The following is a 922,746-nucleotide window of genomic DNA, read 5'->3' as shown; positions in this document are numbered from 1 at the left end:
GAATGCGCCGATTGAAGTGGTAGTGAAAACCACTCACGACAATAAGAAGATTGAGCAGCTGTTTTTCGAAGTACAAAAAGAACACAAAACCAAAGCCACTGCCGCCGTCTTGTCTGAGTATCAGCCCGAATCCTGCATCATTTTCTGTAATACCAAAATCGCCTGCAAGGAGCTGGCCGACGATTTGCGAGACATGGGCTTTAGTGCCATTGCCTTAAACGGTGATTTAGAACAAAAAGAGCGCAATCAGGTGATTGCCCGTTTCAGTAATCAAAGTGAGCTGATCATGGTGGCTACCGATGTAGCCTCCAGAGGACTAGATATAGATGGCGTTAGCCTGGTGATCAACTATCAGGTAGCCATGGAATCTGAAGCCCACATTCACCGTATTGGCCGAACCGGCCGGGCCGATAGTGAAGGTATGGCGGTAACATTGGCAGCACCGGAAGAAGTACACTTTGTTCGTGCTATAGAAGAGTTACAGGGACAAAAAGCCCAGTGGAAAGGCATCCAGGCCCTGCGCTTTCACGCCAATCGAATTTTAGAGCCAAGGTTCCAGACAGTGGCTATTGATGGTGGTAAAAAGAATAAATTGCGCCCCGGCGATATTCTGGGTGCCCTGACCCAGGATGCCGATATTCCCGGAGATGACATCGGCAAAATCAAGATTACCGCCACCCATTCGTTTGTCGCGGTGAAAATACGCAGTGTTAAGCGCGCCATTAATTACTTCAAAGAAGGCAAAATTAAAGGCAGACGCTTTAAGGCCAGAAAACTCAGTTAACCCCAAAACGAAAACAACGCTCGGCAGAAGATCTGGTTACTCGGTTTCAGCAACCACATCCTTTGCCAGGTGACCGTATTTGAGGTTCATAATCATGCTTTGGCTGCGTTTGCTGATCATGCGCATCAAAGTTAGCGCTTTGTTGGAATCTTCCACAAAGCGCTTAAAGAAGGTTTCTTTGGTCATAACCATCATTTGCAAATCGGTTTTGGCCACTACATCAGCACTGCGCTTTTCGCCCGTGATCAATGCCAGTTCACCAAACATTTCTCCCGGCTCTAATGTCGCCAGCACGGTGTTCTTTTCTGGTATTCGCACTTCGGCACAGCCATCAATGATAATAAAGGCCTCAGCCCCTTCATCTCCGGCTTTAACGATAGTTTCTCCTGCTTTGCAGAACCAGCGTTGATAATCCATGATGAAGTCATGCAGTTTATTCTGACGAATAAACTCGACAAAAAAGTCTTTAATATCAGCCATATCCATCAAGAGAGGTAAAACTTGATAATCCAGATGCGGGTCGTGAAACTGCTCACCCACTTTTTTAAAACCGATACGCCGAAGCAAAGGCGCAATGGTTGGATTGATTGGAGCCACAACATGAGTGATGTTATTAGAAATGGCGTAATAGGCCGCCATTAAAATGAGTCCCATGGCGATTTTCTCACCACGGTAATCCTGGTGAACACAAAACATACCGGAATGCATTACCCGGGCATCTTTGGGTACATATGGACGAAAATCAAAATACTCATCCGCAGGCAAGCCGCAACTGTCATCCATTGAAAAACGAAAGGCCCCCACCGTTTCCCCGTTGTGCTGAGCCATCATTTGTACCGAGGAAGGAAAGGCATCAAAGCGATCATACAGGCGCTTTTCACTATTGCCTTGCAATATATTTTCCTGCTCCGCAAACACCAGGTGCCGTAGCCGAAAAACACTATCCAATTCTGCAGTACTATCTGCCAGGCGCATACAAATCGGCATATTTACGCCTCCCCTGTTGAGGTCGAGACAGCAAAAGCACCGTATTCCCCCTTGTGCAGGCGTTGCTGACAGTCTGGAATAAACTGCTGTCGAAACACGTCACTGTTGGCGGTTTCCTGCAATTTGAAATCTGACTGTTCAATAAAGGCTTTTAAATGATTTTCATCGCACAGCCAGTTTAGCGGCTCCCCTTTTAGTTTCAGGTAAAGCTTCAATAAGGGTCCGTAAGATTCCGGATGATTACTGGCAGGCTCTACCGCAGTAAACACTAATTGTCTGGGGCTGCTATCAAGCAAATCCAGTAAAGACTGCAACAGGCTGTATATTTGCTCTGGTGTCAAATACATAAGCACCCCTTCGACGATGCACACAGTCGGCTTTTCTGGTGCAAAAGCACTGCACTGTCCCAGCTCCTGCTGCAAGGTTTGATGAGTAAAGTCCACCGGTAAAAAATGCAGGTTATCCAGTTTTAATTGCTCAGAAGTCAGGGCCTGCTTCTTAACCGCGTGAGTGGCGGGATGATCAATTTCAATACAATTGAGCTGAGTATTTTCTTCCGCCAGTCGATAGAGAAGCGTATCAAACCCGGCCCCGAGATTAATTATTTGAGTGGCACCAGCGTCAATCGCCTCACGTACCTTCTTTTCAATATAGGCCTTGCGCAGCCCATAATGGAGGCTAATGGAGGGCAACAGCAATCGTTCCATTAACGGCAACAATAACTTACCGGCCCCTGAGTTAATTTGCTTTAGTCTTTTTCGCCCTTGGGCGGAACTTTGCAGGATATGGATGCCCAGCTCACGGTTTCGCGGTGACACCAGGTGACTAAATTCAGGTTTTTGTGCCACAAAGAGCAATCCTTGTAACACGGTATAGGCGGTAGAACTGGCTTCATTATCCTTCACTATTTTCTCCCCTCAATTTTTATAGTCCAAAAGAGCTTAAGGAGGTTAACCAGCCCGACATTGCTTTTCGCCATCAGCCCGGAAGTCGATCCTTCGCCCTGTTTACAGCCAAATATGGAATAGTAACCTCCAAAGTAGAGGTAAATGCTTCAGAAGTCCATGAGTAAGTGAACTGAATTTTAATCAGCACGATCCTACCGGACGAGGAAATGATGATTCAGAAGGCGTCAGTTTTCATCAAATACAATGGAGATGCCCTTAAAAAAACTGATGTAATAATTAGAAATGTGATTTTGATCTGCAAATACCTTACTGAACAAAATTAATAGCAGGGGCATGTATAAAGCGCTGTATGGAGTTTTTTTAAGCTGAATGCAGCATTTTTCGGTATTTTGCCGGTGTCACACCGCAAAACTTTTTAAAGTAATTACTGAAATGACTTTGGTGGCTGAAACCATAGTGTAAGGCGATATCGGTCAGGGAACTTTGCCCTTTAAGTAAGCCTTTGGCCCACTCCACACGATGCCGTAAAATATAATCCGCTGGGCTGTCACCAAAACTCAGCTTAAACATGCGTGCAAAGTGGTAAGGGCTGAGCGCCAACTTGGCGGCAAGCATTTCAATGCTCAACTTATCGCCAAGGTTATTCAGAATATAAGTTTTAATAGTGCGTCTGTCTTGGGGCGATAAACCGCCAGCGACACTGTTCTTGAGCGCCCCGGTGTCGCAATATTTGGCCAACAGATCGCAAGAGAGACTGCTTAACATTTGCTCCAGATAAATGTGCTCTATTGCCGAACCGAAGTTCAAAGCATTGATAAAGCTAAGGATTTGATGACTAAGTGCCTGATCCTGTTGATACACCAAATCCCGCAAATTGGCGAATCGAGCGTCCATGTCAAAGTGTCTCTCTGCTTCTCGCCGTAACAGGGTATCAGGCACATATAAATGCGCTATTCGAATAGGCTCCAGTGTTTGCCATTGACTCCAGTGGCCTTGCGGCATCAGGCAAAGTGCGCCGGGATGACCTTTTTTATCAGGCATATCTTTGCGGTAGGTACGATGCCCTCCACTTAAATAGAGGCTGAGTGTATGACCCTGTTCGTACTGATATTGCACGTTATTCGCCGGAACATCCCATACCCGAAAAGTCACCCCTTGGGGTAAATCCAATGACTGAGATAAGGCAAGTTGCTGTGAAGTATTCCCGGTAGGTTTATTGGCATGAAACCTTAACATAACGACTATCCGTGGCTGTCCTGTGAAGAAGCATAAACAAAAAGCGCAAGATTTTGCAATTGTTCCTCACCGAAATGCATTAAGGTTGAAAGCAACAATAACCTTTAAAATAAAATGCTATTTGCTATGAAAACAATTCTTCCAGTTATCATTTTAGTTATGAGTTCTATGGCTTTTTCATGGTCGGCGCAAGCCACTGGCAGTGAAGCCGAGCCGATAATCAGTGGTCATTGGCATAACATGAACTCAACGATTATGCAGGAAAACCGACAATTCGCAGTGTATCTGCCCCGCTCTTATCAACAACAACCTGAAAAAACCTATCCGGTGCTCTATGTGTTAGACGGGGGCGTGACTAAAGTTCGAGGCATCACTGGCATGGTGGAATCATTAGGCGCAGAAGATTTAAACCAACAAATACCGGAATTCATTATTGTCGCGATACCCAATACTAATCGCTCCAGAGACTTAACACCGACAAAAACAGATTTGGCTTTTAAAGGTAAGGTGCTGGACGAATTAAAAGACAATAGTGGCGGTGCCGATCGCTTTGCCCGCTTTATTCAACAGGAATTGATCCCCCACATTGATTCTACTTACCGCTCCAACCAGCAAAAGGGGATTTTGGGGATGTCTTTTGGCGGGTTATTTGTCGCGCATGTACTTTTAACCCAGCCAGAATCATTTGATCAGTACCTGATTGCCGATGCTACCTTTGTTTGGGACGACAATTATCTGAACCGAACTCTGGCCAAAAATCAGGATAAGCTGAAAGACACCCAACTCAGTGTCTTTATCGGGTTAGCCAACAACGACCATCTGGGGGAACTGGGCATGACCAACCGCCAATGGGGCAATGAGTTTATTGCCGGACTTAACGCACTAAACAATCCTGATTTGCACATCAGCTCTCACTACTTTCCGGATGAACAGCACGCAACCGTGATGTTTCTGGCCTATTATTACGGTCTTATTGAGCTATTTGCACCGCAATCAAAATAACCCCGCAATAGGGGTATCCGTACAGAGCGAGAACATGAATGCTCATTTAGTGTCCAAAAACTAATAATGTTCATTTAGAGATAAACCAAAACCGATTCGTTTATGGGTTCGGCTCCGCCAATATTTGTTCGGAGTGCTGAACCTAATCTCCCTTTACGCGCAATAAACTACGACATCAGTTAAAACAACGATGAGAGCTATCAGGGATGATAGCTCAATCAATGCCCAGCACAGGGATGTGCTGTCATTGATGGTCGTCGTTGTTCTGATGGCGAAGTTTATGCTTTTGCGCGTCAGGGGCTGCGGGGGATTCTTAAGGGGGGCGCAGCCCGGTCACCTTAAGGCGCAGTCGGCGCCCCGACAATAATTTTAATCAAATAATAATGGTAAAAAAATAGACTGCGGCGCCGAAAAAAGTCTACCTTAGAGCCAGTAAATAGGTTGAGTTTTAGCTAGACGATAACTCCTGTGCCCACTACACACTCGCGATCTAGCCCTGATAACTGTATGCAAGACTGCTCCTACCACACCCGGCCTTATGGCGCTTTTAAACTGAATACGTATGCAGTTATTTGATACTGCGGCGAGTTGTTATCTATAGTTGAAGGCTAATAGTTAAAGGCTAAATTTTGAACCAATTGGTATTGGGAGTAGTATGCGTTTGTCGATTCGTTGTTGTGTGAGTGTCTGTTTAAGTCTGCTTTTAATGGCCTGTGGTAGCACATCAGAGGTGGTTGATCCTTATCAGCCACAGCCCTATGTCAAGCTGACCCACCCGGAATGGTCTAAAAACGCCACTATGTACCAGATCAATACCCGTCAGTTTACCCCAGAAGGTACATTTGCTGCGGCTCAGCAACAATTGTCCCGCCTGAAAGAGTTGGGCATAGACGTACTGTGGCTGATGCCAGTACACCCCATAGGTGAAGAAAACCGCAAAGGCACTTTGGGTAGCCCCTATTCGGTAAAAGATTATCTAAAAGTTAACCCTGAATTTGGCACCCTGGAAGACTTAAAAGCCTTTGTTGATGCCGCCCATGACTTAGGTATGTACGTCATTTTGGATTGGGTTGCAAATCACACCGCGTGGGACAACTGGATGCGTTATGAGCACCCAGAATGGTATGACCGTGACTACAAAGGCGATTTCCGACCGACTCCCTGGTGGGATTGGTCGGATATTATCGATTTAGACTTCTCTCAGCCTGAGCTTCGCAAGTATATGACGGAAGCCATGAAATATTGGGTGGCTGAAGTGGGCATCGACGGCTATCGCTGTGACGTGGCCGGATTCGTGCCGGTGGATTTCTGGAATAATGTACGCAAAGAGCTGGATGTCATAAAACCGGTATTAATGCTGGCGGAATGGGAATCTAGGGATCTACATGCCGAAGCCTTTGATATGACTTACGCCTGGTCCTGGTCAAAGACCATGCATGAAATCGTCAAGGGCCATGCCGATGTTAATGGCCTATTTGTTTATTACTCCTGGAATGAAAGTGCTTTTCCGGCTGAAGCCTATCGCATGGTGCATGTGGCCAATCACGACACTAATGCCTGGGAAGGCAGCATGTTCGAAAACTATGGCGAAGCGCTGGATGCGGTGATTACTTTATCAGTGGTTGGCGAAGGCTTCCCCATGATGTACAACGGCCAGGAAGCCGGCAACGCCAAACGACTGGCCTTTTTTGAAAAAGATCCCATTGTCTGGAAACCTCACCCCATTGGTGACCTGTACAAAACCTTATTCGCCCTGAAACATGACAACAAAGCGCTATGGAATGGTCAGTTTGGTGGTCGAATGGTGCATGTCCCCAACACTGAGGCTAAAAACGTGCTGAGTTTTGTCAGAGAAAAAGACGGCGATAAAATTTTCGCGGTATTTAATTTCTCTCACTCCCCCAAAACCGTGGCATTTAAAGAGAATCTGTATCATGGTGAATACCTAGATGTATTTTCTAATACCAAAATAAACCTCAATGAAAACAGTGAGATGACATTACCGGCGTGGGGCTATCGGGTTTTGCAAAACTAAATCTGCTTATTAAAAGTTATACTTAAGCTACTTAGTTGTAGCGGTATTATTTAATGAAGAAAAAAGCGCTTTGCCTGCTGGTTTTAGCGGGTATTTGTTCGGGTCAGACAATGGCCCAAAGCTGTCAGGCTTTAGTGGAATTACAAACCGGGGCGGTGAAGGAAGCCAACCGCCTGTTTGAAGGTTCGCCAAATCGCTTCTCTATAGTTGTTTGCAACAATCAGGGTGAAGCAATCTATCGCCAGTTTTATGCGCAAATTCACTTTGAAAGAACCCGGGCATTGAGTATTCCCACCGCAGGGCTTTCGCCTGTTAATGCGCCACTGCAGCCAGACAATCGCTCCAAAACTACCGGCCTGATAGCTGCCGAAGATGAATCTGCAAATCAATTTAGTATCAAGTTGAGAACCCGATACAGCAACGGCGATGCCGTGGACTATTCGGCCACAAAACAGATCACGCCCGGTCAAAGTGTGATCTTTCAGGACCAAGGGTTTACCGTTGGCGTGGTACGCCTGGGTGGAAACAAGCTTCGCTAATAATGCCCTAGGATAATTTTGAGCAGCACTCGGATTTAGCCTGAGCTAACTGAAACCAAAATCTAATTGTTTTGGCTGCGTTTTAAATTATCGATATTGAAGTACTCAACCTACCTAAAGGCTCTAATTTTGACTTTGATGGCTGGTAATTTTTTTTCGGTGCGGTAGTCAAATTCAACCATTATCATATGATTGAAATCATTGTCGGGGCGCCGACTGCGCCTTAAGGTGACCGGGCTGCGCCCCCCTTAAGAATCCCCCGCAGCCCCTGACGCGCAAAAGCATAAACTTCGCCATCAGAACAACGACGACCATCAATGACAGCACATCCCTGTGCTGGGCATTGATTGAGCTATCATCCCTGATAGCTCTCATCGCTGTTTTAACTGATGACGCAGTTTATTGCGCGTAAAGGGGGAGCTCGGTTAAGCACTTCTAACAAATACAGGCGTAATCGAACCGACAAACGAAACTGTTTTACTTAATCCATAAAAGGAAACTATTAGTTTCTGGACTCCATGTTCATTAAATGATGACTCATGCCTTCACCCTGAATAAAGCCCGCTAAATCGCGGGCTTGTCAGTTAACACAATAGCTTCAAATTAGTCAGTGTGCCTGCGCATCACCCGCACCTTGTGGATAACGGATATCTTCCACCATTTGCTGCACATCTTCAGGTGCTTCCTCTCCCAGTTTGTAAACAACAAAGGCAACCGCAAAGTTAATCAACATCCCGATGGTGCCAATACCTTCAGGTGATATCCCCAATAACCAGTTTTCTGGGGTGCTGGCGGCGGGATTAATAAACTTAAAGTAGATAATGTAAGAGGCCGTAAAACCAATCCCGGCTAACATCCCGGCAACCGCTCCACGGCTGGACATTTTCTTGTGAAAGATCCCCAGAATAATCGCGGGAAAGAATGAGGATGCAGCCAAACCAAAGGCAAATGCCACCACCTGAGCGACAAATCCTGGAGGATTGATACCCAGATAACCGGCAATAGCAATACCCACAGCGGCAGCCAGTCTGGCGTAAAACAGCTCCTGTTTGTCAGTAATCTGCGGCATCAAGTTACGCTTTAATAGGTCATGGGACACTGAGGTTGAGATAACCAGTAATAATCCTGCGGAAGTGGACAGCGCCGCCGCCACACCACCGGCGGCTACCAATGCAATCACCCACACTGGCAAATCGGCGATTTCCGGATTAGCCAACACCATGATATCGCGGTCCACTTGCATCTCGTTGCGCTCATCACCGGAATAAAACATCTTACCGTCGCCGTTTTTGTCGTCCCACTGAATTAGCCCGGTCTTTTCCCAATTCTTAATCCAGGAAGCCGCTTCACTGTACTCCGTACCTGTTTGATCTGTGCCATTGATGGTTTCAATCATGTTGACCCTGGCAAATGAAGCGATGGCAGGCGCAGTAGTATAAATCAATGCGATAAACACCAGCGCCCAACCGGCACTTTTCCGCGCATCGCGCACTTTAGGTACGGTAAAAAAACGCACGATTACATGAGGTAATCCCGCAGTACCCACCATGAGCGCGGCGGTGATACAAAACACATCAATCATACTTTTGGTGCCGGAAGTATATTCCGTAAACCCCAGTTCGGTAGATAAGCCGTCCAGCTTCTGCAATAAAGACTGCCCCGAACCATCGGCCAAATCAGCCCCAAAACCAAACTGCGGGATCACATGGCCGGTCATAATGATGGAAATAAATACCGCCGGCACCAGATAGGCAAAGATCATGACGCAGTATTGCGCAACCTGGGTGTAAGTAATCCCCTTCATGCCGCCCAATACAGAATAGAAAAACACGATGCCCATGCCAATGATGACGCCCATCGTTATATCCACTTCCAGAAAACGACTGAATACAACCCCAACGCCGCGCATCTGTCCCGCCACATAGGTAAAACAAACAAAGATGGCACACACCACAGCAACGGTTCTGGCAGTCTGGGAATAATAACGATCACCAATGAAATCCGGCACAGTGAACTTACCAAATTTACGCAGGTAAGGCGCGAGACACAGTGCGAGTAACACATAACCACCTGTCCACCCCAATAGATACACAGAGCCGTCGTAACCCATGAAGGAAATTAACCCAGCCATGGAAATAAAAGAGGCCGCTGACATCCAGTCTGCAGCAGTAGCCATGCCATTGGCCACCGGATTAATGCCGCCACCAGCAACATAGAATTCTTTAGTGGAGCCAGCTTTCGCCCAGATGGCGATACCTATGTAAAGCGCGAATGTGATGCCCACCACAATAAAGGTCATTGTTTGAATATCCATGATGTGCTCCTACTCTTCGCTTACGTTAAATTCTTTATCGAGCTGATTCATCTTCACGACATAAACAAAGATGAGCACCACAAAGACATAAATTGCCCCCTGTTGGGCAAACCAGAACCCTAACTTAAAGCCAAAGAATGGAATTTGATTCAGGACATCCACCAGCAGGATGCCGCAGCCAAATGAAACACCAAACCAGATCGCCAATAGCGTCAACATTAGCCGGATATTGCGTCGCCAGTAGGCTGTTTTTTGTTCTTCTGATTGAAAAGCCATATTTTTCTCCGATTTACCCTGCTTAAGATAGACAGTTAATGACGATCAGCAAATAGGACCTTGGTCCCAATGAGGCTATAGTCCCAAATTACTGTGCTACACTGCCGCAAAAACAACAGAACAGCAATTTATGACGTTAATCTGGTTTGCATTGGCGGCCGGTTACCTGGGGTTTATTTTCTGGTTAGGTAGCTGGGGCGATGGTCGCAGTCACAAAGCCAAAAAACTCAGCTCTCATCCCTTAGTGTACAGTTTTGCGCTGGCCATTTACTGCACCGCCTGGACCTATTTTGGTGCCGTGGGCGAAGCTGCGCGTAATCAGTGGAATTACCTGCCCATTCTCATCGGGCCAATTTTGCTTTATCTGTTTGGCTACCCACTGATCATCAAATTAATCGAAGTCAGTAAAAAGCAACACGTTACCACCATAGCTGATTTGGTGTCCTCCCGTTATGGCAAGCGACAAAATATCGCCCTGATGGCAACCCTGATCGTGTTGCTCGCCACGATTCCCTACATCGCATTGCAATTACAGGCCATCGGCACCGCATTTAGTCTGGTGTCCGGCGAGCAAAACGCCACCTTAATTGTACTCACCGCCACGCTCTTTATCGGGGTGTTTTGTGTTATTTTCGGCACCCAAAAAACCGATGTTACGGAATACCGTCACGGCCTGATGCTGTCCATTTCGTTTGAGTCGGTACTAAAAATCGTCGCCTTAACCTGCATCGCGCTTTTCGCACTGTGGAGTGTCTCTACAGAATCCGACTTATTCAGTGAACGATTTCTGCAAGCACAGGCTGTAGAAAATAGTTTTTTCAAGCTGTCATTTTGGTTACAGGCTTTGATTGCGGCGATTGCCGTGCTCTGTTTACCACGGCAATTTCACGTAGCAATTATCGATAACCTCAATATTAAACACGTAGCCACTGCGCGCTGGGTATTTCCCGGATATCTGGCCCTTACAGCGATACTCATTCCCATCATCGCCACGGCGGGCACACACCTGTTTGCGGGTCAAAATGTTGCGCCTGACAGTTATGTTATCGCCATAGCCACTGAATCAGGCAACGGCTTTTTACAAGCCATGGTGTTTTTGGGCGGTTTATCTGCGGCAACTGCCATGATCATTGTTTCCACCTTAACCCTGAGCACCATGCTCAGCAACGATGTGATATTACCTAAACTGCTGAATAAATCGGACCGATTGCACCACAGGCAGTCCCACATTCACTTTATTTTGTGGCTTCGTCGAGGGGTTATCGCCGGCATATTGGTATTGAGTTTCAGTTATCACATTTTCTTATCCGGCAATATGTCGCTATCCAGCATTGGCCTGCTGGCCTTTTCGTTGGTGATCCAGTTGTCTCCGGCATTATTGGGCGGCCTGTATTGGCAACGAGCCCATGCCCATGGCGTTATCGCCGGATTAATAGCCGGGATATTTACCTGGATTCTGTTGTTGATTTTTCCTCTGGTTACCGGCACAACAACCACCAGCTTGGACAGTGATACCATCAGTGTCACCGCGTCCATTGCCCTCAGCATCAATACCCTGTTTTTCGTACTGTTTTCCATGATGGCGCGACCAAACCTGATGGACAAGTTGCAGGCCCAGAGCTTTGTTACCGCACAAGAAGTTACCCCGCCAGAACCGATTCAGAGCACGTCGGGTATTAAGAATGAAGACCTTATCACTGTGTTGCGTACGTTTTTAGGTAGCAAGCGAACTCAGCAATTGCTCTCCGACTTCGAATCGTCTCAGCAACAACGCATTCATCCCGATGATTCTCCCCAGCAGGACTTCGTTGTTTTTTGTGAGCGCTCATTAGGCGGTGTGATTGGAGCGCCCAGCTCTAATCTGCTGATCAATGCCGTGCTGAAAAACCAGCAGATGAATTTCGAACAGTTGGTGTCCGTGTTCGACGATACCACTCAGGCTATTCAAACCAATCAAAACACCTTGTTTGCCTCACTGGAAAGCCTGGCGCAGGGGATCAGTGTAATTGACAAAGACTTGTGCCTTGTGGCCTGGAACAAGGCTTATCTGGATATCTTCGATTACCCGGAAGAACTTATCAAAGTGGGTACTCCAATCGAGAACCTGGTGCGCTACAACGCCCAACGAGGCGAATGTGGCTTTGGTGATGTGGAAAACCTGGTGCACAAACGCATGGAGCATCTGAGAGCCGGTAAACCCCATAAGTTTGTGCGCCAACGCAGCGACGGCCGGGTAATTGAAATGATTGGTAACCCGCTTCCCCACGGCGGCTTTGTCACCAGCTTCAATGACATCTCCGAACACATTGAATTTCAAAGGGCTCTGAAAGAAGCCAATATCGACCTGGAAAAACGCGTGTCTTCCCGCGCCGACGAGGTTAAAGCGATTAACTCTGAGTTGCGCAAGGAAATAGAACGCCGGGCCGAAGTAGAACGCCAGTTAGTCGAAGCGCGCGAATTGGCAGAAAAAGCCAATGCCTCAAAAACGCAATTTTTAGCCTTAGCCAGCCACGATATTTTACAACCCATCAATTCTGCCAAACTCTATCTGTCGGCCACTGAAGGCATGACCATGTCGCCAGAATTACAACAAACCCTGCAAAAACTGGATCAGAGTCTGCAGGCCGGTGAGAACCTGATAGCGACATTGCTGGAAATTGCTCGCCTGGATCAGGGTGCCTTAAAACCCAATTTAAGCCCTCAAAACCTGAGCAAACTCTTATCGGGTTTGGTTACAGAGTTCACCACTTTGGCTGAGCAAAAACACCTAAAGCTAAGACTGCATTGCCCAAGAGAATATTGGGTTTTGGCGGACCCGGTGTATCTGCACCGCATTGTGCGCAACCTGCTGTCGAACGCCCTAAAATACACCTATAACGGCGGCGTGTTACTAAGTGTTCGCCAGCGCCAACAACAACTGTTATTGCAGGTGTGGGATACCGGAGAAGGGATTTCACAGCACAACCAACAGCACATCTTTCAAGACTTTTACCGCGCCCACGATGGTCAGGAGGCCGGTCTGGGTTTAGGCCTGGCGGTAGTGGCTCGACTGAGCAAATTAATGGATATGCCGTTAACCCTGCGCTCACAATTACATCAGGGCAGTTGTTTTTCCTTGCAGATGCCAGTAGCACAGCAACAGGTTCAACCTGAACTCCCCGCGGATACTAATAAGCAGGACATAGCCAGGCTCAGTGCCTTATGCCTGGATGATGACAAACAAAATCTGGATGCCATGCAAACCCTGTTGGCTCGCTGGCAAATCAGCACACAACTGGCAGATAACTTTGAACAAGCCCAGAAGATAATCGAAGCCTCACCACCGGATGTATTGTTGGTGGACTATCATCTGGCAGAACGGCGCACCGGCCTAGACTTTATCCGTCTTGTGCGCAAGGGAGCAAACGCTCATATTCCCGCGATTTTGATTACCGCCGAGCGGGATGAAAACATTATCCAACAAGCCAAGGAGTTAGGTATCAGTTACTTACCGAAACCAGTAAAACCCGCCAAGTTAAGGGCACTGTTGAAAAGTTTCAGGTTGTGATAGTGCATTGAGGAAAAATAGCCAGATTGGATGTTTTGTCTTTTTAAAAACCATTGTTGATTTTTCTATCGATTCAAGACAAGAGAGCATCGCTGCAAAAACCAATAAGGAGTACAATGTGGAACCAAGTTAGGCGGTAGGGGTCGCGAAGATTGATATCACAATTACCAAAATGGGTAGAAGTTGGAGCTTTTGTTTTAGCCCTGATCGCTGGCAGTGTGAATGCCATAGGGCTGCTTGGTTTTGAGCATCAATCGGTTTCCCATTTATCCGGAACGGCAACACTACTCGGTACAGAAATATTAAGAAACTCGGCATATAACTCTTATCACCTACTAGGAATATTGTTTGCTTTTTTAGTTGGCGCCAGCCTCGCAGGATTTTTATTGCACGGTTTTACATTAAAATTAGGACGGCACTACGATACGGTACTTATTATAGAGTCAATTTTCTTGCTCGTTTCTGCGTGGCTGCTGATCTCAGGTTCTTTCTACGGTCACTTTTTTGCATCTGCAGCTTGCGGCCTTCAAAATGCGATGGCAACAACCTACAGCGGAGCCATAATAAGAACTACCCATGTGACAGGCATCTTTACAGATTTAGGAATAATGATTGGAGCTGTAATGAGAGGCCAGAAGCTCGACAAACGCAAAGCAAAACTCTTCACGTTCATTATTGTTGGGTTTATTCTTGGCGGAACTATTGGCACTGTGCTGTTCTCAAAACATCAGTTTTACGCTTTAATAATTCCAGCGTCTGTATGTATATTAATTGCAATTATCTATCGCTTTTATTCAAGGTTTCGCAATATTCAAATGGACTCGTAGTATTTTTAAGTACTGTATTCGATATTACTCAAAGCGCCTCAAAAAAGGCTTTAACGAATGGGTCCTGCGGGTCCATTTTTAAGCGAAAGCTTTGATAAACATTATTAAGCGGCGCGTCAGGCAGACAGTTCACCACTTCGATGACATCTTCAAACTTCTCAATATCTGCCTGGGTTTTTAACACCATCTCTTCCAATGCCGAGTGCAACACACAACCACTGGCTAGTATATTGTCGTAGATGCGCAAACGCTTTGCTTTGCGCTTGGGCAGCATAAAAGCACTGAATAAAATAACGCCTTCCAGTTTTGGTAACTCTGCCAAAATATCTTCCAGCATCATGTAGCACCCTGGCATGGCAAATTCCGTTGAGCTCAACAGATATTGCAATTGCTTTTTATTGGCGTAATCCCGAATCACCAGGTTTTGTACCCGCTGAGGGTGAGAAACAGCTCGGATTGGGCGACTACTGACATAGCCGCGATAGCCCTGTTGCTTAGTCACTGAAGCCTCCAGGATACTCAAACTCCATACCAATTCGCGTAGCTCCACGTATGGTAATAGGATCAAAGTATTCACCCAATCGCTTACCAGCATAAGGGGTAAACAGGCCTTTAAAACGGATGTTAATGGACCAACGGGTGGTGGCTTCTTTGTTGACTCTGCCGCCGTGCATTACCGTCGGGGTAAACAGCAAGACATGTCCATAAGGCACTTCCGGCCAAACTAAATCTGATTCTACTGCCTGAAACAAAGTGTCGGTGCCTTGCTCTTTAAAACTACTGAGTTTTTGGCGCCATTGACGATCTTTTTCAGGCGGACAAAGGAACACGCTTTTGGTGCGGTAACAATCGACGAAGGGCACCCACAGAACCACTTCAAAGGGCGAACATTCCGACCCCCAGGCGTCGGAGTGCAGGTGAACTATGGAGCTGTCGTCTTCCGGTAACAAGACGCTCATGCCCATATTGCGCTGCATGGCCAATTCATTGCCAATCAGGGTTTCCAGCAAGGATTGTGCGGTAGAGAAATAAGCCTCTCTGAACCAATCCGTGGCCATCAGGCCCGAAATCAGGTGCAGGCGCAAATCGTTGAGTTGCTGTGGGCCAATAATATCCGCGATCTGATCTAAAAACTGGCCGATATCTTCAGGCAGTTTCACGCCCAAATGGTCAGCGGTGAGCTCTGCGACTTTTTGTCGAATGCGATTTAGCGCAGCGAGATTTTCTGCCGGGTGAATGACATAGCCATCGTTTAAAAAGCGCTGCGTCAGTAACCGCTCCTGTTCTCTCAGTAAATTCATCTACCTACCTGTTGCATTGATTCATTTCTTCTTTTTGCTTTATAGCATTAGTGTAACCCGAACAATAACTGCTGTAATCCGGCAAACCTCAAAGATAGCAGTCATCAAAAGCTTGTCCTTGATATCCATCAAGCACTTAGCTTGTTATCGGCCAACCGGAGATAATTTCAATGACATGCAGCTGATGAAACCATCATGACAAGAAAAACGAAGAACTTATCCTCATACCGTCAGGCGAGATAACATATTGCAAAGACATCAAATTGATATAATATAACATTTCACAATGTACACTGAGATGCCCATTGGCTATCGGCATTTCCGATACTACTTTTTAGGTTCTACACCAATATGTCACAAAATCTAACGCAACTACCGGTAACGGTTCTTTCAGGATTTCTGGGTGCCGGCAAAACCACCGTACTTAATCATATCCTTAATAATCGCGAAGGATTAAAAGTCGCGGTTATTGTCAATGATATGAGTGAAATCAATATTGATGCAGCGACGGTACAAAATGAGATCAGCTTTAACCGTTCAGAAGAAAAGCTGGTAGAAATGAGTAATGGTTGCATCTGCTGTACGCTGAGAGAAGACCTTTTGGAAGAAGTAACCCGCTTAGCTAAAGATGGCAAATACGATTACCTGGTCATCGAATCTACGGGAATATCAGAACCGTTGCCAGTAGCTGAAACCTTTACCTTTGCCGATGAAGACGGTATCAGCCTGTCGGATGTTGCCAAATTAGATACCATGGTTACCGTCGTCGACGCTCTTAACTTTTTAAAGGATTATGATCAGGCCAAATCCTTGCAAGAGGTGGGTGAGAGCCTGGGAGAAGAGGATGAGCGCAGCGTAGCAGACTTATTGGTAGAGCAAATTGAGTTTGCGGATGTCTTATTGATAAGCAAAACCGACCTTGTATCAATTTCAGAGCTGGAACGATTAAAAAGCATCCTGAAAACCCTCAATACAGAAGCTCAACAAATTCCTATTGAGCACGGCAATGTGCCACTCAATCAAGTATTAGCTACGCAAAAATTTAGTTTTGAAAAAGCGCAACAGGCACCGGGCTGGCTAAAAGAGTTGCGCGGTGAGCATGTCCCGGAAACCGAAGAATTTGGTATCAGTAGCTTCACTTTTGAAGCCAGACGCCCTTTCCATCCGCAAAAATTCTATGACTTTCTACACAGTAAAGAGATAGCCGGGAAACTCATTCGCTCCAAAGGTTTTTTCTGGTTGGCGACGCGGCCCCACTTTGCCGGAAGCTGGAGTCAGGCAGGCGGAATGGCCAGATACGGTGCTGCGGGCTTATTCTGGAAAGCACTACCTCGTGATGAGTGGCCTGACGATCCAGATTATCTTAAAGAGATAGAAAAGCGGTGGGTTGAACCCTTTGGTGATATGCGACAAGAATTGGTTTTTATCGGTCAGGGCCTGAACAAGCAGGATATTATTGCTCGCCTCGAGGGCTGCCTGCTGACCGAAGAGCAAGTATTGGCAGGCGTGGACAGCTGGTCAGAATTACCTGATCCCTTTCCTGGCTGGGGGCACTAAAATGGAAGCACTAAAAATAGCCGAATTTGACGGCTCAATAGCTGACGACTCTCCAATGGTGCTTAGTGAAATTTTTTCAGCGGAGCATAGTTTAGTTGTCTGGCAACGTGTTAATGATGAGACAATTAGCAACTATTTTTCTTCAGCCAATGCCAAGCTGGGCATGGGCCTCAGAGGTGTTTATTCAATCGAAGCACTTAGAACTGAATTGCAACAAGAGCTACCAGACGGAGAAGGAAAGCTAGCTGCCATCGAAGACATTTACCTGTTGTCGGATATGTTAACCTGCCTTTTTAACTGTGGTCATGTTGGTCTCAGGTTGGTGCCTTTAGCGTCAGCAATGTGTCCAAAATTTCATTCAGATAATATCCAGGTTCGCCTGGTAAACACCTATCTGGGCCCGGGCACAGAATGGTTACCTTCAGGCTCCGTAGCAGCAGATTTCAATAATAAGCCTTTTGTTATGGCAAATTGTTCAACAGCTTCATTCAAAAAAGATAAACGGATCAGGCAGTTGTCCACTTTTGATGTGGCCCTGTTGAAAGGCAGTGCTTGGGAAAATCAGGAACATATGGCCTGCTTACATCGTTCCTGTCAGTTAGAAAAAAACACCAGACGAGTATTGCTAACTTTGGACCCAATGTGATCCCTCGTAAATAGCGCAGATTTAACTTGTCGAGTTTGACAGTTAAATATCGTCCTGTTCAGCACAGTCATCGCATTGATTATACCTGTTCCAGCTTCGTTAAGATCTTTGCTTTGTTAGCACAAGGTTGTAGCGCCTGTTTCGCTTCAGGCGCTACAATATTCACTCATCGTTAGCTATGTGACTCATGCACATGACTACCGTGCTGATGATGCCAATGACCATCGTGGTTGTATTCTACCAAGCCCTTATGAACCCGGGTATCATGACCACAAGCGGTACTGTGCCCATGCTCGTGCTTGGGATGATGTTTGATGCCTGCTTCGTGCGTCTCTCCGGCGTGCTGGTGATGGTCATGACCATCGTGGTCGTAATCAAAGTGGTCGCCGTGCCACTCAGCAGCGTGGCCACAGTCCATATTGTGTTTATGTTCGTGAGAACCATGGTTGCTATGTTCGGCAAAAGCCAGGGAACTGACAGCGAAGGATATTATTGAAACCAATATTGATATTTTCATATTCTTAGTTCTTTTAATTTGTTTAAAGCTTAATCGGGAACTAAGAAAATAGAATACATTTCCAGATTGGGGAAAGAACGAATAATCATTGGATTTTCTGACAATCTGTAAAAGCTGAATAAATTTGTTATAACGTTACACGCTGGATTACTGGCATAGTTAAACTAACCGGGACTTATTGGCCCCTGAGATTAATGTAATTGGGGCTGGTTTTGACATCCGGATCTGGCTCAGGGCTATTTAGATAAATAAAGCGCGCATTTTGCCATTGTGATATTGGAAAAATGTGCCTGGTGTAATCATGCTTTTCCATCAATTCACGATGTTGACCACTATCAATAAAGCGTCGAAACACCGCTTCCAATCTCTCGGCTAACAACACATCGGCTTTTCTGACATAAAGATATGAAGCAAAGTCATATTGCATCACTATTGACTTACTTAAGGTAATAGAAGGAAAGGTCTTTTGATAGGTAACCAGTTCGCCTGCCACTTCGTGAATACCACGAGGGAACATATCGCAGCGGCCCTGCGCCAGCATCTTCGCCATAGACTCATTGTTGGACACTCGGGCAACGTCGATACCATTAAATTCCAAAATGTCAGCATCCAGCCATGCGGCCCCCTGGCATGCTCTGAAGGTTCTTAAGCCATCCACCTCTTCAATCTTAGAAAATCGCTCAACATCATGTTCGCGAATAAGAGCGATGCGATACCCCAACAAACCACCATCGACAGGTAACGGGACTTTAATGGCTTCGGCATTCAACCGTTTTTCGGCTCCGGCCCAATGAATATCAATCACTTTTCGCTTCAACAGAATATCCAATCTCTGTTGCCGATAGACATCTTCGTTAATTTGGATCAGCTCGTAGTGATCGGCCAGCTCAGGATCCTGCCAAAGCAGATTCATAAAATCAGCAATAAAGATCTGTCCCATATGGGCATTTTCTGCATGGCCCAACACCTTTACAGGTTGTTTAGCCGAGACAGAGGCAGCTGCGAAAAGTATTACTGCGAGTATGGAGCAACGTAAAAATAGCAACATAATTAGTGCGCCAGCCTCTTATTTTCCGCAAAACTGCTATTGCTAAGTATAGTGTATAAGTAATGGCTTGCTAACCTGTTACTGGCTTGTACACAAGCACACAGTTGCTCTGTATTGAAGCGCTTCTGAGTGTTTACGCAATAAGTAAAAAACGCCATTAGTCTGATGTTGTGTTTCTCATGGTCATTGCTGAGCCATCCAATACCCGAACCTCCCGCTGCGGGAACGGAATTTCAATGTTGTGCTCCCGCAAGGTTTCAAACACGATCAACAACAGATCGCCACCAACGCGGTTTTTACCGTCGTCGATACCCACCATCCAGAATTCCACAAACATATTCACACCCGAGTCACCAAATGAGTCAATTTCACAATCGGGGCGCTCTTCAAATGGGATATCTTCGCCACTGATGACTTGGGGATGTTTGCCCACTGCTTCTTTAATAATTTCGCACATGGCGCGAATATCGGTTTTGTAAGCCACACTGAAATCGATGCGATAACGCTGTTTTGGATCCTTGTGAGTCCAGTTGATCATTAAAGAGTTAATGAACTTCTCGTTGGGCACCAGGATATCTTTACCGTCATAGGTTTCCAGTACCGTGTAGCGCATCCTAAATTCCCGTACAAAGCCTTTACTGCCATCTTCCAGCTCCACAAAATCACCAATGGTGAGCGAGTGGTCCATCAGAATGATGATCCCTGAGATAAAGTTTGAAGCAATACTTTGCAAGCCTAAACCTAAGCCCACGCCGACCGCACCGCCAAATACCGCCAATGCCGTCAGATTAATCCCCATTATGTTGAGCAACAACACAAACATGACGCAGAACAGCGCCACCTCAAACACCTTGGTAAAGACTTCTTTGGTGGTGACATCCAGTTTTTGATGGTTGCGAATGATTTCCTTACCAACATTGCGTGAGGCTCTGCCCAGCCAGAACAGCACCACACCAAAGATCACCACTCGGGCAACGCCATAACTGGAGACTTCAACGTTCCCCACGGTAATCGACATGGACTCCATCACAGCCACGATGCCAGGCAAAATACCCACTAAATGTAAAAAGACCACCGGCAAAATAACCCAACGCATAAAGGCGGCGATATTTTCACTGTCTACCAGGGCACGTACCACGGTGTTTAGGAACAACAGCACAGCTACAACTAAGGCCACATTAAGTAACCAGGCGTCAAACTGATATTGTTCGCCTAAAACCGTCGAGAGTTTCAGGAAAGAAATAGACAAGATAGGAAAAATGATGCCCACTAATTTATAACCCAATACCTTCAGCGTGTGAGCACCACTTTCCGGCGCTTTGGTTGCAGGCGCAATGCGGTTGCGTATTTGGCTGGCGGTGAGATAGGCGAATAAATAGATGGTTAAAATGATGGACAGTTGTACTATAAAGCCCATGCTCAACACGGCTTCCTGAGCCGTTAGCCAATACTGGTTCAACGTCGCCCCTAACGAATCTGTGGCGCTGTTAAAAGTATCTGAGACGGTATTGTTCTTTATCATAGGGTCCGCTTTTTTGGTTAGCACAAGCTTAAAACTGGGTTGTAATCAAATAATAGTTATAGAGTATAAAGCAAGCAAAAAATGCAAAGCCTTCATATCGGTTGATGCGCCCCGGCCCTTTAAAGCCCAAACAGAACACCATCAGGGCTATGGTTAACGCCGCCATGATCATGCCATCGCGGTATAGGAAAGTGGCATCAACCTGAACAGGGTTGATAATACCTGCAATGCCTGCCACCGCCAGCAAATTAAACAAGTTTGACCCCACTACATTACCGATGGCCAGTTCATGTTCATTTTTTCTGACCGCGATAATGGAAGAAATTAACTCGGGCAATGAAGTCCCCACGCCAATAATGGTCAGGCCGATAATCAGGTCGCTCACCTGAAAATATTTGGCCACTTCCACTGCACCCCACACCAATATCCTGGAGCTAATAATCAATAAAACCAAGCCTGCCACCAGCCAGAACAAATAAACTTTCAGACCAGTATTTTCAGTCTGAATAGCCTCTTCAACATCAGCAATCAGAGGATCTTTAGGCTGTTTAATGCTTTGCCAGACACTCCAGGAGATTAAGATCAGCAGAATGCCCAACAGGGTAAATGCCTCATCTTGGGAAAACACCAGGTCGGTTAGTTGCCAGATGGATAAAAAGGTTACAGCCAGCAAGATGGGCAGCTCTTTGCGCACAATGCCGGACTTAACGACAATGGGACAGATGAGTGCCGTCACTCCCACAATCAGCGTGGTATTGGCAATATTAGAGCCATAAACATTTCCCAGAGCCAGTCCTCCATTACCTTGTAGCGAGGCAAAAACAGAGACAATAATCTCAGGTGCAGAAGTTCCAAACCCGATAATAAACATGCCAATAAACAAGGGCGACACACCCAGCAAGCCCGCAGTTTTGGCAGCGCCATGAATAAATCGCTCAGCGCTCCACACCAACAATGGAAGCCCGAGTAAAATTGCCAGAGTTGGCCAAATCATATGCGTTAGTCTCCAGTTGGATTGAGGGAGCTTAAAATCCGGATTATCAGGCTAAATAGCCTAAATATTAAAAAGAAATTTTCAGTTTAAGGCGATTTTTAACGTTTTATGCTGTCTTCTATCACTAATATTAGAGGCTGATGAATTAAAACCAGAGATTGCGATTATTCAGGAGGTTGCAGTTTGAGTTGATTAGCGATCAGTACCGCCTGGGTGCGATTGGTTATATCTAGTTTGCGCAGTACCGAGGTAACATGAGTTTTTACGGTTTTTTCTGCAATGCCCAATTGATAGCCGATTTGTTTATTGAGCAAACCATCCCGCAACAGGCATAACACCTTGTATTGAGAAGGAGTCAGCGTCGCTACCTTATCTGCCAGCGCGCTAAACTCAGCATCACTTTCACCTAACTGGCCTGCCACTCTCTCGGGAACCCAGGTTTCTCCCGACAGCATTTGGTTGATGGCTTCTACCACTTCTTCCGCCGGTGTTATTTTGGGCACAAATCCCATAGCACCCGCATCCATCACCTTACTGACCAGCGCTACCTGCTCCAGACCGGAAACAACGGCCACCGGAATTTCCGGATGCAGTTTACGGATATGTAATAAGCCGAAGAGATCATCACTGCCGGGCATGTGTAAATCCAGTAACAACAAGTCCAGCTCGGGGGTTTCTTTGAGGGCTGCCAGAGTACTTTGCATATCTGCGGCTTCCAGAATCACAGTGTCTGGCAAACGTGCCTCTAACGAGATGCGCAAGGCATCCCGGTAGAGGGGATGATCGTCTGCAATCAAAATCTCCGACACTACGATACTCTGTTCCTTAGGCCCGATTCATGCGGTTTTCGATCAGAGTATCCACGATAGCCGGATCAGCTAAGGTTGAGGTATCACCCAGGCTGGCAAAATCATCGGCGGCGATTTTACGTAAAATACGACGCATAATTTTACCAGAACGAGTTTTAGGCAGACCCGGTGTCCACTGCATCAAATCCGGTGACGCAATCGGGCTCAGTTCCTGACGCACCCATTTAACCACTTCTTTGGTTAAATCATCGGTAACCTCAGTGCCGGCAACAGGAATAACGTAAACATAAATCCCCTGCCCTTTAATATCGTGGGGATAGCCTACAACGGCAGCCTCGGCAATGGCGGGGTGAGATACCAGCGCACTTTCGATTTCAGCTGTTCCCAGACGATGGCCGGAAACATTTAACACGTCGTCTACACGTCCGGTGATCCAATAATGACCATCCTCGTCGCGACGAGCGCCATCACCGGTAAAGTAGTTTCCTGGATATGTAGAGAAATAAGTTTGCTCAAAGCGCTCGTGATCGCCCCATAGGGTGCGAGCTTGCCCAGGCCAACTGCGCTTAATAATCAGATTGCCTTCAGTAGCGCCTTCAAGGGTTTTGCCCTCATTATCCACCAGAGCTGGCTCAATGCCGAAAAATGGATTGGTGGCTGAGCCGGGTTTCATTTCTGTGGCACCCGGTAATGGCGTAATCATCATGCCACCGGTTTCAGTTTGCCACCAGGTATCCACTATCGGACAACGGCTGTTGCCCAATACTCGGTGATACCACTGCCAGGCCTCGGGATTAATCGGCTCTCCCACTGAGCCTAAAATACGCAGTGACTCTCTGGTGGAGCCCTCTCCGGCAAAATCGCCTTTTGCCATTAACGCCCGAATCGCGGTAGGCGCCGTATAAAGAATATTAACCTGATGTTTATCAACAATTTGTCCAATGCGACGCTCATCCGGGTAAGTAGGCACACCTTCGAACATTAGGGTGGTAGCGCCATTGGCTAAGGGGCCATAAACAATGTAAGTATGACCAGTGATCCAGCCCACATCGGCAGCACACCAGTACACCTCTCCGGGCTGGTAATCAAATACGGCTTTGTGGGTGGTGGCGGCATACACCAGATAACCGCCGGTGGTGTGAAGTACCCCTTTGGGCTTACCGGTTGAGCCGGAGGTATAAAGAATAAATAGCGGATCTTCGGCCTTCATGGCCTGCGGTTCACAATCTGTATCACACTTAGCCAACAGGGTTTCGGCATCAACATCGATATTACCCATAGGGGCATCTATCCCGGTGGCATTGAAGACCAATACATGGCTAATGGTTGGACAAGCTTTATTGCTTAATGCTGCGTCTACATTAGCTTTTAGCGGCACAGATTTATTGCCCCGACGGCCAGCGTCGGCGGTGATCACCACCTTGGCCTGACAATCATTAACCCGATCAGCAATGGCATTAGGCGAAAAGCCACCAAAGATCACAGAGTGCACGGCACCAATTCGGGCGCAGGCCAACATGGCATAAGCCGCTTCGGGGATCATAGGCATGTAAATGGCCACCCGATCACCTTTTTCCACTCCCAGCTTTTTCAGGCCATTGGCCAGCTTACACACCTCATCGTGTAATTCCTGAAAGCTGATGTTTTTATCTTCATCAGCGTTATCACCTTCCCAGATAATCGCAGTATCGCTGGCGCGCTCAGCCAGATGGCGGTCGATACAATTGGCACTGACGTTCAATTCGCCGTCTGAAAACCATTTGATATCCACATTGCCCGGCTGAAAGCCTCCTTCAAAGCCTATCGTCGGCGTTTTTATCCAATCCAATGTACTGGCTTTTTGCAACCAAAAGGCATCGTTTTCTTGCATCGAAGCCTGATACTGGTTCAGATAATCTTGTCGTGTAATTTGGTAATCGCGCTCAATGGCTTGCTGATCTACAGGCATATTCATAACCACCCTTCCAGGATTAAAGATAATTCGGATCACTGTAATCTAATGATAGGAATTTCCATATGGGACTTTGGTCCCGCCCGTGAAAAATAATGCCGGGCAACATCAGACTTTGGTCCCATCAGACCATAGCCCTATATCAACATAACGCAAGTGGGGTCATGTTTAAAAGCGTGTTGCATCTATTGTGGAATTAAAAAATGAAAAAATTCATGTCGCCTCTGTTTCTCTTTGTTGGTTTCACCCAACCTTACATTGGACAGGCAAATCCATTAAAAAATACCGAGTTGGACTTTTCCGGTTATATCAAACTGGACGCTATTGCCAGCAGCTATAGTGACGGCACATTGGCCCCGGGTAATATTGGCCGGGACTTTTATATTCCCGGACTTACCCCAGTAGGCGGAGCTAAGGAAGATACGCAGTTTGATGCCCATATTCGCCAGTCGCGTTTTCGTTTTACCAGCTCAACAAAACTGGATAATCAGGAAACTATTAAAGCAGTATTAGAGTTTGATATGCAGGTAGTACCGGATGGCGATGAACGCATCAGCAACAGTCACCAGCCCCGAATCAGGCATGCCTTTCTCACCTATAAAAACTGGCTGTTCGGTCAGACCTGGACCACCTTTCAGGACGTTTCAGCCCTGCCAGAAACACTGGATTTTATCGGTGTGACTGACGGCACAATCTTCTCTCGTCAGGCCATGGTGCGATACACCCGAGGGCGATTTCAGATAGCGTTGGAGAACCCTGAATCCACCATCACACCTTTTGGCGGAGGCACACGTATTGTCAGTGATGACAATGCCCTGCCTGATTTAGTATTGCGCTACAATCATCAACGCGAATGGGGTCATTTCTCCGTAGCGGCCCTCGTTCGCCAGTTGGCCTACAGCAATCAACAAGACGGTAATAACATCGACACAACTGAAACCAGTTATGGCATTAGTGTGGGTGCCAAAATTAACTTCGGAGAGAACGATCTAAGGCTGATGTTTAACAGTGGTGCCGGTTTGGGTCGCTATTCGGCTCTCAATACTGCAAACGGCTCAGTATTGGATGAAAACAACCAACTTCAAAGCATTGATTCCACCGGCTACGCCATTGCCTATCGACACATCTGGAATGGCCAGTGGCATTCCAATTTGACTTATTCTGCCTTCAGCGCCGATAACGACAAAGCGCTAACGGGGCTAAACGTTACTCAATCTACCTGGAGTTCCCGAGCAAACTTACTTTACTCGCCAGCCAATGCATTAACCTTTGGTGCCGAGTACACCTTTGCCAAACGAAAGCTGGAAAACGGCCTGGAAGGCGATATGAACCGCCTGCAATTTTCCGCGAAATATGCCTTTTGATTTAACGACTACAAAATTGTGGCTATCAATCAATGACAGCGCTCAATTTTAGGTAAGTTATGCTGGGCTAAACATAGTGACAAACAACGCCAGCCCAGCTATTCAGATTCACTTTTATAGGATTGTTGGCGCTTTTTAAAGCTAGATAAGCAAACCTTTAAGCTGCTCTACTTGTTCCGGGCTTAACGAATTTATCGTCTTTATTGCATCATCAAAAGCCAATTTAGCAGCGTCAGCCATATCAAAATGTAAATAGGCTTGTATTAAAGCTTTGTGAGCATTCAAGGATTGAGCGTAAGTTTGGCGATTCCACTTAAACATTGCTAAAGCATCATCCTTGCGATTTAGATATTGTAACCACTGACCATAGCCATTAGCCCTGTCTTCTGGGATCAGTATTGTTGTACCAAGTAACTCAGACCTGGCGTCATAAATGGATTGTAGATCGGACAAAGTCTGAGGTGAATTAGGTATAGTCCAATTTGGAAATAAGTGTTTCAAACCATAATATTGACCGAGCAGCGTAGTTGAGTCGTGGCTTTCTTCAGAGAAGGTTTTCATTGATACATGAAAGTTCGAACTGGGATATTGTTTTGTTAATTCAACCAGTTTCTGGAATGGCTCAGTCATGATTGGCTCTTCATTAGCGATGGAAATGAATAAACGCCCTTTGAGAGTCTGATTCTTTAACGCCTCTTCAGCCAAACCAAGCAGTTGATTATTATTCCAATACAATGAGGGGCTTATAGCAATAACACCATTGAATAAGTTCGGACGCTTGATTAAAGCATTGATTGCAAACTGGCCACCATGTGACGTGCCTGAAAGTGCTTTATATTCCAGAGTACGGTAACGGGCTTCAATAAAAGGGATAACTTCACTTTCGATAAAATCCAGAAAAAGATCGGCACCGGCTAGCACATCAGACTTTTGTGCTTGTTTTTCAGTTAAGGTTAATTCGTTATTGCGCTTAAATCTTGGATTGACTATCCCGACCACTATCATGCCTGGCGTTTGATCAAACTTCGCCAAAAAATCCAGAGTACCGTTGGTATGAGGCCCTTGTATATCACCATCAGTCATGTATAAAACGGGGAATTGTTTGTTCTCCGTTTCATAGTCTGCCGGAAGGTATACAACCAGTTCACGCTGTTCCCCTAAGATTTTACTAACTATGGCCACCTCTTCACGTTTGCTAAATTCAGCCATAGCAAAAGCACTAAAATGCCCAACGCAGGTCAAAACAAGTATTAAGTTTATTATTATTTTTTTCATAACTTTCCTTTTGAAAGATTAATTTCCTATTTAAATTTGGGGTGGCTTTGTAAAATGTGAATGGTTAATTTATCGGGCACATTTCTGTGCCAATTATACTACCCGAAGAATGGGAAGCCGCAAGTAAGATGAGCCGCCAATGATTTTATGTCCGTATTGCACCGATTTGTTATGCTTCATTAATCTTTCCGCAGGATTTGAAAATGCTGATTGCCTCTTTTAATCTTTCCTTGTTCACCAATTCACTTTTTTTAGCTTTCGAAACTTTTTTGATCAGATATTGCCCCTGTTTCCAGGTTAGCTCTATTCTGTTCTTATTTTCCCCATATGTAATCATTTTAGGGGTTTTGTAACCGATTCTTATAAAGCTATTTTTATCAAGCACAACGTCAAGTTCTAACGAGTAAGAAACACCATCAATATCGCTAAAGCAGATGATATACGAACCACCATCTCTACATGCATCTACGAGAGATATATTCTCTGGGGAAGGTAACCCCCAATTTTTGAATAAAGAAATCATCTGAATGAATCACAACTCCAGCATAAAACGCGGAAAAAGCTTGGCTAAAATTAGTAAAAACATGAGCGCCAGCCAAGCTTTAGAGGCCCCATCCATAATTCCCTTGTTAGCGTTACTTTTGCTCCATCGAATAAAAAGAATAGCCAGCTCCGGGTCTATGCCAAAAATAAGCGAACCAATTGACCTTACACATTTCCTTAAGATAAATCATTTGCGGTGGAAGCAATTTGTCAGAAGTTCTGAGTAATTTTTGAAGGTGTGTATCATTTTTGATTAAATCCACTGCATTCAATTCAGCTTATCTCTCGTTTTGAGCTTTAACCCAGCGAGTAGTAACAAAACCAAGCAACTCTTCTTTACCGTCGAACTCTACTAAAAAGTTCTCACCTTCTAACAAAACTCGAAAATAACTCATATCTTCCTTGCAAAGCTAACGTCGTGAATAAATTGCAAATGCTTCCCGGCTACAATACCGAAGAATGGAGGAAGCCAGTGAGTATTTGTTCATTTTGGTTCTGCCTTATTAGAACTAGTCGCCTCCGCTTCCCGCTCCTCCAGCGTCACCAGTAAAGTCACCAGAAATGCATGAGTCTAATGCAGAAACAACACCATCAAAAAATGACTCAGCTATTTCATTACGCATTTCGTAATAATCACAATCTTCGCCTTGTTCTTGATGCAATTTATCAAACTGTTTCATACTCGTATACAAGGCATGTGCATAGCAGATATGCCGCCAGTTATAACCTTCATCCTGAACTGTCTTAATCACTTGGCCAGAAGTATAGTGTTCACTCTTTCCATAACGTTTAGACAAATCTTTCCCTAATTCATTGATATAGCGTGTGATCGCCCTTTTTTTCATTATATTCTTAATCAACTCGCATTCCTTTTTGAATAGTCTTAACGCCTAAACATGGGATCCACATCGTTTGTACATCCCTGCCCAACTTGATGGACAAACATAATTGCCTTTATTAGCTTTACTCGCACTCGGGGATTGTTGATAACGCATCTTTCCAAGCTGCTTCTGCATCAAAGCTTTCTACCAAACCGTCTTTAGTGCTTTGACCAGTAAAAGCCCCCATTCCGTGCTGAATCATATAAGTTGGTTTATAAGCAGGTGCACCCAGAGCAGTCAGGCTTTGACAAATCGTAGTATTATCAGAAATTAAGCCTGTAAGCGCTGTTTGCAATTTATCTAAAACATCTTGTGGTTGAGCACCAAATATATTCATGCGCAGAACACTAACAGCTTGGTGTGCAGTTTTATCGGATACACGCTTTGTATCAAAAAAACCATAAGACATGCCTGCCAAATAGAGCTCGGCAGCGCTGGAGAAATCTTCCTTGACTAAACAGGCGTTTAGTCCGGTAAAGATGTCGACTGGGTTCTGCTTATTGGATAACTCGCTGACAGGAACACATCCGGCAGGCTTGGGGGATTCTAAATTTCTATCAGCTTCATAGCTTGAAACATTGCTGTTAGATGTGGAGTTACAGGCCGATAAAAACAATGCCGTGAGAGTGCCAATAATTATTCTTTTATCCATGAGCATGAAGCTCTCCTTTAAAACTAACTTGTAATATGGGCTAAGACTACATTCTTTATTTCGGAAAGAACAACAATTGCATGACGAGAATGTAGATCCTGCTCCTGCCAACCATCTGTTCCCATGAACTCTGCCTTGTCATAAGAAAGTGATATTTCAGAATTTGTGCTAACCAAAGCTCCTTGAAGCCTAAAAATGCCTTTATTTGTATTAATTCGACTGATTGAAAATTGCTTCTTATCGCTCTTGGAACACAACACCTACAAACACTCCAGGCCAATAAAGTCCTCTCTGGAAAACAGTTGGTCGTATTTGGTTTGCAGATAGCGGGTCTTTGAAATCCACTCGTTAGTAAGACTCAGCAGCTTGATCTGTGACTCGGTTGGGTCTTCGTTGAACGACTGGCTGCTATCGAAAATAGTTTCGTTGAGTCGATTAATAACGGGTTGGTAACTGTCTCGCTGAAAATCCAGTACCGCTCCTATTTCGGTGGCCAATTCGAAGTTGGCGTGCAACATGTAACCGGATTCGGCGGCCAGTGACCAGGCAGAATAGCGCAACGATTCCTGCACTAACATTTGCTCCAGATTAGTCAGAGTTATAGTCGTCGCTTCGCCTCGCTGAGTAGCAGAAACCAGGGCATTGATGGTGGCCAATAAGCCTTTTTGTTTGGGCAGATATCCGCGCTTGATCAGCACCTGATTAAATGCCAATTCAGATTTAACATTACACATGGCTATCTGCGTGCGCTCTTCGATATCTTTAGCTTCGTCCCAGTCTTGCAATGCGAAAGCCAATAAAATACTGGCTCCAATAAAAGCAGATTCCACAAAAATAGCACGCCACTTGATGGATCTTCCTACTTGCAGTTGTAACATGGTCGCATCGACTTCCTTATCATGGTGGTGTTGGCGTAGCGCTATAATAACCGCATTTTACCCAGCAGATAAATCTTTCCATAAGTTGCTATAATGGCGCCCCGGAAACTTTTAACTAATAGCAAGACCAACACCTCATTATGCATATTCAGGATAACTGGCGAATTCTCACCATAGGAGATGGTGATTTATCGTTTTCACAAGAGCTTGCAACACGCTTTCCGAACATCCAATTATCCGCCAGCGTACTGGATTCCGAACAACAAATCAGAGATAAATATCGCCTCAATGCCATTGATACATTGCGTGATGCCGGGCATCAGGTGAATTTTGAAGTGGATATCACTTGTCCAGAGAGCTTCATAGATAAACTAAAACCGATATTCGATTTGACCCTATTTCAGTTTCCGTTGGTGCCCAATGCCGGACCGCGTCGTCCGGGACAGAGCTGGCATCAAGGGGCTGACAGCAACCTGTTAAATCGGAAGTTGCTGCGGGCCTTTTTGCTGAACTCACAAACCCGCCTGCTGTCGGAGCAGGGTGCCCGATTAAGTTACATTACCTCGAAAAATGTGAAGCCCTATTGTGACTGGCATATTGAATGTCTTGCGGAGCCTGGCAGCTTTAACTATCTTGGCCACATGCCCTTTTTGCCCGGTGAATTTACCGGCTATCGCATTCGAAACGTGGACAGAGACAAACAAGTAAAAAGCACTGCTGCTACAACTTATGTTTGGTCAGATAAATCTCATCAGGAAATACCGCTTACCCCCGCACCTCAATCAGAAGAGCAATATTGTCCGCTTTGTAAAGTTGGGCCTGTGGCAGATACTCAGGATTGGCAAAACCACCTTAATTCCAGACAGCACCGTCGCCGTGACGGCTATCAGCAAGCCTGGGAAGACTATCTAAAGACCATTAAGTAATTAAAGCGAAGGACTAGCAGCCAGAAAGCGCTCATTGCGTTCGCTGCCAATTACGGCTTCCATCGGACGCAATACAATCCAGCCATCAATGTAAATCCCCTCAGGCCTGGTAGCATCATAAACGATGCCTTCATCCACCCAACGGTTAAATTCAGCGCGGCTCACCTGCAGGCTTTCTTCGTTAAAATAGTTGTAGTTTAGTACCGCATCAAACTGCACGTGCTTGTTGATTGAAGCGGGTTTGTTGTGACCGTAATTACCGCGAACAAAACTCAGTTGCGTTGCAGATATATCCGTTACCCGTAACGGCACATAACGAAACTTGTAATCAGAGGCGGGATTGATTCGGTAATAGTCCACCAGATAGAAGTCATTCACCAGCGGTTGCTCAGCAATTTGCATGCGCTGACTGTGTAAGTATTCGGTTCCCCCCCAATAGGCCAACAAGATAAGTGCTATTACAAAAAAGTCAGAAAAAGCTTTAAACCAACTCAACAGTTCCGATTTTGAACCCGGTTGGGGAACCACCATCACATTCATGTTTTCCTCCGTGAATATCTCTGGCCTTAACTTCAACCACAACTACACTATAGCTGTTTTTATATTCTGTACAAAGTTTGCCAGTAATCTGCCTGTTTCCTACGGCTATCTGTCGAATCGGCTATTGGTCTTTCCATAAAGCTTTGCTACAAAACCATTAGTCCATTTTTATCAAAGATCTGCGCATGAAGATTAAACTAGTCATACTTTTATCGATTGTTTTACTAACTGCCTGTTCAGGCAATAACTGGCGAACTGCCAGCAGAGAGCCGGCAGGTATCGCGGCAGACCCGAAAACCTTTAAAGACGCTGTTATTGAGTTTTATGCAGCAGATGCTAATACCAACTCCATGGAATACCTGTTCTACTCAGTGGGTGTTGAAACGCATTTAGACAAGGCGAATGTTTGCAGGTCTAGCGGGCCTAAATCAAAAACATTCAACACAGTATAAATGCGTTTCAGCCCCATCGAAGACGCGCCTCAGGAACATTATTTCTTTGTTGTGCGAAGCTCAAAAGACCACCAGTATTCTTTCATTCGCACGCCTCGAACTAATGTCCCTGAGGCTGCGCTGAGCGAACAGCTATTTCATGGAGTTGGTATTCTGCTGGCGTGGCTGGTTCGCGGTACATAGCTGGATAGCCGTTAAAGAAAAAGATGCTGATGAATATACTGTATTTGAAGTGGTAGGTTGGCGAGTAAAGCACGGTCAGCCCGCTTTGCGACAATACAATACCGCTTCACCGGATCGTTATTGGTATGGCGCGAAACCAGAGAAATTTTACAGCTTAAGCGGTGAACAAGCAGAACAGCTTATCCCTCAGGTTATCAGCATAATTGCCCAATACCCATGGGCTGATGAATACACACTGTTTCCTGGCCCCAATAGCAATACATTTCCGGCCTGGGTGGCAAAACAAGTTCCTGAATTACAAATTAAAATGCCTTTCAGAGCGATTGGCAGTGGTTATGTTGATTAGTCAGTAAGCAGAAACAAAAAACGCAGCCTGGGCTGCGTTTTTTTCAGAATCCGTTATGGATTAAAGTACAACAACTTCTGCTGCTTGAGGACCTTTTTGACCTTCTTGTACTTCAAATTCTACGCGCTGACCTTCAACCAACACTTTGAAACCTTCAGATTTGATGGCACGGAAGTGTACGAATACGTCTTTACCGCCTTCTTCTGGAGTAAGGAAACCGTAACCTTTGTCTTCGTTAAACCACTTAACTGAACCTGTCAATTTAGACATAAAAATAAACCTATAAAAATATTAAATGTTGACGCAAATGCGCCGGTAGAGCCTTGTTTAATTACTAATTTGGAATTGCTGAAGGTACATGATCGCCAAACAATGTTTGACGGGTAAAGCAGAACTTAAGCGGATAACAAAAATATAACTGACCAAAGGCCGAATTTGATAATAGCACTATAAGTGCCTGGAAGCGAAGAGATTTTTATTAATTTTTCAACTGAGCAGACCTGCACAATGTAAACGCACTTGCACAAAAAAGCAGCATTCAACTTATATGGGACTAAAAATGGGCTGGCGGAATTTTGCCCAGCCGCTTGATAAAATCAATAGAAGGCGCGAAATAGGCCGCGCCGGTTTCCGGTGTAGTAAAATCCAACAACTTATCGTAAGTACCTGTCTCATCACCGAAGATCATACTCTCCAACATTTTGGTAAAGGGTCGACTGCTCTTACAACAAGAAACGAAAAACAGCCCCTGCACCTTCATGTTCCCGTAGGGCATACTTTGACGCAGGATTTCCAGGCTTTTACCTTCGTCATCTTTTAAGCTGGTGCGTTTGGTATGGGCAAATCGGGCTTTTTTGTGGGATAGAAATTCCACGTCATCGGATTTAGTGCGCCCGATAATTTTCTCCTGGTCCTCCACTTCCACCTGATTCCAGCGATCCAGATTGTGTCGGTAACGCTGCACGTGAATATAGCTACCACCAGTAAAGCTGGGATCTTCATCGCCAACTATCGCTACATCCAGCTTTTTCATGCCTTTGGGGTTTTCAGTACCGTCAACAAAGCCGGTTAAATCTCGCCCATCGAGATAGCGAAAACCTTTAACCTGCTCCAACAGCTCTACATGCATTTTGAGCAATTCATACACTTCGACGCCAATGGCGTGACAGATATCCGCCCGGTCAGCGCGGATCTGAATAAACAGATCGCTGGGCACCACAGGGGCGCTGCGATCTTCACAGGACATATCGGGGAAAGGTGCAAGCTCTAATGGCAGTTCTCCCGGATATAGCTCCATCCAGTAATTACTACCGATTGCCACCACCCCGGAAATCATGGCTTCGTAATGTTCTTCGTCGTAGTGATTAAAGATATTCAGAATTTTGGCCAGTTTTTCACGAATAAGATCATCCTGTTCGTCAGTTACATTGAACATCAAATACAAGGCGTGCAGATTCGGCTCCGCACAGATCCCTTTTTGTGGTTGTGGCATTAATAATCCTGAATAAAAAGCGATAGTTAAGAATATCGCAAATCTATTAAAGGGTGAACAATTGCTTTAATAACCTGCGGCCTGACCATCCTTTCGACTTTCAGAGGCACCGTAATACACGTCGGTTTTCAAATCGCGCATAATAGCCTGATAGCCGCCAAACCAACCAGACACTTCCTGTAAGGTATGCCCTTTGCGGATAAGCTCTCGCCGGGTTTCAGCTGAAAAGCCATTTTCCAGGCTGACAAAGCCGCCATCTTCCATCATTTCGCCTGTTGGCTGGCTTGAACCACTATGCAGTATTCTTGGTGCGTCTCCGGCTTCTTGCAGGTTCATACCAAAATCAATCAGGTTCATGATCACCTGAGCATGCATTTGCGGTTGTGCACCTCCGCCCATGACACCAAAACTAATCCAGGGTTTGCCGTTGCGGGTTACAAAGGCTGGAATAATAGTGTGGAAAGGCCGCTTACCTGGCGCATAAGCGTTGAAGTGATCTTCTTGCAAGGCAAACAGTTCACCGCGATTTTGCAGCACAAACCCCAATCCGGTCGGAATCATACCCGAACCCATGCCACGGTAATTACTTTGGATCAGGGACACCATGTTGCCCTCTTTATCCGCGGTGGTCAGATAAATGGTATCGCCTTCGTACGGGCCTGCGTCGTAGCGTTTTGCGGCCTTATTCATATTTATCAGCTGGCGACGTTGCTGGGCATATTCTTTGGATATCAACATATCGATGGGCTGCTTGTTAAAGTCCATATCAGAATAGAATCTGGCACGGTCTTCAAAAGCCAGTTTTTTTGACTCCACAAAGGCGTGCACATATTCTGGTGTCGCAAAGCCCATGTCTTCAACGTCAAACAACTCCATCACATTCAGGATCTGTAATGCGGCAATCCCCTGACCGTTCGGCGGTAATTCCCAAACGTCATAGCCGCGATAACTGCTGGACAGTGGCTGCACCCAATCAGAAGTATGAGAAGCCAAATCTTCATATTGTAAAAAGCCGCCCTGCTCCTTCATATAACCGGCAATGATTCGGGCAATATCCCCTTTATAAAAGGCATCGCGCCCGCCAGTGGCGATTTTTTCATAGGTGGCAGCAAGGGCCGGGTTAGTAAATATATCCCCTTTTTTAGGCACAGCTCCATTAACGTGAAAGGTCTCTTTAAAACCAGGGTACTGGCCAATACGGGTTTCGTTAAGCGCAAAGTAATGAGCAATCAGCTCTGAAACCGGAAACCCATTGCGGGCATATTCAATGGCGGGACTTAACAACTCAGCCATTGGCCTGGAGCCAAATTTATCATGCAACTGATACCAGCCATCTACGGCACCCGGAACCGAAACAGGTAGAGGCCCAAACGACGGAATTTTATCCAACCCCAGAGTCTGAAAATGGCTTAATTGCAACGATTGCGGGGAGCGCCCAGAGGCATTCAGACCATGCAGTTTCTTTGATTTGGCATCCCAGACAATAGCATACAAGTCACCACCTATGCCGCACCCCGTCGGTTCCACCAGCCCTAACATGGCATTCGCCGCGATAGCTGCGTCAATTGCATTACCACCCGCTTTTAATACATCCAACGCCACCTGGGTTGCCAATGGCTGACTGGTGGCCACCATGCCATTTTGTGCAATCACTTCGGAGCGGCTGGCGAAGTGTTTTCCTGTGACTCGATCAAAGGCATCGACAGACAAACTAAATAGTAAAAATGACGTACACAGCGGAAGCAAAGAACGGAAGGTTTTCAAGGCAAACTCCTGACCAGTGTTAATTTTCTATTGCGAATTACGACAATTACCTTACTACAAGATCACCGCTTTCAACAATTGCTTAAAAGTTGTTGCCCTGCAAATACAAAAAGCCCCGGTAAAACCGGGGCAAAAAGGGCATATAGCATTTGAAGCTATTCGGGGTTTCCCCCGGTTCCATTTGGAACTCTATTTAAGCAGGCCGGAATTAAACCCGGCCGCTATTGATAGTTGGATTAGCTCTTAACCGTAAAGTCCGGATAAGCTTCTAAACCACAATCGATCTTGTCCAAACCTTCGTATTCTTCTTCCTCGCTAACACGGATACCCATGATAGTTTTCAATACGAACCAAACGATGAAGCTGGTTACGAATACCCAAAGGAAGATAGTTAAAGCACCAATAATCTGGCCGCTGAATGTCGCGCCATCGTTAGTCAGAGGCACAACCAACAGGCCAAACAGACCCACAGTACCGTGCACTGAAATGGCACCTACTGGATCGTCGATTTTCAGTTTGTCCAGACCAACAATTGAGAACACCACAATTAAACCACCCACGGCACCGATTAAGGTTGCTTGTAAGGCAGAAGGTGTTGAAGGCTCAGCCGTAATGGCCACCAGACCTGCTAATGCACCGTTCAGAGCCATCGTTAAATCAGCTTTCTTGAACAAGACTTTAGCCAGCAATAATGCTGCAATTGAACCACCAGCAGCGGCAGCATTGGTATTCAAAAATACCATAGCAACAGAATTAGCATTGGCGATGTCGCCCAGTTTTAATACTGAACCACCGTTAAAGCCAAACCAGCCCATCCACAGAATAAAAGTACCTAAGGTTGCTAATGGCAGGTTCGCACCGGGAATAGCATTTACTTTGCCATCGGCACCATATTTGCCTTTACGTGCACCCAGCAGGATAACGCCAGCAAGAGCGGCGGCGGCACCGGCCATGTGTACGATACCTGAACCAGCGAAGTCAGAGAAGCCAAGATCACCCAGCGTGTACAGACCAAATACAGACTGACCACCCCATGTCCAGCTACCTTCCATTGGGTAGATAAAGCCCGTCATAACAACGGCGAATAACAGGAATGCCCAAAGCTTCATACGCTCAGCCACAGCACCTGAAACTATAGACATGGCTGTCGCTACGAATACTACCTGGAAAAAGAAGTCAGAGGCACCAGAGTAGATTGAGCCACCTTCAAATCCATCTTCGCGACTGGCGAAATCAGATAAGGTTGAAGCAACGTCTACATCCTGAATACCGGATAAAAACAGTGAACCGTCATACATGATCATATAACCACACACCAGGTACATGGTGCAGGAAATCGCGAACAGGGCGACGTTTTTAGTGAGAATTTCGGTGGTGTTTTTAGCGCGTACTAAACCCGCTTCCAACATGGCAAAACCGGCTGCCATCCACATAACCAGAGCACCGCATACTAAAAAGTAAAAGGTGTCCATTGCATATTGTAAGTGAAATGCTTGTTCCATTATTGTCTCCTGGTGTTATTTAGATAGCATCGCTATCAGTTTCACCGGTACGAATACGAACGGCGTGTTCAAGATCGAAAACAAAGACTTTACCGTCTCCAATTTTCCCGGTTTTAGCAGCGTTAACGATTGCTTCCACCAGACGTTCAACCTGATCATCTTGCACAGCAATCTCAAGCTTTACTTTAGGTAGGAAATCCACCTGATACTCGGCTCCACGATATAATTCCGTGTGGCCTTTCTGACGACCAAAACCTTTTACTTCTGTGACGGTTAGGCCGTCAATTCCGATGTCCGAAATGGCTTCGCGGACATCATCAAGCTTGAATGGCTTGATAATGGCACTGACTAATTTCATAAATTGCTCCCCATTTTTGGCTAATTTAAAGCGGTGTGTTCCACTGAGAGTTATTATCAAAAGCTATGCCAGAGAAAATAAATCATTATTTTCAATAACTTAATAGATGAACAGGGAAATTAACCCGCAGCAATCGCACCATTTTAGTGCATCATGAATGATTAAGATACAGATTGGTGCAAAACCTTGAAGGGCGACAGACAACTGCCCGATAATGGTAGTTGGCAGATTATTTTTGGGCGGTCAAATAGTGATCCATGGCCTCAACCATCATCAGTGCGGTGTCTACCACGCCAATATAAAAGGGCCTGGACAAGTTGTCAGGAGTGTCCTGAGTGGTGTGATAGTATTTAAAATCTTTAACCCCAAGAAACAGCCAGGGAATGTCTTTTTGCGCAAACTCCCAGTGATCGCTGGCCTTGCGCCAGTCAATCCGATAGCTGCGATCATAACTTCGACTTACTCTGTCCATTCCAGTTTCGGCGCACACTGGGGCCTTCGTCGTCACCTGCTCCACTACTGGTTTAAAATGCGGAAACCAGCGGGTGCCAGCCACATACAGGGTCCAATCCCGACCAGGCTGTCCCAGCATGTCGAGGTTAATGTTGAGCAGAATGTCGGAATGTTCCAGCAGGCGTTGCTCCACAAAAGCCGCAGCGCCATAAAGCCCGGCTTCTTCATAGTCGGTAGCCAAAAACACCACAGAGTGTTGTGTGCCCGACTGACTCAGATGATGTGCAAGATAAAACAAGGCCGCTACGCCCGAAGCATTGTCATTGGCACCAAAGTGCACTTTTCGGCCCTTTTTCCCCAGGTGGTCATAATGTGCTGAAACCACTATGTACTTGTCGGGATATACACGGCCTTTAATCACACCGACAACGTTTGCACCATCTTTTCGATTAAATAGTCCCGGAGGGGTGAAATGCTGAAACCAGTTTTCAGGCGAACTTCCCTGCTCCTCCGATTGTAATTGCTCTAGAGGGGCGAGGCCTGATTCGCGATAACGCTTAACAATAAATTCACGGGCCAGTTGTGCGCCCTCACTGCCGCTCTTTCGCCCCTGCATTTCAGCGCTACTAAGCTGCACCAGGTCTTGCCATAAAACCTGTTGTTGTGATGTGAATTCCTGGCTATCAATGCGGCATTGTTGTTTCGCAAACGCTAAATGCCCGGCCATAAATTGTGCCAGGCATAAAAAAATCAGAGAGTAGCTTGAAGATTTTGACAATCTAGAGTTTGGCAAACAGATCCATCTTATGCTGATAATGATCCTTCAGATCATCAATTTTGGTATTACTTTTGGCTCTTCTCAGATAGCGTAAGGCCATTTCCCGATCACCCATAAACAAGTGAACTTTGGCTAAACCAAAATAAAACTCATGGTGAGAAGAGTCCAGTTTTATCGCTTTTTTGTAGTGCATTTTAGCAGCCGCATAATTATTGGCTTCTAATTCTTGCTCGCCCAAAATAAAGTGATAGTAAGGGTTCGACAGACGACGAATCTCAACCGTTTCCATTATATCCTCGGCTAACTCGTAGCGCCCTTGATGCTGGTGCAACACAGCCAGGTTTTCCAGAATCGTCAGACTGTCCGGGTTTAACTTCAGTGCTTCGTGATAGGTATTTTCAGCCCAATCATAATGCCCTCTCATGCGGTACAGAATTCCCAGATTCGCCCAGGCATCCTGGAACTGCGGATCACTGACAATTGCCTGTCGAAAATAGGCATAAGCTGTCATAAAGTCAGATTTAACCAGAGCATCAGCCCCTTTATTATTGTAAAACATCGCCAAAACCCGTTGTTTTGAAGCTGCTTTGGATGGGAAGTACTTTTTCGGTGAGAAGGGGTCAAAGTCCACTATCATGGTGCGGTTATCGACATAGATGCGGGAGGAATGATCATCCAGTTCAGTAATACGCAGGTTAATATGGCCATTGAGCAAGCTGAAGCCTTCCTTACGAGTCCAGTACTCAGGGATTTCTATTTCCCGGAAGGTAACACCTAACCCGGCTTCTTTTGCCAGAGCATAGGTCATGATGGATAACGAAAGGCAATTGGCACTGCGGTTTTCGAACGTTTCCTTGGCGGTGGTGTTGGCGCTGTTGTCATAAATCATGTTGAAGTCAGAGCGATCAAAAATGGCCGCGACTAACTCTTCGATTTTACCGGATCTATCGCGTTTATGTTGCAAGTCAGAGACAAAGCGCCTGGCGTCATTGTTTAATTCAAAGATTTCAGATTCAGACTCCACTGGTACATTTTCGTATCCAGCAAAGGACAGATCCAGGAAGTGGGGATTAACCTGAACTGTAGTTTGTTGCGTGGTCTGGCAACCGCTTAAAAACAGCATTACCAAAGCCAACGGCAGAAGATTAAAAACGCGCATAAAACACCTCCTACCTTCTAACCTTAGTCCAATTCGAAGGGCTGCTCAAGGTTACTGAACGCATTGCCCCGGTTATTCACCGTGCGAAACGAGAAGATTTATTGGCTATAATGCAATAGATATCACATCTTTTTTCAGACGATGTGCAATGCCCGCCTCACCCAAAGTTTTGATCAGCTTGTTGAGATCATCCAGATTCAGGAATTCACCAATTCTGACTTGCTGTCTGGCGTCTTTGATGAACAACGGAAAGACATCCTCAGGATGAGTGGTTTCATATTGGTTAAGTTCAGCCGTTTTCTTTTGCAACAACACTCGCAGCTTTGCTACAGGAAAGCCCGAATGAAAGGAAACATGTTTGTCATTAAGCAACAAAACCTGTTGCTGATACGTGGCTTTGGAAACCAGGTAGGCAAGCACCAGTAACAGCCCCACTTCCAGACCCGCAAATGGCAAGATGAGCCAGGCCCCCAAAAAGAACCAGACGATGGCAATACTGAGACAAAACACAGCAATAGCGGCAACCACAATCATACTATGGCGCCAGCTCATGGAGCGATTAGGGGTTAAAGTAATCTGCAGTCCACCAGCAAAATGCTTAATCTTTACCATGATTCAGATTATTCAAAAGATAATGGTCGAAATCGTTTTTACCCATAGGTTTGGCGAAGTAAAAGCCCTGAAAAAACTGACAGGTTCGGGCCTTGAGAAACTCACTGTGTTCCAGCGTTTCCACTCCTTCAGCAACAACCTGCAACCCCAGATTTTCCGCCAGTCCCAGGATAGCCTCCACGATGGTCTCGTCTTTCATGTCTGAACCAATTCCCCACACAAAACTGCGATCCAGCTTAACAATGTTTAACGGCAGGCGTTTCAAATAAGCAAAAGACGAATACCCCGTGCCAAAGTCATCCAGTGACAATTGCACGCCTAACGCCTGAAAACGTTCCATGGTGGTGATGGCTTTTTCCGGATGAGACATAAGAGCACTTTCCGTCACTTCAACTTTTAACGCCGACGCTGGCAAGTCAAAGTCGTTGAGCACCGCAACCATGCCCTCTGCCACGCCCTCCTGTTCGAAATGCGTTACGGACAGGTTAATCGACAAGTAAAAATCAGGAATGCGTTTGCGCCAGCTTTGCGTGTCAGCCAGACCACGCTTTAAAGCCTCGTTGGTCATGGGAATGATCAGGCCAATTTGCTCAGCCAATGGGATAAATTCATTGGGCGGTACAATGCCGTCTTTTGTGACCCAGCGTAATAACAATTCTGCGCCAACAACGCTCCCGGTCTTTGCATCTAATATCGGTTGATAATAATTAACAAACTCCTGACTGGCCTGAGCGCGTTTTACCAGGGACTCTTTTTGCAGCCGATTGCGGACTTCTGTGTCCATAGATTCCGTATAAAAATGATAGCATTTTCCCGCATCTTTTTTAGCGTGAAACATGGCAATATCTGCGTCACGCAGCAAGTCTTCGGGCGTTCTGGCATCGCTTGGATACAATGCAATGCCGATACTTGGGGTGATACTGACGTTGTGTTCACACAACTCAATAGGTTCAGAGATACAGGCGCTTAATTCGAGGGCCACCTCCCCAACATGAGAAACATTTCTGAAGGATTCCAGCAGCACCACAAACTCATCGCCACCAAGACGAGCAACCGTGTCTTGTTTCCTTACCCGATCTTTTAATCGGTTAGCCACCACCTGTAGCAATTTATCTCCGTATTCGTGGCCCAGGGAGTCGTTAATCTGTTTAAATCTGTCCAAATCTACAAATAGCAGGGCCAGGGTATTGCGACTGCGATCAGCCACCTGAATGGCATGTTCTATTCTATCCAGCAACAAGGTTCGATTTGGTAACTGAGTTAAGGCATCGTAATTTGCCAATAACTTTAGTTCTTCCTCGGCTTCTTTTTGCTGTGTGATATCGGTAAAAATCACCACGTAGTGATTTTTCTCCCTGTTCTCGATGCTGATCAAACTGATATTGATCAGAACCTCACGACGCCCTTTATCCTTGACTTCGATAACATCTTCACCATGCCAATGCTCACCGATCGCCATTTGTTCCATGATTTGTCGGTATTTACGCATTTTACCGCCAAGGCCAGTAAAGACCCCGTCACTTAAGGATATATGGCTGTCCGGTTCATAGTTGAATGCTCTGTAAAAGGAGTTGTTGGCCATCACACCGTTAAAGTCTGAATCTATAATCAAGACCCAGTCTTTGGTATTGCGAAATGCTTCACCAAACACCAGGGCGCTGGCCGCAGCCGTTTGCGCCTCATTAACATCAGTAAAAAGGCCAGAGATTAATTTCGGTTGGCCATTGCTGCTTCTTTGTAGAATTTGACCGACATTGCGAAACCAGTGGTAGCTGTTGTCAGGCTGGCGCATACGGTAAGTTAAACTAAAGGCGTCAACAGAAGCGGAGTCAAAAAGCTTTTTCCACTCCCGCATAAATTCGGAGCGATCCGCAGGATGAACTCGCTGGCAATGCTGTCTAAAGGACTGCTGTTGTTTACCAGCTTCGTTGCCAACAATGCCAACATAGCGAATCAACTTATCCTGATCATTCCATTCCCAGGGCTCACTCTGACTAGATTTTAAAGCCAATCTTAGTCGCTGCTCGCTGTCCATGAGTTCCTTATTCATGGTCAGAATAACCCGTTGCTTCATTCTTCTGCGATAAATAATGATGCCCAGAATCAGCAACACCAGTATCATATAACCCAATTTTGCGAGTGGCGAATTCCAGGGGGCATAGGCGACAATCAGAGTAATTTTACTGGGTTTGGTGGAAAAGCCGGTTACCGGAGATATTGCCCGCACTGCAAATTCGTAATGGCCGGGGGGCAATTGTGAAAAACGCGCCTGGTTTGAGTTAGTTAATGGATATTCGGTGAGCTCTGAACCACTCAAGCTATATTGGTATTTAACCTGCTCCTGTTGCTCAAATCCAAGGGTCGAAAAACTAATTTGAATGCCGGCATCATTATAGTCAAGGTTAAAAACCTGATCCGTCAGATTAGTATAGGTGGGCACAGTCTCCCGGCTGGCTATAGTTAAAGCATCGATAACAACCTGCTTATGTGGGTCCTGGCCAACGCCAATTTCATCCGGGTCAAACAATGTCAACCCTTTAACTCCACCGTATGCCAGTTGACCAGACTGCAATTTCTTCCAGGCGCCGCCATTGTATTCCAGGGCTGCAAGACCGTAAGATAAATCGAAATTCATCAAATGGTTATTGTCTAACCCGAGGTTAAATATCCCCCTATGTGAACTGAACCAAACCCGGCGGTGATTATCCTGCAACAGGCCATAAGTCACACCGATTCCGGCAGATTTAAGGTGATTAGTTTGTTTGGCCAGACTAAAGTCTTCGTAATTCAATGCCACCAATCCCTGACTGGTAAAACTAAACCAAATCAGTCCATTTTGTGCATCCAGAGTCCAGCTATCCACATAAACGAATTCCTGCGGTGAATAATTGTCCAATTCATACAATAACCTGGCTTCAAAGTTGTTAGTATCGACCCCCCAAATTTGACCGGAGACACTCAAAATCATGGTATCTGTGCCCGGTATTTCACCGATAAAACCAAAGCTAAAGTAAGGGTTAATCCTATCTTTCAGGTGGTTCAGCTCAGTCAGTTCCCCATTATCCGGCTGATACAAATAAAATGAATCAAGTGTTGAAAGCCAGACCCGTCCATAGGAGTCTACATATATATAGGACTGCTGAACGTCGAATATTACCCGGTTATCTTCATCGGACAGGAATACCTGCACCTGCTCTTTGGTTTTCCCGTCAAATAATTTGATGCCTTCACTAGTAGCCAGCCAAAGTAGATCACCCTCTCCTTTTTGCACCTGATAGATCTGGGACATCAGGCCTTCCTGCTCGTCAACGGTAAACCAAAATTCACTGCTATTGTTATTGAGGTCAAGATTAGTCAGACCGTTTGAGGTGCCCAACCAAAGTTGATTGGGTTTCGTTTCTTCAATATCCCAAACTTCGTTACTGCTCAGGATTTTTCCTGACTGGCCACTGTTGTAATAATTCCTGAAAGCGCGGGTTTTGGGGTTCCAAATGTAGGCCCCACGGGCATTAGAGGCCAACCAATAATTTTGATTCTTATCCCGGAATAATTTAATGATACGGTCGTTGTAGATATCCTGATTAGAATTAGAAAATTGCAAAACTGTCTCTCTTTGCAAAGTCTCCAGATCAATTGCTATCAGCCCTTTATTTGAAGCCGCTAAGACCCTATCTTCTTCCACCAGTAAATCATGAAACTGTAAATTGGGAATGAGTGGTGTTACATAAAGCTTTTCATTGTTATCTTCGTCATCTAAAGGCAAGTCTTCTGGATTAAGAAGGAACAAGCCATTAGCAGTGGCCACCCACACTCGCTCATACTTGTCTTTTATGAGTTGTCTGACCCTTTGTTGATAAACATTTATTTCATCCGAGGCAGAGGTAGTGTCCAATTCAATCGTTTTCGCTCCACCGGTTAACGGTGAAAATCGAATCAGGCCCTTATTCGTGCCCAGCCAGCTATAACCCGACGCATTCACCATTGTGGTAATAAACTGCTCTTCGACAAAGTTATCCAGTACCTGAGGTTCATCACTGAATGAACGACTGGCATGAGAATATTTAAGAATACTGTTTGAGGTAAAAAACCAGGTGCTATTAGTCTGTTGATCTTCAAAAAAGGTTAATACATCTCGGTCGTAATCTTCAAAGCTATCCCATTGCAAGGTCAATTCATTGGTTTTGGCGTCAAAGCTGTACAAACCGTGCTCAGACACCGAGATCCAGTAAAGTCCGGATTTATCCTGCGTCACAAAATATACATAAGCGCCGGTAAATGACGCAGTAGCGTGTTCAAAGGGTCGGACGGTATAGCCATTGTATATATTCAGGCCTTCTGCAGTACTCAACCAGACAAAGCCTGCCTGATCCTGAAAAAAGTCATTAATGGTCCCCTGACTTAATCCTTCAGAAGTGGAGATACGTTGCAAAGTCGCAGGTGTTGCGGCAGTAAAACCATGTCGGTCTGATGCAAATACCGCAACCGAACTTATGCAAAGTAATAAGGCCCAATAGAGTGGTCGAAAAAAGTTACGCCCAAAAAACAAAAGCTGTAATCCTGAGATCAAAGAAACTATAAGCAAGGATAGTTAAAAATCCGGGATAAGCACAGTCTGACCTGCCCTAAACAGCCTGATTGTTGCCTTTATTTTTGTGGTTTTGAAGGGTTGATTTTTCCATGACAAAGTTAACCAAGGCGTATAACACCGCCACCAGGGTAAGTATAAAGGTTGCCAGCAAAGCATAATGCAATAATTCTGCGCTCCAGTGCCCATGGTCATGGCCCGGGTGTCCCAATGCTGGCCAGGCCATCATGCACCAGCAAAAACAGCATCGTTTAGCAGACCACATTAGCTGGCCTCAAAAAACGTAAATCAATCAAAATTAGAATTTGCACTTCAGCCTCCGTTTGTTAATTTTAAAGGTGAAAGCATTTCCTTGAGCTCTGATACCGAATATTCGGTCTCTTCCGCGGCAACTTCCACCACAGGCCGCCCCTGTGCATAGGCCTTTTTGGCTATCTCAGCTGCTTTGTTGTAACCGATAATGGAGTTGAGGGCCGTTACCAAAATGGGATTACGATCTAGTGCATGATTTAAGTTATCCTCATTAATGGTAAAGCCCTCAATAGCTTTGTCAGCCAACAACACAGCGCTATTGCTGAGCAGTTGAATGCTCTGCAACAAGTTGCTAGCGATCATAGGTAGCATGACGTTCAATTCAAAGTTTCCAGACTGTCCACCAACAGTGATGGCGCTGTCATTGCCGATCACCTGAGCACACGCCATGGCGACAGATTCGGGTATTACCGGATTGACCTTGCCCGGCATAATAGACGATCCCGGCTGAAGTGCAGGCAACGCTATCTCCCCCAACCCAGCCAGTGGACCGGAGTTCATCCAACGCAAATCATTGGCAAATTTCATCAATGTCACTGCAATGGATTTCAGCACTCCGGAAACCGTCACCGCAGTATCTTGTGATGAAATCAGAGGAAAGAAATTGTCTACGGTTTTAAACGCCACATCGGTTTTATTCTCCAACAACTGGCAAAACAATGTTGCGAACTCAGGATGGGCATTGATGCCAGTACCTACAGCAGTTCCGCCTTGAGCCAACTTATGCAAAGAAGGCAAAACGGCTTCCAGGTTGCGCAATTGCTGCTCCACCTGATTTGCCCAGCCGGTTAAAACCTGCCCCATGGTTACCGGCATGGCGTCCATTAAGTGTGTTCGTCCGGTCTTGCAATGGTGTCCTACTTGTTTGGCCTTAGCCTTTAAACTACGACGCAGTTGCAACAAAGCAGGTAATAGCTGGTTATTTATCTCCAGCGATGCGCTGACATGAATCGCGGTTGGAATTACATCATTGCTGCTTTGCCCAAAGTTAACATGGTCATTGGGATGAATAGTGTCAGCTGAACTAACGCTGGCAACCCGGGCAATCACTTCGTTGGCATTCATGTTACTACTGGTACCCGAACCGGTCTGAAAGACATCTACTGGAAAATGAGTCATCAATTCTTCATCAGACAGCAACTGCTCGCAGGCATTTTGAATATGTCCCGCTTGTTGCCTGGTTATTCCCCCCAACTCTCCGTTGGCCTCTGCCGCTACTTGCTTAATAAGTAATAATGCTCTGATAAATGATTCAGGCATCCGATTTCCGCTAACCGGAAAATTGTTAATGGCTCTTTGGGTTTGCGCTCCGTACAGGGCGTGTTCCGGTACTTCCAGTTGCCCCATGCTGTCTTGTTCCAAACGTTTTTCACTCATTACGCGACCCTCAATAAATATTTAACTGAAAAAATAATGCCCCAGGCTGTGAATCTCTCGCTTTAACCTGAGCACCTGACTTCTACGCCCTTCAGAATTGGCTAATTGCTCCATAGCAAGCATAGGTTTGTAAATGACGTCCAGGCAACAATGCCGCCAATGCTCAGCCAGATAAGTGTCGCAAATCACCTCAAGCAAATTATCCGCAACTCTGTGTAAAATTTTGAGTTTACTATTTGTACAATCAGACGCCTGCACCAACTTATCTGCCATGGCAATATAGGCATCCAACAACGCCGGATTGTCTGGCTGCAAGCCATGTCGAATTTCTTTTTCCAGAGTATCGAATTCCAGGTTAAAACAAATTTCTGCCATATCAATATCAACCTAGTGCATTAATGCGCTTCGTTGTGAAAGCGGTGTTGGTAGCAGATAAAGTTGGAACATTTCAGGTTTTCTCAGTTGCGCGATGCACTGCAAAGCATAGGCATAAGCATCCGATTCAGGATCCAATTGCTCGACAGAACTGAGTAAAGTGGCAATAGCTTGTTTGCAAACCTGTTCAGCGCAAACTTTTTGTTTAAGTTGCCGAAAACAATTGTCCAGTAATACGGTGAGGCAACCGAAGCGCGTCACCAGCAAACTGCGCTCACCAGTATACAGCTCTAACAGGATTTCCACGGTTTCCCAGGCACAACCAATAAATGGTAATGCTTCCTGAAACTTATGGTGCTCTATTAAAAACTCCCCCTTTAATTGCATCTGCTCCAGAGAGGCCAATGCCTCTTGAGAATTAAAATACACCCAGTCCCTGTGGTGTGGACAAAGAAAACGAAGTTTGGGGGTGCTTTGGCTGTCTCTATTTTTTTCAGAATGATCTTGCAGCAACATAGTGTTTTTCGCCCTACTTAAAAAATAATCACTTGCTTTGTTGTTTAATATCCTGGATCATCTGAGAATAATTTGCAAATGATAATTATTATCATTTGAATTTGTTATTTATCTGTAAAGTTTAAGCATGAAAAGTTCTTAAAAAATCGGAGTGCGACTTTCTGGTGACAATAACGTACCCAATAAAAAGCCATCAAAGAGGAAAGCTTGAATGCGAAATATGATCAAGGCAGAAGTTACCGGGGTTCACCATTGGAACGATACTTTGTTTAGTTTTAGTACAACCCGGGACGATGCCCTGACTTTTGAAAATGGTCAGTTTGTGATGATTGGTTTAGAAGTCGAAGGAAAACCTTTGCTCAGAGCCTATAGTATCGCCAGTGCCAATTACGCAGAAGAACTGGAGTTTTTAAGCATTAAAGTCCCCGATGGCGCCCTCACCTCCAGATTGCAAAACATTGCACCTGGAGAAGAAGTCATCATGACAACTCGCCCAACAGGCACGTTAGTGGCAGGCCATTTACTACCCGGTAAGCACCTCTACTTACTTGCCACAGGCACCGGACTGGCCCCTTTCATGAGTGTTATTCAGGATCCGCATATCTATGAGCAGTTTGAGAAGGTTATTCTGGTACACGGAACACGCTGGGTGTCAGAACTGGCTTATCAGCATAAAATCATGCAGGAACTGCCTGGCAATGAATATATTGGTGACATCATCCGCGAAAAATTGATCTATTACCCCACCGTCACCCGTGAAAAATATCGCTTTAATAGTCTGAAAACCACTGATGGTGAAACCAGCCATGAAGGGCGCATTACCGATTTACTTAATAGCGGTAAACTAATATCAGATATTCAGATGCCGAAATTAAACCCTGATGATGATCGTTTTATGCTGTGTGGTAATGATGCCATGCTTCAGGAACTCATGATGCTGTTAAACGGCTGGGGATTTACCAAGGCCAATTCACGACACCAGGGCAGCTATGTTATAGAGCAGGCTTTTATAGAAAAGTAATAACCCTGTTGCGTCGCTTTTCGGTAAGATTGGCATTGCATCAGTGTTAATTTAAGGTATTTCAACTTGCCGGTACGAAAGATTCAAAAATTATCTTATGTGATTCTGGGCTGGCTTTGCATAGCTTTGGGAACCATTGGCGCGTTTTTGCCGGTATTGCCCACAACACCATTTTTAATTTTAGCATTGTGGCTGTTTAACCGCAGCTCGCCGCGTTTTCACGCGATGCTGTTAAAGAACCCCTGGTTTGGCGCATCTTTGCAACAGTGGGAAAATACTAAAAGCATAACTACAAAGACACGCCGCCGGGCCGTAATAATGATTATCGCTACCTTTGCACTGTCCATTTATCTGGTACAGCACACCTGGCAACTGCAAATTATGCTGGCATTGTTGTGCACTGTTCTACTGATATTTATTTTCAGGATCAAAGTACAGGAGCAACCACAATGCCAATAACCTATTCACACTTCTCAGGGGCTAATAAAGCGCTTAGAGCTTTGAGGTAGCCTTTTCCGGACGACTTTACCACTTCTTGTTGCAGGGCCTCTGAGCCTTTATGCGCTTTTTCCAGATCCTCAGCAATGTTCACCAGATCCTGTTGCAATCGCTGCACTGCATTTTCCAGGGTGTAGGTTAATTCATGTACCTTAACCATATCTTCAACACTGATTTCTGACTGATTTACAATATTGGCCAGTTTGGCGTTAAACTTGTTCAGGTTGCATACTGCAACTGCCGTATTCGGCGCATCCAGAGATGGGAAATGATTGTACTCTTCGTCGGCCGCCAACTCTGCGGTCATGAATAAAGAAAGCGTCGTTAATAAAATTTTTTTCATTGTTTTACCTGATTTAAACTGGTCTTTATCAAACTTATATTCATTGTGCGAACGTCAAACCAGAGCATGTTGTTCTTACACAAACACATATTAATACGAACCATTATTATTTGCATCTAAAATATTTTAACGCTTTTTTACTATTACCAGCTTAGTTACCAGGTAAGCATGCAGGAGTAGACTAATTTCTTTGCTGCTGAGATGGGCTAAAGCACTTACTCTAGCCCTAAAAATCCGCCAGTTTGATGCTGCCACAGGCGCGCATATTGTCCGCCCAGCGCAAGCAACTCTTGATGGGTGCCCATCTCAATGACTCTGCCTTTGTCCAGTACGATAAGTCGATCCATAGCGGCTATAGTGGACAGTCGATGAGCGATCGCCAGCACAGTTTTATTAGCCATGATTTTATTCAGGCTTTCCTGGATGGCCACTTCCACTTCAGAGTCCAGTGCCGAGGTTGCTTCATCCAGTACTAAAATGGGTGCATCTTTTAACAATACCCGAGCAATAGCAATGCGTTGCCGCTGGCCACCCGAGAGCTTAACGCCCCGCTCGCCAACCATAGCGTCGTAGCCACGGTTGCCTTTTTGATCAGTCAGAGATTGAATAAATTCGTGAGCTTCTGCTTGCCTGGCGGCGGTTATCACCTCTTGCTCACTGGCATCGGGTTTGCCATATAAGATGTTTTCTCTGATGGTGCGATGTAATAGTGAGGTGTCCTGGGTGACCATACTAATTTTAGCGCGCAGGCTCTCCTGACTCACCTTACTGATATCCTGACCATTAATACTAATTGTGCCATTGGCAACGTCATAAAAGCGCAGCAGCAAGTTCACCAGAGTAGATTTACCGGCACCAGACTTACCTACAATCCCCACCTTTTCACCTGGCTGGATATCTAACATGAGGGAGTCAAATACCGGGACATTCTCAGCCACACTCTTGTAGTCAAAAGTGATATTGTCAAAGCGAATACCGCCCTGCTTTACCTGTAATGGCGGTGCATCTGGCACATCCTTAATCTCGGTAGGCAAAGACAAGGTATCCATGCCATCCTGCACCATGCCGATATTTTCAAACAAACCGGATATTTCCCACATAATCCATTGTGACATGCCATTCAAACGCATAGCGAGGGCCACCGAAATTGCGATATCACCCGCGGTTACCGTTCCGCCTTGCCAATAAAACAAGCCCAGTGCGACCACAGCAAAGACCAGCAACGCATTACTCAACCAGACACAACCATCTAACACAGTCACCAGACGCATTTGTGGATAAACCGTTTTTAAAAATGCCTGCATACTGGAGCGAGCATACTCGGTTTCCTGAGTACTGTGGGAGAACAGTTTAACGGTTTGAATATTGGTGTAGCTGTCTACTATTCTGCCGGTCATGGTGGAGCGGGCATCGGCTTGCTTCTGAGACACCTTTTTCAGTCTGGGGATAAAAAAACGCAGGATCAGCACATACACCACAAACCACACTGCAAATGGTACGGCGAGACTCAAATCCATCGTCATCACCAGGATAACGATGCTAAAGAAATAAACCGATACATACACCATCAAGTCCAGCATCTTCAGTACTGTTTCGCGTACAGACAAGGCTGTCTGCATCACCTTAGTGGCGATTCTTCCGGCAAAATCATTGTAGAAAAAAGACAAACTCTGATGAATCAGATACTGATGGGCAGACCAGCGGATGCGCATTGGGAAGTTTCCCAATAACGATTGATGAGAAAACAGCGCCTGTAGGACGACAACCGTGGGTAAACCAATAACCAGCAGTGCTGCCATCCAGTACAAGGTGGTTTGATGTTGCTCAAAGAAAAGCTGTGGATCACCCGCAGCCACTGCGTCCACCAGGGTGCCCAGATACCCGAAAAGATAGACCTCCAGAGCTGCAATAGTGCCACTCAGTAGCGACATCATTAACAGTGCCGGCCACATCCCCTTGCAATAATGCAAACAAAACGCCAGCAGGGTTGCGGGCGGTTTGCCTAACTCTTTATCCGGAAATGGCTGAGTCAGGCTTTCAAAAAACCTAAAAATCATAGATAAATGCGAAACTTAAAAAATGAACAAGAAAATCCAATAGAGGCAAATTACGATTTGCAACAAGAAGAAAACCAGCCTTAATTGTACCGCAATAATGGAGGTTGAGAGAAGGTGTACACAGGACTGGGCCAAGCGAGCGGCATAGACCACCATAGCCAGGCCATTGGTAAGCTCTTGCTGTCCGGTGGCCAGAGCCAGTAATAATGTGCCACCAATGATGGGAAAGCTTTCCACGCAATTTGCCTGCGCCCGGGTTAAGCGTAAACCAAACGGTGAAACATCCTCACCACTGGCATTAAACTGATTGGCTGCCTTTTCTCCTTTCACAACCACAATCGACCGATAAGCAATCAGGGCAATAAGCAAAACTATAGTCCAGGCAATATAACCCGCTAACGCAATAACAGTGGCAGACATAATAACTCCAGCTAATGAATGTCATTACAAGACCTGAAAGTGCCGCTTAAAATTCCGGAATTTCAGGGTCCCTTTAAAGTGTAGAACATATCGTCAGTTAACCAGCACTAATAAAAAAGGCTCCATCCGGAGCCTTTTAAAAAGAGTATTGAAGCTTATGCTTCTTTCGACTTTTCACGAGAAGCGCGTTTACGCTCATTCTCAGTCAACATTTTCTTACGAATGCGGATGCTGACCGGTGTCACCTCTACCAGTTCATCATCGTCAATAAACTCCAGAGCCTGTTCCAGAGACATGACGATTGGTGGTACCAGGTTTTGCGCTTCATCAGTACCAGAAGCTCGCACGTTAGTTAATTGCTTGCCTTTAAGTGCGTTTACTGTCAGGTCGTTATCACGGCTGTGAATACCAATCACCATGCCTTCGTAAACTTCGACACCGTGGCCGATAAACAGGCGTCCGCGATCCTGCAAATTAAACAGGGCGTTAGTCAGGGCCTTACCCGGCGCATTAGCAATCAATACACCGTTCTTACGCTGGCCAATGTTGCCACCTTTGTGAGGGCCATAATGATCAAATGTGTGGTACAACAAACCCGAACCTGAGGTCAGTGTCATAAATTCAGTCTGGAAACCAATCAAACCACGGCTTGGGATCACGAAGTCCATGCGCACACGGCCTTTACCATCCGGAGACATATCGGTTAACTCACCTTTACGCAGGCCGATTTGCTCCATGATTGAACCCTGGTGCTCTTCCTGACAGTCAATCGTCAGTGTTTCGAAAGGTTCTTGTAACTCTCCATCCACTTCCTTCAGGATTACCTCAGGACGCGATACAGCCAGTTCGTAACCTTCACGACGCATGTTTTCAATCAGGATACCCAGGTGTAATTCACCACGGCCGGATACCCGGAATTTATCAGGGTTGTCAGTTTCATTAACGCGCAATGCCACGTTGTGAACCAGCTCAGCTTTTAGGCGATCCAGAATATTTCGAGAAGTTACAAATTTACCTTCTTTACCGGAAAACGGTGAGGTATTAACCTGGAATGTCATGGTAACGGTAGGCTCATCAACCGACAGCGGAGGTAAAGCCTCGACCTTATTCACGTCACAGATGGTATCGGAAATTTTCAGTTCACCCAGTCCGGTTACCGCAATAATGTCACCAGCATAACCAGCGTCCACTTCATGACGCTGCAGGCCCATGTAGCCCAGTATCTGACCAACTTTACCATTGCGCTTTTTACCATCGGCGGTTATCACGGTAACTTGCTGATTAATTTTAACGCTACCACGAGTAACACGACCAACTCCGATTACGCCCACGTAGGAGTTGTAATCAAGCTGAGAAATTTGCATCTGAAGAGGACCGTCAATATCAGCCGCAGGTGGAGACACCTGATCGACGATAGTCTGAAACAGCGCGGTCATATCGGTTGCAGGCTGATCAGCATCCAAAGAGGCCCAGCCGTTAAGTGCAGAAGCGTAAACCACCTGGAAATCCAGCTGTTCGTCAGTAGCGCCCAGGTTGTCGAACAGGTCAAATACCTGATCCATAACCCAATCAGGACGTGCGCCTGGCTTGTCAATTTTGTTGATTACCACAATCGGCTTCAAACCCTGAGCAAAGGCTTTTTGGGTTACAAAGCGGGTTTGCGGCATTGGGCCTTCTTGCGCATCAACCAATAAAAGAACAGAGTCAGCCATTGACATTACACGCTCAACCTCTCCACCGAAGTCGGCGTGTCCGGGAGTGTCTACGATGTTAATACGGTAGTCGTTCCACTTGATTGCAGTGTTTTTCGCCAGGATAGTGATACCACGTTCTTTTTCGATGTCATTGGAGTCCATGACACGTTCTTCAGTTTCGCCCCGGCTTTCCAGGGTTCCTGACTGCTGCAGAAGTTTGTCTACCAGGGTAGTTTTACCGTGGTCAACGTGGGCGATGATGGCGATATTACGCAACTTTTCTATGGCTACCGGATTGGCTGTCATTTAATGATTTCTCTGTAACTTATTAAAACGATGGCGGACGTCATCGATAGCAAAAGTGCTCGGTTTTTAACCGGATGAAGTCAGCGAGGCGCGGATTTTACAGGGTTATCAGAAAATAAGCGATTGAAATCTAAACTTTCTTGAGAATATTCACTGGATTGTCACATTTACAGCCATAAGTTGTATATTTTGAACAATATTAAATTGTACCTTTGCACCATTTTGGAAATAGTCTAGTGTTTATGCAAACATTAGACGCACCAAAGCACCATTTTAGGGCGCACCGCACCACTGCAGTGCAACGCAGGTGCTTTAGAATGGTCAAAGATAACAGTGCGCATTTCTAACTCTATGTTTTATATCGATTTTTATTAATTATTAAGATGGCATGAAAATAGCTAAATACACAAGCTATAGATATACGTTATGATTTCAGGAATTTTTCAGGTGTTTCCTGACACCAACTATGACCTACTCAACCGGAGGACAATATGTCAGTAGAATCGGCTTTAGCCTTAATTGCAGAAAGTGAAGCAAAATTTGTTGATCTGAGATTTACCGATACAAAAGGTAAAGAGCAGCACGTTTCTATCCCTGCAGGGCTTATCGATGAAGACTTTTTTGAAGAAGGTAAAATGTTTGATGGCTCTTCAATTGCAGGCTGGAAAGGCATCAACGAATCAGACATGATTTTAATGCCGGACCCTGCTACTGCCGTATTAGACCCTTTCGCTGAAGAAGCTCAGGTAAACATTCGCTGTGGTATCGTTGAGCCTTCAACCATGCAAGGTTACGACAGAGATCCTCGCTCAATCGCTGCACGCGCAGAAGAATACCTTAAATCAACAGGTATTGGTGACACTGCATACTTTGGTCCGGAGCCAGAGTTCTTCCTGTTTGACGACATTCGTTTCCACACTGAAATGGGCGAGTCTTACTACATGATTGACTCTTCTGAAGCCAAGTGGAATTCAGGTGCAGAATTCGAAGGCGGTAACCTGGGTCACCGTCCTGGCGTTAAAGGCGGTTACTTCCCGGTACCTCCAGTAGATTCAGCCCATGACATTCGTACTGCCATGTGTTTGGTGATGGAAGAGATGGGCCTGAAAGTTGAAGCTCACCACCATGAAGTTGCCACAGCAGGCCAGAATGAAATCGCGTGTCAATTCAACTCAATTGTTGAAAAAGCTGACGAGATCCAAATCTACAAATATGTAGTTCACAATGTAGCTGATGCTTACGGTAAATCCGCTACCTTCATGCCTAAGCCTTTGGTAGGCGACAACGGATCTGGCATGCACTGCCACCAGTCTATCAGCAAAGATGGTCAAAACATCTTCGCCGGTGACAAGTACGGCGGTTTGTCTGAAGAAGCATTGTATTACATCGGTGGTATTATCAAACACGCTCGTGCTATTAATGCCTTCACAAACGCTTCAACTAACTCTTATAAGCGCTTGGTTCCTGGCTTCGAAGCCCCGGTAATGCTGGCCTACTCAGCCCGTAACCGTTCAGCTTCTATCCGTATTCCATACGTAACCAGTGCTAAAGCTCGCCGCATCGAAGTACGCTTCCCTGATCCAACTGGTAACCCGTACCTGGCCTTTACCGCTATGTTAATGGCTGGCCTTGATGGCATCAAAAACAAGATCCACCCCGGTGACGCCATGGACAAAGACTTGTATGACCTGCCAGCAGAAGAAGCAGCTGAAATCCCAACTGTTGCCAGTTCGCTGGAAATGGCATTAGAAGCTCTGGACAATGACCGTGACTTCCTGAAAGCCGGTGGCGTAATGAGCGACGATATGATCGACGCCTACATTGCACTTAAAGCTGCTGAAGTGGAAACCTTAAACATGACCACAGCACCAGTTGAGTTTGACATGTACTACAGCGTATAACGCGAGACATAGTTAATCTGGTAAGAACCCGCTTTTTAGCGGGTTTTTTTATGCTGTTTTGCGCAGTTACTATTGAGAAATAAGACTATCCGGGCAACACTTAAGCTAGTGCATTTTAAATATTCGGTACCATGACTAACAAGATTATCACTGCAGTGCTCTTATTCAGTCTCAGTCTGACTGCATTTGCTGCAACCAAGATCTATAAGGTTGTAAGAGCCGATGGCAGCGTGGTGTATACCGATAAACCTCCGGCAGGAGCAATAGAGTACAAGCTTGAAGTTAAACCCAACATTATACCAACACCAAACAAGCAAGCTAGCACCGGGACAACTCCGAGCAACTCCGCCCAGACTCAGGTAAGCAATTACCAGGTTCAAATTACCACCCCCAAAGATCAGGCCACAGTTCGAAACAATCAGGGCACTGTAACCATAGCAGCCTCAATATCCCCAGAAACCAAGGGCACATACAAGCTTTACATGAACGGGGAGTTTAAAGCGCAGCATTCATCTCCTCTGTTTGTATTGGAAGGGTTAGACAGAGGCGAATATCAAATAAAAATAGAACTTCTTGACCAGTCAGGCAAGCTACTTGCATCTTCTCCTATAAGCACCTTTTATCTACATAAAGCATCAGCATTAATTAATGCAAACTAGATAATTCAAGGGGTTACAAAGCAGCGCTTTTAATCCTCAATATTTTATTGCACTATAATAGTGCATCGCAGTTGTAAATTTATGAGTGAAGATATCAAACTTAATAACCTGCTGGATAATCTTTCTACAGCGATTTTGTTGCTTGACGAAAACATGCACATTCAATTTGCCAACCTTTCGTCAGAATCCTTGTTTGAGCATTCACGCAATCAACTAATTAACCACACCTTAACCGAGTTTCTGATCGGCGATTGCATCAAGATAGAGCGCTTTTATAGTGCACTGCACAACAGAGACAGTTTTTCTGAAAATGAGATCCAGCTGATATTTAAAGACGGACGGCACAGTCTGGCTTCGATGATAGTGACCTACTATGAATCCGAAGACCGAAAAATGCTGGCTCTTGAGATCAATCCAATAGATCAAATTAAAAAACTCAACCAGGAAAGCCATCAGTGGGCTGTTCAGCAAGCTTCCCGGGATCTGATCCGAGGCCTGGCACATGAAATAAAAAATCCACTTGGCGGAATTCGTGGCGCGGCACAACTACTCGAACGGGAACTACAAGACAGTAACCTTGCAGAATTTACACAATTAATTATCGAGCAATCGGACCGCTTAAGAAATCTGGTAGACAGGTTATTGGGGCCGAATAAGCCACCCAACTTTCAGTGGGTGAATGTACATCGGGTTATCGAAAAAATCAGAACCCTGTTAACCATCGAGCATGACAGCATTATCATTGAACGGGATTACGACCCTTCCATTCCGGATATGTATATCGACCAGGACATGTTGCAGCAGGCAATTCTTAATATCGCCCGCAACTCTGTTCAGGCGATGAATGGCAGCGGCACATTAAAGTTTTGTACTCGAATTCAACGCCAATCGACGATACATGGCACTCGCTTTCCACTGTGCGCTCAAATCAAAATTATCGACGATGGCCCCGGTATTCCGGAAACAATTAAAGACACCTTATTTTATCCCATGGTGTCTTCAAAGATAGATGGCACCGGGCTGGGTTTGTCGATCTCTCAGTCTTTGATTAACCATCACAAAGGGAAAATTGAAGTAGACAGTTGGCCTGGTCGAACAGAATTCACCATTTTAATTCCCATTGCTAAGAAGGAAGACATCAGATGAGTAATGCTCCTGTATGGATAGTTGATGATGACAGCTCTATTCGCTGGGTTCTACAAAAGGCATTGCAGGGAGCGAACATCGAATGTTTTAGCTTTGAAAATCCGGAAGACTTATTGCTGCAATTGGATTCAGGGCAAGCACCTGAAGTCATCGTTTCAGATATCAGAATGCCACAGATGGATGGCATGCAACTGCTGGAAACCGTGCATCAGCAACATCCGGATATTCCTTTTATCATTATGACTGCTCATTCTGACTTGGACAGTGCGGTGAACGCCTATAAACAAGGCGCATTCGAATATTTACCCAAGCCTTTCGATATTGATGAAGCCATTACCCTGGTTCAAAAAGCACTGACCAAAGCACGAGAGAACAGTGCCAAACCCAAAAACAGTGCGCCACGGGTAAAAACCGAGATTATCGGTGAAGCCCCAGCTATGCAGGAGGTTTTTCGGGCAATTGGCAGACTGTCTCGTTCCAGCATAAGCGTGCTTATCAACGGTGAGTCGGGCACAGGTAAAGAACTGGTAGCACAAGCGTTGCACAAACACAGTCCCAGAGCTGATAAAACATTTATTCCTTTGAATATGGCTGCCATTCCCGGAGACCTGATTGAGTCGGAATTGTTTGGCCATGAAAAAGGCGCCTTTACCGGCGCTCAAACCACGCGGGTAGGACGCTTTGAACAAGCCAACGGTGGCACACTTTTTCTCGATGAAATTGGCGACATGCCCATTGATGTGCAAACCAGGTTACTCCGGGTATTGGCGGATGGTCAATTTTACCGGGTTGGTGGTCACGAACCGGTTAAGGTGGATGTGCGCATTATCGCAGCCACCCACCAGGATCTGGAAAAACGAGTGAGTGACGGAAAGTTTCGAGAAGACTTATATCACCGCCTCAACGTTATTAAAATTCACCTGCCCAAACTGAGTGATCGAAGTGAAGACATAGTGCCTTTGGCACACCATTTCCTGGCATTGGCAGCGAAAGAATTACAGGTAGAAACCAAAATTTTAGGTAAAGAGAGCCAGAAGATCTTGAGTAACCTCCCCTGGCCAGGCAATGTCCGTCAGTTGGAAAATATTTGTCGCTGGTTAACAGTTATGGCCAGCAGCAAAGAAATACAGCCCGAGGACCTGCCGCCCGAAATCCACAAACAGCAAGTTTTCACCCCCAATGAATCGTCACAAGCCAGCTGGCAGGAGCTTCTATCAATCTGGGCGGATACTCAGCTAAGAGCCGGGAAAAATGACATTCTTAACGAAGCGACAATGGAATTTGAGCGTATTTTATTGGATCGGGCACTGAACCATACCCACGGCCACAAGCAAGATGCTGCGAAAAGACTGGGCTGGGGACGAAACACACTTACCAGAAAACTGAAAGAACTTAATTATAAGTAAGGACCAAGGGGTCAGAGTTCTTGAAAGCGTTTCAAGAACTCTGACCCCTTGAAATTTTTTGGCGGATACAAAAAAGGCCGCTTGCGCGACCTTTTTTTGGGATGGGTTGTAATCTTCGATATTAGTCGATGATTTTAGCTACAACACCAGCACCTACTGTACGACCACCTTCACGGATGGCGAAGCGCAGACCTTCGTCCATCGCGATTGGCGCAATCAGTTCTACTACGAACTTCAGGTTGTCACCAGGCATTACCATTTCTACGCCTTCTGGCAGCTCAACAGCACCTGTTACGTCAGTTGTACGGAAGTAGAACTGTGGACGGTAACCTTTGAAGAAAGGAGTGTGACGACCACCTTCGTCTTTGCTCAGTACGTATACTTCTGCTTCGAACTTAGTGTGTGGGTTGATTGAACCCGGCTTAGCCAGTACCTGACCACGCTCAACTTCGTCACGCTTAGTACCACGAAGCAGAACACCAACGTTCTCACCTGCACGACCTTCGTCAAGCAGCTTACGGAACATCTCAACACCAGTACAAGTAGTGGTTGTAGTTTCTTTGATACCTACGATTTCTACTTCTTCACCAACTTTGATGATACCTTGCTCAACACGGCCAGTTACTACTGTACCACGACCTGAGATGGAGAATACGTCTTCGATTGGCAGGATGAACGGCTTGTCGATTGCACGCTCTGGCTCAGGAATGTAAGAATCCAAAGCTTCGCCCAGCTCGATGATTTTCTTTTCCCACTCTGCGTCGCCTTCAAGCGCCTTAAGAGCAGAACCCTGGATAACGGGTAAGTCATCACCTGGGAATTCATATTCAGTCAGAAGTTCACGAACTTCCATTTCTACCAGCTCTAACAGCTCTTCATCGTCAACCATGTCACACTTGTTCATGAATACGATGATGTAAGGTACGCCAACCTGACGACCTAACAGGATGTGCTCACGAGTCTGAGGCATAGGGCCGTCAGTCGCAGCTACTACCAGGATTGCGCCGTCCATCTGAGCTGCACCGGTGATCATGTTTTTAACATAGTCAGCGTGTCCAGGGCAGTCTACGTGAGCGTAGTGACGTGAAGGAGTGTCATACTCTACGTGAGAAGTTGCGATTGTGATACCACGCTCGCGCTCTTCTGGAGCGTTATCGATTTGATCGAAAGCCTGAGCTGCACCACCGTAAGTTTTTGCTAATACAGTAGTAATCGCTGCAGTCAGAGTTGTTTTACCGTGGTCAACGTGGCCGATTGTACCAACGTTTACGTGCGGTTTCGTACGTTCAAACTTTTCTTTTGCCATGACAAAAATTCCCAAGCATTGCTAGTGATTAAAATAAAACTTTAGGATGAAAGGTCAGGAATGGTGCTGATAGGCAGATTTGAACTGCCGACCTCACCCTTACCAAGGGTGCGCTCTACCAACTGAGCTATATCAGCTTATTTTGGAGCGGGCAGCGGGAATCGAACCCGCATCATCAGCTTGGAAGGCTGAGGTAATAGCCATTATACGATGCCCGCTAAAACATACATTCCAGAATCCTGGAACCACCTCATCCGAAACTTTCGTGTCGAGCTATTCTAATCACTCAACACAAGCTCAGGTTTCCCTGAACTTAAGTTACCAGCCGAAGCTAGTAACGGAATATGGTGGAGGGGGCTGGATTCGAACCAGCGAAGGCGGAGCCGTCAGATTTACAGTCTGATCCCTTTGGCCACTCGGGAACCCCTCCGAGATTGATGGTGCCGGCTGCCGGAGTCGAACTGGCGACCTACTGATTACAAGTCAGTTGCTCTACCAACTGAGCTAAGCCGGCACTGCATCAAGTGGGTGCGCATTCTAGTGGAATGCGATTGTGTGTGCAACACATAATTATTAAAAAAACAGGATATTTTAACTGTTTGCTCATTTTAAAAGCATTTAGCGGTTTTTATGCCCTTTATGCGCTCAAATAAAGCGCTTCATTCCTTTAAAAATAAGATTCTCTTCAACTTCTATATTGTCAAACTTTTCCTTGTCCAACAGGGAAACACCTCCGCCACAAACCAGCACTTTAACCTTTTCCGCAAATTGTTCTGCGTTATTTATTGCTTCATAAATCAATCCGTTTACTTGTGCACGGCAACCATAATTTACACAATGCTCAGTTGAGCTTCCGAACAGGTTTTCTCCTGGATAATCGTTGTTTCCAAAAACCTGTTGGGTATTGTTAAATAACGCGGACTTAGCCATATCAAAACCAGGTGTGATCCAGCCACCCTTGTGTTGCTTCTCGTGTATAAAGTCTACTGTCATGGCTGTACCAATACTCACTACCAATAAGGCTTGTTCTGCGTATTGGGCAGCGGCAAGAATCATCATCCAACGATCCACACCTAGAGTTTTAAAGTTTTGATATGCGCAACGGGTGCCAAAGGCAGTTCTGTCGGTTAAAACCTCTTTAAACTCGACATTATTTCGTTGACACTCATATTGTAATTGTTCGGAATAGGAGGGACTTCGTACAGACGCCAAAATCACCCGCTGGGTGCTTTGCAATAAAGCTAAATCTTTTAAGGGGTCCGCTTGTAATAAAAACTCTTCTCCTGACAGAAAGCAGGATTTAACGTTGCTGTTACCGGCATCTACCAACAATACTTCACGCTGTTTTGACACTTATTTCGCCCCCAAACAACTCTTTACGCACTATTTTATCCCCTTCAGCAACATCAACTAAAAGAGCGCCTGTTGGACTTATACCACGAGCAATACATTGGTATTGGTTCTTGCCATTTACTATAAAGATGGGTTTATCCCGGAAATGGTCATGGTCTTCCCATTCTTCTACAAATGGCGATAATCCTTCAGAAGAAAATTGCGCTACCGTCTGGCGTAGATTATTAATAAATGTGGCAGCTAGTGTATTTTTATTGATTAATTTCTGACTGCTTCTTGTTAAATCCGTCCAGGGTTGATCAATGTCCTTAGATTCCTCCATGTTAACATTGAGACCAATTCCAATAATGGCATCACAACTACCATCAGAATTTCCGGAGACCTCCACCAAGGTTCCGGAAACCTTCTTAGCATCAATATACACATCGTTGGGCCATTTCAATGAAACCGGTAATGTGACGAAGGGCTTAATCGTTCGCACTGTTGCTACGCCTATGGCCAGGCTTAAACCTGAAAGGCTTTGAAAGCCCATTTCAAAGTGCCATTTCATGGAAAGGTAAAGATTGCTTCCGAAGGGAGATACCCATGTTTTACCTTGTCTGCCCCGCCCTTTCTTTTGCCCCTGGGCCAAACACACAAATCCATCAGGCAAACCGTTCACACGTTCTTTCACGTAGTCGTTTGTTGAGTCGATTAATGAATCGACGTGCAACATGCTGCTATCTTGTTGTATTAGTTGAGGAAGCAGTATGTCGCTCTGCAATAACTCAATATCTGTCCCTAACCTGTAGCCGCTCCTGTGAACCGAGAATATATCGACGCCATGTTCTTGCAGTAACCTAATCTGCTTTGCTATAGCCGTTCTGGAAACACCAAACCGATTGGCCAACTCTTCTCCAGAAACAAATTGACTGGCAGACAGACTTTTAATGAGCACAGAGTGATCAATTCGACTCATAGGTTAATGACTCCATTTTTACCTATTAGTAAGACTTCATTTTCTAAATTTACCGAAAACAAATCCCAGACTTGTTCTTTTATATCACGCACAAATTGCAACAATGTCTGACCAGAGCCTTGACCATGATTTACTATTACAAGCGCGTGCTTTTCGTAGGTACCAATTGAATCCACTATCTTGCCCTTAAAGCCAGCCTTTTCTATCAACCAACCTGATGATAACTTAACGCTATTTTTATCCAGCTGATAAGTTGGCATTTCGGGATAACGCTCATTGAGGATAGAGGCAACATCAGCGGTCACAACAGGATTCTTAAAAAAGCTACCAGCGTTAGCGAGTTTTGCAGGATCAGGTAATTTTGACTGTCGAATCTCTATGACTTTATTCATAACCGTCAATGGTGGTACATCTGTAGCTAAGCTATCCAGGCCTTGATAAGTCAGTTTAGCCTGCCATTTTTTGGGCAATCGTAAACGAATCTTAGTGACCAATAAATCAGAGCCATCAGTACTTTTAAAAATACTATTGCGATAACCAAAGCAACATTCTGGATTAGTGAGTTCTTTTATTTCTTTTGTTTGTATATTTACTGTTTGCACGCCCATACACAAACCTGAAAACTCGACACCATAAGCACCAATGTTTTGCACTGCCGCTGCACCGCAATTACCAGGTATCAAAGCCAGATTTTCTAAACCCCCAATACCTTTTTGGGTGACTTCCAGAACCAGATCGTGCCAAACAAAACCCGCACCAGCTTCAATAATCCAACTGTCGTCATTTTCAGTAATCGATAACTGCTTATTGGTAAAAGTGACAATGTCACCGTCAAAGTCTTCTACAAACGCGACATTACTTCCGCCACCTAATACAAAATAATGTTGATGATCCAAGTCTAAGGAATCCAGTTCTTGAATATTCTCTACTTCATAAAGATTGTTACACGACGCCTGTAGCGATAACGTGTGGCGATTTTTGAGGTTTACCAATGAAAACTCACCGTCAGTTTAGTTGTTGCTAATTCTAAAGAGACAAGCAGTCATTACCAAGCCCTCTCCACAAAAAATTATTTATCTTCGAATGACTTAAACTAACTCTTATTACGCTTTCTTGTCGCAATAAATTACGACCTACAATTACGTGGTGCCCGATGGGTTGTAGGTTCGATTTTAATCGGACAGCGGTGGTTGAATCTGGTCCCTTTGCCACAATAAATTACGACCTACAATTACGTGGTGCCCGATGGGTGTAGGTTCGTTTTTAATCGGACAGCGGTGGTTGAATCTGGTCCCTTTGTCGCAATAAATTACGACCTACAATTACGTAGTGCCCGATGGGTTGCAGGTTCGATTTTAATCGGACAGCGGTGGTTGAACCAGGTCCCTTTGTCGCAATAAATTACGACCTAGAATTACGTGGTGCCCGATGGATTGTAGTTTCGATTTTAATCGGACAGCGGTGGTTGAATCTGGTCTTTTTGTCGCAATAAATTACGACCTACAATTACGTGGTGACCGACGGGTTGTAGGTTCGATTTTAATCGGACTGCGGTGGTTGAAACTGGTCTTTTTGTCGCAATAAATTACGACCTACACTCATAGGACCCCGATGGATTGTAGGTTCGATTTTAATCGGACAGCGGTGGTAAAATCTGGTCCCTTTGTCGCAATAAATTACGACCTACAATTACGTGGTGCCCAATGGATTGTAAGTTCGATTTTAATCGGACAGCAGTGGTTGAATCTGGTCCCTTTGTCGCAATAAATTACGACCTACAATCGCAGGTTGCCGATGGGTTGTAGGTTCGATTTTAATCGGACAGCGGTGGTTGAATCTGGCCTCTTTGTCGCAATAAATTACGACCTACAATCATAGGGTCCCCGATGAGTTGCAGGATAGATTTTAATCGGACAGCGGTGGTTGAATCTGGTCCCTTTGTCGCAATAAATTACGACCTACAATTACGTGGTGCCCGATGGGTTACAGGTTCAATTTTAATCGGACAGCGGTGGTTGAATCGGCTCCTTTGTCGCAATAAATTACGACCTACACTCATAGGGTCCCGATGGTTTGTAGGTTCGATTTTAATCGGACAGCGGTGGTTGAACCTGGTTCCTTTATCGCAATAAATTACGACCTACAATTACGAGGGTCCCGATGGTTTACAGGTTCGATTTTAAATCGGACAGCGGTGGTGGAATCTGGCCTCTTTGTCGCAATAAATTACGACCTACAATTACGTAGTGCCCGATGGGTTGCAGGTTCGATTTTAATCGGACAGCGGTGGTTGAATCGGCTCCTTTGTCGCAATAAATTACGACCTACTCTCACATGGGGGTGAGGCCGGTATCTTTAGGCGCGAAGCGCCGCCCGGCCGAACGACTGCACAGGGATGTGCAGGCTGGCTGCCCTCACAGGGACGTTTGTCCCCCGTACGCTAATCAGTAAACATGACTCAACATGATACCCGATGGGTTGGGTTGCCCTTGTAGATTAGCGCAGCTAACCGCTATTTAGAAAGGAGGCTACCCGACACACTCGCCAGGATTGAAGATATTTGAAGCCGCAGAAACGAAAAAAGGCTACCCAAACGGGTAGCCTTCTTTCTAAATAGGAGCCTGGCGGTGTGCTACTCTCACATGGGGAGACCCCACACTACCATCGCCGCTAATACGTTTCACTGCTGAGTTCGGAATGGATTCAGGTGGTTCCGTATCGCTATGGCCGCCAGACAAAAACTGGTAACAAAACTGGGAAAAATCTGATAAATCGTATGAATTCTTTTTCGTATTTCTTAAGGTAAGCGCGTTCTACTCTTAACATAGTGCGTCTACATCTTTTGTCGGACTCAAGTCCAACCTACAACACCAAATAATACCGGGTGTTGTATGATTAAGCCTCACGGGCAATTAGTACAGGTTAGCTTAACGCCTTACAACGCTTCCACACCCTGCCTATCAACGTCTTAGTCTTAAACAACCCTTCTGGACAGTTAAACTGTCAGGGATGACTCATCTTGGGGCCGGCTTCCCGCTTAGATGCTTTCAGCGGTTATCCGTTCCGAACTTGGCTACCGGGCAATGCGATTGGCATCACAACCCGAACACCAGCGGTTCGTCCACTCCGGTCCTCTCGTACTAGGAGCAGCTCCCCTCAATCATCCAACGCCCACACCAGATAGGGACCGAACTGTCTCACGACGTTCTAAACCCAGCTCGCGTACCACTTTAAATGGCGAACAGCCATACCCTTGGGACCGACTTCAGCCCCAGGATGTGATGAGCCGACATCGAGGTGCCAAACACCGCCGTCGATATGAACTCTTGGGCGGTATCAGCCTGTTATCCCCGGAGTACCTTTTATCCGTTGAGCGATGGCCCTTCCATTCAGAACCACCGGATCACTATGACCTACTTTCGTATCTGCTCGACGTGTCTGTCTCGCAGTTAAGCCAGCTTATGCCATTGCACTAACCTCACGATGTCCGACCGTGATTAGCTAACCTTCGTGCTCCTCCGTTACTATTTGGGAGGAGACCGCCCCAGTCAAACTACCCACCAGACACTGTCCCACACCCGGATTACGGGTGATGGTTAGAACATCAAACATACAAGGGTGGTATTTCAAGGATGGCTCCACGCTATCTGGCGACAACGCTTCAAAGCCTCCCACCTATCCTACACATGTAGGGTCAATGTTCAGTGCCAAGCTGTAGTAAAGGTTCACGGGGTCTTTCCGTCTAGGTGCGGGTACACAGCATCTTCACTGCGATTTCAATTTCACTGAGTCTCGGGTGGAGACAGCATGGCCATGGTTACACCATTCGTGCAGGTCGGAACTTACCCGACAAGGAATTTCGCTACCTTAGGACCGTTATAGTTACGGCCGCCGTTTACCGGGGCTTCGATCAAGAGCTTCGCTTACGCTAACCCCATCAATTAACCTTCCGGCACCGGGCAGGTGTCACACCGTATACGTCCACTTTCGTGTTAGCACAGTGCTGTGTTTTTAATAAACAGTCCCAGCCATCTGGTCACTGCGGCCTCCAATCGCTTAAAGAGCAAGTCTTATCACAATCAGAGGCGTACCTTCTCCCGAAGTTACGGTACTATTTTGCCGAGTTCCTTCACCCGAGTTCTCTCAAGCGCCTTAGTATTCTCTACCTGACCACCTGTGTCGGTTTGGGGTACGGTTCTTATATACATACGTTTAGAGGTTTTTCCTGGAAGCCGGGCATCAACTGCTTCGCGACCGTAGTCACTCGTCTCGTGTCTCAGCCTTAAGAGTCCGGATTTACCTGAACTCTCAGCCTACACACTTTCACATGGACAACCAACGCCATGCCAGTTTAGCCTTCTCCGTCACCCCATCACTGTATATAAAAGTACGGGAATATTAACCCGTTTCCCATCGACTACGCATTTCTGCCTCGCCTTAGGGGCCGACTTACCCTGCCCTGATTAGCATGGGACAGGAAACCTTGGTCTTCCGGCGTGGGGGTTTTTCACCCCCATTATCGTTACTCATGTCAGCATTCGCACTTGTGATATGTCCAGCAAACCTCTCGATTCACCTTCATCCACTTACACAACGCTCCCCTACCCAGCACTTACGTGCTGCCGCAGCTTCGGTATATTGCTTAGCCCCGTTACATCTTCCGCGCAGGCCGACTCGACTAGTGAGCTATTACGCTTTCTTTAAAGGGTGGCTGCTTCTAAGCCAACCTCCTAGCTGTCTTAGCCTTCCCACATCGTTTCCCACTTAGCAATATTTGGGGACCTTAGCTGGCGGTCTGGGTTGTTTCCCTCTCCACGACGGACGTTAGCACCCGCCGTGTGTCTCCCGGATAGTACTCATTGGTATTCGGAGTTTGCATGGGGTTGGTAAGTCGGGATGACCCCCTAGCCCAAACAGTGCTCTACCCCCAATGGTATTCGTCCGAGGCGCTACCTAAATAGCTTTCGGGGAGAACCAGCTATCTCCCGGTTTGATTGGCCTTTCACCCCCAGCCACAGGTCATCCCCTAACTTTTCAACGTTAGTGGGTTCGGTCCTCCAGTTGATGTTACTCAACCTTCAACCTGCCCATGGCTAGATCACCGGGTTTCGGGTCTATACCTTGCAACTAAGCGCCCAGTTAAGACTCGCTTTCGCTACGGCTCCCCTATGCGGTTAACCTCGCTACAAAATATAAGTCGCTGACCCATTATACAAAAGGTACGCAGTCACAGAACAAGTCTGCTCCCACTGCTTGTACGTATACGGTTTCAGGTTCTGTTTCACTCCCCTCGCCGGGGTTCTTTTCGCCTTTCCCTCACGGTACTGGTTCACTATCGGTCAGTCAGGAGTATTTAGCCTTGGAGGATGGTCCCCCCATCTTCAGACAAGATAACACGTGTCCCGTCCTACTTAATATGTGATTCATGCTGCTTCGTGTACGGGGCTATCACCCTGTATCGCTCAACTTCCCAGAAGATTCCACTACAACATAAATCATCGGCTGTTACCCGTTCGCTCGCCGCTACTAAGGCAATCTCAATTGATTTCTTTTCCTGAGGGTACTTAGATGTTTCAGTTCCCCTCGTTTGCTTCTGCAACCTATGAATTCAGTTACAGATGACCCTAAGGCCGGGTTTCCCCATTCGGACATCGTAGGTTATAACGGGTTTTATCACCTCACCTACGCTTTTCGCAGATTTACACGTCCTTCATCGCCTCTGACTGCCAAGGCATCCACCGTATACGCTTAGTCACTTAATCATACAACCCCTGTATCACTCAATGTTGCCATCAGTAATGCAAGAATTGCTGCTTGACTGTAACTCGCCTATGTCAGATAGAGTAAAACGCTATCGTTTACCCTAAATTTTTAAAAAATACATACTTGGTTGATATTGCATGCGTTATCGAAACAACACATCAATATCGATGATTTATCAGCTTTTCCAGTTTGTTAAAGAACAGTTTAAGGATGATTTAACTCCAGAGAATTAAAAACCTTAATGATTAATCTACTTTTTGAACAAGAAGAGTAGTCATTAAGGCCCTTCGTCGGAATGAATTCCGACCTACAATTGACAATAAAACAATCTGTGTGAACATCGAATTGAATTCAATTCGACACCTTTACGTAAGGAGGTGATCCAACCCCAGGTTCCCCTAGGGTTACCTTGTTACGACTTCACCCCAGTCATGAAACACAAAGTGGTAATCGCCCTCCCGAAGGTTAGACTAACTACTTCTTTTGCATCCCACTCCCATGGTGTGACGGGCGGTGTGTACAAGGCCCGGGAACGTATTCACCGCAGTATGCTGACCTGCGATTACTAGCGATTCCGACTTCATGGAGTCGAGTTGCAGACTCCAATCCGGACTACGACAGACTTTAAGGGCTCCGCTCCACATCACTGTCTCGCATCCCTCTGTATCTGCCATTGTAGCACGTGTGTAGCCCTACACGTAAGGGCCATGATGACTTGACGTCGTCCCCACCTTCCTCCGGTTTGTCACCGGCAGTCTCCTTAAAGTGCCCAACCAAATGCTGGCAACTAAGGACAAGGGTTGCGCTCGTTGCGGGACTTAACCCAACATCTCACGACACGAGCTGACGACAGCCATGCAGCACCTGTGTCAGAGTTCCCGAAGGCACCTATCCATCTCTGGAAAGTTCTCTGCATGTCAAGTGTAGGTAAGGTTCTTCGCGTTGCATCGAATTAAACCACATGCTCCACCGCTTGTGCGGGCCCCCGTCAATTCATTTGAGTTTTAACCTTGCGGCCGTACTCCCCAGGCGGTCTACTTAGCGCGTTAGCTTCGCTACACACAGAAATGAATCCGCATACAGCTAGTAGACAGCGTTTACGGCGTGGACTACCAGGGTATCTAATCCTGTTCGCTACCCACGCTTTCGCACATGAGCGTCAGTTTTTGGCCAGAGAGCCGCCTTCGCCACTGATGTTCCTCCAGATATCTACGCATTTCACCGCTACACCTGGAATTCCACTCTCCTCTCCAAAACTCTAGCTATACAGTTCCAAATGACTCTCCCAGGTTAAGCCCGGGGCTTTCACATCTGGCTTATATAGCCGCCTGCGTGCGCTTTACGCCCAGTAATTCCGATTAACGCTCGCACCCTCCGTATTACCGCGGCTGCTGGCACGGAGTTAGCCGGTGCTTCTTCTGTGAGTAACGTCACAGCTAAAGGGTATTAACCTTCAACCTTTCCTCCTCACTGAAAGTGCTTTACAACCCGAAGGCCTTCTTCACACACGCGGCATGGCTGCATCAGGGTTTCCCCCATTGTGCAATATTCCCCACTGCTGCCTCCCGTAGGAGTCTGGGCCGTGTCTCAGTCCCAGTGTGGCTGATCTTCCTCTCAGAACAGCTAGAGATCGTCGCCTTGGTGAGCCTTTACCTCACCAACAAGCTAATCTCGCTTAGGTTCATCCCAGGGCGAGAGCCGAAGCCCTCTTTGGTCCATAGACGTTATGCGGTATTAGCCATCGTTTCCAATGGTTGTCCCCCACCCCGGGGCAGATCCCTAAGTATTACTCACCCGTCCGCCACTCGTCAGCGATAGCAAGCTATCCTGTTACCGTTCGACTTGCATGTGTTAGGCCTGCCGCCAGCGTTCAATCTGAGCCATGATCAAACTCTTCAATTAAAATCGAAAATATAAATTTTTTGGGTCGACATCAAAATCAATCGATGCCCACACAGATTGTCTTATTGCTGATTGTTAAAGAACGTTTGCTCGAGCCTCTCCTCAAGCGGGATGCGCATTCTACACTTCCCGTTTGGCTTGTCAACATTTTATTTGAGTTTATTTTTTCAAGTAACTTGTTGTAGCCCGCTTACTTAAAGGCCCGTAGAGTTTTCACTAAATTAGGTTTTAGACTTTAAGAAGCCGCTTCGAAAGATTGTCTCCCCAAGCGAGGCGCGCATTCTACAGACATGATTTACACCGTCAATACTTTATTTAAAGTTTTTTAGGTATTTTATTTAATTGCTGGGTTTTTAAACTATTATTGCTATTTTTGTTAACATCCTGTTTAATTTGAAAACTTTTGGTAACAAATTGAACTTTTAACCGATACATAAGTCATATTAGAGCTATAGGTTAATTTCTTAAGAGATCTTCAAATGAAGCTTAGAATAATAAGTGCGCTATTAATTTCCATGGCTGGAAACACACTCGCATTTGAAGGGAACTCAAATGACTCTTTTTACGTAACATCGGAATTTATACAAAAGCAGGTGCAGCAGAATATGTCTGTTGGGCGTGCGGTTAAAAGTATTGTAGAACACTATCCATTACATGCAGCTCGCATCGTCGATACCACTTTAGATCTTTATCCAGAAAAATATAAAGACATTGTTTATGCTGCCGTTTCTGCAGCTCCCTCTTTAACTAAAGAGATTGTTGCTGTAGCGATAGATAAAGGTGTAACCAGTTGCCCTAATATTGTAGAAGTGGCAATTAACGCAGAGCCAAGTTATGTAGACTTTGTAGTTCATGCGGCAGCCAACACCACTCCCGACGAATTAAAGGATATTGTGCGAGTAGCAGTGGTTACAGAACCAGACTCAGCTGATCGCATAGTCCAAACGTTAGTAGAAACTCATCCTAATGATGTAGTCGATATTGTTAAAACCGCAGTTGAGGCAGTACCCTTTGTTGGTGAATATATTGTAGATGCCTTATTGGCCGTTTTCCCGGGTAAAGCTGAAGATGTAGTGACTACTGCGTTAAAAGAATCTTCATCTAAAAGAGAGTATTTACAAAAGATTTTAGAATCTGCTCAAAATGCCGGATTAAGTGATAGTACAGTAAAAGAATATGCATTAAAGGGCGGAATTAACGAAGAAGAGTTTGCCGCAATAATGAAGGAATTGAAAAAATAAGGAGTTAAGAAAGACTTTTTATTTAGATGGGTATAAAAACAAAAAACCGGGCTTTCGCCCGGTTTTTTTATTCTGCTACAGCTTCTTCTGAAACTGCTTCAACTTCTGCTTCTGGTCTATCTACCAGTTCAACAAAAGCCATAGGTGCGTTATCACCAGTACGGAAGCCACACTTTAAAATACGAGTGTAACCACCAGGACGCTCAGTATAGCGAGGACCCAACTCATTGAATAACTTACCTACTACCTCTTTATCACGTGTACGAGCAAAAGCCAAACGACGGTTTGCAACGCTGTCTTGCTTAGCAAGAGTAATAAGAGGTTCAATTACGCGACGTAGCTCTTTAGCTTTTGGCAAAGTAGTTTTAATAACTTCATGCTTAACTAGTGAGCTAGCCATGTTACGAAACATAGCCTGACGATGGCTACTGTTTCGATTTAACTGACGACCACTCTTACGATGGCGCATAATATCACCCTTCTCTTTTAATCAGAAAGTTGCCTGATTAATCCTTCTCGACGATGCTTTCAGGCGGCCAATTTTCCAGGCGCATACCCAAAGACAACCCACGAGAGGCCAACACATCTTTAATTTCAGTTAGCGATTTCTTACCCAGATTAGGGGTCTTCAACAGCTCAACCTCGGTGCGTTGTACCAGGTCACCAATGTACTGAATTGCTTCTGCTTTCAAGCAGTTTGCAGAACGTACTGTCAATTCAAGATCATCCACCGGACGCAGAAGAATAGGATCAAACTCAGGTTTCTCTTCTTTTTCTTCTGGCTCAGTCATATCGCGCAGATCTACGAACGCTTCTAATTGCTCAGCTAAAATAGTAGCTGCGCGGCGAATCGCTTCTTCCGGGTCGATAGTACCGTTAGTTTCCATATCGATGATCAACTTGTCTAAGTCTGTGCGCTGTTCAACACGGGCAGACTCTACATTGTAGGCAATACGATCTACAGGACTGTAGGAAGCATCAACCAACAGACGACCAATTGGTCTATCATCATCTTCAGAGGAGCGACGGGTAGAAGCAGGTACATAACCACGACCTGTCTCAACTTTGATGCGCATGCTGATTTCTGAATCACCTGTTAATGTACAAATCAGGTGTTCTGGATTAGCAATTTCAACATCTCCGTCATGCTGGATATCTCCAGCAAGTACAGGACCTGCACCTGACTTCACTAACGTTAAAGTAGCTTCAGTTTTACCTTCAAGACGCACTGCCAACCCTTTCAGGTTCAACAGAATTTCAATCACGTCTTCCTGAACGCCTTCTTTAGTGCTGTACTCGTGTAACACGCCGTCGATCTCGACTTCAGTTACCGCACAACCAGGCATTGAAGATAAAAGTATTCTGCGTAAAGCATTACCCAGAGTATGACCGAAACCACGCTCCAGAGGCTCTAAAGTAACTTTAGCGCGCGTACCAGTAACGTTCTCGATTTCTACCAGTCTAGGTCTTAGGAATTCAGTTACAGAACCCGACATATATCCTCTCTTTAACTTTTAACCTTTACTTACTGTAAAGTTCGACGATAAGTTGTTCGTTGATTTCAGCAGACAAATCACTACGCTCAGGTACACGTTTAAAAGTACCTTCCATTGCTTTAGCATCTACCTCAATCCAGGTAGGCTTTTCACGCTGCTCGGATAATTCCAGAGCGGCAGCAATACGCGCTTGCTTTTTCGCTTTTTCACGAACTGATACAACGTCTTCTGCAGATACATTGAATGAAGGAATGTTTACTACTTGTCCGTTAACCATAATAGCTTTATGGCTGACTAACTGACGAGCTTCAGCACGAGTGCTGGCAAAACCCATTCTGTATACAACGTTATCAAGACGCTGTTCTAATAGTTGTAGCAGGTTTTCACCTGTGTTGCCTTTACGGCGAGCCGCTTCACCGTAATAATTACGGAATTGCTTCTCTAAAACGCCGTACATACGACGTACTTTTTGTTTCTCACGCAACTGAACACCGTAGTCTGATAAACGACCACGACGTGCACCGTGTTGACCAGGTGCAGTTTCAATATTACATTTTGAATCAATTGCACGAACACCGCTTTTCAGGAACAAATCTGTTCCTTCGCGACGGCTTAATTTGAGTTTAGGACCCAAGTATCTTGCCATGATATTTCTCCAACAATCCGTCGATTAAACGCGACGTTTTTTCGGTGGACGACAACCGTTGTGAGGAATAGGCGTCACATCTGTAATATTAGTAATGCGGTAACCTGCCGCATTTAAGGCACGGATAGCAGATTCACGACCTGGACCTGGACCTTTTACGAATACTTCAATGTTTTTCAAACCATATTCCTGCGCAGCAACGCCGGCTCTTTCTGCAGCTACCTGAGCAGCAAAAGGAGTTGATTTACGAGAACCACGGAAGCCTGAGCCTCCAGAAGTTGCCCATGAAAGAGCGTTACCTTGACGATCAGTGATAGTCACGATTGTGTTGTTGAACGACGCATGGATGTGCGCCATACCATCAGCAACTTGACGTTTTACGCGCTTACGAGCACGAGTTGGTGCTTTAGCCATAACTTACTCCCCCGCTTACTTCTTAATTGGCTTACGAGGACCTTTACGGGTACGCGCATTAGTTTTAGTGCGCTGACCACGTAAGGGCAAGCTACGACGGTGGCGTATGCCACGGAAGCAACCAAGGTCCATCAAACGTTTGATGTTCATTTGAACTTCACGGCGCAGGTCACCCTCAACAGAGAATTTAGCTACCTGATCACGCAAATTGTCCAATTCAGCTTCTGATAATTCTTTAATTTTTGTACTTTCCGGAATACCAGCTTCGGCACAGATTAATTTTGCGCGTGTATTGCCGATCCCATAGATCGAGCGTAACGCTACAACTGTGTGCTTGTGTTCCGGAATGTTAATGCCAGCTATACGGGCCATTAACAGCACTCCTCTAAGTTAGTCGCCAGATAAAAAGCCCGTAAGGATACTTATCCGGCATAAAATTGCAAACTATTTCTGACTTTTGTCAGAAACGATTAACCTTGTCGTTGCTTATGCTTTGGCTCTTTACAAATCACACGCACAACGCCGTTGCGCTTGATGACTTTGCAATTACGACAAATTCTCTTTACGGATGCACGAACTTTCATTTCATCACTCCGTTATGCCACTTAGCGGCCATAGCCTTTTAAGTTGGCTTTTTTCAATACAGACTCATACTGATGAGACATCAAATGAGTTTGTACCTGCGCCATGAAATCCATGATTACCACTACGATAATCAGCAGTGATGTACCGCCAAAGTAGAATTGTACATTCCAGGCGATCATCATGAACTCAGGCACTAAACAGATAAAGGTTATATAAAGAGCACCGGCCAGTGTCAGGCGAGTCATTACCTTATCGATGTACTTAGATGTTTGCTCACCAGGACGAATCCCAGGAACAAATGCACCAGACTTTTTCAAATTATCCGCAGTCTCACGCGGGTTGAATACCAACGCCGTGTAGAAAAAGCAGAAGAAGATGATAGCCGCTGCATATAACATTACGTACAAAGGTTGACCTGGTGACAGCATCAAAGAGATGTCTTGTAACCAAGCCAAAGACTCGTTTTGTCCAAACCAGGTTGCAATAGTACCTGGGAACAAAATGATACTGGAAGCAAATATAGGTGGAATTACACCCGCCATATTTACTTTCAGCGGTAAGTGAGTGCTTTGTGCAGCATAAACCTTACGACCTTGTTGACGCTTCGCATAGTTAACAACGATTCGACGCTGACCACGCTCTACGAAAACGACGAAGTAAGTGACTGCCATTACAATCACACCGATAAATAACAAGAACAACAGACTCAAATCTCCGGTTCTGGCTTGTTCTGCGGTTTGACCTATAGCTGTCGGTAAACCTGCAACAATACCAGCGAAGATAAGAATTGAAATTCCGTTACCAATCCCTCTTTCAGTAATCTGCTCACCTAACCACATCAAGAACATGGTACCGGTGACCAGACTTACCACTGCCGTAAAGTAGAAACCAAATCCAGGATTTATTACCAAACCTGATACAAGGTTAGGTAAACCAGTCGCAATTCCTATCGCCTGAAAGATGGACAATACCAGCGTAAAATAACGCGTGTACTGGCTGATCTTACGACGACCTGCCTCGCCTTCTTTTTTCAGCTCCATCATTGGCGGATGGATTACTGTCATCAGGTTAATGATGATAGATGCTGAAATGTAAGGCATGATTCCCAGTGCAAAAACTGAAGCACGTTCCAAAGCACCACCGGAGAACATGTTAAACATCTCTACGATCGTGCCTTTTTGTTGCTCAAATAATTGAGCAAGAACGGCAGAATCAATGCCAGGAATAGGGATATAAGAGCCTAGTCTGAAAACGATTACCGCGCCCAATACGAACAGCAGTCTCGCTTTAAGCTCGCTCAAACCACCTTTTGCTGAATCCAATCCTGGTTTCGCCATTTAGGTTATTCCTCTACTTTACCGCCAGCCGCTTCGATTGCTTCTCGAGCGCCTTTAGAAACCTTTAAGCCCTTAACAGTTACCGCGCGAGTAACTTCACCGCTCTTCATAACTTTTACGAACAGCTTGTCTTTCTTAATAAGACCAGCAGCTTTCAAAGTTTCTAAAGAAACAGTGTCGCCTTCTACCTTAGCGATTTCAGTCAATGTAACCTGGTCAGAAACCAGTGATACACGTGAAGTGAAACCGAACTTAGGCAAACGACGCTGAATTGGCATTTGACCACCTTCGAAACCTGGCTTAACGCTGCCACCTGAACGAGACTTTTGTCCCTTGTGACCACGACCACCAGTTTTACCCAGGCCAGAACCAATACCGCGACCTACGCGCTTACCAGATTTTTTGGCTCCTGGAGCAGGAGCAATAGTATTTAAGTACATAACTTACTCCCCTACCACTTCTACCATGTAGTAAACCTGGTTGATCATCCCACGAACCGCAGGTGTATCTTCCAATTCACGAACATGGCCAATTTTACGTAAACCTAAGCCTTTCAAAGTAGCTTTGTGCTTAGGCAAACGACCAATAGAGCTCTTTGTTTGCTTGACTTTAACTGTTGCCATCGTCAATTACCCCATAATCTCGTCAACAGACAAGCCACGCTTCGCAGCAACTTGTTCTGGTGAGTTCATGTCAGTCAACGCTTTGATCGTTGCACGAACAACGTTGATTGGGTTAGTTGAGCCATAGCACTTAGACAATACGTTTTGTACACCAGCTACTTCAAGAACTGCACGCATTGCACCACCAGCGATGATACCCGTACCCTCTGAAGCAGGCTGCATGTAAACTTTTGAGCCTGAGTGACGACCCTTGATTGGGTGTTGTAATGTGTGACCGTTAAGATCCACTGTTACCAGGTTGCGACGTGCTTTTTCCATTGCTTTTTGAATAGCAGCTGGAACTTCACGCGCTTTACCGTAACCAAAGCCAACGCGACCGTTACCATCTCCAACTACAGTCAATGCTGTGAAGCTGAAAATACGACCACCCTTAACTACCTTTGCTACGCGGTTAACAGCGATTAATTTTTCTAACAGTTCACCACTTTGTTGAGGTTCTACTCTAGACATAATCTACTCCTAGAACTGAAGGCCAGCTTCGCGAGCTGCTTCAGCCAGTGCTTTAACACGACCGTGGTACTTGAAGCCACTGCGATCGAAAGCTACTTCTTTAATACCTTTCTCAATTGCACGTTCAGCAATTGTTTTACCTACTGCAGTAGCAGCGTCGGTATTACCAGTTGACTTAAGATCTTTACGTACATCTGCTTCAACTGTAGATGCAGCAGCTAACACTTCTGATCCAGTTGGCGCAATTAATTGTGCGTAAATGTGGCGAGGTGTACGGTGTATCACCAAACGGTGTACGCCTAACTCACGCATCTTAAAACGTGCACGAGCGGCGCGACGTAAACGAGATGTTTTCTTATCCATCGTACCTACCCCTTACTTCTTCTTAGCTTCTTTACGAAGTACAACTTCATCAGAATAACGAACACCTTTACCTTTGTAAGGCTCTGGCGGACGGTATCCACGGATGTTAGCTGCAACCTGGCCAACTACCTGCTTGTCAGCGCCTTTGACGACGACTTCAGTTTGGCTAGGAGTTTCGACAGAAATACCCGCCGGCATTTCATATACAACGGGATGAGAGAAACCCAGAGTCAGGTTCAGTTTGTTACCCTGTGCTTGCGCACGGTAACCAACACCGATCAGCTCTAACTTTCTTTCGAAACCAGTAGTTGCACCGATTACCATGTTGTTCAGTAGTGCACGAGCAGTACCTGCTTGTGCCCACGCATCATCAAAACCTTCACGAGGAAGGGCTTTAACCGCGTTTTCTTCCTGAACGACTTCAACAGCGTCGTTGAATACACGAGTAAGCGTGCCGTTTTTACCTTTTACTGTAACTTCCTGACCGTTGATAGTTATCTCAACGCCAGATTGAAGTTCTACAGGTGCTTTTGCTACACGTGACATTGAATAATCCTCCGTTACGCTACGTAGCCGATGATCTCACCACCCATGCCAGCTTTACGCGCAGCACGGTCAGTCATCACACCTTTAGAGGTAGACACAATGGCAATACCCAATCCACCCAATACTTTAGGCAGCTCATCTTTTTTCTTATAGATGCGCAGACCAGGGCGGCTGGCGCGTTCGATAGTATCGATAACGCTTTTGCCTTCGAAGTATTTCAAAGTAACTTCTAAAGTCGGCTTTACGTCGCCTTCTTTACTGAAATCTTCAATGTAACCTTCTTGCTTTAATACATTTGCGATTGCAACACGAATCTTAGAACAAGGCATAACAACAGATACTTTACCTGCCATTTGACCGTTTCTAATACGTGTGAACATATCCGCGATAGGATCTTGCATACTCATATTTGCTACTCCTTACCAGCTGGCTTTTTTCAGACCAGGGACTTCACCGCGCATCGCTGCTTCACGCAGCTTGTTACGGCTCAGGCCAAATTTGCGTAGGAAACCATGAGGACGGCCAGTGATACGACAACGATTTTGTTGACGTGAACGAGCAGAATCTCTTGGTAGTTGTTGTAGCTTAAGTACTGCGTCCCAACGCTCTTCATCAGAAGAATTTACACTGCTGATGATAGCTTTAAGTTCAGCACGCTTAGTTGCGTATTTGGCTACTAATTTTGCACGCTTTACTTCACGTGCCTTCATTGATTCTTTTGCCATAACCCTACACCTTATTTACGGAACGGGAAGTTGAAAGCAGATAACAGTGCCTTTCCTTCCTCGTTTGTGTTAGCTGATGTGGTGATAACGATATCCATACCGCGCACTTTATCTACCTTATCGAAATCGATTTCAGCGAAGATAATTTGCTCCTTGATACCCATGCTGTAGTTACCACGGCCGTCGAACGATTTAGGGTTCAGACCACGGAAGTCACGGATACGAGGAATTGCGATAGAGATTAAACGCTCAAAGAATTCCCACATACGATCGCCACGCAGAGTTACTTTGCAACCAATAGGGTAGCCTTCACGGATTTTAAAACCAGCAACAGACTTACGAGCTTTAGTTACCACTGGCTTTTGACCAGCGATTAACATCATATCGTTAGAAGCGTTCTCAAGAACCTTCTTGTCTGTTAATGCTTCACCCAAACCCATGTTCAGGGTGATTTTTTCTATCCGAGGGACTTGCATGACGCTCTTGTAACCAAACTCTTTAGCGAGTTGTGGAACGACTGATTCTTTATAAAAATCATGCAGTTTCGCCATCGTATTCTCCAATTAATTAAATCTGTTCACCGTTTGATTTGAAGATACGGACTTTTTTGCCATCTTCAAAACGGAAACCTACACGATCAGCTTTACCCGTTTGAGGGTTAACGATCGCTACATTTGATACATGAATAGATGCTTCTTTTTCTACGATGCCACCAGGAACGTTCAACTGTGGGTTGGGTTTCTGATGTTTCTTAACCAAATTCACACCTTCGACGATTACGCGGTCTTTGCCAGTGATAACCTTAAGGACTTTGCCTTGCTTACCCTTGTCTTTACCTGCTAAAACGACGATTTCATCATCACGACGAATTTTACTTGCCATAATCGCGACTCCTTATAGTACCTCGGGTGCCAATGAGACGATCTTCATGTTGTCTGCACGAAGCTCACGGGTCACAGGACCAAAGATACGCGTACCTATTGGCTGCTTGTTATTGTTTAACAAAACAGCTGCGTTGTTATCAAAACGGATAATTGAACCGTCTGGACGACGAACGCCTTTTCTAGTACGCACCACCACCGCATTCAAGACATCACCTTTTTTCACCTTACCGCGAGGAATTGCTTCCTTAACAGTAACTTTGATGATATCGCCAATGCCTGCATAACGGCGATGCGAGCCACCAAGGACCTTAATACACTGAACCCTGCGAGCGCCGGAATTGTCCGCCACATCCAGGTTAGTTTGCATTTGGATCATGTTAGTGCTCCGCTAATTAAAGGCTCTCCCGAGCCGTTATATCGTTGTAAAAAAACAGCTTATGCTGCTCTTTTATACATACCCCCATAAAAAGGGCGCGCAATAGTAACAGAAAAGATCTGGCAACGACAGTCTATTTTCAAAAAAAGTTTAAAATATAGGCAAATGTCTTTGCACACAAAAAAGCCAGTGGCTGACACTGGCTTTTTACCCAAGTACCTAGGAATTAAAGTATGACCGACTCGCCTGCTTTCAAGCTAATTTTGTCACCTAATATTAAGGTAGCGCTGGTAAGTTGATTCTTATGCTGTCCTTTGATCTCTTCAGGCACACTGAATTCCGACGCTTCTGCGGTGGATAAGTTCACCATCACTATTCGAGATTCATCACCTTTGATATTTTGCACCAGCCAAACATTCTGATTGTCTACCGGGTAATAACGGATCTCATCCGGGAACTGCAATGCAGGTGAGCCTTTGCGCACAGCAATCAACTTTTTGTAGTGATTTAACAATGAGTCTGGATTGGCTTGTTGTACATCAACCGATGCCAAGCCAGATGGTCTCTGGCTTTGCCAATATGGTCCCCACCAGGCTTTATGGTCTTGTACCCAGGGAAACCAACGTCCCTGATCTAACCAAAAAGCACCAGTATCGTTAAATCCTGCCGAATCGGTGTCTTCCCATTGCATAATGGCACGACGGTATTGATCATCCCCAGTAGTATACTGAGATAAGCCAATTTCCTCGCCGTAGTATAAATACAGAGTACCCGGTGTGGTCATCAGTAACGTAGCTGCCGCTTTTGCTTTGGTCCAATCCTCACCCAATGTGTGCATGATACGATTTTGATCATGATTGGTTAAAAACGGCGAGAAAAAGGAGAGAGGTGCATTATCCTTACGACTCAGTAAGTTCTCCCACAGCGCTTCCCGGGTATTGTCGGTTTTCGACTCATCCACAGTTCCGAAATCTGCGGTGCGTTCTCCACCAGCATTTAATATACCACTCACCACATAGCCAAAATCAAAATCAAAGGCGGAGTGCATGCCCTTGCCGTCGTCATAGTACTTGCCAATGGTAGGCATATCGGACCAGGCTTCGGCCACCAGCATAGCATCCGGTTTAATTGACTCTACATGGGCGGTAAATTGCGCCCAGTAATCTATAGTAGCTTGGGTATCGCCTTGGTCCGCGTCATTCCAGTCTTCAGAGACATCTTCTATAGCGTAACGCACCGCATCCAAACGGAAGCCATCTACACCTTTTTCTAACCAGAAGGTGGCCATCTTGTTCATCTCTTCGACGATTTTGGGGTTTTCCAGATTGACATCCGGCTGAGTGGATGCGAACGCGCCGTAATAATATTCCTGACGGGTTTCATTCCAATGCCAGACTGCAGCTGAGTCATCGACATCATCAGACCAGGCTTTACCCCAACTGGTGGGCATTTCTTTGCGCCAGATAAAATAATCTTCGTAACCAGCTTCCCGCGCAGCTGACTTTTTGAACCACTCATGGCCATCGGAAATATGATTGATTACCAGGTCCAGAATAATCTTAATGTCTTTTTCATGGGCAGCGGCCACGAATTCTTCGAAGTCTTCCATGGTGCCATAATCAGATTCTACGTTGTAGAAATCCTGAAAATCATAACCGTGGTAAGAAGGCGCTTCGAATACTGGTGTCAACCAGATACCGTTTACGCCCAAATCCTGAAGATAATCCAGCTTTGCCGTCATACCATCAAAATCACCACTTCCATCACCATCAGCATCATAAAAAGAACGAGGCCAGATTTCATAAAAGATGGCATTTTGCCACCAGTTGGCGGTTTCTTCCTGAAGAGTAATGTGTTTATAAGACTTGCTCTGTTCTTGTGCCGGTGCAGCTACCGATGAAGATGTTTCAGGTGCTTTGGAACAGGCTGACAACGCCAATACTGAAGCGATGATCGCAGATATATAACGGGGTTTCATGAATTGTTAACCTTTCTCAATACAGAATTACGCTTAGAACTCAGTATAATTACTCCTGCGGTTTTCGGTAGCAAAGTTGTAATGAAAACGTATGCAAAAGGTTAACAGGGGTCATAACTTGCGTTTCACAAGCCATGTCCCCCTTGGTTTGGCATTTACCAAATGACGTTGGCGCGATAGCCTCCGGTGGCCTCAACCGGCTCAATAGTAATGATATAGACACCATCTTCATTAAAATTGATCAACTCTGAACGATATAACAAAGATTCAATGCCGAGATTGTCCTCGTATACCACTACCACAGAGTAGTAGTCGTTTGGCACGGTAATAGTGCGACTATCGGCGTAATCTAAACCAGTCATTTTGTGATCGGCGGTGTCCTTGGTTTCATCGTCGCGCACCAGGTAGATGTCCAGATTACTGAATTCCGGTAACAGATTGGCAACCGATATCTGATGTTCAAAGGATTGTGGCAGGTTACTATCTTCCATAGTCAGGGAAGTTAACCCCAGGTCAGGATCTTCGAACATGACGATGGTTTTACTGTCGCCCTGATTCAGCGTCATCAGCCGGCCAGAAAAACTGTGCTCACCATCATCTGTGGCAGCACTGATTTGGTAATCGCCAAATTGCACAGAGGTAAAGTCAGTTAACGTGCCCCCGGCAACCGTGGTGGCGTATTGCTCCTCGCTGTCTGAAACACTAACATCCAACGCAACAGAAGACTCCATAGCACTATATACTCTGAATTGTGCTGTGGCGGTAATATCCTGTTCAGCGGTCAAATTGGTGGAGTTGAGAATAATGTCCACCACAATATTGTCGTCATTGGCACCAGAGGTTTTGCGTACCGACAGGATGTAGTCTGATTCATAATTAAATGCAATGTCCTGACTTTCAAACAGCATTTCACCGCTATCCGGATCCGCTAAAAAGATTTTATAGTCTTCCACTGGCCAGGCGAACTCGTCATCATCAGGTGACCAATAAGGCATTTTCTCGGGTTGCAGATACAGCAAATTACCCACAAAATTCGCATCGGCAAAGGGTACACCCGATTCAGCAATATAAAGATCATAGTTACCCAAATCAGCAGCGCCCATCATGGCATACAAATAAAACTCGTCCTCAAGCTCTGAGCGTTCAAAGGAAAACTCAGAGATATCCGGGTTCTCAAAGTCGCCGCCCATCAACAACATGGTTTTATAACTGCTGCGTAGGTCAATTTCCATTTCCGTCAGGGTGTGTTCCTGACCATCCGAGTCATGCCATTGCAATGCCACTTCATAACTATCTGCATCATATGTATATAAAGCAGTCACATCTCCATAGGCGCTGGAGCTAATGACTTCATCATCCACCACTAATTCAGTGTCGGCACTGTCGGGAGAGGCGTTATAGAACTGTATGTAAGCGTTGGGATATTTATCTGAAGCAGAGTCAGAACCACCACCACAACCAGACAACAAGGCGGCAGTCATCACTGCCAAAAATACAGATGTATTAGTTTTCAAATTTCAGTTTCCTTGATAAACGATAGGTTATGGGCAACTGACTAGTGGCAGGGATGAAAAGTTCTCGCCTTTACCAAACCTTTGCACTTCTGACAGTAAGCAGGCACAACTGCTCAAAACGACAACAGCAATGTTTCGTAAAATTCTGAAACAGATAAGAAGGCTCGACCGGGGAATATTTCAGTGCGAAACCGTAGAATCCTGGTTAGACTTAGTCCAAAGGGCACAATCTTATCTGCTATGAATCGACGTTTCTTTATCGCATCATCACTGTCGCTGGGTTTTCTGGGCGTCACCGGAATCACTGCATGGCATCTGGTGCCTCGCAATAAAGAAGACCTCACAATTACTGCCCTGATAAAAGAAATAGAAGCGCTTAAGGTATCCAGCCTTAACTTCGATTCAAACTGGTCAGTGGGGCATAAACTGGCGCATATGGCGCAAAGTATCGAATATTCGATGACCGGCTATCCGGTTCACAAATCCGAAATGTTTAAATCCACCGTTGGCAAAGCGGCTTTTAGTGCTTTTTCTTCAAAAGGTTACATGAAACACAATCTGGAAGAAGATATTCCCGGTGCCCCTGCCATTAATGATGTCAGTGCAGAACAGGGACAAACCCGGCTATTAACGGCATTGCAGCAATTCAATAGCTATCAGGGTGAACTCGCTGAGCACTTTGCCTATGGTCCTTTAACCCATGAGGAATATGCACTGGCCCACGTGTTACACGTTAAAGATCACTTTAGCCTGTTAGTCTGAAGGTAGCTGTTCGCTCAAAGCGGTAATAAAAGGTTTAGATTGCTCCCGCAACCAGGATTCAAACGCGATAACTTTAGGAAAGTTAAAGTGAAAATCCGGCGCCACTAAATAATAAGCAAAATCACAAAGGTGCGAAAAACCAAATAAAGGGATCAGCTGCTTACTGGCAATGTAATCCTGAACTAAGGACTGCTTTACCATAGCGATACCCTGCCCGGCCAATACAGCTCCCACCAATGCAGGTGTGGCATCCCGGATTTCAAAATGATTTTTAAAGTCACTTAACTTGAGTTGATAGGTTTGTAAGAACTGCTGCCAGGCATCATCGGTATCATGGTAGTTTTCTGTGATCACCGGAAGATGACGCAAATCGTCAGGCGTAACCTTTTCTGACACCAGATGAGGATGGCAAACCATTACAACCCTGTCAGGGAAAAGCAATCGGCTACTTAGATTGTCGTATTTCCCCGGTCCAAACCGAATAGCCAGATCCAGATTAAAGTCATCAAAGACCACAACATTAGGGTCGGGTATGAGCTTTACCTGTAAATCCGGATGCTCTGCGCGAAACAGGTGCAATCTGGGGATCAGCCAAAAAGTCGCAATGGATGGCAAAACATTAATCTTCAGGATATTGGGATGATTGTCCTCTTCCAGTTGTGAGATGCCTTTTTGGAACTCACTGAAGCCTTTTTGCACATAGGGCAACAGCAACCGGCCCTGCGCAGTTAAGCTGACTTCGCGGTTTTTGCGCACAAACAATTTGCACCCCAGTTGTGACTCCAGGGTTTTAATGTGCTGGCTAATCGCCGCCTGACTGACAAACAGAATTTCAGCCGCCAGCTTAAAACTCAGGGTTTCTGCAGCGACCTTAAAATATTTGAGTGCTCCCAACGAGGGTAACCGACGCTCTATCACTTAAGTTTTTCTTAACCTTAGTTAATTATTGATCGTTTGTTGAGAGTGTTTATTAATCGTACATTTCTGTCAACAGATTCTTATTAACAACACGAGGATTAAGACATGAAAGGTTCACGATTAATTAATTCAATTAAATACCTTGCACTGATTGCTGTTTTTACTTCAGCATCGACATTAGCAAAGGTTAACTACGAACAGGTTTATGTTAGCAGCGGTTATCCCTATGCGGATCTGGTGCAACGCTATGATCAGGTTCGCATCATTTACACTGAGTTTGCCGCTTCAGATAATATTGAATGCCGGGCAGAGTTTGACAAGGCCGGCACCATCAAACAAACCGAACCCGTCCAGGCCAGCCTGAAAAAATTCAAAAAAGCGCCTTTAAAAGCCTGCCTTGGTCGCACAGCAGCTAAACAGGCTCTGGCTGCCACCTTTGAATAGTTGTCAGCATGTAAATTCAATTATCCAATTTTGTAACAGGGACGGTACTATTTATGGCGGTAGTGGCATTAATGCTGATTTTGCCGCCAAATCCCCGGAGATGCCCCCACCGCTTTTCTGAAACGATGAGAAAAACTGGTGCCATCATTGTAACCAACACATAAAGCGATTTGCTCGATGCTCAGATTACTGTGCTTGAGTAATTCACTGGCGTGCTGAATGCGCAATTCGGTCAGATATTGCATCGGTGATTTCCCCACATTAGCTTTAAACAGGCGGAACAAATGAGGTTCAGACAGGTGCAGCTCCTCGGCGATTTTCTCCGTGGTCCAACGAATATGTAAACGACCAGAAAGTTGCGTTATGAAATCCCAGATACGGCTGTCTGCATCAGACACAGCTTGACGATTACCTAATGCCAGCTTCAGATAGCGGAACAGAATATCCATCAGCTCACTTTCCATAGCAGATTTACCGCTACCCTCTAATTCATGTTGCTGATGCAAAAGCTTAAGTGTTGAATGCACCACATTAACTTCCCGACAATGAAAAACCTCCTGCGGCATTTGATTAATGCCCTTCCATTGCTGACTATCTTTTAATATAAACCAGCAGGTTTGCCACTCCTGTGATGCCAGCTCAAAATAGAAGCCTTTGCCGGCGGGTAACACGGTCAAGGTTTGAGGGCTTATTTCAAATTCACCATCGGCCGTTCTCAGGCGTCCATAGCCATTGCGAGTAAACAGAAGCAAATGAGTCTGATTCGCCACTCTGCCTATCTGATAAAGCGTGCGCAGTTCTGAAATCCCTGCCAAACGTACAGAGTTTGGCGACAGACTTTTAAATTCCGGTAAGCAAATGAACAATTCATTGCAGTCTTCGTGAATATTTTGAATTTCCTGAAACATACCAGAACCATTGCCCTTTTACGTGCGTAACCTACTCAAAATAGTATCTCGAAAATAAACACAATGATAGTTTTGAACATAAACAAGATAATTCCTAATCTGTTGCAAATAAACTAATGCTTTAAAGTACGCGGCATTGAAAAGAGGTTTTCAGGAGGCAACTATGGCCGCGATAAAATCTGAAGCAGAACAGTTATCTGCTACGCAGGCACAATCAACATTGATGCGCTGCATCAAAATTGCCTGGCCGGTATCTTTACAAAGTGTTCTGGCTGCTGCATTAGGCATGATAGATATTATTATGGTCAGTCATCTGGGTGAGGCCTCGGTAGCGGGCATCGGTCTGGCGGGCAAAGTACAGTTTGTGCTGCTGATGATAGGTGCCGCATTTGGTGTCACCTCAGGTATTCTGGTGGCACAGTACATAGGGGCGAAAAAAGAGCAAGCGATCGCGGCTATCATCGCACAAATCCTGGTAGTCGCTGTTGCCCTCATGCTACCACTGGTAATGTTGAGCAATCTGTTTAGTGTACCTTTGGTCTCCTTGAGCAGTAGTGATGCTGACGTTATCCGCATCAGCAGCCAGTATCTGACCATCACTTTACCTTCTATTTTGATCCTGCTGGTTTATCAGGTGTTTGAAGGGGCGCTGCGCGGTATGGCGCAGGTGTTAGTTCCACTGCTATTCGGAATTATGGCAATGCTAATTAACGTGTTGCTTAACTACCTGCTGATCAACGGTCTGGATGTCGGTGATAGCCAATTAATTCCGGTGCTTGGGACCGACGGAGCCGCCTGGGCCACCAGTATCTCCAGGGCCTTATTACTTCTGGGGTTATTGGTTTACATGATGAAAACCAGGCACTTATGCCTGCCCACTAAAAAATCTATAGTTCTGCGAAAGCCAGAATGTCGCTGGTCTCGAATAGTAACCATCAGTTTACCAGTGGCTCTAAATTTTGGCATCTGGGCATTGGGCACCTTTGTCTATCAAATCATATTCGGTGGCCTGGGCACTCAGGCGCTGGCAGTCATTAGTATGCTGGCCCCGATTGAGGGTACTTTAATCTCATTGTTTATGGGTTTTGCTACCGCGTCATCGGTATTAACTGGCCAGAAACTAGGTAATAACGAAATGCAATCGGCTTACCGGATTGCGAGAAACATGACGTTTTCAATTACCGGTATTGCATTATTGATTGGCATTATCGTGTGGCTATTCAGTGATTTATTGTTAACCCCCTTTGCCGACTACGACGCAAACACATTAAAACTTGCCACTCAAATACTGATGGTAATGTGTCTGGGCATCGCCATTAAAACCGCTAATATGACGATATCTTTGGGTGTCCTGCGTTCTGGTGCCGATAATCGTTTTTGCCTGTTTACCGATACGATTGGCATGTGGATGGTGGGAATTCCGGTAACCTGGTATGTCGCCGGTAGCAACGGCACCTTATTGTGGGTATTTATCGCAACTTACAGCGAAGAAGCCACTAAATACGGCCTGTTTTCATGGCGCATGTTAAGTAAAAAGTGGCTGCGTAATGTTACAGAGGACTCGCCAAAGTTAGATCAGGAAGCTGTAGAGCCACAGCTATCCTGATGGACTATCTGGCGTGATGCAGCTTTGTTTGGTTATTCCGCCTGCCAGACTGGCTCGCCATTCACCCAGGTTTGTAAAACCGGAATCTGCCACAACTCGCTGGGTTCAATGCCCAGCGGGTCTTCAGCCAACAACACAAAATCCGCTTTTTTACCCACTTCAATAGAACCAATAATCCCTTCTTGATGCGAGGCATAAGCAGCGCCAAGGGTAAACATCTGAAACGCAGTATTCAGTGACACGGCTTCATTGGCATACCAGCCACCTTCAGGCTGATTCTGTCTGTCTTGACGGGTCACTGCAGCATGAATACCAAAGAGCGGTTCAGCTGGCTCAATGGGGAAATCTGAACCACCAGCTAACAACGCACCGCTGGCCATTAAACGCTGCCAGGCATAAGCTCCTTTGATACGTTCACTGCCAAGGCGATTTTCTGCCATATTTTTATCACTGGTAGCATGAGTGGGTTGTACCGAAGCAATAACCCCTAATTGCTTAAATCGGGTAAAGTCTTCAGGCTGTATTACCTGAGCGTGTTCTATGCGATGGCGCAAGTCAGTACTTTTTGTTTGCTGAATGGCTTTGGCAAACGCATCAAGAGAGACGGTATTGGCCTTGTCACCGATAGCATGGGTATTCACCTGGAAACCCGACTCCATAGCCTGCAAAGTTAGCTCATTCAGCTTTGGAATTTCATGTAATAATAATCCGTAATGCCCGGCTTTATCGCTGTACTCTTCATGCAATGCGGCTCCTCGGCTGCCCAGCGCGCCATCTGAAGATATTTTTACGCTGCGAATAAATAGCTTATCGTCTGCCGACTTGATCTTACCTTTGGTTAGCATCTCGGGATAATTAGGATCCGTCACATCCAGCATCACATATACCCGAATGGGTAAACGCTGCTCAGCACTCAATGCCTGATAGGCCTGCCAGGTAATGTAATCAATTCCAGCATCATGCACTGAAGTTAATCCCAGAGATGCCAATTTGTTTAAGCTCACCACCAGGGTATTTTTAACATCCTCAAGGGTTGGGCTGGGAATAAGTTGATAAACCAGGTTCATCGCATTGTCTACCAGGATGCCAGTAGGGTTGCCGTCACTGTCTTTAATAATCTCACCACCTTCCGGTGAAACCGTATCTTTATTAATGCCGGCTTTATCCAGCACTTCCTGATTAACCCATAAGGCGTGGCCATCAATTCGTCCTAATACCACCAATTTGCCCTTTGAGACCTGACTTAAGGCTTTGGCATCCGGAAAATTCCTTCCGGGCCAGAGTTCCTGATTCCAGCCGCGCCCTTTTATCCAGGTATCATCGGGATGTTGCTCGATAAATTCTGCCACTCGCGCCAGTGCCTGCTCTTTACTGGCAGCACCATTTAGCACCACTCGGCTCAATGCCTGGCCATAACCCAGAACGTGTCCATGGGCATCAATCATGCCAGGCACCAGAGCGGCACCTTTAGCATCAATAATGTTTTCAGGGTTCAGATCATCCGGCAAAGTCTGATAAACGCCGATGATTTTATCTTGCTCAATCAAAATAGCTGAGAAGCCGACCGGTTGAGCCTCATGAAACGAATAGCCTTTGATGTTCTTTATCAAGGTTGCTGAAAAAGCCGGGTTAAAACATGCCATCAGGCAGAGTAACAAAATCAATTTTGTTGTTATTTTTCGCATTTTCCATGTCCGTCGTTGAGAACTTGAGGGGGTAATTTGACCCGGATCAAAGAAATAATCAAATGCAATTGCGAGCTATCCCCAGTATTGCGCCAGATCAAATTTCAGCACAGAGCAGTGAGGATAATAGCTACAACGAATTAACGGAGACACACATGAAACTTTCTAAGCTCGCATTAACGGCAACAATAACGCTATTACCTTTAAGCACAATGGCTGCTCAATCCGGAGACTGGTTACTGCGAGGAGGTATCACCAGCGTCAATCCACATGACAGCAGTAGCAACGTAGTTGTTGCCGGAGCAGATTTAGGGGTTGGTGTCAGTGTTGATAACAATGCCCAGTTGGGGCTTAATCTCGTTTATTTCCTGGATAGCAACTGGGCGGTTGAACTATTAGCAGCCACACCATTTTCTCATGATATCAACCTGGATACCGTCGGAGCCCTGGGTAAAACCAAACACCTGCCACCAACATTATCAGCCCTGTATTACTTTGATATGGGTAACAGTAATCTGCACCCCTACATTGGTCTTGGCGTAAATTACACGGTATTTTTCGACGAGGATTTTAGCGCTGCAAACAAAACAGCCGGATTCTCAGACCTGGATCTGGATGATTCTTTCGGGCTGTCTACCCAGTTGGGTATAGATATCGACATTGATGAAAAATGGGCGTTCAACGCCTCGGTTCGCTGGATTGATATCGACACCGAAGCCACATTTAAGTTAGGCACTGATACCGGCAAGGTGGATGTCGACATCGATCCCTATGTTTACACCCTATCATTAGCCTATCGGTTTTGATTGGACGGGGCTTTTAGCCCCGCTTCAATTGCTTTATCTATCACCATCCAACATATCACCAATGCCGCCCAACACACTGCCTTCTCCCTGACGTTTACCGCCCATTTGTGGCGCGTGCTGAATTACTCGGTCTGCCAATCGGCTAAAGGGTAACGATTGCAACCAGACTTTTCCATGACCGCTCAGCGTTGCTAGAAATAGCCCTTCACCACCAAAGAACATGCTGCGCAAGCCTTTGGTCATTTGAATATCGTATTCAATACCTGCGGTAAAACCCACAATACAACCGGTATCAACTCTCAGAGTCTCGCCGTTTAGTTCCTTTTCAATCACAGTTCCACCAGCGTGGATAAAGGCCATACCGTCGCCCTGCAGACGCTCCAGGATAAAGCCTTCACCACCGAAAAAACCGGCACCCAGTTTTTTATTAAAAGCGATATCTATTTTGGTGCCCAGTGCAGCACAGAGAAAAGAATCCTTTTGGCAGGTGATCTGTTCACCGACATTTGCCATGTTTACCGGAATAATGCTACCCGGAAAAGGCGATGCAAAAGCTACGCGTTTTTTGCCGTAACCATGATTGGTAAAGTGCGTCATAAACAAACTTTCACCAGTTACCACCCGCTTTCCGGCACTGAATAACTTGCTCATAAAGCCCTGGTCAGCATCGGAGCCGTCGCCCATCTTAGTTTCAAACTCAATGCCCTGCTCCATGTAGTTCATAGCCCCGGCTTCGGCTATCACCGTCTCTTGAGGATCTAACTCCACCTCGACCATTTGCATCGAAGTACCGAGAATTTCATAATCAATTTCATGGCAGCGCATAATTCATCCTTTTATTTTGAAGAAACAAGAGAGCATGTTGGCCTTTATTAGCTTTAAAACTAATCTACTGTTAAGACCAATGCAAAATCAGATTGTAATAATTTTTATGAATGCACCTGCCAAAACCAGGCATTGCAAAATTGCCCCAGATATCAGGCTTATCCGGAAATTTTGTGATGCACCACAGCCAGGCGGCGTTTATTAGGGGAAATGGCTAATCGGGTGATACCGTTTAAAGTGAGGTTTTTCGGCATATTAACTGGTAGCCATACTCGCTGTACGGCGTCCCACCAAAGTAACTGTTTGCCATTAGAGGTGATCAGCTGTTTGTCATTTAACCAGGCGTAATCCTGAGATTTTTCCGGTAACTTCATCAACTCACCGCTCTTTTTAGTGTCGAAATCAAAGGTTCTGAGCTGGTGATAACCTTCTTCTTCGGTGGTATATGAGATCGTTGTCGTGCCGGGAATTAACGCCAGACAGCGACCAATGGCATCATCGATCACCTTAGTCTCTTTCTGACCCAGTGCCGTCACCTCTAAGCGATGCGGCTCGCCCAAAACAAACAAGGCCACATTATCATCCTGCCAAACGTGATAGCCCACAGGTTTAATGTCGCTAAACAACAACTCAAAACTGCCGTCTGAATTTATTTGCCACAGGCGTTGTGTCCCGTCGTGTTCCACCCGAACGGTGGATAATGCGCCTTTTCTACCTGGGATAGGCGTTGGTGAATACTCACTTTCCAAAGTTTTGGTGATAGCCACTTCATGGCCCATCTGCCAAAGCCAGACGTCGGCATTAACGTCTTCCATTCGGGTAAAATACAGCGAGTTGTCATCGATAAATAATGGCTGGTTTTCATAGCCCTCTCTGGTTGCCACAGGTACAGGGTTAGAAATGTTGATGGTATCGGAAGTAACAAATAGATCGAACAGGGTAATATCGTGATCCGGCATATCTTCCCGAGCAACAGAGTTGACTGCAAACAGCAGTGCGACAACGGTTAACAACTTTTGCATCAGGATATACTCCTCTCACTTTCCATGATGGACTGTTTTAGTTGCCAATCCGTTGACGAACAATTTCATACAAACAAACGCCTGTGGCCACAGAGACATTTAAACTGGATACGGAACCGGCCATTGGTAATTTGATCAACTCGTCACAGACTTCACGGGTTAATCTGCGCATACCCTTGCCTTCCGCCCCCATCACCAATGCCATAGGCCCGGACAGTTTGACATCATAAATCAGTTGCTCGGCTTCTCCGGCTGTGCCTATTACCCAAACCCCTGACTCCTGCAATTGTCGTAAGGTTCTGGCCAGATTCGTCACCTGTATCAAGGGCGTTGTTTCCGCGGCGCCACAGGCTACTTTTCTGGCGGTTGGTGTCAGGTAAGCTGACTTATCTTTAGGTACCACCATTGCGTGCACACCCGCAGCGTCGGCACTGCGTAAACAGGCTCCAAGATTATGAGGATCCGTCACCCCATCCAACACCAGAATAAAAGGGTTGTCTTCACCGGCAATGATATCTGCCAGATCTTTTTCATCCAGCACCCGACCCGGCTTAGCTTTTGCCACTATGCCCTGGTGCTGCTCACCGTTTACCTTATCATCTAAAACTTTGCGCTGACAAAATTGTATCGCAATACCAAAGCGACGAGCCTGATTAATAATGTTACGTAATTTTTCATCATCCCGTCCTTTCAGTACATACAACTCAATCAGACGTTCAGGCTCTCTGGCCACTACCGCCTCAAGTGCATGAAGACCGTACAACCATTCTTGTTGCGCCATTTATTTTCCTCGTTTTTTACTTTTACTGGCTGCGCTCGATTTACCGGCGCTTGTCGCCTTTTTAACTGGCTTTTTACGACCTGACTTTGCTGCAATGCGCTTTGCTTTAACCTGGTCAGATTTTCCTGATTTGGCTTTGGATGCCCTTCTGGATTTGCGGGTAGGCAAAGGCATATCCAGGGTAAAGTCAATTTTCCGCTCGTCCAGGTTCACAGCAATCACCTTAACCTGCACCTGATCCCCTAAACGGAAAATAGTGCCGCCGGATTCGCCAATCAAATACTGACGGGTTTCATCAAACTGATAATAATCATTAGTCAAAGTGGTTATGTGTACCAGGCCATCAATATGGAATTCGCACAGACGCACAAAAAAACCAAAATTAGTGACCGAGGCAATAACCCCTTCAAAGGAATCACCTACATGAGCCTGCATGAATTCGCATTTAAGCCAGTCTGAAACGTCCCGGGTAGCATCATCTGCACGACGCTCGGTCATTGAGCAGTGTTCACCCAATTTGGCAACTTCATCCTCGTTGTACTCATAACCGCCGGTTTTACTCTTGCGCTGCGCTTTTTTATCCAACACCGCTTTAATTGCGCGATGCACCACCAAATCCGGATAACGTCTGATGGGCGAGGTAAAATGCGCATAGGCTTCCAGTGCCAGGCCGAAGTGACCGACGTTATCGGGATCATATATAGCCTGCTGCATAGAGCGCAGTAACATAGTCTGGATCAGTTCCTGATCCGGACGGCCCTGAATTTTTTTCACTACATCGCAAAATTGTTTGGGCGTGGCTTTTTCCGTCAGATTGTGAGTGATACCCACTTCAGACAGGTAACTTAAAAAAGATTTTAAACGCTCTTCGCTGGGTTCCTCATGAATGCGATACAAACCTTCGGCTTTATTGCTTTGCAGCATATCAGCAGCAGCCACATTCGCCATGATCATACATTCTTCGATAATTTTATGAGCGTCATTGCGCACCACAGGCACTATGTGATCTATCTTGCGTTCCGCATTAAACACAAACTTAGTTTCCTGAGTCTCAAACTCAATGGCCCCCCGCTCGGCGCGAGACTTTTTAAGGGCCTTGTACAACTTATAAAGATTCTGCAGATGAGGAACATGCTCGGCATAACGCTGATAGAGCTGCGGATCGCCTTCCAGAATAGCCCACACTTTGTTGTAGGTGAGTCGGGCGTGAGAGTTCATTACCGCTTCATAAAACTGGTAGTCCTGCAGTTTACCTGTGGCACTGATGGACATTTCGCAGACCATACACAAGCGATCCACATTGGGATTCAATGAACACAAACCATTAGACAGGATTTCCGGCAGCATTGGCACCACCTGTTCGGGGAAATACACTGAGGTCCCGCGATTTTGCGCTTCATCATCCAGCGCTTTTTTAGGCCTCACATAATAACTTACGTCGGCAATAGCCACCCACAATTGCCAGCCACCATCGTCCTGTGGCTCACAAAAAACTGCATCATCGAAATCCCGGGCATCTTCGCCATCAATGGTTACCAGTGGCAATTGACGCAGATCGATACGGCCTTTCTTGGCCGACTCGCTGACTTCTTCGCTTAAACGGCTGATTTCATTGTTGACTTTCAGAGGCCAGGTGTGGGGAATATCAAAGTTGCGCAAGGCCATTTCGATTTCCATGCCCGGCGCCATGTGCTCACCCAACACCTCGATGATGCGACCAATTGGCGACACCCGTTTGCGCGGACGCTGTGTCATTTCAGACACCACCACATGGCCCTGCTTAGCACCATTGATATGCTCTGGGGGAATAATTAACTCGAAGCGCAAGCGGCTGTCATCAGGAATAACAATCCCTACGCCACTTTCCATAAAAAAGCGCCCCACAATGGGCTCTTTACGTGGTTCGATAATTTCGATATTTCGGGCTTCGATACGGCCTCGGGAATCCTTTTTACCTGACGTGGCGGCTACGCGATCGCCATGTAGTAAGAACTGCATTTGACCGGCAGAGATATATAAATCTCGCTCTTCATCATCGCGCTTTAAAAAGCCAAAGCCATCGCGATGCCCGATAACCGAACCGGTCACATGGGTGATCACCGAGCCGACTTCATAGCGCTTTTGACGATTAAAAATAACCTGGCCTTCGCGCTCCATGGCGCGCAAGCGACGCTGCACCGCAATTCGGCTGGTTTCATCTTTGGCGTTTACCTTTTGACATATATCCAGAAAGGACAGTGCCCGCTCAGCATCGCTGATCAATTGCAGTATATATTCTCGGGAAGCGACTGGTTGTTCGTATTTAGCCTTTTCCCTGGCATAATATGGATCGTCTTGCATATCTCTCGACGGAGCTTTCGCTCCCTGACTTAGTTATGCCATCAGTATACCAACAAGCGGAAATTTTTCATTGCCCGCGGCTAATAAATTTTTATCGGGACCGCGGGCCTTGAGACGCTCAGGATTCCAGTGGACGACGTGCCCTGCGCACACTTTTGGGATGCATCAATTCTTCTAACGACGCCATGCAATCTGCGATTTTCTGATGTAACTTAGCGTCATTGGTAATAGCGTTATACAACCAGTGGTAGGTGTCTTCATAATCGTAAGGACTGCCATGACCTTCAATAAAGAGTTCTGCCAATTGGATCTGAGCTTTCAAGTTACCCAGTGAACCAGCTTCTCGCAAATAAACAATGCCGCGAGAAATATCCTGTTGAACCAGCTTTCCAGCGGCATAATAGCGTCCCAATTGTTCCATGGCTGGCGCTAAGCCCTGCATAGCGGCCTCTTCCATCAATGGAACACCGCGCTCTGGATCCGCTTCAACACAAACTCCCCAAGCCAACATATCTCCCCAAAGAAACTGATAAGCCGGAACTTTAAGCGTTTCCGCCCGGGCTTCGATGTCCTGCACCAACTGACAATCATCCAATACCACACGGGATAAGTGTTCGTTGCGATTAATCAGATTGAGTAACTCATCCTGGCTATACAATTGTACGGCTTTAATTTGTGACTGTGCCTGAGAAAGGGCTGAAAAGCAGCAAAGCACTAAAATCAAAATCTTCTTCATAATTAATTTCTCTGTACCGGTAATATGACTATCGGCTATGTTGAAAAAAACTCAACTATCTCATTCACGGAAAATAGCGCCAAAAACAACACGCTCTAATATCTTAACTTCGACTTAAAGCACAATTTACGCCAGAAAAAACGCCTGCATCCGTTTTTTCGCTATGTAAGGCTGGTTTTACGCCACAGGCATGAAGTAAATTATAGCCAAGGCCAGACCTGGTAGCGACCAACAACTTTTGTGTCATCCACAACAATCTTACGGCAATAAAATTCTGTTTAGGGGCAACAGCTTGCCGGAAACCCGAAGACTATAGAGGCCTGGTATACAACAACAGCTTAACTATCTGAATCAGCCCGATAGCGTTAAAACTGGTCAGCTAAACGCCTTTGGGTCGTTCAAAATCGCCCTGGAAACTGGACGTGGTGGCGAAAAATGCTTAACCTCGTGCCTTAAAAAATATAAGAGTAACTTCGCCGGATTGTAAATTCCCGGCAATAAGCTACGAGGATAAAATTTGAGTTCATCTAACGACACCACTCAACCGGAAAATAACAAAACGTTATCTGAATCCGGTAATGAGAAGCAATCTGGCGCATTTGCCAGGTTTTTAGCCACCGTAGAGTGGCTCGGGAATTTGCTTCCCCACCCTGTAACCTTGTTCGCCATGTTTGCCTTATTCATTGTGCTGTTGAGCGGCGTATTAGGCTATTTCGACGTAAGCGTTCTGGACCCACGTCCGGAAGGTGCAAAAGGCCGTGAAGCCGATGGCGTCATCGAAGTAATTTCCCTAATGACCGCGGAAGGATTACAGCGCATTGTCACCGGTCTGGTTACCAATTTCACCGGGTTCGCACCTCTGGGAACGGTATTGGTAGCCTTACTGGGGGTATCTGTGGCTGAGCACAGTGGTTTACTGCAAACCGCTATGCGTTCTATGGTTGTTAACGCCTCACCCAGGATGGTGACTGTGGTGATCGTGTTTGCCGGTATTATCTCCAACACAGCCTCGGAGTTGGGCTATGTGGTGTTGATCCCGCTGGCTGCCATGATATTCCACTCATTGGGCAGGCACCCGCTGGCCGGACTAGCCGCCGCCTTCGCCGGTGTTTCCGGTGGTTATAGTGCTAACCTTTTGTTGGGCACAGTTGACCCATTGCTTTCCGGTATCACTGAAGCTGCCGCCCACATGATTGACCCGGGATATACTGTCGGACCCGAAGTGAACTGGTATTTCATGTTTATCAGTACTTTTGCTGTGGCCTTTATGGGTGCCTTTGTTACCGAAAAAATTGTCGAGCCTCGTTTGGGCAAATACGATCCAAGCGAAGCGGCTGTCGAACTGGAAAAACCCAAAATTGAACAGCCTACAGCTCAGGAAAAGAAAGCCCTGAAAATGGCAGGTCTGGCGTTTGTGGCAGTCTGTGTGGTTTTGGCGCTAACCATAGTGCCCGAAAATGGCGTGTTGCGTCACCCTGAAACTGGCGAAGTTGCGGGTTCTCCCTTCCTGAAAGGTATCGTTGCCTTTATCTTTATTTCGTTCGCCGTTCCGGGTTTCGTTTATGGACGCGTCGCTGGCACCATGAAAAATGACCGCGACATTATCAATGCCATGGCCAAAAGCATGAGTTCGCTGGGCTTATACATAACTCTGGTATTTTTTGCTGCGCAGTTTGTGGCCTTCTTTAAATGGACCAACCTGGGCACAGTATTGGCAGTTAAAGGAGCGGCATTCCTGCAAGCGGTTGGGCTGGACGGACCGTCGGTATTTATCCTGTTTATTTTGATGTGCGGTATGGTCAACCTGTCTTTGGGCAGTGCTTCAGCACAATGGGCAGTTACTGCACCGATATTTGTCCCCATGCTGATGCTGATTGGCTACTCGCCGGAAGTAATTCAGGCGGCGTACCGTATTGGTGATTCTTCCACCAACATCATTACTCCAATGATGAGCTACTTTGGCTTAATTTTGGCAGTTGCCGCTAAATACAAGAAAGACCTGGGGATGGGCACGCTGATAGCCACCATGTTGCCATATTCTATGGTGTACATCGTAGGCTGGACTATCCTGTTTTATGTTTGGGTATTCCTGTTAGGCATGCCAGTAGGTCCTGGGGCGGCAACCTATTACAACCCCTAATTGAGCAAAAGACGAAGGTATACCCTTCGTCTTTTTTTCAGCAGCTGAAAACCATTAGCTTATCGCCTGCGTAATCTCTGTAACTGAAATGAAATGTAATCGGTATGAAGTATAAAAACAGCTCACACTTTAACCATGGCCAGGCGGATAAAATCGGGGTATTGATTACTAATCTGGGCACCCCCGAAGCTCCCACCAAAAAAGCCTTAAAGCCCTATCTGAAAGAGTTTTTATCTGATCCAAGGGTAGTGGAAGTGCCTCGCCTGATTTGGTGGTGCATTCTTAACCTGGTGATCCTGAACTTTCGTCCAGCTCGCAGTGCCAAAGCCTATGAAACAGTCTGGAGCGAACAGGGTTCGCCATTGATGTTACACACAAAAAACCAGGCCTCTGCACTGCAACAGCAGTTAACGTCTAGGTTTGGTGATGATGTGGTGGTGGATTTTGCTATGCGCTACGGCAAACCTGCGATAGCAGATGTGCTAGATAAGCTGTTTCAACAAGGCGTGCGCAAGTTACTGGTTTTGCCCCTTTATCCACAGTATTGCGCATCAACCACAGGCAGTACTTTTGATGCCATTGCTCAGGACTTTATGCAGCGTCGCTGGCTGCCGGACTTTAAATTTATCAGCCATTATCACGACAATCACGACTATATCGCCGCTGTTGCAGAAAAGATTAAATCCCATCGGGAGCAGCACGGCAGCGCCGATAAGCTGATTTTTTCCTATCACGGTATTCCCAAGCGCTATCTGCTCAATGGCGACCCCTATCATTGTGAATGTTTTAAAACCTCACGACTTATTGCTGAATATTTAGGATTACAGCAGGACCAATACCTCACCACCTTTCAATCGCGATTCGGCAGAGAAGAATGGCTGAAACCCTATACAGATCACACACTACAGGATCTGGCAAAGCAAGGCGTAAAATCAGTACAGATAGTGTGTCCTGGGTTTTCCGCCGACTGTCTGGAAACCATAGAAGAAATCGGTGTTGAGAACCGGGACTACTTCATGGAAGCCGGGGGCGAACGCTACGAATATATCGAATGCCTGAATAGTGATGAAAGTCACATAAATTTGTTAACCTCCCTGGTTTCCGAAGAAATTAAACAATGGCATGATCACACTGATAATGATCTTGAAAACAGACAAAAACGCGCCATTCAGCTGGGAGCTAATTCTTAGGCCTATACTAGAGCGCATTTTTATCAGTGAGGTAGTTGCATGTCAGGTGAGGTTCTCGAAATAATTCATATAGGTCAGGTGATCCAGGCCGCAGTGGCACCGGTTTTCCTGATCACCGGTATCGCGGCGCTGTTGGGGGTCGCCTCCAATCGCCTAATGCGTATCATGGATCGTTCCAGAGAGCTGGAAAACAGTATCCCGGATGTACAGGACATACAGAGTAAGAAGGTGCAAACCGAAGAACTGCGCTATCTGTGGAAACGCATCTCGCTGATCAACAAAGCATACAGCCTGTATACCTTAACCGCTCTGTTGCTCTGTGTCGTTATCACAGTACTGTTTATCAGTCACATCTATACCATTCAGTTGTCAGTGCTGATTTCTTCGATTTTTGTCGGTGCACTCATGGTTTTAATCATGGCCCTAATGTTTTCTTTAAGAGAGATTTTCCTGACTACGCGCTCACTGCAAATCAGACTCAAACTGCGCAATCTGAAAATTCCTAAGAATTAACAGGCCCCGGGTGTCTTGCCTGTAACTGCAACGCAACGCCATTAAGTGAGTAAGGAGCTCAGTCTGGTGACTGGCTCCCCTCCTGTACGGATTTGTATTGCTTTAAAAAAGCCGAGTTTTTTCTGATTTCGCGTTTGGCCCACAATGCAAGAATCCCAGACATGAATAGGATAAAACCAGTGCCTTTTAAGATTTTAATGAGGTACTCATTAGGGTCTGGTTGATAATAGAGATAAAAGGCGATAGACCAGATGACGAAAAATATCGCTATGCTCACCATCAGCCAGTTAGTCAGTCTGGCAATTCGAATATTATTCAGTTTTTGTTGAATAAGCCTGGACATGTATTCGTTGGTAGGAATATTTGAACCCAAACTGCCCACCCGCAGTTTGAGTAAAAACGGCGTCATCACCACCAGCAAAACAATAAAACTTAACGACCAAATCTGGCGTAATAAATTTTCTTCTGTGGCTAAAATATAGCCACAAACAGCAACCCCTATGAGCAATCCGAAAATATCAGACAACACCCACAGCCATTGCTTGCAGCGGTTCTTTTTCCACAGTAATTGCAGTTCTTCCGGATCCACTGTTTGCACCGGCTGGCTTTGCCATAGCTGTGACAAGGGATCATTTTGCTTATTCATATTGCAACACCTCAGCTAAGTGTTTTCGGATACGATTGATAGACACACCGACATGAGACACCGTCATACCGCATATTTCTGCGATTTCGCTATATTGCATCCCTTCCAGATGCAGGGTAATCAGTTGTCTTTGTTTAAGTGGTAATTTGCGCACTTCAGTTAACAAGCTGTCCAACATCACTTGTTGTTCGGCTTGCAATGGTGCCGTCGATTGCAAACAGTAATCTTCGGAAATCTCATCGGTTCTGGGACGTTTACTCTCTGACACCACGTGTTGTACACAGCGATTATGAGCAATCTTTAAAACATACGTTTTTAACTGGCTGTCGCCTCTGAATTGTTTGAGCGATTGCCAGACATGTAATGCAATTTCCTGGGTCAATTCCTGGCGCAACGCTAAGTTGCTTTCATAACTGCCCGCGAGACGGCTAAACAGCGCACCATAATCCTTCAGGATTTGTTCAATATTCAATTGCAACTTATCACTCGTAACACAGGTTATTTATCCACTGAATCCATTAGTATCCAGGTTTCCAATTTTATTACAAACATCCGAAAAAAATTTTTTTGAATATTTTTGTAATAACTTCGAACACAAGGACACTGCATAACTGAACCTTAACATCAGGAGTCAGTCATGGAATTACTAATATTTGTTTTACTGTTTGTTGGTATTAGCACCATTTGTGGTCTGGGCTATTGGCTGGACAACAAGTTTAATATGCAGGTTATGAGCTGGATGAATATGGAAGTCAGCTCCCCCTTTAAATCCGAATTTACAGCTCAGTCAGGCCGAGAAAAATCCAGGAGCAGAGAATATCAGGATTTACGTGAGCGCATCGAAGTGCTGGAAAAAATCGTAACAGATCCCCGTTGGGAGCTGGAGCAAAAAATCAAGAATCTGTGAACACAACTGTCGGGGCGATGGTGAAAGGAACTTATACCCAAATCACCTCAGGATACTGTTTCAGAGCTATCACAGCGCTTTCAGTACAAGGCGCATGTGAGAAGGAATGTCGGCACCTTTCAAACAGATGCAACACAGTAATGGAAGTGCTGTGTAGCTCCCGAAGGGCGTGGCTAAAAAACGTTTATACTGCATTAAAATGACTTGACGTGAGAGCAACCATGCCTACGTCATTTTTACTTGTCTTAACGTTTTTTATCTCACGCTGAAAGCTAGCATCTTGAGGTGATTTGGGTATATCATCGACAGACTTTCACAATTAGTGCAAAGTTGAACTATCTTTAAAGACTTTGAATTCACACGAGACTTTACATGCTGGTACTGAAATCTACCTATGAGCAACTGGCTCAGGAAAAAGAGCTGCTTCATAGAGAATTGCAATCCACATTGGATGAAAACGAACGGTTGCGTCAGGAGCTGGAAGAGCTCAAATCCGATTTAGCTTCCGGTGCCATACAAACTCAGGAAAACCACAATGAGGCTATATTGCGCTCAGCCATTGAGTGTATTGCCCAGGTGGAAGGCATTCGGGAAACGGTACTGGCATCGTTCGAAAAAATTGAATCCGAAAGTCAGGCAGTAGAAGAAATCAATGAATTGTTTAATGTTTCCAGTGGCGCGTTAAAAAATATCGTATCCGGCATGTCGGGTCTTACTGACAAGATGTCGAACATGACCACCAATATCACCGGGTTGTCGGAAATGGCCGACAATATTAACTCCTTTGTAACCACCATATCGTCAATTTCAGACCAAACCAATTTATTAGCACTAAATGCCGCTATTGAAGCCGCCAGAGCTGGTGATGCCGGTCGGGGTTTTAGTGTTGTCGCAGATGAAGTTCGCTCGCTTGCCAACAACACCAGCGAGTCGGCCAACGAAGTGGCTGAACTGGTGAGGCAAATCATCAGTTCCACCAGCGAAACCGTTACCACAGTGGATGATATTCAAAGTAACAATCAGACATTGTCGGATGGCGTAGAGAAACTGAATGAGTTCTACGGCTCAATAGTGGAACAAACCAACCAGATGAAAAGCGCCATTCAGGATTCTGCTATTCGCTCATTTATTCAGACGGTTAAACTGGATCACATTGTCTGGAAAGGCGACATCTATGCCATGGCATTTGGCACCAGCGATAAATCCGCGTCAGAAGTGGCAGACCAGGCCTCTTGTCGTTTAGGTCGCTGGATGAGTGGTACTGGACGTGACAAGTACGGTAAGCTGCAAGCGTTTCAACGCCTTGAGCGACCCCATCGCGATCTGCATGACAACGGCGTAAAAGCACTGGAATATATTAAAAAGGATGACAAACAAGGCGCTTCTGCACACCTAAATAAGATGGAAGAAGCCAGCCGAGAGATCATGTTGTGTCTGGACAATATCGCACGTCAGATTTGCAAGGGCTAAGCGATGTCCGGGAGAGCAACTTTCTCCCGGGCCAACACTTATTTTCTGACCAACGATAATTTTACAAAGTGCCATGAACGGGCAAGCCCATTCAAGGTAATTTTATCCATGGCAATGGCATTGCCCAGCATAATAGCCAGCACACCGACTAACCCCAACAGGTTCCAGCGGTAGTCTTCGAACAAGGTGGAGACCATTAGCGCGACAACAGGGTACACCAGGATCACGTTAGAGGATTTATCCGCGCCAAGATGCTTAACAAGTTTCATATAAGCGCCAAACGCCAATACCGAGCCAAATAGTGCCAGATACAATAGTGCAGCCCAGTACTCAAATGAAGTGGGTAATACAAAAGGGGCATCGCTGAAAAAGCCATAGCCGAAGGTAAACAACAAGCTGTAACTCATGGCACCAAAATTAAACTGCACCACGGGCACTGCCTCTGACAAGGCGTTTTCAGAAATCACATTGCCCACTGCAGCAAAGAAAAAGGAAATCACAGCCAATATCAAACCGGTATGCAATGCCGTACCGGTATTGACGCCACTGAGTTGCGGAGCAAACAACAAATACAAGCCAATCACACTAATGGCGGCGCCGAGCAATACTTCCGGGCGTATGGCCTTACCCAACATAAAACGGCGTAAAAACACAGTAAAATAGACAACACTGGCACTCAAAACCGCCAATAACGCACTGACAATATATTGTTGTGCGAGATACAAAAACACATAGTCAAGAGTGTATAAACTGAGCCCCACAGCGAGCATTTTTAAGTGAACACGCCAACCAAAGCGCATCGACAACCGATGCCACAAGCACCAGAGCCCCAGCACTAACGCGGCCAGAAAAAAGCGTATCCCCACTGAATATATCAGCGCCATTTCAGAGTGCTGGAAGGTAATAGCGTACCAGGTGGTGCCCCAAATCAGGGCACACAAACAAAACAATAATCCATTAGACATTTGCAGTTTCCTTGCAAAACAGAACTGTAATATTTGAATTTACAGTGTCACAAGCAAAAAACGGTCAGGAGCGAATTTCCCCATCTCCCATAACCACAAACTTTTCTGTGGTCAGGGATTCAGCCCCCATAGGCCCGTAAGCGTGAAGTTTACTGGTGGATATGCCAATTTCCGCGCCAAGCCCTAATTCTCCTCCGTCTGAAAAACGAGAAGAAGCATTTACCATCACTACCGATGAATTAATTTCCCGGGTAAAGCGCTTTGCAGTACTGATATCCTGAGTCACGATAACTTCGGTATGGCCGGAGCCATAATTGGCGATATGCTCCACCGCCCCGTCAAAATCATCGACAATCTTCACCGCTATTTCCAGCGCAAGGTATTCGGCGTGCCAGTCATCCTCTGTAGCGGCAGTTGCCTCAGCAAAATATTCAAGCGAGGTTGGACAGGCGTGCACTGTGACAGCGTGCTGTTTAAACAAAGTCGCTACCTGAGGCATAAACTCACTGGCAATGTCCTTGTGTACCAACAGGGTTTCCAGCGCATTACAAACACCAGTGCGCTGGGTCTTACCATTTTCCAGAATGTTAAGGGCTTTGTGCAAATCCGCGGCAACATCCACATAAAGATGGCATACCCCTTTAAAATGCTGAATCACCGGAATGCGGCTATTGTCGGTAACAAAGCGTATCAGGCCTTCGCCACCACGGGGGATCACTAAATCAATATCATCACTCAAAGTAAGTAGTTCACTCATGATGGCTCTGTCCGGGTCCGGGATCACCGTAACCGCCGCTTCATCAATCCCCTGCTCAGCAAAGGCCTGATGAATACAAGCAGCCAATGCCAAATTAGAATTCAGCGCCTCTTTACCACCACGTAAAATCACCGCATTTCCGGCCTTGAAGCACAAAGCAGCGGCATCAATTGTGACATTGGGCCGAGATTCATACACCATGGCAATGACACCCAGTGGGATACGCATTTTGCTTACTTCAATGCCAGACGGTAACTTCTGTGAGCCACTGGTGCTGCCAACCGGGTCGGGCTGGTCGGCAATATCTTTCACCGCATTGGCGATGTTTTGCAGACGCGATGAATCAAGTGCTAGTCGATCCAACATAGCCGCACTCAGGCCATTGGCTTCACCTTGCTCCAGGTCCAGCTTGTTGGCCTTTAATATTGCCTCTTCACTAGCAATAATTTGCGCAGCGATAGCATGTAACGCTGCCGCTTTTTGCTTATCTGTTAATTTAGCCGTGCTTCTTGCCGCCAGTTTCGCTGCTTTAGCAGCCTCAGATACTGAAAATGTCATGTTTCACCTGAATTAGTTGTTTCGTAAAAGAATTAAATCATCGCGATGGATCGCCGCTTCATTCAGTGTATAGCCTAAAATCGATTCTATTTGCTGGCTCTTTTGCCCGGCTATCAGCCTTAAATCATCGGCACTGTATAACACCAACCCTTTTGCGATGGGCTTTGTGTTATGTGTTACCTGCACCGCTTCTCCAGAGCTAAACTTGCCCATCACAGAGATGATGCCTGACGGTAACAGGGATGCCCCTTTATGCAACAGTGCATTCGCCGCACCGGCATCCACTTCAATATCACCTTTTGTCGATAAGGTGTGGCGCAGCCACTGTGCCCGCGCCCCTTCAGGGGATGCGGTTGCCCGGAATAAAGTGCCAGGGCATTGCCCTTTAAGTAGTGCGTCGAATACCTCTGTTTTACGTCCGTTGACAATCAAGGTCTGAATACCGCTTTGGGCACACTTCTCAGCTGCTTGCAATTTAGTCACCATGCCTCCGGTGCCCACCTTAGTTCCGGCCCCTCCAGCCAGCGCGTGGATCTCCGGAGTAATAGCCAGCACTTCCGGGATCAGTTTGGCTTGGGGGTTCTTACGCGGATCCGCATCAAAAAGACCATCAATATCGGAACAAACTATCAGGGTATCGGCCTGAGCAACCAATGCCGTATAGGCGGCCAGATTGTCATTATCACCCACTTTAATTTCATTGACGGCGACGCTGTCATTCTCGTTCACTATAGGCAAAGCCTGGTGTTTTAATAGCTCCCGCAGGGTATTTTTGATATTCACATAACGGGTGCGATCCCGAAGGTCATCGTAAGTCAGCAGAATCTGGGCACAGGGGAAATCGAAAAAGCGCACCCAGTTCGCCATCATCTGCGACTGCCCAATGGCTGCCATCGCTTGTTTTTCAGCGATGGTGGGTTGATGGGTCACCGGCACCTGGCTGCGCCCTGCAGCAACACTACCGGACGATACTAACACCACCTCTTTGCCCTGAAGTCGGCTTTCAGTGATAAATTTGGCGATAGCCAATAAATACTGCGCACTGCAACGCTGTCCATCGGGCGCGATTAATGCGCTACCTATTTTAATTACGGCCCTCTGCCACTGAAACTCCGCCATACCGCTCTCTTTGAACCCGGAAAATTAAAGAAATATTCGAATCCGCGAGATTGGCAAAAAACCCGCAGTTGTACAAGGCTATTTGGTTATTAACGATGCTAATTTTAAAAAAGCAGAGAATTGTAACTGGCAAGTTTCTCTGGCGGTATTACTGCCCCTTATCAATGCAGGTACGATGACAAATGCGAATCACTTATGTTATAACCTATCATGTATAATTAAACTAACGACAAGAACCCGCCAGGAACATCTAATGAACAGACGCACTCTGCTCGTCATCGCTTCGTCGATGATGTTAAGTTTCAGTGCTGCCCACGCAGCCATCAAACAAACAAAAGGTGATTTTGAAGATAAGTTCAGACAGTTGGACGAATCTTTACCTACTCCAAACGTATACCGCAATGCAGCGGGTGAACCAGGCCATCAATATTGGCAACAAAAGGTAGATTATAAGATCAGCGCTTCTCTGGACGAAGACAAGCGCCGCGTTACTGCAACCGAGGAGATTGTCTACACCAACAATTCACCTGACACCTTGAAGTACCTGTGGGTTTATCTGGATCAGAACCGTTTTAAAGACGACTCCATGGCCCGTATGACACAAACCTTTGGTGGTAAAGGCAGTCGCGGTCCAGTGACTAATTCCGCGACGGGCTCTTCACCCGCCAAAATGACTCTGGACTTCCTGCGTCAGCAACAAGCATTTGCCGACACGCCTCTGGGTTTTGACATCAGCAATGTCAAAGATGGCAAGGGCAACCCACTGAATTACACCATAGTGGGTACACTAATGCGGGTCGATTTGGCACAGCCTCTTAAGCCAGGTCAAAGCACCGAATTTTCACTGGATTTTGCCTTCAATGTACTGGAAGAGAACGCCGTTTCAGCCCGCTCTGGTTACGAGCATTTCCCGGATGATGAGCGCGAAGGTGGTAACGACATATTCCTGTTTGCCCAATGGTTTCCGCGTTTAGCCGCTTACACTGACTATGAAGCCTGGACCAACAAAGAATTCCTGGGCCGAGGTGAATTCACCCTGGAATTTGGTGATTACGAAGTCGAAATGACCGTTCCTGCCGATCATATTGTCTCTTCCACCGGTGTACTACAGAACCCGAAAGAAGTCCTGACCAAAGAGCAAAGAGAGCGCCTGAAAGAAGCCGAAACGGCGAAGCGTCCGGTATTCGTGGTTACCGCTGAAGAAGCGCTGGAAAATGAAAAAGAAGGCACTGATGACAGCAAAACCTGGCATTTCAAAGCTGAAAACGTAAGAGATTTTGCCTGGGCCACATCGCGTAAATTTATGTGGGATGCCAAAGGTTACGAGCAAGGTGGCGAAGAACAGCCACTGGTAATGGCCATGTCATTTTATCCTAAAGAAGGCGGAGACTTGTGGAAGAAATACTCCACCGAATCTGTGGTTCACACCATGGAAGTCTACTCACGCTTTTCCTTTGATTATCCTTACCCAACTGCGCAATCAGTAAATGGCCCTGTGGGTGGTATGGAATACCCCATGATCACCTTCAATGGTCCACGTACTACTTTGCAGGATGATGGTTCTCGTACCTATACCCTGGCTGAAAAGCGCTTTTTGATTGGCGTGGTTATTCACGAAATTGGTCACATTTACTTTCCAATGGTAGTGAACAGCGACGAGCGCCAGTGGACCTGGATGGATGAAGGTATAAACAGCTTTCTGGACGGTGTTGCCGGTCAGGAATGGGATCCAGATATTCCATGGGGTGTTGAACCCAGAGATATTACCGGTTACATGAAGAGCACAGCTCAGGTGCCAATCATGACGCAATCAGACAGCATCCTGCAGTTTGGCCCTAACGCATACACCAAGCCAGCGGCAGCCTACAAGATTCTGCGTGAAACCATTTTGGGCCGTGAATTGTTTGACTTTGCCTTGCGTGAATACGCACAGCGCTGGAAGTTTAAACGTCCAACCCCATCTGACTTTTTCCGCACTTTAGAAGAAGCCAGCGGTGTTGATTTGGACTGGTTCTGGCGCGGCTGGTTTTACAGCACCGACCACGTAGATATTTCCATCGATAAAGTGTCGAAACTGCGTATCGACACCGAAGATCCGGATATCGATTTTGATCGTGACCGTCAGGAAGAATTAGACAAGCCAATGCCGGTGACGGTTGAGCGCAACATGCAGGAAGGCAAAACCTGGGTTGAGCGCAACCCTGATATTCGCGACTTCTATGACGAAAATGACCGCTGGACAGTAACCAACAAAGAGCGCAATGCCTACAAGAAATTCCTGGATGGCCTGGAAGATTGGGAACGCACTGCCTTTGAGCGCGCAGTTAGCGAAGATCAGAACTACTATGTCATGGAATTCAGTAACATCGGCGGTCTGGTCATGCCAATCATTATTGAAGCCACCTTTACTGATGGCAGCAAGGAGCGTCATTACTACCCTGCGGAAATCTGGCGTCGTAGTCCTAAGAAAGTTGAGAAGTTGCTGGTAACACCAAAAGACAAAGTATTAGTGAGTGTTGAAGTGGATCCGCGTTGGGAAACTGCCGATGTGGATGTCACCAATAACCATTACCCGCGCAAGATCATCGAATCACGTATCGAAGCTTATAAAGCCAAGGCACGTACCGGTAATGCTCGTCGCGATATCATGCAGGATATCAAAACTGAGCTGAAAACTGACGATGACGAAGACAACAAAGACGAGCAATAAGGAGTTGCACTAAGCAATGCGAATTCTTATCGTCTTATTATTGCTAGGCGCCTATACGGCGCCATCTTTTGCGCATCAAATAAAATCGGCAATCACTACCGTGCTGTTTAACGAAAACAGTAACAATCTGGAAGTGATGCATCGTTTTTACTTACACGATGCTGAACACGCCGTCAGTGTTATGGGTGACGGTAGCGCAGATATTCTGAGCAACCCCAAAACCCAACAAACCTTTGCCGACTATGTGGTAGCGCGCTTTCAACTGGTGCTGGATGAAAAAACCGTTACTCTGAACCAGGTTGGCCACGAGGTTGACGGTAAGTTTCTGTGGATATACCAGGATTACCCGTTACCGGATTCAGTAAATAAGATCTCCGTCAAACACAGTGCCCTGCAGGATATCTGGTCTGAACAAATCAATACGGTTAACATCGAAGGCAACATCAACGGTAATAAAAGCCTGAAAACCCTGACCTTTAGGGATTCTGGTAAACTGCTGGAAGTAGAGTTTCCTTAAATAACTACGGCCTTCTTTGACAGCCAGACAATTCACATTTCATGACAGGCAGTAAATAAGCCCACTGCCTGTCAAAAACATCAACACAATCTTTCCGCCACACCTTTTGGGCATAGATGATATAGTTGTAGTATCTTTTTGGAATAACACTGTCCCTGGAAAGGTCATATTATGCGCTCTTTAGCAGCAAATACTTTGCTTATTTTTGTTTCACTATTTGTTTATCATCAGTACTTTCAAGAAAAAGAAACGCAAACTTTCACCACTAACAACAGCCATGCAGAACCAATAAGCCAGGCCGGTTACGCCCAGAAACATGAACTGGAAGCACTGGCAAACCAAATCAGGAAAGTTGAGCAAATGCTTGATGTCTTATTGCAGGAAAGCGATAAAATCAATATGACTGAGTCTCCGAATGCTGAGTACCGCACATCAACTCCACCTGAGCATGAGCTGGCTAGCGAAGCAGGAAAAGTGTCTCACTCCCCCGAGACGCAAATTGAAGCAACAAAGAAAATTGCGAATCGTTTACAGCATTTAAACGAGCAATATTATGACGAAAGCATCGATACCGAATGGGCGAATATGCTGGAGTTAAATTACTTGGAATTGTCCACTAAACATATGCAATCAGGTGACTTAGAGTTTGGCAGTTTTAACTGTAAAACTTCACTGTGTAAGTTGGAGATTTATAACGCTGACTTTTTAGGTAGGGAATGGTCTTCATTTTTTACAGAGTTCGAATCAAAAATGAATGAACTTAGCACTGAAAAGAGCTGGTCAATGGAGCTTGCAGAGCTGAGCCACCTCGAAGGGGAAGGAGTCAGCCAAAACATTGAAATTTTCTATCGGAAGAAAAACCTCTGATTTGAAGCCATTCCTAAAACTGTACACTGCCAGTTAATAAGCTGTATTTTGCTCAATCTTTTGCAGCAAAATATCCAGCTCGCGCTTTCGCTCATCATCCAGTGGCCAACCGCAATTAATGCGAAAATAATCCTGATAACAATTACGAGAAGAAAACAGCTTACCTGGCCTGATGGCAATTTGCTCAGTATCTAAATCTGCGGCCAGTTGCTCACTGTTCAATTGAGGCACCTGGCACCACAGCACCATGCCCCCCTGCGGCTGAGATACCGCCAGATCAACCTGAGTATTGCTAAGCAAATATTGTCGATAATCCCGCACCTGCTGGCTGAGTTGAGGTAGCAGTTTTTTAAGGTGTTTACGATAATTTCCACTGGCAATAAAATCCGCCAAAATGGCCTGTAACGGCATATTCACCCCCATAGACTCTGCATGTCTTCGGGCTACAAACTGCTGATAAAAACGGCCTGGCTCACACCAACCAATTCGATAACTGGCGCACAGGGTTTTAGAAAACGAGCTACACCAAAGTACGTTGCCGTCACTATCCCAATGCTTAATGGGCAAAGGCAATACCCCGTCAAAACTTAACTCCTGATAGACATCATCCTCAATCACCGGAAACTGATAGCGGTTTGCCAGTTCGGCGATTGCGGCTTTGTGGGCATTACTGAACTGATGACCCAATGGATTTTGATAGTTAGCGGTCACCAACAGCGCAGAGGCTCGGCCCTCTCGCATAATAATTTCCAGGTGGTCTAAATCTATGCCCTGAAGGGTACTGGGTATCTCCAACACTCGTCGTTGTAATCTGCTCAGTATTTCCAGCAAGCCATTAAAGCAGGGGGAAGCCACCACCACAGTATCACCCGGCCGCGTGGTAATTTCCAAAGCCAGCCGAACACTGTCCAGGCAACCATGACCCATAACGATACGCCGGGCATCGGGGTTAAATCCGGAGGCGGCATAATGAGCAGCCAGTGCACCGCGTAAAAATGGGTGTCCTGCACTGTCGCCGTAGTGCAATCCTTGAGTATTGCTGCGTTTGAATACGGATTTAGCGGTTCTAGCAAGTTGCTGCAAAGGCAACAAAGATTCGGCAATCTGCGCCGTTGCCAGAGGATGCCGACTGTAAATTAGAGGTTGTTCAGAGGGAACCAGGGGTTTTGGGGAGAATTGTTGTAACGGCACCGACCTGAGATTAAGCACCGGTTTTTGTGCAAAGTAACCCGCTCGGGGACGGGTACTGGCATAGCCGCGCTCAATCAAGACATTGTAGCAATTCAATGCCGTTGTCATGCTTACCTGTTGTTGGCGACTAAAGTCTCTCACAGATAACAAACGTTGCCCTGAAGTCACTGTGCCATTATCTATTTCTGCCATCAGTTGCGATGCCAATGCTTTGTACTGAATCATATTGCCGTTGACTAATAATCTAAACTCTAAGCAAAAGCTATCGCTTACAACGCAATCTGTATACTTTTATTTGTCACTTTTTGTATCTGTTATCTTTTTTGTGATCCAGTAAAGTGCCTGTACACATCACCTGAAGGCAGTAAACCATGACTAACAACCCATTTTCCTCACCCAACAATAACGAGTGGCAGGAGCTCATCAGGCGCTTTGCTCAGCAATCACAGCAGTTTCTGGATAATATTGAAGACTTTCCGGTGGCAAACCTCAGTGCGGAATTGCCGCCTGCGTCACTGCCAGAACAGGGGCTGGGCACAGAATCAGCCGCCGATTTATTAGCGACAAAACTCATCCCGCAAATGTCCGCCAGCCGTGGTCCGAGATATTGGGGCTTCGTTACCGGCGGAGCTACGCCTGCAGCCACATACGCCGACTGGTTGGTGTCGTTACTGGACCAAAACGTATCTAAAAGTGGCGACTCCATTGCCAGTCTGGTAGAACAGCAGGCCATAAAGTGGTTGGTGGCATTGTTTGATTTACCCGATAGTTTTACCGGCTTATGCACCACAGGTGCTACTGCATCCAATTTTCTTGCCGCCGTTACCGCCAGACAGTTCGCCGGCGATCAGCAATATATCGACATTGCCAAACAAGGTATGGGGAGCCTGAATGTAGAGATTTTTAGTGCCTGCCCACACGCCAGTATGATAAAAACGCTGGGCCTGGCAGGATTTGGTCAGGATGCCATTCGCTGGATAAAAACACTGCCAAACTCAGAATGTATGGACCCGGACGATCTTGCCACCCAGTTACAGCAAAGTCAGGCATCCAGCAAAATCGTTATCAGTAGTGCGGCGACCGTGACTGGCACCAGTTTTGATGATTTACAGCGCATATCTCGCCTTTGTCAGGCTCATTCAGCCTGGCTACATGTAGATGCCGCATTTGGTATTTTCGCCCGGCTAATGCCAACCAAGAAACACCTGAGTCAGGGCCTTGAGCTGGCGGACTCCATCACCCTCGACGGTCACAAATGGCTAAACGTGCCCTACGATTGTGGTTTCTTTCTAACCCGGCATCAGCGCTTTTTATACGAAAGTTGCCATGTGGCAGCTCCATATCTGGTGCAATCGGATAGCACACCGGACTTTATGTCATTGGGTATTGAAAACTCCAGGCGGTTCAGAGCGTTGCCAGTCTGGATGACGTTGCAAGCTTATGGCAAAACGGGAGTGCGTTCGTGGGTAGAGAAAAATTGTCGCCAGGCTGCAACCCTGGCTCACTACATGGAAGCCAGTACTGATTGGGAGTTGGCCTTTCCCTGTGAGCTTAATGTGGTTTTGTTTCGTCCCGGTTCGAAAATACTCAGCAAAGTGAGTTGCCAGCAAATATTGCAGCAAATTAACAGTCGCGGAAAGGTGTTCTTTAGTCCTGGTCAGTGGCAGGGCCAAGCCATTATTCGCGCCGCGTTGAGCAACTGGCAAACCGAAGACGCCGATGTCGCGTTGGCTACTCAGGAATTGCATGCAATAGCACAGCAGTACAACTAAGCAACCCAGTTGGCCAGGGAGAGATCGCGAGCCTTTTTTGAGCAACACTCGAACATAATCAGCTCTAATCGGAGCCAAATGCTAATTAATTTGCCCTGTAATACTGAAGCGAGACTATCAACCACCCTTCAGACTCCCTAGTTGAGTTTGCTGGTAGGTAGACTTTTTTCGACGATGTAATCTAATTCAACCACTGTTGTTTGATTGAAATCATTGTCGGGGCGCCGACTGCGCCTCAAGGGGACCGGGCTGCGCCCCCCTTAAGAATCCCCCGCAGCCCCTGACGCGCAAAAGCATAAACTTCACCATCAGAACAACGACGACCATCAATGACAGCACATCCCTGTGCTGGGCATTGATTGAGATATCATCCCTGATATCTCTCATCGTTGTTTTAACTGATGGCGCAGTTTATTGCGCGTAAAGGGAAACATACTTTAGCGCTTCGAACAAACTTTGACCTAACTGAATCCATATACGAGTCAGTTTGGCTTTATCTTATAATGTAAATATTTTGCTTCTGGGCAATGTGGTCGAAATATAAGCACTCATGCTCTCACCCTACCCAATTGGAAATCTTAGGGTTGCCAACTAATCGCTGAAATAGTGATATCTGTATAGCTCATGGCGGTAAAATGCCAATTCAGTTTAAATTAATTGAACTAATGTCATGATTTGGCTTGAAAAACGCCTGCTGAAACCAAAGATCAACACAAGAAATTATCAGTTTTTTCGTGCAAATTAAGCAGGCTTGCATTACTTTTAAAGTTAATATCACAGGAACCCGGTACAGTTATGACAGATAACGAAAATACCCCAAATACAGCGAAGTCTCCGGCCTTTTATTTCGCCCTCGCGGCTGGCGTTGTAATACTGCTGGTCGTTATTTATCTGCTATTTTCTGGTGACGCTGAGCAAGCTGAAAAGCCCCAACCGGTGGAAGTACCAATTGTCACCGAACCGGATCCAGAGCCAGTTACCCTGCCTGAACCCGAGCCTGAGCCAGAAGAAGTTCTGCCTCCTGAGCCTGTTCCTATGCCAGAACCCACGCCTGAGCCAGAGCCTGAACCAATTGATGTCAGCGACGCTGCCGTGAAAACAGCCATCGTCAGCCTGGCGGAAATGCCGACGCTGGCAAGATTTCTGGTGGATGAAGATTTGCTGCGCCGTTTTGTGGTGTTCACTGAAAATCTGGCAAATGAACAACTGGCCGCCAGACATCACCTGTTACGGGCGCCAGAAAACAGTTTCAGAGTCTATCGTCAGGCCGGTAAGGAGTGGATAGACTCCTCCAGTTATCAACGTTACAGCGGCTATGTCAATGCGCTGGATAGTATAGAAGCAGAAGATTTGCTGGATCTGTATCAGGTCTACAAACCCACCATTTCTGAAATTTTTGCGGAAATCGGCAATCCTGATGAAGATTTTGACTACCGACTGATGGATGCCATCGATCACTTGCTGGATACACCGGAAATCCCGGTACCGGTTGAAGTGTACACGGATAGTGTTATGTACAAGTATCGCATTGATCAGGTGGAAGATTTGACCGCTCCACAAAAACAACTGTTGCGCACAGGCCCGGAAAACATGCGCGTTATCAAAGCCAAGCTTAGGGAAATCAAAGCACTGTTAGATCAGTAGGCTCTGTCTGCGATGGATCTGGCCGCACTGCAAAAAAGCCTTTCGGGCAAGGGCAAATTGCCTCCGGTGGAGCAGTGGAACCCTGACTTTTGCGGTGATATAGACCTGCAGATAAAACAGGATGGCCAATGGTACTACATGGGTACACCCATTGGCCGCAAAGCACTGGTAAAACTGTTTTCCGGAGTGCTCAAACGCGAAAAGCAAGATTATTTTCTGGTAACGCCCGTAGAAAAAGTGGGTATCAAAGTTGAAGATGTGCCATTTATCATTACTCAGTGGCGTTACGAAGACGGTTATTTAGTGCTCACCTCATCACTAGACGATGAAATTGTGGTGAGCCAACAAAACCCGGTTGAACTCAGATACCATCCTCTACACGAAACCTGGCTACCCTACGTTTTAGTCAGACGAAACTTATGGGGCAGGCTTCACCAAAACGTACTTTACCAACTCACCGACCACACTGAAGCTCAGCAAATCACTTGCCCTGATACCAATAAACAGGTCTTACAGATAAAAAGTGGCGATTATTCGCTACATTTAGGCTACCTGTAATACACATTTAGCACTTTCAGATTGAGAGTTTGTCAGAGCCGAAAAAACACACTAGCATGGGATTTCCGGGGATTAATACCACAACTCCGCTATGAAAATTGCACCAAAATTATTTCCATTTCAATTAGTAGGCGACTTGAAGACGATGAGTTCTGTAATGCAATTCTGCTGAAAAAAACACAGGGGTAAAAGGAAAAACACCTTAAACGAAACAACAGAAGCGCCCAAGAGCAATTACAAAGATGCGTTTAGCGAGGTCGATATAAACAGATTCAGACACTGCGACACGCTTTTACAGAACTTTTTTCAGGCTCAGGATGTCAATACCATTAATGCTTTGAAAAACTATACGGAGCTTAACCCAGAGGATTCAGTTGCACAGTTTCACTGGCAATCTGTAGCGCCCTAATTTGCTTTATTGATAGCGAGTTGCTAACGTTGCGCAAATTTCTGCTGTTGTCCAGAGCGCTGGTCAGGCAACCTTATCCACCTACCGGAGCTGTTTGTGTCATTATCTTTACCAGGTGTTATTCATACCTTATTTGGCTTGTTGGCACTGGCTCTGGCAATAACCCTTATTGCCAAACATCAACGCATTCCACTTAACCAGCCCCTAGGTAAGCTCTACGCATTATTTACTGCTATCACAGCCGCGACGTCATTTTTAATTTTCAACCACGGTGGATTTAACCCCGCTCATGCCTTAGCGGTTATGACTTTGGCTGCATTGCTAATCGCAATTTTGCTCTCTCTGTTTAAAGTCTTTGGTACTGTCACGCCCTATGTGCAGCTAACTTTAATGAGCAGTACCCTATTGTTTCATCTGCTCCCAGCGGTAACAGAAATTTTGATGCGCTTGCCGGTTGACGCCCCCATGGTAGAAAACCTGGAAGATCCTTTGTTACATCAGGTATTTTTAGTCATTTTTGTATTATTCTTATTGCTCCTGTTTTGGCAAATTGCCAAGCTTAAAAAGAAAACAATATACATCCGTTAACTGCACCAGATTGGAGGCTCGGGTTTTGAAAAGTCGAATACTAAGCATACTACTATGCACCCTTTTTACACTCTGCAGTGCTCAGGCTGTCGCCCTGACCTATATTCACGCCGGGAAAATAATCCCAGCCAATTCCGATGAGATCCTGTTCCGCTCCACTATTATCGTTGATGGTAACAAGATTGTTGCGGTTGAAAGCGGCTACTCCACACCAGACTTTGGCGATACCCTGATTGACCTGAAAGACGCCACAGTGATGCCCGGCCTGATGGATATGCACGTTCACTTATCCTCACAGCAAGGGCCCGGTACTTACATAGAGCGGTTCACCAAAAACGAAGCCGATTATGCGCTTAAAAGTGTCAAATATGCCGAGATGACGCTGCTTTCGGGCTTTACCACAGTGCGCAACCTGGGCGACAGATACAACGAAACAGTGGCGCTAAAGCGCGCTATTAATGCTAGGGATATTGTCGGTCCCAGAATTTACACCGCCGCCAAAAGTATAGCCACTACCGGTGGACACGCCGATCCGACTAATGGCAGTAATCACGATATTATGGGCGATCCGGGTCCCAGAGAAGGTGTAGTTAATGGTATTGCTGACGCCCGGAAGGCCGTCAGACAGCGCTACAAAGACGGTGCCGATCTGATAAAAATCACCGCAACCGGCGGAGTGTTAAGTCTCGCCAAAAACGGCCAAAACCCGCAGTTTATGGATGATGAACTACAGGCCATTGTAGCAACCGCAAAAGACTATGGTATGACTGTCGCGGTTCACGCCCATGGAAAAGAAGGTATGGAACGGGCCATTCGAGCCGGAGTATCTTCAATCGAACACGGCACCTATATGGACGACAACACCATGGAACTGATGAAGCAATACGGCACTTATTATGTTCCGACGGTTCTGGCTGGCAAATGGGTAGCAGAAAAATCTCAAATAGATGGTTTCTTTCCCGATGTTGTACGCCCTAAAGCGGCTGCCATTGGCCCATTAATTCAAAATACCTTTGCCAAGGCGTTTCAGACCGGAGTCAAAATCGCTTATGGTACCGATTCTGGCGTATCAGCCCACGGTGATAATTGGCAGGAATTTATCTACATGGTAGAAGCTGGTATGCCACCACTAGATGCCATTCGCAGCGCCACCTGGCACGGTGCAGCATTGTTAAATGTTAGTGAGCAACTGGGTTCCATCGAAGCCGGTAAATTGGCGGACATCATTGCCGTATCTGGCGACCCTCTGCGAGACATCAACACCATGGGCAACGTGATATTTGTGATGAAAGACGGCGAAGTATTCAAACAACAGAATCAATAACTCATTATTTTAGCGCTCTGCAGCACAGCAGAGCGCGCCCTTGACTATATTGCCACCATCAGCAAATTGACCCACATTGCAACCACCACAAAAAATGAAGTAAAAAACACCAGCATACGGTGCAAAATATGGTTGTAGGTTATGTGAATAAAGGCGTGTACATAACGCAGAGCCACAAAAACCCAGGCTAAAATCAGCCCCAAACCGCTTTCAGCCTGCATAACAATATGCAAAATCGCAGCAGCGTAGAACAATACTGGTACTTCAAACTGATTGTTAAAGTTACGTCCGGTTTTGGCCACATATTCAGGCAATTCCTGGCCCTGCATTAACTTATAGAATCTGACTTTGACATCACCGGCTTTAACACTTTTCATGCGGCTGGACAGAGTAATCAGCCCCACCACCAGGGTTAAAACCACCATAGCAAACATTGCGAGTAACATGACGGGTTCCTTATTGGTTGTTTAATTTTTTTCACTTCCGGGGACAGAATATTGTGTATCGCAAATTGGCGCAATCCTCAGTTGTGATTCATAGTGTTAGTTAACACTTGGCAACCCTGATTGGAGAACCCCCATGCATAAGAGTTTTCACCAGTTTCCAAATGACTTTATGGGGCGAGATTTTTATCTGTGGAGCTACGGCCATTACGGACAGCCAGTATTGGTATTTCCCTCATCCTCAGGCATGGCTCACGAATGGGAAGACGCAGGTTTAATCAATTTATTAGCGCCCTTGATCAATGACGGTAAAGTTAAACTCTATTGCCCGGAAAGTAATGTGGCAAAAACATGGAACAGCGAACACAGTCATCCGGCAGATTATATCAAAGCTCACCAGGCCTATGAGCATTACATTATCAACCAAATCGTTCCCTGGATTTACCATGACTGCAGAATGGATAAACTCCCTCTGGTTACCACAGGTGTGAGTCTCGGAGCATATTACGCAGTAAACCACACCTTAAAATATCCTCATATTTTTAACACCTGTTTTGCCATGAGCGGACGCTACGAAATGACAGGTTTTACTCATGGCTTTAACAATGAGGATGTCTACTTCAACAACCCCATCGCCTACCTGTCCAACATGCATGGCGAGGTGTTACAGCAGGTACAATCGCAGTGCGAGTTTATCTTAACATGCGGCCAGGGCGCTTACGAAGGCGGTTGCCTGGAAGAAACCGTGCAGTTAAGTGAAATTATGCGCCACAAAGGTCTCAATGTGGTATGTGATATCTGGGGAGCCGAATCCATGCACGACTGGCCAGCTTGGAAGCAGCACATTATCAAACACTTTGGTCATGTTATTGGTTACTGACTCAACACCTTTGTGCATGGTGCTTCAGCCCAGAACAAGGTCATGAACGATTTTTGAATGGAACTCAGACTCTCCCTCATGCCGAAATGGCCGACACTGAATTTTAGGCGAAGTCCTTATAGAGACCTGTTTTTTCTGTTTGTGCTAAATCGCTGTGAAAATTTATTCTGTTAACTGTTATCCTCTGGAAAAATAATAATTTTTTAGTGAATTTTGAATTTACAGTCCATTGGACTAACTCAGAATTTGCAGTTACACAATAAAAAGGGAGTTGTAATGGAATTAAGATTCGTTTCAGAAAAAACGATTAGTGGATTATCAACCAAAACTGATAATGCAACAGAAATGAGTGCCAATGGAAGAATACCGGGCTTGTGGCAATCTTTTGATAAGAACGTGCCAGTTGACTATAAAAATGGCGAGCGTGTTTACGGTGTTTATTATAACTACGAATCAGACCACAACGGGTTATTTACTGTTCTCGCAGGCTTTGATGGTCAGTCATATCCACCAAATATCGATATTGAAAAAGTCATCATTCCTCAGGGTAAATATCTGGTTTTCACCCAAAAAGGTGAGATGCCACAAATTGCTATCAATGCGTGGACACAAGTATGGGAATACTTCACAAACGAAAATTGTGAGCATCAAAGATTGTTTACAACCGACTTTGAATATTATCCAAATGGCAATCAAATAGAAGTGCATATTGCGATTAGTTAACAACTCAAAAAGCTTAAAACTAAGTGGTCACTGACTTTTAGGCTTTGTTGCCAAAATAGCAGTTGGTGTCTTTGGTATTTATTATAACTCAGCTATGTGAGCCAGGGTTCCAGGGTGCCGCTGAACTAGCTTAAGAAGCGTTACAGCCAGACTATTTGGCGCGCTTCGACCCTGCTCCCAATTCTCCAGCGTACGGGAAGACGTGTGTAGAAGTCGAGCAAACACCCCACGAGACATATTAAACTGTTCTCGGATATTGACGATTTCATTAGGCGATATTTTCACCTCGACAATTTCATCAACCTTGTGAGTTTTTAACGTTAACTTGCCTTCTGAATGCGCTTTAGCTTCTGTTAAAGCTGAGCTTAGTTCGGCAAATAGATTACGATTGCTCATGACGCCAGGCCTCCATAAAAGCTTTTAGCTGTTTCTTTTGATCTGCAGTTAAGTCTGACATTTCGTTTTTGCCATAAATGGTTAGCATAGAAATAGGTTTTTCATTATCTAATAAGGTACGTTAAATGCGTATAGTGCGCAACACCCATACGCACTTAACGTACTAAGCGTTCAGATAACCCGAATCAACTCATAAAAGCGATGGATTTATACTGATTTACTGAATTTTCGGCATTTTTCTGGCCAGCAATGTCTTCCTTATTTGCCCTTTCATTAGCTTGTTTAACCAATTCCTCCAGTGCTTCCTTCAGTTTTTCCAGTTTATTTTTAAGGTGATTCAGCTCTTTCTTTTGTGCTTCAGTGTGGGGCTTCTGATCACTCAGGGCATCGATGGCGGATTCAGTTTTTTCAATCTCGTCTTTCAGCTCGTCCATTTTTTCTTGATCGATTCCCAATCGATTAAGCGTAAGTCGCTCAAGTGCCTCTTCCAGAAAACTCTTTTGCTCCTCAGAAGCGGCAATAGATGTCCCGTCTGTTTCACTTTTTTCACCAACGTAGGCAGCTTTTTGCCTGTTCTCTGGCTGCGCCGGGGTTTCGGTCAGAGACGCTGTCGAGGCTTGCGCTGTAGTTGAATCTTGCCCAGTAGTCCTGCCATTGCCATACATATTCTGCCATCGGTCATAATCTGCCTGCGACACTATCATGGTGATAACTCCTTATTACCTGGTTGAGCCACTCTGTCGAATTGCCACTGATATTGCAGCATGTGTGCCAGACGAAGGAGATAAATAGAATAAAATGCACTTCTTTTAGCTGCATACGTATTCATTTGATTATTTAATTTACCTATTCTTAACTACATACTTGTTAACTAATTGTTAACAGCTGAATAGGTGAACATACACCTAAATGTGCACAACAGGGGCCCTTCCATTTTGGAAATGCTTTAACAGCGGTGCAACGCCACTGTACCGGTTCGGGATAACCTGCCCCTGAGATACTAATTAAAAGAGAATTAAACGAGAAAGAACCTTGTATTCGATTGAATACGAGTCGACCTACTTGTGCCTGCATAAAACCAATAACCATTAATCACACACTGATGTTCTCGCATCAGAAACAACAAGTAACAGGAATCTCTTATGAACTGGAAAATTATTTCAGTCGGCTGCAGCCTGGTGTTATCTGGTCACGCCTATGCTGACTGGTTTTTTCGTGGCACAGCCAACAACTGGAGTGCAACCCAACTCATCGCCCAGGGCAATGACCAATATTCCACCTGCCAAAGCTTCGGCTCCGGTGATGCCGGAGGTGGGCCACGCTTTAAAATCGATCGATTCGGAGACTGGCAGGAAAGCTATCCTGGTGCAGATGTGCAGGTAACTACCAACCAAAGTTATCAGATTAGCTTTGATGCCATCAGCAAAAATATCAGCACCACTGCCGTAGCAGATTGCAACAGCCAGCCGGGTTTCAGCCAGCAGTTTGCTCAGCTGTTTTTCAGGGGCACAGCAAACAACTGGAATGCGGATGCCATGGCTCTGGTGGACAATAATACCTGGCAGTTAGATGTTGCCTTTGACGGTCAGGCCAACCAGCGCTTTAAACTGGATGTACAGGGAGACTGGTCGCAAAACTACGGCGACAGCAATAGTGATAACATCCTGGAATCATCCGGTGGCGATATCTATGTACAAGGTGTTGCCACTTACCGCATCACAGTAAACGATGCCACTCTGGCCTACTCGGTAGTCCCCATCTCTTCCTCTAATCTGCTCCCAGTAGCGGTAATCTCTCCCGGTGGCAGCATCTCAGTGGCGGTGAATGATAGCCTGGTACTGAGCGGTTCAGATTCATCCGATCAGGATGGTATTATCAGCCAATACAGCTGGAGCACTGGCGAGTCGACTGAGTCCATCAGTGTTGATACCTCCACACCGGGTAGTTTCAGTGTACAACTGACAGTCACCGATGATCAGGGCGGTTCGGATACGGACACGGTAACTATTAACGTAACGGAAATGAGCGGCGACAGCTGGTATTTCCGGGGTACGCCTAACAACTGGGCAACCACGGCCATGACTACGTCCGATGGCCAGGTGTTTTGCACCCAACAATCCTTTGCCGCCAATAATCCCAGATTTAAAATTGATCATTATGGCGACTGGACTGAGAGCTATCCCGGCAGCGATTATCTGGTAAACCCCAACAGCACTTATGACATTTGTTTTGACACTGGTGACAACAGCATCGATGCCACAGAAGTTGTCGGCGCTGATACCCAGCCACCGGTAGCCACAGCCACTCCTTCAGCGGGTTCCTACCAGGATACTCAATCAATAACACTGGCTATCACAGATAACCAGGACAGCGCACCACAACTTTATTACACCACGGATGGCAGCACGCCCACCAGCAGCTCAGCTTTATATTCCGGACAGAGCATCACAGCGTCGGATGTCGGAACAGGCACAGATTTGGTGATCAAAACCCTGGCGGTTGATGCGGATAGTAATCAACAGGTACAGACCTTCAGCTATCAGATAGGCGCCTTACCGGACAGCGGCGATTTTCGCAGCGAAACCATCTATTTTGTGATGACTGCACGCTTTTACGATGGTGACAGTAGCAACAACTACTACAACCGGGATCGCATAAAAGCGGGCGACCCACACTGGCGCGGCGATTTTAAAGGTCTGATCCAGCAACTGGATTACATCAAAGATCTGGGTTTTACTGCCATCTGGATCACCCCGCCGGTTGAGAATCGTTCTGGCCTGGATTACCACGGCTATCATGCCTACGACTTTTACCAGATAGATCCTCGACTGGAATCACCTGATGCCAGTTATCAGGACTTTATCAATGCCGCTCACAGCAAAGGACTGAAAGTGGTACAGGACGTGGTGGTAAATCACTCCGGTCAATATGGTTTGCGCGGCGAAGTGTGGATTGATCACTTACCCATTAAATACTATGTCCCGGCAGGAGCAGAGCAAGGTGATGTAGATAACGGCCCTTATCAGGGCAATCTGGGAGATTATAGCCGCCTGAATCGCGATGATAACGACAACCCGGTGGCCCCGCAGTGGTTCCGGGATCGCCATAATTCGGATCCAGATGGACTGGTGCCTCTGGTGGATCCTAAAACCGGTGTCACAGTTCCCAGTCCGGGTTACGACGCCAATCGCTTTTTCGGTATCGATGCCCAGGGATTGGATCCCAATTGGTATCACCTGGATGGCTTTATGGCCGGCGGTGACTGGGAAAACCCCAGCGCATTGCAGAAAAAGCACATGGCTGGCGACACAATCGATCTGGCTACTGGCAACCAGAACGTCAAAGATTACATAAATGGGGCGATTCAGATGTATCTGGATATGGGCGTGGACGCCATTCGTCTGGATACAGTAAAGCACGTTGAGCGCGATGAACTGCTGACCTACATTCACAACTGGCAAAGCCATAAACCCGGTTTGTTTGTATTTGGTGAAAACCTGGTAAAAGGCACCGGATGGGGTTCAGAAATTGCTAATGACAATGCTTCTGCAGTCATTCGCCCCTGGTGGTATACCCGCACCACGCAGGACCCGGCTAATCCCAATGGAGGTGGCGATTCAGGTTTAGCCGTACTGGACTTTTCGCTGTTCTCCACCTTCAGAGACAATGTCACCCGAGGTAATCTTGGCGGCGTCGGCGGGATATTCAGCATGGACTGGATCTATGGTGATGCCACTAAACTGGTAACCTTTTTCCAAAACCATGATGTTGGCCCGGATAACGATTTCAAATATCGCTTTGGAGGTGACCAGGCCCACGCCGCACTGGTTTATAACCTGCTATGGACGGTTCGCGGTATACCTTCACTGTATTACGGCGAAGAAATTATGTTTCAGGCTGGCCTGCCGCAAGATATCGCCAGTGCGAATGACACCATAGACCAAACCGGCCGGGCCTATTTTGGTCCTCACCTGGACGATCTCGGCACCACGCAGTCCCATCCTTTGTATCAACATATCAAGCGTCTCAATCAGATCCGCAAAGGGATCCCGGCACTGCAAAAAGCACCGATGAGTCAGGTGAACGAATGGAGCGCCGGTATGAGTTTTGTCCGCGATTTATCTTCTGAAGGCAGTTATGCCGTGGTGGGCCTGGCGGCTTCATCACCACAAAACATCACCGTCTCAGGAATACAAAATGGCACCTATACCGACGTTGTCAGCGGCACCAGCCTGACCACCAGCAATGGCAGCCTGCAATTTTCAGTACCGGCTTATTCAGCGCGGATCTGGGTGTTAAATGGCCCGGGTAAAATTGGCAGCGATGGCCTGTATCTGAAATAACCCACTCGCCCCGACAGTGCCACTGGCACTATCGGGGCAAACCTATGAGCAAACAACAATGAACAAACTTACTTTTTTCATGCTGCTAAGTGCAGTGTCCGGCAGTGTCAGTGCCGACTGGTATTTCCGCGGTACACCCAATAATTGGAACACCACGGCGTTGACGGATCAGGGCAACAATATTTTCACCACCTGCCAGAGCTTCGACGCTGGTGATGCCAGTGGTGGCCCCAGATTTAAAATAGACCGTTATGGCGACTGGGGCGAAAACTACCCCACCAGCGATTATACTGTAGCCGGTCAATCCAGTTACCAAATTGAATTTAACGCCACCAGCAAAGCCATTGCAGCAAACCCGGTAAGCAGTTGCACAGGCTCCGGATACAGCAGCAATTTTACGCAGCTGTATTTTCGGGGCACCGCTAATGGTTGGGGAACCTCTGCCATGCAATTGGTGGCGGATAATACCTGGCAAACTCAGGTGGATTTTGATGGTCAGGCCAATCAGCGCTTTAAGCTGGATATTTCTGGTGACTGGTCACAAAACTATGGCGACAGTGACAGTAATGGCATTCTGGAGCTAAGTGGCGCAGATATTTATACTTCAGTTAATGGTAGCTACCTGGTCACGGTCAACGACCAAACCCTGGCATACAACCTGTCAGTAGCCAGCACCTGTAGTCAAAACTGTGCACAGCCGGTGGACTTTTTAGGCGCTGAATACAGCCCGACACAAACGGTGTTTTCCATCTGGTCACCGGATCACAGCGACGTTAAAGTGCAGGTAAACGGCCAGCTTTACCCGCATACGCTAGTGCCCAATTTCAATGGTTACAGCGATGTCTATCAGGTAACCGTCAGCGGCGATCTACATTTGGCCGAATATACCTTTCTTATCAATGGCATTGAGGTCAGAGATCCTTACGGAAAGATGATTGAGCCGCAAAGCCACACCAATATCGTTTTGGATATGTCCCGATTACAGCCAGATGGTGGTTGGGCAGGCGCTCCGACCTTAATTGAGCGAGAAGATGCCGTAATCTATGAAGTGCATGTCAGAGACTTCACCATCGACAGTAGCTCCGGTGTCGATGCCAATAAAAAAGGCAAGTATCTGGGCATGGTGCAATCCGGCACCGAGTTCAACGGCTTAAAAACCGGTATCGATCACCTGAAAGAACTAGGCGTTACCCACGTTCAGCTGTTACCGGTTTACGACTTTGCCACCTGCGATGGATTGCCGGACAGCAATGATTGTTACAACTGGGGTTACGATCCGCGCAACTACAACATTCCCGAAGAGCGTTATTCTCTGACCCCAACTGACTACGAAAACCGGGTCAAAGAATTTAAGAACATGATCAACGAATTTCACAAAGCCGGTATCCGGGTCATTATGGACGTGGTGTACAACCACACCTACGGCAATGAAATGTTTGAAAACATCAGTAACCAGTACTTTTATCATCAAAATCTGGTGGTGGGCAATACCATCGATGACGGTGTGCCTATGGTAAGCCGTATGATTCGCGATTCGCTGGAATACTGGGCCACTGAATACAAAATTGATGGTTTTCGCTTTGATTTAGTGGGCGTGTTTAGCTATCAGAACTTTGGTGATTGGGGCGCACATCTGGAATCCGTTCTGCCCGGTCGAAATATCCTGATGTACGGCGAACCCTGGCCTGGCTGTTTTGGTTGTGTTGATGAACGGGAAGACTCCAGAGTAAGATTGGGCACCATAGGCCGGGTACACGAATCCCATGTAGGCGTGTTTAATCCCAAGTTTCGGGAAGCCATCAAGGGGCAGAATGATAACGGTGATTGTAATTCCGGAGATTGTTACGCCTTCAACGCCAATCCGGACACCTGGCGTATCGAAGTGGGCAGTCGCGGGGCGATTCGCTTCAATCAGGATGCCAATGTCGTAATTGACACCTGGGATGCCATGTTTGCCATGGATCCGGAACAAAGCATCAACTATGTGTCTGCTCATGACAACCTCACACTGCGGGACAAAATTCTGGAATGGGCGACACTCAATGGCGTTTCCCACACTTCAGCCTATTTAAAACGCATTCAGAATTTTGCCAACGGCATTGTGCTTACCAGTCAGGGTATCCCGTTTTTGCACGGCGGCGTGGAAATGCTGCGAGACAAACAGGGAGTTCACAACAGCTACAACGCCGGAGATGCCATCAACAAATATCAATGGCAATGGAAACAGGACCATCAGGATATCGTGGATTATTACGCCAGTGTGATCAGTATGCGCAATGCCCATCCGGGTTTCAGAATGAACACCTGGGATGAAGTGAACAATCACATCACGACCACCCTGCCCCGCTACGGCGTTGTAGTGAATCATATTGATGCTCAGGCCAATGGCGATAGCTGGTCTGAAATACTGGTGATTTACAACAGTGCTGATAATTACAGCTACAGTTTACCGGCTGGCAATTGGCAGGTCGCTATGCAAAATGGTGAAGGCTATCAGGCCAATGGCCCGGTGGTTTCAGGAAGTATAGTGGCCCAGGGAACAGCTGTGACGGTATTGTTTAAGCAATAAAGCCTTATACTTATAGCATCAGGCCTGTTACCACAAACAGGCCTCTATTGTTCGCCTTCAAACCTCATCCACAGCTATAAAAAAGCCATCATCTCCTTGCTTTTGATAACTGGGCAATACCACTCGCCCAGCAAACGAAGCTCGTACTTCAACGCCTTTATCTTTGGCCAACAGTTGCTGTTGTTCTATGACTTGTAAGTTCGTAAAGCCGGGTAACATCTCAAAAAAGCCCTGATGCGCGATGTGATATCGATATTTGACTCGGGTGAAGATTTCAGCAGCACCTTCAGTGTGAGCTCGTAAAAAAGCTTCGGCCTGCTGGTAACGTTCGGGGTTAATCAAACAGCCCGTGATACGTAAAAAACAGGCCAATGCGTTTTCTCCCACTACCTGAGTAATCTCAGCATCATGCTGACCACATTCCACCACCATGGTGCTGGTTACTTTATCAGCGTAATAAGCGGTTAAAGTGCCTGGCAGTATTTCCACCAGATCGGCGATGGCGGGCAAGGGTAACTGATGAGCAATACTTTCATTGACCTGAGTATGGGGAAAACAGGTAAATGGCGTGCCGTGCCCCGACATAGAATGCATGTCCAGCAAATACACTTTTTGCTCTTTAGGATGAGTTTCGATAAAGCCATTAATATGATCGATCAGATGCCGCGCTTCATGCCATTCCGGCACATCGGAATGGCTCTCGTTGAGGTAGTCTGATACAAAAAAGCGGTTAAGATCCCGTTCGATATAACGCTCATTGCGATTAGCGGCGATCAAATTACCGGTGATACCGACAATTTTCCCCACAAAGTCTTCATGTTTGAGGGTAACAGCCAATCGATCCATGGCCCGAAAGCCAACGTGCTCATTACCATGTAATGCGGCAACTACTATGATCAAAGGGCCTGGTTGGCCACTATCTAATTCCGCGAAAACCCGTTCCAAAAAATCTCCCACTCATACAACAACATCCACTCTGAAGATGGGAGTTTATCAGTAAACTTCAAGCGATAGCTGAAAAAATGCTTTATTCATTTTTAATCTGTGCCGACTCAGGCGGTGCAATGAACTGGCTGACTATCAGCAACAGCAGACCGGACAAATATTCTGGGTGAACTATCAAGCTTATACCTTGCCCGAAGGCGGCCCAACTGGCTCTGGCGATCAATAAAATCGCCAGCGCGATGCAAGTGACAAAAATCCCTTTGCGGACAATCAATTTCCTGTTTTTCATATCTATCCCTGATTTAAATTGCTGATTTATGATACAAGAATTGCACAAAATGTGAACCCGCTAAAAAGTCCAGTTTTTTACCTCAGGGCGTTCCCAGGTTTACATCTGAAGTTCTCAAGGCATAATCCCCTGTCGCAGAAACGGAAGACAATAAATTGGAAATAAGAAAACTCAATACCCTCAGAGGCCTGGCGGCCTTCATCGTTTTTTCTCACATTTTAGTGATGAAACACAATGGCTGAATGGCGTATTGGGTGGTGCCGCAGGACAATACGGTGTGATGCTGTTTTTCCTGCTAAGCGGTTTTTTGATGTCCCATTTGTATTTACACCGGGATTACAACCAAACCAATGTTAAGGATTATCTGCTGGCCCGGGCCGGGCGTATATTGCCACTATACCTGTTGATGGTGTTGGCCTCCTGGTGGCTGACAAAATCCGGTTCGGATGCTCTTTACAACATTCCGGATACAGGCACCCTTGCCGCACATTTGCTATTCATTTATGGCGAAAGTGTATTGTGGAGCATTTCTCCAGAAGTCATCTTTTACCTGCTGTTCATTCTAATCTGGCCTCTGGCAAGGCATCGTGCTGGATATATCTATGTCATTGTATTTACAGTTCTTGTTGCGTTGTTTTTCAGTAACTTTCCACGTTGGGTGGGCGAATTCCACGGTATGCCCTACAACCTGTTCAGGGTTTTGAGAAGCTTACCTTATTTCTTTGTGGGCCTGCTATTGGGTATGCACTATCGCACCCTGACGGTACCTGCTTACATGCGCAAAAACCGTTTTTTGCTGGCTTTGTTGTTAATTCCTTTGCTCTACCCGTCATTTTCACCGGTGACCACGGATGCAATTAAACGAATGTGGCTTAGTTATGAAGTACTGTTGGTAATGAGCGGTGTTTTCGCAGCCGTGGTTTTTCTGGTGCCAGACAATAACCGGCTATTGGCTAACAAGCTGGGAGATTTTTTAGGTAAAATCTCTTTTTCCCTGTATCTGTTTCACTTACCCATTATCAGAATGGTGCAACAGTGGTCGCTAAACACTGAACTAAAATTATTCCTGAGTTTAACCCTGACAATAATCTTAGCCTGGCTGTCCTGTCGCTATTTTGAACGCCCTGCTGCTAAGCTGATCCGGGGAACAGTTGCTTACAAGGCCCCAGCGGACAGTCCAATTATCAGTAAATAATCAGGCGTCAGGTTCGCATGAGAAGATGGTTGATTTAGCCCCCCTTTTCCAGCCATTTAGAAAACTCGTCCATTAACTCAGCCTCGGTCAGCATACCCACCAGGCCGTCTTTCGACAGTACCGGTAAACAACCCACCTTGTGGGTGCGCATCAGATACATAGCCTCGTCAATGGTATGAGTGGGCGTAATGGTGATGGGCTCTTTACTCATCACTTCCTGCACAGGCACCAGGTGCACATCACCACGAGCAGCGTATTTGCCATAAATCTGCAGAATACTGCGATAAGACACAACCCCAATCAGTTTGCCGTTGTCTTCAACGGCCACATGCCGAATGTGATTCCAGTGCATTATCTTCGCTGCTAAATCAATGAGATCATCCGGGTGCACGGTAAAGATATCAGTAGACATCACCTGCTCCACCAGTTGATTGTGCTGTTTAATAGCGGTAATTTCCGGAGGTGTAATATCATTCCAGGCGTGCACTGGTTCACCCGATGATTGGCGGTTCAACATGGATGCGGTCAGCACGCGACAGGCATTCTCTTTTTTAATGCCTTTATCCAGAATGGTGTTGTAATTACGCAACATCCAGATGGCACCATTTTGGTTGTGTTTGGTGCGCTCTTCAACAACTCCCAAATATCTGTCGATATCTGTGGAATCAATGCCCCGATCTCTGAGGCCTTCTTTGGCCAATGGCAACAACTCCTGTAACACCAGATCTTCAAATCCGTATTTCTTGCCTTTGAACCAGTGGAAATCGGTTTCCATAGAATGCTTAGCGGCATTATTGAAATTTAGTTTGGCATCGGAGAAATCCATACACTTGGAGATATCCCCCACTTCTTTGCTATAGCCACACAGCAAGCCCAGATAAAAGGCACTGTTGGCCATGGTATCCAGCGGTGTGGGGCCTGCTGGTAAAATACGATTTTCTATGCGCAAATGAGGTTTGCCATTGCTGATCCCGTAACAGGCGCGATTCCAGCGATACACTGTACCATTGTGCAAACACAACGCCTGTAATTTGGGGACTTCACCCCGCTCCAGAGCGTCGAAAGGATCGCAATCAATATCCTGAGCAAACAACACCCTAAACCGGGCAATATCTTCCTGAAATAACTCCAGCACCGATTCTTTTACCCAGTGATTGCCAAACCAAACTCTGGGCTCCTGCTCGCGATTGGCTTTATTGGCAGAGCGAGTATCAATGGCCTGTTGAAAAAGAGCAATTCGGGTTTCGTGCCACAGACGTTTGCCCATCAGTATTGGACTGTTTGCCGCCAGTGCCAATAAGGGGCCGCTAATGGCCTGCGCGATATTGTAATAAGTGGCAAAATCTTCCGGGGTCACCTGAAAATGCAGCTGAAAGCTGGTATTACAGGCTTCAATAAGCACATTGTCGTGGGTGAACATCAGTTCATCCAAACCTTCAATGTTAAGCCGACTGTCTTCTCCACGCATACCGCAAAGCACTTCATTGATCATGCGATATCTGGGTTTCGGGGTAATGTTACTGAGATTGAGGTCGGATTTGCTGATTGTGGGTAAGATGCCGGTCTGGGCCACATAGGCGCCCATTTCATTGGCCTTATCCCGGATTTGTTGTGTGAGTTGTTTTAACTGAGTTTCGATACGTCGGAGACTTAAAGCATCAAATTCTTGCGGATCCAGATTCGCTTCCAGATTAAACAGCGCCAACTCAGGTGTAAAATAATTTTCATCCAGAGCGTTAAGTAAATCATGCCCCACGGAAGCGGGTCGCATATGAGCATCTACGAGGAAAAATTCCTGTTCGGCACCAATCCGACTTTTGTCCTTTTCGAACATGTCGTTTTCCAGCATTTGCTCAAGTGCCTGGATGTCTCTGAGCAAATGCCGCATAAACAAGCGAATCGCATCTGCGGAACGATTTATACTGACTTCATGCTGGCCCATCCCAGCCTCCTTGTTTTTCTGATTTTAATACGTACCGAATACTTTATAGCAATCATTTGTTGCGTTCTTTCGGGCCTTAACTCTCACTTAAAAAAGCGTCACACAACAACAAAGGTAATTTGACTATACGCACAATTTTTTCATTTGTTAACGCTTTTTTAACGCCCTATCCCTTACCGTTAAAAGGCTGCAGAGATATTCAGTTTACGTAAAGGGAAAGCTAATCAGAGAGCATGTGGTTATTATTTAAACACTCGGTCAATCAGTGCCAGTTTGCCGTTTGCTATCCCTCGGTTTAGCGTCTACACCTATATCGGATAAGTGCAGTTACAGTGAGCAGGACATGAACCACAAAAAACTAGGATTATTGTTAGGCGATGAAGAGGACTGGCCGCGAGCATTTGAAGGGCTCTCTCGTTGGATGGGCTCTAAATTTAATTGGCAAAACCAGCAGACTCAGATCGACGTTGAACGGGTGCGAATTCATCCCTTCAGCCTGCAACATGGCACCAGTTACAACCTGGTGATTGACCGTCTGGCTTACTGGCACTTTACCCCCAGAGAATGGCTGAAAAAAGCCGCGCTGATGAACGACCTTTACCTGCTCAACAACCCGTTCAGTTTTCAGAGCATGGAAAAACACAGTGCCTATTGCGCTATGATGCGGCTGGGATTCAACGTTCCGGAAACCTGGTTTTTACCGCCCAAAGTGGGGCCCGATAACAAGAAATACGGCGCCACAGCAGCCCGCTACCACGATTTGTTTGACCTCCCGGAAATAGCCCGAAATATAGGTTATCCGATATTTATGAAGCCTTTCGATGGCGGAGGCTGGCGTGGCGTTACCCGGGTGGACAACGAAGAAGAATTGATGGCGGCCTATCACGCCTCGGATAAAGAGTTGATGCACATTCAAAAAGGGCTGGATAATTTTGATGTGTTTGTGCGTTGCCTGGGTATTGGTCCCGATGTGCGCAGCTTTAAGTACGACCCGGCACAACCGCAACACCTACGCTATGTGCTCACCGATAAGGTGGTGGACGACGACACCAATGAGGAAGCCCTGCTGACCACAAAAGTGATCAATGCCTTTTTCCGCTGGGATTTTAATTCCTGTGAGGCCATATACAAAGACGGGCAACTCTGGCCAATGGATTTTGCCAATGCCTGCCCGGATATCGCCCTCACCAGCCTGCATTATTACTTTCCCTGGGCGATTTCATCATTGTATGCCTGGTCTTTATTCTGCCTCGCAACTGAGCGTCCTATGCATGTCACCATGGATATCAAACCCTATTACGAAATTGCCGACTCTGATCGCAGTTTTAAAGAAAAGCTGCGGGAGTACGCCAAGCTGGCGGATCAACATCTGGATACAGAGCGCTACTGGGAATTCCGACAAACAGCGCTCAAAAACCTCGACGAAGTCATGTGGCACTTTACCCGTTCTGAAGAGTTTGACCAGATTATCGTAGCCACCGTACAGGAGATATTTCCAGATCATGAACAAGAGCAATTTATTCATCACTATCGGCAACTGATACAACAATGGGTAAATGACAATAATCGCTAAATAAAATTTGAGTGCTTGGTTCGGCGCGGATTATCAGTATCATGCTAACCGGAAGAACAGAAACTAAGCTCGTAAAGATGACAGCCACCAGCACTATAAATTTTGCCGTTGAGGCCGAACACCGGGGGCCTGCACTTTGGGTTACCGGAAATCACGCCAGTATAGGTAACTGGCAACCAGAAGGCTTGCCGTTGCACAATCACAATGGTATCTGGAGAAACAGCCTGCAGGTACCCAAAGGCACTGGACTGGAGTTCAAAATCACCGATGGAACCTGGGAAAACGAGGCCATCCTCAACGAAATCGCCGCAAAACAGAATTTTCGGGTGGTGGCCAATGACGATATAGAACTACAATTATCGGTAAACCACTGGCACAACAATCCACCACCTATGCAGGATCAAATACTCGGCAAAGTGGACTATCTGGGACACATCAGCGGCAAAGGCTTTCGTGAGCGAGAAGTGATTGTCTGGCTACCAACCGCTTATTTAAACAACCCCACCAGGAAGTTCCCAGTGTTGTATATGCACGATGGGCAAAACCTGGTGGATCCCAATACCGCGTTTTTACACAGCGATTGGCGCATGGATGAAACCATTGAATCGTTAGCCGCTCAGGGTCAAATCACACCACCGATTATTGTTGGCCTGTACAATACCGAAGACAGACTGGAAGAATACGCTGACAACCAGAAAGGACGGGACTATCTGCGTTTTATCGTAGAAGAAATAAAGCCCATGATTGACGCCAGCTATCGCACACTAAAAAGCAAAAAGCACACGGCGGTTATGGGTTCATCCATGGGTGGACTCATTTCCTTTTTAGCAGCCTGGTATTATCCATCTGTATTTGGTCATGCCGCCTGCCTGTCACCGCTATTTTGGGGCAAAACCACGGTTGTGGTGAATGCCTGGCAAATGGTAAAGGCGAATCCCAAACACAAGCTAAACGCCCGCCTTTATCTGGATAACGGCACACAAGATTTAGAGCGTAAACTGATGCCCGGCTGTCTAAACATGCTTAAAGTGTTGCAAGAACGTGGCTATCGGGAAGGAAATAATCTAATGTGGTTTAAAGATGAAGGTGCGTGGCATAACGAAGCGGCTTGGGCAAATCGCGTCTGGCGACCGTTAATATTTATGTTTGGTAAAGAGTCCTGACACAAACTCTTACCGGAACCTGAGGGGTTACAATGAATTTTATTTTTCTGTCTCCGCAATTTCCACCCAATTATTATTTGTTCTGTGAGGGCCTAAAAAAACGCGGCGTCAATGTTATCGGACTATCGGACGCGCCATTTGAAAGTCTGCCGCCACAGCTGGTAGCTAACCTGTCAGATTATTATCAGGCCAGTTCACTGGAAAAATACGACGAGGTATACCGGGCGGTCGCCGCACTGATTCACAAACACGGTCGTATCCATCAGATTAATGCTCACAATGAACACTGGCTGGAGCTGGAAGCCCATTTAAGAACCGATTTTAATATACCCGGCATCAATCTAAGCATTCTGCCGGATGTCAAAAACAAATCCGATATGAAACGCCGCTTCAGGCAAGCGGGCTGCTCCGTAGTAGAAGGCGCGGTCGTGGCTACCGCGCAACAAGCCCATGCTTTTGTGGAAAAATATGGCTATCCTCTGGTGGCCAAACCGGATAAAGGTGTGGGCGCTTCCGGTACCTATCGGATAAGCAATCACGGCGACCTGGAAGAATTTCTGCGCATCAAAGGCGATGCGATTTTCTTTTTCGAAGAATTTATCGAAGGTGATATTTTTACCTTTGACGGCATGGTGGACTACAACGGCACCCCCTTGTTTTTAATGTCCTGTACCTACTCCTCAGGGGTAATGGATATCGTCAACAAAGACCTGGACATCTACTACTATTACGACCGCCAAATCCCGGATGACCTTATTATCGAAGGTAAAAAGGTACTCAAAGAATACGATCTCAGAATGCAGTTTTTCCACTTTGAGTTTTTTCGGCGCTACAAAGACAACAAACTGCTCTGCCTGGAAGTGAATATGCGTCCGCCCGGTGGACGGGCGATGGACATGTTCAATTTCGCGATGGACGCCAACCTATATGATGAATGGGCCAATGCACTTTGTCATAACGCGCCAACGCAAAATCTTAGCATTAATCACTATTGCGCCTACGTGGGTCGCAAGCACCACTATCAATATAAACTCTGCCACCACGACATTCAGCAAAAATACGGTCACCTGATCCGCTACCAGGGTGATGTGCCCCAGGTATTTGCTCGCGCTATGGGTCAATACTGCTATATTTTCTGTTGTCACGAAAAAGACGAAATGCTGGCCATTTGCCATGCTATCCTGGAAAAGGTTTAACCATCATGCATATCGAATATCACCAATGGTACAGCGAGCGTCTTGGCCGGGAGATGGAACTCAAGGTATATGGTCATTACGGTAAACCGGTTTTGGTATTCCCCAGTTCTGGTGGTCGCTTTCATGAGTTTGAAGACTTTAAAATGATCGAGGCCGCTTCAGAGTTCATCAACAATGGCCAGCTAAAATTCATCTGTATCGACAGCATAGATAAAGAAACCTGGCTGAATAAGCAAGCCAGCGATGAGCATATCGGAGGCCGGCACGAAGCATTTCACCGCTATGTTACCGATGAGGTGGTGCCTTTTATCTGGCAACTATGCGGCGGCAAAATTGGGATTGCCACCCACGGGTGTAGTATGGGGGCTTATCATGCCGCTAACTTCTTTTTCAAAGAACCGGGAGTTTTTGATGCGGTGCTGGCATTCAGCGGTGTGTACGACATCAAAAAGGTATTGGGCCGCAATTATGGCACCGAACAACTGTACTTCAATTCACCGTTAGACTATCTCCCCAATATGAATGATCCCTGGTATCTGAGCAGATATCAGAACAGTAAAATTATCCTGTGTGTGGGTCAGGGAGCCTGGGAAGATGAAATGATGGAAGACACTGCCACTATGAAATCTATTCTGGCAGCAAAACAAGTGGATGCCTGGGTGGATTTCTGGGGTCATGACGTTGACCACGACTGGCCCTGGTGGCGCAAACAGTTGGTCCACTTTTTACCCCATATCATCAACTGAAAGGTCCTGAAGAAATGCCATTTATCAAAGCAATACAAGTGTAAGGAGAGCCGAGAGTGAAAGGTGTAGTTTTTACCGAATTTATGGATATGGTGGAAGAAGTATTCTCTGACGAGATCCTGGATGAGATCATCGATGCCGCTAATCTGCCCAATGATGGTGCTTACACTACCGTTGGTACTTACGACCATGAGGAAATTGTAAGGTTAGTGGTAGCCCTCAGCGAGCGTACACAGGTGACAATACCAGAACTTCTGGAAGCATTTGGCAATCACTTATTGGGTCAATTTGTAAAAGGCTATCCACAGTTTTTTTCTGAAGCAAAAGATGCGTTCGACTTTATGTCCAACATTGACGGTTATATCCACGTAGAAGTTTTAAAACTCTACCCGGATGCGGAATTACCTAAGTTTTTCCACGAACGTTTGTCTGATTCTCACCTCTGCATGTACTACTTATCTTCCCGCCACTTTGAAGATTTGGCGGTAGGCTTAATCAAAGGTACTCTGGCTCATTACCAGGTAGAAGGCAGTGTTACCAAGTCGGAATCCCAGTGGCAGGGACAAGACGCCATCAGGTTTGATATTGTCCTCAGTGATTGATCACTACTGACAAATTCTGACAACTGTGTCAGTAAAATCAGATATCACAACCGTGAAAACAGCGCTTCACCAATGAAAAAAGCAGAACGCCTATTTAGTCTTTTTACCCTGCTGGCCAGTCGTCGCACTGCGATTACTGCAGAGGCCATTGCCGATGTTATGGAAACCTCCATCCGCACCGTATACCGGGATATCCGTTCGCTACAGGTTGCCGGAGTAAATGTTGAAGGTGAACCTGGCATAGGGTACTTATTGGGGCGACAAAACCAGCTTGCGCCGCTGATGTTTACCCCGGAAGAAGCGCTGGCATTATTAGTGGGGAGTCAGATGACTCAGGCTTTCACCGATCCCAGTCTGGCATTAGCGGCCCAGAAAGCCACAGACAAATTCAAAGCGGTGTTACCTGAATCCACCAAATTGCTGCTAGAGCGACAGCCCTACTGTATTCCGATTTTTGAGGAAGATGCTCCCTACCGAGAAACTCACGCGCTGCTGCGCAGGGCTTGTGAAAATCACCTGAAAATATCAGTCAAATACCATGATCTTAAGGGCCAGAGCAGCGAACGCATACTCTGGCCTTTGGGGATTCTCGGTTGGTTTGGCAAGTGGACGCTATTGGCCTGGTGCGAATTGCGGGATGATTATCGCAACTTTCGCTTTGAAAGGTTCAGCGATATTCAACTCACCGAGCAAACATTCGCTACCAGTGCCACATGCAGTTTAAAACACTACCTCAAGTCATTCGAAGAATGCCTGGATTAGCTGTGCAGGCTCATTCTGTGTGCAACTGAAAGCCCTCATCAATCCAACCGGTTACACCGCCAATCATTTTCTTCACCGGACGATTGAGTTTAGCCAGACGTATCGCTGCCTTCTCCGTCGCATTGCAATGAGGACCGGCACAATACACCACAAACAAACTATCTGAAGGATATTCCGCCAGGGTTTGCTCACTAATTTTTGCATGCGGCAAATTCACCGCCCCTTTGATATGCCCCGACTGAAAGACACTTTCGGCCCTGACATCCAACAAAATAAAATCCTGACGTTGATTGCTCATGGCGAAATGCACATCCCAACAATCTGTTTCAAATTCCAGCAAAGACTCAAAATGTGCTAATGCACGAGTGGAGGATGCTGCAGGTATTCTGGCTACCGGTGATGCCATGGTTTTTCTCCGTTGATTGTGACGCTAAAAAGTATGAACAAAATATATTCGGATTAACATTGGCTTATTTACAAAGGTTCGTTAAGATTAGGCCATATGAAAAAGTGAGGTATCGCAATGAAGCGCGTGGCAATTTTAACCTTCGATCATCAGGCATTATTTGAACTGGGCTGCGCCACTGAACTTTTTGCGCTCCCCAGACCAGACATAGATAGCTGGTACCAGACAGATATCGTCACCTTTGAACCCGGCCAGCAACTGGCCACTGGTGGTCTGCTTATTGAAAGTAAGAAAGTACAGCATCTGGACGGTTACGACATGTTGGTGATTCCATCCTGGAGTAGTCAGCCGAGAGAGATTTCCCCTCAACTCAAAAACGCCATCATGAAGCTGCATTATCAGGGTAAGCGCCTGTTAACTTTTTGTTCTGGCTCATTTTTGCTGGCCGAACTGGGCTTGCTACGAGGCCGGAAAGCCACCACCCACTGGATGTACAAAGAGGCATTCCAGTCCCGCTTTCCGGATTGTGAATATGTAGATGACGTTTTGTACCAATACGACGGTGAAATTGGCTGCTCTGCCGGTAGCTCTGCAGCCATTGATCTGGGCATTGAAGTCATCCGTCAGGATTATGGCCATGATATAGCCAACAAAGTGGCGCGCCGATTGGTATTGGCCGCTCACCGCAGTGGTGGTCAATCACAATACGTGGATAAACCGGTAAACCGGGGGCGCAACCTGTTCACAGAAACGCTGGATTGGGCCATCGCCAACCTGGATCAGAAACTTGATATTGATACTCTGGCGCAGCAGGCCAGCATGTCCCGTCGTACCTTTGATCGAAAGTTTCGTGCCACCTTCAACATGAGCGCCAACGCCTGGTTGATAGAACAGCGTGTGGCACTCGCGAAACAACTACTGGAAGAAACCCAACACAATATAGAACGGGTAGCGCAATACGCCGGATTTGATAATGCCATGACCTTACGCCATCACTTTCGCAATCTGGTGCATATCACCCCCACGCGCTATCGCGAACAATTTAAAGTAAAACAACAATCCGAGAAAGACTTGCAAAAATCTGCTTAAGGGTCATACTAACAACTGTATATATCAACAGTATCAAAATCGAGGTTTACCTATGGCGGTAATCACTAAGTATGTAGTGGAGCACAAAGGGGTGGAAAAGTTGGTTACGACTGACAAAAAAGAGGCGGATAAATACGACAAAATGTTGGAAGTCGCTGACAACCTGGCAATTTACCTGGAAGCCAAAGGCATCAAACTGGAAGAAAGCCTGATGGAAGATTTATCCATTACCCTGTCCAAAAACAAAGACAACCTGAACAAGCTGTTTAAAGGTGTAGAAGCAGATACCCTGTTGAAGGAAGAAAAAGCCGAAGTGGTCGCGCTGCAATCGAAAAAAGCCTGACGTAACTTGTCAGGAGCTTTTTGGCAAAGTTGGCGGCCCTTTATTGGCAAAATACCCGGCCAACGTTGCCATGATAAACGCCAGGCCATAGATCAGCTGAAACGCTTCGCTAAAGAACAGCACCAGATAAAGCAGTGATACCAAGGGTGTAGCAAAAGTAAAAGTGGTGGCGAAGCTCATGTCGGCCTTTTTAATCGCCCAGATCCACAGCAAGTAGGAAATGCCGTTCACCAATGCACCATTAACCAGTATCGGCAACAGGCTTTCCTGAGCAGGCAACTGCCATTGCCCCGACAGGCTCAACTGCACTCCCGATGCTATTGTTGCTACGGCAAAATAGGCGGTAGTGAGCGCCACAGGCTCATAGTGGAAATACTTACTCAACACTGAAAACAGCGCAAAACTGCAGGCCCCCACAAACACCCAAAAGATTGCCAGAGGTTCACTGACAGTGACACTACTAAGCTCACCTTTGGTTAACACCAAAACTACTGAGCTGAACCCCAATACAACTGCCAACGTTTTGTATCTGTGCCACTGCTCTTTTAAGATCACGACGGATAAAACACAAATAGTCACCGGCCAAGTATATTGGGTTACTAAAACCTCAACACCGTCTGCCAGCGAATAGCCTTGGTATAGCAACCAGTAGTAAAGCCAGGTGCCCAACAAACCATTAGCAACTATTTTTAGGTAATCAGGTTTAGAAAATTGCATAAAATGACGCCATTTTCCGGTAAAGCCAGCCACTGCCGCCATAACCAGAAATGATGTAATACTGGAAAAAAACAGAAATTGCTCGCTACTGAGTCCCACCTGCCCGGTCTTTGCCACAACCGGAATGAGTCCCCAAAGCAAAACACAAAGTGAAGCGAGTATCGCTGCCTGAAGCCTGTCTGTCATTGTAGCCCTGATGTTAATAACAACCTTTTACGTCATTATCATGCAACTTAACATTTATTAATATTAATATCTTTTGATTACAGATATCATATTTCAGAATCTCTATTTGGTAATCCAGGATTTATTATGGATTTTAAAAAATTAAGAACCTTCAGAGCGGCAGCACAGTTTCAGAACTTTAGCGACGCTTCTGCACACCTGGGTTATGTGCAATCTGCGGTTACGAATCAGATTAAGGCGCTAGAAGAAGAGTTACAAACGGCCCTGTTCCGACGCACCGGACGGGGTGTTGCCCTGACCGAAGCAGGACTTAAACTGCAGGAATACTGTGAAAAACTGTTTAACCTCAGAGACGAAGCAACGCAGGCCATTAAAGGCGACAGCGCACACAAAACAACGGTGCGCATAGCGGGATACGAAACCTTGCTGACTTATCGGCTACCTGAGGAAATCCAAACCTTTCACCACAAGCATCCGGAAACCAATCTGCAAATTCACCCCGTCGCAGTTAAGCAGTTGCGGCAACTGGTGTTAAGCGAAGAAATTGATCTGGCTCTGATCTTTGATGATCCGGATGTTAATGCCACTCATCAATTAGCCGGGCTGGAGCAACATTCACTGGGCGAGGAACAAATTATTATCGTTGCTTCACCATCCCATCCACTTGCAACAAAACAGGAAATTACCATTAATGACCTGGCTGGAGAAACCCTGTTGCTCACTGAGCAAGGCTGCCATTACCGCAATCGCTTCGAGAAAGCCCTGATTCAGGCCGGTGCCTTAACCGGTACTTTGATTGAATTTACCAGCATAGAAGCGATTAAAGCTTGCGTGAGAAGTGGCACAGGTATCGCTGCTATCAGTAAAGTGTCAGTGCAGTCGCAATTGGACAAGGGGGAGATTTCAGAAGTAAAAATCGAGGGTTTGTCGTTGTCCGTGGGCGTATTACTCGTGAGCAAACACAAAACCCACAACAACAGCGTAAACGCCTTCATCCAGCAATTAACAAGGGGTCAGAGTTCTTGAAACATTTTCAAGTACTCTGACCCCTTGAAAATTATGCTTTTGTCTGGCCTTTTTGGATGAGGAACTGATAGGGCATCTGTTCTGTTTGTTGCGCAACTAAAGTGTGCTCCATAAAACGACAAAAGCTTGGGATGTCGCGTTTTGTCGCTGGATCATCTGCATCAATCAGTAAAGTTTGTCCGTCTTCCATATTGCGGATTTCCAGACGCACCATCATCACCGGCTCAGGGCACCTCAACCCCAAAGCATCCAGATGTTTACTGGCACTTTGACTGAGGTCGTCGGTTAATGGCTGAGGCTGAGCTTCAGATACCATAGCTGGCACGGTATTGGGTGATGTTTTCCAGGTGCTGCGCCATCTCAGGCTTGTCTTTCAGATATTCAATCAGATCGACCAGGCTGACGATGGATACAACCTGAGTATTGAAATCCCGCTCCACTTCCTGAATAGCCGACAGTTCACCTTTGCCTTTTTCCTGACGGTCTAATGCAATCAATACACCAGCCAATGAAGCACCGCATTCATCAAGCAGAGTCATGGACTCGCGAATTGCTGTGCCAGCAGTAATCACATCATCCACCAGCATCACCCGTCCTTCCAGTGGACTACCCACCAGATTACCGCCTTCTCCGTGGTCTTTTTTCTCTTTGCGGTTAAAGCAATAAGGTGTATCAATATCATGCTTTTCGGCCAGTGCTACTGCAGTAGTAGTGGCAATAGGAATTCCTTTATAGGCTGGTCCAAACAAGACATCGAACTCAATATTGGCGGCCACTAAAGCTTCGGCGTAATATTGGCCCAGCTTAGCTAAATCACGGCCGGTATTGAAAAGACCGGCATTAAAAAAGTAAGGGCTTTTACGACCTGATTTCAAAGTAAATTCGCCGAAGCGCAATACATTGCGCTCCAGGGCAAACTCGATAAAGGCTTTTTGATAAGCTTGCATTTTGACTACCTCCGGGCAATTAAGCTAAGGCTTTTTTCTGAGCGTCAAACACTTCCACCAAAGCTTGTTTTGCCAGGGTCAGCATTTGATTCATCTCCTCAAAACTGAAAGGTTCACCTTCAGCAGTGCCCTGCACCTCAATCAGCTTACCAGTGTCAGTCATCACCACGTTCATATCTGTTTCTGCGGCTGAATCTTCAATGTATTCCAAGTCCGCAACTGGCTCACCTTTGTAAACCCCCACAGAAATGGCACCTATCATACATTTCATTGGATTGTTATTGATGATGCCCTTTTTACGCATCCAGCTGAGCGCATCGGCAATTGCCACACAGGCACCGGTAATAGCTGCAGTACGAGTACCACCGTCGGCCTGAATAACGTCGCAATCCACCGTGATGGTATTTTCGCCCAACATTTTTAAATCTACCGCAGCGCGCAATGCTCTTGCTATCAGGCGCTGAATTTCCATCGTGCGCCCACCTTGCTTACCGCGAGCGGCTTCGCGCTGAGAACGAGTATGAGTGGCGCGTGGCAACATGCTGTATTCCGCAGTTACCCATCCACGACCTTCACCTTTCATGAAACGCGGCACTCCTTCTTCAACGGTGGCATTACACAATACTTTGGTGTTGCCGACTTCGATTAATACCGAACCTTCGGCATGACAGGTAAAATTGCGGGTAATGGTGATGGGTCTGATTTGACCAGCGGTTCTGCCACCTGGACGCATTGAAAAACTCCTGTTTTAAGGGGGTTAAAAAAAGAAAGAGTAAACTGTGCGCTAGTTTACCCTTTCACCCGCCATTAATGAACATTTAAAGGTTAATCAGTTACCTTAAATGTTTTTTCAAGAATTCAGCCACTTTCTCGTAATATGCAGTACGATTTTCGACATCATAAAAACCATGAGTTTCTGTACTGCGCACAAACCACTCAAATGACTTATCAGCTTTCTCCATTGCTTCTCTCAATGCCTTGGCATGACTGAAGGGGGCGCGGCGGTCTTTTTCTCCGTGAGCAATCAATACCGGAACATTCAATTTAGCTACATTATTTACCGGCGAAAATTCTTTTAGTTTGGCTTCATCTACTCCCAATACACTCTCCAGGAATGATTCTCCCCAAAAGAACTCTGGGACGTCGCCTTCATCATGCATCCGCTCCAGGTCATAAACACCAGCATTAGCTACTGCGCAATCAAACACATTCCCCGCCAGAATAGAAGATTGCAACGCGGAATAGGCACCAAAACTGGCTCCCATTATACAAGTCTTATCGCCATTAATTTCAGGTAACGCCTGCACCCATTTAGTCACATCGATTATGTCGTGCTGGATGAGATCTCCCCAGCGTTGATAGCCACTTTCCTTAAACGCGTGGCCATAGCCACCGGAACCGCGGTAATTTACTCTCAACACCGCATATCCCTCATTAGCTAACATTTGTACCTCACGGTCAAATCCCCAATAATCTCTGACACCATGAGGACCGCCATGCACCAGAGTCACCAGCGGCACAGGCTTGTTCGCTGCCGTGGGCATAGTCAGATATGCGGGAATAACCGTACCGTCCCGGACTTCAACATTCAGAGGTTGCGTGGTGCCCATTTTAGCTTCAGGCATACCATTGAGGTTATCGAACAAAGCGGTGAGTTTTAATTCTTTTTTGTCAAACAGGTAATAGGCAGCGGGTAAAGTATCAGAGCTAACATGCACAGCCCATTTATTGCCATCCATGGTGCGGCTGATTATAGTGACAGCCATTCCCTGAAAGGTACCGAGCAACGCTTTAAACACCTCGGCCTCTTCTTCTTCATTGTTAAAAACCAGGTATTCAGGGAAACCATTGTCTATTCTGACAGCATAGACCCCGTCCAGCTCCTGATTAAATTCTATCCCTGTGATATCCACTTTCTCATCGACATACAAAGGGGTGATTTGTTTGCTTTCCAATGCAATTTTGAACAAGCCTCTAACGTCAGTATCTGCATCATTCAGATAAAACAAATGTTTACCCTCTGCATCCAACACCAAAGGATAAAAACCATCACCCATGTTGATATGCGGGAATGGCAGCCATTCCTCCTTGGCAACATCGTATTCAAAAAACAATTTATTGCCGTCATCATCAAGACCTAAGGAAAATCGTTCTTGTCCTTTTTGATCGACAACAAAGGTGGCTGCCGGAGCCGGAGCATAGTTCACCCTTTTCATCTTGCCGCTGTATACATTGAGCTTCATCAGAGTGGCGAACTTTTTCATATCCGCTGACATGGGTGTAGAAGAGATTAGTATATGATCAGGATCATCGTGCAAATAGCTTTCGATATTGGCCCAGCCAAAAGTAGATTTCGACTTTTTAAGGCGTGACGGACCCGAATTTCTGCCAGCACTGTAACCATAAATCATCTTGCCTTTGCCGCCGTCATAATCAACAGCGAACAGTTCACCATAAAACTTAGGTTCATGCTCCCATTCATTTGACTCGACAATTTTAACCACCAGGCGTTCATCGTTTACCCAGTGAAAGGAACCAACCGCTTTGGGGTACTGAAATTTCGCACCACCAACCTGTTTAAAGGTTTTCGCATCCAAAACCACCATGCTGGCATCACTGCCATGCCCCAGACCTACCGCCATGTATTCACCAGAGGGTGATATTTTGGCTGAGTAATAATCTGGCCATTTCGCAAAGTTAGCCGGTTTTAAATCCTTTGCCCATGCACTCTGAACCAGCATAAGCCCCATTAATAAAACTGCAAAAGTGCTACGCACATTCTTCTCCTTTTCCATTTTTTGCAATGCCGATCATATTACATTCTGAAACCTTTAGTAACAAATTAACCCATTTAATAAACAGGACAATCATTAGCAATATCAGGACAGCCATGAATCGCTTTTTACCTAAATCAGTTTGCGCTACCATAGGCCACTTAATTTACAGAATCAGGAAAGCTCCAATGATCCACAGTATGACTGCCTTCGCCCGTAAAGAAATTAAAGCCGACTGGGGCACTGCAGTGTGGGAAATTCGCTCAGTTAACCAGCGTTTTCTGGAAACCTATTTTCGCCTACCCGAACAATTTCGGGGACTGGAACCTATTTTACGGGAACGCTTTCGCGCCAAGCTGGCACGCGGCAAAGTAGAGTGTGCACTGCGTTTTAGCACTGAAGATGCCACAGTCCACAATGTGACACTGAACAAAGATTTAGCCAAACAACTGCTTAGCGCCGCTGACTGGGTGCAGTCTCATGGTCAATCCACCGGTGTTAACCCAGTGGACATTCTGCGCTGGCCCGGCGTTGTGGCTACCGAAGAAACAGACATGGATGAAATTCAAAACGCCCTGCTAGCTGGCCTGGATGAAGCCCTTGAAGATTTCCTAAAAGCTCGTGCTAGTGAGGGCAAAGCCATTGAAGCCATGATAAACCAACGTCTGGATGCCATTTTAGTGGAAGTAGACAAAGTCGCAGCCCACATGCCAGAAGTAATCCAATGGCAAAAAGATAAACTCATCGCCCGTTTTGAAGAAGCTAAAGTAGAGCTGGAAGAAACCCGCGTTGAGCAAGAAATGGTGATGCTGGCACAAAAGCTGGACGTAGCTGAAGAACTGGATCGCCTGAAAGCCCACGTAGCAGAAACCCAAAAAATCATGAAAAAAGGTGGAGCCTGTGGCCGACGCTTAGATTTTATGATGCAGGAATTCAACCGCGAATCTAACACCTTGGGCTCCAAATCCATCAACGCCGATATCACCCAATCCGCAGTGGAGTTAAAGGTCCTGATTGAGCAGATGCGCGAGCAGATCCAAAACATCGAATAACAAGTTTTCTAGTATATTTTGGGCTTAAATTGGCGATTTAACATGCTTTTTTAAGGATTAGTCACCATTTATTTATCCTAGCTAATAAAAAATGAGCTAGTTTAGGCCCCAAGTGGTGACCAAAGTGGTGACTTTTGGTCCAGCTTATCCCCCATTTTATTCGCAATTTTTGTTCCGAATAATGAGGGAAAGCTGATGAATATTTTAGAAACGGCTAAACATGTTGATGCGCTGGTGCAATCCGGCCACCCCACCTTTGAAAGCGTCTATCCAAGTCTTTATCTCGATGTGAAATCCAAAGGCACAGCCAATTGGATCATCCGTTACCAATTATTTGGTAAACGCCGTCAGTATAAAATAGGCGGGTATGGCAAGAACCATGAAGAACTGCTTAACCTTGAAGGCGCCATTAAGCTCGCCATCGATTGGAGACAAAAACTCAATGACGGCATCGATCCTAAACTAGATATAGAACGTCAAAAGCAGCCGAAACTGATCACATTCGATGATTGTGCCAACAAGTACCTAGAAAAGAAGCGCACCAAAATAAAGACCGCTTACGTGTATGAGCGCGTATACAACAATGAGATAAAGCCTCATCTGGGCAACATCCGTATCGACCGTATTCATAGTTATGATATCGACAACGTCATCCAGCGCGTGTTGGACTCCGGCCGTCCGGCCATTGCCAATCAGGTGCTCCTGTTTATAAAACGCGTTTACCGTTTAGCAACGAAATATGGCGCGGTGACAATTAACATTGCGCAAGAGTTTTCTCAGGTGGATGATGCGGGCGGTGCAGATACCAAGAGGCAGCGCTTTTTAGAAGAGCAGGAAATCGAATCTGCGTTTACTGTGTTGCGCCAGCATCCCATCAAGATCCCGCGCAGTACCTATATTGCACTGGCGCTGTTACTCTTACTAGGTAACCGAAAAATGGAACTGCTCTCAGCTAAGTGGGAACAAATCGACCTTAAGCGGCAAACGTTTAAGTTGTATGCAAACAACACCAAAACCGATGCCGCGTTGGTGATCCCCATCCCGGATAGAGTATTACCACTGTTTCATGATCTTCATCTTCTCAGTGGTGATCATGAATATCTTTTCCCCAAACGCAGGGCCAGCAAGCACCCTCACATCTCACCGGATACCATCAATGATGCTGTCGCCTGCCTGTTTGGCATTAGCTATGGCAACCGTAAGCAAGGTCCCAACTACATGAAAGAGGAAGGTGTCCATCACTTCACATTGCATGATTTGAGGCGCACGTTTCGTACCTTACTGTCTAAATTAGGAGTGCGCAGAGACGTCGCGAAGAAGTGTATGAATCACAGCCTAAAGGGAGTTGAAAAAACCTATGATTGCTATGGATTCTTCCCAGAGCGCATCGACGCCCTGAATCGACTGGCTGAGTTGGTAATGCCCCTTATTCAATATAAGCCAATGACATGCCATGTATCAGAGCCAAGCCTGTAGACGTAATGATACCCAGCCGGGCGAATATTAACCGTTAACGGTGATTTATAATAGGTTAATGGTTTTGCTTAAGTATATTCACCGATAAAGGTGAATATACTTGTGATTTATTCGTAAGCACCTATAATCACCGATACTAATGAATATTTATATCGGTACACAGCAATGGCGAAGAAAGTGACTTCCTCAAAAATGCCTCAAACACAGTTTATAAATGACGCGCATGTGTTGGGACAACTGATTAAAGCGAAACGCACGGCGATGGGTATGAAGCTCGCTGATTGTGCCGCTCTATGTAACGTGGGGATCAATACCTTGTCGCGTATCGAAAATGGTAATGATAATTGCACCCTTGCCGCCGTGTTTGCGGTGCTACGTGGGCTGGGTATCAAGCTTACCTCACCGTCGCTTTCACCTGACTCTCTTGAAAAATGGGACGACTCAAGTGTCAGTGATGACGAGTGGGTATGAAAACTATGCCAGCAAATAACATCAGCCAACCCTCAGAATATACCTTGCTCATTCATTTGGCAGAGCAACGTATTGGCACGTTAACCTTGGATAAAGGCACTAACCTACTCAAGCTTGAATATGAGCAGGATTGGCAGCAAGCAGGCTTCCCACTGTCACCCGCACTGACGTTGGATAACCTCCATTCTCCCGAAGTCGCCTACAACTATCTAGACAACGCACTTCCCGAAGGGGAAGCGCGGAAACTGCTATCGGAGCATCTTGGTGTTTCAGAGAAAAATGTCTATTCCCAAGTCAGAGCCATTGGCAATGATCTGGCAGGGGCCATTTCGTTTAAGGCGAGTGAACAAGGTGCTGAGGTTTCACCAGAGGCAAGTGAGCCACAATTTAGAGTGATCGAAACCGACGAGCTAACCAAGCGGCTCGCCAGCAAGGAAGACATTGGCCTGTTAACATGGGACGACAAACCACGCCTGAGTGTGGCGGGAGTACAAGACAAGCTCAATATATTCATCAACGAGCAAGGACAAATCGGGTTTGGCGATGGAACGTTATGCTCAACGCATATTCTCAAGTTTGAGAGGCACAATTGTCCCAACCTCGTACTCAACGAATACTTCTGTATGAAGCTGTCAAAGGCAGTGGGACTGCCTACCACAGAAGTACGGTTCACGCGATTCGAACAATACCCTGCACTGATTGTGGAACGGTTTGATCGTAAGTATGCACCTGATCAGTTCAAAGTCTTTCGAAGACATGTGATTGATGGCTGCCAAGCTCTGAACCTGCCACGCGACTATAAATACGAGCGAAACCTAGGTGATGGCAGGGATGTGCAGCATATTCGAGATGGTGCCAGCTTACCCCGACTCTTTGAACTGGCAAAAACGATGGCATCGCCTGTTGAGAGTCTTCAATGGCTAATCAACTGGCAGCTATTTAATTTGATGATCAGCAACTACGACAGTCATGGTAAAAACGTCTCGCTGTTTTTTGACAAGCGTAATAGTCGATTCACGCCTGCCTATGATTTAGTGAATGTGGCCATGTTCCCGCAGTTCAAACATGTACTGGCAATGGCGATGGGTGATGAGTTTGACCCCGAAAGCATTAACGCCTACCAAATGGCTGATTTCGCAGAGACCTGCGGGGTGAATAAAAAGCTCTTGTCTCGCCTGTTAACCGATTTGGCGGATAAAGTCATCAACACGCTAACACAACAGCAGTTCATCGAGACAATTACTCAAGAGCCACACTTTACCAATGACGACCGACATTACATGGCCGACGTGAAAGAGCATGTACTGACCCGAACACATCACTTACGCTCACAAGCACCTGACATACCAGACATCGATGTTTGATCATAGCGCTAGATTGATGGATTACTGGCTTTTCACCGAAGTTTCAGAGCGGATATGCTGAAAAAAGTCTTCAATTCGCTCTACCTCCATTCCCTCATCTCGCATAACACGAATGAGTCGGTTCAATTCACTTTTAGACCATAGCGTCCAGCCGTTCTCACCCTCAGAAGATAATGAGTATTCTCGCTTTGTGGCATCAACACACTTAAGCTCTTCGTTAGAAAACAGAATATCATCGGGAAATATTGCATCTGTCATGAAGCAAGTATCACCAGAGATCCCACCTCTTTCTGTGCAAAATATTCGGTAATGAAAATCATTGTTCTGAGTAAAAATTCTAAGGGCTTGCATGTTTCGGTCGAATCCGGCCATCCATCAGAAAATCAATAGCGTTGCGTGCAATGTATTTTTTCAGAACACTTTTTAATTATGCGAGTACACACAAACTAGTTATCGAAAATGTGTCCGCACATCTCAAACCTCATCTACATGCTGCAAACGATGGAGAGCTTAGAGATGTGGTATTATCTGAAGTAGAAATCGAGAAGGTGTTCAGTATTTTCCAACAATTCCCAGAACAAGCCCCTTTGAGGAATCAAATTGCTATTGCCTTGTATCTTATATTTGGTTGCAGAAAAACCGAGCTATTAAAAGCTAAGTGGAGTGATTTCGATGTCGATAGACAAGAACTGACCCTAAGGCCCACTAAAAAAGGATACGAGGAACTCATCATCTGCGTCCCTGACACCATTATGCCGATATTTGGTAAACTCAAGTCGATGTCAGGAAATTCTCAATTCCTGTTTCCTTCTGTAAAAAGTTCAAAGTCTGGACATCTCAGCGAAAGTACATTGAACAATATGCTTAAGAAGTTTTTCAGGAAGCATAAAACCCGGTCTGTTAGTTTTGATAACCCAATGGGGGCTGCTGGCGTGAAACACTTCTGGATCCATGATTTGAGACGAACGTTCACATCGCATGCAAATGATCTTGGTGCAGATAGTGATGTAACTGATCGCTGTCTAAATCATAAAAAGCGCGGTAAAAGACGAATTTATGATAAATCTGTCAGAAAAAGCCAAAGAGCTGTTGTCTATGCACAAATGGCGGAGTTGATTTATCCACTTACCAACTTATCACCATTTATTGAGGAGCAACTCGAATACAACAATGGTCTAAAAGCCGCCTGATCGGGCAACCAACGAGAGCGCAAGCTCCACTGAATTAGAAATGTAGAGACAAATAAGCAGAAAAACAGACTTCTACATCTCTAATTTAAGAATACCTCACCAACACTCGCAATCCCATAAAAAGCGACCATCAGACACCACGCTAGAGCAAAAGCAACTTACTGGCTCTGTAGAGTCAATCCTAAAAAAACCATTATTGTACTGGAAATCTATGACTATTAGGTTAGACTAGATGTCGAGTAAATGCGGGGAACAGGTTGCCATCAGTGGCGATATGGTGATTAAAGTGGTGACTTCTCCCAAAATAGCAAAAGCTAACTTGTTGCAAAATTTAGATCTTTTGGTCCCAATCCTTTGCTAGATCCAAAACATCGAATAGTTTTTTCTCCCGTCCAAGAATGTATTAAAAGCCCTGTTATTAGACTTGCCCAAGGCAATGGTCTACACAAAATTACTTTATGGGTAACAATCTGTAGACCTTTTGATGGGCTTATAGCCTCATTTTTTAAAGTAAATCACTTAACCGGTTTAACAACGCTTTACGGCTGTTATTAGCCACTACAAAGCGCTTAAAACGTTGCTCAAACGCGGCTTCATCCGCTTTGAACTGATAGGCTTCGTTCAGCTGATGCAAATAGCGTGATGCCGCATCGTAACCACTGGCACAAGTTCTATCCGCTTGCTCTTGTACTTGCTGCCAGTAACGCTCACGCCGGTTGTAAATATCTGTCAACGCTTTTTCTTTTTCCGCTTTTTCGATCGCTAATTTTTTTGCGAGTGCTTCGGCTTGCTCTTGCTGTAATTGGCTTCGCGCTTGCTCAATAAAAGGAGAGAGTACACCGGGAGTTAACCAATACTGATAGCGCTCGTCTTGGTTGGCAATTTCTTTTCGCGTCATCGCTAAGGCTTGGTGACGGGTCAGCTGGCCTTGTTCAAAAAGCGTGCTTAATAGCGTGTTTTTCTCCTCTTCCGTGAGGTTATGAAGCCACGCATCAAACTGAAAATGGGCTTGTTTAGCCTGGTGACTTGGTTGTGCGTTGAGTACCATCGCAAGCGCTTTAACCCAAGCTAAGGGAATATCGTAAAGGGAGGAAAAAGCCTGGACCTCCTCACTGAGGTGCTCAAAATCGAATTGGATTAAAGGTATTCGGTCAAGTTCTTCATTAAAATCGTACTCTTTCAACCACATAAAGTACACAAGACGCCAATTCCCTTGCATTAACTCACTGCGTAACCCAGCTAAATGCTGGAAAAAGTCGTCAGCTTGTTCATCGTCAAAATATTCATCATACTCTTCGATGGAAAAAATCAGCAATTGCCATTCATCGCTTTGATGCACATGAAGCCCATCACTTGAAAAGCTAAGTAACGTATCAGGGATGGTTCCGGCTGGTAGCTTGATATATATATCGATTGAGCCCCAATCTGCATAGTAAAAGCCGATGTCGAAGTGTTTTAGCATCAGCTCAAAAGGTTCCGCCCTTAAGCCACTGTAGTTATAGTACACCTGAAAGGACGTAACGCTGACCTCAGCTCGGCTTGAGATAGCTCTGAGTGTTTGGCGTGCTTTAGCATCTAAATATCCATCCAAACGCTCGAATTTATAGTATTGATATTCGCTCACGATGACCTTACTAAGCGTTAATTGAGAATTTAAAGGTTTGTTTTAACAAAGGTTGTACCTGTACCTCTCGGGCGACGGGTTCAGTGCTTAAAAAACGTCTTGGCTCAATGATCACAAATCCCCAAAACTGTAAAAATCGCTCAATAAAACGTGATTCAATGAGTATGCCTAAGTTTTTCTCTGGCGAGAAATAATTGTCCACAGGGAATGACTTAAGCAAGTCGGGGAAAGCCGTTATAACCTCTTCAACCAGCCTATCCACACTATTGTGACTCTGTATTCGCCACAACATAAACAACCAGAAGGTTCGCAAGTCGACATCATATTCAAAAGCATCCAAATAGCCCCAGTTGTATTTACTGACTGCGGCTTCAAGCATAGGCAGGAAGAATGCTTGTATGCCATCAACTTGATATTGTTTTTGCGCAGACTTTTTCACATGATAGCGGCCACTACGTCGATAGATAATACCGGCAATCTCAGCCAATACTCGGGTGTAGTGCAAGGCATTAAACTTATCTTCATTACTTCCTGCAAACTCACTGATACTTATGTTACGTTTGAATTGAGCAACGGCAAACTCGGGCAATAAGTCACTGGCCTGCTTGACCAACTTAGTCGGTAAGTTGCCTTTACTGGTAGCTTTAAAAGAGCCTTCTTGCGCCATAGCCTCATCAAGAATCACAGCTAAATAGCGCATCACAGGACTTACTGAAAGCTCATCTGGTGTGCTGATTGTCACCCACTGTAATTCACCAAAAGGCGCATAAAGCCAATTGGCCATTTGCGTTGGCGTCACACCACAAAAATCTGGATGAGGTTGATTATTGCGGTCCTGTACTTTGTGCTGTAAAGCTGCATTGAGTTCATCAAGTGTCAAATTCGGATTCATAGCCATTATCGACTCTACATCATCAAACACTTCGGAATGTTGCTGTGATACCTTATTCATACAACAACGTTTGTATTTCTTACCACTGCCGCAGGGGCAAGGATCGTTTCGGCCTAACTTCATTGGTGTCTCTACTTGTTGTTATAGAAAAAGCGCTGCATTTTCTTGTTTACGTTGATTTAGTGTTTTAGCAATCGCAGATATTGTCGTTTTATTGATCCCTTGTTGCTGTGCCAAATAAATAAATTGGCTCAGTGCTTCTGCGACTTCTTCAATAACTTGCCTTGCATCATGCCATCTCCCGTAGCCAGCACTTGCTGCAAGCTTTTGCATTACCTTAAGCGGCGGGATTTTACCATAACCGCCAAATGCGGTGGCATGTTCGTTAAATGGATTCGGACTATAAGTGACATCGTAAAAGGGCGCGGGTTGCCACTGGCCGTCATCCGCTTGCAAAAAAGCCCAGTTTTTACTGTGATCGTCTTGATTAGAAGACAGCAGGTTAAAAATGGCACGTCGAAATTGCAACTGCCCGGCGGCTGGGGATTTACACAGCTGACGACTGGCTTTGATCAAATCTATATAGTCTAAACTTGGCGTTCGGAAATCTGCATCCAGAAGACCACAGGCGCTGTGCATATGTAAGCGACCAGTACACTGTTCACTAACTAACTCGCTATTTTCTGCGAGATAATCAAAACGCTTGAGCGCCAACCACGCAGACGCACCGCTTGCATGCGGCGCTTCAATAAGTTGCCAAATTGGTGGCTGACACTTAGCAATCTTAGCCATTTGTAAATAAACAGCCTCACACAAACCTTCTTCATGCCCAAGCGCTAAGTTTTTCGAGGTAAACTTAATTAACCACGCTTCATCACCAGGCTGTGCAAAAGTACGACAATGTTGGGTTTCCCCAGCAGGCAGATAAATCTGCGCCTTTGGTCTTGCTCCACCCGAACTGCCGCCGGCAACTAATGCTGCCAACACCTGTTGAGTATGCCCATCCAACCCATCGTGGTTGCTATCCATATAATCTGACATTGAAGCATCGAACAGCGTTTGCGCTTCCAGACCCAACATTGCTAAATCAATATCAGCGTGCGTCGTGATTGAAAATTCAGACACCGGAGAAAAAGAGAGTGCCCCCATTCCTTTATCACCGACAAAAGCCAGCCGGTCCATCGCTGTTAATTGATTGGGCAGAATCCCTTTTTTCCGGAAAATACGATCTTGCAACAGCATGCCCCAACCATCGGGCAAACAATCCCCAAATACACCATGCACACCCAGGTGAGGTTTTTTAGGTGCTGCTTGAATTTGCGTATTAGCTTGCAAAGTAAAAGGCGATAAATTACCAAACTGCTGCAAATAGGTGTCTGCATACTGAAAAAAAACACCCTGTCGATTCTGCGCCAAGACCCCTACAGAGACCTGCTCACCTGAGCTTAACGAGCGAGTTACGGTAAGTTTCCGAACTGGTTTAAAACTCACCTTTTAGGACCTCATCAATGCTAGTGGGTGTAGCAACGCGCTCTTTGTTAGGTTGTGTGAGCTCGTACAAACGCCCAAGCGAGTCGAGGGTCTGCCAAAGCAACAGCAATTGGCGAAATGAAATTTGCCCTGTCAGCTCGAATTTCTTAATGGTGGCCGCAGGCACACAGCTGCGTTCTGCCAATGCCTTTCGTGACAGTTTTGCGCGCTGGCGTAACTCACGCAAATAAGTAGCATAAGCCTGGCTAACATCGGTATCATCAAGTAAGGTAAAATTCATCCGAAACCATCCAATGGATACAGTTATATCCATTATAACTAAAAATAGCCATCAATAGACACTATTGTATCCAATCATTTAAAAGGTGTTGGAGATTTACTCGATAAAGCCTTTCAAAACTGCTGTTTTTAACTCCAATAGCATTTCCATTGCAAATCACTTAGTTTTAGTAAAAGCCATAGCAAGTGATAAGTAGGTTGGTGGGAAAACAGGCATTTTTGAGTATCAAAAACACCTGAAAAACCTCGCACATTCGCGAGGATTTTGCTTTTTTAAGCCAACTAATTTTCCTGTTCCACACCCCACTTGTTAAAAAATCGTAAATTAAATTGGCGGAAAATTTACGTGGTTTCGTCTTTACCCCTGACGTGAATAACCGCGCGACTGAATTGCAGTGTCAGTGCGTATTTTGGGTTATTCACTGCATTGTGTTGCTCCATTACATGTTGTGTTTTTGCCAGCTTTACCCAGTGAAGCTGGCCTTTTTTCCGGCCCCTGGTCGGTAACAGACCCAAACACAGTTTCGGTGACTGGAAAGCAATACAAAAAACCAAAGCTTTTTTCAGGACACACATCATCATGTTAAAAAAAACGAAACTCTCCGCGGCCGTTGTGGCGGCGATGGCATCACTGAGTAGCGCACCGCTGGTGTCGGCTCAGGAAGAGGCAAGTGCCGACAATTTTGAACTGATTCAGGTGCGCGGTATTCGCGGCAGTATGGCCCGTGCTATGGATGTAAAACGCGAATCTGGTGGCGTAGTAGACGCCATCTCCGCCGAAGATATAGGTAAATTCCCCGATACTAACGTAGCAGAGTCTTTGCAACGAATCACAGGCGTATCGGTGGATCACTCAGGTGGTGAAGACCAGTCAATTAAACTGTGTGGCTTTGGCCCCGAGTTATATAACGTGTTGGTATACTTGGTGCGCAGCCACTAAATCACTGAGTGCCGTACCAACCGACTTAAACAACGTGACTTCCTGCTCCTGTTTCCGGCCTGGCTTGCTACCATTGCAAAGCTCACTCAACTCGGCATACACCAACTCTGCCTCAAATTTCCCTTCACTAATTGGAATGAGTAATTCACCCGCTTCGTTCAGCACATTTTCTTTGCTATCAACAACAACTTTGCCTGCCTTGAGTACTAGTGCCGTATCGCATTCTCTGCCCAGTTTATGATGATTGCCTATCAGGTCTATATGGGTACCGGGCTTAACCCAGTCTCCATAAATTAATGGTTCGGGTGATCCCGTTGCACAGCTAATTACATCTGCTATTTGCGCGGCGCTCTTCAAATTACTGACAACTTCAAATTTAACAGAGGGAAATTGGGTCTCCATATTCTTCACAAGCTCAGATACCTTATTCGTGTTTCGCCCCCAGCACAAAACACGCTCGAAACACCGCACAGATAGATGCGCTGCAATCATGTAAGTTGACAAATTTCCTGTGCCACAAAAAAGAAGAGTGTGTGCATTGTCCCGCGACAAGTAGCGACTGGCTAATGCAGAAACCGCAGCGGTGCGCCAATAGGTTAAATTAGTGCCATCAACAAACGCCAAGGGTTCACCATGTTTACGGTCGAAAAGCGTAATTTTAGAATAGAGCGAGCGATATCCGGGTTGCGGGTTGGGAAAATAAGTAAAGGCTTTTACGCCAATCACCTCATTATTCCAGGCCGGTAACACGGCAAATGCATCATGATTATCAAGACTATTGTCCAGTTCAAACACCTGACGTTGAGGCATCTGGTAAGCACCAGCGAACCCTTTATCAAGAGCTTTGATCAAATCAGGAAAGTTCAGCACTTCCTGAACTTGCTCAGTATTAATATTTTTCATTGCACCTCTCAATATTTAAAGTAAAAGTGATATAACTACACAGCTATTAAGCACCGGCCTAAGCGAAACACTTGCCAATTCACCTATCAAAGATTCAGTCAAAAAATACCTTTTGGCCAATTCAAAATTCACCGCCACCACATTGCATACAATATACTATTGTTTTACGCAGCATTTACAAGGATGATTGTGTCGTTATTTAGAAAGGAAGCCATTGCACATCAGGGTACACGTTTACTTGGCAATGTTTCATTAGCACAACCCATGTCAACAAAGCTTATGGTACTTGCTGCTGTAACTATTGCGATGGCGTTGTTTACTTTTCTTTTCAACGCTGAGTACGCCCACAAAGAGACCGTAAAAGGCTTTTTAATGCCTGACAAGGGCATATGCTTAAAAGCTTCGCTAATCAGGGCGGACAATTGAATATCCTTGATAGCAAGGTTGCTGCACCGAAAGACCGCGGCAGCCTTATTGTTTTTCCCTCTTACCTGCTTCATGAAGTCACTCCTATAACTAGCGGACAACGCTACGTGCTTGTAACCTGGGTAAACCGAAAGCCAAGATGGTGGGAAACAACTTCAGTTTAGTTCTCCGAAGGAGTACGCAAATTATTTAAAAACAAGTGATATTTCATCAAACTTTGATTAATTAGCAGCCCCCGGTTGCAAACGAAATGTTTATTGTCCCCCTGTCAGAAACCACTTGTTAAAAATTAGTAAATTAAATTGGCGGAAAATTTACGTGGTTTCGTCTTTACCCCTGACGTGAATAACCGCGCGGCTGAATTGCAGTGTCAGTGCGTATTTTGGGTTATTCACTGCATTGTGTTGCTCCATTACATGTTGTGTTTTTGCCAGCTTTACCCAGTGAAGCTGGCCTTTTTTCCGGCCCCTGGTCGGTAACAGACCCAAACACAGTTTAGGTGACTGGAAAGCAATACAAAAAACCAAAGCTTTTTTCAGGACACACATCATCATGTTAAAAAGAACGAAACTCTCCGCTGCCGTTGTGGCGGCGATGGCATCACTGAGTAGCGCACCGCTGGTGTCGGCTCAGGAAGAGGCAAGTGCCGACAATTTTGAACTGATCCAGGTGCGCGGTATTCGCGGCAGTATGGCCCGTGCTATGGATGTAAAACGCGAATCTGGTGGCGTAGTAGACGCCATCTCCGCTGAAGATATTGGTAAATTCCCCGATACTAACGTAGCGGAATCTTTGCAACGTATCACCGGTGTTTCGGTGGACCGCTCCGGCGGTGAAGGTCAGTTGATCACCGTGCGGGGTTTCGGCCCTGAATTTAATACCGTTTTAGTGAATGGTCGTCAGATCGCTTCGGAAAACAATTCTCGTGCTTTTAGTTTCGATACCATAGCTTCGGAGTTGGTACGCAGTCTGGATGTCCATAAAACCAGCACTGCCACAATGCAGTCTGGCGGTATTGGTGCCACCATCAACATTGAAACCGCCAAGCCCTTTAACATGAATGGCTTTAAAGTAGCAGGCAGCATTAAAGGGGTTTACGATGAAAACAGCGAAGAAGCCACGCCCCAGGTTTCCGGCCTTATTTCTAATACCTTCAATGACGACACCTTTGGCGTATTGTTAGCGGTATCTCATCAGGAAAGGGAAACCCGACTGAATCAGGCTCAGATGGACGGCTGGCTGGAAAACGTGGGTGTCCCGAATCCGGTTTCCCGCGATGGCACGCCCTGGACCGGCACTATCTTTTCACCTCGTAACTACGACCACAAGGTTACCTTCGAAGAACGCACTCGTACCAATGCCAATCTGGTTTTTCAGTATGCCGCCAGCGACGATATTGTGCTGACCGCTGATTTATTGTATTCCGATTTTGATGTGAAAACCGATGCCACCTCTTACGGTCACTGGTTTACAACCCCCAATATTCAGGGTGTGGGGGATGATGGTAGTCTGTTTGATGCCGACGGCAATCGTCGTTCTGCCATCGTAGACGAAAACGGCACTGTGGTAGATCTGTATCAGGAAATTGGCCTGGCGACTGATATGCACGCCAAAAAATTTGATCGCTTAACCGAAACCATGGATTTGGGTCTGAACCTGGCCTGGGATGTAAACGACAACCTGAAACTGAACTTCGACCTGCATCATTCCAGTGCTGAAAGAGAGTCCAACAATGGCGGTGAAAACCAGTTATCTTTGATTGGTTATTCCAACCGGGTGCGCTTCCAGGTGGATAACAACATTCTGCCTCTGGCCAGCATGTTCGCCTCACCAAACGGCAACATCTTCAGCGGTCAGCAAGAAATTGACGTGCAGGCAGGTGGTCAGCCATTAACCATCGATGATCCCAAAACCCTGGTTTTGTCATGTACAACCCGATGATTGGCGGCGCAACAGGCCCGGCAGGTGTGGGTAATCATCTGGATGAAGCTAACAGCCGCGCGCACGTAATGTTGCGTCGGGGCTGGGCCGTGGAAGACGATGTTACTCAGTTCCGATTAGACGGTGAGTGGGATGAAGGCCAGGACAGCGGTCTCACCAAAGCTAAATTTGGTATGCAATATTCCACCGAAGAAAAGTCCTTAACCCGTTGGGATAACGAAACCGGCGTGCACTGTTTGTATTGTGGTTATCCGGATGCGCCCGTTGTACCTGGCGATATGCAATACGTATTCGACGCTGGAAACGACTTCTTAAGCGATGTCAGTGGCAGTGGTCGTATGCCCACACAATGGTTAGCTCACGATGGCGAAGCCATGTTTGCTTATCTTGAGCAGGTATCAGGGCAAAGCTTTGATGCCATCCAAAAAGACAACTCCTTTGATGTGGAAGAAACCATCATCTCAGCTTATCTGGAATTAGATTTTGTGGGTGACCTGGCGAAACGGCCTATCTACATCACCGGTGGCGTGCGCATCGAACAAACTGATGTGGATGTCTCAGGAACACAGGCGGTACTGGAAAGTCTGACCGTGCTGGATGCCACGGAGTTGAACCAAAACTATGGCACGCCTGCCTCCATTTCTGAAAGCTCCAGCTACGACGCGGTATTGCCCAATGTTGCCATTAAGTGGGATTTTACTGACGACCTGATTTTCCGGGCGGCTGCATCGCGTAGCCTGACTCGTCCGACACTGGAAAGTATGTCTCCGGCGGTGGTGATCAGGAATTTGGTCACTTTTGCAAAGCCGTTAGGCAACTGCCCGTTGTCTGCCGCAAGGTTTTTGTACTCAAAAAGGTGTATGGCTATTCCCAGAAAGAAATAGCAAAAATGATGAATATTAGTGAAAGTACCGTTGAAAAACATATAGCCCAGGGGATGAAACGCAGCATGCTTTACGTCATGCAAAAAGAGCAAGGCTCACTGCCGCCCTCCGGTAAGACTTCTGTAACAGGCAAATCGCTATGAAGAATAATGTTGTATCTATCAATTCCGCAGCTAAAACCGCTGACAATAGCGCGCTGGATGCGGCCGCAGACTGGATAGCCAAAATGGACAGGGGTCTGAGCGCCGAAGAAGAACAGGCGCTTAAAAACTGGCTACAGGCAGCAGAACAAAACCGCGAAATGCTATTTAAAATGGCCAAACTGTGGGACAACATGGCAGCGCTGGAACGCTTAAAATCTCTGTTCCCTGAACCACCGGTTAAACAATCCAGACGCGTACCATTGGCAATGGCTGCATCGGTCGTGTTCGTAGCCATGTTATTCACCTTTATCTGGAACGGTTTGGGGTTCTCCTGGTTGTCACAAGGCGTGCTGGTGGTTTTGTCTGAGCAGCGCTTTGAAACAGGCACCGGTGATTCCAAAAAAGTGACCTTGTCGGATGGCAGTTTGTTATCAGTCAATACCAATACCTCAGTTAAGGTTACCTATACCGAGCAACAACGAGTAATTGAATTGTACGAAGGCGAAATTCATGTGCAGGTAGCCCATAACCAGGAGAGACCCTTGAGCGTTTACGCTGCAGGGCAGATCATTCAGGCGGTGGGAACTGCATTTAATGTTGAGTTGCTTGAGGATCAGGTGGAGTTAATCGTCACAGAAGGCAAAGTCAGAGTCGCTAAGCAAGCTGAGCAAAACTCGGATCCGTTACGCCCTGTGCAGACCCGTCTTGATGACAGCTTACCGGCCTTAACAGAAGGGCAAAAATCCCTGCTGAATGTGGCCAAACTAAACATCGAAACCGTCGCAACAGTAGACATCAATGCGGCACTCTCCCGGCAACAGGGCAACCTGGTATTCCGCGGCGAGCCATTACATCAGGTACTGGCGGAAGTCAGTCGTTACAACGCTGTGACCTTTGAAATACCACAAGCCGAGCTGAATCAAATTCAGGTTGCCGGGTTGTTTAAAACCAATGATCTAAACGGTTTTCTCAGCGCTCTGCAGCAAAACTTTGCCATTGAAAACCAACGCACTTCAGACAATCGCATTATTTTACGCCTGGGAAGTTAGCGGCCAAAAACGCCTGCCACATCCGCTGGTGTGGCAACAAACTTAGAGGATTCAGTTAAACCTGTGCTATTGTCCATAAATCATCCATTCTTTGACCCCATAATGAGACCATAATCATGTCAGATAATAATGAACCGCATAACGGAGCTGGTGTCAGTGCCGCTCAGATAGAACAAATCAAAGCCGCCGAAGACCAGGCGGTCTCAGTGGCCTATGTGATTTTCATCTCCGCGGTAGCGGCTATCGGCGGTTTCCTGTTTGGCTTCGATTCTGGTGTCATCAATGGCACAGTCAGCGCGTTGGAAAAAGCCTTCAATGCCACCGACGTGGCCACCGGATTCAACGTTGCCTCAGTACTGTTAGGCTGTGCCCTTGGCGCACTGATGGCCGGTCCTATCGCCGATAAACTGGGTCGTAAGCCCGTAATGATTGCCACGGCAGTGATTTTCGCCGTCAGTGCCTATGGTTCTGGTATTGCCGACAGTTCCATGGAGTTTATCTTTTACCGACTTTTGGGTGGCTTAGGCGTTGGTGCCGCATCAGTACTGGCTCCCGCCTACATCTCAGAAGTGGCCCCTGCCAGCCTGCGAGGCCGTCTGGCCACCTTACAGCAAATGGCCATTGTCTTGGGCTTGTTTGCCGCTTTCATGAGTAATTTTACCATCGCGTCTAATACCGGCGGAGCCAGTGAAGCCGGTTGGTTTGGTATCGCCTCTTGGCGCTGGATGTTCTGGATGGAGATCATACCCGCCACCCTGTTTTTCATTGGCGTACTCTTTATCCCTGAATCACCGCGCTTTTTAGTGGCTCAAGGGCGCGAATCAGGGGCGAAAAAAGTCTTTGAGCGTATCGCTCCGGGTGTCGCAGACGCACAGGTCAGCGAGATCAAACGCTCACTGCACAGCAGCCACAAACCAGCTTTACGAGATCTGTTTATCAACGGTACCCGCAAAATTCACCCTATCATCTGGGTGGGCGTCGCCCTGTCGGTGTTTCAGCAATTTGTCGGCATCAATGTGGTATTTTATTATGGTGCTGAGCTTTGGCAGGCAGCCGGATTTGACGAATCTCAGTCGTTGTTTATCAATGTTTTGGGCGGAGTAACCAATGTGGTTTCCACCTTTATTGCCATCGCTCTGATAGACAAAATTGGTCGTAAACCCTTACTACTTATCGGCAGTACAGGTATGGCTGTCATGTTAGCCACTCTGACCTGGCTGTTTAGCACCGCAGGATTAGACGAAGCCGGTAAACTGGCGCTGACAGACACCAATGGCACACTGGCCCTAATCGCGGCCAACCTGTATATCGTGTTTTTCGGCATGAGTTGGGGCCCGGTTGTCTGGGTATTACTGGGCGAAATGTTCAACAACCGAATTCGCGGTGCGGCACTGGCACTGGCGGCCAGTGCACAATGGCTGGCTAACTTCCTGGTGACTATGACCTTCCCCATCTTGCTGACCCAAACTGGTCTGGGTGGCGCTTATGGTTTATATGCCTCCAGCGCCCTCATCAGCCTGTTCTTTGTGCATCGTTACGTCAAAGAAACCCGAGGCCGAAGACTGGAAGAAATGTAATTAAAAGAGTGAGTTAGTATTAGCAGTCTTGTATAAACAACGACTGCTAACCAAAAACTATATCACCTTTGAAAAGCGCTGGGCCTGTTGATGCTGTGCCATATACTGATCAAACACCATGCAGATATTTCGCACCAGTAACCTGGCACATTCATGCACAAGGATTTTGCCATCTTTAATACTCAGCAAACCATCCTCAATAAACATCTTTAGTGCCAGTAATTCAGTAGCAAAATGCTGCTGAAAGTCTATTTCAAACAACTCTTCCACTTCTTCAAAACTTACCCTGAGATTGGTCATCAGTTCCCGGATCACAAATCCCCGCAATTGGTCTTCTTCCGATTTCACCAGGCCACGTTCAATGGCATGTTGCTCTTCATCCAGTTGTCGATAGTAATCAGCGGGATGCTTAAGATTTTGACTGTAGGTATTGCACACCGAACTGATAGCACTGACGCCAAATCCCACCAGATCGACGTCTTGCAAACAGGTATACCCCTGAAAGTTTCGCCCCAATCGTTGCTCATTGAGTGCCAATGCCAGTTCATCATCGGGTTTAGCAAAGTGGTCAATTCCTATCATTACATAACCTGCCTGAGTCAATGTGTTAACGGCCAACCGCATCAAAGCCAGCTTGTGCTTGCCATCGGGCAACCAGGCGTCTTTAATCTTACGCTGTGCCGGGAATTTTTGCGGCATATGGGCATAGTTAAACAAAGAAATGCGATCCGGATCTAATGCCAAAACATCCTGCAGAGTTCGCTCGAAAGTCGCCAGATTCTGAAATGGCAGGCCATAAATCAAATCCAGATTTACCGACTCCATACCGCCGGTACGGGCCGTCATGCACAAACGTCTTACCAAATCCGTATCCTGAACCCGATTAATCGCTATCTGCACCTGCTCATTCGTATCCTGGACACCCATGCTAATTCGGTTTACACCAAGCTCAGATAACCCCTGTATATATTCTTCTGTTGTTTCTCGCGGATCGATCTCGATACTGATTTCAGGATTACAACGCACCTTGTATTCATTGCGGATCCCCCACCAAATATCCTTAATTTCTGTGAGGCTCAACATACCGGGAGTGCCACCACCAAAATGAATCTGTACCACCTGATGATTTTTAAAAAGTGGGGCTCGCAAGCTGATCTCTTTGCGTAAATAGTGGACATATTTGCTGATCTTGTCGCGATTACGGGTGATAACCTTGTTGCAGCCACAGTAGTAGCAAAGGCTGTGACAAAAAGGCACATGAATATAAATGGCCAGCTCTGGATTTGCCGCTAACAGCGCCGCCTTTCTGAATTGTCGATCGGTAAAGCTGTCTTTAAACTCCAGTGCCGTAGGATAGGAAGTGTAACGAGGCCCTGATGTGGCATATTTTTCCAGTAATTTACTGTTGAACAAGTGGCTGTTGTTAGATTGCATATACCGTCCCGGTTCTAAAAAAGCTTATTTAAAAAGGAGCCTCCAGCTTAATCCCTGGTGATTTTTTATCTTTAATCTGTATCAATTTTTTGTCAGATAATGGACACGGCTTTTACACAAAGATTCATTGCGAATTGGAGTGCCTTATTCAGGAAATAAAATTGCATAAAAAAGAAGCAGAAAAGCTAGAGCGTATTGACCTTTGTGGTACGATTTTGCAGCAGCCTGTGTGCAATTTAGACAAGGCGAATGCTTGAAGGTCTAGTGGTTCTAAATCAAAAGCATTCAACACAGTATAAATTGCACACAGGTGCTGCCCGAAGGGTTCGTCATATAAGCGCTTTACTCGTTGTCACAGTCCTTTGACTTAGCACCACTAGGCCTGCAGGACTGTTCCGCGATTAAAACGCGTATATATAGAACAAATTTCGTACAACAAGGGTCAAAACGCTCTAATATTTTCTAAAAAAATAAGGTGATTTCCTGGCACGTTCGGCTACAATCTGCGGTCCAATAATCAGGCTCTGAAAATGCTTCCAGCCAGAACTCTCAAAAGAGCCTGAACCTGATTTAGCAGTTTACACAGGAGATAATACGAAATGGCGGTGGCTGTTTTTAATTTATCTGATATTAATAACCTGATGCGAGAGCTTCAGGGAGACGTTGTTCTTTACCCCACCATTGAACATATTTTTATGGAAAACCTTTATCCAGATGGCATTATTCTGGATGCACATGGACGCACCAAAGAACAGGCGGAAGCTGCCGAAGAGAAATTTTGGCCGGACTCTAGCCGAATTATCAGTAGCAAAATTCCCAGAGCTTTGATCATGAAAAATGATAAAGGTCTCTATATTTGCAATAACCTGAAAAGCGAACTAACGCCTTTCAGACGCGGAGCTATCGCTTTTGCTAAGGGCTGTAACCCCATTACCGATGACAGCTGGGCAAAATACACCCGTCAAATTGCACCGGGTGAAATCAATCAGATGGTACCAATCGCTGATGTTGTAGCTGCGATCCGCGCTAAATCAGATACGCTGGTGGTAGAGATCGGTCAGCCAAGTCAATCGGCTGCTTAATCAGGCTCGCTGGCGGCGCTCGATGTCTTGCCAGCGAATACTGCAGACTATTGATTAATGCCATTTTTCCGTTTTAAAAAGCGCACTAAACACCCTCATGTAAAATCTCACCTTTTATGGCAAACACAAAAGGTGCAGGTTACCCGAAAAGCTATGAAATCCATCCGTCTGAGAGTATCAGAAGACGGTGAACTCGTTGTCAGTTGCCCTCATGGCCTCACAGACAATGAAATTACTCGCTTCCTGGATGCCAGAACAACCTGGATAGCGCAACAACTGCAGCGAGTGCAGGATATCAATCAGCAGCGAACCTTAAGGAACAGTCCACAGCAAATCTGCTTGTGGGGACAGCAGTTTCCCATAACGGTTTCAGCCAATATAAATCCCCCCTTTGAAATTGATGAACACAACGCCCGGATTGAGTTAAAAAAGCCCATTGCGACACAGGAACAGGCCGACAATATACATCAGCAAATCTGGCGCGATTCCTTAAAAAACTATATGCACCAGGCATTACCGGTTTGGCAGGATAAGATGGGTGTCCAGGTAAAGTTTGCGGGTATCAAGAATATGAAAACCAAATGGGGCAGTTGCAACGTTACACGGCACCGTATCTGGCTCAACCTGCAACTTGCACAGTATCCTCAGATATGTGCCGAAATGGTGTTAGTACATGAGTTAGCTCACCTGTTAGAAGCTTCGCACAACAAGCGTTTTTATCAGTTAATGGATCATTACCTGCCCGACTGGCGTATTGCAGATAAGCTTCTGAAAAACAAAGAAATGTCTTTATAAAACCACTCAGAGCAGTTGCTTTGAACGATAATTCCGAACGATGGCTTGCTATAGGCTTCAGACAAACTTTATTTCTCATCCCACTGCATTTGTGGCTTAGCGGGAATCCTTCACAGGCTGTGAAACAGCTCACATTATTTCGTAGGCGGAAATTTTTCCATTGCCGATAAATAAAACACATGGGTATTATGGGTGATACAAACTTATTATTTACAATAATGAGACTTGTTACAGCCAACATTAATAAGTGGCCCGGGCAAAATCCCGGATATACGCCATACTTATAAAAAAATTTTTTGCTGTCGAAATCCCAAACTTCGGTGGTGATGAGCCTTTTTAAAAACGGGTAATGGGTATCAACAAGTGTCAGATTTAAATAATCAATATGATGTGAAAGACGTGGAATTCCTGGATAACTTTTTAACACACTGCACTATCAAAGAGTATCGTCGCCATGCCGTTATTGTCAGGCAAGGTGAACACACGCAAAAACTGTACTTTTTACTAAAAGGGTCCGTTTCAGTCACCCGTCAGCATGAAGGCGACAAAGATATCGTTCTGGCTTATCTGAATCAGGGCTCTTTTTTCGGTGAAATGGGGTTATTTGATGAAAAATCAGAGCGCAGTGCCACCATTCGCACCCGGACAGTGTGTCAGGTAGCGGAAATCGCCTACGACAAATTTGAAATTCTGGCTCGCAGTCGACCAGACATTTTAATGGCAATTTCAAAGCAATTAACCGCACGTTTACGGAAAACATCCAAGAAAGTGACCGATCTGGCCTTTTTGGATGTCACCGGTCGAGTGGCAGGCTGTTTACTCGACCTGATCAATCAGCCAGATGCTATCACCCATCCTGATGGCATTATGTTAAAGATCACTCGCCAGGAACTAAGCCGACACGTAGGCTGCACCCGAGAAATGGTGGGTAAGGTTCTCAAGAGCTTAGAAGATCAGGGCTTAGTGGCCTTCGAAGGCCACAGCATTGTTGTTCTGCAATAAAATTTTTAGATGTTTGTCGAAAATCTGAAAGGGTGTTCGTCAGGGTATTGAAAACTCATCATATTGGAGATACCCCATGAGCAATAACCTGATCCCACAGCAATTTTCCTGGTCCGAATTAATGACCTCGGCCCCCCAAGCGGCGGTGGAGTTTTATGCCCAGTTATTTGGCTGGCAATTTGAAACCATGGATATGCAAGGGCAAAACTATTACGTCGCCCTTTGCGACAACGAAAAGATTGCTGGAATAATGGCTTGCCCCTCGCCAGAACAAGCACCCGGCTGGGGGCAATATGTTACGGTGACAGACATTCAGGCCACCGCTGACCGGGTAAAATCACTCAACGGTACTTTACTCACCCCACCTACCGCTATTCCGGGCGTCGGACAATTTATTGTCTTTCAGGATCCGCAAGGTGCGCTGCTTTCTGCTATACAGTATGAACAACAACCGGGAGTCTGAGTCAATGAAATACCTGTTAATGATCTATGCCAACGAAGCCTGGGAGCAACAGCAAGGCGAAAGTTGGGATGAAGCCCTGGTGGCAAGATACAATCAGTTGGTTGAAGAACTACAACAACAAAACGTGTTTCTGGACGGTAAAAGGTTAACGCCAACAGACACGGCTACGACGGTGCAGGTGCGCGATGGCCAAACGTTGGTTTCTGATGGGCCTTTCGCGGAAACCAAAGAACAACTAGGTGGCTTTTTCCTGGTGGATTGTCGGGATTTAGACCACGCCACACAAGTGGCAGCCAAGATCCCCAGTGCAGAATACGGCAGTATAGAAATACGCCCTTTGTGGTATCAGTAATAAAGTGTCATTAACGCTTCTGGAAAATACCTACCGCCAGTATTCTCAACCGATGCTGGCGTATTTACTGCGCCTTACCGAAGATTTAGATTTGGCGCAGGAAATCTGGCACGAAACGTTTTTGTTAGCGCTGCAGCAATGGCCGCAGAAAACACCTGAAAATCCGCCGGCATGGTTAAAAATCACAGCTAAAAATAAATTTATCGACAAATATCGTCATCGTAAAATGGCTCGCGAAAAATCCGAACTTTTAGCTGAAGAAGCGCAATCCAATTTGGATGAGTTCACAGACACCCAGTTTGGCGATGAGCAACTCAAACTGATTTTCACCTGTTGTCATCCCGCATTAGATTTTGATAAGCAAGTGGCACTGACACTCAATACCGTTGCCGGCTTAACAACCGTTGAAATTGCACAGGCTCTGTTATTATCGCAAAAAACCCTGGAACAGCGGCTCACCCGAACGAAACGAAAAATAAAGCAAGCGGGCATCCCTTATTGTATACCTGAGCCAAAACACCTGGCTGTGAGGCTAAATGCGGTTCTCAAAACCTTATACCTGATGTTCAATACCGGAGCGAATCTGAAAGAAGATATTCTGGAGCTACAAAAAAATGCCTGTTTTCTGGTAAGACGGCTATCCAGGTTGATCCCACATCTGGCAGAAATCGAGGGTATGCTGGCCCTGATGCTATTTCATCAAGCTCGCCAACCGGCTCGATTTAACGCTAACGGGGAAATTGTCCCCTTATCAGAACAAAACCGGGCATTATGGCATCAGGAATTAATTAATGAGGCCCACACCCTTCTGAAAACAGCCATGCAAAGACAAGCCTTAGGTGTCTATCAAATCCAGGCGGCCATCCAGGGCGTGCATTGCCACACCAAACAATGGCAAGACACTGACTGGGCAGAAATTGAAGCCCTGTACAGAGTGCATTTAAACCTGGAACCTTCGCCTGTCGTTGAGCTGAACGCCATATATGTAATGAGTATGTCTCGAGGCCCTGAGTACGCTTTGAAATTATTAGCTAACCTCGAAAATAATCCGGCATTGCAACAGTATGCGCCTCTGTACGCAGTGAAAGCTGATGTCTGCCTACGTATGAAAAATTTGCATACCGCCAAAGAAAGCTTTGCTCTGGCTGAAAAATTCAGCAATTCTACCCACGAAAAAGCACACTTTGCTCGTCAGGCTGCCGCCCTTAAATTAAGCTGAACTGTATAGCTTTACAGCTCATTTGCTCATATTTGGCATACACCATGCTTCTCTTTCAGCAGATGCTTTAGCCACCGTCAAAAGTTACTACACTAAGCGAATAAATACTGACGGTTAATCGTTAAAGTTGCAGACATTTAAAGCCGATAACCTGTATATACCAAGCGGAAAAACGGGTTCACGGCCAACAGACCGAAATAACCGGATAAAGTTTCCAAACGGTCAGAAGTAAAGTAGTTCAGGAGGTAGCATGTCTTGTTTAACCAGAAGTATGCAGAAACAGTTAGGCAAATACATCAAACGCAATGCGCAATCAGATTGGCTGCAAAAACCAGATAAAGCGCATTCAGAACTGGTCAACAAAGGGGTTTGCCCCTCAGACGTAACAGTCAACCAGTTGGCAATTATCATCAGAGACGTGCAAAACGGCTGACCGGCGTAAGCTCTAAATTAGTCTCAAGCGCGGCCGATTATGCTACAACCTGATTGAACGCATTAAGCTTTCAATCTGAGAAGCATATTTTGTTTTTGTCCAAATCTCGGATGTAAGCTGAAAAGCGAGGTCCTCTCTGATTCGGTTGGCCTTCGCAGGTTCCCCCCAAGCTAATCGCCTTGTTATAAAGCTTAACAACCTGATCACTCGTTCCCACATTGAAGCCTAGCATAGTTCCATTACCATTGGTTGCCGGCTGCTCATTAAACGGTAGTGCAACAGCAAAGGCAAAATCCTCTCCGAGCCAGTAAGTCATCCTTGCAGAGGCCTTCATTTTTTGTAAATTTTCACCCTCAAACAGCGAATCATAAAACGCCAGTGCGACATCCATATTGTTTGTACCCAAAACACAATAGTTCATCTTCAACATCTAATTCTTCCTTAAAAGCAAAAACCACAAAATACCGTCCTCACTGCCAATACCTGTCAGTAGTCTCTTGTCTCTTGCCTCTTAATGCCTCTTAACATGACACCCATAGAATCTCTTAAGGTGACAGCCATAACAACTATCGAGACAGCCACCAAAACTGTACTTCGGTACAGTTTTCAACTTCAGTAATTTGTGCAAAATGGAAGCTCTTGTTATAAGACTCAGGAGGAGTCCACATGCCAAAAGCCAGGAAGGCACAAATCTGCCTGGAAGATACGCCTTATTACCATTGTGTTTCCCGCTGTGTACGCAGAGCTTATTTGTGCGGTGAGGACGAGCAGACCGGTATCAGCTATGAGCACCGCCGCCAATGGGTTGAAGACCGAATTCACTTTTTGTCGCAAATATTTGCTATCGATGTCTGTGCCTATGCAGTAATGAGCAATCATACCCATCTTGTTCTTCATATTCATAAAGATTTATCAGACAGCTGGGATACCGAAGAAGTGATTCACCGCTGGCACAGGATGCATAAAGGCACATTACTGAGCCATCAATATCTGAGTCCTGAGCAACGTCAACAGATGGGAGAGTCTCAATTATTTACTGTTGAAGAAACCGTTGAAGTTTGGCGGCAACGACTCACCGACATCAGCTGGTTTATGCGTTCACTAAACGAATACATTGCCAGAGAAGCAAACAAAGAAGATGAATGCACTGGTCGCTTCTGGGAAGGCCGCTTTAAATCCCAGGCTTTGCTGGATGAAGCTGCACTAACCGCCTGTATGGCCTATGTGGATTTAAATCCCGTCAGAGCCGGAATAGCCAAAACACCGGAACAATCGAACCACACCAGCATTCAGTACCGAATCAATGCCGCTAAAGCCGGCAAAAAAACCAAATACCTGACTCCCTTCGCAGGCAATTTTAACGAAGACCTGCAACATAGCTTGCCGTTTCATTTAACCGATTATCTGGAATTAGTGGGTATCACCGGCCGTGTGATACTGCATGACAAAAAGGGATTTATTGAAGAAGCAACGCCCACCATTTTGCAGCGCCTCAATCTCGAACAAGCGCAATGGCTGGAACTCACAACTCAATTTGAGGACTGTTTTCATCATGCCGCAGGCAGTGCATCCTACCTGGCAGCCTACGGGCATCGACACAAGCTCAAACGCCTAACAGATAGAAATAACGCTGTACGCTTGCTAGGTTAATTAAAGCATCAAAACACAAATCAATCGCAGAATTGCCAGCGGGTAAGGCTGTTCTTTGTCTAAAAATTCATTCCGTTTACTGATTCCGCGTCAAATCCTCTTCAATTATTCTGAATTACAAAAAATACGGCTTATTTTCCGCTCGTAAACTTTAAGTAAAGAAGTAAATGGCAAGATTTAATGAGTCTGGCCTTATAAGCTGTTAGAAACTGAGTTGTAATGGCTGTCTTAAATATAGTTATGGCTGTCTTGAAAAAGACTCCTGTAAACCTTAGTGCTGCAACTTAAACAGCAATTCGGTCAGGTCGGGCTGCCACTGAAACTCTTTCAATTTCACCCGGTTATTGAGTACCACAACATTTTCTTCCTGAAGCAAACCGGTTTGCAATTGCGCATGTTCACTACCCGCCGGAAAGGCTATGCGGCCATCTGAGCGCAATACCCGATACCAGGGCACCTGCAAATCGTTGGGAGCATACCCAAGTGCTTTGCCCACCATTCTGGCTCGGCCTGGTAAACCGGCTAAGTCGGCAATTTGACCGTAGCTGGCAACTTTTCCAGGTGGAATTTGTAATGTGGTTTGCCAGATTCTGGCGTAAGATGGGTGTCCTGTATTTTTTGTATCGATTGTTGTTTCCAAGTTTCAAGATTCCTCTTTATGGCCAGACGTTATTGCACAAAATGTCATTTCCCGGAAAGAACCTGTATCTGTGCTTTAGTACAGCAATATCAGTCTATCGACTATTCCGGCGAAGTGCATGTTTTACAACATCCAGAAGAAGTAAAGCAGAGTAAAAACACATTGGCTCTGGTGACTCAGTTATTGCCATCGGTAAAGGTCTGGGTTGGAGAGAGTGAGTCAGACTTTACCGAGCTACAGCAACATATCAGCGCTTCCAATAACCAATGGGCTTGTTTCTACCCTTCCCAGGACAGCCAGCTACAAACCACTGAACAACCTGATTTGCCATCCAGCCATGTTATTTACATTGATGCCACCTGGCGCAAAGCGCGCAAGATATGGCATTTAAATCCATGGTTGTGGCAAATCCCCTGCTTTAGACTTAACAAGACACCCACCGCTAAATACCGAATCAGAAAAAATCATGCTCCAGAACAACTGTCTACATTGGAGGCCATCGCTTACAGCCTGGGAAACACAACCAATACACAAGCACTTTTGGATCTGTTTGAACAATTTCAGCTTCAAACAGAAGCCTTTATACCCAAACTACCTCAAGATGCCTGCTTCAGAGCTATCTCAGCGCTTTCAGTACAAGGCGCACTTGAGAAGGAATGTCGGCTACCTTTCAAACAAGTGCAACACCGTAATGGAAGCGCTGTGAAGCTCCCGAAGGGCGGGGCCTAAAAGCATTTATGCGGCGTCAAATTGTATCGACGTGAGAACAACCATGCCATCTCCAATTTACCTTGCCTAAATCCTTTTATTCGCCCGCTGAAGTCGAGTATCTTGAGGTAGTTTGGGTATAGTCGAGCAGTCAACAGTAAAGACGCTTTACAAGAGTAATTTTTTGCCTTAAATCTAGAGCATGTTGATCTTTGCGCTACAATTTTGCCGTAAAGATCAACAGGCTCTAATATTTATCGGCATACTGCTTGAATTACCCCGGGCGGATTTCTGAATTTTCTCTATACTTGAGTTGCTGCAAATTTTATCTCATTAAAGGACTAAGCTTTTTACCAATATGAAAAGTCGGATAGTTAACGGATTTATGTTGTTATGGGTTTTGATGGTCAGCTTTAGCTGGCAACCAATCCATGCAGAAATCAACACATTAGAGCTCACTACAGACTCACTCCTGCTACCCCAGCAGCAGATGTCCTACCTGTATACTGACTCTACTTCACCTCCGGAGAAGTCAACGGACTTATCACAATGGCTGTCAAAACAAACGCCATTCCAGCAGCAACCCAAACATCAGGAGCACCTGTTGGTTGCGGTTAACCTACTCAATGCCAGTCAGCAAACTCGCTGGTTTATAAATCCCGTCAGCCCGATAGCAGAAACAGTCCACGTCTTTTTTTATCAGGGGCAAACCCGACAATCAGCTAAAAGTGGGCTGCATCACATCGGAGACATCAATCTGCAACAGGGCAGCTATATTGACATTCCAACCGGGGTCACCGGAACTCTGCTACTCATCTTTGAAAGTAACTTCACCCTGGTAGCCCCCAAAATTAAACTCATTGCTGAAAATGCTGTAAATGATCAGGTAAAAAGCAAGTCCATTTTAATGCTGTTGGCGCTTGGAATGTTACTGGCCCTGAGTATCTACAATGTCTTTTTGTTTTATGCCAGTAAAGAACTTACCTACTTGTATTTTACCTTTTGCTCGGCTTTTTTAGCCTTTGGCTGGGCCAATATCATCGGTGTGCTGAAGCTGTTTTTTACGCCTATGCCAGACCTGTTATTAATCCCCCCATTTCTGTTAAGTGCCGCATTTTCGATATTATTTACCCGCTCATTCCTGAACCTAAAATCAATATCCGGGCTATTAGATAATTTACTGATGGCCTCTTTCTGGATTTGTATCGTAGTCACGCCACTTACCGCCTTTTTACCCTTAATAGGCTTGTTTGTGGCCTACGCAACTGTGTCACTGGTGATCCTCACCAGCCTGATTGCCGGAGCCATCGCCTGGCGACGACACTACAAACCGGCACGTTTCTTTATATTTACCTACTCAGCCTTCGCCCTGCAATCCATACTCTGGAGCGCGGCATTTTTGCATCCTGCCATTGATACTTCTGTCAGCATTATTTTTATCGGTCTGATTTCCAGTACCACAGGCTGCATCTTATTATCTCTGTCTCTCGCCGCTAAGGTTAGCCTGATCAGCATGGAAAATCGCCAGTTCGCCAGCAGTCTGGAACAGAAGGTTTACCAAAGAACCGAAGCGCTGGCAGAGGCCAATGTTGCGCTTGAACACCTGATCAGCGAACTGCAGGAAGCCAGCAGTGCCAAAAGCCACTTTTTGGCCAATATGAGTCACGAAATTCGCACTCCGTTAACCGCCATCATAGGTTACGCTGATGGCATTTTAGAAGGTGATATTGATCGGGAAGAACAGGAACGCGTATTACGGGTTATATCTCAAAATGGTAATCACCTTTTACACATCATCAGCGATATTCTGGATATCAGCAAAATCGAAGCGGATAAGCTGGAATACGAAATGGTGCCCTGCTCCATTGTTGATGTTTTCACTCAGGTGGAGTCCGTTATCGCACATCGGGCCAGAGATAAAGGTCTGGAATTTAGTTTAAATTACCACTTCCCCATTCCATCAGAAGTCACCACAGATCCCTATCGCTTGAAACAAATTCTGTTAAATCTCACCAATAACGCGGTAAAATTTACTGAGGAGGGCCGGGTGGACATCGATATCCGATTCACCGATCCCGACCTGATTGTCAGCGTAAAGGATACCGGTATAGGTATGTCTCAGGAGAAAATCAACGCCATTTTTGATCCTTTTGAACAAGGCGGCGCTTCTGTTTCCAGACAATTCGGAGGAACCGGATTAGGGCTGAGTATTTCAAGGCGACTGGCGATTGGCTTAAGCGGCGATATTTCAGCTCACAGTACGCCTCAGCATGGTTCTCATTTCGAAGTCAGAGTGAAGGCTTGCCCGACAGAGCAAAGCACTATGCTGAGTTCCGTTTCGGAACTATCAGAAATGGCACCAGAGGTCGAGGAACAACAGCCTGAAATGCCCGATTTCTCCGGCAATAAGATTTTGTTGGTGGACGATCACCCCAATAATCGCGATCTCATCAAAATCATCCTTAAACGCATGAATGTTGATGTTTCAGAAGCTGAAGATGGCGACTCCGCCTTGCAAATGATATTTGAAAATGAATACGATCTCGTACTCATGGATATACAGATGCCCAGGATGAAAGGTGATGAAGCCACTGAAACATTGCGCAAGTACGGTTATACTTTACCTATTATTGCGTTAACCGCAAATAATATGAAACATGAGATCGAAGAGTACATGCGCAAAGGCTTTAACAGCCATTTAGCCAAACCAATTGTGAGACAGGATTTCATCGCCACTCTCAATAAGTACCTGAAGTCTCGGGGGAGTACAGAAAGTTTGTTTAGCAATGATGAAATGTTGCCCCTGGTAGTAGATTACCATCGGGATTTGTCCAAACAACTGGACAAGTTTGAGCAACACTGGAAGCAACAAGAGCTTCATGAAGCCAGTGAAGTTGCTCATCGTATCAAGGGAGCCGCCGGCTCGTTTGGCTTCGCTTTGGTTGGAAAGAAATTTGCCGATATCGAGCAGCTATTTAAGACAGAAGAGCTCGACAAGCTCAACCTTGTCATTCCTGATTCGCTGCGCATAGCCAGACTTTGTTGTGAATTACCCGGTTTAGATATCCCGCAAGGGGTCGTGCAACATGATATGGACGTTGAACTCATGCTGACCGAATTGCAGGCCTTCGTATTGCGTATTGATGATGAAATTAAACAACTGTGGGCCTGTCTGCAGCGAGGCGAATCCAATATCGCCAAACTATACCTGAACAGGATCACGCCCAAAGCCAAGAAATTTGCCTGGCAATCCCTATTCCAGATTGCCAAAGAGCTGGAAGCCTGTGCGCAATCAGGGCAATCCGAAGCCTCCAGAGTAAGCAGTCTTCAGACTCAGTTTGAAGACGCGGTTGATGTTGTCAAAGCCCGATTTGCGGAAGCTCATTTTTAATTCCTGAGGTCAGGCAAAGATTTCGCGCGAGAAAACGGGGAATTGTGTTTTTTTAGGCTATGCTTTGAACCATGAAGCAAGTTGAATTGGAGCGGCCAGGTGCGCATTGTACTTTTTTGCACTGTCATACTGATATCATCAGCACTCCTGTGTGCAAAACTTGCCGCGCAACCTCATTCAATCCCACCTTTTACCAGCTTAAAGCTGTGTTATGAAGAGCAAGAATTAGCCCCCTACTTTTTGGGCACAGGTCCCATGCCTCCTGCCGAAAATCCCGGTATTTTCGTCGAACTTATGCAAATACTGGAAAGCAAAATACCGGGGCTGAAAGTAGAATTTCACCGGGTGCCGTGGAAGCGCTGCCTGAACGAACTAAAAAACAACCAGTCAGATGTTGTCATCGCCGGCTTCAAACCTGCTCGCGACAGCATTGGGCATTTTCCCAAACTCAATGGGGTGCCCGACAGTCAACAAGCTCTGTTAACCTCACAGTATTGTTTGTTTACTCATTCGGACAGCCCTTTATCCTGGAACGGACAAGAATTTAAACAAGTACCAGACAAACCCATCGCTGTGCCGCAAGGATATAGTATTGTTGAGTTTCTGGAAGCCCACCAATTGCCTCTGGTTATGACCAACTCTTCACATTCAGCCATGGAGTTATTAGCCAGATCAGTCACTGCGGGGGCCGTGACCTACTGCGAATCCGGGGGCAGTTTTTTATGGCAAAATGCCAATAGACAGCTGAATATTATTGCCCATTCACCGGTGCTGGTCACCAAATACGGTTACCTGCTGTTCAGCAAAGCATTTGCTAAACAGCATCCGGAACTGGTGTCCCGAATATGGCAAGTGGCCAGTCAAATCCGGCAGCAATATTTCAGCGAATTGTTGGAAAAATATGAGGCACTGAATATGCAATAATGAACGCAATAATGGTCGATGACCTAATCAGACAATAACCCCTTCGGCCTTTAACTGTTTTAGCTCGTTGTCATCCATTCCCAGTAACTCACCTAACACCTGATCATTGTGGCTACCCACTTTATCTCCCGGCCAGTCGGTTTTTCCGGGGGTTTCAGTAAGTTTGGGTAAAATCGCCGGAATTTTTAGTGGTTTACCGTCGATTTCAACCGATTCGAATAACTCCCTGGCGTTAAAATGCGGATCTTCCATCATATCCCTGGCATTATAAATGGGACCTGCAGGCACCCGATATTCAGCCAGCACATTCAGCACATTTTCAGCGGATAAGTCGGCACACCATTGTTTTAAAACCGCATCGATTTCAGCTTCGTGTTCGACCCGGCCAGCGTTGTTTGCCAGTCGTGCATCATTGGCCAAGTCCTCTCTGTTCGCGGCCTGCATCAGGCGCTTAAAGATAGAGTCGCCATTGCCGCCAATCACCACATACTTGCCATCCTGGCAACAATAGGTGTTGGTAGGAACTATGCCGGTAACAGTAGTTCCAGAGGCTTGTCTAATCACACCGGCACCAGAATATTCCGGGATCACCGCCTCTAATAAATTAAACATGGATTCGTATAATGCCACATCCACCACCTGGCCCTGCTGCTGCGCATCGTTTTGACGCTGAATCAATGCCAGCGCGATACCCAAAGCGGCATGGATACCCGAAATAGTATCGCCAATACTCAGATTGGGGCGAACCGGCACTTCTCCGGGATAGCCATTCAGGTAACGAAATCCGCTCATGCCTTCACAAACTGACGCAAAGCCCGGCTTTTGCGAATAAGGGCCAGTTTGACCAAATCCGGAAATGCGGGTGTAAACCAGCCCGGGATTGAGCACTTTCATCGGCTCTGGTCCCAGTCCCCAGTTTTCCATCACACCGGGGCGAAAGTTTTCGATCAATACGTCGGCTTTTGCCACCAGCTTTTTAGCGACTTCACGACCCGCCTGTTGCTTGAGATCCAATGTCACTGATTTTTTATTGCGCCCAATGCTGCGCCACCAGTATGAAGTGCCCTTATCAACCTCACGCCAGCCTCGTATCGGATCCCCTTCCGGCGGCTCAATTTTTATCACTTCCGCGCCAAAATAACCCAAGATGCACCCGGCAAACGGACCTGCCAGCAATTGGCCAAATTCAATAACTCTGATACCGTCTAACGGCCTGGCGTGGTGATTAACAGCTCCGTTTTTCATTCCTCTCCCCATTATCGTCGATTGCGGCAGACGATTCAGGTAAGTTAACCTACCCAAACCAATGTAATTGTTACATTTTTGTTAAAGCTCCATAGTTCCTGCACATTTACAGCATACCTTGCTCACTGCCTGCTTATCTAATCCACATATTCAGGCCAACGAGACCAAGGCTCCAGGGGGCTTTGGTCGACGAGTTTTACTAATAAGAAGAAAAAACACAACAAGAAAAATAATAATGATTGTGGATGTATACTACCTGAAAGTGAGTAATTCAGAAGGACACCAGGAAACGCATGAATTGCGGGTCCAGGCAGACTCCAGCCCTACATTGGTGTCCAAATTTTCTGAAGGATGGTTATCTGACAGTAAGTATCAGTTGCTCAAAACCCACAGCTATCAATACTCAGAATTGGCGGACTACGAATCCAGAATGGCCATTGCCCAGCAGGGATGCCAAACCAGCGGTCCTATTCACGACAGCAGGCCTAAAGTGATACCGCCGGAGAAAGTCGCGCAAAGCGCAATAACCCCAGACTAATCAGCGCCACAAGAGTAAAGCAAATAACAACGGGATAAGCTGTTGCATTGTAGAGTTGCCCCACTAATACCGCCAAAGTGACTGATATTAAACTGGACAGCGCCCCCACAACTGAGTTGCCAATTCCGGCCATACCGCCCAGCCACTCCATCGACATAGCGTTGATATTGCCGAAAATAAAGCCCATAAAAAACAGGATAAACATAAAACAACTCAGGAATAACCACATTGGGGGTACGCCAGCACTGAGCCAACTGCCTGCCAATAGCAGTGCCCCAAACCCAGTCATGCCCAATAAAGCCCAAACCGAGACTCTGTGCATACCATAGCGCACCACGATACGACTGTTGATAAACGCCGAAGCTCCAACGCCCGCTGCTAACAAAGCAAAATACAAAGGAAAGTCTTCAACCACCTGATAAAAATCACTAAACATAGCTTGTGAAGTACTCAGATACACCAACATAGCGCCAAATGTCAGGCCGGTAACAGAGCAATAGGCCATTACACGTCGATGACCCAGAATGAGTTTCAGACAATGAAATAGATTGCTGAAAGACAGCGGAATGCGCTTTTCTGGTACCAGTGTTTCCGGTTGCCGCACCAGAAACCAGCTTAATACCAAGGTAGAAAACAATAGAAACGCCACAAAAATAGCCCGCCAGCCAAACTGCAACATAATCACCTGCCCCAACAAGGGAGCCATCATGGGCACCAGAATGAATATCACCATGATCACCGACATGATCTGCGCCATTTGCTCACCTTTATACAAGTCCCTGATCAGGGCTCGGGAACCTATCCGGCTACCTGAAATGCCAAACCCTTGTAATATCCTGCCCAACAATAAAATTGCTAAGCTTTGTGAATAGATAGCAATCAATGTTCCTAACAGATAAAAGCAAACCCCTGCCGCCACCGTCTTACGGCGACCATAAGCATCGGAAAAGGCACCAAACAGCATTTCGCCTAACACCGATCCCAGGATAAACATGGTGATCACCAGTTGCGTATCATTGCTGTCAGCAATCGCCAAATCCTGCGCAATTTGAGGCAACGCAGGTAACATGGCATCGATAGTCAAGGCCGTTAACGACATAAGCAGGGCAAACAGAGCGATAAACTCGGTTTTGCCCATCAGGGTGGTTTTCAAGATTGATTTCTCAGCTAGCGGTTGTTCAGTCAGCTAAATGCCTGGCGTGAAACAACATGTGTTTTTCAATAAAAGTGGCAATAAAGTAATAACTATGGTCGTAGGATTCATGGGCGTGATATTCAACGGCAACATCCTTTTCCTCAGCCACTTTCCACAGGTTTTCTGGTTTGAGTTGCTCCTGCAAAAATTCATCCGCCAGTCCCTGCTCGATCAGAACCGGCAAGTGACACTCACTGTTCCCCAGCAGGTAAGTGGCGTCATATTCGCACCAGTTACCCGGATCTTCACCCAGGTATCCGGTAAAGGCTTTAATTCCCCAGGGGCAATCCATCGGATTGGCAATGGGGCTAAATGCCGAAATACTCTTAAACTGGTGCTGATTGCGCAAGCCAATTACCAGCGCGCCGTGCCCGCCCATCGAGTGACCCATAATGCTTTGTTGCCCGTTGGTGGGAAAATGACTATGGATCAGTTCCGGTAACTCGCTGGCAATGTAGTCATACATTTTGTAATGGGTGTCCCAGGGAGGCTGAGTGGCATTCACGTAAAATCCGGCGCCTTTACCAAAATCGTAATAATCCACATCCGGTACCGACTCGCCACGGGGTGAGGTATCCGGAGCCACCAGAATCACGCCCAATTCAGCGGCAATACGCTGCGCCCCGGCTTTCTGCATAAAATTTTCTTCGTTGCAGGTCAGCCCTGACAACCAGAAAATCACCGGGCACTTAGCCCCTTTCAGGGCTTGTGGAGGCTGATAGATGGCAAAGCGCATCTGACAGTGAGTCGACACGGCGACATGTTCATAACGGGTTAAATGACCACCAAAAACACGGGTATTCGAAAGCTGTTTCATGCGCTAAACCTCCTGATTTAAAAGTGAATTACTGAGCGAATGCTCTTGCCTTCATGCATCAGATCAAAGGCGTTGTTAATTTCTTCCAATGGCAAGGTGTGGGTAATAAAGTCCTGCAAGGGAATATCTCCCGCCAGATACTGCTCTACGATACCCGGCAATTCAGAGCGGCCTTTGACACCACCAAAAGCGGTGCCTCGCCATACCCGACCTGTAACCAGTTGGAATGGACGCGTAGAGATTTCCTGGCCTGCTCCGGCTACACCAATAATAACCGACTCTCCCCAGCCCTTGTGGCAACACTCCAGGGCACTGCGCATCACATCAACATTGCCTATACATTCAAAGGAATAGTCAACACCACCATCCGTTAATTCTACGATTACCTCCTGAATGGGCTTGTCGTAGTTTTTAGGATTGACACAATCTGTGGCTCCTAACTTTTTAGCCAATTCGAATTTTGATTCATTGATATCGATAACGATAATGCGGCTTGCTTTGGCCATTACCGCGCCAATTACAGCGGATAAACCGATGCCGCCAAGACCAAAAATGGCAACTGTGTCGCCCTCTTGCACTTTTGCAGTATTGAGCACTGCGCCCATACCCGTTGTTACGCCACAGCCCAGTAAACAAACCTCTTCCAATGGCGCCGCTTTATTGACTTTAGCCAGGGAAATTTCTGGCAACACCGTATACTCGGAGAAAGTGGAACAGCCCATGTAGTGATAGATGGGTTGGCCATTAATGGAGAAACGCGTGGTTCCGTCTGGCATCAGTCCCTGCCCCTGAGTAACGCGGATTTTTTGGCACAGGTTAGTTTTTCCCGATAAACAAAACTTACATTCGCCACATTCCGGAGTATACAAAGGGATAACATGATCGCCCGGCACCAGTCCGGTAACGCCTTCGCCCACCTGCTCTACAATACCGCCGCCTTCATGACCCAAAATGGCTGGAAAAATGCCCTCTGGATCCTCGCCAGATAAGGTAAAAGCATCAGTATGGCAAACGCCGCTGGCGACAATACGGATCAGTACTTCACCTGCCTGAGGCGGCATCACATCAACCTCTTCAATTTTCAAAGGCTCACCTGGTCCCCAGGCAACGGCGGCTCGTGATTTGATAGTTTGTACTGTCATGCTTGTTCCTTTTTTGTTATGTGAAGAATGACCTTCATGTTAGACACAGATCATGTCCAAACGATGAACGTCATAAGATTGCACCAGCTCTTCCGATGCAATGAAATAAAATAGATTTATACTGATTGGTATACACTGCTAGTGTATCAGATCAACAGCCACAAAAGATAAAAAAGCGCAAAGCTGGTTAAACAAAACAGACAGCATTTTGTAAACAAATAATACCTGTCGCTGACGCGACAATCTTGCGGAACATTGTCCAGTTTAAGGGCTTTCATATTAAGCCAGGCGAAAAAGGGCGCAGCCAGAAAGGAAACGGTCGTGGCAAAGTCCACCAGCGATTTCAGTTGTCCTGAAAACAATAGAATGATCACTAACCCGCCAATGCCAATCACAGGAATAGCCAGATGATAGGTAAGTTGATGCTGCCCGGCGCTGAGATTTAATTGTTTTTCTGCAATCCGGGTGATGACCTGGCTAAAACCATCGGCTACCGCAATACAGGTTGAAAACATCGCAATAAAAATCAGGATGGCCACTACGGGGCGGCTCCAGTCACCTAATACCTGGGTGAAAATATCAATCAGTTGCGCTGAAAAACCAATAGCGCTGTTGCTCAACTCAATGCCTCGCCCATAGAGGATTTGCGCTCCCAGGGATAAGAATAACAAGGCCAATAAACAGCAAAACAGATAACCCATATTAAAGTCTAACAAGCGGTTTTTCAGGCGCTGCACAGCCCTCGCTTGAGCGCTTTGTTGTTCCAGTTTTTGTTGCTCTACCACCCAAAAAGAATACCACACTGACACTTCGATGGCAGTCGGCATCCAGCCCACTAAAGCCACCATAAAAGCAATACTGGCGGCATCCAGTAATCCAGGTGTCGCTATCAAAGCGCTTTCAGGTACAGGCGGCAAATCAGCAAACAATGTAGCCACCAGGGTGATCAGACACAGCACCAAAAACACCAGCATCATGAGTTTGATCAGCTTGTTCAAAAGTGCATAGCCACCGGAAATTAACAGTAACATGCTGGCAATTAACACCACTGCAGACCAGACGCCGATGCTCCAACCAAAGGGCAGGATATTGGCAATCACACCGGCAGCGACTATGGTGACCGCAGCCTGAATAATAAACATGGTGCTAAAGGTGATTAGTACCACCGGAATATAAAACCTGCGCCCCATTTTATGGTAGGCATCCAACAGGTTTTCTCCGGTAGCTGCGGCATAACGAGATCCGGCCTGAAAAAAGGGAAGCTTGATCAGGTGAGCCAGAATGATCAGCCCCACGAGCCAATAACCGAAGTCAGCGCCCGCCCGGGTGGACTGTACAACATGGGACACACCGATGCTGGTGGCCGCAAACACCAATCCAGGTCCAAGTAACAGAAACAGGTTTCGCATTGTCATTGTTTTATTTCTTCAGCGAATTGAGTTTGATTTCCCTCACATTACTACAGAAATGCGCCAGAAGTGATAGGCCATGGACATTTTCACCTCATTAGGGGAGAATCTGGCGGTCAAAATCGTTTAAGTTATCTCATGTCTGCCAGCAATAAACCGCTCAATTTAAAAGAAGTCTCCCGTCTGCTGGGAGTCTCCACTGCCACCGTCTCCAATGCCTTTAATCGTCCCGATCAGTTATCTGAAGCCCTGCGGCAGCGGATCCTTAAGGAAAGCGCCGAGCTGGGTTATCACGGTCCCAATCTGGCGGCCCGCTCATTGCGCAAAGGTAAATCGGATGTGGTAGCCGTGGTATTGGCAGATACCCTGAGCTATTCCTTTTCCGATCCGGTAGCCAGCCAGTTTCTGCAAGGCGTATCTGAGGTTTTATCGCAAAAGAAAAAACAATTATTGTTGTTGTCCAGCAGACTGGCTTCCAAAGAACAAAGCAGTGCAGAGTCCCTGCCCGATGGCTTTATTTTTTACGGTGCGCCCACTGGCGGTGCCTTTGAACGCATCAGCCGCAGTGGCAAACCCATGATTGCGGTGGATTTTGAACAAGGTAAAGTGCCTTCACTGAACATCAATAACCAGGCCGCAGCCAAAGATGTGGCGTTGCACGTTATCCGCCAACCAGAAGATCGGGTGGCCGTGGTCAGCCTGAGATTAATTGCCTCAGATCGGGTTTGTCGTCTGGAAAAAGCAGACCTGCAAACTGAAAGCAAAGAAGTGATTGCATACAACCGCTTGCAGGGATATATCCAGGCCTGCCAACAAAAAGGCGTTGAACTGCCGCCCCATATGATTTGGCACACGCCCATGAACACCCCGGAAATGGCAGAAAAAGCCGCCTATGAAGCCCTCACCATAACACCTCGTCCGAACGTTGTGCTCTGTATGAGTGACGTGCTGGCCCTTGGGGTATTGCGGGTTGCACAATCCCTTAATATCAAAGTGCCACAAGAACTGCGCATCGTCGGATTTGACGATATTCCAGAGGCCAATCGCAGTAATCCCTCATTGACCACAGTGTGCCAGCAAAGTATTGAAAAAGGCCGCATAGCGGCCCGATGTTTGTTTGATAGTGACAATCAACAAGCGCAGTTGATGGAGACCCGCCTGGTGGTTCGCAATAGTTCCGGCGAAGCGCAATAGTATCTCCCCCCTAGTCGCTGTGTCTGGCCAGCCATAACACCTGTAGTGGTGATAAGCGCAGTTGCCCGGATTGCACCTGAGGTTTAGTGCGAGTCAACAAATCGGTCCCCTGTGCCACCCAATCCAGCTCCAGGTTGTTTAACATCACGGTCTGCTCGTGCTCACTAAAGTTCACCAGCGCTAACAGTTCACCTTTGCCCTGTCCCTGTCTGGCATAAGCAAAAATATGCTGGTTACCGGTATCCAAAATTTGGGTGTTGGATTCGCCGAATACCGGGTTTGACTGGCGAATTTGAATCATATGCTGTAACCCTTGCGCGATGCGATTACTGACAGTACCTGCGTTATTCGCGTTGGCAATATCTTCTTCGGTTACGGCAATACGATGCACCCACCGTGCGTCGTGAACTTTAGTGTCATCCTGTTCATAGCTGTAATCGTTTAGCAAGCCCAATTCATCGCCTGAATACAATAAGGGAACGCCGCCAATACTCAGGATCACACTGTGCAACAGCAGAATTCGGTCAATAGCAATATTGATGGCCGCATCATCACCGCTGGCCAGTGCTTTTTCCAGGCCAGCTAAACTGGCCAGTGAACCGCACACCCGGCAATCACCATTGGAAGGGTTTTCCTGAAAAGCCACACCTTTAGCAAAACTGCCGTCAAAGCGATCCACATAAAACTGATTGAGAAAATAACGGTGATCATGGCCATTAATCCCCAACTGTCCCGCTACGGCATCATCAAAAGTCCAGCCGATATCGTCATGGCAACGAACATAATTCACCCAGGCACATTGCGGGTTTATTGCAAAACTCTTGCGCATCGACTGGGTTAACAATCGGGTTTTGCGGGTGGCCAGACTATTCCACAAAAGAGCCATCAGCAAAGGATTGTAGGACAGCTGACATTCTTGTGGCGCTATGTACTTGTTCACTTCATCGGGGTGAACGATGGCTTCTGATTTAAATACCACTGAAGGTGCCACCACTTGTAAACAGGCATTAAAGGCCTGGATCAGGGAGTGAGCTTTTGGCTGATTCTCGCAGTTTGTGCCCAGTTGTTTCCAGATAAAAGCCAGCGCATCCAGGCGCAATGCCTCGCAGCCCATGTTTGCCAGATACAACATTTCTTCTGTAATCGCGTTAAACACAGCCGGGTTACTGTAATTAAGATCCCACTGAAAACTGTTAAAGGTTGTCCACACCCACTTACCAGCCGCCTCATTCCAGGTAAAATTACCACGTCTCACCTGTGGAAAAATTTCTCTTAAGTTTTGCTCGTAGGCATCCGGTAAACTGCGCTCCTCGAACAGGTAGTAATACTCTTGATACTCTTCGTTGCCCTGCTGCGCTTGTTTTGCCCATTCGTGCTCATCGGAAGTGTGATTAAACACAAAATCCAATACCAGACTGATATCCGCTTTTGACAAAGCGTCTGCCAGATTTTTAAGATCCTGATTACTGCCCAAATTAGGGCTGACAGTGCGGTAATCAGACACCGCATAACCGCCATCACTATCCCCTTCCGGTGATAAATACAATGGCATCAGATGCAAATAGGTAATACCCAACTGTTGCAGGTAGGGAATGCGCTGTTGCAGCTTTTGTAAATCACCAGCGAACAGGTCTACGTAGCAGGCCATCCCCAGCATGTTCTCCTGGCGATACCAGTTGGGTTGTTGCAGGCGTTGTTTGTCTTTGCGTTTTAAACTGGCGGAACGCGCCTTGTAACCGGCGGCTAAATTCGCCACCAGGGTTTGCAAATGAAAGTGGAAATCGTATCTGTGACCATAAAGCTCCAAATATAATGCAAACAGTGATTCAAACTGACTTTCCAGGCGTTGGCGAAAGACGTTTTTTTCAGGCGCTTTAACGCTGCTCAAAAAAGAATCCACATCCAACCTGGAAAGGGCCAATTTCGCTTCTTTTGCAATATTCATAGAAATGCTCACTTAATCGTTTTAGTTAAATTCATTATATAACTTTTACAGAAAGACTCTATCATACGAAAGTATAAGTTAACATGTGTTTTACATTTGTTAATTGTTCTGTTAAGTTTATCTTAATCGTTTAAGTTAATAGGTCAAGTGTTGTGTTTTGACCGCAATAACTTAAGCAATTCTCAAAACACACACTATGCTATTTTTTGTAGGAGAATAAGATGAGCAAGCAACACAACCCCATTGCCATGGCTGTCGCATTCGCATTAACCGCTAGTCCATTACTGGTTAACGGTCAGGAAGCGGAGGCGCAAGACAGCACCGCTGACGTTTTGGATTTTGAAAAGATTATGGTTACCGGTTCCGCCCGTGCCACATCTCGTATGGATTCCAGCGTCTCCTCCAGTACCTTAAGTCCGGGAGATTTTGCCGTGGCCACTCCCAGAGCCACCGCAGAAATCTTTCGCTCTATTCCGGGTATTCGTTCTGAATCTACCGGTGGTGAAGGTAATGCCAATATCGCTGTGCGCGGTTTACCGGTTGCCGCTGGTGGTGCTAAGTTTTTAGTACTTCAGGAAGATGGTTTACCGGTAATGCAATTTGGTGACGTTGCTTTTGGTAACGCCGATATCTTTATTCGCGCTGACTCCACTATCTCAGGTATTGAAGCGATTCGCGGTGGCTCTTCTTCTACTATGGTGAGTAACTCACCGGGTGGTGTGATTAACTTTATCAGCAAGACCGGGGATTTCGGCGGTGGCAGTGTTGCTACCACCTTTGGCCTGGATTACGACAGCTTCCGCACCGATTTTGAATACGGTGATTACATCAACGACTCCACTCGCTTCCACATTGGTGGCTTTTTCCGCGAAGGCGAAGGCCCCAGAGAAACCGGTTACAACGGTAACTCCGGTGGTCAAATCAAGGCCAACTTCACCAAAGATTTTGACACTGGTTACGTGCGAGTGTACGTAAAACACCTGGATGATAAGAGCACCGGCTACTTACCTATGCCCATGTATGCCAACGGCGACTCTATCGAAGGCTTTGATGCTCAATCAGATACCCCTCACTCGGTATATTTGCAAGACACGCTGCGCATAAATGGTGACGGCCAGATCAGCCGTGGCGATATGCGCAACGGTATGCATCCGGTGGTAAACAGTATCGGTTTTGAGGCCAACTTTGACATGGGCGAAGACTGGCAGATGATTAACCGCTTCCGCAAATCCAGCGTGTCGGGCGAATTTGCTTCACCCTTCCCCGCTGAAGTCGCCGGAGCCACCAGCATTGCAGAAAGTATTGCCGGTGAAGGTGCCGGGTTAGTCTACGCCAATGGTCCCAGTGCCGGACAGGCCTACACAGATAGCACGGGCAATGGCCTGGTGATGCGGATTCACACCTTTGACGTAGAAATGGAAGACTTTGATTCCTACGCCAACGACCTGCAACTGTCCCGCGATTTTGACAATGTTTCGCTGACGCTGGGTTACTACAAAGCGCGCCAGAACCTGAAAATGTCCTGGTTGTGGAATTCTTATCTGATGGAAGTCAAAGGCGATAACGCCGCATTGCTGGATGTAGTGGCGCAAGATGGCACAGAGTATTCAGAGAATGGACTTTACGCTTATGGCGTGCCGTTTTGGGGTAACTGCTGTCAGCGCAATTACGATACTCAATATAACCTTGATGCCCCATACATTTCCGTGGCTGGCGAATTTGGTGACTGGAGTCTAGAAGCCAGTTTCCGCCATGACTCAGGTGATGCAACAGGCTCCTATGCCGGAGCGGTCACCAGTAGCATTGATATGAATGGCGATGGCGTGATCTCCATTCCGGAGCAAAATGTGGCTTCTGCCGATCAAGCCAATGCGTCACCGGTTAATTACAGCTGGAGCTATAACTCTTATTCAATTGGTGCCAACTATCGCATTGATGATGACATGGCGGTATTTGGTCGCATCAGCCAGGGTGGTCGTGCCAATGCTGATCGTCTGTTGTTCGGCAAAGTCCGCGCTGATGGCTCAGTCGCCAAAGAAGATGCCGTGGATATGGTGGATCAATACGAATTAGGTCTGAAGTATCGTCAAGACGGATTAGGTTTATTTGTTACTGGTTTTTATGCCGAAACCGAAGAGCAAAACTTTGAAGCCACCACCCAAAACTTCTTTGACAGGGTGTATGAGGCACTGGGTGTAGAAGTTGAAGCGGCGTATGTGGTGAACGACTGGACTTTCAAAGGTGGCTTTACCTGGACCGACGCAGAAATTGCCAAAGATGCACTTAATCCAGCAGTGGAAGGCAATACGCCACGTCGTCAGGCGGATGTCATTTATCAGTTAACCGGTACATATCAGTTTGACAGCGGTAGCGCCGGACTTAACCTGATTGGCACCACCGATGCCTATGCACAGGACAACAATGATCTGAAATTTGATGGCTACACTCAGGTAAACGCCTTCCTGGATTACAGCATCACTGAAAGCCTGACAGTGGCATTAAACATCAATAACCTGTTTGATGAAGTCGGCATTACCGAAGCTGAAGAAGGCAGTGCTGCAGCGACAGATATCATCCGTGCCCGGACGATTAATGGTCGCACCACTTCGTTAACCTTGAAATATCAATTCTGATAAAACTCTGGCCGCTGGGGATTACACCGCGGCCATCTACCTGTGACACAACACAGTCACAAATGATTTTGTACCGGAGGAGTAACCCCATGTCTGAAATACAGGCTCAACATCAACGAAACCTGCAATTGATCCGTTGGCTGACTTACCTGATGTTCATGATGTTTGCCATGACTTCAGATTCCGTGGGTGAAATTATTAAAGAGGTGAAACGGGAATTTGATGTTAACAATACCCAGGCCAGCCTGATGCACTCTCTGTTTATGGTGGGTGTCGCCTTTTCCGGACTATTTTTAGGATTTTTGGCCGATAAATTTGGCCGTAAGAAAACCATTATTCTGGGGCTGGCCCTGTTTGCCGCCTCTTGTTATCTGTTTTTACTGGGCACCTCTTTTACCTTTATTCTCGGGCTTATCACTATTTCAGGCCTGGCTGTCGGCATATTTAAAACTGCGGCACTGGCGCTGATAGGCGACATTTCCACCTCCACTAAAGAACACACTGGCACTATGAATGGTGCAGAAGCCTTCTTCGGTGTTGGCGCCATAATCGGCCCACTGATTGTTGCCTGGCTGATCCGCGAAGGCGTTGACTGGAAATGGCTTTACGTGCTGGCCGGTGGCTTGTGTACCTTACTCATCATTATGGCCTGGAAGGCCGATTATCCAGATCACAGCAAAGGGCTGGAACCGGATGAACCCATTGACGTAAAACGCAGCCTGATGTTGCTGACCAATCCCTATGCTATGGGCTTTTCTGTTGCGGCTTTTTTGTATGTGGCGGCTGAAAGCGCCATTTACGTCTGGATGCCCAGTTACCTGGTGTGTAACGCTACGGATCTGACGTCCACCTTTGACTGTTACCGCGAAGGTCCCGAAAAAATGCTGGCCATGTATGCAGTATCGGCGTTTTTCTCCCTGCGGGCGCTGGGGCGCTTTGTGGGAATCTGGATGATGCAGCACTTCAATTGGGCTGCCGTCATGCTGATGTTCAGCTTAGCTATCTTAATCTGCTTTCTGGGTGGCTTGTGGGGTGGACCGCAACTGGCGCTGTACCTGTTCCCCTTATCGGGCATCTTTATGTCGGTGATTTATCCCACTATCAACTCCAAAGGCATCAGTTGTTTTCCAAAACACGAGCATGGCACAGTAGCTGGCGTCATCTTATTTTTTACTGCCGCCGGTGCGGCGGCTGGCCCGCTAATTATGGGAATTGTCAGTGACGCTAACGGCGGCGACGCCAAGTACGGCTTTATGGTAGCCGCCGGATTTACCGCCCTACTGTTTGTCGGCTTTTTATACAATTATCTGCGCAACCCCACCGAAGCGCGCTTGGCAGAGATTGAACGCACCGAATATCAGGCTTAACTTTTTTACTGCCGGAACCAGGTTTCCGGCAAATTACAGGATCAGATGCAATGACTGAATACTATGCCGTCATCGAGGCCGGCGGCACCAAATTTAATTGTGCCATTGTTAACAATCAGCGGAACATTATCGCATCCACCCGCATCCCCACCACCACGCCCAATCAGACATTATCTGCTTGCGTGGCTTTTTTTCAGGAACAGCAACGACAAGGGTTGAGGTTTTCACAGATGGGCATCGCCAGCTTTGGTCCCCTGGATCTCAAACCCGGCTCCGCCACGTTTGGCTACATCACCGCCACGCCCAAACCAAACTGGGGCAATACCCCTATCTGCCAGGTATTCGCTGATGCACTTAACTGTCAGGTGACTCTGGATACCGACGTAAACGCTGCCGCACTGGCAGAGCATCGCTGGGGCGCTGCACAAGATTGTGAGGTGGTGGTGTATGTCACCATAGGCACTGGCGTAGGTGCCGGTGTGGTGATCAATGGCAAGCCACTACATGGTCTTATCCACGCAGAAGCGGGACACATGATTATTGGCGAGATCGATGGCGTTAAGGGTGTTTGTCCGTTTCACGGCAGTTGCGTCGAAGGTTTGGCTTCCGGTTATGCCATGTCACAAATCTGGCAACAACCTGCCGAAACTTTACCAGATGAGCATCGCGCATGGGAAATTCAGGCACAGGTGGTCGGTACTTTTTGCCATAACCTGTTGCTGAACTACAGCCCGCAAAAAATAGTTTTGGGCGGTGGCGTAATGCAGAAGCCTGGATTATTGGACAAGGTAGTAAAGCACACTGAAACCAGTCTTAACAAATACCTCACCTTGCCTCAGGCGACTCAGTTCAGCGATCTGATTTGCCTGCCGGGACTGGGCGATAAATCCGGTCTTTATGGCGCACTGGCGTTGCTACAATAGGCAGGTTTAGAAAAATTGAATATTTGCATTCTAAGGTTGGATTTAACTTTTGAATGGTAATTGGTAACGCCGCTGTTTTGTGCAAACGTTGGTAGGTCAACAATAGCGATTAATAGCCGCTGGCTTTACACCTTTCACCATGACCGCTTGTTTAAGATAGCCGTCATTCGAAAAGTCCATTTTTACGGGTTTTGGATGACCGCGACTCTTCCAAAGCGGTCGGTCGGCTCTGAAATTCCACGGGCGGCCATCGAACCAGAGCGTACTATCGGTGTTAATGGGTCGACCGAGTAAATTTTTAAGTAGGCGATCGTTGATAGGTTACGAGAAAATTCCACTTTTGACTTCAGTTATTTTTCGGGGGGATTACAAAACAAATCCGCCTCCGAATTTACCGGGGCGACTCACAGAGAGCTTTCGGAATATTTGAGCTTGTCTCTGAAGAGCATGGTAGCAACCATGTCTCTATATACAGGCTCGACATTGTCAGAATCAACAATATAAGCGGTGTAGATTAGTTTCTGTAACCTTTCATCCATTGCATAGTTGTCGCTTTTTAGACCTTTGGATGTAGGAGTGCTTCCCCACATTTTTTCAAAGTCTTTATGGGAAACTACTCTAACCGAAGTTTGTTTATGGGTGATTTCTCTATTTCCATCATCATCCATTTTTAGTTTCGTGGGTGTAGAAGAGCAACTAGCGACTGATAGTAAAATACCTGCAAAGAAAAACCTAATCTGCACGAGCATTATCATCATTCTTCCTCTGTTTCATTTCGTCAACTCTGAGATACGATTCTAAGTATGGATATAAACCTTACATTCGTCACGTCGATTTGAGTTAACAGTCTTTCTGGCGTGTAAGAGATTGATCACAAAGCGTACCGGCAATAGACCCGTGATTGTTCAGGAATAGGTCAAAACAGCCCCGTGAACGCGTTGTATGAATGTAAAGTCGTCCGTCATAACAATTGAAATTTTTAGGATACTCTTAATTGGCAGGGGTCAGTCGCATTGCACAAGTTGATCGGTTACTTTCTTAAATTTTTGTCGTAGCGCAGACTGTTATCGAACGACCGCTTTCATGGAAGTCTGGACCTCTTCCATTGCGGTCATTCGGCAAAGGAAACTTGAAAGACAAAATCGTGCCAAATATCGGACGGTCTTTGGCGCCTGACTTTGTGTGAATTTTACCCCGCCCCGATATAGTCTAAATGATGCAAAAGTTGACTTTTATCCGTTTGCCCTATTGATTAAGTGATGATTCTAAACCAAAGTGATAATGTTATTACACGTACCAGATTGTTCTAACATTTTTAAAAAATTGAATGAGAAAATAGAGTAATGGACATACCTGTAGATCAAGCTGAGTCGATATTTAACCGAATATCTGACGAATTAGTTGACCAACTATCAAATGCCGACACTGAAGAAGACACTAAACTACGTGTTATCAATCGTATTTTGCTCGAGGTGTTGGGTTGGATAACATCTGACATCAAATGTGAAACGAAAAATGACAAAGGATTTTCAGATTATTTGATTTCTGATCACCAAAGCCCTGTTTTTGTTCTTGAGGCAAAAAAGCACGGGTTGCTGAAAATCAGTTCTTCAAAAGAAGACGAAATGAGAACTCTTAAGTTATCTGGGACAAGTCTTAACAAATGCCAAGATGGGATTGAACAAGCAGCTGGTTACATACAAAACAGTGGTGCAGCTTTCGCTGTTTTAAGTGATGGGGCTGCTTGGATCATTTTTAAAGCCTACGTTCCCGGAGCGAATTACAAAGACAAAGAAGCATTCGTATTTCCAAGTATTAATGCCATTAAGAATAACTTTTCCTCATTTTACGAATTATTATCGAAATCAGCCTCTCGTCAAAGACTTTATAGTTTCAAGTTCGATGATCTTCACAACCGGAGATTGAATCTAACCCAAAAATTACACTCTGCAATTGGGGAGAATGAAATTAGAATTTCCCAAAAATCGCCTCTTGCAATGGATCTAGAGAAGGTATTTGACAGGTACTTTGCGGCCATGGCTGGTAGTGATGATGATGAGATTATTATGGAGTGCTTTGTAGAATCTCGAGAGAGCAGAATCGCTGACTTTAGCCTTGAAAAAATTACCGCAAAAGTATTAGGGAACATAGGGTACAAAATCGATGTTAATAATCAGCTTTCCGAGCTGATTCATGACACCGTTTCAGTTGAAGTAAATCAACATACGGGTGAAACCGTTTTTATAGTTGGCCCTACTGGTTCTGGCAAAACGACTTTTCTAGAACGATTCTTTAAAAAGACTCTTTCACGATCACTTAAAGAAAAATGCCTGATATTAAATATAGACTGCCTTCATCATACTGGTTCTGAAGAAACAGTCCTGTCTTGGCTTACTCAAGAATTGATTGGAATTATTGAACAATGCATATTCGAAGAGGGAAGTCCAGATTGGGATGACTTAATGTCTTTGTACGCAGGAGAATACAAGCGCAGAGCAAAGGGGACGGACAAACACTTGTATGAATCTGACAAAACCGCGTTCAAAGTAAAGTTTGGTGAATTTTTAGACGAGCAGGTAGAAAAAAATAGAGAGGAATACCTTAAACGACTTCTACGAGAAATAGTCAGAAATAGAAAAAAGCTACCCATTTTCATAGTCGACAATACTGACGAAAAATCAATTGAGTACAAAACTAGGGTATTTCAGTATTTACAGTCTATGCAATTTGAGGCTCATCATTCATTGTTGTTTTTTCCCGTCACTGATCGGTCGGCGTGGGCGTTTAAAAAAACAGATATTTTTGGGATCTACGAGTCAAAGTCTTTCTTCCTTCCTACCCCATCTCCAAGAGAGGTTTTTCGGAAGCGTGCTGATTATTTGAAACGAACACTGGATTTTATAGGTACAAACACAGAAGTTGGGCATGAAAGTTATCTTGCGCAAAAGGGCATTAGAATATCAATTGAGGATTTACAAGGTTTTACTCAAGCTCTCGAAAGTATCTTTGTAGACCACGAGTTTACGTCAAAAACAATCGGACAACTTTCCAACTACAATATACGTAAAACACTGTTACTTTCGAAGAGAGTGTTAACTTCTTCAGTCATAAAAATTGAAGATTTAGTCCGTTCATATATTAGCGGCAAACCAATTACTACCAGCTATAACCGTTTTATAGATGCCCTTCTAAAGGGCAACTATAGTTTGTACAAACGTAATGATGATTCCGAGATTTTGCCTATATTCGATGTTGACCAGCGAGTTCGACAATCACCACTTGTAAACATCCGCATACTGAGCCTATTGTCTCAGGTATATAACAATGGAAAAAATGTCGAAGAAAAGCATTTAGGGCTTAATTCACTTGTTTCCTACTTCGAATCTATAGGTGGTGACGAGGTTTCAGTTATAACTGCGATTTCCAGACTTTTGGAAGCGAAACTCATTGAACCATATGATATATCAACCTCTGGAATATCCAGTGAACCTGACCTCGCAATTTCCCACAAAGGGCTAATTCATTTGCAACTAGGATTGAAGAACGCTGTATTTTTTTATCAAATGGCACTAATCACTGATATTTCGGACGAAGATGTTGCTCAAAGAATAAAACGTGCTTTTAAACTAACTGAATTCTCAGACCGCATATCAGTAGTCAAACAGGAGTTTTCACTATTTCTTCTTGAAGAAGATAAGAAGTACTTTAAACAGGATACCACAAATCGCAACTATGATTGCCAACTAGATGTTATTCAGGAAATCAAGAAGTTTTCTGACGGCCTCAAAAAACCCGAGGACGATCTTGTTTCAACTATGGGTGAGCAGTTTAAAGATGGTCTTTTGTTCAAAGAGACACTCTGTACTGTAGCTTGGTACGATCCCAAAAAGCGCTATGGATACGCAAATGTAGAAGAACTGGAAGAGGGGGTTTTCTTCCACTTGGATAGACTTTTAGAATGTGGCATTAGTTACATATCCGAAAGCGATAAGATACTTTGTCAAGTCTCAAGGAGTAATAAAGGACTGCAAATAGACAAGATTTTTGATGTTGAGATCGATTCAAAGAGTATAGAGAAAGACAAATGCACAATCCTTCGTTTGTTTGAGGATAGAGATTACGGGTTTGCATCAATAGGCAACACTGAAGACGTTGCTTACCTTCCTACCTATTTATTTAATGCTAAAGCAAGAAAAGAACTAAAAGTCGGGCACCAGTTTACTGCTGAAATTATTTTGGATAGTAGCTTAGGTACTTATCAAATCCGAAGCGTATTAAGTTCTGACGGTGTTAACAAACTGGTTTAAACATATCAGAGTATCAAGGAACTAATAGGGTCAGTTATGATTGAAGATCTGAACTTGGATGTAATGTCCATTATGGTGTGATGGCTGTCAGTGTTGTTTTTGAGCCGACTGTCCGCTTTCATGGAAGTCCGGACCTCTTCCAAAGCGGACAGTCACAAACAAGCTCTTAATAGACAAGACCATTCCATAGACTCGCAGTTCGGTTGCTAATTTTTTAAACGCAATTACAATGACCTTTGTTGAAGTTTTAATCACTGTGAAGTCTTAACATGTCGCTAAAGAAACACCTCGCTGCACTCCTTATTTTTCCTGCTGTAATTTCAGTTCACGCCAAGGAATTTGATTTTGATGGAGATGGCTATGCGGACATCGCAGTCAGGCGCGCTTCTACGGGATATCAATATATTCTCAACTCAACAGGCAGCAACATTGGAGCAGTGCGTGGTGATGGTATTCAGCGTCACGCTCTCGGTGAGCAAGAAACAGATATTCCGGTGACAGGTGATTTTGACGGTGACGGTATCTGGGATATTGGTGTGAGGCGCCCCTCTACCTTTGAATGGATTATCCGCTATAGCTCAACAGGCGAGATTAATACGTTTACGTTTGGTCGTGATGAAGGAGATATTCCTGTGCCTGCCGATTACGATGGTGACGGTATCACAGACTTAGCCGTGAGAAGACCTTCGACGCAATACTGGTATATCAAAAATTCATCTGGAGTAGATGAGCGAACGGGACACAGTGACGGGATTACCCGTGAAATCTTTGGTAGACAGTCCACCGATATTCCTGTTCCTGCTGATTACGATGGTGATGGCAAAGCAGACATTGCCGTCAGACGCACATCCAACTTTACGTGGTATATCAAAAACTCCAGTGGCTCTGATTTCAATTCGGACAACGGTGATGGGATTCAGCGCATTGTATTTGGTAAGAATGAAAACGATATCGCTGTGCCTGCTGACTACAACGGTGATGGTTACGCAGATATCGCTGTAAGAAGACCATCTAATTTTACGTGGTACATCAAAAATTCCAATGGTGATAATTACAATTCAACAAAAGGCGATGGAATCCAACGAATTGTCTTTGGCAAAAACGAAAACGATATTCCAGTAGTGGCTGATTATGACGGTGACGGTATCGCGGATATCGCTGTGAGACGAGCATCCAATCAAATGTTCTACATAAATAACAGTAGCGGAAACAACTTCAATTCAAGCAATGAAGACGGTATCCAGCGACATAATTTTGGACAGCAAGGGGCGGATATTGCAATTGCTCAACCAAGTCATAAGCTGCATTCTCAAATAGACAGCATAGATGTCATCGAAGTTGCAGGCATTAGGATAAAAGTTGATAACAATTTTGAAGGTGAGTCTAGGATTAAATTGACTAACACTGGCGGGGAGTTTGATTTAGGAGAAGTTCTAAGTTACCTAGTTTCAAAGCAAAAAATCCCTGAAGGTACGTCTCTATCATTTGATGTTTATGTCAGCAATGAAGATTTCACTGAGCGTGATTTACTTGAAAACACAGCGGCAGTTCCAGCACCCAATGATCCAGAGCATATATTTATTCCCACAGTGCAGTGGGGCTTCGAAAATGATGTTTTCATGCCTGCTCAAGGAGATAGTGTTTATATTGTTACCGAACTTAATCAAATAACAGAAATATCGGGATATGTTGCAGGACCTGAAGATGTGAGAGGAACAATCTACAATACTGTTTCGATTGCAGGAGTCCACTTTACTCTGGAGAATACAGAAAATACCAGCGTAATAAGTTATGAAAACCTAAGCTTTGACGTTCCTGAAGATGCTTACATTACGCACATTGTTACCAGTGATAGTGACAGACCTCTTTCTGGTACGGCATTTGAAGTGTATCTGTCGGTAAACGGAGTATATGAGCACGTTGGCAGGAAAGGAGCTGTCGCAATTCCAGACAGAGTTAATAATTACGCAGTTACAGTTAGTTCATCGTCGAGAATGCTGTATTCCAATATCGGCTTAGGTGTTCAAAATAGAATTAAGATTGAAAATACTGCGAGCGATAATAGTGCTATTTATAACATAACGGGTTTTGTGATTAACTCTCCAAGCACTGGGCAAGTTGCCTATTACATATACTAACCAAACAACAAGCAGAAGCTACTATTAAGGGAGGCGATTAGTGGTGAAGTATTATGTGATTACACCAGTAAAAACATTCATCTAATTAGCGATCTCGATTGTCTGCTTTCATGGAAAAGCAGTTAGTCATTCCACATGTTTTTGACTGGCGGTTCAGTCCTTAAGGTAAGATGAGTCAGTTGACCAGTATATTAGTGGTTTAATTGTGACATTTGGAAAGTACCTAAAACTCATTTCCCAACCAACTGACGTTTCAGCACGTCAGGGCCGGAAGCAAGTGTTCCAACCTCAAAATGCAAATAGCCCTAATTCCTTTGGCTCCATAGAACCTAAATCATCAGTTTGGTGTAGCATAACCAGCATTTATCATTTCCTCACTCACTGAATTGCCACATCAAAGTCGGCAATGGACTTGGCCGTCATTAAATAAATCCAAGGCGATATGGCAAATAGCTCAAATTGATACCCGAGCAACACTGCCATCAGCACATAGAACCCTTTTTTCGCACGGATAAAACATGAAAGATGCATCTCCAAATTGATTGTCTTTTCAATATTTTATTTCATTATTAGCCAGAGAAACCAATTTCGCTCGCTTTTAGGTAAGTGGTACATTTAAGATGTTTCAAAATATCGTTCATACATAGTGTTACTTTCGTGCTCAGCGACATTGACCTTTTGGTCAGGGAAACTAAAAAATCCAGATTGTAGTTCTCCATACTCATCCCAACGGACCTGCTGTATGTCATTAATAGAAGTGCTTTTAAGCAGGGAGGTTATTTGGTTGTCTGGAACGGTATAATCATTGAGCACAAAGCGCACGACACGATTAAATTCTGTTAACTTTATTAAATACCCTGACGTGGTTATTTTGCGGTAAACCCGTTCTAGTCTAGGCAAAATATATTCGCCAGATAGTGTTTGGCCAAACACCACATCATTTAGGGCTTTCTCTTTTTCGCGCATATAGGCAGCGTAATGCTGTGCGGAATAACGAAGTTGTTGTTTAGACAAAAAGTATTTAGTGTTGTTATGCGCGAATCGGGCGATGTGGAAAACAACGTCCATGATCTCAATGTTGATCAAAAACAATTCAAATTCTCTATCGTTTGATACTGTTCGCAAATAGTCAAGATACTGACGAAGTAAGTCGAAGTGAGCATTGTCAACTTTATCTTTTGATGCACACAACATCGCTCTTACCGTCAAATAGATATACTGAGTTTTAAGATAAACTCCTGGGAAATTCTGTTTATAGAAAGGGATCTTTTGTTCGATAAGCACAGTGTCGCCACAAGCAAGTTCAGCAGGCGAAATTTTGCAAAGACGCAAATAATGTTGTAACAGTGATAAACGCTGTTGATTGACTATGGTAGTTGCCGCCCCTGGATGATACTTATCAACCTGCCCCACACTCAGGTCCCGGTAGCGCTGGTCGATATCCAGCATAATCAATGCGATGTCATCACGTAACGGATGTTCCTGCGGCATTGATGAATACAAATATGAGGCTGAACGAATAATCTCTGTGGCTTCACCAATAGCGGGGATCGTCATTTCATGAATCGCATGTCTGGTCAATTGAAGGATCACAAGCCTTGAACTGTTAAATGTTTTTATGGGAAGTTGGACCTCGTATTGTTGCATATCATCCTGAGATGCAAGGTGATCGAAACAAAGCTGTAAATACCGCAGTATCTTATAGATCCTGACAGTTCCGCTGATATAGCGTTGAAAAAGTGCGATACGCATCGCGTGCATCAGGAATTTGAACAGATATTTAGTCAGGTGCGCGTCTAGGCAGACCTGAACAGTGTCATCAACCTGTTCAAAACAGAGCTTAAGCCCTTCGATGTGCTCCAGTCCTAACAAGGATGCCACCACCCGTCTGTTACAATGCAAAGCAGAACGAAGCGAATTACGACGGATCAACCCCTGCACACGAAGCGATTCGATGTGAATATTTCGCGTAAACGGCACCTTCGATGACAGAGCGGAATTTATTTCACCGATAAAAAACGGTAAATGCATTCGATTGCCATAATCACACAAATTTGCAACACTCTTACTCTGACCGATGATAACTTCCAGAAAGCCATAATCCTGCGAACGGTAGGCCGCGACTGCGGCGGCGGTATATAAGTCAATGGCTCTGTCAGATATCGATTCAAGCAATAGCATATTGAGGCCAGGCAAGACCTGTGAGGTCCTATTATTGGAGAGTTCATCTAACCTATTTTTAAAACCGCAATGAAAAAAACGGATCAGTATGGACAATTTATATCGGTTGAAGTCCGTACTATTTGACAACCGGTAATAGTGACCATCTCCATTTTCGATAACGTCGTACAATTGAAAACATTTTCGCAAGGTGTCTGGGGCAGACAACCGTTTTGCCGGGTCGAATTTATAACAGGTACTCATCCATTCCTGGCTGGGGATAAAAGCTACCGTTTCACGGTGCCCCATACTGACATTGACCGACGCTAAGGCATGGTTCAGCTGATTGATACGTTGACTGGTGATCGGATCCAGCGCTTGATTTGAATAGAACTCTTCGCTGACTGTTTTTGCCATTGCAGCGATGCGCTGATCTAACAAACAGGCGATTAACCAATGGGTTGAGCGTCTGATGAACTGCAACCGTTGGTGGGTATCGACGAATAATCCCAATCTTTCTTTGAGTCTGACAGGAATGTAGATACCATCGCCACTATCTACAGCATGGACCCGGTGCCGTTTAACGATTAACCTGCGCAGCAATTCAATGGATTTTTCAATATGGGTATAAATGGCTTCTTCCTGGGTCTTGATGGTAGCCTTCAAAAAATGCTCTTTATCCTCAAATCCTAATGAGGTAAACAACTTATTTTTTGTGTGGTTATAACTAAACTGTGCGCATATCACATCATCTTTACCAATGTAATATCGCAACAGTTGCCCGATCATTTTGGTGATTTCATGCTTGGTCAGTTCGTTACTGCTAAGCGTTAATATTAAAAGCACAAGAAAGGTGATGGGGGCCTGGTGTTGAAGATAAGCAAAGCCGAAACGATTGATGCAGGCGTCATCATCACGGGTACACGCTTCCATCAGATAATCAATATTACACTCCAGTGCTGCGGTGATTTCGGGATCGTCAGCGTATATCTGAGTCACCTTGCTTAACATTTCCATCATCAGATAATTGTCGTAACTTAACGGCACGCCATCTTCATAAAACGCATTATCGTCTGATACCAGTCCACATTTTTCATATTCGGTACGCATTTCTTGCCAATAATTATGCACTGGTAAATGCACTGACACTGGCGTAAGTGGCGAATGCATCTCCCTTGATATGACATTAGATGTATCATGTGCCACCAACAGCACATCAAAAGACGTGTGCTCAATCATGTTGACAACCGATTTGATCAACTCCTGGTGCTGGTGGTTGTTAAGATAATGGCTATCCAGTTTTGAATCCGCATCAAGATAAATAATCAACAACTTATTGCGTGAGAGCTCCGCTAGGGAGTGAATGGAGCTTTTTGCAAGAGCTGGTAAGTGAAGCCGGGCACTCATGTTGGCCATCAGCATCGTTCGTAGTTGCTCGGGGGTGTCTAAAGCTGAGGTATCTATACAGCCGATGTAATCATACGAAAACGTCGTCTGGTTTTGCTGAGCTTTGCCTAACATACAGTGTTTTTTTATTTGGCTGGCCAAATAAGTAAGTATTTCGGTTGTTTGCAGCACCGGCATCTCGACTAGCCAGATGTTGCGGTTCTCGGGTTGATAAGCGTTTGCGTAATCCACCACTAGTCCGTTTAAGGCACTTATGTGGTCCAGGTGTAGATCAGGCTCAAACTCTCTGTCTGATGGAAACTGATCAACAGGGACGTGGGTTGGCCAGTGGCGGTTTTCTAAGGCATAGATCAATGTTGTAATTGAATCACATACCCTGTCAAAAAAATCGTCTGGATAGGGGGAGGCTAACATTGTATTGGCATACAACAGCTCTTCACGGATTACATTGATATCCTGAACATGCTGTTCGGGGCTGGGGTGGCGCTGGAAGCTTTTCAGGATTTTATGTTTAAAGCGACTTTCTTTTTCTAACGTTTTATTGGCTTTTTTTTGCTTTAACTGCGTGATTGCATCTGTTGCAAAAAAACCGAACAGATTAATGCGTACGGAAGTAGGTATATTATCATTGCCTTCCATGGAAAGAACTTCAGGGTACACATGCCAGTAATCCTGCCATGTTTTGATATAGCCTACAGCTTGTTTAGTGCTCTCCATTTATGGATACCCGATATTATTAGACCTCATATTTGCAGTATAGTTCACTTAGAGTAGAGTTCCATAAAATGCAAAAAGGGGCGAGAAAATGGGAGGAGGTTTTTAGCTAACTTAATATTTACTTTTTTGCATTACAGTTTGCCATTTCAACACCTTTCGCATTCTGCAATTTTTGTCATACTTAACTTGACCATCAGGTCAAACCGGCGTCAGGGCCGCTTATGCAAGTGATACGACCCACAAGTGATAAGCGACCCTGGCCAGCTAACGTACATTTGGAGAATACCATGAATCAATTTGAAAAAGTAACTGCTCGCACTGCATTAGCGGTGGCTATTGCTACCAGCGTGTGTGTTTCGGTGCCCGCTACTGCCGGGCAATGGGCAAAAGCAGGCGCGATCGGTTTTGCCGCAGAAACCCTTACCGGTGTTGGTGAACGAGTGATGAATTCAGACACGATGGGTGCCATTGATACGGCACTAGTGCATCGCATTATGGAAGAGGGTTCATTTAGCGCCAGTGCAGGTGTTGAAATTAAGCAGGATGTGGATGTTAAATCGGTAGAGGCCGATAACTCTGCGGTCAATATTGCCGTTACCGAAGCCGCCGATTCGAAGGTGACCTCCTTGAAGGTTGAGCAGGATGTGACTGTTCAGAAAGTCAAAGCAGAAGACAGTCTGGTCGAAATCGGCATGGTCGGCCTAAATGGCTTTAAAGGCAATTCGGTTGATGTTACTCAAAATATCAATGTGGGTACTGTGAAAGCAAACGGATCGGCGGTCAAAATGGGTGGAGCCTACTTAGGCCAGAGATAATCACGGATGGTAAACCAAATCGCCACTGAGTTTTGCTCGGTGGCGCTTTTTTAGGAGTTATCATTATGCAAAAGCTTAAACAACTATTTCTGGCTGCTTTGCTAAGCACCCTGCCCCTTTATCCCACCCTCATTGAGGCTGGCGAATGGGGTAAGATTAAATCAGCCAAACAGGCATGGGGCCAGTTCAAAGCCCAGTATGGGAAGGCTTCGGGGTGTGGTTTATATTTGCACACGAAGGTAAAATATCCACGTCGTAACTACGTCCGCATTAACGTGAAGCATGATCTGGCAAATCGTTATTATGCGCGCCGCCTGCCATATTGTGAGGCCATTGTTATTACTGATGTGCGAACTGACTTAAACTCAATCAAGGATATGGTGTTGGGTGAAGTGTATCTGGGCTCAATACGCGCGCCCAATATTACTAACATTGTTGTCGCGGAAGATTTATCTGCACCTAACATTACGGTTGGCGAAATCCACGGTACCCATTTACAAAATGTGCATCAGGAAATCTACACCGGCAACATTAACGCAGGAGGGCATTAGTCATGTCAATGCGCGCTAAACAATCCATTAAAACGTTGTTTGTTGTTGGGGCGGGACTTTCATCCCTCAGCGGATGCGTCATCACTGACGCGCAACGTACTTTGATAGAACCACAAGCCAATATAAACTACCTAAGCCCGGCTCAAGTCACCAAACAGTTACACACGCCAGGTAACCTATTACGGGAGATCCTCAATACAGAAGATGTCTCTTATTACACACTTTCTTACGGCACCATGAGCGCCCCAGGTGAATGTTACGGTGCCAATCCTTTTGAGTCAGGTGTGTATCAGGCCCTGTTACGCGTCAACGGTAAGAAACTTGATATTGCTCACCATAGGCTCATCGATAACAGACTGGCAAAAGGCTACCAGGATGTATTTGCTAACAACAGACGCTATATTGTAAGGGAAGATGGTTCGGTTGTACTTCCATCGGTACATAAGAAAAAGCTAGAGCAGGTCGCCATCGCTGATCAGATTGATGCTACATCGGTAAATGTCGTCATTTTCGCCAATAATTGTGAGCCGGTGACAGTAGAAGCGGAGCGCGGTATATCCGGCGGTATGGAAGTATCTGCATGGGGGCTTCAGTTCACCATCCCAATGTCTCATGACAAAGAGGTGCTTAAATACGATAATTGCCTGACTACATCGTTCTTTAATCCGGTCGATGTGGCGATTCCAGGTATGACCTCAACGTTGTGCACTTATGTGTTACAGGCCGAAAGCGGTGCAGTGATTGGATTTAACTTTACCGACGGTAAAACCAGTTCCGGATTTAATCTGGACTTTGGCTTGTCAGGCAAAATAAGTAAAGATCAACTGAATTCAGCTATAGCGCAGATGACGGTAATGAGCCTGCTTTCCGAAAGTATTGGTGCCCCGGTCGGTATGTGGTTTGACGATAAAAAGGCTGGACCGGCTGACTGGTTTCAATTGCAAACAGCCGTACGTAATCATGAACATGCCTCTGAAACGCAAAAAATCATGATGGTACAGCGGATGCTGACACTATTATTAGGTCGACATATCTCCATGGATGGTGAGGAAGGTAAGCAGACTCAGGAGGCATTGCGGGCCTACATTAAACAATCTCGTTTTAAAGCAGAGATTACTAATGACAGAAATCTAACCATCACAAGTCAGTCGTTATTATTTTGCATGATGCGAGAGTACTGGGATATCGATCCACCGAGCACTAGCGTACACCACCCTAGCAATAAGACGTAAGCCAGCATGTGCTGGCTTTCTTATCGACTATGTGGCGAGAAAACCCAGAGAACTTTAGTCGCTGGGTAGTTCACTGTGATTAAAACTTCAAAGATTTTATTGTTAATTAGGTGAATTTTTGTGCAACCGAACTGCGAGTCTATGGAATGGTTTGGTCTATTAAGAGTGTGCTTGTGATCGTCCGCTTTCATGGAGGAGCAGTCAGTCATTCCACATGTTTCTGACTGGCGGTAAGATGAGTCAGTTGACCGGTATATTAGTGGTTTAATAAATAATAAAAAGACATCCACTTTAAAATTCATTCAGCTCTCTTTTTTTCAAAATCTCAGGCCTCCCTATTAATTTTTTCTAAATTTCTGGGAAGAAACACATCAGAGAGCGGATTCAGACTATTAAATAGTGCTTTCTGGGTTAGAAATTACAACTTCAAAAAGATATAGGCAGGTGCGCGCCTTACCTTGCGGCAATTATGCTTTTAGTTGGCGTTAAGATAGTAGTTGTCAGCCGAATAATCGAATCGCGGCGTTTTTATCTCTGAGTCGCTTTAACTTATGTCGGTGTTTGTATGCTTCAAGATAAGATTCACTGCCTGCAGCATGATGAAAACAGCTTTCAAATTGAGTAGCTAGTTCCTGCCATTGCTCAGGTTTGAGGTTGAGGCGTTCCAATATCGCAGGTGTTGATTCTTCAATGGAGCCGCGTTTATTGGGTAAGATAGCTCTGCCCGTGATATCCACCAACTCCAGATAATCTGTTCAGGTGAAAGGGTAAACCATGGGGCATATCCTCTTTGATATTACCGGCAAAAGGTGTCAGGAATTTAGGTGTTTTTCCTGCTTTGGTGGCATTGACACGATACTGAATGCTGGTATGGTCAGATTCTTCCGGTGTTTCAGCCATTTTGACTCTGATGGGATTTAAGTCAACATAGGCCATGCAGGCTGCAAGCGCAGCTTCATCCAGTAGTGCCTGGGACTTAAATCGACCTTCCCAGAAACGACCTGTGCACTTATCTTCCTTATTGGCTTCTCTGGCTATGTATTCATTTAAATAGCGCATAAACCAGCTGATATCCGTCAGTCGCTTTCTGTAAGGTGCCATTACTGAGCCTGTGCCAGCGGCGAATGACTTCCTCGGTATCCCAGCTGTCAGATAAATCTTTGTGAATGTGCAATACCAGGTGGGTGTGATTGCTCATCACTGCATAAGCACAGACATCAATAGCAAAAATTTGAGATAAAAAATGAATGCGGTCTTCAACCCACTGACGACGGTGTTCATAGCTAACCCCGGTTTGTTTGTCTTTCCCGCATAAATAGGCTCTACGCACACAACGGGAAACACAGTGGTAATAGGGCGTATCTTCAAGGCAGATTTGTGCCTTCCTGGCTTTTGGCATGTGGACTCCTCCTGAGCCTGCAAAATGAAGTACTAATTTTGCACAAACTGGAGTGTTTGAAAACTGTACTGAAGTACAGTTATGATGGGTGTCATTGTTAGTAATCCGCGCATTCAAGGAGAATAGCGTGCCACTTAAAGGCGTAATATTAGAAAAAGGGAGTCGTTTCAGATTGGTAGATGCCTTAGCTTTGACTTCAGACGATAAAGAACGATTTTTAATGTTACGTCATTAAAATCACAAATAGTTATAATTGCATAAGTATTTTTACGTGCATAGAAGAATTCAGTGACCACTACGAGCTTAACATCAACTGTGAAAAATTTTTCTTACGGCGTGATTTCTGCGCATGATTACCGTCCATTAGGAGAATACTGAACATCAGCTTCACATAGACTTCGATCATTCGTTACCTCAAATTTTGCTCAAGACTGAACGACCGGTTATTGTCTTTTTGAGCCTTTCACCAATGAACGGAGAATAAAGAGACTATCAGCTCAATGCTCTGAGTACGGCCTTTGGCTCTTTGGCTACTACATGCAAAAGTGCCAAGGCAGGACCATTAGGTTTTCTATCCCCTCTCTCCCAATGACGAAGAGTAGATACGCTGATGCAAAACTTAGAGGCGAATTCCATTTGAGTAAGACCTAGACTGTGACGAATTTCCGCGACGTCAACTTCAGAGGGGCGGTGGGATCTTGCCTCCACCTTCTTTCCTTTATTCAGATCAATGGCTTCTTGAAGTCCTTGCGCAATACTGTCAAATGCACTACTCATGATGTTTCTCCAATGCTACTTCAACCAAAATATCAACCAGTTTAGCGAGTGAGTTCCTGTCTGCCTTAGACAAGTTAGCTCGGTCATTCTTTCCAAACATAGTCAGTAAATACAGAGGAATGCGTTCATCGTGGTAATAGTAGATGACCCGAATGCCACCGCTTTTCCCCTTATTCCCACGACTCCAACGCAACTTCCTAATTCCACCTGTGCCTTCCATCAAATCACCAGCTTTGGGATGCACTGACAAATAATCGATCACATCCTTACACTCCTTTTCAGTTAGGAGCGATTCTGAGCGCCTGATATATTCTGGAAGTTCGGTGATTGTAATTTGCATAACGCACATAGTAATCCAATGGATTACTATAGGCAACCTGTTAACAGCAGTCGAAATAGATTGAGTCGATGAGTGATGGAAAGCATGCTTGAAAGCAAAGTTTCGCATGGTAAACCAGTATTTTTAGTCAGAGTAAGAAAAACTCATTGAACGACTGCTGCAACTTATCTGAAGCCACCTGATAAATAATGTTTACTGAACGGCAGCAATGGTGTAATGGCCGCCTGTGGCATTTCTGAGCCGACTGTCGGCTTTCATGGAAGTCCGGACCTCTTCCTTATCGGTCATTGAACAACTAGTTTCACTGGCTTTGTTCTTACTCAAAAGCCTTTGAATAAAGTGTGTCCAATGCATTTTGAGGATCACTCTTCGAGACTCGTTTTTGAAACTCTGCATACGCTTCACGTTCATCAATGGCATTGCTTACTATTAAATCGATTGCCTTATTAATACTAATATTTTGATCTTCTGCGAACTTTGCAAGCCTCTGTTTGGTCTGCTCATCGGTTCTATAGGTAATTGTAGCCATAATCATTTTCACTTCATCTGTCTAAGAAATTGTTCTGGTGTTACTGCTTGCCAGGAAAACCGTAACTCGCCGCTGGTTAAATCTTTCAAGTTATAACTGATAATAGTCATTGCATTGCTCGCTACTGCAAGATCTACAAGGTGGTTATCTGCCTCATCCCGTAAGTTTGGCCGCCATATGTAATTGATTCTTGTCCACTCGCAGACGCTTAAAAAACCGTCCAGTATTGTGTCTATTTCTGATTGGGTGTAGCTGCTTTTTCCAATTATCTGCGGGCGCCTGCTCACATCCAAATACTCAGAGAACAAAGCCGCGCTTATTTGTGGACTAATATCCCTTAACAAGCATTTTTCAAACACTTTGAAGCTCGCTGAGTTACGATTAGGGCTCAGCAAAACATTTATAATGATATTGGTATCAACAATTACTTTCATACAATTACGATAGCACTTTTCGTAAAAAATGCTATCACGATATTCTGACTGGGATTCCGAACAAGAGGGTAAGTCTTTGAAAACCTCAAAGTCCGTTTTGGGGTGATTGCCCCCTGTGGCATTTCTGAGCCGACTGTCGGCTTTCATGGAGAAGCAGTCAGTCATTCCACATGTTTCTGACTGGCGGTAAGATGAGTCAGTTGACCAGTATATTAGTGGTTTAATTGTGGCACTTGGAAAGTACCTAAGACTCACTTTCCAACCAACTGACGTTTCAGCACGTTAGGGCCCGAAGCAAGTGCTCCAACCTCAGAATGCAAATAGCCGAAAAATTGAATAAGCGGCTAAAAAGCCGCTTTTAATCTCTCCACCATCTCAAGGTCAGAATTAATGCTGGCGGCCAAATATAGGTTACTGCTCAAGCCTTCGGGTTGATGCCAGGCCCGAATACGATTTGGGTCATAGCCTTTTTGCGCAGCAATGATCTTAATTATCTCTTTATTCACCAGCAGGCCATCAATCAACCCTTTGTAGAGCAACTCTGCCAATTCCTGCAAATCGCTGCGAATTACAAAATGTTCATCTTCGGTAAATCCGTGCTGATTTAACCAGTCGTGCACGGCATCATTACGCACCGTGCCCAAAACCCACTTTTTGGCGTCTTCATTGCTATTTATCTGAATTTCCTCTCGGTCTGCAAGCGCAACGAAACTAAATTGAATTTGCCCCAGAGGTCCAATCCAATGGAACATAGACTCTCTGGATTGATAGCGGGCCATGGAAAAAATCAAAGTGTTTTTGCGCGACTGGGCTAAGTCATAAGCTCTGGCCCAGGGGAAAACTTCAATCGGTGCTTCAATTCCGGTATCTGCTAATAAAGCTTTAACCTTATCAATGGCAGGTCCGGCAAGTGCCCCGTTAGCGTCTTGCTGCAACGGAGGTAAAATCTCGGTTACTACACGCCAGGAACCTGTATCAGCTATGGCTATCTGGGTTGCAAAAATCAGAGTCGTTGCCAATAAACCTGTTTTTTTACAAACCTTAAGCATTAAATGGCGTAACCCGGCTAAAACCCTAAATCCAGTCACCTTACCTCCAGACGCAGCAAAATCAGAATAATCCACAATAAAGGTAGTTCAAATGTCAGTTTATACCAATTGGTCAGGTTCCTGACAACGGGTTGTTGAAAAGGAAATTTCCTTTGGCAATGAAAGTAGTTATTGACTAAGCTGGTCCATGACGCTAACGCTAAACAACAATCAAAACATATGATAGCCAGTCAACTCGACATTATTGAGCAGGGCAAAAAATACCTGCAAAAGCTCTCCGATGAACAGTACACCTGTGTTCCTAAACCACTGTTTAGCAGTAGCGCTGGTGCGCACATGCGTCATATCATCGACCACTACCTCGCTTTGATGCATCCGGTAAATAACACGGTAAATTACAATATTCGCAAGCGCTTCTGTGAAACAGAACGTCAGACGGCAGTGGCTATGGAGCAACTCACTCGAATTGCAGACTGGTTAAAGAAGCTGACAGCAGAGGACCTGGAGCACCCCGTCAGCGTGGTTTCTGAAATTTCCATTAGTGAGCAACAGGATTACGCCGGTGAATCCACTTTGGGCAGAGAGCTGGTTTTTGTATCCAGCCATGCGGTGCACCATTATTTTTCCCTAAAACTCATCGCCCGCTCACAGGATATTGTTCTGGAGGACAGTTTTGGACTAGCCCCGGCTACCGCCAGTTTTCAACGTACAGGGTTAACCGGTTAACGATGGTGGGATTGAAAAGCTTGCCAACCGTCAGCTAAATATTGCTTGCCTGCTTTTTCCGGCATGTTAAGCAAATCCACACACAACAACAGGCCCGGAGTCCCGGCAAAATTGTCATCCAGCCCCAGACAGTAAAACTGCGCCCCCAGCTTTTTGTAGTGTTTCACCAACACCGGAATGTCTTTAGCATCCGGCTCCAGGGTTTTAATAAATGTGGATAAATGATCATCCAGCGAATATTGCTGTGACAACTGCAGCAGATCGGGATGCAATGGCATTGACCAGGGCGTTTTTGCCTGCACGGAATGTATGGGGCTCAGCAGCGCCTTTGCCATCAGTGTGATACTGCGCTTATCGTATAATTTACTCAACGAAACTGTACCGTATAGGCGTCGATATTGCGGAAATTTGCAGGCAAATGCACCGATACCACGCCATAACAGGCAAAGCCCATAGTAACTGCGCTGATATTCAGGAATAAGAAAGGAACGGCCCATTTCCAGACAAGGTTCCTGACGATTGTAAAAGTCCGGTGCAAAGTCAAACATTTGTGATAAATACAATCCCTCAACACCGCTTTGTGCCAGTAGCTTATCGGTTTGCCCCATGCGATAGGCTCCGATAATACGGCCCTCTTCCCGGTTAACAATAAACAACTGGGTATAAGTTGCATCAAATCGATCGCTATCCTGAGGCTCACCACTGCCTTCGTTGTGTTGCCGGAAAACCAGCTCCCGCAGACGCGCGATTTCCTGCACCACTGCCGGAATTTGCTGCTGATAGCCGTAATAGACATCAAACTCTTTGTATGCCACCAGATGTTGCTCTGGCGGCAGGCTGGCAATTTCATCCAGTATTTGTGACGACGAAGTTTCGCTGGCCAATGGTTTAAACTGCGATTCATCCGTATCCGGCCAGGGCTGACTCCAGCTATCGGAACAGGCAATGCTCAGACAACGGGCCAAATCAGCCTGCGCCTGCGGGCCCTTGCTGGCAGCAAGGTCTTTCGCTTTAACTGGGTTACCTGCTCTTAACTGCACTCTGGCCCGGTTTTTGTTCAATAGCTCCCTGCCCAAAAACAACATGCGCAACGGATAATAGATAGCTTCAATGCGATAAAACAACTCACTGTTTTGGCCTTCTACCCATAAAGGTAAAAACTGGGCATCAGCACTCTGTACCAGTTTGCTCACCAGGCGGTTCCAGGGATGTTCCACCACCCGTTTTTGTTGGCGGTCTTTGTAACTGACTTTACCCGAAGGAAACAGCAGCAAGGCGCCCCCGGATTTAACATGGGCTAAACTGTTGCGCAGTGAGGGGCCATTGCGAGGATCCCGCTCCGATAAAGGATTGGTGAAGATAAAATAATCCTGAAGCTCCACAAAAATCTGCAGGCCGACATTGGCCAGCACTTTGAGATCGGGTCGTACTTTGCTGAGCAGACGCGCTAAGATCACCCCTTCCAGCCCACCAAAAGGATGATTACTGGCAATCACCAATGGGCCAGTCTGCGGAATTTTAGCTAAAAGTTGAGCCTCTCCTTCCAGTGTAATATCCAGTACAGATATCAACTTATCAGCGAAATCTTCCTTTGAGAGGCCCTGCATCTGATGTTCTTCATACAGGCGCTGCATTTTGGCCAGTCCCATAATCTTATCAATAAGACGAATCGGTAAAACAATGTGCGGTTTTTGCTTTTCGGCAGGCAGCAAAGAGGCCAGACTGATTTGAGCGGTCATGTTATGAGTGAGCTAAGGCGTAAAATTGCATATAATGACGAGTAGACCAACATTGGCACATTTTTCTGTCAGAAACTATAGCGTCAGGGCAAAATCTCAGTATCGGGATGTCCGGCAAGTGGCAATTTGGTTTATTCAACCCATAATGAAACCAACAGGTAGCCTCAGATTTACAATCAGGACATTACATGACCCATCTCACAATCACGACCCCAGATGACTGGCACTTACATTTCAGAGATAACGACATGCTGGCGGAAACTGTACCCGCCACATCACGTTGCTTTAGTCGCGCTATTGTTATGCCTAACCTGGTTCCGCCGGTAACCGACCTCAGTTTAGCCAATGCCTATCGCGAACGCATCGAGCGTGCCATTCCGTCGGGACAAGCCTTCACACCGCTGATGACCCTGTACCTGACGAACAGCACAACGCCGGAAGTTATCAAACAGGCTAAAGCCGGTGGCATTGTCGCTTCCAAACTTTATCCAGCAGGGGCTACCACAAATTCTGCCGATGGCGTTTCATCACTGCAGACGCTGTATCCGGTTTTTCAGGCCATGTCGGATTGTGGCATGCTGCTGTTGGTGCACGGTGAAGTTACTGAATCTCACATCGACATTTTTGACCGCGAAAAAGAATTTATTGAGCAGCACCTGACGCAGATCGTCAGAGATTTCCCCAAGCTGAAAATCGTGTTAGAGCATATCACCACAGCTGATGCCGCTGAGTTTGTGGCCAATGCTGGCGATAACATTGCCGCCACCATCACACCACAGCATTTATTGTTGAACCGCAATGATTTGCTGGTAGGTGGAATTAAGCCACACAACTATTGTCTGCCAGTATTAAAGCGCAATACCCATCAACAGGCGTTGCGGGCGATGGTGCAATCTGGAAACAAGAAACTCTTCCTGGGAACGGATTCAGCTCCTCATGAGAAAAGCAAAAAAGAAAGCGATTGCGGTTGTGCTGGTTGCTACAGCGCCTGGAGTGCTATAGAGCTATACGCGCAAGTTTTTGAAGAGCTGGATGTACTGGATAAACTGGAAGGTTTTGCCAGCCACTATGGTGCAGACTTTTACGGCCTGCCCAGAAACAAAAGCAACATCACACTGGTTCAGGAAAACTGGACGGTACCAGAATCTATCGTGCTGCCCAATGGCAATCCAATCGTGCCATTTTTTGCCGGACAAGAGCTGCGCTGGAAGCTGCAAAGCGCCTGAAACAAATAGCCGCAACTACCCCTGTACAGTTGCGGCTGTTTCCAATTAACTGGTTACTAAAATAGCCGAAAGCGGCACCACAAAAAACAGCCCAACAATATAAGCCAGTCCCCATACTTTTCGATCCGCAACTTTTAACGATAACTCATGGGAACACTTCAATGGCAACTCCCGCAAAAATTTAATGCCATAAATAATCAAGACACCAAGGACATTGTAGAGCAGGTGTACCAACGCAATTTGCAGTGCAAACCCGGCATTCACACCGGTTACGGCAAGCGCGGCAATTAAAGCAGTAATACAGGTGCCAATATTAGCCCCTAGTACAAAGGGATAAATGTCCCGATGACCTAAAACATTGGTACCCACCAGGGGTACTATTAGTGATGTGGTGGTGGAAGAAGATTGCACCAGTACCGTAATAATAGTGCCAGAGGTAATGCCACTAATCGGACCTTTACCTATGCTACTGTGCAGAATTTCTTTCGCTTTCCCTACCATCAATGCTTTCATGGTTTTACCCATGAAGGTGATAGAAAGGATGATCAAGCCCACCCCAATTATGGCCATTAAAGCTCCCGCCCAGACATCAGGCAAGAATGACAATCCACTTCCAATCAGTTCAGCGACAGGTTTAGTAATGGCTTTAAGAGGATTAAATCCACCTACCGCAAAGCCAGCTCCGATGTGAAACAAATCCATCAACGCCGCACTTAATTTTTCCAACAGGTTGAATGCAATTTCCAACGGCAGAAATATGGCGACACTCAAAAGATTAAAAAAGTCGTGAATAGTGGCTGATGCGAATGCCCGTTGAAATTCTTTTTTGTCAGCAACGTGTCCCAGACTGACCAGCGTGCTGGTGATACTGGTGCCAATATTCGCTCCCATGATCATAGGTACGGCAATGGTGATAGGTAAGCCACCGGCAACCATGGCAACGATAATAGAAGAAACTGTGCTTGAGGACTGTATAAGTGCGGTACAGACCATGCCAATGATTAAGCCCATAATGGGATTGGAGGCAAACTCAAAGAGTTCTCTTGCGTGATCCCCGGTGGCAAGTTTAAACCCGGAGCCTATGACCGTAACAGCAACCAGTATGCCGTAAACCAGAAGTGCTAAAAGAGCCCATTTTTTGGTGTTATTGGAGAGTTTTTCGGGTAGTTCCTGGCTGGTATCATGGGATTGCTCTACCGTAGAATCTGTCATCGGGTATTCCAACAAAAATAAATTAGCCTATTTCAAAATGTCAGGGTAAAGCGGCATTAAATACTCTCCCCAACCAGCTCAGCCAGCAATAGTCTCACAACAGCGGCCTAAGTAAGCTTCCCACACTTGTGTTGCAATCTTATGAAACTGACAAAAATTGCTGAAATTTCGTAGCAACCAGTAAATATTTGTGCAGATTGCTAGTTTCAGAGGGAGGAAGTGCGCTATCATTCGCATTTTTTCCAAAGCGTAAAACCGAGGTATACATGGCAAAAGTTGCGATCGTAATGGGCTCTAAATCTGACTGGCCCACTATGCAAAAGGCGGCCTTAATGTTACGGGACCTTGAAGTCGAATTTGAAGCTCAGGTGGTATCGGCTCACCGTACTCCCAATTTACTCACCGAATTTGCAGAAACCGCTGCAGACAACGGCATTGAAGTGATTATTGCCGGAGCTGGCGGCGCAGCTCACTTACCTGGCATGATAGCGGCTCATACCCATTTACCTGTACTGGGTGTACCAGTACGATCTTCGCAGTTGAGCGGTCTGGACTCCTTGCTTTCCATTGTCCAGATGCCCAAAGGTGTGGCCGTAGGTACCCTGGCCATCGGCGAAGCCGGTGCTGCCAATGCCGGTTTATTTGCGGCGCAAATGTTAGCCAATAATGACGCCAACTTACGCGACAGAATAAAAGCCTTCCGTGAGAACCAGACCAAAACCGTACTGGAACAAAGCAAGCTGGAGTTAACCGAATGAAGGTGCTTGTTTACGGAGGCGGCCAACTGGCCCGAATGATGTATTTGGCAGGATGCCCTTTGGGGATTCATGTCAGAGCCGTCGATGTTAACAAAGATCAGGTGATCAACCCCATCAGCAAAGCCCCCAGCACAGTATCTTTGCAGGAGGCCATAGATGATTCTGATGTCATTACTGCTGAATTTGAACACGTGCCAGAACACCTGCTAAAACTGGCGGACGAATCCGGCAAGCTCAAGCCCAGTGTTGCGTCTATTCGCGCCGGTGCCGACAGAGTCAAAGAAAAAGGCCTGATGACCGAACTGAACATTGCCACCAGCGAATATCAGGTAATGCGCAATATCAGTGAATTGCCCGATATTGCAGAAAAACTAGGCACACCACTGGTACTAAAAGCCAGTCGCGACGGTTACGATGGTTATGGACAATGGCGCTTAAAACAAAAAGACGACATTGCCGCCATGTCGCAAAGCCTGAGCAAGCTGGACTTGCAAAGTGTGCCCATTATCGTGGAAAAAATGATTAATTTTTCTCGCGAAGTTTCTCTGGTAGGCGTGCGTTCCGAAAAAGGCGAATTTGCCTTCTATCCACTGGTGGAAAATCACCACCACGAAGGGCAATTGCACCTGACACTGGCACCCGCTCCTGAAGTATCCGAAGCATTACAGGCGCAGGCCCAGGAGATCTTTGTAAAGCTGGCCGAGAAACTGAATTACATCGGTGTACTGGCGGTGGAATTTTTCCAGGTTGGCGAGCAATTGCTGGTGAACGAAATCGCACCACGGGTGCACAACTCGGGTCACTGGACCATGCAAGGTGCAGATACCTGCCAATTTGAAAATCACCTGCGAGCGGTCTGTGGACTGCCACTTGGCTCCACCGAAGTGCGATCTGCAACAGCAATGGTCAATATCATAGGTTGTGGCAGCTTCAGCCGCGATATGTTGGCCATACCTGGCTGCCATATTCACTGGTACGGTAAAACCGCCAGAGCCAAGCGCAAGCTGGGACATTTCAACGTCAGCGCTAAAAACAATCAGGATTTAGCAGCGCGCTTACTGGACCTGGCAAAGCACCTGCCACAGGAAAGTTTTCCATTGCTGGAAGCCGAAGCTCAGAGATTACAAAAATATTAAGAGCTTTGTCCTGAATCTGCTTGACAAAATAAAGGGCGCCGCTACAATGGCGCCCGCTTTGTTGCTCAGCAACATCGCAAAAAGGTTTTAGTGTGCCGACTTAGCTCAGTTGGTAGAGCAACTGACTTGTAATCAGTAGGTCGCCAGTTCGACTCCGGCAGTCGGCACCATTCCTTCCCTTTCCAAATCTCGAAACTATTTATTTCCCGTACTTTTCTACAAAGCCATTCAGTTGTGATACTGAGCGTATAACATGCAGTTTTTTGTTCACTGATTGTTGTTTTATTCTTTGTAAAAAATCATCGTTCCAAAATCCGGGACAAAGCTTCAGCACCTTAAAGCTTTCCAACGTTCCCTTTAATACAGAACTCCCCTCCGGCCAACCTTCAGGTTTAACAAACAAGCCTTTGAGAAAACGCTTAGTTACCAACCAATAGGTCACCCTGTAGGGTAAATCGATATAAATTAAGGTATCAGCCGCTTGCAACCTTCGATGAAAAGATTGCAATGAATTCATGGGAGCAAACCCCTCAATGATCCAAGACTCGAAATCCAGAATGGCTTCATGGCGTTGTTCATAATGCTCCCGACAGACTTCTTCACCATTTGCTTGATACAAAATAGAATCCAGCGCATACAAAGGAATGCCCGTTGCCGCCGCCAACTTTTTACTCAAGGTTGATTTACCGTTAGCGGGTTTACCGAATACTGCGACTTTTTTCATCCTGACTCCTCTCTTTGAAATATGACCCCGGAGGCAGAAACAACAAACCCGCCTCCTGGGCGGGTTTGTTAAATTATGAAGACATCACAAATCCCACCATTCCTAAGGAATGATGATAATAATGCTCACTGTGTGTTGCGAAAGATTTGTGTTCATGGGTTTATCCTGCTGTACCAAGCGCTTTAAGTCAACGCCGTTATTTGTAAAAAATTAATTCAGCCCCACACACTACGTTTCTGGTCTCTCACACCTTAGCAGGACACCCACTTTAAAATTGTTAAATACCCCTTCTCAGTTGTGTTCGAAGTCCGAAGAAATTTGGCCCTTTCGCGAGATAAGCCGATAGGGCAGAAAAAACCTGAAGATGGGCAACAGGAAAGTCTTTGTAGGTCTGACTTCAGTCAGACACCGTTGCTGGCTTTTAGCATCTTCGTTGGACTAAAGTCCAACCTACCTCATATCTACAAAGATTCTGCCCTTGAGGCTTATGCTAACTCGCGCCAAGGGCATATGGGGGTTGAAGGGGTGCTCCCCTTCGAAGAAGTAACATTAGAGTACTGAACCAGAAACATGGCAATGGCCTAAACCAACATACAAACCAATTGTGATTTCAGAGAGTTCGCCACAACCGAAACGTTGTTGTCATAGCTTTCACCATTATTTATTAAATTAGTTTAGTGAACTCTCTCCAGGTCCTCCCTCTCTTCTTCAGGTCTGGGAAGTTTTACATTCTTCGCAATGCCCATAATCTGCAAGAATCTAATGAAGTACCAAGCAGGGTCAATCTGCCCCTTTTCTATACCAATTTTTGCGGATTCAGGGAATGCATGATGATTGTTATGCCAACACTCACCGTATGTAACTATCCCAAGGCCATGGATATTGGATGCTTGCACAAATGCCCCCTTCACCAGCCAATTTCCAGGACCAGGATTATGACATAAATAGGTAATCGCCCAGTGTCCAATAATACTTATGCTAACCCTTACAAATATGCCCCAAACGACCCATGACCAACCACCAAAGTAATACAAAATTAAAGCGGGTAACAATTGATGTAATGGCCACGAATTCTCTAGAAATTGTAAGAAACGATCATTTTTATATTTTGCCTCAATATTGAATCTGGGGGGATGACAAAAATCGAATCTGGAGGTTAGCTGCCACCAGATATCTTTTAAAGCGCCTTGCTTATGAGAAAAAAAGTCATGACATTGCGACTGTCGTTGTGCCCAATCTCTCAAATCATGTATTTTAATAACGCCAAACGGACCTGCCATTCCAACTAGCACACCAATGTATATTAGAACTCTCTCAACGGTGCGCGAGCATTCGAATGAACGATGTATCATCATCCTATGCATTCCGACGCTATGACCAACGAGCAAAGAAACATAAGTTGAGATAAGAAAGACAAGAAATGTCTCTAATGAAAATGTAAGGGGGCCCAAAACAATAGCAGAAGTGATCATGAGTAGTGACCACGACGATTTAACAACATCGAATTTAACCTTTCCCTTACAAGGATTTGCGTTAGCTGAATCTATTCGATGTACCGGTTGCATCATTAAACTATATTCCCTGACAATTAAACGGCCATTATTTGCATGACTATAACATAGCAGGACAGTCACTCTATAAGCCTACAATTTCGGTGTTCAAAGTCAGAACAACGCAATCTCTTACGCGAGTGGGCTAACCATAACGACCTCAGACTCAAGTTAGACAATCTTGCGACACTTTATTAATCCAGACAAAAACTCATTGGCTGCCTATTACCTCTAAGGCATTATAACCAATAGATTTTTGCCGCCTTTTCGGCTGTTGATTTGCAATAAGGTGTAATTTCACTGGGATAGTATGAAAAAAACAAAAGTAGTGGCAGTCAGCGGTGTTTCTGGTGCAGGTAAAACCGCCATTGTGAAGCAATTGGCCAGAGAGTTTTCATGCCCGTATTTGCTTTTTGATGATTTCGTTACTCAAAACTCATACCCGCAAAACATGAAGAGCTGGCTGGTAAAAGGCGCAAATGTTTCCCTTATTAAAACACCTGATTTTGCTGATGCAATAAAGGCCTTGGTTGCTGAGAATAGGTGTACTTACCTTTTTATTGAAGAACCGTTTGGCAGAGAGCGCGACGTAATTTCACCATTAATTGATTACGTTATTCTCTTAGACCAACCGTTAGAACTGTGCCTGGCTCGCATTATCCAAAGACACACCGACAAACCTGGCACTAATTCAATTAACTCCATCTCAGCTTATTTAGATAAATATTGTGATCACTTCAGGGATATTTACCTCACCTGCGCCAACCAGGTCAGACGCAACGCAGATCTGGTTATTAAAGAGGTGCTATCTGTCCAAGATACAACCAGTTGCATAAGTAACTGGCTTAAAATTCAAGCCCGTTAATCGCAGCCTTGTTGTTATGGGTGTCCGCTTAATTTTGGCCTTGCTGTTATGGGTGTCTGCTTAATTCTTAATTTAGTGATGGGTGTCCTTCGAATTGATGGGTGTCTTTTGAATTTCCCTGATACTTGCATTTCACTCAAAATGATTAAGAATGTCAGCCACATAACAGCAATTGGATATTCCAATGAAAAAACTGACTGTACTCACCCTGTTCAGCCTCCTGCTTATTGGTTGTAACCGCAATGAGGTGGGCGATATCTCACTGGGTGTCTTTACCACCAAGGACATCAAACTGGATGCCTTTCGTGATCCGGTAGTGACGGGGGTTACCTGTCATGTTTCCAGCATTGAAGCGGATCTCAGTTTCGCTGATCCGTCAGACAGCTCAATCGCCTGTCGGCAAACCGGACCAATAACAGCAGCGATGATTGCAGAAATAGACAAAAGCGAATCCGGCGAAGTGCTGTTTCGTAAATCCAAAAGTATATTCTTTAAAACCATGAAAATACGCCGCGTTTACGATGCTGAAAATCAAACCCTGCTGTATGTGGCTTACTCCACCAAAGAAACTTCAGGAAGCTTTAAGCACAGTCTGTCGACAGTACCGCTATACGGAACTGAAGCCTACCGGGTCGCAGCGTCACAACCTGCCGATTAAAGGCGTTTTGCAGCTAACACTCACACGGACAACACAGAAGCTTGAGAAACTGTTTTGAACATTGCTTTATTTGATTTCGATGGAACCATCACTAATACAGATATGTACAGCAAATTTCTGCATTTCTCGGCCACAAAAAAGCGCGCATTGTTAGCTAGGATTGCGTTATCTCCATTTTTCATTCTTTACAAAATGGGGCTTCTTTCGGCACCTAAAATGCGCAGTATTGCCAGCTTTATCGCGTTCGCTGGCCGTGTGGAAGAAGACCTTGTTGCCGTCGGCGAGAAATACGCTACCAAGGTTATTCCTGACTTTCTGAGAGAAGAGGCAATAACCCGATTGCACTGGCACAAAAGCAATGGCGATCAGATTGTTATCGTATCAGCCTCGCTCGATATTTATTTGAGGTACTGGTGCGCAAAAAATGGATTCAACCTGATTTGCAGTGAACTTAAAGTTCAGCGCGGCAGGTTTTCCGGACGCTATGTTAATGGTGATTGTAGCAACGCTAACAAGTCAAAACGGATCCGCTCTGAATTTGATTTAAAGCAGTATGATAAAGTCTATGCGTACGGCGACACAAAAGAAGACCTGGCAATGTTAGGTCTGGCAGATGAAGCCTACATGAATTGGAAAAAACACTCGGTGCCCACATCACCTTAGCCGTTCACTTACCCCAAAAGTCGCGCTTAAAACTTAATTTTACCGGTCAGGATATCCTTAAACATCACCCAGTCCCCAAGCAAACTATAAAACGGATAGGTGAATGTGGCCGGGCGATTTTTCTCGAAAAAGAAATGCCCTACCCAGGCGAAGCCATAACCAATTACCGGCAATAACCAAAGCAGCATCCAGTTAGCAGTGACCACTGCGCTGGCCAGACAGAGCAGCACCAGGCAGGAGCCGACGAAGTGCAGGCGGCGACAGGTCACATTCGCATGCTCAGCAAGATAAAACGGATAAAACTCAGCAAAAGTTTGATATTTTTTTTCACTGGCGGTATCTGACATAAGAGGTTCTCACGATAAAATCTCATATCAATGTAGCATAGCCCTGATAAAACTCTGTCACAGATACGACATTTTGGTTGTATTGTGCCGGACAGCCCATACATAGAAAGCAAATTAAGCTCGTTAAAGGAAATCCCGTGGAACAAGTAGCCAGCAACATAGTGAATATGACACCAGATAACTTTCAGCAAATCGTCCTGGAAGAGTCACAAAAGCGTCTGGTGATGGTGGACTTCTGGGCTGACTGGTGTGAACCCTGCAAGTCATTGATGCCCATTCTGGAGAAAATTGCCGCTGAGTATCCCAACGACTTACTGCTGGCGAAAGTCAATTGTGACGAAGAACAGGCCATATCGATGCAATTCGGTGTGCGCAATTTGCCCACCGTTATTCTGGTAAAAGATGGTCAGCCAGTTGATGGCTTTACCGGAGCACAACCTGAAGGTGAGATCAGAAGCCTGCTGGAAAAGCACCTGCCAAAACCAGAAGATGGCTTATTAGCAGAGGCGGCGGGATTGCTGTCCGAGGGCAAACACGACGAAGCCTTCCCACTGCTAAAAAGTGCCTTTGATGCCGCCCCAGAGCGAACCGACATTAAATTTGCCTTGATTGATACCTATCTGGAACTGGGCCGTCTGAGCCATGCCAAAGAGTTGCTGGATAGCGTATTGTTAGTGGATCAGGATGCCAACTATCAGGCCTTGCGCGGGAAACTAGAGCTGGCGGAAAAAGCTTCTCAATCCCCAGAAATCATTGCCCTGGAAGAAGCCGTTGAGAAAAACCCGGATGATCTGCAAATAAAAGTGGATTTAGCCGTGCAGTATCAGCAAAACAACCGACAGGAAGAAGGTCTGGGCCTGCTACTCAAAGTACTGCAAAAAGACCTGAATTTCGGTGAAGCTCGCAAGCTGATGATAGACGCCATCAATGCCCTACCCGAAGGTGACAGCCTGGCCAGCAGCTATCGTCGTAAACTTTACGCCATGCTGTACTGATAAAAACAACTTCTCGATATTCGCAACCCCTCGGGGTTGCGTCGCATTTCTACTGCACAATTTTGGACTCTATTGTGAGCAACTTACAAAGCTTTCGTAAGATTCTCGTGATACTTTTGCGATAACTCTTTTTCATACTCTTCCCGTGTTGTTTGTTTAAATCCAATCCGAGGAAAATTATGAAACTACGTAACCTGATACTTTCATCCGCCCTGATGGCCAGCGCCTCTGTCAACGCTGCCGAACTCAATATCGAATTTCAGAATCTAACCCAGGGTATTTACTTTACTCCCATATTAGTGGCCGCCCACCCCGCAGATGCTTCCCTGTTTGAAACCGGCGAAAGTGCCTCTGATGAATTGCAAATGATGGCGGAAGGCGGTGATATCAGCGGCCTGGCCAATATCATTTCCAGTGTTAACGGCAATCCCGCCGAAGTGCAGGCTGAGCTTACAGCACCGGGTATGAGCCGCTCCTTTATGCTAAGTACCGACGCCGATAACACAGTGTTATCACTGACTTCCATGTTACTGCCCACCAATGATGCTTTTGTAGGACTGGACAACTGGACGATTCCTACCGAGGCTGGCACCTACACAATTTACCTCAATGCTTATGATGCAGGTACAGAAGCCAATGACGAGATCCGCGGCAGCGGTGCACCGGGCGAAAGTGGTATGCCGGTTCCGCCTCCGCTGGAAGCACTGGTAGGAACCGGTGGTACTGGTGTCACGATGGAAGAAGCCAATATGACAGTGCATATTCACCGCGGTAATGTCGGTGACAGCATGAATGAAGGTGGCAGCAGTGATATCAACAGCAGTGTGCAACGCTGGTTAAATCCCATCGCTAAACTGACTGTTACGGTACAGTAGGAGTTGGTCATGAAAGACAACAAATTATCATTCTCCAAAAAGCACTTGCTGCCCATTAGCGCCCTGTTTCTGTTAGCGGCCTGCGGTAGCGACAACGACGATGTGATGGAAATGCCAATGCCAGAACCACCCGCTCCGGTGGTCAACAGCTATGACATTACAGTTACTAATCTCAGCCATGCACAGCCCCTGTCCCCTGTGGCAGTAGCACTGCATAGCTCGGGGCAGTTTTGGACTATTGGCGAGTCGGCATCAGAAGAACTGGAATATCTGGCTGAAGGCGGAGACAACAGTTTTGTATTAGGCTTATCTATGGTGGCATCCGGCGCCAGTGGCATGGCTCCGATTGCACCAGGCGCTTCAGAAACCATCTCTGTGAGTATCGAAGACAATGACATGCCGCTGTTGTCGGTGATCACCATGCTGGTTAACACCAACGACGCCTTTACCGGGGTTAACGGTCAAAGCCTTGCAGAACTGGAAACCGGTGATGTCTGGAGCACCACCACCCATGTTTATGATTCCGGAACTGAAAAAAATTCGGAAGCAATGGGCACAATTCCCGGTCCGGTAGATGGTGGCACAGGTTTTGATGCCATGCGTGACGATGTGGATTTTGTCAGCATGCACCCAGGCATAGTGTCCATAGAAGATGGATTGAGTAGTTCTGTACTGAGCAAAGCCCATGCATTTGACAACCCGGTGGCCAAAATAACGGTGACAAGAACAGAGTGATCCGGAAGTGATTGAAGGCACAATTCGGCGGTACTGGCCGATTTGTGCCAAACAAAGAAGCAACCTATGACCCATAAAATACTGATCGTAGAAGACGATCTGGACATTGCCGACCTCATCCGGGTAAATCTCACCGAATTGGGTATCGACATTGAACATTGTTCCGACGGGCAACAAGCGTTGGATAAAGCGCGAGCAGAGCATTTTGATCTATTACTGCTGGATATCATGTTGCCATCACTCAGTGGCCTGGATATCTGCCGTATCATCCGTCAGGAAAAACCAGCACAAGCCATCTTGATGCTAACCTCCAAAGACTCAGAAACCGACAGAGTGTTGGGTCTGGAACTGGGTGCCGACGATTATATGGCTAAACCCTTTAGTGTCAGAGAGCTACAAGCCAGAGTGCGCTCGCAGTTGCGCAAAGTAACTTTGGTGCAGCAATTGTCCGAGCAACCACCGCAAACCAATCCAGAAGAAACCCTGATAACCGGCATTCTGTACATCGATCAGAAATCCCGATGCGCCAGCTTAGATGGCAAAGAACTGGAATTGACCGCCACAGAATTTGACTTACTCTGGTATCTGGCCAGACGGCCTAATCAGGTGTTTAGTCGTGCGCAATTGCTGGAGTCGGTGTGGGGTTATTCCCACAATGGTTACGAGCATACCGTCAACTCTCATATTAATCGCTTGCGGGCAAAAATCGAAAAAGATGCGGCCTCTCCCAACATTGTGCAAACCGTCTGGGGCGTGGGTTATAAGTTTAATCCTGAGGGTGTCATGTGGCAGTAAAACTGTGTTTTTATCAACGCCTTTCTCTGGCCACCATCAGTATATTCCTGTTGATCACCAGTAGCTTTGTATGGTGGTCGAATGCTATGCAGGAGCGCACTAAACATCAGGCCGAACAACAACTGCACATTAATCTTGCAAAACATCTGGTGGATGATAATCCGCTGCTAAAAGAAGGGGTTTTTGACTATCAGGCACTGGGCAACCTGTTTCATACCTTGATGGTTATGGGACCGAATTTCGAATTTTATTATCTGGACAATCAAGGCCAGATCCTCACCTTCAATGCCGAGCCGGGCAAGGTAAAAACCCAACAGGTAGCACTGGAGCCCATCAAACGATTACTGGAAAACCCGGAACAATTGCCGATTTATGGCAGCAACCCCAAAGATCCCAACCTGGACAAGATATTCTCAGTCGCGCCGGTATACAAAGAGCAGCAACAGCAAGGCTACCTCTATGTCATTCTGGGCGGCGAACAATACGACACCATCATTAAAAAGCTCAGCAATGATCGCAATTTTGCGCAATTCACCCTGCTTGGCGTTACCACTCTGGTGTTATTTTTGGTGTTGATGGTGTGCCTGTTTGCCTGGCTAACGAAACCCATGAAAAAGCTCACCCTGGCGATGGATTCTGTGCGGGCCGCTGACTATGATCTGAGCCGCTCCGGATATACCCCAATGCACTGGGATCGCGACTCTATCGACGAAGTGCAAAAGCTCGGTTGTGCCTTCAATGACATGGTTGCACACATCCAGGGGCAATTCGAAGCCTTGCAGGCACTGGATAGCCGACGTCGGGCGTTGTTAGCGGATTTATCCCATGACTTGCGCACACCGCTGGCCAACCTGCAGGGATACATAGAAACCCTGGCGATAAACCATCAGAACCTGAGTATTGAAGACAAAGAGCGTTTTATTCAGATCTCATTAAAAAATGCCCAAAACCTGAAGCATCTTATCGACCAGATTTTTGAGCTGGCCTACATCGAAGCCGGCCAGGTAACCCTACACAAAGAACCTTTTCCAATCGCCGAACTAGTCCATGATATTGCCGCTAAATTCACTTTAAACGCACAAGAAAAAAACATCCGTTTGCAGGTGCAGGCTGAGCAGTCCGACGCCATGGTTTATGCCGATATAGGTAAACTTGAGCGAGTACTCACCAACCTGATAGAAAATGCCATTCGCCATACCCCAGAAAACGGCAAAGTAACACTCAGCATTGTAAGCCAGTGTAATGGCGTTGCCGTTTCCGTGGCGGATAATGGCGTTGGTATTCCTGCCAATGAACTACAGCATGTTTTTGAAGCCAGATATCAGGCCAGTAACAGTGAAAAGGACCGCCATATTCACGCCGGGCTAGGTTTAGCTATCTGTAAAAAACTCATGGAGCTCAATGACAGTTCATTGACCGTCAGCAGTGAAAAAGGCCGGGGAACCTGCTTCAGGTTTGTTTTGCCAAAGCCTGAAGAGTGATTGTGGAGAAGTTATTACCGCAATTAGTGAACCAATTCACACTCAATTTATGTGAAATTAACTTAATTAGACTAAACTACTACTAGAGTGTAGTTGACGTTTTAGAAAAATTGGACTTTGAGTTTTACACAAAGTAGGTTTGCTGTTTCCGAATTGTTGTGACAACAGGAGCACGTATGCCAGAAATTTCCGCCGAACAACGTATCGACATTAAAAATCTAAATGTTGAACTGGATAGCGATAAATTTTTCAGGCAAATGATCCGAAGCATTGCCGGCACGTTAGAAGATAGCGTGGGCATTAAAGAGGCGTCCGGTTTTATCGCTCTGGTAGGGCAAGAACTAGGACGTCGAATAGAGATGGAATATGAGAAGTCTCTGAATACCAGGAAGTTTAACAAGGAAACAATTGCAGACATTTTAGTAGATTTAAAGCGTCGTATTGGTGGGGATTTTAGTATTGAATCAATTAATGCCCGGCAAATTGTGTTGACCAATAATCGCTGCCCTTTTGGAGATGAAGTTCTCAGGCGCGATTCACTGTGTATGATGACGTCGAATGTGTTTGGCTTTATCGTATCAAATAACAATGGTTACGCCGCCATTAAATTGCCGGAAACGATTGCTCAGGGCCATGGCGGTTGCCGTGTCGTTATTGAGTTAAAAATGTCTGACGAATTCACAGAAAGTGAGGGGTATCGTGAGTATTTTAATCAATCAGCAGGAAAAGTCGGGACCTAGATTCTCCATTCAGAGTCTGTTAAATGGGTTCGCGGAACCAACATGGCTATGTGATCACAAGGGTTTCATCGTCAATCTGAACAACGCCGCGAAAACGTTATTAAAAACCTATGGCCAGCAAGAACCCGCATCATTGCAGCTACCCAAGGTACTGGGAATCGACCAACTAAAGTTCTCAAGGGTAGCCAAAGGCACCTTGCGTACCACAGCTAACATTCCCTCCCGATTTGAAACGGTTAACCCTATCAACGACGAGCATTCCGTGGTGGCCATGACCCTTTCCTCGGTTCGAACTGAAGGCAACAGCCAGCCCACCCACCTGTTGGTTAAGTTAACAGACAACAATTCCTTACTGGAAAGAAAGTTCCGGCGTTTAAAAGATCAGGTAGAGCAGGTTCAGGAAGAACTGAAAAAGCAGGTAAAACAATCCATTACCGATCCCCTCACTGGATTATTAAATCGTCGTGCTATTAGTAACGAGTTTAGCGACGTCCATTCCCCATTTCATAATGAGCAACAAGCTCACTCCATTGCTATCATCGATATCGACGACTTTAAAACCATCAACGACTCTTTTGGTCACAGAGTGGGCGATGAAGTATTGCGAGGTTTGGCGGCCCTGATGCGTGAGCAGTGTCGTGAAGAAGATATTTGCTGCCGCTGGGGTGGCGAAGAATTCGTGATTGCCTTATTAGATACGGATCAGGTTCAGGCACTGGAAGCCATGCAACGCCTGCGTATTGCGATAGAAAAAAATAATTTTGGCAATGATAACCGAATTATTAAAATCACAGTTACTATTGGCATCAGTGAATTCACCTGTGAAGACAATATCATCGAAGTGATTGAGTCAGCTGACGCCGCCATGTACAAAGCCAAGAAATCAGGAAAAAACAGTGTGTTACTTAGTAGCCACAAGCATCTGGTGCTAGACCAACTCTAATAGCTCCGACAATGAGTCCAGGGCAACATGAGGCAACACCGATGCGCTTTCCTGATTTAACTGCATTGGGCGGTTTTCCGCATACCATGCCGCCTGATAACCGGCATTGATGGCACCTGCCACATCTTTCTCCAGATTATCCCCAACGTGTAGAATATGTCTGGCGGGCAGATTCAGTTCTTTTTGCGCCAAGTCGAACATGTCAGGATAAGGCTTGCTACGCAGTGTTGAACTGGCGTGATACACCCGCTGAAAACAACCATCAAGACCAATTCTGGCAATATCAACATTGCCATTGGTAATGGCCATTAAAGGCATTTTTTGTGACAACTCATTCAGCAGAGCGATGTATTCACTGGGCACCTTAAAGTTACTACGGTGAAAATAAAAGGTGTCATAGCTGAGCTCAATGGCGTCGCTTAATTCTGCGCCCGACAGGCCAATGGCGCTAAACATCTTGTTCAAAACAGCGCGCCGAAGCGCAATCATGTCGTGTCGACAAGCCGGTGTTTCGCTGATCACTTCCCGTCTGAATTGCCGCCATGCGGGTTTCCCCAGAGACTCGGTTGCCGGCCAGTGCTGCGCCATAAACGCAAACATCTGTTTTTCTGCTGCCACTATGTAAGGATGATTGGCATAAAAGGTATCGTCCAGGTCAAAGGTCATTGCCTGAATGCTGTTGAGGCGACGGTAATACTGCATTGGCTTCGCTCTAGGTCTTTTTCTTTCTGGCTCTGGGATGAGCCGTGTCATAAATTTTACTCAGGTGCTGAAAATCCAGGTGCGTGTAGACCTGGGTAGTAGACAAGTTGGCGTGGCCCAACAATTCCTGAACTGCTCTTAAATCACCACTGGATTCCAGCATATGTGTAGCAAACGAATGGCGCAATTTATGGGGATTCACCTGTTGATCCAACGATTGTTTTTGCGCCCATAACTTCATGCGCTTGGCGATTTGTCGAGAAGAAATACGCTTATGTTGCATGCTGACAAACACAGCAGGTTCATCATCGCCCACCAGTTGCCCGCGAACTTTTAGCCAGGCTTTAAGAGCCTCTCTGGCCACCCTGCCCACCGGTAATATGCGCTCTTTACTGCCTTTACCGCGCACCCGTAATTGCTGCATACCTTCTTCAATGTGGGCCAAATTCAGATCCGTTAACTCCGCAAGCCGCAATCCACAGCCATAGGTGAGTTCCATCATGGCTTTATCTCTGACCGCCAATATTGATTCTTCATCAATATTGAGCAATTGCGACATTTCATCAACGTTCAGTTGTTTGGGTAAAGGACGTCCCTGCTTGGGTGCATTAACGGCTTTCGCCGGGTTTTGAGTCAATACCCCAAGGGTCACCAGGTAGCGGCAAAAACTGCGCAAAGCAGATAAGCGCAAAGCAATGCTCTTAGGAGAGAGAGCCTGACGCCGGCCTTGTGCCAACACGCGTTTAACATGCTCCACAGTGAGCATATGCCAGGCTTCAATATTCAGCCCTTCGGCAATCACCAAAAGCTGCCTTTGGTAATTTTCTATGGTCTTACTGGACAGGTTACGCTCAAACTTCAGGTAATCCAGAAAGTCAGTGATGGGTGTCAGCATCGCATCTGATACTGACACTTTCTAGTCCTGAACGTTGGGAATAATGAGACTTAAAAATTGCTGTAGCTGGGTGATCAGCAAGGTATCCATTTGCGGATTGAAGTGACCATCATTATCACTGCCAATCACCAACAGGCCCAGCTCATCTTCGTGACGCAAGCGCATGATAGCCACTGACTGAGGCTGACTGGCGGAAAACAGGATCTGATTTTCTTCTTTGGTCAGACGACCGAAAAAGAAGTCCGATTTACTCAGCCGCTTGTCCACAATCAATTGTCTGTCTTTGTCTGATAAACCTGCTTTATCGGCCGCCAGGTGTAATACCACATCACTGAGCTTTAACTGCTGGCATACGGTGTCTTGCAAGGCATTGCGGATATCCGCCATTTTCTTGCAGTTAAACAAACGTAAATTCAAATCGGCATAAATGCGATAAATGGCTTCGTTCTGTCGGGCCACAGACATTAAGTCAGTGAGCTTTTTCTGCAGCTCGGCCACTTTTTCCCGTAGTTGCTCAGCCTGCAATTCCACCAGTGACACAGAACCTTTTTTCTGATGGGGAATTTTCAGCTCTTCCGCCAATAACGGATAGCGAATAAAAAACTCGGGGTTATTGAGCAGATAGTCTTTCACTAACTCAGGTGTTAACCAGTCAGCGGAAGGCGTATTGATTTCAGCGGTATTATTTGGAGTGTCAGTCATATTTCTATACTGCCGTCAAAAACGTGTTCCGCGGCACCTGTCATTTTTATCATTGTATCGTTGCCCTGCCAACGTATTTTAAGGGAACCTCCCGGTAAGTCCACCCTGACATTTTCATCCAATTTACCTTGCAGTTGTCCAATCACTGCTGCGGCACAAGCGCCGCTACCACAGGCCAGTGTTTCTCCCACGCCCCGCTCAAATACTCTAAGCCGGATATGCTTGCGACTCACAACCTGCATAAAGCCTACGTTGACTCCCTCAGGAAAGCGTTCATGGGTTTCCAGTAAGGGACCCAAGGTTTCTACCGGCGCAGTGTCAACATTGTCCACTTCCATAACACAATGAGGATTGCCCATGGAAACCGCACCCGCCATCACTGTGTGATCTTCCGCCCGTATCAGGTAGATATTTTCCTGCTTGTTTGCCTTGATGGGCACTGCTGATGGTTCAAAATTGGGCCGTCCCATATTCACCGTCACCATGCCATCATTCTCCAGGTACAAGACCATGCGGCCGTTTTTGGTACTGACAGAGATTTTATTGCGATTGATCAAGCCCTTCATTTTCACAAAACGGGCAAAACAACGGGCGCCATTGCCACATTGAGTCACCTCGGAGCCATCCGCATTAAAAATGCGGTAATGAAAATCCTGATCCGGATCATATGGCGGCTCGACCAGCAACATCTGGTCAAAGCCTACGCCGAAATTTCGATCGGCTAACTTTGCGATCTTCTCTTTAGAGAAGAATACGTTCTGGGTGAGGTTGTCAACAACCATAAAATCATTGCCCAGACCGTGCATTTTAGAAAACTGCACTAACATGTGATTAATTCGAAAACTTCTATTAGGTCTATATTACGGGAGTTTACGTTCCAGTTTCCACAACTCTTGTAAAGTTTCCCGTTCTCGTACTAAGTGCAGCACGTCACCATCCACCATTAATTCCGGTGGGCGGGCCCGTGTATTGTAGTTGGAAGCCATCACAAAGCCATAGGCTCCGGCACTTCTGACCGCCAGCAAATCATCCGCCGCAATGGCTAATTCTCGCTCTTTGCCCAAAAAGTCACCGGTTTCACAAATGGGGCCCACCACGTCGTACACCGCTTTTTCCCGCTGCAAACTGCTGTTCACCGGAATAATATTCATCCAGGCCGAGTACAATGCCGGGCGGATCAGATCATTCATGGCGGCATCTACAATTGCAAAATTCTTCTCCGCGCCTGATTTCAGAAACTCGACCTTAGTCACCAGAATGCCGGCATTCGCCATAATGGCGCGGCCGGGTTCAAATACCAGGGTGAGCTCTTCCCGGCCCTGCAAACGCTGCGCTAAGGCTGCAGCATACTCATTAGGGTGCGGGGGCGTTTCGTTTTGATAAGGCACACCTAAACCGCCACCGACATCCAGATGACTGATGTGAATGCCCAGCTCCTTTAATTCGTCGATTAACGCCAGTAAGCGATCCAGCGCATCCACAAAGGGCGCTAGGTCGGTCAGCTGCGAGCCAATATGGCAATCAATGCCTTTTACTTGCAGGTGACTCATGGCGGCGGCTTGCTGATAGATAGCAATAGCCTGTTCGCGCTCAATACCAAACTTGTTAGCTTTTAACCCCGTTGAGATATAAGGGTGAGTTTTAGCGTCCACATCCGGATTAACCCGAATAGAAATGGGTGCTTTGACATCCAGCTCCGCGGCCACTTTATTGATGCGAGACAGTTCCGCAGGAGACTCTACGTTGAAGCAATAAATATTGTGCTTGAGAGCCAACAAAATTTCTTCTTCGGTTTTACCTACACCGGAAAACACTACTTTTTTCGGATCGCCACCCGCGGCAATCACCCGTAGCAATTCACCGCCGGAAACAATATCAAAGCCCGATCCCAGTTTTGCCATCACCGACAAAACCCCCAGATTGGAATTGGCCTTGACTGCATAACAAATTAAGTGAGGTTGTTTACCCGCAGCCTTATCAAAGGCCTGCCAGTGGCGCTCTATGGTGGCGCGGGAATAAATATAACAGGGGGTGCCATATTGCGCGGCAATATCGGCAACCGATAAATCTTCTGCAAACAATTGCTGATTTTGATATTGAAAAAAATCCATAATTTTCCCGGTGTTTACTCTTTGGGTTGTTCCGGCTCTGCGCCTTCAGTTTCGGGGACCGCAATGGGCGGAGTGCCGTTTTCGCTCTGATTTTGTGCAGCGTCCTTGGGCAAAAACAAGGGGCCACGTTGACCACAGGCGGTCATCAGGCACAACAGCAGGAGGATAAAAGAAAACTTTCGCATGTAATTCTAGAGTCTGGACATCTTAATTACAGCCATATTCGCATTGCCAAAGCTGATTTCCAAATAAAACTTTATACCCAACTCGTATAAATAAAAAAATTTGCTGACACTGCATAAAAATGGCGCAACCGGTGCCGATTACAAACTAGAGCGTGTTGATCTTTGCGGTACAATTTTGCAAAGGTCAACACGCTCTAGGCTCAATGTTAAAATCAGCGATAAAAGAACCCAATGCAAGTGCAAAGCGCCCAAATCCAGTTTGCTCATCAACATGAACGCAGTGAACGCTATACCCGAAGCGAATCTCTGGTGGCAGAGCGTGCACCACAAGCAGAAGGGGAAGCTGCGACACGAACCGTATTGCTCTCCGAAAGAGCGGAAATAAGCCGTGCAGAGCGATCGCTAGGGGTATCAACCAATAGCAGTCAGCCAGAGGCAGAAGCTTCCCTCTCCGCCAGAGGCAGAGCACTGGCAGCACAGATTGAACAAACTGACAATCGCGCCCAGGCATTTCGCGGTCTGTGGCAAACTGAAGAAGAAGAGCTTAGCGACAATCACCTGGATGCCAAAACCTGGCAATTAAAATCCATCGTAGAAAGTTTTACCGGTCGCGAAATTCATCTGAGCCACCTTAAAGAAGAACAAGAAAGCCCTAACCAAAATCATGCTCCTGACACCAGTAACCGGGAGCAAAATCCCCAGGTTACAGCCGCCAGCACAGCTGATCTTATCTACCAATATCAGGAAAGCTATCACGAAGAAGAGTCTTCCTTGTTCCTGGCCAGTGGCGAAATCACACTGCAGTCGGGAGAAACCCTGCAAATTGATTTACAGCAGTTTTCACAGCGCAGCTTTTATCAGGCCAATAGCCTGGATATGAAAATCGGTGAAGTACAACTGACCGATCCTTTGGTGATAAACCTACAGGGTGCCTCTGTATCACTAAGCCAGCAAAAACATCGCTTTGATTTGGACCAGGATGGGCAACAAGACAGTATCCATTTTGCTTCCGGCCAGTCGGGTTTCCTGGCATTAGATCGCAACAATAACGGCCTTATTGATGATGGCGGGGAATTGTTTGGCGCTAAAACCGGCAACGGCTTTGCGGAACTGGCGCAATTCGATGAAGATCAGAATGGCTTTATTGACGCCGGTGACAGTGTCTTTTCCAGGCTGCAATTTTATCAAAAAAATGCCCTGGGAGAAGATAAGCTCAGCAACATAGCTGAGCTGGGTATAGGCGCCCTTTACCTGGGACAACAGGCCAGCCCCTTTGATATCAAAGATGCTGACAATCAGTTGCAGGCCAAAGTGCGTTCCAGTGGCCTGTTTATCAATCAGAATGGCACTGTAGGCAGCCTGCAACAGATAGATTTAGTGGTCTGAGTCGCTACTTAGACGCAGTATAAGCACCACTGGCATAATGCAGCTCATAGCTGTGACTGTAAATCTCCAGAATATTGCCAAACGGATCTTCCATGTAAATCATGCGATAAGGCTTTTCGCCAGGATAATAATAGCGGGGCGCTTTCATGCGTTTTTTACCGCCTGCAGCGACAATTTTTTCAGCCAGCTCTTCGACATTCGGATCCTGAACACAGAAGTGAAAAATACCGGTTTTCCAATATTCAAAATTGTTTTCCGGATCCTGTTGATTGTTGAACTCAAAAATCTCTACCCCGATGCGATCACCGGTAGATAAATGCGCAATGCGAAACCGCTCCCAACCGGGTCCGAAAACATCGGTGCACATCTGGCCAATGGCACTATCGTCTTCGGTGATTTCAGTGGGTTCCATAATCAAATACCAACCCAAAACCTGGGTATAGAACTCAACAGCTTTCTCTAAATCCGGAACAGAAATTCCAATGTGAGAAAATGTACGGGGATAAGGGTGTGACATGTTTACCTCCAGGCAATCAGTTATGCGACGATGGCCAGATTAAACAAACTCATCTAAAATATGAAATTATCAATTTTGATTATTTTCATAATAAATATTTATAAAAATAAAATGCTAAACCCAGTTTATCTCAAAACATTTGTCACCCTGGCTGAAACCGGTCATTTCACCAGAACCGCAGAAAAGCTGTTTATGACCCAACCGGGCGTCACCCAACATATTCAAAAACTGGAACAGCAATGCGGCCATAAGTTGCTGCAACGCAATAACAAAAAACTGGAGCTCACCGAGCAGGGCAAATTGCTCTATCAATATACTCTGGAGCAAGTAAAGCGAGAGGCTGAACTATTTAATAAACTGGCCTTTGATGATCCCCATGCCGGACACTTTAGTGTTGGCTGTTCCGGTTCAATGGCTTTAAAGCTCTACCCCGCTTTATTGCAGTTACAATCTCAATTCCCGGGATTAATTGCCACGCTGAAAGCGGCTCCACAGCAAGACATTTTACAAGGCGTTGCAGAGGGTAAACTGGATATGGGTATTGTCACTCAAAATCCCCCCGAAGGCATGTTCGACAGCCGCGAAATCGGCCGAGAGTCACTGTGTTTAATGTTTCCAGCAGCGCTTGCTTTGCGCAAAGACCTGGCTGAACATATGCAGCAACTGGGATTAATTAACCATCCCGATGCCAGACAATACCTTTCTTTGTATTGCTCCCAAACTCATGATGTCGCCCTCAACAGACTGGATATTGATGCTCTGCCTGTTTCCGGTTTTATCAATCAGATTGGCCAGATCCTGCTGCCGGTGGCTAACGGTCTCGGGTTCACGGTGTTACCTGAAAGTGCCTGGCATAGTTTTAGTCAAAACCAGCGAGTACAGCTTTATCAACCGGAGGCGGCAGTATCAGAACCCCTGATTTTGATAACCAAACGGCTGCGAAAACTGCCCAGACGTTGTCTTCATGTCATTTCGGAGATAGAGCGCTGTTTCGCTTAATTAGCGCTATGGTTTGCTCCTACTATCGGACAGGGTATTTTTAATAGCCTGATACAAGGTATTGGCATCGATAGGTTTGGCGACGTGGCAATTCATCCCGTGAGCAATGTAGTGTTCCACGTCTTCTTTCATGACGTTAGCAGTTAAGGCAATGATGGGCAGATTGGCAATAGCGGGATTCTTATCAGCGCGAATTTTTTTGGTGGTAGCCACACCATCCAGAACCGGCATCTGAATGTCCATCAGCACCAAATCAAATTCATTATCACTGTTCAGGGCTTCAAGGCATTCAATACCATCACCAACTATCCGGTAATCGGCTCCAGCATTATTTAGCATGTTTTCGATAACCACCTGATTTATGGCATTGTCTTCCGCTACTAAAATCCTTAATTTGTTTAACAGTGTCGGTGTAACTGACGCATTGTCGTTCTTCTCACTTTGGTTCGCAATCGCATCAAACAACTTGCTGGCGTGACAAGGTTTTTGCAATACGGCGCTAATCCCCAGAGCGTCACTTTTTTGTTTAATGACGGATACATCGTAGGCGGTGATGACAATAATTTTTGGTGTATTGCCTTGCGCTTGTAATGCTTTGATGAAGCCTTCGCCATCCATTTCCGGCATACACCAGTCAGTCAACACAACGTCAATCTTTTGCTTCTGCAAATGGGCCAGACCTTGCTTTGCGCTTCTGGCAATAACAACCGTTGCGCCGCCCTGACTCAAAGTTGCGGCAACTTCCTTAAGTGCTACCACATTATCATCCACCACTAATATGGTGCTTTGTTCCTTTATTTTAAGTCCGCTATCGCCTGCCAGTATCACCCTGTTATTCCTGAGCAACTGCATTGAAGCCACGAATTTGCTGCCCTGATTAACCTGACTGGACACAATGACATCACCGCCCATTAATCGGCATAATTGACGACTTATGACCAGCCCCAACCCGGTACCACCGTATTTCCGCGTTGTGGAAGAATCTGCCTGTGAAAATTCGGTAAACAGACCTTCGACAGTCTCCTGGCTCATACCAATCCCGGTATCTGCTACTTCAAATTGCAATCCTACTGCCTCTGCAGACTTTGCATCACTGAGTATCTCAGCCGTTACCGTCACCCGAACACTGCCTTTGCTGGTAAATTTCACCGCATTGGAGCATAAATTCAGGAGGATTTGATTCAACCTGACCACATCTCCTATTAAGTCCAGTGGTACATCGGGAGCAATATCAATGTAGAATTCAATACCTTTATCCAGCGCAGCTTGCTCAAAATTAGCCTGCAAAAAATCTCTAACACTCATTAACGAAAACGGAATTTGTTCCAGTTCGATGGAGTTCGCACTAATTTTTGAATAATCCAGAATGTCATTGATTACAATCAGTAAATGTTTTGCCGCAGATTCCATTTTGCTTAAAAAGCCTGCCTGTTGTAGATCAAGTTTAGTGTTTTGCAGTAATTGCGTGAGACCTATCACACCGTTTAGCGGAGTTCGGATTTCATGGCTCATATTGGCTAAGAAACTGGCTTTCGCCCGCGTCGCTTCCTGAGCATCGAACACGGCCTGTTCAAGTTGTTCATTTTGATCGTGTAATTGCTGGCGTTGCTCACGTAGGGTAGCAACTGCGGCATTGAGATCCGAGGTTTTCTCCACAACCTTGTGAGCCAGCCGAGCCTGTTGTGTCAAATTCAGATAAACGATAATAGCCAACAACAAGGCCATGCTCACACCGGTAAGCAACACCGCTCCTTGCTGCCACAGGCTTTGCTCCGGACTGCTGTTGGGGATCACGTAGAGCGTCCAGTTTCGATCGAAAACCTGCAAGTCAAAATCAGAAATATGGTGTGCGTGTTGAGTTTCAGGGTCAGCCTGCTGGGCAATGGTATCTTCAGGAAAATAGTAGATTTTACCCTGTCCATCAGCAAGAGCATAGCGAAATGTCTTTTGCCCGACATTTATCTCAGTGGCTTTGAACACCTCTTGTAAATACTGACTGGATGTTACCAACCCAGCAACTTTAGTTGTTCCATCAGAGCGCTTTTTCAGCACAGGCGAGATATGCACAAAAAAGGGAGTATTGGTGATTGCTTGCAGTGGCTGAAAAAATCCGATCACGGTATTTTTTCGATTGGCAATGGCTTTGGAAATAGATGGTCCCAGCGGCAAATTGTCGGTCATTTGTCGACCGAGGAAATCATCCCGTCTTACATCAGGATAGGTGTACTGAATAAAGGTAATGTCATTATCGCCCGTTGCCATTAATGGCGACTTCTGCCCATTCTGTAAACTAAATAGCTGTAGGTCTGCGTAGGCTGGCTCTGTATTATTTCTGATTTTGTCCAGTAATTCAGGCAACTCTGTTTGTGCAACATTGGCTAAGATAGAAACCCTACGCCCCGCAGGAAACACCGGAAAGATTTGCTCGACAAATCCAGCAAACTCCTCATAGCTAACCCAGTCCGAACTGGCAAAAAAGTTAGCTACAGATTCCACCTGATACAATGAGCGCCTCAAATTAGCTTCTATATCCGCGGCCCGCTGCTCAGCTCGTCGCTCCATTTGTGCGATATTTTTTTCGGTGACGGCTTGCTGTTCATTGATGGCATAGGCCAACGTCAAAGCGACAGCAATAACCAATACCATTGTCGCGGCAATAAAAGGTTTAACCCTGATTTTTAGATTGCCACTGGAGACTGTCATTCAAATAACACTTCTATCCCTAAACCCAACTCGCGAAAGGCCCCCTGGGCACACAAGCGGTTAGTGTTGACGTTAGTTCCTGGTATGGTAGCCCGCTCTGTGCAGTACTGTTGGTCTGTGAGATTCCTTCCCCAGACGGAAACGCTTAGATTGGGATAAGATCTGGGGCTATAACTCATTGAGCCGTGCAGTAAATGCACCTGAGATTCAGAAAAATTTTCCTGCCAGGCAGTTGAATGGCTTCCAGCCAGGGCATGAATATAAGCATCAGTGAAATTGTAATGCAGGTTCCAGTTAAACTCGCCGTAATCTCCGGCCAGATGTTGCTGCAGCATCAAGCTAGCAGTCCAGGGCGGTGTATTGGGTAAGCTATTGCCTTTGACTACTGAACTTTGAAACCCTTCTCGCAGATGTTCAGCGACGGCACTGGTATCCAATTCAGCTTCTGTCACTTCCGCATCCACATAAGCCAGCCCAGCTTTTAACGTGATATCTGCAAATAAAATGGCGCTAAGTTCAGCTTCAAATCCCTGAGATCTGGCCTCCGGCAAATTCACCAGAGAAGCGAATAAATCAGCCGGATTACCGGGGTTATAAACCAGGAAGAATTGATAATCCTGCCAGTCGTTGTGGAATAAGGCGACATTCAAACGCAGTCGGTCATTCCACCACTCAGATTTAAAGCCCAGCTCCGCGGTAACAACGCTTTCCGGAGTCACCACACTATCCAACAATGCCGTATAGGCAGCAGTGGTGGGATTAGAATTTACCGCCCCCATTTTATAGCCCTTGGCCAGGTAAGCATAAAATTTAAGATTGTCTGAATACTGGTGAAAGAGCGATACCTTGCCGCCCCATTCGCGAAAGGTCTGATTGATATCAGCTTTGGCGGGGACACCGCCGTTGGCCTGATAAAAGTTATCAACCACAGAAAAACCGGCATAATCGCTTTGCACATCAAAGCCAGGATTGCCCAGACTGTACCAACCAAAGGTACCCAGAGGGAAAGGCATATCTGCGCTATCCATCAACATTCCTGCGCTATTTACCCTGGGTGTTAAACGCTGTAAGGTCCAGCGGCCACTGAGACCCAGGGTGGTATCTTCAAAAATGGGGCGCTCCAGTAATCCATATCCGGAGAAAGATGCGATATCGTTGTTAACCAGTGCACCGCGATCAAACAAGGCCCCTTGCCCAGCATCGTCAACAGCGTCATCCGGACGACCCGGTCCCACCGGGTCAATAAAGGCTGTTTGTAAAATATCCCCCTGCTCCAGGGTGCTGATCATTCCCAACAACCAATGCCCGCCACTACTGTACTCCGACAACAACTGAAACTCCTGAGAAAATGACTGGGTATCTGTGGAGTTATAGGTGATGACCTGAGCGACACCAGACGGCGCGCCCTGAGCACTCCAGTCATCCATACGCTCGCTGTCAACGGTCTCAAAAGAGGTGGTAGATTTAAACTCGACATCCTGAAACTGCTGCCGGTACAACAAAAAACCGCCATAAGCATCAATATTATCGCGCAGATTATGCAACTGACTGCCCACCTTGGCTAAATCAAAATCATCGAGATTTATAACGTCACTGCCATCAGCCACGGTCACAAAGGTCTTTACCGGACTGATTTGTCTTTGCTGGCCACCGTATAAAGACAGCAAAATGCTGCTTTCTGCTGATAGATTAAAACCAAACTGGGATTTGAAACCTTGCCGGTCAATATTGTGAAACTGCGAATCATTGCCCACATGGCTGGCAGAAATACGACCGTCCTGACGCGCAATATCCGCTGTCAGGCGCAGAGCAAAGTCTTCATCCGGTGACGCAGCCAGAGTACCGGTAACCTGTTTTAGGGCATCGCTGCCCAGATTAACTCTGAGTTTGCCATGCAGCTCTTCTCCGGCTAACGGCCGGGCAGAGATATATTTAATGGCACCGCCAGTGGTATTTTTACCGTAGAGAGCCACTTGCGGCCCCCGCAGCACCTCTACTTGTTCAATATCCAACAGACTGAAATTGGCCAGTACCGGATTCTGGATGGCCACCTCATCTATATACAAACCAACGGCAGGGATGGAGGACAAATTGAAGTCATCAGTGCCCACTCCCCGTATAAAATAATTGTACACACCGGATATGGAGCGATTGGCGTTGAGGTTGACGATTTGATCCGCGATTTCACTAGCCTGATCCATTCTAAAGGCATTGAGGGTGGCACTATTAACCGCGGAAACAGACAGGGGAACATCCTGAATCGACTGAATGCGCTTTTGTGCGGTGACTTCGATTCTTTCCAATTCAGATTCTTGTGCTATACCGCTTTTAAAGCTTATAAGTAGCACAGCAAAAACGACGCATTTGGGCAACTTATTCACTTAAAATCCGCCTCTCTTTGTGAGATTGCTTCCACCAGCCAATAACTATGTTAGACCCAACCCAGCAATAGGTAAAATAAACAACCTGAAAAGTTATTTGGTCAACAAACTGGCCATGGCTTTGTTGAATACCGCCATCCAGCGCTTGCTGTATTGCCCTTCAGGCATATTGTTCATCTCAATTACGGCGCGTTTTTTCGGACGTTTGCGATGCGTATCATGAGCACGTTGATGGGTCAGAGCATCGAAAGTATCCAGGATAGCCAACAGTTTAGCCCCTTCACAAATGTCTTTTTCCATTAGCCCCAAGGGATATCCAGAGCCGTCACAGCGCTCGTGGTGTTGCATGACGATTTTACGCGCTTCGTTCCACTGATCTAAGTGCTCCAACAATCTTGAACTCTTGTAGACATGAGAGCGTAATAAATTGAATTCGACAATCTCCAGACGGTCGCGCTTGTGCAGAATATTCAACGGCATAAAGGCCATACCAAAATCGTGAACATAACAAGCCACCAGCAATTGGTCAGCATCAATGGGGCTGCCTTCCATCTTATTCATTAACAAAGCCAATTTGGCGATCCTGTCGCCACGTCCGGCCCAGTACATGGAGCGCGCTTCGATTGGCTCCATCAGTGCCCGGAAAAACACTATATCGGTTTGGCGCTCTTTGCTCAGCTCTTTAATGGTGCTGTCAGAATCCAGCGGGTTAGACTCTTTGTTAATCGCTGAATCGTCTTCGGTATCTATCTCTTCCTTAACGGATTCTGCGATCTCTGCCGGAGGATCATTTTCTGGTTTGGCGTCTAAAGTGGGGTCCAGCAACAACACAGACTCAGCCAGAAGTTTCTCGTGTTGCGGGCCATTGTCTGGCTTGATACGACTGATGTGTTGTACCAGGTGCTTAAACAACTGATCATCATACTGAGCCGTGCCACTGCTGATACAGCTTTCCACAAACAACTTCACCCGGTCTAAAGTCAGCAACACCAGATCACTCATGGTGCTGGTGTAATTAATCTGGCCGTTGCGCAGAAAATCTAACAGGTCTTCAACGTGCTGCAGAAGCGGAATTAACGGGGAAAAATTAACCATCCCCAAATCACCCTTGATGGTGTGAATAGAGCGAAACAGAGCACGTTGTAACTCGTTGTCTTTCGGCTTGAGTTCCAGCTCAATTAAGGTTTGTTCACTGGCCTCGTAAAGCTCGTTAATCTCTTCGAGAAGATCACCTAGAATTTCTTCGTCCAAATCATCATGGGTAAAGGTTTGCATTAATCAGACAGCCCTGTTTTTGTAGTTTCTATTTCGCGTCAGTTATTGTACTCAATACATTGATTCAGCTCCTGCGGGATAAAGTACAGGGGCTGTTTCGAGTATAGGTTATATCCTAAATCTTTGCATGACCAGAGTGTGCTTGCACAATCGAAATGCGAATTCTTAGCTCATCTGACATGATTTAGCAAAAAAAAGGCTATACTATGCGGCCTTTTGATGTCACTGGAAATCATTTTGTTAGCTATCCTGCGCATTATTGCTTTGTTTATTAGTTTTATCCTTATTAATGGGATCCTCATTATTTTTTGTCTCTTGCGTCCCATGCATCGCAACAATGTTTATTCCTGTAGCATGGCCTACGCCACCATGTCGCGAATTCTGGGCTTAAAAGTCGTACTTAAAGGCCAGGAAAATGTACCTGATGAACCGGCAGTTTTTATTGCCAACCATCAAAATAGTTATGACTTACTCACCATATGTAAGGCGGTAATGCCGGGCACAGTATCGGTCGGCAAGCGCAGCCTGATATTTATTCCGGTATTCGGTTGGCTGTACTGGTTGTCGGGAAATGTGCTGATCGACAGAAAAAATGCCTCGCGGGCAGCCGACACTCTGAGTTCAACAGTGGCCAAAATCAAAAAGCGCGGCATTTCAGTGTGGTTCTTTCCCGAGGGTACGCGCAGCTATGGACGTGGCATATTGCCCTTTAAAACCGGCGCTTTTCGTATCGCGGATGCGGTTAAAATGCCCATAGTCAGAGTTTGTGCCAGTAACCTTATCGATAAAATCAAGCTGAATCGCTGGGACAATGGCACCTTGGTTATAAAAATCAGCGAGCCCATTTACATGGACGATAGCAGAGGCATTAAAGAGTGGTCAGTGTTATTGCGGGAAAAAATGCTGGAAGATTTTGAACAGGTGAACAACGAAGTCGCACAGCTGCCAAAAGCGCGTTAAACTTACGCAAAATATAATCTCAAGGGATCGCTATGCCACACTCTAATAGCCTGCAAGACTGGTATCAGTTTAATGAAGAAACCCTCGAAGCCTTGATCAATGATGGCAGTGCCGCCGACAAAGATCATACCATCGAGCACCATATCGCCAGTAAGGACTTTGCTTTGCTGGAAAAGGCCGCGGTAGACGCTTATAAAGCCGGTTTTGAAGTGACGGATGCCGAAGAACTGATTTTGGACGATGGTGATGAACTTTTTAGTTTCGACGCCATTGCAGAAAGGCCACTGGATCTGCAACAGATCAACGCCGATACCAGCAAACTAGTCAGTATCGCGGAAAAGCACAAAGTCTTTTACGATGGCTGGGGCACCTACTTTGTAGAATAGCCACTACTGCTTTTGCCAACAGACAGCTTAGCCAACCGTGCTTAATCTAATCTGGTTATCATTCTTTTTTATTGCCGCAATTTGCGGCTTTTACCAATGGCTGGTGCTGGGCAATCAGGCCATTTTTACCGAGCTGGTCAGTGCCATGTTTGATATGGCCAAAGTGACGGTTGAAATCGCCCTGGGTCTGGTGGGCGCGCTGTGTCTATGGTTGGGTATATTTAAAATTGCCGAACACAATGGCTGGATTGCCAAACTTTCTAAATTGCTGACACCACTGTTCCAACGCCTTATGCCAGAAGTCCCCGCGAATCATCCGGCGGTGGGCTCCATTACCATGAATTTATCGGCCAATGCACTGGGACTGGATAATGCCGCGACCCCGCTTGGCATCAAAGCCATGCATGATTTGCAAAGCTTAAATCCCAATAAAACCACTGCCAGTAACGCGCAGATCCTGTTTCTGGTATTAAATACCTCTTCTGTAACCCTGTTTCCGGTTTTTGTGTTCGTTTATCGCGCACAACAGGGAGCTGCTATCCCTACCGATGTATTTCTGCCTATTCTGATCACCACCAGTTGCTCCTCAATCGCGGGGCTATTGGCCGTTGCCTTTGTGCAGCGCATCAATTTACTACAACACACAGTGTTACTCTACGGCGCAGTATTCTTTGCCCTGATGGGAGGCCTGTTAGTATATTTTGTCACCCTACCCGCCACTCTGGTTGGCCCGCAGTCTTCATTGCTGGCAAACTTGTTGATCTTCAGTTTTGTGGTGGGTGTCCTGTTTAGCGCCTGGCGGCAAAAACTGGATACCTATGATTTGTTTATCGAAGGTGCCAAAGAAGGTTTTCAACAGGCAATCAATCTTATCCCCTATTTGCTGGCTATGTTAGTTGCTATTGGATTGTTAAGAGCCAGCGGGGCCATTCAACTGGTTGTAGATGGCATTGCCTGGTTGGTATCTCTGGCGGGGCTTTCAACGGCATTTGTAGACGCCTTGCCCACCGCGTTAATGAAGCCATTAAGCGGCAGCGGCGCGCGTGCCATGATGATTGAAACCATGCAGGTACATGGTGCAGACTCGTTTGCAGGCAGATTATCCGGGATATTTCAGGGTTCCACTGAAACCACGTTTTACGTGCTGGCGGTTTATTTTGGTGCTGTGGGTATCAAACACAGCCGTCACGCCATCCCGTGTGCCTTGATAGCCGATTTCACCGCCATCATCGTGGGCGTGGTCGTAGCCAGCTTATTTTTTGCTTAGAGAATGATTATGCGAATATTGTTACTTACCTTATTTGTTCTGGCACTTGCCTGTCAAAGCGACGCCAAAGAACAACCCCAAGCCGGCAGTTGGCACAGCCTTGAAAATCAGTTCACCATCCCCGAGTTATCCCGAAAGCGCACCCTGCGGGTGTATTTGCCCCCCGCCTACTATCAAGCAGAGCGGCGTTTTGCGGTACTTTACATGCACGACGCGCAAAACCTGTTTGATGACAGTACCGCTTTTGCTGGCGAATGGCAGGTGGATGAAAACCTGAATGCATTAGCCAAAGATAAAGGACTGCAATTGATCGTAGTGGGCATCGATAACGGTGGAGAACACCGCACCACAGAGCTTAGTGCCTGGAATCATGAAAAATACGGTCAGGGAGAAGGACAGCACTACACGGATTTTATTGTGAAAGTGGTTAAACCCTATATTGACCAACATTACAAAACCCTGAAAGATGCCCGAAACACCGCCATTATGGGTAGCTCCATGGGCGGTCTCGCCAGTCATTATGCTATTTACCGCTATCCAGAGGTATTTAGCAAAGCGGGCATCTTTTCGCCTTCATACTGGTACACTGAACAGGTTTTTCAGTTCACCCAACAGCACCCCGTCCCGAAACAACACCGGCTGTATTTCATTGTTGGCGGCAAGGAAGGCGAAGATATGGTGCAGCCTATGAACCAGATGCAGCAATTAATTTCCAAACAGGGACACCCACAACAACATATCCAGGCTAAAGTTATTGCTGACGGCCAGCACAACGAAGCCTTTTGGCGAGTGCATTTTTCAGACGCTATAGAATGGTTGTTTAATCCCTTGTGAGGTCAATGTGAGTGCCACTGAAAACCACAATCCAGATATGCAATGGAGCACCGCCTCAGCTCAGGTGCATGTGATTGAACCGGATTTTTTCATTCCAGGCCTGAATCGCGACAGAACCGTACGGGTATATCTGCCGCCCGATTATCAGCAATCCAATAAACGCTACCCCGTGCTTTATATGCATGATGGCCAAAACCTGTTCGACGAGGCCACCGCCTATTCCGGCGAATGGCGGGTTGATAAAAGCCTGAATCTGATGGCTCATCACGAGGAGCTGGAATTAATAGTGGTGGGTATCGACAATGGCAAACAACACCGGATCACAGAACTGAGCGCCTGGGACCATGAAACCTACGGTAAAGCGGAAGGTCAACTGTACCTGGACTTTATCGTGCAGCAACTGATACCCCATATCAATCAACACTACAGAACCATGTCGGATCGGCAACATACCGGCATAATGGGCAGCTCAATGGGTGGTTTGATGTCGCATTTTGCCATTCATCGTTATCCCCAAGTGTTTTCCAAAGCGGGAATACTATCCCCTTCTTTTTGGTATTCTCATGAGGTATTTAGCTTTACCCGACAGCAACCGATACCGGCCGACAGTCGCCTATACTTTCTGATGGGTAACGAAGAAGACAAAGCCATGGTGGATGACATGCACCATATGGTGAATCAAATCGTAGATGCAGGACATCCCTATTATAATCTGGTCAGTAAAACCGTACCGGGACGGGGACACTCAGAATCATTTTGGGCAGAAGAGTTTCCCAAAGCGGTAAAATGGTTGTTTGGTGAGCTAGCTCAACCAAACAACATTTTACTCTAACCCCTATGGTTTCAGGGTCAGATGCACCTCAGTGTAGTATAGGTCTGTCAGGCCTTCATAGCCTGAGTCACTACCTATCATGATCCACAGTTCTCCAGTGGGGGAGGACTGAATTTCAAAACCATCTTCTTCGGCGATTTCAATGGTTTTAGTGCCGTATTCAGTGCCTTCACAATTAGCGCCCTCAGATACAACATTGCCGATCACCATGGCATCATTGCCGGGTTGAGACTGGTTGCCTTTGTCGATATTCATGTAGAAATCTAACTGCTCTGGCTCTATTTCGGTGGCGCCTAGTTTCATATAAACCGACTCACCCGGTGCGCCACCAATGCCAATACAATCGGCACCCGCATTGGACATAAAGCTGATAGAACCATACAGCGTATAATCGGTGTTTACGTGTAATCCAGCCACTTTGCCTTTCAGGTACATGAACAGATCATCACTGCGGTTCATACCCTTTAACCGAAATCCCGTTTCTCCGGATTCATCGGGCAAATCGGCGATTTCGGCCACCAATTCATAAATATCGGCGTCATCCACCGGGTAATCGGAAAATCCCGACTGCCAGCCCTGTTTGCCATTTTTAAACTCGCTGGTAATAGACACCGGCTCTGGTGTTGTTGGCGTATCTGAGCTGTCCGAACTACAAGCGGTCAGCAAAGCCAGTGCAGATAACGATAAGTAATGCTTCATGTGTACTCTCCTTTTATTTATGGGGCTTATAATAAAAAGAGCTGAGAGTAATTATCGTAAGAGATTGTTTTCTAATTGGATTAAAATGTTACCGAAAGGTATTTTTTTGAGCAGCTCCTAAGAAGACTGCTCACAAATCAAAATATTGGGTAAAACATTTGTACAATTGCGTTCCTCCCAACACACTGGCTGAGGGGAAGTGTAAAATTGGGATTAAATCACAGGGCGCGGTGATTTCACTGACAGCGCGCTTGTCTTCCAACTCGTCGATATTTAAGACCCTGGCCATTAATTCATCTCGCTTGATGAGTTGACCGGGCTTTGCCAGATACTCCACAATACCGCCCATCTGACTGTACATGATTTTATAATCTTTCAGGTAAACCGCATGGCGCTGCATTTCTTGCGGCTGACACAAAGGCTCTGTAAAACAAGCTTTCGCCGATAAGTAACTCAGGATACTCCTGGCATCCTGTTCGCCAGTCTGAAAATCAATTACTTCCTGGGAGCCCATTTCCACCGTGAAGGCTTCCACACCGAAGTGCCAATTCCGCAGCGGAAACTTAGCCTGCAACTGCTGTTGTAAGGTCCACCAGGGACAAAATGTGGCTTCGTCCAGCGCGCCAGCAAACACATTGGGGATCAGGATGACATGGGGAATATTAAAGAAGCGCGCTGACTCACGGGCATATTCAGGCACATAAATATGCCGGGTGGACACAGGCCCATTGTGTAAATCCAGTACTATATCGGCATCAAAAGCAAAGCGTTGCAATTTAAGATTGAGCTGTTGTGCCAGGCCTACGCCCCACTCTCTGGCTAATACTTCATCGATGCCGGTCTTGATGTGCTCCCGAAACTGCTTCTTCAACAAGCTGATTTCAGTATTTTCTTCCACTTGCTGCACAAAGCTATCCAGTAATGCCTGGTCGTAATGATAGGCCCGATTCCAGTTTTGACCATTTACCGGATCAAAACGGCCGAGGGTATATTCCCCCGATTTAAGGTTGCTGCCCACCGGATTGCAATTTGGCACCAGGATGACTTCACCTTTTAACGACGCCGATTGCAACGCCTGAATCAGATGATAGATCACCACATTGCCCTGGACCTCGGCACCGTGGATCGAACTTTGAATGTATACCTTAGGACCGGCAATATCACTTTTAAAGCGATACACAGGTACGTTTAGGTTGCGGCCAGAAACGTTTTGCGCCACCAGCATGTATTCTTTTTTAAACTTAACGTGGGATTTCATAAAGCATGAACAGCACTACTTAAAGTTGGGATTACCTTGCCATGGAACTAAAAATAAGCAAGACGAAATAAAAATCAACGACACTTTTTTTATTGCATCCAGGCTTAACGCTAAAATCAATTAATCCTTAAGTATGATACACATAGCTTATTTGATGAGGTATGGTTCAGATAAATCAAACTTGGATTTAAAACGTGCACATTGCATCAAGCGGGAGGTGCCACATGATTAAACCACAAATGCCTCACAATGAAGCCAAACGGATGGCACTGGTTAATCAATTGCATATTTTGGATACCGAGCCGGATAAAGAGCTGGACAAGATTACAGCCGCTGCCCAGGCGTATTTTGATGTGCCTATTTGCCTGGTGACTATTGTGGATGAAAATCGGCAGTGGTTTAAATCCAATGTTGGGCTCAATGCTTGTGAAACCGAACGTGACGTTTCGTTTTGCGGCCATGCCATCAACCATGATGAAACCCTGTACATTCCTGATACTAATGAAGACGTCCGCTTCCGTTCTAATCCACTAGTAACAAATGAACCGTACATTCGCTTTTACGCCGGTGCTCCATTGATATTACAACCGGATCTGCGCATCGGCACATTGTGCATCATTGACCGAGTGCCGAGAGAGTTATCAGAAGAGCAATTAGCGGCATTGCGCGATTTTGCCGACCAGGTGCAGTCCATCATTATATCACTTCATGAATCGCATCATTAAAAGGTTACCAGTAAAAGTAAGAAATTAACCTACCTGAGCATTACTTTTACCGGAAGGACTCGGCTATAACTAATAAAGCAGCGATAAAAAGCAAATAACAAAGTACGGGGACGATTGATTGAAGTTTAAAAAGCGCGGCACACTGCAATTACTGGCGACCATAACTCTGGTTTACGCCAGCTTTTTTGTACTGGAATACCAGAGTCTGAATCGCAGCGTCAATCTAGCGCTTCAGGAAATTTTAATGTCCCCAGAAAGCAATAGAGAAACGTCCTTTGTCATCATTTCTGACACCGAACAGCACAATACCCCGTCAGCTATATTGGATATTGAAGCCAGACTCAAGCTGCTCATTGACAATGGTGCAGCCAGAATTTTTTGGGTATTACCGGATATGCCCCTGGATGAACAGCATTCACTGTTAATTAATCATCCCCGAGTACAATCAATCAAAATACCTCAGCGCAGCTTTGCATCTGATGGCCAGCAAGTGTATTTCCAGACCAGCGACTGGCAACCTTCAGCTGGCTTTCTGATCTCACCTTATCAGAACGATGGGAAAGCCTGGGCGATCCCCCAAGGCTCTGGGCAATTTAAATCACCCGTTGCAGCTTTAAACCCGGCATTTTCTGAATATACTCAGGAACTTTTCATTGACTATACCCGGGTGTCATTAAATTCAGCGGTTGTAACTCCCGCCATGATGGCCCAGCCTGAAATTTTAAACCCCATCCTCAATGGCAAAGACGTTTACATCATGCCGGCTTTTAACCTTTTACAGGCCACTATTTGGACGCCCTACAACACTACCTCCATTGGCTGGCATCCGGTGCAGTTTCATGCTGCGGCTCTCAACGCTTACGAAAATAAACTGTATAAAACAGAAGTAACCACCACCTTTCGGGCCGCGTTAATATTCAGCCTGATGCTGGTATTAGCCTGTATCTATCTTGTTAGTCCGTCCAACCTGAAACGCATCAGCACCTATCTCGCCAGCGCAGCGATTTTGGTAGCCAGCGTCCCAGTCGCCGGGCTACTCGGCTATGTCGCTCCGCTGCTGGAACTGTTCAGCAGCATTATTATTCTGCTGTTCACCCTGGAGTGGCGGCTGAGTGGTTATCGCCACAAGGCCCTGAAAAACCTTAGAGAGCAGGTGGACAATGAGTTCAGAGCCGCATCAGCACGCAGCGAATCAACCAAGGCCTTCTGGCAAAATATCGCCAATATGGTGTCGCAAAACCTGCAATTGCAACGCAGTATTTTTCTGGAGTTACAAACAGGGGATATCAGATTAACAGAGATATCCGCCATCAATTGCAACCTTGCAGATATTAATGAAATGCGCAGAGATATTCGCAGAGAACCCTACGAGCAAGCGGTAAAAGACAAACAAGCTCTGGTGATAAGCCGTCCCTTCTTTAAACAAAAGCAAGAGAATGAACAGGAAATACTGGTACCCTTTTACAAAGGTACTCATGTCCTGGGGTTCTGGGCCTTAACTACCTTCGAACAAGATCCGGAACGACTAAAAATATTGCTGGAGCAGGTGAATCAGTTTGCGATTCATATCAGCACACTGTTAAACCTGCAGAAACAATCCACAAATCAACAACGCAGCGGATTTATCAGTTCCGCCAGATTGGCCAGCGGTGAAAACCAAAGCATTAATTTTGTTGCCGAAGGCACCTCATACTTATTTGAACAGTTGGAGTATCAAAGGGGCCTGCATTCCAACCTGGCAACGCCATTGGTGGTGTTTGATATTTTCGGCCGCATAATCGTTGAAAATTCCGCGATGATAAAGTTGGCCGATGAACACAATTTGCATCAGGACAATATCAATGCCTATGAGTTTCTCAAAACCCTCTTACCCATCAGTGACGACAGTGTTAAAAACCTGATCCGGCAAACTACACTGGAACAAAGCCGCACGCGAACCCGATACTTCACTACCTTAGGCAGTGGCAAATATGTGGTAGTGGTGTCCTCCTGTCAGTTTGATAGCAGTGCACTGTTCCAACCCGAGCTGCACTTAAACCTGAACGGTCTGATGGTGGAAATTCACGACCTCAAGGAAGTACAGGCTTATCTGGAAGTTGAACGCGGCCTGCATGATCACTACATGGTGCACATAAAAAATCACCTCTCTACCTTACAAATGGGCTTGCTGCAGATCGAGCGCAAAGCCAATATGCCGATGATCAATGAACTGGCCACTTACCTCAATATCGAACTTAAAAAAGCCGCCGACCTGACCCGTCGAACTCACTACTTTATGAGCCGCATGTCTGACAGGGAAGACAGTAACGCTATCCCCTTTAATCCACTGGATATCCTGCAAAGACAAATAGAGCAATGCCAGGCTGCGCAACAAGGTAACAGCGTCTGGCGAGATGTGACGTTCATCAGTAATCTGCCCTCTTTTGCCACTATGGGACTGGGCTCTCCTGAGAGTTTCGAGCAACTGCTGATGCACAGTTTCAGGCTCTTAGCCGATGACGCCATCGCCCCGAAAAAGATTCAAATTACTGGCAAACAAGTGGTTAAAAACGACATCGACATTTTATATCTGAAAATCGAAAGTGAAGGTTATGGCCTGCCCAATGAGCAACTGGAAAAAATGTATCAGCAAAACGCCATTATCGGCGAACAAACCCTGCTCTCAGAATTATTAATGTCCTTAAAATCCGCGCAGGACGCCGGCATCGATTGCCGCCTGAAATCCCGAGTGGGTAAAGGTTACCGACTTTCCATCCTGATAGAAGGAATCAACCTCAATGACTGACAGTAAACGAACCGTACTTCTGGTGGAAGATCAGCCCATGTTAGCCATGATGACGCAAATGTGGCTAAACGACCTGGGATTATCTGTGGTGGTGTCAAACGATGGCTTGATGGCCAAACGGCTGCTGGAGAATCAACAGTTTCACTTTATCGTCACCGATCTGGTGATGCCTAAACTGGATGGTGCAGGGCTTCTGGAATGGATGGAGAGCGAAGGACTAAACACGCCGACGATTGTAGTAACAGGTATCAACGATAGCAAAGAGTTGGCCAAAATTAACAGCTACCCTTTTGTCAAAGCCGTGCTGGAAAAACCCTTAACGCCAGAACAACTGATTGATGCGCAAGCCCTGTTAAATGCCTGATTTCCTGCAACTTACCCTATTCCCTCCAGGAGCATTACAAAGCTCTGTTATCACTACTGTCTGGGTGGGGGTTTGTGTTGTGGTATTTCTCAACGCCCGATTTGGCACGACGTTGGCGGGACTGGTGGTGCCTGGATATCTGGTGCCGTTGTTTTTCGTCAAACCCGCCAGTGCTATGGTGGTATTGGTTGAAGCCTACATAACCTACGGTCTTGCCTGGTTACTGGCCAATAAACTCATGGTGAAGTTTGGCTACTCGGAAATGTTTGGCCGGGATCGATTTTTTGCCTTGATCCTGCTATCGGTGTTGGTGCGCATATGTCTGGACTTTTTCGCCATTCCTCTGGCGATAGAGTTCAGTGGTGATTGGTTCGGTGAATACGATTTACGCAACAACTTACAGAGTTTTGGTTTAATTATCGTGGCCTTAATCGCCAATCAAATGTGGATGGGAGGCGTGGTTAAAGGCAGCAAATCCCTGTTTCTGTATCTGGGACTGACCTTTTTAATTATTCAGTGGCTGCTCATCCCGCTCACCAACTTTAACATCGGTGGCCTAAACTATATGTACGAGGATCTGGCCACGTCCTTATTATCCAGCCCTAAAGCCTATATTATCCTGTTAACCACGGCCTTTATTGCTTCTCGCATGAATTTGCAATTTGGTTGGGAATTCAACGGCATACTCATTCCAGCACTGTTGGCACTGCAGTGGTATCAACCGGAGAAATTACTGTTCACCTTTGTGGAAGCAGGCATTATTTTGATGCTGGGTTTATTAGCCCTGAGAACGCCATTGCTCAAAGGGATCACCTTCGAAGGTGGGCGCTTATTACTGCTGTTTTTCAACATCGGATTCTTCTACAAAATACTCTTGGGTTTTGCGCTGATTGAGTTGATGCCCACCGCTAAAATATCCGATTATTTTGGTTTCGGTTATATCGTATCTACCCTTATCGCCATCAAGATTTACCAGAAGAAAATAGCGGTCAAAATGGCCGTCAGTACCTTGTTTACCTCATTGGTGGGTATTGCCCTGGCCACTGTTATTGGGTTTGCACTGACTTTGTGGACGAATGACAATACCTTCACACCTGATGCAGAACAGCGGCTTCACGTTAAATACTCGGAGGAACAAGTCAAAGATATCTACGCTGAAATCCGGCCAAAATCATTTTTCTCCAATATCCGTCCCACCGATCCGGGCACAGAGCAGGTGCAACAGTTCGCTTCGTTGATGCAGATAGCGGCAAAACTAACCCCGGATAATGTTGCGTCACAACTGAAACAAATTGAAGACATCGGCAACCAGATCGCAGCCGATATCTGGATGCTCTCGGATGAGGTTCTGCTTGTTCACAAAGAAGGGATTGGCTTTTATGCCATCAGGCTAGAGCCCCAGTCTCAGCTTATTGTCGAAGTTACTCGGGCAAGAGCAGAGTTGGGTTCCGCCACCCTTGGACTAGCACTTTTTGAAAAACTTCGGAGCCGTGCGCTGTTTATTGATTTGTCCTATCAGTTGCAAAGCTCAGGGGAATATGTGTTTGATTCTGGCCTGCAAGAAGGTTTTTTCCAGGCGGCGCACCTGGCCTTTAGCCATCACAACGTGTTGCAACTAAGAGGGGATTTGAAGTTAACTGAAAAGCGCAAACAGTTAAATCGGGCTACGACGGAAACCAGTAATAGTTTGCAGGTATTGCGCACCTTACCACAAGATATGCCCCTCGACCTGCTCACCAGTGTCGTTACCGATCTGCAAATGCAGTGGCGGGATAACCTGACTTCACCACAATGGCAACACGATCAATTTGGCATCGCCCAGTTGCGGCTGAACAACCGCGAAATGCGCAGTGCCCTGGCGAGAATCGAGGTTTATCAGTCTGACGCCCAGGAAAACCAGGTGAACAATGTAGAGGGTTATCTGATCTCCTGGTTACTGGAACGCAAAGAATACATCGCCAAAAAAGGCAGCAATGCCTATCAAATTCCCACTGAGAATGAACTGCTGTTTTGGCATCAGGATATTCTGATCCCCCTGATGTCCTGGATAAAACAGTTTAGCGCCCAAGGGTGGACACAACAAAGTCGTGACGAATTACAACGCCTCAACTGGCAAGCCGCCAGTGTTGGCTACGAATTTCGAGTACTGCAACAGCCTTTGTCCGGTAAAGAGTTCTTGATTATTGAAGAGCAACCCATGTGGGCAGAGTCTAACCAAAGAAAAAACTGGGCCACCCTGGTGGTCAATCTGACAGCGCAAACTGATTATCTGGTTCAGGTGCCCAATCCCTTTTATGACCGCACCAGTTTTGAGTTTGGCGCGGCACTGTTTAACAAGCTTCAAAACCGCTTTTTACTGTTATCCGGCACACACCCATGGGCCAACCCGGATGGCAGCAGTAATGTAGCACTGGCGGGGAATCGCCATACCTTGTTTCACATGATGTTTATGACGATCACCAGAGAATTTGAACAGCAGCGTCCGACACCTGTGTTGATTCGCAGCTTTTCCTTTCAGGAGTCACGACCATTTCCGGAAGAAATGGCGATGGTGAGCCTGTGGCGCAATATCAATCAGTATAATCCCGGCCCACAAACACAAAACCTGCTGCATGAATTGCAGGATCTGGGGCTCAGTTACCGCTTCGTTAACGGAGACTTTATTACCTCACCCTATTACCAAAGCACCAGTCAGCAAATCGACTACCTGAACTATCTGGCCCTGGAGCAATACGTTACCATCTGGTTGAGTCCGCTGATCAGAGACAGCTTTAAAGCCACGGAGGCCATCAAAGTCGAAGAGCAACACGCCCGATTGTTGGGTATTCCAGTATTTAGGCGAGATATCAGAAGCTTTAATCTGGTTTACAACAACAGCAACTACCATGACGACATCATTCACCCGGCTTTGCTCAGTTACGCCAAAACCCGCAATATCCACAGTTTTTATAAAGCCTACGAACAGTTACACAATGCGCGTTTGGGATATTTACTGGACAGCTCAACCCTACAGCAGTTTATTCTGATTCTGGACCAACAGGACAATATTATCTCTGCCATCAACCTAAATAGTTTAAATCAGAAAGCCCTGTCCTCGTCCTCTGCCGATGCACTGAGTCAATTTGTAGAATCACGCTACCTGTGGTTATTACCAGAGGGAGAAATCGCAAAATGATGAGAATTCTGCGCCATTTATTGCTATTTGCTATTGGATTGGCGGCATTGGCGATTATTGTACAATCCCTGCTTTCAGACAGTGGTTTACAGAGGGTATCGCAGCCCATCCCTGACGAGGTAGATTTGGATATCTCCAGAAGCTATATTCTGCCCTCTGCGAATACCCTGGAGTACAGGCTCACCCAGTCTCCTAAAAAGCTCTGGCTATCCTCAGCGGCGATATTATCTGGCGCTGACAACAAAACCGCCCGCTACCCCTATCAGCTGCGCGTGCAGGTGCTCGATAGCAACGGCAATATTCTGTATGAAAATCAATTCCATCATCATGCCCTTGCCATTCGTAAGGTTGAATTAAAAGCCAATCAGGCATTGGTGCCGGAAGCGTTTTTAAATGACTCTGACGTCAAGCTGGCAGCCATGGAAAATCTGCATATCAGCCTTCCTGAAGGTGCAACCAGCTTAGTCATTTCGCAAGTAGTCAAAAGTACCAATATCAAAGAAGTGGCAGTACGTGCCTATCAACATGTACAGCGCAGCAGTCGCGTCGCGCCTATCGATCTTTGGCAGCGGTTATCGGTCAAACAAAAAAATAACTTGCTGCAGTATTACCCCTTTGACGATACATTTTTAAGTGACCATGAAAAAGCCAATCTGGCAGAATTTCGCTGGCAGCCTTTGGTTCCAATGGGCGATGAAAACCAGGATTATCAATCCCTGTTAATTTACAAAGTACCGCTCACCGCTATCGCCACCAAAAAGCATCTGTTGAGCCAATACGAACATCATGCCGATGCTTACAAACAGGTTTCGTTTCCTATTGAAGTAGCCGGACAATACCGGTTTGAAGGTGAACACGCCTTTACCGACCGTCCATTTACCCTGCACATGAGCTGGTTTAACCTGGAAGATTCTCTGGAAAAACGACAAACTTTCCGCTTCTCTGGTAAGCTATTCCAACAAAGTATTGCATTGCAACCCGGCCTGGTCAGCTTTACCTCTTCGGTGCCGGTTTCAATGTCCTTGTTTGCAGAATCCGGATACGTTCAGGAACACGATCACTTTGCCAATACGGTCATCTTGTCGCCGGGTCAGCCACTGAGGTTTACCTTGTCTCATGGTGAAAATGCCATCACTCCCTATCAAATCCAGGCCAGAGCCTTTGCCGAGCAAGACCTGGCTACAGGCCCCAATGCAAAGGTAAAAGTGAAGTTACTGCGAGATGGCCAGCCACTACAGCAACAGGATTTACCCTTGTCTTATTTGCCGGAAAAAAACAAACAACTGGCTAATGAGGAGTTTTTCAACTGGCTTGGGCAAGAAAACACCCTGTATTTGCAGGCACCGCAGGATAGCAACAGCATCGAATTAACCAGCACTCAGCCGGTTTTGGTATCGGTATTCACCCGTCTCGACGAGATGCCTTCGATGCGCACCCTGCCGCAAGAAAAACGAAGCTGGTTTGACTATCCCGCCGGAGTACCAGACTGGTTTGCTATTCGTCCCGATAGCTGGGAACAACAAATCAATCTGGGTAAGGTGCGGGTGATAAAAAATTATCACCACAGCTTACTGGCTGAACGACCTGAAGTGGATCCCGATGAAACTTACCAAACATTGCTCAATGATTTCAGTAGGCTGACCTTGAGTGACCTGATGGTAGAAAACCCTTATCCGGGTCAACCTGTTGCACTGGAGGAAAACACCGCCCTAAACTTTGCCCCTGTCGCCCAGTTTCCCAACCTTGCCCCGCAGGATAACCTGACTAAGCCCCTGACAGCGCGCTTGTTTTTCAATCGGGAGACAGACCAGCCAGTTCAGATTAACTGGTTTAAAAACGAAGAACCACAAGCACCATTCTGGATTGCCGGTAAATGGGGTCTGGTGGATGAAGCCACTATTGGACAGGCTCTGAATGGTGATATCCGGTTTGATTCACCAGGCGTGCAATGGTGGCGCAACGGCCTTCCTCGTCAATCCACCGAATGGCAACAGCGACGTGCAGTGTTGGTGAAAAGCGGTGACAGTTTAAATCTGAACAACATTAAACAGTCTCCTCTGGAAATGCTGTCTTTGGTGCTTTATCAAACCAGCACCGAGCCAGTCGTACTGGATGTCACCATTACTGGTGCAGAGCGGGACAGTGAATACAAAGAAGCATACACCCTGCTAAAACGACGCTATCAGATTAATCCGACTGAGCACTACAATGGTTTTCAGTTATCAGGTAAACGCACCATTGTCAGTCGCCAGACTTTTTCGGTGTTACTAGAAGAAGATATAAAAAATTCCCCACACCAGATACAAATATCCCACCAACAGGGTGACGATATTTATCTGTCGATAGTAAAACGGATAATACAACCCACTCCGATTATTGAACGATATCGCAGTGAACTGGAGCACTGATGCACAAGGTATTATTGAGCATATTGTTATTTATAGGTTTCGCCAGTCACGCTGTAGAATTAACTGAAGCCACATTTGAGCAGGTGAAAAATGATATTAAGGCGTTGTATAGCGGCACCGCACCGACGCAACTCTCATATTTGCAGTGGCAGGAAATCGAAGGCAAAGGCTATCTGCGCAGCAGTGATGAAAGACAAGGCGAGCTGTGGGTACACCTGCCAATAAAGCAAGAGGCTATCAGACTGTTGCAAATTCCCCATGCCTTTTTTGATTTACACACCAAACAGATCGGTGAGAGCTGGTTTGCCTTGCCTGCCTACAACAACCGTCCGGATATCTTAATGCTCAACACCGAGCATCGCTACGAAACCAAAAACAGTGATATGTCCCGTATCCAGTATTCGTTGTTCACGGCGGTAGTCGCCGCCTTAATTGAACTGGATAAGTCCGTTTCGGTTGTGCAGCTACACGGTTTTAACCCCTCTGTGCGCAAGTCCGACAGCGGCACTGCCAGTGACTTTATTCTGAGCAATGGCACTGAAATCCCATCGCCAGGATTCCTCACTATGCAAAGTTGCCTGAGAGATAACATGGGCTTACTGGCCCGAATCTATGGTCGTGACGTCTTCGAATTGGGCGCTACCATTAACCCAGTAGGCAAATTAATCCGAAGTAAAACCGAACACCAAGTAAGCTTTTTGCATATTGAGATGTCAACTTCAATACGTCAGGCTTTTGTCGCTGATGAACTTCCGGAAGAAGTTATATCGTGTTTGCTAAACTGAAGATAACAGTTTTCCTGCTTGCCGCGCTTTTATCAGCGCTGCCTGCGCACGCCCGGGATCAGGTAAATGAGCGTCCAATCAATGAACGTATAGTTAATTGGGAAAAGCTCCGAATTGATGACTATATTTTAACGGAAACAAAACAACACTTTCCCTTCAGCAACCGATACCTGACGTTAGACGACCAGGAAAGGCTCACGGTACTGTTACCTGCGTCCCGACATTTTTATATGCAGTTTTTTGACGAAGACGGCGAAGCGATCACGCCCGAGCGTTTCAGCAACGAGCCTGAATTGCAGCACCACCAACTAAGATTATTACTGTCAGAAACCCCTGGCGTCAGTCAACAATACCAATTCGACCCGCAAAACGCGCTGCTTCCCGCCGTTAACCAGGATCGGGTTATACAAATTACTAATGACCAGGAACTTGAAATTCGGGTAGCTTTGTTTAGTGGTCAGGAAAAAAGCCTGCAAAATTTTGCGCCGCTCTCTTGGTTAGCGCCGGAAGACACCGACAGTGAGCGCTTCAGAAGCAATGATCAGCAATTCAATGATTTTTACCCGACTCAAGAATCCGGAAACATCAGTCTTGAAGAAAACCAGGATTATTGGCTGGAATCCCTGCAACCCACCAGTGAGCAATGGCAAAATGCCGCCGTAGAGTTTCTGCAGATCACGAGGCCAGATGGCCAGGCCGAAATACTGCCCGTTTTCAACAACCGTTCTGCCAAAAAGCGTATAGATAGTGATGCTGAGACGGTGACCAATATGACCGCGACGCAATTTAAAACCGACAGCGATACCGAGATCAGCATTAAATCGACAGCGCCTACCCGGGCAAGAATCCAGTCAATGCAGGCAGACTGGTTATTCGAAGACAACTATCAGGAGCTGAGTGCACCTGCCGTTGCGCAAAAAAACCAGGAAGTTGCTATCCATTCCGACTGGCACCAGCAACAGTTTTCTGAATTCACCCACAACCCGACAATTAACAGCATGGCACACCAGGCTGTTAGCCGCTGGATGGTGGTAAAGGAGCTAACTGGCACAGCAGCAACCCTGTTGCAAGAACAGAATGTACAGGGCGAAAGACTGGCCTGGGATTTCGAAACGCAAATCACCAAACAACCGGATCTCGCAGAACCTCGGATTAACATTGCCCCACCCAATGCACCAGAGACATTCGCGGTTTTGAGTCAACAAAACGCTATTTCATTTCAGCCTGCCCATGATCAGATCAGCAATCGCGTCGCTATCGAGATGCTGGTCAATGCCCGACAAAGCAATTCAGCTATCCGTGTTTTAGTGGATCAACAGCCCTTTACCACATTGCACTTTTTTTCGGATGCTGAGCTACATCCCTATATTCGCAATCAACAATGGCAACCTGGCAGTAGAAAAACCCAACCGGACACCTACATAGCCCGTCAAACTCTGTATTTGCCTGAAGGTTGGCAAACCCTGACTCTGGTGGCAGAACAACAGGATATTCCAGTCAGAGCGCGCTATCAGGCGCTTCGCATACCAAAATTGGATCGTCCACAATGGCAAGCACTGCTGCAATTGCCAACCGAAGAGCGCGAGCAACAATTGGCCCATCATCCATTGTGGCAAGAATTCCAGCGCTATCAAGCAGTGAAAGGCTTGCAGTTTAATGGCGAGAACGTACCAGAGATGTGGCAAGACTGGTTGCAGCAACAACGCATCAGCAGCGCCATTTTAGATCATCCAGTGATTGCCTCAATGCCTGAAGCCAGGCGAATCCAAAAGGCGTTATTAACCCCTAAAATGCAGGCATGGCCGTTTTGGGAACAATTATTCGATGATTTGCAACTAGCCGGTTGGCAAACCTACGGGGGAAATCTGCTGAAAGCACTGGTGCTATATCATCCTAATGATGCAATACAAAGTGCGGCTATTACCCGCTTATTGGCCCATTATCAGGCTACGGACAATTTGGCGGAGCAAACCAACTTGCTGATTAGCGTCAGTCACTCAGAGTCATTACCACAACCCGTCAAAGACAGTGCTAAACTGGCACTGGCCAGTTTGTATCTGACCCAGGACAAGCCCGAATATACCCTGTTTACTTTGATGAACACTAAGGATAGCTTCGCCAAACAGCACCTGATGGAAAGAGCTTTATTTCGGCTTCATCCTGTTTTACCAGAGATTAAGGACGAGCCTCAGCCTTACGCACCGTCGTCCATATCAGCAGAGAACAAAATCGTATCTGATGCTGAGGATTTCATTGCGCAATTGGATAGCAAAGCAGTAATACAGTTGTATAACGTGGAGCTTCAGGTGCCTCAGAAAAATTATCTGATCACGCCTGAGCAACCCCTAAAAATCACCCTGTCTGGGACAACGAAATTACACTTCACGGCACGCCAATGGTTTACAAAAACCCATATTGAAGATGACTGGCTCACTATCAGCCAGGGACAGCAGAAATTCAGATTACCGGTTAACAATGGTGAGTTTCGCAGTGCCACATTGCGCCATCCAGATGCCAGTGTCGGCGCAGGCCACAAATTTGCCATCACAGCAGACAGCAACGGAATCATCACCATTGCCACAGCAAAACAACCCGTGGTAGTTAATATTCAGCAATCCATCGCGGAAACACAGCGGCAATTAACTCATAGTCAGTGTGTCAGGGAAGAAACCCAACACTACCAACAAGATTGGTGGTATCACCCAGACAAGCCGCAATTTGAATGTTATTACTGGCATACCAATGCAGCACAAGTCAGTGAGTTTGCCGTTGCCGCCAATTACCTGCCCTCGTTGACCGAGAACAACACATCCCTGATGAATGCCCTGTATCAGTTTGAAACGGAAGCCACACAACAGCAGCTCAATCGCATTAATCAGTTGGCAGCGCAAAATCCAGACTCTGCGATGGTGCAGATGCTGCTCAGACGGGCTAATAAAAATGCCACCTGGGTGGCATTAAACTATCCCATACAGGCTAAGAAGTTCACCTTCTATACCAGCGATACCAACGAACCTATATCGCCAGATGCATCCCGTAGCCGTTTGCTGTATGCCCCCTATAAGCCAGACTGGGAAAAGCTGGCCGCTCAGAATAACCTGAATTACGAACTTGTGGCCAAAACGGGGGAAGAATATCGCCTATTACTCCAGTCGCAACAACATTTGTTTCAGCGAGAGGCAAAAAGTCGAGTAACAATTAGCCTCAATGGTGAAATCCAGAATACCCTGGAGCTCAATACCGGTGAGTTAAAAACCCAGGCACTGCCATTAACACCGGGCAAACACACTCTGACTTTGGCCACCGACTATCTGTCTGGGCAAAACGCTGTCATCGCGAAGTTGCAGTTCAGAACCGGTCAGGGAGATTGGCAAGAACAACCCCAGGATCTGAGGCTGCGCTTGTTTCAGGCGGATAGTGCTGAACCTTTTCAGATCTTCCTGCCGGAAGACAGCTGGTTGCGAATCGATAGTTTTGATGAGAAGGGATTGGCAAAACATCAGTATCTCTATGCTGAAAAAGGCATGTTTAACTGGTTTGATGAAAACCCCAGCTATCTGGGACACCGCATTTTACAGCTTAAGCTGACGGACCCGCCGGCTGGTGCCACAAACCCGGATGTGATCCCATTGGATTTATATCCTTCTTCGGACTTGCGAGGTGTGCAGATTATCGCTGCCAGTAAATTGAAAGATAGTGATACCCAAAAAGATTACAGCTGGAGCGTTGAAGGCAGTATCAGACAACAGCGCTCCACCAGCGAAGATGCCGCACAAAACAATCGCTACCAGCAGATACGGCTGTTTTTCAGTGATAGCGATGTTACCGGACGCTATTTTTACGGCAGTGAGCTGGCGGTGCGTCGCTATCAATCGGATTTTCGCACAAGTTTGCACGCCCGATTCGATTGGTGGGACACCATGTGGCTGGAAAACATTGACTTACACCTGGGCGTTTCCGTCAACGCGCAACAGGGTTATCTGGACAAAGACTGGGGCTGGTCTGCCAGGCTGAGTGCTGATGCCCATTGGCAATATGCCATCAATCGCCGTTTTTACAATCGCATGACTCTGGGGGCTTTTGTTAACCTGCTGGATTCGGACAAAACACCTGATCAATACGCCAGTGCAGTCTATAGTCAATACAAGCTGGATCACAAATACGGCTTTTCGCTGGCCGAGAATATACGTTACAAGTGGTACCATGATTTAGAAAGCTGGGCAGATTTTAAGGTCACAAGTAATGAGCTATCTGGCAGTAAACTGCTGGACAACTTGGCACTGACTCTGGGCTCCCGAATCTATTATGAAGGTCTCAGTGCCGAGATTGGCTGGCGTTGGCAAAAATACTTTAGCGATGCGGACAGGGTTGAAAAATCCTTTGAGCAACGACTGGGAGCCGGTCTGGAGTGGTTTAACTGGCAATCTGACAGTCACCTGCGACTGCGCCTGGGATACGAGCGCAACCTTACCGATAGCGAAAACTATTGGTCTTTACAGTTAAGTTATATTGAATCCGGCCACAGAGGGGTTTCCGATTATTTGCCGCAAACCCTGGCATTTTCAGCCATACGTGAACAAGAGGGACTGTTACATGCCCTGGAATTACTGGCAGAGGATGAAGCGCAACAATGAGTATCGCATCTAAATCCAGAAAGTCTGAATTCCGCAGTCAGTTGCAAACCGGATTGAGTGAATTCTGGCAGAAGATATACAACGGCTATATTGAACAGCTCAGCGCAGAGTGGTCACAACAGGCTGAACCCGATTATGCCGCCAATTCGGCGGAAAATTTGCGGCTTGGGATCAGCCTTTTGTGTCAGTCATTACAGGGTATTGAACAGCGTCTCAATTCGCTGCGCAGTCGTTATCGCATTTTTAGCACCGAAATCAGCCAGGAGTCTGTGAAGGATAACCGGGATGGATTAATCATAGAATTCTGTCGCTATTTGGGGGGTAGCAATTTATCCGGTGATCGCAAGGCACTCTCCCGATGGCTGGACGAGGATGCCATCAGTGAACGCTGGCAAAGTCGCATCAAAGACCAGGAGTTTTACGCCAGTTTTATCATGGGCAGAATTGCCGCCCTGTTTGATCTGTTGGCTTTTTCCGGAGCAGATATAGACCTGCAAGCTTATTGGCATAAACTTAATATTGAGAGTCTGCTCACCCCCTGGATCCGTTACACTTTTGAACCAAAGGTGCAACTCGCGGCATTTAAAAACCTGAGCAGTTTAATGGTGTCAGTGCACGCTCAGGACTCCCACATTATCAGTTCTGAATTGCTGCGTTATACCTATCGCTTTTCACTGGACAACAAACAGCAGCCAGAATTGCAGGTTGAGGCACTTAACCTGTTGGCAGTGGCTGACCTGAACAAGGCGATTAATCTAATTCAGACCCGACTCAACCGCACAGAAGAACGGGACCAGATTTTCTTTCGGGAAGCCATCGCAGATATTATTTCCCTGCACTACCTCAACAAACCGGAAATCTTTCAGCTCAATCAACAGTTAATGCTGGATCCCAGCCCTACAGTGCGTCAGAGTGTTATTCGCACCCTGCCACTTTGCGACGATGATAAACTGGTGATGTTGATGGTTGCCAGACTATTGCAAGATGAAAGCGACGCCGTTTATTGTTATCTGGTCACCCAGCTGCCATTTATTCAGCATTTCAGGATCAGTTTAGCGTTACTCACCAGAGAGCTACTCAAAGACCACAATGAACTGCGACTACAGGCAATATTGCAAGCCATCGTAAGTTGGAACAATCAGTACTCGGCTAAAAAGGACGATAAACAAGCCGTAGCCATCAAATGCATGGATGAGTTATCCCAGTTAGCACAGCGCCATAGCTCCCCCCGCATCCAATACTTAGCCATAGAAGCCAGAGAGAAAGTCTGGGCCAATCTGCAAACCGATTTAAGCAAGCTATTACGACCTTTGTTAGCCAGTGGCGCAATTCAGCGCATCCCACTCACTGAGGCACAACAAGCAGCACTGAGCAGTGAAGAGGGTAAGCGTTGGCTTGCTGCCCATATTGGTCACAGGTTTAGCATTCAAATCAAAAAGCGCCACCTGCAAGTTGGGGAAGCCATGCGTTTTCGCTTTTGGCGGTTTTGGCATGAACTATTTCATCCAGCAACCGATAAACGGCAACATCACAGCCATCTCAAAGGGCGTCATTATGACAGCCGTGAGATCATCCCCTCTGCCCGCCTGGCAGAAGTGAGTCAGACTACCGTACCGGGTGAGCCACTGCACATGGAAAAAGAAGGTCATTGGCGACCATTCCTGCCGTTAGTGGATCAACTTATTTCGGCATCGCAAAATGCTGGCAGAGGCAATAGTACCACGCTGTATCACGCTGCCGGAAAAACCGAAATCAAACCGCCCTCTGGACTATTTAAAAACCTCAAGGCTCGCATGCTGCTCAGCCTTCGCTTTCGACATTACGCCAGGCTGCGCAACATAGATTACGATTCAGACAGTCCCGGCGTTTACGTCAGGGCGCTGGAAAAATTGGGATTTAGCATTAAATGCAATGGCCATTTGATGGAAGGCACAGATGCACCTCTTCCGCCAACACCCGCCGTCGCACGCTTTTTTGATTTGGCACTGCCTCTTACTGTGGTTCAGTTTTACCAGGATTTTCAACGTTATTTTGTGTCCGTTTATCAAAATACCATTCAACACATTCTGCTGTTTTCCCTGTTTATGATGGCCTTGTTTTGGGGCAGTCACAGCTGGTTAAGTCAACGGGTTAAACAGGCCCGCAAACAAATCCCCATGACCATTGGCGGCTGGGGAACCCGAGGTAAATCCGGAACGGAACGTTTGAAAGCCGCGCTGGTGAATTCAGTGGGTCTGGCCACCGTTTCCAAAACCACCGGCTGTGAAGCCATGTTTTTGTACGCCACCCGCTATGGCAAACTGAAAGAGATGTTCCTGTTCCGACCCTATGATAAAGCCACTATCTGGGAGCAAACTTTTGTTACCCGTCTGGCGGCCAAGCTAAAGTCTGATGTTATGTGCTGGGAATGTATGGGCTTAACCCCGCGCTACATCGACATTCTGCAAGGGCAATGGATGAAGGACGATATGATCACTCTCACCAACTGCTTCCCCGACCACGAGGATCTGCAAGGCCCGGCGGGAATAGATGTGCCTCAGGTTATTGCCAAATTCATCGGTCCAAAATCCAGGGTGTGGACCACAGAAGAAAACATGCTGGCCTATCTCGAACGAGAGGCACACAGTAAAGAAGCCCATTTAACGTCGGTAGACTGGCTGGACATCGCCACAATTCCGGAAGATCTGCTGGCCAGATTTCCCTACGAAGAGCACCCGGCCAACATAGCTTTGGTGGCCGAAATGGCGAAAGAAATGCAACTCACCCGCACCATGGCCATCAAAGAAATGGCTGATCGGGTAGTACCAGATATTGGCGTACTACAGTTTTTCCCCTTTGCCAATGTGCTGGGCCGCAACATCCGGTTTATCAACGGTATGTCTGCCAACGAGCGTTATGGAGCTTTGGCCAATTGGAAGCGTCTGAAATATGACAACCTGGACCGTCAGTTAAACGCCGAGTTAAATTTGGTCACGGTGATCAACAATCGGGCCGACAGAGTGCCACGCTCCAAAGTGTTTGCAAGATTGATAGCCAGAGAATTCCCCGCTCATCGACATTTTGTAATTGGTAATAATCTGGACGGTTTTAACATGTTTGCCAGCGAAGCCTGGCAAGAACGACTGGATGAAGAACTCAGCTCAGAACTTAGTGGCGAAGAATTCAGGGACCATTTCCGTGAGCTGATGCGTTTTCTGTTAATTCCCCAAACCGAAACCCAACTGCGTCAGTATATTGATAAACTGTGGCAAGGCAGTGTCAGTCTTCCACAGGAATTAAACGAGTTACCTTTGGTGATTCAAAAAGCCCTGCCAGAACAGCTGGATGATTACAGCAAGAGCTATCTGGCTCGCCTGTTGACTCAATACCAGGAATGCCAACAGATTCTGGAGAACGATAAGGTTCAGGTTGACGAAGCAATGATAGAAGCCGCCCATGAGTTTTTCGTGGCAGCGTTTCAACACAAATTATGCCTGGTGGATGACTATTACATCAGCGGCGATCAGCTCAACCAAACCATCGCCGCCTCAGTGCCGGCAGGTATCGATACCGATATTTTAGGTTTACAGAATATCAAAGGACCGGGTCTGGACTTTGTTTACAGTTGGCAGCAGTGGCAAAGAGTATCTGACTTACTGCATAAGTTAAATGATGACTTTGGCGAAGAGTTTGACCAGGCCATCGCCGATTTAGCAGCGATTCCGGCATTTACCTGCCTTGATCAAAACGGCATAGAAAACAGTATTCAGGCCATCAATCAAGAAAGTCGCAGCCAGCAAGAGGAAATTCGCTTTGCCATCGAAAAGATCAACGATAATCTGCTCAGACAATCAGCAAAACAAATCCAAAGCAGCTCAACCAAGCAGTTCTGGAAGCCTTTATTCAATGTCATTGAAGAAGTTGTGGATGTTTTTGACGCCATCAGTCGTGGCAGAAAGGCCAAGCAAATCCTGAAAGATCTCGCAACCCAGAGGATCAGCCTGAATAAAGCCGCCTGGTTGCTAATGAATATTAACAAACGCCAGAAAGGCGGTTGGTTGAGTTCGGATAAGTAGGGTTTAACCGGGTTAGACTTGAGCGAAAGGGATTTAGTGAATGCCGATTTTGCATGAGCAAAAAATCGGCCAGTCGGACAGCGGTGGTTGAATTAAGACTCATTGTTGGAATAAATTCCAACCTACAAATAATCCTTGTTGCCCAAGTCGATGCAAGTATAGGGATATACTTTCATTGACGGTCTTCAGGTGCTGCGCTTGAGGATTATGTTTTCTCGCGCCAAGGGCAAAGGGGGTTGAAGGGGAGCTCCCCTTCGAAGAAGCAACATCAGAGTACTGGGCTGTCAATCTGACATCGTTGTAAGAAACAACCAATGTTACTCTACTTGAAATCATTGTCGGGGCGCCGACTGCGCCTCAAGGTGAGCGGCTGTGAAGTGACCCCATAAATTTGGACACTAAATGAACACTCATGCTCTCGCCCTGGCTACAGGACTTTCTATTACCAAAAGGCAAACATGGTAAAAATAAACAATAACCCGCCCAAAACCGGCCAATAGAGCAGTTTCGGGATATTGTTATCCTGATACTGGATCAGAGTAATGTTAAATCCCCAACTAAACAGAATGGAGTTCACCGAAACAATGAGGATCATGATATAGGCGATAATGAAAAAATATTCCATATAAATCAATTCATTAGCGCCAATATGAGAACGCAATTCAACATGAGCCAGTAGTGCCACAAAGAACAGCGCTGAGGCCGAGGCCAACACCTCTAAGGCGTTGAAACCAATGAGTCCAATGCGGTTTTCATCTTTTGAATTAGTCAGCAATACCGCATACAACATCAGCAACACAATAATCACCGGGAACAGATAGGACACAAAGGGATCAATAAAATTACGACTGATGGCAATATTAAAATGCAATTCCGGCGCTTCGTTTTTATTGGCGCGATTGGCTATCCCCATATTGGAGTTATAGCTATTCTCGCGAATATCAAAAAAGCTGCGCTCTACACGCCATCCGCTGACAGTGAATTCTTGCTCCAGGCCTGGTCGGTTACTGGTATTCATATTGTCGTAAGAGTCGATATCCGGTAGTAAAACTACGTGTTTGAGATATTCCTTGGGCCAGATGCGCAACCACACCAACTGTTTATCAAACGGATAGGTTTCGTATTCAAAATGCTCGGGTATAACGGTTTCGAAGGCCCAGCCCAAGGTTTGATAACCGTCGGCCACTTCGTCGTAGACCAGTCGAATTTGCGTTGCACTGGATTCAGGGAAGACCACCCCTTTTTCAATTTCAAAATTATTGGCCAGCATAAATCGCTGCCAGATATAACCGGTTAACTTGAGGTTATTCTCGCTGTCCATTTTCATGGATTGCAATGCCACACCAGTAGGCACAAAGATTGGCGGCTCTTTGTGGGCCCGCAATGTGTTTTTGCTGTAGTCTTTTACGAAACTGCGTAAATCAGCCTGGTTGGTGATCACCTCACTGCCATATATGCCATCAAGGTCGGTCAATTGCTGCTCCACCCAGATATAGACAATACCACCGACAAAGGCCAGAGTGATAAACAAGGCCGACCACCACACCCGGCCATGAAACCCTTCCTGTAGTAATGAGCTGCCCAGGGCAGTCCAGCAAATAATGGTCAATACCACCACAAAAGTCAGAATGTGATGATTGTTCTCAATCACCGATGCTACAGTAGAAACATCCGCCTGCAGTTCGTGATGAGCAAAGAACTCCTGCTCGATCACCACCGCAATAGTCCACTGAGTATTGTCCACCATAGCCAAATCCAAAAAGGATGGCACATCGGTGACTTCATTGGGCACTATGATGCGTTCTTCCACGCTCAGGGCGTGTATATCATTCGGATCAAGTTGCGGAAAAACCTGGGAAAACAACACTTCCGAAGCGTCCCGGGTATTGGGATGTAACGAGTGATAGATTTGCCGCAGTTGCCTATCAAAAATAATCACATAGCCTTCATCACCGGTATCCAGTTTGTGGATCAATCGGTCTATGTCTTTGATATTCAGACTCAGAGTGACATAACCAAGCAGCTTGCCATCCACTTTTAAGGCCTTAACATGTTGCACTATCCAGGCATTACTGATCTCATCAAAGCGCAGTGGCAGCCAACGTTGCTCTGAAGTTCTGGCGCATTGATACCAGTTGTTAGAAGTACATTTATCATCCACTTGTTGTGCATAATAATCGTACCAGGCATCCAGCCGTTCAGTGCGATAGCCCCCTTCATAGTGGACGATATAAGGCGCGAAAAGGCGCAAACTGTCGTCCAGCGCATAGGGCTCAAATGCAGCTCCAATAGCCACAAAACCATCGTATATCGCGCCGGTATTCTCCAAAATAGCGCGAATATCTTCGGGTTCCAGTGAGGAGTTAACAATATTAGTGGCCAGTTCTTCCGCGATACTTTCGATGCCATTTAAATGCTGCTGGATAGAGCTTTTAATCACCCGGGTGTTGTTATCCAAATAAACCCGGGTTTCCTGATGCATGGTACTGCGCAATTGAGAATAGGAATAGATCAGTACAATGCTGATCAGAGTCGTGATAATTGTCGCCAGAATAATGAAGCGAAACCATTTCTTCTTAGCGCTTTGACTGGCTAATCCGGGGGGAAATAATTCACTATTCATCGGACGCTCCTGACACCTTTTTAGTAAATCCCTGTCCTTGTTGATACTGTAACAACCAAACCTTATTACTGGCCTGATGGTCATAGGCAGAAAAACGCAACGGAACGCCAAAGCCCACTTCTATTTCATCGGTTCGCTCTAATGCGTCGCGGATCCCCTGGCGGGTAAATTCCGCCTTTTGCTGGCGTAAGCTTTCCACCAACAAACGAGCGGCAATATAACCTTCAAAGCTGATTTCATTGACCTGTCCGTCCGGGATAAAGGTAGCCATATCTTGCCGAAAATCATGGGATAAGGCCAAACCATTACCCAAAAATGGTACTACCTGAGAAACAAACACCCGGTTGCTGGCGATCTTAAGGCTCGTGCCCAGGGCTGAGGCACCAGTAAAAGACAAATTAAAATAGAGGGTTTCAGGGAATAAATTGTGACTGTAATTAATGAACTTGGCCGATGCCGCATAGGCGCCCACTATAATGACCGCTTTGGGCGGTTTGGGCATGTCCAGCATTTCCAAAATGGCATCTTCCACCTGCAATGAATTGCGTGGATAACGGGTTACCACAAGCTCATCTACCCGTTTATAACCCTTTTGCTGAAGTACATTAGTAGCAGCCATCAATCCAGCAGTTCCGTAAGCATCATCCTGCAGGAAAAAAGCAATGCGTCCAGGTTTAATCCCGGATTTAATAATAAAATCAACTATCGCCTGTAATTCCTGTTCATAACTGGCCCGGAAATTAAAGATATGACTCTGAGGTGGCGACTCTCTTAAAATGCCGGCCCCGGTGTAAGGTGCAAAAAATACCGTTTTCTGCTCTTGTAAATAAGGTGCCACCAATTTCGCTGTGGGTGTCCCGACATTACCCAATACAGCCATAACCTGATCCTGTTGCACCAGCTTTTTGACATTGTTCAAAGCACTATCAGGCTGATAACCATCATCCCGGACCACCAGCTCAATGCGATGGCCACGCAGACCACCGGCACAATTGGTTTTCGCGAAATACGCCAACATACCATCGCGCATGGACTGTCCCAAATACTGAGCGGGACCACTTAGCGCGGTACTCATACCCAATTTCATGTCTGGCTGAAGATGCACAGCGTCAGTACATTCACTACGCGCCATTGCAGGGAGAGTTATGCTCAGCAAAATACTGAAAAGTATCAGCCTTGAAAGACGTGGAAAGTCCATATTGCCCGGAGTAATTAATTCAGATGCGTGAAGCATAACCTTGAGGGTATTCACTGTCTAATATCCCTTCCGGGATTTCCTTATTTTTTGCTCGATTCCCCCAATTTAGTAAAGTTTCACTACATATTCCAATCCGTACGCCGCTTTTTCTGGTTAGTGCTCCTGGCGTTTTTAAACCTTTCCGGAACAAATACTGCAGGTGGGATTTTTGGGCACGGAAAAAGTGCGCCATTCGCACACCTTAAAATCAAATAACAAGACTTTGCCAATGGGAGAATGACCCAGGCCCAACAGCATCTTTAATGCTTCCATGGCCTGCATTGAACCAACGATACTGACTACCGGAGGTAAAACACCAGCTTCAGCACAGGATAGCGATTGCTCAGGGAACAGCTGGCTAAAACAAGCATAACAGGGCAATTCTGGGGCATTTTCATAGCAACTCAGCTGGCCTTCCATGCGAATAGCCGCACCAGAAACCAGGGGGGTTTTGTGCTGCCAGCACACTTTATTTATGAGATTCCGGGTATCCAGGTTATCACAACAATCCAGCACGATATCGGCATTTTTTACTTCATTGCTCAGTGCCTCTTCAGACAATCGAGCCTTAATGCCATGAATTCGACATTGTGAGTTAATTTGCTGCAGGGTTTCTATGGCCGAGTCCACTTTATGTTTGCCAACATCCTTTTCATGATGCAACACCTGGCGATGTAAATTGCTGACATCGACTACATCATCATCTACCAGGGTGACCTCACCAATACCCGCCCCTACCAAATTCTGCGCCGCACTGCAGCCCAGTCCACCGACACCGATAATTAGCACTTTGGCATTTAACCAGCGCTCCTGTCCTTCCAGATCCACCCCCGGCAGGGAAATCTGACGGTTATATCGCATAGCCTGTTGACGGGTAAGTTCTTGCATATCTTTGTGCCTCAAAATGCGCGATGAACGCGCAGCTTCAATCTATTCAATATGGACGCAAAGGCTTAAAAATCAATGTAACCTAACGGGCGGATAGTCAAGCTTGTTCACTTAAAGTTCACTCCTGATTCATGCTTTCTCGACCAAACTCGATACCAGAGACATCAAAAAACATCTGGAGAAAGCCATGAAGCGCTCATTCGCATTGTCACTGTTTGTTTTGTTACCCCAACTGGTTTTTGCACAACCCCAATCAGATTCGATGCCTTCCACAGACGAAGCATCCACCAGCAAAACTTATTGGCAAGCCCGAACGGTAGAACAGCAAGCTGACAACACTCATAAAAAAACCGTCAAATCTTCTCATCCTCAGAAGGTTAACAGTGACTACCTGTCTGAAAAGCAATCGCAGGCGGCACAGAGTAAATCGGCAAACGGTGAACGTCAGGCCCTGCAAGACCATGTTATCTGGGTCTATGACGCCTGGGTCACTTTAAAAGGTGACTATGATCACGACAATTACTACAGCGAGTTTGAGTTGGGGTTTGACGTGGACACCCACCTGTCACAGGCTGACGTATACGCCCGAATATTTCTCGGGGACGGTCATATCTTTAAGGAAATCCACACCAGTTCGGTTTTTCATGTGCATGGCGACAATAGCCACGATGAGTTTGTGATCAGCTCAGAATTGCTGGAAGGATTTGCCAGCAACGAATACGACCTGATGATAGAAATCTATGACGCCTACAGCCATGAATTGCAAGACGTCTATGATCACAACAGTGACAACGATTTATACTTATTACCTCTGGAAAGCAGTGAATACGAATATCGCGCTCCCAGTGGCGGTCAGGTGGTGGTCACCACAGAACACGGTGGTACAACAAACCTGCTGGTCGTAGGGTTTCTGGCAGCAGTATTTGTATTGCGAAGAAAATTGTCATTTTAGTTTTAGCGCCAGCAGTAGTATATTTTCTCAGGAGAAAAATTATTCAGGCTGCTTTGGAGGCGCGTTTTGGCTTACAGGATATTCATACTAGCTACGGCTTTAATACTCTCAGTGTCCTGTGCTAGTGGCCCGAAACGCGCCAAGAGTATTACTAACGAATCGTTTCTTACTGATATTAAAGACAATGGCGCCAAGCTATTTATCTACATAGCCAATTTTAAAGGTCAGGCACCGACAGTATTGCGCGGCGGTAACCATCCCAATGGCGCAAATCAGCAACCCCGCAGAAGCATGAGCCAATTGCGCAGTGAATTGGCGTTGGAACAGGAAGAACAGGCCATTGAGGCGCTGGAATACAAATTACAAACCAGCGGTTATTGCCGACAGGGCTATTTTATCCTGGGTAATTACAATCAATTTGGCTCAGTAGAAATACGCGGTGAATGTCAGGAAAGCGCAACTGAAACTGATAAACGTCTGTTTGGAGCAGGAAATTCATGACCGAATTGCGTTACCAAGATTATCACTCGGTTGATTATGATGCCTGCATAGCTATTTTTGACTCTAATTGCCCGAAATATTTTTCAGCTGCAGAAAAACAAGGATTCGCGGAGTTTTTATTAGATCTGCCGGGGCCTTATTTACTGCTTTACCATAAAGACACTCTGGTGGGTTGTGGCGGCTACGCCTTTAATCCTGACACTCGCAGCGCAGATCTGTGCTGGGGTATGATCCACGCCGACTTTCACGGCAAGGGATTTGGTGATCAGTTACTACAGGAGCGCTTAAACCGAATCCAGTTAAATCCAGACATTCAGTCTGTCCGTCTCTGTACCAGCCAGAAAACCAGTAAGTTCTTTCAGCGCCAAAGTTTCACAACTCTGGCCACTGAAAAAGATGGCTTTGCACCTGGGCTGGATAACGTTGAAATGAGCGTTGTACTTAATCGCAACTAAGTGGCTCTTCACTTTCCAGCAGTTGCAGCACTTTCCCATCCTGCGCCAATAACAGGTCCATAGGCTTGTTCTGGCTCACCGACACTGGCACCCGCTCATAATCCTGCAACATGGCCACTAGCTCTCGTGACAACAGAATTTCCTGATCCTCACAAGAGGTTAACTGCCACGCCCCATCAGGCTTAATCGCTAACCTGACATGTTTCCTGTTATTTGCAGATAACGCACTGTTTGTTGGCAGGTCGCTCAAGGCGGCGTAACTCAACGCTCGGGCATTGGCCGCCGGTTGTTCCGTTTCCAGAATATGGTACTCCAACATGGCCATCTCATTGTGGGATGTTGGTGCCTCGGTTGGCCACCAGAATATCCAGCCGAACACAAACAGCGAAGCCAATACAGCCACACTCTGGAAGTTGACCAATGAAAACATCGGTTGAGCCTCACCGGCATTGCGTCTGGCTTTGGCCAACACATTGCGCTTGATAGCATCCGGGACTTTTACATTGTTTTTTTGTTGTTGAAACTGTTGCTGCAAGGCGCGTTCGAAATCATCATGTGATTCAGACATGCTCTACCCTCCAGATTTTTTTAAGCTTAGCCTTGCCATAACGGAGCCGACTCTTGATGGTTTCGATTTCTTGCCCGGAAATATCTGCAATTTCTTGCAGACTAAAGCCTTCCTGTTGTAACACAATGGCCTCCCGTTGATGAAAAGGCAGTTGATTTAATGCCTCAGCCAATGATTTGGTGCACACTTCTGCATCCTCGTTCTCAGGCTGAAGCAATTGCGTCTCTTCCTCTGTTTGCCAGCGCTGCAAACGACGCAGTTCATCTATCAATAAGTTACGCGCAATGGCAAACAACCAGCCTTTGAACTTGCCGCTGCTGCGATAGCTATTGCGTCTTTCTATCACCCTTAACCAGGCCAGTTGGCAGACTTCCTGAGCTAACTGGCGGTCGGTTTGGGATAACATAAAGTGATAGAGATCGTCACCACACTCTTTGTAAAGGCTCTCAATATACCGGGTTTCTTGCGTTAACCGGTATTGCTCCATCAGCCATTCATTGTCCGCTTTCGCGGGGAACAAGTTTTTTAATACCAGAACCAGGCTCATTGGCAAACTTCCTATTGCTCTAATTTAAAATCCAGTTGCACAGTTAAGTTGCTTTGTTTTACCGGTTTACCATCCACCACCTGTGGCCGATATTTCCATTTGCGCAGCGCCCGAATCGCTTCGCGATTAAATACCCGCTTGGGCTCGGCATCCAGCACTTCAATATCTTCCACCCCACCAGTCTGGTTTATAGAGAAGGATAAAATAACCCAGCCTTCAATACCATCCCGCGCGGCAGCTGGCGGATATTGTGGCGATATTCTTACCACCGGTCGCGCCTCTCCGCCAGTGATATCAAGGCTGGTGTTAGCATCCGTATTGATACTTGGGCCAGTCAGAGCAATATCCAATCCAAAGCCATTCATGTCGTCACCGCCACTATCAGGCTCCAATTGACTGGGCAAGGCTTTCGGGGGCTCCAGCTTTTTAGGCTTTTCCGGCAGAGTTTGCTTTTCTGTTACTTTTTCATCAGGCTCCCGAAAAGACGCATCGATGGTAACCAGCGGCGGTAATTCAGTGGGGCGAATATTTTGCTGCGCAATCAACTGGGCCATGGCATAAAACAGCGCCAGAGTAATGCCAGAGGCGATACCCAGTAACAGTGCAAACTTTGCCACTTTACTAATCTGCTGGGCTGAAACGGCGGTTGCTGTCGCGTGCGAATAAATTATCTCAGTCATGCTTTCTCTCCTTCGTTTTGCACATAACGCCGTAGAATCGAGAAAGGGGTTAACTGATTTTTGAATTAATTGAACTTTTGAGAGAGGAAAACAGGCGGATTATGTAACAGCCAGCGGATAAATGTTCGGTTTTAATTTTCTTGTTATTACAAGGCATTTGCTTGAAAAATGAAACTATTTGCTTCGATTTCAATGATGTCGCCACTTTGCAATTCTACGAAATAGACGCCACTTGAATAGGAAGTAGAGTTTATTGAACTTGATGGTCCCCAAGATTCTGTTTGCGCGAGGTTAACACGTTTACAGCCATAGAATGTTAAAATTGATTGAGAATCTACGGAACTGGTTTGAATACTGAGCTCTAGTGTCTTTTTACTCCATTCATACCTTACAGCATGCAAGGTTGAGTCGTGTAAGTTCAAATTTGAAAATTCTTCCATGTGTCAACATCCCATAATTTCAGAGGGTCAGGTTCGCTGAAATAAAGATTTTCAGCGAACCCCGTTTATCAACCCCTTTGAACAATAGCTTTTATTCATAGTGAGTCCACAATCGTAGAACTTTGACCACTTTTTCCTCTTCCAGAACCTGGTAGACCAATCGATGCTGGATGTTTATTCTTCTGGAGTATGCGCCGGCCAAGTCACCAATTAGCTTTTCATAGGGCGGGGGCTTCTGATACGGATCTTGCTCGATAATTTTTAACAATTCTTGAGCTTTACTTTTGAGCCCTGATGAGGCGAGTTTGCGAGCATCCTTTTGAGCCTGCTTAGTGTAGTAAAGCTTCCACGTCACCAATCAAGCTCCTGATCGCACTCGCCGAGTCCAGCATCCATACCTTCACGAATGGACTCCCTCATGGCTGGCAGTAGCCTCGTCAATCAGGACATAGAGCTTGGTGCGGGCTTCTGTAGCGTTAAGTGTAGTCATAGATCACCTCCGCCCAATAAGCGTACGCCTATACGTACGCAATGTCAACTGGGAGGCTATAACACCCAAATAAGGGGCACAAACATGGCAGCTATAATCGGAGCTAAGCAACACAGCCGCCATGTTTGTGTCCCAGTGAGCTTGCGAGCGACGTAATTTGTTTGTTATAAGCCAGTGTAACCTTTCATTTGTAACTGCAAAGATGACAAGTGATCTGAAATTAATTTTGCAGCTTTGTATGAAGGATCTTGCTCATTAATAAATTTGAAAAACCTTCTAAGAAAATCGATGCAACCGTCCGCTGAAAGATAATTTAGATCTTTAGCATAGTTACCTAGTTGAGTACTTTGGTTGTGAACCCACCTTTTTCTAATGCTATTCAAATCATTTAGCTGGCTATAAAGTTCAGTTTCTTGGACATTTTTAATGCCCCAAAACTCTTGTGCAAGAGAAATGAATTGCTTTACCGGGCTTTGCTTAGACCACTCCTCAGCCTTAGATTTAGACTTTTTATCATGATAGTAATCAAAGTAAAAAGCTTCTATTATCATTGCCGTAAAAACTTGTGAAACAATTGCTTGATTCTTTGCAGTCAAATTATCCTGAACTAGGCACTCACCCTCAGGTATCTTCCCATATTTTTCGTACACTTGGCTCACAGTGTTACAGTGGAAAACGAATTGTTCAGTTACTACTGCAAGTAGATCGCCTATTCCACTAGCACGAACTTGAGTGAGTTTTCCTTCTATTTCTTCAATCATATCTTTGAGGCTTATAACGCCGCGCTCACCGGTAAATTGGGAGCGCAGCGAGTAATTTATCCCAGTGCGGAGCCTTGTTAGGCATGAGCCAATTTAAGACCAACAAAATTTCAGAGGGTCAGGTTCGCTGAAATAAAGATTTTCAGCGAACCCCGTTTATCAACCCCTTTGAACAATAGCTTTTATTCATAGTGAGTCCACAATCGTAGAACTTTGATCGCTTTTTCCACTTCCAGAACCTGGTAGACCAATCGATGCTGGATGTTTATTCTTCTGGAGTATGCGCCGGCCAAGTCACCAATTAGCTTTTCATAGGGCGGGGGCTTCTGATACGGATCTTGCTCGATAATTTTTAACAATTCTTGAGCTTTACTTTTGAGCCCTGATGAGGCGAGTTTGCGAGCATCCTTTTGAGCTTGCTTAGTGTAGTAAAGCTTCCACGTCACCAATCAAGCTCCTGATCGCACTCGCCGAGTCCAGCATCCATACCTTCACGAATGGACTCCCTCATGCCTGGCACAGCCAGCAAGTTGAGCGTCTCGTTTATGGCGTTCCAATCCTCTTCTGCCAGAAGAACGGCATTTCCTCTTTTTCCTGTAATAACAATAGGTTGATGGCTGGCAGTAGCCTCGTCAATCAGGGCATAGAGCTTGGTGCGGGCTTCTGTAGCGTTAAGTGTAGTCATAGGTCACCTCCGACCAAAAAGCGTACGCCTATACGTACGCAATGTCAACTGGGAGGCTATAACGCCCTGCTAACAGGTGACATTGTTACGGAATCCTGTTGAGCTGCTTGTTAGGGGTATTTATTAAGATTAGAATAACGCAGATGGTATTACTTTAGGAGGCTTTATGTCTACCGCGGCATTTGCTCATTTAAAAGCACAAATACTGACACTACCTGAATCTGAGAGAGCTGAGCTTGCACATGATTTAATTGCAAGCTTAGATGCTTCAAATGAAGCTGGAGTTTCTAGTGAGTGGGAGAAGGAAATTAATAAACGAGTTGCTCAGATTGACTCAGGGAGTGCGAAGCTTGTTGACAGAGACACTTTTCGTAAACGCATGGAATTAAGGCTGAAAGGATGATAATTTGCCAATTGAGATTTTAGATGAGGCTCTAGAAGAAGCTGCAGAAGCCGCTGCTTGGTATGAAAAAGAATGTGAAGGATTAGGATACGATTTCTATGACGCTATTGAAGCAGCTTTTGACATTATTGACGACCGAATCATTCCTCTCTGCCTCATGCCAAACAAAACAAGCCGTATCGATGTTAGGCGCCTAATTCTTAAGAGATTTCCTTTCGATATAGTTGTCTTAGAACGCCCTCAAAAAACTATCGTTATAGCTATTGCTCACCAGTCAAGAAAGCCTGGATATTGGCGAGAACGTATTACCCCCTAACGGCCTAAATCAGGGGCAAAATAAAGTTGAACTGAGCGCAGCGAGGCTTTATTTTGTCCCTCTGGATTTTTTGTTAGCTCTCTTCATCGACATAGCCGCCACTACACCACAACAAATAGTCAAAAAGTGATTTATCATTGATGAGTTCAACAGATCTGGTGTACAACAGTGAAAGCATTTCATTGTTTTTTGCCTTTGCATTTTCGATGAACTGCTCGACTTCTTCCTTAGTTCTTGTGCGGTAATCAGTCCATACTGAATCCCCAACTAATAGATAAGCACAACGCAGAAAGAAATCCCTTTTCGGACACTTTTCATCGGCTACGAGGTCAAGGATTAAATCACCAAAGTAGATTTCAGCTACTGAGAGATCGAAATCCTGGTCAGGCCAGCATGAGTCAGGATCGTAGGCCCAAGCTTTAATTTCTATTCTTTGAGGGTTCCAAGGATCCTGCATGGTTTCTCCTGATAGCCAACAGGCACAAATGCGGCGTGAAAATGGCGAAGCCGCGCTGCGTTTGTGTCCCAGTGACCGAAGGGAACGAGTTTAGCGCCTTGTTATGCGGAATGGTTTCTATCCTCTCTCGCTTAGGGCTAACTTGATACCCAATGAAATAAATAAAGTACCCAGTGTTCTGTCCATCCACTTGCCGATACCAGGGCGAGTTTTCAATAAATCCTTTAATTTAGCGCCAAGCAAAATAATGGGAATTTCAATAAACGCAGCCACTACGATTATGAGCATACCGTGCAGAAGTAGTTGAGCGCTTTCTGGGCCAGCGCCTACCACGACGAATTGAGGCAAAAATGCGAGAAAAAATATGGCGACTTTAGGATTTAGAACTGACACCAAAAGACCTTGCTTTAAAATTTTGATGTCACTCATAGTTGAGCTGGACATATCTGAAGCCAAGCTCGCTCCTTTGGAGTGTAATGCCTGAATGCCTAGATAAATTAGATAGGCCGCGCCGACCCATTTAACGATAGTGAAGGCGGTAGCTGACGTAGCCAATATAGCGGACAGTCCGACAACGGAGAAAATGACGTGAATGAAGGCGCCACTCCAGACACCGAACATGGCAAAAAGGCCAGCACGTTTTCCACTTTTTGCAGTTTGAGCAACGATATAAGCCATGTCAGGGCCGGGCGAGAGATTTAAAACAAGAGCAGAAATAAAAAAGGCAGCCCAATGCGCCAAGCTATAATCGAACATTGATATTACTCCTAAGTGAATTCCACATAACGCCCTAATAATGGGCAAAAAATTGTTGGCTAAAATGTTGAGGAACGAAAACAGCCAACTGTTTTTTGTCCTTATTTATTAGCTTGTTGAACAAAGCCGCTACGCGGCAGAAAAGGTAAAGATCGGCTGAACTTCTTAGTACCACTCATGTGAGTGGCAATCTGCTAAGAGGTCCAGTGATGAATACCAAAGAGCAACAACGCTTTAACACTTTATACCAAACTTACCTGAATGAACTCACATTACAAGGTAAAACCCCCAACACTATCGACAGTTACAGTCGGTGTATCCGACAGGTCACGGCGTATTTTGATGCCTGTCCCGACACGCTGACATCCGACCAATTAAAAACCTGGTTTCTGCACCTGACAAAAACCCGCTCATGGAGTCTGGTCAAAATCAGTCGCAACGCCATTCAGTTTCTGTATCGCCATGTACTACAACAGCCATGGGAATGGATGAACATCGTTAAACCGCCACGGGAGTCAAGGCTGCCGGATGTGCTGTCGGTGGCGGAGTTAGAACGCATCATCAACCATACCCGAAAACTGAGTTATCAGACTTACTTTTTAACGGTTTACAGTATGGGGTTACGGTTATGCGAAGGCCTGAATCTCAAGGTGGAAGACATTGATGCCGCCCGGATGCGGGTACATATTCGCACTGCCAAAGGCAACAAAGACCGCTATGTGCCCATGCCTGAGCGGACGTTAAATGCCCTGCGACGCTACTGGTCAACACATCGCCATCCACAGTTGCTGTTCCCCGGTGGTAAACCACCCCATACCCGTGAAGGCCGGGCGCTGGTGATGGCCAAAGGCGGTGTCCAGAAAGCCATCGTGAACGTCGCCAGAGAGTGCGCTATCCACAAGCGGATTCATATTCAAGGTTACCATGACACCCAGGGCGGGATCCTAACTTTTTGATATATAAAAATGAATATTGATCACCATTCAATATATCTTACCAGTGAACTTATCTTGATTCAGTTGATCTGATCCGTTTTCATTATCGGAAAACCCATATGTCACTGGTCAAACACTTGGAAATTATCCCAGATCCTCGCAAAGATATTAATCTTAAACACAACCTTGTCGACGTTATTTTCCTGACTTTATCCGCTGTACTTAGCGGAGCAGATGGCTGGAAAGCCATTGAAGAGTTTGGCGAAAGTCAGCTGAACTGGTTACGCCAACATCGCAGTTTTGAAAATGGCATCCCCAGACGACATTGTATTGCCGCAATTATTAAGGCGCTGGACACAGAAATATTGCTACAGACAGTGTTTGGCTGGATTAACCAACGTAGGCAGACTTTAGGGCAATCGGTTATTGCTTTTGATGGTAAAACTATGCGAGGTGCCTGGCGGGAAGATGTGAGCAAAGCGTTACATGTCGTCAGTGCTTTTGATGTGAATTCCGGGATTGCTTTGTATCAGGACTGTTCCGACAACAAAGGCAATGAACGTGCTGTCGCCAGAAATGTGATTGAGGCGCTGGCCATGGAAGATGCCATTTATACGCTTGATGCACTGCATTGCCAGACAAACACCATGGAGACGATAGTCAAAGCTAAAAGTGACTTCGTTATTCAGTTAAAGGCGAATCAAAGCAAGCTCTTTGAGTATGTAAAAGAGAGTTTCACTGAACGATACAATGACGAAGCTCTCAATACCTTTACCCAGTCGAATCAGGGACATGGACGTCAGGAAAGCCGAACAGTAATGCAAATGAAAGCCGAACTGCCTGAAGAACTAAAAACAAAATGGCCACATATTCGCAGTATCATTGAGGTTGCCAGTGAACGTCAGCAAGGTGGTCAAACGAGCTATCATTCCCGCTGGTATGCAACCTCACTTACAGCTGATGCAGAGCAGTTCGCCCGTATCATCAGAGAACACTGGTCAGTTGAAAACCAGTTACACTGGGTGCTTGATGTCGCCTTTCGCGAAGACCAGCTCAAAATAAGCGATCCTAACGGAGCAGCTCATATTGCGTTGTTTAATCGTGCATGTCTGAATCTGATAAAGCAACATCAGGGTAAAAAAGACAGTATGGCAGGCAAGCGGCGGAGGGCTGCATGGAGTAGCAAATTCAGGAAGGAATTACTGTTTGGTTAAAAAGTCAGCAAAGTACAATCCCGCCCTGCCATGACACCCAATTTAAAATTGTAAAACAATCCGCCGATACCTGTTCGAAGTCTTTCAGTATTTGGCCCTTCGAAGAAGCAACATCAAAGTACCGGGCCGTCCAACTAACACTGCTGAAAGCTACAAAAACTGTACCTCTATCCAGAAATCAACGTAGCTGTTGCGCTATCCAATTATGAATAGTCGCGGCCTTATTCTTCAACCCTTTCCCTAAAACACCTTTTCCGCGTTCTGGAATGTGATCGAATTTTGTTGAGTCATCATCAAAAATGAAATGTTTCATAAAGCTATGCCATGCAGCCTTTTCGCCGGGGTTCATTTTGTTAAATGCCTGAAATGCATGAATCAAAGCCGGGAACGGTAGCTCTGTTGATGTTTGATTGTCACTCCACCAATAGTTAACCAGCAAATTAAAACTCGAAATGGATTCCACGTGGTGCCACCATGGTGATGGAATATAAATGGCATCACCTGGATTAAGTACTACCGACATGGCATGTTGATAAGCGATTGCGTAACGGGGATGCACTTCCAAGTTAGGGTTATGCAAGTCTACCAGACTGATAGGTTGTCCTGCCGGTGTGTGCTCAAGGGGACCTATGTATAAATTATCAATTTGTTCCGGGGGAAACAAAGTGAACCTTCTTTTTCCCGCCGCTACGATGGCAATATTTTGAGCTTCGTCAAAATGAGGCGCCACTTTAAACTCTGACCCGAACCAGACAAAGGCACTGCCTCGCTCTTTAAGAACAGGATTGACAAGTTTCGGTACCAATCCAGGGAAAGCTTTTTTTAAAGGAAGGCATTGAAAACAAAGGCTCGCTGAATCGCTGTCGCTTAACCTTTGTTGCATCAGTTCCAGGCCATGCTGAATGCTGACGTTTTCGTAACGAAAATTTAATTGTGTTAAATCCTCATTGCCGTAAAACATTCTTCCATCATGTTTTTTGTCAAGCGACACCAGGTTGTGTTTTTCGCTACTGGCGTACTTTTTCAAATAGCTCAACGCATGTTGGTCTGATATCAATGCTTCACCAACCAATGGCCAATCGCAAACAAATTCCCTTAAAACAACCGGAGAGTGCGAGCTTGCCACTTTCTCCTGAAAATTATCACCATTTACTCCCCACATTTCAGAGGGGGGAGGCAATTTATCGATAGGCAATGCCATTACTTTTCTAATCCCTGCTTCAATTTTCTTACCGTAGGGGAACAGGGTAAACATATTGTGGAATGACAGCAAATGGTAAACGATAATTGCGGGGGGTCAGGTTCGCTGAAAAAAGATTTTCAGCGAACCCCGTTGATCAATAGCTTCTATTCATAGTTAAAATAGTAATGACCTCCACCTCAAAGTTCCGTACAGTTCAACTGGCTACTCAAAAGCCTCAGCCACCGTACATAACTTTTCATACATTCTTGCTATTTGTGCTGCAGAATTAAGGTGCTCATAAAAGTGTTTGCTAAACAGTTGTTGTTCCGAGGCTAAAAAATCTGGTTCAGCATGTAATCTGTCAAGGTATGCCTGATAGACCAACCAATTGGCGTGTCGCCTATTTTCCGGCACAACCGCGCTGATATGGCCATGATCCAGGGTGACTACAGGTAGATTATTCAAAATGGCAGTTTGTGCGCTGGTGCCGCCGCCTGCTCGTTTTGGATTCAGATAAACATCACACATTGCACTGATAGCCGCCAGATCTTGTTGGAATCCAATATTAAGTACTCGATTCTGTGTAATTAAAGCAGCATCAAATAAGTGCGATAAATCCAGCTCAGGGGTCCCGGCAAACAATATCCGACTATTTTCCTGCTGGTTTAAAATGCTCTGGCAAACTTCAATAAAATCTGGCTCTAATTCCCCTGTCAGGCGCGTACCCACAACCAGGTAGAGGAAATCACTGTGCTGAGCGCCGAATTGTGCTCTGTCCGCCGGCTTTTCCGCCTGGCCTTCCGGCGTCACTAACATACTCTCCATCATAAAATTTTCGTGACCGTACTCCGCTGCCAGCTTTTTCGCGCTGTCATTAAACAAGTTTCCGGGGATAAAATAGGCATCGCAATGGTTATAAGGAACTACTGCACCGGTAGTGGCAAACAATGAGGGGTAATGCTGATACAAGCACTCCATCACCAACAGGTTTTCACCATGTGCGATAACGGCTTCAATTTCCAGTTGCTGCAAAGTACTGGCGATATTAGCCAGCTTTTGATTGCTCATAGGACCAGCTTCAAAACTGATGGTGTTGACTCTGTCATCAAACTGCATGTATTTCACTGGCACCTGTTGCTGCCCCTTAAGTGTGTCATTCACTTCAAAGTTAGCTGGCATCAGCAACTGCAACTGGTGACAGTTTTCATAGTTCATGCTGTTGGTATTGATAACCTGAACCTGACAGCCGTGAAAATGCTTCAGGTGCAAGGCAATATTGAACGCTTCGCGGGTAGGCGAATGCCGCATGTGCATTAATTGGGGCACCACAACAGCGATATTTTTGGGAGCTGAAAAGCCAACCTGCTTGGTAAGTAATCCACGGCTGGTTAGAAAGCGTTTACTGTGTTGTGCCAGCGCATAAAAGTGTTGCCGCAACGCGGTTTGCAGCTTGTCACTGCCAGCACTACGACGAAACAGACGATGCGACACATTCCAGTAAAATTCATAAAACCAGGCAAGATCGCAGGCTGGCGGTATTTGTGGAATAAGTCTTTCTAAAAACTGAATATCCCCGAAGCAATCGTATAAATAGAAGTACATTACCAGGGTATTGTCATTGGGCAGTGTTGTTTGCAACAAGTAATCCGATAACGCCTGCTTTTGTTCAGGTGCTAATTTTTTCACTTCTCGTAAGATTAACGCCAGATTGGCTTTGTCTTGCTCTGAGACGGTTCCCAAACTGAAAATTGCGTCGATTGCGCCTAAAATGTCCTGCTCAATTCCCACTCTACACTCCTGTTATGATGACAAACTAAACCTAAATTGCTGGTATTGAGCATAGCAAACTAAAAAGCCTGCTTACTATTTCTTTTCGAAAACAAAGGTTCTCCCCAACACCATCGAATTTTGTTTTTACTCCGGACGAAAAAGCCAGACAGAAGTGCCCCCAATTAACACCCCGCGAATTTAGACTATAATAGCTATTGCGATTGGCGATTGGCGATTTGCCTTTTCAGCTCATTCACTTTTAACTCAAAATAAAACATGGAACAGCTATTTAAACTCAATACAGCCCTGACCAACCCTACCCTTTCCCAACAGGAAAAACTGCACTGCGTCTGCAATATAACGCATTCCATGGTGAAGGGGGCTGATCGAGTGAGTTTATGGCTGTTCGACGACGACCACTCTCAGATTACCTCTCTGATATGCTTTGATGCGCTGCAACAACAATATACTTCAGGTACAGTTTTAACCCGTCAGGACTTTGGCTCTTATTTTGAGGCCATTTTGGAGCGGGAAATTGTTAATGCACCGGATGCCACATTGGATCCGGTTACCTCCTGCTTTACTGAATCTTATTTTAGGCCACTAAAAATAAAGTCTTTGCTGGATTATGTGTTACACAGGGATTTCCAACCCAAAGGTATTATCTGCTGTGAAAGTGTCGGACGAACCGTAGACTGGACTAAGGAAGATGAAGCCACACTGAGAAAAATTGCTATGGCCTGCTCATTCTTCTTCAATCTGTGTGAAAAATCGCTGTAATCTGCTGTCAGATACCTTAGCTGACCATCATTCACTAACTCATTTCTCCACTGTCACCGTTTTGTCGTAAGGATTATCTGGCCTATAGTCACTATCCGGCTAACATTTGTCCGGCGATACAAAAGGAAATCCCGATGCGACTCAGTAATGACAAACTAAAAAATCTTCGAATGCAGAAAAACTGGTCTCAGGAAGTACTTGCCACTGCAAGTGGTCTTTCGTTAAGAACCATTCAACGCATCGAGAAAACCGGCAATGCCTCTAACGAGTCCTGCTTGTCTCTGCTGAGTGCTCTGGATGTACCTGTATCAGCACTAAAATCTGAATCCACGGAAGTGGAGGCCAACTGGACAGGAGATATGATCATGAAAGCCTTAGCCGCCATTATAGTTTTAAAACTCATCATTGTAGGAATGATGGCAATGAACGGTGATTTTACCGATTTCTTTAATTTACCCAGTGTGCTGTTTGTAGTGCTCTTTACTCTGGCTATGACTTTACTCGCCTATGACCTGGACAGGCTGATGTCAGCACTCAAAGGTATCAGATACATATTCAGCCAGGACATTATCGGTGGCTTGGGTGCCAGGCAGTTAGCTGGCACTTACCAAAGCCAGATCCAGTTTTGTTATGGCGCTGGCGTTATTTTGTTTTTAATCGGCTGTATCGCTATTTTTGGTGTGGCCTCAGGCAAAACAACTGGTTTTGATCAAGGGGCGATTGCTGGATTTGGCGTCAATTTGCTGCCCCTGCTTTACGCCACCATGATTTCTGAAGGCCTGCTGCGACCATTGAAAATCAAATTACTGGCAGCAGACCAAAGTGATGCGTCCTCGGCAAATTAACAGGCCTGACGGGGAGTTTATACCTGTTCTGACGGCAGTTTCACCGAAGTCGCTACACCAAACACCGGATGCAGGAAGCGCAGTGGCAACACAAGGAAGTGGTGTATTGCCAGGCACAAGCCGACTGTGCCAGTTAGCACCAATGCAAACTCCGTCAAGCCGCCAAGTTGATAAGGTGACAGGATGCCGCCCAGAATAACAATGATCGTCTGATGTAAAATGTACCAGCTAAACACTGCCTGATTGCAGTAGCGCAACCACTCAGACGGTTTGTTCAGCAAGGTATAGCCAAAAGCCAGGATCACCAGTATCCAGCTTAACCGGTTGAGATAGATAAACAGCATCTGCGCAAAGCTCATCAAAAAGTGGCTGTCCGGTTCTACGATTGAATTCATGGTGCTAAAGCCAATAAAAGCCACAACCGCCAACGCCAGTAGCCACCAACGTTTTTCTTTTAACGACTGCCATATGGCTTCGCTGCGAATCAACAGATAACCAAACACAAAGAAGCTGAAGAACAAACTGTGGGTGTACCAGTCATCTGTTAATGCATGAGAGCGATAGGGAAACAAAGGAAAGATAAAATAACCGCACAACATTAACAAAGTGACCATAGCCAGAATCCAATAGACCAGATTGCCAGTGGGGATTTTGGCGCTCACTTTATCTGAACACTGTCTGAGCAAAGCCCGCACGGTCACCAACACCAGGGTATAAAACATAATGTAGGGTAAATACCAAAGGTGATTCCAGGTGTATCCCGGATCGCTGCCTGAAAACGCATTATCTGGCCAGGGTTGTAATGTCAGGTAGGCCCACCAAAACTCTGCATAATTTCCGGTAGTTACGCCATTGGCCTGTGCCTCAAAATAGGCCTGGGGCACCACAATCACCAGCATCCCAAATACCAAAGGCAATCCAAGACGCCGCATTCGACCAGCTAAAAATCCCTGACCTGATTTGTACACCAGAATCGCCGTGGCCATGCCGGAAATCACAAACAACAAGGCCATGCGCCATTGATTAAAGAACCCCATCACCGGCTGCAACCAGGCGTATTGGTACTCACTTTTTATATGCCAGTCCCACTCCAGTACATAGAACATACCCACGTGATACAGTATCAGTAACCCAAACGCCATAACCCGGATAGCATCGATATCGTAACGACGCCCGGATAAAAAATGTGCTTGTGCGGAATTGTTTGGTTGCATTGTTGTTTCCTCATGACAATTTTGGCACTAATTTGCTAAACAGCGCTGCAATTAAACAGAGCTAAAGGCTAAATCGTTCCCCGTCAGTGACTAACGGTGGTATGCTGGGATAAAAACAATACAACTGAACATGGGTCAGCTGCATTATTGAGCGTCATGAATATTCAATATTACCTGAAATACAAAACCCAATATGAGGTCTTGCTCTGGACCCTGTTCATCGTCTGGCAAATGGCGTCCAATATTTATGTGGCGTTAATAGACAACGAATCAGCCAATGTGCACACCTGGGAGCCAGTGCTGTGGGAAAGCTCCAGTACCCTGATGTTTGGCTTTTTAGTGCCACTTTTACTCTGGTTTGATAATCGCGTTCCCCTTAGTATCGCTTCATTAAAGCGTGGCCTGCCACTACACGTGTTATTTACCCTGCCCTTTGCTGCATTGCATGTTGTGGGTATGGTGGCAATTCGAGAAATCGGATATTGGTGGATGGGCGGTGAATATTCCTTTGGTCATTGGGGCCATGAGTTTTTATATGAATATGCCAAGGATTTTCGCACCTATTTCTACCTGCTAGGGATCCTGTATTTATATCGTCTGGTATTGTTTCGAATTCAGGGGGAAGCCTCGGTTCCTGACACCTCGGAGGATGATATGTCGGATAGCAATCAGGCCCCCAGCAAGCAACACTTACTGGTGAAAAAACTGGGTAAGGAGTTCCTGGTTAAGATTCAGGATATTGAATGGCTGGAAGCTTGCGGAAATTACGTTAACCTGCATGTAGCTGGCCGAGCCTACCCCTATCGCGGCACCATGAAATCCTTACAAGCGCAACTGGATGAGCAGCAATTTCTGCGGATACATCGTTCTTTTATGGTGAACTACAATCAGATCCAATCTATCCAACCGCAGGAAAGCGGCGATGCCACGTTACAACTTGCTTGTGGCCGGGAGCTGCCCTTTAGTCGCCGTTATCGCGCAGATTTCAAGCAGGCTGGCTAATAATTCTTGTAAAGCAAAACGCCAGCATGTTGCTGGCGTTTTCAATCCATTTAACTGAATTATAGCGAATTATAGCGACTCGATCGTCGCCTTTTGCTCTTTCAGTTTTTCCATGGCTAAACGGAACTCTTCCAGTTTTTCCCGTTCTTTATTGATAACCGCTTCTGGTGCGTTGCTGACGAACTTCTCGTTGGACAACTTACCTTGTGTGCGGGCAAAGTCTTTTTCAGCTTTATCCAGCGCTTTGGCAATACGGGCCAGTTCAGCATCCTTATCAATCAGACCCGCCATAGGCACCAGAATTTCCATGTCACCTACCAACGCCGTCGAAGACGCCGGCCCTTTTTCACCTGCGGCTAATACCGTAATTTCTTCCAGTTTCGCCATTGCTTGCAGGAAGGTCAGGTTTTCGTCCATGCGACGCTGATGTTCGCCACTGGCGTTTTTCACCAATACCGATAACGGCTTGCTGGGAGAAATATCCATTTCACCGCGAATGTTGCGAATACCGACAACAAACTGCTTAAGCCATTCCAGGTCATCAATGGCTTGCTGATTCACCATGTTTTCATCAAACGCGGGATAGCTTTGCAGCATGATGCTGTCGCCGTCAATGTTGGCCAGCGGTGCCACATTGCGCCAGATGGTTTCAGTGATGTACGGCATCAGCGGGTGCATCAAACGCAATAAGGTTTCCAGAGTGCTGACCAGAGTTTTACGGGTCGCGCGCTGCTGTGCTTCGTTGCCTTTGAACAATACCGGTTTGGTCAGTTCCAGATACCAGTCGCAGAACTGATTCCAGGTAAATTCATACAGGGTATTGGCGGCTAAATCGAAACGGTAGGCATCCAGATGCTGTCGAACCTGCTTGATGGTTTTGTGCAGTTGTCCCTGAATCCAGCGATCCGCCAGCGAGAACTGCATATCACCACCATTGGCACCACAATCGTGCTCTTCGGTATTCATCAGCACGTAACGGCTGGCATTCCACAGTTTATTACAGAAGTTGCGGTAGCCTTCCAGGCGATTCATATCCCAGTTAATGTCCCGTCCGGTGGACGCCATTGCCGCCAGAGTGAAACGCAGAGCGTCGGTTCCGTGGGCTTCGATGCCGCCCGGGAAGGTTTTTCGGGTATTCTTTTCAATCTTTTGCGCCAGTTGTGGCTGCATCAGATTTCCGGTGCGTTTTTGCACCAGCGTTTCCAGGTCGATACCGTCGATCATGTCGATAGGATCTAAAACATTACCCTTCGACTTAGACATTTTATCGCCGTGTTCATCGCGTATCAGTCCGGTGACGTAAACCGTTTTAAAGGGCACCTGAGACTTGCCATTTTCATCTTTGATAAAGTGCATGGTCATCATGATCATGCGGGCTACCCAGAAGAAAATAATATCAAAACCGGTTACCAGGGTATTACTGGGATGAAACACCTGCATGTCTTCGGTATTTTCCGGCCAGCCCAGGGTAGAGAAGGTCCACAGCGCGGAAGAGAACCAGGTATCCAGTACGTCTTCGTCCTGAGACAGCGTGACATCATCTGCCAGATTGTATTCGCGACGTACTTCCGCTTCGTCGCGACCAACATAAACGTTACCCTCAGCATCATACCAGGCCGGGATGCGGTGTCCCCACCACAACTGGCGGGAAATACACCAATCCTGAATGTCGTTCATCCAGGAAAAATACATGTTTTCGTATTGCTTAGGTACGAACTGGATTTCACCGTCTTCTACGGCTTTTTTGGCAGGCTCAGCCAACGGCGCAACGCGCACATACCATTGATCGGTTAACAGAGGTTCAATCACCACACCTGAGCGGTCACCGTAAGGCACTGTCATGGCGTTATCTTCGATGCTTTCTAACAAACCGGCGGCTTCAAAACTGGCCACTATAGCTTTGCGGGCTTCAAAGCGATCCAGGTTATGCAGTTCTGCCGGAATTGGCGCATCCAGACTCAGCTCTTTTCCATCAAAAGTATAGGCTTCACCGTTGGCCAGAATAGCGGCATCTTTGCTGAAGATGTTGATCATGGGCAACTGATGGCGTTTACCCACTTCGTTATCGTTAAAATCGTGGGCTGGCGTGATCTTCACACAACCAGTGCCCTTTTCCATATCGGCGTGTTCATCAGCAACAATCGGAATACGGCGATTAACCAGCGGCAGAATAACCTCTTTGCCAATTAAATCCTGGTAACGTTCATCATCCGGGTTAACGGCCACACCCGTATCACCCAGCATGGTCTCAGGACGTGTCGTCGCCACCACCAGATAATCTTTGCCGTCTTTGGTGGTAACGCCATCCGCCAGCGGATAACGCAGGTGCCACATGTTGCCTTTTTTGTCTTTGTTCTCTACTTCCAGATCGGAAATAGCGGTGTGTAATTTCGGATCCCAGTTTACCAGGCGTTTGCCGCGATAGATCAGATCATCCTGATACAGGCGCACAAATACCTCTTTTACGGCTTCGGACAAACCATCGTCCATGGTAAAGCGCTCGCGATCCCAATCCACAGAAGCGCCCAAGCGACGTAACTGCTTGGTGATGGTGCCACCGGATTCCGCTTTCCAGTCCCAGATGCGCTTGATAAATTCATCACGACCTAATTCGTGGCGAGTCTTGCCTTCTTCGTTAGCCAGTTTGCGTTCTACCACCATCTGTGTAGCGATACCGGCGTGGTCGGTTCCTACCTGCCACAAGGTGTTATTGCCATCCATGCGCTTGTAGCGGATCAGGGTATCCATGATGGTATCCTGGAAGGCGTGGCCCATGTGCAGACTACCAGTCACATTGGGTGGCGGGATCATGATGGAATAGGCTTCTCCTTTTCCGGAGGGCTTAAAATAGCCTTTTTCTTCCCATTCCTGATACAGCTGGGTTTCAATATTTTGTGGGTTGAAAGTTTTATCCATTCGGGGTCTCATTCAATTTTTCTGCGGGCCGGGTATCCAAAGCAAACCCCGCCGCGCGGTAATGTTTATAGCGTTCGCGAGCCAGTTGCTTTCTGGCATCGTCAAAGGGCACAAAGTCGATGACTGTGCGGAATTGTCCGGCGAATTCAGGCATTGTGGTCTGCAAATTAATGCATACCTGACGATTCATCCGGGCTGGTTTTTGCCAGTTTATTTCCACCGGGGTGCCGTTTTCCGGGCCTTCACCCGGTAAATTATGGGGCACAAAAGCATCTGCGGGCAATTGCCACAGCAGTTCGTCCATTTTTTCGGCTTGCGCTTTATCCTGACAGTAAATAAACAGCTTTTGTTTTTGTCGGTAATAATGGGCCGCTACCTGACAGGCAAAAGCCTCCAGCGGGTCATGTTGGAGGCTTTCATGGTGCTCAGACAGCAGATAAAAGATAACGCCTGGCATAGCCGCGCTTAATCTTCCATCTCAATACCGGCCCGATTCATCACAAACTGGGTCAGCATCGGCACCGGACGTCCGGTTGAGCCTTTATTTTTACCACTGTTCCAGGCCGTACCCGCCACATCTAAGTGGGCCCAGTGATATTTTTTGGTGAAGCGCGATAAGAAGCAGGCGGCAGTGATAGTCCCTGCCGGACGACCACCGATATTGGCCATATCCGCAAACGGACTCTCGATCTGCTCCTGATAATCATCCCACAAAGGCAGACGCCAGGCGCGATCACCACTTTGCTCTGAGGCATTGATCAATTCGTGCGCCAGAGGGTTATGACTACTCATTAAGCCGGTGGCGTGTTTACCTAAGGCAATCACACAGGCGCCGGTTAAGGTGGCCACATCAATTACCGTATCTGGATCGAAACGCTCCACATAGGTAAGGGCATCACACAATACCAGGCGACCTTCAGCGTCGGTGTTGAGTACTTCAACGGTTTGACCCGACATAGTAGTCAGTATATCGCCTGGACGATAAGCATTAGCGTCTGGCATGTTTTCACAACCCGCCAAAATACCGATGACATTGACTGATGGTTGCAGTTCTAAAATAGCATGCATTGCACCAAGAACACCGGCCGCGCCGCCCATGTCGTATTTCATTTCATCCATGCCTTCGCCTGGTTTTAGAGAAATACCACCGGAATCAAAGGTCAGGCCTTTACCCACCAACACGATTGGATCGTGACTGGCAGCGCCACCGCGATAGTTGATGATGGTCATCACTGACTCATTGTGGGAGCCTCTACCCACCGCCAGGTAGGAGTTCATGCCCAGGTTTTCCATTTCCTTTTCACCTACCCGCTCAATGCTGACGTTCTGGTATTGCTTTTCCAGCTCTACAGCTTGTTGATACAGGTATTCAGGATTACAGATATTGGGCGGCATGTTGGCCACATCTTTACAGGTATTCATACCTTTGGAGATCGCCAGACCGTGCTCCACAGCGCGCTCACCCACAGGTAACTCGCGACGGGTTGGTACATTAAATACGATTTTACGCAGTGGACGACGTGCTTCGTCTTTTTTGGACTTCATTTGCGTGAAGCGGTACAAGGCATCATTGGTACTTTCAACCGCCTGACGCACTTTCCAGTAAGTATCGCGACCTTTAACATGCAGTTCAGTTAAGAAACATACTGCTTCCATAGAGCCGGTTTCGTTCAGCGTAGAAATGGTTTTGGCGATGATTTGCTTGTACTGACGCTCGTCCAGCTCTCGCTCTTTACCACAACCCACCAGCAAAATGCGCTCGCTTAAGACATTGGGAACATGATGCAGCAACAGCATTTGACCGGGCTTGCCTTCCAAATCTCCGCGACGCAGCAAATTACTGATGTAACCCTCGCTGATCACATCTAATTGTTCGGCCACAGCAGTCAAACGGCGAGGTTCGAAAACGCCCACCACAATACAGGCGCTACGTTGTTTTTCCGGGCTACCGCTTTTTACGTGAAATTCCATCATTATTCCTCTCTCAAACCAGCAACAAAATGTCCGAAATAATGCTATTTCGAACTGGCGTTACTTACGACTGAACAAAAAAAGTCTTACGTTGTCGAACATGGCAGGTTTACAAGCCCCTGATTCAACGTTCATAATAATAAGGTTGGCTTTTTTATTCAGGCAGGGTGCAGTTTTTATTTTTTAAACTTATAAAAATACTTAGTTTACTTAAAATTCCTGTGCTTGCCAGTAAAAATACATCTTTTCGACCGGATAAATCGTGCTCATATTCAGATATCTGTTGAAGGAAACCTTCAAATCCCAACTCGCCGTTTTTCTGGTTTTAATGGCGATCTTTGTTACTCAAAAATTTGTCCGGGTGCTGGCCGAGGCCTCTAATGGTGATATCCCAGCCGGACTGGTATTGAATTTTCTGGCATTGAAGATGCCGGTGTTGGCCGCCCTGATCCTGCCGTTAAGTGTTTTCCTTGGCATTATGCTGGCCCATGGTCGCCTGCACGTAGACAGTGAAATGGCCGTGATGCGAGCCTGTGGTATTAGTGAATGGTATGTAGCGCGAGTGATGTTGGTGCTCGCTGTCATCATGTCACTACTCAGTGCTTCCCTGACTTTATGGCTGGCACCACTGGCCACTGAAATCGAATATCAGCTGGAAGAACAGCTCTCTGCCGAATCCGGCTTGTCCGCCTTATTACCCGGTCGCTTTGAAGAAACCGCCAATAAAAAAGCGGTGCTGTTTGTACAAGAGATCGACAGCGACAATAAGCTTAAGAATGTGTTCGTGGCCCAGCACGATCCGGAAAAAGCCGGCGAACTGGTGCACATAGTGCATTCTGAAGGTGGTTATATTTCTGAAAGTCCGGATGGCTCACAAAAGCTGATCCTGACCTCTGGCAATCAGTACGAAGGTAAATTGGGACTGCGCGACTATCGGGTAGTTGAGTTTGAAGAGTATCAGGTACAGATCGCATTGGGCGAAGAGCAGGCGGTTCAAAAACGACGCAAACTCAGTGCCTTCCCCACAGAAGCCTTAATGGAAGAAGAAAGCCTGGCGGCCATTGCCGAATTTCAGTGGCGCATCGCCATTCCGCTGTCGATCCCGTTTTTAGTGATCATCGCCGTCCCTCTAAGCTCAGTAGACCCACGTCAGGGGCGCTTTGGTAAGTTATTCCCGGCAATCCTGCTCTATCTGGGTTATTTTCTGTTGCTGATGATGGGTCGGGAAGTGCTGGAAGATGGCAAGATCCCAACCACATTGGGGCTCTGGTGGGTGCACCTGGTGATGCTGCTTGTCGGTATGATGTTGATTTTAAAAGGTCGCACCTTCGGGGTAAAAGTACGCGCCCGCTTCCGGGGGTTACGCCATGTTTAAGATTATCGATTGGTACCTGGCCCGCACCCTGTTAGGCACCACCTTTTTAAGCCTGTCGGTACTGGTGGGTTTGAGCACCCTGATCAGCTTTATCGAACAGTTAAAAAAAGTGGGCACCGGAAATTACGATCTCACCGTTGCTGGTATCTACGTGCTGCTATCTATGCCTCGGGAAATAGAACAGTTTTTCCCCATGGCAACCCTGATTGGCGGCTTAACCGGCATGGGCATGTTAGCCAGCAGCAGCGAGTTAACCGTGATGCAGGCCGCCGGACTAAGTCGCTGGAATATCATCATGTCCGCCATGAAATCAGCACTGGTGATGGTACTATTCGTGATGGCGCTGGGTGAATGGGTGGCACCTAATGCTGAAGCCAAAGCCAAAGAAATTCGTGCCCAGGCCATATCTGGTGGTAGCCTGTTTGCCACCGACCGACTCACCTGGGCAAAAGATGGCGACAAGTTTGTCAGTATTGGCGAAGTTGTCGACAAAGATACCTTGCGCGATATCACCATTTACGTGTTTAACGAGCAGCGCAAGCTCACCGAAATCACGGTGGCTAAAGAAGCTCATTTTACTCAACAGGCCTGGCGCCTGGAGCGAGTCAGACGCACTAAACTCAATGGCCGGGTGACTACCTCGTCATTTTATGAAGTGCAATGGGAGTCCACATTAACCCCCGACAAATTGGGCGTGGTGACGGTCAAACCCGAAGCCTTGTCTATTTCCGGACTGCGGGATTATATTCAGTATCTGGACAACAATAGTCAGGACGCATCCCGTTATGACCTGGCCTTCTGGCGCAAGGTATTGCAACCGGTCTCGGTGGGCGTGATGTTGTTGATGGCACTATCGTTCGTGTTTGGACCGCTGCGCAGTGTGACTATGGGTGCCAGAATCATTATGGGTGTGCTGACGGGCTTTGGTTTTTTCATCAGCAACGAGGTATTTGGGCCGCTAAGTATTGTTTACCAGGTGCCCCCATTTTTAGGCGCATTGCTGCCCAGTGTGGTATTTGCTTTTGTGGCGATGCAGTTGCTGAAAAGGCAATAGCGGCGCAGTTGATTCCATCACTGCTGCGCCCGTGCAGATTCCCCCCGTGACAATTTAAAAAAGGCGACATTACCTTTTAGTTCGGTGGACAATCCATTCAATGCCTGTGTTGCCATGCGGTTTTGCTCCAATGCCACGATCGCATTATCCGACATACGGGAGATCTCCCGCATAGCCTCAGAGGCCTCATTGATGGCTAATTTTTGCTCAGCAGTCATTGCCACTACATCTTTCACTCTGTCCAGAGAATCACTGGCCTGCTCGTTAATTTGCAATAACAACTGAGCGGCTTCCTGGATCAGGGTTGTTCCGCTTTCCACCTGAGGTTGCGTTTTTTCCATTGCGGCCACCGATGCGGCTGTTTCTTCCTGTACCTGCCCCAGCATGACTTCGATTTCTGCTGTTGCTTCACCGGTGCGTTTTGCCAAATTTCTAACTTCGTCCGCTACTACAGCAAAGCCCCGTCCAGATTCACCGGCTCTGGCAGCCTCTATGGCAGCATTCAGCGCAAGTAAATTGGTTTGTTCAGAGATACCACTAATTACACTGGTTATGCCACCAATCTGTTTGGTGCGTTCCTCAAGCTGTCGAATTTGCGTCACTGTTTCATTTACCGTTTTAGACACAGATTCCATAGCCGCAAAAGACTCCGCAATGGCTGTTCGCCCCTGATTGGCGTAGTTTACAGTTTGCGAAGAGTTTTCTTCTGTTCGCGCGGCAATATCAGTGACTTTCAACGTTACCTGTTGTAACGCATCCAGACGGTTGTGGGTTTGCTGGGTCAGGGTTGCCTGAGATTGAGCAGCGTTGTAAATTTCTCCAGAGCCGATAGCCAGCTGCCCAGCCTGATTGGTGAGCTCTGCTGCCGCTGAAACAATATTGGCAACAATGCCAGAAAGGGTTAGGCGCATTTTTTGAATAGACCCCAACATGCTTTGCGGATAAACAGTTGTGACTTCTTCAGCCAAATTCCCCTGAGCAATTTCGGTCAATACGCCTGCTGCCCGGTATGGCTCTCCGCCAAGCGAGCGGCGCAAGCTTTTTTCAATTAAAACACCAACAACAACGCTAATTATCACCGCCCCCAGAGTCAACCAAAACATCAGATATTCGAAATTACCAGCCACATCTCTGGCTTTCGGTGTGGCTTGCTGATTAGCGGCTTCCTGATAATCGATAAATTCGTTGATACTGGCCAACCACCCCGTAAAAGCCGGACGGGCATGATCCAGGATTTCATCATTCAGGGTTTCACCGCGACGTTTTCTATCCAACACTTCCTGTACAATCGGCAGTGTTTGTTGTTGCTTTTTACGGATATCCGACAGGATGCGCTGCTCTGCGGAGGTAAAGGTTACTCCCCTGTCCATCATCGCTTGCATGCTTTGCTCTGATTCAGCATAAAAGGCCTGTAGCCTGATAATATCTGCTTCTATTGCTCTGACTTCATTTTGAGAACGAGCCAGCGCAACGTCTCTTATGGCAATAGCGCGATCATGAACGCTGCCCCGATAGTTAATCGCAAAGCGTTGTTTCACCGAGTTCACATCGGTAATGTCAGCCAAAGTATGATCGATGAAATTGACCTTCTGGATACCCATAACGGTGAGTACAATCATCAATAATAAAATTACGCCAAATCCATAAGCCAATCGCTTCCTGATGGTCAGGCTTTCCAAAAAAGTCATCGGGTTCTCCGTGTCTAAAGTTACTGCACAATTCCCATAGACCGGAGCATAAACGATTAGTTTCAGAGATTTTAATCAATAATTTAAATCATGCTGATTGAGTAAAGATGTTTAGGGTAGGCAGAATATCGACGCTGAAGCTTACCACTGCTTGTGATCATTGGCTTCTTTGGTGAGTACGCGCATTTCGGTGTTTGCCAGTCGGTCTTGCAAGGACTGCTTGTTTTTGAAATCCAGTAATACCAGCAAGGTGCCCAATCCACCTAAAGAATACACCATGCGCATAAAGGCGCGGCCATAGCCCAGGGGCTTGTCATTGGTACTAAACAAGCGCATACGCCAGGCTCGCATACCAATGGTTTGTCCACCGTTGCGCCAGAACCAGACAAAAAATCCAGTTACCCAGAGAAATACCCAGCCCTGAACAATACTTTTGTACAGTACAGATTGCTGAATAATGTCGCTGACATGCTCATAGCCTTGTTTATCCAGCACGCCATTTTCAAACAACAAGATCAGCGTAACCGTCATTACCATGGCAGCAACCATACCTACCGCAACGGCGACTAAGATATCGTAAACCATGGCCGCTAAACGGCGCAAAAATCCCGCGCGAGGAAACCCCGCCTGCACAACCTCTTTTGGCACAAACAATTCTCCGGTCAATTTGCGCAAAGTCTACCAGTATCCCAATGGTTTTTCTGTGGTTTTTACATTCTGAGCTAAGTGAGAAATGAATCTTTTAACCAGGTCAGGGTTTAAACTAAATCACTGCCTGCGGTTCATCCAGTCTTCTAAAAAGCGATATAGTTCGCTGATTTCAATAGGTTTTCCAATAATGTCATCAAACCCGGTTTCCTTGTACTTTCGGATATTTTCATCCAGCACATTCGCAGTTAAGGCGATAATTGGCAGTTTTGGAGCTATCTCTTTAATCTTAAGGCAGGCATAAACGCCGTCCATCACCGGCATCTGAATATCCATAAAAATCAGGTCAGGTAAACTTTCCTGACAAGCTGAAACAGCGATTTCACCATTGCCTGCCATCACTAATTCGGCTTTGGTGGCCTGCATCATGGATTCAAATACCATTTGATTGATGTCGTTATCTTCAGCCAACAAAATTTTAATATCCGACATGTCCGGAGCTTTAGCCGCCGATGGGTTGTCTTTTTCAGGCTCCGCTTCGTGACTCTGTTGCAACGGCAGAAATACCGTAAAACAACTGCCCTTGCCCGGCTCACTTGCCACCTCAATAGTGCCATCCATCATAGAAACCAGACTTTGAGTAATGCTCATTCCCAGGCCTGTACCACCATATTTTCGGGTTGTGGAATTATCAGCTTGTTCAAAGCGTTCAAACAGTTTATCGCTGGTCTGCTGGTCCATGCCAATACCGGTATCCTCAATAAGCAAATACAAACCAGCAGCAGATTTATGACGGTCAGAAATAGTAACGTTGACACCGCCTTGTTTAGTGAACTTAACCGCATTTGTGGTTAAATTAAGCAGAATTTGTTTAACTCTGACCAGATCTCCCAGCCAGAATTGCGGGCACTCTTTAGCGACTTCTACTTTTAATATGAGACCTTTTTCCTGAGCTACCGGTGTTAGATCAGAAACAACCATTTGCACCATTTTAAGCACATCGAAGGCAGATTGTTCCAATTCCAACATCCCTGCTTCGATTTTAGAAAAATCCAGGATGTCATTGATAATGGTCAACAACGATTGACTGAAATACCGGGCTTTCTCCACTAATTTAACCAGCTTTTCCGGGAGCATTCTGGATTTATCCAGAAGCTGCAAAGTACCGTAGATGGCGTTCATGGGGGTGCGAATTTCATGGCTCATATTGGCGAGAAACTCACTTTTGGCTTTATTAGCGGCATCGGCTTTGGCCAGCGCCTCCTCCAGTGCTTTTTGTGATTTAACACGCTCAGTAACATCGGTAATCAATCCTATAAACATACGGCTATCACCTTGTTCAACCGCTGTTACTATGATGTCCAGGTCGAATGACTCACCGGTTTTGCGTTTTCCTTGCAAGGTTAAGCTCTGCCCTATAACAATGCTCTCTTTTCCTGGTCGGTAATTGCTGATAATATCATCGTGTTTCACAGCTATTTCATCTGGCATAAGGACTTCGACATTTTGCCCCAACATTTCTTGCTCAGAATAGCCGAATACATCCTCGGCTGTGGGGGTAAAGCCCTGAATAGAGCCTTTGGCATCTATCATGATGAGTGCCGCACCAAGATTATTGACTATCGCATCCAACAACTGAATATTCCTTTGTAAATCAATTCGGTAGGCCCGACTTTTGCCCCAAATATCCCGCAACGCGGCCACCAGCTCTATTAGTTCGTATCTGGCTTCAACGTCAAAATCTGTTTCTTGTAATTCTTCTATGGGTTTATTGAATGCTTCGGTCATTTGCACAATGGGTTGACTGATTTTTTTCACTTGTCGTCTGGCAAAGAAAAATATCGCGATAGACGTCAGCACAATAAACAACAACTGCGCTATGACTATATTAGCGAGCGAGGCGAACGCAACCTCTGTGTTCTTTTCGTTAATCAATACCCATTCCAGATTATTAACACTGATATTACGATGCACCGATATTACCGGTTCGCCAGTCCCTGATACCGTTTCATAAACTTTGATCCCGTCTACCTCTGTCAGAAGCTCGCTATCAGAAAGTAACTCAAAATGATTATATTCAAATAAAAATGAGTCCATTGAGTGGATCTGGAACTGGTTCTGAGTATTGACGATATAGTTCTCTCCCTCGTGGCCACTGGTTTCTTTAAGTAACCCCTCTATGCGATGCAGTTTAATTTTTGCCGCGAACACGCCCACTTTTCGTCCTGATTCATCAATAATGGGGGTGGCCACATAGCCATAGATGTGTCTGCCAGGTAATTGATGTAACTCAAGTTCTGAGAATAGTGTTTTTCCGCTAGCAAGTGCGTTTTGATATACCAGAGCTAATTTAGTTTGCTGGTACTCTTGATGACTGAGATTTGCTCCGGGAGCCATTTCTCCGGCAACAGAAAACAGTACGTGGCCTTCCTTATCGATAATAAACATGTCATACACATAATCGAACTCAATCCATTGCTTGTCATAGTAGTTGCGATGGGTCAGCAAGGTTTTTCGCCAGTCGTAAGTTTTCACCACTTCAGATAAGGGCAAACCCGAGCTTTTAAACAAAGAACTCAACGATTTTAAGAGCTGCACAGTAACCGGACTGTCCCCAAGCAGTTCAGCTTCCACCGTTCGATAATAGAACCAGTTATCGATAAAAGTCGCCTGGCTTTCTATTTGTTTTAACAGCCCCGACTGAATAACCTCCCGCAACCCCGCCCGCGTGTTAAAATAGCTCCAGGTAAAAGCCAACAACATAGGCAAGAGTCCAAGCAGCAAAAACCACCTTAGTAAAACTGTTTTTATGCTTTCGCGCCCAATACTATCCTTACGCCCCATATCATTGCTCCCCATGAGCAAATTCGGAAATATTAATTGCTTGCTGTAACACACCGGCTTCAATGGCAAGTTCCATTATTTTTTGTAAGCCCAGCTTATCAATATCAAGATGCTGATAATTTATGACCTGTAGTTCCGTGGATAGACTGGCTAAAATCGCTTTTCGACTATGCCCGGGGATATGCTTCTGAACGATGTTCACTATCGCTTCAAGCTCTTCTCCACCCGCATTTCTTGCATTTTCGATATCCTGCCCGGCAATTTTGATAAAACGGAATACTTCGTCGATGGCCTGCGGCTTGGTCGCCAACGCGGCATCAGTGGCCAATACGAAACATTCCACATGGCCCTTTTCACTGGGAAGAACATCTTTCGAATACCAGCTTAGCCAGCCATAATTGTCAGTCTCAACAATATCTATCCAGGGCAGTGATTGCTCAATTGCAGCAGGCTTTGAACGGTTATTTTTACCTAACACAAAAGCCGGTATTTGGACGGCGCAACAGGTATAACTAACACTTCCGCCGGGATATTCGGAGACAGGCTCATAGAAATCCCATGTTCCCGAAGGAACTGAAACAAAATTAATGAGTGAATGGATTTCACATGAGGAACACCGACTAACAGTTGTGATTCTTCAGCTCTAATACGCCTGATAACATCCGCCAGCTCTTTGCTGGGTTTGCGATTCGAACGTTGCGCTGAAAAATTCAGTTCATTGGCGATTTGATGGCTGACGGCCAAACCATTTCCATCGCGGTGGGCAAGGCCAATCCATTTGAAGCCCCGATGTTTTTGATACATATCCATAGCCAATGGTGCCATCATCAGCGCCATATCCGCCTGCCCTTGCTGAAATTTTGCCTGCAACAAATCTCAATTGGTCATTTGTTCAATGGAGAAGTCGGCGTATTGCATCTGGTCACGGTAACGCTCATACACCACTAAAACCGCGTAATGATCAGCCAAAGGGATGTAGAGGGCATCAACATTTGATTTTTCAGCGCCAACCGAAACACTAAAGGTGAAATTGAAGAAGGAAATTAACAGGGCCAGCGTTAATCTGATATTCACTACAGCTTTTATCACAGCAATGCACTTCCCTATAATCCTGATGTAAAGAAGTATAGTTAATGAAATTTTTTTGGCCAGATAGTCAATTCAAAACACAGATGATTCCCATATCTCTACTAATTGATAGCACCGCTGATGTCATTCAATTGATTACCGATTTAGCGTACCAGAATATCTGCAGTTGCTCTTCGTAAGACCCCGCGAAGACAATTATCAAACCTCTATACAACAAGTTTTCAATCAACAATCCCAAAACCGAGCAATATTTCATCATACTGACCCAAAAGCGCAATAAAACACTTGCATGAAAACTCTCACTGAATATAATTCTCGCCTCCTGACCAGCTTAGGTCAGAAGAAAATTGGTAGACATTGCCTAACTAACAGGTAACTAAGGAACCAAAACACAATATAATGTGCCAGAGTGGCGAAATTGGTAGACGCAGCGGATTCAAAATCCGCCGGTAGCAATACTGTGCCGGTTCAAGTCCGGCCTCTGGTACCATCTCTTAAAGAGAGACTAAACCGACGTAAGTCGGTTTTTTGTGCTCATAGAGCAAGGAGCTCTACATTTCATCCCCTTCCAAAGGCGCTCTTTCTGGCACATTACGCAGAATTTCAGCGAACTGTTCAGACCGAGCATTTTCAGCTCGTTTCTTTAAATAATCTTTTGTCATTAAAGCAGATACTTTTTCTGAAACAGCAGTGGTAATGAGTTGGTTGATCGACACGCCTTCCATAGCTGCAATCTCTTTCAAGTGAGAGTCGATGGAATTGGGTAGTCTTAAATTTCTTGCAGGCATCAAATCTTCTCCAGAAACATTTTGGGAGTTAGAGCTTCAATATTGAATTTATCTACTTGCTTAAAATCCTTGATGTTGTGAGTAATTATAAACGCAGCCTCAGCAGCAACTGCCAGCTCAAGCACATGATCATCTTTGGGGTCTTTAAGATACGGTCGCCATAAAAAATGGACTTTTTGGTGACTACAAAGCATACAGAGATTATCCAGAATAATATCAATGTGTTCATCATTAAGATAAAGCATCTCAGCGTTTCTTCTGAGCACATCTTCATATTCAAATAATAATGTAACCGACAGTACCGCCGAAACTCTTCGCTGATGCAGCAGGTTCAGTATTTGAAAAGACGCACCTTTAGAAGAGTACAATCCAGAAAATATGACATTAGTATCTAACACGACTTTAGATGTTTCCATTATCGTATGGTACTGCATACAGCACCATACAACAAAATTATTTTGAACGATATTTAGACAAAAGCTTATCTGTCTTTTGGAAAGAATAAGAATGTTAGAGAGCTGAATTTGCAAAGTACCTTTTCGTAGTTATAAATCATTGATTTAATTAAATTAAAACAAACACGAACCTTTCAAATCCCGCCGATAGCAATACTGTGCCGGTTCAGGTATGAAATACATCCTGTATTTCACCCTTCGGGCCATGCTACGCATGTTGATGATTGTTCCGGACAATCGTACTCTGGCCTCTGGTACCATACTTCAAACCTGCTTTTTAGCGGGTTTTGTTGTTTTTTGACCTCCGTTAAATCTCTTTTCCAATCTGGGCTAGTATGCTTCATATGAAAAGTGGAAAGCTACTCGCTTCATAGGCCATCCCCGGCAATTCAACATCTTCTTCATTGTTGGCTGCATATTTCTCACTCCAGGCTATTTGGTACATTTCGTTTAAAAACCCCTGTAAGATAACTTTTTAGCAGGTGCTGCCGTTATTGAATCAGTAGACTGATGTTTTACCACATGCCATATAATATTGTGGTTTTTATGCAACTTCAGCAATTGTGAACCCTATGTAAATTTGAAGCGTCTGCAGCCTGGTGTTCAACTGTTATCCCTCGGTGGTGAGGATGAAGTTTGTTATGGTCTCAATTGTTCAACCGATATCTGATTCGTCGAGACGCTATATTTTGATACATTCTGGTATGATCGTATACAGCGCCTCTGGTGCTTCTTCTTTATCCTTCGATTCATCATTTACTGACACGGAGATCTTTTGATGAATTCTAAATTTTTATATTGGTTATTGTTACTTTTGGTGCTGCTCTGGTCTTTACCAGGCGATGCAGAGGAGAGTAAGGGTTACCTCTCAGTAGGACTCGGGCTTGAGTATAACCATGGGCTATATCAACCAGAAGAAGCCAATGCGCAGCTGATCGTCAATGGGGCTTATTATTGGAGCAATGGCTTTTTTATTGAGGTTCCTGGCCGGGCAAACAAATTTAATCCGAGTATTGCTGCCGGATATCACTTTCACAGTACCCCCAATTGGGAGTTTGATGTCATAGCCTCTTTGGCTCATGGTGATCTTGAGTTTATTATGGATGACGCCGGATTTGAGAAAATCGGCTCAGCATATATTGGTGTAAGAGCAACGGGCGAAATTGCAGGATTAGAAGTTCAGGCAATCGCAGCGCCATTGATACTGCAAGATGACTATGATGGTGGGGCCTATGCATCGTTATGGATATCAAAAAGCTGGTTTATTAAAAATATGCAGGTATATGCTTCATTAGGGGCTCAGTACCGCGATGGTAACATCCTTAATTTCTATTATGGTACAGAAGAGCTTCCTGAAGAATGGAATATGCCTGCGTACAGTGCTGGCGGTGGTTTCAACACTTCAACTCAGATTGGCGCTGCCTATCCATTGAGTAATAAGCTGGTACTGGATGTTTATGGTCGCTATACCCAACTGGCTGACAGCATAACTGACAGCCCTGTTTCCCGGGCGGTTTTAGCCGCAGACAACAATAGAACTGATTCCGAGACGCAATTCGGTATCAGCCTGAGCTATGTGTTTTAAGGGGACTGCCATGAAAAAAACAGTCTTTATTTTATTCGCATTGATGGCATACATGAAGCAAACTGTCGCTCAAGAAGCAGGCTCCATTGAGATTCAGATCGATCCTGATCAATGTGTGGCTATGGAACAGGGACAACAGTGTTTTGTCGATATCGTTGTAAACTGGCAGGCGAATCAGGTAGAAAACCTCTGTCTGTATTTCGGCGATGAAAAAAGACAGTGTTGGACAGATGCCAGATCGGGTAAAGTGCAACAGGAGATTGCTATTGTCAGCCCGATGAAAATCAGCCTTAAGCGTCTGGGTCAAATGGTGGCATCAGAAACATTGGAATATGCTTGGGTTTACCGCAAAACTAACCGCAAAGCAGCTAGGTGGCGATTGTTTTAACTATGTCTGCACACATATTACTGGTAGAAGATGACAAGGAGCTTGCGGACTGGATCGCTGAATATCTGGTCCAGCGTGGCTACCTTGTCACACAATGTCATAATGGTCTGGATGCCGTTTCACAAATTAAGTCTGGAGCCTATGAACTTGTTGTTCTGGACGGTATGTTACCGGGCATGGATGGCCTTGATGTGTGCCGAGAAATACGTCTGACCTTGAATATACCTATTTTAATGCTCACTGCCAGAGATGATGAAATGGATGAAATCCTTGGCTTGGAAATGGGCGCCGATGATTACTTAACAAAGCCTGTTCGCGGACGGTTGTTGGAAACCCGAATTAAAGCCCTGTTAAGGCGAAATATCAAAGTAGATAGCACCGACAAACCGGATGAGCAGAGTATCAGCATTGGTGGGCTGATGGTCAGCCTTGCTGACCGGCGTGTGACGCTAGCTGGCCGTGAGGTTAACTTATCCAGCAAAGAATTCGATACCTTGTGGTGCCTGGCCAGTCAGGCTGGACAACCTGTTTCCCGCGATTCACTTACACAGGCACTCAGAGGGTTTGAGTTTGATGGCTTTGATCGGTCTATTGATTTGACGATATCAAGGTTACGCAAAAAGCTGGGCGATGAAGGCAACCAGCCATTTCGCATAAAAACCGTTTGGGGTAAGGGATATCAACTTGCAAAAGATACATGGTAATTTCCCGCTTTAGTCTCGCTTCCGTTGGCTTGCTCGTTGGACTGCTTTTTGGCTTAAGCTGGGCATTCGATGAAGTTTATAAAAATATACAGACAGAGCATCAGACATCTCTCATTGAACAACAGGCACAGCAACTGGTTCCTGTTATTCTTGCAGCCGAGCAACATGGCTCTGTGGCACCGTTTTTATCTACCTTGTCAGAAAAAAGTGAATTGAGCAGCGCAGTCATGGCCCTCAATGAAGCCCCTTTACCAGAGCCGCTGCTCGCTCAGTTAAATACACATCGCTCCCTGCTTCTGGAAACGTCTTCCGGCTACAGTTTATATATTGCATTGGCAGATGAGCAAAATCTTGTGCGTCTCAACCTTGCCAAAGCGCCCAGCAGTGGCTCGGGGTTGGAGTTAGTGTTGACCATATCCTTCTACCTCGGATTCGCGACCATATTGATGTTTTGGTTTATGCCATTTGTACGGCGTCTTATGCGTCTACGAATGGCGGCAAAACATGTTGGTGATGGAGATTTTTCTATTCGGGTTCAGGTCGGACCTGGGGTTTATCTGAAGGACATCGAAGAAGAGTTTAATGCCATGGCCGCGCAGATACAGACGCTGATGCAAGATATTAAATTGCTCAGCGGTGGCTTATCTCATGAGCTACGCACACCACTTGCCAGGATCCGCATGGGATTAGATACCCTGGTGGGCTGTGATGATGAGGCGCTACGTGAAAAATTCTCAGATAAAATCAACGGAAACCTTGATTCCATGGAGCAGCTAGTTGAACAGATGCTTCGCTATACCCGCTTAGAGCATGCCTTGAGTCATTCTGATATTCGTCAGGTGGAGGTTTTTACTGTGCTTAAACATATGGCTGAGAATAAAACCTTTGCCCCTGACTTAACTTTACAGCCTTTCCTGGAAGCTGCTTTTGTTTCTGCAGATGAACATTACTTAACTCTGGCGCTGGAAAATATTATTCAAAATGCCGGGAAGTTCGCTGTTTCAGCGGTTAATGTTGTTATGGAAGTCCATGCTCATACGGTATTTGTCATTGTCGAGGATGATGGGCCAGGTATCCCCGAGGAAAAGCGCGCTGATGTTTTGCAGCCTTTTATACGTCTGCAAAACAAAGAAACTAACGGCTTTGGCATTGGTCTGGCATTCAGCTCCAGGGTTATTCGTCACTATGGTGGAACAATCCACATTGAATCGGGTAAGACACTATGCGGTGCGCGGTTTGTTGTTACCCTGCCTTTGCTGGCGGAACAAAGAACGGCAATACATCAGCAACACTGAATCAATAAAGCTTTTGCTCTCAGGGTTACCGATACAGAGCCAAACAGATGTGGGAACACTTCAGATTGTTTTTGCTGAAACTCTACTTTGTTATGTGTGATAGGGCCAGAGATGTTATTCAGGGAGCAAAAGTGCTCCCTGAATTTTGAGTGGTCTGCTTTAGTGCATTAGTTCGTAGGCGGTTTCAATGCCTTTGTCTACGCCCGCCTGCCAGAGTGCCTTATCATAAAAGTTGACCTGGATGTCAGGAATAATCCCCGTACCTTCCAGCCATTCACCCTGAGGCGTGTAGTAAAACTCATTGGAGTGACCCAGCAAGAAACCACCAGGCAACGGCCATTCCTGTACGTCAGACAGTACCCCTTGAGTCACTTCGCCAACAATACTAACCTGATCAAATTGTGCCATCGAAACGCTAAAGGTTTCTGCTGCTGAGGCAGTATCGTGACTGATAAGCAGTGTCACTGGGTTCAGGTAGCGAGTGCGATCTGAGGGCTGCAATGTCACATCAATCAAAGGCGTTTTTGACTCACCATCGCGAGCTTGTTTGCTGTATACATGTGTTGCCGATGGCGCAAAGCGACTGGCGATAGCCAGTGAAATATAATCTGCACCACCGCCATTGTTCCGTATATCCAGAATGAGGCCCTGTGTATCAGCCAGATCAGCAAATACCTCGTCCAAGATGGCATTGATATTTTCCAACGCACTGGTGACCTGTGTCAGATCGTCAGCTGTACTTGAAGCTGTACTGTAGTTGATCATTGAGGCCACATTCAGGTAACCAATGTTGTTAATTTTAAACCAGGTAACCTGGCCATTTGCCGCTTGTTTTATCGGTGAAGTGGCATAGCTTGCAACCATGCTTTCAAGGTGTTCGCTCTGTTCTGTCAGGTACAGGTTTAGCTGTGCAATTAATTGCTGAGTGATCAGCTCATCAGGAATAGGGAAAGAAAGCCCATTTTCAATAGCAAAGTTTTCGATCAGCTTATGTATTAAGGTTGGGCGTGCCAGTACCTGTAAAACATCGCCATCAGGTGTGGTCAGGGTGTTGTGAGCGTCCTGCAACATCTCAAAGCTGTAGTTAACCGCACCTAAGAAATCGCCAATGGTACTGTCATTGTTCAGCATCACTGACAAATCGTAGCTGAGCTGCTGCCAGTCAACATTGGTTCGTTCAAAATCAAGGTAGTACTCTTCCATAATCTGGCTGTATATGGCAAAAAGCTCTTCATAACTGGAAATTTCCGAGTCAATGCTGTAGCGCTCTGTCATGCAACTGGCTGGTAGTTCGCTACGCTTTTCAAAACGCACTCCCGGCGCGCCAAAGGTTGGTGTTCCCATACCTCCGAACCAGACTATATGCTGCTGATCGGCTTCCAGTTTCAGTTGTCTGTTCAGGCTGGTGGTGTCAACGTCTTCAAACTGATCAACCGCAAAGCAGTAATCCGTAGTGCTTCTTAAAATATCCACCTGGTTATCGGTTATTTCCAGAGAAAATCCATATCCGGGCGCATACCATACACCTTGATACTCGGAGGCAATGTCTGGTTGCATCGTTTGAGGGGGGGGAGCACTACCACCGGATCTGCTCCGTCGCTGCCACCGCAAGCGGTCAGAAGCATAAGAGCGGAGACGGGAAATGCCTTCAAAGTGTTGCGTAGTAATAATTTAACTGGTTTCACATTGTTTCTCCTGTTGTGCAAACATGCGGTATTGTGCGGCGGGACGGCTTTCGGATCTGTGGTGTTTATGTAGGTGGATGTATCAGAATGTACACTTTCAAGGCATGTGACGGTAATTTGGCTTGTAACCTGCTTAAACCGGCAATGGTTTGTCCGACAAACCCAAAATATTCCCCTGTGTGCAGGTACCTGGCGGCATCCAGATTAGCCGCAGTTACCCCATCGGCTATTCTTTGCCATAAATCCAGCTCCCAGCTAACAGACAGCGAGTTTGAAAAAGTATTACCTGTTTGCTTCGTTTTTGACCCGCTAATACTGGCGTCCACATTGAGGTTGTCCTGGGCTTCTACAGTATTTATTGCGAGCTGTGCCTGGCGCAAAGTGACAAGGGTTTGCTGCAAGCTTGGGTTACTTTCGAGTGCTTCAATAATGAATGCAGACAGATGCTCATCTGCAGATACGTCAATCAGGACAGTCAGTTTACTGGCGTTTATCTGCTCCTTTCCTACATCTCCTTGCTCTGAAGCACTGCTTGTAAGAGACTGCCATGCCACTTTTTGACCGGTTATCTTAGCAGCAGATTTACACTGTTGCGACCCGGCACTATAACCTGTAAAGAAACTATAGAAGCTCTGGCGTTTAAGATGATGTGCAACTGTTGCACGGTTGAAGAAATGAGCACCAAAAGATTAACGCGCTCTAGCTTTTCAACTCTCTGCGATACAAATGCTCGTTGCATTTAGGGCACGGATTGGGGCCAGTTTGCGTTCCCATGTATTCTAACTTGCACATGATGCAATAAAAGGGTTTATCTTTTATTGGTCCGGGGGAAACCTTACTACTGACGGTTTTGGGCGAAATTGCTGCCTGAGCCTCAAGTACAGAATCACATTCGCGCTCTTCTCGCTGGTGGCTCTTCCCAATTGCGACAGCATCTGAAGCCGCTTTTCCATAACTCCCGGGGATTACTGTTTGTGGCCAGTGCCGCTCCGGCGCAACATAAAGTTGGTGCTCTGAATGTTGATTTCGTCTCCTTTTTGCTCGCTCATAGGCTTGCTGCTTTTTCTGCTCTTCAAGATCTACTTTGATTTTTTCCTTAATGGCCTTTTCTCGCCTGTGATAGCGCCATTGCTTACATGGGTGAGGGAATTTCAGCATATTGCACAGTTGTGTTGCGCAGCTTGCTTCCGTGAAGCTCTTTTGCCGGATTAAATGCAATTTCATAAGGTCAAGCTCAATGATGCCGTCAACTTCTTCGCCTTGATAGCCCCCCCTATATTCCCGGCCTTTGTAACTCACAAACACCAACAAAGGATGTCCATTAACCTGTAACCTGGCGTCAAACCTATGGTTTTCTCCTTTGACTGTGACATCAGTGCCGCAGTTTTCATAACTTATTTTGTGGCTATTGGTGATAGTGATGTGCTTCTGCTGTATGGGATGGTAAACAGTGTATTCCGGTAAAAACAAGTCTTGCCCATCCTTTAGTATCTGTCGGATCATCATTCTTAACGCAACAAACCACGAGTATTTACACACCCCGGTTTTCTCTTCCAGGTAGGATTTGTTATGGGCAAAGTGCCACTCTCTTTTATTTCCTTGTCTGGCGATCAAAGGAATACCGCAGCCCGGACAGATACAGGCGCAATTTGCCCCCTTTTCGACCTCGGCTACATCCACCAAACGCTGAGTTTCTGTATTTTTGCCAAAGGGGATTAAGTTCATACCAACGGCCATCGATACAGGACCTTGCCACACCGGGGCAACAAATATTCAACAATTTTATTTCTGTTCATCAGTAGAATTGTTAGACTCCAGTGAATAATTTATACCTGCCTTAAAATATAGACGAAAAATCATGTCTTCAGATACCATTCCCTTTTACGCAGATCCAAAAAATATTGCCGACTGCGTAAGTCATAAAACTTATCGTCTGGGCCTGCATTTTTTTAATAAAAATTGTGTTCTGGAATGTGATAGCTTGCCTGATCAAATAGTGGCTTCCGTGGATGCAGGTGACTCAGATCTCCCCTACCGCGTAAAAATCAATCTTGAGAAAACAACGGGAGAGGTGTTGTCCACCAGTTGTTACTGTGAGGACACAGAAGAAGTCTTTTGCTGCCATGCAGTTGCCGCTTTATTGCATTGTAGTGACCAGTATCAGGCCGACAACGCAGAGCAAGCCGAACAGCATTTACAGCAAACCGCATTACTGGACCGTATCAAGAAAGGTCAAAAAGAGGTAAATGTAGAGTCGCTTTCTGCAACTAATGGTTACGGTGAATGGCGGGCCAGTTCAATTGCATCGGCGACTCACAGAAAAACATTTTACACCGTCAAAATTCGCAGCTTCAATGAACGACAAAATACCTGTACTTGCCCCGACTGGCACAACAACCAGCTAGGAACCTGCAAGCATATCGAAGCTGTGCTGCACGAAATTAATCGTAACAGTAAGAATCAAATCTCCAGCTCTCCCACTACCACTCCTTTCGTATATCGAGGATGGCACGGCCGGGAAGCAGTAATAAAGCTACAACGCACAGCGAACATGTCCGCGGAACTGTCTGACATGCTGGCGCCATTTTTTGATAAAGCAGGATTTTTCACTGGCCAGCTACCTGAAGATTTCTATCAACTTCAATCTCGATTTTATGACAATCCACACATTGAAATCGGTAGCGATGCGCTGGAGCATGTTAAAGCCATTCAGCAGAGACTAAATCATGCTTTGCGGCAACGCGAAATTCAGGAAGAAATCCAGCTCAACGGTGAACGCATTGCAGGTGTCAACGCCAGATTGTTCCCCTATCAGGTTGAAGGCGTTGCATTTTTGGCTTCCAACGGCCGGGCATTACTGGCAGACGATATGGGGCTGGGGAAAACTCTGCAATCCATCACTGCGGCTTTTTGGCTGCATCGTTACGCCAATGTACAAAAAGTCCTGATTATTTGTCCGGCATCACTCAAGGCACAATGGTCCAGAGAAATTAAAAAGTTTACTGGCCTCGAAAGCCAGGTGATTCAAGGAAATGCTAACCAACGTCGCCAGCAATACCGAAACGACAAACTGTTTGTGATCATTAATTACGAAACCACCATCCCTGATCTGGAAGCCATTAACACATTGATAGCGCCCGATCTAATTATTCTGGACGAAGCGCAGCGCCTCAAAAACTGGCGCACAAAAATTGCGTCCAGCGTAAAACTTATTGCCAGTAAATATGCCTTTGTCCTGACGGGCACACCGCTGGAAAACAAACTGGAAGAACTCTACAGCGTGATGCAGATTGTTGATCCAACCTACCTTGGTCCGTTGTGGCGCTTTATGGCGGATTTTCATATCACCGACGATAAAGGCAAAGTGCTGGCTTACCGCAATTTGAGTGAACTGCGCAAAACCATCGCGCCGGTAATGCTCAGGCGCAATCGCTCAGTTGTGAGTCAACAACTGCCATCCATGACTAAAATCCGCGTTGATGTGCCTATGACCAACATTCAAATCGGCCTGCATGATGACGCCATAAGCGCCGCCGGCCAGTTGGCCAATATCGCAAAACAACGCCCTTTGACTCCGACAGAGAGCAATCGACTGATGGCCGCATTGCAACAGGCGAGAATGGCGTGTAACGCCGCAGGCCTGGTGGATAAAACAAGTAAAGGCTCCCCTAAACTGGAAGAATTACGCCGCCTTTTTACCGAAATCTGTATTGATAGTGGTGAAAAAGTGGTGGTGTTTTCCTGCTGGAAACTCATGACCGACATGATTGAACTACTAGTCAAGGAAATGAGACTGGGATATGTTCATTTACACGGTGGTGTACCATCAGCAAAACGTGGAGAGCTGATGAATGCCTTTCGTGAAGACGACAGTATTTCGATATTTATCGCCACGGACGCAGGCAGCACGGGCCTGAATCTGCAATGTGCAACTACGCTCATCAATGTAGATGTACCATGGACACCGGCAATTCTCGAACAGCGCAACGCTCGCATTCATCGACTCGGACAAAGTAAAAATGTTCGTATCATTTCTTTGATTAGTGATAACTCCTATGAAGAACGGGTATTGTCGCTGGTAAATAACAAACAGGATCTATTTAACAGCACTATAGTCGGTGATACAGAAAATGATGTAATCACTATCGGTGCTAAGGGTCTGTCCAGCTTGCTAAGCGATCTTCAGAGCAACGAAACGCCTGAATCAAATGCAGACGCAGCTATCTCTGAGTCCATTGATGGCAACTCAGAAGAGCAAAATATTACTCAAAAAACTTCAACAGAATCAGACGATGTAGCTACCACACTGCCGCAGACTCCCGAAATAACAGACAGGGCTGCAACATCCCAGTGGTTACCTGATGCCCTATCTGAAGACACTCAACTAATTGAAATAATCAGAACTATTGAACAGCAGTTTGCAAAGCGCATTGAAACAATCAAGGCGCAACAAAATCAACTTATTGTGGTTTTAGAGGAAGTTAACGACACAGACGAAGCGTTTGTAGAGCAGTTACAAAGTGACATTTCCGTTATTTTGTTAGATCCCAGAAGCATGCGACAACTGCAAAAGATCAACCCAGAAGGCTGGCAATCTTTGAGCAATAAGCCTCCCCAAGCAACTGCGGCACACTCAGACAAGCAATCCAATACCTGGCACAACGTAGCCTGTGAGAAGTATCAGGCTGCCAAAATCCTTAGCCAGCAAGGTATGGCTGGCGCATTAGACCTATTATCTGCCGCTGTCTGTGCCAAAATCACCGCAATTGCTGATAAGGAGGTATTGCTTTCAACAGATAACGCCAGTCTTGAATTGTATACCAACCCTGCAATCCTTGAAGTCTTAACTTCCGAGGATATTGCCCAATTTGTCAAAGTGTTTAACTTGAGCAGATTGAATACGACAATTCCTGCAGCCCTGACCAACACATTGCTGACAGAGTTGGAAAAAAGTTTGATTTTATAATGCTATTGTTCAATTGGTGGGCCGCTTCGCGGCCAAACCAACTGCCTCGACCTTCAGGTACCATAATTCAAATCAGCTTTTTAGCGTTTTCTCCAGACAAAATGGGGTTGTTTTTAGATTTGGCGGAAGTGTTAATAACCGGTTCGAAGAATTGCTCACCGATCAAACTTTAATGATATCGTAGCCTAGTGCCAAATACCCTTTCTCTCTTTTTTGATACATTCGATTCAACATTGGCTCATTGATTTCTGCATAATCATAAATGCGAACTTCTCGTCAAAAGTACGATGAATACGACCAGCGTATTGAGCAAGTGTGCCTTTCCAGGAGATCGGTAATGTAATAAACAGAGTGTCCAGTCGGGGAAGATCAAACCCTTCGCCGATATATTTTCCAGTCGCAACTAACACTTGTGAGTCGGGTAGTGCCTCATTTGCTTCCTTTCTTTGCCTGGCGCTCATACCACCTGTTAATAAAACACACTTCAAACCCTGCTGGAGCAACATATCCAACAATTTTTCTGCATGACCACGCCTCTCGCTTAACAGAAGACAATGGCGGCCTTCATTTGCTGCGGCAATAACATCATCAATAATCATGACATTGCGCTGCTCATCCTCACTCAGCCATTGGTAAATTTCGCTGATATGAAGCTTCGAATCGTTCTTGTTCGACATGTCAAACTCAGCACTTCTAGTTTTTACAAACACTTTCTGTGTGAAGCTTTTATCAGCTTCATCTAAAACACGATGCCGCACTTTACCCGCCAACATAAACATGATTTTCTGCAAACCATCTTGCCTATTGGGTGTTGCGGTAAGTCCAATAATGTACTTTGCAGAAGTTTCAGAAAGTACCAGCTCGAAACTTGCCGCTGGAACATGGTGGCATTCGTCTATGATAATTTGTCCATAGTTATGTAGTATTGAATTTACCGTGTTGTCCTTTCGATTTATCAAGCTCTGGTAAGTCGCGATATCCACTTCATTCGAGACAGACTTCTTAGCCCCCATATGCACTCCACATTGGATGCCAGTAGCAAAGGTGTTTATGCGCTCCCGCCATTGATCGATCAATTGCTTGTTGTGGACGAGTACCAGCGTGTTTGTTTTTCGTTTGACGATAATACCAATTGCTGTGACCGTTTTGCCGAAAGCTGTGGGAGCATGCAAAATACCAATGTCGTGCTTTATTATCTTATCAACGGCTTTGGTTTGCTCCTTTCTCAACCCGGTAGTCATCTTGATTTTAGTTAGCCTGTTCCCCTTTACTGTTTTTGTATCGAAATGTGGTTTGATGTTTTGAGACTGTAGTAAATCAATCAAGTCATCCTCGCAACCGCGAGGTATCGCAAGGTAGTCTCCTTCTATTCGAGCCAGACTGATAAATCTAGGTGTGTCATAGGTAGAAAACCGTAACGCCTGCTTTTTGAAAAATTCAGGATTAGAGAAACTGGCAATTCTTCGAATACAACTGACCAACTTGGAAGGTAAACTCTCGACTGGAATAAACAACCGATTTGCTCTCACAATAGTTAATTCCTGAGGGCAGCCTGGAATGATTTCTATTGATACCGATTGCCTTTCCCACGGCAGCTCATCCATGGGTTGATCATCAGATTCTGATTTAACCATCTCAGCAACTTCTAAATGGCTCATTCTCGGCAAGTGTTTTAAGAACAGCCATTGTTCTTCTATTGGAGCCAAATCGGCAGTTACAAATTCAGTGAAGCCACTTTTTCTGCGCTTTTGTTGCAAAGGCAAACCAATCAAATTCCCAAATCCGCCTTCTGGCAATAAATCTTGGTTGGGGAACAGACGATCATAGGAGTCAAACGTTAAGCTTGGACACAGTTCCATTGCTTTATCTAAGAGCAAAAAGCCAAGGCGACGAGCAAGCTTTGCTGGCACCTTTTCACTGAAGAATACCCAAAGATGGGCGCCGTTACCGGATTGTGATATTTCGACAGCATGGGGAACATCCAGGGTAATTGCAGCCTCAGCTGTCGATTTAACCGCTAGTTGCCAATCGGATTTATCAAAATCGATTGCCAAAAACTTGCACGCACCCGAATGTCCGAGAGCATAGCTGCCAATTACCTGCGTCCCGGTGAGATGTTTATAGATTTCCTGTTCATTTAGTTCTTTAAAGTTTTGATTTTTGCAATCTGTACACTTGGTATAGGGCTTGTTGCAAATCCCTTGTTTCCACTCATTATAACACGCTGGCGAATAACCTGACTTACCGCTTTTTAGGTTTTCCCACTTTAGGGCAAAGACATCACTCCTTCCTGTGAACAGATCCTTAAATATGGATATTCGTTGTTCAGCGGAGATTTTATCGGTGTTTGAAAGAGTATGTGATTGGCGCATTTTCTCAAGACTAGCTTTGCGCTCGATTAAAACTTGCTTTCGACTCTCCAGGTCCGCGAGTTCTTCGTCTATGGCTTTTAATTGTTCGTTAATTGAACTCATTCGAATACTGAAAGCGGATCCATTCTTTGATGTAAAATTCTCGCTACTTCGATCCCTGTCTCACACTTCCAGTAAAACACGATATATTTTTGCGCCGGAAAGCTTTTTGCATCTTTAAATAACTCTGGCCTGTTTTTACCAATATTGGGAGTAATGGCGATTTGTGTCATAGTTTCATGAAGATACAACACATACTTTTCTGCTTGTGGCCTACCCCAATCTTCAATGGTTCTTGCAGATATGAGTCATAAGTCTTCTTCGGCAAGCTCAGAAAGTTTATAGCTTGCCATCGAGTTCTTTGCTCACATCAGCAAAAATATCGAGTGCAGACTTATCGGAAGTTTGCCCGTTAGACAACTGTTGAAAGCCCTTTCCAACCTCCTCCCTAAATATCTCAAGTTGCTGTTGCTTCGAAACGTCTTTCTCAAACAACAAGCGCAATCCATCTCTGATTACTTCGCTGGCTGAGGTATAAAGACCAGAGGCAACTTTCTCATTAATGCGTTTTTCAAATTCTGAACCAAGAGTGACATTCATAAACACCTCCACACGATATGCTTATATTATGCGCACATTATGACAGTTTTTCTAATTTAAAATTATGAAGCGAACAACGCATTGCTATTGAGCTTTTTAACCTAGAGACCGAGTTGAATACTTTTCTGGCCATGCAGAGAATTTGCAAAGCGTCTTTATATTGTTTTAACTTGTTGATTTTTAAGAATTAAAATAGACACAAACTTTTCAAAATCCGCCGGTAGCAATACTGTGCCGGTCAAATTAAATCAAGTTCTTCGAATTGAGATTTATGTTTTGGGTTGTATGAGCCATCCAAGTAACTCACCCAGCTTAAGAATAACGTGCAAGTAAACACCGACCCCTACTGCGCTCATCTTAAACACATCCCTGATGATCGTCACCCAGTCCTGCCATCCTTGGCAGGCCGTTCAGTCGGTGCGCCACTGCGCGGCTAAAACAACCGCCTTCACCCTCTGGTACCATCTCTTTATAGAGAGACTAAACCGACGTAAGTCGTTTTTTTTTGCTTGGAACTTTGGATCTACCCACTTAACGGGGGATCGGTAATCACAATACTCTGCTTTTAGCTAGTTTTGTGTTTCAAGTTGGGTATATCAACCGATTGGCGTCTCTGCTATATTTCGTAACACGGTTCCAAACATTTCAATTAGTTATGCTATCAGTATCAGATATTGAAAAAATGTCCTTCGTTGACAGACTTAAGGCTATGGAAACAATTTGGACATCAGTACAAAAAGATCTCACAAGTGCGAAATCTCCAAATTGGCATGAAAATGTACTGTCCGAAAGGGCTGACAAAATTACTAATGGAAGCGCACAGTTTATTTCTCTTGAAGAACTGAGAAATAGTAGACCAAAGTGAAAATATTCGATGTAAAAGTAGAGCTAGAAGCCAGAAATGACCTATACGAGGGTGCTATGTATTACGATGAACAGGAAAAAGGTATCGGTGACTATTTCTGGGATAGCCTACTTTCAGATATAGAATCTCTTCTCATTTATGGAGGTGTTCACGAAATACACTGTGGGTTTCATAGAGCACCAGCCAAAAGATTTCCTTTTTTCATTTACTACTTCATCGAAGATAATATCGTTTATGTCGTCGCGATCTTGCCCATGAAAGAGGAGCCAAGCTTGATTGACACTACACTTGTTGATCGAAAAGAGTAGCCGTTTATATGAGCAAAGAATTTGCAAAGTGCCTTTATCGCTTTCCAGGTTATTGATTTTTATTGAATAAAATAGACACAAACTTTTCAAAATCCGCCGGTAGCAAAACTGTGCCGGTTCAAGTATGAAATACATCCTGTATTTCCCCCTTTGGGCCATGCTTCGCATGTTGACGATTGTTCCAGACTAAATAGTGTTGTATCTGGGCCTTGGTAATTTTTAACTCACCGGATTAAAGAGCCAATCCTTGGTATTACGCCCCAACCCAATATTACTGCTTACCAACTGCTTGATTGTTGGGTAGATAGTTGCTCAAATAAGCTTAGGCCTTTTAGTTGTCACTCAAAATTGAAGCCAGTGAATACCGCAATTAATCAACAGCTATCTCAGCTATACAAAGAGCAATCTGGTAAAGTACTTGCCACGTTAGTGCGCTTGCTCGGTGATTTTGAGCTAGCCGAAGAAGCCATGCACGAAGCGTTTTCTGTCGCTCTCGATTCTTGGGGTAATAAGGGCATACCGGCCAATCCAACACCCTGGTTAATCTCGACTGCTCGTTTTAAAGCCATAGATACCCTCAGACGCAACAAACGTTTTAGTAAACTAGAAGCTGACGTGCAACGATTAATCAGTGAGCTTGAAGAATACAATCACGAAGTCAGCAAACAAGAGATTGAAGACGATCAATTGCGTATGATCTTTACTTGTTGTCATCCGGCCATAGATCCAAAAATTCAAATCCCTTTAACCTTACGTGAAGTGTGCAGCTTATCTACAGAAGAAATTGCCAGCGCATACCTGGTATCGCCTTCTACAATGGCACAACGTATTGTCAGAGGGAAAAATAAAATTCAGAAAGCGAAAATACCTTTTGTTATTCCTGAGATTACTGAATTGCCAGAGCGACTCGAAGGGGTTTTATTGGTGATCTATTTAGTCTTTAACGAAGGATATGCAGCGTCAAATGGCGACTCACTGTTACGTGTCGACCTGTCTAATGAAGCTATTCGCCTTGCCCGCTTAGTTTTATCGTTATTACCCGACTCAGAAGTTATGGGGCTGTTAGCCTTAATGTTGTTGCATGAATCCAGAAGTTATGCCCGTACCGATGCCGACGGAAATATTATCTTGTTAGAAGACCAGGATCGAAGCCTATGGCTGCAAACCTATATTGATGAAGGCATGGCCTTAGTCCAAAAAGCATTTACCAACGGTCAGGTTGGCAGCTACACACTACAAGCCGCTATTGCCGCGGAATACGCTAAATCAAAGGGTAGCACAGACTGGAACCAGGTCATTAGGCTTTATTCCCTTTTACTACAGGTGGAACCATCTCCCGTCGTTGAGCTTAATCGAGCTGTAGCAATTGCTATGCGTGATGGTGAAGTAGCCGGGCTCAATATAATAGATAGCATACTAGCCAGTGGAGCATTGCAAGACTATCACAAACTCCATTCAACTCGTGGCGAATTACTTGTTCGCTCAGGGCAAATCACTGCAGCTATTGCTGCCTTTGAGCAAGCATTAGTGCTAGTCAAACAAGCTCCGGAAAAACGTTTTTTAGTACAAAAATTAGCGCAACTAAAAAGCCATTAACTCACTTTTATAAATTTTTTAAAAAATATTTTCATTTCTTGTCGATTAGCTTTTGGTTCATTCGATTAATCAATACAAAACAAAAAACAATCATACAACAGGAAAAATTTATGAAAGTCATGGTAATAGTCAAAGCAACGGATAGCTCAGAAGCAGGGGTTCCACCCACTCAAGAACTCATGAATGCTATGGGTGAGTTCAACGAAAAGCTGGTAAACGCGGGGATCATGGAATCCGGTGACGGTTTAAAACCCAGTAATCAAGGCTTTAGAGTGCGCTTTAGTGGCAACGAGCGTGAAGTAGTCCAGGGGCCTTTTGTTGAAACCAATGAACTGATTGCTGGTTATTGGATTTGGAATGTCGATTCCATCGAGCAAGCCATAGAGTGGGTGAAAAAGTGCCCTAACCCCATGTTGGAAGATTCGGATATAGAAATTCGTCCTTTCTATTCAATGGAAGATTATGCCGACTGGGATACTTCCGGTGAAATTACTGAGAAAGAACAAAGTCTGCGTGACACGGTTACTATGCGAAATAGTATGCAGCAAGCCAAGATGAACAGCTATCTGTTTTTTTCTGGTCGCTGTGAAGAAGCGCTCAACTATTACCAGGAACACTTAGGTGCCAGTATCAGTATGTTAATGCGCTTTAGTGACAGCCCTGAGCCGCTTCCAGAAGATTTGTTAACACCAGGCTTTGAAAATAAAGTCATGCACTGTGAATTTAATGTCGCTAATATCAAACTATTCGCCTCGGACGGCTGTGGTGATAACACCAAGATGAGTGGCTTTAGTCTGGCGTTAACCCTACATAACCAAGACGAAGCTCATAGAGTCTTTAATGCGTTGGCGAAGGATGGACAAATCAATATGCCTTTGACAGAAACGTTCTGGTCGCCACTTTATGGCCAAGTTACTGACCAATTTGGCGTAGCCTGGATGGTAATGCTATCCAGTGAAGAGCTTAAAACAGCAGAACAATAAGGAATAAGAAAATGCAGTACATGTTATTAATTTACAGTGACGAAAATTGTTGGACAGAAGAAGAAATGCAATCCTGCTTCCAAAAATCTATGCGTATATCCGAAGAACTCGCCGCGCAGGGAAAATTAGTCTCTGCCGCCCCTTTGGACTCAATTACCACAGCCACCAGCTTACGAGTTCGTGATGGTAAGCGACAAATCACGGACGGCCCCTTTGCAGAAACCACTGAGCAGCTTGGCGGCTATTATATTGTGGATGTAGAAAATTTAGATGAAGCATTAGAAATAGCAGCCCGTTTACCCCCAGCGGAAAAAGGCACAGTAGAGGTGAGGCCGTTGTTTCCACTTCCTGAGAAGGTTGAAGATTAGTGCATGATTGAATGTGGCTAATTTCAATACCTCTAAAGTTGGTTAATGATGGCAAAACTTGTAACTTGGAAATAAAAGGGCCTAGCCGTTTTACGGATTAAAGGAGATTAAAGGAGGGGGGTCGTATCCGTTTTAAATCTGCTTTAAATGTTCCGTTAAGGAAATGTCATTCGAATGCCGCTAGTGGGTCCATTCTTTGATGCAATATCCTGGCAACCTCGATACCACTTTCAATTTCCCAGTAAAACACAACTTGTTTTTGCACCGGAAAACTTCTGGTGCTTTCAAGCAGCCCTGGTCTGCTTTTTTTTAATAGCTGGCGTTCTGGCGATTCTTAACATTGAATCATGGAGCTGTGTCACATATTTTTGTGCTTGCACCCTGCCCCTTCGGATATGGCCCAGGCAGATATAAAACGTAAATCTTCCTCGGTGCATGTTTCGGTCGAATCCGGCCATCCATTTCGGTTTAATCCGGACACCTGTTTCGGTTTAAACCGAACACTCGTTTCGCTTTAAAGCGGACGTTTTTGGTCTTTTTCCGGGATCCATGTCCGGATTGCCGAAATCAATGTTCGGTTTCCCGAAATCACATTCTTTTTCTCGTTAAATCAACAGGTAAGCTGTTTGCTCTTATTTGATCCAGAGGAAGCCGCTTACGATGCCCAGAGAGAGAACGAATGTGAAAAAAATTAAAGATGTTTTACGCCTGCGGTTTGAAGCCGGGTTAAGTATGCGAGACATAGCTGCGTGCCTGAACCTGGGACCTTCTACCGTCAGCGATCTCGTCGGACGGTTTCAGTCCAGTAAGCTGGCCTGGCCATTGCCGTCTGAATTGACTGATAAGCAGTTTGAAGCCCGGTTATTCCCCGGCAGACACACCAGAAGAATCAAACGCCAGCCTGATTTCAGCAACATTCATCAGGAGCTTAAACGCAAAGGAATGACCAAACTGCTGTTGTGGCAGGAGTACCGCGACATTGAGCCAGCGACAGCTTATGGCTATACACAATATTGCGAGCATTATCAGCGCTGGTTAAAAAAGCAAAAGCGCAGTATGCGCCAGCACCATATTGCTGGCGATAAGCTGTTTATTGATTTTTGTGGTCCCACTATTCCGGTTATCAACCCTGATACGGGGGAAGTGCGTCAGGCGCAGATATTTGTTGCCACACTGGGCGCTTCCAACCACACCTACGTAGAAGCCTGCGCCTCTCAGGGACAGGAGAGCTGGCTGATGGCGCATGTCAGGGCCTTTGAATTCTTCGGCGGGGTGCCGCGTTTATTAGTGCCGGATAATCTTAAAGCTGCTGTGACACGTGCTGACCGTTATACCCCTCAGATAAATGAAAACTATGCTTCACTGGCACGCCATTATGGTACCGCTGTGATGCCCGCCAGGCCTTACAAGCCCAAAGATAAGGCCAAAGCAGAAAATGCCGTATTGCTGGTAGAGCGCTGGATAATGATGCGTCTGCGTCATCAGGTGTTTTACACCCTGTCGTCGCTCAATGCACAAATCAAAGCGCTTCTTGATGACCTCAATAATCGACCTCAGCGGCTTCACCCGGGGTCGCGTCGCGAGCTGTTTGAGCAACTGGATAAACCTGCGCTGAAGCCGTTACCTGCTTACCCGTGGGAATATACCGATACACGAAAATGCCGGCCGGGTCCCGATTACCATGTGCTGTATAACAAACATGCTTACTCTGTTCCTCATCAGCTAGTGGGTGAACAACTGGAAGTTGAAGCTACCGCCCGCATTGTTCGCATTTACCATCAGGGAAAACAGGTTGCTCAGCATGTCCGCAGTCAGCGGGAAGGGGGATTCACCACATTAAAAGAACACATGCCCGGCCAGCATGCAGCGCATCGCTGGAGTCCACAACGATTATTGCAATGGGCTGAAAGCATTGGCAGCGCCACCCGGGAAGTCGTGGCGTGGAGCCTGGGCAGTAAAACCCATCCAGAGCAGGCAATCCGCAGTTGTCTGGGATTGTTGAACCTGGGCAGAAAGTACGGTCACCTCCGACTGGAAGCCGCCTGCCAGAAAGCGCTTCTGTTGGAGCGTCCGCATCGCAAAGTGATTCTGAATCTACTGGAAAACAACAAAGAGCAGCATACCGACACCACTGAGACTGAAGAAACGGTGGTGTCACACCCTAATATACGCGGTCAGCACTATTATCAATAAGGAGTATCTGATGACATTAACCTCACTCAATGAACAACTTCGTGCCCTCAGACTGGGGCATTTTACTCAGGCATTACAACAACAGCAAAGCCAGCCAGCAACGTATCAAGACATGAGCTTCGAAGAACGTCTGGGGCTGTTAGCTGACTATGAACTGCAATGCCGGGATAACACCAAAATACAACGCCTCAGGAGACAGGCAAAGCTACGACTCAACGCTCAGCCGGGTCAGATAGATTACCGCGCTCAGCGGGGACTGAGAAAAGACAAAATCGCGGGATTACTGAACGGCCAGTATCTACACCATTGTCACAATATCCTGATCACGGGTGCCACCGGCTGCGGCAAAACCTTCCTTGCCTGTGCACTGGCAGAGCAGGCCTGCAGGCAACATCATACAGTCCGTTACTATCGTCTTGGTCATCTACTGGATGACCTGTCAGTGGGCCATGCTGATGGTAGTTACCGACAGCAACTCGCCTCACTCGCAAAGCTCAAACTGCTTATCCTGGATGACTGGGGAATGGAAAACCTCAGCACCCGTCAGGCCAATGACTTGTTGGATGTGATGGAAGAGCGCTACCAACAGGGCAGTACCATCATCGCGAGTCAACTACCGATCACGGAATGGTACAAAATGATCGCAAACCCTACTGTTGCCGATGCGCTCCTGGATCGGATATTACACAACAGTCACCGAATCGACCTGGTTGGAGAATCAATGAGAAAACTGGACCAATCCGAACACTTAGCGTAAAAATAGAGATGAGAAAAAGAATGACTTGAAGTTGTTCGGAATCAACCGAAATAACAGGCCGAATTCACCGAAATACGCACTCGGCGAGCTTGGATAACTTATTGCTTGCCATCGATTTATATAGGTTAAGATAAGCACAAACTTTTCAAAATCGGCCGGTGGCAATACTGTGCCGGTTCAGATATAAAATACATCCTGTATTTCACCCTTCGGGCCATGCATTACATGTTGACGATTGTTCCAGACAATCGTGCTCCAGCCTCTGGTACCAAACTTCAAACCTGCTTTTTAACGGGTTTTGTTCGTATCGTCCCTGATACTCACTTGCTTCGCAAGCCAGCTAAAGCTGTCCTATTTTGTTCCAGACAAAATAGTGTTGTATCTGGGCCTTGGTAAATCAAAACTCGCCGGACTAAAGAATCAGTCCCCAATAAAATTAAATCATTTTAATGAAAACCGATGTCTCCTGTTTATGATGAAAAGCCGAAAAGCCTTCCACCATCGTGATTAGAAAACACTAACTGACGATACAATGCCACGAAACTTACGTCTGGCGTAAGATTCGTGTAATGGGCAACTGAGTATAAGTGCTTATTTTTCCACCATTAACATGCGGGTTAAAATGGGTGCAGCGACAGGAATATCATTGGCGTTACTATCAAAATGAATGCGTTCAATCTGACTGTCTTTGCTACCCAGAATATATTGATACTGATTTGATGGACGTCTGACCGCCAGGTCCACAATACCATCGCCGTCATAGTCTGCCACAATCGGGATGTCGTCCTCATGTTTACCGAATTGAACTCTCTGAATGCCATCCTGCCGTGCTGAATTGTAATTACTTCCAGATGAATTCAAAATATACCAATATTGGTTGGATGCTCTTCTTACAGCAATATCGGCCTTACTATCGCCATCATAATCAGCGGGAACCGGAATGTCTGCTTCTTGAGAGCCAAAGCGAACTCTGGAGATACCATCTTCAAATCCTGAAATTTCATCATTTCCTGTTGAATTGCGAATGTACCACATCTGAGTTTCAGGACGCCTTACGGCCAGGTCGGCTTTTCCATCACCGTCATAATCAGCCACAACAGGAATATCGCCTTCCTGATTGCCAAACCTTATCCGCGTAATACCATCGTCATTGTTTGTCAATTCATCTATCCCTGAGGAGTTGCGAATGTACCAGAATTGCGTCGAGGGTCTGCGCACTGCAATATCTGTAATGCCATCACCGTCGAAATCGGCCAATACAGGGATGTCATCAGGCTCTCCGCCAAATTTTATTCTTGAAACGCCATCTTCATTTTGGCTAATAAGGTCTGTACCTGATGAGTTTCGTATATACCAGTATTGAGTGGATGGTCTTCTTACCGCAACATCCGCAATACCATCTCCATCAAAGTCCCCCGAAACAGGAATATCGCCGGAGTCTTGCCCAAACACAATTGAAGAAAGACTTCCGTCTCGACTGTTCATGGAAAATTGCGTAAAGCTTTGGGCATTTCTGATAACAACATCAGCTTTTTTGTCCCCATCAAAGTCAAACGGAACATATCTTCCTGTTGGAGAAACATCAGGATCAGGGGAGATAATAGTGCCATCAGCAAATACAATGATGGTGATATAGCCCAGGGTAAAATTAGAGGGGTCCATTGCGTCTTCCACTCTTACGTTTACCAAATAGACGCCCTCTTCCTCATAAATATGAGATGTCTGAGGCTCACTACTGGTTGTGCCATCCCCGAAGTCCCATGAATAAACATAAGCCCCCATGCCACCAGATGCATCGACATTAAAATTCACCGTTAAAGGTCCAAAACCAAAATAAGAATCGGCGCTTACAGAGTTCAGATAAACAGGTGAAAATTCGCCTATAACATTGACATTAATCGAACCGGGTAAAGACCAATCTCTGCCATCAAATGTGCGATATTGCATTGTCGTGGTGTAATAATCATCGCCATGCACTTCATAAGTAAACAATCCCGAAGCAGTCATGGTGGCAGTCCCTATTTCAGTGAGATCCAGCAATTCATAGCTTAAAGTGTCACCATCAGCATCTGTGCCGGTCAACAAAGTGGAAATGTCTACAGAAAAGTAAGTAGTTAAATCATAATCAGGCGCAACAGGTAACGTATTGAACAGATTTAGAGAAACTGTGTAATTGGCAGAATAACCACCGCCATCAAAGATGCGATATTGGAAAGATGTTGCCGAAACACTGGATGAGTTATTAATGTAGGTATACTCACCAGTAGATTCATTGAGTAGTGTAAGTACTCCAGTGGAAGGCTGGGAGACAATTTCAAAAGAGATAACATCGTTGTTAGCGTCCAGGCCCGCAAGCTCACCAAAATACAAAGTATTCCAATGTACCTCCAATTGTTGACTTTCTCCTTCAGGTAAAGAGTTAGTCAACTCAATAGCGACTGTAGCCAAATTTGAAGCTGAATTCCCGTCGCTAATATAATAAGCGAAATCTAGGCTACCGGTATAACTACCATTGGGTGTATAAACAAATTCACCAGTTGCAGGATTAGTGATTTCCACACTTCCGTATTGAGGCTGCCTGTAGATCCCAAAGGATAATTCAGCAGATCCGGTGTACTCCGCACCAAGCGTGCCTTCTATCCTCTCTCTAAAATGCCCCGAAAACTCAGCGGCAATGGCGACGGGAGCATCACCTACCTGCACTTCGGTTTGACTATATAATCTTACCAGCTGACCGCCGACTAATATTTGGGTTTTTCCATTAACGCTCGCCACCTCAAGACGGTCAAACAGGCCAAAATATGAGTCATCAGTGTCTTCGGTGATCCAGCTAACTTGCTGCCCAACAACATCATAAGCAGCCAATCTTCCTTCGCAGGTAAATGCCAACGAGACCGCCGAAATAGGCTCCAGAGCATTAACAGTTCCGTCGCAAATATCATCTATCTTGTTGCCAGAGCCATCGGACTGAAGTCGATATAAGCCGCCAGAGCTAGTCAGATAGGCAATTTTGTCCCCTGTATACACGTCAGTTGTTATTGCTACAGCTGAATACTGCGTTCCAGTTGCAATCAGGCCGTTGTTGTCCGGATCAATTATGTAAGTTTCATCATGAAGTGCGATAATTTCTTGCGTACCATCGCCATCGATATCAAATGGCTCAATGACCCAAAGATCAGTCCATGAATTGCCCAAATTAGGTAATGTAGACTCCCACTCAAGCGTTGCAGCATCAATGATATAAACATAAATTCCATTGGCCCCCGTATGTTCCTTGCCACTACCGGCTAAAATTTCGAGATCACCGTCATTGTCATAATCAGTTACTGCAATGGAATAAATCGGAGCGCCATCTTCAAAGCTAAGCTCATTTTTTAAGCTTCCATCTGAGGCGTCGAGAATGAAAATACGACCGTCATAAAGCCTGTCTGTTGCCACCAATACTTCATTGACGTTATCACCGTCCAGATCAGCGATGACGGCATCGTGGATGCCTGTCCATGTGAATCCATTAAAGGTATTACTGGATGTGCTCCAAATCACTTCACCAGTATCTCCGTCAATCGCTGTCGCTATCCCATCACCAGACTGGCTTGTGGCAGAGATATTGACACTATCTGTAATACCGTCGTTATTGATGTTCCCAAATGCCACAGACCAATAGGGACCACTTGAACCATCACCGCTTTGCCATTCTCTGGTGTCTGACTGAAGATCATGAACAAAGAGATAATCAGGGCCGCTAGATGAATGCCCGGAACCCCAGAGTACTTCAATGGAATCATCATTATCCAGATCGCCAACCAATATATCTGTTACGCCATGCTCAGGATTGCTAATAGAAGATTTGAAGGAACCGTCTCCATTTTCCAGAATATGGAGACTTCCCCATTGACCATCCCCATAAACCACCTCAGGAATACCGTCACCGTCGGTATCAAAAACCTGAAGAGCATCAATATCAAGATCGGCCGTATGCTCCCATAAAATTCCCTGATCGTCGGCATTAAACGTTCGCAGTCCGTACCAGGAATCGGCCCCCACTATCTCGTCCAAACCGTCATTATCAATATCGCCGCTGGCTACAAACTGATTCGAAAAACCAACGTTACTGTAATCCCACACTACAGAAACATCTTCTCCTGATATTGAAAGTACATAACCAGAGTTCAGTGCAATCTCTAAATTGTCAGCCTGGCTAAACTTGCCAAAGGTAAAGGAGGTCGCCGTGTAGTCGATTGAACGTTCAAAGCTATAGGTTTCCGCGCTATATATTCTTAAGTCGTTATTAGTAAGAGCTACTATTTCAGGTTCACCATCATTATCTACGTCCCCTACCGCCAGGTCATTGACAGAGATTCCCAGAGTAATCTGTTGAACTCGCGCATTAATTGTGTGATCTATTACCTCAATAACACCATCGCCGTCAGCCAGCAACGTGCCATGCAATATCGAGCTATTGGAAAAATCTGTAATGTCGCTAATTCCAGCCGAATACCTTTTGGACTGACAAAGAATGTCATATTCGCCTGTGTTGATATTATATTCTGCAGCAGCAAAGCTGGTATTTCCTCCATAGCCACTGCCGGTGCCAAAAATGATTTCGGGCACGCCATTATCATTAGCATCAGAACGGCTAAAACCACTCGCCCCAAGACCAGACCCCAGAGATTGTGAGGACCAAAGCAAACTATAACCAGCACTACCTGAACTAGAGTTTGCACAAACTTCAGCGTAGATTGACGAAGACAGAGTTAAAAAGAAAACTGAGAGTAATAGACGTAACGTCAAGCGAGACATAGCCATAATTCCTTAACCATATTTAATGAGGTTCAAATGTCGTCTTTGCGATGAGCACCAGGCCAACTGACTAATTAGCCGCTACCCAACTGAAATAAGACCAACCCCCTTCCTAAAAAACAAACTGAAATGGATGAACATCAAGTTCGTTTGTTTTTCAACCACAACCAAGACGCGGAGTGTAATTTAATCCCCTCATTTTAAACAGCAGTTTTTGTAGAATTCACGCATAGAAAACTCCTTATCTTTAGTTTTATGGAATTTTCTACTAATAACCGCTCCTGGTGTTTGAGGGAATTACACAACGAGAATCAGCACCTATACTCAACTTAGTTTGATATAATCGTCCACCGTAATTAGAGCGACATTAATTAAGCAATAGCACACCCGAAGCAGAGGCCAAAAATAGGTGGAATATCAATTTACAAAGCGTTTCTCCAAATACCCTAGCGCAACATTTGAAATGGGTGGCGAGGCCTTCGGATATTGGTTCTCGGAAGAGTTGCGTGACGACCAAACCAAGATTACCAATCTAATAAATACCATACAAAAACTGCATGACAGGCAAATACAAGAATTCAAGTTAACAGGCAAAAATTGTGATTTGCTTTTGTCCTCTGAAGAAGTGGAAGTACGTTCTCATGCCTATTCAGAAGACACTGAAGAGGGCCTACCAGAAGGCGCAGAATGGTGCAGCAACGTCATCGCAGGCTGCGGATTACAAGACTTTGAATCGGTCCTGTTATCCTGGAAGGACTTTACGAAAAGCACTCTTTAATACGTAAACTTGCTCCTTGTTTAGCAAATTACTGTGATAATCCGACCGATATTGATCTGAACTGTTGTGAATAGCAAAACCAATCTCCATCCCAGAAACAAACACAATCAAGACTACAACTTTGACCAACTATGCAAAGCTGTTCCTGAGTTAGACCGCTTTATTGTCAATAGACATGGCAAAAAAACGGTGGATTTTGCTAACCCTATGGCAGTTAAGCTACTCAATAAAGCGCTGCTCAAAGATGCTTACGACATTGTTCATTGGGATATACCTGAAGGCTTTTTGTGCCCTCCTATACCCGGAAGGGTCGATTATATTCATTACTTAGCGGATCTGCTGCACTCTACTTTTCCAGGCGATATTCAACACAACGAAGTCAATGTGTTAGATATCGGGACGGGTGCAAGCTGCATTTATCCGTTGCTTGGCAATAAAAGTTATGGCTGGCGTTTTGTTGCGACAGATATCGACAACCAATCTATCAAAATTGCGAAGCAGATAGTAAATGCTAACAAGGGCTTGCCTAAGGCCATTGAATTACGTCATCAAAAGCAGTCAAATCATATTTTCCACGGTGTAATCAAAGAAAATGAAAAGTTTCATTTAACCCTGTGTAACCCGCCTTTCCATGACTCAGCGGAACAAGCAGCCCTGGGTAGTGAGAGAAAATGGCAGAACCTGGGCAAAGGCGAACAGAAGCAAAAAAGCGGAGCACCTTCTCTTAATTTTGCGGGACGATCTAATGAACTTTGGTGTAAAGGCGGAGAGCTGGCCTTCATACGCAAGATGATCAAAGAAAGCCGAGACTACAGTCAGCAAGTGGCCTGGTTTACGTCACTAGTGTCTAAAAAAGACAATATAAGTAAAATTAAGCTCGCCCTGAAAAAGGCCAGCGTAACGCAAATTAAAGTGGTGAAAATGTCACAAGGACAAAAGATCAGCCGGTTAATCGCCTGGAGTTTTTTAACTCCTGAACAACAAATTAGTTTGTTTTTACAAGAATAACAATCGGGCAACTTCGATAGCCCACCAGAATATGGTCCAGGCAAATAAGGGACGCAAACGTCCATCGGCGAGCCTGGATAACTAATAGCTTGCCATCGATTTCTTTGGTTGCTGCAGCAAACTTATCCAGTGCAAATTTGTTGCAAGCTTGACCATAGGATGATTAATGGAAGCCTTTACCCCTGCCCTATCAAAATTTCCAGTTGTTGCTGCTTAGAAACATCATTCTCAAACTCAGATCCAGAAGTCCCCCTCGCACCATTTGACGACAATATACGCATATTGCGTTCCGCTTATTCACCAATTGATTAATAAAATGAGCCTGCTAATTGTTACTTTGCGCTTAAAAGTGAATGGGCAAAAACAAGATCTCGCACGCAGAATATTACAAAAGTCACTTAATATCGCCGCCGTGGTTGCTTAGAGTGCCACGCTGATTTCAAAAGGTTGTAAAAAAGGAAACGCCAGGTGGTCATGAAAGTTTTAAAATACACGTTAGCGGGTTTGTTGATATTGCTCCTGACAGTCATTGGCTACGTTTTCGCCATTCAAGCGATGTTTGATGTGAACCAGCTCCCTGAGCATTATGGTCAGGTAAATGCAAAGTTATTAACAACTGATGGCGAAAAGCGGCCATTAATCGTTTACTTCGGGGGCAGCGAAGGTGGTAATAGTCTCACCAAAGCCCAGAATACTAGCGAGCGACAGTTTTACATTGATGCAGGGTATGCCATTCTGGCGGTGGGTTACTTCGGCATGCCGGGTATTCCTGCTGAGCTAGACAGAATTTCGTTAAATGGCATATACCAGGCCATCCAACACGCTCAGCAGCATCCGAACATTGACGCCTCGTGTACTGCGCTTATTGGTGGCTCAAAAGGCGCAGAATTGGCCCTTTTGCTGGCCTCCAGATATCCGCAAATCAATACGGTCGTATCACTGGCTGGCAGCCATGTGTCATTTAACAGCACCTCAATTGCTGCAGATGGCCGAACTGCATCCTATTACTTTAACCACCAGCCCGTACCTTTTATACAATTACCCAAGAAAGCTATCCTTCCCATGCTGATGGGAGATTTTCGACGTGCCCACGAGATTGCACTGGAAGATACAGAACAGGTGGCATCAGCCATCATTGCAGTGGAAAAAATCAATGGCCCTGTTCTGCTTATTTCTGGAGAAAAAGATCACGTATGGCCCTCTGCTGAAATGTCCACAGAAGTGGTTCAACGACTACAGCATAAAAACTTTGCTTTTCCCTTTCAGCATCTGATCGTCCCAAACGGCAATCACTTTCAGCCTCAAAACGATTATCACCCACAGGTTTTAGCGTTTCTGAATCAGCACTTTAGACCCCAGTGCAAGGGTAAAGCCCCCTTGTGAAATCGTGAATAGCAATGAGCCATCACTCCTAACCTGGTATCCGCCGGCGGCTTTACTCGAAATCTTAATCCTCGAGTCTTCAAAAATTGCCCCCTTCATTTTCAGGCAAAAAGCTGAAAAGAAGCGGGGAAATTTTATGGATGCTATTAATCAAAGATGAGCTTCATAGGTTTTGTTTACCACGTCTACTGAAATATTATTATTTCGGTAATTTCCTACAATACGGCTGAAATTCAGCTTCTCACTTCGAATAAAGTCGATAAAGGTCTTGGTGTAGCTGGGCACAATTTCGGTAATCGTGTTGTCAGACGGCGTATGCATAAAATGGGACTGGAAAATAATATCCTTGTCTTTGAAATGCACAAACCCCTGGCGTTTAGAGTGCATATTTTCCAATACGTAAAACGTCGCGCCAGCAATGATTTCTCCATGTGCAATTGTTCGAAACTTAAATTTGGAAATATCACCTGCAAAACCGGGATAAGCTTTAATACCACTTATCGTATATTCGTCAGCAAGGATTTCTATTCCATGTGCAGCAAAGACATTGAGGCCGCCAACCTGGTTGATGTGCGGATGAGTAACATAAATTGACTCGACTTTCTTTTGTGGAAATTGCTCTTCGATCAGTTTCAGCGTTTTCTCTGCTACCTGCTGGCTAACAGCGGCACCAAATAGCATTATTTTGTCGCCAACAATTTTGAGCAAACTATTGCGGGCGGCAGATGAATCAGTCACAAGATATAGATCTTTGGCAATCTCTTTTGCCACCAGAATGCCGTCTCCTCTTTGGTATTCTGGCCCATAACCATCTGGCACCTTTAGTCTGGATGGCTCAACCTGAGCAATTTCAGCAAAGTGATCAATGTATTTTATGTAGGTGGGTTTGCTCTCTCCACCGTAATACTTCACCAGTTTACGGGCAAAGGTAAAGCCTCGAGTTGTCTGGTAGTCATCGTAGTAAAAAACGCCGCCTAGCGGACCGTGATTAATTGAAACCAGCTGGATTGGATTATTGCGAAACTTATATTCAACGGCATTATCACCCGCTATTTTGTGGACTAGTGTGGTGCTATCTGACTCTTTGTGCCTTACAAGAGACATATTGTCTTCAATGTTAGGCTCTTCAAATATGGGTCTTACCACCAGAAAGTCTATATTGGTGAGCATATGGCCTTTGAATATGTCGAAATTATCCATATCCAATCGGAAAACCTGCCGTCCTAATACCGTAGCGCTCTTTTCATAAAAAAGGCTTTCGTTATCGTTTTGGAATTGAACTCTGTCAAACAGCCTGCCCCCGGCGTAGTAAAGCACATCGTTGTCGTAAAAGTGCCTATTTTCCAAATCTACCTCTACCACCCTTTGCGACATATGGAGGTTTGGGGCTTGAAAATCCCAATAGTTAAGCACCCGGTATTGGCGATTTAAAAAGTGGTATTTGAGGGTAAAAGCAGCAATGGACAGAGTATCTTCATAGTGGGCTTTCAGCTTAGCGACAAACTGTTCGGTTTCTCCTGCCCAGGCACTGGGGAGAATGCAACAGAAAAGTAGCAGGCAAGTTGTCTTTTTTAAGCAAGTTAGTTGTTTTACGAACATCAATAATCTCCGTACTGGCATTTTCATTAGCTCCTATTTTTAAGGCTATTTTTCTGGTCCAGTCTGGAGACACATTGGTCGTTGTAACAGGCTTGTTATGTAAAAATTGGGGACGTGAAATTTACAAAAGTTTACATGCAGCACTGTTGATAATTGATATAGTCAGGATTTTAATCAGCCAAATTAATCACAGAAGGAATCTAGTGAGCACTAAACCCAAGCTTCTGATAGTTGAAGATGAACCGAGCATTCTGCGGGGACTGACGGATTTGTTTGTTTTTCACGGCTATGAAGTGGAGAGCGAAACTGATGGCCAACTGGGATTGTCTCGCGCGCTGGAGAACCCTTACGCCTGTGTGATCCTGGATGTGATGTTGCCAACATTAAATGGTTTTGAAATCTGCAATGCCATCAGAAAAAATTCGCTAACTCAACCTGTTATCATCTTAACCGCCAAAAATACTGAAGCGGACATCATTAACGGTTTGACTTTAGGTGCTGATGACTATGTTGCTAAGCCCTTCTCAACCTCTGAACTGGTTTTACGTGTTAACGCCCTGGTGCGGCGTTCAGGTTGGACAGGTACCGATAATAAGCTGGCTATCAGTGACGATGTTGTCATCTTCACTAAAACCTTAACAGGTTCATCTTACCAATCGGAGACAAAATATACACGCCTTGAAGTAGACATCATAAATTACTTAAAACACCAACATAAACCCGTTTCCCGGGATGAGTTACTCAGGCAAGTTTGGGGTTATAAAATCACGTCTGAAATGGATACTCGCACAGTGGATATACACATCGCTAAAATCCGCAAGAAAATTGAGGCTGATCCCAAATCACCCAAACACCTGATAACTCACCGTGGCAAGGGTTATCAACTTTACGCCGATTGATGCAGTTTTTTAATCAGCCTTTGCTCAGCTATTCCCATCGTTTGCGTATGTTGCGCAGACTGGCATTGGGATTCACACTCATTTTAATAGTGCCACTAGGGATCCTGTTATTTTTGGGCTATCAGCAACTGGAAAAAGACGCGATAGCCAGTTATGAGAACGAGTCAAACGCCCTGGTTATCGCCGCCAACAGAAAGTTTTATAAAAGACTCACCTTGTCGAACAACCTGCCAGCAACGGCTTTCGATTATTATCAGACAACCTATAACCCTTTGAACCAACAAATGGAACGGGTGGTTTCACCGCTCTCCAGTTTAGATATCCAACAATTGGGAGAGGCCAGATATATTGGTGGCTTAGTGGGTTATTTTCAGTACGGATCAGACGGTCAATTTAATAGTCCGGTTTATCAAGTGTCCTGGGGGCGTGATGATGCAGGTATTACAGAAAACACCTTCGACCAAAGCGAACACCAAAGTACAAGTGAGCTAACTGCACGTCAAAAAGTGGCGTTCAATAACTATCAAATTCTGTCTCAATCGAAGCTCATTTCGGAGCTACTGCAACAAGGCCTGCAGCAGGAGGATGAATTATTCGACATCATCTTTGATATTCCAGAGTATTATGTTTTTTACAGGGTTATCTCCCTTGGGCAACAAAAACGCTTGCAAGGCTATCTGGTAGAGCGGAAACCCTATATGCAGAGCGCTTTTTTAGGGATGTTGGAAAGGCGACGCTTTGACAGCCCGGTGTTAATTACATTGCAAGACACCAGGAACTCCGGGCATGTTGAACACTTTCTCTACGAAAATGCCCCCGATGGCCAGGCTAACGTCAGCCTGAAAGCTCAGATTTCAGATCATTGGCAACAGCAGATTATTTCCAGCGCCCAGCTTGCTACACCTTTTAGCGGTTATCAGGTAACGGTATCCACCAGCAAAATTCCCATGACAAAAACAATGCTATATAGCGGTGTCTTTGTTTTGATGTTGATCGTTATTGTGCTGGCAGCCTGTTATGGCTTTTATCGTTTGGGCGTAAAGCAATTAGCGCTAGCTGAACAAAGGATGAATTTTGTTTCAGCTGTCAGTCATGAGTTAAAAACCCCGCTGACGGCAATTCGTATGTATGCAGAAATGCTGCAACAAGGCACTGTGATTTCAAAGCAACATCAACAAGATTACTTCGCCTTCATCTTTACAGAGAGTGAGCGGTTAACGCGTCTGATCAACAATATACTGCAGCTATCTAACCTCAGTAATCAGCAGCAAAAAGTTGCAGCTGAATATACCAAACTGGCATTGCTGCAAGACCTTATTCGTTCTAAAACCTCTTCGCTGATGGACGCACAAGGCTTTCAGCAAAGTATCATTGTCGACCTTCCTAAGTCCGAAAATATAGGGGTTTGGGTAGAGCAAGATGCGTTCTCACAAATAGTCATCAATATCACTGACAATGCCATCAAGTTTTTTGACAAAAACCAAATCAAAGACCCAAGCCGTCAGAAAGTCGATTTTACTTTTAGACTCCATCCCCATATCGAGCAGCTATTGCAACTGGAAATTCGTGACTATGGAGAAGGTGTTAACAGCGGACAGGAAGCAAAGATATTTGAATTATTTTTCCGCAGCGGGAATGAACTCACCCGCAGTACCCAAGGCACGGGAATGGGGCTTGCGCTGGTGCATGAACTGGTCAAAGCACAACAAGGTACTGTTCGGGCCATCAGACAAAACCCCGGACTTGCCATAGTTGTCTCATTTAAATGTAAGTTGGATCACGATTAGATAGTGGACAAGCCGGACTACCGGGCATAATTAATATGCCATGCTCGTATCGGAAAGAATCAACAAAAAGGCATTCCGAACTTATCAGGTAAGATACTGGCAGTTCTCAATTTCCAGCATCATAGTTTCGCTAATTGGGATGGTAATACTGTTGATATCCCACTTGTTGCATACATATAGCTTCATGAGATTAGTGTGTTTAGCAGTGTCTCCTTCATATAAATCCGGACGCTCACACAATGCCACCACATCAGCGTAATGGTTTAAATTTAGATGACCAGGAAAGTCGTGAAGGTACGCTTGATGATTTGGACGATTATCTATTTCATCAGACAGTCCGACCGTCACTACAATTGAGATATTTAAGTCGTTCACCAAGTGTTTTAATGCGCCACCTAAACACATAATATTGGCTGAGCAACAGGCTGACTCAAAAGAATCAATAAAATCATCGACAGAAATCAGAACAAGCCCTAATTCAGGTTTCTGCACTTTTAACTTACGAATCTCTGATACCAGCGAATCTATTGTCACGCTGCTACACGAAATAGCGAAAAAATTGTTTTTATTGACTATTTGAGCAACTGTTTTTTCAACCTTTAGCCACTCACAATCTGACAATGCACCAAATGCAATTTTACTGGCCTGTAGTTCCGACACCTTAGCCAGATAACGCCTCAATATACTTTGATTCCCAACCTCAGTACCAACAATTGCAGATAACTTATCGGCATCTAATCTGTCAAAAAGTATCGCTTCCGCCACGGCAAAGTGCGCCGAAGAGGGTCTGCCACCAATAACGATTAGTTTGTTAGAACCTTCAACGATGCCAGTTAGGTGATTAAATAGCTCTCTTCCTGATGTCGGTTTAAATTGTGAGCCACGCTTAATCTGGTACTCAATTCTTTCCAGCAATTTATCGAGCATTGTTTTACAACTCTCGATTTCGAATCCTACCCCTTCGGTGGAACAATATCGGCATACTTGTTTGTTACAGCGTGTCATGCAGCCACCTCACTTAAAATTACCTCAAAATCTTCAACGCTTATTTCCAGCGGACAAAATGTCGCGTCAAACAGCAGGTAACTGTTGTCGTCTTGTTGCCATGCGTTGGACTTTACACAAACTACGCCATTTCTGTTTTTTGCTTCTTCTAAGTGATCAAAAAGGCAATGCATTGCTGCGTGCTCTCGCCTAACCATAACTGACACTGACGCATAGGGTTCCCAGAGAGATTGGCAGTGAATAGTGGCGGTTTCTGACAAGTTCTGGCTCAGTACACCAAGTTCTTCTTCTCGTTCACAGAAGACAACCCTGACCAACAAAGAAATACATTCAATCAGTGGATATTGCTCAAACAGGTTTTCATGCAGCCAGTTAATCGTTACCCGATTGTCGAAATAACTGATACGCGCTCCTTGAGAAGCCGGAAAACCCAGATTAGTCCTGTATCTCAGCAGGTTTTCAATTTGCTCCAGAATTAGCTCCTTATTTGTCTTTTCATTCAATAAATCCCCACTGCTATCAGGGAGCGCCCAATGGGAAGAGCAAGCAACGCCCTGATTATCAAAAAAGAAATCTACGATGACGGCATTTTGGGTATGCCCGAACTGTGCGGCAAGAGTCCTGTGAAGCAGCTGTTGTTCGAATGTGAGATAAGTACATTTGTGTTGCATATCGAGTCCAATAAAAGATTGATAAACACAAATGTCTTTAGCCCGTTTTAGAAGACTGATTTTTGCAAATTTTTTATTGCTTCTGTCAGATCAGCCCAAAACCACTTTTGATCTGCAAAAGATATGCAAAGCCTCCTTTTACCTTCAACAGGCACTATTTACTGGGTCAGTACTGGGGTACTCTACCACTTTAAGAAGCAGCTCAAAGAAAAGCTTCTAAGCTGGATATGGCGTATTGATGCAGGCCTACTTTTGTGATGGCCAAAAATAAGCCGGCGAAAATCGTCTTTAGTATCTATGGGAGAGAATTCTATTCAGACCAGTAAATTAACTTCAAATAATAGCTTTTGAGATCCTGCCTCGAATCAATAACCAATAAAAGAATCACTGTTTTAGTAGATTCATCTACCCGGAAAAACACAATATTATGATTGTCCACCAGGAGTTGTCGATATTCGGTTAACCCTAACTCCAAAAGCCTTTCACTTTGAGGTGCAGAATAAGGGTTTGTAGTGGTCATCGAATGCATCGTCCAGGTCCATCAACCCTGTCTGCTTTGCACTCCGCTCAGACAAATTAATAAGCTTTAACAGAGCAATCGTTTGTTGTTGCTCTTCATATTCTTTTGCATCCTGAATGACATACTTTGGTTTGCCGTTTTGCGTCACGAGAATGGGATTGTCCAATTCCAAATGATCGGCGTTTTTCAAGGTAGTTGTCGCCTAAGCCGTTAAGCTGCTTCTTTTTTGCTCTCCGGATTGAGTTCCACAACATCGATCTGATCCCAGTTGCGGGTGTCGCCAGACCACCGGTTAGGATTTGTGCCCTTTGCTTTTGCATATAGATTTGCACGCTTCGCTAGTATCATTTTATCCTCACCATTGTGTCGTTGTTCCGGCGTGACAAATTTGATCCGACTATGGCGATGCTCAGTGTTGTACCGTTGAACAAACTCTTTTACCCAAAGCCTCGCTTCTTCCAGTGTTTTAAAGCCTTCACTTGGCCATCGACGACAGTACTTTACTGTGCGAAACAAGGATTCAGAGTAGGGATTGTCATTACTGACACCCGGGCGACTACGTGAGCCAATGACTCCCATGTCGATCATCTTTGCCTGCATCGTCAGGCTCTTCATCGGGCTGCCGTTGTCAGAGTGCAATATAATATCTTCATTAACACACTTCTCTGACCACAGTGTGCGCTCAAGGAGGCGAGCTGCATACTCACCAGATTCACTGTCATGCACTTCCCACCCAACCACTTTGCGACTGAAGATATCCATAATCATGTAGAGATAGAAAAATCGACCAATTACCGTGGACGGACAATAGGAAATATCCCATGTCCAGACCTCGCAGGGCGCTTTAGCTTTAAACCCGTCTGGCTTTATCATACTCCCTTTAGGTTTCGCCTTGCCTCTGTGTTTCAGCTGATTATTCGCTTTCAGAACCCGGTAAAAGCTGGATTCCGAAGCCAGATAAGTCCCTTCATCAGCCAATATGGGGACTATCTGGCATGGCGATAAACTGGCAAACCGCTCCTGATTACAGGTGTCTAAAATTGCCTCCTGTTCCGCTTCAGTCAATTTATTTGCTGGCAGCGGTCTGCTCGCCTCAGGTCTTTTGTCTGCACTTATACCGCCTGCTTCCTGCCATCGTTGCAGTGTGCGAAGAGATAATCCAATTACCTCACAGGCTTTGATTTTTCTGGCTCCAGCCATAACGGCTTCGTCAACCAATGATACATAATATTGCCTATCCGGGAGTGTGGTTAACTGTCCTCGTCTTCCCCCCAGTAGGCATTTAACTTTTTTCTCAGCACCAACAAAGCCGCTGTTTCAGCTAAAGCAGCATCCTTACGTTTGAGTTCCTTCTCCAACTCCTTAATGCGCTTTTTGTCGCTTTTGCGCTCCTGCGCCTGTTGTTTACGCTGCTGAGCTTCTGTCTGATTACCTGAGATACAGCTCTGTTTCCATTGCTGAATTTGCTCAGGATAAAGACCATGCGCCCTACAATATTGACTTAATTCAACTTCCGACAATGTGGCCGTCTCTAAAACCAACGAGAACTTCTGTTCTGCCGACCAGTCTTTAGGGTCATCACTTTTAGTCAAGTTGTAGTCTGCCTCTAAGTATTTATCTCGCCAACTACACAGGGTAGAAAGGTTGATACCTTCTCTCTGTGAAAACTGGCGCAATGATAAACCGCTTTCAACTAACTTGCTAACAACTGCCTTCTTATGCTTCTCTGGATAGTGTTTCACTCAAACCTGTCATCCGCCCCCTGTCTAACAATTCGAAAAACTGAGGCGACAACTATCCTGACACAGGGGGTGATTGGCATGTTCTTTCATGTAGGAGACTGTCTGAGTTTTCATTTCATTCTCACGTGGTCTATATATGGACTAATTATAGTCTTATGTTGAAAAAACGATACCTAAAGGTTAAATACTGTTCCGGTGTTCTCTTTGCCGCAATTAGCCTTGCTCCAAGGTGCAACAAGAATCAACCAAATTAACTCCGAAAAAAATTGATTAATGTACAATACACCCCACATTGAGTATCTTGCACCCATTGAGCTGAATCCTTTGTTTAACCCAGAGCATAGTTACTGTTGAGAACCGCTAATCCCTTAAACAGGCTGACTTCGCACGCGCCACAATTGCTGGTGTGGATGTTGCTGTGCCTGACACTTAGCGCCAGTTTTCAGACCGGTCAGGTGGCTAATCAGGCCGAGGTTACCGAAGATTCACCCTATGCTCAGTTCAGTTACTTTGGCAATCAGTACACATTACGCTTAAATAGCACCAGGCTTAATAGCAATGACGCTGACGACGATTCAAAGGTCGCGCTGCCCAACAATTCCCCGGTAATTTCTGAAAGGCTTAGTGTCCATGACGCACTTTCGCAGGTCACGGCCCTCAATGTTGCCCCACTCTATAGCCACAACCCAAGAGGCCCTCCCTTCATCCTGACATAAACAGATTCAAACGGTGATTCGGCGAATTAAAGCGCCTGTCGCCTTGTATTTAATTATTTCAGGAATGATAAAAAATGACACGATTTTCAGTTCGTGGCTTAGTGTATTTGCTGATCGTATTACTGGGATTACTCAGTGCAGCACCGAACCTATTGCCACACAACATTAAACAGCAATTACCCGAGTGGTATAGCAACAAAACCCTTTCCTTAGGCCTGGATTTACAGGGCGGTTCACACCTGCTGCTGGCGGCCGATACTGATGCGCTTTTCGAGAAACAGTTAAGCGGCTTCTCCGAAGATGTATTGACGGAACTTCGGCAACAAAATATCCGTTACAGCCGCAAGTCCGGTGCCGAAAACGGTGTTTTCACTTTTACTTTACGCGATATAAACGACACCCGAAAAGTAAAGGAAACGGCCTATCTAATCTCGGCACAACCTTCAGCAAGTAGCGCTTTACAAGTGGACATCCAACATAGCACTGTGCGTCTTACTTTAAACGAGCTGTATACCAAAAAGCTTTTAAAAGATGCGCTAAACCGCAGTGTTGATGTGGTGCGCAAGCGTCTCAATGAGACCGGCTTGAATGAGCCAAATGTCACTCTCCAGGGTGGTGAAGCGATTTTGGTTCAGATGCCGGGCATCTCTGATCCTACTCAGGTTAAGAGCCTGCTTGGCACTACAGCACAAATGAACTTTCACTGGCTGGTAAATAGCCAGTCAGGTCAATCCATGATGACACCTGATGAGGAGGGTAATCTCTACGAACTGGAACAAAAAATAGCCCTAAAAGGTGAACACATTGTTGATGCCGCTGGTACATTGAGCAATGACACCGGCCAACCTGTGGTTACTTTTCGACTGGACAGCAATGGTGCCAGACAGTTTGCCACTATGACCAAGGAAAATATCGGCCGGGCATTGGCAATCGTATTAGATGATAAGGTCATTACCGCCCCGGTAATCAATAGTCCAATTCCGGGAGGACGAGGTGAAATAAGCGGCAACTTCACCTTGCCAGAAGCATCCAATGTGGCATTGATGCTGCGCACAGGTGCCCTACCGGTTCCGCTTACCGTGATTGAAGAGCGCACCGTCGGGCCAGATTTGGGCAGTGATGCGATTCAGGCGGGTATTGAAACCGGTATCGCGGGCGCACTTTTGGTGCTGCTTTTTATGGTGGCTATTTACGGTCGTTGGGGCGCAATCGCCAGTTTTGCTTTGTGTATTAATATGGTGCTGGTATTTGGCGCACTAACTTTATTCGGTGCCACATTAACTCTGCCTGGTATAGCCGGGTTAATTTTAACCATGGGCATGGCGGTAGATGCCAATATACTGATCAACGAGCGTATTCGGGAAGAAAGCCGAAAGGGTCGACCCGCGACAAGTGCCATTCAGGTGGGTTTTAACAAGGCATTTGCCACCATAATCGATTCAAACTTCACCACGCTGATTGCTGTAAGTTTGCTATTTATGTTCGGTAGTGGCCCAGTTAAAGGGTTTGCCATCACCATTGCTTTAGGTTTGATTTCATCTGTGTTCACCGCTGTCGCCCTGACCAAGATGATGATGCTGCGCACCGTTCAATTGAAAAGAACCGATCCGCGGGATCAGTCATCACTGACATTTTCATCCCCTATGCTAAGAATGAGCGATAAACTGCAGGGCATTAATTTTCTGGCGAAACGCAAGTTTGCGCTGGCCATATCAGTGATATTGACCCTGTTGTCCGTCGGTATGTTTGCCAAACCCGGATTGCACTACGGCGTGGATTTTACCGGTGGCACCATGATAGAGCTGAATTCCCCACAACTGTCTACCGACCAGTTGCGAGAGGTGATCCGCAGTAACGGCTTTGAGCAGGTGGCGATTCAGGAATACGGTAGCAAGCATCATTATTTACTCAGAGCCCCTGTCAGTGAGCCAAATCAGGCTTCGGGCAGTGACAACCAGATTGAACGGTTAAAAAGGGCAATTTCACAAGCTGATAATCAGGTGCGTTTTGATAAGGTAGATATGGTGGGCCCGAAAGTCAGTGGTGACTTTGCGGAGCTATCAATTCTGGCACTACTGGTAGCCGGTGCAGGCATGCTGATCTATCTGTGGGCCAGATTTGAAGCCCACTTTGCGACGGCGGCTCTGCTTACCGTATTGTTGGATTTAACCAAAACCATTGGCTTTTTTGCCCTTAGCGGGGTCGAATTTAATCTGACTGCAGTAGCTGCATTACTTGCCTTGATCGGTTATTCGATAAATGACAAAGTGGTGGTGCTTGATCGAATTCGGGAGCTTCTGAGAATTGATGCCAGCAAACCGCTAGCAACAATCATCAATGACGCCATTAACAGTACCTTGAGCCGAACAGTGTTTACCTCAGTGACGACATTGCTGGTATTGCTGCCTATGGCGTTGTTTGGTGGTGATGCCGTGGAAAGCTTTGCGTTACCCATGACCTTTGCAGTGATTGTGGGTACTTCGTCAACTCTGTTTATTACTTCGGCGACTCTTTATTGGCTGGGTAAAAGACGAGAACGACAGGGCAAAGCACAGTTGAAGCCCACGCCCGAAGAAATCAAAGCTTCGTTGGCACACATGCCTTAATCTGAATAAGGACCCCAATATGTTTGCTGTTGATTACATTATTTTGCTCAGTGCCGTTCTGGCCGTCATTGGTGTACTGGCAAGTAAATTGTCACCGCGTTTTGGGGTGCCTGTTTTAGTATTGTTTCTCGGTGTCGGTATGCTGGCGGGTGAGGATGGTATCGGTCGGCTTATGTTTGATAATGCCGATGCCGCTCATGCAATTGGCACTCTGGCACTCATTTTGATCCTGTTTGATGGCGGCCTGCAGACCTCCAAAAAGTCCATATTGCAGGCCTGGAAACCCGCAGCTGTGCTGGCAACCGTAGGTGTTGTCGGAACAGCCACACTTACCGGCCTGGCAGCTACCTATATATTAGATTTGCCCTTACACAAAGGACTATTACTAGGCGCAATCGTTGGTTCCACCGACGCTGCAGCGGTTTTTTCGGTGCTGCGCAATGCCGGCATCAACATCCCGGCAAAACTAAAATCCACTCTGGAGCTGGAAAGTGCTTCAAACGATCCCATGGCCATCTTCCTCACCATCGGATTAATTACACTAATTCAGGACACCACAACACAATACGGTGATTTGTTGCTGTTATTTAGCAGCCAAATGGGCGTGGGTGCACTGGTTGGTCTGGCGGTGGGTGGTATCGGTGTCTGGCTGGTTAAACGGGTTATTTTGATGGCAACAGGTTTGTATCCGGTATTTGTCATGCTGTTTGGTTTTATGGCCTTTGGTGTGGCAGCAAATCTCGATGGCAGTGGCTTTTTAGCCACCTTTATCGCAGGCGTGATGTTGGGTAATAGCCGTTTTGCATTCCAGCGCAATACCTTTGTATTTCTGGATGGGCTAGCCTGGCTGGGACAAATTTCCATGTTCGTTATTCTGGGTTTGCTGGTAACACCTACCGAGCTTTTTGTGCATTGGAAAGAAGGGTTATTAATTGCCTTTGTGCTTATTTTTATTGCCAGACCCCTGGTGGTTATTCCAACGTTGTTGCTGTTCCGCTTTTCATTTAAAGCCTCGTTACTGGTTTCCTGGGTTGGGCTGCGTGGCTCCGTACCCATCATACTGGCAATTTTCCCGCTAATTTTTGGGATGCCCTATGCGGAACTGATTTTCAATGTGGTGTTTTTTATTGTCTTGATTTCGGCGTTATTACAAGGCTCAACTTTGCCTTTTGCAGCGCGCAAACTCGGTCTGGTGCTGGAAAATGATCACAAATCATCCAACACCCTGGAAATCGTCAACATCGCTAAGAGCCAACGAGAATTAATTGAGATTGAACTGTCTGCTAGTTCAATCGCCATAAATAAAACGATTCGGGAGCTGAACTTACCAGCACAAGCAGTGATTGCCATTATCGCCCGTAAAAAAACCACACTGCTTCCCAAGGGCAGTACCAGGCTAAAAAAAGACGACCATCTGTTTATCATCAGTAAACTGTCTGACACCGAAGCGGTGGAGCGCTGTTTTTACCCTGAGGAAGATTAGTGTTTCTGGGCTTGCAGTTTTTCCGGTGAAAAGACACTCATAATGGCGCTGGTTTGATTGCCACTGGCTTGCAAAGCACCGGCAATCACATAAATATCACCCGCTACGCTCAGTGCACCAAGGCCGTGCCGGGGTTTCGGCATAGTACCAGCGGCGTGCCATTTATCGGTTGCAGTGTCGTATTGCCAAACTTCGGCATAAACACCGCCGCCATTGTCAAAATACTCGCCACCAAACACATAGATATGTTGCTTGTAAGCGGCACAGGCTAACCCACCTTGAGCTTGTGGTAAAGGAGCCAGTGTTTGCCACTTTTTAGTGGCAAAATTATAAGCTTCGTGACTACTCAGATTTCCAGCTGCCACAGTTCGGCCAGCAATCGTGTGCCAGTTGCCGTTCACCTGAACACTGCAGGCACTGTTACGAGCAGTGGGTACTGCTGCGCCTTGTGACCATGTCAGGGTTTGCAGGTCAAAGATATAGTGGGTATTCACGTCGGTTTGTTCAATCCACTGACTGTTCCTTTCGGCATTAATGGGGGTTCGTCCTGTGGCAAGATGCACCTTACCCTCATGCACCACACTTAAGGTTTCGGCTAAAGGTGCCGGTAACTGAGCAATTTTCTGCCAGTGTCCGTGTAGCAAAATCGGCTTTTCGGGCATGTCTGGATTGGCCTGCAATTCATACACATCAACACTGTTGTGCCATATACCCTTAGCATCAATAGTAAATCCCCCCATAGCCAACAGACGATTATCTATCGCCACCAGCATAGGATGATGACGCGGCTCAGGCAGTCTGGGCGCCTCTATCCAGATCTGCTCTTTTAGGCTGTAAGCCACCACGCGATCAGATACCCCAATCCGGTTTTCATCAACATCAGGCGACAGACCGCCCGCTACAACGATATGGTCGTTATAAACCGTCGGATAAATCTCCTGTACACGATAGGGCAAATCTGGCGCTGATTGCCAGGCAAGCGCAGATTTATCTTCTGCGTGAACAACGACCGTTGCGAGTGTCATAATCAGCCCCAGAATAAACTGACAATACAATGCCAACGGGCGAAAAATGGTGAGGCGATGACTTCCAGAAAGTGACTTAAGCATTGAATTAGATGGCTCTGTTAAGGCTGAGATTAAAAAAATTAGCAGCTTAATCAGTCACCTGCAACAGCTATTCCACCATACAGCAGCCTAAAAATTGCTATTGCTATAACCGCGCTATTGCCCTTTTCAGACGGACAGTTACTTATAAAGCAGCAATACAGTAGAATAGCCACAATTGTGATTTAAAGAGAAGTCGACGTGGCGTTACAGTGGTTTCCGGGGCATATGCACAAAGCCCTGAAAGAAATAAAAGAGTCTTTGAGTCAGGTGGATATCCTGATTGAAGTGTTGGATGCGCGTATTCCCTACTCCAGTGAAAACCCTGAAATTGCTAAGATTCGGGGGGATAAACCCTGCCTGAAAATTCTCAACAAGTTTGATCTCGCCGACCCTGAAATAACCCGTCGCTGGCAAGAAGATTTGGAACGTCAGCGCGGGGTTGTAACTATTACCACCTCCAATGACAATCCTGCAGACAGCAAGCAAATACTGGGGCTGATCCGCAAGCAATTCCCGGAAAAAGACACGTCTGTAAAACACATTAACGCCATGATCACCGGTATACCCAATGTCGGCAAATCCACCCTAATCAACATTCTTGCGGATCGCATTATTGCCAAAACCGGTAACGAACCGGCGGTCACCAAAAGCCAACAGCGCATTAACCTCGGCGATGGCATCGTGCTGTATGACACCCCTGGTGTGCTTTGGCCAAAGCTGGAAAATCCCAATTCTATCTATCGCCTGGCGGCTTCTGGTGCTGTCAAAAACACCGCGATGGAATTTGATGATGTTGGTTTCTTTGCCGCCGACTATCTGATTAAAGCCTACCCGGAATTGATGAAGGCGCGCTATAAACTCGATGAGCTGCCAGATACTGAATTGGAGTTTCTGGAAGCAGCGGCAAGGCAGCGGGGTGCAATTATGACAGGTGGCCGGGTTAACCTGCACAAAATCTGTGAAGTGTTGATCACTGAATTGCAAGCCGGAAAGCTGGGCAAGATCAGTCTTGAAACACCCGAGATGCTGGCCAAAGAAAAAGCCGAAATGGCGGCTGCAGCAGAGAAAAAAGCCGCCGATAAAGCGAGGCGTAAACAACGTTTCAAAGAAGGCTCATTGACACCCGACAAACGAGATCGCAAAGAAAAGCGAACCGAAAAGCGAGCAGCTCAGAGTCAGCGCATGAAAAAAAGGCGTGGTTAAGAGTTGTTGCCGGTATCAATTACCGGCTATTGACCTTTAAAGCCCTTACCCACCAGATATACTTCCCGGGAACGGGGCCGGGACGCTGCGGGTTTGCGCACGATGACCTTGTCAAAGGAACTACGCACATCTTTTGCGTATTCTTCATAGCCCACTCCCTGAAACACTTTTGCACAAAAGCTACCACCGGGTTTTAACACGTTGCGCGCCATATCCAGAGCCAGTTCCACCAGGTACATCGCAGCGTATTGATCGGTGTTTTTCACACCGCTTAAGTTGGGTGCCATATCAGAGATTACGGTATCGGCTTGGGCACCACCCAGTGCCTGTAAAATAGCGTCGTAAACGGATTCTTCGGTAAAATCTCCCTGAATAAAATCGACGCCAATAATCGAATCCATGTGCAAAATATCGGATGCGATCACGCGCCCGCTCTCACCCACCACAGGAGCCACAATCTGCGACCAACCGCCAGGCGCAGAACCAAGATCCACCACCACACTTCCGGGTCGGTACAGATCATCCTTTTCATTGATTTCAATCAACTTATAACTGGCACGAGAGCGATAGCCATCCATTTGCGCTTTTTTCACATAGGGATCGTTAACATGTTCATCCAACCACTTTTTACTGGTTTTTGATCGCGCCATTAAGTTTGCCTGCTCCGGTATCGCAAAAAAGGCGAATATTGTAAACTCACCGGCCTGAATTGCAAAACGCTTCCCTCTACAGCAGGCCCATAAAAATGAAACTAGACGATGTTAAAAAACTGCATCAAAAGAAATACCGTGCGGAGTTTGGTCATTATTTGGTGGAGGGGGAGCATCTCATTATGGAGTTGCAAAAAGCCTGCAATGGTGTCGCAGATGAACGACGCATCACTTTATACGCCACCCAATCCAGACTTGATTGGGCACAAGCTCTGTCGGCTGATTTTCAACTGGAAGTGGTCAGCGATAAACAAATGGCCAAACTCAGCGATACCAAAACACCACAGGGTGTAGTGGCCTGTGTACCTTTACCTGCGCCCGAGATTACAACAAACGCAGCAACACCAAACGAGCGCTGTATTTATTTATACGAAGTTCAGGATCCTGGCAATCTCGGTACCATTATCCGCAACCTGGTCTGGTTTGGTGGCTTTCGTTTATTGCTCAGCCCCAATAGCGTTGACCCATTTAACTCAAAAGTAGTGCGCGCCAGCATGGGTGCTATTTTTCATCTGCCGCTGGAAACCGACGTCCCACTTGAAGCGCTGGCACAACGATTCCAAAAGTTTGCCTTTCTGGACTTACAGGGCAGGAAAATCAGCCACCCTGAATTTAGCCACTACGACTGTTATCTGTTTGGCAACGAAGCCCGTGGTGTGCCTCTGGAGGATCTGAATTCGCTGAACGCCGACGCTTTTACCATTGCCGGTAGTGGTCGTATTGACTCACTAAACCTGGCCAATTCGGTAGGCATCTGCGCCTATCAGTTGTCTGTGTGACAATCCCATTTATAGAGCACTGTTTTCAATTAAACAATGTCGGTTAAATTGGACAGCGGCGTCGAAATAAATTTCGACCTACCAGTTCGGTCATGGCATTTTCGAATACAGTGCTAAGCAGTTTTTCTGGAGTGTTTTACCGCATCTTTTAATTGCTGTAATTCCTGATTTGTCAGGTTGCGCCACTTACCTGGCGGTAGTTTGCCCAGTTGCAGATGCATAATACGGGTGCGCTTTAGTTTAGTTACTTCATAGCCTAAAAATTCGCACATGCGACGGATTTGTCGGTTCAGCCCTTGCGTCAGAATAATACTGAACTGGAATTTGCCTCGTGCGCTGACCTTACAGGGTTTGGTCACCGTACCCAGAATCGGTACTCCCTTTGCCATTTTCGTCAAAAAACGCTCACTAATCGGCTGATTAACCGTCACGATATATTCTTTATCGTGGGCATTCTCTGCACGCAGGACTTTGTTAACGATGTCGCCATCACTCGTCAGCAGAATCAACCCTTCTGACGGCTTATCCAGTCGGCCAATAGGAAAAATACGCTCTTTGTGGCCAATCGCATCGATAATGTTGCCTTTCACATGCCGCTCTGTGGTACAGGTGATCCCTATCGGTTTATGATAGGCAATATAAATGCGATCAGACTTGTCTTTGGCAACGCTACCGACCGTTTTGCCGTCCAGTTTAACCGTATCACCCGACTGAACTTTGGTCCCAAGTTCAGGCAACTTACCGTTGATAGTGACACGCTTTTGCTCAATCAGTTTATCGGCTTCCCGACGCGAGCAAACGCCGGTATCGCTCAGAAATTTATTTAGTCGCTTAGGTGCATCAATAGTCATATTAACAAGTCTATGTCACGGCTTAGGTGCCTTAAAGGCGGGTGGTAATTTTGACAAAGTATATCGAAATTTGCTCATCCAGGCAGTGGTTTAAGCACAAATGGCCAATGTCATTTTTCGCGATACCATTTCTGACGAACATTATTGACTGGCATCACTGGCCTGAAACTCGTCATAAGTGCCATCGAAGTAATTCAGCTTTTGATTTTTAATTTCTATTACCTGGGTTGCCAGTGAAGAGATAAACTCATGGTCGTGACTGACAAAAATAATGGTGCCATCAAAGCGCAATAAGGCGTCATTCAAGGCTTCGATTGATTCCATATCCAGGTGGTTAGTGGGTTCATCAAGCACCAGAACATTAATATCTTGCAGCATCAATTTACCGAAGAGCAGACGGTTTTTCTCGCCACCTGAGCACACCTTAACTTTCTTATTAAAATCATCGGCGCTAAATAACAAGCGTCCTAGCATGGCTTTCACCTGAATGTCGTCGTGTTTCTCGCCGCGCCATAAAGACATCCACTCATACAGGGTCCAGTCCCCATCAAAATCACGGCTGCTGTCCTGTGCAACATAGCCAATGGCGGCATTTTCGGCCCACTTAATTCGCCCTTCATTAACCGTCAATTCATTGATCAGACATTTTAATAAGGTGGTTTTACCGGCACCGTTTTCACCGATGACCGCCAATCGAGAGCCTGCTTCAAGTAATAAGTTTCCATCATTAAACAGCGGTAAATCCGGATAACCATGGCCAATGCCATCCAGTGTAATGGCCAGGCGATGCAGTTTTTTATGTTGCTTAAACTGAATATAAGGACGACGTCGACTGGAGGCTTTTATCTCCGCCAGTTCAATTTTTTCCAGGCGTTTGGCACGTGAAGTGGCCTGCTTGGCTTTGGAAGCATTGGCGGAAAACCTGGCCACGAAGGCTTGTAAATCCTCGATTTCCGCAGATTTTTTGGCATTTTCGTGCTGAAGTTGTTCCTGAATTAAAGCGGCGGCAGCGACAAAATCATCATAATTACCGGGGAAGATGCGCAAATCCTGATAGTCGATATCTGCCATATGGGTGCATACTGAGTTAAGAAAATGACGATCATGCGAGATGATTAGCATGGTGGATTTGCGCTTGTTCAACTCTTCCGCCAACCAATGGATGGTATAAATATCCAGGTTATTGGTCGGCTCGTCCAACAATAACACGTCGGGTTCAGCAAATAGGGCTTGGGCTAATAGCACCCTCACTTTACGTCCCGGAGCCACCTCTTTCATCAAACCAAAATGATAACTTTCCTCAATGCCTGCCGCAGCCAAAATGTCTCCGGCTCGCGCCTCTGCAGTGTAGCCATCCATTTCAGCAAATTGCACTTCCAGATCCGCAACCCGCATACCCTCTTCTTCGGTCATATCCGATTTGGCATAAATGGCATCGCGCTCTTGTTTCACTTGCCAAAGCTCAGTATCGCCCATGATCACGGTATCCACCACCGACATCTCTTCGTAAGCAAACTGGTCCTGATTCAGCACCCCAAGCTTGGTGCCTGGTGCTAAAGAAACGTTTCCAGCTGTAGGGGCTTGCTTGCCGCTAAGAATACGCATGAAAGTAGATTTTCCACAGCCATTGGCACCAATCAGGCCATAGCGATTGCCATTGGAAAATTTAGCGGAGATGTTTTCAAACAGTGGTTTAGAGCCAAACTGCATGGTGATATTGGCGGCACTTATCAAAGGGGGATACTCAAAATTAAGGTTGTCAGAATAGCCGTTAGGCTGGCAGGCGCGCAGTATAGCAGACAACCTCTTGTTGTGGGTCAGTTCCCGGCAATTTTTTGAGTTCCGGTGGACATTAAAAAAACAATTTTAGCTGCAGCGGAGTCAGTACCATCAAGGTAATACTGTTATCAAGGATAACAGGGTGGTAATGTTAAAAAAGTACTCATATCTCCAATCCGAACAGAGAGTTATCGATGCGCTGGTACAGCTTGCAAAACAAGATATTCGTGCTGGTTACCGGCTTATTTTCGCTGGTGCTTCTGGTCACCTTTTTCAGTATTTTTAGCGCTGCCCAAAAGCAATCAGAGCTGCAACTGCAAACCCGCCTGGATGTGGGCCAAAAAGTATTCATCAATAAACTACAACTGTCGCAACGTCATCTCGATGCCAACCTGAGTACGGTAGCGAAAGATTGGGGTTTGCGCCGAGCGGTGGGCGCGGACGAAGATACAGCATCAATTGTCGCCATTCTGCACAATCACGGACAGCGTATAAAATCGGATTTGGTCTGGTTGTTTGATCCAGAGCTTAACATTGTTGCGCAAACCAATGCCGATGCCAATGTCTGGTTAAACAAAGAGCAAGTACGCTTTTTAAGTCATGATGAAGGATTGAAAATAATGACTTTTAATCAGCGCCACTATTTAATGTCACTGGCACCAGTCCGGGCCCCGCGCATTATTGGTTGGTTGTTGATAGGCCAGCAAATCAACGAAAGTCTGTTGCAACAACTTTCCGATTTAACAGCGCTGCATATCAGCCTGTTTGCCGTAAACGAATCGCAGCAAATAGAAGATGTGTTATCTCACAGCGGCTATCATCAGCAAATCAGTGAAGGGCTTAGCGTCCAGCACCTTACCAGCGATGTTGAGACGCAAAATACCATTCAGGTAATCACCATTAACGACATGTCTCTGGCGGTATTGCCGTTTCGTTTATCCGCTAATGACACCAATCAGTACTATGTTTTGCTACACGAAAATGCCGATTCGGTTTTAGCCAGCTTTAACAAATTCTTTATTGATGTCATACCTTATTTTCTACTCGGCGTATTACTGGCGGTACTGGGCTCATTCGCAATTGCCCGCGGCATTACCCGCCCGGTTGGTGCCCTGCTCAATGCCGTCAGGCGGGTGTCTGGTGGACATTATGCCGAAACCATAACCATAGAGGACAAGGGCGAATTGGGCGACCTGGCCAGCGAGTTCTCTACCATGCAGGTGGCCGTTATGGAGCGGGAGAACAAAATAAAAAGTCAGGGCGAAGAGCTGGCCCGAACTAACCAGATAAAATATGAAGCCGCGATTGCTCAACAAGAAAAGCAAGTGGCAGAAGCGGCAACCGAAGCCAAGAGCCAGTTTTTAGCCAACATGAGCCATGAAATTCGCACGCCTTTGAATTCCATCATTGGTTACTCTGAGATGCTGCATGATGAGTCGCTGTCAAAAGACAACAAAAAAGCAGCGGCGCAAACCATCAACGTTTGCGGCAAGCACTTGCTCAATGTCATAAACGACATTCTGGATGTCTCTAAAATTGAAGCCAATAAAATTGAACTGGAATGGTTAGATACGGATCTGATTGCCTTTGCTCAGGAAATTAAAACCATTGTGCAGCAAGCCGCATTACAAAAACAGATTGAAATGCGAGTAGACTGCCAACTGCCGTTACCGGAGCAATTTGTTGTAGATCCTACTCGCCTGAAGCAGGCATTGGTCAATTTGTGCAACAACGCCATCAAGTTTACCGAGCATGGCACAGTTACCCTGAAACTTAGTTATTCTGTTGAGCCAGCCACACTACAATTTGACGTGATTGATACCGGCATAGGGATGACCGAGGAACAACAAAACCGTTTGTTTTCAGCGTTTTCTCAGGCCGACCAAAGCACCACAAGACAACACGGCGGCACTGGCCTGGGTTTATTCATCAGTAAACAATTAACCGAGATGATGGGCGGCACCATCACCCTCTACAGTGAACAAGGCAAAGGCAGTACTTTCACCCTGACCTTACCCTTCAAAAAAGTAGCGAATACTGACCTTGTTGCATCAGAACAACAGCTCACTCAGTTAATGAAGCGCGAGGCGGCAGATATCATTGAAATACCGCAATTGTCAGGCAATATTTTATGTGCCGATGACAATGCCGATAATCTGCGATTAGCAGAATATCTGATCAGAAAAACCGGCGCGCAACTGACCCTGGTATCCGACGGAGAACAGGCATTTGAAAACGCCATGATGCATGATTACGATTTGATCTTAATGGATATGCAAATGCCGGTAATGTCGGGTACGGAGGCAACCGAATTACTCAAAGGGGCCGGCTGCCCCAGCCCAATCGTAATGCTTACCGCCAACGTCGACTCTGCCAGTCGTCAGGAAATAGAAGACGCTGGTGCCGATGGCTACTTTGCCAAGCCTATTGATACTCAGAAATTTTATGTCATGCTCGGTAAATATTTACACGGCAGTGGTGAAAATACTGTACAAATGGCTGATAACAATGAAGAGTTACAGCAGCTTAAAGCACAATTTGTGGCCGGGTTAACTGACTATCATGCACAATTACAGCAGGTAAATCACAGCAAAGACTGGGTTTTAGCAAAATCTTTGTGTCATCAATTAAAAGGCAATGCAGGTTTGTATGGGTTTGAGCAATTGGGTAGCGCTGCACGAGAACTGGAAAGTTTGTTGGCGGACGAGGATGAAGACAACAAGCTAACAGCCCTGGACAAACTAATTAACGCAATTGACCATGCGCAAAAAGCCGAATGAGGAAAGACTTGATGCAAAAGTACAAAGACATTAGCGCCTTAATCGTTGATGATGTTGCCAACATGCGCAACTTCTTAATGAGTTCTCTGCGCTCTGTTGATGTAACTAAATTGAGAGATGCGGCGAACGCTACTGAAGGCATGCGAATGTATCAAGAGAAGCGGCCCGACATCGTATTTTTAGACCTGGACATGCCAGAGGTTAGCGGTCTGACAATGCTACGCTCTTTGAAACAAAAAGATCGCGATGCCTTTATCGTGATTGTCAGTGGTGAAAGCAAAGTAGAAAACGTAAAAGAGGCGCTGAAACTGGGTGCCAAGGGATTTATTGTAAAACCTTACAACATGGCCAAAATCACCGCGATGCTGGATAAAGTGTTAAACCTGAAAAAGTAAATAGCCAGCATCGCTAAGCCCTTAAACGTTTTTTACTATCAATTAAGGGAATGCTAATTCAAAAATTACAAATTGATACACGAAAACGGTTTGGACCCCATTGTACTTTCTTTACCATTAGCTCCAATTTTTAAACCACTCAGAATAAGAATCTTACCGTGCTAAAAACAATTCTCACTTTTATTTCAGCCACACTGTTCAGTTATCAGGCCGTGGCAACTGTCATTGAAATTCGTACTAATATGGGCGTCATCACTGTAAACCTTTTTGATGAGGATACCCCTGAAACTGTTGAAAACTTCCTTGAATATGTCAATTCAGGTGCTTATGCCTACAATGTCGTACACCGTCTGGAGAGCAACTTTGTCATTCAGGCGGGTGGCTATCAATATAACAATGAACTACCTCTAGATGAGGTAGCTACAGGCGTCCCTGTTTCCAATGAGCCAGTATTGTCGAACGTCAGAGGCACCATTGCTATGGCAAAATTGTCGGGCGATCCCAATAGCGCCACATCACAATGGTACATTAATTTGTCAGATAACAGCCAAAACCTGGATATACAAAATGGGGGCTTCACGGTATTTGGTCAGGTTATCGAAAACGGAATGACCATTGTTGATGAAATTAGTGAATTACCACGTTTTAATCTGGGTGGTGCAGCAACTTCCATACCTCTGATTAATTACAGCGAAGATGATGCCACAAACGGTGTAGAGCCAGATGAAGAAAACTTCGTCTTAATTACTGATATCCTGGTCACTGATGCTGCCACAGTGACAAATCCAGACCTGAATCCCGCAGCAAACACCTTGATTAACCATGACAATAGTGGTCAACCGGATCAACCTTCCAACGGAGGCTCATCTGGCGGCGCATTGCACCCCCTACTGCTATTATTCCTGTCAATGTCAGCGCTGTTATTCCGACGCAAGCAAAAGGTTTAGTGTTATATCAGCCCTAAAAAAGTAAGAGGCAAAACCATCCGGCTATGCCTCTCTTATAGCACTGCGCTTTATCTGTATTCAAACCTTCAGCAATGTTAATCTATCAGGACTTTAAACCTGTTATTACCAGCCGATGAACAGTTCACCCTCTGACTTACGCTCTCCCCAGGTAAACACCCTCGAAGATATGGCCGAATTGGTCGATTACTCTTTCCTCAATAAGCTTACTCCGGACCCAGAAACAGTGGCATCAGGCGAAGACCATCGGCCCAGACAAGTATTTTCCGGGCACTATGTCACCGTAAAACCCACACCGATAGCAAAACCGCAATACATTGCACACAGCGAAACCCTGTTTAAAGAGTTAGGCTTTGCCGATGAACTGGCACAAACCGAAGCATTCCAGCAATTGTTTTCAGGTGACCTATCGCAACTACCCGAACCTATGCGAAAAGCGGGTTGGGCCACAGGTTATGCGTTGTCCATTTACGGCACTGAGTATATTCAGCAATGTCCGTTTCAAACGGGTAATGGCTATGGTGATGGTCGGGCAATTTCGGTGCTGGAAGGCGTTTTTAATGGCCGGCGTATGGAAATGCAGTTAAAAGGCGCGGGGCGCACCCCCTATTGCCGCGGCGCCGATGGCCGAGCTGTATTGCGCTCCAGTGTCAGAGAGTTTCTCGCCCAGGAACACATGCATGCTTTGGGTATTGCCACCTCGCGGTCCCTGAGCCTGTTTGTTTCTTTCGCCGAAACAGTTGAGCGTCCCTGGTATCTGGAAGGCTCAGATTCAGAAGATCCGGAAATATTGGTGGATAATCCGGTGGCCATTTCTACTCGTGTTGCTCCTTCGTTCTTGAGGGTTGGACAACTGGAATTGTTTGGACGCAGAGCCCGCAGTCAACAACACCCGAATGCAATGCAAGAATTGGAGCAAATCGTTGAACACTTGATAGCACGGGAATATCAGGGAGAGATAGATACAAGCCAGCCATTAGCAGAGCAAATTCTGCAATTGGCTGTAGCGTTTCGGGAGCGATTAGCCACCCTGGTAGCTGACTGGATCCGCGTGGGATATTGTCAGGGCAACTTTAACAGTGATAACTGTGCTGGCGGTGGGTTCACGCTGGATTATGGTCCCTTTGGCTTCTGCGAGTTATTTGATCCGGCGTTCCAACCCTGGACCGGCGGTGGCAGGCATTTTTCCTTTCTCAACCAGCCCGCTGCAGCAGAAAAGAACTTTGCCATGTTTTGCCGGGCAGTCATGCCGTTACTGGCGCAAACACCGGATAAATTACAGGCATTGGACGAGATTCAAAGCGGCTTTTCTGCCGTGATGGAAAGCAAAATGCAGGCTATGTGGGCCGCTAAACTCGGACTGAAAAACTATGACGAGAGCCTTACCCTGCAATTACTGCAACTAATGACCCGTTCTTACGTGGATTACACCATGCTATTCCGGGAACTGTCGGCCCTGCCCACTAAAGCGGCAGCAATCAGTAAGGCGTTCTATACGCCACCATCAGAAGAGTTACTTACTCAATGGCAACAATGGCTGGACAGCTGGCTGCTCAAAATAGCAGAAACAAGGGATTCAAAAACCGTTTCTGAGAGCATGAAGAAAGTGAATCCCAAATACACCTGGCGCGAATGGTTGGTGGTACCCGCCTACCAGCAGGCGGAACTGGGCGACTTTACCCTGATTAAAGAGCTGCAACAAATATTGAGTAACCCTTACGCTGAACAATCTTCAGACATCGAGGCAAGGCACTATCAATTGCGTCCCATATCCCTTATGAATGTTGGGGGCATTTCCCACTACAGCTGCTCATCCTGAGCACACACCTCGCAACAACGAACATCAAGTAGGGTGAGGCGTCACCGCCTCATCCCTCTCACAGAACCGTACGTACGGACCTCGTATACGGCTCATGCATACTTCCATTCAGCATAAGCGCTGAACACATACCCCGTCCTAATTAGCTCAAAATTGACCAGACCAAGGTCGTTGAACCATTGATTTGGCATCGCATAACTGGCCAGAGGGCTATGAGCATTTCTCCAACTGTTCATTTGGATAAACCTGAACGGCGGTTTATAACCAAGCTGCTTCAGTCTTCGATGCAGCTTCGCTGGTTTCTTCCATAATTTCAATTGGATACTGCGAAGCCTACGCCTCAACCATCTCGCTATCTTAGAAAATTCCCTGTTGCTATTGGCAATCCTGAAGTACTGGCTAAACCCTCTTAAAACAGGGTTCAACTCTTTGATAACTGCACACAGCGGTTTGCCACCATTGCGTTTCGTCATCTGCTTCAACTTCTTTTTAAACGCTGCGAGTTTCTGAGGTTGTATACGGGTGTATTGACGCCCAATTTCAACACCCAGAAATTTCACTCCCTCATCGCTATGAGCAATGTGAGATTTCGCCTGGTTAACTGTCAGTTTCAGCCCTTTCTCCAGTAGCTTCGTCGCCTGTTTCTGTGCATTTTCTGCTCCAGAACGACTTCGGCAGAAGATCAGAATATCATCGGCATAGCGCACTATTCGGTGCCCTCGCTTCCTCATCTCCTGATCAAACGCATCCAGATAGATATTCGCTATCAGTGGGCTTATCACACCACCTTGCGGGCTTCCTGAGCCGCTCTGCTGCCAGTAACCATCTACCATTACACCACTTTTCAGGAACTGATTTATCAGTGACAGTACGCTGCCATCTGTGACTCGCTTTCGGATACTTTCAAGGATAATCTCATGATCGAGCTTATCAAAGCACTTCGACAGGTCCATATCCACAACATGCTCCAGTCCGTAGCGACGGATGAACATCGTGGCTTTATTAATGGCATCGTGACAACTTCGATGCGGTCTGTATCCAAAGCTTGATGGATGGAATTGCGCATCAAAGAGCGGCATAAGCAGATCATACAGGGCCTGCTGGACTACTCTGTCCCGTACTGCTGGGATCCCCAGTAATCGTGTACCACCATCGTCTTTCGGTATTTCTTTCCGCCTGACAGGTTGTGGACTGTATTTTCTGGTTTTGAGTTCACAGACAAGTTGGTCAAGATTATCACTCAGATTTAAGGCGAAGTCGCTCAGGCTCTGCCCATCTGTTCCGGCCGCGCCTTTCGCTTTCTTTACCTTTTTGAATCCTTTGTACAGGCGCTCTTTATTAAGCAGTTGCCCATACAAACTGTAATAAACTCTCACCTTGCCTCCTCAGGTTGTGTGCTGTGTGGGGACGGATATCCTTTCTTTGCGTTGGTATATTTCATGTTGTCGTAAAGCGTGCTGGCACAATGGCAATCTACTTAACGTGCACAACATTACTCCCGTGTACAGTTTCATGTTCCAGTCTGCGGTTTCCACCACAAACCAGACAGGAAGACTTCGATAGCTAACCGACTCGTGTACCACTAAAAAAAAAACATCTGTTCATCACAGACTTGAAGTATGCTTCCTCCCTTCGCAACACTGATAAGCTTTTGGCCAGTCAGTGTCCCATCAGACACTATGCTAATGGTCAGCTCGGTTTTATCCTCCACACCATTACTGGGTTTCACAGGCCGGGCCTTACTCACTACTACGGATTCATCTGCCACCTCGCACCAACACCTGCCTTGAGTCTCCCCTCGTACAGATGATTCTGGCTCTTCACCAGAGACGGTGTCAGGCTTCCCCAGTTACTGCACTGGCTCCCTGTCAGAGATCCCACCCTCAAGCACAAAACAGAACTGACTGAGTATCGGGCTTCACGCTATTTTGCACGCTTACCCTCCTGCTTTGCCGAATCAGGTTCACTTTCGTTGTGTACCTCTGACTTCCTATGGCTTCCTTCAGACCTTGCCGTTAGCCAGCAACGCCCTTGCCATTTGGATTATCTTCCCCTCAGTCGGGGTGATTCAGGTTTCTTTCAACCTGACGGGTTTGCCAGCTTCGCTGGGCAAACAAAAAAGCCCCCGAAGCAATTGCTTCGGGGGCTTTTTATTTATTGAGTGTCAGAGCCTGAAAATCACTGAATGATTACCGGTGCTCCTGGCGTCCAGGGGCCATCCGCCGCAACGATGGCGTTTTGCAGCGCAGGTAATGTTTCGCCCTGCAACACCTTCATTCTGGCAGCAACGTCAGTCAGCGCTTCCGTAGCATAACCATACTGCTCGTGATGCTGTGTGGTTGGGCCATAAGACGACCAAAGTGCGGAATAAGCATACCACATACGACTAGTGATATTTGACGGCTTCGCACCCATCTTTTCACGAGACTCAAGACCATACATGCTGTGTTTCAGCGCTGTTATCTCTTGCTGAATCGCAGTGTATTGCGCTTCCAGTGAAGCAATGTCACCTGGCGTCTGATCCATCGCAACCCGCACCGCTTTCATGGTGCTTTGCAGATTTTCCAGCACCGCTTCAACAGCGCTAAACTGCTTATCCGTCGCTTCCAGTTTCAATGCAAAGTCATTGGTTTGTTGTGCTGAGTTGCCGGTTACCGCTGGCTGGAAAATAGCCTTCAGTTGAAACTCAACTGGGCCGGCAAGTTGTTTAACTTCACCATTTACCCGCTGAAACAGAGCTGCAGAGTAATTACCTGGCATGGCCATGATACCTGCATCTTCTGATTTCTCTGCTCCGGTGACTGCTGAGCGCAATGCATGAGTCATATCCCAGGTAACCCGGTGCAGACCTTTGCTGGTGTTGCCTTCTACCCGATCCACAAACTGTCCCTCAGCATCATAGATCTCTACATAAACAGCTGGCGCAGGCTCCAGATTTTCAGCTTCAATATCTTGCCATGCTGGATATTTGGGATACTTGTCATCCTTCTGCATCTCTTTTTCAGCCGCTTTGCGCTTGTCTTTTAAGGTCTCAAGGCTGTCTTTCAGGTAATAGGTCAGTGTGGCCCCGTGTTCAGGGTTTTTCGCCACATAGCGGTCATCACCGTCAGAGTCACTGTGGTTGTAGTCGAGATTAAACCACTTAACCGGACGGCCAGGGGCAAATAATAAAGCGTCCTGTTCCATGGCATCTTCGGTTAATTCACGCAGAGGAGTGTAGTCGTCCAGAATATATATGCCCCGGCCAAATGTACCTATTACCAGGTCGTTTTCACGACGTTGGATAGTCACGTCGCGGGTAGAAATAGTCGGCATACCACCTTCCAGTTCCAGCCACTTTTTACCGCCATCAACGCTAAAGAAAACGCCAAATTCAGTGCCGATAAACAGCAGGTCCTTATTGACGTGATCCTGCACTATTCGCCAAACCAGGTGTTTCTCAGGTAAATCATCCGCCAGAGATGTCCAGCTTTTACCAAGGTTAGTGGATTTGATCAGATAAGGCTTAAAATCGCCGTATTTGTGGTTGTCCAATGCCACATAAACAGTGTTGGCATCATACAGATCAGCGCGAATGTCATTGACATAGGCAGTCGCTGGCACACCTTCTACGTCGGCAAGATCGATTTTCTTCCAGTTTTCACCGCCATCACGAGTTACCTGGATTTGGCCATCGTCAGTACCAGCCCATAAAATATCCTCATTAACAGGGCTTTCGGCAAAGTTGGCGATAGTGTGATAATCAGACATCGCATACAGGTCCCAACCGGCCTCAACAGACCAGGTACGTCCCATCATAGGCATGTGCATGCGATTGCCATCTTTGGTTAAATCACCGGAAATGGCTGTCCAGCTATCCCCTCGATCATCCGAGCGCCAAACCCTTTGTGAAGCAAAATAAAGCCGCTTCGGATCATGAGCGGAGACGTTAATTGGCGCATCCCAGTTAAATCGTTCTGCCGGCTCACCAGGGGCAGGCTGCGGTTGAATGTACACATTCTCACGCGTTTTCAAATCATAGCGGGTCAGGTTCCCTTTTTGCCACTGAGCATACATGATGTCAGGGTTACCAGGCTCTGTAGCAGGCTGGTGACCATCACCACCCAAGGCTAAAAACCAGTCTTTGTTCTTTATTCCCTCTTCCCGGTTTGTACGAGAAGGACCGCCCTGTGTGGAGTTGTCCTGGGTTCCGCCATAAACGGTATAGAAAGGTTCGCCATCATCTGGCGCTACTTTGTAAAACTGAGTAATGGGCAGGTTAGCGATATAACGCCAGGTGGCCATGCGGTCATGAGACATGTAGATACCACCATCGGAGCCAATCAAAACAAAATCAGGATCGGTGGGATGGAAAGCCATGGCGTGATCATCCACGTGTTTGCGCTCAACATTGATGCCCGTCCATGTTTTGCCACCATCGTCAGATACTTTACTGTAATTGCTGGCAATATAGACTCGATCGAGCTGATGCTGATCGGCAAATATTTCCTGATAATAATGAGGGCCGGTGCCGCCACCGACTTCGTCAGACATTCTTTCCCAGCTGGCACCGCGATTTTCAGAGCGATAAAAACCGCCTTTGCGGTTGTCTGTTTCAATGGTGGCATAAACAACATCAGGGTTAATGGGTGAGATGGCCATACCAATCTTGCCCATATTACCGTCTGGCAAACCGGTTTTTAGTTTTGTCCAGGTTTCGCCACCATCTTGTGAGGTGTGAATACCTGAACCGGGTCCGGTTCCTACATAAGCCGCCACGGTGCGTTGTCGGGACCAGGTTGCTGCATACAGTCGGTTGGGGTCCCTTGGGTCGATCAGTAACGAAGTTACACCGGTCCACTCATCAGCGGGCTCGAGTACTTGTTTCCAGGTTTTGCCGCCATCTGTGGTTTTGTACAAACCACGCTCACCACCACTACTCCACAATGGTCCCTGAACAGCTGCCCAAACAATATTTGAATCTGTGGGGTGAATAATGATGTCGGAAATACGCTCGGAATCCTTAAGTCCCATATTCTCCCAGGTTTTACCACCGTCTAAGGACTTGTAAATGCCGTCTCCAAAGCTGATATGGCGGCCACCATTATTTTCACCGGTGCCTACCCAAATAATGTTGGAGTTACTGGGATCGATGGTCACGTCCCCGGTGGAATACACCGCCTGATCATCAAAAATGGGGGTCCAGGTGGTTCCGGCATTGACCGTCTTCCAGATACCGCCAGAACCTACGGCAGTATACCAGGTTGAGGGATTATTTTGGTCCACCGCAATATCGGCGATACGACCTGACATATAGGCCGGACCAATATTGCGCAATTCTAATGCTTTAAAAGTGCCACTATTAAATGGGGATTTATCTTCTGTCTCTTCTGGCTTCGTCGAGGCCAGCGATCCGGCGCTTGTTACCAATATAGTGGCAGCAAACGCGGCTTTGATCAGGGTATTCATGTTTCCACCGTCCAGGTTATTATGGTTTTTTATGGTTATTTCCGGTACAGCACCATAAAATGAATTCACCATAAGTGCAATATTGTTATACTATAACATTCAAAAATTAACTGGCTGTTTTGACCGCAGCAGCTCATCATAATGGGCACAATTTCACTGCAGATAAGCTCCGAACAGCCATCGCGAAGGTATTTCCAAACTATAACCTCCTGCTCCACTTATGTATCGAATGCTTTACACATTTTTTAGCCTGGCCTTTTGCTTGCTGTTGTTATTTTGTGGCAGTAGCCTTGCTGAGGACCAACAAGCGTTGCTCAAAGTTGAAGTGACCGCTCGACAGCCTCATCATCTCATTTCATTATCGGACATCATCCCCCAACAACAACTGCTCAATGACACCAGCTTCAGCACAGATAATGTAGCCGCTTTGTTAGCCAACTCCCCGACGGTCAATTTCAACGGCCAGGGCGGCCTGTTCCAAAGCATTAATATTCGCGGCTTTTCTCGCTGGCGAATTAGCACTCAGGTTGAAGGCATTCCCATTTATACCGAGCGAAGAGCAGGTAGTGCTGCCGAATTCATACCACCAGCATTTGTATCTGACGCCTATTTGATAGCGGGCGCAGCGTCCACCCAGCTTGGTTCAGGGGCAATCGGTGGTGGCATTGATCTGATATTACAAGCACCACAACAAAGTAGCTTGCAGATGAGTCACGGTATAAATAATGACTACCGCGATATACTGCTGATGGGAGGAAATAAAACGCAATCACTTGGCTGGATGGTCAATCACCGCCACGCCAATAACAGTGAAGATGCAAACAATCAACCTATTCTGGATAGATTTGAGCAGCACAGTCTGGCGTTACGGCTAACAGGCTCAGATAAACTGCTGAATAATGGTTTGTTGCTCTACTCTTCGGCCAATAATATTGCCAAAGCCAGTAGTGAAGATCCTGCCGAGCGCTTTACTCTTTATCCGAAAAACAATCACCTGTTGGGTAAAATGCAGTTTAACTGGCACAACGCCACGATTTATTTCCACCAGACACAGCTCAACACTTCTGTTATTCGACCTGATGAGCGCATCAACCAACTCAGTAACAAGGCCCTGAGCTGGGGCGTTCATCTGCACAACTCCACAAACCAAAAAAGTTGGCCCATTATTTGGCGTATTGGTTTAGATTCGCGCTCCGGAGTTAAGGCCAGAGAGTTTGAAACGGACAATCAGGGAATAGCGGGGTTCTTGCGTACCAACCTCAACGCGGCTCAATGGGAGGCGTATGTTACTGCAGAAACCCGAAAACAATTTGGCACTGGCCTGTTGGTCACCGGTTTTCGACTGGCTCATCAAAGTCAAAAAGATACAGGAGAAAAACACGCTACCCATGAGCAAAACATCAGTGCATATATAGGTTACCGCCAGGAACTTGCCAACTACTGGCATCTGGCCGCCTATCTCAGCAACGCCTACCGAGTGCCCAGCCTCACAGAGCGCTACTACAATGGCACAACGCCGCGCGGCACAGTATCGGGGGATACCGAATTAAACCCAGAATCAGCTGTTAATCAGGAAATCAATCTCGCTTATGAAAACAACAACTTCAGTGGGTCAATTTCTCTATTTCAGCAGCAGATTGATGACTACATAGAACGCATCACCATCAACAGCGAGTTACGCCAATATCAAAATCTGCAACAGGCAGAGATTCAGGGCGTGAGTTATCAGGGCCAATACAGCTTTGATTGGTCCGGTTTTCATTGGCAATTGCGCATGGCCGGGCAATGGCTTCACGGCGAGGATAACAATCATCAAGCTATTGCGGATATTGTCCCGGCACGACACCGACTATCGCTAAGCTTGTTTGGCGAAGACTGGCAAAGCTTTATCGCTGTGACTCACCGTCAGGCATCCAACCATGAAGTCCCCGGTGAGCTGCCCACAAAAAGTGTCACCACCCTGGAGTTAGGCTATAACCTCAATGTCAGTGACAATCTGGCCCTATCAGTTAACATTTCTAACCTCAGTAATGCACACTATGTCGTTTCACGTGATGAATTAGCGCCATTTGCCAAGGGACGGGATCTGACCCTGAGTTTAAAATATAACTTTTGATGATGTATGGTATAAAGCTTTACGCCAACTGAACAAGTAAACTCTAAGTGCGAAACAAACTCAGACAATTCAGTCGTCAGACTCACCTGTGGCTGGCCGCAGCAATTCTTATTCCATCGGTCATAGTGATAGCTAGTGGCTTGCTACTACAAATAAAAAAGCAGTCCGACTGGATTCAGCCGTCAACGCAAAAGGGCATATCTGGCGTGCCGGAGCTGAGCTTCGAGAATGTATTACACATCGCTCAATCCATCCCCGAGCTTGAAGTTAATAACTGGCAACAAATCCAGCGGCTGGATGTTCGACCTGATAAGGGCTTGATTAAGATCCTGGCAGACAACAGCTGGGAAGCACAAATCGATGCCCAAAATGGCAGTGTGTTGCAGGTGGCCTATCGCCGTTCTGACATCATCGAAGCAATCCACGACGGCAGCTGGTTCGCGGACGCGGCAAAATTGTGGTTATTTTTACCGGCGGGGATTATCTTATTCCTGATGTGGTGCACTGGTGCTGTCCTGCTTTACACCACGCTAAAAAGCAAATTCAAGAAAAAATCCATCAGAGCGCAACGACATTCTTCCGGGAATCAGTGAATGTCCCATCCCAATCAATTCGGAAGTTCATCATCGGTAAGGGCAGCCATTTCGCAGTAGCCCTTGTCATGAGCTGGCAACACGGCCATTATATATTGACCAGGGCTGATGTGATGGCATAGGTTAATCTCTATGCCAGACACCCAATACCACTGCAGCACTACCACTAAATAATCTCGAGAACTGCGTATGACAAAACAACATAATAACTCACCAGTGTTTCAGACTGTACTTTCGGCGCGATTGTCTCGCCGTGAAGCCTTAAAAGGTATAGGTGCTGGTAGTGCCGCATTAATGATTGCCGGGTGTGGTTTTGATGCTAAAACACCTGAAAAAGCCAATTCCGTAGCCACTTCGCTCACTTTCAACGAAGTGCCTCACGGACTAGATGGCAACCTGAAAGTGGCTGATAATTACCTGTCACAGGTGTTGGTACGCTGGGGAGATCCAATCTTTGCTGATGCCCCGGAATTTGATCCGCAAAACCAGACAGAGGCAACTCAGTTGCAACAGTTTGGTTTTAATAATGACTTTATCGGTTTTGTACCTTTGCCAATTGGCTCCAATAATTCTGACCACGGCCTTTTGGCAGTAAACCACGAATACTGTATATCCAGCATGATGTTCCCCGGTTCGCCAAAAGAAACCGATTTAACGCCAGAACAAGCCCGCACCAACATGGCAGCTCACGGTATGAGTGTCATTGAGATCCGCAAGGATAAAGAAGGTCATTGGCATAAGGTGATTGATTCTGAATACAACCGCCGCATCACGCCCAAGACTGAAATGGCGATGACCGGCCCTGCGGCGGGCAGTGACCGATTGCGCACCCCCGCATCAGCTGATGGCATCCGCACACTGGGCACCTACGGTAACTGTGCCGGTGGTGTCACTCCGTGGGGGACCATACTCACCGGCGAAGAAAACATCGATTATATGTTTGGTGGCGATTTTTCTGAAAGTGGTGAACAGGAAAATTACCAAAGATTTGGCATGAAATCCGAGTTTCGCGGCAGCTGGGGCTTGCATAATCCCAGATTCGACATGAGCAAGACCCCGGCAGAACCCTTACATGCCGGTTGGGTGGTTGAAATAGACCCCTATGATCCAAATTCAGTTCCTAAAAAACGTACCACACTGGGCCGCTTTAAACACGAAGGAGCTAACATCTTCATCAATGCCGACAATCGGGTCGTCGCCTACTCGGGGGACGATCAGCGTTTTGAATATTTGTATCGCTTTATCAGTTCAGGACGCTACCAGCCCGACAACCGCGAAGCCAATATGACATTGTTAGATGACGGTGTCTTATACTGCGCGAAGTTCGAAGCCGATGGCCGCATGCACTGGCTGCCCATGATTTACGGGCAAGGACCACTGACTCAGGAGAACGGTTTTTCCAGCCAGGGCGATGTGCAACTGGATTGCCGCAAAGCTGCCGATCTGTTGGGGGCGACCCCTATGGACCGGCCGGAAGATGTGGAAGTAAACCCGGTCACCGGGCGGGTATACGTGATGCTGACCAATAACAGTAGACGCAGCGCGGACCAAACCGACGGCCCTAACCCCAGAGCGGAAAACCTTGGTGGTCAGGTGTTGGAACTAGCTCCTGTCGATGGTGATCACTGTGCTGATAGCTTTAACTGGGAATTGTTTCTGGTAGGCGGACCTAAGGAAGAAGTCGGAACCCAATATCACCAGGCCATCAGTGACAACGGCTGGCTGGCGTGCCCCGACAATTGTGCCTTTGATAAGTTGGGCAACCTGTGGATTGCTACTGACGGCGCTCAACATTATGGCGTGGCAGATGGCGTCTGGGCCACTGAGGTATCCGGGCCTAATCGCGCCCTCACTAAACGCTTTTTGCGCACCCCGATAGGAGCAGAATTATGCGGCCCCTTCTTTACGCCTGATTCAGAGAACTTCTTCTGTGCGGTGCAGCACCCTGGCGATGGTAGCTCATTTGATGACCCGGTGACCCGCTGGCCGGACTTCGATCCAGCTTTGCCACCTCGCCCTTCAGTGGTAGTAGTAACCCGCAAAGGCGGTGGCAGAATAGGTAGTTGACCCGTTGCAAGCCGAATGATAGCAGGAGAAGTTTCCGCTTCTCCACTCATTTCATTGGAACTAAATTTGGCTAGCCACTAAAGCTTGTTCAATATCCGCAATTATGTCGTCGATGTGCTCAATACCCACAGAAATACGCACCATATCCTCACTGACACCGGCCGAAGCCAACTCCTCAACATTTAACTGACGATGGGTAGTACTGGCCGGATGACACGCTAATGACTTAGCATCACCAATATTCACCAGTCGCAATATCAACTGCAACGCATCGATAAACCGGGAACCGGCAGGCAACCCACCTTTGATACCAAAGCTAATGATACCGGCGGCTCTACCACCACATATACGCTGGCAGATTTCATAATATTCACTATCAGGCAACGCGGCATAATTAACCCAATTAACGGCATCATGCTGCTTTAAATACGCAGCCACTTTTTCAGCGTTTTCACAGTGCCGCTCCACACGCAGAGAAAGAGTCTCTAAGCCCTGCATAATGTTAAACGCACTTTGAGCAGATAACGACGCCCCGGTGTTTCGTAACGGTACAACCCTACATCTTCCGATATAAGCAGCGGGGCCCAATGCTTCGGTATAGGTCACCCCGTGATAACTTGGATCGGGCATAGTCAACATACTGAAACGGTCAGCTTGGGCAGACCAGTCAAACTTGCCTGAGTCGACAATAATGCCGCCAATCGTCGTTCCATGCCCACCGATATATTTAGTCAACGAATGCACAGCGATATCCGCACCATGATCAAACACCCGGCATAAAATCGGCGTGGCAACAGTGTTGTCCACAATCAGTGGTACTCCACCTTGATGCGCAATATCTGCCCAGCGCTGTATATCCACCACATTGCCTGCTGGATTACCGATAGACTCACAAAAAACAGCTTTAGTATTTTCATCAATCGCCGCAGCCAGACCGTCAAAATCATCGGCCTGAACAAATTTGGTTTGTATACCCTGACGTGGAAAAGTGTGAGCAAACAGGTTGTAGGTGCCACCATAAAGCTGCCCTACGCTGACTATATTGCTTCCAACATCGGCAATGGCTTCGATAGCATAGCGAATCGCGGCCATCCCGGAGGCGACAGCCAGAGCACCCACCCCGCCTTCGAGTTCCGTCAGTCGCTGCTCCAAAACTGCATTAGTGGGGTTCATAATACGGCTGTAAATATTACCAGGTACAGCAAGGTTAAACAGGTCGGCGCCATGTTGAGTATTATCAAAGGTAAACGAAGTGGTTTGATAAATGGGCGTTGTGGCTGCTTTGGTGGTTTCCTCACTCACATAACCTGCATGTAACGCAATTGTTTCCGGTTGCATTGGTGGCTCCTCAATTAAACATCTAGACATATGGACGTCCAATCAAAATAATCCAAACATTAACCTTTGTGAAGCGGTTATGGATAGATATTTAATTTGGCCTGAATTTTATGGAACGTAATCACAGTTAATGTCCGTCGCGAGCCCGGCCTAAAAGCTATAGTTTCGGTAAATTTAATGCAGGCCTTCTGGTCAAAACAACCGGGATTCTGCTATATTCCAAAGCTGAAAAAGTGTTGAGGTGTTTTCCAGGTGTTGTGCTTCGAAAACGTAAATGGGAATCTGGTGTGAAACCAGAACTGTACCCGCAACTGTATAAATGACACCCGGTCATTAAAGTCAGATACCAGCCTTATCACTGAGCCATTAACTCGTGCGGGAATACACGAATGCAAGTCAGCCATTGTCCTGAGCAGAACAGCACAGGATGCCACTTGCCTGTTTATTCTCGCCTGCCATGCAGGTGGAACCATTGTCCGACCCAAACAGCTTATTGGTTGATCAGGTATCTCTGAATATCGCAAATAAAGCTATCTTAAATAACATCAGTTTTTCCTTGGGACGCGGTCAGGTCCTTGGCGTTCTGGGGCCTAATGGCGCCGGCAAAACCAGTCTGCTTAAGGTTATTTCCGGGCAACGGGAATATCATGGCGGTATCACTTGGCAGCAGCAAGCCATTTGCGACTATTCAATTCAGGAATTAAGTCAGCAAATTGCAGTGGTCAATCAGCTCAATGACATGGTGTTTTCACTGTCTTTACAACATGTAGTGAGAATGGGCTTACTGCCTCATAAGCGCTTGTTATCACGTCAAACCAAAGCGGATGATCAACGCATCCAACAGGCGATTCAGGCAGTAGGGCTCACCGACAAAGTACATCAGGAATTCAGCAAACTTTCCGGTGGTGAGCAGCAGCGAGCCTTAATCGCCAGAGCCTTGGTTCAGGGCGCACCATTATTAATTTTGGATGAACCGGTAAATCACCTTGACGTGTTTTATCAGCATCAGACATTGCAGCTGTTACACGATCTGGCACAGCAGCTAAATGTCACCGTTGTAATGAGTCTGCACGACATCAACCTGGCTGCGCACTATTGCCATCAATTATTAATTCTGGACAAAGGGCAACTGGTGGCAAGTGGTGACCCCCATTCAGTACTGCAACCAGCCCTACTCACCCGGGTTTTTAACCTGCCCTGTCAGGTTGACCAGCAGCATAGTATTCCCAAAGTTACCTTTTCACCCGAGAGTAAAACCTTACTGGATTTGAGCAGGTGGTCCCTTTGAGCATGCACATAAAATGGGGACTGCTGATTGCTCTGGCCATACTGGCGTCAGTTATCTCTTTGTTTTTTGGTGCCGCGGAGCTGTCTGCGAGCAGCATCACCCAATGTCTTTTGCAGCAATGTGAAACCGCCACTGAAGAGCTGATTTTTTGGCAAATACGCGCCCCCAGAGTAGCGGTGGGATTTTTGGTGGGCGTGGGCCTGGCGATAGCAGGTGCCACCTTACAAAATGTCACCCGCAACAGCCTCACAGATCCTTATTTGTTTGGCGTTGTAGCCGGTGCCGGACTGGGGGCCAGTATCGCCACGCTGTTATTTAACGATGCGACTGCCCAAAAGCTGCCCTTTAATATTTTAACTTCTGAAGCCGCGTTTTCGGTAGCGCTACCAGCTGCGGCATTTTTAGGTGCTCTGTTTGCTGTTGCTCTGGTACAGGTACTGGTGGCCAGCGCCTTGGGCAGACGCACAGAACACCTGTTATTGGCCGGTGTTGCCGTATCTTTTATGTTAGGGGCGGTTTCGCACTTTATCCTGTTCCTGGCGGAGCCATTTGCCGCCAATAAAGTGGTGTTCTGGTTAATGGGAAGCTTGGCCAGAGTGGAGGCCTGGTACGCCTGGGTCATGTTACCCATCATTGCCGTCAGTCTGCTACTTTTGCTGTTGTACGGACGCCAGTTAGATGCGCTATTGCTGGGTGACGAAAGTGCCCGCTCCCTGGGTGTTAATGCGCAACGCTTACGTATGATTCTGCTGGCCATTTGCGCCGCGTTAACGGCCTGTATTGTGTCTTACTGCGGCGGAATTGGCTTTGTGGGGCTGATGATCCCACATATTGTGCGCAACTGGCTGGGTGTAACCAGTCGTACTCTGATCCTGGGCTGTGTCTTACTGGGCGGTTCTTTTATGGTCATCGTGGATATATTGGCCCGGGTGGCACTTACTGGTCAGGAGATCCCAATCGGCATCATCACCTCTGCCATAGGCAGTCTGTTTTTCTTTTTAGCGATTCGTCAAAGAGGCGGCTGATTTCATGTTAACCAATACCCTTATGGTGCAAGGTACTTCCTCGGATGCCGGCAAGAGCATGTTGGTGGCGGCATTGTGTCGCTGTCTGTATCAGCGTGGACTTAAAGTCGCCCCCTTCAAGCCACAAAATATGGCGCTAAACAGTGCGGTTACCGCCGATGGTGGTGAAATTGGTCGCGCTCAGGCACTGCAAGCGCAAGCTGCTGGTATTGCCCCGCATGTGGACATGAACCCCATTTTACTTAAACCCAGTTCCGACACCGGAGCTCAAGTAATTATCCATGGCAAAGCCATTACTGACATGGAAGCGGCGGCTTATCACGATTACAAAAAGGTGGCCATGAATGCGGTGCTGGAATCGCACCAACGGTTAATGGCGCAATTTGATTGCATTTTAGTGGAAGGTGCAGGCAGTCCCGCTGAAATCAATCTGCGCGAAGGTGACATTGCCAATATGGGCTTTGCCGAAGCCGTGGACTGCCCGGTTATTCTTATCGCAGATATTGACCGCGGTGGTGTCTTTGCGCAGTTGGTTGGCACTCTGGATTTACTCTCGCCCTCAGAGCAACAACGCGTTGTCGGGTTTGTCATCAATAAATTTCGCGGTGATATTCGCTTGCTGGAATCAGGCCTGGACTGGTTAGAACAACGAACCGGAAAACCAGTGCTGGGCGTGCTGCCATACCTGACAAACCTGCAATTGGCCGCCGAAGATGCCATAGAGGTGTCGCAAACCTGTGATGCATCGGAGTCAAAGCTCACTATCGCCGTGCCGGTTTTCAATCGTATCAGCAATCACACTGACTTTGATATGTTAAGGGTACAACCGGATGTGAATTTGATTTATGTTCCACCAGATTCACCGATTCCCCCCTGCGATCTGATCATTTTACCCGGCAGTAAAAATGTGCGTGCTGATTTGGCGCAACTGCGGGCTATGCAATGGGACAAGGACATCCTTCGTCACCTGAGATACGGAGGCAAAGTATTAGGCGTTTGTGGCGGCTATCAGATGTTGGGAAAAACCATTGCAGATCCGAATGCTATAGAAGGTCCGGCGGGAACTTCTGAGGGTTTAGGTTTATTGCATATCAGCAGCGAAATCGAAGCCCACAAAAAGCTGACCCGAAATGAAGGAGTATTGTGTTTAACGCCGGAAGATAACTGTTTTGATATCCCCATCAGTGGTTATCAAATCCATGCCGGGGTTACACAATCCCAGGAAAAGCGCTGTTTCGCCATATTAGAAAACAACCAATCGGATGGCGCTATCAGCGAAGATTCTCAAGTGGCTGGTACTTACCTGCATGGCTTGTTTGACCAACCCAAAGCCATGCAATCCATTTTAGCCTGGGCTGGAGCGGATGTAGAAGTCAGGCAAAGCCATCAAGCGCTGCAGGAAACCGCGCTTAATCGCCTTGCGGATATGTGCAACAAGCACCTGGATTGGGCAAAAATAGCACCATTGATAGATAAACTTATACGCTGACTGAATATAAACGCCGAGAGAGATACACCATGAGACACTTTATTATTGTTCTGGCATTGTTAACGTCAGGCGCGCTGGCGCAAGAACCCCAATCTCAGCCTATGCGCATCGTGGCACTGGCGCCACATATCGTCGAGTCGCTGTATGACATCGGTGCCGGAAATATGATCATCGCCACTTCTGAACATTCTGATTACCCGGAAGAAGCTAAAGCCATCCCAAGAGTGGGTAACTATGCGCGCCTGCAAATAGAACGCATAGTACAGCTAGCACCGGATGTAATTATCGCGTGGCGTACCGGCAACCCTCAGGATGATCTTGAAAGGCTGAAGTCTTACGGCCTCAAAGTGGTTTATTCCAACCCCACTACCCTTGCCAGTGTTGCCGATGAACTAATGATGCTTGGGCAGTTGACCGGCAAGAGCACAGTGGCCAATAAAATTGCAGATGACTATTTGCAAAGATTGAATAATCTCAAGAACAGCTACAGCCAGGCCCTGCCTATTACAGGATTTTATGAAATGTGGGCCAGACCACTGCGCACCGTCGCCAACAAAGCCTGGTTACAACAACAATTAGCAATCTGTGGAGTACAAAACCCGTTTGAGCAACTCTCAGAGGATTACCCTTTAGTGGGCCTGGAACAGGTACTGGCCAGCAAGCCTCAAATCGTATTGCAACCAACGCCTCACTCTCCACAAAACACCGATGCCCTGAACTGGCAACAATGGCCGGAAATCCCCGCCTCGAAAAACGGATTTATCTTTCACCCGGATGCCGATAAAACCCACCGTATGACCATCAGGATGCTGAATGAATTAGAAACCATGTGCAAACAAGTGGACACTGCCCGGAGTTTTTACAACGCTAATTAATCCCTGATTTTCACCGATAAATTTGATATAAATTGTAATTCACTTAACTGAACAGTAAGTGGAATATAGTCAGCGAGGCATAACAGCGCGTTTTTCCGGCAAGGATGAAGTCGCGACGTCAGGAGTTGGGAATGGCACAATATAGCCTGCAGTTTAAAGGGCAGTTAAAACAAGGCGCTGACAAAGGCAAAGTCACCGCTTCGTTATTGAGAACACTGAAGCTGAATGACGAGTCATTACTATATTCAGGTAAAGCCTTTACACTGCGCTCCGGTGCAGACAAAGCACAACTTTTGGCTTTTAAAGCAAAACTGGAAAAGCATGGCATTGTCACCAGGCTGCTGGAACCAGAGTCCTTAGAAACTAATCCAGACAGCGCCACTAAATCGCCTGCAAAAGTAAAAAGTAAACCAAAAGATCAGGATGAACCATCCACAGCACCGGCGTCATTGGAGTTTAAGGATCTCCCGGCAACCGATATGAACCCGGTGGACCAGGCTGAACTGCAACCAGGCAAAGTTGCTCGTAGCAATGACACTTCTCGCTTACCACTGTTTTTATCCTTGTTATTGAACCTGTTATTATTGGGTTACATTGGCTACAGGCATATTATGCCCGAGAGCAACATCAGTATCAGCGAGCTGCTGCAGGAAGAAATGAGTTCGATTTCTGAAATGTTTGCTGAGGACTCACAAGAGTCTGCAGATTTGACCAGAAATCCCTTACCAGAAGATCAGCCAGCTATCCCTCCTAAACAAGACCCACGACTGGACAATGCGCAACTGCGGCAACTAAGTGAAGAAAACCCGTTGTTTGCTAAATACTTTGAGGTTATTCACAACAATAGTGATGGTAACTGGCGGCTGGAGGATAACTTCAACATTAATAACAATTCCCGCATCCTGTATTTCACCGCGTCAATGACCGAGAGCATGGCTCAGCGCTGGATGATGAATCTATCGAATGCCGTGTTTGAAAGCGCCTACCAAGAGCATTGGCAAAACCGTGAGATTTTCGGCAGCCATCCCGATGATGAATGGCAAAATCACGGTTGCGCCGTTCAGGATGGTGAGTTACTGGCTACGTCCGATAGTCCGATATTTTCCACCCTGCAGTGTGACGATCCCTTAGCAGCCACAATGCACTTTTATCAAGCTATTTTGTCTGATGACAAAGTGGCAGGGCTGACGAATCTGAATGCCTCTATCGAGTTTGAGTTTGATGTGGGCAAAAATAATGATGTGGCGATCCGGCGTGTCGATTGCGTTGGATGCGACAAACAGGGTAAAGAATTGATGTTTTACATTCTGACAGGGGAAAGCAAACCATGAAGTTAACCCTTTGTTTATACCGACTCATTGCAAGCCTGAGCGTTTTGATTGCTGTTGTTTGTGGGCAGACCACTATGGCGCAAAACATGCCGTCACAGGAATCCACTACACACACTATTCCCTCCATGACCCATTTTCAGGTTAACAGTAGTATTCAGCAGGCCTGCAAACAAATTATGTTAACACCTGCCCTGAAGAAAACGCTGTTATTCTCACCTTTTTACAGCGACTGCTCAGAACCTGGGCTGGTTGATACGCTGGCAATGGCAGTATTAAAAAATAAAAAAGTACAGGATATCCGTCCCGGTGGTTATGAAGTACGTATCAAAGATGGTGAGCTCCATGTGGTGGATAAAACCCTGCGGGAAATTTACAAGCAAGATTTACCGCTGCGCATTACCATGGAAGATCACATCAGCCAAAACTCCTCTCTGGAATGGGAACTGATTTTTGATGAAGCGCCCCACTTGACTGACAACTCCCTTATCCCTCTGAGTTTGTACGGCTATACGGTGGTGTCAAAGCAACCTGATGAATCACTGATATTAGCTCTGAAAGACCGCTTCACCCGAATTCTGGATGATCTCAACCAACTACCTGGCGATAGTGTCATCATTGGTATTGATGCCACAACCAACTTACAGGGCACCGGCGATTTTTACGCGGCCGCAGGACTAAAACGCATTCACAGCAACGGTGCTACTCATCTTTATCAGGGCATGGGATTGGATATTGATGGCAACGGCTTGTATCTGGTTCACTGGGGCATGTCTGAGGAGATTTTCAATGAAATTTGGTAGTCAATTATTTGCGCTATTACTGATAAGCCCGATGCTCTCCGCCAACTCCTGGCTGGATCTCATTGCCACCCCACCCGACCTGGAAGAAAATCTGGTGGTTTGCGGTGAGATTTGTGCCACCGATATTAGCAACTCCGGCGCAATCATGGCGCTAGCTAACTTTAAACGCAGTAACCCCACTTTGATACGTTATCGCTACGGCGGCAATTCCGGGCCTCCCGGCATAGGGCCAGAACAGCGAAAGCTTTATCGCGCATTCTTTAATTTCAATGCGGCGTTTGTTCAAAGAGTAGAAAATGAGTCCCAAAGCTGTCTGAATGCCTTTGCGAACGAGGGCATTGCAGCCTTTGACCAACCCGCCTGCATTAATCATTTGTACTACCGCTACTTGTTTAGTCATAGTGGTAATCACAAAAGATATAACCCCGACTTTGCAGCCACCGATTACCGGATGATGCTCACTTTAAATCCACCTTATCAGCCTGATATGCCATTTAATGGCATTACAGAAACGGCCTGGTGCGATAATAGTGTTCGTCTGTTAGAGCACTGGGCCGGTGAAATTCTGGAGACCGTGGAATGGTGGCAACCCCACTTTGGCAAAGAAAATGTCGATCCCTGGACTGACGAAGAACTGGCGTTTTTTGAATATGCCAATCAGATGCGCGCTGGCTTCCGTCAATACTGTGAGGAGCTGCCTACACATCTGCCCGCCTATTTCGAGCTGTATAACAAAACCCGAAAGATCAATAACACCAGATTCGACGCCCAAAACCCGGTAGGCGCGGTACCGCGCACTTTTAAACCTAAAAGGCTCACCATTCCCACCTTAAATCAGGGTCGCAGAAGCGTTAAAATCTGAGAACCACTATCTGGGGCGCAGGTTTTCGATTACCTGCGAATCCACCCAATAGATATCGATGTCGGGTATTGTTTCAGTTTTGCCATCAGCCGAAGTCCACTCAAACTCACCCACTTAGTGAGTTCCAATATTTTGATAGCGCACGTACTGTTGATGTAACTGCCCTTCAGATTCAATTTCTCGTATGTAATAAAAGAACTGCATGTCCGGAGTAAATACCCCATTGATTTCCCACATTTTTGTTAAAATGACACCAGGCGCAAAAGGTTCGGGGATCAGACCCGGTGGCTTTTGCCCCAGGTAAGGGCCTCGCAGCACAGTGTCACTGCTTTTTGCTGTCGCTGACAGACTTAACAGCATAAAAGTGGCGCACACTATTGATGTTTTAAGACAGTTTTTCATTGTTATTCTCCCTGTTTAATTTGTTTTGCTAACCACTTCACCGCATCCAGCCCGGTTTGCGGAAAAGCCGATTGATGGTTCCCCGGAATGACCGCATGATTAATCGATAAAAGCGATACTGATTTACTGTTGAGTGTCGAGATAAAATTGCGAACTTCTTCGCCCAGTTTTACTTCCTGCTCGCCATGAGAAATGAACACATTGGCCGGCAAGGATTTATCACCCGGCATAGCCGACTGCTCGTTTTGCAATAAATCTACCGAAGGGCTGCCCAGAATGTAGTGTTTAAAAGTGTCTGGTTGCTGCAACAATATATATGCGCCGAAACCGCCACCCAGTGAGTAGCCAAAATAGGCGCGGTTTTCGGGTTGAGTACGAAAATTATGCTCGATGTAAGTAATAACCTTGTCGCGAATAAATGCCAGGTGCTGCTCCGCCTGACCGAACTTTATTTTAGGGTGATTCGGGTTAACCCTTTTCCAATAGGAATAATCGCTGAATCGACTGACATGCGCCCCGTATTGTTCCTGTAACTCAGCTGCGGCGTTCTTCTGCCAGGAAATCCCCACCAGGATGACATCCTCTAGAATATAATCGCTGGCGGCAGCACAGGAATTCACTGAAAGTGCCCTGATCGCATCAATTGTAGACAATATTTACGTACCCACTTTCCAGTTATTCGCTGAGAAAGCTCAGGTATTAGATACCTCTGTGGCTGCTTACTGTGCAGCTCTGCCTGATGATGCCAACAATAACAGAGGAACGGCTCAGGACAATTGGAAAGCCGCCATGGATACCTGGCAAATGGCCGAAGTAATGCAAGTGGGCCCCTTGTTTGTCAATAACAATGAATTAAGAAACCAGGTTTATTCCTGGCCAAACAACCGCGCCTGCTTTGTGGACCAAGACGTAGTATTAGCTGAGCAATCAGGCTACGACATCACTGGTAGAAACGTCTCTAGAAAAGGTCTGGATGCACTGGAGTATTTGTTGTTCGATGAAGACTTGGATCACAAATGCACTACGCCAGGCACTGAACCTGCAGGTTGGAATGAGCGCAGCGAAGCAGATCGAATCGCCGCACGCTGTAGCTTCGCCAGTTTGGTCTCTTCTGATGTGCTTGCTACCGCAAACGACATAGTGACTCAGTGGACAGGTACCAATGGCTACGCCAGTATCTTTAAAAATGCCGGCAATCCGGGATCTGACTACGCAACCACCTTGGAAGCCATCAATGATATCTCTGACGGCTTGTTCTATTTCACCGGCCCGGTAAAAGATGGCAAAATTGCCGCGCCGGTGGGTATTAGGGTAAACAACTGTGGACTGGTTCCCTGTGCCCAGGATGCTGAATCACCTTATGCTGATTACTCACTGGAAAACATTCTGAACAACATGCGGGCGTTGAAAACCTTATTAGCAGGCAGCACAGAGCAGGACGCCAGCTTTGTTGATTTTCTTAACGACGTAGGCGACAGCGATACCGCCAGCAACATTATCGTTCAACTTGATGAAGCCATCGCTCTCGCCGAACAAATGACCGGCACATACAGCCAGCTACTGGAGCAAAATCCAGAGAGTGTTGAACAGCTTCACGAAGAAGTAAACGATGTAGACGACATCCTCAAAGGCGATTTTATTAACAGCCTTGCTTTGGAACTACCCAGCACCTCAGCTGGAGACAATGATTAAAAAATGAAAAACATCAGGCTACTAACAGCATTAATTGGGGCAGCCTCTGGTTGCCTGCTGACTTCACCAGTAATCGCAGAAGACGATGCGGATAATCAGTCGATAGAGCGTATCAGTATCATCGGCAATCAGCGCAGTATGGAGCTAACCGCGGGCTCTGTGGCCATGGTTAACGAACTGGAACTGGAACAATTTGAGTACGATGATATAGCCCGAATTCTGGCCACTATTCCAGGCGTTAATGTGCGTCTGGAAGACGGCTTTGGTTTGCGTCCAAACATAGGCTTTCGCGGTGTAACACCGGAACGCAGTAAAAAAATTAACATCATGGAAGACGGCTTACTTATTGGCCCCGCTCCTTACTCAGCTCCGGCCGCTTACTTTTTCCCACTCACCAGTAAAATGGTGGGCGTTGAAGTCACCAAAGGACCAGCAGCTATTAAATACGGTCCCAATACCGTAGCTGGTGCTCTTAATATGATAACCCGAAGTGTCCCCGAATTAGATGAGGGCTAGATTGATGTGGCCCTAGGCACGGATGGGTATCAAAAGAAGGGCTTGAATATACTCGGTTAATTATTTCCAAATAGCACTTCATGGCGGTAGTCATCACTTCCGGCACACCAGCCCATTTTTTGTGGTTTCGTCTTTTTCTTTTTGTCTTTGTGCTGGTTTAACAGATTCAGAGCCAGCCGCCTGAAGCAGGCTATATTGATGGCGGAATTGCCGGCGTACATTCTCTGATCATCCTCCCTGAACGTCACATCCAACACATGATGCTGACTGTTTTCTATGTACCAGTGGCGTCGGGTAGCCTTCATCAGTTCGTCAAGCGTCAGTTGTTCAGTACAGACATAATAATGGGTCTCATGGCTGGTTTGTCCTTTGACAGAGCGTTCTCTCACTACCGCGGCTATCGTTTTCAGGTCTGACCATTTTTCTTTTAGTTGCCCCTCAAGGATGAGGTCTGTTGACCAGACCGTGCGGGTTTCTTTTCGCCCATGTCCGGTTTCACTTTCGCTTAAACTGGTCTGTTCTGCCTCAGGTAAAGCCCAATATTTCTGGAACAGTGTATCTACCGCCTCAAGTAACGTGGGTTGATTTTTCTTGCACTGTACCAAAGCAATCCCTTTTTGTTCTTTAATCTGGTGGATAGTCTCTACCTGACAGTGAAGTGCGTCCAGGGTCAGAATAGCCCCGGTAATGTCCAGCGATTCAATTAACTCCCGGGCCATTGCCAGCTCATTTCCTTTGCCTCGTCCGGCTTTGTGATACAACACCAGCCCCTGTTCCACATCAAATGCAGAAACCATGCTCAATGGCGTTGAGCCGCTATATTTCGCGACACCTCGTACATCTTTGCCGTCAATAGCAATATGTTGAAACTGGTTTTCTTCCCTGACCGCATTTACCCAGGAAACCAACGCTGCCATTAATGATTCAGGTACCATAGTTCTGATGATACGGGCGACATTTTGTTGGGTGGGTATCCCGTATTCAAAAGGCAGATATTGTCTTAGCCAGTCCAGTCGTGTTTCGCCAAAAACATGAATATCAGCCCAGGATTTACTGCCACTTATGAGGGCACTTATCAACAGGAATGACATCTCCAGCACAGGATAATCCTGATTAACATGAGATCGGGTATCAGACACTTTTTGAAGATGAACAAGAATTTCCATGACGCGGCCTTTATGAGAGACAAATCGGGCCAGGATGGAGTGAACAGAGTTCAGTGTAAAGCTATTTCATTGGCTTATGCCACAATGTGATCGTTAAAGGGGGTGTTATATCAAAAAGTTTGATCATGCCCTTGTATCAAAAGCTGCATGGCTATTATGGCAAAAATATCAGTGATCGCTTTGGCCTGCTGGTAGAAGGGGTAACTTTGCGTTCAGACGGCTTTCAGGAGCTGGATAATGGCGGTGATGTTGGATTTGAAAAGAACGATTACAACCTGAAATTACGTTACGAACTGTCTTCAGGCTCACTGTTTCAGGAATTGATTTTCAAAGCCAATTACGCCGATGAAGTGTCGAACTTTACCTATACCGGCTTGACAGACGAAGACTTCCGTGAAAACCCTTACCAGCGTTACGCCGGTGGACAACTGGATAAAATGGATTGGGAGCACAGCGCCTATACCCTGTCTTATTTTGTCGAAGGCAGTAACTGGAACCTGGCCACTCAGGCTTACCGCACCGATCTGGATCGGGCATGGAACAAGCTTAACGGTTTTGTCAGCTCTTTTAGCGAAACTTTACCCAGTCTGCTGGAAATCGTTTCAAACCCAGAAGAGCCGCGTAATTTTGAGTTGTTAAGCGTCCTGCGCGGCGATATTGACGGCACAGCCAGAGAGCTTTTAGAGCTGGGTAATAATGACCGTTCACTTTACTCTCAAGGTATTCAAATCGATGGTGATTATCGCTTGCCGGCAGGCAATACCGAGCACCTTATCGAATTTGGGATTCGCTTCCATCAGGATGAAATTCAGCGTAATCACACAGCTGAAAATTACTTCATGCGCAGTGGCGCTCTGACGCCCACCGGCGAAGGCTCAAAAGCCACCACTACCAATACCGAGCAAACAGATGCGGTCTCTGTTTATATTCAGGACAGCATCAGTTGGGGGAATTTTGTTTTCACCACGGGTGTGAGATACGAAAATATCGAAGGAGATTACCAAAATCGGGCACCTGGTAGCGAAGACGATACCCTGCAAAAAAGCAATGATATCTTTCTGCCCAGATTCAGTATCCTGTATCAGTTGACTGAGCAATCCGTGCTGTTTACCGGGGTACACCGTGGATTTGTACCCACCAGCCCGGCACAGGACGAATCCATTGAGTTTGAAAAAAGTGTCAACTATGAACTGGGATATCGCTTCAGCGGAAAAGACAGCAACTTCGAGTCAGTGGCGTTTTTTAACGATTACTCTAATCTGATCGAGTCTTGTTCATTTTCTGCGGGCTGTGATACCGATCTCGCCTTTAGTGGCGGCAGTGTCGATGTCTACGGTATTGAAATGGCTGCAGGCACGGTATTTTCTGTCGGCTCAGGACTGGAGTTACCGGTTGACGTCATGTACACCTTTACCGACTCAGAGTTTAAAGAGAGCTTTTACTCGCCCTTTTCTCTGTGGAATTTTGTCGATGAAGGCAACCCTCTACCCTATCTTGCCAGACATCAGGCTACGTTGAGCGTCGGCCTGGAAGGCGAAAAGTGGAGCATTAAAGGCAACATAGTATATACCGATGCCATGCCGGAAAGTGGTCAGGCAGCGTTGACTGATAGTCCAGATGACAATCCACTGGCAGGCAAGTTGAGTGACAGCTTTACTATTATTGATATCGCTGCCTACTATCAGTTTTCCTCGGCAATCAGAGCTTATGTTAAGGTTGATAACTTGCTGGACGATGCCAGTATAGTAAGCCGCCGTCCTTATGGTGCCAGACCCAACAGACCGCAACAATTGCAGTTGGGGGTTAAATACAACTTTTAATCAGGTGTTATGCTAGAGCAGTTTAAATCCGAGATTGCTGAACTTTTTGCCTACTTGCTGGACCCCAATAAGCGCTTGTTCTTGGGCTATATTGCAGGTGCACTGTTGTTCGCTTTCTGGGTTTATTATGCGCGACAACGCAAGCTGAAAAACGATAAGGGCCTGTTGCACTATTTGCTCAACCCACGCATCTGGTGGCATAAAAGCGCCCGATTAGACTATCAGCTGTTTATTGTGAATCGCCTGGTCCGCGCGTTTTTGTGGGCGCCCCTCATTCTTACTATGGTGCCTATTGCCATGGGTCTGAGCGATGCACTGGAATGGACTTTCGGCCGAAAGCAATTGCTGACCGGTATCGAAAACGATGCCATCGTCATATTTGTTTTCACCCTGGTGCTGTTTCTGTTTGACGATTTCACCCGATTTTTACTGCACTATTTATTACACAAAGTCCCGTTTCTTTGGGAGTTTCACAAGGTGCACCACTCAGCACTGGTACTGACTCCCATGACCGTCTACCGCTCACATCCGCTGGAGAGCTTCCTGTATGCCTGCCGCATGGGTCTGGCGCAAGGCTGCGCTGTAGGAGTTTGCTATTTTCTGTTTGGTCCCACATTGTCCATGGCAGATATTCTGGGGGCCAATGTGTTCATTTTCGCTTTTAATGTGATGGGCTCTAATTTACGTCATTCCCATGTGAAGTGGCGCTGGGGCGACGCCATTGAAAAATGGTTTATCAGTCCGGTTCAACACCAGATTCACCACAGCCGCCAGGTACAGTTTCACGACAAAAACTTCGGCACTGCACTGGCCATCTGGGATCGATTATTTGGCACCTTGGTGCTGTCCGGCAAAACCCGCTTTTTGTTGTTCGGACTGGATAAAAAAGAACCGTCTCACAAATCAGTAGTGGATGCCTACATCAGACCTTTTATCGCCTGTAAAAATCGCTTAATGAGCCGAAAGACCAGACTGCCGTTGTCCGCTAAAATCCCGGAATGATTGACCCAATTACAGTGAACAAAAGCAAGCCGTTAGTTTTTTGTCCCAACTTTTTCATCTGATAATTGCGCCAATGCCCTTGCAGCCAGTTCAAAGTTCTCACGATTGCGTTCAGCTTTTAGAACCTGATTCAATTGCTGGCTAACCAGTTGCTGATGCTTTTTCTGTTTTGACAGCGCTTCAATTGCGCGTTTACGGGTGCCATCCCGCTGGCTGTTTCGCGCCAATTCAGACACCAACTGAAGATCCTTTTCATCCAGCTCAAACTGAGCGATCGCGCCCAGCACTTCCCCCTGTACAAAGCCATCCGTTTCCCGGTGCAGCATATAATTCAATGCCTGCTTAGCTTTTTCAGACCCTATCTGACCTAAGGCATAGGCTGCATTGGCCCTGACAGCGGCGGAATTATCTGCGATATGATTGGTTACCGTATCCGTGACACTTTCGTCATAAGTATTACCCAGTGCTGCCAGATAAGAAGCTTTTTCTCGTTCGTTCTCAGCCAAGAGTAATCTGTCCATCATCTCCACTGTCAGAAGCTGCGAAAACTCATTGCTTTCGCGGCGATTAAGCATCGCGCCAAATGCCATCAGCGACGCACCACGCATATCTGGCCTGTCTGGAAAGCTGTTTTCCTCAATGCTGTTTAGCAGGCTTTCTGTCAATGCTTTAGTCAATGGCCGGGTTCCCTGAGTTAATGCCTGAATAGCACGGAAACGCGTGGTGTATTGCAACTCCTGTTCATTCATCAAGGCCACCAGCAATAGATTGCTGCCGGGACTGTCCATCAGACCAAGCGCGTGAAACAAGCTCATCTGTTGCGCTTCATTCAAGGTATTGTCACGAAAAAATTGCTGTATAACTGGCAATACAATTTCAAAATTTTTCAGCACACTGAGTAATTCATCAACGCTTATAGCTTCAAGGTCAATTTCAGCTAATGTCGCCAGTAAGACTTGGCGCATTGCAGCGAGTTCCGCTTCTGTCAGATTAGCCGGTTGTTCGGTTTTTTCTGTCCAGTGATGAATATCAGCCGGCATTTGCCACAATATGGTATTGGCTAATTGAGAGTTAGTCTGGAAGCTAAAATACTGTTCGGTTTTCGCCGTGTATTCTCCGCTAAAAACGTCTATTTGCAGCTTTTCCTTTCCCAGGGTACGTTTTAGCCAACATGCTGATGGGTGAATTGTTTGTGTAGATTCCAGAATGTCTATCTTGTCTAACCTGGCTAACCGGTTGGGTTGCTTTTTGACAGGTTGCTCGGTGAGATAGCGTTTTTTTTGTTTTAACAGGGCATTGTCCTGTTTTTGATAGCTCACTTCGTACAATCCGGAATTGTCGCGCTCCTTGTGTATCCAGGGGCCGGCAATGTCAGCGTGATTAAACTGTAGCGTATAGGCCAAGCCTTTGAGTTTCTTTTGTTGTTGCTCTGTTAAAGGCTCAAAAAATTTAAATGGTCCGAGTAATCCATCGTTTTGGCGATATACCGCGAATGGCCGCGCAAATACCGAATCTACCTGAGGCATTCCATCCGCTTTTTCCAGGACATTGGTAAAATGTAGTCCCCACCAACGGCCCGATTCATCCCGATTTAATGCTTTAATGGACAGATAACCGGAAAGTTGATGATGGTTATTAACGACTTGTCCCATGTTAATTTCAGCGTGCGTCCGGGTACTGAAAGAATAACTGGTACGGCAGTCTGTGTTGGGTCCGGACCCACCAAAGCAGGCAGGTCCGAACCCCAACAGTCCCAGGATAACTAAGGTTAGGTTATTCATTACAGCGAAAAGGTGCCACTGTGGTTCAGAATATCAAACTCTGTGGAATAAATTCCGGGCGTTTCGTAAATCCAAAAATACTTAGCCGTAAAGTCGATAAACCAGGGGGTAATTTTAGGCCAGGGGCCCTCAGCGTAAACACCAATTCGACCACGGATCACGTCAATCTGATCGTGTAATTTAAAACCATAACCGATTTGCTCATCAGTCAGCATTTTGGAAATATCTGCATATCCATCCAGCTTAAGTGTGTTTTCGATCGCTTTAAGGTTCACTGCGACACCTGCGTTAAACTTAGGGACTCCCAGACCACCGCGGGCAATAGCGCCGACATCTACTTTCGCCACATTGCTCTTAAACGACAGTCGTTGCTCGTTACTGTTGTTGCTGTATTTGACCTCAGTCAACTGAAAGCCGAAACTGCCGCTAATACCGGCCGCCACAGTAATAGGAATAAACTTGATCCAAAAGTTAGCTTCTGCCAGCATTTGCTCTTTGGGAAACGTCAACGCTGGCAGGGAGATACTGATTTCTTCTTTCTTCTCGAAATTCTCGTAAACCTTGTAACCCAAAACATCGACGCCAAGGTAAAACTCTGACTCCTTACCGTTTTCCAGGTAGCCGGTCAATTCCGCCCGGGCGCTGGTGATATCCACGTCATTTTCAAACATAGTAATGCTGATTTTGCCACTGGCCTCGATAGATGCAGATTTTTCCGGAAAATTACCCTTCACTCCCCCGCCAAAAGCAACACCGGCTTTAACTTTCTTGGGGTCACCATATCCGGCTCCGAATGAACCCGTTAACGAAGGGTATAGTTCCTGTTGGGCGCGGGCAGCGAACCTGTCACTAGTTTGTGCCTCCGGTGTAAATACAAAATAAGGGACGCTCAATAATCTGACGTTGTTGCTGAGGTCTTCATCACTGTCTCCCGTGGTATCATTGATGGTGAGTCTCAGGGAAATCTGGCTCAACTCAGTATCGTTGTCCGCCTGCTCCAGCAAATACGATTCCGTCAGCGTGGCTAATTGCTGATCAGTGAAAGCTATCTGAAAAGCGACGTGTTCGGTGGCTTCTTCTTCAGAAGACTCTTCAGGCAAACTTTCATCGATGCTGTCCTGAATGGATTCACCGTGCTCGTAATCCACTTCAAACAATAAAGGTGAATCACTGCCTAAGACAAACTGATCATTAGCATCGTCCCAGTGCAGAACTTCTTCGTAAACACCATTGATCATGACCTCAATGATTAGTTCTGCCTGATCGGCGCTAAGGTCACTGCCCATATATCTGGCATCCATATAACCGGACAGGTCAATGCGATTTTCACCGGCTAAGTCATCGTTTTCGACGTTATCCAGCACGACTACATCGGAGCTGATCTCGGCATAAACAATTTCAAAATCGTTGACAGCATTGCCAATTGATATCACCTCATAAGGTGCATCTGAACTTAACAGTGCGTCAAAGTATGCTTCCACTGAGGTGTTGAGCGTTTCGTCTCTTTGTGTTTCTAACTCCGAGGCATCCACCACGGTATAGATCCGATAATCCCCGCCTTTTTGAATATTGGGCACAATAAATGTGGCGCTGGCAATGTGACTGCCCACCTCAGGTGCTTCAAGCCAAGCCATACCTAAAAAGTGGCTGTCATAGGTACCGTCATCCATAGGTGTCTCACTCACCAGATGAAAACTCAGGTCGATACCATTTTCAGCAATATCATCTTCATCCAGACTTCGCACTTCATAGGCAAAATCCAGTTGCAGAGTATCCAACTCCGCATACTGTACCAGCGAGTTGGTATCCAGGTCGGTGATAACGACGTTGTCTTCAACCGTCGGTAATAGAATGGGTTCCGGTGTTTCTTCAACAACCTCAGGGGCAGGCTCATCAGAACCACCACATCCACTCAGGCCGGCAAGCAACATACTGACAGGTAAGGTTTTCAATAAGTAACGAGTAAGCGACATATCAGGTTAGCTCCACAAAATACGCATGTTCAATGCAAGTAACCTGAGTATATCAACGCCTAATCGGGGTAAATTGTAGCTACGTACTTAATAATTGTCTCTCTGTCCTTTTTTACGCTGAAAGCGATTTCATCCAGTCAACGAAACGGGTATTTTCATCAGGCACCACAAAGTTTTGAGGCACATTAGAATCATTGGCAGACATTTTCACTTCCGTCGGTAAAATACCAAAATGCGCTTTAAAGCTTCTGGAAAATAGTTGGTTACTGGAAAATCCCGATAAATACGCAATTTCCTGAATCTGAGATTGAGGGCGACTTTTTAATAAATTAAATGCCAGTTTTAGACGTCGACATTTCACTAAATTCATAACCCCACCCCAGGATTCGCAGAGCCGATACAAATAAGTGCGTGACACTCCAACGGCAGCAGCAATAAAATCCGGTGTAAGCTGGCTATCAATATGTTTGTCTATCACTTTAATCACCTGAATCACCTTTGCAGAATCTGCGCCCTGGCGATGCATTTCATTCAGGTGCTGATTGCACACCAGCAGTGATGCGATTAGCTCAATTGTCGGCTGCGTTACTGCCTGCGCTTCTTCAGTCGACATGCCAGCGGCATTGCCAAACAGGGTCAGCATGTAGCTTTTTATGACTTCATTGATGGCAGTACCGGATCTGAACACCCGATTGTGTAACTGCTCTGCATTGGGGATCAGGGCTTCAAGTTGATACCGGGGAATAAACAGATTCAGGTTTTCAAATTGATAGTTGGCGTTGCGTCCGTCACTGGCAATTTGTGCCTTGTGAACCTGCAATAAATCCAGCACCTGGATATCCCCCGGGTGCACATTTAAACAACAATCATCGAGCAAAATTTGATTGGTGCCGCGAACGTACAATTGCACTAAAAAGTGATCCATGCCACTTTGCACTATCTCTTTAGTTCCCCGGCTAAAAGACTGTCTGAAAGAGTGGCAATTCGACATCATTAAGCCACCAATGAGATAGCTATCCACCCTGGTTTCACTGTCGAAATACTTCACTTCAGGAGGCAAATCTATTGAAAATAGCGCGGAAATAGCATCCTGCCAAAGCGGTATTTTATCCTGACTATCAACGCTGCTGGTTGAAAAAATGGTTTTTGGTATTGTTTTGTTCATGGCCAACTTCCCGGACAGCTCAAATAAAGCAATAGGCTGCTTTCATTCCTTATATGGGATAGGTTTTATTCAGTTACTTATCTAATTCAAAATATTCTTTATGTATAGATCACTTTTTAATGCTTGTGAATTACTCACTTCAAAATGTCTATGGATTAATTTATTGTCAGGCGATAAGACAAATCATTTTTGATTTACAGAATCCACAAGTAGTCAGCGATACATATTATTAAATCCTGGGATTTTCGTTTCCCATATGGGGATATCAATACCAATATATGCACGCACAGAATCTAAAAACAATCGCGTTCTGGCAGGCATATCGCGGTGCGGATAAACAGCATACATGCCACTGTATTCCCGCAATTTTACATGTGTCAAAATTGGTATAAGGGCACCGCTTTGGATCTCATCATTCAAAATGAAACTTGGTGCCGCAAAAAAGGCATTTCCTGAGAGCGCAGCCATCACCAGCACTTCTCCGTCATTAGCCCGATATACACTGGTCAACTCTTGTTGGCATAGTTCATTTGACGCATTGTAGTATGGCAGGCTTTGTATACTGGTGCTGTTGCTTACAAACGTTGCTGCGGGTAGGTGAGCTAAGTCTGAAATACTCTCGGGCATACCGTGGTAAAGGATAAAATCAGGGGAGGCAGCTAGTATGAGGCGATTTCGAGCGATTTTCCGCGCCACAAACGAGGAATCCTTCGGCTCACCAACGCGAAATGCGATGTCGAACCCCTCCGAAACAATATCTGCCACACGAGAATCCATTCTCAATTCAACCTCTACCTGAGGAAACCTCGACTGAAATTCATTGATCACAGGTTGTAAATATCGCCTGCCAATTAATGGGGCAGCGGCAATACGCAACAAACCTCGTGGTGTGGCATGATAATTCTCAGCTATTTTAGCTGTATCGCGCAGTAACAAACGTAACTCCTGCGCTTTTTTCACCATTTCAGCACCTGCGGCAGTCAACGAAAAAGAGCGAGTAGTTCGATTCAACAGGCGAACACCTAGATCATCTTCCAACTTATTTACCTGTTTAGAAATAACTGAGCGGTCAATATTTCTGAGTTCTGACGCTTTTACAAACGTTCCCTGTTCAACAACGTCCAAAAACATAAGCAATCGACTGGCTGTATCCATCTTTGAAACCTCAAGTCATGATTGATGCCAATTTAGCACCAGTCTAATGCTCATTACAGGATTTTTCCCCGGCTTTTGGTGCCCTATCATTGCCACTAATTTAATGAGGAGACTCTGTTTTGAAAAAATACGCCAAACTTTTGCTGTTTACAGGAGCCCTGGGGATTCTACAGGCTTGTCATGTTCCAGATACCATGCCAGTAGAAGAATCTCAGGCAATAGAGGTCGCTAAAGTATTATTCGAGCCGACTCAGCGTTGGCACACCTTTACCTCTCGACTGGTAGCGCCCGAACAGGTCATGTTGACGCCCCGGGTATCTGGCGTAATAGAAACGGTGAAATTTGAGGAAGGCAGTTCTGTTCGAGCAGGAGAAGTATTGTTTACACTCGACGCCCGGCCATTTACAACCCAGGTAACCAACTTAGAAGCACAGATAGCGAGCGCACAGGCAAGACTTGCACAAGCACAAAACGAATATAGTCGCGCCGTTTCCCTTGCGAAAGATAATGCGATTTCTGCTGAAGAGCTTCAGGCCAGACAATCCATAACTCAACAACAATCAGCTCAAATTGACGCATTGCACGCACAACTAGACGCAGCGCGTCTTAATTTAGAGTTTACATCCGTAGTTTCACCGATCGACGGTATAGTTTCCCGTGCCAATTTAACCAAAGGCAACCAGGTTATTGCCGGTAGCTCCATATTAACCTCAATCGTGTCGAACGATGCCATGTACGCCTATATAGATATCGATGAACGCACATGGGCCAGACACTATTCCGGTACCACAAACCAACAGCTATTGGTGGCAGAACTGCAAAGTATATCCGAAAGCCAAAAAACTATCTTAGGCCGGATTGACTTCATCGATAATAGTATCAATCCATCCACAGGTACACTGCGGGTTCGGGCTGTATTCAATAACGAAGCAGCAGACCTAAAAGCAGGTTCATTTGCCCGTATCAGAGTAGCAACACACCAAACCACAGACAAAGTGCTTGTGCCGGAAAAGTCCATTGGAACAGATTTGGCGAATCGTTATGTGCTGGTCCTGGATCAATACAGCACCCTGCAATACAAACCTGTAAAACTCGGAAATCGCTATGGTCACTTGCGAGCCATAGAAGAAGGCTTAAACAGCAACGATGTCATTGCTATTAACGGTCCCGGACGAGTGGGCCCCGGTGAAAAAGTACGGCCAAATAGCGTCTCCATTGACGATACTAATGTCGTATTTTCCCTCACGCCTGGTGCGGAACAATTATTGGTTAACATCCAGAGGCCACTATGAAATTTTCACATTTTTTCATACACAGGCCTATTTTTGCCGCCATGCTATCCATGGTGTTAGTGATTGTCGGGACAATCTCTGCACTGCAATTACCCATCAGCGAATATCCTGAGGTAGTACCACCTACCGTAGTTGTTTCCGCTAATTATCCCGGAGCCAACCCCAAAATAATTGCTGAAACGGTTGCAACACCACTTGAACAAGAAATAAGTGGTTTGGAAAATATGTTGTATCACTCCTCACTTGCCACCAGTGATGGTCAGTTTACACTCACCGTCACTTTTGCCTTGGGGACCGATTTAGACCAGGCGCAAGTGCAGGTGCAAAACAGAGTAAGCAATGCTCTCCCCAGGCTACCAGAAGAAGTACAGCGTATGGGAGTTACCGCCGAAAAGTCCTCTCCAAATCTCGCCATGGGCATTCAGCTATACTCCCCTGAAGGGAAACAAGATGTCAGCTATTTAGCAAATTACGCTGATATGTATATTCTCGATGAGCTGAAGCGGTTACCGGGCGTAGGTGACACCATGCTCAATGGTGGCTCTAAATACGCGTTACGCATCTGGTTAGATCCTGATGCAATGGCAGCCAATCAACTGGTTGCTGATGATGTCGTCAATGCCGTCAGAGTACAAAATCAACAAGTGGCCGCAGGTGCTTTGGGCGCACAACCTTCTTCTTTGGACAATCCATTTCAAATACTACTTAATGTACAGGGCCGATTAGAAAGCGTAGAAGAGTTCCAAAACGTTGTATTAAAAGTTGGAGAAAAAGGCGAAATTGTAAGACTCGGAGATATTGCCAGAGTAGAACTTGGGCAAGAGAATTACGCACTAAGAGCAATGTTGGACAACCAGGACGCCGTCGGACTCCCGGTTTTCCAGCGCCCTGGCAGCAATGCTATTCAATTGTCCGATGATGTACGGGCGACAATGGCAAGGTTAGCTCAGAATTTTCCAGAAGGTATGGAATACAACATTGCCTATGATCCGACGCTGTTTGTGCGAGGCTCCATCGACGCCGTAGTCAATACACTGTTTGAGGCAATATTTTTAGTGGTTATTGTTGTCGTGCTGTTTTTACAAACATGGCGAGCTTCAATAATCCCCTTGATCGCTGTACCTGTCTCCCTGATTGGAACCCTTGCGGCAATGCACTTGCTAGGGATTTCTATTAATACCCTGTCTTTGTTTGGTCTTGTTCTGGCTATCGGAATTGTCGTAGACGATGCGATTGTCGTAGTAGAAAACGTGGAACGAAACATTGCCCTGGGACACAGTCCCGTAGAAGCAACCAGGCTGGCAATGAGTGAGGTTACGGGACCAATAATTGCTATTGCCTTTGTGCTTTGTGCGGTCTTCATACCAACCGCCTTTATCAACGGTCTATCCGGACAATTTTACAAACAATTCGCTATTACGATCACCATTTCCACCTTGATTTCGGCATTCAATTCACTGACATTATCACCGGCCTTGTCAGCGATGTTGCTGAAACCGCACAATGTGCCCAAGGATAGATTAACCCGCCTTTTAGACGCAATGTTTGGTCGATGGGTATTCGCCCCTTTCAATCGTATTTTTGAAACTAATGCAAATCGGTACCAGCGCATAGTTAAAAAGTTAATCCGCAAAACAGTTCTGGTATCCAGCTTATATTTATTATTCATGGGTGCTACGGCCTGGCTATTTAACTCTGTGCCGGGAGGTTTTATTCCACAGCAAGACAAGCAGTATCTCATTGCCATTGCGCAATTACCGGATGCTGCCAGTCTGGACAGAACTCAGCAAGTCGCGATGGAAATGCAGGATATTGCCCTGAGCATTCCAGGCGTCCTCAATACCGTGGCATTCCCAGGGCGTTCGATCAACGGCCCCAGCAATAGCCCAAATAGTGCAATCGTTTTTGTACCACTCCAGGATTTTGAACTGAGAGACAAACCAAGTATGACGGCCAGTGCCATTGCAGAAATAATGAATCAGAGATTCAGTGTTATTGATGAAGCATTTGTTACCGTGTTTCCACCGCCACCGATTTTGGGTCTGGGCTCAACAGGGGGATTTAAATTACAACTAGAAGACAGAGGAAACAATGGTTTTGAGATACTTTTTGACGCCTTGCAAGACACGATAGTAGAAGCCAAAAAACAGCCCGAGTTAAGCGGACTATTTTCCAGTTTCCGTATCCAGGTCCCGCAACTGAATATTGTTATTGATCGAGAACAAGCGTTTATTCAAGGTATCCCGTTGCAGAACATTTTTTCAACATTACAGGTGTATCTGGGATCTGCTTATATCAATGATTTTAATTTATTTGGTCAAACCTACCGTGTTACGGCTCAGGCAGAAAGTCAATTTCGGGCAACTGAAGAGCAAATTCTCAACCTCAAAGTACGCAACAATAACGGCGACATGGTGCCATTGAGCTCAGTGCTGGATATCACACCTACAGTCGGTCCCGACAGGGTTCAACACTACAATGGATATATCAGCGCAGAACTCAACGGTTCTCCAGCTAATGGCTACAGTTCTGATCAGGCACAACAGGCAATAGAGCGTGTTCTCAATGAAACCTTACCAAAGGGGATTACGTATGAATGGACAGAGGTCACCTTTCAAAAAATACTCGCTGGTAACACTATGCTAATGGTATTTCCGTTAGTTGTACTGCTGGTCTTTATGGTGCTGGCTGCACAATATGAAAGCTTACGATTGCCTGTTGCCATCATTATGATCGTACCTATGACGATATTTTCAGCCCTGGCTGGGGTATCTATCACCGGTGGTGATAACAATATATTCACGCAAATAGCACTAATCGTGCTCGTCGCTTTGGCATCAAAAAATGCGATTCTGATTGTCGAGTTTGCTCGAGAGAATCACGCCAGTGGAGCATCGCATTACGCCGCAATTTTAGAAGCATGCCGCCTTCGATTAAGGCCTATTCTGATGACATCGCTTGCTTTTACCGCAGGCGTTATTCCGCTTGTCCTGGCCAATGGTGCCGGTGCTGAAATGCGCCATGCGCTAGGCAATGCCGTGTTTTCAGGGATGATCGGTGTCACTGTGTTTGGTCTTTTATTAACGCCTGTCTTTTATTTACTAGTGACTAAAAAGCACACTTGAGTTTAACCTTGGTTAGTTGTCACCATTGAACGCCAGAAGGTGCGTATAAAGCCGCGCCCTCTGGCACAATTTCACAAGCCTGCAAACAAATACTCAAAAAAAATAATACCAAAACACACTGTTATCATTTTTTAAGATAGCTAACTCGTAACCTGGTGTGATTTGATTAATGGTAGCATTGCTAATTCCTGATATAGCTTCTACCCACTAATGCCTGTCGGTCGATTCAGAAGTCTTTTTTAAACACTAAACCCTTAAATCAATATTAAAAAAAGGCTCTCTTTTGATGCGGCAATATCCGAGAACTACAGATGAGAAGAAGGAATAATCAGCTGATAGTCACTTTATCTTTACCGGTGTTTTTAGATTGATACAAAGCGATGTCGGCTTCCTTCATCTCTTTTTCAAAGTCGATACCTAAGTAACTTTGGCACACTTTAATACCAATGCTGGCCGTAATGGCCAGTGTTTCCTTGTCGTTAATGACCACTTCTAAATTGCGAATGGCGCTAATCAACCGGTCAGAAAAACCATAGAGTTCGTTGCTATCTGCAATGGTCAAAGCAAAGGCAAACTCCTCGCCGCCATAACGGCAAAAGGCATCATCAGCTCTGAATAAATGCAACAGCATCTGGGCAAGTTCAGTGAGTACCTTATCACCGATATCATGACCGTAATTGTCGTTAAGCTGCTTAAAATCGTCTATATCCAATATGCCAAAGGCTAGTGAGGCCTGTCGTCGCTGACTGGACTTCACCAGACGATTAACATGATCAATAAAGTAACGGCGATTTGGCACGTTTGTTAAGGGGTCATAAAACGCCAACTTTTCTAATTTCGCTTTGGCCATTTGCAGCTCAAACGTGCGCTTTTCTACCAGTGATTCCAGGTCTCGTTTAAGCACTTTCAAATCTTCGTTGCGCTTCTCTAATTGTTCCAGGTGAAATTTCTGTTTCGAAATATCCCGCTCAATGGCAGCAAAATGGGTAACTTCACCATATTTGTTTTTCAGCGGAATAATGTTCATTTCAATCCAATAAGGCCGCCCCTCTGAATCGTAATTCAAAAGGGTTTCGTATATTGGCTGATGTTCTTGCAAGGCTGCGTGAATGCGTTTTTTGGACTCTTCGTCAGTTAAGGCCCCCTGTAACAACCTGGGCGTTTCTCCTATTACTTCTTTTTGTGAATAGCCAGTCAGCTTTTCAAAGGCTTTATTGACGTAAACAATTTTCGGTCCGGTGGGATATTCAATGTTTTCCGCTTCGGTAACTATCACCAGGTCCTGTGTATTTTCAACAATATCCTGAAAAGAAAATAACTGCTTGGTGTCGGAAATATCGTTAAAGGTTACCACGATAAAACTGTTTTCTTCTCCGGCATCCCCCTCGTGGTAGGCGTTTACCAAAAACCAGCTAATGTGATCACTACTACTATCAATTACGCCGAGAATTTCGTTTTCTAACCGATCATGTCGTCTTTTAACCTTATTGACCGGGTAATCTTCTACCAGCATCTTGCGCCCGCCATCATCCAAAAAGCTCCATTGCGGATCAAAAGCATCAACCCCAATCATTTGCTCATAAGTTAAGCGCATAAGCCTCAATGCCGTAGGATTAGCGTAAACAATGGAGGTATCCCAGCGATGAATAACCACGCCGATATGTGCGTGTTCTAGTAGTTTTTTTAAATTTAGCGCATCAATATCAGACATTTTTGCCAAGATTCCGGAAAGTCTTCTTACAGTGTAGACCAGCATTGCCTATAGTGAAAAAACCACATTATACGGTCTTCGCTGATTATTTTTACCGCAAGGGCTATTTTATTGCCTTTCGCAAAATCATTCTGGTTAAGCGGTCAATAATTGTACTATACTAAAACCACTATTGGACAATTGGGCAGGAAAGCCGTTGATTAGATTAGTCATTCCCTTCATTTATAGTTGCTTGATAACGAGCTTCACCTTCAGTGGCGAAATCGCCGCTCGTCAACAACAGACTAGTCTGACCTATTGTATCGATACCGATTGGTTGCCCTACGAAGCTCTGCGCAATGGGCAGCATACAGGTATGTCTCGTGACTATCTGGATCTCATTACTGAAAAAGCAGGAATTAGCTTTAACCTCATCAAAACAAAATCCTGGTTGGATTCAATACGAATGATAAAAAGTGGCCGCTGTGATGCCACTCCATTTTTAAACATTACTCCCAATCGCTCTGAATACCTGGCGTTTAGCGAGGTTATTTTTAAAGCACCTAATGTCATTATCACTCATAGTAAAGGCACGCCTATTCCTAATCTTGCCATGATTGAAAGCGAAAAAGTGGGTGTGGTAAAGGGCTATCGCCAACACGAATACATCACGCGCCGCTTTCCTGAAGTACCGATTTACGAAGTGCCCAGCGAACTGGCAGGAATTCGATTATTAGCAGCTGGCGACATAGATGTCATGGTGGGTTCCATGCACACTATTTTGGAACACATACAGACCAACGGTTTGCACGATTTAAGGATCACAGGTTGGATGGGGCTGGATGATGAACTGCGCCTGGGCATCAGTAAGACTCACGCAGAACACTTGCCAGCCATTAACGAAGCTATTAACAGCATTTCGGCACAACAACACAACGAAATTTACCGCCGCTGGAACAATATCAAAATCATTCGTGAACTGGATTTCGGATTGATGGCGATGGTCGTTGTCCCGATTCTCACGCTATTGATTATTTTGGGGATCCGGCATTCCATAGTGGTGCGTTATCGCGACCGGATACAAGAAAAAAACAACGCGCTGGAAAGTCTGCAATCAGCACTGAAAAAGAAAAACGACAAGCTCCATTACCTGTCCACGCACGATCCGCTAACCGATCTGTACAACCGGGTACAAATAACTGCTGAAGCCAAAGAACATATCAAACGCAAAAAACGCGGGATCAATGATTGTGCTTTGGTGTTTATTGATATTGACGACTTTAAACACCTCAACGACCAATATGGTCACAATATCGGCGATGCGGTGCTAGAGCAATTTTCCAATATACTGAAAAAGTGTGCCCGCGAAACCGATATTATCGGACGTTGGGGAGGCGATGAATTTGTGGTCTTGTGCCCAGGCGCATTAAAAAACGAAGCAGAGAGTTTTGCTCAACGTCTTCAGGCAGAATTAGAAGACACCATATTTAGCCAAGGGGTCAGTGTCAGCTGTAGTATTGGTCTCAGCGAAGTGCTGAAAAACGATAACATCGAAAACTGGCTGGAAAGAGCAGATAACGCCATGTATCAGGCGAAATCCTCAGGAAAGTGTTGTATTAAAGCCATTTGAGTGTCATCTGATACAACAATGGCTAACTCCTTTCACAAGCGGTTAGACAAGGTGTGAAATGGATCAACCCCCGTCACACTCTGCAGAGTCCATTCAGGATCGTCTTGTTTGGAATGAATTAGTCAAGCGGCACCAATTCAAACTCTACGAAATCCTCCCATTTTTGAAACCATTCATAAAACAGTTCAATATTGTTAGATTCCATTAATTGATAGCACACATTTAATTCTTTATTTACCCATGAATTAAGATAGTGAAGTCCGGCGGGAAACATACGACCTTTGGTGTTATACCTTTCATAATTTGCCTCAATGCAGCCAGGTTTAAATTTCTCTACCACCATATATTTTTTCATTTTCCCTCCCAGGAATCATCAGGGTTTGATTTTTAGATTACCGAAAATGCTCGCCAGGCAGCTATCATGGGTTGACTACAACGACGAAAAAGGCGCAGAAGCGGCAAGAATTGTAAGATTAATTGCGCTTAACCAGTACTTGTTGTGGCGACCTTAAGGCCAAAACCCATAAGCAAAGCACCGATCGCTTTTTCGATATAAACTTTCCAGTCTTGAAATTTACTGAGTAGCGCAGGTTGACTAAGAAAAATGGCTACGCAACTAAACCACAAGAAATGCGCTAAGGAGATGATGGCGCCGTAAGCAATTTGCAACCACAGTGGAGTTTGTGGATTAACCACCTGAGTAAAAATACTGAGAAAAAATATTGTGGTTTTGGGGTTTAATGCATTGGTTATAAAGCCAATCTTAAGTGCTGTAAACCTTGACATTACCTGAGCCGCTGTTGAGTGCGCAACTTCGATTTTAGAGCGGGCCTGAAATGTGCGCCAACCGATGTAGATTAAGTACGCAGCGCCTAAGTACTTAATAATTGAAAACAAGATAATTGACTGTGAAATAATAAAGGCAAGCCCCGCAATGGAGTATGCGACGTGAATCCAAATCGCCAAGCTAATGCCTAAAGAAGAATACAATCCTGCAGTCCGACCATAAAAGATGCTGTTTCTGGTAATCATCACAAAATCAGCACCGGGACTTATAGCCATAAAAATTGCTATTAAAGTGACCGAAATCAATTCCGGTAGATAAGGCATTAATTCCATATTATTCAGACCTTTAGATACTGGAGAACCGGTAAACAGCCAAAAAACGAGCACCGCATATTAAACGACTGGACTTAATTCCACTACAGACAATAATCACGATTTTTTAAACATCCAATATAACCCCTGGATCGCAGTAGTTGGAAATGCGGTTTCATGATTTGCCTCACGAATAGTCAGAAATTTTACGACTGTATTTGGAAACAGCTGCGCTGATATTTTTGCCTTTAACTCCCTTGCTCCTTTTACCATATCGTGTTTCGGAGAATCGTGTTCAGGAGTTTCTCTGGCTCCAACAGCAATAAAAACCTTATGTGGGTTTAAATTAATGTCTGATTTAATACCGAGAATATTGTTGTCTTTGTACCAAACGGATGGGCTTCCTAGTACATAGTTATTGAACATACCAGGGTTAGTGAACAGAATATAAGCTCCAAATAACCCGCCAAGAGAGTTCCCCACAAAAGTCCTGGACTGATTGACTCTATACTTCTTCTCAATGAAAGGAAAAACCGATTTTTCAATAAAATGCATATGCTCTTTGGCTTTTCCGGTTTGATATTCCCAACTCTGATCTTCTGCATGAGTGAAGTCTCGAATTCTACTGGAAGAGCCTCGGGATCCTTTGGAGTAAGAAATACCAACAATAATGGCTTCTTGCATTTTCCCTGAATTCATCGGAAATCGCGTCGCTCCTGAGACAATTTGAAAGCTATACAAAGCATCGGTTAAATAGATGACTGGAAAGGACTTTTTCTTATTCCGATAATATGAGCGTGGCAACTTAATAAAGAGGGGATATACCCGTTTAGAATGGGGATCTTCAACTTCTAAGACTTTACTTCTGGGTATTTCAAATGCCTTTGGTTCCTGAGCTTGAGCATAGGCAACAAAACACGTGGCAAGAAAAACGAAAATACCGGGTAAAAACTTCACAACAACTCCATTTGTAAACAACACTTAGCTTGCGAACATTAGCGTGGGATAGTATCACGAAGTGCCTTTGGGTTACTCCAACATCGTGCGAAAGCAAACTGTTGCACACTAAGTAGAAAATCCATCATGTGCATAAACATTGTTATTTATTTCCTGCGTTCCAAAATAGAAACTGCGCATCCCCATGTATTTAAACCCCAAACGCTGATAAAAAGTATTGGATGCATTATTAACCCAGGTATAGAGCCAAAATCTGTTGCCAACCTCAGAGGAGATAGTCCTCAGTATTTCGCGACCATAACCGCGCCCTCGAAATTCAGAGTGTATGTACAAGCGTTCAATCTCAAAACCAAGATCTTGTAATTCATAAGATGAATGTAAATTAACGACTGACAAACCCACCAATGCGTTGTCTTGTTCAGCAACAAAGACCCTGTGCTGCGGCGAATCCAGCAGTTCATTAAAGGCGGAAGGTGTAAAATTTGAAAAAACATAATCGCCGTGTTCTACAGTTAGTCCTTCCTTAGCGTGAGTCTCTAGCCACACTTGTGTTGACAAAGCAGCCAGGCACTTACAATCCTTATCAATGGCCAAACGAATCACGACGTCTCCTTTGCGAATCTCGGATCTTCACAGGTCGGCTTGTAAAATCAATTACCAACTATTATTCAGTTGCCAACGGGAACACAAGCTGAATTCGAAGGAGGAACCTCCCCCCTCGAAAAGTGATATCAATACACTGAAGCCAAGATTGCCATTAGGCAGCGGCTGGAACCATACAAAAGGCGTTGAGCTTATTACCATCCAGGTCACGGAAGTAACCTGCATAAAATCCAGCATTGGCGCCTTCCGGTCTGAAACCTGGTTTGCCCTCGCAACTACCACCCAGCTCTATCGCTTTGCTGTAAAAGGCATCTACTTGCTCTGGTGATTCTAAAACCACAGCCACCATGGTGCCGTTGCCGACCGTAGCGGCCTCTTTGTTAAAAGGCAGGGTTACTGAAATGGCAGGTTCATTCTCGCCTTTGGACCAGGCGATAAAATAATTGTCTTCCTCCATAAAGCGCCCGGCACCAATGGTTGCCAGCAAAGCATCGTAATAGGCGCCGGATTTTTGTAAATCTGTTGTTCCTAATGTCACATAACCAATCATAATATTCTCCTTTGAGGTGATGATGAATTCGCACTCATCATACTCCCGAAGTAGTGACAGAATGTGTCAGTAGGATCTAATCTGGTAAATATCTTTTACCGAAGGCTATCAGCGCTTTAGCCCGCAGAGGTGTTACTTAATACCTGTCTGGCCACCAACGGTTGAACTCAACACGCTATTAACCTGTTGCATATAGCCCTCATCATTGAGTGAATCGGATTGGTACTCAGGCAGAGATTTTATAGTTTCAACTGAGAGTGGTGTTTTAAGGGCCTGATCTGCCCAGCTGATTTCGAGAATGTGCTCCGGCAACATAAATACCTTGCGTCCACCTGGAAACCAGTCACGGGTATCCACCACCAGATAGACAATTGACCAGGTGTCAGTGTCGATAATGAAATCCTGGACATGACCTTTTGAATCATTAGCGCCAATAATCAGGTAGTGCAGCAACTCTTTTACCGAGCGCAAGTGGTTGACGTCTTCGTCCTCTGGAGTTTCTTGCTGTGCTTCTTCGGCACTGTCTGATGGGTTATTTACCAGCGCCGTGGGAAATGCATATTCACCCCATGCTCCCGGCCCCACCCAGTAATGACCAAAGCCAAAATAATTGAAGTATTCGCGTTCAAACTCCCGAGAGACAGGTTCATTGGTATCGGTTGAGGGAGCTGATTTAACCTGTTCTTTATCCAGATCCAGATAGACTTCCTGCTCTTCAGGGTCGATGTTTGTAATAGAAACCGGACTGATTAAAACCTTGTGACTCAATGGTAGCCAGGGGTGAGTGTCCACGGCGAGAAAGCGGCTGGTCCAAAACCTGTCGTCAAACAACAAATCATAACATTCACCAATATCGCCATCAGAAGCCTGAATATTGTAATGGTTCAACGAGTCAACACTGAGTAGCATAAACGACCTCCTGACCTTAATAGTCATATCAGGTTCACCGAATCTGGTGTATCCAAACAGGCACTGCCAATACTCTAAAAATATAGTTAACACTGCAAAAAACTCAAATCTGAGTCTTTTTACTGCAGCGCTAGATTTATCAGAAACTCATCCCTTATAAACTTAGCTTAAAATCTGTTTTTGTACTGCAATTCCCAGGCGTTTGGCCATGCGTACCAGATTAGAGCGGTCAGTGTTGAGTTGTCTGGCAGTGGCCGCCCAATTGCCCTTGCACTGGGTCAAAGTGCGCTTGATCAAATTACGCTGAAAAGCATCCGTTTGTATTTTTATATCCAATTGCACCGGGGTTTGAGAATCACTCATAGCGTTCTTATCAGCATCGCGCTGATGCAGTTCAGAGCCTGAATTTAAATCACTACAATGCGCTGGCTGTATCGAAATGATATGGTGATTGTGCTGCTCGTAACTGGCTTTTAGCGCTGCCCGTGAAATCACATGTTCCAGCTCCCGAACATTGCCGGGCCACTGATATTGCTCAAGATAATCTAAGGTATCAGCGCTCAGGTTGAGCTGCTTCAAACCCAATTTGCGCCGCGATTGTTCCACAAAAAAGCCAGCCAACAGTCCGATGTCTTCCCGGCGTTGCCTGAGGGCAGGCACCTGAATGGGATAGACACTGAGTCGATGATACAGATCAGCGCGAAATTGTCCGCCAGCCACTTCCTCGGCTAAATCCCGATTGGTGGCGGCCAACACCCGCACATCTACATGCTGTATACTGTCCTGGCCTACCGGCTGAATCTCATGAGACTGCAAAACACGTAACAACTTGCTTTGCGCGGTCAGGGGTAACTCTCCAATTTCATCGAGAAACAGGGTGCCGCCATCCGCCAGTAAGAACTTTCCGGCTCTGTCTTTGTCTGCACCGGTAAAGGCCCCTTTAACATGGCCAAATAGTTCGCTCTCTATCAGGTTTTCGGGTAACGCCGCACAGTTGACATAAACCAATGGTTTATCGGCACGACCAGATTGCAGGTGCAAGTGCTTGGCAATCAGTTCTTTACCTACGCCGGTTTCCCCAAGAATAAGAACACTAAAAGGCGAAGCAGCCACCAGGCTAATCTCTTTTTTAAGTCTTTGCATCACAGAACTCGTGCCGATGATTTCATTGCCTTCCCGCGCCAGGCTCTCGTGATTTAATTCAGCTACCAGCAAATGACTGCGGGAGTTTTTAAATTCCAACTCTTCCAGCATCAGAGCAATTTTTAGTGTCGATGCCGCAATCGCGGCGATGATCTGTAATTTGTTCTCCGGCAATTCATCGAATGCTGAAGGCGTCAGGCTGTCAAAGGTTAATACGCCAATCAGGGACTCAGCGAAAAAGAGCGGAATCCCCATACAGGCGTGAATTGGCAAATTACCTTTGTGACCGCTCAACAAGCCATCGTAGGGATCAGGCAGTGGACTTTCAGCGGCAAAACGCACTGGAGCATGAGATTCCACAATGGCAGTGAACCTGGGATGAGCAGCAATATTAAATCGTCGTCCCAGAGTATCCAGGGTTAATCCTTTTTGAGCTAAAGGCTTCAGAGAATCTCCCTGTAACGCCAATAACACTATGGCATCGCAGGATATTAACCCAGCCAGGGTGTTTAATAGTTGCTCAAAGCGGTCATGATTGGACAAGCCAGCCACCTGAGCAGTGGCGAAGTCTAAAAGCGTTTCAGATGTCAGCTCCATAAAAGCACCAATTAACCTATTTAGGTCATTATAACCCATTTACACATAGGTCAATATAACCTTTTAATTACAATTGAATTACTTGAAAAATCACTATAACGCTGATTTTTAACGTTTTTTATTTTTGGCATGAGACTTGGAATAACCAGGTAAATTACATATCGCAGGGGTTGTCTCATGGCCACATCACTTCTACAAACAATAGCACCCGAACAGGATGCCGATGCAGTCAATCTGCGCAACTTCAAGCTTTGCCTTAAGGTCGGCAACAACCTGATGCTGATATCACTGTGTGTTTTTATTATCGCTATTTTAATTGGTTATCAGTTTAATCACCTGGTGCCATTACCGGTTGAGATTGCCGCACACATAGGCTCCATGATACTGCCGGGGTTATTTAAAATCGGCTATGTAATGCGCTGCGTTGGACGCAAGCATCTAGGCATGGAGGTGTGACGCCATGGCAACACTTCCTGAACTGGGCAAAAGCGACAATATTGCCGCAAATCACATGGCTCAAAGGCCACTCTGGGAGCTGGCTTTTCGTTCCGGTTTCCTGTTAGCGGCCATCAGCTCCAGCGTTTCTTTACTTACCTGGTTAGGGATGCTCAGCGGTTGGTGGCCACTACCTGGCAATGGCCTGTCTCCGATCGTCTGGCACCTGCATGAAATGCTGTTTGGCTTCGCCGCAATTGCGGCTATGGGCTTTTCCTTAACCGCAGTACAGACCTGGACGGGATTACGCAGTCTTCATGGTACGCCGCTGATCTTGCTGACACTCTTGTGGTTGCTGGCGCGGGTTGGATTCTGGATTAATACCCCCACGACGCTACTGTGGGCGACAATTGCTCAGGGTCTGTGGTGGTATTGTGCAATTTTCGCCTTTTCGAGATTATTGTTTTTATCCGGCAACCGACGCAATTATTTGCTTGTTACCATCTTCCTGATCATGGCTACGCTCAATCTGGCGCTGTTGCTGGCGGATGTTAATGGCTTCACCGAACTGGCACTGCACCTGGGACGTTCTATGGTGCTGATGTTCACTCTCTTGATTTCCATAATCGCAGGTCGAGTAATCCCTTTTTTTACGGAACGCGGTATTGGCCTGATAAAAATCAGGAACTTTCCTTACATAGACAAACTACTGTTATTGCTTTCCACCGCTGGCATTGTGATTTTTATAACTGGCTATTTCGCAGCATTACCATTATCACCAGCGCCCTTGCTGATCAGCGCAGCTGTTTTGCATTTTATTAGACTTGCCCTCTGGTTTAATCCGGGCATTTTAAGTCGGCCATTACTGTGGTCACTGCATCTGGCTTATTGGTTGTTAGCAATGGGGCTGCTCCTGGCCGGAATGAGCTTTTTGCACACAACACTGCCCTTAAGCGCCGCTGTACACCTGATCACAATTGGTGCTATGGGTTTGATGATCCTCGCCATGATGAGTCGCGTGTCTTTAGGGCACACCGGCAGACCATTAACACCAAAACCTCGGATATCAGCAGCATTGTTACTGATGGCTATCGCCGCGCTTACTCGTGCGCTGCTACCAATGCTCGGCCACACGGTTCTGGCCTGGCAAATAAGCACCTTGTTGTGGATTGCCGCAATGCTGCTGTTTTTAAGCGCATACACAGCAATTCTACTTTCTCCAAAACAAACTCAAACCAAGAGGTAAACATGCTAACTCAACAGCATATCGAAATAATTAAAAGTCTGGCGCCGCTACTGGAAGAAACCGGTCCTGCACTGACAGATCACTTCTATCGCCGTATGTTCCTGGAGCACCCGGAGCTGAAGCATATCTTCAACATGAGCCATCAGGTGTCTGGTAAGCAAAAGCTGGCTTTGTTTTCTGCCATTGCTGCCTATGCAAAAAACATCGAAACACCCGAAGTGCTGAAATCGGCCGTAGAACGCATCGCCCACAAGCACACCAGCTTCAATATCAAACCAGAGATGTACCAGATTGTGGGTCACCACCTGACTGAAACCCTCAGAGAACTAACCGGCGAGTTATTTTCAGCCGAGGTAGAAGAAGCCTGGCGCGAAGCCTACACCTTTTTGGCGGATATGTTCATTTACCGCGAAAGCCACCTCTACGCTGAAAAACGCAATCAGCAAGGTGGCTGGCAGGACGCACGAAAATTTGTAGTGCAGACAATAAAACAGGAATCACAACTGGTGAAGAGCTTCACTTTAATCCCACAAGATAATCAACCGGTAGTGGCATACAAAGTGGGCCAGTATCTGGGTATAAAAGTGACGCCTCCCGATCATGACTACACCGAAATACGACAGTATTCCCTGTCCGATAAACCCAATGGCAGCAGGTATCGCATCTCTGTAAAACGAGAACAGGGCGATGTGCCGGGGGTAGTATCAAATTATCTGCACGACGTTATTCAGGAAGGCGATATCATTGAGTGTCATGCCCCTGCCGGTGATTTCTACTTTGAGGATCGCAATGGCCCAGTGGTGTTAGTTTCTGCGGGTGTCGGAGTGACGCCCATGCAGGCAATGTTGGAACAGTTGGCAGCGGTTAAATACGAGCATGAGGTGTATTACTTACACGCCTGTGAAAACCAACAGCAACACAGTTTTTTGACGCGTACCCGTGAACTGGTGGAGCAGAAAAACTGGCAAACCTATACCTGGTATGCACAAGAAGAGTCGCAAACAGCTTTTCAGGGCATGATGAATTTTGATCAGGTAAGACTTCCTTTTGGCCAGGCCGATTTTTATCTCTGTGGCCCGGTAGGCTTTATGCGCTTTGCCAAACAGCAACTGTTAAATCAGGGTGTGGCCAGCAACCGCATTCACTACGAGGTGTTTGGTCCTCACGAAGACATGTAGAAGCAGGATGAGCAACTAAACTCCCGAAACCGGTAATAAATCACGCCAGGGCACACGAAAAGAGCTCCACTCATTCGTGGCACTGGCATTAATTGGCCTAAAGTATAACTGCAGATATCTCAAAAATGGGCGATAACTAAGTATCACATGATGTTTTTTTAGTCGTATTTTGGGAGGCAGTCATGGGTAATGTGCAAAATGAATCTACAGAAAATCTTGAAGAGCAAGCTATTGTCGATACACTGGAAAGCGATCCCGTTGCACCGGGTGCATCAGATGTAGACGGCTTATTTTTAATGCACCTGGACATCCCGGAAGACATTCGCCAAAAAATGAAACCCCATTGAAAAGCTTGTTTCCGCTGGGTAAAACAACTAGTCTTTAGACCTTTATCCTTGCAAGGAAACTGGCACAATGTCCCGAATTTCAATCCTCGCAGGACTGTCAGTTCTGTTATTCACATCCTGTTCGGCACTGGCCCACGGTTTTAAAACCCCGGAAGAGGCCGTTAATACTTACATTACAGCGGTAAAAACTGGTTCGGGAAAACATGTGGAAATGGCCTTTGCGGAATCTGCTTCCATTCAGTACTACAACGATAAAGGCACCTACCAAAATTTCACCCGTGATGCTTTTGCAGAATTAGTGAATACCGGCAATCAGTGGGACGCCAACATCGAGATCACTGATATGAAAACCACCGGGTTTGCAGCCAATGCAACGGTAGAATTCAGCTGGGGCAAAGAGCAGAAAAAGGGCTATGTTGATTACCTCAACCTGATTTATGACGGCAAGAGCTGGCACATCACCGACAAAGTCGCACAGTATGTAGACAGAGATTAGCCGGAAACCGTTAACCTTGAGCGAGCCAACTTTCTGGACAGCGTATAAAACACATAGGTTAACGCGATAAAAATCGCGATTTGCAGCAGATTAAACTTGTTGAAATATTGTGCTGGCCAGGAAATGGCATAAACAAAATTCATGATTTGCTCGATGATGATGTTCACCAGGGTATTAAAGCTCAGTTCCTGCAGGAATTCATCCAGCCCTGTCCAGCCCAGAACAAACTCTTTCACCTCATTAAATTCGATAAAAATCAGATGGATAAAGGCAATGATTCCGTAATAGCCACCGCCGAAATCCAGCCATTTGTCCAAAAAACCATTCCCGGTTTTGTAATCCTTTTCCTCACCATCCGGCCCCTTTTTTAAGGCGTCGGTTTTTACCTTGTCGTTGTCATCTGCCAGACCCTGTTTAAAGGCGTGGTAATGCAGAAAGTAGCCCAGAACAAATACCAGAACTGACATGTAACTGAGGTGCCAGATAAGCTCCAACATTGTATTTTTCCTGCAATTGTTATTTTTATCTCTGACAAGTTATGCCTGCGATCACCGGAAATGTCAAAAGTCGGGCGTGTGGTTAACCATTTTGCTCAAAAGTAGCCCAGCATAGTTATCTGGGCTAATGATCATTTATAAAGTGCGAGGAATTTGCGAGGAGTGATGATGCAAAATAGGTTTTTCTTTGGACAAATCGAGCATGTAGCTAAAACGCGCTTCAAACACGAATGGCTCTTCATCAATGGCAAATCGCCAGGTGTAAATTCCGCTTAGCGCATAAATCTCATTTCCCAAATTCTGCACTTGTAAGGTTTTGTCATGTAGCGCAATGCTGAGACCTTCACGACTACCTAACCTTTCAAAGTAATCTCTCAATTTCTCAGTTGTATTTAACAACCTGTTGGAGAACGTTGGAATTAGCACCGCTTGCTCATCATATAAGCTAATTAAGCCCTCAACATCGCCATGATTAACAGCGTTCATCCACTTTTCAATAACGGCCTTTGCAGCTTCGCTCATCATTTATCCTTTCAAAAACAAGAGTTAATTGAGCAGGACAATTCTGTATCGATGTTCAGAAAAATAAGTCCTGTGTGAATAGTATCAGACACCCAAGAGTGACGCCCGGGGAAAGGATTATATATAAAAAATGTTCATTGTAGATTCGGATAATCCTTAATGTTAAAGCCCGCAAATACAGGAATAACAGAACTAAATTTTTTGTTCTATATCATATAGAGTTTCCGTGGACAGCCATCATGGAGTTTCTGAAAGTTTCCGTGGACAGCCATCATAACTGTACTTCAGAGGAGTTTCCGTGGACAGCCATCATAACTGTACTTCAGTACAGTTTCCAAACACTCATATTTGTGCAAAATAGAAGCTTCATTCAGCAGACTCAGGAGGAGTTAACATGCCAAAAGCCAGGAAGGCGCAAATCTGCCTTGAAGATACACCCTATTATCACTGTGTTTCCCGCTGTGTGCGCAGAGCCTATTTATGCGGTGAAGACAAACAAACCGGTGTTAGCTATGAACACCGTCGCCAGTGGGTTGAAGACCGTATTCACTTTCTGTTTCAAATATTTGCCATTGATGTCTGTGCTTATGCAGTGATGAGCAATCACACCCATCTGGTGTTACATATTCACAAAGATTTATCTGACGGTTGGGATACCGAAGAAGTGATTCGCCGCTGGCACAGGCTTAGTCACGGTACGTTACTGAGTCACCAGTATTTGAATCCGGAACAACGAATGCAAATGCATGAATCTCAGCTGTTCACCGTTGAAGAAACCGCAGATATATGGCGGCAGCGGCTGACGGATATCAGCTGGTTTATGCGCTACCTGAATGAATACATAGCCAGAGAAGCCAATAAGGAAGATAAGTGCACAGGTCGTTTCTGGGAGGGCAGATTCAAATCGCAGGCTTTGTTGGATGAAGCCGCGCTTGCAGCCTGCATGGCCTACGTGGATTTAAACCCCATCAGAGCCAAAATGGCTGAAACACCGGAAGAATCCGACCATACCAGTATTCAATATCGCATCAATGCCGCCAAAGCAGGAAAAACACCTAAATATCTGACACCTTTTGCTGGCAATATCAAAGAGGACATGCCTCATGGCTTGCCCTTTCACTTATCCGATTACCTGGAGTTGGTTGATATCACGGGCAGAGCTATCTTACCCAATAAACGCGGCGCAATTGAAGAATCAACACCCGCAATATTGGAACGCCTCAACCTCAAACCTGAACACTGGCAAGAACTCACCACTCAATTTGAAAGCTGTTTTCATCACGCTGCTGGCAGTGAATTTTATCTTGAAGCCTATCGACATCGACACAAGCTAAAACGACTCAGGGATAAAAACGCCGCCATTCGATTATTTGGCTGACAATCCCCTCCCTGAAATCATTTTTTAGTAGCATTACCACCAGGTAAGGTTCTTTTGTGCCTGCTCCCGACTCTTTTGCACTTCCATCGTTCTAAATTCCCTTGTTCTGGGACAAAATCTGGCTCAGAAATCTATATTCTAAGCTGCTCAGGGAAACACGCAGTAAACATCAAACAAAATCACGAATACTGGATTACACCAATCTTAAGATGGCTGTCCGGTTTAGTTATCTACAATCAGGCTGTCTGCACTCTGATGTCCCAACAAGCGAGCATAATTGGCATCATATGCAAAACGCTGAATGTAGTTTGAGATACCGTCTTTGGTGATGGTATCTTCCTGCACCGTGACACGCCCTAATTCGTCATACACGTATTCCCGGGAATGATTGCCACGGCTTTCGGTGTCCGGCGCACCATAGAACTGAGTATCGTAAGGTGGGTGTCCTGTTTAGTTCCTGATGGCAACAGATTACCGGGGCAGAAACTCAATTAGCAGGTGTAATTCACCGGACGCTTACAAATTACGTACGGTTAACAGCGTAAAATTACGATGGGTGTCTACGTAAATTCCAATAAATTCCAATAAATTCCAAAGCGGACTTACGTTTCAAAATTACGATGGGTGTCCACGTAAATTCTTCTTACAAATTACGTACGGTTAACAGCGTAAAATTACGATGGGTGTCTACGTAAATTATCCATGTGGTCGTATTCTGCTCAGTATTCCCGGAATAGGTCCGCTTATCGCTTCGGCGTTTTTGGCTTCTATTGATAAAGGGCAAGCCTTCCGTTCAGCAAAGGAGTTCGCTGTCTGGTTGGGGATTACACCCAAACAATATGCCTCGGGACCTAAATCGGTCATGGCTGGCATTACCAAACGAGGGGATTGTTATCTCAGAAAACAGCTAATACATGGTGCAAGAACCTTGGTTACCAGAGCTAAGCACAAAGATGATGCCCTGAGCCAATGGGTGGTACAACTTAAGCAACGAAAGAATACCTGTTGTGCCACCGTAGCTACGGCACACAAGTTAGCACGACTGATGTGGACATTGCTGCAAAAGCACGAGGAGTACAATCCTCAGCCCTTCCGGGGCACAGTGTTAAAATAGTTTCGCTGTCTGATCAACCCGTTCTGGACAAGGGTTATGAACCCGTGTGGGTGTTTAGGGTGACCGGACAGCACTTATCTATCCATTGTTGTAGCGAAACATAATGAAAAAAATGCAACGCAACCAGAACTAAACCCGACATGGGCACGGGATACAATCCCGATTGGGTGACCAACTTTAGGGCGTGCTGGTACGGAACTCATTAGGGGCAAGCGCAGTGCTTAGCCCGGATATATGTCAGTACAACGCATTTACACGATTGATTGAGCAATAATGGATTTTTAAATGGCCAAAAAAACATGGTCAGGGGTTGATATGGCTTGATCTTATCGGGGCGTCCATATATGTCCACGTAAATTAGTCGTGTATCAGCTGGTTTATGCGATATTTAAATGAATATATTGCCAGAGAAGCCAAAAAGGAAGATAAGTGCACAGGTCGTTTCTGGGAAGGCCGCTTTAAATCACAAGCACTACTGGATGAAGCTGCGCTTGCTGCCTGCATGGCCTATGTGTAGTGATAAAAGAAAGCCCGACAAAGCGGGCTTACGTTTCAAAATTTACGATGGATGCCCATGTAAATTTTCGTTTCAAAAATTACAATGGATGTCCACGTTAAATTTTTTAGTTCCGTTCATTTAATTTTGCCATTTGCTCCATGGCCTGTTTCTTTGTTAGCGGTTTAGATTTTGCGAAAAGATAATGCTCACCATTAATATAAGCAGGAACAACTGGACCCGAGTCGTCAAAGAAAATGGTATTGCCAAACTCCTCAGGAAAAGGGAAATGAATACCTTCTGATGACACCGATGTAGGAATTTCACCGAAACCTGAAAAAACACCAACATACTCACCTGTGGATTTAAATATAGCAATGCGCCTGATCTGGCTTTGTGCTTCATTTTCAAAAGTTTGTATGATTACCATAACTCTGTAATTGGTATCATGGCTGGTATGCTCATCCATAGAGATTAACTTCGATTCTTTAGAAACATACCCAGGGGGTAACTTTTCAATCAAATAATCCAAATCAAAGTAATCGTTCGCTAAAGCAGAACAAGAAGTCACTAATTTCACCAATAATAAAATTAAAGGAATTTTTAGAAATAACCTTATTTTTTGCATTTAATACATCCCTCTTTCCATATTCAGTATAGATTCAGAATACCACTGGTGATGCGGCACTACGTTTCCATTCATGGTTCTATCCAATTTTGTGTTGCCATTATAATCAGAAAGCGCTTTAGCATTTCCTTCATAGCGATATTTTCTCCCTCTCGCATCATGCAACCATCCCTTATATCTTATCCACATTAACGCGTTTCTAGAACTTGTGAAGGGATTCATAATTTGTTGTTTTCCTGTCAGCTCAGTATGTATTAGCTTTCTGTCAACCCAATCAGTATTTGTCTCCTTACCATTTGCATCGTAGTAAGTCCTATTAACTTGTAGAGGATCTCTTAAAAACTCAGAACGGCTCCCACCGGATTCACGCATTGCTTGCGCCTTGAGTCTTTGGGCTGTCCAAAAACCACCGTCACTTGGACTGTACCCATATTCACTGTTGTAAATATCAGTCGCCAAAATAAAAGTAGCATCATTTTGTTTTCTCCAGGAGCTATTTCCAGACTCAGAATATCCCTTTACCTTACCAATGGAAGGGAAATCAGGTGTGTGTTGCGTTTTACTTACTTGTGTTTGAGATAGGTTTGAAAAGCTGGTAGTACCAGTCTCACCGGTTTGAGTATTCACAGCGGTGACAGTTGCCGATTGTGGCTTGCCACCAGAATAATTTACGGAACTTACACTGGTTAGTCCTTTTTTTAATGTTGTAACAGTCGAAACATTAGTTATCTCACCCGTGTTATCATCAGTGGTGGTGGTTACGCTGCTAGTTCCAACAGTCATCATAATTCTGGAGCCAGACCTTGGAATTTTAATTAGTTCTTCCGCTGTTACTGAAGCATAACCACTCGGATCCGTCCCACTTAACGGATTATTCATAATATAGCTGTAGGGGTTAATGCTTTGGCTGTTTGTGGGCGACTGGATAAAGGGGTCAACCGACAAGAAACGTCCGGTGTTGTAGTCATACGCCCGACCATTCATATGAACGGGGCGCGAGCTTGTCGATTAACCTACTAAATGGAATATCTAAATTCTAATACAAAGAAATTAGATGGCTTTTTCCTTCATTCATTCTATGAATTTGAAGTCGAAATGGACTCATGTCTTGGGGTGAATGGGAGACTGGAATACATATTCGAACAGGAAACAGGAGCTGATAGCTATTTAAACATCCGATGGGAGTAAACAGGATGATGATGCTCTATTACTTTAATATTATCTAATTCAACGATTTCGGGGTTCACCACAATATTGCTATATGTTGATGCTCGAATGTCGTTAACAGCATGAGTAGCGATATCTCGATTTATGGTGACTGAGGGAACCAGAATCGCATCAAAATTATCACTGTCTACGAGATACCCTGATCCCAGCTTTTGAGTTTCTGATTTATGAGTGTCTTCTGCCCAGTCTTTCGGTAACTCTTTCGGCTCTATAGCATGAATGCGCAAAGCCGGGAATTGAAAAACTGAAACCACAAAAAGTGTATTCACCATCTTCGGCGAAGGCATGTAGTTGGCGATTTCCAACATGGCATTTTGCACATTGGTACTGAAATACATCGCTGGCACACCCGGAAGATTCCACCTGGCCCCCGCTCTGTAACTTGTCGTCTTTGTGTAATCCTGCCAGTTATCGGCGTAATCTTTTTTAACGACCTTAAACAGAATCATCCCGGCTCACCGTATCGCATTTCATTGAGACAGGTGCGCAGTTTTTGACGGCCAACGATAGTATCCATAAACTCCGCCGGTGTATGGCCATCCAGGACGGGCAGAGGCGTGGCAATCCATCCTTTTAACAGTTCTTCATCAAACTCAAAAAACTGTCTCAGCTCTTTCCAGAGCAGTGACAAATCGTTCAACCCGTCAGTCTGATTTTTTGACAGCGTTCGGCGGTAGAGTTTAGTGAAATTGGTTTTATCAGTACCCAAAGTATCAATGACCACATGCCGTGGGATGTACTGCACCATATGTTTTAATGTCTGACCTGGTAACCCATGCTCAACAAGTCGACTGATCGTCATGGGGTCGTCTGATTGCTGTCGCAACGCCTCAGCATCACCTAATAATCTGGTCATGATGACATTATCCAGTTCTGTTGCTGTTCGTACTTGAGCCATAAGCCTACACCAAATAGTAAAATTAACTACAGTATAGAAGTATACCGTACTACAAATAAAATACAGCATTTTATTTTGAGGGTGGCTTTGCTTGTGCCGCTGGATGAGTACGCTTGTATTCACTGCACATATGGGCCATTGCAATGTGTACATATGTCTGAGTCGTTACCACACTCTTGTGTCCCAGCATTTTTTGCACAAACATCAACCCGGCACCATTTTCCAGCATTGTCGTGGCAGTGGTATGTCTGTAGAGATTTGCCGCTCCCGCTTTTGATATCCCTGCGCGTAATTTATATTTTCGGACAATGGCCGATACTTTTTTGTCTTTTATCCGCTCACCATCATCCCCCAAAATGAGCGCTTTTCCGGAATCAATCTTACTTAACAGAGGGCGAATCTCTTTAATATACCGCATGACAAGGTCAAACGATTCCTGACTGATGGGTACATATCTGTCGTTGAGACACTTTCTGTCTTTCACATACAGCATTGATTCTTCATCCCTGACAATTAAGCTTTTCAAATCGAGGCTGGCCGCTTCATTGCGACGTATACCACTCGCAAAGAGAATTTCGAGTAATGCCTCATCACGACGACCTTTAATCCCATAAAAAGCGGTGTGGCGTCTTATCGCCTCTATTTCCTCTGTTTGCAGAATGCCGGTTGTTAACTTTCGATTGGTTTTTGGTCGTTTAACGCCTTTACCATGGTCTGCTTCGAGATATCCCAGTTCAAATAATCGCGTAACGAACGTCAACACGTGTGTGACTTTATTGCGCCGTGTTGCATCGCATATGACCTCGTGGCGATTGGCGCCTGTATAGGTTTTTAAGTAAAGCTTATAGTCGTTGATTGAGGCCTTTGAAAGGTCCAGCAGCTTTGTACCATATTCAACAATATGCCATCTGATAAAGTGCCTGAGGCTGCTCATTTTACCTTCTATCGTGCGCGGGCTCTGCTCCTCCAGCTCACAATCCTCAAGGTAGACATTCATTGCAACAATCAATGAAACCAGGTGTTTGGGATTTTCGTGCATCAGAACCCCTCAGGCAGATACCTGCTTTTTATACCTGTTAAGCCAGACTGAATTGGCAAAAATCTGGCTAAAACTGAGACCGTACTGCATATCGACATAGTCAACGGCAATGCCTGCCAGTTCGAGCTTCTTCCGATGAATAGTCCTGCAACCATCGCCTGACTGACTTCTGTTGTACCCAATAGTCACCCTCTTGACCCCAGCTTGGCAGAGTTTCTGAATATGATATTCATCCAGACCGCACTCACCAGGTGCACTGACAACATTGTTAATACCAATAAGGTTGAGTGCCATAACGTCAAAAGGGCTGCCACACAGTATTGTCTCTGTCTCAATTGCCGGATTGCTGCCTGTGTAAAACACCCCAGGCTCAAGGCTCATTGAGGCCGTCATTGGCTTATCCCTGGACTCTTTAACTCTTTGCCCAAACGCGCCTGTCAATTTCCCATTCTCATCACTTACAGGACAAATAATCATGCCCCAGAATGTCTGGAATCCTTCAGGATTCTTTAGCCCATATCGCATCATTACACCTGTAATTTTTTCTCTTTCTGAATTCGGAAAATTAAGCATTTTTTTGGGAAAAGAGCGGTCGACATAACCAAGAGAGAAATGCTTTGCATCCTCCTTCTTTAACCCTCGTTCATTCAACAGGTAGGCCATGGCATCAGGATTCTTAAACAATGTACGATGGTAATGTTCCAGTATCAACCGGATGATTTCCTGCTCTTCCTGGCAGGTTATCAATGTTGACGGACTGTAGAGTTTCCAGTTTTTATTCCCGTTCATTTGGTACCTCCTTTGACGCCTGCCAGTTTACGCTGCGAATCCCCTTTGAGTACCAAAAGGTGAGAGCTATGCACAATTCTGTCTAAAACAGAGTCGGCAATAATTTCATCACCAAAGGCCCGGTGCCAGTCCTCATAGTGGTACTGACTGGTTATGATCAGCGAGCCTGACTTTTCCCGACGTTCAATGAGTTCAAACAACAGATGGCGGTCCTGCTCATCCAGTGGTGCCACTCCCCAGTCATCAATAATCAGCACCCGTATTTTGAGTAATTTATTAACAAACGTTTTCAGCTCCTTAACTTCTCTGGCGGTATTTAAATCGAGCAACAACTCATGGAATCGATAAAACCGGACTGAAAAAAGATGCAAAATGCACTCTCTGGCCAGTGCACAAGCAAGTGTTGTTTTCCCCACGCCTGTTGCCCCTGTGATCACAACATTCTGCGCGTTGTTGACCCATTCGCAATCGGAGAGTTGTTCTACTTTTAAGCGAATTGTTCTTGTGTGGTGTTTCACGTCCATTGAATTAAGAGTAACGTTCGGCCAACGCAGTCTGGCCTGTTTCAGAAGACGGGTCTGCTTATTCTGTGTTCTCAGATTTATCTCTTCATCCAGCATCTGTGAAATCAAGTCAAAGTACGCCTGAGGTGTCAGAAGATCATCGGGATAGTGAAGCTCAAAATAGTCAGACATACCGCTCAGCTTCAGCTGCTTAAATTTATGTTTTAAAGATTCAATCATGGCCATTCTCCTGTTTTTTTAGGCTGAAGGATGTTGCCCCCCGAATAAAGGCGCGCGTGTGTTCCGCTTCAGTTTTATGTGATGTGCCGGAATCGGCTTTGAATTTTGCGGCAAGCATTTTGATATATTTCGGGGATGTGAACTCGCGAACCAGGGCTTCACTGCACAACACCTCAAAAGCACTATTTTCAAATGTTCTGGATATTCTCTGAATCGCTTTACACCGGTTGTCTGCCAGCCAGGAGTCATCTGCCTCGTGCTCATACTGGATTAAGATTATTTTTCGTGTTGCGTCTCCAAATTCGCCCGCCCATTCGAGATAATCACGTTTTACACGAAGCATCACCGGCAAGTGACAAGGATGAATATGTTCAGCAACTATGGTTTCTTCTCCGGGAAGGTACTGACGTTTTAATACGCACACTTCCTTACCCTGGTGAATCACCGTAATATCCTCACGAGTGACTTCAATTTTACAGCGTTTATTTCGCAGGGTATGAGGAACACTGTATTTATGGTGGTCAATGACTATCCGATAATTCTCCGGAATATCGCGCTCCAGATACTGCTCAACAATGCGATAACGCGTTGCGGGTAAATCCCGAAGTTTAGGTTTATCACCATTCACGAAACGATAATCCCTCGACAGTCCGTATTTCTTCATGACTTCAAGGCGTATTTTGGCGACTTCTCTCCAGAGGTATTGGTTTACGGCATCCAGGCCAATGAAGGTCATTTTCCGCATATCGTTGAGCAATCGGGATGTCAGGAAGCCAATAATCCCCTCGACGATGCCCTTGTCCCTTGGCTCATAGGGACGTGCAATCATAATCACCGTATCGTAATGCCTTGCCAGGCCTTTAAAATTATCCGTCAGTTTTCTTTTCCCTTTTTTAAACTTGACCAGGGCCGTGTCGTTATCGCAAATGACGACACGGGTGCAGCCGCCTTTATTGATAAAAAAGTTTTCTATCCCTTTTACCCAGGAGTAGGTTGTCTGGTCGGGAAAGGCTTCGACATAGAAATCGTTGGAGTAACACAGCGCACCACAAAAGATACGAGCCTGAGACGTAACCTTTGCTCCTAAATAATCAAAATAAGGAATTTTTGTGCCTGCAAAATCAATCTGGGACACTTGCCCTGGCGGATACCGAAAAGAAGCTGACAATTTGTCTTCATCAGTTCTGCTTGCGAGGTGATGACAAAATGCAGAGTATTCAAACGCGGCATCACCGTACGCTTCTTTGTAGTCAATCCAGATCAGATATTTAGTACGCCCCTGGTCATCCTGTTCAGATACCCAATCAATCCCCGTTGGATCTATTTTTTTAAATCGTTTTTTTCGGGGTTTTTGAATGATACGTCTCAGCTCAATATCATCCAGAGACATAAATTCTTTGTGAGTCAGACCGCGTGCCTTAACGGCATTAATGAGTTTACTTACCGGCGGATGTGTAATATCCATGTTTCTCGCAATTTCCCGATAAGACAAAGCCGACACAAAGTACTGCCTTCCCACTTCACGATAAGTATCTATAGAAAGCATATGACGCTCTCCCTGGTGGCATCAGCCCACCTTTGAGAAGATGGCCGAACACGCAAATCAAAAAAAATTTTGATTTGAATTTGACAAAAAGGAGACTGGAAACAATACTCTCTTGTAATGAAGTCGGCTTCGCAAATTCGACTTTCTCACAAGGCTCCCGCTGCAACGGGAGTTTCTTGTTTCTGAGCTCCACAAAATTGTAAGCAACAAAAATCCCCTTTCTGAATAACAAAAAGTTCAATAGACAATTGTTGTGTTGGGCAATTTAAAATTAACCTGACATGATAACGTTCCTCCCCATATCGACCTGACTAAGCTGTTGGATAAAAACCAAGCAGCATATTTGGGTATCGATCAAAAAACGCTTTTTTTCAAGTTTTCAATTCCGGAAAGTTCTTCTTTTTAAGATGCTGATGCAAAGATATTAATTCTTATGCAATAAAGTGAAACTAAATGACAAAAGTGAGGCAAAATACGTTCATAAAACGTGAACAGAAAAAGACGCAATCAATTGATAAATAGAGATATATACCTATTTATAGTAGTTTTTACACCTATATATAGGATATTCACTCGTTCATAAAAAATGAACAACTTTAGCTATCTGAGACTCTTCCTTTCCATTAATTCGAATTTAACGCATATAAGTCGTAAATAAACTTCATATCGATACGTTTACACTAAACCTTTTACTATCTTGAAATATTCTTTCACTGGTTACATTTGAGCGGAATGCTGGTGACAAATAGAAGGATAAGTGGTTATTTTTACTGGAATACGCAGCTGCGAATTACGCATATTCAGTACCACTGTTCCGGAAAAACGTAACCACGTTTCCGCAGTTTGTAACCACCGCAGTATCACCATAACGACCTTCATTTTCTGAGGTTAATGGCTGATTTTCTCAATAGAACGAAAATATCGAACGATTAGGGCATTTTCCGGGTGAACCGGTAACGGGGATAAAGTGTCGTATTTTGAGAGATGCTGAAACTATCTAAATGAAAGGGGGTGAAATCAGGCGTTTGTGTATATTCCATCCAAACCTGCCTGGGTTCCGAACAGGAATTGCCAGCCGTCTGATAAAAACGCGCCATCCATCCGCCCGGAATGTGCCACCGCAGACAAAAGAAAGCCCGGCAAAGCGGGCTTACATTTCAAAAATTACAATGGGTGTCCACGTAAATTTTATCACGCCGCTGGCGGTGAATCTTATCTTGAAGCCTATCGACATCGACACAAGCTAAAACGACTCAGGGATAAAAGCTCAGCTATCCGATTATTTGGCTAACAATCCCCCCTCCGAAAACCCATTTTTTTTACAACATTACCAACGGGTAAGGTTCTTTTGTGCCTGCTCCCGGCTCTCTTGCACTCTAAATTCACCTGTTCAGGAAAAAAAGCAAGCTCGAAAAGACAAATTCTAAGCTGCTCTGGGAAACACGCAGAAAACCACAAACAAAATCACTAAAACTGAATTACACCAATCTTAAGATGGATGTCCTGTTTAGTTCAGTAGTTCAGTGAGCTGACGTAAGGCATTGGGTCCGGCATTACCCCCTGCGTTTTTACCGGCATTACCGTATTTAAAATCACTGCCGTAATCGGATTTAGTCAGCAGGTTACCGGCATCATTGTAATCGTAATTTATCGTGCCGGCAGTACCTGAGCCGAGGGTGACGGTGGCCGAATCCAGTCGATGTAACGCATCGTAAACATAGTCCTTAACAATCTCACTGCCCTGCAGGCTGTTGTTTTCAAATCGTTTCAGGTTACCCCAGCCATCATAGGTGCTGTACTGAATATTCAGGATGGCGGTGTCAGTGGCAGAGGTCCCTGCCATCTGGCCTGATTTTGCGTGATAGTTAAAGTTCTGAATCAAACCAGCGCCGAGCTTTTGCTGAGTTAACTCACCGGTGGCGGCATAATTCTGATACTCCGCCAGTACCTTCAACTCACTACCGGAGGTGTCAGGTATCCAGTCTTTGGTCTTAAAGCCTTTGTCATCGTAGCTGTAGGCCACAATCAGGCTGTCTGCACTCTGGTGCGCCAACAAACGGCCGTAATTGGCATCATATGCAAAACGCTGAATGTAGTTAGAGATACCGTCTTTGGTGATGGTATCTTCCTGCACGGTGACACGCCCTAATTCGTCATACACGTATTCCCGGGAATGATTTCCGCGGCTTTCGGTGTCCGGCGCACCATAAAACTGCGTATCGTAAGGTGGGTGTCCTGTTTAGTTCCGAAAAACTGAGGCGACAACTATCCTGACACTGGGGGATGGGTGTCCATGTAAATTAAATTAGTTTAGCTGCATCCATCATTAGGATGGCTGTCCATATAAGTTTCCGCCGCCCGCATTGCGGTTAACCAGCACACGTCCCAGCGCATCATAGCTGGTGCTTTCGTATACGGTTAACGGCGTAAAATTACGATGGGTGTCCACGTAAATTATTAGTTATCCTTATTTAAACACCCGGTCCCAAATTGATGAGCGTATTTATCTAAGATGAACTTTATAAGTTGCTCTTTCTCTTTTTTTAGTTGAGGATTGTACCAATCATCTTCCTCACACAAATATGAAAGTAAATTTTCATCGTTTAAATACCCAATAAACGGATTTGCGCCCCTTTCCAACAAGTGAAGTGCGACATCAAAATGACGCCCCCTTAAAGCAACTATTAAGGGGGTACCGTATACCTTTAAATCCGAATCGATATTAGCTCCATAATCCAACAGCAATTTCATGAACTCTTCTCGTCCAACTGACATTGACACGAAAATTATAGGCATTTGTCCTTCAGCGTTCGGTAAATTTGGGTCCGCCCCAGCTTCCAGAAGAGCCGTGAATATTTCTATATTCTCAGATTTAAGAGCAACGATTAAAGACTGGTTTAATTGTTCTTGAGGTATCGTTATGAAAGTATTTAGCACTTCTCGAACTTTTTTTTCATCTCCACTCTTTACAACCGAAACAAGATTCATTTCATTAGCTCTTTTTTCTTGCACTGCGATATTAGTTGATTCACTAGATTCAATGTATCCACAACTTAATATTAGAAACGTTACAGCCATTACAAATATTTTTAGCATGTTTTACCACCTACTTACCTAGTGCTTCGATGACGTGTGAAATACCATGCATTTCCACTCTCTCTTTCATTGTATGATGGGCAGGTCTCCAAGGCCAGTTATTGAGTGAAGATCTTGTTGGCTGAATAGTTGAGTGTAACTCTATTTGATTTCCAATTTTGTATGGGACAAAGGGAAGGTTCTTCTGAGCATAACTGAGGATTTCACCTTTAACATAGTACGAATTTATTTTTGACGCATTTCGCATATTTCCATTGTGGTCATTTATTGTCCCTGTGGTTACACCAGCGGAGTTAAACGTGTTTGCAGGAACGCCACTAGTTAACGCCGCCAAAGAGGCCAACCCTCCTCCCAATGAATGCCCTGTTAGTCTAAGATTGTCTTTTCCTACAATTTTAGATATCACGGCTGTATTTTGAACTGCCAATCTATGTTGGTCAGAGGTTCCTACCATCTCAGTTGCATTGGTTTTCCAATCAGCTCCTGTTATTCCACCTTCGGTACCAGCGAACGCATATATATATTCATCATAATTCTCATCATAATAAAGTCCAGATTTAAACCCTGAACCTCCCGTACCTTCGTCATTTGTTAATTGGCACCGCTATGGATCCATTTCGTTGGCGGCGTAATGGATCCACCCCATTTGCACCGTAATCGATCCACCTGATTGGCGGCGTAATAGATCCACTTTGACCTGATTTCTCCCCTCAAACTTCTGTTTAACTCGCGTATCGTTGACTGTTTTTGCAGTCAGGAGATTACGCATGGCAAACCGGAGGTTTGAAATGTACCAATACCGACACATCCTCGTTCGAATGCGAATGGGGGATTCTAATCGAGCCATCGCTGATAGTGGCGTCGCTGGCCGTAATAAAGTGAAAGCGATTAAGCGTACCGCATTGAAGCATGGCTGGCTTGAACCGGATAGCGAGCTGCCTGATGATACACAACTGGCCGCTGTCTTTAGCGAGAAGCCACCCAACCCAACCACAACCTCATCCGTTGCACCTTACGCTGATAAAGTCGACAAGTGGTATCAGGATGGTGTGCAGGGCACGACAATCCATCAGGCACTGATGGATAAATATGGCTTCACCGGTAGTTACTGGTCGGTGATCCGTTACTTAAAAGCCCTGTCTGAGAAGACGCCTGTTCCTACAACCGTCATGGAGTTTACACCGGGCGATGCCGCGCAAGTGGACTTCGGCGCAGGACCACTCATTGTCGATACTCAAACAGGCGAGTTACGCAAAAGCTGGATCTTCGTGATGACCCTGGCCTGGAGTCGGCACATTTATGCTGAGTTTATCCGTGACCAAAGTACCGCAACCTGGCTGGCCTGCCACCGGCGGGCGTTCGAGTGGTTCCGGGGGGTGCCCAAACGCGTAGTTATCGACAATCCAAAATGTGCGATTACAAAGGCCTGCTATCACGACCCACAGGTACAAAGGGCTTATGGTGAATGTGCTGAAGGTTATGGTTTTTTGATTGCGCCATGCCCGGTACGCGATCCGCAGAAAAAAGGCCGCGTTGAATCTAACGTTAAGTATATCAAAAACAGCTTTGTTCCCCTGAAGGAATTTCGCGGTCTGAGTGATGCCAATGCACAACTTAAACGCTGGTTGCTGGCGGTTGCGGGAAATCGTAAACACGGCACCACGAAATGTCAGCCGCTTGAGCGCTTTACTGAGATAGAGCAGGCACGACTTAAACCGTTACCTGATGTGCCACCGGAGCAGGCCGTCTGGACAAAGGTCAAGGTACACGGTGATGGCCACGTACAGTTTGAACACTGCCGTTACTCAGTACCCTATACGCTGATCAGAGAAACACTCTGGCTCAAAGCCAGTGACAATATGATTCGCATTTATCAGGGCCATGAACTCAAGGCAACGCATGCCCGAATGCGCCATCAGGGTGGCAGAGCCACCGTTCCCGAACATCAACCGCCCGCAGCTCAGGCTTACAACATGCAGGATCCACAATATTGTCTGACTCAGGCGAAACGGATTGGTGAGTCATGCCATGTGTTCATTAAGCGCCTGTTCGCCAGTCGGGTACTGGATAACCTTCGCGCAGCACAAGGTGTTGTTGGTCTTGCCAGACGCTACGGTGATAAGCGCGTTGAAGCTGCCTGCTTGCGGGCACTGACCTTCGATAACGTGCGCTACAGTGCGGTCAGACAAATCCTCGAAAAAGGACTGGACCAGCAGCCCATTGAATCGAACGCCTTCGATACGTTGAGCGATGTCTATACCGGCGGTGGCCGGTTCCATCGAGATCCCAATAAACTTCTCCCTCATTAGAATAAGGAAAAAACGATGATCAATCCGATCCCCGAACTTACACCACTACTGAAGCAACTACGCCTCTCTGGCATGACGGACTCTCTGGCGATGCGTAATCGTGAAGCCATCGAACATCAACTCAGTTATCCGGACTTCCTGGCGTTACTGGTACAGGATGAAGTCGCCAGGCGTGATCAGAAGAAATATGCCACCCGCCTTCGTCGTGCAGGCTTCAGGGGCAATAAAACCCTGGAGAGCTTCGATCTGAGTGCCAACCCTAACCTGAATCGCGCTTATATTAATGAGCTGGCTGATTGCCGGTTCATTGACGAACATGTAGCAGTACTTATTGCGGGTCCATGCGGCACCGGTAAAAGTCATCTGGCTCAGGCTATTGGCCATTGTGCGGTACAAAAAGGCATTGATGTGTTGTTCTTCACTCAGGCTAAGTTACTGTCCAATCTTCACGCAGCCAGAGCAACCAACACCTATGAGAAGCGTTTCCAAACGCTGGCAAAAGTCGACTTACTCATCATTGATGACTTCGGTTTAAAGCCACTCAAATCACCTCAGGATGAAGATTTACACGACTTAATCGATGAACGGTATGAGCAAAAATCAACGATTATCACCAGTAACCTGGACTTCAGTGAATGGGGACAGGCATTCCCAAATAAACTGCTTGGCGCGGCGACACTCGACCGACTCAAACACAACGCTTATCGACTGGTTCTGGAAGGCGAAAGTTACCGCAAATTACGAGAGAACCATAATTAGACTGGACGAGGAGAAAAAAGCGAGAAATAATCCCCCTGTTTGAGGGCTAAAATGACGGTTTGAAGTGGATCCAATACGTCGCAAATGGGTGGATCTATTAGGGTGCCAATCGACATCATTGAAAGTTAACCCTTCCAATTCCGAATATTGAGAAGGATCGACCTTTGAAACACCATCAGGCAACTTTCCTTTCCCATGGTGTCTATTCTTATAAACATGATCAGATATAGCAGCATCTCTTTTTGCTCTATGCATAGATTTACCAAATTCTTTGATTGCTGAAAGTTTTGCTCCCATATCTCCATTAGAATCACCGTTAAAAGTATAAGTGCCAATTGCCTTACCATCCGCTCCGGTTATAGTCACTTCTGAATCTCCATTTACAAAAGCATCAACAAGACAACCAGCGCTATCATCTACACCACAGCTTGTATACCCACTCGGATCCGTCCCACTCAACGGATTATTCATGATATAGCTGTAGGGGTTAATGCTCTGGCTATTTGTGGGCGACTGAATAAAGGGGTCAACCGACAAGAAACGGCCAGTGTTGTAGTCATACGCCCGACCATTCATATGAACGTGCTCAAGCCTACTAATTATAATTTTTTAGTTTTGATTGGATTTGCTAATTAATTCATGCCAATATTCACTGTATATAGATACATATGTAGATTAATTAATGGAATATAAACTATACAATTTGGATGCTGTTGAGTTTTTAAAACAGATAGAAGATTGTTCAATTGACCTTGTTATCACTGATCCTCCATATGAATCTCTCGAAAAACACCGCAAAATCGGAACTACTACACGATTAAAGAATAGTAAAGCATCCAGTAATAAGTGGTTTAAAATCTTTCCGAATGATCGATTTGAAGAACTCTTTACTCAAGTACACAGGGTATTGAAGAAAAACAGTCACTTTTATTTATTTTGTGATCAGGAAACAGCTTTCATAGTAAAACCAATCGCAGAGAAAGTTGGATTCAAATTCTGGAAACCTCTCGTGTGGGACAAAGTCGCTATTGGTATGGGATACCATTATCGAGCAAGATATGAATTTATATTGTTCTTCGAAAAAGGTAAGAAAAAACTTAACAGTCTTGCTACGCCTGACATTTTAGTAGAAAAACGTGTATGGAAAGGATATCCAACTGAAAAGCCAGAAGGACTCGCCAAGACATTAATAGAGCAAAGCTCAATAGAAAATAATATTATTATGGATCCCTTCTGTGGTTCAGGATTTGTCGGAAGTGCATCAGCTAAACTGGGTCGTAATTTTGTGGGAAATGACTTATGTGAGGAAGCAATTGAAATTACAAATAAAAGAATTTCGGAAATAATTACTTAAGTGTTTTAAACTTTTTGACCCAAGCCACGAGAGTTTGTGCTCTTCTTCTTGCAGTATTCTCACTCAAACCATTGCAATAGTTTATTAGGAAATCTGCTGCTGTGTTTTCGTCAATGTCTCTAATGTCAGAGACTTTTTGCTCATGCATCCAAATAAAGCAACAGTCTGTATTTTCAAACTGTTGCTTAATTACTGCAATAACATCCACATTAGTTTTTGCATCTACAATCTTCTTTCCGAAAGGGGTCAATCTACCAAACTCTTGAACCAAAGAAAGCATTATGCACGCATCTCGATAATACAAGACTTGACGAGGATCTTTTCCAAATTTTTCAGCTGTCACAACTCCATCTGTTTCTAAGATATTCAAGTAACTAGCTATTGCTTCGGTAGAGTCTGCCTGCGGAACCATCGTACTATCAAGATATGTTCGAAGTGCTTCATCTACTTCGTTTAGTAGTGATTCAATTGTTGCTTGATCAAGAGACAATACTCGTTGCGTAGTTTCTTCATCAATTAATTCTACATTTACACTTTTCTCTAGTTGCAAAGCAAACAATTTCCGTAATGCTCGAAGGTCAAACTTACGTTCTTTGATAAGTTGTATAAGAGAAGACTTTTCCTGAATTTTGTTCAGTAATTCATAACCTTCATTCCTAAGCTTTTCAGGATCTTGTGCTTTCACTCTGTAAACGAATGAACCTTCTATTGCATCTCTTGCAACAAAATTAGATTTAATATTATATGCGCCGAGGAAAGCCCCCAAAAACTCTGAGAAAGCTTCTCCAATAGAATTTAGGACTCCTGAAACTAAATCACCTGAGTTCGATTTTGAAATTCTGATCTTGTGAGTATGCTTCCTTTTGCCATCTAAGTTGTAATTTTCGGAAATGAATACAGAATCAGTGGGAACTTTAATTTTAAGTGACGCAAATTTCTTCCATTGTTCTTTTAAAATTCCCGAATTTAAGTCCTCATCAACAAATAATACTCTGTCTTGTTTTGAGGTTCTGATTGCTTTTACAATTGGAATATCTTTCTGTTCAAGTTGGTTAATTTTTTGATTGGATGCTGGTGTTATCAGCCACCTGTCCTTTCCATCCTTAGGGCCGAGGCTGTAGCAAAAAAACAACTGTTCGAAATCATTTAGTGCAGAAAATATGACAGGCTCACCGTAAAAACTATAAAGGGCATGATCAAACTTTTTGATATAACGCTCCCTTTAACGATCACATTGTGGCATAAGCCGATAAAATAGCTTTACACTGAACTCTGTTCACTCCATCCTGGCCCGATTTATCTCTCATAAAGGTCGCGTCATGGAAATTCTTGTTCATCTTCAAAAAGTGTCTGATACCCGATCTCATGTTAATCAGGATTATCCTGTGCTGGAGATGTCATTCCTGTTGATAAGTGCCCTCATAAGTGGCAGTAAATCCTGGGCTGATATTCATGTTTTTGGCGAAACACGACTGGACTGGCTAAGACAATATCTGCCTTTTGAATACGGGATACCCACCCAACAAAATGTCGCCCGTATCATCAGAACTATGGTGCCTGAATCATTAATGGCAGCGTTGGTTTCCTGGGTAAATGCGGTCAGGGAAGAAAGCCAGTTTCAACATATTGCTATTGACGGCAAAGATGTACGAGGTGTCGCGAAATATAGCGGCTCAACGCCATTGAGCATGGTTTCTGCATTTGATGTGGAACAGGGGCTGGTGTTGTATCACAAAGCCGGACGAGGCAAAGGAAATGAGCTGGCAATGGCCCGGGAGTTAATTGAATCGCTGGACATTACCGGGGCTATTCTGACCCTGGACGCACTTCACTGTCAGGTAGAGACTATCCACCAGATTAAAGAACAAAAAGGGATTGCTTTGGTACAGTGCAAGAAAAATCAACCCACGTTACTTGAGGCGGTAGATACACTGTTCCAGAAATATTGGGCTTTACCTGAGGCAGAACAGGCCAGTTTAAGCGAAAGTGAAACCGGACATGGACGAAAAGAAACCCGCACGGTCTGGTCAACAGACCTCATCCTTGAGGGGCAACTAAAAGAAAAATGGTCAGACCTGAAAACGATAGCCGCGGTGGTGAGAGAACGCTCTGTCAAAGGACAAACCAGCCATGAGACCCATTATTATGTCTGTACTGAACAACTGACGCTTGACGAACTGATGAAGGCTACCCGACGCCACTGGTACATAGAAAACAGTCAGCATCATGTGTTGGATGTGACGTTCAGGGAGGATGATCAGAGAATGTACGCTGGTAATTCCGCCATCAATATAGCCTGCTTCAGGCGGTTGGCTCTGAATCTGTTAAACCAGCATAAAGACAAAAAGAAAAAGACGAAACCACAAAAAATGGGCTGGTGTGCCGGGAGCGATGACTACCGCCATGAAGTGCTATTTGGAAATAATTAACCGAGTATATTCAAGCCCTTAAAAACTATACACGTTGTGATAGTAGAGGTTCCCAAAAGTAGTAGTGCCAAGAAAAAGCAACTCGTCTTTTTTACTCATACTAATTGGCAGGGCGGGATCCTAACTTTTTGATATATAAAAATGAATATTGATCACCATTCAATATATCTCACCAGTGAACTTATCTTGATTCAGTTGATCTGATCCGTTTTCATTATCGGAAACCCCATATGTCACTGGTAAAACACTTGGAAATCATCCCGGATCCTCGCAAAGATATTAATCTCAAGCACAACCTTGTTGACGTTATTTTCCTGACGTTGTCCGCTGTACTTAGCGGAGCAGATGGCTGGAAAGCCATTGAAGAGTTTGGCGAAAGTCAGCTGGACTGGTTACGCCAACATCGCCGTTTTGAAAATGGTATCCCCAAACGACATTGTATTGCAGGAATTATTAAGGCACTGGACACAGAAATACTGTTACAGACAGTGTTTGGCTGGATTAACCAACGTAGGCAGACTTTAGGGCAATCGGTTATTGCTCTTGATGGTAAAACTATGCGAGGTGCCTGGCGGGAAGATGTGAGCAAAGCGTTACATGTCGTCAGTGCTTTTGATGTGAATTCCGGGATTGCTTTGTATCAGGACTGTTCCGACAACAAAGGCAATGAACGTGCTGTCGCCAGAAATGTGATTGAGGCGCTGGCCATGGAAGATGCCATTTATACGCTTGATGCACTGCATTGCCAGACAAACACCATGGAGACGATAGTCAAAGCTAAAAGTGACTTCGTTATTCAGTTAAAGGCGAATCAAAGCAAGCTCTTTGAGTATGTAAAAGAGAGTTTCACTGAACGATACAATGACGAAGCTCTCAATACCTTTACCCAGTCGAATCAGGGACATGGACGTCAGGAAAGCCGAACAGTAATGCAAATGAAAGCCGAACTGCCTGAAGAACTAAAAACAAAATGGCCACATATTCGTAGTATCATCGAGGTTGCCAGTGAACGTCAGCAGGGTGGTCAAACGAGCTATCATTCCCGCTGGTATGCAAGCTCATTAGCAGCTGATGCAGAGCAGTTCGCCCGTATCATCAGAGAGCACTGGTCAGTAGAAAACCAGTTACACTGGGTGCTTGATGTCGCTTTTCGCGAAGACCAGCTCAAAATAAGCGATCCTAACGGAGCAGCTCATATTGCGTTGTTCAATCGTGCATGTCTGAATCTGATAAAGCAACATCAGGGTAAAAAAGATAGCATAGCAGGTAAACGGCGGAGGGCAGCATGGAGTAGCAAATTCAGGACGGAATTACTGTTTGGTTAAAAAGTCAGCAAAGTACAATCCCGCCCTGTACTAATTGGAATCCTTTAGGGTACACTCCCTCATAGAACCAAACCGAGACATGTTTGCTTTCAACGACTTTCATATATCCTTGATCTTTTTTTACATCGCCAACAGCGATAGACATACCATCGAACCTCTCGGGCATTTCATCTATTTTGTTTTGTGCAGCTTCTTGGGTTAGAAAAAATGAAGTGGCATGAAATTCTGGCCAATTGACTCTACGAGAGTTACGCATATGACACTGCTCAGGATCAATACAGCTTGGTAGAAAGTCATCGGCCCCAGTACCACCGTTTCTCACAAAACGAAATAAAGTTTTGTCTTGAGGCTTCGATTTTGGGTGAGGGACTTTAACACTATCTGGCTTGTGAGTAATCCATTTTTTTGCACTCAAACTAAATTCCTTGTTATCACTATTAGTGCAAAAATAGCTTAGTGAGTAAAAAATTTCAACTTTGCTTAATTTAAATGCGAAAACTACTAACAGTCATCTGCCTCAAAACTTATTCGAGCCCTTTTAGCCTTCCTAATGCAGAAGGATTACCTAGGGCGCGTTGATCTTTGGTGATTAATTGCTCAGCAGTGCAGAGGTAGCCACATTATCGTAAACGCGAGGGCCACGGTGCTGCTGTAATTTCTCTCCAGTTTATCGTATCGGGTCGCAACGGCTCGAAACCTCTTTATCTTTTGAAAAGCGTTTTCTACAAGGTGGCAATACTTAGTCAGACGTTATAAAAGTACTTTTTGCTGAACCCTGTGACTTTAAAAACACCTAACGAGCGTACCAAATTATCTCAATATTTTTTCCGGATGAGATATCGTGACAGAGCTGCGATAGCAGCTCTGATCGCGACATAAATTAAAGGCAAAAAAAGCACCTTCATCCGCTTTTGAAGATTCCAGGCACTGGCTGACATTAACAGATTGATCGCATCGCCCAAACTATCTCTTAACCAGTTGCGGCTAAGGCGAAAGTCCTGTTTCAGATGCCCTATAATCGGCTCTATCGCTGCTCTCTTCTGACACAACTTTCGTTTCTTCTGACGCTGATACGCGTTGTCTCTTTTTAGCGGCGGTTTGGGAAGCAGAACCTCTTCGCAAACATACTGCTGTGCTCCGCGATAGCCTCTGTCTGCTATTGCCATTGCTATCGGGTTCTTCCGATGTTGACGGGCATGTTTCAGAGCCGATTCCAGCGTTTTGCTGTCATGGATGTTTTCGTCATGACTTGCCACACCGATGATGACCTGTCCTTCTAAAGTGGATACCACGGAGGCTTTTCTGCCGTATTCGTATGGTTTATGGTCCTTACCTTTGCCAACACAATACACCCCCGGCTCATGCAGGCTGTAGATCTTGTTTTTGTCTTTGGGTTGTTGTGCCAGCACTTTTTCATACAGAGCAAAGTTATCCTTCTGTTCTGACAGGAGTTGTGCAGGCAATTTACGTTGCAATTCTCTGAGTAGTGTTCCTGCGATAGTGCGCAGACGTTTCAGGGCTCTTCTGGCTTTTCCCCGTACTTTGGGGTGACGAAAGTGGCGACACTGTAAACGTAACTCTTTGACTTCTTTCACATAAGTCCGGCGTTGCTTTACACCGTGTTTTTTAGCCAGCTTATTGAGCCGATTGATGATCTTAATGGCGAGTTTTGTGTCCGTGGGATAAGTGATGGCTTTTTCCTGTACCGTGGTATCGACGAGTACTTTATCTTCTTCCACATCCTGTTGATGTAATGCCACAGAAACAGCAAAAATGGCGTTGATACCCTCTTCTCCAATCCGCTGGCGGAAAGCCGTGATTTCGGTGCGGCAACAGGGTGGCTCAGTCTGAAAAGCGACTTCCCCACAAAACGCCTGGTAATAAGGATTCATCATCCATTGAGCGATGGTATTGTCATCACTGAGGTTGTACATCTGTTTCAACATCAACAGACCACACATGAGCCGGATGGGTTTCCCGGGGCGGCCTTTATCACTGTAAAACACGGATAACTTTTCATTCAGAAAATCCCAGTCAATTTCATCGGCGAGCAACAATAGTGGATGTTTTTCGTCGAGCTGAGAAATGAGGTCAAAAAAGCCAATTTGTCGTGAAGTTTTGGGGCTGTCTTTTATCATAAAACCGTAGTCTGTTTCGACCAGAAACTGATGTTAATTTTACCAGGTTCGGTCGAAGCAGACCAGGTTTTAAGGAAGATTAATTATAAATATCAATGAGATATGTTTTTATAACGGCTGACTACTTATAGATGCACCAGTCCATATCCTCATTCCCGGTATGGCTGTTGCTTTTCCGGGGAATATTCGCCTTGCTTCCCAGCCCTCCAATAAATTCTCTAAACCGTTCACTATCATAGCCTTTGTCAGCGCAAACGGTTTCAGCTTTCGGTGAACGTTTGACCATACTCTGTGCATGAACGATATCGTTGACTTGACCACCTGATAATTCAAAATAAACAGGTAATCCACCACTGTCTACGGCGAGATGGATTTTCGTAGAGTTTCCGCCCCGACTTTTACCAATCGCTTCGTCTTCAGAACTGAATGCCCCTGTACTATCCTGATGCGCTTTCACAATACTGCCATCAATGAATAACCATTCGTTATCACTTTCTGAGGCTAAGTAATTGAATAGCTTATTTAATAGTCCTTTTTTAGACCAAAGATTGAAGCGTCTGAAGACCGTATTCCAGTGACCAAATTCTGGTGGTAAATCACGCCATTGAATGCCAGTGCGCATTCGATAAAAGATCCCTTCCATTGTATTGCGATGCTCATATTTATTATAGACGCGACCGCTACTTCTCAGAATTTCCTTTAACTTTTCCCACCCATTATCTGTTAGTATTGTTCTTGGCATAGCAACTGTCCCGGTATGTTGATTTTTGGCGAAACCATTATACTAGGTTGCTATGCTGTTTACTTCCTGAACAAAGATCAACACGCCCTAGTAATTATTTTAAACGGAAGCTGGATTTCTGTTAGCTTATATGTAGCCTTGTTCCAACAGCCATTTTATACGGGATTTGAACAAGTTGACCAGATACGAAGTTGATTCAGATGAAGGGCAATTTGAACCCGGTTCAAATGACCTTGTGCTCAAAAATAAATTCAATATCGTTGACCCAGAAGAAATGGATGAAATAGAGGGCGACCTGTTGGTCAAGCTCTATGAAAAGCTATTCATTCACTCTGAACCTCCATCCGAAATTATTTTTGAAGTAATACTGGGATGGCATCGTCAATGGCTTGGCAATGTATACTCTTGGGCAGGTAAAACAAGAACCTCAAACATCGGCAAAGGTGGTTTTCAATTTGCCAACCCTAATCAATTTGACTATCTCATTTCTGAGTTCGAACACAAATATCTACAAAGATTTGCAGATATTGATGGCTTTACTGAAGAAGAGTTTATTAGTTATGTCGCAGAAAGCCACATCGAATTTATTCTTATCCACCCCGTAAGGGACGGCAATGGAAGGTTATCCAGACTTCTGGTTGATATGATGGCACAAAGAGCCGGATATGGGCTTTTGGATTACAGCTTGTGGGATAATAATAAAGAGTTCTACTTTCGTTCAATTCAGGCGGGAGTCGATGGAGAATATCAACACTTGGAAAGACTTGTCAGAGATATTCTAACTGCTTAGAAAGCAAGAGACAGGTCACGATACTTAGCGCGATTATCCTTTAATTTACGCTCGATGCTTTTCACAGACTCGCCAGTCTCAATTGCGGTGGAACTAGCAACAGCACGGTATAGCATTTTCTTTGTGATTTTCTTTGGCTTTTTACTTTCCATCACAATAACTTTTCTCTGTACTTTTAATGACTAATTTTACCTCAAATCTTATAAAAAGAAAAATTAGCGTCATGTTTTACGCATGACGCAATTAAACCTCAATGCAGAATATCTTTTGGACTTTGATAATCAAGCGAGGCCGGATGCGTTCGATGATAATCATCTTCCAGCTTCCGTATGCTCACATGGGCATATATCTGTGTGGTTGAAATATCAGCATGCCCCAAAAACTCCTGTATCACCCGAATGTCTGCGCCGCCTTCAAGCATATGCGTTGCCGATGTATGTCGAAACACATTGCAGGCGCCTGGTTTATCTATTCCTGCTCTGGAGAGATAACTTCTGGCCATGCTTGAAAGTTGCCTTTCCTTGAAACGTTTCCCTTGATTGTTCAAAAACAACACTTTTCCAGAGCAATAACGTCTGTATCGATCCCGAGCATTAAGTTTATACTCCTCAATCCATTCACAGGCCCGACGAGCAATTGGCACTATGCGGTCCTTTTTGCCTTTGCCTTGCTCAACTCTCACTAATCCACGCCGGGTATCAACATCGTCAACACGGAGATTAGCAAGTTCCATTCGTCTCAAAGCAGAAGCGTACAACGTTTCAAATATTGCCCGGTCCCGCACGGCATGTTCTCCATGCAGTAGTGATTGCGCTAGCAGATCTTTTAGCTCACCATCATCTAGTACTCCCTTTGGCAGTTTCCTTGGCTTCTTAGGAAGCCTAAAGCGAGCAGTATTGTTTGCTTCAAGCTTTCGCAACTCGAACAGTCTCTTCACGAAGATTTTTACCGCTGTCAGCCTATTGTATTTAGTTGCTGCATCCAAAGACCTATCATTGAAAAAGCGATATTGCCGCAAGTACTGGCGATATCGTTCAAGAGTTAGGTCATCGACTTGGTGAATATTAATAACGCCCTCACCAATACACCAATCGATAAACAAATTCAGCGATGAGCTTTTACTTTCTACAGTGCGTTCGCTCTCTTCTCTCGCCAAACAATCCACAAGATAGAAATCACGGTGATAAAACAGATTATGGGATTCATTTTCCATTTTGGCCTCCTAACCCCCTGTGTCAGGATAGTTGTCGCCTCAGTTTTTCGAATTGTTAGACAGGGGGCGGATGACAGGTTTGAGTGAAACACTATCCAGAGAAGCATAGGAAGGCAGTTGTTAGCAAGTTAGTTGAAAGCGGTTTATCATTGCGCCAGTTTTCACAGAGAGAAGGTATCAACCTTTCTACCCTGTGTAGTTGGCGAGATAAATACTTAGAGGCAGACTACAACTTGACTAAAAGTGATGACCCTAAAGACTGGTCGGCAGAACAGAAGTTCTCGGTGGTTTTAGAGACGGCCACATTGTCGGAAGTTGAATTAAGTCAATATTGTAGGGCGCATGGTCTTTATCCTGAGCAAATTCAGCAATGGAAACAGAGCTGTATCTCAGGTAATCAGACAGAAGCTCAGCAGCGTAAACAACAGGCGCAGGAGCGCAAAAGCGACAAAAAGCGCATTAAGGAGTTGGAGAAGGAACTCAAACGTAAGGATGCTGCTTTAGCTGAAACTGCGGCTTTGTTGGTGCTGAGAAAAAAGTTAAATGCCTACTGGGGGGAAGACGAGGACAGTTAACCACACTCCCGGATAGGCAATATTATGTATCATTGGTTGACGAAGCCGTTATGGCTGGAGTCAGAAAAATCAAAGCCTGTGAGGTAATTGGATTATCTCTTCGCACACTGCAACGATGGCAAGAAGCAGGCGGTATAAGTGCAGACAAAAGACCTGAGGCGAGCAGACCGCTGCCAGCAAATAAATTGACTGAAGCGGAACAGGAGGCAATTTTAGACACCTGTAATCAGGAGCGGTTTGCCAGTTTATCGCCATGCCAGATAGTCCCCATATTGGCTGATGAAGGGACTTATCTGGCTTCGGAATCCAGCTTTTACCGGGTTCTGAAAGCGAATAATCAGCTGAAACACAGAGGCAAGGCGAAACCTAAAGGGAGTATGATAAAGCCAGACGGGTTTAAAGCTAAAGCGCCCTGCGAGGTCTGGACATGGGATATTTCCTATTGTCCGTCCACGGTAATTGGTCGATTTTTCTATCTCTACATGATTATGGATATCTTCAGTCGCAAAGTGGTTGGGTGGGAAGTGCATGACAGTGAATCTGGTGAGTATGCAGCTCGCCTCCTTGAGCGCACACTGTGGTCAGAGAAGTGTGTTAATGAAGATATTATATTGCACTCTGACAACGGCAGCCCGATGAAGAGCCTGACGATGCAGGCAAAGATGATCGACATGGGAGTCATTGGCTCACGTAGTCGCCCGGGTGTCAGTAATGACAATCCCTACTCTGAATCCTTGTTTCGCACAGTAAAGTACTGTCGTCGATGGCCAAGTGAAGGCTTTAAAACACTGGAAGAAGCGAGGCTTTGGGTAAAAGAGTTTGTTCAATGGTACAACACTGAGCATCGCCATAGTCGGATCAAATTCGTCACGCCGGAACAACGACACAATGGTGAGGATAAAATGATACTAGCGAAGCGTGCAAATCTATATGCAAAAGCAAAGGGCACAAATCCTAACCGGTGGTCTGGCGACACCCGCAACTGGGATCAGATCGATGTTGTGGAACTCAATCCGGAGAGCAAAAAAGAAGCAGCTTAACGGCTTAGGCGACAACTACCTTGAAAAACGCCGCTGATGGCAACAGATTACCGGGGCAGAAACTCAATTAGCAGGTGTAATTCACCGGACGCTTACAAATTACGTACGGTTAACAGCGTAAAATTACGATGGGTGTCCATGTAAATTTGTCCATGTAAATATCAGGCCTTTAACCGATTATTGTTATCCCTGCTGCGTCTCACAAAATCGAGACTGCGATCAAAATCTGACTTCGCCAGTCTGTCGTACATCACCACATTGACGGTAGCTGCGAGGTTCATACTACCGTGGGTAGGAATGTAAATAACGTCATCGCACTGGGCCAACACTTCCGGTGCCACCGAACCATCTTCGGGACCAAACAGGTAAAAAGCGTTGTGCGGATGTTGATAATCCGGTAACGGAATTGCGCCTTCCACCAACTCCACTACCACCCGTCGTGCTCCTTTTGGGGTCATGGCAATCAAATCTTCGACACCAACAGTGGGAATTTTTTGATGTATGTTTTGGGTATCGGCATTGAATTCTTTGGCGTAGCGATAGCGGTTGCCGGTGTAAAACACAGAGCTTGCGCCATAACAGCCTGCCGCCCTTAATATGGAAGCAACATTGCTGGCAGATTTGGGATTTTGTAAGCCGATGGTGATTAACTGGTTTTGCATGAAGAGCCTCTATTCCATTAGAGACTGATTGTAATGTAAATCCTCAGGAGGGAAAACGCTCAGGGACAAGAATGTCCCTGACATTTAGTGCAGTTGCTCTTCTTTTTCTTCGACAAAATCCTCAGCCAAATCCAGTTTTTCTTTTCCGGATAACACATGTCCCGCCTGCTGGAACACTTCTTTTTCCTCTTCCTCAAGGTGATGCAGTACCTTGTCTTGCAACTGCTTCATATAGTGCAGCCAGGCCGGGGAACTCATGTCGGTATCGTCCAACACTTCAATCAGGTTATCAATCTCATGATGTTCATGAATGCCGTGCCGAGACTGCTCCAGCGTTCGATCAGAGTTCATCAGTTTCTTGTAAAAATGACGCTCTTCAGCCGCCGCATGAGCCTGCAACTCCTGCTTAAGCTCAGCGTAATACTCTCTGCGCGGCTTGGAGTCACCCGATGTGCTGACCAATATTTTCATCAGCAAACGCTGTTTTTCGTGATCCCGGCGAATGGTTTCAAAAATTTCCATAATTTACTCCTTTTAGTTGCTTGATTTAACAGGAGCGAAGACTGTGCCAGATCGGAAGGAAGCTATAAGCTTATGATTTAACTAGCGATATCTAAAAAGCGGATAAATGAGAATTGCGCCACTCTGTAAAAATTTCACAGCCTTATCGGTAAGATTTATCTGTGGCTGTCCTTGTAATTAACAATTTACATAGCGGACTCTGATGTATATTTGGCGTATCAGGCGTCGGACTGATAATAGGCCAGAAACATCGCAGCGGTCGATTCAGCAATATCCCGTTTTTCGGCTTCTGTTGGCGGAGCTTCAGCACACATGAGCTGTGGCCAGAAACAACTGCCCTTCACCAAACTGTGAATTTGCGTGTTAGCCTTTTCAATATCCAGGGGCTTGAGACGCTTATCCTGCAAGGCTCTTTTTAACCAGCGCTGTAATACCGTTTCATAATCCCTGAATACAGCAGATTCCTGTCTCAGATCTTCCGGCGAATACATAAAGTGACCAAATGCCACCCTTGTCAGATTCAGATATTCTTCCGAGGCAATAACATCGATTTCAGATTTTATTAACGCCACCAGTTGCGGCTCAAGCGGCTGATCGGATTGATAATTGTCGTCGCTGTCCACCATGGAATTTTTCCACATAGAGGACAGAATGTGCATCACCAGGTTTTCTTTGGCTTTGAAATGATTGTACACCGTGCGTTTCGACACCTGCGCTTCTTCCGCAATTTTGTCCATACTGGTGCCTTGCACGCCATCCCGCTGAAAAGCCCGCTTTGCCGCACTGACTATGGCTTCACGCTTTAACTCAGAACGCGTCTTCTTCTCTTCAACCATAAAATAACTGCCACCTGTTTTGCACTGCAATGAAACGATACCCAACAAAATTTACACTAATTAGTTTACTTTTTCCAATCACAAAGTAAACTACACCGTGTCGTTTACTTTTTATTGGTTATGGGATTCTGCTCATGCGCTTAAACATTATCTTGTTTTTCAGTGTTCTGGTGCTGACTCTGGGGTGTAGTAGTACCCATCATCGCCTGCCGTTGCATCTTTCAGATCAATATTACAATTATCTGCAGCCAGATTTCGATTTATACCTGGAAGAAACAGAAAACTATTTAATCAGTGAGCGTCGCTTTCTCAGTGATGACCGGGCACTGGAACTGGCCATGAATATGCCCTTTCAACAATCCCCGGAACAGGCCACAGACAAGGCCATTTTATTAGTACACGGCCTCAGTGATTCGCCGTTTTCTTTTGTGGATATCAGTCGCTCACTGGTAAAGCAGGGATTTTATGTGCAAACCCTGTTGCTGCCCGGTCATGGCTCCAAGCCACAAGATATGAAGCTGTCGCGTTATGAAGACTGGCAACAGATAGTGGATCACTACGCAAATTTGTTAAAACAAGATTACTCACAAGTGTGGCTGGGAGGCTACTCAACAGGCGCTAATTTAGTCACCATTCACGCATTGCAGCAGCAGGATATCGCCGGACTGTTATTGTTTTCGCCGGGATTTGAATCTAAAGCGGTTCGCTTTGAACCACTAACGCCACTGCTGGCCAGTGTTTTACCTGTTAGCTGGCGCTCCGATGATATTAATCTGGCCCGCTACTCCGGTGGTCCACTGCACGGGGCAGCGGCCTATGCGAAAAGTGCGGATATAGTTCGCCAACTTCTGGAAGAAAAGCCAGTAACCATCCCCACCTTTGTCACCATCAGTGAAGCAGACAGTGTTATTAACGCGCAAGCCATTAAAGATATTTTTAGCCGCAGTTTTAACCACTCTGCCAGTGAACTGCTATGGTTTGGGGAACAGGTTTTTTCTGAAAACAATATCCGGAGTAAGTCTATGCACTTACCCATGTTCAACATCAGTTCCGGTTCACACATGAGTGTACTGTTTGCCCCCTGCAATCCATATTATGGTTTGTCTGGCAGCAAGCGTATGTGTAACAACGGCTTAAACAGCAAAGAAACAGCAACCTGCGAATCCGGTAGTGATATCTGGTTTGCGGCCTGGGGCCACGAACACGAAGGCAGAGTTCACGCTCGTTTAACCTGGAACCCCTACTTTGGCACCATGATGGAGCGTATTGAGCATCTCCATAGCAATGCCACCACCCTGATATCAAACAGTAATCTGAGCGGGCAATAATGCCACCAACAACCAGACATCACGCCATTACAGAGAGGATTTTATTATGGCTTTCGCAAGAACAGTAAAAGGGATCGCCACACCAGCGATTCTGTTTTTAATGACGTTAGGTCTGTCGGCCTGTCAGCAACAGGAAGCGGCGCAGCAACAACAAGCACCGCAGGCAATGCCGGTTAAGGTGTTAAATCTTGCAACCGAAAATGTCACAGAATGGGATGAGTTCACGGGTCGTTTTCAGGCTGCCAAGCGCGTTGAGGTAAAAGCCAGAGTCAGTGGCTTTATTGAATCTGTCACCTTTAATGATGGTCAGCTAATTGAGAAAGGTCAGGTACTGTACGAACTGGATAAACGCCCATTTCAAATAGCTCTGGACAGTGCTGAAGCGCAACTTAAATTAGCTCAAAAAGAATTGGACCGCGGCCAAAACCTGGTAAAAAACAATTCCATTTCTCAGGAACAACTGGACGAGCGCTTGCAGCAATTACAGGTGGCACAGGCTAATTATGATCAGGCACGTCTGAATTTAGAATTTGCCTCGGTAACTGCGCCTATTACTGGCCGCATTGATCGTACCTATGTCAACGAGGGCAATCTGGTTGTGGGTGGTAATGCCAGCGGTGAGCCACTAACCACGATTGTGACCACTAACCCCATTCACTTTTATTTCTCAGCCAGTGAAACCACTGTTCTCAACTACATTCGCCGTCAAATCGCTCACCCCGATGCCATCAAGCGTGAAGACGCCTGGCCGGTATTCGTGAAATTACAGGACGAAGACAGTTTTGCTCACGATGGCACTATGGATTTCACCTCAAATTCACTGGATTTTGCCACCGGAACTATCGAAGTGCGCGCCGTGTTTGATAACCCCGACAACTTGCTGCAACCGGGCATGTTTGGCCGCTTGAGATTGTCCCCCTTACCTCCCTATGACGCCATCACTATCGAAGACAAGTGGGTAATGTCGGAACAAAACAAAAAATATGTCTACATCGTTAGTGGTGAAAGCAAAGCGGAAAAACGCTATGTCACCCTGGGTGGTACAACGGAAGCCGGATTGCGCATTATCAAACAAGGCTTAAACCCAGGCGAACAGTTGGTAATTGGCAACCTGCAAATGATTCAGCCGGGGGCATTATTGCAACCTGTGCCGGCCAATACCGGAGCCTAAGTTATGCAGTTAACCCATTATTTTGTTGACCGGCCACGACTGGCCACAGTGGTTTCACTGATGATTGTTATTTTTGGATTTTTAGGGCTGGCCTCTTTGCCGGTCGCTCAATATCCGGAAATCGCACCACCGCAAATTCAGGTGAACGCCTCCTATCCTGGCGCCAGTTCAGAAATTATCGCAGCCACGGTGGCTGCGCCACTGGAGCAGGAAATCAATGGTGTGGAGCGCATGTTGTATGTGTCTTCCCAGTCCACCAATGATGGACGCTTAACCATCAGTATTACGTTTGCGCCGGGCACCGACCTGGATACAGCTCAGGTATTGGTGCAAAACCGGGTGTCAGCTGCCCTCCCCAGGTTACCTGAGCCGGTACGCCGTTTGGGTGTCACCACGGTGAAAAACTCCCCCGATATGCTGATGGTGATCAACCTGTTTTCACCAGATAACAGCTACAACCAGACAGAAATCGGTAACTATGCGGTACTAAATATCGTTGACCGCCTGTCGCGACTGGATGGTGTGGGTAATGTTCAGGTATTTGGTGCCAGCGAATACGCCATGCGGATCTGGTTGGATCCCGGTCGAATGGCGGAATTTGGTATCACAGCGGAAGATGTCATGAGCGTGGTGCGCGCCGAAAACCAACAGGTATCCAGTGGCATATTGAATCAGTCCCCTATGCCAGAACAAAATGCCTTCGAGATCAGTGTGCAAACTCAGGGCAGGCTGAAAACTGTCGAAGAGTTTGAAAACATTATCATTCGCCGTGGTGGTCAAACCGGTCTGCTGTTACTCAAAGACGTAGCCCGCGTTGAGATAGGCGCTCAGCACTACGCCACCCGAGGTTATCTGGGTAATAACCCCTCAGTAGCAATACCAATAACCATGCGCCCGGGTGCTAACGCGTTAGCGACGGCGGAAGGTATCAAAGCACTGATAGCGGAGATGCAGCAAAACTATCCCGCAGGTATGCAAAGCACCATTGTTTACAACCCCACAGAATACATAGAACAGTCTATGCAGGAAGTGTATATCACCCTGGCAGAGACCATCGCTCTGGTGGTGTTCGTTATCGTGGTATTTTTGCAAAGCTGGCGTACCGCCATGATCCCGGTCATAGCCATCCCGGTATCCTTGATCGGTACTTTTGCTCTGATGTCGGTATTCGGCTTTTCCCTGAATATGATTTCTTTATTTGGCCTGGTGTTGGCCATCGGCATAGTGGTGGATGATGCCATCGTGGTGGTAGAAAATGTCGAGCGCAAATTGCGGGAAGGACGTTCCCGGGTGGAAGCCGCCAAAGAAACCATGACCGAAGTGGGCGGCGCTTTAGTAGCCACCAGCCTGGTATTGGTAGCGGTATTCCTGCCCACTATGATGATGGAAGGTATCAGCGGTGCTTTTTACCAACAGTTCGGTGTTACGATTGCCTCTGCTACCATGCTCTCCACCGTGGTGTCTTTGACGTTAAGTCCGGCCATGGCGGCAATCTTTATGCGTAAATCCGAAGAAAAACCTCATTCGAAACGTTTTCGCGCCGGAAACAGGTTTAATGCGGCCATCGAAAAAGTATCCGGAAAATACGCCAACCTGATCCGTCGTATGCTGCGCATTACTGCAGTGGTGCTTGTGGCATATGCCGGCTTAATCAGTTTTACCGGATGGCAGCTGAGCAAGATCCCCACCGGTTTTATTCCGGAGCAGGACCAGGGCTACGCCATCGTAGCCATTCAATTGCCTTCAGGGGCGGCACTGGATCGCACAGATGCCGTGATCCAGGACATAGTGCGCAAACTACTGGAAGTGGATGGCGTGGAAAATACCGTGGCGTTTGCCGGTTTTTCCGGTGCAACCTTTACCAATGCCAGTAACGCAGGCGCTATTTTTGTGGTGTTTGAAGACTTCGAAAAACGTCGCAGTGCCAATGCTATCGTGCAGGAAATCAGACAAAAAGTCGGCTTCAATGAAGAGGCTTATGTGGTAGCAGTCACGCCTCCCCCAGTGAGTGGTATTGGCAACGCTGGCGGTTTTAAAATGATGATTCAGGATGTGGCCGGGCATGGTCCACAAGCCCTGGAAGGTGCGGCCTGGACCGTGGCCATGGCAGCCAATCAAGCGGCAGAAACAACCGCGGTGTTTACCTTCTTTGAAACCAGTACGCCTCGCGTATACCTCAATATAGACAGAGACATAGTGCGTCAAATGGATGTACCACTGGAAAACGTATTCACCGCCCTGGAAAGCTTTATCGGCTCCAGTTATATCAACGATTTTAACTATCAGGGTCGTACTTTTAGAGTGGTTCTTCAGGCTGACTCGCCCTACAGGGTGGATACCCAGGACTTGCTGGATTTACGGGTCAGAAGTGCCACCGGAGCATTAGTACCTATAGGCTCTATCGCCACGGTTGAGCACACATCCGGTCCATCGCGTCTTCCCAGATACAACCTGTTTAATGCCGCAGCGGTAACCGGCAACGCCGCGCCAGGCTTTAGTTCTGGCGAAGCGCTGGCCAGAATGGAACAGATTGCTGAACAGGTTTTACCGCCGGGTTTTAGCTATGAATGGACTGAGCTGGCCTATCAGGAGAAAAACACCGGCAACACCGCGATAATTGCCTTTGCACTGGCGGTATTGTTTGTCTTTCTGTTGTTAACCGCACAATACGAAAGTTGGACGTTGCCCCTGTCGATCATACTAATCGTGCCTATGTGTCTGTTATCGGCATCGATTGGTCTGATGATCATGCACATGGACAACAATGTTCTGACGCAAATAGGTCTGGTGGTGCTGATTGGTCTTGCAGCTAAGAACGCTATTTTGATTGTGGAGTTTGCCAAGCAAAATGAAGAACAAGGCAGTTCTATCGTCGAAGCCGCTGCCGAAGCCGGTAGACTGCGCCTGCGTCCTATTTTGATGACCGCCTTTTCCTTCATCTTTGGTGTTATTCCATTACTGGTAGCCTCAGGTCCTGGTTCAGAAATGCGTCAGGCGATTGGTTTAACCATGTTCAGCGGCATGCTTGGAGTGACCTTATTTGGCCTGCTGTTCACACCGGTGTTTTATTTTGTTTGTCGCAAGTTGACCTTGTTGTTCAAAAGTAGCAAATAGTCCGGCAAGCAGACTCTTATACCAATCAGTATTAAATAAATAGGCAACTGCGGTTGCCTTTTTGCTGGCCAAAAGTCACGCCCACAAATCGTGACTTTTGGCACAATCCAAAGCCGGCCTCGCAACCTATACTGGCTGCACAATCAGTCATTCACAGGAAAGCTAACTATGTTCGGGCGAAAATTATCGGGTTATTGTGCCGTAGCGGCATTGTATTCGGGGGGCCTGATGGCAGCCAATATCCACCTGGATATTTCTCAAATTGAAGTGCTCAACGGCAAAATTCTGGTGGCACTATACAACAGTAAAGAAGATTACGAACGTTCCGCCGCACCTTTCAAAGAAGCTGAAATAATGGCTAACGCAGAAACCGTTAGTACCCAATTTACTGACCTGGCACCGGGCGAATATGTCATTCAGCTTTATCATGATGAAAATGACAATGGAGAACTGGACAGCAATTTTATCGGCCTGCCCACAGAAGGTTACGGCTTCAGTAACAATGGCGGCAAATTCGGTCCACCATCCTACGAAGAAGCCAAATTCAGCGTCGTTGACGACACTCAGGTAAGCATCAAACTGCGTTAGGGCCGCTTAGCCTTTGGCGGCTGGTATTCCAAAGAGACCATTTCGCCAAACAGTTTCGGAAAAATCCCCTGGTCTATGGTGGTGGCGTAAAACTGCTCATAGGCCTCAGGGATCTCCTCAAATACCAGCAATTGTTGATTGGCAATTTCATCTTTAACTACCACTGGCGGTAATACTGCGCAGGCATCAGTATCCCGGGTTAACAGACGCAACATAGCCATGTCATCCACCTCGGCCATGATGTTAGGTTTGTAATTATGGCGCAAACAAAACGCCTCAAAAGCTGAACGAATTGCAGTGCCTTTTGCCGGCAACAACCAATTGACATGCTCATAGCCGAGAGGAAACCCGCTGTCCGGTTTTTGGGCCGGATGACCGATAATGGCCACTGGTTGCTGTGCCACCAGATGCTGTTGCAAGCTGCTTTCCTGCTGTTGTTCGGTAATAGAACAGTTAGTCAGCACAATATCGAAATCGCGGCGATTCAGCCCCGCCACCAAATGCGACAATATACGGGTGTGCAAAGAGAAGCTGATCTTCTTTTCGGCCAATAAGGGCTTGATATATTCCACCACAAAGTTGCGCGACAGGTTGGTGAGCACGCCAATCGACAGATGCTGCTCAGTGTGAATCCCTTTACTCAACAGCAGTTCTAACTCCTGCCCCTTGGCAAAAATATCCTGCGCATAGCTAAAAACCCGCTTACCAGAGTCGGTCAGCACTAACCTGCGCCCATCGCGCAAAAACAACTGCTCATCAATCTGATGTTCCAGTTGTTTTATCTGGGCCGATAACGCCGACTGAGAAACGTGTAACTCCCTTGCCACATCGGTAAGTTTGCCATTTTTAGCCACCTGCCAAAAATAGTACAAGTGGTGATAATTCAGTCGTTTCGCCATTTACCCAAAACCGTTAGTTCTCTAAAACAGAACGTTAAATCAATTTATATCTATTTTAATTAACAATTTTATTTTGGCAAACTTGCCGCAATCTTGAACAGGTAGCAATGGGGGTAATTGTGCAAAGTTGGCTAGTGGCAAGTTCGTTTTTAATGGTTCCGGGTCTTTTGGCGCTGATGGGTTGGATGGGTGGCAGGACCCGAACAGATAAATCGGCGGAGCGGGTGTATCGGGCGACTCTGTGGCTGGCAACAGGCTCGGTATTGATGTCTGCATTGGGTGTTTATCAGTTTTACAGCCTGGTGACGCCGCCAGCAACCGGACAATTATTTAGTTTTAATAACGTAAACAGTGTAGTCCTGCCCCTGGTGTTGTTTATCGCCACTATCATTATTCGCTTTTCCCATAATTACATGGCTGGTGAGGCGTGTTATCCGCGCTGTTTCCGCTGGATGACCTTAACTGTCACAGCGGTACTGGTTACCTTGCTGAGCAATCACCTGATCATCTTCTGGTTGGGCTGGTTTACCATCAGTCTGACACTGCACAAATTGCTCACACTTTATCCTGAACGCCCAAGAGCCATCCTGGCTGCCCACAAAAAGTTCATTCTGGCGCGCAGTGCCGAAATCTGTTTAATCGCAGCGTTTAGCCTTCTGTATCTGGAGCATCAAACCCTGTACATAGATCAATTGCTGGCGAGTATCGGTACCAGTGCCAGTGTCTCTGAACAGTTAGCAGCAGTGCTTATCGCGCTGGCGGCATTAGTCAAATGTGCACAATTACCGGTACACGGCTGGCTGATAAAAGTGGTGGAAGCACCGACACCCGTCAGTGCCCTGCTGCACGCAGGCATCATTAATCTGGGTGGTTTTTTACTGCTGACTTTTGCTCCTTTGTTGCAAATTTCCGAATGGGGTCGTTGGACAGTATTATTGGTGGCCGGTATCAGTACTCTTTTGGCATCACTTATTTTACTTACCCGGGTTAGTGTTAAAGTGCGTTTAGCCTGGTCAACATCAGCACAAATGGGCCTGATGCTGATTGAAATTGCATTAGGCTTATACGAGTTGGCAATTCTGCACCTTATGGCCCACTCTTTATACAAAGCCTTTGCCTTTCTCAACAGCGGAAACGCGGTTTATGAACAGCTACAGCAAGAGTTAACTGGCAGAATTTACGCTACCGGTAGCCATTGGCTGGCATCTTCCTTGTTTAGTTTATTGCTGGTAGCTCCGGCAGCGCTCTTGCTCTCTGGTCCGATTGCTCCCTGGGTATTGCTGTGGATGGGATTCACCATCTTGTTAGCCACCAGCAGTCAAAAACTTTATGCAAGTTTAATGGCGATAAGCCTGATAGCCATTTATCTCGCGCTGAAAACCGGATTGGGACACTTGTTTCAAGGCGGTGCTGTTGCTCCCTTCAGCCCTGAAGACCTGTTTATTACTGTGCTGATCATCAACATGTTTATTTTTGGGATGCACTTGCGCTTTAACAATCAAAAGTCCTGGGTACAGCGCTTATCCACCGCCTTGTTTGCCGGCCTGTATCTGGATGAGTGGTTTACCCGCATCACACTTAAATTCTGGCCAGTCAAAGACCGCAAAAACTCAGTTAAAACACTTCAGGAGGCACCATGAATCAGTTACAACTATTGGACCACTCTCAGCGCAACTCGGTGCTTCATGAAACCGTGCAGCAGGTGTGCCAGCGCATCGCCCCGAACTGGCCATTGGACAAAGCGATTGCCGTGAATCCCTACTGGGAATTGAAGCAACAGCCCTTTCCAAAAGTGGCGGCACAATTATCGGCGCTGGGTAACATTCAATGCCTGATGCCGGTTTCTTTCTGGCAGGAGCTCTACAACAAGCGACAAATTAGTGATAGCGCTTTGCAAAAAACCTGTCGCCAGTTTAATTACGACAAAGGCTTATCGGAATTGGCCACTCAGGACGCTCCCAAAAATACGGGCAACTTGCGATGGCACAATCTTTCGATGCTGGTTGATGAGTATCGCTCTAAGCACCAGGTTTCCTGGCATGATGAAATTATTCATCAGATCAGTCAGTTTTGTGCGGCGTTTTTTCAAAGCACTCCAATTCTGGAACAGGTAGGCAACCAACAAAACAGCCCCTGCTTTTATGCCAGCTGGCGTAAAAACATCACCAAAGACAGTGGCATTGCGATATTGATGGGGGAACCCAAGCTGGCTAGGGCGATTCAATCTTTACCAGATGCTCCTGAAACAGTATTTGAGCTGGCCTGCACAGAATTGGCTCTGTCAGAATCAGCTATTGAACATTATCTGCATGCTTTACTTTTAGACGTGAATGGCTGGGCGGCCTATATCGCGTATCGCCGGTGGCAGGGACAGGATGACAATATGTCACAACTGCTGGCTGCTCGTCTGGCATGGGAGCTGATTATCTGGCGCCATCTGGCCCAGTCACAGCCTGAATTACAAGCGAATATTGAGGCTCGTTGGCAAGAAGAGCAAGCCAGCATTACAGACAAGATCCAGCAACAAGAGCAGCAGCAACTGAAATCCTGGATTTGGCAGACAGCCCATGAAATAACCCGACAGCAGAAATTGCAACAACAGCTGGCCACCGCCCCTGTTGTTCCGCCATCTGCGGTAAAAATGCAGGCAGTATTTTGCATTGATGTCCGCTCAGAGGTTATTCGCCGGGCACTTGAACAACAAGATGCGGGCATTGAAACCTATGGCTTTGCTGGGTTCTTTGGCATGCCCATCGCGTTTTCACCCAAGGGCACCGCGTTGCAGCGCCCACAGTTGCCGGGATTATTAGCACCGCAAATATCAGCCTCGTTAAAATCTGACAAAATCACCCAACTACGCCCCATTAAAAACAAGGCCAACTGGCAGCGCTGGAGTCACAGTCCCACTGGCTCATTTTCCATGGTGGAGTCTTCCGGTTGGTGGTATGGCTTTAAGCTGCTGAAAAACATGTGGTTTCCGGAAAAACAGGAAAATCCGGTGAGCAGTCTGAGCCATGATGCTGAGTGGCAGTTATCACAAAACGGCAAGTCTCTGTCTACCGACGAATGTGTCGAGTTAGCCAAAGGGATCCTCACTGCAATGGGACTCAAATCCTTTGCTCCTGAGATCTTATTGGTAGGACACGGCAGTCAGTGTAGTAACAATCTGCACGCAGCAGCGCTGGATTGTGGTGCTTGCGGTGGTCAATCGGGTGAAGTCAATGTAAGGGTACTGACTCAGTTACTCAACGATAAGTCGGTAAGACAAGGGCTGCAATCGCAAGGCATTGCCATTCCGCAAACCACGCGCTTTATTGCGGCACTGCACAATACCACCACAGATGAAATCCAGTGTTTTACTGAGCACCTCAATGGACAGCAACAGCTTTGGTTGCATCAGGCAACAGCTCAAGCCCAGTCAGAACGCGCCAAGGCAGTAGATTCAGAATTATCATTCTTATCGCAAAAGCAGCGTAACAAGGCTTATCAACAGCGTAGCAAGGACTGGTCGCAGGTTCGTCCTGAATGGGGTTTAGCGGGCAATCACAGTTTTATTATTGCTCCCCGGGCATTAACTCAATCTCTGAACCTGGCGGGCAAGGTGTTTTTACACGATTATGACTGGCAGCAGGATACATCGTTTTCAGTGCTGGAATTATTGATTACCGCGCCAATGGTGGTCACCAACTGGATTAACATGCAATACAACGCGTCTGTTACTGACAATCAGAAGTTTGGTTGTGGCAACAAGGTATTGCACAACGCAGTAGCAGGTAATATTGGCGTATTTGAGGGCAATGGCGGCGATTTGCGCATCGGTTTATCCATGCAGTCGCTGCACAATGGCAAACAATGGATGCATACCCCGCAAAGGCTCAGTGTCTATATTGACGCGCCACAACAGGCTATCGCAGATATAGTGCAAAAACATGAGCACATTCAACACCTGGTGGATAATCAGTGGCTGTATTTGTTCTGCTGCCAGCAACGCGACAATATCACCCGGCTGATTAATGGCAGCTGGCATCAGGACCAGATCGCAACAGATTTTTGAGCGGCATTTGGACGTAGCCTTATCGTAGCCAAAACCTAAGCATTTTGGCTACGCCTTCAATTATCAATATTGAAACACTCAATCCACCTACTAGCCCCAATTTTGAGTTTGCTGGTAGGTAGACTTTTTTCGGTGCCGCAGTCTAATTCTACCAATATCATTTGATTGAAGTCATTGTCGGGGCGCCGACTGCGCCTTAAGGGGACCGGGCTGCTCTCACCCTCAGGCGTGCATACCAGCTAACTGCAACGCCGGTAAACATTTCCCCGTCGTTATTCTGTCGTAGCTTCGGGGAAATACTGCGCATACTCCTGTAACTCGCCATATAAAAACGACATTTCTTTAGACTGGATCAAAGTGCGGGCCTGTTCAAATACGCGCCTGGCAAGGTCAGTTTGACCGGTTTCCAGATGTAATGCACTGAGCCTGAGTTTCAGACCCGCGGCATTCACGGGTGCATTGATTTCATCATAGAATGACTGAGCTTTCAGGTAGCTACGCATGGCATCTACCGGCTTCGCCTGGGCGCGATACACATCTCCCTGTAACTCTTCCAGCTTGGCACGAGTCAGCCAACTGGTTTCAGCCTGGGTCAGCTGTAATCCGCTTGCGATGATTGACAAAGCCTGTTCAGGTGAACTTTGCCATTGCGATAGTGCCTCTAAATACAATAAGCGCGCCTGCTGATGTTCACTGGCATTAAGCGACTGCAAAGCTTCAGCAATCATTACCAAAGCTTCTGATTGACGGGATTTCCAGATTAAAAGTCGGGCTAACATGATAACCCCCTCAATATCTGATTGCGGCTCCACTATCAATCGCTGCAAAATCGGTATCGCCAGGGCCCAATCGGTTTCATAGGCCTGGACCATTTGCGCCAAATGAGTTTGCTCTGGATCGCTGTTTATCTCATCGCGAGCGATTATCCGGCTCACATTTTTGGCAAGGGTGGAAAATGCCAGCTCAATATCATGGCTGAACAGCACAAATTGCTGGGCTTGCTGCTGATTAGACAGGCTGTAAATTAATTTGTAATCATACACATCGCCATACGCCTTTACCGTCAACTTCCAACGATCAGCCCCAGCGGCGAGTTCTGAGTCGTTGAACAACTGAATTTTCCGCGAGCTTTGCTTTTTACTCAGTATTTCCCTAAGCATTGCCGCCCCGGAATCCGCTAACCACTGATGGTCATTTCGATCGATACGGCTTTGCACCGGCTCAATCAGCAATGATTTTTGGTTCTCATTGAAAAACCAGAAAAATGTCGTAATGCAAAGGAGCAGTAAAAAACTGAATGCAATCATGATTCTGCTAAATACCACACCCTTTACTTTAGGCTCGTTGGGAGGTGGTAATTGCTCACTTTCGTCGTGTGATTCGAGAACTGGTGTTGTCGCAACTAGCCACTCATAGCCCTTACGCGGATGATTTTGAATAACAGTCATGTCAGAAAATAGTTGTCTGATTTCCCGGATCGATTGAAAAATAACCCCTTCATTCACCTGCACATCATCCCAGACTTCATCCAGCAATCGTGATTTGCTGACGATTTGTTCCGGGTGTGCAATCAGGTAACGCAACAGGGCCAGAGTTTTTGGCCGAACCACCTGTACCTTATCGCCACACACCAGTTCACGGGTGTGGGTATTCAGCACATAGTGACCTATCTTAATTTTCATTCATCGAAGTAAGTAGCGGAGCTTGTCCGCTATACTAACGGGAAGTTTAGGGGGTGGCTACCAGGTCCATAATCCTGGCCGCCATTGCGGGGTTGACCTCGTAGCGTACACGGACAAAATCCAGCATATGCTGGGCACACTGTGGCAAGTCTTCTACGCCTGACAGCATGGCTTTAAAATCCTGCAAAAATGCAGGGTGTCTCTGCTCCACACGTCGATCCACACAAAAGCCATCTCTTGAGATGAGGTCCTGCTCAGGTAGAGATAAATCCAGCAGCGCAATCAGCCGGTCCAGCGCGTAAACCTGAATAAAGCGCATCGCGGAACACCACTCACCTCGGCGATAGCGACTCAGACCAACATACAAATTGGTGAGCAGTTCCCCCAGTAAAAAGTCCTGGTCAGCACTGGTTACAGGCAACGCCTGTGCAGGCGTTGCCAAGGTTTCGGGCAAACTTGCATCGCGCCAGATAAAGTTTCCTGTTTCATAAGGAATGTGCTCCAGCTCTTGCGGCTCAAACACCGCAAACTCGCAAAACACACCATCGTTAAAAAGTAGCTTGTAACCATCCCGGGTATTGCGAAAGGCGTAGGCTATCTGGCAAATACCAGATAACCAATTCAAATCCTCAATCAACTGCCACTTAAAACCAGGTGCAACTATGGCAAAAAAATCCAGATCAGAATAGCAATCCATTCTGGCTTGCTGACCCGCAGAGCCCAGGGCTAACAACCCAAGCCCCCCAGGATGCTGTTGCAAAACCCCGGCGATATCCGCCAATCGTCCGAGTAACAATTCAGTGGTATTCATAGTTCCGTGTTGCACCTTGATATTACTCCCCTAACAGAACCCAGGAATAAGGCGTGTTAAGAGTCACCTTACCAGATTTCACTGTTACTTCCTGTCCGGAATAATAGTCTTTCAGTAACTGTCCATCAGCGAAGACTTTAGAAACCGAAAGCGTCTTCTTACCCTGAGGTAAATTTTCCGCCACAACAACCGGATTGTGGTTCTCCAGTGTTCGGCTAAAGACATAAGGCTCACTAGAAATCAGTTGATGTTGTCCGGCCCCAATAGCTGGGAAACGCTGACGAAACTGCCCTAGTTTTTGCCAATGACTCAGCAACGCCTGGGTTTCGGGTTGTGTCAGATCCTGCCAGTTCATATTAGCCCGCAAACCAGCATCGCCAAACGCGCCGTCCACCTGCATCGGCCTCGCCAATTCGTCACCGTAGTAAATTTGCACGCCGCCGGGTGCCATCATCAATTTAAACGCGCTGTCCCAGATTTGTTCACGCGATTTGTCCCAGGAATCTTGATCATCATGGGAGCCAATGTAATTCAAAATGCCTTTGCCCCGAAAAGTGGGAGCATTTAGCCAGGCGGAGTACTGGCTGAATAATGTTTCGCTTTGCTGACTGATATGACTAACAAAACCCATATTAATCAAGGCATCAAAGCCGTAATCAAAAAATTGTACCTGCTTATCACCATAGTTGTATTGATTGGTTTCAGGGTCTGCGCTTTTAAAGCCAGCAATCCCCCAGTTAAACACTTCTCCCACCATATAAAACGGCATGTCTCCAACAACTTCTTCTGGATTGTTAGCTCGCCACTGAGCAAGTGCTAACTCACTTTCTTTTTTCAATACTGCCCATATTTCAGGTTCAACGTGTTTTGCAGTGTCTACCCGAAAGCCGTCAATGCCATAATCCCGTACCCAGTCGGTTAGCCATTTCACAATGTAATATTTAGGAGCTTTGGGATAACCGGTACGTTGAAAAAAGCGCTCAAGTTCTGCCAATTCCGTTTCCAGGCGACCTTCCTGATGCCACTTATCCAGCAAAAATTTCGGTAGTTCAACGGCTTGTTCAGACTCGGTTTTGATGTCCGTCAGGGACGTAGCTAACGCACAGCGCACGTTTTGCTCATAGCTGCTCCAGTCACACAGAGGTTCGGTTCTGACCCATTCAGCTGGCCAAAGCACATCACTCTGAGTCGCCGGACCGGTGTGATTAATGATGACATCCACAAGCACCCGAATTCCCTGTTTATGGGCGGCCTTAATCATAGCCGCGAGATCCGCTTCATTGCCAAAGTTGGCATCTACGGCAGTCCAGTCTTTGGGCCAATAGCCGTGATAGGCATAAGTCAGTTGGTCAGATGTATCAAAGCCGTGGATTTGTTCAATCAGTGGAGTTGTCCAAATGGCATCCACTCCCAGGCGATTGAAATAGCCCGCTTCGATTTGTTGCGTAATCCCTTTGATGTCTCCGCCTTCAAAACCTCTTAACAGCGCGGCCTGTTGATGGCGTTGATAGCTGGCGTCATTGCCAGGATCACCGTTGCTAAAACGATCTGTCAGCAAAAAATATACCGTGGCATTGCGCCAGAAGTCGTGGGTATCGGCCCAGCTTTTATTGCCTATCGGCATCAAAAACAGAAGGCTGCTAAACAGCAAATAAATGACAAAAACAGGAGATTTGAAGTGGGCTGGGTACATGGTTGAGGCTCCGAATAATTAGATTTCATCCAAAGCCTCGGATAATTTAGCCATTAATGACACTTAAACCTTCTTAAAAACGTTTAAAGCGCTATTTTTACAGTAACGTCAGTATGTGAGCACTCACATTTACTGCGTTGTAGAATCCGATTCAGTTACCAATGTTCTGGTAATGAAACAATAATGCGCTGATGAGAAGTGCAAATCTCTGCTTGTTACGCTGCAATTGATGCTGGTGCAAAGTGCGAATCATAGTAGTTGAGGCCATTGAAGACAATGTAAGTAACATTCGCCTGGGTAATAAGAATATTCCAACAAAACAGATTTATTCACGCATCTCCAATAACAAACTGAAGGAGGTTTATCATCAGACTTATCCGCTAGTATTAAATCAATGATTTTCGAATATTTCGAATACTTGACAAATCTTCGAATATTTCGAATAATATTCATAAATGCGCACAAATGAAAACTCAGTTAAAAATAACACGATAAAAGATATCGCTCGTAAATAAAAAACGAAAAAACAAACTCGAAAGTTAAAATAGTTAAGACGTTAAAGAGACTGAAATAGTAAACAGAATGAATACGACAATGCTTAATACGCCATCAATGCCAAGTGCTGAAGAAGTTGCGCTGGCAAAACTGAGTAGCCAGGAGCTTTCTGCTGTTTGGGAGGCTAATGGTGAAACACAAAAAATTAGTGTGGTGGGAAGCGATGGTCAAACCCATAACGTTGACCTTCCTGCCAGTGCCATAAAATTAATGATTGAGGTGCTAACTCAACTGGGCCAGGGAAACAGTGTTAGTATTACACCGATTCACGCGGAGCTAACAACCCAGGAAGCCGCAGACTTGCTTAATATGTCTCGACCAACATTTATCAAATTACTGGATAGCGGTGACATTCCTCATTTCCGCAAAGGAAATCGTAGAAAGGTGACTTTTGTTGATGTGATGAATTATAAGCAGATGATGGACCAAAAACGTCTCGATGCATTGGACGAACTTAGTGCTCTCGATCAGGAACTTGGATTAGGATATTAGTGACAACCTATACCGTGCTTCTGGATGCATGTGTTTTGTATCCAGCACCACTTCGCAGCTATTTGCTCTATCTTGCGCAAACCGGATTGTATAGAGCAAAGTGGAGCGAACAAATTCATGATGAATGGATGCGCAACGCTGTTGCCAACAATCAGAACCTCACCCTGGAGAAGTTGCATTTAACCAAAAGTGCCATGGATAAACATGCCACCGGATGTTTAGTTGACGGTCATGAATCTTTAATTGACGCTATTACGTTGCCAGACCCAGATGACAGACATGTTGTTGCGGCGGCAATTAAAGGACAGGCTGAAAGTATAATCACTTTTAATCTAAAAGACTTCCCAGATGCCGAATTAGAAAAGTATGAATTAAAGGCAATTCATCCAGATGAATTTCTGTCTGATATGATGGAATTGAATCCTTCGTTGGTGATTCAGGCTGCTCAAAATCAGAGGAGATCTTTGAAAAAACCACCACTAACACCTTCGGAATTTTTAGAATGCTTGTTGCGCCAAAGATTGCCTGGATTTGTTTCTAAATTGAATACGTACGTCAATATCATTTAGCCAAATTGATCCTATAATTTGATCTGAGAAAACATTTATGAAACTTAAAATATTAACTTTATTTATTGTTTTAGTTACTTACCAAGCATATGCGCAAAAGCAAGTTTCAATGATTCAGCTCATAGCAAACCCTAAAAATTTTGAAGGAAAAAAAATAAGAGTAATAGGGTATTACGACATCAGTGTCGATAATGCTTTATTCGTTAACAAGGATTCGGCAAGTAACATGGATATATCATCTTCAATTTCCGTACAAGACGAAAGTGACAATGGAGAAATGACAAAAGAATGTTATGGAAGATATGTACAAATAGAAGGTACTACTGAGTTAAATTCTGATAACTATTATCAAATAATTGATGTCACCTATATCCTTGATATTGAGAAAAATAATTTCTGCTGGGAGAAAAAGTAATTAAACAAGACATATATGGGCGCCCCGATAAGATCAAGCCATATCAACCTCTGACCATGCTTTTTGGGGCATTTAAAAATCCATAGATCTGTATGGTAGGTTCGCTGAAAGTCACCAGACTGAAGAAACTAAACAGAACACCCACTTTAAAATTACAATGATTCAATTCTTTAGGCAGGCAATACCGAGTCTCTTAGCACCATTTCAGCATTGTAAAGATGTTGCAGTTGATGTTTTTGACCATACACCTTATTCAGAATGTGCTTAGCGGCCATTTCCCCCATTTCATAAATGGGGTTACTGACGGTGGTCAGTTTGGGATAAACGTGATGGGCAATTACCACGTCATCGAATCCCACAATGGATAAATCTTCCGGGAGTTGCAATCCCATATCTCGCGCACAGCTCATGGCCCCGGAGGCCATCCAGTCGTTGGCACAAACCAGGGCAGTAAACTTAATATCTCTGGCTAACAAGGCTTTTAAACCATTGATGCCGTCTTCTTCTTTAAAACGCCCTTCAAACAGACTGTCAGCGTTAAAACTCATGCCCGCTTCTTGCAATGCCCGTTTGTGACCAGCCAGACGCAACATGGCATCGGCCTTGTTAGCAGGGCCGGAAATATAAGCTATATCTCTGTGCCCCTGTTGGATGAGATGCTGCGTTGCTCGGTAGCCACCGGCTTCGTTGTCCAGACAAAAGCAAGCTTCATCTAATCCCTGCACATGTCGGTTAATAATGGAAACCGGAAGCCTTGATTGCAAATCAATTAAATTCTGATCTGACATAGCTTCAGAATGCAAAATCAAAGCATCGCAATTACGACTGATCAGAAACTCAACCGCATCCAACTCTTTTGCTAAGTCGTTGTGACCGACACTGATAATGACGTGCTTATCCTTAGCTCGTAGGGTCATTTCAATGGCCTGCATCATTTCCCCGAAAAAGGGGGTGTGCAATTCTGCCACCAAAACGCCGACACTGTCTGTGCGGCTGTTTGCCAGGGAGCGTGCTACCGAACTTGGACGGTAGTTTAATTCCTGTACCGCTTTTTCAACCTTTTCGCGCAGTTGTGGATTAACCGTTTTACGGCCATTCAGCACCCTGGATACCGTCGACAGGGATACACCCGCTCGTTCAGCCACCTGATAGATTGTCGCCACTCATCCTCCTGAGTTTTATTGTTATGCAGTCTGATTTTGTCGCTGTAGGGTTAACGCGGTAGTAATTTCAGACTGTTTTTTATCGTCCAGTGGATAAAACCACATTAGCAGCGCTCCGGCAACGCCAAATCCCGCCGGGATCCAACTCATCAACAATAAAATCCCCGGAATTGCATTTTGCGCTGTCGTTTTATCCAGCCCGTCATAGCCGTACCAAGCCAATACTAACAACACTAGCGCTCCGGCAAAGCCGCCACCAGTTTTTTGCACAAAGGTACCAGCAGAGTAAACCAGGCCTGTTGCTCTGCGCCCCGTGCGCCATTCGGAATAATCTGCAGCATCCCCCAGCATTGCAAAAAATAAGGTGGGCATCATGGCAGCAAAAAACTCCGCGATGCAGCCCAGCAGGAATATCGAAGTCACCTGCGCCGATGGCAACCAGAACATTAATCCGGTGAACAGGCTGCTAAGGAGCAGTACCCAGATAAACAACCACTTTCGGCCCATCCAGGCAGACAGTTTAGGCGTTAACAATGCACCGAGCACCGACACCACTAACAAGGCAATAAAATACTGACCAGCCAGCAACTCCTGGCCCACATAATATTTAAAATAATAGGCTATTGCGGCGTATTTAACGCCGTTAAACATCATGGTTAGAAACCCCATCCCCAATAAAATGAGCCAGGGTTTATTGTCCAGTAAATCCAGTAAGTCTCGTTGCGTGCGGCTCATATTTGCCGATGCAGATGCCTTTAGCCGGCGCACGGCAAAACCAATCCCCAGTAGCACACATCCGAAGAATATGCCGGTAGGCCAGTTGCGGTAGTAGAAAAACAATGTCATGGCCAACAACGGGATGATCAGAAATGGCAGTTGTTTGCTGAGATCCCGCAACTCTTTGGCTAAAGAGCCAGTATATTGTTGTGTGCTTTGTACCCGTTCTTTGGTAAAGGCTACCGTTACCAACATCAATAGCACCAATAACACCGCGTAAAAATACATTGCATATTGATAGCCCTGGGCACTATTCCCCTCTCCCAGTACATCCACCATCAGGGGCAAAAATCCCATTACAAACATGCCGCCGATAAAGGCGCCGGCAAATCGAAACCCCGATAAACTGGTGCGCTCATTGTGATCGTGGGTCATTACTCCCATCAGTGCAGAATAAGGCACATTGCTCATAGTGTAGGCCAGTGTCAGGCCGATATAAGTGATGTAAGCATATACTAACTTACCGGAATCACTCAGGTTCGGAGTACTAAAACAGAGCACCATGAATACCCCAAGAATCGGAGCAGACCACAGTATCCAGGGGCGAAACTTGCCCATTTTACTTTGCGTACGATCAGCAACCATGCCCATCAGGATATCGGTGATCCCATCAGACAGACGCACTACCAAAAACAACATAGCGGCAGCAGCAGCAGAAAGCCCAAATGTATCGGTGTAGAACACTGCCATATAGGCCAAGGCCCCCCGCCACACCAGGTTGGCCGCAGCGTCACCTGCTCCATAGCTGAGTTTCTCGGTCAGACTTAATTGCCCCATAATTATCGATTCTCCGCAGCTTTTAATCTTGGGGACACTGATGTAACTCCCGTTTTTGTTGTAGTAACGTCTGCCAGGCAAGGGCACTTTGTTTCAGTCGCCGTTGCTGGGTGTCAAAGTCTACGTGAACTAAGCCAAAGCGTTGCGTATAACCTTCAGCCCATTCAAAGTTATCCATCAGACTCCAGGCAAAATACCCTTTGACGCACACGCCCGCTTGCATTGCAGCCTCCAGAGCCTGCAGATGTTGCTGAAAATACCCGATACGACCTACATCTATGACGCTGTCCCCCTGTAATTCATCCGCCATTGCTGCACCATTTTCGGTTATATAAATCGGAGGTAAATCGAATCTCTGATGCAATTGAAGAAATAATTCCCGTAGCGCGTCAGGGTAAATCTCCCAGCCAATGGCGGTTTTTGGCTCCCTGTGCTCATGCTCTGTATACAGACTATCTGCATCGGTCGCTGCTGAATAGTGTAAACGGGTGTAAAAGTTTACGCCCAAAAAATCTAAGGGCTGTTTGATTATATCCATATCACCATCTTCTATTAACGGTCGGTCCTTTGCAGCTAAGCTCATCATTACATCGGGATAAGTTCCCTCCAACAGAGGCTGCAAATACCACAGGTTAATATATTCATCTGCTCGCCTGGAGGCAGCAATATCTTCCGCTTGTTCAGAGCTTGGGTAGCAAGGTGTAAAGTTGAGTACGATACCCGCCTGTACTGTCGGGCAATGGCGGCGAATCAGTGGCATCGCTAACCCATGAGCCAACAAAATATGGTGCGCCGCCTGACGCCCCGAGGCTCGACCTGTTTTACCCGGTGCGTGAACCCCTACTTCGTAGCCTAAATAGGCAGAACAGAATGGTTCGTTAAAGGTGGCGTAGGCCGCTACTCTGTCGCCAAGTCGCTCAGTGACCTTAGCGGCATAATTGGCAAACGCATAGGCCGTTTCTCGATTTAACCAACCTCCCTGATCTTCCAGGTATTGGGGTAAATCCCAGTGATATAGGGTAACAAACACGTCGATGTTCATGCGGTTCAGGGTCTCTATCAACTGTATGTAGAAATCCAGTCCGGACTCATTAATGTCGCCCGCTTGAGTCATTACGCGCGGCCATGAAATAGACAACCGATAGGCGTCCACATTCATTTGCTGCAACAGCAGAACGTCCTGTTGCCACCTGGCAACGTGGTCACAGGCTACATCCCCATTACTGCCATCGGCAATTGCTCCCGGCTGTTGGCAAAAGGTATCCCAAATACACGGCAAGCGGCCCTCGACGTCTCCTTCAATCTGAAATGAAGAGGTTGCCACGCCGAAAATAAAGTCTCGCTGCATTAATGGGGATGAAGGGCTTAACTGAAGGTTTTTCATATCACTGAGTCATTGTTAATGGAAATTGAAAACTCACGGCAGCGCTCTGCTGACACCGTAAATTTATTGTTAATTTGCTGTTGTATTTATGTTTATAACATGCAATTCTAATTTTGAGAAAGCGCTTTCTTATTATTTTTAGCAGATTTAGAAAGCGCTTTCCAGAAACAATTTGATTATCTGACCTGAAGGTAACTTTCCCTTGTCAGATTTTATGAGTAGAGAACCATGATGAAACGCCTGACAACCCCAATTGCGATAACCTTTTTCTTGTTATTGAGCAGCTTACCGCTATCAGCGCAGGTCACACTGTGGCCGGATGATATCTCCGGATTACCTGAATCCGCAGCGTTGGAACAACAAATCAATGCCATGCTCAAAAAGATGACTCTGGAGCAAAAAGTAGCGCAGATGATTCAGCCCGAGATCCGTGACATCAGCGCAGCGGACATGCGCCGATATGGTTTTGGTTCTTATCTTAACGGTGGCGGCTCATTTCCTTACGGCAATAAGCACGCCAGTGTTGCTGACTGGGTGCGACTGGCAGACGACATGTATCGCGCCAGTGTTGATGACAGCCAAGATGGCTCCGGCATCCCCACAATCTGGGGCACTGATGCCGTACACGGCCACAATAATGTCATTGGTGCTACGCTGTTTCCGCATAATATTGGCCTGGGGGCTGCTAACAACCCTCAACTGATTGCCGATATTGCCCGGGCAACAGCGCTGGAAGTTCAGGCAACCGGTATTGAATGGATTTTCGCCCCGACCGTAGCCACGGTTCGTGACGACCGTTGGGGTCGCACCTATGAGGGTTATTCCGAAGATCCGGAAATCGTCAGGGCTTATTCAGCAGCTATCGTTAAAGGATTACAGGGAACCGGACCGGAATTTATGCAGCCGGATCGGGTTATCAGCACAATAAAACACTTTCTCGGCGATGGCGGCACAGTGGGTGGTGATGATCAGGGTGACAACATTGATTCCGAATCGGATTTAGTCAAACTGCACGCCCAGGGCTATGTAAGCGGCATTCAAGCCGGTGCTTTGACCGTTATGGCATCATTTAATAGCTGGCATGGCAAAAAGATACACGGTAGCAAGTATTTACTTACTGATGTATTGAAGAGCCGCATGGGATTTCGAGGATTAGTAGTCGGCGACTGGGCAGGTCATGGCCAGGTAGCCGGATGTAGTAACGAAAGTTGTCCGCAGGCGATTAATGCAGGCCTGGACATTTTTATGGCCCCTACCCCTGCCTGGCGTCCCCTCTATCACAACACTGTGCAACAGGTTCGCGATGGACTCATTAGCATGAGTCGCATTGATGATGCGGTAAGACGCATCTTACGGGTAAAGCTGCTGGCAGGTGTATTCGACCGTCCGGCTCCCGCACAGAGATTGTATGCTAATAAACAGGCACTTATTGGCGCTCCAGCTCACAGAGCAATCGCTCGCCGGGCCGTGCGTGAGTCTCTGGTATTGTTAAAAAACAAAAATGGCTTACTGCCTTTATCACCTAAACAGCACATATTGGTTGCCGGGGACGGTGCCGACAATATTGGTAAACAATCCGGTGGCTGGACCATCACCTGGCAAGGTACAGGCAATCAAAACAGTGATTTTCCCGGTGCTACTTCCATCTACCAGGGCATCGCCGCTAAAGTTAACCAGGCCGGAGGCAGCACCGAACTCAAGATAAACGGTGATTTTAGCCAAAAGCCTGATGTTGCCATTGTGGTTTTTGGTGAATCACCCTACGCAGAGGGTCACGGTGATCGCAACGACCTGCATTATCAAGCGGGGGATAAAAAAGATTTAGCCTTGCTGCAAAAGCTCAATGCGCAGGGAATTCCAGTAGTCTCGATTTTTCTGAGCGGCAGACCAATGTGGGTCAATGCTGAACTGAATGCTTCAGACGCCTTTGTGGCCGCCTGGTTGCCCGGCAGCGAAGGTCAGGGGATTGCGGATGTTATCTTGCGCAACCAGCAAGACAAAATCCACCATGCCATCACCGGCAAGCTCAGCTTTTCCTGGCCTAAAACAGCCCACCAAAAGGTAAACCGTTATGATGCTGACTATGAGCCACTATTACCCTATGGTTTTGGCCTGGAATACGGCGAGTCGGGCCCACTAGACAAGGTCAAATTAGACGAGAAAGTGGGTAATTATTCCCAAACTACCCTGCCACGCATCATTTTTAATGGTCAAACCCAAAAGCCCTGGATCTTATGGTTACGGGAAGGCGAACAGCGTCTTCAGGTGAATAGCAATACTCATCAGATGCAACAACTCAGCTTTCGCACCATCGACAAGAATATTCAGGAAGATGCGCTTCAAATTACTTTTGCTGGCAATGGCGACAGCAGTGTCTATTTCGCCAGTAAGAGCCACTTTAGAGAAGATCTCAGAAGCGATTTACTAGCCGGAGCCGCGTTGAGCTTCGCAATTCGAAGCAAGGACACATCTGATAGACCTTTGTGGTTACAGCTAAGCTGTGACAACCCAGATAAGCCAGCCTGCGGTGCCAGGATAAATCTGCGGCCTCATCTGCTCAATAACGACCAATGGCAAACTATTCAGCTCCCGTTGTCTTGTTTACAAAATCTGGGCATGGAATTTCAAAACACCGTAGTGCCTTTTGAAATCAGCAGCGCCGAGTCAGTCACTGTGGCACTTGCAGAGGTACAGATGCAACTTCCTGAAAATGACGACGTCCTGAACTGTGCGGTTCTGACCCAATAATGACATGGCAAACTTTATGAATGACAAAATGAAACTGCCCATCAGGGAGAAAGTGGGCTATGCCATGGGAGATGTGGCTTCGAACTTTTACTGGCGTGTGCTAGATCTGTTTCTGCTAATTTTTTACACCGATGTGTTCGGTATATCAGCGGCGGCGGTGGGCACCATGATGTTAGTGACCCGACTGATCGATGCTTTTTCCGATCCTGTTATGGGAGCCATTGCCGATCGCACTCGCACCCGGTTTGGTCAATTCCGCCCTTACCTGCTTTGGGGCGCAATACCACTGGCAGCGGCAGGAGTTTTAACCTTTACGGTTCCCGACCTCGACCAGGATGGGAAACTCTTTTGGGCCTATGGCACCTATATCTTTTTGATGCTGGCCTATACCTTTATCAACGTACCTTATGGTGCGCTTTTGGGCATTATGACATCCGATACTCAACAGCGCACACAACTGACCTCGTTTCGTTTTATCGGTGCTTTTAGCGGTGGCACCCTGGTGGCCTGGTGTACCCCGGAACTGGTGGACTTGCTGGGTCAGGGCAATGAAGCAAGAGGCTGGCAACTGACCATGATGATTTACGGTCTGGTGACCAGTTTACTGTTTATTACCACTTTCTTTAGTGCCAAAGAACGCATTCAGGTGCCCATAGCCCAACACAGCAGCACCTGGACCGATATTCGCGATCTGTTGCACAACAAGCCCTGGCTGGTATTGTTCTCCCTGGCATTGATCATCATGTTAACCATCAGCTTGCGCGGCAGTTCCGGCACCTTTTATCTAAAATACTACGTTGGCCGAGAGGATCTTATCGGCTTATTCGGCATGGTATACATGCTGTCTTTGGCCACGGGAGCGGCTATTACCCCACTGCTGTGTCGTTTTATGGACAAGCGTCGCTTGTTGATGCTGTTGATGTCATTAGTAACCCTGTTTTCGATACTGTTTTATTTTGTACCAAAGGACAGTCTGGTATTGATTTTCGTCTTGCAAAGCCTGATTGGCTTGTGCCTTGGGCCCAAATCACCATTGGTTTTTTCTATGTACGCTGACACAGCGGATTTTGGCGAATGGAAAAACGGCAGACGCGCCACCGCTATGGTGTTTTCCGCTGCCGCGTTTTCCCAAAAACTAGGAGGCGCTCTGGCGGGAGCCACTATCGGCTGGGGACTGGCGGCACTGGGTTACGCACCAAACCAGGTGCAAAACGGCGCTTCAGAGCAAGGTATTCTGTTGCTAATGAGCCTGTTACCCGGTTTATTTGCTCTGATATCGGTAGTGATTATTTACTTCTACTCTCTCAGCGAAGTACGCCTTGAAGCAATTCAGCAAGAACTACAGCAACGCAGGGAAGCCACCTCATGAACCAATCGACCAAGGCCCCTTATACATTCAACCCAAACAGCGGGGCTATTACACTAAACAGTCCCACGCAAATACCTAATGCCAGCGGCTATCTGTGGAATAAAAAGATGCTGCTCAATGTCACCTGTCGCGGTTTCGCCAGTTGTCACTTTATGCAACCGGAACCCGCCAGCTACTCCTGTGGTCCGGCACTGGAGGCCACAACTTTTTTGCAACCTGAGCACTACTTCTATCAGGGCCACCCCGGGCGTTTTTTCTATGTCCGGGATCACGACTCTGAGCAGCTGTTTTCGCTGCCTTTTGAACCCATGGGAAAACCTTTAGACTCATTTCGTTTTACCCTTGAAAATGACAACATTCGCTGGGAAATAAAGCACCTGGACTGGATTTTTGAAATCCAGGTGCACCTCACCTGTGATCAGGTATTGGAGATCTGGCAACTCAAGGTGCGCAATGCGGGCCGCACGTCACGGCAAATCAGCATTTATCCCTGTTTTAATATCGGTTATCAGTCCTGGATGAATCAGGGAGGGCATTATTCCGCCGACAGCAATAGCATCATTGGCACTAAAGTCACCCCCTATCAAAAATTACCAGACTACTATCGACAAAAAGACTACCAGGAGCTCAGCTTTTTCAGCGCCAGTCACAAACCCGATAGTTACGCCGCTAATTTGTCTCGTTTTTTGGGACAAGGTGGCTGGAGCCATCCTGACGCTTTGCAACAAGGCTCATTAGGCAACACGCAAGCGGTCTATGAAACTCCGGTAGCAGCGATGCACTTTGAGCGGAAAATTGACAGCCAGGAAACTGAACAGCTGGCGTTTTTATTTGGTGCGGCAAAAAGTGAGACACAAATTCAGTCATTGCGGCAGCAATACTTGCCTGACCAGCAACGCCAAAAAGCATTGCACGACTACCGACAATACCTCAATGCCCACACCTCTTGTATCGAAGTCAACACACCGGACGATGAATTCAATCATATTGTCAATCGCTGGCTGCCTCGTCAGATTTACTATCACGGAGATGTAAACCGGCTGACAACCGATCCACAAACCCGAAATTATCTACAAGACGCCATGGGTATGTGCTACATAGCACCTGACTATTACCAGCAGGCATTACTCAAATCGCTGGCGCAACAGGCCAGCAATGGTGCAATGCCAGATGGTATTTTGCTCCATAACAACGCCAGTTTAAAATATATCAATCAGGTGCCCCATGCCGATCCCTGTGTTTGGCTGCCGATAACCCTGCAGGCCTACCTGGATGAAACCCATGATGTGGCGCTGTTGCAGCAAAGCGTCGGCTTTGCTGATACTGAGCATCGAGCTACCGTACTGCAACATATTGATTTAGCCATGTGTTGGTTACTGGCCCAGTTGGATGAACGTGGCCTGAGCTTAATTCAGCAGGGTGACTGGTGCGATCCCATGAATATGGTGGGGCATCAGGGTAAAGGGGTTTCCAGTTGGCTGTCTATGGCCAGCAGTTGGGCCTTTCAGATTTGGGCGGACATCCTTGTGCAAGTGAATGAAGCTGAGCGGTCTGAACACTGGAAAAAGCAAGCACTTACCATCAACGAAAGTGTGAATCGACATTTTTGGCACGCACAATGGTACGGACGCGGGATTACCGACGCAGGCCGTTTATTTGGCACCGCTTTGGATCGCGAGGGTCAGATATATCTCAACCCGCAAAGCTGGGCCATCTTGTCTGCTTGTGCTTCCCCTGAGCAACAGCAACAAATGCTGGCGGCGGTAAAGGCTCAACTATGTACTCCTTTTGGTGTGGCCATGCTGGCTCCAGCCTATACCGAAATGGTGGAAGACATTGGCCGAATAACACAAAAGTTTCCTGGTGTTGCCGAAAATGGCTCTCTGTATAACCATGCCGCTGCATTTTTTGTTTACGCCCTGTATCAACAGGCCCATGCCGAATGGGGTTTTGACACCTTACAACAGATATTGTGCCGCGCTGAGCAGTCACTGAAAAAGCAGCAACTCCCCAATTTCGTACCCAATTATTATCGCGGTGCCAGTGAGCGACACCCGGAATATTGCGGTCTTTCCAGCAGATTGTTTAACACCGGTACTATCGCCTGGCTAATGCGCACCATTACCGAGCAAATTTTCGGACTAAAAGGCTGTGCTGAGGGACTCCTGGTATGTCCACAGCTTCCCAAAGCCTGGCAGCAGGCCCAGGCCATCCGGTATTTTCGCGGCCATAAAATTTCCGTAAGCTACCGCCGTAATCCGGACCTGCAAACCACTACATTGCTGTTAAATGACCGGCCACTTACAAGTAACCTTATCCTCATGACTGAGTTGCAAGCACAAAATCAATTGCTGGTGATTCTGCCCGAGGAGGCCGCCCCATGAGTCAGTTGGTTGTGGTGATGGGGGTTTCTGGTTGCGGCAAAACCACCCTCGCTCGGCAATTGGCCAATCATTGGCACGTCCATTGCCTGGATGCTGATGATTACCACAGCGATGCAGCCAAAGCACAAATGCAGTCGGGAATCGGGTTAACTGACGCACAGCGCATTCCCTGGTTTAACCGCATAGAACAGGCCGTGCACCGCCAACAAGGGCCCACGACCGTGTTAGCCTGCTCAGCGTTAAAAGCAGCCTACCGACAACGGCTGAGAGATATGGCTGAGCAAGTGCATTTTCTTTGGCTGGATACAGAGCAATTGGTTTTACAACAGCGATTATCTGCACGGCAGCAACACTTCGCCGGAACGACGTTGCTAGACAGCCAGTTGGCAACCCTGGAGCCTCCGTGCAACGAGCCTGATGTTTTACGCTTTGACGGTGCACAAAATTCCGGGATACTGGTGCAGCAGGTATTATTAAAATTGGAACAGCTCAATGGCCATTAAACCCTCTTACCTTTATCTGCTGTTATCAGCACTAACCGCTATCAAAGTCAATGCCAATCCCATTGCCATAACACACACCTCTACCCCACCTGTAGTAGATGGTGAGATGGAAGCGCTGTGGCAACAAGCTCCCTGGTGGCCCCTGGACAAACATATTCTCGGCGAAGTACCGGACAAAGACGACTTCTCAGGTCGCTTTAAACTGCTTTGGGATCAACAAAAGCTCTACCTGCTGGCAGAGATTCAGGATGATGTGTTAGCGGATCATTACCCTGATCCCAAGGTGCAATACTGGGACGACGACTGCCTGGAGATTTTTGTCGACTCCGATGCTTCAGGAGGTAACCACCTCTATTCCCATAACGCCTTCGCCTACCACATCGGACTGGACAATCAGGTAGCTGATATCGGTGATGAACGCGATGCTCCGCAAGGCACTGTGGTGTTATTCAACCATCATTTACAAAGCAGTTGGAAACGGGCAAACCGGGAACCCAACCCGGTTATCTGGGAAGTGGCTCTCAACCTTTACCCCGACAACTATACCGAGGGCAATCCCCCACCACCGATTAAGTTAGAGGCGCAACAAACCCTTGGCTTTATGCTGGCTTATTGTGATGCGGACGGCAAAGGTCAGCGGGAACACTTTTACGGTTCAACTGATATCAAAGCTGTTAATGGTGATAAGAACCTGGGCTACATTTCGGCTGACGTGTTTGGGCAATATCAATTACAACCCGCAAAGACTACACAAAAATAACAATTTAAAATTTTTTAGTTAATTAATTTCAACAACTTACCAATTTACTGTTAATTGATTGTTAATTTATTATTGACTCATCAAATCACTTGAACTAAATTGAGAAAGCGCTTTCTCGGAAGCAAGGAAGCTTATCGGCGCCCCGAGAAAGCCCTTTCTCAAGTTGAGACAAAAGCGATTAAAACTTAAAGAGAGCAACACAGTGAAAAACACAAAACTAAACAAAACCAAACTCGCCACCAGCGTGTCCTTGATACTCGCAGGGGGCATGACAATGCCGGTACTGGCACAGGAAGACGATAGCCTGAACGACGTTGAAGTTATTCAGGTTAGTGGTATCCGCGGCAGTATGCAGGAATCCATGGGTATTAAACGGGAATCATCAGGCGTCGTAGATGCAATTTCCGCAGAAGACATTGGTAAGTTTCCGGATACCAACCTGGCAGAATCGTTACAACGCATCACCGGTATTTCCATCGATCGTAACAACGGTGAAGGTAACAAGGTTACCGCACGCGGCTTTGGTCCGGATTACAACATGGTCACCTTAAATGGCCGTACCATGCCAGGCTCAGCATTACCTGCAAATGGCGGCACGCCCAACTCCCGCGCTTATGATTTTTCAGACCTGGCATCTGAAAGTGTGCGTTCGGTTGAGGTTTATAAAACCGGACGTGCCAGCATCGCTACCGGCGGTATTGGTGCCACCATCAACATCAGAACGGCACGCCCGTTTGATGCCTACGAAACAGGGTTCAGTGCCAATGTCGGTGCCAAGGCACTGCACGATACCACCAATCGAGTAAATGATGATGTCACCCCAGAAATCTCCGGGTTCGCAAATTACGTCAACGATGATAAAACCTTTGGTGTTACTCTTACCGGTTCAATTCAGGAAAGAGACAGTGCCGCTGTAGGAGCTTTCGTCAACGAATGGCGTGTTAACCCTTTCAATGGTACGGTGCCGCAATCACCGGATCCGGCAACCAACCCGGCCAGCGGCCCAGCCGTGGTATTGAATAACGCGCCGGATATAGGTCAGTTGTTTGCCATCCCGGCCGATTTGCGTTACTACGTGTCAGACCGTGAGCGCAAGCGTACCAATGCCCAGTTAACCGTACAATTCGCCCCTTCAGACAAACTAACCGCTACTCTGGATTACACTTATTCCAAACAAGATTTATTTGAAGCCCGCGCTGAGCAATCTATCTGGATGGATGATCGCTATTTTGCCGAGCTGACCTTTGATGATGAAGTGGTTGCTACCCCCATTCACATTACTCAGGAGCGTCGTGATCTGTTGCCTCGAGACTTGGGTTTAGCATTACAGGAGCTTAATCAGGTCAATGAAAACAAGTCCCTAGGTATTAATCTTGAGTACATGGTCAACGAAGACTTTTCTCTGGTATTCGATGCTCATCACTCTTCGGCTGAAGGCAGACCTGATGCACCCTATGGCACCTGGACTAACCTTGGTTTGGGCGCTAACGTAGTGCGCGGTCAGGGGGTAGACTTCTCTGCGGCATTCCCGATTATGACGGTGGATTTTGACGATGTCAGTCGCAGCAACCTGAATGGCAACGGTGTGCTGGATCAGGACGACGTAGGTACCTCCATTCTGGATATGAATTTCAGCTCCCAGGACACTGAAGTTACCCAGGCGCGTTTAGATGGTCAGTATCACTTTGACGAAGGCAGTATCAAGTTTGGTATTGAGTCTCGTGCGATGGAAAGTACTTCGCTGCAATCCTTAACACGACATACCATGGGTAACTGGGGTATTGAAAACCCAGGTGAGTTACCGGCAGGCGTATTAACGCCACTTAACTTGGCGGAAGAATTCACTGATTTCAATACCAATGGTATTTTTTCTCAAGGCTTTACCGGTAGTGTGGCTGAGATAGGTGCATTTGCTGCAAGCACCTATGGATTTAATCTGCTAGCCGACAACCCATACGCTACAAACCGCACCATTGAAGAAGACATTGTCGCACTGTATTTTGAATACGATTTATCCGGCGAATTGGGTGGAATGCCCTATAATTTGCTGATGGGTCTGCGCTATGAAGATACTGAGACTACCTCCATCGCCAATATTAGTTTACCCAGTGCCGTTGCCTGGGAAAACAACAATGACTTCAACATCCGCTTCGGTAGCGCCATGGAAGATGTCGCGTATAAATCAGATTATGACCATCTGTTACCGGCTCTGGACTTTGATATTGAAGTCGCAGAAAACGTCATTACCCGATTCTCTTACAGCAAAACTATTGCCCGTCCTACTTATAACCATCTAAGTGCCGCATCGGATCTGAATCAGCCTAGCAGTGCCACCCCTTTTTCGGACAGACCCACTGCGTCAGCGAATTCCGGCAACCCCTATCTGAAGCCACTGGAGTCGGATAACGTGGATATCTCGGTAGAATACTATTTCGGCGAGACCAGCTATGTGTCAGTGGGCTTCTATGACAAACGGGTACGCAACTTTATCGGTAATGAACAGGTAGAAGAAACCATTTATGATCTGAGAGATGCCACAGCTGGTCCCAGAGCGCAAGCCGCTATCGCCGAGCTAGAGCGTTTAGGGGTACCACTCAGTGACAGCACCTTGTTCAGTATGGTGGCAGCCATGGAAAATGGTGTTGACTTCTTCTCCATGACCGATGAAGAGTTTGAACAAGCCTATGATATTCTGCCCCAGGGTGATGACCCTCTGTTAACCTTTATCAACAGTAAACCGGTTAATAACAAAAGCGCGAATATCTATGGTTTTGAGATCGCAGCACAACACTTCTTTGGCGATACCGGATTTGGTGTGGCAGCCAACTACACCACAGTTAAGGGTGATATCGCCTTCGATATCAATGCCGATCCTTCAGAAACGCAGTTTGCACTGGTGGGACTCAGTGACACCGCTAACCTGATTCTGATGTATGAGAAAGATGGCCTGCAGGCGCGTATTGCCTATAACTGGCGAGACAAGTTCCTGAATAATGCCGCCTTTTACGTGAATGAGCCCAGCTTTACCGAATCATTATCTCAGATTGACTTCAACGTGTCTTATGACGTCACTGAGGATCTGACGGTATTCCTGGAAGGTATTAATATAACGGAAGAAGACAGCCGAACTCATGGCAGAACCAGTGCGCAATTGTGGCGCATGGAAGACCTTGGCGCCAGATATGCGTTAGGTGCGCGATACAAGTTTTAAGTGTGTCAATGTGGTACCGTTTTCCAGTGTCCTTCGGGGCACTGGTTTTTTCGCATTATCAACCGGATAGTTTATGATTCTCTCAGCACCAATGAACTCTGCATTGCGATATGGAAAACAGCATTAAGCGAATCGTCATTTTAGGTGGCGGCACCGCGGGATGGTTAGCGGCGGGGCGTCTTGCTGCCCAAATGCAGCAACGGGATCCCTTGATAGCCATCACACTGGTGGAATCACCCACCCTGAGTACTATCGGCGTCGGTGAAGGCAGTTGGCCATCACTGCGACATACCCTGCGTGAAATTGGCATTTCCGAATCTACTTTTCTGCTGCGTTGCCAGGCGTCTTTTAAACAAGGTTCTAAATTTATTGGCTGGCGTCACGGCAATGCCGATGAACATTACTACCATCCTTTCACCAACCCTTCGGGCTATACCGAAATTAACACTTACCAGCATTGGCAGCACTACGCACAGCGCCAGCCATTTGCCGAGGTGTTTTGTAGTCAGCCCGAGGTCTGCGAAGCCGGGCTCGCACCAAAGCAGCAGGCGACACCTGAATATGCGCATGTGATGAACTATGGTTATCACTTTGATGCCGACCAACTGGCGGCCTTGTTAACCGAACACTGTACCCAACAATTGGGCGTCCAGCATATTCGCGATCACATAGAACAAGCCACATGTCACCCCAATGGCGATATCAAAGCACTGGTGGGGCAACATCAGGGAGCCATTGAGGCTGACTTTTTTATTGATTGCAGTGGTATGGCTGCGCGCCTGATAGCGCAGCATTATGACACCCCCTGGCATTCTGTAGCCCACATTCTTCCAACAAATTCCGCTGTTGCACTGCAGGTGCCCTATCAGAATCAACACACCGCGATTCAATCTGCCACCCTGGCAACGGCCAAAAAGCAAGGCTGGATATGGGATATCGGACTCTTCCATCGTCGCGGAGTGGGTTTTGCCTACAGTTCAAATTACTGTAGTAAGGAACAAGCGGAGCAAGCCTTACTGAACCATCTAAAGACACAGCTAGATGCAACACAACTAAATCAACTTGCCCCGAGACACCTGTCGTTTACCCCGGGTTACAGAAAAAAGTGTTGGCAAAACAATTGCCTGGCGATCGGTATGTCGGCCGGATTTATCGAACCTCTGGAAGCCTCTGCCATTGCCATGGTAGAGCTGAGCATAAACATGTTGTGTGAGGAGTTTCCGCAGAGCCGACAGCAAATGGCGATTCTGGCACAGCGCTTTAATCGACGCTTTGAGTACCGTTGGCAACGGGTTATCGATTTTGTGAAGTTACATTATGTCTTGAACGAACGGCAAGACAGTGAATTTTGGCAATATCAACGACAATCAGAATCCATTCCGGAGTCTTTGCAAACCTTGCTGCAATTGTGGCAATACCAGACACCATCGCGGTTGGATCTCGTTGAAAATGAGGAAGTATTCCCTTCCACCAGTTACCAGTACGTTCTCTATGGCATGGGCGGGCGCAGTCAGGTTATTAAAGACAAGCGCTTTTATCAAAGCCAATATCGAGCAGAAACACTCATGCAGCAAACCCGAACCATGACCCAAAAACTGCTTAATGGATTGCCAGACAACCGCAGTTTGCTTGCAGCGCTCAGGCAACCCATTGCACAGGAGTCCTTATGAACAAACCCATTGCCAACGTTGTTATTGCCGGAGGTGGTACGGCAGGTTGGATGGCGGCAGCCTGTTTGTCAAAACTGTTGGGCAAAAGCCTGAATGTCACTTTGGTTGAATCGGACGAAATCGGTACTGTGGGAGTGGGAGAAGCCACCATTCCCCCTATCCGAACTTTACACAAACTATTGGACATCGATGAACGCCAATTTATGCAGGCCACCCAGGCCACCTTTAAATTAGGCATTCAGTTTGAAAATTGGGGGCAACAGGGCGACAGCTATATCCATTCATTTGGTGTCACCGGACGGGAATGCTGGGCGGGAGAGTTTCATCACTTCTGGCTCAGGGCACAGCAGGAAGGTATGACCACACCTTTTGGGGCCTATTGTCTGGAGCACGAAGCCGCTCTGGCCAATAAGTTTTCGCTCAATAATCAGGTACCACTAAACTTTGCTTATCACCTGGATGCCACCCGATACGGACAGTTTCTGCGCAGTATGGCGGAACAACAGGGCACCAAACGGATAGAAGGAAAGATTGCCAGGGTAAAACAATGCCCTGACTCTGGCTTCATCAGTGCACTGCAATTACAAAATGGTGACACTATCGATGGCGATCTGTTTATTGATTGTACCGGCTTTCGCGGTGTACTAATTGAACAAACACTGCACACAGGTTACGACAACTGGTCTCATTATTTGCCCTGCGACAGTGCCCAGGCGGTGCAAAGCAATAGCTCAAACCCGGTGCGACCTTATACCCGGTCTATCGCCCATCAATCGGGCTGGCAATGGCAAATACCATTGCAAAGCCGGATGGGTAACGGTCTGGTTTACAGCAGTCAGTACCAAAGCGATACGCAAGCCCAGGATTTGCTGATGCAAAACTTACCCGGAGAGCCATTAAACGACCCCAGAGTTATTCGCTTTACCCCGGGTAAGCGTCGCAAAGGTTGGCATAAAAACTGTGTGGCTTTAGGTTTGGCGTCCGGCTTTATTGAACCGCTGGAGTCCACCAGCATTCATTTAATAATGACCGGTCTGGTTAGGCTGATGCGTCTGTTTCCTTACCATGGCATCACCCAGTCCGCCATCAATGAATACAACAACAAATTCGACAGCGAAATGCAGTGCATTCTGGATTTTATCGCGATGCACTACGCAGTCACGGAGCGCAAAGACAGTGATTTTTGGCGACATTGTGCCAATATGGAATTACCGCCATCGCTGCAACATAAGATCGCTTTATTTAAAGAAACAGGCCGGGTATTTCTGGACGATGGTGATATCTTTCGAGTGGATTCCTGGACTCAGGTGATGCTGGGTCAGCGATTGACACCGACGCAATACCATCCCATTGTAAATGAAATGAGTGCTCAGGAATTTCAGCGCTTTATGCAGGGTTTACAGGCGCAAGTCGCCCAGCAATGTAATGCACTGACAGACCACAGTCGCTTTATAGCGCAATACCTGGCCTGAAATACGAGACTTTTTTAGTAAAAATTTGTGTGCTGATAAGGATAGCAGTTGCGAACTGAGCAAAAGGATTCTAACGTTTACTGCGACTACAAATAACTTACCGGAACACACCATGAAACCTGTATTTAGTCTCAAAACCAAGAAGCACCTCAGCGCGGTGCTGGGTTCAGCGCTACTGTTGACCCTCAGTCACACGGCACTGGCGCACTCAGAAAGCCATAAAACCCTAAAAGCCGTAGTGGCTGAACGCTCTGATGATGCCAAAGCTCGCGATGCTCAAAGACACCCGGTTGAAACCCTTAGCTTCTTTCAGCTAAAACCCGGCATGACGGTGGCTGAAGCCTTGCCCGGCGGTGGTTGGTATTCCGGCATTATCGCTAATTATCTGGGCGAAGAAGGCACCCTTTACGGTATCAATTATGTCGATAGTATGTGGCCCAGATTCGGCTTTTTCAGTGAGGAACGTATCAAGGATATGATTGCTTCCACCAAGGGATTTCCGGGGTTGGTCGCCGAGCTCACTGACAATGGTATAAACGCTGATGGTTATACCTTTGAAACCGTCCCAGAATCGGTACATGGCACAGTAGACAGAGTCTTGTTTATCCGGGCACTGCACAATCTTAACCGCTTTGAAAAAGAATCCGGAACTCTGACCCAGGCGTTGCAAGCCACCCACAACATGCTGAAACCAGGCGGCATGGTAGGTGTGGTACAACATGCCATCGCCGACTCTGATGCAGATACTGATGGCAGCCGGGGTTACCTCAAAGCATCTCAGGTCATAGCCAGTTTTGAAGCTGCCGGATTTGAGTTAGTTAGCAGTTCAGATATCAACAAAAACCCCAAAGACAAACCAGCAGCCAGCGATATTGTCTGGCGTTTACCGCCGACCTACTTTGGCACCAAAGATGACGAAGCCAAGAAAAAGGCAGTAGACGAAATTGGCGAGTCCAACCGTATGACCCTGCTGTTTAAGAAAAAGTAATAGGTGTTCAAGCGGGCAGCATTTGCCAGGGCAATATCGCAAATGATTTTTGAGCGATATCCGACACAGCTTGACCGACGCTAAAAGCTAATTATTTTGGTGCGACTTAAATTATCGATATTGCAGCGCTCAACCTAACTACAGGCTCTGGTTTTGAGTTTGCTGTTAGATAGACTTTTTTGGCACCGCCGTCTAATTCAACTTTTATCTTTTGATTGAAATCATCGTCGGGGCGCCGACAGCGCCTCAAGGGGACCGGGCTGCGCCCCCCTTAAGAATCCCCCGCAGCCCCTGACGCGCAACAACATAAACTTCGCCATCAGAACAAATATTGGTGGAACCGAACCCGTAAACAAATCAGTTGTGGATTATCTCCAAATGAACATTATTAGTTTCTGGACACTAAATGAGCACTCATGCTCTCGCCCTGCAGCACTTGCCCGCCTTAGATTAACGAAATGATGGCTTTTACCAACTGCGCATCATCGTAATACTTAGGCTGATTATCGTTTAGCAAAGGTGTATCAATCACCTGGATGCCCATGCGGGTATATCGCTCAATATCTAAAGGCTGTCTGTCGGGCAGGTGGCGGCTATCATAAAGAATAAAGTTCAAAAGCCTCGTTACCTCAACCGGTTCATCCAACTGTCCCTGCAATCGCTCCAGAATAGTGTCCACCTGATCATTCAGCGACATGCCGATTTGTTCCGGATCTTTGCCGCGATTGGGAACATACACCTTAGGGCAGGGATTCTCAGCAATACACTCTGCAACGCCATAAGGCAACAAATTTGCCACCAGGCTGGAATAGAAGCTGCCCGGTGGATAACAGATTAACTCAGCGCTTTGTATCAATTTACGATTGCGTTTTTTTAGTTTGGTGGTCACCCGGCGCAAACTATTCAGGTCTTTAGTTAAGCGTAACTTTTTAATGGCACTGGTAATAGGAGGCTGTTCTTTTCCGGTAAGACAATGTTGTCCGATAACCTGCGAGCCATCTTCCAGTTCTGCCGCAAGATGATAATTATCTTCGGTGATAGCCCGCACGATACCCTTTACTTTTACCAACTCGGAAAACAGGAAAATAATAGGATCCAGTTGCCTGTGATGATTGACATAGCCCCCCACCAGAATCAAATTCCCGATACTAGCGCCACGTAAATTGAATGCCGCAGGCATTACCTTTAGGAAATAGCCCAGATGGTTGCAAATTAGGCTGCGCATCGGGTTTAGGATATCTCGGGTCAAATCGTCTTCACCCGCTACCATAGACTCCAGTCGCGCCCTTAACGTAGCGTTATCCGTAGTTTTATCGAACCGATAATTAAACAAACGAAGAATTTCCGGGTTTCCCAACACCGATTCGTCCGCCAGCGCCATCATGCGGCTGCGCAGATCACCGACGGCGGGCATATCAAAAAATTCGCGGATAACAGCAGAACTGCCCCCAGAGTCAAAGGGGGTAACCAGGTGAATAGAGTTATGGGTAAATTCTTTGAGTTTGCGCGCAACTCCATTTAAAGCACTGCCACCGCTAAAAAACAAAATTCTCGGTCCAAGTTCAGGAATTTTTTTATAACGACTACTGCGCATCGGATCAGGAATACTCCCTCCCCGGGTTACCAAAAAGCGAGTCATCGGTTATCTAAGCCTTGTTGTTATTTTCATTTTTTCAACGTTTGTTGTTGCAGATCTATTCCCTCAATCCTTTAAGAACGGGGTTTAATACTGGTGACATATAATGATGTCAGTATAGACTATCAACATAACAGTAATTTTACAGCAGAGGGCACTTGAGCAAACTCAACAAGAGCACAATCGAGCACCTGCATTTTTTGTTGCTGGAAATTGATCAGCAACTACTACAAACAGAGGCATTTTTACTAGAGCCCAATGTCGAACTCGCCAATCGCATCTTAAGCCGCGCAGGTTATGCGGAAAATTTGCGCACTCGGGCACGTCGCAGCTTACTCGGACAGTTACAGCGCAATCCTCGTTCACCATTACAATTCCGTCTCCAGGCAGCAGAAAGTCTGGTTGCTGAATTATTTCAGTTTAGCCACTTTGGCAGACAAGCCATCAGTGACAGTCTGAGTTTGAAGCCCAAGCGTCTTGCGGAACTACCTCATAAAGAATGCGCGAAACTGGTAAAACGGATGCGGATGACAATAGCTCTGGTAGAAAATGCTTTGATAGAAGCCAATTCCCAGATCGCTATTGAAATCGACAATGAAAGACGCAAGCTCACCCGAAGGCTATCCAAAATTATGAACAAAGCGGTATTGGAGCTGAGCGAGCATCAACGCCTGCAGGAAGCTGCCGACATGATGTTTCCAATTTATGCTCTGCGCCAAATGATTACTTTGATGGGCGCTATTGCAGAATCGCTGTTGTCGGCCAATCTCGGCCAAAAAATGAATCTTAGCCGATATACCTCTTTGTCAGATATTGCAGAAGATGTTGATACATCCCCAGAAAACCTTACCTTAAATACCATTGCCGAAACCCGTTCCGGCAGCGCTATTGCTGCGGTGTCCCGCAAGGATATCGCCAACAAGGATCCCCTGGCCATTTTTAAAGAAGGCGACAAAGGCAAGGTTAAAGAGGAACGCGCCAGTGTTGAAAGCTGGCACGATATATACCCGGGGCTGGCACCCAAAATACTGTCTTATCACAAACGCGGTGAAACCGCTTCAATGCTAATAGAGCACCTGCCCGGTCTCACCATGGAGCGCATTGTCACCGAGCGACATGATTTGGTTCAACCCGCATTAAAAAGCCTGCTAAAGACACTGCTAAACATCTGGAAGGAAACCCGCACAGAACAACCCGCATTCGCACAACACATGCAACAGCTAGAGCAGCGTTTGCCGGCGGTGATTCAGGTACACCCTGGATTTGCAAAGCAAAAGCAGGTGCTATGTGGTGAAACCAATCCTTCCCTGAATACCCTGATAAAAAGGGCCTCTGAATTAGAAAAGAAGTTACAGGCACCATTCTCTGTTTATATCCATGGCGATTTCAATCTGGACAATATTATTTTTGACCCTATTGATAAGCGAATTAACTTCATCGACTTACACCGTTCCAGATACATGGATTACGTGCAAGATGTGGCGGTATTCATGGTATCCATTTATCGCTTAGGCGTATTGGAATCACAGCAACGCAGCACATTATTAGCTATAGCAAAGCAATTTTTAACCGCAATCAGACGGTTTGCCAAAAAAGAGCATGACACAAGTTTCGAGCAAAGGTTAACCTTAGGACTTATCCGTTCGTTCATTACCTCTACTCGCTTTATCCTCGATCCTACGCTCTCCCGGCGAATGTTTTTACGAGCTCTGTATTTACTCAATCACATCACCAACACCAAAACTGATAAACTAGCGAAATATCGCTTGCCTCTGGAGGATCTGTTCTTTGAATAAACGCATCGCCGTTGTCGGCATCCCCGGTAAATGGTCAACCGAAGTATTGGCTGACCGCATTGAGCAGCAAACCGGCTATCGTTTGGTGGTCAGTATGCGGGAAGTACGCCTGGACACATCAAACCAAACCCTTTGGTATCAAGATATTAATCTGTGTCAGCTGGATGGCATTGTTGTTAAAAAGATCACTCAGGATTACGACCGCCATATGTGGGATCGCATTGAATTATTGCGTTTCGCTGAAATGGCAGGAGTCAGAATTTTCAGCTCCTGTCAGGCTATGCTGCAATTGGTCAATCGCCTCGGCTGCAGTGTTACCCTGGCAGCCCAACATTTACCTTTACCTGAAACCTGTATAACTGAAGATCTGGCGGAAGCTGAGAACGCGGTGAATCGATTTGGTGAGGCTGTGCTTAAACCCATGTTTTCCACCAAAGCCAGAGGGATGACTTTAATTTCGGCGAAACAACCGGATTTGGTACAGCAACTGACGAGTTTTAAGCAGCAAAATCCGATGTTATACATTCAAAAGAAAGCCGCGTTACAAGGTTGGGATCTGGGAATGGTTTTTGTAGCAGGCAACTATTTGTGTACCTACGCCAGAGTAGCTCAAAATGATTCGTGGAATACCACAATTCACAGTGGCGGCAAATATCAGAATTACCAGCCCGACGAGTCTTTAATAGCACTAGGACGCAATGCTCAGGCTCCTTTTGGGCTGGATTTCACCACGGTAGATATTGCACTAACTGACAAAGGACCCATAATTTTTGAAGTTTCCGCCTTTGGTGGCTTCAAAGGGGCGAAAGAAGGCTGCCAGATTGATGCGGCTCAGGTCTACTGCCAACATATATTAAGTACATTAGCAAATGAATAACACACATAGCGGATTCAATACCTTAAATTTAAACACCACACTGTTCGGGCACGCAATTCAGCTTGTGTTTGAAAACCAGCACTACCGGATTTGCAGTAACTCTCCATCCTTATTACAGGCTTTGAGCCAGTACTTTAAGGGTTATGAATCAGAGCAGACAAACGCCAAGGTGACAATTTACCTCTATGACGACGAAGTACAAGAAACGTCTATTCAATGGCAAAAATGGTCTGCTGAAGCCGGAAAAACCAGGCAAAAAGAACAATACTGTGATGTAGATGACGGCCGTTGGATCCACAAACTCAAAACCGGCATGGTGTTGTTTCAACATCTGACTGCCCCCCTGGCTGCGGGGCCTTGCGAGCAATTCCTCAGTCAAACCGTTAATTTCATCATTAACCAGCATATTAATTTTCTACAACAACAAGATGGCTTGATTTGCCATGCGGCCTGTCTGCAATTGGCACAGCAAGGTATTGCTATTGCAGCGCTATCAGGTGGTGGTAAATCCACCACCATGCTGAAACTGATGGACCTGCCCGATAGCAAGTTTATTTCTAATGACCGCTTGTTTTTGTTTGATGAGCAAAAGGCGGTAATTGCCCGAGGTGTAGCAAAACAACCCAGAGTGAATCCCGGCACTCTGCTCAACGACCCCAAGCTCATCGGAATTTTATCAGAGCAACGACGCACAGAGCTGAGAAATATGCCCACCAGCGAACTTTGGCGACTTGAAGAAAAATACGATGTCATGGTGGAGCAAATCTATGGTAAACAAAAACTGGGGCATAGTTGCCAGTTAACACAGGTTATTTTACTCAACTGGCAACCCGGCGGTAATAACCCGGTAGGAATGCAACTGGTGAATCTGGAAGAGCGCCCGGATTTGATCAAGGCCATCGCCAAATCACCCGGTTCTTTTTATCAAAATGCCCAGGGTGAATTTTTGAGCGAAGCAATTATTCCCTGTAATCAACAATACCAGGCCAGACTGGCCCCAGTAAACGTATGGGAAGTTACCGGCGGAGCCGATTTTGAACAGCTTAAAGAACTGCTTCGCAACAAGCTAAACTTATAAGGATATCTGGAAGTGGCTCGAACACTCGTCGCTTTGATAAGACATGGCGCATATCACCAACGAAACAATACTCCCAGTGCACTTCAGCCATTTCCGTTGACGGCGGAAGGTGAGAAGGAAGTCCGCAGGCAGGCAAAAGCGTTTGCCAGCCTGCTCACCGCACAACAATGGAAACTGGCGGTACAAGTACATTCCTCGCCGCTTCTTCGCGCCTGGCAAACAGCACAGATCTACATGGAGGTACTGGCTGACTTTTTTGATGCTCCACCTGTGCATCTGCAGTTCCCAGAACTGGTAGAGCGCTCGGTCGGCAATGTAGCGAATCTGACGACGCAGGAAATCGAACATTTGTTGCACCAGGATCCGCGCTTTAGCCCTGCCCCCAAAGGCTGGAAATCTGACAGCTACTATTGTTTACCCTTTATGGGAGCTGAATCTCTGATGGACGCCGGAGCTCGCGTTGCAAAACATATAGAACAGCACAACCAAGCTTCAGAGCAAGCCAGAGTACAACTTATCGTGGGCCACGGCGCCGCCATGCGCCATGCTGCATGTCATCTAAATGTCATGCAGTTTTGCGATATTAGTAAGTTAAGCATGCATCACGCTCATCCTGTGGTTTTGGAAAAAATAGATACCGAGTGGCAACACATCGCAGGCCAGTGGAAGATTCGTCAAGCGGGAAGTGAAGCAAAAGACTGATAATACAGGAGCGTCAGGCTCTGCAGCAAACGAGTAACAATATGCAATCCACCAATGCTCAAACTTTTCCTATTGATCTCGCAGGGTACACCACGATCGGACAACATTGGTCGCAGTTTCGGCATGTGGCTAACGATGACTGCCACGTACAACGCGAAGAGCCCTCTCCAGAATCATTGAGCACTGAGCATTGGCAGTGGCCAGATAAAGCGATTATTTTTATTTCCGATCCTCATGCAGATGCAGATGCATTTATTGCTTCGCTCGTGGCTTCAGGCGGGGTAACTCGAAACAGTAAAGGCAAACTCAAGTTAACGGCTTTGGGCAAAAAAGCCACCTTTGTTATTGGTGGCGATTGTCTGGACAAAGGGCCCAGCAACTTAGATTTGTTGGAGAGCCTGAAACAATTTATTGCGACTAAAGCAAAAATAAAATTGCTGGCGGGCAACCATGATCTGCGTTTGTTAACCGGTTTATCGGCCATCAGTAGAGAAAAACATGTCAGTTATGAGCACATGTTCGTACGCATGGGTACTAAGGTTATACCGCTGTTTAAAGAGGTATTTGAACGCTATCTGGTGAACAGTTGCTGGGAACAACACACACCTGATTCTGAAACCTGCAAAGCATATCTGTACCCCAGAGATTCATGGTTTGAAGACTTTCCCCTTTATGCCCGGGATAAACTGTCAACTAAAGCAATTGACAAAGAGTTAAAGCGTCTGCGTAAAAAAGCCAGCAAATTTGAACAAGACTGCGAAGCTCATGGGCTGGATATTCGAAAAGTTTACGCTGCTGCACAAAAGTGTCAGCAACTGTTTTTTAGTAAAAAAGGAAAGTTCCGCTGGTTTTTCAAAAACATGCAATTAGCCTACAAAAAAGGCAGCTTTTTGTTTGTTCATGCCGGATTAGATGACGAAGTCAGCCAGCAAATACAACGCAAAGGGATCAGCAAACTCAATAAGCAATTTAAATCCACATTGCGAGATGATTTATTTGCATTTTATTTTAGTTCTATTGCCACGCCGTTTCGCACCAAATACCGTGATTCAGACCCGACCTTTTCCAGCACAGGCGCCGGTGCTGTGGAGCAACAAGGTATTCACTGTGTAGTGCATGGTCACGTTAATCATGGCAATGGACAACAGATCTCATTACAAAAAGGATTGCTGCATGTAGAAGGTGATATCACATTGGATCGCAACTCCCGGCGTAAAGAAGGTCTTGCAGGAATGGGGTTCGGGGCAACCTTGATCCACCCTAAAAAAATGATTATTGGCATCAGCTCTGATCATCCGGTCGCCAAAGTCCTGTCCCCTCATTGGCACAACACTTGGCCAGTTCAACATTAAGGAAACACTATGGAACACAAAAGTGAATTCAGGCACGAATCACTTCAGGATGGCAAGTCCATTCAGAAGATACTGGAAGCCATCTCTAAAGGACTTGGCAAAGGCAAACTGGAGTTTAGTGACGAAGACGGCAATCTGGAACTCACCCCGAAAGGGCTGTTAGATCTAAAAATCACAGTAAAAGAAGATGAAACCCGCCATAAGCTAGACATTCGCGTCAGCTGGAATAAGCAAGATCAGCACCTGTCAGATTCGATACTAAAAATAAAGTAAATTTGCTTAAAGACACAAACGTTGTTTGTTTGTTGACCGTATTGGCAATTAAACCCCGGATTTTGTGATTTACTATTTGGGATACATTCAAAGCATTGCTAGTATTTAGACAAAACAAATAATCCAGTTGTCAACAGGAGTATCTCTAAAGAGATCAGCAGATGCCTGAAACAAGCAATAAACAAGCTAAACTTCGCATTAAATTAAAGTTCCTGGCGGCGGCTGCAATATCGGCCCTCTTGATGCTTCTGGCGTTAGCGCTTTTCGAAATCATCACAAATGAGCGTCATCATCAGAATCAAATTAATGATGTCACCGCCGAACTGACCGAGATCAGGGCCTCTCTGGAATACACCATAAACAGCAATCTCAGTCTGACCCACGGCCTAGCCACCTATATATCACTCAACCCTGATATTGACCAATCCGAATTTTCCCGATTTACCCAACAATTGCTCGCTTCTGAAAACCAGGTAAGACATATTGCAGCGGCGAAAGACTTGGTAATTACTCACATTTACCCTTTGTCGGGGAACGAAAAAGCACTGGGTCTGGACTATAAAAAAGTACCCGAACAATTTGAGGCAGCAAAACGTGCAATTGAGTTAAACCGAACTGTCCTGGCTGGCCCCGTTGATCTTGTTCAAGGCGAAACCGCATTTATTGCACGCACCCCGATAACTAATGCAAAAACCAATAATAAATGGGGATTGTTGGCAGTGGTTTTGCATTATAGTGAGCTATTGAAAGCAGGCGCCGTAACCGAACAGACAAACCTAAGCCTGGCAATTAGAGGAAAAAATTCTACCGGAGCTGAGGGTGATTTTTTCTACGGGGATAGTGAAATAGTATCGCAGGAACCAATCAGTGTATTCATCAGTCTTCCTCAGGGAAGCTGGCAATTATTGGCTACGCCAAAAGCTGGTTGGCAAGATTTACATGTACATACTCCAGTGTGGTTTGGCGCACTTTTGCTATTTTGCTTATGGCTATTAATACTCAGACATAGGTATATTACAGAGCTTTTGTACCTTGATTCCATCCAAAACCTGTTTCAATCAGAGCGCAAATTCAGAAATATCTTTCATAACCACAATGCCGTTATGTTGTTGCTCGATAAATCCACCGGACAAATCGTAGATGCTAATACCGCGGCCCTGGATTATTACGGGTACAGCCACGCTCAACTGGTTAGCAAACGCGTTCAGGATATTAACATCATGTCGCCTGAAGAAGTGGCGAAAGAAATGTCTAATGCGGCTTCACGCAATAAAAACTATTTCACCTTTCAGCACCAGTTAGCCAGCGGCGAAATTCGCTACGTGGAAGTGCATTCAACACCGATTGAAAATGCCGGTAAAACCATGTTGTTTTCCATTATTCACGACATCACGGAACGCGTTGAAAACGAGCAAAAACTAAAACTCAATGCCAAGGTGTTCGAACACTCCCAGGAAGGTGTTCTGGTAACCGATGGGCAAAACCAAATTATCACGGTCAACCCAGCCTTCACCGAAATCACCGGCTATTGCCAGGAAGATGTGGCCGGACTCTCTCCTTCGATTTTAAAGTCGGGCCGACACGATGCTCAATTTTATCAAGACATGTACCAGGCGATAGAGCAACAAGGCTTTTGGAAAGGCGAAGTGTGGAACCGAAAAAAAGATGGCACCATTTACCCACAACTGCTCTCAATCAGTAAGGTTGAAAATGAACAGGGTAACATTAGCCATTACGTAGCGGTATTTTCAGATATTACTCGCTTAAAACAATCTGAAGCGCGAATGGAACAATTAGCCCATTACGACGCACTCACGGGCTTGCCCAACCGATTATTATTAAAGTCTCGCATTGAGCATGCTCTGGAGCGTGCCAAACGTCATCCCGAAGATAAAGTTGCGATATTGTTTATGGACTTAGATCATTTCAAAGTGGTCAACGATAGCCTGGGGCATATGGTGGGAGATGAATTACTCAGGCAAGTCGCCTCCCGACTAAAGTGTTTGCTCAGGGAAGAAGATACTGTTGCGCGCCTGGGTGGTGACGAATTTGTGGTATTGCTGGAAGGGCTGTCACAAATCAGCGCTTTAAACATAATCGCGCAAAACATCATTGAGGAAGTTAAAAAACCCTACCTGCTGGATGGCAATCAGGAAACCACCATAGGCACCAGTATTGGCATTTCAGTTTTTCCCGACGATGCCAATGATCTGGAAAAGCTACTCACCTATGCTGATTCCGCTATGTACAAGGCAAAACAAAATGGCCGTAATACCTATGCTTTTTATACCGAGTCTATTACCGTACAGGCGGATAAACGCTTTAAGCTGAGCAATCAATTAAGTAAAGCCATTGAGCGCCAGGAGCTTGAGCTCTTTTATCAACCACAGGTTGGTATGCGCAGCAACACAATCGTTGGTGCGGAAGCCCTGATCCGTTGGAATCATCCTGAAGAGGGCTTGCTCACTCCCTGGGCATTTATTGAAATCGCCGAAGAAACGGGTTTGATTCATGAAATTTCTAAATGGGTGATCGCTCAGGGTTGTCGACAACTGAAACAGTGGCAAGACGAAGGCCATGACTTAACCCTGGCCCTGAATATCTCTCCCCGCGATTTTCGCTTTGATAACTTTTTTGAGGAGGTAGAAAGCAATGTTAAAAGTTCCGGTGTCAGACCTGAACGCCTTGAACTTGAATTAACAGAAAACGGCCTGATGGAGACTTCCGGCAATGTTATGGAGTTACTGCACAGACTTAAGCAACTAGGTATTTCTCTGGCCGTAGACGACTTTGGCACAGGACATTCTTCTATCGCTTACCTGAAGCATTTCCCGGTGGATAAACTAAAAATTGATCGCAGCTTTATTAAAGATATCGACGTGGATCCCGCCGACAAAATGATCACCGAAACCATCATTGATATGGCAAAAAACTTTAACCTAAAAGTGGTAGCAGAAGGTGTTGAAACCCAACAACAGTTGGAACTGTTACGCGATATTCATTGCGATATAGTGCAGGGCTTTTACTTTAGCAAGCCTGTGCCTCTACACCAGTTTAATGCGCTGTTGTCAGAACCTCTGACAACAGCTTAGCTCTACTCATCCTGCCAGCGGGCTTTGATTTCCAGGAATTCCGGCAGGCATTTATCTAATAGCCCCACCAATGCAGGGTCAAAGTGCTTGCCGCTTTCAGAATTAATTAGATCCAGAGTCTTCTCTACTGTCCATGCTTCTTTGTAGGGGCGCTTACTGGTCAAAGCATCAAACACATCCGCGATAGCGACAATGCGTCCTTCAATAGGAATATCCTCTCCTTTCAATCCATTGGGGTAGCCTGAGCCGTCCCATTTTTCATGATGAGTCAGTGCCACAGATTTCGCCAGTTTAAGTAAATCAGAATCCGCTTCACCAATGATATCTGCACCAATTTGCGGATGAGTTCGCATTACGTCAAACTCTTGTTCTGTTAACCGGCCGGGTTTGAGGAGAATGCTATCTGCGATACCGATTTTGCCAATATCGTGCATAGGCGCAGCGTGCAAAATATCATCAGCTGCTTTTTCAGATAAACCGTAAGCTCTCGCCAAAATACGGGAGTAATGGCTCATGCGCAGCACGTGAGTACCGGTCTCATTATCTTTATATTCCGCAGCCCGTCCTAAGCGCTGAATAACCTGTAGCCTGGTTATCCTAAGCTCCTCTGCCTGAACCAGTGATAAATGGGTTTTTACCCTGGCTCTAACAATGGCTGGCGAGACAGGCTTGGTAATATAATCCACACCGCCGGCTGCAAAGCCCGCGGTTTCGTCATTCTCATCCGCCAGCGCAGTCACGAAAATAACAGGTACATTTTTTGTGGAAGGTTCAGCCTTCAACGCCTGACAAGCTTCAAGACCGGTCATTTCCGGCATCATCACGTCCATTAAAATCAGCGCAGGAGGCTCTTTCATCGCCAGATTTATTGCCTCTTGGGCACTTTTAGCAAACGCCAGTTCGTAGTTCTCTGCAAGAATATTTTTCAGCACCCTCAGGTTTACAGGCTCATCGTCAACCAACAGTATTCTGGGCCGATTCAGTTCTATTTCAATCATCACTTCTCCTGTTCCGATTGTATTTCTTCAAGTAACAGCTCAATCTCAGTAGCCGCTTTGGCAAAATTAAAATCATCCAGCGCAGCTTCTATCCGGGTCACTATTTCAGAAAATTTAGTAGCTTTCAGTGACGCCAGGTGGGTTAAATCTTGCTCGTGATAAGTGTTATGGGCACAGTCTGCCAGCAAACGCTGAAGGTGCGGGATAATTTCGCTAAACAGCACTTCAGTTTCTGGCTCAATCACAGGGTCATCACTATGCTCTTGCAGCGCAGCACCCACTTGCTCCAGGCTTTGTTGAATTTGCTGCGAAACCCTTTGCACCATAGCAATATCCTTTTGGGCCACCGCGTTTTCCAGTTCCTGCATTGCATTGAGTATGGATTTTAATCCCACATTACCGGCAACGCCTTTGACTTTGTGGCTAACTGATTGTAATTGTGACCAATCCTTTAGTGTTAAAGCGTCCCGTATTTCCTGCTGATAGGCACTGCTGTTATTTAAGAAAGTCTGTAACTCCCTGAGGTGTTTTGCTTTACTGCCCCATAACTGCTCACCCTGTTTAAAATCTATCAATAGGTTATCTGACTGAGATTCGTGCGCCAGGATAGTACTGGTATCAATACCCAGCACACGTGCCATTTCATTATTAAGTTGGATTAAGTCCACCGGTTTGTTGGCAAAGCCTTCCATGCCAGCTTGTTCCGCGGCGCTTTTATCCTGCTCCAACACACTGGCGGTAAGTGCAATAATAGGAATATTTGCCAGGTTTTGTTGTTGCTCCTGTGCTCGTCTTTCTCTTGCGGCAGTCAGGCCATCCATCACTGGCATCTGCAAATCCATCAGTACCAGATCTGGCTTGGAAGCCACCATTCGCACCAGGGCTTGTTGGCCATCTCGCGCGGTGAGTACCTGATGCCCCTCCCGACCAAGTAGCACCTGTAATAAATCGATATTTTGTTGAATGTCGTCCACCACCAGAATCTTTAATGGCGGCAACTGTAATTTAGGACCTGCTCCCTGACTGGTTACCACATCCGTAGCTTCCAAAGGCAGCTCAAAAGTAAAACTGGTGCCCTTATTTAATTCACTTTGCACACTGATAGTCCCCCCCATTAACTCTATCAGTTGCTTACTGATAGTGGTCCCAAGTCCGGTCCCACCAAATTTACGGCTCATAGAGGCATCAGCCTGAGCGAAGGCATCAAACACTCTTTCCAGTTGCTCCTGCGACATACCAATGCCGGTGTCCTGAACACTAAAGCGCAACACATTGTCTCTAGTCAGAGTTACACCAATGTTAACCTCACCTTCATTGGTAAATTTAATGGCGTTGCCCACTAAATTGGTGAGTACCTGACGGATTCGGTCCGGCGATCCCAGATAACCTGACGCGATACTTTCATCAATATGAACCTGCAATTTCAACCCTTTCGCATCTGCCTGTAGCCACAATGTCGATACCACGGCATCAATTTCATCCGTCAGACTAAAGGGTCTGAGCTCCAGCTCCAGCTTGCCTTTGTCCAGTTTTGCGCTATCCAGAACATCGTTGAGCAAATGCAACAGGGATTTTGCGGAACGATTGATTGTGGTCAGGTGCTTGTATTGTTCTGCCGTCAGACGAGCGTCCATTAAAATATCGCTGAATCCGATGATGGCATTCATGGGGGTGCGGATCTCGTGGCTCATGTTGGCTAGAAATGCAGCCCGGGCCGCGGCGGCCTGCTCCGCTTTCTCTTTTGCCAGCAACATGTCTTGCTCCATGATTTTGCGATCGGTGATATCCATGATGAAGCCGTCCAACCAGAATTCGGAGCTTTCTTCCCCCTGAACCAAATTACCGTGTTCGAACAACCACCTCACCTGGCCATCTTTGCGAATAATCCGATATTCCAACGCAAAAGAGCCTTGCTCGGCAACTTCAGCATAAATACGTTCTCTGTCTTCTGGGTGATACAGGTCGGCAAAACTTCGCTTTGGATTGGGCAGAGTAAATTCACTGGCATTGTAGCCCGTTATGTTTTCTACTGCTTCGCTGATAAAAACCATAGGCCATTCTTTATCCGTCAGGCAACGATAGGCGATGCCCGGAATATTTGAGATAAGTGAGCGGAACTTAGCTTCGTTTTCTTTTAACGCCCTTTCCATTTCTATTCTGTGGCGAATGTCTGAAAGGAAGGCCACAAAATAATCTTGGTTCTTTTGCACCACATGACCGATGCCGAGACGCACCGCCACCCGCTCGCCATTTCGGTGCAGTGCCTCGACTTCGCGCCCTACCCCGATAATGTTTGCTTTTCCGGTTTTTAAATAGTTAGCCAGGTAACTATCATGTTCTGCGCTATCGTGTTCTGGCATTATTTTACTGACATTTTCTCCCATTAACTCTTCGTCCGACCAGCCGAGAATTTGACTGACTGCCTTATTCACACTCACCACAATGCCATGACTATTAATGGTAATAATGCCATCAACCGCAGTATCCATCATGGCCCGCATACGACTGGCATTGAGGTTTGCGACTTCACTAATATCTTTATAACGAAATAACAGACTGGTGCCCAAAACCAGGCTGATAATTAAAATAGTAAACGCAGTGACACCAGCAGCTAAAAACAGTGAAATCTCGGCAGGCTGAGCGGACAATTCCAAACCTGGCGGTAATACAAAGCGAGCCGCCGCCATTCCGGTATAATGCATTCCCGAAATGGCGGCGCCCATTACAATGGCCGCAAGCAGGTTAGCTTTTCGTGGCGAAAGGCGGGTTTTGCCAATTCGGGCAATGCCAAAACGCACCCACAAGGACAACATAGCCAACACCACAGCCACCAAAATAGACACCAGAAACATCACCAAATCGTAGCGTAGCAGCGTGGCCATTTGCATTGATGCCATGCCCACATAATGCATGGTGCCGATACCAGCCCCCACCAAAACCCCGCCCAGGAAAATCTGTTTTAAAGTTATGGTCTTTTGAATAATGAGATTGAGTGCCACTAATGACGCCGCAATGCTAGGCAATACGGAAAGAATTGTTAACTGCCAGCCGTACTCAACCGGGGTACAGAGGTCAAAGGCCAGCATCCCAACAAAATGCATTGACCACACGCCTCCGCCCAACGCGATGCTCCCCGCAGTGAGCAGCACCTGGCTACGTCCGGCTTTACTTTCGGTTGCCTGTGTAGCCACTTCAAAGCCCATGAAGGCCGCGAAAATTGCTATCAGTACCGAAATAACCACCAATCTGGGGTCATAAGAACCATAAGTCAGGAGACTCTCGTTTGCGGAATAAAAAAATGAATCGAACAGCTGTTGCATGCAGAAACGAAGGTGCTATAAATATGTTTCAAAAGACTAATACATTGTTACTAAGAATGCACCGTGTTTGTCATCAACACGAAACTATTCGTCTCTAATATTCTTTGCTTTTTATAACAGCAGAGCCTATTGTGCAATGATAACTGTACAATTTGGTTTACCAAACGCACCCATGCAAATGTACTAAAACCCACACAAAATAAAGTGATTGCCTATGCTTTTTAAACCTAAATCTTCTGATATCTTCGAGCGCAAAACAGCAGAAGCCATTTCTGAAGCCCTGAACCGCTCTCAGGCAGTAATTGAGTTTACGCCACAAGGAATCATTGTTAACGCCAACAATAACTTTTTACAGGCGATGGGGTTTCAATTGAATGAGATCAAAGGAAAACATCACCGAATGTTCGTTGAAGAAGACGAGAAAAACTCTTCAGCATACAAGGCATTTTGGGAGGAACTAGCACGAGGAAAATTCAAACAATCTGAATTTAAACGGGTCAAGAAAAACGGCGATATTATCTGGTTACAGGCTACTTACAATCCAATTATGGATAAACAAGGCAATGTGCAAAAGGTTATTAAATTTGCCTCAGATATTACCGCGCAAAAGCTGGAACATATCGATTCTAAAGGAAAGTTAGCCGCTATCAGTAAATCGCAGGCCATTATCGAATTTGACCCGAAAGGTCATATTCTGACTGCCAACGATAATTTCCTGGGTGCAATGGGCTATCAGTTGGATGAAATTCAGGGCAAACATCACGCTATGTTTGTCGATCCCAAAGAAGCGGCCGGCAGCGAATACAAACAGTTTTGGGATAAGTTACGCGCAGGCAAGTTTCAGGCTGCTCGCTACAAACGGTTCGGCAAAGGCGGTAAGGAAGTATGGATTGAAGCCACATACAATCCCATAACCGACCCAAAAGGTGAAGTACTTAAAATAGTTAAATTCGCCACAGATATCACAGAGCAGGTTATGCAAGAAAAGCAGTTTTCGGTGCTCTCTTTGGTAGCAAACGAAACCGACAATTCTGTAATTATTACCGATGCCAATGGTTTAATCGAGTACGTCAACCCCGGCTTCTGCAAGCTAACCGGATTTAATTCCTCGGAAGTGATTGGCAAAAAGCCCGGTAGTTTTCTTCAGGGCGAGCATACAGACCAGGACACAGTTAAACGTATAAGTGCCAATATCGCCGCAAAGAAGCCGGTCTATGAGGACATTTTAAACTACAATAAACATGGTGACTCCTATTGGATTAGCCTGGCCATCAACCCCGTTTTTAACCGCGAAGGCGAAGTCAAAAAATATGTCTCGATTCAGAGTAATATTGACGCCACTAAAAGAATGGGGCTGGAAAACGACATCCGATTAAAAGCCATAGCCAGCAGTAACCTGGTCATGGAATTTTCAGCCCAGGGCAACCTGTTATACGCCAATGATCTGGCGTTACAAGCACTGCATTCCGACAATACTGATAAGCTGAAAGACAGAGTTAAGAATCTAAAAGACTGTGTCTCTGATGAGTTGTGGCAACAGTTGTTCAAACAGGACGCGGTAGCTTGTGATATAAGTATTTCTGGGAATAATGGGCACGCACCCGTGATGATTTCCGCCACGATATCGCTGGTTAGATCGGTGGAAGGCAACATCAGTAAAGTTATCCTTTATGGCACCGATGTTTCAGAGCGAAATAAAGTAATCGCCGATACTCACGGTGCAATGTCGCAAGTACTTGACCGCATCAGCAGCATCATTCAAACCATCAATGGCATATCCAATCAAACCAACCTGTTGGCCCTAAATGCCGCCATAGAATCAGCCCGCGCCGGGGAAGCAGGACGAGGCTTTGCCGTAGTAGCCGATGAGGTCAGAAACCTGGCTCAGAGTACTACCGAATCAGCATTAGAAATTACTTCGTTGATTAACGAAACCAAAGAGCACGTGGAGAAATTATCCAATTATATGGGCGACAATTGATAGCCCGGTTGTCCAGACACTTGGATTCAAATTGCGGTGTCCACAGTCAATAAATGGCACCCAGGGTCAATACACATTGGTCCTTAAGTGCCATACTGACATGAAGTTACAGCGTTTGTGGAACTCATTGTGGAACTGATACTCATTGCCATCCCTTTTTTCTTTATTCTGATAGGAACAGAAATCTATATAGACAGAAAGCGTAAAACTGGCTGTTATCAATTAGATGACGCCATCAGCTCATTGAATCTGGGCATAATGAGTCGCTTAGTGGGAGTTTTTAAACTGGCTTTACCATTCTCGGCCTATATCTGGCTGTATCAGCAATCGGCTTTTTTCAGCATTTCGCTTGATTCAGTTTTGTGGTGGAGTATCGCCTTTGTGGTTTACGATCTGGGTTACTATTGGGTGCACAGACTCAGTCATCGCATTCATATCATGTGGGGCTCTCATGTGGTGCATCACTCCAGTGAAGAATACAACCTGACCACAGCCCTAAGACAAACCGGTACCCCTGCCGTATTTGCCTGGATTATCTTTTTGCCTATGGCGGTATTGGGTGTTCCACCGGAAATGTTGTTAGCATGTGCTTCTTTGAATCTCATCTATCAGTTTTGGGTCCATACCCAACACATCGATAAGATGCCCGCATGGTTTGAAGCGATTTTTGTCACTCCCAGTCATCACCGTGTGCATCACGCTTTAAACAAGGAATATATCGATAAAAATTATGCCGGGGTGTTTATTTTGTGGGATAAACTTTTTGGTTCCTTCCAGGCGGAACTAAGGGAGGTAAAAATTGTTTATGGCGTCAGTCATCAGTTAAACAGTTGGAACCCACTTTGGGCTAATTTTCAGGTATACCGCAATCTGCTACAGGACGCTTTTTATACCCGCAACTGGTTGGATAAATTCAAAACGTTTTTAATGCCGCCAGGTTGGCGGGCTGAAGATGCCAAACAGGGTATTCCACGTAAATATGCCACCAGTAAAACGCTGAAAAAGTACTCAGTAACAAAAAGCAGTGCGTTGCAAAAATATCTGCTGGTGCAATTTATCCTCTTTATACCGATGGTGTTTTGGTTTCTGCTGCAAATGCCGCAATTTTCACTCGCCATAAATATCGGATTGGGGCTATTTGGCATTTACCACTGTTGGATTATCAGTGGGCTGCAGGAGAACCACCCTGCGCTGCCGCTTACCGAGCCATTGCGGCTGTTTGCCACAGGTTTTCTGGCCTTCACGCTGCTGGATCAGCCGCTACAAAACCCAGCATTCCTGCTGGTTTTAAGTGGCGTCACTCTGTCTTTGGTGTGCTTTATTTGGCTGCGAAAGCAGGTACCGCCACAGGATTCAGGCGATACTCCCCCGGTGTCACCGCAAAGTGGCGTTTAAAGGCCCTTTGGAAGGCACTTTGTTCGGAATACCCCAGAATCTGCGCGATATATAGCAGTTTATGGTCTGTTTGGGTCAGGTAGGAAACCGCCAGGCTGAGCCTAATACTTTCCATAAACTGGGTCAGACTGGTTCCAGCCCGCTGGAATTGTCTTTGCAATTGCCTTGGACTTAATTCCAGATAATTGGCAATTTCCGGCAAGTCAGGCACATGATCTGGTAACACTTCAATAATGTACTGGCGTACTATGTCCAGTGAGGCATTTTTGCGTTTTTGCTGCAGACGCTGTTCAGCGTGGCAGCAGAGTACATTCAACACCTCAGAATTTGAAGTGCGAAGCGGCAGCATCAGTAAATCCGTCTTAACCCGAATGCCATTAAATTCCGCATTAAAATGGACCGGACAACGGAAAAACGCCTGATACTCTTCATGAGCAACTAACGCCTCATGGGTAAAATGGACACTCAGCGGAGTCGCTGCCGATTGGGTATACTGAAAAGCAAAAGCCAACCAGGCGGTGATCACCTGTTCGGTACTGTGAGCACTGTGACAGCATTCCGATAACCAACGCATAGTGGTGACGTCTTGCTGGGTTTCATGGTAAGCCAGGCCGGAGTTGCCCAACAGACATTGATAGCGCTTTTGCAACACTAATGCCTGGCGCAGATCGGGTGCCGCCGCCACAATAAAGCCCAATAAGCCCCAAACGCTCAACTCAAATGCCTGGCCAAAACGAAACCCAATATTGCGCAGACAAAAATCCCTACTGGCTGTATTGAGCAAGGCTTCATATTGTTGTGCCGCGAAGTGCTTTTCCGGATCATTCAGAAAATCTTCATCACAGCCCAACTGATTGAGCATATTGACTCTGGAAAGCCCATTGGCATCCAGATAATTAACCAGTGAGCGCACCGTATAAGATGGCAGCGTGGCCCCTGTTGCAGACATATCCAAATCTAATTACTTGCCATCGTTAAGCGTTTTCAGCCTGACTAAACTCGTCAAAGGCCTTCAGCGCATCCGCTGCATACATCAGTGACGGGCCACCGCCCATGTACACCGACATGCCGCACACTTCTTCGATTTCTTCCCGGGTAGCGCCAAGTTTAACCAATGCTTTGGCATGAAAACCAATACAGCCATCACAACGCACTGCGACACCAATGGCCAATGCAATCAATTCTTTGGTCTTTTTATCCAAGACACCATCTGCCGTGGCAGCTTTGGCCATTTCCGAAAAGCCCTTCATAACATCCGGGACGCCCTTGCGCACTTGAGGTAAGTATTCATTGAGGTCAGCGGTGATATCGAGATAGGATTTTTTCATAGTTGTTTAACTCGGTAAGATAAAGTCAAACTCTATTGTGGCTTTGAGACTGGCAGAATGCCAGCTTCAACCAGGGATTATTCGAAGCTGGAAAGCCGTCTGAAATAGTCGAATGGATGGAAAGTTACATGGAATCCAGGGAATGGGAACCATTGCGGGTCACACCCGCGCGCTCCTCAATGTCTTGTTTCAGAGATTTGTACAGCCCCAGCGCAAACAAAAATTCCGCCAGAACAAACAAAGGCCCGATTAACAAGCCCATCAGATCATCCACGAATGCCGGTTTTTTACCTTCAAAATAATGTCCGATAAATTGCACAATCCAGCCCAGAATAAACAAGCCGACTCCGGTGCTCAACCACAGCCAGGTGGATGCTTGAGCGATATCCAAAGCCGCATAAATACCGAGCCCCATCAAGGTTGCCATCAAGATTGCAAATACCAGGTTTAGTCTGAGGTAATACAGCGACGCCAATAAGCAACACAACATTGCCGGATTAACCGTATAACCCGCTACCTCAAAAAGCGGTCGGGACAACAACACAATAACGGCAAACACTATGACCGGCACACCGATTAAATGCGTTGCTATGTTGCGGGTATCGCGATGATACTCCGCATAAGTTGCCAATTGTTCTACAAAACTTTTCATGATTGAATCCACAGTCATCAGGAAAAGCCATTATAGCCGGTGGTTTTTTCGGCAAATGTCATCCAGGTGACATTCCTCACATTTTTTACTTACAGAAAAACCCTTTCAACAAACCAATAGGCTCCTACCAGGGCTATCATTATCGATACCGGAATTTGCACACGGGAACGATACCAGTGGCGATTTCTGACCAGATAAGTGAGCAGAAATGCTGCCAACAACACCGCGATTTGTCCCAGCTCCACGCCCAGATTAAAGGCCAACAGTGATGGCACCAGGTCGTCTTTAGGCAGACCGTAATCACTTAACACAGAGGCAAAGCCCAACCCGTGCAGTAAACCAAAAGCAAACACGATAGCCGGACGCCATCGGGAGGTTTGTATAAAGCAACAGTTTTCAACGGCTACCCAGACGATGGACAGCGCAATCAGAGGTTCTACAATACTGCCAGGCACCACCACAATACCCAGAGCCGCTAAGCCCAATGTGACCGAATGTGCCAGAGTAAAGGCCGTCACCTGCCACAGCACAGCCCCCAATAACAAGCTGGAAAAGAACAACCCCAACACAAATAAAATGTGATCCAGCCCCTTCGGAATAATGTGTTCAAAACCGGCTTTAGTGTACAACCAGAATTTTTCTGACCAGCTCATTGCCGCTAATTTGCGCAGACGCTGCCGTTTCAAAGCCGCCAGATATTCTTCGTCCAGCGTCTCGCCATCGAGGGTCAATTCCCCCAATTCAATGTCCAGAATAATATCCTCATCCTGAGGGTGCGCTGAAACAGAGTTGCATTGCAAAAAGCACAAAGTAATCAATAAAACGAACAGAAGATTGTGAGTTTTCATGAGTAATTAATGGAACCAGAGCAGCAAAAAAACAGGCCCGGGAATCCGGGCCATAATTCTAAATATTCGACGAAAGCCAGTTTAGTCGGTTGAGCCGTCCAAACCGCGCACTTTTAACAGAGCGTCAATTTCCGGCTCACGACCTCTGAACTTCTTGTACAGGGTCATGGCTTCTTCAGTAGATCCTTTTTCCAGTACATGAGTACGGAATTTTTGTGCCAGTTCCTGATTGAAGATATCCCCGGTTTCTTTAAAGGCTGCAAAGCCATCTGAATCCAGCACCGCAGAATGAACATAGCTGTAATAGCCTGCCGCGTAGCCACCGGCAAAGATATGAGAGAAATAAGTGGAGCGATAGCGCGGCGCAATTTCGTCAATCAGTCCGATGCGATCCATAGACGCTTTCTCGAAGGCATCAGCATCCTGCATTTCAGCATCAGCGCCCAAGGTATGCCAATCCATATCCAGCAGTGACGCCGCCAGATATTCGGTGTTAGCAAACCCCTGATTAAACTTAGCCGCTTTCAACAACTTCTCAATCAACTCATCCGGCATAGGCTCACCGGTTTGATAATGTGTAGCGTAGGTTTTTAGTACCTGCGGCTCACTGGCCCAGTGTTCCATAATTTGCGCCGGAAACTCAGTAAAATCTCTGGGGCCAGAGGTGCCAGACATACTGCCGTAAGTGGTATTGGTTACCAGACCGTGCAGCGCGTGGCCAAATTCGTGGAACAAGGTAGTGACGTTATCAAAACTCAATAATGCCGGAGCGTCTCCTACTGGCGGCGAGAAGTTGCAGACATTCACCACCACCGGGCGTTCTCTTAAATCCAGATTTGACTGACCTTTGAAGCTACTCATCCAGGCACCACCGCGCTTATTAGAGCGAGTGTAGTAATCACCCATAAAGATACCTAAATGGCTGCCGTCTTTATCCTTCACTTCCCAAACCCGAACGTCGGGATGATACACTTCGATATCGTGAAGTTCCGTGAAGGTCAGGCCCCACAGCTTATTGGCGGTATCGAAAGCGCCTTTTAAAACATTGTCGAGGGTCAGATAGGGCTTGAGTGTCGCTTCATCCAGGTCATATTTGGCTTTGCGTACCTTCTCGGCATATTGCCACCAATCCCAGGCTGCAAATTTGAAATCGTGTCCCTCGGCTTCAATCATTGCCTGCATGTCTGCCACTTCCATTTTGGCTCGGGCCAGTGCCGGTCGCCACAATTGCATCAGTAAGTCGTAAACACCTTCGGGCGTATTAACCATGCGCTCTTCCAGGACAAAAGCAGCGTAGGAATCATAACCCATCACTTTTGCCCATTCGGCCCGCAGTTTGGCCAATTGCGATGCCACGGCTTTGTTGTCGTTTTCATTATCGTTGTCACCGCGATAAATATAAGAGTTGTAGAGCTTTTCTCTCAAATCACGGCGAGTAGATTCAGTTAAGAATGGATACATGCTGCTGCGATGCGGCGTAAATACATATTTGTCTTGGTATTTTGCTTTGTCTTCTTCTGACTCGGCAGCTGCCATTTTTTGTTGCGCAGTTTCGTAAGCGGCCTGAATAACCCCATCAGATAGTCCTTCCAGGTCGCTTTTATCCAAAATCAATTCAAAACCATTGGTTTCAGCTAACAGGTTTTGCCCGTATTCCGTGGTTAACTGTGAGATTTTACCGTTAATTTCTGTCAGCTTAGCTTTCTGCTCTTCATTCAAAAGCGCACCGCTACGAACAAAACCGCGATGGGTATCTTCCAGAAACTTGCGTTTTTCCGCAGTCAGTTCAAGGGTGTCCCGCGCCTGCCAAACCGCATCAACTCGTTTGAATAACCCTTCGTTCAGACTGATCTTGTCGTAGTGAGCCGTCACCAACGGACTCAGTTCTCTTTGTAGCTTTTGCAACTCAGGATTGGTGTTGGAACCTGCCAGATTATAAAATACCCGTTGTACCTTGGTTAACAGCTTGCCAGTGCGCTCCAGCTCTTCGATTGTATTTTCAAATGTCGGAGCTTCGGGATTATTCACTATGGCATCGATTTCCGCCAGATGCTGCGCCATCCCTTCTTCAAAGGCTGGCATATAATGCTCATTTTTAATGTCATTAAAGGGCGGGATCTGAAACTGAGTCTGGTAGGTGGTAAAAAACGGATTATTTTGATCTTTTGCGGCTTCGCTTACCTGAGCCTGCACTGATGAGGATTCGCCAGAAGCAGTGTTGCTTACCTGTTCGTTGCTTGCCTGTTGAGAACAAGCGCCAAGTGCTAATGCCACAGCCAGCGCCAATGCTGACTTTGTTAATCTGGAAGGGTGCATATTCATATCCTTGTTGTGTTTATGATTAATTTTTCTTGGGTATGAGGATGACATGCGGTTCATATCAACTCAGTATTCAAACACGGCAGACGAGATTTTGCTACGTTTTATGAAGATAGGCTGAACAAATTAATTTTCACTTCCACAGCTGCATAGCATTGCAGATAAATCCGGCAATAGCAGAAGACTATTCTCAATCCGTAAATATTTATTCAAACCTTTGAAATACTTAGAATTAATCATAGCTTAGCCAATCAAATACTATTAGACGCTATAGCTTTAAGCGGCTATTCTTGTGGAAATTCTCCACAGCAAAGGTTTGTAAGAATGTTTGTCAAAGTCAGCGTCATCCTGTCCTTTTTATTGTTTAGCAGTAGCCTCTGGGCGCAAAGTCAGCTGTTTTTAGTAGGAGGCAGCTGGAAAACCTGTGGTTCCTATGGCACCAGCGCTTGTATCGACAACACTGCATGGCCTGCCAACGCTAAAACTCAAAACAGTTATCGGGTAACCGAGGCAACCCTGATTCAACTGAAATCCCTGTCTCTGTGGCAAGATGGGGAAGCTCCCATCAAGGCGGCGCTGCTCAATGTATTGCAAAACTTTGCCAGTCACCACAAAGACAAGATTTTTGACAAAGAGCAGTTTCACGACAATCTCAAGAACTTTTCGGTAAACTTTGAAGGTGTCTCCACCAATGCCAGTAAGTTTATTAAAGCACTGCCGGATCACCTCTACTACCCGGTCAACGATATATTGGAAGCGCCGTCGATGGATAGCGAAGGCAACTTTATTCGCGAAAAGGCGTCGGTTAACAACACCCGTTTCGAAAGCAGTAAGCTGATTTATGCCCGCTTTATTGAGGCAGTTAAAAAGGTTACGCCTGAAGGACAACAGCCAGTGATTCTGGTATCCACCGCATCCGGTTACGACGTTTTTGCAGCCACGGACTATTACCTGGATATTTTTACTCAATTAGGCGCAAAAGCCGTGTGGATCCCAGTAGAAGCGACGCTGACCAAATTACTGGACCAGGGTGAATGTTCTGACTTAGCCAAGGCCCGTGCAGATTATGTAGGCGTCTACAATAGAGAAAGTGTCTATCCTTATCTGGCTGAGTACCAGCAGCAGTTTTGCGATGCACCGGAACAGTTGGTGACGCTGGCGCAACAGGCCAACGGGGTATTTTTTAACGGTGGCGATCAGAGTCTGACCTGGCAATCATTTGTGGACGCTAAAAATCAGGATCGCCCCTGGTTAGCGGCCCTGCGTAATAAATTTAACGCCGGCCAGTTAGTTATTTCAGGAACCTCGGCGGGCACCGCGGTGCAAAGTGGTAAAAAAGGAAACAAAGAAGCCGGCATGATCACCGGCGGCACCAGCGACGGTGCAATGATTGCGGGTGCAGAAGACAAAGCCCCATGGATCGAGCGGGTAGATCCCCACTCCACGATCCGCCCGGTAACCTATCACGGTGAGGGCGGTTTAAAATTCTTTCCTTATGGGGTATTGGACACCCACTTTTCTGAACGGGGTCGTCAGCTACGCCTGGCAAAACTGGTGCTGGCGTCAGATGCGCGGTTTGGTTTTGGGGTAGACGAAACTACTGCACTGGTGGCTACTCCCATCGACGACAACAATGCGCTTTTTGAAGTAGTGGGACAAAATGGCGTTTATGTGGTGGAACAAACGGCAAAAAGTAAGAATAAGGAAAATGAAATAGCCTATACCAGCCATTACCTGGTGTCCGGACAGCGCTTCGAACTCAAACAAGGTGAGCTGGTATTTCCCGAGTCAGACTTCAGCCCCATTAAACCAGAACTGGACGAAATTGTCAGCGACAGTGACCTCACCCAAAAATCTGAGTATCGCGATTTAGTAGAAGCGCAGATTGCCGTGGCAGCCCAGCGCAGTTTATCGGTGTTTAACAACAATCAGCAACGATTCACGATTTCCCTGTCATTTACTGAGCAATCGGCCATCAGCAAATCTCTGTCTATGGATAACATCAGTGGCTACATTAACGCCCGGGTGGATGCCAAAGTCAGTACTGAGAAATAAAGCAGAGAGTCCGGGAAACCGGACTCTTAAATTAATTAAGGAATAGTAAGTGTTATCTTTTTTGCCATGGACATGGCGAGATTATTGTCATAGTAGGCTGCTTCATTGATAAAGTGTGGGTAAGCCTCATAATCCCCCTGCCAACAGATTTCCCCACCATCAAATAGCGCAATGATAGGTTCTCCTGGTTTCACCGGTTCAAAATCCCGATCCTGAACCCGTTTATGCACCATACCCAGACGCTCTCCATGTTCATCTTCCGGTAATTTCAGTGTTTCGGTGTAGCTAAAGGCCTCAACCTGTTTTGGCAATTCAGGTAAGGCTTGGGTATTGGCCAAATGCACATAATCAAGCAAGTGCATGGTCATGGTTTGCATCCACAGCAGCACATCGTGGCGCAAAACTGACTGGGGTTGCGGTCCAATTTCGACAATCACGCCCTGCTGAGCAATGGCACACAAATAGGGCTGTTGCTCCAACGGAATATCATCTTCCATGACAATCACAGCTTCCGGCATTTTCATTTTGAGGTAAGCCGCCATGCGTAGATTAAATTCATCGGAGCACAGCAAAATCAACGATGGCCCCATATTTGAGGTGGTGTTGTGCAGATCAATAATTAAATCCGTGCCTGCCTGCCCCCTGGGGCCTAGCTGTTGATTAATTTCTTTGGCTCGTTGTTGCTCGGTATTTTGTAGACTATTGTCTGCCAACAGATGGGGCAAAAATTGTCGATTGAGATCGCTGTCAACATAGCGCTTGTTTTGTTGAAAAGCAGCTTGATTTGCCATTAACAAAGTTGTTTCAAAACTCTGTCGTTGAATCAACTCAAGGTGCTTTTGCCATTGCCGCAATAAATAAATGCCCGAATACTCATTGCCATGAGTACCACCCACGATTGCCACATTGTTAATGCCCGCCATATAGATCCCGGTATGCGCGAAAAGTAGCACAGCATACAAAAGTTCTGGCTGGCACCGCAATACTTGCCAAGCCTATTTTGCTACATCAAAATAGCCCTACATATTCCAATTCCATTGGTGGTAATCCTGCTGTTTATTCTTCGTCTGGTAATTTTGACAATAGTGTGTGTCAACCTTCCCATGGTACAGGCAAGTGATTCCATAAAACTGGCTGTGGCATCTAATTTTTCGGCTCCAATAAAGGCCATAGTGGATAGCTATCCCCGCAAGGAACACAAAATCAGTATTGCCTATGGGGCATCTGGGAAATTCTACGCGCAAATCAGACAAGGTGCCCCCTTTGATATATTTTTATCAGCGGATACTCAAAAGCCCGCTCGCCTGGTAGCCGAAGGCCTGGCAGTAAAAGAGAGTCTTTTCACCTATGGCACAGGAAAATTGGTGCTCTGGTCCCACTCACCCGACTTATTGCAGTCGCAGCCACCCAACTGGCAGCAACTGGTATTTCACAAGATCGCCATGGCGAATCCCAGGACTGCGCCCTATGGATTAGCTGCCCAACAATATCTGCAAAAGCAATATCCAGCTCTTCTCTCATCAAACAAACTGGTTACCGGTGAAAACATTGCGCAAACGTTAGCTTTTGTAAAATCGGGGAATGCCCAACTGGGATTCATTGCGTTATCACAGGTGATGGCATTACCTCAGCAGCAGCGCGGTTCATACTGGCTGCTCCCTGAGACATTGTATGAACCGATAAAACAAGATGCAGTACTGCTTAAAAGAGCCAAAAACAAAGTGGCAGCTAAAGCATTATTCCAGTACTTGCAATCTGCCGAGGTGGCCGCCATGATCCGATCATTTGGCTATAACACCTTAACGGAATAAAAACCTTGCTCTCCGAAGCTGATATCACCACCATCTGGCTTACGCTGAAGCTGGCCAGTATAGTTACTGCACTATTAATACTACTGGGCACCCCGATTGCCTGGTGGTTGGCCAGGACGCGGTCCCCCCTTAAAGGCATAGTAGGTGCCATCGTGGCCTTGCCACTGGTGCTCCCCCCTACAGTGTTGGGCTTTTATCTTTTGTTATTTATGGGACCCAATGGACCTTTTGGACAGTTTACAATGGCGCTGGGTCTTGGGACCTTGCCGTTTACCTTTTGGGGCTTAGTAATCGCGTCGTTGTTTTATTCACTGCCCTTTGTGGTACAACCCATTCAAAACGCCTTCGATGCCATTGATCAGCGACACTTCGAAGTGGCGGCTACGTTAAAGGCGTCTTCCATTGACCGCTTTTTCAGTATCGCATTGCCATTGGCCAAACCCGGCTTTTTAAGTGCCGCCATTCTGGGATTTGCCCACACTATTGGTGAATTTGGGGTAATCCTAATGATTGGTGGCAATATTCCGGGAGAAACCAAGGTAGTTTCAGTGCAGATTTATGACCATGTAGAAGCACTGGATTATGCCAGCGCGCACAACTTGTCATTGATCATGCTGATATTTTCCTTCGCGGTTTTATTGTTTTTGTACAGCTTTCAAAAAAAGCTGGGGTTAACCGGGATGCATTATGGCAGATAAGGATCGGACCACCGATATCAGAGTTCGCCTGTTGCTATCCAGAAAACAGAACAAAGCAATGGATTTTAATCTGGATGTGGATTTCAGCATCCCGTTCAATGGCATCACCGCCATTTGTGGTCCCTCAGGCTCGGGAAAAACCACCATCTTGCGTTGCATAGCTGGCCTGGAGACTGGGGCGCAAGGCATGGTGCGTGTGGGCCAACAAATTTATCAGGACAGCCACCAGTTTATTGCCACTCATCAGCGCAAGGTAGGCTATGTATTTCAGGAGCCCAGTCTGTTTCCTCACCTGACTGCAGAGCAAAACTTGCATTATGCGCAACGCCGATGCCAGCAACCATTCTCAACACAGCAGATAGAGACGCTGCTTGATGTACTGGCCATTAAACCTTTGTTATCAAATTTACCGGCGCAACTCTCTGGCGGCGAAAAACAGCGAGTTGCCATCGCCAGAGCAATTTTAAGCAATCCAGATATTTTGTTAATGGATGAGCCGTTAGCTGCGTTAGATAATCAAAGAAAACGGGAAATTCTGAGCTATATCGAATCGTTGCAGCAGCATCTGAATATTCCCATTCTTTATGTAAGTCATTCTGACGCTGAAGTTGCCCGCATCGCTCAACAGGTGATTTTATTGGAGAAAGGCCGGGTGATTAAATTGGGCACAGCAAAAACCGTGTTTAATGAACCAACCAGCAGGCCCGCTGGCAATTGTACTGCCCTTCTGGACGGTAACGTGGTGGCCATTGAGGACAACTACCACCTGGCGAAAGTGAATATAGGCGAGACCAATATTTGGGTAACCAACCACAATTTTGTACAGGGCACTAAATTGCGCTTGTGTGTCTGCGCCAGAGACGTGAGCATAAGCCTGTCTGAAGACAACCAATCCAGTATATTAAATAAGATATATTCAGAAATTACTCACATAAGTCCTGGAGAAGAAGCTGGCACCTGCTTGCTAACTTTAAAAACTACGGAACAAATACTCTTCGCTAAGATCACCTTGAAGTCTGCTGAAAACTTAGCCCTTCATGTCGGAAAGCAGGTTTGGGCTCAGGTTAAATCTGTGGGGATTGTACAATGAGCAAGACTTTGAAATCTCTATCGCCCTTTGCCCATATCAGCAAACATGAATTCAGTACTTCGGAGCTGGATAGTTCGTTTTACTTTGGTGTCATTCCTGACGCCGAAGGTGATCGGAAAAGTTTTATTGAACAACACAAAAACTGGCTACCTGAGCCTCTTCTTTCTGCGACAGCATCGCGGCAGGCGGAATTTATCACTGGACGACATTGTAGTGCAGCAGCATTACAGGACTTTGGATTTGAACAACATCTGGTAGGTTATAATCCCGACCGTTCTCCTTTGTGGCCACCTGGCATTCGCGGTGCCATTTCCCATAAACATCAAATTGCTATAGCAATGGCCTCTGACAGCGCAGATTTTATTGGATTGGACATTGAAACTGAACTGGCCGAATCCCGAGTAGAGCGTATCAAATCAAAAATCATTGATGCTCAGGAGGAGGCGATTATTCGTACTTCAGGCACTGAATTTATCTCTGGTTTTACGCAGGTTTTTTCAGCCAAAGAAACCTTATACAAGGCAATATATCCCTATCTTGGTCGTTATCTTGGTTTTAGCACCAGCAAACTAAAACAGATTTCAGAGCGTTCACTAACTTTGGAATTGCGCGAAGATCTTGCCAATGAACTCCCCCACCCAAAACTATTTCCCATAAATATCATAAGGTTACAAGATTTTTGGACAACAATACTGGTCTCGCAGAAGAACAACTGAAGCTCTGTAATTTCAGCGATTTACGCAAATATAGTGAGTTCGGATCAATTTGTAAATTTATGTTAACAAAAATAAATTAAATGCGTAAATCAGTATTGCATTTTTGTGTAAGAGCGGGGTAAAGTGCTATCCGCTTATCGAGATTTTCACTCTTACGACAGAAAAAACTTGGCACAAAAGCCACTGAAGAGGGAAGTCATTAATCGATGCAAATCCAAAAACATATCCAAACATGAAGGAATAACAATGAACAAGCTTCGTCCCTCAACTGTGGCGATGCTGGTATCCGCAGCTCTATCATCTACTGCGGCTAGTGCCAGTTTAAACCACTCTCATTCTCATACACTATCAAATTATGACCATGCTGCAGCCAGCCAATTTAAAGCAAATGGTTTATCAGTCGCTGCACGCGAAAAAGCATTGGCCGAGCGCGCTACTGCTTCAGGCCTGAAGAGCCATTTTGATGCTCAAATGGGCAAGGCCACTTTCCTTTGGGCTCCTAAAAACCAAAGCAAACCAAATCTGAGTATGATCGCGCCTGAGCACAAAAATGCTTATGCAGCTTCTTACTACCTGAACTCTTTGACTGGGTTTTCTTCAGAAGAAAACGCGGTTAACCGTGCTGAACTGGCATATGTTCACGACACTAGCAAAGGTCCTTTAGTAGCAAAATACCGTCAGGAAGTTAACGGTGTTTCGGTATTCAATAAAGAATTTAATATCGTTATGGACCGAGAGCACAACCTGGTGGCAGGCTCTGGTTATCTGGGCAACAAAATAACGGCGGCTCAGGCTTTGCAATTATTCGGTAGTTTCAGCTCTCCTGAAGCGGCGGTACAAAAAGCCATCACTGATTTAAGCGGCGGCAAAACCAAAGCCACTTTAAGCATCGCTGAGAAAAAAGGCGACTACATCCTGTTTAACGCTGAGACTCTTGAAGGTCAGGAAGTTGTAAGTCAGCCTCGTGCCAAACGCGTATTTTATGATATTAACGGTGAACTGGTTGCCGCTCATTATGTAGAGGTCAAGCTGGCCCACATTGAGAACCCGCTGGACAGTGTTGACTACAGTTTTGTGGTTGGCAATACAGGCAAAGTCCTGTTCCGCAATAACCTGATTGCACACGCAAGTGAAAGTAACAATGCCGAGTTTACTTATCGTGTTTGGGCTGAAGCCGACGGTTTCCCCTACCAGGGTCCACACGGTAAAGTTATTCCAGCTTTAGAGCAAGGTAACGATACCACTGAATATGCAGAGCAACCGCTGGTAACTGTTGATAATTACAGCAAGATCAGCACTGACGATCCATGGTTAACTGCCGATGATATGTATACCTATGGCAACAACGTTTTAGCTTACGCAGATGTTGTAGCGCCACAGGGTTATAACGCTGGTGATATCATTGTTTCCACGACCTCGGATATGACCTTCGATTATCCGTTTGATGAAACACAGCGTGCTAACAGTTTTGTAAATCGTCAGTCTGCTGTTGTTAACATGTTCGTTGTAAACAACTTCTTGCACGACTGGTGGTATGACCACGGTTTCGACGAAGCATCAGGTAATGCTCAGTTAGACAACTATGGCCGTGGTGGTGAAGAAGGCGATCCGCTGGAAGTACAAGCCCAGGATTATTCAGGTTTGAATAACGCCAACATGTCCACACCAGCAGATGGTGCCAGCCCGCGTATGCAGCAGTATCTGTACACTTCTAAAGATGCGGTAAATGGTGTTGATCAGGGTATCAATATTGTATCTCACCCGGGAACATTGGGCATACTGGAATCAACCCAGTTATCTTCCTTTGGTCCACAGCAATACACTGGTGTCGCCGCAAATCTGAGAAGACTTTACGACGGTAATGATACAGACAGTGGCTCTGTTTATGATGGTTGTGAAGCAGCTATCAACACTTGGGCAATGGAAGGTCGAATTGCCATTATTGACCGTGGTAGCTGTGCATTTACTCAGAAAGTACTCAATGCTCAGGCAGCAGGTGCTATCGGCGCTATCGTTGTCAACAACGTTGACGATGGCACACCGGCTCCAATGGGTGGTGAAGATGCCACCGTTACTATTCCTAACCTGGGTCTGAACTACGAAGAAGGCCAGGCGTTATACGCGCGTATGGCTACAGGGGAGCAGGTAACGGCTGATCTCTTCAGTAAGTTCCCGCTGAAAGATTCTTCTTTCGATAATGGTATTATTGCTCACGAATGGGGTCATTACATTCAACATCGCTTGGTAGGTAACTCCAGCGGTCTGATTAACTTCCAGGGTCGCTCAATGGGTGAAGGCTGGAGTGACTTCCACAGCTTGATGTTTATCATCAAAGCAAGCGATGCCGAAATTGAAGGCAACGAAGAATGGCAAATGCCATTTGCCACTGGTACCTACGTAGAAGATTTCTACACTGGCATCCGTCGTGCACCATATACACCTAATCAAGATATCAACCCTCTGACCTTCCAGCACATCACTGCAGGTGCAGAAGTCCCTGGACTTTCACCCACTAATGGCGCTTCACCACATGGTGCAGGTGAAATGTGGGCAGCGGTATTGTGGGACGTTTATGTCAGATTACTTAATATGTATGAGTTTGACGTTGCTGAGTCTCGTATGGCTAATTATCTGGTAGCGGGTTACAAGGCAACGCCAATTGCTCCAACATACACTGAAGCTCGTGATGCATTATTGTCAGTCATGCTGGCTAACAGCGAGGACGACTTCAATGCCGCAGTAGACGCTTTTGCTAATCGTGGTATGGGCTTTGGCGCAGTATCTCCGGAACGTTTCAGCGAAGATAACTCTGGTGTTACTGAATCTTATGCTACAACTCTGGCTTCATACAGTGCTAGTGATCTGATGCTGTCTCAGGACGGTTTAGCGGTTTGTACTGCTGATGATGTTTTAGATGCGGGCGAGATGGCAAATGTCTCTTTCTCCATCATGAACAACGGTAGCGAAGTACTGACAGGTGTAACCGCTCAAATTCAGGTTTTGAGTGATCATGACGTTACTTTAGCTAACGATGGTATGGTGACCTTTGAAGAAGTCGGCGTGTTTGAAACAGTCAGCAGTGGCGATATCGCCTTTACTCTGAACTCGGCAGGAACAGGTGAAACTATCGAATTTGGTGTGACTTTCCCTGAAGCGGTGGAAGGCGATGAAATCATTGAACCAGCCGATTTAACTTCTTCTGTAACTGTCAACTACGACTTTGTTAAGTCTGCACTGGTTGGTAGCTCAGCAGTAGATAACATGGAAACTCTTGCGACCCTGAATAACTTCAAAGAAAACGTTATGTATGGTGATGATGCCGCTGTGGGTACACAAGGCTTTGATACCGTTAATATCGGCTTCTTCCAGGCCTTTAATCCAGATGTTGATTTAGGTACTCAAGCTATGTACCTGAACAACAACGCTTTCCAGTCTGATGTTGCTGTAGAAACTGACATGGTTGAAGTAGCCTACGGTCAGGACTTCTCTATCAGCTTCTGGCACTTCTACTGGTTAGAAGAAGCATGGGATGGTGGTGTAGTTGAAATCAGCATCAATGGCGGAGCCTGGATGGATGTACTTGAAGCTGGCGGTACTTTCTCTGTTGGTTATAACTATGATGAACTGATTGAGAATTCCTCACAGGCTTTACAAGGACGCCCTGTTTACACAGGTATTAACGGCGACCTGGCTACCTTCAACGGTAACATGGAAACCATTAGCTTTGGCGATACATTGAACGGTCAGACAGTTCAATTCCGCTTCAGAATCTCTTCTGACTTCACGGCTAATGAGTTCGGTTGGGTAATCGATAATGTTGAATTCACCAATATCGAAACCTCCGTGTTCTCTGATGTTGTTGCGGGTGATTCAGTATCCTGTGACTAATTGGTCATAAAACTCTAGACTGAAAGGCGCTCTGCACAGAGCGCCTTTTTTGTTTGTCGCTGTTGTCTTGTGCAAACGCCAAATAAATAAAGTGATAAATCCACTCAATGTGATTACGATTTAGGTTCTAAATTAGACCGTTGTTGAGTCATGCACGGCAACTATATTTGATGGAAATGGTGATTGCATTTCCGGAAAAAATGTTTGACTTATCATTAGTTTCAGGTCAAAGTTTCGCAACTACTTAAACCGGAGCAGTCCAATGAACAATGTAATCCACTTCATTAGCGCTGATATTGTGCTCGCACAACCGGTCTGTAGTGTACTTACCAAACAAAGCTGATTAACAGCCCGCCTTTTTTAAGGCACATACTACAGCTCCCATTTCAGCCTGACGAAGGCTTAAAAATTCATAACATCTTCTTTTTTTAATCAGCATGCATGAGCGCTGGCTCTGTGATGCAGTTCGCTTAGTGGATTAAGCAATATGACAACAAAAAACAATAAACCCGGACTTTGGCAATTATTTAAACAGGCCGTCAAAGGCAATGTGCAATATGACTTTACCCAGGGATCAATAGGTATCGCAGCCTTCTTACTCGCCGTACCAATGGTACTGGAGATGGCTATGGAATCTGTGTTTGCTGTAGTAGACATCTTTTTTGTTTCCTCGTTGGGATTTGAAGCAGTGGCCGTGGTAGGGCTTACTGAAGCGGTTCTGACCTTGATTTATGCCATAGCCATTGGCTTAAGTATGGGAGTTACTGCATTAGTAGCCCGACGTATCGGCGAGAAACAACCACAGAAAGCCAACCAGGTAGCGGGCCAGGCACTTTGGTTGGGGCTTTTAGTGGCACTGCTTGTGGCATTAATCGGGCTATTTTTTGCAAGAGACATTCTGTTGCTGATGGGCGCCGAAAATGCGGTTGTTGCCATAGGTGAGAATTACATAACGATCATGCTCTGTGGTTCAATCACCATACTCTACCTGTTTATCATCAATGCCATTTTTCGTGGTGCGGGTGATGCCTCTATTGCTATGCGCTCATTGTGGTTAGCCAATGGCATTAACATTGTATTGGATCCAATCCTGATATTTGGCTTAGGCCCAATCCCAGAAATCGGTGTAACAGGTGCAGCAATAGCAACATCTATCGGCCGGGGTGTGGGTGTCCTTTACCAATTATGGCACTTGTTTAATGTCGGAAATCGCATCCATATCGGAATGCAGCATCTCACTTTGAAAGCAAGTATCATGGTAGACCTGATTCGGGTTTCATCCGGCGGCATAATGCAGTTTTTAATTGCCACAGCCAGTTGGGTATTTCTGGTCAGGATAGTATCGGACTTCGGCAGTGCTGCGGTTGCGGGCTATACCATCGCTATCAGGATTGTGATGTTCACCATCTTGCCAGCCTGGGGGCTCAGTAATGCTGTAGCCACACTAGTAGGGCAAAATCTGGGGGCCAATCAGCCGGGCCGTGCTGAGCAATCGGTTTGGGCAATTGCTAAATTTAACCTGGCATTTATGTTAACTGTTGCCATGGTATTTATTCTGCTTGCCAAGCCAATTATTGGATTGTTTACCCAGGACCCTGACGTATTGGCTAGCGGCATATCCTGTTTAACATTAGTGGCTTACGGTTACGGCTTTTTTGCTATCGGAATGATCTTAATACAGGCCTTTAATGGTGCCGGAGACACCATGACACCCACCAAAATCAACTTTTTCTGCTACTGGTTGACCCAAATCCCGCTGGCTTGGTTACTAGCCACACAAGCGGGATACGAAGCTGAAGGAGTTTACATGGCGGTTTTAGCAGCAGAATCATTAATCGCCGTTGTGGGTTATTTCATATTCCGAACAGGTAAATGGAAACAAGTTATGGTTTAGTGATAATAAACCAATAGCGGGCAGCCTGGCTTTGACTGGCTGCACGCCAGTTCTGTACCAGAAAACTTACAGAATCACGGTCATTTAATTAATTGAATAGGGTTCATTTGTAAATTTCAGCATTTAGGCCCAAACCAAGTTTCGAACTTCATTGTAAAGTTACTCTAATTGGCTACATTTAAAGGCTTTTCAGAACACTTAGCGACTTAGGACAAATTATTCGCATAAGGTTTAATTGTGCGTCAAATTCAGTGAAAATAGCGCGCGACCTCAAAACAAGAACTCATTATGAAGCTGCCTGTACTCCCCCTATTAGCATTATCTGCCATTTACTTCAGTCCTGGTTATGCAAATCAGGAGGAGCTAAATCTCGAATCCATTACAGTGACGGGTACCCGAAGCAGTGTCATGTTAAGTGAAATGTCCGGTAATCTGACACGCCTTTCTACTGAGAATATTAACCAGACTCAAAGTACCCATTACACAGAGCTGATGAATCAGGTCGCTGGTGTTTGGGTCAGCCGTGGAAATGGTCAGGAACATTTAACAGCAATCCGTTCCCCAGTTCTTACCGGAGCGGGAAGTTGTGGTGCATTTTTCGTTGCCGAAGACGGTATCAGCGTGAGAGCCGCGGGATTCTGTAACGCCAACCAATTATTTGATGTCAATGCCAACCAGGCTGGAGCGATAACGGTACTCAGAGGACCCGCCAGTGTTATTTATGGTAGTAACGCAGTTCACGGTGTACTTAATACACTCACACCTGACGCTGAATCTATGCCAGATTTTAGTATTTCATTGGAAGCCGGGCCTAATGATTTTCAACGTGTTTCCTTAACCAGCGCGAAAACAACGGACAACAATGGGATGGCACTATACGGAACTATCACCGATGATGGTGGTTATAAAGAAAATAGTGGCTATCGCCAGGACAAGCTTAACCTATTGCATCAAACCCAGAGCGCACAGTTAAAGGTTAAAAATGTCTTGTCTTACAGCAATCTCAATCAGGAAACAGCTGGTTTCGTACAAGGCTTTGAAGCTTTTAAAGAAGCACAGCTGAAGCGTTTGAATCCCAATCCGGAGGCTTATCGCAATAGCCGCTCAGTGCGAGGTCACAGCCAAATAGAATTTGCCAGCGGTAATTATCACGTCCTGTTAAAACCCTATTTTCGCAGTCATGACATGACTTTCTTGCAACACTTTCTCCCGTGGCAAGCCACTGAAGAAAATGGTCATGATAGTGTTGGCCTATTGTCTGCCGCGACAATACAACATGACGTTGTCACTCTCACTTTGGGTATGGATCTGGATTACACCGAGGGCTGGTTAAAGGAATTTCAGGAACAAGAATTTAGTGATTCTATTCCGCAGGGAGAGCATTACGATTATCAGGTGGATGCACTGGTTATTTCACCTTATATCAACAGCCAATGGCAAATCACAGACGCATTCAGTGTTGATGCAGGTCTTCGTTTTGACCGGACCCACTATGACTACAAGAATAACCTGGAAGCTGGCTCTGCCTGTGCATCTGGCATAGACAATTGTCGTTTTTATCGACCAGCAGACCAAACTCGTAGCTTTAGTAATCTCTCAGCAAAGTTGGGGGCTACTTATTCACTATCAGCTGACCAGGTGGTATACGGACAAATCAATCGTGGCTTCAGAGCACCGCAAGCTACAGAATTATTCAGACTGCAAAACAACCAGGCCAATGCTGATTTGAATGCTGAAAAAATGGCTTCAGTGGAAACCGGCCTAAGAGGCAGGCTTCTTGAAGACAACAGGCTTTTCTACGATATAAGCGCGTATATGATGCGAAAATCGGATCATATTTTTCAGGATACCGAGCGCCAGAATGTCAGTAATGGCAAAACCTCCCACAAAGGGATCGAATTGACAGTTAACTGGAAAATCACCCCAAATTGGAGATTAAACTTAGCACTGGATAAAAGCCGCCATCAATACGAAAACAACGTGGCTATCGCCCGGGGTGTTAACATCAAAAACAATGACATCGACACGGCTCCCCAAAACAACGCTCAGATTAGTCTGCAGTGGCAAAAAGCTCAGTTTAGTACTCAACTGGAATGGCTATATCTGGACGATTATTATTTAGACCCGGCCAACACAGCTAAATACGATGGGCACCAGTTGCTAAACGTGCGAGCCAGGTTACCAGTTACTGACAAACTAACCTTTTCTTTTAGAGTTATGAATCTATTGGATGAAGATTATGCCGAGAGAGCGGATTTCGCTTTTGGAAATTACCGTTATTTCGTTGGTGAACCACGGTCATTATTTCTGCATCTAAACTACAAGCCATAAAAAATCGCGGGACCGATCTTTCTGATTATTTATTTCATGTCAATACATGAGTAAACGTAACTAAATTTACCAGCTTTTTTGTCCACATTAGCGCTGCTATTTTTCTCATTTCAAGGAGTATTGATTTATTGCCGAGCACTTCCAAAGGCTTACTAACCGATTGATATAAATACAAAATACAATGTAAACCTTGTCAATTTTGGGTCAATACCTATCAAATTTGAGTCACATTTTAATTTGTTATTGCACGGAATAATATAACTCCTAAATTATTTCCAGGCGACATGGCTTGTTACTTTTGCGCTTTGCGCGGCAAAGCCAAACTAGCTTTAATTGGAGACATATAAGGTCAAAAACCCGACCTCAAGGAAAACATTGGATGCGGATTATGAAGATGAAACACAAACTTATTTCTTGTTTATTTTTAGCCAGCACAATCGGTCTGTCAGCCCAATCGGCTGCACAGCAAAGCGATAACATGGAAACGGTTGAGGTGACCGGCAAACAACCTGCTTCCTGGTACCGTGACCAGGCCGAACAAAAAGAACAGGATTTTTACACACTGTTCAATAGTCTGATTGACAAAGAAGAGTTTAAAGTTGAGTGCAAATACAAAAAGCGCGACAACAATTCCAGAGTCAAAGCACGTATCTGCGAAGCGCAATTTGTTTCAGATATTATGAATAAATCCTATCCCGGTTTAGGACGAAAAGCCCGACAACTAGCCCGTGAACAGGAATACAGAAAGAAGGCCACGGAACAGGTTGCCTACATGGAAAAGCAAATTAATGCCCATGAGTCCCTGAAGCAAGAGTACATTCTGTGGCAAACCGCGAAACAACAATATCTGAAAGTAAAAGATTCAGATTAACAGTCCTCATTGAAAGTTGTTCTGAACTGCGTAGGCGGTCAGAACAACTATCAGTCTGATAGTTGTATAGTCCCCCCAACTCTGGAAGCGTCGAAGAATCCTTGTAGGTTGGAATTTATTCCAACGACCCTGCTAAATTCAATCACCGTTGTCCGATTAATATCCCCCAACTCTGGAAGCGTCGAAGTATCCTTGTAGGTTGGAATTTATTCCAACAACCCTGCTAAATTCAAACACCGTTGTCCGACTAATATCCCCCAACTCTGGAAGCGTCGAAGTATCCTTGTAGGTTGGAATTTATTCCAACGACCCGGCTAAATTCAAACACCGTTGTCCGACTAAAATCCTTTAACTCTGGAGGCGTCTAAGTATCCTTGTAGGTTGGAATTTATTCCAACAACACTGCTAAATTCAATCACCCTTGTCCAGGGCGAGAAAATCAACCAGCCTTCAGACTCCTTAGTTGAATTTGCTGGTAGGTAGACTTTTTCCGACGACGTAGTCTAATTCAACCACTGTTGTTTGATTGAAATTATTGTCGGGGCGCCGACTGCGCCTCAAGGTGAGCGGCTGCGCCCCCCTTGAGCCCCCCCCGCAGCCCTTTCGCGAGACAAGCCTTAAGCGCAGGGAAAACCTGGGGATTGGCAACAGGGATGTATTTTTAGGTCTGACTTGAGCTATATGGACGCAGTGAATGCCGATTTTGCAGGAGCAAAAATCGGCCAGTCAGACAGCAGTGGTTGATTCCATTTGCTTTGTCGAACTGAAGTTCGACCTACAGGCTTATATATTCTCGCGCCAAGGGCAAAAAGGCTCACCCCTAAGAAAAGTCACATCAGGAACCGGAATTTAATGGTTCGCAACAAAATATCCATGCAATTCCTTATTACTGTACTTTAGTGCCGCGAAACCGAGCCTCCAACTCACTTACCCCCAAACCATTCTTCTTGAGCACCTTGATTTGCACCGGAATGCGATCTTTCATAGCCTCGATATGGCTGATTACACCGATCGTTTTGCCCGAGGCATTCAGGTTGTCCAGGGTATCCAGCGCCAAATCCAGAGTTTCTGCATCCAGTGTTCCAAAACCTTCATCAAGAAACAAAGAATCGATGCTGGTTTTGTGACTCACCAGATCAGACAACCCCAATGCCAGTGCCAGACTCACCAGAAAACTCTCTCCACCAGACAAGGTTTTGGTATCCCTTTGGCTATCCGCTTGCCAGGTGTCAGTAACCTTAATTCCCAGGCCGTCCACTTGCTCCCGGGTCAACAAATAACGACCATGTAGTTGCTGCAACCGCCGATTGGCCAAATGAATCAGATTATCCAGAGTTAACCCCTGAGCAAATTTGCGAAACTTTTCCCCTTTCGCATGACCAATCAGATCATAGAGATATTGAATGTCATCATAATTTTCTCTGAAACGGGCAATTTCTTCAGCCAAAGTCGCGTGAGCAATCCTGACCTGATCATCTCGCTGTAACTGATTACGCAACTGCCCTGATTTTTCAGCTAACTGTTGCAATTGGTCAGAGATCTGTTGCTTATCAGCCTGATAATGACTAATCGCCGCTTCACTTGTGTCAAACTCAACCTCCTGCACTGTGCTGCTTTTTGCCAGATGACTGGCCAACTTTTCCGTTGTCGCATTGCACAGGGTTTTCGCATCCTGCTCAGCTTTGTTGAGGCGGTTGGTGTCTTCCCGGAGCTGCTGCAATTCTGCATCAGAAAGTGACGCCTGAACAAAAGCGTCTTCGTCCGGAAACTGACTTTGATCCAGCTTTTCCTCAAATAGCTTTTGGGCAACATTCAGTTTTTCACTCTGCTGCCCTGACTGCTGAGACAAAGCCTCTAATCTGTTGCTGGCTGCAACGAATTGATGCTCTGCCTGGCGAAGAACTCCTCTCTCCTGCTCCATACTTTCCCGGCAAGCCTCTACCTGACTTTGAGCCTGCACAATCAGTTGCTCGCCAGACTGAGTGCCCGCCAGTTGACGCTGTTTATTTTGCAATTGCTCCAGCCGCTCTCTTAGTTCATTCAACGTGTCAGAATAAACCTGATTTTGCGCCTGCTGTTGCGAACATTGATTATGCTGATAGCTCAGCTCTGACTCTAGTTTATGCAACGACGACTGAATTTGCTGTTGCTGAATCTGCTGATTTTGAAATTGTGATTGTTGACTGCTCACCTGTGCAAACCAATCTGTAGAGGGTAACTCTGTCATAGTCGCTGGCAAATCAACCCGTTGTAACTCAGCCAATAAGCTTTCTGACTGTTGCTGCTGCTCGAGTTGCAACTCTTCGACTTCCCTGCTTAATTGGGCGCACTGTTCCTGCAACACCTGATACTGACTTTGTTGCGTCAGTAATTGATGCTCACGCCCAGACAGCTGATTTTGTAACTGTGCAGAGTGCTTCTCCAAGGCAACAACTTCTTCCTGGAGAGTACTATAAGTGTCCAATAGTTGTTGCAACTCCCCTTGTCGGCATTCGTATCGCTGCAACAGCTCCGCCAAGGCATCACCATCTGGCAGACCACATTCAATACTCAATTGGTGGCTAGTCTGAATTCCCTGCCATTGTTCCATGAGTTGATTGCTCAATTGCCCGGCATGATGGGCCGCTTTTTCTGCCTGCTGGCATTGTATCTTCAGTGATTCCAGTGATTCTCTGGCAGCACTGCCCTGTAGTTTGATATTTTCAAGCTCTTGCTCCGCTGCCATTTTTTCTTTTAACAGCAAATCAGAATCCACATCCGGTGGCTGCAATGCATGCTCTTTTGAACCACACAGCAGGCAAGGCTCGCCTTGCACTAGTAAATCGCGATATTGCGCAATCTGTGCCGTTAAATCCAGTTGCCTGCTTAGACTCTTGAGCAATTGATCTTGTTGCGCATAACGCTGCCTCAATTGGTCCACCTGCTGCTCTGCCTGGGCCAGCTCTGCACCACTAGCCTGTTGCAACGACGATTGCTGACTCTGTTCCTGTTGCTGTTCCAACCATTGTCTTTGCACTTCCTTAAGACGCAGTAATGCCGGAATTTGTCGGGACAAACGCTGAACTTCATTCAGATGTACAGCCCGTTGAGACTCGCTGAGTAAATCATCTCGTTGCTGTTGTAGCACTGCCAACTTAGCTTTCTCTGTGGTCAGCGCATCAGCCACTTGCTGTTTTTCTACTTTAGATTGAGAGACTGCTTCGCGAAGCGAATGAGCTTGGGACTCTAGCATCTTCAGCTTACTTTGTTTTTCCAGAAACAGTTGCACCAATTTATGGATCTGCCCAGCCCTTTCCTGCCAGCCAGATAGCTGACCTCCAATTTGTTCCAACCAGCGATTAGCTTGCAACCAGTCTGTAACTTCTTGTAATTCCTTTTGTTTTTGCTGCTGAAGCTGCTGAGCTTCATTGAGCTTTGCTTGCAAAGCCTGCAGTGCAGCATCCCCCTGAATCTTCTGATGCTGAATATCCTCTAGTTGCACCTTAGTTGCACTTATATCCTTTTCCAGAGGGATGAGTTCTTGCCGAACCATTTTCTCAGTCACATCCAGGTGCCCATTGACCTCACTTAACAAGACTTCTTTTTGCAGCAGTTGTTGTTCTGAAGCTTGCTTTTGTGCTTGTGCTTGCGTTTTTTCCAGCTCAATCTGATTGTGTTGCTGAGACAGAGTCTGCAACTGTTCGCGAATTTCCGCGATAGCCTGCCATTGGGGCTTAAGCTGCAACGCAGCTTCGGCATTATTCAAGCTTACAAACCAGTTCGAATGGCTCTTGATAGCCAACTGAGCGGCCTGCAGTCGCTCTTCACTGTTTCGCCTCTGCTGTTCCAGGTCTTGTTTCTGCAGCCACCAGTTGAGCTGTTGTTCTGTACTCTGCAACTTACCTTTCAGGACGTTACCAGAGCTATTGCAACTCTCCAGCTCGGCTTCTAACTCCTCTCGAACTTCTGCAGTCAACAATTCACTGCTAGCTAATTGGGTTTCCATTTGTTCCAGCTGTCGTCGCGCTTCAGAGCGTTGTTCAGCCACGCGTTCGGAGATTCTTCCGTAAATTTCAGTGCCCGTCAGCTCTTCCAACAAGGCAGCTCTTTCCTCTTCTCTGGCATTCAAAAAAGCAGCAAATTGCCCCTGTGATAACATCATAGAACGGGTGAAACGAGCAAAATCCAGCCCGGTGATCTGCTCTATAAGTTCCGCCTTTTGCTTAATTTGCGACGCCAGGATTTGACCTGATTCAACTTCAGCCAGCTCTACATCCGCGGGCTGAAACTTGCCATCAGCCTTGCCTCTCGCCCTGCGCATCGACCAACTGGCGCGGTAAGATTTTCCTTTTACATCAAACTCCACTTCGGCACTGCATTCAGCGCAGCCTCGGGTCATAATTTCATTACTGGACTGGCTTAAGGCCCCTAATCGAGGAGTCTGGTGATAGAGCGCAACACAAATGGCATCCAATAATGTGGTTTTACCAGCTCCGGTGGGCCCGGTAATGGCAAACAGGCTGTTATCGCTGAACTCTGGCGCAGTAAAGTCAATAAACCAGTTGCCGCGCAAAGAGTTCAGATTGGAAAATGCCAGGGACAGTATTTTCATTTGCCCTTTTCCTCACTCGTCTCAGCATCCTGCTGCAAATCCTGTTCAATCTGGTGAAATATTGATTTCAAGCGATCGATGCGTTTTTTGTCTTCTTCGGAAAAGCTCTCCAGTGCCAAACGTCGTTCAAATACTTGCATTGGCTTTAGCTCATTCAGGGTTTCAATATAATCATCTGACAATACCTGCCGCCGACTTTTCCGTTCCCGGGTGATCTGCAAAATTTCAATACCGCTATTCTCTGTGATCAGCTGAAAGCGTTGCTGCAAATCGGATAAAAAGTCATGTTCAGACACTTCGAGACTGAGCCAGATGGAGGTCTCTTTATCCAGTGCATTAATTTGAGCTTCCAGTTCACTCAGGTTGCCCTTTAGCTTTTTCATCACCTGAAAGCAGGGTATTTCAATCGTTTCTACTGAATTCATTTTGCCCTGAGCAAAACATATAAGATTGACGCTTTTGTTGTGATTGAGTTCATCAAAGCTAAGAGGAATAGGAGCGCCCGAGTATCGAATATGCTCCTCACCGGCCACTTTCTGTGGTTTGTGTATGTGCCCCAGTGCGATGTAATCAGCTTGCGGAAAATCACTGGCGGGAAATCCGTCCAGGCTACCAATGTAAATATCTCGTACCGATTCTGTTTGCGAAACCCCTAAGGCAGAAAGATGCCCGGTCATTAACAAAGGTAAGTGCAAGTCCTTGTCTTGTTGCAACTGTTTTGCCTGAATTGCCAGTTGCTGATAATAGTCCTTAATCGCTGCTCCTAACTGCTGCCGCTTTTCAAGACCCGTTTGCGCTGCGCTGGACAGCAATAAATCTCTTGGCCGAATAAAAGGCACAGGTGCGGCTATTAAACCGGGAACACCAGCAGCATCCTCCAGCACTAAAATAGAATCTTCAGGTTTATCATCCACCTGACTGATCACGTGAGTATTCAGGTGTTTTAGTAGATCTTTTGATTCGTTAAGTACCGCCACAGAGTCATGGTTTCCGGCCACAAAAAGTAAGGTACATTTCAGCCCCTGAGCACCAATAATAAATTGATTGAATAACTCTCTGGCGTAACTGGGTGGCGTACTGGTATCAAAAATGTCACCGGCTACCACAAGCGCATTCGCCTGCTCCCGCTCAATCAATTGCAACAACCAGTGAAGGAATTGTTGATGTTCGTTTTTGCGATGACGGGTATAAAAATGCTGACCCAGGTGCCAGTCGGATGTGTGAATGACTTTGAACATAGTTATTGAAATTATTATTGATGCAAATCAGAGCGAGTCGGAGTGCTAAAATATACCGTAAATTGTTCGGCATTAATCCTTTTTTTATACACTTCGTACCGAATTCGGTGACAATATTTCCTGAAAGGAATATTGTTACCAAGTTTATTTCAGGAAAAACCGAAGACAATGAGGAAAACCATGATTAAAACCCTGCTAAAAACAGCCGCGCTTACGCTGGCAATTACCAGTTTTACTAGTATCGCCAGTGACTTTGAAAGCACCAAAGCCAAACTGCAACAAGCCATGCAATCGGAGTTGCGAAGCGACGCTGAAAAACAGCGCGATGAAAATCGCATGCCAATCGAAACCCTGGAGTTTTTCGGCTTACGCGACGATATGAAGATTGTGGAACTCATTCCAGGTGGCGGTTGGTATACCCGTCTGCTGGCCCCAACCCTGGCGGAAAAAGGACAATATTTTGCAGCTCTGGGCACTGGCAGAATTAAAGACTGGGTAAGCACTGCAGGGTTCGAAAAAATGACCATTGTCGCTGAAGATGCCAAAATTTACCGCGCCGAAGGTGACCGATTTTATTCGTTGGAGCTACCTGAAAGCGGCCTGGGTGTCAGCGACGCCGATATGGTTTTAACCTTCAGAAATTACCACAACTTTTCTGAAGAAGGTCGTCGCGCCATGAGTGAAGCGGCTTTTGATGCCTTAAAATCCGGTGGCATCTACGCCGTTGTTGATCATACTGCGCGCCACATGGAAGAGCCAAACAGAGAAAATCGCCGTCGTGTCGACCCGGTTTTAGCCATTAAGGAAATTCTGGAAGCCGGTTTTGAATTTGTCGATTACTCTGATTTGCATTACCGCAAAGATGACGAACTGATCTACGAAGTGGGCCGCAAAACGGTAACCGGTAATACTGATCGCTGGACGTTTAAATTTCGTAAACCCTAGGGCGTGTTGATCTTTGTTCAGGAAGTAAACAGCATAGCAACCTAGTATAATGGTTTCGCCAAAAATCAACATACCGGGACAGTTGCTATGCCAAGAACAATACTAACAGATAATGGGTGGGAAAAGTTAAAGGAAATTCTGAGAAGTAGCGGTCGCGTCTATAATAAATATGAGCATCGCAATACAATGGAAGGGATCTTTTATCGAATGCGCACTGGCATTCAATGGCGTGATTTACCACCAGAATTTGGTCACTGGAATACGGTCTTCAGACGCTTCAATCTTTGGTCTAAAAAAGGACTATTAAATAAGCTATTCAATTACTTAGCCTCAGAAAGTGATAACGAATGGTTATTCATTGATGGCAGTATTGTGAAAGCGCATCAGGATAGTACAGGGGCATTCAGTTCTGAAGACGAAGCGATTGGTAAAAGTCGGGGCGGAAACTCTACGAAAATCCATCTCGCCGTAGACAGTGGTGGATTACCTGTTTATTTTGAATTATCAGGTGGTCAAGTCAACGATATCGTTCATGCACAGAGTATGGTCAAACGTTCACCGAAAGCTGAAACCGTTTGCGCTGACAAAGGCTATGATAGTGAACGGTTTAGAGAATTTATTGGAGGGCTGGGAAGCAAGGCGAATATTCCCCGGAAAAGCAACAGCCATACCGGGAATGAGGATATGGACTGGTGCATCTATAAGTATCGCCACCTTGTAGAAAACGCTTTTCAAAAGATAAAGAGGTTTCGAGCCGTTGCGACCCGATACGATAAACTGGAGAGAAATTACAGCAGCACCGTGGCCCTCGCGTTTACGATAATGTGGCTACCTCTGCACTGCTGAACAATTAATCACCAAAGATCAACGCGCCCTAGGCTTTTTACTATGTTCGGGTGCGCAATGTAGCGTACCCGTCACTTGCCTAAAAGAACACTCGCGCCCCCAGTTTAATCACAGGCTCTTCGTCACCAGCGGTTATTGTGCGCAGTTCATTCAAATCCTGTAAATCCGGAACTGCATAGTCATCCGATAAGATATTTTCTACAGTTAAAAAGGCCTGCCAGTCATCTCTGCTATATTGGTATTGCAGGTTCAGCAAAGCTGTTTCATCCACCGCAGCTCGCTCTGTCGCATAGCGCAAGCTAAACCCCAGGCTATGCCTGACATTGACATCCCACACCGCACCAAATCTCGCCATCCAGCGCGGTACGAACTGACGACCAACATCTTTGTCTGACTGACTATTACCCCCGTGCTGGTAACTTAAGTTAGAAAACCATTTGGTATTCTTGGTGACAAACTGATAGTCCAGCTCCAGGCCATAGCGTTCAAAGTGATCGGTGTTTTCAAAGCGCACCTCAAACTCATTGCTCAAGCGTTGAATAAAATCATGAGCATGAGTCCAATATAAATTGGCGATAAACAAGGTATTGTCTTTTGTATAGGTGTAGGCCAGATCCAGTGAGTCTACGGTTTCTGGTTTGATGTCGGGATTGCCGACAATGACACCTGGCGGTATGTCGATCCCTTTTTGAAAGAAGTTAGGGGAGTTAAAACCAGAGGAATAAAGCAATTTGACCGAGCTATGTTCATCCAAAGACTGAATGAGGCTGATGCGCGGCAGTATATTAGAACCAGAAGTGTCATTGTGCACATAGCGACCACCAATAGACAACCGCAAGTCATTAAAGTCTCTTAACCACTGACCATATAAAGCCCACTCGGTGATATTGTCTTTGTCCATGGTTTTCACCCTGACAACACCATCGGCATCGGTATTCAGGTAATCTCCGGTTTCCCGACGCTCCACTTCAAGTCCAGCCACAATTTCAGTTTGAGCATCCCACTGATTGATATATTGACCGCCAGCTCGGTAGCGGTTGTTGTCTGAGCCATCACCAAAATTCTGGACACCAAACTCATTGCCATTAAATAGACGCTCCGTGGGAATGCGCAAAAAGAAGTTGTTGTAATCTGCGAAAAGTCGAAACTGCTGAGTATCCCAACTCCAACGTTTGTCGAGCTTTAATAGCCGCCCTTCCTGCTGCATTTCTCCCAAATTGAACATGGATGCCGCCGCTGCAAGCCCCTGTATATTGGAACGGAATTCCTGATATTGCACAGAAAAATCCTCTGAGTGCCAACCAAACATCACCGACTTATCGTCCGGTTGCTTGCTGACTAAACCACTACTGGGGATTTCAGGGGGTAAAAACGCCGGCATAGGACGATTGTCGTAAAAAGCTTGATACTCATGACTTTTATGCCAATGAGATGACACTGAAAAAGTGCCACCGTTAAATTCAACTCCGTAGTTTAAGGCTATTGTTTTTCCACCTTCGGTATTTAGTGTCGCAACTGCACTACCAGCCGCTGCTTTTCGCGTAACAACATTAATGACGCCAGCAGAAGCATTGGTTCCGTGGAATACAGTGCCCGGACCACGAATTACCTCAACATGACTGATGGCTTCCAGGGGAATACCAGCCAGCGGAATATCATTATGCGAAGACTGCCAGTAAGGCACCCCATCCAACAAAAATAATGTTTTTTGATTAAAGGCTTCAAAAAAGCCACGCAGCATCACAGATTGTGTGCCAATAGCTGTATGTTGTACATCAGCCCCTGGCAACATTGAGATTAAATCTGCCAGGTTATGGATGCCCATTTTCTGAAACACGGCAACATCAACACGCGACACCACTGCAGGTGCTTTAAGAATGTTTTCGGACTGAGTCGAGGCGACGCTCACTTCCAGCTCTAGCAATTGCTCAAACGATAGCATACCCAATTCCTGGGCCTCTGAGCTTTCAGGTTGAGCTCGCAATGGGGTACTAGCCAGCATTGCAAACACGCAAACCTTAAATATCGTTGAGCAATTTAGTGTGCGCATTTATTACCTATTGCAATAACAGACTACCTGCTAAACCTCATGGCAGACAGAATCGTTTGGCTTTCCCGAGCGTTTGCGAACATCCTTTACTAACAGTTTGGCTTAAATAAAAAGATTTACCACTAGCAATTAGTATTATGAAACTGACTGCATTTACTCAAGTCATCAACAAAACGTTGAACCAGTAAGTTGGACCAGGGCGTGTCTTTAGCATTGGCGATAACCTGATTAAAATGTTCAGCATTTTGGGTGTATTGAGCGCGAAAAACCGACAACCGTTCGATTAGAATATCTTTATCCACTTCCGGGTGAAACTGAAAGGCCCAAAAGGGCACATCTTTTACTTTAAATGCGTGAGGGCACTGCTCTGTGTAAGCCAGCAATTCGCAACTTTGGGGGAGTTCCGGCGCCCGTTCGCGATGCACACTAACAGCATAAAAGGGATTGGGAAAACCTGAAAACAACGGGTCGGCTTCTCCCTTTTGGGTAATTTGAATTGGTAAAGTGCCAATTTCAAAATCAGCCTCATCGCGCACTATTTCGCCCCCCATAGCCAAAACCGCTAACTGAAATCCAAAACAGGAAGCAAAAGTGGGTTTACCAATTTCCTTACAATACTGCAACAAGCGCACACAATCCGGTACGAAAGGGTATACCTCAGGTTCCAGTACACTGGCTTCGCTGGCACCGCCCACCAAAACAGCATCAAAATTTTCGACAATCTGAGGGGAAAACCTTGGCCGGTCGAATACGTTAAGTACAGTTAACTGCTCAGCAGCAATATCGGCAAACCGGACAAAACTGTCGAATTCTTCTTCCCGAACCTGAGGCTTATCCCGGATCTGAACAAGCAGTAACTTAAGCTCTGAACGTGATTTCATAAATTCCTCAACCTGCTTTTTTACTGTTAATACCCCAGCCGTCTGTTCACCGCAACTGGAATAACCCCTTTGTCGCAATATTCAGACAGGTTTTCGGCGATCACTTTACCGGCAGTAAAGGGGTTAGTTGGCGCTGAAATATGAGGTAATACGGTCACTTTAGGATGGCGCCAATACTGATGTTCCCTAGGCAACGGCTCGGTAGCAAATACATCGAGTACAGCATGACGCACAGCACATTGAGACAAACACTTGAGCAGAGCTTCGTCGTTAATGATTTTACCGCGCGAAAAATTGATGAGATAACTGTCAGGTGCTAACCATCCCAGGGTTTCCTCATTCAACAAGCCTTTGGTATCTTCGGTAAGAGGCAACAGCACCACGGTAATATCCGCAATACGCAATAAATTGCGCAATGCTGTGTGCCCTGATGACGCATAAATATCATCTACTACAGATGCCGAGTGGCGAGCCCAACAATGTACCTGATAACCAACTGAAGATAATAGCTGAGCGCTTTGTTTTGCCATATTACCGGCCCCCAACAACACCACATTAAGTTCTTCGTTTGGTGTCACTGGATGAGGCTGCCAGACTTGCTGGGATTGTTGTTGTCGGTAATCCGGATTGTGCCGCTGACAATTCATCACCCAACACAAAACGCTTTGGGCCATTGTTGTGGCGAGAGTTGGGTCCTGCATTCTCACCACAGGAATGTCACCCAAAGTAGAATTTGCCAACAAGTTTTCTACCCCGGCCCAGGTGCTCTGAACCCATTTCAGCGCAGGAAGTTGGCTAAAATCCACCTCATCGGCGTTGGCTACGATGGCCACTTCTACACGTGTTTTTTCAGCCTCCGAGAGTTCAGTCAATAACTTAAACTGATGTTCTGGCATAGTTAACTCAAAGGCCTGCAACCATTTAGTTGCGGCGCTGGTCTTTTTATTGGGCACGAACGGGATTAACATTTTCATTACCTTGTTTATTGCACGCATCTATTGAATAATCCACTAAACACTATTACGCGCAGTACTATGCTTCAATTCGCTCTGGAAGGCACTTTTCACAATAATGTCAGCAACATATTTGCGGCATGGCATGAACCTGACAAATTAATCAATTGGTTTAATCTGAACGATCTGGCTATTGGTCAAATCATGTCAGATTTCAGGGTTGGAGGAAAATTTCGTTTTCATTTTTATGATATCACCGGCGCCTCACACATTTTGATGGGGGAATATAAAGACATCCAGCCCAACGTGCGTCTGCAATTTAGCTGGCAATGGATTGGAGAGCCACATTTAAGTGAAGTAGAAGTGCTATTCGATGATGTTGATGAGAACACCACCAACATTCAGCTTATTCATTCCGGGTTTGATGATGAAGAAGACCAAAGTCTACATCATGAAGCCTGGGTCGGATGTTTAGATCGGCTGGTTTTGGCCAGCCGCAAGGGTGCTTAGAGATCTGATTACCGGCTCAAAATGGGTAGATTATCGATACGCCCGCGACCGTAGCCTTTTCCCCATCAATAAAATCCACCGCCATTTCTGGGGCCAGTATGTAACCATCCCCAAAAAATTCGTAAGATGCACTGAGGCGCATTAGATCTTTGTGTTTGACTTTTTTGCCGCCAATGCGCTCTTCACCGTAACCTAAGCCTAAACGCCAATGGTCGCTGGGATGATAAAAGAACGAGCCTACCCAAACGTTTACACCATCACCATCGTGACCTTCTTTGGTACGCTCCCAGACACCACCAACGCCAAAATGGGAGGAAAGTTTATATTCATAGCCAAATCCCACCGTAGTGTCTGTTTCACTTTCAAAATTAGTAGCACCCAGGAAAATCGCAGGGTAGTGTTTTGCATCTCCGGCAGCTAAAGCAGTAAAAGCAGATATTGACAACACCGCGACAGTGGTCAGCTTTGTGATGACGTGCATAGGCCTAATCCAGTTGTGTGTTCAGTATTTTAGAGCGTGTTTATATTAAAATTTAGACGCTAATGTCAGCTAAATCAATGTTTAGTATTTTGGCAAAATGATCCAGTTTGGTTTTGGTGTCCGATTCCGGATTATTGGCAGCAACAATGGCCACGCACTCTGCGGCTAGCGACAACTGATGCTCATCCAAAGTCTCTTTTTCTTTATCCACCATGGCGGTTAATAATCTGAGCAAGCTCATAGCCAACTGTGGATTACTAGGTGACAACTTAAAGGCCTGGGTCAGATTTGCATAGGCAGGCTTAAAGCGCTTTTCTTTAAAGTGCACTTTTGCCATTTCGCCCAACTCCTTTGCAGTGAAGTGAATTTCTTTGCGTTCGATTTGTTCCTGCTCAACGTATTCGCTGATCACACGCCCGGACCAGGTATCACCACCAATCTGCTTTTTAACTTCTTCCAGCAACTTCAGGCTTTCTTCCCTGTGCCCCAACTCATGGAAGGCTTTCACTTTTTCCAGGTTTTCATCTATTGAGCCAGAAGGTTCTTTTGAGACACTCTCTTTGAGCAACTTGTCGGCTTCTTTTTTATTTTGGCGCACACACAACAAACGCACTTTTATCACCGTCAGAGGTTCAGCCAATTGCCGACCAAACTCATCTTCAAGCTCACGCATCATGCGTTCAATTTTAACAAACAAGCTACGGGCTTCGATGTCAGATAAGGTGGTTGCCAGATCCAGCGCTGTCCGCAATACATTGAGACGTAATTCAGGGCTATCATGGATCGAGTTTTTCGCATATTTAGCAACATTCTGAGCCGCCATGTACTGTCCCATACGATCGTGGTTCAGGCGAGCCAAGTCACAAGACTTGCGATTGCGCTCAATATTTCGAGGAGCAAGTTGAGTGGCGGTCTTTATCTCTTCGTAGGCGTTTTTATAATCTTCGTGCTCAATGTAGTACCGTGCCAGCACGTCGTAAACCAAAAATCGGGTATCTTCCCGCTCTTTTAATTCGGTGATTTTAGGTTCAGCTTCTTCCAACTTGTCTTGCGCCAGCATTGCTCGCAACAAGCCTATACTCACCCAGCCATATTTATATTCGTGTTGTAACTCTTCGTAATACCTTTGCGCTTCTTCAAATTCGAATAACTTAAACAAACACTCGCCTTTAATGCGTTTGATATTGGGAAAGTAATGGGCCAGTTCATTGCGTTTCAATAGCTCATCGGCCAGGTAGATCGCCGAACTGAAGTTTTCGGTATCAACGCAAAAATACAGTCGATGCAGTTTTTTGCGCACTTCAAAAATATGTTTCAGGCGGTTCTCCACCCGACCTCTGTCCAACGGTTTAACCCAAAAATCATTGGGTTGCATCTCTACAACACAATGCACCAATTCGGGTGCCGTTTCAGCGCTTAGAAAGATAACTGTGGTTGCTTTGGTGACATGCCCTTTGAATTTCAACTCTTCCAGCAAATGGAAGCCGTCTTTGTCACTTTGCACATTAAAGGAAATTAAAACGATATCGAATTTGGTTTGCTCACAGCGCCGAACAGCATAATAGGCATTCTGAGCGGTGGCTATTTTTGAAATGCCAATTTCCAGCATCGCGCTTTTGATGAGTTCATGTACCAATGGATCTTCATCGATTATCAATGCTGTGAGTTCGCTCACTCTGCGAGCCGGTGGAATATCTATCAATTCCCAAATCCTTACCTTAAAACCTCGAACCAGAGCAGATTCCTGAATACCGGAAACCCTCGCCAAACGTCATTGCTTTACCGCCTCTGCAAGCGGAAAAAACAACCTGCCTCAAATTCAAGTATATAACAAAAAAGGAAGACGAAAAGAAATGGGATTGGCAAATTTAGCCGAGAAATGATGATATCTGCAACATCAGGGCAGATATTCTGCCCTGACTGACAGGAATTCGCTTTATTTCAAACTTTGCAAAAGACTCATTGCGTCATTTTCAGTGAGCGGTTTTAAGCCTTCCTCAGCAATGTATTGTTCAATATCATCATAATGGCTGCTGGCAGTTACATAATAAGTGTCGCTGTCGTTACCTTTAATGGCAAACACTTGCTTTTGCCATTGCCCTTGCTGATAACAAGTTAATCCATGTTCAACATTGCCGGCTTCACGGGCATAATACTCCCGACACAATGACTGATTTTCATCCAGAAAACTTTGTACAACCACCACTTCTGTGCCGTTTTCGGAAAGCCAGTTTTCATCATCAGCCAATTGACTTAGCATGCTGTCTTTTAAATTAATGCCATTGTGCGCAGGTTGACTAACAAACAAATATCCCATGATACAGACCACTGCCACCGATGCAGCCAATGGCAAAACGCGTCGCCACTGCCAATCTGAGCTGGTATTGCTCCCCTTCTCTTCGGTTTTTAACAGGTCTGCAATTTCATCGCTAAGGGGTTCGTCTTTAAAATCCGGAATAACGGTTTTGACATTATCGCTCAACGATTTTAATTGCTGATATAGGTTGTTAAATTCGGGTTCTGCCAACAAACGACGCTTGACCGTAAGCACACTTTCCGCGTCCAGCTCACCGTCAATATATTGAGATAATAAATCGTAATCGTCTTGTTTCATCGTTTTACTCACAGTTTACTTTCGATTAACTCCAGCATCTTCTTCCTTGCTCTGGACAATCGGCTCATTACCGTACCTTGTGGAATCTCCAATACTTCGGCGGTCTCGGCATAACTATAGCCTTCAACAATTACCAGACTGATGATCATACGTTGCTCATCACTCATTTGGTCCAGCACATCCAGCACTTGCTCCAGTGTATATGCACTCTCCTGATTACCTTCTGCTACATCCTGATCCATATTCGGTATTTTATTTTCCGTCACAGCTTTAAGCCTGACATCGCGGGAGCGTATCTCGTCAAGCCAGATATTTTTGCACACCCGTAAAATCCAAGGCACGGCTGAAACATCTTTTGGCAATCCCTTTTGCAGTAGCTTTAACACCAAACTTTGCACCAGATCATCAGCATCCGCTTTCTGGCCGGTTAACGAGAAAGCAAACCGCCTGACCCTGGGCAACTCCTCCACCAATATCCTTTTTAAATCATCTTGAGAGTGATTCATCCTTACCTTCTGTGAATAGAACGTGACACGATTACAATTTATTCCAAAATTTTTTCTATTAAGGGATTTCGATAATGACTTTATCAAGCAATAATGAGCTATAAAGTGAAATAAATCACAGATCTTACCCGTTATACCATACTAAGTTAGTGTAAAATATTGGGTAAGTCATGAAAATCTTGAAAGGTGTGACATTGGAAAGCTTATTCAGCCACAAACATATACATGTCTTTTTACGCGTGTATCAGGCGCTTTTTGCGCTTGCGGTTTTTTGCGTCACACTGTTTAGTATTTCATTTGCTCAGGCCAATGACAGAAACTCCGAAAGACGCGCCGAATTGGCGATGGAGCGCTTGACGGAGCAACAGGCGGAACGAGCCATACGCCGTGCAGAACGCATTGCAGAAATCCAGGCGCAGCTGGCTAACGAAGAGCAAGGTCGTAACGCCAGTGTTCGTGCCTCTGAGCGCGCCATAGAGCGACACCTTGAAGAACAGGCGATAGCCCGATTGACGGACCAGCAATTGCTGCAAATTACAGCCAACAAAGGCAATTTTCGGGATAGCTTTGCCGATACTGAACGTGAACCCGAGCCACCCACTCGCCCCCAAACGCCTGATGATCCTGAGCTACCAGACGAGCCACTTAATGATGATGGGCTTGGTAGTTTCGACCCCAATGAGCAGGATGAGCCTGGTGAGAAGGGTAATGATGAAATAGAAGAAGAAGTGGAAGACACTATCTCTGAGCAAGTTGAAGACGCCATACAGGATAGCGGAATTGACAAGGAATTCTCCGATCTGCAATTTGAGCAAGCACTGACCTCTATCCACAATGATTCAAGATTATTAACAGAAATTGATGAACAACAGGTGTGGACCTCCGAATGGGTAATAATGGCGGACCTGGATGCGAAGCAAGCCCTTGAAATGGAAGGTTATGAATTCAGTAATGAAGAATTACTGGAATCTTTTGGCAGTATCATTGCCAGTGTGAAAGCTCCCGCCTCTTATAACCTGCACGACGATTACCAGCAGGTGATGGAGCGACTGGAAAAACACGATGCGGTACTGGATTTTAATCATATCTACACCAACATCTATACCAATGCCATAGAGTCTACCCCCCAAGAAAGTAGCGGTATCTCACCGGGCGAATTAATGAGCCTGAAGCACAAAGGCATTCGCATTGGTATGGTGGACACCGCCATCGATCTCAAGCATCACCTGCTGCAGTCTGCGCAAATTAGGCAACAACATTTCACTCAGGACGGTCAAAAGCCGGTATTTAACCATGGTACCGCCGTAGCCTCGGTATTTTCAGGTAAGAGTGAACATTACAAAGGGATTTTTGAAGAGATTGAATTGTTCAATGCGTCGGTTTTTGTGGAATCAGAAGATACGGGCTCAATCACCACCGCTTTAAGCCTGTTGCGTGGACTTAACTGGCTGGTTCAGCAAAATATCAAAGTCATTAATATGAGCCTGGCTGGTCCCCCCAACAGATTACTGCAAAAAGGGATTGAACAACTGTGCCAACAGGGTGTGGTTATCGTTGCCGCTGCAGGCAATGAAGGTCCTTTCTCAGAACCTATGTATCCTGCCGGTTATAGCTGTGCAGTCGCAGTAACTGCGGTTGATATGGACAATAAACTCTACAAAAAAGCGGTACGGGGTAACCACATTGATGTGGCCGCCTATGGCGTAGACATACTGGCCGCCAGCGACAACCACAGTGCCAGTGCACAATCCGGTACCTCTATCGCAGCGCCTTTTGTAACGGCCTGGATAGCCAGTCAATTACCACAACAAACCGATGCCAATAACTGGGTAGAACTGGCTTTAAATCGCTGTATTGATTTAGGCGACGAAGGCATAGACCCGCTATTTGGCAAAGGCTTACTGCCTTTAAACAGCGACGCTTTGTCAGCCCTGAATACACTTAGCGCTAAAACTGATACTGCAACACCAGGCTACTGATTTTCTGGTCGTAACTGGCGGAAGGCAACGCTGAGTCCTGCTCGTTGAGGCGAAAGTTAGCTACCGCAAAAAAGTGCTCTGTAAATTGGGTTTCCCATTCAATATCCCATTGCCTGCGATTGTCTAAGCGAAAAGCCTCTATATCGGGGTGAATTTGATCATTGTAATTGCGCCGTAAATAGCGCCAATTGATCCTGACCTTATGGGCCTTTTCCAACCAACGTAGCTTTTTAACCCAGCCAATTCTGAACTGATTGGAAACGTTACTGAAGAGAGGATTTTCCGCTTCTTCTTTCCCGCTGCGATAGGAAAACATTAAATAGTGATTGATGCCCTGCAAAAAGCGGTAAGCATCCAGCGTAAACTCGCGGCCATCGGCAGAGCGTTGTGCATCACTTTTAATGGTTTTATCAGTTAAATTTATCCCTAAGTTCAGGAACCAGTGTTTACCAATAAAAAATGAAAAATAGGGTGAGTATTGCTGCATAGACAAAAACCCCTGGCTATTGAGGTCAGAACTAATAGCCTGAGAGCGAAAACCTGCGGTCAAATGTTGAAATTCATGACTATAACCGGCCGAATATATTTGCAGCGATGAATCAAAGGTATTGCTTTGATCGAAATTCTTACGAATGAAGTTAGCAGATAATAACCACTCGTTGTTCTCATCTGGCGTATAGCGATAGTTGAGATTCATACGCAATAAGCGACTGGAACTGCTGTCATCAACCACAGAATCCAGTTCATCAATGATCACTGTTGAATCGTTTTCGATACCTGCTTCGACGCGCCCTTCCCAGCGATGCTTATCATCCTGCTCAGCTAATACAGGGGGCATCAACACCAGCAAAGAAAAGCAACTAATCCACCTAAAATTTAAGAAGTACTTCATTCAATCTCTCATATTTTAAGATTCATGGAATAAAAACCAATTCCGGTTCGTCTCTAGTATAACCAGGCGATTTATTCTCCTGGGAAACTTACCTAGAGGTTCTGAATCGCCTGACATGGATCGCGTTGGGCTGTTCAGCGATTTATTCATCAACGGCGATCTCCCCCGCTTTATTCCTGTAAAAGTCAAAAAAGTCCTGTTAACCCTGCTTGCTTTACTGTATTTATTACCAGTGTATGCCATGCTGGCCAAAGAACAGAGCTATTTATACCAAGAATGACCCAGGAATTAATTGAAGGTTTTATCCTGTCCCGAAAACAACTGGAAATTTCAGGCAAAACCTACCTGGACTTTTGGTTGGCCACTGAACATGGCCCTCGTAATATCCGCACCGAAGCCACGCCATTTGTTTTGTTTGTCAGTACCCAGGAGCTAACAGCTTTAGCTACCGATTTACAAAAAATTAACCCAGGCATTAGCCGCTCAGATTTATCCCTGCAACTGTTTTCAGGCCAGCCCTGCTCTGCGCTATATGCAAAAAGTCAGAGCGATTTTTTTGCCCTCAGAGATTGGCTCAGAAATAACCATATTACCTGTTACGAAGACGATATCCGTCTGATAGACCGCTATCTGATGGAGAGATTTGTCTACGGCAGTAGCAAAGCATTAGGCAGCGCTGACCAGCATGGCCGGCTCAACAAGGTAAAACTCAAGCCCAGCCAATATACACCAGATTTTAGCCCTCTTTCACTAGACATTGAGTGCAGCGAAAAGGGCGAGCTATATTCCATTGGTTTGGCAACTGCTGAGCGCCACTGCGTATTGATGATAGGATCGCCTCAAGACAGTGCCCCAGACTGGATCCAATGGGTTGCAGATGAACACAGCTTATTACAACAGTTTGTTTACGAATTTAATCAGTTCGACCCGGACGTCATTGTGGGCTGGAGCGTGATCAGCTTTGATTTTCGCTTGTTAATCAAACGGGCACAACGGCACAACATTGCTTTAAACCTGGGCAGGGATGGCTCGTTGATGACTTGGCGCGATGCCAAATCCGGGAGCCAGCCGGGATTTTTAAACCTCGCCGGACGACTGGTGCTGGATGGTATCGACGCGCTGAAATCCGCCACCTATCAGTTCGACAGTTTCAGTCTGGAGTCAGTAGCACAGGAATTATTAGGCAAGGGTAAAAAAGTAGAGGATGTGGGTAATCGCATGGCCCATATCAATCATGACTTTATGCACAATAAAGTCAAACTGGCGGAATACAATCTTCAGGATTGTTTGTTGGTGTTGGAAATATTCGAAACCACCCGCCTGATGGAATATCTGGTATTGCGCAGCCAACTAACCGGCCTGGAACCAGACAGAGCTGGCGGCTCAGTGGCCGCCTTTACAAATCTTTACCTGCCGAAATTACACCGAGCCGGTTATGTAGCCCCCAATCTGCCAAAAGATGGTGGCCTAGCCAGCCCTGGTGGCTATGTAATGAACTCCAAACCGGGGCTGTATCAAAATGTGCTGGTGCTGGACTTCAAGAGCCTGTATCCCTCAATCATTCGCACCTTTAAAATCGATCCATTGGGCCTTGTGGAAGGTTTAAAATCTCCCGAAAACGCCATTCCCGGCTTCAAAGGTGGCTGCTTTTCCAGAGAGAAGCACTTTTTACCGGATATTATCACGCAGCTCTGGCGGCAACGGGACGTGGCCAAGCAGGAACAGGACAGCGCCCGCTCTCAGGCCATTAAAATTCTGATGAACTCCTTTTATGGCGTGTTGGGTTCAGGGGGTTGTCGCTTTTACGATACCCGTCTGGCCAGCTCTATCACCATGCGAGGCCATGATATTATGCAAACTACAGCTCGCTGGATTGAAGAGCAAGGCCATGAAGTAATCTACGGTGACACTGATTCAACCTTTGTTTGGTTAAGCCAATGTAAGGATGCCCTTGAGGCGCGCGAAATTGGCAACCAACTGGCCAAGATGATCAACCAACGCTGGCACGAAAAGTTACGGCAAGAGTTTGACCTTGACTGTTTTCTGGAGCTGGAATTTGAAACCCATTTCAGTCAATTTCTGATGCCCACTATTCGCGGCTCAGAACAAGGCAGCAAAAAGCGTTACGCCGGATTAAAAAAGACCGACTCAGGTGAAGAGCTGGTGTTTAAAGGGTTGGAAACCGTGCGTTCCGACTGGACAGCACTGGCCAAAGAATTTCAGACCCGGCTGTATAGCATGGTGTTTGCCGGTGAGGATGCCAGCCAATATATTGCCGATATGGTCAATAACACCGAACAAGGCCATTTCGACGACAAGCTGGTATACAAAAAACGATTACGTCAGGGCACCGACAAATATGTCAAAAACGTGCCGCCCCACGTTAAAGCCGCTCGCCTGGCAGATCAGCAGCTTCAGGCCCTGGGCAAAGCACGTAAGTATCAGCGCAAAGGCTGGATCAAATATGTGCAAACCATCAATGGTCCGGAGCCGCTGGAGTTTCTCAGCAGCCCGATTGATTACCGCCATTATGTGGAAAAACAATTGCGCCCCATCGCCGAAGGCATTCTGCCTTTTATTGGCCAGAACTTTGACAGTATCAGCTCCCGCCAGATGGGGTTATTCTGAAAGAGTAACGGACAATCCATATTCGATAATCCGCTGACAGTCTTGTCCCTCTATAAAGCTGACAATAATCGTTCGGCATCGTAAACCAGCTCAGCCTTGACCACTCCCAAACCTAAGCTCATCCATAACAGCACGCAAAAAATTCTCATTGATTAATCCTTCAATTCCTCAAAAAATGCCAAAAACTCCCCATAGCTGGCGAACTGCCAGGTAGCCTGATGTGACCAGGTAGGCGGTCCTTGCAAGGTCATTAAGACACTGCGCATCCCGGCGTTAATAGCGGCGTTTACATCATGCAAATAGTCCCCGACATAAATCGTATTTTGCGGCAATAATGACCAGCTTTCGGCAATCTGCAGTAATGCGGTGGGATCCGGTTTGGCCGGAGCACATTCACGGGTTAGTACCTGTTCAAAACTCAGACCGGCTTTTTGCAACTTAATATCGGTGGCAGAGCGACAATTACGGGTCACTACAGCAGTTCGAATCTCCTGCCGCTGCAAGCTCGCCAGTGCCTCTGCCACACCGTCGATGAGCTCACTTTGATGAGCATCTTCCAGTTCCATGACCTCTATTTGCGCCATCGCCAGATTACGACGCTCGTCATCAGTAATCTCATCGATGTAATTCAGGATATCCTGGTCAGCCGGGCAACCCACTGCCTCGCGCATGGCCACAAAATCCAATTGGGAAGTCACCAGGGTGCCATCCATATCGAATATCACACCGGCCACTGGTGCATTAATTACAGGGTTAATAGTCTACTCTCCACAATTTTCCAGAAGCTGCGACATTTTGTCACAGGGTAATTATTTTATGACAGGTTAAAATCAGTTTTTTGCTTTTATTACTCTCATCATGCCCAATAAAAAAATTAACACATTGATTTCTTTACTTTTTGTTTCATCAGCCAGTTTTGCCGATGGCAAGATTGCCGGCAATACCAGTACGCCCGATAGTCATGCGCCCATTGGCGTTATGGGTGATCATACTCATAAAGCCGGAGAATGGATGATTTCTTATCGCTTTATGCAGATGTCCATGGAAGATAACCTGCAAGGCAGTCATGACATTTCTGCACAAGACATAGTCACCGGCATTCCCAATCGCTATGCCGGAAATATGATGCAACCAGCAACCCTCAGAGTCGTACCAGTAGAAATGACCACCGATATGCACATGCTGGGCGCCATGTACGCTCCCAGCGACGATATCACCCTGATGCTGATGCTGAATTACTTGTCTAAGGACATGTCTCACATTACTTTTCAGGGCGGCATGGGAACCACACAACTAGGTAGCTTTGAGACCAAAACCAGCGGTCTCGGGGACACTAAATTCGTTATCTTATGGAACCTCAAGAAAACCACTGACTACCAGCTTATCTTAAATCTGGGACTCAGCGCCCCGACCGGCGACATAGACGAAACCGATCATATCCTGACTCCCATGAATATGACTCCCGAAGTAAAACTGCCCTATCCAATGCAGTTGGGCTCTGGCAGCTGGGATTTTGAGCCGGGTTTGACCGTCACTGGTCATGCTGGCGACTGGGGCTGGGGCGGCCAGCTGAAAGCCACCTTCAGGTTAGGCGAAAATGACAACGATTATTCCTTGGGTGACAAGCTCCTGGTCACCAGTTGGATTAGTCATCGCTTAAATGAACACATCAGCTTATCAGCCCGACTGAGTTATCAGGACCAGGGGCAGATAGACGGCATAGATGCCGAAGTCATGTTACCGGTACAGACTGCGGATCCAACTAATTCCGGAGGTTCAATGCTGAACCTCGGGATTGGTGCCAATCTGTTATTGGCCGGTGGCCATCGACTGGCACTGGAATATGAAACCACCCTGGATCAAAAAGTAAACGGCGTACAGATGGCGATGGACGACATGCTCACCCTGGGCTACCAGTACGCTTTTTAGCTATTAAAAACCGGGCGCTTCAGTAACTTGCGCTGCAGTGTCCGGCGATGCAACTTTAATTCCCTGGCAGTGGCGGAAATATTGCCATCGTTGCGTAGCAGGGTCTGCTGTATATGCTCCCACTCCAGTTGGGCGGGAGTCATAGCATGGTTAGACACCTCTGGAGATTCCGGCACTGCAGCCTCCGAATCCAACACAACTAACAACTCTTTAAAGTTCAGCGGCTTAGTCAGGTAATCATCGGCGCCGCGCTTCAGGGCTGCCACGGTCGTGGCTATACTGCCATAACCCGTCAGGATCACCAGTTTTGCATCCGGCCAAACAGCGCGACAATCCTGCAGGTACTCCAAAACAGACTCGGTACCCAGATTCAAATCCAACACTAAATGGCTAAAGCTTTTTCCACAGTTGAGCAAATCTCCTGCCTGATGGAACGCCGTTGCCTGAAAGCCATACTGTTGCAAGCGGCGCTGCAACGTTGCCAGGAAAACCTGATCATCATCTAACAGGGCAATGCGGTGCTTTGGTTGTAAGTCTTTAGGCATGTGCAAAAGCTAACGGGTTGTGGCATCAAAAACAGAATCATTTTGTACTGGCAATGTTATCACGATTTCATGGGGGACGGCAGCAGACGAAGACCAGCTGTAATGCATAGTTCCAGCTAAATGCTCTATGGCAGATTGAGCCAACACAGCCCCAAGCCCCAAACCATCAGAATCCGGCACAAAGGCTTTGCCTAAAATTTCCACCACTGTGCTATCGGGTTTTTTGCCATGATGTAGGATTTTTATAATTACCCGTTGCTGTCCAGTTTCACATTTAATCTGCAATAGGTCTGCTTGTTGCTCTCGGTTAGCCTGATAACAATTGTCCAGTAGATTGCTAAAGGCAAACTTCAAGCCCTCACTCACCTGAATGCTCACCCCTTGCGGTAAGCCTGAAAAATCCCTCTGTAGCGGCATATCGGGATGCGCGCCAGACCACTCTTGCAAAATAGAATCTAGCCAGGTTGTTAAGTCTGCGGTTGTGGTTTGGTATTGAACACTACTTTCTGACTTTGCCACCATAGACTTCAGAATGCTACTGCAGCGGTCTAACTGCGTCTGTGCCTGGCTGACATTGTGTTGGACTGCTTCGGGATCGAGTGGCTGCTCCTGAATTTCCTCAAGCAACATTTTTGCTGAAGACAGTGGTGTTCCCAGTTGATGACTGGTGTTGGCAGTCAGATTGGCAAAAGCCAGTAAGCGTTGATTGTTGTAAAAGCGTTCCTGATAACTCAGGTTTTGCTGTTGAAACAGATTAATTCGATGCCTTTGCTGGGAGATAAAACCGGTTAATACCGCTAACGACACTACGAAGGTGAGCCACATACTCTGAATATGGCGGGCCATTTCCTGTGGCCCATGTGCCGTTGCCTGATGCATAGAATGCCCGTGATGGGCACCAGACATTTGACTTAAATCGGCCACAGACAAACCCGACAACACACTGTGACATACCAATACCAAAAGGGTTAAAAGCCAGGCCTGAGCGCGATTGAGTAACAAACTGGCGATCAGTGGTGGCAACATAAGTACAGCCCCCCAACCAGACATAATGCCTTGATTAAAATACAGAAAAACACTGATGGCTAATACATCCGCCATCAGGCTCAGCAGTATTTGGGTTGGGTCAGGATGGTCTTTTACAAAAGCCCAAACACCCATCAAGGCATAAAACGCCATCACTGCGACAAACCAGATGGATGATTCACTGGCGCTATACCAATAAATATTGAGGGCCAGAATAAACAAACGCAGTAAACCCAGTTGCATCCTGGAAGTCTGCGCAGCAGAAAACATGGTTTGCCAAATCCGGCTCATAAATTACGGGAAAAAAGAAATGAGTTTGCGCTACATTTCCATGTTTTTACTGAGAATACCAGTGCAATTATGTCACTTCGCTGCGATATTGCTTGCGGTAACGTCGGGTAAGCTTCGCTGCCCGCCACTGGTCACTCAACAACGAGAACACTGGCGATAATGAAGCTTTTACAGACTTGCCCGCTCCCAATCTGTGCAACTGACGTTTGACCATCGCCATGGTGGCCAGGCCGCTCAGGGTTTTATCTTTCCAGTTGACCAGCGGAATAGTGCCTTCAAACGCTCGATTAGCTTGCCACCTGTTGGGCAAATCTGGCGTGTAAGCCATAGCACTGGCCATCCCCACCAGCGCCACATCACTGTTTACCACTTCCTCTGCTACCGCTAAACGTCGAATACCACCGGTGGTCATTAAAGGTACTTTAGAAACCGCTGCAATCTGTTGTGCGAAACTCAAAAAGTAGGCTTCCCGCGCCAGGGTACGGCCATCAGCAGTACGTCCTTGCATGGCTGGCGCTTCGTAACTGCCACCGGAAAGCTCAATAAAATCGACATTGAGTTCAGACAGCATTTTTACGACGCTAGTGGCATCGTCAATATCAAAACCACCTCGCTGAAAATCAGCCGAGTTAAGTTTTACACTGACCGCAAAAGACGGTGACACCTCAGCCCTGATGGCTTTAATAACTTCCACCAGCAACCTTGCTCTGTTCTCAATACTGCCGCCCCACTGATCCTGACGCTTGTTAGTGAGCGGCGATAAAAACTGAGCCAGCAGATATCCATGGGCAGCATGAACTTCCACACCATCAAAACCGGCTTCTTCGGCTCTGCTGGCTGTAATAGCAAAACGCTCAATCAAATCCTGGATTTCTGCCTCACTCATGGGCTTTGGCTGGGTAAATAATCCAGAATGAGCGCCCATATCCAGGGCAATATCAGAAGGCGACAGCACTTTGCCACCCATTTTCTTAAAAACCTGACGCCCCGGATGATTGATTTGCATGATGATTTTACAATCCTGCAGCTGACTGACTTTTGCCAGTTGTCTAAATGGTTCTAAAGGGGTATCAGCTTCTAACGCGACACCACCTGGTCCAGTCATCGCCAGATGATCTACCATCACGTTACCGGTGATGATAAGTCCAGCCCCACCATTTGCCCAGGCGCGATAAAGCCGCTGTAATGATTCTCCCGGCAATTGCCCGGCACTCGCCATGTTTTCTTCCATGGCGGCTTTCGCGATGCGATTCTTTAATCTCAGGCCGCAGGGCAGTTGTAATTCAGAAAATACCGGTGATACTGGCGATGTCATGCAATACCTCATTCGATTTCGCGGAAATCAAGATTGAATTTAGGAAATACAGACTCTAACCTTAAAGCAAGGTTTAAGGTCAAGAGACACATTATGAAAATTGGCGAACTGGCGGACAAAACGGGAATCGCGGCCTCCACCATACGATTTTACGAAAAACAAGGGCTGCTGCCCAAAGTCCCCCGCAGTGACGGCGGTTACCGGGTATATGATGACGACATCAAAGCCAGGTTAGATTGTATTCGTCTCGGTCAGAAACTGGGGTTCAGCCTGCAGGAACTGCCTAAGTTGCTCAGTCATGATAACAACCTGGATCACCAACTCGTCATGCAGCGACTGACAGAAAAACAACAAGAGCTCAATAAAATGATGCAACAACTGGCCATTCAAACCCAGCAGATAGACGCCTTGCGACAGCACCTGCAATCTGTGTGGGATACCGGTGCCTGCGTGCCGGCTAGCGAAATTGCTGAACTACTAGCAAAAGCCGAGACATAGATCGAAAAAATATTAAAAAGTCTGAGATGGGTATTTATGTGGCTTGCTCCGTCACTCCCAAAGCAACATATCCATTTTTCTGTTCAAAGGGAATTACACGCCTGTTAACGTATACCGTCAGGAACGAAAAATCACTTAATCATCTAAAAACACAAGAAATTCTCAGATTTGCAGATACAATTAACTATTATTAAAGCATAACTATGCCATATAACGCATAGTTACCCTTTTATTGCACAACATCGAGAGCAGAACTTGGCATTTTACGGTAGACAAGCCAGCCTCAACTGTAATAAATAGTACACAAAGCGGACGCAAAGTAGCCTAACGATGAACTTTATTACCCATAGCATTAAAAATAAGATCACCTACTCGGTACTTGCCATCATCATTTTGTTGACGGTAGTGCTGGCCAGTATTTCCACCTACAACAGCTCCAGCGTCAACGAAGAAGTAGAAAAAGTCACCCGGGAAGCGTTGCGCCGGGGCGGCATGGCATTGATCGAGGCGGAATCTCAGGTTCAGGCAGCGAAAATTGCTAAAAATGTGGAAAATGCTGCTCTGGTAGCTGAAACCTTTGCAGCTGAAATCAGCCTGCTGCACCGCACCTGGCAGGAACAGGGTTTTACCGCTCCGCAAACCCGTGCCATGGTGTTAAGTAAATTGCGCAATCTGCTGGAAGCCCATCCGGGATATATGGGCATAATGTCGCCTTTAAGCCCTGATGTCTTTGGTAACGATAGTGACTTTCAAAGCAGCGGTGAACAAAACAAAGTTTTGGGCATGCTGGATAATGGCCGGGTATCTCCTTATTGGTATCGCGAAGGCGGTGCCATTAGTCTGGATTGGGTTAGCTCTGTAGAAGACGAAACCAAGAATGGTTACTTTAGTTGTCCCCGAAATCGTCGCAGTCGCTGTTTAATCGACCCCGACGTGTTTGATTTAAGTGGCGTCAGTTATCTGCTGACCACTATCTCCGTTCCCATCATTTCTCGCGGTGAATTTATCGGCGTTGTAGGTGTCGATTTCGATGCTAACTTCGTAAAAGGGCTAATGACTAAAAGTGATGCCGCTTTATTTGATGGCAAAGGTGAAGTCATGCTGCTCAGCGAAACTGGCAATATTATCGGCTACAGCGAAGATCCGGCAGCCTCTGGCAAAGCCGTTTCCGAGCTGGGCGGTAGTTTTGAGCGGGAGTTAGGCGCTGCAGTATCAGCTAGCAGCAATGTCTATTCCAGTAACAATCAAGGTCGTATCAATGTCATCACCCGTACCGAAATTGGTGGTGTAGACAAGCAGTGGTATTTGCTGGTAAGCGTTCCTGAAGATGTCATGCTGGACACCTCAAACCGCTTAAGAGATGAAATTTCCGCCCGCAGCGATGCGGCATTGTCACAACTGATCATTGCCGCAGTCATCCTGGCCGCTGTTGGCTTTTTCGGCATTACCCTGATTTCCAACCAGATTGTTAAACCCATCGAAAAAATCCGCGATCTGATGAAAGACATTGCCGAAGGTGAAGGCGATCTGACCCGTCATATTCGGGTGTACGTCAATGATGAAACCGGCGAACTGGCCACCTGGATCAACAAGTTTATCGATAATCTGGCCAACATAGTGCGCACCATCGACAGTAACGCCAGTTCGGTGAATGCCGGATGTGAAGAAAGTCAGCAAGTGGCCAGCTTATGTGGTCAGGAACTGGCAAAGAGCCGTGATTCGGTGGATCGCATAGTCTCCGAAGCAGAGCAAATGTCACTGGCCTCACTGGAGGTCACCAAAAACATTCAGCATGTGGCAGAAGTCACTGATGGTACTAACCAACAAGTGTTGGAAAGCAGTACAGCTATGGATGATCTGGTTAGTACTATGGGACAGGTCAATGATGAAGTGAATAAAGCCACCAATGTCATTGGTCAACTCAACGATGATATTGAACAAATCACCCATATTCTGACCACCATTCAGAACATTGCCAATCAAACAAACCTGTTGGCTCTGAACGCCGCCATCGAAGCCGCCCGGGCAGGCGAACAAGGCCGTGGCTTTGCAGTGGTAGCCGATGAAGTCAGAACCCTGGCCAGTAGCACCCAAAGTGCAGTAGAAGAAACTCAAAATATCATTCAGAGTATCCAAACCGGCTCCACTCAGGCGGTGGACGCCATGGCTCACGGCAATCAAATCACCACAGCGGCCACCTCCCTGGTGGAAGAAACCGGTAATCACCTGAACGGTATTCGCAAATCTATGGAGCAAATTACCGGAATGACCTCAGTGATTGCCGCTGCCGCTGAAGAGCAGAATCAATTAGCCCACAATATGTCTAAGGACATTAATAACATTGGTAGTGATGTCAGTGGTGTAGCGCAAAGAGCCATCGAGCTAGCGGATAAATCGAAAGTGCTGGCTACGAGCAGCCACAACCTGATTGAGATAGTGCACAAATTTAAGGTGTAGTGTTTGTTTGAGTGTGGGCGAATGCCCACACTTTGCTTGCTTATTTAACGTGCTTACCGCCGGTCCAGCCGCCTTTTTCCAAGACCTCTTTACCCAGTGCTTTGGGAGCCTCTTCAAGATCCGTCGCCATAGAATCATTCCAGCGATTGAGAAAACCATAAAGACAAATGGCCCCCAGAATTTCCACGATCTCATCTTCTGACCAATGCTGCTTCATGCGAGTCATGAGTGGTTCATCTACAGCATTGGGCACACTGCCCGCCGCCAATGCATAATCCAGCGCTACCCGCTCTGCATCTGTGTACAGGGGACTGGTCTGATATTCCCAGACTGCTGCCACTTTTTCAGCAGAAATACCGTGAATTTTAGCGGCAATCAGACTGTGCGCTTCACAATACTGGCAGCCCGCAGCACGGCTGGCAAAATGGGCCAACAGTCGTTTAAAACCTAAATCAACGGCACCGTCTTTTGCCATAACGGCCTGAGTCAACACACCAAAGCCTTTCACAATCTCAGGTCGTCTCTGCATGGTTAACAGTGAATTGGGCACAAAGCCCAAAATATCGACGAAAATATCAAAGTGTTCAGCCAGTTCAGCGGTGGTGTCTGCCGGAAGCGGGTTTAAATGTGCCATGAATGTTCCTTTATTGATGTTTATTGGATTAATTTGAAAACTGAAGATAACAGACCTACCATGGAGCGCATCTGTCGCAGGGCAAATTGCCCAGTACAAAAGTGTAATCTTTGGCTAACAATTATTTTATGCGGCAGTTGAATAAATCGAAAATAGCGCAATATTAATTGCCTGCAGAGTTATGCTGCTAAACGATTACGCGCAACGGTACAGCACAACTCGAAACGCTCTGGACTCATTCTGAACACTGGGATTTACCATGCATGCACTCTCCATCAAAGGCCTGAAAAAAACCTATAAAGGCGGCACTCAGGCATTAAAAGGCATCGATCTCACCGTACAAGCCGGTGATTTTTTCGCATTACTGGGTCCCAATGGTGCGGGTAAATCCACCACTATTGGTATCATCAGTTCACTAGTGAATAAATCAGAAGGCCAGGTAGAAGTATTTGGTCACTGCATTGACAAGGAACTGGAAGCGGCGAAATCCTGTATCGGTTTAGTGCCACAGGAGTTCAACTTCAATCAGTTTGAAACCCTGTTGCAAATCGTCTGCAATCAGGCGGGCTTTTATGGTGTGCCTCGTCATATCGCACTAGAGCGTGCTGAAAAGTATTTGAAAAAACTGGACCTTTGGGAAAAGCGCAACCAGCCAGCTCGCACCTTATCGGGCGGGATGAAACGCCGCCTGATGATTGCCAGGGCTCTAATGCACGAACCCAAAATGTTGATCCTCGACGAACCCACCGCTGGCGTAGATATCGAGATCCGCCGCGCTATGTGGACTTTTTTGAAGGAAATCAATGAGCAAGGCATCACCATTATTCTGACTACCCACTATCTGGAAGAAGCAGAGATGTTGTGCCGCAATATCGCCATTATTGATAAAGGTATCATAGTGGAAAACACCAGCATTAAAGCCTTGTTGAGCCAGCTCAATATGGAGACCTTTATTCTGGATTTACCCGGTTGCAGTGAAGATCCGCAACTACAGGGCTTTATTTATCGCATGCCCGATGTGCATACCCTGGAAGTGGATATTCCCAAAGACAACAGCCTGAATAAGTTGTTTCAGCAACTGACCGACAAGGGCATTGAAATCATGAGTATGCGCAATAAAGCCAATCGTCTGGAAGAGCTATTTGTCAACCTGGTAGAAAACGGCCGCAAAGCACAACAACAGGAGGCCAATTCATGAATACCTACAACTGGGTAGCGCTGAAAACCATCTGGCGCAAAGAGATCACCCGCTTTACCCGCATCTGGATACAAACTCTGGTGCCACCCGCTATTACCATGACCTTGTACTTTGTCATTTTTGGCAGCCTTATCGGCAGCCGAATCGGCGAAATGGGTGGTTTTTCCTACATGGAATTTATCGTTCCTGGCCTGATCATGATGTCAGTGATCACCAACTCCTATGCCAATGTGTCATCATCGTTTTTTAGTTCCAAGTTTCAACGCAATATTGAAGAGTTAATCGTTTCTCCGGTAAGTACCTGGGTGATTATCGCAGGTTATGTAGGCGGCGGCCTGAGCCGGGCGGTATTAACCGGCATCATAGTTACCGCCATATCTCTATTATTTGTCGATATCAGTTTGCACAGCTTGCCCGTGATCATCATTACCCTGGTGCTGACCTCTACCCTGTTTTCCCTGGCGGGACTGATCAATGCGGTATTTGCCAAAACCTTTGACGACATCAGTATTATCCCCACTTTCGTGTTAACCCCCATGACTTATCTGGGCGGCGTTTTTTACAGCCTGAGTTTGCTACCAGAGTTTTGGCAATGGGTCAGCAAAATCAATCCCATCGTTTACATGGTAAGTGGTTTCCGGTTTGGTTTTCTGGGGCAATCGGACTTTACTGTGATGACATCCTTATTGGTATTGGTGATTTTTAACCTGGTATTCTCATTAATCGCCTGGCGTCTGATTTCTACTGGCACGGGGATCCGCTCTTAATATGCAAGGCAATTCCCGTTCAATCACCACCAATCAACTGGACATCCACGATAAACTGCCGGAGATAGTGCAGCGCCACAAACACAGCAACAACCAAAAGCCCATTCAGGCTCATACAGAAGCGGCTTTTGACCAGATATCTGACTGGCTTGCAGGTTTTACCGCGCGTCCTATTATTCTGGATTCCTGCTGTGGTGTCGGAGAAAGCACCTGGCGATTGGCAGAACAGTACCCTGAAGCCTTGGTTATTGGCATAGATAAATCCGCCGTGCGTATCAACAAACACGGTAAACAAGAAGAATATCAAAACACCGGAAAAGACCAATTCGATACTGACGTCATCTCAGGTGGTAGTAACTACAGGGTAATACGAGCCGATGTGATTGATTTTTGGCGACTGGTTAAAAACGCCAACTGGTCTGTCGCCAGACATTACCTGCTCTACCCCAACCCCTATCCAAAATCTGCTCAGGTGCAAAAGCGCTGGCATGGCAGCGCCTCTTTTCAGGATATTCTGGCCATTGGCGGCGAGTTAACGGTGCGCAGTAACTGGCAAATTTACATCGGAGAGTTCGCTAAAGCCCTGGAGCTTTGTGCCAGGTCACCGCAAATCAGCCTGGTTGAACAGGGCGTTGCTTTTACGCCGTTCGAGCGCAAATACTGGAACAGCGGACAACAGTGTTGGCAGGTAAGCTGTAGCCTTTGATTGTCGCACTAAGCATCAAACAACCGTTGGCATGGCCTGACTAAAATAGAACCCTTGTCCGTAATCGATATTGAGCTTTTGCATCGCCGTTAATGTGGAATGACTTTCGATGTGCTCAGCGATAACGGCAACATCATTCAGCCTCGCTTTTTGCAGTACCTTACTCAGCTCATCTGGTGCTTTTTGGGTTAGTGCTTTTAAAGCATGACTTTCCACTTTAACGCCATCAATGGGGTAAGACAAAACGCTTTCAAGTTGCTCACAGGGAGCGCTAAACCTGTCTACCACAATCTGGATGTCTAAGGTTTTGCCCAGTAACAAAAAGGTTTTAAATTGTTCCGGGTAGGTAAACAGTGTGTGTGTACATATCTCTAAGGTAATACGCTGGGCATTGGGGTAATCCCGTAAGCTGCGTTCGATAAACACCGCAGTCTGAGGGTCAAGCACATCCTTCTCGGTGATATTAATGCTCCAGTTAACCTGCTTGTCTCGAAAATATTGAGCACTTTGATGGAATATTTTCTGAGTGAGTTCGCCATAACAACTGTTTTTTTCCACCAGATACAAAAATTCACCAGGCAGAAAAATTTGTTCGCCTGGATAGATGAGTCTTGCCAGGCATTCATAGCCCCACACGGAATTATTGGATAGATCCATGATTGGCTGGAAGAACGGGACTACATTTTCAAGGTTAAAATCCCGACTGATTTCACGCACTTGCATACTGTTACTCTGCCTGTTGAATCCCCGGCGGGTCAAAATTTCCACCATTAGTAATCCCTCACCTTAATCACTTTGTTTTTTCTTTGTCATATCTACTATTCCTGAATATAGCAGCAAACAAGATCTTGTCGAATTCTTGCTGATTAGACCTGTGATTGCAGAGTATTCGATAAAAAAGTAAACTAGCCCGTTAGCTGTTCCGGGCAGCCCCTGAAAGCTATTTCAAGGCGTGAATATCGGGTTATAGCTATACTTAGATAACTGTTGGTTCGGCAAACCAGCGCGAAGTGAGAGAGAGTTTTGAAAAAAGCGGAAGCAAGCCTGGAGCACCTGTACCGGGTGTTTACAGTTCCCGAACAAGGGGACTCCAAACTGGCGGAAATTGAACAGCAGTTGTCAGCCAACTTATCAGAGTTTTTAGGCCAGCACGTGGTCACTCAAGCGCGTTCATTGGAAGATCTGGAGCGTGATTTTGCCGATTTTCGGGTGCCAGAAGAACCGGAATTTGTCTCGGCTCATGCCGAGCATTTGCTGGACAAGTTAGTGGCCAATTCAGTTAACACCTATTCTCCGACCTTTATCGGTCACATGACATCGGCACTGCCCTACTTTCATTTACCGCTGTCTAAACTATTAGTGGGTCTGAACCAAAACCCGGTAAAAATAGAAACTTCCAAAGCCTTTACCCCGCTGGAACGGCAGGTATTGGGCATGTTACACAAGCTGGTGTACGACAACGACGACAGCTTCTATCAAGCCCATTTGCACAGTGCCCAGCGCTCTTTAGGCGCGTTTTGCTCTGGCGGCACCATCGCCAATATCACCGCTTTGTGGGTAGCCCGTAATAATCTCCTGCGGGAATCTGGCGATTTTCGCGGCGTAGCCAAAGAAGGTGTGGCAGCTGCCATGCAACACTATGGCTATAAAAAACTCGGGGTGATTTGTTCACGGCGGGGGCACTACTCTCTGTCTAAGGCTGTGGATTTATTGGGTCTGGGCCGCGAGCAATTACTCACCGTAGATTGCCCCGGACAAACCTTATCAGCAGAACAGGCTCTGCAAACGGCTCAGGAATTCGAAGCCCAGGGCAACAAGGTTATCGCTATTGTGGGCATAGCAGGGACCACAGAAACAGGCCATATTGATCCGCTCAATGAACTCGCAGCCGTTGCCCAACAATTGGGTTGCCACTTTCATGTGGACGCAGCCTGGGGCGGTCCGACGTTATTTTCCAGTACCCACGCCAAATTACTGGCCGGGATCGAAAAAGCCGACTCAGTTACCATTGATGCTCACAAACAGATGTACGTGCCTATGGGCGCGGGCATGGTGTTATTCAAAAATCCGGAAAACTCTAATGCCGTGCGACATCATGCCAATTACATTCTCCGGGCAGGCTCTAAAGATTTGGGCGCAACCACACTGGAAGGCTCTCGTAATGGTATGGCGATGCTGGTGTACTCAGCTTTACATATATTTGGCCGCACTGGTTATGAATTATTAGTGGATCAAAGTATCGAAAAGGCCCGGCTGTTTGCCCAATTGATTGATAGTGATCCCGACTTTGAACTGATCACCGAACCCACCTTGTGCATACTCACCTATCGGGTTTGCCCGCGAGTTGTGCAAGCGCAACTGGCTCAGGCAACTGACAGCGAAAAACAAAAAATCAATCAACGCCTGGACGATTTAACGGTACGGGTGCAAAAACAGCAACGGGAATCAGGCAAATCCTTCGTTTCCCGTACCCGTTTGGAAGTGGCGAAATATCAGGGACAAACCATCACTGTGTTCCGGGTCATTTTGGCCAATCCACTGACCACCAAACAAGATTTGTTGGATATCCTGGCTGAGCAAAAGGCCATTTCCAGTACGACACAGGTTTTTCAAAAACTTATCGCGCCGGCTGCCTGATAGGATAACAAAAAAGCCACCCTGGTTGAGGTGGCTGTTTCGATTCAGGTGGTAAGTTATTAATCCAGACTTACCGGCAGGTTGTCTATCAGTCGGGTTTTACCCAAAAAGGCCGCTGCCAGAATCACCAACTCGGTATCTTCATGGCTGGGATGCATTAAGGTTTCTTCGCAGCGGATTTCAATATAGTCGGTTTTAAAACCCGCATTATTGAGGAACAAAGTATGCTCTTTCACCAACTGCCTGAAGTCTCTACGCCCGGATATGATCTGTTCTGATAAGGTCATCAGGGTAGCATACAGTTTCGGTGCAATGGCCCGCTCTTTGTCATTCAGGTAACCATTGCGGCTGCTCATGGCTAAACCGTCGGTCTCACGCACCGTAGGCACGCCGTGGATAGTCAGGTTCATGGACAGATCCTGCACCATGGTCCGAATCACCTGCAATTGCTGAAAGTCTTTTTCACCGAAATAGGCGTGATTGGGCTGAACCATGTTAAACAATTTGCACACTATGGTAGCAACGCCGCGAAAATGCCCTGGTCGACTGGCCCCACAGATCATATAGGAGATACCTGGCACTTCAACAAATGTCTGTTGTTCCAGACCTCTGGCGTAAATGGCTTCGGCATCCGGCATAAACAGGCAATCCACGCCAAGTTCTTCCAGATACTGGCAATCTCGCTCCATAGTTCTGGGGTAAGCATCCAGATCTTCATTTGGCCCAAATTGCATAGGGTTAACAAAAATAGACACCACCACGATATCACAAACTTTTTTAGCCTCTTTGACTAGCTGCAAGTGACCATCGTGTAGGTTACCCATAGTGGGTACAAACCCGATAACCTTGCCCTCAATCTGCCAGGCGCGTCGAATTTCCCTTAATTTCAGAATATCTGATATTTTCTGCATGATTTGTCTCTAATAACTCAGTGCCTAAGCAGCTTAATCGACGAAACTATGGGCTTCATCAGGAAACTGCCCATTTTGTACTTCTTCGATAAACTTCGCCACTGCACTGCGGATATCACCGGTTTCGACTAAGTAGTTTTTGGAAAACTTGGGCATGTAGTTGGCGCTGATGCCAAACATATCGTGCATCACCAGTACCTGACCATCGGTATCAGGGCCAGCACCGATGCCAATAACCGGAATGGACACCGCGTTAGTGATCTGTTCTGCCAGACTATTGGGAACACACTCCAGCACCAGCATTTGAATACCGGCCTGCTCCAACTGTTGCGCATCCGCAATCATTTTTTGTGCTTTTTGCTGATCGCGCCCTTGCACTTTGAAACCGCCGAAAACATTCACCGACTGAGGCGTTAATCCCAGATGGCCACACACAGGCACACCTCGAGTAACCAGTCCTTCGATGGTTTCCAGCAACCAGTCACCACCTTCAAGTTTTACCATATGTGCACCAGCAGCCATCAGTTTGGCGGCATTTTGGTAGGTTTGCTCTGGCGTCGCATAAGACATGAATGGCATATCTGCCACCACCAGTGCTCTCTCAGTGCCATTTTTCACTGCGCGGGTATGATAGGCGATGTCATCAATCGTTACCGGTAAGGTGGAATCCTCACCCTGTAACACCATGCCCAATGAATCACCGATTAACAACACATCGATACCGGCCTGATCAAACAACTTAGCAAAGCTGGCATCATAGGCAGTTAACACGCTTATCTTCTGATTTTCTTGCTTCATTTTAAGCAAGCCGGAAGTGGTTACTTTTTTCATAAAATAACTGCCTTATTCTCAAAGTTACGGATAATTAGCATCAACCGGCGCTTTTTCAAACGCCTGTTTAATGCTGCACTATACGAAGAAACCATGCGATTTCAAGCAATCTGAATATTCTTTACCGCAAGTAACTCAGTTAAACCGTTTTTAGGCACCGTTTGTAACAGTTGCTTGACAGTTTTACCGTCCGGTAAAACCAGTTGTGGCGCAATTTGATAAAGCGGATAAAGCACAAATTCGCGCAGATGAAAGTGGTAATGCGGCACCGTCAGCAGCTCGCTATTAATGATGCGTTGCCCGAACAGGATAATGTCTAAATCCAGGGTTCTGGGCCCCCAGCGCTCAGCTTTTCGCGTGCGGCCTTGTTCCAGTTCGATTTTTTGTAGTGTTTTTAACAGTTCTTCAGGTGCTAACGAGGTATTGAGAGCAGCGACAGCGTTGACGTATTCCGGCTGCTCACTGGGCCCTAACGGCTGACTGCTGTAAAAACTGGAGTATCGGATAAGTTGGCTGTTGGGGATGCGACTGATGGCAGACAGAGCAGATCTGAGCTGCTGGACCGGGTCGTTAAGATTGGCTCCCAGTCCGATGTAGACTAGTTCAGGGGTCACGACTTTTTGTTGTGAAAATGACGCTTTCTGCGCGTGGGCTTGCCATCTCTGCCACGCAAATTAGCTAACATCTTCTTGCGCTGAGGTGGCGCGGCATCCTGAAATTCAGTCCACCACTGGCCCACTTCGGCAATTTCACCGCCTTCGACTTCTCCACGCAACACTAAAAAGTCATAAGCTGCACGGAATCGGGCATGCTCAAGCGTCACCCAGGCGCGTTTGCCAAAGCGTTTCGGTAAGCGGTGCTGTAGTAACCAGATATCCCGGATAACCGCCGTAAAGCGTTTCGGGATCATAATGCGTTGCATTTGTCGGTGCAGCACATCATTCATTGCCATGACAAAAGCATCATGACGATTGAAGCCACCTTCACTTACGTGTTGTTCTTGTCGTTCTTCCACCGCGTACCACATCACTGCGGCATAAAAGAAGGCTGGAGTCACCCGCATTCCGGAATTAATGCGATTGTCAGTGTTGGCCAAGACCTTGAGTAAAAACTGATATTCCTTGCCTTCGGGATTCTCCAGCAAAGGCTGCACCTGGGGAAACAACTGACCAAACAAGTGGTATTGCTGCATCAATTTAAAGGTGGCCACGCCAGCGCCATTGATAAACAGTTTGATCACTTCCTCGAACAATCTGGCCGGTGCCACATTACTCAACAAATCGGCAAGCTCAGGAATAGGATTGCTGGTACGGGCGGTGATATTGAAGTCCAGCTTCGCGGCAAAGCGCACCGCTCGCAACATGCGTACCGGATCTTCACGATAGCGGGTTTCCGGGTCGCCAATCAGCTCCAGTTCTCTTTTGGCTATCGCCTCACGACCATTGGCGAAATCGCGAATGCTGTAATCCGCAATGTTGTAATACATGGCGTTAACCGTGAAATCCCGGCGCTCAGCATCTTCTTCAATAGAGCCAAAAACGTTATCCCGGAGCAATTGCCCGGCATCACTTTGCTGGCTGGTTTGATTTTTAGGATTGTCATCTTGTTGATGATGACCACGAAACGTGGCCACTTCGATAACTTCCCGACCGAAAACGATATGGGCCAGACGGAAACGGCGACCAATCAGGCGGCAATTGCGAAACAAGCCTTTGATTTGTTCCGGAGTAGCATCAGTGACAACATCGAAGTCTTTTGGGTGGTGGCCCAGTAACAAATCGCGCACACAGCCTCCCACCAGATAGGCCTGGTGACCGCTGCCATGCAAACGATACAGAACTTTTAAGGCATTGGGGCTTATATCATCTCGTGAAACAGAGTGTTGTTCACGAGGCACCACAACATCGCCGGAGAGTTGTTCAGCGATGATTTCAGTTTCACCTTTTCCAGTGAATGCATTCCTTACTTTGTCAAATACCCTGGAAATAATATGCCTGACTCCGATCTTACTGGGTTTAGGTAACAATACCCGAAAAATTGATACGCTGAGAAAATATATCCTGAAAAACAAGCTCTTCGCCAGCTTTTTCGGGCGCGGATTCTAAACTAATCGGCCACTAATTTGAATAACTTTTCGTCAACACCAGTGCCTCGCTACCTTTTTTTCCAAAGACAGCGGTAAATTATCAATATTCCAGTGTTGTAGTGCCCAATTTAGCAGGCTGTCTTTACCAGCCCCCAACAAAGCCTGCGGAACATCAGCCCCCAAAAACTGTAAGGCCGCACACAAATTTTCATCCACCCTGGAACTGTCCAGTTCCGGGCTGTGATTTTGTTTGCTCAATTTTTTCCCCGGTGCAGAAACTGCCAGAGGAATATGTAAAAACGACGGAGCCGGTTGTTGCAACACGCGGTAAAGCACCAGCTGACAAGCACTGGGGAGCAACAAGTCTGCACCGCGCACCACTTGAGTGACACCTTGTCGTAAATCGTCCAGCACAGCCACCAGGTGATAACCAAAAATACCGTCGCGTCGCTGTAGTACAAAATCTTCGTTGATCACATCGCTAGGCACGTCCACCTGACCCAGTCTGGCATCTGTCAAAGCCAGGCTTTGACCGGGGTTTTTTATGCGAATGGCGCATCCATCTTGTTGCAACTGCCGCTCCCGACAATGACCATCGTATAATGAACCGCGTGCTTTAATGGCTTTTCGGGTGCAATCACAAAAATAACACCAGCTTTGTTGCCGCCACTGCGACAAGACTTCCCGGTAATAATCCAGATGTTGGCTTTGATAGTGTTCCGGTTCGTCCCAGCATAAACCATGGGCTTCCAGGGTTTTTAAGATATTGGCCGTAGCGCCCGGTTTGACTCTGGGTTGATCAATATCATCGATGCGCAATAACCATTTGCCGCCCTGTTGTTTGGCAATCAGATAACTGGCTAAAGCGGTAACTAATGAGCCGAAATGCAGGTTGCCACTGGGCGAGGGAGCAAACCGACCTCGGTAGTTCAGGGACTCCGCACTCAGCCCGGTAGTTGCGTAATTCTGGACCATGGAAAGCTCGTGTTCGGACATAAAAAAAGCTGCAATTTGCAGCTCTTTTTATCTAACCTAACAGTTGCTTCTCTTTTATTTCAGCCATGGTTTTGCAATCGATACACATATCAGCGGTAGGTCTGGCTTCCAGACGTTTAACACCGATTTCAATACCGCAAGTATCGCAAAAACCAAAGTCATCTTCTTCGATGCGCTTTAAGGTCTTTTCAATCTTTTTAATTAATTTACGTTCACGGTCACGGGTGCGCAGCTCCAAGCTAAACTCTTCTTCCTGAGCGGCACGGTCAACTGGATCCGGGAAATTGGCGGCTTCGTCCTGCATGTGGTGCACAGTGCGGTCTACTTCTTCACGAAGCTGATCACGCCATGCCAACAATATCAACCGGAAGTGCTCCAGTTGCTTGCTGTTCATATATTCTTCGCCGTCTTTCTCCTGGTAAGGCTCAAGGCCTGCCAGCGCCAAAAGCCCTAACGTTTTACCATCTTTACCTGTCGGCATAGGTCAACTCTCCTAAACGACTATGAGACCTGCTAAAAAGGGTCGCTATCTTATACAAAAATCTACAAAAAGAGCAATAATTGATATTTGCTCACCTACAATACTTGCGAAACGCTGGTTGTTGGCGGGCTAACAAACCACTGATCATCCGGCAGATTGACACAATTTTTATCGCTGGGCAAATATGGTGTTCATTTATTGCTTTTCAAGTAATAAATTTTAAAAACCACACTACAACTGCTTGTTTTTTAGCCTAAACATCATAAACAAACGGGATTTTTTTATTCAGCAGGATTTCTTTCTCGCTGATGTCGCAACCATAGGCAAACACTTTCACACCTGCCTTGATAGCCTGACGCATTAATTCAAAATACTCAGGGTCCAGTTTTTTGGCGATAGCCACACGTTTAATGCCGGTGTGCTGCACACAAAATAAAATACCGGCATTGTTGCCTTGCAGCGCCATATAGGTCAGTTCTCTTAAATGTTTTTGACCGCGCTCTGTTACGGTATCCGGGAACAAGCCTAATCCGTTTTCCGCCAAGGTAACCGACTTTACTTCCAGATACATTTGCGCGTGATCACTGTTGGTCAGCAAAAAGTCTACTTTACTGTTTTCATTGCCAAACTTAACTTCACGTCGATATTGACCAAAAGCGCGAAATTCAGCCAGACGACGCTTGTTTAACGCCTCAAACACCAGCTTGTTGGCATTGTGGGTATTAATGCCAATTTTGTTGTATTCGTGATCCACCGCAATTTCCCAGGTGTATTTGAGTTTTCGCTTGGGATCATTATTGCTGCTCAACCACACTTTAAAGCCGGGCTCAGCACAGCCAGTCATCGCACCAGTATTGGGACAGTGGGCTGTCACAATCGAGCCGTCTTCCAGCGCCACATCGGCCAGAAAGCGTTTGTATCTTTTAACCAGAGTGCCGCAAATAAGGCTTTTCGGAAATTGCATAAACAGGTGCAGCCTGATGGAACGTTTAAAGTGGGCAATGATTGTGTCAAAATTCCAGGCCATAACCAAATAATTTCTAAGGATGTCCAGATGTCAGAAAATCCCAATCCAGCTCATTTATCGGTTTCTCTGAGTACCTCCCCTACACCGGCACCATGGAACCTTAAAGGTCCGTTGTCCATTTCTTCCGAAGGTGCCACGATTCACTTGCCAGAAAATGCCAAAGCGCAACTCAAAAACATTAAAGTGGCCGCCAGAAAACTGGCAACTTTAACCCAACGCGCCAATTTGCAAGGTGAATGGAATGATGAGCAAAGCATCGCATTTTGCACCAGTTTTAACGATGCCAGACTGCGCTATGAGGTGGCATTTGCTGGCCAACAAAACACCCCTGCGGTGACCAATGCTATGAAGGCACATGCCTTCACCGTCTCCTTAGTCAACGATACGCCACAAAATGTCTCTCCTGAAGTTTTGGCCGAGCGCGCTATCAACTGGTTGACAGAACTGGCACCAGAATCGATTTCACACAACTTAATCGTGGGTGAAGAACTGCAAAAAGCTGGCTGGAACGGCATTTACGAGGTGGGTCGCGGCAGTGTTCGTCCACCAGTATTGTTAGATCTGGACTACAATCCAGGTGGTGATCCCAATGCGCCAGTGCACACGGTATTAGTGGGTAAAGGCATCACCTTCGACAGTGGCGGTTACAGTATTAAACCCAGCGAAGGCATGTTAACCATGAAGTGCGACATGGGCGGTGCAGCGACGGTTACAGGAGCATTGGGACTGGCCATTATGAATGGTCTAAAGCAGCGCACCCGACTAATACTCTGTTGTGCGGAAAACCTGATAAGCGGCCATGCCTACAAACTGGGCGACATCATTACCTATAAGAATGGTTTAACAGTAGAGGTAGTGAATACTGATGCCGAAGGTCGCTTAGTATTGGCTGACGGGTTGCTGTTAGCCAGCGAATATCAGCCCCGAAGAATCATTGATGCAGCGACATTAACGGGTGCCGCAATGGTGGCGGTTGGCGGTCACTACAACGCCCTATTTAGCCGCGACGATGAACTCAGAGCGCTGGCATTGCAAGTAGCAGACGAGGTTAACGAACCCGCCTGGCCGTTACCGCTGGAAGCTTTCCACCAGGACAACTGCCCATCTCCGTATGCTGATACCGCCAACAGCCGTCCGCAAAAAGGTGGGGGCGCCGGAGGTGCCAGCAATGCAGCAGGATTCCTGAGTCGCTTCGTGCCCAATGAAGGAAAAGGCTGGTTACATGTGGATCTAGCTGCAGCGTTTAACAACAGCAGCACCGACACTCAACCTGCCGGAGCCACAGCACAAGGCATTCGCATGCTGGCGAATTTACTCAACTAATTGAAATAGACCGAGTTGTTGATTGAGCGTGCGCAAAGCACGCTCAATCAACTCAGGTTAAAAAAGGATGGCTTAGATTCCGCCCAACCGCTCTGCCAGTTCTTTGTATTTCTCAACATCTGTGCGGTCAAAAAGCGGTTCACCGGCAGCATCTTTATCTTTGGCATTTAACAAATGTTCTCTTTCTAGTCGTTGCACCCTGACATCTTGGATCCCCAAGTATTCCGCAACTTCCGCTACCGTCATTAAACTCATTTATTTTCTCCTCCCGATTTATTTTTCTTTGCTTATCAGGGACTTGTTGGTTAACAAATTAGGCCAGATGCATTTCTGAAAAAGCAACTGGCGACCAGAATGTTCTCTGGCACTGAACTTAATAGATAGCACAGAATTCGCAAATAGGTAAACAAAGCATAATTTTTGTCAGTGCATAATTTGCTCTTTGTTGCACAATTACAGCGCTGTATGTCCGAGACAAAAACAATCAGCTTTCAGGCGAAAACATTGTATGCCATACCGATTCAGGGCAAACTAAAGACTGTAGCAATGACAGAGTTTTCACTTGGCCAAATTAAATATTTTTCAGCAGGTAAGAGAGTTTAACGACTGGCGTGCCAGTGCATTTGCATTAACCTTACTTGAAAGAATGTATCCCAATTATCACCTTTTTTGCGAATTAACCGGCTTTTACGAGGCGGAACAATTGCGCAACACCCTGAACAGTCTCTGGGACTGGTTAGGCTCCCCCAAAACCAAAATAAACTTTGAATCACAGCGATTAAAACTGGACGAAGCCACCCCAGATATCAACAACTTTGATAACTATGGCGTCTATCCGGCGCTGGATTTTGCGGTGTCATTAGACTCAGTATTGAACCTTATCTCTGGTGAAGATGCTCAGGGTGCCGTGGTGGTTAGTAAAGTATCGCAGGGCTGTGTGGAAGCTTATATCGAAGCCTCAGAAGGCGAGCAGGAAGACATTAAACAGCACCCTCTAATGAGCTGGGAAATAGAATTTCAGGCGGAATTAATCGCCCTGTTGCAAGGTAATATCAAACGCAACAACGATTTGGTAAAACGATTAAAAGCCCTGGCTACCGAAGAAGGGATCAGCAATATCGGCTTAGAAATCCTCTAAAGCACAAAGCAGGGCGAGATCGCGTTCGTTTTTTGAGCAACACTCGAACATAGTCAGCTCTAATCGGAGCCAAAAGCTAATTAATTTGCCCCGGAATACTGAAGCGAGACTATCAACCAGCCTTCAGACTCCTTAGTTGAGTTTGCTGGTAGGTAGACTTTTTTCGACAATGTAGTCTAATTCAACCTCTGTTGTTTGATTGAAATCATTGTCGGGGCGCCGACTGCGCCTCAAGGGGACCGGGCTGCGCCCCCCTTAAGAATCCCCCTCAGCCCCTGACGCGCAAAAGCATAAACTTCGCCATCAGAACAACGACGACCATCAATGACAGCACGTCCCTGTGCTGGGCATTGATTGAGCTATCATCCCTGATAGCTCTCATCGTTGTTTTAACTGATGTCGCAGTTTATAGCGCGTAAAGGGAAACAGACTTTAGCACTTCGAACAAACTTTGACCTAACTTAATCCAGTTACGAGTTAGATTGGCTTTTTCTTAAAATGTAAATATTTAGCTTCTGGGCATTGTGATCGAAGTATAAGCACTCATGCACTCCCCCTAAAGCACAAAATTATTCAGCAATATTGAGCTCCAGGTCAGGATGAGCAGCAGCAGAACAAAGAACACGGCTGCTGAGCCGATATCCTTGGCCTGCTTTGATAGTGGGTGCAATGCTGTGCTGATGCGGTCTACAGTCGCCTCAATCGCACTGTTCAACAACTCTACAATCACCAGTAAAAACACCGGCATCAGCAATAACAAAAACTGTTCTGTGGACGTGCTGATAAAAAAAGCCAGTGGTGCAAGCACCAAGGCCAGAGTCAATTCCTGTCGAAATGCCGACTCGTGTTGCCAGGCCAGGCGAATGCCGTCCATTGAGCATTTTGTGGCTTTAAAAAGACGAGAAATCCCGGTTCCATTGGGTTTGTTGTTCATAACTACCTTCAGGGTTGATATTGTAGCAACAGCGATGTCACCTGACGGGTGCTTTTGCGTTTCAGCTCCCGCAGTGATGCAGGCACCGACCATGGCAACTCAATTTCATGCTCGATGTAAATTAAGGCATTATCTTGCAGCAAATTCTTTTCCAGTAAAGCCTCAACCACCGGTTGTAATAAATTCTTCTTAAAAGGCGGGTCGATAAACACAATATCAAACTTCTGGGTACAGGTACTCAACCAGGACAAAGCATCCTGATTGATGATTTGCAACACCTGCTCATCGGCATTTAGCAATTTGCGAATATTGCGCAGTGAGCCAGCGATGTCTTTTTGTTTTTCCACCAAAGTGACCTGCTGCGCATGGCGCGACAGCGCTTCGAGCCCCAATGACCCGGAGCCAGCAAACATATCCAGACATACCGCATTAGCAACATCCTGCATCAGCCAGTTAAACAAGGTTTCTTTGGTGCGGTCCGTAGTGGGACGCAAACCCTCACTATTAATCACCGGCAGTTTTCGTCCACGCCACTTACCAGAGATGATGCGAATAAAGCCCGGAGATTTTGATGAAACTGATTGTTTAGCGCGCATTGAAGCCTGGCTCCCCTGTGATATGATGCCGTTCCGAAAAAATAATTGGAAATTTGTGTTAATCACACAAGTTTACCAAACTCCCCCTCCGGGATCCGCATTACAATGCTTTGAAATGGCCAGGTGCCGTTTTCCCGGAATGCTGAAACATCAGGAACAACACTTACGATGTCAAAATTTTTTGATTGGTTTAACAAAGACAAAAACCCAAAAGATGCCCCAGTTACTGACCAACCCGTTCAGGAAGAGACGCAGGAACAAGTTACTGAGCAACCTACTCAGACAGTCGAGCCAGCAGAACAGTCAGTAACCGAAGCGACCGAATCAAATACTCAGGACAACCATGAAAAAGCTGACCCGGAAGCCAAAGAAGAAAACTTCTTTTCACGTCTGAAACGCGGTCTGGCGAAAACCGGTGACAACATCGGCTCAGGTATGGCCAATCTGTTTTTAGGGAAAAACATTGACGATGAACTGTTTGAGGATCTGGAAACCCAGCTGCTAACTGCCGACATTGGCGTAGAAACCACCACCCGAATTATTGATGACCTTACCGAGCAGGCCAGCCGCAGTCAGCTCAAAAACGCCGATGAACTTTACCCGGTGTTAAAATCGCAAATGAGCAACATGCTGGCTTCTGTCAGCTCGCCTCTGGTGGTTGATGACAGCAAAACCCCGTTTGTAATTTTAATGGTGGGCGTTAATGGCGTGGGTAAAACCACTACTATAGGTAAACTGGCTAAACAGCTGAAAAATCAGGGTAAATCCGTAATGCTGGCCGCCGGTGATACCTTTCGGGCAGCCGCGGTAGAACAGTTGCAGGTATGGGGCGAGCGCAATGATATTCCGGTGATTGCACAGCATACCGGTGCCGACAGTGCTTCAGTGTTGTTTGACGCATTGCAATCTGCCAAAGCGCGCAATGCCGATGTACTGATTGCTGACACCGCAGGCCGTTTACAGAACAAAGATAACCTGATGGAAGAGCTGAAAAAAGTCGTGCGGGTAATGAAAAAACTGGATCCCGATGCCCCTCACGAAATCATGCTGACCCTGGATGCCGGAACCGGCCAGAACGCCATCAGCCAGATGAAGCTGTTTAGCGACGCTGTCGGTATTACCGGTCTGACACTTACCAAATTAGACGGCACCGCTAAGGGCGGGGTTATCTTTGCTCTGGCTGACAAGTTTAACGTGCCGGTGCGCTTTATCGGTGTGGGTGAAGGCATTGACGATTTGCAGACATTTGACGGCAAGACATTTATTGACGCATTATTTGAAAAACAAAAACGCTAATTATCATCAGGTTTAAATCAGACCACAATGATCAAGTTTGAAGAAGTAAGCAAAACCTATCCGGGTGGACAACTGGCCTTAAGCAAGGTCAATTTTCACGTTGCCCCCGGAGAAATGGTATTTCTCACCGGCCATTCCGGGGCAGGTAAAAGTACCTTATTAAAACTGATCAGTCTGATGGAACGCCCCAGTGTCGGCAGGGTTTTCATTAACGGTCACGACCTGAGCCGCATAACCCGCAAAGACGTGGCCTACGTGCGCCGAGATATCGGCATGATCTTCCAAAACCACCAGCTGTTGATGGATAAAACCGTATTCGACAACGTAGCCCTGCCTCTGGTTATCGAGGGCTATTCTCGTAAGCAAATCTACTCCAGAGTACATGCGGCACTGGATCGCGTCGGCTTACTACACAAACAAAACAATCCACCAGCAACGCTATCCGGTGGTGAACAACAGCGGGTGGGCATTGCCAGAGCGGTAGTAAACCGCCCACCGATTATTCTCGCTGACGAACCCACAGGTAACCTGGATCCAGCCTTGTCGCTGGAGATTATTCGCTTATTTGAAGCTTTTAACAAAGCCGGCGCATCAGTATTTATTGCCACCCATGACCTGGGGCTTATCGCACGAATGCACTATCGCACCCTGACCTTAAAAGGCGGTCAGATGATCAACGACGGACTCACAGAAATGCCCGGAGAGCCGGCATGAGTCTGTTATTCAAAAGCCGTCAAAGCGGTGCCCAACAACATCAAATCAGCCTGTCGCAAAAGCTGTTGATGTTCTTTACCAGTCATTTTCGGCAGTGCATCGCCAGTTTTGGTGAAATTATCAGAACGCCGTTGGCTTCTGTGATGACGATTGCCGTTTTGGGCCTGAGTATTACCCTGCCCGGGACACTATACGTATTAGTAAAAAACCTCAACACCATCAGCGCAGACACCCAACAGGCGGCTGAAATATCGGTGTTTTTGAAGAAACAGGCCAGTGATGCCGACATTCAGCAACTAATTAAACGCATTCGCACCTGGCCGGAAATAGAAAGCCTGACCTTTGTATCTGCTGATGATGCGTTAGAAGAATTTCGAACTCTGTCCGGCTTTGGCGATGCCGTTGATTATCTGGACTCAAATCCCTTACCCAATGTATTACTGGTGTACCCCAGTGATAAATTCGGTACCCCGGCTACCGCTAAAACCCTGCTGGATAAGCTCATTCAGGAGCGAGAAGTGGAGTCCGGTAAGCTGGACATAGAATGGCTGGAGCGATTACACGCCATTCTGGCGATAGCTAATGAGCTGGTTACCATGATTGCTATGTTACTATTTATCGCCGTGATCCTGATTGTCGGCAATACCATCCGGCTTAATATTTTCAATAAGCGCAGCGAAATCCTGATCATGAAATTAGTGGGTGCCACCGATAGCTTTATTCAGCGCCCATTTTTGTACACCGGGTTTTGGTATGGTTTTCTTGGCGGCATAATGGCCTGGATAACGATTGCGATCTTATTGTGGTGGATGTCTTCAAACATTGAAGACATTTTAGCGCTGTATAATCAGGACTTTGACCTGGCGGGCATGAGCTTCTCCACTCTGATGGCAATGCTGGGCATCTCCATCTTTATGGGACTGGCTGGCTCGGCAATTTCCGTCACCCGCTATGTGCGTCAGATAGAGCCTAAATAAGCCCTGGCTGTTAGGCAATACTCTGACGCATTGCATTGCTCCAGACTACGGCCTGATTGTAATAGCCATGCAGCGCTTTTTGCTCGACTTTGAGTGCCTGAGATAGCTTACGGGTTTTCTGCCAGCTAGCCGTTTCAAAGGTTTTGGCCAGTTCCAGATAGATCAATAAATTGTTCTTTTCACCACACAAAGCCGCTTTTAAATCATCTGACAGAGGCAGGTTTTCCATCAGGTTATTCATATTGCGATCCAACATGGCATCGATTAGGGAAAACAAGCCCACTAAAAAGCCTTTGGGTGGATTTTCCGGATCATTGCGGGCCGCCGCCAACAACTCACAAAATTTAGCCCGGATCAAAGACACCTGAAGTAGTTCCATCGGCTTGGCATCACCCAGATTGGCCAGCGCTAACAGAGCAATAAACTTCTTGAGTTCCAGCGCCCCCATGTAATTTAGCGCATGACGCAACGAGGTGATCTTATTGCGCTTGTTCACAGTCGGGTTATTGATAAAGCGCAATAGCATGTAAGACAGCGCCACATCTCGCTCAATAATGTCGTTGATGCGATCAAAGTTCATCTCTAATTTGGCACTTTCACCAATGAGTTCCAGTAGTGACAGCTTAGAGTTGGGGATATTCTTTTGCTTTACCACCTCTGGACGGGCGTAGAAATAACCCTGAAAATAATGGCACCCCATGTCTTTGTAGAGTTCAAACTCTTCATGGGTTTCCACTTTTTCTGCCACTATTTTAACTTTGGCATCGAGAAATTTGGGTACGTGTTTTTTGATAGTTTCGTAATCGCTTTCGCGAATATCCACTTTTACAATGTCGATATACGGCAGAAATACATCCCATTTGGGATCAAAATCGTGATCGTCCAGCGCCAGTTTGTAACCCAGTTGTTTGATGTGCTTGCAGGCAGCCAGCAACTCTTTGCTGATGGGAGCGGTTTCGACAATCTCAATCACCACTGCCATGGGATCTAATGACGTTGGAAAGCGATAAAGCAGCGTGTCTTCATAAAAATTGATGAAGGACACCTTGCCACCAGTGATTTCATCCAGGCCCAAAGTTAAGTGATTACTGGCCAGAATCTTTGAGGTCGCCTCATCCGGAGCAACATTGGGAAAACAGTTTTGTTTGCCATCCCGAAATAACAGCTCGTAACCAAATACATTCTTATCGCGGTCCAATATGGCCTGACGTGCAACGTATGCAAACATTCTTCTACCTCTCAGGCAAACAAGATTATCTTGCTAACCTTATACCAAATAAGTAATCGAAATTCTGGTGCATAAAACTCTGTTACATTTCATAGGTGATATTCATCCCTGTGACACGAAACAAAATTAAACTTTAGCAGGTCTGACAACGTAACAACAAATATTAATCTGCTTGTTCAGGTTAAATTAACAGCAAACAAGCGATACTTATTCGTTTTAGGGCACCGACTCTGGTGATCTCCAACCCACTGTGCTAGCATGCCAGCGGCAAAAAATAAAGAGGTAATTATGAGCACAAAAATACAGTCCATGGCCTTAAGCATTCCACAAAGCGGAAGCCTGGATTCGTACATTCAGTATGTGAGTGGCATCAGTATGCTGTCCGCTGAAGAGGAACGTGCATTGGCAACTCGTCTGAGAGAAGACGAAGACCTGGAATCAGCAAGAAAGCTGATCATGTCGCACCTGCGTTTTGTGGTGCACATCGCCAAATCTTACTCAGGCTATGGCCTGCCGCAGGCTGACTTAATTCAGGAAGGCAACATTGGATTGATGAAAGCGGTTAAGCGCTTCGATCCCACTATGGGCGTTCGCCTGGTTTCCTTTGCCGTTCACTGGATTAAAGCTGAAATTCACGAATACGTATTGCGTAATTGGCGCATCGTAAAAGTGGCCACCACTAAAGCACAGCGCAAACTTTTCTTTAACCTGCGCAAAGCCAAAAAGCGCTTAGGCTGGTTTACCCACGAAGAAGTGCAAACAGTCGCTGACGAACTGGGTGTCAGCACCAAAGAAGTTCTGCAAATGGAAGCTCGTATGAGCAGCCAGGATCAGGCCTTTGACTTATCAGCTGACGATGACGAGTCCGGTAGTTTTGCACCGGTACAGTACCTGGAAGACAAAAGCGAAGACGTAGAGACTAGCGTTATCAATGCCGACTGGGATCAAAACGCTTCTGCTCGCCTGTACTCAGCGATTAAAACGCTGGACGAGCGTAGCCAACACATACTGCAAACCCGTTGGTTATCAGACGAAAAAACCACATTGCAGGACCTGGCAGACAAATACAATGTCTCTGCCGAGCGCGTGCGTCAGATTGAAAAGAACGCCATGAAAAAGCTGCAAAACGCCATGAGCTAACAGCTTATCTCGTACAAAACAACGAAAGCCGCAATTTTGCGGCTTTTTTGTTGCGTGTACTTACCCAAGGTTCAAACCAGACAGCATGTTTTAGACCGGATTTAATGTGCTTTGTCAGCCCCGGCGTCAATAACCCGGATTTCTATATATCTGACTGAAATCTAAGAAAGTACATTAGCCAAGATTTTTAGAGTCACGCCAACCAAGCCTCTTTACTTTATCAGTCTCAAATTCTGAACTTACTGACCCTGCCAGTTATAGCCAACCTGCATCTACATCATTTTCAGATCTATCACTTATTACAATCAAAAGGCAGTGATCAACTAAGGCCTTTTCTTCAGGGCTTCGTAGCTCGATATTTTCAGTTATGAACTTTCAACGCATCAAACACATTGCACTTGCGGTGAGCCCAAAACAAATTTGCCAAACTGTAAATGTTAACAAGTTGCCAATTCACACAATATTAACAAGCAACTTGAAGATTATAATGGTATATTGTATACAATATACTCGATGTTTATGAAAAGTAAGCCAACCTAATTCAGCATTAGATTTAGCACCGCATACTACTAAAAATTAACCATCGTAAAACCACTGCCTCAATAAGAGCCAGTATTATCAATTTGGTTGTGGGGATTCAAAGGACTGTGACGTTAAATTCAAGATAAAAGCAATATGATTAGCAAGCACCCGGACAGCGTGCACTTCCCCCGCTCCAAACAGCAAGAACATAAAGGAAATTCAATGAATCGATTTATCACCGGGGCATCAAGCATTGCTGCTTTTTTCGCCTTGTTAAGCCCAAACAGCTTGAGTGCTGCTACTATTGCACAAACCTTCACCACCAACTATCAATGTAATTCAACTGTTCAACTGCACGCCCAAGCAGGAGTTTCACAGCAACAACTTATTGCCAGTTGCAACGAAATTGCCGAAACAGACCAAGCATTTCATAACTTTTTTAATACCAATCCAAATTCACCACTTCCGAATGATTACAATGACACATTAGATGTTTATATTTACCTTTCAAGTGCCGAATATAAAGCAAATGCCGGTACACACTTCGGTATATCTACAGACAATGGAGGCATGTATCTGGAAGGTACGCCCTCAAATGTGAATAACCAGGCTAAGTTTATCGCCCACATCTGCGAAGACAGTTGGGTGCCATTTTCTTGTTCTTACCAAGGTCAAGTGTATAATTTACAACACGAATATGTGCACTATCTAGATGGCCGGTTCAATGTTGCGGGACCACAGGGAACCTTTGCATACAATGCGGGGTTAGCTGAAGGGCTGGCAGATTATTTGGCTAATGGTTTAAATTATTCACGTACGATTGATGGGGTAACTAACCTTGAGATCCCACCTTTATACAATATTTTGAGTGCAAACTATTACCATCCGGATTTGTACAAGTGGGGCTACCTGGCCATACATTACCTCAATAATAATCATCGTGCAGACTATGATCAGATAGTCACAGCACTGAGAACAGGTAATACGGTCAACTATCGTACCGCCATTAAAGACGTTGCAAACCGCATTGGCAACGGCTTTGATGCTTATGTAACCAGTCTAACCAGTGCTGTAGCCATTAACAGAGGGACATTACCTGCTGACAACACATTTGGCGCTTGTAATCTTGAACATAAATACGTGCGCTATGTAGACGATCCCTCGACGCAAAACATTTCTGTCCGCAACACTACAGAAGTACCAATGCGACTAATGTGGATTGACAATGTCACTGGGGATGCTGGCACTGAAGAAATCGCATTACTAACGCAAGGACAAGAATACAACAATAATTTTTGGCGGCTAAACGACCGCTTTATGATGATGAGTGAAAATCGGGAGTGTGTGGGAGTTGGCATAGTCGGTACAACTTCAACATTTGAAATTGATAACGCGTTAGTTAGCAATGTTGTACCAGATGTGTTACCCCTCCCCAACGAAGTCGGCGCTTGTAGCTTAGAAAGACCCTATTTTAAGGGAGATGAAACGGCCAATGCGACAATCATCAATAACTCGAATGAAACCATTGAAATTCGCTGGGTGAACTATGTCACAGGCCAACGTTCGGACACGGTTTATGCTTCCGTAAATTCAGGGGAAAGCTTCAATGCCTCAGGCTGGTCTCAAGGCGACAGAATGATCTTTGTTGACACAACAAACACCTGCAAAGGGGTTGCTATACTGAGGACTGGAGAAAACAGTTTTTCTTTCAATGGTGAACAGCAAGTAAATCAACGACCGACAGCCGAAATCAATGGTCCCTATTCCACCACCGAAAACAGTAACATTGGATTTAGCAGCTCTGGCTCCTCCGATCCGGACGGTCAAATTGCCAGCTACTTTTGGAACTTTGGCGACGGAGGCAGTTCCAGCTTACCCAATCCGAACCATGTCTACTCGAATGCTGGAACTTATAACGTCACACTGACAGTAACAGACAATCTGGGTGCAACTGCCACTTCGAGTACGAATGTTACTGTTACAGCGGAAGACAACGGGACTGGCAACAATACGATTCCTGATGCCTGTGCAAACCAGACTGGAATTACCGGAGGCCGCCTTGAAGCTGGTGAAGCAGCTTGTTTAGGCAACAGTTCACTGATATGGTTAAGCGTAACAGGCGTAAATAATCACAATAGTATCACGGTCAGAGCTGCTCATGGTGCTGGTGATTTGAGTATTGATTACAGCAACTCAGGTTGGCCAAATGGCGCCAACAGTGATGGTAGTTCCGACAATATGGGTAACAATGAGTGCATTCATGTTACAGGAGCAAGTAACTATTACGGCTACCTAAAGGTGTCTGGTTCCACAGGAAGCTCGTCTATTTTGGTCGAGTTTGACGGTATCGGTTGTAATAGCAATGGTGGCAACCAGAATAACGCACCTGTAGCAAGCGTAAACGGTACTTATAGCGGTATAGTGGACACACCAGTCAATTTTACGAGTTCTGGATCTATGGACACCGATGGTACGCTGACATCCTATTATTGGGATTTTGGTGATGGTCAAAATAGCACTCTTGCAAATCCAAATCATGTATATGGAAATCCCGGCACATACACAGTTACTTTGACCGTAACGGATAATCAAAACGCGTCAAGTTCACAAACAACTTCAGCAACGATCTCTTCGACACAAACAGGTGGTAACGGGGTTGTTGACGCTTGTATGACAGAAAGCACCACTTCCGGTTGGGTGAATGTAAACGACGACATGTGCGTGCCCTCCGGATCATGGAACAATGCTATTGCCTATTACGGAATTTATATCCCTCCTGGCACCAGTTCACTTCAAATATCCTCAGACTTTGGAACTGGTAACGGTGATATATATTACAATGCTACAGGCTGGGCAACGCAGTCAAACTATTATCAACGTTCTGAAAACCAAGGTAATACCGAGACAATCACCATTAGCAATCCCGCAACTGGCTATCACTATTTTTCAGTGATAGGTGCACAAAGCGGTATGGCGATTAAAGCTTCAACCCAATAACTTTTCTGAGATTATCAATACGGGGTGACCCTCATCACCCTGTATTTCTTGCTCTTTACACGTGTTTCAAAAACAGCGTAGAATTCTACCACGCTATAATTTTCAAGCCCTACAGATTGAATAAAAAATTGACTCCCGCCCCATCCGTTTAAATTGCCTTTTTAAAGAAAATCCAACGGTCAAACCTGATTTCAGAAAAAGAGCAATTTACCGATTTTAGTGTGATTATCTCTTTTTTATTTCGCTCACATGCTCGTGTCCTTGTAAACAGCAGCAAGGGGGAAACCGCGACGATGCTGGCGCTAAATCACTTTTCTTTAATCAGCTCCATAGCGGAAACAAAATCCATATCAGAACGTTCTTTGAAATCTGCAAACAGGCGGTCCCGATAAGATCCCTCTGGCGAGATAATATATTTGTTGGGGGGCGGACTAACATCCATCAAATCAAAACGCAGTGCTTCCAAAGCTTCAAACCCATCCACGCAATAGAGTTCCCCCCAGCTGGTAAGGTAGATAACTTTTAATTCTTCGGTTTCCGGTTTATGGCGGCGACTTTCAAAATTGACTATCGCCAGACAGTTGATAATGCGATAAGGCACCAGCAGGGCATTGCGTTTTATTTCCGATATGCGTACCGGCGGGAACAGCTTTTGAAAGACTTTGGTTAATTCCAGTAAGTCTCTTTCCAGTACAGGCTCAGCGTGATAGGACAACATGATCTTGGTTTCACAGTCCATAATGCCGTTGAACACGCCCCAAAGTACTATTTCCACCGGATTCCAGGCGCTTTTCATCAGCACCTTACCCAGTGCGGAGTCATTCCAGTCTATTTGATTACCGCGGTACAAGCTCCAGCGTCGTCGGTTGTTACTTTGCGGCTCCGCTTTTACGGTGACAATTTTACAATAGGCGCCTTCTTCAAAGGCACTGCGCAAATAATCGATCTTGTGGTCTTTTTTGGAGTAAAAAGAGTCAATTTTACGACCAATAACGGTGACATCTTCTTTGCTCACCAATTGCTTTTGGTCGGATATTTTAACAGAGATACGTCGGTAACAACCGATCAAAAAGGCATGAATGCGCTTACCTATCTGCGACAAGTCTTTAAAATCCCAGTACTTGATACGGTCAATTTTTTTGATTTTTTCCCGCGACCAACCCCATTGCTCCACATAAGCCATAATAATTTTACGCTTAAAATGAAACGCACTTTCATCCGCAGGCAAACTTAAACCACAGTCACTCTTTATATAAAGGCACAACTGTAATAACTCCACGGTATCTTGCTGACCCAATGACTGATAATGCTCCAGCACATGTTCAAACATCAAACCATAGGGGTCGATATGTTCCTGGTCACCGGGAGCTTTGCTGCCATTGTGCACTGCACTACGCAACAAACTACAGAGGGGCTGATGGCTATCAATGTTTTCTAAGAACACCTCCAGCTTGGCCATTTTAAGCACCGACTTAAAGGGCGAATCCATGGCTTTACTGATTTGCCAGATAGCCGCACCAAACAGTTCTGCGGTATCCATCTTCTCGATGTTGCCCAGATCCATAAACCATTTTGGCTCTGGCGACACACCGTCTTTTAACGAGCCCAATAACTGTTGGTATTGTTGATCAGTCGCTCCTTCGTGCAACAACCACCAGAACGGCGCTTTGCCCGCCACCACAATATTGGTGGTATAAAATTCAGCTTTGAGAAATATCGCCTGAGCACTGCCGGAACTCTCGCCGTCTGCCACGCCAAAATCGTTGTTGCGCACTTTCTCAATATCAGACAGAAAGAAGTGCACCTCCATGCCAAAGTACTTTTCTGCCCACTGTTCGATTTTATGCAGTTTGCTTTGAAGCAAACGAAAATGGGCGTTTTTATAGCGAGTGCCATCCACACACACCCAATAGTCAAAATCAGATTGTGCCGATTGGGCAATAGTGCCGATACTGCCCATCAATACCAGTGATTCAATCATGCGCCGTTTAGGCCAGATTGGTTTTAAATCTTCGATAAGTGCATTTTGTTTTGGAAACACTCGCTGCAAAGACTCTGTTAACTCTTCACGCAGGGAATAATTAATCAGCCCTAAAGGCGTTTTGGTATCGTCGATATAACCCGGAAAAGCCTCGTGATTGATATGCAGTAAAAAAGGAATAATATGAAAAGCATCGCGCTTTTCTGGCGACATGAGTTCCAAAGCCCGTTCGGTCCGGGCCTTGTTATACCTGAGTACCCGCAATAGCCGGATTGTCAGGTTTTGTTGAAGACTGGTACTCATATCCGTGGTTCAGCACACGCCTGGTTAAAGGACAAGATTTTGATTTTAAAGAGCAAATCAACTTTTGCTACAAAAATCAACTAAATATGTCCAATATTAGGCCAACTTTGGTCGCTATGCGAACTACGCTGTTAATTGTCCGGTAATCAAACCAGCGATCAATTTCAGTTTAAAGCAATAGATTCAGTCTTTTAGCGGTAGCACCCAGTAGACACCATGAAACTCGGCAACCGCTTTGTCACCATCCTGAATATTGACCTGCAATTCCAGGCGGCACTTCTTCTTGCGTTCCACAAAACTAAACTTACCACTCAGGGATTCAATATTACAAATGGCTCTGGGCTCAGCCGTGACGGGTTTGTGATAATGAATATTGGCATCACCCAGCACGATGTCGCCAGTGAGTCCGCGCTCTTTGAGCTGCAAAAATATCATCCCCCAGCCCGTTAAAGTCGCCAGTGAATAAATACTGCCGGCGAACATAGTGCCGTGCAGATTAATATTTTTGTTTAACGATGCTCTGGCTTCCAGGGTTTTGCCACTGTATTGATGCAACACAATGCCCATTTGCTCGGAAATAGGAATGGTTTCGTGCCAGGTTTTTTGCAACTCACTGCACCATTTGGGATGCAGTCTGACGATAGACTGCATATCCAGTTTTTTCACCATATGCTTGCGCTTTTGTTTGCCTAAAGCTTCTGGTGAATCTTCAATTTTGTAACCCGCCGCAGCAAAAAACGCTACAGAAGTGTCCAGACTGTTGGTTACTGCCCGGGTTGCGCCCTGGCGTTTGGCCTCCTCTTCCAAAGCGCTTAGAATAAGACTGCCCAGCCCTTTCTTACGATGCTCAGGAGAGACGGCAATATGCCTGATTTGCGCTTCTTCCTGCACATTCAGATGCACCCGCCCTACAGCCACAATATCGCCTTTTGGGGATAACAACATACGATGCTCTGCGACTGTCTCGTATTCGTCTTTTTCAGAACCTGGAGGAAAATTAAAAGGCTCACGCAACACCTGCCAGCGAAAAGAAAAATAAGCATCCAATTGCTCTGGCGTTTCTGGCGTACTAATTCGATACATTCACTTTAGCCTTATTTCGTGGTTACATAAGCAAAATCAGCATGGTGCCGCCATGGTTTATGGGAGCCTTAACACTGTTTCACCTGAACGATTTACAAAACAACCCACGTATTTTGCATTTTGAGCGGTTGGGGTCAACTACTCTGACCATTTCAGAAAATACAGAATACCGTTGGCTTGCTCTCAATGATGCGGTGCAATCAGTCATGTCTTTAGCGGCACCGCATCGACCCATATTACCTCACCTTAGTGCGCTATTACTGTGTTTTTATTACCGTCAGCACCCCAAAAAAGTCACCGAACTGGGATTGGGTGGCGGTAGTTTACAGCGTTTTTTCCGCTACCACTTTCCGCTGTGCGATGTGCTTTCGGTAGAGTATTCAGCCGATGTTATCCGACTGTTTGAACAGTGGTTTTGGCCATCCGATGCACCTTGTCAGATTATCCAGCAGGATGCACAGCAGGCGATTAAACAAATTGAACCGCAAGATTTGCTGTTTATTGATTTATTTGCCGAACATGGCAGCCCGGAGTTTGTTTTTAGTAAACGCTTTTATCAGGATTGCTGCAAAGCACTGAATCAGGATGGTCTGATGGTGATTAACCTGCTCAGCGCCAGTTGGCTGCAGTCGGAGCAACTACTGGAAATTCTCAGCGAGTTGCAACTACAGTTTCGCATTCTGGCCGTACCCGGCTACCAAAATAAGGTTGTTTTTGCCGCCCGACAAGCACTACCGGTAATGGACTTTGACAATCATTTACAGCAAACGGCACAGCAATATCAGTTAGATCTCAACGCCGTGGTATTCATGCGTTAAATTTGTAACCAAAACGTTGTGGGTCCTTCGTTCACCAAAGAGACCTGCATGTCTGCCGCGTATTGACCGGTTTCGCAAGGGACGCCATTGTTGCGCACCGATTGATAAAAATGCTGATAGAGCTGCTTTCCCAGCTCGGGATCACCGGCTCTGGAAAAACTGGGCCGATTGCCCTTTTTGGTATCAGCCAGCAAGGTAAACTGCGACACCACCAGCACCGAACCTTCGGTTTGTTGCACATTGAGATTCATTTTGCCTTGCTCATCGGGAAAGATGCGATAGTTGCACACCCTCTGCGCCAGCCGCTGTGCTTTCTCCTCGGTATCGCCGTTTTCCACTCCCAACAAGACCAATAACCCCTGACCTATTTCGCCTACGCTCTGGCCTTCAACTTTCACTGAAGCCGAGCTAACTCGTTGTATTAATGCTATCAATGCTACTCCCGTTTTGTTTTGTAATTCTGAATATTTTGCTTTGCCAATTCGAAATCGCTTACAAATATCAACTGGTAAGTTTAAAAACTTTGTTTTATTTTAATCACATACCTTACTTCGTTAACAGCTAAACAGAAGGAAACGCATATGTCAGGTCAAGGTTCAGGCGGCAATGTAATCGCTGCATTATGTAATATCTTTATTCCCGGATTGGGACAGTTAATTCAGGGCCGTATCATGATGGCGTTGCTGTTCTTTTTAGTCTGCACCGTTAGTTATGGTCTGGCTGCAACGGTGATTTTTATCTTTATGTGGCCGGTGGGCGCCATCTTCCATTTGTGGGCCATTATTGATGCCGCAAAATTTAAGGCCAGCAGCTGATGAATAAATTACTGTCCGTTTTTCTAGTGTTGTTGCTCAGTGCCTGTCAAAGCACCTATTACTCCATCTGGGAATCGGTAGGAGTGGAAAAACGAGACATTCTGGTGGACAGAGTTGAATCGGTTAATGAAGCTCAGGAAGAAGCACAGGAACAATTCACCTCTGCTCTGGAAGAGCTGTCAGCACTCATCAATTTTGACGGTGGTGAACTGCAGGACGCGTATGAGCAGATAAAAGATCAGTACGAAGCTAGTAACGACAGCGCAGAACGCCTCACCAGCCGCATTGAGAAGGTGGAATCGGTAGCAGAGGCGCTGTTTGATGAATGGCAGGAAGAGTTACAACAGTACAGTAATGAAAGCCTAAGGCGTGATAGTGAGCGCAAACTCAAGGAAACCCAGCGCCGTTATAACAGTCTTATTAAAGCCATGCATCGCTCTGCCGAGAAAATGCAACCGGTACTCACTGCGCTCAATGACAATGTGTTGTACCTGAAACACAATCTCAACGCGTCGGCAATTGGTGCCTTGCAAGGTGAGTTCGACAAAATCAGACGCGATATTCAATTACTGATCAACGAAATGAACAGCGCTATCGCGCAATCTTCAGAATTTATCAACAGCATTAAAGCGTCTTAATTCGGTCGGCTTGAAAGTGATTTCAAGCCGAATCCGCTGGTTCGTTGGTATAGGAAGAAGCTTCTGTGTTGTCTTGTTCAGTTTTTGGGCGGATATTGAGAATACGCCACTTTTCCACCTGCACGGTAAACACCGCCCCTAACAGCACGATAAACCAGGACAAATACACCCAGACAAACAGAATGGGAACCGCTGCCAGCGCGCCATAAATCACTTTGTAGGAAGGAAAGCTGGTGACGTACAGGGCAAACAGCTTTTTGCCTAGCTCAAACAGCACGGTGGCAAACACGGCTCCGGCTGCAGCGTCTTTTGCGCTGACCATGCGATTGGGCACCACCATGTACAGAATGAAATACACGCCAAAAGAAATCAAAAAGGGCAAAACCAGCAGAAAAAAGGTCGAAATACCTGGGGTGTACTCTTCAGCAAAAGCGCTTAGCGATATGAGATAAGAGGTCATGGCCAGACTGCTGCCCACCAGCAATGGGCCGAGGGTCAAGACCATCCAGTAAATGGCGAAAGTAAAGATTTTGCGCCGTTCAATGGTGGTTCGCCAGATGTGATTTAAGGTCTTATCGACATTGGAGATCAGTAACAACGCGACGACAACCAGAAAACCAATACCTATGATGCCCATTTCAGATGCATTGTTGGCAAATTCAAACACGTAGCGTCGGATGGTGTCCCCGGCAGCGGGCACAAAGTTGTGAAAAATAAAATCTTCCACCTTGACCCGAATACTCTGAAAAGCTGGAAATGCCTGCAGAATAGCGAAAAACATCATGATAAAAGGCACCAGCGACAACAGGGTCACATAAGCCAGATTGCCAGCGGTAACCGCCACCCGATCTTCTTTACATTGCGTTAGGAAAGACCGGGTAAACTGAATTGCTTTGGGACGAAGCCGTCGAAACAGTCGTTTTATCTTTTGCAAGAGACTCTCAAAAAACGGAAAATTTTTGACAGTGTAGCCTGGTTAACCCCGCACGCCCAGCATGTGACAAATCGCGTAACTTAATTCGCTCCGGTTTAAGGTATAAAAATGGAAGTCTTTTACACCTTCTTTAGCTAACACCTTCACGGTATCCATGGCAATGCTGGCGCCCAGCAGATTACGCGTAGTTTGGTCGTCATCATCCAGGCCTTCATACATGTGATGCAGCCAGTTAGGTACATGCACATTAGTAAATCCGGCGAAGCGCAATAAAGTTTTATAATTTGTAACCGGCAGTATTCCGGGCACAATATCGATGTCGATCCCGGCCGCTGCTGCACGATCTCTGAAGCGCAAAAACACTTCCGCATCAAAAAAAAATTGCGTGATCGCCTGATTGGCACCGGCTTCTGCTTTGCGTTTCAGGTTGAGCAAGTCAAACTGCGAGTTAGGCGCATCCGGGTGAGTCTCCGGGTAAGCGGCCACAGAGATATCAAAATCAGCCACTTCCCTGAGCAGCTTTACCAGATCAACCGCGTAGGAGCGGTGCTCTGTTGAGCCTTCCGGTAAGTCGCCACGCAATGCCACGATGCGGCGAATACCCGACTCCCAATAATCCTGCGCTATTTGCACCAATTCCTCGCGGCTAGCGTCCACACAGGTTAAATGGGGTGCTGCATTAATGCCTTTTTCGTTTTGAATGCGCTTAACCACTTCGTGAGTACGGTCCCGCTCACCACTGTTAGCACCATAAGTTACCGACATGAATTTAGGGTTAAGCGGCGCTAAACGTTCTACAGAGTCCCATAACGTTTGTTGCATGGCTTCTGTCTTAGGCGGGAAAAATTCAAAAGACACCTGAATATTTTTAATTTCTGACAAAGTCTGATTTAGGGCATCAATTCCCTGTGCGTACGACACCATGTTTTCTGTAACCTTCTAGACATGTGGACGGGGGAATGTAAATAAACACCCGCTAGACGTCAAGCAGTTTAGCCATCTAATATTGATTAGTTGGCCAGAGTCATTAGAATTAAAGCTTCTGACTCATAATAATTTACAGGGTTCCCCACCATGGCAGAATGGAATGGTAACTACATTGATCCGTACGCAGAACACGGAAAAAAGAGTGAACAAGTAAAAAAAATAACGGTTTCTATACCTCTAAAAGTATTGCAGGTACTTACTGACGAACGTACCCGCCGCCAGGTGAACAACCTGAAACACGCCACCAATTCAGAATTATTGTGTGAAGCCTTTTTGCATGCCTTTACCGGACAACCTTTGCCCAATGATAATGATCTGACCAAAGATAACGCCCACAAAATCCCGGAAGAAGCCAGACGCATCATGGTGGAAAAGGGCATCGCCATTGAAGAGGATGAAGATTAAGCAATTCGCAATAAAGGAGCCGCTCTGCGACTCCTTTGTCTTACTTAAAAACTAGTTCAGCCCCCCGTCCCGGGTCATATTTTCATTTCTGTCAGCGTGCACAATCACGTTATCTTCGATACGAATTCCGCCGAAAGGCTTAAACTCGGCCACTTTGTCCCAGTTGATATATTTGGATTCCGGGGTGCTTCGTAAATCCGCCAGCAAACTATCAATAAAGTACAAGCCAGGCTCAACTGTAAACACCTGATCGGCTTCCACAGTACGAGTGCAACGCAAAAACGGATGCGCTTCAGGCGATGGCTTGGCAGTACCGCGATCATCAGCCATGTGCCCACCGACATCGTGTACCTGTAGCCCCAAAAAGTGGCCAATGCCATGAGGGAAGAAGGTAGAGACTATGCCATTCTCCAGAGTATCGGCACCACTGAGATTCACTATGCCGAAATCCGATAATAACTGCGCCACTTTTTCATGAGCCTTAAACTGTAAATCCGCATATTCGATGCCGGGCTTTAACATGTCGATCAAATCCAGATTTACCTTGTCCATCTGCTGGATAAGATCAGCAAACTCCCCAGAATCTTGGGCATAGGTGCGCGTGATATCGGCAGAATAACCATGATACTGCGCCCCAGCGTCAATTAAAAAAGAACGACTTTGTGCTGGTGCATCAATATCCCGCACACTGTTGTGCAATATCGCGGCATTTTCATTCAGGGCTACGATGCTGGGATAAGGCAACTGCTCATCGATATGACGAGTTGCCGCCAGATAGGCCAGATGAATGTCCAGCTCACTTTTGCCAGCTCTGAAAGCTTGCTCTGCGGCTCTGTGGCCCTGCATGGCGATCTTATTAGCCTGACGCATACAGTGCTTTTCATAGTCGGTTTTATAGGCACGATGATAGTGCAGGTAATGTAGTACCCTGTCCGGATTAACATTGCTAAATCCCAGCGCACTGGCCACTTCCAGATATTCGCCAAGATAAGCATATTTTGCCTTGTCATAAGGCAGGAATTTTTCTACGGCGTTGGGTTTGGCCAACAGATGAATATCAAATTCATCCGTCCAGAAATCATTGGGCTCTTTGGGTACCTTATGCCAGAAGTCTACCGGCAAATAGAACACCAGTTTAGGCTTTGACTGACCATCGAGGATCAGCCAGCAATTGGGGTTATCCACCACGGGTAACCAGGCCTTAAACAGGGGTGATACGGCAAAGGGATAGTAGTTGTCATCAAGAAACTTGATTTTGCCCTGGCCGGAATGGATCACAATGCCATCAAGCCCTTCACGCTGCAATGCTTCTCGGGTACGAGCCTGCATTACGGCGATATGTTGTTGAAATTGGGCTTTGTGTTCTGACATAAAAGACGACTCCTTCTTATGGGGTAGCTTCTGCTACGAAGCAAATGAGGAATAAGATTAAAGGATGGTATCTTGCCTTCTGCAGAGTGTAAATGTTACAGCCCAAAGTCATCACCTTTAAATCCCTTTAAATGTCAGGTTCCTGCTCCACCTATTTTCATTTGGGCGTAATCTTTAAAATAGTTGTATTCATTACCCAACAACAAGTGATAAATCTGCTTGTAGGCCAGCACCGCTTTCACGTAATTGCGGGTTTCCCGATACGGGATGTTTTCAATCCAGATATCTGCCGCCATGGGTTCACCCTCAGGTACCCAGGTTTTCACTCGGTGCCAACCGGCATTGTAGGAGGCAGTGGCCAATACAATATTTTTATCCATGCGCTGCATCAGGTAATTCATATATTGGGTGCCCATATCCAGATTGAATTGCGCATCGTAAAGTTGCCGAGCACGGATTTTACGCTTTTCCATATATTGCACCGTGCTGGGCAACACTTGCATCAAGCCATAGGCACCGGCTCCAGAGCGGGCATCCGGTTTAAAAGAACTCTCTCTTCTGGCAATGGCAAAGGCCCAGGCGGGGCTGATATCATTGCGCTCTGCACTGGCCATCAGATCCGTTTTATAGGCTAACGGGAAACGCTTCTCTACGTCATCCAGATAACCGGAATTGGAAAAAGCGTGAATCGCCTGATCGTGCCAGTCCCATTGGCTGGCAAGCGCAGCCGCCAATTGCTGCAATTCGGTGGGCAGTGACGGGATCAACATATTCCATTCCCGTCGGGCCGAGGTTTTGCGCTCCAGATGAATAAACTCCACGATGCGTTGCATAGCAGGTTTGTTCATAAGCTGCTTAAATTCGGTTTCTTGTTGTTGGTAGGGGCGATTTTGCAAATTCACTTCCAGCCCCAATTTGCCACTGGCCATAAAACCATAATAATGTCGGTTTTGTGCCAGGTGGGTAAACAAGCCATTAGCAGCCTCCTGATTGCCCAATAGCTCCAGTGAACGCGCTTCCCAATATTGGAAAATCAAATCCTCGGTCATGCCATCTGGGATTGAGCGCAGCACCTCCAAGGCGTGATGCCAGTTTTGCTCCCGTAATACATGAGTTAAATGCCAGAGGTAAACATCTTCTTGCTGCAAGCCACTGGCTTTTTCCAGCCAGTTTTCGGCCTGCTCATGATTTTTTGAGGCAAGGGCAATGGCAAAGCGCTCAGTAATGGCTTGTTTTTGCTCCGCACTGAAGGAAAACACACGGGCATAATCCCGCCAGGTCTGCAGGGCCAATTCGGGATCACGCCAGATTAAGCGGCGTAACCCATAGGTAATAATGCGAGTTTCAATAGCCGGTCGCACACCGGTGAATTTAGATTGGCGGGATAACATGCTGGGTGAACGACGCACCGACAACCACAAATCCGCCAGATATTTTTCTGACTCTGGTAGCAAGCGTTTCAGGTAGGGAATTAGCGTACTATTGCCACCGTCGGCGGCCAACTCAATACGCTGCAATACAATATCGGTGCTTCTTCTACCAGCGTCCCGCCATTGATCAAACAAGGGATCGCATTCATTGGGTTGGGATTTACCCACCAGCCACAAGGACTGAATTTCTTCCAGGTATTTATCCAGCCCCTGTTTGGCAACATCAAAGGCGATGCGTTGACACAACAATGCGGTATCGCCCACATCGGCATAATATTTCAGAAACAGATCATCGCGCTTTTGACGGGCCAGATGTTGCAGCCACTTCTTGCGCAGCGGTCTTTCCATCGGCGTACCAGCATACTCCCGAAGAAACTCCGCGATAGACTTTTCATTGGAAATATAGGGGTAACGCAACAGAGTTTTATAAGTAACGTAGGGCCACAAAGGGTAATTTTTAAGGTTCTTTTTAAGTAGTTTGTACTCACTACTGTTGGGTCGATGAGCAATTTGCTCGGCCCGCTCAAACCAATCTCGCAATTGTTCAGGCGATGGCTGCTGAGCATTCACCTTAACTGATGCCAGTAAAAACATTGATACAGAAAGCATAAAAACGGCGAGTTTTATTGCGCTCATTGACTACCTTTTTTGTCGTATTCTCTCTATCTTTAGCCCATAGACAACAAGGCAATTTGCTGTCTGAAACAACGGTTTTTATACCGTTCGAAACAAAATGAAATCAAAAATTCAAACAATTGTTTGAATTTAGGTTGAAATTTAACATTTCTTCAACAACAATGTTGCCACCCTACATCAGACCGTGCCAGTGATTTTTTGTTTCAATCTGGTTAAAGGCTCTGTTAAAGCACAGGAGAATCCAATGTTATTTGAAGGCCAATGCCTACAAGCCAGCCTAAATGAAAATGGTATCGCAGATATTGTTTTCAATGCGCAAGGCTCCGTCAACAAATTTGACCAGCAAACTGTATCAGAATTAAATGAATTGTGCGCTGCCATAGAATCAAACTCTGACATCAAAGCGGCCGTGGTGCGTTCCGCCAAGTCCACCTTTATCGTTGGTGCGGATATTACCGAGTTCACCGGTTTATTTGCAGAGTCCGAAGAAAAGCTACTGGAATGGGTAGCCAATACTTCTAAAGTATTTGATCGCTTTGAAGATCTGCCCTTCCCTACCGTCGCCGCAATTAATGGCTTCGCTTTGGGTGGTGGTTGTGAAATGACTCTGGCCTGCGACCTGCGCGTTGCTGACAGCACCGCCGCCATCGGCTTACCAGAAGTTAAACTGGGCCTGATGCCTGGTTTTGGTGGTACAGTGCGTTTACCACGTATTATCGGTGCCGATAACGCCATGGAGTGGATGACCACAGGTAAAGAGCGCAATGCGGAAAAAGCCCTGAGCGAAGGCGCAATTGATGCCGCGACCGCACCAGAACAACTGGTGGCTGTGGCAAATCAAATGGCCGTCGATGCAGCAGCCGGAAAGATTGACTGGCAGGCGCGACGCACAGCTAAAAAATCACCACTGAAACTGAATCGCAACGAAATGATGATGAGTTTCGCCACTGCCAAAGGCATGGTATTTGCGCAAGCAGGTAAACATTATCCTGCACCGCACATGGTGGTGGAAACCCTTGAGAAAGCCGCTACTTTAGATCGCGAAGGCGCGCTAAAACTGGAAAACGAAGGCTTTGTAAAACTAGCCAAATCTGATGCTGCCACGGCTCAGGTAGGTATTTTCCTGGCAGACCAGGTCGTTAAAGGCAAAGGTAAAAAGCAAGCCAAACAAGCCACGAAAACGTTTGACCAGGCAGGTGTTTTGGGCGCCGGCATCATGGGTGGTGGTATTGCCTATCAGTCTGCAGTGAAAGGCACCAAGACCATCATGAAGGACATTGCAGAGCCAGCATTACAACTGGGTCTGGACGAAGCCAGCAAAATCCTCGACAAGGGTATGCAACGAGGCAAGGTCAGCAGCAAGAAAATGGCAGCGACTTTGAACAATATCGTGCCAACCCTGGATTACAAGGCGCTGGAAAACGTTGATATCGTTATCGAAGCTGTGGTGGAAAACCCCAAAGTTAAAGGGATTGTATTAAAAGAAACTGAGCAAACGGTAGCGAAAGACGCCATCATTTGTTCTAACACCTCCACCATTTCCATTAATGCCCTGGCAGAAAACCTGGAAAACCCAGAGCGTTTCTGTGGTATGCACTTTTTCAATCCGGTACACAGAATGCCATTGGTGGAAATCATTCGCGGTGAAAAAACCTCAGATGAAACCATCGCCAACGTGGTAGCCATGACCCTGAAGATGGGTAAAACCCCAATTGTGGTCAACGACTGCCCGGGCTTTTTAGTGAATCGCGTGTTGTTCCCTTACTTTGCCGGATTCAGCAAGTTGTTATTGGACGGTGCTGACTTCGTAGCAGTGGACAAGGTAATGGAAAAAATCTTCGGCTGGCCAATGGGCCCGGCTTATTTGCTTGACGTTGTGGGTATCGACACCGCCGACCACGCCGCAGATGTTATGGCTGACGGTTTCCCTGAGCGCATGAAGAAAGTGGCTAACGACCCTGTAACTCTGCTTTATAAAGCGGAGCGCTATGGTCAGAAAAACCAGAAAGGTTTCTACAACCACGGTCTGGATAAGCGCGGTAAGCCGCAAAAAACGCCAGCGGAAGAAGCTTATGAGTTGATGAACGCGCACGTGGCTGACAAGAAAGACTTTGAAGCTGACGAAATCATTGCACGTCTGATGATCCCAATGGCCAATGAAGCCATTCGCTGTCTGGAAGAAGGCATCGTTGATTCCGCAGCTGAAGCGGATATGGCACTGTTATACGGTCTGGGCTTCCCGCCGTTCAGAGGCGGTATTTTCCGCTACATTGATACCATGGGTGTTGCCAACTTTGTGGCACTGGCAGACAAGTTTGCCCACCTGGGTGAAGTGTATCAGGTGACTGAAGGCACTCGCGAAATGGCCAAAAACAACCAGAAATACTGCGGATAAGGGGGAACTATCATGAAAGAAGTAGTAATAGTAGATTGCATTCGTACCCCTATGGGGCGCTCTAAAGGCGGTGTATTCAGAAATGTCCGTGCTGAAACCTTATCAGCGCACTTGATGAACTCACTGTTAGCCAGAAATCCGGCCTTAGATCCAGCCGATATCGAAGACATTATCTGGGGTTGCGTGCAGCAAACCAAAGAACAAGGCTTTAACGTTGCCCGTAACGCCCAGTTGTTAACAGACATTCCACGTCATGTGGCAGCAGTTACGGTTAACCGTCTGTGTGGTTCTTCTATGCAAGCACTGCACGATGCCACGCGCGGTATCATGACTGGTGCCGGTGATGTGTACCTGATTGGTGGTGTTGAGCACATGGGTCACGTACCTATGAACTTTAACGTAGACTTTCACCCAGGCCTGGCAAAATACACCGCTAAGGCCTCAGGGAGCATGGGCTTAACTGCCGAGCTATTAGGCAAACAAAATGGTATTTCCCGTGAACAACAGGATGCCTTTGGTGCCCGCTCTCACCAAAAAGCCCACGCTGCAGCATTGGAAGGTCGCTGGAACAACGAGATCGTTGCCACTGAAGGTCATGATGCCAATGGTGCGCTGGTAAGCGTCACCCAGGATGAGGTAATTCGCCCGGAAACCACAGTCGAAACGCTCAGTGGTTTGCGTCCGGTATTTGATCCGGCCAACGGTACGGTAACCGCAGGTACCTCTTCTGCGATATCAGACGGTGCCTCAGCCATGTTGGTTATGTCTGCTGATAAAGCGAAAGCGTTAGGCTTAACACCCAGAGTGAAAATCCGCTCAATGGGTGTGGCTGGTTGTGATGCGGCAATCATGGGTTACGGCCCGGTACCTGCCACTCAAAAAGCACTGAAACGCGCCGGTATGGATATCAAAGATATTGAACTGGCCGAGTTTAACGAAGCATTCGCAGCACAAGCCCTGTCCTGTATCAAGGCACTGGGCCTGATGGATAACTACGAAGAAATGGTTAACCTCAATGGTGGTGCCATCGCATTGGGTCACCCGCTGGGTTGTTCCGGTGCGCGTATCAGCACTACTCTGATCAATCTGATGGAAGCCAACGACAAATCTGTCGGCCTGGCCACCATGTGTATTGGTTTAGGACAAGGTATAGCCACCATCTTTGAACGTGTTTAAATAAACCGTTTCTACATCAAAGGGCAACTTCGGTTGCCCTTTTTTATGCCTGCTGAAAAACTGTACTTTAGTACAGGTGAATTATTTTCTCTGTAAGTTATAGTTAACCCGTCTCTTATTGTTAAGAGGCGTTAAAACTTTATTTAATGGAGAAAATTATGAAGGAACTTAATGAATTTGAATTAGAAGTGGTTAGCGCGGGAAATCTTGGCGCAGCTATCGGTATCGGATTGGGCTTTGTGGGAGCTTTTGACTCATTGACCTCTTTTGGCTCTGCACTAGGTGCAGGCATCTATGACGGCATCCACAATCAACACCACTAAACTCAATTTTAAGAAGGAATTTGAAATGAAAGATTTAACGGAACAAGAACTAAAGCTGGTCGGCGCAGGTTACAGCGTCGGAGACCTGGGTTACGACGTTGGCTATGGCATTGGCTATGTTGTCGGCGGAGGTGCCGGGCATGACTTCGGTGTCTGGTTATACGAGTTTTTACACTAACAGACTCAATATAAATCAAGGTTAAAAGCTTTTGCTTTTAACCTTTATCTGGAGAACTCAAAATGAACAATGAATTGACAAAACACGGCAAAAAAGTGGTTATTCTGGTTTTGCTATTATTACTCATTGCGACCTTCAATGATCTAAGTGCCTTCACCTCAGGCTTTATTGAGGGCTTTAATGAAGCAACAAGCTGACGTTGTGCTTACAGGAATAAATCACGTCACCTTTTCAGTGGAGTGCCTGGATACTTCCCTACAGTTTTACGCCGATGTACTTGGGTTTAAACCTCAAGTCAGATGGGATAAGGGGGCTTATCTTGCATCACCTGGAATTTGGTTGTGCTTGTCTTTGGGGCAAGCCAAACCCTCACAAGATTACTCCCATCTGGCCTTTTCAGTTTCCGAGGGGCAATTTGACGGCCTGAAACAACGTATCTTAGCGGCTGAATTCGGCACCTGGCAAGATAATCACAGCGAGGGTGACTCCCTATATTTTTTAGACCCGGATGGCCATAAGTTAGAAATACATTGTGGTGATCTGCAACAGCGCCTTGGTTCTTTAAAAGAAAGCCCCTACAAAGACTTAATCTGGTACGAATAATTACGCGGCTAATATTAAAAATAGGCTATTTGCTTTCTTTGGTTGGATTCAATTATTGAATGGTAATTAGTAACGTCGCTGTTTAATACAAAAGTTGGCTGGTAGGCAATGAGCGATGAGCGGCTGTTAGCAGTTCAGAGATTGCTATAATCGCTTATTTAAGAAAGCAGACGGTCACACAATGCTCGCTCAAAATGCAGTGTGTTAACTTTTCAGCGAATCTGATCCCATTGGTCCCCGCAGGTATTTGTCCGATTTGACGGCTTTTGTTAGGCGCGCTATTATTTGAAGTACGTTTTTCTGTACAGGTTTAACAAGTGGAAAGTATTAGTTATACAAGCGCCAGAAGTAATTTAGCTAAAACAATGACTAAGGTGTGTGATGATCATGCTCCTATAGCTATTACTCGAAAAGGTGAAGGGGCTGTCGTAATGATTGCAATGGACGATTACCTCGCAATGGAAGAAACCGCTTACCTGCTGCGTAGCCCCAAAAACGCTAAACGGTTGATGGAGTCAATTGCGGAGTTAGAAAAAGGAGGGGGAAATGAGAGGGAGTTGATTGAGTGAAAATAATCTTTTCTGAAAATGCATGGGAAGATTATTTGTACTGGCAGTCTACAGACAAAAAAATTGTAAAGAGGATTAACACCCTCATTAAAGAAATAACCAGAAATCCATTTGAGGGAATTGGCAAACCAGAAGCCCTGAAGCATGCGTTGTCGGGTTATTGGTCAAGAAGAGTTGATGATTCGAATCGCATGGTGTACAAAATCGTTGGTGAGTCTGTATTAATTGCACAGCTTCGGCATCATTATTAGCGCCTCAGGGCGGGATTGTACTTTGCTGACTTTTTAACCAAACAGTAATTCCGTCCTGAATTTGCTACTCCATGCAGCCCTCCGCCGCTTGCCTGCCATACTGTCTTTTTTACCCTGATGTTGCTTTATCAGATTCAGACATGCACGATTAAACAACGCAATATGAGCTGCTCCGTTAGGATCGCTTATTTTGAGCTGGTCTTCGCGAAAGGCGACATCAAGCACCCAGTGTAACTGGTTTTCAACTGACCAGTGTTCTCTGATGATACGGGCGAACTGCTCTGCATCAGCTGTAAGTGAGGTTGCATACCAGCGGGAATGATAGCTCGTTTGACCACCCTGCTGACGTTCACTGGCAACCTCAATGATACTGCGAATATGTGGCCATTTTGTTTCTAGTTCTTCAGGCAGTTCGGCTTTCATTTGCATTACTGTTCGGCTTTCCTGACGTCCATGTCCCTGATTCGACTGGGTAAAGGTATTGAGAGCTTCGTCATTGTATCGTTCAGTGAAACTCTCTTTTACATACTCAAAGAGCTTGCTTTGATTCGCCTTTAACTGAATAACGAAGTCACTTTTAGCTTTGACTATCGTCTCCATGGTGTTTGTCTGGCAATGCAGTGCATCAAGCGTATAAATGGCATCTTCCATGGCCAGCGCCTCAATCACATTTCTGGCGACAGCACGTTCATTGCCTTTGTTGTCGGAACAGTCCTGATACAAAGCAATCCCGGAATTCACATCAAAAGCACTGACGACATGTAACGCTTTGCTCACATCTTCCCGCCAGGCACCTCGCATAGTTTTACCATCAAGAGCAATAACCGATTGCCCTAAAGTCTGCCTACGTTGGTTAATCCAGCCAAACACTGTCTGTAACAGTATTTCTGTGTCCAGTGCCTTAATAATTCCTGCAATACAATGTCGTTTGGGGATACCATTTTCAAAACGGCGATGTTGGCGTAACCAGTCCAGCTGACTTTCGCCAAACTCTTCAATGGCTTTCCAGCCATCTGCTCCGCTAAGTACAGCGGACAACGTCAGGAAAATAACGTCAACAAGGTTGTGCTTGAGATTAATATCTTTGCGAGGATCCGGGATGATTTCCAAGTGTTTTACCAGTGACATATGGGGTTTCCGATAATGAAAACGGATCAGATCAACTGAATCAAGATAAGTTCACTGGTGAGATATATTGAATGGTGATCAATATTCATTTTTATATATCAAAAAGTTAGGATCCTGGCCTGTTCATGACACCATTGCACGTATCATTTCCAGTATTGAGCCGGAACAGTTACAACGTAGCTTTATTGGCTGGATGCAAAAGGTTAATACCCTGACCGATGGTGAAGTCGTTGCCATAGACGGAAAAACACTGCGTAGCTCTTATAACAGAGAGAACCGCCAGTCCGCGATCCATATGGTGAGTGCGTTTGCGACAGCAAATGGCGTTGTGATGGGGCAAATAAAGACGGACACCAAATCCAATGAGATCACCGCTATCCCCGAATTACTTAACCTGCTGGATATTAAAGGTTGTCTTATTACGATTGATGCAATGGGTTGTCAAAAAGCCATAGCGAAGACCATCGTTAACAAGGGCGCTGAATATCTTTTGGCGGTTAAGGGCAATCAAAAAAAGCTTTACGATGCATTAAAGCTGGCGTTTCGCGGAGTTGGTTCTGAATCACTTAAGATAGAAAAGGGTCATGGGCGTATTGAAGCCAGAGAATATCATGTTCTTGATGCTTCTGAATTATCGGAGGATTTTTCTCAATGGACAGGATTAAAAAGCATGGGTATGGCTGTCAGGTATCAGCATAATGACGAAAAACCATCATTGGAATATCGTTACTACATTAGCTCAGCAGCATTGACTACAGAGCAGTTTGCCAAAGCAGTGCGAGGTCACTGGGGAATAGAATCCAGCCTGCATTGGGTTTTAGATACGGCCATGAAAGAGGACGATTGCCAGATATTCAGAGGTAATGGTGCAGAAAACCTGGCTCGTCTGAGACACATAGCCAAAAACATGATTAAGGCAGATAAAAGCAGAAAAGCCAGTATTCGTCGAAAAACATGCATGGCCCTGATGGAAGAAAGTTATCTGGATAACCGTATTTTTAGCGGGCTGTAACGAGATGGTTAATAAATGAACGCTCATGCTCTCGCCGTGATTAAAAAGCCCTTTAAGAGTGTTAATTTACATTTTAAAAATTATTTAATGATAATTTATTTACACGCCACGAATGACATGATAGCTTTTTATTAATGGAGTGTTTTAATTACCTATGATTCAGGGGTGTGTGAGTTGTTAGACAAAGAATCACTGTTTTTCAGATCAGTCAACTATCAGAAAATGTTAAACATTTCTGAAAAAGAGGCCACAACATTAGCAGAACTGAATATTCAGAAAAATGATTTCATGAATAAATCATTTGAAAGAAGAGCAAGTGATGGTAAAAACACTTCCTTTACAGCATACCTAAAAAACACACAAGATATCTGCGATAAAATAAAAACTGAGACAAACACTTCTCGCCCATGTCTGTTCGCCCTATTCCATGTCGGAGAGCACATCAATATTCCTGTGGATTTAGCTATTTGCGGACTGCCCATTACATTACCGGTGGCAGGAGAGCCCTTTGAGTTGTTATATAAAAACCGTCAGGGCTATTGCGAAACACTTCAGGATAACCTGGAGATTCTTCAAGTGGAGAACCGAGCCACTGCAGCCCAAATGTTGAAAGCGATTAAACAAGGCCGTCATATTTGTATTTATGTAGATGGCAACATGGGGCAAGACGGAGTTCACGTTGACCGTGGAGCAGAACAAGTAAACTTTTTCGACTTTAAGATACGGGTCAAACAAACTATCCAAAAACTTGCTCATAAATATCAGCTTGAAGTGGTGCCTTTATTTTGCTTGGTCAATGACGCAGGACAGCCCTCTATTGCCATGGGTGATGTCATTTCCCCTGACAATTCAACAATAATGCAAAATCTATACAACGAGCTACAAGAAAAGATCCGTTTACAACCAGAGAACTGGTTTTACGTGCAATGTATGCATCGTTGGTTGGTAGCAGAAAATCATTACAAGAGTCATGTCGAAGCATCACTCAGCGATGGACTGAGTTTTAATCAGTCCCATGCCAGGCTCTACAATAAAGGGGATAACTGGTTCATCGTCAATTATATGAGCCAAAAAGCGGTCCTGATTGACCATGAACTACAAGAGGATGTTTTGGATACTGTTCAGTCAGGAATCAAAGCAAACTTTTTAGAAACTGTTCGGACAAAATCCGGTCCCAAAAGCCAGAGATTCATCAATTCCTTAATCAAGGAAAATCTCGTAATCCCACAAACAGCGGTTACGAACTAACATTACAACAAGGAAAATAAAATGCAAAAACAAGAAAATGTTTTTACTTTGACAGAATTAGAAGAACGTGTTGAATTTGGCCTATGTGGCGGCGGTAGCGGCGGCGGTGACGGCGGTGGCGGTAACCCAGGTGGTGGCGGCTGCAGCGGTGTAGGCGATGTATGTGACCAAGAATAAGTAAAAATAGTTTCCAGGCCCTTAACCGGGCCTTTTTAGTAAAGTGAATATGTATTATAAAAATCAGGCAATTGACGTAAAAAGCACAGGTCACGACACCTTTGCTATTACTGTACCTTTTAAAAATGGTTTCCGAAGCTTTGAATCCAATGCAGCCATTGTGGCGTTTCTTAAGGATTTGCCTACAAAGATAGAGCGCAATGAAATTCTAGAGCGTATTTGTCTTCACTTTAACCTGTCTACAGAAGAGGCCATCGCTATTCTGGACAAGCAATTGCTCAAAAGCGATTTACTTTTAGACACTGACCAAAGCACACTTGAGAAAAAAAAGCACAATGGCGTTTTGCTATTCCGCAAAAAATTATTGGGTGCCGCTCCGGTTAACAATATTTCTCGGCTATTCACCCTGCTTTGTAGCAAACCTATAGTGTTATTATTTGGCGCGGCCAGTATTCTCTTTCAGTTATGGCTGTTAATGAACGTTAGTCTGCAGCAAGTGTTCAATGACAACCTCAATTCCCGGCCACTAACGGCCTTTTTACTGGTTGTAGCAGGCTTGCTGTTTCACGAATTTGGACATGCAGCCAGTGCATTTCGATATGGTTGCAGAAAAGTCACTATCGGATTTGGTTGGTATGTTATTTATTTTGTAATGCTGGCAGATTTGTCAGAGTCCTGGACACTGGAGCGACGTAAAAGGCTTTTAATAAGTCTTGCCGGGGGCTATTTTCAATCGCTTTATATTTTTGTACTCGGTTTGTTATGGCTGACCTATCAATCTCAACCCTGCTTGATCGCAGCGTCAGTTCTCACTGTTTATAACCTGCTTAACTTAAATCCCTTCTTCCGTCTCGACGGCTATTGGATTGTCAGTGATTTATTAAATATCAAAAACCTCAGAGAAAAGGCAGCTCAACTTGCAAAAAACTTGCTTTCCAGACCTTCTGATTGGCGAATCTCGTTGCAAAAGTCGGGCTATTCACTGGGTTTATACACACTGGGACTTATTATCTTTTTGCCGTTGTTCTACAGCTATGTTTTTCTCAAGCTGGTGCCTTACTCCTTTGCAAATTTAAGTAACGAGATGAATACCTTATTTAACAACACGGAACAATTTAATATTGGCTACAACCTGATTGTAATGTTTTTTAATCTGATGATTTTGGCATTCGCAGCAATATTGATTAAAAACTTGTTGAAGAAATTGTGGAAGAAAGTACCGGTTGCAACTGTTGCAACCGGATAGTCAGCCAGGTTTAATAAGCAAACAAATATGCCTGGTCTTTAAACGTCTTGAATTCCAGGCGATTGCCGGAAGGATCCTTGATAAAAAAAGTGCCCTGCTCACCGGGCTGACCGGCAAAGCGGATATAAGGTTCCAGTACAAATTGAACCTGCAATTCTTTCAGGCGAGTTTGCAGTTGCTCCCAGTCAGACCAATCCAGAACCAAACCAAAATGAGGGACGCCAATGTCCTTGCCGTCCACCAGATTTATGGTTTCGTTGAGTTGCATGCTTCTGTCTAAGTGAGTCACCAACTGATGACCCCAAAAATTCCAGTCGATCCAATTGCTGGAAGAGCGTCCTTTTTCACAGCCCAGAATCTCACCGTAAAAGCGCTGAGCTGCGTCCAGGTCGTGAACCGGAATTGCCAGATGAAAAGGTTTAAGCATGGTGACTTCCTGTTGTTTCGGCTATGACAGCATCTTCAACATTTTCAGTTTCTTATCGTTGTAGGGCGGATAGCGCACATCTACATCCAGCGCAAAACTGCGTTCCATCACGGCTTTTAAATGACTGAAGGTATCAAAACCTGCCTGACCACAATAACTGCCCATGCCGCTGGTACCGACTCCGCCAAACGGCAGATCCTGGTTAGTCATAAACATCATACCATCATTAACACAGACACTGCCGGCGCTGGTTTGTTGTAATACGCTTTGGGAAACGCTTTTATCTTTGCTAAAGATGTACATGGCCAATGGCTTAGGCCGTTGATTGATAAAGTGCACCGCTTCATCGAGCTTGCGGTAAGTCAACACAGGCAGAACAGGGCCAAAAATTTCCTGTTGCATAAGTGCTGATTCGGGGTCTGGTTCTGACACCAGTGTGGGCGCAATATAGCGACTCTCCTGCTCCCCGTTACCACCGGTAATTATGGATTGCCCTTCCAGTAAGCCCATAATTCTGGACCAGTGACGTTCATTGATAATACGCGCATAATCGGCACTTTTACTGGCATCTTCGCCGTAAAATTCCTGAACTTTCTGCTGCAACTTGGCAATAAAGGTGTCTTTAACGCTCTCATCCACCAACACATAATCGGGTGCAACACAGGTTTGTCCGGCGTTCATCCACTTACACCAGGCGATTCGCGCTACAGAGACATCAAGATTGGCGCTTTTATCCACGATACAGGGACTTTTGCCACCTAACTCCAGGGTCACCGGTGTAAGATGCTCAGCTGCGGCACGCATAACGATTTTGCCTACCGCTTCGCCGCCGGTATACAGGATATGATCAAAGCGCTGTTGCAACAGCTCTGTAGATTCCTCTACACCACCTTCAACCACCGCTACCGCGTCACCGTCCAGATATTTTGGTACCAACTCCGCCATTAGCCTGGACGTATTCGCAGCCAATTCAGAAGGCTTTAAAATGGCACAGTTACCGGCAGACAGCGCTGCCACATAAGGTGCGATAACCAATTGCCAGGGATAGTTCCAGGCCCCGATTATCAAAGCTACGCCTAATGGTTCCGGTTGAATATAACTCTTACCCGGCATTGCCACTAATGGCGTTTTGACTTTACGTGGCTTCATCCACTTTTTCAGGTGCTTGATGGTGTGGTCCACTTCCGTGGCAATATAGGAAATTTCGGCACTCCAGGCTTCAAGCTGACACTTGCCCAGATCCGCTAACAGCGCTTCGCGAATTTTATCTTCGTTATCCAGCGTCATTTTCTTTACTTGCTGCAGCTGCTGAATACGCCACTGCAAAGAACGGGTTTTGCCGGTTGCATAAGTATTGCGCAGGCGACTCACCATATCTGGGATTGTATTTAACGTTTTAGCGTCCATCGTAGCTCCTGAAAAACCTGGTAATAGCAAAAAGCCGCTGATTAGCGGCTTTTTTAATTAGGCATCATAAGGATGGGTTAAAATGATGGTTTCATTTCTGTCTGGGCCGGTTGAAACGATATGTACCGGTACACCAGTCACCTCTTCAATGCGTTTAATATAATCTTTTGCCGCCTGCGGTAATGCATCAATAGTTGTAGCACCGAAGGTATTGTCTGACCAACCAGGCATAGATTCGTAAACCGGCGTCACTGCTTCGTAACCGTCTGCGGCCATTGGCGGCACATCTTTAACATTGCCGTCGGCATCTTTGTAACCAACACAAATCTTCAGCTCTTCCAGGCCGTCCAGAACGTCTAGCTTGGTTAAACAGAAACCTGAGATAGAGTTGATTTGCACTGCGCGTTTCATGGCAACGGCATCAAACCAACCGGTACGACGTTTACGGCCCGTCGTAGCGCCAAACTCGTGACCTTTAACACCCAGGTGTTCACCAACGGCGTCGTCTAACTCAGTTGGAAACGGACCAGAACCCACGCGAGTGGTGTAGGCTTTAACGATACCCAACACATAATCCAGGTGTAACGGACCAAAACCAGCACCAGTGGCAACACCACCGACAGTCGTATTGGAGGAGGTTACATAAGGATAAGTACCATGGTCGATATCAAGTAACGTGCCCTGAGCACCTTCGAACATGATTTTTTTGCCATCCAGGCGCGCTTTATCTAGCAGATCAGTAACGTCTACCACCATGGATTTCAAAATATCCGCAATGGCTAACACTTCCTGCAATACCTTGTCATAACTGACCGGCTCAGCTTTGTAGTAATGTTGCAGCGCAAAGTTGTGATATTCCATCACTTCTTTTAGCTTAGCCGCGAAGCTCTCTACGCAGAACAAGTCACCCACGCGCAGGCCGCGACGAGATACTTTGTCTTCGTAGGCTGGGCCAATACCACGACCAGTGGTACCGATAGCTTTATTGCCGCGAGCTTGCTCACGGGCCTGATCCAAAGCGATGTGATAAGGTAAAATTAACGGACAAGCTTCACTGATAACCAAGCGCTCTTCTACTGGCACTCCACGCTCTTTCAGCATGCCAATTTCTTTCATCAGCGCTTCAGGGCTTAAAACCACGCCGTTACCAATTACACAGGTAACATTGTCGCGTAAAATACCGGATGGAATAAGGTGTAAAACGGTTTTTTCACCGTCGATAACCAGGGTGTGACCAGCGTTATGTCCGCCCTGATAACGTACTACGTATGAAGCTTTGTCTGTTAAAAGGTCGACAACCTTACCTTTGCCTTCGTCACCCCATTGGGTACCAAGGACCACTACATTATTTGCCATTGACTTCGCTTTGGTTGAAAGTTAAGCGGGGATTCTACCAAGTTGAGTGCGCTGATTCACCTTTTTTGTCCCAAAAAATACGGAAAATAGCAGAATTTAGCAGCCAGAAATCTAAACCTTGAGTAACCACAATAAGATAGCGCCGCCCACCACCATCGCACCACCTACTTTTTGTAGCTGTTCTGCCGGTAACTCTGACAAACTGCGCAAGTATTTTTGCCAGCGATTGGGAAATAATAAGGGCCATACCCCTTCCAGAATCAATAACAGCGCCAACACCAGCCAGAGGCTATCCACCGTAGTTTTCCAGGCAGGTTAAATTGATATCCGCAATTTCGTGATAAGGCGCAAAACCAAATCTCAACCTGTTGCCACGAAAATCCGTTTCAATTTTGTGGGACTTCAGATAATCGTGAAGTTCAGAAGTACTAGCGGCATCCGGCAGTTCAAAGGTCAAAAAATGCCCGTGGTTTTCTGGATTAACCATCATCAAACGCGATTCGGTAAGCACTGATTGCTTGAGGCTAAAAACATGGCTCAAAAACGCCTGTTGTAGTTGCTGCACATGCTGATGAATGGCGGCCACGCTAACTTTTTCTTCATGCCAAAGGTCAAATACTGCTAGTTGCCGATAAATGCCGGAATAATCCATGGTAGATCCAGCATAATGGAACCCATTGGTGGCATAATCTACTTTGCGCGATTTAAACTTTTGCAGTTCGCCAAATTCCGCATACCAACCGGTGTACAGGGGGCGATTCAGATAACCTTTAGGCACGTGCATAAAGCAAACACCTTCGCCTCCCTGAGCGTACTTATAGCCACCCGCCAGATAGAAAATGCGATTTCGATATTTCTCAATATTCACCGGCAAGGCACAGAAGGCGTGGTAGCCATCGATCATGATCAGAGTATCGGGGTTTTTTACTGCCGATATCAGGGCATCCAAATCTTGTAATACCAGACCAGAATTGAAAAACACCTGGCTGCAAAATACCAGATTGGGATCGTTGTACTCTATGGCATCCATAAACCGCGACTGAAATGATGCAATCGGCTGCACCGGCACCTTAATCACGTGAATGTTATTAAACTCATCGAGTCGATTAACCTGTCGGGTAAAGCTGTGAAATTCACTGTCGGTGGTTACTATAGTGAGTTCCGACTGTAAATCCATACCGCTGATGACCCGAAACAGCAGTTCATGAGTATTGGGCGCAAACACCAGTTGCTCAGGCATATTGGTATTGAGCAACTTGGCAATATGGCTTTGCAGGCGCGGGACTTTTTCAGCAAAAAAATAGCCCCATTTATCATCCACAAACCGGGCTGAATCATCCCAATAATCCAACATAGCCTGGCGACTGACATCCGGCCAATAGTGGTGACTATGACAGGCATAGTGCTGCACACCTTGATTGGCATTCAGAAAATGTGAGTAATGGTGTTTTAACATGCCTGTCTCCGTAAATTCTGCTCGATAAAACTATACAATTTATTGATTTTGAATGCTGCGTTATCAATAACATCAAGTAGGGTGAGGCGTCACCGCCTCATCCCTCTCACAGAACCGTACGTACGGACCTCGTATACGGCTCATGCATACTTCCATTCAGCATAAGCGCTGAACACATACCCCGTCCTAATTAGCTCAAAATTGACCAGACCAAGGTCGTTGAACCATTGATTTGGCATCGCATAACTGGCCAGAGGGCTATGAGCATTTCTCCAACTGTTCATTTGGATAAACCTGAACGGCGGTTTATAACCAAGCTGCTTCAGTCTTCGATGCAGCTTCGCTGGTTTCTTCCATAATTTCAATTGGATACTGCGAAGCCTGCGCCTCAACCATCTCGCTATCTTAGAAAATTCCCTGTTGCTATTGGCAATCCTGAAGTACTGGCTAAACCCTCTTAAAACAGGGTTCAACTCTTTGATAACTGCACACAGCGGTTTGCCACCATTGCGTTTCGTCATCTGCTTCAACTTCTTTTTAAACGCTGCGAGTTTCTGAGGTTGTATACGGGTGTATTGACGCCCAATTTCAACACCCAGAAATTTCACTCCCTCATCGCTATGAGCAATGTGAGATTTCGCCTGGTTAACTGTCAGTTTCAGCCCTTTCTCCAGTAGCTTCGTCGCCTGTTTCTGTGCATTTTCTGCTCCAGAACGACTTCGGCAGAAGATCAGAATATCATCGGCATAGCGCACTATTCGGTGCCCTCGCTTCCTCATCTCCTGATCAAACGCATCCAGATAGATATTCGCTATCAGTGGGCTTATCACACCACCTTGCGGGCTTCCTGAGCCGCTCTGCTGCCAGTAACCATCTACCATTACACCACTTTTCAGGAACTGATTTATCAGTAACAGTACGCTGCCATCTGTGACTCGCTTTCGGATACTTTCAAGGATAATCTCATGATCGAGCTTATCAAAGCACTTCGACAGGTCCATATCCACAACATGCTCCAGTCCGTAGCGACGGATGAACATCGTGGCTTTATTAATGGCATCGTGACAACTTCGATGCGGTCTGTATCCAAAGCTTGATGGATGGAATTGCGCATCAAAGAGCGGCATAAGCAGATCATACAGGGCCTGCTGGACTACTCTGTCCCGTACTGCTGGGATCCCCAGTAATCGTGTACCACCATCGTCTTTCGGTATTTCTTTCCGCCTGACAGGTTGTGGACTGTACTTTCTGGTTTTGAGTTCACAGACAAGTTGGTCAAGATTATCACTCAGATTTAAGGCGAAGTCGCTCAGGCTCTGCCCATCTGTTCCGGCCGCGCCTTTCGCTTTCTTTACCTTTTTGAATCCTTTGTACAGGCGCTCTTTATTAAGCAGTTGCCCATACAAACTGTAATAAACTCTCACCTTGCCTCCTCAGGTTGTGTGCTGTGTGGGGACGGATATCCTTTCTTTGCGTTGGTATATTTCATGTTGTCGTAAAGCGTGCTGGCACAATGGCAATCTACTTAACGTGCACAACATTACTCCCGTGTACAGTTTCATGTTCCAGTCTGCGGTTTCCACCACAAACCAGACAGGAAGACTTCGATAGCTAACCGACTCGTGTACCACTAAAAAAAAACATCTGTTCATCACAGACTTGAAGTATGCTTCCTCCCTTCGCAACACTGATAAGCTTTTGGCCAGTCAGTGTCCCATCAGACACTATGCTAATGGTCAGCTCGGTTTTATCCTCCACACCATTACTGGGTTTCACAGGCCGGGCCTTACTCACTACTACGGATTCATCTGCCACCTCGCACCAACACCTGCCTTGAGTCTCCCCTCGTACAGATGATTCTGGCTCTTCACCAGAGACGGTGTCAGGCTTCCCCAGTTACTGCACTGGCTCCCTGTCAGAGATCCCACCCTCAAGCACAAAACAGAACTGACTGAGTATCGGGCTTCACGCTATTTTGCACGCTTACCCTCCTGCTTTGCCGAATCAGGTTCACTTTCGTTGTGTACCTCTGACTTCCTATGGCTTCCTTCAGACCTTGCCGTTAGCCAGCAACGCCCTTGCCATTTGGATTATCTTCCCCTCAGTCGGGGTGATTCAGGTTTCTTTCAACCTGACGGGTTTGCCAGCTTCGCTGGGCAAACAAAAAACCCGCCGTTCAGCGGGTTTTTTAATTTACAGCGATAGGACTTAACAACTAATTTTGAGCTTTCATGTATTTGAAGAAATCGTTGTTAGGCTGTACTACCAATACGTCTTGCTTACTGTTAAAGCTGGCGCGATAGGCATCCATACTTCTTAAGAAAGCGTAAAACTCCGGATTCTTGTTGTATGTGTCGGCATAAATCTTCGCGGCAGTTGCGTCACCTTCACCGCGCAGCTGTCTGGCGTTACGCTCAGCATCAGCCAGCATTACCGTCACTCTGCGATCGATATCAGCACGAATGATTTCTGCTTGCTCCTGACCTTGAGAGCGGTGTTCTTTTGCTACCGCCGTACGTTCTGCGCGCATTCGATCAAAGATGGAGTTACTGACTTCCAGCGGCAGGTTAATTTGTTTAACCCGCACATCAACAATCTCAATACCCAACTCATCTGAGCTTTGCGAGGATTGCTTTAGCGCCTCGTCCATCAATTCAGAGCGCTCACCGGACACAATCTGAGAAATAGTGCGGGTACCAAACTCGGTACGCAGACCGTTGTTCACTTTCTGCTTTAACAGCGCTTCAGCTTGCTCTTTAATACCGCCTCGTGTGGCAAGGTAGTACTTGGCAAAATCATTGATACGCCATTTTACATACAAATCAACAATCAGATCTTTTTTCTCAGAAGTAACAAAACGGCCTGGCGAGTCATCCAGTGTCTGAACCCTGGCATCAAGAATTTTGACTCGGTCAAAGAAAGGCACCTTAAAATGTAAGCCCGGTGCAAAAACCGTAGTTTCGTTGCTATCGGTATCCCGTTTGACTTTACCAAACTGGATCACGATGCCACGTGTACCTTCCTGAACCACAAACAGCGAATTAAAGCCTAAAAAAGCAACAATAACGGTAACTATCAGAGCTAAATTTTTCATTTATTCACCTCTCCCTGAACGAAAGCGATCGCCACGAGACGAACTCGGAGCCGTATTGGTGGAACTGCCAGAAGCATTATTGTTTTCTCTCAGACCTTCAATGGTACTGCGGCTAGCCGGCGTTTGATTGCTTTGCTGTCTTTCCAGGATTTTATCCAGTGGCAAATACATCATATTGCCGCCACCCTGTGTATCCACCACAATCTTGCTGGTATTACTATATACCTGCTCCATGGTTTCTAAGTATAAACGCTGACGGGTCACTTCTGGTGCAGCTGTATATTGAGGTAACAGCTCTTCAAAGCGTGCCACTTCACCACGAGATTCCAGAATGACACGCTCTTTATAAGCCTGTGCTTCTTCTTCCATTCTGCGTACCTGACCACGGGCGCGGGGTTCGATTTCCCGGGCATAAGCTTCGGCTTCACGAATAAAGCGCTGCTCATCTTCCTGTGCGGCAATCGCATCATCAAAGGCAGCCTTAACTTCTTCTGGAGGTCTGGCGTCTTTAAAGTTAACGTCGGTAACAGCGATGCCCATTTGATAAGGACTGATAACACTTTCCAGTTCTTGCCAAACTTGTTGACGCACCACTTCACGACCACTGGTTAGTACGTCATCCATTCTGGAGTGACCCACCACGTAGCGCAGCGACGCATCTAACGCTTGTAATAAACTCTCGTCAGGATCAGTGACCGCGAACGTATACTGATAAGGCTCAACAACCCGATACTGCACTTCCATTTCAACTCTTACTACGTTTTCATCTTCAGTTAAGATGAAACCAGAAGCAGGTAAATAACGAATGGTTTGCACGTCTACCGGAACAACATTGTCGATAAAAGTAGGACGCCATTGCAGACCCGGCTCTACCAGCGAATGGAACTGACCAAAGCGCAATACTACGCCCCGTTCCGCTTCTTTTACGGTGTAAAAACCACTGACTACCCAGATAGCCACCAGCACACCAATAATAACACCAGCACCCAGACCGCTCAGGCCTTTTCCAAATGAAGGTCCATTGCCGGAGCCTCCTTTAGAACCACCAAATTTTTTAAATATATTCTTAAAGATATCGTCTAAATCTGGTGGGCCCTGGTCGTTGTTTTTACGATTCTTCCAGGGATCATTATTGTTCCCACCCGGCTCATTCCAGGCCATGTCGTTCTCCACAATTAATCAAAATTAGTGATTTGGATAAGTAAGTTACTGGAAGATCCAAAAAACTACCAGTACTGATCCAATGTAACCTCAATGTTCGATGATGGCATTTAAATCCGCATCGAAGCGTTTAACTAAGCGATGCCAGTCTTTTGCTGGCATTCTGATATCCACCAGCCAGTCGCCATCGTCGCCGTATTCTTCGGCTGAAATACAATTCATCGCATATAAAGTGCCTTTTAAGCGCCCTAATGCTGGCGGCACCCGAAGCCGATACTGCACCATCTTTTCAGATAAACACTCAGTGAGGGCATTTAGCAATAAATCAATCCCTATACCTTGCTGTGCCGACAACCAAACCCGCGTCGGACGACCTTCATCATCGCGGTCAATTCGGGGCTGCATACCTTCCATTCGGTCGATTTTGTTGCAAATCAATAGCTGTGGTACGTCACTGGCGTCAATTTCGTTCAATACAGCGTTTACCTGATCAGTATTTTCTCTGAAACGTTCATCGGAATAATCGACAACGTGCAACAGTAAATCCGCTGACTGAGTTTCCTGAAGAGTGGCTTTAAATGCGGCCACCAGATCATGCGGTAAATGACGAATAAAGCCTACCGTATCTGCAAGAATTGCCGCACCCACATCTTGTAACTGGATTTTTCGAAGCGTGGGATCCAATGTAGCGAACAATTGATCTGCTGCATACACCCCGGATTCAGTAATGGTGTTAAATAAAGTAGATTTCCCGGCGTTGGTGTAACCCACCAAAGACACCGTAGGTAATTCAGCCCGCTCCCGGGAACGTCGGCCTTGCTCCCGCTGTTTTTGCACCTTGGCCAGCCGCTTCATGATGCTTTTTATGCGTTCCCGCAACAGCCGTCGGTCGGTTTCTAACTGAGTTTCCCCCGGTCCACGCAAGCCTATCCCGCCTTTTTGGCGCTCAAGGTGAGTCCAGCCACGAACCAATCGGGTGGAGATGTGTTTAAGCTGAGCAAGCTCAACCTGTAATTTACCTTCGTGAGTTCTGGCCCTTTGCGCAAAGATATCCAGGATCAGACTGGTGCGGTCCAGCACCCTGCACTTACAGAGTTGCTCCAGATTGCGTTCCTGAGAAGGGGAAAGACTGTGATTAAAGATCACCACGTCAGCATCATTAGCACGCACGGCATTAGCGATTTCTTCCGCTTTGCCGCTACCAACAAAATATTTTGGGGTCGGGTTCTGACGAGACCCCGTGACTATATCAACTGCATTGACACCTGCCGATGACACCAGCATTTGCAATTCTTGCAAATCTTCTTTGCTTTGTTCATCGGAGAAGTAAATATGTACTAATACAGCCTGTTCACCAGCTTCATAACGGTCAAACAAGCTTCATTTCCTTGATTAGTTAATTATTCAGACTGAATATTATCTCCATCTCCGTGATCGTTAGCAACCATTGGAATCGCTCTGGCCGGTACGACTGTGGAAATTGCGTGCTTGTAAACCATCTGGCTTACTGTATTTTTTAACAAAATGACGAATTGATCGAAGGACTCAATTTGTCCTTGCAGCTTAATGCCATTTACAAGATATATCGACACGGGAACACGTTCGCGACGCAAAGCGTTCAAAAACGGGTCTTGTAGTGATTGTCCCTTAGCCATTTTCAGCCTCTTGTTCTTCTTATCTTTTTTGTTGTTCTGGTTGTGTGTGCTGCCCGTCTGAAGGGCAAGTCAAATACAGTATACAGGATTTACCTGGACTGTATACACTCCTGATATTGGGGTCTTACCACAGCAAATTCAAGTTACAACTTAGAGAATAAGTCTTTGACCCGGTTAACGTTATTATTGGCAAAAGTATCCAACCAATGCAACTCTGACCAACCTCTTAGCCAGGTTAATTGGCGCTTGGCCAACTGCCTTGTTGCGACAATACCACGGTATCGCATTTCGTCAAAATCATACTTTCCTACAAGATATAACCACATTTGACGATAACCAACACAGCGCATAGAAGGCAAATCCAGATGCAAATCCTTGCGCTGCATAAGCGCTTCCACTTCACTTTGAAAGCCGTTTTTCAACATAATATCAAAGCGTTGTTGGATGCGTTGATGTAACACACTCCGGTCTTCGGGAGCGATCCCCAACTGAAGTATATTATAGGGTATAGATGACGACCGTGTTGCCGTCAATTCCGTCATAGATTTTCCCGTTAATCGATACACTTCAATGGCGCGCATTAAGCGCTGCGGATCATTGGGATGAATACGGGCCGCAGATACGGCATCAATCGCCTGTAATTCGTCGTGTAGCGCCTGCCAGCCTTTGCTTTCTACTTCTTCGCTGATTTGCTGACGCACAGCGGCATCAGACTCGGGCAAATTAGAAATACCGTCAGTAAGGGCTTTGTAATACATCATGGTACCGCCCACCAGCAATGGAATACGCCCCTGTTCAGTGATTTGCTGCATTTCCCGCAGGGCATCCTGGCGAAACTGAGCCACGGAATAAGACTCAGCCGGGTCCAGAATATCAATTAATCTGTGCGGTGCTAATTGCTGCTCCTGGAGCGTAGGCTTTGCTGTGCCTATGTCCATGCCCTTATAAATTAACGCGGAATCAACACTGATAATGTCACACATGCCGCTTTGCACCAGTGCAATCGCCAGGTCTGTTTTGCCCGACGCCGTGGGCCCCATCAGAAAGATAGCTTTGGGGAGTGCCTGTGAATCAGTTGCCATTAAATTCTTGTAACCATGTGTGTAAAGGAACAGGAACCATACCCTGCTCTGTAAATATTTCCGCAGATTGTTGCTTCATCCACAGCTCAAACAAAGCTTGTTTGTTCATTTGTTCATCTAATTGCCAATAACGCACCAGACAGTCTAACAAAGTGTCCAGGCTACATTGTTCGGTGGCGGTTATCGCCAACATGATATCTTGCCAACGTTGCTTTCTGGCTCCCACCGGCACCTGCTTTAAGATTAGCTTATTTTGATAGGGTTCGAGCTGCATACCCAATTTTGCAGCGCACTCACAAAGGGCACTGACATCAAGCTGTTGGTTCTTCTCAACAGAAACCGGCAATAATAATGGTTGGGAGACAGGCTCGTCTTTCAGGTAGCGGCTTTGCAAATAATCGCTAATCACTTTTTTCTCAGGTACAAAATACACTTGCTCTTCTTTGCGCACCAGCCAGCCGCAACCCGGCACTTCAAACCCGGTAGCTCCTTGTTTTGCTGTACTCAGAGTGCCTTGTTCTTCAGGCGCGGTATGAGAAGATGACGGATGCATGAGTTGCGAATAATTACTCGCAGCTTCATTGATTGCAGCACCGCTATTGCTGCTGTAACTGCCCTGATAGCCGCTGGACCGAGAAGAGGTGTTCTGCAGCGGCTTGATATAATCGCTGTCAGACTGATAATTGTGCCGGCGTGCTGAGGGCTGTGAGGTCAATGCTGAAGGCGCCGCAGGCTGGGTAAGCTCATTGTCTGGCTCGGGCGCTGTGGGCCTGGCAAGCTGCAAATCATCTGCGTTCATAGCATCGCTGACCGCTGAATAGATAAAATCATGTACCAAACGCGCCTGGTGAAAACGCACTTCGTGTTTTGCCGGGTGTACATTCACATCAACTTCATGATGCGGCAAAGTCAGGTACAGCACAAAAAATGGGAATTTATCAGGCGGTAACTGCCCCTCAAAAGCCTGTCGGATAGCGTGAAGAATCAGTTTATCGCGCATCATGCGATTATTTACAAACACGTACTGGGTGTCATTCACGGAACGAAAGGCACCGGGCTTAGATACCCACCCTACCAGCCGAAACTGTTGATACTGGCTATCCAGATACAAAAAATCCTGGCTGACGCTGTTGCCCACTATTTGCTGGATGCGTTTAATTTGCTCATCCTCAGCGGTAATTGCAGGTAAGGACTTCACCAGCTTACCGTTGTGCAGCAATTTCATCCCGACATCGAAGCGACTCAGCGCGATGCGGGTGAACAGGGTTTCAATATGGTTAAACTCGGTTTTTTCGGTGCGCAGGAACTTGCGTCTGGCCGGGGTGTTAAAAAACAAATCTAACACTTCCACACTGGTGCCTTTGGGGTGTGCTGCTGGTTCAACGATGACCTGCATATCGCGGCCTTCACTGCGCGCCTGCCAGGCTTCGGATTGTTGTTCTGTGCGAGAGGTTAAAGTCAGTCGTGAAACCGAACTGATACTGGCTAATGCCTCACCGCGAAACCCCAGGGTTGCAATGTGTTCTAAATCTTCCAGCTCAGCTACTTTACTGGTGGCATGTCGACTCAGTGCCAGCATTAATTCATCTTTGTCGATGCCGGAGCCGTTATCCGTCACTTTAATCTTTTTATGTCCGCCTTTTTCCACATCAATAGTTATTTGTGTGGCACCTGAATCTATACTGTTTTCCAGCAGCTCTTTTAATACAGAAGCGGGACGTTCAACCACTTCTCCGGCGGCAATCTGATTGGCCAACCTGGCGGGTAACACTTTTATCGGCAAGGGACTTTCGACTCGTTTTTAACTTTGTGGAATATTTAAAACCTGGCCAATTCTGACAATATCGGTTCTCAGATTATTGGCCTTTTTTAAATTGTTTACACTGACATTATAACGCACCGCCAACTCACTGAGGGAATCTCCTCGTTCGACGCGATGGGTGCGATTTTTGGGTCTCTGTTTGGCCCACAAGGTACCATCTGGTGGACTGTTTAAAAAATGAGATTTAATCCCTTTAAAAATTGACCGAGCCAGGTTTTGTTGATGCTTGCGCCAGTTTAAATTCTTTTCTTCTTTGGGATTGGAAATAAACCCCACTTCCACCAGCACCGAAGGAATATCCGGAGAGGTTAACACCGCCAGACTGGCAGCCTGCGGGGTTTTCTTGTGCAGTTTCATCATGCCTCTAAGTTCAGACAATATATTGCGGCTAACGTCGTAACTGGTGGCAATGGAATGATCCATAGACATATCCAGCAGCGCCTGGGTTAAATAGCGCTCGTTGTTAGTATCCTGGATCACCTCAGCAGCACCGCCTAATAGCTCAGAGTGTTGCTCGGTATTTTCCAGCCAGCGACCTAATTCACTGTTGGCCCGGCCAGTTGACAGTACCCATACCGATGAACCATTGGGTTGAGGTTGCGTAAAGGCATCAGCGTGCACAGATACAAACAAATCGGCTTTCTTTTCCCGTGCGATTTCAGGCCGACGATTGGGAGTCAGATAATAATCGCCGGTTCTGATCAATACAGAGCGCATACCCGGCTCAGCATCCACCAGTCTTGCCAGCTCCCGCGCCACTTTCAAGGTCACATTTTTCTCATAGGTGCCACCACGACCTATGGAGCCTGGATCTTCACCACCATGTCCGGCATCAATTGCAATAATAATATCCTGATGGCGCTTGTTTATCGGCTGTTCAATAATGCCTCGTTGCGTGTCGCGATCATCGGGCAGGTCCACTACCAAGCGATTGCCATAGGGTGCGGTTGGTTGCAAAGAGAAAATCTGCGGAGTGACCTTTTTGTCCAGCTCCAATACAATGCGTACATCACCACTGGATTTTGGCCGGCTGTAGCGAATTTTTTTCACCAACTCACTGTTGTTAGTGATTTTTGCAAAGTCCAAATCGCCTTTGGTATCAGCCAGATCAATGACCAGTCGATTCGGATTTTGTAAGGTAAACCAGCTGTATTTGGGTTGTTGCTGCAAATCCAGTACAACTCGGGTATTGGTGGGGGACGGCCAGATACGAACACTGTTGATTGCATTGTTGCTGGCATAAACTTCAGACGAGAACAGGCCTCCGCTAACCGGATAGCACAAAAAAACCAGCAGGCAGTAGCGCAACAATATCTTCATTGATACATATTATTTTAATTGTTGTATCAGTTCCCTTGCCTGGGGAGACTTTCCTAGTAGCTCTATACTACGCCCTTGGTCGGTAAACTCAATAGTTATCTCCAGATCCGGTTTCGGCAACAATCCAGCGCCCTTTTCCGGCCATTCAATCAGGTTGATGGTGTCCTGTTGTTGATAATCGCGAATTCCCATGAATTCCAGTTCTTCCGGGTCCGCCAGTCGATAGAGATCAAAGTGAAACACTTTAAAGCTCTCTAAATCATAGGGTTCCACCAGAGTATAAGTGGGACTTTTAACACTGCCGGTATGCCCAAGGCCAGTAATGAAACCGCGACTAAAACAAGTTTTTCCGGCTCCCAAATCGCCGTGCAGGTGAATGGTCCAGGCGCCTGGATTTTGCAGGCAAAAATCCGCCAGACTTTGTGCCAGTTGTTCGGTTTCTTGTTCCGAATTACTCAGAATCGTTTGCTTCATGTTAAACCGCTCCGGTTCAGTCGCGTTGTTCAGAATTGATGAGTCGGCGTATATATGGGAACAAATCGCTGGCTAACAAGCCTATCTGACCATATTCCTGAGCAACTAAATCAGCAGCACGGCTGTGTAAACAAACCCCATAGAGTGCGCTAAGCCGGTTACTCATGCCCTGCGCCAGTAATGCCCCCAATATACCAGTTAGCACGTCCCCCATGCCTCCAGTTGCCATGCCAGGGTTGCCGTTGTTGCATACCCAGGTATTTTCCTGCGAGGCGATCAGGCTGCCTGCGCCTTTTAGTACTGCTACCGCTTCAAATTGTTGGGTCAGAGTTGATACCGACTGATAGCGGTCGGATTCAACGGCATTCACTGACGATTTCAACAATCGAGCGGCTTCTGCTGAATGGGGGGTGATAATAGCCAGATTCTTGGGGATCGCCAGGCGATAATGTTCTGCAATCAGGTTTAAGGCATCGGCATCAATCACCAGGTGTTTGTGAAATTGCAGGCAATGTTGCAAGGTGGCTTCCAGCAAAGTTACCGACCACAAGTCTTTGCCAAGACCAGGACCAATGGCAATGGCACTAGCCCAGGAGAGGGTTTCAGATAATTGTTCGGTGCGGGTTTCCACCATAATTTCCGGACGAGTGCCATTAATAGTAGAACGGGAGCCCGGATGGCAAAACACTTTCACCAGCCCGGCTCCGGTGCGCAGTGCAGCTTCAGCTGTTAAGCGAATGGCCCCGGCATAGCTTTCATTGCCGCCAATACAAAGTAATTTTCCCATCGCGCCTTTATGAGTATTAATTTGCCTTTTGGGCAGAGGCGGCAACATCTGAAAGTCGATAATTTTACCCACCTGAACGGCAATACGCTGAAACTCCTGACCAATCCCCAGATCAAAAAAGTGTAATCTGCCACAATATTGTTTGCCTTCACCGGTTTTTAAACCGCTTTTAATCCCTACGAAGGTACAGGTATCATCCGCCTGCACCGCAACACCAGCGGCATAACCGGTATCGGCATTCATACCGGAGGGAATATCAATACTGAGCACCTGAATAACACTGTCATTCAGGCGCGAAATGACTTCTGCATAGGGGGCTTTTACCGCGCCTTTAATGCCTGTTCCCAGCATACCGTCGATGCACAAATCATACTGATTAAAGTCCAGATTTTGGGCATCACGTGTAACGCCTTTTCGCGCCAACCACTTATTGCGGGCCAAACTGGCATCCGCAGACAACTTTTGCGGATTGCCCAACTCACAAACCTCACACGCCAGACCCGCTTCCAGCGCCAGACGAGCTACCACATAAGCATCGCCACCATTATTGCCATGTCCGGCCAACACAATTAACTTACGGGCATCTTGATATTGAGTGAGTAACAATTTGAAAACCGCGGCCCCGGCATTTTCCATCAACTGATAAAGGCTAATTCCAGCTAACTCTGCTGCCCGTGGCTCCACCAGACGAACCTGATCTGCGGTATAAATATTGTGTGTTAAACTCTCTCGTTGAAATAGGTTTTTAAAGGTTTTCAATGTCTGCCCTTCCCGACGATAGTTACGCTGAACTCAGTAAAAAAATCAAAACCTGGGGCCAGGAACTTGGCTTCCAGCAAGTAGGTATTGCTGATATTAACCTGGAAGATCATAAAATAGCGTTACAGGATTGGTTAGACAATGGTTATTACGGCGATATGCACTGGATAACCGAAAATACCGATAAGCGCCTGGCCCCTGACAAATTGGTTCCGGGCACCTTACGAGTCATCAGCGTCTGTATGGCCTACTTACCGGAAAACGCGCAATTTACCAAAAACCTAAAAGATGATCAGCGAGCCTATATCAGCCGTTATGCCACTGGCAGAGACTATCACAAGGTGATGCGCAATCGTTTGAAAAAGCTGGGCGAGAAAATTTCTGAGCAAGTGCCGTCAGCGCAATGGCGTCCATTTGTGGATTCGGCACCGGTATTGGAGCATGCACTGGCAGAAAAAGCCGGCATAGGCTGGACTGGAAAACACAGTCTGACTCTAAACAGTCATGCCGGCTCGCTATTTTTTCTGGGAGAACTTTTTATCAATTTGCCCTTACCCACCGATCCCCCCGCACAAGATCAGTGCGGTAACTGTGTGGCCTGCATTACCGTTTGCCCCACCAAAGCCATAGTCGCACCTTACATTGTGGATGGCAGGCGCTGTATCAGTTATCTGACTATCGAAAACAAAGGCGATATTCCTGAAGAGTTTCGCCGGGCAATGGGTAACCGCATATATGGCTGCGATGACTGCCAGTTAATTTGCCCCTGGAATCGCTACGCACAGTTAAGCAAGGAGCCGGACTTTGAGGTTCGCCACAAGCTGACTCAGGCCACTTTGCTGTCGTTGTTTAAATGGGATGAACAAACATTTCTGGATAACATGCAAGGCTCAGCAATCCGGCGTATTGGCTATCAAGCCTGGCAACGCAACATCAGTATTGCCCTGGGTAATGCGCAATACAGCGAAACGATTTTGCAGTCATTGCGCCAAAAACTCAGTGAAGCTTCCGAGATGGTCAAACGCCATATTGAATGGGCAATTGATGAGCAACTGCTAAAACAAGCCAAAATATCAGATGAAAATACCGGTCGACTTACCTTGCGCTTAATCCGCACGGTTGAAAAAGGTATGCCGGACAGTGCCTGACAGGCATGTGACTTAGTTGCGCAGCATGTACCCTTCGCCACGGATAGTTTGTATGATGCGGAAGGGCTTTTCATTGTCACACAACTTTTTGCGCAAGCGACTGATACTAATATCTACAGCGCGGTTGTTTTCCGGAATATCCAGATCAGAAACTTGCTCGACTATTTCCTCTCTGGGCACCACTTCATTACTACGCCTTGCCAACGTTGTCAGTACCTTAAGTTCATGCTGTGTCAGCTCGATGCGATTACCATCGACATCAAATAAGGCCCGACGCTTTTGACTTAATACATAATCATGGAAAGTCAGATCCTCATCCTGAGTATCTTCCACCAACGGCAAGCCCAGCACATTTTTAACCCTAAATAAAAGCTCTTTTAAAGAAAAGGGTTTACCCAGGTAATCTTTAGCGCCAAGCTCAAGACCAGCCACCTTATCGTCGTCAGTCTTACGACCGGAGATGATCATAATGGGCGTAGTGGTGCGCTTTACCAGTTTTCTCAGGATCACCAAACCATCTTCGTCCGGCAAGGTCAGATCCAGAATAATCACATCGAAATTGCGTTTTGCTACCTGAACAAAGCAGTCTTTGGCAGTATCTACGGGAGTAATAGTAAAACCGTTTCCGGACAGAAATATATCCACCAGACTGCTCATTTCCTTGTCGTCCTCAACTAACAGTACGCTGGACATTTAGCTTTACCCTACACATTTTCAGAAATTATATAGAAACTTTGTACATGATAGTTCATTTTTGATCCATCACGCAAAGTTTCTTTAATGCTTGAATTTTATGAACTATTTCATTCACATTGTGCTGCATTTGCCTTTGCAGAAGTGTCGGGCCAACGCAGCGAGAAAATCGAGTAAAGCTCAAACCTTTGCCTGAATCAGGTCAAGGTTAGAGCCTGTAGACTGAGCACGCTTTATTTGTGGTATTGCCCACTTAATTTGTGAACGGCATTAATAAAGGCACCCGCTTTTTCTGGATCAATATCAGGGTGAATACCATGTCCCAGATTAAATACGTGACCGCTGCCCTCACCATAACCCGCCAGTATTGAAGCGACTTCGGCTTCAATACGCTCAGCTGAAGCGTGTAACATACAAGGGTCCATATTACCCTGAATAGCCACTTTATCGCCAACCCGAGCACGCGCATCAGCAATGTCTGTAGTCCAGTCCAGGCCAACCGCATCACAGCCAGTGGCCGCAATCGCTTCCAGCCATTGTCCACCGTTTTTAGTAAACAGAGTTACTGGTACTTTACGGCCTTCGTTTTCCCGAATTAACCCGGCCACGATCTTTTCCATATAACGCAAAGAAAATTCTTTATAGGCTTGTGGCGACAACACACCGCCCCAGGTATCAAATACCATCAGGGATTGGGCACCCGCTTTAACCTGAGCATTGAGGTACAGCACAACCGAATCGGCCAATTTATCCAATAATAAATGCAGCGCTGCCGGATCAGCAAAGGCCATTTTCTTGATCTTGCCGAAGGTTTTAGTAGAGCCGCCTTCAACCATGTAAGTGGCCAGGGTCCAGGGGCTACCGGAGAAACCGATCAGTGGCACGCTACCTTGCAGGGCACTTCGAATCGCTCTGACGGCATCCATCACGTAACCAAGTTCAGCTTCCGGGTCTGGAATAGGTAACTTTTCGATGTCAGCCATATTGCTCAGCGGGCGTTCAAATTTTGGACCTTCACCGGTTTCAAAATACAGACCCAGTCCCATCGCATCGGGAATGGTTAAAATATCGGAAAATAAAATAGCAGCATCCAGGGGAAAACGACGCAAAGGCTGCAGCGTGACTTCACAGGCTAATTCGGTGTTTTTGCACAGCGACATAAAATCGCCTGCCTGAGCGCGAGTAGCTTTGTATTCAGGTAAATAACGACCAGCCTGGCGCATCATCCATACTGGTGTGACATCAACAGGCTCTCTTAACAAGGCTCTAAGATAACGATCATTCTTCAGGGGATTGGGATTGCTTTGCTGGGTCATAACACCTTACGCCATGGGCAGTTTGAGAGATTTTTGAAAACCGCGCTATTTTACACAAAAAGCCGCGAAGAAAGAGAACTTTTGTAGAATTGCCAATTTTTTATACTAAAAAACTTGTCATTCTTTTTAATTATCTGCTATAACTTATTGCAGTTAACGACTTCCGAACAATAAAGAAGCCTGAAAAACAGGACCAAGACGCTAACAGAAATTAGGGCCCTTTCTCTTGAAAGGGCTTTTTTATTTGTCCGATAATAATATCCAGAGTTTTAAATGTTCAGAATTATCCTGGCTATTTTGTTACGCGTTTTTCAGTAGCTGAGATCAACCTGCCCGCAATGGAAAATTTAGGCGGAATATTAGGCAGCGCATCAAAGTCAAAAAAGTCAGCGGCAATAATTTCTTCACCATCCACCTTTATTTCACCAGAATCATACTCAGCTAAAAAGCCGCACATTAGTGAATGGGGAAATGGCCAGGGCTGACTGGAAAAATACTCCAAATTTTTCACCTTAACCCCCACTTCTTCAAACACTTCCCGGTGCACAGCCTGCTCCAGGGTTTCACCACTTTCCACAAAACCAGCAAGCGTCGAATACAAATCGTTTTTATGATGTGCTCCTTTGGCCAACAGGATTTGTTTGCCTTTGCGAATTGCCACAATAATGCAGGGCGAAATCCGAGGGTAACAACGATGTTGGCAGGTATGGCACTGAGTAGCCAGCTCCCAATCAACACGGGTCATCTTGCCACCGCAGCAGCCACAAAAGCGATGGGTTCGCAAAAATAAGGCCACTTGCCAGGCACGGGAAACCACATAAAACAATTCGCTGGGTAATTGCATCAGCATCGCCCGCAAGCTCAGGCTATCCAGCTCGTCATTGCCCACTGATTGCGACTCCAGATCCAGCATGTAACAGGGCATTGAATCTACTTCCCCCACCTGAATAACGTCATCTTGCCAGGCGTGAAATTCAGTCAGTGACTGCCAGTTGCCCCTGATCAAACCGGGTTGATCTGTGTATTGTAAAATTTTTTCTTTACTTACCACGATCCAGTAAGCGTCTGATACATGGTGGAAAGCCGGATTTTGTTGAATCAAATTAGGTTGCTCCTTTTTGTTACCACCCACTGCAGTTATAGCAGACTTATAAACAAACCTTTTGGAGTCTGAAGTTTTTGTTATACTGAAATCAGAATCAAATGGGTGCGCACCGTTAGACAATTTGTTGTCCCTGACAGAGCACCAATCATAACTCAGAAGGCATTAATCATGTTAACCCGAATTGAACAAGCGCAAGAAAAATGGGGTGGCATCCATAAACTCGTTGATACCTGGCTGGAAGAGCGCAAAACACTGCTGGTACAGTATTGCAAACTGGCGGCTTTACCACCATTTGAAGGAGGCGCTAATGCGCTTCCTGATTATAAAGACATCGAAACATTCTGCGAAACACTAATGGATTATGCTTCTACCGGTCACTTCGAAATGTACGACAAAATTCTCGATGAGTGCCAGCAAAATGCCGACAACGAGCAGTGGATCAACGAGGTAACAGAAAAGATCAAGGCCACTACCGACACTGCACTTTCCTTCAACGACAGCTATGCGGAGTTAAGTGATGAACAGGAAATGCAGGACTTCGTCAGAAACCTGACCTTGTTGGGCGAAAAGCTGGAAGAGCGCTTCGAACTGGAAGATATGTTGCTGGAGCGCATTAATAAAACAGCTAGTTAATCTTTTTTCGTAGCCCAACAAAAAAAGGCGCTCAAGAGCGCCTTTTTTAGTTCTGGCTTTTGTTAGCTCTTTTGACGCTTCATGGCATCAAAGAACTCGTCATTGGTTTTGGTCATAGACAGTTTGCCAATGAGGAATTCCATCGCATCAATTTCTGACATTTCGTGCACGATTTTTCTCAGGATCCACATTTTCTGTAGCTCATCCTGTGAAGTCAGCAACTCTTCACGACGAGTACCAGAGCGGTTGAAGTCGATAGCCGGGAACACGCGCTTTTCTGCAATCTTACGGTTCAGGTGCAATTCCATGTTACCGGTACCTTTAAACTCTTCGTAGATAACTTCATCCATCTTAGAGCCGGTATCAATCAATGCAGTTGCGATGATAGTCAGGCTACCACCCTCTTCCACATTTCGAGCCGCACCAAAGAAACGCTTAGGCTTGTGTAGCGCGTTAGCATCAACACCACCGGTCAGTACCTTACCTGAGCTCGGAATAACCGTGTTGTAGGCACGTGCCAGACGAGTAATTGAATCCAGCAGAATAACCACGTCTTTCTTGTGCTCTACCAGGCGCTTGGCTTTTTCAATTACCATTTCAGCCACCTGTACGTGACGGCTGGCTGGCTCATCAAAGGTAGAGGCAACCACTTCACCCTGTACCAAGCGCTGCATTTCGGTTACTTCTTCCGGACGTTCATCGATCAGCAATACCATTAACTGGCAATCCGGGTGATTGGCAGCAATTGACTGGGCGATATTTTGTAATAACAATGTTTTACCGGCTTTTGGCGGAGCCACAATCAGACCACGCTGACCATTACCGATAGGAGAAGCAAGATCTAACACTCGCGCAGTAATGTCTTCGGTACTACCGTTGCCTCGCTCCATTCTCAGGCGTTGCTCAGCATGCAGCGGCGTCAGGTTTTCGAATAAAATTTTGTTTCTGGAGTTTTCAGGCTTATCAAAGTTAACCTGATTGATCTTCAACAGTGCAAAGTAGCGCTCACTATCCTTTGGCGGTCTGATTTTACCCGAAATGGTATCACCAGTGCGAAGATTAAAACGCCTGATTTGGCTCGGGGATACATATATATCATCCGGTCCGGCCAAATAAGATGAATCAGCCGAGCGCAGAAAGCCAAAACCATCTTGTAAAATTTCAAGGACGCCGTCGCCAAAAATATCTTCACCGCTTTTCGCGTGAGTTTTGAGGATTGCAAAGATAATGTCTTGCTTACGGGCACGGGCCATGTTCTCAATGCCCATCTCTTCAGCTAAAGAGACAAGTTCATTGATGGGTTTCTTTTTCAGTTCAGTCAGGTTCATATGGAAGGATCTTTATAATTGATGTGATACGCCTCTGGCGTGTTTGCTGTTGTCTGGGTCAATTATTATGTTTATTCTCGGATAGAAATCGTGAGTAACAAGGATGTTCAGGTGTGAACAAGATTAAAACTAGCACCAAAAATTTAATTGAACAAGTAAAAAATGCGAATTACCGAAATTAGCTGCCCAACAGGGCAAATTCGCCTTAAAACCAAGAATATCAGCGACTACAACAGGAATATTCCAGGAACTCAGACATGACGATTAACCTTATCGAAGTAGATTATAACAACCCTCATCAGGCCAGCGATTTAATTGCTATGCTCAATCATTACGCTCAGGATCCTATGGGTGGCGGCGAACCACTGAGCGAATTTGTTCAGCAAAATCTGGCTAAATCCTTAGCACAAACCCCGGGTGCGTTCTCTTTTATCATTTATATAAAAGACAAACCCGCAGCCATGTGCAACTGCTTTACCGGCTTTTCCACATTCGCCTGTAAGCCACTTGTCAATATCCATGATTTTGTGGTGCACAGCGAATTCAGAGGACAAGGATTAAGTAAGCATTTACTATCTGCGGTTGCAGAAAAGGCCAAAAAAGACGACTGCTGCAAAGTCACGCTGGAAGTGTTATCCAATAACAAAGCAGCCATTCAGGCGTACAATAAATTTGGTTTTAAACTGTATCAACTAGACGAAGCTGCAGGGACTGCACAATTTATGGAGTTGAAATTGGTTTAGCCTGCAAGTAAATGTCCCTTATTTGAAAAAAAAGCCATTTACTCTGATTGGAGAAACTTGATTTTGCAAAATTAAGACACCGAGGTATTGCATATCATCGTTGAGACTCCACTGCTTCCACAGTACATGAATGGTTTCTCCTCTGCGAAGAATACCCAACAACTCTTTTTGGTCACTCAAAGAAGTTAAAAAAGGGACGTTCTTCCATTGCTCTTCTACATCCCTTTTAAGCTCCGGCGTTTTGAGTTCGTCCGGAGCGTATTTGGTGAATAGATCCCAATTTCTGGTATTTGAACCCTCAACAAGTTCACGATAAATGGGTTCTGCAATTTGATGTATTTCCGCATCCGATTTTGAGGTTAGATCCAAAGTAGTACTCCTTAAATCAGGCTTTTTTAATAGAGCAACAAAATCAGATATTCAGTCAGCTCACATGTTTTTTCACACTAAAGAGCATAGCAGGCTGACGAAAATTCGAGGAAAAGTATGCCTTGCCAGTTTTTAATCACTTATTAAGTACTCAAAAACCGGTCCAATAATCGGCATTGCTTACCTACTCACTGATACTCTCAGCAACCACCACTTTTGCCAATCCGGTCATCACATCTTCCATCCAGTCAACACCGTACTCCATTACTGAATCAATGCTCAGGTTCAGGTAGTGTTTACCTGCATCAGAGGACAGAAACTGGTTGTAAGCGACTAACGAGGAATCGGAAGCATCGCGAAACATATAGCTAAAAGAGGCAACCATTTGCATTTCCAGCATAGGCCCTAACTGATCTCGCATCAGGGACATTTGATTGCGGAAGTTCTGTTCAAACTCAGAAGCATCTGTGATGCGGTTCTGGCCTGAGGCTTTATCCAGTTCCACTATGCCCTTCATTATGGCTGGCATAAATTTTTCCATCATTTTGAACATCATTTCGCTCATTTCAGAGGCTTTAACCATGTCACTATAAATCGCAAACTTGTGCTCTCCCAGGGCTTCAGGGGTAAAAGCCATGATGTACTGTTGCATCGCCAATGGATCCACCTGCTGAGCCAGGATTTCAACCTGAGTAATTTCGCGACCTTCCGGGCTGCTCAACCAGGCCAGAGCCGCATTCAACTTTTCAGTATCACCATGCTGTACAAAGTATTGCTTTACCGAGTTCAATACTTCCACTTCGTTAAAGTCACGCAGAATAGTGTTCACCACATCATCCATAAATACCTGTTTTTGCTGCGGATCAATTGGCAACATTGCGGGCATCTGAGACAGCTGTGCAGGCATATTCATTATGGAGATTTCAATGCTGGATTGTTTCAGCACCGCATCAACTAATGCGGCTTTATCTTGCTCGGCGTAACTGGTAGATACAAAAAATAGTATCAGGGGTAGCAGGATCTTTTTCATGAATGCTTCCTTGTGTTTTTTCCGTCAGGTGAAAAATTTTCAACAGAATACCTGTCCCACCAGCAGAAACAAAGACTGAAAAATTACACTTAATGTAAGAGATTAACCCGTTGATTTGTCAGCCAATAAAATGACTGGAGCAGAAGAAAAAAAGCCCGGCGAAATTCACCGGGCTAACAGGGCTTTTTAAGCACCTAACGACAGAAATTGTCAACGTGGGAGACAAATCTGTTTGGGAACTTAGTTACTGGCTGCCACAATTGTTTTCATGTCAGTCATGTAACCGCGTAAGTCTGTACCAATAGTTTCAACAGGGTGATTACGCAATGCATGGTTCGCCTGAACTAATGCTTTGTTATCAACGCTGTTGGATGCACCTGAGCCTTTACCGATCAGGTCAGTTCCGATTTCGGGCATCAACTTCTCTCTCAGAAGTGGTACAGCTACATTCGCAAACAGATAGTTTCCATACTCTGCAGTATCCGAAATAACCACATTCATTTCGTATAAACGCTTACGGGCGATGGTGTTTGCAATCAACGGTGTCTCATGCAGAGACTCGTAGTATGCAGACTCTGGCAAAATTCCCGCTTCAACCATTACGTCGAAGGCCAGTTCTACACCCGTTTTGATCATGGCAACCATAAAGATGCCGTTATCAAAAAATTCTTGCTCATTGATGGTGCCATCGTATTTTGGTGCCTGCTCAAACCCGGTAGAGTTTGTTTCTTCACGCCATTTCAATAAGTTGGCATCACCATTGGCCCAGTCTTCCATCATGGTTTTGGAAAACTCGCCGCACATGATGTCGTCCATGTGTTTTTCAAACAAAGGACGCAACAAGTTGTTTAGTTCATCGGACAAAGCTACCGCTTTCAATTTGTCGGCATTCGACAAACGGTCCAGCATATTGGTAACACCGCCAATTTTCAGTGCTTCAGTGATAGCCTCAAGACCATACTGAACCAGCGCTCCGGCATAACCGGCATCGATGCCTTCGGCTACCATTTTGTCATAAGCCAAAATCGCAGCTGTTTGTTGCATACCACACAAGATAGTTTGTTCACCCATCAGGTCGGATTTAACTTCTGCGACAAAAGAAGACTCCAATACACCGGCGCGATCGCCACCCGTAGCAGAGGCCAGGGCTTTAACGATATCCCAACCTTCACCTTTGGGGTCATTCTCAGGGTGAACCGCGATCAATGTCGGCACACCAAAACCACGTTTGTATTCCTCACGAACTTCTGTACCTGGGCACTTAGGTGCGCACATCACAACCGTGATATCAGGACGGATCTGCTGGCCTTCTTCAACGATATTAAAACCGTGTGAATAGCCTAATGCGGCACCTTCTTTCATCAACGGCATAACCGCTTCAACTACGCTGGCGTGTTGCTTATCCGGCGTCAGGTTGTAAACCAAATCAGCCTGAGGAATAAGCTCCTGGTAGTTACCTACCGTAAAGCCGTTCTCAGTGGCTCTTTGATAAGATGCACGCTTTTCGTCAATCGCTGATTGACGTAATGCATAACTCACATCCAGGCCGGAATCTCTCATATTCAGGCCCTGATTCAGACCCTGAGCACCACAACCTACGATGACGATTTTTTTACCTTTCATAAAATCACAACCATCTGCAAATTCAGAACGGCTCATGAAACGACAACGACCTAACTGGTCTAACTGCTTACGCAAAGGCAATGAATTAAAATAATTTCCCATAACTCTTAATAATCTGTGACGATTAATCCGGGAACAACAATACGACTTTTTAGTCGTTGTGAAAAATGATATATTCGCAACACCACGTTTCACTTTTTGCAACACAGGTAAGCAATGGACTTCCGGTCACTGCAAATATTTAAACATCTGGCGCAGTCCCTGCACTTTGGGAAAACCGCTGAAGCCATGTATATCAGTCCTTCCACACTATCCCGAGTGATCCAGCGGCTGGAAGATGAAGTGGGTTCAGGTCTCCTGGTGCGAGACAACAGAACCGCAAAACTCACCCCGGCGGGTCAGCGATTCTTAGTTTTTGCCGAGGAAATCACTCGTCAATGGCAAACTTTGCAGGGCGATATCAACGAACAGATGCAAGCATTGCAGGGCGAACTTAGTCTGTTTTGTACAGTGACGGCCAGTATCAGCCACCTGCCCCCCTTGCTGGAGGGCTTTCGCGATAGTCACCCCAGAGTTGAAATCAAACTGGCCACTGGCAATCCAGGAGAATCGGTGCAACGGGTTATGGAGCAAAGTTCAGATCTGGCTATTGCCATTCACACCCCCAACTTTCCGCAAGAGCTTTATTTTCAACACCTGGATCAGGTACCTCTGGTGATGATCACCCCCAAAAAGCATCCGGCGCGCAAAATATCCGACCTGGTTTGGACCGACGAACAGATGATTTTACCGGACAGTGGTCCGTCGAAGCGCATTGTGCATCATTGGCTGAGCGAACAGGGTATACGACCCAAAGTTTATGCCAGTGTTGGCGGCAACGAGGCCATTTTGAGTATGGTGGCACTGGGTTGTGGCATCGCTATTGTGCCGGAAATCGTGGTGCACTACTCCACCATCGCAGATAAAGTAAATGTCATTGAAATCAATAATATAGAATCGTATCGACTGGGGCTGTGCTGCCTTGAAAAACGCCGGAATGAACCGGTGATCAAAGCGTTTTTCGAGCAAATTTAATAGCTGTTCCACTATATATTTCAGCGCAACAGATTGGCGATGATGCGATCCAACGCCCGATAACCCAGCGCTTCGCTCAAATGATGGCGCTGAATATCCTCCTCCCCCGCCAGATCGGCAATGGTGCGGGACACCTTGAGCAGACGCTGATGGGTGCGGATAGAAAGTCTGAGTTTTTCCAAAACCGTATCCAGGAATTGCTGGTCAGATTCCTGCAACGCGCAAAACTGTCTGACTTCAGCACTGCTAAGCTCAGCGTTGAGCTTCCCGGCCCGCTCATATTGCACCGCCATGGCTTCCACCACCTGTTCCCGCACCACATCGCTGGTATCCGACGCCTGATTGCGCGCCAGCTGCATATCCTGTTTCGACAATCTGGGCACATCCACCTGTAAGTCAATGCGATCTAAAAATGGCCCAGACACCCGATTCAGATACTTCAGGATTTGATCGGGTGTGTGTCTGCCATCGTTAACATCGCCAGACGGACTGGGATTCAGTGCGGCAATCAGCTGAAAACGCGCCGGGAATACTGCCTTTTGGGCCGCTCTGGAAACGGTAATTTCACCCGCCTCCAGCGGCTCTCTAAGCACATCCAGTACTTTGCGAGGAAATTCGGTCAGTTCATCCAGAAACAAAATACCGTTGTGAGCCAGGCTGATCTCACCTGGTACAGGTTTACTACCACCACCCACTAAAGCCGCAGCGGAAGATGTATGGTGTGGATTGCGAAACGGTCTGAGACGCCAGTTTTTGGCATTAAACGGCAGATTGGCGACTGAATTAACCGTGGCGGTTTGCAATGACTCCTGCTCCGACATCGGTGGTAACAGCCCCGAAAGACGGGTGGCCAGCATAGTTTTACCCGTACCGGGCGGGCCACAAAACAGTAGATTATGTCGACCAGCTGCGGCAATGGTGAGCGCCCGTTTGGCTTGTTGCTGTCCGATAATATCCGATAGCTGGGGCACTTGCGGTACAGTTTCAAAACCATGGTTCATCTGAGCCGGAGGGATTCGCTGAGTGCCTGAAAGGTGCATAAACACTTCTTTAAAACTCTTTGCTCCATACACCCTGGCATCTGAAACCAGCATAGCCTCATCCTGATTGGCAGTAGGTAAAATCAGGCTATTTCTGTCATTTCGGGCCGCCACCGACACAGGTAAAATGCCAGTCACCGGCCGCAATTCTCCCGATAAGGCCAATTCACCGATAAATTCATGATTTTCAATAGAAATACTGGGACTGACCTCAGACGCCGCAATAATGCCAATGGCAATCGCCAGGTCAAAGCGGCCGCCTTCTTTGGGTAAATCCGCCGGAGCCAGGTTTACTGTGATTTTTTTACCCGGAAATTCAAAGTGGGAATTGAGTAAAGCGCTTCTAACCCGGTCACGAGACTCTCTGACAGAAGCCTCCGGTAAACCAACGATATTAAAACCCGGCATGCCGTTCGACAGGTGCACTTCAACCGTCACTAACGGTGCATCCACTCCCAATACCGCCCGCGTTTTTACCACAGCCAATGCCATGTGCAATTCCTTTGCAAAATCCAAACTACGGTTAATTTTAGAGTAAACGCCATTGCGCACAAGGACTAAAAAGTACAGTTTTGTTTTATCGAAAGTGACTCATTGTAAATGCCCCCAATGCCTGAGGAATTTAACATTCACATGTCTAAAATTTCACTATAGGTTATATTTCTAACCAATAATGATATGATGTGGCATAAACCTGATAACGCAATGACACGGATGTTCAATAAAGACGATTCACCGCTAAAAATTACGGTGAAAATATTGACTGGTACATTTTTCCTTTGGTTATTTTTCATATTCTTAAAATGGTGTCCCAACACCACCATCTATAGTAAATGCTTTAATCCAATGGTGGTTAACACTGATCACCTTTTTTATAAAACCTATAAACAATGGAAGGTTCCGGTTTATTCATACTTTTCGCCAGCAATGTCTGATTTTCAGAAGCAAATGTTAAATGAAGGCTATCTTGGATATATTTTAAAAGACCCAGCATTGATAAACGACAAAAAGTTCGAGCGTCCAAAAGATGTCACTTTTGACGGAAAGATTGTTATTCGGGAAGGCTCTACTCTGGAAGAACTTTTTGACCCTGGAGTATTGGTTTTCGCATCTGTTAATGTCGATAACCAAAAATACGTAATACCTGACTACTTTCTTTCCTCTGAAATAATGGAAGTCATTCAAGATAGTGGCTGTTATGTGGAAAACCATAGTTTCAGGTTGAGTAGAGGTGGAACTTATTAGTAGTACCTACTTTAAAAAGTATATTAGGTGGGCAGGTCAGTATATTACTCCCGATTACGAGGTTTCGACTGAAGTGGCAGATTTAGTTATAAAGAACAGTTGTAATGTTGAGAGCTTTCGATTTGAGCTTAATCGCAGAGAACTGGATTAAGACATGAATGCAGTTTTGCTCATTGGCACGATCAATCACATTGTTTTTGTCTCGTTTTTTCTGCTCGGGTGCATAATCACTGATTTCCAATGTAAAGGAGATGATATGTTATCCCTATTAACTTTACATGGCCTGGCTATTTTTCCATTCCAAATTATTGTCGAGTTAACTGTAGGAGCAGCACTACTGGTTCTTTCAATATTAGGAAAATGGCGAGAAATAAGAAAAATACCTCTTATTTTATTCATATTTTCCTTTTTAGTATTTTGGTATGTTGGTAAAACTTTTTGATATTGGCGCTGTGACGCTCAGAGTAAACAGATGAAAACGACTTGATAAATGAACAAAGCACTCATTGCAGGTACTATTAACCACCTTATTCCGATTGCCATTGTGCTTTTAGGATGTTCTCTGACTGACTTTCAATGTGAAGGAACTGATATGGCGTCGGTTGTGGCACTCTATAGTTTCACTGTTTTGCCGATTCAGTTATTCGTTGAATTAATAGTATTTGTTTCAATTGTCATCTGCTTGTTTCAAGGGAAGTGGAAAACCGCAGGAAAAATGCAACTCTTCTTTTTCATTGTTTCTTTACTGTCAGTTTATTACATCGGAGGAAAAACTTTTTAGTTTTGGGGTGGGGTATTATCGGCATCATTGCGTTTAAAGCTCAGTGATTATTAGAACTGGAAATCCCCAAGCTGTGACGCTTTGGGTAAATATATGGAAATGATTTTTATCAGATTTTAGCTGAATTGATAATTCTACTCATTCAGGTTGGCTTCTAACCCCTTCAAAACCCAACGACGAGTAGCCGTTTATAAATCAGATACTTACCTCGCAAATCAAAACGCTGCGCTTACAAAATTTGTTGTTTAATAGTGACGAAAACAACTTATCCCGAACTCCCGAAACAAATAATATCAAACGCCCTATATTGCGGATATTGAATTATTAACAACACCACATTTCATATTATGAAATACAGTATAGCCCTGGCGTTGAGGTTTTAGCCTGGTGTTTAAGCGTTTTAGCCGCCAGGACCTTGTAACGCTTACTTATCCGAATCCCGCATCATGGGATGGTCGCCGGCTTTAAACACCCAGAAGTGCCAGTGCCAGTGAATGGCGGCTACCCTAAGTAGCAAGGTAGTTACCACACAAAGCAGCATGGCCAGGTGGATATTGTGGAAAAAAGTTTCAGTGGCAATGTAAACCAGACCACCTGCGACACAGGTCATGGCATAGAGTTCACCGCGCAGCACCAGCGGGATTTCCCGGCAAATCACATCCCGAATCAACCCACCGAATACGCCGGTCATCACGCCCATAAACACCGCCACAAAAGGCGTGGTACCGTAAGCGAGTGCCTTTTGCAGGCCCATCATGTTGAAAAATGCCAGTCCGATGGCATCAGCCAGCAACAGGTAGCGCATGGGAAACCAGTGGGTAATGCGCAACAGCATCATGGTGGACAGCGCAGCAGCCAGAATTACCAGAAAGAAATTCTTGTCCGTTAACCAGTAAACCGGCACGTTCAGGATCATGTCCCGCAAGGTACCACCACCAATGGCGGTAACCGCTGCCAGTACTAAAACGCCAAAGCCATCCATGCTCTTTCTGAAGGCCATTAAGGTGCCGGAGATGGCAAATACCGCGACTCCAGCCAGGTCCACCCAATATAACCAACTATTCAATTTCTGCTCTCGTTATTCATTTATGCCCACAGACTAATGCAAAAATTATAAAAATAAAGCTTGCGATAAAATCTGCCGCTATGGTAATTGTATAAAAAGTGACGAAAACCGATGCCCCGGCATCCCAAAAACAGAAGACTAATGATCCCAACTCTTACCATTAACCCAGGCAAAATGCAGACTGTTCTGAACAGCCTCATTGTCGTGGTCGTGGTGATTATTAACTCGCTGCGGGGTCGGCTATAGGTTTTCGAAAATACCGAATTTAGCAAAACCCCCGCACGAAAGTCCGGGGGTTTTTTTCGTTTTAGGGCCACTGAAAAAGTAAATGTTATGAATGGTGCAGAATACATATTGGCGTTTTTAGAGAAACAAGCTTGTCAACGGGTTTTTGGTTATCCCGGTGGAGCGGTCATGCCGCTTTACGATGCCATGCTGGATTCTCCGGTGAGCCACTACCTTACCCGGCATGAACAAGGCGCGGCATTTGCCGCCATCGGCCAGGCCCGAAGCAGTAACCAAACCGCTGTTTGCATCGGCACATCAGGCCCCGGTGCCACCAACCTGTTAACGGCAGTCGCTGACGCCAAGTTAGATTCTGTGCCCCTGCTGGTATTAACCGGCCAGGTACCCACCAGCGCCATGGGCAGCGATGCCTTTCAGGAAGTGGATGTTCTGGGTTTATCCCTGAGCATCACCAAACACAGTTTTGTAGTCGAACGCATTGAGCAATTACCGGAAATTTTGCAATCCGCCTGGGATCTGACCATCGAAGGCAGACCGGGTCCGGTATTAGTGGATATACCCAAAGACGTTTTTCTGGCTGAACTAAATGCGCAGCCGGAAACAGTATCCAAACCAGGTAAAGAGAATTTTAATTCTTCTATAAACGAGCTGGATAACAACAACTTACAATCTATCGCCATCGCGAATCAGTTATTAAAATCCAGTCAACAGCCGGTGCTTTATGTAGGTGGCGGTGTCGTGATGGGTCACGCTCAACAGGCTTTGAATGAATTTTTGCAAGACACGGGTATGCCCGCCGTTTCCACCTTAAAAGGCCTGGGCACGGTAGACAAAGATTATGCTCTGAATCTGGGCATGTTAGGAATGCACGGCCTGCCACCGGCTAATTATGCGGTTCAGGAAGCCGATTTATTGCTGGTTGCCGGAGCGCGTCTGGATGACAGAGCCACGGGTAAGCTGAGTGAATTTGCACCGAATGCGAAACTTATCCATATCGATATTGATGCCGCGGAAATAGGTAAACGCCGCGCTGCTGATGCAGCCATTAAAGCGGACATCAAACAGGTGTTACCCAAATTAAGCCGCGAATTGCAATTCGCGGACTGGCAAACCAGATGTGAACAGCTGCAGCAAAAACATCAGCAAAGCTACCAGTTTAGTCCACAGGAACAGCAAATTTCCGGCCCTAAATTACTGCGTATGCTGAGTAACAAACTAAATCACAGTGATATCGTGTGCTGTGATGTAGGTCAGCATCAGATGTGGGTAGCGCAACACGTGCAGTTTTCCTCACCAACCAGCCACCTGAGCAGCGGTGGTTTGGGCACCATGGGATTTGGCTTACCAGCCGCCATCGGTGCGCAGTTGGAAAACCCACAAAAGAATGTGGTGGCTGTGTGTGGCGATGGCTCCTTTATGATGAATATTCAGGAGTTAGCCACCTTAAACCGCTACCGCATTCCGGTGAAAATTCTGGTAATGGATAATCAGCGCTTAGGCATGGTGAAACAATGGCAGGAACTGTTTAACGAAGAGCGCTACAGTGAAACCAATCTGTCGGACAATCCGGAGTTTTCCAAAGTAGCCCTGGCCTTTGGATTAGAGGCCGATGTATTGGACTGCGTTGCCGATGTCGAAGCAAAACTGGACTGGTTTTTACAGTCTGAATCCCCCTGTTTATTACATGTGAGATTGAGCTCTCAGGAAAATGTCTGGCCAATCGTGCCGCCCAATACCGCAAACCACAACATGATGGAGGAACACCATGCAATATCAAATTGAACTGCAATTACACAATCAACCCGCAGTATTAGAACGTGTCCTTCAGGTGGTGCGCTATCGCCAATTTCAGCTTGAAAGTATGCAGATGGAGCCCGAAGGACAGGATAAGTTGACAGTTCAGTTAAAAGTTTCTGGCCAACAATCCATTAACATACTAACCAGCCAACTGAATAAGTTGTATGATCTGGCTCGCTTAACTATTCAACATGAGATGCCGCTCCAGGCGACGGCATAAACTAGGAAATAACAATGTCTAAAAAACTTGCAGATCACATTTGGTTTAACGGTGAAATTATCCCTTGGGAAAAAGCCACGGTTCACGTATTAACTCACGCCATCCACTACGGCTCTTCAGTCTTTGAAGGTGTGCGCGCTTATGATACGCCAGACAAAGGACCCTGTGTGTTCAGAATGCAGGAACACACCCGTCGTTTGTTCGATTCTGCCAAAGTGTATCGCATGACAATCCCTTACACTCAGGATGACATTAACGAAGCGACATTAGCTATTCTGAGAAAGAATGAACTGAAATCGGCTTATATTCGTCCTATCGCCTTTTATGGTGATATCGGTATGGGCCTGCAGGTACCGTTCGGTACGGAAGTTGACCTGGCCATTGCCGCATTCCCATGGGGTGCTTACCTGGGTGATGAAGCCCTGAAAAACGGGGTTGATGCCGGTGTTTCTTCCTGGAACCGTCTGGCAGCCAATACCATGCCCACAGGTGCCAAAGCCGGTGGTAACTATATGTCTTCGCAGCTGATCTCGATGGAAGCCCGTCGTCACGGCTACGGCGAAGGTATTGCACTGGACGTAAACGGCTATGTCAGTGAAGGTGCCGGTGAAAACCTGTTTGTGATCCGCAACGGCGTGGTAGCCACCACACCTAAAACTGCTGCGATTTTGCCCGGTATTACCCGTGACACGGTTATGACGTTATTGCGCGAAATGGGCTACGAAGTGCGCGAAGAGAACATTCCACGCGAATCGCTCTACCTGGCTGATGAAGTACTGATGTGTGGCACCGCCGCAGAAGTTACGCCAGTACGCAGTGTTGACGGCATTCCGGTAGGTAACGGTGGCCGTGGCCCAATCACCGAAAAAGTACAAGACGCTTTTTTTGGTCTTTTCAATGGAAAAACTGAAGATAAGTGGGGCTGGTTAACACCAGTAGAATAAATATTCTTAAATTAACAAATTGATATAGGTAGTAAAAATGCCAAAACGACTGCGTTCAGCAACCACCACTCACGGTAGAAACATGGCCGGCGCCAGAGCACTCTGGCGGGCAACAGGGATGAAGGATAATGATTTCGGCAAACCCATTATTGCGATTGCCAACTCCTTCACTCAATTTGTGCCTGGCCATGTGCACCTCAAAGATTTGGGACAACTGGTTGCCAGAGCAGTCGAAGAAGCCGGAGGTGTTGCCAAAGAGTTCAACACTATCGCGGTGGACGACGGCATTGCGATGGGACACGGCGGCATGTTGTATAGCCTGCCTTCCCGTGACCTCATCTCAGACTCAGTGGAGTACATGGTTAACGCCCATTGTGCCGACGCCATTGTGTGTATTTCCAACTGCGACAAAATCACTCCCGGGATGCTGAACGCGGCTATGCGCTTGAATATCCCGACAATTTTTGTTTCCGGCGGTCCAATGGAAGCCGGAAAAACCAAGCTTTCCGACCAGATCATTAAGCTAGACCTGGTGGATGCCATGGTAGCAGCGGCAGACGACAAGGTATCTGACGAAGACACCGCTCAAATAGAGCGCTCGGCCTGTCCCACCTGTGGCTCTTGCTCCGGTATGTTTACCGCCAACTCCATGAACTGCCTGACCGAGGCCCTGGGTTTATCCTTACCGGGCAATGGCTCGTTACTGGCAACACATGCTGATCGTGAAAAACTGTTTATTCAGGCGGGCAAGCAAATTGTGGCTATGTGTAAAGCCTATTACGAGCAGGACAACGACAACATGTTGCCGCGTAATATTGCTAATTTTAACGCCTTTGAAAATGCCATGAGCCTGGACATTGCCATGGGTGGCTCCACTAATACCATTTTGCATTTGTTGGCAGCGGCCCAGGAAGGTGAAATCCCCTTTACCATGGCCGATATCGATCGCTTGTCCCGTAAAATCCCACATTTATCTAAAGTCGCTCCAGCTACGAATAAGTACCACATGGAAGACGTGCATCGCGCCGGTGGCGTATTGGCAATCCTGGCAGAACTGGAGCGCGGAGGATTGTTGCATTCCGGTGCTCACCACGTTTTAGGCGGTACTATTGGCGAAGTAATCGCCAACTGGGATATAACCAATAAACAAAATGAGCAAGCACTCACTTTCTATTCTGCAGGTCCAGCAGGAATACGTACTACTCAGGCTTTTAGTCAGAGTTGCCGTTACCCGGAACCAGACACAGACCGTGAGAACGGTTGTATCCGAAGCATCGAACACGCCTACAGCCAGGAAGGTGGACTGGCAGTGTTATTCGGTAACATTGCTGAAGACGGTTGTATAGTGAAAACCGCCGGTGTGGATGAATCCATCTGGAAGTTCACAGGTCGGGCGCGAATTTATGAAAGTCAGGATGCGGCAGTAGAAGCCATCTTAAATGACGAAGTGGTGGCCGGTGATGCCGTTATTATTCGTTACGAAGGTCCTAAGGGTGGCCCGGGTATGCAGGAAATGCTTTACCCCACCTCTTATCTAAAATCAAAAGGCTTGGGCAAGTCTTGTGCGCTGATCACCGATGGACGTTTTTCTGGTGGTACTTCTGGACTATCTATCGGACATTGTTCCCCAGAGGCAGCCAGCGGTGGCGGTATCGGCCTGGTAGAGGAAGGGGATACCATCATTATTGATATTCCCAACCGAACCATCAATGTCGATCTGAGCGAGGCAGAATTACAGCAACGTCGAACGGCGATGGACAATTCTGCCAACCCATGGCGTCCAATCAATAGAGAACGTACAGTCTCAAATGCATTGAAAGTCTTTGCTATGTTGGCCACCAGTGCCGACAAGGGCGCAGTGAGAGACATCTCTAAGCTGAAGGATTAAAGGTATGAGTGATTCAGAGCAGGTATCGGACAGTGAATACCTGAAAAAAGTCTTATTATCACCGGTATACGATGTCGCTAAAAATACTGAGCTACAGTACATGCAGCGCCTGTCTCAGGCGATGGGCAATGAAGTCTGGTTAAAGCGCGAAGATCAACAACCGGTAAAATCCTTTAAACTCAGAGGTGCCTACAACTGCATTACTCACTTGAGCGATGAAGCGTTGCAAAAAGGTGTTATCGCCGCATCGGCGGGTAATCATGCTCAGGGGGTTGCCTACTCTGCTTTTAAGAAAAAGATCCGGGCCACTATCGTGATGCCTGAAACCACGCCTGATATTAAAATCGAGGCGGTGCGCTCCTTTGGCGGCGACTGGGTAAACATTATTTTGCACGGAACCAGCTTTGATGCTGCCAGCGATGAAGCGAAACGGTTAGCGGCGGAATATGGCTATACCATGATCCCACCGTTTGACACGCCCGATGTGATTGCCGGTCAGGGCACCATCGCCCGGGAATTGTTGGAGCAAAATCCCAACCTGGATACCCTTTTTATCGCCGTTGGCGGTGGTGGTTTGGCAGCAGGTATTGCGGTTTTTATCAAACAATTAAAACCCGAGGTCAAAATAGTCGCTGTTGAAGCAGAAGACTCAGCCTGTTTTAAATCCGCTCTGGCAGCGGGCAAACCGGTTACCTTGCCCTCTGTGGGGATTTTTGCCGATGGTGTAGCCGTAAAAACCATGGGCACGGAAACCTTTCGGTTATGTCAACGTCTGGTGGACGAAGTTATCACGGTTAACAGCGACGAAATCTGTGCTGCTATTAAAGAGATTTTTGAAGACACCCGGGTTATTGCAGAACCCGCGGGAGCGTTATCTGTTGCTGGTATAAGAAAGTACGTTCTTAAAAATAATATTAAAGACCAAAAGCTTGCCGGTATCTTGTGTGGTGCCAATATTAATTTTCACACACTGCGCTATGTATCAGAACGCTGCGAACTGGGTGAGCAAAAAGAAGCTGTTTTTGCGGTGCGTATTCCCGAGCGCAAAGGCGCCTTTAAAGAGTTTTGCGATATTCTGGGTAAACAGGCCATAACCGAATTTAACTACCGCTATTCCTCCGGTGACACAGCTCATATATTTGTGGGCATTAAATTGCGTCGTGGCAAGGAAGAATACCGTGAGATCACCAGCAAGTTAGATAATCAGGGCTACAAATGGTTTGATATGTCTGACAATGAAATTGCCAAATTACATGTCAGATATATGGTGGGTGGCAGACCTCCCACTTTGCTAACCGAAAAGCTCTACTCCTTTGAGTTTCCGGAGCACCCCGGCGCCTTGCTTAACTTTTTAACTACTCTGGGTGAACAATGGAATATTACCCTGTTTCATTATCGCAACCATGGCGCGGCTGAAGGCATGGTGCTGGCGGGTTTTGATATTCCGGACGATGAAGCCTCCTTGTTTAATCAACATCTGGAAAAACTGGGCTATCACTATGAAGATCAAAGTGAAAATCCGGCCTACAAGTTTTTTCTGTCTGATTTAAACGGCGTGTTCTGACCAACGGAAATAGCCTTTGGCTTATTCAAGCCAAAGGCTGTGTGCTCAAAACCTGTATACCCAAATCACCTCAAGATGCTAGCTTTCAGTATCTTGAGGTGATTTGGGTATAGCCGTCATCAGTCACTGCTTCCGTCAGATTCCTGCGCAGCTAATACCGCTAAAAAGCCCATCAGTAACATCATAAATGGCATACCAATCAAATTGAAGCTGGTTTCCAGATGCTGAGTCCACTGCATCCAGATCATCAATCCCCAACCAATCAATAGTGTCACAATAACAACGGGTAACCTGAACATGCGTTTCATTTTGCTTCTCCTCATTAAGTTGAGTTAATTTTAACCACTTGCAATAATCTGCATAAGTGGCAATAATGACAATTAAAGAGCCTTTATTGCCACCATAAGCCTTTAATGCTTATAATTGCTAATGCGGAGAGTCCCATGAAGACCATCAATATTATTGCCACGCCCAACTGCGTCTTTTCCAGCCTGACAGGCATTGTGGACTTTATGGAGTTTTGTAATATCTTTTGGCGCTATCTGCATCCGGACTGTGAAGAACAGTTGTTTCGATGCCAGATATACAGCACCGAGGGCGAAGAGTTAACCAATGCTGCCGGCATGTCGATTAAGGCGAAAAACATCCGGGAATATACGCCGGGTGATGCAGTATTCCTGGTTTCTATTTTCGCCCACAACCGTGCTCACATGGAGGCCTATCTCAATAGCTGCCATTGTGTAACAGAGGTTATTCGGCAGGAACACCAACAAGGAAAGCTCATTGCCAGTTATTGCACCGGCACTTTTGGCCTTGCAAGAACAGGAGTTCTTAATGATATTCCCGCCACCACGGTCTGGTGGATGAAGAACCTGTTTAGCGAACACTTTCCCGATGTGCAATTAAAAATGGATGAACTGGTGGTTGTTCATGGCAACATCATTACCGGAGGCGCCACCACGTCTTACTTTAGTGTTTGCATGGCGCTGCTGGAAAAGCTCACCAACGATATCTTCGCCACGCAAATGTCAAAATTACTGTTACTGGACAAACAACGATTGTCGCAGCAGCCTTTTATTGATACCGCGTTTATCATCAATAAACACGACGCATTGGTAGAAAGCATTCAGGCCTGGATGATGAAACATTACGCCGAGCCGTTTTCTCTGGATGCAATCTGTGAACAGTTTGCCGTGACTAAGCGCACTTTAATCCGGCGCTTTAAAAATGCCTGCAACGAAACACCGCTGAATTACCTGCAGAAGATCAGAGTAGAAAAGGCCAAACACTACCTGGAATCGACTAATCTGCCCATAGAGCAGATAGTGTTAAAGGTGGGCTATGAGGATGTGGCCTCTTTTCGCAAGTTATTTAACAGCCATACTCAGCTGTCCCCGAAAAACTATCGGGAGCGCTTCGGATTTGCTCATACCGAAGCGCAACAGGCTTAATCGGCGCTTTTTTCGATTTTCGCGCTGGCTGAGTTGGCTTTTTCCAGCTCTTCCATTCGAGCTTCCAAAGCTATCAATTTTTCGCGGGTGCGTTGTAAAACGGAGGTTTGCACATCAAACTCTTCTCTGGACACAAAGTCCAGTCGACTCAACTGGTGCTGCAGGGCTTGTTTTACCTTGGCATCTACCCCTTCTGCCATCTGTTTTACACCCGGCGGAATACTGTCCACCACTTTATTGGCAATTTCTTCCAGTTTTTTTGGATCGAGTACCATAATGATAATGTCCTGAGTCGATAATTTTGTTAAGCACAGTGTGGGGGCATTTTCCGTGTATCTCAACTTTTTGTATCGCTTTGCACAGATTATTTTTTTCGACTCGTGTAAAATCAGCCGCCCTGATTTTCCCAGTTACCAGCTTGAGAAGTTTAAGCAATGAGACTCAATCCGCAGCAAGATGATGCAGTAAAATATATTTCCGGCCCCTGCCTGGTGTTAGCTGGTGCGGGTAGTGGTAAAACACGAGTTATTACCAATAAAATTGCCTACCTGGTGAGAGAGTGCGATGTGCCTGCGCGCTATATTGCCGCAGTAACCTTTACCAACAAGGCAGCCAGAGAAATGAAAGAGCGGGTGGGCCAAACCCTGGGCAAAACCGAAGCCCGTGGTCTAAAAGTATCCACCTTTCACACCCTGGGTCTGAGTATCATTAAATCTGAAACCAAAGCACTGAATATCAAACCCGGATTTTCCTTATTCGACGATAAAGATACTTTGGCATTGCTTAAAGATCTCACCGAAGACACCATAGATGGTGACAAGGAACAGCTGTCTTTGCTGCAAAGTTGTATTTCTAACTGGAAAAACGACCTCATCACACCGCAACAATTGTTAAATCAGGTCAGTTCTACTGGCGAAAAGGAGTTTGCGCACTTTTACCTGCGCTACCAGGAGCACTTACAGGCCTACAATGCCCTGGATTTTGATGATCTGATCTTATTGCCCACCCTGCTTTTACAACAAAACGAAAAGATTCGACAAAAGTGGCAGAACAAAATCCGCTACATGTTGGTAGATGAGTATCAGGACACCAATACCAGTCAGTACGAATTGGTACGCTTACTGGTGGGAGAACGAGCCAGATTTACCGTGGTGGGAGATGATGATCAGTCAATCTATTCCTGGCGCGGTGCCAAACCGCAAAACCTGATTTTGCTGAAAGAGCACTACCCTAACCTAAGAGTAATCATGCTGGAGCAAAACTATCGCTCCTCTGGTCGTATTCTGCATTGCGCCAATATACTGATCCAAAACAATCCCCATGAGTTTGAGAAACGATTATTCTCAGAACTGAGTTACGGTGAAGAATTACGGGTTATACAATGTAAAAACGAAGATCACGAAGTAGAGCGAGTTGTGGCAGAACTGATGTCCCACAAATTTATGAATGGCACTAACTACAAAGATTACGCCATTTTATATCGAGGTAATCATCAGTCCCGGCCTTTTGAAAAATCCCTGATGCTCAACCGTATCCCCTATAAGATCAGTGGTGGTATGTCGTTTTTCGGTAGGGCAGAAATTAAAGACATCATGGCCTATCTGCGACTGCTGGTAAATCACGATGACGACACAGCAATGTTACGCGTAATCAATACGCCAACCCGAGGAATTGGCCGCGCCACACTGGAAAAGCTGGGTAACCTGGCGAACCAACTCAAAGTTTCGCTGTTTGAAGCATCGCTTTCGCCGCAACTACCGCAGGTTTTAAGCGGCAAATCACTGGCAGCAGTTCAGGGATTTGGTCGATGGATAGTCGAACTGGCAGATAATGCCCAGCGGGGTGATACTAATGCTGCTCTGCGGGATCTGATCAAAGGTGCCAAATACGAAGAATGGGTGTACGAAACCAGTGCATCTCCAAAAGCCGCAGAAATGACTTTAGCCAATATCAGTACCCTGTACGGCTGGGTTCAGGGCATGCTGGAAGGTTCAGAAACCGAGCCACCCATGAGCCTGGTAGAAGTGGTTAATCGACTGATTCTGCGGGATATGATGGAGAAAAATGAAGAGGAAGATGCCAGTGACGCAGTGCAGTTAATGACGCTGCACGCATCAAAAGGTCTGGAATTCCCCTATGTCTTTATGGTGGGTATGGAAGAGGGATTATTACCCCATCAAAGCAGTATCGATGAAGACAATGTCGAGGAAGAACGGCGTCTCGCCTACGTTGGCATTACCCGCGCTCAAAAAGAATTAATATTCTCATTAGCAAAAGAGCGACGTCAATTTGGTGAAGTTAACTTTCCGGAGTCAAGCCGTTTTCTGGATGAGTTGCCGGTAGACGATGTGGTTTGGGAAACCAAAAAACCTTCTGCCAGTAAGGAAGAAAAACAGAAAAAAGGGGAAGTTGGGATAGCGAATTTGCGCAATATGTTGCGTTAATCTTGCTCAAGCAGTCAATGGAATGACTTTTTGCTCATTTTCGATTTTTTTTTGATCCTGATCGGGAGCGTTTCCGCTCGCAACCTTTTTCTGGACCTCAGTCAAAAACGAGCCCTGACCCAATTCACAACCGATACTGACTAACGCCTCGCATTGTGCCGCGTTTTCAATACCCTCGGCAATGAGTTGAAAGCCGAAGTGTTGAGAAATCTGCTGTACAGATTGAATTAGCTTCAGGTTTTGCTCTGAACCCGGTAATGAGCGCACAAACTTGCGATCAAACTTCACGTAATCGAATGGATACGAACAAAGGTAATTCAGTGAGGCCAGGCCATTACCGAAGTTGTCCAACACCAGAGTCACTCCGGCTTTTTTCAGCATCTTAATAGATTGCAATACCTGCTGAGACTTGCGATTTAACAGGGTTTCATCAATTTCGATCACCAGTCGTTCCGGTGAAATACCGGATGACATTACCCGTTCAATCAGCTGATTAACCAAAGAAGCCTGCATCAGGTGATTGCCTGAAAGATTAATAGCCACTTTGTCATTGGCAGATACAAAAGGGACATCTTCTTGTTCAGATAATATCTGACAGGCCTTTTCCAGCATAAAGTTGTCCATTTCCATGGTCATACCGCTATGCTCGATAATACGTACAAACTGGTCTTTTTTCACGCTGCCGATAGTGGGGTGTACCCAGCGCACATAACACTCGTGATAGATGGTTTCTTCACTACCCAGATGAATCACAGGTTGGTAGTGACAATCAAACGCTTTTAATTTCAAAGTACGGCGGAAGTCATTTTCCAGCTCCAGCTCTTCCAGCAGCTTTTCCCGCATACTTTGATCAAACATGACATAGCGACCACGTCCCAACGATTTGGCTTGGTACATGGCTGAGTCAGCATCGCGAATGATCTCATCGGCACTCTGATACCAGCTTTCCACGTAAGCAATACCAATACTACCGCCGGAATACATTTCAGAGCCATCCAGAGAAAACGGCTTACTCAAAGTCTCAAGAATTCGCTGCGAAACCTCTTCAACGTCTTCATCATCGTCAAAGTTATCTAATAGTATTACGAACTCATCACCACCCAGTCGGGCCAGCAAATCATGACCACGAATGCACTGATCGACCCGCAAACTCACTTCGATTAAGAAGCAGTCACCGGCGTGATGACCCAGGGTATCGTTGATTAGCTTAAAGCGATCCAAATCGATAAATAACAACGCAAATTTGTTCTCAGGGAAGCGCTGCTTATTGGCCAGCGCCAACTCCAGGCGGTTGAGGAACATGGCCCGATTCGGTAACCCAGTCAATGCATCATGATGAGCATCGTGGATTAGTTTTAATTCGATTTGCTTACGCTCTTCTATTTGCTTCTTCAGGTGGGCGTTGGTTTCATCCAACTCCTGCGTACGCTCTTTAACCCTGGAGGACAACTCATTGTTATAAGCGTAAATCGCTTCGGCCGCTTTCTTGCGCTCTAATGCCACCGCAATATGATGGGAAACAAAGCGCAACAGCTCCAAATCCTTGAAGCCGTAGGTATAATCTTCGTTGTAGGCCTGAATACCAATAACACCAGAGACTTCACCATCAACAATCAATGGCGCACCTATCCAGGAATTTTTGCTGGCTAACATACGCCCAGCAATATCCGCGCACAGCAAACCTTGTTCGGCCAATTCTTGTGCACGTTTAGCGTCTATTAGTTCGGCATGACCATGGTTGAGCACATATTCAGTCAGGCCCATTCCCATTGGCCTTGGGGTAGCCGCTTTACTTTTTTGGTCACTGAAATAAGGGAACCGCAAGAACTTACGTTCTTTATCTAATGTGGCGATATAGAGGTTGGGAGCATGAATAAGACGAGCCAGGATATCGTGCAGATTGGCGTAAAAATCCGGGATATCACCTTCCATCGTGGCGGAAAGCTCTGATATTTCAAATAAAGCCTGTTGCAGAGATTCAATTTTCTGGCGTTCTTTGATTTCTTCCTGCAACTCGTTGTTAATGTCGCGTAACTGTTTAGTGCGCTGGCGAATAGTTTTTTCGGTCAATTCCCGGTTTTTGACCCGATCCACTGTGGTTACTATGTGCTGGGATACGAACAGTAAAATATCCAGATCATCTTCGGTATAGCGTACGGCATCGTCATAACTTTGCACGGCCATCACGCCAATAATGCGCTGACCACGCTTCAAAGGCACGCCAATCCAGTCTACGGGGCGGGTACCCAGCTTACTGATACCTATTTCCTGGACTTTTTGATCGTAGTTTTCTTTGGTGAGGAACAGATGGTTGCCGGTTTCTAATACATAGCCAGTAAAACCATCTTTCAACTTTTCTGCGGGTATTTCGTTGATGGTAAGTTCGTCAAATTCATCAACAAAATAAACGAAATCCACCATGCTCTCACTGTCGTCGTAAAATGCGACATAGAAGTTACGAGCATGCATAAAACTGGCGATGATGTCATGGACAGCAGAATACAGGCGTGACAATTCGCTAACTGAACTGGAGAGTTCAGAAATATCGAATAACGCTTTTTGAATGGCTTCGGCGCGTTTGTACTTCTCTGTCACCTTTTGAAGCTGCGGGACTAACTCTCGCAGTTCGTCCTCAGACAGTTCGCCAGCCTGATTATTTTGTTCCATCACAATTTGTTGTCAAAATTTAATTATAATTATTCGCCAGAATAGAGGTTGCTAAAAATAACTTATCATTAACAAAAAGGCCACCTTTGAGGTGACCTTTTCTTAGAATATTTGGAATGAATTTAATGCAATATTGCTCATTTTCGTCCACAGGGAATTAATATTTTTGCCTGGACGAGAACTTAAATTACCGTTTTCATTCATTACATACAGAATGTTATTCCATCATAAATTCAATAGCGGCTTTGATATCATCATCAGAGCAGTCACCACAGGTACCTCTGGGTGGCATGCCACCAATACCGTTCAATGCGTTTTGCCAAACAGTATCGAAACCTTTCTCATCAACCCTGGCTTGCCATGCTGCGGCATCACCTTTCTTAGGGGCACCTAAAACACCACTGGCGTGACAGGCAACACAGGAGGCATTATAAATATCAGCACCGGAACGTGGACCTGCTGCAGCGGCAGATTCAGCAGCCGCACCTGCAACGTGAACACTACCTACCGGTTTGATGCGTTCTTTAATTTCTTCATCAGTTTCCTGCTTTGCGCCGTGTGCAACAGATACAAACATGCAGGTGGATAAAATCAGGGTAAGCAGTGTTTTCATATTTTTTAATTCCGCAATGACTTTTATAAACCGTTATTAATAAACTGTAACGATTATAGCCAGTTAAAACCTGCCGACAACCGGAAACTGGTATATCAGCCCAGCTAATTGTGTTTTATTTCTGTAAAGCCCATAAAGCGGTTGCCTGACAGCCCCGACATCCGTATTATTAGCGCCCGGTTACGCACCCGTAGCTCAGCTGGATGAATGCCGCCTGAAAACTACGACAAAAATATCGGGAATATTTTTGAATATCCGAAGGATAGCCCGCAGGGCGAAGGACAGGAGTCCGAAGTAAAGCCCTCACCATGGAGGGTTTAAACCTTAAATGGTTAATAACAAATGGATTAGAATAGATGCTCGTGCATCTCAATCACTACTACAAATTTGTGCACCCGTAGCTCAGCTGGATAGAGCGCTGCCCTCCGGAGGCAGAGGTCAGAGGTTCGAATCCTCTCGGGTGCGCCATCTCTGTAGAAGCATCCCAGGTAAGTATCCCTTAACTACCTTTTATTCTGTGACCAGATTGTAACCAAGATTTTATAGGCTCAGGCGTTATTGGCTTAAGTCATAACAATTGTGTAAAAAAATAGATACACTTAGCTTTGCAAGTAATATTCGTATGACCGATCTCTGAAGGCATCCTTACTGGAAATAAATCAAAAATTAAATCATCACTTCTTCGGGTGATACATTACTTCTTATATATTACGGAAACAGATAGCAGAGCCACCTGTTATTCTCTTAGAAAAGTCGTTATTTTGCGCAGACAAGTGATTGTGCGTTCGGTTATGACCTCCCCAACCTCGATATCAAAATATGCATTCGCCTGCTTGAGGGTGGAGGTCAGCGCTTCCTCTACCTTCTCGTCTAAAGAGGCCAATATGCCGAGTGTTTGCTCCATATCTATTCCTTGCCGCTTGCCGTGCTCTGGCCAGTGCCTGGGCATAATTTCACTCCATTTATAGTGTGTATTTTTACTATGGACTTTCATTGCCATTTTTATTTTTTTTGCCTGGATGTTCCCTTGTCCGAAGTAGGGGTAAGCGCTTAACACATCGTAATAAGGTGTGAGCCGATAACCGTCCTGATTCAGTGCAATGCTAAAGTTCTTTGCATGCCCATCAATCGCAGCAAGTAACCAAAATACGATTTGTACACGCATAAATTCGAGTCTATCTTCGTACGCGTTTTTTGATCCAAACAACAGCTCCATAACCTGCTGAGAACCCGGACCACCTTTTTCCTCATACTTTGAACCACTGACTTTCCCCAATGCCTGACAAATATCCTCTTGGGGAAGTCGGAAGATAGTGCCTTCCTCGATTCTGCGATCAAAGCGTTCCACCACCAGTACCTTTTGATCTTCAAATTGCGCAATTTCACAATCTGCTACATTCAGGCCCAGGTTTTTCATAAACGTCTGGCAGAACCATTCATTGTCTACACTCGAAGATAAGTCAATTCCCAAGCTTTCATGATGAAGAATGGGCGGCTTAAAAATATGCGTGGTTGGCGTTGAGCCATGTGGTCGGCACCATCTCCTTTCCCAAAAGGATAGCGCTGTCTTTTCCTGCGCTCCAGCAAGAGAAATTCTGAAGTCATCATCTGAGTTCATACCTAACATTTTCTCAAGACGAGTTTCTCTGATAATTTGTGCGACTTCACCCTCAGATAATGGAATGAGCGACAGCGGAGGCATTTCTCCTGTTGCAGGCGCTTGAGTGAATGTGAGCGCACCCACACAATCTTTTCCAATCTTGGCTAACAAATCGAAGGGCTTAGCACTATCGGCTCCTAAGCGGTCTTTCAAATGCTTTCTGATAGCGCTTGTATCCGGTAGCAAATTATCAAAATAAGCATGTACAGCTTCTCCCGTTATTTCAGCTCGTTGCATAGGCAGGCTTAGGGAGATGGCGCGGCCTCCCTCGACTTCTAGCCAGTCGGGGTCGTACTTAAAGCTCATGCGTCCTTTCTTTAAATACAACTCACCCACAGGAAACCCGTTCATGGAGCAATAGAGCGTTCGGGTATGTGATTTTCGTCCCATCAGAATCTCAGTGATTTTTTCGACAGTGAAGTAGTTATTATGGTCCCTTCATCCTTGGGGATATTGCTGATCTTAAACTCCAGGTTTAGTGCTGCACACAGTTTGATGAGCATATCGACCGAGACTTTTTCAGGCTTGGTTTCACAGTTAGAAATATCTCTTTGGTATACGCCGATGCGTTTTGCCAAATCGGCCTGAGTCCATCCTTTGGCTTTTCTGCTGTCCTTGATAGCGGCGCTTAGATCTCTTGGCGTATTAATTTTCATATTAGTTTCTTATACGGGTTTGTGTATAAAATCAAAATATACTAAATTTTGCATAAAATGATTATATACACGAATCTGTATAAATCAAATTTATACGGATTCCCGTATAAGAAATCCAATCTAGTCAGCACAACTATTTTCTAAACTCACCAGTGCAGCGCTATTGATTGATGCCAATTTCATTGGCATATCAGCCTTATGGGAATTCCATGTAACCCTATGTAATTATTGTATTTATGCAGTTTTCATCGTTTGCTATCAAACTAAAACATTTCGCGGGCCTCCCCCGGAGTCAGAGGTTCGAATCCTCTCGGGTGCGCCATTATCTCTGAGCTTATAATCCGCAACATTTCCACGCCAATTCTATTGGTGCCGGGGCTTTTTCATCATTTAATCTATAATAAACATGCCCACTGCAAATACTTTGCCTCACTAATATTCGCACATAACAGAGCCTGTGTTGCTTTGACCCGGCAGCTCTCCTAAACCATTGTCAATAACCCACTGACATTCCACATATTTTTCACTTTATCCGTGATAGCGTTCACATCGACTATTGCAATTTAAGAAGCAAGGATCATGGTACTAATTGGCATTGTTTACTACTGCAACAATTGTGAAATTCATAAAATTGCAAACCTGATTGCTGAGGGTGTCATTGGCTTTGGCAATACCAGAGTTAAACATTTTCGATTAACCGAAAAAGACTTCTCAAATAACCGATTCTGTGGCCAATGGATTTTCAGTGAGTTAGCAAAATGCGACGCAATAATATTTGGTAGCCCTGTGTCCGAACATCCAACAGCAGAGCATTTGCTGGCTTTTGCTGATGCCAGTTACGAGCAATGGCAAGTACAGCGCTGGGTTGGAAAATTAGCGGCAGGCTTTACCTGTGGCACAACCCAGCACAGTGAGCAGATTAGTACCTTACAACACCTTATTACCCTGGCGTCTAGTCATGGAATGCTGTGGGTGACTCCGGATGTTCCACCCAGTTGCACTGACTCTGCCTACGCGCTCTGCTGTAAGATGGGTATTGTGATTCAGACCCAACGCAAGGGTGTAATAAATTCGGAAATGAACGCAGCCAGAAACTTGGGGTATCTGGTGGCTAAATATGCCAGCCGTTTTCGCATGTCCGATGAAAAGGTTCTCGGCTTACACCACATAAAATACTCAATGTAATTGCAATAGGTCTGGCTGGATTTTGAGGTAAAAAATTAAAATCATCGGTTTAAAAAAGCCTAATTTTTACTTTTAGTATGGTGCTCATTACTAAAATGAGGGCGCTATGGAATGAGTATTTTATTGGTTGAACATGATATTAAAGCCGCGACATCAATAACAGAATACCTGGAATTAAACGGACATTGTGTTGACTATGCTCCTACCGCGCGTGTTGCTAAAAATCTTTTGGCCGATAATAGCTACAGTGTTGTCATCTTAGATACAGATTTACCTGATACTAATAGTCTTGATTTGTGCCAACAAATAAAAAGCCAAATATGCCCAGCATTACCTGTGCTGATGTTATCAGCCCAAAACACTCTGGAGCACCTGCTTAGTGGATTTCAAAGTGGTACGGATGATTATCTGGCCCGGCCTTTTGCCATGGCGGAGCTAAATGTGCGGTTATTGGCACTTTCACGCCGAACCCAGTTAAACAAAAGCAGTAAAATAACCCTGGGACCGCTCACCGTAGATCGGCAATCGTTCGCACTATTTCGCGAAAGCTGTAATATAAAGTGCACCCGTATGGGATTTCAAATTATGGATATTCTGGCAGAGGCTTACCCCAAAGTAGTTACGCAATCAGAATTATTTAACAATCTTTGGGGCAACCGGGATAGAGAACCCAATTTGTTGCGTTCTCACATTTATCAACTCCGCCAGGTTATTGATAAACCATTCCCATTCCCTATTTTAAAAACCATTCACGGCGTTGGATTTACCATTCAAAACATCGAGTAATTCAATAGAAGCTAATCTATAAGCCTGGCCAGTTTATCTCTGTTATTGCGACTCAGTACCAAATTCTCGCCACTCATTAGTCGCACACTGTAGTCTCCTCTTGGCTTAGGTCGCAACTCTTCAATTAAACTGATATTGATCAGGGTGCTTTTGTGAATTCGGCAAAACAATTCGGGATCCAATTGGTTTTCAATGGAGCGCAAGGTAGCTCGGTGCATAATTTTGCGTTCATTTAACAAAAAAATTTCAACGTAATTACCCGCTCCTTTTACATAGCGGATAGTACTCTGATTGATGAGTCGTATTCGTCCGGTTTCTTTAATCACCAGCTTTTTTCTTTCTCGTTGTTGCGACTGGTTGCCCAGCAAAAAGTTTTCTGAGATTGACGGATTTTGTCTTCTCAGGCGCTCGCCAAGACTGGAAGCAACCCGCCTTATGGCAAGTTCCAAACGAACATCACTCACGGGCATGAGCAAAAAGTCAAAAGCTCGATACTCAAAAGCCTTAATGGCACTATCGCCAGAGTGACCAATTACAATAATGGGAAATACGAAGCAGATGCCACGCAGTGTGCTTTGATGCAAAAATGCAATATCAGTAATAGCAAAATCCGGGGCTTCAAGGTCGACTTCAGCAAATGCTTGCTGCTCGCAAGAGGCAAACGTCACTTTCGAAATTAAAACATGCTCCTGAATAGCTGCTCTAATGCCCTTAGCACTTTCAGCATCTTTCATATAGATTAAAACTTTGTACATAGGATCTCAAAGTCCAATTTATTTGTGTTTACTCCTACCAACATTTTGCAAAATGCGGTAAGAGCTTAGCTCAAGTGAGGACAGCTAATATGCCATAGAAGGAGTGAAATATTCGTCAATTGGCAATGCAAAGAGTAGGAATTTGAGAGAGTTTTACAGCAAAAAGAAATAAGCCCCGAAGTGGAGTAACTTCGGGGCTTTAGTTTAAATTAATTAAAACTTGTACTGACTTTGTATATAAAAAGTCCTGCCATAGGAATCAAAATATCTGGGGTCAAAGCCTTCCTGGTGACCACCGCCTTCACCAAATGCCAGTGGAGGTAGCTTGTCAAACAGGTTGTTAATACCAGCCGAGACCGTCAGGTTCTGGTTGTAATTGTAACGGGTAACCCAATCAACAATGGTATGAGAGGGTACTTTTAGCTGTACACCACCATCATAAATGATGGATAAATCATTTTCAGGACCCGGGTTACGAATTGCAAAACTACCGCCAGGGAAATAGCTATCGGCATAACCACTTTGGTAAGCAATATTTAAGGTGTGTACGAAATCACCATGACTTAAGGTATTCACAATGCGAATCTTGTTGCGGAAAACTACGTCGTCATCTGGTCCTTTGCGACCTAAGCTGGTTTCGAACACATCAGTTGAACCAACCTGCAGAGATTCACTTTCGATAATGTAGGTTCCCGACAATGAAGTCTTAAGATCAGCCCAGCCAAATTCATTGGTGAAGTTTACAGTCCAATCAATACCGGCATTATTCTGTTCACCGACGTTAACCGGTCCCTGAATAATGGCCAATACATCTTGCCCAAGCCCTTCATCAAACTTAGTGGTGTATAACTCACGGTAAGTGTCCGGGTCGTTGAAGATATTAGCTTCCGTCGGACGCTGCACAACATTCTCAAGATCAACTTCCCAGTAATCAACCGAAACACTGAAACCATTGTCGCCGGAATACACAAAGCCAACGGAAAGTTGCTCTGACTCTTCGGGATTCAAATTGGGATTACCCTGTCGGAACACGTCATACTGAGCCAGGCCCTGAACACAATAAGCAGCCATTGGGTCACTGCTTGGGAACGGGCAGGCAAAGGTTCCACCAGTCACACCAAAGGGGATAAGAGGTTCTGCAATTTCACGCATAGTAGGCGCTTTAAAACCGGTGCCTACTGAAGCACGCAATAACCAGTTTTCATTGGGGCGATAGGAAGCACTTACTTTATAGGTGGTATCGTCCAGATCTTCACTTACGTCACTAGTAAACCCATTTGCAATAACATTGCCATCAATGTCCGTTAACAGGTTGCCACCAATAGTACCGTCTTCAAGATACTGAGCCAGTTCAATGGGGTTTTGAACAACGGTATTTTCCACTGCAGAGATATCGTCATAACGAACAGCAGCTGTAACTTCGAAGCCTTCAAATACCGGGACGATGCTTTCCAGGAAAATACCGTAGGTCTCTCTTTCTAAATCAAATTGCGGATCGGCATCTGTAAACAGAATGACGGCGCGTTGATTGGCCTCTGAGCCCCGGCGAGAATAGGTGGTTTCACGATAATCAAAGCCACCGCCCAGGTATACATCACCGGCGGGTAACTCAAATACCGGAGCTGAGAAGTTACCATTAACTGTCAATAACTCTGTATCGGTTACCGTATCCAGTCCGTTATACATAGTTGCTCTGAGCGCGCTTATTTCCTCTTCAGACAAATTATCCGCTGTGGTGAATACATCCAGATCACCGGAGCTAAGCAGGGCTAAAAAATCTTCCTGAATTGGATACCCGGTAATAATTACATCTTCTCGCTCTGAATCAGAATAGGTAACAGAAAAATCATAGGACACGGTGCTGTTCCACTCGCCGCGAATACCTAAATCCAAAAACAAACTATCAGTGGTGTATTCGTTGGTGCGATTGCCGCCCGGTAAAGAGCGCCAGGCCGCCGTAGAGCGAACCAGTTCGCCATTGTCTACACGCTCCTGAAACTCGGCAGGTAAACTGGGATAAATATACTCGGCGAACAAAGGGTTATCCTGAGCAACCGGGAAATTACCGGTGGGATAAGGTGCAATGCGGGATGTTAGCTCAAATCTGGAATAAGAAACCGTACTATAGACCTCGGCAGAGTCATTGATTTCCGCTACCCCACCAATAATCAGGTTATCTCGCGTGTATTCAGGAACAATTTCCAAAGTGCTGGTGAAGTCGTATCGACAGGCATAATATTCACCTACCTGTTCACCATCCAGAAAAGCAACCGTGTCACTGGGTACATTATCTGGTGCGCATTGGCCGTTCATTTCCCGGAAAGGATTGATGCCGATTTCATAACCATCATTAAAACGCAGTGTTGCCGTGGCAGGGATGGCATTAGAAGAATCAGCCACAAAGACCAAATCTTGCCCGTTGTAATTGAAGGGGATTATTCCTGTTCTGGCATGTTCTCTGTCACGGGAAGCCAGGGCCTCCTGATCTTCTCGCATATAAGAAACAAAGACATTAAAACCGTCCCGAGAGAGATCACCAAATCCCGTAGTAAAGTTAAATGTATAGTTTTCACCGCCAGTTTCTTCAGGTACGTCGTAGCGCACATCGAAAGTGGTTTCCTGTATATCTTTTTTCAATATAAAGTTTACAACACCAGCAATCGCATCTGAACCATATAAAGCAGAAGCACCATCGGTCAGCACTTCAACCCGCTCTATCGCGGAAATCGGAATTGAATTGACATCCACAGCACTGCCGGAGCCAGCTGGTGCCAGGCGCTTGCCATTTAACAGTACCAGTGTGTACTCATCACCAATACCGCGCAAAGAAGCCGATGAAATACCAGCACCACCGCCACCAACAGACTGTGTACCCGTAGTAAATCCCTGCATACTTGGAATTGTTGCTATCAGGTCAGGTACTGAGGTAACACCGGTTTTTGCGATGTCCTCAGCTGACAGTGTGGTGATGGGCAGCGCCCCTTCTAAATCAGTGCGTTTAATGCTTGAGCCTGTTACCGCAATGCGTTCAACGGCATCGTTGTCCAGAGATGCTTGTGCCACTGCATTGGCGCTACCAGCAATAAGTGCTGCGGCAACCGCACGGGCAATTAGTTTTTTTGTGTGCATGTAATTTCCTGTGTTAATTGCAAAAAAGCTTTTACAACGGAGCAGGCTATACAAATGCAACTTTGGCAGGGGAAATTCGACACCAACGGGGATAACGGCGTAGTGAAACGGCAATGGCAGTTTCTGTAACGGATTTTTAAGTTAAGCATTCCGCACAGGGCAAAATTAAAAAAGGCCTTATTTTAATACCAACCAATAATAATCTGTGATCGCTCAGCGTTAATCTCATAGCCATGAGGTCGCGACGCGCGAGTGAAGTAATACTGGTGGTCTTTCGAGTCTCGCGCAAAGCTCAACGCATCCTGCTCTCGCCCCTTACCAACATCCTTGTTGGCAACAAAGAGATCATGGCTATGAGCAACGTCGAAGATGGGTTTGAAACGCATTTATGCTGCTTTAGATGTTTTTGATTTAGCCCCACTAGACCTGCAAACATCTGCCTTGCCTAAATGCGTTTCAATTCCCACTGAGTAGATCACATATTATTACTGATTGGTATAAGAAGGCCAAACGAAGGAATTTAATAATGAACAGGTAGCGCAGATTTTAAAGATTGATAGCAAGCCAGTTTACGATCTCAGATTGTAAAAACGGATCTTGTTTAAACAGCGGATGACCATGGGCATCTCCGGTATAACTCAGGAACTTTGAGGCAACATTTTTTGCGACAACGAACAGCTTTTGCGCACTTTGATATGCCGCTTCATCCTCAACAGAAGCAATCAGCAGCGTAGGTGCAAACTGAAGCAGATGCTCATATCTTTGTAGATTTTTTTCTCCCTGTGCGGACGAGAGCAAGATCACCGCGGAAAAGGGAAAAGATTCGGACAGTTTCAGCGCCAAAGAACCGCCACAACTCGCACCGATAACGGCTATTTTGCCATTGGCTCCCACTTTGTCTTGCAAAAACTCAAGCACTGTCATGGCATCTGAAGGCCACAATTTATATAGCTTTTTAATCAGCGCACGGCTTTCTTGTGCAGAAAGCTCGTCTGCCTTAGCCATGTCAAAGGCGTCTGTTGCACTGTCCCCAAAACCCCGTAAATCAATACTCAAGGCGTGAATACCAACCTCGGCCAGACCTTGGCCAATTTGCGCATACATAGTGCGATTAAAGTTACACTGATGCAGCATTAACACCGCTTTTTGACTTAGTGCTTTTGGCTTATAGTAACTGCCCTGCAGGGTGAATTTATCTGCTGTCGAAAAGCTTATCTGCTCTGCGCTGGAATAAAAAGCATTAAACAGTAAAGCACAAATCAACAGCGTTCTTCGATGTTTCATTTGTAAAACTTCCCGGATATTGGAATTTTTAACCTTGCACGAGATTGCTGGTGACAAAAGCGCCAATGATCCTGAAATTGAAACAGTTTGTCGTTATGAGTTTCTAAATTGTACTGACTTATTTGTCTTCAAGTAGCTCCTTCGGTGAACAGTACAATCTGCTCACAGACATGCTCATCATTTAATATCCGCCGATGGCCCAATCCCTCAGTCCGGAATAAGTTTGAGCCGGACCAGGACTGCTGTAATCTGAGTACATCATCAAACGCCACTTCCTTGTCGTAGACATCATGTACCAACATGCCACCTCTGCTCAGTAACTTGCTGCTCATCATCAGATTTAACTGCTCCCTTGGGATCCCAATAAGCTCATCCACTAATTGCAGAAATTTTTGTTTTGCAACGGGTGTTAAGCCTAATTGCGTGGAGAGTTTAGCCAACACTTCGGTAAAATCTATGGCAGGTGCAATCAGTATCAATTGCTCAAAAACATCGCGCCTGGCGGCAATGTAACCCAGGGCGCTGGCCCCCATGGAGTGCCCAATAGCCACATCAATCGGCAGATTCACCCTGGCAAGACTGTCTTCAATCGCCCGGATAAATTTTCCGGGATGAGATAATCCTTTGGTAGTTTTTCCATGACCGGCGGGAATTGGCGCAACTATGCGGTAGCCACGTGCTCTGAGAGCATGAAACAAGGTTGTAAAATCTTCAACCGAACCTGACCAACCATGCATCAACAATACGGTTTTTCCGCTGCCCTGCCAGAGTTTAAGCTGGGTATCTTCACTTACCTCAATAATGGCATCAGCCTGAGGCAGAGTCTGTTTATGCGCCGCAATTCTCGGTGTAAGTATCAGTTTCCTGACAATTTTGGCCGCCATTGTGGGCAACAAGACATTAATTAATCGTAGCAATTTGATGAGCATAATTGACCTGTTCGTTTGATAAACCGGCCGGGAGTGTTTAGAAAGTTGAATAAATGCGCAACAGAGTCACCGCACTTTTGGACGCCAAGTACGAAGTTTTAGACGATAGATTGGATTTATTGACTACTCAGAGAATTGCAGCCCACTGGTGGGCCAGATGTTAAAAGCGGGATTACAGACGAGGCGTGAAATTGCAGAGCCATTATTTGCTACCCACCAAATAACTTGGGCAACACCAGATATGACAATACCCAGGCAATACCCCAGGGTGAGATCGTGAACGTTATTTAACCAATCAGGTGCAGAGTCAAAGCATTTCCTGGACCTTACTGGTAGCTTGTGATCATATACTCTCTTTTAGGGAGTTAAATCATGTACCTGGAAGCCTTTTCCTCTCATTTTGGTCAAATAGAAGACCAGCGTCAGACCGCTAAAGTAACCTATCCCCTGTTTGATATCTTGTTTGTAGCGTTCTGTGGCGTTATTGCTGGAGCCGAGGGATGGGCTGATATTCGAGATTATGCCGAGTGTCATCATGACTGGTTTAAAGAACGTGGAGTATTAGCTGATGGTATTCCCGTTGACGACACAATTGCTCGTACCATTTCCCGTATAAAACCAGAGGAGTTTAGCGCCTGCTTTATTAACTGGATGCAGGATGTTCATGAGCTGACCAAAGGTGAAGTTATCGCTATTGATGGCAAAACGTTACGAGGCTCTTATAACAGAGAAGATCGCAACTCAACTATCCATATGGTCAATGCATTTGCAACGGGTAACAGAATGGTACTGGGTCAGATAAAGACCGATGAAAAGTCGAATGAGATCACAGCTATTCCGGACCTGATCCAGTTACTTGATATCAGTGGCGCATTGATTTCCACTGATGCGATGGGCTGTCAGGCTGGTATTGCGGATCAAATCCTTGATGGAGGTGGAGATTACCTTTTTGGTGTGAAAGAAAACCAGCCCACGCTATGTAAAAGCCTCCGGAATGCTTTCAGTGAAGAGCGTTTAGCACCTTTCATTAATCTGGAAATGGCAAAGCAACATGGCCGAATTGAAGCCAGAGCCTATTATGTAAAAAGTGCCGATGAGTTAGGCGAAGTCGGTGCAAAATGGCCGGAGTTGAAAACAGCGGGCATGGTGTTCAACTACCGCCACGTAAAAGGTCAGGAGCCACAATTGAATTACCGCTACTATATCAGCTCAGCCGACCTGACAGAGCAAAAGTTTGCTGACAGTGTGAGGAAGCACTGGCTGGTAGAAAATACACTTCACTATGTTTTAGATGTCAGCAAGAACGAAGATAAAAGTCAGATTTATCAAGACAACAGTGCCGAAAACTGGGCCATTCTAAGACAAATATCACTCAATATGCTTCGGGCAGAAGAGTCCAGCCTCAGTATTGCGCGAAAACAGAAACGCGCCTGGGCAAAAACAGATTATCTTGAGCAAGCTTTGAAGGCAGGACTAAACGAGCTGGTCATTTAATGTACACTCATGCGGTAGCCCTAGGCAATACCCAACCTATTTTTATGGCTGCAGCAGCGGATGAATTTTTTCAAGTAAATTTAGTCATTGGAAGGCTTTACTGGTATTATTCTTTCAAAAGGTGCCTTTTTTAGTCATGAAAATTGCTGACACAAGTGTTTTGTCGCGCTGAAATTGATGGCCGTTGATTGAAGGACCTTAATAATGATTATTGTTCCCAAGGAAACGTGCACTATATGCTTGAAAAACAAAGACACCATTTATTGTTGGAGTTGCTGGCCGAAAGTGGTTTTGCGTCCGTGCCTACGCTGTCCTCACAACTGAGAGCATCTGAGGCTACCATACGACGTGATTTGACCAAGCTTGCGAAACGCAACCTGCTGACCAAGATCCGCGGTGGCGCTCAGTCAAACAACCCGGTAGGGTCAACAAAAGGACGAACCCATTTAAAAGGCTCCGTTTTTTTGGTGGATGCCGAAACGCATCAGGACAAAAAGCAAGCCATTGCCGCCAAGGCAGTGTCATTGTGTGAAGACGGTGAGTCCATCATTATCAATGGCGGTAGCAGTACCTATATGATGAAGGACGCGCTGTATAGTCGCCATTTGAATATACTAACGAACTCGTTTGCTTTAGCCACCGAACTGGCAGAAAACAGTGATTGTCAGATTACGTTACCGGGTGGGGAGATTTACCGCAAACAAAGCATCATATTAAGCTCATTTGACAATGACTGTATCCCCAATTACCACGGCTCCAAAATGTTTATGGGCACTCCCGGCATTAGCGAATTCGGCCTGATGGAAACAGATCCTTTGCTGATCCTTTCTGAGCGCAAATTGTTGAAACAAGCCGATCAACTTATTGTTTTGGCCGACAGTTCTAAAATTGGAAAGCGCAGTAGTTTGATCTTGTGCGAGCTGGAAGAAGTAGACGTGCTAATCACCGATGATGGCGTCACTGAAGAACAGTTGGATATGCTGAAAAAGCACAACGTGGAAGTTATTCTCGCACCAGTGGCTCGCAGCAATTAAGCAAAGCAGCAGCCCTGATGCACTGCCGATAAGGCATCAGGGTGTGAAAGGTTGCGCCATAAACCCTTCAATCAGGGTGGCAATCTCCTGGTGAGACTTTTCTCCTGACGTAAACCCAATAATGGCGACATGTCGGTTGCCCTGCATCCCTTTAACCGTATAACCCTGTTCCGGACCGGTGCGACCAAAACTGTACAGATCCATATTGTGAACATTGCCATCCAGAATCTGACGATGATTCTCGTTAGGGGCATCATCTTCCGGTGTCTTCGCAAAAAACATCACATCCCTGACCTTGGGATCGCCAATGTATATCCACTCCGGAGTGAAATCATCCAGCTCACCCGCTACGGTAGGAATGTGCCTGACACCATCAGCAGTGACGAAAAAATCTTCAGCATCTGCACTCCCTCCGGCGACCGTTTCAAGAATAAAGGGATAGGCTTTACCGGAAGACTCCAGAACTTCAACAGCGATGCGATCTGCAAAAAAGTGATACCGAAAGGTGAAATACGGATTGCTGGACTCCAGTATAACCACATCGCCCTGGGTAATATTATTGACAACCCTGGTCACCGAGCCGCTATCGCGACCCGCGTGACCAAAGCCTCCCACGCTATTTGGAAATCCACGGTATTCGCCTTTGGGGCCCGGAGGCAGGTACGAGGCAATCCAGTCGTTGCCTTGAGAATCAATGAAACTCTTAAACCCTGATATGCCATTGCCCTTTTCAAAATACACGGTTCCCATCGGCATAGAAATTTTATAGGTGTCACTTCCGTGCCAGTCAGTTTCACTGAGCGTGACCGGTTGAGCAACACTGAGGCTGGAAGCCAACAAAGCCAAAAGACCCAACACCATAAACAACAAAACTTGCATAAAAATTTCCTAAATTAACTGTGCTCCGGGCACCACGTCCGAAAAAAACACCCCATCAACAGCATGACATTGCCGGCTACAGTTCAGCCAGTGCACGCCATTGAGTGCGATACGACGTCAGTCCTGAAAGGGTCGATTTGTGTACTTCTCGTAATCCGAGTTCACATTGAGCATTATCCCAATGAGTTAAACAGGCAGCACCTTGCACGGTTCCGGTGCTGTCGCGGGACAAAAATACCGGCTGCTCAGCGCGCAACTGACCCACAAGTTCGCATAACAACGGGTTTTTCAAAAAAGCACCTTCAATGAATACCGGTCCCTGTGTGCCCAGCATATCCAGTTGATAGTCAATCATCAGCGCACAGTAGAGCGTTGCCAATGCAATGCCGCTTGTCTGATTAATATCACCGACAAAGCGCCCTTTTTTTCCGCCAAAAGGTCCACTACCCTCACTGAAATCCGGCAATGCAAACACCGATTGTTGGATAATGTGCGCTACATCCTGAACGCTGAACTGCTCACCAAGCCAGGAGCCGGCTTGCTCGCAAATAACTTCAAACTCTCGCCCGCCCATAAACCGGGCGCAGGCTACCGGCTGACCAGTCACATCAATGTTGGCGAGCATATCCTTGTCGGCATTCAACTTGTCCAATGGTGTGCGGGAAGCCATTAATATGGTCCAGGTACCCGTTGAAATTACCGTAAAAGGAGCATCGCCCTGTGTCAGGCGGTAACGTAAAAAGCTGGCATTACTGTCGTGAACGCCATTAAAAAAACGACAATCAGCGCTAAGGCCCAGCTGTTGAGACAACGCCGGTAACAGCTGACCACAATCATGCCAGGCAGGTTTCACGGGCGGCATTAGTTGGCGCAGACCTAACTTGTCTACCAGTGCTGAATAGTCCCATCGCGGAAATGACCACAGATCGGTGTGGCAACCCAACGATGTGATTTCAGAATATCGCTGGCCAGTAAAGCGCCACACCCAATATTGGGGATACATGAGAATATCGGTTACCTGAGAAAATTGTTCCGGGAAACTTTGCTTTAACCAATGCAGTTGTCGGCCCAGATTCAGTCCCGCCGGCAAATCCGGAGAGTAGGCTTCACTAAAATCTGGCCGCAAGGCACTGTAATCCGACGTGTCGCTTTGAACCCCCGGAAATTCATAATCCAGTATAGGAAAAACTAACCCACCTTCGGCGTCGTTGTCGCGATTTATCAGGGCAGCGGTGGCGCCGTGAGTGGTCACCGTCAGCGCCGCAATGTGATATTCCTGCGCAACAGCTTTGATACCATCCATCAACCATTGCCAAATGGCTTCAGTATTGAAACCTGGATAATCCCCATAATTTACAACGCTGTTTTTCATCTGCCTGGAGAACACAGATTGAAAATCGCGATTTAACAGGTGCAGCTTGATATGGGTTTTGCCGATATCAATGACTACGGTATGTTGCGACGAGTTGTCTGGCATGCTTACCTTCTTAATTCCTGCTTAGCAACTGAGACTTTGCAATACTGCTTGGGCACGTTGTACGCCAAGTTCGGGGCTGGAAAATACGGGTGCAGTTAAGGCATCATCCGGTAAAGTACTCAGTACCCGTGCCATTGAAGCCTGCGCCAAAACAATTGCATCGACACTTTTCATCCCCTCGGTTAACCCCTGAGCAACGATGCGATCATGAGTTTCGCCGTCTCCGGCCATGACCGCTTCAAATGCACCTTCGCTAAGGTACTCAACAATCTCTACCTCTTTACCCTGCTGCGCTGCAACATTGCGCACCAGATCCGAAGTCGGCTTTAAGGTAGTAGGTAAAGTTGCAATAACTCCTACACGACGACCGGCATCAAGCGCTTTTTCCGCCATCGGACGATCCACCCGCAACACCGGCTTATCGTAGAGCTGTGCAGCGATATCAACCGCTGGTCCAATAGATGAACAGGTGACAAGAACAGCATCAGCACCGGCATCAAAACAGGAGCCTACCATAGTGATCAGGCGTCTCATGGAAGACTTTTCCAGAAAACCTTTGGCGATGGTATTTTTGATCAGACTTTCATCGACAAAATGCAGAATGCGTACATCCGGCATGATGCGCGCAGTCAACTCGTTAAACAATGGACTGAGTGTCGGTGAGGTATGAACTAAAGCTAACGTTTTCACAATAATTTTCCTTCTAAAGTGTGCATGGCTGCGCATCGTCGGTATCGAATTCGCCGGCCAACCGGTCACAAAAATTTATCGGCCGTAATGATCAGCGCGATGTACCGGAAGCAATTGCCAGGTTACACATAATAAACCTATGATTATTCTGCCAGTTGACGACCACAACGCACAGATTCGAAAAAATTTGGCTGGCCCATCTGACCGCCTTTCAGCACCATTTCCAGACCATCGATACTGGTATCCAGAGAGTGAATCTTCACCAGTGGTGCGCCCACTTCAATGGGCGCTTGCCAGGTCATGGCATCCGCGTTAAGTTGCGCAACACCATGACTGGAAGTGTCACCTCCGGCAAACAGGATGCGCTTAAGCCCGGTTTCCTGCACGACCTTTTTGGCTATTCGGCCCAGCATCGCACCCAGCACTTCCCCGGCTGCTTCAGGTTGGCCGGACACTGGCCCTTGCGCAGAATAAATAATGCAGCTTTTTTTCGCTGCCAGAGAAGCCAGTACCGCGGCGACTAAACGGCGCTCTTCTGCGTCGTCCCGGGTCAATGCCGTCATATCCACCGGTATGGCGTCATAGCCTTTGGATTTGGCGACTGCGATTTGCTCTCCGGTCACCGGTGAGCAACTACCACTCAATACCAGTAATTGTTCAACTGCCGAAGCAGGTGCCTGAATTTTATCTTCTTCGGTCAGCGACCTGTTGCGCCACTGAGACACGAGCGCTCTGGTAAGGCCCGAACTACCAACCGCAAAATGCATGTTGCTATTAGCAATCAGGGCTCCTGTCGCTGCCAGATCATCGGCGGATACACCATCAAAGAGGATTGCAGCGGCGTTGTTGCCGGCGCTTTCAAACTGGGTTTGCTGATTTTCTGCGTGCAAATCCGGCAGAGGCAGTAAGGATATCTTGCGCCCGGTTTGCTCAGCCAGATGCAATCTGAGATCAGCTTCCGCCATAGGTGTAACCGGATGGCAGGACATAGTCGGGTGCCGGTCGATGCGATACAAAGTGTCATTGGCCTTAGCAAACAGGTTGCCAAATGCCACATAGCGCCCCAGATGAGGAGCCGCCACAACAATTGCCGCCGGGCCACCCAGCAAATCGACTCCGATTTCCAGTGCCTTGCCGATAGAGCCCACCGTCGGGCTGCTGTCAAATGTCGAGCAGGTTTTGTAGTGCACCACTTCAGCGTGCTGTAACGCGCTAAACATTTGTGGCAGCTTGTCTTGCATCCAACTCACAGAACGACTTCTGCTGTCACCGGCAATACCTATGGCTTTCACCCCTTCAAATCGTTGGTACAGCGCCTTGTCCGGAACCCGAAGAAACAATACTGCACTCACTCCCCCCTCAGCTAACTGTTCAAGCACATCAGTGGAGCCAGTAAAATCATCTGCGTAATAACCGTACAGTAATGCCACGTTATACTCCCAAAGCAGCCGCCAGTTCAGCATGATCTTTGGCTGCCTGAATCGCCGGGATACCTGAAATTGCCGCATCCCAGGCTTGTCTGAGTGCTGTAACACCCGCGGCTGGTCCCATTGGATGGGCCATTATGCCACCACCCGCAGCATACATAACATCAGTGGTACGCATTGCCTGAAAGGTCTTTTCCACCTGATGAACTGACTGGCCGGAAGAAAAAACCGGCATGATCTCACAGCCTTTGGCCGGAGCATCAAACATGGGTGTCAGGCACTCTCTGGCCGATGCGATAACGCTGTCGTTGGATTCGCAGAATTTATTGTCGATGCCATTGACATGAGTGTGATCAATACCTGCCAGGCGCCAAAGCTTCTGGTAAGCGATGAAACTCATACCTATGGCTGGCGAGCGTGCCAGCATTCCCCAGCCATTGCGGTGGCCGTGTATCGGCAATTGTGAATGTGCCCGAAGTACCTTCATGGCCGGCAGCCCAATGGAATTCAGACTCGCCATGATACAGGTTCCCTCTTCAGCAAGTACTACATCGTGACGGGACAGCATTTCGTCTATCTCGCCGGTGAGGTTTGCAGCATACATCACCATTTTACCGGTTTTGTCGCGGTGTTCGCGGATCACTTTCATAACCGCCTTAACGCGCGCCTCAAAAGGACAGTGTGGCCCGTTTGCCTGTAACTCGTCATCTTTAATAAAATCGACACCGGAATCTAACAGTAGCTTTACCTGCTGCGCCGTCGCCTCAGGAGAAAGTCCCACACTAGGTTTAATAATAGTACCGATGATTGGGCGGTCATAAACCCCCGCCAGTTTTCGCGTTCCGGCAACACCAAATTGCGGCCCCTGATAATTTTCGAGAAAAGCATCAGGTACTTTAATATCCAGCAGCTTCAGGCCGGAAAACGCTTTTAGTTCAGATAAATTGCCGGCGATGGTGGTTAAAAGGTTTGGTAAAGAGAGCCCCATATTGGCAACGGGCCAGGACAATGTCACCCTGGCGGCCCGCCGTGTGGCATTGCGGTTTTTAGGTAAACCGGAGCCAGGCAAAGAGGCAGATTGCACCTCGCCTAGGTCGGTAATTTCTTCCACGCGTGCGGCATGTGCATCACGTAATTCGTCGGTTTCGCCAGGAACCCGAACAAAGGTGCCCGTTGATTGCTCTCCAGCCATTGTGTCTGCTGCCTCTTGCAGCGGGTAAGCAGTTTCGATCCAATAAGATGCTAAAATACGATCTGTTGTCATGGCATTGTAACGTACGCTAAGTACTCCTCGCTGATAACGTTGTAATGAGAGTGAAAGTTTCGCGATCTAAACGAATACAGGCATGTTGCGTGATGTTCGTCACACAACATGCCTTTTTTACTTTAGTTTGTGCTTAAAAACTGACGCGTAGACCGGCGTAGAAGCTGCGTCCGATGGCATCGTAAACGCCCGCTGCTGTGCCTGTATCTGCGCTGCCACCTGGTAAACCTCCAATGATGGGCGGTGGAGTGGTATCAAACAGGTTTTTAATCCCGAATGTCACTGTATAGTTCTCATCAAAGAAGTAATTAACCTGAGCATCTGCATAGACTTTTGCGTCAATCTTGAAGTTGTCTTTGCCCGCGTCTGCACCGTAGCGGTCCATCCAGTAGGTATCGTCAAGATACGACTCGCCGATATAGCGCGTGATCAGGTTCATGTTCCAGGCGCCTTGCTGGTAACCGATGGCAATAAACGCCTTGTTTTCCGCATCACCCACTTCGCCGTCTGAACGGTCTGCTGCTTCGCCCTCAAGCGGGATAAGACCTTTTTCCAGCAGGTGCGTCCAGCTAAAATCAAGCGAAACATCTCCGGAAAACATCTCGGTCGTGTAGCGCGCGGTGACATCAAAGCCTTTGGTCCACTGACCACCACTGTTTACCAAACCAACCGTTACCTGTTCAACTGAGCCGGCACTCCAGGGCGTAGCCGCCGCCGGACGACGGTCAACAAATTCACAGAAGCTGGCAATGCCATCGTTGTAACATTTATCAAGAATCACCGATGGATTCACACGGGAAATCGCATCTTCAATCTCAATATCGTAATAGTCGAGAGAGAATGAAAGGTCACTGGTGGGTGTATACACGGCACCAATGGTATAGCTTTTCGCCGTTTCTTCTTTAATGCCCGGGTTGTTGGTCGACAAGAGTCCGACACCTTGTACATCAGATTGATTGAGGGTTAGCGAACCGTTCTCATCAATGTTTTGCTGCACACCCGCTGCGGCGCGACAGTTCTCTGCCAGCGCACCGGTGTCGGCGTTGGTTATCCCTTCGCATGGATCAGTAATGGATGTTGTGGATACAGACTCGGCAGCAAACAACTCGCCGATGTTTGGCGCGCGAACCGCGTGAGCATAAACAGCACGGAAGCGCAGTTCTTCAGTAGCAGACCATTCAATACCCGCGTTGTAGGCAGACACAGCACCCACCGTGGAATAATCGGACAGGCGGTACGCCGCGTTAAGGGTTACACCGTCAATCACCGGCGCTACGGCTTCGATATACACTTCAGAAACATCCAGCTCCCCGGCGGTATCAGTGTGCTGAATGTAACCGTTCATATTGCTATTCGTCAGCGGGTCGAAATAGTGCTCGCTTGATTCTTCGCGGTATTCAATGCCTGCCGCGATGGCCAGGGCACCGGCCGGTAATTCGAACACTTCACCGGTGACGTTCGCAGAGATGACCTGCATATCCTGCACGGCATTCTGATACAGGCTACCCTCAACATAAGCAAGCATTTCCGGTGTCATAGTGCCTTCGCCGTAGAAGTTAACCGGCACACATCCGCGACCGCGTGCGTCGGCATCAACACAGATTGCATCAGTTGTGCTGCCATCACCGTCCAGGTCATAGACGTCCTGGGCCACCGTGAGTGCGGCTTTCAGATTCGGGCCGTGGAAAAGACCATCCATTCGACCGTCAAGCGTGGTGCGTCCATAAGAATAATGCAGATCGTATTCCCAGTTGTCGTTCAGATAACCTTCCAAACCAAGTACCACCCGGAACAATTCACGTTCGGTAGGCGTATCCCGCAGGCCATTTGGGCCAAACTGAGTCAGACGGCGGTTAAGACCAACGTCCCGTAAGCCATCGTTATTTGAGTCAGTGGCGTTATCAATAATGATCTGTGGCAAAAACGGGTTTTGCGTCAGTGTGGTTTCGCCCGTCGCCGGGTTTAAAATATAGTTTTCCACATTGATGTTTTCACCGATACCCAGCACATCGTTGTTTGCAACAAAAGGCGATGGCTCAGCATAGCCTGACGTGGTTACCAAACCATAGTTAGATTCAATAAACAGTGTATGGTCTTCACTGACGTCATAACTACTACGCAGTGCCACGGTAAAGCGGTCTACCGGCGACACAATCGTTTTGTAAGGTCTGCGATTAAAACGCTCTTCCTGGGTACCATTCCACACCACGGCATTACCTGCACTGTCAAAGGTATAGTTAACACCACCTGAGTTAACCACCCCACCCGCGATAACACCTGAGCGGCTAATGGTAGGCTCAAATACCGTTTCAGGATCCCGGTTGTTATGACCGAGGCTGGTGTAGTCTTCTGAAGTGCGATCGCGATCACTTGATCTCACTTCACCTTGTCTGCTCCAGCCAACATTGATCATAAAATTACCGCGGTCATTATCAAAGTTGTGACCCGCAGTCAGATCAAATTTGTACTGTTCGTCATCGCCTTCTTCAGAAATGCCCGCCTGGCTGTTGAAGACAAGCCCTTCAAAATCTTTTTTGTATATGATGTTCACAACACCGGCAACGGCGTCAGAGCCATAAACCGCCGATGCACCACCGGTAAGTACTTCCACCCGGTCGATAAATTCTGTGGGTACCATGGACAAATCAACCTGGGTAGTCCCCGGAGAAGAGGCCACCATCCGCTTGCCATTGACCAGTACCAATGTTCTGTCTGCGCCCAGATTGCGCAGGTTCACGGTCGCAGAACCCACCGTGGTAATATCATCATTGGAAGTGCTTCTGCTGGCGCCGGCAATACCAAACGCCGGATTGTATTGCAGTGCTTCCTGAACATTGATTACAGCCTGGTCTTGCAACGACTCAGCATCAATAGTTTGTAGTGGTGTTGCCGCCGTCACATCGGCACTGCGAATACGCGAACCGGTAACAGCGATTTTCTCAACATCCCTGAGGTTTTCACCAGAGTTGCTTTCATTCTGCTCCTGGGCGAACGCCTGTCCGGTAAAAAACAAGGACGACGATAAACCGACTACAATTGCTGTCCGCAGCGGACATTTGTTGAATTTTTTCATAATAATATGTGCCCCATATTTTGATCGACTCAGCACGCTGAGTATGTATAGCTCTCTGCGACTGAAGCTATAGTAAAAACGAATCATCCAGAGGGTCTCCAGGACGTGCGCTTTACTACTACTGAGCTCCCTGTTGCACAAACCAGGCAGCTAATCAGTTGTTGCATGGTTTCTCATTTAAAAATGCGCATGTCTAATCGCGCAAAAAGCCATTAACATAAAATTTACCTCATTAACAATCATATTGCAACACCCAAATAATCATTTATAATCGTTACCCATCATTTAAGGTCATTTAAATAGCCTGAACGCCCGGATTCACCCTATTTCCAATCGGGTGACAGCGGATTTATTGGGCTTATATCATTCTGACTCAGGCAAAAGTCAGCCACTTACCTGAGCGATTAATGTCCAGAAACCCCATTTAAAGGCAGGATTCTGACTACAACAACAGATTATCAAAGCAACTTATTTGAGTATTTATGAGTGTTTATGATTGTTATTTTAACAAATTCGATAGCGAGATGCTTAGAGTAAAAACAGTAATGTTAATTTTCTGTTGCGTTTTTGTTCACAAAAGACGGAGAATGCGATGCAAGTTTTAAACAGGAGGCAACTGTTAATTCAGGGCGGATTACTGCTGGGAGTGTCGCTTACCCCTTTGAGCAAATTGGCGCTTGCTGCTATTGAAGATAGCCAGTCCGGTTCCGGACACACTTTTCTGTCCGGTTCTCTCAAAACCTCGCTTGCGATCATCACTGACATAATTATTCCTGCCACCGACACGCCGGGTGCGGTTTCCGCAGGTGTTCCGGATTTTATAGAACAGATGTTGTCCCGTTGCGTGCACAGCATAGAGGCACAAAAGTGGCTTGCCGAATTCAGGAAGTTCCAGCTGGAATCCGGTTTTAATGCCTTGTCGAAGGAACAGCAACTGGCAGCGGTAAAGAGTCTGGATGAGCAATTGGGCCAGGTTCCCTTCTACAGCACCATCAAAGAGCTGACCCTGGTGGGCTATTACACCTCAGAAATTGGCGGCAGTGTTGAATTGCAGCACGATCCGGTACCCGGCCCCTATAACGAAATTCCACTGAAAAACATTGCACGCGCCTGGTCATAAGGAGAACCCATGAATACAGATTATGACATTATAGTAGTCGGTTCCGGCATGTCCGGGGGGTACGCCGCCAAAGAGTTTTGCGAAAAAGGCTGTAAAACTCTGGTACTCGATCGGGGCGAGCCACTGGAGCACGGCCAGTACAAAACCGAATTTCTGCCGCCCTGGTCGATGGAATATCGGGGAAGAGTGCCGGAGGATGAGCTCGCCACGGAACAGCCCATACAAAGAAAAAGTTATGCCCTCACCGATTTTACCAAACATCATTTTATCAATGACAAAGATAACCCCTACCAGCAAGACCAACCTTTTACCTGGATAAGAAGCGCTAAGGTTGGCGGAAAATCACTGCTTTGGGCACGTCAGTCTTATCGATGGAATGCGCTGGACTTTGCTGCCAATGCTCAGGATGGCCACGGCATTGACTGGCCCATTCGCTATAACGACATTGCGCCCTGGTATGATTACGTCGAGCCGTTTATCGGCATTGCCGGTAGCGAAGAAGGGCTTGAAGTGCTACCGGACGGGAAGTTCCTTCCGCCCCTGCCAATGAATACTGTTGAGCGGGAAATAAAAGCGAAACTGGAACGCGCATTTCCCGGACGCAAACTGATCCCTGCCCGGGTTGCCCATCTGACGCAACCGCAACCCGAGCATCTCGCATTAGGGCGCGGTATGTGTATGGCCCGCAATGAATGCCAGCGCGGCTGCTCCTGGGGCGGATACTATTCGTCACTGTCCGGCGCCCTGGCGGCAGCGAAAAAAACCAACAATATGACACTGCGGGCCAACGCCCAGGTACAACAAGTGTTATATGATGAGCAATCAGGCAGAGCGACCGGCGTCGCCTATGTGGATACCAAAACCGGTAAGCGGATAGAGGTATCGGCACGTATCATTTTTATGTGCGCTTCAACCCTGGCCAGTGTGCAAATTTTACTTAACTCACGATCTGCGGCCTTCCCCAACGGCATAGGTAACCGCAGTAAGGTGCTTGGCCATTATATTATGGATCACGTTGGTGCCGTGGGTGCCCGTGGCGATGTGCCCGGTCACCTGGACATGTACTACAAGGGCAGACGCCCGGGCGGGGTCTACCTGCCGAGATTTCGCAATCTGGAAACGCCGCGCAATGACTATTTGCGGGGATTTGGTTTTCAGGGCAGTGCAGAGCGACGCGACTGGCGGCGCGGCATTAACCAGCAAGGTATAGGGGCAGAACTGAAACAGCAACTGCGCTCACCGGGTGGCTGGAAATTTATTTTAGCCGGTTACGGTGAAGTATTGCCGGACTACAACAACAAAGTGTATTTGCATGAAACCCTGAAAGATAAATGGGGCATGCCACAGCTGGTGACCGATGTCGCCTACGGCGAAAACGCCATAAAAATGAAAAAAGACATTCAGCACTCTGCCGCAGAAATGCTCACCGCCGCAGGCCTGAACAATGTTGAGAGCTTTGATTACAATGTTTCACCTGGCGGATTTGTCCACGAAATGGGAGGTGCCTGTATGGGCAAAGATCCCAAAACCTCCTACCTCAACCAATGGAATCAAAGTCATGAGGTCAGTAACTTGTTTGTCACTGACGGCGCGGCGTTTTCTTCAATATCTTGCGTGAACCCTTCAATTACGTTTATGGCGCTGACAGCAAGAGCGGCGGATTATGCTGTAAAACAAATGAAAACAGGAAACCTATAAATGTTGCGATACTATCTTACTGCTGCTATCTCAGTGTTACCCTGCATTGGTTGCGCTGCAGACGCGGAAATTGAACACTGGCAGTCCATATTCAACGGCAAAAACCTCGACGGCTGGATCCCCAAGATCAGCGGCTATCCGCTAAATGAAGATCCGTTAAACACCTTTGTAGTACAGGATGGCTTACTCACCGTTTCTTACCAGCACTACCAGGATTTTAACGAGCAATTTGGTCACCTCTTTTATCAGACAAAACTGTCACATTATAAGCTGCGTTTCAGCTACCGGTTTATCGGTGAGCAACTTCCCGATGGTCCAAAGTGGGCCTACAAGAACAGTGGTGCCATGTTGCACAGTCAGGCACCGGAAACCATGTCCCTCAGACAAGCTTTTCCGGATTCCATTGAAGCGCAATTGCTGGGCGCTGACCAGGGCGATACCCGACCCACAGCGAATGTCTGTACGCCCAACACCAATGTTACTTTTGAAGGTAAACCAGCCACTAACCACTGCACTGACTCCCGATCAAACACCTACCCCACAGAGCAATGGGTACAGGTGGAATTTGAAGTTATAGGCCACCAGCAGATTACGCATTGGGTAAATGGCGAACAGGTTATGCAGTATAGCGACCTGGTCAGGGATGATCCCGACAACGAGTTTCTCGTTGCCCCGAAACTCAGCAGTGGCTACATAGCGCTGCAATCAGAAAGTCATCCGGTGCAGTTTAAGGACATTGAGTTGTTAGATTTGTCTGGCAAACAGCACACCCAGCCCTAGTGCGAAAATAACGGCCCGGACCAAGTGCTGTAGGTGAGTTTTACTGTCTTAAATTTTTACCGTTGTGGCATAAATGGTTTGCTGACCGATAATGACCAGCAAGCCACTGAATGTCAGGTGATCCGCTCGACACTGGCCAGAATTTCCTCCCGCTCAAACACCTGCTTCCAGTCATCCCGCATCAATGCAGGGATACCGAATTCGATTGCCTTATTGCAGGCATCAGAGAAGGCGCCCTCGATTTCATTAAAGATAACGGCACTCAGAATATTCATGTGTCCCAGTAAAAAATCCCGGGCACACTCTTCTGAAACGCCCTTTTTCACCACCTCGTCCATCGCCTGGCGCATCACCATCAGCAAGGAGGCACAAACGGTTTCAGATAAACCGGGCTCCAGGTACGCCATCTGCTCAACAGTGCAGCGATGGGTACGGGAAACCGGCGCATAAATGACCCTGGCTATTTCATCCCCCAGGGCATAATGCTCCTCGGGGCCCTGCATCAAGGCGTTTACAACAGCCTGTTTCGCTGCAATTCCACCGAAATAATCCTTGCGACCTGCCTCTGTAGTTTCATCATTAAAGATGGGGGGATGACAAGGGTGCGAAATAAAATAGGTAATGTCTTCACGCTCTGGCAGGTGACCGGCAAACGGCGCCGCACCATCCAGAATCACGACCAAAGTACCCGTCTCCAGTTTAGGTACCAGCACCTGTGTAACCTTGCCAATCACGGTATCGGGGATGGCCAGAATGACCACCTCCGCTTCTTTGATAGCATCATCAAGGGCCACCGGGGTAGCGCCCACTTCAGCGTTTAAACGGGCAACCCCCGGTTCGGCCACCTCAACATGACGTACATCAAAATCCGTTTTCGCCAGGTTTTTGCTCAGGCGGATCCCCATTTTCCCACCTGCGCCCAATATTGCTACTTTCTTCATTTTCATCTCCAAAGGCGAATGCCCAATACGCGATATCTTTGCAGCTTACGCCTTGCTCTGCCTGCTCACTAACCTCAAAGATATCGATAAGTTATCCCGCACTGCCCACCATCACAATTGCATGGGGGCAGCCGGGTCAGATAAGGTCAGGACTGAGGTCGTTTGCGAATTGCCAATACCCAGTCAGTCTTAGTATCAGGAGGCGTAAAACTCACAGCCCGGGGCCATTCTTCACGGTTGTTGTTTCCCTTAGCGCTGATGTCCAGGGCACCGTAACCGGTAACCGTTTTCACCGGTTCAGTTTCCCCTGTTTTTGCGTTGATCCAGATGTTATTGTCATAGCTCCCTTCGGCTAAAAACAACGAGAAAGGCTCACCGTGCATGGAAAACACCAGGTACTGTTCGCCTTCTTCCACCAGCGCGAACACCCGGAAAGGATCGTGGCCGGTGAGTTGATCACTTTGTGGGGTCATAGTGTGAAACCGCACTTCGTTATGCATTACCTGCGCGATGATATCCACGTACTGTGACGATAAATAAAAGGGATTTTCTTCAAAAACCGGCAGGCCATAGCGACCACGGGCATACAAGCCTTTTTCCGATTCAGCACCATTCCAGTTAAAGGATGCGCCTGCCATTGTAGTGGCCCAGGCCGCCTGACGCAGATCGTCCTGACTGGCGCCGGAACGCGGATGCCAGTAACGCTGCCACAAGGCATTTCCTTCCATCATGTACACAGGTTTACCCTTATAGCCGACCAATGCGGCCATGTAGTGGGTCCAGGCGGTGCGCCAATAGTTGTAACGCTCCATGGTTTTATCCGGCGCCACGATTAAATGGTTTTCTACCGCAGCAAAGTTGTAGGCATCTTTTTCAAAATGATTTTCCCGGGGCATTTCATCCTGATAGGTGCGCAGATGATTGAAAATGTCGTATTTTTGCATCAGTTTTGCCCACCCCAGTTCGTGGGTTTCTCGCCCGCCGTCTACTTCCCAGACAAAATTCCAGCCAGCGATATTGGCAAAGGCACCCAGCCTGGCGACGGCATATTTAACATAGAACTCTTGCTCATCCTGGCTCAGACTTTCCCAGCGCGGCCCGTCATTGCGGCTGCCGTCGAAGCCGATAAACATATATAGCCCGACATTGCGATCATTTAACCAGTCGACACGTTGCTCCATCATTTTCCAGACATTGAGCTTCATGGTGCTTGATGCTTTGCCTTCCTCGTAGAGTGTCAGGTCAAGCGTGTCGGGTTTGGGACCGTCAAGGTAATATTGTTTATAACAACACAGTGACATCAACCAGTTGACCTGTAAGTGGTTGTAACCTTTATCGATCAGAGGCTGAAACACATTGTCGCTCATCCAGTCAAAGTCCTGAGCAATGCCCCCGTGCCCCGTTTCATAATAGGACTTCAACCAGACCGGCTCCGTTCCATTGTAGGCAAACCAACGGGGGTTTTTCTCATACGGTTGAAGCATACCTTTGCCGGCATTTTCGGCTGTGCTCAAAAAGCTGCCTTCGCCCCCTTTGGTGCCATCACTCCAGCGATAGCTGTAAGTCCAGCGCCCGGTTTCATTGGGCATAAAACGCACCTTCCAGACATTGCCGGTTTGTTTATCACCGCCGCCCTGGCCGTCGCCGTCATAAAATCCCCAAAATGGCCATTTCTTGCCTGAAGGGGCGACATAGTCAACCAGTAACTGCACATCGTTAAACTTATTCTCGTATGAATTATTGTTTATGATCTCAGCTTCAAAAACGCGGTGATTGCCTACCGATGGTTCAGCAGCCATTACGCCGCAACCGGTTAGCCATATCAGCAGCAAAGACACCAGATAATATCGAATAGGCTTGCATCGCATAGACTGTTTCCTCTTGTAGATTGGGTTGACGTTTAATTTCATTGCAGGAAAAAACAACAGGCAGTTGCCTCCACAAAAGCGGCTATTTGCCTGCTAAAGCGTTGATGTTTATTCACTGTGACTGCCACTTCCGTTTGATGGGATTGCATTCCCTTTGTTTTTGGTGGTGGCTTTATCCACCAAATATAAAATCGACTGGTAATCAATACCGGCATGGTGAGATAAACCGATTTCACAGGTTCGGCTGTTGCTATACCCTGCACTGCAGCCTTGCGGCACTTGCTCCCGCAGACCAGACAGGGAGCTGGCGTTTAACTCCGGTGTGGTAAAACCCTTATCACCGGCAAAGCCGCAGCAGTAAATATGTTCCGGTACAACCACGTTGCGGCTGCACTGCCTTGCCAGGCTATGCATCTGCTCAGCCAGGCCCATTTTTCGGCTTGAACAGGTAACATGCAGCATGACAGTGTCATCTACCGGCGTGAAATTCAGATGCGGTGACAATATCTCTGAGACAAATGCCACCGGTTCATAGATAGCTAAATGCCTGCTGGCATCGCCCTGCAACATAGCCCTGCAGGGGCTGGTATCCATTAAAATAGGATAGCGGCCCTGTTGGCTTAGCGTCTCCAGGCGTGCCAGCAATGATTGCTGTTTCTGTGCTGCGGACTGGGCCATGCCTTTACTTTGGAATGGCATGCCACAACACTCCCCGTCAAAGTTAGGGCTGATAACGTTAAACCCGGCTTTTTGCAGCAGGCTCAGGGTAACCTCGGTGAGTGAGCGCTGCTCCTTCGCACCGATTGCCTGACCCATCGTCCGGCTGGCACAACTGGGCATGTAAACCACCGTTTTTGCTGCCGGGGGATTGCCTGTCGTTTCTGATATCCAGCGATACCGGGCCTTTTGTGGGGTAAATTTGTTCCATTTTGGTAACTGATTCAACGACAGCGTTCTTGCAGCGCCGGTCAGGCAACTCATTGCGCGATCGCCCAGCACCTTGTGCAAAGCTGAAACCACCGACAGCGCGAAGCGGGAAACCCCTTCAACCTTGGCAAAATGTCTGGCTAACAAGCTGGCTGTGCGCTGGTATTTGTGATTTCGCTGTTGCCGACGCTCCCTGACAAAATCCCCGGTGTTTATTCCCACCGGACACCGGTCTGCACACAACCCCGTCGCTGCACAGGTATCAATTCCGGCATAGTCGAAGGCTTGCCCCAGTTCAGCAAGCAATGCTTTATTCTCTTTGGAGCGCTCTAAACGGCTGATCTCACGGAACAGGGTAATGCGTTGCCGCGGCGTAAAACTCAAATCTTTAGAAGGACAGACGGGTTCGCAAAAACCGCATTCAATACATTTATCTATGATGCTGTTGGCGGCAGGCAACGCTTTTAAATGCGTGATATGTGCCAGCGGATTGTCATTAATAATCACTCCGGGATTAAGCAAATTTTGCGGATCAAACAAATGCTTTATTTTTTGCATGATGGCCAGACCCTTCGGTCCCCATTCGAGCTCCACAAAAGGCGCCATGTTCCTGCCGGTGCCATGCTCGGCTTTCAGGGAGCCACCAAAATCCACCGCAACCAACTGACATACGCTGTCCATGAACGATTTGTAGCGGTCGATCTCAACCTGGGTACCAAAGTCCTGGGTAAACACAAAATGCAGGTTGCCTTCCAGCGCGTGACCAAAAATGATGGCTTCGTGATACCGGTATTGCTCAAACAGCGCCTGCAACGCAGCCACACCCTCAGCCAGGCGCTCAAGGGGGAAGGCCACATCTTCAATAATCACAGTGGTGCCATTTTCTCTGACTGCACCCACCGCCGGAAACGTGCCTTTGCGTATAGCCCACAACTGAGCACAGCGTTCGCTGTCGTCAGTAAAGGCAATACAGTTGGTTTGTTTAAAGGTGGACAGCAACGCCTGTAACGCCTGCACCTGTGTTGCCAGTTTGTCGGCATTTGCGGCACGGGTTTCAATCAGTAACGCGGCAACGTTATTATCAAGATCATGGATAAACGCCGGCAATCCTGGCATGTCACTGACCGATGCCAAAGCGCGCCGATCCAGTAATTCGACAGCGGCGACGTTCGCCTCAGCCAGCGCATTCACCGCCAGGCAGGTTGTATGAATATCCGGAAAAAACACCATGGATGATGCGCGGTACTTATCTTCCCGCACGGTGTGATAGGTAATGGATGAGATAAAGCCCAGCGTGCCCTCAGAGCCAATCATCAGATGTGCCAAAATATCAATGGGATCAACAAAATCAATCAGTGAATTGATGGCATATCCGGTGGTATTTTTGAGCCTGTATTTATGTTTTATCAGGGCATGCAGAGCAGCGTCGTTGCGCACCTCCTCCGCCAGGTTTGCAATGCTTTGCAACAGCGCCGCGTGCGATGCCCGAAAGGCAGCAATACTGCTCTGGTCTGCCGTATCCAGCACCGTACCGTCGTAAAGTACCACGCGAATACTGGCCAGGGTGTGATAGCTGTTTTGCGCGACGCCACAGCACATGCCACTGGCATTGTTCGCCGCAATGCCACCAATCTTACAGCTGTTAATCGACGCGGGGTCCGGTCCCAGCTTTCTGCCATACGGCAGCAGGTACTTGTTGGCATCAGCCCCTATGACTCCGGGCCCCAGTTTAATTCTCAGCCCCAAATCCTGGATGTCATGGTTGCGCCAGCGGTTCGTCAGGGTGATCAGAATGGAATCGGACTGGGCCTGACCAGATAAACTGGTGCCAGCAGCCCGAAATGTAACAGCCAGGCCAATGTCAGCTGCCGCTTTTACCACCCGTACGACTTCCTCTTCCGTATCCAGTATAAGTACCAGTTCGGGAACTAACCGGTAAAAGCTGGCATCAACCCCCATCGCCAGGCGCTGAGCATAATCACTGATAATTCGCTCAGCCGGTAGAAACCTCGATAACGTGGCGGACAGTATTTGGTATGCCGACTTGTTCATTGTGTTTTCAGTCCGCCTGACCTGGCAGCTTACAGACAAATGAGTAACAGCCCGACAAAAGTTGTAAACTCACGCCCTGAGGGTGTTTTTCTACACTGAAAATACCATCGCACTCATCTAACGCCCTGCCGCTTTCGGTAACCATTTCAGTATCCTGCACGGGCAGGACTACTGTGGCGCTGGTATTCGCCGGAACCCTGGCCTGATAACGCAGTTGTCCGGCTTCGGTTTGCCAGTTGCTTTGGATTTTGCCATAGGGCGAGTCATAGTAAGCATCTACCTGTGTGATGCCCCGCTGATTATCAATACCGGGTTTCAACAAAAAATGCTTAAAGCCCGGTTTGTCTCGTTGAATGCCCGCCGAATGACAAATCATCCATTGTGCGACTGCGCCAAAAGAATAATGATTGAATGAATTCATGCCGTTATTACCGGCAAACCCATGTTCAACGGTATAGCCATTCAGGCGTTCCCAGATAGTGGTTGCCCCCTGAACAACTGAATAAAGCCAGGACGGATAGGTTTCGCTTTGGATCAACCGGTAGGCAGTATCGCTGTAACCATTTTCAGTGAGTGCATCAGCCACCCAGGCAGTGCCAATAAACCCGGTCATCAAAGAATATTCAGGGCGCTCTATGCCGCTATCATCTTTGTTTTTAGACTTTACTGTCCGGTCCAAATGGGCCGCCATGGTCGCTGTCAAAGAGTCGTCAAATGCCCCCAATGCCAGCCCTACTGCATAGGCGGTTTGTACATCCGCTTCCTTAAATTCAGGGGTGCAATCCGATGGCTCCCAAATATTGCCGTAAGTCAGCCAGCCAACCGCCTTTTTATCCGGAGACACAAAGGTATCGTTGAAGAACGCTTTGCGGTTCAGGTGTTGGCGATGAAACCTTGTAGCCTGCTTTTCGTCCCCAAGAATGCGGGCGACCTGCTGCATGATATTCAAAATATAAACCTGATAGACGGTAGCCAGAAATGCAGAACCAACCTGCTGATGTTGCGGCCCAAGCCAGTCGCCTAAGCCGTCATCGGTAATAAATCCGCTGTTTTCATCCGTGACACTGTCCAGAAAGTCCATATAGGCCTGCATTGACGCGTAATGCTCCGCCAGTAAGCCTAAATCGTTGAATTGCAGGTATGCTTCCCAGGCCAAAGTGATACCAGCACTGCCCCACAATATACCGCCAAAACCACCTCCTATCGGGGCGATGTCGGGGTATCGGCCTGCAGGGCTTTGAGTGTCCCGCATTGCTTTGAGATAGCGACGAATAAACTGCGAAGAGTCACTGATAAAAGTGGCACTGCGTCCAAACACATTAATATCGCCGGTCCAGCCCATACGCTCATTGCGCTGCGGGCAATCGGTGGGCACCGACAGAAAATTATCAATATTGGACCAGACGATATTCGACCAGAGCTGATTGACGTTTTTATTTGAGCTTGTGTAATTGGCGGTCAATCGTGACACGGAACTAATAACAATGCCTTTAACTGCAGATAACGGCAAAGCCTCGTCAATACCGGTAATTTCAATGTACTGAAAACCATGAGAAGTAAAACGCGGCTGAAAACGTTGCGGCCCCGCCTTCATGATATAAATATCCTGACTCAGTGCTGAGCGATAATTTTCAGTCAGAATCATGCCTACATTGGGGCCGGATTCAGGTAAATCCGGATACAACATTTCGGCAAAGCGCAGGGTGATTTGCTGACCTTCGTTGCCATTCTCAAAATCAAGTTGTGGCACACCCACGATATTCTGACCTATGTCATAGACGAACACCCCGGGCCGGACTTCCTCAACACTTTGCGCATTCAGCGTCTTAAATACCCTGGCTGGCTCACCAACCTGCCCCTCCAGAGCCATGTTTTCATAGCTCAGATGCTGAGCTTCAATCATCATGCTGGGCCGACTACCGGAGGTAGCAGAGTTTTCCAACGGCACCTGCCGGGCAGGTACCCAACCATCCGCGTTAAATCCCGCCTGACTCCAGTTGCTTATTTCAGCTTCTTTGCGGGCATCATAGACTTCCCCCATCGTCAGACTGCTGTAGGTAATGGGTCCCTGATTAAAGAACTGCCAGTTTTGGGTATCGGTGTTAAACACCAATTCGGTACCGTCAGCTAAGGTAACCACCAGCATCGCCAGCAGCGATTGCTGATCGCCAAAGCAATGCCAGGTATTACCGTAACTTAACAGCCCGCTCCACCAGCCTTCTGCCAGCATGGCACCCATGGCATTATTGCCCGATGAAATATAGGACGACACATCATAGGTCTGGTACAGATGGGTTTCATTGTATTGTGTCAGGCCCGGATTATAGTAGTCGTTTCCAATCCGATGGCCGTTGATATAAAACTCGTAGATACCGCGGGCAGTAACGTAAAGACGCGCCCTGGCGATTGTCTTGCCTTGCAGATCGAACTCAGAGCGCAACATCGGCATACCATTTTGGCTGGGATCTGCCACGATGAAGGTGCCTTTAGTGCCACCTGAAATCTGGTAGCGCTGGTTTTCAACCCGGAAATGAGGGGATGCTTGATGTGCCGCAAATATGCCGCTGTAAGGCAAGTTCAGGGATTCGGAAAACACATTGTTGTTGGGCGCATGGATATTGCTGACCCTCAGATTACTAAAGCTGGCGTGTTGCTCTGGCTCCACCCTAAATCCGATTGCGTTCAGCATCCCGTAGGGTAACGTATCGTGATCGCCGCCTTCCTCATTTAAGCAAACCCTGGCACCATGCATCATGGGGGCACGGGCTTTTTCTGAAAACAATACCGGCGTTTTGGGTCGTTGTGCCCCAAGATAAAAATCGCTATTGCCGTCAAGCTGTATGGTCAGGGTGCCATATTCATTATGAATAAACAGATGGTGTAGCGCGTAACGGTTGTCCTGGTTAATCACCTGGTGTTTAATTCTGAACTGCGCCACAGGCAATGCCGGGTTATCTTCGGGTAGATAACCGGCGCGATATATGTTCAGCCGGGCATGACCCTGCACCTCATCCAGCCCGGCAATATCCAACTCAACACGGAAATAACTTTCATTAAGAGCACTTTCCTGCTGATAGATGTTTTTATACTTGTCCAGAAAACGAGGGTCATTGGCTGCGAATATAATACTGGCACACTGGCTCCCCGGCGCAATTTCAACATCCACAGACAAGTCATACAGTGGCAAGTAGTCGGCATACAAAGGCTTGTCATTTTCACCGCCGCCAATCCACTGTGCCCCTTGCCAGGCGCTGATATCCGAATTCATCAGACCGGTTTCAAACCAGGATTCAGCTTCGCTGACTTGCGAATCCTGATCCCAAACCGCCACCCGCCATTGGTAGCGGCTGCGGGGCTGAAGAGATTTGCCCTGATAAAGGATATGCACCGACTGATCACTACTCACTTCACCGCTGTCCCAAAACAGCACACCGGCATCATTACACACTGTAATACGGTAACCCAGTTGTTTCTGGCCGCGGCGTTCTGGTTGATGACGCATCTGCCAACTGAAGCGTGGCTGCAGTACATCAATACCTAACGGGTTCGCCTGGTACTCAACTTTTAAATTATCGGGCTGCATACTACTCAACGTCCAGTTTGCGCCAGAAAACACTTCCGCTAAGCTCTTATATTGGGTATCAGCCTGCGTGAATCAGAAAATGTATCCGGACCTGTTATCTCTGCAAGGGCACTCAACCTGCAACATTTTATCAACATATTGCACCTGTTGCCGAAGCACCATGCTCCGAATATTACAACAAATGACTTAAATAGCAACATTTTGATTACATGCGATTGAAAAAGGTTCAACAAGAATAATTCAGACTTATGGCTGCTCACAAGGTACCTAAAAACCTGCCAGAAACAGCCTGAACACCCTAAAATAAAAGCCACCAGCCCATTGCTACAGATTTTTATCTTGCGCCACATTAGCGCCACCTTCGATAAAAACAGTGATCTAACTGACAGTCAAGAAAATGAAACAACAAAACCAAATGACACCTTATGAGCGATATTGATTATTATTATTGATTTTAACATTCTGACTCGCTAGTCTGATATCTATGATAGCAGACGAAACCTTCAAAAAAGCCACAGGGGGTCGTCACAGAATAATGAGATAACATGAAAACCAGTCAAGGCTCGTTGCACCGCTTGCAGGTTGAATACCGTCAAACCCCCTTGGGTATTGACGTCACTCAGCCGCGCTTCAGTTGGCAAATGGCTAATGTCAGGGGGATACGCGGCCAATATCAGCAGGCCTATCGCATCCTGGTAAAAAACAGCAAGGGCGAAGTCGCATGGGATTCCGGCAGGGTGTTCTCATCTGACTCTTTACACATTGTTTATCAGGGCTGGCCCCTGCAGGCTTGCACAACCTACAACTGGGCGGTCACGGTTTGGGATCAAAATGCAGACACTCTTGAAGCCGAATCGTGGTTTGAAACCGGCCTGATGAATTCTGACATCAGCGCGTGGGAAGGTGCAAAGTGGATTGGTGGTGACGACAGCGATTTGTGTTTATACGCTGATTATCTGCCGCTGTATAATCTGTCGGCAGATTTGCGTATTGACCCCGGCAGCACACGGGCTTCAATACTGCTGGCCGCCAATGATCCGCGACTGTGTCACAAAGACAAAAACATCTATCAACTGCACAATAGCGTAAATCAAAGCTATTTCAGGGTAGAGCTTGATGTGGGTGAGATATCCCGTCGGGGTGGTTTTGCGCATTTGCGCTTTTATCGGGCCGGTTACAGTGCCGATGATGTGCCCGACAAACCACTATTTGATTATGTTGTAAAACCCGCGGTTATTAGCCACCACAATCAACATCAGTTTCATCATCTTTTGATCCATAACGCCTATGGTACCTTGACGGTGCAGCTAAATAATCAGGCAGATTTCTACCTCAACACTGTCGCACAGCCGCCGGGCGATCCCAGATTTCCGCCACTCAGGCCACTGCTTCAGGGTGCCAGAGCACCGTTAAATCCCGCCGGGAACGATCATCGGGTAATAACCTACGGCATGCTCAATCATATAGGCTTTTTAATAGAGCCAGGCCAACAGGCCCAGGTTAAAAACCTTGCAATAAACAACGTCCACGCGCCGCGCAACACCCTGTTCAGAGAGCATCCGACGCCACACCAAAGCATCTTTTCCGATCAGATAGTGGCGGGTTCTTTTGTTATTGAAAACGGGCACTATGCGCTGACTGGTGGAGTTGACGGGCTTTGTATACTGGCGAATCCCAGCCGCAACAGTATGCCTATGCTACGCCGGGAGTTTGCTCTAAAAGCGCAGACAATCACCAAAGCTCGTCTGTATGTTACGGCCAGAGGCATCTATGAGTTTTTCATTAATGGCCAGCGAATAAGCAACGATTATTACAACCCGGGACTGACCCAGTACAACCGCACGCATCTGTACCAAAGCTATGATGTCACCGATCTTCTCCGTACCGGTAGCAATGCAATGGGGGCTCAGTTAGCCGAGGGATGGTGGAGCGGGATGCTGGGCTTTGGCAACACCTGGCATGGCTTTGGCGACCGGCAATCATTGTTGGTAAAACTGGTTGTCGAGTATCAGGATGGCAGCCGCGATGTGCAGGTTTCGGATGATCAGCACTGGCAATTTTTTAACCAAGGTCCGGTAGTGTACGGCAGCCTGCTCCAGGGTGAAGTGTATGACGCAAACAAAGCGCACTCAGTCGCTGGCTGGAGCGAGCCGGGTTTTAATACCGCACGCTGGACACGCACCCACGAAGTTCCGCTAACAGGCACAGTGACGCATGGGACACATCCGAATCTCAGGCAAAAGCCACAACATTTAGACTTCACTCAACAGGCACTGATTGGGCAAATAGGGGAGCCGGTCCGTGAGTTCAAAGTAATCAGCGCCCGGGAAGTCCGGCAGGTGCGCCCCGGGGTATTTGTTTACGACCTTGGGCAGAATATTGTCGGAGTGCCGCGTATTGACTTTAACCAAGGCCAAGCTGGGCAGGTTGTAACCCTGCGTTACGCAGAAATGTGTTATCCGGACCGCCCGGAATCAGGCGCCAATGCCGGTATGATTCTGACCGAGAATTACCGCGCAGCCCTCAGTCAGGATATATACATAATGAAGGCGGGCAAACAGTGTTATCAGCCCAGATTTACCTTCCACGGGTTTCAGTACATCGAAATAACCGGCATCGAAATTGCGCTGCCACTGACAGCTGTGCAGGGGGTTGTGATCAGCTCCATTGCCGAATTAACCGCCGGATATCAAAGCACTGACACCGGGTTGAACAAACTATGGTCAAACATTGTGTGGTCAAATATTGATAACTTCTTATCTGTGCCCACCGATTGCCCGCAGCGCAATGAACGAATGGGCTGGTCGGGAGATATCAGCGTGTTTAGCCGCACGGCGTCTTACATCAGTGATTGTTCTCAGTTCTTGCGCCGACATTTGATAAGTATGCGCGATACCCAGTTTGACAACGGGCGCTATGCGGATATTGCGCCGATTGATGGCGGTTTTGGCGGCCTGTTATGGGGCTGTGCCGGTATCGTATTGCCATGGGAAATCTACTGGCAATTTAATGATATTGGGATACTGGCAGAAAACTATACTGCCATGTTGAACTACCTGAATTACCTGGATACCACACTCGACCCGGCCTCCGGACTAAGCCGCGATCAGGAGTTGGGGGACTGGCTGGGACTGCAAAACCAACAATTAGGGGCAGCCTTTCCGGCGACGGCTTATCATGTGTATGCTTTGGGCATCGTCGCCAAAACTGCCGCTTTGCTGGGCCACGAAGAGGATGCCGCTTCCCTGAAAGGGCGCTACCACAAGCGCAAAGCATTTCTCAATACCCTGTTGGCAGATACTGCCGACACACAGAGTTTTTATGCCATTGGATTAGCCCTTGGCGTTTTTGAAGACCAGGATACCGCCCGTTTTGCGGCCAGCCTCAATAACTGCGTAACACGACAATCCAGTGACGACAACGGCATAGTGCGACCGGAATATTCCCTGATGACCGGGTTTATCGGCACGGCATGGATAGGAGATGCGTTGAGCGCCCATGGCTACGGTGATACTGCCTACCGGTTATTCCTGAACGATCAATACCCGTCATTACTGTATTCAGTGCGTCAGGGAGCATCAACAATTTGGGAGCGTCTGAACGGCTATACCACTGAACATGGTTTTGCCGGTAACAACAGCATGAATTCTTTCAATCATTACTCCTTTGGCGCCGTCGGACAATGGCTGATGAGTCACTCAGCAGGCATTCAGCGGGCAACACCAGGATTTAAAACCTTTGCGCTTCGGCCCGAAATCGACGGCAACGGTCAAATCTCAGCGGTAGACGCCTGGTACCAGTCACCCTATGGCAAGATCACCAGTCACTGGTGGATAGAAGACAACGCATTGCACTATAAAACAAAAGTGCCGGCCAACACGACAGCCACCCTGCATCTGCCGGTAACAGACACAAAGGCGATCACCGAATGCGGCACTGCATTACAAGACAGCGCTGGTATTTCTGCTATTCAACACTGTGATGGTTTTATCAGTATGCAATTGCAATCAGGTGAGTATCACTTTAACTGTCAACACACTACAAAACCCTAACAGCGCAAAAACCCCCAACATTCGCCCTGCTAAAACCCACAATTCAACTTGTGGTAAAGGATTTGTTACCATTTTGTGAGCTATTTTGAAAACTTATGAGTTACTTTGTCTATTTTTGAGTTGAATGAGCGGCGAGTGAATGATAATGTTAAATCTGATGTTAATAAAATGTGACCCTGTTGTACGACAGTAATCACTCAGAGTTACAAGTCAGCAACATTAAACAACGTAACAGGTTGGTTTTTCCGGCCTTGCTCCAATGCAAAAAGGCACAGCACGAAAGCGACTGGCGTTACCCGTGCTCAGGCGAACCGGTTACAGTATAAATCTGAATTTAAGGTGGTATGTAATGAATGCTCTTTTACCAAAAGGCGAAATTAATAGCGAATGGACCGGTGGTTTCTGGGAAGAAAGATGGAATTTTTGTCGGGACAAAATGGTCCCGCATATGTGGAGCATTCTGGACAACAGGGAAGTCAGCCACTGCTGGGAAAACTTCCAGCTGGCGGTGGGTGAATCAGACAATGAAGGCGGACACTCTGGCCCTCCTTTTTGGGATGGTGATCTGTTCAAATGGTTGGAAGCGGCGATCAGGGTCTATGCCAATTCAGACAATGAAGAATGGCTGAAGCGCCTCGACTACATTATCGATACCATCGCCAAAGTACAGCGCGACGATGGCTATATCTTTACCATGGAAGCCATTGAACGCGCCAGAACAGGGGAAACCAATCCGCTGGAAGATATCAATAACTTTGAAGTGTTTAACATGGGGCATTTAATGAGTGCCGGGGTTATACATTACAGAATGACCGGCGAGACTAAACTACTGGACCTTGCCAAAAAGGCGGCAGGCTGGCTGAAGACCCAATTTGACAACCTTGAAGAAGCGACTCCGCGTACAGCGGTTTGTCCGTCTCATTACATGGGCCTTGCAGAGCTGTATCAGGCAACCGCCGACGAGCAGTATCTCAACCTGCTGGAAAAACTGATTTTGTTAAGAGATATGGTGCCTGACGGTACCGATGATAATCAGGACAGGCACCCGCTCAAAGAACATCGTGAAATCTTGGGTCATGGCGTGCGCGCCACGTATCTTTATGCCGGACTGACCGACCTGTATTTGGGCAAAGGCGACGAAGATTATCGCGCCGTTTTGGAGGCAGTGTGGCAGGACATGGTGTCCAAAAAAACCTATATCACCGGGGGTTGCGCACCACTATATGATGGTGTGTCGCCGTACGGCGGTGATGACTATGACGCTATCCAGCGCACCCATCAGTCTTTTGGTCGGGCGTATGAGCTGCCAAACATCAACGGTTACAATGAAACCTGTGCCAGTATTGGTAGTTATTTATGGGCCTATCGTATGGTGAATGCGTTTCAGCACGGCAAATACGCAGATCAGATGGAACGGGCACTGTACAACAGTACCATCTCCGGAATTAATCTGGATGGCGACAAGTATTTCTATACCAATGCCCTGCGTTGTGTTCACGACCACGATTTGCCCTATGATCTAAAATGGAGCCGTCATCGCGAGGACTTCCTGTCGTCTTTTTGCTGTCCCCCGAACGTTGTGCGCACCATTGCGGAAACACAAGATAAGGCCGCGGTAGTGTGGGAAAATGGCATTGCATTTCTGATGTACGGTGACAGCAGAACGGCGGTGACCCTGGCTGATGGCGGCAAAGTTACAATGAAAGTCAGCAGCGATTACCCCTGGCAAGGCGATATCGCATTTGAAATTGAATCCATTGACGCTGACGCTCCCTTTTCTGTGTACTTGCGTATCCCGGGCTGGGCAGAGTCCTATCAGGTGCAGATTAATGGACAACAAGCCACGCACCTGGAACAGGCTCACAATGGCTTTATCGAAATTAACCGACAATGGCAGGCGGGTGATAAAATAGCACTGTCGTTGCCAATGGAGGTGATACTCAACGAATGCCATAACCTGGTAGAAGAGAACCGCAACCACCTCGCGATAACGCGCGGACCACTTGTCTATTGTCTGGAAAGTGCCGACATTCCTGAAGGTTGCAGCGTTGCCGACCTGCATATTGATCCCAATTCAGCATTCAGTTTCGAAAAGTCCCGCATCAGCGGTGTTGATTTAGGGGTATTGAAAGGCACACTCTATACCCGCAACCCCAGAAACGACTCGCCAGAGGTGCTTTATAAAAAGTACCAGGCACCAACGTTTAAACAGGTAGATGTTACCCTTGTGCCCTATTTTGCGTGGGATAACAGAGACAAGGGCGAAATGACCGTGTGGCTGCCAATCTTGCCGGTGCAAAACTGAGCACCGGGCTGAACAAGTCAGAACAGCGTTGTTAGTACTATGACTAAATTACAGGTACCAAGATGAAAACTGAATGGGTAAATGGCTGGCGTGTTGTGTTAGCCGGATCAGTGGGCATGGGTACGGGTCTCGGCCTGTACTCGATGCTGAACAGTATTTTTATTATTCCACTGCAGGCGGAATTTGGTTGGGAGCGCGCCGACATGGCGCTGAGCAATATCATTGGCGTGCTTTCATTGTTCACCTTGCCAATACTCGGCATGATCGTTGACAAGTATGACAGTCGGCGGGTGGCCTGCATTGGTATGGGCTTCCTGGGGTTAAGTTATATCGCCCTAAGTCTGCAACCCGGCTCAATATGGGTTTATTACGCCACGCTACTGGCAATGACCTTCCTGGGCCAGACCACCGGACCAATGATTTTTAGTAAAGTCGTAAACACCTGGTTTAACTCCTCCAGAGGATTGGCGCTGGGGGTAACTATGTCGGGTATCACCCTGTTTAGCATGGTGCTGTTCCCCCTGCTCAATTATGTTAACGAGACCTGGGGATGGCGTGTCGGCTTCATGTGTTTTGCCCTGGTTCCTTTGGTAATTGGTTTACCGATTGTGGCCTGGGCACTTAAACCGGCACCTGCTGGGTACCTGTCCAGCATCTCGCAAGACACCAGCGGCAATGATATTCAGACCGGTGGAATGGCCATGAAAGCCGCGTTGCGCAGTGCCAAATTCTGGCTATTGGCCGCCGCTTTAGTGACCTCAAATGTGGCAGTCGGCGGAATGATGCATCAATTGCAACCCCTGCTAATCGATCAGGGATTCACCTCCACTGAAGGCGCCAGTCTTGCGGTGTTCTTTTTTGTCGGCATTTTTGTTGGCCGACTGAGTTCCGGCTGGCTGCTGGATCGTTTCTGGCCGGCGGCAGTCGCGGCCCTGTTTCTGCTTACCCCTTTAGTGGGCATATTCATTTTCCTGTCTGATGCACCGGCAGTCTTTTGGTTAGGTGTGCCGGCAGTGTTTTGTTTCGGCCTGGCTCAGGGTGCAGAGGTAGACTTTATGGCTTATCTGGTACCCAAGTACTTTGGTCTGGTTAACTATGGAAAACTGTTCGGCATTTTGCTGTTCATTCTTGCAGCATCGCTGGCTTCCGGTAGTTATATCTACGGCTATATTTTTGATTACTTTGGCAATTATCACTTTGCGTTATTGCTGGGGGCAGCCTGCTTTATCAGTAGTTCGGGGCTTTTCCTGATTGGTGGCATCATAGGTGAGGATTTTGATCACACTAAAGTTGCCACTGCCGCCTGACTGGCGTTTAATGTCTGCACAGTTGTTTCCGGCAAGCGGGAAACGGCTGATAACCCTTTAATGGCCCCTGCCCGTCATTGTTCTGATGGGTGGGGTTGGCACTAACAGGCTGACAGTAGCCACATCGAGATTGATATGAAACCGATATCCCTGAGTCTGGTGCTTTTCACGCTGCTGCTGAGCAGTTGTCAATCGCACTCACCCCGTTCATCCCTGCCCAAAGTCAGTGTCCAGCTGTGGTCTGTCAGAACACCACTGACAGAAGATTTTGACAACACCATAGCTCAGTTGGCAAAGCTGGGGTTTCAGGGGGTGGAACTGGCGGGGTACTTCGGTCCTTATGAAGATGATCCGTCGGGTTTTTTGGCCTTACTGGCGAAACACAAGCTGGTTATCAGTTCGGCACACGTCAGCACCACCGATCTCAGTACACAAAACATAAACGCCACGATCGAAAAATATCGGCGCTTAGGTGTAGATACCCTCATTTTGCCATCTGACAAGCGTTCTGACGATGCAGAGAATATAACGCGCTTTATCGATGAACTTAACCGAATTCACGGTCAGCTAACAGATGCCGGTATGCGCTTTGGCTTTCACAATCACGACCGGGAATTTACCCAATATAAGCAACACACCTTTTGGGATGAGATCGCACAAAATACCGACCCCGCGTTTATCCTGCAACTGGATATCGGCTGGGTCAATCGCGCCGGATTGCAACCCTCAGAGATGATCAAAAAATATTCCGGGCGTATGCAACTGGCGCATTTTAAGGCAAAACTCAATGCCCCCTCAAGTGACAAGCGCCCCATTATCGGGGAAGACGATCTCAACTGGAATTCGATCCTGCGGGATAGTATTCGCTACGGCGGCATAGAATGGCTCGTTGTTGAGCAGGAAGAATATCCGGACAATTTAACGCCGCTGGCGAGTGTGGCCCTGTCAAAGCGCGGCGTGGATAACGCAATAGCGGCAATTCGCCAGAACGGGCACCATAGTAGAGATTAAGCGCCCGTGTCGGTGTTTTTTCTGGCTATTTTGCTGTGCAGGGATCGCCGTGAGGAATAAATTCAACCACTTCCAACCCGAATCCCGACAGCGCCATAAAACGCACCGGCGCACTGAGCAGGCGCAGCTTGTTAACCCCCAGATCCCGCAAAATTTGCGAACCGGTACCCACCAGTTTGTAGCCTGCTTCCTGATTTGGTCTGCGTTTTTGGCCACTCACTAACCGCTCTATTTCACCTTCCAGATCAGAGCTGGTTTGGGCATGATCTATGTAAACCAGTACACCCGAACCTTCTTCACTGATGCGGGCCAGGGCCGCCCGGCAATCCCAGGCCGTGCCATCGTCATCAACGCCTTGCAGGGCGAAAATATCCCGGGTTGCATTGCTGACATGCACCCGCACTAACGTCACGTCCTGTGCACTGATGTCACCTTTTACAAAGGCAAAATGGCGTTCATTGGTGGCGTTATTCAGGTAGGTTTTCAGTAAAAACTCCCCATACGCCGTCTGCACTGTTCGCTCGCGCACACATTCTATCGTGCGCTCCGTATGTATGCGGTGTTGAATAAGATCTGCGATGGTGCCGATTTTGATATCATGGGTTTTAGCGAACACTTCAAGGTCGGCGCGGCGGGCCATAGAGCCATCATCGTTCATCACTTCAACAATTACCGCTGCCGGTTCAAGGCCGGCAAGTTGTGCCAGGTCGCAACCCGCTTCCGTGTGACCAGCCCGGCTAAGTACGCCCCCTGCACGGGCCATAACAGGAAAGATATGCCCGGGTTGCACAAGGTCCTGCGCCGTTGCATCCGGTGCAATGGCGGCCTGAACAGTGCGGGCCCGATCCGCGGCGGAAATCCCGGTATCAATGCCCTCTGCCGCCTCAATGCTGACGGTAAAATTTGTGCTGTGCTGACTTTTGTTATTTTGCACCATTAACGGCAATGCCAGATGGCGACAACGCGCTTCAGTCAAGGTTAAACAGATCAAGCCACGGCCATATTTTGCCATAAAATTAATCTGTTCGGCTGTGACAAACGAAGCGGCGACTAATATATCGCCTTCGTTTTCACGGTCTTCATCGTCCATCAGTATGACCATTTTTCCCCGGCGAAAGTCATCAATGATTTCGGCATAACTATTGAGTTGCATAAGTATCCTGTTGAGAAATAATACCCGTTACCAGAAGCCCAAACGCAAAACTACTCCGGTGCACACACCGGAGTAGTTTCGATTCGCTTTGTTACTGAGGCGATAAACTGTGGTTGCTATTCGTAAGAACGAAACAGAGCGTCTCTGGCAATATTGGTAGCAGCAACGGCGTCCTGGCGCTTTTGTGCGTCCTTCATGGCTTCGAAATCCAGGTTGTCGAGTGCCTGCTCGATGTGTTTTAAGAAGCTGATGGCACTGTTTGCAGTCGCAACCGGGTCTTCGCGAAACGGGAATTGATCCAATTGCCAGACACCTTCCCAATTGTTCTTTCTCAGGGTGTAGAAAAACTCAAACAATTCCATCGGATGCACAGAACCGGCAATCATATCATCGTCCCAGGCACGGAAATTATCGTTCACGTCCATACCAAACAGGCGACCGTGATCAATGGCCAACTGGGCTGCATCTGCAGGTGACTCACCACCGTATAAGGAATGACCGAAATCCAGCAAGATACCCACGTTCGGCAAGCCCATTTTCTCAATGCCCAACAATGTTCTGGCAGCACTGTCATAGCTCATGTGCGCGCGCGGTTCACGCGGCTTATACTCAATGACAAACTTGAGATCCGGGTTGTCACTGGCAACGGCAGCGATGCCCTCGACACTGAGCTGCCAAATTTCTTTGTGATCCACCTGAAAAGGATAATCCCAGCCGTCCTGTCCCGGCCAGAGTTTGACATAATCAGCACCAAAACGTCTGACCACATCCGCGGCCTCGTTAACCATGTCACTTGCAAGACGACGGATGCCTGCATCAGGGTTGGTAAAAGCCCCTTTGGCAAACTGGCGGGTGTATATTTCCGGGGTAATGCCCACCACTGATAAGTGATTTTTCTTTAAAGCCGCTTCAACCTTGTCTAAGGACAAAGACTTATCAACAAACGGGAAATTGATATCCACAACGGATAAATCATCCACCTGCCCCGCCAAATCAATCATTTCAAGCAGGCCCCGTGCCGGGCCATAGCCATCAGTTGCATAGCGGTCAACATAGCTTGCAAAGTGCCAGATACCGGCACCGAATTTTTGCTTCGTCTTCATTTTTGTATCCTTATACATATCAAGTTGTAACCGGGTCAGGATGCAATAATGACTTCCACCCCGATGTCTTCAATTTGTTGTTGCTGCTCCCGGGTAATGCCGCTGTCAGTTACCAGCATGTCGACCTGTTCCAGCCCCCCGAGTACGCAAAATGAACGCAAACCGATTTTGCTTGAATCCGCCACCAGACAAATGGATTCAGCGGATTTCATCATGGCCTGTTTCACCGCAATATCCGACAACGAGGGATACGACAGACCGTGTTTTATATCCAGCGCGGCCGTAGCCAAAAATAAACGCTTGGCATACAAGCCATTAAAATAATCAGCCGAGCGTTCACCACTTAACGACAAGGTAGGCGCTTTAAAATGCCCGCCTGTCATGTGCACATCAAAGTTGCGGTCGCCACCCAACATCAGAGCAATATTGAGTGCATTAGTGATCACCGTGATCTCTTTTCGTCCAAATAAATTAGCCGCAACTTCCGTTGTGGTTGAGCCGGAGTCCAGAATGATGGTTTCACCATCCTGCACTAACGCTGCGGCAGCCAGACCAATTTTGTGTTTGGCTTCGCGGTTTTCCTGGTGTTCCAGGGTCATCGCCCGCACCTGTTCAGGAACTGATTTCAGGTAAGCGCCACCGTGTTCCCGCACCACGTGGTTTTCAGCTTCCAGCTTTTCCAGGTCCTGCCTGATGGTTACCTCTGAAACCCCGAAGGCTTTCGCCAGTACCTGCACCCGACCACTGCCCTCTTCCCGCAGCCATTCCAGCATTTTCTTGCGCCGGGTTTCGCCTAAACCCCTGCTCTTTGTTTTTTTATCTTTCATGAACGTCAGTTCCCATTTTTTACTCGCTCTTATTGCATCGCTTCCGAAGCATTCATCGCCGCTTCAGCAGAGCACAGCCCTGTCAGCGCGTATTGATTTTGGTTTGGATAATCCTGCGAGCCTAAATGTAAACCTGTTTACGCGTCATGCCTACATCTAAACACCCATTTACGAAAAACGCAAGCATTCGAAAGTTTATTATTTACGATACAACTGGATCAAAGATTGCTTTCGGAATATATTGAATATAGAACAGTAACTGTAAATCAAAGTTTGAAAGGGTATTTTATGTACACAAACGAACAGCTAACCCTTAAGTCACTGCAGTATCGGCACAGTATTTTGCGCTGGATTAAAAATGCGGGTGCCGGGCATACAGGGGGGAGTCTTTCCTGCATAGACATATTAAACGTCTTGTATAACCGCATTCTCAATGTGTCACCGGACACCTTCACATCACCGGATCGCGACCGATTTGTGCAAAGTAAAGGGCATTCGGTTGAGGCACTATTTGTGGTACTTGCAGACCAGGGTTTTTACGATGAGAAAGAACTCGAAAGCTTGTGCGCCTATCAGTCGCATTTTGTCGGCCATCCCACCAGAAAGGTACCAGGTGTAGAGCAAAACACCGGCGCCCTGGGTCACGGATTGCCCATTGCAACGGGAATGGCCATAGGAGCACGCAAAGACAACCGTAACTTTCGGGTATTTACGCTATTGGGAGATGGCGAAATGGCGGAAGGCTCTAATTGGGAAGCCGCCATGGCAGCGTCTCACTATCAGCTTGATAATTTAACCGCCATTATTGACTGCAATAGTCTGCAGATCTCCGGTCGCACCTCTGAGGTGATGAACAACGAACCACTGGCCGAAAAGTTTGCCGCCTTCGGATGGGCGGTCAGCACAGTCGATGGTCATAATTTAACGCAACTCAGTGCAGCATTGGCCGCACCACTGCAGGCCGGTAAGCCCAGCATGATTATTGCGAAGACAATCAAAGGAAAAGGTGTGAGCTTTATGGAAGACATTCCCAAGTGGCACCATGGCGTGCCATCGGACGAAGAACAAATCATGGCACTGAAAGAAATTGAAACCGCGATAGCAAAACTCACGGAGGGTTCTTTATGAGTGCACCAGCGCCGTCAATGTATTCCCCAAAAGCGAAACAAACCGCCGAAAATCTCGGCCTGTCGATGGGCAAAGCCAACCTGGAAATCTTTGCCGCCACACTACAGGATCTGGCTACACAGGACAGGCATATCCTGGCCGTCACCAGTGACTCCCGGGGCTCAGGTAAACTGGCTCCCTACGGGCAGGCACTGCCAGAACAAATTGTGGAAGTGGGCATTGCCGAGCAAAATCTGGTGGGTGTGTCTGCCGGTCTTGCATCAGTAGGCAAAAAAGTCTTTGCCGTCTCTCCTGCCTGCTTTTTAACCGCGCGCTCATTTGAACAGGTTAAAAATGATATTGCCTACTCGGATAATCCGGTTACTCTGGTGGGTATCAGTGCCGGCGTCAGCTATGGTGCGTTGGGTTCAACGCATCATTCGCTACACGACATTGCAGCATTGCGGGCAGTTAACAATATAACCATTATGTCGCCTGCAGATAACTATGAAATGCAGGAAGCCGTCAAAGCGGCGGCGCAACTGGCATCCCCGGTGTATATCCGGGCAGGAAAAGCACCGTTGTTTAATTTGCCCGGAAATGACCCCTTTGTGCCAGGTCGCTGTCGGGTGGTGAAAGACGGCCAGGACGCTGCATTTATCGCTACAGGAGAAACTGTCATTCACGCTTTACTGGCAGCTGAGCATTTACAACAAACCGCAGGCATATCATGCCAGGTGATCAGCGTACCGACGATAAAACCGCTGGACTCAGCCGGTATTCTGCGTTGTGCCCAGGAGTGTGGCGCGATACTCACAGTTGAAGAGCATATGGTCAATGGTGGATTGGGCGAAGCCTGCGCCGCAATCATTGCCCAGTCCAGCTATAAGCCGCGCTTTAAAATCATGGGTATTCCGGATGAATACACGGTAACAGGAAGCCAGGCTGATATTTTTCGCCACTATGGCATGTCGATGGAAGGCCTTGCCGAATCCATGCTAAGACTCGTGAACAATTAACTATGTCGATGATAATTACACTGGACCAAAGCACCTCTGCCACCAAAGCACTGCTGTTTGACAGTTCAGGCGCGGTGTTAGATAAAGCGGTACGGGAGCACAAACAGCACTACCCGCAACCGGGTTGGGTTGAGCATGATGCCGAAGAAATTTGGTTAAACACCCTGGCCACCGTAAAACAGTTGCTGCAGCGCCATCACAACAGCCTCGACCAACTTGTTGGCGTGAGTATCACCAATCAACGTGAGACGGTGGTGATATTTGAACGCAGCTCCGGCAAGCCACTATACCCAGCCATTGTTTGGCAATGCAGACGCAGTGAGCCGGTTTGTGAATCTCTTAGCGCCGCCGGGCATGACGGGCTGATCCACGAGCGTAGTGGCCTGAAGCTGGATCCTTACTTTTCCGGCTCGAAACTCTTGTGGATGATGGACAATCATCCGCAGCTCAGGTCCAGACTTGAGAGTGGTGAAGCCTTGATTGGCACCATTGATAGTTACCTGATTTACCGGCTTACGCAGGGTCAGGTGTTTGCCACAGATCCAACCAATGCCAGCAGAACGCTGCTGTACAACATTCATGATCTTCAGTGGGATGAAGCACTGTGCTCGCTTTGGCAGGTACCCATGAGCGCCTTGCCGGAAGTCAGAGAGAGCAGCGCCTTTTTCGGCGAAACTGATTTTGCCGGTATCATATACAAACCACTGCCTGTGGCGGGTGTTATGGGTGATTCTCAGGCTGCGCTGTTCGCACAACAGTGTTTTGCTCCCGGTGATGCAAAAGCAACATTGGGTACGGGCTCGTCAGTATTGCTGAATATCGGCAACAAACCACGTTTTTCAGACCAGGGCGTGCTCACTGCTTTGGCCTGGGTCCAGGATAATGAACCTGTGTACGCGTTTGAAGGCATCATTATCAATTCAGCGTCAACCCTGAACTGGCTACAGACACAACTGGGATTGGCGCAAGACGTTGCGGAAATTGCAGAGCTTGCTGCGCAGGTGTCAGATAGCGGCGGTGTATATCTGGTCCCGGCATTTTCGGGGCTGGGACTGCCCCACTGGGAGCCCGGTGCGCGGGCCGCTATTGTCGGCTTGTCCAGTCACTCAGATCGGCGCCATGTCTCAAAAGCCGCACTTGATTCTATCGCTTATCAGTTGCGGGACGTACTTGATGTGATGCAGGCCGAAAGTGGCATTGCCATGCAGACCCTAAAAGTGGATGGCGGCCCAACGGCCAACCAGCAACTCATGCAATTTACTGCAGATATGATTGGCACAGACCTGCAGGTATCAGCCACTCCCGAATGCTCTGCGTTGGGAGCGACCATGATGGGATTGCTGGCACTGAAAATATACCCCTCAGTAACGGCGTTTTCAGATACCGGGTTTAACAAGCCCGTGCTTCAACCCCGCATGTCTGAAACCGACGTCAACCGCATGCTGGCCGGCTGGCGCGCGGCTGTTGCTCAGGTGTTAACCGGTAAAAAATCAGTTTAACTGCCTACCGCTGCCATTCACTATCACTTGGCAGTGGTACCCACTCTGGCCGGTCAGGCCTCAACTCCCTGCCCGGTTCAGCGCCCCGGTTAACAGAATGAGCAGATATCAGCAGCAGTTAAATGGCTTTTCGCTCAAATTTAATCATATGACCACACCTTGACTGAATATGAGTTGATTTTTCCGCTTTTTCACAGGGTTATTTATCGGATTAACCTCAGCACATTGTGTTTTAGCCTGCCTGTTTATCATGCAATACACCACCAGCCAGATTGCTTTTTCTTCTTGTTAAAAAAAGTCGCGGCGATACGGAGATCAGTTGCCAGACCGGAAAATCAGTGCAATACCCCTGTTGTTTTGCGCTACATCCTGTTTCGATAGACACAATCCCTGAATCACAGCCAGTGAAATTGTAAAATATTTGGGAATGTTATGTAAATTTTTGCCACCTTTGTGATTGAATATGATTGACAAAGACCGATTTGGATGTATATTGAGTCACAAATGAACTATAGTTCTCACAATTTTCCAGTTCCAATTATTTAACATCACAGGGTGCTCATACATGCCTTATCAGCCAGATGAATACAAACACGTAAAATACCTATGGGAAGACGAGGTAGCCGATCAACTCAGCCCCGTTGAAAACCTGGTATATCGCTCCAACAAGCTGGGTGAAGATCAGCGAATTACGAATACCGGCGGAGGCAATACGTCAGCAAAGTTAACAGAAGTTGATCCACTGACCGGAAAAGAAGTGGAAGTACTTTGGGTAAAAGGCTCGGGCGGCGATCTACGCACCTCAAAGGTAGCCAACTTTTCATCCTTGTATATGGATAAACTGAACGCTCTTCAAGACATCTACCATGCCGCTGATGAGGTTGGTGTAAAAACACCAATAGAAGATGATATGGTAGAGATGTATCGTCACGCAACGTTTAACTTAAACCCCAGAGCGACCTCTATCGATACACCGCTGCATGCTTTTATTCCGTTCAAACATGTTGATCACATGCATCCCAATTCAGTGATTGCCGTTGCAGCGAGCAAGAACAGCAAATCCCTGTCACGAGAAATTTTCGGTGAAGATTTAATTTGGACTGAATGGCAACGGCCTGGCTTTGATTTGGGTTTAAAACTGCAACAGATTTGTAGAGAACATCCCTATGCCAAGGGCGTAATTCTTGCGGGACATGGCGTGATCAACTGGGCAAATGATAGTAAAGAGTGCTATCAGCTTAGTTTAGATATTATTGAAAAAGCAGCACGATATATTGAAAGTCATGATAAAGGCGAAATGACCTTTGGTGGTCAGAAATATGCCGAACTCGGGCAAGCTCAAAGAGAGTCAGTACTGGCAGAAGTGCTACCGTATTTACGCGGTTTAGTGTCTGCAGAAAGTAAACTTATTGGTACCGTGCAATATGACGATGATGTGCTTCGATTCGTGAATAGTGTCGATGCACAGCGTCTTGCAGATTTAGGGACCTCATGTCCTGACCATTTTTTGAGGACCAAAATAAAGCCACTTTACGTCGACTGGAATCCGGAAACTGATTCAATAGAGCACCTTAAAAGCTTGTTGGCGGAAGGCATTACTCAATACAAAAAAGATTACCGTGCTTATTATGAACAATGTAAACACGATAACTCCCCAGCACAACGTGCATCCTCACCTTCAATCTGTTTGATTCCTGGTGTAGGAATGGTAGCGTGGGGTAAGAATAAATCTGAATCCCGGGTAACAGCAGAATTTTACAATTGCGCAATTGAAGTTATGCGCGGCGCTGAAGCGATTGATGAATACGTTGCCTTACCTCAACAAGAGGCCTTTGATATAGAGTATTGGCTACTTGAAGAAGCCAAACTACAACGAATGCCCAAAGAAGCACCGTTGGCACGAGATGTTGTGGTAGTCATTGGCGCCGGAGACGGGATCGGCAAAGCGACAGCCCATCGGGTTGCGCGTGAAGGAGCCCATGTTGTTTGTGCTGATTTGCGCTTAGACAATGCCAAAGCGACAGCTGACGAGTTGGAAATACTATATGGTAAAGGTATTGGTGTGGCGGGCACTGGCATATCTTCTTGTGGCCCAGCTATTGCTGTTGAAGTAGATATCACCGATCGCAAAACCGTTGAAGCATTGTTTGCCAAAGTATCTCTCGCTTATGGTGGTATTGACAAGGTCATCGTTACAGCAGGAGTATTCATTGCAGAAGGCGCTGATTTAGCCAAGAACGATGAAGTATTTGAGCTAAGCTTTAATGTCAATGTTAAAGGTGGCTATGTCGTTGCCTCTGAAGCTCAAAAGGTTTGGGAAAAGCAGCAATTGAAAGGCATGATGGTACTAACTACAAGCGTCAACGGTGCTGTGTCTAAAAAAGGATCACTGGCTTACGATACCAGTAAATCGGCGGCTAACCACCTGGTACGTGAGCTGGCAGTAACACTGGCTCCGCTGGTTAATGTCAATGCACTGGCGCCGGCAACCGTTGTGCAAGGAAGTAGCATGTTTCCACGAGAGCGCGTTATTTCGTCATTGACCAAGTACAATATTCAATTTCAAAATTCAGAATCTACCGAAGAGTTACGTACACGACTTGCCGAATTTTACGCACAGCGAACATTGACCAAGTCACCGATTACTCCTGAAGACCAGGCAGAAGCCGCCTACCTTTTGGTCTCCGGTCAGCTGAGCAAAACAACCGGGCAAGTGCTGAGTGTAGACGGTGGTCTGCATGAAGCATTCCTGAGATAAGAGGTAAGTTATGTTACGAAGAATTGATGCAGTCATAATCAGCGATGACAATAACAAGCAGAAAGCGGCACTGGATGCAGATTATGCCGCACTGGGGGATAAGCTTGCCCGGAACAATATCGATATTGATGCGATTACTGCGTTGGCAGGCAAATTTCAGATTGCAGTGCCCTCCTGGGGCACCGGCACAGGTGGTACCCGCTTCGCCCGTTTTCCGGGTGAAGGTGAACCGCGAAATATCTGGGAAAAGCTGGAAGACTGCGCGGTGATCAATGAGTTGTCGGGCTGTACCGATAGTGTCTCACCACATTTTCCCTGGGATACCGTTGAGGATTTCTCAGCGCTTAAACAAAAAGCGGATGAATACGGCATAAAATGGGTGTCGGTAAATTCAAATACCTTTCAGGACCAGCCAGGACAGGCGGTGTCGTACAAGTACGGCAGCCTGAGCAATACCCAACAAGCAGCCCGTGAACTTGCTATTCAGCACAACCTGGATTGTATTGAATACGGGAAACAGCTTGGTGCTAAAAGCCTGACAGTGTGGGTGGGTGATGGCTCAAATCACCCTGGGCAGCAACATTTCCAACGGGCCTTTGAACGCTACCTCGCCAGCATGGAGGAGATATACAAAGGCCTGCCGGATGACTGGGAAATGCACATCGAGCACAAAATGTTCGAGCCGGCTTTTTATTCCACGATTATTCAGGACTGGGGCTCTAACATTCTGGCCGCGATGCACCTGGGACCTAAATGCAAATCCCTGGTGGATCTGGGTCACCATGCGCCCAATACCAACATTGAAATGATCGTGTCACGATTAATTCAGTTTAAAAAACTGGGCGGATTTCATTTTAACGACAGTAAATACGGCGATGACGATTTGGATAGTGGCTCATTGCACCCGTACCAGCAATTTTTGATTTTCAATGAACTGGTGGATGCCGAGCACCGTCAGCAAGCTGAGTTCAATCCCGCTTACATGCTGGACCAGTCACACAATGTCACCGACCCGGCCGAAAGCTTGATAAATTCAGCGATTGAAGTGCAACGTTCCTATGTCAAAGCTTTACTGGTAAACCGCGAAGCACTGTACGGTTATCAGCAAGAAAACGATGCCTTGATGGCCTCATTGGAGCTAAAAAATGCGTTTAACCTGGACGTATCACCGATACTGGCAATGGCCCGCTACCAAAAAGGGGCCGCGATCAATCCATTAGGTGTGTATCGCAGCGCCGGGTATCGCGCGGCCATGGCAGAGTTGCGACCCCGTGACCCGAATGCCACCGGCTCTGGTATTGTGTAATCTGAAATTGTTTATTACAGGCGGTATGTACCGCAGGTTTCCTTGCAGGCAGCTTCCATTTGGCGGTTGCCTGGTGAAACACAAAAACGGAAAACAACCATGCGATTAAGCCAGTGTTATAACTTCCATGATTTTCGCAATCTGGCACGTAAACGCTTGCCCGGCCCGATTTTCAACTATATTGATGGCGGGGCGGATGATGAAACCACACTGCGCCGCAATACAGACGCATTTCAAAGCTGTGATCTCATTCCCCGGGTACTCACTGGTGTCAAAGATATTGATTTGGGTGTGAACGTCATGGGGCAGGAATTAAAACTGCCGGTATATCTGTCACCAACCGCCCTGCAACGCTTGTTCCATCATCAGGGTGAGCGCGCTGTGGCTGCTGTCGCAGAACAGTTTGGCACCCTGTTTGGCGTGTCATCGCTGGGCACCGTCAGCATGGAAGAAATAGCCAGGCAATACGCCACACCACAGGTATATCAGTTTTATTTTCACAAAGATCGCGGCCTCAACAAGGCCATGATGGAGCGCGCCAAAGAGTCAGGCATTCAGGTTATGATGCTGACCGTAGACTCCATTACCGGCGGTAATCGGGAACGGGATCTACGCACCGGATTTTCCATTCCGTTTCGACTTAACCTGGCCGGATTGTGGCAATTTGCCAGTAAGCCTGCGTGGGGAATAAACTACCTGACTCATGAGAGATTCGCCCTGCCTCAGCTGGATGCGCACATTAAAATGAAAGGCGCCACCAGCTCAATAGGGGATTATTTTACCAACATGCTGGACCCGTCAATGAACTGGCAGGACGTGGCCGAGATGGTGAAATTCTGGGATGGTCAGTTTTGCTTAAAAGGCATTATGAGCGCCGACGATGCCCGGCGTGCTGTGGATATTGGCTGTACCGGCATAGTGATCTCCAACCACGGTGGACGTCAACTGGATGGCTCCCGCAGTTCTTTTGATCATTTAGCGGAAATAGTTGATGCCGTGGGTGATCAAATTGACGTGCTGTTCGACAGTGGCGTTCAGCGCGGCACTCATGTTTTAAAAGCACTGGCTCTGGGCGCAAAAGCCGTGGGTTTGGGCCGCTATTACCTCTATGCCCTGGCAGCCGCCGGTCAAAAAGGTGTGGAGCGTGCCATGAGCCAGATGGTGGCAGAAATTGAAAGAGACATGCGCTTAATGGGTTGCAGTAAAATTAGTGACTTAAATCGCGACCATGTGCGCTTTCGCTAATTCGCGTTAACCATTTCCCGCCAAAACTTATTGCAAAACAGTGGCCCACTGCTGGGTAAGATGCTGAAAGCGGGATTGCAAGCGAGGAGTCATAAAATCAATAAAGCTTCGCTGCTTTACCGGCAAAACGGGCTGTCGAACATACAAAAGACTGACAGGCCAGGGAGAAGGCGCATTACTTTGCAAAACCAACCTGAGTTCTCCACTTAACAACCATGGCAACGCCTGATAAGACAATAGCCGGGCAATACCTAACCCTTCCCGGGCGGCTTGCAGTGAGACTTCAATAGAGTTCGCTCTCACCCTTGTGGACACCGGAACTATCACTTCCTTATTGTTGTCATTAAAGCGCCACTGTGTGGCTGAATCTAAACCTTCGAAAGAAATACATTGATGATGAGACAAGTCCTCAGGTTGTGACGGCGTTCCCATGCTGGCAAGGTAAGCCGGGCTTGCGCATAGTACTTTCTGGACCGTGCCCAGAGACTTTGCCACTAACTCACTATCTGGTAACTCTCCAACCCGAATTGCAATATCAACAATATCCTCATACATATGCAAATTTTGGTCAGTGAGTATCAGTTTGACACTGACATCAGAATAGAGCTTGAGGTACTCAGTCAATAATGGGAATACATGCATGCGCCCCATGATGTTGGGAGCAGTCACAGTCAGGCATCCTTTGGGATCCTGATATTCACCTTTAGCATCTCGCTCAACCTCTGAAACCATCGATAGCAATTCCCGGCAAGACTGCAAGTACTTACTACCAGTATCAGTCAAGACAAGATTTCGAGTGGAGCGACGCACCAACTGTACTCCGAGGTAATCTTCCAGCTCTCTAACCTGGCGGCTTATCGTCGTCTGTGGTTTGTCTAGTTTTCGCGCGGCAGCGGAAAAACTTCCACTCTCCATAACCGTAACAAACACGTCCATTGCTTTAAGCCTGTCCATGCACTCCTCCAAAAAATGACTAGGTGCTAAACGTATATGACCACTACACGAGGTTTTTCAACGAGCATACAGTTAAGCGGCGTGAAAAACACTTATTGATGAGGATAAATTTATGTCACGACTTATTACACCAGCAACAATCGAAGCTGCGCCAGAATCATCTCAATCGCAGTTAAAAGCGGTAGAACAACAGCTCGGGGTTGTACCCAACTTATTCAGATTGGTCGCTGTAAACCCCGCAGCACTGGAGGGCTATTTAGGGTTGTCTGGCGCATTGAGTAAAGGCTTGTTATCTGTCGCATTAAGAGAGGGAATTGCGCTGGTTATCGCTGAAGTTAATGGCTGTGAGTATTGTCTGTCAGCCCACACTTATTTAGGCAAAGCACTGGCCAAAATGGAAGATGCAGAGGTATTGGCAAACCGCAAAGCACTGTCCAAGGACAATAAAACCGGTGTAGCCCTGGAATTTGCGGTTGAAGTATCCCTTAAGCGTGGCCAGGTAACCGATGAATTAGTGCAAAAAGTTAAAGCGGCTGGATTCAGTGACGCTGAAATCATCGAAATCATACTCAATGTTGCTCTAAACATTTGGACCAACACCCTGAACAATGTCGCTAAAACAGAAGTTGACTTTCCATTGGTACAACCGTTTTAACACATTCTCACCCAAGAGGAACCTCATTATGCATGGTATTGAAGAATATCGTCCTCCCGTTCCGCCTTTTACCCGAGAAAGCGCGGAAAAAAAAGTGCGATTGGCTGAAGACGGCTGGAATTCCAGAAATCCGGAAAATGTCGCTCAGGCATACAGTATCGGAACCCGATGGCGAAATCGCAGTGAATTTATTCAAGGCCGGGAACAGGCGCGCCAGTTTTTACAGAGAAAATGGCACAAAGAATTAGAGTACCGCTTAATCAAAGAATTGTGGGCTTATACGGACAATCGCATAGCTGTTCGATACGCCTATGAGTGGCATGACGACTCAGGCAATTGGTTCCGCTCCTATGGCAATGAAAACTGGGAGTTTGATGAACAGGGCTTGATGGTTAATCGCTTCGCCTGCCTCAATGATCTACCAATCCAAGAGTCAGAGCGTCTTTTCAGATGGCCTCAGGGACGTCGCCCCGATGACCATCCCGGATTGTCGGAGCTGGGTCTGTAGTTTAACCGCACTTGTTGGCTTAGGCCCACAGGTGCTGTTTTGCTCTGTAAACAGAAATGTAGCTTTCGGTATTACCGCGATAAAGCCTTCAATTCAGTTAATTCATTGAATAGTTGCTCAACATCAATCAAATTTTTAGAGGTGCAAAAATGGTCAACATTACCAATATCTTAAGGCGAATTTCCATTAAAGCAGAAGTGTTCTTTAGTGGAAAACTATGTGGCATTCAAACCATTGACTCTGAGGATAAAGGTCATTTGCACCTGCTGCGCGAAGGGACTCTGACCATTTTAATGAGTAACGGACAAAAAATCGTTGCCAGTGAACCCTCCTTGATATTTATTCCCACGCCTTCTCAACATCGCATATTAGCTGAGCATTCCTCTACCGCCAGGTTGGTTTGCGCAACGGTTAGTATCGACAGCATTCACCGCAGTTTATTACTGGATGCTCTTCCCAATATATTCTGTTTACCCTTAGCAAAACTCCCTGATTTCAGCCGTACAGCAGAATGGTTGTTCGAGGAAGCGTTTGGTCATTCTATTGCCCGACAAGTGATCATCGACAAGCTAAGCGAAATATTTTTACTGCAATTGCTCAGGTATGCACTGGAGCGAAACATGGTAAAAGGTGGCACCCTGGCAGCCCTTACCCACCCTATGCTAGCAAAAGTCATCAGTACTATGCACGACCAACCTGAAGTCAACTGGAGCGTGGAAAATCTTGCGGAACAGGCGGCCATGTCACGCTCAAAATTTGCCGCAATTTTCAAAGATGTAATTGGTATCACTCCCAATGATTATCTGACAGACATTCGAATTTCATTGGCCCAGGAAATGCTGTTGGCAGATAAACCGGTCAACCTGGTTGCCAATCTGGTTGGTTATGAACACGGTTCAGCGCTTGCCCGTATATTTCGTAAAAAACTGGGGGTATCTCCCAGAGAATGGTTGAAGGAAAGCAAAGAAAAGGAAGTTTTTCACGACCCCAAACAGTATCCCCTGTCGCTGACCGAAAACGAAAGGTTGTAAACAAAAGACATTTGGTTTCATTGCAAACCAGGGAAGACATTACATTAGAACTTCTGGTTACTCAGTGTCTTCAACCCATAAACAGTTTTAAGGTATAGATTATATGAACGCTCTAATTGTCTTTTTGTTTAAACAAACTGATGCAATTTCATCCATGCTCACGCCGGTGCAACCGGTCTTGATATTACTTGCCAGGTGTTATGTCGCCGGGGCTTTTTTTGCTTCTGGATTAACCAAAATCGATGATTGGGAATCAACTTTGATGTTGTTCGAATACGAATATCAGGTTCCCCTGCTCAATTTTGTGCTTGCCGCTTATCTTGCAACCATTGCAGAACTTATTGCTCCGGTATTATTGATATTGGGTGTTGCCAGTCGCTTCAGCGCCATCGTATTAGGTGTAGTTAACGTCGTTGCGGTGATAAGTCTTGAAGAAATTGCGCCTGCTGCCTTTAATGGTCATGTGATCTGGGGCCTGATTTTACTACACGTAACATTCTGGGGTGCCGGTAAACTGTCTGGAGATTTCATAATCCGCAAGAAGTTAGCGCGGCTCCTGCCCTCCTATCAGCTTTCTGCGTAACAATCGGTAGCCATGATTATTAAATTAAATGATGGTGAACACCCAATCCAACACGCCCCCCGCATTCCTCTGGAAAACGGGGGCAGCTGTATTCCCCAGCATTATTTAAGATTTTCCCACAGTAAATCCACACTCGAAAGCATCGTCAATGAGTGTCATTTTGATGACAACTATATATTCTTTGTCGGTGAAGATCATAACGGTTTGTATCTGCAAGTCGGTATTGTTGGATACGACACCTACCATCCGGGAAATAAAAAAATCGTTTATGGTCGCAAGTGGCGAATAGACTCACAAACGCCAACATCTGAAATTATCCAGACACTGTTTTTGGCCGTAAAGAAAGCGCGAGAGCACGAAATCAGGGAATTGTTGAAATTACAGATAGAGGGAAAGTGGAGTGCTCCTTTTAGCACTCATCAAGATCTCCCCCTGATAGCCCATCATAAACATGAAATGTTGCACACTCAGTGTGAACAGTCATATTCGATATTCAGGCACGAAGCCGAAACACAGCTGCAAAACCTGTTGTTTGATGGTATGCCTGTGCAATTGCTTAATATTGAACAACGTCAAAACCAGCAGCTGTTGATAGACCTCATGATTGAGTGTGATGGCAGTAACAACATGCTATCTCATGGCTCACAGAATTTTACGTTACTACTACCTTACCCTTGTACAAATTTAATGTTGCACAAACTGATGGCGGCGCTGATTGACGCCAGTGATGCCTATATTGCAGAACGCTTTTGTTTTCGCGGCATCATGCGTTTTAGCGCTCTGCTTTCGGTAACGAAACTCAGTTTATTGTCTTTGCGTACCCGTGCACCTCAGCGAACGCCTGAATTAGCCCGGAGTTTATCCCAATTAAATGCCGAGGTGGATCGCTCACGCGTGCCCATAGTGTCGGGGCAAGAGGCGAAGAAAGTAAAGGCCAAACTGGATGAGTTTGGCGCGCTGGATGGGTTTTATCCGTCATTAATTTGGGATGCAAATCCTGTTCAGGAAACGTCAAAAACGAATAAATAGCCAGACTAAAATCCCGCTACACCAGGGTTAAACGGGACTTGTTTGTGATTATTTGGCTTGGCTTCCGTACAGATACACGAAAAAAGGTACACAATAGCCTAAAATGGCTTTTATAGGCTGTATGTTTGCATCCCCTAATAGCACTTCATACTGATTAATACAGAGCAGAACACTACCTACAATTAATGCAATCTTGACGCCCCGCCATACTCTCGAAGTAAAAAGATTCAAAGTCACGCTCCTTTTTTACAGCAACCGTTAGTTTTGTGAAGCCTGGAGCAACAAAACAGTCAGGAGCCCAAAACCGGGATTAAAAACAAATTGTCCTCTCATAATTAGTTCACTGTTTGAATAAATACCATTATTCAATGCTAATGTGTTTATTGCTCTGAAAGGCACAGATACTCTTTTTAATGGAACCGAAGATATCCTTGTATAAACGACACAAAAAAAACGGCACAAGGTGTACCGCTAAGAGGTTGGTCCACAGACCCAGGAAAGTTTATTGAAATCTCAGTAGCCAATTTTTCTCAATTGAGCTGGCAAGCCACTGCACAAAATCGAATTCAGGATAGCGATCAAGCAACTCAGCGACGCTTAAGCCGTTAGTGATGCTATTCATCCAGTTGTATTCCTGCTCCGTCAGCGCATAAACCGCCGGTTTGGTTTCGGTTTGCACTACGAGGCAGTAAGTTTTAGATACCTTCTCTGCTGCAATCGCTTCCAGAACAGCTGCTTGCGGCACCTCACCAGCAGCCAGGTCGCAATGAGCCCGCCACATCGGCTCAATCGGATAACGACTTTGCAGCAATGCCAGCGAGGACTGCAGCTGCATAAAAACCTGGTTTAGGTTCGATTTTTCTAACATTGGTAGCGACTCTGCCATAAATGGCATGGAGGGATAACGACTAGCTATACTCAGTTGCCACTCAAGCTTTGCAATATCTTGCAGATACGGATAGGTATATTGTAATTCACTTTGCCGAAGAATTTCATGCAAACAACTTCCCCAATCAGCCCAGTCCCCAGACAATGGAAATTCCCGGCCCAACAGTCTCCTGCTCAACACCACAAGTGCTTCACTGCCTAACATTTTTTCCAGCACTGGATAGGTTAGCGACAAACTGCGAGTAGCTGTCATCAGCAAATTATCCTGATATATTTTTAGAGCAAGCGGCTGCTTAGGATCAGCATTTTCAAAGCTAAAAATGTTGTTGATCAACTGCGTTTGATACCCGCTAACAGAATCTGATTTGTTGCTCATTATGCTCCAGCCTTAGCGCTCAAATTTGCGATACGACGAGCTTTGTCAGCCTCAGTGACCAAAACTGTCCAGTCTGGAAGATTGTTGTCCCACTCCACCAGCACAGCTGCATTAGTGAATCGCTCAATTGCGTATTGGAAAAGCTGCCAACAGGATTCCGATACCGGTTGACTGTGGTCGTCTATTAGCAATGCGCTTGCAGTCACCTGACTTGCTCCCGCCAGATGAAGTTCTCCTACTCGTTCTTGCGGAATAATATCCAACCATTGTTTCGCTTTTTCAGCGATATTGCCTTTGTCGTGGTTGTGAAGATTGATGAGAATATTGTTGAGATCGACCAGCAAACCGCAACCAGACTGCTCTGCCATCAATGCCAGGAACTCCGCCTCACGGTAATCCTGATCTTCAAACTGATGATAAGAAACGATGTTCTCTATCAGAATTGGTCGCCCTAACAGTTGCTGTACCTGGTCAATGTTTGACACCAGAGTGCGCAATGTGGCTTTATCAAAACGCAAGGGTAATAGATCCCCCGCATGTACTGGTTTACCATCTAAATTTCCCCAAGTGAAACAGGCGTGTTCAGAGACAAAAATTGGGTTAACCTTCTCAACTAGTGCGGCGAATTTTTCCAGATAACGCTTGTTAATCCCTGCCGCAGAGCCCAGTCCCATAGAGGTACCATGAATACTCAAGGGCAATCGTTGCGCAATCTGTTCCAAAAACTGCGTATGCGCGGCACTCTCCGAAAAGAAGTTTTCGGCATGAATTTCCAGAAAATCAACAGGGAGCGATGTTTGCTGCAAAACGTCATCATAGTGCTCAAAACGCAACCCCACTCCAATTGGTGTTTCGTTAGAAACTGAGGGTATTACTGGACTGCTCACAAACATCGATTTTCTCCCGTTAGATTTCAATTAGCTTTTATTGGCTTTACTTTCCTTGTAGCGCTTCTTTGCTTCAGCCTTAAGCATGCCCCCCATGGTTTCACAGGTGCCTTTCGCTACCAGCTTCCACTCACCGGGATCCTTATCAACTGTAGACTGACCTGCACAGGAATGAGTACCGGCAAGGTTTCCACAGTCATTTTGTCCAGCTGCGGCAACGCCGTAGCACTTTTCTTTACCTCCAGCGTGCACCGGGGCCGTAATTGACGTTAACGCAACCGCTAAAGCTGCGGCTGCTATTGCATGTTTGCGATTCATAATTTAATCCTCATTTAAGTAACCGGAGTTAAGTTTGATTCCAACCATTGGCTAATTTCGAGATAATTGGACAGCCCAACCTGAGAGCCCAGAGTTTTGTCTCGGCTGAGCAACACCAATGTCGGTATTGCTCTTACACCAAACCTCTGCGATAGCTCTAGATCTCTGTCAGCATCTACTTTTATAACTCTCACCGAGCCGGCAAAAGTTTGTGAAAGCATGCTAATAACCGGTTCCAACTGTCTGCAGGGGCCGCACCACTCAGCACTAAACCACAACATCAGCAGCGGCTCTGGATAGCCGTGACCACTATCTAGCAATTCCTGAGTGTTAGTTTGCATCAGCTATTACTCCTCGGCGTTAGCTTCGGCAACGGTTAGCCCTTCAATTCCGTCCCAAACACGATAGGCTGTTTTCAGGTTGCCCGGAACGTCTTCCATCCACTTTTTTTGAACCGATTTATTCAGGTTCAGATACAACTTGTCGTTTTTGATATAAAACGCATCTGGGTCAACATCTAACTTTTTATTTAACGCCACACCCATTGCACAATAGCCACCAAATTGCGGGGCGTACTTATCCGCGTTGGCTTTAAACATGTCGCGATTTTCAGCATTGTAAAATCGATAAATCGCCCCATCATGGGTTGCGGTATATTTAGCTTTACCTTCAACAGCTTTATTGTGTGTGAAATAGGCAACCGGGTCATAACCATGAATGGCGACATCGTTGTCACCTGTATTAATTGCCGAAGCAAAACTCAGGCTGCTAACCAGCAAAGAAGTGGCAAGGCCTGCCATTTTTAGCGTTCTTGAAATTTTCATAATGTTTCCTAAAGGGTTAATTCAACTTGATTACTATCTGTCGGGAAGTTGTTTAGTCAGACTTCCTGATACTTAAGGTATGAAAAATCAAAGAAAGGCAGGAAACAGATGCAACAAATATTGACGCCATTCGTCCAGGTGAAAAGATAAGCCGATGAAAATCGCACAGTAAAAAACACATGGCTCAATACCAAGGTATAGAGCCGCTTAACCTGGTTGCACAGCTCTATCGAATGCTACCAGGCCCCCTCCCCCAGATAAAAGGTTGAATCTTTAGCGAGAGTTTCGCCAGTTTGCAGGTCTTCAACAGCAAAGGAGATTAGGCGTGTTTTATCTTGCTCATCCCCCAAATAAGAAACCGGCAATGCGGTCAGTAAATACTCTCCGGGCTTCACCACAAACTCGGTGTTGGCATTGATAACAAAATCGGAATGATTGCCCACAGAAACCTGGTAATGTCGGGTTTGTTGAGTCTTATTAAGGGTTTTTAGCAGGTAGGTGTTCTCCACCACTCCTGAGGTATTTATGCGATACAGGGCTTGTCGGTCGCGGATCAGGTTTACCTCAAATGCCTGTCGGTTCAGGCCCCAATAAACGATAGACACAAGGGTAGCCAGAATTGTGACAGCGTAGCCGAGGTTGAGCTTATTGGCTTTACTGGGCGTAGCTTGTCTGGCGTATGCAATCAAGCCCTGTGCATAGTTAAACTTTTTCATGGTGGAATCACAGGCATCAACACACAAGCCGCAATTTATACAGTCGTATTGCAAGCCGTCCCGAATATCAATACCAACCGGACACACCTGCACACATAGCTTGCAATCTACGCAATCACCTAAGCCATCTTCTCTTGGGGCATTGCGCTTTCTCGGACCTCGACCTTCACCACGGGTCGCATCGTATGTCACCAGCTTTGTACCTGAGTCGAATAACGCCGACTGAAAGCGCGAATAGGGGCAGGCATGAGTGCACATTTTCTCTCGCAAAAAACCCGCATTGAGATAAGTGCACAAAGTAAAGAAAGCCACCCAACCGGTGATTAACGCTGACAAATTGAAGCTAATAACACCTGTATATAGCGCTTCTGCCGGCACAAAATAGGACATAAACGCCAGTGAGGTCATCAAAGAAAGTAATAACCACAGAGAATGCTTAATAAACTTACGGGTGATTTTCTGGATATGCCAGTTTTGCCTGTCCAGCGTCTGGCTTTGATGATGACTGCCCTCTACCCGGCGTTCCAGCCAGTTAAACATGAGTGTCCAGACCGTTTGCGGACAAGTGTAACCACACCACACCCGGCCATAGCGTTTTGATACATAGAACAGCACAAAGGCCGCCAACATAAACACCAAAGCCAGGATCAATAAGTCCTGGGGGAACAGAGACAAGCCAAAAATATCGATGCGTTGCCGGCCCACATCAATGAGAACGGCCTGATGCCCCTGGTAACGAAGCAAAGGCAATAACACAAATACGGCAACTAAAACGCAATTCAGATAACGTCGTAGACGTTGAAATTTACCAAATTGTTCTCGAATATAGATTTTACCTGCATCTTTCTTTGGCTCTGAAACAGGGGTTTGGAAAATAATATTCTGTTCTGTCAGCCACGAACTTTTCACCATGCTCTCCACACATTTAAATCGGTGGAAAGTGTAGAGAACCTATCTGTCATTAGTAGACACAGTTTTTTAACTTAATATAGGTACAGTTTTGCTATACTAAAAACCATGAGTGATTTTAAATACCAGGAACTGGCCCGAACCCTGACTTATCGGATTGAAAAACGCACCTTGCAGGCTGGCGATCGATTACCCTCTATTCGGCAACTCAGCAAAGAATTCAATCTGGCCAAAGTATCGGTGCAACATGCATTGCATTACCTTGAGGCACAAGGCTTGGTCGAAGCGCGACCGCGCTCGGGCTATTACGTCAAATCATCGCCTATAGTCGAGCAAAGTGACCATAACGCAAAGTTTGAAAGCGTACCGGATCTGGTGGAAGTACCAGAAATTTTTCATCAAATCATGTCGCGTGGCGCCGCTTTCGATTTGTGCCCAGCGGCTCCGCTGCATGACAAGCCTGCCCATATCCAGGTATTACAGCGCTATATCAGCCGTTCGCAAAGACAGCAAGCTCAGGTCAATGCACTCTATTATGGCTCGCCGGAAGGTGACAGACAGTTGCGCGAGCAAATTCAGAGGCAATATAAAGTACGCAACTGTACGCTGAGTGTCGACGAGATTTGTATAACCTCCGGCTGCCAGCACAGTTTATTTATCGCGCTGATGGCCTGTTGCAGTCCCGGAGACACGATAGCCATAGAAAGCCCGGCTTTTTACGGGGTATTGCAAATAGCGCAACAGTTAAATCTCAAGGTCATTGAAATCCCCTGCTCCAGCACAAGCGGCTTAAGCGCTGATGATCTACAAAAAATCGTGGTTAAATGGTCCATTAAAGCCTGTGTGGTCACGCCCAGTTACTGCACCCCAAGCGGCGCCTGCATTCCTTATCACGAAAAACAGAAACTGGTGCAACTGGCGCAAAAATACCGTTTCTTTCTCATTGAAGATGACATCTATGGCGAGCTGGGTTTTAACTTACAGCCTGAACCCATGAAGCATTTTGATCAGCAGGGGCGGGTTATATTGTGTAGTTCGTTTTCCAAGTCACTGTCCCGTGATCTGCGTGTCGGCTGGTTTAGTGGTGGCCTGCTGCACGCTAAAATGACCTACCTGAAACTGGTTAGTCAGCTGTCTGGCAGCCAATCCGTGCAGTCTGGGTTGGCAAATTTTATGGCAGAGGGGCATTATCGGCGGCATTTAAATCGCTATCGCCAACATCTCAAACAACGGCGCGACCAGCTGGTTAGCAACCTCCAACAAAACTGGCCAAATGATGTACACTTTAGCGTTCCCGATGGCGGGCTGACGCTGTGGCTGCAATTACCTGCCAGCATCGATACTCAAAGAATGTACTTACCTCTGCTGAAAAAAGGCATCACCATTACCCCCGGAATTTTGTTTTCCAGTCAAAAGCGTTTTCACAATTATCTGCGCTTAAGCTTCGCCCATACGCTGGACAAACCAAGACTACAGGCATTACACACTATCAGGCAATTTATTGATAACTCCTGAGCCATGCTATAAGAATATTATCGGCACTAAAACACCACCCCATTGTTTTTCAGTTGCTTTTATGAAATAAAAAGCGCTTATAAAAACAAAGGAATTGTACTATGCGCAAACCTATTTATGTCATAGGAACAGGGCTCTCTCATAACGGTTCATGTGTACTGTTAAAGGATGGTTATGTACATACCGCGATAGAAAAAGAACGCATAAGCAGAAAAAAGCACGATGGCGGTAACGACACTTTAGCAATTCAATATTGTTTAAATGCAGCAAATATCACTCTTAATGATGTTGATCTAGTAGTGCAATGTGAAAATTTTAGCTATCCAAATCGCAACAAGTTTGCTGGCCCAAGATTGTTTGCACAACATCAAGAGCTCCCCGTGATCGACATTTCTCATCATTTAGCACATGCCTACAGCGCAGCTGGAACTTGCCCATTTGACGAGTCTCATATCCTGGTGGTAGATGGGTGTGGTAGCCCATTCGAACAGGTCATTGATAAAGATCCCAATTGCATAATAACCCCCAACATAACGGACCTGTTAACATCTAATCTCGTCTGCGAGAAGGACAGCTTTTATTTTTTTGACGGCAGTAAGGTCACTCCCATAATTAAAGATTTTAGCGAGGCAGGAATAGCGCCACTGATGCCTATGACTCACCATTCAATTGGGGGTTTTTATGCCGCGGTCAGTCACCACGTGTTTGGCGACTTGAGTGATGTCGGAAAATTAATGGGTCTGGCACCGTTTGGTAATCCAGCTAAAATTACTCAAGAAGTATTCAGGTTCGAAGGAGAGCAATTGCTAATGCACCCACAATGGGCCGCACCTCTCACCGCCCCGGCCAAAGATTATAACGACTTCCAACGGCACTTTAATATTTATGCTGATATCGCCGCTTGGGCACAAAAAAACGTAACTGAAGCAATTATAAACCTGGTAAGAAGTCGAATGAATAATGTGCCACACAAAACCCTGTGCTACAGCGGCGGTGTTGCCTTAAATATTGTGGCAAACAGTGAATTGCTTACCAAAGGAGTTATTGAGTCGCTCTATGTTGAGCCAGCAGCAGGAGATAATGGTCTGGCATTGGGATGTGCTTATTATGGGTGGTTGGAATATCTAAACAAACCGAGAGTTAAACATAACAACAGTACCTGTTTTGGGCGACAATATCAGCAATCGGAAATAATATCTTCCTTATCAAATCCCAGGTTTACAGACAAAATCAAATATCAGCTTAAAACTGAGTCTGAGGTACTGGGAGATTGTGCCAGAATGCTTAACGATGGCAAAGTTGTAGGATGGTTTCAGGGGCGATCAGAGTTTGGCCCAAGAGCACTGGGGCACAGAAGTCTGCTAGCCCATCCAGGGAAAAAGTCTCTACACTCTCACATCAATAACAAAATTAAAAACAGGGAAGACTTCCGTCCCTTTGCACCTTCCGTATTAGAAGAAGATGTGAGCACTTACTTTAAAAATGGCACTATTAGTCCGTATATGCTGTCTATTGATTTCACCAAACCTGAGTACAAAGATAAATTGCAGAATATTACCCATTTGGATGGCTCAGCTCGCATTCAAACTGTCAATCACCAACAGCACCCGAAATTTTCCAAACTGTTACAAGCTTTTAAAGCTATCTCAGGATTAAGTGTTTTGCTGAATACCAGTTTTAATCAGCGGGGCCAACCGATCGTAGAGACACCAGATGAAGCCATTGAGTTATTATTGAACTCCAAACTAGATGCTTTAATCATTGAAAATTATATCATCACAAAAAGCTGCCAGAATTTACTTAACATTCACATCTGACAACTCTTTCACTCTCAACAACTGTCTTCTATCGTCACGATAAATTCTATTTGTTGTACTCAAAAAACATCACAGCTCATACTCCGCAAGTAACCAATTTCGGTTCGATTTAAGGTGATCTAACATGCAACTAGAACAAGGTTTCGTCGTAGCAGAACCCTTCAGGGATCAAGTAAACTTTCCGTACGGCTTTAGCAAAAGTGGTGATTTTTCGATTAACGAAGCGCGCTTACTAGCTAGTTTAGGTTCCCGTCTTTCCAAACTGGAACAAGGCATAGTTGAACCGCAAAATCAGGTAGAAGAGGCCTTCGTTGAGATGTGCTTATCCTTCAGAGAGCCAGCCACTATCGTAGAACGCCTGTGGCGTAAGTACCTGAGACTCACCACCACCCGTCGCTTCCATACCCTGCACGGCTGTAGTCGTATTCACGGTAAGGATGTCGGCCCGATTGAACTTGGTGACGACTTATAATCATTGATTTAATGCGGCCGGAATAGTTGCTCCGGCCTTCATTTAAGATAAGAAACTATAACATATTGTCAAAATCCATCTGGGTGCGCTCTTTGAACTCTTCAAAGATACGTGCCTTATGGGGGCTTTCGTGGGTCTTCACATAAATCTCAGGTTTTCTGCGGGCGTGAAATAAATCTCGTCGCAAATCTTCCAGAGCCTCAAACCCGGCCACACTGTACAACTCCCCCCAACTGGTTTGATAGGCCGTTCTGACAGTTTGCACTTCAGCAATATTCGGCCAGCTTTCAAAGTTGATAACCGTTAAACACTTAGTGATCCGCGCAGGTGCTAATAATTTATTTCTGGGAATATCAGAAATGCGAATTGGCGGGAACATTTCCTGCAATTGAGTAACAAACTGCAATAAGGAATCTGCTGTGATAGGTTCACAATTACGGGTAACCAGGATATTAGTGCGGGCATCGATTATACGGTTAAAAACGCACCACAACACCAGGTCCATTGGATCGTTACTTTCTTTTAAAAAGCAGGATTCAACTTCTTTTTCATCCCAGTGATGGATTTCACCGCGGTAGACTGTCCAGCGCTTTTTCCCCGGCGAGCTGAGATCCAGTTCTGAGCGAATGGTGATGTCGGACAATAACAAACCTTCGTCAAAGGCGCGTTTCAGATATACAATCTTGCCTTCTTTTTTGGTGTAAAAAGAATCCAGTTTGCGCCCGATTACCGTGGAATCTTCGATTTTAACCAACTGTTCCTGCTGCTGGATTTTGGCTGACAAGCGTCGATAGCAACCAATCAAAAAGTTGTGGATCTGTTGTCCTAAGGAGGAAACCTCTGAAAAGTCCCAATGCTTGATATTATCCAGGTGTTGTAACCGGGATGGCTCCCACTTCCAGCGAGAAACATAACCTTCAATAATTTGCCGCTTAAAATTGTTATCCTGGCCAGATAAGGACTCTGATAGTTTGCACTCACTTTTTATATAGAGACACTTTTTCAGCAACTCTACAACATCTGCACGCCCGGCTTTGGTGTAATATTCCAGCAATTGATCAAACATCATTGCGTAAGGGTCCACCAGCCTGGGATCCTCACTGAAACGCTCAAAAAAGTGCACGCGTTTTTTCAGAATATTGCAAAGTGGCCTTTCCTGTTCAATGTTTTCCAAAAACACTTCCAGCTTGGCCATTTTAAGCACGGATTTAAAAGGTGAGTCCATGGCTTTGCTAATTTGCCAGATAGCCGCACCAAAGATTTCGGCTTTAACCAGTTTTTCGACATTGCCCAAATCCATAAACCATTTAGGATCCGGCTCGCTTCCTGCTTGTAAAATTCCCCACAATTTTGTGTATTGCACATCTGTGGTGGACTCTGGCACCAGCCACCAGAAAGGCACCTTCCCGGCAATCATGATGTTAGTGGCGTAGAATTCTGATTTCAAAAATACTGCCTGTGCCGAACCGGCGCTTTCTCCGCTGGCTTCGCCGAAATCGTTGTTTTTAACCATTTCGATTTCTGACAAAAAGAAGTGCACTTCTATGTCATGAACTTCGTCGGCCCACTGCTCCACCAAAATCAATTTCTGCTGTAACAGCTTTTTCTCTCTGGCGCTAAATCTGGCACCGTCGATACACACCCAATAATCAAAATCAGATTTTGCCGATTGACCGATTGAACCTATGCTCCCCATTAACAAAATGGAATCTATGGCGCGCTTTTTAGGCCAGTAATCACGCACTTGCTCAATCACTTCGGCACTCTCCGGAAACAGAGTCAGCAATGCTTCTTTCAGCTTATCTTTGAAATTGTAATTAGTCAGTCCAAAGGGCACATTTTCGGTTTCAATAAAACCGGGAAAGTTTTTGTGGTTGATATGTAACAGAAACGGCAGAACGTGAAACAGTGGCTGCTTGTTTTCGGGTAATAGCGCGATCGCTCTGTCGGTGCGAAGCTTGTTGTATCTTAATACTGACTTAAGTCGGATCTTAAGATTTTGTTGTACATTCACCATTGGGTCAGAACTCAGTCACTATCTCTGTTATCAGGCTGGCGCCCGAAGCTATGTTTTTTAAGCAATAAATTAAACGATTATCAAGGCTGTATTGAGCAATGCCTGGAATGCCAATAAGACTATATTTCAGTGTTTCATTACGCTAAGGATGTTGCGATTCCGTTACCTGTTTATATAGCTGCAACGCCTGATCTTTATCATTAACCGCTTCTTTCACTCTGGCTAACAACTGCACGTCGTGAGGATTGCGGTTGAGCCTGATCACTTTCTGCAGCGCTTTTTCAGCCAAAGGAATATCACCACAATTGTAGGATAGTTCCCCTAATGTCGAAAGCAGATCCACATTATTTTCATCCTGCTTTAGCCAAAACTCCAGCTTCTTCTTACTGTCAATCGCCTGTTTCAACTTTAACCGCCTGAAATAGGGTAATAATTCTGGCACTGGCGCTTTGGGCTGAAACTTAACTAAATAACTTTCCGCTTTTTGATGATAATTCTGTGCAATCAATTGCGCAATCAGCGCGGCTTGTAAGCTAACGTCTTTTTTGGTTCTGCCGGGTTGTTGTTCCCAATAACTTAATAAGGCTTCTGCCCCTTCTTTACTGGCGACTTCACTAAAGATACCCACCGCCAGTTTACGCTTCCAGTCGTTAAAATCCTGTTTGGGCAATTGCCGCTTGTTATCTTCCAGCAGCGCCATGGCTTCACGCCATTTTCCGCCGCCAGACAGGGCGCTGAGCTTCATTTGTAATGCCATTTTATGGGAAGAATCCGTCAATAGCGCAGCAGCTTCATCCGGGGCATTATGAGATTGATAAAAGTCAGCCAATTGCAAGGTGGCAATTTGCTCTGTTTTTTCAAACTTTTGCGCCTGTAATAAGGCCTTTTTTTGCGCTTCCTGGTCGGATTTGCTGGCAGCAATTTTCGCCTGCATCAATAACACCAGTCCATCCTGATAGCTGATATGGACTTTTTTCAGATACTTTTCTGCCGTCTCATAATCCTCCGCTATCCAGGCCAATAGGGCCTTATCGTAATTGGCTTTCTGACGATTGCTGCCAAAATCACTGAACCAATGCCATGACCAAACCCCCAGAGAAGAAAAGGTACGCAGCATTTTAACCGCCACCCAAATGAGTAGTGCGCCGCCCAACAACATAATAAGCGCGGAAACCAGCGTCATCTCAATTTTATAGTTGCCAATCGTAATCAGCACATAGCCGGTATCTTCGGCAATGGCAGAACTATAAAACAAGCCTAAGGCAATTAAGACAATAAGACACAATATCAGAATGATGGTTTTACTCATTATCTTGCCTCAATCAGGTTCTCGTTGACGTACGTTACTGACATAAAAGACATAGTGACCACTTTGGGAAACGGTTGCTGCGCCAGGTGAGTGAGGTCTTGCTGAAATGTATTGAAGACCTGGCCCTGATTTTCGAATTGCAGCAGTGTACTTTGCGCCTGTTGCAAGGTCTGGTTAAACAGTGCTTCGTCCCGTTGCAACACTGCGTGACGCAGGGTCAACAATTGATAATTTAAGGCCGCGCGGGTTAATGCCTGCTCTTGAGCGGACAGATAGGGCACAAGCGGTTGCTCTAGCTTTTCTACAGTCAGAAAGTCGTCAACAATATTTTGCCAAGAAATTTTTAGGTTTGGCCACCACTGCGAGGCATCATCCGATGGTTCCAGTGGCGCTTCTGAGAAGTGCTCTTCCGGTGTCGGAAAAGTCAATTCGGGAACCCGTAGTAACATGGCCCCAATGACAAAAGCGACAGCTTCAGGTTTGTCCTGCTCTAACTCTCTCAGTGCCCGAATATCTGCGGCTATTGTTTCTCGCAATGGCGCCAGATTCGGATCGGCTTTTTTCACTAACAAAGAATCCACTTCCCGCAACAAGGCGATGGCGGAGTTAATATCTTTTTCCACATTGGTTTTACGGGCGGCCATGCGGATCAGATAACTGATTTCAGACAAATCCAGATCTTGCTCAGCACCGGCCAATTGCTCTGCCACTTCGGCTTTCAGTGCATTGATAGAACCAGCAAACTGCTGCTCCAGGCCAGCGACATATCGTCTGGTTTCTTCTGATTGAGCTATGGCTGTCTGTTGCAGCGCATTGGTTTTATTAGCAATCTCGGCTTCAACTTGCTGTAAAAAAGCATTGCGCTGCTGAACCTGTTCCGCCTGAGCAGTTTGCAGCTGTTGCCATTGAGTCCAGCCCCACCAGGCTGCACCCGACAAAGCCACGATTAATAAGGTATTTAGCAACACTAAAAACCAGATAGCCGGATTGGTGCGCCTGGCCGGTCTTACAGATTCGTTTTTTTGTGGACGATTGAGTTTGCGTTGAGATTTACGGCTACCCGCTGGACCCGCCGCAGGACTGTGGCTTTGCTCTGCCACCTTTGACTCAGAAACGGGTTTTGCCGTTTCCGCAGATTGCTCCTTATTACCGTCCTGTTGAGCAGAACTCGCGCTATGAGTGTTATTTGTTGAATTAGTCATGCACCTTTCCTGTTCTGCAACACCTCAAGATAGGCTTCAGGTGTCGCACCATTCGCAATTATCGTGTTTTTACAACCCTGTCGCATTGCTGTTAAAGCCACCCTTTTGCTGGGTACGATCAGTGTCATCTGCATTAGTCTTTGTGGCCAATTTTTATAGGCAGCTTTAAATAAATCTTCACTACCGATAATAGCAGTATTCACGGCACAATCATCCATAGACTGCGCAAATTCTTGTGCTGCAATCACATTTTCTGTGCGCTGATATAGGTTCAGGTATTTTACCTTTACCCCTGCACTGGAGAACATTGCAGAGAGATAATCACGGCCACCGACGCCTTTTATAATAGTCACCTTATCGCCCGCCGAAACCTGGGGCTGTAATGCCCGCCAGAGCCCCTCGCTGGTTTCCACTTCTGGTGACTGTACTTTCCCCAGATAAGGCGTCAACTTAGCAGCGGTTTTATGTCCAACCGCCCAAACCGATGCAGAGTGACCTAAATGTCCCTGATAAAAATGCAATTGTCTTACAGCATTTTTACTCAGGCAGATAATAAACTCACTCTGACGCAAGCAATTTGCGATGTATGCCGGGTTGGCCCACAAGCCTTTTATCTTAAGTACCGGGGCTAACAAGGTGTCATACCCCTGAGACGCCAGCTCATTACTTAGTTCTGAGCCACTGTCCTGGGTTTTTACAATCAGCAGTGTGTCGGTCATGGATTATTTATGTATGGCACACAACAACTCAGCAGCTCCTTGATTAAGCAACTGCTCAGCTACCGCTATCCCCAGCGCTTTTGCATCCGAGCCAGATGCTTCTGCTTTCAGTATTTGGTTGCCAGAGGTACTGCCCACCAAGCCTCTTAAATGAATACCTTGCTCCGTCAATTCGGCATATCCAGCTATAGGTACCTGACACCCACCTTCCAGACGATTGTTCATGGCTCTTTCGGCCTTTACCCGAAGTGCAGTATCGGAGTCATTCAAAGGGGCTAACAAGTCAATGAGCTCAGCATCTTCGTTGCGACACTCAATCCCCACTGCGCCCTGTCCCACCGCAGGTAGACTTAATTCGTAGGGCAAGGTTTGTCTGATACGCTCGGCCATTTCCAATCGAATTAAACCTGCACTGGCCAGAATAATGGCATCATATTGACCATCATCCAGTTTTTGTAGTCGGGTATTCACGTTGCCGCGAAGATCCTTAATCACCAGATCAGGCCGATAGTGTTTTATCTGGCATTGCCTTCTTAAGCTAGAAGTACCTAATACGGCACCCTGTGGGAGTTCATCCAATGAAGTATATTGATTACTGACAAAAGCATCGCCGGGATTTTCCCGTTCACAAATAGCATGAATGCCAAACCCATCAGGAAATTCCATCGGTACATCTTTCATAGAGTGCACAGCGATATCGGCACGTCCTTCCATCATGGCAATTTCCAATTCCTTAATAAACAGACCTTTGCCCCCTACCTTGGATAAAGGTGAGTTAAGGATCTGATCACCTTTGGTAACCATAGGCAGTAGTTCAACCAGCAATCCCGGATGTGCCTTTTCCAGACGGGCCTTTACATCTTCTGCCTGCCAAAGTGCCAATGCACTCTTGCGCGTCGCTATTTTTATTACTCTTTTGGAACTCATTATTACTTAATTGATTGGCTCAGATAGGGTTAGTCTACCACTCATGGTTTTATCAGTCGCCTGTTGAATAGATAGGCCACCACGGCATAGGAAATAACTCACAAGCTCATGCGCAGCGCATGCCTCTCTGGTATACTGCGCCCCGATATTTTTTACTGGAAAGGACTTGGTAGCTCATAACAACATGAGCCAAATTCGTTTCACCAGGTCCGCTGACTTAAAAACTGATGATTAAACAACTCTTTAATTGAGCAACAGGACAACTATGATGAAGATACTGGTAATTGGCGGTGGCGGTAGAGAACACGCTTTAGCCTATAAAGTGGCACAATCCCCCGAAGTTGAAACGGTATTCGTTGCACCAGGCAATGCCGGCACTGCTGAAGAGAGCAAATGTCAAAACGTTGATATCTCAGCAGAAGATATTCAGGGCCTGTTGACCTTTGCGCAATCCAATCAGGTTCAGTTAACTATTGTTGGCCCTGAAGCGCCGCTGGTATTAGGCATTACAGATCTCTTTGAGCAGCACGGCTTAAAAATCTTTGGCCCCAGTAAAGCCGCAGCTCAGTTAGAAGGATCCAAGTCTTTTAGCAAAGACTTCTTAGCCCGACATCAAATACCTACAGCTGCCTATGCAGTATTTGACGCCATCGAGCCTGCAGTTGCCTATGTAAAAGAACAAGGCGCACCAATCGTAGTTAAAGCCGACGGTCTTGCCGCAGGTAAAGGTGTCATTGTTGCAGAAACCGAAGAGCAAGCCATTAATGCCATTCAGGATATGTTGGCCGATAACAAGTTTGGCGATGCCGGTTCTCGGGTTGTAATCGAAGAGTTTTTAGAAGGCGAAGAGGCCAGCTTTATTGTCATGGCCGATGGTAAGACGGCCTTGCCTTTTGCTACCAGCCAGGATCATAAGCGCGTTGGCGAAGGTGACACGGGTCTAAACACAGGCGGCATGGGTGCCTATTCGCCAGCTCCGGTGGTCACCCCTGAAATCCACCAGCGCGTAATGGACGAAGTCATTAATCCCACCATCAATGGAATGATTAAAGATGGTATGCCATACACCGGTTTCCTGTATGCAGGTTTAATGATCACCAAAGATGGGACGCCAAAGGTCATTGAGTTCAACTGCCGCTTTGGAGATCCCGAAACCCAACCCATCATGATGCGTCTGGAATCGGACCTGGTAGGATTGGTGGAAGCAGCGTTGGCACAATCTTTACACAACACCCCTATTTCCTTCACCGAGCAAGCCGCGGTAGGAGTTGTATTGGCAGCAGGTGGTTATCCGGAAGCCTATGATAAAGGTCAAAAAATACTCGGATTAGAGCAAGCCAAAGCACTATCAGGCAAAGTTTTTCATGCTGGCACCAAAAACGATAGTGAGTTTGTACTTACTAACGGAGGGCGTGTTTTATGTGCTACTGCACTGGGCAATTCCGTCACAGAGGCTCAAAAAGCCGCCTATGCGCTGGTTGATAGCATAAATTGGGAAAAAATGTACTATCGGAAGGATATTGCCTGGCGAGCAATTGCTCGAGAAGCGTAACCAAACAGCATTTTGCAAACATGTTCGCGTAAATTAGGCTAATTATCACCGATAATAGATACTATTTCCCGATTGTTTTTTGCTTTATTACAAAATCCAGGCACTTGCCTGGATTTTTTGTATTTGCACCAGAGATTAACTATAACTCACTGAAAAATAGTCACTTTATTAGCCACTCAGAACGAAAAAGGGCAACGATAACACCTCAAATCGTCTTCTTCCCAATTCACTGTCAAAATATAAAATATATGTGAGCACCTACCAACCTGAAAAACCGGTTAAATTTTCTACAAAAATCATTTTTTAGTACATCCCTGGCCTCATTTAAGTTGACCACCCAAAGCAACAACCCACACTTTCAAAGCTTTACCGTCAAAATTTAAACGAAGACAACATTTTTATAAGCAAACATTTAACCGAACAGCGTACCGAAAAGAAAAGACAACACAATAACAACACATTTGAAGAATTTAAAACCAATATCAACGACGTTAGACACACTTAAACCTATCTAAAAAGATATACTTTTAAATCATTTTATTAAGTTTTCTGAGGAAACGTTTGATTAATTAAAAACCTCAAAAAACCCACCCTGCAAGTACTTACTATCATCATTAAACCTTTAAAAACAAGAACAATAAGACCTTTTCACAAAAACCACATCACATAAACAAAAAAGCTCCTTTTCAGGAGCTTAATAAAAACCCTAGAAAACCGTATTTTTCATCAAACACCGATGTCTTCATTCCAGAGTTCAGGCTTAGCGGAAATAAAATCTTCCATCATTTTGACGCAACGCTCATCATCAACCACCACCACTTCAACACCGCGACTTCTTAGCAACTCCTCTTCTCCCATAAAGGTACGGTTTTCACCAACTACCACCTTGGGAATACCGTATAATAAAATGGCACCTGAGCACATGGAGCAGGGAGACAAAGTGGTATAAAGCACGCTATTTTGATAAACACTTGCAGGTTGTCGTCCTGCATTTTCCAGCGCATCCATTTCACCATGAAGTGTGCAGCTACCTTTTTGTACCCGCTGATTATGGCCGCGACCAATCACTTTGCCGTCATGCACAATAACTGAACCAATGGGGATGCCCCCATTGTCCAATCCGTTTTTTGCTTCCTGTATGGCTTCATCTAAAAACCTGTCCATTTAACTTCCTCTCTTATCAACTATATCTGCAATCGCTAAACGATTGTCACTTAGCAAAGTTTGCAGCAGTACTAATATATTTTTCACATCGAATAATGCGTTATGTATGTGACCTGATAACGGTTTACCTACAAATGCGGCCAACTCTCCGCTAACACAATTGCTAAAATCCAGTTGCAGTGCCTGCAATCGCATTTTCAGATCTATAAAATGATGCTTTTGATAGCTCCAGGTCAAATGATTAATTCTGAAATTTTCCTGTAACACCAATTGATCTGGCCCCCAGGAATAACAAGGCAAGCAACCATCTTCCGAAAACTCATAAAACAATTCAGCACAGGATACAAAGTCCACACCGTGATCTTCCAATACGGATTGTTTAATACCGGTTAATTGCTGAATATAGTCACTCAAAACCGGATTTATCCTAGGTTTCACAAGAACATTTAGTGAGGCAACGTTAACTAGCTGCCTGTCTTCAATCGCTACCTTGATGGCAGCCAGCTGAATAATTTCCCGCGCTTCTCCTTCGCGAGACCAGTTATGCTCCTTAGAACCAGGCCATGCGGTAAATTCAGTATCATAGATTATAAAAGCTGACATTCGGCCTGACCTGAAACCCGTTGAATGATTTAGTTATAGCAAAACTTTACCCGGTAAGCAGGCATAATTATTTACTGCGTCGCTTGACCTTAGATCCACAAATGCCTATAACAGTGTTTCGCAATCAAATACGAGCCTGTTGCTCATAACCCGGCCAGACCAGATTCTGATTTAAATAAGACCAGAGCCGGGTCGGTGGCATAGCCAACCAATAAATTACATGTCAGCCTGACTGGTGCATGTAACTCATTCATTAAAGCATAGGTCGATACACGCAAAATAATTATGTCAGTAAAACACCCTATTATTGCAATTACCGGTTCTTCAGGTGCTGGCACTACCACCACCACGAATGCTGTGCGCCACATCTTTAGGAACCTGAATATTAATGCAGCTATGGTTTCTGGTGACAGCTACCATCGCTTTACTCGCCCCGAAATGGAAGTAGAAATCCGCAAAGCACAGGAACAAGGTCGCCACATCAGTTATTTTGGCCCCAGAGCCAATGACTTTGAAATGCTGGAAAAAACCTTTAAAGAATACGGTGAGACCGGTCAGGGTAAAAGTCGCCAGTATTTACACACCTTTGATGAAGCTGTGCCTTTTAATCAGATGCCCGGTACCTTTACTCCCTGGCAAGATTTACCCGAAAATACCGATTGCCTGTTTTATGAAGGCTTACATGGCGGAGTGGTAACCGAAGAAATCAATGTTGCTAAACAAGTAGACCTGCTGGTAGGCATGGTGCCAATCGTAAACCTTGAGTGGATCCAGAAAATCGTGCGCGACACCTCTGAACGCGGGCATAGCCGCGAAGCTGTAATGGGCAGCATTGTGCGCAGCATGGAAGATTACTTTCGATTTATTACCCCGCAATTTAGTCAGACCCACATTAATTTCCAGCGTGTACCCACCGTTGATACTTCCAACCCCTTTAGCCACAGAACCATTCCCTCATCTGACGAAAGCTTTGTCGTTGTGCGTTTTCGTCGGGAGATGAAGAATGTGGACTTTCCATTCTTGTTACAGATGATTGATGGTGCCTTTATGTCTCGGATAAACACCCTTGTGGTACCGGGTGGCAAAATGGGTTTGGCGATGGAACTGATACTGACACCCTTGATTGAAGAAATCATGGATAAAAAGCGTCGCTCCAGCTTTCAAATGGATTGGGTTGCCGACAAATAATAGTCCGGTGATAGACCTTATTTTCCTGTTACAAATTAACCGACCAATGGTCATTAAGTTGTATTCGTAACAATTGGAAACACTTTCCCCCGTCTGCTTACATTCCAGGCGGTTTATTTTTAGCTGAATTCACCTATATTGGTTGTTAGTTGAAATAACAATTGGAAGCATCATGGGACAAGAGACCCCAAAAATCTTAGTGGTAGACGATGACATGCGCTTGCGCAGTCTGTTAGAGCGCTATCTGGTAGAACAAGGTTATCAGGTACGCAGTGCCGCCAACTCCGAGCAAATGGACCGCTTTCTGGAAAGAGAGAACTTCCACTTAATGGTTTTGGATTTGATGCTACCTGGTGAAGATGGTCTGTCTATATGTCGCCGCCTGCGCCAAAAAGAAAACAAATTGCCCATTGTAATGCTAACAGCCAAAGGTGACGAAGTAGATCGCATTATCGGCCTGGAAATGGGTGCCGATGATTATCTGCCTAAGCCCTTTAATCCCAGAGAACTGTTAGCCCGTATCAAAGCGGTATTGCGCCGCAACTCCAGCGAAGCGCCGGGTGCGCCCTCCAGAGAAGAACAGGTAGTCTCGTTTGGCCAATATAGCCTAAACCTGGGAACTCGTGAGATGCTGGCCAATGGCGAAGCCATTACCCTGACCAGTGGTGAATTCGCGGTTTTGAAAGCGCTGGTAACTCATCCCAGAGAACCTTTATCCCGTGACAAGCTGATGAATTTGGCCAGAGGCCGAGATTACAGTGCTCTTGAGCGCAGTATTGATGTGCAGGTATCCAGATTAAGACGCATGCTGGAAGAAGATCCCGCTAATCCTCGCTATATTCAGACCGTCTGGGGCTTGGGCTACGTGTTTGTGCCCGACGGTGACAACGCGCCAGCTGCCGCTAATCAATAATTCTACCGGGTTCTTGTAACCCGGTTTGCCAAGAAGTTCTCATGCGCATAAAACCACAAAGTGCCTTTGGTCAGACAGTGTTGCTGATTGGTGTGTTACTGTTGATCAATCAGGTGGTGTCCTATCTGTCGGTCACCTACTACTTTATCGGACCCAGTTACAAGCAGATTAACAGTCTGCTGGCCACCCAAATCAAAGTGTTATTTATTGATGGCATGGATCACAGGGACCCGATTTTCCACCAGCGCTTTTTCGAAGCCACCGGAATTCGCATCTACAGCGAAGAGCGCGCTCTGGAAAACGGCCTGAATGACGCGACTTATTATCAGTTCTTCACCCGCGAAATGTCTCAGGAGTTGGGCGGTCCCGCTGAAGTACGAGTAAGAGTGACTGAAGAAGGGCAAAACGTTTTTTGGATCCGCCCTCCGCAAGCACCGAATTTCTGGATCACGGTGCCCTTAAGCAGTGTTAATGATCCGAATATCTCACCCCTGACCTTCTTTTTAATGGTAATAGGAGTGTTAAGTGTTGCCGGCGGCTGGTTATTTGTGCGGCGCTTAAACCGGCCATTGCTGGCGTTACAAAAAGCCGCAATCAAAGTAGGCAAAGGTGACATTCCACCGCCATTGGCAGAGGAAGGCTCAACCGAAATCGTGGCGGTAACTCAGGCCTTTAATCAGATGGCAAAAGGCATTAAACAACTGGAAGACGACCGGGCCTTGCTGACGGCGGGTATCTCCCACGATTTACGCACCCCACTTACCCGCATCCGGATTGCCACTGAAATGTTGCCTGAAGACCAGGATTGGATCTCCGAAGGTATTATTCACGATATAGAAGACATGAACGATATCATCGACCAGTTCATAGACTATGTGCGACAGGACAAATCGGAAAAACGCGAGCAGACCGACATTAACGAACTGATCAATGATGCTGTGCTGGCCCGCAATATCGAAGAACATCACAATATTGAACTGCAACTGGCAGAGTTGCCGCTGATATTGGTACGCAAAGTAGCGATTAAACGGGTTCTGGATAACTTGATAGAAAACGCCTTTCGCTACGGCAGTGACAATATTCTGATCAGCTCTGAATATAACAAAAAAGCCCAAACAGTGACTTTTTGTGTGCGGGATTTTGGTAAAGGCATCCCGGAAGCAGATATTGAAGACCTGTTCCAACCCTTTAAACAGGGGGATAAAGCCAGGGGTTCAGTGGGTTCAGGCTTGGGTCTGGCCATCATCAAACGCATAGTGGATATGCATGGCGGCAAAGTTCGTTTGGAGAACCATCCACAAGGTGGCTTACAAGCGATTGTCACTCTGACTACAAAAAAATAAGCCCGGTAAAAACCGGGCTTATTCAGAATAATTTCTTATTACAGTTTAGGGCCAGCATTTCTGATGGCATCAGAAACATCATACTTTTCAAAGTTAGCTGAGAATTCAGAGATCAGCTTTTCCAGATACTTCTGATACTCAGCCTGGTCTTGCCATGTCTGTTGTGGGTCCAGCAACTTGCTATCAACGCCAGGCACAGCAACCGGAATGTCCAGACCTAATTGTGACAAGCGACGGGTTGCAACGCCGTCCAGTTTACCTTCAACAATGGCAGTAATAATGGCGCGCGTAGTAGGAATGTCGAAACGTTGGCCGACACCATAAGGACCACCTGTCCAGCCAGTATTCACCAGGTATACCTTGCTGTTAAATTCACGAACTCGCTTCATTAATAACTCGGCATAAACGCTGGCCGGACGCGGGAAGAATGGCGCACCAAAACAAGTAGAAAAGGTTGATTCGATAGCTGCTGTAGAGCCAATTTCAGTAGAACCCACTTTCGCCGTATAACCGCTAAGGAAGTGATAAGCCGCAGCTTCATCGGAAAGTACCGATACTGGCGGTAACACACCACTCACGTCACAGGTTAAGAACACAACAGAGCGAGGCTCACCGGCGCGATTTTCCAGTTTGCGTTTTTCTATGTGTTGTAACGGATAGGCAGCACGCGAATTTTGCGTTAACTCAGTATTGCTGTAGTCAGGGATACGATTCTCATCCAGGTGAACGTTTTCTAAAATAGTACCGAACTTAATCGCATCCCAAATAACGGGCTCTTTCTCTTTGGACAGATCAATACATTTAGCATAACAACCGCCTTCCAGGTTGAATACGCTCCCCTTGGCCCAACCGTGCTCATCATCACCAATCAGGAATCTCGCAGGGTCCGCAGATAAGGTGGTTTTGCCGGTTCCAGACAAACCGAAGAATAAGGTTACACTGTCATCAGTGCCTACGTTGGCAGAACAGTGCATAGGTAAAATGTCGTGCTCTGGCAACAGGTAATTCTGTACAGAGAACATGGCCTTTTTCATTTCGCCTGCGTAGCGCATGCCGGCCAGTAATACTTTTTGCTGCTTAAAGTTGATCATAACTACACCATCACTGTTGGTGCCGTCTACTGCTGGATCACATTTTAAACCAGGTACGTTGATAATTTGCCAGGGCGTTTTATCGTGAATGTTCCACTGCTCAGGCGCAATAAACAAATTGCGGGCAAACAGCTGTTGCCATGCAGTCTCAGTGCGCACGACAACCGGCAAACTAAATTGTTGGTCAGCACCGACTTCCAGATGGGAGGCGTAATAATGCTTTTGTTGTAATAAATACTGTTCGGCTTTGTCCCATAAGGCATCAAATACGGATTCTTCAACCGGCTTGTTAACTTTACCCCAATCAATATTGTGTTCGGTGCTGGCTTCTTTTACCAGAAAGCGATCATTAGGAGAGCGGCCTGTGCGTTCCCCGGTTTTTACGACAAAGGCGCCGTTTGCTGCAAACTGGCCTTCACCCGCCAACATGGCGCGCTCCAGAAGTTCAGATGGAGTTAAGTCGATAAGTTGATTTTTCGGGGATGCCGTCATTTTTGATTGCCTCTGAGTAAACTTTCAGGATGAACTACACTTTTAAAACCGGCGCAATTCTACTCAATTCAGGCGCTTAAACAAGTCGCCAGCCCATAGAAGTACCACAAAGCTGACTAAACTTTCATATTTACTGTATTTATATTTCAAATAAGCTGACAGAATAAGCACACAAACAACCAGCAACACTTTGTTTTAATTACACTTTTAAATTATGTAACCGAAACTGAAAGTACAACACCACAGTTTCAGGAAAAGAAAGTGAATAACTATTTTTTTGCAGATTTTTTTAAAAAGAGTTGTTGGCGGGCGGTTAATGTCAACTTTAAGCTACATAACGCCCGAAACCAGGAGTCTTTGATTAATAAATGTACTTATTGTATCGACTGCGATTGTTCAAAAGTACCAGCGTGTATGGCTTCCACATCCATTGCATCATAATTGTATTCGGCATGACAGAACTGACAGTTCATGGTTATTTGCCCTTGCTCGGCAATTAAACCCCGTAACTCCTGCTTATCGACACTTTTCAGGGCTAAAGCACTTTTCAGCTTGCTACACGTACATTTGAACTGAACTGTTTGTGGTTCAAATAAGCGCACCTGTTCTTCATGAAACAGGCGATGTAACACCTGCTCAAAGGACAATCCAGTGAGTTCTTCGGTTTTCAGTGTTTCCGCCAGTTTTGTGAGATGCTCAAACTCAACGTTGTCTTTGTTCACTGAACTTTCCGCCGAATCGGGGATCACCTGTAAGAACAGGCCCGCGGCTTTTTGATTTGCCGCATCAACCCGCAGCTCAATATGGGTTGGCAACTGCTCTGACTGAATAAAATAGGCTTCCAGACACTGCGCCAGAGTAGGTTTATCTATTGCCACAATGCCCTGATAGCGCTGGCCATTTTCTGGTGTAATGGTGATTGTAAAAATACCGCCTTTGAAAATATCCACAAAGCCTTGTTGTACAGGCTCTTCTTGCCAACGAGCGATACCGCGCATTTCCTGCCGGTCATTGGCGGTCACCAAAGCATATTTTACCGCGCCATTGCCCTGTACCTGCAGGCTCACTTCGCCTTTAATCTTTAAGGTAGCCACCAACATCGAGGTGGCCACGGCCATTTCTCCCAGCACCACCTGAATAGATTCAGGGTATTGTTGAGCCGTTAACAGCTGCTTGAAGGTGTCAGACAACTTTACGATTTCACCGCGTACATTAACGTTGTCGAACAAAAATCTTTGAATTTGGTCCATTAAGGGCTCCAATGTAAAACACCGTATTGGCAGAATTAACTGTGTTTTAGTTTAATAATCTCGCGCCGCTGTTTTTTGTCAGGGCGATGTTCTGGTCGTGGGCTATGAAAGGCATTAAGCTTCCGTGCGGCCGCATTTTGGGCGCGCTTTTCGGCACTGAGCAGGGTTTCCTCGTAGAGTTGCTGCGCCAGTGGCGCCGATTGCCTTTGCTCCGACACTCTCAAAACAGTAATAATTTTTTCATCGAATCCCTGCGGCACTTTGATCAAAGCACCGGGCTCCACAATTTTGCCAGGTTTTGCTTTGGCACCATTGTACTGAACTTTCCCGGCATTGATGTTGTCTCTGGCAATACTCCGGGTTTTAAAGAATCGGGCCGCCCACAACCATTTATCCAGTCTTACCGAGACTTCCTGGCTGGTGTTGGCGTCACTTTTTTTACTGTTTTTGTGCATAGCCTCCTAATTTAGGGCCTGGGTGCATGAATTCAAGCAAAAAATGTCGGTTTGTTCAGTCTGTATTTAGACAAATCGCATAAACTGCTTTTAATAAAGTCGCTCCGTTTTCATTTTGGGACAGTCGGGTATTAATTTTTTTGTAATTAATCGCAATTAGAGTTGTACGGCTTTAAGTGACTGACTATGATGGTCCCCCGAAATAAAAGCTCAATAAGAATTAAACGCCCTATAAAGAGCCTTAAGCAACGATATTTTTAAATGGCAACAGCACAGATAACGACAGACCAGCTATGGTCATTTTGGCAAAAGCATCAAAAAACAATTAATTTATTGGTAGTAATTCTACTCAGTATATATCTGCTTGCTTATGCGGCTGAGCTGTTCTGGCGTCTCTTTCCCGAACCAGAAGCCGGTAATCGACAGGTTGCCGTCACGCAGGTAGCCGGCAACGGCAATAAAAAACAACAAACCAATATTAATGCCATCAAACGACTAAAACTGTTCGGCGACCCTAGCGCAGTTAAACAAGAAGTTAAGCCGGTGGTTCAGGATGCCCCAGAAACGCAACTCAACCTTACCCTTACCGGATTAGTGGCCAGTACTGAAGAACAAGACGGCGCAGCCATTATTGAAAACCGGGGTGAGCAAAATACCTACGGCATTGGCGAGAAAGTCGATGGTACCCGTGCAGTCGTTAAAGAGGTGATGCCAGACCGGATCATTATCGACAATGGTGGCCGCATGGAAACCCTGATGCTGGACGGCCACGATTTTAAACAAGCGTCGTCGCAGGCTAATAGCAGTAATCTGGTAAAAACCGCGCCTGCTGACGCCCCAAGAGATCGATTGCGCAAGCCAGCGATACAAACTTTTGATGAAGATGCCGCCATAGTAGCCAGAACGCTGCGAGACTCGCCCACAAAATTCACTGATTTCATCGCCATCCAACCCCACCGCGAAGAGGGTAAAATAGCCGGATATAAAGTTAATCCCGGCAAAGATCCCGCACTCTTTGAGGCTGCGGGGCTACAAGCGAATGATATATTGACCGAAATTAACGGCCTGGACCTCACCGACATACAACAGTCGATGGAAGCCATGAAAATGCTGCGTTCTGCCGAATTTTTGCAAATTAAGCTGTCCAGAGACGGGGCAGTCACCACACTTGATCTTGAACTACCCGCCTCTGCCGGAAACTAAAAAAGGAAAGACTTATGAGGAAATTTCGTCCGCTGATAAAAGGCCTGATGGCTGCTACTATCGCGTCTATGATAGCCCTCAATTCTCCGGTGTATGCCGCAGAATACTCGCCAAACTTTAAAGGCACCGAAATTACCGAATTCATTAATATTGTCGGTAAAAACCTGAAAAGAACCATCATAGTCGATCCCAATGTGCGCGGTAAAATTACCGTGCGTAGTTACGATTTGTTAAGCGAAGAGCAGTATTATCAGTTCTTCCTTAACGTTCTGCAGGTATACGGCTTTGCGGTAGTGGAGATGCCCAGCGGCGTCCTCAAAGTGGTGCGGGATAAAGACGCCAAGTCTTCCAACATTCCGGTGGTAGATGGTCAGCTATTCGACGGCGATGAAATGATCACCCGCGTTGTGCCGGTTTACAGTGTACCGGTAAGAGAGCTGGCTCCCATCTTAAGACAACTAAACGATCAGGCCGGTGGCGGTAACGTTATCAGTCACGATCCGTCAAACGTGATGATGATCACCGGTCGTGCTGCGGTGGTAAATCGCCTGACCGAAATTATCGAACGGGTAGACAAAGCCGGTGACCGGGAAGTTGAAATTGTGAAGCTGCGCTTTGCCTCTGCCAGTGAAATGGTACGTATCTTAGAGAGCATTAATAATTCTCAAGGTAAAGGCAGCACACCAGACAACCTGGAACCGAAAGTAGTTGCCGACGACAGAACCAACAGTGTTATCGTCAGCGGCGATATCAAAGCCAGACAGCGCATCATCACGCTGATCAACCGTTTGGACAAAGAGCTGGAGTCCAATGGTAATACCCGGGTTATCTTCCTTAAATATGCCAAGGCAGAAGATCTGGTTAACGTCTTACAAGGCGTCAGTGCCAGTATTGCTCAGGAAGAACAAGGTACGCAAAACAATCGCAACGCTCGACGCAATTCCTCTCGCGATGTCAGTATTGATGCCCACATGGACTCTAACTCACTGGTAATTACCGCGGAACCCGACATGATGTCCTCACTGGAAGAAGTTATTCGCCAGTTAGACGTACGCCGTGCTCAGGTGCAGGTAGAAGCCATTATCGTAGAAGTATTTGAAGGCGATGGCACCACCCTGGGTATTCAGTGGGCCACAGAAGCCGGTGGTGGCCAGCAATTTACCAATGGCGTAGTACCAATTGGCTCGCTTGCTCTGGGTTATGATCAAGCACAAGATGAAACCACTACCACCACAACCTTCAGCCAACCCACGGATGGTGGCGATCCAATCCAGACCGAAACCACCAATACAGAGCAAGGAGATCCAGATTTATTGGCGAACCTGCTAGGTACTGTAAACGGTTTTCTAGTGGGTGCAGTTAAAGACGACTGGGGTGCGGTACTGCAGGCAGTCAGTACTGATACCAACTCAAACATTCTGGCCACGCCACATTTGACCACCATGGATAATGAAGAAGCCTTCTTTATTGTAGGTCAGGAAGTCCCCATCATTACCGGAGCGTCCACTGGCTCTAACAACGCTAACCCTTTCCAAACGGTAGAACGCAAGGAAGTGGGTATTAAGCTGAAGGTGACACCGCAAATTAACGAAGGCAACGCCGTACAATTGGTTATTGAACAAGAAGTATCCAGCGTAAGTGGTGCCACTTCGGTTGATATTTCTATTAATAAGCGTGAGATCAAAACGACAGTGATGGCCGATGACGGCGGTACTATTGTACTGGGTGGCCTGATTGACGAAGACGTACAGGAAAGTATTTCTAAAGTGCCGCTATTGGGTGATATCCCTTATCTGGGCAATATTTTCAAATCCACTACTACAAGCAAGCGCAAGCGCAACCTGATGGTGTTTATTCGCCCGACTATTATTCGCGATGGTATTACCATGAATAAGATCAGCCACAAGAAATACAACTTTATTCGCGCTGAGCAATTAAAACGCGAAGAAGAAGGGGTTGCCCTGATGCCATTTACCGATACTCCGACACTGCCGGAATGGAATGACGAACTGCAATTACCGCCTTCTTTTGACGAATATTTAAAAGAAAAGAATAAGAAAGACTAGCCCATGAGCGAAGAACTAATTGCGGAACAACGAGAAGCGGAAGAAGAAGCCCTTTTGCAAGAGGAAGAGGTTCAACTACCATCGCAATTGAGCTTTGGTTTCTCGAAACGTCACAGAGTATTGCTGGATAGTATTGCTGTGCCTGCACAGCTATACCACACAGCAGATACCGAATTATCAGCCTTCCAGGAAGTGCGTCGCTTTTTAGGCGCACCCTTTGAACTTCAGGAAGTTGACAACGATCGCTTTGAAAAACTGCTCACCGACGCATTCCAACGCGACACTTCCGCTGCCAAGCAATTGATGGAAGACATAGGTAACGAAAGCGATTTGTTTTCCCTGGCGGAAGAGCTACCCGAAACAGAAGATCTGTTAGAAAGCGAAGATGACGCACCTATCATCAAACTGATCAACGCCATGTTAGGTGAAGCCATCAAAGAAGGCGCTTCTGATATCCACGTAGAAACCTTCGAAACCCAGTTAACAGTGCGTTTCCGGGTAGACGGTGTATTACGGGAAATCCTCAAGCCAAACCGCAAGCTGGCCTCCATGTTAGTGTCTCGTATCAAGGTAATGGCCAAACTGGATATCGCTGAAAAGCGGGTTCCCCAGGATGGTCGTATTACCCTGCGTATCGCCGGACGCGCAGTTGATGTGCGGGTTAGTACCATGCCCACCGGACATGGTGAACGGGTAGTACTGCGTCTATTAGATAAAAATAATGCGCGACTTAACCTGGAAGATCTGGGCATGACTCAGGCCAACCGGGATAAGTTTTCTGATCTGATCCGCAAACCCCATGGCATCATCCTGGTTACCGGTCCAACCGGTTCTGGTAAAAGTACCACCTTGTACGCGGGCCTCAGCGAAATAAACTCTAAAGACCGCAACATCTTAACGGTAGAAGACCCTATCGAATTTGATTTACCTGGCATAGGTCAGACGCAGGTTAACAGCAAAGTAGACATGACCTTTGCCCGAGGCCTTCGCGCCATACTGCGTCAGGATCCTGATGTGGTGATGGTAGGTGAGATACGGGACCTGGAAACCGCACAAATTGGTGTTCAGGCCAGTTTAACCGGTCACCTGGTAATGTCTACGCTGCACACCAATACTGCTGCTGGTGCCATTACCCGTCTGGAAGACATGGGCATTGAACCCTTCCTGTTATCTTCCAGTTTACTGGCGGTATTATCACAGCGTCTGGTGCGAACCCTGTGTGAAGATTGTCGTGTGCCCCATCATCCCACTAGCCAGGAAATGCATATTTTGGGCATTACCGAAGAACAGTTGGAGCAACATACCATTTATGCTGCCGGAGGCTGTGTAGCCTGTAACCATACCGGCTACAAAGGAAGAACAGGCATTCATGAATTGCTGCTGGTAGACGAAAATATTCGTGAACTGGTACACAATGGCCATGGTGAACAGGCCATTGAAAAGTACATTCGCAAATCCACCCCCAGCATCCGGGAAGATGGATGTCGCAAAGTACTGCAAGGCGCGACAACACTGGAAGAAGTGTTACGCGTAACAAGGGAAGAATAAATGGCGGCTTATTCCTTCAAAGCCATTGATGCCAATGGGCGCAATAAAAGCGGCATTCTGGAAGGCGATAATGCCCGCCAAATTCGCTCACAACTGCGAGAGAAAGGCCTGATCCCACTGGAAGTGGAACAGGCTGCGGAAAAAGAACAAAAGCTGTCCAAAGGACTGCAACTGTTCCAGCCAAAGATATCGCCTAGCGATCTCGCCTTATTGACCCGTCAGTTAGCCACCCTGGTTGAATCGGCTTTGCCGCTGGAAGAAGCGTTATTAGCTGTGGCGGAACAGTGCGAAAAGCCTCGCCAGAAAAACATGATGATGGCGGTGCGCAGTAAAGTCGTAGAAGGCCATTCATTGGCCGATGCTATGGCTGAGTTTCCCTATGTATTTGACCAATTATTCCGCGCCATGGTGGCAGCGGGTGAGAAATCCGGGCACCTGGATACGGTACTGAACCGTCTGGCGGATTACACGGAAAAGAAACAACACACCCGTAGTATAATTATTCAGGCCATGGTTTACCCCACTATCATGGTGGTGGTGGCGCTGGTTATTGTAACGCTATTGCTTACTTACGTAGTGCCCAAAATCGTGGGCCAGTTCGATACCATGGGCCAGGAACTGCCCGGCGTTACTCAGTTTTTGATCAACCTGAGCGATTGGGTAAAAGCCTATATATTCCACACCATCGGACTCATTCTGGTGAGTATTATGCTGTTTAAACACCTGATGAAAAAAGAAGCCTTCCGGTTACAGGTTCATCGACGTTTATTGTCATTTCCGGTGTTTGGCAAGGTGATCAAGGGGCTGAATACCAGCCGCTTTGCCAGTACCTTAAGTATTCTTACCGCCAGCGCTGTGCCCATTCTGGAAGGTATGCGCATTTCCGGTCAGGTATTGCTCAACGATTACATCAAAAAGTTAATTTTAGAAGCCGCTGAAATGGTTCAGGAAGGTTCTAGTCTGAAAGTGGCCTTGGGCAAAACCAAAGTATTCCCACCCATGATGATGCACATGATTGCCTCCGGTGAGAAAAGTGGTGAACTACAACAAATGCTTGGCAGAGCTGCCAATAATCAGGACAGGGAGTTTGAAATGCAGGTGAGCGTTGCGCTCAGTATTTTAAGTCCCATGTTGATATTGGTTATGGCAGGCATCGTATTTTTTATCGTAATCGCGATTTTGCTACCCATAGTGTCGCTTAATTCGATTGTGTAACAGGAGTAAACAACATTGAAAAACAAAGGTTTTAGTTTAATCGAAGTCATGGTGGTCATACTGATCATCGGTATTATGACAGCCATTATTGCCCCGAATATTCTGGGTAATACCGAAGAAGCCAAGCTGAAAAAGGCCGCCATTGATATCCAGCAACTGGAAAGCGCATTGGAAATGTACAAATTGCGCAACAACGTCTTCCCATCCACAGAACAAGGACTGGAAGCCTTAGTGACCGCTTCCAACATAGAGCCGGTACCGCGCAATTTCCCCACTGATGGTTTTATCAAGCGTTTACCGCAAGACCCGTGGGGCAATGATTATCAGTTACTGAACCCAGGTGAAATGGGCACTATTGATATCTTCAGTAGCGGTCCGGATGGTCAACCAGGCAGCGATGACGACATCGGTAACTGGAACATCAACGACTTCCTTAACTAATAAATAATGCCAACAGCAATCACCTCAATGCGTAAAAACACCTATGGCTTTAGCCTGATTGAGGTGATGGTGGTGCTGTTTCTGATTGGTCTGTCTGTGGCTGTTGTAGTACTCAATTATTCCGGCAGCGATTACGACAAAGAACTGCAAAAGAAAGCCCAAAGATTTCAGATAGTCTTCGATATGGCTTCCAATTATGCGGTACTCAATCAGGTGCAACTGGGTTTGCGGGTCGAACCGGAAAAGAACCAGTATTTTTTCATGTTCCTCAACGACCAGGACAAATGGCGTCCGCTTCAGGGTGATGACATCTTCGCCCCCCAGGAATTTGAAGAAGATTTTTCACTTGAACTGGAACTGGATGATTTGCCCTGGGTTCAGGAAGACAGTTTATTCGACGCTGGCATTTTCGATGAAGAACTATCAGTCTCAAATGAAAGTACCGACATCGGTAATGAAGAGGAAAAAGAGCCTGAGCCACCACAAGTGTTTATTTTTTCCAGCGGGGAGTTCACGCCTTTCAGTCTTATTTTTAAGTTTGAGCCGCAATTCGGTGAAGCAGCGCCGGTTTATTTTCGGGTAAACGGCGAGGAATATACACCGCTCACCATGGAAGGCCCTCTGGAGTTTCTATGAACAGCAAAGGATTAACATTACTGGAAGTGATGGTAGCGCTGTTTATTTTTGCATTAACGGCCACGTCGATAATGAAAGCAGCCAGTGAGCACATCCGCGGCATCAGTACCCTGGAAGATATGACCCTGGCCACCTGGGTCGCCAATGACGAGTTAAACAAGCTGATCACCGAGCGCAAGTGGCCACCGGAAAATAATCTCAAAGGCAGTACCGAATTAGCTGGTAGAAACTGGTACTACCAACACCTGGTGACAGAAACTCAAGACAAAGAGTTACGCCAGGTTGAGGTAGTCGTAGCTCAGGATCAGCAAATGGAATCGGTGCTCACCTCGGTTGTCACCTATATCTCCAACCCTTCACCAGCACCCGTGGATTAAGCCATTGCGAAATTATAACGGTTTTACTTTGCTGGAAATCCTGATCGCCCTGTTTGTTTTCACACTGATAGGGCTGGCCTCCCATAGCGTGTTAAATACGGTATTAGACACCGATGAAATATCCACCGAGCGCTTTCACAAATTGCGGGATCTGCAGCGGACTATGACCATTATCGAACGCGATCTGCAACAAGCCGTTGAACGGACCGTCAGGGTAGAAGGTGAAACTAATAAAATCGTCATGAGTGGTGGTCTCAACGCCTTTGAAAGCGATGCCGATGGCCTGGCATTTGTCAGGGCCGGATGGGCAAACCCCAAACTGGTGCTGCCCAGAAGTACCCTTCAGACTGTGGGCTATCGCCTGCAAGGCGATGAGTTGCAGCGGGTATACAGCAACTATGTAGACAACGTTATTGGTGCAGAGCCTAAAGTTCGGATCTTAATGACTGATATCGAAGATCTGCAGTTCCAGTTTCGGGTATCCCGGCAAAAAGCCGACGACGATAACAATAATCAATGGCAAGATACCTATACTGGCACCCAACTACCCTATGCCATCTCAATTGAAATTGTCAGCACTGAATTTGGCTTGATCCGCAGAGAGTTTTCGCTGGCCACCACTTTAGGGGTCGGTTCATGAAGCAGCAAAGAGGCGTAGCGCTTATCGTAGTACTGTTAGTGGTGGCCCTGGTATCCATCAGCGCAACGGATATGGGATCGCGCCTGCAACTACAGGTAAAACGCAGTATCAGTCTGAAAGACAACAATCAGGCCTTTTGGTACGCGGTTGCCGCTGAGCAGTTTGCACAAAAAACCCTGGCGCAACTACTGCTGGAAAACAACGCTACCATTCACATTAACGAACCCTGGGCGCAACAGGATATTCAGTTTCCCGTAGAAGGCGGCATGATTGAGGCCACACTGGAAGATCTGCAATCTTGCTTTAATCTCAACGCGCTGCAGGCCCCGTCCGGCAGCAGCTCAGGAAGCACCGAAATCCGCAACGCCTTTTTAAGCCTGCTCAATACTCAGGAGTTTAATATCCCCTCGCTAAACCAGGAAACCCTGCGTGATTCCCTGGTGGACTGGCTGGATGAAGACAGTATTCTGAGCGGTAATTACGGTGCTGAAGATTCAGATTACGAATCTTTGCTGCATCCCTATTTAGCCGCCAATAGCCTGATGGCTTCCAAGTCTGAACTGCGCCTGGTAAAAGGTGTAGAAATGACCTGGCTGCACAAAATTATGCCGCTGGTGTGCGTGATCCCAGGAGAAACCTTCCTGAAGCTGAATGTAAATACCTTAACACCGGAAAAAGCGCCGCTTTTGGCTGCTTTGACCCGCATGGATGTCGCTACTGCAGAAAGTGTTATTGCCGGAATCCCCTATGATGACACATCGGAATTTTTTGCAGAACCCGCGGTCAACAATATGAACCTGACCGACCAGGAAAAAGAGCTGTTTGACGTGACTACGCGATTTTTTATACTGCACGTCAAAACCACGTATAATAATGCCACTTTTAAAATGTCATCGGTTTTCAAAGTGGCATCAGATAAGAGTGTTCACCTAATCAGACGCGAGTTTGGAGGAAAACTTTAATGGAAAAACTGGTCATTCGCTTTTCGGGCATGCCCGACGGCCAGATTAATTGGTTAGTCTGGTCCGCTGATGAACAAGAGATCATCGCCTCTGGTGTGCTGGATAACCTGGAACAGATTTCCTCTTTGCCAGAGCGCACCGGGAAGGATGAAGCTATTCTAATCGTCCCAGGCAGTGAGGTTACTCTTAAAACCGTGACCTTACCGGGTAAAGCAAACCGCAAATTACTTAGCGCCGTGCCTTTCATGCTGGAAGATGAACTGTCACAGGATGTGGAAAAACTGTTTTTTGCCTGGCACAAACAAAACGACAAGGCACAACAGGTAGCCATCGTCAGTAAGAGCAAAATGCAGTACTGGCTGGATACCCTCAGCGATGCGGGTATTTATTGCGAAAAGATAGTGCCCGATACCCTGTGCCTGCCAACACCGGATAGCAGCTGGCAAGCCATTGCACTAAACAATGAAGTCATTATCCGTCAAGCTGAGTGGCAGGGTATTACCGGCGAAGCCAACTGGTTAGCAGCGGCGGTTGAATTATTTGCGAAGAAACAAGAACAGAAAGTCTCAATTGAATTTAGCAGTGAACCGACACTGCACAACTTAGCCAATACCGAGATTAGCCACCAGCCAGGTCCATTGCCTATGCAAACCCTGGCAGAACAAGCAGTAACTAGCCACTTCAATTTGCGCCAAGAGCAGTACAAAGCCAAAAAACGCGGCAAGAAAACCACCAGCCAATGGCGTTTAGCGGCCATTTTGGCTGGTGTAGCAATACTGACAACCTTTGTGGATAAAGGGATACAGGCCACCCAATTGAGCAACCAAAACGAAGCCCTGAAAGAACAAATCGTGGCGGAATTCAAACGGGCCTTCCCGGAAACCCGGCGCATTGTCAATGTCAGAAGCCAAATGAAGCAAAAGATGCAAGCGCTGGATCAGAACAGCAGTGGCGTATCCATGCTGGCTATGCTGTCCGTGTTGGAACAGGCTTTTGCCAACAGTCAAATCAAACCCCAGACCATGCGCTTTGACCGAAGCCGTTCAGAGCTTCGTATGCAGGCGGTGGCTGAAGGTTACGAATCTCTGGAAACCTTTAAGCGTTTAGCAGAGCAGCAAGGATTCACCGTTGAGCAAGGGGCTATTAACAACCGCGATGACCAGGTTGTAGGCTCACTGGCCATCAGAAGTTAAAAGGCTAACGAATTATGAAGTCTCTGAACGATCTCAAACAACGCTTTCAGCAACTCACTGATCGCGAACAGAAAATGGTGCTGATATCGGCCATTGTAGTGGTGGTTGGTAGCATTTACTTTTTAATCTATGCGCCAATGCAGGCCAGTATCGAAAAGAACAGCGCCTCGTTGAATGCCCAAAAAGAGCTGCTCACCTGGGTGAGCCAAAATGCCAATCGCGCTATTCAATTGAAACAGTCTGGCGGTGACGGTGGAGAATTCAACGGCTCTTTGCCTCAGGCAGTCAATCAAACTGCAAATAACAGCAATATCAGCATCTCCCGAATGCAACCACAGGGTGATGATATCCAGGTCTGGATCGACAATGCCCGCTTTGAAGATGTCCTGAACTGGTTGCAGTCGCTGGAAAATATGGGTGTGCAAATTATCGAAGCCGATATCGCCGAAGGCGACAGTGCCGGCAATGTTAAGATTCGTCGCCTCAGACTCAGCAAAGTGTAATTGCAAAGGACTATGAAAAAACAACTCAGTATCAGCTTCGCCGCATTTGGCCTGTTTATTATTTTTTTGATTGCCCACTTGCCCGCCTCACAAGTCGTTTCCAGAAGCCCACTGCCACAGGGGATTAGTGTTATTGGCGTTAGTGGCACCCTTTGGAATGGTCATGCCGATCAGGTCATTGTAAAAGGCCTGGCTTTGTCTAATGTAGACTGGCAATTAGCGTTTCTGCCACTGCTTTTGGGTAAAGCCGCAATCCATATCGACGCTGGTAGTGCTCGGGATAGTGATCAGATATCAGTTACAGGCGATATTTCACTGACCGCTTCTGGTATCCGCGCCGAAAACACCACCTTATTTGCCCCAACGCCTTTGTTAATGGCACAAGTACAGTTGCCTATCGCCGTCGATGCAGCGGGCCGGGCACGGGTGCAAATCCAACAGTTCAGTTATCAGTTGGACAGCGGCTGTGAGTCTTTGCAAGGTGTTGGCAGTTGGCTGAATGCCGGAGTAGCTGGATTTAATGGCCAGGTTAATCTGGGTAACTTTGAGGCGACTTTGGCGTGCCGACAAGGACCCATTGAAATTACCACGAAGCCGGATAATTCACTTAACCTCGCAGTCACCGCGTTATTGCACCACCACGGCAGCTTTAGCGTTGAAGGGCAGTTTAAAGTGTCAGACGCACTGCCCAGTGAAGTTCACGAAGCAGCCAAATTCTTTGGAGCGCCGGATACCCAAGGGTTCTACCAGATAAAGCTGTAACCTATATCAGCGTTGCCGCCTGAATATCCGGTATGATGTCGCGGTAATCACTCACCGACTCAAAGTCTGCAACCACTACTGCGGGCTTTTTGCTATCCGGATTCTCTACCGCTAGTAAGTGCTTAATACCAAAGTCTCTGGCGGTTGTCAGAATACCTATGCTGTCATCCACAAACAGGGTTTTGTTAGCGTCAAAGCCAATTTCTGCCTGCAGCTTTTGCCACAGAATTAATGACTCTTTGGTAACACCAAACTGATGGGTGGAATACAGCACATCGATGTGTTTATCCAACTGGGTTTTTTCGATTTTAAGAGACAGGGAATCCGGGTGAGCATTGGTCACCAGAAATACTTTTCGTCCTGAGTGCTTCAAAGCATCTAAAAACGGAATGGTATCGGGACGCATGGAGATCAGATGCTCTATTTCCCGCTTGGTTTCCACTATATTCATGTCCAACTTTTTGGCCCAGGCATCCAGACAATACCAATCCAGGGTACCAAAAACCTTTTGGTACTCATCCTTTAGAAATTGCTGAGCCTGTTCAAAGGAAATACCCCGTTTTTCCGCCAGACGCAGCGGTAAATGGTGCAACCAGAACTGATTGTCATAGTGTAAATCCAGCAATGTACCGTCCATGTCTAATAAAACGGTGTCGATTTCCTTCCAATGTAACGTAGGCATTTGAATTTATAAGCGTTATAGTAGGGTTTTGGCATATTGTAACGCGGCACCAGAGTGAGTAAACCAGATTCTGAGAAACAACTACCTGTTATCCATGATCGGGAAATAGTAGCTCGCAGTAGGTTATTCCGGCTGGAGCAAGTTCACCTTGAGTTCTCCAACGGCGAGAAGCGCATTTTTGAGCGTATGGCGGGTTCGGGTCGAGGCGCAGTGATGATTGTGCCCATGCTGGACGACAAGCGCTTTCTGTTGGTGAGAGAATACGCCGCTGGTCTGCACGAATATCAGTTGGGCTTCCCCAAAGGACTTATCGATCCCGGAGAAACACCAGAGCAAGCCGCCAACCGGGAATTAAAAGAAGAAGTTGGCTTCGGAGCAGACCGCCTGGAAGCCTTATCCACGGTTACCATGGCACCCACCTTCTTCAGTGCACACATGCACATTATGATAGGCACAGGCCTGTATCCGGAAAAACTACCAGGTGACGAGCCTGAGCCACTAGAAGTGGTAGAATGGTCGTTCGACGACATGGATGCCTTACTAGCCCGACCAGATTTTACTGAAGCCCGATGTATCGCAGCCTTGATGCTGGCTCACAGGAGGTTATTGCAAAACAGATGAATCCCTATCAACAGCTACTCGACATTGCCAAAGCCGCCGCGTTAGAAGCCGGCGCCGAAATTATGCAGATTTACGATAGTGGTGACTTTACCAGCTATAGTAAGTCTGACGACTCACCGGTTACCACTGCAGATTACAAAGCCAACGAAATTATCACCCGCTATCTGGATCAACATGCGCCGGGCATTCCTATTATGTCGGAGGAGAGCAAGCATGAATCTCTGGAAATCCGTAAAGACTGGCAGCGGTACTGGCTCATAGACCCCATCGATGGCACCCAGGAGTTTATCGCCCGTAGCGGTGATTTTGCTATCAATATTGCCTTGATTGAAAATAATGAACCAGCCATTGGCGTTATATATTGGCCCGTTGGCGAAGCTTTGTATTTTGCCAGTAAAGGCCATGGTGCATTCAAAGAAACACCAAAAGAAGATAAGCAGATCTGGGTACGTCAGTTAGACGATCCGGACAATGGCGAAGTACTGGTGGCCATTAGTCGCCGCCAACCCCGCGACAGAGTTATGTCCAGGATGACTAAAGACAGAATTTACAGCACCATTCCGCTAGGCAGTTGCTCACTCAAAGCCTGTTTTATCGCCGAAGGCAAAGCGGACGTATTTTTACGCATAGGCATTACCGGAGAGTGGGATACTGGCGCACCACAGTGCATTGTTTCTGAAGCCGGTGGCAAAGTATTAGCCGCAGATTTTGAACCATTAACCTACAATCAACGAACAAGTCTTATCAATCCCGATTTTGTGGTGCTCGGCGACCAACGAGTGGATTGGGAACAAATAGTCTTGTATCAACTGGTGAGTAAAAACGATGAATAAATTATTGATTATCCTGTCACTTTTGAGCAGCTCCTGTTTTGCTGGCTGGCAACTGGACAGTGACAACTCCAATATCAGCTTTGTATCAACAAAACAAACTCACATTCGCGAAGTTCATCAGATAACAGCCTTTGAAGTAGCGATGACAAGTACCTCGCAACTTACTTTGAAGATGGATTTAAGTTCAGTGGAGACAGCCATTCCCATTCGCAACGAGCGCATGAAGGCCATGCTGTTTGATGTCGCCAATTTTCGTTATGCCACACTGACATTGTCTTTACCTCAGGGGATAGATACCTATCAGCAAACCTCTGTAGTTGAGGTTGCAGGTACACTAAGCCTGTACGGTAAAACCCATCCCGTAAAATTATCCTTATTGCTGACCCCGGGAAATGACAGTATTACCGGTACTTTACAAAAGCCAGTGATCATTAATGCAGCGGATTACGATTTGGTAGCAGGTATCGAAGCGTTGCGCGAAGTAGCCGGGCTAAAATCTATTGGCTACTCTGTACCCGTCACCGGCAGTATTGTTCTGAAAAATAAATAAATTGCTCTATCTACCCAAATTATCTCAAGATGCTAGCTTTCAGCGTGAGATGATTTGGGTATAGGCTAATGGAACGCGGACTGTAATGGATCTAAATCAGATCACCTTACCGGTTAATGACATGGTAAAAGCCGTGCGCTTTTACCAGCTGTTGGGCTGTGAACTTATCGTTGACACACCCCACTACGCGCGCTTTAAAGCGCCTGAGGGCAACAGCAGCTTTTCCTTATCACTTGAAGAAGAAGCATTCTCTAATGGTGCGGTAGTCTATTTTGAACACCAGCAACTGGATGAGCTGTACGGCGAGCTTTGTCAACGAGGCTTCAAGTTTGAACAGCCCCCCACCGAGCAACGCTATTTATGGAAGGAGGCCATTTTAAAAGATCCTTCAGGTAACAAAATAAAACTTTATTGGGCCGGTGAAAACCGCCTCAATCCTCCCTGGCGAGTGAACAATCAGCAATCCTGATTTTTGCTTTCCATCAGGTGCAAGCTATCCCGACTTACGATATCAAAGCTTTCTTCCAATTCAGAATATACGATAACAAATACACCAGATTTTAATCCCGCGACCACCTGCTCAATCTTTGCCTCAAGCGAGATTTCCTGTTCTCCATAGTCTGTTCCTTCTCTCAAAACAAAACCAGAAACCAGGTTGCGCAAGCTTTCTTCAGGGATTTCATCAACAGGCACTACTACGGACATTACTCACTCCAAATGTCTTTATTTTCAATATTTGCAAGCACCAACTTACATATATATAAAACTATATTTTAAGGCTGTTTAGCAAGGCAGCTATACGTTCGTTAACCCAAAATTTGGGACGCCAAAATGAGCCCTGTAAAAAGCCCACATGCCCTCCTCGCTCACTTAACTCTATGGTTACAGCCGGGGAAATCTGCTCCGCCGGAGGTACTATATCGGGCGACATAAAAGGGTCGTCTTTGGCATGCAGAACCAGGGTAGGCACACTGATTTTTTGCATAAACCGATTGGCGCTACATCGAGAATAGTAATCCCTGGCGTTAGCAAAACCATGTAACGGCCCGGTGATGCGATCGTCAAAATCATAAAAACTGCGGAAGTTTTGCAACTCCTCGATACGCAAGCCTAGTAACTTCACATAATCATAACGCGCATATTTCTGTTCGAATTTGCGCCTCATACTCTTAAGCAGATGCTTTTGATAAATGCGGGAAAATCCTTTTGCAATAGATTCGGAACAGCGAGCCAGGTCAAAAGGAGGTGACACCACGATAGCCTGGTGCAGCAAATCATTGCTTTCTGACTCCCCCAGCATTTTTAATAACATGTTCCCACCTAACGAATAACCTATGGCAATTAATGGCTGATCGGGGAACCGCGATTTCAAAGATTCCAGCACAAGACGATTGTCCGCTGTTTCACCACTGTGATAGGAGCGGGCCGTCTGATTTTGCGAGGGACCGCAGCCCCGAAAATGCACTAGTACATAGCGCCAGCCCAGCTTCTCCAACATAGCCATCAGATGCGCCGCATAGTGGGATTCGGCGGAACCTTCCAGTCCATGAAAAATCACCACAAGCCCTTTTTGAGAAGGCTTATTCTTGCTCCAGGCCAGTTCTACAAAGTCACCGTCAGGGGTGTCGAACTTTTCCCAGCTTAAAGCAGGTCTGGGCTTTCTGACAAAAAATCGTGGCCAAATGGTTTGCACATGACGATTTCTGGCCCAAAAAGGTGCTTCAAAAGCAGATCTAACTATCATAGAAAATTACTAAACTCTTATCATTTGTTGCTGGCAAAATGATTCAGTATCACCTGCAACCAATCAGCCGCAGTTACGCCCTCAGCAGCCAGATACTGTGCTAAGCAGTGCTCATCAGAATCTGTAATACTCTGCTTTTGCAGCGCAAACAGTATTTCATGCTGCATCTGTTTTTCCAGTTGCAGCTCCAGAGCCAGACATTGCTGATATTCAGGCTCTCCTTTGCACAACCGCTTTCGCTTGCTGCGTTGTGTCTTCACCTGAGATTCGATACCACTAATCTCGATTTTTATGTTGCTGAACCCTTTGCTGTCCAGGCCACTGTGATCTTGGTACAACCAATGACACAGCAACACCAGATTGACGTTTAAGCCATAATCCTCCTGGCCCTGCAAACACAGCTCTTTTACGCCCTCCCGGGCATACACATCACAAGAAAACTGCCAAAAGGCGGTGGCATCACAGAGTTTGTCTAAATTCATACTCCGCCTGTTCAAATGCTTCCTGTGCCTCTAACCAACTGTGCTCCGCCTCCTCCAGCTGATTGTTCAATTTGGTTTGTTCAGCCAGCAAGTTTTTCAGCCGCTCTTTGTTGTGCGCTTCATACAAGGTAGTGTCGGCCAATGTTTCCTGCAGCTCCGCCAAACGTGACTGGCACTGCTCCATTTGTTTTTCACCCGCACTGATTTGCTTTTTCAGCGGTTGCACCGTTTTGCGAAACTCCGCCTCTAAACGCTTAGTTTCTTTTCGTGATACCTGACTATTACCTGATTCAGCGGCCTTCGGTTCAGCGGCAGGCTTGTTTAGCACCCATTTCTCATAATCGTGGATATCTCCGTCAAAACGACTCACCTGCCCCTCGTCCACCAGATAATAGTCATCCGATACCGCAGAAATTAAAAAGCGGTCGTGAGAAACAATCACCATGGCGCCTTCAAACGACTGCAGAGCCAGAGTTAGCCCCAGCCGGGTTTGCATATCCAGGTGGTTAGTGGGCTCATCCAGCAGCAACAGGTTAGGTTTTTGATAAACAATCAGCGCCAGCGACAAACGAGCCTTTTCGCCACCCGACATAGGTAATACTGGTGACAACGCATCATCACCGTGAAAACCAAAACTGCCCAGGTAGTTTCGCAGAGTCTGTTCTGTTGCCTTGGGATCCAGCACCTGAAAATGTTGCAGAGCCGACATATCCGGACGCAGTTTATCCATCTGATGCTGGGAGAAGTAACCCACTTTCAAACCGGCACTGGTACTGTATTCGCCACTTAACGGCGCGAGATCGCCCGCCAGTAATTTAATTAAGGTGGATTTACCCGCGCCATTGCGACCCAGCAAGCCAATTCGGCTACCGGGCACCAGATTAAGCTGAATATTTTTCAGAATACTGATGTCGCCGTAACCCGCTTCGGTTTTTTCCATATGAACCAGAGGGTTAGGCAGCTTTTCAGGTTCGAAAAAATCAAAGGAGAATGATGACTCTTGGGTTTCAGGAATAATCTGCACCAGCTTATCCAGCTGTTTCTTGCGGCTTTGTGCTTGCTTCGCTTTAGAGGCCTTGGCTCCAAAGCGATCGATGAATTTTTGTAAGTGGGCGGCTTTTTCCTGCTGCTTGCGGGCGGTAGCTTCCTGCAATCTCAGGCGTTCCGCTTTTTGTTTTTCAAAAGCACTGTAATTACCAACATAGTGACGCAGTGACTTGTTTTCAAAACTCGCGATATTGTTTACCACGGCATCCAGAAAATCCCGATCATGGGAAATCAGCATCAGACACCCTTCGTAGCTTCTCAGCCAGGACTCAAGCCAAATAACAGCATCTAAATCAAGGTGGTTGGTAGGTTCATCCAGTAATAATAAATCTGAGCGTTTAAGCAGCGCCTGAGCCAGATTCAGGCGCATGCGCCATCCACCGGAGAAACGACTCACCGGTAATGCATGTTGCTGCTGAGCGAAACCCAAACCGTTTAAGATTATGCCCGCTCTGGCTTCCAGTGTATCGGCGCCTATGTCCTGAAGCTGACCGTGAATCTCCGCGATCTTAATACCGTCATTGGCCTGATTGGCTTTTTCAAGTTGCGCTTCCAGGGCACGGTAGCGCACTTCACCGTCCAGTACGTATTGCAAAGCTGAACGTTCTACCGATGGGGTTTCCTGGGCAACATGGGCAATTTGCCATTCGGGGGGAATAAACAATTCCCCTTCTTCCACCGGGAATTGCTGTAGAATAGCGTTGAACAGGGTGGACTTACCGCAACCATTACGGCCTATGATGCCGATTTTCTGTCCGCTGCTGAATTGCAGGCTGACATCCCGTAATAAGTATTCGCCACCCTGCATTAGCGCAAGCTGTTTAAGTAAAATCATAATTTCCGTTTTATTTTTGCTACCTGAGCCGGATAAAATGGCATTTAACTTAGCCTTATGACCCCAGATAACCCGATGACTAAAAAAATTAAAAAGCGCTTTATTGCTGGCGCAATTTGCCCTCATTGTAAGGCCACAGACAGCCTGATGCTATACATGGAAAACAATGTAGAGAAAGTTGAATGTGTTTACTGTGATTATCAAAAAACCCAGTTAGATGATAATGCGGAAAAAAACACTCGCAGCAATGAAAACGTGATTGGTATCTTTAAACCGTCTAATTAACCTGTTGCAGCGCCGTGCCAACAGTGCTGAAAAACATCAGTAGTGGGGAGGCGGTGTTTCTTCATCTAAAGACGCAATATTGCCGGATGACATCTCTTTCAGCTTATTGCTGACGTGTTGCATCTTAAACTGCAACTCATCAATTTGACGCTGTTGCTTAATTAACGCCTGATTCAAGGCTTCGATGGTGTCTTCCTGATAGGCAACTTTCACCTGTAGCTGTTCTATTTCGTTCAATGCTCTGGCCCGTTTACAAATTTCCGGCGCTTATTGTATGTTCCAAACCTCTGCCCAGCCACTACTACTTTCAGAAATTACCTGATTTTCATTGTAGAAACCGACGCCATAGACAATAGCACTGTTACCTACCGCTTTATCGTTGGGTTTTACTCGCCAGCCTTCTATTTTATCCCCGGTTTGCACATCCCACAGAGCCAGTAACCGGTTGGGTGAGCCCGTCAGTAAACGGCGACCGTCATCTGAAAATACCGCCGAGGAAAAAATCATTTGTCTTTGAATAAACTGCAACCTGGAGACTTCTTCACCGGTTTGCGCGTCCCAGATACGCGCTGTTTTTTGGCTATCTGCAGTAAACAAATAACGTCCTTTAGGATCGATCAGTACTTTGGTAACGCGGCTGGGGTGGTCAAAGCGATGTACCACCTGACCAGAACGGGTATCCCACAAATAAGCCACATAGTCATTGCCTCCGGTCAGTGCGTAATAACCATTGGGAGAAATATCCACGCTGTTAATGCGCTCGGTGTGACCTAAAAACTCCAACCTTCTGCCAGTAAAAGGCTCTAACATCAATACTTTACCATTGCTTCTGCCAACAAGAACAGTTGTTCCTTGACTGGCGATTGCCACATCGCGAATGGTGGACTCATCAATGCGCCAAAACCCCTCCGGCTCTCCGGAGTTCAGACTCCAGATAGCAAAAGACTCCCGGTCGGCACTCACCACATAAGAATTGTCATTAGCTATGCGCACCATAGAAACCAGGTTAATGGTTTCGCCATCGCCTTTATAAGCCCACTGATAAATTTTCTGATTGTATTCCAGGTCCCACACCAATAGTCCAAGGTCGATACTGGACACAACACTGATTTTGGCGTCCAGCGAAATGTCCGCCGCCATAGCCCCATCTTCCGCATGTTGAAATTCCAAAGCGGGTTCTTTGTGATAGGTACCACAGGAAAAAACAGCGAGAATACCGAACAAGAACAGTGAAAAGCGGAGAAGTTGCTTACTTTTTAGTCTGATCATCCTTTTATTTCTTGGTTATGGTTTCGAAATACTAAAACTCTGTTTAGTATATGCGCTTTGCGTGGAAACTGCCCGCCACAATTTCTGGCTTTTTTCAAACAAATTCCAAAACAAATAAATCGGAGCAATTCATGAGAAATAGATCACTTCTGATAGCACTTGCTAGTGTGATTGGGTTGAGCGCATGTCAACAGGAACAATCTTCTAACAACGCCACTACAGAAAAGGCAGCAGCAATGACAATGACAATTGAGCAGGTAAATCAATTACCTGCTGCAGAAAAACAAGCCTACGCCCTGGGTGAAAACATGGGTAAATACGTAACCGCACAAGCGGAGCAATACGCACAATTCGGTATGACCTTCAGTGCTGAGCATGTTAAGCAAGGCTTTATGGCTGCAATTGATGGCAACGCTATTTTAACTGACGAAGAAGCCACTCAGTTGATTCAGGCACTGCAAACTGCAGCGCAACAGAAGCAAACTGAAATGGCAGCAGCGGAAGGCCAAAAGACACTGGAAGAAGGTCAGGCTTATCTGGCAGAAAACAAGAAACGCGAAGGCGTAATGGAAACTGAATCTGGTATTCAATATGAAGTGTTAACCGCTGGCGAAGGTGACAAGCCTTCTGCAGAAGATACGGTTAAAGTTCATTACCACGGTACTCTGATTGACGGAACAGTATTCGATTCGTCTTACGATCGCGGCGAACCAGCAGTATTCCCACTTAACCGTGTAATCAAAGGTTGGACTGAAGGCGTGCAGCTGATGAGTGTCGGTTCTAAGTACCGTTTCCACATTCCTAGCGAATTGGCTTACGGCTCTCGTGCTACTGGTAAAATTAAGCCAAACTCCACTTTAGTATTTGATGTGGAATTGCTTTCTATCGAATCTAAGTAATTTTAGGCTTTGAATAGCAAAAGCCGGGCAGCAGCCCGGCTTTTTTAGTTTTTTAATGTTCGACTTTCCTTGCCGATCCTCGTCCTCATCGGAATTTTCGAATGGTATTGCGCCTGGCAATATTAATAAGTCTGCTTTAGCAGAATCTGGTTTAAAACGTTGCAGGACCGTTGTTGTTGTTCAATCCTGTAGAGAGATAAAAAATGTTATACCTCCGTTTTCAGCGTTTTTGTTAATATAACTGTAGCTCAAAAGCGTTTTTTTTCCTGGAAAAAATGCACTTTTGTGGGACAAAAAACACAACTTATTGAACTTACGAACAATTTAATTTTAAGAATTATTTATCATCATGCGCACACCCTTGATCACCCGGCCCGGATACAACAAACTAAAAGCCGAACTGGATTACCTGTGGCGAACCGAACGCCCGGAAATTACCGCGAAAGTCACCTGGGCTGCCAGCCTGGGAGACAGAAGTGAAAATGCAGACTACAAAGAAAACAAACGCAAATTGCGGGAAATTGATCGCCGGGTACGCTATCTGAGCAAACGCCTGGAAGCCTTAAAAATAGTCGACTACGATCTCCAGCAAGAAGGTAAGGTGTTTTTTGGTGCCAGAGTCAGCATTGAAAATGATGAAGGTGAAGAACGTCAGTTTCAGATAGTGGGTTACGATGAGATATTCTCTCGCAAAGATGTGATATCGATAGACAGTCCCATGGCGCGAGCGTTGATTAAACACCAAGTTGATGATGAAGTTGTGGTAACTACACCTGAGGGCAAAAAACACTGGTACATCAACAGTATTGTATATCCAGACAAACAAACCACGCCCGAATAACAGGAAAACCGTTCAATAACATTGTAAAGTTGCGGTCAGGCCTCATATTGCCTGGAATATATCTAACGAACCTAATAATTGGGATTAATGTCACTCCCTGATGGAAGCAAGCATGGCTAATCAAATCATATTTTCTCAACTCAGTCAGGAACTGAACATCTCTGCAGCGCAAATTTCCTCCGCTGTAGAGCTGATGGACGGCGGCGCGACTGTACCTTTTATCGCCCGATATCGAAAAGAAGCCACTCAAGGGCTGGATGATACACAACTGCGTAACCTGGCACAGCGACTGACTTACCTGCGAGAGCTATGGGAGCGCAAAGAAGCCATCATTAAATCCATCAGTGAACAGGATAAACTCACGGAAACGCTGAGCGATAAGATTAACGCTTGTGTTTCTAAGGCTGAGCTGGAAGAACTGTATTTGCCCTATAAACCCAAGCGTCGTACCAAGGGCCAGATCGCCATTGAAAACGGCCTGGAGCCACTGGCTGACGCCCTGTTTAACGATCCTTCTCTCGATCCTGAAGCCCAGGCTGAACAATACCTCAACGACGCTGTACCCAGCACCAAAGACGCATTAGACGGTGCTAAATTCATTCTAATGGAGCGCTTTGCAGAAGATGCCGACCTGTTGCAGAGAATACGCCGACATTTGCAGAAAAACGCCTTTATTAAGAGTGTCCTGATTCCGGGTAAAGAAAAAGAAGCCGCTAAATTCAGTGATTATTTTGAGCATAGGGAAAAGTTATCCAGCACGCCATCACATCGTGCCTTAGCCATGTTCAGAGGCCGCAATGAAGGCTTTTTACAGGTATCTCTGGAGCCGGATCCGGAAAAAGAAGAATCAGACAAAACCTCCTACTGCGAAACCATAATCGCGGAACACACCGGCCTGGCCAATCAGCACCTGTCGCAAAAAGCAGCCGGTAAATGGTTAACCGGTGTTATTCAATGGACCTGGCGCATCAAGATTTTGATGTATATGGAAAACGAACTATTCAGCCAGTTACGGGAATCTGCGGAACTGGAAGCCATTAATGTATTTGCCTCTAACCTGAAAGATTTGCTAATGGCAGCACCGGCTGGTCCCCGTGTCACCATGGGCCTGGATCCAGGTTTGCGAACCGGGGTAAAGGTAGCAATTGTGGATCAAACCGGTAAAGTACTTGCCACTCAGGTCATTTACCCCCATGCACCACAAAATCATTGGGACAAGTCCTTGCGTACTTTGGCCAATGTCTGTCGCCAATACAAGGTGGAATTGATCAGCATAGGTAATGGCACCGGCTCCCGGGAAACCGACAAGTTGGTGGCGGAACTGATGAAAAACCAGCCGGACTTAAAACTGACTAAACTGATTGTCAGTGAAGCCGGGGCCTCAGTGTATTCAGCGTCGGAACTGGCCTCTCAGGAACTGCCAGATATGGATGTGTCTTTGCGCGGTGCCGTCTCTATTGCCCGACGTTTACAGGACCCTCTGGCAGAACTGGTAAAAATTGAACCTAAAGCGATTGGCGTTGGTCAATATCAGCATGATGTCAGCCAGAGCCAGCTAGGACAATCGCTGGAGGCGGTTATAGAAGATTGTGTGAACGCCGTAGGCGTGGATCTGAACACCGCTTCGCCAGCGATTTTGGCCAATATTTCCGGGTTAAACAAAACGCTGGCGCAAAATATTGTGGAATATCGCAATCAAAATGGAGCCTTCAACAGCCGTAAAGAACTGACAAAAGTGGCTCGTCTTGGTCCTAAAGCATTCGAACAATGCGCCGGATTCCTGCGAATCAATAATGGCAGTGAGCCGCTAGATAGCTCTGCAGTGCACCCCGAAGCCTACCCCATCGTCGAGCGCATGCAACAGGAAGCGGGCTGCGATGTTAAGCAGATGATTGGCAATGCTGACGTCATTAAAAAGATTATGCCGGACAGCTTCGTCAATGAGCATTTTGGTCTGCCGACCATCAAAGATATCTTGTCGGAGCTGTTAAAGCCGGGTCGCGATCCGCGCCCGGAATTCAAAACAGCGCAGTTTAAAGATGGAGTTGATACCATCAATGACCTCAAGCCCGGCATGATTCTGGAAGGCGTGATCAGCAACGTGGCAAACTTCGGTGCGTTTGTAGATATAGGTGTGCATCAGGACGGCCTGGTACACATATCTTGTATCACGGATAAGTTTATCTCTGATCCACGAGAAGTGGTGAAAGCCGGCGATATCGTCAAGGTGAAGGTGACTGAAGTGGATGTGGCCAGAAAACGCATCTCTCTTACCATGCGCCTGGACGACAAAGCCAAACCGCAAAGTCAGGCCACAGGTAAACCTCAAAAGCGCAACGACAATCGCAGCAACAAAGCTGCTCGCGCGCCCAGACAGGATAATAAAGGGGCGAACAGCGCAATGGGTAATGCCTTCGCAGAAGCCTTTGCTAAAGCGAAAAAGTAATCACTGTATGAAGTTAAGGTACTATCCGGTCAGGCAAATGTCTGGCCTGGATAGCTCTCAGGCAAATTGCTGAAAGCCTTCAGTACGGGGAGTGGAAGTTTGTTGATAAAAATTGGCAATTCTTAAAGCCCGCTGATTGATCTCTTCATCACGCTGCGCAGCTACCTCGCCGTCCTCAGCACTTTGTTGCGCTAAAAACGCGTTAAAGGCACTATCAACGAACTGTTCTGGTTGCTCCAGTGAGCGCGTTGGTGCACCGACATCACCGGGTTCAACGATCTCATCCAGTTCTGGTATTTTTTCTTCAATGACTTCACTGGCGTTTGTGTCATTCTGTCCACCAAACACCCGCTCAATGCTTTCTTCCTGAGCTTCTTTTTGCTGCTCAACATCTTCCTGAGCAATCTCAACACGGGCTTCAGCTGCAATGCGTGTCGCCTCACTGGCTACCCGAAAATCCTGCGCTGAGGGTTCAGCTGGCGCAAGCGCTGCCGCCTTCACCTGCTGCATTTTATTTAGTGTTTCTTCTGGCTCAGACTCTTTGGAGATATCTATAGATACCTCACCACCAACGGCGTACTGCTGTCCGTCTGGGCCAGTTTCAAATTCATAGCTAGGAGCACCAGCATACTGCCCACCGACAGCCGCATGAGCTTGCTCGTGAGCACGAACTTCCTGTTCTCTGGCTTTAAGGCGATCCAACTCTTGTTTGTCGGCCGCCTCTTTTTGCTGCTTCTGACGCTCTTCTGCGTCTTCTTTACCAGCACTTTCCTGGTTGGCATTGTCCGGTGTATCACCATTGCTGTTTAAGCCACTGGTGTCGGCATTGGGATTCTGCTGAACTACCGGACGTTCATAGGTGGGAGATTGCGCTGGTTGAGCTGATTTTGCCGATTGTTTAAGACGATCGGACTCCGACCCCAAACCTGCTTCTGCAGAGGAGTTTTCCGGTTGTGTTAGTTGCGGAATGACCTCCCGCTGCACATTATCGCGGCGCGCAGATTCCGTGTTCACATTAGATGTAGTGAACGGTATAGCTGTTGGCACCGGTGTAACAATATTCATATTCAGCTCAGATATGAATTATCAGGCGATTTCGTTAATAATTCTGCCAACGGTTTCATTGGCCACATCCAGCACTTTGGTAGACGCCTGAGCGTTGTTCAGGTTGTTCACCAAAGACAATAAATTATCTGTCATCGAGTCGCCGCCGGAAGGCAACAACTTAGATACGCCCCCCAATTGTTGGGTTGCGACATCTGACAACAGATCACTGGTGGTGCGCAAAGACGCCTGCTGTTGCGCTAAACTAATCGATGTCCCGGCGATATTATCAGAGGCACGTTGTACCCCCATCACACCAGACAAGATAGCGGAATTAACGCTATTTCTTACATCAAAAGACATACACTACTCCTATTACCTCATGTTTAATTATTATACAAATCAGCAAAGAAATAAATGCTTTGATTAGGCTATGTTTAGATTAGCTGCAGCGCAGTTATAATAATTTTGACTAAAAATCGCTCATAAATTCACTAAAGATTTCCATAAACTGCAGAGGGTGGGAAATAAATGGTGCGTGCGACGCTTTTTCAATAATGTGCACCCTTGAGGCCGGATCAATTTCCTGAATTTTGGCCGCACTGGCTTTAGGAACCAAACTGTCCTGACTACCAAAAATGCGTAAGGTTTTAGGTAACCTCGACTGCATTGACGAGCGCAAATCCACATTGTGCAAATAGCACAAACCTTGCGTCAGTGCGCTGTGATTGGCCATGCCACCAGCGTGTACTCGCTCGCGAATAATTTTTAAATCTTTTTTCGCGGTTTCACTACCCATGGCCTGAATGGCCAAAAACCGATCCAGGGTTTTCTCAAAGTCCTGTTGCAATTGGGCCTGAAACCCTTCCAGTATTTTCGGCTTAATGCCTGGCCAATGATCTTCCTGCATAAAACTGGGGGAGCTACAAATTGCAACCAACCCCTGCACATTACAGTCAGAATGAGATGCCAAATATTGCGCCACTAATCCCCCCATAGACCAACCTGCAAGCACGGCGCCATCTGGGATATAGGGGATCAATAGCTGACAATATTGTTCAAAACTCAATGCCTGCACATCGATGTGATTGTTACTGCCAAACCCCGGTAAATCGATAAACCTGAGGGCATAATTATCCTGCAATTGGGGCAACAAGCCCTGAAAAACACCACTGTTAACACCCCAGCCATGCAAAAAAACCAGTCGGGGTTGTGGCTGAAAATCCTGTACTTTTAACTGCAAACTAGTTCCTGTTGATAATGTAACATTGGTGAATAATAACGATTCAGGGAAAGAGTCTTATGCTCTTAAGCATGATAACGCGATTGCGTTTAGCCACCAACCATTGCTATCTATGTCTGCAACCAAGTGGACATCCGGTTTGCTGCGCTTGCCTGCAGGAAGTCGCTTCCTTTGAAACTCATGGCGAGAACGTTGATTTTATCAGCAATCAGCACACATTCGCGCGCCACCTGCCAAAACTCAGGGCTTTCGACACCTTGTGTATTGGCCCTCACACAGGTGTGCTGCAAAGACTGATAAGCCTGTTAAAATACAGCTACAAAATGGAACTAAGCGAAACCTTGGGTAAGCTGTTACTTTTGCGAATTTACGCCAGTTACGACAGCTCACCTTTACCACAAGCACTTATCCCGGTCCCAATTCATCCGCTAAAACGACTACAGCGGGGATTCAATCAAACCGAGCTTATTGCCAATGTACTGGCTGACAAGCTACAGATGCCGGTATTGACCCTGCTATTCAAAAAGATTAAATCAGGAAAGGCACAGGCGGGCCTCAGCGGTATACAGCGACGCCAGTTAGCCAGTTCAGTGTTTCGCATTGCTCAGACAGAGCAAATCCAAGCGTTGCAGCACATCGCCATTATTGACGATGTGATCACCACAGGCACCACCATGAGTCGCCTGTGCAATTTGCTCAGAGAGGTCAATCCAGAAATCCAAATTGACCTGTGGAGTTTATCTGTCAGCCTTCCACATCGATGAATTGACTAAGGTATATCGCATTACTAAGCAACCTTCTCGTGCCTAACCAATAACCTCTGAAGCTGACATTGTCCGTAAAGGCAATGACCTTACCCTCACCTTTATTATGAGCAATAAGCATCGCAGAGTCGGCAATCAGGCTTTCTATTTCATCTGACGCATAGCCTGCCAAAAGAGGCGCTTTTTGGTAAATAACCGGACTGACAAAGGGCTTAGTGGCTTTGCGCATGATAATAGTACTATTGCGGAATACCGGCAGGTTTTCCTTATCGAAGCCAAATAACAGTGGATGTGTCAAATCCACATTAGTGTTAAACACCGCTCCAGCGACGCGCTTCTTACCGGATAACGCCTCCTGGTCAGCGAAATTCAGTTTGCTGGTATCAAACGCCGCATCGATGGCATCATCGTCTTTGAATTTTGCCTTCAACCAGTCTTGTTCTGCCGCCCATTTAGCCGCTCGTTTTTGGGTAATGAGCACACCGCCCTTTTCCAGCCAGACCTGGATTTTTTCGTTTACCTTGTCGGATAACTTACTATAACTGCCATCAACCGCAATGATGTGGCTGTAGCGGCTGAGATCTGTAGTTGCCAGGCGTTGAATATCAATAATACTGGGAGCGACTCCTACATAACGATCGAGATAATGCCAAACCTCACCCGCTTCGTATTGCGATACGCCAGCACCGCCCAATAATAATATTTCTGGTTTGTTCACCACTGACACATGACGACTACCCAGGTCAACGCCCTGAGGCGTCATTCCTGATACCAGTCCATGCAATTTAATATTGAATTCGGCGGCTTTGGCGATCAACTCCGGTACTATATTATCCGGTTGCTTTAATCCCATGGGCAGCAATACGGCACCGGGGTGAAAAGCAAATTCACCATCCAGAGTAACGGCTGTAAAAGGTTCCCCTGACTGTTTAACCGAAGCGCCTTTACTCAATAAAAACTGCATCAAAGCCGGTGCATCAGAGTCCTGCCAGTTAAATCCCCAGGCCACGGCATCGGTATTCATCTCGGGGGACTTAACCTGCAATTGGGTAACCGGCTTTTGCATGAATGGAATTTTACGCCAACGATTTTTTTCTATTGGTGTGAATTCATAGTTAAACGCCAATGCAATATTCCAGTTTGAAACATCGTAAAAGGTATTGTCCTTAAAGCGCTTTTGGGTGGAAAACATGGATTTAATCAAACGATATTGGGCTTGTCTGCCAGGCACAAAGAAACTCTCTCCGGCTACAAAGGTGGTGTCATCGATCTTAACGTTTTCCGACAGCGGATAAATGTCCACCTGATGGCGCTGTAAAATATCCAGGAAATAACTAAAGCGACTGGCATCTTCTCCCGGCGTCACCATAAACCCGGCAATCTCATCATCTTTTGCTTCCTCAGCAGTTTCCCTGCTGAAGCCATCCTGAAACTCCAGAATTTCGCGTTTATTGGCTAAAGCTCCTTCAAAGGTAGAGAGGGACAAGTTCAGCTGATTTTGAATCGCCTGTGAAAATGCCAGAGGGCCATTTTCTGACTCCTGAAGATGCCCACGGGCACTGGCCTGTTCAAATAGGATACCTATGCTGCCATGAGCATCGGGATAGGTGGAGCCTTTGCCGTAATAAAAATCATCAAAAGCCTCCTGGGTGAAATACAAACGCTTGTCCTGATCCAGCTGTTTAGCGTGAAACCCAGCAAGCGCATTGGTCAAATCGATGTTCTTCTGCGGCGTATTTGGATTAGTTCGGGATGGAATGCCCGGCTGAAAGAAGTAGCTACTGTTGGTACCCATCTCATGAAAATCAGTTAATACATGAGGCCGCCACTGATGAAACTGCTCAATACGGGCTTTTGATTCAGGGTGAGTAAGTAATAACCAATCGCGGTTTAAATCAAACCAGTAGTGATTGGTTCTGGCGCTCGGCCACCCCTGACGGTGCTCGCGATTTTGCGGATCGGCCACCAGATTTAAGCTCTTATGTGAGTTTGCCCAATGAGCGAATCGGGCGAGACCATCAGGATTGAGGGAAGGATCTAAAATCACGACACTGTTATCCAGCAAGCGTTCTATTTCTTCGCCTTGTGCCGCAGCGAGGTAATAGGCCAATAGCAATGCTGCATTGGAGCCGCTTGGCTCATCTCCATGGATACTGTAGCCCATCCAAAGTACCAATGGATAGTCGCTGAGATCTCTTTGCGTCTCTTGTGTTTGCCAGTTTTTCAGGTGTGTTGCTCTGATATTTTCAATATCGGCCAGGTTTTTGGCATTACTGATATGCAAATGCACCAGTTTACGACCTTCGTAGGTAAGGCCTATCTCCTGTAATTGCACCCGTTCGGATTTCTCAGCCAGTATCGTCATGTAAGCAATCAGCTGATCGTGCCGGACATGCCATTCCCCAACCGTGTAACCAAGCACTTCCTGTGGTAGGGGTATAGCCGGATCATAACTGACGCTCTTCGGCAGATATTCTAAATCATGGCTATAAATACGGGACATATCGGCGCTTGCTGCACCGGTCACTAACAATAAAAATAAACAAGATAAAAAACGTTTTGTCATTGAATAAAAAGCCTTTATGTCATTGCCTTAACCATAAGGGAAACTTTGCTGATAGGCAAAAATTGTCTAAAAGAGTCGATTACTTGAGTGTTTTACTCAAGTATTTTTTGTTAGAATTCTCACCAGTTTATATTTTGGTTAGCGCTATGATTAATATTTCTGAGTCTGCACAAGCTCACTTTCGCAAATTACTGGAAACACAACCGGAGAATACTAATATCCGAGTGTTTGTAATCAACCCGGGCACAGCTTCAGCTGAATGCGGTGTTTCATATTGTCCGGCAGACGCAGTTGAAGATTCCGACCAACATTTGCCTTTTGATGGTTTTGAAGCCATTGTCGATTTAGAAAGCGCCCCCTATCTGGAAGAAGCCGAAATCGATTTCGTCACCGACCAAATGGGTTCGCAGCTTACCTTAAAAGCGCCTAATGCAAAAGCCCGAAAAGTTGCAGAAAACGCGCCATTGAAAGAGCGCATTGAATACATGCTGGTATCGGAAATCAACCCACAATTAGCCAGTCACGGCGGTCAGGTGGCGTTAATGGATATTACCGACGATGGTATCGCCTTATTGCAATTTGGTGGCGGCTGTAATGGCTGCTCTATGGTTGACGTAACCCTGAAAGACGGCATTGAAAAGCAGATGCTGGAACAGTTTCCTGAACTCAAAGGTGTTAAAGATGCCACAGAACACGAAGCCGGAGAGCACTCTTACTATTAGCGCTTTGACGCATGTCGTTAACGGTTAAACAGCGCATTGCACTACAGCGTTATTGGACCCGATTCCTTCAGGGTCTGATGTTGTTTAGTGTTGGTGCTGCTTTAATCTACGCTGGCTACATCTGGTGGTTTTGGTTGCAGGTCCCGGGAGCATTAATACTGCTGCTGGGATTGGCCTGCGCCATTTACGGTTATGGCGGACTACTCAGGTTTCGCCTTAAAGCCGCATTTTCCCTGCGAGACGAATCCAAAAACAATAGACTCTAGACATCAGGCGCAGTGTTGTTTTAGCTGTAAAATCACTGCCGCCAACTCATTGGCCTGTTCAGGATTGCTATCTGTCTCCAACGCCAGGTGCTCGATTTCCGAGCTTAAAACCTGAATTTCTTGAAGATTAAACGACTGTGCTGCAGAGCTCAGGCTGTGAGCTAACAATGCCACATGACGCCAGTCATTACCGAAAAAGGTATTTTCCAGAGATTCCAGTCGCTTGGGAAGGTTGCGCTTAAATTGTTCGATGAACAGTGATTTATCACTTTGGCCAACACTTTTGTCTTTTGCATCAGGGCTAGCCGCTGGCAAATAAGCCGCTAATTTTCGGGTAAACTCTTCCTTTTGAATTGGCTTACTTAAATGATCAGTAAACCCTTTGTGCATATATTGATCTACTTCATGCTTCATAGCATTAGCTGTTAAAGCAATGGTGGGCACATTAATAGATGCCTGCTGCAACCTGGAAACCGCCTCTTCTCCGCCCATTTCCGGCATGTGAATATCGGTTAAAATCAGATCAAAGTTTTTTGCTTGAGCCTGTGTCAGAAGTTGTAGACCATTTTCTACAGCCACCACATCCAGCCCCAACTTCTGCAACATCATGGTAATGAGTAAGCGAAGCTCTTTTTGATCTTCCGCCAACAATACTGTGCCAGACAACAGGATTTCTTCAGGTTTTTGAGATTTTTGATTGCGAATGACTTCGGCATAATGGACTTCATCCTTTATAGCAACAGCGTGCTCACCGGCGCACAACTCAATACTGGCACAGAAATCACTACCGATGCCGTTGACACTGCTGACCACCAGGTCGCCCCCTAACTTCTGAGTCAGATATTTTGAGATGTTGAGCCCTAAACCTGTTCCCCCAAAGCGTCGAGTCACTGACACATCTGCCTGCTCAAAAGCACTGAAAATACGGCTTTGTTGCTCCTTGCTAATACCTACCCCGGTGTCCACAACGTTGAACTGTAACTGCCCGCGGCGCTCTGCCACCAGCAGCCGCACCGCTCCCTCTTCGGTAAATTTGACAGCGTTATTTAACAGATTTAACAGTACCTGTTTTAACCTGGTGGGGTCACTGACAATGTGGGATGATAGGGGGAATTCAACTTCCAAACCAAACGCGAGATTCTTATCTTCGATTTTGGGCTTAATTATCGAAAACAATTCTTCTAATAACACCGGTAGACAAAACTCGACACGTTCAACATGCAGTTTCCTCGCCTCTATCTTGGAGAGATCCAGAATGTCATTGATGAGATGAAGTAAGTGCTTACCACTATTTGAAATGATGTCTATCGCCTGCTCATTCTCCATGCCAGACAATTCATTGTTTTGCAGTAGGTCTGTATAACCAATAATTGCGGTTAACGGTGTGCGAATTTCATGACTCATGTTCGCTAAAAAGCGACTTTTCGCCTCATCGGCTTCCCGCAATTTAACAGATAGCGCGCGCAACTCTTTTGTTTGTTGAATTAGTTTTAAATGGGTAGCAATGCGGGTTTTCACCACGGCGGCATTAAAGGGTTTGCGGATATAATCTAATGCCCCTAAATCCAGTCCATACTTTTCATTATCTACGGTATCCAAACCAGTGATAAAAATGACGGATATGTCTTTGAGTTGCTCATCTCGTTTGATTTGTTTTAATGCTTCGAAGCCATCCATATCCGGCATCACAATATCCAGCAAAATTAAGTCTGGTTTAAGTTTGATTGCCTTCCATATTCCCTGCTCACCGCTTTTTGCCACAGAGACCTCGGCTTCCGAACTAAGCAAATCGGAAAGAATCTTCAGATTGGACTTCTCATCATCGATAATGAGGATTCTGGGCTTGTCCAAAGGTTCTTTAATACGCATTACCGTTATTCAACCTCTTGCCAACTCAGGCAGTTCTTTCCGGCTTGCTGCGCCTGATTCAGTTTTTGTCGCACCGATACCATAACTTCATCAAAATCGTGAGACATGGTGGGCACTAGTGATATTCCCCCTATTGATACTGACAAACCTCCGGGCGTGCTAGACAAATAAGAGGTTTGTATTCCGGATATCGCACTGATGCATTTTTCCAACGCTTTTTTGGCCCCGGTGGGATCGGTTCCCGGTAGCAACATAACAAATTCCTGTCCTCCAAATCTGGCCACCAGATCTTTTGCTCGTTTTATTTGTTGCGCTAACTGATTGGCTATTTTACTCAACAGGTCATCACCCGCGGCATAGCCGTGGGCTTCATTAAATGCGCGAAAGCCATCAATGTTTAACAGCGCCACAGAGAAGTAGCTACTGTGGCGCACAGCGTTTCGCCATTCGGTATTCGACACTTCTTCGTATTTTCGCCTGTTGGGTAAACCTGTTAACGGATCGATTAGTGCCACCTGCTCCAGTAAGCGACGTTGCCTTACCAGTTGCAAATGTAAATTCACCCGAGCCTTCACCAGCTGCTCGTGAATGGGTTTGATAATGTAATCGCTGGCGCCCAACGCCAAGCCTTTTTCCTCAAACTGTAGATCGGTAAGCCCGGTAATAAAAATAACAGGTATCAGTCGGGTACCGGGAGATGCTTTGAGTTTTTTTAAGACATCGAAGCCGTCCATATCCGGCATAACCACATCCAGCAAAATAATGTCTGGCAAGGCCCGAGTCGCTTTTTCCAAAGCTTGCCTGCCACTTTTCGCCAGCATGATGTCTGCATCGGAACCCAAAAATTCTGACAGAATTTTCAGGTTAGACTTTTCATCATCCACAATTAATATTTTCGACTTTTCAGACAGCATATTGTTTGCTTCTTAGTGCAACCTGTTAACGTTTATTTTCCTGAAGCCAACGCTGCAGATAGTCAGCGGCCTCTTCAAATTCCATTTCAACAATTAATGAATCGATGATATTTAGCATTTGCAGCTCGGGCTCCGTTCGACTCTGTTGGCGCAACTGTTTAATTTTTGCCTCTACAGAGAAATCAGAAGCCTTTAATAAGGGTAGCAGTGACTCGGAATAAAAACTGCCCCCGACATCGATTTCATCAGAAAAGTTGGCGACTTGAAGGGCCACTTGTTGCAGTTTGTAATTCAGGCATTTATGCAACTCCATGACATCCGCCATGATCCCCTCTAATTCCAAAATAAAATCGCCACCTTCACGAATTCTGGGCTCAATCATGGCTAATCGATGAGATAGCCTAAAACCACCAATATATGCGATATTCGATTTTAATGAATGTACAATTCGATATATCTGCTGGCGTTCTGCCACGGCCAAATGCTGCATGATTTGTTCATCAATGCTGTCGTAATCCCGCACGAAGTCTTGCACCAGATTGAGATAAAGCTTACTACGTCCCTGAATCCTTTCCAGCGCTTTATCCACTTCCAGCATGTTGATCTCTTTAAACAAAGACATGGCATATTGTTCAGATTCACTCTGCTTTGTGCCTCCCTGCTGTGATTCTAATGATGTTGATGGCGCTTTTACACCGACGCTGTCAATATGTTCGCTCATCATGGCGTAAAGCTCGGCAGGGTTTATGGGTTTGGTGATGTGAGCATTCATACCTGCAGCGATACTGCGTTCTTTGTCTCCCGCCATAGCGTGGGCTGTCATGGCCAAAATTGGTAGTGTCGGGGCGAATTTACGGATGATTTTAGTCGCTTCAAGGCCATCAATATCCGGCATTTGAATATCCATCAGGATCAAATCATATTGCTGCCGCTTAGCGGCGCTAATGGCCTCTCGGCCATCCTGAACCAGGTCAATCGCAATTCCGGTTTCCTGTAAAAACTCCATCGCTACCTGTTGGTTTAATTCATTGTCCTCTGCTAACAACACTCTGCTGTGACTAAAATCAGGCACAAGTTCAGCTTGCGAAGCATCCACACAACCGTCATTGTTATTGCCCAGAGATTGCTGGATAGCATCAATCAGGGCAGAGGGATTAACGGGCTTTTCAATATAACGGTCAATGATGTTGTCCACATCAATAGCCTTTAGAGCTTCTTTGTCATGAGAGGTAATCATCAAAATCTGCGGAATTTTACCGCTGATATGCTCTCTTATCTTCTTCGATGCTGTGATCCCGTCCATGCCCGGCATTTTCCAATCCATCAAAATTATATCGTAGGGACGTTGTTTTTTCTCAGCCTGGCTAACCCGTTTTAACGCTTCTTCGCCGCTGGCTACCGTATCGCAGTTAATACCCAGTGCATCCAAAGCATCACTCATCACAGCCCGAGCCACCTCCATATCATCCACCACCAAAGCATGTAAATCAGAGACATCCGCCCGGCCTGACTGTACTACTGCGTCGCTGGCCACTTGCAATTGAATGGTAAAAGTAAACTCAGAGCCCTCCCCGGGTTCACTTTTAACCGTGATAAAGCCATGCATCAATTCACATAATTGTTTGCATATCGCCAATCCCAATCCAGTACCACCGTACTGTCGGGTAACACTATCATCGGCCTGGCTAAAAGATTTAAACAAACGACTGGTCTGCTCCTCACTCATCCCTATTCCGCTATCCTTCACGCTAAACTCTAACACCAGGGACTCTTCATTCTGAGAAACCTTAGACACATTTAAATGCACATAGCCCTGACGGGTGAATTTAATAGCGTTGCTTACCAGGTTAATAATAATTTGCTCAATGCGTAGTGGATCCCCAATTAAATTATCCGGAATGCGACTATCCACAGACAACACAAACTCCAGGTGTTGCTCATGCATTTTGTGATTGTTGAGATTTACCACCCGGCGAAGGGATTTTTCCAGACTAAAGGGAATGGTTTCCAGGGTCAGTTTTTGCGCTTCTATTTTGGAGAAATCAAGGATGTCGTTGATCAGGGTTAACAGCGATTCGGATGAGCTTTGGATTTTTTCCAGGTAATCCCTCTGCTCGGGATTGATTTGCTTTCTCAGTGCCAGTTTTGACAAGCCGATAACCGCATTCATTGGCGTGCGGATCTCATGGCTCATATTAGCGAGGAAATTGGATTTAGCGGCGGTTGCTTCCTCTGCTTTTAGTTTCGCTTCGGCCAGCTCGACAGTGCGTTCTTCCACCTTTCGTTCCAAATCGCGATTGTTGATAATAAGCCGCTGATTCAGACTGGCGTTATCAAATAATATTGCGGTTTGATTAGCCAACAATTGCAACACATCGATTCGATCTGAAGTAAAGAAGCCAGCGAAGTCAGCGTGCTCCAGATACAAAATTCCGCGTAACTGCCCAGCCACAATTAGTGGGATAAAGAGCATGGAGCGGGGCAATAACCGAACGCTACGACTGGCCATATTTAATTTTGGATCTGTGGCACTGTCATCCACCACGTAAGGCAATTTAGTTTTGACCACGTAGTTAATGAGCGCCTGAGGCACCTGCTCCAAAGTCAGCGGCTTTGGATAGGCGCCCTGCACCTGAAAACTCTGCTCTTCAAGAAACAAAATGCACCCCTGCTGAGCACCGGCATTCTCAACAATAATGGTCATCATTTGGATCAGGAAGGCATTGAGATCGATTGAACCACTCAGGGTTTCTGATGCTTTGAGCACCGACATTAAATCCAAATTTTTATTGGTGTTAACCGGGTTGCGCAATTCTTCAGGGCTGGATTGCTGATGATTATCCGGACTTTTTAATTGCGGGTGCAGTTTCAACAACTGCGCGACTCGGCCGGGAGCCTGCCATTTTTGATAACTAGACAGAGCTTCTTTTAGTTGTCCCAGCCCCTGTACTTCATCATTGAGGGTCAGCCAGTAACGACCATAAGCTTCTCTTGCCAGTGCCAACCACAAAGTCTGTCCCTGACTACTGGCATGCTCAATTGCACCACGATAGAACCACCAGGCATCCTTGTCGCCTTTTAGTGCTTTGATTTCTGCCTCTAAAAGTTGTTGCTGAGCACTAAAATTAGCCGGGTTCAACGCAGACCATCGGGTCAGTTGCGCCTGTAGTTCCAGTACTTCTGGGTTGATGTTGGTAATGTCTGGGAGACCGCTATTATTGTTTTGCTTTAACAAAAGCAGCCCAGACAAGGCACTAAAATTAACCAGCCAGGGACCGGTTAGCCCACCTTTAAGTAAATCTTCGGCGGCCCGCCGATGAGCTAAAGCGCTGTCAAAATCCTCTTGCCAGAAAGCCCATAAAAAACGGCTCAAATGAGCACAAAAACCGAACGTTCGTTTTTGCCTTCCGGCTAATGAACAAACCTGTGACGACTCGCCTTTATCAATGCCATGTTCGGATACTTCAGCCTTTAAACAATTGATTAAATCCAGCCAGGGAGTTACTCCCTCTGCCAAATCTGACAATTTGTGCTCCTGCAACCTCTCACAAAGTGATTCAAACTGCAGAAAGACGTTTTCCAACGAGGGATGAGTAAAAAAGGATAAGATGCCAGTGCACAACATGATCTGGGCGTTTAAGCCATCACAGCCAACCTCAAAACACTCCTCACTCAATACCTGCAACGCTTCCCTGCATCGCTGCAGGGGCAAAGTCCATGGCGCAACAAAGGCATAGTGCAAATAACTAATTTCGACGCGCTGTGAGACCGGTATGTTGAATTTGCTAGCCAGGGATTGAGCCACTTCCATAAAGGCATAGGCCGATTCATATTGCTCAAACTGCATACACAGCAGCAGCGCATGTTGCGCATAGAATTGCGCCGCATAGCTTGAATTCCCTTCTGCCAGCGATAACCTGACAGCCACCGACACTACTTGCATCAATTCCCGGGTTCCCAATTGCTCTGCAGATATAATCAAGCCAGACAATAGCTGACTGTGCAATAAGCAAGCTTGCTCCTCAATGTCAGGCTGGTGCAGGATATCAACAATAGCGGAATTGGGATAAAGAGACTCACATGCCAGGTAATCTTCATAGCCATCAGCCACATTATACTGAATCGCCAGTTGCTTGAGTTTATCGCTTGCGGTGGCGCAAGCTTGCTGATGCCGACCTTGTTTCTGGTGACAACAAACCTGCCAGACAAGACTTCTGAGTTTATCATTGTCCCTCAACTCTGATTCCGGTAGCGATGACAAAAGGGTTTCAACTTTTGCAAATTCGTTATTCTTCAGTAGTATCTCGATGGCTCCTTGGTACAAATCGAAACACAGGGCGTATTGCCGCTTCCAAAGCCCGCTATTAATAGCCCTCAATCCCTGTTGAAAATAAGGTAACGCTTGCTCCTGACCCAGATCTTTTCTTGCCTCAACCGCTGCAAGATAACAATAATTTGCCAGTTCGATAGGTTCCATTAGTTGCTCATCCAGGGCACTTTCTGGCAGAAAGTCTATCCATGACAATATGTTGTCTCGTAACCATTGTTCAGATTTGATATTGAGGTGGGCCTTGCTAAGTAAAAGCTGCGCCTGCTGCTCACTGCAGTCTGTGGCCAATTGTCGCGCAGACATCTGAATTTTGAAATGAGCGAACTGGTAGCTGTTCTCACCATCATCAGACTCTTTTTGAGTCCAGATGCCATTGTTCACCAACCCTTCGGCAAAAGTGGCAAACGCCTTTTTGCTCATTGCGCTGAGTGAAATCAGGATCTCAGCGTCGATTTGCTTGTCGAAAAAAGAAGAAAGTTTTAGTAATAATTGCTGTTCTTCTGACCAACCAGACAATCCGGTCACCGCGATGTCGGCAACATTTTCCGTAATATGCGAAGCCCTTATTTTATCTGGCTGCCAGTGCCATATACCGGTTTCACCCTCATGAATAGCGCCTTCATCAACCAACTGCTGGAGAAAAACTTTAATGAAGTAGGGATTACCCCCTGTTTTTTGGAACACGATATCCGCCAGTTCAGTGAGGCTGAAATTGGTTTCCCAAAAAGTGTCCTCAACCAGATTTTGCGCTGCGAAAGGAGGTAAAGGCGCAACAGTAAGGCAACAGCTGTTAGCATCAACTCCTTGTTGTTGAATTAACGCTTTGTGCTGTGTCGCTCTGCTAACAAACAATATTGCTAGTCCTGTGTTTCCTTGGGATAACAAATCAGCTTTCAGAACGTCTTCGCTAAATTGATCTAACCACTGCGCATCTTCAAACACCAGTAGTAAACCGGGGAGCACTTCTGAGATACACAATAAAAGTTCTGTCAGCTGTTGTTTTTCTGGCTGAGCAGTGGGCGCTAAAGATGATTCAGACTCCTGCTCCATAATCATCTGCAAGGCAGGTATCACAGCTCGCAACTGTTGCCCGGTGACTTCAGGCAAGCTTGAAAGCTTAATGCGCAACAAGCTAAGACGTTCATCGCCAAGCAATAATAGCTTTTCCAGTATGTCCTGGATTATCCGGATTATGGTTGAGTCTTGCGCAGAACTGGTAACCCGTTCGGCCGCCACCTGTCCATGTATTCCTGGTGACTCAGTGGCCTGCGCTGCAAACTCTTTTACCAAGGCAGACTTACCAACACCGGCATCGCCACAAATCAAAGCACAGCTGAGCTGCTCCCCTTTACACGCTGAGCCATACCACTCAGATAGTGTATTAAGCTCTTCTTCCCTGCCGTACAGAAACTGGGGAAATAACAGCGTTTTACTCTTGTGGGACCTGGCGATAGCAAAAGGAGCTATGGTCTGGTGTTGCTGCCATTGCTCCAGGCAATGGTTGAGGTCGGCCAATAAGGTTTCTGAATCTGGATAGCGGCTTTCAGGCGCTTTATTAAGCAGCTTATTGATAATACTCAAAATAGCTTCTGGGACGGAAAACACTTTGCCGGGGTCATATTCCACCGGTTTTGCAATGTGGGCGTGGATAAGGGTTAACGGATCCGAGAACTGGAAGGGATATTGCTCCAGAAAGATGCGATAAAGCAAGGCGCCTGCCGAATACAGGTCGGAATAGACATCGGGAAGTCGCTCCGTGCGTCCGGTAATTTCCGGTGACACAGTTAACAAATTGGCATTATTTTTCAGGTCTTCAAGAACTTTATTGTCTGGCGCATCAGGCGATAACAGGTGCCAGCTGCTAATGGTCTGTACCAATAAAGACTGCTGTTGTACAACCAGGGTATCAGGATCCAGATAACCACAAATCAGCGCTTGATTATGCAACTCTGATAGCAGCTGTGCCAGACTGATACTCAGTCGCAATTTATCTTCAATACTAAGGTTTTGTTCGCTGAGAAATTGCTCAAAACACTGACTGTTGCTGGTACATGGGTAAAGTGCAAAAGCATTGCCTTCCTCCGTGAAGCTTCGCTCCGGCAATATCAGAGTGGCGATATTAGCGTATGCTTGAGAAGTTACTTCAGCTTCAATGATCTTTTGGCCAGTCGTGTTAGGGCCAGATGCCTGTTTCACCCAGAAGTGATTTTGTTTCTTATCCCTGACCTTAAAAAGCGTCAGTTCACCACTGACTGATTTAATTTCATCCAGCTGTTCAAGCTCTGTTAACACCGTGGTTTCCTCTGCTCCCTGTAAATATGAATTAAAGAACACTCCCGAGTTTCCTGCAACATCTCTGGCAACGACTCAACGATGGCAAGTTATAATTCGCTGAGCGTCCACAATGTTTAACTTCGTTATTGACGATAGACACGAAAATAAAAATGAGCGCCCAACAATACCCCTCGTGCTAATAAAAAAATCATAAAGCTCTGCCATAAGACTGCAGCACTTAACATGTTTTGGTGTAACAATTGCCACGCAATTGCCAAAAAGACACTGATGATCATGGTCAACAACATCGGCCTGGCTCTGGTCATTCCCACATATAAGCCATCCAACAAAAAGCTCCAATGAGCTATTAGCGGCAGTATGACGATGTAACTTTTGAAAGCCTGAATATTGCTGATTACAGAATCAATATTAGTCAGCAATAGCGATATGTCATAAAAAAAGAACCAGAAAACAGCGCTGTAACCCAATGCAAACAGACTGGAAATCAATAAACTAACCTGAGTCCATAACTTTACTTTGTCCCGCTGCTGCTTTCCGATGGCCTCCCCAAACAGGGCTTCCGCAGCATAAGCAACGCCATCAAGCCCCAAGGCTATCAGCACAAAAAACTGCATTAACAATGCATTGGTAGCGGCAGTCAATTCACCTAATTGCAGTCCCATAAAGGTGAAAACCGCCAGATATAGTTGCAAGAAAATATTGCGCAGAAATACGTCGCGATTCAGTGACAGAAACTGCTTTATTTTGCTACGACAAACCCGCAAATGTTTGCGCCATTGCGGCAGTACCTTGCGCACCAACAACAGTGATAACAATAACGCCAGACATTCACTGAATACAGTGGCCAGTGCGACCCCGATGGTGTCTAGTGACAGGCCCAAAGCTAACAGCAGACTGAGACCAATGTTGGTCAGGTTGGCAATCAGTTGCAGCCACATGACTTTAGCATGCTGCTTGCGCCCTAATAACCAGCCCATTAATACCAGATTAGTCAACGACACTGGCGCTGCAAGAATACGAATAAAGAAATATTCTGCGGCGACCTCAACAACCTGCTCATTACTTCCGGAGAAATAAACACCCAACTGAAAAAGTGCCGGACTGCACAACCAAATCAACAGACCTATAACAACAGACAACAAAATCCCGTTAACCAGGATAGCCACGGATTCATCGTTGTTATCTCGTCCCGCGGCCTGTGCACTCAATCCCGTGGCCGACATCCGCAAAAAGCCGCAAACCCAGATTAATTGCGTGATGATAATACCGCCTAAAGCAACACCTGCTAAATACTGAGTACCGGGTAAATGACCAATAATTGCGGTATCCACCAGACCTACCAGGGGCGTAAAGATGTTGCTGATGATCATGGGTACCGCCAGCACGGTGAAATAACGTATTGCGTTGTAAAAAGTCAAACTGTTACTCTTGTTGTCCCAAAGGTGAATAGAAAGGTCAGACAGCAAATGACATTGAAATTAAAGATAGTGACTTTATTGATGTGTGCTTTTCATTGGGTCAGTTTATCCGCCAATGAAAGTGCCACAATTTTGCTGTACCACCACGTCAGTAATGATACCCCACCTTCGACAACAATTTCGCCTGAAAAGTTTGCCGAGCACATGGCGTATTTACAGCAAAATCATACTGTTATCACATTGGATAAGTTAGTTGAAAGCATAAAGAGTCGCGAACCGCTGCCGGATAATGCCGTTGCCATCACCTTTGACGATGGTTTTCGCAATATCAAAGAAAACGCCCATCCAATTTTGCAAGAATATGGTTTCCCCTACACCATTTTTATCAATCCATCAGAAGTGGGGGTGGGACCCAGTCACCTGGATTGGTCTGAGCTAAAACAATTGTCAAAAGAAGGCGTCTTAATTGCCAATCATTATTGGGATCATCGACACCTGTTGCAAAATGCCAGGCAACCAGACTGGCTGGCACAAACCAAACAACACATTCTGGATACCGAAGCTGCCATAACAAAGCACATTGGCAGTAGTCCCGGATTCCTGGCCTACCCCTTTGGTGAATTCAATGCAGCCGTTAAGGCGTTGTTAAAAGAACTGGATATCGTTGGCTTTGCGCAACATTCCGGGGCCGCAGGTTTTGTTAGTGATCTACAAGAGATCCCGAGATTTCCCGCCGCGGGGATCTACAGCAATCTGGCCACGCTAAAGACCAAACTCAAATCACTAGCGATGCCGGTGCTGTCATCGTCCATTGCTGATCCTGTGTTTTACACTCCACCAGCACTGGAATACCAATTGGAAATTAACACCTCGGATTTCAATAAGGCGTTATTTACCTGTTATTTTAACGGTGAAAAAATTGCGACGAGCTGGCAAGACAATCGAGTCTCCGTCAGCGCAGGAAAGACACTCAAACCTGGCCGCTCCAGAGTTAACTGCACTGCGCCCAGTAAACAGCATCGCGGCAGCTATTACTGGCACTCTCAGCCTTGGTTTATTGCCACCCCAGAAGGTAAGTGGCTGGATTAACGGTTAGCTTGATAATTAGCGATAATCACTGGCATATCAGTAAGTATCTGCTGAGCATCACTGATCGCTAGTTGTCCTGGTTTGTGGTCGGGCTTAAAGCGCCCCACAACATGACCATCGGGATTAACTATGACCATTGAAGCACTGTGATCTACCAGATAATCTGGCTTGTCAGTACTTTCTGCAATCGCATAGGCCATGCCCATACTGCGGATAAATGGAAAAAGCTGTTTGTGTTCTGCGGTAGCGGCATAAAATTCCGGATTAAAAAACTCAATATATTCTTTGAGTCTGGCCACATCGTCTCGACCTGGATCCACCGAGACAAATAACACTCTGACCGGTGGTTCTGTACTCATGGCGCTTAGTTGCGGATAGATGCCCTTGAGTTCCGCCAACGTTGTTGGGCAGATATCCGGACACCAGGTATATCCCACAAACACCAAAGTCCACTGATCCTTAAACCAGGCTGGTGTAATGCTGGTACCGTCATGAGCCGACAGTTCGCCATCGTGCAGCAATCTGGGTGCAGGATACATCTGGGCATGCATCGGCTCCGACGTCGCAGGTGGAGCGATATTTATCGCCAACCAAACGCCAGCCACTAAAGCGACGGCGGCGACACTACCTAACAGCAAATTTTGTTTCATAAGACAAACTTGAAGTAATGGTCCACTAATAAAATGACAAACAACAGCATCAGGTGCAGGATTGAAAACTTAAAGGTATTCATTGCTGTTTCTTCGTTGGCGGCGTATTTCAGTTTCCAGGCATACACCAAAAAAGCCACATTGAGCAGCGTGGCACCAATCAAATAAATCAATCCCGTCATCCCCACCAGATACGGCATCAGGCATATCAGGCCAAGCAAGACGGTATATCCCAACACTGACGTTTTGGTAAACTCAACGCCATGAGTTACCGGCAGCATGGGGATTTCCGCTTTGGCGTAATCTTTTTCGCGATGTATTGCCAGCGCCCAAAAATGAGGCGGAGTCCAGGTAAAGACAATCAACACTAACAGCAGAGCGTTACCGTGAATTTCCCCGGTCATTGAGGTCCAACCCAACAAAGGCGGTGCCGCGCCTGCAAGACCACCAATCACGATATTTTGTGGTGTGGCACGCTTCAGATACATAGTGTAAATACAGGCATAACCCACCAGACTGGCAAATGTGAGTACCGCCGTCAGGCGATTAACAAAAACCTCCAGAATGGCATAACCAATGACACACAACAGCAGTGCAAATATCAGCGCTTTTTGCGGTGTGACCTTTCCTTTGGGAACCGGTCGGTTATAAGTACGAGCCATCTTGGCGTCAATCTTACGGTCTACTACGTGATTAATCACTGCAGCAGATGAAGACAGCATACCAATACCTATCAGGCCAGCAACTAGCGGCTGAATCGGCAAAGCCCCCTCTACCGCAAGACACATTCCTACGAGTGCAGTAAGTAGCAACAACAAAACCACTTTCGGTTTTGTCATTTCATAATAATCTCGCCAGCCTGCACTATTCCAGGTATTGGCAGGTGCGCCATTTTTAGCAACTTTTTCCATAGTTTCAGGTCTTTCTGTAAAGTGTGTAATTTAATAAGATCAATACCAGCAGCAACAATGCGGCCACCGCATTGTGGGCCACAGCCACTGCGATGGGTAAACTGAATACCACGTTAGAAACGCCTAAGCCTACTTGCAGACCAAGTACTGAAATCATTAAAACCGATTGGTTTTTAATACGGTCAGAAATAGCAGAGGTATACAGTCGCAAGCCTAACCAGCACAAATAAATAAAGGTCACCAAAGCGCCAAATCGATGCACTATATGCATGGTCATACGCTCATCATATGGGTGAGCACCGAATTCGTAATTGTCGGCTTCCGGTACACTAAAAGCACCAGAAAAATTTAATTTCTCGTACCAGGCGCCTTCACAAATCGGTAGCTCAGTGCAGGCTAATGCCGCATAGTTTGCAGAAGTCCACCCGCCAAGAGCAATCTGAATCACCAATATAAGTAAACCAATAATGGCATATTTGCCAAAACGCCGTACCCGCGGATCGCCACCGGGAATGCGAAAGGGTTTTAATCTTAAGTGCAAAAGAAACAACAAAGACAAGATGGTGAAACCGCCCAGTAAATGGCCCATAACCACCACAGGTAACAGATTCAGCGTAACAGTCCACATCCCTAGTGCACCCTGAAGAATCACCAGCACCAGGATCAGAAGAGGAAGCTTAAGTGGAACATGCTGACGACGGTTTTTAATGGCCAGAGCGGCAATAATCAGAATTAACAAGCCGAGTGTGGCGGCGAAATAGCGATGCACCATTTCAATCCAGGCTTTACGTGCTTCCAGCGGTCTGTCCGGAAAAGCTGTCTCAGCTTTGGCAATGGCATCATCCGTTTTGGGGACCACTATATGCCCATAACAGCCAGGCCAATCGGGGCAACCCAAGCCAGAATCAGTTAATCTGGTATAAGCCCCAAGCACAATGACCACCAGGGCGAGAAAAATACTAACTTTAACGAGATTTCTCATAAATTTGGCTCTACCCGATCCGGGAAAGCTTTAGCAGTTTTCTCAAATCGGCAAGTATATCGCGGCTTTTTAATACCGCTTGTTGTTGTTCGGTGCTAAGAGGGTAACGAAGAATTACATTTCCCAGCGTATCTGCAATAAAAATACCACTAACCGATTGCTTTTTAAACACCTTATCCAAATAGTCAGATTCCGCCTTTATCAATACAAAATGACTCTCGTCGGCAAGAGACTGAACTGCGGCAGCATCACTATCTGGCAGATGCAGTACAGTAGGTACAATGCGATCTTGTTCCTTTCCGGCGGCAATCCACACCTGATTGAGACTGTAGATGGCGTTTTTGCAGGTCTCATCACAAGCCGAAGGTAAAACATACATAAGACGCCAGGTTGGTTCCTCACCGCGTAACAGCTCTGGCATTTCAATAACTGGGCTAAGTAGCTCGCCTTTATTGGTGGCACTTTTATTAAACCAGTCTCCCTGCAGCGCAAACCAGGCTAAAACTACCGGCAGTAAAAATACTAAGACAAATATTATTAAGGTATTGCGATTATTAGTTTTATTGTTGTCGCTCATCGTTCCACTTTTTCCTTAAGGCCAGGATAAATACCAGAATGCAGGCAATTGCCAACAACAGCCACTGCACTGCATATGCAATATGTTTCTCAGGAGACAAGGTGACAGGATTATAATTGTTCTCCAAAGCATATTGTTGTGTTTGTTCAACATACCCCATAACGGGCACTAAATCACGCTCCAGCCACTGGCTCATTAAACTTATTTCCGGTTGCTGGATAAGGGCAGGCCAACTGATTTGCTCAGCAGCCTGTCGGGTCAGTTGGTTCAGACCCGGCATATAAAGTACTACCTGGACATCTTCCAGCATGGAAGGTAATTCTACTTCAGGCAGTGAACGCCTGAAGTCATTGTCTTTATGCCAGCCAAAGTTTACCAATAAATAGCCCGCCTCGGTGCTTACAGGGGCAATAATTTCATAGCCAACACGTCCCTCTAGCACCCTGTTATCCCAATAAAAAAGATGTTCTATATCAACCCTGCCAGAAATCAAAACTCGTTTAAAAGCCTGTTCACTATCATCTGACAAGGCTTCTTTCAAATTGCCATAAACCAACTGCCCCGCCGCAACATCTTGCTTTGCCAACTCACTTTTTTCTTGCGCTCTACCGTACTGCCACAAGCTTAATTTCAATAAGATGACAACGGCCACAAAAGTGATTATGGTAGGGACTATCGGTAACTTTCTCATCAAATATACACAGGCAATTGAGGTTCTGAATGACGGTTAAAATTATAGTAGCGCTGCTCTTACTTTTTATGATTTACAATTTGTTCAGAGCGATGATGATAATGTTAAAGAATGAACCTGGGCAAGGTTCCATGACCAAATTTATTGGGCGTCGTGTAATGACTTCCGCGGTGATTATTATTTTACTGATTCTCGCAGTGGCGACGGGGATAATTACACCTAATCCCCGTCCCTACTGAGTTTTTAAAGAATATAAACAAATACAAATAAGCACACCCAGACAACATCAACGAAGTGCCAATACCAACTGGTGGCCTGGAATGCGAACTGGTTGTCTGGGCTAAAGTGTCCCTTCATCACCCGTCCAAACATAATGATCAGCATTAGGGTACCCAGGGTTACGTGCAAACCGTGGAAACCGGTGAGCATAAAGAATGTATTCCCGTAAATGCCGGAATCCAGCTTTAACCCCATGTCCTGATAAGCGTGAATATATTCCACCACTTGCAGGTACAAGAAAGTACAACCTAATAAGATAGTGATGCCAAGGAACAATTTCAGTTTTGCTCGCTCCCCTTTTTCTAATGCGACATGTGCAATGTGAGCCGTTACCGAGGACACTAATAAAATAATGGTGTTGTACAGAGGCAGACCGGTCCAGGGCATAGCTTCGGTGGTAGTGCCTCCTGGTGTTTCCACCAATGGCCAGATAGCTTCAAATGTTGGCCATAAAACTTCGTTGGTCATGGCATTGTTGGAAGAGCCCCCCAACCATGGCACGGCAATCACTCTGGCGTAAAACAGGGCACCAAAGAAAGCGAAAAAGAACATAACCTCAGAAAAGATAAACCAGGACATGCCTTGTCGGTATGAACGTCCAAGTTGAGCACTGTGCATACCGGACATAGATTCATCTATCTGGTTTTTAAACCAACCCACCAGCATAAACAGTAAAATTACAAAGCCCGCCAACAAAACCATTCCGGCATTGCCATCGGTGCCATTTTTCATTTCTATAACGAGATTACCAGCCCCAAATGCCATCAGAAATAGCGCAACAGCGCCAACAAACGGCCATGGACTTTGGTCGGGAACATAGTATTTTTCGTATTGTTGTTCACTCATTTTCTTCTCCTTTTAACCGCGATTCATGGCAATTTCTTGCACATCCCCGGTTACGTCATACAAAGTATATTGCACTGTAAAAAAGTTAATGTGCTCCGGTAATTCGGGATCCACATAAAACCGCATCGGCATCACAGTTTCAGCACCAGACTTGAGCGGTTGCTGTTCAAAACAAAAACATTCTGTTTTATTCAGGTAAATCGCTGCTGTTCCCGGAGATACTGAAGGAACAGCCTGACCAACAATATCCCGCTTAGTAGGATTTTTGGCGTAAAAGTCCACCTGATGCATTTCGCCAGGATGCACTTCTACGCGCCGAGTTTGCGTCTCAAATTGCCACGGCATACCCGTGTTTGTTCGGGTGATAAACTCCACGGTAATCAACCGGCTCTTATCCACTTCAATGTTGGCATACACAGCAGCTTCATTAGAGGTTTTGCCATTAATACCTGTGATTGCACAAAATACGTCGTATAAAGGCACCAGGGCAAAACCAAAGCCAAACATACCGAAAACAACGACCACCAACTTAATGACGACCTTGTTATTTTCTTTCTGCCGCGAATTACTCATGATTTCGAATTACTTAACCACTGGCGGTGTTTCAAAGGTGTGATACGGAGCCGGGCTCGGCACCTCCCACTCCAATCCTTCTGCACCATCCCAAACCTGTGCTGAAACAGGCTCGCCTTGCTTGCGGCAAGCCTTAATCAACAGCGCCAGGAAGATCAGTTGCGATAGACCAAAGGCAAAGCCTCCCAAGCTGATCCACTTGTTAAAATCGGCGAACTGCAAGGCATAATCCGGGATACGTCTGGGCATACCCGCCAGACCGACGAAATGCATAGGGAAAAACAACACATTGACTGACACCAGTGAACACCAGAAATGTAGCTTGGCCAGTGTGATGTCGTACATCTTGCCCGTCCACTTAGGCAACCAGTAATAGGTAGCCGCCATGATGGAGAACACGGCACCGGTAACTAGCACGTAATGGAAGTGAGCCACGACAAAGTAAGTATCATGGTACTGGAAATCCACCGGTGTAATCGCCAGCATCAAGCCTGATAAGCCCCCAATGGTAAATAACACGATGAAAGCCAGGGAGAACATCATGGGAATTTCAAAGCTGATTGCACCGCGCCACATCGTCGCCACCCAGTTAAATACTTTCACCCCGGTGGGCACCGATATCAGCATAGTGGCAAACATGAAGAACAGCTCCGCCCCCACTGGCATACCGGTGGTAAACATATGGTGAGCCCAGACGATAAATGACAACAAGGCAATGGACGCCGTGGCATATACCATGGAGGAATAACCAAACAATTTTTTACGGGAGAAGGTGGGAACAATCTGAGAGATAATGCCAAAGGCTGGCAAGATCATGATATACACCTCAGGGTGACCAAAGAACCAGAAAATGTGCTGGAACATCACCGGATCACCGCCACCAGCAGCGTCAAAGAAGCTGGTTCCAAAGAATTTGTCGGTGAGAACCATTGTCACCGCGCCAGCTAATACCGGCATAACAGCTATCAGCAGGAATGCGGTAATCAGCCAGGTCCAGACGAACAGTGGCATTTTCATCAGAGTCATACCTGGTGCGCGCATATTCAATATGGTTACGATAACGTTAATCGCACCCATGATTGAGCTGGCACCCATGATGTGCACTGAAAATACAAACAAAGCCGTTGTATCGTTACTGTAAGTGGTAGACAGAGGCGCATAGAAAGTCCAACCAAACGCGGGACCGCCACCTTCCATAAATAAGGACATTAACAGGATCAAGAAGGCAAAAGGCAAGATCCAGAAACTCCAGTTGTTCATTCTGGGTAACGCCATATCCGGCGCACCAATCATCAGTGGTACCATCCAGTTTGCCAGACCAGTAAACGCTGGCATAACGGCACCAAATACCATGATCAACCCATGGACAGTGGTCATCTGATTAAAAAAGTTAGGGTCAACAATTTGTAGTCCAGGCTGAAACAGCTCCGCCCGAATAACCATTGCCATGGCGCCGCCTATCAAAAACATGATGAAGGCAAACCAGAGATACAAAGTACCTATATCTTTGTGGTTAGTAGTGTATAACCAGCGCTTAATACCAGTAGGTTTATGATCGTGATGATCATGGTGCTCGTCGTGATGGATATCATTAGTCACTGTACTCATCTCAACTCCCCTTATTGTCCGTTTAATACAGCGTTAACATCTTTGGCTTGCACCAATTCACCTGTATCGTTACCCCAGGCGTTTCGCTCGTAAGTTATTACAGCGGCTAACTCTTTCATGGAAAGCTGCTTGCCATAAGCTTGCATGGCCGTTCCGGAAACACCGTTAACCACGACCTCAATGTGTTTTTGCATATCGTTAATGGCGATATCACTGCCCTTCAGTCCCGGGAATACGCCCGGTAAACCTTCACCATTAGGCATGTGGCAAGCGGCACACGTGGTGTTGTAAACGCGCTCACCGACACTCATGAGTTCGTCCATATCCATGTTCATAGCCAGTAATTTTTGCTCTTCTTCTTTGGCTATGCGCTGCTGCTCTTCTTGCTCAGCAATCCAGGCCGCGTAATCTGCTGGCTCTTTGGCAATTACCACAACCGGCATAAAGCCGTGATCCTTACCACATAACTCAGCACACTGACCGCGATAGATACCTGGCTTTTCAACTCTTGCCCAGGCTTCGTTGATAAATCCTGGGTTGGCATCTTTTTTAACGGCAAAATCCGGTACCCACCAGGAGTGGATAACATCATCCGAGGTGATCAGAAAACGGACTTTTTGATTGGTAGGAATGACCAGAGGGCGATCCACTTCCAGCAGATAGTTAATATTCTTTTCTAACTTGTTATTGATTTGCTCGGGTTGAGTAGCCATCACAGAATAATACTCAACCTCGTTATCCATGTACTTGTAATGCCACTTCCACTGAGAACCGGTTACCAAAACGGTGACATCAGGTGAAGACACATCTTCCATAGCAATCAGGGTTTTGGTGGCGGGAATAGCCATTCCGATTAGAATAATGAAGGGCACGACGGTCCAGGCGATTTCCACTTTAACACTTTCATGAAATGTTGCCGGTGTAACCCCTCTGGATTTTCTGTGGAAAATCGTGGCCCATAACATGGCACCAAATACAATCACACCAATGACCACACAAATCCAGAAAATGGTCATGTGTAAGTCATATACCTGTTGGCTGATATCTGTGACACCAGTGCGCAGATTTAACTGATATTGATCAGGTTTGGGATCTGACGCTGCGAAACTAGTGAAACTCACTAAAAACGCCATCACGCCCCAAATTCCAGTAAACAATTTACCCACCTGTGTGTTCCTCCTTCATTACCCGTTGTTTTGTTGTTGGTCATTTTTACAACAACGGTGCCGCACAAAAGTTACAGCATTGAAACATATATGTTATTACTATGTTAAAATCTGAATGATATGTAAACAAATTTCGAAGATCAAAAACAATTGAGAGACACTAAATGATGTTTTTTTCATCATCTATAGCGTCAAAAATAGACCGAAATCTTAAAAAGGGAAATAAATAAGCTGTTTTTAAAGCTAACTTTTAACGGGAACAACCAACTAGCAGGCCGTTAAAGATACAAAAAAGCCCATTTATCAATGGGCTAGAAGAGAGTGAGAAATAGTGAAATATTTTTGTTGGCAAGAAAAGTTTGCTACATCCAGGCGTTATTTCGGATAATTCCTACTGCTATACCTTCAATATTTAAGGGTTGAGATTTTAGATCGACCTTAATTGGTGCAAAATCAGGATTCTCGGCATGTAACAATACCTGAGAGCCGCTCTTTTCAAAACGCTTAACGGTAACATCCTCTTCCACTCTGGCCACCACAACCTGACCATTACGGGCCTGATTAGTGCGATGAACCGCCAGTAAATCGCCATCCATAATTCCAATGTCTTTCATGCTCTCGCCGTCCACCCGCAACAAATAATGGGCTTCAGGTTGAAACATGCCAGCGGCTACCTGATAGTGACTTTCTATGTGCTCTTGCGCCAGGATGGGTTCACCAGCCGCGACTTTACCAATTAATGGCAGACCTAATTCCGGCTCAGGTTCATCAACAGGTCCGGTAAGGCGAATACCACGAGAGGTGCCCGCTAAAATTTCAATCACCCCTTTTCTGGCCAGCGCCTTTAGGTGCTCTTCGGCGGCATTAACTGATTTAAAGCCAAGCTCACGTGCTATTTCGGCTCGGGTGGGCGGCATACCCGTGTCGGAGATTGTCTCTTTTATCAGGTTCAACACCTGCTCTTGTCGTAACGTAAGTGGACGCATATCTAACCTGTTTTTACGTACAGTTTAACTGGGAGTATATACAGTTACCGGATAATCTCAATAAAAAATCCGCAATTTCAGTTAAGTCCGCTGAAATTCGCTTACACAGATCACTAAGCCAAACAGAAAAGGTCATGCTATGATCGCAATAATTTGAATCTGAATTTAAGCACCATGGCCTGGTATCAAAATCTATTTTTTAATTTAGTAAAATACCCGACTCGCTGGCTGGTAAAAACCAGTAATATTCCTACAGATATCGAGGGCGAATTAGGTATCGATAAAACTCGTCCTATCATTTATCTGTTAAAAACTAATTCAGTCACTGACCGCGTTGCCCTGGAGTTGTCTACCAAAATGCTGGGCTTACCGGCTCCCGATCAACACCTGGAAATTGCTGGTGACAAAATTAGCAACTGTTTGTTTTTGCAGGAACCTGAATCTCTATTCTCAAAAAAATCAAAACACACAGACATCAACAAAAGTTTTACCCGCCTTTTTGAACTGCACCGAGATGATGAAAACCTGGATTTACAAATCGTTCCCGTGTCTATCTTCTGGGGACGCGCACCAGGTAAAGAAAGTCGCGGTTGGGCAGACCTGTTCACCTTCAAGGCCTCGCCAAACTGGTTGCGAAAGTTTTTTATTGTGTTGTTTTTAGGGCGAGATAACTTTGTCTATTACAGTTCCGCGGTTTCCAGCCAAAAAATGGCCACCACCGTAGGCTCAGATTCTGAAATCGCTCATAAGTTGATCCGACTGGCCCGCACCCACTTTTATCGTCGGCAGCAAAGTATGAACGGTCCAATGTTAATGGACCGACACCAGCTTTTTAACAGCATTCTGGCTGCGCCATCCGTTAAAAAAGCCATGGCACAGGAAGCTAAGAACTCTCCGCAACAGTTGCACAAAGCACGAATCAAAGCGAAAAGTTACATCGAAGAAATTGCCGCCGATTACCGGGAAGGCGTGATCCGCCTGGGCGATCGCTTATTGGGCCGGGTCTGGAACAAGATATATAACGGTATTGAAGTTAAAAATGCCGATAAAGTGCGGGAACTGGCGCAAAATGGTCACGAAATCATCTATGTTCCCTGTCATCGCAGTCATATGGATTACCTGCTGCTGACCTACGTAATTTACCACGAAGGACTGGTGACACCGCACATTGCCGCGGGTATTAACCTCAACTTCTGGCCCATCGGTGGTTTATTCCGACGCGGCGGTGCTTTCTTTATTCGCCGCTCATTCGCTGGTAATAAACTCTATACTGCGGTATTCCGCGAATACCTGGAGCAATTATTTAACAAGGGTTATTCCGTTAAATTTTATGCCGAAGGCGGACGCAGCAGAACCGGCCGGTTACTGCCGCCCAAAACCGGCATGTTAGCCATGACTATTCAGGCAATGGTAAAAGGCGTTAAACGCCCGGTGAGCATAGTCCCGGTTTATATCGGCTATGAGCATGTAATGGAAGTGAAGAGCTACCTCAAGGAATTGCGCGGCAAAAGTAAGGAAAAAGAATCTTTCCTCGGGGTATTTTCCGCCATCAGAAAGCTGAAAAACTACGGCTACGGATTTTTAAACTTTGGCGAGCCTATTCATCTGGGCCAATACCTGGATAAAAATGCCCCGGATTGGCGAGAAGCGCAAGCCAGCCTGGACGATAAAAAACCATCATGGCTTAATCCTACGGTGAACACCCTGAGCCACAATATACTGGAGCGTATTAATCAGGCATCAGCGGTAAGCGGCATGGGCCTGGCGTCACTTTGTTTACTGGTGGCGGAGAAACGCGCCATGAGCAAAGAAGAGTTGTTGCAGGTCATGGAAAGCTATCTGGCCTTGCTAAGGCAATGCCCATTTAGCAATCAAAGCAGTTTTCCTCAGGTGGGCGCAGAAAAACTGTTAGAAAACACCCTGCGACTGGGTAAGTTTAATGTCACCGAAGATAGCTTCGGGGAAATCATCTCGATTGAACGAGACAACGCTATCCTGCTCACTTATTACCGCAATAATATTCTGCATATGTTCTGCGTACCCGGATTAATCGCGGCGATAGTTGTTGCTCATAACGAATGCCACCGCGAAGAAGTTATAAAAATTGTAGCCCGGATTTTTCCATTGTTGAAAAAAGAACTCTTTATCTACATGAAAGAGGAAGAGGCTGAGATTTATACCAGAGGCTTAATAGACGGCATGGTGCAGCAAGGCATGTTAAAAGCCAGTGATGATATATTAATGCCTGCAGATACCAGTAGTGTGCAGTTTTATAGCCTGTGGTTATTGAAGTCTGTTATTCAGGAAACGCTGCAACGGTACGCTTTAGTACTCAATCAACTGGAACAGCTGGGTACCACTGCACGCGGCGCACTTGAAAAGCGCAGTCGTCAGGTAGCAGAACGCATGTCAACATTGCACGGTATCAGTGCCCCGGAATTTTACGACAAAAACGTATTAGCCACCTTTATTGCCGCAGCCCGTGAATATGAAATCTGGGAAGCCAATGAAGAAGGTTTATTGCTGCACTCGGAAAAAAGCAGGGAATTACAGCAATTGCTGTTTACTCTGGTTTCTCCGGAATTTGTTAAACGATTACAGCAGATAAAGTAACCTCAAATTAACACGGGGAGAAGGAACTCCCCGATAAGTCCCAAGGTGATCACAAAGCCCACTTTATTATTGTGTAAAAAAGCCTTAAAACAAGCCTCTCGCTGACGCTTTGCAATCATTATTTGCTGCTGAATAAACAAAAACGCCGCGATAAACAGTGCACCATAGGCAAAATATCCCAACTGTAACAGCAGGAATACCCAACCTAAACTCAGCAGGGTTAACAACTGCAAAATGGCAATGATGAGTTTGTCGAATTGACCGAACAATATCGCGGTAGACTTTACCCCGATTTTCACATCATCATCCCTATCCACCATGGCATACATAGTATCGTAAGCCACTGTCCACAACAGGTTAGCCAGATAAATCAACCACAACCACCAGGGCAGTTGCTCGCGGATCGCCATAAAGGCCATGGGAATACCAAAACTAAAAGCAGCTCCCAATACAAACTGTGGTAAGTAGGTAAAGCGCTTCATAAAGGGGTAACAAAACGCCAGCGCCAACGCCACAAAAGACAATGCTATCGTTTGCCAGTTCAGCGTAAGCACCAAGGCAAAAGCCATTAAAGACAAGCCCGTGAACAATGCCAGAGCTTGTTTTGCGGAAACCTCACCACTGACAATTGGCCGCTGTTCCGTGCGTTTTACGTGGCCATCTATCTTGCGATCCGCAAAATCATTGATAACGCAACCGGCGGAGCGCATCAGAAATGTGCCCACAACAAACACCAGGCTAATGTGCCAACCAGGCCACCCTTCGGCTGCCAGTATTAAGCCCCAGGCGGTTGGCCACATCAGCAGCCAGGTACCAATAGGCTTATCGGCACGCATCAGTCGCCACAAGGCATTGAGTTTTATTGATCTATCCATTTTGCTCACATCAACAGGTCGGATTAATGATTGGCATAGGCGGGGCTACCCGGCAAGAAAAGTTCAGCCACCATGATGCGATGGGTTTTAAAGCGAAACAAAGAGCGCCGTCCCCATAAGTTTATGCTGCTTTCAATACCAAGTTTTGTCTGGGTTGCACCTGCCACCGGGCACTTTACCAACTGAAAACTCTGACGTTGAAATCTGGCATCGTTAAAGATGATCTTACCCAAGGGTTTGTTACCTAACCGGGTCAGTTCTGACATTTCTTGTTCCAGAAAGCTAACCGGCAAGAGAGAACGAGCAAACACCCAATGCTCTCCATTGCCTTTCAAATACACCTCACGAACCTGAGTATCCTGCGCAACCTCATCAAACTGGCCATACAAATATTGGCTTTCATCGGGAGCTATCTCTGCCACCCGCTGATTCAAAACTTCCACTTCAAAGCGCAAACAGTTGGATTGCAACCTTTCGGTTAATGAGCCCGTATTCAACAACCAGTTGCGCAGCAGGGGATCGACAGGTTGCAAATCCTCTGCGTCATGCCAGGATTCGGTAATAGTGAGATTATTCAGGGAGTTTTCAGCCAAAATTCATGTAGATTAATTAAATTATGCAAAATAATACCAATTACATGATTTAGACTAAAGCTTCGGCGTAATATAATCTACAATAGCGGGTAGGCCGTTATCATCCTGTTTATTATTGGTTTTTCTGGTATTGAATATGAAAATGAAATTATTGGGTTTAACACTTTTAGCAAACCTATTGCTCTTTAGTGGCGCTACACAAGCCAATGATACAGCTTACTTTGGGCTGGAACCGGATATCGTAACCAACTACATCAGTTCCAATAGCCGCAATATCGGTTATGTCAGGGTGACCATCGAACTGATGCTGGATTCTGCCAAGCATTTGGAGGCCGCCGAACACCACGCGCCCCTATTGCGAGCCACCACCATTGATATCTTTGGCAGACAGACCGAAGAGCAAGTTAAGTCTTTAACCGGCCGCGAAGACATTCGTCGCGCCTGCCTGGATGAATTGCGCAAGCTGATGAAAGCCGAAACCGGTTCAGAAATGATTAAAGACGTAATCTTTACTAAATACCTGTATCAGGGCTAACAAAGCCCTTATCAGTAAACCACTTCCACAACTGGCGAACGCTGCTCAACCTCTGCCGAGGCTGACAAACTTGTCGTTGGAAAAACAACAAACTGAGTAGTATTACCGAGTTCTGACGCCCCTAACCATTCGCTGGCTGTACAGTTTTCACACTCTAATTTAAAGTATAGCTTCTTATTGGGTGGGACATTTTCCAATCTAATCTGTACCAGCTTATCCTCCTCCGAAGCATATTTAACGCTATCGGAATTCACCACCTTTTCAAAATAAGGATCTTCGGCAAACTGCCACTTTATTTGCCAACGCTGGCTATGCCTGTCGGGAATGATATTTCTTACCACAGCAACAAAATTATCAGCCGGAGCCCCCGGTATCTCGTAATCTTCCGTTGCAAGCATCCGGTTGCTAAAAGCCGGTAAACTAACCCCAAGTGTCGCTCCGCCCAGCAAAGCCGCGCCACCGTTTAAAAAAGAGCGTCTGGTTAAATTGTTCATAGTTTGTCCAAATCCTATTAAATACTGTAAATCAGTCGTTCCGTCTCTCAGGTAGACCTGTGTCAAATAAGTATGTTTACTATACAGAAATGCGCAAAGAAATACACACCCTGAAAAACCAAAATAGCAAGACTGGCAAGAAATGGCAGTTTTACTTTTTCACCAAGCGACTACACAGCAACGCCAATACACAGCCGCTGATTAATCCTGTCAAATGAGCCGTATTGGCCATATTTATCCAGAGCACATCGGCATAGCCTATCACCAACCACAACAGCATAAAGCCAATCAGCGGCTTCGACAGACTCAATCCTTTATCAGGTCTAAGCCAGCCCATCCACCAGACAAAACCAAATAAACCGTAAACCACACCGCTTAGACCACCAAAATTCGGCCCAGAGACCCAGAATTGCGCCAGATTGGAGATGATTCCGGTTGTGAGGTATATGGCCAACAACATCCCCAAGCCCAGCTTCTGTTCAATATCGCTGCCCAAAATCCACCACCACACCAGATTAAAAATAATGTGTAGTGCGGAAAAGTGCATCAGGGTAGGCGTAATAAGCCGCCAGATTTCACCGTTTTGAACCACTTCTGACCAGGGTTGAAAATAAAGGTGGTCAAATAATTCAAACTGTCCTAAGACAAAAACCAGACCATGTATCCCCAGAGCAATCAGTAAAATTGCCGCTGCCAGCGGGGATTTAAACAATGCCACTGTCCCATAGCGCCAGGAAAATCCAACCGAACCCGCTCCCAGCTCAGCCGGTGTGGCACTTTGCCAGGCGAAAGATTGGAATTTTTTAGCATTGGGGTTTTGCACAAACTCCAACAACATCTGCTTTGCTGCATCCAGATCGGCATCATTGTGCAGTATCACCTGAAATTGCTGGTCCAGTGCCTGATAGGAGCAGGCAATGTTGTTAGCCTGCATATAAGCCACCAGCGTATTGGCTGGTGACTGTTGTGGAAATGACGCCAGTATTATCACAAGCTCTCTGATGGCATCGACTGTTTCCAGGCTTCAAAACCACCATCCATGCTGTATACCTCATCAAATCCCTGCGCTACAAAATACTGCGCAGCCTGCTGACTGCTGATACCGTGATAACAGCAAATTACCACTGGCGTATCACTAGACACCTCCGTGACCACTTGTTGCAGGTTGTCATTAGTCAAATGCGCAGAGCCCGGAATATGACTCTGAGCGAAGCTATTTGGGTCGCGAATATCAAACACTTTAGCGCCTTGCTCCATCAGCTTCGCGGTACCTTGTACATCGATGTGTTTAAAGGTTTGCATGTTATTCCTGCCAGTTAAGTAAAACTTTGCCAGACTGGCCAGAGGCCATGGCCTCAAAGCCTTTTTGAAAGTCATCAATTGCAAATTGATGCGTGATCATGGGCGTAAGATCTAAACCAGATTGGATCAGGCTGGCCATCTTGTACCAGGTTTCGAACATTTCCCGGCCATAGATACCTTTGATCACCAACCCCTTAAAGATCACCTGATTCCAGTCAATGGCCATATCCGAAGGCGGAATACCCAGCAAAGAAATCTTGCCCCCGTGATTCATGCTGTTGAGCATATCCCGGAAAGCAACCGGTGCACCGGACATCTCCAGGCCCACGTCAAAGCCTTCGGTCATGCCCAGCTCACGCATAACGTCTTTCAGCGACTCTGAGGAGACATTTACCACGCGGGTTGCGCCCATTTTTCGGGCCAGTTCCAGGCGGTATTCATTGACATCAGTGATCACCACATTACGGGCTCCCACGTGTTTGGCCACAGCTGCCGCCATGATCCCAATGGGGCCTGCGCCGGTGATCAGTACGTCTTCTCCCACCAGATCAAAAGAGAGTGCGGTGTGCACAGCATTGCCAAAGGGGTCAAAAATCGCTGCCAGATCATCACTAATATTGTCAGGAATTTTAAAGGCGTTAAATGCCGGAATTACCAGGTATTCGGCAAAAGAACCGGTGCGATCTACACCAACTCCATAGGTATTGCGACACAGATGACGACGTCCTGCCCGACAATTGCGACAATGGCCACAGGTAATATGCCCTTCTCCAGACACCCGATCGCCTTTTTTAAAACCGGCCACTTCGCTGCCCATGTCCACCACTTCGCCAACGTATTCGTGGCCCACCACCATAGGTACGGGAATGGTTTTTTGAGCCCATTCGTCCCAGTGATAAATGTGCATATCAGTGCCACAAATGGCTGACTTGCGGATCTTGATCAGCAAATCGTTATGGCCCATTTCAGGCTTGTCGGTATCCACCATCCAGATACCTTTTTCGGCATGCAGTTTGGATAAGGCTTTCATTAAATCACTCCCAGCTCTTTGCCCACACTGATAAAGGCATCAATTGCTTTATCCAGTTGTGCTTTAGTGTGGGCTGACGACATTTGCGTGCGGATACGCGCCTGACCTTTGGGCACCACAGGGAAGGAAAAGCCCACCACATAAATGCCTTTTTGCAACATTTTATCAGCCATTTGCGAAGCCAGTTTAGCATCGCCAATCATCACCGGAATGATGGCGTGATCAGCACCGGCAAGGGTAAAACCCGCTGCTGACATCTTCTCTCTGAAATAGCGGCTGTTTTCCACCAGCTTTTCGCGCAAGTCACTACCCTGTTGTAGCATTTCAATAACGCGAATAGATGCCGCCACAATAGAAGGTGCTAAAGAATTGGAAAACAAGTAAGGACGAGAGCGTTGACGCAACCAGTCGATCACTTCTTTTTTCGCTGAGGTGTAACCACCTGAAGCACCGCCAAGTGCTTTACCTAAAGTACCTGTGATAATATCCACCCGGCCCATCACTTCACAAAACTCGTGGCTGCCACGGCCATTTTCACCTACAAAGCCAACAGCGTGGGAATCATCCACCATCACCATTGCACCGTATTTATCCGCCAGATCACAAACGCCCTTCAGGTTGGCAATGATGCCATCCATGGAAAACACACCATCCGTTGCGATCAGTTTGAAGCGGGCACCTTGCTCGGTAGCTTCCTGTAACTTAGCTTCTAAATCTGCCATATCGTTGTTGGCATAACGGAAGCGCTTGGCTTTACACAAACGCACACCATCAATAATACTGGCATGGTTTAACGCATCGGAAATTATCGCGTCTTCAGGGCCTAACAAGGTTTCAAACAGGCCAGCATTGGCATCAAAGCAGGATGAATACAAAATCGTGTCTTCCATCCCAAGGAATTCAGAAATCTTTTGTTCTAAAACTTTGTGGTTGTCCTGAGTACCACAAATAAAGCGTACCGACGCCATACCAAACCCGTGGCTGTCCAGGCCATTTTTGGCCGCCTTAATCAACTCGGGATGATTGGCTAATCCGAGGTAGTTATTGGCGCAGAAATTTAAGACCTGTTCGCCACTAGTGACACTCACATCGGCATCTTGTTGAGAAGTAATGATTCGTTCTGACTTGTATAACCCTTCTTCTTTCAAGGTCGCCAGTTCGGTTTTTAAATGTTCTATCATGCTCATTGTAGGCCTGCTGAAAATATTGTTATGACGTTATTTTAGATATTGTAGGTATTTTAAAGGATAAAGGCGTAATAGTAACTTGCCCGATTAAAACCCGATAGATTGGCTTTGTAGCAGTTAAACCAAATTGTAATTAAAAACTGACAGTGCCCCAACTCAACTGCCACTGCGCTAGAGCAGAGTCAGATAGTTTAGATAATTTCGCTGCGCCATAGTGGCGATGGAAAAATCCTGCTCTACAATTTTACGTCCGGTTTTCCCCATCTTGTCACGTAACACTGCATCGCTGAGCAACTTTTGCATTGCGGCCACCAGGCCTGACTGATCACCTACATCAAGCAATAAGCCATTTTGGTGCTGACGAACAATTTCCGGGATCCCACCTGTGCGGGTTGCCACAATCGCTCTGCCACAGGCGGCTGATTGCAAGAGCGCCACTCCTAAACCCTCGGTTTTTGCCGGATGAACCACCAGATCCACGGCCGGAATGATACGCGCCATGTCTTTGCGAAATCCGGGGAAAAGCACCCGATTTTGCAATCCCAACTGACGCACCAACTCCTGATAGAATGCCAGTCTCGGCCCCTGGCCAAACAACAGCAATTTACAATTGGGCGTGTGTTTTACTAGTGTATTAAATGCCTTGATAAGTTCAGCCTGCCCTTTGCGTTCAATCATTTGCGCAAAATTAGCAATCACCAACTCATCCCGCTGAATGTTAAACTCCTTTCTGAACCAGGTGGCATCGGCTTCAGGGGTAAACAAATTGGTATCTACGGCACTGTGAATAGTGGTTATGCGCTCGCTGGGGTATCCGGTAGCCCTCACCACATCAGCAATTCCCTCGGAAATACACACCACATTGCGGTACTTGCGATATTTCCAGCGAGCAAAAAAGGCATTCTCTTTGTTGTCCACCCGCCGGGAACACACTGCCGGTAAGGCCATTTTTTGCGCGGCCAGCGCCGCAAACAAATCGGCACCACGGCGACTGTGCACGTGCAGAATATGGGGTTGGTGCTGTTCTATTTTTTGGCAAATACGTTTTATCAGCCCAATATCCAAATCTCCTTTCATAGCGATACTTTCCACCTGAGCAATGGGCATGGCAGCAGTGGCAATGGCACTGTTGTGTGGACACAGCAAAATATTATCAACCGGGTAGTCCTGCAATCCCTGACAAAGATAGACCACCTGTTGAGCACCGCCATACAAATGCTTTCCCGCCTCAATATGCAGTACCCGAATTCGCTCCTTGGGAAGATCTACCATCAATGTTTATCTCTCTTAGCTTTCGCCTTTGGCAGTAATCTTTTCAATCGTCTTATCACCATTTTGGCATTGATGTCCGCCATACAATGAAACTCGCCGTCACAGCTGGGACGCCGTTTACAGGGAGAGCAGGATTTATTGAGATATATGATTTCTGCGCCTTCCGCACTCAAATAAGGAGCCGTTGAGCCAAAAAGACACACGGTAGGCACGCCTGCCATAATCCCCATGTGAGTAACACCCGTATCCACTCCCACCAGTAACTTGGCGCGCCTTACCAATTCAGCCGTTTCCAATAGAGAAGTTTTCCCCGCCAGCGAATGCATATTGCCACAAATGGCCAGCTCGCTGGCGTGTGCAGCATCCTGCGCCCCTCCAACAATAATCACCGGCAAGCGAAACTTCTTGCGAACCTTTTCCGCAAGTTCAATCCAATGCTCTTCGAACCAGTGTTTTTGGGGGCGAGTGGTGTAAACACAAAATACGGCGTATTTTTCAATGCCCATTTCAGATAACAAACCATCCACGACTTTCTTCGCCTCCCTTGGCCGGGCCAGCGACATTTCATACTGATCTGCAGCGCAACCCAGTTGCAATGCCAGCGAGCGGTATTCCGAGGCGATAGTGGGTGCATTATCCCTGCTAAGCACATGATGAAAAAATACCTGGCTCCCTTCCCTACAGCCCAAACCAATTTTCAATCTGCCCTTTGCCTGCCAGGCCCAAATGCCACTTTTTAATAACCCCTGGGCATCTATCACCAGATCGAATGATTGCCCCCTCAACTGCTTTCTGAAACTCCTGACCTCCTTTGCCAAGGCAATCAGTCGACCGCGTTTTCGCAGTTTTTTCCAGTGTGTTCTGGGTAGGATCAGAACCTCCTGTAACAGTGGGTGTCCTGCTAACATTGAGGCTCCGACAGGTTCGGCTAACCAGGTGATCCTGGCATCGGGCCAGCGAGACTTGAGACTGCTCAGTAAGCCGCTGGCCATCACGATGTCACCAATAGCACTGAGCCTGATCAATAGAATGTTCTTGGGATTGGTAATGTCTGGCAACATAGCTTTAAAAACTCAACCTAAATCCGCTGAGGCGGTTATAATGCGCAAAATTTCCGTAATTTTGATGCGCTATTCTGTTTTTGGATCCAAGCACACAATTAATACAGTTATATGAATTTCCGGCTTTGAGCCTGACTCTTCGTGGCAAATAATCTCTATGCAAAAAACCGCTTACAAACCTACATTTAAAGAGTTTTTAGCTCGTTGGTTATACTCGACATTAATTGCCCTGTTTATTCCCCTGGCATTTTTGAACCTGCTAATCAAAGCCAGTTATCGCGGTCCGGCATATCGCAAGCGGAAGCTAGAGCGTTTCGGTTTTCTGCCACCCATTCGGCAGCGAGGCGGCATACTGCTGCACTGTGTATCCGTAGGAGAAGTGGTTGCGGCATCGGCTCTGGTAAAACAAATCTGGGCTCAACATCCTGAATATCCAATCACCATCACCACCACTACGCCCACCGGCTCAGAACAGGTTAGAAAAACTTTTGGCGATTCAGTCAGCCACGTTTACCTGCCTTATGATTTGCACATGGCCATGTACGGCTTATTGCGCCGTGTTGCCCCCGAAAAAGTATTGATTACCGAAGTGGAACTTTGGCCGAATCTGATCCACGCCTGTTGGCAGGCCAAGATTCCGGTCTATATCATCAACGCCAGGTTAACGGATAAGTCAGCGCGAAATTACGCGAAGTTAAATAACCTGTTTGGTCCGATGTTGCACAAAATCACCGCAGTCTGTGCTCAAGGGCAACGGGATTTTGACAACTATTTAAAGTTGGGATGCCCCAAGGAAAAACTGTTTCTCAGCAACAATATGAAGTTTGATCAGACACTGTCTGATACCGATAAAGAAAAAGCCAATGCCCTGGCCAACAAATTAAAATTGCAGGAGCGCACGGTATTGTTGGGTGCCAGTACCCACGATCCGGAAGAAAAAGTCCTGCTGCATAGTTATCAAAAGCTCAAATCCGCTTTTCCTCAATTACTGCTGATGTTGACGCCTCGTCACCCGCAGCGTTTTAGTCGGGTGCAGAAGCTCATTGACGAACAGCAACTGAAGCAGCAATCGTTGTCCGATAACACAGCGGTAGCCGCCGACACCGATGTCTTGCTCATTGATGAAATGGGCATTTTAAAAAGTGTCTACAGTTTGGCTGATATTGCTTTTGTGGGTGGTAGTTTGGCAGACCGGGGCGGACACAATGCCCTGGAAGCGGCACTGTTTCAAAAGCCAGTGATTATGGGCTCACACTTATACAACAATCCCGCAATTTGTGAGACTTTACTGCAAGCCAGCGCCATGGTGTCAGTATCCGATGAACAGCAACTTTGCACTCAGATAGAATACTGGCTGTCACACCCGCAAAAGGCTAAAGAAGCAGGCAGAGCCGGTGCAGAAGTGGTGCAACGCAACGCCGGAGCTATTGCTCAGACCCTGAAAATTATCGGGTTTTCTTAATCCGTTTTATGGCTTCGATACTGGCCAGGTGTCATACCGGTTTGCTTTTTAAATGCATTGTAAAATGCAGAACGGGTATTGAAGCCAGCAGCCAGGGCAATATCAAGAACGCTGTTGTCGGTTTTAGTCAGTAATTGCTGAGCATATTCAATGCGATGCGCATTAATAAACTGATAAAAGTTGCAATTAAATTCCTGGGACAGCGTTTGCGAAACATAGATAGCGGGAATATGACTCTTACTGGCCAATTCAGGTAGAGTCAGGTCAGGATCCAGATAAACCTGCTGCTGGATACAAGCTCGCAACTTTTCTGCAAACAGTTGCAAATCCGCCTGTGATAATCCCGAGTTTTGATAAGAGATGGAGTTACCCGACTCATCTGTTGCAGATTCATCACTATCCAGTACAGCCTGTAATTGCTGCTGTTGTGCTTTAAACAACGCAAATCCGGGTTGCTGTTGAATACCCCACAAGGTCAACACCAAGATAAATACCAGACTCGCCGTGGCCCCCATCAACATAGTCAAAATTTGCAACGGTAAAAATACTCCCAGATAACCGCTGGCGATTAATACCCATAGCAGCAAAATCAAAGCGCCATGCCAGTTTATCCAGCGTAACTCTCGCCCTTCAGTGTTGGAAAATACCGCCAGCAATTGTCGTCGATAGTGAATTAGACGGCGCATAATTTTGATCAGGTAGGCTAAAGAAAACCCTAACCAGACAATAAACAGTGCGAATACCACCAGCAAAAGCGCATTTTCCCACCAATGCAATGGGCCATCACTTTCGCCAAACAACAATTCAATTCTGTCCGAGGGTAACAGCATAATGCTCAAGCTGAGCAACAACGACAAGCCCGGCAACAAGCTATTCAGCATCAGTTGTTGTTTGGAAAAATGAAAGTCGGTACTGGTCAGGTAATTGATAAGCAACCAATACAATGGCGGTAAGGCAAAAAAAGCCGGTAGCAATAACGCGATGGCAAGCCCGACATTAGCTTCTTGATATTCCACCAGTTGCGCACTCAGCGAGATTAATGTTACGGCCGCAATAAGCCCTAAATAAAGCGTTTTTAGCCAGCCATCTGGGTTATTGCGCCATACAAGCAAAGCTCCTAAAACACCTACGCCCTGGCTTAAAGCAAAAAGGTGGAAAGATAAAATATCCTGCATTTGGTGATAGCACCCTTACAAATTGCTTAATGACCATTATTCAGCAAACAAAAGCTGTCCTTCCCGTTGGAGCAGGACGACCAGACAAGCGGTTACTGACAGACTGCCAGCCATACTTTTTAAGCTAGTACGGGAAGTCATTATGACCACAATTAAAAAACATCTGAACTGGAGCATTCTGGGTTTATACCTGTTAGGGTTTATCAGCATCCTGTCAGGTACCTTACAGCTAGAAGCTTTAAATACCGGACTGATCAGCGGCAACGCATCCCATGATCCAGAAGTACCTCACTACTACCAGATACCCTTACCCATCATTCTACACATAATTGCTGGTGTGGCGTTCAACTTACTTAGTCCCTTACAATTTTCCGCCAATATTCGCGCAAAAGCGCCATGGTTTCACAAGTCCTCAGGCATTTTATTAGTTTTCAGTGCCCTGACCGCCGGGACAACGGCGCTGGTTATGAACCAGGTGTATCCAGCGTTCGGCGGTTACCTTAAGTACTTTGGCGTCATGACTTTCGCCCTTGCCAGCTGTATCTGTGTTGTCATTGGCGTTGTGAAAATCAAACAAGGAAAAGTCGCCGAGCACCGTGCCTGGATGATCCGTACCACAGCTGTAGCACTTGGCCCTGCAACACAACGCTTGTTCTTTATTCCGGCCTTTTTAGTGCTTGGGCAAATCGATCAGCTGGTCATTGGCATAGGTATTTGGGTGGGCTTTCTGGTTAATCTGCTAATCGCTGAACTGTTTATAATCAGAAATTTGAAGGACAACAAACCTTTGTCAAAACTAGCTGAGCAAGCTATCTAATGGCTGTTATCAGATGTACCAAGTACCCGATCAATCTGTGCAATAACCTGCTCCGGCTCAATCAGGGCCATTAGATCCTGGCCCTTTGCCCGCGTTCCCCAACGCAATTGGTGCCATGGCTTACCTTTTTGCTGTTGGATTACTGTTTCATAGACAGACACCACATGTTCAATGTCATTGTATGGCCCGGTGCGTACCGGATTACTATGAGCATATAAGCCAATCACTGGGGTAGAAACTGTGGTTGCCATGTGCGCAGGGCCGGTATCCGGCGCAATCACCAGGCTGGCTTCGCTCAGTATTGCTAATAGCTGTTTTAGGTTAGTTTTCCCGGTGAGGTTAAGGCTAATATCGCCACAGGCAGCTATTGCTTCAGCCAGTTGACGTTCACTCTCGGCTGGACCACCACAAAGCACCACAGAAAAGCCTCGATTTTTCAGGTTATATGCCACTTCCTGATAACCTTCAACTGTCCAGTTGCGCTCAGCTTTGCTGGCCGAAGGGCAAATTACCACATATTGCTGAACGTCACCTAATAAGGATGTTGCAACTTCCGAAGCCGAATCAGGGATTGGGATATGCCAGCGCGGTAAACCACCATCAGGAATTCCGGCGGCATCAGCAAAAGCCATAAAGCCCTCAAGTACGTGGGGATGTTTTTGTGCCGCGATTCGGTGAGATACAAAAACATGATGCAGCTCTTTGGCCCGCTCCGCATCAAAGCCAATTTTCCTTTTCGCCTTGATGAATAAGCTGGCCAGATTCGCTCTCAGCGCCACCTGCATCAGCAACAGCACATCAAATCGCTGCCCTTTAAGATCTGCTCGCAACTGGCTATAAGCCGACCATCCCTGGCGTTTATCGAACACCACAAACCGGATTCCCGGCATGTCCTGCAACAATTGATACTCTATTTTTCCGATGATCCAGGTGATTTCTATATCGGGTCGCATGCGCTGGATACGTTCCACCATTGCTACAGCATGGCAAACATCACCAATGGCAGACAATCTCAAAATACAAAGTTTACCGTTTTCTCGCACAAAAAATTCCAATCCGAACGCCGGATCTGTCACTGTCATTTATTATCTGGCACTATTGTTCCTTACTTGTTTATCTGTCGCAAGCGAAGTGAAATGCCAAAACAAATCCCGTTGCCGCCCCTGTTGCAACAACAACATCCTGATGTGCAGTTATTCCAACAGTCCGGCTGCCGTATTCTGCGCCATCAGCAATGTCAGTTAAATGCATCCAGACAGGTGTTCAATCCGGATTTTTGGTATAAAAACCAAGCCGTTATGGGTACGGCTGCCGGCAGGGGCACAACCCTCTTTGTCAAACACAAAGAGCAACAGATGATTCTGCGGCAATATTTGCGTGGGGGGTTACCCGGTAAGCTGCTGTCCAACCAGTTTTTTTTCAATGGTTATCAAAAAACCCGCGCCTGGCGAGAATTTTTTCTACTTCTGGAGATGCATAAACTGGGTCTGCCAGTACCTGAGCCGGTTATGGCGGGTATTGACCGTAGCGGATTGATATATCGCAACTACATTCTCATCAAACGCATTCCTGATGCCGACGACTTGCACCAAAAACTGACGCAACAAACACTGCCTGATGAAATCTGGTACCAATTGGGCGCTATGGTCAGAGGCTTCCACGAGCAGCAGATCTACCATCACGACCTCAACATTCGCAACATTATGCTGGATAAGCACAACCAAAGCTGGCTGATTGATTTTGACAAGTGCGCCAGATTATCCGGTGACGACTGGAAGTCCAAAAACCTGCAACGCCTGCATCGTTCATTGCTGAAAGAGCAAAAGCAAAATCAGCACTTTTTCTGGTCAGAACAAAACTGGCTATCCTTTACTGAAGGTTATGAGGCTAAAAACAGCCGTTCTGAAAGATAATTCCTTGATACAGGTCTAACTCAAAGAGTGTGACAAAAAAGAGAACCAGTAATGTCTGCAAAAAATCGTGCCATCCTTTCTGCAATTGTGGCCTTTGTATTTTATAGCCTCTGGTCCTGGTGGGTTAATAGTATGGCCAGTGACGATAACGCGCTGGTGCTGCGCAGTGCGATTTTACAGGGAAGTTACAGCGCTCTGATGACAGTTACCTTTACGGCATTTCTCAACTGGACACTCAGTAAAATGAAGTGCCACAAACGGCCTCAGATTGCAGTTCTGCCCCCTTTGGCGTTTCAATCCATCATGGTGGTGTTGCTCAATGTGATAAACAACACCCCGGATGTGGCAGCAACAGTGGCTCCCAGTATTTTAATGACAGGCATATATGGCTTTATTTACGCCCAGTCTTTGCTCAAGACACCAGAATACATCTGTAAGTATAAGCTGGATGGCTACGAGCAATACCAGAGCGACTCTTCAGCTACGCCACCTTCTGCGCCTTAGGTTTAAGACTGAAGTTTAGCACGATAAAGCCAACCACACCGGACAACAAGGAGCCCAGAATAATACCAAGGCGTTCATCAAATAGTGGGATGGCACCGGTTTCTTCAAACGCTAAGGAGCCAATAAATAAACTCATGGTAAAGCCCACACCACACAGTAACGAGATACCATACAAACTGAGATAAGACATACCTTTAGGCAGCTTTGCCAGCCCTAGTTTTATACTCAGCCAGCACAAGCCAAAGATACCAATTTGTTTACCCACAAAAAGTCCGGCCGTAATACCTAGCGGCACCGGATGCAATATCTGCTCAAAGGTGACCCCTTCCAGACTGATGCCGGCATTGGCGAAGGCAAAAATAGGCAGAATAAAAAAGGCGACAACCCCGTGCAGATCATGTTCCATTTCTTTTAGTGGCGAAGGCTGATCCGGTTGTTTATGTTTCATGGGAATAAACATAGCGATAATGACACCCGCGAGGGTGGCGTGAACACCCGACTTTAACATGGCCACCCACATGACTACGCCCACAAAGATATAACGACTTCGATCAGAAATACCGCGATAATTCATAAAGGCTAATACGGCGGTACAGATGGCTGCAACCACCAGTGCCGACACGGAAATTTTACTGGTATAAAACAGGGCAATGATAATGATGGCCCCCAGGTCATCAAAAATGGCCAGCGAAGTCAGGAATATTTTTAAACATACCGGAACACGTGAGCCCAGCAAAGACAAAATACCCAGCGCAAAAGCGATATCTGTAGCGGCTGGAATAGCCCAGCCTTTCAGGGTAACCGGGTCATTTTGATTAAAGAAGTAATAAATAGCAGCAGGAGCCAACATCCCGCCCACAGCACCAATAGCCGGAAACACAATATTCGCCGGATCCGAAAGCTCGCCTTCCATCACCTCGCGTTTTAGTTCCATGCCCACCAACAGGAAAAACACCGCCATTAAGCCATCGTTGATCCAAAGCAATAACGGTTTTGCGATTTCCAGCTTACCGACTTTCACTGCCACCGGCGTATCTATCAGTAAATCATACCAGGCCGACAATGGCGTGTTGGCCGCGATCATGGCAAATACCGCGGCGAACATTAAAATGATACCAGCAGAGGATTCCTTATCTAAAAACTCTTCAATGACGGACTTTTGCATTGTGTGTTCTTTGGGCTGCATGTGTATTTGATGTCCTCAGTATAATTTCAGAATATCACTATAGCTGCCTGTTCATTATAGTTGAATGACAATTGCAGCAAGAAGAAAGCAACGGTGGCTTAAAAACCCCACCAATATCCTAATTTTTTGCGTAACTTTAATGAACGGATCAGGTTATAAGGTTTCGCTTTCAAATGATCCCGACCTTTTTCGAGACTCAACAAAGTCGCATCCAGCACTCGTTGTGAAGATTTGCCATCAGAGTAAGGGTGTAATTGCGCTACCGCCTCTGTAATTTTAGCCGTTAACTCTCCTTTTGCATCGAGAGCATGTTCTATCATTTCCCGCAATCGGGTTGCATCGTTAAAATCCAGTAAATGCGGATCAGGCTGTGAATTAGCAAAAGTCACCACCGGTTTGTTCAACAGGGCAAACTCGGTAATTATCGAAGATGTATCAGAAACCATAACATCAGCACACTGCAACAACCCGGCTATTTCCTGAGTTTCCACCACTTTTAAGTTGGCATTTTCGATGTCCCTATATTGCTGTTGCCAGTGGGCATCCATTTTTGGATGAAACTTCACCAACCATTGCCACTGTCCGGTTTCCGACAATGCTTTAATTTGCTCAAACAATGCCGGAGCACTGGTCAAAGCTGGTGAAAAGGTGGGTGCAAACAAAACGACGGGTCTTTGGTCTCGCTCAGGCCAGTGATAAGGTTTGGCATTAAACAAGCTATCCACCTTCGGCCAGCCGGTTTCTATTACATCAAAATGGCGATGTGGTTGCGCCAGTTCATTAAATTTTTTGGTAAACAATGGTCCCTGAGTGCAATAGAGATCAAACATGCCGCGGATGCGAAAATGGCCCTTTTTCTTCCATTCGAAGCCGTGAAACAACTGCACTTTCAAACCGGGGAAAAAATCCGGTATCAGATTACCGGGTATATACACCGCATCTGGATTAAACGCCTTAACTGCGGGGACATTGGGTAACAAGGTTTCATCTTCAGCAAAATAGCTCAGGTTGACATGTTCCCCCTCCACAAACCAGGCAACCTGGTAGCCACGGTCCCGAATTGCCGCCTGCAATGGACGTAAAATCTCAAAAGCATAGTTTTCCGAGATATACATCAGAAACCGTTTCATCATCTTACCTCTTTGATGACTTCAATAATTTCTGTGGTAGAAACAGAAGGTGTACGAGGCAAATACACTACATCACAAATATCCTTGAACTCGTCAAAACGCCCTACCCAATCATCCCCCATCACCAGGGCGTCGGCCTTTGCCTCCAGGATATACTGACGCTTGGCTTCCAGCGAGTGCTCCACAAACACTTCGTCAACAAACTTCAGCGATTCAATAATCTCCATGCGATTGTCTAGTGAATAAATCGGATTACGTCCCTTTTTACTGAAGTTTAATTCATCAGAAGACACGCCGACAATTAAATAATCCCCCTGTAATCTGGCCCGCTTTAACAATTTAACGTGACCAACGTGAAAGACATCGTAGGTTCCAAAGGTGATTATTCTGCGCACTCGCCACTCGCCATTCATTAATTTAAGATCTCACCCAGGCCTGTTCAATCCCGGGATACCACAAGCCGTAACCGCGAAGAATAGCAATTCACAGATGCCGAGAAAAGTCGGAAATGTGATTGTTGTCATTATTGCCCTTTAACCCTGACAACTTCCTGTTAGAATTGGCGGCGCATTGCATCCAGAGGACGAAACGTGAAGCACCTGACTTTCCTGATTTTATTAAGCTTAAGTGGCCAGTCATTGGCCAAAGGCGTATCCCCCTATTTGCCCATTAATTTGGCGCCAGAAGTGGAATTACAAATAGAAAAATTGATGGCAATGACCGGAGATACGCCACTGGCGAAACCATATAAAGCAACGGAGTTACTCACCCGTCTGGAAGCCATAAAAGACTATCATCCGGTATTACATAATCGCTTATCCTCTTATCTGGCGCGTTATACCGAAACCATGGCCAATACGCACAGAGCCCTGACCTTGTCTGTCAGCGATGACAATGCCCGTCATCAGGAAAATAATCGCGGTGTGCAACACAATACCAATGTTGAAGTTTCTGCTGCGGCTCATGTTTTCTTTAATCCCTATATTTATCTGGCAGCCGGTGCCAGTTACAACGATGAAAGTGGTAAAGCCGCCACCAATACTCACTTGAGTATGGGCTATGAATACCTGCAACTGGATATTGGTTTCAGAGATCACTGGCTGTCGCCCATGCAGGACTCTGCGATGCTGTTAAGCACCCATGCCGAAAACCCACCCTCAATAACTCTCAGCAACTCCACCGGTATTTCAGACTGGAATTTTCGCTATGAGCTGTTTTATGCCAAGTTTGATGAGAAAACTAATATTAACAGCCTGGGAACAATAAGCGCAGGTAAACCAGAGCTTACCGGAATGCACTTCAGCTTCAGCCCTGTGGAACGCTTGTCTGTCGGACTGACCCGCACCTATTACTTCGGCGGTGGCAACCGGGATGGTGGCTTTGGGATCGGTTTGAAAGGACTTTTTAGCCCTTCTTCTCTGGAAGATAATTCTCAAGACAACAACGAGCAGGGTTACGGTCAGACCGCACTAAGTGCTAAATGGAATATAGGCCTGGAAACGCCCCTGTCAGTTTACGCTGAATTTGCCCAATATCAGCGGGATGCACTGACCGCAGCCAAGGATAGCGGCGACGCAATATCGCTGGGCTTATTTATGCCGGTGGTGTTTGAAACCATGTCGCTGCGTTATGAAATTACCGATCGGGATGCTGGCTGGTATCAATCGTCTTTCTACCAACAGGGCTATAGCAACAAAAACGTCTTATTGGGGCATTGGAGCGCCGATGAGTTTGGCACCAGCATCAGCCCTGAAGCGCTGACTCACCACATCATGATGGACTGGGAACTATTTGATGATCAACAGTTAGCCATCAAACTTACCCATCAAAGTATCGAAGACACCGCCGGATTGTCCGACACCTTTCAGATGAACGCCCGCTACAGCTTTGCTACACAATACGGTTTTTGGGGTCTGGATGGCACATTTGGCAAAGATGCATTGGGTGAAAACTACAATCGCCTTAGTGCCTTTTATCGCTGGTAAAGGGCCCGGTGAACAGCTGGAAGTCTTTCACTTATAACCACAATCAGGCTAAGCTAGGCCTTGAATAATTAAGGATAACGGTAGATACCCTATGAACACAGCAGCACTGTATCCTGGAACGTTTGACCCCATTACCAATGGTCACGCGGACCTTATCGAACGCGCAGCGAAGCTCTTCGCCAAAGTCACGGTAGCTATTGCCTCAAATCCCAGTAAAAAACCCTTGTTTAGCTTAGCTGAGCGGGTTGAACTGGCACAGCAGGTTACAGCGCACCTGGACAACGTCAATGTGGTGGGTTTCCAGGGGTTGTTGGCGGATTTTGCCAAAGAGCACAACGCCAATGTGCTGATTCGAGGTTTACGGGCCGTGTCGGATTTTGAATACGAGTTTCAATTAGCCAATATGAATCGTCGTTTAAATCGCGACCTGGAAAGTGTGTTTTTAACCCCGGCTGAAGAAAACTCTTTTATCTCCTCAACCCTGGTGAAAGAAGTCGCCTTGCATCGCGGCAAAGTAGATGAATTTTGCCATCCCATTGTGCAACAGGCACTGGCTAAGAAGTTTCACAGCGACAAGTAAGCTCCAGACATGCCAGAACTTCCGGAAGTCGAAACCACCAAAAGAGGTATTACACCTCATATCCTGAACCGCAAGATAGCTGATGTCACTGTTCGTCAGGCGTCACTGCGTTGGCCGGTGCCGGATAATATTCAGGCAATCTTACAGGGTAAAACCGTTACGGCCATTGAGCGACGGGCGAAATACCTGCTGATTTTCCTGGATAATATTGAACAACAGGCTCTGCTGATCCACCTGGGCATGTCTGGCAGTTTGCGTATTGCCAAGCAGACTGATCCCGTACTTAAACATGATCATCTGGATATTGCCTTTGCGGATGGGCAGATACTGCGCTACTCAGATCCGCGCCGGTTTGGTTGCATACTATGGCTGGATACGCCACCAGCAGAACACAAACTGCTGAGTCATCTGGGGCCTGAACCCTTATCAGATGCCTTTAATGGCGATTATCTGTGGCACAAGTCCCGGGCTAAGTCCTTGGCGGTTAAACAGTTTGTCATGGACCAAAAGGTGGTAACAGGTATCGGGAATATCTATGCTACAGAAGCCCTGTTCACCGCAGGCGTGCATCCCAACAAGCCCGCCGGTAAAGTATCCAAAAACAAATACAACATTTTTGCCGAAGCAGCAAAGCAGATACTACAGCGCTCTATTACTCAAGGGGGAACTACCCTGAGAGACTTTGTGGGTGGTGATGGTAAACCCGGGTATTTTGCGCAACAGCTGTTAGTCTATGGTCGCAAGGGTGAACCATGTCCACAATGTGAAACAAGGTTGAAAGAAGTTCGCTTATCTAATCGCAGCTCGGTGTATTGCCCAGCTTGCCAGAAATGAAGTCGACAAAGGGCAGCAACACTACCGTTCGGTTCCAGCAGCGCCTGTCACTCGCTCTGACAATTTGGCTAATGTGGCAAGGGATCTGGCACCTGGCCTTTGAATACGTCATCCGCTATCCACAACACCCCATTGCCCTTCTGGTTGCCGGTAAACTGGCTACAGAGTTGCTGTTTTACGCCTGGTTAGCTATAGGCTTATACCGTGAACAGGGCCTTAATCGGCTGTTGAAAATAATATTACTGGCAGTTGTGCTAATGGTGTTCTTATTAACACTAAGACAATGGCTGATAAACCTGGGAATGAGTTTATAACTCAGGTGTTTGGGCTACAGGGAATAACTGCTCAATTGCCACGTCTTGCGCCAGATACCAACGTCCAGCAGACTGTATTACTGTGCCACGCTCTACTGCATATAGTTGAAACACGCGCTTTTTATCCTCACCCGCTAATAACACAGACACGATGTAAGGCGCTTGCTCAGGGGTAACATTGGTTTGCTGTACTTCTAACATCAACCATTGCTCTGATAGTGGTACCAGGCCATCGATAGCAATGCTCTGTTCACCTTTAACGCGCCAGTCCTGACCTATGCGTTCTAATCGAACGAAGCCAAAATCCAGGCTCATGATAACGCTGTAGGGAGGAAACAGCGGTATAACCTCGTTTGAAGGCTGTTCACCATCGTTGATCATGTCGTTGCTGAGTGTAAACAGGTACACCATAAACAACATGGCCAGAATCACGACGTTATTCCAGGCTCTTTGACTGAGTCTAAGCATTGTTGCGGTAGTTAAATTGCGATATTGGCAGTGTAACGGTTCGACAGAAAAAGAGAAGTTTTTCAGCAGGATAACGCAAAAAACCCGGCTTAAACCGGGTTTTTCGGGAGACAAAAACCAAAAAGATTACTTAATCTTTGCTTCCTTAAAAAGCACGTGTTTGCGAACAACTGGATCATACTTTTTGATTTCCATTTTGCCCGGCATGTTACGCTTGTTTTTGTCTGTCGTGTAGTAATAGCCTGTGTTAGCTGTAGATACTAATTTAATTTTATCGCGCATTACTCAGACTCCTTAAACTTTTTCGCCGCGAGCACGCATTTCAGTTAATACTGAATCGATGCCTTTCTTATCGATAATACGCATGCCTTTAGTAGAAACACGCAGTTTAACGAAACGGTTTTCAGACTCAACCCAAAAACGGTGAGATTGTAGATTTGGCAAAAAGCGACGACGCGTAGCGTTGTTCGCGTGAGAGCGGTTGTTACCTACCGCAGGGCGTTTGCCAGTAACTTGACATACTCTGGACATTGTTGTTGTCTCCAAAAATTACTTACTTTACCCGACCTCATATATCCGACATTCAGCCGCTGGTCAGAAGATGCTCATACAAGAGGGCGCACTTTATACAGTATAAAAAGCCCAGATTCAAGTAAAAGTTAGAATAAAGGGCTATTTTCAGCACTTTAGGGCCAGTTTGCTATCATAACATTCCGCGCTCCGCCATTGAGGTGTGTCGCCCCTCTCCCACAATAATGTGATCCAATACCCGAATATCCAGCAGAGCCATGGCCTCAATAATTCGCTGGGTGATTTGCTGATCGGCTGGACTGGGTTCAGCAATTCCCGAAGGATGGTTGTGAGTTAAAATAACCGCAGCCGCATTATGAGATAAAGCCAACTTCACCAGCTCCCTGGGATAGACAGGTGCAGCATTAATAGTACCAAAGAACACTGGCTGAAAGTGCAAAAATTGGTGCTGTGAATCCAACAACAATATAGCAAAGACTTCCTGGCTGTAATGGGCCATTCTGCGACTGATGAAATTCATGGTATACGCAGACGAAGTAAATTGCGGCTTTTGCTCTGGCTCTGATTCAAAGTAGCGACGTGATAATTCCAGCACCGCCTGCAATTGCACGTACTTCGCAGTTCCTAAACCTTTGCCCTGACAAAATTCTCTGAGGTTGGCAGCCATCAGGCGCTTTAATGAGCCAAACTCCACCAGCAATTGCCTGGCCAGATCAACGGCATTGGCTCCGGGAATACCGGTACGCAGGAAGATAGCTAAAAGTTCCGCATCGGATAGCGATTGAGCGCCCAGATTGAGCAGTTTTTCACGAGGTCTCTCGGCCTTGGGCCATTGTGACATTTTCATAGAAACAATCCCTGTAACATTAGTACGAATTATTATGAAAATCCGCACTGTTAATTGATAAACAATAATTATTATCAAAGCAGTTCCTCTGCTTTCATGTTAATCTACATAATTAGTCGAAAAAGAACAATAGTATTTCTTCTATGGGATCCTTGCTCAACACCAATATTTTATTGGGCATAACCGGGGGCATAGCTGCATACAAAACCCCGGATTTAGTTCGAAAATTAAAGGCTAAAGGAGCCAATGTGCGGGTTGTATTAACGCAATCCGGCAGAGAGTTCGTTTCTCCTTTGTCATTGCAGGCAGTCTCCGGCAATATCGTTTCTGACGATTTACTGGATCCAGCTGCTGAAGCTGCCATGGGTCATATTGAACTGGCCAAATGGGCCGATCTCTTACTTATCGCACCCGCCACTGCCAATACCATTGCCAAACTAGCTCATGGTCTGGCTGATGACCTGTTAACCACCCTGGTGCTGGCTACAACAGCCCCGGTGCACATTGCTCCGGCCATGAATCAACAAATGTGGCACGCCACGGCGACCCAGGAAAACCTGGCTATACTCAGCCGCCGTGGAGTCAACATGATTGGACCCGATCAGGGCGAACAAGCCTGTGGTGATGTCGGCCCGGGGCGTATGCTGGAGCCTCAGGATATTGCCGATCTTTTGGATTCACAATCAACAGGTGGTCAGTTGCAGGGGAAGAAAATCGTACTGACAGCCGGACCAACCAGAGAACACATCGATCCGGTGCGTTATATGAGCAATCACAGCTCTGGTAAAATGGGTTATGCCCTGGCGCTGGCGGCGCAACAAATGGGAGCCGATGTCACCCTGGTATCCGGCCCTGTTAACCTGCAAGCTCCGCAAGGGATTAACTTAAAGAAAGTTACCACTGCTGAAGAAATGTTAAGCGCTGTCATGGCCGAAATTCAGAACTGTGATATCTTTATTGGTTGTGCCGCTGTCGCCGATTACAGGCCCAGTCAGGTAGTTGACCAGAAAATTAAAAAGAGCAATACTGAGTTAACACTCACTTTTGTTAAGAATCCCGATATACTAGCTTCTGTTGCAGCTTTACCCAAGCCCCCCTACACCGTGGGCTTTGCCGCTGAAACTCAAAATGTAGCGCAATATGCAAAAGATAAACTGGCTCGCAAAAAGCTGGATCTGATTGCGGCTAACGATGTTTCCCGTCAAGATATCGGTTTCAACAGTGAACAGAATGCCCTTACCCTGTATTGGGCCGACGGCGAAAAGCAACTGCACAAAGCCAGTAAAACACAAATTGCCATGCAATTGATGGAATCAATCGCACAACGATACCAACAGAAAAAGCAATAACATGCACAAGATTGACCTTAAAATTTTAGACTCCAGACTTGGAAACGAATTCCCGCTACCAGAATACGCTACACCCGGCTCCGCCGGCATGGATCTGAGAGCTTGCCTTGACGCTCCTTTAACATTAGAACCCGGCCAAACAGAACTTATCCCGACAGGTCTGGCGATGTACATTGGCGATCCTGGATTGTGTGCCACCATTTTACCGCGTTCAGGTCTGGGCCATAAAAAAGGTCTGGTATTGGGTAATCTTGTGGGGTTAATTGATTCTGACTATCAGGGGCAGTTAATGGTTTCTGTGTGGAACAGAGGTCAACAGAGCCAGGAAATAAAGCCCGGTGAACGCATTGCGCAGCTGGTTATCTTGCCAGTCATTCAGGCGCAATTTGAAATTGTTGAAGAATTTACAGAAAGCGAACGGGGTCAGGGGGGCTTTGGCTCGTCTGGCACACATTAATTCAGGGACAGGATTTATTTCAGGTTACCACTATGCCAGCTACTCGTAAGAACAATCGCAAAGCGCAAATATTACAATCTCTTGCCGTCATGTTAGAAACACACCATGGGCAGCGTATCACTACCGCTAAATTAGCCGAAAAAGTGGGCGTTTCAGAAGCCGCACTGTACCGTCACTTTCCCAGTAAAGCGCGCATGTTTGAAGGCCTGATTGAATTTATCGAAGAAACTCTGTTTAGTCGTATCAACAAGATTGTTGACGAAGAAAAGGACACAGGCAACCGTTGCCAACTAATTTTGCACCTTATTCTGGGCTTTGCCGAGAAAAACCCAGGTATCACTCGTATTTTAAATGGTGATGCCTTACAGGGTGAGCAAGAGCGTCTGCGCACCCGTATCGCTCAGTTATTTGAGCGCCTGGAAACGCAATTAAGACAAATATTGCGGGAGCGGAAATTGCGAGAAGGCAAAGCTCTGCCAGCGGATGAAACCCTGATCGCCAACATCCTGATTTGTTATGTGGATGGCCGTATTAACCAGTTTGTGCGTTCAGAATTCAGTGCCAGACCTACTGATGGTTTTGCTGCCCAATGGAAGTTTATGCGGGAACGCTTTTTTGGCTAGAAACGGTTGAATTAACGAAGAAGGGCTGCAATTGCAGCCCTTTTTTATGTGCTTTATGCACGCTGACCGTGATTAACGACCAAAGGTATTGCCAAAGAAGCTGTCGTCATTCCAGGTGGGTTTATTTTCCTGGTTAGCAATGGTCTGCCCTATCTGGATGTTAACTTCAGCAAACTTAACCGCCGCTTTCCAGTTAAATTCCTCAGAGTATTCATCACAGGGTTTGTGATAACAATTGCCAAAGAACTCCCCGAATTTCTTTCCGCCGTCCACTTCCGGATCTACCGCGGTCCAGCCGGGAATAACAAATACTGAAGGCACGCCTTGTTTTACAAAACTGTAGTGATCAGAGCGAGTGAAAATGGCTTGATCAGGCATAGGATCTGGACCCAATGTCAAATCATGATATTGCGCTGCGGCTGTTACGGACGCTTTCAGGCTGCTGTGCTCAGCACCAAAGGCGATGACATCCGCAAATTCATAGGTCAATACCGGCATATCCAGATTCACATTGGCCACGATTGACTCGATGGGTACTGTGGGGTTTTGCGCATAGTAGTCTGAGCCCAACAGGCCTTTCTCTTCTCCGGTTACCGCCACAAACAGGATTGAACGCTTAGGTGCAGGCGCCTGCGCCAGTAAACGCGCCGTTTCCAGTAACACAGACGTACCGCTGGCATTGTCTAAAGCGCCGTTATTGATTTTGTCTTTTTCAACAGTTTTGGCGATGCCAATGTGGTCGTGGTGAGCCGAAAAAGAAACATATTCTTTGGCTAACTCAGGATCGCTTCCAGGTAAGATAGCCACCACATTGGGGCTGGTAATTTCCTTAAACTCGCTTTTCTTGCTCAGCTCAATACTGGATTTCATCGCAAAGGCTTTAGGAGACTTGTCTTCTTCCAGCTCGGCATAGATCTCGTCAAGGGTCATTTGCTCATCAGCAAACAACATTTTAGCGGTATCCGGGCTCAGTGACGCACCATTTTTAAGCTCAGCAAAGGTATTGGCAGGGGTGCCATCATCTTTTAACCAACGCACTCTGGGCACGTGAATGTAACTCAGTGAGCGCTCGTAAGGTCTGGCTTTTTCACTGCGCGGTGTCGGGATAACAATGGTGCCCTTGGCGCCGTTTTCCGCGGCATATTTGCCCTTTTGATAGCCGGAAGCAAAGTGTGCACCTTCTTCACTGGGGAAAGACTGTGGCTTACCTGACAACATCACCACAATTTTGTCCTTCACATCAATATCAGCATAATCATTGTGATTCAGCTCAGGTGCGATAATGCCATAGCCGACGAATACCAGCTCACCTGTTACATGAGCTTCTTCGGAAGTAGAACTGGGGCTCACCAGGAACTCTTTAGGGTATTTCAGTTCGGTGCTTTCACCCGCTTTATTCAATACAAACCTGGGCGACTCCTGATCTAAGAACGATTGACGGAAAGTCACTCGCTGCATATAGCTGCCATTGTCGCCAGCAGGCAGTAAACCATATTGTTCAAACTGCGAGGCAATATACAAAGAGGCAATCTCTAAACCTTTCGAGCCAGTATCACGACCTTCCAGTAAATCATGAGATAAGAAACGTAAATGGGCTTTAATGCGATCTTCATCAGCTTGCAACATTTCCGCATGTCCCGGCGCGCTTAATAAAGCACCCAGTAACAGATAAAGTGTAAATCTTAGTTTTTTCATAGAGGTTTATCTTTCAAGAAACGGTTATTTTTATGGCCTGTCAGACCTTGTTATACAGGAACTCCCTGATTCCTACATTATGGCATAAGTTTATCTTTTTCCAGCTTGACAGTCATTGTCGATAATTTATCCTTAAAGAACAGCTGTTCTTAAGGAACGACAAATGGCGAGAAGACCACAATATAATGTCGACGAAGTATTAACAGAAGCCATCCAGATATTTCTGGAGCACGGGTTTAATGGTGCAGTGATGGATGAAATTATTGCTCGTACCGGCTTTAACCGACGGGGTTTTTATCTGGAATTTGGCTCAAAACAGAGCTTTCTGTACAAGGTGCTGGATCACTACCACAAAACCGTATTGCAACTAGCCATCAGGCATCTGGAAAACAATAAAGGTCTGCCATCCATTACCGCCTTTTTTCAGCAATACATTACACTGGTTAAAGGTAAAGGTTGCCTGCTGGTTAATACAGTGACAGAGTTAGGTTTCGATGATAAACATGTCAAAAGCGTCGGCCGACATTATATCGATCAACTGGAGATAGGCTTTATTGGCTGCCTGGAGCGCGCAATCGAGCACCAACAGGTTCGGGCAGATGTCAATATAGAGGCCACTGCATTGCAACTTTGTAATTATGTACAGGGCTTTGCAGTCACCGGGATCCTGGCGGGTGCCACGGATGAACTGGAATTAGCCACAGAGGCATTGTTAGGGCCACTAGCCGCCTAGAAGGTTTTTATGACAGAATTTAAGCGTGCTCGCGGAGCAAAAGAAAAAGAAGTCAGACGCAAAGCAATACTGGCCTCAGCAATCAATCTATATCAGAAGAATCCGGGAGTCTTACCTACCACAGCGCAAATTGGTAAAGACGCCGGTGTCGCTAAGGGTACACTGTATCTTTACTTTCGCAGTAAAGAAGAAATCTTTCTCGCGATCCTGGAAGAGTACCACCTCAACTGGTTGAAAACCTTTCACAAATACGGGCAAATGGACGAATCCATTATGCTGACGTTACTGGACACCAGCTGTGCCTATATGGAAGAAAATCCGGTCTTTATGCAATTGGCTTGCATGAGCACCAGTGTGATCGAACAAAATGTTGATTACAAAGTGTTACTGGCCCACAAAAACGAACAGGCCAAAGCCACCAAAGAAGCCGCTCGCTCCATTGCGGCAATGTTACCGTCACTGACCGAAGAAGACACTGCCGCCCTTATTGTACGCAGTTATGCGATGCTGTTAGGTTTGTGGCAACTGTCTCACCCTACCGACAACATCGCAAAAGTACTGATGTCACCCAGTCTGCAGATCCTCAAACCTGAGTTTAGTACCTCAGCCAGGCATGCTTTAGAGCAATTGTGGCGGGCAACCATCATTAATAATAAGCCAGAGAAAAGCGGTATCTGGAAAAAGCTGTTTTCTTCGTCCTGAGCTCTTGAAAAGTACGAAATTAGCGCCATTTCCAGGCTAACCTTTAATTACAGTACCTATTGCACGGCTTTTTGAGTCGGGCGGATAATATGAGCGAAAAACAACCTTTATATCGAATTCAGTTTATTGCCAACAGTGAACGCTACGAGCTTTATGTCCGGGAGTTAACTCAGGGCAGCTTGTTCGGTTTTATCGAAATTGGTGACTTTGTCTGGGACAATCACACCAGTCTAGTGGTGGATCCCAGCCATGAAAAGCTAAAATCTGAATACGCTAACGTAAATCGCACCTATATTCCTTTGCACAGCGTATTAAAAATAGATGAAGTCAAAAAACAGGGAACTGCCAAAATTACTGACTTAGGCGATAAGGTAGCGCAATTCCCCTCCCCGATTTACACTCCAAAAAACTAATTCGATAGCGCTGAATTGGTATTTCATTGCAGGTGGCTTACACTAGGCCATCTGCAAATTAACCAAATAACAATAATGAAACACCTTCTGTTCATCCTGCTCATCGTCAGTAGCGGTAGTTTTGCCGCGCAAAATGATAAACTCAATCAATTACTGGACAATATCTGGAACTGGGAGCTGGAAATCAGCCCGCTGATGGCTACTCGATTCGGTATTCAGCAGGACACCGGACGCCTGGCAGATATCTCTCCCGAAGGCTTAGCAGCTCAGCAACAACAAGCTTTGCAATTTATGCAGCAGTTAAATGCCATTAACGCGGCAAAGCTGGATATTTCACAACAGATATCCTTATCTATCCAAAAACTGCGCCTGCAAAATCAAATTGATGAATATCGCTTTAATGGTCACTACTTACCCTTTACCTCAGAATCCGGGTTTTACAGTGGTTTAGCTTTTCTGCCCAGCACTCACAAATTTAACAGCGCAGCGGACTTTGAGTTTTACCTGCAGAGACTCAGTGATTTTCCCCGTTATTTTGAACAGCAAATTCATTGGTTAAAAGCAGGCTTGCAATCCGGTATGACTCAACCAAGAGAAGTTCTGGATATCGTACCGCAACTGGTTAAAAACTTTATTCATGAAAACCCGACGGAAAGTGTTTACTACCAACCGTTTGCTAAAGAGTCAGTCAACTTTCTGGACGATGAACAATGGCAAGATTTGCAAAAACAAGCACAGCATGTCATTTCCAACAAGGTGATTGTTGCCTATCAGAAACTGCATGTCTTTCTGGAAGAAAAATACCTGCCGGGCGCCAAGCAAGACCTCGGCGCGATTAGCTGGCCAGAAGGTGAAGCCTATTATCAAAATCGGGCGGCTTACTACACCACAACAGCATTAACCGCAGATGAAATCCACCAGCTGGGTTTGAGCGAAGTTAAACGGATTCGCGATGAAATGCAGCAGGTGATCGACGCACTTGAATACGAAGGGGAACTGGCAGATTTCATTCACTTCCTCAGAACCGATCCGCAATTTTATGCCAAAACAGAAGATGAGCTGTTGCGTTATGCTGCCTACCTGTCCAAACGCATGGATGCCAAACTGCCCAAGCTGTTTTCCTATTTGCCACGCACACCTTATGGCGTAGCGCCGGTTCCAGCAAATATTGCACCTAACTATACTACCGGCCGTTATATCTCTCCCTCCAATGATACCGAACCGGGCTATTACTGGGTAAACACTTACGCGCTGGACAAGCGTCCGTTATACGCCCTGCCCGCACTGACACTGCACGAAGCGGTGCCAGGTCATCACCTGCAAATTGCACTATCTCAGGAGCTGGAAGATTTACCCAACGTCAGACGCTATACCTATATTTCGGCCTTTGGTGAAGGCTGGGGACTGTATTCTGAATATCTGGGTAAAGAGGTGGATTTTTATGAAACCCTGTACGATGAATTTGGCAGCTTGAGTTACGAGATGTGGCGAGCGACCCGTCTGGTGGTGGATACCGGCATCCACACCAAAGGCTGGACACGTCAGCAAGCGGTAAACTACATGTTAGAGAATACCGCACTCTCTGAGCACAATGTGCGCACTGAAGTGGATCGCTATATTACCTGGCCGGCACAGGCTCTGTCTTACAAGATTGGGGAACTGACTATAAAGCGCTTACGCCAGTTAGCCGAAGATAAACTGGGTGATAAGTTTGATGTGCGAGCTTTCCACAAAGCGGTACTGGAGCACGGCTCTGTACCTCTGACGACACTGGAAGCCAATATTGAACGCTTTATAGCGAGCCAGACGGAATAAACCAGAAACAAAAAAATCAGCCAGTCTGGTTGAGTTTCGGTTCAGTTTAATTAGAATTCGGGCGATACCATGTAAACGGTATCACCCTTTTGTTAGCGTCAAAGGAAAATTTATAATGATAGCAGCTGTCTCCATAATTATGTTTATGGTGATGTTCCTGATTTATTTTGTCGTGAAAAATCAAACCATGGCAAAAGAACTCAGAGAATTCCGATATCTGGCTCGAACCGCCGAAAATAAATCAAAATTTGCATTAGTGACCGTGGACTCTTTAGCGGCACAAATTCAAAAAATGCTCAGCAGCCAACTGGATTCAGCGCAAAAGCGTGGACTGATAAAAGGTGAGCAATACGAGAAAACCGCCGCAATCTTTAAATGTTTTGAAACTGTGGTCATGCAATGTTGCGAACATGGTTCAACGGTTGAAGAAGCCCTTAAGCGCAATCTGACTAGTGATGGCAAAACCCTGGATGATATCAAGAAATTTATTTCTGAAATGCCGTCGGAAGTACGGGTCCCCTGGGTTAAAAATGATGTTACCAGCTTTGTGATTGCCTGCACCAACATTATTAATCACTATATGAATCCAACCTCTAAAGCAGAGCCGGCTGAAAAAACCGAAGCGAGTTAAATAGCTTCCAGCCTTTTCAGTAATGCCTGCGCTTCCTGGTCAGGTACCGGCATTACTGATAAACGCGCACCTTTTTTAACCAAAGCTAATTCCTGAATTTCCGGCATGGCTTTTATCTCAGCCAGGGATAAGAGCTTGCCGTATTTCTGTTTAAATTTGATATCCACCCGATACCAACGAGGATTATCGGTTCTGGCTTTGGGATCATAGTATTTGGCTTCCGGATCAAACTGAGTGCCATCCACATAGCCCTCTTTAACCACCTCCGCCATGCCCACAATCCCCACGTGCTTGCAACTGGAGTGGTACATAAACACCTGATCACCCAGCTTAATGTCATCCCTTAAAAAATTGCGGGCCTGATAATTACGCACCCCATCCCAGGGTTCCGTCTGATTAGGACGCGCAGCCAGATCATCAATGCTAAAAGCATCCGGTTCAGTTTTAAATAGCCAATATCTCATCGGAGCATCTTTACCTTTGTTTATTTTTCACCACACATCAAGCATATACCCCTCAGAGCTAAAACAAAACTTGCAAGTTTTCAGACAACAAATATACTGTATTTATATACAGTATATTTAATTTCAGGTATTCAGGTATTTTCGGTGAACAACATCCTTAGCTATCTTAAAAGTAAGCATTTGATATGGCAGGGAAAAGCTATTAATGAGCCCGACGGCAGCAGTCTATCTGGCTACCCAGAACTGGATGCGGGGCTGGAAGGCGGATTGCCGACTCAGGGGGTTATTGATATTCATTCCGATATTGGTATTGGCGAGCTGCGCTTGTTTCTGCCTTATATTTTGCAGCGTCAGAACCAACAACAACGCCTGCTGGTGATCATTGCCCCGCCTTTGCAGATCAATGGTGAAATGTTGGCGGAACTGGGCATCGATTTAAGTCAGGTCTTAGTGATCCGCCCGGGCGACCAGCAACAGGCTTTATGGGCAGCCGAACAATGCCTGAAAAGCGACTGCTGCCACACCGTACTAAGCTGGTTGCAAAATCTGGAAATACACCAGGTAAAACGATTACAACTGGCAGCAAAACAAAGTCGTGCTGTACAGGTTATTTTTCGCCAACAACAGACTCAGGGCTTATCTTTACCTGTTACCTTGTCTATGTCTTTGCAACCACAAGCACAAGGTTTACGCATCAAGGTGAATAAGCGCATTGGCAGTTGGCGACATCAGGATATCCAACTGAATATGCAGGCACTCTGGCCAGCTTTGCAATTACCGGAACAACATAATAACGATAACAATATTATTCCGTTTCCAAAGCAACGCGCCAGTTAATTTCGGTCACCAGTCGTTATGAAAAAGTTGTGGTTATATCTGCACTTTCCCCGTCTGCAGATGGACTGTCAGTTTTTATCGGAGCAGCATAAGCCCGTAATTATTCTGGAGGCTAAAGACAATAGCACCCGACAACTGAATGATCTCGCCAGCAAAGCTGGCATTAAACCGGGTATGGGCTTAGGTACCGCCTGTGCCCTATGTCATGATTTGCATGTAGAGCCTTACAACTTTGATTTTGAAAGCAATAAAATAAAACAGTTATGCGATAGTTTGTACCAACTTACTTCGGATATATGTTTATTTCCACCCGATGGCATTTTATTGCGTATTCACAATATGCTGCGCTTTTATGATGGCCTGGACAACTACTGGCAAGCCATTTCAGGCACGCTTGATAAAAATAACATCCGCTATCATTACGCCACAGGCACTACCCCATTTGCCGCCAAAATATTAGCGCAAAGCCAATGGGATCAGGTTTGTGAAGATCGCCAACAAATGCACCGACAGGTACTGGCTCAACCCCTGGATGCCAGTGAGTTACCCACCAAGGTGGTAGACAACCTGAAACGGGTAGGCATCCGGCTGATAGGGGATTTAGCCGCCATGCCACTAAACGAGATTGCCAGGCGCTTTGATATTCAGTTAGTTACTTATATGGGCCGCCTGCTTGGAGAATTGCATCACAGCATCAGCTTTTATCACCCTGAAAAGCGCTTTAACCGTCGCCTGGAATTGCTATATGAAATAGATAACACCCAGGTACTGCTGCCGCCAATTCAGTTACTACTCCAGGCATTAGAAAATTTTTTATTGATTCGGGATCAGGTCACCGAGGAGCTTTTGCTGAATCTACACCAACGAGAACAAGCCAGTTTAACCGTCACAGTAAACAGTGCTGAAGGAGAGTACCGGGCTAAAGTGTGGCAAACCCTGATGCAGCTGAAGCTGGAAAGTGTGCAATTGCAATCACCGGTATACGCCTTATCACTGGAAACGGGTAACACCCACTTAAAAACCCCGAGAGCAGATGATCTGTTCTCCGGAAAAAAAACCGCACTCTCTCAGACACAGCTGATCGCCATGTTGCAGGCTAAACTGGGACAAGAGTTAGTACAACAAATCTCCCTGAATAATGATTTTCGACCGGAGCAAGTTAACCGTTACCAAAACGCAGGAAACAGCTTAACCCCATTGCCGAAATTACAGGCAAACCGGCCTTTTTTCCTGCTATCTGAGCCCCAGAAACTAAATGAAAAAGTCCGCTTAATACAGGGACCAGAACGCATTGTGTCTGGTTGGTGGGATGATCATGCCATTACCAGGGACTACTTTATCGCTCATTCCACCCAGGGAAGGTGGTACTGGGTGTTTCGCACCGCTGAGCGACAGTGGTTTTTGCATGGCGTATTCGCTTAAGTATTGAGTTATTGCCCATGTCTTACGCTGAACTATTTTGCCAAAGCAATTTTTCTTTTCTGACCGGTGCGTCCCACCCGGAAGAACTGATACAGCGAGCTAATTTTTTAAATTATCAGGCACTGGCCATTGCCGATGAATGCTCCGTGGCAGGTATTGTGCGGGCCTATAGTGAACAACAAAAACACCAGCTTGCCATTAAACTTATCATTGGCAGTTATTTCTGCTTTCAACAAAGCCTGAAACTAGTACTACTCTGCCCTCATAAAGAAGCTTACAGCGAACTTTGCCGCATCATTACCAATGCCCGCAGACGCTCAGAAAAAGGTGAATATCAACTGGAAGAGTGGGATCTGAAAAGTTGTCAGCACTGCCTGGTGATTTGGTTACCGCAAGGCGATAAGGAACAGGATAACCATTGGGCGAAGTGGTTAATCAGGCACTACCCGCAACGCCTGTGGCTGGGGGTACAGCGTCACCTGACCGCCAATGAGCAAAGCTATATACAGCATTGTAAACAGCTGGCTGAACAATATCAGCTCCCGATCACTGCCTGTGGCGGCGTTCTGATGCACGAAGCAGAGCGTTTGCCATTGCAACAGGTAGTCACCGCCATCAAAGAGGGCACGCCGGTTGCTCAATTGGGTCGGGATTTACTCAGTAACGCCGAGCGCGCTTTACGCCCGTTAGATAAAATCAAATCCTTGTATCCAGAGCAATGGCTAAGAGCAAGTACTCACATAGCCCAAAGATGCAACTTTAGCCCTGCTGAGCTGAAATACCAATATCCCGAAGAACTAATACCCAAAGGCTATAGCCCACGCCAGTATCTGAGAGAATGCGTACTTCGGGGAATGGCTGTCCGATTTGCACAAAGGCCTGATAACTACTTCGGCATTAAGCGCACCATTGCTAAAGAACTCCGTCTTATTGCAGAAATGCAATATGAATACTTCTTTTTGACCATCTACGACATAGTACAGTTTGCCAAACAACAACAGATCCTCTACCAGGGGCGTGGTTCAGCAGCCAACTCCGTAGTTTGTTATTGTCTGGAAATTACCTCAGTGGACCCGCGACAAATCTCAGTATTGTTCGAGCGCTTTATCTCTAAGGAACGCAACGAACCACCAGACATTGATGTGGATTTTGAGCACGAGCGACGCGAAGAAGTAATTCAGTATATCTATCAAAAGTACGGTCGAGAGCGTACAGCTCTGGCTGCCACAGTCACCACCTACCGTTTTAAAAGTGCGCTACGGGAAGTCGGAAAAGCCCTGGGTATTGCAGAAGTGCAACTGGATTATTTTATAAAAAACATCAACCGTCGTGACCGCGGCCTGGACTGGCAGGCGCAAATTGTGGAGCTGGGTCTGGCCAGTAACGCCAGCCAGAGTGAAAAAATGGTGCACCTGGTAGAAGAACTCAAAGGTTTCCCTCGGCATTTATCACAACACGTGGGGGGCTTTGTGATCTCAGCAGGGCCACTTTATCAGTTAGTACCGGTAGAAAATGCTGCAATGCCGGAACGTACCGTTATTCAGTGGGATAAAGACGACCTGGAAAGCCTGGCACTACTGAAAGTAGATGTCTTGGCGTTGGGCATGTTGACCGCTATCCGCAAGATGTTTCAGTTAGTCTGGCAGCATTACGGCCGTAAGCTCAGTATTGCGGATATCACCCGTAAACAGGACGATGCCAATATTTACCGGATGATCCAAAGAGCCGATACCGTCGGTGTTTTTCAGATTGAATCCCGCGCCCAAATGAGCATGTTGCCTCGCCTGAGGCCGAAAAATTATTATGATCTGGTGATCCAGATAGCCATCGTCAGACCCGGACCTATTCAGGGAGATATGGTGCATCCCTTCTTGCGTCGCCGGGATGGTAAAGAGCCTGAAACCTACCCTTCAGAAGAAGTAAAAGCCGTGCTCAGTCGTACCCGTGGCGTACCTATCTTTCAGGAACAGGTGATTAAGTTGGCCATGGTAGCCGCTGGTTTTACCGGAGGTGAAGCGGATCAGTTGCGCCGGGCCATGGCTTCCTGGAAGAAAAATGGCGAGCTGATGAAGTTTAAAAGCAAACTCATCAGCGGCATGATGCACCGGGGTTACAACTATGACTATGCTGAACGTATATTCAAACAAATCTGTGGTTTTGGTGAGTATGGTTTCCCGGAATCTCACTCAGCTTCATTTGCCATACTGGCCTATGTTTCCTCCTGGCTGAAATACTATTACCCCGAAGCCTTTTACACTGGGCTGATGAACAGCTGGCCTATGGGTTTTTACACACCTTCGCAATTGGTACAGGATGCCAGACAACACCAGATCAGAGTATTACCCGTATGTGTTAACCGTTCTCACTGGGATCATTTGATGGAAAAACAACAGGGTAAGTTTGCCATACGTCTGGGTTTGCGTCAGGTGAAGGGGTTTTCCGAAGATGCGGCTCACAAGCTCATAAAAAACCGTCCGCAGTCCGGTTATCAATACGTAACGCAACTAAAGCAATTGGCGATTAAAAGTAATGAATTGCAGGCACTGGCCAGTGCCGATGCCATGCACATGATAGAAAAAAACCGCTTTCAAACCCGTTGGGCGTTACTCAATACAGAGTCGGAATTGCCCCTGTTTAATGAACTGCACGAACCTGCCACAGGTTATCAGCACCAACCTGACGATATAGAAAACCTGCTGGAAGATTACCAGGCCACCCGCCTGACCCTGAAGCAACATCCAATTGCCTTATTGCAAGCCAATGGCAAATTGGACAAATTTGTCTGCGCCACCGGACTTGCCCAGATACGGCATCAATCAATTATTAGTGTTGTGGGTATGGTAACAGGTCGTCAGGCGCCCGGAACAGCCTCTGGCGTTACTTTCATCACTCTTGAAGACCACACAGGCAATATTAACGTTATCGTCTGGAGAGCCACAGCCAGAACCCAAAAACAAGCCTATCTGAAAGCTCAGATCCTCAAAGTCACCGGTATCCTGGAGCGTGGCGACGGCGGTGTCACCCATATCATTGCCGGAAAACTGGAAGACCAAAGTCATCTGTTATCCCAGCTAACAACCCGTTCCAGAGATTTTCATTAACCGCAATATCAAGTAAATTACCAGCAACAATCACATCAAGGATGACTCATGACACCTGAACCTCACTATACCCGTTACAGCCTCGCAGAGCTGCTGGAAGTAAAAGAAAACATCGACAGAGACAGGTTTCCAAATCGCGCAGAAAAAGTAGATGCTGAAATCCAAAAACGCCTGGATGCCGGAGAAAAACCAGAGCAATTCGAAACACTAGACGACGAAGAGGATAGCTCAGAAGCCTTCATCCTGGATTTTCAGGGAGAAGAGAAAAAGCCGTTCAGATTATTTTTTCTCAGCACTGTTATCCTGCTTCATATCTTGGCGGGCGGCTTTGTTTACTACAAGCTAAATATTCCGACGCTAGAAAGCTTACCTCAGTATCTTATCAATGTTGAAAAAACCCAGTGTCAGAAAATGGGTAGCAGAGAATACCCTTATTATGATTTCGTGGTGCACTCGTGGGGACATCAATTTTATGCCGTAGATATCAGAAGACAGCTATGTATGAGACTACAACGCAACATACCCAAAGATGCAGACCTTAAGATCTGGCATGACAATGGGGTCATTTTCCAAATGATGCTCAATGATGAGATGCTGCTGTCACAGCAATATCTGAGATCCAATTACCGAAGTAACCGCATGGAGCAACTCAGGGTCTGGTGGATGTTCCCAATATTCTTTTGGCTGCTGATGTTTAAATCCATCGTCAATGCCATTAAACCCGGTACTTTTCTCAAAGAATAAAAAAGGCACTCTATTTGAGTGCCTTTGCTTTAATTGACAAATGGGCTGCGAATATCAGCCACCGATTTTAACTGAACCGGCCTTATTAATGGCTGTCCGCCATCGCGGGCAATAGGCACCCAAGGGATCCGCCCTCGCCCTGTTGAAGGTCTTAAGGAAAATAGATCAAAAGGAATGGAAATATAAAAACCTTTGGTGAAACTCCCTTCCCCATAATCTTCTGCTGATATATCAGTTAGTGCTGCATACGCACCAACGACAATACCGCTATCAAAACGACGTGCGAACTCGATATTTACACCTTTGTCTTTGGCGAGGAATTGCCCTACGTTAAAGCTTAACTGAACGTCTTTCCAAAATGCCGGCTTCCAGTAAATACTGGCATGCCCCGTCAACGCTTCGTAGTCTCTGAAATCGTAATCATTTTCAAAAGAGCGCTGTTTTACGTAATTCAGATCCAGCCCAAAGCCGAAATTACTATCTACCTCTTGATAAAAGATTTCACCACCTACACCACCATACATGGTTTCTAGGTACCCGGCATATACTTGAGCGTAGGTATTTGGCGCAACTTGATCCACCCAACTGGCGTATAGGGTATCAACTGATACGCGGCTCTTTCTGACGTATTCACGAATATAAGTTCTGACTCTGGGAACTGGAGAATCATAATTATCAACGCCGAAATTAAACTTATCCATATTTTCCAACAGCGTCGCTTTTACGCCGGCAGAGATCCTGAAGTTTGAGTTAAAGGCGTAGCCCCCGGTGCCATAAAGTCCCCCTTGGTATATGTAAAATGCTTCAGGTGAACCAAATGTTTGAATCCAAAAGGTATTAATGTCAGCGTAAAAGCCACTAACTTCATTCTCCGGTTTCTTTGCAAACACTACTTCGCCTGGCTGTTGGCGTTTCCAGGTTTTACTAATATCGCGCTCTAAGGTGTCATAATTGGCGGTCTCAATAAACTCAGGTGCATCTATCACAGTCTCCACCAAAGGAATCCCCATAGCGGTTTCGACAATGTGATAGCTTTTCACACTGTCTGGCAGCATCGCAGCGGCCGCACGCCCCATTCTTTCAATCGCTTCATCCTCATCTCTGTAACGTGTCCGAGAGCCATAAACGATGAACTGATCTTCATTGAGAATCGTATTAGAGACTATCATTCCTGATTGGGATACCTTAGCCAGTAACTCGTATTGTTCAACGTCGGAGACACTTACATTTGCGTCTCGCTCTTTAATTGACTGCGGCTCAGGTTGAACTTTAACTTGTGATGCAGTGTGGAAGTTAAAGGCGTAATTAACACTAAAACCGAGTGTATTTCCCCTTTCCCAAGATAAACCTAAATCGAAACCTTTATAGCGATAATTCACCCCGAAGTTCCAACGGCTGTCTTGCTCCAAAGGTGATGCCCTTTCGTTCTTGTAATCGTTGCCTTCATACTCCACTTTTATTCTCAGCGGATCCCATGGCGTTTGATACTCTATCCCTCCAATGACGGAAGTATTACCACTAAAAAAGTCGTCAAAATTGATTTGTCCTCCTTGATCGTCACCAAATCCTCCAAACCCTTTGCGTTCACAAAATCGGTCCGCAGCTTCACAGAAAGGATTGCGAATTGATCCAGCGTTCCCCAAGTAACCGAATCCCAGACCCAAATGAAAATCAAAATCTCCGAGTCTTTTACTGGCGGTTAAATATTCACTTTCAAAGAAGCCAGTACCACCAAAGTCCCGAAAGCCAACAGCTACTTGCGGTACATAAGTAGACTCTTTTAGTAACCGAAATTTAACGTCTATGCCTTTGTCTTTTGCCGTCTGATCACCGCTAAACTCTGGTACATTACTGTACAAAAGGTTTCTGAAATCCGTATATCGAACTGTGGTCTCCATCCAGGGGAACAGCTGTAGGCTCGCTGTCCAGAAGCGATATTCGCCATTATCTTTATACCCCAGTGTAAGTTCGCCTTCTTCCAACATACGCGCCGTTGGCGTTTGCAGCAGACCAACGCCCCCTAAGTCATTTTGCGATAGAGCTTGGGACTTGTGGTGATATCCCTTATCGGCATCATCTGCTTGAGCAGTGCCAGAAAACAAGATTAGTGTGGCTGCGACACCCCATAGTGAACATTTATAAGCTTTCACGGTAATCTACTCCCAGCTAATTTAACGACCATTTCATTTATCTGAGCGTTTTCTGAATCGAAAGGCAGCTCTCTTAATGGAATGTAAATACTACCGCCAGGAGGTACTTCTATTCGTTGTTGACTATGGATACCTGTAGAAACCTTGTGAAACTGACCATCGAGATCAATAACGTAAACAAAACTGGTATCTGCATAGTCCAGCGGGCTAATTTTAGCTAGATAGGCTTGCACTGGAGAAGCGCCAATATGGTTGGTTTTCACCTCGTTTTGCAGCGCGCCAAAAACTCTGATTTGATGACTTCTGGCAGGCAAAAACAAAGCAAAGTGTCCATCGTCTATACGCGGATTTAACTCTTCTCTTACACGAGCAAAATCATAATCAATTTGAATGGGTACACGGTGTGCAATAGACCAACTTTGCACTTGCGCTTCTAATGACAACAGCGCTTTATACTTAGCGGTTTTGTTGCCTGTTTTTGACTTTAGAGCGGCAAGTTTTTGCATTAACTGTTGTTTAAGCTTAGATTCGTCATTTGCTTGATAATTAAACAATGCAGCAGCAGGCCAATAGATATCTCTACTTTTAACGGTGCCTTTGAGTACGGTTTCTAATCTCGGATTGCCTTCGTAGATTAACTGGTTACCCAAATAATCAATGGTTACCTTAGCAAACGTTGTAAAGGGGAATAACACGATTAACAGGGACAGAAATAGTTTCACCCTTACTCTCCTTGTGGAACTAATGATACAGCCTGGCTTAAATAAGTAATCACAAACTCTGTTGAATGAGGCGCAGTTTTTTGTTTGGTTTTCAGTAACTTTTTACTGCTTTTGTCAAACCAATAAACATTTTCCCAATGTTGCTCTCCAAACAACCAGTTTTTACTTGCCTTGTACTGAACTTTTTCAGTCACCTTTACTGTATTAAATGGTTTATCGAAAATAAAAATATCTTCTTCGCTGGTTTTAAAGTTTGATTCACTCAAATAACCGTACTCACCTGCCTCCCAATCGGCAATTGAGCGCCAATTAGCACCGTTTGCTCCTTCAGGGTCTGCCAAGGGGTCCACGCCTATACCATTGAGGTCTAGCAAATCATTTTTAAATCCCTGCGTTCTGATCACCCGCCCAAACTCAACGACCAACATTGCTTTATCTTCAGAGATCCACTTGTCTTTGCCCTCTTCTGAAAATGCCTTTGCAATAATCGCAATAGGACGATCACCACTGCGAATCATCGCAAGATCTACCGGGGATTGCGCTACTTCTTCTAAGCTAATTTCAGCATCTTGGCTTAGCCTGTAAGCCAACTTTAACGTCGTAATATGAGAGCGAATTGGATTAGTACAACCAGTAATAAGTAGAACTAATAGGGAAAATAGAATAAATTTTTTCATGACTGTTGATGTCTTATTGTCATTAAAAAAGCCGCCATAAGGCGGCTTTTTTCTTTAAACTTTGCTTACTACTGAACAGTAGGCAAGTAAGTCACAGTTACAGGTACCAAAACAGTCGTTGTACCAGAAAGTGTTTCTGTAAGAACAGTGCCGTAACAAACCCCATCAATCAGTTCGTCGTCACCATTACAAGTAGGTGGATTTACGATGTCTTGACACACACCGTTCACTTCTTCTTGTCCATCGGGACAAACACAAACACCGCCGGAATTAATCTGATCCGCACGGCAATCGAAGCCATCGTCATCGTTATTTGCGATGATTGCTGCAGCAACACCTACTGCTACCGCACCGATAACAACTGTAGAAGTTGCAATTCCGCCAATAGTTGAGCCAGAGGCTGTACCAGCGCCTGCTTCCTCTTGTGCTGATACATTTGCTCCCAGCGACAAGAGAGCGACCATCATTAAAGAAATAAATTTTTTCATTGTTTGCTCTCAAGTAAAGATAATTAACTAATATTAATGCTACAAGATCAACTGTGTAGCTGCAACATCAATTTTTGATCCTTAACAAAAATTTCTTATATCGTTGAAGGATTTAACACTGAATGGGCTTTTTACTCTAAGTGTTAAGTATAACTCGCTTTTAGAATTTATTATTCAATTATTTCAAATTACTTGTAACTAATGTTTTGAATTTCAATGAAAGCCTGCTTTAACGTCGGGATCGCATCAATCCAGACATAAAAAATCTGTTTTGTATCTTCTATTTTAACTCGGACAACAGTGGTTGATTCTGGATTCTTTGTCGCAATAAATTACGACCTCCACTCACCTGGCACCCGAAGGGTTGTAGGATAGATTTTAATCGGACAGCGGTGGTTGAATCTGGTTCCTTTGTCGCAATAAATTACGACCTACAGTTACGTGGTGACCGACGGGTGTAGGTTCGATTTTAATCGGACAGCGATGGTTGAACCAGGTCCCTTTGTCGCAATAAATTACGACTTACAATTACGTGGTGCCCGATGGGTTGCAGGTTCGATTTTAAATCGGACAACGGTGGTCGAATCAGGTCCCTTTGTCGCAATAAATTACGACCTACAGTTACGAGGGTCCCGATGGTTTACAGGTTCGATTTTAATCGGACAGCAGTGGTTGAATCTGGTCCCTTTGTCGCAATAAATTACAACCTACAATCGCAGGGTGCCAGATGGGTTGTAGGATAGATTTTAATCGGACAGCGATGGTTGAATCGGCTCCTTTGTCGCAATAAATTACAACCTACAATCGCAGGGTGCCAGATGGGTTGTAGGATAGATTTTAATCGGACAGCGATGGTTGAATCGGCTCCTTTGTCGCAATAAATTACGACCTACAGTTACGTGGTGACCGACGGGTGTAGGTTCGATTTTAATCGGACAGCGGTGGTTGAATCTGGTCCCTTTGTCGCAATAAATTACGACCTACAATCATAGGGTACCCGATGGGTTGGGTTGCCCTTGAAGATTAGCGCAGCTATTCGCTATTTAGAAAGGAGGCTACCCGACACACTCGCCAGGATTGAAGATATTTGAAGCCGCAGAAACGAAAAAAGGCCACCCAATTGGGTAGCCTTCTTTCTAAATAGGAGCCTGGCGGTGTGCTACTCTCACATGGGGAGACCCCACACTACCATCGCCGCTAATACGTTTCACTGCTGAGTTCGGAATGGATTCAGGTGGTTCCGTATCGCTATGGCCGCCAGACAAAACTGGTAACAAAACTGGGAAAAATCTGATAAATCGTATGAATTCTTTTTGTATTTCTTAAGGTAAGCGCGTTCTACTCTTAACATAGTGCGTCTACATCGTTTGTCGGACTCAAGTCCAACCTACAACACCAAATAATACCGGGTGTTGTATGATTAAGCCTCACGGGCAATTAGTACAGGTTAGCTTAACGCCTTACAACGCTTCCACACCCTGCCTATCAACGTCTTAGTCTTAAACAACCCTTCTGGACAGTTAAACTGTCAGGGATGACTCATCTTGGGGCCGGCTTCCCGCTTAGATGCTTTCAGCGGTTATCCGTTCCGAACTTGGCTACCGGGCAATGCGATTGGCATCACAACCCGAACACCAGCGGTTCGTCCACTCCGGTCCTCTCGTACTAGGAGCAGCTCCCCTCAATCATCCAACGCCCACACCAGATAGGGACCGAACTGTCTCACGACGTTCTAAACCCAGCTCGCGTACCACTTTAAATGGCGAACAGCCATACCCTTGGGACCGACTTCAGCCCCAGGATGTGATGAGCCGACATCGAGGTGCCAAACACCGCCGTCGATATGAACTCTTGGGCGGTATCAGCCTGTTATCCCCGGAGTACCTTTTATCCGTTGAGCGATGGCCCTTCCATTCAGAACCACCGGATCACTATGACCTACTTTCGTATCTGCTCGACGTGTCTGTCTCGCAGTTAAGCCAGCTTATGCCATTGCACTAACCTCACGATGTCCGACCGTGATTAGCTAACCTTCGTGCTCCTCCGTTACTATTTGGGAGGAGACCGCCCCAGTCAAACTACCCACCAGACACTGTCCCACACCCGGATTACGGGTGATGGTTAGAACATCAAACATACAAGGGTGGTATTTCAAGGATGGCTCCACGCTATCTGGCGACAACGCTTCAAAGCCTCCCACCTATCCTACACATGTAGGGTCAATGTTCAGTGCCAAGCTGTAGTAAAGGTTCACGGGGTCTTTCCGTCTAGGTGCGGGTACACAGCATCTTCACTGCGATTTCAATTTCACTGAGTCTCGGGTGGAGACAGCATGGCCATGGTTACACCATTCGTGCAGGTCGGAACTTACCCGACAAGGAATTTCGCTACCTTAGGACCGTTATAGTTACGGCCGCCGTTTACCGGGGCTTCGATCAAGAGCTTCGCTTACGCTAACCCCATCAATTAACCTTCCGGCACCGGGCAGGTGTCACACCGTATACGTCCACTTTCGTGTTAGCACAGTGCTGTGTTTTTAATAAACAGTCCCAGCCATCTGGTCACTGCGGCCTCCAATCGCTTAAAGAGCAAGTCTTATCACAATCAGAGGCGTACCTTCTCCCGAAGTTACGGTACTATTTTGCCGAGTTCCTTCACCCGAGTTCTCTCAAGCGCCTTAGTATTCTCTACCTGACCACCTGTGTCGGTTTGGGGTACGGTTCTTATATACATACGTTTAGAGGTTTTTCCTGGAAGCCGGGCATCAACTGCTTCGCGACCGTAGTCACTCGTCTCGTGTCTCAGCCTTAAGAGTCCGGATTTACCTGAACTCTCAGCCTACACACTTTCACATGGACAACCAACGCCATGCCAGTTTAGCCTTCTCCGTCACCCCATCACTGTATATAAAAGTACGGGAATATTAACCCGTTTCCCATCGACTACGCATTTCTGCCTCGCCTTAGGGGCCGACTTACCCTGCCCTGATTAGCATGGGACAGGAAACCTTGGTCTTCCGGCGTGGGGGTTTTTCACCCCCATTATCGTTACTCATGTCAGCATTCGCACTTGTGATATGTCCAGCACACTTCTCAATGCACCTTCATCCACTTACACAACGCTCCCCTACCCAGCACTTACGTGCTGCCGCAGCTTCGGTATATTGCTTAGCCCCGTTACATCTTCCGCGCAGGCCGACTCGACTAGTGAGCTATTACGCTTTCTTTAAAGGGTGGCTGCTTCTAAGCCAACCTCCTAGCTGTCTTAGCCTTCCCACATCGTTTCCCACTTAGCAATATTTGGGGACCTTAGCTGGCGGTCTGGGTTGTTTCCCTCTCCACGACGGACGTTAGCACCCGCCGTGTGTCTCCCGGATAGTACTCATTGGTATTCGGAGTTTGCATGGGGTTGGTAAGTCGGGATGACCCCCTAGCCCAAACAGTGCTCTACCCCCAATGGTATTCGTCCGAGGCGCTACCTAAATAGCTTTCGGGGAGAACCAGCTATCTCCCGGTTTGATTGGCCTTTCACCCCCAGCCACAGGTCATCCCCTAACTTTTCAACGTTAGTGGGTTCGGTCCTCCAGTTGATGTTACTCAACCTTCAACCTGCCCATGGCTAGATCACCGGGTTTCGGGTCTATACCTTGCAACTAAGCGCCCAGTTAAGACTCGCTTTCGCTACGGCTCCCCTATGCGGTTAACCTCGCTACAAAATATAAGTCGCTGACCCATTATACAAAAGGTACGCAGTCACAGAACAAGTCTGCTCCCACTGCTTGTACGTATACGGTTTCAGGTTCTGTTTCACTCCCCTCGCCGGGGTTCTTTTCGCCTTTCCCTCACGGTACTGGTTCACTATCGGTCAGTCAGGAGTATTTAGCCTTGGAGGATGGTCCCCCCATCTTCAGACAAGATAACACGTGTCCCGTCCTACTTAATATGTGATTCATGCTGCTTCGTGTACGGGGCTATCACCCTGTATCGCTCAACTTCCCAGAAGATTCCACTACAACATAAATCATCGGCTGTTACCCGTTCGCTCGCCGCTACTAAGGCAATCTCAATTGATTTCTTTTCCTGAGGGTACTTAGATGTTTCAGTTCCCCTCGTTTGCTTCTGAAACCTATGAATTCAGTTACAGATGACCCTAAGGCCGGGTTTCCCCATTCGGACATCGTAGGTTATAACGGGTTTTATCACCTCACCTACGCTTTTCGCAGATTTACACGTCCTTCATCGCCTCTGACTGCCAAGGCATCCACCGTATACGCTTAGTCACTTAATCATACAACCCCTGTATCACTCAATGTTGCCATCAGTAATGCAAGAATTGCTGCTTGACTGTAACTCGCCTATGTCAGATAGAGTAAAACGCTATCGTTTACCCTAAATTTTTAAAAAATACATACTTGGTTGATATTGCATGCGTTATCGAAACAACACATCAATATCGATGATTTATCAGCTTTTCCAGTTTGTTAAAGAACAGTTTAAGGATGATTTAACTCCAGAGAGTTAAAAACCTTAATGATTAATCTACTTTTTAAGCAAGAAGAGTAGTCATTAAGGCCCTTCGTCGGAATGAATTCCGACCTACAATTGACAATAAAACAATCTGTGTGAACATCGAATTGAATTCAATTCGACACCTTTACGTAAGGAGGTGATCCAACCCCAGGTTCCCCTAGGGTTACCTTGTTACGACTTCACCCCAGTCATGAAACACAAAGTGGTAATCGCCCTCCCGAAGGTTAGACTAACTACTTCTTTTGCATCCCACTCCCATGGTGTGACGGGCGGTGTGTACAAGGCCCGGGAACGTATTCACCGCAGTATGCTGACCTGCGATTACTAGCGATTCCGACTTCATGGAGTCGAGTTGCAGACTCCAATCCGGACTACGACAGACTTTAAGGGCTCCGCTCCACATCACTGTCTCGCATCCCTCTGTATCTGCCATTGTAGCACGTGTGTAGCCCTACACGTAAGGGCCATGATGACTTGACGTCGTCCCCACCTTCCTCCGGTTTGTCACCGGCAGTCTCCTTAAAGTGCCCAACTAAATGCTGGCAACTAAGGACAAGGGTTGCGCTCGTTGCGGGACTTAACCCAACATCTCACGACACGAGCTGACGACAGCCATGCAGCACCTGTGTCAGAGTTCCCGAAGGCACCTATCCATCTCTGGAAAGTTCTCTGCATGTCAAGTGTAGGTAAGGTTCTTCGCGTTGCATCGAATTAAACCACATGCTCCACCGCTTGTGCGGGCCCCCGTCAATTCATTTGAGTTTTAACCTTGCGGCCGTACTCCCCAGGCGGTCTACTTAGCGCGTTAGCTTCGCTACACACAGAAATGAATCCGCATACAGCTAGTAGACAGCGTTTACGGCGTGGACTACCAGGGTATCTAATCCTGTTCGCTACCCACGCTTTCGCACATGAGCGTCAGTTTTTGGCCAGAGAGCCGCCTTCGCCACTGATGTTCCTCCAGATATCTACGCATTTCACCGCTACACCTGGAATTCCACTCTCCTCTCCAAAACTCTAGCTATACAGTTCCAAATGACTCTCCCAGGTTAAGCCCGGGGCTTTCACATCTGGCTTATATAGCCGCCTGCGTGCGCTTTACGCCCAGTAATTCCGATTAACGCTCGCACCCTCCGTATTACCGCGGCTGCTGGCACGGAGTTAGCCGGTGCTTCTTCTGTGAGTAACGTCACAGCTAAAGGGTATTAACCTTCAACCTTTCCTCCTCACTGAAAGTGCTTTACAACCCGAAGGCCTTCTTCACACACGCGGCATGGCTGCATCAGGGTTTCCCCCATTGTGCAATATTCCCCACTGCTGCCTCCCGTAGGAGTCTGGGCCGTGTCTCAGTCCCAGTGTGGCTGATCTTCCTCTCAGAACAGCTAGAGATCGTCGCCTTGGTGAGCCTTTACCTCACCAACAAGCTAATCTCGCTTAGGTTCATCCCAGGGCGAGAGCCGAAGCCCTCTTTGGTCCGTAGACGTTATGCGGTATTAGCCATCGTTTCCAATGGTTGTCCCCCACCCCGGGGCAGATCCCTAAGTATTACTCACCCGTCCGCCACTCGTCAGCGATAGCAAGCTATCCTGTTACCGTTCGACTTGCATGTGTTAGGCCTGCCGCCAGCGTTCAATCTGAGCCATGATCAAACTCTTCAATTAAAATCGAAAATATAAATTTTTTGGGTCGACATCAAAACCAATCGATGCCCACACAGATTGTCTTATTGCTGATTGTTAAAGAACGTTGCTAACTTGTTTTTGTTAGCTGCCTGAGTCTCTCCTCAAGCGGGATGCGCATTCTACACTTCCCGTTTGGCTTGTCAACATTTTATTTGAATTTATTTTTTCAAGTAACTTGTTGTAGCCCGCTTACTTAAAGGCCTGTAGAGTTTTCTACTCAATTCGGTTTTAGACTTTAAGAAGCCGCTTCGGAAGATTGTCTCCCCAAGCGAGGCGCGCATTCTACAGACATGATTTACACCGTCAATACTTTATTTCAAATAATTGACAATTTTGTTTCGAATGCTGAATAAATAATCAATATAGCCAGGAAAGCCGCATTTGCTAGTCATTATCTGCTAAAGTCCTGGAATATTTAGCCATATAGAATGAGTTATTCATGCCAGTCAGATCTTATAAAGGCATTACGCCGGTTATTCCTTCAAGTGTATATATAGATGAATCATCTGTATTGGTTGGGGACATTACTATTGGAGAGCATTCCAGTATTTGGCCTTTAGTGGCTGCCAGAGGCGACGTTAATACAATGACTATTGGCAAAGCCACCAATATTCAGGACGGCACCGTATTACACGTCACCCGAAAAACAGAATATAATCCCGATGGATATCCCTTAGTTATTGGTGATGATGTGACGGTTGGTCATCATTGTATGTTACATGGTTGTACATTAGGCAATCGCATTCTGGTAGGTATGGGAGCGATAATTATGGATGGTGCAGTAGTAGAAGATGATGTGTTTATCGGGGCGGGTGCATTGGTGCCACCTAAAAAGGTATTAAAATCCGGTTATCTATATGTGGGTCAACCTTGTAAACCAGCGCGGCCTCTAAACAAAGAAGAAATCGCGTTTCTTAAAATCTCTGCAGATAATTATGTAAAGCTAAAAGACGATTACCTGCAAGAGAATGACGCTAACAATTAAGTTTGCCTTAGATAACGGGTCACTTTAGCAATATCAGGCTGCACACCATGCCAGATTCTGAAACTTTCTGCAGCCTGTCCCACCAGCATTCCCAAACCATCCTTCAATTGTATATTGGCATTATTAGTCCGAGCAAAAGTCAGAAAGCTGGTTAATTCATCCTGATAAAACATGTCATACGCTAGCTGCGCTGACGAAAATACCTCTGAACAAATATCCGGAACTGCACCGCTCACACTGGAAGCCGTTGAGTTAACTATGATATCTGGTTGTAAACCAAATAACTGCTCTCCTGTAACCGCAGTAATATCGCCCAGAGATTGTAGCTGAGTAACGAGGCGTTCCGCCTTATCGTGGCTGCGATTCCAAAGACTAATTTTACTGACTCCGGCCTGGAACAAAGGATAAATACAGCCTCTTGCTGCACCACCCGCACCTAACAACAGAATATGCTTTCCTTTTAACGACAAAGATAAAAGCAGATCTCCCACCAGTCCCTGGCCATCGGTGTTATCAGCGACTATTTTATCGGGGAATAAACTAAGTGTATTGACTGCACCCGCGATCCTCGCCCCTTCAGATAATTCGTCAGCCAATTGAAAAGCCTGTTCTTTAAAGGGCAACGTCACATTGCAACCACTATAACCCGACTGTTGCAAAGCGCGTACATCAGTTTCAAAGTTGGACTCAACGGACAATTGCGTTTGATAATCAATCTCAAGGTTAAACTGTTCAGCAAACAATCGATGGATCAGCGGTGATTTACTGTGGGCTATTGGGTTGCCGAACACCACGAACTTTTTCAAGCGCGTAACTCCTGCTCTGAAATTGCCAACCAATTCTGTGGCTTCAAGTAATAGTCATATAACTCTGATTCTTTTGAACCCGGTTTAGGCTTAAAAGCATATTCCCAACGAGCTAATGGTGGCATTGACATTAAAATCGATTCAGTACGACCGCCACTTTGAATACCAAATAAGGTGCCTCTGTCGAACAATAAATTGAATTCGGTATAGCGGCCACGTCGATACAACTGAAATTGCCTTTCCTGCTCACCAAATCGCATTGCTTTGCGCTTTTCTACAATGGGGATATAGGCAGACAAATAGCCTTCACCGACATTGCGCATAAACTCAAAACTTTTTTCAAAGCCCCATTGGTTCAGATCATCAAAGAATAATCCCCCTACTCCCCGGGTTTCTTCTCGATGTTTCAGATAAAAATACTTATCGCACCAGTCTTTGTATTGCTGATAAACATCCTCACCAAAGGGACTACATATTTGTTGAGCGGTTTTATGCCAGTGTTTTACATCCTCAAAAAAGGGATAAAAAGGCGTTAGATCAAAACCACCACCAAACCACCAAACCGGATCGTGACCCGGTTTTTCTGCGATAAAAAATCGCACATTGGCGTGAGACGTCGGAATATATGGATTGTTTGGGTGCACCACCAAAGACACGCCCAGAGCCTGGAAACTCCTGCCAGCCAGTTCCGGTCGGGCCGCGGTAGCAGATGGCGGAAGTTCGCCACCATAAACATGGGAGAAATTAACGCCTGCCTGCTCAAACACATCACCGCCGGTTAAAACACGGGTGCGTCCGCCTCCGCCTTGCTCTCTATCCCAGTTGTCTTCTTTAAACACGCCTTTGCCATCGCTCAGTTGCAAGGTTTGACATATATCATCCTGCAATTTCAGCAAAAAACGTTTAACCTCTTCTATTTGTGTTTCTTGTATCGTCACCATTAGCCTCGAATAATTTCGCCGGTTTTGCCATGTCGAATTACGCTGGGATTTGCGTTTCCATCAGTTTCACCTTCTATATAGACAACATTATCACCAAACACAGCTTTGGCTTCATCAATGGTGCGGCAAGGCTGTTCACCAGCCAGATTGGCACTGGTTGACACCAATGCACTATTGAGCCGTTGGCACAATGATTTAACCCCTTGATGCGCCGTTACCCGAACGGCAATCGAATCATGTTCCCCGGTTATCCATTCAGGCGCGGTTTTGGATTTTGGCAACAGCCAGGTGTTAGCCCCTGGCCAACTGGAAAATATTTCCGTGCGTTTATCCATAGGAATTGCCTGATCGTCAACGTATTTTAGCAACTGCGAATAATTATCAGCGATGAGAATAACGCCTTTATGCAGAGGACGATTTTTTAACTGACATATTTGTTTTACCGCGGCTTCATTGTCCGGATCACAACCGATACCTATGACAGCTTCAGTGGCATAAACAAACACTTTTCCAGATTTAAATGCTTCCAACAAGGGATCGACATGTTCAGTACTTGCTGACTGATGGGACATAACTGACCTGTTAATTCAATGATGTGAGGCTGATGTATAGCCGTAAGTTACAAAAACAACGTACCGTTTGGCAAATATTACTGCGTCCGGTTACACCGATATTTTATGTTGGCAGGTCTTTTGCGGGCATTGCAACGTGCTTTCTGATTTCACTATCATCACAGGCCATTGACATTGCGGGCAGGCTTGCTGCACCGGCTGTTCATTTAAAATGTACTTACAATCAGGGTACTGATTGCAGGAATAAAAAGCTCTTCCGTTCTTACTGGCTCTTTGCACCAACTGACCTTTTTGGCATTTGGGACAGGTCACCTCTGCTTCGGTTTTCTTTGCGGGTTCATCATGTTGGATAAAATGACATTCAGGGAAGTTGGTACAACCTATAAACATACCAAAGCGGCCTTTTTTAACCGCCAACTGCGACTGACACTCGGGACAAGAGGAGTTTTCCATCACTTTAAGCGTCTCAACCCCCTGATGTTTACTCAGTGGCTGCGCATAATCGCATTCAGGATAAGCGGAACAGCCCAGAAACTTTCCGCTTTTGCCATTTCGAATGCGCAATTCAGACTGACACTTGGGACAATCGCCAAATGCGTGCTTGATGGATTCTTTATTTTTATCGAATAAGGAATTGTCAATCATTGCCATAGTTCGCGATCGAGAACATTGTCAGAAAGAGATGTGCTTAATGCAACGGACCTTCCGGCTCATCAAACAACAAGTCTTCCATCTGAGCATAGGCGTTTTCTTTGCCCGGTACATTAAACAGTACCATCAGCACCACCCACTTCAGATCTTCCAGACAAAAAACGTTGACGTCGATTTCCATCACCCGATCAATCACCATCTCTCGGGTACTGGCATCTAACACATTGATTTGTTCAAGAAACATCAAAAAGCCGCGACATTCTACGTCCAGGCGTACTTCCTCTTCGGCAGTAAACACTCTGGCAACAGCATGGCTGTTAACTGTAGAAAGGTAGGGATTATTGTCTGTTTCCTGCAAAGCGGCTAATTTTTCCAGCCAGGCCAACGCTTTATAAATTTCGTCGTGATGGAAACCCGCTCTGATAAGCTCTTCGGTTAGTTCGTCCTGGTCAACGCGGAATTCAGACTCGCTATGTACCAGATTTTCAAAAAGATACATGAGGATATCGAACATTTTTATTATTCCCCCAATCTAATGTAACCACCAGGGACAGTGGCTACCAAACCACGTAGCTCGTATTCTAATAATTCTGACATCACCGCCGTCACTGGCAGACCGCTACGTTGCGCTACAACATCAATTGATGTTGCTTCAAACCCAACACTAGCTAACAATCCCTCCGTTGCCAAGGGTAATTTGCAGTTTTTTTCCGGGTTTGTTCTAACAGTATCCGCCTTAATTTGTTGGATATTGAGGAATTCTTCATTTATGTCAGACACTTGCTCCACCAGCTTGGCGCCCTCCTTAATCAGGTAGTGACAGCCCTGACTGCTCAAATTATAAACACTACCCGGCACTGCAAAAACTTCGCGATTTTGCTCCAGTGCATACCTTGCCGTAATCAGGGAACCACTTTTCACTGCAGCCTCCACCACTAATACTCCATTAGACAAGCCACTGATTATGCGGTTCCGCCTCGGAAAATGTTCTTTTTTAGGTGGACTGTGTAAGGGGAATTCGCTGAGTAAACAACCTCCCTGATTGATAATATCCATGGCCAGTTGCTGATTTCGTCGGGGATAAACACTGTTTATACCGGTGGCCATTACAGCGATGGTAATACCATTGCCATCTAATGCCCCAAGATGCGCCTGGGTATCGATTCCCAACGCCAGGCCACTGGTTATTTGCCAGCCAGTTTCAACCAGGTCTGCGGCCAATTGCCGCGCTACCTTGCTACCACCGGGGGTCATCCGCCGGGAACCAACAATGGCCAACTGAGGATGCTGTAACAGTGCAGGATCACCAATACCAAATAGCAACAATGGCGGTCTGCTGATTTCACGAAGCCTTGAGGGATAGTCGGGATGATTAACCGGTAAGACAAAATGCAGCGGCGATGCCGACAACCACTGTTCCACTTCTTTTAAATAATTTTGGTATTGATTTTGTAATTCAGCAAAACTATTGCAGGGTAAGCCCGCACTCTGGAGTTGACTGGTGGAAAGCGTCGGGATGTTGCCTAAGTCACAACCAGCAAGGCGATACAATTGCTGTAACTTTTGATAACCAAAACCGGGGATTTTATGCAGTAACAACCACAAATGCAGTTGCTCAAACTCTTTCCATGAGGAATCATGCTTAACTTCCATATCTATTTCCTTTGTCGGACACCCTGTCCTTTATGCAATGTTTATGGCCTGGCTACGATGGCCCCTTTGCGAATAACACTGGTGGATGCAGTGATTAATCCGTAGCTGACTTTATTAAAACTCTTAAATATCACCATTTCGCCCACTTTAATGGCTGGCTGACGGATCCTTCCTGATTCTCCATGAAAACTTAAAAAGGATACGCCTGACTCATCATATCTCAATGGTTCGTCGTCGATAATGTCGGGGCCCTGCAGATAAATGCCCATTACAGTACCGGGCTGTACCTGTTCAAATCCCACATCCACAACAACGGTATCATATTTTCCCAATAAAGAGCGGTCTTGTAAACTGGCAATTATATTTCCCAATTGAGTGGTAGCTGGCACCATATCCACATTGCTGGATATTTGTCGTTGTTCCAGTGGAATCAAACGGTCTCCGCGTTTTATTTCTTGGCTGGCGTCTTTGATTTGCACCAGCATTTCAGTTTCCAGTTCAGTCTGAATGGGTTCGGCAATCGCCACATGCTTTACCAGATAGCCCAGTGGTTCCCCCTCCATTGAGGTTAACTCACTGTGCTCCCTGACCACCTGAAATTGTTCCGGTTGAAAACCGCCCTTCTTGCCCAACACAACATCAGTATGAGCAAATCTGACTGCGCCTTCCTGATCGCCGAGTAAATAAGGTTGTGCCTCATACAAGGCTTTCTCCATCACCAGATCATTGCGAATATGAGTTTCAATTATTGCCCAGGGAATAGTGGGAATGGGATCCGGATTTTTAAGTTGCCGAATGGCTTTGGGTGACAGCTGAATCTGACGTTTTTCGTTGCGCACCATGGACAACATCAATTCGCCATTGTCGCTGCGTTCCAGTAACAAACGATCTCCGGGATAGATCAGATGGGGATTTTCAATTTGGGTATTCTTTTGCCACAGCAACGGCCAGTTCCAGGGTTTGTCCAGATACATGCCGGCTATTTGCCACAGGGTATCTCCCTTTTTCACCACATAGACATCCGGCGCTGATGCTTTTATTTCAACAGCGCTGCTTGTCACACTGACCAGTAGAGCCAGAATCAAACTGAAAATCCGGTATTTCAATCTCATCTCCAACAGTGATTAGTTACATGTGCTACTGTCATTATCCTGACGTTATCAGTTAGAATAGCGGGTTAAAAGGTTTTGGTCGTGTTTTTAATTAAATATTTGTATGTGTACCAATACCAGATTACGGCAAAAGCAGAAGAAGAGTTATGGCAGTTTTAGAAGTTTTACGATTTCCGGATGAAAGACTCAGAACAGTGGCTGACACTGTAGCTGAAGTAGATGATGTAGTTAAAGAGCTGGTAAACAATATGTTTGAAACCATGCGCGAAGAAAATGGCATTGGACTGGCCGCCACTCAGGTAAACGTGCATAAACGAGTCATTGTTATGGATGTCTCGGAAGAACAAAACGAACCCAGGGTATTTATCAATCCAGAAATCATTGAGCAAAAAGGCAAGATGATTAACGAAGAAGGCTGTTTATCTGTGCCAAACAACTATGCCAAAGTTGAACGCGCAGAAGAAATAACCGTAAAAGCCTTAAATGAAAAAGGCGAAGAATTCACGCTAAACGCTGAAGGTTTACTGGCCGTCTGTATCCAGCATGAAATGGACCATTTGCTCGGCAAACTATTTATTGATTATTTATCACCGCTTAAAAGACAACGCATTAAAGCAAAACTGGAAAAAGAAGCCAGACTGGCGGCAAAAGGATAATTAATACTGTGTCTAATTTAAGTTCTTCTGCCCTTAAGGTGGTTTTTGCCGGTACGCCGGATTTCGCAGCCAAACATCTGCAGGCATTGTTAGAATCCCAACACAAGGTGGTGGCGGTATATACGCAACCAGATCGCCCTGCCGGTCGCGGTAAAAAGTTGCAAGCCAGCCCGGTAAAACAATTGGCATCAGATGCCAATATTACTGTTTATCAACCGGAGTCACTCAAGGACGCCGAAGCGCAACAGACACTAGCCAGTATTGATTTCGATATTATGGTGGTAGTGGCTTACGGACTCATCCTGCCCAAAGCCGTATTAGACATTCCCCGTCTGGGTTGTATTAATGTTCACGGTTCACTGTTACCTCAATGGCGAGGAGCTGCTCCCATTCAACGGGCAATCTGGGCGGGAGACAAAACCACTGGTGTAACCATCATGAACATGGATATCGGGCTGGATACCGGCGATATGCTGTTGAAATCTGAAATCGCTATCTCGGCTGACGATACCAGTGCCAGTCTTTACGAAAAGTTGGCAAACGTAGGACCGCAAGCCCTCATAGAAGCTTTAGATAAATTCGATTCGCTGGTACCAGAAAAACAAAATGATGAACTAGCCAGTTACGCTAAAAAACTGGATAAAGCGGAAGGTTTAATTGACTGGCAGCAAGACGGACAGCAAATCGAACGCAATATAAGAGCCTTTAATCCCTGGCCCGGTACCTGGTTTGAATTAGAGGACAAGAATATCAAAGTATGGCAGGCGCAGTGGCAAGCCAATAGCAATCAAAGTCCTGCGGGAACCATTATCAGTGCCTCCCGAGATGGCATAGAAGTGCAAACCGGCAACGGTAGTATCACTTTATTGCAGCTCCAGATCCCAGGTAAGAAAGCACAACCGGTCAGCGATATCTTAAATGCCCGCCCGGATTGGTTTACTCGTGGAACAAATTTGGGAGCCAGCCATTAAAACCCCATCCAGCTATAACTTAAGGGCAATAGCCGCAAAAGCTATTTTCTCGGTGTTAGAACAAGGCAAATCCTTGCAGGAAGTTTTGCCTGAAACCCTGCTGAAGGTAAAGGAACAGGACAAAGCCTGGCTGCACGAAATGATTTATGGCGTGCTCAGACAACTGCCTACTTTGCAATTCTGGCTGCGCCAGTTATTACAGTCTCCCATCAAAAATGACAATCGCATAATCGAGCACCTGCTCTATCTGGGATTGTACCAGCTGCATTTTTCCAGAGTAAGCCAGTACGCGGCGGTATCTGAAACAGTCTCAGCTTGCCAGGCGCTTAAGCAGCCCCATCTTAAAAACCTGGTAAATGCGGTTCTGCGCAACTTCGAACGTAAAGAAATCGCGAAGAACCTTCCAACTGAAGAAAGGGTTAAGCTGAATTTACCCAAGTGGTATTTTAAAAAATTAAAAACCGCCTATCCGGAACAATATCAGCACATAGCGGCACAACAGGCTAGCAAACCGCCCATCTGGTTACGTATCAATCTGCATAAGGTTTCTTGTGAGCAATTTATTGCGGCTTTAACTGAAGCCGACATTAAGTTTGAACAGGATACTGAATTTCCATCGGCCCTCAAACTGCTGGACAACAATCGCATTAATCAGTTACCAGGCTATGAAGAAGGCTGGTTTAGCGTACAAGACAAGGCCGCGCAACACGCAGCGCATTATTTGTCACCACAGCCAGATGACACAGTACTGGATGCCTGTGCTGCGCCGGGCGGTAAATATTGTCACATCCTGGAGCTGCAGCCTGGTCTAAAACAATGTATCGCTCTTGAAATAGACGCCAGCCGTAGTGACAGTATTTTAGAAAACACCGCGCGTTTAGGGCTTACTACTGCTGATGTGCGGATCGCTGATGCCAATGACGTAGAGCAATGGAATAGCGAACAACAAGAGTTTGATAAAATATTGCTGGACGCTCCCTGTTCAGCCACAGGTATTATTCGTCGTCATCCCGACATTCTGTGGTTGCGCAAAGGTCAGGACATCAACAACCTGGTAGCATTGCAGGCACAAATTCTGGATACCTTGTGGCAACAGTTAAAATCTGGCGGCACTTTACTCTATGCCACCTGCTCTATTTTGCCAGAAGAAAACAGCCAGCAGATATCAGCATTTCTTGAGCGTACTCCCGATGCCATTGCGGTGCCACTGGCTTCGGCGGATCCGGATTCCGGCTATGAGAGACAAATCCTACCGGGTGAATCTGGTATGGATGGCTTTTATTACGCTAAACTGCAAAAGCGATAACACTTAAAAACTAAAAATAAGCTTAACCGTATGAAAATCATTATTTTGGGAGCTGGTCAGGTTGGCGCTACGTTAGCGGAGAACCTGGTGGGTGAAAAAAACGATATCACCGTTATAGACTATGACTCCGAAAAAATACGGGCATTACAGGACCGCCTGGATCTACAAGTGGTGCAGGGAATAGGCTCCCACCCGGAAGTGTTGCAAAAAGCCGGGGCCGAAGATGCAGACATGTTGGTAGCCGTTACCAACAGTGATGAAAGTAACATGATGGCCTGCCAGGTGGCTTATAGCTTATTTAAAACTCCCACCAAGATCGCCCGGGTGCGCTCAGAACAATATATTGTTTATCAAAAGCAACTTTTCAAACACCAGGACGTACCGGTAGATCACCTTATCGCGCCAGAGCAATTGGTAACGCAATCCATTAAACGACTGATTGATTATCCAGGTGCCTTGCAGGTAGTGGAATTTGCCGAAGGCCGGGCCAGCCTGGTGGCGGTTAAAGCCTACTATGGTGGTCTGTTAGTAGGTCACGCCCTGTCAGCTCTTAAAGAGCACATGCCCAATGTAGAAACCCGGGTAGCAGCTATTTACCGTCGCGGTAAGCCCATCAGGCCACTGGGTACCACCGTTATAGAAGCTGATGATGAAGTCTTTTTTATTGCCGCCACCAAGCATATACGAGCGGTAATGAGCGAACTACAAAAACTGGAAGGCAGCTATAAACGCATTATGATCGCCGGCGGTGGTCTGATTGGGGCGGGACTTGCGCGACAGCTAGAACACGATCATCACGTAAAATTGATCGAATACAGCTACGACAGAGCAAAGTACCTCTCCACCACTCTGGATAAAACTATTGTATTTGTGGGTGATGCTTCCGATCAGGAGTTATTGCAAGAAGAACATGTCGAACAAATTGATGCCTTTATTGCCGTAACCAATGACGATGAAGCCAATATTATGTCTGCCATGTTGGCCAAGCGCCTTGGCGCCAAAAAAGCCATGGTGCTCATTCAACGAGGTGCCTATGTTGATCTGGTACAAGGCGGTGAAATAGACATTGCCTTTTCACCACAGCAGGCCACCATCTCTGCCCTGTTAACCCATATTCGACGCGGTGACATAGTTAACGTTTATTCTTTGCGTCGCGGTGCTGCGGAAGCTATTGAGGCCATTGCGCACGGTGATGAAAACACCTCAAAAGTAGTGGGTAAGAAGATTTCAGAAATTCGCCTACCTCCCGGAACGACCATTGGAGCCGTAGTACGCAAGGAAGAAGTGATTATCGCCCACAGTGATACGGTGATCGAGCCGGATGACCATGTCATTATGTTTTTAGTGGATAAAAAGTTTATATCCGATGTGGAAAAGCTGTTCCAACCCAGCGCTTTCTTCTTTTAACTGCGCCAAAAGGTAGGTGAGAATAATACCAGCAGAGAAAACACCTCCAACCGGCCAAACAGCATAGCTAAAATCAAAAACCATTTACCGGCATCGGTTACAGATGAGTAAGTACCCGATACTTCACCTAAGCCAGGGCCGAGGTTATTTAACATGGCTGCCGTCGCGGAAAATGCGGTCAGGTTATCCAGGCCAGTGGCAATTAAACAAATCATAATAATGACAAATACCAGCGCGTAGGCAGAAAAGAATCCCCAAACGGCATCCACCACTCTGTCGGGTAAGGCCCGATCGCCGAGTTTTACCGAATAAATCGCTTTAGGATGAATGAGTCGGTCTACTTCCCGCTTACCCTGCAGGTATAACAGCAACACCCTGACCACCTTTAAACCGCCTCCGGTGGAACCCGCACAACCGCCAATGAAGCTGGCAAAAATCAACACAATGGGTAAAAACACCGGCCATTCAGAAAAGTTGGTGGTGGCAAAACCTGCCGTTGTGCTGATGGATACCGCCTGAATCAATGCCTGATCAAAGGCCATTTCAGCGTTGTCGTATAATTCGTAGTACACCAACACTAAAAAAGTCATCAACACCAAAGCAATCTGAATACTGAAAAACGCTTTTAGCTCAGGATCAGAGAAATAGGTTTTCAATGACCGACCTGTTGCTGCAGCATAGTGCAGCGCAAAATTCAGAGCCGCTATCCACAAAAACACCACACACACCAGATTAATTAAAGTGGAATCAAAATGCCCCAAACTGGCGTCATAGGTAGAAAACCCACCGATGGCAATGGTGGAAAACGCATGGCAAATGGCATCAAACCAGTTCATACCCGCCAGCCAATAAGCCAGGGTGCAGGCAATTGTCAGTGAAAGATAGATATACCAAAGGTGTTTGGCGGTATCTGCAATTCTGGGGGTCATTTTAGAATCTTTTACCGGTCCCGGAGTTTCAGCCCGATAGAGCTGCATACCCCCGACACCGAGTATGGGTAAAATCGCCACGGCCAATACAATGATCCCCATGCCTCCCAGCCATTGCAGTTGCTGCCGGTAAAACTGCACGGCTTTTGGCAAAAACTCAATGCCTTCAATCACAGTGGCTCCGGTGGTAGTCAGGCCAGAAAAGGACTCAAAAAAGGCATCGGTTACTGACATCTCAGGTTGTTCCATCAATATCAGTGGCAAGGCACCAAAACTGGCCAGTACCGCCCAGAATAAAGCAACGATCAAAAAGCCTTCTTTGGCACGCAAATCATCCCGGGCATGCTTATTTGGATACCAAATGGCGAGGCCTGTGATTAAACACAGAAAAAAGGCTAATAAAAAAGGTAAGCCGCCACCATCCTGGAAGATCAGGGAAACCAAAGCTGGCGGTACCATAGTGACGCTAAACAAAGCCACCAATAAACCAAGGATTCGGACGATTGAGCGATATTGCATGAATCAGGGAAACAAAGAAAATTAAGTTCTCAAGAGATATGGCACTTTAAAAGTAAAGCGTCTGATACTCAAGGAGAAAAGCGACTTAAACAGAGATTGAGACTGTAGATACGCCTTAGTTGCAAATGTAGGAAAGCGCCTTAACCACCTGATCGGCACTATTTGCGACAGCGACAGACACAGCGTCGATTTCTTTTAAAGCGTGATTCAGAGATTCATCATGCCAGGATATCAGTTGTTTGCCATGCGCTACGGCAAAGCCGGCTTCAAAAGCAGAGTTTAATTGGCGGTAATGTTCAGTAAAACGCACCACAACTATGTCTGACTTTTCCAGTAAGACTTTATTACGGGCTTGGTTTAAACGAGCGCTTTTGTATTCATGCCAGAATTGTTGCGACTGATCACCTGACAATTGTTTGCCAATGTTGTCGCTCAGCACCTGGTCGGTAATTGGGCTACTAAACTCCGCACCTATCCCCAGAGCTTCACTTAGCCCTGTTATTTCCTTGCGCCACTGTGAGTGGATTTCACCTGCTAAATATACTTGCCAAACCACTGCTGTATACTTTTTCCTGTTGTCGATATTAGAATATGGACTCTTATAGTAAAAAAATCAAATTTCGGTTCATTTTTTGAACAATACAGAAATTATAAGGCACCACATCCTACCAATGATTAATATGTATTCCTGAAATTCCATTCTATACTTACCAAAAATTCTAATCTCAATGAAAGCAACCGGTTTGGCAACAGCGCAAGTACCTAAAAGTATTATAAAAAAAAGCATCCCTCTGATATTGATATTGGCTCCTGAGTTGATAGCCCAGCCTTTGTCAGAACAGGGTGATGACGACGAGATAGAGCAGGTTCATGTAATAGGCACCCGAAATTTTGGCCGCAGCAGTGCTGAATTGCCTGTAGCGGTTGACTCAATAGATGCCGAGAGATTGCGCAGTAGTGGTCATATGGAAGTGGGCCGGATGCTGCAGAATACTGCGCCATCATTTAATTTTTCCAGTTCGTCAATCAGCGACGGCACCGATGCCATTCGGCCTGCAACGCTCCGCGGTTTAGGACCCGACCAAACTCTGGTATTAATCAATAACAAACGCCGTCACACGGCTTCGCTGTTGCACATTAACACTTCAGTAGGAAGAGGCACTTCTGGCACGGATCTCAATGCCATTCCGGCGGCTGCGATTAAGCGCATAGAAATTCTCAGAGATGGTGCCGCTGCCCAATATGGATCTGATGCCATTGCCGGTGTCATCAATATCATATTAAAAGATGATGAAGAATACTCGACTTTCTATGGAAGTTACGGGGTGCATCAGGAAGGCAATGGCAATACAGCCCTGTTATCAGCGAACCACAGTTTTGAATTTGACACAGGCAGTATTAATGCCACCCTGGAATACCGTGATCGCGGCTCCACCAACAGAGCCGGATTGAGCGGGGTTTGTCAGTACATACTTTCATGTTCAGATATAGATAATGATGGGGTTCTGGAAACAGACGATGTCAGAGAACTCACTTTCAACAGAAAAAACTTCAATATTGGTGATGCTCAGGTCAGGCAATTATCAGGGGTCCTGAATGGTTATAAGGAAACCTTTAGCGGCGAATATTATGGATTTCTTACCCTGTCTCACCGAAACACGCTTTCCAGCGGCTTTTTCCGAAGAGCTAATGAAACGCAAAAAAACCCTGTCATTGATGGTGAAAATAGTTTCTACCCAGATGGTTTTTTACCTGAAATAGATTCAACCCTGTTTGATTATTCTGTCAGTGCTGGCTACACCACCCTGCTGCAAAGCAATATAAAGATGGATGTCTCTGCTACATTCGGCGGCAATCAGATGCAATTTGATGTCAGAAACTCGGTCAACGCCTCATTCGTGCAAAACCTGGTAAATAACAATACTTCGGCTGCTGAAATTTTAGCGCAAACAGCAACCAGTGCTGACTCCGGAACATTGTCCTCCACCCTTGCCACCATAAACATTGATTTTGTTAGCGAGCGGATCAGAAAGAACTATGCCTGGGGTGGCGAACTCAGGTTAGACAAATACCAAATTGATGAAGGCAGCGAGTACTCCTGGTTTGATTACGATGGCATAGAAGGTGGCGCAGACGCCGGGATTCAGGTTTTCCCGGGCTTTTCGCCCATGAACAGTGTCAACGAATCACGCTTTGTTTATTCCGCCTACTTTGATGCAGAATGGGATCTTAGTAGCAAAAGTCTGGTCAATGGTGCACTGCGTTTTGATCATTATGAAGGCTTTGGTAACACCATCAATCTGAAACTTGCCGGCCGCCATGATTTTCACAATCAGTTTGGTGTAAGAGGTTCTTTTAACACCGGGTTCAGAGCACCTTCAATGCAGCAACTGTATTTCAATAATATCAGTACCCAATTTAATGATGGTGTTGCTGCTCAGGTAGGAACCTTCAGAAACGACAGCTCTCTGGCAAAAGAGCTAGGTATTCCTGAATTAGACGAAGAGCGATCAATCAGTATTAATGCAGGATTTTTATATACGGGTCACAACCTTACTGCCACCTTAGATTTTTATCTGATCAATATCGAAGACCGCATTGTCATCAGTGAGCAACTCACTCAGGGATTGGGTAGCCCGACCCTGGACAGTGTTCTGCAAAGTAACGGCGTGCAAAGTGCTCAGTTCTTTTTAAATGCTGCGGAAACAGAAACAAAAGGCGTTGATTTGGTGGTCAGTTGGTTCCCGGAAGTTTCTGTTGGGGATCTTGATGTCACTTTCGCTTTAAATGTTACCGATACAGAAGTTGTTGCAGTTAAAGCCACAGGTAATTTAAACGAGATCAGTAAACAGGATCTATTTGGGCAGCAAGCGAGATCCATTATTGAAGAATGGCAACCGGCCTCACACGCCATTCTGAGTGCCAACTATGAATGGCAAAATTGGCTGTTTACCCTGTCCACCAACCGCTACGGTGAATACCGGGTAATTGATGCAAACCAGACACAACGGTATTCCGCTAAATGGCTGGCAGATGCCAGGGCCAGTTTTCAGTTAACGGAAGAAACTTCCTTGCATGCCGGTATAAATAACCTGACGAATACCTACCCTGACAGCAACCTTATAGGACAAAGCCGTGCTGGCAGGATCGAAACTTATCAGGGAGAAGTGGTTGTGGATTCCCCCGGTGTGTTTAACTATTCGCGACGAGCGGCACCTTTTGGCTTTAATGGTCGCTTTTATTATGTTGGTCTGGAAAGTCGCTTTTGATAAACATCATAAAATAGCAATTTAATTACCCCACTATCGGGTAGTTTTCACCTGATGATTTGTCAAATTTTACGTTAGTACAATTAGCTGTTTGTTAATAGTAATTACATCTAATAATTTATAAATTTAACGCTTCTATTTTGCGTCAGATATGGTACATTCTCCGACCCTTGACAAAAACAGTGTTCAAAAATCAATCGATACAGAATCCTGTTAACAAGGTTATCCACATAAAAACTAAAAATAAGAATAAATCCAAGATTCATTTATCTTATTCTAAGTTATTGAATTAAAAATTAATTTTCAGACCTATAAGCCGTTTAATTACGGATATTCGCGTTGCTGTTAAAAAATTCCACACAGTTATCCACAGGTAAGTTCAGTGTTTACGCGAGAATAATTTCCGCATTTAGCTGCCAATTCGTTATCATGAAAACATCACCATTTAGTATCGCTAACCAAATCAGTCGGACGCTCATCAATGACAACAAATAACAACGCTCCTTTCATCCTGGTGGATGGTTCTTCCTATCTGTTCAGAGCATTTCATGGATTACCACCATTGACCAACTCTAAAGGCATGGCAACGGGTGCTATTTATGGCGTTATTAACATGCTTAAAAGTCTCGTTAAACAATATAACCCTGAACTAATGGCGGTGGTGTTTGACGCCAAAGGCAAAACCTTCAGAGACGAAATTTATCAGGAATACAAAGCGAATCGTCCCCCAATGCCGGATGAGCTCAGAGAGCAAATCCAGCCTTTGCATAAAATCGTTGAAGCTATGGGGCTGCCACTATTAGTGATAGAAGGCGTAGAAGCAGATGACGTGATTGGAACTTTGGCCAAACAAGCGTCCGAAGCGGGTATGAAGACCGTTATCAGCACTGGTGATAAGGACATGGCGCAACTGGTTAATGACAATGTCGAATTGATCAACACCATGACCAATACCATTATGGATGTCGAAGGTGTACATAAAAAATTTGGTGTTGGACCAGAGCTAATTATTGATTATCTCGCCCTGAAAGGCGACAAAGTGGATAATATTCCCGGTGTACCCGGCGTGGGTGATAAAAGTGCCGTGAGTCTTCTCAACGGAATTGGTGGCGTTGATGAGATTTATGCCCGCCTGGACGAAATCGCCACACTTGAATTTCGCGGTGCCAAGAACTTCGCCAACAAAATACGTGACTTTGAAGAACAGGCAAAATTGTCTTATGAGCTGGCAACCATCAAACTGGATGTCGCTCTGGATGTAAAACCTCAGGAATTACACATTAAGCCCGCAGACAATAAACAGCTGACTGAGTTTTTCGGAGAATTAGAGTTTAAACGCTGGCATCAGGAATTGCTCAATGCATCAGAGAAATTCGACACTGACAGTCCACTCGATAACGTGACCGCGACAACAGCCAATAAACCGGAAGTCAGCGTTGAATACGAAACCATTTTAACCGAAGAACAACTGCAAAAATGGCTGGACAAGTTAAATAATGCGGAACTGTTCGCCGTAGATACAGAAACCACCAGTCTGAATTACATGCAGGCTGAATTAGTGGGCTTATCCTTCGCTACCGAGGAGAACAAAGCAGCATACTTACCCTTAAGGCACGATTATCCCGGTGCACCGGAGCAACTTCCCTTTCAGGATACCTTAGACAAATTAAAGCCGGTTCTGGAAAACCAGAATATTAAAAAAGTCGGGCAACACCTTAAATACGACCAAAATGTATTGAGCCATTACAACATTAAAATAAAAGGCATTGCCAGTGACACTATGTTGGCTTCTTATGTGTTGAATAGTGTTGCTGGTAAACACGATATGGATAGCCTGGCACAACGCTACCTGAATTGCTCCACAGTATCTTTTGAAGAAATAGCAGGTAAAGGTGTAAAACAACTGACCTTCAATCAAATCGAGCTGGAGAAAGCCGCGCACTACGCAGCAGAAGATGCCGATATCACTCTCAGACTACACAATGAGCTAAACAAGCTGCTGGCAGAACAACCAACATTAATGAATGTATTGCAAGACATTGAACTGCCATTAGCTAGCGTGTTAGCAAGCATTGAACAAAACGGTGTATATATAGACGTACAACAATTAAGTGAATTGAGTAATAGTTTTGCTTTGCGGGCAGCAGAATTAGAAAAAGCGGTGCACGAAGAAGCCGGGGAAGTCTTTAACCTCAGCTCTACCAAGCAATTACAGGAGATTTTGTTTAACAAAATGTCCTTGCCGGTACTGAAAAAAACGCCAAAAGGTGCGCCATCTACCTCAGAAGAAGTACTTCAGGAATTAGCGCTGGACTACAGTTTACCAGCGCAAATTATGGAATACCGCGGGCTGACCAAACTGCGCAATACCTACACCGACAAACTACCCAAGATGGTGGATAGCAAAACTGGCCGGGTCCACACCAGTTATCACCAGGCGGTGGCAGTGACCGGAAGGCTTTCATCAACAGAGCCGAATCTCCAGAACATTCCCATCAGAAACGAAGCAGGTCGAAGTATAAGAAAAGCGTTCGTGGCGCCATCGGGTTGCAAAATTGTGGCCGCCGATTACTCGCAGATTGAATTGCGTATCATGGCCCACCTTTCCGGAGATGATGGTTTAATAAAGGCTTTCCAGCAAGGGTTAGATATTCACAAGTCCACTGCAGCCGAAGTGTTTGGTGTTAGTCTGGAAGATGTCAGCGCTGAGCAAAGACGCAGTGCCAAAGCCATCAATTTTGGATTGATTTACGGTATGTCTGCTTTTGGTTTGGCCAAACAGCTAAACATTCCCCGTAACGAAGCACAGAATTATATGGATTTGTATTTCCAACGTTATCCGGGGGTTTTGCGATATATGGAAGACACTCGCGCCAAAGCAGCTGAGCAAGGATACGTTGAAACCGTTTATGGACGCCGATTATATCTACCAGAAATCAATGCTAAAAACGGAGCCAGAAGAAAAGCGGCTGAGCGGGCAGCCATCAACGCGCCTATGCAGGGCACAGCTGCCGATATAATAAAGCGCGCCATGTTAAGGGTACATCAGTGGTTGGAAGGACAAGATCCGGAACAGATCAAAATGATCATGCAAGTACATGACGAACTGGTTTTTGAAATAAAAGAACAAAAGGTTAAAGAGTATACAGAGCAAATACAGTCTCTTATGGAGGCAGAAAACACGCTCAAAATACCATTATTAGTAGAAGTTGGTGTTGGTGATAACTGGGAAGAGGCTCACTAACAGACATAAATTTAATGTAATTTAATTACATTATTGTTATTGACTTTCAAAATCAAACCCTCTATATTCGCACTTGTAGGGTACAGAGGTAAGATGTTCTATCTTTCAAACCTTTGCTTTGACCCCGGTAGTTTTACCGGGGTTTTTTTATGTCTGCAGTTTTTTAATCTTTTCCAGCCATTTTTTGCAACTGTGAATCCGACGCGTTTACTGGGGTTTCCCGCAGGGCGAGGTCGCGATTAATTTTTGATCAACACTCGAACATAGTCAGCTCTAATCGGAGCCAAAAGCTAATTAATTTGCCCTGGAATACTGAAGCGAGACTATCAACCAGCCTTCAGACTCCTTTTTGAGTTTGCTCGTAGGTAGGATTTTTTCGACGATGTAGTTTAATTCAACCACAGTTGTTTGATTGAAATCATTGTCGGGGCGCCGACTGCGCCTCAAGGGGACCGGGCTGCGCCCCCCTTAAGAATCCCCCGCAGCCCCTGACGCGCAAAAGCATAAACTTCGCCATCAGAACAACGACGACCATCAATGACAGCACGTCCCTGTGCTGGGCATTGATTGAGCTATCATCCCTGATAGCTCTCATCGTTGTTTTAACTGATGTCGCTGTTTATAGCGCGTAAAGGGAAACAGGCTTTAGCACTTCGAACAAACTTTGACCTAACTGAATCCATATACGAGACAGTTTGGCTTTTTCTTAAAATGTAAATATTTAGCTTCTGGGCTTTGTGGTCGAAATATAAGCACTCATGCTCTCACCCTAGGGTTCCCGGGGATGGGATAAGATTTTTTGAAAAAAATTAAAATATTTTAAATTATTTTTGAACTAATCGAATTTAGCTCGGTCTGTATAAATAGTTGTGTGTGTTTTCTCAAGTTATATACCCCTCCTCTGGAGGGGTTTCTTTTTTCTGGCGCTACATATTTTTATTTGCTTTCTGGTGGCTCGATGCCAAACCAGCTATTGAGTTTGTTTTCTAAAATGGGCAAACCCAGTTTGTTTAACGACGAAAAAGCGGCAACCTCTACATCTCCACAAAATGCCATTGCAGCTTCCTGGGCCATATTAACCTGTGCTTTGCGTTTGCCAGATTTCAGCTTATCGGCTTTTGTCAGCAAGGCTAATACCGGAATATCGCTGGCCACAGCCCAACTGATAAGTTGTTGATCGAGATCTTTAAAAGGATGTCTGATATCCATTAACACCACCAATCCTTTTAAGCTTTCCCGTTTTTCAAGATATTCACCCAGTGCTCTTTGCCATTTTTCTTTTAAAGCCTGCGGTACCTGAGCGAAGCCGTAGCCGGGAAGATCGATCAGACGTTGCTCTTCAGTAATGTTAAACACGTTTATTTGCTGGGTACGTCCGGGGGTTTTACTGGTTCGCGCCAGACTTTTTTGTCTTGTCAGGGCATTTAAAGCACTGGACTTGCCCGCGTTAGAGCGTCCAGCAAACGCAATTTCAATGCCGGTATCCGGCATTAAATGTTTAATATCTGGTGCGCTAATGGTGAAAGCGGCTTTGGAATATATACTCACGATTAATCTAATCTCTGTTTTTCTGCTAAAGTTTTGGCATCAGAATCACTAAAACTTAAGCAGATAATTGCTCAGAAAACCTCTTATCCTGTTTTCCTGTGTTTTAAAGTGTGTAAAATAACTGATTACAAAACAATTTTAACAAGAAATTACTTGAGAACCACTATGAAAAAATGGCTTTTATTGCTTACTTTGACCGCAGGTTTCGGTCAAATGGCTTTTGCGGCAGGTGATGCAGAAGCAGGTAAAACTAAATCAGCGACCTGTGCAGCCTGTCATGGTAATGACGGGAATAGCATGATCCCAATGAATCCTAAAATTGCGGGTCAACATGAACAATATCTGATCAAGCAGTTGCAAGAGTTTCGTCTGGCTTCTCAAACAGGCGGCGCGGAAGGTAGAAATAACGCCGTAATGAATGGTATGGCCGCAGGATTGTCAGACCAGGATATCGCAGATTTATCAGCCTGGTTTGCCAGTCAGACTATGAGTAAGGGCGAAACACCAGAAGATGTTATCGAAGCAGGTCAGGCACTATACACAGGCGGAGACCTCGAGCGCGGCATTACAGCATGTATTGCATGTCACGGCCCCAGAGGCAACGGCATGGCGCTGGCCAAATTCCCAGATATTAGCGGTCAACACACCGAATATACCAAATCTCAACTGGAACAATTCCGCAGCGGACAACGGGCTAACGATCTCAATGGCATGATGCGTGATATTGCGAAAAAACTCACTGATGAAGATATTCGCATACTGTCACTATATGTTTCCGGTTTGCATTAAATTTTGCTTTTGTAAAAAAGTTGTAAATTTTTTAACATCGTGTATTATCTCGCTCCAAGGTCAAGCGCTGACTGGTGTAACACTGGTACCAACGCTCCCCGGCTTCTTGGGAACAAGGACGAAATAACAAGTGTCACGATGACATAAAATATAAAAAAGCCTCGAACAAAAATAATAAATACGAGGTTACAACAAGATTGGTTACTGAAGGGATCATGGTTTCTCTATAACCTGCTTTTAGAAACAACGGCGGATTATCGCCGTTTCTTGTTTTTGTCTCTCCTGAAATCTTTTATAATCCTCACCTTTATCATCAACTGCTCTTAACAGGGGTCAGTAAACTATGCCACGCGTAAAGAAAACCAGAAAAGTTACTAAGTCATTGCCACGAGCAAAGCCTAAACTTCCTAAATCAGAAATTCAGAGGAAGCCCAAAAAAACCTCGGGCAAAGCGCCTGGAAACAGAAATAGTCTGGTAGAAGACAATGCCAGAGGCAGTCAATCCGGTGGTGCCGGGGCGAATATGGACAAACGATTAGGCAGCAAAAAGAAAATATCCCTATTTGGCAATAAAGAAACCAAAGAAGAAAGTAAGCGCCTTATTCCCAAATTCAAAACCCCACAAGATGAATTAAATTACATCGAAAATGACAAGCGCCTGCAAAATCTGGTAGATAAACTTGACCAGGGAAAAAGCATTTCTCCGCAAGAGCAACATTATGTGCACCATCTGCTTAACAGACACAAGGTACTTTGTGACTTGCTAGGTATTGTCCACGAAGACGATTCAGAAATCGAAGAAGATACTCCCGATTTGCTGGATAGACTGGAACAACCCTTTAGCGACCGTTATTAATGCAATTTATTAGCGACAATCTGTACCTTTTGCTTAGCATTGCCAGTGTATTGATAATTACATTGGCAGGCTACGCTGGTTACCTGCTTGTTAGCTTGCACCGACAAGAACAAACTAAGCAGCAAAAGATAATACAGCGGGAACAGGACATTGTTACCAGTATAACCACTATCTTACAGGCTACCTTGCAACAACAATGTGGTATCAGCGAGGCGGTACTGCGGGTAAAGAATTTATGTGATTTGCTCGACAACAAACGCTATCCCATTGCTAGTGCGTTAACAATGACCCAAGAGTTTTACCTGAAAATACAGCACCACCCTATTCTCGAGGCGCGCAAGCGGTTACCCAAAAAGGAATTGTTGGCTCTGGACAGCGAAAGAGAAGAACTAGAAGCGCAATTTGAAAGCCAGCTGCTCAACGAGTTCCAGCAGTTGTTACAAAAACTACAGCCCAAAGAAACATTCCAAATGTGTGGTTAGCGCTATATCAAACGATTTCTGCTATCCCCCTACCCTCAATTTAATGCTGTGACTACCTCAGGCCAGTTTAAATATGCCCCTTGACTGGATTTGGGCTACATAATGTACATCACAAAAGGTATACTTCGGCCATTTTCGTTGAATTGACACAGATATGGCAAATTTTGATTTAAATACCTTTCAGGGGCTTATCCTGAGCCTGCAAGATTACTGGGCACGACAAGGTTGCGTAATCGTACAACCGCTGGATTTAGAAGTCGGTGCCGGCACCTTTCACCCAATGACATTTTTACGTGCTATTGGTCCAGAGCCAATCAGCAGTGCTTATGTACAGCCATGTCGCAGACCTACCGATGGTCGCTACGGTGAAAACCCCAATCGACTACAACATTACTACCAATTCCAGGTCATGCTTAAGCCTTCCCCGGAAAATATCCAGGAGCTGTATTTAGGCTCTCTTAAGGAAATGGGGTTTGATCCTTTGGAGCACGACATTCGCTTTGTTGAAGACAATTGGGAATCCCCTACCCTGGGCGCCTGGGGATTGGGCTGGGAAGTCTGGTTAAACGGTATGGAAGTAACCCAGTTTACCTATTTCCAACAAGTTGGTGGCCTCGAGTGTAAGCCGGTGACCGGCGAAATCACTTACGGTCTAGAGCGACTCGCAATGTATGTTCAGGGTGTCGATTCAATTTATGATCTGGTTTGGGCCGATGGTCCTTTTGGTAAAGTGACTTATGGCGACATTTTCCACCAAAACGAAGTGGAACAATCAAAATATAATTTTGAATTGGCCAATGTCGAGAATATGTTCCGATACTTCGATGAAGCGGAACAACAAAGCCAGCTGTTAATTGAACAAGGGCTACCTTTACCGGCTTACGAACAAGTAATGAAAGCCTCTCATTACTTTAACCTGTTAGACGCGCGTCAGGCCATTTCAGTGACCGAAAGACAGCGTTATATACTCCGAGTACGGACTCTTGCTAAAGCGTGCGCAGAGGCCTATTACAACGCCAGAGAATCCCTTGGATTCCCGATGTGTGCTTCCAGCGATTAAGCGTTTAAGGATTAAGTAAAAGTGACTAATAATTTATTGATTGAATTGGCTTGTGAAGAACTTCCCCCAAAAGCCTTAAGAAACCTCGGACAAACCTTTCTGGCCAATGTTACAGAAAGTCTGAAACAGCAGCGTTTTGAGTTTGAGTCTACCCACTGGTATGCCACACCAAGACGACTAGCAATCAGTGTTACCGCATTAGAAGAAAAGCAAGCCGACGTTGAAATCGTTAAAAAGGGACCACCAGTGTCTAGTGCTTATGACGCAGCTGGAGAGCCTACAAAGGCGGCATTGGGTTGGGCAAAATCCAATAACATTCAACTACAAGACGCAGCTATTGTGGAAACCCCTAAGGGTCAGTGGTTACAGATTACGGTTCAGGAAAAAGGTAAGAACATTGATTCTTGTTTACAGGACATAATTGCAGCGAGTCTAGCTAAATTGCCAGTACCGAAAGTAATGCGTTGGGGAGATACCGACCACCAGTTTGTACGCCCGGTACATAACTTGTGTTGTATTTATGGTAGCAAAGTACTGCCTGTTGAAGTTTATGGAAAACCAGCTAACAACAAGGTGCTGGGGCATCGCTTCCATTCTCCAGGCTATCACGAAATTTCCAGCGCAGATGATTATGAAACTACACTGCAAAACTTGAACGTAGTAGCTGATTTCGAAAAACGTAAGCAAGCGATCAAAGCTGAGCTCTTAGCGCAAGCAGAATCATTTAATGCATCAGTTGTAGAAGACGATGATTTAGTGGAAGAAGTAACCAGTCTGGTTGAGTTCCCTGTGGTTCTGAGCGCCCAGTTTGATGAGGCATTTTTAGAAGTTCCTAAAGAGCCACTCATCTACACTATGAAGGACGACCAGCGTTATTTCCCACTACTGGAAAAATCCAGTGGAAAACTACTTAACAGGTTTTTATTCGTCACTAATATTAACAGCTCTAACCAAGAGTCAGTGACAAGTGGTAATGAAAAAGTCGTAAGACCGCGTTTGGCAGATGCTCAGTTCTTTTACAAACATGACTTATCGGTAAATACAGAAACAAGACTGAACAGTCTTAAAACAATTGTTTATCAAAAACAATTGGGTACTTTGTATGATAAGTCTGAACGGGTTGCTAAGCTCAGTCAGCAATTATCTGAGTCCTTGGGCTTGGGAGAGCCTGAATTGTGTTACAGAGCTGGTTTGTTAGCAAAATCCGATCTGACTTCAAAAGTAGTATACGAATTTCCCGATGTTCAGGGTTATATGGGGCGTTACTATGCTATTCATGAAGGTGAAAACCCATTAGTGGCCAATGCCATTGCAGATCACTATAAACCTCGCTCAGCAAGTGACAGCCTTCCCGAGGATGGTATTGCGCAAGTCGTCTCCATTGCCGAAAGGTTAGATACGCTTGTGGGAATTTTTGGCATCGGCTTGTTGCCAAAAGGTGATAAAGATCCCTTTGCCCTCAGAAGAGCCACACTGGGTATTATTAAGATTGTTTTAGAAAACAATGTTGAGTTTGATCTGAAAGGCGCTGCAAAGCAAGCTGTAGCTTTATTCCAACAACAGATGTTAAGCAATGCCGAATGGCCAGAACAATTAGAGCAGTTTTTTAATGCCCGTCTGGAAAATTACTTTGTCGAACAAGGTATCCCTGTCAATACCGTTCGCTCTGTACTAAAAGTAGATGATAGCGCTGTTAACACCTACAAGTACCGGTTAGAAGCACTTACTCACTTTATCGATAACAATAAAGAAACACTGGCAGTTCTTACAGAATCCAATAAAAGAATAGCCAATATTCTTGCTAAAAATCCTGTGGCTATTGGCACTGTTGATATCGGTTTATTTAGTGATAAAGAAGAACAGGTTCTGTGGGATGTCTTTAGTCAGGTAAAATCATATGCTGCTAATTCACATCATGATACAGAGTATTACAATATCAGACTTTCACAACTTGCCAAATTAAGAGAGCCTATAGCTGACTTTTTTGAAAATGTTATGGTTAATGCTGAGGACGAAGCAGTGCGCCTGAATCGATTCGCACTCATCTCCTCAATCAGAAACGAGTTCTTAGCCGTAGCTGATTTCTCAATTTTGCAGGGTTAATGCATTGAATAAGATTATTACGTTATCAAGTATTGCAGCCTTTTCTTTGTTTTTAGGGGGCTGCACTACTACGAAAACGTTTGTCGACAAACTTTCAGGTGATAAGCCAGATTATAGCAGCCTTTATTTAAGAGGTAGCTTTACCTGGTGGGAAGCTGATGAAGCTTATCGAGTCGTTGAGCATAAAAACAACATCTACAGAGTTGTAGTTGAATTAGTCGCTGATGGTCAACCTTACGATTTTAAGTTTGCAGATAAAGACTGGAGTACAGGTTTAAGCTGTGGCTATAAGAACAAAAGTTCTGACGAGAATCTTCAGGTTAACCTTACAGTTAACGCAAATTGTGATACGCCGGTAGACAACTTTGTGTTTACACCGAAAGAATCAGGAAAATATATTTTTCAGATAGACTTCAATAGTTGGTCCGATCCTCAGGTCACCGTTTTAAAGCTATAAAAAAGGCTCCATCTTGGAGCCTTTTTTTTGTGTTGTTCTGCGCTATACGTCCAGGTTTGTCACTTTCAGAGCGTTTTCCTGAATAAACAGTTTTCTTGGTTCAACATTATCCCCCATCAAAGTGGTAAATAATTGATCGGCACCAATCGCATCTTCAATAGAAACCTGTAACATTCTGCGAGTTTCAGGATCCATTGTTGTTTCCCACAACTGTTCTGGATTCATCTCACCCAATCCTTTGTATCGCTGTATGTACTGTCCCTTTTTCGATTCAGCCATCAACCATTCAAACGCTTCAGCAAATCGTGTACAAGGAAAGACTTTTTCACCGCGTTTAACATAACCATTCTCTTCAAATAAATTATTTATGGCTTTGTTTAGTGCGTTAATTTGTACTAACTCACCTGATTTTACAAAGTCAGAATTGAAGTTGAACGACGTATCGACACCATGTTGGCGAACAACGACAACGATTTTTGAGTTATTGTGCTCTTCATCATGTTCTGCGGTAACAGTATACAAAGCACCGTCTTTTTCACTTTCAGTTAGTTGAGCTTGGAACTTTTCTGCAAAGTTTGTGGCTTTGGCATTATCTTCCAGAACACTGCTATCCAATACCTCTGAGTAGACAAGGTTGTTCAGTATATGAATCGGATAAAAGCGTGACATTCGCTTAATTAATTTACTAGTGCTAGTAAACTGTTTAACCATTGTTTCAAGGCCCGCTCCCTGAATAGGAGGCGCATCATCATTAACATGTAATGAAGCACCGTCTAACGCAATGTTTGTAAGAAAGCTTTCTAATGCCTCATCATCTTTCAGGTATTGTTCCTGTTTTCCCTTTTTCGTTTTATACAACGGCGGCTGAGCAATATAGATATGGCCCCGCTCGATAATTTCAGGCATTTGACGATAAAAGAAAGTAAGCAATAGTGTTCGAATGTGGGAACCGTCCACATCAGCATCGGTCATAATAATGATATTATGATATCTAAGCTTTTCAGGGTCATACTCGTCTCGGCCAATTCCACAGCCAAGAGCAGTAATCAGGGTTGCAACTTCCTGTGAAGACAACATCTTATCAAAACGTGCTTTTTCAACGTTCAGAATTTTACCTTTAAGTGGCAAGATCGCCTGATTTTTTCTATTCCGCCCCTGTTTTGCAGAACCGCCGGCGGAGTCACCCTCCACTATGTAAAGTTCAGATAACGCCGGATCTTTTTCCTGACAATCAGCTAATTTGCCAGGCAGTCCAGCCAGATCAAGTGCCCCTTTTCTTCTGGTCATTTCTCTGGCTTTTCTGGCGGCTTCACGAGCTCGGGCTGCGTCAATGATTTTGTTTGCCACCGTTTTTGCATCACCGGGGTTTTCTAACAAAAACTCACTGAGTTTTTCACCCATAGTCGTTTCTACAGCGGACTTAACTTCAGAAGAAACCAATTTATCCTTGGTCTGGGATGAAAATTTCGGGTCTGGTACTTTAACTGAAACGACAGCGGTTAAACCTTCTCTTGCGTCATCTCCTGTCGTGCTCGCCTTCTCTTTTTTGTTTAACTTTTCAGTTTCCATATAGTTATTCAGAGTACGGGTTAATGCGCCTCTAAAGCCAGCAAGGTGGGTTCCACCGTCACGCTGAGGAATGTTATTGGTAAAACAAAAGATATTTTCCTGGAACGAATCATTCCATTGCATTGCCACTTCAACAGTTACGCCATCATCACGCTCAGATACAAAGTGGAAGACATTAGGATGAATTTGAGTTTTGTTTTGGTTCAGGTATTCGATAAACGCTTTGATACCACCTTCATACATAAAGTGATCTTCTTTACCATCGCGCTCATCGATTAAACGAATAGAAACCCCTGAATTAAGGAATGACAACTCACGAAGACGTTTAGCTAAGATATCGTAATGATACTCTACATTAGTAAAGGTATCTTCACTGGGCCAAAAATGAATGGTAGTGCCGGTATCTTTACAACTGCCAACAGGCTTTAACGGATAGTTTGGCTCGCCATGGGTATATTCCTGTTCAAATATCTCTCCCTGGCGTCTGATACGAAGCATCAGTTTTTTGGATAAAGCGTTAACTACCGAAACACCTACTCCGTGCAATCCACCCGATACTTTATAGGAATTATCGTCAAATTTACCACCTGCGTGCAGTACCGTTAAGATAACTTCTGCTGCAGATACGCCTTCTTCAGGATGTATTTCGGTAGGTATTCCTCGACCATCGTCTTGAACTGATATTGAACCATCAAGATGTATTTTCACGATAATATCAGAACAGTGGCCTGCAAGCGCTTCATCGATAGAATTGTCCACCACTTCGAAAACCATGTGATGCAATCCTGTACCGTCATCGGTATCACCTATATACATCCCAGGTCTTTTTCTAACCGCGTCAAGGCCCTTTAGAACCTTGATACTAGACGAATCATAATTATTGTTTTGTTCAGACATTGTATTCCTCGATGACATCACCTTGTTTCACGTGAAACAATTTAAAATTTGAAAAGTGTTTCTCAATACTCGTAAGTAGTGTGTCTTTGGTTAAAGTCGTAATAAAGAGTTGTAGAGGTAAACTCGATAACTTATGAAGTAATAAAGATGTGAATTTTTGATCCAATTCAGCCATCAGATCATCGATCAAAACCAATACGTTCTTATTAGTTTTGTTCGCTATAGTTTTTAAGACAGAAATAATCAGAGTCAAAGTTATTGATTTTTCTTCACCGCGGCTAAAACTCTTCTTGCCCTGCTGTGTCGAAATCCTTAAGTCACACTTGTGATAACCCAAAGTTGTGTAACCTAACTTCAATTCTAACTCTCGTTTATTGGCCAGTTCTTGATGAAGCTCAGTGTCTACCTTCCATGGATAATTGATCTGTATCCCATTTACCTTTTCAAACAAGGAAAAGCTGTCGGCTACATCGACCTCAGAAATATTACACTCGGCCTCAAATTGTAGATTTAGATCTTTTACCTGTTCATCAGATAAACGCTTTAGTTCTACTGAATACTTTGAGATTTCCTTTTCCCAAAATACAAGTTCTTCCTTTTGAACCAAAGTCTTCAGTAATTTGTTTCTGGAACTTAATGCTCTCAGTAAGCATTGATAGGTTTCATTGAACTTAGGTTCCACGTGAAACAAATACCAAAACAGTAAGTTTCTGCGGTTTCCTGGTGAACCAGATAAAATAGCATCGCTTTGAGGAGAGAAATAATAAACAGGTAATAGTGATGCTAAATCAGAGCTTCGCTTAACTCTTTCGCTATTAAACTTAGAAACGCGCTCTTTATCTTTCAGCGAATAGCTGAGTCCAAATGGTAACTGTGACTCACCATCGTTTACTCTACCATGAATTAAAAAATTGCTTTGTTGATGTGCTACAGCCTCACCTATTCGGGAAGTCCTGAATGATCGGCTATTCCAAAACATATGGACAGATTCCAGTAATGAGGTTTTTCCAGAACCATTTTCGCCGTAAAAGATATTGCACCTGTCTGAAAGGGATATATTACAAGAGTGAATATTCCTAAATTCAGATAGTACTAATTGAGACAGCACCATACTGGTCTTTTTATAATCTCATAGGCATAACAACATACAAACACTGGTCAGTAGATTCAGCTTCTATGAGCGCACTACTATTTGAATCAGCGAGAGTAAGCTTGATGGTTTCGTCGTCAATGGCCCCTAAAACATCGATTAAATAAGCTACGTTGAAACCAATTTCCAGGGTATCGCCCTGATAATCTACATCAATAATTTCAACAGCTTCTTCCTGCTCAGGGTTATTGGCCGTAATCTGAACTTCGTTGTTACTTAAGTCGACACGGATACCGCGAAACTTTTCGTTAGATAAGATCGATGCACGAGTCAGCGCTTCTTTTAATACCATCTTATCCGCTTTAATAATCTTATCACCATCTCTGGGTAAGACTCTGCGGTAATCAGGAAAACGCCCATCTACCAACTTACTGGTAAAGATAAAATCAGAAGAATAAAGACGGATGTGGTTAGAACCAATTTGAATCTTCAAAGAGGTATCTTCATCACCTATAAGACGAAGAATTTCCATTACCCCTTTTCTCGGAATAATAACCTGATTGGTGGCGAACGCTGCACCTTCCAGGGTATGTTTACTTAGTGCCAGTCTGTGACCGTCAGTGGCTACAGAACGGATTAAATCGCCTTCCAATTCCAGCGATAAACCGTTGAGATAATAACGAACATCTTGCTGAGCCATACTGAAATGAGTTTTCTCTATTAAAGAACGCAAATTCTTTTGAGACATTTCAAATTCAATTTCGCCTTCCCAATCTTCCAGATTAGGATAGTCGTCAGCAGGCAAAGTGGAAAGTGTATAACGGCTGCGCCCGCTCTTTACCAATACCTTATTGCCATCGACAGAAAACTCTATATTTGCTTCATTGGAAAGACTTCGGCAGATGTCGAATAACTTTCGGGCAGGAACTGTTACTTCACCGTCTACAGAATCACTGGCCAAAGCCGTACTGGAAATTAACTCCACTTCCAGGTCGGTACCTGTCAACCACAGAGAGCCATTTTCTACTTTAATCAGAACGTTAGACAGTATCGGTAAGGTATGCCGTTTTTCTACTGCACCTGATACCAGTTGTAATGGAGTTAAAAAGTCTTCGCGCGCTATCGAAAATCTCATTTTTATTCTCTTTTTATGACGACAAGGTTCGAATTAAATTCTGAAAGTCTTCCTTCACACTGTGGTTTTCGTCTTTCAGTTCTTTTACTTTGCGGCAAGCATGCAACACAGTTGTATGATCTCTACCACCGAAGGCATCGCCAATCTCAGGTAAACTATGATTGGTTAATTCTTTAGCCAGCGCCATCGCAATTTGTCTCGGACGAGCAACACTACGACTCCGGCGCTTGGACAATAAATCAGATACCTTTATTTTATAGTATTCGGCGGTAGTTTTCTGAATATTGTCTATTGTTACAAGTTTATCTTGAAGTGCAAGTAAATCTCTTAGTGCATCCCTGACAAATTCAATGGTAATAGGCTTACCAGTAAAATTGGCATTGGCAATAACCCTGTTAAGAGCCCCTTCCAATTCACGAACGTTGGTACGCAATCTCTTTGCTATAAAGAAAGCCACTTCGTTGGGTAAATTCACCCGGTTCTCTGCTGCTTTCTTCATTAGGATCGCAACACGGGTTTCTAGCTCGGGAGGCTCAATGATAATGGTTAATCCCCAACCAAATCGCGACTTTAACCTGTCATCAACACCGTCGATCTCTTTTGGATAACGGTCAGAAGTTAATATAACCTGTTGATTTTCCTCAAGTAATGCATTAAATGTGTGAAAAAACTCTTCTTGCGAACGCTCTTTATTAGCAAAGAACTGAATATCATCTATTAATAATGCATCTACCGAACGGTAATATCGTTTGAATTCTTCAATAGCATTGTTCTGTAGCGCTTTAACCATGTCCTGAACAAATCGCTCAGAATGCATGTAAACCACATTGGCGTTGCTCTTCTTCTTGAGAATGCCGTTACCCACAGCGTGTAGCAAGTGAGTTTTACCTAAACCCGTACCACCATAGATAAACAGGGGATTGTAAGAACCGCCTGGATTATCAGCGACTTGCTGAGCTGCTGCACGGGCCAGTTGGTTACTCTTACCCTCAACAAAGTTATCAAACTGATAATTAAGGTTGATATTACTTTTGTGGGTAGCAGGTTTTATTTCGGGTTGCGCCGGTTTTACCTGATTGTTGTTCACCGGAGCTGCCGCTCTTGTATCGACAAACTGTGGCGTCTTTGGCGCTGCAGCAAATTGAACAGGTGCAACGGGTGACTGAGGAGCCGGACTGGATTGTTTGCGATTGGTGATCACATCAAATCGCAATGTGAGCTGATTATTATCAGAAAACTCAGCAATCAGATCGCTTATTTGTCCGAGATACTTATCCCGTACCCAATCTAATACAAAACGATTTGGCGCAAATAATGTTAAACAATCACCCTCGACCTCAGGCTCTAAAGGCCTCAGCCACATACTATATTGTTGAGCAGGTAAATCTTCCTGAAGTCTTTTTAGACAACTTTGCCAAATTTGCATGTATATTTTGTATTTTTATTGGGGATTTTAAGCAGACTGTGAATTATCGTATAACTGGCTTTAAAAGTACATTCCAATTCAAAAAATAGTCTTAAAACTCAACTATCACACTGAATTACAAAGAGTTTGAGATCAGAGCTTGGACACCTGCAGATTCTGACCAAACAGTCTGATTATGCTACTTCTGCATATATTTTAGGCTTCTTAAAAATACTCCTGTGGATAAACTGTGAATATAAGGTTTAAAACTTGTCCAAAGCCTGTTAAATATTAATTAAATCTAAATTGATCAGCTAAACACTAAAAGAAAAGCAGTAATAGTGTTGATCTTTAACTATAAAGTCTTTAGAATTGCGCGTCCTTAAATCGGGGGTAACCCTATTTATTTCAACCAACTGCGGCAGATATTAAGATGAAAAGAACTTTTCAACCCAGCAATCTGAAGCGTAAGCGCAGTCATGGATTCCGTGCACGTATGGCTACTAAAAATGGACGTAAAGTTCTTGCCGCACGTCGTGCTAAAGGCCGTGCCCGCTTATCAGCTTAAGTGTTTGATATGATCTCAAAGTGAGTTCTCAGGATTTTTCCAAAGAGTTTAGGTTGTTAAAACCAGCTCACTTTGAGCATGTCTTTCAAGACGCTACCCCAGCAGTATCTCCTCAAATTACCGCTCTTGCCAGATTAAATAATCAGACTAATCCCAGATTAGGCATTACTATACCTAAGAAAAGAGTTAAAAGGGCTGTAGACAGAAACAGGCTCAAGCGATTGATCCGCGAAAGTTTTCGTCAACAGGCTTATCGTTTTCCCAACATCGATATTGTTATTATTGCAAAATCCGGAATCGGGGAAATGGAAAATAAAGAAGTAACCTTGTTACTGGAAAAACTATGGAAAAAGTTGATAAAGCGTTGCGCCGAGCATTGATATTGTTCATACAACTTTATCAAAGGCTGATGTCGCCCATACTCGGGCAAAATTGCCGCTTTCATCCAACCTGTTCTCAGTATAGCATTATGGCTATTGAAGAGCATGGAGCCATAAAAGGTTTCTGGCTTACAATTCGTAGAATTATCCGGTGTCATCCATTGAATCCCGGTGGTTTCGACCCCATTCCGCAAAAAACTAAAAAGAACTGATATTATTATGGAATCTCAACGCAGCTTTCTCGTCATCGGACTGGCTTTGGTGTCCTTTTTATTATGGAACCAATGGCAAATAGACTATGGTCCAAAACCTGTTGCACCTGCTCAGGTAGCCCAAACAACTGATGCAGTACCGGCAGCTCAAACCGGTAACACCTCAGCCGATGTACCTGCTGGGCAAAGTCCTGTAGCCCAGGCAACCACAATTGGTAGCAGCAAAATCATCACAGTCACAACAGACAGTCATGAAGTGCAGATCGATACCAAAGGTGGTGATGTCGTTTCCGCAAAGCTATTAAAGTTTCCTTTGGAAATTGATAAACCTGAGCCTATTCAGATATTAAGCCCAACTAATGAGCTTTTATATGTGGCACAAAGTGGTTTGGTGGGTAAGCAGGGTCCAGATTCCAATCCTCAGGGCAGACCTGTTTATAGCGCAGCGGCTGACAGTTACAGCATGACAGAAGATACCTTGCGTGTACCACTGACTTTTGTGTCTGCAGAAGGTATTAGCTACACCAAGACCTTTGTCTTTACCCGAGACAACCACGCTATCAATGTGGAATATCAGGTAACCAATACCACTGACAGTAACATTACGTTCCAGCAGTATGCTCAGCTAAAACAGGTTACTGGTCGCAAAGGCGGAAGTATGTTTATGCCTACCTACCGTGGCGCGGCCTACTCCACCGAAGAAGAACGCTACAAAAAATACGATTTTTCCGATATTGCCGATGAAAACCTGAAGGACACTACCCTGGGCGGTTGGGTTGCCATGTTGGAGCACTATTTTGTGTCTTCCTGGGTTCCACCACAAGACGGTACTATCAATCTATATTCCAGAGTCGTTAATCAGAATCAGGCAGTGATTGGTTATACCGGCTCTCCGGTAACTGTCGCTCCAGGCGATTCAACAACCATTAGCAGCACCCTATATGTTGGACCCAAAGATCAGGAAACCCTGGCCAACCTGGCTCGAGGACTGGATCTAACGGTAGATTACGGCTTTTTATGGTGGTTGGCTCAGCCGCTATTTAGCTTGTTGAGCTTTATACAAGGCGTCGTTATCAATTGGGGCGCGGCCATTGTCATTATTACCATCATTGTGAAAGGTTTAATGTACCCGTTGACCAAAGCTCAGTATGAATCCATGGCTAAAATGCGCGCTTTAGCGCCTAAAATTCAGGCCCTGAAAGAGCGCTACGGTGATGACCGCCAGAAAATGTCTCAAGGCATGATGGAATTGTACAAAAAAGAGAAAACCAACCCCATGGGCGGCTGTTTTCCATTATTACTACAAATGCCGATATTCCTGGCCCTATATTGGGTACTACTGGAATCTGTAGAATTACGCCATGCTGATTTCATTTTCTGGATTGAAGATCTATCGGTCATGGATCCTTATTTCGTACTACCAGTGCTCACCGGTGCCAGCATGTTCCTACTGCAAAAACTCAACCCGGTCACAGTGCAAGATCCGATGCAACAAAAGATTATGCAATGGATGCCGGTTGCCATGAGTATCTTCTTTTTATGGTTCCCGGCAGGACTGGTATTGTACTGGTTGATTAGTAACGTTATTACCCTGGTTCAGGCAAAATTGATTTACGCCGCCATGGAGAAAAAAGGTATCAAAGTAAGTTAAAAAAAAGCCCTGCAATCGCGGGGCTTTTCAGATACCTAAAATACATAAAGGAGCACTCTATATGCCATCTTTTGACATAGTGTCGGAAATTGAACTGTCCGAATTACAGAATGCAGTTGATAACGCAAATCGCGAAGTTTCCACGCGCTTTGATTTTCGCGGTGTCGATGCCAGCTTCAGCCGCAATGAGAATATCGTTAACATGACAGCCGAAGGTGATTTTCAGCTGCAGCAAATGCAAAGTATTCTCAGAGACAAATGTGTTAAACGCAACATTGATACCCGCTCTCTGGATATGAAGGATGTCAGCAAAACCGGAAAAACCTGTAAGCAGGACATCGAATTTAAACAAGGCATTGATAAAGAAACCGCCAAGAAGCTGGTTAAACTGATCAAAGATTCCAAAATCAAAGTTCAGACTGCTATCCAGGGCGAAGAATTGCGGGTCACAGGTAAAAAACGCGATGATCTGCAACAGGTAATCGCACTGATAAAAGGTGCCGAATTAGAGCAAGCCTTTCAGTACAAAAACTTCCGCGATTAAACACGACTATGTTGGCCAGTGACCAGGATACCATTATTGCGCAAGCCACCGCGCCGGGAAAAGGCGGTGTGGGCATCATCCGAGTTTCCGGAAAACTGGCCAGTGAGGTAGCCAACCGGTTACTAGGCAAAGTACCGAAAGTCAGAATGGCAGAGTACCTGCCATTTTACGACAGTAATCAGCAAGTTCTGGATCAGGGTATTGCGCTGTTTTTCAAAGCCCCCCACTCTTTTACCGGTGAAGACGTATTAGAACTACAGGGCCACGGTGGTCAGGTACTGTTATCCATGTTGTTGGATGAAATCGTTAAGATGGACGGCGTTCGTTTTGCCAATCCGGGCGAATTCAGCCAACGAGCCTTCTTAAATGACAAACTGGATCTCACCCAGGCAGAAGCCATCGCAGATATTATTGACGCTTCTTCTGCCCAGGCGGTAGAAAGTGCAATGCGCTCCCTGCAGGGCGAGTTCTCTAAACACATCCACGAACTGGTGGAACAGGTTATTCACTTGCGCATGTACGTGGAAGCTGCGATCGATTTCCCAGAAGAAGAAATCGATTTTCTGGCAGACAGCACAGTAACTGAAGGCGTAGATGCCCTGAAAACCAAAATGCAGCAAACCCTGGAGCAGGCCAAACAAGGCAGCATTTTAAGAGACGGCATGAAGGTGGTGATCGCTGGTCGTCCCAATGCCGGTAAATCCAGCCTGCTCAATCAACTGGCCGGCAAAGAATCAGCTATCGTCACGGATATTGCGGGTACCACCCGTGATGTACTCAGAGAACATATCCACATTGATGGCATGCCACTACATATCATCGATACCGCCGGACTCAGAGAAAGTCCCGACAAAGTGGAACAAATCGGAATAGAACGAGCCTGGCAAGAAATCAAAGAAGCCGACCGAATTTTGCTTCTGGTGGACAGCACAGAATCCGATGCCAGTGATCCAGCCTTGATCTGGCCAGAGTTTCACGCTCAGCTACCGGATAGTAACAAGATCACTTTGGTCAGAAACAAGGTGGACTTAAGTGGCGAAGCCCCGGGCTTTCACCGGGGCGAATATCCCATAGTCTCTCTGTCTGCCAATAACGGTGACGGCATTGAACAATTAAAGCAACACCTGAAGCAATGCATGGGCTACAATCAGACCACCGAAGGCCAGTTTAGTGCCCGCTCCCGACACGTAAAAGCGCTACAGGCAGCTCAGCAACATATCAACAATGGTTATGAGCAGTTAACCGAATTTCGCGCCGGTGAACTATTAGCGGAAGAACTGCGTATCGCACAGCAATTCCTTAATGAAATCACCGGCGAATTCAGCTCCGATGACTTGCTGGGCCGTATTTTCTCTTCTTTTTGTATTGGTAAATAATGCAGTCTCAAATTCAGATCATTACCGGCTCCATGTTAGGCGCAACCGAATATGTGGCAGAGCAGATTCAGTCATTACTGGAGCAGCAGTCTCTGCCCAGTGAATTACATCTGCAACCTGATATAAACAATATCCCTTTGCTGGGGACCTGGATCATCTGCAGTTCTACCCATGGCGCCGGTGATTTACCGGATAATATCCAGGCCTTTGCCAAAGCCCTGCCCGATTTGGATCTGCACCAGGTCCGGTTTATCGTGATTGCACTGGGAGATTCCAGCTACGACACTTTTTGTGTTGCCGGCAAAACCTTGTATGATTTAATGCAGCGCAGCAATGCAAACCCCTTAACCGAGATATTTTGTATCGATGTCCTGGAGCACCCCATTCCGGAAGAAGTGGCCGGTGACTGGTTTGCGACTTTATTAAAGGACGGTTTACTTGAATCAAACTGAACTGCAGTACCTCACCAAACCACTGCACAATTATTCAAGAATTCTGTATTTGCTCTACTTCCGTCCATCGGCCAATATTCACACGGGTATTTGTGCCGCACTCAGCTATAAAGCCATCCAGGAATTATTGAATAACGGCGGCGCTGACATCTCACTTGGCCGGGAAATCAACGAATTTATCGTTGAGCTGATTGCCGAGGGACTGCTACAGCCCTTAACTGACATCGACGACAGTGGCTCCTTAAGCGGTGTGCAGTTCAGACTGCCTTTAATTCTGCAAGACAGCCCGCAGGAAACTCAGACGCGTTTCAGACTCGGCAAAGACTGGCAGCCAAAACAAAAAACCTTTAATGAAATCGCACAATTGGTGGGTATAATCCAGAAAGAATACTCAGACACTGAATTGGGCGAGTTTGTGGCTTATTGGCTTGGCAGACCCGAACAGCAGTATTCAGAGTGGCAATGGACCCAAAAGTTCGTGCTACATATCCGGAAAACACGCCAACTCAAAGGCTACAATCCGGATGCAATCGTCGGCTATCAGCAAGTTAAAAAACAAGCTGAAGTCGTCATAGATGAAAACACCAAGAAGCTTATAGACAAATATCATGGAAAATCTTAACGACAAATTAAGAAAATTTTCGCAAACCCTGGGCAAAAATCTGGAGTCTACACCGGCCATGGATTATCAATCCATGCGCAAGGTCTATGAGTTACAAGCAAATCAGGAAGTACAACAGGCCCAACAACAAGCGCGTTTGCAAAGAGTAACCGCCCTTCAGGGTAAATCTGATCTCAATCCTAAATGGATTTTCGATAATCTGGAATTAGACAGTCAGGACGTCGTGGAAGCCGTCAGTATTGCCAAAAGCTTTATTGCCGCTCACCAGGATGTCAGCTGGCGCGAAAGCGGCTCCCATTTAATGCTGTTTTACGGCGATTACGGTCGCGGCAAATCCCATATTGCCGGCGCTATCGCCCATGAACTCATCAATGAACATGAGATCACCGTGTTGTATCGCCAGTTATCCAGTTTATTGGAACTGCGCTTTTTCTCCTGGGATTACAAAGCTCAGGATAACGTAGCGGAAAAATTCCGGGAAATTAACCGGGATTTGATTGAAGTAGACTTACTGATCCTGGATGAAGTCTGCGTTAACGAAACCCAGCTCAACAAAAATGCTCAAAGCTGGTTAGGCAACCTGTTAAGACAGCGTCTGGCCAACAAAAAGAACTGCATTTTGATCACTAACCACGATCTGCCTCAACTGCAAAACGCACTGGGTCAGTACTGCTTTGAATCCATCAAAGAGTACGATACCTACAAGGTTAAATTCAGCGGCCCCAGCCGCCGTGATGAACTGTTGGACGACCCTTCCGGCGGATACACGCCAAATTCGGGCTACAGCCCTAATCAGGTGAAATAAAGCACTAACGTAAATGACTATTCTACTGCCGAAACCAATATTCGGCAGTTGCTTGTAGAATGTAGGTCGGAATTGAGCGCCATGGATGGCGTGAATGTCTTTTTTGCAGGGAGCAAAAGGAAACAGTTCTGGGAGGTTGCATCACTAACACTCCCAGTTTGGAGTTGAACTATTTCTTTAGATTATGCCGCGTCCTCACCTTCTACTTCCCAGCCTGGAAAAACAAGTACAGCTGGATGGCATTTTAAAGCTCTCGCAAGAGACTTTGCGCGCTCTACTCCTAAATTGACACGATCATTTTCTATAGCCGATATCGTTGATTGAGGAATATCCGCCAATTTCGCTAAATCATTTTGACTTAGTTCTTGAAGCTCGCGCATGATGCGGACCGATTCGCCGCTCGATATTGAAACTCGCTTCTTAGCTTTTTGAAAATCTACCATTATGGCCTCCTGCGATAATCATGAGGTGTTACCTCTACCACCTGGACATACATTTCTCCGTTTTCAACGGAATAAATCATCGTTCAATGATTTTAATACTATCTTAGCAAACCGTAATCCTTCAATATCTGTGATCTGATGTGAATCTTCTAAGGGGCGAGCCCCTTAAACCCTCATTCGCCCATGGTGCGAGAAAGCATAAGCTGCAAGGACAGAACCTAAAGACCACTTGTAGGTTGGAATTTATTCCAACGAAGGTGCTAAATGCCAGTAACGCTGTCAGACTAAAGCCAGATCTGCAAAGACATCCCTGTTGCCCATCTTCAGGTTTTATCTGTCCTTTTCGCTTATCTCGCGAATGGGCCTGAAATGTCCGGACTTCGAACTTTGCGACAAAGGATTATTGCGTGAGTAATAAAAGAGCAAAACACTTAACGTAATTAGATGACTGATTGTTTCAGATAGGTGCCAGTCGCTTTAGCCAAAATTAGCGACATTCTACGACGGCAATGTGCCAGTTGCAGTCGTTCGATTGTTTAAGATTGGACGAGTGCTTAGTACGTTTCGGTGCCAATGAATTATTTAGTGATTAATGCCAGCTTTGAACCACTTAAAGGCCCTTTTCGCTTGTCTTGCCAATCGGGCTGAGTCCCATGAAATTAAAATCCTACAATATAAGTTACAGTGGCCGACTGAAGGATATGTTATTTGGTATTAATTTCTGTTTAAATAGCATTTTTTTAAACATTTAAGAGCATGGTTTTGAATAAGAAATTTTTCTCAATGATGATTGTTGTGGCTTCATTTTTTATCGTTGAAGCGTTGCTTTCCGAGGCAAAAGGAAGTGATTTTCAGGCTGACAGGATGATGCTAAAAGCCAAAAAAGCAGTAGACGAAGGCGAGCATAAAAAAGCGGTAGCAGCATTTGATGCATTGTTTGCCATGCAGGTTGAGTTACCAGCATCCACTCACTTTTATTACGCCAATGCTTTATACAAAACATGGCAGCCCAATAAAGCAATTGAGCAACTTGAAACTTACCTGTCAAAAATCGATCGCAGTGATTCCAACTATATGGCCGCATTGGAGCTTTACAACTCGGCAGAAGAATTCCGCGATGAGAGCCATAGAATTATTGCAGAATTAAACAGGCTGGAACAACGCTGGGGCGAGAGTTCTAAACTATATGAAGATGCAGGTTATAAAAATCACATGCAAAGAAGTGTTGCCTCATACACCTTACAAACAGAAATATTGACGATCAAGTTTCACAGCAGTATAGAGGGTATAAACAAGTCATCACAAAAGCCATATATAAAAAAGTATGGCAATGTGGTCGAGAAGTTGCAGTTAACTGGCGTGTCCACGGAGATTGAATTTAAAGAATCGTCCAATAGTATGCTCCTTAAATGCAAAGAGTTGCAGCTTGGGTGTTTTTATTTCGAAACCACCTACACCGAGAATGGTTTTTATTATGATAAAGAACGGTATGTGGCAGGCGAGACCGAGAGATCTGAGGATGTCGATACTACCTATATCAGGTCAAATTTTAACGGCAAGCCCGAATTGGTAATTGACTTATTAAAACAGCTCTTAAGGTTATATCAGGAAAGTTAACGGGTGATTTCCATAAGGCGATTGATTTTGTGTTTATTGGCACTGGCTCAGAGCCTAACTGCCCTTGCTGCTGTGCCTGATATCACTGGAGAGGGTGTTGAGAACCGACATTGTCAAAAATTGGATGAAACCAATTCCCCCCACATTGCTGAGCTTTGTTTCAGTTACGATTTTCAGTTTAAGCTAACAACACTGCTGGGTGAACCTGTAGATTCTTCGGTGGTGCAATGGTATTGGCCATCAGACATCAGTACTGCTGTAAGATTTCGTGACGGGGTTGAATTGGGAAGCCTGAGTCAGCAGAGCATACTGCAACATCCTGAATTTCAAAAATGGTGGCGCAAATTAGATATTGATGGTCGCTTGTATATAAACCTCGATCCTCAACCTTTAAATCCTTATGCCAATACCTCGTTTGTTTCAGACCCTGCCTTGGTGTTTGGACGAAAACAAAAACTCAACTTTAACGTACCGGGATCCTCTAATTGGGATGATTTATTTATTCGCAGTTTTGGCCAGAATTGTAAAGCGGTTGAACAGGAGTTTGCTAAGCCAAACATCAATAATCAACTCAACGAACAAGAAGCCCGTCAGTTTATGACCCGTTTTAGCGAGCGACACATAGCGCATAAATTCTGCAATGTGAGTCTATATGGGGCATTTGACCTGAAACACGCCATTTTTACTATCCTGAAAGAACATTGTGAACAGGAGTCTGGTAACTGTAAGACATCACAAAAGGCCAGCAAAACAAAAGTAAAAGATTGGTTTGCAGTAGATGTTGAAAAGCAGTCTGAAGAACAAGCAGGCTTAACTCAGCAAGAGATAATCGCTAAAAGTACCAGTAATGATGTTACGGATTGGTTTGTCGTGGATGAGTTAACCAAGAAGGAAGAAGCACGTCGCAAGGCTGAAGAAGAAAAGCGACGCTTACAAAAGCAGCGTGAAATTGAAAAGCAACGTCAGTTAGAAAAAAACAGAGAAGATGCCATCGCGGCTCAAAAAGAAGCTGAAAAAAAAGCGCTGGAAGCCAGATTGGGAGGCTGTCTAATCTATGCAGCCAAAAATAATTCCCGTTACCTGATCAGGAGTAAAGAAGATGACAAGTGTGCCTGGCGAAACAAAGGTGGTTTCAAGATAGTAAATGCTGACGGGCAGGTTCTAAGGGATTTGAATCCAAAATATATCAATTGGCGTGTTGCTGAGGATGGATTTTATTTATCGGAGGAGTTTTATATTCATTACAGCGAGGCTGAATCCTATTGCTCTCCAAGCACTGGCGTATCTATGGTGGATGTTTATTCGCTAACCGATCTGTCATTTATTACGTCAAAAAAAATACAGTACAGAGCGCCAGTTAATATTTGCTTTTCCAGCGGATAGTGTTGTTGTATCGTATGTTGAATTCGAAACAGGTACAGACTTTCTCAAAATGAAAGATGAGGATGTAGCTCAATACCTTATCGAGAATGAATTTTTTAGTTCTGGAAGATGATATGCATTAGCTGTATTAGCTCAAAACTGCTCTGATATCCACCCGTTTTTACGGTTGCATGGTAAGTACAGATTTGAGCTAAATTCTTTTCAGCGTGTAAACATAACCTATCGAGATTTTAATCTAATCGGGTTTCTGAAGTATTTGACAGTTATTATCCTCATCACTTGACGTCTTCAAGTAAGCCACAAAATATGCACTCCGCATCTCCTCTAATTTGCCTCTATATACATTTGCAAGTTGTCCACTGCCGTTACCAAAATCATTAATATTGATTAGCTCGTTATACCAATGCTCCAAAGCCTTAGATAGTGTGCTTGCTGAACTACTATTGCCAAGATCACAAAAAGTCTCTTCGAAAATTTTTACACGTGTCAAATAATCTTGAAAAGGGAAACTTATTCGTTCTCTTAGAGCTTGATATCGAAATTTATCATTTTCATGTGTGCCCTGCGCTAATTTACTTATTTCAAACGCATGTTTGCTTAATGCATTCATCAGCATAGCGTTGTGGGTGATTAACTCCATTTCCAACACTTGTCTAGACTGTCGCTCCATGTGAACTGTCTGTACTTGCATTATTAATGTTTGAGTGTCTTGAAGCGTTAGAGCAGCTTTTTCAACTGCTAGAGCGGCATCAGAAGACTGTTTGGCTATCTCGTTTGCGGTTGCTGCGGTAGTTGCCGCTTTGAAAGAGACATAAAGTGATAACATAGCCGTGATTAGCATTAGAAAAGCTATAACAAAATGCAATCTTCTATGTTTTCGTTCGTGTACTCTTTCAACTAAGTCTAAAATTTCTTCTTTAGTCATATGTTATCCACACAATGGTTAATTTCGGCCTAACTAAGACATTTAACTTTACGAATTATTCATCGAAATTAATAATTTTTTTACTACATGAACTCCATCTTGCGCTAATCAAAATCTATAAGTGTGTGGCCCCCATTGCTCTGCCACCGTAATCTAGGGACCTTTGGTAATTAGCGCTTATTTGAGCTATTTCATCAGCATAACCGCACCAATTGATAAAAATAATCAAAGAGAATAATAAAGAACTGAGCAAGAGTATGGTTCTAGATTCTTGGATTTTTCAGGAAAAAGTTCGTATTCATATTACCAACCAGCGACAGTTATGGACAAGAATCAGAACTATAGAAAAAAGAACGATGTGAGGAAGAAAAGAAACGCGTTCGGAAAAATAAAAACACCTTAGTGGGTGTGTAAATCTGAACGCTGAAAAATATTAAATTTTCAATGGCCTGCAATCACTTCGTGTCCATCTGGTATTTTGAAACATTAAAGAGCTGGAAGACGAAAAACGCCAGTCTTCGAATCTGGTACAGTGTCGCATAATAGTAATTTCAATCCAATGTCAGCTTCGGTAGATATTGCTGCCGTAGGAAGTCTCTAAATTTGGCGGAGTTGACCGACTGCATGTTTCGGTCGAATCCGGCCATCCATTTCGGTTTAATCCGGCCATCCATTTCGGTTTAATCCGGCCATCCATTTCGGTTTAATCCGGACACCTGTTTCGGTTTAAACCGAACACTCGTTTCGCTTTAAAGCGGACGTTTTTGGTCTTTTTCCGGGATCCATGTCCGGATTGCCGAAATCAATGTTCGGTTTCCCGAAATCACATTCTTTTTCTCGTTAAATCAACAGGTAAGCTGTTTGCTCTTATTTGATCCAGAGGAAGCCGCTTACGATGCCCAGAGAGAGAACGAATGTGAAAAAAATTAAAGATGTTTTACGCCTGCGGTTTGAAGCCGGGTTAAGTATGCGAGACATAGCTGCGTGCCTGAACCTGGGACCTTCTACCGTCAGCGATCTCGTCGGACGGTTTCAGTCCAGTAAGCTGGCCTGGCCATTGCCGTCTGAATTGACTGATAAGCAGTTTGAAGCCCGGTTATTCCCCGGCAGACACACCAGAAGAATCAAACGCCAGCCTGATTTCAGCAACATTCATCAGGAGCTTAAACGCAAAGGAATGACCAAACTGCTGTTGTGGCAGGAGTACCGCGACATTGAGCCAGCGACAGCTTATGGCTATACACAATATTGCGAGCATTATCAGCGCTGGTTAAAAAAGCAAAAGCGCAGTATGCGCCAGCACCATATTGCTGGCGATAAGCTGTTTATTGATTTTTGTGGTCCCACTATTCCGGTTATCAACCCTGATACGGGGGAAGTGCGTCAGGCGCAGATATTTGTTGCCACACTGGGCGCTTCCAACCACACCTACGTAGAAGCCTGCGCCTCTCAGGGACAGGAGAGCTGGCTGATGGCGCATGTCAGGGCCTTTGAATTCTTCGGCGGGGTGCCGCGTTTATTAGTGCCGGATAATCTTAAAGCTGCTGTGACACGTGCTGACCGTTATACCCCTCAGATAAATGAAAACTATGCTTCACTGGCACGCCATTATGGTACCGCTGTGATGCCCGCCAGGCCTTACAAGCCCAAAGATAAGGCCAAAGCAGAAAATGCCGTATTGCTGGTAGAGCGCTGGATAATGATGCGTCTGCGTCATCAGGTGTTTTACACCCTGTCGTCGCTCAATGCACAAATCAAAGCGCTTCTTGATGACCTCAATAATCGACCTCAGCGGCTTCACCCGGGGTCGCGTCGCGAGCTGTTTGAGCAACTGGATAAACCTGCGCTGAAGCCGTTACCTGCTTACCCGTGGGAATATACCGATACACGAAAATGCCGGCCGGGTCCCGATTACCATGTGCTGTATAACAAACATGCTTACTCTGTTCCTCATCAGCTAGTGGGTGAACAACTGGAAGTTGAAGCTACCGCCCGCATTGTTCGCATTTACCATCAGGGAAAACAGGTTGCTCAGCATGTCCGCAGTCAGCGGGAAGGGGGATTCACCACATTAAAAGAACACATGCCCGGCCAGCATGCAGCGCATCGCTGGAGTCCACAACGATTATTGCAATGGGCTGAAAGCATTGGCAGCGCCACCCGGGAAGTCGTGGCGTGGAGCCTGGGCAGTAAAACCCATCCAGAGCAGGCAATCCGCAGTTGTCTGGGATTGTTGAACCTGGGCAGAAAGTACGGTCACCTCCGACTGGAAGCCGCCTGCCAGAAAGCGCTTCTGTTGGAGCGTCCGCATCGCAAAGTGATTCTGAATCTACTGGAAAACAACAAAGAGCAGCATACCGACACCACTGAGACTGAAGAAACGGTGGTGTCACACCCTAATATACGCGGTCAGCACTATTATCAATAAGGAGTATCTGATGACATTAACCTCACTCAATGAACAACTTCGTGCCCTCAGACTGGGGCATTTTACTCAGGCATTACAACAACAGCAAAGCCAGCCAGCAACGTATCAAGACATGAGCTTCGAAGAACGTCTGGGGCTGTTAGCTGACTATGAACTGCAATGCCGGGATAACACCAAAATACAACGCCTCAGGAGACAGGCAAAGCTACGACTCAACGCTCAGCCGGGTCAGATAGATTACCGCGCTCAGCGGGGACTGAGAAAAGACAAAATCGCGGGATTACTGAACGGCCAGTATCTACACCATTGTCACAATATCCTGATCACGGGTGCCACCGGCTGCGGCAAAACCTTCCTTGCCTGTGCACTGGCAGAGCAGGCCTGCAGGCAACATCATACAGTCCGTTACTATCGTCTTGGTCATCTACTGGATGACCTGTCAGTGGGCCATGCTGATGGTAGTTACCGACAGCAACTCGCCTCACTCGCAAAGCTCAAACTGCTTATCCTGGATGACTGGGGAATGGAAAACCTCAGCACCCGTCAGGCCAATGACTTGTTGGATGTGATGGAAGAGCGCTACCAACAGGGCAGTACCATCATCGCGAGTCAACTACCGATCACGGAATGGTACAAAATGATCGCAAACCCTACTGTTGCCGATGCGCTCCTGGATCGGATATTACACAACAGTCACCGAATCGACCTGGTTGGAGAATCAATGAGAAAACTGGACCAATCCGAACACTTAGCGTAAAAATAGAGATGAGAAAAAGAATGACTTGAAGTTGTTCGGAATCAACCGAAATAACAGGCCGAATTCACCGAAATACGCACCGACAGCAACCTTAAAGAACAATTGTCGGTCACGCGACTGCATTTGACTGTCAGCTATGGAAGATAAGCGGGCATTCATCAAAGAAAATTTCGACTGACTGCTATACGGTATAAACGGACATTCGAGTTACAGTGGCACCCATTTAAATTTTGTTAAAACCTCGCTGATGTAAGTTCTAAGTCAGATAGTGTCAGGCCCTTTCACGAGATAAGCCAACATAGCAGAAATAGTTAGCATGAGTGACAACAGGGATGTGCTGTCATTGGTGGTCATGCTGACTCTGCTATTTCGGATTATGTTGTCTCGCGCCAGGGGCAAATGGGGGTTTTAGGGGGGCGCCCCTAAGAAAAACGCAATCAAGTCACTTAAGTTTAAAACTTCGAAGATGGTTAAAAGACATCTGATCTAATCAGATTTGGCCTCAAGGCAAACTATAAAAATAGTTATAACAGCACTGAATAACTGAATCTCGACCTACCGATTTCGATACAAAAGTACTAAAAAGCTTCTTTTCCACATAACTAACACTGTGAATAACCCACTATTACCTGCCACCAAACTAAGAAAACCATCAGTTCCCCACTAAAAAAGCACAAAATAACCGCTACTTTTGCCTGGTTTATAAACGCCTGAATCTTAAAACGATTTATTTTGCACTTAACTGCAATTTATTGATCAAAAGTTATGCACACAGAAGATTTCGCGATAAATAACGCAGATCACAAGTTATACACATGAAAAACAAAAATTATGAACACCTGTGGATAAATATGGGAATAAAGGGTGAGATCATGGTTCGAAGATCGTTGAACAACTTTTGATCACTTTTGCCCATGTGGATAACTATGTCACTTATCACCGTAATACACCCGTAATATACAGCTTTAAATGACAACTTATTAAACTCGTAAGATATTGTTTTTATTAAATTATATTGACTTTTCCACAGATTTTCTGGTGCTTAATAATAAAAATAATAAAAGATCTATACAGATCTTTATTTTTTATAAGGTTTGGAGAAAACCGCTAACATTTGCAAACTGACTAAAATATAATCAGTTTACAAATACAAATTTGTGTATAGAATAAGCGCCCCATTTTTAACAGAGGCTATTGATGATTTACGCACAAGATTACGATGTGATCATTGTCGGTGGTGGACATGCCGGCACTGAGGCTGCATTAGCAGCAGCCAGAATAGGTGTACGCACGCTTCTGTTAACCCAAAATATGGAAACTCTGGGTCAGATGTCTTGTAATCCCGCAATAGGCGGTATAGGTAAAGGACACTTAGTTAAAGAAATTGATGCCTTAGGTGGTGGAATGGCGGTGGCCATCGATCACGCAGGTATTCAGTTTCGCACCTTAAATGCCAGTAAAGGACCCGCGGTTCGGGCTACTCGTGCCCAGGCAGACAGAGCGCTGTATCGCAGTCACATTCGTCATAAACTGGAACATCAGGAAAATCTCACCATTTTCCAGCAATCCTGCGATGACTTTATTATCGAAAACGATCAGATCGTAGGTGTTGTCACTCAGATGGGAGTGCGCTTTAAAGCCAAAGCAGTCGTGCTCACAGCTGGCACATTCCTCGGTGGCGTGATCCATATTGGTCTGGAAAATCATCAAGGGGGGCGTGCAGGTGATGCCCCTTCTAATGCCCTGGCAAAACGTTTACGGGCATTGCCGTTCAGAGTAGACAGATTAAAAACCGGTACCCCTGCCCGACTGGATGCCCGCAGTCTGGATTATTCTGTGATGCAGGAACAACCGGGTGATACCCCGTTACCGGTGTTTTCCTATCTGGGAAACAGAGAGCAACATCCGCGGCAGATTTCCTGTTATATCACCCACACCAATAGCCGAACGCACGATATTATCCGCTCCGGACTGGACCGTTCTCCCATGTATACCGGTGTGATTGAAGGCATAGGTCCGCGTTATTGTCCTTCTATCGAAGACAAAATCATGCGTTTTGCCGATAAGGAAACGCATCAGATTTTTGTGGAACCCGAAGGTCTGAATTCCATTGAAGTCTACCCTAATGGCATCTCCACCAGTTTACCGTTTGATGTCCAGGTGCAATTAATTCACAGTATTCGCGGTTTTGAAAACGCCCATATCATTCGTCCCGGTTATGCCATCGAGTATGACTTTTTCGATCCCAGAGATCTGAAACAAACGCTGGAAACTAAGTTTGTTAATGGCCTGTTTTTCGCCGGTCAAATTAACGGTACCACAGGATATGAAGAGGCCGGTGCTCAAGGTCTTATTGCCGGTGCCAATGCTGCGCTGCAGGTATTGGGCAAAGACCCTCTGATTTTGGGTCGTGAACAGGCTTACCTTGGGGTTTTGATTGACGATTTGGCAACCCTGGGTACCAAAGAGCCTTATCGCATGTTTACCAGTCGCGCCGAATACCGCCTGTTGCTGCGGGAAGACAACGCTGATATTCGCTTAACCGAATTAGGCTACAAAGCTGGTTTGGTGGATGAACATCGCTGGCAGGCGTTTAATGCCAAAGTGGAAGCGGTTGAGCAGGAAAAACAACGTTTGCGCTCTACCTGGGTGCATCCCAAACATCCGGTAGTCCCTGAACTGAACAGTATTTTGAAAAATCCGGTGACTCGTGAACACTCTCTGGAAGAGCTGATCCGCAGACCTGAAATGACTTACGCCACCCTGATGTCATTGCCATCGCTGGATTCCGGTTTATTGCAAGCCAATGAACAAGCAGCAGAACAGGTGGAGATCCAAATCAAGTACGCGGGATACATTGCGCGTCAGATGGATGAGATTGAACGCACTAAGCGCAATGAGCACACCAAGATCCCAGTGGATATGGATTTTTCGGTTATTTCCGGGTTGTCCAACGAAGTGGTGGCAAAATTATCGGATGCCAGACCCGAAACTATCGGTCAGGCTTCCCGAATTTCTGGTATCACGCCAGCAGCGATTTCGTTATTATTGGTTTATCTGAAAAAACACGGTTTATTGCGTAAATCCGCCTGATGAATTTTCCCTTTGAAAAAATTGCACTGGATTTTGATAATGCAGTGCAACAACTTGGCTTGTCTGTTTCCTCGGAGCAAAAACAAAAACTGCTGAGTTTTTTGCAATTGCTGCACAAATGGAACAAGGCTTATAATCTCACTTCGGTCAGAGATCCGGAGCAAATGCTTTATGTCCATATTCTGGACTCCATCGCCATAGATCCTCATCTGTCAGCACAGCGCTACATTGACGTGGGGACCGGACCGGGATTACCCGGCATTCCGCTGGCCATTATGAATCCTGATAAACATTTTACCTTGTTGGACAGTCTGGGAAAACGCATCAGGTTCATTAAACAGGTTGCATATGAATTATCTCTTACTAATATAGAGCCTGTGCAATCCAGGGTTGAAGATTTTCAACCCGACTCCGCCTTTGATGGTGTTCTCAGCCGAGCCTTTGCGTCAATCGCCGATATGTTGCAGTGGTGTCATCACCTGACTGACAGCAAGGGGGCGTTTTTGGCGCTTAAAGGACAATACCCTGAGCAGGAACTCAACGCCCTACCGGCGCAGTTTTCTGTGCTTAAGGCGGAGCAAATCGTAGTACCGGGACTGGATGCAGATCGTTATCTGATAACCATGAAAAAAACAGAATTGGAAGAATAGTTTTGGGCAAGGTAATCGCAATAGCAAATCAAAAAGGCGGTGTGGGAAAAACCACTACCGCGGTTAATGTCGCAGCTTCCATGGCGGCAACGAAGCGCAAAGTGTTGTTGATAGATCTCGATCCCCAGGGCAATGCAACTATGGGTAGTGGCATTGATAAATACGAGGTGGAATCAACAGCTTACGAGTTATTAATTGAAGAAAAACCGATCCAGGATGTGATTGTTGAAGCCACCACAGGTAAATATCACCTGGTGGCTGCCAATGGTGATGTCACTGCCGCAGAAATCAAGTTGATGGAAGTGTTCGCCCGGGAATTGCGCTTGCGCAATGCCATTCAGCCGGTGCGCGAACACTATGATTTTATTTTTATCGACTGTCCGCCCTCGCTCAGCCAGTTGACGGTGAATGCAATGGCGGCCGCCGATTCAGTGTTAGTTCCTATGCAGTGTGAGTATTACGCACTGGAAGGTTTAACTGCACTGCTGGATACCATTCAAAAATTAGCTTCGGTGGTTAATCCGCAACTGAAAATTGAAGGTGTTTTGCGCACCATGTACGATCCGCGCAATCGCCTGGCCAATGATGTATCCGAGCAACTCAAACGCCATTTTGGTGAGCAGGTGTATCGCACTGTCATTCCCCGTAACGTTCGTTTGGCCGAAGCGCCCAGTTTTGGGGCTCCAGCCATGTATTACGAAAAGTCATCCACGGGAGCTAAGGCCTACCTGGCATTGGCCGGAGAGATATTGCGCCGGGGTAAAAGCAAATAGCCTGTAGGTCGGACTTTAGTCCGACACCTTTGTCAGATTTAAATGATTTTGTCGGACTAAAGTCCGACCCACAAAAATAGTCAGCATTGTCCAAGAGATTATTATGTCAGCGAAGAAAAGAGGATTAGGACGGGGCTTAGATGCCTTGTTAGCAACCAGCCAGACACAGCGCGAAGTAAAAATCGATGATGTGCCGGAAATGGAAGAAAGCAAAGGTGAATTACAAAAACTGCCTGTAGAGTTTTTACAGCCTGGTCGCTATCAACCTCGTAAAGACATGTCCCCGGAAGCGTTGGAAGAACTGGCCTCCTCAATTCGCTCGCAAGGAATTATTCAGCCTATCGTGGTTCGTCAGGTAGCTGAACAAAAATACGAAATCATTGCCGGCGAACGTCGCTGGCGTGCTGCGCAGCTGGCAGAACTGGATGTGGTGCCTTGCCTGATCAAAGACGTGCCGGACGAAGTGGCCGTTGCCATTGCTTTGATTGAGAATATTCAGCGTGAAGATCTCAATGCCATGGAAGAAGCCCAGGCACTGGAGAGATTGATTCTGGAATTTGAATTGACTCATCAGGAAGTGGCCGAAGCTGTGGGTAAATCCCGCACCACTGTAACGAATCTTTTACGCCTGAATAATCTCAACGAGGATGTTAAAACCTTGTTGGAACACGGCGACATCGAGATGGGGCACGCCAGAGCCTTGTTGACCCTGGAAGGTGAGAGTCAGAGTGATGCAGCTCAGACGGTGGCCAATAAGGGCTTAACGGTAAGGGATACCGAGTCGCTGGTACGCAAAATTATGCAACCTAAGCCAGAGAAAGCTAAGCCGGTAGAGGATCCCGATGTGAAAAGTCTGGAAAATCGCTTAGGCGAAAATCTCGGTACCACTGTTGCTATCTCTCATAATGCCAAAGGAAAAGGCAAACTGGTGATTAACTTTGGCACCCTGGAACAGTTAGATGGGATTTTGTCCCATATTGAAAAAAATTCATAAAAATTTCGCGGTAAAGTAATTCTGTGATGATATTGTAACCGGATCTTTCAGACTTAGAGCGGTTTGGCTTGAAAACTGGTTTTAAAGCAGTATACTTTTCGCGCTTTAAGTTTCTGTGTGACCCTATGAGGAACTCTTAGCTTATGGATTTGGCAAAAGCCGGTAAAAGGTTGGCCAAACAGATGCTAGTCTTGCAATTTGCGATAGTTATCCTGTCAGGTTTGGTATTTTTTCTGATGGATGGCCTCTCCTCCGCAATCTCCGTAGTCACTGGTGGAACATTGAGCGTATTGAGCAATGCTGTTTTTTCGTTTTATGTGTTCCGCTTTTCCGGCGCCAGTAAAACTAAAGAAATCGTAAACAGCATGAAGAAAGGGAACAAATTAAAATTGTTGCTGGTGTTGTTGGTTTTCATGGCCATTTACCAAATTCCCTTTTTAGATAAAGCGAAAGTGATTTTAGGGTTTTGCAGCATGTTGTTACTGCAGTACCCAATACTGATTATTTTGCGCCGTGTGAATAACAAACACGTTGCCTGAAAAGATTTTTAAACTTAAACATTTAGGATAGAAAATGGCTGCATCTGGTGGTGAACTGACAGGTTCACAATATATTTTGCACCACTTAACCAATGCAAAGATGTGCTCGACCGACGCGGGTCTGGCCTTCAATAAAGCATGTGCGGACGGTGGTTTTTGGGTTTGGCATATTGATACCCTGGGTTGGTCAATTGCTTTAGGTATTTTGTTTTTAGCCATCTTTAGAAGCGCGGCTAAAAAAGCAGATACCGGTGTACCAGGTAAATTTCAGTGCTTCATCGAGATGATCGTGGAATTTGTTAACGATACCGTTAACAGTACTTTCCATGGCAGAAACCCGGTTATTGCACCTCTGGCATTAACGATATTCATGTGGGTATTGTTGATGAACATCATGGATATCATTCCGATTGACTGGTTACCGGCTACCGCAGGTTTAATTGGCTCGTCTTTCTTCGGCATGGATTCTCATGACGTATACATGAAAGTGGTACCTACCACGGATCTTAACCTGACATTTGCCCTGTCTATCGGCGTGTTTGTGTTGATGATTTACTATTCATTTAAAGTGAAAGGATTTGGCTTTGTTAAAGAGCTGTCTATGAATCCTTTTAACCACTGGGCATTTATCCCGGTAAACCTGGTTCTGGAACTGGTTACTCTGTTCGCTAAGCCGCTATCGCTGGCACTGCGTTTGTTCGGTAACCTGTACGCAGCAGAACTGATCTTCATTTTGATCGCAATGGTGGGCTTGTTCCAGCTACCACTGCATTTCATTTGGGCTGTATTCCATATTCTGGTAATTCCGTTGCAGGCATTTATTTTTATGATGCTGAGTATCGTTTATCTGAGTATGGCGCACGAAAAACACTAGAAAGTATTCAACGGCATCGTGTTTCCAGTATGGAAATGCGCTGCTGAAGATTTTTTAAACTTCAACTTTAAACTTTAACTAAAAGGTAAATTAAACATGGAAATCTTAGGTAATTTGTATATTGCTGTTGGCATCCTGATCGGTCTTTGCGCCTTAGGTCCGGCTATCGGTTTTGGTATTTTGGGTGGTAAGTTCCTTGAGTCTTCTGCTCGTCAGCCTGAACTGGCTCCTGCACTGCAAACTCGTATGTTTATCGTAGCTGGTCTTATCGATGCGATCGCGATGATCGGTGTAGCTATTGCTTTGTACATGTTGTTCGTTTTGGGCGCTAACTAATTTAGACACCTTTTTTTTAAACGAACAGAGGAGATGGGGTTGTGAATATCAACGCTACTCTTATTGGACAATCAATTGCTTTCATCGTATTCGTACTTTTCTGTATGAAATACGTATGGCCCCACCTGTTGGGTGCAATTGAAGAGCGCCAAAAGAAAATTGCTGATGGTCTTGCTGCGTCTGATCGCGCGGAAAAAGATCTCGAATTAGCTCAGAAAAAAGCAACTGAGCAAATGAAAGAAGCAAAAGCACAGGCGGCTGAAATCATTGAACAAGCGAAAAAGCGCGCGACACAAATCGTTGATGAGGAAACTCAACGCGGTCACGAAGAGCGTGCCAAAATCATTGATCAAGGTAAAGCCGAAGTCGAAGCTGAACGTAATCGTGTTAAAGAAGAACTTCGCAAACAGGTTGCAACTCTGGCAGTTGTGGGCGCGGAGCGTATCTTAGCTCGTGAAATTGATTCAGCAGCACACAGTGACATTGTTGAAAAACTTGTCACCGAGCTATAAGGGAGACTGAGCTATGTCTGAATTGACAACCGTTGCTCGTCCCTATGCGAATGCTGCATTTGATTACGCAGTAGAGAATCAGGCTGTTACAAACTGGCTTGAAATGCTGCATTTTGCTGCCGAAGTTGCCAAAAACGAAACCGTAAAAGAATTGCTTAGCGGCGCTGTCGCAGCAGAAACTCTTGCAGATTTGTTTATCAACCTTTGCGGTGAACAATTGAATGAGAATGGCCAAAACTTTATTAAAGTTTTGGCTGAAAACAAGCGCTTACAGGCCTTACCAGAGATTTTGGTACTGTTTACTGAGTTGAAAGCAGAATACGAGAAAGAGATCGATGTTGATGTTACATCAGCTACCGACCTTTCCGATGCGCAGCAACAGGAAATCAGCCAGTCTTTGGAAAAACGCCTTGCACGAAAAGTTAAGCTGAATTGTAACGTGGATCCTAAATTGATTGCCGGCTTTGTAATCCAGGCCGGAGACATGGTTATCGACGGCTCCATTAAGAGTAAACTCAACCGTCTTACGGACGCGTTACAAGCATAACGAGGAAAAAGGGCATGCAACTTAATTCCACTGAAATTGCAGAACTGATCAAAAAACGTATTGAGCAGTTTGAAGTAGTAAGTGAAGCTCGCAACGAAGGTACTATTGTTAGTGTTACTGACGGTATCATTCGTGTACACGGTCTTGCAGATGTAATGCAAGGTGAAATGATTGAGCTTCCTGGCAGTCGCTATGCGATTGCATTGAACCTGGAACGTGACTCTGTTGGTGCAGTTGTCATGGGTCCATACGCAGACTTAAAAGAAGGCACAAAAGTTAACTCTACCGGCCGTATCCTTGAGGTACCAGTTGGTCGTGCACTTTTAGGCCGTGTTGTTAACACTTTGGGTGAGCCAATCGATGGTAAAGGTTCTATCGACGCTGAAGGTTTTGAACCTGTTGAAAAAATCGCACCTGGTGTTATCGACCGTCAATCAGTAGATCAGCCAGTACAAACTGGTTATAAATCTGTTGACTCTATGATTCCAATCGGTCGTGGCCAGCGTGAGTTGGTTATCGGTGACCGTCAGACTGGTAAAACAGCCCTGGCTGTTGATGCCATCATCAACCAGAAAGGTACCGGCATTAAGTGTATCTACGTAGCGGTAGGCCAGAAGGCTTCTACAATTGCTAACGTAGTGCGCAAGCTGGAAGAGCACGGTGCAATGGATCACACCATTGTCGTTGCAGCTTCTGCTTCTGAATCAGCAGCACTGCAATACCTGGCGCCTTACTCTGGTTGTACTATGGGTGAATTCTTCCGTGACCGCGGTGAAGATGCGTTGATCATCTATGATGATTTGTCTAAGCAGGCTGTTGCTTATCGTCAAATCTCATTGTTGCTACGTCGTCCGCCAGGTCGTGAAGCCTACCCAGGTGACGTTTTCTATTTGCACTCCCGTTTGCTGGAACGTGCTGCACGTGTAAACCCAGTTTACGTAGAGCGTTACACTAACGGTGAAGTTAAAGGCAAAACTGGTTCACTGACTGCGTTACCTATCATTGAAACGCAAGCTGGTGACGTATCTGCCTTCGTACCTACCAACGTAATCTCCATCACAGATGGTCAGATCTTCCTGGAAACTAACCTGTTTAACGCTGGTATTCGTCCTGCTGTTAACGCTGGTATCTCAGTTTCTCGTGTTGGTGGTGCAGCTCAGACTAAAATCATCAAAAAGCTGGGCGGTGGTATCCGTTTGGCATTGGCTCAATACCGTGAATTGGCGGCTTTCTCGCAGTTCGCATCTGACCTTGATGAAGCTACTCGTGCTCAGTTAGAGCACGGTGAGCGCGTAACCGAGCTGATGAAGCAGAAGCAGTATGCGCCTCTGTCTATCGCTGATATGGCGGTTTCTCTGTTCGCAGTAGAAAAAGGCTTTTTGAAAGACATCGAACTGAACAAGGTTCTGGATTTCGAAGCGGCTTTACATTCTTACATGAACAGTGAAGAAGCTGAGCTGATGGGCAACATCAACGCTTCTGGTGATTACAACAAAGACATTGAAAGTGCTTTGGCTGCGGCCTTAGAGAAATTCAAGTCAACACAAACGTGGTGATGAACCCGGAGGAATGAAGCGTCAGCTTCATTCCTTGTAATCACAGGAGAGTATGATGGCAAACGGTAAAGAGATAAAAGGCAAAATCGGCAGCATCAAGAATACGCAGAAAATCACCAGCGCGATGGAGATGGTTGCGGCTTCGAAGATGAAAAAAGCGCAAGAACGCATGCTTGCCAGTCGTCCTTACGCAACGAGTATGCGTAAGGTTATCGGCCACATTGCTCATGGTAACCTGGAATACAAACATCCCTATCTGGAAGAACGCGAAGTAAAACGCGTTGGTTTTATTGTTATATCTACCGACCGTGGTTTGTGCGGTGGTTTGAATACCAACGAATTTAAGCTCGTAACAAAAACCGTCAAAGAATGGCAAGACAAAGGCGTTGAAGTAGACTTCGCGGCTTTGGGCTCAAAAGCCTGTGCCTTCTTTAATCGTTTTGGTGGCAAAGTTTTAGCCGCCGAATCCGGTTTAGGCGAAGCGCCTTCTGCCAGTGATGTTATAGGTTTGGTTCAGGTGATGTTGGAACAATTCAACGAAGGTAAACTGGATAAGATTTTCCTGGTGAACAATCGTTTTGAAAACACCATGTCACAAGTGCCTGAAATTGAGCAATTGCTGCCTTTGCCAAAATCTGATGAAGATGATTTAACACATCGTTGGGATTACATCTACGAGCCGGATCCAAAACCAATTTTGGATACATTGTTAGTTCGTTACATTGAATCTCAGGTATATCAGGGCGTCGTTGAAAATGCAGCATCAGAACAAGCTGCACGTATGGTAGCCATGAAAGCGGCTACTGATAACGCTGGTAACCTTATTGATGAGTTACAACTGATATACAACAAAGCCCGTCAGGCCGCAATCACACAAGAAATCAGTGAGATTGTAGGCGGCGCAGCTGCGGTGTAGGCAAAGGTTAATAAATTAACGGAGACTAAATATGAGTCTGGGTAAAGTCGTCCAAATTATCGGTGCTGTTGTGGATATTGAATTTCCACAAGATGCAGTACCAGCAGTGTACGACGCACTTAATATCACTGATGGTGACCTTAAAGGTCTTACCCTTGAAGTTCAGCAGCAGCTGGGCGGTGGTGTTGTTCGTGCGATTGCACTGGGTACTACTGACGGTCTGCGTCGTGGTACTGAAGTAGAAAACACAAATAGTCCAATTCAGGTTCCAGTTGGTACCGCCACTCTAGGCCGTATCATGGACGTTTTGGGTAATCCAATTGATGAAGCTGGCCCTATCGGTGAAGAAGAGCGTATGTCTATTCACCGCGAAGCACCTTCTTATGAAGACCAGTCTAGTTCAATCGAGCTGCTGGAAACAGGCATCAAGGTAATCGACCTCGTATGTCCGTTCGCTAAGGGTGGTAAAGTTGGTCTGTTCGGTGGTGCCGGTGTTGGTAAAACCGTAAACATGATGGAATTGATTCGTAACATCGCTATCGAGCACAGCGGTTACTCGGTATTCGCCGGTGTAGGTGAGCGTACTCGTGAGGGTAACGATTTCTATCACGAAATGAACGAATCAAACGTACTGGATAAAGTATCTCTGGTATATGGTCAGATGAACGAGCCACCGGGTAACCGTTTGCGCGTAGCACTGACAGGTCTGACGATGGCAGAAAAATTCCGTGACGAAGGTCGTGACGTTCTGTTCTTCGTAGATAACATCTACCGTTATACACTGGCAGGTACAGAGGTATCAGCACTTCTGGGTCGTATGCCTTCAGCGGTAGGTTATCAGCCTACTCTGGCAGAAGAGATGGGTGTACTGCAGGAGCGTATCGCTTCTACTAAAACTGGTTCAATCACCTCTATCCAGGCGGTATACGTACCAGCCGATGACTTGACTGACCCTTCACCTGCTACAACGTTTGCTCACCTGGATGCAACAGTAGTACTGTCTCGTGATATCGCTTCTTTGGGTATTTACCCTGCAGTAGACCCGCTTGACTCTACTTCGCGTCAGTTGGATCCACTGGTAATCGGTCAGGAACACTACGAAACTGCTCGTGGCGTTCAGACTGTACTGCAGCGCTATAAAGAGCTGAAAGACATCATTGCGATTTTGGGTATGGACGAACTGTCTGATGAAGATAAGCAGGTAGTAACTCGTGCTCGTAAAATTCAGCGTTTCTTGTCACAGCCTTTCTTCGTAGCAGAAGTCTTCACCGGTTCACCTGGTAAGTACGTATCTTTGAAAGATACTATCGCAGGATTCAAAGGAATTCTGTCTGGTGAATACGACAGCCTTCCTGAGCAAGCCTTCTACATGGTTGGCTCAATCGAAGAAGCTGTAGAAAAAGCGAAGAAAATGTAATTGGTCAGGCGTATTGAGTTAATCAATGCGCCTGAGTCCGGGTCCACCGTAGGAGGGGGATATGGCAGCTATGACAACACATCTGGATGTAGTAAGTGCCGAGCAGAGTTTATTTTCTGGTCGCGTTGAACATCTTCAGGTGACTGGTAGTGAAGGTGAACTGGGTATCCATCCGGGTCACGCTCCATTGCTGACTACCTTACAGCCCGGCATGGTTCGTTTAGTGAAGCAACATGGCGAAGAAGCCCACATATACATCAACGGCGGTGTTCTGGAAATTCAACCAGGCACAGTAACTGTTCTTGCTGATGTGGCGATTCGCGGTGAAGAGCTTGACGAACAATCAGCCCTGGAAGCCAAGCGTCGTGCCGAAGAGCACATTGCTAACCCAGGCTCTGACTTTGACTATGCCGAAGCGGCACACGAATTAGCGCAAGCTATCGCACAGTTGCGGGTTATCCGCTCTATGCGCAAGTAAGCTGATTTTAGAGATTAAAAAACCCGGCCTGTGCCGGGTTTTTTGTTTCAGGGATAATCTTCTCGTTTCACAGGGGGAAACGCCCAGTTAGAAGGCGTAGGCTTTTCCCTGTTGGCATATAAGTCCTGGTAAAACTCTGAGGGTAGTTCTTTGACATGGGAATCATCTTTCATATCTGAATCGTTCATTCTTATGGCCTTGGCATGCAGCAGTGCCATCCAACGCTTTCTCAAATTTACCCAGTTTTCGCTTTGTGAACCTGTTGCCAGTATTTCTTTGGCAGGTCGAAATTCGACATAAATTGTTCGTCTGGCACCCGGGCTGACTTTAGGTGTTGAGCCGTGCAATGTCATAACGTCGTGAAATAACACATCCCCCGCTGTAACTGGCACTTGTTGGTGCTGTGGAATATTCCAACCATGCTGCGATGCCAGCTGATGAACATCTTGTTTTTGTTTATGGGAGCCGGGTAGATAGCGCAAACAGCCATCATTTTCATCAGCGTCATCCAGATACACACCCATGGCAAAATAAGGGGCTGTGCCATCGTGAATTGAATCTTGATGCCATGGCACTACGGCCGCAACATGCGAACTTTTAAAATTGATATCAACACCAAGAGGGATGATGTCGCCACCGCCAAGAGATACTATGGCTCTATAGACTTGGGGGGAGCTTAATAATTGGTTTACCAGGGCAGCTTCAGTGCGATAAACATGATTTATCCTGAATACCGTTGTGGGTACCTCAAGGCTGTCCACTGCCGCTTGCTCTAAATCCAGTTCACTGGATAGCGCCAAGGCCTTATTTTCCAGGGCTTTGGCCATGTTATCCAGCCGGGTTAATAAAGCAGAAGGTACGGCGTTTTTAACCACACAATACCCTTCATTTTGATACTTGTTTTTAAGACACATATATCTACCAGTCCAGCATATCCTCTGGTACCGGGTAATCTTTTGACTCCACCGGAAAGGTTCCCCAGACCGCAGGTTGAGGTGGTTCCCTTCTCTCTAATATTTCGTTAACCAATAGCTGCACTTCTGGCGCATCAGGATAATCCTCCCGCCATTGTTGTGGCCATATAGCGGCAGCATCTTTTTGCAAAACTAAACTCATCCATTGCTTTCTCAGTTCAGCCCAATGTTCAGTTTGGGATTGAGATTCAACAATAGATTGCCACGGCCGCAACTCAATGTAGATGGTGCGCCTGACACCTGGAGAGCGTTTCGGTTGTGAGCCGTGCAAAATCATCATATCCTGGATGAGAATATCACCGGCTTTTGCTGGCTGCTCTACAACACCGGGTATCTCCCAGCCATGCTCCTTTGATAATGACTCGATATCGTACAGTTTGTGCTGCGTACCAGGTACATAGCGCAAACAGCCGTCTCCTTGCGGTGCATCATCCAGGTAGATACCAACATTCAGATAAGGATAATTGCGACTGTGTTGTGCGCCCTGATGCCATTTTATTGCAGGGTGTGGGTGCTGTTGCTTGTACAGTATATCCATTTGAACCGGCACACTGCCTACGCCGCATAAGGTTTTAGTCATATCTAACATCACCGGTGCTGCTAGTGTTTCCAAAACAAGTTCTGCATCAATGGCAAAAATATCATCGTAGCGCATGAGTCTGGGACCCACTTTGTCCTGCACTACGGCAGCGCCATGCAGATGTTGCCCATTTTTATGACTGTTTACCGCTTGTTCTTCGAGTTGTTGGGTGAGATTTCGCCAGCGAAAAAGTAATGATTTCGAAAGGCCATTTTCGATTAAGCAATAGCCATCGTTGTGAAATTGTTGAATCTGATTATTTTCCATTTATACACCCTGTACCTGTTATCCAGTTCAGGAGTGTAGCTAAGGAAACAAAATTAGCCAGAATTAACTGGCTATTCTTTTATTGTTGTTCTGCTGTAGAAGCCCAGAAACGCTTCTTGCCAGGTTTTGCCATCATCCTGACTATATTGCCAGTGTTGTTTTACCTGACCATCTTCTAGCGGTGTATAGGCGATTCTATGAAGCACTGGCTTGCCATCTCTGCCCAGTCGCTGACCTTCTAAAACCATGGTAGTTTCTTGCACGCCACCATTCAAATAAAGTACACCGCCGGAGGCATCAATCCAGGTCTGGTGCCATTGTTGGGTTTGGCGGTCGTAAAAATTTAAACTTATACCACTGCTACCGGTTGCTCCCTGCCAGTTTTCCTGCAGAGTGCAATCATTGAGTAATAACTCTATTTTATTGTGGCCTTGTATGTTTCCTTCTTTATCTGTCACAACCCAATCGCCTACCCAAAAATCAAACTGCCGGTGCTTTTCCGAACTGCAATCAGGCGCAGATTGCTGCGCACAAACGGAGCTAGAAATAAAAACTAAGAGCAAGACGCTGAATAACACTTTCATGTATTGGCTACCTTTTTTGGTCTAATAGCTGTTATCTTAGTCTGTAGCATTCCAGAAAACTTTCAAATTATTGCGCAAAATCATGTCAGCCGCTCAATGTTCCGGGTACAGCCAATTATTGTTAAACAACCCAAAGATGAGAATCGGGCGATTTTGTTGTGCTGCTACAAGTTCTGATTTTACCACTGCGGGTGACATATCCTTGCCTACTCTGGTGTTTCCAATTACTTCTACTTTTATTGAAAAAAACACTAAAAAGCCGTTTCTATCGGATGCCACCCGGGTCAATATTTATGATGGTGCTCAGCCTTATCAACGCAAAGTGCTGGATCCCAGAGGTGATCATTGTCATTGGTTTGAATTTGCACCAGATGATTTTTATCAGGCATTGCAGTTAAGTAATTTTCGGGAATTTCAGGTGTCTGAAAATGCGTTGAATCTGGATCAGATAGCTATTCAACCTGGCTTATATCTGGCGCAGCTTAAGCTGTTTAGCACTTTGCGAAGAGGGTTGTTAAGCGAAGCGGCGGCTTATGAACAAGGGCTGCTGTTATTGGACAGTGTGTTAACCATGCAAGCCCACAATCAAATAGCGCGTCTTTCTGCCAAAAAGCGCAAAACCTGGCAAGAGTTGACCTATGGCGCGCAACAAATCATAGCAAAGAGCCCGGAAGATAATATTTCAGTGGCACGCATAGCAAAGCTATTAAACAGTTCAGCGTTTCATCTGTGCCGGGTATTTAAAGCGGTTTGTGGCGTCAGTTTACACCAGTATCGCTTAATGCTGCGGTTGAGTTTGGGCCTGGTTCAGTTAATGGATTCTCAATCAATAACCGATATCGCCATGAATATGGGGTTTGCATCGCTGGCTCATTTTAGTACAGCGATGCAAAAGGTGGTGGGATGCAATCCGCGAGAAATTCGACGTCAATTGCAGAGTTAACTTAATCGCTCAGCCAACTCCCAGGGTTCAATAACCAGTCCTTCATCATTTTCATCTGGCATTACTAAAATGGACACCTCGTCCTCTTCCAGACCCGGCGTCCAGTCTTGTAGCCATTTTTCCAGAGAAATGGCTATGGGGTTACAGTGGGCCCAGTCATCCGTACACCATAATTTTGCCATCGCTTCTTCAGGCCAGACGGCAATACAGTCTTCCTGTTCGCTGTTAAACATTACAGCACCCACTTCATCTGCCAGGATCCACAACTGTTGATATTTCTTTACCTGATTGATCAGATAGTTATAGCGCTGCTCAGCGGGTTGATTGAGCAGGTCTTGTAAGTTCTTGTCCATTGCAATAATTTTTCGTTTGTATTTGTCAGATAGTATAACAACAAACCATCACTTGCGTGATAATCACTGAGCGAACACCGGGTATAACTACTCAAATTTAAATATATGAATACTTTCACCTTCATTTATGAACAGGTGTTGATTGGAAAATATCATTTCGCCGGTAGTCTCTGATTGCCACAATACCGTTTGAGTTTCTCTATCCAGCAATTGGGTTTTGTCAGTCCGTATAAAGACGCTGTTTCGTGTAGCTATAGCTTGTTTCAGATTTGGGATAAGAATAAAGTTTTGTAATGATGTTCCATCTTCAACTGTAGAGGCATAGGGGCTGACATAGTGATTACCATAGACCGATGTTTTAAATTGCAGGTAGTCTTTGTTATCAGCGATAGTAATGAATTCACTATTACTGATATTGGGCGCTATCCATTGCCAGTCAAACTCATTGTCACCCACAGACATCCATAAATGCCCCTTAGAATCAATGTGTAAAGGTGATGCATGATGGAATGTATCCACGTCTCCTCCTCCAACGTGATGATAGGTTGGATTCCATGGCAGCTCTATTGTCCGTAATAATTCACCATTTAAGCGATTGTGAATGTGGATTCGGTGCGGAGAATCAAGCGCATAGATGTTACTGTCATTCACTAATAAACTGTCTATTTCTGAATCAATAGTAAAAGCTGTGCTGCCATCCAGATTGTAAACAGTTGCGCTGTTTTCTGCGTAAAGCAAATTATCCTGAGTACTCATTCCATTCAGTTGTGCGGAAAACTGCTGCTGAAGTTGTCCACTTTCCAGATCCAATACAGTTACCTGACCTGAGCCTTCAAGGGTGCTACTGATGATCACATTGTTGGCGTTGATTATGACATCCTGAATATCTTCATTGTTTAGAGGCGTGAATTGCCATGTGTTTTCTATAGAACTGATTTGCCACACAGAAACAAGCTGCTGATTATATTGAATAAGGAAATCACCGTAACTCAATAACTTAGCATCGGTTAAAGCAGGCAAATCAGCATATTTACTGATGCTTTGGTATGTGACTTTTTCATTGATGAAATTGCTTCTACTGCCGTTGGCAGCTCGTGTCGTCCATCCTGTTTGCATCGGAAATGAGTCTGAGTTTAAGGGATTAGTCGCCAGATAAAATTCTTCAAAGTTTAAGTACCCATCATTGTCTGTATCGAGCTTGGCGTCTGAATCTGAATTCGGATCCATGCCGTACAGCAATTCCCAATTATCAGGAAGAGAGTCACCGTCTGAATCTTTATTGGAAGGTGGTAGTTGCAATCCCGGTTCTTCGCTATCGGGAATACCATTACCATTGCTGTCAGCATTATCAGGTAAAGTGCCATATAAGAACTCTGCAATATTGGTTAAACCATCATTATCTGTATCTGCTGCTGCATCGTTGTTTAGCGGGTCTAAATTATGGTTTATTTCCCAATCGTCGGGGAGGTTGTCATTGTCTGAGTCAATTGAAATGGGAGAAGTACCCAGACTCACCTCCTGGCCGTCTGGAATAGTGTCCCCATCCGTATCCGCAATGAGTGGGTGGGTAAAGTAAGTGTTAATTTCCTGACTATCAGTTAGACCATCTTCATCTGAGTCTGCCTTAAAAGGGTGAGTGTTATGGTTAAATTCACTTAAATTATTGAGACTATCATCATCTGCATCTGCCAATGCATCTTCGGGGTTGGCGATGTGTAAATGATGTAATCTTTCCCACCAGTCAGGTAAACCATCGGCATCCGTATCAGTTTCGATATTGTAAGCGGTTAACGTATCGCTGCTACGGTCGTTGATATAGAGGTTTCCGTTGTTTGCGATATACACTTTACCTTCGGCGTCGATGGTGTACTGCAAAGATCTGGTGGTGAGATTGATAACGTAGACACTGTTTTCCGTATCCACAATCAGGTGATTTTTGGTGGACAATAAAGCGTCAATACTGTCTTCATTGTCCGGAATTTGCCAGCTCCATAATTCAGAGCCATTTTGTTCACTTAAGGATATGACTTTTGAATCATTGTGTAAGAACAATTCACCAAAACGCACAGTAGGAACTAGTTTTGTCTGCAGTGAATGATAGGTATAAACATTGTCAACGAGCAAAGGAGTGCGCCAGGTAATGGTATTTTGTGAAATTGAATAGTTGATAATTTCCTCTTGGCTGACCATTATCAGGTTATTGCTACTACCTGCAAACAATCGCAAAGGTATGATATCTTCACCTGTTGTATCTGTAATTTTAAAGGTTGCATCAGGCTCACCAGTTTCCCTGTCCAGTGCTTTTAATCCATTGTTGATCAAATAAATTTTATCGCCGCGTAGCACTAGGCCTGGTTTGTTGCGACTTTCGTGTTGGATTGGGTATTGCCACAGTTTATTTCCCTGTTGGTCCAGCTTAATCAACAAATAGCCGGATAACAGGTAGGTCATGCCGTCATCGGTCAAAACTAAGCTATTCAGATCTGCATAACCGGACTCAGTGATTGTTTCCAAAATTGGTGCAGCGTTATAGTTTCCATAGAGTTTATGTAATCCGCTTTGTTCCGCATTCGAAACATAAACATTACCTTCAAATATTCTGTGCAAACCTGCTTGAGTTAATTGATTGTTAGTCCAAAGACTCTCACCGGTGAGACTGTCAATTGCAGTAATACCCGCTACTCCTCTTACAACAATCATTTGTTCGTCAGAAACGAGAGTATTCAGAGCATCGATGTTTTTGGTCCAGCGAATTTGAGGGGATTCTGGCGACATTTCAACAGCAAAAAAACGAGACTCACCCATAGGTTCCACTTCACCGTTGATGAATGGCGAACTATTAATGCTGTGAGGATTCAGGTGTACATAGTGCCCATCAAATGACCATCCATTGATTTTTGGATAGTTGGATGAATCAAGCGGAGATGTATTTAACCAAAGCTCTTCAAAATCTGAATATGAGTCCCCATCTGAGTCCGCTAACAATGGTGAGGTGCCCGTTTCAAAGTGCTCTTTTCCATCTTGCAGACCGTCTGAGTCGGAGTCAATTGAATCTGGATCTGTGCCTATCAGTAACTCCTGGGCATCGGCTAAGCCATCTTCATCGGTATCAGGAGCTAATGATGCCGATAATGTGATGGCACCCGTGATGGAATCGCTTGATTGCACTACAAATATGTAGTCACCACTTTGCAATGAAACAAAGGCGATATAATCTTCAGAGGCAGACTTGTTGATGTCCAGAATGAAGGCCTCTCCCAGTGCTTCAGAAAGAGTTGCACCAATGCTTAATTCACTGCTGAATGTAAGCTGGTAAATACCAGCAACACTGATCGTCATAGCGATGACATCAACATCTTGTGAGTCATCGATATTTACCGTCAAAGATTGTTCTGGCTCTAAAACGCAACTATTGTTTTGAATATCGGAATCACAGTCATCTTCTGGCGCAGTTACAGGTGGAGAGGGGGGAGCTGGAGTTTTGTTATCACTACCGCCTCCACAAGCAGAAAGCAGGGCGCAAAGGGATAAAGCGGCTATTAGTCTATTCAAGGTAAAGTACTCCATTACATATTGTGAAAGCATTATACATAAAGGACGTGTGGTGGGTATTTATTATTCCCGATTCAAGGATTTTTATTTTCTTTCGAATTTTGAAAGGGGTAACCGCATAACAAAAAAGCGCAAGGCGCAGATTATTGTTATGCGGAATATAAGTTATAGATAGGGGTCAGCTGGGGCTGAGAATTTTTTTGCGTCTGGAGGGCTTAATCTGCGCCCATTTCGCCATGTCAAATCGAGAGCCTTGCACTAAAAACGACATGGCAATGTTATCGACATCCACTAGTTCATTTTCTTTGACATCGTGAAAGTTGGAATAACGCATTTTGTCGGCGTTAAACATCACTACAATTCCGGCCCCAAACACTTCCAGTTTATCGTCTGGAGTAATGTAGGCGGAGGTATCTTCACCGACACCGATCCCGCGTTTGCTGTAACCGGAAGCCAGAAAGGCGCAAATTCGTGGGATTCGACCGCGCTCCATAAAGTGGGTGTCCACGGTAATATTGGCGGTGACACCGAATCCAGGCTCATAAAATACCGCGCCTTTTTGGAAGTCTTTACCATCACCGTCGTAGATTAATGGATCGCTCATGATCATGGCCCCGGCGCTGGTTCCCGCCAGGTGTAAACCCGACAGGAAATGCCTGTCTTTGATGACTTTTAATAATTCTGTATGCAAAAACACATGGGCCAGTTTTACTTGATCGCCACCAGTAAAAAAGATGAGATCTGCTTCTTTGGCTATGTCCAGAAAACGACTATTTTCAGTATCCCGGCGTTCTTTAATATCCAGAATTTCGATTTTTTCCACACCCAGGCGGCGAAAGGCGTCTTTGTACTCATCGCCTAGTTCATAGCCATACATGGACGCCGTTGGAACAACTGCTATGTACTTGGCTTGGGTTTTCTCTACCAGTTGTTTTAAAACCCCGGTGTCACTTTTTCGGTCTTCAGCGCCTCCGATTAATGTGAGTGTGCCTCTGTTGTTATGCATTATATTAAACATCCAAATTTCTATCTAAACTGCTTGTAGATTAGCTCCCCAACAGAGGAGCCGGTTGTAAAATAACTCTTTTACCAAAGTGGGTTTTGATTTCGTGTAGTACCAGTGAAAAGAACTCATCTTCGAACTCTACTTCGGTAGTTTCTGGTTCTGCATCACCACGGCGAATTTCCACATCATTGCCTTTGCGGATCATCACGATAGCACCGGGTTCCATATCTTCAGCCAGAATCATTTCTGTTTCGTTCGGGTCTTCCAGTACCAATAGGTCCGAGCTATTGTAGTACATTCCCTCTGTTTCGTAGACCGCTAAAGGCATTTCAGCCAACAGCATTTCTACTCGCGGGTTGCGAAGCACATTGCGCATATTGGCGTTATAGTCTGGATTGACGGGGAACTCGTGTTTTTTCAAAAACATACCATCAGTGCAAACCCCGGCTGGATAGCGGCAAATTTCGTGGTGCATCACGTAATCAATGATGCGCTTCATGCCGGGTTTACTGAGTCAATTAAAGGTCAGAATTGGTATTCTGGCGTCTTTGCTTTCGTCAAAGAAGGTGTCAATGATGCGGGTGGGCACATCGATTGAGCGACCATAAGCTGGTTTAAGGTGCATGTAGATGCCCGGCGCGGCATTGATTTCGATGATGCCAAAGTTAGCGCGTTTCTGGCCGTCTTTTGGCTTCCAGTCATTGGCGATATCATCAGTGATCACATCCAAAGCAAACACAGTGAGCTTAAAGTGCTGGGAAATTGCGCGACTCATGGCGATGATTTCAGGGTGGACGATATCGGTTACATCCTCGCTGACGCCACCCAGGGACAAATTGGCTACTTTGCGCAAATAGATCTTTTCGCCGCGTTCTGGAACAGAATTACGGTTTAAACCGGCATCTTCCAGAGTATTGTCCATAACATCGTCAGTAAGAATTTTACCTAGTGGCGAGGTAGCAGTATCGGCGCGTATTTCTTTACCGTTTTCAATATTGATAAGTTCCATGACAGTGGATTCACCGTCTCCCACAACATAAGCTGCCTCGCGCTTAACGGCGGCGACGAATTCGCCATCAACACATAAAATGCGATGATCACTGCCCTGAATAAATGTCTCGATAATAATCGATTGTGGTTCACCATCAGGCACGGCAGCAATGGCGTTGATAAAGGCTTTGCGCAGTTGATCTTCATTTTCAATATTGGCGGTAACGCCGATACCTTTGTGACCCACAACTGGCTTACAGACCACCGGGTAACCAATGTCTTCTGCTACTTCTATAGCCTCTTCCAGTTCAAACACCACTTCGCCTTCTGGCACCGGGAAACCGTATTCCGCTAAAAAGGCTTTGCAATCGTCTTTGCGGCAGGTGAAATCGGAGTCCACATGGCTGTCCACATCAAAGGTAGTGGCAATACCTCTTATCATGCTTTTGCCATAACCGTATTGGAACAATCCTTCATCCCAGAGATAAGTGACGGGGATGTGTTTTTTTGCCGCTGCCTTTAACAGGCTGTAGGAAGTTGGTCCACCGAATACGGAGCGATTGAAGGAGTCTTGCAGTTCAGCAAATTGCGCATCATAGTCAAACTCGTTGTTGTCCGGATCACAAATGTATTCAAACCAATCCCAGACAAAATACACTACTTTCCAGGAGGTGGTTTTGTGAATGACCTGAAAGGCGATCCTCGCACCGTGCTCTTTGTCCTGAACTTCCAGTTTATTCATATGCAGATTCAGATCCAGGCGATTAATAACGGATACCGCTTGCCCAAACAGCTGCTGATAAGTTTGAAATTCCTGAGTTGCCAGTTCGGGAAGCCTTTCCGCAATGGCAGAGTGCAAATCGTTTAGTGGAATGGGCTTGGGGTGGCCGGTAAAGGCAAAGTCGAAGGCCAGGGCTTCACAGGATAAATCCGGGTTAGGCCCCACATAATGACGAAGATTGAAGATATCAAATGCATCTGAATCTTTTGCATTGGTTCGCGAAGTTTGCTCTGGCACAGACTTTGTCATAAAAAATGTCCTGTAGAATTGTTTGGCGTATTGCCTGTCATGGCGGCGAGGAGCCTCAATTTTTTCACGCTATCAGATGTCTAAAAGCATAGCAATAATGCTGGATATGCCTACTTTTTGATAAAAAAATAGACATGCAAGAGTGATGAAATCTTATGCCGTTTTTGGTTGTATGATGGCGCAAACAAACGCCTGTCTCGCAAAATCTGAATATCTATGCAATCACAAAAAAGACACAAAATTTTATAAAAAATTGCAGTTCGGTCCCTTTTTCGTAGATTTCGAATTTAGTTGAGTCTTTTGCTGTTACACGGTTAGTATTTGAAATTGACTGACTCTACCCAACAGCAGGAACACAAAATGATAAAAAAAATTGCACTGGGCATTGCCGCAGCATTGTCTATTCAGGTGAGCGCCGATGTGGCTCAGGTGGCCGATGAAATTGAACCCAAGGTTATCGAGTGGCGACATCACTTTCATCAACATCCGGAATTATCAAACCGGGAGTTCGAAACCGCAAAATATATTGCTGACTACATGCGCGAACTGGGTTTCGAAGTGCAAACCGGCGTTGCAAAAACCGGCGTTGTGGCCATTCTGGACAGTGGCAAACCGGGGCCTGTGATTGGTTTACGAGCCGATATGGATGCATTACCCGTTTTGGAAACCAATGATTTGCCATGGAAATCCACCGCTAAAGGTGAATACAACGGCAATGAGGTGCCGGTCAGTCACGCCTGCGGTCATGATACCCACATGGCTATGCTGATGGGCGCGGCAACAATACTGGCCAGCAAAAAATCCGACCTCAAAGGCCAGGTTAAATTCATTTTTCAACCTGCTGAGGAAGGAGCACCTGCTGGCGAACGCGGTGGCGCAGAAGTTATGGTGGAAGAAGGTGTGCTTAAAAATCCGGATGTGGATGTGATCTTCGGCTTACACATCTGGGCCGGACTGGATGTAAATACGGTGGCCTATCGGGCCGGTGGTATCATGGCGGCGGTAGATCCCTTTAAAGTCGTGGTTAAAGGCAAACAGGCACATGGGGCCTACCCCTGGTTGAGTGTGGATCCGGTTGTGACTTCAGCACAAATTATTATGGGCCTGCAAACCATCGTAAGTCGCGAACTGGAACTGGTGGAAGACGGTGCAGTGGTCACCATAGGGAAAATTCAGGGCGGAGTGCGCTCTAATATTATTCCCAACGAAGTGGAAATGGTCGGGACAATCCGCACCTTAAATGATGCCGCGCGTGAACATATCTATGAGTCTTTACCGCGCAAGGTAAAAGCCATTGCTGAAAGCATGGGTGCTACCGCAGAGGTCACACTGCCGCTGGATTACAATTATCCGGTTACCTACAACGATCCGGATTTGATGGCAGAGATGTTGGATACGTTGGTACGTACCGCAGGTAAAGACAATGTCACCAGTCGAAAACCCACCACCGGTGCGGAAGATTTTTCTTTCTTCCAGAAGGAAATCCCGGGTTTATATTTGTTTATCGGCGGAAAACCATTAGATGTGCCGGCCAAAGAAGCACCGGCTCACCATACTCCGGAGTTCTATGTGGATGACTCAGGGATGAAACTGGGTGTAAAACTATTAACCAACCTGACGATGGATTACATGGCTCAGCACTAGGTCTGTAGGACTGTTCCGCGATTAAAGCGCTTATATGCAGAACAAATTTTGTACAGAAAAGGTCAGCACGCTCTAATCAATAATACCCGAGTCAGGGTGGCCCGGGTATTATCACATTGATGGCATATCGTCGCTGTCTACATTCACCATCCAGCTAAGCCCAAATTTATCTTCCACCATACCAAACGCTTTGGCCCAAAAGGTTTCTTCCAGTGGCATGGTGACCTTGCCGCCTTCAGAGAGTGCCGCAAAGTAGGTTTCCGCTTGTGCAACTGTTTCCGCGGTAATGGATAGTGAAAAGCCTTTAAATTCAGGGGTACCAGATTCCGGACTGTCAGACATCATGACACGAGTTTCTCCGAACTGGACTTCGGCATGCATAATTTGTTCTTCCAGACCCGGCGGCATCTGACAGGCTTCACTTTCCTGAGGCGGCATGTCTTTAAAGCGCATCAGCATAATAACTTCTGCTCCTAAAGTCTTTTGGTAAAAGTGAATTGCGTCCTCGCATTGCCCTTTAAAATTCAGATAATTTAATAGCTGCATCTGCTGCTCCTTTTGCTAGTAAAATTGATGACCCTACAGGTATAGCAGCTTAAACAAATCCGGCAAATTTTATTTGCAATATTCTTTTGCGGTTTAAAGCAGTGCGCTATGGGCTATACAGATCAGAGCATTAAAGGCTGCACAACCAGGGTATACTCAGCGCCAATGTTGCACAACAAGATGAAGGTATAAATGCAGGACATACAATTACTGCTGGATAACAATGCTAAATGGGCAGAAGACATTGATCGAGAAAGCCCCGGTTTTTTTGACAAGCTTTCCAAACAACAAAAGCCAAAGTATTTGTGGATTGGTTGTGCCGACAGTCGTGTTCCGGCGAACCAAATCGTGGGCTTGTTACCAGGCGAACTGTTCGTGCATCGCAATGTGGCCAATATGGTGGTGCATACCGATCTGAATTGCTTATCGGTTTTACAGTTTGCAGTTGATGTCCTCAAAGTAGAACACATTATTGTTTGTGGCCACTATGGTTGTGGCGGTGTTTCAGCGGCGCTGAAAGGGGAGCCGTTGGGATTGATTGATAATTGGTTAGGACACATACAAGACGTTGCAGAAAAGCATGCCGATGAACTGGCGAAGTTTGAAGAAGGTGAAGCACGTGATGACAGGTTGTGTGAAATTAACGTCATTGAGCAGGCGAACAACGTCTTGCGCACCTCTGTAGTTAAATCCGCTAAAGCTGCAGGGCAGGAGTTGAATGTGCACAGTTTTATTTATGGCATTAAAAATGGTCGCCTGAAAAAGCTGGGCGAGAATATGTCGCTACCAGCCTGATAATGCTGTTCGCAGGAGCCGCTACACAGTGGCTTCTGCAATTTCCAGGGGGTATGAGCATTGGAAGTTGTGCCCATCAAGCAGATGTCAGCAACTTTGAACTCATTTTTTGAGTTTCCATGCAAAAGCTAAAAATCAATCTCTGCACAAGTCTGTTCAAATTAAATTTTTAAACTATAAAAATTGCAGCGTGATTCTTTACAACTGATCACGCAAGCTTCATTTATGAGCCATTATGCGCAATTAAAGTACCGTTTAAGAGGCGGTTTTCTACTTAAAAAGCTTTCTTTTAATCCTCCAGGTAGGCATTTCTAATCCGCTCAGAAAAAGCCGTTTATTAATTGTAAATCAAATATTTAAGCTGATCATCAGGTTAGTGTGATTGAACAAAAATAATACGATTTCTTGAATTTTTTGTTAAAAAACTTTGATCCAAAAATCGTTTTCTATCATAATCATTTCAACTGGTCGGATGTCAGATGAGTGAATATTATGAGTATACGTACAACGTTTAAGAAGGTTTTACCCCCAATTTCAGTTACAGAGCAAGAGGCGCTGGACGCCGGTGATGTGTGGCTGGAAGCTTCTGTCTATCGTGGCGTTCCCGATATGGCGGCACTGAGAAACGTGCCTAAGGCAAAATTAACAGCAGATGAGCAGGCATTTATTGATGGTCCTTTGCGCGAACTGATAGAAATGGTTGATGATTATCGTCTGCAAGAAGACGGTGTTCATGTTCCGCAAGATATTCTGGACTTTTTAGGCAAGAATAAATTCTTCGCCCTGATCATTCCAAAAGCCTACGGTGGTCTGGAGTTCAGTCCTTACGCTAACTCGACTATTGTGTCGAAAATTGCTTCACGCAGCTGTGCTGTTGCGGTAACTGTAATGGTGCCTAACTCCTTAGGTCCGGGCGAGTTACTCATGCACTATGGTACTAAAGCACAGCAAGATTACTGGTTACCCAAACTGGCCATTGGTCAGGATATGCCCTGTTTTGCATTAACCGGTCCTGATGCGGGTTCTGATGCCGGTGCGATTCCTGATGTTGGTGTTGTTACCAAAGGCATGTGGGAAGGTAAAGAAGTGCTGGGTCTGTCTGTGACCTGGGACAAGCGCTATATCACCCTGGCTCCCATTGCCACTGTGTTAGGTTTGGCGTTCAAGTGTCTGGATCCAAATGGACTGTTGGGAGACAAAGTCGAATTGGGTATCACCTGTGCCTTGATCCCTAAATCTCACCCTGGTGTGCAGTTAGGCAATCGCCATGATCCAATGGGTATGCGTTTCTACAACGGTACCACTCGTGGTAAAGATGTGTTTATTCCAATGGACTTCATCATTGGTGGTCAAAACAACATCGGTCGCGGTTGGCAGATGCTGGTTGCATGTCTGGGTGCAGGTCGTGGTATTTCCTTACCAGCACTGGGTACATCGTCGGCTCAGTCGGCGTTCAAAGCGGCTACCGAGTATTCTTTTGTTCGTGAACAGTTTGGCGTACCAATTGGTCGTTTCGAAGGTATTCAGGAAAAGCTGGCCGACATGGCGGGTAAAACCTTCCTGTTAGAAGCGATGCGTCAATTGACAACTGAAGGTCTGGGCTTAGGTCTTAAACCCTCAGTAGTTACCGCGATGGCTAAATATCACATGACGGAGCTGGGTCGTGAAGTACTGCAGCACGGTATGGATATCACCGCCGGTAAAGCCATTCAGCAGGGTCCGCAAAACACCATGGCCAATGGCTATAAAGCACAGCCTATTGCTATTACGGTAGAAGGTGCCAACATTCTGACCCGCAGTCTGATGATTTTTGGTCAGGGTACTATGCGTTGTCACCCTTACATGAAAGAGCTGGTGGAGCAAATTCACAGTAATGAGAAAGACGCTGATGCGAAATTCAACAAGTTGCTGAGAAAAACCATCGGATTCAGTGTGGCGAATGCCTTCCGCAGCATGGGTAAGAGCTATTTACCATTCCTGCGTGGCAGCACGTCTAAATTGCCTGAAGTTGCAAAATACGAGAAGCGCCTGAACAAGGTAGCCTCCAACCTGGCTACTATGGCTGACCTGGCACTATTGGTGTTAGGTGGTGATCTGAAGAAAGCAGAAATGTTGTCTGCGCGTTTGGGTGACATGATGAGCTATGGTTACATGTCGATGGCGGCGATTCGTTTTTACGAAGCGAAAGTCAGCGAAGCTAACCGTGCCGATGCCAAGCCTTATTTTGAATACGGTATTCAGTGGGCCTTGCAACAGGCAGAGCAAGCGCAAAAAGCGTTTGTGGCTAACTTCCCGAACACTGCAGTACGTGGCCTGATGCGTTTGTTAACGGCAACCTACAGCAACAGTACGCATGCCATTTCTGATGATTTGGTGCGTGAGCTGTCAGAAGTCAGTTTGCAGAACAATGCGTTCCGCAACGAAATTACCCATCTGGTAGAAACCAAAGCGGGTGATGGTTATGACATTAACTATCAGGCATTTATCGCCAAACACGCAGTTATGCCGATTTTGCGCAATATCCAAAAAGCGTTGCGTAAAGAGCCAGTGGCTCCGGGTTCTGATTTCGCCACCATAGTTGCAGAAATGCAAAAACGCGGTGTACTGAACCAGGCTGATGCTGACGCCGTATTAGATTATGATGCTAAACGTCGTGTGGCTGTCAGAGTCGATGAGTATGACTTTGATTTGAATTTGCTTACTGAGGATGCACCCACTGTGGTGGAGCACAAGCCCGCTGCATAATTGAGGTGGATTTTGCAAACATCAAAAGGCGACAGTTATGTCGCCTTTTTTATATTTATCAATGTACGTCGCTCTCATTATTACAAGATTTATTAAGTAAAAATACTTTAGGAAGCAATTGTTCTGGCACTACTGGTAATCGATAGCGGCTACTGAGTTTTTGTAATCTATTGCATCTATGCAGGAATAAGTTAGAAAACAAATAAATATTACCTATAGGGCCTCTGTAGGGAAGGGCTTGAATATACTCGGTTAATTATTTCCAAATAGCACTTCATGGCGGTAGTCATCACTTCCGGCACACCAGCCCATTTTTTGTGGTTTCGTCTTTTTCTTTTTGTCTTTGTGCTGGTTTAACAGATTCAGAGCCAGCCGCCTGAAGCAGGCTATATTGATGGCGGAATTGCCGGCGTACATTCTCTGATCATCCTCCCTGAACGTCACATCCAACACATGATGCTGACTGTTTTCTATGTACCAGTGGCGTCGGGTAGCCTTCATCAGTTCGTCAAGCGTCAGTTGTTCAGTACAGACATAATAATGGGTCTCATGGCTGGTTTGTCCTTTGACAGAGCGTTCTCTCACTACCGCGGCTATCGTTTTCAGGTCTGACCATTTTTCTTTTAGTTGCCCCTCAAGGATGAGGTCTGTTGACCAGACCGTGCGGGTTTCTTTTCGCCCATGTCCGGTTTCACTTTCGCTTAAACTGGTCTGTTCTGCCTCAGGTAAAGCCCAATATTTCTGGAACAGTGTATCTACCGCCTCAAGTAACGTGGGTTGATTTTTCTTGCACTGTACCAAAGCAATCCCTTTTTGTTCTTTAATCTGGTGGATAGTCTCTACCTGACAGTGAAGTGCGTCCAGGGTCAGAATAGCCCCGGTAATGTCCAGCGATTCAATTAACTCCCGGGCCATTGCCAGCTCATTTCCTTTGCCTCGTCCGGCTTTGTGATACAACACCAGCCCCTGTTCCACATCAAATGCAGAAACCATGCTCAATGGCGTTGAGCCGCTATATTTCGCGACACCTCGTACATCTTTGCCGTCAATAGCAATATGTTGAAACTGGTTTTCTTCCCTGACCGCATTTACCCAGGAAACCAACGCTGCCATTAATGATTCAGGTACCATAGTTCTGATGATACGGGCGACATTTTGTTGGGTGGGTATCCCGTATTCAAAAGGCAGATATTGTCTTAGCCAGTCCAGTCGTGTTTCGCCAAAAACATGAATATCAGCCCAGGATTTACTGCCACTTATGAGGGCACTTATCAACAGGAATGACATCTCCAGCACAGGATAATCCTGATTAACATGAGATCGGGTATCAGACACTTTTTGAAGATGAACAAGAATTTCCATGACGCGGCCTTTATGAGAGACAAATCGGGCCAGGATGGAGTGAACAGAGTTCAGTGTAAAGCTATTTCATTGGCTTATGCCACAATGTGATCGTTAAAGGGGGTGTTATATCAAAAAGTTTGATCATGCCCTTCTCTGTAGGGCTTGTCACACTTGTTTTTCCATCACGTTGCAATAAATCCTCAAACGGAGTAACCAATTTGCGGCTTACAATACGTTTTCTGCAATATTTTAAGTAAATTTAAAATAGCAGTTTACTCGTGGCGGACGGGTGATAATTTGGCCTTGCAATATAAAATATTGTATACAGTATATTTTTAGGTGGAATAATGAAAAAATTTAATAACAAAAAAGTGGCATTTTTTACTGTATCTGCAGCGGTGGCGGCAACCGCTTTAGCCAATGATTATCACCGACAACGCAATTCTGATGGCAGTGTAACTATGTACAATTGTCAGAATGCTTGTATTTCCAATCCCGATGGTTCGGTTGAAGACTCTGGCGGCGGTTGGGTGTTGAGTGGGTGTGTGCGCGGGTGTCCGGGAGACAATTCAGTACCAGGAGAGCCTTGAATTATGAATTTTAGCAAAATTATAGAGAAATATATTTTTGAGAATTGAAATATGAAATACCTGGTTGCAGCACTATTAGTCGGAAGCATCGTTATTTGTGTTGATTATATTGTCGAACATCCATTGTTGACTATCGATAAAACAGATACTCCAGTAAAAATGAACAAAGAGACAACTGTGGTATCAAAAGACGTCAACGTAGAAAGCGCAGTTTTATCCAAAGGTGAGGCTGACGATAGTCAAGAAATGGGTGAAGTACCTAAAACTGTGAAGGTTAAGTTACCTGTTTCGAATGTGGACGGTGTTACATCATCAATAGAGCAAAATGTCTTTAATCCCTTCCAGCTTTTAGATGAATACCGAGAGATGTCAACTGGTAACGATGCTTTGGATAATTTCATGGTTTTGGATGATGCTCTGAGTGATTTTCAGTTGCAAACTATAAACAATGAATTATCCGTATATGACCATGCATGCAATGATGAAGGGTGCTTGGTTTTAATGAGCTACATTCCAGCGCAGACGAGTCCTATTGGAGATGAAGGAATACGCCTTAAGGCAATGCAGCAGCAGGTGTCTTTAATGGCTCAATACCCTAAATTGGGCGAGCGATTCAAACGTATGAGCTTCGATAAAGTTGTCAAAGATGGTGAAACCTACATCTACTATGATTTCAGCAGATAACTCTGTCTTGATAAGCCAAGTGTTGTCAAAGGTCAATGCATTAGCCGAAAAAATTGAGTTGGAGTATGGCAATACTGGCTATGAGTTACTGAGTTTTTCAAAAATAGCTTTTGATACTTTGTCTGTTTCTGACCTTTCGGAGTTGCGAGATTTGACTGATCTTGAGAGATTGTCTTTGCAACTAAAGCATTTTGATAAAATGATGGCCTGTTCAGAAAACTTTAGTGATTCACCATTAATACTCTTTGAAAATGCGCATTTCATCATTCAATCTTTGACGTGGTTTGATTCATAAACTGAAATACATAATCACTCTTTTGCTGGAGCATTTAAAGTTATAAAGGGTGAAAGCCTACAGGGGGTATATAAACATTCAGAAACCTGTTGCCTGGATAGAAATACGAGTGTTGGGCAAGTTAAATTAGAGGGCTATCATTGGCTACAAGAAGGAGATTGCGTCGAAATATTGCCTGGAGATAAGTTTATTCACTCACTGTTCCATGTTAGCAACCCTTCAGTCACTCTTGTAATAAGAACAAAGGGGGTTAGTTGTCCTCAAAAGGTGGTGATGCCTTCAGGTTTCAGTTGGCATTATTTTGCAAAAAAACCGGAAACAGAAAAGCTCAAGCTGTTCTTAAAATATACGCCAATTGACTGTAGAGAAACGGTGATGCAAATATACACTCATATTTCTCCAAATCAGTGGTTAGATTGTTTTGCCCATCTGCAAGATTCGGAAAGCTACTTTATAGATTTTGTTCGTGATGATTTTGGGGAATATGTAGCAAAGTGTGTCGCAGAGAGCATTCAGGTTCGAAATAAATTAAGGGGGCTTTTTCGTTTAAAGCAGGCAATGAAAGAAAAGCAATCACGTATTATTTTGGCTGTTTTATTTGTTGCAAAGGATCGTCGTCAATTTTTTGATATTGTGTCAAAAAAATGGTCAGTAAAAGAGGCTAGCGAACATCTGAATGAGTTTCTTATTAGAATACTGGAATTGGGGGTTTTTAACATTCAGGCTCATGGTGAAGGTATACCACGTGTTGTGGAATCCATTCTGTCCGCGAATACACGAAAAGAGTATGAAATTAGTTTAATGAAAAAAATGGAGTTTGAAATTTATCAGCAGAGCCAAGAGGCTTTTCGAGATTTTTGGAAAAATATTACTGAAAATTACTTGCTGAAAGCATTGTGGAAGTAAATAAAAAATGAACCTCGTTTTAAACTAATTCCCAATTATTTCGTTATACTTAAGATACTGCTACTCCCCCTGACAACGGTTAAGAACAACACTCCCTCTTACTCTGTATATTTAGTCAGCCGTTATAAAAACATATCTCATTGATATTTATAATTAATCTTCCTTAAAACCTGGTCTGCTTCGACCGAACCTGGTAAAATTAACATCAGTTTCTGGTCGAAACAGACTACGGTTTTATGATAAAAGACAGCCCCAAAACTTCACGACAAATTGGCTTTTTTGACCTCATTTCTCAGCTCGACGAAAAACATCCACTATTGTTGCTCGCCGATGAAATTGACTGGGATTTTCTGAATGAAAAGTTATCTGTGTTTTACAGTGATAAAGGCCGCCCCGGGAAACCCATCCGGCTCATGTGTGGTCTGTTGATGTTGAAACAGATGTACAACCTCAGTGATGACAATACCATCGCTCAATGGATGATGAATCCTTATTACCAGGCGTTTTGTGGGGAAGTCGCTTTTCAGACTGAGCCACCCTGTTGCCGCACCGAAATCACGGCTTTCCGCCAGCGGATTGGAGAAGAGGGTATCAACGCCATTTTTGCTGTTTCTGTGGCATTACATCAACAGGATGTGGAAGAAGATAAAGTACTCGTCGATACCACGGTACAGGAAAAAGCCATCACTTATCCCACGGACACAAAACTCGCCATTAAGATCATCAATCGGCTCAATAAGCTGGCTAAAAAACACGGTGTAAAGCAACGCCGGACTTATGTGAAAGAAGTCAAAGAGTTACGTTTACAGTGTCGCCACTTTCGTCACCCCAAAGTACGGGGAAAAGCCAGAAGAGCCCTGAAACGTCTGCGCACTATCGCAGGAACACTACTCAGAGAATTGCAACGTAAATTGCCTGCACAACTCCTGTCAGAACAGAAGGATAACTTTGCTCTGTATGAAAAAGTGCTGGCACAACAACCCAAAGACAAAAACAAGATCTACAGCCTGCATGAGCCGGGGGTGTATTGTGTTGGCAAAGGTAAGGACCATAAACCATACGAATACGGCAGAAAAGCCTCCGTGGTATCCACTTTAGAAGGACAGGTCATCATCGGTGTGGCAAGTCATGACGAAAACATCCATGACAGCAAAACGCTGGAATCGGCTCTGAAACATGCCCGTCAACATCGGAAGAACCCGATAGCAATGGCAATAGCAGACAGAGGCTATCGCGGAGCACAGCAGTATGTTTGCGAAGAGGTTCTGCTTCCCAAACCGCCGCTAAAAAGAGACAACGCGTATCAGCGTCAGAAGAAACGAAAGTTGTGTCAGAAGAGAGCAGCGATAGAGCCGATTATAGGGCATCTGAAACAGGACTTTCGCCTTAGCCGCAACTGGTTAAGAGATAGTTTGGGCGATGCGATCAATCTGTTAATGTCAGCCAGTGCCTGGAATCTTCAAAAGCGGATGAAGGTGCTTTTTTTGGCTTTAATTTATGTCGCGATCAGAGCTGCTATCGCAGCTCTGTCACGATATCTCATCCGGAAAAAATATTGAGATAATTTGGTACGCTCGTTAGGTGTTTTTAAAGTCACAGGGTTCAGCAAAAAGTACTTTTATAACGTCTGACTATTTATTTTGTCTGGATTGATTTGTTGGCCGAATGTATTTGCATTTCCAGAACCAGAGAACATGGTAACAATGCGCTTTGTTGATTTGTAAAGCCCTGCGAATTTCAGGGCATGTTAGCGAAAAACAACTGCTCTGTTACTGAGAATATTGGAGTGCAATTTAACCCGTTAAATGAATGTTGGCGAACAGGAGTCGATCTGTCGGTAAATTATATTCAGTTTGTGCATAAAAAGCGTTAAAAATGAGTGAAAATTAGCTGCATATTTAAAAGGTTTTACGTTAATCTTGAGCTTAGATGGAGTGAACTACCTGGGATGGTTTTATCATTGAGCCTGTGAGGTAGTGTTTGTTTAATTTATTTGGTGCAGCAGCCACCAGAATTGCTTTATTTGCGTTCTTAACTTCATCTTCTTTTGAAGCCTGTTCTCAGTCGACGCCAGCAGAATTTGCCGAGATGAGTTTACAGGATTTATTTTCTATCCCGACAGACGAAGCTGAATCGGAAGCCGACAATTGGTCCTGGTCACTGCGTCATCACATGGCCGAGTTTGAAGGCTATCTGGATGGTTGGGAAAAATTAACTTTAGATGAGGTATTGTTCACTCCGGGCAGCGAACCGCGCAGCGCGAAAAACTTTCCTGTGGTACCTACCTTGATCGAGCAAAGGGCCACGGTGTTAGGTGTTAATTATCAGTGGGACGAACTTTGGCAGGTTAGTCTTGCCTTGCCTTATATTCAACAAGAAACCGACCATATTTCTGTGGTGCCCGGCTACCAACAGTTTTTAATAAAGAGCCATGGCGTAGGGGATATTACTCTGGCCAGCCGGTATCGACTCCATGCCAGTGCTGATAACAGCTTGTATCTGAATCTGGGCGTCAGCTTGCCGGTGGGTTCCATAGTTGAACAGGGAGATACGCCCAGAGCACCGGGTGAGCAACAATTGCCTTACACCATGCAATTGGGCTCCGGTACCTGGGATTTTCCACTCACCTTGAGTTATCGGCTTACTGGTACACAAGATATCAGGCTGGATGCAACCGCAATTATTCGCACCGGAAAAAATGATCGCGATTATCGGCTGGGGAATCGATTCAGTATTAAGGGCAAATATCAGGTGCCCCTGATGGATAAAGTCAAAACTGCTTTTGGGGTAGAGTTAACCCAAACCAACAGTATTCAAGGTGGCGATGAGTCATTGCTGGTACCTATGCAGTTTCCCTATCCGGCCAGCATTACCAATCCTGATATGTATGGTGGTCGAAAGGTACTGGCAAGTATTGCGCTTACCTGGCAATTTAGTGAACAGCTAAACTTGTCTTTTGAGTTTGCCAAACCCTTGTATCAATACCTTAATGGTCCGCAGCCTCGCGAACGGTGGCGTGGTGGGCTAATGGTTTTCAAGTCTTTGTAAGGTCAGCACATGTTACTGATGCCATTACAGAATTATTTGCGCAGACTGACGGCCATTGTGGTTGTCGGATTACTGTCGCTGTCTGTGGGGGCGCAAGCAAGTCAATTCGAAGACTTGTCACGGTTGGACAAATTAAAAGCCGCCTATTTGTATAGTTTTACCAAGTTCATCGACTGGCCTGAATTTGATCGCAGGGCGTCCAGAGAGTTTGTGGTGATTTGTCTGGATAAAGACGATCCTGCACTGAGTTTTTTGTCTGAAATGGTTAAGGAGCAGCGCATAGGCAAGCAGCAATGGCGAGTTAAGGTGCTTCCGTACGAAGTGAGTATTCGCTGTGATGTGGCCTATTTTGGACAACAGGCAACCCCTGACCCCGTGTCATTGCAGGAAATCATGGTGGTATCTTCGGACATCCGATTTCATCAGAATATCGCGACTTTTTCTTTTTATGAGGAAGGAAAACGGCTACGCTTTGAAGTAGACCTGCAACAATTACAAAAATTAGAGTTAGAGGTCAGCTCGGAGTTATTGAAGCTGGCCCGGATAAAGCGTTGATGAATAAGTTATTTTCCTGGTACAAGCAATTGTCTTTTTTCAAAAAGCAATTATTGGTCGCCACTATTGTGACAAGTATCACCCTGATACTGGCCTCCATTCTGTTGTACGGAAAGTTTATTTCAGATCACAAGAATACTTTGTTAGAAAATCTGCGCGGCAAAGCCCAGTTAATTGCTGAAACCTCCCGCTCTGCACTGTTGTTTGGCGATCACGACACCGCGAATACGATATTGGGATCCCTGCGCGCCTTCCCTGCCACCCAATATGCTATGTTGCTGGACAGTGAACAAAGCACATTTGCATCCTATCAGCGCAACTCTGATATTCAATTACCTAAATTTGATTCCCTGCAGGAGCAGGCACAGGTACTCGATTCGCTACTGCATGTCTATCAACCCATCAGAATGGACAATGAAGTCATTGGCTATGTGTTGATAGTGTCTGAGAGCAATGCGCTGTCGGATCAACGACTCAACTACTTGCTGATCTTGTTTTTGGTGTTTGTGGTCAGTATCGCGGTGTCTTTTTTTCTGCATTGGCGATTACAGTCATTCCTTGCTGCCCCGATGAATAGGCTGGTGGAATTAGTGGGGTATGTGGCCCGTAACCGGCGCTACAACCGTCGGGTGCGAGCAAAAGGCAATGATGAGTTGGGCACCCTGATCACCGGGGTGAACAGTATGCTGGATACCATAGAGCAACACGAGAAGCAGTTGCACGCCCACAGTGAACGTCTGGAATCGCTGGTGGCCTTGCGCACTGAGCAATTGTTTAATCGCGCCAATTATGACGCGCTGACACAACTGCCCAATCGACACCTGTTGGTGGACCGACTGAATCACGGCATTGATAACGCCAGCCGTGAAAACTCCCAGATGGCCCTGATGTTTTTAGACCTGGACAGGTTTAAATACATCAACGACAACCTGGGTCATTCGGTGGGGGATGAGCTACTGGTTAAAGTGGCTGAAAAAATCTCCTCGGTAGTCCGCAAAGCGGATTCCGTTTGTCGTTGGGGTGGCGACGAATTTATTGTGCTACTGGAACATCTGCACAATAAAGAAGACATAGTGCCTCTGGCAGAGCAGATCATCTTTACCCTGAGTGAGCCTGTCGAGCTGTCTGGCAATCAGTTACACATTACCACCAGTATTGGTATTGCGCGTTTTCCGGAAGACGGTGAGGACTCTTCCACCTTACTCAGGCACGCTGATGTCGCCATGTACCGCGCCAAAGAAAAAGGCCTGAGCCAGTACTGCTTTTTTGAACACGACATGATTTACGGCTCTATGGAGCGCCTGACCCTCGAACACAAGCTGCGTCTGGCACTGGAAAACAAGAGCTTTCACCTGGTGTATCAACCGCAAATTTGCACCGAAACCGGTCATGTTTGTGGCATAGAGGCATTGATCCGCTGGCAGGATGAGGAATTGGGTTTATTAAATCCGGTACAGTTTTTACCTGTGGCTGAAGATGTTGGGCTGATGCATTCCCTGAGTTTGTGGGTATTGGAAGAGGCCTGTAATCAAAATGCTATATGGCAAGAGCAGGGGTGTGAGCGAACGCGGGTGGCGGTCAACCTTCCTGCGTCATTTATCATGCACCCCAATGCCGTTGAACAAATTTCATTAATACTGGAAAAAACCTTACTTTCTCCCCGTTGTCTGGAAATCGAAATTACCGAAAATACCTTTATTTCCAATACCGAACACGCCATTAAAGTGCTGGAGCAATTAAGGCAAATGGGTATCAATATCGCAGTGGATGATTTTGGTACCGGCTATTCCAGTATGAGTTATTTGCGTGATTTACCAGTTGGCACCTTGAAGATTGATGGCAGCTTTGTGCGCCAAATGGGGGTTGATACCATCAACGACGGTATTATCCAGTCCATTATTACTCTGGGTAAAAGTCTGGGTTTGAGCCTCATCGCCGAATGTGTCGAAAACAAAGAACAGGCGACGCAGTTAAAGGATATGGGCTGCGATATGATTCAGGGGTATTACTTTAGTCGACCTTTGTCAGCAGACGACACCACAGCATTTTTGCTGGCCAGAAAGTGATTGTACTGTACAGGCTCCCGAAGGAGCCTGTCATTGTTCAAAATTGAGCAGTTAAACTGCTTGCTCTTCCATCACCATAGCGGGTTGTGGTGCTATCAACCCGGTGCGATAACTGAACTGCTTTTTGCGTTTTAGTTTGCGCACAAAACTGTTATTTACCCGACTAAGGGCTGAGTTTACCGCGGCTATCCAGTTACTTTTTTTATCGATGACCACAATCAATGGCATGTTGTCAGACTTCAACCTCACCTTTACCTGTTTATCAGGGCCACCTTTGGGACCATTGATATCACTCAGGGTGACAGTCAGTGATTGTATTGCCTGCCGGGTGCGGTTAAAAACGCTGTCTACTCGTCTTTGCACCGTTTCTCTGTGCAACTTTTGCAGGTTCAGGTTAGCTGATTTAACAATAAGCTTCATAATCATCTCCTCAGAACAAGTTTGGTTAGCTTAAAAGTCGATAGTCTTAGGGGGAGCACAGCGTTTTCGGGCTATGACCACTCCGTAATTAGTTTTCTTTGACGGTTACGGGTTTGGGTTTAGACATACTCAATATCACAGCTGCCAATACCGCTGATAAAATCGAACCCATTAGCACGCCCACTTTAACGCTGAGCTGGTAGTCGGCCCCCTGGCCTTCGAACGCCAAAGAACCGATAAATAAACTCATAGTAAAACCAACACCGCAGAGTAAAGTGACTCCATAGAGTTGCAGCCAGGTGGCGTCTTTGGGCATTTTGGCCAGTCCTGATTTAACCACTAACCAGCATATTCCAAAGATACCTACTTGCTTGCCAACAAACAGACCTGCGGCAATACCCAGGGTGATAGGGTTAAACAGATCGGCCATGGTTGCGCCAACGATTTGTACACCTGCATTGGCTAGTGCAAATATCGGCAACACCAGGAACGAAACCCAGGGGTGTAACGCATGTTCCATGTGCGGCAGCATAGGGTTGCCATCAGGGTTTTTGACCTTCAGAGGAATAAACCAGGCAATAGCAAAGCCCGCTAAAGTAGCGTGCACGCCAGACTTTAATACCGCCGCCCAAACCACGACACCAATCAATAAATAAGCTGCTGGATAGCGCACATTGAATCGGTTTAGCACCGCTAGTAAGCCAAGGCCCACTAAACTGATCAGTAGGGAAACAACGGACAGATCCTGAGAATAAAACAGAGCAATAATGACGATGGCACCGATATCGTCAAATATAGCGACACTGAGCAAAAACAGTTTCAGGGATAATGGCAGGCCTTTTCCGAATAAAACGAATAGACCCAAGGCAAAGGCGATGTCCGTAGCGGCGGGAATTGCCCAACCATTGACGGCTATAGGATCACCACTGGTAAACCAGTAGTAGAATAATGCGGGTACCGCAATACCGGCGACGGCGGCAAATGCGGGCAGGGAAATCTGCTCAATTGAGCGCAGCTGACCATCCAGTATTTCCCGCTTTATTTCTAATCCAATCAGAAAAAAGAATATCGCCATCAGGCCGTCATTTACCCACAGTAAAAGCGGTTTGGCGATTTCAAAAGTACCCAGTTTGATGACGATTGGTATGTCCAAAATACCATTGTAAAAAGATACTAAGGGTGTGTTGGCCATTACCATGGCGATGAATGCCGCGAGTACCAGCAATATGCCACCCGCTGCATCATGATTAAAAAACTGTCTGATATTGTCTTTCACGTTGTTCACTCCAGTTACCCGGAGCAATTTATACATCGAAGAGTGTTTTCGGTATATTCGAACGTAATAAACTTTTAATCAGATAATATCTGAATAAGTTGATTTTGTTGATGAAACTGGAATATACATGCTACGTAACGGAGTGAATGAATTTTACACAACCACTCCGGAATAACTATTAAAGTGAGTTCAGTTTGTCTTTGATGAGCTGCTCGTGATTGGCTTGCCACTGCTCCAGGCTCAGAGCGGCATCTTTATCTCGGCGTTTTTTGCCAATTTCGTAGACTTCTGCGGCTAGCGCTTTGGGCAACACGGCAATGCCTTCTTCATCTGCTACCACTATATCACCGGGATGCACAGTGACACCGCCACACTGGATAGTTTGATTCAGTGGTTCTTTGACTTTTTTAGCACCGGGTTTAGGGCAAACTCCACGGGCGAAAATGGGAAATTGAATGTCTCTGACCTCTTCAATGTCTCTGACCACGCCATCAATAACAAACCCGGCAATACCGCGCTTTTGGGCAATGGCACAAACATTACCGCCAGATACTGCAAATTTTTCATCAGCCTGGCAAACAATAATATCGCCCGGTTTAGCTTCGTATATCGCGGCGTGTAGCATCAGATGATCGCCCGGGGCGCATTTGACGGTGAAAGCCGGACCGGCAATGCGGGGTATTTTGTGCCACAGCGGTTTGATGTGGTAATGCATAAACTGCTCGCGGGGCAGTCCGTCAGCATAATCACAGGGGGAGACGGCGGAAAATTCCAGTTCATTCATTTTGGAGATCCTTGCAGGGAAACTGTTCTGAGTCTTCTAATTTACTGAAAATTTCATAGCAGATGCAACAAAAAACGGCCCTGATATGCAGAGCCGTTGTTTGTATTAATTGGTGGTTTTCAGGTAGGTGTAACCTTCAAGGCAAGCTTCGTAGAAGTCGATCCACTTTACTCCATCTCGCGGTTTCAATTCACCATCTGAGATCTTCTTATCGATTACCCGTTTGACATCCTGCGCCATGGTCTTGGGATGGTATTGCATGATGTTAAGCACATGCTCAACCGAGGAGCCTCGCACAATCTCTTCGATATAAAAATCTTCCGGGTCATCGTCATAACTGAAGATGTGGACTTCATTAAGGCGACCAAACAAATTGTGCATATCGCCCATAACGTCCTGATAGGCACCGGTCAGGAACAAACCGATGTAATAATGCTCATCCGGCCTAAGTTCGTGCATTTTGATGGTGGGCGCGACGCCGTCTTCACCGATGAAGTTGTCAATTTTACCGTCACTGTCACAGGTAATATCGGCAATGGAACAGGTTACCGTGGGCTCTTCGTTCATGCGGGTAATAGGCACCACCGGCAGGATCTGATCAATCGCCCAGGTATCTGCGGCAGACTGGAACACTGAGAAGTTACCCAGATACTGAGAGGCCATTTGTACTTCCAGTTCTTTTAGCTCTTCCGGAATAAACTCTTCCTGCTTCATGCGCTGCTGAATGACCTGCATGATTTGCCAGTACAGTGTCTCAACCGTAGCTAACTGCTCCAGATTTAACACCCCTAACTTGAAGGCGTTCAGTGCCTGTTCTTTCCAGTCACCGGCATCGTTGTAGATTTCCTGCGAGTTGGGGTAACGATCCAGGTTCTCCGACAAATCGCGAATGTTACTGACAATAAAGTGTTCGTTTGGATCGCAGGCCAATACCGACTGACTACCTGTCGGCTTAATTTCGCTGACAATCTCGGTTACAACACAGCTGTGATGGGCGGTTAAAGCTCTGCCGCTCTCGCTGACCAGATTGGGATGAGGCACACCTTCTGCATCGCAGATCTCCTGCATACCGTAAACAATGTCACCTACATATTCTTTGATGCTGTAATTACGAGAAGACTCGTTGGTGGAAGCACTGCCATCGTAATCGATACCCAGACCGCCGCCAACATCGACAAATTCCAGATTAGCACCCAGATGGCGCAATTCTGCATAAATACGAGCACCCTCGGTAACCGCATCTTTGATGGCACGGATATCGGTTAACTGGCTGCCGATGTGAAAGTGCAATAGTTTCAGGCGATCGTCCAGACCTTCATTTTTCAGATAGCGAACCGCAGATACCAGTTCAGAAGTGGATAAACCAAATTTAGCCCGGTCTCCTGCTGAACCTGCCCATTTGCCGCGCCCGCGCACTGACATCTTGGCGCGCAGACCAATCTCTGGCGTTATTTTTAGCTCTTTGGCCAGCTTGGCAATGGTGTAAAGTTCACTGAATTTTTCCACCACGATGATGATGCGACGGCCCATCAACAAACCCATAAAGGCCAGACGCATAAACTCTTCGTCTTTGTAGCCGTTCAGAATAGTCAGGGCACCGGGATTGGTGTTGTAAGCCAGAACCGTTAACAGCTCGGCTTTGGATCCTGCTTCCAGACCAAACTGGAAGGGTTCACCGGCATCCACTACCTCTTCTACCACTTCCCGCATCTGATTGACTTTTACCGGGTAAACTCCCATGTAATGGCCCTGATATTCGGCATTACTAATGGTGTCGCGAAATACCTGATTCAGTTTCGCTACCTGAGCTCGCAAAATGTCATGGAAGCGCACAACTACCGGGAATTGGATGCCTTCAGCACGGATCTCGTCGATAACGGATTTGAAGTCGATGCGTAAGCTCTCATTGTTCTGTGACGGTGTTATCTTAAGATTGCCGTTCTCGCCTATCTCAAAATAACCCGCGCCCCATCGCTTTACACGATAAAGCTCCTCCGCATCTTCAATGGTCCAGTTGTTCAAATTCTTGGTCTCTCAAGGTGAAAGTGCCCCGCTGCGGAGCACTTCATAAATTTGTTGCCAGTATAGTTTTGTTGTTGCCTAAATCCAACATCAGCAAACCAGTCTTTTAGCGAAATCCTGCAATAACCATTGCACTCGCTGATAATCTTCAGATTGCACCACCAGGCTGTTGTAACCATCGGCTGTATAGCGATGCCTGATTTCACTTTCCTGAAAACTGTGAATATCCACTGGTTGTGATCCCTGAGGGCAGGCTATCAGACCGGCATAGTCCTGTCGCAGCGCAGGCAGGCTATAGTGTTCATTGCGAAAATCTGCCAGTTCCATTTTGGCTGCTTCTTGCCAAATCCGGATATTGGAAGCGCATTCTATGGTGCGTTCAATATTGCCACCCGCCACTCTGGCGGAGGTTTCTAAAAAGCGAAACTGGCCATCGTCACCTTTGATAAACTCACTGTGGCTGGGACCGTAATTGCGCCCAAATGCCGCCAATAATTGCTTGTTTAACTCAGTCAGTTGCCTGGCATCTTCACTGTCTCTGGGTAAAACCCGGGTTGAAAAGATGCCTTGTCCCTGCAACATGGTCAGGGGAGGCGCGCCATACTGGCTGGCCTGACTAAAAATCACCTCATCTTTCCAGCACAGTGAATCCACATGGAATACCTCGCCTGAAACAAACTCTTCTAATAAAAACCAGGATTGTTGATCGCCTAAGTTTTCCAGTTTTTGCCATAGGTCATCTTGCTGGTAAAATTTTTCGATACCTTCTGAGCCTGCCAGGGGTCTGGGTTTCAAAATCCAGGGGGCGGGCACGGCTTCCATAAATTCATACACCTGGTGATGATTCAATATGCCGGTGAAGCGAGGTTGTGGGATTTGTTGTGCGGCCGCGGCACTGCGCATGGCTAACTTATCCCTGAATAAACGAGCGTTGCTGTGTTTCATTCCGGGCAGTTGCGTGTGCTCTCTTAAGTCGGCACAGTGCTCTACGTCGTAATCATCCAGTGCCACAATGCGATCAATTTGATGATGGCGCATCAGATAAGCCACCGTGTAGGTTAGATCCGGTTGAATACGCAAATCCTGCATGGTGTGAAATCTGTCAATACAATCCCAGGGCCAGGGGTGATCCTTAAACCTTTCATTGGCAATGACGAATATTTCGCAGCCTTGATGTTTGCACTCACGAATAAAATCCGCACCTTTAAATTCACTGGCCAGGGCCAGTATTGTTGGGTTTCGCTGCATAACTCATACTTGTGCTGATGCCAACTTCATAGCAATGTCATTTGCTATTGATCGGGTTTTTAATGTAGAAAGTAACAACATAAGAACATCAGAATAATAAGATCCAAACCGACATTCAAAATTAAGCATATAGTGGCATATAGCAGAAAGCGACAGATTTTATTTTGGCCTTTAAACAAACTAGATTTCGGTAATTCTTGTAATTTAATTACAAAATGAGGTAAGTTTAGGGGCTTTCTGTGGTCAAAAACCACAAAAACTGTAATTTTATTAAATCCGGAGAGCCTATGTCAGACGCTATGGAAAACCAGCTAAGAGATACTGTTCGTCAACTCGGCAGTACTTTAGGTACCACGATCAAAGATCAATTGGGTGAAGAATGGTTGCAACGCATCGAAACGATTCGAAAGTCTGGTCGCAAGTCAAATCAGGGTGATCAGGAAGCCACTCAACAATTGCAGGCCTTGTTTTCAGAGCTGGAAAACGAGCAGTTGTTAACGATTGCCAGAGCTTTCACACAATTTTTGAACCTGGCCAATATTGTGGAGCAGGAACACAACAGTAATGCGCAAATCGAAGATCCAATGGAAAAGCTATTGGCGCGATTGCAGGATATGGATTTTTCTCAGGAATCGTTTGCTGAGACAGTGGCTAAACTGGATATCGATCTGGTGCTCACTGCTCACCCAACCGAAGTTTATCGCCGTACCTTTATTCACAAATACTCTGAGTTAACCCAGTGTGTTAAACAGCTACGAGACGACCATCTCAGTGCGGTACAACGCAAAACTGTGGAGCTGCGCATTGCCGATCTCATTACTCAGGCCTGGCATTCAGAAGAAGTGCGAGCAGTAAGGCCTACGCCAGTAGATGAAGCACAATGGGGCTTTGCCGTTATTGAAAACTCACTGTGGGAAGCGGTACCGGATTTCATTCGTGAGCTGGACAGTAAATTATTCGTGCAGTTCGGTCAGCGTTTACCTTTGGATGCAACCCCGGTGCATTTCAGCTCCTGGATGGGAGGAGATCGAGACGGTAACCCCAATGTTACTGCTAAAGTTACCCAAAAGGTTTTGTTGTTAGCCAGAAAGCGCGCAGCGCGATTATTCGCTGACGACATAGAGCGCCTGGTGGTGGAACTCTCAATGACCGACTGCGACGATTATGTGCGCAGTATTGTCGGCGAAGAGGCTTTGGAGCCCTATCGCGCCTTGTTGCGTCCAGTTTGGGACCAGCTGATCCTTACCCGAGATGGTATTGCCAGCCATCTGGAAGGTTTCCCGGTGGACCAGGATGACTGGATCCAGTCAGACCAGGAGATTTTGGCACCACTGATGGCCTGTTATAACTCGCTGCACGCTTGTGGCATGAGTAATGTGGCTGACAGTCTGCTGCTGGATACCATTCGCCGCGCCCACTGTTTTGGCGTGCATTTGCTGCGTTTAGATGTGCGTCAGGATTCTGAGCGTCATGCCAATGTGTTTGGCGAACTTACCCGTCATCTGGGCATTGGGGATTACAACCAATGGACAGAAGCGGACAAGCAGGCATTTTTGCTGCACGAATTAAACTCCAAGCGACCCTTGTTTCCCACTAACTGGCAGCCCAGTGACGAAGTTAAAGAGGTGATTGATACCTGTAAGGTGATTGCCCAGAACAATCGCGAAGCCTTTGGTATTTATATTATTTCAATGGCCAGTCTGCCTTCGGATGTGATGGCAGTGCAGTTGCTACTGCAGGAAATGAACGTCAGCTGGCCTATGCCGGTGGCTCCCCTGTTTGAAACCCTGGACGATCTGAACAACGCGCCAAAAGTGATGACTGACCTGCTGGCGATTGACTGGTATCGCGGTTATATCAAAGGCCAGCAATACGTCATGATTGGCTATTCTGACTCGGCGAAAGATGCCGGTGCATTGGCCGCGGGTTGGGCGCAGTATGAATCTCAGGAAGCGCTGGTGGCCATTGCCGCAGAAAATGATATTAAGCTAACCTTGTTCCATGGTCGTGGTGGCACTATTGGTCGCGGCGGCTTACCAGCTCATTCCGCAATCCTGTCACAACCACCGGGTTCCCTGGATGGTGGCTTCAGGGTGACTGAACAGGGCGAAACCATTCGCTATAAATTCGGTATGCCCGCTCTGGCAAAACGCAGTCTGAACCTGTATGCCAGTGCGATTCTGGAAGCCTTTATATTGCCACCACCGGCACCTAAGCCAGAGTGGCGTCAGGCCATTATCGACATGGCTGCCGATGCCCGAGATAACTACCGCAATGTGGTACGCCACGACCCGGACTTTGTGCCTTACTTCCGCGTCGCTACGCCGGAGCAGGAGTTAGGCAAATTGCCTTTGGGTAGCCGTCCTGCCAAGCGCAAACCCACTGGTGGTATCGAAAGCTTACGAGCTATTCCCTGGATCTTCGCCTGGGCGCAAACCCGTATGGTGCTGCCTTCCTGGTTGGGTGTCATGCCGGCAGTGCAAAATGCACTAGATAAAGGGCAGGGGGATTTACTCCAGGATATGTTAGCCAGTTGGCCTTTCTTCCGCTCCCGTTTATCCATGCTGGACATGGTATTTTACAAAGCGGATGCCAGAGTGGGTCAGGCTTATGATGAAAAGCTGGTACCTCAGGAGTTACGTCACCTTGGTGAGAAGCTCAGAGCTGAGCTAACGCAAAGTATCGAATTGTTGTTAACCCTGTTGCAGCAAAAAGAAGTGATGGAGTCAGATCCGAAAGGTAAACAATCCATGTCTATTCGCGCCGATTATCTGCAACCTTTGCACTATTTACAGATGGAGTTGTTGCAGCGCATCCGCGCCCTGGATGATACCGCCGAAGATCGTACACTGGAAAAAGCCATGATGGTGACTATTACCGGTATCGCTGTAGGTATGCGCAATACTGGTTAAGATTTCCTAAAACTGGAATAAAAAAAGAGTCGCTATTGCGACTCTTTTTGTTTAAATCATAAATTAATTTTTTGCTCTCAGCTTTTCCCACACTTTACGGGGAAACTGAAACTGTGCTTCCAATTGCGGCTGCGCTTCTTTTAGCTTAGACAGCTTAGGCTGACACTGATAATGCTCCAGAAGCTCTTTCGTCAATGCCTCCCTGGTGGCTTGACGATTGGTATCAGGGCTTGTCATTTTTCGAACTCTTATATTTATTTAATCGTACGAATCATGTCATTTTACTGATGTTACATATCATTTTGCGGCCTGTTAAAACTCAAGCAGACCTACGACAACCACTTAATACTCAGCATTACCACATGGCTCCAGTGATTCTGAAGCCTAACCTTCGGTCAGCAAAATTACCGTTCGTTTTTTACGCGGGTAACTCTGCCAGATAATTGACGGGAAGACAACTCATTTTTGACGCCCCTGAATCTATGGCTGCCTGAGCAACTGCGGTAGCTACACGGCGACATAAACGGGTATCCATGGGTTTCGGGATGATATAATCCTTTCCGAATTCCAGATGATTAACATGAGCAGCCGCCAGCACTTCGTGAGGCACTTCTTCTTTGGCTAACGCTCTGATAGCTTCCACTGCGGCCACTTTCATTTCATCATTGATAACCGTAGCTCTGACATCCAGAGCACCGCGAAAGATAAAGGGGAAACACAGTACGTTGTTAACCTGATTGGGGTAATCAGAACGACCTGTGGCAATAATCAAATCGTCTCGCTCTGCCATGGCCAGTTCTGGCTTAATTTCCGGATCCGGGTTGGCACAGGCAAAGATAACCGGATTGGGGGCCATTTTACGCAGGGCTTCAACACTTAATAAGTTGGCACCCGACACGCCTAAAAAGGCGTCAGCACCTTCAATTGCATCTTCTAAAGTACGCTTGTCGGTTTCATTGGCAAACTTTTGCTTGTGAGGTTGCAAATTATCACGTTCAGAGTGGATAACGCCCTTGCTGTCCAACATAAAGATGTTGTGTTTTTGCGCACCACACTTAACCAGCATATCCATACAGGCTACTGCTGCTGCACCTGCACCCAAACAGACTATCCTGGCATCAGACAGGTTTTTACCCTGTATTTCTAACGCATTCATCATACCGGCAGCGGTGACAATAGCTGTACCGTGTTGATCATCGTGGAAAACCGGAATGTCGCAGCGCTCAATCAAGGCCTGTTCAATCTCAAAACACTCAGGCGCCTTGATATCTTCCAGGTTAATACCGCCAAACGAGATGGAAATATTGGCTACGGTATCAATAAATTCCTGTACGCTATCGTGCTGTACTTCAATGTCGATGGAGTCGATACCGGCAAAGCGTTTGAATAACAGAGCTTTACCTTCCATCACTGGCTTGGACGCCAATGGCCCGAGATTCCCTAAACCTAAAATGGCACTGCCATTAGATATGACCGCCACCAGATTGCCTTTAATGGTGTATTTGTAGGCGTTTTCAGGATCCGCCGCGATTTCTTTAACCGGCTCTGCCACACCTGGGCTGTAAGCCAATGCCAGATGTTCAACGGTTTCTGCTTGAGTAGTTAGTTCTACGCTTATTTTTCCGGGTTTAGGGAAGGCGTGATAATCCAGCGCCTTTTGACGTAATTCAGACATAAAAATGTAGGGCCTCAGTAAGTAATGGGTTATGTCGTCGTCGGTACTTGAAAAATTCTGCTTTAGAGTGTGCTCTAATTACTTATTGTTATAAATATGCGCAGGGCGCTTTGTTTTTATTATTACGCACCAGACTTGAGATTGCTATAGCAATTCTTTTTGTTGGGTGAACTGTAACATAACAAGTGGGCTTACAGCTACGCTAAAATTGGCTTGTCGGAGCAGGGGTGGAAGTTTGAGCGATGCGCCTGGAAAGATACAAGAAACCCGGCAGAAGCCGGGTTTTGAGCGATAATTCGGTAAGGGGCAATCTTATTTTTTGCCCAGTACAGAAAAGCGCTTCTTGAAGCGGTCAACACGACCACCAGTATCAACGATTTTTTGCTTACCTGTGTAGAACGGGTGACAAGCTGAACATACGTCCAGAGCCAGATCGTTTTTCAAAGTAGTACGGATCTTGAAACTGTTACCACAAGAGCAGTTTGCGGTAACTTCGTTGTATTCTGGGTGAATACCTTGTTGCATGGGGCACCTCAATATTAAGGCCGTATCGCTAACCAACCCGAAGTTGGCCACCATACGATGTTAATTACAAAAATTCTTTCTCATTTTGCCCTTGAGGCAAAGAGGCGCGCATATTAATGTATCGTCTTTCGGGGATCAAGCGAAAATGCCTAAAATTTGAGCGTCAGCCCCACAAAATCCAGATTCTTTATAGATTTATCCAAAACTCATGAGCCAATTGTTTGCTGAAGTTGCCCTGTCGATCCCGAAACGACAGGCCTTCGACTATCTGATACCCGAAAGCCTGCAGGGCACATCTTTGATCGGTAAGCGGGTCAGAGTGCCTTATGGCCATGGTGAAAAGATTGGCATTGTGGTCAACAGTAAGTCAGAGTCACAGTGGCAGGCCAATAAGCTGAAAGAGCTTGCTGAGGTGCTTGATGAGCAGCCCGTATTAAAGCCTGACATGATGGCCTTACTCAATTGGGCCGCCGGATATTATTGTTATCCTATTGGTGATGTGTTGCTCACGGCTATCCCTGCTAAATTGCGCAAAGGAGAGCCAAATCGTCGCGCTACGGAAAAGTTCTGGCGCATTAAACCCGATTTAACTCAGCAACAATGGCAAAGTCTGAGCAAGGCACCAAAGCAACTGGCGTTATTGCAGTTACTGAAAGAGCAGCCTGCTCGGGAAGCGGAGTTATTACAACAGTTCAAAAAGCCGATTCTATCAGCCCTGTATAAGCAAATGCTGATTGAATATGAAGAGCGGGACGTTAAACAGGACCTGAGTTGGACCCAATCCTTGCAGGTGAATGCCCGACCTTTTGCTTCCACTGAACAGGCATTAGCCATCAGCGCTATCAATAGTCATCAGGACTTTCAGCCCTTTTTAATCGAAGGGGTAACTGGTAGTGGTAAAACCGAAGTTTATCTGCAAATCATTGAGAACCAACTGCAGCAACAGCGTCAGGTGATTGTCTTAGTACCGGAAATCAGCCTGACACCACAAACCCTGGCCCGCTTTCAACAGCGTTTCGGCATTCAGATAGGCGTCTGGCATTCGGGATTAACCGATAACGAACGACTGGCGGTCTGGCAAAAAGCCGGGGATGGCGAGCTGGGGATTATTATCGGCACCCGCTCTGCGGTATTTTTACCGCTAAAGTGGCCGGGCATGATAGTGATAGATGAGGAGCACGACAGTTCCTTTAAACAACAGGATGGCTTTCGCTATCACGCCAGGGATCTGGCACTGATGCGCGCCCGACGTCTCAATATTCCAGTAGTGATGGGCTCAGCCACGCCGTCACTGGAAACTTTAAACAATGCGCTGACCTCCAAATATCGACACCTGCATCTGAGGGATAAGGTGGTCAAGGGCAGTCGGGTGATACAACAACTGCTGGATATCAGAGAGCAGCATCTGGATGCCGGGCTAAGTCCCTATTTGGTGGAGCGTATCTATGCTCACTTGAGACAACAACAACAGGTGATGATTTTTATTAATCGTCGTGGTTATTCCCCGGCCATCATGTGTAACGATTGTGGTTATGTGGAAACCTGCCACCATTGTGACAAACCGTACACCTTTCACAAGTCTACTCAGCAATTGCACTGTCATCATTGTGGGTCGGTGCGCAAACGCCAGTATAGTTGCCAGTCCTGTGGCAGTCATAATCTGTCTGCCGATGGAGTGGGAACTGAACAATTAGAGGAAGCCCTGGCCCGCATTTTTCCGGAATACCAGGTGGCGAGAATTGACAGCGACACCATGGCCAGTAAACGGGCGCTTAACCAGACTTTAGAGGATATCAACCAGCGTAAATATCAGATACTGGTGGGCACCCAGATATTGGCAAAGGGACATCACTTTGCACATTTGTCCATGGTGGCGATACTGGACGTGGATGCGGCATTGTACAGTGCCGATTTCAGAGCTACGGAACAACTGGCTCAGTTGGTAACGCAAGTGGCTGGCCGCGCCGGCAGAGCGGGTAAAGAAGGCGAAATGTGGTTGCAAACCTGCCACCCCGACAATGGCTTGTTGCTGGATCTGTTGCACAATGGCTATGGGCACTTTGCCCGAACCACGTTAAAAGAACGTCAGGCAGCACAATTACCGCCATTTGAATTTCAGATATTGCTCAAGGCCGAGGCCATTAAACTGTCAGATTGTCAGCAGTTTTTACTGCAGGTGGCGAAAATGTTCCATATGGAACAATCACTTAATGAACCGGCCTTAAAAGTCATAGGACCCTTTCCATCATTAATGGAAAAACGCCAGGGCCGCTACCGAGTACAATTGTTATTGTCCCATCTGCAACGCTTGCCATTGCATCGGGCAGTGAATAAATACCTGGCGAATATTGAAGGGCTTGCAACAAAACAGAAAGTACGCTGGTCTGTGGATGTGGATCCCACTGATTTTTATTAGTTTTTTGATATTTCAGCGAGACTAGCGAAGAATTTAACTTTGTAGTGGTTTCCACCATAGTTCAGACACGGTAAGATCTGCCGCGCGCTAAATACAACAACACGAAAATAAACAGCATTTATGGCACCTAAAGATTACGTCGCCAGGGACAGAGTTCCCCCAAAAAAAGGCACAGGGTCTGCTGCAAAGAAGCGGACCAACAACAAACCGTCTGGCTCCAATGGCAGAGGACAACCCGCAGCAAAAAAGACTGCTGATTCACAAGGTCAGTCTACTCCCTGGTTGAGGATCGTTTTCACGCTTGCAGTGATCATCGGCTTTGGTGTTTTTCTTTGGAACATTAAAGACGCCTCCGATAGCAAAAAAGCGGTAGTACAAAAGCAGGAAACCGCCAAAAAAGCAGAAGACACTCTACCCGAAGCGCCCAAGGAAGAGTGGGAGTTTATGCAAACTCTGACAGATCCTGATTACGAAATTGAAGTGGAAAAGCCGGATGCCACGCAAACATCCGATACTACTTATGTCTTGCAGTGTGGTTCTTTCAGGCAGGAAGAGCAGGCTGAAAGTATGCGCGCTCGTATCGCATTTCAGGGCCTGGAGTCCAATATCAAAGAAAGCAATGGTAAAAACGGCCGATGGTTCAGAGTGGTGATGGGGCCTTACGAACGCAAGCGTATGGCGGAAAAAGATCGCCACACCCTGCAACGGGCGGGCTTTACCACTTGTCGCATCTGGTAAAGGTATTTTTTACATTTCTGGGGTTGCTGGTAGGTACATATTTTTCGGAATCGAAGCCTGACTCAGCCAATACCAGTTGATTGAAATCATTGTCGGGGCGCCGACTGCGCCTTCAGGTAACCGGGCTGCACTTTGAACAAATACTGGCTTTATCTCTAAATGAGCATCCATGTTCTCGCCCCGGCAAACATGCCAGCAAAGCAAGCTACCCAAGTGTTGCGCCAGACATTCACTTACAACTTGTGGAATCGTCTACCAGTCACAAACCTTGAAATCACACCAATCACCCCCACAAATTGCTCATAGTCTGAAAGTGCGCACTATCGCGCCAAATTAAACAGGAACAAAAATGACAACGATTGTGTCTGTCCGCCGCGGAAATCAGGTGGTAATGGCTGGCGATGGTCAGGTTTCTTTGGGCAATACCGTGATGAAAGGTAATGCTAAAAAAGTCCGCCGTCTTTATCAGGATAAGGTACTGGCGGGATTTGCCGGTGGTACTGCGGATGCCTTCACTTTATTCGAGCGCTTCGAATCAAAATTGGAAAAGCATCAGGGACATTTGACTAAAGCGGCAGTGGAGTTGGCAAAAGACTGGCGTACCGATCGCATGTTACGTCGCCTGGAAGCCCTGTTAGCGGTGGCTGACGAAACGGCTTCGCTGATCATTACCGGTAATGGTGACGTGATTCAGCCAGAAATGGATCTGATCGCTATAGGTTCGGGTGGCAACTATGCCCAAGCCTCAGCCACAGCCTTACTGGAAAATACTGAACTATCCGCCAAAGATATTGCTGAAAAAAGCTTATTTATTGCCGGAAGTATTTGCGTCTTCACCAATCACAGCCAAACTGTGGAAATACTGGATTACTAATCAGGATCAAGCATGTCTGAAATGACCCCTAGAGAAATCGTCCATGAATTGGACAACCATATTATCGGTCAACAAAATGCCAAACGTGCCGTGGCCATTGCATTGCGTAATCGCTGGCGTCGAATGCAGTTAGATACTGAACTGCGTCAGGAAGTGACCCCAAAAAACATTCTGATGATAGGCCCCACTGGTGTGGGTAAAACCGAGATTGCCCGTCGTCTGGCCAAATTGGCCAATGCCCCTTTCATCAAAGTGGAAGCCACTAAATTTACCGAGGTGGGTTATGTGGGCAAAGAGGTGGAATCCATCATTCGGGATTTGGCCGATATCGCGGTCAAGATGACCAAAGAGCAGGAGCTGGCCAAAGTGCGCTTCCGTGCTGAAGAATCCGCGGAAGAGCGCATTCTGGACGCTTTATTGCCGCCAGCAGAAAATGTCTGGGGTGAGAAGGAGCAGTCTGAAGATAAAGGCTCTCGCCAGGTTTTCCGTAAAAAACTGCGAGAAGGACACCTGGACGATAAAGAAATCGAAATCGATGTGGCTTTGCCGCAGGTAGGCGTTGAGATCATGGCCCCTCCTGGCATGGAAGAAATGACGAATCAGTTGCAGGGGATGTTCCAGAACCTGTCTGGTACGCAAAAGAAAAAGAAAAAACTGAAAGTCAAAGACGCTCTGAAACTGCTGGTGGAAGAAGAAGCCGCCAAACTGGTGAATCAGGAAGAGCTGAAAGAAAAAGCCCTGGAAGCGGTGGAGCAAAACGGCATCGTGTTCATCGATGAAATTGACAAAATCTGTAAGCGAGAAAATGTCAGTAGCGCCGATGTATCCCGTGAAGGTGTGCAGCGTGATTTGTTGCCCTTAGTGGAAGGCTCCACGGTAAGCACCAAGCACGGCATGGTAAAAACCGATCACATTCTGTTTATTGCCTCTGGCGCTTTCCAGATGGCAAAACCCAGCGATTTGATCCCGGAATTGCAAGGCCGTTTGCCAATCCGCGTGGAACTGTC

At 46.1% G+C, this 922,746-nt stretch carries 797 protein-coding genes, 7 tRNA genes, 6 rRNA genes, 16 pseudogenes and 1 riboswitch (2 of these 827 running past the window's edge); of the genes and pseudogenes, 402 read left to right on the top strand and 424 right to left on the bottom strand.

Features of this window, described 5'->3' with window-relative positions:
- A protein-coding gene (gene dbpA / locus ACXAD8_RS19115; protein ID WP_475231549.1) for an ATP-dependent RNA helicase DbpA crosses the window boundary here: on the top strand, positions 1–784 show its 3' portion. Its footprint begins 596 nt before the window's first position; the window shows 784 of its 1,380 coding nt (coding positions 597–1,380); its start codon lies beyond the left edge, outside the window; it ends in the stop codon at positions 782–784.
- A gap of 36 nt (positions 785–820) precedes the next feature.
- Here dbpA and ACXAD8_RS19110 read toward each other — a convergent pair whose 3' ends face one another.
- The 3 genes from ACXAD8_RS19110 to ACXAD8_RS19100 all read right to left on the bottom strand — a co-directional run bounded on the left by ACXAD8_RS19110 (position 821) and on the right by ACXAD8_RS19100 (position 3,915).
- Complete coding sequence (locus ACXAD8_RS19110) at positions 821–1,771, bottom strand: GNAT family N-acetyltransferase (protein ID WP_475231548.1); 951 nt, start codon at positions 1,769–1,771, stop codon at positions 821–823.
- A gap of 2 nt (positions 1,772–1,773) precedes the next feature.
- A complete protein-coding gene (locus ACXAD8_RS19105) occupies positions 1,774–2,676 on the bottom strand; it encodes a class I SAM-dependent methyltransferase (protein WP_475231547.1) in 903 nt (300 codons plus the stop codon).
- Between the two features lie 363 nt (positions 2,677–3,039).
- Entirely contained in the window at positions 3,040–3,915 is an 876-nt protein-coding gene (locus ACXAD8_RS19100; RefSeq protein WP_475231546.1) for a helix-turn-helix transcriptional regulator, read from the bottom strand.
- Positions 3,916–4,083: 168 nt separating this feature from the next.
- Between ACXAD8_RS19100 and ACXAD8_RS19095 the strand changes: the two genes are divergently transcribed.
- From ACXAD8_RS19095 to ACXAD8_RS19085, 3 genes are all read left to right on the top strand, one after another.
- Positions 4,084–4,917 carry an alpha/beta hydrolase gene (locus tag ACXAD8_RS19095; protein ID WP_475231545.1) on the top strand — a complete coding sequence of 278 codons (834 nt, stop codon included), beginning with the start codon at positions 4,084–4,086 and terminating at the stop codon, positions 4,915–4,917.
- 706 nt (positions 4,918–5,623) lie between these two features.
- Positions 5,624–6,952 (top strand): alpha-amylase family glycosyl hydrolase, encoded by a 1,329-nt coding sequence (locus ACXAD8_RS19090; protein ID WP_475233023.1) that lies wholly within the window; start codon positions 5,624–5,626, stop codon positions 6,950–6,952.
- Positions 6,953–7,005: 53 nt separating this feature from the next.
- Positions 7,006–7,491, top strand: a complete 486-nt coding sequence (locus ACXAD8_RS19085; protein ID WP_475231544.1) for a hypothetical protein — start codon at positions 7,006–7,008, stop codon at positions 7,489–7,491.
- Positions 7,492–8,098: 607 nt separating this feature from the next.
- Here the strand turns inward: ACXAD8_RS19085 and ACXAD8_RS19080 are convergent.
- Both ACXAD8_RS19080 and ACXAD8_RS19075 read right to left on the bottom strand, forming a co-directional pair.
- Complete coding sequence (locus tag ACXAD8_RS19080) at positions 8,099–9,805, bottom strand: sodium:solute symporter family protein (protein ID WP_475231543.1); 1,707 nt, start codon at positions 9,803–9,805, stop codon at positions 8,099–8,101.
- A 9-nt stretch (positions 9,806–9,814) separates the two neighbouring features.
- Entirely contained in the window at positions 9,815–10,081 is a 267-nt protein-coding gene (locus tag ACXAD8_RS19075; RefSeq protein ID WP_475231542.1) for a DUF4212 domain-containing protein, read from the bottom strand.
- A gap of 130 nt (positions 10,082–10,211) precedes the next feature.
- On the opposite strand from ACXAD8_RS19075, the gene ACXAD8_RS19070 reads away from it, so the two are divergent.
- Positions 10,212–13,628: a PAS domain-containing hybrid sensor histidine kinase/response regulator gene (locus ACXAD8_RS19070; protein ID WP_475231541.1), complete on the top strand. Its 3,417-nt coding sequence runs from the start codon at positions 10,212–10,214 to the stop codon at positions 13,626–13,628.
- A gap of 152 nt (positions 13,629–13,780) precedes the next feature.
- Positions 13,781–14,455, top strand: a complete 675-nt coding sequence (locus ACXAD8_RS19065) for a YoaK family protein (RefSeq protein WP_475231540.1) — start codon at positions 13,781–13,783, stop codon at positions 14,453–14,455.
- 28 nt (positions 14,456–14,483) lie between these two features.
- Here the strand turns inward: ACXAD8_RS19065 and ACXAD8_RS19060 are convergent, their stop codons facing one another.
- Both ACXAD8_RS19060 and ACXAD8_RS19055 read right to left on the bottom strand, forming a co-directional pair.
- Positions 14,484–14,957, bottom strand: coding sequence for an LIC12192 family sporadic carbohydrate cluster protein (locus ACXAD8_RS19060; protein ID WP_475231539.1), 474 nt, complete (start codon positions 14,955–14,957; stop codon positions 14,484–14,486).
- Positions 14,950–15,756, bottom strand: coding sequence for a sporadic carbohydrate cluster 2OG-Fe(II) oxygenase (locus tag ACXAD8_RS19055; RefSeq protein ID WP_475231538.1), 807 nt, complete (start codon positions 15,754–15,756; stop codon positions 14,950–14,952). Before ACXAD8_RS19055 ends, ACXAD8_RS19060 begins: the two co-directional genes overlap by 8 nt.
- A gap of 351 nt (positions 15,757–16,107) precedes the next feature.
- On the opposite strand from ACXAD8_RS19055, the gene zigA reads away from it, so the two are divergent.
- Positions 16,108–17,313 carry a zinc metallochaperone GTPase ZigA gene (gene zigA, locus ACXAD8_RS19050; RefSeq protein ID WP_475231537.1) on the top strand — a complete coding sequence of 402 codons (1,206 nt, stop codon included), beginning with the start codon at positions 16,108–16,110 and terminating at the stop codon, positions 17,311–17,313.
- A 1-nt stretch (position 17,314) separates the two neighbouring features.
- On the top strand, positions 17,315–17,959 hold the full coding sequence (locus ACXAD8_RS19045) for a DUF1826 domain-containing protein (protein ID WP_475231536.1): 645 nt from the start codon (positions 17,315–17,317) through the stop codon (positions 17,957–17,959).
- A 172-nt stretch (positions 17,960–18,131) separates the two neighbouring features.
- On the opposite strand, the gene ACXAD8_RS19040 is transcribed toward ACXAD8_RS19045, so the two are convergent.
- The 6 genes from ACXAD8_RS19040 to acs all read right to left on the bottom strand — a co-directional run bounded on the left by ACXAD8_RS19040 (position 18,132) and on the right by acs (position 24,803).
- A complete protein-coding gene (locus tag ACXAD8_RS19040) occupies positions 18,132–18,476 on the bottom strand; it encodes a hypothetical protein (RefSeq protein WP_475231535.1) in 345 nt (114 codons plus the stop codon).
- 175 nt (positions 18,477–18,651) lie between these two features.
- Complete coding sequence (locus ACXAD8_RS19035; RefSeq protein WP_475231534.1) at positions 18,652–19,524, bottom strand: hypothetical protein; 873 nt, start codon at positions 19,522–19,524, stop codon at positions 18,652–18,654.
- A 157-nt stretch (positions 19,525–19,681) separates the two neighbouring features.
- Positions 19,682–20,941 (bottom strand): mechanosensitive ion channel family protein, encoded by a 1,260-nt coding sequence (locus ACXAD8_RS19030; protein WP_475233022.1) that lies wholly within the window; start codon positions 20,939–20,941, stop codon positions 19,682–19,684.
- Between the two features lie 133 nt (positions 20,942–21,074).
- Positions 21,075–22,040 (bottom strand): calcium/sodium antiporter, encoded by a 966-nt coding sequence (locus ACXAD8_RS19025; RefSeq protein ID WP_475231533.1) that lies wholly within the window; start codon positions 22,038–22,040, stop codon positions 21,075–21,077.
- A 164-nt stretch (positions 22,041–22,204) separates the two neighbouring features.
- Positions 22,205–22,849, bottom strand: coding sequence for a response regulator transcription factor (locus ACXAD8_RS19020; RefSeq protein WP_475231532.1), 645 nt, complete (start codon positions 22,847–22,849; stop codon positions 22,205–22,207).
- 16 nt (positions 22,850–22,865) lie between these two features.
- Entirely contained in the window at positions 22,866–24,803 is a 1,938-nt protein-coding gene (acs, locus tag ACXAD8_RS19015; protein ID WP_475231531.1) for an acetate--CoA ligase, read from the bottom strand.
- 200 nt (positions 24,804–25,003) lie between these two features.
- Between acs and ACXAD8_RS19010 the strand changes: the two genes are divergently transcribed.
- A complete protein-coding gene (locus ACXAD8_RS19010) occupies positions 25,004–26,164 on the top strand; it encodes a DcaP family trimeric outer membrane transporter (protein ID WP_475231530.1) in 1,161 nt (386 codons plus the stop codon).
- Positions 26,165–26,305: 141 nt separating this feature from the next.
- Here ACXAD8_RS19010 and ACXAD8_RS19005 read toward each other — a convergent pair whose 3' ends face one another.
- The 5 genes from ACXAD8_RS19005 to ACXAD8_RS18985 all read right to left on the bottom strand — a co-directional run bounded on the left by ACXAD8_RS19005 (position 26,306) and on the right by ACXAD8_RS18985 (position 30,393).
- Positions 26,306–27,439, bottom strand: a complete 1,134-nt coding sequence (locus tag ACXAD8_RS19005) for an alpha/beta hydrolase (RefSeq protein ID WP_475231529.1) — start codon at positions 27,437–27,439, stop codon at positions 26,306–26,308.
- 169 nt (positions 27,440–27,608) lie between these two features.
- Positions 27,609–27,962 carry a hypothetical protein gene (locus ACXAD8_RS19000; protein WP_475231528.1) on the bottom strand — a complete coding sequence of 118 codons (354 nt, stop codon included), beginning with the start codon at positions 27,960–27,962 and terminating at the stop codon, positions 27,609–27,611.
- Between the two features lie 529 nt (positions 27,963–28,491).
- Positions 28,492–28,842, bottom strand: coding sequence for a DUF6559 family protein (locus ACXAD8_RS18995; RefSeq protein ID WP_475231527.1), 351 nt, complete (start codon positions 28,840–28,842; stop codon positions 28,492–28,494).
- Between the two features lie 103 nt (positions 28,843–28,945).
- Positions 28,946–29,521: a hypothetical protein gene (locus ACXAD8_RS18990; protein ID WP_475231526.1), complete on the bottom strand. Its 576-nt coding sequence runs from the start codon at positions 29,519–29,521 to the stop codon at positions 28,946–28,948.
- A gap of 254 nt (positions 29,522–29,775) precedes the next feature.
- Positions 29,776–30,393: a hypothetical protein gene (locus tag ACXAD8_RS18985; protein WP_475231525.1), complete on the bottom strand. Its 618-nt coding sequence runs from the start codon at positions 30,391–30,393 to the stop codon at positions 29,776–29,778.
- Positions 30,394–30,533: 140 nt separating this feature from the next.
- On the opposite strand from ACXAD8_RS18985, the gene ACXAD8_RS18980 reads away from it, so the two are divergent.
- A complete protein-coding gene (locus ACXAD8_RS18980) occupies positions 30,534–31,319 on the top strand; it encodes a Rossmann-like fold-containing protein (protein ID WP_475231524.1) in 786 nt (261 codons plus the stop codon).
- On the opposite strand, the gene ACXAD8_RS18975 is transcribed toward ACXAD8_RS18980, so the two are convergent.
- On the bottom strand, positions 31,320–31,859 hold the full coding sequence (locus ACXAD8_RS18975) for a hypothetical protein (protein WP_475231523.1): 540 nt from the start codon (positions 31,857–31,859) through the stop codon (positions 31,320–31,322).
- A 185-nt stretch (positions 31,860–32,044) separates the two neighbouring features.
- On the opposite strand from ACXAD8_RS18975, the gene ACXAD8_RS18970 reads away from it, so the two are divergent.
- Entirely contained in the window at positions 32,045–32,311 is a 267-nt protein-coding gene (locus ACXAD8_RS18970; protein WP_475231522.1) for a hypothetical protein, read from the top strand.
- Positions 32,312–32,462: 151 nt separating this feature from the next.
- Positions 32,463–32,840 (top strand): annotated as a pseudogene (locus ACXAD8_RS18965) (DUF3750 domain-containing protein); the annotation flags it as partial.
- A 60-nt stretch (positions 32,841–32,900) separates the two neighbouring features.
- Here the strand turns inward: ACXAD8_RS18965 and cspE are convergent.
- From cspE to ACXAD8_RS18900, 13 genes are all read right to left on the bottom strand, one after another.
- Complete coding sequence (gene cspE, locus ACXAD8_RS18960) at positions 32,901–33,110, bottom strand: transcription antiterminator/RNA stability regulator CspE (RefSeq protein WP_229531444.1); 210 nt, start codon at positions 33,108–33,110, stop codon at positions 32,901–32,903.
- 283 nt (positions 33,111–33,393) lie between these two features.
- Positions 33,394–34,332 (bottom strand): Dyp-type peroxidase, encoded by a 939-nt coding sequence (locus ACXAD8_RS18955; RefSeq protein WP_475231521.1) that lies wholly within the window; start codon positions 34,330–34,332, stop codon positions 33,394–33,396.
- A 66-nt stretch (positions 34,333–34,398) separates the two neighbouring features.
- On the bottom strand, positions 34,399–36,096 hold the full coding sequence (ggt, locus tag ACXAD8_RS18950; RefSeq protein ID WP_475231520.1) for a gamma-glutamyltransferase: 1,698 nt from the start codon (positions 36,094–36,096) through the stop codon (positions 34,399–34,401).
- A 236-nt stretch (positions 36,097–36,332) separates the two neighbouring features.
- On the bottom strand, positions 36,333–37,598 hold the full coding sequence (locus tag ACXAD8_RS18945) for an ammonium transporter (RefSeq protein ID WP_475231519.1): 1,266 nt from the start codon (positions 37,596–37,598) through the stop codon (positions 36,333–36,335).
- Positions 37,599–37,617: 19 nt separating this feature from the next.
- On the bottom strand, positions 37,618–37,956 hold the full coding sequence (glnK, locus tag ACXAD8_RS18940) for a P-II family nitrogen regulator (protein ID WP_229531447.1): 339 nt from the start codon (positions 37,954–37,956) through the stop codon (positions 37,618–37,620).
- A 229-nt stretch (positions 37,957–38,185) separates the two neighbouring features.
- Complete coding sequence (locus ACXAD8_RS18935) at positions 38,186–39,136, bottom strand: M28 family peptidase (RefSeq protein ID WP_475231518.1); 951 nt, start codon at positions 39,134–39,136, stop codon at positions 38,186–38,188.
- A 52-nt stretch (positions 39,137–39,188) separates the two neighbouring features.
- Positions 39,189–40,346, bottom strand: coding sequence for a tetratricopeptide repeat protein (locus tag ACXAD8_RS18930; RefSeq protein ID WP_475231517.1), 1,158 nt, complete (start codon positions 40,344–40,346; stop codon positions 39,189–39,191).
- Between the two features lie 105 nt (positions 40,347–40,451).
- Positions 40,452–40,958 carry a DUF2244 domain-containing protein gene (locus tag ACXAD8_RS18925; RefSeq protein ID WP_475231516.1) on the bottom strand — a complete coding sequence of 169 codons (507 nt, stop codon included), beginning with the start codon at positions 40,956–40,958 and terminating at the stop codon, positions 40,452–40,454.
- A complete protein-coding gene (locus ACXAD8_RS18920) occupies positions 40,945–45,504 on the bottom strand; it encodes an EAL domain-containing protein (RefSeq protein ID WP_475231515.1) in 4,560 nt (1,519 codons plus the stop codon). Before ACXAD8_RS18920 ends, ACXAD8_RS18925 begins: the two co-directional genes overlap by 14 nt.
- A gap of 76 nt (positions 45,505–45,580) precedes the next feature.
- Positions 45,581–45,808, bottom strand: coding sequence for a hypothetical protein (locus ACXAD8_RS18915; RefSeq protein ID WP_475231514.1), 228 nt, complete (start codon positions 45,806–45,808; stop codon positions 45,581–45,583).
- A gap of 47 nt (positions 45,809–45,855) precedes the next feature.
- Positions 45,856–47,232 (bottom strand): class II fumarate hydratase, encoded by a 1,377-nt coding sequence (locus tag ACXAD8_RS18910; RefSeq protein ID WP_475231513.1) that lies wholly within the window; start codon positions 47,230–47,232, stop codon positions 45,856–45,858.
- A 21-nt stretch (positions 47,233–47,253) separates the two neighbouring features.
- Positions 47,254–47,607, bottom strand: a complete 354-nt coding sequence (locus ACXAD8_RS18905) for a hypothetical protein (RefSeq protein ID WP_475231512.1) — start codon at positions 47,605–47,607, stop codon at positions 47,254–47,256.
- 12 nt (positions 47,608–47,619) lie between these two features.
- Positions 47,620–48,036 carry a hypothetical protein gene (locus tag ACXAD8_RS18900; RefSeq protein ID WP_475231511.1) on the bottom strand — a complete coding sequence of 139 codons (417 nt, stop codon included), beginning with the start codon at positions 48,034–48,036 and terminating at the stop codon, positions 47,620–47,622.
- 298 nt (positions 48,037–48,334) lie between these two features.
- Between ACXAD8_RS18900 and ACXAD8_RS18895 the strand changes: the two genes are divergently transcribed.
- Complete coding sequence (locus tag ACXAD8_RS18895) at positions 48,335–49,144, top strand: ferredoxin--NADP reductase (protein ID WP_475231510.1); 810 nt, start codon at positions 48,335–48,337, stop codon at positions 49,142–49,144.
- A 66-nt stretch (positions 49,145–49,210) separates the two neighbouring features.
- Complete coding sequence (locus tag ACXAD8_RS18890) at positions 49,211–49,603, top strand: YbaN family protein (protein WP_475231509.1); 393 nt, start codon at positions 49,211–49,213, stop codon at positions 49,601–49,603.
- A 1-nt stretch (position 49,604) separates the two neighbouring features.
- Here ACXAD8_RS18890 and ACXAD8_RS18885 read toward each other — a convergent pair whose 3' ends face one another.
- From ACXAD8_RS18885 to typA, 4 genes are all read right to left on the bottom strand, one after another.
- The gene (locus ACXAD8_RS18885; RefSeq protein ID WP_475231508.1) at positions 49,605–49,985 is read right to left on the bottom strand and encodes a DUF6746 family protein; all 381 of its coding nucleotides are present in this window, start codon (positions 49,983–49,985) and stop codon (positions 49,605–49,607) included.
- A 215-nt stretch (positions 49,986–50,200) separates the two neighbouring features.
- Positions 50,201–52,039, bottom strand: a complete 1,839-nt coding sequence (locus ACXAD8_RS18880; protein WP_475233021.1) for an ABC transporter ATP-binding protein — start codon at positions 52,037–52,039, stop codon at positions 50,201–50,203.
- An 18-nt stretch (positions 52,040–52,057) separates the two neighbouring features.
- Positions 52,058–52,462 carry an MAPEG family protein gene (locus tag ACXAD8_RS18875; RefSeq protein ID WP_475231507.1) on the bottom strand — a complete coding sequence of 135 codons (405 nt, stop codon included), beginning with the start codon at positions 52,460–52,462 and terminating at the stop codon, positions 52,058–52,060.
- A 155-nt stretch (positions 52,463–52,617) separates the two neighbouring features.
- The gene (gene typA, locus ACXAD8_RS18870) at positions 52,618–54,462 is read right to left on the bottom strand and encodes a translational GTPase TypA (RefSeq protein ID WP_475231506.1); all 1,845 of its coding nucleotides are present in this window, start codon (positions 54,460–54,462) and stop codon (positions 52,618–52,620) included.
- A 491-nt stretch (positions 54,463–54,953) separates the two neighbouring features.
- Here typA and glnA point away from each other — a divergent pair, with 491 nt between their 5' ends.
- From glnA to glnG, 4 genes are all read left to right on the top strand, one after another.
- Positions 54,954–56,363 carry a glutamate--ammonia ligase gene (gene glnA, locus ACXAD8_RS18865; RefSeq protein WP_475231505.1) on the top strand — a complete coding sequence of 470 codons (1,410 nt, stop codon included), beginning with the start codon at positions 54,954–54,956 and terminating at the stop codon, positions 56,361–56,363.
- A gap of 131 nt (positions 56,364–56,494) precedes the next feature.
- Positions 56,495–57,022 (top strand): DUF4124 domain-containing protein, encoded by a 528-nt coding sequence (locus ACXAD8_RS18860; RefSeq protein WP_475231504.1) that lies wholly within the window; start codon positions 56,495–56,497, stop codon positions 57,020–57,022.
- Between the two features lie 81 nt (positions 57,023–57,103).
- Positions 57,104–58,168 carry a nitrogen regulation protein NR(II) gene (gene glnL / locus ACXAD8_RS18855; protein WP_475231503.1) on the top strand — a complete coding sequence of 355 codons (1,065 nt, stop codon included), beginning with the start codon at positions 57,104–57,106 and terminating at the stop codon, positions 58,166–58,168.
- Positions 58,165–59,574, top strand: a complete 1,410-nt coding sequence (gene glnG / locus ACXAD8_RS18850; RefSeq protein ID WP_475231502.1) for a nitrogen regulation protein NR(I) — start codon at positions 58,165–58,167, stop codon at positions 59,572–59,574. Before glnL ends, glnG begins: the two co-directional genes overlap by 4 nt.
- 121 nt (positions 59,575–59,695) lie before the next feature.
- Here the strand turns inward: glnG and tuf are convergent, their stop codons facing one another.
- From tuf to ACXAD8_RS18795, 11 genes are all read right to left on the bottom strand, one after another.
- Complete coding sequence (gene tuf / locus ACXAD8_RS18845; RefSeq protein WP_475228627.1) at positions 59,696–60,880, bottom strand: elongation factor Tu; 1,185 nt, start codon at positions 60,878–60,880, stop codon at positions 59,696–59,698.
- Positions 60,881–60,941: 61 nt separating this feature from the next.
- Positions 60,942–61,017: transfer RNA gene (locus ACXAD8_RS18840), tRNA-Thr, on the bottom strand.
- A gap of 6 nt (positions 61,018–61,023) precedes the next feature.
- Positions 61,024–61,098: transfer RNA gene (locus tag ACXAD8_RS18835), tRNA-Gly, on the bottom strand.
- Positions 61,099–61,225: 127 nt separating this feature from the next.
- A tRNA-Tyr gene (locus ACXAD8_RS18830) sits at positions 61,226–61,310 on the bottom strand.
- Between the two features lie 8 nt (positions 61,311–61,318).
- Positions 61,319–61,394: transfer RNA gene (locus tag ACXAD8_RS18825), tRNA-Thr, on the bottom strand.
- Between the two features lie 131 nt (positions 61,395–61,525).
- On the bottom strand, positions 61,526–62,233 hold the full coding sequence (locus ACXAD8_RS18820; protein ID WP_475231501.1) for a type III pantothenate kinase: 708 nt from the start codon (positions 62,231–62,233) through the stop codon (positions 61,526–61,528).
- Positions 62,217–63,191, bottom strand: coding sequence for a bifunctional biotin--[acetyl-CoA-carboxylase] ligase/biotin operon repressor BirA (gene birA, locus ACXAD8_RS18815; protein ID WP_475231500.1), 975 nt, complete (start codon positions 63,189–63,191; stop codon positions 62,217–62,219). The genes ACXAD8_RS18820 and birA overlap by 17 nt, the downstream gene beginning before the upstream one ends.
- Positions 63,188–64,183, bottom strand: a complete 996-nt coding sequence (murB, locus tag ACXAD8_RS18810; protein ID WP_475231499.1) for a UDP-N-acetylmuramate dehydrogenase — start codon at positions 64,181–64,183, stop codon at positions 63,188–63,190. Before murB ends, birA begins: the two co-directional genes overlap by 4 nt.
- Positions 64,184–65,810: 1,627 nt before the next feature.
- Positions 65,811–65,926: ribosomal RNA gene (rrf, locus tag ACXAD8_RS18805) — 5S ribosomal RNA — on the bottom strand.
- A gap of 156 nt (positions 65,927–66,082) precedes the next feature.
- Positions 66,083–68,953: ribosomal RNA gene (locus ACXAD8_RS18800) — 23S ribosomal RNA — on the bottom strand.
- A gap of 371 nt (positions 68,954–69,324) precedes the next feature.
- Positions 69,325–70,856, bottom strand: a 16S ribosomal RNA gene (locus tag ACXAD8_RS18795).
- Together the 16S, 23S and 5S rRNA genes form the textbook arrangement of a ribosomal RNA operon.
- A 479-nt stretch (positions 70,857–71,335) precedes the next feature.
- Here ACXAD8_RS18795 and ACXAD8_RS18790 point away from each other — a divergent pair.
- Entirely contained in the window at positions 71,336–72,097 is a 762-nt protein-coding gene (locus tag ACXAD8_RS18790) for a carboxymuconolactone decarboxylase family protein (RefSeq protein WP_475231498.1), read from the top strand.
- 67 nt (positions 72,098–72,164) lie between these two features.
- Here ACXAD8_RS18790 and rplQ read toward each other — a convergent pair whose 3' ends face one another.
- The 19 genes from rplQ to ACXAD8_RS18695 all read right to left on the bottom strand — a co-directional run bounded on the left by rplQ (position 72,165) and on the right by ACXAD8_RS18695 (position 84,094).
- Positions 72,165–72,566 carry a 50S ribosomal protein L17 gene (rplQ, locus tag ACXAD8_RS18785; protein WP_229531429.1) on the bottom strand — a complete coding sequence of 134 codons (402 nt, stop codon included), beginning with the start codon at positions 72,564–72,566 and terminating at the stop codon, positions 72,165–72,167.
- Between the two features lie 37 nt (positions 72,567–72,603).
- The gene (locus ACXAD8_RS18780; RefSeq protein ID WP_229531428.1) at positions 72,604–73,593 is read right to left on the bottom strand and encodes a DNA-directed RNA polymerase subunit alpha; all 990 of its coding nucleotides are present in this window, start codon (positions 73,591–73,593) and stop codon (positions 72,604–72,606) included.
- 25 nt (positions 73,594–73,618) lie between these two features.
- The gene (gene rpsD / locus ACXAD8_RS18775; protein ID WP_229531427.1) at positions 73,619–74,239 is read right to left on the bottom strand and encodes a 30S ribosomal protein S4; all 621 of its coding nucleotides are present in this window, start codon (positions 74,237–74,239) and stop codon (positions 73,619–73,621) included.
- A gap of 24 nt (positions 74,240–74,263) precedes the next feature.
- Positions 74,264–74,653 (bottom strand): 30S ribosomal protein S11, encoded by a 390-nt coding sequence (gene rpsK / locus ACXAD8_RS18770; protein WP_229531426.1) that lies wholly within the window; start codon positions 74,651–74,653, stop codon positions 74,264–74,266.
- A gap of 15 nt (positions 74,654–74,668) precedes the next feature.
- Positions 74,669–75,025 carry a 30S ribosomal protein S13 gene (gene rpsM / locus ACXAD8_RS18765; RefSeq protein WP_475231497.1) on the bottom strand — a complete coding sequence of 119 codons (357 nt, stop codon included), beginning with the start codon at positions 75,023–75,025 and terminating at the stop codon, positions 74,669–74,671.
- A 98-nt stretch (positions 75,026–75,123) separates the two neighbouring features.
- Positions 75,124–75,237 (bottom strand): 50S ribosomal protein L36, encoded by a 114-nt coding sequence (gene rpmJ, locus ACXAD8_RS18760; RefSeq protein WP_338291052.1) that lies wholly within the window; start codon positions 75,235–75,237, stop codon positions 75,124–75,126.
- A 21-nt stretch (positions 75,238–75,258) separates the two neighbouring features.
- Positions 75,259–76,575, bottom strand: coding sequence for a preprotein translocase subunit SecY (secY, locus tag ACXAD8_RS18755; RefSeq protein ID WP_475231496.1), 1,317 nt, complete (start codon positions 76,573–76,575; stop codon positions 75,259–75,261).
- A 5-nt stretch (positions 76,576–76,580) separates the two neighbouring features.
- On the bottom strand, positions 76,581–77,015 hold the full coding sequence (gene rplO / locus ACXAD8_RS18750; protein WP_475231495.1) for a 50S ribosomal protein L15: 435 nt from the start codon (positions 77,013–77,015) through the stop codon (positions 76,581–76,583).
- A gap of 3 nt (positions 77,016–77,018) precedes the next feature.
- Positions 77,019–77,198 carry a 50S ribosomal protein L30 gene (gene rpmD, locus ACXAD8_RS18745; protein WP_229531421.1) on the bottom strand — a complete coding sequence of 60 codons (180 nt, stop codon included), beginning with the start codon at positions 77,196–77,198 and terminating at the stop codon, positions 77,019–77,021.
- Between the two features lie 6 nt (positions 77,199–77,204).
- On the bottom strand, positions 77,205–77,708 hold the full coding sequence (rpsE, locus tag ACXAD8_RS18740) for a 30S ribosomal protein S5 (RefSeq protein WP_229531420.1): 504 nt from the start codon (positions 77,706–77,708) through the stop codon (positions 77,205–77,207).
- A gap of 9 nt (positions 77,709–77,717) precedes the next feature.
- Positions 77,718–78,071: a 50S ribosomal protein L18 gene (gene rplR / locus ACXAD8_RS18735; protein WP_475231494.1), complete on the bottom strand. Its 354-nt coding sequence runs from the start codon at positions 78,069–78,071 to the stop codon at positions 77,718–77,720.
- A 12-nt stretch (positions 78,072–78,083) separates the two neighbouring features.
- Positions 78,084–78,617, bottom strand: coding sequence for a 50S ribosomal protein L6 (gene rplF / locus ACXAD8_RS18730; RefSeq protein WP_475231493.1), 534 nt, complete (start codon positions 78,615–78,617; stop codon positions 78,084–78,086).
- Between the two features lie 14 nt (positions 78,618–78,631).
- Positions 78,632–79,024, bottom strand: a complete 393-nt coding sequence (gene rpsH / locus ACXAD8_RS18725) for a 30S ribosomal protein S8 (protein ID WP_229531417.1) — start codon at positions 79,022–79,024, stop codon at positions 78,632–78,634.
- Positions 79,025–79,036: 12 nt separating this feature from the next.
- Positions 79,037–79,342 (bottom strand): 30S ribosomal protein S14, encoded by a 306-nt coding sequence (gene rpsN / locus ACXAD8_RS18720; protein WP_475231492.1) that lies wholly within the window; start codon positions 79,340–79,342, stop codon positions 79,037–79,039.
- Positions 79,343–79,353: 11 nt separating this feature from the next.
- Entirely contained in the window at positions 79,354–79,893 is a 540-nt protein-coding gene (rplE, locus tag ACXAD8_RS18715; protein ID WP_229531415.1) for a 50S ribosomal protein L5, read from the bottom strand.
- A gap of 16 nt (positions 79,894–79,909) precedes the next feature.
- Positions 79,910–80,224, bottom strand: a complete 315-nt coding sequence (gene rplX, locus ACXAD8_RS18710) for a 50S ribosomal protein L24 (protein WP_338291044.1) — start codon at positions 80,222–80,224, stop codon at positions 79,910–79,912.
- Between the two features lie 12 nt (positions 80,225–80,236).
- Positions 80,237–80,602: a 50S ribosomal protein L14 gene (gene rplN / locus ACXAD8_RS18705; RefSeq protein ID WP_229531413.1), complete on the bottom strand. Its 366-nt coding sequence runs from the start codon at positions 80,600–80,602 to the stop codon at positions 80,237–80,239.
- 226 nt (positions 80,603–80,828) lie between these two features.
- Positions 80,829–82,580, bottom strand: coding sequence for an alpha-amylase family glycosyl hydrolase (locus tag ACXAD8_RS18700; protein WP_475231491.1), 1,752 nt, complete (start codon positions 82,578–82,580; stop codon positions 80,829–80,831).
- A 155-nt stretch (positions 82,581–82,735) separates the two neighbouring features.
- Positions 82,736–84,094, bottom strand: a complete 1,359-nt coding sequence (locus ACXAD8_RS18695; RefSeq protein WP_475231490.1) for a DUF4397 domain-containing protein — start codon at positions 84,092–84,094, stop codon at positions 82,736–82,738.
- 183 nt (positions 84,095–84,277) lie between these two features.
- Between ACXAD8_RS18695 and ACXAD8_RS18690 the strand changes: the two genes are divergently transcribed.
- Entirely contained in the window at positions 84,278–84,856 is a 579-nt protein-coding gene (locus ACXAD8_RS18690) for a DUF1569 domain-containing protein (RefSeq protein WP_475231489.1), read from the top strand.
- Here ACXAD8_RS18690 and ACXAD8_RS18685 read toward each other — a convergent pair.
- Positions 84,848–85,774: a LysR substrate-binding domain-containing protein gene (locus tag ACXAD8_RS18685; protein WP_475231488.1), complete on the bottom strand. Its 927-nt coding sequence runs from the start codon at positions 85,772–85,774 to the stop codon at positions 84,848–84,850. The two genes, ACXAD8_RS18690 and ACXAD8_RS18685, sit on opposite strands and share 9 nt — an antisense overlap.
- A gap of 105 nt (positions 85,775–85,879) precedes the next feature.
- Between ACXAD8_RS18685 and ACXAD8_RS18680 the strand changes: the two genes are divergently transcribed.
- A complete protein-coding gene (locus tag ACXAD8_RS18680; protein ID WP_475231487.1) occupies positions 85,880–86,218 on the top strand; it encodes a hypothetical protein in 339 nt (112 codons plus the stop codon).
- Positions 86,219–86,286: 68 nt separating this feature from the next.
- Here ACXAD8_RS18680 and ACXAD8_RS18675 read toward each other — a convergent pair whose 3' ends face one another.
- Positions 86,287–87,126, bottom strand: coding sequence for a helix-turn-helix transcriptional regulator (locus ACXAD8_RS18675; RefSeq protein ID WP_475231486.1), 840 nt, complete (start codon positions 87,124–87,126; stop codon positions 86,287–86,289).
- 163 nt (positions 87,127–87,289) lie between these two features.
- On the opposite strand from ACXAD8_RS18675, the gene ACXAD8_RS18670 reads away from it, so the two are divergent.
- A complete protein-coding gene (locus tag ACXAD8_RS18670) occupies positions 87,290–88,732 on the top strand; it encodes an MATE family efflux transporter (RefSeq protein WP_475231485.1) in 1,443 nt (480 codons plus the stop codon).
- 32 nt (positions 88,733–88,764) lie between these two features.
- Here the strand turns inward: ACXAD8_RS18670 and ACXAD8_RS18665 are convergent, their stop codons facing one another.
- The gene (locus ACXAD8_RS18665) at positions 88,765–90,417 is read right to left on the bottom strand and encodes an amidohydrolase (protein WP_475231484.1); all 1,653 of its coding nucleotides are present in this window, start codon (positions 90,415–90,417) and stop codon (positions 88,765–88,767) included.
- Positions 90,418–90,572: 155 nt separating this feature from the next.
- On the opposite strand from ACXAD8_RS18665, the gene ACXAD8_RS18660 reads away from it, so the two are divergent.
- Positions 90,573–91,223 carry an OmpW/AlkL family protein gene (locus tag ACXAD8_RS18660; protein WP_475231483.1) on the top strand — a complete coding sequence of 217 codons (651 nt, stop codon included), beginning with the start codon at positions 90,573–90,575 and terminating at the stop codon, positions 91,221–91,223.
- Between the two features lie 33 nt (positions 91,224–91,256).
- Here the strand turns inward: ACXAD8_RS18660 and ACXAD8_RS18655 are convergent, their stop codons facing one another.
- The 5 genes from ACXAD8_RS18655 to ACXAD8_RS18635 form a co-directional block, all read right to left on the bottom strand.
- Positions 91,257–92,048 (bottom strand): TIGR00266 family protein, encoded by a 792-nt coding sequence (locus ACXAD8_RS18655; protein WP_475231482.1) that lies wholly within the window; start codon positions 92,046–92,048, stop codon positions 91,257–91,259.
- 158 nt (positions 92,049–92,206) lie between these two features.
- Positions 92,207–93,070, bottom strand: coding sequence for a hypothetical protein (locus ACXAD8_RS18650; protein WP_475231481.1), 864 nt, complete (start codon positions 93,068–93,070; stop codon positions 92,207–92,209).
- A gap of 37 nt (positions 93,071–93,107) precedes the next feature.
- Positions 93,108–93,851 (bottom strand): 23S rRNA (guanosine(2251)-2'-O)-methyltransferase RlmB, encoded by a 744-nt coding sequence (gene rlmB / locus ACXAD8_RS18645; RefSeq protein WP_475231480.1) that lies wholly within the window; start codon positions 93,849–93,851, stop codon positions 93,108–93,110.
- The gene (gene rnr, locus ACXAD8_RS18640) at positions 93,852–96,191 is read right to left on the bottom strand and encodes a ribonuclease R (RefSeq protein WP_475231479.1); all 2,340 of its coding nucleotides are present in this window, start codon (positions 96,189–96,191) and stop codon (positions 93,852–93,854) included.
- 118 nt (positions 96,192–96,309) lie between these two features.
- Entirely contained in the window at positions 96,310–96,927 is a 618-nt protein-coding gene (locus tag ACXAD8_RS18635) for a tetratricopeptide repeat protein (protein WP_475231478.1), read from the bottom strand.
- 517 nt (positions 96,928–97,444) lie between these two features.
- Between ACXAD8_RS18635 and ACXAD8_RS18630 the strand changes: the two genes are divergently transcribed.
- The 3 genes from ACXAD8_RS18630 (at position 97,445) to ACXAD8_RS18620 (ending at position 100,770) form a co-directional block, all read left to right on the top strand.
- Complete coding sequence (locus ACXAD8_RS18630) at positions 97,445–99,067, top strand: AbgT family transporter (protein ID WP_475231477.1); 1,623 nt, start codon at positions 97,445–97,447, stop codon at positions 99,065–99,067.
- 104 nt (positions 99,068–99,171) lie between these two features.
- On the top strand, positions 99,172–100,257 hold the full coding sequence (hemH, locus tag ACXAD8_RS18625) for a ferrochelatase (protein ID WP_475231476.1): 1,086 nt from the start codon (positions 99,172–99,174) through the stop codon (positions 100,255–100,257).
- A gap of 39 nt (positions 100,258–100,296) precedes the next feature.
- Positions 100,297–100,770 carry a DUF2721 domain-containing protein gene (locus tag ACXAD8_RS18620; RefSeq protein ID WP_475231475.1) on the top strand — a complete coding sequence of 158 codons (474 nt, stop codon included), beginning with the start codon at positions 100,297–100,299 and terminating at the stop codon, positions 100,768–100,770.
- A 58-nt stretch (positions 100,771–100,828) separates the two neighbouring features.
- Here ACXAD8_RS18620 and ACXAD8_RS18615 read toward each other — a convergent pair whose 3' ends face one another.
- Both ACXAD8_RS18615 and ACXAD8_RS18610 read right to left on the bottom strand, forming a co-directional pair.
- Positions 100,829–101,416, bottom strand: a complete 588-nt coding sequence (locus ACXAD8_RS18615; protein WP_475231474.1) for a hypothetical protein — start codon at positions 101,414–101,416, stop codon at positions 100,829–100,831.
- Positions 101,409–101,888 carry an RNA polymerase sigma factor gene (locus tag ACXAD8_RS18610; protein WP_475231473.1) on the bottom strand — a complete coding sequence of 160 codons (480 nt, stop codon included), beginning with the start codon at positions 101,886–101,888 and terminating at the stop codon, positions 101,409–101,411. The genes ACXAD8_RS18615 and ACXAD8_RS18610 overlap by 8 nt, the downstream gene beginning before the upstream one ends.
- Positions 101,889–102,053: 165 nt before the next feature.
- Between ACXAD8_RS18610 and ACXAD8_RS18605 the strand changes: the two genes are divergently transcribed.
- Positions 102,054–102,323: a hypothetical protein gene (locus ACXAD8_RS18605; protein WP_475231472.1), complete on the top strand. Its 270-nt coding sequence runs from the start codon at positions 102,054–102,056 to the stop codon at positions 102,321–102,323.
- Positions 102,324–102,695: 372 nt separating this feature from the next.
- The gene (locus ACXAD8_RS18600; protein WP_475231471.1) at positions 102,696–103,793 is read left to right on the top strand and encodes a methyl-accepting chemotaxis protein; all 1,098 of its coding nucleotides are present in this window, start codon (positions 102,696–102,698) and stop codon (positions 103,791–103,793) included.
- A 38-nt stretch (positions 103,794–103,831) separates the two neighbouring features.
- Here ACXAD8_RS18600 and ACXAD8_RS18595 read toward each other — a convergent pair whose 3' ends face one another.
- From ACXAD8_RS18595 to proB, 3 genes are all read right to left on the bottom strand, one after another.
- Positions 103,832–104,758 (bottom strand): DMT family transporter, encoded by a 927-nt coding sequence (locus ACXAD8_RS18595; RefSeq protein ID WP_475231470.1) that lies wholly within the window; start codon positions 104,756–104,758, stop codon positions 103,832–103,834.
- 64 nt (positions 104,759–104,822) lie between these two features.
- Positions 104,823–106,073 (bottom strand): glutamate-5-semialdehyde dehydrogenase, encoded by a 1,251-nt coding sequence (locus tag ACXAD8_RS18590; protein WP_475231469.1) that lies wholly within the window; start codon positions 106,071–106,073, stop codon positions 104,823–104,825.
- 12 nt (positions 106,074–106,085) lie between these two features.
- Positions 106,086–107,192, bottom strand: a complete 1,107-nt coding sequence (proB, locus tag ACXAD8_RS18585) for a glutamate 5-kinase (RefSeq protein ID WP_475231468.1) — start codon at positions 107,190–107,192, stop codon at positions 106,086–106,088.
- 289 nt (positions 107,193–107,481) lie between these two features.
- On the opposite strand from proB, the gene ACXAD8_RS18580 reads away from it, so the two are divergent.
- The 3 genes from ACXAD8_RS18580 (at position 107,482) to ACXAD8_RS18570 (ending at position 111,286) form a co-directional block, all read left to right on the top strand.
- The gene (locus ACXAD8_RS18580; protein ID WP_475233019.1) at positions 107,482–109,902 is read left to right on the top strand and encodes a M1 family metallopeptidase; all 2,421 of its coding nucleotides are present in this window, start codon (positions 107,482–107,484) and stop codon (positions 109,900–109,902) included.
- Between the two features lie 16 nt (positions 109,903–109,918).
- Positions 109,919–110,419 (top strand): DUF6702 family protein, encoded by a 501-nt coding sequence (locus ACXAD8_RS18575; protein WP_475231467.1) that lies wholly within the window; start codon positions 109,919–109,921, stop codon positions 110,417–110,419.
- 171 nt (positions 110,420–110,590) lie between these two features.
- Positions 110,591–111,286 carry a hypothetical protein gene (locus ACXAD8_RS18570; RefSeq protein WP_475231466.1) on the top strand — a complete coding sequence of 232 codons (696 nt, stop codon included), beginning with the start codon at positions 110,591–110,593 and terminating at the stop codon, positions 111,284–111,286.
- A gap of 33 nt (positions 111,287–111,319) precedes the next feature.
- Here the strand turns inward: ACXAD8_RS18570 and ACXAD8_RS18565 are convergent, their stop codons facing one another.
- The gene (locus ACXAD8_RS18565) at positions 111,320–112,702 is read right to left on the bottom strand and encodes an aminotransferase-like domain-containing protein (RefSeq protein ID WP_475231465.1); all 1,383 of its coding nucleotides are present in this window, start codon (positions 112,700–112,702) and stop codon (positions 111,320–111,322) included.
- 146 nt (positions 112,703–112,848) lie between these two features.
- Here ACXAD8_RS18565 and ACXAD8_RS18560 point away from each other — a divergent pair, with 146 nt between their 5' ends.
- The 5 genes from ACXAD8_RS18560 (at position 112,849) to ACXAD8_RS18540 (ending at position 118,772) form a co-directional block, all read left to right on the top strand.
- Positions 112,849–114,249 carry a pyridoxal phosphate-dependent decarboxylase family protein gene (locus ACXAD8_RS18560; RefSeq protein ID WP_475231464.1) on the top strand — a complete coding sequence of 467 codons (1,401 nt, stop codon included), beginning with the start codon at positions 112,849–112,851 and terminating at the stop codon, positions 114,247–114,249.
- Between the two features lie 795 nt (positions 114,250–115,044).
- On the top strand, positions 115,045–115,893 hold the full coding sequence (locus ACXAD8_RS18555) for a DUF3014 domain-containing protein (protein WP_475231463.1): 849 nt from the start codon (positions 115,045–115,047) through the stop codon (positions 115,891–115,893).
- A gap of 12 nt (positions 115,894–115,905) precedes the next feature.
- Positions 115,906–116,451 carry a DUF1285 domain-containing protein gene (locus tag ACXAD8_RS18550; protein ID WP_475231462.1) on the top strand — a complete coding sequence of 182 codons (546 nt, stop codon included), beginning with the start codon at positions 115,906–115,908 and terminating at the stop codon, positions 116,449–116,451.
- A 505-nt stretch (positions 116,452–116,956) separates the two neighbouring features.
- On the top strand, positions 116,957–117,448 hold the full coding sequence (locus ACXAD8_RS18545; RefSeq protein WP_475231461.1) for a hypothetical protein: 492 nt from the start codon (positions 116,957–116,959) through the stop codon (positions 117,446–117,448).
- A 25-nt stretch (positions 117,449–117,473) separates the two neighbouring features.
- On the top strand, positions 117,474–118,772 hold the full coding sequence (locus ACXAD8_RS18540) for a metal-dependent hydrolase family protein (RefSeq protein WP_475231460.1): 1,299 nt from the start codon (positions 117,474–117,476) through the stop codon (positions 118,770–118,772).
- Between the two features lie 44 nt (positions 118,773–118,816).
- Here ACXAD8_RS18540 and ACXAD8_RS18535 read toward each other — a convergent pair whose 3' ends face one another.
- The gene (locus tag ACXAD8_RS18535; protein ID WP_475231459.1) at positions 118,817–119,218 is read right to left on the bottom strand and encodes an MAPEG family protein; all 402 of its coding nucleotides are present in this window, start codon (positions 119,216–119,218) and stop codon (positions 118,817–118,819) included.
- Positions 119,219–119,351: 133 nt separating this feature from the next.
- Here ACXAD8_RS18535 and ACXAD8_RS18530 point away from each other — a divergent pair, with 133 nt between their 5' ends.
- Positions 119,352–120,095, top strand: a complete 744-nt coding sequence (locus tag ACXAD8_RS18530; protein ID WP_475231458.1) for an alpha/beta hydrolase-fold protein — start codon at positions 119,352–119,354, stop codon at positions 120,093–120,095.
- A 276-nt stretch (positions 120,096–120,371) separates the two neighbouring features.
- Positions 120,372–120,818, top strand: coding sequence for a GyrI-like domain-containing protein (locus ACXAD8_RS18525; protein ID WP_475231457.1), 447 nt, complete (start codon positions 120,372–120,374; stop codon positions 120,816–120,818).
- 81 nt (positions 120,819–120,899) lie between these two features.
- Here ACXAD8_RS18525 and ACXAD8_RS18520 read toward each other — a convergent pair whose 3' ends face one another.
- The 3 genes and pseudogenes from ACXAD8_RS18520 to ACXAD8_RS18510 form a co-directional block, all read right to left on the bottom strand.
- Positions 120,900–121,214 (bottom strand): helix-turn-helix domain-containing protein, encoded by a 315-nt coding sequence (locus ACXAD8_RS18520; protein WP_475231456.1) that lies wholly within the window; start codon positions 121,212–121,214, stop codon positions 120,900–120,902.
- A pseudogene (locus ACXAD8_RS18515) lies at positions 121,201–121,302 on the bottom strand (type II toxin-antitoxin system RelE/ParE family toxin); the annotation flags it as partial. The gene ACXAD8_RS18520 and the pseudogene ACXAD8_RS18515, both read right to left, overlap by 14 nt.
- Positions 121,303–121,399: 97 nt before the next feature.
- The gene (locus ACXAD8_RS18510; RefSeq protein ID WP_475231455.1) at positions 121,400–121,918 is read right to left on the bottom strand and encodes a hypothetical protein; all 519 of its coding nucleotides are present in this window, start codon (positions 121,916–121,918) and stop codon (positions 121,400–121,402) included.
- 438 nt (positions 121,919–122,356) lie between these two features.
- Between ACXAD8_RS18510 and ACXAD8_RS18505 the strand changes: the two genes are divergently transcribed.
- Both ACXAD8_RS18505 and ACXAD8_RS18500 read left to right on the top strand, forming a co-directional pair.
- The gene (locus tag ACXAD8_RS18505) at positions 122,357–125,557 is read left to right on the top strand and encodes an alpha-amylase family glycosyl hydrolase (RefSeq protein ID WP_475231454.1); all 3,201 of its coding nucleotides are present in this window, start codon (positions 122,357–122,359) and stop codon (positions 125,555–125,557) included.
- A 58-nt stretch (positions 125,558–125,615) separates the two neighbouring features.
- Positions 125,616–128,126 (top strand): alpha-amylase family glycosyl hydrolase, encoded by a 2,511-nt coding sequence (locus ACXAD8_RS18500; protein ID WP_475231453.1) that lies wholly within the window; start codon positions 125,616–125,618, stop codon positions 128,124–128,126.
- Positions 128,127–128,183: 57 nt separating this feature from the next.
- On the opposite strand, the gene ACXAD8_RS18495 is transcribed toward ACXAD8_RS18500, so the two are convergent.
- Both ACXAD8_RS18495 and ACXAD8_RS18490 read right to left on the bottom strand, forming a co-directional pair.
- Positions 128,184–129,071: a M14 family metallopeptidase gene (locus ACXAD8_RS18495; RefSeq protein WP_475231452.1), complete on the bottom strand. Its 888-nt coding sequence runs from the start codon at positions 129,069–129,071 to the stop codon at positions 128,184–128,186.
- Between the two features lie 82 nt (positions 129,072–129,153).
- Complete coding sequence (locus ACXAD8_RS18490) at positions 129,154–129,360, bottom strand: hypothetical protein (protein WP_475231451.1); 207 nt, start codon at positions 129,358–129,360, stop codon at positions 129,154–129,156.
- Between the two features lie 250 nt (positions 129,361–129,610).
- Here ACXAD8_RS18490 and ACXAD8_RS18485 point away from each other — a divergent pair, with 250 nt between their 5' ends.
- Positions 129,611–130,555 carry an acyltransferase family protein gene (locus ACXAD8_RS18485; protein ID WP_475231450.1) on the top strand — a complete coding sequence of 315 codons (945 nt, stop codon included), beginning with the start codon at positions 129,611–129,613 and terminating at the stop codon, positions 130,553–130,555.
- A gap of 34 nt (positions 130,556–130,589) precedes the next feature.
- Here the strand turns inward: ACXAD8_RS18485 and ACXAD8_RS18480 are convergent, their stop codons facing one another.
- Positions 130,590–132,497 (bottom strand): CBS domain-containing protein, encoded by a 1,908-nt coding sequence (locus tag ACXAD8_RS18480; protein WP_475231449.1) that lies wholly within the window; start codon positions 132,495–132,497, stop codon positions 130,590–130,592.
- A 343-nt stretch (positions 132,498–132,840) separates the two neighbouring features.
- On the opposite strand from ACXAD8_RS18480, the gene ACXAD8_RS18475 reads away from it, so the two are divergent.
- From ACXAD8_RS18475 to ACXAD8_RS18450, 6 genes are all read left to right on the top strand, one after another.
- Positions 132,841–134,070, top strand: coding sequence for an ATP-grasp domain-containing protein (locus tag ACXAD8_RS18475; protein WP_475231448.1), 1,230 nt, complete (start codon positions 132,841–132,843; stop codon positions 134,068–134,070).
- Positions 134,071–134,111: 41 nt separating this feature from the next.
- A complete protein-coding gene (locus ACXAD8_RS18470) occupies positions 134,112–135,233 on the top strand; it encodes an alpha/beta hydrolase-fold protein (protein ID WP_475231447.1) in 1,122 nt (373 codons plus the stop codon).
- A gap of 32 nt (positions 135,234–135,265) precedes the next feature.
- Positions 135,266–136,429 (top strand): ATP-grasp domain-containing protein, encoded by a 1,164-nt coding sequence (locus ACXAD8_RS18465; protein ID WP_475231446.1) that lies wholly within the window; start codon positions 135,266–135,268, stop codon positions 136,427–136,429.
- Positions 136,430–136,434: 5 nt separating this feature from the next.
- The gene (locus ACXAD8_RS18460) at positions 136,435–137,175 is read left to right on the top strand and encodes an esterase family protein (protein ID WP_475231445.1); all 741 of its coding nucleotides are present in this window, start codon (positions 136,435–136,437) and stop codon (positions 137,173–137,175) included.
- Between the two features lie 56 nt (positions 137,176–137,231).
- Positions 137,232–137,777, top strand: a complete 546-nt coding sequence (locus tag ACXAD8_RS18455; RefSeq protein WP_475231444.1) for a heme NO-binding domain-containing protein — start codon at positions 137,232–137,234, stop codon at positions 137,775–137,777.
- 72 nt (positions 137,778–137,849) lie between these two features.
- Positions 137,850–138,539, top strand: coding sequence for a helix-turn-helix transcriptional regulator (locus ACXAD8_RS18450; RefSeq protein ID WP_475231443.1), 690 nt, complete (start codon positions 137,850–137,852; stop codon positions 138,537–138,539).
- Between the two features lie 10 nt (positions 138,540–138,549).
- Here the strand turns inward: ACXAD8_RS18450 and ACXAD8_RS18445 are convergent, their stop codons facing one another.
- A complete protein-coding gene (locus tag ACXAD8_RS18445; RefSeq protein ID WP_475231442.1) occupies positions 138,550–138,945 on the bottom strand; it encodes a rhodanese-like domain-containing protein in 396 nt (131 codons plus the stop codon).
- Between the two features lie 117 nt (positions 138,946–139,062).
- Here ACXAD8_RS18445 and ACXAD8_RS18440 point away from each other — a divergent pair, with 117 nt between their 5' ends.
- Both ACXAD8_RS18440 and ACXAD8_RS18435 read left to right on the top strand, forming a co-directional pair.
- A complete protein-coding gene (locus ACXAD8_RS18440) occupies positions 139,063–140,034 on the top strand; it encodes a helix-turn-helix domain-containing protein (protein ID WP_475231441.1) in 972 nt (323 codons plus the stop codon).
- 52 nt (positions 140,035–140,086) lie between these two features.
- Positions 140,087–140,377, top strand: a complete 291-nt coding sequence (locus ACXAD8_RS18435) for a YebG family protein (RefSeq protein ID WP_475231440.1) — start codon at positions 140,087–140,089, stop codon at positions 140,375–140,377.
- A 9-nt stretch (positions 140,378–140,386) separates the two neighbouring features.
- Here ACXAD8_RS18435 and ACXAD8_RS18430 read toward each other — a convergent pair whose 3' ends face one another.
- On the bottom strand, positions 140,387–141,280 hold the full coding sequence (locus tag ACXAD8_RS18430) for a DMT family transporter (RefSeq protein WP_475231439.1): 894 nt from the start codon (positions 141,278–141,280) through the stop codon (positions 140,387–140,389).
- Between the two features lie 126 nt (positions 141,281–141,406).
- Here ACXAD8_RS18430 and ACXAD8_RS18425 point away from each other — a divergent pair, with 126 nt between their 5' ends.
- The gene (locus ACXAD8_RS18425) at positions 141,407–142,306 is read left to right on the top strand and encodes a LysR family transcriptional regulator (protein ID WP_475231438.1); all 900 of its coding nucleotides are present in this window, start codon (positions 141,407–141,409) and stop codon (positions 142,304–142,306) included.
- 31 nt (positions 142,307–142,337) lie between these two features.
- Here ACXAD8_RS18425 and tusA read toward each other — a convergent pair whose 3' ends face one another.
- The 4 genes from tusA to ACXAD8_RS18405 form a co-directional block, all read right to left on the bottom strand.
- A complete protein-coding gene (gene tusA / locus ACXAD8_RS18420; protein ID WP_475231437.1) occupies positions 142,338–142,622 on the bottom strand; it encodes a sulfurtransferase TusA in 285 nt (94 codons plus the stop codon).
- Positions 142,612–143,253 (bottom strand): orotate phosphoribosyltransferase, encoded by a 642-nt coding sequence (gene pyrE, locus ACXAD8_RS18415; protein ID WP_475231436.1) that lies wholly within the window; start codon positions 143,251–143,253, stop codon positions 142,612–142,614. Before pyrE ends, tusA begins: the two co-directional genes overlap by 11 nt.
- A gap of 19 nt (positions 143,254–143,272) precedes the next feature.
- Entirely contained in the window at positions 143,273–143,986 is a 714-nt protein-coding gene (gene rph, locus ACXAD8_RS18410) for a ribonuclease PH (RefSeq protein ID WP_475231435.1), read from the bottom strand.
- A 100-nt stretch (positions 143,987–144,086) separates the two neighbouring features.
- A complete protein-coding gene (locus ACXAD8_RS18405) occupies positions 144,087–146,030 on the bottom strand; it encodes an alpha/beta hydrolase family protein (RefSeq protein ID WP_475231434.1) in 1,944 nt (647 codons plus the stop codon).
- 185 nt (positions 146,031–146,215) lie between these two features.
- Here ACXAD8_RS18405 and ACXAD8_RS18400 point away from each other — a divergent pair, with 185 nt between their 5' ends.
- From ACXAD8_RS18400 to ACXAD8_RS18385, 4 genes are all read left to right on the top strand, one after another.
- Positions 146,216–147,079, top strand: a complete 864-nt coding sequence (locus ACXAD8_RS18400) for a YicC/YloC family endoribonuclease (RefSeq protein WP_475231433.1) — start codon at positions 146,216–146,218, stop codon at positions 147,077–147,079.
- A 195-nt stretch (positions 147,080–147,274) separates the two neighbouring features.
- Positions 147,275–148,555, top strand: coding sequence for a tyrosine-type recombinase/integrase (locus ACXAD8_RS18395; RefSeq protein WP_475231432.1), 1,281 nt, complete (start codon positions 147,275–147,277; stop codon positions 148,553–148,555).
- 165 nt (positions 148,556–148,720) lie between these two features.
- On the top strand, positions 148,721–149,026 hold the full coding sequence (locus ACXAD8_RS18390; protein ID WP_475231431.1) for a helix-turn-helix domain-containing protein: 306 nt from the start codon (positions 148,721–148,723) through the stop codon (positions 149,024–149,026).
- 5 nt (positions 149,027–149,031) lie between these two features.
- Positions 149,032–150,390, top strand: coding sequence for a HipA domain-containing protein (locus ACXAD8_RS18385; protein ID WP_475231430.1), 1,359 nt, complete (start codon positions 149,032–149,034; stop codon positions 150,388–150,390).
- A gap of 21 nt (positions 150,391–150,411) precedes the next feature.
- Here ACXAD8_RS18385 and ACXAD8_RS18380 read toward each other — a convergent pair whose 3' ends face one another.
- Positions 150,412–150,648 carry a hypothetical protein gene (locus ACXAD8_RS18380; RefSeq protein WP_475231429.1) on the bottom strand — a complete coding sequence of 79 codons (237 nt, stop codon included), beginning with the start codon at positions 150,646–150,648 and terminating at the stop codon, positions 150,412–150,414.
- A gap of 260 nt (positions 150,649–150,908) precedes the next feature.
- Here ACXAD8_RS18380 and ACXAD8_RS18375 point away from each other — a divergent pair, with 260 nt between their 5' ends.
- Complete coding sequence (locus ACXAD8_RS18375) at positions 150,909–151,580, top strand: tyrosine-type recombinase/integrase (RefSeq protein ID WP_475231428.1); 672 nt, start codon at positions 150,909–150,911, stop codon at positions 151,578–151,580.
- A 505-nt stretch (positions 151,581–152,085) separates the two neighbouring features.
- On the opposite strand, the gene ACXAD8_RS18370 is transcribed toward ACXAD8_RS18375, so the two are convergent.
- From ACXAD8_RS18370 to ACXAD8_RS18355, 4 genes are read right to left on the bottom strand one after another with little or no spacing between them, the layout of a single operon-like run.
- Positions 152,086–153,204, bottom strand: coding sequence for an ATP synthase subunit B family protein (locus tag ACXAD8_RS18370; protein WP_475231427.1), 1,119 nt, complete (start codon positions 153,202–153,204; stop codon positions 152,086–152,088).
- 10 nt (positions 153,205–153,214) lie between these two features.
- A complete protein-coding gene (locus ACXAD8_RS18365; RefSeq protein WP_475231426.1) occupies positions 153,215–154,219 on the bottom strand; it encodes a YecA family protein in 1,005 nt (334 codons plus the stop codon).
- An 18-nt stretch (positions 154,220–154,237) separates the two neighbouring features.
- Positions 154,238–155,587 (bottom strand): type II toxin-antitoxin system HipA family toxin, encoded by a 1,350-nt coding sequence (locus tag ACXAD8_RS18360; protein WP_475231425.1) that lies wholly within the window; start codon positions 155,585–155,587, stop codon positions 154,238–154,240.
- Entirely contained in the window at positions 155,577–155,867 is a 291-nt protein-coding gene (locus ACXAD8_RS18355) for a helix-turn-helix domain-containing protein (RefSeq protein ID WP_475231424.1), read from the bottom strand. The genes ACXAD8_RS18360 and ACXAD8_RS18355 overlap by 11 nt, the downstream gene beginning before the upstream one ends.
- 579 nt (positions 155,868–156,446) lie before the next feature.
- On the opposite strand from ACXAD8_RS18355, the pseudogene ACXAD8_RS18350 reads away from it, so the two are divergent.
- Positions 156,447–156,785: pseudogene (locus ACXAD8_RS18350) on the top strand (TonB-dependent receptor plug domain-containing protein); the annotation flags it as partial.
- Here ACXAD8_RS18350 and lhpI read toward each other — a convergent pair.
- Both lhpI and ACXAD8_RS18340 read right to left on the bottom strand, forming a co-directional pair.
- Positions 156,768–157,709, bottom strand: coding sequence for a bifunctional Delta(1)-pyrroline-2-carboxylate/Delta(1)-piperideine-2-carboxylate reductase (lhpI, locus tag ACXAD8_RS18345; protein ID WP_475231423.1), 942 nt, complete (start codon positions 157,707–157,709; stop codon positions 156,768–156,770). The pseudogene ACXAD8_RS18350 and the gene lhpI sit on opposite strands and share 18 nt — an antisense overlap.
- 221 nt (positions 157,710–157,930) lie before the next feature.
- Positions 157,931–158,209 carry a hypothetical protein gene (locus ACXAD8_RS18340; RefSeq protein ID WP_475233084.1) on the bottom strand — a complete coding sequence of 93 codons (279 nt, stop codon included), beginning with the start codon at positions 158,207–158,209 and terminating at the stop codon, positions 157,931–157,933.
- On the opposite strand from ACXAD8_RS18340, the gene ACXAD8_RS18335 reads away from it, so the two are divergent.
- From ACXAD8_RS18335 to ACXAD8_RS18315, 5 genes and pseudogenes are all read left to right on the top strand, one after another.
- Positions 158,132–158,299, top strand: coding sequence for a hypothetical protein (locus tag ACXAD8_RS18335; protein ID WP_475231422.1), 168 nt, complete (start codon positions 158,132–158,134; stop codon positions 158,297–158,299). The two genes, ACXAD8_RS18340 and ACXAD8_RS18335, sit on opposite strands and share 78 nt — an antisense overlap.
- A 388-nt stretch (positions 158,300–158,687) precedes the next feature.
- Positions 158,688–160,858, top strand: a pseudogene (locus tag ACXAD8_RS18330) (TonB-dependent receptor); the annotation flags it as partial.
- Positions 160,855–161,103: pseudogene (locus ACXAD8_RS18325) on the top strand (sigma factor-like helix-turn-helix DNA-binding protein); the annotation flags it as partial. The pseudogenes ACXAD8_RS18330 and ACXAD8_RS18325, both read left to right, overlap by 4 nt.
- A complete protein-coding gene (locus ACXAD8_RS18320) occupies positions 161,100–162,152 on the top strand; it encodes a FecR family protein (protein WP_475231421.1) in 1,053 nt (350 codons plus the stop codon). The pseudogene ACXAD8_RS18325 and the gene ACXAD8_RS18320, both read left to right, overlap by 4 nt.
- Before the next feature lie 116 nt (positions 162,153–162,268).
- Entirely contained in the window at positions 162,269–163,729 is a 1,461-nt protein-coding gene (locus ACXAD8_RS18315; RefSeq protein ID WP_475231420.1) for a sugar porter family MFS transporter, read from the top strand.
- Positions 163,730–163,786: 57 nt separating this feature from the next.
- Here ACXAD8_RS18315 and hemN read toward each other — a convergent pair whose 3' ends face one another.
- A complete protein-coding gene (gene hemN, locus ACXAD8_RS18310; protein ID WP_475231419.1) occupies positions 163,787–165,163 on the bottom strand; it encodes an oxygen-independent coproporphyrinogen III oxidase in 1,377 nt (458 codons plus the stop codon).
- Between the two features lie 599 nt (positions 165,164–165,762).
- Here hemN and ACXAD8_RS18305 point away from each other — a divergent pair.
- The 7 genes from ACXAD8_RS18305 (at position 165,763) to ACXAD8_RS18275 (ending at position 170,509) form a co-directional block, all read left to right on the top strand.
- The gene (locus ACXAD8_RS18305; RefSeq protein WP_475231418.1) at positions 165,763–166,245 is read left to right on the top strand and encodes a DUF3085 domain-containing protein; all 483 of its coding nucleotides are present in this window, start codon (positions 165,763–165,765) and stop codon (positions 166,243–166,245) included.
- A gap of 57 nt (positions 166,246–166,302) precedes the next feature.
- Positions 166,303–167,040 carry a M48 family metallopeptidase gene (locus ACXAD8_RS18300; protein WP_475231417.1) on the top strand — a complete coding sequence of 246 codons (738 nt, stop codon included), beginning with the start codon at positions 166,303–166,305 and terminating at the stop codon, positions 167,038–167,040.
- A gap of 363 nt (positions 167,041–167,403) precedes the next feature.
- Positions 167,404–168,042: a cAMP-activated global transcriptional regulator CRP gene (crp, locus tag ACXAD8_RS18295; protein WP_377307080.1), complete on the top strand. Its 639-nt coding sequence runs from the start codon at positions 167,404–167,406 to the stop codon at positions 168,040–168,042.
- A 76-nt stretch (positions 168,043–168,118) separates the two neighbouring features.
- The gene (locus ACXAD8_RS18290) at positions 168,119–168,505 is read left to right on the top strand and encodes a VOC family protein (RefSeq protein ID WP_475231416.1); all 387 of its coding nucleotides are present in this window, start codon (positions 168,119–168,121) and stop codon (positions 168,503–168,505) included.
- Positions 168,506–168,509: 4 nt separating this feature from the next.
- Positions 168,510–168,857 (top strand): YciI family protein, encoded by a 348-nt coding sequence (locus ACXAD8_RS18285; protein WP_475231415.1) that lies wholly within the window; start codon positions 168,510–168,512, stop codon positions 168,855–168,857.
- 4 nt (positions 168,858–168,861) lie between these two features.
- Positions 168,862–170,076 (top strand): RNA polymerase sigma factor, encoded by a 1,215-nt coding sequence (locus ACXAD8_RS18280; RefSeq protein ID WP_475231414.1) that lies wholly within the window; start codon positions 168,862–168,864, stop codon positions 170,074–170,076.
- Positions 170,077–170,326: 250 nt separating this feature from the next.
- Complete coding sequence (locus ACXAD8_RS18275; protein WP_475231413.1) at positions 170,327–170,509, top strand: hypothetical protein; 183 nt, start codon at positions 170,327–170,329, stop codon at positions 170,507–170,509.
- 70 nt (positions 170,510–170,579) lie between these two features.
- Here the strand turns inward: ACXAD8_RS18275 and ACXAD8_RS18270 are convergent, their stop codons facing one another.
- Positions 170,580–170,939, bottom strand: a complete 360-nt coding sequence (locus ACXAD8_RS18270; protein WP_475231412.1) for a VOC family protein — start codon at positions 170,937–170,939, stop codon at positions 170,580–170,582.
- Between the two features lie 236 nt (positions 170,940–171,175).
- Between ACXAD8_RS18270 and ACXAD8_RS18265 the strand changes: the two genes are divergently transcribed.
- The gene (locus ACXAD8_RS18265) at positions 171,176–172,159 is read left to right on the top strand and encodes a transposase (RefSeq protein WP_475231411.1); all 984 of its coding nucleotides are present in this window, start codon (positions 171,176–171,178) and stop codon (positions 172,157–172,159) included.
- 271 nt (positions 172,160–172,430) lie between these two features.
- Here ACXAD8_RS18265 and ACXAD8_RS18260 read toward each other — a convergent pair whose 3' ends face one another.
- Positions 172,431–172,799, bottom strand: coding sequence for an MGMT family protein (locus tag ACXAD8_RS18260; RefSeq protein WP_475231410.1), 369 nt, complete (start codon positions 172,797–172,799; stop codon positions 172,431–172,433).
- Between the two features lie 18 nt (positions 172,800–172,817).
- On the opposite strand from ACXAD8_RS18260, the gene ACXAD8_RS18255 reads away from it, so the two are divergent.
- The 3 genes from ACXAD8_RS18255 (at position 172,818) to ACXAD8_RS18245 (ending at position 177,822) form a co-directional block, all read left to right on the top strand.
- Positions 172,818–173,528 (top strand): tRNA-uridine aminocarboxypropyltransferase, encoded by a 711-nt coding sequence (locus ACXAD8_RS18255; RefSeq protein WP_475231409.1) that lies wholly within the window; start codon positions 172,818–172,820, stop codon positions 173,526–173,528.
- Positions 173,529–173,892: 364 nt separating this feature from the next.
- Positions 173,893–176,898 carry a response regulator gene (locus tag ACXAD8_RS18250; RefSeq protein WP_475231408.1) on the top strand — a complete coding sequence of 1,002 codons (3,006 nt, stop codon included), beginning with the start codon at positions 173,893–173,895 and terminating at the stop codon, positions 176,896–176,898.
- A gap of 99 nt (positions 176,899–176,997) precedes the next feature.
- A complete protein-coding gene (locus ACXAD8_RS18245) occupies positions 176,998–177,822 on the top strand; it encodes a substrate-binding periplasmic protein (RefSeq protein ID WP_475231407.1) in 825 nt (274 codons plus the stop codon).
- A gap of 27 nt (positions 177,823–177,849) precedes the next feature.
- Here ACXAD8_RS18245 and ACXAD8_RS18240 read toward each other — a convergent pair whose 3' ends face one another.
- Complete coding sequence (locus ACXAD8_RS18240) at positions 177,850–179,067, bottom strand: CaiB/BaiF CoA transferase family protein (protein WP_475231406.1); 1,218 nt, start codon at positions 179,065–179,067, stop codon at positions 177,850–177,852.
- A 235-nt stretch (positions 179,068–179,302) separates the two neighbouring features.
- Here ACXAD8_RS18240 and ACXAD8_RS18235 point away from each other — a divergent pair, with 235 nt between their 5' ends.
- The gene (locus ACXAD8_RS18235) at positions 179,303–179,605 is read left to right on the top strand and encodes a hypothetical protein (RefSeq protein ID WP_475231405.1); all 303 of its coding nucleotides are present in this window, start codon (positions 179,303–179,305) and stop codon (positions 179,603–179,605) included.
- On the opposite strand, the gene ACXAD8_RS18230 is transcribed toward ACXAD8_RS18235, so the two are convergent.
- The 4 genes from ACXAD8_RS18230 to ACXAD8_RS18215 all read right to left on the bottom strand — a co-directional run bounded on the left by ACXAD8_RS18230 (position 179,553) and on the right by ACXAD8_RS18215 (position 184,174).
- On the bottom strand, positions 179,553–180,758 hold the full coding sequence (locus ACXAD8_RS18230) for a multidrug effflux MFS transporter (protein WP_475231404.1): 1,206 nt from the start codon (positions 180,756–180,758) through the stop codon (positions 179,553–179,555). The two genes, ACXAD8_RS18235 and ACXAD8_RS18230, sit on opposite strands and share 53 nt — an antisense overlap.
- A gap of 25 nt (positions 180,759–180,783) precedes the next feature.
- Positions 180,784–181,617 carry an S-formylglutathione hydrolase gene (gene fghA / locus ACXAD8_RS18225; protein ID WP_475231403.1) on the bottom strand — a complete coding sequence of 278 codons (834 nt, stop codon included), beginning with the start codon at positions 181,615–181,617 and terminating at the stop codon, positions 180,784–180,786.
- 17 nt (positions 181,618–181,634) lie between these two features.
- On the bottom strand, positions 181,635–182,759 hold the full coding sequence (locus ACXAD8_RS18220) for an S-(hydroxymethyl)glutathione dehydrogenase/class III alcohol dehydrogenase (protein ID WP_475231402.1): 1,125 nt from the start codon (positions 182,757–182,759) through the stop codon (positions 181,635–181,637).
- Between the two features lie 146 nt (positions 182,760–182,905).
- A complete protein-coding gene (locus tag ACXAD8_RS18215) occupies positions 182,906–184,174 on the bottom strand; it encodes an Nramp family divalent metal transporter (RefSeq protein WP_475231401.1) in 1,269 nt (422 codons plus the stop codon).
- A 132-nt stretch (positions 184,175–184,306) separates the two neighbouring features.
- Here ACXAD8_RS18215 and ACXAD8_RS18210 point away from each other — a divergent pair, with 132 nt between their 5' ends.
- Positions 184,307–185,362 carry a LacI family DNA-binding transcriptional regulator gene (locus ACXAD8_RS18210; protein ID WP_475231400.1) on the top strand — a complete coding sequence of 352 codons (1,056 nt, stop codon included), beginning with the start codon at positions 184,307–184,309 and terminating at the stop codon, positions 185,360–185,362.
- Between the two features lie 10 nt (positions 185,363–185,372).
- On the opposite strand, the gene ACXAD8_RS18205 is transcribed toward ACXAD8_RS18210, so the two are convergent.
- Positions 185,373–187,307: an alpha-amylase family protein gene (locus tag ACXAD8_RS18205; protein WP_475231399.1), complete on the bottom strand. Its 1,935-nt coding sequence runs from the start codon at positions 187,305–187,307 to the stop codon at positions 185,373–185,375.
- A 221-nt stretch (positions 187,308–187,528) separates the two neighbouring features.
- On the opposite strand from ACXAD8_RS18205, the gene ACXAD8_RS18200 reads away from it, so the two are divergent.
- From ACXAD8_RS18200 to ACXAD8_RS18190, 3 genes are all read left to right on the top strand, one after another.
- Positions 187,529–189,940: a TonB-dependent receptor domain-containing protein gene (locus ACXAD8_RS18200; RefSeq protein WP_475231398.1), complete on the top strand. Its 2,412-nt coding sequence runs from the start codon at positions 187,529–187,531 to the stop codon at positions 189,938–189,940.
- A gap of 152 nt (positions 189,941–190,092) precedes the next feature.
- Positions 190,093–191,307, top strand: a complete 1,215-nt coding sequence (locus ACXAD8_RS18195) for an MFS transporter (RefSeq protein ID WP_475233018.1) — start codon at positions 190,093–190,095, stop codon at positions 191,305–191,307.
- 50 nt (positions 191,308–191,357) lie between these two features.
- The gene (locus tag ACXAD8_RS18190; protein ID WP_475231397.1) at positions 191,358–192,230 is read left to right on the top strand and encodes an ROK family protein; all 873 of its coding nucleotides are present in this window, start codon (positions 191,358–191,360) and stop codon (positions 192,228–192,230) included.
- Positions 192,231–192,634: 404 nt separating this feature from the next.
- Here the strand turns inward: ACXAD8_RS18190 and ACXAD8_RS18185 are convergent, their stop codons facing one another.
- Complete coding sequence (locus ACXAD8_RS18185) at positions 192,635–192,898, bottom strand: hypothetical protein (RefSeq protein WP_475231396.1); 264 nt, start codon at positions 192,896–192,898, stop codon at positions 192,635–192,637.
- 675 nt (positions 192,899–193,573) lie between these two features.
- Between ACXAD8_RS18185 and ACXAD8_RS18180 the strand changes: the two genes are divergently transcribed.
- A complete protein-coding gene (locus ACXAD8_RS18180; protein ID WP_475231395.1) occupies positions 193,574–196,537 on the top strand; it encodes a hypothetical protein in 2,964 nt (987 codons plus the stop codon).
- Between the two features lie 269 nt (positions 196,538–196,806).
- A complete protein-coding gene (locus ACXAD8_RS18175) occupies positions 196,807–198,675 on the top strand; it encodes an FG-GAP repeat domain-containing protein (protein WP_475231394.1) in 1,869 nt (622 codons plus the stop codon).
- A gap of 615 nt (positions 198,676–199,290) precedes the next feature.
- On the opposite strand, the gene ACXAD8_RS18170 is transcribed toward ACXAD8_RS18175, so the two are convergent.
- A complete protein-coding gene (locus ACXAD8_RS18170) occupies positions 199,291–202,959 on the bottom strand; it encodes a hypothetical protein (protein ID WP_475231393.1) in 3,669 nt (1,222 codons plus the stop codon).
- Positions 202,960–203,246: 287 nt separating this feature from the next.
- Here ACXAD8_RS18170 and ACXAD8_RS18165 point away from each other — a divergent pair, with 287 nt between their 5' ends.
- The 3 genes from ACXAD8_RS18165 to ACXAD8_RS18155 all read left to right on the top strand — a co-directional run bounded on the left by ACXAD8_RS18165 (position 203,247) and on the right by ACXAD8_RS18155 (position 205,557).
- Positions 203,247–203,774: a hypothetical protein gene (locus tag ACXAD8_RS18165; protein WP_475231392.1), complete on the top strand. Its 528-nt coding sequence runs from the start codon at positions 203,247–203,249 to the stop codon at positions 203,772–203,774.
- A gap of 65 nt (positions 203,775–203,839) precedes the next feature.
- On the top strand, positions 203,840–204,325 hold the full coding sequence (locus tag ACXAD8_RS18160) for a hypothetical protein (protein WP_475231391.1): 486 nt from the start codon (positions 203,840–203,842) through the stop codon (positions 204,323–204,325).
- Between the two features lie 2 nt (positions 204,326–204,327).
- A complete protein-coding gene (locus tag ACXAD8_RS18155; RefSeq protein WP_475231390.1) occupies positions 204,328–205,557 on the top strand; it encodes a hypothetical protein in 1,230 nt (409 codons plus the stop codon).
- 500 nt (positions 205,558–206,057) lie between these two features.
- Here the strand turns inward: ACXAD8_RS18155 and ACXAD8_RS18150 are convergent.
- The 6 genes and pseudogenes from ACXAD8_RS18150 to ACXAD8_RS18125 all read right to left on the bottom strand — a co-directional run bounded on the left by ACXAD8_RS18150 (position 206,058) and on the right by ACXAD8_RS18125 (position 210,124).
- Positions 206,058–206,956, bottom strand: a pseudogene (locus ACXAD8_RS18150) (transposase).
- Between the two features lie 492 nt (positions 206,957–207,448).
- Complete coding sequence (locus tag ACXAD8_RS18145) at positions 207,449–207,733, bottom strand: helix-turn-helix domain-containing protein (RefSeq protein ID WP_475231389.1); 285 nt, start codon at positions 207,731–207,733, stop codon at positions 207,449–207,451.
- The gene (locus ACXAD8_RS18140) at positions 207,726–207,995 is read right to left on the bottom strand and encodes a type II toxin-antitoxin system RelE/ParE family toxin (RefSeq protein ID WP_475231388.1); all 270 of its coding nucleotides are present in this window, start codon (positions 207,993–207,995) and stop codon (positions 207,726–207,728) included. The genes ACXAD8_RS18145 and ACXAD8_RS18140 overlap by 8 nt, the downstream gene beginning before the upstream one ends.
- Positions 207,996–208,389: 394 nt before the next feature.
- The gene (locus ACXAD8_RS18135) at positions 208,390–208,602 is read right to left on the bottom strand and encodes a hypothetical protein (protein ID WP_475231387.1); all 213 of its coding nucleotides are present in this window, start codon (positions 208,600–208,602) and stop codon (positions 208,390–208,392) included.
- A gap of 8 nt (positions 208,603–208,610) precedes the next feature.
- Positions 208,611–209,036, bottom strand: a complete 426-nt coding sequence (locus ACXAD8_RS18130; RefSeq protein WP_475231386.1) for a putative toxin-antitoxin system toxin component, PIN family — start codon at positions 209,034–209,036, stop codon at positions 208,611–208,613.
- A gap of 344 nt (positions 209,037–209,380) precedes the next feature.
- A complete protein-coding gene (locus tag ACXAD8_RS18125) occupies positions 209,381–210,124 on the bottom strand; it encodes a substrate-binding periplasmic protein (RefSeq protein ID WP_475231385.1) in 744 nt (247 codons plus the stop codon).
- A 132-nt stretch (positions 210,125–210,256) separates the two neighbouring features.
- Here ACXAD8_RS18125 and ACXAD8_RS18120 point away from each other — a divergent pair, with 132 nt between their 5' ends.
- Positions 210,257–210,811 (top strand): DinB family protein, encoded by a 555-nt coding sequence (locus ACXAD8_RS18120; RefSeq protein ID WP_475231384.1) that lies wholly within the window; start codon positions 210,257–210,259, stop codon positions 210,809–210,811.
- Here ACXAD8_RS18120 and ACXAD8_RS18115 read toward each other — a convergent pair.
- Complete coding sequence (locus ACXAD8_RS18115; protein ID WP_475231383.1) at positions 210,808–212,550, bottom strand: lysophospholipid acyltransferase family protein; 1,743 nt, start codon at positions 212,548–212,550, stop codon at positions 210,808–210,810. The two genes, ACXAD8_RS18120 and ACXAD8_RS18115, sit on opposite strands and share 4 nt — an antisense overlap.
- Before the next feature lie 188 nt (positions 212,551–212,738).
- Between ACXAD8_RS18115 and pyrC the strand changes: the two genes are divergently transcribed.
- Complete coding sequence (gene pyrC / locus ACXAD8_RS18110; protein ID WP_475231382.1) at positions 212,739–213,776, top strand: dihydroorotase; 1,038 nt, start codon at positions 212,739–212,741, stop codon at positions 213,774–213,776.
- 45 nt (positions 213,777–213,821) lie between these two features.
- On the opposite strand, the gene ACXAD8_RS18105 is transcribed toward pyrC, so the two are convergent.
- A complete protein-coding gene (locus ACXAD8_RS18105; RefSeq protein WP_475231381.1) occupies positions 213,822–214,988 on the bottom strand; it encodes a Na/Pi symporter in 1,167 nt (388 codons plus the stop codon).
- A 266-nt stretch (positions 214,989–215,254) separates the two neighbouring features.
- On the opposite strand from ACXAD8_RS18105, the gene purE reads away from it, so the two are divergent.
- The 3 genes from purE to ACXAD8_RS18090 all read left to right on the top strand — a co-directional run bounded on the left by purE (position 215,255) and on the right by ACXAD8_RS18090 (position 217,052).
- Complete coding sequence (gene purE, locus ACXAD8_RS18100) at positions 215,255–215,746, top strand: 5-(carboxyamino)imidazole ribonucleotide mutase (RefSeq protein ID WP_475231380.1); 492 nt, start codon at positions 215,255–215,257, stop codon at positions 215,744–215,746.
- Positions 215,743–216,882, top strand: a complete 1,140-nt coding sequence (locus tag ACXAD8_RS18095; RefSeq protein ID WP_475231379.1) for a 5-(carboxyamino)imidazole ribonucleotide synthase — start codon at positions 215,743–215,745, stop codon at positions 216,880–216,882. Before purE ends, ACXAD8_RS18095 begins: the two co-directional genes overlap by 4 nt.
- Positions 216,883–216,976: 94 nt before the next feature.
- Positions 216,977–217,052, top strand: a tRNA-Thr gene (locus ACXAD8_RS18090).
- 29 nt (positions 217,053–217,081) lie between these two features.
- Here the strand turns inward: ACXAD8_RS18090 and ACXAD8_RS18085 are convergent.
- Together ACXAD8_RS18085 and ACXAD8_RS18080 are read right to left on the bottom strand one after the other, a co-directional pair.
- Positions 217,082–217,606, bottom strand: coding sequence for a P-loop NTPase family protein (locus ACXAD8_RS18085; protein WP_475231378.1), 525 nt, complete (start codon positions 217,604–217,606; stop codon positions 217,082–217,084).
- A gap of 674 nt (positions 217,607–218,280) precedes the next feature.
- The gene (locus ACXAD8_RS18080; RefSeq protein WP_475231377.1) at positions 218,281–218,886 is read right to left on the bottom strand and encodes an acyl-CoA desaturase; all 606 of its coding nucleotides are present in this window, start codon (positions 218,884–218,886) and stop codon (positions 218,281–218,283) included.
- A gap of 580 nt (positions 218,887–219,466) precedes the next feature.
- On the opposite strand from ACXAD8_RS18080, the gene ACXAD8_RS18075 reads away from it, so the two are divergent.
- The 3 genes from ACXAD8_RS18075 (at position 219,467) to ACXAD8_RS18065 (ending at position 221,342) form a co-directional block, all read left to right on the top strand.
- Positions 219,467–220,021: a nucleoside/nucleotide kinase family protein gene (locus ACXAD8_RS18075; protein ID WP_475231376.1), complete on the top strand. Its 555-nt coding sequence runs from the start codon at positions 219,467–219,469 to the stop codon at positions 220,019–220,021.
- Between the two features lie 184 nt (positions 220,022–220,205).
- Positions 220,206–220,679, top strand: coding sequence for a CreA family protein (locus ACXAD8_RS18070; RefSeq protein ID WP_475231375.1), 474 nt, complete (start codon positions 220,206–220,208; stop codon positions 220,677–220,679).
- 54 nt (positions 220,680–220,733) lie between these two features.
- Entirely contained in the window at positions 220,734–221,342 is a 609-nt protein-coding gene (locus ACXAD8_RS18065) for an HAD family hydrolase (protein ID WP_475231374.1), read from the top strand.
- 26 nt (positions 221,343–221,368) lie between these two features.
- Here the strand turns inward: ACXAD8_RS18065 and ACXAD8_RS18060 are convergent, their stop codons facing one another.
- Positions 221,369–221,689 (bottom strand): Mpo1-like protein, encoded by a 321-nt coding sequence (locus ACXAD8_RS18060; RefSeq protein ID WP_475231373.1) that lies wholly within the window; start codon positions 221,687–221,689, stop codon positions 221,369–221,371.
- A 167-nt stretch (positions 221,690–221,856) separates the two neighbouring features.
- On the opposite strand from ACXAD8_RS18060, the gene trxA reads away from it, so the two are divergent.
- The 7 genes from trxA to ACXAD8_RS18025 all read left to right on the top strand — a co-directional run bounded on the left by trxA (position 221,857) and on the right by ACXAD8_RS18025 (position 228,253).
- A complete protein-coding gene (gene trxA / locus ACXAD8_RS18055) occupies positions 221,857–222,684 on the top strand; it encodes a thioredoxin (RefSeq protein ID WP_475233016.1) in 828 nt (275 codons plus the stop codon).
- Between the two features lie 179 nt (positions 222,685–222,863).
- Positions 222,864–223,559: a spondin domain-containing protein gene (locus ACXAD8_RS18050; protein ID WP_475231372.1), complete on the top strand. Its 696-nt coding sequence runs from the start codon at positions 222,864–222,866 to the stop codon at positions 223,557–223,559.
- 9 nt (positions 223,560–223,568) lie between these two features.
- Positions 223,569–224,294, top strand: a complete 726-nt coding sequence (locus ACXAD8_RS18045; RefSeq protein WP_475231371.1) for a spondin domain-containing protein — start codon at positions 223,569–223,571, stop codon at positions 224,292–224,294.
- 66 nt (positions 224,295–224,360) lie between these two features.
- Positions 224,361–225,089 (top strand): winged helix-turn-helix domain-containing protein, encoded by a 729-nt coding sequence (locus tag ACXAD8_RS18040; protein WP_475231370.1) that lies wholly within the window; start codon positions 224,361–224,363, stop codon positions 225,087–225,089.
- Positions 225,080–226,570, top strand: a complete 1,491-nt coding sequence (locus ACXAD8_RS18035) for an ATP-binding protein (protein ID WP_475231369.1) — start codon at positions 225,080–225,082, stop codon at positions 226,568–226,570. The genes ACXAD8_RS18040 and ACXAD8_RS18035 overlap by 10 nt, the downstream gene beginning before the upstream one ends.
- A 176-nt stretch (positions 226,571–226,746) precedes the next feature.
- On the top strand, positions 226,747–227,310 hold the full coding sequence (locus ACXAD8_RS18030) for a methanogen output domain 1-containing protein (protein WP_475231368.1): 564 nt from the start codon (positions 226,747–226,749) through the stop codon (positions 227,308–227,310).
- On the top strand, positions 227,270–228,253 hold the full coding sequence (locus ACXAD8_RS18025; protein WP_475231367.1) for a GGDEF domain-containing protein: 984 nt from the start codon (positions 227,270–227,272) through the stop codon (positions 228,251–228,253). The genes ACXAD8_RS18030 and ACXAD8_RS18025 overlap by 41 nt, the downstream gene beginning before the upstream one ends.
- On the opposite strand, the gene ACXAD8_RS18020 is transcribed toward ACXAD8_RS18025, so the two are convergent.
- The 6 genes from ACXAD8_RS18020 to lptM are packed head-to-tail and all read right to left on the bottom strand — an operon-like array spanning position 228,239 to position 232,848.
- Positions 228,239–228,955, bottom strand: coding sequence for an HAD-IA family hydrolase (locus ACXAD8_RS18020; RefSeq protein ID WP_475231366.1), 717 nt, complete (start codon positions 228,953–228,955; stop codon positions 228,239–228,241). The genes ACXAD8_RS18025 and ACXAD8_RS18020 overlap by 15 nt on opposite strands.
- A gap of 10 nt (positions 228,956–228,965) precedes the next feature.
- The gene (gene xerC, locus ACXAD8_RS18015; protein WP_475233014.1) at positions 228,966–229,850 is read right to left on the bottom strand and encodes a tyrosine recombinase XerC; all 885 of its coding nucleotides are present in this window, start codon (positions 229,848–229,850) and stop codon (positions 228,966–228,968) included.
- Between the two features lie 21 nt (positions 229,851–229,871).
- On the bottom strand, positions 229,872–230,552 hold the full coding sequence (locus ACXAD8_RS18010) for a DUF484 family protein (RefSeq protein WP_475231365.1): 681 nt from the start codon (positions 230,550–230,552) through the stop codon (positions 229,872–229,874).
- Entirely contained in the window at positions 230,549–231,379 is an 831-nt protein-coding gene (gene dapF / locus ACXAD8_RS18005; protein WP_475231364.1) for a diaminopimelate epimerase, read from the bottom strand. Before dapF ends, ACXAD8_RS18010 begins: the two co-directional genes overlap by 4 nt.
- A 33-nt stretch (positions 231,380–231,412) precedes the next feature.
- Positions 231,413–232,663: a diaminopimelate decarboxylase gene (lysA, locus tag ACXAD8_RS18000; protein ID WP_475231363.1), complete on the bottom strand. Its 1,251-nt coding sequence runs from the start codon at positions 232,661–232,663 to the stop codon at positions 231,413–231,415.
- Positions 232,664–232,677: 14 nt separating this feature from the next.
- On the bottom strand, positions 232,678–232,848 hold the full coding sequence (gene lptM / locus ACXAD8_RS17995) for an LPS translocon maturation chaperone LptM (protein WP_475231362.1): 171 nt from the start codon (positions 232,846–232,848) through the stop codon (positions 232,678–232,680).
- A gap of 231 nt (positions 232,849–233,079) precedes the next feature.
- Between lptM and ACXAD8_RS17990 the strand changes: the two genes are divergently transcribed.
- Positions 233,080–234,234 carry a hypothetical protein gene (locus ACXAD8_RS17990; RefSeq protein ID WP_475231361.1) on the top strand — a complete coding sequence of 385 codons (1,155 nt, stop codon included), beginning with the start codon at positions 233,080–233,082 and terminating at the stop codon, positions 234,232–234,234.
- 4 nt (positions 234,235–234,238) lie between these two features.
- Here the strand turns inward: ACXAD8_RS17990 and ACXAD8_RS17985 are convergent, their stop codons facing one another.
- Positions 234,239–234,751, bottom strand: a complete 513-nt coding sequence (locus ACXAD8_RS17985; RefSeq protein ID WP_475231360.1) for a lactoylglutathione lyase family protein — start codon at positions 234,749–234,751, stop codon at positions 234,239–234,241.
- 111 nt (positions 234,752–234,862) lie between these two features.
- On the opposite strand from ACXAD8_RS17985, the gene ACXAD8_RS17980 reads away from it, so the two are divergent.
- Positions 234,863–235,750, top strand: a complete 888-nt coding sequence (locus ACXAD8_RS17980) for a LysR family transcriptional regulator (protein ID WP_475231359.1) — start codon at positions 234,863–234,865, stop codon at positions 235,748–235,750.
- 6 nt (positions 235,751–235,756) lie between these two features.
- Here the strand turns inward: ACXAD8_RS17980 and ACXAD8_RS17975 are convergent, their stop codons facing one another.
- The 3 genes from ACXAD8_RS17975 to ACXAD8_RS17965 all read right to left on the bottom strand — a co-directional run bounded on the left by ACXAD8_RS17975 (position 235,757) and on the right by ACXAD8_RS17965 (position 242,109).
- On the bottom strand, positions 235,757–238,453 hold the full coding sequence (locus ACXAD8_RS17975; protein WP_475231358.1) for a response regulator: 2,697 nt from the start codon (positions 238,451–238,453) through the stop codon (positions 235,757–235,759).
- On the bottom strand, positions 238,450–240,756 hold the full coding sequence (locus ACXAD8_RS17970) for a TonB-dependent receptor (RefSeq protein ID WP_475231357.1): 2,307 nt from the start codon (positions 240,754–240,756) through the stop codon (positions 238,450–238,452). The genes ACXAD8_RS17975 and ACXAD8_RS17970 overlap by 4 nt, the downstream gene beginning before the upstream one ends.
- A gap of 171 nt (positions 240,757–240,927) precedes the next feature.
- The gene (locus ACXAD8_RS17965) at positions 240,928–242,109 is read right to left on the bottom strand and encodes an HD-GYP domain-containing protein (RefSeq protein WP_475231356.1); all 1,182 of its coding nucleotides are present in this window, start codon (positions 242,107–242,109) and stop codon (positions 240,928–240,930) included.
- Between the two features lie 237 nt (positions 242,110–242,346).
- Between ACXAD8_RS17965 and ACXAD8_RS17960 the strand changes: the two genes are divergently transcribed.
- Genes ACXAD8_RS17960 through ACXAD8_RS17940 form a run of 5 tightly spaced genes read left to right on the top strand, consistent with a single transcriptional unit; the run spans position 242,347 to position 246,388 of the window.
- Positions 242,347–243,069 carry a 1-acylglycerol-3-phosphate O-acyltransferase gene (locus ACXAD8_RS17960; RefSeq protein ID WP_475233012.1) on the top strand — a complete coding sequence of 241 codons (723 nt, stop codon included), beginning with the start codon at positions 242,347–242,349 and terminating at the stop codon, positions 243,067–243,069.
- 32 nt (positions 243,070–243,101) lie between these two features.
- A complete protein-coding gene (rraB, locus tag ACXAD8_RS17955) occupies positions 243,102–243,455 on the top strand; it encodes a ribonuclease E inhibitor RraB (protein WP_475231355.1) in 354 nt (117 codons plus the stop codon).
- A 37-nt stretch (positions 243,456–243,492) separates the two neighbouring features.
- Positions 243,493–244,722 (top strand): nucleoside recognition domain-containing protein, encoded by a 1,230-nt coding sequence (locus ACXAD8_RS17950; RefSeq protein ID WP_475231354.1) that lies wholly within the window; start codon positions 243,493–243,495, stop codon positions 244,720–244,722.
- A gap of 9 nt (positions 244,723–244,731) precedes the next feature.
- Positions 244,732–245,556 carry an alpha/beta hydrolase gene (locus ACXAD8_RS17945; RefSeq protein WP_475231353.1) on the top strand — a complete coding sequence of 275 codons (825 nt, stop codon included), beginning with the start codon at positions 244,732–244,734 and terminating at the stop codon, positions 245,554–245,556.
- A gap of 7 nt (positions 245,557–245,563) precedes the next feature.
- Positions 245,564–246,388 carry an alpha/beta hydrolase gene (locus tag ACXAD8_RS17940; protein WP_475231352.1) on the top strand — a complete coding sequence of 275 codons (825 nt, stop codon included), beginning with the start codon at positions 245,564–245,566 and terminating at the stop codon, positions 246,386–246,388.
- Positions 246,389–246,391: 3 nt separating this feature from the next.
- Here ACXAD8_RS17940 and ACXAD8_RS17935 read toward each other — a convergent pair whose 3' ends face one another.
- Together ACXAD8_RS17935 and ACXAD8_RS17930 are read right to left on the bottom strand one after the other, a co-directional pair.
- Entirely contained in the window at positions 246,392–247,087 is a 696-nt protein-coding gene (locus ACXAD8_RS17935; RefSeq protein WP_475231351.1) for a hypothetical protein, read from the bottom strand.
- Positions 247,088–247,217: 130 nt separating this feature from the next.
- Positions 247,218–248,345 carry a succinylglutamate desuccinylase/aspartoacylase family protein gene (locus ACXAD8_RS17930; RefSeq protein WP_475231350.1) on the bottom strand — a complete coding sequence of 376 codons (1,128 nt, stop codon included), beginning with the start codon at positions 248,343–248,345 and terminating at the stop codon, positions 247,218–247,220.
- 224 nt (positions 248,346–248,569) lie between these two features.
- On the opposite strand from ACXAD8_RS17930, the gene ACXAD8_RS17925 reads away from it, so the two are divergent.
- The 8 genes from ACXAD8_RS17925 (at position 248,570) to ACXAD8_RS17890 (ending at position 267,276) form a co-directional block, all read left to right on the top strand.
- Positions 248,570–249,070, top strand: coding sequence for a GAF domain-containing protein (locus tag ACXAD8_RS17925; RefSeq protein ID WP_475231349.1), 501 nt, complete (start codon positions 248,570–248,572; stop codon positions 249,068–249,070).
- A 118-nt stretch (positions 249,071–249,188) separates the two neighbouring features.
- Complete coding sequence (locus tag ACXAD8_RS17920; RefSeq protein ID WP_475231348.1) at positions 249,189–251,855, top strand: hypothetical protein; 2,667 nt, start codon at positions 249,189–249,191, stop codon at positions 251,853–251,855.
- Complete coding sequence (locus tag ACXAD8_RS17915; RefSeq protein WP_475231347.1) at positions 251,848–252,219, top strand: response regulator; 372 nt, start codon at positions 251,848–251,850, stop codon at positions 252,217–252,219. The genes ACXAD8_RS17920 and ACXAD8_RS17915 overlap by 8 nt, the downstream gene beginning before the upstream one ends.
- Positions 252,212–255,394, top strand: a complete 3,183-nt coding sequence (locus tag ACXAD8_RS17910; RefSeq protein ID WP_475231346.1) for a poly-gamma-glutamate biosynthesis protein PgsC/CapC — start codon at positions 252,212–252,214, stop codon at positions 255,392–255,394. Before ACXAD8_RS17915 ends, ACXAD8_RS17910 begins: the two co-directional genes overlap by 8 nt.
- On the top strand, positions 255,391–257,802 hold the full coding sequence (locus tag ACXAD8_RS17905) for a hypothetical protein (RefSeq protein WP_475231345.1): 2,412 nt from the start codon (positions 255,391–255,393) through the stop codon (positions 257,800–257,802). Before ACXAD8_RS17910 ends, ACXAD8_RS17905 begins: the two co-directional genes overlap by 4 nt.
- Positions 257,802–258,587, top strand: a complete 786-nt coding sequence (locus tag ACXAD8_RS17900; RefSeq protein ID WP_475231344.1) for a hypothetical protein — start codon at positions 257,802–257,804, stop codon at positions 258,585–258,587. Before ACXAD8_RS17905 ends, ACXAD8_RS17900 begins: the two co-directional genes overlap by 1 nt.
- A complete protein-coding gene (locus tag ACXAD8_RS17895; protein ID WP_475231343.1) occupies positions 258,572–263,221 on the top strand; it encodes a hypothetical protein in 4,650 nt (1,549 codons plus the stop codon). The genes ACXAD8_RS17900 and ACXAD8_RS17895 overlap by 16 nt, the downstream gene beginning before the upstream one ends.
- Positions 263,218–267,276 carry a hypothetical protein gene (locus ACXAD8_RS17890; protein ID WP_475231342.1) on the top strand — a complete coding sequence of 1,353 codons (4,059 nt, stop codon included), beginning with the start codon at positions 263,218–263,220 and terminating at the stop codon, positions 267,274–267,276. Before ACXAD8_RS17895 ends, ACXAD8_RS17890 begins: the two co-directional genes overlap by 4 nt.
- A gap of 442 nt (positions 267,277–267,718) precedes the next feature.
- Here ACXAD8_RS17890 and ACXAD8_RS17885 read toward each other — a convergent pair whose 3' ends face one another.
- From ACXAD8_RS17885 to moeB, 3 genes are all read right to left on the bottom strand, one after another.
- On the bottom strand, positions 267,719–269,899 hold the full coding sequence (locus ACXAD8_RS17885) for a PDC sensor domain-containing protein (protein WP_475231341.1): 2,181 nt from the start codon (positions 269,897–269,899) through the stop codon (positions 267,719–267,721).
- Complete coding sequence (locus ACXAD8_RS17880; RefSeq protein WP_475231340.1) at positions 269,892–271,151, bottom strand: ABC transporter substrate-binding protein; 1,260 nt, start codon at positions 271,149–271,151, stop codon at positions 269,892–269,894. The genes ACXAD8_RS17885 and ACXAD8_RS17880 overlap by 8 nt, the downstream gene beginning before the upstream one ends.
- 117 nt (positions 271,152–271,268) lie before the next feature.
- Positions 271,269–272,024: a molybdopterin-synthase adenylyltransferase MoeB gene (gene moeB / locus ACXAD8_RS17875; protein ID WP_475231339.1), complete on the bottom strand. Its 756-nt coding sequence runs from the start codon at positions 272,022–272,024 to the stop codon at positions 271,269–271,271.
- 187 nt (positions 272,025–272,211) lie between these two features.
- On the opposite strand from moeB, the gene ACXAD8_RS17870 reads away from it, so the two are divergent.
- From ACXAD8_RS17870 to ACXAD8_RS17860, 3 genes are all read left to right on the top strand, one after another.
- On the top strand, positions 272,212–272,976 hold the full coding sequence (locus ACXAD8_RS17870; RefSeq protein WP_475231338.1) for a choice-of-anchor H family protein: 765 nt from the start codon (positions 272,212–272,214) through the stop codon (positions 272,974–272,976).
- A gap of 66 nt (positions 272,977–273,042) precedes the next feature.
- Complete coding sequence (locus ACXAD8_RS17865; RefSeq protein ID WP_475231337.1) at positions 273,043–273,477, top strand: hypothetical protein; 435 nt, start codon at positions 273,043–273,045, stop codon at positions 273,475–273,477.
- Positions 273,474–273,932, top strand: coding sequence for a GNAT family N-acetyltransferase (locus tag ACXAD8_RS17860; protein ID WP_475231336.1), 459 nt, complete (start codon positions 273,474–273,476; stop codon positions 273,930–273,932). The genes ACXAD8_RS17865 and ACXAD8_RS17860 overlap by 4 nt, the downstream gene beginning before the upstream one ends.
- Here the strand turns inward: ACXAD8_RS17860 and ACXAD8_RS17855 are convergent.
- From ACXAD8_RS17855 to ACXAD8_RS17820, 8 genes are all read right to left on the bottom strand, one after another.
- On the bottom strand, positions 273,919–274,500 hold the full coding sequence (locus tag ACXAD8_RS17855; protein WP_475231335.1) for a hypothetical protein: 582 nt from the start codon (positions 274,498–274,500) through the stop codon (positions 273,919–273,921). The genes ACXAD8_RS17860 and ACXAD8_RS17855 overlap by 14 nt on opposite strands.
- Entirely contained in the window at positions 274,493–275,047 is a 555-nt protein-coding gene (locus tag ACXAD8_RS17850; RefSeq protein WP_475231334.1) for an RNA polymerase sigma factor, read from the bottom strand. The genes ACXAD8_RS17855 and ACXAD8_RS17850 overlap by 8 nt, the downstream gene beginning before the upstream one ends.
- A gap of 11 nt (positions 275,048–275,058) precedes the next feature.
- Positions 275,059–275,727 carry a TonB family protein gene (locus ACXAD8_RS17845; RefSeq protein ID WP_475231333.1) on the bottom strand — a complete coding sequence of 223 codons (669 nt, stop codon included), beginning with the start codon at positions 275,725–275,727 and terminating at the stop codon, positions 275,059–275,061.
- Between the two features lie 146 nt (positions 275,728–275,873).
- Complete coding sequence (locus ACXAD8_RS17840) at positions 275,874–276,167, bottom strand: hypothetical protein (protein WP_475231332.1); 294 nt, start codon at positions 276,165–276,167, stop codon at positions 275,874–275,876.
- Positions 276,168–276,258: 91 nt separating this feature from the next.
- Complete coding sequence (locus ACXAD8_RS17835) at positions 276,259–276,522, bottom strand: Txe/YoeB family addiction module toxin (protein WP_475231331.1); 264 nt, start codon at positions 276,520–276,522, stop codon at positions 276,259–276,261.
- 299 nt (positions 276,523–276,821) lie between these two features.
- Positions 276,822–277,418 carry a hypothetical protein gene (locus ACXAD8_RS17830; protein WP_475231330.1) on the bottom strand — a complete coding sequence of 199 codons (597 nt, stop codon included), beginning with the start codon at positions 277,416–277,418 and terminating at the stop codon, positions 276,822–276,824.
- A 182-nt stretch (positions 277,419–277,600) separates the two neighbouring features.
- Complete coding sequence (locus ACXAD8_RS17825) at positions 277,601–277,864, bottom strand: Txe/YoeB family addiction module toxin (protein ID WP_475231329.1); 264 nt, start codon at positions 277,862–277,864, stop codon at positions 277,601–277,603.
- Complete coding sequence (locus ACXAD8_RS17820) at positions 277,861–278,103, bottom strand: type II toxin-antitoxin system Phd/YefM family antitoxin (RefSeq protein WP_475231328.1); 243 nt, start codon at positions 278,101–278,103, stop codon at positions 277,861–277,863. Before ACXAD8_RS17820 ends, ACXAD8_RS17825 begins: the two co-directional genes overlap by 4 nt.
- A 166-nt stretch (positions 278,104–278,269) precedes the next feature.
- Between ACXAD8_RS17820 and ACXAD8_RS17815 the strand changes: the two genes are divergently transcribed.
- Both ACXAD8_RS17815 and ACXAD8_RS17810 read left to right on the top strand, forming a co-directional pair.
- Complete coding sequence (locus tag ACXAD8_RS17815) at positions 278,270–278,506, top strand: addiction module protein (protein WP_475231327.1); 237 nt, start codon at positions 278,270–278,272, stop codon at positions 278,504–278,506.
- A 4-nt stretch (positions 278,507–278,510) separates the two neighbouring features.
- Positions 278,511–278,822: a hypothetical protein gene (locus tag ACXAD8_RS17810; protein WP_475231326.1), complete on the top strand. Its 312-nt coding sequence runs from the start codon at positions 278,511–278,513 to the stop codon at positions 278,820–278,822.
- A gap of 73 nt (positions 278,823–278,895) precedes the next feature.
- Here the strand turns inward: ACXAD8_RS17810 and ACXAD8_RS17805 are convergent, their stop codons facing one another.
- Together ACXAD8_RS17805 and ACXAD8_RS17800 are read right to left on the bottom strand one after the other, a co-directional pair.
- Positions 278,896–279,279, bottom strand: coding sequence for a hypothetical protein (locus tag ACXAD8_RS17805; RefSeq protein ID WP_475231325.1), 384 nt, complete (start codon positions 279,277–279,279; stop codon positions 278,896–278,898).
- 117 nt (positions 279,280–279,396) lie between these two features.
- Positions 279,397–280,035: a LysE family translocator gene (locus tag ACXAD8_RS17800; RefSeq protein ID WP_475231324.1), complete on the bottom strand. Its 639-nt coding sequence runs from the start codon at positions 280,033–280,035 to the stop codon at positions 279,397–279,399.
- A gap of 209 nt (positions 280,036–280,244) precedes the next feature.
- On the opposite strand from ACXAD8_RS17800, the gene ACXAD8_RS17795 reads away from it, so the two are divergent.
- Positions 280,245–280,991, top strand: a complete 747-nt coding sequence (locus tag ACXAD8_RS17795) for a site-specific integrase (RefSeq protein WP_475231323.1) — start codon at positions 280,245–280,247, stop codon at positions 280,989–280,991.
- A gap of 98 nt (positions 280,992–281,089) precedes the next feature.
- Positions 281,090–282,184: an ISAs1 family transposase gene (locus ACXAD8_RS17790; RefSeq protein WP_475231322.1), complete on the top strand. Its 1,095-nt coding sequence runs from the start codon at positions 281,090–281,092 to the stop codon at positions 282,182–282,184.
- A 178-nt stretch (positions 282,185–282,362) separates the two neighbouring features.
- On the opposite strand, the gene ACXAD8_RS17785 is transcribed toward ACXAD8_RS17790, so the two are convergent.
- Positions 282,363–283,439, bottom strand: a complete 1,077-nt coding sequence (locus ACXAD8_RS17785) for a cupin-like domain-containing protein (protein ID WP_475231321.1) — start codon at positions 283,437–283,439, stop codon at positions 282,363–282,365.
- A 150-nt stretch (positions 283,440–283,589) separates the two neighbouring features.
- Positions 283,590–285,155 carry a glycosyltransferase gene (locus tag ACXAD8_RS17780; protein ID WP_475231320.1) on the bottom strand — a complete coding sequence of 522 codons (1,566 nt, stop codon included), beginning with the start codon at positions 285,153–285,155 and terminating at the stop codon, positions 283,590–283,592.
- Between the two features lie 372 nt (positions 285,156–285,527).
- Here ACXAD8_RS17780 and ACXAD8_RS17775 point away from each other — a divergent pair, with 372 nt between their 5' ends.
- Positions 285,528–285,917 carry a GAF domain-containing protein gene (locus ACXAD8_RS17775; RefSeq protein ID WP_475231319.1) on the top strand — a complete coding sequence of 130 codons (390 nt, stop codon included), beginning with the start codon at positions 285,528–285,530 and terminating at the stop codon, positions 285,915–285,917.
- 134 nt (positions 285,918–286,051) lie between these two features.
- Positions 286,052–286,762, top strand: a complete 711-nt coding sequence (locus ACXAD8_RS17770; protein WP_475231318.1) for a helix-turn-helix domain-containing protein — start codon at positions 286,052–286,054, stop codon at positions 286,760–286,762.
- A 17-nt stretch (positions 286,763–286,779) separates the two neighbouring features.
- Here ACXAD8_RS17770 and ACXAD8_RS17765 read toward each other — a convergent pair whose 3' ends face one another.
- Positions 286,780–287,976 carry an acyltransferase family protein gene (locus ACXAD8_RS17765; RefSeq protein WP_475231317.1) on the bottom strand — a complete coding sequence of 399 codons (1,197 nt, stop codon included), beginning with the start codon at positions 287,974–287,976 and terminating at the stop codon, positions 286,780–286,782.
- A 156-nt stretch (positions 287,977–288,132) separates the two neighbouring features.
- On the opposite strand from ACXAD8_RS17765, the gene ACXAD8_RS17760 reads away from it, so the two are divergent.
- A complete protein-coding gene (locus ACXAD8_RS17760; RefSeq protein ID WP_475231316.1) occupies positions 288,133–288,978 on the top strand; it encodes a LytR/AlgR family response regulator transcription factor in 846 nt (281 codons plus the stop codon).
- A gap of 69 nt (positions 288,979–289,047) precedes the next feature.
- Here the strand turns inward: ACXAD8_RS17760 and ACXAD8_RS17755 are convergent, their stop codons facing one another.
- Genes ACXAD8_RS17755 through pepA form a run of 3 tightly spaced genes read right to left on the bottom strand, consistent with a single transcriptional unit; the run spans position 289,048 to position 293,865 of the window.
- A complete protein-coding gene (locus ACXAD8_RS17755; protein ID WP_475231315.1) occupies positions 289,048–291,894 on the bottom strand; it encodes a valine--tRNA ligase in 2,847 nt (948 codons plus the stop codon).
- Positions 291,887–292,351, bottom strand: coding sequence for a DNA polymerase III subunit chi (locus tag ACXAD8_RS17750; RefSeq protein ID WP_475231314.1), 465 nt, complete (start codon positions 292,349–292,351; stop codon positions 291,887–291,889). The genes ACXAD8_RS17755 and ACXAD8_RS17750 overlap by 8 nt, the downstream gene beginning before the upstream one ends.
- Before the next feature lie 8 nt (positions 292,352–292,359).
- Complete coding sequence (gene pepA, locus ACXAD8_RS17745; protein ID WP_229530059.1) at positions 292,360–293,865, bottom strand: leucyl aminopeptidase; 1,506 nt, start codon at positions 293,863–293,865, stop codon at positions 292,360–292,362.
- Positions 293,866–294,127: 262 nt separating this feature from the next.
- Between pepA and lptF the strand changes: the two genes are divergently transcribed.
- Together lptF and lptG are read left to right on the top strand one after the other, a co-directional pair.
- Positions 294,128–295,240 (top strand): LPS export ABC transporter permease LptF, encoded by a 1,113-nt coding sequence (gene lptF, locus ACXAD8_RS17740; RefSeq protein ID WP_229530058.1) that lies wholly within the window; start codon positions 294,128–294,130, stop codon positions 295,238–295,240.
- The gene (gene lptG / locus ACXAD8_RS17735; protein WP_475231313.1) at positions 295,233–296,294 is read left to right on the top strand and encodes an LPS export ABC transporter permease LptG; all 1,062 of its coding nucleotides are present in this window, start codon (positions 295,233–295,235) and stop codon (positions 296,292–296,294) included. Before lptF ends, lptG begins: the two co-directional genes overlap by 8 nt.
- A 17-nt stretch (positions 296,295–296,311) precedes the next feature.
- Here lptG and ACXAD8_RS17730 read toward each other — a convergent pair whose 3' ends face one another.
- The 6 genes from ACXAD8_RS17730 to ACXAD8_RS17705 all read right to left on the bottom strand — a co-directional run bounded on the left by ACXAD8_RS17730 (position 296,312) and on the right by ACXAD8_RS17705 (position 302,563).
- On the bottom strand, positions 296,312–297,982 hold the full coding sequence (locus tag ACXAD8_RS17730; RefSeq protein ID WP_475231312.1) for a methyl-accepting chemotaxis protein: 1,671 nt from the start codon (positions 297,980–297,982) through the stop codon (positions 296,312–296,314).
- A 141-nt stretch (positions 297,983–298,123) separates the two neighbouring features.
- Positions 298,124–298,630 carry an RDD family protein gene (locus ACXAD8_RS17725; RefSeq protein ID WP_475231311.1) on the bottom strand — a complete coding sequence of 169 codons (507 nt, stop codon included), beginning with the start codon at positions 298,628–298,630 and terminating at the stop codon, positions 298,124–298,126.
- A 120-nt stretch (positions 298,631–298,750) separates the two neighbouring features.
- Positions 298,751–301,474: an ATP-binding protein gene (locus ACXAD8_RS17720; protein ID WP_475231310.1), complete on the bottom strand. Its 2,724-nt coding sequence runs from the start codon at positions 301,472–301,474 to the stop codon at positions 298,751–298,753.
- A gap of 1 nt (position 301,475) precedes the next feature.
- Positions 301,476–301,952, bottom strand: a complete 477-nt coding sequence (locus ACXAD8_RS17715) for a hypothetical protein (protein WP_475231309.1) — start codon at positions 301,950–301,952, stop codon at positions 301,476–301,478.
- Positions 301,946–302,344 (bottom strand): ABC transporter substrate-binding protein, encoded by a 399-nt coding sequence (locus ACXAD8_RS17710; RefSeq protein ID WP_475231308.1) that lies wholly within the window; start codon positions 302,342–302,344, stop codon positions 301,946–301,948. Before ACXAD8_RS17710 ends, ACXAD8_RS17715 begins: the two co-directional genes overlap by 7 nt.
- 6 nt (positions 302,345–302,350) lie before the next feature.
- Positions 302,351–302,563, bottom strand: a complete 213-nt coding sequence (locus ACXAD8_RS17705; protein WP_475231307.1) for a hypothetical protein — start codon at positions 302,561–302,563, stop codon at positions 302,351–302,353.
- 403 nt (positions 302,564–302,966) lie between these two features.
- Between ACXAD8_RS17705 and ACXAD8_RS17700 the strand changes: the two genes are divergently transcribed.
- Positions 302,967–303,053, top strand: a tRNA-Leu gene (locus ACXAD8_RS17700).
- Between the two features lie 61 nt (positions 303,054–303,114).
- Here the strand turns inward: ACXAD8_RS17700 and ACXAD8_RS17695 are convergent.
- Positions 303,115–303,351 (bottom strand): toxin-antitoxin system HicB family antitoxin, encoded by a 237-nt coding sequence (locus ACXAD8_RS17695; RefSeq protein WP_475231306.1) that lies wholly within the window; start codon positions 303,349–303,351, stop codon positions 303,115–303,117.
- Positions 303,351–303,767, bottom strand: a complete 417-nt coding sequence (locus ACXAD8_RS17690) for a putative toxin-antitoxin system toxin component, PIN family (RefSeq protein ID WP_475231305.1) — start codon at positions 303,765–303,767, stop codon at positions 303,351–303,353. The genes ACXAD8_RS17695 and ACXAD8_RS17690 overlap by 1 nt, the downstream gene beginning before the upstream one ends.
- Positions 303,768–304,584: 817 nt before the next feature.
- On the opposite strand from ACXAD8_RS17690, the gene ACXAD8_RS17685 reads away from it, so the two are divergent.
- The 4 genes from ACXAD8_RS17685 to ACXAD8_RS17670 are packed head-to-tail and all read left to right on the top strand — an operon-like array spanning position 304,585 to position 307,778.
- Positions 304,585–305,391, top strand: a complete 807-nt coding sequence (locus ACXAD8_RS17685; RefSeq protein WP_475231304.1) for a MipA/OmpV family protein — start codon at positions 304,585–304,587, stop codon at positions 305,389–305,391.
- A gap of 10 nt (positions 305,392–305,401) precedes the next feature.
- A complete protein-coding gene (locus tag ACXAD8_RS17680) occupies positions 305,402–305,779 on the top strand; it encodes a DUF3019 domain-containing protein (protein WP_475231303.1) in 378 nt (125 codons plus the stop codon).
- Between the two features lie 2 nt (positions 305,780–305,781).
- On the top strand, positions 305,782–306,483 hold the full coding sequence (locus ACXAD8_RS17675; protein ID WP_475231302.1) for a response regulator transcription factor: 702 nt from the start codon (positions 305,782–305,784) through the stop codon (positions 306,481–306,483).
- Complete coding sequence (locus ACXAD8_RS17670) at positions 306,477–307,778, top strand: ATP-binding protein (RefSeq protein ID WP_475231301.1); 1,302 nt, start codon at positions 306,477–306,479, stop codon at positions 307,776–307,778. The genes ACXAD8_RS17675 and ACXAD8_RS17670 overlap by 7 nt, the downstream gene beginning before the upstream one ends.
- A gap of 159 nt (positions 307,779–307,937) precedes the next feature.
- Here the strand turns inward: ACXAD8_RS17670 and ACXAD8_RS17665 are convergent, their stop codons facing one another.
- The 3 genes from ACXAD8_RS17665 to ACXAD8_RS17655 form a co-directional block, all read right to left on the bottom strand.
- Positions 307,938–309,335 (bottom strand): S41 family peptidase, encoded by a 1,398-nt coding sequence (locus tag ACXAD8_RS17665; RefSeq protein WP_475231300.1) that lies wholly within the window; start codon positions 309,333–309,335, stop codon positions 307,938–307,940.
- Between the two features lie 193 nt (positions 309,336–309,528).
- Positions 309,529–310,017 (bottom strand): TolC family protein, encoded by a 489-nt coding sequence (locus tag ACXAD8_RS17660; RefSeq protein WP_475231299.1) that lies wholly within the window; start codon positions 310,015–310,017, stop codon positions 309,529–309,531.
- Positions 310,018–310,162: 145 nt separating this feature from the next.
- Complete coding sequence (locus ACXAD8_RS17655; RefSeq protein WP_475231298.1) at positions 310,163–311,188, bottom strand: competence protein CoiA family protein; 1,026 nt, start codon at positions 311,186–311,188, stop codon at positions 310,163–310,165.
- A 133-nt stretch (positions 311,189–311,321) separates the two neighbouring features.
- Between ACXAD8_RS17655 and ACXAD8_RS17650 the strand changes: the two genes are divergently transcribed.
- Positions 311,322–314,429, top strand: coding sequence for an SNF2-related protein (locus tag ACXAD8_RS17650; protein ID WP_475231297.1), 3,108 nt, complete (start codon positions 311,322–311,324; stop codon positions 314,427–314,429).
- Positions 314,430–314,656: 227 nt separating this feature from the next.
- On the opposite strand, the gene ACXAD8_RS17645 is transcribed toward ACXAD8_RS17650, so the two are convergent.
- Genes ACXAD8_RS17645 through ACXAD8_RS17635 form a run of 3 tightly spaced genes read right to left on the bottom strand, consistent with a single transcriptional unit; the run spans position 314,657 to position 317,440 of the window.
- Complete coding sequence (locus ACXAD8_RS17645) at positions 314,657–316,903, bottom strand: TOTE conflict system archaeo-eukaryotic primase domain-containing protein (RefSeq protein ID WP_475231296.1); 2,247 nt, start codon at positions 316,901–316,903, stop codon at positions 314,657–314,659.
- Positions 316,900–317,130, bottom strand: coding sequence for a type II toxin-antitoxin system RelE/ParE family toxin (locus tag ACXAD8_RS17640; RefSeq protein WP_475233011.1), 231 nt, complete (start codon positions 317,128–317,130; stop codon positions 316,900–316,902). Before ACXAD8_RS17640 ends, ACXAD8_RS17645 begins: the two co-directional genes overlap by 4 nt.
- Positions 317,131–317,179: 49 nt before the next feature.
- On the bottom strand, positions 317,180–317,440 hold the full coding sequence (locus ACXAD8_RS17635; RefSeq protein ID WP_475231295.1) for a type II toxin-antitoxin system ParD family antitoxin: 261 nt from the start codon (positions 317,438–317,440) through the stop codon (positions 317,180–317,182).
- Between the two features lie 655 nt (positions 317,441–318,095).
- Here ACXAD8_RS17635 and ACXAD8_RS17630 point away from each other — a divergent pair.
- From ACXAD8_RS17630 to istB (ACXAD8_RS17600), 7 genes are all read left to right on the top strand, one after another.
- Positions 318,096–318,305: an addiction module protein gene (locus ACXAD8_RS17630; RefSeq protein ID WP_475231294.1), complete on the top strand. Its 210-nt coding sequence runs from the start codon at positions 318,096–318,098 to the stop codon at positions 318,303–318,305.
- Complete coding sequence (locus ACXAD8_RS17625) at positions 318,302–318,613, top strand: hypothetical protein (protein ID WP_475231293.1); 312 nt, start codon at positions 318,302–318,304, stop codon at positions 318,611–318,613. The genes ACXAD8_RS17630 and ACXAD8_RS17625 overlap by 4 nt, the downstream gene beginning before the upstream one ends.
- Positions 318,614–318,970: 357 nt before the next feature.
- Positions 318,971–320,209, top strand: a complete 1,239-nt coding sequence (locus ACXAD8_RS17620) for an RNA polymerase sigma factor (RefSeq protein ID WP_475231292.1) — start codon at positions 318,971–318,973, stop codon at positions 320,207–320,209.
- 110 nt (positions 320,210–320,319) lie between these two features.
- Entirely contained in the window at positions 320,320–321,192 is an 873-nt protein-coding gene (locus tag ACXAD8_RS17615) for a VOC family protein (protein ID WP_475231291.1), read from the top strand.
- A gap of 11 nt (positions 321,193–321,203) precedes the next feature.
- Positions 321,204–321,560 (top strand): YciI family protein, encoded by a 357-nt coding sequence (locus tag ACXAD8_RS17610; RefSeq protein ID WP_475231290.1) that lies wholly within the window; start codon positions 321,204–321,206, stop codon positions 321,558–321,560.
- A 660-nt stretch (positions 321,561–322,220) separates the two neighbouring features.
- Positions 322,221–323,753, top strand: coding sequence for an IS21 family transposase (gene istA, locus ACXAD8_RS17605; RefSeq protein WP_475230388.1), 1,533 nt, complete (start codon positions 322,221–322,223; stop codon positions 323,751–323,753).
- 10 nt (positions 323,754–323,763) lie between these two features.
- Positions 323,764–324,510: an IS21-like element helper ATPase IstB gene (gene istB / locus ACXAD8_RS17600; protein ID WP_475230385.1), complete on the top strand. Its 747-nt coding sequence runs from the start codon at positions 323,764–323,766 to the stop codon at positions 324,508–324,510.
- Between the two features lie 591 nt (positions 324,511–325,101).
- On the opposite strand, the gene ACXAD8_RS17595 is transcribed toward istB (ACXAD8_RS17600), so the two are convergent.
- Positions 325,102–329,310: an FG-GAP-like repeat-containing protein gene (locus ACXAD8_RS17595; protein WP_475231289.1), complete on the bottom strand. Its 4,209-nt coding sequence runs from the start codon at positions 329,308–329,310 to the stop codon at positions 325,102–325,104.
- Between the two features lie 409 nt (positions 329,311–329,719).
- On the opposite strand from ACXAD8_RS17595, the gene ACXAD8_RS17590 reads away from it, so the two are divergent.
- The 3 genes from ACXAD8_RS17590 (at position 329,720) to ACXAD8_RS17580 (ending at position 332,479) form a co-directional block, all read left to right on the top strand.
- Positions 329,720–330,088 carry a YacL family protein gene (locus ACXAD8_RS17590; protein WP_475231288.1) on the top strand — a complete coding sequence of 123 codons (369 nt, stop codon included), beginning with the start codon at positions 329,720–329,722 and terminating at the stop codon, positions 330,086–330,088.
- 66 nt (positions 330,089–330,154) lie between these two features.
- Positions 330,155–331,096, top strand: a complete 942-nt coding sequence (gene rlmF / locus ACXAD8_RS17585) for a 23S rRNA (adenine(1618)-N(6))-methyltransferase RlmF (RefSeq protein ID WP_475231287.1) — start codon at positions 330,155–330,157, stop codon at positions 331,094–331,096.
- Between the two features lie 474 nt (positions 331,097–331,570).
- Complete coding sequence (locus ACXAD8_RS17580) at positions 331,571–332,479, top strand: acyl-CoA thioester hydrolase/BAAT C-terminal domain-containing protein (protein ID WP_475231286.1); 909 nt, start codon at positions 331,571–331,573, stop codon at positions 332,477–332,479.
- Between the two features lie 150 nt (positions 332,480–332,629).
- On the opposite strand, the gene ACXAD8_RS17575 is transcribed toward ACXAD8_RS17580, so the two are convergent.
- Complete coding sequence (locus ACXAD8_RS17575) at positions 332,630–334,078, bottom strand: MBL fold metallo-hydrolase (protein ID WP_475231285.1); 1,449 nt, start codon at positions 334,076–334,078, stop codon at positions 332,630–332,632.
- Between the two features lie 203 nt (positions 334,079–334,281).
- On the opposite strand from ACXAD8_RS17575, the gene ACXAD8_RS17570 reads away from it, so the two are divergent.
- Both ACXAD8_RS17570 and ACXAD8_RS17565 read left to right on the top strand, forming a co-directional pair.
- The gene (locus ACXAD8_RS17570) at positions 334,282–334,977 is read left to right on the top strand and encodes a response regulator transcription factor (RefSeq protein ID WP_475231284.1); all 696 of its coding nucleotides are present in this window, start codon (positions 334,282–334,284) and stop codon (positions 334,975–334,977) included.
- Positions 334,977–336,764 carry a sensor histidine kinase gene (locus ACXAD8_RS17565; RefSeq protein WP_475231283.1) on the top strand — a complete coding sequence of 596 codons (1,788 nt, stop codon included), beginning with the start codon at positions 334,977–334,979 and terminating at the stop codon, positions 336,762–336,764. Before ACXAD8_RS17570 ends, ACXAD8_RS17565 begins: the two co-directional genes overlap by 1 nt.
- An 84-nt stretch (positions 336,765–336,848) precedes the next feature.
- Here ACXAD8_RS17565 and ACXAD8_RS17560 read toward each other — a convergent pair whose 3' ends face one another.
- The 4 genes from ACXAD8_RS17560 to ACXAD8_RS17545 form a co-directional block, all read right to left on the bottom strand.
- Positions 336,849–337,691: a DnaB-like helicase C-terminal domain-containing protein gene (locus ACXAD8_RS17560; RefSeq protein WP_475231282.1), complete on the bottom strand. Its 843-nt coding sequence runs from the start codon at positions 337,689–337,691 to the stop codon at positions 336,849–336,851.
- Between the two features lie 74 nt (positions 337,692–337,765).
- Positions 337,766–338,440, bottom strand: coding sequence for a hypothetical protein (locus tag ACXAD8_RS17555; protein WP_475231281.1), 675 nt, complete (start codon positions 338,438–338,440; stop codon positions 337,766–337,768).
- Between the two features lie 482 nt (positions 338,441–338,922).
- A complete protein-coding gene (locus ACXAD8_RS17550; protein ID WP_475231280.1) occupies positions 338,923–339,150 on the bottom strand; it encodes a type II toxin-antitoxin system prevent-host-death family antitoxin in 228 nt (75 codons plus the stop codon).
- 20 nt (positions 339,151–339,170) lie between these two features.
- A protein-coding gene (locus tag ACXAD8_RS17545) for an IS3 family transposase (protein WP_475231279.1) occupies positions 339,171–340,702 on the bottom strand; the annotation gives its coding sequence in 2 pieces (ribosomal slippage) (positions 339,171–340,240 and positions 340,240–340,702; 1,533 coding nt in all).
- A gap of 350 nt (positions 340,703–341,052) precedes the next feature.
- Between ACXAD8_RS17545 and ACXAD8_RS17540 the strand changes: the two genes are divergently transcribed.
- The 3 genes from ACXAD8_RS17540 (at position 341,053) to ACXAD8_RS17530 (ending at position 345,507) form a co-directional block, all read left to right on the top strand.
- Positions 341,053–341,418: a hypothetical protein gene (locus tag ACXAD8_RS17540; protein WP_475231278.1), complete on the top strand. Its 366-nt coding sequence runs from the start codon at positions 341,053–341,055 to the stop codon at positions 341,416–341,418.
- A gap of 74 nt (positions 341,419–341,492) precedes the next feature.
- Positions 341,493–344,024, top strand: a complete 2,532-nt coding sequence (secD, locus tag ACXAD8_RS17535) for a protein translocase subunit SecD (protein ID WP_475231277.1) — start codon at positions 341,493–341,495, stop codon at positions 344,022–344,024.
- A gap of 19 nt (positions 344,025–344,043) precedes the next feature.
- Positions 344,044–345,507 carry a potassium/proton antiporter gene (locus tag ACXAD8_RS17530; RefSeq protein WP_475231276.1) on the top strand — a complete coding sequence of 488 codons (1,464 nt, stop codon included), beginning with the start codon at positions 344,044–344,046 and terminating at the stop codon, positions 345,505–345,507.
- Here the strand turns inward: ACXAD8_RS17530 and ACXAD8_RS17525 are convergent.
- Complete coding sequence (locus tag ACXAD8_RS17525; protein ID WP_475231275.1) at positions 345,504–346,616, bottom strand: Kelch repeat-containing protein; 1,113 nt, start codon at positions 346,614–346,616, stop codon at positions 345,504–345,506. The two genes, ACXAD8_RS17530 and ACXAD8_RS17525, sit on opposite strands and share 4 nt — an antisense overlap.
- Positions 346,617–346,814: 198 nt before the next feature.
- Between ACXAD8_RS17525 and ylqF the strand changes: the two genes are divergently transcribed.
- Positions 346,815–347,819, top strand: coding sequence for a ribosome biogenesis GTPase YlqF (gene ylqF / locus ACXAD8_RS17520; protein WP_475231274.1), 1,005 nt, complete (start codon positions 346,815–346,817; stop codon positions 347,817–347,819).
- Between the two features lie 26 nt (positions 347,820–347,845).
- Here the strand turns inward: ylqF and rlmE are convergent, their stop codons facing one another.
- Positions 347,846–348,469, bottom strand: coding sequence for a 23S rRNA (uridine(2552)-2'-O)-methyltransferase RlmE (rlmE, locus tag ACXAD8_RS17515; protein ID WP_475231273.1), 624 nt, complete (start codon positions 348,467–348,469; stop codon positions 347,846–347,848).
- A 95-nt stretch (positions 348,470–348,564) separates the two neighbouring features.
- Here rlmE and ACXAD8_RS17510 point away from each other — a divergent pair, with 95 nt between their 5' ends.
- Positions 348,565–349,308 carry a TrmH family RNA methyltransferase gene (locus ACXAD8_RS17510; RefSeq protein ID WP_475231272.1) on the top strand — a complete coding sequence of 248 codons (744 nt, stop codon included), beginning with the start codon at positions 348,565–348,567 and terminating at the stop codon, positions 349,306–349,308.
- A gap of 113 nt (positions 349,309–349,421) precedes the next feature.
- Here ACXAD8_RS17510 and rluF read toward each other — a convergent pair whose 3' ends face one another.
- Together rluF and ACXAD8_RS17500 are read right to left on the bottom strand one after the other, a co-directional pair.
- Positions 349,422–350,159, bottom strand: a complete 738-nt coding sequence (gene rluF, locus ACXAD8_RS17505) for a 23S rRNA pseudouridine(2604) synthase RluF (RefSeq protein ID WP_475231271.1) — start codon at positions 350,157–350,159, stop codon at positions 349,422–349,424.
- Positions 350,160–350,300: 141 nt separating this feature from the next.
- The gene (locus ACXAD8_RS17500; RefSeq protein ID WP_475233010.1) at positions 350,301–351,893 is read right to left on the bottom strand and encodes an ABC-F family ATPase; all 1,593 of its coding nucleotides are present in this window, start codon (positions 351,891–351,893) and stop codon (positions 350,301–350,303) included.
- 239 nt (positions 351,894–352,132) lie between these two features.
- Here ACXAD8_RS17500 and ACXAD8_RS17495 point away from each other — a divergent pair, with 239 nt between their 5' ends.
- The 4 genes from ACXAD8_RS17495 (at position 352,133) to ACXAD8_RS17480 (ending at position 357,897) form a co-directional block, all read left to right on the top strand.
- Entirely contained in the window at positions 352,133–354,718 is a 2,586-nt protein-coding gene (locus ACXAD8_RS17495; protein WP_475231270.1) for a hybrid sensor histidine kinase/response regulator, read from the top strand.
- An 11-nt stretch (positions 354,719–354,729) separates the two neighbouring features.
- Positions 354,730–355,113: a response regulator transcription factor gene (locus ACXAD8_RS17490; RefSeq protein WP_475231269.1), complete on the top strand. Its 384-nt coding sequence runs from the start codon at positions 354,730–354,732 to the stop codon at positions 355,111–355,113.
- Between the two features lie 158 nt (positions 355,114–355,271).
- The gene (locus ACXAD8_RS17485) at positions 355,272–356,060 is read left to right on the top strand and encodes a peptidylprolyl isomerase (RefSeq protein WP_475231268.1); all 789 of its coding nucleotides are present in this window, start codon (positions 355,272–355,274) and stop codon (positions 356,058–356,060) included.
- Between the two features lie 133 nt (positions 356,061–356,193).
- A complete protein-coding gene (locus ACXAD8_RS17480; protein ID WP_475231267.1) occupies positions 356,194–357,897 on the top strand; it encodes a protein adenylyltransferase SelO family protein in 1,704 nt (567 codons plus the stop codon).
- 92 nt (positions 357,898–357,989) lie between these two features.
- Here the strand turns inward: ACXAD8_RS17480 and ltrA (ACXAD8_RS17475) are convergent, their stop codons facing one another.
- Together ltrA (ACXAD8_RS17475) and ACXAD8_RS17470 are read right to left on the bottom strand one after the other, a co-directional pair.
- Complete coding sequence (gene ltrA, locus ACXAD8_RS17475; RefSeq protein ID WP_475224992.1) at positions 357,990–359,273, bottom strand: group II intron reverse transcriptase/maturase; 1,284 nt, start codon at positions 359,271–359,273, stop codon at positions 357,990–357,992.
- 802 nt (positions 359,274–360,075) lie between these two features.
- Entirely contained in the window at positions 360,076–363,345 is a 3,270-nt protein-coding gene (locus ACXAD8_RS17470) for a VPS10 domain-containing protein (RefSeq protein WP_475231266.1), read from the bottom strand.
- A 229-nt stretch (positions 363,346–363,574) separates the two neighbouring features.
- Here ACXAD8_RS17470 and ACXAD8_RS17465 point away from each other — a divergent pair, with 229 nt between their 5' ends.
- The 3 genes from ACXAD8_RS17465 (at position 363,575) to ACXAD8_RS17455 (ending at position 368,121) form a co-directional block, all read left to right on the top strand.
- Positions 363,575–365,461 (top strand): TonB-dependent receptor domain-containing protein, encoded by a 1,887-nt coding sequence (locus ACXAD8_RS17465; RefSeq protein ID WP_475231265.1) that lies wholly within the window; start codon positions 363,575–363,577, stop codon positions 365,459–365,461.
- A gap of 47 nt (positions 365,462–365,508) precedes the next feature.
- Complete coding sequence (locus tag ACXAD8_RS17460; protein ID WP_475231264.1) at positions 365,509–366,054, top strand: PepSY domain-containing protein; 546 nt, start codon at positions 365,509–365,511, stop codon at positions 366,052–366,054.
- A gap of 189 nt (positions 366,055–366,243) precedes the next feature.
- On the top strand, positions 366,244–368,121 hold the full coding sequence (locus ACXAD8_RS17455) for a PhoX family protein (protein ID WP_475231263.1): 1,878 nt from the start codon (positions 366,244–366,246) through the stop codon (positions 368,119–368,121).
- Between the two features lie 60 nt (positions 368,122–368,181).
- Here the strand turns inward: ACXAD8_RS17455 and ACXAD8_RS17450 are convergent, their stop codons facing one another.
- A complete protein-coding gene (locus tag ACXAD8_RS17450) occupies positions 368,182–369,459 on the bottom strand; it encodes an O-acetylhomoserine aminocarboxypropyltransferase/cysteine synthase family protein (protein WP_475231262.1) in 1,278 nt (425 codons plus the stop codon).
- Between the two features lie 222 nt (positions 369,460–369,681).
- Positions 369,682–369,828: riboswitch (cobalamin riboswitch) on the top strand.
- A gap of 103 nt (positions 369,829–369,931) precedes the next feature.
- Between ACXAD8_RS17450 and ACXAD8_RS17445 the strand changes: the two genes are divergently transcribed.
- The 7 genes from ACXAD8_RS17445 (at position 369,932) to ACXAD8_RS17415 (ending at position 377,129) form a co-directional block, all read left to right on the top strand.
- The gene (locus tag ACXAD8_RS17445) at positions 369,932–370,747 is read left to right on the top strand and encodes an ABC transporter ATP-binding protein (protein ID WP_475231261.1); all 816 of its coding nucleotides are present in this window, start codon (positions 369,932–369,934) and stop codon (positions 370,745–370,747) included.
- A gap of 2 nt (positions 370,748–370,749) precedes the next feature.
- Positions 370,750–371,772, top strand: a complete 1,023-nt coding sequence (locus tag ACXAD8_RS17440) for a FecCD family ABC transporter permease (RefSeq protein WP_475233008.1) — start codon at positions 370,750–370,752, stop codon at positions 371,770–371,772.
- Positions 371,773–371,776: 4 nt separating this feature from the next.
- Positions 371,777–373,261, top strand: a complete 1,485-nt coding sequence (locus ACXAD8_RS17435; RefSeq protein ID WP_475231260.1) for a cobyric acid synthase — start codon at positions 371,777–371,779, stop codon at positions 373,259–373,261.
- A 29-nt stretch (positions 373,262–373,290) separates the two neighbouring features.
- Positions 373,291–374,136 carry a cobalamin-binding protein gene (locus ACXAD8_RS17430; RefSeq protein WP_475231259.1) on the top strand — a complete coding sequence of 282 codons (846 nt, stop codon included), beginning with the start codon at positions 373,291–373,293 and terminating at the stop codon, positions 374,134–374,136.
- A 131-nt stretch (positions 374,137–374,267) separates the two neighbouring features.
- Entirely contained in the window at positions 374,268–375,467 is a 1,200-nt protein-coding gene (locus ACXAD8_RS17425; RefSeq protein WP_475231258.1) for a hypothetical protein, read from the top strand.
- Positions 375,464–376,267, top strand: coding sequence for a hypothetical protein (locus ACXAD8_RS17420; RefSeq protein WP_475231257.1), 804 nt, complete (start codon positions 375,464–375,466; stop codon positions 376,265–376,267). The genes ACXAD8_RS17425 and ACXAD8_RS17420 overlap by 4 nt, the downstream gene beginning before the upstream one ends.
- Complete coding sequence (locus ACXAD8_RS17415; RefSeq protein WP_475231256.1) at positions 376,254–377,129, top strand: hypothetical protein; 876 nt, start codon at positions 376,254–376,256, stop codon at positions 377,127–377,129. The genes ACXAD8_RS17420 and ACXAD8_RS17415 overlap by 14 nt, the downstream gene beginning before the upstream one ends.
- Positions 377,130–377,243: 114 nt before the next feature.
- Here ACXAD8_RS17415 and ACXAD8_RS17410 read toward each other — a convergent pair whose 3' ends face one another.
- Both ACXAD8_RS17410 and ACXAD8_RS17405 read right to left on the bottom strand, forming a co-directional pair.
- A complete protein-coding gene (locus ACXAD8_RS17410) occupies positions 377,244–377,531 on the bottom strand; it encodes a hypothetical protein (protein ID WP_475231255.1) in 288 nt (95 codons plus the stop codon).
- A gap of 2 nt (positions 377,532–377,533) precedes the next feature.
- Entirely contained in the window at positions 377,534–378,184 is a 651-nt protein-coding gene (locus ACXAD8_RS17405; protein ID WP_475231253.1) for an alpha/beta hydrolase, read from the bottom strand.
- On the opposite strand from ACXAD8_RS17405, the gene ACXAD8_RS17400 reads away from it, so the two are divergent.
- Positions 378,129–379,223: an imelysin family protein gene (locus ACXAD8_RS17400; RefSeq protein WP_475233006.1), complete on the top strand. Its 1,095-nt coding sequence runs from the start codon at positions 378,129–378,131 to the stop codon at positions 379,221–379,223. The genes ACXAD8_RS17405 and ACXAD8_RS17400 overlap by 56 nt on opposite strands.
- A gap of 3 nt (positions 379,224–379,226) precedes the next feature.
- A pseudogene (locus tag ACXAD8_RS17395) lies at positions 379,227–379,736 on the top strand (TonB-dependent receptor plug domain-containing protein); the annotation flags it as partial.
- 59 nt (positions 379,737–379,795) lie between these two features.
- Here ACXAD8_RS17395 and ACXAD8_RS17390 read toward each other — a convergent pair.
- A complete protein-coding gene (locus ACXAD8_RS17390; RefSeq protein WP_475224598.1) occupies positions 379,796–380,905 on the bottom strand; it encodes an ISAs1 family transposase in 1,110 nt (369 codons plus the stop codon).
- 125 nt (positions 380,906–381,030) lie between these two features.
- Between ACXAD8_RS17390 and ACXAD8_RS17385 the strand changes: the two genes are divergently transcribed.
- Together ACXAD8_RS17385 and ACXAD8_RS17380 are read left to right on the top strand one after the other, a co-directional pair.
- Positions 381,031–382,725, top strand: a complete 1,695-nt coding sequence (locus ACXAD8_RS17385; protein ID WP_475231251.1) for a TonB-dependent receptor family protein — start codon at positions 381,031–381,033, stop codon at positions 382,723–382,725.
- Between the two features lie 9 nt (positions 382,726–382,734).
- On the top strand, positions 382,735–383,727 hold the full coding sequence (locus tag ACXAD8_RS17380) for a sterol desaturase family protein (protein ID WP_475231249.1): 993 nt from the start codon (positions 382,735–382,737) through the stop codon (positions 383,725–383,727).
- A 32-nt stretch (positions 383,728–383,759) separates the two neighbouring features.
- Here the strand turns inward: ACXAD8_RS17380 and ACXAD8_RS17375 are convergent, their stop codons facing one another.
- From ACXAD8_RS17375 to ACXAD8_RS17360, 4 genes are all read right to left on the bottom strand, one after another.
- A complete protein-coding gene (locus ACXAD8_RS17375) occupies positions 383,760–385,379 on the bottom strand; it encodes a HEAT repeat domain-containing protein (protein ID WP_475231247.1) in 1,620 nt (539 codons plus the stop codon).
- Between the two features lie 128 nt (positions 385,380–385,507).
- Positions 385,508–387,481, bottom strand: coding sequence for a hypothetical protein (locus ACXAD8_RS17370; protein WP_475231245.1), 1,974 nt, complete (start codon positions 387,479–387,481; stop codon positions 385,508–385,510).
- Between the two features lie 112 nt (positions 387,482–387,593).
- Positions 387,594–388,646: a helix-turn-helix domain-containing protein gene (locus tag ACXAD8_RS17365; protein WP_475231243.1), complete on the bottom strand. Its 1,053-nt coding sequence runs from the start codon at positions 388,644–388,646 to the stop codon at positions 387,594–387,596.
- Between the two features lie 213 nt (positions 388,647–388,859).
- Positions 388,860–389,801, bottom strand: coding sequence for a LysR family transcriptional regulator (locus tag ACXAD8_RS17360; protein ID WP_475231241.1), 942 nt, complete (start codon positions 389,799–389,801; stop codon positions 388,860–388,862).
- Between the two features lie 119 nt (positions 389,802–389,920).
- Here ACXAD8_RS17360 and ACXAD8_RS17355 point away from each other — a divergent pair, with 119 nt between their 5' ends.
- Together ACXAD8_RS17355 and ACXAD8_RS17350 are read left to right on the top strand one after the other, a co-directional pair.
- Positions 389,921–391,093: an efflux RND transporter periplasmic adaptor subunit gene (locus ACXAD8_RS17355; RefSeq protein ID WP_475231239.1), complete on the top strand. Its 1,173-nt coding sequence runs from the start codon at positions 389,921–389,923 to the stop codon at positions 391,091–391,093.
- Complete coding sequence (locus tag ACXAD8_RS17350; protein ID WP_475231237.1) at positions 391,090–394,218, top strand: efflux RND transporter permease subunit; 3,129 nt, start codon at positions 391,090–391,092, stop codon at positions 394,216–394,218. The genes ACXAD8_RS17355 and ACXAD8_RS17350 overlap by 4 nt, the downstream gene beginning before the upstream one ends.
- A 328-nt stretch (positions 394,219–394,546) precedes the next feature.
- On the opposite strand, the gene ACXAD8_RS17345 is transcribed toward ACXAD8_RS17350, so the two are convergent.
- Positions 394,547–395,929 (bottom strand): diguanylate cyclase, encoded by a 1,383-nt coding sequence (locus ACXAD8_RS17345; RefSeq protein WP_475231235.1) that lies wholly within the window; start codon positions 395,927–395,929, stop codon positions 394,547–394,549.
- Between the two features lie 196 nt (positions 395,930–396,125).
- On the opposite strand from ACXAD8_RS17345, the gene ACXAD8_RS17340 reads away from it, so the two are divergent.
- Positions 396,126–397,538 (top strand): diguanylate cyclase, encoded by a 1,413-nt coding sequence (locus ACXAD8_RS17340; protein ID WP_475231233.1) that lies wholly within the window; start codon positions 396,126–396,128, stop codon positions 397,536–397,538.
- A gap of 118 nt (positions 397,539–397,656) precedes the next feature.
- Here the strand turns inward: ACXAD8_RS17340 and ACXAD8_RS17335 are convergent, their stop codons facing one another.
- The 7 genes from ACXAD8_RS17335 to norR form a co-directional block, all read right to left on the bottom strand.
- Entirely contained in the window at positions 397,657–397,893 is a 237-nt protein-coding gene (locus ACXAD8_RS17335) for a DUF3303 domain-containing protein (protein WP_475231231.1), read from the bottom strand.
- Positions 397,894–398,021: 128 nt separating this feature from the next.
- Entirely contained in the window at positions 398,022–398,657 is a 636-nt protein-coding gene (locus tag ACXAD8_RS17330) for a LysE family transporter (RefSeq protein ID WP_475231229.1), read from the bottom strand.
- A gap of 96 nt (positions 398,658–398,753) precedes the next feature.
- Positions 398,754–399,593: an alpha/beta hydrolase gene (locus ACXAD8_RS17325; protein WP_475231227.1), complete on the bottom strand. Its 840-nt coding sequence runs from the start codon at positions 399,591–399,593 to the stop codon at positions 398,754–398,756.
- A gap of 108 nt (positions 399,594–399,701) precedes the next feature.
- The gene (locus ACXAD8_RS17320; protein WP_475231225.1) at positions 399,702–400,196 is read right to left on the bottom strand and encodes a GNAT family N-acetyltransferase; all 495 of its coding nucleotides are present in this window, start codon (positions 400,194–400,196) and stop codon (positions 399,702–399,704) included.
- A gap of 154 nt (positions 400,197–400,350) precedes the next feature.
- Positions 400,351–400,746: a VOC family protein gene (locus tag ACXAD8_RS17315; RefSeq protein ID WP_475231223.1), complete on the bottom strand. Its 396-nt coding sequence runs from the start codon at positions 400,744–400,746 to the stop codon at positions 400,351–400,353.
- Positions 400,747–400,878: 132 nt separating this feature from the next.
- The gene (locus tag ACXAD8_RS17310; protein WP_475231221.1) at positions 400,879–401,655 is read right to left on the bottom strand and encodes a PRC-barrel domain containing protein; all 777 of its coding nucleotides are present in this window, start codon (positions 401,653–401,655) and stop codon (positions 400,879–400,881) included.
- Positions 401,656–401,817: 162 nt separating this feature from the next.
- Positions 401,818–403,395 carry a nitric oxide reductase transcriptional regulator NorR gene (norR, locus tag ACXAD8_RS17305; RefSeq protein ID WP_475231219.1) on the bottom strand — a complete coding sequence of 526 codons (1,578 nt, stop codon included), beginning with the start codon at positions 403,393–403,395 and terminating at the stop codon, positions 401,818–401,820.
- A 177-nt stretch (positions 403,396–403,572) separates the two neighbouring features.
- On the opposite strand from norR, the gene ACXAD8_RS17300 reads away from it, so the two are divergent.
- From ACXAD8_RS17300 to ACXAD8_RS17280, 5 genes are all read left to right on the top strand, one after another.
- Positions 403,573–403,851: a hypothetical protein gene (locus ACXAD8_RS17300; RefSeq protein WP_475231217.1), complete on the top strand. Its 279-nt coding sequence runs from the start codon at positions 403,573–403,575 to the stop codon at positions 403,849–403,851.
- 4 nt (positions 403,852–403,855) lie between these two features.
- A complete protein-coding gene (locus tag ACXAD8_RS17295; RefSeq protein ID WP_475231215.1) occupies positions 403,856–405,076 on the top strand; it encodes an NnrS family protein in 1,221 nt (406 codons plus the stop codon).
- Between the two features lie 2 nt (positions 405,077–405,078).
- Positions 405,079–406,254, top strand: a complete 1,176-nt coding sequence (gene hmpA, locus ACXAD8_RS17290) for an NO-inducible flavohemoprotein (protein ID WP_475231213.1) — start codon at positions 405,079–405,081, stop codon at positions 406,252–406,254.
- 182 nt (positions 406,255–406,436) lie between these two features.
- Complete coding sequence (locus ACXAD8_RS17285) at positions 406,437–406,601, top strand: hypothetical protein (protein WP_475231211.1); 165 nt, start codon at positions 406,437–406,439, stop codon at positions 406,599–406,601.
- A gap of 67 nt (positions 406,602–406,668) precedes the next feature.
- Positions 406,669–407,097, top strand: a complete 429-nt coding sequence (locus ACXAD8_RS17280; protein WP_475231208.1) for a nuclear transport factor 2 family protein — start codon at positions 406,669–406,671, stop codon at positions 407,095–407,097.
- On the opposite strand, the gene ACXAD8_RS17275 is transcribed toward ACXAD8_RS17280, so the two are convergent.
- A complete protein-coding gene (locus ACXAD8_RS17275; RefSeq protein WP_475231206.1) occupies positions 407,094–407,594 on the bottom strand; it encodes a hypothetical protein in 501 nt (166 codons plus the stop codon). The two genes, ACXAD8_RS17280 and ACXAD8_RS17275, sit on opposite strands and share 4 nt — an antisense overlap.
- Positions 407,595–407,729: 135 nt before the next feature.
- Positions 407,730–408,119 carry a nuclear transport factor 2 family protein gene (locus tag ACXAD8_RS17270; RefSeq protein WP_475231204.1) on the bottom strand — a complete coding sequence of 130 codons (390 nt, stop codon included), beginning with the start codon at positions 408,117–408,119 and terminating at the stop codon, positions 407,730–407,732.
- 391 nt (positions 408,120–408,510) lie between these two features.
- Here ACXAD8_RS17270 and ACXAD8_RS17265 point away from each other — a divergent pair, with 391 nt between their 5' ends.
- Positions 408,511–409,494: a transposase gene (locus ACXAD8_RS17265; protein ID WP_475231202.1), complete on the top strand. Its 984-nt coding sequence runs from the start codon at positions 408,511–408,513 to the stop codon at positions 409,492–409,494.
- 222 nt (positions 409,495–409,716) lie between these two features.
- Here the strand turns inward: ACXAD8_RS17265 and ACXAD8_RS17260 are convergent, their stop codons facing one another.
- Positions 409,717–409,866, bottom strand: a complete 150-nt coding sequence (locus tag ACXAD8_RS17260) for a hypothetical protein (RefSeq protein WP_475231200.1) — start codon at positions 409,864–409,866, stop codon at positions 409,717–409,719.
- Positions 409,867–410,194: 328 nt separating this feature from the next.
- On the opposite strand from ACXAD8_RS17260, the pseudogene ACXAD8_RS17255 reads away from it, so the two are divergent.
- Positions 410,195–410,608 (top strand): annotated as a pseudogene (locus ACXAD8_RS17255) (transposase); the annotation flags it as partial.
- 361 nt (positions 410,609–410,969) lie between these two features.
- A pseudogene (locus ACXAD8_RS17250) lies at positions 410,970–411,122 on the top strand (transposase); the annotation flags it as partial.
- A 109-nt stretch (positions 411,123–411,231) separates the two neighbouring features.
- Here ACXAD8_RS17250 and ACXAD8_RS17245 read toward each other — a convergent pair.
- The 13 genes and pseudogenes from ACXAD8_RS17245 to ACXAD8_RS17185 all read right to left on the bottom strand — a co-directional run.
- A complete protein-coding gene (locus ACXAD8_RS17245; protein WP_475231198.1) occupies positions 411,232–411,732 on the bottom strand; it encodes a hypothetical protein in 501 nt (166 codons plus the stop codon).
- Positions 411,733–412,611: a hypothetical protein gene (locus ACXAD8_RS17240; protein WP_475233082.1), complete on the bottom strand. Its 879-nt coding sequence runs from the start codon at positions 412,609–412,611 to the stop codon at positions 411,733–411,735.
- Between the two features lie 24 nt (positions 412,612–412,635).
- A pseudogene (locus tag ACXAD8_RS17235) lies at positions 412,636–412,716 on the bottom strand (RHS repeat-associated core domain-containing protein); the annotation flags it as partial.
- Between the two features lie 179 nt (positions 412,717–412,895).
- The gene (locus tag ACXAD8_RS17230) at positions 412,896–413,408 is read right to left on the bottom strand and encodes an RES family NAD+ phosphorylase (protein ID WP_475231196.1); all 513 of its coding nucleotides are present in this window, start codon (positions 413,406–413,408) and stop codon (positions 412,896–412,898) included.
- Positions 413,405–413,857, bottom strand: a complete 453-nt coding sequence (locus ACXAD8_RS17225; RefSeq protein WP_475231194.1) for an antitoxin Xre/MbcA/ParS toxin-binding domain-containing protein — start codon at positions 413,855–413,857, stop codon at positions 413,405–413,407. Before ACXAD8_RS17225 ends, ACXAD8_RS17230 begins: the two co-directional genes overlap by 4 nt.
- 70 nt (positions 413,858–413,927) lie before the next feature.
- Positions 413,928–414,896 carry a tyrosine-type recombinase/integrase gene (locus ACXAD8_RS17220; protein WP_475231192.1) on the bottom strand — a complete coding sequence of 323 codons (969 nt, stop codon included), beginning with the start codon at positions 414,894–414,896 and terminating at the stop codon, positions 413,928–413,930.
- Positions 414,897–414,905: 9 nt separating this feature from the next.
- Entirely contained in the window at positions 414,906–415,685 is a 780-nt protein-coding gene (locus ACXAD8_RS17215; protein ID WP_475231190.1) for a hypothetical protein, read from the bottom strand.
- The gene (istB, locus tag ACXAD8_RS17210) at positions 415,682–416,428 is read right to left on the bottom strand and encodes an IS21-like element helper ATPase IstB (protein ID WP_475231188.1); all 747 of its coding nucleotides are present in this window, start codon (positions 416,426–416,428) and stop codon (positions 415,682–415,684) included. The genes ACXAD8_RS17215 and istB (ACXAD8_RS17210) overlap by 4 nt, the downstream gene beginning before the upstream one ends.
- Positions 416,421–417,974 (bottom strand): IS21 family transposase, encoded by a 1,554-nt coding sequence (gene istA, locus ACXAD8_RS17205; protein ID WP_475231186.1) that lies wholly within the window; start codon positions 417,972–417,974, stop codon positions 416,421–416,423. The genes istB (ACXAD8_RS17210) and istA (ACXAD8_RS17205) overlap by 8 nt, the downstream gene beginning before the upstream one ends.
- 1,507 nt (positions 417,975–419,481) lie before the next feature.
- Positions 419,482–420,135: a hypothetical protein gene (locus ACXAD8_RS17200; protein WP_475231184.1), complete on the bottom strand. Its 654-nt coding sequence runs from the start codon at positions 420,133–420,135 to the stop codon at positions 419,482–419,484.
- A 165-nt stretch (positions 420,136–420,300) separates the two neighbouring features.
- Positions 420,301–420,423 carry a hypothetical protein gene (locus ACXAD8_RS17195; protein ID WP_475231182.1) on the bottom strand — a complete coding sequence of 41 codons (123 nt, stop codon included), beginning with the start codon at positions 420,421–420,423 and terminating at the stop codon, positions 420,301–420,303.
- An 8-nt stretch (positions 420,424–420,431) separates the two neighbouring features.
- Positions 420,432–421,070 carry an ankyrin repeat domain-containing protein gene (locus tag ACXAD8_RS17190; RefSeq protein ID WP_475231180.1) on the bottom strand — a complete coding sequence of 213 codons (639 nt, stop codon included), beginning with the start codon at positions 421,068–421,070 and terminating at the stop codon, positions 420,432–420,434.
- A 10-nt stretch (positions 421,071–421,080) separates the two neighbouring features.
- A pseudogene (locus ACXAD8_RS17185) lies at positions 421,081–421,632 on the bottom strand (Tle-like phospholipase domain-containing protein); the annotation flags it as partial.
- A 226-nt stretch (positions 421,633–421,858) separates the two neighbouring features.
- On the opposite strand from ACXAD8_RS17185, the gene istA (ACXAD8_RS17180) reads away from it, so the two are divergent.
- Together istA (ACXAD8_RS17180) and istB (ACXAD8_RS17175) are read left to right on the top strand one after the other, a co-directional pair.
- The gene (gene istA / locus ACXAD8_RS17180; protein WP_475233004.1) at positions 421,859–423,379 is read left to right on the top strand and encodes an IS21 family transposase; all 1,521 of its coding nucleotides are present in this window, start codon (positions 421,859–421,861) and stop codon (positions 423,377–423,379) included.
- Between the two features lie 15 nt (positions 423,380–423,394).
- Positions 423,395–424,138, top strand: coding sequence for an IS21-like element helper ATPase IstB (gene istB, locus ACXAD8_RS17175; RefSeq protein WP_475231178.1), 744 nt, complete (start codon positions 423,395–423,397; stop codon positions 424,136–424,138).
- A gap of 431 nt (positions 424,139–424,569) precedes the next feature.
- On the opposite strand, the pseudogene ACXAD8_RS17170 reads toward istB (ACXAD8_RS17175), so the two are convergent.
- A pseudogene (locus ACXAD8_RS17170) lies at positions 424,570–424,720 on the bottom strand (RHS repeat-associated core domain-containing protein); the annotation flags it as partial.
- 100 nt (positions 424,721–424,820) lie between these two features.
- Here ACXAD8_RS17170 and ACXAD8_RS17165 point away from each other — a divergent pair.
- Positions 424,821–425,492 (top strand): DNA-methyltransferase, encoded by a 672-nt coding sequence (locus tag ACXAD8_RS17165; protein WP_475231176.1) that lies wholly within the window; start codon positions 424,821–424,823, stop codon positions 425,490–425,492.
- On the opposite strand, the gene ACXAD8_RS17160 is transcribed toward ACXAD8_RS17165, so the two are convergent.
- Positions 425,485–426,702, bottom strand: a complete 1,218-nt coding sequence (locus ACXAD8_RS17160; protein ID WP_475233003.1) for a DUF6575 domain-containing protein — start codon at positions 426,700–426,702, stop codon at positions 425,485–425,487. The two genes, ACXAD8_RS17165 and ACXAD8_RS17160, sit on opposite strands and share 8 nt — an antisense overlap.
- Before the next feature lie 109 nt (positions 426,703–426,811).
- On the opposite strand from ACXAD8_RS17160, the gene ACXAD8_RS17155 reads away from it, so the two are divergent.
- Positions 426,812–427,921 carry an ISAs1 family transposase gene (locus tag ACXAD8_RS17155; protein ID WP_475229601.1) on the top strand — a complete coding sequence of 370 codons (1,110 nt, stop codon included), beginning with the start codon at positions 426,812–426,814 and terminating at the stop codon, positions 427,919–427,921.
- A 230-nt stretch (positions 427,922–428,151) separates the two neighbouring features.
- Positions 428,152–429,246 (top strand): ISAs1 family transposase, encoded by a 1,095-nt coding sequence (locus tag ACXAD8_RS17150; RefSeq protein ID WP_475231174.1) that lies wholly within the window; start codon positions 428,152–428,154, stop codon positions 429,244–429,246.
- Positions 429,247–429,250: 4 nt separating this feature from the next.
- Here the strand turns inward: ACXAD8_RS17150 and ACXAD8_RS17145 are convergent, their stop codons facing one another.
- The 4 genes and pseudogenes from ACXAD8_RS17145 to ACXAD8_RS17130 all read right to left on the bottom strand — a co-directional run.
- Positions 429,251–429,661 (bottom strand): hypothetical protein, encoded by a 411-nt coding sequence (locus ACXAD8_RS17145; protein WP_475231172.1) that lies wholly within the window; start codon positions 429,659–429,661, stop codon positions 429,251–429,253.
- Between the two features lie 182 nt (positions 429,662–429,843).
- Positions 429,844–429,993: pseudogene (locus ACXAD8_RS17140) on the bottom strand (IS5 family transposase); the annotation flags it as partial.
- A 68-nt stretch (positions 429,994–430,061) separates the two neighbouring features.
- Positions 430,062–431,384 (bottom strand): IS5 family transposase, encoded by a 1,323-nt coding sequence (locus ACXAD8_RS17135; protein WP_475231171.1) that lies wholly within the window; start codon positions 431,382–431,384, stop codon positions 430,062–430,064.
- Positions 431,385–431,508: 124 nt separating this feature from the next.
- Positions 431,509–432,126, bottom strand: a pseudogene (locus ACXAD8_RS17130) (IS5 family transposase); the annotation flags it as partial.
- A gap of 175 nt (positions 432,127–432,301) precedes the next feature.
- Between ACXAD8_RS17130 and ACXAD8_RS17125 the strand changes: the two are divergent.
- Positions 432,302–432,916 carry a Fic/DOC family protein gene (locus tag ACXAD8_RS17125; protein WP_475231169.1) on the top strand — a complete coding sequence of 205 codons (615 nt, stop codon included), beginning with the start codon at positions 432,302–432,304 and terminating at the stop codon, positions 432,914–432,916.
- A 250-nt stretch (positions 432,917–433,166) separates the two neighbouring features.
- Here ACXAD8_RS17125 and ACXAD8_RS17120 read toward each other — a convergent pair whose 3' ends face one another.
- Positions 433,167–434,129, bottom strand: coding sequence for a tyrosine-type recombinase/integrase (locus ACXAD8_RS17120; RefSeq protein WP_475231167.1), 963 nt, complete (start codon positions 434,127–434,129; stop codon positions 433,167–433,169).
- 83 nt (positions 434,130–434,212) lie between these two features.
- On the opposite strand from ACXAD8_RS17120, the gene ACXAD8_RS17115 reads away from it, so the two are divergent.
- Positions 434,213–435,744 (top strand): IS3 family transposase gene (locus tag ACXAD8_RS17115; RefSeq protein ID WP_475231165.1). Its coding sequence is split into 2 segments (ribosomal slippage): positions 434,213–434,675 and positions 434,675–435,744, totalling 1,533 coding nucleotides; the frame shifts between segments, so codons are not numbered across the junction.
- 161 nt (positions 435,745–435,905) lie between these two features.
- On the opposite strand, the gene ACXAD8_RS17110 is transcribed toward ACXAD8_RS17115, so the two are convergent.
- From ACXAD8_RS17110 to ACXAD8_RS17100, 3 genes are all read right to left on the bottom strand, one after another.
- Complete coding sequence (locus ACXAD8_RS17110; protein ID WP_475231163.1) at positions 435,906–436,406, bottom strand: RNA methyltransferase; 501 nt, start codon at positions 436,404–436,406, stop codon at positions 435,906–435,908.
- A gap of 84 nt (positions 436,407–436,490) precedes the next feature.
- Positions 436,491–436,928 (bottom strand): hemerythrin domain-containing protein, encoded by a 438-nt coding sequence (locus tag ACXAD8_RS17105; protein ID WP_475231161.1) that lies wholly within the window; start codon positions 436,926–436,928, stop codon positions 436,491–436,493.
- A 218-nt stretch (positions 436,929–437,146) separates the two neighbouring features.
- Positions 437,147–437,794, bottom strand: coding sequence for a TetR/AcrR family transcriptional regulator (locus ACXAD8_RS17100; protein WP_475231159.1), 648 nt, complete (start codon positions 437,792–437,794; stop codon positions 437,147–437,149).
- Between the two features lie 104 nt (positions 437,795–437,898).
- Between ACXAD8_RS17100 and ACXAD8_RS17095 the strand changes: the two genes are divergently transcribed.
- From ACXAD8_RS17095 to ACXAD8_RS17080, 4 genes are all read left to right on the top strand, one after another.
- The gene (locus tag ACXAD8_RS17095; protein ID WP_475231157.1) at positions 437,899–439,092 is read left to right on the top strand and encodes an alpha/beta hydrolase; all 1,194 of its coding nucleotides are present in this window, start codon (positions 437,899–437,901) and stop codon (positions 439,090–439,092) included.
- A gap of 46 nt (positions 439,093–439,138) precedes the next feature.
- Positions 439,139–440,263 carry an efflux RND transporter periplasmic adaptor subunit gene (locus ACXAD8_RS17090; RefSeq protein ID WP_475231155.1) on the top strand — a complete coding sequence of 375 codons (1,125 nt, stop codon included), beginning with the start codon at positions 439,139–439,141 and terminating at the stop codon, positions 440,261–440,263.
- Positions 440,264–440,266: 3 nt separating this feature from the next.
- Positions 440,267–443,377 carry an efflux RND transporter permease subunit gene (locus ACXAD8_RS17085; protein ID WP_475231153.1) on the top strand — a complete coding sequence of 1,037 codons (3,111 nt, stop codon included), beginning with the start codon at positions 440,267–440,269 and terminating at the stop codon, positions 443,375–443,377.
- Between the two features lie 168 nt (positions 443,378–443,545).
- Positions 443,546–443,965 (top strand): DUF2141 domain-containing protein, encoded by a 420-nt coding sequence (locus tag ACXAD8_RS17080; RefSeq protein WP_475231151.1) that lies wholly within the window; start codon positions 443,546–443,548, stop codon positions 443,963–443,965.
- Here the strand turns inward: ACXAD8_RS17080 and ACXAD8_RS17075 are convergent.
- Entirely contained in the window at positions 443,962–444,864 is a 903-nt protein-coding gene (locus ACXAD8_RS17075; RefSeq protein ID WP_475231149.1) for a LysR family transcriptional regulator, read from the bottom strand. The genes ACXAD8_RS17080 and ACXAD8_RS17075 overlap by 4 nt on opposite strands.
- A gap of 119 nt (positions 444,865–444,983) precedes the next feature.
- Here ACXAD8_RS17075 and ACXAD8_RS17070 point away from each other — a divergent pair, with 119 nt between their 5' ends.
- Together ACXAD8_RS17070 and ACXAD8_RS17065 are read left to right on the top strand one after the other, a co-directional pair.
- Entirely contained in the window at positions 444,984–446,504 is a 1,521-nt protein-coding gene (locus ACXAD8_RS17070) for an NADH-quinone oxidoreductase subunit L (RefSeq protein WP_475231147.1), read from the top strand.
- On the top strand, positions 446,501–448,918 hold the full coding sequence (locus tag ACXAD8_RS17065) for a YbcC family protein (RefSeq protein ID WP_475231145.1): 2,418 nt from the start codon (positions 446,501–446,503) through the stop codon (positions 448,916–448,918). The genes ACXAD8_RS17070 and ACXAD8_RS17065 overlap by 4 nt, the downstream gene beginning before the upstream one ends.
- Positions 448,919–449,190: 272 nt before the next feature.
- Here the strand turns inward: ACXAD8_RS17065 and ACXAD8_RS17060 are convergent, their stop codons facing one another.
- The 3 genes from ACXAD8_RS17060 to ACXAD8_RS17050 are packed head-to-tail and all read right to left on the bottom strand — an operon-like array spanning position 449,191 to position 453,104.
- A complete protein-coding gene (locus tag ACXAD8_RS17060; protein ID WP_475231143.1) occupies positions 449,191–450,600 on the bottom strand; it encodes a winged helix-turn-helix domain-containing protein in 1,410 nt (469 codons plus the stop codon).
- Between the two features lie 46 nt (positions 450,601–450,646).
- Entirely contained in the window at positions 450,647–451,411 is a 765-nt protein-coding gene (locus ACXAD8_RS17055) for a hypothetical protein (protein ID WP_475231141.1), read from the bottom strand.
- Between the two features lie 22 nt (positions 451,412–451,433).
- Complete coding sequence (locus ACXAD8_RS17050) at positions 451,434–453,104, bottom strand: alpha-amylase family glycosyl hydrolase (RefSeq protein WP_475231139.1); 1,671 nt, start codon at positions 453,102–453,104, stop codon at positions 451,434–451,436.
- A 582-nt stretch (positions 453,105–453,686) separates the two neighbouring features.
- Between ACXAD8_RS17050 and ACXAD8_RS17045 the strand changes: the two genes are divergently transcribed.
- From ACXAD8_RS17045 to ACXAD8_RS17035, 3 genes are read left to right on the top strand one after another with little or no spacing between them, the layout of a single operon-like run.
- Complete coding sequence (locus tag ACXAD8_RS17045) at positions 453,687–454,151, top strand: helix-turn-helix domain-containing protein (protein ID WP_475231137.1); 465 nt, start codon at positions 453,687–453,689, stop codon at positions 454,149–454,151.
- Positions 454,151–454,720, top strand: coding sequence for a VapC50 family PIN domain-containing toxin (locus tag ACXAD8_RS17040; RefSeq protein ID WP_475231135.1), 570 nt, complete (start codon positions 454,151–454,153; stop codon positions 454,718–454,720). Before ACXAD8_RS17045 ends, ACXAD8_RS17040 begins: the two co-directional genes overlap by 1 nt.
- A 37-nt stretch (positions 454,721–454,757) precedes the next feature.
- The gene (locus tag ACXAD8_RS17035; RefSeq protein WP_475231133.1) at positions 454,758–455,135 is read left to right on the top strand and encodes a hypothetical protein; all 378 of its coding nucleotides are present in this window, start codon (positions 454,758–454,760) and stop codon (positions 455,133–455,135) included.
- A 170-nt stretch (positions 455,136–455,305) separates the two neighbouring features.
- On the opposite strand, the gene ACXAD8_RS17030 is transcribed toward ACXAD8_RS17035, so the two are convergent.
- Genes ACXAD8_RS17030 through ACXAD8_RS17020 form a run of 3 tightly spaced genes read right to left on the bottom strand, consistent with a single transcriptional unit; the run spans position 455,306 to position 459,236 of the window.
- A complete protein-coding gene (locus tag ACXAD8_RS17030; protein WP_475231131.1) occupies positions 455,306–456,298 on the bottom strand; it encodes a LacI family DNA-binding transcriptional regulator in 993 nt (330 codons plus the stop codon).
- A 21-nt stretch (positions 456,299–456,319) separates the two neighbouring features.
- Complete coding sequence (locus tag ACXAD8_RS17025) at positions 456,320–457,852, bottom strand: MFS transporter (protein WP_475231129.1); 1,533 nt, start codon at positions 457,850–457,852, stop codon at positions 456,320–456,322.
- A gap of 22 nt (positions 457,853–457,874) precedes the next feature.
- Positions 457,875–459,236, bottom strand: a complete 1,362-nt coding sequence (locus tag ACXAD8_RS17020) for a GH1 family beta-glucosidase (RefSeq protein WP_475231127.1) — start codon at positions 459,234–459,236, stop codon at positions 457,875–457,877.
- Between the two features lie 231 nt (positions 459,237–459,467).
- On the opposite strand from ACXAD8_RS17020, the gene ACXAD8_RS17015 reads away from it, so the two are divergent.
- The 9 genes from ACXAD8_RS17015 (at position 459,468) to ACXAD8_RS16975 (ending at position 474,341) form a co-directional block, all read left to right on the top strand.
- Entirely contained in the window at positions 459,468–461,984 is a 2,517-nt protein-coding gene (locus ACXAD8_RS17015) for a glycoside hydrolase family 3 protein (protein WP_475233001.1), read from the top strand.
- Between the two features lie 16 nt (positions 461,985–462,000).
- Positions 462,001–463,353, top strand: a complete 1,353-nt coding sequence (locus ACXAD8_RS17010; RefSeq protein WP_475231125.1) for an MFS transporter — start codon at positions 462,001–462,003, stop codon at positions 463,351–463,353.
- A complete protein-coding gene (locus tag ACXAD8_RS17005; RefSeq protein ID WP_475231123.1) occupies positions 463,350–465,737 on the top strand; it encodes a GH36-type glycosyl hydrolase domain-containing protein in 2,388 nt (795 codons plus the stop codon). The genes ACXAD8_RS17010 and ACXAD8_RS17005 overlap by 4 nt, the downstream gene beginning before the upstream one ends.
- Positions 465,734–466,240, top strand: coding sequence for a gluconokinase (locus ACXAD8_RS17000; protein ID WP_475231121.1), 507 nt, complete (start codon positions 465,734–465,736; stop codon positions 466,238–466,240). Before ACXAD8_RS17005 ends, ACXAD8_RS17000 begins: the two co-directional genes overlap by 4 nt.
- Positions 466,230–467,000 carry a sugar-binding protein gene (locus tag ACXAD8_RS16995; protein ID WP_475231119.1) on the top strand — a complete coding sequence of 257 codons (771 nt, stop codon included), beginning with the start codon at positions 466,230–466,232 and terminating at the stop codon, positions 466,998–467,000. The genes ACXAD8_RS17000 and ACXAD8_RS16995 overlap by 11 nt, the downstream gene beginning before the upstream one ends.
- A gap of 274 nt (positions 467,001–467,274) precedes the next feature.
- On the top strand, positions 467,275–470,211 hold the full coding sequence (locus tag ACXAD8_RS16990) for a TonB-dependent receptor (protein WP_475232999.1): 2,937 nt from the start codon (positions 467,275–467,277) through the stop codon (positions 470,209–470,211).
- Positions 470,212–470,321: 110 nt separating this feature from the next.
- Positions 470,322–471,881 carry a tryptophan halogenase family protein gene (locus ACXAD8_RS16985; protein WP_475231117.1) on the top strand — a complete coding sequence of 520 codons (1,560 nt, stop codon included), beginning with the start codon at positions 470,322–470,324 and terminating at the stop codon, positions 471,879–471,881.
- A complete protein-coding gene (locus tag ACXAD8_RS16980; RefSeq protein ID WP_475231115.1) occupies positions 471,878–473,353 on the top strand; it encodes a tryptophan halogenase family protein in 1,476 nt (491 codons plus the stop codon). The genes ACXAD8_RS16985 and ACXAD8_RS16980 overlap by 4 nt, the downstream gene beginning before the upstream one ends.
- Positions 473,354–473,465: 112 nt before the next feature.
- Positions 473,466–474,341, top strand: coding sequence for a class I SAM-dependent methyltransferase (locus ACXAD8_RS16975; protein WP_475231113.1), 876 nt, complete (start codon positions 473,466–473,468; stop codon positions 474,339–474,341).
- 445 nt (positions 474,342–474,786) lie between these two features.
- Here the strand turns inward: ACXAD8_RS16975 and ACXAD8_RS16970 are convergent, their stop codons facing one another.
- Complete coding sequence (locus ACXAD8_RS16970) at positions 474,787–475,980, bottom strand: GAK system CofD-like protein (protein WP_475231111.1); 1,194 nt, start codon at positions 475,978–475,980, stop codon at positions 474,787–474,789.
- A 155-nt stretch (positions 475,981–476,135) separates the two neighbouring features.
- On the opposite strand from ACXAD8_RS16970, the gene ACXAD8_RS16965 reads away from it, so the two are divergent.
- The 7 genes from ACXAD8_RS16965 to ACXAD8_RS16935 all read left to right on the top strand — a co-directional run bounded on the left by ACXAD8_RS16965 (position 476,136) and on the right by ACXAD8_RS16935 (position 485,147).
- Complete coding sequence (locus tag ACXAD8_RS16965) at positions 476,136–477,773, top strand: phosphotransferase (RefSeq protein ID WP_475231109.1); 1,638 nt, start codon at positions 476,136–476,138, stop codon at positions 477,771–477,773.
- Positions 477,766–478,650 (top strand): GAK system ATP-grasp enzyme, encoded by an 885-nt coding sequence (locus tag ACXAD8_RS16960; protein ID WP_475231107.1) that lies wholly within the window; start codon positions 477,766–477,768, stop codon positions 478,648–478,650. The genes ACXAD8_RS16965 and ACXAD8_RS16960 overlap by 8 nt, the downstream gene beginning before the upstream one ends.
- Positions 478,643–479,728, top strand: coding sequence for an HprK-related kinase B (locus tag ACXAD8_RS16955; protein WP_475231105.1), 1,086 nt, complete (start codon positions 478,643–478,645; stop codon positions 479,726–479,728). The genes ACXAD8_RS16960 and ACXAD8_RS16955 overlap by 8 nt, the downstream gene beginning before the upstream one ends.
- A gap of 12 nt (positions 479,729–479,740) precedes the next feature.
- Complete coding sequence (locus ACXAD8_RS16950) at positions 479,741–480,430, top strand: histidine phosphatase family protein (protein WP_475231103.1); 690 nt, start codon at positions 479,741–479,743, stop codon at positions 480,428–480,430.
- Positions 480,431–480,471: 41 nt separating this feature from the next.
- Positions 480,472–481,782, top strand: coding sequence for a metallophosphoesterase (locus tag ACXAD8_RS16945; RefSeq protein ID WP_475231101.1), 1,311 nt, complete (start codon positions 480,472–480,474; stop codon positions 481,780–481,782).
- A gap of 9 nt (positions 481,783–481,791) precedes the next feature.
- Positions 481,792–482,055, top strand: a complete 264-nt coding sequence (locus ACXAD8_RS16940) for an amphi-Trp domain-containing protein (protein ID WP_475231099.1) — start codon at positions 481,792–481,794, stop codon at positions 482,053–482,055.
- Positions 482,056–482,216: 161 nt separating this feature from the next.
- On the top strand, positions 482,217–485,147 hold the full coding sequence (locus ACXAD8_RS16935) for a bifunctional diguanylate cyclase/phosphodiesterase (RefSeq protein ID WP_475231097.1): 2,931 nt from the start codon (positions 482,217–482,219) through the stop codon (positions 485,145–485,147).
- Between the two features lie 2 nt (positions 485,148–485,149).
- On the opposite strand, the gene ACXAD8_RS16930 is transcribed toward ACXAD8_RS16935, so the two are convergent.
- Entirely contained in the window at positions 485,150–486,145 is a 996-nt protein-coding gene (locus ACXAD8_RS16930; RefSeq protein WP_475231095.1) for a response regulator, read from the bottom strand.
- Complete coding sequence (locus tag ACXAD8_RS16925) at positions 486,145–489,465, bottom strand: MHYT domain-containing protein (protein WP_475231093.1); 3,321 nt, start codon at positions 489,463–489,465, stop codon at positions 486,145–486,147. The genes ACXAD8_RS16930 and ACXAD8_RS16925 overlap by 1 nt, the downstream gene beginning before the upstream one ends.
- A gap of 214 nt (positions 489,466–489,679) precedes the next feature.
- Between ACXAD8_RS16925 and ACXAD8_RS16920 the strand changes: the two genes are divergently transcribed.
- Positions 489,680–491,446, top strand: coding sequence for a methyl-accepting chemotaxis protein (locus ACXAD8_RS16920; protein WP_475231091.1), 1,767 nt, complete (start codon positions 489,680–489,682; stop codon positions 491,444–491,446).
- Positions 491,447–491,575: 129 nt separating this feature from the next.
- Positions 491,576–492,841 carry a sterol desaturase family protein gene (locus tag ACXAD8_RS16915; RefSeq protein ID WP_475231089.1) on the top strand — a complete coding sequence of 422 codons (1,266 nt, stop codon included), beginning with the start codon at positions 491,576–491,578 and terminating at the stop codon, positions 492,839–492,841.
- On the opposite strand, the gene ACXAD8_RS16910 is transcribed toward ACXAD8_RS16915, so the two are convergent.
- From ACXAD8_RS16910 to ACXAD8_RS16890, 5 genes are all read right to left on the bottom strand, one after another.
- Positions 492,765–493,790, bottom strand: a complete 1,026-nt coding sequence (locus ACXAD8_RS16910; protein WP_475231087.1) for an AraC family transcriptional regulator — start codon at positions 493,788–493,790, stop codon at positions 492,765–492,767. The two genes, ACXAD8_RS16915 and ACXAD8_RS16910, sit on opposite strands and share 77 nt — an antisense overlap.
- Before the next feature lie 25 nt (positions 493,791–493,815).
- Positions 493,816–494,169: a carboxymuconolactone decarboxylase family protein gene (locus ACXAD8_RS16905; RefSeq protein ID WP_475231085.1), complete on the bottom strand. Its 354-nt coding sequence runs from the start codon at positions 494,167–494,169 to the stop codon at positions 493,816–493,818.
- 124 nt (positions 494,170–494,293) lie between these two features.
- Positions 494,294–494,821 (bottom strand): Mpo1 family 2-hydroxy fatty acid dioxygenase, encoded by a 528-nt coding sequence (locus tag ACXAD8_RS16900; RefSeq protein WP_475231083.1) that lies wholly within the window; start codon positions 494,819–494,821, stop codon positions 494,294–494,296.
- Between the two features lie 89 nt (positions 494,822–494,910).
- A complete protein-coding gene (locus ACXAD8_RS16895) occupies positions 494,911–495,669 on the bottom strand; it encodes a HupE/UreJ family protein (protein WP_475231081.1) in 759 nt (252 codons plus the stop codon).
- 81 nt (positions 495,670–495,750) lie between these two features.
- Positions 495,751–497,985 (bottom strand): M3 family metallopeptidase, encoded by a 2,235-nt coding sequence (locus tag ACXAD8_RS16890; protein WP_475231079.1) that lies wholly within the window; start codon positions 497,983–497,985, stop codon positions 495,751–495,753.
- Between the two features lie 327 nt (positions 497,986–498,312).
- Here ACXAD8_RS16890 and ACXAD8_RS16885 point away from each other — a divergent pair, with 327 nt between their 5' ends.
- The gene (locus ACXAD8_RS16885) at positions 498,313–500,043 is read left to right on the top strand and encodes a cyanophycinase (protein WP_475231077.1); all 1,731 of its coding nucleotides are present in this window, start codon (positions 498,313–498,315) and stop codon (positions 500,041–500,043) included.
- Between the two features lie 35 nt (positions 500,044–500,078).
- Here the strand turns inward: ACXAD8_RS16885 and ACXAD8_RS16880 are convergent, their stop codons facing one another.
- Positions 500,079–500,966, bottom strand: coding sequence for an aspartoacylase (locus tag ACXAD8_RS16880; RefSeq protein ID WP_475231075.1), 888 nt, complete (start codon positions 500,964–500,966; stop codon positions 500,079–500,081).
- Between the two features lie 180 nt (positions 500,967–501,146).
- Between ACXAD8_RS16880 and modA the strand changes: the two genes are divergently transcribed.
- The 8 genes from modA (at position 501,147) to ACXAD8_RS16840 (ending at position 513,342) form a co-directional block, all read left to right on the top strand.
- The gene (gene modA, locus ACXAD8_RS16875; RefSeq protein WP_475231073.1) at positions 501,147–501,854 is read left to right on the top strand and encodes a molybdate ABC transporter substrate-binding protein; all 708 of its coding nucleotides are present in this window, start codon (positions 501,147–501,149) and stop codon (positions 501,852–501,854) included.
- Positions 501,855–501,859: 5 nt separating this feature from the next.
- A complete protein-coding gene (modB, locus tag ACXAD8_RS16870) occupies positions 501,860–502,552 on the top strand; it encodes a molybdate ABC transporter permease subunit (protein WP_475231071.1) in 693 nt (230 codons plus the stop codon).
- Positions 502,542–503,642 carry a molybdenum ABC transporter ATP-binding protein gene (gene modC / locus ACXAD8_RS16865; RefSeq protein WP_475231069.1) on the top strand — a complete coding sequence of 367 codons (1,101 nt, stop codon included), beginning with the start codon at positions 502,542–502,544 and terminating at the stop codon, positions 503,640–503,642. Before modB ends, modC begins: the two co-directional genes overlap by 11 nt.
- Complete coding sequence (locus tag ACXAD8_RS16860; RefSeq protein ID WP_475231067.1) at positions 503,639–504,358, top strand: 4'-phosphopantetheinyl transferase family protein; 720 nt, start codon at positions 503,639–503,641, stop codon at positions 504,356–504,358. The genes modC and ACXAD8_RS16860 overlap by 4 nt, the downstream gene beginning before the upstream one ends.
- 246 nt (positions 504,359–504,604) lie before the next feature.
- A complete protein-coding gene (locus ACXAD8_RS16855; RefSeq protein ID WP_475231065.1) occupies positions 504,605–508,246 on the top strand; it encodes a M36 family metallopeptidase in 3,642 nt (1,213 codons plus the stop codon).
- A 487-nt stretch (positions 508,247–508,733) separates the two neighbouring features.
- Positions 508,734–510,140 (top strand): MATE family efflux transporter, encoded by a 1,407-nt coding sequence (locus ACXAD8_RS16850; protein WP_475231063.1) that lies wholly within the window; start codon positions 508,734–508,736, stop codon positions 510,138–510,140.
- A 288-nt stretch (positions 510,141–510,428) separates the two neighbouring features.
- The gene (locus ACXAD8_RS16845; protein WP_475231061.1) at positions 510,429–512,471 is read left to right on the top strand and encodes a TonB-dependent receptor; all 2,043 of its coding nucleotides are present in this window, start codon (positions 510,429–510,431) and stop codon (positions 512,469–512,471) included.
- A 394-nt stretch (positions 512,472–512,865) separates the two neighbouring features.
- Positions 512,866–513,342 carry a hypothetical protein gene (locus ACXAD8_RS16840; RefSeq protein ID WP_475231059.1) on the top strand — a complete coding sequence of 159 codons (477 nt, stop codon included), beginning with the start codon at positions 512,866–512,868 and terminating at the stop codon, positions 513,340–513,342.
- An 886-nt stretch (positions 513,343–514,228) separates the two neighbouring features.
- On the opposite strand, the gene ACXAD8_RS16835 is transcribed toward ACXAD8_RS16840, so the two are convergent.
- Both ACXAD8_RS16835 and sbcD read right to left on the bottom strand, forming a co-directional pair.
- Positions 514,229–517,933, bottom strand: a complete 3,705-nt coding sequence (locus ACXAD8_RS16835; protein WP_475231057.1) for an AAA family ATPase — start codon at positions 517,931–517,933, stop codon at positions 514,229–514,231.
- A complete protein-coding gene (gene sbcD / locus ACXAD8_RS16830) occupies positions 517,930–519,171 on the bottom strand; it encodes an exonuclease subunit SbcD (protein WP_475231055.1) in 1,242 nt (413 codons plus the stop codon). Before sbcD ends, ACXAD8_RS16835 begins: the two co-directional genes overlap by 4 nt.
- A gap of 180 nt (positions 519,172–519,351) precedes the next feature.
- Here sbcD and ACXAD8_RS16825 point away from each other — a divergent pair, with 180 nt between their 5' ends.
- Entirely contained in the window at positions 519,352–520,116 is a 765-nt protein-coding gene (locus tag ACXAD8_RS16825) for a class I SAM-dependent methyltransferase (RefSeq protein WP_475231053.1), read from the top strand.
- An 87-nt stretch (positions 520,117–520,203) separates the two neighbouring features.
- Positions 520,204–520,962 carry an IS5 family transposase gene (locus ACXAD8_RS16820; RefSeq protein ID WP_475231051.1) on the top strand — a complete coding sequence of 253 codons (759 nt, stop codon included), beginning with the start codon at positions 520,204–520,206 and terminating at the stop codon, positions 520,960–520,962.
- Between the two features lie 79 nt (positions 520,963–521,041).
- On the opposite strand, the gene ACXAD8_RS16815 is transcribed toward ACXAD8_RS16820, so the two are convergent.
- The 3 genes from ACXAD8_RS16815 to ACXAD8_RS16805 all read right to left on the bottom strand — a co-directional run bounded on the left by ACXAD8_RS16815 (position 521,042) and on the right by ACXAD8_RS16805 (position 524,861).
- Complete coding sequence (locus ACXAD8_RS16815) at positions 521,042–523,012, bottom strand: TonB-dependent receptor plug domain-containing protein (protein ID WP_475231049.1); 1,971 nt, start codon at positions 523,010–523,012, stop codon at positions 521,042–521,044.
- Positions 523,013–523,134: 122 nt separating this feature from the next.
- A complete protein-coding gene (locus ACXAD8_RS16810; protein WP_475231047.1) occupies positions 523,135–523,893 on the bottom strand; it encodes a type 1 glutamine amidotransferase in 759 nt (252 codons plus the stop codon).
- Between the two features lie 26 nt (positions 523,894–523,919).
- Positions 523,920–524,861 carry an NAD(P)-dependent oxidoreductase gene (locus ACXAD8_RS16805; RefSeq protein WP_475231045.1) on the bottom strand — a complete coding sequence of 314 codons (942 nt, stop codon included), beginning with the start codon at positions 524,859–524,861 and terminating at the stop codon, positions 523,920–523,922.
- A gap of 66 nt (positions 524,862–524,927) precedes the next feature.
- On the opposite strand from ACXAD8_RS16805, the gene ACXAD8_RS16800 reads away from it, so the two are divergent.
- Positions 524,928–525,356 (top strand): SRPBCC family protein, encoded by a 429-nt coding sequence (locus ACXAD8_RS16800; RefSeq protein ID WP_475231043.1) that lies wholly within the window; start codon positions 524,928–524,930, stop codon positions 525,354–525,356.
- Positions 525,357–525,372: 16 nt separating this feature from the next.
- On the opposite strand, the gene ACXAD8_RS16795 is transcribed toward ACXAD8_RS16800, so the two are convergent.
- The 4 genes from ACXAD8_RS16795 to ACXAD8_RS16780 all read right to left on the bottom strand — a co-directional run bounded on the left by ACXAD8_RS16795 (position 525,373) and on the right by ACXAD8_RS16780 (position 528,957).
- Positions 525,373–525,837, bottom strand: coding sequence for a hypothetical protein (locus ACXAD8_RS16795; protein ID WP_475231041.1), 465 nt, complete (start codon positions 525,835–525,837; stop codon positions 525,373–525,375).
- 52 nt (positions 525,838–525,889) lie between these two features.
- Positions 525,890–527,605, bottom strand: coding sequence for a response regulator (locus tag ACXAD8_RS16790; protein ID WP_475231039.1), 1,716 nt, complete (start codon positions 527,603–527,605; stop codon positions 525,890–525,892).
- A 168-nt stretch (positions 527,606–527,773) separates the two neighbouring features.
- A complete protein-coding gene (locus ACXAD8_RS16785; protein ID WP_475231037.1) occupies positions 527,774–528,451 on the bottom strand; it encodes an anti-sigma factor family protein in 678 nt (225 codons plus the stop codon).
- 8 nt (positions 528,452–528,459) lie between these two features.
- On the bottom strand, positions 528,460–528,957 hold the full coding sequence (locus ACXAD8_RS16780; protein WP_475231035.1) for an RNA polymerase sigma factor: 498 nt from the start codon (positions 528,955–528,957) through the stop codon (positions 528,460–528,462).
- 170 nt (positions 528,958–529,127) lie between these two features.
- Between ACXAD8_RS16780 and ACXAD8_RS16775 the strand changes: the two genes are divergently transcribed.
- Entirely contained in the window at positions 529,128–530,936 is a 1,809-nt protein-coding gene (locus ACXAD8_RS16775; protein WP_475231033.1) for a S8 family serine peptidase, read from the top strand.
- Here ACXAD8_RS16775 and ACXAD8_RS16770 read toward each other — a convergent pair.
- A complete protein-coding gene (locus ACXAD8_RS16770; protein ID WP_475231031.1) occupies positions 530,905–531,828 on the bottom strand; it encodes a hypothetical protein in 924 nt (307 codons plus the stop codon). The two genes, ACXAD8_RS16775 and ACXAD8_RS16770, sit on opposite strands and share 32 nt — an antisense overlap.
- Before the next feature lie 115 nt (positions 531,829–531,943).
- Between ACXAD8_RS16770 and ACXAD8_RS16765 the strand changes: the two genes are divergently transcribed.
- Entirely contained in the window at positions 531,944–532,108 is a 165-nt protein-coding gene (locus tag ACXAD8_RS16765) for a hypothetical protein (protein WP_475231029.1), read from the top strand.
- Positions 532,105–534,456 carry a DNA polymerase II gene (locus ACXAD8_RS16760; RefSeq protein WP_475231027.1) on the top strand — a complete coding sequence of 784 codons (2,352 nt, stop codon included), beginning with the start codon at positions 532,105–532,107 and terminating at the stop codon, positions 534,454–534,456. Before ACXAD8_RS16765 ends, ACXAD8_RS16760 begins: the two co-directional genes overlap by 4 nt.
- 152 nt (positions 534,457–534,608) lie before the next feature.
- Here ACXAD8_RS16760 and ACXAD8_RS16755 read toward each other — a convergent pair whose 3' ends face one another.
- On the bottom strand, positions 534,609–535,181 hold the full coding sequence (locus ACXAD8_RS16755; protein ID WP_475231025.1) for an HAD family hydrolase: 573 nt from the start codon (positions 535,179–535,181) through the stop codon (positions 534,609–534,611).
- A 157-nt stretch (positions 535,182–535,338) separates the two neighbouring features.
- On the opposite strand from ACXAD8_RS16755, the gene ACXAD8_RS16750 reads away from it, so the two are divergent.
- On the top strand, positions 535,339–536,385 hold the full coding sequence (locus tag ACXAD8_RS16750; RefSeq protein WP_475231023.1) for a transporter: 1,047 nt from the start codon (positions 535,339–535,341) through the stop codon (positions 536,383–536,385).
- Here ACXAD8_RS16750 and ACXAD8_RS16745 read toward each other — a convergent pair.
- From ACXAD8_RS16745 to ACXAD8_RS16735, 3 genes are all read right to left on the bottom strand, one after another.
- On the bottom strand, positions 536,382–536,930 hold the full coding sequence (locus ACXAD8_RS16745) for a response regulator transcription factor (RefSeq protein WP_475231021.1): 549 nt from the start codon (positions 536,928–536,930) through the stop codon (positions 536,382–536,384). The two genes, ACXAD8_RS16750 and ACXAD8_RS16745, sit on opposite strands and share 4 nt — an antisense overlap.
- 9 nt (positions 536,931–536,939) lie before the next feature.
- Positions 536,940–538,226: a sensor histidine kinase gene (locus ACXAD8_RS16740; RefSeq protein WP_475231019.1), complete on the bottom strand. Its 1,287-nt coding sequence runs from the start codon at positions 538,224–538,226 to the stop codon at positions 536,940–536,942.
- 88 nt (positions 538,227–538,314) lie between these two features.
- Positions 538,315–539,562, bottom strand: a complete 1,248-nt coding sequence (locus tag ACXAD8_RS16735; protein WP_475231017.1) for an NADH:flavin oxidoreductase/NADH oxidase family protein — start codon at positions 539,560–539,562, stop codon at positions 538,315–538,317.
- A gap of 93 nt (positions 539,563–539,655) precedes the next feature.
- Between ACXAD8_RS16735 and ACXAD8_RS16730 the strand changes: the two genes are divergently transcribed.
- Both ACXAD8_RS16730 and ACXAD8_RS16725 read left to right on the top strand, forming a co-directional pair.
- Positions 539,656–540,060: a MerR family DNA-binding transcriptional regulator gene (locus tag ACXAD8_RS16730; protein ID WP_475231015.1), complete on the top strand. Its 405-nt coding sequence runs from the start codon at positions 539,656–539,658 to the stop codon at positions 540,058–540,060.
- Between the two features lie 330 nt (positions 540,061–540,390).
- Positions 540,391–542,517 carry a methyl-accepting chemotaxis protein gene (locus tag ACXAD8_RS16725; protein WP_475231013.1) on the top strand — a complete coding sequence of 709 codons (2,127 nt, stop codon included), beginning with the start codon at positions 540,391–540,393 and terminating at the stop codon, positions 542,515–542,517.
- Between the two features lie 40 nt (positions 542,518–542,557).
- On the opposite strand, the gene ACXAD8_RS16720 is transcribed toward ACXAD8_RS16725, so the two are convergent.
- Entirely contained in the window at positions 542,558–543,151 is a 594-nt protein-coding gene (locus ACXAD8_RS16720) for a carboxymuconolactone decarboxylase family protein (protein WP_475231011.1), read from the bottom strand.
- A 259-nt stretch (positions 543,152–543,410) separates the two neighbouring features.
- Here ACXAD8_RS16720 and ACXAD8_RS16715 point away from each other — a divergent pair, with 259 nt between their 5' ends.
- From ACXAD8_RS16715 to trmB, 3 genes are read left to right on the top strand one after another with little or no spacing between them, the layout of a single operon-like run.
- On the top strand, positions 543,411–544,349 hold the full coding sequence (locus ACXAD8_RS16715) for an ABC transporter ATP-binding protein (protein ID WP_475231009.1): 939 nt from the start codon (positions 543,411–543,413) through the stop codon (positions 544,347–544,349).
- Positions 544,346–545,116 carry an ABC transporter permease gene (locus ACXAD8_RS16710; protein ID WP_475231007.1) on the top strand — a complete coding sequence of 257 codons (771 nt, stop codon included), beginning with the start codon at positions 544,346–544,348 and terminating at the stop codon, positions 545,114–545,116. Before ACXAD8_RS16715 ends, ACXAD8_RS16710 begins: the two co-directional genes overlap by 4 nt.
- 1 nt (position 545,117) lies before the next feature.
- Positions 545,118–545,822, top strand: a complete 705-nt coding sequence (gene trmB, locus ACXAD8_RS16705) for a tRNA (guanine(46)-N(7))-methyltransferase TrmB (protein WP_475231005.1) — start codon at positions 545,118–545,120, stop codon at positions 545,820–545,822.
- Between the two features lie 15 nt (positions 545,823–545,837).
- On the opposite strand, the gene ACXAD8_RS16700 is transcribed toward trmB, so the two are convergent.
- Positions 545,838–546,593 (bottom strand): EAL domain-containing protein, encoded by a 756-nt coding sequence (locus ACXAD8_RS16700; RefSeq protein WP_475231003.1) that lies wholly within the window; start codon positions 546,591–546,593, stop codon positions 545,838–545,840.
- Positions 546,594–546,845: 252 nt separating this feature from the next.
- Between ACXAD8_RS16700 and panP the strand changes: the two genes are divergently transcribed.
- Positions 546,846–548,459, top strand: coding sequence for a pyridoxal-dependent aspartate 1-decarboxylase PanP (gene panP, locus ACXAD8_RS16695; RefSeq protein WP_475231001.1), 1,614 nt, complete (start codon positions 546,846–546,848; stop codon positions 548,457–548,459).
- 59 nt (positions 548,460–548,518) lie between these two features.
- Here the strand turns inward: panP and panC are convergent, their stop codons facing one another.
- The 7 genes from panC to sfsA form a co-directional block, all read right to left on the bottom strand.
- Entirely contained in the window at positions 548,519–549,370 is an 852-nt protein-coding gene (gene panC, locus ACXAD8_RS16690; RefSeq protein WP_475230999.1) for a pantoate--beta-alanine ligase, read from the bottom strand.
- A 33-nt stretch (positions 549,371–549,403) separates the two neighbouring features.
- On the bottom strand, positions 549,404–550,201 hold the full coding sequence (gene panB, locus ACXAD8_RS16685) for a 3-methyl-2-oxobutanoate hydroxymethyltransferase (RefSeq protein ID WP_475230997.1): 798 nt from the start codon (positions 550,199–550,201) through the stop codon (positions 549,404–549,406).
- 101 nt (positions 550,202–550,302) lie between these two features.
- Positions 550,303–550,815, bottom strand: a complete 513-nt coding sequence (gene folK / locus ACXAD8_RS16680) for a 2-amino-4-hydroxy-6-hydroxymethyldihydropteridine diphosphokinase (protein WP_475230995.1) — start codon at positions 550,813–550,815, stop codon at positions 550,303–550,305.
- Positions 550,812–552,098, bottom strand: a complete 1,287-nt coding sequence (pcnB, locus tag ACXAD8_RS16675; protein WP_475232997.1) for a polynucleotide adenylyltransferase PcnB — start codon at positions 552,096–552,098, stop codon at positions 550,812–550,814. Before pcnB ends, folK begins: the two co-directional genes overlap by 4 nt.
- Before the next feature lie 240 nt (positions 552,099–552,338).
- A complete protein-coding gene (gluQRS, locus tag ACXAD8_RS16670) occupies positions 552,339–553,262 on the bottom strand; it encodes a tRNA glutamyl-Q(34) synthetase GluQRS (RefSeq protein ID WP_475230993.1) in 924 nt (307 codons plus the stop codon).
- 52 nt (positions 553,263–553,314) lie between these two features.
- Positions 553,315–553,764, bottom strand: coding sequence for an RNA polymerase-binding protein DksA (gene dksA / locus ACXAD8_RS16665; protein ID WP_475230991.1), 450 nt, complete (start codon positions 553,762–553,764; stop codon positions 553,315–553,317).
- 253 nt (positions 553,765–554,017) lie between these two features.
- A complete protein-coding gene (sfsA, locus tag ACXAD8_RS16660; protein ID WP_475232995.1) occupies positions 554,018–554,728 on the bottom strand; it encodes a DNA/RNA nuclease SfsA in 711 nt (236 codons plus the stop codon).
- Between the two features lie 90 nt (positions 554,729–554,818).
- On the opposite strand from sfsA, the gene pepB reads away from it, so the two are divergent.
- Entirely contained in the window at positions 554,819–556,114 is a 1,296-nt protein-coding gene (pepB, locus tag ACXAD8_RS16655) for an aminopeptidase PepB (protein ID WP_475230989.1), read from the top strand.
- Positions 556,115–556,186: 72 nt separating this feature from the next.
- On the opposite strand, the gene ACXAD8_RS16650 is transcribed toward pepB, so the two are convergent.
- The gene (locus ACXAD8_RS16650) at positions 556,187–556,369 is read right to left on the bottom strand and encodes a MerR family transcriptional regulator (protein WP_475230987.1); all 183 of its coding nucleotides are present in this window, start codon (positions 556,367–556,369) and stop codon (positions 556,187–556,189) included.
- Between the two features lie 307 nt (positions 556,370–556,676).
- Here ACXAD8_RS16650 and ACXAD8_RS16645 point away from each other — a divergent pair, with 307 nt between their 5' ends.
- Positions 556,677–557,252 carry a YjaG family protein gene (locus tag ACXAD8_RS16645; protein ID WP_475230985.1) on the top strand — a complete coding sequence of 192 codons (576 nt, stop codon included), beginning with the start codon at positions 556,677–556,679 and terminating at the stop codon, positions 557,250–557,252.
- Between the two features lie 556 nt (positions 557,253–557,808).
- Here the strand turns inward: ACXAD8_RS16645 and ACXAD8_RS16640 are convergent.
- Together ACXAD8_RS16640 and rsmD are read right to left on the bottom strand one after the other, a co-directional pair.
- The gene (locus tag ACXAD8_RS16640) at positions 557,809–558,186 is read right to left on the bottom strand and encodes a diacylglycerol kinase (RefSeq protein ID WP_475230983.1); all 378 of its coding nucleotides are present in this window, start codon (positions 558,184–558,186) and stop codon (positions 557,809–557,811) included.
- A gap of 8 nt (positions 558,187–558,194) precedes the next feature.
- Complete coding sequence (gene rsmD / locus ACXAD8_RS16635; protein ID WP_475230981.1) at positions 558,195–558,782, bottom strand: 16S rRNA (guanine(966)-N(2))-methyltransferase RsmD; 588 nt, start codon at positions 558,780–558,782, stop codon at positions 558,195–558,197.
- Between the two features lie 378 nt (positions 558,783–559,160).
- Here rsmD and ftsY point away from each other — a divergent pair.
- The 3 genes and pseudogenes from ftsY to ftsX form a co-directional block, all read left to right on the top strand.
- A pseudogene (gene ftsY / locus ACXAD8_RS16630) lies at positions 559,161–560,078 on the top strand (signal recognition particle-docking protein FtsY); the annotation flags it as partial.
- 27 nt (positions 560,079–560,105) lie between these two features.
- Complete coding sequence (ftsE, locus tag ACXAD8_RS16625; RefSeq protein WP_475230979.1) at positions 560,106–560,792, top strand: cell division ATP-binding protein FtsE; 687 nt, start codon at positions 560,106–560,108, stop codon at positions 560,790–560,792.
- Positions 560,789–561,769 carry a permease-like cell division protein FtsX gene (ftsX, locus tag ACXAD8_RS16620; RefSeq protein ID WP_475230977.1) on the top strand — a complete coding sequence of 327 codons (981 nt, stop codon included), beginning with the start codon at positions 560,789–560,791 and terminating at the stop codon, positions 561,767–561,769. Before ftsE ends, ftsX begins: the two co-directional genes overlap by 4 nt.
- A 10-nt stretch (positions 561,770–561,779) precedes the next feature.
- On the opposite strand, the gene ACXAD8_RS16615 is transcribed toward ftsX, so the two are convergent.
- Positions 561,780–562,997, bottom strand: coding sequence for an EAL and HDOD domain-containing protein (locus ACXAD8_RS16615; RefSeq protein WP_475164931.1), 1,218 nt, complete (start codon positions 562,995–562,997; stop codon positions 561,780–561,782).
- A gap of 288 nt (positions 562,998–563,285) precedes the next feature.
- Between ACXAD8_RS16615 and rpoH the strand changes: the two genes are divergently transcribed.
- A complete protein-coding gene (rpoH, locus tag ACXAD8_RS16610; RefSeq protein ID WP_475230975.1) occupies positions 563,286–564,137 on the top strand; it encodes an RNA polymerase sigma factor RpoH in 852 nt (283 codons plus the stop codon).
- A gap of 744 nt (positions 564,138–564,881) precedes the next feature.
- Positions 564,882–567,656 carry a collagenase gene (locus ACXAD8_RS16605; RefSeq protein ID WP_475230973.1) on the top strand — a complete coding sequence of 925 codons (2,775 nt, stop codon included), beginning with the start codon at positions 564,882–564,884 and terminating at the stop codon, positions 567,654–567,656.
- 307 nt (positions 567,657–567,963) lie between these two features.
- Here ACXAD8_RS16605 and ACXAD8_RS16600 read toward each other — a convergent pair whose 3' ends face one another.
- A complete protein-coding gene (locus ACXAD8_RS16600; protein ID WP_475230971.1) occupies positions 567,964–569,940 on the bottom strand; it encodes a class I adenylate cyclase in 1,977 nt (658 codons plus the stop codon).
- A gap of 183 nt (positions 569,941–570,123) precedes the next feature.
- A complete protein-coding gene (locus ACXAD8_RS16595; protein ID WP_475230969.1) occupies positions 570,124–571,023 on the bottom strand; it encodes a bifunctional GNAT family N-acetyltransferase/hotdog fold thioesterase in 900 nt (299 codons plus the stop codon).
- 41 nt (positions 571,024–571,064) lie between these two features.
- On the opposite strand from ACXAD8_RS16595, the gene ACXAD8_RS16590 reads away from it, so the two are divergent.
- A complete protein-coding gene (locus tag ACXAD8_RS16590; protein ID WP_475230967.1) occupies positions 571,065–571,841 on the top strand; it encodes a spermidine synthase in 777 nt (258 codons plus the stop codon).
- Here ACXAD8_RS16590 and dtd read toward each other — a convergent pair.
- On the bottom strand, positions 571,838–572,275 hold the full coding sequence (gene dtd / locus ACXAD8_RS16585) for a D-aminoacyl-tRNA deacylase (RefSeq protein WP_475230965.1): 438 nt from the start codon (positions 572,273–572,275) through the stop codon (positions 571,838–571,840). The genes ACXAD8_RS16590 and dtd overlap by 4 nt on opposite strands.
- Before the next feature lie 147 nt (positions 572,276–572,422).
- On the opposite strand from dtd, the gene ACXAD8_RS16580 reads away from it, so the two are divergent.
- Together ACXAD8_RS16580 and ACXAD8_RS16575 are read left to right on the top strand one after the other, a co-directional pair.
- Positions 572,423–572,656, top strand: coding sequence for a hypothetical protein (locus ACXAD8_RS16580; RefSeq protein WP_475230963.1), 234 nt, complete (start codon positions 572,423–572,425; stop codon positions 572,654–572,656).
- Positions 572,656–573,294 (top strand): DUF2959 domain-containing protein, encoded by a 639-nt coding sequence (locus ACXAD8_RS16575; RefSeq protein WP_475230961.1) that lies wholly within the window; start codon positions 572,656–572,658, stop codon positions 573,292–573,294. The genes ACXAD8_RS16580 and ACXAD8_RS16575 overlap by 1 nt, the downstream gene beginning before the upstream one ends.
- Positions 573,295–573,316: 22 nt before the next feature.
- Here the strand turns inward: ACXAD8_RS16575 and ACXAD8_RS16570 are convergent, their stop codons facing one another.
- Positions 573,317–574,228 carry a virulence factor BrkB family protein gene (locus ACXAD8_RS16570; RefSeq protein ID WP_475230959.1) on the bottom strand — a complete coding sequence of 304 codons (912 nt, stop codon included), beginning with the start codon at positions 574,226–574,228 and terminating at the stop codon, positions 573,317–573,319.
- A gap of 42 nt (positions 574,229–574,270) precedes the next feature.
- Positions 574,271–575,152, bottom strand: coding sequence for a methylenetetrahydrofolate reductase (metF, locus tag ACXAD8_RS16565; RefSeq protein WP_475230957.1), 882 nt, complete (start codon positions 575,150–575,152; stop codon positions 574,271–574,273).
- A 150-nt stretch (positions 575,153–575,302) separates the two neighbouring features.
- Between metF and metJ the strand changes: the two genes are divergently transcribed.
- Positions 575,303–575,620, top strand: a complete 318-nt coding sequence (gene metJ, locus ACXAD8_RS16560; protein ID WP_475230955.1) for a met regulon transcriptional regulator MetJ — start codon at positions 575,303–575,305, stop codon at positions 575,618–575,620.
- A 51-nt stretch (positions 575,621–575,671) separates the two neighbouring features.
- On the opposite strand, the gene pepQ is transcribed toward metJ, so the two are convergent.
- Entirely contained in the window at positions 575,672–576,991 is a 1,320-nt protein-coding gene (gene pepQ / locus ACXAD8_RS16555; RefSeq protein WP_475230953.1) for a Xaa-Pro dipeptidase, read from the bottom strand.
- Positions 576,992–577,125: 134 nt separating this feature from the next.
- A complete protein-coding gene (locus ACXAD8_RS16550; RefSeq protein WP_475230951.1) occupies positions 577,126–579,057 on the bottom strand; it encodes a transglycosylase SLT domain-containing protein in 1,932 nt (643 codons plus the stop codon).
- A gap of 244 nt (positions 579,058–579,301) precedes the next feature.
- On the opposite strand from ACXAD8_RS16550, the gene fadB reads away from it, so the two are divergent.
- The 8 genes from fadB to ACXAD8_RS16510 all read left to right on the top strand — a co-directional run bounded on the left by fadB (position 579,302) and on the right by ACXAD8_RS16510 (position 584,552).
- The gene (gene fadB / locus ACXAD8_RS16545; RefSeq protein WP_475230949.1) at positions 579,302–581,452 is read left to right on the top strand and encodes a fatty acid oxidation complex subunit alpha FadB; all 2,151 of its coding nucleotides are present in this window, start codon (positions 579,302–579,304) and stop codon (positions 581,450–581,452) included.
- A gap of 12 nt (positions 581,453–581,464) precedes the next feature.
- Positions 581,465–582,628, top strand: coding sequence for an acetyl-CoA C-acyltransferase FadA (fadA, locus tag ACXAD8_RS16540; RefSeq protein ID WP_475230947.1), 1,164 nt, complete (start codon positions 581,465–581,467; stop codon positions 582,626–582,628).
- A 158-nt stretch (positions 582,629–582,786) separates the two neighbouring features.
- Positions 582,787–582,951 (top strand): hypothetical protein, encoded by a 165-nt coding sequence (locus ACXAD8_RS16535; protein WP_475230945.1) that lies wholly within the window; start codon positions 582,787–582,789, stop codon positions 582,949–582,951.
- A gap of 25 nt (positions 582,952–582,976) precedes the next feature.
- Entirely contained in the window at positions 582,977–583,129 is a 153-nt protein-coding gene (locus ACXAD8_RS16530) for a hypothetical protein (protein WP_475230943.1), read from the top strand.
- Between the two features lie 62 nt (positions 583,130–583,191).
- On the top strand, positions 583,192–583,326 hold the full coding sequence (locus tag ACXAD8_RS16525) for a hypothetical protein (RefSeq protein WP_475230941.1): 135 nt from the start codon (positions 583,192–583,194) through the stop codon (positions 583,324–583,326).
- Between the two features lie 4 nt (positions 583,327–583,330).
- Complete coding sequence (locus ACXAD8_RS16520) at positions 583,331–583,732, top strand: VOC family protein (protein WP_475232993.1); 402 nt, start codon at positions 583,331–583,333, stop codon at positions 583,730–583,732.
- 317 nt (positions 583,733–584,049) lie between these two features.
- Positions 584,050–584,301 (top strand): type II toxin-antitoxin system Phd/YefM family antitoxin, encoded by a 252-nt coding sequence (locus tag ACXAD8_RS16515; protein WP_475230939.1) that lies wholly within the window; start codon positions 584,050–584,052, stop codon positions 584,299–584,301.
- Positions 584,298–584,552, top strand: a complete 255-nt coding sequence (locus ACXAD8_RS16510) for a Txe/YoeB family addiction module toxin (RefSeq protein ID WP_475230937.1) — start codon at positions 584,298–584,300, stop codon at positions 584,550–584,552. Before ACXAD8_RS16515 ends, ACXAD8_RS16510 begins: the two co-directional genes overlap by 4 nt.
- 33 nt (positions 584,553–584,585) lie before the next feature.
- On the opposite strand, the gene ACXAD8_RS16505 is transcribed toward ACXAD8_RS16510, so the two are convergent.
- Positions 584,586–585,680 (bottom strand): ISAs1 family transposase, encoded by a 1,095-nt coding sequence (locus ACXAD8_RS16505; RefSeq protein ID WP_475230935.1) that lies wholly within the window; start codon positions 585,678–585,680, stop codon positions 584,586–584,588.
- 118 nt (positions 585,681–585,798) lie between these two features.
- On the opposite strand from ACXAD8_RS16505, the pseudogene ACXAD8_RS16500 reads away from it, so the two are divergent.
- From ACXAD8_RS16500 to ACXAD8_RS16485, 4 genes and pseudogenes are all read left to right on the top strand, one after another.
- A pseudogene (locus ACXAD8_RS16500) lies at positions 585,799–586,692 on the top strand (ISAs1 family transposase); the annotation flags it as partial.
- 174 nt (positions 586,693–586,866) lie between these two features.
- Positions 586,867–587,940: an LpxL/LpxP family acyltransferase gene (locus ACXAD8_RS16495; RefSeq protein WP_475230933.1), complete on the top strand. Its 1,074-nt coding sequence runs from the start codon at positions 586,867–586,869 to the stop codon at positions 587,938–587,940.
- 21 nt (positions 587,941–587,961) lie between these two features.
- Positions 587,962–588,117 (top strand): hypothetical protein, encoded by a 156-nt coding sequence (locus ACXAD8_RS16490; RefSeq protein WP_475230931.1) that lies wholly within the window; start codon positions 587,962–587,964, stop codon positions 588,115–588,117.
- Positions 588,118–588,166: 49 nt separating this feature from the next.
- Positions 588,167–589,363 (top strand): hypothetical protein, encoded by a 1,197-nt coding sequence (locus tag ACXAD8_RS16485; protein ID WP_475230929.1) that lies wholly within the window; start codon positions 588,167–588,169, stop codon positions 589,361–589,363.
- Between the two features lie 10 nt (positions 589,364–589,373).
- Here the strand turns inward: ACXAD8_RS16485 and ACXAD8_RS16480 are convergent, their stop codons facing one another.
- The 15 genes from ACXAD8_RS16480 to ACXAD8_RS16410 all read right to left on the bottom strand — a co-directional run bounded on the left by ACXAD8_RS16480 (position 589,374) and on the right by ACXAD8_RS16410 (position 606,163).
- Complete coding sequence (locus ACXAD8_RS16480; protein WP_475230927.1) at positions 589,374–589,790, bottom strand: VOC family protein; 417 nt, start codon at positions 589,788–589,790, stop codon at positions 589,374–589,376.
- 21 nt (positions 589,791–589,811) lie between these two features.
- Positions 589,812–591,197, bottom strand: a complete 1,386-nt coding sequence (locus tag ACXAD8_RS16475) for an aldehyde dehydrogenase family protein (protein ID WP_475230925.1) — start codon at positions 591,195–591,197, stop codon at positions 589,812–589,814.
- Between the two features lie 57 nt (positions 591,198–591,254).
- Entirely contained in the window at positions 591,255–592,553 is a 1,299-nt protein-coding gene (locus tag ACXAD8_RS16470) for an adenylosuccinate synthase (RefSeq protein WP_475230923.1), read from the bottom strand.
- A 111-nt stretch (positions 592,554–592,664) separates the two neighbouring features.
- The gene (locus ACXAD8_RS16465) at positions 592,665–592,850 is read right to left on the bottom strand and encodes a DUF2065 domain-containing protein (protein WP_475230921.1); all 186 of its coding nucleotides are present in this window, start codon (positions 592,848–592,850) and stop codon (positions 592,665–592,667) included.
- Positions 592,843–594,009 carry an aminotransferase class V-fold PLP-dependent enzyme gene (locus ACXAD8_RS16460; protein WP_475230919.1) on the bottom strand — a complete coding sequence of 389 codons (1,167 nt, stop codon included), beginning with the start codon at positions 594,007–594,009 and terminating at the stop codon, positions 592,843–592,845. Before ACXAD8_RS16460 ends, ACXAD8_RS16465 begins: the two co-directional genes overlap by 8 nt.
- A gap of 140 nt (positions 594,010–594,149) precedes the next feature.
- Positions 594,150–595,433: a group II intron reverse transcriptase/maturase gene (gene ltrA / locus ACXAD8_RS16455; protein WP_475225500.1), complete on the bottom strand. Its 1,284-nt coding sequence runs from the start codon at positions 595,431–595,433 to the stop codon at positions 594,150–594,152.
- A 791-nt stretch (positions 595,434–596,224) separates the two neighbouring features.
- A complete protein-coding gene (gene hflC, locus ACXAD8_RS16450) occupies positions 596,225–597,103 on the bottom strand; it encodes a protease modulator HflC (protein WP_475230917.1) in 879 nt (292 codons plus the stop codon).
- Complete coding sequence (hflK, locus tag ACXAD8_RS16445; protein WP_475230915.1) at positions 597,104–598,264, bottom strand: FtsH protease activity modulator HflK; 1,161 nt, start codon at positions 598,262–598,264, stop codon at positions 597,104–597,106.
- Between the two features lie 90 nt (positions 598,265–598,354).
- The gene (gene hflX, locus ACXAD8_RS16440) at positions 598,355–599,641 is read right to left on the bottom strand and encodes a ribosome rescue GTPase HflX (RefSeq protein WP_475230913.1); all 1,287 of its coding nucleotides are present in this window, start codon (positions 599,639–599,641) and stop codon (positions 598,355–598,357) included.
- Between the two features lie 23 nt (positions 599,642–599,664).
- Positions 599,665–599,919 (bottom strand): RNA chaperone Hfq, encoded by a 255-nt coding sequence (gene hfq / locus ACXAD8_RS16435; RefSeq protein WP_338290468.1) that lies wholly within the window; start codon positions 599,917–599,919, stop codon positions 599,665–599,667.
- Positions 599,920–600,062: 143 nt separating this feature from the next.
- Positions 600,063–601,001: a tRNA (adenosine(37)-N6)-dimethylallyltransferase MiaA gene (miaA, locus tag ACXAD8_RS16430; protein ID WP_475230911.1), complete on the bottom strand. Its 939-nt coding sequence runs from the start codon at positions 600,999–601,001 to the stop codon at positions 600,063–600,065.
- Complete coding sequence (gene mutL / locus ACXAD8_RS16425; RefSeq protein WP_475230909.1) at positions 600,991–602,784, bottom strand: DNA mismatch repair endonuclease MutL; 1,794 nt, start codon at positions 602,782–602,784, stop codon at positions 600,991–600,993. The genes miaA and mutL overlap by 11 nt, the downstream gene beginning before the upstream one ends.
- A gap of 18 nt (positions 602,785–602,802) precedes the next feature.
- A complete protein-coding gene (locus ACXAD8_RS16420; RefSeq protein WP_475230907.1) occupies positions 602,803–604,143 on the bottom strand; it encodes an N-acetylmuramoyl-L-alanine amidase in 1,341 nt (446 codons plus the stop codon).
- Positions 604,144–604,152: 9 nt separating this feature from the next.
- Positions 604,153–604,617, bottom strand: a complete 465-nt coding sequence (tsaE, locus tag ACXAD8_RS16415) for a tRNA (adenosine(37)-N6)-threonylcarbamoyltransferase complex ATPase subunit type 1 TsaE (protein ID WP_475230905.1) — start codon at positions 604,615–604,617, stop codon at positions 604,153–604,155.
- Between the two features lie 16 nt (positions 604,618–604,633).
- The gene (locus ACXAD8_RS16410; RefSeq protein WP_475230903.1) at positions 604,634–606,163 is read right to left on the bottom strand and encodes an NAD(P)H-hydrate dehydratase; all 1,530 of its coding nucleotides are present in this window, start codon (positions 606,161–606,163) and stop codon (positions 604,634–604,636) included.
- Between ACXAD8_RS16410 and queG the strand changes: the two genes are divergently transcribed.
- The gene (queG, locus tag ACXAD8_RS16405) at positions 606,163–607,311 is read left to right on the top strand and encodes a tRNA epoxyqueuosine(34) reductase QueG (RefSeq protein WP_475230901.1); all 1,149 of its coding nucleotides are present in this window, start codon (positions 606,163–606,165) and stop codon (positions 607,309–607,311) included. The two genes, ACXAD8_RS16410 and queG, sit on opposite strands and share 1 nt — an antisense overlap.
- A gap of 12 nt (positions 607,312–607,323) precedes the next feature.
- Here the strand turns inward: queG and ACXAD8_RS16400 are convergent, their stop codons facing one another.
- The 3 genes from ACXAD8_RS16400 to nudC all read right to left on the bottom strand — a co-directional run bounded on the left by ACXAD8_RS16400 (position 607,324) and on the right by nudC (position 610,422).
- Complete coding sequence (locus tag ACXAD8_RS16400) at positions 607,324–608,004, bottom strand: response regulator transcription factor (protein ID WP_475230899.1); 681 nt, start codon at positions 608,002–608,004, stop codon at positions 607,324–607,326.
- A gap of 233 nt (positions 608,005–608,237) precedes the next feature.
- Positions 608,238–609,320, bottom strand: coding sequence for a uroporphyrinogen decarboxylase (hemE, locus tag ACXAD8_RS16395; protein WP_475230897.1), 1,083 nt, complete (start codon positions 609,318–609,320; stop codon positions 608,238–608,240).
- 292 nt (positions 609,321–609,612) lie between these two features.
- Positions 609,613–610,422, bottom strand: coding sequence for an NAD(+) diphosphatase (gene nudC, locus ACXAD8_RS16390; RefSeq protein WP_475230895.1), 810 nt, complete (start codon positions 610,420–610,422; stop codon positions 609,613–609,615).
- Between the two features lie 171 nt (positions 610,423–610,593).
- Here nudC and rsd point away from each other — a divergent pair, with 171 nt between their 5' ends.
- Positions 610,594–611,058, top strand: coding sequence for a sigma D regulator (rsd, locus tag ACXAD8_RS16385; protein ID WP_475230893.1), 465 nt, complete (start codon positions 610,594–610,596; stop codon positions 611,056–611,058).
- A 62-nt stretch (positions 611,059–611,120) separates the two neighbouring features.
- Here rsd and rho read toward each other — a convergent pair whose 3' ends face one another.
- Positions 611,121–612,386, bottom strand: a complete 1,266-nt coding sequence (gene rho, locus ACXAD8_RS16380) for a transcription termination factor Rho (RefSeq protein ID WP_473020834.1) — start codon at positions 612,384–612,386, stop codon at positions 611,121–611,123.
- A gap of 257 nt (positions 612,387–612,643) precedes the next feature.
- Between rho and ACXAD8_RS16375 the strand changes: the two genes are divergently transcribed.
- Positions 612,644–613,129: a GNAT family N-acetyltransferase gene (locus ACXAD8_RS16375; protein WP_475230891.1), complete on the top strand. Its 486-nt coding sequence runs from the start codon at positions 612,644–612,646 to the stop codon at positions 613,127–613,129.
- Between the two features lie 18 nt (positions 613,130–613,147).
- Here the strand turns inward: ACXAD8_RS16375 and ACXAD8_RS16370 are convergent, their stop codons facing one another.
- From ACXAD8_RS16370 to ilvC, 3 genes are all read right to left on the bottom strand, one after another.
- Positions 613,148–613,498, bottom strand: a complete 351-nt coding sequence (locus ACXAD8_RS16370) for a hypothetical protein (protein ID WP_475230889.1) — start codon at positions 613,496–613,498, stop codon at positions 613,148–613,150.
- Between the two features lie 184 nt (positions 613,499–613,682).
- Complete coding sequence (locus ACXAD8_RS16365) at positions 613,683–614,528, bottom strand: hypothetical protein (protein WP_475230887.1); 846 nt, start codon at positions 614,526–614,528, stop codon at positions 613,683–613,685.
- 240 nt (positions 614,529–614,768) lie between these two features.
- Entirely contained in the window at positions 614,769–616,253 is a 1,485-nt protein-coding gene (ilvC, locus tag ACXAD8_RS16360) for a ketol-acid reductoisomerase (protein WP_475230885.1), read from the bottom strand.
- A gap of 114 nt (positions 616,254–616,367) precedes the next feature.
- On the opposite strand from ilvC, the gene ilvY reads away from it, so the two are divergent.
- Positions 616,368–617,225, top strand: a complete 858-nt coding sequence (gene ilvY, locus ACXAD8_RS16355) for an HTH-type transcriptional activator IlvY (RefSeq protein WP_475230883.1) — start codon at positions 616,368–616,370, stop codon at positions 617,223–617,225.
- Between the two features lie 20 nt (positions 617,226–617,245).
- Here the strand turns inward: ilvY and ACXAD8_RS16350 are convergent, their stop codons facing one another.
- Positions 617,246–618,757: a YifB family Mg chelatase-like AAA ATPase gene (locus ACXAD8_RS16350; RefSeq protein WP_475230881.1), complete on the bottom strand. Its 1,512-nt coding sequence runs from the start codon at positions 618,755–618,757 to the stop codon at positions 617,246–617,248.
- A gap of 186 nt (positions 618,758–618,943) precedes the next feature.
- On the opposite strand from ACXAD8_RS16350, the gene ACXAD8_RS16345 reads away from it, so the two are divergent.
- From ACXAD8_RS16345 to ACXAD8_RS16335, 3 genes are all read left to right on the top strand, one after another.
- The gene (locus ACXAD8_RS16345; protein ID WP_475230879.1) at positions 618,944–619,510 is read left to right on the top strand and encodes a hypothetical protein; all 567 of its coding nucleotides are present in this window, start codon (positions 618,944–618,946) and stop codon (positions 619,508–619,510) included.
- 256 nt (positions 619,511–619,766) lie between these two features.
- Positions 619,767–619,952 (top strand): hypothetical protein, encoded by a 186-nt coding sequence (locus ACXAD8_RS16340; protein ID WP_475230877.1) that lies wholly within the window; start codon positions 619,767–619,769, stop codon positions 619,950–619,952.
- A gap of 48 nt (positions 619,953–620,000) precedes the next feature.
- On the top strand, positions 620,001–620,291 hold the full coding sequence (locus ACXAD8_RS16335) for a hypothetical protein (RefSeq protein ID WP_475230875.1): 291 nt from the start codon (positions 620,001–620,003) through the stop codon (positions 620,289–620,291).
- A gap of 424 nt (positions 620,292–620,715) precedes the next feature.
- Here ACXAD8_RS16335 and ACXAD8_RS16330 read toward each other — a convergent pair whose 3' ends face one another.
- Positions 620,716–621,357, bottom strand: coding sequence for a trimeric intracellular cation channel family protein (locus ACXAD8_RS16330; RefSeq protein WP_475230873.1), 642 nt, complete (start codon positions 621,355–621,357; stop codon positions 620,716–620,718).
- A 333-nt stretch (positions 621,358–621,690) separates the two neighbouring features.
- On the opposite strand from ACXAD8_RS16330, the gene ilvG reads away from it, so the two are divergent.
- From ilvG to ilvA, 5 genes are read left to right on the top strand one after another with little or no spacing between them, the layout of a single operon-like run.
- Positions 621,691–623,385 carry an acetolactate synthase 2 catalytic subunit gene (ilvG, locus tag ACXAD8_RS16325; protein WP_475230871.1) on the top strand — a complete coding sequence of 565 codons (1,695 nt, stop codon included), beginning with the start codon at positions 621,691–621,693 and terminating at the stop codon, positions 623,383–623,385.
- A complete protein-coding gene (ilvM, locus tag ACXAD8_RS16320) occupies positions 623,369–623,620 on the top strand; it encodes an acetolactate synthase 2 small subunit (protein WP_475230869.1) in 252 nt (83 codons plus the stop codon). The genes ilvG and ilvM overlap by 17 nt, the downstream gene beginning before the upstream one ends.
- A 14-nt stretch (positions 623,621–623,634) precedes the next feature.
- A complete protein-coding gene (locus ACXAD8_RS16315; RefSeq protein WP_475230867.1) occupies positions 623,635–624,564 on the top strand; it encodes a branched-chain amino acid transaminase in 930 nt (309 codons plus the stop codon).
- 37 nt (positions 624,565–624,601) lie between these two features.
- A complete protein-coding gene (ilvD, locus tag ACXAD8_RS16310) occupies positions 624,602–626,452 on the top strand; it encodes a dihydroxy-acid dehydratase (protein WP_475230865.1) in 1,851 nt (616 codons plus the stop codon).
- A 4-nt stretch (positions 626,453–626,456) separates the two neighbouring features.
- Positions 626,457–628,016: a threonine ammonia-lyase, biosynthetic gene (ilvA, locus tag ACXAD8_RS16305; protein ID WP_475230863.1), complete on the top strand. Its 1,560-nt coding sequence runs from the start codon at positions 626,457–626,459 to the stop codon at positions 628,014–628,016.
- Between the two features lie 119 nt (positions 628,017–628,135).
- Here the strand turns inward: ilvA and ACXAD8_RS16300 are convergent, their stop codons facing one another.
- Positions 628,136–628,324 (bottom strand): hypothetical protein, encoded by a 189-nt coding sequence (locus ACXAD8_RS16300; protein ID WP_473020844.1) that lies wholly within the window; start codon positions 628,322–628,324, stop codon positions 628,136–628,138.
- Positions 628,325–628,459: 135 nt separating this feature from the next.
- Between ACXAD8_RS16300 and ACXAD8_RS16295 the strand changes: the two genes are divergently transcribed.
- Positions 628,460–629,467 carry a GlxA family transcriptional regulator gene (locus ACXAD8_RS16295; protein WP_475230861.1) on the top strand — a complete coding sequence of 336 codons (1,008 nt, stop codon included), beginning with the start codon at positions 628,460–628,462 and terminating at the stop codon, positions 629,465–629,467.
- On the opposite strand, the gene ubiK is transcribed toward ACXAD8_RS16295, so the two are convergent.
- Positions 629,464–629,742, bottom strand: coding sequence for a ubiquinone biosynthesis accessory factor UbiK (ubiK, locus tag ACXAD8_RS16290; protein ID WP_475230859.1), 279 nt, complete (start codon positions 629,740–629,742; stop codon positions 629,464–629,466). The genes ACXAD8_RS16295 and ubiK overlap by 4 nt on opposite strands.
- Before the next feature lie 159 nt (positions 629,743–629,901).
- Between ubiK and rep the strand changes: the two genes are divergently transcribed.
- Positions 629,902–631,911, top strand: coding sequence for a DNA helicase Rep (gene rep, locus ACXAD8_RS16285; RefSeq protein WP_475230857.1), 2,010 nt, complete (start codon positions 629,902–629,904; stop codon positions 631,909–631,911).
- 6 nt (positions 631,912–631,917) lie between these two features.
- Here the strand turns inward: rep and ACXAD8_RS16280 are convergent, their stop codons facing one another.
- Positions 631,918–634,578: a bifunctional diguanylate cyclase/phosphodiesterase gene (locus tag ACXAD8_RS16280; RefSeq protein WP_475230855.1), complete on the bottom strand. Its 2,661-nt coding sequence runs from the start codon at positions 634,576–634,578 to the stop codon at positions 631,918–631,920.
- Positions 634,579–634,795: 217 nt separating this feature from the next.
- Entirely contained in the window at positions 634,796–635,191 is a 396-nt protein-coding gene (locus ACXAD8_RS16275) for a c-type cytochrome (RefSeq protein ID WP_475230853.1), read from the bottom strand.
- Positions 635,192–635,582: 391 nt separating this feature from the next.
- Between ACXAD8_RS16275 and ACXAD8_RS16270 the strand changes: the two genes are divergently transcribed.
- Positions 635,583–635,659, top strand: a tRNA-Arg gene (locus ACXAD8_RS16270).
- Positions 635,660–635,927: 268 nt separating this feature from the next.
- On the opposite strand, the gene ACXAD8_RS16265 is transcribed toward ACXAD8_RS16270, so the two are convergent.
- Complete coding sequence (locus ACXAD8_RS16265) at positions 635,928–637,241, bottom strand: type II toxin-antitoxin system HipA family toxin (RefSeq protein WP_475230851.1); 1,314 nt, start codon at positions 637,239–637,241, stop codon at positions 635,928–635,930.
- Positions 637,241–637,507, bottom strand: coding sequence for a helix-turn-helix domain-containing protein (locus ACXAD8_RS16260; protein WP_475230849.1), 267 nt, complete (start codon positions 637,505–637,507; stop codon positions 637,241–637,243). The genes ACXAD8_RS16265 and ACXAD8_RS16260 overlap by 1 nt, the downstream gene beginning before the upstream one ends.
- A 579-nt stretch (positions 637,508–638,086) precedes the next feature.
- On the opposite strand from ACXAD8_RS16260, the gene ACXAD8_RS16255 reads away from it, so the two are divergent.
- Together ACXAD8_RS16255 and ACXAD8_RS16250 are read left to right on the top strand one after the other, a co-directional pair.
- A complete protein-coding gene (locus ACXAD8_RS16255; RefSeq protein ID WP_475230847.1) occupies positions 638,087–638,692 on the top strand; it encodes a flavodoxin family protein in 606 nt (201 codons plus the stop codon).
- Positions 638,693–638,803: 111 nt separating this feature from the next.
- Positions 638,804–639,478 (top strand): response regulator transcription factor, encoded by a 675-nt coding sequence (locus tag ACXAD8_RS16250; RefSeq protein ID WP_475230845.1) that lies wholly within the window; start codon positions 638,804–638,806, stop codon positions 639,476–639,478.
- Positions 639,479–639,489: 11 nt separating this feature from the next.
- On the opposite strand, the gene ACXAD8_RS16245 is transcribed toward ACXAD8_RS16250, so the two are convergent.
- The 5 genes from ACXAD8_RS16245 to ACXAD8_RS16225 all read right to left on the bottom strand — a co-directional run bounded on the left by ACXAD8_RS16245 (position 639,490) and on the right by ACXAD8_RS16225 (position 645,575).
- Positions 639,490–640,233, bottom strand: a complete 744-nt coding sequence (locus ACXAD8_RS16245; protein WP_475230843.1) for a LytR/AlgR family response regulator transcription factor — start codon at positions 640,231–640,233, stop codon at positions 639,490–639,492.
- A 213-nt stretch (positions 640,234–640,446) separates the two neighbouring features.
- A complete protein-coding gene (locus ACXAD8_RS16240) occupies positions 640,447–643,362 on the bottom strand; it encodes a TonB-dependent receptor (protein WP_475230841.1) in 2,916 nt (971 codons plus the stop codon).
- A 182-nt stretch (positions 643,363–643,544) separates the two neighbouring features.
- Positions 643,545–643,748: a hypothetical protein gene (locus ACXAD8_RS16235; RefSeq protein ID WP_475230839.1), complete on the bottom strand. Its 204-nt coding sequence runs from the start codon at positions 643,746–643,748 to the stop codon at positions 643,545–643,547.
- A gap of 160 nt (positions 643,749–643,908) precedes the next feature.
- Entirely contained in the window at positions 643,909–644,646 is a 738-nt protein-coding gene (locus tag ACXAD8_RS16230; RefSeq protein WP_475230837.1) for a dienelactone hydrolase family protein, read from the bottom strand.
- A gap of 128 nt (positions 644,647–644,774) precedes the next feature.
- Positions 644,775–645,575 (bottom strand): alpha/beta hydrolase, encoded by an 801-nt coding sequence (locus ACXAD8_RS16225; protein ID WP_475230835.1) that lies wholly within the window; start codon positions 645,573–645,575, stop codon positions 644,775–644,777.
- Between the two features lie 372 nt (positions 645,576–645,947).
- On the opposite strand from ACXAD8_RS16225, the gene ACXAD8_RS16220 reads away from it, so the two are divergent.
- Both ACXAD8_RS16220 and ACXAD8_RS16215 read left to right on the top strand, forming a co-directional pair.
- Positions 645,948–647,069, top strand: a complete 1,122-nt coding sequence (locus ACXAD8_RS16220) for an ISAs1 family transposase (protein WP_475230833.1) — start codon at positions 645,948–645,950, stop codon at positions 647,067–647,069.
- A 236-nt stretch (positions 647,070–647,305) separates the two neighbouring features.
- The gene (locus tag ACXAD8_RS16215; protein ID WP_229529801.1) at positions 647,306–648,103 is read left to right on the top strand and encodes a DeoR/GlpR family DNA-binding transcription regulator; all 798 of its coding nucleotides are present in this window, start codon (positions 647,306–647,308) and stop codon (positions 648,101–648,103) included.
- A gap of 36 nt (positions 648,104–648,139) precedes the next feature.
- On the opposite strand, the gene ACXAD8_RS16210 is transcribed toward ACXAD8_RS16215, so the two are convergent.
- The 6 genes from ACXAD8_RS16210 to ACXAD8_RS16185 form a co-directional block, all read right to left on the bottom strand.
- Positions 648,140–648,982 (bottom strand): hypothetical protein, encoded by an 843-nt coding sequence (locus ACXAD8_RS16210; RefSeq protein WP_475230831.1) that lies wholly within the window; start codon positions 648,980–648,982, stop codon positions 648,140–648,142.
- Positions 648,983–649,058: 76 nt separating this feature from the next.
- Positions 649,059–650,459: an FGGY-family carbohydrate kinase gene (locus ACXAD8_RS16205; protein WP_475230829.1), complete on the bottom strand. Its 1,401-nt coding sequence runs from the start codon at positions 650,457–650,459 to the stop codon at positions 649,059–649,061.
- A 21-nt stretch (positions 650,460–650,480) separates the two neighbouring features.
- Positions 650,481–651,149 (bottom strand): aspartate/glutamate racemase family protein, encoded by a 669-nt coding sequence (locus ACXAD8_RS16200; RefSeq protein ID WP_475230827.1) that lies wholly within the window; start codon positions 651,147–651,149, stop codon positions 650,481–650,483.
- A gap of 143 nt (positions 651,150–651,292) precedes the next feature.
- Positions 651,293–652,579: a four-carbon acid sugar kinase family protein gene (locus ACXAD8_RS16195; RefSeq protein WP_475230825.1), complete on the bottom strand. Its 1,287-nt coding sequence runs from the start codon at positions 652,577–652,579 to the stop codon at positions 651,293–651,295.
- A gap of 1 nt (position 652,580) precedes the next feature.
- The gene (locus ACXAD8_RS16190) at positions 652,581–653,840 is read right to left on the bottom strand and encodes a ribulose-bisphosphate carboxylase large subunit family protein (protein WP_475230823.1); all 1,260 of its coding nucleotides are present in this window, start codon (positions 653,838–653,840) and stop codon (positions 652,581–652,583) included.
- 133 nt (positions 653,841–653,973) lie between these two features.
- On the bottom strand, positions 653,974–656,913 hold the full coding sequence (locus ACXAD8_RS16185) for a TonB-dependent receptor domain-containing protein (protein WP_475230821.1): 2,940 nt from the start codon (positions 656,911–656,913) through the stop codon (positions 653,974–653,976).
- 592 nt (positions 656,914–657,505) lie between these two features.
- Here ACXAD8_RS16185 and ACXAD8_RS16180 point away from each other — a divergent pair.
- Genes ACXAD8_RS16180 through ACXAD8_RS16170 form a run of 3 tightly spaced genes read left to right on the top strand, consistent with a single transcriptional unit; the run spans position 657,506 to position 660,511 of the window.
- Positions 657,506–658,033 carry a gluconate 2-dehydrogenase subunit 3 family protein gene (locus ACXAD8_RS16180; protein WP_475230819.1) on the top strand — a complete coding sequence of 176 codons (528 nt, stop codon included), beginning with the start codon at positions 657,506–657,508 and terminating at the stop codon, positions 658,031–658,033.
- 9 nt (positions 658,034–658,042) lie between these two features.
- Positions 658,043–659,731 carry a GMC oxidoreductase gene (locus tag ACXAD8_RS16175; RefSeq protein WP_475230817.1) on the top strand — a complete coding sequence of 563 codons (1,689 nt, stop codon included), beginning with the start codon at positions 658,043–658,045 and terminating at the stop codon, positions 659,729–659,731.
- Complete coding sequence (locus tag ACXAD8_RS16170) at positions 659,732–660,511, top strand: 3-keto-disaccharide hydrolase (RefSeq protein WP_475230815.1); 780 nt, start codon at positions 659,732–659,734, stop codon at positions 660,509–660,511.
- Between the two features lie 113 nt (positions 660,512–660,624).
- Here ACXAD8_RS16170 and ACXAD8_RS16165 read toward each other — a convergent pair whose 3' ends face one another.
- The 4 genes from ACXAD8_RS16165 to ACXAD8_RS16150 form a co-directional block, all read right to left on the bottom strand.
- The gene (locus ACXAD8_RS16165) at positions 660,625–661,452 is read right to left on the bottom strand and encodes a phosphogluconate dehydrogenase C-terminal domain-containing protein (RefSeq protein WP_475230813.1); all 828 of its coding nucleotides are present in this window, start codon (positions 661,450–661,452) and stop codon (positions 660,625–660,627) included.
- Between the two features lie 146 nt (positions 661,453–661,598).
- Positions 661,599–663,320: a DUF5060 domain-containing protein gene (locus tag ACXAD8_RS16160; RefSeq protein ID WP_475230811.1), complete on the bottom strand. Its 1,722-nt coding sequence runs from the start codon at positions 663,318–663,320 to the stop codon at positions 661,599–661,601.
- A 108-nt stretch (positions 663,321–663,428) separates the two neighbouring features.
- On the bottom strand, positions 663,429–666,299 hold the full coding sequence (locus tag ACXAD8_RS16155; RefSeq protein ID WP_475230809.1) for an FAD-binding and (Fe-S)-binding domain-containing protein: 2,871 nt from the start codon (positions 666,297–666,299) through the stop codon (positions 663,429–663,431).
- Between the two features lie 7 nt (positions 666,300–666,306).
- Positions 666,307–669,882 (bottom strand): family 78 glycoside hydrolase catalytic domain, encoded by a 3,576-nt coding sequence (locus ACXAD8_RS16150; RefSeq protein WP_475230807.1) that lies wholly within the window; start codon positions 669,880–669,882, stop codon positions 666,307–666,309.
- A 545-nt stretch (positions 669,883–670,427) separates the two neighbouring features.
- On the opposite strand from ACXAD8_RS16150, the gene ACXAD8_RS16145 reads away from it, so the two are divergent.
- The 4 genes from ACXAD8_RS16145 to ACXAD8_RS16130 all read left to right on the top strand — a co-directional run bounded on the left by ACXAD8_RS16145 (position 670,428) and on the right by ACXAD8_RS16130 (position 678,557).
- Positions 670,428–673,934 carry a family 78 glycoside hydrolase catalytic domain gene (locus ACXAD8_RS16145; protein ID WP_475230805.1) on the top strand — a complete coding sequence of 1,169 codons (3,507 nt, stop codon included), beginning with the start codon at positions 670,428–670,430 and terminating at the stop codon, positions 673,932–673,934.
- Positions 673,935–674,283: 349 nt separating this feature from the next.
- A complete protein-coding gene (locus ACXAD8_RS16140; protein WP_475230803.1) occupies positions 674,284–676,239 on the top strand; it encodes a glycoside hydrolase family 127 protein in 1,956 nt (651 codons plus the stop codon).
- Between the two features lie 62 nt (positions 676,240–676,301).
- Positions 676,302–677,546, top strand: coding sequence for an MFS transporter (locus ACXAD8_RS16135; protein ID WP_229529785.1), 1,245 nt, complete (start codon positions 676,302–676,304; stop codon positions 677,544–677,546).
- 135 nt (positions 677,547–677,681) lie between these two features.
- Entirely contained in the window at positions 677,682–678,557 is an 876-nt protein-coding gene (locus ACXAD8_RS16130) for a sugar phosphate isomerase/epimerase family protein (protein WP_229529784.1), read from the top strand.
- A gap of 25 nt (positions 678,558–678,582) precedes the next feature.
- On the opposite strand, the gene ribBA is transcribed toward ACXAD8_RS16130, so the two are convergent.
- The 3 genes from ribBA to ACXAD8_RS16115 form a co-directional block, all read right to left on the bottom strand.
- Entirely contained in the window at positions 678,583–679,710 is a 1,128-nt protein-coding gene (gene ribBA / locus ACXAD8_RS16125; RefSeq protein ID WP_475230801.1) for a bifunctional 3,4-dihydroxy-2-butanone-4-phosphate synthase/GTP cyclohydrolase II, read from the bottom strand.
- A gap of 116 nt (positions 679,711–679,826) precedes the next feature.
- Positions 679,827–680,813, bottom strand: a complete 987-nt coding sequence (locus ACXAD8_RS16120) for a TIM barrel protein (RefSeq protein ID WP_475230799.1) — start codon at positions 680,811–680,813, stop codon at positions 679,827–679,829.
- A 35-nt stretch (positions 680,814–680,848) separates the two neighbouring features.
- Positions 680,849–681,640, bottom strand: a complete 792-nt coding sequence (locus tag ACXAD8_RS16115; RefSeq protein ID WP_475230797.1) for a DeoR/GlpR family DNA-binding transcription regulator — start codon at positions 681,638–681,640, stop codon at positions 680,849–680,851.
- A gap of 288 nt (positions 681,641–681,928) precedes the next feature.
- Here ACXAD8_RS16115 and ACXAD8_RS16110 point away from each other — a divergent pair, with 288 nt between their 5' ends.
- The 6 genes from ACXAD8_RS16110 (at position 681,929) to ACXAD8_RS16085 (ending at position 690,574) form a co-directional block, all read left to right on the top strand.
- Positions 681,929–682,768 (top strand): transketolase, encoded by an 840-nt coding sequence (locus ACXAD8_RS16110; RefSeq protein ID WP_475230795.1) that lies wholly within the window; start codon positions 681,929–681,931, stop codon positions 682,766–682,768.
- Positions 682,765–683,766, top strand: coding sequence for a transketolase family protein (locus tag ACXAD8_RS16105; protein WP_475230793.1), 1,002 nt, complete (start codon positions 682,765–682,767; stop codon positions 683,764–683,766). Before ACXAD8_RS16110 ends, ACXAD8_RS16105 begins: the two co-directional genes overlap by 4 nt.
- Before the next feature lie 2 nt (positions 683,767–683,768).
- On the top strand, positions 683,769–685,265 hold the full coding sequence (locus ACXAD8_RS16100; RefSeq protein ID WP_475230791.1) for an FGGY family carbohydrate kinase: 1,497 nt from the start codon (positions 683,769–683,771) through the stop codon (positions 685,263–685,265).
- Positions 685,266–685,830: 565 nt separating this feature from the next.
- A complete protein-coding gene (locus tag ACXAD8_RS16095; protein WP_475230789.1) occupies positions 685,831–688,023 on the top strand; it encodes a bifunctional rhamnulose-1-phosphate aldolase/short-chain dehydrogenase in 2,193 nt (730 codons plus the stop codon).
- Positions 688,024–688,033: 10 nt separating this feature from the next.
- Complete coding sequence (rhaI, locus tag ACXAD8_RS16090; RefSeq protein ID WP_475230787.1) at positions 688,034–689,329, top strand: L-rhamnose catabolism isomerase; 1,296 nt, start codon at positions 688,034–688,036, stop codon at positions 689,327–689,329.
- 99 nt (positions 689,330–689,428) lie between these two features.
- Positions 689,429–690,574 carry an alpha-hydroxy acid oxidase gene (locus ACXAD8_RS16085; protein ID WP_475230785.1) on the top strand — a complete coding sequence of 382 codons (1,146 nt, stop codon included), beginning with the start codon at positions 689,429–689,431 and terminating at the stop codon, positions 690,572–690,574.
- Positions 690,575–690,601: 27 nt separating this feature from the next.
- Here the strand turns inward: ACXAD8_RS16085 and ACXAD8_RS16080 are convergent, their stop codons facing one another.
- Complete coding sequence (locus ACXAD8_RS16080) at positions 690,602–691,528, bottom strand: LysR family transcriptional regulator (protein ID WP_475230783.1); 927 nt, start codon at positions 691,526–691,528, stop codon at positions 690,602–690,604.
- Between the two features lie 112 nt (positions 691,529–691,640).
- Between ACXAD8_RS16080 and ACXAD8_RS16075 the strand changes: the two genes are divergently transcribed.
- From ACXAD8_RS16075 to ACXAD8_RS16055, 5 genes are all read left to right on the top strand, one after another.
- Complete coding sequence (locus ACXAD8_RS16075) at positions 691,641–692,183, top strand: carboxymuconolactone decarboxylase family protein (RefSeq protein WP_475230781.1); 543 nt, start codon at positions 691,641–691,643, stop codon at positions 692,181–692,183.
- 28 nt (positions 692,184–692,211) lie between these two features.
- Positions 692,212–692,691, top strand: coding sequence for a nuclear transport factor 2 family protein (locus ACXAD8_RS16070; protein ID WP_475230779.1), 480 nt, complete (start codon positions 692,212–692,214; stop codon positions 692,689–692,691).
- A gap of 149 nt (positions 692,692–692,840) precedes the next feature.
- Complete coding sequence (locus ACXAD8_RS16065) at positions 692,841–693,722, top strand: AraC family transcriptional regulator (RefSeq protein ID WP_475230777.1); 882 nt, start codon at positions 692,841–692,843, stop codon at positions 693,720–693,722.
- Positions 693,723–693,825: 103 nt separating this feature from the next.
- On the top strand, positions 693,826–694,305 hold the full coding sequence (locus ACXAD8_RS16060; protein WP_475230775.1) for a DoxX family protein: 480 nt from the start codon (positions 693,826–693,828) through the stop codon (positions 694,303–694,305).
- Between the two features lie 12 nt (positions 694,306–694,317).
- Entirely contained in the window at positions 694,318–695,334 is a 1,017-nt protein-coding gene (locus ACXAD8_RS16055; protein WP_475230773.1) for a hypothetical protein, read from the top strand.
- A 48-nt stretch (positions 695,335–695,382) separates the two neighbouring features.
- On the opposite strand, the gene nrtS is transcribed toward ACXAD8_RS16055, so the two are convergent.
- From nrtS to ccoG, 7 genes are all read right to left on the bottom strand, one after another.
- Positions 695,383–695,571, bottom strand: a complete 189-nt coding sequence (nrtS, locus tag ACXAD8_RS16050) for a nitrate/nitrite transporter NrtS (RefSeq protein ID WP_475230771.1) — start codon at positions 695,569–695,571, stop codon at positions 695,383–695,385.
- A gap of 265 nt (positions 695,572–695,836) precedes the next feature.
- The gene (locus tag ACXAD8_RS16045; RefSeq protein ID WP_475230769.1) at positions 695,837–696,598 is read right to left on the bottom strand and encodes a hypothetical protein; all 762 of its coding nucleotides are present in this window, start codon (positions 696,596–696,598) and stop codon (positions 695,837–695,839) included.
- Entirely contained in the window at positions 696,598–697,491 is an 894-nt protein-coding gene (locus tag ACXAD8_RS16040; RefSeq protein WP_475230767.1) for an MbnB/TglH/ChrH family RiPP precursor modification enzyme, read from the bottom strand. The genes ACXAD8_RS16045 and ACXAD8_RS16040 overlap by 1 nt, the downstream gene beginning before the upstream one ends.
- Before the next feature lie 24 nt (positions 697,492–697,515).
- Positions 697,516–697,803: a BufA1 family periplasmic bufferin-type metallophore gene (locus ACXAD8_RS16035; protein ID WP_475230765.1), complete on the bottom strand. Its 288-nt coding sequence runs from the start codon at positions 697,801–697,803 to the stop codon at positions 697,516–697,518.
- Between the two features lie 14 nt (positions 697,804–697,817).
- Positions 697,818–698,144: a thioredoxin family protein gene (locus ACXAD8_RS16030; protein ID WP_475230763.1), complete on the bottom strand. Its 327-nt coding sequence runs from the start codon at positions 698,142–698,144 to the stop codon at positions 697,818–697,820.
- Positions 698,145–698,150: 6 nt separating this feature from the next.
- A complete protein-coding gene (locus ACXAD8_RS16025) occupies positions 698,151–698,627 on the bottom strand; it encodes a YHS domain-containing (seleno)protein (protein ID WP_475230761.1) in 477 nt (158 codons plus the stop codon).
- A 236-nt stretch (positions 698,628–698,863) separates the two neighbouring features.
- Positions 698,864–700,255 (bottom strand): cytochrome c oxidase accessory protein CcoG, encoded by a 1,392-nt coding sequence (ccoG, locus tag ACXAD8_RS16020; protein WP_475230759.1) that lies wholly within the window; start codon positions 700,253–700,255, stop codon positions 698,864–698,866.
- A gap of 105 nt (positions 700,256–700,360) precedes the next feature.
- Between ccoG and ACXAD8_RS16015 the strand changes: the two genes are divergently transcribed.
- The 3 genes from ACXAD8_RS16015 to ACXAD8_RS16005 all read left to right on the top strand — a co-directional run bounded on the left by ACXAD8_RS16015 (position 700,361) and on the right by ACXAD8_RS16005 (position 704,056).
- On the top strand, positions 700,361–701,767 hold the full coding sequence (locus tag ACXAD8_RS16015; protein WP_475230757.1) for an aminotransferase-like domain-containing protein: 1,407 nt from the start codon (positions 700,361–700,363) through the stop codon (positions 701,765–701,767).
- A gap of 101 nt (positions 701,768–701,868) precedes the next feature.
- A complete protein-coding gene (locus ACXAD8_RS16010; RefSeq protein WP_475230755.1) occupies positions 701,869–703,584 on the top strand; it encodes a carbamoyltransferase family protein in 1,716 nt (571 codons plus the stop codon).
- Positions 703,585–703,708: 124 nt separating this feature from the next.
- A complete protein-coding gene (locus ACXAD8_RS16005) occupies positions 703,709–704,056 on the top strand; it encodes a MaoP family protein (RefSeq protein WP_475230753.1) in 348 nt (115 codons plus the stop codon).
- Between the two features lie 55 nt (positions 704,057–704,111).
- Here ACXAD8_RS16005 and ACXAD8_RS16000 read toward each other — a convergent pair whose 3' ends face one another.
- The 5 genes from ACXAD8_RS16000 to hemC all read right to left on the bottom strand — a co-directional run bounded on the left by ACXAD8_RS16000 (position 704,112) and on the right by hemC (position 710,230).
- Complete coding sequence (locus tag ACXAD8_RS16000; RefSeq protein WP_475230751.1) at positions 704,112–706,073, bottom strand: class I adenylate cyclase; 1,962 nt, start codon at positions 706,071–706,073, stop codon at positions 704,112–704,114.
- A 142-nt stretch (positions 706,074–706,215) separates the two neighbouring features.
- Entirely contained in the window at positions 706,216–707,382 is a 1,167-nt protein-coding gene (locus ACXAD8_RS15995) for a heme biosynthesis HemY N-terminal domain-containing protein (RefSeq protein ID WP_475230749.1), read from the bottom strand.
- Positions 707,382–708,584: a uroporphyrinogen-III C-methyltransferase gene (locus tag ACXAD8_RS15990; RefSeq protein ID WP_475230747.1), complete on the bottom strand. Its 1,203-nt coding sequence runs from the start codon at positions 708,582–708,584 to the stop codon at positions 707,382–707,384. Before ACXAD8_RS15990 ends, ACXAD8_RS15995 begins: the two co-directional genes overlap by 1 nt.
- Complete coding sequence (locus ACXAD8_RS15985) at positions 708,581–709,303, bottom strand: uroporphyrinogen-III synthase (RefSeq protein ID WP_475230745.1); 723 nt, start codon at positions 709,301–709,303, stop codon at positions 708,581–708,583. Before ACXAD8_RS15985 ends, ACXAD8_RS15990 begins: the two co-directional genes overlap by 4 nt.
- A gap of 3 nt (positions 709,304–709,306) precedes the next feature.
- Positions 709,307–710,230, bottom strand: a complete 924-nt coding sequence (gene hemC / locus ACXAD8_RS15980; RefSeq protein ID WP_475230743.1) for a hydroxymethylbilane synthase — start codon at positions 710,228–710,230, stop codon at positions 709,307–709,309.
- Positions 710,231–710,498: 268 nt separating this feature from the next.
- On the opposite strand from hemC, the gene purD reads away from it, so the two are divergent.
- On the top strand, positions 710,499–711,782 hold the full coding sequence (gene purD / locus ACXAD8_RS15975) for a phosphoribosylamine--glycine ligase (protein ID WP_475232992.1): 1,284 nt from the start codon (positions 710,499–710,501) through the stop codon (positions 711,780–711,782).
- Between the two features lie 726 nt (positions 711,783–712,508).
- Here purD and ACXAD8_RS15970 read toward each other — a convergent pair.
- Together ACXAD8_RS15970 and ACXAD8_RS15965 are read right to left on the bottom strand one after the other, a co-directional pair.
- Positions 712,509–712,946 (bottom strand): nucleoside deaminase, encoded by a 438-nt coding sequence (locus ACXAD8_RS15970; protein ID WP_475230741.1) that lies wholly within the window; start codon positions 712,944–712,946, stop codon positions 712,509–712,511.
- The gene (locus tag ACXAD8_RS15965; RefSeq protein ID WP_475230739.1) at positions 712,947–713,549 is read right to left on the bottom strand and encodes an exonuclease domain-containing protein; all 603 of its coding nucleotides are present in this window, start codon (positions 713,547–713,549) and stop codon (positions 712,947–712,949) included.
- Positions 713,550–713,834: 285 nt separating this feature from the next.
- Between ACXAD8_RS15965 and ACXAD8_RS15960 the strand changes: the two genes are divergently transcribed.
- The 3 genes from ACXAD8_RS15960 to envZ all read left to right on the top strand — a co-directional run bounded on the left by ACXAD8_RS15960 (position 713,835) and on the right by envZ (position 716,993).
- The gene (locus tag ACXAD8_RS15960; RefSeq protein ID WP_475230737.1) at positions 713,835–714,737 is read left to right on the top strand and encodes a phosphoribulokinase; all 903 of its coding nucleotides are present in this window, start codon (positions 713,835–713,837) and stop codon (positions 714,735–714,737) included.
- A gap of 172 nt (positions 714,738–714,909) precedes the next feature.
- A complete protein-coding gene (ompR, locus tag ACXAD8_RS15955; RefSeq protein WP_475230735.1) occupies positions 714,910–715,650 on the top strand; it encodes an osmolarity response regulator transcription factor OmpR in 741 nt (246 codons plus the stop codon).
- Between the two features lie 41 nt (positions 715,651–715,691).
- A complete protein-coding gene (envZ, locus tag ACXAD8_RS15950; protein ID WP_475230733.1) occupies positions 715,692–716,993 on the top strand; it encodes a two-component system sensor histidine kinase EnvZ in 1,302 nt (433 codons plus the stop codon).
- Positions 716,994–717,031: 38 nt separating this feature from the next.
- Here envZ and ACXAD8_RS15945 read toward each other — a convergent pair whose 3' ends face one another.
- The 3 genes from ACXAD8_RS15945 to hslR all read right to left on the bottom strand — a co-directional run bounded on the left by ACXAD8_RS15945 (position 717,032) and on the right by hslR (position 720,281).
- Complete coding sequence (locus ACXAD8_RS15945) at positions 717,032–718,576, bottom strand: phosphoenolpyruvate carboxykinase (RefSeq protein ID WP_475230731.1); 1,545 nt, start codon at positions 718,574–718,576, stop codon at positions 717,032–717,034.
- Between the two features lie 374 nt (positions 718,577–718,950).
- Entirely contained in the window at positions 718,951–719,826 is an 876-nt protein-coding gene (gene hslO / locus ACXAD8_RS15940) for an Hsp33 family molecular chaperone HslO (RefSeq protein ID WP_475230729.1), read from the bottom strand.
- Positions 719,827–719,861: 35 nt separating this feature from the next.
- Complete coding sequence (gene hslR / locus ACXAD8_RS15935; RefSeq protein ID WP_475230727.1) at positions 719,862–720,281, bottom strand: ribosome-associated heat shock protein Hsp15; 420 nt, start codon at positions 720,279–720,281, stop codon at positions 719,862–719,864.
- 261 nt (positions 720,282–720,542) lie between these two features.
- Here hslR and gspC point away from each other — a divergent pair, with 261 nt between their 5' ends.
- The 12 genes from gspC to ACXAD8_RS15875 are packed head-to-tail and all read left to right on the top strand — an operon-like array spanning position 720,543 to position 731,827.
- On the top strand, positions 720,543–721,484 hold the full coding sequence (gspC, locus tag ACXAD8_RS15930; protein WP_475230725.1) for a type II secretion system protein GspC: 942 nt from the start codon (positions 720,543–720,545) through the stop codon (positions 721,482–721,484).
- Between the two features lie 47 nt (positions 721,485–721,531).
- Positions 721,532–723,550 (top strand): type II secretion system secretin GspD, encoded by a 2,019-nt coding sequence (gene gspD / locus ACXAD8_RS15925; RefSeq protein ID WP_475232991.1) that lies wholly within the window; start codon positions 721,532–721,534, stop codon positions 723,548–723,550.
- A gap of 3 nt (positions 723,551–723,553) precedes the next feature.
- A complete protein-coding gene (gene gspE, locus ACXAD8_RS15920) occupies positions 723,554–725,098 on the top strand; it encodes a type II secretion system ATPase GspE (protein WP_475230723.1) in 1,545 nt (514 codons plus the stop codon).
- Positions 725,099–726,313, top strand: a complete 1,215-nt coding sequence (gspF, locus tag ACXAD8_RS15915; RefSeq protein ID WP_475230721.1) for a type II secretion system inner membrane protein GspF — start codon at positions 725,099–725,101, stop codon at positions 726,311–726,313.
- Between the two features lie 15 nt (positions 726,314–726,328).
- Entirely contained in the window at positions 726,329–726,754 is a 426-nt protein-coding gene (gene gspG / locus ACXAD8_RS15910) for a type II secretion system major pseudopilin GspG (protein WP_475230719.1), read from the top strand.
- Between the two features lie 27 nt (positions 726,755–726,781).
- A complete protein-coding gene (gene gspH, locus ACXAD8_RS15905) occupies positions 726,782–727,390 on the top strand; it encodes a type II secretion system minor pseudopilin GspH (RefSeq protein WP_475230717.1) in 609 nt (202 codons plus the stop codon).
- Entirely contained in the window at positions 727,387–727,767 is a 381-nt protein-coding gene (gene gspI, locus ACXAD8_RS15900; protein ID WP_475230715.1) for a type II secretion system minor pseudopilin GspI, read from the top strand. Before gspH ends, gspI begins: the two co-directional genes overlap by 4 nt.
- Before the next feature lie 4 nt (positions 727,768–727,771).
- The gene (gspJ, locus tag ACXAD8_RS15895; RefSeq protein WP_475230713.1) at positions 727,772–728,407 is read left to right on the top strand and encodes a type II secretion system minor pseudopilin GspJ; all 636 of its coding nucleotides are present in this window, start codon (positions 727,772–727,774) and stop codon (positions 728,405–728,407) included.
- Positions 728,404–729,369 carry a type II secretion system minor pseudopilin GspK gene (gspK, locus tag ACXAD8_RS15890; protein ID WP_475230711.1) on the top strand — a complete coding sequence of 322 codons (966 nt, stop codon included), beginning with the start codon at positions 728,404–728,406 and terminating at the stop codon, positions 729,367–729,369. The genes gspJ and gspK overlap by 4 nt, the downstream gene beginning before the upstream one ends.
- Positions 729,369–730,562, top strand: a complete 1,194-nt coding sequence (gene gspL, locus ACXAD8_RS15885) for a type II secretion system protein GspL (RefSeq protein WP_475230709.1) — start codon at positions 729,369–729,371, stop codon at positions 730,560–730,562. The genes gspK and gspL overlap by 1 nt, the downstream gene beginning before the upstream one ends.
- A 23-nt stretch (positions 730,563–730,585) precedes the next feature.
- Positions 730,586–731,065, top strand: a complete 480-nt coding sequence (gene gspM, locus ACXAD8_RS15880; protein ID WP_475232989.1) for a type II secretion system protein GspM — start codon at positions 730,586–730,588, stop codon at positions 731,063–731,065.
- 12 nt (positions 731,066–731,077) lie between these two features.
- A complete protein-coding gene (locus ACXAD8_RS15875; protein ID WP_475230707.1) occupies positions 731,078–731,827 on the top strand; it encodes a type II secretion system protein N in 750 nt (249 codons plus the stop codon).
- 1 nt (position 731,828) lies between these two features.
- On the opposite strand, the gene yrfG is transcribed toward ACXAD8_RS15875, so the two are convergent.
- Positions 731,829–732,509, bottom strand: a complete 681-nt coding sequence (gene yrfG, locus ACXAD8_RS15870; RefSeq protein WP_475230705.1) for a GMP/IMP nucleotidase — start codon at positions 732,507–732,509, stop codon at positions 731,829–731,831.
- Between the two features lie 54 nt (positions 732,510–732,563).
- On the opposite strand from yrfG, the gene nudE reads away from it, so the two are divergent.
- The 4 genes from nudE (at position 732,564) to ACXAD8_RS15850 (ending at position 734,982) form a co-directional block, all read left to right on the top strand.
- Positions 732,564–733,130: an ADP compounds hydrolase NudE gene (gene nudE, locus ACXAD8_RS15865; protein WP_475230703.1), complete on the top strand. Its 567-nt coding sequence runs from the start codon at positions 732,564–732,566 to the stop codon at positions 733,128–733,130.
- On the top strand, positions 733,127–733,963 hold the full coding sequence (gene cysQ / locus ACXAD8_RS15860) for a 3'(2'),5'-bisphosphate nucleotidase CysQ (protein WP_475232987.1): 837 nt from the start codon (positions 733,127–733,129) through the stop codon (positions 733,961–733,963). Before nudE ends, cysQ begins: the two co-directional genes overlap by 4 nt.
- The gene (locus tag ACXAD8_RS15855; protein WP_475230701.1) at positions 733,956–734,513 is read left to right on the top strand and encodes a YceI family protein; all 558 of its coding nucleotides are present in this window, start codon (positions 733,956–733,958) and stop codon (positions 734,511–734,513) included. Before cysQ ends, ACXAD8_RS15855 begins: the two co-directional genes overlap by 8 nt.
- Positions 734,514–734,598: 85 nt before the next feature.
- Positions 734,599–734,982 (top strand): VOC family protein, encoded by a 384-nt coding sequence (locus tag ACXAD8_RS15850; RefSeq protein WP_475230699.1) that lies wholly within the window; start codon positions 734,599–734,601, stop codon positions 734,980–734,982.
- Here the strand turns inward: ACXAD8_RS15850 and ACXAD8_RS15845 are convergent.
- The 4 genes from ACXAD8_RS15845 to ACXAD8_RS15830 all read right to left on the bottom strand — a co-directional run bounded on the left by ACXAD8_RS15845 (position 734,970) and on the right by ACXAD8_RS15830 (position 738,621).
- A complete protein-coding gene (locus ACXAD8_RS15845; RefSeq protein WP_475230697.1) occupies positions 734,970–735,218 on the bottom strand; it encodes a YheU family protein in 249 nt (82 codons plus the stop codon). The two genes, ACXAD8_RS15850 and ACXAD8_RS15845, sit on opposite strands and share 13 nt — an antisense overlap.
- Before the next feature lie 61 nt (positions 735,219–735,279).
- Positions 735,280–736,257, bottom strand: a complete 978-nt coding sequence (locus tag ACXAD8_RS15840; RefSeq protein WP_475230695.1) for a hydrolase — start codon at positions 736,255–736,257, stop codon at positions 735,280–735,282.
- A 20-nt stretch (positions 736,258–736,277) separates the two neighbouring features.
- Complete coding sequence (locus ACXAD8_RS15835; protein ID WP_475230692.1) at positions 736,278–736,739, bottom strand: TIGR02444 family protein; 462 nt, start codon at positions 736,737–736,739, stop codon at positions 736,278–736,280.
- Positions 736,717–738,621, bottom strand: coding sequence for an ATP-binding cassette domain-containing protein (locus tag ACXAD8_RS15830; RefSeq protein ID WP_475230689.1), 1,905 nt, complete (start codon positions 738,619–738,621; stop codon positions 736,717–736,719). Before ACXAD8_RS15830 ends, ACXAD8_RS15835 begins: the two co-directional genes overlap by 23 nt.
- A gap of 75 nt (positions 738,622–738,696) precedes the next feature.
- On the opposite strand from ACXAD8_RS15830, the gene ACXAD8_RS15825 reads away from it, so the two are divergent.
- Positions 738,697–738,906, top strand: coding sequence for a YheV family putative zinc ribbon protein (locus ACXAD8_RS15825; RefSeq protein WP_475230686.1), 210 nt, complete (start codon positions 738,697–738,699; stop codon positions 738,904–738,906).
- A gap of 36 nt (positions 738,907–738,942) precedes the next feature.
- Here ACXAD8_RS15825 and ACXAD8_RS15820 read toward each other — a convergent pair whose 3' ends face one another.
- Together ACXAD8_RS15820 and ACXAD8_RS15815 are read right to left on the bottom strand one after the other, a co-directional pair.
- The gene (locus ACXAD8_RS15820) at positions 738,943–739,143 is read right to left on the bottom strand and encodes a SlyX family protein (RefSeq protein WP_475230683.1); all 201 of its coding nucleotides are present in this window, start codon (positions 739,141–739,143) and stop codon (positions 738,943–738,945) included.
- Between the two features lie 30 nt (positions 739,144–739,173).
- The gene (locus tag ACXAD8_RS15815) at positions 739,174–740,175 is read right to left on the bottom strand and encodes a WD40 repeat domain-containing protein (RefSeq protein ID WP_475230681.1); all 1,002 of its coding nucleotides are present in this window, start codon (positions 740,173–740,175) and stop codon (positions 739,174–739,176) included.
- A 131-nt stretch (positions 740,176–740,306) separates the two neighbouring features.
- On the opposite strand from ACXAD8_RS15815, the gene ACXAD8_RS15810 reads away from it, so the two are divergent.
- The 3 genes from ACXAD8_RS15810 to ACXAD8_RS15800 all read left to right on the top strand — a co-directional run bounded on the left by ACXAD8_RS15810 (position 740,307) and on the right by ACXAD8_RS15800 (position 744,361).
- Positions 740,307–741,074, top strand: a complete 768-nt coding sequence (locus tag ACXAD8_RS15810) for an FKBP-type peptidyl-prolyl cis-trans isomerase (protein ID WP_475230678.1) — start codon at positions 740,307–740,309, stop codon at positions 741,072–741,074.
- Positions 741,075–741,423: 349 nt separating this feature from the next.
- The gene (gene greB / locus ACXAD8_RS15805; protein WP_475230675.1) at positions 741,424–741,915 is read left to right on the top strand and encodes a transcription elongation factor GreB; all 492 of its coding nucleotides are present in this window, start codon (positions 741,424–741,426) and stop codon (positions 741,913–741,915) included.
- Positions 741,916–742,039: 124 nt separating this feature from the next.
- The gene (locus tag ACXAD8_RS15800; RefSeq protein WP_475232986.1) at positions 742,040–744,361 is read left to right on the top strand and encodes a Tex family protein; all 2,322 of its coding nucleotides are present in this window, start codon (positions 742,040–742,042) and stop codon (positions 744,359–744,361) included.
- A gap of 57 nt (positions 744,362–744,418) precedes the next feature.
- Here the strand turns inward: ACXAD8_RS15800 and ACXAD8_RS15795 are convergent, their stop codons facing one another.
- The 3 genes from ACXAD8_RS15795 to bioH all read right to left on the bottom strand — a co-directional run bounded on the left by ACXAD8_RS15795 (position 744,419) and on the right by bioH (position 746,648).
- Positions 744,419–745,426, bottom strand: coding sequence for a putative metalloprotease CJM1_0395 family protein (locus ACXAD8_RS15795; RefSeq protein WP_475230672.1), 1,008 nt, complete (start codon positions 745,424–745,426; stop codon positions 744,419–744,421).
- A gap of 21 nt (positions 745,427–745,447) precedes the next feature.
- On the bottom strand, positions 745,448–745,768 hold the full coding sequence (locus ACXAD8_RS15790; RefSeq protein WP_475230669.1) for a hypothetical protein: 321 nt from the start codon (positions 745,766–745,768) through the stop codon (positions 745,448–745,450).
- A 109-nt stretch (positions 745,769–745,877) separates the two neighbouring features.
- Positions 745,878–746,648 (bottom strand): pimeloyl-ACP methyl ester esterase BioH, encoded by a 771-nt coding sequence (bioH, locus tag ACXAD8_RS15785; RefSeq protein WP_475230666.1) that lies wholly within the window; start codon positions 746,646–746,648, stop codon positions 745,878–745,880.
- A 59-nt stretch (positions 746,649–746,707) separates the two neighbouring features.
- Here bioH and ACXAD8_RS15780 point away from each other — a divergent pair, with 59 nt between their 5' ends.
- Complete coding sequence (locus ACXAD8_RS15780; RefSeq protein ID WP_475230663.1) at positions 746,708–747,412, top strand: ComF family protein; 705 nt, start codon at positions 746,708–746,710, stop codon at positions 747,410–747,412.
- On the opposite strand, the gene ACXAD8_RS15775 is transcribed toward ACXAD8_RS15780, so the two are convergent.
- Positions 747,393–749,978 carry a M14 family zinc carboxypeptidase gene (locus tag ACXAD8_RS15775; protein ID WP_475230660.1) on the bottom strand — a complete coding sequence of 862 codons (2,586 nt, stop codon included), beginning with the start codon at positions 749,976–749,978 and terminating at the stop codon, positions 747,393–747,395. The genes ACXAD8_RS15780 and ACXAD8_RS15775 overlap by 20 nt on opposite strands.
- A gap of 146 nt (positions 749,979–750,124) precedes the next feature.
- Between ACXAD8_RS15775 and nfuA the strand changes: the two genes are divergently transcribed.
- Together nfuA and ACXAD8_RS15765 are read left to right on the top strand one after the other, a co-directional pair.
- Complete coding sequence (gene nfuA / locus ACXAD8_RS15770) at positions 750,125–750,700, top strand: Fe-S biogenesis protein NfuA (protein ID WP_475230657.1); 576 nt, start codon at positions 750,125–750,127, stop codon at positions 750,698–750,700.
- Between the two features lie 11 nt (positions 750,701–750,711).
- Positions 750,712–750,966, top strand: coding sequence for a hypothetical protein (locus tag ACXAD8_RS15765; RefSeq protein WP_475230654.1), 255 nt, complete (start codon positions 750,712–750,714; stop codon positions 750,964–750,966).
- 3 nt (positions 750,967–750,969) lie between these two features.
- Here the strand turns inward: ACXAD8_RS15765 and ACXAD8_RS15760 are convergent, their stop codons facing one another.
- From ACXAD8_RS15760 to ACXAD8_RS15745, 4 genes are all read right to left on the bottom strand, one after another.
- Positions 750,970–752,835, bottom strand: a complete 1,866-nt coding sequence (locus ACXAD8_RS15760; protein WP_475230651.1) for a response regulator — start codon at positions 752,833–752,835, stop codon at positions 750,970–750,972.
- Positions 752,836–752,840: 5 nt separating this feature from the next.
- Positions 752,841–753,749 carry a GGDEF domain-containing response regulator gene (locus ACXAD8_RS15755; RefSeq protein WP_475230649.1) on the bottom strand — a complete coding sequence of 303 codons (909 nt, stop codon included), beginning with the start codon at positions 753,747–753,749 and terminating at the stop codon, positions 752,841–752,843.
- A gap of 25 nt (positions 753,750–753,774) precedes the next feature.
- Positions 753,775–760,413 (bottom strand): response regulator, encoded by a 6,639-nt coding sequence (locus ACXAD8_RS15750; RefSeq protein WP_475230646.1) that lies wholly within the window; start codon positions 760,411–760,413, stop codon positions 753,775–753,777.
- 83 nt (positions 760,414–760,496) lie between these two features.
- Complete coding sequence (locus ACXAD8_RS15745; RefSeq protein ID WP_475230643.1) at positions 760,497–761,792, bottom strand: MATE family efflux transporter; 1,296 nt, start codon at positions 761,790–761,792, stop codon at positions 760,497–760,499.
- A 48-nt stretch (positions 761,793–761,840) separates the two neighbouring features.
- Here ACXAD8_RS15745 and ACXAD8_RS15740 point away from each other — a divergent pair, with 48 nt between their 5' ends.
- Positions 761,841–762,881: a polysaccharide deacetylase family protein gene (locus tag ACXAD8_RS15740; RefSeq protein ID WP_475230640.1), complete on the top strand. Its 1,041-nt coding sequence runs from the start codon at positions 761,841–761,843 to the stop codon at positions 762,879–762,881.
- Here ACXAD8_RS15740 and ACXAD8_RS15735 read toward each other — a convergent pair.
- Genes ACXAD8_RS15735 through ACXAD8_RS15715 form a run of 5 tightly spaced genes read right to left on the bottom strand, consistent with a single transcriptional unit; the run spans position 762,878 to position 766,692 of the window.
- Positions 762,878–763,531: an SCO family protein gene (locus ACXAD8_RS15735; RefSeq protein ID WP_475230638.1), complete on the bottom strand. Its 654-nt coding sequence runs from the start codon at positions 763,529–763,531 to the stop codon at positions 762,878–762,880. The two genes, ACXAD8_RS15740 and ACXAD8_RS15735, sit on opposite strands and share 4 nt — an antisense overlap.
- Complete coding sequence (cyoE, locus tag ACXAD8_RS15730; RefSeq protein ID WP_475230635.1) at positions 763,528–764,442, bottom strand: heme o synthase; 915 nt, start codon at positions 764,440–764,442, stop codon at positions 763,528–763,530. Before cyoE ends, ACXAD8_RS15735 begins: the two co-directional genes overlap by 4 nt.
- 4 nt (positions 764,443–764,446) lie before the next feature.
- Positions 764,447–765,424: a COX15/CtaA family protein gene (locus tag ACXAD8_RS15725; RefSeq protein ID WP_475230632.1), complete on the bottom strand. Its 978-nt coding sequence runs from the start codon at positions 765,422–765,424 to the stop codon at positions 764,447–764,449.
- Between the two features lie 10 nt (positions 765,425–765,434).
- Positions 765,435–766,001 (bottom strand): hypothetical protein, encoded by a 567-nt coding sequence (locus tag ACXAD8_RS15720; protein ID WP_475230629.1) that lies wholly within the window; start codon positions 765,999–766,001, stop codon positions 765,435–765,437.
- Positions 765,985–766,692 carry an SURF1 family protein gene (locus ACXAD8_RS15715; protein ID WP_475230626.1) on the bottom strand — a complete coding sequence of 236 codons (708 nt, stop codon included), beginning with the start codon at positions 766,690–766,692 and terminating at the stop codon, positions 765,985–765,987. The genes ACXAD8_RS15720 and ACXAD8_RS15715 overlap by 17 nt, the downstream gene beginning before the upstream one ends.
- Positions 766,693–766,721: 29 nt before the next feature.
- Between ACXAD8_RS15715 and ACXAD8_RS15710 the strand changes: the two genes are divergently transcribed.
- Positions 766,722–766,931, top strand: coding sequence for a DUF2909 domain-containing protein (locus tag ACXAD8_RS15710; protein WP_475230623.1), 210 nt, complete (start codon positions 766,722–766,724; stop codon positions 766,929–766,931).
- 4 nt (positions 766,932–766,935) lie between these two features.
- On the opposite strand, the gene ACXAD8_RS15705 is transcribed toward ACXAD8_RS15710, so the two are convergent.
- From ACXAD8_RS15705 to lexA, 5 genes are all read right to left on the bottom strand, one after another.
- Entirely contained in the window at positions 766,936–767,817 is an 882-nt protein-coding gene (locus ACXAD8_RS15705) for a cytochrome c oxidase subunit 3 (protein WP_475230621.1), read from the bottom strand.
- 12 nt (positions 767,818–767,829) lie between these two features.
- The gene (locus ACXAD8_RS15700; protein ID WP_475230618.1) at positions 767,830–768,390 is read right to left on the bottom strand and encodes a cytochrome c oxidase assembly protein; all 561 of its coding nucleotides are present in this window, start codon (positions 768,388–768,390) and stop codon (positions 767,830–767,832) included.
- A gap of 9 nt (positions 768,391–768,399) precedes the next feature.
- Positions 768,400–769,998 (bottom strand): cytochrome c oxidase subunit I, encoded by a 1,599-nt coding sequence (gene ctaD, locus ACXAD8_RS15695; RefSeq protein WP_475230615.1) that lies wholly within the window; start codon positions 769,996–769,998, stop codon positions 768,400–768,402.
- 11 nt (positions 769,999–770,009) lie between these two features.
- On the bottom strand, positions 770,010–771,131 hold the full coding sequence (gene coxB / locus ACXAD8_RS15690) for a cytochrome c oxidase subunit II (protein WP_475232984.1): 1,122 nt from the start codon (positions 771,129–771,131) through the stop codon (positions 770,010–770,012).
- Positions 771,132–771,526: 395 nt separating this feature from the next.
- Positions 771,527–772,150 carry a transcriptional repressor LexA gene (lexA, locus tag ACXAD8_RS15685; protein WP_475230612.1) on the bottom strand — a complete coding sequence of 208 codons (624 nt, stop codon included), beginning with the start codon at positions 772,148–772,150 and terminating at the stop codon, positions 771,527–771,529.
- Positions 772,151–772,324: 174 nt separating this feature from the next.
- Here lexA and plsB point away from each other — a divergent pair, with 174 nt between their 5' ends.
- Positions 772,325–774,763 carry a glycerol-3-phosphate 1-O-acyltransferase PlsB gene (plsB, locus tag ACXAD8_RS15680; protein ID WP_475232982.1) on the top strand — a complete coding sequence of 813 codons (2,439 nt, stop codon included), beginning with the start codon at positions 772,325–772,327 and terminating at the stop codon, positions 774,761–774,763.
- A 2-nt stretch (positions 774,764–774,765) separates the two neighbouring features.
- On the opposite strand, the gene ubiA is transcribed toward plsB, so the two are convergent.
- Together ubiA and ACXAD8_RS15670 are read right to left on the bottom strand one after the other, a co-directional pair.
- On the bottom strand, positions 774,766–775,638 hold the full coding sequence (ubiA, locus tag ACXAD8_RS15675) for a 4-hydroxybenzoate octaprenyltransferase (RefSeq protein WP_475230609.1): 873 nt from the start codon (positions 775,636–775,638) through the stop codon (positions 774,766–774,768).
- 23 nt (positions 775,639–775,661) lie between these two features.
- Entirely contained in the window at positions 775,662–776,231 is a 570-nt protein-coding gene (locus ACXAD8_RS15670) for a chorismate--pyruvate lyase family protein (RefSeq protein WP_475230606.1), read from the bottom strand.
- A gap of 136 nt (positions 776,232–776,367) precedes the next feature.
- Between ACXAD8_RS15670 and ACXAD8_RS15665 the strand changes: the two genes are divergently transcribed.
- A complete protein-coding gene (locus ACXAD8_RS15665) occupies positions 776,368–776,766 on the top strand; it encodes a flagellar basal body-associated protein FliL (RefSeq protein ID WP_475230603.1) in 399 nt (132 codons plus the stop codon).
- A gap of 11 nt (positions 776,767–776,777) precedes the next feature.
- Here the strand turns inward: ACXAD8_RS15665 and ACXAD8_RS15660 are convergent, their stop codons facing one another.
- From ACXAD8_RS15660 to ACXAD8_RS15630, 7 genes are all read right to left on the bottom strand, one after another.
- Positions 776,778–777,260: a PhoD-like phosphatase N-terminal domain-containing protein gene (locus ACXAD8_RS15660; RefSeq protein ID WP_475230601.1), complete on the bottom strand. Its 483-nt coding sequence runs from the start codon at positions 777,258–777,260 to the stop codon at positions 776,778–776,780.
- A 151-nt stretch (positions 777,261–777,411) separates the two neighbouring features.
- A complete protein-coding gene (gene glpG, locus ACXAD8_RS15655) occupies positions 777,412–778,251 on the bottom strand; it encodes a rhomboid family intramembrane serine protease GlpG (protein WP_475230598.1) in 840 nt (279 codons plus the stop codon).
- A complete protein-coding gene (gene glpE, locus ACXAD8_RS15650; RefSeq protein WP_475230595.1) occupies positions 778,248–778,562 on the bottom strand; it encodes a thiosulfate sulfurtransferase GlpE in 315 nt (104 codons plus the stop codon). Before glpE ends, glpG begins: the two co-directional genes overlap by 4 nt.
- Position 778,563: 1 nt before the next feature.
- Positions 778,564–779,592 (bottom strand): L-threonine 3-dehydrogenase, encoded by a 1,029-nt coding sequence (tdh, locus tag ACXAD8_RS15645; RefSeq protein ID WP_475230592.1) that lies wholly within the window; start codon positions 779,590–779,592, stop codon positions 778,564–778,566.
- Complete coding sequence (gene kbl / locus ACXAD8_RS15640) at positions 779,592–780,779, bottom strand: glycine C-acetyltransferase (protein ID WP_475230589.1); 1,188 nt, start codon at positions 780,777–780,779, stop codon at positions 779,592–779,594. Before kbl ends, tdh begins: the two co-directional genes overlap by 1 nt.
- 171 nt (positions 780,780–780,950) lie before the next feature.
- Entirely contained in the window at positions 780,951–782,051 is a 1,101-nt protein-coding gene (locus ACXAD8_RS15635; protein WP_475230586.1) for a glycosyltransferase family 4 protein, read from the bottom strand.
- The gene (locus tag ACXAD8_RS15630) at positions 782,051–783,112 is read right to left on the bottom strand and encodes a glycosyltransferase family 9 protein (protein ID WP_475230583.1); all 1,062 of its coding nucleotides are present in this window, start codon (positions 783,110–783,112) and stop codon (positions 782,051–782,053) included. Before ACXAD8_RS15630 ends, ACXAD8_RS15635 begins: the two co-directional genes overlap by 1 nt.
- A 157-nt stretch (positions 783,113–783,269) precedes the next feature.
- Here ACXAD8_RS15630 and waaA point away from each other — a divergent pair, with 157 nt between their 5' ends.
- Complete coding sequence (waaA, locus tag ACXAD8_RS15625) at positions 783,270–784,574, top strand: lipid IV(A) 3-deoxy-D-manno-octulosonic acid transferase (RefSeq protein WP_475230580.1); 1,305 nt, start codon at positions 783,270–783,272, stop codon at positions 784,572–784,574.
- Here waaA and ACXAD8_RS15620 read toward each other — a convergent pair.
- Complete coding sequence (locus tag ACXAD8_RS15620) at positions 784,571–785,749, bottom strand: helix-turn-helix transcriptional regulator (protein WP_475230577.1); 1,179 nt, start codon at positions 785,747–785,749, stop codon at positions 784,571–784,573. The two genes, waaA and ACXAD8_RS15620, sit on opposite strands and share 4 nt — an antisense overlap.
- A 142-nt stretch (positions 785,750–785,891) precedes the next feature.
- Between ACXAD8_RS15620 and ACXAD8_RS15615 the strand changes: the two genes are divergently transcribed.
- Positions 785,892–786,566 carry a DUF2306 domain-containing protein gene (locus ACXAD8_RS15615; RefSeq protein ID WP_475230574.1) on the top strand — a complete coding sequence of 225 codons (675 nt, stop codon included), beginning with the start codon at positions 785,892–785,894 and terminating at the stop codon, positions 786,564–786,566.
- Here the strand turns inward: ACXAD8_RS15615 and ACXAD8_RS15610 are convergent.
- Positions 786,563–787,648: a glycosyltransferase family 9 protein gene (locus ACXAD8_RS15610; protein ID WP_475230571.1), complete on the bottom strand. Its 1,086-nt coding sequence runs from the start codon at positions 787,646–787,648 to the stop codon at positions 786,563–786,565. The genes ACXAD8_RS15615 and ACXAD8_RS15610 overlap by 4 nt on opposite strands.
- Positions 787,649–787,702: 54 nt before the next feature.
- Between ACXAD8_RS15610 and ACXAD8_RS15605 the strand changes: the two genes are divergently transcribed.
- Together ACXAD8_RS15605 and ACXAD8_RS15600 are read left to right on the top strand one after the other, a co-directional pair.
- Positions 787,703–788,479 (top strand): 3-deoxy-D-manno-octulosonic acid kinase, encoded by a 777-nt coding sequence (locus tag ACXAD8_RS15605; protein ID WP_475230568.1) that lies wholly within the window; start codon positions 787,703–787,705, stop codon positions 788,477–788,479.
- Between the two features lie 51 nt (positions 788,480–788,530).
- Complete coding sequence (locus tag ACXAD8_RS15600; RefSeq protein ID WP_475230566.1) at positions 788,531–788,983, top strand: hypothetical protein; 453 nt, start codon at positions 788,531–788,533, stop codon at positions 788,981–788,983.
- Here the strand turns inward: ACXAD8_RS15600 and nhaA (ACXAD8_RS15595) are convergent.
- The 3 genes from nhaA (ACXAD8_RS15595) to ACXAD8_RS15585 form a co-directional block, all read right to left on the bottom strand.
- Positions 788,961–790,148: a Na+/H+ antiporter NhaA gene (gene nhaA, locus ACXAD8_RS15595; RefSeq protein WP_475230563.1), complete on the bottom strand. Its 1,188-nt coding sequence runs from the start codon at positions 790,146–790,148 to the stop codon at positions 788,961–788,963. The genes ACXAD8_RS15600 and nhaA (ACXAD8_RS15595) overlap by 23 nt on opposite strands.
- A 119-nt stretch (positions 790,149–790,267) precedes the next feature.
- Positions 790,268–791,302 (bottom strand): CDP-glycerol glycerophosphotransferase family protein, encoded by a 1,035-nt coding sequence (locus ACXAD8_RS15590; protein ID WP_475230560.1) that lies wholly within the window; start codon positions 791,300–791,302, stop codon positions 790,268–790,270.
- Positions 791,299–791,694: an FAD synthase family protein gene (locus ACXAD8_RS15585; protein ID WP_475230557.1), complete on the bottom strand. Its 396-nt coding sequence runs from the start codon at positions 791,692–791,694 to the stop codon at positions 791,299–791,301. Before ACXAD8_RS15585 ends, ACXAD8_RS15590 begins: the two co-directional genes overlap by 4 nt.
- Before the next feature lie 195 nt (positions 791,695–791,889).
- Here ACXAD8_RS15585 and ACXAD8_RS15580 point away from each other — a divergent pair, with 195 nt between their 5' ends.
- The 4 genes from ACXAD8_RS15580 to ACXAD8_RS15565 all read left to right on the top strand — a co-directional run bounded on the left by ACXAD8_RS15580 (position 791,890) and on the right by ACXAD8_RS15565 (position 795,012).
- On the top strand, positions 791,890–793,284 hold the full coding sequence (locus ACXAD8_RS15580; RefSeq protein ID WP_475230554.1) for a capsule assembly Wzi family protein: 1,395 nt from the start codon (positions 791,890–791,892) through the stop codon (positions 793,282–793,284).
- A 91-nt stretch (positions 793,285–793,375) separates the two neighbouring features.
- Positions 793,376–793,864 carry a pantetheine-phosphate adenylyltransferase gene (coaD, locus tag ACXAD8_RS15575; protein WP_475230551.1) on the top strand — a complete coding sequence of 163 codons (489 nt, stop codon included), beginning with the start codon at positions 793,376–793,378 and terminating at the stop codon, positions 793,862–793,864.
- Positions 793,865–793,873: 9 nt separating this feature from the next.
- The gene (gene mutM, locus ACXAD8_RS15570; protein WP_475230549.1) at positions 793,874–794,698 is read left to right on the top strand and encodes a bifunctional DNA-formamidopyrimidine glycosylase/DNA-(apurinic or apyrimidinic site) lyase; all 825 of its coding nucleotides are present in this window, start codon (positions 793,874–793,876) and stop codon (positions 794,696–794,698) included.
- Positions 794,695–795,012: a hypothetical protein gene (locus ACXAD8_RS15565; RefSeq protein ID WP_475230546.1), complete on the top strand. Its 318-nt coding sequence runs from the start codon at positions 794,695–794,697 to the stop codon at positions 795,010–795,012. The genes mutM and ACXAD8_RS15565 overlap by 4 nt, the downstream gene beginning before the upstream one ends.
- Here the strand turns inward: ACXAD8_RS15565 and ACXAD8_RS15560 are convergent.
- The 4 genes from ACXAD8_RS15560 to radC all read right to left on the bottom strand — a co-directional run bounded on the left by ACXAD8_RS15560 (position 795,007) and on the right by radC (position 796,858).
- Entirely contained in the window at positions 795,007–795,480 is a 474-nt protein-coding gene (locus tag ACXAD8_RS15560; RefSeq protein ID WP_475230543.1) for a hypothetical protein, read from the bottom strand. The genes ACXAD8_RS15565 and ACXAD8_RS15560 overlap by 6 nt on opposite strands.
- 126 nt (positions 795,481–795,606) lie before the next feature.
- Entirely contained in the window at positions 795,607–795,762 is a 156-nt protein-coding gene (gene rpmG / locus ACXAD8_RS15555) for a 50S ribosomal protein L33 (protein ID WP_229529675.1), read from the bottom strand.
- Positions 795,763–795,774: 12 nt separating this feature from the next.
- Positions 795,775–796,011 (bottom strand): 50S ribosomal protein L28, encoded by a 237-nt coding sequence (gene rpmB / locus ACXAD8_RS15550; protein ID WP_229529674.1) that lies wholly within the window; start codon positions 796,009–796,011, stop codon positions 795,775–795,777.
- A 172-nt stretch (positions 796,012–796,183) separates the two neighbouring features.
- Positions 796,184–796,858 (bottom strand): RadC family protein, encoded by a 675-nt coding sequence (gene radC, locus ACXAD8_RS15545; protein WP_475230539.1) that lies wholly within the window; start codon positions 796,856–796,858, stop codon positions 796,184–796,186.
- A 143-nt stretch (positions 796,859–797,001) separates the two neighbouring features.
- Between radC and coaBC the strand changes: the two genes are divergently transcribed.
- The 3 genes from coaBC to slmA are packed head-to-tail and all read left to right on the top strand — an operon-like array spanning position 797,002 to position 799,287.
- On the top strand, positions 797,002–798,207 hold the full coding sequence (coaBC, locus tag ACXAD8_RS15540) for a bifunctional phosphopantothenoylcysteine decarboxylase/phosphopantothenate--cysteine ligase CoaBC (protein WP_475230537.1): 1,206 nt from the start codon (positions 797,002–797,004) through the stop codon (positions 798,205–798,207).
- A gap of 1 nt (position 798,208) precedes the next feature.
- Positions 798,209–798,664: a dUTP diphosphatase gene (gene dut / locus ACXAD8_RS15535; RefSeq protein ID WP_475230534.1), complete on the top strand. Its 456-nt coding sequence runs from the start codon at positions 798,209–798,211 to the stop codon at positions 798,662–798,664.
- Positions 798,665–798,696: 32 nt separating this feature from the next.
- Positions 798,697–799,287: a nucleoid occlusion factor SlmA gene (gene slmA, locus ACXAD8_RS15530; RefSeq protein WP_475230531.1), complete on the top strand. Its 591-nt coding sequence runs from the start codon at positions 798,697–798,699 to the stop codon at positions 799,285–799,287.
- 72 nt (positions 799,288–799,359) lie between these two features.
- Here the strand turns inward: slmA and ACXAD8_RS15525 are convergent, their stop codons facing one another.
- Positions 799,360–800,982: a M28 family metallopeptidase gene (locus tag ACXAD8_RS15525; protein ID WP_475230528.1), complete on the bottom strand. Its 1,623-nt coding sequence runs from the start codon at positions 800,980–800,982 to the stop codon at positions 799,360–799,362.
- Between the two features lie 163 nt (positions 800,983–801,145).
- Here ACXAD8_RS15525 and ACXAD8_RS15520 point away from each other — a divergent pair, with 163 nt between their 5' ends.
- The 5 genes from ACXAD8_RS15520 (at position 801,146) to ACXAD8_RS15500 (ending at position 805,276) form a co-directional block, all read left to right on the top strand.
- Positions 801,146–801,715 (top strand): TetR/AcrR family transcriptional regulator, encoded by a 570-nt coding sequence (locus ACXAD8_RS15520; protein WP_475230525.1) that lies wholly within the window; start codon positions 801,146–801,148, stop codon positions 801,713–801,715.
- 9 nt (positions 801,716–801,724) lie between these two features.
- Positions 801,725–802,417, top strand: coding sequence for a TetR/AcrR family transcriptional regulator (locus ACXAD8_RS15515; RefSeq protein ID WP_475230522.1), 693 nt, complete (start codon positions 801,725–801,727; stop codon positions 802,415–802,417).
- 89 nt (positions 802,418–802,506) lie between these two features.
- Positions 802,507–802,830, top strand: a complete 324-nt coding sequence (locus ACXAD8_RS15510) for a DUF1820 family protein (RefSeq protein WP_475230519.1) — start codon at positions 802,507–802,509, stop codon at positions 802,828–802,830.
- A gap of 75 nt (positions 802,831–802,905) precedes the next feature.
- Positions 802,906–804,645, top strand: coding sequence for a DUF885 domain-containing protein (locus ACXAD8_RS15505; RefSeq protein WP_475230516.1), 1,740 nt, complete (start codon positions 802,906–802,908; stop codon positions 804,643–804,645).
- Between the two features lie 115 nt (positions 804,646–804,760).
- On the top strand, positions 804,761–805,276 hold the full coding sequence (locus ACXAD8_RS15500) for a hypothetical protein (protein ID WP_475230514.1): 516 nt from the start codon (positions 804,761–804,763) through the stop codon (positions 805,274–805,276).
- On the opposite strand, the gene ACXAD8_RS15495 is transcribed toward ACXAD8_RS15500, so the two are convergent.
- A complete protein-coding gene (locus ACXAD8_RS15495) occupies positions 805,273–805,740 on the bottom strand; it encodes an EVE domain-containing protein (protein WP_475230511.1) in 468 nt (155 codons plus the stop codon). The two genes, ACXAD8_RS15500 and ACXAD8_RS15495, sit on opposite strands and share 4 nt — an antisense overlap.
- Positions 805,741–805,884: 144 nt before the next feature.
- Here ACXAD8_RS15495 and imuA point away from each other — a divergent pair, with 144 nt between their 5' ends.
- Genes imuA through ACXAD8_RS15475 form a run of 4 tightly spaced genes read left to right on the top strand, consistent with a single transcriptional unit; the run spans position 805,885 to position 811,844 of the window.
- Positions 805,885–806,577, top strand: a complete 693-nt coding sequence (gene imuA, locus ACXAD8_RS15490; RefSeq protein WP_475230508.1) for a translesion DNA synthesis-associated protein ImuA — start codon at positions 805,885–805,887, stop codon at positions 806,575–806,577.
- An 18-nt stretch (positions 806,578–806,595) separates the two neighbouring features.
- Positions 806,596–807,999, top strand: coding sequence for a Y-family DNA polymerase (locus tag ACXAD8_RS15485; RefSeq protein WP_475230506.1), 1,404 nt, complete (start codon positions 806,596–806,598; stop codon positions 807,997–807,999).
- 17 nt (positions 808,000–808,016) lie between these two features.
- Positions 808,017–811,100: an error-prone DNA polymerase gene (locus ACXAD8_RS15480; RefSeq protein ID WP_475232980.1), complete on the top strand. Its 3,084-nt coding sequence runs from the start codon at positions 808,017–808,019 to the stop codon at positions 811,098–811,100.
- Positions 811,101–811,148: 48 nt separating this feature from the next.
- The gene (locus ACXAD8_RS15475; protein ID WP_475230503.1) at positions 811,149–811,844 is read left to right on the top strand and encodes a hypothetical protein; all 696 of its coding nucleotides are present in this window, start codon (positions 811,149–811,151) and stop codon (positions 811,842–811,844) included.
- Between the two features lie 29 nt (positions 811,845–811,873).
- Here ACXAD8_RS15475 and ACXAD8_RS15470 read toward each other — a convergent pair whose 3' ends face one another.
- The 7 genes from ACXAD8_RS15470 to ACXAD8_RS15440 form a co-directional block, all read right to left on the bottom strand.
- Positions 811,874–813,994, bottom strand: a complete 2,121-nt coding sequence (locus ACXAD8_RS15470; protein ID WP_475230500.1) for a YjbH domain-containing protein — start codon at positions 813,992–813,994, stop codon at positions 811,874–811,876.
- Positions 813,991–814,716 carry a capsule biosynthesis GfcC D2 domain-containing protein gene (locus ACXAD8_RS15465; RefSeq protein ID WP_475230497.1) on the bottom strand — a complete coding sequence of 242 codons (726 nt, stop codon included), beginning with the start codon at positions 814,714–814,716 and terminating at the stop codon, positions 813,991–813,993. Before ACXAD8_RS15465 ends, ACXAD8_RS15470 begins: the two co-directional genes overlap by 4 nt.
- Positions 814,717–814,718: 2 nt before the next feature.
- Positions 814,719–815,393, bottom strand: coding sequence for a YjbF family lipoprotein (locus ACXAD8_RS15460; RefSeq protein ID WP_475230494.1), 675 nt, complete (start codon positions 815,391–815,393; stop codon positions 814,719–814,721).
- 68 nt (positions 815,394–815,461) lie between these two features.
- Positions 815,462–815,881 (bottom strand): hypothetical protein, encoded by a 420-nt coding sequence (locus ACXAD8_RS15455; RefSeq protein WP_475230491.1) that lies wholly within the window; start codon positions 815,879–815,881, stop codon positions 815,462–815,464.
- A gap of 1,146 nt (positions 815,882–817,027) precedes the next feature.
- Positions 817,028–817,143, bottom strand: a 5S ribosomal RNA gene (rrf, locus tag ACXAD8_RS15450).
- A gap of 154 nt (positions 817,144–817,297) precedes the next feature.
- Positions 817,298–820,168: ribosomal RNA gene (locus ACXAD8_RS15445) — 23S ribosomal RNA — on the bottom strand.
- A 371-nt stretch (positions 820,169–820,539) separates the two neighbouring features.
- Positions 820,540–822,071, bottom strand: a 16S ribosomal RNA gene (locus tag ACXAD8_RS15440).
- A gap of 460 nt (positions 822,072–822,531) precedes the next feature.
- Here ACXAD8_RS15440 and ACXAD8_RS15435 point away from each other — a divergent pair.
- The gene (locus ACXAD8_RS15435; RefSeq protein ID WP_475230488.1) at positions 822,532–823,077 is read left to right on the top strand and encodes a gamma carbonic anhydrase family protein; all 546 of its coding nucleotides are present in this window, start codon (positions 822,532–822,534) and stop codon (positions 823,075–823,077) included.
- Here ACXAD8_RS15435 and aroE read toward each other — a convergent pair.
- From aroE to ACXAD8_RS15400, 7 genes are all read right to left on the bottom strand, one after another.
- Positions 823,074–823,883, bottom strand: coding sequence for a shikimate dehydrogenase (aroE, locus tag ACXAD8_RS15430; protein ID WP_475230486.1), 810 nt, complete (start codon positions 823,881–823,883; stop codon positions 823,074–823,076). The two genes, ACXAD8_RS15435 and aroE, sit on opposite strands and share 4 nt — an antisense overlap.
- Complete coding sequence (gene hemF, locus ACXAD8_RS15425) at positions 823,880–824,824, bottom strand: oxygen-dependent coproporphyrinogen oxidase (RefSeq protein WP_475230484.1); 945 nt, start codon at positions 824,822–824,824, stop codon at positions 823,880–823,882. Before hemF ends, aroE begins: the two co-directional genes overlap by 4 nt.
- Positions 824,824–825,396 carry an L-threonylcarbamoyladenylate synthase type 1 TsaC gene (gene tsaC / locus ACXAD8_RS15420; RefSeq protein ID WP_475230481.1) on the bottom strand — a complete coding sequence of 191 codons (573 nt, stop codon included), beginning with the start codon at positions 825,394–825,396 and terminating at the stop codon, positions 824,824–824,826. The genes hemF and tsaC overlap by 1 nt, the downstream gene beginning before the upstream one ends.
- A 90-nt stretch (positions 825,397–825,486) precedes the next feature.
- The gene (locus ACXAD8_RS15415; protein ID WP_475230478.1) at positions 825,487–826,047 is read right to left on the bottom strand and encodes a DNA topoisomerase family protein; all 561 of its coding nucleotides are present in this window, start codon (positions 826,045–826,047) and stop codon (positions 825,487–825,489) included.
- A 37-nt stretch (positions 826,048–826,084) separates the two neighbouring features.
- The gene (locus ACXAD8_RS15410) at positions 826,085–826,561 is read right to left on the bottom strand and encodes a DUF494 family protein (RefSeq protein WP_475230475.1); all 477 of its coding nucleotides are present in this window, start codon (positions 826,559–826,561) and stop codon (positions 826,085–826,087) included.
- Between the two features lie 5 nt (positions 826,562–826,566).
- Complete coding sequence (gene dprA / locus ACXAD8_RS15405; protein WP_475230472.1) at positions 826,567–827,700, bottom strand: DNA-processing protein DprA; 1,134 nt, start codon at positions 827,698–827,700, stop codon at positions 826,567–826,569.
- A 41-nt stretch (positions 827,701–827,741) separates the two neighbouring features.
- On the bottom strand, positions 827,742–828,806 hold the full coding sequence (locus ACXAD8_RS15400; RefSeq protein WP_475230470.1) for a LysM peptidoglycan-binding domain-containing protein: 1,065 nt from the start codon (positions 828,804–828,806) through the stop codon (positions 827,742–827,744).
- A gap of 152 nt (positions 828,807–828,958) precedes the next feature.
- Between ACXAD8_RS15400 and def the strand changes: the two genes are divergently transcribed.
- Genes def through trkA form a run of 4 tightly spaced genes read left to right on the top strand, consistent with a single transcriptional unit; the run spans position 828,959 to position 833,152 of the window.
- On the top strand, positions 828,959–829,468 hold the full coding sequence (def, locus tag ACXAD8_RS15395) for a peptide deformylase (RefSeq protein ID WP_475230468.1): 510 nt from the start codon (positions 828,959–828,961) through the stop codon (positions 829,466–829,468).
- An 8-nt stretch (positions 829,469–829,476) separates the two neighbouring features.
- Positions 829,477–830,439, top strand: coding sequence for a methionyl-tRNA formyltransferase (fmt, locus tag ACXAD8_RS15390; protein WP_475230465.1), 963 nt, complete (start codon positions 829,477–829,479; stop codon positions 830,437–830,439).
- Positions 830,411–831,745, top strand: coding sequence for a 16S rRNA (cytosine(967)-C(5))-methyltransferase RsmB (rsmB, locus tag ACXAD8_RS15385; RefSeq protein ID WP_475230462.1), 1,335 nt, complete (start codon positions 830,411–830,413; stop codon positions 831,743–831,745). The genes fmt and rsmB overlap by 29 nt, the downstream gene beginning before the upstream one ends.
- A gap of 30 nt (positions 831,746–831,775) precedes the next feature.
- Positions 831,776–833,152: a Trk system potassium transporter TrkA gene (gene trkA / locus ACXAD8_RS15380; protein ID WP_475230460.1), complete on the top strand. Its 1,377-nt coding sequence runs from the start codon at positions 831,776–831,778 to the stop codon at positions 833,150–833,152.
- Here the strand turns inward: trkA and ACXAD8_RS15375 are convergent.
- Both ACXAD8_RS15375 and ACXAD8_RS15370 read right to left on the bottom strand, forming a co-directional pair.
- Complete coding sequence (locus ACXAD8_RS15375) at positions 833,149–834,600, bottom strand: TrkH family potassium uptake protein (RefSeq protein WP_475230457.1); 1,452 nt, start codon at positions 834,598–834,600, stop codon at positions 833,149–833,151. The two genes, trkA and ACXAD8_RS15375, sit on opposite strands and share 4 nt — an antisense overlap.
- A gap of 115 nt (positions 834,601–834,715) precedes the next feature.
- Entirely contained in the window at positions 834,716–835,156 is a 441-nt protein-coding gene (locus tag ACXAD8_RS15370; RefSeq protein WP_475230454.1) for a YtoQ family protein, read from the bottom strand.
- A 187-nt stretch (positions 835,157–835,343) separates the two neighbouring features.
- Here ACXAD8_RS15370 and ACXAD8_RS15365 point away from each other — a divergent pair, with 187 nt between their 5' ends.
- Together ACXAD8_RS15365 and polA are read left to right on the top strand one after the other, a co-directional pair.
- Complete coding sequence (locus ACXAD8_RS15365) at positions 835,344–837,869, top strand: TonB-dependent receptor plug domain-containing protein (protein WP_475230452.1); 2,526 nt, start codon at positions 835,344–835,346, stop codon at positions 837,867–837,869.
- A 481-nt stretch (positions 837,870–838,350) separates the two neighbouring features.
- Entirely contained in the window at positions 838,351–841,113 is a 2,763-nt protein-coding gene (polA, locus tag ACXAD8_RS15360; RefSeq protein WP_475230450.1) for a DNA polymerase I, read from the top strand.
- Between the two features lie 936 nt (positions 841,114–842,049).
- On the opposite strand, the gene yihA is transcribed toward polA, so the two are convergent.
- Positions 842,050–842,661 carry a ribosome biogenesis GTP-binding protein YihA/YsxC gene (gene yihA, locus ACXAD8_RS15355; RefSeq protein WP_475230447.1) on the bottom strand — a complete coding sequence of 204 codons (612 nt, stop codon included), beginning with the start codon at positions 842,659–842,661 and terminating at the stop codon, positions 842,050–842,052.
- A 165-nt stretch (positions 842,662–842,826) separates the two neighbouring features.
- On the opposite strand from yihA, the gene ACXAD8_RS15350 reads away from it, so the two are divergent.
- The 6 genes from ACXAD8_RS15350 (at position 842,827) to ACXAD8_RS15325 (ending at position 848,408) form a co-directional block, all read left to right on the top strand.
- A complete protein-coding gene (locus ACXAD8_RS15350) occupies positions 842,827–843,450 on the top strand; it encodes a c-type cytochrome (protein ID WP_475230445.1) in 624 nt (207 codons plus the stop codon).
- Between the two features lie 343 nt (positions 843,451–843,793).
- On the top strand, positions 843,794–844,306 hold the full coding sequence (yihI, locus tag ACXAD8_RS15345) for a Der GTPase-activating protein YihI (RefSeq protein ID WP_475230443.1): 513 nt from the start codon (positions 843,794–843,796) through the stop codon (positions 844,304–844,306).
- Positions 844,306–844,788, top strand: a complete 483-nt coding sequence (locus ACXAD8_RS15340; protein ID WP_475230441.1) for a DUF2489 domain-containing protein — start codon at positions 844,306–844,308, stop codon at positions 844,786–844,788. The genes yihI and ACXAD8_RS15340 overlap by 1 nt, the downstream gene beginning before the upstream one ends.
- Positions 844,789–844,942: 154 nt before the next feature.
- A complete protein-coding gene (glyQ, locus tag ACXAD8_RS15335) occupies positions 844,943–845,848 on the top strand; it encodes a glycine--tRNA ligase subunit alpha (RefSeq protein WP_475230438.1) in 906 nt (301 codons plus the stop codon).
- A 21-nt stretch (positions 845,849–845,869) separates the two neighbouring features.
- Positions 845,870–847,951: a glycine--tRNA ligase subunit beta gene (gene glyS / locus ACXAD8_RS15330; RefSeq protein WP_475230435.1), complete on the top strand. Its 2,082-nt coding sequence runs from the start codon at positions 845,870–845,872 to the stop codon at positions 847,949–847,951.
- 4 nt (positions 847,952–847,955) lie between these two features.
- The gene (locus ACXAD8_RS15325) at positions 847,956–848,408 is read left to right on the top strand and encodes an early set domain-containing protein (protein ID WP_475230433.1); all 453 of its coding nucleotides are present in this window, start codon (positions 847,956–847,958) and stop codon (positions 848,406–848,408) included.
- 42 nt (positions 848,409–848,450) lie between these two features.
- Here the strand turns inward: ACXAD8_RS15325 and gyrB are convergent, their stop codons facing one another.
- The 4 genes from gyrB to dnaA are packed head-to-tail and all read right to left on the bottom strand — an operon-like array spanning position 848,451 to position 854,525.
- Positions 848,451–850,874, bottom strand: a complete 2,424-nt coding sequence (gyrB, locus tag ACXAD8_RS15320) for a DNA topoisomerase (ATP-hydrolyzing) subunit B (RefSeq protein WP_475230430.1) — start codon at positions 850,872–850,874, stop codon at positions 848,451–848,453.
- The gene (gene recF / locus ACXAD8_RS15315; protein WP_475230428.1) at positions 850,867–851,985 is read right to left on the bottom strand and encodes a DNA replication/repair protein RecF; all 1,119 of its coding nucleotides are present in this window, start codon (positions 851,983–851,985) and stop codon (positions 850,867–850,869) included. Before recF ends, gyrB begins: the two co-directional genes overlap by 8 nt.
- A gap of 10 nt (positions 851,986–851,995) precedes the next feature.
- Positions 851,996–853,099, bottom strand: coding sequence for a DNA polymerase III subunit beta (gene dnaN, locus ACXAD8_RS15310; RefSeq protein ID WP_475230425.1), 1,104 nt, complete (start codon positions 853,097–853,099; stop codon positions 851,996–851,998).
- Between the two features lie 13 nt (positions 853,100–853,112).
- The gene (dnaA, locus tag ACXAD8_RS15305) at positions 853,113–854,525 is read right to left on the bottom strand and encodes a chromosomal replication initiator protein DnaA (RefSeq protein ID WP_475230422.1); all 1,413 of its coding nucleotides are present in this window, start codon (positions 854,523–854,525) and stop codon (positions 853,113–853,115) included.
- 412 nt (positions 854,526–854,937) lie between these two features.
- Here dnaA and rpmH point away from each other — a divergent pair, with 412 nt between their 5' ends.
- From rpmH to ACXAD8_RS15260, 9 genes are all read left to right on the top strand, one after another.
- Positions 854,938–855,072 carry a 50S ribosomal protein L34 gene (gene rpmH, locus ACXAD8_RS15300; protein WP_014290886.1) on the top strand — a complete coding sequence of 45 codons (135 nt, stop codon included), beginning with the start codon at positions 854,938–854,940 and terminating at the stop codon, positions 855,070–855,072.
- A 20-nt stretch (positions 855,073–855,092) separates the two neighbouring features.
- A complete protein-coding gene (gene rnpA, locus ACXAD8_RS15295) occupies positions 855,093–855,452 on the top strand; it encodes a ribonuclease P protein component (RefSeq protein WP_475230419.1) in 360 nt (119 codons plus the stop codon).
- Positions 855,416–855,664, top strand: a complete 249-nt coding sequence (gene yidD, locus ACXAD8_RS15290; RefSeq protein WP_475230417.1) for a membrane protein insertion efficiency factor YidD — start codon at positions 855,416–855,418, stop codon at positions 855,662–855,664. The genes rnpA and yidD overlap by 37 nt, the downstream gene beginning before the upstream one ends.
- A 7-nt stretch (positions 855,665–855,671) precedes the next feature.
- Entirely contained in the window at positions 855,672–857,315 is a 1,644-nt protein-coding gene (gene yidC, locus ACXAD8_RS15285; RefSeq protein ID WP_475230414.1) for a membrane protein insertase YidC, read from the top strand.
- Positions 857,316–857,376: 61 nt separating this feature from the next.
- The gene (locus ACXAD8_RS15280; RefSeq protein WP_475230411.1) at positions 857,377–857,859 is read left to right on the top strand and encodes a YajQ family cyclic di-GMP-binding protein; all 483 of its coding nucleotides are present in this window, start codon (positions 857,377–857,379) and stop codon (positions 857,857–857,859) included.
- 8 nt (positions 857,860–857,867) lie between these two features.
- Positions 857,868–859,235 (top strand): tRNA uridine-5-carboxymethylaminomethyl(34) synthesis GTPase MnmE, encoded by a 1,368-nt coding sequence (gene mnmE, locus ACXAD8_RS15275; RefSeq protein ID WP_475230409.1) that lies wholly within the window; start codon positions 857,868–857,870, stop codon positions 859,233–859,235.
- Positions 859,235–859,687: an FMN-binding protein MioC gene (gene mioC, locus ACXAD8_RS15270; protein WP_475230406.1), complete on the top strand. Its 453-nt coding sequence runs from the start codon at positions 859,235–859,237 to the stop codon at positions 859,685–859,687. Before mnmE ends, mioC begins: the two co-directional genes overlap by 1 nt.
- The gene (locus tag ACXAD8_RS15265) at positions 859,674–860,309 is read left to right on the top strand and encodes a DnaT-like ssDNA-binding domain-containing protein (RefSeq protein WP_475230404.1); all 636 of its coding nucleotides are present in this window, start codon (positions 859,674–859,676) and stop codon (positions 860,307–860,309) included. Before mioC ends, ACXAD8_RS15265 begins: the two co-directional genes overlap by 14 nt.
- A complete protein-coding gene (locus ACXAD8_RS15260) occupies positions 860,296–861,114 on the top strand; it encodes an ATP-binding protein (protein WP_475230401.1) in 819 nt (272 codons plus the stop codon). The genes ACXAD8_RS15265 and ACXAD8_RS15260 overlap by 14 nt, the downstream gene beginning before the upstream one ends.
- A 182-nt stretch (positions 861,115–861,296) precedes the next feature.
- Here ACXAD8_RS15260 and ACXAD8_RS15255 read toward each other — a convergent pair whose 3' ends face one another.
- Positions 861,297–861,557 carry a helix-turn-helix transcriptional regulator gene (locus tag ACXAD8_RS15255; RefSeq protein WP_229530447.1) on the bottom strand — a complete coding sequence of 87 codons (261 nt, stop codon included), beginning with the start codon at positions 861,555–861,557 and terminating at the stop codon, positions 861,297–861,299.
- Between the two features lie 762 nt (positions 861,558–862,319).
- Between ACXAD8_RS15255 and ACXAD8_RS15250 the strand changes: the two genes are divergently transcribed.
- Both ACXAD8_RS15250 and ACXAD8_RS15245 read left to right on the top strand, forming a co-directional pair.
- Positions 862,320–863,174 (top strand): hypothetical protein, encoded by an 855-nt coding sequence (locus ACXAD8_RS15250; RefSeq protein ID WP_475230397.1) that lies wholly within the window; start codon positions 862,320–862,322, stop codon positions 863,172–863,174.
- 3 nt (positions 863,175–863,177) lie between these two features.
- The gene (locus ACXAD8_RS15245) at positions 863,178–864,557 is read left to right on the top strand and encodes a hypothetical protein (protein WP_475230395.1); all 1,380 of its coding nucleotides are present in this window, start codon (positions 863,178–863,180) and stop codon (positions 864,555–864,557) included.
- A gap of 235 nt (positions 864,558–864,792) precedes the next feature.
- Here ACXAD8_RS15245 and ACXAD8_RS15240 read toward each other — a convergent pair whose 3' ends face one another.
- Positions 864,793–865,482: a hypothetical protein gene (locus ACXAD8_RS15240; RefSeq protein ID WP_475230391.1), complete on the bottom strand. Its 690-nt coding sequence runs from the start codon at positions 865,480–865,482 to the stop codon at positions 864,793–864,795.
- A gap of 895 nt (positions 865,483–866,377) precedes the next feature.
- On the opposite strand from ACXAD8_RS15240, the gene istA (ACXAD8_RS15235) reads away from it, so the two are divergent.
- The 15 genes from istA (ACXAD8_RS15235) (at position 866,378) to ACXAD8_RS15165 (ending at position 881,352) form a co-directional block, all read left to right on the top strand.
- Complete coding sequence (gene istA / locus ACXAD8_RS15235; RefSeq protein ID WP_475230388.1) at positions 866,378–867,910, top strand: IS21 family transposase; 1,533 nt, start codon at positions 866,378–866,380, stop codon at positions 867,908–867,910.
- 10 nt (positions 867,911–867,920) lie between these two features.
- A complete protein-coding gene (gene istB / locus ACXAD8_RS15230; protein ID WP_475230385.1) occupies positions 867,921–868,667 on the top strand; it encodes an IS21-like element helper ATPase IstB in 747 nt (248 codons plus the stop codon).
- A 1,197-nt stretch (positions 868,668–869,864) separates the two neighbouring features.
- Positions 869,865–871,760 carry a tRNA uridine-5-carboxymethylaminomethyl(34) synthesis enzyme MnmG gene (mnmG, locus tag ACXAD8_RS15225; protein WP_475230382.1) on the top strand — a complete coding sequence of 632 codons (1,896 nt, stop codon included), beginning with the start codon at positions 869,865–869,867 and terminating at the stop codon, positions 871,758–871,760.
- Positions 871,760–872,410: a 16S rRNA (guanine(527)-N(7))-methyltransferase RsmG gene (gene rsmG, locus ACXAD8_RS15220; protein WP_475230379.1), complete on the top strand. Its 651-nt coding sequence runs from the start codon at positions 871,760–871,762 to the stop codon at positions 872,408–872,410. Before mnmG ends, rsmG begins: the two co-directional genes overlap by 1 nt.
- 2 nt (positions 872,411–872,412) lie before the next feature.
- Entirely contained in the window at positions 872,413–873,183 is a 771-nt protein-coding gene (locus ACXAD8_RS15215; protein WP_475230376.1) for a ParA family protein, read from the top strand.
- A gap of 103 nt (positions 873,184–873,286) precedes the next feature.
- Complete coding sequence (locus tag ACXAD8_RS15210; protein ID WP_475230373.1) at positions 873,287–874,177, top strand: ParB/RepB/Spo0J family partition protein; 891 nt, start codon at positions 873,287–873,289, stop codon at positions 874,175–874,177.
- 143 nt (positions 874,178–874,320) lie between these two features.
- Positions 874,321–874,716, top strand: coding sequence for an ATP synthase subunit I (locus ACXAD8_RS15205; RefSeq protein WP_475230371.1), 396 nt, complete (start codon positions 874,321–874,323; stop codon positions 874,714–874,716).
- A 34-nt stretch (positions 874,717–874,750) separates the two neighbouring features.
- On the top strand, positions 874,751–875,590 hold the full coding sequence (gene atpB / locus ACXAD8_RS15200; protein WP_475230369.1) for a F0F1 ATP synthase subunit A: 840 nt from the start codon (positions 874,751–874,753) through the stop codon (positions 875,588–875,590).
- A 96-nt stretch (positions 875,591–875,686) separates the two neighbouring features.
- A complete protein-coding gene (atpE, locus tag ACXAD8_RS15195) occupies positions 875,687–875,926 on the top strand; it encodes a F0F1 ATP synthase subunit C (protein WP_473020681.1) in 240 nt (79 codons plus the stop codon).
- 41 nt (positions 875,927–875,967) lie between these two features.
- A complete protein-coding gene (atpF, locus tag ACXAD8_RS15190; RefSeq protein ID WP_475230366.1) occupies positions 875,968–876,438 on the top strand; it encodes a F0F1 ATP synthase subunit B in 471 nt (156 codons plus the stop codon).
- Positions 876,439–876,451: 13 nt separating this feature from the next.
- On the top strand, positions 876,452–876,985 hold the full coding sequence (gene atpH, locus ACXAD8_RS15185) for a F0F1 ATP synthase subunit delta (protein WP_475230363.1): 534 nt from the start codon (positions 876,452–876,454) through the stop codon (positions 876,983–876,985).
- 14 nt (positions 876,986–876,999) lie between these two features.
- Positions 877,000–878,541: a F0F1 ATP synthase subunit alpha gene (gene atpA / locus ACXAD8_RS15180; protein WP_475230360.1), complete on the top strand. Its 1,542-nt coding sequence runs from the start codon at positions 877,000–877,002 to the stop codon at positions 878,539–878,541.
- A 55-nt stretch (positions 878,542–878,596) separates the two neighbouring features.
- Complete coding sequence (atpG, locus tag ACXAD8_RS15175) at positions 878,597–879,457, top strand: F0F1 ATP synthase subunit gamma (protein ID WP_475230357.1); 861 nt, start codon at positions 878,597–878,599, stop codon at positions 879,455–879,457.
- A gap of 31 nt (positions 879,458–879,488) precedes the next feature.
- Positions 879,489–880,874, top strand: a complete 1,386-nt coding sequence (gene atpD, locus ACXAD8_RS15170) for a F0F1 ATP synthase subunit beta (RefSeq protein ID WP_475230354.1) — start codon at positions 879,489–879,491, stop codon at positions 880,872–880,874.
- Between the two features lie 61 nt (positions 880,875–880,935).
- Positions 880,936–881,352 carry a F0F1 ATP synthase subunit epsilon gene (locus ACXAD8_RS15165; protein WP_229530433.1) on the top strand — a complete coding sequence of 139 codons (417 nt, stop codon included), beginning with the start codon at positions 880,936–880,938 and terminating at the stop codon, positions 881,350–881,352.
- Between the two features lie 47 nt (positions 881,353–881,399).
- Here the strand turns inward: ACXAD8_RS15165 and ACXAD8_RS15160 are convergent, their stop codons facing one another.
- The 3 genes from ACXAD8_RS15160 to ACXAD8_RS15150 all read right to left on the bottom strand — a co-directional run bounded on the left by ACXAD8_RS15160 (position 881,400) and on the right by ACXAD8_RS15150 (position 883,757).
- Positions 881,400–882,266 carry a phytanoyl-CoA dioxygenase family protein gene (locus ACXAD8_RS15160; RefSeq protein ID WP_475230351.1) on the bottom strand — a complete coding sequence of 289 codons (867 nt, stop codon included), beginning with the start codon at positions 882,264–882,266 and terminating at the stop codon, positions 881,400–881,402.
- 4 nt (positions 882,267–882,270) lie between these two features.
- Positions 882,271–883,173, bottom strand: coding sequence for a phytanoyl-CoA dioxygenase family protein (locus ACXAD8_RS15155; protein ID WP_475230349.1), 903 nt, complete (start codon positions 883,171–883,173; stop codon positions 882,271–882,273).
- 71 nt (positions 883,174–883,244) lie between these two features.
- On the bottom strand, positions 883,245–883,757 hold the full coding sequence (locus ACXAD8_RS15150) for a hypothetical protein (RefSeq protein ID WP_475230346.1): 513 nt from the start codon (positions 883,755–883,757) through the stop codon (positions 883,245–883,247).
- A 136-nt stretch (positions 883,758–883,893) separates the two neighbouring features.
- Here ACXAD8_RS15150 and ACXAD8_RS15145 point away from each other — a divergent pair, with 136 nt between their 5' ends.
- Positions 883,894–884,700 carry a helix-turn-helix domain-containing protein gene (locus ACXAD8_RS15145; RefSeq protein WP_475230343.1) on the top strand — a complete coding sequence of 269 codons (807 nt, stop codon included), beginning with the start codon at positions 883,894–883,896 and terminating at the stop codon, positions 884,698–884,700.
- On the opposite strand, the gene ACXAD8_RS15140 is transcribed toward ACXAD8_RS15145, so the two are convergent.
- The 5 genes from ACXAD8_RS15140 to ACXAD8_RS15120 all read right to left on the bottom strand — a co-directional run bounded on the left by ACXAD8_RS15140 (position 884,697) and on the right by ACXAD8_RS15120 (position 891,631).
- Entirely contained in the window at positions 884,697–885,053 is a 357-nt protein-coding gene (locus ACXAD8_RS15140) for a DUF2750 domain-containing protein (protein WP_475230340.1), read from the bottom strand. The two genes, ACXAD8_RS15145 and ACXAD8_RS15140, sit on opposite strands and share 4 nt — an antisense overlap.
- A gap of 87 nt (positions 885,054–885,140) precedes the next feature.
- Positions 885,141–888,605, bottom strand: coding sequence for an outer membrane protein assembly factor BamB family protein (locus tag ACXAD8_RS15135; RefSeq protein WP_475230337.1), 3,465 nt, complete (start codon positions 888,603–888,605; stop codon positions 885,141–885,143).
- A gap of 178 nt (positions 888,606–888,783) precedes the next feature.
- The gene (locus ACXAD8_RS15130) at positions 888,784–889,611 is read right to left on the bottom strand and encodes a cyanophycinase (RefSeq protein WP_475230334.1); all 828 of its coding nucleotides are present in this window, start codon (positions 889,609–889,611) and stop codon (positions 888,784–888,786) included.
- Positions 889,612–889,651: 40 nt separating this feature from the next.
- Positions 889,652–890,110, bottom strand: a complete 459-nt coding sequence (locus tag ACXAD8_RS15125; RefSeq protein WP_475230331.1) for a hypothetical protein — start codon at positions 890,108–890,110, stop codon at positions 889,652–889,654.
- Between the two features lie 15 nt (positions 890,111–890,125).
- Positions 890,126–891,631 (bottom strand): acetate--CoA ligase family protein, encoded by a 1,506-nt coding sequence (locus tag ACXAD8_RS15120; protein ID WP_475230328.1) that lies wholly within the window; start codon positions 891,629–891,631, stop codon positions 890,126–890,128.
- Between the two features lie 360 nt (positions 891,632–891,991).
- On the opposite strand from ACXAD8_RS15120, the gene ACXAD8_RS15115 reads away from it, so the two are divergent.
- Positions 891,992–893,275: an amidohydrolase gene (locus ACXAD8_RS15115; RefSeq protein ID WP_475230325.1), complete on the top strand. Its 1,284-nt coding sequence runs from the start codon at positions 891,992–891,994 to the stop codon at positions 893,273–893,275.
- A 111-nt stretch (positions 893,276–893,386) separates the two neighbouring features.
- On the opposite strand, the gene yjdN is transcribed toward ACXAD8_RS15115, so the two are convergent.
- Positions 893,387–893,821, bottom strand: a complete 435-nt coding sequence (gene yjdN / locus ACXAD8_RS15110; protein ID WP_475230322.1) for a VOC family metalloprotein YjdN — start codon at positions 893,819–893,821, stop codon at positions 893,387–893,389.
- 192 nt (positions 893,822–894,013) lie between these two features.
- Here yjdN and can point away from each other — a divergent pair, with 192 nt between their 5' ends.
- Positions 894,014–894,616 (top strand): carbonate dehydratase, encoded by a 603-nt coding sequence (gene can, locus ACXAD8_RS15105; RefSeq protein WP_475230319.1) that lies wholly within the window; start codon positions 894,014–894,016, stop codon positions 894,614–894,616.
- Between the two features lie 492 nt (positions 894,617–895,108).
- Complete coding sequence (locus tag ACXAD8_RS15100; protein ID WP_475230317.1) at positions 895,109–897,361, top strand: acyl-CoA dehydrogenase; 2,253 nt, start codon at positions 895,109–895,111, stop codon at positions 897,359–897,361.
- A gap of 252 nt (positions 897,362–897,613) precedes the next feature.
- Here the strand turns inward: ACXAD8_RS15100 and ACXAD8_RS15095 are convergent, their stop codons facing one another.
- On the bottom strand, positions 897,614–898,723 hold the full coding sequence (locus tag ACXAD8_RS15095) for an ISAs1 family transposase (RefSeq protein WP_475224598.1): 1,110 nt from the start codon (positions 898,721–898,723) through the stop codon (positions 897,614–897,616).
- A 329-nt stretch (positions 898,724–899,052) separates the two neighbouring features.
- Between ACXAD8_RS15095 and ACXAD8_RS15090 the strand changes: the two genes are divergently transcribed.
- From ACXAD8_RS15090 to ACXAD8_RS15055, 8 genes are all read left to right on the top strand, one after another.
- The gene (locus ACXAD8_RS15090; RefSeq protein ID WP_475230314.1) at positions 899,053–899,295 is read left to right on the top strand and encodes a hypothetical protein; all 243 of its coding nucleotides are present in this window, start codon (positions 899,053–899,055) and stop codon (positions 899,293–899,295) included.
- 51 nt (positions 899,296–899,346) lie between these two features.
- Positions 899,347–899,979 carry a hypothetical protein gene (locus ACXAD8_RS15085; protein ID WP_475230311.1) on the top strand — a complete coding sequence of 211 codons (633 nt, stop codon included), beginning with the start codon at positions 899,347–899,349 and terminating at the stop codon, positions 899,977–899,979.
- Entirely contained in the window at positions 899,963–900,274 is a 312-nt protein-coding gene (locus ACXAD8_RS15080; protein ID WP_475230309.1) for a hypothetical protein, read from the top strand. Before ACXAD8_RS15085 ends, ACXAD8_RS15080 begins: the two co-directional genes overlap by 17 nt.
- Before the next feature lie 171 nt (positions 900,275–900,445).
- On the top strand, positions 900,446–901,180 hold the full coding sequence (locus ACXAD8_RS15075) for a hypothetical protein (RefSeq protein ID WP_475230306.1): 735 nt from the start codon (positions 900,446–900,448) through the stop codon (positions 901,178–901,180).
- Positions 901,181–901,416: 236 nt separating this feature from the next.
- Entirely contained in the window at positions 901,417–902,739 is a 1,323-nt protein-coding gene (locus ACXAD8_RS15070; RefSeq protein ID WP_475224681.1) for an IS5 family transposase, read from the top strand.
- A gap of 421 nt (positions 902,740–903,160) precedes the next feature.
- Positions 903,161–904,228: a hypothetical protein gene (locus ACXAD8_RS15065; RefSeq protein ID WP_475230303.1), complete on the top strand. Its 1,068-nt coding sequence runs from the start codon at positions 903,161–903,163 to the stop codon at positions 904,226–904,228.
- Between the two features lie 9 nt (positions 904,229–904,237).
- A complete protein-coding gene (locus ACXAD8_RS15060; RefSeq protein ID WP_475230301.1) occupies positions 904,238–904,783 on the top strand; it encodes a YfiR family protein in 546 nt (181 codons plus the stop codon).
- Positions 904,783–906,849, top strand: a complete 2,067-nt coding sequence (locus tag ACXAD8_RS15055; RefSeq protein WP_475230299.1) for a putative bifunctional diguanylate cyclase/phosphodiesterase — start codon at positions 904,783–904,785, stop codon at positions 906,847–906,849. Before ACXAD8_RS15060 ends, ACXAD8_RS15055 begins: the two co-directional genes overlap by 1 nt.
- A gap of 51 nt (positions 906,850–906,900) precedes the next feature.
- On the opposite strand, the gene ACXAD8_RS15050 is transcribed toward ACXAD8_RS15055, so the two are convergent.
- The 5 genes from ACXAD8_RS15050 to ACXAD8_RS15030 form a co-directional block, all read right to left on the bottom strand.
- Positions 906,901–907,269 (bottom strand): hypothetical protein, encoded by a 369-nt coding sequence (locus ACXAD8_RS15050; RefSeq protein WP_475230296.1) that lies wholly within the window; start codon positions 907,267–907,269, stop codon positions 906,901–906,903.
- A gap of 88 nt (positions 907,270–907,357) precedes the next feature.
- Positions 907,358–908,545 (bottom strand): Na+/H+ antiporter NhaA, encoded by a 1,188-nt coding sequence (gene nhaA, locus ACXAD8_RS15045; protein ID WP_475232979.1) that lies wholly within the window; start codon positions 908,543–908,545, stop codon positions 907,358–907,360.
- 178 nt (positions 908,546–908,723) lie between these two features.
- Entirely contained in the window at positions 908,724–909,329 is a 606-nt protein-coding gene (locus ACXAD8_RS15040) for an RraA family protein (RefSeq protein ID WP_475230293.1), read from the bottom strand.
- A 105-nt stretch (positions 909,330–909,434) separates the two neighbouring features.
- Positions 909,435–911,351 carry a biosynthetic arginine decarboxylase gene (gene speA, locus ACXAD8_RS15035; RefSeq protein WP_475230290.1) on the bottom strand — a complete coding sequence of 639 codons (1,917 nt, stop codon included), beginning with the start codon at positions 911,349–911,351 and terminating at the stop codon, positions 909,435–909,437.
- Positions 911,352–911,441: 90 nt separating this feature from the next.
- A complete protein-coding gene (locus ACXAD8_RS15030) occupies positions 911,442–912,599 on the bottom strand; it encodes an ATP-grasp domain-containing protein (RefSeq protein WP_475230287.1) in 1,158 nt (385 codons plus the stop codon).
- 287 nt (positions 912,600–912,886) lie between these two features.
- Between ACXAD8_RS15030 and ppc the strand changes: the two genes are divergently transcribed.
- A complete protein-coding gene (gene ppc / locus ACXAD8_RS15025) occupies positions 912,887–915,511 on the top strand; it encodes a phosphoenolpyruvate carboxylase (protein WP_475230284.1) in 2,625 nt (874 codons plus the stop codon).
- A gap of 63 nt (positions 915,512–915,574) precedes the next feature.
- On the opposite strand, the gene ACXAD8_RS15020 is transcribed toward ppc, so the two are convergent.
- The 3 genes from ACXAD8_RS15020 to rpmE form a co-directional block, all read right to left on the bottom strand.
- The gene (locus ACXAD8_RS15020) at positions 915,575–915,748 is read right to left on the bottom strand and encodes a hypothetical protein (protein WP_475230282.1); all 174 of its coding nucleotides are present in this window, start codon (positions 915,746–915,748) and stop codon (positions 915,575–915,577) included.
- Positions 915,749–915,929: 181 nt separating this feature from the next.
- Positions 915,930–917,186 carry a malic enzyme-like NAD(P)-binding protein gene (locus ACXAD8_RS15015; RefSeq protein WP_475230280.1) on the bottom strand — a complete coding sequence of 419 codons (1,257 nt, stop codon included), beginning with the start codon at positions 917,184–917,186 and terminating at the stop codon, positions 915,930–915,932.
- A 312-nt stretch (positions 917,187–917,498) separates the two neighbouring features.
- Entirely contained in the window at positions 917,499–917,711 is a 213-nt protein-coding gene (rpmE, locus tag ACXAD8_RS15010; protein ID WP_475230277.1) for a 50S ribosomal protein L31, read from the bottom strand.
- Between the two features lie 208 nt (positions 917,712–917,919).
- On the opposite strand from rpmE, the gene priA reads away from it, so the two are divergent.
- The 4 genes from priA to hslU form a co-directional block, all read left to right on the top strand.
- The gene (gene priA / locus ACXAD8_RS15005) at positions 917,920–920,127 is read left to right on the top strand and encodes a primosomal protein N' (protein WP_475230274.1); all 2,208 of its coding nucleotides are present in this window, start codon (positions 917,920–917,922) and stop codon (positions 920,125–920,127) included.
- A 120-nt stretch (positions 920,128–920,247) separates the two neighbouring features.
- Positions 920,248–920,865 (top strand): SPOR domain-containing protein, encoded by a 618-nt coding sequence (locus ACXAD8_RS15000; protein WP_475230271.1) that lies wholly within the window; start codon positions 920,248–920,250, stop codon positions 920,863–920,865.
- Positions 920,866–921,214: 349 nt separating this feature from the next.
- On the top strand, positions 921,215–921,739 hold the full coding sequence (gene hslV / locus ACXAD8_RS14995; RefSeq protein WP_475230269.1) for an ATP-dependent protease subunit HslV: 525 nt from the start codon (positions 921,215–921,217) through the stop codon (positions 921,737–921,739).
- 12 nt (positions 921,740–921,751) lie between these two features.
- Positions 921,752–922,746, top strand: the 5' portion of a protein-coding gene (hslU, locus tag ACXAD8_RS14990) for an HslU--HslV peptidase ATPase subunit (protein ID WP_475230266.1). 334 nt of this gene lie beyond the right edge of the window; 995 of the gene's 1,329 nt are visible here — the first part of the coding sequence; the start codon lies at positions 921,752–921,754; the stop codon falls past the right edge of the window.

The sequence above is a fragment of the Planctobacterium sp. AWH2_060 genome, from assembly GCF_056158425.1.
Note: the sequence above shows the minus strand (reverse complement) of the source record. Positions and strands in the feature narration are given on the sequence as shown.

Excerpts from the sequence above, each read along its gene's own strand:
- ACXAD8_RS15845 (WP_475230697.1), bottom strand. The coding sequence starts at position 735,218 with ATGTCCGTAGTAGTGCCTGTTGATGAAATCCCTGAAGAAAGCTTGCGC.
- fadB (WP_475230949.1), top strand. The coding sequence starts at position 579,302 with ATGTTATTTGAAGGCCAATGCCTACAAGCCAGCCTAAATGAAAATGGT.
- ACXAD8_RS16315 (WP_475230867.1), top strand. The coding sequence starts at position 623,635 with ATGTCTAAAAAACTTGCAGATCACATTTGGTTTAACGGTGAAATTATC.
- rsmG (WP_475230379.1), top strand. The coding sequence starts at position 871,760 with ATGAATTTTCCCTTTGAAAAAATTGCACTGGATTTTGATAATGCAGTG.
- ACXAD8_RS15775 (WP_475230660.1), bottom strand. The coding sequence starts at position 749,978 with ATGACAAAACGTTTTTTATCTTGTTTATTTTTATTGTTAGTGACCGGT.
- ACXAD8_RS18660 (WP_475231483.1), top strand. The coding sequence starts at position 90,573 with ATGAAACTTTCTAAGCTCGCATTAACGGCAACAATAACGCTATTACCT.
- rplR (WP_475231494.1), bottom strand. The coding sequence starts at position 78,071 with ATGGATAAGAAAACATCTCGTTTACGTCGCGCCGCTCGTGCACGTTTT.
- ACXAD8_RS17430 (WP_475231259.1), top strand. The coding sequence starts at position 373,291 with ATGAGACACTTTATTATTGTTCTGGCATTGTTAACGTCAGGCGCGCTG.
- ACXAD8_RS18250 (WP_475231408.1), top strand. The coding sequence starts at position 173,893 with ATGTTGTTATGGGTTTTGATGGTCAGCTTTAGCTGGCAACCAATCCAT.
- glnA (WP_475231505.1), top strand. The coding sequence starts at position 54,954 with ATGTCAGTAGAATCGGCTTTAGCCTTAATTGCAGAAAGTGAAGCAAAA.
- ACXAD8_RS16930 (WP_475231095.1), bottom strand. The coding sequence starts at position 486,145 with ATGATTGAAATAGAACTGAATCGGCCCAGAATACTGTTGGTTGACGAT.
- mioC (WP_475230406.1), top strand. The coding sequence starts at position 859,235 with ATGCAGTCTCAAATTCAGATCATTACCGGCTCCATGTTAGGCGCAACC.
- ACXAD8_RS16980 (WP_475231115.1), top strand. The coding sequence starts at position 471,878 with ATGAACAAACCCATTGCCAACGTTGTTATTGCCGGAGGTGGTACGGCA.
- ACXAD8_RS18220 (WP_475231402.1), bottom strand. The coding sequence starts at position 182,759 with ATGACAGTACAAACTATCAAATCACGAGCCGCCGTTGCCTGGGGACCA.
- ACXAD8_RS15590 (WP_475230560.1), bottom strand. The coding sequence starts at position 791,302 with ATGATGAAACGGTTTCTGATGTATATCTCGGAAAACTATGCTTTTGAG.
- ACXAD8_RS19030 (WP_475233022.1), bottom strand. The coding sequence starts at position 20,941 with ATGGGCTTTATAGTACAACTGTCCATCATTTTAACCATCTATTTATTC.
- hflC (WP_475230917.1), bottom strand. The coding sequence starts at position 597,103 with ATGAAAAATTTAGCTCTGATAGTTACCGTTATTGTTGCTTTTTTAGGC.
- istB (WP_475231178.1), top strand. The coding sequence starts at position 423,395 with ATGATCAATCCGATCCCCGAACTTACACCACTACTGAAGCAACTACGC.
- ACXAD8_RS17190 (WP_475231180.1), bottom strand. The coding sequence starts at position 421,070 with ATGCTAAAAATATTTGTAATGGCTGTAACGTTTCTAATATTAAGTTGT.
- ACXAD8_RS17035 (WP_475231133.1), top strand. The coding sequence starts at position 454,758 with ATGAAACTTAAAATATTAACTTTATTTATTGTTTTAGTTACTTACCAA.
- ACXAD8_RS16060 (WP_475230775.1), top strand. The coding sequence starts at position 693,826 with ATGAACGCTCTAATTGTCTTTTTGTTTAAACAAACTGATGCAATTTCA.
- ubiA (WP_475230609.1), bottom strand. The coding sequence starts at position 775,638 with ATGGATAGATCAATAAAACTCAATGCCTTGTGGCGACTGATGCGTGCC.
- ACXAD8_RS17730 (WP_475231312.1), bottom strand. The coding sequence starts at position 297,982 with ATGACTTTTTTGGAAAGCCTGACCATCAGGAAGCGATTGGCTTATGGA.
- hemH (WP_475231476.1), top strand. The coding sequence starts at position 99,172 with ATGAAGTATAAAAACAGCTCACACTTTAACCATGGCCAGGCGGATAAA.
- ACXAD8_RS15830 (WP_475230689.1), bottom strand. The coding sequence starts at position 738,621 with ATGATTTTACTTAAACAGCTTGCGCTAATGCAGGGTGGCGAATACTTA.
- ACXAD8_RS17455 (WP_475231263.1), top strand. The coding sequence starts at position 366,244 with ATGACAAAACAACATAATAACTCACCAGTGTTTCAGACTGTACTTTCG.
- rpmH (WP_014290886.1), top strand. The coding sequence starts at position 854,938 with ATGAAAAGAACTTTTCAACCCAGCAATCTGAAGCGTAAGCGCAGTCAT.
- ACXAD8_RS17020 (WP_475231127.1), bottom strand. The coding sequence starts at position 459,236 with ATGAAAAACCTTCAGTTAAGCCCTTCATCCCCATTAATGCAGCGAGAC.
- zigA (WP_475231537.1), top strand. The coding sequence starts at position 16,108 with ATGTCACAAAATCTAACGCAACTACCGGTAACGGTTCTTTCAGGATTT.
- ACXAD8_RS15720 (WP_475230629.1), bottom strand. The coding sequence starts at position 766,001 with ATGAGCGACAACAATAAAACTAATAATCGCAATACCTTAATAATATTT.
- glnG (WP_475231502.1), top strand. The coding sequence starts at position 58,165 with ATGAGTAATGCTCCTGTATGGATAGTTGATGATGACAGCTCTATTCGC.
- ACXAD8_RS18915 (WP_475231514.1), bottom strand. The coding sequence starts at position 45,808 with ATGTGGTCTGCTAAACGATGCTGTTTTTGCTGGTGCATGATGGCCTGG.
- ACXAD8_RS15115 (WP_475230325.1), top strand. The coding sequence starts at position 891,992 with ATGATAAAAAAAATTGCACTGGGCATTGCCGCAGCATTGTCTATTCAG.
- ACXAD8_RS16880 (WP_475231075.1), bottom strand. The coding sequence starts at position 500,966 with ATGGCGGGCATTAACAATGTGGCAATCGTGGGTGGTACTCATGGCAAT.
- rplO (WP_475231495.1), bottom strand. The coding sequence starts at position 77,015 with ATGTACTTAAATACTATTGCTCCTGCTCCAGGAGCCAAAAAATCTGGT.
- glnK (WP_229531447.1), bottom strand. The coding sequence starts at position 37,956 with ATGAAATTAGTCAGTGCCATTATCAAGCCATTCAAGCTTGATGATGTC.
- ACXAD8_RS15710 (WP_475230623.1), top strand. The coding sequence starts at position 766,722 with ATGACGGTTAAAATTATAGTAGCGCTGCTCTTACTTTTTATGATTTAC.
- ACXAD8_RS18185 (WP_475231396.1), bottom strand. The coding sequence starts at position 192,898 with ATGGATGATGATGGAAATAGAGAAATCACCCATAAACAAACTTCGGTT.
- ACXAD8_RS19110 (WP_475231548.1), bottom strand. The coding sequence starts at position 1,771 with ATGCCGATTTGTATGCGCCTGGCAGATAGTACTGCAGAATTGGATAGT.
- ACXAD8_RS18355 (WP_475231424.1), bottom strand. The coding sequence starts at position 155,867 with ATGAATTTTACCTTACTTGATGATACCGATGTTAGCCAGGCTTATGCT.
- ACXAD8_RS18905 (WP_475231512.1), bottom strand. The coding sequence starts at position 47,607 with ATGGCAGAAATTTGTTTTAACCTGGAATTCGATACTCTGGAAAAAGAA.
- ACXAD8_RS16470 (WP_475230923.1), bottom strand. The coding sequence starts at position 592,553 with ATGGCAAATAATGTAGTGGTCCTTGGTACCCAATGGGGTGACGAAGGC.
- rlmE (WP_475231273.1), bottom strand. The coding sequence starts at position 348,469 with ATGGCGCGATCAAAAACCAGTAAAAAGTGGTTGGATGAACATGTTAAC.
- ACXAD8_RS17095 (WP_475231157.1), top strand. The coding sequence starts at position 437,899 with ATGCGCTTAAACATTATCTTGTTTTTCAGTGTTCTGGTGCTGACTCTG.
- ACXAD8_RS16085 (WP_475230785.1), top strand. The coding sequence starts at position 689,429 with ATGCGATTAAGCCAGTGTTATAACTTCCATGATTTTCGCAATCTGGCA.
- ACXAD8_RS18650 (WP_475231481.1), bottom strand. The coding sequence starts at position 93,070 with ATGCAAAAGTTGTTAACCGTTGTCGCACTGCTGTTTGCAGTCAACTCT.
- ACXAD8_RS15375 (WP_475230457.1), bottom strand. The coding sequence starts at position 834,600 with ATGCAATATCGCTCAATCGTCCGAATCCTTGGTTTATTGGTGGCTTTG.
- ACXAD8_RS17900 (WP_475231344.1), top strand. The coding sequence starts at position 257,802 with ATGCACAAGGTATTATTGAGCATATTGTTATTTATAGGTTTCGCCAGT.
- waaA (WP_475230580.1), top strand. The coding sequence starts at position 783,270 with ATGCAAAAAACCGCTTACAAACCTACATTTAAAGAGTTTTTAGCTCGT.
- ACXAD8_RS15635 (WP_475230586.1), bottom strand. The coding sequence starts at position 782,051 with ATGGTAGATCTTCCCAAGGAGCGAATTCGGGTACTGCATATTGAGGCG.
- ACXAD8_RS16995 (WP_475231119.1), top strand. The coding sequence starts at position 466,230 with ATGGCCATTAAACCCTCTTACCTTTATCTGCTGTTATCAGCACTAACC.
- hslO (WP_475230729.1), bottom strand. The coding sequence starts at position 719,826 with ATGGACCAAATTCAAAGATTTTTGTTCGACAACGTTAATGTACGCGGT.
- ACXAD8_RS16575 (WP_475230961.1), top strand. The coding sequence starts at position 572,656 with ATGAATAAATTACTGTCCGTTTTTCTAGTGTTGTTGCTCAGTGCCTGT.
- atpA (WP_475230360.1), top strand. The coding sequence starts at position 877,000 with ATGCAACTTAATTCCACTGAAATTGCAGAACTGATCAAAAAACGTATT.
- ACXAD8_RS17065 (WP_475231145.1), top strand. The coding sequence starts at position 446,501 with ATGAATCAGTTACAACTATTGGACCACTCTCAGCGCAACTCGGTGCTT.
- istA (WP_475230388.1), top strand. The coding sequence starts at position 866,378 with ATGCCCAGAGAGAGAACGAATGTGAAAAAAATTAAAGATGTTTTACGC.
- ACXAD8_RS18955 (WP_475231521.1), bottom strand. The coding sequence starts at position 34,332 with ATGCCACAACCACAAAAAGGGATCTGTGCGGAGCCGAATCTGCACGCC.
- ACXAD8_RS16525 (WP_475230941.1), top strand. The coding sequence starts at position 583,192 with ATGAACAATGAATTGACAAAACACGGCAAAAAAGTGGTTATTCTGGTT.
- ACXAD8_RS18565 (WP_475231465.1), bottom strand. The coding sequence starts at position 112,702 with ATGATTCAGTACAAAGCATTGGCATCGCAACTGATGGCAGAAATAGAT.
- ACXAD8_RS15620 (WP_475230577.1), bottom strand. The coding sequence starts at position 785,749 with ATGCAGGATATTTTATCTTTCCACCTTTTTGCTTTAAGCCAGGGCGTA.
- ACXAD8_RS18170 (WP_475231393.1), bottom strand. The coding sequence starts at position 202,959 with ATGGAGAGCACTAAACAAGCTGTAGGCTATATCAAAACATGGCAGGAT.
- ACXAD8_RS17985 (WP_475231360.1), bottom strand. The coding sequence starts at position 234,751 with ATGTCACACCCTTATCCCCGTACATTTTCTCACATTGGAATTTCTGTT.
- gspI (WP_475230715.1), top strand. The coding sequence starts at position 727,387 with ATGAACAGCAAAGGATTAACATTACTGGAAGTGATGGTAGCGCTGTTT.
- ACXAD8_RS16080 (WP_475230783.1), bottom strand. The coding sequence starts at position 691,528 with ATGGACAGGCTTAAAGCAATGGACGTGTTTGTTACGGTTATGGAGAGT.
- ACXAD8_RS15080 (WP_475230309.1), top strand. The coding sequence starts at position 899,963 with ATGATTTCAGCAGATAACTCTGTCTTGATAAGCCAAGTGTTGTCAAAG.
- ACXAD8_RS15495 (WP_475230511.1), bottom strand. The coding sequence starts at position 805,740 with ATGAGATATTGGCTATTTAAAACTGAACCGGATGCTTTTAGCATTGAT.
- rluF (WP_475231271.1), bottom strand. The coding sequence starts at position 350,159 with ATGACTATTGATGCACCTAAGCGACTAAATAAATTTCTGAGCGATACC.
- ACXAD8_RS16185 (WP_475230821.1), bottom strand. The coding sequence starts at position 656,913 with ATGAAAAAATTCAACAAATGTCCGCTGCGGACAGCAATTGTAGTCGGT.
- hemC (WP_475230743.1), bottom strand. The coding sequence starts at position 710,230 with ATGAGTTCCAAAAGAGTAATAAAAATAGCGACGCGCAAGAGTGCATTG.
- ACXAD8_RS17645 (WP_475231296.1), bottom strand. The coding sequence starts at position 316,903 with ATGAGTTCAATTAACGAACAATTAAAAGCCATAGACGAAGAACTCGCG.
- xerC (WP_475233014.1), bottom strand. The coding sequence starts at position 229,850 with ATGCTGACACCCATCACTGACTTTCTGGATTACCTGAAGTTTGAGCGT.
- ACXAD8_RS15120 (WP_475230328.1), bottom strand. The coding sequence starts at position 891,631 with ATGACAAAGTCTGTGCCAGAGCAAACTTCGCGAACCAATGCAAAAGAT.
- ACXAD8_RS18290 (WP_475231416.1), top strand. The coding sequence starts at position 168,119 with ATGAGCAATAACCTGATCCCACAGCAATTTTCCTGGTCCGAATTAATG.
- ACXAD8_RS18580 (WP_475233019.1), top strand. The coding sequence starts at position 107,482 with ATGATGTTAAGTTTCAGTGCTGCCCACGCAGCCATCAAACAAACAAAA.
- ACXAD8_RS17050 (WP_475231139.1), bottom strand. The coding sequence starts at position 453,104 with ATGTACCCAGCCCACTTCAAATCTCCTGTTTTTGTCATTTATTTGCTG.
- rraB (WP_475231355.1), top strand. The coding sequence starts at position 243,102 with ATGCCACACTCTAATAGCCTGCAAGACTGGTATCAGTTTAATGAAGAA.
- ACXAD8_RS16810 (WP_475231047.1), bottom strand. The coding sequence starts at position 523,893 with ATGAAATCACGTTCAGAGCTTAAGTTACTGCTTGTTCAGATCCGGGAT.
- ACXAD8_RS16265 (WP_475230851.1), bottom strand. The coding sequence starts at position 637,241 with ATGGGACGAAAATCACATACCCGAACGCTCTATTGCTCCATGAACGGG.
- ACXAD8_RS16210 (WP_475230831.1), bottom strand. The coding sequence starts at position 648,982 with ATGCAAGTTTTGTTGTTTATGGTGTTGGGTCTTTTGGCTTTGTTGGCT.
- ilvG (WP_475230871.1), top strand. The coding sequence starts at position 621,691 with ATGAATGGTGCAGAATACATATTGGCGTTTTTAGAGAAACAAGCTTGT.
- ACXAD8_RS16505 (WP_475230935.1), bottom strand. The coding sequence starts at position 585,680 with ATGTCACTGGTAAAACACTTGGAAATCATCCCGGATCCTCGCAAAGAT.
- ACXAD8_RS18475 (WP_475231448.1), top strand. The coding sequence starts at position 132,841 with ATGAACCACAAAAAACTAGGATTATTGTTAGGCGATGAAGAGGACTGG.
- ACXAD8_RS18860 (WP_475231504.1), top strand. The coding sequence starts at position 56,495 with ATGACTAACAAGATTATCACTGCAGTGCTCTTATTCAGTCTCAGTCTG.
- miaA (WP_475230911.1), bottom strand. The coding sequence starts at position 601,001 with ATGGCAACTGATTCACAGGCACTCCCCAAAGCTATCTTTCTGATGGGG.
- ACXAD8_RS18270 (WP_475231412.1), bottom strand. The coding sequence starts at position 170,939 with ATGTTGAAGATGAACTATTGTGTTTTGGGTACAAACAATATGGATGTC.
- ACXAD8_RS17375 (WP_475231247.1), bottom strand. The coding sequence starts at position 385,379 with ATGGGACAAGTCGTTAATAACCATCATCAACTTTCCGGTTATCTGTCC.
- ACXAD8_RS15760 (WP_475230651.1), bottom strand. The coding sequence starts at position 752,835 with ATGCGTATTAAAGAACCTTTGGACAAGCCCAGAATCCTCATTATCGAT.
- hslR (WP_475230727.1), bottom strand. The coding sequence starts at position 720,281 with ATGCACAAAAACAGTAAAAAAAGTGACGCCAACACCAGCCAGGAAGTC.
- ACXAD8_RS18790 (WP_475231498.1), top strand. The coding sequence starts at position 71,336 with ATGAAGCTTAGAATAATAAGTGCGCTATTAATTTCCATGGCTGGAAAC.
- ACXAD8_RS18925 (WP_475231516.1), bottom strand. The coding sequence starts at position 40,958 with ATGGTAAAGATTAAGCATTTTGCTGGTGGACTGCAGATTACTTTAACC.
- ACXAD8_RS17465 (WP_475231265.1), top strand. The coding sequence starts at position 363,575 with ATGCTTTACACATTTTTTAGCCTGGCCTTTTGCTTGCTGTTGTTATTT.
- ACXAD8_RS17005 (WP_475231123.1), top strand. The coding sequence starts at position 463,350 with ATGAACCAATCGACCAAGGCCCCTTATACATTCAACCCAAACAGCGGG.
- rsmD (WP_475230981.1), bottom strand. The coding sequence starts at position 558,782 with ATGCGCGCTAAACAATCAGTTTCATCAAAATCTCCGGGCTTTATTCGC.
- acs (WP_475231531.1), bottom strand. The coding sequence starts at position 24,803 with ATGAATATGCCTGTAGATCAGCAAGCCATTGAGCGCGATTACCAAATT.
- ACXAD8_RS16215 (WP_229529801.1), top strand. The coding sequence starts at position 647,306 with ATGCTTGAAAAACAAAGACACCATTTATTGTTGGAGTTGCTGGCCGAA.
- ACXAD8_RS16070 (WP_475230779.1), top strand. The coding sequence starts at position 692,212 with ATGCATGGTATTGAAGAATATCGTCCTCCCGTTCCGCCTTTTACCCGA.
- ACXAD8_RS15970 (WP_475230741.1), bottom strand. The coding sequence starts at position 712,946 with ATGGACAGGTTTTTAGATGAAGCCATACAGGAAGCAAAAAACGGATTG.
- ACXAD8_RS17915 (WP_475231347.1), top strand. The coding sequence starts at position 251,848 with ATGACTGACAGTAAACGAACCGTACTTCTGGTGGAAGATCAGCCCATG.
- ACXAD8_RS18780 (WP_229531428.1), bottom strand. The coding sequence starts at position 73,593 with ATGTCGGGTTCTGTAACTGAATTCCTAAGACCTAGACTGGTAGAAATC.
- ccoG (WP_475230759.1), bottom strand. The coding sequence starts at position 700,255 with ATGGTGAAAAGTTCGTGGCTGACAGAACAGAATATTATTTTCCAAACC.
- ACXAD8_RS15210 (WP_475230373.1), top strand. The coding sequence starts at position 873,287 with ATGTCAGCGAAGAAAAGAGGATTAGGACGGGGCTTAGATGCCTTGTTA.
- ACXAD8_RS16550 (WP_475230951.1), bottom strand. The coding sequence starts at position 579,057 with ATGAGCGCAATAAAACTCGCCGTTTTTATGCTTTCTGTATCAATGTTT.
- rpoH (WP_475230975.1), top strand. The coding sequence starts at position 563,286 with ATGAGCACAAAAATACAGTCCATGGCCTTAAGCATTCCACAAAGCGGA.
- ACXAD8_RS17085 (WP_475231153.1), top strand. The coding sequence starts at position 440,267 with ATGCAGTTAACCCATTATTTTGTTGACCGGCCACGACTGGCCACAGTG.
- ACXAD8_RS16895 (WP_475231081.1), bottom strand. The coding sequence starts at position 495,669 with ATGAAAACTCACAATCTTCTGTTCGTTTTATTGATTACTTTGTGCTTT.
- ACXAD8_RS17310 (WP_475231221.1), bottom strand. The coding sequence starts at position 401,655 with ATGCTACTCAGTGTTGACTCGTTGAACCATTACAATATTCAGGCTTCT.
- kbl (WP_475230589.1), bottom strand. The coding sequence starts at position 780,779 with ATGAGCATGATAGAACATTTAAAAACCGAACTGGCGACCTTGAAAGAA.
- ACXAD8_RS18510 (WP_475231455.1), bottom strand. The coding sequence starts at position 121,918 with ATGATAGTGTCGCAGGCAGATTATGACCGATGGCAGAATATGTATGGC.
- ACXAD8_RS16160 (WP_475230811.1), bottom strand. The coding sequence starts at position 663,320 with ATGCGATGCAAGCCTATTCGATATTATCTGGTGTCTTTGCTGCTGATA.
- ACXAD8_RS18665 (WP_475231484.1), bottom strand. The coding sequence starts at position 90,417 with ATGCGAAAAATAACAACAAAATTGATTTTGTTACTCTGCCTGATGGCA.
- ACXAD8_RS17105 (WP_475231161.1), bottom strand. The coding sequence starts at position 436,928 with ATGGAAATTTTTGAAACCATTCGCCGGGATCACGAAAAACAGCGTTTG.
- ACXAD8_RS16255 (WP_475230847.1), top strand. The coding sequence starts at position 638,087 with ATGGTACTAATTGGCATTGTTTACTACTGCAACAATTGTGAAATTCAT.
- ACXAD8_RS16165 (WP_475230813.1), bottom strand. The coding sequence starts at position 661,452 with ATGAAGAAAGTAGCAATATTGGGCGCAGGTGGGAAAATGGGGATCCGC.
- ACXAD8_RS18520 (WP_475231456.1), bottom strand. The coding sequence starts at position 121,214 with ATGAGCAATCGTAATCTATTTGCCGAACTAAGCTCAGCTTTAACAGAA.
- ACXAD8_RS17025 (WP_475231129.1), bottom strand. The coding sequence starts at position 457,852 with ATGGGGCAATTAAGTCTGACCGAGAAACTCAGCTATGGAGCAGGTGAC.
- istA (WP_475231186.1), bottom strand. The coding sequence starts at position 417,974 with ATGCTTTCTATAGATACTTATCGTGAAGTGGGAAGGCAGTACTTTGTG.
- pyrC (WP_475231382.1), top strand. The coding sequence starts at position 212,739 with ATGACCCATCTCACAATCACGACCCCAGATGACTGGCACTTACATTTC.
- ACXAD8_RS15350 (WP_475230445.1), top strand. The coding sequence starts at position 842,827 with ATGAAAAAATGGCTTTTATTGCTTACTTTGACCGCAGGTTTCGGTCAA.
- ACXAD8_RS18105 (WP_475231381.1), bottom strand. The coding sequence starts at position 214,988 with ATGACAGATTCTACGGTAGAGCAATCCCATGATACCAGCCAGGAACTA.
- purD (WP_475232992.1), top strand. The coding sequence starts at position 710,499 with ATGAAGATACTGGTAATTGGCGGTGGCGGTAGAGAACACGCTTTAGCC.
- ACXAD8_RS16975 (WP_475231113.1), top strand. The coding sequence starts at position 473,466 with ATGAAACCTGTATTTAGTCTCAAAACCAAGAAGCACCTCAGCGCGGTG.
- ACXAD8_RS16530 (WP_475230943.1), top strand. The coding sequence starts at position 582,977 with ATGAAAGATTTAACGGAACAAGAACTAAAGCTGGTCGGCGCAGGTTAC.
- hmpA (WP_475231213.1), top strand. The coding sequence starts at position 405,079 with ATGCTAACTCAACAGCATATCGAAATAATTAAAAGTCTGGCGCCGCTA.
- ACXAD8_RS18985 (WP_475231525.1), bottom strand. The coding sequence starts at position 30,393 with ATGTTACAACTGCAAGTAGGAAGATCCATCAAGTGGCGTGCTATTTTT.
- ACXAD8_RS17790 (WP_475231322.1), top strand. The coding sequence starts at position 281,090 with ATGTCACTGGTCAAACACTTGGAAATTATCCCAGATCCTCGCAAAGAT.
- ACXAD8_RS16475 (WP_475230925.1), bottom strand. The coding sequence starts at position 591,197 with ATGGACGCTAAAACGTTAAATACAATCCCAGATATGGTGAGTCGCCTG.
- ACXAD8_RS15795 (WP_475230672.1), bottom strand. The coding sequence starts at position 745,426 with ATGAATATTGTTACACCGGTGCCAACAGCTATACCGTTCACTACATCT.
- ACXAD8_RS17890 (WP_475231342.1), top strand. The coding sequence starts at position 263,218 with ATGAGTATCGCATCTAAATCCAGAAAGTCTGAATTCCGCAGTCAGTTG.
- ACXAD8_RS16110 (WP_475230795.1), top strand. The coding sequence starts at position 681,929 with ATGTACACAAACGAACAGCTAACCCTTAAGTCACTGCAGTATCGGCAC.
- istA (WP_475230388.1), top strand. The coding sequence starts at position 322,221 with ATGCCCAGAGAGAGAACGAATGTGAAAAAAATTAAAGATGTTTTACGC.
- ACXAD8_RS17215 (WP_475231190.1), bottom strand. The coding sequence starts at position 415,685 with ATGAACGGGAATAAAAACTGGAAACTCTACAGTCCGTCAACATTGATA.
- lexA (WP_475230612.1), bottom strand. The coding sequence starts at position 772,150 with ATGCGTCCACTTACGTTACGACAAGAGCAGGTGTTGAACCTGATAAAA.
- ACXAD8_RS18190 (WP_475231397.1), top strand. The coding sequence starts at position 191,358 with ATGACTGAATACTATGCCGTCATCGAGGCCGGCGGCACCAAATTTAAT.
- ACXAD8_RS16840 (WP_475231059.1), top strand. The coding sequence starts at position 512,866 with ATGAAACACAAACTTATTTCTTGTTTATTTTTAGCCAGCACAATCGGT.
- ACXAD8_RS17925 (WP_475231349.1), top strand. The coding sequence starts at position 248,570 with ATGATTAAACCACAAATGCCTCACAATGAAGCCAAACGGATGGCACTG.
- ACXAD8_RS15525 (WP_475230528.1), bottom strand. The coding sequence starts at position 800,982 with ATGAAAAAACTAAGATTTACACTTTATCTGTTACTGGGTGCTTTATTA.
- ACXAD8_RS17750 (WP_475231314.1), bottom strand. The coding sequence starts at position 292,351 with ATGCCAGGCGTTATCTTTTATCTGCTGTCTGAGCACCATGAAAGCCTC.
- yidC (WP_475230414.1), top strand. The coding sequence starts at position 855,672 with ATGGAATCTCAACGCAGCTTTCTCGTCATCGGACTGGCTTTGGTGTCC.
- ACXAD8_RS16820 (WP_475231051.1), top strand. The coding sequence starts at position 520,204 with ATGCCAAGAACAATACTAACAGATAATGGGTGGGAAAAGTTAAAGGAA.
- ACXAD8_RS16245 (WP_475230843.1), bottom strand. The coding sequence starts at position 640,233 with ATGTACAAAGTTTTAATCTATATGAAAGATGCTGAAAGTGCTAAGGGC.
- ACXAD8_RS18145 (WP_475231389.1), bottom strand. The coding sequence starts at position 207,733 with ATGAGTAGTGCATTTGACAGTATTGCGCAAGGACTTCAAGAAGCCATT.
- ACXAD8_RS17060 (WP_475231143.1), bottom strand. The coding sequence starts at position 450,600 with ATGAAAATTAAGATAGGTCACTATGTGCTGAATACCCACACCCGTGAA.
- ACXAD8_RS17420 (WP_475231257.1), top strand. The coding sequence starts at position 375,464 with ATGAAGTTAACCCTTTGTTTATACCGACTCATTGCAAGCCTGAGCGTT.
- ACXAD8_RS16835 (WP_475231057.1), bottom strand. The coding sequence starts at position 517,933 with ATGAAAATACTGTCCCTGGCATTTTCCAATCTGAACTCTTTGCGCGGC.
- ACXAD8_RS15615 (WP_475230574.1), top strand. The coding sequence starts at position 785,892 with ATGACCACAATTAAAAAACATCTGAACTGGAGCATTCTGGGTTTATAC.
- ACXAD8_RS16955 (WP_475231105.1), top strand. The coding sequence starts at position 478,643 with ATGAATAACACACATAGCGGATTCAATACCTTAAATTTAAACACCACA.
- ACXAD8_RS16250 (WP_475230845.1), top strand. The coding sequence starts at position 638,804 with ATGAGTATTTTATTGGTTGAACATGATATTAAAGCCGCGACATCAATA.
- trkA (WP_475230460.1), top strand. The coding sequence starts at position 831,776 with ATGAAAATCATTATTTTGGGAGCTGGTCAGGTTGGCGCTACGTTAGCG.
- ACXAD8_RS16490 (WP_475230931.1), top strand. The coding sequence starts at position 587,962 with ATGCAAAAACAAGAAAATGTTTTTACTTTGACAGAATTAGAAGAACGT.
- ACXAD8_RS16230 (WP_475230837.1), bottom strand. The coding sequence starts at position 644,646 with ATGAAACATCGAAGAACGCTGTTGATTTGTGCTTTACTGTTTAATGCT.
- panC (WP_475230999.1), bottom strand. The coding sequence starts at position 549,370 with ATGCAGAAAATATCAGATATTCTGAAATTAAGGGAAATTCGACGCGCC.
- ACXAD8_RS16905 (WP_475231085.1), bottom strand. The coding sequence starts at position 494,169 with ATGAAAAAATCCTATCTCGATATCACCGCTGACCTCAATGAATACTTA.
- glnL (WP_475231503.1), top strand. The coding sequence starts at position 57,104 with ATGAGTGAAGATATCAAACTTAATAACCTGCTGGATAATCTTTCTACA.
- plsB (WP_475232982.1), top strand. The coding sequence starts at position 772,325 with ATGGCCTGGTATCAAAATCTATTTTTTAATTTAGTAAAATACCCGACT.
- ACXAD8_RS18655 (WP_475231482.1), bottom strand. The coding sequence starts at position 92,048 with ATGCGCTGCCATGAAATTGATTATGAAATTCTCGGTACTTCGATGCAA.
- ACXAD8_RS17075 (WP_475231149.1), bottom strand. The coding sequence starts at position 444,864 with ATGGCGAAACGACTGAATTATCACCACTTGTACTATTTTTGGCAGGTG.
- ACXAD8_RS18200 (WP_475231398.1), top strand. The coding sequence starts at position 187,529 with ATGAGCAAGCAACACAACCCCATTGCCATGGCTGTCGCATTCGCATTA.
- ACXAD8_RS17390 (WP_475224598.1), bottom strand. The coding sequence starts at position 380,905 with ATGGAAATTCTTGTTCATCTTCAAAAAGTGTCTGATACCCGATCTCAT.
- ACXAD8_RS16015 (WP_475230757.1), top strand. The coding sequence starts at position 700,361 with ATGAGTGATTTTAAATACCAGGAACTGGCCCGAACCCTGACTTATCGG.
- ACXAD8_RS15600 (WP_475230566.1), top strand. The coding sequence starts at position 788,531 with ATGTCTGCAAAAAATCGTGCCATCCTTTCTGCAATTGTGGCCTTTGTA.
- ACXAD8_RS19075 (WP_475231542.1), bottom strand. The coding sequence starts at position 10,081 with ATGGCTTTTCAATCAGAAGAACAAAAAACAGCCTACTGGCGACGCAAT.
- ACXAD8_RS17265 (WP_475231202.1), top strand. The coding sequence starts at position 408,511 with ATGCCAAAAGCCAGGAAGGCGCAAATCTGCCTTGAAGATACACCCTAT.
- rpsD (WP_229531427.1), bottom strand. The coding sequence starts at position 74,239 with ATGGCAAGATACTTGGGTCCTAAACTCAAATTAAGCCGTCGCGAAGGA.
- ACXAD8_RS18255 (WP_475231409.1), top strand. The coding sequence starts at position 172,818 with ATGGCCAGACGTTATTGCACAAAATGTCATTTCCCGGAAAGAACCTGT.
- priA (WP_475230274.1), top strand. The coding sequence starts at position 917,920 with ATGAGCCAATTGTTTGCTGAAGTTGCCCTGTCGATCCCGAAACGACAG.
- atpD (WP_475230354.1), top strand. The coding sequence starts at position 879,489 with ATGAGTCTGGGTAAAGTCGTCCAAATTATCGGTGCTGTTGTGGATATT.
- ACXAD8_RS15715 (WP_475230626.1), bottom strand. The coding sequence starts at position 766,692 with ATGAGAAAGTTACCGATAGTCCCTACCATAATCACTTTTGTGGCCGTT.
- rpsN (WP_475231492.1), bottom strand. The coding sequence starts at position 79,342 with ATGGCAAAAGAATCAATGAAGGCACGTGAAGTAAAGCGTGCAAAATTA.
- ACXAD8_RS18935 (WP_475231518.1), bottom strand. The coding sequence starts at position 39,136 with ATGGCCGGGCATTTAGCGTTTGCGAAACAACAATGCCGCATTGATAGC.
- ACXAD8_RS15435 (WP_475230488.1), top strand. The coding sequence starts at position 822,532 with ATGCCAGTCAGATCTTATAAAGGCATTACGCCGGTTATTCCTTCAAGT.
- gspK (WP_475230711.1), top strand. The coding sequence starts at position 728,404 with ATGAAGCAGCAAAGAGGCGTAGCGCTTATCGTAGTACTGTTAGTGGTG.
- ACXAD8_RS15050 (WP_475230296.1), bottom strand. The coding sequence starts at position 907,269 with ATGAAGCTTATTGTTAAATCAGCTAACCTGAACCTGCAAAAGTTGCAC.
- ACXAD8_RS19085 (WP_475231544.1), top strand. The coding sequence starts at position 7,006 with ATGAAGAAAAAAGCGCTTTGCCTGCTGGTTTTAGCGGGTATTTGTTCG.
- ACXAD8_RS18505 (WP_475231454.1), top strand. The coding sequence starts at position 122,357 with ATGAACTGGAAAATTATTTCAGTCGGCTGCAGCCTGGTGTTATCTGGT.
- mnmG (WP_475230382.1), top strand. The coding sequence starts at position 869,865 with ATGATTTACGCACAAGATTACGATGTGATCATTGTCGGTGGTGGACAT.
- ACXAD8_RS17670 (WP_475231301.1), top strand. The coding sequence starts at position 306,477 with ATGGTAATTTCCCGCTTTAGTCTCGCTTCCGTTGGCTTGCTCGTTGGA.
- ACXAD8_RS18990 (WP_475231526.1), bottom strand. The coding sequence starts at position 29,521 with ATGCTCATGGATAAAAGAATAATTATTGGCACTCTCACGGCATTGTTT.
- ftsX (WP_475230977.1), top strand. The coding sequence starts at position 560,789 with ATGAGTCTGTTATTCAAAAGCCGTCAAAGCGGTGCCCAACAACATCAA.
- ACXAD8_RS18500 (WP_475231453.1), top strand. The coding sequence starts at position 125,616 with ATGAACAAACTTACTTTTTTCATGCTGCTAAGTGCAGTGTCCGGCAGT.
- rlmB (WP_475231480.1), bottom strand. The coding sequence starts at position 93,851 with ATGGCGCAACAAGAATGGTTGTACGGTCTTCATGCACTTGAGGCGGTA.
- ACXAD8_RS16600 (WP_475230971.1), bottom strand. The coding sequence starts at position 569,940 with ATGAGTACCAGTCTTCAACAAAACCTGACAATCCGGCTATTGCGGGTA.
- ACXAD8_RS17275 (WP_475231206.1), bottom strand. The coding sequence starts at position 407,594 with ATGTTGGAGCTTATCTGGCACCTCAGTTACATGTCAGTTCTGGTATTT.
- ACXAD8_RS17595 (WP_475231289.1), bottom strand. The coding sequence starts at position 329,310 with ATGTCTCGCTTGACGTTACGTCTATTACTCTCAGTTTTCTTTTTAACT.
- secD (WP_475231277.1), top strand. The coding sequence starts at position 341,493 with ATGACACGATTTTCAGTTCGTGGCTTAGTGTATTTGCTGATCGTATTA.
- fadA (WP_475230947.1), top strand. The coding sequence starts at position 581,465 with ATGAAAGAAGTAGTAATAGTAGATTGCATTCGTACCCCTATGGGGCGC.
- ACXAD8_RS17910 (WP_475231346.1), top strand. The coding sequence starts at position 252,212 with ATGCCTGATTTCCTGCAACTTACCCTATTCCCTCCAGGAGCATTACAA.
- ACXAD8_RS18575 (WP_475231467.1), top strand. The coding sequence starts at position 109,919 with ATGCGAATTCTTATCGTCTTATTATTGCTAGGCGCCTATACGGCGCCA.
- ACXAD8_RS18240 (WP_475231406.1), bottom strand. The coding sequence starts at position 179,067 with ATGAAAAACGGAGCTGTTAATCACCACGCCAGGCCGTTAGACGGTATC.
- rpsM (WP_475231497.1), bottom strand. The coding sequence starts at position 75,025 with ATGGCCCGTATAGCTGGCATTAACATTCCGGAACACAAGCACACAGTT.
- sbcD (WP_475231055.1), bottom strand. The coding sequence starts at position 519,171 with ATGTTCAAAGTCATTCACACATCCGACTGGCACCTGGGTCAGCATTTT.
- lptM (WP_475231362.1), bottom strand. The coding sequence starts at position 232,848 with ATGCGAAAGTTTTCTTTTATCCTCCTGCTGTTGTGCCTGATGACCGCC.
- ACXAD8_RS17135 (WP_475231171.1), bottom strand. The coding sequence starts at position 431,384 with ATGATAAAAGACAGCCCCAAAACTTCACGACAAATTGGCTTTTTTGAC.
- ACXAD8_RS18945 (WP_475231519.1), bottom strand. The coding sequence starts at position 37,598 with ATGGAACAAGCATTTCACTTACAATATGCAATGGACACCTTTTACTTT.
- ACXAD8_RS18045 (WP_475231371.1), top strand. The coding sequence starts at position 223,569 with ATGAAAGACAACAAATTATCATTCTCCAAAAAGCACTTGCTGCCCATT.
- ACXAD8_RS18010 (WP_475231365.1), bottom strand. The coding sequence starts at position 230,552 with ATGACTGACACTCCAAATAATACCGCTGAAATCAATACGCCTTCCGCT.
- ACXAD8_RS17120 (WP_475231167.1), bottom strand. The coding sequence starts at position 434,129 with ATGGAAAATGAATCCCATAATCTGTTTTATCACCGTGATTTCTATCTT.
- gspE (WP_475230723.1), top strand. The coding sequence starts at position 723,554 with ATGAGCGAAGAACTAATTGCGGAACAACGAGAAGCGGAAGAAGAAGCC.
- ACXAD8_RS16825 (WP_475231053.1), top strand. The coding sequence starts at position 519,352 with ATGATTAAAACCCTGCTAAAAACAGCCGCGCTTACGCTGGCAATTACC.
- ACXAD8_RS19070 (WP_475231541.1), top strand. The coding sequence starts at position 10,212 with ATGACGTTAATCTGGTTTGCATTGGCGGCCGGTTACCTGGGGTTTATT.
- ACXAD8_RS18075 (WP_475231376.1), top strand. The coding sequence starts at position 219,467 with ATGAAAAAAACAAAAGTAGTGGCAGTCAGCGGTGTTTCTGGTGCAGGT.
- ACXAD8_RS15030 (WP_475230287.1), bottom strand. The coding sequence starts at position 912,599 with ATGCAGCGAAACCCAACAATACTGGCCCTGGCCAGTGAATTTAAAGGT.
- ACXAD8_RS17555 (WP_475231281.1), bottom strand. The coding sequence starts at position 338,440 with ATGCAACACAAATGTACTTATCTCACATTCGAACAACAGCTGCTTCAC.
- pyrE (WP_475231436.1), bottom strand. The coding sequence starts at position 143,253 with ATGCAAGCTTATCAAAAAGCCTTTATCGAGTTTGCCCTGGAGCGCAAT.
- ACXAD8_RS18875 (WP_475231507.1), bottom strand. The coding sequence starts at position 52,462 with ATGTCTGCCACTGTTATTGCGTTAGCGGGTTATATTGCCTGGACTATA.
- ACXAD8_RS18470 (WP_475231447.1), top strand. The coding sequence starts at position 134,112 with ATGCTAACCGGAAGAACAGAAACTAAGCTCGTAAAGATGACAGCCACC.
- ACXAD8_RS17480 (WP_475231267.1), top strand. The coding sequence starts at position 356,194 with ATGAACAGTTCACCCTCTGACTTACGCTCTCCCCAGGTAAACACCCTC.
- dprA (WP_475230472.1), bottom strand. The coding sequence starts at position 827,700 with ATGGAAGTTAAGCATGATTCCTCATGGAAAGAGTTTGAGCAACTGCAT.
- coxB (WP_475232984.1), bottom strand. The coding sequence starts at position 771,131 with ATGGCGTTTTTAGTGAGTTTCACTAGTTTCGCAGCGTCAGATCCCAAA.
- ACXAD8_RS17860 (WP_475231336.1), top strand. The coding sequence starts at position 273,474 with ATGACCGAATTGCGTTACCAAGATTATCACTCGGTTGATTATGATGCC.
- ACXAD8_RS16220 (WP_475230833.1), top strand. The coding sequence starts at position 645,948 with ATGTACCTGGAAGCCTTTTCCTCTCATTTTGGTCAAATAGAAGACCAG.
- ACXAD8_RS16040 (WP_475230767.1), bottom strand. The coding sequence starts at position 697,491 with ATGTTTGTGAGCAGTCCAGTAATACCCTCAGTTTCTAACGAAACACCA.
- ACXAD8_RS16785 (WP_475231037.1), bottom strand. The coding sequence starts at position 528,451 with ATGAAACAAGACGATTACGATTTATTATCTCAATATATTGACGGTGAG.
- ACXAD8_RS15280 (WP_475230411.1), top strand. The coding sequence starts at position 857,377 with ATGCCATCTTTTGACATAGTGTCGGAAATTGAACTGTCCGAATTACAG.
- ACXAD8_RS16235 (WP_475230839.1), bottom strand. The coding sequence starts at position 643,748 with ATGCGTTTCAAACCCATCTTCGACGTTGCTCATAGCCATGATCTCTTT.
- greB (WP_475230675.1), top strand. The coding sequence starts at position 741,424 with ATGCGCACACCCTTGATCACCCGGCCCGGATACAACAAACTAAAAGCC.
- ACXAD8_RS17015 (WP_475233001.1), top strand. The coding sequence starts at position 459,468 with ATGAAACGCCTGACAACCCCAATTGCGATAACCTTTTTCTTGTTATTG.
- ACXAD8_RS17440 (WP_475233008.1), top strand. The coding sequence starts at position 370,750 with ATGCACATAAAATGGGGACTGCTGATTGCTCTGGCCATACTGGCGTCA.
- rpmJ (WP_338291052.1), bottom strand. The coding sequence starts at position 75,237 with ATGAAAGTTCGTGCATCCGTAAAGAGAATTTGTCGTAATTGCAAAGTC.
- ACXAD8_RS15040 (WP_475230293.1), bottom strand. The coding sequence starts at position 909,329 with ATGAATGAACTGGAATTTTCCGCCGTCTCCCCCTGTGATTATGCTGAC.
- ACXAD8_RS18445 (WP_475231442.1), bottom strand. The coding sequence starts at position 138,945 with ATGGCATCACCGGTAGCCAGAATACCTGCAGCATCCTCCACTCGTGCA.
- ACXAD8_RS15605 (WP_475230568.1), top strand. The coding sequence starts at position 787,703 with ATGCCAAAACAAATCCCGTTGCCGCCCCTGTTGCAACAACAACATCCT.
- ACXAD8_RS17680 (WP_475231303.1), top strand. The coding sequence starts at position 305,402 with ATGAAAAAAACAGTCTTTATTTTATTCGCATTGATGGCATACATGAAG.
- rsd (WP_475230893.1), top strand. The coding sequence starts at position 610,594 with ATGTTAACCCGAATTGAACAAGCGCAAGAAAAATGGGGTGGCATCCAT.
- rep (WP_475230857.1), top strand. The coding sequence starts at position 629,902 with ATGAGACTCAATCCGCAGCAAGATGATGCAGTAAAATATATTTCCGGC.
- ACXAD8_RS17240 (WP_475233082.1), bottom strand. The coding sequence starts at position 412,611 with ATGAATAATCCGTTAAGTGGGACGGATCCGAGTGGTTATGCTTCAGTA.
- ACXAD8_RS18435 (WP_475231440.1), top strand. The coding sequence starts at position 140,087 with ATGGCGGTAATCACTAAGTATGTAGTGGAGCACAAAGGGGTGGAAAAG.
- ACXAD8_RS15960 (WP_475230737.1), top strand. The coding sequence starts at position 713,835 with ATGTCAGTAAAACACCCTATTATTGCAATTACCGGTTCTTCAGGTGCT.
- atpE (WP_473020681.1), top strand. The coding sequence starts at position 875,687 with ATGGAAATCTTAGGTAATTTGTATATTGCTGTTGGCATCCTGATCGGT.
- pepQ (WP_475230953.1), bottom strand. The coding sequence starts at position 576,991 with ATGTCAGAACACAAAGCCCAATTTCAACAACATATCGCCGTAATGCAG.
- gspL (WP_475230709.1), top strand. The coding sequence starts at position 729,369 with ATGGAAAAACTGGTCATTCGCTTTTCGGGCATGCCCGACGGCCAGATT.
- ACXAD8_RS17110 (WP_475231163.1), bottom strand. The coding sequence starts at position 436,406 with ATGCAAAACCAGTTAATCACCATCGGCTTACAAAATCCCAAATCTGCC.
- ACXAD8_RS17630 (WP_475231294.1), top strand. The coding sequence starts at position 318,096 with ATGCTATCAGTATCAGATATTGAAAAAATGTCCTTCGTTGACAGACTT.
- ACXAD8_RS18930 (WP_475231517.1), bottom strand. The coding sequence starts at position 40,346 with ATGCGCGTTTTTAATCTTCTGCCGTTGGCTTTGGTAATGCTGTTTTTA.
- ACXAD8_RS16030 (WP_475230763.1), bottom strand. The coding sequence starts at position 698,144 with ATGCAAACTAACACTCAGGAATTGCTAGATAGTGGTCACGGCTATCCA.
- ACXAD8_RS17870 (WP_475231338.1), top strand. The coding sequence starts at position 272,212 with ATGAAGCGCTCATTCGCATTGTCACTGTTTGTTTTGTTACCCCAACTG.
- ACXAD8_RS16860 (WP_475231067.1), top strand. The coding sequence starts at position 503,639 with ATGAGCAAGACTTTGAAATCTCTATCGCCCTTTGCCCATATCAGCAAA.
- cysQ (WP_475232987.1), top strand. The coding sequence starts at position 733,127 with ATGAATCCCTATCAACAGCTACTCGACATTGCCAAAGCCGCCGCGTTA.
- mutM (WP_475230549.1), top strand. The coding sequence starts at position 793,874 with ATGCCAGAACTTCCGGAAGTCGAAACCACCAAAAGAGGTATTACACCT.
- ACXAD8_RS18235 (WP_475231405.1), top strand. The coding sequence starts at position 179,303 with ATGATTGTGGATGTATACTACCTGAAAGTGAGTAATTCAGAAGGACAC.
- rph (WP_475231435.1), bottom strand. The coding sequence starts at position 143,986 with ATGCGTCCAGGTGGCAGAACCGCTGGTCAAATCAGACCCATCACCATT.
- ACXAD8_RS18615 (WP_475231474.1), bottom strand. The coding sequence starts at position 101,416 with ATGAATAAGCAAAATGATCCCTTGTCACAGCTATGGCAAAGCCAGCCG.
- ACXAD8_RS17165 (WP_475231176.1), top strand. The coding sequence starts at position 424,821 with ATGGAATATAAACTATACAATTTGGATGCTGTTGAGTTTTTAAAACAG.
- ACXAD8_RS16845 (WP_475231061.1), top strand. The coding sequence starts at position 510,429 with ATGAAGCTGCCTGTACTCCCCCTATTAGCATTATCTGCCATTTACTTC.
- ACXAD8_RS17690 (WP_475231305.1), bottom strand. The coding sequence starts at position 303,767 with ATGGAAACATCTAAAGTCGTGTTAGATACTAATGTCATATTTTCTGGA.
- ACXAD8_RS15020 (WP_475230282.1), bottom strand. The coding sequence starts at position 915,748 with ATGACAAGCCCTGATACCAATCGTCAAGCCACCAGGGAGGCATTGACG.
- ACXAD8_RS15515 (WP_475230522.1), top strand. The coding sequence starts at position 801,725 with ATGACAGAATTTAAGCGTGCTCGCGGAGCAAAAGAAAAAGAAGTCAGA.
- lptG (WP_475231313.1), top strand. The coding sequence starts at position 295,233 with ATGTTTAAGATTATCGATTGGTACCTGGCCCGCACCCTGTTAGGCACC.
- ACXAD8_RS15070 (WP_475224681.1), top strand. The coding sequence starts at position 901,417 with ATGATAAAAGACAGCCCCAAAACTTCACGACAAATTGGCTTTTTTGAC.
- ACXAD8_RS18910 (WP_475231513.1), bottom strand. The coding sequence starts at position 47,232 with ATGAGTGAAAAACGTTTGGAACAAGACAGCATGGGGCAACTGGAAGTA.
- radC (WP_475230539.1), bottom strand. The coding sequence starts at position 796,858 with ATGAAAATGTCACAATGGCCCAAGGCCGAGAGACCTCGTGAAAAACTG.
- ACXAD8_RS15505 (WP_475230516.1), top strand. The coding sequence starts at position 802,906 with ATGAAACACCTTCTGTTCATCCTGCTCATCGTCAGTAGCGGTAGTTTT.
- ACXAD8_RS17685 (WP_475231304.1), top strand. The coding sequence starts at position 304,585 with ATGAATTCTAAATTTTTATATTGGTTATTGTTACTTTTGGTGCTGCTC.
- panB (WP_475230997.1), bottom strand. The coding sequence starts at position 550,201 with ATGAAAAAAGTAACCACTTCCGGCTTGCTTAAAATGAAGCAAGAAAAT.
- ACXAD8_RS17330 (WP_475231229.1), bottom strand. The coding sequence starts at position 398,657 with ATGGAATTAATGCCTTATCTACCGGAATTGATTTCGGTCACTTTAATA.
- ACXAD8_RS18050 (WP_475231372.1), top strand. The coding sequence starts at position 222,864 with ATGAAACTACGTAACCTGATACTTTCATCCGCCCTGATGGCCAGCGCC.
- polA (WP_475230450.1), top strand. The coding sequence starts at position 838,351 with ATGACAACAAATAACAACGCTCCTTTCATCCTGGTGGATGGTTCTTCC.
- ACXAD8_RS17295 (WP_475231215.1), top strand. The coding sequence starts at position 403,856 with ATGGCAACACTTCCTGAACTGGGCAAAAGCGACAATATTGCCGCAAAT.
- ACXAD8_RS18175 (WP_475231394.1), top strand. The coding sequence starts at position 196,807 with ATGTCGCTAAAGAAACACCTCGCTGCACTCCTTATTTTTCCTGCTGTA.
- ACXAD8_RS15475 (WP_475230503.1), top strand. The coding sequence starts at position 811,149 with ATGACACCTGAACCTCACTATACCCGTTACAGCCTCGCAGAGCTGCTG.
- gyrB (WP_475230430.1), bottom strand. The coding sequence starts at position 850,874 with ATGTCTGAACAAAACAATAATTATGATTCGTCTAGTATCAAGGTTCTA.
- hslV (WP_475230269.1), top strand. The coding sequence starts at position 921,215 with ATGACAACGATTGTGTCTGTCCGCCGCGGAAATCAGGTGGTAATGGCT.
- ACXAD8_RS18155 (WP_475231390.1), top strand. The coding sequence starts at position 204,328 with ATGTCAATGCGCGCTAAACAATCCATTAAAACGTTGTTTGTTGTTGGG.
- slmA (WP_475230531.1), top strand. The coding sequence starts at position 798,697 with ATGCCAGCTACTCGTAAGAACAATCGCAAAGCGCAAATATTACAATCT.
- rplE (WP_229531415.1), bottom strand. The coding sequence starts at position 79,893 with ATGGCGAAACTGCATGATTTTTATAAAGAATCAGTCGTTCCACAACTC.
- ACXAD8_RS15565 (WP_475230546.1), top strand. The coding sequence starts at position 794,695 with ATGAAGTCGACAAAGGGCAGCAACACTACCGTTCGGTTCCAGCAGCGC.
- ACXAD8_RS16045 (WP_475230769.1), bottom strand. The coding sequence starts at position 696,598 with ATGAGCAACAAATCAGATTCTGTTAGCGGGTATCAAACGCAGTTGATC.
- ACXAD8_RS16130 (WP_229529784.1), top strand. The coding sequence starts at position 677,682 with ATGAAACCGATATCCCTGAGTCTGGTGCTTTTCACGCTGCTGCTGAGC.
- ACXAD8_RS18205 (WP_475231399.1), bottom strand. The coding sequence starts at position 187,307 with ATGAATATTGCAAAAGAAGCGAAATTGGCCCTTTCCAGGTTGGATGTG.
- ACXAD8_RS19025 (WP_475231533.1), bottom strand. The coding sequence starts at position 22,040 with ATGATTTGGCCAACTCTGGCAATTTTACTCGGGCTTCCATTGTTGGTG.
- ACXAD8_RS17655 (WP_475231298.1), bottom strand. The coding sequence starts at position 311,188 with ATGAACTTAATCCCCTTTGGCAAAAATACAGAAACTCAGCGTTTGGTG.
- ACXAD8_RS17695 (WP_475231306.1), bottom strand. The coding sequence starts at position 303,351 with ATGCCTGCAAGAAATTTAAGACTACCCAATTCCATCGACTCTCACTTG.
- ACXAD8_RS17530 (WP_475231276.1), top strand. The coding sequence starts at position 344,044 with ATGTTTGCTGTTGATTACATTATTTTGCTCAGTGCCGTTCTGGCCGTC.
- ACXAD8_RS18275 (WP_475231413.1), top strand. The coding sequence starts at position 170,327 with ATGTCTTGTTTAACCAGAAGTATGCAGAAACAGTTAGGCAAATACATC.
- ACXAD8_RS18165 (WP_475231392.1), top strand. The coding sequence starts at position 203,247 with ATGAATCAATTTGAAAAAGTAACTGCTCGCACTGCATTAGCGGTGGCT.
- ppc (WP_475230284.1), top strand. The coding sequence starts at position 912,887 with ATGTCAGACGCTATGGAAAACCAGCTAAGAGATACTGTTCGTCAACTC.
- ACXAD8_RS17855 (WP_475231335.1), bottom strand. The coding sequence starts at position 274,500 with ATGTCTGAATCACATGATGATTTCGAACGCGCCTTGCAGCAACAGTTT.
- ACXAD8_RS16780 (WP_475231035.1), bottom strand. The coding sequence starts at position 528,957 with ATGAATCACTCTCAAGATGATTTAAAAAGGATATTGGTGGAGGAGTTG.
- atpG (WP_475230357.1), top strand. The coding sequence starts at position 878,597 with ATGGCAAACGGTAAAGAGATAAAAGGCAAAATCGGCAGCATCAAGAAT.
- ACXAD8_RS16770 (WP_475231031.1), bottom strand. The coding sequence starts at position 531,828 with ATGAAGTACTTCTTAAATTTTAGGTGGATTAGTTGCTTTTCTTTGCTG.
- ACXAD8_RS15735 (WP_475230638.1), bottom strand. The coding sequence starts at position 763,531 with ATGAAACAAAATTTGCTGTTAGGTAGTGTCGCCGCCGTCGCTTTAGTG.
- ACXAD8_RS17150 (WP_475231174.1), top strand. The coding sequence starts at position 428,152 with ATGTCACTGGTAAAACACTTGGAAATCATCCCGGATCCTCGCAAAGAT.
- secY (WP_475231496.1), bottom strand. The coding sequence starts at position 76,575 with ATGGCGAAACCAGGATTGGATTCAGCAAAAGGTGGTTTGAGCGAGCTT.
- ACXAD8_RS15965 (WP_475230739.1), bottom strand. The coding sequence starts at position 713,549 with ATGTCAGCTTTTATAATCTATGATACTGAATTTACCGCATGGCCTGGT.
- ACXAD8_RS17450 (WP_475231262.1), bottom strand. The coding sequence starts at position 369,459 with ATGCAACCGGAAACAATTGCGTTACATGCAGGTTATGTGAGTGAGGAA.
- rpsK (WP_229531426.1), bottom strand. The coding sequence starts at position 74,653 with ATGGCTAAAGCACCAACTCGTGCTCGTAAGCGCGTAAAACGTCAAGTT.
- ACXAD8_RS16005 (WP_475230753.1), top strand. The coding sequence starts at position 703,709 with ATGCAACTAGAACAAGGTTTCGTCGTAGCAGAACCCTTCAGGGATCAA.
- ACXAD8_RS17770 (WP_475231318.1), top strand. The coding sequence starts at position 286,052 with ATGCGACTCAGTAATGACAAACTAAAAAATCTTCGAATGCAGAAAAAC.
- ACXAD8_RS18895 (WP_475231510.1), top strand. The coding sequence starts at position 48,335 with ATGCGAAATATGATCAAGGCAGAAGTTACCGGGGTTCACCATTGGAAC.
- ACXAD8_RS18115 (WP_475231383.1), bottom strand. The coding sequence starts at position 212,550 with ATGACCGCTCAAATCAGTCTGGCCTCTTTGCTGCCTGCCGAAAAGCAA.
- ACXAD8_RS16815 (WP_475231049.1), bottom strand. The coding sequence starts at position 523,012 with ATGCGCACACTAAATTGCTCAACGATATTTAAGGTTTGCGTGTTTGCA.
- purE (WP_475231380.1), top strand. The coding sequence starts at position 215,255 with ATGGCAAAAGTTGCGATCGTAATGGGCTCTAAATCTGACTGGCCCACT.
- ACXAD8_RS18180 (WP_475231395.1), top strand. The coding sequence starts at position 193,574 with ATGGACATACCTGTAGATCAAGCTGAGTCGATATTTAACCGAATATCT.
- ACXAD8_RS16970 (WP_475231111.1), bottom strand. The coding sequence starts at position 475,980 with ATGACTCGCTTTTTGGTAACCCGGGGAGGGAGTATTCCTGATCCGATG.
- ACXAD8_RS18040 (WP_475231370.1), top strand. The coding sequence starts at position 224,361 with ATGACCCATAAAATACTGATCGTAGAAGACGATCTGGACATTGCCGAC.
- ACXAD8_RS15850 (WP_475230699.1), top strand. The coding sequence starts at position 734,599 with ATGGATCTAAATCAGATCACCTTACCGGTTAATGACATGGTAAAAGCC.
- ACXAD8_RS18060 (WP_475231373.1), bottom strand. The coding sequence starts at position 221,689 with ATGTCAGATACCGCCAGTGAAAAAAAATATCAAACTTTTGCTGAGTTT.
- ACXAD8_RS18460 (WP_475231445.1), top strand. The coding sequence starts at position 136,435 with ATGCATATCGAATATCACCAATGGTACAGCGAGCGTCTTGGCCGGGAG.
- ACXAD8_RS18620 (WP_475231475.1), top strand. The coding sequence starts at position 100,297 with ATGTCAGGTGAGGTTCTCGAAATAATTCATATAGGTCAGGTGATCCAG.
- yidD (WP_475230417.1), top strand. The coding sequence starts at position 855,416 with ATGGAAAAAGTTGATAAAGCGTTGCGCCGAGCATTGATATTGTTCATA.
- ACXAD8_RS18600 (WP_475231471.1), top strand. The coding sequence starts at position 102,696 with ATGCTGGTACTGAAATCTACCTATGAGCAACTGGCTCAGGAAAAAGAG.
- ACXAD8_RS15755 (WP_475230649.1), bottom strand. The coding sequence starts at position 753,749 with ATGCTGTCTGAAAAGTCGAAAATATTAATTGTGGATGATGAAAAGTCT.
- ACXAD8_RS17935 (WP_475231351.1), bottom strand. The coding sequence starts at position 247,087 with ATGAAGCATTACTTATCGTTATCTGCACTGGCTTTGCTGACCGCTTGT.
- metF (WP_475230957.1), bottom strand. The coding sequence starts at position 575,152 with ATGGTGTCGTACGCACAGGGAATTGATGCCCTAAATCAGACTTTGTCA.
- ACXAD8_RS16485 (WP_475230929.1), top strand. The coding sequence starts at position 588,167 with ATGTATTATAAAAATCAGGCAATTGACGTAAAAAGCACAGGTCACGAC.
- ACXAD8_RS18265 (WP_475231411.1), top strand. The coding sequence starts at position 171,176 with ATGCCAAAAGCCAGGAAGGCACAAATCTGCCTGGAAGATACGCCTTAT.
- ACXAD8_RS17090 (WP_475231155.1), top strand. The coding sequence starts at position 439,139 with ATGGCTTTCGCAAGAACAGTAAAAGGGATCGCCACACCAGCGATTCTG.
- ACXAD8_RS17830 (WP_475231330.1), bottom strand. The coding sequence starts at position 277,418 with ATGATTGAAGAAATAGAAGGAAAACTCACTCAAGTTCGTGCTAGTGGA.
- ACXAD8_RS16760 (WP_475231027.1), top strand. The coding sequence starts at position 532,105 with ATGACCCAGGAATTAATTGAAGGTTTTATCCTGTCCCGAAAACAACTG.
- ACXAD8_RS18210 (WP_475231400.1), top strand. The coding sequence starts at position 184,307 with ATGTCTGCCAGCAATAAACCGCTCAATTTAAAAGAAGTCTCCCGTCTG.
- ACXAD8_RS17220 (WP_475231192.1), bottom strand. The coding sequence starts at position 414,896 with ATGCACGAAAATCCCAAACACCTGGTTTCATTGATTGTTGCAATGAAT.
- ACXAD8_RS16925 (WP_475231093.1), bottom strand. The coding sequence starts at position 489,465 with ATGCAACAGCTGTTCGATTCATTTTTTTATTCCGCAAACGAGAGTCTC.
- ACXAD8_RS18400 (WP_475231433.1), top strand. The coding sequence starts at position 146,216 with ATGATCCACAGTATGACTGCCTTCGCCCGTAAAGAAATTAAAGCCGAC.
- ACXAD8_RS15000 (WP_475230271.1), top strand. The coding sequence starts at position 920,248 with ATGGCACCTAAAGATTACGTCGCCAGGGACAGAGTTCCCCCAAAAAAA.
- ACXAD8_RS18670 (WP_475231485.1), top strand. The coding sequence starts at position 87,290 with ATGGCCGCGATAAAATCTGAAGCAGAACAGTTATCTGCTACGCAGGCA.
- ACXAD8_RS17785 (WP_475231321.1), bottom strand. The coding sequence starts at position 283,439 with ATGTTTACCCTGTTCCCCTACGGTAAGAAAATTGAAGCAGGGATTAGA.
- ACXAD8_RS16105 (WP_475230793.1), top strand. The coding sequence starts at position 682,765 with ATGAGTGCACCAGCGCCGTCAATGTATTCCCCAAAAGCGAAACAAACC.
- ACXAD8_RS16720 (WP_475231011.1), bottom strand. The coding sequence starts at position 543,151 with ATGGCACATTTAAACCCGCTTCCGGCAGACACCACCGCTGAACTGGCT.
- ACXAD8_RS18560 (WP_475231464.1), top strand. The coding sequence starts at position 112,849 with ATGACTAACAACCCATTTTCCTCACCCAACAATAACGAGTGGCAGGAG.
- tuf (WP_475228627.1), bottom strand. The coding sequence starts at position 60,880 with ATGGCAAAAGAAAAGTTTGAACGTACGAAACCGCACGTAAACGTTGGT.
- ilvM (WP_475230869.1), top strand. The coding sequence starts at position 623,369 with ATGCAATATCAAATTGAACTGCAATTACACAATCAACCCGCAGTATTA.
- ACXAD8_RS17575 (WP_475231285.1), bottom strand. The coding sequence starts at position 334,078 with ATGTTCGTAAAACAACTAACTTGCTTAAAAAAGACAACTTGCCTGCTA.
- ACXAD8_RS16710 (WP_475231007.1), top strand. The coding sequence starts at position 544,346 with ATGAATACCTACAACTGGGTAGCGCTGAAAACCATCTGGCGCAAAGAG.
- cspE (WP_229531444.1), bottom strand. The coding sequence starts at position 33,110 with ATGTCTAAATTGACAGGTTCAGTTAAGTGGTTTAACGAAGACAAAGGT.
- ACXAD8_RS17615 (WP_475231291.1), top strand. The coding sequence starts at position 320,320 with ATGAAAGTCATGGTAATAGTCAAAGCAACGGATAGCTCAGAAGCAGGG.
- ubiK (WP_475230859.1), bottom strand. The coding sequence starts at position 629,742 with ATGGTACTCGATCCAAAAAAACTGGAAGAAATTGCCAATAAAGTGGTG.
- ACXAD8_RS18340 (WP_475233084.1), bottom strand. The coding sequence starts at position 158,209 with ATGAAGCAGGTAAGAGGGAAAAACAATAAGGCTGCCGCGGTCTTTCGG.
- ACXAD8_RS18700 (WP_475231491.1), bottom strand. The coding sequence starts at position 82,580 with ATGAAACCCCGTTATATATCTGCGATCATCGCTTCAGTATTGGCGTTG.
- ACXAD8_RS16145 (WP_475230805.1), top strand. The coding sequence starts at position 670,428 with ATGAAAACCAGTCAAGGCTCGTTGCACCGCTTGCAGGTTGAATACCGT.
- ACXAD8_RS16740 (WP_475231019.1), bottom strand. The coding sequence starts at position 538,226 with ATGTTTTCTGCTGCGCAGACTTCCAGGATGCAACTGGGTTTACTGCGT.
- queG (WP_475230901.1), top strand. The coding sequence starts at position 606,163 with ATGTCTGCCCTTCCCGACGATAGTTACGCTGAACTCAGTAAAAAAATC.
- rpmG (WP_229529675.1), bottom strand. The coding sequence starts at position 795,762 with ATGCGCGATAAAATTAAATTAGTATCTACAGCTAACACAGGCTATTAC.
- tsaC (WP_475230481.1), bottom strand. The coding sequence starts at position 825,396 with ATGTCCCATCAGTCAGCAAGTACTGAACATGTCGATCCCTTGTTGGAA.
- istB (WP_475231188.1), bottom strand. The coding sequence starts at position 416,428 with ATGATTGAATCTTTAAAACATAAATTTAAGCAGCTGAAGCTGAGCGGT.
- ACXAD8_RS18605 (WP_475231472.1), top strand. The coding sequence starts at position 102,054 with ATGGAATTACTAATATTTGTTTTACTGTTTGTTGGTATTAGCACCATT.
- ACXAD8_RS15460 (WP_475230494.1), bottom strand. The coding sequence starts at position 815,393 with ATGAAAAAATTTATTCTATTTTCCCTATTAGTTCTACTTATTACTGGT.
- ACXAD8_RS17850 (WP_475231334.1), bottom strand. The coding sequence starts at position 275,047 with ATGAGCCTGGTTCTGGTATTAAAAAACTTGTTCCCCGCGAAAGCGGAC.
- ACXAD8_RS16170 (WP_475230815.1), top strand. The coding sequence starts at position 659,732 with ATGTTGCGATACTATCTTACTGCTGCTATCTCAGTGTTACCCTGCATT.
- ACXAD8_RS16900 (WP_475231083.1), bottom strand. The coding sequence starts at position 494,821 with ATGAAAAGTTTTGTAGAACAATTGGCAACTTATGCGGAGTATCATCGC.
- cyoE (WP_475230635.1), bottom strand. The coding sequence starts at position 764,442 with ATGGAAAAAGTTGCTAAAAATGGCGCACCTGCCAATACCTGGAATAGT.
- rhaI (WP_475230787.1), top strand. The coding sequence starts at position 688,034 with ATGTTACGAAGAATTGATGCAGTCATAATCAGCGATGACAATAACAAG.
- ribBA (WP_475230801.1), bottom strand. The coding sequence starts at position 679,710 with ATGCAACTCAATAGTTATGCCGAAATCATTGATGACTTTCGCCGGGGA.
- ACXAD8_RS17415 (WP_475231256.1), top strand. The coding sequence starts at position 376,254 with ATGAAATTTGGTAGTCAATTATTTGCGCTATTACTGATAAGCCCGATG.
- ACXAD8_RS17280 (WP_475231208.1), top strand. The coding sequence starts at position 406,669 with ATGTCCCGAATTTCAATCCTCGCAGGACTGTCAGTTCTGTTATTCACA.
- ACXAD8_RS18080 (WP_475231377.1), bottom strand. The coding sequence starts at position 218,886 with ATGGCAGGTCCGTTTGGCGTTATTAAAATACATGATTTGAGAGATTGG.
- ACXAD8_RS17560 (WP_475231282.1), bottom strand. The coding sequence starts at position 337,691 with ATGCTCGATAAATTGCTGGAAAGAATTGAGTACCAGATTAAGCGTGGC.
- ACXAD8_RS15155 (WP_475230349.1), bottom strand. The coding sequence starts at position 883,173 with ATGGAAAATAATCAGATTCAACAATTTCACAACGATGGCTATTGCTTA.
- ACXAD8_RS15825 (WP_475230686.1), top strand. The coding sequence starts at position 738,697 with ATGACTAAAAAAATTAAAAAGCGCTTTATTGCTGGCGCAATTTGCCCT.
- ACXAD8_RS15410 (WP_475230475.1), bottom strand. The coding sequence starts at position 826,561 with ATGTTCGATATCCTCATGTATCTTTTTGAAAATCTGGTACATAGCGAG.
- trxA (WP_475233016.1), top strand. The coding sequence starts at position 221,857 with ATGACACCAGATAACTTTCAGCAAATCGTCCTGGAAGAGTCACAAAAG.
- ACXAD8_RS17840 (WP_475231332.1), bottom strand. The coding sequence starts at position 276,167 with ATGGAAGAATTTTCAAATTTGAACTTACACGACTCAACCTTGCATGCT.
- ACXAD8_RS16885 (WP_475231077.1), top strand. The coding sequence starts at position 498,313 with ATGTTTGTCAAAGTCAGCGTCATCCTGTCCTTTTTATTGTTTAGCAGT.
- ACXAD8_RS17990 (WP_475231361.1), top strand. The coding sequence starts at position 233,080 with ATGCAAGTGCAAAGCGCCCAAATCCAGTTTGCTCATCAACATGAACGC.
- rpmD (WP_229531421.1), bottom strand. The coding sequence starts at position 77,198 with ATGGCAACAGTTAAAGTCAAGCAAACAAAGAGCTCTATTGGTCGTTTG.
- ACXAD8_RS17080 (WP_475231151.1), top strand. The coding sequence starts at position 443,546 with ATGTTCGGGCGAAAATTATCGGGTTATTGTGCCGTAGCGGCATTGTAT.
- ACXAD8_RS15945 (WP_475230731.1), bottom strand. The coding sequence starts at position 718,576 with ATGACGGCATCCCCGAAAAATCAACTTATCGACTTAACTCCATCTGAA.
- ACXAD8_RS16700 (WP_475231003.1), bottom strand. The coding sequence starts at position 546,593 with ATGGTGGAAATTTTGACCCGCCGGGGATTCAACAGGCAGAGTAACAGT.
- ACXAD8_RS16460 (WP_475230919.1), bottom strand. The coding sequence starts at position 594,009 with ATGTTAAAACACCATTACTCACATTTTCTGAATGCCAATCAAGGTGTG.
- gspC (WP_475230725.1), top strand. The coding sequence starts at position 720,543 with ATGGCAACAGCACAGATAACGACAGACCAGCTATGGTCATTTTGGCAA.
- ACXAD8_RS17470 (WP_475231266.1), bottom strand. The coding sequence starts at position 363,345 with ATGAATACCCTGATCAAAGCCGCGTTTGCTGCCACTATATTGGTAACA.
- ACXAD8_RS15260 (WP_475230401.1), top strand. The coding sequence starts at position 860,296 with ATGGAAAATCTTAACGACAAATTAAGAAAATTTTCGCAAACCCTGGGC.
- ACXAD8_RS15485 (WP_475230506.1), top strand. The coding sequence starts at position 806,596 with ATGAAAAAGTTGTGGTTATATCTGCACTTTCCCCGTCTGCAGATGGAC.
- ACXAD8_RS18970 (WP_475231522.1), top strand. The coding sequence starts at position 32,045 with ATGAAGATTAAACTAGTCATACTTTTATCGATTGTTTTACTAACTGCC.
- istB (WP_475230385.1), top strand. The coding sequence starts at position 323,764 with ATGACATTAACCTCACTCAATGAACAACTTCGTGCCCTCAGACTGGGG.
- ACXAD8_RS16910 (WP_475231087.1), bottom strand. The coding sequence starts at position 493,790 with ATGTCTGCAACAGGGGCCACGCTGCCATCTTATACGGTGCGCTCACTG.
- ACXAD8_RS16945 (WP_475231101.1), top strand. The coding sequence starts at position 480,472 with ATGCAATCCACCAATGCTCAAACTTTTCCTATTGATCTCGCAGGGTAC.
- ACXAD8_RS18160 (WP_475231391.1), top strand. The coding sequence starts at position 203,840 with ATGCAAAAGCTTAAACAACTATTTCTGGCTGCTTTGCTAAGCACCCTG.
- ACXAD8_RS16765 (WP_475231029.1), top strand. The coding sequence starts at position 531,944 with ATGGATCGCGTTGGGCTGTTCAGCGATTTATTCATCAACGGCGATCTC.
- ACXAD8_RS17010 (WP_475231125.1), top strand. The coding sequence starts at position 462,001 with ATGAATGACAAAATGAAACTGCCCATCAGGGAGAAAGTGGGCTATGCC.
- dut (WP_475230534.1), top strand. The coding sequence starts at position 798,209 with ATGCACAAGATTGACCTTAAAATTTTAGACTCCAGACTTGGAAACGAA.
- gspF (WP_475230721.1), top strand. The coding sequence starts at position 725,099 with ATGGCGGCTTATTCCTTCAAAGCCATTGATGCCAATGGGCGCAATAAA.
- ACXAD8_RS17300 (WP_475231217.1), top strand. The coding sequence starts at position 403,573 with ATGGCCACATCACTTCTACAAACAATAGCACCCGAACAGGATGCCGAT.
- ACXAD8_RS17815 (WP_475231327.1), top strand. The coding sequence starts at position 278,270 with ATGTCTACCGCGGCATTTGCTCATTTAAAAGCACAAATACTGACACTA.
- ACXAD8_RS19010 (WP_475231530.1), top strand. The coding sequence starts at position 25,004 with ATGAAAAAATTCATGTCGCCTCTGTTTCTCTTTGTTGGTTTCACCCAA.
- ACXAD8_RS17225 (WP_475231194.1), bottom strand. The coding sequence starts at position 413,857 with ATGGCTCAAGTACGAACAGCAACAGAACTGGATAATGTCATCATGACC.
- hfq (WP_338290468.1), bottom strand. The coding sequence starts at position 599,919 with ATGGCTAAGGGACAATCACTACAAGACCCGTTTTTGAACGCTTTGCGT.
- ACXAD8_RS18390 (WP_475231431.1), top strand. The coding sequence starts at position 148,721 with ATGGCGAAGAAAGTGACTTCCTCAAAAATGCCTCAAACACAGTTTATA.
- ACXAD8_RS15990 (WP_475230747.1), bottom strand. The coding sequence starts at position 708,584 with ATGACTAATTCAACAAATAACACTCATAGCGCGAGTTCTGCTCAACAG.
- ilvA (WP_475230863.1), top strand. The coding sequence starts at position 626,457 with ATGAGTGATTCAGAGCAGGTATCGGACAGTGAATACCTGAAAAAAGTC.
- ACXAD8_RS16295 (WP_475230861.1), top strand. The coding sequence starts at position 628,460 with ATGAAGACCATCAATATTATTGCCACGCCCAACTGCGTCTTTTCCAGC.
- ACXAD8_RS18550 (WP_475231462.1), top strand. The coding sequence starts at position 115,906 with ATGGATCTGGCCGCACTGCAAAAAAGCCTTTCGGGCAAGGGCAAATTG.
- ACXAD8_RS18285 (WP_475231415.1), top strand. The coding sequence starts at position 168,510 with ATGAAATACCTGTTAATGATCTATGCCAACGAAGCCTGGGAGCAACAG.
- ACXAD8_RS15660 (WP_475230601.1), bottom strand. The coding sequence starts at position 777,260 with ATGAACAATTTAACCAGACGCTCTTTTTTAAACGGTGGCGCGGCTTTG.
- ACXAD8_RS18365 (WP_475231426.1), bottom strand. The coding sequence starts at position 154,219 with ATGAAGTTAGGCCGAAACGATCCTTGCCCCTGCGGCAGTGGTAAGAAA.
- ACXAD8_RS18675 (WP_475231486.1), bottom strand. The coding sequence starts at position 87,126 with ATGTTTCAGGAAATTCAAAATATTCACGAAGACTGCAATGAATTGTTC.
- ACXAD8_RS17980 (WP_475231359.1), top strand. The coding sequence starts at position 234,863 with ATGCTAAACCCAGTTTATCTCAAAACATTTGTCACCCTGGCTGAAACC.
- ACXAD8_RS16150 (WP_475230807.1), bottom strand. The coding sequence starts at position 669,882 with ATGCAGCCCGATAATTTAAAAGTTGAGTACCAGGCGAACCCGTTAGGT.
- istA (WP_475233004.1), top strand. The coding sequence starts at position 421,859 with ATGTACCAATACCGACACATCCTCGTTCGAATGCGAATGGGGGATTCT.
- ACXAD8_RS16000 (WP_475230751.1), bottom strand. The coding sequence starts at position 706,073 with ATGGTGAATGTACAACAAAATCTTAAGATCCGACTTAAGTCAGTATTA.
- ACXAD8_RS17885 (WP_475231341.1), bottom strand. The coding sequence starts at position 269,899 with ATGAATAGTGAATTATTTCCCCCCGGATTAGCCAGTCAAAGCGCTAAG.
- ACXAD8_RS18320 (WP_475231421.1), top strand. The coding sequence starts at position 161,100 with ATGAAGAATAATGTTGTATCTATCAATTCCGCAGCTAAAACCGCTGAC.
- ACXAD8_RS15085 (WP_475230311.1), top strand. The coding sequence starts at position 899,347 with ATGAAATACCTGGTTGCAGCACTATTAGTCGGAAGCATCGTTATTTGT.
- atpH (WP_475230363.1), top strand. The coding sequence starts at position 876,452 with ATGTCTGAATTGACAACCGTTGCTCGTCCCTATGCGAATGCTGCATTT.
- rplF (WP_475231493.1), bottom strand. The coding sequence starts at position 78,617 with ATGTCACGTGTAGCAAAAGCACCTGTAGAACTTCAATCTGGCGTTGAG.
- ACXAD8_RS17285 (WP_475231211.1), top strand. The coding sequence starts at position 406,437 with ATGGGTAATGTGCAAAATGAATCTACAGAAAATCTTGAAGAGCAAGCT.
- mnmE (WP_475230409.1), top strand. The coding sequence starts at position 857,868 with ATGTTGGCCAGTGACCAGGATACCATTATTGCGCAAGCCACCGCGCCG.
- ACXAD8_RS17490 (WP_475231269.1), top strand. The coding sequence starts at position 354,730 with ATGCAAAAGTACAAAGACATTAGCGCCTTAATCGTTGATGATGTTGCC.
- ACXAD8_RS17565 (WP_475231283.1), top strand. The coding sequence starts at position 334,977 with ATGCAGTTTTTTAATCAGCCTTTGCTCAGCTATTCCCATCGTTTGCGT.
- tusA (WP_475231437.1), bottom strand. The coding sequence starts at position 142,622 with ATGGTATCTGAAGCTCAGCCTCAGCCATTAACCGACGACCTCAGTCAA.
- ACXAD8_RS18305 (WP_475231418.1), top strand. The coding sequence starts at position 165,763 with ATGGCGGTGGCTGTTTTTAATTTATCTGATATTAATAACCTGATGCGA.
- rho (WP_473020834.1), bottom strand. The coding sequence starts at position 612,386 with ATGAACCTGACTGAACTGAAAAAGAAACCCATCAATGAACTTGTCTCT.
- ACXAD8_RS16240 (WP_475230841.1), bottom strand. The coding sequence starts at position 643,362 with ATGCACACAAAAAAACTAATTGCCCGTGCGGTTGCCGCAGCACTTATT.
- gspD (WP_475232991.1), top strand. The coding sequence starts at position 721,532 with ATGGCTGCTACTATCGCGTCTATGATAGCCCTCAATTCTCCGGTGTAT.
- ACXAD8_RS16140 (WP_475230803.1), top strand. The coding sequence starts at position 674,284 with ATGAATGCTCTTTTACCAAAAGGCGAAATTAATAGCGAATGGACCGGT.
- ACXAD8_RS17800 (WP_475231324.1), bottom strand. The coding sequence starts at position 280,035 with ATGTTCGATTATAGCTTGGCGCATTGGGCTGCCTTTTTTATTTCTGCT.
- ACXAD8_RS17370 (WP_475231245.1), bottom strand. The coding sequence starts at position 387,481 with ATGTCGCTTACTCGTTACTTATTGAAAACCTTACCTGTCAGTATGTTG.
- ACXAD8_RS18300 (WP_475231417.1), top strand. The coding sequence starts at position 166,303 with ATGCCATTTTTCCGTTTTAAAAAGCGCACTAAACACCCTCATGTAAAA.
- coaBC (WP_475230537.1), top strand. The coding sequence starts at position 797,002 with ATGGGATCCTTGCTCAACACCAATATTTTATTGGGCATAACCGGGGGC.
- ACXAD8_RS16340 (WP_475230877.1), top strand. The coding sequence starts at position 619,767 with ATGTTATCCCTATTAACTTTACATGGCCTGGCTATTTTTCCATTCCAA.
- ACXAD8_RS18525 (WP_475231457.1), top strand. The coding sequence starts at position 120,372 with ATGGAATTAAGATTCGTTTCAGAAAAAACGATTAGTGGATTATCAACC.
- ACXAD8_RS15855 (WP_475230701.1), top strand. The coding sequence starts at position 733,956 with ATGAATAAATTATTGATTATCCTGTCACTTTTGAGCAGCTCCTGTTTT.
- ilvC (WP_475230885.1), bottom strand. The coding sequence starts at position 616,253 with ATGGGAAATTATTTTAATTCATTGCCTTTGCGTAAGCAGTTAGACCAG.
- envZ (WP_475230733.1), top strand. The coding sequence starts at position 715,692 with ATGCGCATAAAACCACAAAGTGCCTTTGGTCAGACAGTGTTGCTGATT.
- ACXAD8_RS17425 (WP_475231258.1), top strand. The coding sequence starts at position 374,268 with ATGGCACAATATAGCCTGCAGTTTAAAGGGCAGTTAAAACAAGGCGCT.
- ACXAD8_RS15665 (WP_475230603.1), top strand. The coding sequence starts at position 776,368 with ATGAAAATGAAATTATTGGGTTTAACACTTTTAGCAAACCTATTGCTC.
- ACXAD8_RS16275 (WP_475230853.1), bottom strand. The coding sequence starts at position 635,191 with ATGAAAACACTGCTTACCCTGATTTTATCCACCTGCATGTTTGTATCT.
- istB (WP_475230385.1), top strand. The coding sequence starts at position 867,921 with ATGACATTAACCTCACTCAATGAACAACTTCGTGCCCTCAGACTGGGG.
- ACXAD8_RS15130 (WP_475230334.1), bottom strand. The coding sequence starts at position 889,611 with ATGCATAACAACAGAGGCACACTCACATTAATCGGAGGCGCTGAAGAC.
- ACXAD8_RS16940 (WP_475231099.1), top strand. The coding sequence starts at position 481,792 with ATGGAACACAAAAGTGAATTCAGGCACGAATCACTTCAGGATGGCAAG.
- ACXAD8_RS18020 (WP_475231366.1), bottom strand. The coding sequence starts at position 228,955 with ATGCAGTATTACCGTCGCCTCAACAGCATTCAGGCAATGACCTTTGAC.
- ACXAD8_RS16805 (WP_475231045.1), bottom strand. The coding sequence starts at position 524,861 with ATGTTAATCCCGTTCGTGCCCAATAAAAAGACCAGCGCCGCAACTAAA.
- ACXAD8_RS15780 (WP_475230663.1), top strand. The coding sequence starts at position 746,708 with ATGCTCTTAAGCATGATAACGCGATTGCGTTTAGCCACCAACCATTGC.
- dnaN (WP_475230425.1), bottom strand. The coding sequence starts at position 853,099 with ATGAGATTTTCGATAGCGCGCGAAGACTTTTTAACTCCATTACAACTG.
- ACXAD8_RS18315 (WP_475231420.1), top strand. The coding sequence starts at position 162,269 with ATGTCAGATAATAATGAACCGCATAACGGAGCTGGTGTCAGTGCCGCT.
- ACXAD8_RS15150 (WP_475230346.1), bottom strand. The coding sequence starts at position 883,757 with ATGAAAGTGTTATTCAGCGTCTTGCTCTTAGTTTTTATTTCTAGCTCC.
- rplN (WP_229531413.1), bottom strand. The coding sequence starts at position 80,602 with ATGATCCAAATGCAAACTAACCTGGATGTGGCGGACAATTCCGGCGCT.
- ACXAD8_RS15455 (WP_475230491.1), bottom strand. The coding sequence starts at position 815,881 with ATGAAAAAATTTATTTCTTTAATGATGGTCGCTCTCTTGTCGCTGGGA.
- ACXAD8_RS16745 (WP_475231021.1), bottom strand. The coding sequence starts at position 536,930 with ATGCCTAAAGACTTACAACCAAAGCACCGCATTGCCCTGTTAGATGAT.
- ACXAD8_RS16480 (WP_475230927.1), bottom strand. The coding sequence starts at position 589,790 with ATGCTTAAACCTTTTCATCTGGCAATTCCGGTTCACGACCTGGACGCA.
- ACXAD8_RS16590 (WP_475230967.1), top strand. The coding sequence starts at position 571,065 with ATGGTGCCGCCATGGTTTATGGGAGCCTTAACACTGTTTCACCTGAAC.
- nfuA (WP_475230657.1), top strand. The coding sequence starts at position 750,125 with ATGATTAATATTTCTGAGTCTGCACAAGCTCACTTTCGCAAATTACTG.
- ACXAD8_RS17435 (WP_475231260.1), top strand. The coding sequence starts at position 371,777 with ATGTTAACCAATACCCTTATGGTGCAAGGTACTTCCTCGGATGCCGGC.
- ACXAD8_RS16775 (WP_475231033.1), top strand. The coding sequence starts at position 529,128 with ATGAAAATCTTGAAAGGTGTGACATTGGAAAGCTTATTCAGCCACAAA.
- ACXAD8_RS17495 (WP_475231270.1), top strand. The coding sequence starts at position 352,133 with ATGCGCTGGTACAGCTTGCAAAACAAGATATTCGTGCTGGTTACCGGC.
- ACXAD8_RS18980 (WP_475231524.1), top strand. The coding sequence starts at position 30,534 with ATGCATATTCAGGATAACTGGCGAATTCTCACCATAGGAGATGGTGAT.
- recF (WP_475230428.1), bottom strand. The coding sequence starts at position 851,985 with ATGGTGCTGTCTCAATTAGTACTATCTGAATTTAGGAATATTCACTCT.
- ACXAD8_RS16300 (WP_473020844.1), bottom strand. The coding sequence starts at position 628,324 with ATGAAACGCATGTTCAGGTTACCCGTTGTTATTGTGACACTATTGATT.
- rpsH (WP_229531417.1), bottom strand. The coding sequence starts at position 79,024 with ATGAGTATGCAAGATCCTATCGCGGATATGTTCACACGTATTAGAAAC.
- gluQRS (WP_475230993.1), bottom strand. The coding sequence starts at position 553,262 with ATGGTCCAGAATTACGCAACTACCGGGCTGAGTGCGGAGTCCCTGAAC.
- modC (WP_475231069.1), top strand. The coding sequence starts at position 502,542 with ATGGCAGATAAGGATCGGACCACCGATATCAGAGTTCGCCTGTTGCTA.
- ACXAD8_RS19080 (WP_475231543.1), bottom strand. The coding sequence starts at position 9,805 with ATGGATATTCAAACAATGACCTTTATTGTGGTGGGCATCACATTCGCG.
- rplX (WP_338291044.1), bottom strand. The coding sequence starts at position 80,224 with ATGGCAAGTAAAATTCGTCGTGATGATGAAATCGTCGTTTTAGCAGGT.
- ACXAD8_RS17610 (WP_475231290.1), top strand. The coding sequence starts at position 321,204 with ATGCAGTACATGTTATTAATTTACAGTGACGAAAATTGTTGGACAGAA.
- ACXAD8_RS17975 (WP_475231358.1), bottom strand. The coding sequence starts at position 238,453 with ATGACAGTCTCCAGTGGCAATCTAAAAATCAGGGTTAAACCTTTTATT.
- ACXAD8_RS17155 (WP_475229601.1), top strand. The coding sequence starts at position 426,812 with ATGGAAATTCTTGTTCATCTTCAAAAAGTGTCTGATACCCGATCTCAT.
- ACXAD8_RS15765 (WP_475230654.1), top strand. The coding sequence starts at position 750,712 with ATGTCGTTAACGGTTAAACAGCGCATTGCACTACAGCGTTATTGGACC.
- ACXAD8_RS15240 (WP_475230391.1), bottom strand. The coding sequence starts at position 865,482 with ATGACTAAAGAAGAAATTTTAGACTTAGTTGAAAGAGTACACGAACGA.
- lysA (WP_475231363.1), bottom strand. The coding sequence starts at position 232,663 with ATGGATTTTTTTCAATATCAAAATCAGCAATTGTTTGCAGAAGATTTA.
- hemN (WP_475231419.1), bottom strand. The coding sequence starts at position 165,163 with ATGCAATCTAACAACAGCCACTTGTTCAACAGTAAATTACTGGAAAAA.
- ACXAD8_RS16400 (WP_475230899.1), bottom strand. The coding sequence starts at position 608,004 with ATGTCCAGCGTACTGTTAGTTGAGGACGACAAGGAAATGAGCAGTCTG.
- yjdN (WP_475230322.1), bottom strand. The coding sequence starts at position 893,821 with ATGCAGCTATTAAATTATCTGAATTTTAAAGGGCAATGCGAGGACGCA.
- ACXAD8_RS18885 (WP_475231508.1), bottom strand. The coding sequence starts at position 49,985 with ATGAAAAAAATTTTATTAACGACGCTTTCTTTATTCATGACCGCAGAG.
- ACXAD8_RS19045 (WP_475231536.1), top strand. The coding sequence starts at position 17,315 with ATGGAAGCACTAAAAATAGCCGAATTTGACGGCTCAATAGCTGACGAC.
- ACXAD8_RS16580 (WP_475230963.1), top strand. The coding sequence starts at position 572,423 with ATGTCAGGTCAAGGTTCAGGCGGCAATGTAATCGCTGCATTATGTAAT.
- ACXAD8_RS16025 (WP_475230761.1), bottom strand. The coding sequence starts at position 698,627 with ATGAAAATTTCAAGAACGCTAAAAATGGCAGGCCTTGCCACTTCTTTG.
- birA (WP_475231500.1), bottom strand. The coding sequence starts at position 63,191 with ATGAGTCGAATTGATCACTCTGTGCTCATTAAAAGTCTGTCTGCCAGT.
- rnr (WP_475231479.1), bottom strand. The coding sequence starts at position 96,191 with ATGCAAGACGATCCATATTATGCCAGGGAAAAGGCTAAATACGAACAA.
- ACXAD8_RS16190 (WP_475230823.1), bottom strand. The coding sequence starts at position 653,840 with ATGACAACAGATCGTATTTTAGCATCTTATTGGATCGAAACTGCTTAC.
- ACXAD8_RS15700 (WP_475230618.1), bottom strand. The coding sequence starts at position 768,390 with ATGAGTAATTCGCGGCAGAAAGAAAATAACAAGGTCGTCATTAAGTTG.
- ACXAD8_RS16115 (WP_475230797.1), bottom strand. The coding sequence starts at position 681,640 with ATGAAAGATAAAAAAACAAAGAGCAGGGGTTTAGGCGAAACCCGGCGC.
- can (WP_475230319.1), top strand. The coding sequence starts at position 894,014 with ATGCAGGACATACAATTACTGCTGGATAACAATGCTAAATGGGCAGAA.
- modA (WP_475231073.1), top strand. The coding sequence starts at position 501,147 with ATGGTACAGGCAAGTGATTCCATAAAACTGGCTGTGGCATCTAATTTT.
- ACXAD8_RS15100 (WP_475230317.1), top strand. The coding sequence starts at position 895,109 with ATGAGTATACGTACAACGTTTAAGAAGGTTTTACCCCCAATTTCAGTT.
- ACXAD8_RS17720 (WP_475231310.1), bottom strand. The coding sequence starts at position 301,474 with ATGGGGCGTAAGGATAGTATTGGGCGCGAAAGCATAAAAACAGTTTTA.
- ACXAD8_RS16855 (WP_475231065.1), top strand. The coding sequence starts at position 504,605 with ATGAACAAGCTTCGTCCCTCAACTGTGGCGATGCTGGTATCCGCAGCT.
- ACXAD8_RS17820 (WP_475231328.1), bottom strand. The coding sequence starts at position 278,103 with ATGACTACACTTAACGCTACAGAAGCCCGCACCAAGCTCTATGCCCTG.
- ACXAD8_RS17525 (WP_475231275.1), bottom strand. The coding sequence starts at position 346,616 with ATGCTTAAGTCACTTTCTGGAAGTCATCGCCTCACCATTTTTCGCCCG.
- ACXAD8_RS18195 (WP_475233018.1), top strand. The coding sequence starts at position 190,093 with ATGTTCATGATGTTTGCCATGACTTCAGATTCCGTGGGTGAAATTATT.
- ACXAD8_RS15835 (WP_475230692.1), bottom strand. The coding sequence starts at position 736,739 with ATGAATTTAGACAAACTCTGTGATGCCACCGCCTTTTGGCAGTTTTCT.
- rpsE (WP_229531420.1), bottom strand. The coding sequence starts at position 77,708 with ATGTCTAGAGTAGAACCTCAACAAAGTGGTGAACTGTTAGAAAAATTA.
- ACXAD8_RS19090 (WP_475233023.1), top strand. The coding sequence starts at position 5,624 with ATGGCCTGTGGTAGCACATCAGAGGTGGTTGATCCTTATCAGCCACAG.
- ACXAD8_RS18085 (WP_475231378.1), bottom strand. The coding sequence starts at position 217,606 with ATGAAAAAAGTCGCAGTATTCGGTAAACCCGCTAACGGTAAATCAACC.
- ACXAD8_RS17795 (WP_475231323.1), top strand. The coding sequence starts at position 280,245 with ATGAATACCAAAGAGCAACAACGCTTTAACACTTTATACCAAACTTAC.
- ACXAD8_RS19095 (WP_475231545.1), top strand. The coding sequence starts at position 4,084 with ATGGCTTTTTCATGGTCGGCGCAAGCCACTGGCAGTGAAGCCGAGCCG.
- ACXAD8_RS18135 (WP_475231387.1), bottom strand. The coding sequence starts at position 208,602 with ATGGCTACAATTACCTATAGAACCGATGAGCAGACCAAACAGAGGCTT.
- ACXAD8_RS16615 (WP_475164931.1), bottom strand. The coding sequence starts at position 562,997 with ATGTTTGCATACGTTGCACGTCAGGCCATATTGGACCGCGATAAGAAT.
- ACXAD8_RS17045 (WP_475231137.1), top strand. The coding sequence starts at position 453,687 with ATGAATACGACAATGCTTAATACGCCATCAATGCCAAGTGCTGAAGAA.
- ACXAD8_RS17945 (WP_475231353.1), top strand. The coding sequence starts at position 244,732 with ATGCGAATATTGTTACTTACCTTATTTGTTCTGGCACTTGCCTGTCAA.
- dnaA (WP_475230422.1), bottom strand. The coding sequence starts at position 854,525 with ATGCAAATTTGGCAAAGTTGTCTAAAAAGACTTCAGGAAGATTTACCT.
- ACXAD8_RS15705 (WP_475230621.1), bottom strand. The coding sequence starts at position 767,817 with ATGAGTGAACAACAATACGAAAAATACTATGTTCCCGACCAAAGTCCA.
- ACXAD8_RS16985 (WP_475231117.1), top strand. The coding sequence starts at position 470,322 with ATGGAAAACAGCATTAAGCGAATCGTCATTTTAGGTGGCGGCACCGCG.
- ACXAD8_RS15985 (WP_475230745.1), bottom strand. The coding sequence starts at position 709,303 with ATGACCGACACACTGCTGATTGTAAAAACCCAGGACAGTGGCTCAGAA.
- ACXAD8_RS15165 (WP_229530433.1), top strand. The coding sequence starts at position 880,936 with ATGGCAGCTATGACAACACATCTGGATGTAGTAAGTGCCGAGCAGAGT.
- ACXAD8_RS17365 (WP_475231243.1), bottom strand. The coding sequence starts at position 388,646 with ATGAACAAAACAATACCAAAAACCATTTTTTCAACCAGCAGCGTTGAT.
- ACXAD8_RS17350 (WP_475231237.1), top strand. The coding sequence starts at position 391,090 with ATGAAATTTTCACATTTTTTCATACACAGGCCTATTTTTGCCGCCATG.
- ACXAD8_RS18465 (WP_475231446.1), top strand. The coding sequence starts at position 135,266 with ATGAATTTTATTTTTCTGTCTCCGCAATTTCCACCCAATTATTATTTG.
- ACXAD8_RS16650 (WP_475230987.1), bottom strand. The coding sequence starts at position 556,369 with ATGAGTTTAATGACGGTAGCGGAAGTTGCGGAATACTTGGGGATCCAA.
- ACXAD8_RS17760 (WP_475231316.1), top strand. The coding sequence starts at position 288,133 with ATGAATATTCAATATTACCTGAAATACAAAACCCAATATGAGGTCTTG.
- ACXAD8_RS15725 (WP_475230632.1), bottom strand. The coding sequence starts at position 765,424 with ATGAGAAATCTCGTTAAAGTTAGTATTTTTCTCGCCCTGGTGGTCATT.
- ACXAD8_RS15255 (WP_229530447.1), bottom strand. The coding sequence starts at position 861,557 with ATGGTAGATTTTCAAAAAGCTAAGAAGCGAGTTTCAATATCGAGCGGC.
- ACXAD8_RS18490 (WP_475231451.1), bottom strand. The coding sequence starts at position 129,360 with ATGAAAAACAGGAAATTGATTGTCCGCAAAGGGATTTTTGTCACTTGC.
- ACXAD8_RS19005 (WP_475231529.1), bottom strand. The coding sequence starts at position 27,439 with ATGAAAAAAATAATAATAAACTTAATACTTGTTTTGACCTGCGTTGGG.
- metJ (WP_475230955.1), top strand. The coding sequence starts at position 575,303 with ATGGCAGAATGGAATGGTAACTACATTGATCCGTACGCAGAACACGGA.
- ACXAD8_RS15875 (WP_475230707.1), top strand. The coding sequence starts at position 731,078 with ATGAAAAAACAACTCAGTATCAGCTTCGCCGCATTTGGCCTGTTTATT.
- ilvY (WP_475230883.1), top strand. The coding sequence starts at position 616,368 with ATGGACTTCCGGTCACTGCAAATATTTAAACATCTGGCGCAGTCCCTG.
- ACXAD8_RS17315 (WP_475231223.1), bottom strand. The coding sequence starts at position 400,746 with ATGATTGGTTATGTGACATTAGGAACAACAGATTTACAAAAATCCGGC.
- ACXAD8_RS18530 (WP_475231458.1), top strand. The coding sequence starts at position 119,352 with ATGCATAAGAGTTTTCACCAGTTTCCAAATGACTTTATGGGGCGAGAT.
- ACXAD8_RS17765 (WP_475231317.1), bottom strand. The coding sequence starts at position 287,976 with ATGCAACCAAACAATTCCGCACAAGCACATTTTTTATCCGGGCGTCGT.
- ACXAD8_RS18130 (WP_475231386.1), bottom strand. The coding sequence starts at position 209,036 with ATGAAAGTAATTGTTGATACCAATATCATTATAAATGTTTTGCTGAGC.
- hflK (WP_475230915.1), bottom strand. The coding sequence starts at position 598,264 with ATGGCCTGGAATGAGCCGGGTGGGAACAATAATGATCCCTGGAAGAAT.
- rpmE (WP_475230277.1), bottom strand. The coding sequence starts at position 917,711 with ATGCAACAAGGTATTCACCCAGAATACAACGAAGTTACCGCAAACTGC.
- ACXAD8_RS17845 (WP_475231333.1), bottom strand. The coding sequence starts at position 275,727 with ATGACTGAGATAATTTATTCGCACGCGACAGCAACCGCCGTTTCAGCC.
- coaD (WP_475230551.1), top strand. The coding sequence starts at position 793,376 with ATGAACACAGCAGCACTGTATCCTGGAACGTTTGACCCCATTACCAAT.
- ACXAD8_RS15060 (WP_475230301.1), top strand. The coding sequence starts at position 904,238 with ATGTTACTGATGCCATTACAGAATTATTTGCGCAGACTGACGGCCATT.
- ACXAD8_RS18635 (WP_475231478.1), bottom strand. The coding sequence starts at position 96,927 with ATGAAGAAGATTTTGATTTTAGTGCTTTGCTGCTTTTCAGCCCTTTCT.
- ACXAD8_RS17270 (WP_475231204.1), bottom strand. The coding sequence starts at position 408,119 with ATGATGAGCGAAGCTGCAAAGGCCGTTATTGAAAAGTGGATGAACGCT.
- ACXAD8_RS15500 (WP_475230514.1), top strand. The coding sequence starts at position 804,761 with ATGATAGCAGCTGTCTCCATAATTATGTTTATGGTGATGTTCCTGATT.
- ACXAD8_RS18975 (WP_475231523.1), bottom strand. The coding sequence starts at position 31,859 with ATGAATGTGATGGTGGTTCCCCAACCGGGTTCAAAATCGGAACTGTTG.
- ACXAD8_RS15790 (WP_475230669.1), bottom strand. The coding sequence starts at position 745,768 with ATGTCTTTTGATGTAAGAAATAGCGTTAATTCCGCTATCTTGTCTGGT.
- hemF (WP_475230484.1), bottom strand. The coding sequence starts at position 824,824 with ATGGTGACGATACAAGAAACACAAATAGAAGAGGTTAAACGTTTTTTG.
- ACXAD8_RS17230 (WP_475231196.1), bottom strand. The coding sequence starts at position 413,408 with ATGATTCTGTTTAAGGTCGTTAAAAAAGATTACGCCGATAACTGGCAG.
- hemE (WP_475230897.1), bottom strand. The coding sequence starts at position 609,320 with ATGACCCAGCAAAGCAATCCCAATCCCCTGAAGAATGATCGTTATCTT.
- ACXAD8_RS16890 (WP_475231079.1), bottom strand. The coding sequence starts at position 497,985 with ATGCACCCTTCCAGATTAACAAAGTCAGCATTGGCGCTGGCTGTGGCA.
- ACXAD8_RS15055 (WP_475230299.1), top strand. The coding sequence starts at position 904,783 with ATGAATAAGTTATTTTCCTGGTACAAGCAATTGTCTTTTTTCAAAAAG.
- ACXAD8_RS16035 (WP_475230765.1), bottom strand. The coding sequence starts at position 697,803 with ATGAATCGCAAACATGCAATAGCAGCCGCAGCTTTAGCGGTTGCGTTA.
- ACXAD8_RS18070 (WP_475231375.1), top strand. The coding sequence starts at position 220,206 with ATGAAAAAACTGACTGTACTCACCCTGTTCAGCCTCCTGCTTATTGGT.
- norR (WP_475231219.1), bottom strand. The coding sequence starts at position 403,395 with ATGGAGCTGACATCTGAAACGCTTTTAGACTTCGCCACTGCTCAGGTG.
- ACXAD8_RS18570 (WP_475231466.1), top strand. The coding sequence starts at position 110,591 with ATGCGCTCTTTAGCAGCAAATACTTTGCTTATTTTTGTTTCACTATTT.
- ACXAD8_RS19100 (WP_475231546.1), bottom strand. The coding sequence starts at position 3,915 with ATGTTAAGGTTTCATGCCAATAAACCTACCGGGAATACTTCACAGCAA.
- ACXAD8_RS16345 (WP_475230879.1), top strand. The coding sequence starts at position 618,944 with ATGATGTGGCATAAACCTGATAACGCAATGACACGGATGTTCAATAAA.
- gspH (WP_475230717.1), top strand. The coding sequence starts at position 726,782 with ATGCGTAAAAACACCTATGGCTTTAGCCTGATTGAGGTGATGGTGGTG.
- ACXAD8_RS17510 (WP_475231272.1), top strand. The coding sequence starts at position 348,565 with ATGAAACTAGACGATGTTAAAAAACTGCATCAAAAGAAATACCGTGCG.
- yrfG (WP_475230705.1), bottom strand. The coding sequence starts at position 732,509 with ATGCCTACGTTACATTGGAAGGAAATCGACACCGTTTTATTAGACATG.
- fghA (WP_475231403.1), bottom strand. The coding sequence starts at position 181,617 with ATGAAACAGCTTTCGAATACCCGTGTTTTTGGTGGTCATTTAACCCGT.
- ACXAD8_RS16735 (WP_475231017.1), bottom strand. The coding sequence starts at position 539,562 with ATGACATCGCCAGTATCACCGGTATTTTCTGAATTACAACTGCCCTGC.
- ACXAD8_RS17650 (WP_475231297.1), top strand. The coding sequence starts at position 311,322 with ATGTCTTCAGATACCATTCCCTTTTACGCAGATCCAAAAAATATTGCC.
- dapF (WP_475231364.1), bottom strand. The coding sequence starts at position 231,379 with ATGTTAGTGCAGTTTTCTAAAATGCACGGTCTGGGCAATGATTTTATG.
- ACXAD8_RS17385 (WP_475231251.1), top strand. The coding sequence starts at position 381,031 with ATGCCCTTGTATCAAAAGCTGCATGGCTATTATGGCAAAAATATCAGT.
- ACXAD8_RS16175 (WP_475230817.1), top strand. The coding sequence starts at position 658,043 with ATGAATACAGATTATGACATTATAGTAGTCGGTTCCGGCATGTCCGGG.
- ACXAD8_RS15480 (WP_475232980.1), top strand. The coding sequence starts at position 808,017 with ATGTCTTACGCTGAACTATTTTGCCAAAGCAATTTTTCTTTTCTGACC.
- ACXAD8_RS15510 (WP_475230519.1), top strand. The coding sequence starts at position 802,507 with ATGAGCGAAAAACAACCTTTATATCGAATTCAGTTTATTGCCAACAGT.
- ACXAD8_RS18380 (WP_475231429.1), bottom strand. The coding sequence starts at position 150,648 with ATGACAGATGCAATATTTCCCGATGATATTCTGTTTTCTAACGAAGAG.
- ACXAD8_RS16935 (WP_475231097.1), top strand. The coding sequence starts at position 482,217 with ATGCCTGAAACAAGCAATAAACAAGCTAAACTTCGCATTAAATTAAAG.
- ftsE (WP_475230979.1), top strand. The coding sequence starts at position 560,106 with ATGATCAAGTTTGAAGAAGTAAGCAAAACCTATCCGGGTGGACAACTG.
- ACXAD8_RS18095 (WP_475231379.1), top strand. The coding sequence starts at position 215,743 with ATGAAGGTGCTTGTTTACGGAGGCGGCCAACTGGCCCGAATGATGTAT.
- ACXAD8_RS15840 (WP_475230695.1), bottom strand. The coding sequence starts at position 736,257 with ATGATAGTTAGATCTGCTTTTGAAGCACCTTTTTGGGCCAGAAATCGT.
- proB (WP_475231468.1), bottom strand. The coding sequence starts at position 107,192 with ATGGCGGAGTTTCAGTGGCAGAGGGCCGTAATTAAAATAGGTAGCGCA.
- ACXAD8_RS15415 (WP_475230478.1), bottom strand. The coding sequence starts at position 826,047 with ATGGCAATGATTGACAATTCCTTATTCGATAAAAATAAAGAATCCATC.
- ACXAD8_RS18385 (WP_475231430.1), top strand. The coding sequence starts at position 149,032 with ATGCCAGCAAATAACATCAGCCAACCCTCAGAATATACCTTGCTCATT.
- ACXAD8_RS18535 (WP_475231459.1), bottom strand. The coding sequence starts at position 119,218 with ATGTTACTCGCAATGTTTGCTATGGTGGTTTTAACCCTGGTGGTGGGG.
- atpB (WP_475230369.1), top strand. The coding sequence starts at position 874,751 with ATGGCTGCATCTGGTGGTGAACTGACAGGTTCACAATATATTTTGCAC.
- ACXAD8_RS16335 (WP_475230875.1), top strand. The coding sequence starts at position 620,001 with ATGAACAAAGCACTCATTGCAGGTACTATTAACCACCTTATTCCGATT.
- yihI (WP_475230443.1), top strand. The coding sequence starts at position 843,794 with ATGCCACGCGTAAAGAAAACCAGAAAAGTTACTAAGTCATTGCCACGA.
- ACXAD8_RS16055 (WP_475230773.1), top strand. The coding sequence starts at position 694,318 with ATGATTATTAAATTAAATGATGGTGAACACCCAATCCAACACGCCCCC.
- ACXAD8_RS15815 (WP_475230681.1), bottom strand. The coding sequence starts at position 740,175 with ATGATCAGACTAAAAAGTAAGCAACTTCTCCGCTTTTCACTGTTCTTG.
- ACXAD8_RS16180 (WP_475230819.1), top strand. The coding sequence starts at position 657,506 with ATGCAAGTTTTAAACAGGAGGCAACTGTTAATTCAGGGCGGATTACTG.
- ACXAD8_RS16095 (WP_475230789.1), top strand. The coding sequence starts at position 685,831 with ATGCCTTATCAGCCAGATGAATACAAACACGTAAAATACCTATGGGAA.
- ACXAD8_RS16715 (WP_475231009.1), top strand. The coding sequence starts at position 543,411 with ATGCATGCACTCTCCATCAAAGGCCTGAAAAAAACCTATAAAGGCGGC.
- ctaD (WP_475230615.1), bottom strand. The coding sequence starts at position 769,998 with ATGAGTACAGTGACTAATGATATCCATCACGACGAGCACCATGATCAT.
- ACXAD8_RS16850 (WP_475231063.1), top strand. The coding sequence starts at position 508,734 with ATGACAACAAAAAACAATAAACCCGGACTTTGGCAATTATTTAAACAG.
- ilvD (WP_475230865.1), top strand. The coding sequence starts at position 624,602 with ATGCCAAAACGACTGCGTTCAGCAACCACCACTCACGGTAGAAACATG.
- ACXAD8_RS16120 (WP_475230799.1), bottom strand. The coding sequence starts at position 680,813 with ATGAAGACGAAGCAAAAATTCGGTGCCGGTATCTGGCACTTTGCAAGC.
- ACXAD8_RS15015 (WP_475230280.1), bottom strand. The coding sequence starts at position 917,186 with ATGTCTGAATTACGTCAAAAGGCGCTGGATTATCACGCCTTCCCTAAA.
- ACXAD8_RS16730 (WP_475231015.1), top strand. The coding sequence starts at position 539,656 with ATGAAAATTGGCGAACTGGCGGACAAAACGGGAATCGCGGCCTCCACC.
- ACXAD8_RS15560 (WP_475230543.1), bottom strand. The coding sequence starts at position 795,480 with ATGCTTAGACTCAGTCAAAGAGCCTGGAATAACGTCGTGATTCTGGCC.
- ACXAD8_RS17055 (WP_475231141.1), bottom strand. The coding sequence starts at position 451,411 with ATGAATACCACTGAATTGTTACTCGGACGATTGGCGGATATCGCCGGG.
- ACXAD8_RS16990 (WP_475232999.1), top strand. The coding sequence starts at position 467,275 with ATGCCGGTACTGGCACAGGAAGACGATAGCCTGAACGACGTTGAAGTT.
- ACXAD8_RS18450 (WP_475231443.1), top strand. The coding sequence starts at position 137,850 with ATGAAAAAAGCAGAACGCCTATTTAGTCTTTTTACCCTGCTGGCCAGT.
- ACXAD8_RS17665 (WP_475231300.1), bottom strand. The coding sequence starts at position 309,335 with ATGCAACCAGACATTGCCTCCGAGTATCAAGGTGTATGGTATGCGCCC.
- ACXAD8_RS15090 (WP_475230314.1), top strand. The coding sequence starts at position 899,053 with ATGAAAAAATTTAATAACAAAAAAGTGGCATTTTTTACTGTATCTGCA.
- ACXAD8_RS16640 (WP_475230983.1), bottom strand. The coding sequence starts at position 558,186 with ATGAACAACAAACCCAATGGAACCGGGATTTCTCGTCTTTTTAAAGCC.
- def (WP_475230468.1), top strand. The coding sequence starts at position 828,959 with ATGGCAGTTTTAGAAGTTTTACGATTTCCGGATGAAAGACTCAGAACA.
- ACXAD8_RS16795 (WP_475231041.1), bottom strand. The coding sequence starts at position 525,837 with ATGCACGTCATCACAAAGCTGACCACTGTCGCGGTGTTGTCAATATCT.
- ACXAD8_RS16135 (WP_229529785.1), top strand. The coding sequence starts at position 676,302 with ATGAAAACTGAATGGGTAAATGGCTGGCGTGTTGTGTTAGCCGGATCA.
- moeB (WP_475231339.1), bottom strand. The coding sequence starts at position 272,024 with ATGCAAGAACTTACCCGTCAACAGGCTATGCGATATAACCGTCAGATT.
- ACXAD8_RS17905 (WP_475231345.1), top strand. The coding sequence starts at position 255,391 with ATGATGAGAATTCTGCGCCATTTATTGCTATTTGCTATTGGATTGGCG.
- ACXAD8_RS17345 (WP_475231235.1), bottom strand. The coding sequence starts at position 395,929 with ATGTCTGATATTGATGCGCTAAATTTAAAAAAACTACTAGAACACGCA.
- glyQ (WP_475230438.1), top strand. The coding sequence starts at position 844,943 with ATGGCAAATTTTGATTTAAATACCTTTCAGGGGCTTATCCTGAGCCTG.
- pepB (WP_475230989.1), top strand. The coding sequence starts at position 554,819 with ATGTCAGAAAATCCCAATCCAGCTCATTTATCGGTTTCTCTGAGTACC.
- ACXAD8_RS17930 (WP_475231350.1), bottom strand. The coding sequence starts at position 248,345 with ATGAAATCCCACGTTAAGTTTAAAAAAGAATACATGCTGGTGGCGCAA.
- ACXAD8_RS18395 (WP_475231432.1), top strand. The coding sequence starts at position 147,275 with ATGAATATTTTAGAAACGGCTAAACATGTTGATGCGCTGGTGCAATCC.
- ACXAD8_RS16075 (WP_475230781.1), top strand. The coding sequence starts at position 691,641 with ATGTCACGACTTATTACACCAGCAACAATCGAAGCTGCGCCAGAATCA.
- ACXAD8_RS15995 (WP_475230749.1), bottom strand. The coding sequence starts at position 707,382 with ATGAGTAAAACCATCATTCTGATATTGTGTCTTATTGTCTTAATTGCC.
- ACXAD8_RS17335 (WP_475231231.1), bottom strand. The coding sequence starts at position 397,893 with ATGAAAAAATATATGGTGGTAGAGAAATTTAAACCTGGCTGCATTGAG.
- ACXAD8_RS18480 (WP_475231449.1), bottom strand. The coding sequence starts at position 132,497 with ATGGGCCAGCATGAAGTCAGTATAAATCGTTCCGCAGATGCGATTCGC.
- ACXAD8_RS19035 (WP_475231534.1), bottom strand. The coding sequence starts at position 19,524 with ATGTTGCTATTTTTACGTTGCTCCATACTCGCAGTAATACTTTTCGCA.
- lhpI (WP_475231423.1), bottom strand. The coding sequence starts at position 157,709 with ATGAAAAATATTAATACTGAGCAAGTTCAGGAAGTGCTGAACTTTCCT.
- ACXAD8_RS17360 (WP_475231241.1), bottom strand. The coding sequence starts at position 389,801 with ATGGATACAGCCAGTCGATTGCTTATGTTTTTGGACGTTGTTGAACAG.
- ACXAD8_RS19040 (WP_475231535.1), bottom strand. The coding sequence starts at position 18,476 with ATGAAAATATCAATATTGGTTTCAATAATATCCTTCGCTGTCAGTTCC.
- ACXAD8_RS17410 (WP_475231255.1), bottom strand. The coding sequence starts at position 377,531 with ATGAAAAACTGTCTTAAAACATCAATAGTGTGCGCCACTTTTATGCTG.
- trmB (WP_475231005.1), top strand. The coding sequence starts at position 545,118 with ATGCAAGGCAATTCCCGTTCAATCACCACCAATCAACTGGACATCCAC.
- ACXAD8_RS15610 (WP_475230571.1), bottom strand. The coding sequence starts at position 787,648 with ATGACAGTGACAGATCCGGCGTTCGGATTGGAATTTTTTGTGCGAGAA.
- ompR (WP_475230735.1), top strand. The coding sequence starts at position 714,910 with ATGGGACAAGAGACCCCAAAAATCTTAGTGGTAGACGATGACATGCGC.
- ACXAD8_RS19055 (WP_475231538.1), bottom strand. The coding sequence starts at position 15,756 with ATGAATTTACTGAGAGAACAGGAGCGGTTACTGACGCAGCGCTTTTTA.
- rplQ (WP_229531429.1), bottom strand. The coding sequence starts at position 72,566 with ATGCGCCATCGTAAGAGTGGTCGTCAGTTAAATCGAAACAGTAGCCAT.
- ACXAD8_RS16920 (WP_475231091.1), top strand. The coding sequence starts at position 489,680 with ATGCTTTTTAAACCTAAATCTTCTGATATCTTCGAGCGCAAAACAGCA.
- ACXAD8_RS17635 (WP_475231295.1), bottom strand. The coding sequence starts at position 317,440 with ATGAATGTCACTCTTGGTTCAGAATTTGAAAAACGCATTAATGAGAAA.
- ACXAD8_RS16605 (WP_475230973.1), top strand. The coding sequence starts at position 564,882 with ATGAATCGATTTATCACCGGGGCATCAAGCATTGCTGCTTTTTTCGCC.
- ACXAD8_RS17805 (WP_475231325.1), bottom strand. The coding sequence starts at position 279,279 with ATGCAGGATCCTTGGAACCCTCAAAGAATAGAAATTAAAGCTTGGGCC.
- ACXAD8_RS17000 (WP_475231121.1), top strand. The coding sequence starts at position 465,734 with ATGAGTCAGTTGGTTGTGGTGATGGGGGTTTCTGGTTGCGGCAAAACC.
- ACXAD8_RS16420 (WP_475230907.1), bottom strand. The coding sequence starts at position 604,143 with ATGAAGATATTGTTGCGCTACTGCCTGCTGGTTTTTTTGTGCTATCCG.
- ACXAD8_RS17580 (WP_475231286.1), top strand. The coding sequence starts at position 331,571 with ATGAAAGTTTTAAAATACACGTTAGCGGGTTTGTTGATATTGCTCCTG.
- ACXAD8_RS16800 (WP_475231043.1), top strand. The coding sequence starts at position 524,928 with ATGCTTCAATTCGCTCTGGAAGGCACTTTTCACAATAATGTCAGCAAC.
- ACXAD8_RS18590 (WP_475231469.1), bottom strand. The coding sequence starts at position 106,073 with ATGACATTTTCAGTATCTGAGGCTGCTAAAGCAGCGAAACTGGCGGCA.
- ACXAD8_RS18440 (WP_475231441.1), top strand. The coding sequence starts at position 139,063 with ATGAAGCGCGTGGCAATTTTAACCTTCGATCATCAGGCATTATTTGAA.
- ACXAD8_RS15630 (WP_475230583.1), bottom strand. The coding sequence starts at position 783,112 with ATGTTGCCAGACATTACCAATCCCAAGAACATTCTATTGATCAGGCTC.
- ACXAD8_RS18680 (WP_475231487.1), top strand. The coding sequence starts at position 85,880 with ATGAAAGGTTCACGATTAATTAATTCAATTAAATACCTTGCACTGATT.
- pepA (WP_229530059.1), bottom strand. The coding sequence starts at position 293,865 with ATGGAATTTCACGTAAAAAGCGGTAGCCCGGAAAAACAACGTAGCGCC.
- ACXAD8_RS16535 (WP_475230945.1), top strand. The coding sequence starts at position 582,787 with ATGAAGGAACTTAATGAATTTGAATTAGAAGTGGTTAGCGCGGGAAAT.
- ACXAD8_RS18595 (WP_475231470.1), bottom strand. The coding sequence starts at position 104,758 with ATGTCTAATGGATTATTGTTTTGTTTGTGTGCCCTGATTTGGGGCACC.
- ACXAD8_RS16155 (WP_475230809.1), bottom strand. The coding sequence starts at position 666,299 with ATGAACAAGTCGGCATACCAAATACTGTCCGCCACGTTATCGAGGTTT.
- ACXAD8_RS16375 (WP_475230891.1), top strand. The coding sequence starts at position 612,644 with ATGACGATTAACCTTATCGAAGTAGATTATAACAACCCTCATCAGGCC.
- ACXAD8_RS16725 (WP_475231013.1), top strand. The coding sequence starts at position 540,391 with ATGAACTTTATTACCCATAGCATTAAAAATAAGATCACCTACTCGGTA.
- typA (WP_475231506.1), bottom strand. The coding sequence starts at position 54,462 with ATGACAGCCAATCCGGTAGCCATAGAAAAGTTGCGTAATATCGCCATC.
- ACXAD8_RS15205 (WP_475230371.1), top strand. The coding sequence starts at position 874,321 with ATGGATTTGGCAAAAGCCGGTAAAAGGTTGGCCAAACAGATGCTAGTC.
- ACXAD8_RS15125 (WP_475230331.1), bottom strand. The coding sequence starts at position 890,110 with ATGAAGCGCATCATTGATTACGTGATGCACCACGAAATTTGCCGCTAT.
- ACXAD8_RS16065 (WP_475230777.1), top strand. The coding sequence starts at position 692,841 with ATGGTCAACATTACCAATATCTTAAGGCGAATTTCCATTAAAGCAGAA.
- ACXAD8_RS16280 (WP_475230855.1), bottom strand. The coding sequence starts at position 634,578 with ATGGAACAAAATAATCAGGCTGGCGAACTGTCTGAGGACGAACTGCGA.
- ACXAD8_RS17965 (WP_475231356.1), bottom strand. The coding sequence starts at position 242,109 with ATGCAAACCTTTACCCATGATGATTTGGACGAAGAAATTCTAGGTGAT.
- ACXAD8_RS15145 (WP_475230343.1), top strand. The coding sequence starts at position 883,894 with ATGAGAATCGGGCGATTTTGTTGTGCTGCTACAAGTTCTGATTTTACC.
- ACXAD8_RS18430 (WP_475231439.1), bottom strand. The coding sequence starts at position 141,280 with ATGACAGACAGGCTTCAGGCAGCGATACTCGCTTCACTTTGTGTTTTG.
- ACXAD8_RS17755 (WP_475231315.1), bottom strand. The coding sequence starts at position 291,894 with ATGGATAAAACTTTCAACCCACAAAATATTGAAACCCAGCTGTATCAG.
- ACXAD8_RS16225 (WP_475230835.1), bottom strand. The coding sequence starts at position 645,575 with ATGCTCATCAAATTGCTACGATTAATTAATGTCTTGTTGCCCACAATG.
- ACXAD8_RS15520 (WP_475230525.1), top strand. The coding sequence starts at position 801,146 with ATGGCGAGAAGACCACAATATAATGTCGACGAAGTATTAACAGAAGCC.
- ACXAD8_RS16595 (WP_475230969.1), bottom strand. The coding sequence starts at position 571,023 with ATGTATCGAATTAGTACGCCAGAAACGCCAGAGCAATTGGATGCTTAT.
- ACXAD8_RS18425 (WP_475231438.1), top strand. The coding sequence starts at position 141,407 with ATGGATTTTAAAAAATTAAGAACCTTCAGAGCGGCAGCACAGTTTCAG.
- ACXAD8_RS15740 (WP_475230640.1), top strand. The coding sequence starts at position 761,841 with ATGACATTGAAATTAAAGATAGTGACTTTATTGATGTGTGCTTTTCAT.
- ACXAD8_RS16100 (WP_475230791.1), top strand. The coding sequence starts at position 683,769 with ATGTCGATGATAATTACACTGGACCAAAGCACCTCTGCCACCAAAGCA.
- ACXAD8_RS15340 (WP_475230441.1), top strand. The coding sequence starts at position 844,306 with ATGCAATTTATTAGCGACAATCTGTACCTTTTGCTTAGCATTGCCAGT.
- ACXAD8_RS16365 (WP_475230887.1), bottom strand. The coding sequence starts at position 614,528 with ATGAAAAAGATCCTGCTACCCCTGATACTATTTTTTGTATCTACCAGT.
- ACXAD8_RS15140 (WP_475230340.1), bottom strand. The coding sequence starts at position 885,053 with ATGGACAAGAACTTACAAGACCTGCTCAATCAACCCGCTGAGCAGCGC.
- ACXAD8_RS16010 (WP_475230755.1), top strand. The coding sequence starts at position 701,869 with ATGCGCAAACCTATTTATGTCATAGGAACAGGGCTCTCTCATAACGGT.
- ACXAD8_RS16350 (WP_475230881.1), bottom strand. The coding sequence starts at position 618,757 with ATGGCATTGGCTGTGGTAAAAACGCGGGCGGTATTGGGAGTGGATGCA.
- ACXAD8_RS17245 (WP_475231198.1), bottom strand. The coding sequence starts at position 411,732 with ATGCAAAAAATAAGGTTATTTCTAAAAATTCCTTTAATTTTATTATTG.
- ACXAD8_RS16205 (WP_475230829.1), bottom strand. The coding sequence starts at position 650,459 with ATGCCAGACAACTCGTCGCAACATACCGTAGTCATTGATATCGGCAAA.
- ACXAD8_RS17675 (WP_475231302.1), top strand. The coding sequence starts at position 305,782 with ATGTCTGCACACATATTACTGGTAGAAGATGACAAGGAGCTTGCGGAC.
- ACXAD8_RS18555 (WP_475231463.1), top strand. The coding sequence starts at position 115,045 with ATGACAGATAACGAAAATACCCCAAATACAGCGAAGTCTCCGGCCTTT.
- ACXAD8_RS15095 (WP_475224598.1), bottom strand. The coding sequence starts at position 898,723 with ATGGAAATTCTTGTTCATCTTCAAAAAGTGTCTGATACCCGATCTCAT.
- ACXAD8_RS18215 (WP_475231401.1), bottom strand. The coding sequence starts at position 184,174 with ATGACAATGCGAAACCTGTTTCTGTTACTTGGACCTGGATTGGTGTTT.
- dksA (WP_475230991.1), bottom strand. The coding sequence starts at position 553,764 with ATGCCGACAGGTAAAGATGGTAAAACGTTAGGGCTTTTGGCGCTGGCA.
- ACXAD8_RS15810 (WP_475230678.1), top strand. The coding sequence starts at position 740,307 with ATGAGAAATAGATCACTTCTGATAGCACTTGCTAGTGTGATTGGGTTG.
- tsaE (WP_475230905.1), bottom strand. The coding sequence starts at position 604,617 with ATGAAGCAAACGATTCTGAGTAATTCGGAACAAGAAACCGAACAACTG.
- glpE (WP_475230595.1), bottom strand. The coding sequence starts at position 778,562 with ATGCAAACCTTTAAACACATCGATGTACAAGGTACCGCGAAGCTGATG.
- ACXAD8_RS15160 (WP_475230351.1), bottom strand. The coding sequence starts at position 882,266 with ATGTGTCTTAAAAACAAGTATCAAAATGAAGGGTATTGTGTGGTTAAA.
- nhaA (WP_475230563.1), bottom strand. The coding sequence starts at position 790,148 with ATGCAAAAGTCCGTCATTGAAGAGTTTTTAGATAAGGAATCCTCTGCT.
- ACXAD8_RS16260 (WP_475230849.1), bottom strand. The coding sequence starts at position 637,507 with ATGAAAATTAATACGCCAAGAGATCTAAGCGCCGCTATCAAGGACAGC.
- tdh (WP_475230592.1), bottom strand. The coding sequence starts at position 779,592 with ATGAAAGCCTTATCCAAACTGCATGCCGAAAAAGGTATCTGGATGGTG.
- rpmB (WP_229529674.1), bottom strand. The coding sequence starts at position 796,011 with ATGTCCAGAGTATGTCAAGTTACTGGCAAACGCCCTGCGGTAGGTAAC.
- ACXAD8_RS18030 (WP_475231368.1), top strand. The coding sequence starts at position 226,747 with ATGCCAGAAATTTCCGCCGAACAACGTATCGACATTAAAAATCTAAAT.
- ACXAD8_RS17380 (WP_475231249.1), top strand. The coding sequence starts at position 382,735 with ATGCTAGAGCAGTTTAAATCCGAGATTGCTGAACTTTTTGCCTACTTG.
- sfsA (WP_475232995.1), bottom strand. The coding sequence starts at position 554,728 with ATGCAATTTCCGAAAAGCCTTATTTGCGGCACTCTGGTTAAAAGATAC.
- ACXAD8_RS19000 (WP_475231528.1), bottom strand. The coding sequence starts at position 27,962 with ATGATTTCTTTATTCAAAAATTGGGGGTTACCTTCCCCAGAGAATATA.